Below are 902589 nucleotides of genomic sequence, written 5' to 3' on the forward strand. Positions count from 1 at the left end.
GCGCCGCCGCCAGGCCGAACTGGCTAAGCAGGTAGTCCACGCCATAAGGCTCCGCCTCGCCGGCCAGCCTGTTCCAGGTTTCGACGCCCATGTCCCCCGGCAGCAAGGTCAGGAAGCGCGTCGAGAGCGTTGCCCGCTGGTCGCCTTGCCGATAGAGCTGCCAGGCCTCGGCCAGCTCCTCGCTGTCCGCGTTGGCAATGGCCTGTGCAGCCATGCGGCGCGCCTCGTCGCCGGCATGTCCCGGATTGCGGCAGAAGCCCAGGGCATCCACCAGCACGGCGGTGTCCTTGCGCGCCTTGTCGAAGTCCTTCTGCTGCCAGCGGTCCAGCGATGCCCATTGTTCGCGGTCGATGCCATCCCATCGCTCGATTGGCGCCACGGGCAAAGGCAGCACGGCCAGCGCAGCGGCGGCCTTCTTTCGTGGCCGCAGCCAGGGCGGATCAGCCAATACGCCCGGCAGGTCGGCCTGCGCCGCCACCGGCACCGCCGATCCGGATTGCTCGCCAAGGCGTTGCAACACCGCCTGCGCGGCGGGGCTGACCCAGGGCAGCAGTTGCGACACGTGTCCCGCATTCGCCCGCACCAGCTTTGCCAGTTCCGCCTGCAGCATGTCGCCATCCTTGCCGCGCAAGCCGCCCAGCTCGGCCAGGGCCGCAATGCTCGCAAGCGGCCATTGCTTGAGCGCTGCGGTCAGATGCCGAAGCGCCGTCTTGCGATCAGCGAGCCACCACATCATGTCGTCGGAAATGCCGGACCGCGCCGGCGTGGCGCAATACACTTCCGCCAGCAGTTTGATTGCCTCCGGCGTGCCGATCTGGCTCAGGGCGATGGTGGCTGCGGCGCTGCTCGCGACCAGTTCCAGGACAGGAAGCGCGTCCACACCCTGTTCCTGCACGACGCTGGCCACCAGCATCAAGCCTGAAGCCCAGCGGTCTTCTTCGATCAGTTCACTGCCCAGCATGCCGTGCAGCGCAGGATCGGTGGCCGTCAGCAGCAGCACGGGCAGGGAGGCGGAGGCCTTGCCCTTGGCGAGCGTGTGCGTCAGCCGGTTCGACACCTCGGGGCGCTCCGGCAGTTGCGCGGCAAGGCCGGCCCTGCGCATGGCTGGAACGTTCGGGATCGCGCTTTCGATCTTGTCCGCACAGGCTTGCCATACCGGCTCCGGCGCCGACGACAACTGCCGCCGCATGGCAACTTCGACGGGCGACAGGGGATAGCGGTCGCCGAGTTCCCGGGTTACCTTGCGCGTGACGCCGGCCTGCCAGTTCTTGTACTCCTTGTGCGACAGCTTCACCTGCAAGCCTTGCATCTCGATGAAGGCATCGACACAGTATTCCAGGCCCTTGTGGCTGGCCAGGGCGTCCAGCATGCGCTCGCCCAGCGGCGCTTCGCCCTTGTTCTGTGCGCCGTAGGCGGGATCGTTGGCCAGCGCCAGCAAGATCGCATGCGACAGCAGCGAGCCATCCAGCGAACCGGTGAGCGTGCACATCCACGCGTCCGAAAAGTCCAAACGCAGATCGGCATCCGTGGCAGCCAGATCCGGTTTTTCGATTTCACCCAAGCGCAGCAAGGCCGCTTGCGCATCCGCCTCCGGCACCGCTTTCGGGGAACGGCGCGAAGGCAAGGCCGCAGCGGCCATTTCAGGAGAAAGCGAGACCGGCACACCCTGTGCAAACCAGGGCGGTAAGGAGCTGTTATCGGCGAAGTCGAGGCGGCGCATGAGTCTATTACCAAAAAGAAATGTTATCTTTTCGACTATAGCATGCGGGCGCGGGCCGGGCCCGCACCGTTGCCGCCGTGACTTGGAAGGTGATCAGGCCCGCAAGAGTCCACGGGCCTGAAGAGCGGCCTGGCCATCGCTGCCAAGAGCGCAAGCACCAGTTACCGCGAGGTTCTCACGGCCAGCGAATTGGCTGCGGTCCTGCGGACAGGTGAGGTTCCCCCTCAGTTTCGGCCGCACATCATGGCGCTCCTTGAAGAGGCGCCGTTGCCGGTGATGGTCAAGGCCGTCACCGAAGCTGCAAGCGCTGATGCACCTTCGAGCAAGATCTTGACGTCCTCCCCGCCCTAAAGGACGGGGATTCCTGCTTCCAGCGTCGCACGTCCGCGACGGAGAATGTTTAACGCAGCATTACGATCACGATCATGTACCACACCGCATTCGCTGCATTCCCACTCTCTTATTCCAAGGCCTGCGATACCCTTCGGCCTCGAATCGGGCAGTGCACCACAATTCGAGCAGGTCTGGGTGGTAAAGCGTTCGTCCACTTCCACGTACCGCGCGCCATGCCTCATGGCCTTGTACGCCAGCATCTTACGGAAGGACGACCAGCCTGCATCAAGCACGGACTTCGCCAGGCTGGTTTGGGCGAGTCCACTGGCATTGACATTGCCAACAGCAATATGGTCGAAGGCGCGGGCAAGTTCCACCGACCTGTTATGCAAGAAGTCCAGTCGACGCCGCGCCGTGCGCGCCTGGATGGCTTTGATGCGGCGCCGCTTGTGGGCTCGCTGCGCTATTGCCAGCGCCGCTTCCGCCTCACGATAAAAGCCCGGCGCCGGAATTTTTTCTCCCTCGGACGGGGTAGCGAGATCCTTCAAGCCAAGATCGATACCGACACCGTGGTCGAGTGGCCGGACCGGCGGCTCGGCTACCTCGATCGCAATATTGAGGAACCAGTTCCCGCGACTGTCTTGCGCAAAGCAACTGCCATCCTTGATTTTCCCTTCAGGAAGAGGGCGAGAGTAAAACACCCGGAACGTATTGCCTGCAAAGCGAAACGCGTTGCCTTCCCTGTGCAGGTCACGTCCTTTGAGCGGAACCCGGCCCAAGGACCTTCGGCCGCGGTAACGCAAATACGGCCGGCGGTGTTGGGCACGCGATTTGGCAAATTGTTCGCATACGGCATTGATCACACCAGAGTGCAGCTCCAATTCTTTGCTGCTGCCGGTAGTCAGCTTGTTCAAGTCGAAGCCGGTCAGCCAAGGGCGCTCAAATCGCAAGGCATCTTTCTGCCGATCATTGCAGTAGTTCCAGACGAAATTCACCTTACGGGCTTGCAGATCAAGCAGCCCGTTTTTCGATTTCACACGGAAACGGTAGACGAGAATCATACTGTAATTTTATACAGTATCTCACTAATCTCAAGGCGAGCGCCCGCGTTGCGGCCGGCTCCTTTCACTCCCGCCCTCAGACGGGGTTTCTCGGAGCAAATCTGATGAAAAAACTGCAGCGCCTTGCGAAGGAATGGCATGTATGTCGGGAAGTTTGGCAGCGTTGAACCAGGGTGGACTTCCAGACACTTGGGAGTCTCTTTTCAAGAAGGCGCTGATCGCGATCGACGAGATTGCAGCGCATGGCTACGCGAACCCGTTTTGGACTTTCGGCGGCGGGACCGTCCTCATGCTCCGGTATGGTCACCTGTTCAGCAAAGACGTCGATATCTTCGTTCCCGATCTCCAGTCCTACAGAACTGCACCTTGGTTATCAGATGTCTTCGAGAACGCCCAAGTCGCGGCCCGCCAGAATACTCATTCCTGAAGGTCGGCGTTGAAAACGCATGCATATGAGACTGCGGCAAGAACTGGCTTCTCTCCGCTCGATGAGGCTTATCACTCAGCTCGCTGAACTAGCGGATGCCGTTGGGCGCAGCCAGCCCAGTTGCCGCTACGGGTTGCGCGGGCTCAGGCTACCGGCAATGGAGTGCCATTGCTGCCGGTGCTCCATGTATCTGGCGAGGCCTTGTGCGAAGAAGGTCTTCTCCTCGATATCCATGTCCCCCGGCAGGTCATCGCACAAGGGGTCTTGATAGTCTTCCGGCCATTGCGACGCCTCCAGGACAGCATAGACTGACTTTTCGTCGAGCCATCTCGTTGCAGTCATCGCGTGGCCCGGTTCGTCTGCGTTCGGCTGAGAAGCCAGCGCTGCCACGCGGTCCAACCCCAGCTCGTAATAGTGGGGGGCGACGCCGTAAAAGAACTCTGCAGGCTTATGCTCAAGAATGTCACGGAATTCCGACCGATAGTCCAGCAAACGCAACTCGAGCGCCCGCTTATGCGCATCCACTGTGACAGCAGCCGCCAGGACCTTTCCGTGCTTGAGAATCCTGGCTGCACGGATCCAGGTTGCGCGGTGGTTGTTGCCATCACGCAGAAGGCCGAGGGCCTGGCTATACGCCTGGATGCTGGCCTCCAGATTGAACAGGGAGCGACGCTCTGCCACTTCTTCGTCGTCTTTCGTCGCCTGGATCGCCATGTCTTTTTTCTGCAGATATAGCGTGAGCAGGATGCCGGCAAAACCAAGGCTTGAGAACAATGCATTCAGGGCGCCAAAGGTATCGCCGATCTGCCCACGCTCACCTACGCCGAGCTTGCTGATGCCATCGGCTGGAAGCACCCACAGCGCGAAGCCGGCATACACCACGACGACGATTAAAAACAGGGGAATTGCAATTTTTCTCATCAAAGCTGTTCCGTTACAGGATAAAGAGGTCTTCAGAACGGCAAGCCGTCCTTGGTATGGTTTTGCTCAGCGATTGTCGCCATTGGACGCATGCTTCGACTCAGGTCTCGCTCAGCTTCACGCTCTGTTCCGTCATTCCAATGAGAATGCTGTCTACCAGGTCAAGTGGAAACGCTGGCGGTATTTTCTGTCGGACTGAATCGACAGCTTTGGGAACTGCCTCAAGGACTTCTTCAATTATCGCTTCAGCAGCTTTCGCACCCAAGCCAAGCTGTTGCGCCATCGCAGACCAATGACGCCTTCGGATTCGATTGACGTGGTAGTAGTTGGTGCTCCCGCGAACGGCCATGGCCAGCCTTACATCCTGGGCTGGGATTTTACTCGCACCACGCCCGACGATAGGGTGCACCGAAAGCACGTCATACAATGGGGTCGCCTGGTATTTCCCCCTCGGTCCGAGCGCGATGCTGAAGTTCTTGGCATGTCCATCCGTAGCGAGCAAAAGCCAGAATATAAGTTGTGTCTTGAAGAAGTTTCGCCGATCTTTTTCCGCGACCTCCGATCCTAAAAGGAGGTTCATGATGCGCTCGATCCCGGGTCCACCGTCTTGCTGGTACTTGGCCAGGGGTGAATACCCCATGGCTTGACACATGTCTTCTTGCGGCAGACGGACAATCCAGGTCTCGTCGTCCGAGTATTTGCGGTCAAACCGCTCCACTCCCAAAACTTTCTGATCCTCGAACTGGAGGATTGCGGTCCTTGCTATGGGAAGTCCAAATCCTTCCATAATTTGCGCGCACAACCATTCGTTCTCCACCGAGGTTCGCATATCGGCACGCATATTCCCCACAAGTCCTAGCGGCAGCTTCAGAATGTGCGTCGTGGGTGTGCTTCCAGTCGGAAGCTTCCATCTTCCCTCGTGCCACAAGAGCGCATTTTTCTCTTGTGCGCCGGCGATAGACAACCTGAGATCAGGGACATGATCTTCGTGGCCCAATCCACCAGGTGAAGTTGTAGCGCGAAGCAACTCAGCAATAGCATGCTCATTGAGTTCTTCGCCTTGAATAGTAAAGATGTCGTTCGGAGCCTCGTCCGGCTCCAGCAATTGAACGGCTCCTACGCAGTCTCTTCCTATCGCTTCAAGCAGGTCGAATGGGGAAGTACTTCCTGTGCGATACCGTTGTGCCAGGCGCCTGCGAATAGGCTCGCTGTCCGGGAGGAGATTATCAAAGTAGTTTGTGGCCACATCGTCTACGTATGGCCGATTGTCGGCCGTCAACGGCATCGATAACGATAGAGGGCGACGGTTCTCGTCATTTAACCAATCGTCGAAATATGTGAAGGTTGAGCTGTTCCGGTGAATAGTCCATTGACCCACTGGGGTGCCGTTCAACCATACATTCAAACTGCTTCGCGTTCCTCTTCGTGCCATGTATCACCACTTCGTCGTGTCGTTACGCTTGATCACCTTTGCCGGTGCTTTTTTAGACTGGGTAAGGCTCAGTGCTTGGTCTCGAGTAACAGAGGCTGGTTGAGAAGAAATCTCATCGCTCTCTTCTGATGTACTCTCACGTTCATCGAAGACTAGCTGCACGTTGAGCAACCGGAGAACTTTGTATAAGCGCTCAACACTTGCACTACCGAGGTTTGACTCCAGTTGAGCATAATTTTGTTGGGTCACCCCTAACTTTTCGGCCATTGCCGTCTGAGTAAGACCCGCTTTCCGCCGAAATCCCTGGAGCAGTGGCTTTAATTGATCGATAGTCTGGATTGTGTACTGCATAGTCATCCTGTGGAGGCGTAGTGTGGAAGTTTAAGAATGCGCTAGCTAGCTCACAAGCTGCAGATTGTATTCTGAATTTACAATTTGTAGTTTGTAAATTCATTTTACAAGCTATTGCTAGTAATTGATATTAACAATCTATGGATTGTGGCTGCGTCTACTGATGTCCGCAAAAGGGGCTACCTTGGGTCAAATGAGCTGTAGAAGTTCAACGTTGACCCAACGAAGGTGACAGACTTTCGGCGACTTGCGCTCCCGTTGAAATCGCGTGGCCAAGCTAATGCAGAAGGCCGGCATGAAAGCACGTCATCGACCCCGCCGGCATCATGGTCAAGTTGCTGGAGAGGTTCACGCAATCGCACCGGACCTGCTGGACCGCCAGTTAGAAGCTAGCGAACCAGACCAGCAATGGGCAGCGGAATTTACATACGTATGGACTGGAGAGGGCTTGCCCTTTGTCGCCATGGTTTTCGACCTCTACTCGCGCCGTGCGGTCAGGTGGTCGATGCAAACGAGCATGACCTCGCAGCTAGTTATGGACGCGCTATTGATGGTAGTTTCGGCGTGGCCGGCCAAAGGAAATGCTACGTCACTCCGATCAAGGTCTCATGCCAGTGAGCTCTATCAGGGACCTGCTAACGCGCCACGACCTCGTTTGCAGCATGAGCCGGAAAGGCAACTGTTGGAACAATTCAGTCGCTGAGCGCTTCTTCCTGAACCTCAATGGAGCGTGTCTGGCAGCGGCAATACGCCTTCACGCTTCGTCGTCTGGCCATGAACCCATAAATAAGCGCGTCGTTCCGCCGCAGGTGCAGGTGCGTGTCTCGCTAAAGAACGCGCTGCGTGGGCGAGCGTATCCGTCCCGTGAGCAAAAATAGATGTGGCATGTGGTGCATTGATGCCATTTTGTACTTCTCGTCGCCAGGCCCCGTTTCAGCGTCCCGCAAACTGAGCACCTCGGCGTGAAGGTGTAGGTCACGCGCGCATTGTTGCCGGCATTGGTGTAGTGATTACCGTATTGCATTGCGACGAATTGATCTTGTCTATGCATGAATTTGGTGCCCTCCTTGTGCCTGTTCCGCTCGTCCAGTTGCGTTTGAGTTGGTGGAAGCTGGGAATATTTTGCCCGTGCTTGCGCGATCAGATTACGCGCCGTATGCGCGCTCAGCGGTGGCAGGTAGCCCGCCGCTTTACCGGGTTTGCAATAGATCGTGTTACCCTGATAGCGCGCGGCCTTGTGGTGACTGTCTGTCCACAGCACGGCGTCGGCGTTGAGGTACCAAGAATCGACGATTATGAGCCGTTGTGGAGCAACCTGGCGCTGGTCATGATCGCCGATCGTGCAGAAATAATGGACGATGTCGGTCTCGAATACATAACTGACCATTCGGTCGGACGGAAGATACCTGCGCAGCAGCGCGTAGGTCAGCGCAGCGTAGTCCTGGCACATGCCCACATACCGGTCGCCGAGGGCGGCCAACGTTACCTTAGGGCGGTGATGCGCCGCCGTGTGGCCATAGGATGCGCGGATCTGGTTGGTATTCTGCCGGGTCACGTGGTTGACAGCACCGATACCTGCCACGCGCATCTGGTTGCTGACTCCGAGGAACATCTCGCGGTCGGCCCAGACATCCTGAAACCTGTTGATATCTCCGGTGTGATTGATGGCAAGCGCTTCACGGCCGCGCACATTAAGAGGGACGGTTCCCAGGACCTCCTTCACCACCGCGATGATGCGCTGCGATTGTAAAATTTCCGAATACAACCGAGCATCATCAGTTTCGGGCATGACTGGCTCCTTCGCATTACAGACTGGGTATTGAGTTCTTCGACGGCGTATTCAATCTGAATTAAACCCGTTGCAACCACGATAGTCGTAACTTTCGGCAGCCGACAGTATCAACAGGTAACAGGCCTGTCGATGTGGACAGGGCGTTCCTCGCGCATTACCCGGCCCAATGCTTGTGACACCCAGGAACGGGACGCGTGAGCTATCGCGATAGTGCGAATGCGAAGTGAACCAGGACCCCGGGCAACCTTCCTGCGGGATCGAACCGCTGCCTCGGTGTCACAACGGTATCCTTTGGTTGCGTTAATACACCAATCTCAGCCTCGAACGTTGTCCAGCCTTAATGACCAAAAGGGATTTTTGTCGGCAGTCTAACTATCGTTATTTCATGATTTCACGACGGCGAGAAAGTGCCTTGCTACAGCTGGAGCGACAAAATTTGTTTACGTTGGGTTGACGTACGCAGATGCGGTGGAAGATTGATTACGCTCTAGAAGGGTTATGCGCAGTAATCTGTGTAAACGACGAAAGAAAGCCTGAAAATACAATGGTTCCACAGTGTGGCTACGCTTAGCTGCTCGAAATATCTCTCCCGCATCTTTCGGCCATGGCGCAGGCGTGATTCCAATCTTTACCTTATCTACTGGTGCCGGAGATGAAATTGCAGCGCCGACGAAGGTGTGGGGCGTCGTGGTTATCCAAACTTCCTTCTTACACGAGCGAAAAATGGCTGCCTCGAATAGCGTTCTGCGACAGGCGACCGCCATGTTCCTGGCAGAGATCGGCCAGCCGCATGCGAACCGCCTCCGGTACCTCGACCCGGCCGTGCCATTCGAAGTGGTGGTGAGAGACCTCCAGGCTGGCGTTGGCGTCCTGCTCGATCTTGCAGTGCAAGACCGGGGTAGCCTGACTGGGACAGGTCGTGGGACAGCGCCCGTACAACAAGTTAGTTGCGAACTTACTTATGCGATATGATTCTTGCTCAATCGAAAAGAACTCACACAACTATTAATTGCGCACGACCTTTAACTTCATGAAACTCAAGAAAATATTCATTAAGGCTTTGTTGCTGGCTATCCCATGCACATCATTTGCCGCTTCATCCGATGCCCTGCAAATCGAAAGGATTGCAACTCAAGAAGACGGTACGGTGATTTTGTACGCGAAGAACGGTTGGGGCGCCTCAGCCACTAATGCCTGCTCAACCACCGGTGTGCTTGCCTTCAAGGCCACTACTGTTGGCGGTAAAGCCATGCTCAGCACTGCCTTGGCAGCGCAAATGGCGCAGAAGTTAGTGGTTGTCGCAACGAGCGATACCCTCTGCACAGCGGTGGGGGGCTGGGCCCCCACTGTGACGAGGGTTGACGTACTTTATTGAGCTAATGAGCGATGGAAAACGTTCTGTAAGCCAACGACTTACAGGGCGTTGTTTTACCTAGCAACGATTACTGTATCTCAAAACGGAATATCGTCATCCATATCCGAGAAGTTCGGCGCTGGGCGTGGTGCCGGACGTGGTGCCGGTGCCGGAGCTGCCTGTGGACGTGGTGCCTGGCGTGGAGCAGGAGCGTCGTAGCCCATGTCGTCGCCACCGCCCATGCCGCCACCCATGCCGCCGCCGGTATCGCCGCGGCCGCCCAGCATCTGCATGTTTTCAGCAATGATGTCGGTGGCGTATTTTTCGATGCCGTCCTTGTCGGTGTATTTACGGGTCTGCAGGCGGCCTTCCACATAGACGGAAGAACCCTTTTTCAGGTACTGGCCGACGATTTCAGCCAAGCGGCCGAAGAAGGAGATGCGGTGCCACTCGGTCAGCTCTTTCTGTTCGCCGGTGTTGCGGTCTTTCGAACGATACGAGGTAGCCACGGCGATGTTGGCAATCGCGTCACCGCTAGGCATGTAGCGGATTTCCGGATCGCGACCCAGATTGCCGACGATGATCACTTTGTTGACTGATGCCATTTATGAAACTCCTGAAGGAATGTGGGGGCCGTTTCGGACAGCCCCAAAACAACGGAGTTTACCCTAAATTAATAGTCCCTCAAATATCGCAAGGACTGACGCAGCTCAATTTGTTGTCGGGTTAGCGCGTGAGGGCTTCAGCAGGCGCAGGGCGATCACCAGGGCGCAGGAAACGGCGCCGCAACCGGCCAGGTACACGGCGCTGACGCCGTGCTGGCCAGCCAGGGCGCCGGCCAGCGGACCGGTCAGGCCTAGCGAAATATCGAGGAAAGCGACATAGGCGCCCATCGCCGCGCCGCGGCTTTGCGGCGGGGTGCGCTTGACCGCTTCCACGCCGAAACCGGGGAAGGCCAGCGAGTAGCCAAAGCCGGTCAGCGCGGCTCCCGCATACACCAGCAGGGGTGCCGCCGCTTGCCAGATACACAATTGACCGGCCGCTTCGATCAGCACACACACCAAGGCCACGCGCGCACCGCCGATCCTGTCCGGCAGATGGCCAAACAGCAGGCGGGCGCCGATGAAGGCAATGCCGAAGGCGGTGAAGGCTAGCGATGGGCTGCCCCACTCCTTGGCCGTGAACAGCAGCGAGATAAAGGCGGTGATGACACCGAAGCCGACGCTGGAAAACGCCAGCCCCATGCCCGGCCACCACACGGCGCCCAGCACCTTGTAGAACGGGATACGGCGCGCGCTGGCTGGCGGCAGGCCCTTGATGCCGGCCAACACCAGCAGCGCCAACACCGGGGCCAGCATGCCGGCAAGCGCGATACCGTGGAAGCCGGCCTGCTGGTACAGCGCCATCCCAGCCGGCGCGCCAGCGGCGTAGGCGCCGTACATTGCAATGCCGACCCAGGCCATGACCTTGCCCGCGTTTTGCGGGCCGGCCAGGCCGACGCCCCAGCTCAAGGCGCCCGTGACGACCAGGCTTTCGGCGCCGCCCAGCAGGATGCGGCCGGCGATCAGCACGGCGACCGATGCTTCCGGCTGGTCGACCATGGAGAGCGACGCCAGGTAAGCCAGCGCGGAGGCAACGGCCAGGGCGAAGCCTGTCATCACGGCGCGCTTGGAGCCGCGAGTGTCGCACAGGCCACCGGCCCAAGCGCGGGTCAGCAGGGCCGCGACGAACTGGGCGCCGGCCACCACACCGACCATCAACGTACTAAGGCCGAGCCGGTCATGCACGTGCAGCGGGAGCGCCGGAAGGGCGATGCCGATGGCGAGGAAGCTGGCGAAAACCGCCAGCACGATAGGGAAAATCCTGGGTACTACATTGACGGCCTGCGTAGCAGCGGTCGGGGCGGGAGAAGCGAAATCTTTAGGCGGGCTCATATAAAAGCTTTCATAGTTGACAATGAATTCCGAGAATGCGAGCATTTGCTCACATACAGCCAAAATTTTAAAATCAACAACATCCCGCGAAAACTCGCATTCGAAAACGCCCATGGTCGACATCCCGCAACCCCGCAAAGCCCCGCGCCAGGCGCGTTCCCGAGCCACCGTGGAGGTGATCCTGGAGGCGACGGCTCGCATTTTTTCCGAGCATGGCTACGCCGGAACCAACACCAACCTGATCGCAGAGAAGGCCGGCATCAGCATCGGCTCGCTCTACCAGTACTTCAAGAACAAGGATGCGTTGATCGCGGCCTTGCACCAGCGCCACGCGGAGCAGGTGCAGCAGACCGTGGAAGAAGTATTGGCAAAGCCTTACGAGCCGACGCTGGCAGGGCACATCGGCGCCTTGGTGCGGGCGCTGCTGGCTGCCCACCTGCTGGAGCCCGACCTGCACAAGATGCTGGAGCTGCAATTTCCCTACTTCGACGCGCCGCAGTCGGAAAACGAGGCCGACCAGGGCATCTTCAAGCGCGTGCGCGCCCTGCTGGAGGACTGGCGGGCCGACATCGTGCCCCCCAACCTCGACATGGCCACCTGGGTTGTCTTGCAGATCATGGAATCGATGGTGCACGCGGCCGTCATCGAGGCGCCGGGCTTCGACATGGCCGACATCGAAGCGTCGATCAGCAACGCCGTCATGGGCTACCTGACGTACCGCCCAAATACTGGTAATATGTACAGTATTTGACGCTGGGCTTGGTGTATCCGGGGCGCGGCGCAAGAATTCATTCGACGCTATAGTATCGGGCTGACCCCGAAAGGTATCCACGCATGGAAGAAATCCGCATCCGCGGTGCGCGCACGCACAACCTGAAAAACATCAACCTCGACCTGCCACGCAACAAGCTGATCGTGATCACCGGCCTGTCCGGCTCCGGCAAGTCGTCGCTGGCGTTCGACACCCTGTACGCTGAAGGCCAGCGCCGCTACGTCGAGTCGCTGTCGGCCTACGCGCGCCAGTTCCTGCAGTTGATGGAAAAGCCTGACGTGGACATGATCGAAGGCTTGTCGCCCGCAATCTCGATCGAGCAGAAGGCCACCTCGCACAACCCGCGTTCGACCGTGGGCACCGTGACGGAGATCCACGACTACCTGCGCTTGCTGTACGCGCGCGTCGGCACGCCTTACTGCATCAACCACCCGGACCACGCGCTGGCCGCGCAATCGGTATCGCAGATGGTGGATGCCGTGCTGGCCATGCCCGAGGGCACCAAGCTGATGATCATGGCGCCGGTGGTTGCCAACCGCAAGGGCGAGCACGTCGACCTGTTCGAGGCCATGCAGGCCCAGGGCTTCGTGCGCTTCCGCGTGCAGAGCGGCACCCACGAGGCCAAGATCTATGAAGTGGACGACCTGCCAAAGCTGAAGAAGACCGAGAAGCACACCATCGACGTGGTGATCGACCGCGTCAAGGTGAATGCGGAGATCAAGCAGCGCCTGGCCGAATCGTTCGAAACCGCGCTGCGCCTGGCCGACGGCCGCGCCATAGCTTACGAAATGGATTCCGGCGCCGAGCATATTTACTCGAACAAGTTCGCCTGCACCACCTGCGGCTATTCGCTGCAGGAGCTGGAGCCGCGCCTGTTCTCCTTCAACAACCCGATGGGCGCCTGCCCCGAGTGCGATGGCCTGGGCCATATCGAGTTCTTCGACCCGCGCCGTATCGTCGCCTTCCCCAACCTGTCGCTGGCTTCCGGCGCGGTGAAGGGCTGGGACCGCCGCAACCAGTTCTACTACTCGATGCTGGCTGCGCTGGCGGCGTACTACGATTTCGACCTCGACACCCCGTTCGAGCAGTTGCCGGCGAAAGCGCAGGACGTGGTCCTGCACGGCTCCGGCAAGACCGCCATCCCGTTCACCTACATGAATGAACGCGGCAAGGCCGTGGTCAAGGAACATACCTTCGAAGGCATCGTCAACAACCTGCAGCGCCGCTACCGCGAAACCGATTCGATGGCGGTCAAGGAAGAACTGGCGAAGTTCATCAACGAGAAGAAGTGCCCGAGCTGCGAAGGCGCCCGCCTGCGCGTGGAAGCACGCCACGTGAAGATCGGCACCGGCAAGCAGGAGCGCGCGATCTACCAGATCGCCGACAAGCCGCTGCGCGATACCCTGTCCTACTTCGAGCAGTTGAAGCTGAAGGGCGCGAAGAAGGACATCGCCGACCGCGTGATCAAGGAAATCGTGTCGCGCCTGACCTTCCTGAACAACGTGGGCCTGGATTACCTGTCGCTGGAACGCAGCGCCGATACCTTGTCGGGCGGCGAAGCACAGCGTATCCGCCTCGCGTCGCAGATCGGCTCCGGCCTGACCGGCGTGATGTACGTGCTGGACGAGCCGTCCATCGGCCTGCACCAGCGCGACAACGACCGCCTGATCGACACCCTGAAACACCTGCGCGACATCGGCAACTCGGTGCTGGTGGTGGAGCACGATGAAGACGCGATCCGCACCGCCGACTACGTGGTCGACATGGGCAAGGGCGCCGGCGTGCATGGCGGCGACGTGATCGCCGCCGGCCCGCTGAAGGACATCCTGAAATCGAAGGAATCGCTGACCGCGCAATACCTGAGCGGCAAGCTGCAGATCGCCGTGCCGAAGAAGCGCCACGTGGCCGATCCGCAGCGCCAGCTGACCATCACCGGAGCTACCGGCAACAACCTGAAGAAGGTCAACCTGTCGCTCCCCGTCGGCCTGATGACTTGCGTGACCGGCGTGTCCGGTTCCGGCAAATCGACCCTGGTCAACGACACCCTGTACCCGGCCCTGTCGCGCCACCTGTTCGGCTCCCAGACCGAACCGGCACCGCACGACTCCATCAGCGGCCTGGAACATTTCGACAAAGTGATCTCGGTCGACCAGGCGCCGATCGGCCGCACCCCGCGTTCGAACCCGGCCACTTACACCGGCTTGTTCACGCCGATCCGCGACCTGTTCGCCACCGTGCCTGTCGCGAAAGAGCGCGGCTACTCGGCCGGCCGTTTCTCCTTCAACGTCAAGGGCGGCCGCTGCGAAGCCTGCCAGGGCGACGGCGTGATCAAGGTCGAAATGCACTTCCTGCCGGACGTGTACGTGCCCTGCGACGTCTGCCACGGCAAGCGCTATAACCGCGAGACGCTGGAAGTCCACTACAAGGGCAAGAGCATCACCGAAGTGCTGGACATGACGGTGGAAGATGCACACGAATTCTTCAAGGCCGTGCCGGTCATCGCGCGCAAGCTGCAAACCCTGCTCGACGTAGGCCTGGGCTACATCAAGCTGGGGCAGAGCGCCACCACGCTGTCCGGCGGCGAGGCGCAGCGCGTCAAGCTGTCGCTGGAACTGTCCAAGCGCGATACGGGCCGCACGCTGTACATCCTGGACGAGCCGACCACCGGCCTGCACTTCCACGATATCGACCTGCTGCTGAAGGTGATCCACCGCCTGCGCGACCACGGCAACACCCTGGTCATCATCGAGCACAACCTCGACGTGATCAAGACTGCCGACTGGATCGTCGACCTCGGTCCAGAGGGCGGCGCCGGCGGCGGCCAGATCATCGCCAGCGGCACGCCGGAGGAAGTGGCGGCCAACCCGGCCAGCGTGACCGGCAAATATCTCGGTCCCCTGCTGAAGAAGAAATAATGAGCCTGCATTCCGTCAAACACTTCCTGGCGCAGCACGCGCCGGACCTGGAAGTCATCGAACTGGCGGAAAGCACCGCGACCGTGGCCTTGGCCGCGGCCGCGCACGGCGTCGAGCCGGGCCAGATCGCCAAGACCCTTTCGCTGCGCATGAAGGACGGCGTCGTCCTGGTGGTGACACGCGGCGATGCGCGGCTGGATAACAAGAAGTTCAAGGCCCATTTCGGCGCCACCGCACGCATGCTGGGTGCGGAAGAAGTGGAAGCGCTGACCGGGCACCCGGTCGGCGGCGTCTGTCCTTTCGGCCTGCCGGGTCCGATTCCGGTCTATTGCGATGTGTCGCTGCGCAGCTACAAGGAAGTACTCCCTGCCGGCGGCGCAATCAATGCCGCAGTGCGCATCTGCCCCGAGCGCATGGCCGCCCTGACCGGTGCGCAATGGGTTGACGTGGCGCAGTAGGCTACTCCTGCGGCGTCGGGTACTGCCTGCCGTCGTAGTGCAGCAACTGCGTCGTGGGTTTCGCGCCAGGCTGGTCGGACTTGCGCGTGACCAGCAGGTCTGCATAGCCCTTGCTGCGCGTGGAAGCGATGGCTATGGTGGAGTTGAACCTTTCGATTTCGGGTGCAGGGCCATCTTCTTCCGCGCCCTTCTCCCATGGGTCGTTCAGCAAGCGCCAGCTCGCAATCGCCATGCCTGAAAGGACAGGACGGATCGCCTCCCCCTCGCGCACATACAGCGTGCGCATCGGACCATAGCCGCCATACTGGTAGCGCGGCTCAGTCGTGTTGAAATCGACGCCGAACGCGCGCAGGCCCGGCTGCAGCTGATAGCGGGCGGTATCGATCCTGATCCCTTCGCGATAGGTCTCAATGGCATCGCTCGGCACGGCAGCCCAATAACTGGCGACTACCGTGCTGCGCGGCTGGTCGAGCAGGGCAACAAGAATACGCCTCGTATCTTGCGCAATGCCGTCGTACACGAACACACCCAGCGTGTAGGATTCTTTTCCGGGCCATGGCTTGCAGGCGCTGGAAATGGCCGGCCTGTCGTCTTCGCTCTCCTGGCGTCTTCCGTTCGCCTGGAGGAAGCTGCCGGCAAGTTCTTGCAGCTGCTCGCTGCAGGCCGGGTCGCGTTCTGCGGCGATCGATGGCAGCGCCAGCATGGCAAGGGTTGCCGTACACACGGTGCGTTTGAAATCCATGGTCATCCCTTTGCTAGTCCATCTGCTGTGGCGCCGGATAGTGCTTGCCGTCGTAGCGCAACAACTGCGTTGTGGCCTTGACCTTTGGCTGGTCGGAACTGCGCGTGATGAGCAAGTCCGCGTAGCCGTTGCTGCGCGTGCCGGCAATGCCGATGGCGTAGCTGAAGGTCTCGGTTGCAGGCTCACGGTCCGGGTTCTCGCTATTGCCGGTTTCCCACGGCGCCCTGCCCGGCAGGTAGCGCCAGGACGAAACCGCCATGTCGGACAGGATCGGCCGGATGGCAGCCCCCTCGCGCACGTACAGCGTGCGCATCGGCCCGTAGCCGCCTTCCGCAGAGCGCGGGCTGTACGTGGCGACGTCGATGCCGAATGCGCGCAACCCTGGCTGCACAAAATAGCGTGCCGTGTCGAACTTGATTCCATCGACATAACGCGTGACCGCGTCTACCTCCACCAACGTCCAGTAGCTGGCGATTACCTTGCCTTGCGCCGGGTCGATCAAGGTGACGAGCATCTGCTTTTGTTCTTCTTTCTGCCCCTCGTAAATGAAGACGCCCAGCGTATAAGGTTCCTTGCCTGGCCAGGCCTTGCATGCACTGGCGACGCCTTCGGTGAGCTGGCGTTTCCGTCTCTTGCGCAGGAAGTCGCCAGCCAATTCGATCATCTGTTCGCTGCATACCTGGCGCTCGACCAGGTCCTGCTTTTCGCGCGCCAGCCTGCTCTTCTCTTCCGCTGCTTCGATTTCCTGCTGCTTGCGTTCCGCTGCCAGGAAGGCTGCTTTTTCCTCGGCCAGTTGACGGCACACATTCCACAAATCGTTGGCAGGGCTGTCGCCGCACTTCGCGCCCAGCGCTTGCCTCACTTCGTCGCGTGCGGGACCCAGTGTAGCAATGAACGCCAGCAAGCTTTCCAACGGCGCCAGCGCTTGCTGCGTAGCGGCCTGCACATAGCTTTCCGACAGGCCTTTCACATTCTCGAGGGCACGACAGCTGGTCTGCTCCCGTTCAAGCTTGCCCAGTGCATAACCCAGTAGCAGAGGAGCGGGCAGTTCCAGCATTTGTTCCGTAGACAGGAGGCAACCCTTGCTCGAGGCGCTTTCCCGGCCCAGTTGTTGCAACGCCGCCGGTTGCGCCTGAGGCGATGGCTGCATCGCGGCCAGTGCCATCCAGGGCGACACGATCCGTTTGCCCGCCGGGCTGAACGGGTTGTAGCCCTGGGGATTCGCCAGCAGCAGATCCAGCGCCACCGTCTTCGCCAGCAAGCGTTCCATTTCTCCGGCAGGCCACGCCTGAGGATGATCCAGCAGCGCCGGCACTTTCGCAGTCAGGTAAACCAGCTGCAGGAATGCGGCCTCGCGTTCGTCAAGCGACGTATCCTGCACTCGCGGGAAAAAGTAAGGCTCAAGCTTTTGCAGGATGCGTGGCAACTGGGCATGATGCGGATTCAGCTCGACCAGTGCCGGCAGAAGATGCACGCAGCTATCGGGCCCTTTGCGCTGGCAGCCGTTCGACAGCAGGAATTTGCTCAACCTGTCTTCGATAATGGCGGCCGATGCCAGGCCGCGTGCGGTTTCCGGCGAAGTTTCACTGATCCCGCCTACTTCTTCACGCTGTTTGCGCACGCACTGCCGAAAATCCAGGCCCGCGCCGGCCCGCCAATCCGCATTCTTCATCCCCCAGACCAACGGTTCCATGTGCTTGACACGCCAGGCCGCGGCAGGAAGGCATCGCAGGAAAGCGATTTGTGCGCCCGCTTCCTTGCCCCATTTTTCGTCCGCATAATAGACATGCAGGCTTTCGGCCGAACGCTGTCCTTCCCGCACAGGATCGTTGATCCGCTCTTCCGGCAGGATGCGCGCCCATACGGCCTGGGCCCTGGAAGGCGACTCGAGCCGGAAGTAGTCCCAAGCGCCGGCCTGATCAATCAGCGGCTGCTTCAAGGTCCAGAATGTGGCCGCGAATTCCGGCATGTCCAGCAATCGGGGCAGTTTTTCCCGGTCAAGGAACTCCCATGGCTGGCCGGCCGGATCTTCGCGGCGGTAACGGCGACGCGCTTCCGCCATGACGGCAGAGAATTCTTCTTTGCTCAGCGGCTGCAGGCGCGATGCACCGTCATCGCTGGACGCCGCTGCGCCGCCGGCAGCGCAGGCGAGCACCAGGCCCAGGCCAGTCAAAATGGATTTGCTCATAAACGATCAGGGGGATGACTTGATGGGCGGCAGGCGCAACACCTTGCCGTTCTCGCGCAGGAAGACCACGATCCCGCCGTCGCTCAAAGGTGCCAGGATGGGAATATAGGTATGGGGCAAGCGCCTGATCGAAACAAGGCGCTGCGCCGCCGGGTCGAACCATTGGACGGAACTGTCGTTGGCGGTCACCAGCTGATCGTGATCGCCGAAGTTGGCATAGCTGCCGCCGATGCCCATCCGGGCGCCAGCGTCCGCGATCGAAATCCATGCTGCCTTGCGCGCATCCCAGCGGAGCGGCCAGTCGCTGTGATCGGGCACAGCGACCAGCGTCCCGCCCGGCAGGAGTCGGCGCTGGAATCCTCGCGATGCGTCCTTGGCATATTCCTTCGGCGGCGACGCCATCGTCCAGTTGCAGCTGGCAGTGTCGAAGCTGAGCGGGATGGCCGGCGCCGGCCCGAGTTCCACATCATCGACCTTGCCCCGGACGCCGGCTGCCAGCAATGCTGCGCGTGTGGCCGGCGACACCGGCTCCTGCTTCAGCGCTCCTCCGCTGACGCGCAGCAGCATGGCGCGGCTTGGCGCAGGCTGGCCCCCCTCCTCCTTACCGGTTCGCATGCACGCCAGCGCCAGTTGCGGATCGATGGAAATGAGCCGCCGCATGACCGTGCCAAGGGGCAGCACCAGCGGCGGCGCAAAGCTGCGCGATTCCGGGTTCCACCAGGCCAGCGAGGCGAAAGGCTGGTCGGTATCGTCGGTGTGCGAACCGCCGGCGACCACCGTGCCATTCCCAAGCCTGCTCCAGCTTCCTTCGATCGAGGTATGGCGAGGCCAGCCCTTTGCCGCCGCCATCTGCCGCGTGAGCGCATTCCACACCGCGAAAGCCTTATCCGTCAGCAGCAGGAAGTCGTCATTGCCAAGCGTGACGACGTCCGGGTTCAATTTGTTGGGCCAGTCGATCACTGCGTACGGCGGCTCGTCGGCCTGCGGCGCCGCCATGGCCGGATGTGCCATCGCTGCAAGCGCCATCGCATAGGCGAGATGTTTGAGGTTCATGCGGGCAAGCATAGACAAACTGCCCGCTAAAGTCACGCTTCCGTCACGCCCCCCTCACGCTGCGCGACGCGACGCTGCCAGCCAGCGCTCCAGGTGCGGGAAGCGGTCGTAGCCCCAGAACGGCTCGCCGTCCGCCAGCACGAAGGGCACGCCGAACACGCCCTTGGCCAGCGCATCCTCATTGCCCTGCTTGAACTGGGCCTTGATCGCCGGGTCTTCCATGCCCCCCAGGAAGGCCGAGCCGTCGATGCCCTGGCTTTCCGCTATCCCCAGCAGCACCGCCTTGTCGGCGATGTCCACGCCGTCGGCATAATAGGCCTGGAAGCAGGTGCGGGCAAACGACACCGCCGCATCGTCGCCATGGTTGGCGCGCACCCACAGCATGGCCCTTCCCGGCGCCATCAGCATTTGCGGGAAGGCGCTGGAAGGATTGAAGGGGATCGCCTCATCCTGCGCCGTGCGCTGCATGTCGCGCGTGACGTACTTCCATTTGACCGGCACCACCGGCGACGGCAGCACGCCGGTCACCTGGGTCAGCGCCGGCAGCAGCACAGGATGCCAGCGCACAGTGGCGCCGTTGGCTGCCGCCAGCCATTCGATGCGGCGGGCGGCAAAGTAGGAATAGCCCGAGGCAAAATCAAAGTAGAAGTCGAGGACCATGGCCGCTCCTTAGTAGTTTTCGCCAAAATCGTTATTGTTCTTCGGCAATCCGCGCAGGATGCCCCACAGGCTGCTGTGGCTCATGAAGTAGATGCCGACCGGCACCAGCAAAAGCAGGAATCGCATGTTCTTTCCCCAATTTCGCACACCCGTGCGAAGTCAAGTTAAAAAAAGGCCGCAGGCGAACCCGCGGCAACCCAAAATCACAAATCGTTGAAACTCTTGTACGTCGAAATCAGGCGGTTGAAAGCACGCTGCGCATGGCGCGGCGACTGCTCGTCACGCAGGAAGCGGGCATCGTGCAGCAGGCCCACTACCAGGCTGTAAATCTCGAACACCAGTTGCTCGGGTTCGGTGTCCGGCCGCAGCTGGCCGGCTTCCATCGCCTGCAGGATGGTCTTGCGCAGCGAGGCGCGCCAGGCCAGCGCGCCTTGCGCCAGGCGGTCGCGCACCGCACTGCCTTCGTAATCGTCGAACTCGAAAGCGCCCGCCGTGTACAGGCAGGATGTGCGCAGCGCCTCGTCGGCCGCGCGCTGGAACCAGGCCGCGACCTGGGCCTGCAAGCGCGGCAGGCCGCGCGGCAGGGACAGCGACGGCATGAAGACTTCGGCCGCGAAGCGGCGGTCATATTCGTCCAGCACCGCGCATTGCAGCTGCTCGAGCGAACCGACGCGCGAAAACACCCCGCTCTTGCTGATGCCGGTGCGCTTGGCGATCTCGCCCAGCGACAGCTTGCCGATGCCTTCCGCCGCGGCCATTTCCATGGCGGCGCCGAGGATGGTGGCGAAGGTCGCTTCGCTTTTTGCGGTCAAGGTGTCCATGGGTCAAACTTTAGCACACATGTGCGAAATGTCAAACCTGAATATTTCCTTGTTTTTTTTGATTGACTATTTCGCAAATATGAATAGAGTTGTGCCCGGGAAATATCTGAGGAGAAAAGCTTTGTACCCAACCCCACTGCGCCAACTCGCAGCAGCCGCCCTGCTGGCCTGCGCTACCCTGTCCGCCCAAGCCCAGGTTTCGACCGGCAACATGACCGTGCCGCGCATGCTGCACCAGGCAAGCGCCCTGCCCGACGGCCGCATCCTGCTGACTGGCGGCGTGTCCACGCCCGGCGCCCCGATTTACGCCAGCACCGAAATCTATGATCCTGTCACCGGCCAGTTCACGCCTGCCGCGCCAATGCTGACTGCCCGCCGCGAGCATGCCTCAGTCACGCTGCAGGATGGCCGCATCCTGGTTGCCGGCGGCATGACGCCGGCGGGCGCCTACACCAACACCGCCGAAATCTACGACCCTGCGACCGGCCAATGGACCGCCGCCGGCAACATGAACTCCATGCGCTTTCGCACCATCGCGCGCCTGCTGCCTGATGGCCGGGTGATGGTGATGGGCAAGGACGGCTATTCCACCGGCGGGTATGCCGATATCTTCAATCCCGCTACCGGTACTTTCAGCAAAACCGGCAACTTTGTCGAGAACTCAGGCTGGCACGGCCTGGTAGTGCTGGCCGACGGCCGCGTGATGAAGGTTGGGGGCGAGGCCAGTACGGCACCTGCTCCTTATGCTCCGTACAGCACCCGGGCTGAGATCTGGGACCCTGCCAGCAATCAATGGAGCGCCACGGGCCCGATGTCCATCGGGCGCTCAACCATCGAACCGGTGCTGCTGGCGGACGGCAAGGTCCTGGTGGCCGGCGGCCGCAATACGATGTCCCAGCGCAGCACTGAAATCTACGATCCGGCCACCGGCGCCTTCACTCCGGGCCCCGAGATGCCGGCCGATCTCGAGCCGCAGACTGCCACCGTGCTGCCGAACGCGGATATCGTCTACACCGCAGGCTATAACCGTCAACTCATGCGCTACAACGCCGCCAGCGGTACCTGGAACCTGAGCGGCCCGCAACGCATCCGCAAGCGCGACCTGAGCGTATCGCGCCTGCCCGACGGCAACGTGCTGCTTGCCGGCGGAGCCGAACAAAACGACTCCACGGCATATGCCGCAATCTGGGACCAGGCCTGCTCCAGCCAGTTGACGACCGTGCCGGTGCGCACGCAGAACGTCGGCGGCGATGCAGGAACGGTCAGCTTTACCGTCAATGCAGCACCCGGCTGCCGTTTCGAGGCGGCGAACCTGCCAGACTGGCTGTCCGTTGACGGCGCCAATCCACAGCAAATGCCGTCCGGCGGCTCATTCGCAATGACGTTCAAGACCACCGCCAACTTGAGCGGCGCATCGCGCACCGCATCGTTCTTGCTGGCGAATGAGACCGTCTCCGTCACGCAGGTGGCGTCGGCCAGTTGCCCATCGGCGCCCGTCGTATCGCCGGCCACGACGACTGTCAGCGGCTCCGGCGGCACCGGATCGCTCAGCGTCTTTGCAGCCGCCAATTGCCCGTGGAACGTGGTCTCCATGCCCAGCTTTGTCACCGCCACCGGAGCGACCAGTGGCAGCGGCAACGGCAGCATCGCCTACTCGGTTGCCCCTAATCCGGATACCACGGCCTCGCGCAGCGGCTCCGGCCAGGTGGCGTCGATGGGGTATGCCACGACGTTCACCTTCACCCAGGACGCGCGCAAGCTCTGCCCGACGCCGCCGGTCATCAGCTTGAGCAACGCATCGTTTACTACCGCCGGCGGCAGCACGACGGGCACCATCACCGCCGCGCCGACTTGCAAATGGGCCCTGGCCGTGCCGGTCACCTGGGTCAGCGTAACATCCGGTTCTTCGGGTACCGGCAACGGCAGCTTCAGTCTCAATATCGCGCCCAACACCGGCGCCGCGCGCAGCGACTACATGTCCGCCACCACGCCCGATGGCGTTGGCATCGCCAAACTGAGCCAGGCCGGTTCTGCATGCGCCACCTGGAGCGTCACGCCGGCCAGCAGCAGCTTCCCGGCAAAAGGCAGCAGTGGCAACTTCACGATAGCGGCGCCAGCCAGCTGCAACTGGAGCTTGTCCGGCGTGCCAAGCTGGATGAGCATCACCAGCGCCATCAGCGGCACCGGGAACGGCAGCATCACCTACTCGGTCAGCGCCAATCCCGGCGAGGCGCGCAGTGCCACCGCAACCCTCAGCGGCAGCGGCCTGACGCTGCCGCTGAGCCTGAACCAGCAGGGCTCGACCCAGTCCACCGCCTGCAGCAAATGGATCGTCAGCGGCGAGCCGGCAAATGGCAACCTGCAGTCATCGACCTGCCCGGCCGGCGCACGCGGCACCGGTTACTACACTGACCGCTACACCTTCGGCGTCTTGCCAGGCCGGGTAGTGACGATCACCCTGAGCTCGTCGAGCTTCGATACCTACCTCTACCTGCGTGACGGCGCCGGCAATATCATCAGCTCCGACGACGATAGCGGTGGCGGCACCAATTCGCGCATCAGCTACACGCTGCCGGCGGGTGCATGGGGCAACTACACCATCGAGGCGACCAGCTACTACTCCGGCCGGTCCGGCGCCTACACCCTGAACTTCACTCAGTAAGGATCGGGACTCCAGACGGCGTACATCTCGCCGTCTTCCTCTACGCCCGCCTCGATGAAGCTGCAGGCGGCGTAGAGATCCTTCGCCACGGCGTTGTCCGGACGGTAGCTGGTCCAGATGCGCTGCACGTCGCCGTGCTTCTGGATCTCGGCCAGCGCCAATTCGACCGCGCGGCGGCCGTGGCCCCTGCCCTGGAAGCGGCGGTCCACCATCAGGTGGTAGATCGCGTAATCGCCCGCTTCATCCTCGGCGCCGGGCGCGGCGTACATCAGGAAGCCCACCACGCCGTCCTTGTCGGCGATGGCGCGGCAGTGATAGTTCGGGTGGAAGCTGGCTTCCGCAATCGCATACATGGTGGCTGCCGCGTGGTCCTGCTGGTATTCATGCAGTTCCAGCTCGGCGATGTCGGCGAAATTTTCCTTGGTGACCACGTGCAGGTTGGTCGTAATCCATTTCCTCAGGAAGCGTTGATATGGTCTCATTCATGACTCCTTCTTCTTCGTTACAGCTCTAATACTGCGTTCATTTCGCCGTCCTCGTCGAAGTCGGTTTCGACGAAGCCCATGCTGGCGTAAAGATCCTTGGCCCTGGTGTTGTCGGGCTGGTAGCTGATCCAGACCTTGCGCACGCCGCCGCGCGCCCGGATCTCGGCCAGCGCCGCCTGCAGCGCCTTGCGGCCGTAACCCTTGCCTTGGTGGAGGATGTCCACCATCAGGCGCCACACGCCGAATTCGCCGGGCTGGCCTTCCAGTTCCAGGTCCACATACATCAGGAAGCCAAGCAATTCCTCGCCCGCATAGATGGCGCGCGCCTGCATCTGCGGGTAGAAGCTGGCCTGCGCAATCGAGTAGGCATTGCTGGCAATGTAGTCGCGCTGATGGTCCAGCAGCCGCAAGTCGGTGATGTCGTCGAAGTTCTGTCGGGTGACAGCTTTGAGTTGGATCTCCATGATTCCTTTCCTCCTTGCGCCGGGGACCAAAAAACAAAAACCCCGGCAAGTTTCCTCGCCGGGGTTTGTCGTCGGACGTCCGGCTCGGGGTGGCAATTTGCCAGTGCCCCGAGCGCACGCGCATCAGGGCTATCTGGTGTGCTTAATGCAGGTGATAGCGAAATTGCGCATGGCCGTCCTTTCTTGATCTGGGTTATACAACTAACGAGCGCTGATTCTGCGCTCTGCGCGAATGTGGTGTCAAGAAAAACTTTGTATAAATACTCACCTTGTGTTCTTGTACAGGACAGCAATGCGCTTGATGCTCAGCCTGGTACGCCAGGCCGCCACGCGTGCTCCATTGTTCGCACAGGTTTGCTACCGTAGGTACATGATGAGCATCTACAAGCTTGCGCTACCGTTGCTGCTGGCCTGCCAAGGGCTTGCCAATGCCGCCGAGCCAAGCCGCATCAGCGTGCAGACGCTGGCGGCGGGCAAGGAGGTCGCACGCATCATGCTGCCCATCGGCCAGCAGCATACGGTGCAGGTGGAGGCCAACCAGGTCGAGCAGGACCACCGCGGCTCCACGCATGCGCGCGGCAATGTGCGCGTGACCATCCGTACCGGCGGCGCAGCCACGACCATCCTTGGCGAAGAAATCATCATCAAGCGCAAGGTGCTCGATGCCCGCGAGCTGGCCGCCATCCGGGCGCTGGAAGGCATGGGTGCACCCGGCAAGCGCGATGCGGCGCGCGACCGCAAGGAACTGGCGCGCCTGAAGACCATCGTCGCTTCCCACGGCTGGCCGGGCACGCGCTTCGCCGGGCCCGAGCTGTCCCAGAATGCATTCACCGTCCTGATGCGCGTGCCCGAGAAGGAACTGGAAGCCCTGCTACCGGACTTGCGCGAGGCCCAGGCGGAGAATGACGTGCCGGGCTCGCAACTGGCGCAAGCCGAGGACAGGCTGCGTGTCGCCAAAGGACTGCCGCAACGCTACGGCACCCAGCTCGCCAGCGGCAAGCCGGTCGTGATCGAAGACGAAAGCGGACTCGACATCCGCCGCAAGATGATGGGGCTGCCGCCAATGCCCGCCTCTTCCGGCCAGTAGCTATTCCGTCATGTAGAAGACTTCCCCGCGCGGGACAAACGGCAAGCGGCGTCCGTCGGCCAGCAGGTAGGCGTGGTCCATGCGCGTCTCGAGCTTGTCCTCGCACCAGCCGTCCGTCACTACCAGCACCGGGCCGTGCGCCGGCAGCTCGCCTCGGTGCGCCAGGTCGCGCAGGTGATCGAAGCCCGGCTGCAGCACCGTTCCGCCGCGTCCGCGCAAGGTGAAGCGGTCCAGCAGGTTATCCGGTTCGACCCAGCCGCAGTCGTAGGCCGCGGCGTCGCAGCACACCAGGCGCACGGCAATGACGTCGCGCGCCATCGCATAGCTGGCGATGGCGCCAAGCGCCTTGCCCAGCATGGTAGGCTCCATCGAACCCGAAGTATCGAGCAGCACGCCGAAGACGCGGCTCTTGCGTTCTTCCTCGGGCGGCTTGCACAGCGAAGGCCGCGGAATATCCGGCGTCGCTCCCTGCCGGCGCGAAGGCCGCGCATAGCTGCGCCGCAGCTCCAGCGGAGGGAACCTTTCGTCGAACCAGTGCGCGAGCCGGGCGTCCCACGGAATCGGCGGCTGCGCCAGGCTGCGGATCTCCTCCAGCAGGCCAGCCGGAACGGTGCCGCGCGCGCCCTCATATTCCCAGCGGTCCATGCCTTGCGCGAGTGCGCGGCGGCAGTATTCCTCCGCGTCCGTAAACTGGGCGCCGCTGTCCTCGCCCAGCAAATCCGGCTGCCCAACGCCGCGCATCGTAGCCAGCTTGCGTGCACGGCGAATATCGCGCGCCAGGCCGTCATAGATTTCATCTGCGGATTGTCCTGCCAGTGCAGCGTCGTACAGCATGCCGATGGCGGGCGCCGCACCAACCTGCATCTCGACCAGCCAGCCATTAATCGCGAAATCGCAGGCGACATTCCACAACACCGGATCACGCCCGCGGCGACGCGACGCGTGGTTGAGGCCAGCGTGCAGCAACTCATGGGCCAGCACGAACAACGTTTCGTCGTCATTCAGGCCGGCCGCCGGATTGATCCAGATGCGGCGGGCGCCGACATCGATGGCGGCAACGCGAATATCGTACTGCTGGCAAATCCGGATATCGTTCTCCAGGTCGAAGCTCGCTGCCAGGGCGCCTAGCAAAGGATAGCAATCCATCATGCGGCGCCGTGCGCGGTGCTCGCGGCTGTGCGGCCTGGCCGCCTGTTCGACAGTTGCGCCGCCCGCGATGGCAAGCGCCCTGCCGACGCCGCGCGCAATCCCATCTGCCAGCAATTCATGCCACGGCTTGTGGCGCTTCCAGGGCATCGCCTTCTCGTCGAGCGAGGTGAACACCGACCCAGTGCCGGCAATGTCCGCGTGCCAGGCCAGCAGCGGCGCGGGACAGCCGCCGCTGCAAAAGCGCTGCAGCAAGGTTTCCACGCCGGCGTCCTCGCATTCGGGCAAACGCCATTCTTCCGGCAATTCGCCCAGCTTGAGTTCAGCGCAAAAACGCGATGCAGACACCAGCGCTGCCAGCTCCCACAGCAGCGCCGGTTCACGGCGCCGCACCAGGCCCAGTCCAAGGCAGGACAGCGCGATGCCGATCACGCGCGCCCATTCGTCCGGCTGCGCGCGCCGCTTCGGATGCAGCCAAAGTGTGCCGCCGGGCGACACGGCAAGCCATCCGCCGGACGGCACGAACTGGTGCGTCGCATCGGTGTGAAATTCCGCCTGGGCCGCGATAGCGCCCAGCACCGGATGCGCCCGCACATGGGCAATCCCGGCCTGGCGCGCGGACGCGGCCGGATCGGGCTTCCTGTCCCTGCTCATGCAGTCTCCTTCTGGCTGCGGCCGGCCAGTCGTGGCAGGTCGCGTGCCACTTCGACCAGGAACCACGCAGGCAAGCGGCGGCCCTGGGCATCTTCGCCGAGCAGCGATTGCGCGATCTCGACGCTGATACGCGCCAGGTCGCGCAACATATCCTTGGCGCGGATCGACAAGGCATGGTGCGCGCTGCGCACTGCCGATTCCTCTTCCGGCAGCTCCTTCACCAAATGGGCGCGGAAGGATTGCGCGAGGAAGTACAGCACGTCCCGATCCGCCGGTGCATCCGGCCAGTGCTGGTCGCCCTTGATAATCGCATGCAGGCCATGCTTGTGCCGCAGCTGCTTGAGAAAGCCCTTGAAGTTGCCAGCGTGATTGGGCGACAACAAGCCATAGGCCAGCGCATCCACCAACTCCTCGCCGGAACCTTCGCCGAAGGAATGCAGCGCGTCCGACAGCATGTGCCAGCTGCGCGGCGTCGAGAACGGCTCTTCGTGTTTCGGCGGCTCGCTCCACAGATGATCGGGACGCAGCTGGATGTACTCCAGCACCCAGGGATGGATGCCGCCCTCGCCGCTTGCCCATTCCAGCCACTGGCGGTGGTCGGAGCGCAAGTGGATATGGACCATGCGGTTCACCAGTGCCGACGGCATCGGCTTGACGATGGCCGCATCCTTGGCGCGGTTGCCGGCGCCGATCACGATGGTTCCTTTCGGCAGGCTGTATTCGCCGATGCGCTGGTCCAGGATCAGCGAATAGAATGCCTTCTGGATCTCGTGCGACGAAGCATTCAGTTCGTCCAGGAACAGGACGAAGGGCTCATCACGCACGATGTTTGCAGGAGGGAAGAAGCGCGAGCACTTGCCGTCGATCTGCGGAATGCCCAGCAAATCTTCCGGCGCAAGCTGGCTGCCGAGCAGGGAGACGCACTCCATGCCGACGGCTTCCGCAAAGCGGCGCACCAGGGCGCTCTTGCCGATGCCCGGCGGGCCCCACATGAATACCGGGCGGGTGATCGCAACGTGCAGCAGGAAGTCAATCGCCTGCTGTTGGTTCAACATGATTGCCGATTGCATGCGCTCACTCCTCCCGTTCCAACTGGCGGCGCAGTTGCTGCTTCAGCGCGCGCCGCGATTGTTCGACGCGCTGGTGGCCGCCGGCCTTGCGCTGGCGCGCCAGCACGGCCAGCGGGTTGCGCGGCTTGGGTAGTTTGATGGTTACCTTCATGATTTATCCTTTCACGCACACGACTTGCTTCAGCGTGTGCACGATTTCGACGAGGTCGGACTGGTGCGCCATGACCTGGTCAATGTCTTTGTAGGCGGCGGGGATTTCATCCACCACGCCGCCATCCTTGCGGCATTCGATGCCCTGCGTCTGTTCGGCCAGGTCGAAGCGGTTGAATTTGCGTTTCGCTTCGCTGCGGCTCATGCGTCGTCCGGCGCCGTGCGAGCAGGAGCAGAACGATTCCTCGTTGCCCTTGCCGCGCACGATGTAGCTGCGGGCACCCATGCTGCCCGGGATGATCCCCAGCTCGCCTTCGCGCGCCGAGATGGCTCCCTTGCGGGTGACGTACAGCTTGTGGCCGAAGTGCGATTCCTGCGCCACGTAGTTGTGGTGGCAGTTGATCGCCTCGCCGTCGAGCTTGAACGGCGGGACGTGCGGCTCCAGCGCCGCCACCACGCGGCGCATCATTTCGCGCCGGTTCAGCATGGCGTAGTCCTGGGCCCAGTCGACTGCTTCCACATAGTCGTCGAACAGTTCCGAACCTTCGCTGAAGTAGGACAGGTCGCGGTCCGGCAAGTTCACCTTATGGCGCATCATTTCCTTGCGTGCAGCGGAAATGAAGTAGCGCCCGATGACATTGCCGATGCCGCGCGAGCCCGAATGCAGCATGATCCAGACGCGCTGCTCTTCATCGATGCACAGCTCGATGAAGTGATTGCCGCCGCCCAGGGTGCCAAGCTGGCAGATCCAGGTCTGCGCGAACTTGTGCTGCATCTTCATGATGCCCTTGTGGCGCGCCACGATGCGGTCCAGGCGGTCGTTCAGCGGACGTCCGACGCGGGCGTGGGCGGAGCCGCGCACCTTGTCGAAAGCGTGCTGCTCGAAGCCGACCGGCACCAGCGTTTCGATCGCGCTGCGCACGCGCGCCAGGTTGTCGGGCAGCTGGCTCGCGGTCAGCGTCGTGCGCACGGCATTCATGCCGCAGCCGATGTCGACCCCGACAGCGGCGGGAATGATGGCGCCGCGCGTCGGGATCACGCTGCCGACGGTTGCGCCGATGCCGGCGTGTACGTCGGGCATGGCCGCCACGTGCGGATGCACGATCGGCAGGTTCGCAATATTCAGCAGTTGCTGGATGGCCGAATGATCAATGTCATCCGTATAGATGTGCACAGGCACCAGGCCTTTGTGCAGGCTTTGCTTAATTGGCATAACGTCTTTCGTTATGCCGGGGCTGTAGAAACAAAAACCCCGGCGAGTTTCCTGGCCGGGGTTCGTGTTGGAAGAACGACCGGCTCGGGTGGCTTGATTGCCTGCCCCGAGCGCTCGCGCTGCGGGGCTATCTCATTTGCAGATTGTGGATAGCCGTACGTGGCATGGTCGTCCTTTCGAAAATGGGGTTGGTAAAAAATCAGTGGACGCGATTCTGCGCCCATTACAAATCACATGTCAAGAAAAACTTTCAGAGCTTCAATCGAGGCTGATGTTTTTCTCGGCTGCCACCTTGGCAAGCTTGGCGATCAGCAGCTCCCATGCGGCACTCGCGGCCCCATCCAGTTTTTGCAGCTTGTCGATAGCATCGTATCCCATAAGGCACGCAGCCCTATCCCTTGCAACCTTATCATTCCCTGCCACGATGTCGACTCCCTCCAGCGCATACAGCTGCACCTTCAAATCGGTGGCCGCCTTCTTCCGCACAGCCTCCGCCTCTTTGGCCTCCTGGTCCAGGATCGCGAAATTCATTACCTGCAGGGAGGCTTCTTGCGGAGTCCAGGCACCTGCATTGATTAACCTGGCTTTGATAGCGTCAATTCTCTTCGTATATTGCTTCTCACGGTCGGTCATGGCAGTACCTGCAGCCATGAACTCTTTCTGGAATCCTGACACGTATGCCTTGGCGTGAGCAGCATTCTCGCAATCCTGCTTGGCGGCAAACGCCTGCATGTTCAGCGCCGCGATTGCCGCAGCAACAAATGCCTTCTTCATCGTTTTTTCTTCTTCATATTTACATTGCAGTTTCAACAAATTTCACGGAAGCTTATTGGGAATCAGGTACCTGGTCAACTATCGGGATGTTGAATGAAGATTCGCAGTATTGTGTCTACTGGCGCGCTTTTCATCGCGTGTTCAACTGCCAGCGCGGGAAGCCTGGTCAAGGCTTATGCCGACAAGGCGAGGAATGTGCACGTCGTGACTGCGTCGGGCAAAGACATCAAGCTGACGACGGACCGAAGGGCAGATGATGTCCGGCTCGCTTCCGACGGCGAGTCTGCAGCCTGGCTCGTGCTTGCGTATTTCGCCGCGGATGGCAGGCGATGGCCCACCGAGCTGCATGTCTATCACGGCGGCCGCACGCGCTCCTCCAAGTGCGGAATGATCATTCGCGAATACTGGTTCTGGAAGAACGGCACGCACGTTGCCACCGATTGCGGAGGCCTGCATTTCTCCGGGATCGAAACGCTGTACGATGTGCGCACCATGAAAGAGGTCGACAGCTTCGACCAGGCCGAGGTTCCGGTTGAGCAGCGACCTGAATGGTCGAACGCGAGCAGGGAATAAAAAAACGCGCCCCGTGAGGCGCGTTTTTTTGGAAGCGGTAAAGCTTAGCCGTTCAGGCGCTGCTCCAGCTTGGCCATATTGTCCTTCAGCTCTTGCGGCAGGTGGTATGCCAGCTTCTCGAACAATTCAGCGTGCAGCTTCAGCTCCGCGCGCCATGCATCCTTGTCGATCGAGGTGATGGTCTCGAACTCCTCGGCGGTGAATGGCAGGCCGTCCCACGAGATGTCGCCGTAGCGTGGGGTGGTGCCGAAGATGTTCTCGACGCCGCCGCCGGTGCCTTCAACGCGCTCCAGCATCCACTTCAGCACGCGCATATTGTCGCCGAAGCCAGGCCATACGAAATGGCCGTTTTCGTCGGTGCGGAACCAGTTGACGCAGAAGATCTTAGGCAGGGTGGCGCCCTTGCCTTCCAGGCGCTTGCCCATGTCCAGCCAGTGCTGGAAGTAGTCGCTCATGTTGTAGCCCATGAACGGCAGCATGGCGAACGGGTCGCGGCGCACCACGCCCTGCTGGCCGGCGGCTGCAGCGGTGGTTTCGGAGCCCATGGTCGCAGCCATGTACACGCCTTCGATCCAGTCGCGCGCTTCGGTCACCAGAGGCACGGTGGTGGAACGGCGGCCGCCGAAGATGAAGGCGGAGATCGGCACGCCAGCTGGATCATCCCAGGCCGGGTCGATCACCGGGTTCTGGGTTGCGGCCACGGTGAAGCGCGCGTTCGGGTGCGATGCCTTGGTGCCGGACGCCGGGGTCCAGTCCTTGCCTTGCCAGTCGACCAGGTGCGCAGGCGCCTCCTTGGTCAGGCCTTCCCACCAGATATCGCCATCGTCGGTCAGCGCGACGTTGGTGAAGATGGTGTTCTCGTTGAGGCAGGACATGCAGTTCGAGTTGGTCTTGGTGTTGGTGCCAGGAGCCACGCCGAAGTAACCCGCTTCAGGGTTGATCGCGTACAGGCGGCCATCCTTGCCCGGCTTGATCCAGGCGATGTCGTCGCCGATGGTGGTGACTTTCCAGCCGTCGAAGGTCTTCGGCGGGATCAGCATGGCGAAGTTGGTCTTGCCGCAAGCCGAAGGGAATGCAGCGGCAACGTAGTGCTTCTTGCCTTCCGGGGATTCAACGCCCAGGATCAGCATGTGTTCTGCCAGCCAGCCCTCGCCGCCGTTCTTGGCGTCGTTGTAGCCCATGGTGGAAGCGATGCGCAGCGCGAAGCACTTCTTGCCCAGCAGCGCATTGCCGCCGTAGCCGGAACCGTAGGACCAGATCTCGCGGGTCTCAGGGAAGTGCACGATGTACTTGGTGGCGTTGCATGGCCAAGGCACATCTTTTTCGCCGGCAGCCAGCGGCTTGCCGACAGTGTGGATCGCAGGCACGAACTCGCCATCGGTACCCAGCACGTCGTACACGGCCTTGCCCATGCGGGTCATGGTGCGCATGTTGACGGCGACGTATGGGGAATCGGACAGTTCCACGCCGATGTGGGCGATCGGCGAGCCCAGCGGGCCCATCGAGAACGGCACCACGTACATGGTGCGGCCGGCCATGCAGCCGTCGAACAGGCCGTTCAGGGTGCCGCGCATTTCCTGCGGGTCCATCCAGTTGTTGGTCGGGCCGGCCGCTTCCTTGGTCTGCGAGCAGATGAAGGTGCGGTCTTCAACGCGGGCGACGTCGGTTGGGTCGGAGCAAGCCAGGTAGGAGTTTGGACGCTTTGCTTCGTTCAGCTTTTTCATGGTGCCGGCGGCAACCATTTCAGCGCACAGGCGGTCGTACTCTTCCTGCGAGCCGTCGCACCAGTAGATGCGAGCCGGCTTGGTCAATGCGGCGACTTCCGCCACCCAATTGATCAGCTTTTGCTGTTTGATGTAAGCTGGTGCGTTCATGGTTACAACGCCTCCCATAACGGGCTGATTCATAGTACCTCCAATGCCAATAAAGAATTCTGTCTTGTCCCGGCACGGCAGGAATCGTCGTCAGCTGATAGCTTGCGCGGAAGAATTGATACTTCGGCGAAATACGGCGGTTCTGTCGATGCGCCCGATAACTCGAGGGCGCGAGCGCCAGGCGGGGGTGTGCCCGGTCGCTGGAACATATGCTGCTGGAGCCTGCCTGGCTTACCCGGTCGGGCTCCTTGAATTTGGCCGATTGTACACCTGCGATCCCGCGCTTCCGACAAAAATGTAGGAATATTGCCCGACTAATGTAGTAGGCTATTCCAGATATTCACAAACCTGTTATTTCCCTACCATTTTCATCACAAAATCTGCTAACTGACATGAAAATTGCGATTCTCGATGATTACCAGGATGCAACTCGTGGCCTGGAATGCTTCAAGCTCCTGGATGGCCACGAGGTCAAGGTTTTCAACAATTCCGTGAAGGGCATGGGCCAGCTGGTGGCCCGCCTGGCGCCGTACGAGGCGCTGGTGCTGATCCGCGAGCGCACTGCGTTCAACCGCGCTTTGCTGTCCAGGCTTCCAAACCTGAAAGTGATTTCGCAGACCGGCAAGGTCAGTGGACATGTCGACATGGAAGCTTGCCGCGAACTTGGCATCACGGTCCTGGAAGGCGTAGGTTCGCCGACTGCGCCCGCGGAATTGACGTGGGCGCTGGTGATGGCAGCGCGGCGCAAATTGTTCCAATACGCCGGCAAGCTGCGCGACGGACAATGGCAGCAGGTATCGATCAGCCATGAGCACAACACGCTGGGCCTGGTGCTGGCGGGCAGCACGATGGCGATCTGGGGTTACGGCAAGATTGGCAAGCTGGTAGCGGGTTATGCCAAGGCGTTTGGCATGCGCGTGATTGTCTGGGGCAGCGACGCTAGCCGCGCAGCAGCCAAGGCCGACGGCTACGAAGCCGCCGCATCGCGTGAAGCCTTCTTTGGCGAAGCGGATGTCTTGTCGCTGCACCTGCGCCTGGCCGAAGGCACACGCGGCATCGTCACGGCCGAAGACCTGGCGCACATGAAGCGCGACGCGCTGTTCGTCAACGTGAGCCGCGCCGAGCTGGTTGCGGCTGGCGCGCTGGAAGAAGCACTCAAGGCCGGCCATCCCGGCTATGCCGCACTGGACGTGTTCGAAACCGAACCGCTGCCGGAAAATTCACCGCTGCTGCGCATGCCGAACGTGCTGTGCACACCGCACCTCGGCTACGTCGAGCAAGCCAGCTACGAGCTCTACTTCCGCAACGCCTTCCAGAACCTGGTCAACCACCTCAACGGCTGAGCCCGTGTCACACCATGGGGTCACACCCCAGAAGTGACACGAGCTGAAGCATTACACGGCTGTGTCCGTGTCACAGTTGGGGTGTGACCCCAAGGTGTGACACGGGCTCGGCAGTGGCATGGTGTGGACCTTGGTCCAGAGGCCGGCCCAGCCGGGGGGCCAGGTGATCGGTTCGCCGCTGTAGGGCGGGAGGTTGGCGCGGACGGGCACCACCGGGACTGCGGGCATGTCACTTAACGGGCCGCCGTTCGGGCGCTGCATGTCGAGGCTGTACATGTAGCCGGGGAGCAGGGCGTCGCACACGCGCGCGAACCATTCGGTGTGGTCTTCGTCGCGGCCAAGCGCTTGCGCCAGTCCTTGCGGGTCGAATCTGGCCAGGGCGTGCACCAGTTCTTCCGTCGTGGCGCCGGGCTGGTCGCCCCAGCCCATCACGGGGTTGAAGATGTAGTCGGCGCCGGAGCCGTACCAGCCTTCGCGCCAGGAACGCTGCATCCAGTCGCGCGGACCGGTAAACAAGTGCCAGCGCCAGTGCAGGCCGGATGGCTTGGGCCAGGAGTACAGGTATAACTTCTGGTAGCCGGCCTTGTGCAACTCGCGCACTACCGCCATCAGCCGCGCGTGCGGCATGCGGTCGGGCGGGGCGCGGCGGAACAGGATTGCTTCGCCGTCGGCAAACTGCACTTCGTCGGTGGAGAGGTTCAGATCGAGCGTGCGCGATTCATTGCCAAACCGGGCGGAAATCCAGCCGGTCAGCAAATTGACAGCCGTGATGACGCCATAGCCGCGGTAGCGGTGGAAAATCACGGTTCCTGGTGCGAGCGCTTTCATGTTCTGGCCGGGCAAAAAACCCAGTGTAGTCAACTGTTCGGCGGAATGCCAGCCGGAAGTGGCAAACTTTTTCGGCTATCATGCACGCCATTCATCGATTTCATTTTAATTCATCATGACCCTGCGCATCATTGCTACCGGCGGCACTTTCGACAAGCACTACAACGAACTGAATGGCACCCTGGCTTTCACCGAAAGTCACCTGCCTGCCGCGATCAAGCGCGCCCGCATCACCACCCCTTGCGAGCTGGAAGTCGTGTCGCTGCTCGATTCGCTGGACATGGTCGATGCCGACCGCCAGCGCGTTCTGGCCGCCTGCCAAGCCGCTTCGGAAAAAGCCATCGTGATTGTGCACGGCACCGATACCATGCCGCAGACCGCCGCCGTCCTGGGCCCGGCCATCAAGGACAAGACCATCGTCTTCACCGGCGCCATGATTCCTTACGAGATCGATAATTCCGACGCCTTCTTCAACATGGGCTTTGCCTGCGGCGTGGCGCAGGTGCTGCCGCCCGGCGTGTACGTGGCAATGAACGGCCAGATTTTCGCCTGGGATAACGTGCAGAAAAACAAAGCGGCCGGTGTATTTCAGCCGCTCTGATTCATTTGAGTTTCGCCAGCGTTTGCTGGAAGCGCGCGGCGTCCTGGTAGCCGATTACGCGCGCTAGTTCCTTGCCCTCGCCATCGAACAGGATGATGGCGGGCGGCCCAAACAGGCCATAGCGTTTCAACAGGGCCTTGTCTTCATTGCTGTTGGAGGTTACGTCGGTCTGCAGCAGCACCGCCCCTTCCAGCGCGGCCTTCACCGGCGCCGCGCTGAAAGTGAACTTTTCCATTTCCTTGCATGAGACGCACCAGTCGGCATAGAAGTCGAGCATGACAGGGCGGCCTTTCGCCAGTTCCGCTTCGAGTTGCTGCACGTTGGCGACCTGCTTGAACGGCAGCGCCGAGACGTGGCGGTTCGGCAGCAGCGGCAACGCCATCCACGCGGCCAGCGCCAGCAGCATGACGCCGAAGCCACGCTTGACCCACACCATCCACGAACCTGCACGCGGCAGCAGGCTGCCTGCTGACACTCCGACCAGCACCAGCGGCACGCTCATGCCTGCCGCCATTGCGAACAGCGCACTGCCGCCGACCAGCACGTCGCGCGTCTGGCTGATGTAGACCAGCGCTCCCGCCAGCGGCGCGGCCACGCAAGGGCCGACCATCAGCGCGGAGACGGCGCCCATGCCGAACACGCCGGCCAGCTTGCCGGCCGTGCGGCGGTTGGCGCTGTCGGCCAGGCGCGATTGCAGGACTGCCGGCAACTGCAGCTCGTAAACACCGAACATCGACAGCGCCAGCGCGGACAGCAGCAAGGCGAACCCACCGATCACCCATGGCCTCTGCAAAGAAGCCGCGAGCCCTTCGCCCGCCAGCCCGGCCGCAATGCCAAAGCCGGTGTACACCAGCGCCATGCCCAGCGAGTAGGCACCCGACAGCAATAGCCCGCGCTTGCGGCTTGGCCTGGCGCTGTCGCCCACGATGATAGAGGACAGGATGGGAACCATCGGCAGCACGCAGGGCGTAAATGCCAGGCCAAGGCCGAGCAGCAGGAACAGCGGCACGATTTTCAGCAATTGGCCGCCTTGCAGCGTTTGCGCCAGCGGCGCAGCCGCTTCCAGCGTAACCCCGGAATCCATCGGCGAATAGCACAGGCCGGCGTCGGCGCAGCCCTGGCTCGTCACGCGCAGCACGAAAGGGCCTTCGCCCTGAACCGGCACGCGCACGGTGACGCGGTGGCGGTAAGTCTCCACTTCCTTGCCGAAGGTCTGGTCGAACTTCACTTTACCTGGCGGCAGTTGGGGGGCGTCCACCTTGGCGCCGTCCGCGCTGAAACGGAAACGGTCGCGGTACATGTAGTAGCCGTCTGCGATGTCGAAACTGACTTCGGCAGTGCCGCCATCGGCCATGCGCGCCGAGAAGCGGAAGGCGGCCTCCGGCTCGAGAAAATCCTGCGCCACCGCCCGTGCCAGCCCGAGTACGGCGAGCAGCAGCGCCAACAAAATGCGCCGCATCATTGCACCTGCAAGGCTTGCACTGCCTGCGCCAGGCCGCGGTCATCAGGCCCCATCACGCGTGCTACGCGGCCCTGGCGGTCCAGCAGGACAATGCTGGGAATCTGGCGCACGCTGAAGGCGTTGAACAGCGTCCCATCCTTGTCCAGACGCATCGCCATGCGCGACTTTTTGCTGCGTGCGAACTCGGCGACTTCCTTGTCCGACGACCAGACCGGCGATGCGACGGCAAGCCATTCGACGCCGGGTGTCGCAGCCAGCGCTTCTGCCTCTTCGCGCACCCGCTGGCACGCTTGTGCTGTCGCAGGGCGGCTTTCGCGCAGGTAGGACTCGCACCATGGCGAGAAGAACATCAGCGCGCGTGGTTTGCCCTGTGCGGCCGGCAGCGGCAGTCCTTGCGCGACATCGCCGACTTTGAACGCGGCGCGCGCCGGGGCGGCTTGCGGCGCCAGGGCCACCGGACTGGCTGCCGCACTTTCGCTCACTGCGCGCTGCAGCGCTTTCTCGAGATCCTTGTCATGCAAATGGCCGATATGCTGGATGCGGCCATCGCGGCCAATCACGATGTGCTGCGGCGTGACGCGCAGGTTGAGGCTGGCCGCCAGCGAACCGTCATCGATAACGATTGGCATGTGCAAGCCATGTTGGGCGCGGTAGCTCTTCACTTCCGTTTCGGTGTCGCTATACCCCGCGTTGACCGCGACCACGGCGAGCTTGTCTCCGTACTGCTGGAAGGACTTCTCGAATGCGGGCATCTGCTCGCGGCAAGGCACGCACCAGGTGGCCCAGAATTTGAGGTAGACCGGCTTCTTGCCGTAGTAAGAGGCGAGGTCGATGCGCTGGCCGTCGATGGTTTGCAGCACGGCGGCGGGACCCGGCTGCCCGATCAGGGCCTTGCCGGCCAGTTTGGCCCGGCTGGCGCCGCTGCCGGCTTCGTCGGCATGGGCGGGGACGGTGGAAAGGCACACTAGAAGTGCTGCGATCAATGGCTTGAACATGATGGCTTTCGTGGATTGGATGAATCCATGGTACCTTTGGCTTGGGCCACCAAAAAGACGCAAGAATGCACTGAATTTATGTACCATTCCCTGAACCTCGCCATCGACCGCCAAGCCGCTGCCACGCTGGCGGACCAGATCTTCCTCGGCCTGCGCGGCGCGATCGGCGACGGGCGCCTGGCGCCGCAAGCCCGCCTGCCGTCCTGGCATGACCTGGCCGCACAATTGGGGGTGGCGCGCGGCACCGTGCGGCAGGCTTATGAACGGCTGCGCGATGAGCAGCTGGTCTACACCGCCGGCGCGGCCGGCACTTTCGTTTGTGCGGGCGGCACGATGGCAGGCGGAGGAAGGCCAGGCAGCGAAGCGGCACGCGTGGCGCCAGGCGCAGCAGCGCTGGAAGTGGTGCAAGCCTTTCCCGGAAGGGCTGTCAGCACCAACCCCTTCCAGGTTGGGGTGCCGGCGCAGGACGCCTTTCCCTTCAAGACCTGGTCGCGGGTGATGGGGAGGGCGGCACGCACGGCGGCTGCGATGCCGCTCTCCTATCCCGACCCGCGTGGCGAATATGCGCTGCGCGCCGAAATCGCGGCATACCTGTGCATGGCGCGCGGCCTCGATTGCACACCCGGGCAGGTGCTGGTCTGCAACGGCTATGCTGGCGCGCTTGGGCTGGTACTGCGCGCGCTTGAGTTGAAAGGCGAACAGGCGTGGATCGAGCAGCCGGGCTACATGGCCACACGCGACGCACTAGCGGCGGCGGGATTGCAGCTGGTACCCGTCCCCGTCGATCCGGAAGGAATGGATGTCGCGGCTGGCATGCAAAGGGCGCCACGTGCCAGGCTGGCGGTGGTGACGCCGGGCCAGCAAGCGCCCCTCGGCGTGACCTTGTCGCTGCGCCGGCGCCAGGCCTTGCTGGAATGGGCTGCGCAGGCAGGCGCCTGGATCATCGAGGACGATTACCTGGGCGAATTGCAGCCGCAAGGCCGCGCCGCGCCTGCGCTGGCTTCACAGGACCGCAATGGCCGCGTGCTGCACCTTGGCACCTTCAGCAAGACGCTGACGCCATCCCTGCGGGTCGGTTTCCTGGTAGCGCCGCCGGAACTGGCGGACCTGCTGGCGCAAACGGCTTCCACTTGCGGCAGCGCTCCGCCGCCGGTTGTGCAACTGGCAGTGGCGGAATTCCTGCATAGCGGCGCCTACCTGCGCCACCTGCGCCATATGAAGCGTCTGTACCAGGAACGCAGGAGCGCACTGGGCGCGGCGCTGGAAAGACTTGGCGCAATCCATGCGCCGGCAGCACTGGGCGTGCTGCTGCAATTGCCTGCGAATGTCAACGATGTGGAAGTCGCTGCGCGAGCGCGCAGCCTGGGCATGGCGCCATCCGCCTTGTCGGGATGGTATGCCGGGGCACAACCCGTCAGTGGCGGACTGCTACTTGGCGTGACCAACGTGCCCGAGGACAAAGCCCCGGGCTATTGCGAGCGCCTGCTGGCGCTCACGCGGGGATAGCGAAAACTCAGGCCTTCGCTTCGCCGCCTAGGGCGTCGACCACGTCCTGCAGCAGCTTGGACAGTTCGCCGGTCATCAGCATGAAGTCGCCGTCGAAGCGTTCCTCGTCGTTGCGGGTCACGGCGTCGTTTTCCTTCATCACATCCAGCGGCTTGACGCTCTTGATGGCCAGCGCTTCGGTCAGCACGAAGCTGATCTTGCTGTCCCAGGTCATGGCCAGGCGGGTGCACTGCTTGCCGGCCGCGATGTGGCGGCGTACTTCTTCCGGCTCCAGGGTGTGGCGCACGTAGCGCACGGCTGCCTTGCTCTCGCCGGTGGCGCGCAGTTCGGTGTCCATGTCGACGGTGAAGCCGGCTGGCGCTTCGTCATCCTGCAGCCAGGCAGTCATCACGCCCACCGGGGAACGCTGCACGCGCAGGCTTTCGATCGGCATGCGGTCGACAGCTTTCAGCAGGTGCTTGATGACGTCGTCGGCTTTGGCCGGGCTGGCGGCATCGACCACCAGCCAGCCGTTGACCGGGTCGATCCAGCACCATGTGTTGCTGCGGATGGTGAAGGCGCGCGGCAGCAGTTCGTCGTGCACGCGTTCCTTGAGTTCTTTCATGGCTTTTTTGCCAGGAGCGAAGCCTTGCTGCTCTTCCATTTCGGCCGCGCGCGCCTTGGCAACCTGGTTGACCACGGTCGATGGCAGCAGCTTTTTCTCGGTGCCCAGCACCATCAGCATCTGCTTGTTGACAACGTGCACCAGGCCGCCGTTTGGACGCGGCTTGTCCCAGCCCTGGCGCATCAGCTCATTGCTGCTGGCAGGCGAGAAGGACTGCGACTGGAGGGCTTCTTCGAGTTGTTCTGGAGTAAATGCCCAAGGGGCAGGCAGGCGGTAAACCTGGAGATTCTTGAACCACATAAACGTTATCGACCTTGATCAGCTTTTTCCACGGGAACGACATTTTACATGGGTCCTCATGGGCAAGTCATGACCTTTGTCTTGTTCCCGTCACGGCCGGGGTCTTGTCCCCGTGCGCCGACCAGGTTGGTGTACTCGCAATACTGCTGATTCCCCCTGCGGTAGCGCTTCATGGTCACGCCGTCGCCCAGGTCGGAAGTCTGTTCCAGCACCCATTCCCTGGTTTGCGCCTTGGCGATTGCCATCCCAAGCTTGGTGTCCGGCAGGATGATTGTTGCAAATTTATTCAGGCTTTCCTTGCGGAGCTGGCGGTCGACGCCGGCGGCCAGCTTGCGATTTTTCTCGAGCAGCGTCTCCGCCAGTGGCGCCGGCTTGGCAAACGGGTCGTCGTTGACGGTGGCTGGCACGGTAACGGCTTCTGCTACCGGCGCCGCAGTCTCGGAAGCTGCCGGCGCGGTCGCTGTGCTGACCACCGGCGGCGGCGGTGCAGCGCGCCGGACGGTAGCAACCGGCGCCGCCGGTGCGGCCACGGCAGGCGGGCGCCTGGGCAATTCCCTCGGTGCTTGCAGGTAGACCAGTTCCGTTTCGCGCTGGACGCTGGCCTGCCGTACATAGGGCATGCCGCGCCAGCACAGGAAGAGCGCTGCGTGCGCCAGCGCGATGGCGGCCAGCCAGGCCTGGCGCCTGCGGGGCTCGAAGGGCAGGCTCATTTGGGACATTTGACCAGGCGGGCTTTCGAGCCCTTGCGGAAGACATCGTGGCCGCCGGTCCCGATATGGTCGACCTCTTCGCACACCATTTTCCCGCGCAACATATAGCGCTTGTGCACGATGCCGTTCGCGCCGGCGAAACTCTCCGGCGCGAATGGTTTGGGCGGAGGGGCACCGGTGATGGAAAGCGTCGCGGCCTTGTCCTCGTCCACGACGGTGGCATATTTGTTCAGGCTCTCCTTGCGCAACTGGCGGTCGATGCTGGCGGCCGACTTGCGGGTCTTTTCAAGCAAGGATTCGTCGCGCACCGCCGGTTTGGCAAATGGGTCGGCCGGCAAGCTGGCGGGCGCTGGCAGGGTGATCGACTGCGGCATTGCCTCTGCGGAAGCGGGCAGTGCATCCGGACTGACCGCTTCGCTGGCAACCGGAGGCGGTGCAGGGCGGGCCTGGACGGCCGCTGTGTGCTGCGCGGTCGGCTGCACGCGCGGTGGTCGCGGGGGCAATTCGGCCGAACGGTGACGAATGGCTTGCGGCAGCTTCAGCAAGATCAGTTCGCCTTCCGGCTGCCCGGCCAATTCCTGCGCCTGCCGCGCGACAGGGCGCCAGGCCATCAGCACGGCCAGATGGCCGAAGGCGATAAGCACCAGCCAGGCGCGCCGTGCCGGGCGATGAACAGCGTTGGCTTGCATAGGTAATCCGGGTTTGCAGCCGGACTCAGCATGCCAGCTCGCGCGGGAAAGGTATCATAAATTAGCAAAAAGATCACCTTGCGCCGGCTGGGCCCTGGCAGCCTCGTCCAGCGTGCAGAGGGCCGACATGCGCACGCCGAGCAGGCGCAGCCGGTCGTCCAGCGGCACGCGGCGCAGGCATTCGCCGGCAGCGCGGCGGATGGCGGCGGCATCGGCCGTGGGCGAAGGCAGGGTCAGGTCGCGCGTCACCGTGCGGAAGTCGGCATAGCGCAGCTTGATACCCACCGTGCGGCCGGCGTAGCGCTTGCGCGCCAGGTCCTCGGCCACCTTCTGGCACAGGCGGGTGAAGATTTCGGACAGCTCGGCGCGGTCGCGCTTGACGTGCAGGTCGCGCGAGAAGGTGGTTTCGCGGCTGACGCCTTTCGGCTCGCTGCGCGTGGCGACGGCGCGCTCGTCGCGGCCATGAGAAATGCGCTGCAGCCATTCCGCGTAGTTGAGGCCGAAGTGTTCCTGCAACAGGGCTGGGTCGGCCGCAGCCAACTGGCCGACGGTGTCGATGCCGAGCGCGACCAGCTTTTTCTCCGCCTTGGGGCCGATGCCGTTCACCTTGCGCACCGGCAGCGGCCAGATACGGGCCGGGACGTCGTCGTAGCCGACCACGGTCAGGCCGTTGGGCTTTTCCAGGTCGGAGCAGATCTTGGCCAGCAGCTTGTTGGGCGCCACGCCTATCGAGCACGACAGCCCGGTGGCAGCGCGCACCGCATCCTTGATGCGCTGGGCCAGCTCACGCGTTTCGCCCTCCACCTCGGTCAGGTCGATATAGATTTCATCGATGCCGCGGTCTTCGATCTGTGGCGCGATGCTGGCCACGGCCGCCTTGAACAGGCGCGAATACTTGCGGTAGGAATCGAAATCCACCGGCAGCAGGATGGCGTCCGGCGCCAGGGCAGCCGCCTTCATCGTGCCCATGGCGGAAAAGACGCCCAGCGCCCGCGCTTCATAGGTGGAGGTGGTGATCACGCCGCGGCCCACGTAGTCGCGCAGGCGGGAGAATTCGCGGGTGCCGTCCGGCAGTTCGCGCGGCTGGTGGCGACCGCCGCCGCCAATCACCACCGGCAGGCCGCGCAATTCCGGATAGCGCAGCAGCTCCACGGACGCGTAAAAGGCATCCATGTCGAGGTGGGCAATGCGGCGGGGCCAGTCCATAACAAATAGTCGAGTTCGCTAGTGATACTGTAATTATATACAGCATTTTGAGCAAGGTGCCCGGCGGATATACTGCTGGGCATGTACATCCTGCCCCTGCTGTTCGCCTTTGCCGCCACCCCAGCAATTGCCGCCCCTGCCTGCCCAGCACCACTGCATGCCGGCGCCAGCGACCTTGGCCAGGCCTCCTTTCGCGAGGACGACAGGGTTGGCGGGGCCGCCATCGACGTCGTGCGGGAACTGGCGCGCCGCACCAACTGTCCGCTCGATATCAGCTGGTACCCGCGGGCGCGGCTCTGGGCGGAATATGCCGGCGGCCGCATCAACGTAACCGCCAGCTCGGCCCGCAGCGCAGAGCGCGACCGCCTTGGCCAGTTCGTGCCCTTTGTCACCACGCGCTTCGACCTGGTGTTGTCGCACCGCGTGACGGGCAGTTACAAATCGCTGGCCGAATTCGTGGAACATAGCAGCGCGCGCCTGAACCTGGTGCGTGGCATCCTGTACACGCCCGACGCCGAGGCCCAGGTCGCCCGCTTGCGCGAACAGGGCCGGGTCGAAGTGGTCAACGACTTTGATATCGCCTTCCGAAAAATAGCCTCGAAACGCGCCGAGGCGACACTGGCGCCGATGACGATCTATGCGCGCTACCTGCAAAGCGCCGACCTGCAGGGGCACGTCAGCGTGATGCAGGTCACGGAATCGTTCCCCGTGCTGGCCGGCGCTTATCTCTCTCGCAGCGACCTCTCCCCGGCCGCGCGCAAGGTGTTTGCCGATGCCTTGCTCGGCATGGTGGCCGACGGCACTGTGGCGCGCATCTACGGCAAATATGTCGGCGAAGCGAACGGCCGCGCCCTGGTGCCGGACCATGGGCGTGGCATCATTTCAGCGTACCAGCAACTTCCCTGACTTTGCTGTGGCATTGAGCGCTGCGCCGCGTTACCATGCCTGTGCGATCATCGAAAAAAAACCACTTTCTGGCGAGGCTTGGCATGAGCTTTTCGAACATGAATATCGGTGTGAAGCTGGCGATCGGTTTTGCGCTGGCCATTGCGATCCAGCTGGCAATGTCGCTGACAGGGATCAGCCGCCTGAGCCACAACTCGACCCTGACCGAGCGCCTGATCAGCGATCGCTACCTGAAGGTGCAGCTGACCAACGAGATGCGCAGCTATTCCAACCGCTCGGCGCAAGCCTTGCGCAATGCCATGCTGGCGCCGGACAAGATCAGCAGCGACGCTTTCCTGGCCAGCATGGCGGAAGCTGATACGGCAGGCGCCGCGGCGGCGCAAAAGCTGCAGAAGATCCTGGTACTGGAAGAGGCCAAGAAACTGTTTGCCGAAGAAACGCAGGCGTTCGAAGCTTTCCGAGCCAAGCGCGATGAGGTGGTCAAGCTGTTCAAGGAAGGCGACCAGGACAGCGCGGTGCAAACGCTGTTCAAGCAGGCCATCCCGCTGCAAAACACCTATTTCGGCAAACTCGACGCCATCCTTGCCCTGCAAAACAAGCTGATGGGGCAGGATAGCGCGGAAGCAACCGAGTCCGCATCGAATGCAACCATGCTGATGATCGGCCTGCTGGTGCTGGCAACCGCGCTGTCGGTGGCGGCAGGCTACCTGATCACCCGTTCCGTGACCGGGCCCTTGCTGCAGGCGGTGGAGGTGGCCGAAACCGTGGCCCACGGCGACCTGACTGCCGACATCGACACCAGCCGCAAGGATGAAACCGGGCGCTTGCTGAATGCCCTGCAAGAAATGGTGGCCTCGCTGAAGCGCACCGTCGGCTCGGTACGCACGTCCACCGATACCATCAATACCGCCGCGGCGGAAATCGCGGCCGGCAATCTCGACCTGTCGCGCCGCACCGAGCAGCAGGCGGCCAGCCTGGAGGAAACCGCCTCCTCGATGGAGGAGTTGACCTCGACGGTCCGGCAGAACGCCGACAACGCGCGCCAGGCCAACCAGCTTGTGGTGTCGGCTGCCGGCCATGCCAGCGAAGGCGGGCAAGTGGTGGGCGAGGTGGTCGATACCATGGGCGGGATCAAGGCCAGTTCGGCGCGCATGGCGGACATCATCAGCGTGATTGACGGCATCGCCTTCCAGACCAATATCCTGGCCCTGAATGCCGCGGTGGAAGCGGCGCGCGCCGGCGAGCAGGGCCGCGGTTTCGCCGTCGTGGCGTCGGAGGTGCGCAACCTTGCGCAGCGCAGCGCGGCAGCGGCCAAGGAAATCAAGGAACTGATTGACGATTCGATCGCCAAGGTTGACGCGGGCGGTGCGCTGGTGGATCGCGCCGGTGCGACCATGAAGCAGATCGTGGCGTCGGTGCAGCAGGTGGCGGACATCATGAATGAGATCACCTCGGCCAGCCAGGAGCAGTCTTCCGGAATTGAACAGGTGAACACTGCCATCGCGGAAATGGATAACGCAACGCAGCAGAATGCGGCGCTGGTGGAACAGGCGGCCGCAGCGGCGCGTAGCATGCAGGAGCAATCCGAGCGGCTGGTGAAGGCAGTGGCGGTATTCCGGATGGAAGGCTCGGCAGGGCAATATTCGGCGCCGGTTGCGCGCGCCTCCACTGCGACCAGCGTCCCGGCGCAGGCCATAGTGCCTGCGCTGAGGGCGGCCCGCGCCCCTGCCGGCAGTGGTGCGGCCGGCAATGCGGTGAAAGGCGGGGCGGCAAGGCGCACGGCGCAGGCTGCAAAAGCAAATGGCGTCGGCGCTTCCGTGCCGGCAGTGAATGCTGTGGAGGATGAAGCTCCGGCCGCCCCTGCTGCACCGGCCAGGGCGGCGCGCGCTGGCGCGGCGGGCAAGCAGTCAGCGGCGCCGGCTCGCGCCACGCCGCCCGGCGACGACTGGGAAGAGTTTTAGGCCGGCAGCTTGCGGAACCACTGCGCCGTCGCTTCGTCGGCGGGAAAGAATGCCTCCACGCGCAACTCATGCACCGTGACGTCGTGCGGCGTGCCGAGCGTGGCGATGGTGGTGAACAGGTTGAGCTCCACGCCATCCTTTCGCACCGTGAACGGCAGGAAGGGCAGCGCGCGGCGGTCCAGGTTGGCAGTCTTCGACGCCGCACGGATGCCTGGAATCGCCAGCAGCTCCTCCAGCAACATGGTCGCTTCACTGCCCGGCCCGTCGCCCATGGCCTCCCGTTGAATCCATTGCAGCAGGTCGACGCTGACATCCTCCCAATTGACGATGTACTTGCGCAGGCCATTCGGCTCCAGGGTCAGCTTGATCACGTTGGAGGTAGTAGGCGGGCCATCGAGCAGCCACTCGATCATCTTGGCTGCCGGGCCGTTGCTCATGACCAGGTTCCACAAGCGGTCCACCACCAGTGCAGGATAGGGCGCCTGCTGTCGCAGCATGAAGTCCAGCGCCTGCTTCACCGCCTTCATTTCGGGATCGGACAAGTTGCGCTCCTGGTAGGCCGGCGCGTATCCGGCTGCCAGCAGCATCACATTGCGCTCCCGTAGCGGGATGTCGAGGACAATGCCCAGTTTCAGGATCATTTCGCGGCTGGGCTGCGAGCGTCCGCTTTCCAGGAAACTGATATGCCGCTGCGAGATGCCGCTCTCGGTCGACAGCCGCAACTGGCTGAAACCGCGCTTGCCGCGCCAATAGCGCATCGCCGCTGCGTAGTCGCTGAAATACTGCCCTGGTGCCGCCGCTCCCATATCGCTCCCCTCAAGACCGTATGAAGTCCAGCAAGTCGCTGTTCACTCTTGCCATGTGGGTGAGGAACATACCATGCGGCGCGCCTTCGTACACTTGAAGTTTCGCATTGGGTAGCAGTGCGGCGCTCGGCCTGGCGGTCAGCTCGAACGGCGCGCTGGCGTCATTGGTGCCGGCAACCGGCAGAACCGGCAGCGTAACGTTCGGCAGCTCGGCACGGAAATCTTCGCGCTGCAGCGAGCGGTTGCATTCGTACAATGCCTGCAGCGAGGCTTGCAGCGGCATGGCGCGCAGCCAGTCACGCATGCCTGGTGGCGTATGTTCGGCCACGAACGGCGGCAGGTTTTCATCGATCCATTTCGGCAGGTCCTTCATCAGCTGCTCCTTGCGGAAGTATTCCAGCAGCGCCGGATCGATGCCGTCCGGGTTGTCGGCAGACCTGGCGATGCAAGGCGTCATGGTCCCCAGCAAGGCGACGCGCCTTATGCGGCGCTGCCCGTGGCGGGTCAGGTAGCGCACCACTTCATTGCAGCCCATCGAATGGGCCACCAGGGTGACTTCATCCAGGTCAAGCGCTTCCAGCACGGCACCCAGGTCGTCGGCCAGGGTGTTGAAGTCATAGCCGCGGCCAGGATCGCTGGAGCGGCCGTGGCCGCGCCGGTCGAAGGCAATCACGCGCATGCCCTGCTCCGCCAGCGCCAGCATCTGGTAGCACCAGGAATCGGCACCCAGCGACCAGCCACCCACGAACAGAACCGGTTCGCCATCGCCCCAGTCGCGGTAGAACAGGTTGACGCCGTCGGCAGTACGCACGGTGTTCGGTTCGATCAGCCGGGCGCCCGAGATCTTGTATGCGGTCATGATTGCCTCCCTTCCTTACTGTGCGAAGTAGTCGATAAAGCCGGTCACGCTGGCCAGGCGCCCGTCCGCCGCGAGAACTGCGAAGTCGGTGCCTTTGGCAACCGGATCGCTGCCAGGCGCGGCCAGCGTCCACGAGAAGCGCAGCACATCGCCATGGCTGTCCGGGGTGCCGGCCAGTTCAAAACGGTGGCCGGGGAAGTGGCCCTGCGCGCCGGCGATCATGGCGTCGATCGCACCATGGCCGGCGCCCTGCATCAGCGGGTCCTTATAGTTGGCTTCCGGAGTGAAAGCCGCTGCCACACGGGCACGGCGTTCATCGGCGTTGCGCTCGTTCCAGGCCGCCAGGTATTTTTCGACGATTTGCATGGTGTTTCTCCTTTCGTTGGTTGGTGAGCCATTGTCAGCAAATCCATGCCATGCGACGATTACCTCCCAGGTAATCAAACAGGAATCCATGTGACACTCCATCACCGATTTGCCCTCATTTCCCTGCTGGCTGGCTGCGCCGTTGCGCAAGCGGGCTGCCCAACGACACTGCCGCTGAAAGGCGTGCTCAATATCGATAACTGCTATCCGATGCGCGAGGAATGCGTGCCCGCATCGGATGCCTTGTATCAGTAAGCGGAGGCCGTACCGGACGGCGGGAATGAGGGGATGACCATCGCCCTCCATGGCAGCCCCTGGCACTTGTATGGTCCCGACTCCCGCATCATGACGATCGACAAACCGGCGGAGGTCCTCCAGCAGGAAAGCAAAAAGAAGAAGAAGCTCAGCCATGTCGTGCTGATGTCTTCGTGGAGCGGCACAGCGCCCGACAAGCATTACGCGCCGGCGTCGGTCATGAAACGTTCAGCCTTTGCCCCGAGCGCGCCTGGAAGGCGTTTGATGCCGCTGCGGCGCTGGGCAATCCAGTCGCCGCCTACAACGCTGCCGTCCTGAGGCTGGAGCGGGGCGCTCGTGGCGACCGGGAAGCAGCGCAGGACCTGCTCAGGAAGGCCGTAGCGGCCGGCGACCAGCCAGCCGCTGCCCTGCTTGAACAAACAACATTGCACCGCAAAGGGAAGCCGTGAGAGGATTAGCCTTCCCCGAAAGCAGAGATGAAAAACAGGAGTTCCAGTTGAAATCGATTTTATTTGTGGCCGGCCTGGCCATCAGCACCACGGTTGCAGTGGCGAATGCCGCACCGGCGGCGTCGGCATCGGCGAAGGCGTCCAAGCCTACGGCTTCTGCTGCGGCCCCGGCGCCAGTGGCTGTGCAAACGCGCGACGTTCCCGTCAATGACTTCATGCAGGGCCGCCTGCCGTACCAGATCGCCCTGAACGTGCCGGTACCGGCGGAATTCCAGCAGTCCAAGGTCAAGAAAATCGGCTATTCGTACTGGATGCGCCCGGAAGATGCCGCGACGGCGACCGCCGCCAGCCTGCCGACCCGCAATGGCTATATGTACGGTTCGACCGCCACCAACGTCACTTACGACGCGGCCCACCATGTGTTCTACGGGATCAGTGATCCCGGTTCGCTGAACAAACTGCGCGGTGCAGCCACCAATATCCAGGTCCAGGAATTCAAAGATGCCAGGCACCCGGCCGTGATGGTTTCCATGATCAGCGGCACCACTGGACAGCCGGCCTACTTCATGTACATGGCAACCGGCAAAAAAAACGAGACATTCTTCCTGTCCTACCGCGCGCCGGACGGCCGCAAGGACATTGGCGATGCGGTGTGGGCCAAGCTGGCCGCCGCCATCAAATAAGCAGGATCGCCCGGAAGTCGTTCACATTGGTGCGGGTGGGGCCGGTGACCACCAGGTCGCCCAGCGCTGAGAAGAAGCTGTAGCCGTCGTTGTTGTCGAGCAGGGCGCGGGCGTCCAGGCCCTGGGCGGCGGCGCGCTGCAGCGTGTCCGGCCCCAGCACGGCGCCGGCATTGTCCTCGGTGCCGTCGATGCCGTCGGTGTCGCAGGCGATGGCGTGCACGCCGGGCGCTCCCTGCAGCGCGACAGCCAGCGCCAGCAGGTATTCCGCATTGCGCCCGCCGCGGCCCGTGCCGCGCACCGTGACGCTGGTTTCCCCGCCTGACAGGATGACGCAGGGCGGCCGCAATGGGCTGCCATGCTCGATCACGCCTTGCGCCAGGGCGGCATGCGACACGGCCACCGTGCGCGATTCGCCTTCCAGCCTGTCGCTCAATATCAGCGGGCGCAGGCCTTCGGCGCGGGCCATGTCGGCCGCCGCCTGCAAGGCGTGCCTGGCGGAGGCAATCACCGCCACGCTATTGCGCGCCAGGCGTGAATCGCCGGGCTTTGGCGTCTCCTGCGCCGGGTCTTCCAGCACTGCGCGCACGGCGGGCGCCAGCTCGATGCCATATTGCTGCAGGATGCGCAGGGCGTCCTGCGCGGTCGACGGATCGGCCAGGGTCGGGCCGCTGGCCACCACGGCCGGATCGTCGCCCGGCACGTCCGACAGCACCAGCGTGACCACGCGCGCCTGGCCGCAAGCCAGCGCCAGGCGGCCCCCCTTGATCGCCGACAGGTGCTTGCGCACGATATTGATGTCGCCAATCGGCGCGCCGCTGCGCAGCAAAGCCTTGTTGATGTCGCGCTTCTGCTCCAGCGTGATGCCGGGCGCCGGCAGCGACATCAGCGCCGAGCCGCCGCCGGACATCAGGCACAGCACCATATCGTCCGGTCCCAGGCCCCGCACTGCCGCCAGCATGCGGCGCGCTGCGGCCTGGCTGGCGTCGTCCGGCACCGGGTGGCCGGCCTCGATCACTTCCACCTGCTGCGTGGGCGCGCCATGCCCGTAGCGCGTCACCACCACGCCGCTCAGGGGGCCCTGCCAGCGCCGCTCCACGCCCTGCGCCATGCGCGCGGACGCCTTGCCGGCGCCGATGACGACGGTACGGCCTTTCGGCGGCGGCGGCAGGTGGGCCGCAATGGTTTCCAGCGGGTCGGCCGCGCGCAGGGCGGCGTTGAACAGTTCGGACAGCAGTTCGCGGCCAGTCTTCACAGCATTTCTCCTTTGCTGCCGACGCATAGCAGCACCAGGGCGCCGCCCGCCGCCAGGCAGGCCGCCACCAGCAGCATGCCGTTGGCTGTACTGTGCGTGGCGTCCTTGATCGCGCCGACCAGGTAGGGGCTGACAAAACCGGCCAGGTTGCCGAGCGAATTGATCATGGCGATGCCTGCCGCAGCCGCAGAGCCGCCCAGCATAGCGGTCGGAATGCTCCAGAACACCGGGAAGGTGCTGAGGATGCCGGCCGTCGCCACGCTCAAGGCCGCCAGCGCCAGCACCGGGTTGTTTGCATAATGCGTCGACGCCAGCAAGGCTGCTGCGCCAATGAAGGCAGCCAGCGCAACGTGCCAGCGCCGTTCGCCGCTGCGGTCGGAATGGCGCGCAATCAGGATCATCGCCACTGCTGCGATGCCATACGGGATGGCGGTCAGCAGCCCGATGTCGAGCACGTCCTGCACGCCGCTGTTGCGTATCAGTTGCGGCAGCCAGAAGCCGACGCCGTACAGCCCCATCACCAGCAGGAAGTACACCAGCGCCAGGATCCACACCCGGCTGCTGCCGAACACGTGGCGCAGGCCCCATTGCGCGCGCGGTGCGCCGTCGCGCGCCAGCTCGTGCTTCAACAGCGCCTTTTCCTCGTCGTTAAGCCAGTTGGCGTCGTCGATGCCATCGTCCAGCAGCGCCAGCGTCAGCACGCCCAGCGCCACTGCCGGCAAGCCCTCCAGCAGGAACAGCCACTGCCAGCCGGCCAGCCCGCCGCTGCCGCCAAAGTGCGACATGATCCAGCCCGACAGCGGGCCGCCCACCACGCCCGCCACCGCGACGCCGCTCATGAAAACGGCGACGATGCGGGCGCGCCGCTGCGCCGGATACCAGTAGGTGAGGTACAGGATCACGCCGGGGAAGAAGCCCGCCTCCGCCACGCCAAGCAGGAAGCGCATCACATAGAAGCTCACCGGGCTGCTGGTGAACAGCATGGCCGCCGACAGCAGGCCCCAGCTGGCCATGATGCGCGCAATCCAGCGCCGCGCGCCGACGCGCAGCATCAGCAGGTTGGAAGGCACCTCGCACAGGAAGTAGCCTACGAAGAAGATCCCGGCGCCCAGCCCATATACGGTGTCGGAAAACTGCAGGTCCGCCTGCATCTGCAGCTTGGCAAAACCGACGTTCACCCGGTCCAGGTATGCCACCACGTAGCACAGGAAGAGGAAGGGCAGCAGGCGCCAGGTGACGCGCGCATACAGCGTTTCGGTAGTGATCATTCTTGTTGTATTTCTAAGTATCGCACCCTAGAATCATTGCACATTTTCCCCCCTTGGAGCTGAAGAAGTGAGCAAACGACTGATCACCAGCCTGTTGCTGCCCCTGCTGGCTGCACAGGCTCTTGCTGCGGACCTGCCGCAGCCGCCTGTCGCCGAAAAAACGCAGTGGATGGAAACCCGCCATGGCGAGCAGGTCACCGACGATTACCGCTGGCTGCAGGACAAGACCAATCCGGCCGTCATCGAATACCTGAACGCGGAAAACAGCTACACCGCCGCCATGACCGAGAGTATCAAGCCGTTCGCCGACACGCTGTACAAGGAGTTCAAGGACCGCACCCAACCGGTCGACCTGTCGGTGCCGGCGCGCCGCGGCGGTTACTACTATTACACCCGCATTGAAGCGGGCAAGCAGTACCAGCTCAATTGCCGCCGCAAGGCTGCGGCAGACGGCAGCTACGACGCCGCCGCGCCGGAAGAAATCATGCTGGACCAGAATGCCATGGCCGAAGGCCTGAAATACTTCGCCCTCGGCATGGTGCTGCCCAGCCCGGACGGCAAGCTGCTGGCCTACACCACCGACAACAACGGCTTCCGTCAGTACGAGCTGCATGTGAAAGACCTTGGCACCGGCAAGGTGCTGTCGACCGCCATGTCGCGCACGACCACGATCGCGTGGGCCGCCGACAACAAGACCCTGTTCGTGGTGCAGGAAGACCCGACCACCAAGCGTTCCGACCGCTTGTTCCGCCTTGCGCTGGACGGCCAGCCGGAGCAGGTATTCCACGAGCCGGTCGAGCAATTCGCCCTGCAGGTTTTTGCCGGTTCGGACAACAAGCATGTTTTCCTGCTGTCGGGTGCGACCGATACCACCGAAGTTTTCATGCTGCCGGCCGACCAGCCAAAGGGCGGTTTCAAGACTGTGCTGGGGCGCAGCAAGGGCCATCGCTATTACGTCATGGGCCATCGCGAAGGCAAGCTATACATCCGCACCAATAGGGCGGCCAAGAATTTCCGCCTGGTGGCTGCGCCCGTATCCGATCCGAAGAAGTGGACCGAGATCGTCCCGCACGACAAGGACACCCTGCTGCAAGGCGTCACCGTGTTCAAGGGCTTCCTGGCCGTGCAGGAAAAGTCGCGGGCGTTGGGCCGCACCCGCATCTACGACTTCGCCAGCAAGAAGTGGCTGACTGTGAAGTTTGACGACGAAGTATATGTGTCGATGCCGTCCACCAACCTGGAATACGGCTTGACCAAGTACCGCATCAGCTACCAGTCGCCCTTGTCGCCGCCGACCATCATCGACGTCGACATGAAGACCGGCGAGCGCACCGTGCTGAAAAAGCAGGAGGTGGCGGGTGGTTTCGATTTCAGCCAATATGAGACCAGGCGCCTGTGGGCGACCGCGCGCGACGGCGTGAAGGTGCCCCTGTGGGTGGCCTACAAGAAGGGCGTGAAGCTGGATGGCTCGGCGCCGCTGGTGCTGTATTCCTATGGCTCCTACGGCGTTCCGCAGGAAGCGACGTTCTCGCTGACCCGCCTGAGCATGCTGGAGCGCGGCGTGATCTACGCGGCGGCGCATATCCGGGGCGGCAATGACATGGGTGAGAAATGGCATGACGACGGTATGCTGATGAAGAAGATGAACACCTTCACCGACTTCATCGACAGCGCGGAATACCTGGTCAAGGAGAAATGGACCTCACGCGACCGCCTGGCGATCCAGGGCGGCAGCGCCGGCGGCCTGCTGATGGGGGCCGTGGTGAATATGCGTCCGGACCTGTTCAAGGCGGTGCACGCGGCGGTGCCGTTTGTGGACGTCATGAACACCATGATGGACGCCAGCCTGCCGCTGACCACCGGCGAGTACCTGGAGTGGGGCAATCCGAACGAGAAGGCGGCCTACGACTACATGCGCAGCTATTCCCCGTACGACAACATCTTGTTGAAAGATTATCCGGCCATGCTGGTTACCACCAGCCTGAATGACAGCCAGGTGATGTACTGGGAGCCGGCCAAGTACGTGGCCAAGCTGCGCCGCAACAAGACCGACAGCAACCCGCTGCTGTTGAAGGTGAACATGGGCGCCGGCCATGGCGGCTCGTCCGGGCGCTATAACGCGCTGGGCGAGAGGGCATTCGAGATGGCCTGGCTGCTGTCGCAAATCGGGGTTTCCAAATAATTTTGAGGTTTTTTGGAAAAAGGCTTGCGCGGCTTTCAAAATCCATCCTATAATGCGGCCTCTTCTGAACGTTGTGACAAACGTTCGACAGTGAAGGCAGGGGCGTTTAGCTCAGTTGGTAGAGCGGATCCCTTACAAGGATTAGGTCGGGAGTTCGACCCTCTCAACGCCCACCAGTCACACTGATGAAGAATTGGAGCGGTAGTTCAGTTGGTTAGAATACCGGCCTGTCACGCCGGGGGTCGCGGGTTCGAGCCCCGTCCGCTCCGCCAATATTCAGAGAAAAGCCCCGTCAGCCAGAACGCGCTCTGTGCAGACGGGGCTTTTTTCATTTCTGAAACCGGTAAACCTGTGTCTGACCCACAGGGTCAGACACAGTCAGATCATCTGACTCGGGTTAGGTTGTGCGATGTTGATCTTCGTCGAAAGTCAAAGGCCTAGAACCAACACCAACAGCTGTTGTGCAGAATGGGTCAGGCACTTGTGCCTGACCCGGATTTACCGGTTTTAGGCTGCAATCGCCGCCGGCTCATCATCCGCCGAAGAGCGGATCAAATAGTCGAAGGACCCCAGCGCCGCCTTTGCGCCTTCGCCCACCGCAATCACGATCTGCTTGTACGGCACAGTGGTCACGTCGCCCGCGGCGAACACGCCGGTCTCCGAAGTCTGCCCCTTGGCATCCACCTCGATCTCGCCATGCTTGGACAGCTCGATGGTGCCCTTCAGCCATTCGGTGTTAGGCACCAGGCCGATCTGGACGAACACGCCTTCCAGGTCGACACGATGCGACTGCCCGGTCTCGCGGTCGGTGTAGCTCAAACCGTTCACTTTCTTGCCATCGCCATGGATCTCGGAAGTCTGGGCCGACTTGATCACCTTCACATTGCGCAGGGTGGCCAGCTTGCGCTGCAACACCGCATCCGCGCGCAGTTCGGCGCCGAATTCGATCAGGGTCACATGCTCCACGATGCCGGCCAGGTCGATCGCCGCTTCCACGCCGGAATTGCCTCCACCGATCACCGCTACGCGCTTGCCCTTGAACAGCGGGCCATCGCAGTGCGGGCAGTAGGCCACGCCGTGGTTACGGTATTCCTTCTCGCCCGGCACGTTGATCTCGCGCCAGCGGGCGCCGGTCGAAATGATCACGGACCTGGCTTTCAGCACAGCGCCGCTCTCGGTATGGACTTCCTTGATCTTGCCCGGCACGATCTTCGATGCGCGCTGGGTGTTCATGATGTCCACGTCGTATTCCTTGACGTGCTGCTCCAGGGCGACCGCGAACTTCTGGCCGTCGGTTTCCTTCACCGAGATGAAGTTCTCGATCGACAGGGTATCCAGCACCTGGCCGCCGAAACGGTCGGCGACCACGCCGGTGCGGATGCCTTTGCGCGCCGTGTAGATGGCCGCAGCAGCGCCCGCAGGGCCGCCGCCGACGATCAGCACGTCGAACACGTCTTTCTTGCTCAGTTCAGCCGCAGCGCGGGCAGAGGCGCCGGTATCCAGTTTGGCGAGGATTTCCTCGACGTTGGTGCGGCCCTGGCCGAAGTGCTGGCCATTCAGGTACATCATCGGCACGGCCATCACCTGGCGTTCCTCGACTTCTTTCGGGAACACGCCGCCGTCCACCGCCACCACCTTGATGCGCGGGTTGATCACGGACATGGCGTTGAGCGCCTGCACCACTTCCGGGCAGTTATGGCAGCTCAGGGAGATGAAGGTTTCGAAGACGTAATCGCCGTCCAGGTTGCGGATCTGCTCGACGACTTTTTCGTCCAGCTTGATCCGGTGGCCGCCCACTTGCAGCAGCGCCAGCACCAGGGAGGTGAATTCGTGGCCCATCGGGATGCCGGCGAAACTCACGCCGATATCGGTGCCTTTGCGGTTGATGTCGAAGGAAGGCTTGCGGGCCTTGTCGTCAGTGCCTGCGACGACGGTGATCTTGCCGTGGCCGGCCGATACGATGTCCTGCAGCAGGGCCGACATTTCCTGCGATTTGGCGGAGGCGTCGGTGTGCGCCACGATTTCGATCGGGTGGACAACGCGCTCCAGGTAGGAGGAGAGTTGGGCTTTCAGGTCTGCGTCCAGCATGGCTATTCCTTTCTGATTAGTCGCTTGCGGTAGGTACCGCTTCAACGCCCCAAGGCGACCCCGTGGGGTCGCCTGTTCAAGCCATTAGCAGACTAGATGCTTAGATCTTGCCGACCAGGTCCAGCGATGGCTTCAGGGTTGCTGCGCCTTCGGTCCACTTGGCTGGGCACACTTCGCCTGGGTGGGAAGCCACGTACTGGGCTGCCTTCACTTTGCGCAGCAGTTCAGCAGCGTCGCGGCCGATGCCGTTGTCGTGCACTTCCATCACTTTGATGAAGCCTTCCGGATTGATCACGAAGGTGCCGCGCAGTGCCAGGCCTTCTTCTTCGATCATCACTTCGAAGTTGCGGGACAGGGTGCCGGTTGGGTCGCCGATCAGCGCGTACTGCACTTTCTTGATGGCGTCGGAAGTGTCGTGCCATGCCTTGTGGGCGAAGTGGGTGTCGGTCGAGATGCCGTACACGTCCACGCCCAGCTTGGCGAATTCTGCGTGGTGGTCTGCCAGGTCTTCCAGCTCGGTTGGGCACACGAAGGTGAAGTCGGCTGGGTAGAACACGAATACGGACCACTTGCCTTTCAGGGATTCTTCGCTCAGGTCAACGAATTTGCCGTTGTGGTATGCGGTGGCCTTGAATGGTTTTACTTGGGTGTTAATCAGGGACATTGTGGTTTCCTCGTGGGTTTGTGAATCAATGAGACGCCAGTTTAAGGCCTTCCCGGAGATTTGGAAATTTGATTGTTCAAATAGACTCAATAGTCTTTGCCTATTAGAACCGCGAAACGCGATCGTTATTATCGCCTTTTGGCGGGAAAACGGTTGTCGCCCCGTCAGGGTTGTGATTTCGACAGGAGACGGGTAACGTGGCCGGACAGATAGCCGACATCGGCAGGATCGAAGTCGGCGTGCATTTTCTTGCGCACGCCTAGTTCGTTGAGGAGGAGGTGGTGGCCGGGAGTAACGCCCTGCTTCGCCAGGCATTCGCGGGCGCAGGCCAAGGGGCAGCCGTCGATGGCGATGATGGTGCGGCCGGACTGGGCCAGCTTGACCAGCGGGGCGACGCCGCCGCCAACCCCGGCGATACAGGACATCTCCGCGGTGCCGTCGCGGTCAAGCTTGAGTGCGACGGCGTTGGCCAGTTGGGCCGCGCTGCTGCAGCCGGAGCATGAATACACCAGCGGCAGCGTCCTGTCAGCCATGGCGGGCGCCGGGCGGCGTCGGGATTTTCGGCAGCAGCTTGCGCCAGTCGAAGGCGCTGGCGTCCAGGCCGTCCAGCGTGTTCTTGAACAGCAGGCCCAGTTCCGTGTCGCCTTCCAGGATCAGGCGGCGGCAGAAGAACAGCGTGTCCGGATCTTCCTGGCGGCGCGCCATCAGCACCAGATCGTGCGCGCAGGCGCCGATGGTGAGGTCGGGCTGCTCGCCATGGCGGGCCATTTCAAAGCCCTTGCCCTGCCAGCTGAAGTCGATCGCGAGGCCGGCGTCTTCCACCCGCAGGCGCAGGCGGCGGGCAAATAGGGCCTGGCGCACGTCTTCAGGCAATTGCGGCGCCAGGATTCGGTTCAGCCCTTGCACGAACAGCCAGGCGGGCGGCTGCGGCGGCAGGCGGCCCAGCAGGCGGCCGATGGCGGGCGGGATGCGGAACGGTGCTGTCGTCATGCCACGCGCTCCATGCCGGGTTGGCCGTACCAGAAACCATCGCAACTGCCACCGGGGGCCAGCGGCTCCAGCACGACGGCGGCATGCGGCGCCTGCCATTCGCCGCGGCGCACCTTGTCGAAGGCTGCCAACACTTCCAGTGTGTCACGCGACTGCGGCGAGATGCGCAGCACATTGATGCCCATGTCGGCCATCTCCGGCATGACGCGCACCAGGTTGCAGCACAATGCGGATTGGGTCTGTATGCCGTTCAGCACCAGGAAGGCTTTCTGCTCGCGTGTGTCCATGATCAGGCCGTCCGGGTAATCGATGCAGCTGAACTGGCAATCGTCCTTCGGCAGGTTGCGGTTGCGGGCGGTCATGCAGCGGGCGGAGAAGGCCAGCGGCATGCGGCCCCACGCGAAGACCTCACTCTCCATGCCGGCCGGTTGCGTCTTCAGCAGGGTGGCGATGGCGGTTCGGTCCATTTCCAGCGGCGCCACCCAGCGGCGCGCGCCCTGGCGAGCCAGCACGGCCAGCGTCGGCTCGCTGTAGATATTCAGGTGCGGGCCGGCGATAAAGCCAGCGCCTTCCAGGTTGCGCACGGCGCCGAAGTCGTTGGCCTCCACCAGGAAGTCGCGGTGTTCGCACAACTTGCGCATGGTGGTCAGTTCAGCGCCCGATTCGATCAGCGCCTGGGTGGACAACACCACTTCCTTGCCCGCATCGCGCAGCAGGGCGGCGATATCAAGCCAGTCCGGCAGGCGCAGTTCATGGCGGCGCGAACATACGACTTCGCCGAGGTAGACGATATCGACCGGACTTTCGGCTACCTGCTGGTAGAACTCGAACATGGTCAGGCGCGGCCAGTAATACAGCACCGGGCCGAGGGCTAGTTTCAACATACTCATTTCCATTTGCGGTGATAGGCGCCCAGGGTGTGCTGCTGGCCTTCCGCCACGCGGTCCAGCGCGGCACTCCAGCTCGGGTGGATGGCGAAGCGCCGCTTGCCGTCGCCGCAGGCATCGATCGCCGAGCGCCAGGCTTGCGTCACTTGCGCCACGTAGGCGGGACTGCGCTGGCGGCCTTCGATCTTGATCGCCTTGACGCCCATCTGCACCAGTTGCGGCAGCAGCTCCATGGTATTCAGGCTGGCCGGTTCCTCGATCGCGTAATAGGTTTCGCCTTCCACTTCGAAGCGTCCCTTGCACAGCGTGGGGTAGCTGGCGTTTTCGTCCGGCTGGTAGCGGTCGATCAGGACGCCGTTCAGGCGCGATTCCAGGCCTTTCGGTGTCTGCTGCCAGCGTACTGCCTTGGCGGGCGAGCAAACGCCGGCCGTATTGGGCGATTCGCCGGTGGCGTAGGACGACAAGGCGCAGCGGCCTTCCACCATCACACACAGGCTGCCGAAACCGAAGACCTCGATCTCGGTTTTCACGTGGCGGATCAGGTGCTCGACCTGCTGCATCGACAGCACGCGCGGCAGCACGGCGCGCGAAATGCCGAACTGCTCGTGGTAGAAGTTGATCGCCTCGTGGTTGGTGGCGGAGCCTTGCACTGACAAGTGCAGGCGCAAGCCAGGATGCTTGTTGCGGGCGTATTCCATCAAGCCCGGGTCGGCCAGGATGATGGCGTCGATCCCGGCGCCGGCGGCGCGGTCGACTGCTTCGCGCCACAGCTGCCAGTTGGCCGCTTGCGGATAAGTGTTCAGCGCCAGCAGTACTTTGCGGCCACGCTGGTGCGCATAACGGATGCCTTCAGCAATCGCGGCTTCATCGAAATTCAAGCCGGCGAAATTGCGGGCATTGGTGGCGTCGCGGAAGCCGAGGTAGACGCTATCGGCGCCGTTATCGACAGCAGCTTTCAATGCCGGCAGGCTGCCGGCGGGACAAACGAGTTCGATCATGCTTTGTTTCCCTGCAGGCGGCGTACGCCGTTGACGAAGCGGGCCAGGGTCTCGGATTGGCCGCCGCGCGGCAGCATGACTTCCACCAGCTGGAAGCGTCCGCGCTGCTGCACGGCGCATTCCAGTGCCGCCGCCAGTTCGGCGCGCGTGGTGACGCGGTAACCGTCGCCGCCCAAGGCTTGCGCCATGTCGGCAAAGCGCCAGTCGCTCAAGTCGCAGAAGCCGGATTGCGGCTGGAAGGCGCGCAGCATCTCCCAGCTGCAGTTGTTGAAGATAACCACGATCGGGTCCAGGCCGTAGCGCTGGCAGTTGCCCAGCTCCCAGCCGGTCATCTGGAAGGCGCCGTCGCCGACCAGCACCAGCGGGCGCTCACCACCGGCTGCCTGCAAGCCAAAGGCGGCCGGCACGCCGTAACCCATGGTGGCGTAGTAGCCGGGCGCTAGCAGGTCGGTGTTCTCGATATCCAGCGCGGTGAACAGGCAATCGCCGATGTCGGAGGCGATTGTCATGCGGCCGTGCTTGCGCATCATGTCGTTGATGGCGCTCGCCACGTCGCGCGGCACCAGCGGGTTGTCGTCCGCAGGCAGGTCGCATGGATAGGCGGTACGCTCACCGCGCAGGGCAGCATCGGCGCGCAAGGGCTTGGCATGGGCCAGCAGGCCGTCCACCAGTGCTTCCAGCGGGATGTCGTGGTAGGTGTGATAGCCGAGGGTGACGTCGCCGTCCAGCGCCAGCATGCACTTGCGCAGGTCGATGCGTTCGCGCTGCACGCCGAAATTGGTGTCGGAGAGGATCACGCCCAGCATCAACAGGGCGTCCGAACCTTCCACGGCTTCGGTGACTTCCGGTGCGCCGGCGACGCCGAGGTAGGTGCCAAGCAGCGGTGCTTCCGGCTCGCTGGCCAGCAGTCCGCGGCCCATGAAGCAGGTCACGACCGGCACCTGCAGCTTGGCGGCCAGCTGCGCGACCTTGCTCTCCAGGCCGAAACGGCGTATTTCGATGTCGACCATCAGCACGGGGTGCGCGGCGCGCTCCAGGCGGGCCAACACTTCTTCCACGCAGGCTGCCAGGGCATCCGCATCATGCACAGGCGCCGGAAGGGCGTGCACCCGCGCGCAAGGCGCATGCACCAGGTCGCGCGGCAGCTCGATGTAGACCGGACGCGAATGCGTGATCGCACTGCGCAGCACCCGGGCGATGTCTTCCGGCGCGCGCTGGGGATCGTCCAGCACGCACTGGTCGCAGGTGATCTCGCGGAAGATCGCCATTTGCGAGTCCAGGTGCTTGACCTGGTGGTGCAGCAGGAACCCATTGCGGCGTTCATTGGTGCCCGGCGCGCCGGAAATCACCACCATCGGCACCTTTTCTGCGTAAGCGCCCGCGACGGCGTTGACCATATTGAGTGCCCCCGCACCATAGGTCACCGCCGCCACGCTTATGCGCCCGTGATAGCGTGCCGCCCCATCGGCTGCAAAGCCCACGCCCGGCTCGTGGCTCAGCGTGTAGAGGGGCAGGACGCCAGATTTCTCAATTTGTTCGAAGAAGGCAAGGACGAAGTCTCCGGGGATACCAAAGACTTCGCGCGCGCCGTGATCAGCCAGCGCGTGCAAGAGTGAGTTTGCGAGATTCATAGCCGGCATCTTGCGCGGGCGCGACTGAAAAATCCTTGAGCCAGGTCAAGGATTCCCCAATCCGCCGCCCGCCTGTCGTTATCAGGCTGCCTTGACCAGCGCGGCCAGCATCACTTCCAGCGTCTTGTCGTGGCGCTTGATCGGCGGGATCTCGCGCTCGATACCAAGCAGCTGGTATACCGCCATTTGTGCTGCGCGCACCGAGTACTCGACCGTGAACACCACGTCGTCCGGTACTTCGACGAACTGGCTGACCAGGGCGAGATTGCGCGAGCCGATTGGCACCGGCAATGGCCGGTCGCTGTAATGGCGCGGCATGAACATGCTGGTGATGTAGGGCATGCGGCAAGGAATGCAATTGGCCTGGGCGAAGACTTCAGGTTCGAAGTTCAGGTGTCCCGCCAGTTCGCGCAAAATCTCTTCGCCGGTGCAGTCAGCCATCGGCTTGGCGACGAAGTTCCCAACGCGGTCCGGATGCAAGGCGTAGCCCCAGAAGACTTTTATGTCGGCCGGTTGATCGGCGAAGTGCGGCTGGTGCGCCAGCACGACGGACATCAACCAGTTGGAATCCTTGAAGGTCACCAGGCCGCCAGTACCGGCGACGTTGCCGCTGAAGGCCTGCATCTGGTCGAAGAAGATGGAATCACGCAGTGTGACCGTGAACGATTCCCACCACGATTGCTGGATATTGCGGTTGAACGCAGCAGGATTGCCAAGCTCCGGCCGGCCTTCCGCCAGGCGTTCCCACAGCTTCCAGCCGCCACTCTGGTACCGGTCAAGACGCGGCGGCGCAGAGTCCATGCTGCCGAAACTGGAGGCGTCCGTCATCGAGCCGTTCTGGAAGAACACCAGGTCGTCAGGGGTAACCGGTAGCAGTTCGCGCTGGCCGTCCCGTTCGAGCTCGATTGCATGCACCACCAATGCGTCCTTGCCGTCTTCCAGCTTGATGTCGGTGACGGTGCAACCGGTTTCAATACGCACGCCCTGCTGCGCCAGCCATGCCTGCAATGGACGGACCAGCGAGTCGTACTGGTTGTACACGGTGCGTTTGACCCCGGCCAGCGTTTCGATGCGTGAGAACTCCTTCATGAAGCGATGCAGGTAGCGCTTGAACTCCACCGCGCTGTGCCACGGCTGGAAGGCGAAGGTGGTGGCCCACATGTACCAGAACGGCGTTTCGAAAAATGCCGGCGACAGGTGATCGGTGATGGGGGAATTGCCCAATGCCGCTTCATCCGCTTCGTGCAGCTTGAGCAGCTCCATCCTGTCGCGCAGGCTGAAGCCCATCGATGTCACATCCACTTTATGGCGGTTGCGGTCAACCAGGCGCGCTTGCGAGTGCGACTGATGCAGTTCGTTGAATGCCAGCGTCTCATCGAGCACCGACTGTCCAGGGTGGACCAGCGACGGGATCGACGCGAACAGGTCCCAGGTGCATTCGTAGTTATCGGTCGTCAGCATGCGGCCGCCGCGCAGGCGGTAACCATCCTTCGCGTTGCCCGCGCCATCCAGGCTGCCGCCTGCCACGCCCAGCGATTCGTAAATATGAATCTGGTCACCGCGCATTTTTCCATCGCGGATCATGAAAGCCGCCGCCGCCAGGTTACCGATGCCGGCGCCGGCCATATACACCTGTTTTTCTTTTCCCATTTCGTTACTCCTTGGTTGGTTCGGAAGTAACTATAGGTTTTCGTGATATGGCTTGGCTTTGACTTGAGTCAAGTGCGGCGCAATCAGGCGGCAGTGGCGTGCGGGGTTGCGGCGGTGGGGATCGATTGCTGGTGCAGCATGGCGTCGAAGTCTGCGGCGGGCAGAGGACGGGCGAACAGATAGCCCTGGCCGTAGTCGCAGCCGGCGCCGGCCAGCAGGTCGCGCTGTTCGGTGGTTTCCACGCCTTCGGCGATCACATTCAGTCCAAGCTTGTGGGCCATCACGATGATCGCGTCGGACAAGGCCATGTCGCTTGAATCGGGCGCCAGGTTGCGGGTAAAGCTGCGGTCGATCTTGAGATAGTCGATGTCAAACTTCTTCAGGTAGGACAGCGAGGAATAGCCGGTACCGAAATCGTCCAGTGCGACCTGGATGCCGGCGTCGCGCAGTTGCAGCAGCTTGTCGGTGACGCTGGTGTTGGCGTCCAGCAGCAGGCCTTCCGTGATTTCCACCACGATGCTTTCACCCGGCACGCCGAGCTGCTGCAGGTAGGCCAGCCAATCGGCGTAGGTGGCCCGTTCGCGCTGGAATTCCATCGGCGACTGGTTCAGGCTGACCTGGAAGCCGGGGTGCACTTCCTCGCGCCAGCGCTTGACCCATTGCGCCGACTCGCGGAACACCCATTCACCGATATCGACGATCAGGCCGCTTGATTCAGCCAGCGGGATGAACTCCAGCGGGCTGACCATGCCACGCTGCGGATGCTCCCAGCGGATCAGCGCTTCGGCCTTGTGGATCTTGCCGGTCTGGAGATGCACGATGGGCTGGAAGTACAGCTTGAGCTGGTTGCCTTTCAGCGCGCCGCGCAAGTCGTTGGTCAGGCGCATGCGGTTCAGCGCGGCCACCTGCAAGGCCGGCGTGAAGTAGCTGAAGCGGTTGCGGCCCGCGCCCTTGGCGGCGTACATGGCCTGGTCGGCATGCTTCAGCAAGTCGTCCATATTGCCGGCATCGTCCGGGTAAATGGTGATGCCGATCGAGGCCGAGACAAAGGCTTGTTCCTGCCCCAGCTGGAACGGCATGCGCAGGCTGTCGATGATGTGCTGGGCAATGTCCTCCACCCGGTCGACTTCCGACAGCTCCGGCAGAATTACGGTGAACTCGTCGCCGCCCAGGCGCGACACGGTATCCGACTGGCGCACGCAGGCGCCGATGCGGCGCGCCGCTTCCACCAGCAGCACGTCGCCCTGGTGGTGGCCCAGGGTGTCGTTGACTTCCTTGAAGTGGTCAAGGTCGATGAACAGGATGGCGATGCGGGTGCCGTCGCGGCGCGATTTCAGAATATCGTGCTGCAGGCGATCCAGGAACATGCGCCGGTTCGGCAACTGCGTCAGCGTGTCGAAGTTGGCCTGCTGCCAGATCAGCGCTTCAGTTTCCTTCTTGTCAGTAATGTCTTCGATCATGCACAGGTGGTGCGGCTGGCTCTCCGTCCCCACCGCGTTGATCGAGGCTTCCACCCACACGATGCGGCCGTCGGGACGCACCAGGCGCGTCTCCATCTTGAAGCCGGCAATCTGCTGCGCGGCCAGCTGCGCCATCTTTTCCTGTTCCGGAGCCACATCGTCCGGATGGCAGATTTCCAGCCAGCGGCTATGGCGCATCTCTTGCGCCGAGCGTCCCGCAATCTCGGCGAAGCGCGGATTGACGTCGCGGAACTGGCCGCCGCTCGAATCGATCAGGGCAATGCCCATCGGAGCCGCCTCGAACATGGTGCGGAAACGCTGCTCGCCCTTGCGGATGGTTTCCTCGGCACGCGTGCGCTCGCGCGCCAGCAGCGAGAAGTGAATCATGGCGCCCAGCACCAGCAAGCCTGCAGCCACACCGAGCACACGGTACAGCCAGGTCAGGTCCGAACCGGGATCGGCGTTGTACATGAAGCCGGCCCAGGTGGCGCCTTTGGGCAGCATGCCCAGTTCCGTGTAGACGTCGGCGATGTGCTGCCAGCGGTCCGGGTTCATGTAGCCGATTTCCACCAGCACCGGCTGCACCAGCGGCACCATCTGGCGCGCCTCGTACAGCAAGTGCATGCGGTCGTGCTGGCGCGAATACTTGTTGAGGATCAGGTCGACGATTTCTTCCTGGTGGCTCATGGCGTACTGCCAGCCGCGCATGCTGGCGGCGCGGAAGGCGCGCACGCGGTCAGGATGGTTCTTGATTTCCTCTTCACTGGTGAACAGGTTGTCGCCGTAAAAATCAATGCCGGCTGCACGCGGGCTATAGATGTCGTATGGGAAGCCAAGGCGGTCAAGATAGTCCGGCTCATTGGTCACATAAATCGACATGGCGTCGACCCTGCCCTTCACCAGGTCGTCCGGATTGAAGCTGTGCTCCACCCGCACCAGCTGGTTGTTGGCGATGCCTTCCTTGCGCAGGTAGGCCATGACTTCGTCGGCCTGGGTCAGTTCATCGGTCAGGGAGCCGATCATCACGCGCTTGCCGATGATGCTGCGGATATCCGGCGCCGGGCCGGTCTGCCGCATCGCCAGCGCATAAGGAGAATGCTGGAAAACGACCGCCAGCACCACCAGCGGCTTGCCGGACAGCCGCGCCAGCAGCAGGCTGCTGCTGGCAACGCCGTACTGGGCACGGCCGTCGAGCACGGCGCGTTCCGGTTCATTGCCGTCGCTGCCTTCCAGCAGTTGCACATCGAGGCCGGCATCGCGGTAATAGCCTTTTTCCAGCGCGGCGTAATAGCCGGCAAACTGGAACTGGTGGCTGTGCTTCAGTTGCAGCGTGACGCGCTCCTGCGCCTGCACCCATGGCGCAGGTGTCGACAGCAACAGAAATATGAACAGGCCGGCCAGGAATTGGGGCACGTTATCGTCCGGATACAAAGTTGGCAGAGTCTACCAGCCGATTGTATCCGCTTCGCCGTACACAGCGCGCCGAAGTGTGGCTTTCCTGCTGCAAAGTCCTATGGAATTGCAGCAGGTGATAGCACGTTAGCGTTTTACTTACGGCCCGGGCGGCCGCCAGTCTTGGCCGGGGCGGCCTTGGGTTTGACCTTGATAGTGTCGAGGATGGATGGACGGGCCTTGGTTTCCACCGTGGCGCGGGCCGTCATCGAACCGGTCAGGGCATTCGGCTTGCCGCCGCGGCCGATATGGGCCGGAGGAGGCAGGCCGGCGCCGCGCTTCTGCTGGCCAGGAGCCAGCATCGGCATGGCGCGCTTGCCGGACGAGGCCTTGAAGTTCTCTTCGCCGACGCGGTATGGCGGGATCAGGTGGCGTTCGCCATCGCCGATCAGGTCGCCACGTCCCATGCGGCGCAGGGTCTCGCGCAGGATCGGCCAGTTCTTCGGATCGTAGTAGCGCAAGAAGGCCTTGTGCGCCTGGCGCTGCTTCAGCGTGCGCGGGGTTTCCACGTTTTCCGAATTCTCGGTGACCTTGTGCAGCGGGTTCTTGCGCGAGTGGTACATGGCCGATGCCATCGCCATCGGGGTCGGCATGAAGGTCTGCACCTGGTCCAGGCGGAAGTTGTTCTTCTTCAGCCACAGGGCCAGGTTCAGCATGTCCTCGTCCGTCGTGCCCGGGTGGGCGGCGATGAAGTAAGGGATCAGGTACTGCTTCTTGCCCGCTTCCAGCGAGTACTTCTCGAACATCGCCTTGAATTCGTCGTAGGCGCCGATGCCCGGCTTCATCATCTTGCTCAGCACATTGGTTTCCGTGTGCTCAGGCGCGATCTTCAGCAGGCCGCCCACGTGGTGCGTCACCAGTTCCTTCACATATTCCGGTGAGCGCACGGCCAGGTCGTAGCGCAGGCCGGACTGGATCAGGATCTTCTTCACGCCCTTGATCTCGCGCGCCTTGCGGTACAGCTGGATCAGCTTGCTGTGGTCGGTGCCCAGGTTGACGCAGATCGACGGGTAGACGCAGGACAGGCGGCGGCAGGTTTCCTCGATCGACTTGTCCTTGCACGACAGGCGATACATGTTCGCGGTCGGGCCGCCCAGGTCGGAGATGATGCCGGTAAAGCCCTTGGTCTTGTCGCGGATATGCTCGATCTCGCGCAGGATGGACGGCTCGGAGCGGCTCTGGATGATGCGGCCTTCGTGCTCGGTGATCGAGCAGAAGGTGCAGCCGCCGAAGCAGCCGCGCATGATGTTGACCGAGAAGCGGATCATTTCCCAGGCCGGGATATTGGCGTTGCCGTAGCTTGGGTGCGGGGCGCGCGAGTATTCCATGTCGTACACGCCATCCATTTCGTCCATGGCCAGCGGCAGCGGCGGAGGGTTCATCCACACGTCGCGGTCGCCGTGCTGCTGCACCAGCGCGCGCGCATTGCCCGGGTTGGATTCGAGGTGGAACACGCGCGAGGCGTGGGCGTACATGACCGGGTCTTCCTTCACCACCTCGTAGGATGGCAGGCGCACCACGGTCTTGTTGTGCTTTTCCTTGGCTGCTGCCAGGCGTTCTTCGCGGGTCATGATGATGACCGGCTTGACGACAGGTTCGGGCGCGGCGTTCTCGGTGGCGCACTCCTTCTTGTCTTCCTTCGCCATGGCGTAAGGATCGGGATGCGTGTCGACGCGGCCCGGCACGTCGACACGGTTCGAGTTGTGCACCGCCCACTCGTCGGACGGCAGCCAGCCGTGCGGCACCAGGAAGGCGGTTCCGCGCAGGTCCTTGATCTCCTTGATCTTTTCGCCCATGTCGAGGCGACGGGTCAGGTCGACCAGCGCGCGTTCGGCGTTACCGAAGATGAGCAGGTCGGCCTTGGACTCGGTCAGCACCGACTTGCGCACCTTGTCCGACCAGTAGTCGTAATGGGCGATGCGGCGCAGCGAAGCTTCGATGGAACCGATGACGATCGGCGTGCCGGGGAAGGCTTCGCGGGACTTCTGGGCGTACACGGTCACGGCGCGGTCAGGACGCTTGTTCGGCTCGGCGTTCGGGGTGTAGGCGTCGTCGGAGCGGATCTTGCGGTCGGCCGTATAGCGGTTGACCATGGAGTCCATATTGCCGGCGGTAATGCCGAAGTACAGGCGCGGCTTGCCCAGCACGCGGAACGATTCCACGTTGTGCCAGTCCGGCTGGGCGATGATGCCAACGCGGTAGCCTTGCGATTCCAGCAGGCGGCCGACCAGGGCCATGCCGAAGCTCGGGTGGTCGATATACGCGTCGCCGGTCACCAGGATGACGTCGCACTGGTCCCAGCCCAGGGCGTCCATTTCGGCGCGGGACATGGGAAGGAAAGGCGCAGCAGAAGCACGCGCAGACCGCTTGGCGACGGCCGCGAAAAGATTGGTTGGGGGATTCATCCCGGCATTGTACCGGAAATCACCGGCCAGCGCCCGCTTCGGCGTGCAAAAATCCTTTAAATTTCAGTAACTTGTGACGTTCCGGCAAGGCGGTTTGGGTAATACACATTGAACATCGTGACATTTTTGCTATAACGGGTATACAACGTCTTCCATGGAGCGACATCATGCGACGCAGACTGTACTACATGCTTCCCAATGTAAAAGCCGCCCGCGCAGAACTGGACGAACTGCTGCTGGCACGCATCGAAGAACGGCATATCCACTTCATGGCAAAAGAGGGCACCCTGCCCGATGACATGCCAGATTGCAATTTCCTGCTCAGAACGGACCTGATCCACGGCGCCAAGCTGGGGATAGGCATCGGCGGGATTGTGGGGCTGTGCGCCGGCATCTTCCTGGTCGTTTTCCCACCCGAAGGGCTGACCCTGCGCACCATGACCATCTTGCTGGTCACGCTGGGCGGTGCACTGTTCGGCGGCTGGGCGAGCGGCATGAATGCAGCGGCCGTCCCCAACAAGAAGCTGGAGCAGTATTCAGAGCGTATTGAACAAGGTCAGGTTTTGATGATGGTAGACGTGCCAGTGCGGCGCATGAAGGAGATCGAGGAAATGATCGCCAAACGTCATCCTGACTTCAACTTTGGCGGTGAAGAACCGCCCATGCTGGCCTTCCCATAAGGCTAGCCTCCCGGGGGCCGGCCGGACAGCCGGTAAGACCCCGGGTTCCATACCGAAGGCGGGCTGCGGCCCGCCTTTATCTTTAGTCAGTGGCGCGTCAGGGCCGAACACGCAACACGCTGCGCGTGGCGCATATCCGGAGCTGCCCCCATTGATTCTAAATTCCCATATTCCCCAGGATGCGCGTCAGTTCGCGCAAAGTAGGCTCCAATGCCGGGTGTTTGGCAGCAAATTTGGCGGTGATTTCCTGGGTCCGTTCGGCCAGGCCGTAGGTGGCGGTGCCGCCTTCGGGCTCCGGCGGCTGGTCGAGGATCAGTTTGATGTCGCCATCGAGCTGGCGCAACAGGCTTTGCAATTCCTCATCGACCGGGCCGTGGTGGGCCAGCGTGGCGTGCAATTGGCGCAGAGTCTCCTTCAGCTTGGTGTCCATGATCCCTTTCCCCGTTGAAGTGGCTATCCCTCTTTATACACCCATCCGGCACGACCAGCTACGGACGTGCTCAATTTCGGGCACGGACAAGCGCCAGCTTGCCAGCGGTGGCAGGGCCCAGCACGCACACGCTGCGCATGTCGCATGCCAGGACCTGACCCCAAAAGTTACTTCAGGCCGCGGCGTTCCAGCAACGGGTCGATCTTCGCGTCGCGGCCGCGGAACTCGCGGTACATCTGCATCGCATCCATCGTGCCGCCCTTGGACAGCAGGGCCTTGCGGAAGTGGTCGCCGTTCTTGCGCTGCATGCCGCCGTTCTCGGTGAACCATTCAACCGTGTCGGCGTCCAGCTTCTCCGACCACAGGTAGCCGTAGTAGCCTGCCGAATAGCCGCCCGCGAACACGTGCGAGAAGTAGGTGGTGCGGTAGCGCGGCGGCACCGGTGCGAAATCAACACCCGCATCCTTCAGCACCGACGATTCGAAGCCCAGCACGTCGGTCGGGATCTTGTCCGCAGGGAGTTGGTGCCAGCGCTGGTCCAGGATCGAAGCCGCCAGGTATTCGGTGGTGCGAAAGCCCTCGTTGAACTTGGCCGACGCCTGCACCTTGTCCAGCAGTTCCTTCGGCATTGGCGCGCCAGTCTGGTAATGCTTGGCGTAGTTGTTCAGGATTTCCGGCCAGGTCATCCACATTTCATTGACCTGCGACGGGAATTCCACGAAGTCGCGCGGCACGCGGGTACCGGCGAAGCGCGGGTACTTTACATCCGAGAACATGCCGTGCAGCGCGTGGCCGAATTCATGGAACAGGGTGCGCGCTTCGTCGTAAGTCAGCAAGGTAGGCTCGCCGGCCGCCGGCTTGGGAATGTTCAGGTGGTTGGCCACCACCGGCTTGGTGCCCAGCAGCTTGGACTGCGACACGTAGGCATTCATCCAGGCGCCGCCGCGCTTGTTGCTGCGTGCGTAGAAGTCGCCCAGGAAGATCGCCAGTTGCTTGCCGTCGGCATCGAACACGTCAAACACGCGCACGTCAGGCTGGTAAACCGGCAGGTCCTTGCGCTCCTTGAAGGTGATGCCGTACACCTTGGTCGCTGCGTAAAACACGCCATTCTGCAGCACGTTATCCAGTTCGAAGTAAGGCTTGAGCTGGTTCTGGTCGAACGCGTAGCGCGCCTGGCGCACCTTGTCGGTGTAGAAGGCCCAGTCCTGCGCCGCGTTGGCAAAGCCGCCCTTTTCCGCATCGATCACGGCCTGGATGTCGGCCGATTCCTTGCGGGCGTTGTTTACGGCCGGCTTGGACAGTTCGCCCAGCAGCTTGTTGACGGCGTCGGTGTCGTGCGCGGTCTGGTCTTCCAACTGGTAGGCAGCGTGCGAGGAATAGCCCAGCAGCGCAGCGCGTTCGGCGCGCAGCTTGGCGATCTTCAGCACGACTTCGCGGTTGTCGAAATCGCCGCCATGGCTGCCGCGCGCCAGCGAGGTAGCCAGCAGGCGTTCACGGGTGGTGCGATTGGTCAGCACTTCCAGCGGCGCCTGGCCGGTGGTGTTGGCGATGGCGATCAGGAATTTGCCGTCCATGCCTTTGGCCTTGGCGGCTGCAGCAGCGGCGTCGATGGCCTTGTCGGACATGCCAGCCAGTTCTTCGCGGGTGTCGACCACCAGGGCGGAGGCGTTGGCTTCCTTCAGCACGTTCTGGCTGAAAGTGGTGGACAGGGCGGCCAGTTGCGAGTTGTAGGCCTTCAGTTTTTCCTTGTCGGCGGCGGTCAGCTTGGCGCCGGCGCGCACGAAATCGGTGTGATAGCGTTCCAGCAGGCGCTTCGATTCAGGATCGAGCTTCAGCTTGTCGCGCTTGTCGTACAGGGTCTTGATGCGGGCATACAGTTTTTCGTTCAGGCGAATTGCGTCGCTGTGCGCCGACAGCTTCGGCGCCAGATCGCGATTCAGCGCTTCGAAGGCGTCATTGGTGTTGGCGCCGGACAGGTTGCCGAAAACGGAGCTCACGCGGTCCAGCAGGCGGCCGGAACGTTCCATCGCCACGATCGTGTTGTCAAAAGTCGGCGCGGCCTTGTTGTTGGCAATCTTGGCAATTTCCGCGGCCTGCTGCTTCATGCCTTCTTCGTAGGCAGGACCGTAGTCTTCATTCTTGATCTTGTCGAAGGCCGGGTAGTTCAGCGGCAGCTTGGATTCGGCGGCGAAAGGATTGGACGCCGGCAGGGCGGCATTGGCAAAACCGGCAACAGCCAGGCTGGCAGCGATCACCAGCAATTTCGGACGGAACATTCTCTCTCCTGTTTTGTAATGTTTCGAAGCGCACGATAATAGCAACCCGGCAGTGCAAAGTCATGCTGCACTGCGTATCGAAAAGTGTCAGGAATCAGTAGTGCGGTGGCGGTTCGTTGATCGGCGTCTGGTTGGATTGCGAGGTCGTGCGCACGCGCTCGGCCAATGCCACCAGCATCGCTTCCAGCTGGTCGATCTGCTTCTGCTGCTCGTAGACGCGCTGGTTCAGCGACTCAACCAGGTCTTCCTGGTGCGCCAGTTTGATTTCAATGTCGATGAATCGGTCTTCGGTGCTCACGGCCTGCTCCTGCCTAAGAAAAGCAGGTATTTTACTGGAGCGACATCAGGCCAGCCATCGCATCGCCATCACAATGGCCGCCCCTTGCAAGGTACCGACGGAGACGGCAATGCCGAACATCCAGCGTACACACGACCATTTCGATTTCTGGATCTCCGCCATCAGCTCCTTCCTGAGATCGGAGATCAGGCGATCCATCCGGGCTTCAAGGTCAGCTTTGGTGCGGTCGATTTTGGTATTCAGCTCGGCCAGCCCGCTATCGATCTTGGCGTTCAACTCGGCCAACCCGCCATCGATCTTGGCGTTCAACTCTGCCAATCCTTTATCGATCTTGTTGTTCAGCTCTGCCAGCCCCTTGTCGACTTTCAACTCCAGCCGGTCTATTGCCATGGAAGCCAAGACTTCCCTAATGATTTCGGCGTGAATTTGCGCCTGTTCGGCAGGCACGCCGGCGGCAGTCAATCGTTTGGCATAGATGAGCGGATCAACGGCATTCATATTGCTATCTCCGGTTGGTCATTATGCAACCAGAATGCCGTAACCGACCACACCGCAGCTTGACGCTGCTCAGCGCTACTTCAGGTAGACCCCGCCACAGAGAATCAGGTCTTCTTCCGGGACGCAGTACATGGTTTTGGGTTCGATCTTGCCGCTGACGGGATTGTTGAACTTGTAATCCTGCCAGAACGGTACTTTTTTCTTCGCCATTTCGACGCGCTCCTTCACGAACGCCTTGCCGTCGACGTCCTTCAACTCCATCAGGTTCTTGCCGATCATTTTGGCGTTGGCGCCGTGCGCGCGGACCACGCCGTCGGTCCCGTAAACGGTCAGGTACAGGTCGCGGTCCACAAACTGGCCGTCCTTCTTGTCGATTTCGGCGAAGGTCTTTTCGCGGCCGTTCGCTTTGAGGTAGGTGATGGCTTTTTTGACCATCGCCTCGGCTTCCGGTTTGGTCACCACATCCGCAGCGCTTGCGAGAGGCGCAGCACCCGTCAGGATGGCGAGCAGGAAAATGCGTGAAAACATGGGAACCTCCTTTCAAAAGGAAGAGTACCCATGCTAGCACTAATCAAGCCGGATTAATGTCGCGCGGAGCCGACAGCAATTCCTTCATGCGCGCGAGGCGTTCGCGCGGCGACAGTACTTCCGATTCCGTCGGCGGGGCGGTGCCGACATCCAGCGCCATCTCCGCGATGAAGCGCGAAATGTCGCATTGCACATGTTCGCCGCCGCGCTTGCGCTTCTTGCACCAGGTGAGCTGCAAGGTGCGCTGCGCGCGCGTGATCCCCACGTACATCAGGCGCCGTTCTTCCTCGATGCGCTGGGCCAGCAATTCCACCGGCGCGTCCGGGTCGCCCTTGTGCGGCAGAATGCCTTCTTCGACGCCGACCAGGAACACGTGCGGATACTCCAGGCCCTTCGACGCGTGCAGCGTCGACATGCGGATCGCGTCGGGCTCTTCGTCCTTGCCATCCAGCATGGACATGAGCGCCACCATCTGGGTCAGCTCCAGGACGTTCTTCTCTTCGCCATCGCGGTCCTTGCCACCGCGGCCGCGATCCTTCAGCCAGTTGACGAAGTCCGTCACGTTGTCCCACTTGCCTTGCGCCGCGCGTTCCTCGAAGGTGTCATACAGGTAGTGCTCGTAGTGCATGCCTTCCATCAGGTCGTCCAGCACTTGCGCCGCGTTGTCGCCGCTGCCCGATGGACCGGGACGCGTGGCGCGCGATTCCAGTTCCAGGATGAAGTTGCAGAAGTCCTGCAGCGGACGCAATTGGCGTTCGTTCAGCACCGCCTCGATGCCGCCCTTGAACACGGCCTCGAACAGCGAGCATTGCCACTTGCCCGAGAAGGAGCCCAGGGCTTCCAGCGTGGACTGGCCGATGCCGCGGCGCGGCGTGGTCGCCGCGCGAATGAAGGCAGGATCGTCGTCCGGATTCGCCATCAGGCGCAGGTAGGCCATGATGTCCTTGATTTCCGCCTTGTCGAAGAAACTCTGGCCGCCGGAAATCGTGTACGGAATACGCTGCGTGCGCAACGCCTGTTCGATCACGCGCGCCTGGTGGTTGCCGCGATACAGGATCGCATAATCGGCCCACTTGTTCTTGCGCTCGAAGTGGTCGGCCGAAATCATGATCGCCACCTGCTCCGCTTCCTGCTCCTCGTTCGGCATCGAATGCACCTTGATCGGCTCACCGATACCCAGTTCCGACCACAGCGATTTCTCGAACAGCTTGGGATTGTTCTGGATCACCGCATTGGCCGCCTGCAGGATGCGCGTGGTGGAGCGGTAGTTCTGTTCCAGCTTGATCAGGCGCAGGTCGGGGAAATCGACCTGCAGCAGCGCCAGGTTTTCCATGGTCGCGCCGCGCCAGCCGTAGATCGCCTGATCGTCGTCGCCCACGGCGGTGAACATCGGCTTCTTGCCCAGGCCTGTAACCATCAGTTTCACCAGCTCGTACTGGCAGGTATTGGTGTCCTGGTATTCGTCGATCATCAGGTAGCGCAGGCGGCGCTGCCATTTGTCACGCACCGTGTCGTGGTTGCGGAACAGTTCCACCGGCAGGCGGATCAAGTCATCGAAGTCCACTGCCTGGTAGGCAGCCAGCGTGGCGATATAGCTGCCGTAGATGCGCGCCGACTGCGCCTCATCCTCGGTCTGCGCCTGCTTCAGTGCTTCCTCGGGCGTCACCAGGCCGTTCTTCCACAGCGAGATGTCGTTCTGGATGCTGCGGATCAGGTTCTTGTCGGTCGTGATGGCCAAGTCCTGGACCAGCGAGTAGCAATCGTCGCTGTCCATGATTGAAAAACGGTCTTTCAGCCCCAGATGGTTGCATTCCTGGCGCAGGATGCGCACACCGAGGGAATGAAAGGTACAGACGGTCAGCAGCTTGGCCTGGCGCGGCTGCTTGAGCATCTTGCCGACGCGCTCCTGCATTTCCAGCGCCGCCTTGTTGGTAAAGGTAAGCGCGGCGATCGTGCGCGGGTCATAGCCGCGATCCTCGATCATATGGGTAATTTTTTGCGTAATGACGCGCGTCTTGCCCGAGCCGGCCCCCGCCAGTACGAGGGCAGGGCCGTCGAGATAGAGCACGGCTTCGCTCTGTGGGCCGTTAAGGCCGAACTGGGGTGCATTGGACATCCCGGCATTGTACAGAATATAGTGGTACCAATCCCCGAAATAAGCAGGCAGAAGTGTTATGAAATTTGAACATTTGATAGAAGTGAACGACCTCCTCAACCCGCTGATGGACACCATCACCCACCAGCAGTTGTGGCGCGGCCTGGTGCTGCGCGCGGAGTCGCCCAAGCTGTTCGTTCCGCACCTGGACGAAGCGGAAATCTCGGATCGCACCACGGCAGGATTCAGCCGCCGCCTGCGCTATGGCGATGTGGTCATTGAAGACAACGTGGTGCTGCACGAGCCTTATGTGGTGCGCTATGACGTGCCGGCGCAGAAGGACATCAGCGCCTCCAGCCTGACGATGACGATCGAGATGCCGCAACCGGAACGCCTGTACGTGCGCTTCCAGTACGACGACGGCCATGACGCGGCGACCGATGCCGCCAACGCCATGTACGACGACTTCCGCCGCTCCGCTTACCAGGAGTCGGACCTCGACACCATCCGCGTGCTGCGCGAACTGGCCAGCCAGGGCCGCCTGGATTCGAGCCTGAACTGATCTAGCAGCCGGGCGTGCAATCGTTCGGCATCGGCTTGGGCGGGGGCGGCGGTTTTTGCAGCTCTTTCGACAAGTCGCGCAGGGCGGTGCGCAGGCCTTCCTCCACTACCGGATGGTAGAAAGGCATGTCCAGCATACGATCCACGGTCAGCCCGGCCTGGTGTGCCCAGGCCAGCAGGTGGCCGATGTGCTCCGCACGCGGCCCCACCATCTCGGCGCCGAGGAAGCGCCCGCTCCCATACTCCGCATACACCCGCAGCATGCCTTTGTTCTGGCGCATGACGCGGCTGCGTCCCTGGTCGTCGAAGCTGACGGCGCCGATCGCGAAGTGCTCGCGGCCGTTCGACAACTCCTTGTAGCCTTCACCCACGGTGGCGATCTGCGGTTCGCTGAATGTGATGGCAAGCGGCGTGCGGCGCAGTCCCGGCTTCACCTCGGGATAGCTGGCGGCATTGGCGCCGGCTATCTTGCCCTGGTCGGCCGCCTCGGGCAACAACGGGATCTCCGCGCTGGCATCGCCGGCGATGAAGATGCAGCTGTCGCCGCACTGCATGGTGCAACGGTCGAATTTCGGCACGCCGTTCTTGTCCAGCGCCAGCCCGGTGTGGTCGAGGCCAAGGCCGGAAACGTTCGGCGTGCGGCCGGTGGTCACCAGCACGTAGTCGAAACGCTCGATACGCTCTTCGCCTTCGGTATTGCGCGTGCGCAGTTCCAGCCCGTCGCCGGCGCGCGCGATGCCTGCCACTTCGGTGCGGAAGCGAAGGTCCATTTCTTCGCCCAGCGCTTGCGAGGCGGCTGCCAGCACATGCGGGTCCTTCAATTGGGCCACGCTGCTGCCGCGCGCGATGATCGCCACGCGCACGCCGAGCCGGTGCAGGGCCTGGCCCAGCTCCAGGCCAATCACGCCGGCGCCGATCACCGCCACGGAGCGCGGCAAGTCGGTCCATTCGAATACCGCATCGCTGTTGATCACGCGCGGTCCGGCTGCGGCCCATTCCGACGGGATGTCGGGCCGCGAGCCGGTGGCGATGACGACCGCCTGGGCGGCGACCTCCAGGTTGGCGCCGATCTGCAGGCGATTCGGCGCAGTGAATCGCGCACGCCCATGCAGCTTGTCACCGGCCGGCATGGCCGCCACATTCTCCAGCACGAAGCCGACAAAGCGGTCGCGCTCACTGCGTACGCGCTGCATGACGGCCTTGCCGTCGACTTTCAGGCCGCCGGGCTGGACGCCGAAGCCCGGCGCCTCGCGCACCGCATGCGCCGCCTCGGCCGCAGCGATCAGCAGCTTGCTCGGCATGCAGCCGACACGGGCGCAGGTGGTGCCATGCGGGCCGTCCTCGATCAATACCGCATGCTTGCCGGCGTTGCGCGCCGCCCGGTAGGCGCTCAGCCCAGCCGTACCGGCGCCGATCACCGCCACATCGCACTGGATGGTTTCCATCTTGCCTCCGTCATTGGTAATGCATTAGTATGACTTATCTTTTCGCGCTTTGATTAAGCACATCTTATGGAAAATCTGGACTACCGCGCGCTGGCGGTGCTGGATGCCGTTGCCAGCCATGGCAGCTTCGAAAAGGCGGCCAATGCGCTCGGCATCAGCCAGCCGGCCGTATCCCAGCGTATCAAAGCGCTCGAGGATGCGGTAGGCAGGCTGCTGATCGTGCGCGGCTCCCCCGCCGAAGCGACTGGCCTGGGCCAACGCCTCATCTCGCATTACCGCAACGTCAAGCTGATGGAAGCGGCACTCGACATCGACCTTGGCCACGAGACCAGCATGCCTGAAATTGCGATGGCCGTCGATGCCGCCAGCCTGGCGACCTGGCTGCCCCTGGCCCTGCGCCCGCTGCTGTCGCCGCCGCGCTGCCAGCTCGACGTCGAATGTGCCGAGCGCGAGGTAGCGCTGCATTTGCTGCGCGAAGGCGCAGTGTTCGGCTGCGTGGCTGCGCGTGCCGAGGTGCCTGCGCCTGCGGCTGCCGGCTCATCCTCGACGCCCCTGGGCGCCATGCGGCATGTATGCGTAGCCGCGCCTTCTTTTGCGGCGCATTGGTTCGGTGATGGATTCGGCGTTGAGGCCCTGGCGCTGGCGCCGGCCGTGGTGCATGACCGCGACCTGATGGCGCGATTCCTGGCGCGCGAGGCCGGGTATGTGCGGCCGTTCCCGCATCACACCTTGCCGCTGTCGACGGCCTTGAACGACACCGTGTTCGGCGGCCTGGCTTACGGCCTGCTGCCGTATCTGCAGGCGGCGCAGGGCTTGTCGCAGGGCGCGCTGGTGGACCTGCTGCCAGGGCGTTTCATCGATGTGGAACTGGACTGGCACTCGTGGGAACTGGACACGCCGTTCACGCATGCACTCACCGAGCAGGTTATTGGCACCGCGCGGCGCTATCTGGTACAGCCTTGAAAACCGGTAAACCTGGGTCAGGCACAAGTGCCTGATCCAATCTGATCATCTGCCGCGGGTTTGTTCGTACGCCGTTGATCTTCTCAAAAAAATCAGGAACGTTTAACCCTGCCTCCAGGCCTTAGCGCTGACAGGGTCAGACCCTTTGGGTCTGACCCTGGTTTACCGGTTAAATATCGACCGGGTCAACCTCGAGCGACCATTTGACGCGCGTCTTCTGCTCGCGCAGCGCCTGCATCCACTCTTTCAGGAATGCCTGCAGCGCAGGGCGCGACGGCGACTCCACCAGCAACTGCGCGCGCTCCATATTGTGCACGCGCGCCATGCTCATCGGAATCGGGTCGTTGATCGTGATTCCCCCATGCTGCACCAGGTCGCGCGCACCACGCAGGAATTCCAGCGCCAGCTCAAGCTCGCGCGCCTCCGCCCGCAGGATGGCCTGGTACAGGTATGGCGGCAAACCGGCCACTTCACGCTCGCCAAGCAGCGAGTTGGCGAAGTAGTCGTAGTCATGCGCCACCAGCGCCGAGAATAGCGGGTGCTCCGGATAGCTGGTCTGCACCAGCACCTCGCTTTCGCTGCCGCCCTGGCGTCCCGCTCGTCCCGCCACCTGCATCAGCTGCGCAAACAGCCGCTCGCTGGCGCGATAGTCCTGCGAAAACAGCGAGCTGTCGGGATTCATGATCCCTACCAGCGTCAGGTTCTTGAAGTCGTGCCCCTTGGCGACCATCTGCGTGCCGACGAGGATATCCACCTCCTGCCGGTGCACGCTGTCGAAAGCTTCCTGCGCACTGCCCTTGCGCCGCGTACTGTCGGCATCGATGCGCAGCACCCGCGCCTGCGGGAACAGCTGCTGCAGGCTCTCCTCGATGCGCTGCGTGCCGCGTCCCAGCGGCTGCAAGTCGATATTGCCGCAGGTCGGACAATGGCGCGGGATGCGCATCTCCAGGCTGCAGTGATGGCAGCGCAGGCGGTAATCCGATTTGTGCAGCACCATCGACGCCGTGCAGCGTTTGCACTCGCTGACCCAGCCGCACGATTCGCAGGTAATCACCGGCGAATATCCGCGCCGGTTCAGGAACAGCAAGGACTGTTCGCCGCGCTCCATGCGCAGCCTGATCGCGTCGACCAGCTGCTCGGTCAACCCTTCCTGCCCGCGCCGGCGCGAGGTATCGATCAGCTTCACGGAAGGCAGCACCGCCTGCTGCACCGCGCGTTCGCGCAATTCCAGCTTGCGGTAGCGGCCCTTCAGGGCATGGTGCCAGCTCTCCAGCGACGGCGTCGCAGAACCCATCACGACGGGAATCTGCAACTGGTGCGCGCGCCATACGGCAAGGTCGCGCGCCGAATAGCGCAAGCCTTCCTGCTGCTTGTACGACGGATCGTGCTCCTCGTCGATCACGATCATCTTCAGGTTCGGCATCGAAGCGAGGATGGACAGGCGCGTGCCCAGCACGATGCGCGCCTTGCCTTCGTGCGCCGCCAGCCAGTGCAGCATGCGCTCGCCCTCCGACAAGCGGCTGTGCAGGGTGGACAGCATCACGCCCGGAAAACGGTTACGGATATTGGTTTCCAGTTGCGGCGTCAGGTTGATCTCGGGGACCAGCACCAGCACCTGGCCCTGCGGCTCGCGCGCCAGCACCTGTGCACAGGCTTGCAGGTAGACCTCGGTCTTGCCGCTGCCTGTCACGCCATACAGCAGGAAGGGCGCAAAACCCTGAGCGCCGACGATGGCAGCCGCCGCCGCCTGCTGGCCTGCATTCAGCGCGGGCACGTTGGCTGGCGCCGGATCGTGCGGTTCTTCCAGCTTGGCCAGTTTCTTGATGGCGCGGTCCAGCGCGACAGTGCTGCTCACGCGCAGGTTCTTGGGCAGGCCGGGCAAGGCCACTTCGCCGAGCGGGCGCTGGTAATACTCAGCGGCAAAGCCGGCCAGCGCCAGCCATTGCGGCGACACGGGCGCTAACTGCGTGCGCACGGCCAGCGCAGCTTTCAGCTTTTCCTCGGGGACATCCGTTTCTTCAAGGATATCCACAATGAGGCCGACGACCTCACGCGGGCCGAAGGGCACCATTGCCAATTGTCCTACACGCGGCCGCTCTGATATTTCGCAATCCCAGCGGTAATCAAAGACCGCGTTCAGCGGCGTATCCAGGGCAATTCGGAGAATGCAGTGCGCCATCCAGGGCTATCGATCGAGGGTTTTTCAACTATCCACAGAATCTGGGGATAACTTTGTGAACAAAGGGGCGGGAATCCTGAGCAAGCACTAACCTCCAGCTTGCAATCCGGGGAAACGCGGCAAATGACGCCGATTTTTTCCCTTATATTTCAACTACTTACAGCAGGCGCCCTAGGAGAGCCAGAAAGCGCATATTTTTCCGCGCTCTGTGTATAAGTGCACCATTTAAGGAGCAGCTTTTCCCCGAAATCAAGCAGTTTTTACAGCTTTTTTAGCGGAAAACGTGCCTGGTGCGCCACAACATCAAGCCAAGCATTGTACACAGGCAGGCACCGCACGGTTTGTGTTTCCGCAAGCGTTTTCGCCACCGAAAGTCTTGGCGAAATATCATGCAATGCAACATGACGCTAAGACAATTCCTACAAATTCCTACTAAGTGCCGGTTTACAAAGTACTTTTGACTTTTTTCCACAGTTTTTGTGGATAACTTTGTGGAGAATGACCCAACAAGCTCGCTTTCACCTTGGGATAAGGTTTACAAAAGCCGAAACATTGCCTAAAGCAGTAAAAAATAAGCCTTTAAAAATCAATTACTTGTGAATGCGCTGAGAGGAGGGCATTTGCTGCTGCCTCTTATTTCCGCAGTAAAAATTTTTGTGTATAAGTCGCTTCTGCACGAAATAAAAAAGGGCGCCGTAGCGCCCTTTGAACCGGGACTACAGCGATCAGCCGCCACGCAGCTTGCGGCTATGGCTGTGGACAGTATCCACCAGCACCGTCACCGACTCCGGCGGGGTGAACTGGGAAATGCCGTGGCCCAGGTTGAAGACGTGGCCGCTGTCATGCGGTCCATAGGAATCGAGCACGCGGCGCACTTCGGCCGCGATCTGCTCCGGGTTGGCGAACAGGATGGCCGGATCGATATTGCCCTGAAGGGCCATCTTGTGCCCCACCAGCTCGCGAACCTTTCCGATGTTGGCGGTCCAGTCCAGCCCCATGGCGTCGGCGCCGATAGCGGCGATCTCCTCGGCCCAGTGGCCGCCACCCTTGGTGAACACGATGGCGGGGATCTTCACGCCATCCTTTTCGCGCTTCAGCAGGCTCACGACCTGCTGCATGTATTGCAGGGAGAACTGCTGGTAGGCGCCATCGGCCAGCGCACCACCCCACGAGTCGAAGATCATCACGGCCTGGGCGCCGGCGTCGATCTGGGCGTTCAGGTATTCGGCGACTGCGCGGGCATTGACGTCCAGGATGTGGTGCATCAGGTCCGGGCGCGAGTACATCATCTTCTTGATGGTGTGGAATTCGCGCGAGCCCTGGCCTTCCACCATATAGCAGGCCAGGGTCCATGGGCTACCCGAGAAGCCGATCAGCGGCACGCGGCCATTCAACTCGGTGCGGATCTGGGTGACTGCCTTGAATACATAGTCCAGCGAGCCCGCTGGCGGCAGTTGCAGCGCCTTGACGTCTTCCTCGGTCTTCAGCGGACGCTCGAACTTCGGACCCTCGCCTTCCACAAAGTACAGGCCCAGGCCCATGGCGTCCGGCACCGTCAGGATGTCGGAGAACAGGATTGCCGCATCGAGCGGATAGCGGTCGATCGGCTGCAAGGTCACTTCGGTCGCCAGGTCCGGATTGGTCGCCAGGCCCATGAAGGAGCCCGCCTTCTGGCGCGTCGCGCGGTATTCAGGCAGGTAGCGGCCTGCCTGGCGCATCAGCCACACCGGGGTGTACTCGGTCGGCTGGCGCAGCAGCGCACGCAGGAAGGTGTCGTTCTTCAGCGGGGCAAGTTGTGGCATGAAAGACAATCTAAAGCGGATAGAAAGGGGGTATTATCGCATCCCTGCCCTGTTTTTACGCGTTTGGAGCGCCCATGACTTCCACTTCCACCGCGCCTTTTGGCACCTGGCCATCGCCGATCAGCGCCGAAATGGTCGCTGCGGGCGCTACGCCGCTGTCTTCGGTCGTCCTGGACGGGGAGGACATCTACTGGCTGGCTGGCCGCGCGTCCGAAGCGGGGCGCACCACCATGATGCGCCGCCAGGGCGCTGCCGGCGCCGCCGAAATCACCCCAATGCCGTTCAACGTGCGCAATCGCGTTCATGAATATGGCGGCGGCGCTTATGCCGTGGCGGGCGGCGTGGTGGTGTTCTCGCACCATGCCGACAACCGGCTGTACCGGCTCGCGCCAGGCGGCGCCGCGGAAGCGTTCACCTCGCCCGGCCGCCAGCGCTTTGCCGATTTCGTGTTTGACCAAGCGCACGCGCGCCTGATCGCAGTGCGCGAGCAGCATCCTGAGGATGATGGCTCGCATGCGCAACCGGTGAATACTATCTGCGCAGTTGGCTTTGATGGCGGCGAGCGCGTACTCGTCATGGGCAATGACTTCTATTCTTCGCCCAGGCTGTCGCCGGATGGCCGTCGCCTGGCGTGGCTGTCGTGGGACCATCCGCGCATGCCGTGGCAGGGCACCGAGCTTTGGGTAGCGGATGTGGAGGCCGATGGTCGTCTCGGCACGCCTTCGCGCGTGGCCGGCGGGCCCCAGGAATCGGTCTGCCAGCCGGAATGGTCGCCTGCCGGCGTGCTGCACTTCGTCTCGGACCGCAGCGGTTGGTGGAACCTGTACTGCCTGCGCGAAGGCGCGGGCGGCACGGCCAGCGCAGTCGAAGCGCTGTGCCCGATGGCGGCGGAGTTTGCGACGCCGCACTGGACCTTCGGCAATTCGCTGTACGGCTTTGGGGCGAACGGCGACATCGTGTGCAGCTATATCGAGCACGGCGTCAGCAAGCTGGCATGCCTGCACGCTGGCAGCACGGTGCTGGCCCCCATCGCCACGCCGTACCAGGAGATCCGCGAACTGCGCGTGGGCGACGGCTATGTGGTCGTGCTGGCAGGCAGCCCGACCATCGCCAGCGAGATCGCCCGCATCGACCTGGCAAGCGGCGCGCGCGAAGTGCTGGAACGCTCGATCGCCGGACTGCCGGCGCTGGGCTACCTGTCCGTCCCCGAAAGCATCAGCTACCCGAGCGCCGGCGCCCGCACCGCTTACGCCTTCTTCTATCCGCCGGCCAACCAGGACGTGCACGCGCCGCAAGGCGAGAAGCCGCCGGTCATCGTCATCAGCCACGGCGGCCCGACCGGCATGGCAGCCAGCACCCTGAGCCTGAAAACGCAATTCTGGACCAGCCGCGGTTTCGGCGTCCTGGACGTGAACTACGGCGGCAGCACGGGCTTTGGCCGCGCCTTCCGCGATGCGCTGAAGGGGCAGTGGGGCATTGTCGACGTCGAGGACTGCATCGCCGGCGCACGCCACCTGGTGGCGCAGGGCTTGGCGGATGGCGAACGCCTGATCATCCGCGGCAGCAGCGCGGGCGGCCTGACGACCTTGTGTGCGCTGACCTTCCACGATGTATTCAAGCTGGGCGCCAGCTACTATGGCGTATCCGACCTGAAAGGGCTGGATGACGATTCGCACAAATTCGAATCGCACTACAACGAATACCTGATCGCGCCGAAGGAACAGGCCAAGGCGGTGTACGCCGAGCGCTCCCCGATCAACCATACCGGTCGCCTGTCGCGCCCGATGATCTTCTTCCAGGGGCTGGACGACAAGGTGGTGCCGCCGCCGCAGTCGGAAGCCATGGTCAACGCGCTGCGCCAGCGCGGCATTCCAGTCGAATATGTGGAACTCGAAGGCGAGGGCCACGGCTTCCGCAAAGCGGACACCATCGTGCGCACGCTGCAGGCGGAGCTGGACTTCTACCAACGCATGTTTGGCTTGACCGGATGAGCGACACCCTGCTGGCGGAATTCGAGGCCCTCGAACAGCCTGAAAAAGCCGTTCTCGCCTTGCTGGCACTGGTGGGCGACCCGATCGGCCGCACCGCCATCCTGGACCTCATGGTGGCGGCCGGCATCCGCGATGTGAACGACCAGCCCTTCACCACCCTGACACTGGACGATCCGCTGCTCAAGCTGGAACGCCTGGCCTTCACCACCGCGGTGATGGGGCGCGGCTATGTCTGCAACGCCCGCCTGCGCTGGCCGGCCATTCGCGCCGCCATCGGCGCCCACCTGCTGGACGATATCTGCAAGGCTTACGAGACGCTCAATCCCATGCGCCAGAACTGGAATGGCGCCTACGAGCCGCGCAGCTACCGCCACGGCGTGGCGCGCCTGCGCATGGCGATGCTGCGCGGGCGCCCGCCGCAGGATGTGCTACCGCTGCTGTCCGCCTGCATGGTGTGCTACGAAGCGGCGCAACTGCATCCGATTGTCGACATCTTCTCGCGCCCTTTCGAAGCCGGGATGCTGTTGCTGGTGCATCCGGCCTTGCAGGACGATGTGCTGATGCTGCTGGTCCAGCACACCCAGCGCGAACCCGCCCTGGCGCCGCTGGTGCGCGGCTATGCGGAACGCCACCTGCAGCGCCGCCAAGCCGCCGAACAGGAAGCCAGCCCCGCGTTGCGGCTGGCGATGGCGGAACACGCCATCCTGTGCGGCAAGCTGGCCGACGCCATGCGCTTCCTGGAAGGGATGGACGGCGCACTGGCGCAGTGCTTCTCGAGCGCTGTGATGCTGCTGCGCGGCGATGTGGCCGGCGCGATCAACGGCTTTGAAGCCGCGCTGAAATCGATCCGCCGTGAATCCGGCAAGCGCAAACACCTGTTCCAGGGGATCGCCGGCCACCTGTACGTGCTGGCCCTGCTGCGCAGCGGCGACGCCAAACACCTGAAATCGGCGGAGAGCTACCTCGACGTCGCCGTGCACGCCCAGCATAACGCCGACAGCGCCGTCTACCAGCAACTGAGCATGCTGCGCCAGATCCGCGCCGGCACCATGCAGGCCGACCTGGTCACCCAGCGCGCCTGGGAAGCGCCGCTGCAGGCGCAGATGTTCCAATGCATGCTGTATTACTGGCTCGCGCTGCCACAACTGAAGCAGCGCCGCGCCGAGTTGCAGGACCTGTCGCAAGCTGCCGAGGCGGCGGGCTTCATGCTGCTGGCAGCAGGCGCAGAGAGCTTGCTTGGCCACCTGGGCGACGATGCGGCCGCGGGACGCGCAGCGGCCTTGCGCGAGCAGCGTGGCTTTGACGACATGGCCGCCTGGTTCGAACGCCAGGAAGCGTGGCAACGCCAACTGGCAGCCCTGATCAACCTGCAGCAGGGCGGCACCGAGACCGGCGGCGAAATGCGCCTGGTCTGGGCAATCAGTTACGGCGAGCGCCAGGGCATCGCGGAAATTGAACCGCGCGAGCAGAAACGCGACGTGCGCGGCGCCTGGGGCAAGGCGCGCCCGGTCGCGCTCAAGCGCCTGCGCGACGACGCAGCGCAGATGGAATTCCTGACGCCGCAGGACATGCGGGTCGGCAGCGCCATCTTGCCATCGCGCCAGGCCTATTCGTCCGGCCTGCGCTACGACATCGATATCGACCAGGCGGTATTGGCACTGGTCGGCCACCCGCTGGTGTTCTGGATGGACGCGCCGGATACCCGCGTCGAACTGCTGGCCGGCGCACCCGAATTGCTGATCCGTACTCAGAAAGGCCAGCTGCACCTCGCAATGCACCCTGCCATTGAAAACCTGAACGCCAATGTGGTCGTGCTGCGCGAGGCGCCGAATCGCTTGCGCGTGGTCAGCGTGCAGGACGAGCATCGCCGCATCGCGGCCATTGTCGGTGACGGCCTGACAGTGCCGGAGCATGCCAAGGACCAGGTGCTGAAGGCCATCGGCGCCGTGTCGTCGATGGTGACCGTGCAATCCGATATCGGCGGCGGCGCGGCCAGTGTCGAGCAGTGCGATGCCGACTCGCGCCTGCACATCCACCTGCTGCCTTACCAGCAAGGCCTGAAGATGCAGATCCAGGTGCGTCCACTGCGCGATGCGGGGCCGTATTACGCGCCGGGCGCCGGCGCCGAAAACGTGATCGCCGACGTCAATGGCCGCTCGATGCAGGCGCGCCGCAGCCTGGCGGGCGAACGCGATGCGGAGCGCCAGCTGGTGCTCAAGTGCGAAGTGCTGGAACAGGCCACCGAGGAGCATGGCGAATGGCTGCTGGGAGAGCCCGCGCTCTGCCTGCAGCTGCTGGCCGAGTTGCAGGAGCAGGGCGCCGACAAGGTGGTGCTGGCGTGGCCGGAGGGCGAAACCTTCCGCCTTACCAAGCCCGTATACACCAAGCAGCTGCGCCTGAACATCAAGAGCAAGAAGGACTGGTTCGCCGCCAGCGGCCAGTTGGTGGTCGACGAAGACCGCGTGCTGGACCTGCGCTCGCTGCTGGACATGATCCGGGCCAGCAAGAGCCGCTTCATCGCGCTGGGCGACAAGGAGTTCCTCGCTCTTTCGGAAGAACTGCACCGCCGCCTGTCCGAACTGGCCGCCTATGGCGAAGACGACGACGCCGGCATGAAAGTGCACCGCCTGGCCGCCTTCGTGCTGGAAGAACTTGCCAACGATGTCGGCATGGTGGAAGCAGATGCGATGTGGCGCGAACACCTGCAGCGCATCGAGGCCAGTGCCAGCTACACGCCGCAACTGCCAAGCACCCTGCAGGCGGAGTTGCGCGACTACCAGTTGGCTGGCTTCGAATGGCTGGCGCGCCTTGCGCATTGGGGCGTCGGCGCCTGCCTGGCCGACGATATGGGCCTGGGCAAGACCTTGCAGTCGCTGGCCCTGGTGCTGCTGCGCGCGCCGCAGGGACCGACGCTGGTGGTGGCACCGACCTCGGTCTGCCTGAACTGGGCCAGTGAAGCGGCACGCTTTGCGCCGACACTGAATGTGAAGATGTATGCGACCGGCGACCGCGACGATATCGTCACCAATGCCGGGCCGTTCGACCTGGTGATCACCAGCTACGGCCTGCTGCAACTGGAGTCGGAACGGTTCACCAAGCCGAAGTGGCACACCATCGTGCTGGACGAGGCACAGAACATCAAGAATGCCGCCACCAAGCGTTCGCAGGCCGTCATGGCGCTGAAAGGCGACTTCAAGATGGTGGCTACCGGCACCCCGCTGGAAAACCACCTGGGCGAGCTGTGGAACCTGTTCCGCTTCATCAATCCTGGCCTGCTGGGCAGCCACGAACAGTTCAACCTGCGCTTTGCCGGCCCGATCGAGCGCCAGCAGGACCACCGGGCGGAAGTCGGCGCGCGCAATCGCCTGCGCCGCCTGATCGGGCCTTTCGTGCTGCGCCGGACCAAGGCGCAAGTGCTGACCGAACTGCCGGCCCGCACCGAGATCGTGCTGGAAGTCGACCTGTCGCCGGAAGAAACCGCGCTGTACGAGTCGCTGCGCCGCGAGGCGCTGGAAAACCTCGCCTCCATCGAAGGTCCCGCGGACCGGAAGTCGATGCAGATCCTGGCGGAGATCATGAAACTGCGCCGTGCCTGCTGCAACCCGAACCTCGTGGCGCCTTCGCTGCGCCTCGAGTCGAGCAAGCTGGCAGCCTTCGCGCGCCTGCTGGAAGGATTGCTGGAGAACCGCCACAAGGTGCTGGTATTCAGCCAGTTCGTCGATCACCTGTCCCTGATCCGCGCCCATCTCGACCGCAACGGCATTCAGTACCAGTACCTCGACGGCAGCACGCCGATGGCGGCCCGCAAGCAGTCGGTAGACGCCTTCCAGGCCGGCGAAGGCGACGTGTTCCTGATCAGCCTCAAGGCCGGCGGCGTCGGCATCAACCTGACGGCAGCCGACTACGTGATCCACATGGACCCGTGGTGGAATCCCGCCGTGGAAGACCAGGCTTCCGACCGCGCTCACCGCATGGGGCAACCGCGACCGGTCACCATCTACCGCCTGGTGGCACGCAATACAATCGAGGAAGGCATCGTCGAGCTGCACGGCCACAAGCGCGAACTGGCCGACAGCCTGCTCGATGGCAGCGACACCGCCGCTCGCATGACGGCGGAGGACATGCTTGCGATGTTGCACGAGAGCTTGCGCCGCTTCTGACAGGAGATGCTATGCAACTGACATCCATCGCCGCATGCGCCAAGGCGCGCCACCTCGCGACGACCGCTGCGCTGGCCGCAATCTGCCTGGTCGGGGCGCCGGTTTCCGGTTCCGCCGCCACCGCCAACTGTCCGGCCGCCGGGCTGCGCGAAGCGAAAGCCGCAAACTGGCACGTCGCCGACGACGCCCAGCGCCAGGCGCTGGCACTGCAAGCGCTCTCCTGCCTGTCGTCGCCCGATCCCGTCGAGCGCGATGGACTGGCCTTCGAAGCGCTGCAAGCCTGGATGCGCGCCGACAAGCTCGATACCGCCACAGTGCAGGAGCTGCGCACCCGCCTGGCCGCGCAACTGCAGGCGCCGGATCCGCAAGGTTTCGCGCGCCCTTTCGCCGCCCTGGTGCTGGCCGACGTGGCGCGGGTGGACCGCATCAAGCCTTACCTCTCCACCGACCAGCGCGCGCAACTGGTGCGCGCCGCGACGGAATACCTGCGCGGCGTGAACGACTACCGCGGTTTCGACGAAAAGCAAGGCTGGCGCCACGGCGTTGCCCATGCCGCCGACATCATGCTGCAGCTCTCGCTCAATCCAGCTTTGACCCGTGCCGAGCATGAGCAAATGCTGGCAGCCATCGCCAGCCAGGTTGCGCCGCCAGGCGAGCATTTCTATCACTATGGCGAAGGCGAACGCCTGATGGCTCCCATCTTCTACCTGTCGCGCGCCAAATCGCTGCAATGCAGCGACTGGGACGCCTGGTTTGCGCGCCTGGCCGCGGCACCGGCATCCAGCGGCACGCAGCAGGCCAGGCTGGCCCGCAAGCACAACCTGAACGGCTTCCTGCAGCCGCTTTACATCAACATCAGCGAAAGCAAGGACGAAGCGCAGCGCAACTGCCTGAAGCCACTGCTTCTGCGCGCATTGAAGCAGGCCGCCGAATGAACGTGCAACAAGCCCTGGCCTTTGTCGAACACCACGGTGTCGTGCTGGCCTCGGCGCGCGGCAACGTGCCAACGTTGACCGAAGCCATCGCTGGCGCCCCGATCAAGGGGAGCTGGTGGGGCCATCCTGAAGGCAAGCGCATTTTCGCGGTGCTCAGCGAAGTGCAGGAGCACGACGACGTTCTGGTCTGCCGCCTGCTGGCGGGAAAACTGACGCTGGTACACCGCCGCCTGTGGCCCGCCCTGGCGGCGTTGGCGGGCGAACTGCCTGCCGACGCGCTGGCGCGGGTACGGCAGGTGCATACCGCCACCGGCAAGCATGTCAACGAGGAGATCCCTTTTCCACAATGGCTCCCGCCCGATGCAGCCGCGGAAGCCGCAAGCATGGCCCCCGACAAGGCGCGGACGGCACTCAGCTTGTGATAATCTCCCACGCTGCACTAGCAAGAGGTTGAATTATGATGAAGACCAAAATCGCCCTCGCCGCGATGATGTTGAGCCTGGCCCTGTCGCCAGCCGACGCTGCGACGAAGGCCAAGAAATCCAATGCACCGGCGAAAACCGCCGTCAGCAAGAAGTCCGGCAGCAGCAAGGGCAAAACGAGCAAATCGTCGTCCAGGTCAAGCAAGGGCAGCAAGTCCGGCGGCAAGTCCGCCAGCAAATCCAGGGCGGATAAGGCCAAACCGGCCGTCGCCAGCAAGCCGCTGCCGGCTGAACGCCGCCAGGACAAGGCTTTCGACAGCCAGGCCAACCAGTTCCTGGGCGCGCTGTGGCGCATCGATCCGGAGACTGCGATCTCCGTCGGCAAGTACGACACTGCTGCGCAGCTAAGCGTCCCCGACCAGGCTTTCCGCGACCAGCAACTCGCCTTCATTGACGAATGGCTGGATAAATTCGGCAAGATCGACGCCAGGCAGCTCTCGCCGAAACAGCGCAGCGACCTTGGCCTGCTGCAGAACAAGCTGAATTCGGACCGCTGGTACCTGACGACTTTCCGCGAGTGGGAATGGAACCCCGCGCTCTACAACATCGCCAGCCCGATCGACTTCGTGCTGAACACCGAATATGCCGCACGGCCGCAGCGCCTGCGCACCCTGCTGCGCCGCATCGCCAGCGTACCGGCGTATTACGAAGCCGCACGCAACAACATCAAGAACCCAACGCGCGAGCACGTGAAGCTGGCCATCGACCAGGCGCCTGGCGTGCTGGCCGTGCTGGCCGACCTGGACAAGCAGGCACAGGACTCGATCCTCAATGCCAACGAAAAGAACCTGTACGCGCAGCGTATCGCCGCCGCCAAGGTAGCCGTGGAGGCTTATGCAGCCTGGCTCGGTGAGCTGGACAAGTCGCTGGCTGTCAGCGGCGCGCGCTCCTTCCGCATCGGCAAGGAGATGTACGAAGCGAAGTTCGGCTACGACATCCAGTCCGGCAGCAATGCCGAACAGACTTACCAGAAGGCGCTGGCGGCCCGCGAACAACTGCTGTCGAACATGGACCGCATTTCGGACGACCTGTGGCCGAAATACCTGGCGGACAAGGCCAAGCCGTCCGACCGCTTCGCGAAGATCGGCATGATGATCGACACGCTGTCGTCCAGGCACGTGGCGCGCGAAGAATTCTTCCCCGAGATCCGCCGTCAGATTCCTGTGCTGCAGGACTGGGTGGTCAAGAACGACCTGCTGACGCTCGATCCGAACAAGCCGCTGGTGGTGCGCGAGACGCCGGCCTACCAGCGCGGCGTGGCCGGCGCCAGCATCGAAGCTCCAGGCCCTTACCGCCCGCAGGACCGCACCTACTACAACGTGACGCCTCTGGACGACGCCACGCCGGAACAGGCCGAATCCACGCTGCGCGAATACAACCACTGGATCCTGCAGATCCTGAACATGCACGAGGCGATCCCTGGTCACTATGCGCAGCTGGTGTATGCCAACAAATCGCCGTCGATCGTGAAGTCGATCTTCGGCAACGGCGCCATGGTGGAAGGCTGGGCGGTGTACAGCGAACGCATGATGCTGGAATCGGGCTACGGCAACAACGAGCCTGAAATGTGGCTGATGTACTCGAAGTGGAACCTGCGCAGCGTGACCAACACCATCCTCGATTACAGCGTGCACGTGCAGGGCATGACGGAGCCGGAGGCGATCGACCTGCTGACCCGCCAGGCCTTCCAGACTGCCGCCGAAGCGAAAGAGAAATGGCGCCGCGCGCAGCTCACCTCGGTGCAGCTCACTAGCTATTTCTCGGGCTACTCGGAAATCATGGAATTGCGCGAGCAGCGCCGCGCCGCCCTGGGCAGCAAGTTCTCGCTGAAAGACTTCCACGAAGACTTCCTGAGCTACGGCAGCGCACCTGTGCGCGTGATCAAAGAGCTGATGCAGTAATCAGTCTAGGCTGCTCCCATGCCCCGCGCACGCCGCGGGATGATTCTGCTAACATGAATCGAGGGAGTGGCCATGACCATGCCGATCCAGTTTGATACAGCTCAATTCGTTAAAACACTGGTTGATGCTGGCGTGCTGCGTGAGCATGCCGAGGCGCACGCCGACGCTTTGAAACTTGCGCTGAGTCAACCGGTGGCGAATGATGCAGATCTAGCCATATCACGTGCAGAAATGCGTACTTTGCTTGCTGAACTTGAGTTGCGGCTGACGAAGAAGATGCGGCCGCTCTGGGTCTTGAATATCATTACCCTGATACTCGTCAGCGCAAATACGGTAAAGATCTTCTTCTGATCCTTAGTCCGCTTTTTCTTCCGGTGCAGTGGTCGCCTTGACGAACATCGGCGACAGGATCACGCCAATTTCAAACAGCAGCCACATCGGGATAGCCAGCGAGAACTGGCTGACGATATCCGGCGGGGTCACGATCGCTGCGATCACGAAGGCCGCCACGATCACATAGCCGCGCCATTCCCTCAGCTTGGCGACCGACACCAGCCCCATGCGCACCAGCACCACCACCACCACCGGCACTTCGAAAGCGCAGCCGAAAGCCAGGCACATTGACATCACGAAGTCGAGGTAGTTCTCGATATCCGGCATCACCGCAATCGAAGTCGGCGACACCTGGTTGATGAAGGCGAACACCTTGCCGAACACCAGGAAATAACAGAACGCCACACCCGCCATGAACAGGGCGGAGGAGGCAATCACCAGCGGCGCGACCAGCTTCTTTTCATGCGCGTACAGGCCGGGGGCAACGAAAGCCCACATCTGGTACAGCACCCACGGCAGCGACAGGATGAAGCCGAACAGCAGCGTCACCTTCATCGGCACCAGGAAGGGCGAGATCACGCTGGTGGCGATCATTTTCGAGCCCACCGGCATGGCGGCAATCATCGGCGCGGCGATCAAGTCATAGATCTTGGAGGGGCCGATACCGAAGCCGATCAGCGCCGTCATCACCACGATGCCGATGCTGGCCTTGACCAGGCGATCGCGCAGCTCAACCAGATGGCTGATGAAGGTCTCTTCGACGGGTTCTTGTTGACTCATTTAGAAAAACGATGCGTTCTTGCGGCTGCCGGGGCGGTGGCGCTTCATGCGCGCCGCGCCGGAGATGACGTGGGTGCGGACGCCGGCCTGCTGCTTGTACCACAACGGCACGGCAGAACTGCGCACCACGCGCTTGCGGCGGAAATCCTTGGCCTTGCGCGCCATGTCTTCGCTGGTCGGGGTGTACAGGTCCAGCGAAGGCGTCGTGACCGGGTCTTCATTGCGAAACGCCGCCTCCACTTCCCGCATATCCTTGCCGATGGAGTTTTCCATCTCGTCCTTGAAGGTGCTGGCGGCTTCTTCGGCCTGCTTGCGCAGGTTCTTCAGCTCGTCCAGCTCCATTTCACGGGAGACTTCGGATTTGACGTCGTTCAGGTAACGCTGGGCGCGGCCGTACAGCGTCCCGGCCATGCGCGCCACCTTGGGCAGCTTTTCAGGACCGATGACGACCAGGGCCACTACCCCGATGACGGCGATTTTGGTAAGACCGAGGTCGATCATTGCTGGTTACTGCTTATTCTTTTCCTTGGCTTCGACTTCGATGGTGCCCTTGTCGGTCACCTGCGCTGCCGGAGGAGCTGGCTGTGCCGGCTTCTCTTCATCCGCGCCCTTGACGCCATCCTTGAAGCCCTTGACGGCCTTGCCCAGGTCGGAGCCGATATTGCCCAGTTTCTTGGTGCCGAAGACCAGCATGACAATCACCAGAACGATCAGCCAGTGCCAAATGCTAAAAGAACCCATTACAAAACCCCTAAAAAAATCATTCGTTGGGACAGTATACGCGAAGCGCACCCTGTCATGTGCTTGTCATAATCTCAAGTCCGCATGCCGCGCCATGGACGCGGGCCGCCGTACAGGTGCATATGCAGGTGGTACACCTCCTGGCCGCCATCGGGACCGCTGTTGATCAGGGTCTTGTAGCCGCGTGTCGGCGTGCCATCTGCCTCGTAGGCAACGGCAATATCATGCTGCTCAGCCAGTTGCGGCACCAGCGCCAGCATCTTGCCCAGCAGGGGCGCGTGCTCCGGCTTGCAGTCAGACAGGGTCGACAAGTGCTGTTTCGGGATGATCAGCAAGTGTACCGGCGCGGCCGGGTGGATGTCCTTAAACACCATCAAGTCGTCGTCTTCGTGCACCACGGTCGACGGGATCTGTTTCGCTGCAATCTTGCAGAACAAGCAATTTTCCACTTTTATTCCTTACGGGATGCTTTTTCTTCCAGGCCGGACAGGCCTTCGCGGCGCGCCAGCTCATCGAGTACCTGCTGCGGCGACAAATCGAATTGCGCCAGCAGCACCAGCGAATGGAACCACAGGTCGGCGCATTCGTACAGCACTTTCGAAGCATCGCCGCTGACGCGGGCGTCTTTTGCCGCCATCACGGTCTCGGTGGCTTCCTCGCCGATCTTTTTCAGGATCGCATCGTCGCCTTTGGAAAACAGCTTGGCGACGTAGGAGGACGACGGGTCGCCGCCCTTGCGCGATTCGATGGTGGCCGCCACGCGGTCCAGTACATTGCTCATTTCTTAGCTTCCGCGTAAATCTCTTCAGGATCTTTCAAGACCGGCTCGGTGTTCTGCCAGTCGCCATTCTCGAACTTGTTGAAGAAGCAGGAGTGGCGGCCGGTGTGGCAGGCGATATCGCCTTCCTGTTCGATCTTCAGCAGCACCACGTCTTCGTCGCAATCAAGGCGGATTTCCAGCACTTTCTGCACGTGGCCGGACTCTTCGCCCTTGTGCCACAGCTTCTTGCGCGAGCGGCTCCAGTAGACGGCCTCGCCCAGCTCAACAGTCTTGTAGAGCGCATCCCGGTTCATCCACGCGAACATCAGCACATCGTTGCTGCCGGCTTCCTGTGCGATGACAGGCACCAGGCCATGTTCGTCCCACTTCACCTTGTTCAGCCATTTGGCTTTGGCGACATTAGCTGCAATTGCGGTAGCCATTGTGTGTTCCCCGAAGTTTAAGAAAGGCGCATGGGAATCCCCTGCGCCGCCATGAATTGCTTGGCTTCCTGTACGGTGTGCTGGCCGTAGTGGAAGATGCTCGCCGCCAGCACCGCATCGGCGTGGCCCAGCTTGACGCCGTCGGCCAGGTCTTGCAGGCCGCCTACGCCGCCGGAGGCGATCACCGGGATGCTGACCGCATCGCTCACGGCGCGCGTCAGGCCCAGGTCAAAGCCGGACTTGGTGCCGTCGCGATCCATGCTGGTCAGCAGCAGTTCACCGGCGCCCAGCTCGGCCATCTTGCGCGCCCATTCCACGGCATCCAGGCCGGTCGCGTTGCGGCCGCCGTGGGTGAACACTTCCCACTTGCCGGGAGCGACGTTCTTGGCGTCGATCGCCACCACGATACACTGGCTGCCGTGCTTTTGCGAAGCCTCGTACACCAGCTGCGGATTGGTCACGGCGGAGGTGTTCATGCTCACCTTGTCCGCGCCGGCGTTCAGCAGGCGGCGCACATCTTCGACCTTGCGCACGCCGCCACCCACCGTCAGGGGGATGAAGACTTGCGAGGCCACGGCTTCGATGATGTGCAGGATCAAGTCGCGGTTGTCGCTCGAAGCAGTAATGTCGAGGAAGGTCAGTTCGTCCGCACCCTGCTCGTCGTATCGGCGTGCGATTTCCACCGGATCGCCGGCGTCGCGCAGCTCGGTGAAGTTGACCCCTTTCACGACGCGGCCATCGGTCACGTCGAGGCAGGGGATGATGCGTTTAGCCAGCATATTCTTTACTCTGAAAGTTCGTCGGCACGTTCCTGCGCCGAAGCCAGGTCCAGCGTGCCTTCATAGATCGAACGGCCGCAGATCACGCCTTCGACGCCTTCGTCCTGCACAGCGCACAGGGCTTCCACGTCGGCCAGGTTGTGCAGGCCGCCGGAGGCGATGATCGGGATGCGCACCGCCTGCGCCAGGCGCACGGTGGCTTCGATGTTCACGCCGCCCATCATGCCGTCGCGGCCGATGTCGGTGTAGATGATCGATTCAACACCGTAGCCTTCGAATTTCTGCGCCAGGTCGATTACTTCGTGGCCGGACAGCTTGCTCCAGCCATCGGTCGCCACCTTGCCGTCCTTGGCGTCCAGGCCGACGATGATGTGGCCGGGGAAGGCGCCGCAGGCATCCTGCAGGAAGCCCGGGCTCTTCACGGCGGCCGTGCCGATGATGATGTAGCTGATACCGTCGTCGAGGTAGCGCTCGATGGTGTCGAGGTCGCGGATGCCGCCGCCCAGTTGCACCGGGATTTCAGGCAGGTCAAACTCCTCGGCATAGTCTTGCACGGCCTGGATGATCGATTTCACCGCACCTTCGTTCTTTGGCTTGCCGGCAAAGGCGCCGTTCAGGTCCACCAGGTGCAGGCGGCGCGCGCCTTGCTCGAGCCAATGGCGGGCCATCTTGCCCGGGTCGTCGGAAAAGACGGTTGCAAGTTCCATATCGCCCTGTTTCAGGCGAACGCAGTGACCATCCTTGAGGTCGATAGCAGGAATGAGCAGCATGATGTTGTTCTTGAGGTTAAGGATTCCAGTGGATGAAATTTTTGTACAGTTGCAGGCCGGTGGCGGCACTCTTTTCAGGGTGGAACTGTGTGGCAAAAATATTGTCGCGGGCGACGGCGCAGCAGAACGGCTGGCCGTACACGGTTTCCGCCGCGCTGTGCTGCGCCTGGGCGGGTTGCGCGAAGTAGCTGTGCACGAAATAGAACCACGCGTTGTCGGGAATACCGTCCCACATCGCGTGCGGCGCGCGCTGGCGCACCTGGTTCCAGCCCATCTGCGGCACCTTGAAGCGCGAACCGTCTTCCTGCAGCATGCCGTCGAGCTGGAAGCGCACCACCTTGCCGGGCAACAGGCCCAGGCCCGGGGTATTGCCGCCTTCTTCGCTCATGTCAAACAGCATCTGCTCGCCCACGCACACGCCCATCATCGGCTTCGACGCGGCAGCGCGCAGCAGCGCATCTTTCACGCCGGATTCATTCAGGCTGCGCATGCAGTCGCGCATGGCGCCCTGGCCGGGCAGCACGATGCGGTCGGCGGCATCAATGGCGGCGGGCTCGCCGGAAATCAGTACTTCGGCTTCGGGTGCGACGGCGCGCAATGCCTGCGCTACGGAGCGCAGGTTGCCCATGCCGTAATCGACTACTACGATTTTTTTCATGTCAGTCAGCCGTAGTTGTCGTTACAGGCTTCCTTTGGTGGACGGGATGGCGCCGGCAGCGCGCGGATCAAGTTCGCTGGCCATGCGCAGGGCGCGGCCGAAAGCCTTGAACACGGTTTCGCACTGGTGGTGTGCATTGGTGCCGCGCAGGTTGTCGATGTGCAGCGTGACGCCCGCATGGTTGACGAAGCCGCGGAAGAATTCCAGCGTCAGGTCGACATCGAACGCGCCGATCATCGCGCGGGTGAATGGAATGTGATACTCGATGCCCGGGCGGCCGGAAAAATCGATGACCACGCGCGACAGCGCTTCGTCCAGCGGCACATACGCGTGGCCGTAGCGGCGGATGCCCTTCTTGTCGCCAATCGCCTTGGCAACTGCCATGCCGAGCGTGATGCCCACGTCTTCCACTGTGTGGTGGTTGTCGATGTGGGTGTCGCCGGTGGCTTCGATATCGAGGTCGATCAGCCCGTGGCGGGCGATCTGGTCCAGCATATGGTCGAGGAAAGGCACGCCCGTGTTCAGCTTCTGGACGCCGGTGCCATCGAGATTGATGGCAACGCGGACCTGGGTCTCGCTGGTGTTGCGAGTGATTTCTGCGGTGCGGTTCATGAAAAGCTCTTGGGTTTCGCTTCAGGACGCCAGGGCGGCTTTCAGGCCGTCCAGCATGATTGCGTTTTCCTCGGGCGTACTGACCGTGATGCGCAGGCAGTTGGCCAGTACATTATGCATTCTACCCACATTTTTGATCAAAACCTTGCGCTCGAGCAGTTTGGCATGCGCCTGGTCGGCATTCGGTACACGAATGAGGATAAAGTTTGCCGCCGAGGGGAAAACGTTGACACCCGGCAATTTCGCCAGTGCCTCGGACAGCTCGCTGCGCTGTTGGCGCAGCAGGGCGGCCTGTTCGTTCAGCACCTCGAGGTGGTCGAGGCAGAATTCGGCGGCGGCCTGGGTCAGGACGTTGACGTTGTAGGGTGGGCGGATCTTGTCGAATTGTTCCAGCAGGGCTGGCGCGCAGGACATATAGCCGAGGCGGATGCCCGCCAGGCCAAGTTTCGACAGCGTGCGCATGACGATCAGGTTGGGGAATTCAGGCAGGCGGCCCATGAAGCTCTGTTGCGCAAAAGGCTCGTACGCTTCATCGACCACGCACAGGCCCTTGTCGCCCAGCGCCTTGATGACTTGCTCGATAGCGCCGGCGTCGAACAGATTGCCGGTCGGGTTGTTCGGATAGGCCAGGAAGACCAGGGCCGGCTGGTGCTGCGCGATCGCCGCCAGCATGGCCGGCAGGTCGAGCGTCAGGTCGGCCTTCAGCGGCACGCCGATGAAGTCCATGCCGGCCACCATGGCCGAGCGCTGGAACATGACAAAGGACGGCGCAGGCGCCATCATCACGGCGCGCTTGCCCTCGGCAGGCTGCAAGGCGCAGGCCTGGGCCATGATGGCGATCAGCTCGTCCGAGCCATTGCCCAGCATGACGTCATAGCCCGCTGGCACGCCAAGCCTTGCGCGAATACGCTGCTTGATGGTTTCGTAGCTGGCGACCGGGTAGCGGTTCAGCGCGACGCTGGCGATGCGGTTGGCCAGCTCATGATGCAGGTGGCTCGGCAGCACATAAGGATTCTCCATCGCATCCAGCTTGATAAATCCGCTGGCATCCGGCACATGGTAGATGTGATCGGAACGCACATCCTGGCGGATCGTATTGGCGATAAGGCTGTCGAGGGACATTCTGCATTACTCCTGTTCTAAAACCTCGCTAAGCGCCGGCGATTGCTTTGCCTTGCGCCCTCTGCGTGGCGGAGGTGTCTGACCCTGCGGGTCAGACATCGGTTTACCGGTTTCGGCAAGCGCTTCAAGGCGCTTCCGAGCTATGTCGCAATACTCGGGATTCAATTCAAAGCCAACGAAATCACGGCCGCAGCGACGCGCGGCAACAGCGGTGGTCCCGCTGCCCATGAACAAATCCATCACCACGCCATCCGGCGGGCAACTGGCCTTGACCATGCGTTCAATGATCTCCAAAGGCTTTTGCGTCGGGTGGTCGACCCTTTCCGCATGCTCCCGGTGCAAGCGCGATACGCTCCACAGGTCCTTGGGGTTGTAGCCCACTTCCAGCCATTTCGCGCCGACGAAGATCGAACGAGAACGGGCTTTCTTGGTTTCGGCGTCGTACGGGATACGCACGGCGTCGAGGTCAAAGTAATAATCCTTGCGGCGCACAAAGAAACCAATGGTGTCGTGCACCGACGAAAAACTGCGGGTACTGCCGCCCATGGAAGGCACGCGGCGGTCCCAGATAATCTCATTCATCATCGTCATGCGCTTTTTTAGCATGACGAAAATCTCCGGCGAATAACGCCAGGTCAGGAAGATGTACAGGCTTCCGTTCGGCTTCAGCTTGGGCAGGGCGGCGTCGATCCACGCTTCCGTCCAGGCCAGGTAGTCTTCCATCGACTGCTGGTCGGAAGTGTTGCCGTAATCCTTGCCCAGGTTGTAGGGTGGATCGGTCAGGATCAGGTCAACGGAACCATCCGGCACGCGGGCCAATCCGGCCAGCGCGTCCTCACAGTAGACCTGGTTCTTCCAGTCGGTCATTTCAGGCGCAGCTCCGCGCTGCGGGCGTGGGCCTGCAAGCCTTCGCCGTAAGCCAGTTCCGCAGCGATCTTGCCCAGCGTTTGCGCGCCCGCTTCACTGACGTGTATCACCGACGAACGCTTCTGGAAATCGTAGACGCCGAGCGGCGACGAGAAGCGCGCAGTGCGCGAAGTCGGCAGCACGTGGTTCGGGCCGCAGCAATAGTCGCCCAGCGATTCGGACGAGAAGCGGCCGAGGAACATGGCGCCAGCGTGGCGGATCTGGTCGGCCCACTGCTGCGGGTTCTCGGCCGAGATCTCCAGGTGTTCGGCGGCGATGCTGTTGGCGATGGCGCAGGCTTCCGCCATGTCGCGCACTTTCACCAGCGCGCCGCGATCGCGCAGGGAAGTTTCGATGACGGCCTTGCGCGGCATGGCCGGCAGCAGCTTGGCGATGCTGGCCTCGACCTTCGCGATGTATTCCGCGTCAGGGCACAGCAGAATCGCTTGCGCCAGTTCATCGTGTTCTGCCTGCGAGAACAGGTCCATCGCGACCCAGTCAGGATCGGTGGTGCCGTCGCAGATCACCAGGATCTCGGACGGGCCGGCGATCATGTCGATGCCGACGGTACCGAACACGCGGCGCTTGGCCGATGCCACGTAGGCATTGCCCGGGCCGACGATCTTGTCGACCGGCTGGATGGTTTCCGTGCCGTGCGCCAGCGCAGCCACGGCTTGCGCGCCGCCGATGCCGATCACGCGGGTCACGCCGGCGATGGCGGCGGCAGCCAGCACCATCTGGTTCTTCACGCCGTCCGGGGTCGGCACGACCATGATGATCTCTTCGACGCCAGCCACTTTCGCCGGCACGGCGTTCATCAGCACCGACGACGGATAGGCTGCCTTGCCACCGGGGACGTAGATGCCCACGCGGTCCAGCGGCGTAATGCGCTGGCCGAGGATGGTGCCGTCGGCTTCGGTGTAGGTGAAGCCTTGCAGTTCCTGCCTCTGGCGCTCGTGGAAGGCGCGAATGCGGTCGGCGGCGGTTTGCAGGGCAGCGCGCTGCGCGCCAGGCAGCGCGGTCAGCGCGGCATCCAACTCCGGCTGGGTGATGTCGAAGTCGGCCATCGACGCCGCCTTGGTGCGGTCGAAGCGGTTGGTGTATTCCAGCACCGCTTCATCGCCGCGCGCGCGCACGTCGGCGATGATCTTTGCTACCGCGCCTTCGATGGCGTCATCGGTTTCTGCTTCAAAGGCCAGCAACGCGTCGAGCGTTTCCTGGAAGTCGTCTTGGGTGGAGTCGAGTTTGCGGATCATGACCATTACGCCTTCGCCAGCGAGGCGCGTTCAAATGCTTCGATAATCGGTTGCAGGCGGGCGCGCTTCATTTTCAGGGCGGCCTGGTTGACAACGAGGCGCGACGAGATGTCCATGATCTCTTCCACTTCCACCAGGTTGTTGGCGCGCAGCGTGCTGCCGGTGGAGACCACGTCGACGATCGCGTCGGACAGGCCAACCAGCGGCGCCAGCTCCATCGAGCCATACAGCTTGATCAGGTCGACGTGCACGCCCTTCTTGCCGAAGTGCTCGCGCGCGATCGAGGTGAACTTGGTCGCCACGCGCAGGCGCGCGCCCTGGCGCACCGCGGTCTCGTAATCGAAGCCGGCACGCGTCGCCACCGACATGCGGCACTTTGCAATATGCAGGTCGACCGGCTGGTACAGGCCTTCGCCGCCGTGCTCCAGCAACACGTCCTTACCCGCCACGCCGAAGTCCGCCGCGCCATGCTGCACATAAGTCGGCACATCGGATGCGCGCACGATCAGTACGCGAATGCCAGGGTCCGAGGTAGGCAGGATCAGCTTGCGGGAGGTTTCCGGATTTTCGAGGACCTTGATGCCTGCTGCTTCCAGCAGCGGCATCGTGTCTTCAAAGATCCGGCCTTTCGACAGGGCGAGAATAAGGTCCATGATGATTATTTGATGCGGGTGATATTGGCGCCTACGGCGGACAGCTTCACTTCCATGCGGTCATAGCCGCGGTCCAGGTGGTAGATGCGGTCCACCAGGGTTTCGCCCTTGGCGGCCAGGCCGGCGATCACCAGCGAAGCCGATGCGCGCAGGTCGGTCGCCATCACGGGCGCGCCGATCAGCTGCTCGACGCCGTCGATGTAGGCGGTGTTGCCGTCGATGGAAATCTTCGAGCCGAGGCGGTTCATTTCCTGCACGTGCATGAAGCGGTTCTCGAAGATCGTTTCGGTCACCTTGCTGCTGCCGCTGGCGATCAGGTTCACCGCCATGAACTGCGCCTGCATGTCGGTCGGGAAGCCCGGGTATTCGGTGGTGCGGAAGGAAACCGGCTTTGGACGCTGGTCCATTTTCGCGCGGATCCAGTTGTCGCCCACGGTCAGCTCCACGCCCATCTCGCGCAGCTTGTCCAGCGCCACGTCGAAGATGTCGGTGCGCGTATTGCGGATCGTGATGTCGCCCCCTGCAGCCGCCACCGCGCACAGGAAGGTCGCTGCTTCGATACGGTCGGAGATCACGTCATGCTTGGCGCCGTGCAGTTCCTGCACGCCCTGGATCACCAGGCGGTCGGTGCCGATGCCTTCGATCTTGGCGCCCATGGCCACAAGCAGGTGGGCCAGGTCGGTCACCTCAGGCTCGCGCGCGGCGTTCTCCAGCACGGTCTCGCCTTCGGCCAGGGTGGCCGCCATCAGCAGGTTCTCGGTACCGGTCACGGTGATCATGTCGGTCACGATGCGCGCGCCTTTCAGCTTCTTGCACTTGGCGTAGATATAGCCGCCGTCGATCGTGATCTCGGCGCCCATCGCCTGCAAGCCCTTGATGTGCTGGTCGACAGGGCGCGAACCGATCGCGCAGCCGCCCGGCAGCGACACCTTGGCTTCGCCGAAGCGGGCCAGCAGCGGCCCCAGGACCAGGATCGATGCGCGCATGGTCTTCACCAGCTCATACGGCGCTTCGTACTTGCCGATCTTCGAACCGTTCAGCGTGACCTTCTCGCCGTCCTGCTCAACCGACAGGCCGGTCTGGCGCAGCAGCTTGAGCATGGTCGCCACGTCGTGCAGCAGCGGCACATTGGTCAGTTCCAGGTCGCCCGCGGTCAGCAGGCCCGCGCACAGGATAGGCAGGGCAGCGTTCTTGGCGCCGGAAATCTTGATGTCGCCGACCAGGCGCTTGCCGCCGGTGATGAGCAGTTTGTCCATATTGTTCTTATCCTTGGAATTCTTCTGGGGTCAGGGTTTTCATCGACAGTGCGTGGATCTCTTCGCGCATGCGGTCGCCCAGCGCGGCATACACCAGCTGGTGGCGCTGGATCAGGCGCTTGCCGGCGAAGGCAGGCGACACGATCACGGCCTGGAAGTGCTGGCCGTCGCCTTCCACTTGCAGGTGGGTGCATTCGAGGCCGGCAGCGATGTAGCTGTGGATTGCTTCTGGAGTTGTGGTCACTTTGAATTCCTCAATAAATCAGTGGCGCAAGCGGTAGCCGCTGCGCAGGAGTTTGATAGCGAGCAGCGCCAGCACCACCAGGAAGGCGGAGACGATGGCGACGCTGATCCATGGGTTCACGTCGGACTGCCCGAAGAAGCCGTAGCGGAAGCCGTCGATCATGTAGAAGAACGGGTTCGCGTGCGAGACGGCCAGCCAGAATGGCGGCAGCGAATGGATCGAATAGAACACGCCGGCCAGGAAGGTCAGCGGCACGATCAGGAAATTCTGGAAAGCAGCAAGCTGGTCGAACTTCTCGGCCCAGATGCCGGCGATCAGGCCCATGGTGCCGAGGATGGCAGCACCGAGCAGGGCAAACACCAGGATCCACAGCGGCGCGGTGAAGCTCAGGTGCGCGAACCAGGCGGTAATCGCGAACACGCCAAAGCCCACGGTAATGCCGCGCACCATCGAGGCCAGCACGTAGGCGGAAAAGATCTCCCAGTGCGACAAAGGCGTGAGCAGCACGAACACCAGGTTGCCGGTGATCTTGGACTGGATCAGCGAGGACGAGGAGTTGGCGAATGAATTCTGCAGGACGCTCATCATCACCAGGCCCGGGATCAGGAAGGCGGTATAGGTCACGCCCGGATACACCTCGACGCGGCCCGACAGCACGTGGCCGAAGATCAGCAGGTACAGCATGGCGGTCAGGATCGGCGCGGCGATCGTCTGCGTCGCTACCTTGTAGAAGCGCAGCGTCTCTTTGTAGACCAGGGTGCGGAAACCGGTGGTGATCATACGATGTTCTCGTCCATGATTTGCAGGAAGATGTCTTCCAGGTCGGCCTGCTGCAGCTGCATCTCGTCGATGCTGATGCCGCCCTGGCGCAAGCGGGCCAGGATGCCTTCGACCTCCGCGTAATCGTTGATGCGCAGGCTGTATTTGTTGTCTTCCGGCGGATGGTTCAGCAGCGGCTGCAGGTCTTCCGGCAGGGAGTTGTGCGGCAGGTGCAGCACCAGCTGCGAACCGGAGATGCGGCGAATCAATTGCGACATGGTGTCCAGCGCCACCACCTTGCCCAGCTTGAGCATGGCGACGCGCTTGCACATGGCTTGCGCTTCTTCCAGGTAGTGCGTGGTCAGCACGATCGTGTGGCCTTCGCGATTCAGGCGCGTGATGAACTGCCACAGGGTCTGGCGCAATTCCACGTCGACGCCGGCGGTCGGTTCGTCCAGCACGATGACGGGCGGCTTGTGCACCAGGGCCTGGGCCACCAGCACGCGGCGCTTCATGCCGCCGGACAGCGCGCGCATATTGGTGTCGGCCTTGTTGGCCAGGCCCAGCTCCTCCATCACCTCGTCGATCCACTTGTCGTTGTTGCCCAGGCCGAAGTAGCCGGACTGCAGGCGCAGCGTTTCGCGCACCGTGAAGAAGGGATCGAATACCAGTTCCTGCGGCACCACGCCCAGTTTGCGCCGCGCTGCGCGGAAATCGGACACCACGTCATGGCCGTGGATCTTGACGCTGCCGGCATCGGCGCGGATCAGGCCGGCGATGATGGAGATCAGGGTCGTCTTGCCGGCCCCGTTCGGCCCAAGCAAGCCAAAGAACTCGCCTTCCTCGATTTTCAGGGACACGCCGCCAAGCGCCTGCAGCGCCTTGTAGCGCTTCTGGACGTTGCTGATTTCGATTGCTGTCATGCTTACTTGTATAGATAACTGGGACAACGATGACCGTTGTAAAGGCGCGCGCTCATCAGGCGCGGTAGACGGTCAATTATATTGGAATTTTGGTTCGGGCTCGTTGAACCCGTATTTAGTTACCAGGATTTCCGGTGTCAGGTGCTGACAGGCGAAGCCTGTTGGCCCCTGATACCGCTGTTACTACGCAGGGGGTGAGGCGGGGGTCAATGATGATGCAGGTCGGCGGGCGACACGAGCGTGCACACGCCGTAGAGCTTGGTCAAGCTCTGGAGCTGTTCTGGCAGGTTGCGCAGTTCCAGCTTGATGCCGCTTTGGGCGGCAGCGCGCTGCCATGCCAGCATGACTGACACGGCAGCGGAGTCCACGGCTTCCACTTGGCTCAGGTCGAACACGGTCTGGCCGGCGCGCAGCGCAGCCAAACCATGTGCCAGCGCCTCCGTGGCGTTGGCCACGGTCAGCGACTTCAGCGACAGCTGATTGGAAACAGTGGTATCAGGCATTATTTACCTGCGGTCTTCAGCGGCTTGGAAGCCAGCTTCTTGTTCTTTTCGGACAGGGTCTTGATCAGGCCGTCGATGCCGCCCTTCGAGATTTCCGAAGCGAAAGTGCCTTTGTAGGCTTCCACCAGCCAGGCGCCCAGCACGTTGATGTCATAGATCTTCCAGCCGGCGTCGGTCTTGGCAACGCGGTAGTTCAGCTGGATCGGCTCGCCACGCGCCTGGTTCACCTGGGAACGCACTTCCACTTCAGTGTCGCCTGGGGACGAACGCATAGGCTTGAAATCGACGGTCTGGTCTTTCACCTGGGACAGCGCGCCCGAGTAGGTGAAGATCAGCAGGGTACGGAATTCGGCAGCCAGTTGCTTTTGCTGTTCAGGGGTAGCTTCACGCCAGTAGCGGCCGGCCGCGAGCGAGGTCATGCGCTGGAAGTCGACGTAAGGCAAGATCTTGGTTTCCACCAGGTCCATGACTTTCTTCTGGTTGCCGGCCTGGATGTCCTTGTCGGACTTGGCGGTTTCCAGCACTTCGGAGCTGATGCGCTTGACCAGCGCGTCCGGCGCTTCATTGGCAGGAGCAGGAGCGGCAAATGCGCTGGTAGCGAAAGCTACAGTTGCGACCGCGATCAGTTGTTTGATCAATTTCATTGTTCTTTACCTATGTAGGGTTGTGTTCCGGATCACAGGCTGGGTTTGGTTTCAGCCGGTTCCGCCATTATAGCCTGAGGCTGCTTTGGCGCCTCGTCCTCCACTTCAGGCTGCTTCTGCTTGTCCTTCGGACCGTCTTCGCCATCGTAAACCTGGCTGTTACGGCGCTGCATCCAACCGTCACGGATGAACTCGTAACGGTCGAGGGCGGCATCTTCCAGCAGTGTGGAGGCGTCCAGCAGAGCTGCACGCTGATCCACAACACGGGTAACGGTGCCGATGTTGCGCACGTTGACAGGATCTTTGTATTGCCATGGATCGGCGCTGATATCCACCGGCAGGGCGGCAGTATCGCGCACGGTGGATGGGCCCAGCAGCGGCAGCATCAGGTAGGGGCCGGACGGCACGCCCCAGGAGCCCAGGGTCTGGCCGAAATCTTCTTTATGTTTTTGCAAACCTGCTTCGGAAGCAATATCGAGCACGCCCAGCAGGCCGAAGGTCGAGTTGAAGGCCACGCGCATCAAGTCCGACATGCCATCGCCAACCTTGCCTTGCAACAGGTTGTTGGCGGCGGTCCAGACGTCAGCCAGGTTGCCGAAGAAGTTGCTCACGCCGGTCTGGAAAAAGCCGGGGGTGACGTTCTTGTAGACGGTGGCGGTCGGCTTCAGCGCGTACTCGTCCACCTTGTCGTTGAAGTTGAACACGGCACGGTTATAGCCTTCGAACGGATCGCGCGGGTTTGGACCGGCGCAGCCGCTCAGCGTGCCAACGACGGCCAGGCTCAGGGCAAGTGTACGGAATTTGCTCATTGGGAGTCCTTTCCTTCGGCTGCCTTGCTATAGATGAACTGGTTGATCAGGTCTTCCAGCACGGTTGCGGACTGGGTGCGGGCGATACGGTCGCCAGCCACCAGGTTCTTCTCGTCGCCGCCGGCTTCGATGCCGATATACTGCTCGCCCAGCAGGCCGGCGGTCAGGATCTTGGCCGAGCTGTCTTTAGGGAACTTGAAGCCCTCTTCCATATCCAGCGTCACCACGGCTTTATACACCTTGTCGTCAAAACCGATCGACGCGACACGGCCAACCACCACGCCGGACGCCTTGACGGCAGCCTGCGGGCGCAGCGAGCCGATGTTGTCGAAACGAGCGGTCACCTGGTAGGTCTTGCCCATGGTCATCGAGCCGAGGTTGCCGGCCTTGAGTGCCAGGAACATGAGGGCGGCAGCGCCCATCACAATGAACAGACCAACCCAAACGTCGAGAGATTTACGTTGCATATCGAATCCTATAATCAGCGGTGTCAGGGCCAAACATACAACACGCTGCGCGTGTCGCATGTCAGGAGCTGACCCCGGTTGTTACTTGCTATTTGCTAAACATCAGCGCCGTCAGCATGAAGTCGAGCCACCAGATCATCAGCGAAGAGATGACCACGGTGCGCGTCGTCGCACCGGAAACGTCTTCCGGGGTAGGCTGGGCTTCATAGCCCTGGTACAGCGCGATATAGGTGATGGCTACACCGAACACCACACTTTTCACGAATCCATTGAATACGTCTTTCCACACGTCCACGCCACCCTGCATCTGCGACCAGAACGCCCCTTCGTCGACACCGATCAGCCCAACGCCGATCAGGTAGCCGCCCAGGATACCGACCGCGCTGAACATGCCGGTCAGCAGCGGAACCGAGATCACGCCAGCCCAGAAACGCGGCGCCAGCACGCGCTGGATCGGGTTCACAGCCATCATCTCCATGGCGGACAGCTGTTCGCCCGCCTTCATCAGGCCGATCTCCGCGGTCAGCGACGTACCGGCGCGGCCGGCGAACAGCAGGGCCGTGATGACCGGTCCCAGTTCGCGGGTCAGGCCCAGCGCGACCAGCAAGCCCAGCGATTCGGAAGCGCCGTATTTGTTGAGGGTGTAATAGCCCTGCAGGCCCAGCACCATGCCGACGAACAGGCCGGACAGGATAATGATCAGCAGCGAATAGTTACCGATCACATGAAGCTGCTCGACCAGCAGGCGCGGACGGCGCAGCAGGCCAGGCGACAGCCCCAGCATCGTGAAGAAGGTACGTGCGGAAAGGCCGATGCTTTCCACATAGTCGCGTGCGCCACCACCCACGCTCAGCAGGAAACGGCGCATCATTTGCGTGCTCCCAGGCCCAGGTCTTCGGCCAGCGATTTGCCCGGATAGTGGAATGGCACCGGGCCATCCGCTTCCGCGTGCACGAATTGCTTCACGTAAGGATCAGTCGAAACCATCATGTCTGCCGGAGTGCCGTGGGCAACGATCTTGCCCTGCGACAGGAAATACACATAGTCGGCAATCTGGAACGACTCTTTGACGTCGTGCGAGACCAGGATCGTGGTCGAACCGAGCGCATCGTTCAAGTTGCGGATCAGGTTGGCGGTCACGCCCATCGAGATCGGGTCGAGGCCGGCGAACGGCTCGTCGTACATGATCAATTGAGGGTCGAGCGCGATCGAGCGCGCCAGCGCCACACGGCGCGCCATGCCGCCGGAAATTTCGCCGGGCTTCAGCTTGGCAGCGTTGCGCAGGCCGACCGAATGCAGCTTCATCAGCACCAGGTCGCGGATCAGTTCTTCCGGCAGGTCGGTATGTTCGCGCAGCGGGAAAGCCACGTTTTCATACACGGTCAGGTCGGTGAACAGCGCGCCATGCTGGAACAGCATGCCCATTTTGCGGCGCAGCACGTAGAGTTCCTTGGTCTTCAGCTGGTGAACGACCTGACCCTCCACGCTGACGGTACCTTTTTGCGGGCGGATCTGGCCGCCGACCAAGCGCAGGACAGTGGTTTTGCCGCTGCCGGAGCCACCCATGACAGCTACCACCTTCCCGCGAGGAAAGTCCATATGGAGGCCGGACAGGATGGCCCGTTTTCCATAGCTGAAGTGTAAGTCCCGGATTTCGACTAAATTTGACACGGATGTCGCTCTTTGTTCTTGAGGCCACATTGTAATTCAGAAACGCTTATCTCTGCTTGGCGCGCCGTAGCGGCCCAGGTGGCACAGCTAAAGAGGCAAATTTTACAACACTAATAACCGCAAAGTCAGCAATTTACAAATTGAAACGCTTGTTGATTGGTGTTCAGTGCTGCAAGGCAGCAAATTCCTGCTATTTTAATAACTTTGGCTCATTCATAGGAAAAAAGGCATGAAAATTCGTCGGACGGTCGTTGCGTGCTCCCTGGCGGCTATCTCGGCCCAGGCCTTGGCGGATAGCGACAAGATCGAAGTGGTCACCGTGACTGCGCAAAAGCGCAAGGAAGACCCGAACAAGGTGGCGATGAGTATTTCCGCCATCAGCGGCTCGTCCCTGCTGTCGCAGCAGGTGGACGATTTCACCGACCTGACGCGGGCCGTGCCGAATATTTCCTTCACCGCCGCCACCGGCAATGGCGGCGCCGGTCCGGGAACTTCCAATATCGAAATTCGCGGCATCAGTTCCGCAGCCGGCCAGGCCACCGTCGGCATCTACCTCGGCGACGTGTCGCTCACCGTCGGCAACCTGTACACCATGGGGACGGTGGAGCCGAAGTTCTTCGACATTGACCGCGTCGAAGTGCTGCGCGGTCCGCAAGCCACGCTGTACGGCGCCAGTTCGATGGGCGGCACCATCAAGTTCGTGCCGAACGAACCGGACCTGAAGGAGCGCGAAGTCACGGCCTACGCCGAAGCCTCGTCCACCAAAGGCGGCAGCCCGGGCTATTCCACCAATGTGGTCGGCAACTTCCCGCTCATCGACAACGAACTGGCGCTGCGCATCGGCGCACAAGCCCAGCGCTCCGGTGGTTTCATCGACCAGGTCGACGGCGATGGCAAAGTACTGGCCAGCGATATCAACAAGATCAACGACCAGGAGCTGCGCGTTGCGCTGAAATGGGCGCCGACGCGCGACCTGACCATCACGCCTTCTATTTACTACCAGCGCGTGGACGCCAAGGATATCGCGGCCTTCAACCTGGATCGCCCGCCCTACCAGGCGCAAAAGCAGGTACGCGAGCCATCCATCGACAAGCTGCTGACGCCTAACCTGGCCGTCAACTGGGACTTGGGCGGAGCCGACCTGACCTCGAGCACCAGCTACTTCCAACGCAAATTCGACCGCACCCAGAACGGTTCGGCCTACAACAGTTACTCGCTGTCGACCTTCCTGACCTCGACCGACGATGGCGGCAAGGCCCCGCCCGAACTGATCGAAGCGATTGCAGGCCTGCCGTCGGCTGTGTACCTGAATAACGCAGTGCGCCAGATCTCGCAGGAGTTCCGCCTGGCGTCCAAGCCTTATGCGGCAGGCGGCTCGCCGGTAACCTGGCTGGCTGGCTATTACTTCTCCAACCAGCATACCAACCTGAATGAGAACGACCCGATCTTCGGCGTCAACGACACCTTCACCAGGTTCGGCTTCTCCAGCGCCGATCCGGACTTGCTGCCGGACTCATATCCCGGCGCCTTCCCGAACGATAACTCATTTGCCGGCGAATTCCACTACCGCGAAAAACAGCACTCAATCTTCGGCGAAGTAAATTACTACTTCTCGCCGGCGCTGCATGCCACCATTGGCGCGCGCTACCTGAAGGGCAAGTCCGCGCTTGCCCAGCGCAACAGCCTCTACCTGGCCGGAGCAGGCAACAACAGCACCACCAATCTGTCGTCGCATGCCTTCACTCCGAAATACGCGGTGACCTGGGAAGCTTCGCCTGACCACACCATCTACGGCTCTGTCGCCAAAGGCTTCCGCCTCGGCGGCTCCAATGTATTCGTGCCGCCAACCACCTGCGGTCCGGACCTGGAAGAAAACGGCCTGACTGCAGGCCCGCCAACCTATGCCTCGGACAGCCTGTGGAGCTATGAGGTCGGCAGCAAATCGCGCTTCATGCAAGGCCGCGTCGCCGTCAACGCCGACGTGTTCTACGTGAAGTGGAAGAACATCCAGCAAGGCGTGTACTTGCCGACCTGCGCCTACTCGTACAATGCCAATGCCGGCAACGCCACCAGCAAGGGCTTCGAATTCGACGTCAAGGCCAAGCCGATGGCCGGGCTGACCCTGAGTGCAGCCGGCGGCTACGTAAAGGCTGAACTGTCGAACGACGACGGCATCGCCAACGGCGTAGTCGGCGCAGTCAAAGGCGCGCAAGTGCAGGGCGTGCCGAAGTACAACGGCACCCTCACCGCGCAGTACAACTTCTCGACCGCCGGCGGCCGTAGCGCATTTGTGATGGGCGGAGTGCAGTGGGTCGGTCCTAGCAAAGGCTCGCTCAACCCCGAGCAGACCGACTACGAGCGTCCTTCGTACCACACGGCTAACTTCAGCGCCGGCATTTCGATTGACCGCTATCAATTGACCGCATTCGTGAAGAACGCCTTTGACGAAGACAAGGCAATCCAGCACCCGCAAGTCGCCTCGATCGTTCAGGGCTACCGCCTGGCGCCGCGCAGCATCGGCATGAGCATCGCTGCGAAGTTCTAAAGGAGAGATGGCGCTATGTACAAACGGATCTTGCTGTTATTTTTTCTAGCGGCCCATGCAGCACTTGCATCTGCTGCTAGCGACCGTGAACTGGAAGAGGGCCTGGCGAACGCGCTTCGCCTTAAACCCGGCACAACCGAACGTACCCGAGACTCTGGCAAAGCCATTCAAGCGTATATGCGTGAAGGAGTCGTGAACAAGCGGCCAAACGATCGCTGGGACTATACAGATTACTATCAGGTGAAGAAACCGGCTTCTTTCATGGGACATGACCTCGTCGTCATCGAAGAGGAGTACATGTCGAAGTTTATTGGTTGCTGTGTCAATCCGGGAGCTGGCGTCACGGTCAGGCTCAATGGGAGCCCACACAACCTGGAAAAATTTGCCGAAGCTAACATGTGCTCATTCGATGACAACGTAAGCGTCAAGGAAGGGTTGCGCGGCGTGCGAAACAAGACGGCGCTGCGCAAAGGGCGATACGCAACGTTGAGCTGTCGCGATAACGATACCCGTCGCTAACCTGATAGGGAACCAAAGGTCCCGACGGCCTTCGGAGTCTTTATGGGCCTATGCGGTTTGGTCGGCTGGCACTTTCATCCTACCGCGCTGGTGGCACTGCTCTCCTAAAGCTAACCCATGTTTGAATAGACGTGAACCCAATGCGCGCTATCACGGTTCCAGGAACCGAAGGCTATGCTGAAGATGCCGCGTGGCTGATCCCGCGCTATGAAAGCGTTTCCTTCGTCGATAAATATCGGGCTGTCTCTCATCTAATTCCTGCGGCACCAAGCACAATCCTGGATATCGGTGCCGGAACGGGTGTGGATTCTTCCTGGCTTGCCGAGCTTGGCCACGATGTCGTGGCCATAGAGCCTGTCACCGCATTCCGGGATGCTGGCATCAAGCTTCATCCCTCGCGCCGGATCGAATGGATTGATGACAGCCTTCCAGGATTGGTAAAGATCGCGCAACGCGAAAAGGAATTCGATGCTGTGTTGATTAGCGCGGTTTGGGGCCACCTTGCGCCAGATGAAAGAAGGCTGGCAATGTCCAACATTGTGCCCTTACTCAAATCTGCCGCGGTCCTCGTCATGTCGATCAGGCACGGCCTGGCTCCTGCTAATCGGCGAGTTTTCGAGATCTCTGCCGATGACACTATCGAATTGGCAAAGTCGTTCGGCCTTGAGATGACGCTGATTGCCCGCACGCCGTCAATACAGCCACTTAATTGCCAAGCGGGCGTCACCTGGTCCTGGTTAGCCTTCAAACGAAGTTATGCGCCATAGACCTTCGCCAGGATTGCGACCACCCCCAGCACGACGGTAAATAGCATGCCTGTGAGGATGCGAATTTCGACGCGGACACCGCGAATCTCCGCCCGAACGTCGCGGAAATTCTCCCTGGCCTCCGCCCGAAAGTCGCGAAAGTTCTCTCGTGTATCGTCCCTGAACTGGCTTAACAATTCTGACTGGTTTTCAGTGAAAACTTCGAGCCGCACCACTCGGTTTTCAACGTCACCATTCGGCTTACGCGTGGGGTCGCCATGCATCAGCCGCCTCGCTTTGGTATGCATGCACCGAGTTTACGCTCATGAGGAAGATCGTCAAGCGCACTGGGCTGTGCACTTGACGGGTGTGAAGATCAGTTCACCGTGATCTTGCCGGTGCCTGCATTACTCAAGACCGATGCCTTAACAGCCGACGCGGCCAATGGTGAAACCGGATACGGTACACTCCAGCCGACCTGGTTGCTGAAGCTGCACTTGGTCGACAGGTTGAGCGCTGCGCCGTTCAACAGCGAACCGGCATCCGTGATCGCGCCGGTCTTGCTGGACGAGCCAGGGTTGGTCACGACCTGCGGGCAGCTCGAGGCGCCAGCGATATCAAATGCGTTGTTTTGCGAGATGATCTTGGCCTTGTAGGCGACGCCAATGCTGTAATGGTTCGGATAGACAGCGTGCGAACGCGAGCCCTCGAAGTAGTTGTTATACAGGTGCACCTTGCCGAACCGTACGCGAGGTCCACGTTCCGCCACATTCAGGAAGTGGTTGTTGTGGAAGGTTACGGACAGGTGGCCGTCGTCAGTGGTCTTGCTGTCAGAAGAACCGATCAGGTTGTTCTTCTGGTGCAGTTCGAAGCGGTTGTTCGACACAGTCACGTAGTCTGAGCCGTTCTTCACATCCAGCGCGCCGTCGTGGCATTGCTTGACCTTGCCATTTTCGACTGGCAGCTTGTCGTCAGTGATCGAGCCGTCAGTGAAGACGTTGTGGTCGACCCAGACATTGCGGGAGTTCGAGATGGTGATGCCATCGTATTCCGAGTTCCAGTTGCCGCTGCTGCCATCGTTCGGATCCCAGACCGGGTAGAGCGAGCATGGGTTCTGGATCGTGAGATTGCGCACGATGACGTTCTGCACGCCGTTCAGCACGATGTTGCCGTTCACCAGGCGGGCGTCGTTGCCGACACCGATCAGGGTGGTGTTGCTGCCTGGTTTGATCTGCAGGCGCAGTCCTTCATCGGTGGCGCTGGTGAAGGGGCCGCCATTGTCGGCTGCAGCCATGTTAATGGTGCCCTGCAGTTTGATGATCTTCGGATTGTTGCCCTGCGCTTTCAGGGCAGCGACCAGTTGCGACCCAGTGTTGACCAGGTAGATGGCCGATGCCGGTGCTGCTGCGCCGCCGGTGGTGCCGCCACCTTGACCTGCCCAACCAGTGGAAGGTGCGGCTTCCTTGGTGGCGTTAGCTGCCGGCGCTGGTGCAGGGGTTGGGGTAGGGTCCGGGGTTGGCGTCGGGGTCGGCGTTGGCGTGCTGCTGGACAGGGGACCCACGGCGCACTTCTTGGTCACGCCTGGAGAAGGATCGCTGCCAAACGTGCTGGTAGCGCACAGGATGTCGCCAGCGAGCGTCTTGACGACCCATTTGTCCTTGATGCCATAGGAAACCTGTCGACTGCTGGTGCCGACCTTGCAGGTACCGCCCTGGTCGGCGCATTTGGAATAGCCACTGGGCCAATCGGCCGCGAATGAGCCGGCGGAATAGATCAACATCAGGGCGCCGCAAATGAAGCTTTTCTTCATAGCCTAGATATCTCCGAAAAATTGTTGAGGGAATTGACATGTAGGACAACCTTGTTTAAATAATCCATGTCATCAGACATCCTATAACATTACCGGCAGTTACGCAGAAATATTTCTATTGGACAACTACGAAAGTGTGGCTCCAGCTATACTTTGGAAATGGACAGGCTGCCTCTGACTCTCGTCGCGTTGGCTTTCGCGATCCTTTTTCCGCTCCTCGGCTTTGTTGCCGGCGTGAAGCCGCTTTATGAACACGGAGAGAATTGGTGGCGTTCCCGCACTTCCGTGGCAGTACCGGCCCGGGTCGAATCATTGGAACGGGTCGAGCATCTCAGCAGGAAAAGAATCGCGACGTATCGGGCCAAGGCCTCCTTCCGCTACACTTTCGAAGGCCGCCAATTCGTTGGCGGACAGGCCAGCTTCTATGACACCCCGGAACTTCACGGCGGCTTCCAGGACAAGTTGTACGATGAGTTAAAGAATTCTCAGCAGCGACAATCCCTGGTCGACATCTGGGTAGATCCCAGCCACCCCGAGCGCGCCGTTTTCAACCGTACGCTGGATTGGGAAACAACTGTCTGGAGCCTGCCATTTGCGCTGCTGTTCAACGGCTTCGGGCTGGCAGCCTGGGGCTACATCTTTAATCTGTGGCGTCCCGGGCGCAACAAGACGATGGCTGACCGGCTCCGGGAAGGGCGGCCAATCCTGCTCGAAGGGACAGACGGCACAGCGCTGCTTTTTGTCTTTGCGCTGGCCTGGAACTCCTTTAGCTGGCCTTTCGCCACAATCGCGCTGGAACACATTCGCGCAAACGGCCTTTCGCTGGCGGCGATAGCGTTTCTGTTCCCAATCGCTGGCCTGGGTCTCATTCTGCTCACCTGGCTGCAGTTTCGGAATCAATGGTTTGCTGGACGGCCCGTTCTCGAAATTACCGGCCTTTCGCCGCTGCGTGGGTCCATCCATTTCAGCCCGGCGATCGGGCAGCGGTCGCCGCCACTTGAGCTGATGCATCGTGTCAGCATCAGCCTTCGATTAGTGAAGAGCGTCAGAAGCAGCCAGAATAAGCCGATCAAGATTTGGGAACATTGCTTGCAAGACGGGCCTGTAGCCCGCGGCACCAAAGTCCTGGATTTCGTGGCCGGTCCACCACGCGAGCGCATGGGGGAACAGCTTGAACTCGTGCTTGAGCTGGCGGGCGCGAACTATTCGTTCCATTTGCCACGCAGCCGCTAGCTCCCGCCAAACACCTTCACAACCAATGCCGCAGTGCCAAGTCCCACGGTGACAATCATGCCAATCGTCGCAATTTGAAGACCAATCACCATCCGGAAATCAGCGCGGAGTTCACGAACATCTGTCAGGAGGTGCTCCGCTGTCGCTTCAAGGCGGGCCAGTCGGCTTTCAGTATCGCCCTTCTGCTTGCGGGAGGGTTCGTTCTGCATGGCAGCATCGCTTTGAATGCGTGCTGCCAGTTTACGCTCATGGAAAACTTCGTCAAGCGCACTGGGCTGTGCGCTTGACGTGAGGCGGGATCAGCGCGGCAGGACCGAGGTGCCCATCAGGTACTCGTCGACAGCGCGGGCGCACTGACGGCCTTCACGGATCGCCCACACTACCAGCGACTGGCCACGGCGCATGTCGCCTGCTGCGAACACGCCAGGCTTGCTGGTCTTGTAGCTGTTGTCGCCTTCAGTCGCGGCGCGGGCATTGCCGCGTGCGTCCTTGTCGACACCAAAGGCGTCCAGCACCTGCTGCACCGGCGAGACGAAGCCCATGGCCAGCAGCACCAGGTCGGCCTTCATTTCGAATTCCGAGTTCGGCACTTCGGTCATCTTGCCGTCTTTCCATTCGACGCGGCAGGCGACCAGCTTTTCAACCTTGCCGTTCTTGCCTTCGAGACGCTTGGTGGCGACGGCCCAGTCACGCTCGCAGCCTTCTTCATGCGAAGACGAGGTGCGCAGCTTGGTCGGCCAGTACGGCCATACCAGCGGCTTGTTTTCCTGCTCCGGCGGCATCGGCATCAGTTCGAACTGGGTGACGCTGGCAGCACCGTGGCGGTTCGAGGTGCCAACGCAGTCGGAACCGGTATCGCCGCCGCCGATCACGATCACGTGCTTGCCGGTGGCCTTGATCTGGTCCTTGATCTTGTCGCCCGCGTTGACCTTGTTCTGCTGCGGCAGGAAGTCCATCGCGAAGTGGACGCCTTTCAGTTCACGGCCCGGCACCGGCAGGTCACGCGGCTGCTCGGCGCCGCCCGCCATCACCACGGCGTCGAAATCTTTTTCCAGGTCTTCCGGGAAGATGGTTTCCTTGGAGCCGTTGGCAACGGTGGCCGGGAAGTCCTTGCCGATCAGGACGGAGGTGCGGAACTTCACGCCTTCTGCTTCCATCTGCTCGACACGGCGGTCGATGTGGTGCTTCTCCATCTTGAAGTCAGGGATGCCGTAGCGCAGAAGGCCGCCGATGCGGTCGGCCTTCTCGAACACGGTCACGTCATGGCCGGCGCGCGCCAGCTGCTGCGCAGCGGCCAGGCCTGCAGGACCGGAACCGACCACGGCAACCTTCTTGCCGGTCTTGACTTCGGCCGGCTGCGGCACGACCCAGCCGTGCTCCCAGCCTTCATCGATGATCTTGTGTTCAATCGACTTGATGCCGACCGGCAGCTCGTGGATGCCCAAGGTACAGGCGCTCTCGCAAGGCGCCGGGCAGATGCGGCCCGTGAACTCGGGGAAGTTGTTGGTCGAGTGCAGCACGTTCAGCGCTTCGCGGTAGTGGCCGCGATAGACCAGGTCATTCCAGTCCGGGATGATGTTGTTGACCGGGCAGCCCGAGTTACAGAACGGGATGCCGCAGTCCATGCAGCGCGCGCCCTGTACCTTGGCCTGGTCGTTGGTCAGGTGAATGACGAATTCTTTGTAGTTCTTGAGGCGAGCCTCGGGTGCCAGGTAGCTTTCTTCCTGGCGCTGGAATTCCATGAAACCGGTGATCTTACCCATTTTTCTGATCCTCTCTTACGCAGCGATTGCTTGAGTTTCCGCTTCGATCGCGGCGTTGTCTGCCATTTCCACCAGGGCGCGTTTGTACTCGCTCGGGAACACCTTGACGAACTTGGAACGGCTCTCGTTCCAGTTGTCGAGCAACAGGCGCGCGCGCGTGCTGCCGGTGTGTTTGAAGTGGCGCTCAATCAAGCGTTTGAGGATGATTTCATCGGCCTCCGGTTCGCCATTGCGATGCTGGCTATGCCAGGTGGCTTTGTCGACCAGCTGGTCGGCGGCCGCCTTCACTTCTTCCAGGCTCACCATGGACATATTGCACTTGCTGTGGAATTCGCCGTCCGGGTCGTACACGTAGGCGATACCGCCCGACATGCCCGCCGCGAAGTTGCGGCCGGTGGCGCCCAGCACGACCACGGTACCGCCGGTCATGTATTCGCAACCGTGGTCGCCCAGGCCTTCCACGATCGCGGTGGCGCCGGAGTTACGCACAGCGAAACGCTCGCCAGCCACGCCGTTGATGAAGGCTTCGCCGGCAACTGCACCGTACATGACGGTGTTGCCAACGATGATGTTGTTCACGGCCCAGCCGCGGAACTCGGTGTTCGGGCGCACGATGATGCGGCCGCCCGACAGGCCCTTGCCCACGTAGTCGTTGCCTTCGCCCACCAGGTCGATGGTGATGCCCGCTGCCAGGAAGGCCGCAGCCGACTGGCCTGCGGTGCCTTGCAGCTGGATGTGGATGGTGTCGTCCGGCAGGCCGGCGTGGCCGTATTTCAGGGCCACTTCGCCCGACAGCATGGTACCGACGGTGCGGTTGACGTTCTTCACCGGCGAGATGAAGGACACGCGCTCGCCCTTTTCCAGCGCAGGCTTGGCTTGTGCGATCAGCTTCAGGTCCAGTGCCTTGTCCAGGCCGTGGTCCTGCTCTTCGGTGTGGTAAATCAGCTTGCCGTCGTCCACTTTCGGCTGGTAGAACACATTGGTGAAGTCCAGGCCCTGTGCCTTCCAGTGGGTGATGGCTTTCGACTTGTCCAGCAGGTCGGCGCGGCCGATCAGTTCGTCGAAGGTGCGGATGCCCAGTTGTGCCATCAGCTGGCGCGCTTCCTCGGCGACGAAGAAGAAGTAGTTCACCACGTGCTCAGGCTTGCCCTGGAACTTCTTGCGCAGCTCAGGATCCTGGGTCGCAACGCCGACCGGGCAGGTGTTCAGGTGGCACTTGCGCATCATGATGCAACCTTCCACCACCAGCGGTGCGGTGGCGAAACCGACTTCGTCGGCGCCCAGCAGGGCAGCGATCACCACGTCGCGGCCGGTACGCATCTGGCCGTCGGCCTGGACGCGCACACGGCTGCGCAGGCCGTTCAGCACCAAGGTCTGCTGGGTTTCGGACAGGCCCAGCTCCCATGGCGTACCGGCATGCTTGACGGAGGACAGCGGCGATGCGCCGGTGCCACCGTCGTGGCCGGCCACCACGATGTGGTCGGCCTTGGCTTTCGATACGCCGGCAGCGACGGTACCGATACCGACTTCCGACACCAGCTTGACCGAGATCGAAGCGCGCGGGTTGGCGTTCTTCAGGTCGTGGATCAGCTGCGCCAGGTCTTCGATCGAGTAGATGTCGTGGTGCGGCGGCGGCGAGATCAGGCCCACGCCCGGTACCGAGAAGCGCAGCTGCGCAATGTACTCGGACACCTTGTGGCCCGGCAGCTGGCCGCCTTCGCCCGGCTTGGCGCCCTGCGCCATCTTGATCTGGATCTGGTCGGCGGAGTTCAGGTACTCCGCGGTCACGCCGAAGCGGCCGGATGCCACCTGCTTGATGCGCGAACGCAGCGAGTCGCCTTCCTGCAGCGGAATATCGGATTCAACCTGGTCCTTGCCCAGCTCGGAAGCCAGCGTCGCACCGACCTTGATCGGGATGCCTCTCAGCTCATTGCTGTAACGGCGTGGATCTTCGCCGCCTTCACCGGTGTTGGATTTGCCGCCGATACGATTCATGGCGATGGCCAGGGTGGCGTGGGCTTCGGTCGAGATCGAGCCCAGCGACATCGCACCGGTAGCGAAACGCTTGACGATTTCCTTGGCCGGTTCCACTTCGTCCAGCGGGATTGCCTTGGTCGGATCGATCTTGAATTCGAACAGGCCGCGCAGGGTCAGGTGGCGCTTGCTCTGGTCGTTGATCAGCTGTGCATACTCTTTATAGGTCGAGTAGTTGTTGGAGCGGGTCGAGTGCTGCAGCTTGGCGATGGCGTCCGGCGTCCACAGGTGGTCTTCGCCGCGCACGCGGTACGCGTATTCGCCGCCTGCATCCAGCGCGTCCGCCAGCACCGGGTCATTGCCGAAGGCCAGCTTGTGCAGGCGCAGGCCTTCCTCGGCCACTTCGAACAGGCCGATGCCTTCCACGTTCGACTGGGTGCCGCGGAAGTACTTGTCGACCAGCTGGCGGTTCAGGCCAACGGCTTCGAAGATCTGGGCGCCGCAGTAGGACATGTAGGTCGAGATGCCCATCTTCGACATCACCTTCATCAGGCCTTTGCCGACTGCCTTGGTGTAGTTGTAGATGGCGGTTTCCGGAGTCAGGTCGCCCGGCAGCGAGTGCGCCAGTTCGGCCAGCGATTCCATCGCCAGGTAAGGGTGGACTGCTTCCGCGCCGTAGCCGGCCAGCAGGGCGAAGTGGTGGGTTTCGCGGGCGGAGCCGGTTTCCACCACCAGGCCGGTGGAGGCGCGCAGGCCCTTGCTCACCAGGTGCAGGTGGATGGTCGACGTTGCCAGCAGGGCCGGGATCGCCACGCGGTCCGGACCGACGGTGCGGTCGGAAATGATCAGGATGTTGTGGCCGGACTTCACCGCGTCCACGGCTTCCGCGCACAGCGATGCCAGCGAAGCTTCCACGCCTTCCTTGCCCCAGGCCAGCGGGTAGCAGATGCTCAGCTCATAGGACTTGAACTTGCCGCCGGTGTGCTGGCTGATGGTCCGCAGGCGCGCGATGTCGTCGAAGCCCAGCACCGGCTGCGACACTTCAAGGCGCATCGGCGGGTTGACGTTGTTGGTATCCAGCAGGTTCGGTTTCGGGCCGATGAAGGACACCAGCGACATCACCATCGCTTCGCGGATCGGGTCGATCGGCGGGTTGGTTACCTGCGCGAACAGTTGCTTGAAGTAGTTGTACAGCGGCTTCAGCTTGTTGGAAGTGACGGCCAGCGGCGAGTCGTTGCCCATCGAGCCGACAGCTTCTTCGCCGTTAATTGCCATTGGCGCCAGGATGAAGCGCATGTCTTCCTGGGTATAGCCGAACACCTGCTGGCGGTCCAGCAGCGATGCGGACTGCTTCTCGCCGGCAGCCGGACCGTACTTGGCCACGTTGGCAGCGGTCTGGCTTTCGCTCATTTTGAGCTCGCCCAGCTTGATACGCACCGCGTTGATCCATGCCTTGTATGGCTTGGCGTTGGCGTAGGTGTCTTTCAGTTCCTTGTCGTCGATGATGCGGCCGGCTTCCAGGTCGATCAGGAACATCTTGCCCGGCTGCAGGCGCCATTTCTGGATGATCTTCGATTCCGGGATCGGCAGCACGCCCGATTCGGACGCCATCACCACCAGGTCGTCGTCGGTCACGATGTAGCGGGCAGGACGCAGGCCATTGCGGTCCAGCGTGCCGCCGATGTAGCGGCCGTCGGTGAAGGCCATGGCGGCCGGGCCGTCCCATGGTTCCATCATCGATGCGTAGTATTCGTAGAAGGCCTTGCGGTTGTCGTCCATCAGCGTGTGGTTTTCCCACGCTTCAGGAATCATCATCATCATCGCCTGCGCCAGCGGATAGCCCGCCATCAGCAGCAGTTCCAGCGCATTGTCGAAGCAGGCGGTGTCAGACTGGCCTTCATAGATCAGCGGGAACAGCTTCTGCAGGTCGTCGCCCAGCACGGCGGACTTCATCACGCCTTCGCGGGCGCGCATCCAGTTGAAGTTGCCCTTCACGGTGTTGATCTCGCCATTGTGCGCGATCAGGCGGTATGGGTGGGCCAGCGGCCACTCAGGGAAGGTGTTGGTCGAGAAACGCTGGTGCACCAGCGCCAGCGCGGAGATGCAGCGCGGATCCTGCAGGTCCTTGTAGTACACGCCCACCTGGTCGGCCAGCAGCAGGCCCTTGTACACGACGGTACGTGCCGACATGGACGGCACGAAGAATTCCTTGCCGTGGATCAGTTTCAGCGCCTGGATCGCGTGGCCCGACGATTTGCGGATGACGTACAGCTTGCGCTCCAGCGCGTCGGTCACCATCACGTCCTGGCCGCGGCCGATGAAGATCTGGCGGATGACCGGCTCTTTTTCGCGGACGCGGGGCGACATCGGCATCTCCGAGTCGATCGGCACGTTACGCCAGCCCAGTACGACCTGGCCTTCGATACGCACAGCGCGTTCAATTTCCTGTTCGCAAGCGATGCGGGAAGCATTTTCCTTCGGCAGAAACACCATGCCGACGCCGTATTCGCCTGGCGGCGGCAGTTCGACACCCTGCTTGGCCATTTCGTCGCGGTAGAACTGGTCCGGAATCTGGATCAGGATGCCGGCGCCGTCGCCCATCAGCTTGTCCGCGCCGACCGCACCCCTGTGGTCCAGGTTCTTCAGGATCAGCAGACCCTGTTCGACGATCGAGTGGCTCTTGTTGCCTTTGATGTGGGCGACGAAACCGACGCCACAGGCGTCATGTTCGTTGGCTGGGTTGTACAAACCTTGCGCTTGCATGCGATTCTCCGCTGAATTTTTGGTCACGAAAATCCAGAGTAATGCAGTGCACAAAAACGCGCAAGAAAAACAAATAGGGTCGGAGTCGAATTAAATCGGCGACAGTCGCGCGGGAATTTAATTGGGGACAGAGTGCCAGCCAAAACCGGGAAACCAGTGTCTGACCCATAGGGCCAGGCACTTTCGGCCCGCGTCCGCCGCGTCTTAAAGGATCTGACCCTGCGGGTCAGACCCTGGTTTACCGGTTTTGGCTGGCCGCCCCCGCTTAGCCGGCAGCACCTGCCGCTTCATGCGCCGCTCCAGTTCAGCCTTCCATTTGTCGCTGCCCAAAGGCCAGCCTTTCAGCGCCGCGCTCTCGATTGCCCGCTGGTCCACTCCAGCCAGCCCCTGCGCCGCCAGTTCTATATAGGCCGCCTCGCGCTGGAACGGCGTATTGCCCAGCGCCCAGTAGATCGGATGATCGTTCACCGCCCCATCCTGGCGAATCCCCGCATGGTGTGGATAGCTCGACCACTGGTAATGCTCCGGCCCTTCGGCCAGTCGCGCTCGGACCGCAGCGAATTCAATGTATTTAGAGCAAGAAATGAAGTAGCGCTCCGCCTCGATGACCGAGGTTTTATAGCGCCCCTGCCACAGAGTGCCGGCCCGGGAGTATTTCTGGTTGAAATAAGGGACATAGTGCCGCCCGATCCATTGCATCATGCCACCCAGGCCTTCCTCGTCGCTGGGAGAGGCTAGCAGGTGCAATTCGCCCGGCAAAAGGGTGTAGGCATGCACCGCCACCTTGTATTGGCGGGCGGCGGCGCGCATCCACGCGATGAAACTGCTGAAATCTTCAGCATCCAGGAACACTTCCTGGCCATTCAGGCCACGCTGGATGATGTAATGCGGCTGGTTGGGAACGACGAGACGAGGCAGACGGGCCATGAAAACAAAAAGGGTAGGATCGGGAAACCCCGATTCTACCCAGTTCGCTTGACTCTGTCCCTATTAAGACAAATTGAAGCTGGCGGACAGGCTGTAACCCTCGCCGTAGGCCGAACGCAGGGGCAAATCCTGGCCCAGGCCGCTACGCGCCTTTTTGCGTAAACGATACACCAGCATGTCGACGCGGCGGCCGGCATCCGGATCGTCGCCGCCAATGCCAGCCACGATCACCTGGCGCGGCACCGGACGGGTGTTAATGGTCAGCAAGTGCAGGAAATTGCACTCTTTCTCGGTCAGGGTGATGGCCTGGCCCTGCAGTTCCAGCTGGCGGGCCGAGACCTTCAGGGTCCACTTGCTTGGAACAGGGATGGCTTCCTGCGGGCCGACGCGGCGGTCCAGCGCCTCGATATGGGCGGCCAGTTCCGGGAACTTGATCGGCTTGGTCAGGTAATGGTCGGCGCCCAGGCGCAGGCCCATGATGCGGGAGTCGAAGGCCACGCGGCCGGTCAGCACGAGCAGGCCGATCTGAGGGTACAGCTGGCGCATGCGCGGGATGACATTGAAGCCATCCTCATCCGGCAAGCCCAGGTCGAGCACGACAACGCCCACGGTGCCCTGGCTGAGGGCGGACCACATTTCCTGGGCGTTATTGGTGGTGTGAACTACATGGCCAAGTTCAGCCAGGAAATCCGCCATCTCTTCGGCGTATTCCAGGTTGTCTTCCACGATGAGTATTTGCGTCATTGATGCGCCATTTTCCATTCAGTCGCGAGCCGGGGTTTAGGGCTTGCGTCGAAGAATTATCACGGTTGGTCACGGGCTGCGCAAGCCTTAAGCAGCGACCGGGAGCCAAATCCGAAATTTCTTGCCGCTTTCAGGCAAATTTTCCACAGACAGTGTGCCGCCGTGGACCTCAACAACATTCCTGGCCATATACAGGCCGAGGCCGGAACCGGCATGCCCTGCGGCAGCCTTGCCTCGGTAACCCTTGTCGAAGAGTTTGCCTAGCTCATCATCCGGAACGGGAGCGCCGTGGTCGATGACGAGGAGTTCAACCCCGCCTTCGCTGGCTTTCCTACCCTGCAATTCTATCGCAACGTTGTCATTAGTGTACTTGAGGGCGTTATCTAAAAGTATGTCGAGACACAAACGCATGCCCTGCGGATCGCAACGCATCCATTGCGGCAAGCCTTCTGCACGCACCGTGATGTCGCCGCGACGCTGGCGCGCGGCTTCGGCCGCCGTTTCCAGCAAGGCTTCCGGCGAGATTTCGTCGGCCTGGCGCTTGCGGCCAATGCTGGCCATGCGCTCAGGGCTCAGGTATTCGTTGATCAACTCCAACAAGCGGTCGACCGACGTCTGTATCTTGCGGTAGCGCTTCTTGGTGTTTTCATCAGCATTGGCCGAAGTCATTTCCAGGCGCTGGATCGCACCGTCGATCGTGGAGAGCGGCGTGCGGAATTCGTGCGACACCATCGACGCGAATTTCTTTTGCTGCTTCTCACGCTCGATGCGATCGCGGATATCGCGCACCGTGCCGACCAGGCGCAGCACGCCGCTATCGACGTCGGGCACCAGGGTCGATTCGATTTCGACCGGGATCATCACACCGTCGCGGCCCGTCATTTCCGCATCGCGCACGGTATGGCGGCGCGTGGTATCGCCGGAGGTGTAGGCTTCCAGCCGTTCCGGCAGTTCGCCCATCAAGTCGGCCGCAACCTGCTGAGCGCGGTCCGGCATGTAGCCAAACAGCTTTTCAGCAGAAGGGCTGACGTACAGCAGCTGGCCACTATCGCAGTCCAGCATCCAGTGTACGTCGCTGCTGTGGTCGAGGATCTGGCGATAGTGTTCAGCACTCAGCATGGGATCAATCCTGTAACGGTGCGAAGATCTGTTGCAGGTCTTCCTGGGTCAAGGCCATCTTCTGCGATTCGCCTTCGGCCAGCACGGATTGCGCCAGGTCCGATTTCTTCTGCTGCAGCAGCTGGATCTTTTCTTCCAGCGTGCCCTTGGCGATCAGCTTGTACACGAACACCGGCTTGTCCTGGCCGATACGCCAGGCGCGGTCGGTGGCCTGGTTTTCGGCGGCAGGATTCCACCACGGATCGTAATGGATCACGGTGTCGGCTGCAGTCAGGTTCAGGCCCACGCCGCCGGCCTTCAGCGAAATCAGGAAAATCGGCACCGCGCCTTGCTGGAAGGCAGCCACCTGGGCGCCGCGGTCGCGGGTTTCTCCGGTCAGGATGGCGTACGGAATGTCGCGTGCTTCCAGTTCTTCCTCGATCAGTTCCAGCATCGAAGTGAATTGCGAGAACACCAGGATCTTGCGCTTCTCTTCCAGCAGGTCTTCCACCATCTGCATCAGGTCGATCAGCTTGGCCGAACCAGCGGAGGCGGCTTTCTTGGTAGTCTTCACCAGGCGCGGATCGCAGCAGACCTGGCGCAGCTTGAGCAGCGCTTCCAGGATCACGATCTGCGAGCGCGCCACGCCCTTGCGATCGATCTCCTCGCGCACTTTCTGGTCCATGGCCAGGCGCACAGTTTCGTACAGGTCGCGCTGCGCGCCGCTGAGCTCCACCTTGCGCACCATCTCGGTCTTCGGCGGCAGTTCCTTGGCCACGCTGTCCTTGGTACGGCGCACCAGGAAAGGCTTGATGCGGCGGTTCAGCAACTGGCGGCGCTGCGGATCATCCTGGCGCTCGATCGGGTGGCGGAAGTTGCTGTTGAAGGTCTTCTCGTCGCCCAGCAAGCCCGGCAACAGGAAGTGGAATTGCGACCACAGCTCGCCGAGGTGGTTTTCCAGCGGCGTGCCGGACAGGCACAGGCGGTGGCGCGCACGCAGCAGGCCCGCGCTCTGGGCGGCCTTCGATCGGGTGTTCTTGATGTAGTGCGATTCGTCCAGGATCACCAGGTGGAAATCATGCTCGCGCAGCTTTTCCTCGTCGCGCGGCAGCAGGGCGTAGGTGGTCAGCACCAGGTCGACTTTCGGGATCTCGTCGAACAGCTCGGCGCGGTCCTTGCCCTGCAACAGCAGCACTTTCAGGCCAGGCGCGAAGCGGGCGGCTTCATCCTGCCAGTTGTTCATCAGGCTGGTGGGCGCGATGACCAGGGCTGGATGATCCAGGCGGCCGGCTTCTTTCTCCACCAGGATGTGGGCGATAGTTTGCACCGTCTTGCCCAGACCCATGTCGTCGGCCAGGATGCCGCCGAAATTGTATTCGCGCAGGAACTGCATCCAGCTCAGGCCGTCGGTCTGGTAATCGCGCAGGGTCGCTTGCAGGCCGGCCGGGGTCGGCACACGCTTGACCGAGGAGAACTGGTTGAGCTTGCGGCCCATTTCACGCAGCTCTTCGCCGCCGGTCCACTGGAAGTCGACATTGCGCGCCAGCTCGTCCAGGCGCGCCGCATCCAGCGAGGACATGCGCACCGAATGGCGGATCTTTTCGCTGAAGTAGAGCTCGCCGATCGTCGCCAGGATAGGGCGCAGGCGGTTCCATGGCAGGGCCACGCGCGTACCGTCCGGCAGCGCGGCCAGCATCTGGTCCGAGTCGCCATGCACAGCCAGCGCTTTCGGGCTGAAGTCGTTCGGGAAATTGCGGATCATCTGCACCAGCACCGGCAGCAGCGGCACGCGCTCGCCATTGACGGTGATGCCGAGTTCCAGGTCGAACCAGGCATTGCCATTCTCGGTGGTTTCTTCCTCGACTTCGGCGTACCAGTCGTCGACCGCCACCATATCGTAGCGGTACTTCGGCGATTTCTCGACGCGCCAGCCGGCAGCCAGCAATTCATCGATGCCGGATTCGGCGAAGCGGATCCAGTCGGCCTGGTTGGCCAGCAACAGGCCGCCGCGCACGCTGGACAGCGGCAGCGCGGTCGGTTTCTTGAAGCCCAGCTGGGTCAGTGTTTCCAGCGCGGCCGCCTCGGCAGCCTCGTCACGCTGGATGATCTCAGTCACTTCGCCGCGCTGGCGCACCACACGCTGCGAAGGATCGAAGGACACGCGCTCGCCGTCGTAGTCATACGACAGCACGGCATAGTCATTCCAGCGCTGCAGGGTGCCGTCGGCCAGTTGCGCCGAATCGAGCACCAGGATAGGCCGCGGCTTGACGTCGGTGCGCACGCGCTGGGGCAGCGGCTGTGGCAACGGCATCAATTGCTGCAGGCCGTGCGCCAGCAGCAGCTGCGATACCCGCATCTTATCGTTCGGCATCAGCAGCGGCGCCTGCGCCACCAAGGCCTGCAGGTCAGCCAGCGGAATGGTGGTGCCACCCTGGTTCAGCTGCAGCACGCCGGTCGACAGGTTGTCGATATACCATGGCGGTTCGGTCGGCAGCATGTAGTCGATCTGGTCGGCGCCATGGTGCCGGGCCCCTTCCTGCACGTCGACCTGCCAGCCAAGGCGCAGGCCCTTGCCTTCCTCGCGCCAGGCCAGGCTGGCATTGCGCTTGTCGCCAGCCTTCATCGGATAGACCAGGCCGTTGCCCACGTCGGACCAGGAGTTCGCCCACAGCAGCTTGTCCTGTTCGGACAACATTTGCAGCAGCGCCGCGCCGATCTTGCCGCGCGGCTCAGTGGCGCTGCCGGTCTGGGAATTGGGCCCGCTGCGCATGGCCACGAAGAAGCGGACCAGGTCTTCATCGCCCGGCGCCAGGAATGCTGGCGGAGCGGAGAGCAGGGAAAACACTTCGCTGACCGGGGTGGCCGCAGCCACGTCCCCGTTCGGTTTCAGGCGCGCCTTGTACAGGCAGAGCGCGACATGGCGCCCGCCGCTGGTCGGCGCCAGCACATAAATCAGTTTGTAGTTGGTCTGTTTCGGGTCGATTTCGACCGGGGCCAGTTTTGGCTTGGGATGCGCGGCTGCATCCACCCTCTGCAACCATGTCGCCACAGCATAGGGAAGCTGGTTGGGCGGAGCAGCTGGTGCGGGAGCCGGTGCGACTGGAGTTTCGCGGGCTTCGTCGCGGGTAATATCCATTGGGCGCATTCTTTTAAATCAGCGGTTCAAAAACAGCAACATGCAATATTATCCGCCTTCCACGTTTTCGTGTTTGTGAAAATCCTAACTTAGTGCAACTACAAGTTAGACGGACAACATTGACTAATTAATAATAATCGATTCCCGGGCCCGTGTTGTATGATTTCGGCCTTCACAGTTTGGAATACCGTCATGCTGCCTTCTATCGAACAACGCCTTGCCCTCGAACTGGCCGCCAAGCCGGCCCAGGTCGCCGCCGCCATCGCCCTGCTGGACGAAGGCGCCACCGTCCCGTTTATCGCCCGCTACCGCAAGGAAGCGACCGGCGGCCTGGACGACACCCAGCTGCGCAATCTCGAAGAGCGCCTGCGCTACCTGCGCGAGCTGGAAGAACGCCGTGAAGCGATCGTCAACTCGATTACCGAGCAAGGCAAGATGACGCCGGAGCTGCTAGATGCGGTCATGCACGCAGAGGACAAGACCCGGCTGGAAGACCTTTACCTCCCTTACAAGCAAAAACGCCGCACCAAGGCCCAGATCGCCATCGAAGCGGGCCTGGCCCCGCTGGCCGACGCCCTGCTGGCCGACCCGACCCTGAATCCCGAGGAACAGGCCGCCGGTTACATGCGCGAAGCCTTCGAGACCGCCGACGGCAAGAATCCTGGCGTGGCCGACGCCAAGGCCGCCCTCGATGGCGCCCGCCAGATCCTGATGGAACGCTTCGCGGAAGACGCCACCCTGCTGCAATCGCTGCGCGAATATGTCCAAGAGCATGGCGTAGTTGAATCGAAAGTTGTTGAGGGAAAGCAAGAAGAGGGCGAAAAGTTCGCCGATTACTTCGATTATTCCGAGCCGCTGGCCGCCGTACCGTCGCATCGCGCCTTGGCACTGTTGCGCGGACGCCGGGAAGGCATGCTGGACGTCACCCTGCGTCTCGATTCGGAAGAGGAAAAGCCGAAGTGGGACGCCCCGCATAACCCCTGCGAAAGCCGCATTTCGGCCCGTTTCGGCATCAAGCAAGCCGGCCGCCCCGCCGACAAATGGCTGGCCGACACCGTGCGCTGGACCTGGCGCGTGAAATCCTTCATGCACCTGGAAACCGAACTGATGGGCGCCCTGCGCGAAAAAGCCGAACTGGACGCCATCAACGTGTTTGCTACCAATTTGAAAGCTTTGTTGCTGGCCGCCCCGGCCGGCCCGCGCGCCACCATGGGCCTGGACCCAGGCCTGCGCACCGGCGTGAAAGTCGCCGTAGTCGACGCCACCGGCAAGGTTGTGGATACCGCCACCATTTATCCACACCAGCCGCGCAACGACTGGCACGGCTCGCTGCACACCTTGTCGCGACTGGCCGCCAAGCACGGCGTGCAGCTGGTCTCGATCGGCAACGGCACCGCCTCGCGCGAAACCGACAAGCTGGCGCAAGACCTGATCAAGCAATGTCCGGAGCTGAAGCTGACCAAGATCGTGGTCTCAGAAGCCGGCGCATCGGTGTACTCGGCCTCCGAATACGCCTCGCGCGAACTGCCGGAGCTGGACGTGTCGCTGCGCGGTGCCGTCTCGATCGCGCGCCGCCTGCAAGACCCGCTGGCCGAGCTGGTGAAGATCGACCCGAAATCGATCGGCGTCGGCCAGTACCAGCACGACGTATCGCAGACCCAATTGGCGCGCTCGCTGGACGCAGTCGTAGAGGACTGCGTGAATGCGGTGGGCGTCGACGTGAATACCGCCTCGGCGCCGCTGCTGGCACGCGTCTCCGGCCTGTCCGCCAGCGTAGCGCAAAGCATCGTCAGCTACCGCGACATGAAGGGCGCATTCGCCTCCCGTGCAGCGCTGAAGAACGTGCCGCGACTGGGCGACAAGACCTTCGAGCAGGCAGCCGGCTTCCTGCGCGTAATGGGCGGAGAGAACCCGCTGGACGCGTCGGCAGTGCACCCTGAGTCATACCCGGTGGTCGAGAAGATCCTGGCCGACATCCAGAAAGACGTGCGCGGCGTGATCGGCGAAAGCAAGTTGCTGAAAGCGCTGTCCCCGGCCAAATATGCCGACGACAAGTTCGGCGTGCCGACCGTGACCGACATCATCAAGGAACTGGAAAAGCCGGGCCGCGACCCGCGCCCTGAATTCACCACCGCCACCTTCAAGGAAGGCGTGGAAGAGATCAGCGACCTGCGTCCGGACATGATCCTGGAAGGCGTAGTGACCAATGTGGCCGCCTTCGGCGCCTTCGTCGATATCGGTGTGCACCAGGACGGCCTGGTTCACATTTCCGCCCTGTCGAACACCTTCGTCAAAGACCCCCACACGGTGGTGAAAGCCGGCCAGGTGGTGAAGGTCAAGGTACTGGAGGTGGACGTGAAGCGCAAGCGTATTGCCCTGACCATGCGCCTGTCCGACAGCGCGCCCGTCGCCGGCTCCCGCCCAGAGCAGCGTAGCGACCGCAACGACCGCCGCGCCATGGGCCAGCAGCAAAAGCAGCAATCGCGCGAGCCAGTCCAGCAAAGCTCGATGGCCGCCGCCTTCGCCAAGCTGCGCAGCTAAACAAAAGTCGGGGTCAGGTCTGTCTTTTGGACAGCTAACGCAATCATTTGATCTTGCTCAATACGCGATTTCGCTACCTTTCGCGTATTGATTTTGATCAAAGGGTAGCGCTGTCTGTCCGAATGACAGACCTGACCCCGAATTGCGCCAGGACATGACCTGTGTCATCAGGTAAGGCGCCGTTTCGCGGTAAAATGGCTGGATTCCAATCCTTAGCAGTGAGAATGCAATGAGCGACGTACAAACCTGGATCAAAGAAACCGTGACCAACACCCCCGTCGTGCTGTTCATGAAGGGCACCGCCCAGTTCCCACAGTGCGGCTTCTCCGGCCGTGCCATCCAGATCCTGAAAGCCTGCGGCGTTGAAAACATCGCCACCGTGAACGTACTGGATGATCCGGAAGTGCGCCAGGGCATCAAGGAATACTCGAACTGGCCAACCATCCCGCAGCTGTACGTGCGCGGTGAGTTCATCGGCGGCTCCGACATCATGTCCGAGATGTATGAATCCGGCGAACTGAAGGCCCTGCTGGACAATAATGGCTGATCGCCCGCAGCGGCTGGTCATTGCCATCACCGGCGCTACCGGCGCCGTGTATGGCGTGCGGCTGCTGCAGCATTTGAAGCAAGCGACGGGGCAGGATGGCCGTCCCGTCGAGACCCACCTGGTCATCTCCGACGCCGCGGTCCTCACCCTCCATCAGGAAACAGGCTTGCAGCGCAAGGAAGTCGAAGCGCTGGCCCATGTCGTCCATAAGCAGAACAATATCGGCGCTTCCATCGCCAGCGGCTCTTTCCAGGCCGACGGCATGGTGATCGCTCCCTGTTCAATGAAAACCCTGGCTTCCGTCGCGCATGGCCTGTCGGACAACCTGATCGCCCGTGCTGCCGATGTGATGCTGAAGGAGCGCCGCCGCCTGATACTGATGGTGCGCGAGACGCCTTTCAATCTTGCGCATCTGCGCAATATGACCGCTGTCACCGAAATGGGCGGCGTTATCTTTCCGCCATTGCCAAGTTTTTACCACCAGCCGGAATCCATCGATGAAATGGTGGACCACACCGTGGCCCGTGTGATCGACTTATTCGGCATATGTCACAATCTGGCCCCTCGCTGGAATGGCATGAACCCTTGAAAACATGCGCCTTTGCGGGCCAATGTATCAAGTTTGTTACAAAGTGGTCTGGTCGTTTGTGACATGGCAGGACACCATGTTGGCAGTATCAAAAACATCATTTTGACACTTGGGCGGGGCGCGCCGGGAGCCGGCGCGCTAAGTGAAACTCGGACGTGCTTTTGAAAGCAATTTGCCCCGTTTTGCGCAGGATAAATGGTGTCGTTTTGTTACTTTTGGTAGTTGACCCTCACCAGCATGCGAATAAATTCGCGCGCAATTTGCTTGTGATGGTCGTCCAGCCGTTGCAAATCAGCGATCAATTTGACGTCAGCCGACTCGAACCGGTTCAGGTTGCTACCGTTCGAATCTCCATTATGGTGCTCGATTTCGGCACCGCCAAAGCGCAGCCATTCAGCAGGAACGCCCAGCCACTGCGCAATCATGCGCAGCTTTTCCTGGGTCGGAATTGCCTCTCCAACCAGCCATTTTCGGGCGGCGTGGACCGTAATCGGTCTGCCCTCAAACCTGATGTTGAACTCTCTCGCCAGCCGGGTTGGGCTGTCCGGAGAGTAGTGGGCATTTTTCAAAGCCTGCTGGAGTCGCTGGCTGAAGCTTTCACGTTCGTTCGAAGAATTCATAGTTGCACTATTTCATGTCACAACATGAATGTCAGTCTCTAGAACCATCAGACCAATTGTGACAATTGTAGTTAACAACAATTAACAATTGGCGCTACAGACTGGACGATTTCCCGCTCTGCCAACCCGAATTTCTTTCGGTAAAATCGGTAAAAAGTAGCAGAATCTACTTGTCAGGACGACAAATAATCGGTTACAACTTTAGAAATAAAGTTGCTTGGCGACTACAAACCTAGGGGCTGTCTTTGTTGTCGACCGGTCGGCTGGTATTAAAGACCGTCGGTAACTTTATGCGCCTTTATGAATTTCATGATGCCGTGATCTCCGGTATCCCGGCGCACGATACCATCCCGCCATAGTTTGTGAAGGTGGGCCAGCGCTTCGCCCAACGCGAAGCTGAGTTGGTGGGCATCCAGCGGGCGGCGGAACATGATTGGTACTATCTCTGCCGCGGAGCGCGGCTGATCCGTGCAGGCGGCCAGCACCTCGGCCAGGCGCGCCTCGTGGTGATCGCGCAACTGCTTGATGCGGGTGTGCAGGCCTCGGAATGGCCGGCCATGCGAGGGCAGCACCAGCACGTCTTCCGGCAGGGTGGCGAAGCGCTCGAGCGAATCGAGGTATTGCTGCAAGGGGTTGGCTTCGGGTTCAACCGCGAAAACCGACATATTGGTCGAAATGCGCGGCAAGACCATGTCGCCGGAAATCAGCACATTGAGCTGTTCGCAGTAGAGGGCGGCGTGTTCCGGCGAATGGCCGAAACCGGTGATCACGCGCCAGGTGGCGTCGCCGGCCGCGATCACCTGGCCGTCATGCAGGCGCACATAGGAAGCCGGCACAGAAGGCACCAGCGAGGGGTAGTAATTCTTCCGGGAGCGCATTTTCTCCAGCATTTCCGGGTCGACCAGGCCATGCCGTTCAAAATGGGGGACGGCCGAAGGGCCGTCGACGCCGGGCAAGCCGGCCGACATCATGCGTGCGAAGGCATACTCGCCCGCCGTCATCCACAACGAGACGCCAAAGCGCTGGCACAGCCAATCGGCGAGCCCGACGTGGTCCGGGTGACAGTGAGTGGCCACTACGCGCCGCAGCGGCTGGCCAGCCAGCGGCCCGGCCAGCACGGCATTCCAGGCTTCCCTGCTGGCGTCCAGCGCCACGCCGCAGTCCACCGCGCTCCAGCCATCGGCTTCGCGCAACAGCCACAGGTTGATGTGGTCGAGCGCGAACGGCAACGGCAGCCGCATCCACGCCACGCCGGGCGCGACTTCGAGCACCGTGCCGCTGGCCGGCAGGGTGTCGCCAAATGGATAGTCAAGCTGGGATTCGAGCGGGTTCATGGCGTACAATAGATTGACGTTACGTAAACGGAAGATCCATTGTAAGCCATGCCGACCTACACCATCACCGAACTGGCCCGTGAGTTCGATATCACCCCGCGCGCCATCCGCTTCTATGAAGACCAGGGCCTGTTGAGCCCATCGCGCGAAGGTGCCGGCGGCCGCAACCGCGTGTATACCCCACGCGACCGCACCCGCCTCAAACTGACACTGCGCGGCAAGCGCATCGGCCTGTCGCTCAGCGAAATCAAGAGCCTGGTCGACATGTATGAGTCGCCAAAGGACACCGAAGCCCAGATGAACCGCTTCCTGGGCGTGCTGTCGCAGCACCGCGAGACGCTGGAACAACAGCGCGAGGACATCGAAATGTCGCTGCAAGAGATCGCCACCCACGAGGAAGAGTGCAAGCGCCTGCTGGCAGCACTTGCCGAAAAGCAAACTACGGCTACTTGACGTTTACGTTAACGTCACTCAGGCGTATCATTTGCGCTTCAATACCCAACACCAATAGAGGAAGACATGCTCCATCTCCCAGGCCTGACCTTTGATCACGGCGAAGACATCGCCGCCCTGCGCGAAGCGGTACAGCAGTTCGCCGCCGCCGAAATCGCCCCGCGCGCCGCTGAAATCGACCGCACCGACCAGTTCCCGATGGACCTGTGGCGCAAGATGGGTGAATTGGGCCTGCTGGGCATCACCGTCGGCGAAGAATACGGCGGCTCGAACATGGGCTACCTGGCCCACATCATCGCGATGGAAGAAATTTCCCGCGCTTCCGCCTCGGTCGGCCTGTCGTACGGCGCGCACTCCAACCTGTGCGTCAACCAGATCAAGCGCAACGGCACCGAAGAACAGAAGAAGAAATACCTGCCGAAGCTGATCTCCGGCGAGCACGTGGGTGCGCTGGCCATGTCCGAGCCGAACGCCGGTTCCGACGTGGTGTCGATGAAGCTGCGCGCCGACTTCAAGGGCGACCGCTGGGTGCTGAACGGCACCAAGATGTGGATCACCAACGGCCCGGACGCCGACACCCTGGTGGTGTACGCCAAGAACGATCTGGAAGCCGGCCCGCGCGGCATGACCGCCTTCCTGATCGAGAAGGGCTTCAAGGGCTTCTCCATCGCCCAGAAGCTGGACAAGCTGGGCATGCGCGGCTCCCACACCGGCGAGCTGGTGTTTGAAGATTGCGAAGTGCCGGCCGAGAACGTGCTGGGCGGCCTGGGCAAGGGGGTCAACGTGCTGATGTCCGGCCTGGACTTCGAACGCACCGTGCTGTCCGGCGGCCCGCTGGGCATCATGTCGGCCTGTATGGACGCCGTGGTTCCTTACATCCACGACCGCAAGCAGTTCGGCCAGCCGATCGGCGAATTCCAGCTGATGCAGGGCAAGCTGGCGGACATGTACTCCACCATGATGGCTTGCCGCGCCTACGTCTACGCCGTGGGCCAGGCCTGCGACCGCGCCACCTCGCCTGAGCAGGTGCGCGCATTGCGCAAGGATGCCGCCGGCGCCATCCTGTACTCGGCCGAGAAGGCAACCTGGATGGCAGGCGAAGCAATCCAGACCTTGGGCGGCAATGGCTACATCAACGAGTACCCGGTCGGCCGCCTGTGGCGCGACGCCAAGCTGTACGAAATCGGCGCCGGCACCAGCGAAATCCGCCGCATGCTGATCGGCCGCGAACTGTTCGCCGAGACCAAGTAAGCGAAGCCGCCCGCAAGGCCGCCATGATCCACGCCGCCTTCCCCAAGCTGCTGTCGTCGCAAATCGCGTTCGACATCGCGCGCACCATCCGCGAGGGGTTCGACAAGCACTACCGCCTGTTCCGGCAAGCGGCGCAGGCGGCCAAGCGGCATTTCGAGCAAGGCGACTGGGCGGTGGCCCAGGTCGCGGCGCGTGAACGGATCGACTTTTACGACAAGCGCGTGCAGGAGTGCGTGCAGATGCTGGAGGACGAATACGATCCGTCCGAGCTGACCGATGAAGTGTGGCGCGAACTCAAGCTGCACTACATCGGCATGTTGTCCGGCCACAAGCAGCCGGAGCTGGCGGAGACTTTCTTCAACTCGGTGTGCTGCAATATCCTGCACCGCTCCTACTTCCACAACGAATTCATTTTCGTGCGCCCGGTCGTATCGACCGAGTACATCGACACGGAAGAAGTAGCGCCGACCTACCGCGTGTACTACCCGGGCAAGGACGGCCTGACCTTCACGCTCAAGCGCATCGTCACCAACTTCCAGCTGAACACCCCGTTCGCCAACCTGTCGCGCGATGTCGCGCTGGTGGAAGAACGGCTGTCCGACCTGTTCGGCGAACTGGAACCGAATGCGCAAATACAGATTCTTTCGAGCCTGTTCTTCCGCAACAAGGGCGCCTACATCGTCGGCCGCGCCATCAACGGCAGCCGCGAACTGCCTTTCGTGGTGCCTATCCTGCACAACAAGAACAAGCAGCTGGTGCTGGATGCAGTGTTGACGGAGCAGCAGGACATCGTTCTGCTGTTCTCGTTCACGCGCGCCTACTTCCTGGTCGACATGGAAGTGCCGTCGGCCTACGTGCAGTTCCTGCGCAACCTGCTGCCGCTCAAGCCACGCAGCGAGATCTACACCATCCTCGGCCTGCAGAAGCAGGGCAAGAATGCCTTCTACCGCGACTACCTGCAGCACCTGAAGCACTCGTCCGACCTGTTCGCGATTGCGCCCGGCATCCGCGGCCTGGTGATGCTGGTGTTCGCGCTGCCGTCCTTCCCTTATGTGTTCAAGGTGATCAAGGACTTCTATCCGCCGCCGAAGGAAACCACGCGCGAGCAGATCAAGTCCAAATACCTGCTGGTGAAGCACCACGACCGAGTGGGCCGCATGGCTGACACGCTGGAGTACTCCAACGTCGCCTTCCCGCGCAACCGCTTCAGCGAAGAGCTGGTGATGGAGCTGAAGCACTTCGCACCATCGCTGATCGAAGAAGAAGGCGATCAGCTGGTGATCAAGCACCTGTACATTGAACGCCGCATGGTGCCGCTGAACATGTTCCTGTCGCACGCCGATGAAGTGGGCGACGATGCGGCACTGGAGCATGGCATCATCGAATATGGCAACGCCATCAAGGACCTGGTGGCAGCGAATATCTTCCCGGGCGACATGCTGTACAAGAATTTCGGCGTCACCCGTCACAAGCGTGTCGTTTTCTACGACTACGATGAAATTGAATACATCACGGACTGCAACTTCCGTGTGATTCCGGCGCCACGCAACGAGGAGGACGAAATGTCCGCCGAGCCGTGGTACCCCATTGGAAAGCACGACGTGTTTCCCGAGCAGTTCGACAAGTTCTTGCTCGGTAACGCGAAAATCCGAAAATACTTTATGAAGCACCACGCCGAGCTGCTCTCGCCTCACTGGTGGGCCAGGAAAAAAGCGCTGATCGCCAGTGGTGTCATTGAGGACGTGTTCCCGTATCCCCAGCACGTCCGTTTCCGCAACCGAGATTCGCTGCCCGAGGCAGCGAAGCAAGCAACACCTTCCCTTTTGGAGACCTTTGAAAATGAATGACCCAATCGTAATCGTCGGCGCAGCACGTACCCCAATGGGCGCCTTCCAGAGCGACTTCGCAAGCCTGAGCGCCAATGACCTGGGCGCAGTGGCCATCAAGGCCGCCGTCGAACGCGCAGGCATCAAGCCGGAAGCAGTCGAACACGTCTACTTCGGCAACTGCCTGATGGCAGGCCAGGGCCAGGCGCCAGCACGCCAGGCTTCGATCAAGGCTGGCCTGCCGGTATCGGCCGGCGCCGTGACCCTGTCCAAGATGTGCGGCTCCGCCATGCAGGCAGCGATCTTCGCCTACGACGCACTGGCAGCCGGCAGCGCTGAAGTGATCGTGGCAGGCGGCATGGAATCCATGACCAACGCCCCTTACCTGATTCCGAAAGCACGCGGCGGCTACCGCATCGGCCACGGCATGATGTTCGACCACATGATGTACGACGGCCTGGAAGACGCCTACACCCGCGACGCCAAGACCGGCGCCGGCCGCTCCATGGGCACCTTCGCCGAACAGTGCTCGGCTGCCTACAAGTTCACCCGCGAAGCGCAGGACAACTTCGCCATCGAATCCGTCAAGCGTGCGCAAGCGGCACAGGCATCCGGTGCCTTCAACTGGGAAATCGCCCCGGTGACCGTATCCGGCCGCGCCGGTGACGTAGTGATCGACAAGGATGAAGGCCCGCTGAAAGCCAAGATCGAAAAGATCCCAGCCCTGAAGCCAGCCTTCGCCAAGGACGGCACCATCACCGCCGCTTCGTCCTCCTCGATCAACGACGGCGCTGCCGCCCTGGTCATGATGCGCGAATCCACCGCCAAGAAGCTGGGCGCCACCGTGATCGCCAAGGTCACCGGCCACGCCACCAACTCCCTGGTGCCGGAACAGTTCACCACCGCCCCAGTGGGCGCGATCCAGAAGCTGCTGGCCAAGACCGGCTGGAAAGTCGGAGACGTTGACCTGTTCGAGATCAATGAAGCCTTCGCCGCCGTGCCAATGGCAGCGATGCACGACCTGGACATCCCGCACAGCAAGGTGAACGTGCACGGCGGTGCTTGCGCCCTGGGCCACCCGATCGGCGCCACCGGCGCGCGCATCATCACCACCCTGATCGGCGCATTGAAAGCCAAGGGCGGCAAGAAGGGCGTGGCAGCACTGTGTATCGGCGGCGGCGAAGCCACTGCCATGGGCATCGAGCTGGTTTAAGCACGATGGCGCTGGCACTCGTTATCGGCGCCTCGCGCGGCATCGGCCTGGAACTGGTTCGCCAGTACCTGGCCGACGGCTGGCGCGTGATCGCCACGGCCCGCAGGAAAGAAGATGTCGCCATGCTGGCCGAGATGGGTGCCGAAGCCCATAAGCTGGATGTAACGAATGTGGAAGCCGTAGCAGGCCTGGGCTGGAAACTGGATGGCGAACAGCTGGACGTCGCCATCCTGAACGCCGGCGTGTACGGCCCGCGCAGCGACGGCTTCCCGATGCAAACCGATTTCGACGCCGTCATGCACATCAACGTGCTGTCGGCGATGCGGCTGCTGCCGATCATCGCGCCGCTGGTGTGCGCGGGCCGCGGCAAACTGGCCGTGATGTCGTCGCGCATGGGTTCCCTCAGCGAGCGCCAGGGTTCATCCGGCTCGCTGTACCGCGCCAGCAAGGCCGCGCTGAACTCCGTGCTGGTCGACACCGCGCACCAGTTCGGCCCGCAAGGCGCCACCTGCGTGGCGCTGCACCCGGGCTGGGTGCGCACCGACATGGGCGGCGCCGGCGCCGCGCTATCGGTCGAAGAAAGCGTGCGCGGACTGCGCAAGGTGCTGGCCGAACTGCCGGCATCCGAACAAGCCGTCTACCGAGACTATGACGGTTCACCAATAGGCTGGTAAAGCCGAGCCCGTGTCACACCCTGGGGTCACACCCCAAGTGTGACACGGGCCCAGCCGTACAGAAAGATAACAATGATCCTCAACGAACAACACGAAATGATCCGCGACGCGCTGCGTGCGTTTTCGCAGGAGCGCCTGGCGCCCAACGCAGCGCGCTGGGATAAGGAACATCACTTCCCGAAAGAAGAACTGAAGGAACTGGCGGCATTAGGCGCCTTCGGCGTCGCCGTGCCGGAAGAACTGGGCGGCGCGGGCCTCGATTACGTTTCGCTGGCACTGGTGCTGGAAGAAATCGCGGCCGGCGATGGCGGCACCTCCACCGTCATTTCGGTGAACAACTGCCCGGTGTGCAGCATCGGCTTGATGTATGCGAACGAACAGCAGAAGCAGCAATGGCTGCGCCCGCTGGCGCAAGGTGAGATGCTGGGCGCCTTCGCCCTGACCGAACCGCACACCGGCAGCGATGCCGCCGCCCTGCGCACCACCGCCACGCTGGATGGCGGCGACTACGTCATCAACGGCACCAAGCAGTTCATCACTTCCGGCAAGCATGCCGACGTGGCGATCGTGTTTGCCGTGACCGACAAGGCAGCCGGCAAGAAAGGCATCAGCGCCTTCTGGGTGCCGACCAATACGCCCGGCTACATTGTGGCTGGCATCGAGCACAAGATGGGCCAGCATTCTTCCGACACCGCGCAGATCCTGTTCGAGAATTGCCGCGTGCCGGCAGCGAACATGATCGGCGAGCCAGGCCAGGGATACAAGATCGCCCTGTCCGGCCTGGAAGGAGGCCGTATCGGCATCGCTTCGCAATCGGTCGGCATGGCGCGTTCCGCCTTTGAAGCAGCGCTGAAATACGCACGCGAACGTGAATCGTTCGGCAAGCCGATCTTCGAGCACCAGTCGGTGCAGTTCAAGCTGTCGGAAATGGCGATGCAGCTGGAAGCCGCACGCCAGCTGATCTGGCATGCCGCGTCGCTGAAAGACGCCGGCCAGCCGTGCCTGAAAGAGGCGGCGATGGCCAAGCTGTTCGCCTCCGAGATGGCGGAGCGCGTCTGCTCCGACGCGATCCAGATTCACGGCGGCTATGGCTACACTGCCGACTTCCCGGTGGAACGCATCTACCGCGACGTGCGCGTTTGCCAGATCTATGAAGGCACGAGCGATATCCAGAAACTGCTGATCGCCCGCGCGTTGTGATGCAAGCGGGAGCTACGGCTCCCGCGTCGGCGGTTGTTGCGGCGAACCCGGGCAATCGCCGAGGCTGTCCAGGCTCTTTTTCGCCTGCTCCATTCCGTTCTGGCTCGCCATCGTGAACCAGTACTTCGCCTCGGTACACTTATCCGGGCTCGAAGTGCCCAGCACGCGCACGCCCAGGTTATATTGGGATGTCACGTGGCCATTTAATGCCGCCTTCCTGAACCAATAGTAGGCTGCTTCACGATTGCGGGTCGTAAAATCATAAAAGAAGCCCAGGCGGGCGGCCGCCCTGTTGTCGCCGGCATTAGCTTTGCCAACCAGTTCATTCCTTTCGGCTTCAGTCAACAAGAATGCAGAATTCGCATAATGCGGCTCTGCTTTTTTGGGCTGTTTATCATGCGCAATGACTTCAGTTGAAAGCAGGCACGCAGCGGAAAGCACGGCAATAATAGCGGTCGGTTTCGGCACATCGGTTCCCTTTGAGTTCTGGCAAGCATTACATGTTGCATGCCAAATGGCCAGCCCTTCGCGAATTTCGTCTGTTTGTAACACTTTGTCGGATTTCAAGTGCATATATGCTGAGAGGTTGTGGCTCTTATAAAATGTCCGCCATAAGGAGAAAGACATGGTTCATGTGATGTTGGTGGAAGATGATGAGCGCCTGGCCGAATTGGTCACGGAGTACCTCGCCGGTTATGAATTCAAGGTCGAGGTGGTGCCGCGCGGCGACGAGGCCCTGTCGCGCTTCAAGGCGGCCAATCCCGACGTCGTGGTGCTGGACCTGATGTTGCCGGGCATGGATGGCATGAAGGTCAGCCAGCAGATTCGCGACATCAGCGACGTGCCGATCCTGATCATGACCGCCCGAGAGGATTCCTACGATGAGGTATCGCTGCTGGAGCAAGGCGCGGACGATTTCATCAACAAGCCGGTGCAGCCGCGCGTGCTGCTGGCGCGCCTGCGCGCCCTGCTGCGCCGCCGCCAGGGCAAGCCGGAGGTGGACCACCTGAGCTTCGGCCAGCTGAGCATTGCGACCAGCGACCGCTCGGTCACCTGGCGCGGCCAGCCCTGTCCATTGTCGAATACGGAATACAAGCTGCTGCTGGTGCTGGCGGAAGCTGCGGGAACCGTGCTGTCTCGCGATGCGCTGCTGAAGACCATGCGCGGCATTGAATTCGATGGCCTGGACCGTTCGATCGATAACTCGATTTCAAAACTGCGCCGCAAGTTCGACGATACCGATGGCGAGAAGATCAAGACCGTTTGGGGCGAGGGGTACCTGTTCTCGCCGTCGGCCTGGAACTAGAACCGGTCAACCTGGGTCAGGTCCTGGCCCGCTCATTCAAACAGCGGCGCAATGGCGAGCGGGGTATTCTGGCTGACGACCTGGCCCTGCGCAGACCAGTCGGCAAAGCGGTAAGTAGCGGTACGATAAGTGCCGAGCGTTTCGCCGTCGAAGGCTGGACCATCAACTACTGGCAGGGGCGCTTCGCGCGGCCCGTATTTCGCCTGCACCAGCGCATCCGCGCGATTGCCGAACACGAAACGCACACCGCCGCACTTTTTCGAGCCGTAGGAGGAATCAATGTAGCGCTGGTAGGCCAGCGCCTGTTCGCACGCTGCCCGCAAGTCGGTCGACTCGTAAATGCCGTCGTTGCGCGTCAGGATCGTGACGCGCGGCGCAAAGCGGTAGCTGGCCATGCGGCGGTTCAGCGCCAGCACGGCGTTATCATCGTAGGCTGCCTTCAGCAGCGGGAAAACGGCGCGGCCGGTGGCGTCCAGCGGCAGGTTAAGCTGGGTGTTCTTGCCTGTCAGCGTCAGGTGCAAGCCTTCCAGCGTCGCCATCGGATCACGCGGGCTGACTTCGTAATGGATCTGCAGGAAGTTCTTCGGCTTGCCGTATTTGGCAAACACGACCATCTGCTTGTAAGCGTCGCGATAGCTGACCCACTCCTCCTGCGCCTGGACGGCGCAGCTCACCACTGCCAGGCATACAGCCGGCAGCGTGGTGCGGAGCAAGGTCAAAATCTTCATCAGAATCGGTAAGCCAGGGCCGTGGAAACGGAATAGTTGGTAGCCCGTTCGACCAGCGGGCTGTCCTTTGCATCGCCGACAAGGCGGTTGACCGTGGCGCCGGAAGTCAGCATCCAGCTTGGGCTCAACGCCCAGTTCCAGCGCACGCCGGCGCGCACATCCTGAACGCCAGCGCCGGGGCGGTAAGCGCTATTGATGCCGGAGCGGTCGGCTTCGTCCTGGGTCACACCAAACCAGGTTTCGCTATAGGCGCGGTTGACCAGCGAAACGCCGGCCGACAGCACCACGCTGTGGTGCGGCGCCACGTCTGTCATCATGTACTGCATGGCGGCATGCAGGCGCGCACCATTGCGCTCCCTGCCGCTGCCATAAGTCAGCGTGTTCGTCAGGCGCAGCTTGGGCGACAGGTAATAGTTGAAGAAGCCGCCGGCCAGGACGCGGTGTTTGATCACGTCCATATCGCGCAGCCGGTTGGAGTCAATTTCCTCGCGCTCACGGAACTCGTCAGGGCGAAGATTGGTGTGGGCTGTGCGCGCGCCGGATTCTGCGGACACGCCGCTGAAACTGAAGGAGACGCCATCCTGGTCGCGGCGCGGCGACAGTGCCAGCATCGGCCCGAATTCCACCGATGGCGTCTGCGACAGGTGCCAGCCCAGGGCGGTGCCGGAAACAAAAATACCATTGCTCCACTGGACCTGGAGTACCGGCATGGCCAGGGTGCGGTTGTCGCTCGATCCGTCGTAGCGGGGAACCGACTGGGCGCCAATACCAATATACATATCGCGGCTGCCGTCTGGCATCGGGTTGGTGGCCGGCGTCTGCGCAGCTACGGTGCTGCAGGCGCTGGCAATGGCTAGGAACAGGTACTGTCGCATATATACGTCTACTGTTGGGATAGCCGTACATTTTAAATGCAATACCATCCCATCCCTCTAAAACGCTCAGTTCCTGATGAAGTTCACCGTTGTATCGATGCGATCGACAACAATCATCTGCACCGGTGCGGTGACAACTGCAGCGCACATCATGGTGGGCAGCGGCGGGGTCAGGTGATAATTGACTGCCACCATGCCGCCGCTGATAGCCACGCGGTCGATCGCGTACGAGGAGCAGGGATCGACATAGCCCCACGCCACGGCCAATACCATCTTGCGTGTGAAGTCGACGTTAGGCAAATCGGGCACAGGGAAGATGTTCAGGTAGGTGCTGTACCACAGCTTTTGCATGCTTTCGCTGTCGCGAACCACGAAAGTGGTTGGTGTCTGCACACCCGAATAGCTCACATTTGCGAGTTGTTCGAAAGCCAGCGTACCGTCAGCTAGCCGTGGTGCGGCAGCCAAGGTATGCGTGGTCGCACCGCCGCCTCCGCCGCCGCAGGCGACGAGGAACAGGGCTCCCAACACGGGCAGGCAGCGAATGATCTGGTTCATGACGATTTCCTCCCGGCGATGGTGTGATCTTAGGTAAAGCATCGCCTGAAATCCGCCCTGAGCTGTACGCTTTTTGTCGCAAATTTGTACGACAGGTTCACTGCAAGCCATTGTTTCTTATACAATACGCCTTGATGAATCGCCTGTTCTTCCGTTTTTTCATACTGGTGATGCTGTCCATCAGTGCGGCGGCATTCATCGTCTATTTCGCCATCAACCGCCTGTTTGGCGACCCCCTCGATTCGATTGCGCGGCGCCAGGCCGCAGCCCAGATCTTCCTCCTCGAGCAGTACATCGACCAGGCCCCGGCCGACCAGTGGCTGGACCGCCTGAACAAGGTGCGCGAGGTTTCCGGCGTGCGTTTCGAGCTGGTGCCGCTGGGCGATGTGCGGCGGCAGCTGTCCGGCATCGACGCGGCGGGCTTCGAGCGCGGCGACGTGGTGCTCGATATCGGGCGCAAGGCCTTCTACCGGCGTGTGGACCTGGTCGGTGAGCGCTATATCGGCAGCAACGAGGAAGCGCTAGTGGCGCAGGACTTGCCGATCGATATCGGCTTTGCGCTATCGATGGAGGCGGTGCGCTACCTAATCGTGGCCCTGGTGCTGCTGATTCCGATCGCGGCCTGGTCGCGGGCGCACTGGCAGGGGCTGCAGCAGCTATCCGATGTGGCGGACCGCTTCGGCGGCGGCGAACTGGGGGCACGGGCGCATATGGAGCCCAAGGACAGCATCTATCCGCTGGCGGAGCGCATCAACCACATGGCCGACCGCATCGAGCGCTTGCTTGATTCCCAGCGCAACCTGCTGCACTCGGTGGGGCATGAGATTCGCACCCCGATCGCACGGCTTGAATTCGCGCTGGAGTTGCTGCGCGATGCGGCGGAAAACCCGGCGCTGGACAAGCGCATCAACGCCATGGAAGGCGACCTGCGCGAACTGAAGGAGCTGGTCAACGAGCTGCTTGGCATGACCCGCCTGGATGCCGAACAGCACCTGCAGCGCCGTCCGTTCGACCTGAGCTCGGCACTGGCCCATTGCCGCGAGACCCTGCCGCCTTCCGAAGGCATGCTGCTGGAAATGGAATTGGGCGGCACGCTGGGCCAGTTCAGCGGCGACCAGCGCTTGCTGGAACGCGCGGTCGGCAACCTGCTGCGCAATGCGCTCAAATACGGCACGCGTTCGGTGCGCCTGGGCGCGGCGCGGATCGGCAGCGTAGTGCAGGTGGTGGTCGAGGACGATGGTCCCGGCATCCCGCATGCCGAGCGCGAACGCATTTTCGAACCCTTCTACCGGCTGGACCGCAGCCGCGACCGCAATACGGGCGGCTTCGGCCTGGGGCTATCGATCGCGCGCAAGGCGGTGCAACTGCATGGCGGCACCCTGGTGGCCGGCAGTTCCGCGCTGGGCGGGGCGCGCTTCACGATCACGCTGCCGGGCTAGCAGGCGGTCTTGGTCTGCAGGCGGTGCGGGGCCTTGTTCTGCTCCCCGCGACCGACCCGTTCGAATTCCGAAATCACCTGCGCGCCGAACAGCAGCAGGGTGGCGCCAATTTCCAGGCTGAACATGACGACGATGGCCGTCGTCATCGAGCCGTACACCAGGTTCACCTGCGACAGTGTGGTGAAGTACCAGACCAGCACATGGCGTGCTACTTCCCACAGCGCAGTGGCGGTGGCGCCGCCGATCAGGGCGTGCGGCCAGGACAGGCGACCGACCGGCATGACCAGGTAGATTGAGCTCAACATCAGAACCTCCCCCGCCAGTCCCAGCAGGTAGAGCAGCACGCCGGACAGGCCGTGCAGCGACCACTTATAGCCGAACAGGTGCACGCTTTCCTCGCCGATCACCTGCAGGCTGCCCGCCACCAGGGTCATCACCAGCGCCCCAACGCCAAGGAACAGGATGTAGCAGTAGGGCAGGACCGCCGACACCAGGTAATGACGCCGGCGCACCTTGGCGCGGTGCAGGAAGATGAAGCACATGGCGTTTTCCAGCACGGAGAAAGCCAGGGAGCTGAAGAACAGCATCACCAGCACCAGCGCCCAGCCGACCAGTTCACGATGCTCCAGGAAATGGCCGACTTCGGCCACCACGGCCTTTGACTGCCCGGGGATCAGCCACTCGAGATAGCGGCCGATAATCTGCAGCAGCTCCTGCTGTGGAATGATATGGGACAGCGCCACCACCACCAGCATCAGCAGCGGAACGATGGACAGCAGCGAGTAATAGGCCACGGCGCCGGCCAGCAACAGCCCCTGGTTGGCCCGGAAACCCTTCAGGCACTGCAGGGCAAAATCCAGGGGATGCGCCAGCACAAAAGCCACCGCCCTGTGCTTGAGTATTCGCATCGCCCCATTCTACGCCGAAGTCCGCTGACGAGCCCGTGTCACACCGTGGGGTCACACCCCGAGTGTGACACGGGCTCGACTGTGCATTAGTTGAGCTCGTGTCACTGTTAGGGTGTGACCCCATGGTGTGACACGGGCTCTGCTGTGGCGCTAGGAGACGGCGGGTTCGAGCAGGGTGAGGGTCTGACGTTCGGTGTCGAGGCGGGCGCGGATGCCCATCGGGAGGGTGAACTGGTCGCGGATATGGCCGAAGCTGTAGCCGCTGACGGCGGGTACTTTCAGGGGCTTGAGGTGTTGGTCGGTGGTTTCGTCCAGCGTCAGGGAAATGTCGCTGTCTTGCGGGCCGCAGTTTTCGCAAATGCCGAGCATGATGCCGGCGGCCTGATCGAATTTGCGGTTGAGCTGGAGCTGCATCAGCATGCGGTCGATCCGGTACGGCGCTTCGTTTACCTCTTCCAGGAACAGGATGCCGCCCTTGTAATTGCTGGCGTATTCGGTGCCGACCAGGGCACTGACCAAGCATAGGTTGCCGCCAGTCAGCGGACCTTCACACTGACCGGGCACCACCGTGCGCAGTCCGTAGTGCGGTTCTTCCTCTGCCTTACGGCTGTTTTCCAGCGCCATCGGGATGGTGTATTCGTCCTCCGGTTGCATCAGCACATGCATCAGATGGGTCACCGAGTAGTCGGAGAAGGTGGAGGAGGCTACCGGGCCGTGGAATGTGACCAGTCCGACCTTCTTCTGGATCGCCAGGTGCAACGCCGTGATGTCGGAGTAGCCGATCAGGATCTTGGGATTGCGGCGGATCAGCTCGTAGTCGAGGTGCTCGAGCAACTGGATGCAGCCAGAGCCGCCACGAATTGCCCAGATCGCGGTAACTTCGGGGTCGGTAAACATGGCGTGCAAGTCTTCCAGCCGCTGCTCGGGGAAGCCTCCGTAGTTGCCATACACGGCTTCCAGGTTACGGCCCAGCTTGACGTGGAAGCCCAACGATTCAATATTCTTGATGGCCTTGGCAATCGCCGGGGCGTCGGTGTGCCCGCCGGGGGCGATCAGGCCCACCGTATCGCCAGCTTTCAGGCGTGGCGGCTTGACCAGGGCGGTTTTCTTCATGGTTGGCTTTCGGGAAACTGAACGGCCGCCTGCCGCTGCCGATACTCCAGGGAGTGTGGCAGCGGCCAGGGCGGCCGTTACGATTCGGCCAAAACTGCGCCGGGTAATCACATCAGTAGAACTTGTATTTCAGGTTGAGCGCGAAGGAGCGGCCACGGCCGTCTGCCACGCGCGGGTCCCAACCGGCGCCCACCACCTCGTCCACATTATGGGCGGTGAATGGCGGGTCGGTGTCGAACAGGTTCTGGATGCCGGCCGTGATGGTGGTGTTCTTGAAGCCGGTGTACGTGCCCGAAATGCCGAAGATGCTGTAGTGCTTGATCTTCGGGTCAAAGCCGGCGGGCGGCGTGCCTTTGCCGCCATTTGGCAACTGGTCAGCGTAGTGCGAGGCGAATTTGTTGTTGAACAGTACACTCCAGTCGCCGCGCGAGACGGTCAGGCCGGCATTGTGCTTCCAGCGCAGGTAGACGTCGCGGGTGGCGAACTGGCCGACTTGCTCGATGAATGGCTGGCCTTCGAACTCGGCGAACTTGAAGGACTGCATCCAGGTGCCATCCAGCGTGGCGGTGGTCTTGTACTCGCCGAACTTGCCGTCATGGCGCATGCCCAGGTCCAGGCCGCGGGTTTTCAGGCCGGCGGCATTGATCCAGCCTGCCTCCACGTGGTCGATCACACCGGTTTGCGGGTTACGGATGATGTAGTCGTTCAGGTACTGCCAGTTCTTCAGCACTATTTGCGGCGTGCGGTTCAGGATGCGGTTCTGGATGTTGATCGCCCAGTAGTCCAGCGAGGCGGTGAAGCCGGTGAACGGCGCGATCACCATGCCAAGCGTGCCTTGCTTGGAGGTTTCGGGCTTCAGGCCCGGATTGCCGCCCGAGAAGTAGTTCAGGCGTGGAATGGCGCAGAAGGCCGGGTCGCCCGGATGCTGGGCGCAGCCCTCCTGGTCGATGGTGCCGTTGGGCAGTTCGCCCAGCAGGCGGCCCGAATAGAGCTGGGTAAAACTCGGCGCCAGGAAGCCCTTCGAGGCGGAGCCGCGGAACATCAGGTTCTGTGATGGCTGCCAGCGGAACGACACTTTCGGGTTGGTGGTGGCGCCGATCACCGAATAATCGTCGCGGCGCACTGCGAGTTGCACTTCCAGGTCCTTGATCACCGGGACGATCATTTCAGCGTAAACCGCCTTGATATTGCGGCTGACCCGGTCCTGGTTGGCGTTGCCGGGAGCGAGCAGGATCTTGGTCGCGTCGACATCCTGCGCGAACTCGTAAGTTTCCTTGCGCAGGTCGAGGCCGACTGCCATCGATACGGCACCCGCCGGGAGCTGGAATACCTCGCCCGAGATCGAACCATCGAGCTGGGTCATGGTGGTCTTGCCATGCTGCAGGCGCCCGCGGAACTTGGTCGATTCGATCAGGTTCATGGCTTCGTCGGTCTGGCTCTGGCCGGGCAACAGCCACGGATTGATCTTGCCGGTGCCAAGGGCTGAGTAGATCTGGCTGGTCCAGCCATAACCGTCGACCAGGTCGGTCTTGGTGGTGCTCTGGGCGCGCGACAGGCCAAACTTGTAGTCGTATTTACCCGCCAGCACGCCTTCCATGCCGATCAGTCCGCGCAGGTTTTCGGTCACGTTCTCCTGGGTGCGGTTGCCCCAGGGGGTTGAGCGCCATTTGTAGATGATCGGCTTGGTCTTGTCGTAAGCAGGAATGAACTGCGTCATATCCAGGTAATACGGGCCATTGACCGGATAGGCGGCGCCATTGGCCAGGCTGGTCGAAATCTGCACCGGGGTCAGTTCGGCAGTCGCCTTGGTGCGCGAGCCCAGCAGCTCCGCGAACAGCTTGTGCTCAGGGCTCAACTGGAAAGTCGCGCGCGAGATAGCGTTGGTGCGTTCGACCGGGAAGCTGATCACGTAGTCCGCGCCATAGTCATAGGCACAGGAATACCTGGTGCGGGTTGGCGCCGTAACGTCTTTCCACAGGTCGGTCTGGTATTGAGACATGCCGGGAATGCTGCCGCACTTGCCCTGGAAGCTCAGCGGGCTGGCCTGTAGGTAGGTGGTGTTGTCTCCTGGGACCTTGAAGCCCGTTCCCAATGCCGTGCCGGCGCCGGTCAGGATGTTGGCGTAGGGCGTGCCGGTGGTGTCCGGCGACAGGCCGCGCTCCGGCTGGAAGCCATTGGCGAAGTCGCGCTGGCTGGACGACAGCTTGTCGTTGACGTCATGCGTCACGCTGGCCATCACGTTCCAGCCCTGTTCGGCCAGGCTGCCCACGCCGCCCAGCAGGGAGTACCGGCGCTGCATGCCGCCACCGGCTTCAGTTGCGTTGTAGCTGGCTTCCGCTTCCAGGCCGGTGTAGTCCGTCCGCAGGATGAAGTTGACCACGCCGCCGATCGCGTCGGTGCCGTAAATGGCAGAAGCACCGTCTTTCAGGATTTCCACGCGCTGGATGGCTCCGAGCGGAATCGAATTCAGGTCGACCGCCTTGCCGGAGGCGCCGTGGTTGCCCACGCGGCGGCCATTCAGCAGCACCAGGGTGGCGTTCGGGCCCAGGCCGCGCAAGGAGGCGAAGGAGGCGCCGCCGGACACGCGGTCGGCGTCGGCGCCGAACACGTTGTTACCCGAAGTCATATTGTCGGCGCCGGTACCGTTGGCGGAAATGCTGCGCAGCAGGTCCTCAGTGCTGGTGATGCCGGCCTTCTTGATGGCATCGAAGGTGATGACTTGTACCGGGAGGGCGCCTTCGGCCGCTACACGCTTGATGCTGGAACCGGTGATCTCGACGCGCTGCATCGGCTGCGCAGCTTCCTGTGCGATTGCGGGGCTGACCACTCCAATGAGCGCAATCAGTTGCGCCAGCTTTTTAACCTTCACGAGCCTCTCCCAAGATAGGTGTTTTTTGCAGGTTAGCTCCGGAGAAATCTTGTCATCCAATGAAAATTACTCTTACGTCCATAACCTAATGTAATGCCGGCGTCACATTGCTTTTTGCTTCAATGTCGAGGTAGCGCCAGTTGGTGAGTTCGACTGGGTGTCGGTTGTAGTTTTTAAGCCACGGTTGCTGGATATCGGCCGAGATCGGGTGGATCAGCAATACCCAGGGGTTATAGGCGTGGATCAGCTGGTTCAGCTCGCGGTACAGGGCGTTGCGCTCCGCACCGTCGCTGAGCTGGCGGGCTTTCTCGTAACGGGTGTTGTAGTCAGGCAGGTTGAAGCGGGCGTAATTGGCGCGGCCGCTATTTGGGCCCCACAGCAGCTGGAAGAAGTTGTCCCCGTCCGGGAAGTCGGCGATCCAGTTGGTTTCGAACATCTGCACCTTGCCGAGGCGGCTGGCCTTGATGATTTCGGTCTTCTTGTCGGTCTTGAAGCTGACCCGGATGCCCAGGGCATTCAGGTTCTTGCGCCACAGCTCGTCGCGCAGGCGGCCGACCATGGTCGGCTCGCTGTGCATGACCAGCGCCAGCGGTTGCCCGTTAGGCAGGGTGCGGAAGCCGTCCTTGCCCACCTTGTAGCCGAAGCGGTCGAGCAGGGCTTTGGCCAGCTTGGGGTTGTAGCTGATCGGGCTGCGATAGGCCCGGTCGTAGCCCAGCACGTTCGGCGGCAGCGGGCTTTGCGCGGGGATGGCCAGGCCTTTCTTCAGCAGGGCGATGTCCTCGGGGCTGTTATAACCCAATGCTATGGCGCGGCGCAGGGCGACCTTTTCCTTGCTGTAGCCGCCGATCACCGGATCGTCCATGTTCATCCACATGTAATAGGTCTGCAGCACCGGGAATGGGGACAGCACCATGCCACGTGCGGCCAGGTCCTTTTTCAGCACTGGCTTGGCCGACGACGGATCGAGCACCATGTCGCGCATCGACTCGGGCACCTGCTCGATATAGTCGAACTCGCCATTCAGGAAGCCCAGCACGCGCGACTGGTATTCCTCCATGATCTTGACTTCGACCTTGTCGACAAGCGGCAGGTGCTTGCCTTGCCAGACCTGGTGGTAGCCCTTGTTGGCGGCCAGCGTGATCTTGTCGCTGCGCTTCCATTCTTCGATGACGAAGGGACCGCTGCCGACCGGGTGGTTGCCGACCTGGCTGCCGTAGGCATCGGTCACCTCTTTCGCCACCGCGCCGGTAGCCGGCAGGGCAAGATAGAACAGCAGGCTTGGGTCGGGTTCTTTCAGCGTCAGGCGCAAGGTGTACTTATCAAGCACGCGCAAGTCCGCCAGTTTGCCCTCGAACATGAAGGACCAGGGCGACTTTAACGCCGGATCGAGGAGGCGTTCGATGGCGAATTTATAATCCGAGGCCGTAACTTCGCGCTTCTTTCCCTTAAATGCGGGATCATCGCTGAAGAACATGCCGGGCTTGAGGTGGAAGGTCCAGACCTTGCCGCTGGCATCGCTGGTCGGCATTTCGCGCAGGCTGCTGGGGGCCAGTTTGACCGGGCGCGCTTCGTAGTCGTAGCGCAGCATCGGCTCAAACAGGTTTTCAAGCAGGCTCAGGCTGGCCAGATCGGAGGCGACGGCAGGATCGAGGCCGGTTTCGCCCGTCGACAGGAAGGCGTGCAGGACTTTGTCGGCTGCCAGCACTGCCGGAGCTGCGCCAGCCAGGGCAAGGGACAGGGCGGCGGCGAGAACGCGAAAGTTTTTCATGCGGCGGAGCATAAGCCAGTGCGTGGCGATACGCCAGCTTATAACTTTTTTACATGAGCGAAGCGCATACTTTCATCCGCTGGCCCTATACTTTCGCTGCAAAATTGGTCATTCCACTACAAGAAGTACATCCATGTCCCTCAATTACATCTGGTCCGGATTTTTCCTCGTCGGCTTCGCAGCCGCCATCATCCAATGGCTGTTCATGGGCGATACGGAGATCTTCAAGAAGATCATCGACGGGACTTTCGAATCCGCCAAGCTGGGTGTGATGGACATTGCGCTGCCGTTGGCAGGCGTCATGACGCTGTGGCTGGGGATCATGAACGTAGGCGAAAAGGCGGGCGCAATCGGCTGGCTGGCCAAGATCATCTCGCCCTTCTTCTCGCGCATCTTCCCGGAGGTGCCGAAGGACCACCCGGCCACCGGTCTTATGGTGATGAACTTCTCGGCCAACCTGCTGGGCCTCGACAACGCCGCCACTCCATTCGGCCTGAAGGCGATGGAAAGCCTGCAGTCGCTTAACCCGAACAAGGACACGGCCAGCAACGCCCAGATCATGTTCCTGGTGTTGCACACTTCCGGTCTGACCCTGATCCCGCTGGCGATCATGGCGCAGCGCGCCATCCTCGGCGCGGCCGATCCCTCCGATATTTTCATTCCGTGCATGATCGCCACCTACGCCGCTACGATCACCGGCATCATCGCGGTCGGCATCCGCCAACGCCTGAACCTGTTCGACCCTGTGCTACTGGCCTGGATCGGCGGCATGACGGCGGCCATCGCGGGACTGATCTGGTATTTCACCGCTTTCCTCACGCGCGAGCAGATCGAGGTGGTGTCCAAGGTGGCGTCCAACCTGATCCTGATTTCGATCATCGCGGCCTTCATCATCGGCGCCTTGCTCAAGAAGGTGAACGTGTACGAGGCGTTCATTGAGGGCGCGAAGGGCGGCATCCAGACTTCGCTGACGGTGATTCCTTATCTGGTCGGCATGCTGGTGGCGATCAGCGTACTGCGCAACGCGGGCGTCTTCGGTTTGGTAATGGATGCTTTCAACTGGGTGTTCAGTGCGCTCGGCCTGCGCACGGATTTCGTGCCTTCGCTGCCGACCGCGCTGATGAAGCCTTTCAGCGGTTCCGGTTCGCGCGCCATGATGATCGATGCGATGAAGACCTACGGACCCGACTCCTTCGTCGGCCGCCTGGCTTGCATCTTCCAGGGTTCGGCCGATACCACCTTCTATATCGTGGCGCTGTACTTCGGCTCGGTCGGCATCCGCAAGACACGCTATGCAATTTCCGCCGGCCTGATTGCGGATCTCGCGGGGGTTTTGACCGCGATTGCGGTAGCCTACGTGTTTTTCGGTTAAGGACCCATTGATGCGCCGCCTGCTTCTTGCCACATTGTTTGCCACATTGTTTGCCGCAATCAGCGCTTGCGCCCAGGCGGCGCTGCCGGAGCCGATCGCCAGGCTGGCCGCCGAAAAAGGCATTCCGGAAAATGCCATCGGGGCGGTGGTGCTGCGCGGCGATGAGGTGCTGGTGTCGCACGAAGCGACGCGTACCTTTACGCCTGCCTCGATCATGAAGCTGTTCACCACCATGGTGGGCCTGGATGTGCTCGGGCCCCAGTTCCGTGGCCGCACCGAGCTGCGCACAACAGGAGAAGTTGCGGGCGGCGTGCTGCATGGCGACCTGGTGCTGCGCGGCGGCGCCGATGGCGACTTCACTGCCGACGCCTTCACGCATATGCTGGAAAAACTGCGCACCAAAGGCATCCGCAGGATCGAAGGCAACCTGGTGCTGGACCGCCAGCTCTGGCAGCCGGCGCGTGCCGATGCAGGTGCGCCGCCGTTCGATGAATCGCCTGAGGCGTATTACAACCTGATTCCCGATGCGCTGCTGCTGAACATGAACCTGCAGACCCTCGATATCACGTCCGATGCGAAGTCGATCAAGGCCAGCGTGCTGCCGGAACTGGACAATGTGCGCGTGCGTTCCGAGCTGACCTTGGTAGACCGCGATTGCGCAAAGTGGGAGGACGGCTGGAAGATTCCCGAATACGTGCGCAACGGTCCAAACCTGACCGTGGTGCTGAAGGGGACATTCCCGCGCAACTGCAGCCGGACCAATGTGATCAATGTCCTGGACCGCACGGATTACGCCGAGCGCCTGTTCCGCGCGACCTGGGAACGGCTTGGAGGCCAGTTCAGTGGCCAGGCGGTCGAGGCTTCCGAGGCGCAGTCACGCGCCTTCAATAGCGGTTCGTCGACGCTGTTGGCCGAGCATGTGAGCCGATCCCTGCCCGAGATGGTGCGCGATACCAACAAGCTGTCCGACAATGGACTGGCCCGCACCATTTTCCTGAGCCTGGGCAGCCTGCAGGCCGATCCCTTGCTTGGCAGCCGGCCGCTGCCCGACCTCGCGGACGCTCCCGCCGCCCAGCCCCAATGCTGCGCCATGATGGATGCGCCACCTCGCATGCCCACGCAGGTCCGTGCCGAACTTGAGATCCGCACCTGGCTGCGCGGCCAGGGCGTCGACGATACCGGCATGGTGTTCGAAAACGGTTCCGGCCTGTCGCGCATCGAACGATTTACTCCCAATCAGATGGCCGGCCTGCTGAGGGTCGCGCAAACGTCCCTGTGGGCGCCCGAGTTCCTCACTAGCCTGCCGATTGCGGCGATCGATGGCACCATGAGGCGCCGCCTGAAAGAAAGCCCTGCAGCGATGCGCGCCCGCATCAAAACCGGTTCCCTCAAGAACGTGGTCGCGATCGCCGGCTACGTCCCCGACGCCAGTGGCCGCCAGTGTATCGTGGTGGTCATGGTCAACCACGAACGCGCTGGCAACGGCAATGGCCGCGCGCTGGCAGACGGCGTGATCGATTGGGTCGCGCGCAGCGCGGCACCGCAAGCGGCAAACGAGGTGCCGAGCGCACGATAAGGAGCATCCATGAGCGAAACGAAACAGTATTGGTTCCCAGCCAAAAGCCATGGCTGGGGATGGGGCGTGCCTGGCACCTGGCAGGGTTGGCTGGTGCTTGCCGCCTACGTGGTGGCCATGGCGGCCGGCGCAGTGGTGCTGAATCCTGCGCGTTCACCGCTTGGATTCCTGGTCCTGACCACGGCCGCCACGGCGATCTTTATCCTGGTTTGCTACCTCACGGGTGAACCTCCGCGCTGGCGTTGGGGGAACGATGGCAAGACGAAGTAAAGGGATTCCGAGCGCGCTGCTGGCGGTTGTAGTTGCGGTGGCGGCGTATTGGTACTGGTCGCCGCTGCTGGTTGTGCACCAGATGAAGGAAGCGGTGCGGGTGCATGATGTGGAGGCCTTCAATAGCCACGTCGATTTTCCGGCGCTACGCGAGAACATGAAGGACGATATCGCCGGCAAGCCGGGCGACGATGCGCTCAGCGGCTTCGGGCGCCTGCTCGGCGGCGTGGTGGTGGATGCACTGGTGCGGCCGGAGGCGGTGATGTTTGTGCTGGAGCACGGTGATTTTGCGAAGAAGCGCGACCGGCGCCACGAGGATCGCGACGCCCGTGACCGTGAGCGGGAACGGGACGAAGAGCCGGACTCCGGCGCAGCGAAACCGAAATGGGTGACCGAGCGCGATGGCGTCGACCGCTACATCGTCCGCAACGACAAGATCGCGCTGGTCTTCGTCCGCAACGGCTTTGCGGACTGGAAGCTGTCCGAATTTCGCCTATGACGCGCGCAGCACCTTGCGCGTGGCCCACACGATTGGAAGGCTGAACAGGAAGATGTGCGACAGGATGTCCATGCCCCATGAGAAGGCATTGAACGTCACCGGGCGCGGGAACGCCGATAGCGGCAGCACCACCAGTCGCATCGTGAAGAACACCAGCAGGCCGTAGCCGACGGCCGCCAGCAGCGGTTTGCGCGCCAATGCCGGGGCGCGTCGCGCCGCGAAGAAGAAGAGCGCCATCCACACAAAACTCAAGGCGAAGTGGCAGGCCAGGCCGAATGCAGCGGCGGGAGCGCCGCCGGTGAAGGCCGCCTTGCCCAGTGCACCGCTGGCCACCACTTGCAGCAGGCGCTCCGGCGGCATGCCGTTATAGCCGGCGAAGCTGATCGCGAACAGGATGTCCAGCAAGCCGCCCAGCGTGCCGCCGGTCAGGATTGCTCGTGTGGTAGACCAGGGCTGCTGCATAAGGGCTGTCTCCTTATAGGACTTTGGTGTAGTCGCGGCGCACCAGCACGCGGTCGCCGCAGTCGAAATGCCACCATTCGCTGTTGATGCCGGCGAAGCCAGCCTGGAACATGGCATCGCGCAGCAACTGGCGGTTGGCGACTTGTGCGGCAGTCAGTTCCCCGCTGGCGAGGTGCCGTGCCTCAAGCACCGGGTGCGACAATTCCGTCATGTCGTCGAAGCCCGTGCCCATGTCGAGCTCCTGGCCGGATGGGTCGAGGATGGTGATGTCGACCGCCATGCCGAAGGAATGGATCGAGCCGCGTTCCGGCGGCGCCAGGTACATCTGCAGGCTGGTGCCGGCCAGCGCCTGCCACAGCTCTTCCTGCACGCGGTGCGGGCGCAGGGCGTCGAGCAGCAGCGCCTTGTAGCCGGGAGCGCGCCGTGCCAGGTAAGCCACCACCCGTTCGATGGCGGCGGCGGCGTCGCGATGCAGCCAGGCGCAATCGAGCGGCGAATACAGGTCGCGGCCGACGAAGTTGTCCGGCCCCGCATAGCGCAGGTCGACCGCGATACCGGCGATGGTGGCCAGGTGGCGGAAGTCGGGGTTACCGAGAACGTCTTCGCTGCGGGTGGTCTTGCTCATTGCTTTCCTTGTTCCAGGCAGGCGCGCGCCATGCTGGCGATGGAGTCGGCCAACTGGCGGGCGCCGTGCGACAGCGGCGCGTGGCTGTTCGTCAGCAGGAAGAGCTGGATCGGAATGGCCGGCGCCCACTGGCGTTTCTGCACCTTGGCCGGATCGGCCGACGCCGCCGTGAAAGGATCGACCACGGCCAGGCCGGCGCCGGCTTCCACCAGCGAACGGGCAATCTGGTAAGTCTGCACCGTGGTGCGGAAGTTGGGCTGGATGCCCTGTGCTTCGCAGGAAGCCACGATCATCTCGCCCAACGGGTCGTTGTCGGCATGGCCTATCAGTTCACCGCTCAGGCCTTCCGCCGTCAGCGGCATGCCCGCTTCATCGCTGCGCCAGGTACCGGCCGGCGCGATCACCGTCATCACGCCTTGTGCAATCGGTTCGGCGATGATGCCGGGGTGGCGCGGGTCCTGCAGCGAAAGCGCCATGTCGGCTTCACCCAGGCGCAAGGTGTTGACGATTTCGGAGGTGTGGTGGGTGGCCAGTTCGCAGCGCGTGTCGGGAAATTCCTTGCGCCATTCGCTCATGGCTTGCGGCAGGACGCTGATAGCGATGGTCGGCGTCGACACCAGCCCCACGGTTTCGACGGCGCGGCCTTTCAGGCTGGCCGCCAGGCGGCGGATGCCCTGCAGGTCGCGGTGCAGTTTTTCGGTCTCGGCAAAAAGGCGGTGCGCTTCCGGCTTCGGGTACAGCTTGCCGCGCACGCGCTCGAACAGCGGCATGCCCAGTTGCAGCTCGGCGTGCTGCAACACCTTGGTCACGGCTGGCTGGGAAATATGCAGCACCTGGGCGGCGCCGCTGATGGTGCCAACCTGCATGATGGCGTGGAAAACTTCGATGTGGCGCAGCCGCATTGTCCTGGTTCCTCTTCCTCGGCGCCGCCGGTCGTCCCCTGCGGCATGTTGGCAGGATAGGGGAAAGCCGGCGGCCGTGCAAACCGCCTTACTGTATTGGCTTGGGCGCAGTCAGCACGTCGAGGATGGCGGCGGATTCGGCGTCCGGCACGCCGTCCCATTTGCTGTTGCGGTACTTGGCCTGGAAGGTCACCAGCACATTCTGGGTTTCTGGGTCCAGCACGCCGGTCTGCGGGGTGGCGTAGCCGTGCTGGGCCAGCTTTTGCTGGAACCAGGCGATGTCCGGCAGCTGGGCTTCGTATTGCGGACGCACCGCGGCCACGGCGGCCGCGTCCGGCCAGGCGATCAGGCCTTCGTCGGCCAGCCGCTTCCACGGGAACATCGGGCCGGGATCCTGCTTGCGTTGCGGTGCGATATCGGCGTGGCCGAGGAAGTTTTCCGGTGCGATCTGGTGGCGTTCCTTGATCTGCTTGAGCAGGGCGACCAGCTGGTCGATCTGGCGCTCGGAGAAGCCATACCAGTGGCGGCCGTCGGGCATGTCCTTGAAGCCGGGGTTGACGATCTCGATGCCGATCGAGCTGTGGTTCAGCGCCGTGTAGTTCTTCCAGCTGCTCAGCCCGGCGTGCCAGGCGGCGCGGTTTTCGTCGACCAGGGCGTAGACGCGCGGCTCATTCTCGTCGGTGATGAGATAGTGGGCGCTCACATCTTTCTCGGTCAGCAGCTTGATCGACAGCGGCAAGTCGGTCACGGTGTAATGGATCACGACGAAACGCACGCGGCTGCTCTGCCCTTTGGAGGTCAGCGAATGGTCGATGTTCGGCAGCTGGGTGGCACAACCGGTCAGTAGGGCGATCAGGGAAGCGAGCAGCAGTTTTTTCATGGTTTCCTTAGTTGCGTGGCCGGGCGGCCATCCTGGCAGCCGCATGATGCGGCCTGGCGCTGCGTTTTTGCAAATGGAATTCAGGCGGCAAGTCGGTGCGCATGGCTTCGAAAATCAGGGGATGCAGTTCGGCCGCGCGGCCGGACAGGACAATCGGCCGCGCGCCGAAGCGCGTCACCAGCGCCAGCGCCAGGCGCGCCAGTTCGCGGCCAGCCTGCAGCAGGATGTGGCGGGCGGCGGGGTCGGCCCCCGCGCTCATGGCAACGGCCAGCGCCAGCTTGCCGATGTCGCCGCGCTCCTGGGTGTACATGAAGTTGCGCGAGAAAGACCAGTCGCTGCCGCCGACATGGTCGAACACCGCATGCGCCATCGGCGAGTCCTCCCAGGCGCCGGGCTGTTCATCCTCGCCGCGCCAGATACGGCGCATCGCTTCGCGCGCAATCCAGAAGCCGCCGCCGGCATCGTCCAGCATGACGCCGCGGCCGCCGGCGCGGTGGAATTCGCCTTGCTCGTCGATGAAGGCGGCAATTGAACCGGTACCGGCATAGACCAGGTAACCCTGGCCGGGCTCGAAGGCGTCGAGATAGGCAACTTCGATATCGTTGCAGAGCGTGATGGCGTCCAGGCGTACGCCGAGCAGCGTGGAGAGCCAGTCCAGCAGCACGGCGCCATCGCCGCCGAAGCCAGTCAGCCCGGCGCAGATGCGCAGTGGCTTGCCGGCTTCCAGTACGTCTTGCGCCAGCTGGCTGAAGATGGTGTGGATCAGCTCGCGTCCGGCCGGCTTGGCCATCATCAGGGCGGACAGCCCGGCGACCGTTCCTTCGGCCACGATGTCGCCTGCCGGGGTGGCAAGCGCCCAGCGTGTTTCCGTGCCTCCAGCATCGATTCCCAGCCCTAAGGTACGATCGGTGTCAGGTTTGCCCATGATCTGTCGAGTGTACGTTGAAACGCCGACATCTTTGCATGAAAGCGCGTGCGGCACTCATTCCAAAAAGTTATAACGCAGCGGAAACTCTTGGACTTTCATTGCCTAAGCGGTCGATTGCCGATACCACCACGCTGCGGGCCGGCACGCCATTATCGTCGGTCAGCACCACTTCGCTGCGGCCGGCAGGCACCACGTTGAAGCGCCATTCTTCGCCGTAGTGCGCCCAGATCGCAAGCTGGGTGGCACGGCCGGCGTTGCCAAGGGTAAGCGACAGTCCGCTGGCGTGGCGCTTGACTGCCACGGTCGGCGCTGGCGGCGCTTCGCTGCCCAGCCATGGCGAAGCCGGCACCAGCGCCGGTCCCTGGTAGCTGGTGGCCTTCAGGTGGTCGCTCACGCCTTTGCGGTTTTGCATCAGGGCCGCAATGCTGAAATGAATGTGGCCGTTCGCGTTGCCGCGGCTGCGCGTGACGCCGACCTGCTGCACGATTTCATCCGCGCTGAAGGACTTGCTGCTGTCGTCAATGCGGCTGGTGTACAGGCCCGGCCAGATATGGCGGCCGCGCTTGTTCTGTCCCAGCCAGTAATCGAGCAACACGGGGAAAGCTTGCGGCTGCTGCGCGATCGGCCAGTACAGCTGCGGGGCCAGGTAATCGAGCCAGCCGTTCTGCAGCCACAATTCGGCGTCGGCATACAGCTTGTCGTACTGGCTGAAGCCCTGGATGCCGGGCGGGCGGCGGTCCGGGCGGCCAATGCCGAAGGGGCTGATGCCGAAGCGCACCCACGATTTTTCCTTGTGGATACCGGTGTAGAGCGCTTCGATCAGCTGGTTGACGTTCTGGCGGCGCCAGTTGGCGCGGTCCAGGGTGCCGCCGCCTTGCAGGTAGCGCTGGTACGGGGCGCCGTCGGGGAAATCCAGCTCGGGCTTGTTGCCGTTCGACGGCGCGTCCAGGGCCGCCTCGCCGCCATTGGCGCCGGGCGCTTCAATCGGATAAGGGTAGAAGTAGTCGTCGATGTGGACGCCGTCGATGTCGTAACGGCGCACCACGTCCAGGATCACGTCCAGCGTTTGCTGGGCGGCGGCTTCCTCGCCGGGGTCCATCCACTGGAATTTGCCATATTGGCGCACCACTTGCGGCCTGGTGTTGGCTACATGCTCACGCGCGTTCGGCGTGCGGGCGGCTGAATGGCGGGCACGGTAGGGATTGAACCATGCGTGCAGTTCGAGGCCGCGGGCATGAGCCTGCGCGATCCAGAAGGCCAGCGGGTCCCAGGCCGGCTCGGGAGCCTTGCCCTGCTGGCCGGTGAGGAACTCGGACCAGGGCTCGAGCTTGGACGGGTAAATGGCGTCGGCGCTCGGGCGCACCTGCAGCACGATCGCGTTCAGGTGCAGTGCCTTGGCGCGGTCGAGGATGGCGAGGGCTTCGGCCTGCTGGCGCGCCGGCGGCAGGTTGCTGCGGCTGGGCCAGTCGATGTTGGCCACCGTCGACACCCAGGCAGCGCGGAATTCGCGCGGCGCGGCAGGCGGCTGTTCGCCGGTGATGCGTTGCTGCACCGGCGCCGGGCTTGCCGCCGTGACCGGGGCGGGCGTATTGCCGCTCCCGCCACCGGAGGGTGGTGCCGCGGCGTCGCCGGCGGCTGGCACGGTCGGCGTCGACGAACACGCCCCCATTAATGCGGCCACGCCGGCCGCGGCGGCGGCTATGGTCAGCCGCCTTTTCGCATTAAAAGCCAAAACCAAATCCTCACATCAGCAGGAGCCGTATTCTACCTATTCCCGGCCAAAGTCCGGATCTATCTTGATCAGTGCCGTCATGATGAAGGCGGGGATGGTTGCCGTGCAGACATAAATGAAGAAGTGCTGGTAGCCGAGATACTCCTGGATCGCGCCGCTGGCCATTTGCGGAATCATCATCCCCAGCGCCATGAAGCCGGTGCAGATCGAATAATGCGCAGTCTTGTGCTCGCCCTGGCTGACCATGATCATGTACATCATGAACGAGGTGAAGCCGAGCCCATAGCCGAACTGCTCCACTGCCAGGCAAGTCGCGATCCAGGCGAAGTTTTGCGGTTGCGCCTGCGACAGGTAGACGAAAATCAGGTCCGGAATATGGATCGCAATCGCGAAAGGCCACAGGCAGCGCTTGAGGCCAAAGCGCCCGATCAGCCAGCCGCCCACCAGGCCGCCGAGGATCAGGCCGACGATGCCGATCGTGCCGTAGGCAATGCCCACAGCGGCGGTGTCCAGGCCAAGGCCGCCTTTCTCCAGCGGGTCTTTCAGGAACGGCACCACCATTTTCAGCAACTGCGACTCGCCAAGGCGGAACAGCAGCAGGAACAGCAGGATCACGACGATGCCGTCCTTGCGGAAGAAGGCGGAAAATGTCGCGAAAAACTCCTGCATCGGCGCCGACGAGTGCACTGCCGGCTTGTCTTCCGCCGGCCTTGGCAGCACGACGAAGTGATAGAGCGCCAGCGCCAGGAAGACCGCGCCGGTCACACCGAAGGTGATAGCCCAGGCCATATGGGGATTGCCGTGGTACTTGATGATTTCGCCGGCCAGGAATAGCAGGCCGCCGTTGCAGGCCACGTTGGCCGCGCGATAGAAAGTGCTGCGCACGCCGACAAATTCCGCCTGCTGCTTCTGCCGCAGGCCGAGCATGTAGAAGCCGTCCGCCGCGATATCGTGGGTGGCGGAGCTGAAGGCCATCAGCCACATGACGCCAAGGCTAAGCTGGAAAAAGTTCGAGAGCGGCAGCGTGAAGGCAACCGCCGCCAGCGACACGCCCAGCACCATCTGCAGGATGGCGACCCAGGAGCGCTTGGTGCCGAACATTTCGATCAGGGGAGACCACAGCGGCTTGATCACCCATGGCAGGTACAGCCAGCCGGTGTAGAACGCCATCTCCGTGTTGGAGATGCCAAGATCCTTGTACATGGCGGTGGACAGCGCCATCACCACGAAATAGGGAATGCCCTGGTTGAAATACAGTGTCGGAACCCAGCCCCAGGGGCTGCGTTGCTGCGCTCGATCCATTACGTCCTTTCTTGTCGGCCGGACGCGCGCAGGGGCGGATCAGATGGTGAGTGCGCCGCGCACGCTGCCCCCGGCCTGGTCCAGCAAGCCTGCCGCCTGCTGCACCGTGGTTTTCTTTAACAGGGCGACCACCGCCACTTTGACGTGGAAGCCGCACTGTTCCAGCGCTGTGCGGGCTGCCGCTTCATCGGCGCCGGTGGCGTGCATTGTGAGCCGCACCGTACGCGCGTACAGCTTCGCATTGGTCGGCTTCAAGTCTACCATCAAGTTTCCATAAACCTTGTTCAGGCGCACCATGAGCGCGCTGGAAATCGTGTTCAGCACGATCTTCTGCGAGGTGCCGGCTTTCAGGCGCGTGCTGCCGGAGATGATTTCGTGGCCGGTGTCGAGGGTGATGCCGATTTCAGCCTCCTGCGTGACCGGCGCACCAGGGTTGTTGGCGATGCCGACGGTTAGCGCGCCGGCCTTGCGCGCGGCTTCGATGGCGCCCAGCACATAGGGGGTGGTGCCGGATGCGGCCAGCGCCAGCACGACGTCATCCGGGCGCGGGTCCAGGGCCTGAAGGTCGCGTGCGCCCTGTTCGCGGTCATCCTCCGCGCCTTCCACCGCCTTGAACATGGCTTCCGTGCCGCCGGCAAGGATGGCGACGGCACGTTCGTGCGGCCAGGAGAAGGTGGGATAGAGTTCAACGCTGTCGAGCACGCCGAGCCGGCCCGAGGTGCCGGCCCCGACGTAGAGCAGGCGCCCGCCCGCTTCGATGCGGGGCACGATTGCTTCGACTGCCTTGGCAATGGCGGGGATGGCGGTGCGCACGGCTTGCACCGCATTCAGCTGGTCATCGGCAAAGGCGGCGACCAGTTGCTCTATGGGATATTGGTCCAGCTCGTGATGTTGTGCACTGGGTGTTTCGGTCTTCAGCATGGAACGAGTGTAATGCCAAATTGCCGGGCCGGCCCATGACGGGACTTGCGAAGCTTATTCCCCCAGGTTATGCGGCGCGGCCTACGCGGCGCGGCGCATCTCCGCCACGAAGTCGTAATGATCGCTGCGGCAGTAGGAATGCGTCAGCTCGATCGCCTGGCCCGACTCAAGATAGGCGATACGGGTAATAAACAATACAGCCTGCCCTTCCGGCACTTCCAGCTGGCGCGCCAGTTCGGCCGAAGCATTCATGGCGCGGATATGCTGCAGCGCGCGCGCCGGGCCCTTGCCGACAGAATCCAGGTATTGGTAAAGCGAATCGCCGATCAGTTCCGGATTGGGAACGATGGTTTGCGGCAGCACCGACACCTCATACGCCATCACCACGTCATCGGCCAGGCGCAAGCGTTCAAGCCGCGCCACGCGGGTATTCGGCGACAGGCCGAGGCTGAGCTGTTCGTCGGCGCTGGCGGCCACCAGCGCGCGCTTGAGCCAGCGCGAGCCGGGCTTGTAGCCGCGCTGCGAAAGTTGTTCCGAGAAGCTGGTCAGGTTCGACAGCGGTTGTTCGATGCGCGGCGCAATGTAGTTGCCCGAACCGCGGCGGCGTACCACCAGGCCCTGGTCCACCAGCTGGTCGATGGCCTTGCGGGCGGTCACGCGCGAAACGTTCAGCAATTCCGAGAGGGTTCGTTCAGAAGGAAGCGCCTGGTCGACCTGGTAACGTCCGTTTCGAACATCGTCGCTCAACTTGCGGGCAATCTGCATGTACAGCGGCGAATTGTCTTGTTGATCTGGTTTGAATTCAACGCTGGTGAGGCTCATTACATTTCTCCTATAACTGCTAGTGTAATAGCGAAAGAGAAATCACGCTGCTCTTTTCATATTTGCTTTAGCGCCCGATACACCGGGGTTATAGGCAGATAATCAGTTTTCATTAGCAGGCCGAAAGGACGGCACCGTATGCTGCTTGCAAAAGGAGAATGCATGCAAAGAGCTTTGCGCGCCTTGGCCGGCGCAGTACTGCTGGGCAGTATCGGCCACGTTTCCGCCAGCAAGCTGGATGCGGAACTGGCAGCGATCGTCAACGATGCGCAGCGGCCGCTTTCGGGCTTGTCCGTACTGGCTATCCGCGACGGCAAGGTGGCTTACCAACAACAGTTCGGGCTGCGCCGGCTTGATACGACGGGCCGCGGCATCACCGCGCCCGTCACGCCGCAGACCATGTTCCGTATTGCATCCATCTCCAAGATGATGACCACCTTGGGCATGATGAGGCTGGTCGAGGAAGGCAAGCTCAAGCTTGACACCGACGCCGGCGAATATCTGGGCTTCGCGCTGCGCAATCCGCATTACCCGTCGCAAGTGATCACCCTGCGGCATTTGCTGAGCCACACCTCAACGCTGCGCGATGACGCGGGCTATTCCTGGCCCGCTGGCACGGCCTTGCGCGATGTGCTGGCGCCAGATGGGAAGATGTGGGCGCGCGATGGCGAGCCGGGCCAGTACTTCACGTATTCCAACCTGAACTGGGCTGTGATCGGGACCATCATGGAACGCGTGACCGGCGAACGCTTCGACCGACTGATGAGGCGCTTGCTGCTGGCGCCGATGGGCCTGCGCGGCGGCTATAACCCTGCCGAATTCAGCGCCCAGGAAGTAGCGGATACCGCAACGCTGTACCGGCGCCGCACGCGCGAAACTGAAATCTGGGACAGCAAGGGGCCGTGGATTGCGCAGGTCGACGACTTCGGCGTGACCGCGCCGCAGGATCCGCCGGGCCTCGACAAGTATGTAATCGGCACTAATGCCACGCCCTTCAGCCCAACCGGCGGCCTTCGCATGTCGGCCAGCGACATGGGCAAGGTCATGCTCATGCTGATCAACAACGGCCGCCATGAGGGCAGGCAGCTTATCAAGCCGGCATCACTGGCCCTGATGTTTGGCGAGCAATGGCGCTTCAATGGCAGCAATGGCGATACCTTGAAAGGGCTTTACCATAGCTGGGGGCTGGGCGCCCAGCGCTTTGCCGACGTGCGGGGCAATATGGGCGGCATGCCGAAGGATGGCCGCTTCCATGCGGTCGGCCACCTGGGCGAAGCCTATGGCCTCGTGTCCACCTTCGCCGTAGACTTAAGGAAGAAGCAGGGCATCGTATCGCTGATCGGCGGCTTTGCCAGCGACCCGGAGGCCGATCCAGGCCTGCAGTCGGCGCACACGCGTGCCGAGGAACGGATCCTTGATGCGATTTACCAACGCGCCATCCTGCGCCGCCGCGACTGAACTACAATAGGCTAATTTTCCACAAGGCAACACAATTCGGGGATCGGATGGCGAGAGCACGGCAAGTGGTGGTGATTGGCGGAGGCGTGGTCGGCCTGGCGTCAGCGTGGTGGCTGCTGGAAGCAGGCTTCCGCGTGACGCTGCTCGAACGCGCCCCGACCGTTGCCAGCGCCGCCAGCTACCGCAATGGCGGCCAGCTCAGCTATCGTTACGTCTCGCCGCTGGCCGACGAAGGCGTGCCGAAAAAGGCCCTGCAATGGCTGTTCGAGCGCGACGGCCCGTTTCGTTTCCGTCCCGAGGCCGATTACCGCCAGTGGCGCTGGATGGCGCAATTCCTGCGCAACTGCAAGGCCGACGCCAATGCCCGCACCACCGCCAAGCTTTTGCAGCTCGGCGAGTTGAGCCGCCTGTCCCTGTCGCTGCTGGAACTGAAATTGCCGCTGAGGGAATTCAACTGGCGCAATGCCGGCAAGCTGGTGGTCTATCGCAGCGAAGAAGCCTTCAAGGCCGCGCTGGACAAGCCCGATAACGACGAAAACCGCGCCGTGCTCTGGGGCCGCGATACGGCCCGCATCGAGCCGGCGCTGGCCGAACTGGCGCCCAGGCTGGCGGGCGGCATCTTCAATCCCGGCGAAGCCGTGGCGGATTGCTATGCCTTCTGCCTGGCGCTGGAAAAACGCATCTATGCCCACCCGCGCTTCGAGCGCTGCATGCACACGGCAGCGCGCACCATTTTCGTTGAAGCCGGCAAGGTGACGGCAATCGAGACCGACGCCGGCTGGCTGACTGCCGACCATTACGTGCTCGCTGCCGGCATCCAGAGCCGCGACCTGGCTGCCACGGCCAACCTCGACCTGCCCATGTATCCGCTGAAAGGCTACAGCCTGACGGCGCCGATCCGCAGCGAACACGTGGCGCCCAATATCAGCGTGACCGATTTCGAGCGCAAGACGCTGTATGCCCGCATCGGCAAGCAATTACGGATCGCCGCGATGGTCGACATGGTGGGCGAAAGCACGCGCATCGACCGCCGCCGCATCGCCAGCCTGTCCCGCCTGGCGCGCGAATCGATGCCGCATGCCGCCGACTACGACAAGGCGGAGGCCTGGGCCGGCCTGCGTCCCGCCACGCCGAACAGCGCCCCCATCATCGGGCCCACGCCTTATCCCAACCTGTGGCTCAACGTCGGCCATGGCCCGCTGGGCTTCACCTTCGCCTGCGGCAGCGCCAGCCTGCTGGCAACACTGATGCTGGGCAAGGAGCCGCCGTTTGAGCTCGACTGCCTGGCCTACAAGGTCTAGTTCAGGTATTTCGCAGGCACGGCCTCGGTCAGCCAGACGCCGTTTTCCGAGATGTAGAAGAGGTGGCCGTCGCGCGCCATCTGGCCGGATTCCACGGTCAATACGACCGGCTTGCCATGCCGGCTGCCCACTTTTTCGGCAGTTGCCTGGTCAGACGAGAGGTGCACATGCTGGCGCGAGGCCGAATGCAGGCCGCTTTCGCGGATCGAATCAAGGAAACGCGTGGCAGTGCCATGGTACAGGCGCTCCGGCGGCGTCCGGGGCGGCAGTTCGAGCGCGATATCAACGGAATGGCCCTGGTTGGCCCGGATTTTCGTGCCATCCGCGCTGATCGCAAATCGCTTCTTATCGCTGTTTTCAACGATGGATTCGATCTGGGAGCGGTTCAAATTCGTTCCGCGGACGTTGGCAAGGGCAATCAATTGGTCGATCAATGCCCATCCATTCTGGTCCAGTACGAGCCCGATTTCTTCCGGTTTGTGACGCAAGACCAGGCTCAGGAACTTGCTTTGACTGACTTCGTTCATGACCGGCATATTAGCACCTGCCACTGTCGGCTTTCTTTACTGTGCAGCTGGGCGCCCCCTTCTCTCGCGCAAAATGAGGAGGGCGAAGCCCAGGCCCAGCAAAGCGAAAGTGCCTGGCTCAGGCACAACCGCCACCACTGGCAACTGGACCGGCGGCTCGACAAGCGGCGGTGAGCCGGTGGGTGCAGGAGGAGTCAGCGGCAATGCCACGTCCGGCGCCCGGGCGGGCGGACCTGCTGCAGGCAAGGGCGGCGGCAGGCCATTGAACGCCGGTGTCCGGCCGAATTCCGTCGGTGGCCTGCGATTGAAGTAGGATGCAGGGGGCCTGCTGTAGTTCATGTAGCTGAAGTCGATGCTGTTGACGGTATAGGGGGACTGCGTCGATCCAGTTGGACCCGCTAGGGCCTGGCCGCCTGGCAGGATGGAGCAGGCCAGCAGGCAAGACTTGAACATGGCTTCAGCTTTCATTTTGCGCTCCATGACGAGTTGGCGAAACTTCAAGCTTGAAGAAGCATCAACCGTACCTGCACCTAAGTCGCTGATTATCCGGCTCGTTGCTGGTTGAACCGGGCCATGCGTAAAATTTTGCGACGCGGCGCGCGGCTCATTCCCAGGGATTGGGTTCGTCGATGCGCTTGAAGAAGTCCCGTACGCCGGCTTGCTCGTCTCCCTGTTTCAAAGGCACGGCCAGCAGAATTGCCCCCTGGTTCATCGCGAGGAGGTAAGGCCTGTCGTGCGTAACCCATACTTTGAAATCATCGCAAAAATGATTGAGCATGCCGCCAACCTCATTCTTTTCGAAAAAACCACGCAACAGCTTGATGGGCGCGACTTTGACGGTCACTCGCGTACCGGGTTCAGGGAACTGGCTGCCAGGGATTTCGGCGGTCGTCGCAACCACCAGTGTCGGGGCGCTAGCTATTACCCTTTTTTCCCACTGGGTCTGGGCTCGCTCCCAATAAGCGCGCGCCGCTTCCGGATCACTGGGCATGTCGCGTGGCGGCTGGCATGCCAGGGCCGGCGAAGTCATTGCGACCGCAAAGGTCAGCGCGAATAAGGATGCATGGATTTTCATTCTGGCAATTATAGCTTTCCAGCCCGGATGGTGGTGCCAACCCGCATGACCTCGGGAAGTCACGCGAGCCGCTGTTATGGCGGATAATGGCGGGATGTCCAAATCCAAGACCCCTGTCGGCTGCCCATGCGGCGGTCCTTCTTTTGCGACTTGCTGTGGCCCTTTTATCGAAGGAAAGGCCTTGCCGGAGACGGCTGAGCAACTGATGCGCTCCCGTTATTCCGCCTATGCGCTGCAGAACGAGCCGTATTTGTTGTCGACCTGGCACGAAAGCACCCGTCCGACCGAGCCGATTATTAACAAGGACGAAAAGCTCCAATGGCTGGGACTTGAGGTAAAATCTGCTTTACGTTTACGTCAACGTAAAGCAGAAGCCCAGCCGAACGAGGATTTTGTCGAGTTCGTCGCCCGCCTGCGCGTGAATGGCCGTGGCCAGCGTCTGCATGAGCTGAGCCGCTTCCTGCGCGAACCGCGCGAAGGTGGCTTGCGCTGGTTTTACGTCGACGGCGAATTTCCAGAATAAGAGAAGAGGACGACAATGCCGCATATCGAAAGCAAACTCAATCCGCGCAGCGAGGACTTCAAAGCCAACGCCGACGCCATGCAAGCCCTGGTCGACGACCTGCGCGCCAAGGTCGCGAAAGCGGCGCAAGGCGGCGGAGAAGCGGCCTGCGCCAAGCATGTGGCGCGCGGCAAGCTGCTGCCGCGCGACCGCGTACAGATGCTGCTCGATCCCGGCACGCCTTTCCTCGAATTCTCGCAGCTGGCTGCTTTCGATATGTACGACAACGCCGCTCCGGCAGCGGGCGTGATCACCGGCATCGGCCGCGTAAACGGCCAGGAATGCGTGATCGTCTGTAACGACGCCACTGTGAAGGGCGGTACTTACTACCCGATGACGGTGAAGAAGCACCTGCGCGCGCAGGAGATCGCCGAGCAGAACAACCTGCCGTGCATCTACCTGGTGGATTCGGGCGGCGCCAACCTGCCGAACCAGGACGACGTGTTCCCGGACCGCGACCACTTCGGCCGCATCTTCTTCAACCAGGCCAATATGTCGGCCAAGGGCATCCCGCAGATCGCCGTGGTGATGGGTTCCTGCACCGCCGGCGGCGCCTACGTGCCGGCCATGTCGGACGAATCGATCATCGTGAAGGAACAGGGCACTATCTTCCTCGGCGGCCCTCCGCTGGTGAAGGCGGCGACCGGTGAAGTGGTTTCCGCTGAAGACCTGGGCGGCGGCGACGTGCACACCCGCCTGTCCGGCGTGGCCGATCACCTGGCCAAGGACGATATGCATGCGCTGTCGATGGCGCGCACAATCGTGTCGAACCTGAACCGCCAGAAGCCGCAACAGGGCGTGCTGCGCGAAGCGGTGGAACCGAAATACGCGCCGGAAGAACTGTACGGCGTGATTCCTGTCGACACCCGCAAGCCTTTCGATATCCGAGAAGTGATCGCGCGTATCGTCGACGGCTCCGAATTCGATGAGTTCAAGGCCCGCTACGGCACCACGCTGGTGTGCGGCTTCGCCCACATCTACGGCATGAAGGTCGGCATCATCGCCAATAACGGCATCCTGTTTTCCGAGTCCGCGCTGAAAGGCACGCACTTCATCGAACTGTGCTGCCAGCGCAAGATCCCGCTGGTCTTCCTGCAGAACATCACCGGCTTCATGGTCGGCCGCAAGTACGAAAACGAAGGCATCGCCCGCAACGGCGCCAAGATGGTGACCGCCGTCGCTACCGCTTCCGTGCCGAAGTTCACCGTGATCATCGGCGGCTCCTTCGGCGCCGGCAACTACGGCATGTGCGGCCGCGCCTACTCGCCACGCATGCTGTGGATGTGGCCTAACGCGCGCATCTCCGTGATGGGCGGCGAGCAGGCAGCCGGCGTGCTGGCCACCGTCAAGCGCGACGGCATCGAAGCCAAGGGCGGCCAGTGGAGCGCCGAGGAAGAAGCGGCCTTCAAGCAGCCGATCAAGGAACAGTACGAAGTGCAGGGCCATCCTTACTACGCCTCCGCGCGCCTGTGGGACGACGGGGTGATCGATCCGGCCGACACCCGCATGGTGCTGGGCCTGGGCCTGTCCGCCGCGCTCAACGCGCCAATCCCGGACACCAAGTTCGGCGTGTTCCGCATGTAAGGAGATGGCGATGACTTATGAAACCCTGACCGTCGACATCAACGACAAGATCGCCACCGTCACCCTGAACCGCCCTGACGTGCGCAATGCCTTCAACGAGCATTCGATCAACGACCTGGCGCGCGCCTTCTCGGAGCTGGGCCGCAACGAAAACGTGCGCGCCATTGTGCTGGCGGGTAACGGCCCGGCCTTCTGCGCCGGCGGCGACCTGAACTGGATGAAGAAGATGGCCCATTACACCCACGAGGAGAATGAGGCCGACGCCATGCAGCTGGCGCAAATGCTGCGCACTATCTACCTGTGCCCGAAACCGACCGTCGCGCGCGTGCATGGCGATTGCTATGCGGGCGGCATGGGTCTCGTCTCCGCCTGCGACATCATTGTCGCCGTGCCGGAAGCGAATTTCTGCCTGAGCGAAGTGAAACTGGGTCTGATCCCCGCGACCATTTCGCCGTATGTGATCAAGGCGATGGGTGAGCAGGCTTCGCGCCGCTATTTCCTCACCGCCGAACGTTTCAGCGCCGCCGAAGCCCACCGCATCGGCATGGTGCACGAACTGGTCTCCGCCGACGCACTGGACGCCAAAATGGCGGAAGTGCTGAAGGCGCTGGTGACCAACAGCCCGAATGCAGTGAAGGAAGCCAAAGTGCTGGTGCGCGACATCGCCGGCAAGCCGGTGAACGATGCACTGCTGGCCGATACGGCCCAACGCATCGCCCACATCCGCGCTTCCGAGCAGGGCCGCGAAGGCGTGACTTCCTTCCTGGAGAAGCGCAAGCCGGGCTGGCTGAATTGAACGGAGCAGTTTTTGGAAGCAAACCAACAAAGCGATTGGGTAGCACGTAGCCTGAAGTCAGTCTGGCACCCGTGCACCCAGATGCAGCACCATGAAACGGTCCCGCTGATCCCGGTCAGCCATGGCCGCGGCGTGTGGCTGTATGACCATCAAGGCAACCGCTACCTGGATGCGATCAGCTCCTGGTGGGTGAACCTGTTCGGCCATGCCAACCCGCGCATCAACGCGGCGCTGCGCGAACAGCTCGACATGCTGGAGCATGCGATGCTGGCCGGCTTCACCCACGAGCCGGTGATCCAGCTCAGCGAACGCCTGGCGGCGCTGACCCAGCACCAACTAGGCCACGCCTTCTACGCGTCGGACGGCGCGTCGGCGGTCGAAATCGCGTTGAAAATGAGCTTCCACGCCTGGCGCAATATGGGCCAGGGCGACAAGCAGGAATTCGTTTGCCTGAAGGGCAGCTACCACGGCGAGACGATCGGCGCGCTGGCCGTGACCGACGTGGCGCTGTTCAAGGATGCTTACGGCCCGCTGCTGCGCGCCACGCAGACCGTGATGTCGCCCGACTCGCGCCAAGCGGCAGAAGGCGAAACGGCGGCCGACGTGGCACGCCGCGCCGCGGCCGATGTCGAACGCATGTTCACCGAACGCGCCGGCAAGATCGCCGCCATCATCATCGAACCGCTGGTGCAGTGCGCCACCGGCATGGCGATGCACGACCCGCTCTACCTGAAACTGGTGCGCGAGCTGTGCGACAAGCACGGCGTGCACCTGATCCTGGACGAAATCGCCGTCGGCTGCGGCCGCACCGGCACCTTCTTCGCCTGCGAACAGGCCGGCATCTGGCCTGACTTCCTGTGCCTGTCGAAGGGCATCAGCGGCGGCTACCTGCCGCTGTCCATCGTGCTGTCGCGCGACGAGATCTACCAAGCGTTCTACGATGCCGACGTCACGCGCGGCTTCCTGCACTCGCACTCGTACACCGGCAACCCGCTGGCCTGCCGCGCGGCCTTGGCCACGCTGGACATCTTTGCTGAAGACCATGTGCTGGAAGCGAACAAGGCGCGCTCGCGCAAGCTGACCGAGGCGCTGGCGCCGCTGGCCAACCACGAGCACACCGAGAACTTCCGCAACCGCGGCATGATCTGGGCCTTTGATGCCGTCGGCGCTACGCCGGGCTTCTCGCGCCGCTTCTTCACCGAGGGCACGAGGCAGGAACTGCTGCTGCGCCCCATCGGCAATACCGTGTACCTGATGCCGCCATACATCCTCAGCGATGAGGAAATCGAAGGACTGGCTGCGCGCACCTTGTCGGTGTTCGAGAAAACGCGGGTGGACTGACCATGGAACTGCTCGCAAAACTCGACCAGCAATTGCAAGCGCTGGATGACAAAAGCCTTATCCGCAAGCGGCGCTCGGTCGAAACGGCCTGCGCGCCGCGCATGATGGTCGACGGCCGTGAACTGCTGGCCTTCTGCAGCAATGACTACCTCGGCCTGGCAGCGCATCCGCGCGTGGCCGAAGCGATGCACCAGGGGATTGAACTGTATGGCGCCGGCAGCGGCGCCGCGCACCTGGTCAGCGGCCATAGCCGCGCGCACACCTTGCTGGAGCAACGCCTCGCAGAATTCCTGTCGCCGCACCTGGTTGAGGCGCAGGCGCTGTATTTCTGCACCGGCTACATGGCCAACCTGGCCGTGGTGACCGGCCTCGCAGCCGGCGACAAGGACACTGAAATCTTCAGTGAAGCACTCAACCACGCATCCCTGATCGACGGCGCCCGCCTGGCACGCACCAAGGTTTCCGTCTACCCGCACGCCGACGTGGCCGCGCTGGGAGAACTCCTGTCCGCCAGCACCGCCAGCAACAAGATCGTGGTGACGGACGCCGTGTTCAGCATGGATGGCGACCTGGCCGACCTGCCGGCGCTGCTGACCCTGTGTGAACGTCACAAGGCCTGGCTGGTGGTGGACGACGCCCACGGCTTCGGCACGCTGGGCGAGAATGGCCGCGGCGCATTGGAGCACTACGCCATGCGCTCGCCTTACCTGGTCTATGTCGGCACCCTGGGCAAGGCTGCCGGCGTGGGCGGCGCCTTCGTTGCGGCGCACCGTACCGTGGTGGAAACGCTGATCCAGCGTGCCCGTCCTTACATTTTCACCACCGCTGCGCCGCCCGCATTGGCTCACGCGCTGCAAGCCAGCCTGGACATCATCTGCGGTGACGAAGGCCGCGAGCGCCGCGCTCACCTGCAAGCGCTGGTGGCACAATTGCAGGACAGCCTCCACTTGAAGCGCTGGCAACTGCTGCCGTCGAAAACGGCAATCCAGCCAATCATCATTGGCGAGAACGAAGAAACCATGCGCATGTCCGCCGCGCTGTACGAGCAAGGCATCTGGGTGGGCGGCATTCGCCCGCCAACGGTGCCAGCAGGTACTGCGCGCCTGCGTGTCACGCTGTCCGCCGGCCACACCGCCGACGACGTGCGCCGCCTGGCAGACGCAATTAACGAATTAGAAAGGACCTGATATGGCGCTTGAAGACCCTGTCATCGCTCCTGCACCCCAAGCCGCAGCGGCCGCCGATGGCCTGCCGCCGCGCTTCGCCTGCTTCGTGGCAGGCACCGACACCGAAATTGGCAAGACCCTGACGTCTTCCGCCATGCTGTATTCCCTGGTGCGCAATGGAGCGCGCGCCTGCGGCATGAAACCCGTAGCCGCCGGTGCGGTGATGAAGAACGGCCAGTTGCACAACGACGACGCCGACCAGCTGATCGAAGCGAGCAATGTGCACTTGCCGCAGGCGCTGACCACTCCCTTCATGCTGAAAGAGCCGGCTGCACCGCATATCGCCGCCGCCCTGGAAGGTGTTGAAATCGATCCGGTGCCGATCCTGGCCGCCTACGTGGAAGTCGCTGCCGCAACGGACGCCATCGTGGTGGAAGGCGTGGGCGGTTTCCGCGTGCCGCTGACCGACGATTTCGACACCGCCGACCTGGCCCAGCAGCTTGCGCTGCCGGTCGTGCTGGTGGTGGGCCTGCGCCTGGGCTGCATCAACCACGCGCTGCTGACCGTGGAAGCGATCGAGTCACGTGGCCTGAAGCTGGCCGGCTGGGTCGCCAACACCCTGGAATTTGAAATGAATTTCGCGGACGAGAATATCGCCGCACTGGCAGCGCGCATTCCGGCGCCGCTGCTCGGCCGCATCCCGCGACTGGCAAAGCCGACTGCCGCCGCTGCTGCCGAATACCTGAACTTCACGTCCCTGCCAAACTGGCCGGGCCGCCGCACCACGTAAGAGAGGAAGAACATGTCCCTGCAAGAACCTAAAGCCGTCCAACTGCACCGTCCAACCGCCGCCATCAAGCTGCCGGAAGCCGCTACCTGGCCCCTGGAAGACGTGATGGCCCTGTACGAGCTGCCATTCAACGAGTTGATGTTCCGCGCACAGGAAGCCCACCGCGCCCACTGGCCGGACGGCGACGTCGAACTGGCGACCCTGCTCTCGATCAAGACCGGCGGCTGCGAAGAGGATTGCGGCTACTGCCCGCAGGCCGCACGCTACGACACCGGCGTCGAAGCCAAAAAGATCCTGGACCTGGACACCGTGCTGGATGCCGCCAAGCAGGCAAAGGACAACGGCGCGACCCGTTTCTGCATGGGCGCCGCATGGCGCAGCCCGAAAGAGCGCGACATGGAAAAGGTCGAAACCATGGTGCGCGAAGTCAAGGCGATGGGCCTGGAAACCTGCGCCACCCTGGGCATGCTGGAAGCCGAGCAGGCGCAGCGCCTGAAGGACGCCGGCCTGGACTACTACAACCACAACCTGGACACTTCGCCGGACTTCTACGACAACGTGATCTCCACCCGCCAGTACCAGGACCGCCTGGACACCCTGGGCCACGTGCGCAACGCCGGCCTGAAGGTTTGCTGCGGCGGCATCGTGGGCATGGGCGAAACGCGCGAACAGCGCGCCGGCCTGATCGCCCAACTGGCCAACCTGAATCCATACCCTGAATCGGTACCGGTCAACCACCTGGTGCAGGTGGAAGGCACTCCGCTGCACGGCCTGGACAAGCTGGACCCGCTGGAATTCGTACGCACCATCGCCGTCGCCCGCATCACAATGCCGAAAGCGCGCGTGCGCCTGTCCGCCGGCCGCCGCGAGCTGGGCGAAGCCGTGCAGGCCATGTGCTTCATGGCCGGCGCCAACTCGATCTTCTACGGCGACAAGCTGCTGACCACCGACAATCCGGAAGCCAACGACGACCGCGCATTGCTGGCAAAACTGGGCTTGCCGACCCGCGGCGCCGTCCTGGACTCTGTACAAAAAGAAGCCTGCGGCTGCTAAGAAAAAAATTCAAAAAAGAGTAGAGAGAGACATGTTCAAAAAAATCCTGATTGCCAACCGTGGCGAGATCGCTTGCCGCGTCGCTGCAACTGCACGCCGCCTGGGCATCAAGACCGTCGCCGTGTATTCGGACGCGGACGCCAATGCCAAGCACGTCGCCGTCTGCGACGAAGCGGTGAACATCGGCCCCGCCGCCGCCAAGGAATCCTACCTGTGCGGCGACAAGCTGATCGCCGTGGCGTTGGCCACCGGTGCGGAAGCGATCCACCCGGGCTATGGTTTCCTGTCCGAGAACGCCGAGTTTGCGGATGCCTGCGCCGAAATGGGCCTGGCCTTCATCGGCCCGCCGGCTTCCGCCATGCGCGCCATGGGCTCGAAGTCGGCTGCCAAGCAGCTGATGGAAAAAGCCAATGTGCCACTGGTGCCGGGCTACCACGGCGACAATCAGGATGCAGGCTTCCTGCAGGAACAGGCCGACCGCATCGGCTACCCTGTGCTGCTGAAGGCTTCGGCCGGCGGCGGCGGCAAGGGCATGCGCGTGGTCGAATCGTCGGAAGCGTTCAAGGATGCGCTGGCGTCCTGCAAGCGCGAAGCGATCAGCTCCTTCGGCGACGACAAGGTGCTGGCCGAGAAATACCTGCAGCGTCCGCGCCACATCGAAATCCAGGTGTTCGCCGATACCCACGGCAACTGCATCTACCTGTTCGAGCGTGACTGCTCCGTACAGCGCCGCCACCAGAAAGTGCTGGAGGAAGCGCCTGCACCGGGCATGAGCGCCGAGCGCCGCGCAGCAATGGGTGAAGCTGCCGTTGCCGCCGCGCGCGCCGTGGGTTACGTTGGCGCCGGTACGGTGGAATTCATCGCCAACCAGGACGGCAGCTTCTACTTCATGGAGATGAACACCCGCCTGCAAGTTGAGCACCCGGTGACAGAAATGATCACCGGCACCGACCTGGTGGAATGGCAGATCCGCGTCGCCGCCGGCGAAACCCTGCCGAAGAAGCAGGAAGAACTGACCATCAACGGCCACTCGATCGAAGCGCGTATCTATGCCGAGAATCCGGAGAAAGGCTTCCTGCCGTCGATCGGCACGCTGCGCCACCTGGAAACGCCAGCCGCGGCCAACTTCGAGCTGGGGGGCGTGCCCGGCCATCCGGCTGCCGTGCGTATCGATTCCGGCGTGCGCGAGAACGATGCCATTTCGCCTTTCTACGATCCGATGATCGCGAAGCTGATCGTGTGGGGCGCAGACCGCAAGCAGGCGCTGGCCCGCATGGCGCAAGCACTGTCGCAATACCAGATCGTCGGCCTGGCGACCAATATCGCCTTCCTGAAACGCCTGGTGGAAGGCGACGCCTTCGCCAACGCAGACCTGGATACCGGCCTGATCGAACGCAACCACGATGCGCTGTTCCCTCCGGCGCGTTCGATTCCGGTTGCTGCCGTCGCGCTGGCCGCGGTGTCGCTGATCGAAGAAGAGAAGGAAAAGTCGGCCGCGCAATCGGGCGCCAACAAAGGCGATCCGTGGGGCCAGGCGCTGGGCTGGCGCATGAACTTCCATTACGCCCGCAAGCTGGCTTTCAGCGACGAACATGGCAAGCAGTACGCGCCGATGCTGACCTATTTGCCGCACGGCTGGCGCTTCGAGATCAAAGGCCTGGAAGTCGACCTGTCGCTGTTCAGGCAGGACGGCGTGGACCTGAGCATCAAGCTAGGCGAAACCTCGGTGCATGGCACCGTGCGCCGCGATGGCGATGTATTCCACGTGTTCACCGGCGGCGGCCACTATGTGCTGGACTATAACGACCCGATGGCGCACGCCGGCGAGTCCGAAGCCGAAGGCGGCCGCCTGACCGCACCGATGCCGGGCAAGGTGGTTGCCGTGCTGGCTGAAAAAGGCAAGGAAGTGAAAAAGGGCGATGCGCTGGTCATCATGGAAGCGATGAAGATGGAGCACACCATCTCCGCCCCGCATGACGGCGTGGTCGAAGAGGTCCTGTACGCGGTGGGCGACCAGGTGGCAGACGGCGCGCCGCTGCTGGCCTTCAAGACCGCCGCTTAAGGAGAGGCGCATGCGCATCCTGCTTTATCGCGCGGATGGCAATACCGCGCCGTGGATCAAGGATTTCGCCGAATTCATGCCGGAGGCCGAAGTGGTCGTATGGCGCGAAGGCATCGGCGAGCTTCCAGCCTGTGACTACGCAGTGCTGTGGACGCCGCCGCAATCCATGCTGGCCGACCTGGCGCGCGTGAAGGCGATTTTCCTGACTGGCGCAGGTGCTGACGCGATCATGAAGTACTCGCACGCGATTCCGCCGCACATTCCGATCGTGCGCCTGAATGACGCGGGCATGGGCATCCAGATGGCGGAGTACGTCACGCACGCCGTGCTGCGTTATTTCCGCCGGCTCGACGAATACGAGGCACAGGCCCGCGCCGGCGCCTGGCTGCAACTTGAAGCGCGTGACAAGGCCGATTTTTCGGTGGGCGTGATGGGCGTTGGCGCGCTCGGATCGCGCGTGATCGAGGCTTTGCGTCCATTCGAGTTTCCGTTGCGCGCCTGGAGCCGGTCGCCAAAATCGCTGGCTGGCGTTGAATCCTTCCATGGCGATGAGGGGCTGGACGCTTTCCTCGGCTCGTCGCGCGTGGTGGTGTGCATGCTGCCGCTGACGGAAGAGACCACCCACATCCTCAACCGCGCGAACATGATGAAGCTGCCGCAGGGCGCCTACCTCATCAACGTTGGGCGCGGTGCGCATATTTCCGAACCGGACCTGCTATCGCTGATCAAGTCCGGCCATATCGCGGGCGCCATGCTGGACGTGTTCCGCAACGAGCCGCTGCCGGCGCAGCATCCGTTCTGGCAGGAGCCGCGCATTACGATCACGCCGCATATTTCCGCGCTGACGTTGCGCCGCGAAAGCGTGGAGCAGATGGCCGGCAAGATGCGCCAGCACGCACGCGGCGAAGAGGTCGCCGATGTCATCAATCGCACAAAGGGATACTGAAATGAGTTTGCCAAAGAAGGTCAAGATTGTTGAAGTGGGCCCGCGCGACGGGCTGCAGAATGAAAAGGGCGACGTCCCGGCCGAGGTGAAGATCGAGCTGGTGAACCGCCTGACGGAAGCAGGCTTCCCGAATATCGAAGCGGCATCCTTCGTGTCGCCGAAGTGGGTGCCGCAGATGGCGACTTCGAAAGAAGTCATGGCGGGCATCACCCGCAAGCCGGGCGTGATCTACTCCGCGCTGACGCCGAATATGCAGGGCTTTGAAGCCGCGCTGGCGGCGGGCGCCAATGAAGTCGTGATTTTCGGCGCAGCGTCTGAAGCATTCTCGCAGAAGAACATCAACTGCTCGATCGCAGAATCGATCGAACGCTTCGTACCGGTCGCCAAAGCGGCCAAGGATGCCGGCCTGCGCCTGCGCGCCTCGGTCAGCACGGCGTTTGGCTGCCCATACCAGGGCGAGGTGCCGCTGGATTCCGTGGCCTATGTTGTGGGCCGCATGCGCGACCTGGGTTGCGACGAGATCGATATTGCCGACACTATCGGCGTGTCGACTCCGCGCAAGACCCTGGCGGTGATGGAGCGCGCGATCAAGGAGTTCCGCGCCGAATCGCTGGCCGGCCACTTCCACGATACCTACGGCCAGGCGCTGGCGAACATCTACGCCTCGATGGAACTGGGGATCGAGATTTTCCACTCCTCCGTATCCGGCCTGGGCGGCTGCCCCTATGCCAAGGGCGCTACCGGCAACGTCGCCACCGAGGACGTGATCTACATGATGAATGGGCTCGGCATCGAGACCGGCGTGGACCTGGACAAGGTGGTCGACGCCGGCCAGTTCATCTCCAGCTTCCTGGGCCGCAAGGCCGCCAGCCGCGCGGGCAATGCCATTGCCGCCAAGCGCGCAGGGTAAGGCGCATGGCCAGGCTCTTGAAGATTTGGGGTCTCTGCATGGCTTTTGGCGCCGGCATCGCACCTGCGCATGCCGCAGTGTCCCCGCAGGAAGCAAATGCCAAGGTTGCCGCCGAGATCAAGCAAAGCCGGAAGGTACTCGAGGCTGCTTGCGAGGCAGCTTATGCGAAATTGCCGGGAAGATAGGTCAGCTTTCATCCGAACGGCCGCGTTGCAGGAACACTTCCCGCAGTGCGGCCGCTGCGCGCTGCAGCGCTTGCCAGTTGGGCGTTGCGAACAAGGCTTCAAGCCGCGGCAGGGGATGCGGCGCTCCAGCCGCGATATCACTCCACGTGCGCGCGAACTGCGCGATGCCGTTGCGCTCCTCCGCCGAGAAGACCGGTTCAGTGAAATGCTGCTTCCAGTCTGGCGTTACCCAATCCTCCCATTGATTCAAGACTTCGTCCGCCGCCGACATGGCCGGCGCGGAAGCTTGCAGTTGGCGTTGTGCGTCGAAAGAGCTGGCCAGTTCCAGGTATTCAATGATGCGGTTGCGCACGCGGCGCAGGCCGACTGGTTGCTCGGGCACGGAAGCGCGCGGGGTGCGCAGCCAGTAGTACAAGTCGTAAGTCGTAGCGCTTTCCGGCGCCGGTCCATCCGGGATATCGGTCTTTTGCTGCCACAACGGGAACCAGTGCGGATCGCGAACATGTTCAGCGCCTGTCGTGGCGCCGCCGAACTGCACGTATCGCACTTGAGCTTCAGCCAGGCTGTACACATTTGCGCCGCTTGCCAGGAAGGGGGAGTAGAGTTGCGGCAGGTCGTCGTGCCAGTCGCAGACAGGGCACGCTGCAAGTGAGCCGGGCGCGCCGGCGAAGGTGGCGTATCCGCAGCAAGGGCAGGTGTACATGGCTCTGATCCTAATGCAGAAAAAAAAAAGACCTGCACGAATGCAGGTCTTTTTTCTGAAACTTGGTCGGAGTACAAGGATTCGAACCTTGGACCCTCTGCTCCCAAAGCAGATGCGCTACCGGGCTGCGCTACACTCCGAAGAAGCAAGATAATACAAGCTGGGCAGGGGGCCGTCAACCCCCAGATTTAAAAGTTGGAGAATTTTGATGCCTTATCGAACGCCGAGATGGCGTATAGCGGCCGGTATCGTTATTTCTTTGCTACTGCACCTGGCAGCGGTGATCTTTGTGCGGCTGCCCGAACCGCGCAATGTGGCTGACTCCCGCACCTGGCTGACGAAGGTGGAAGTAAGGATAGTTGCGCCACCTGAGCCACCGGAACCGAAGCCGGAGGCGCAGAGCAAACCGGAGCGCGTTGCAGCCGCCGAGCCGCGCCGCCAGCCGCGTCGTGCAGAGCCGCGCAAGAACGCTGTCAAGGAAGAATCCGAGCTGGCAATCCAGCCAGCCCGCACATCCACGCTGGTGCTGAGTCCCGCCGAGCCGGGGGCAGCGCCGCACTTCGACCGCGAAACCGCGAAAGCCGCCGCGCGCGACATCGCAGGCGAGCTGGAAAGTGCCCCGCTCAAGATGCGCGAAACCCGGGACGAGAAGCTGGCCCGGCAAATCCAGAACGCCGCCCGGCCCAATTGCAAGGACGGCATCCCCGGCGGCCTGCTCGCCCCGCTCTACCTGATGATGGATAAGAAAGACAGCGGCTGCAAATGGTAAAAATCAATGGGGACGTACCCCATTTATTTTTACTGCTTGAGCTCGAGCGCGCGGTCGTAGAGGGCGTTCTTCTTTTTGCCGGTGATCTGGGCGGCGAGGGCGGCTGCTTGTTTAACCGGCAACTCGGCGAGCAGGATTGCCAGGATGCGGTCGGTTTCGGCGTCGTGGCCTTCTTCGGCTGGCGGGGCGCCTTCGACCAGGACCACGAATTCCCCTTTTTCATGGTTGGCGTCGGTTTTCAGCCAGCTGACCGCTTCGCCCAGCGGGCAGCGGTGGATCTGCTCGAACAGCTTGGTGACTTCGCGGGCGAAGACGACTTGGCGCTCGGCGCCGAAGGCGTCGACCAGCGCCTGGGCACACTCGACAATCCGGTGCGGGGCTTCGTAGAACACCAGCGTCGCCGGCGCGGACACCAGCCCTTGCAGCACGGTCTCGCGCTGCTTGGCCTTCGATGGCAAAAAGCCAACAAAATGGAATTGGTCGTTGACCAGGCCGCTGGCCGACAACGCAGCCACGGCGGCCGAGGCGCCCGGCAGAGGAATCACGCGCAGGCCGGCGGCGCGCACGGCGTCCACGATGCGGGCGCCGGGGTCGGAAACGGCGGGCGTGCCGGCGTCGGACACCAGGGCAATGCGTTCGCCAGCCTGCAGGCGGCCGATCAGGCCTTCGGCCGCTTGACGCTCGTTGTGCATATGAGCTGCAATCAAGGGCTTGTGCAGGCCGAAGCGATTCATCAGCTGGGCCGTGTTGCGCGTATCTTCACACGCAACAGCGTCGACCAGCGACAGCACATGTAAAGCACGCAGGCTAATGTCAGTCACGTTGCCAATTGGTGTGGCCACCACGTATAAAGTTGCCGTAGGATAATTTTGGTGGGCGGTCTCGCCGAGGATTGGTAAACTGGCGAGAGAGCTGGAATCTTGTGCTGTCATTGGGGGAAGGATGCTGTCTAAAAATATCAAAACGCTGATACTTGGCGTTGCCACGGCCATGCTGGCCAGCGCTTGTAGCACGCCGTGCGACGCGCCCGGGGGATTGTGCGCGCCAATCACTTCGGTGACAAGTGCGCCGCCTGCCGTTGCCAAGGCGCCGCGGCCAAAACCGCCGGCGCCGCCGCCTGAACCGGAGGTCGTGGTCGAAACCTTCGCCGTGCCGTCGCCGGAAGATGCGGCGCGGCCGCCGAGCTTCATGCAGGTCGTCCCTCGGCCGGCAGAAAATGCCGATGGCAAGCGCGCTTACCGCATTGCCCTGCTGCTGCCGCTGCGCTCGGAGTCCCTGGGCCGTGCTGCCGATGCCTTGCGCGCCGGTTTCATGGCGGCGCTGGAGCGCGACAGCCACGGCTTTGAAGTCAATGTTGTGGAAACCGGCGATTCGCCGCAGGAAGTGCTGTCTGCTTACGTCACGGCCCAGGAAAAGAACGATATGGTGGTCGGCCCGCTGGCCCGTTCCGCCGTGACCGCCATTGCTGCCGGCCCGCTGGTGGAAAAGCCGACCATCGCGCTGAACCACCCCGAGTTGCGCGGCGATCCCCAGGTTCCGCCGCAAATGCTGACGATCGGCCTGTCCATCGAGGATGAGGCACGCCAGGTGGCCGAGTGGGGCGCGCGCGAAAATCCTTCCGCCAGGGCGCTGGTCATTTCCGGCAACTCATCCTGGCAGAAGCGCATTGCCGGCGCCATGAGCGCGCAATTGCAGCGCCTGGGCCTGCGCCCGCGCAACGTTGACCTGACTCCACTCAACGGCTACCTGCAAGACTCGGAACTGGTGGCCTTGCGCGGCCGCCTGCAAAGCGAGCCGGCCGGCGTGCTGTTCGCGGCGCTGGACCCGGACCAGCTGCGCCAGCTCAAGATCGCGTTGTCGGCGCCGCCGCTGGGCGAGCTCCCCTTGTATGGCACTTCTTCCCTGAATCCTGGCCGCACCATGTACCGCGCCGGTCCTGAACTGGACGGCGTGCGGCTACTCGACCTGCCATGGCTGGTGCAGCGTGACCATCCAGCGGTGATGACCTATCCTCAGCCGGTGCCGCGCGACGAAGCGCGCATCAGCGCCGACATGGAGCGCGTGTATGCGCTGGGGATCGATGCCTTCCGCATCGCCCGCGAAATTGCCATCCAGCCGCAGCGCCGCTTCCAGCTTGATGGCGTGACCGGCCAGCTGACCATCGATTTCGGCAACGGGCCGTCCTGGTTCGAGCGGCTCGAGGTGCCGGCCGAGTACCACAACGGCGTGCCGGTACCGGTCGCCCAGTAAGGAAAACGCATGCCCCGCACCGAACTGCAGGAAATCGGCCGGGGCGGCGAAGAGCGCGCCCTGGCTTTCCTGCAGCAGCAGGGGCTGACGCTGGTGGAGCGCAATTTCCTGTGCAAGACGGGGGAGCTGGACCTGGTCATGCGCGATGGCGAGCACCTGGTGTTCGTCGAGGTCCGGGAGCGCAATAATCCCCGTTTTGGCGGCGCCGCCGCCAGCATTTCCCCCGCCAAGCAGCGCCGCGTGCTGCGCGCTGCCAAGTTTTACCTGCTGCGTTTTGCCAAAATGCCACCATGCCGCATCGACGTGGTGGCCATCGACGGCGAACACATTCATTGGCTGCGCAACGCTATCATTGATCAAATGTAAGCATTTTTAACAGCGCTTGTGAGGCCCGCCAAGCCACTGCACTATAATTACGCACACTATGACCAATCAACGCATCCTCTCGCACTTCCACGAAAGTGCCGAACTCAAGATCCAGTCCGCAACCGTCCTGGCGCAGCCTATCGCGCAGGCGGTGGAACTGATGTTCTCTGCCCTCTCAAACGGCAACAAGATCCTGGCCTGCGGCAATGGCGGCTCGGCGGCTGACGCCCAGCACTTCGCCGCGGAACTGGTGGGCCGTTTCGAGCGTGAACGCTTCCCGCTGCCGGCAATTTCGCTGGCAACCGACACCTCGATCCTGACCGCCGTGGCCAACGACTACAGCTACCGCGAGATCTTCTCCAAGCAGGTGCAGGCGTATGGCCAGGCTGGCGACATCCTGCTGGCGATTTCCACATCGGGCAATTCGGCCAACGTGATGGCGGCAATCGAAGCGGCGCTGGAGCGCGAGATGCGCGTAGTGGCACTGACCGGCAAGGGCGGCGGCGCGATCGGCAAGATGCTGACCGATGCCGACGTGCATATCTGCGTACCGGCCGATCGCACCGCCCGTATCCAGGAAATCCACCTGTTGACCATTCACTGCATGTGCGACGGCATCGACGTTGCACTGTTCGGAGGAGATGTAAATGAATAAAGCCCGTCCACTTTCGCTGGCCGTGATGGCCGCGGTCCTGGCGAGCATCACCCTGTCCGCTTGCGCCCCGATCCTGGTCGGCGGCGCGGTTGCCGGCACCCTGGCGGCGTCGGATCGCCGCACCCTGGGAGCGCAGACCGAGGACAAGTCGATCGTGGTCAAGGCCGAGGTGAAGATGCCTAATATCGCCGGCAAGAGCGCCCACGTCAACGTGAACAGCTTTAACCGCCGCGTGCTGCTGACCGGCGAAGTGCCTGACGACGAGACCAAGGCCAAGGTGGAGCGCGAAGTGCGCGCCATCGACGGCGTGCAGAACGTGACCAATGAACTGGAAGTAGGCTTCTCCTCCAGCTACACCTCGCGTTCCAACGATGCGCTGATCACCTCCAAGGTCAAACTGAGCCTGGCCGATGCCAAGGATATCTCGGCCAATTCCTTCAAGGTCGTCACCGAGAAGGGCGCCGTGTTCCTGATGGGCCGCGTGACCCAGCGTGAAGGCGCGCAGGCGGCCGACATCGCGCGCGGCGTGGCCGGCGTGACCAAGGTCGTTAAAGTGTTCGAGTACATCACCGATGAAGACGTCAAGCAGTACCAGCCGTCCCAGCAGGCTTCCCAAGGCTAAAGACATATCATGAGTACGGGCTCCAGGGCATGGGTTAAACCGGCAATTGCGCTTGCCGTCATTGCCGGCATCGGCTTCACGACATACCAGTCGCTGAACAAGCACCAATCCGCGCCTGCGGTGACCTTCCTCGGCATCAAAGGGGAAAAGATCACGCCCGAGAGCCTGAAAGGCAAAGTGGTGATGGTGAATTTCTGGGCCACCTCGTGCACCACCTGCGTGGCCGAGATGCCCGAAATGGTCGAAACGTACAACAAGTACAAGGGCCAGGGCCTGGAATTCGTCGCCGTGGCGATGAAGTACGACGCGCCCAACTACGTGGTCAACTTCACCGAAACCCGCCAGCTGCCTTTTAAAGTAGCGCTGGACGTGACCGGCGACGCCGCCAAGGCCTATGGCGACGTCTCCATGACGCCGACGACTTTCGTCATCGACAAGGACGGCAACATCATCAAACGCTATGTGGGCAAGCCGGAATTCCCGGCCCTCCACGCGCTGCTCGAAAAAGCCCTGAAGGGCTGAATTACTCCCCCCAGCCGCTGGGGTCCAGCGAGTTGTAGGCCCGGATCTCCTTCTTCCCGCCTTTCAGCTGGTAATAGTCGCTCTCATAGAGGCGGAATGAGCACAGGTCGATCGGCGTCACTTCCGATGCATTGATGGAGGAAATCGCGCCAGCTGCCTCCAGGCTACCGGTGACAAGCTAGGAGCAGAAGAAGCGCGCAAAGTCTTCCTTGTTATGCGTGAGCTTTTCCGCAACCGGGATGCTGTCGAAGGCATCGAGGGCGGACTTGATCGCCTGCGGCATGTCGTAGGGCTTGTGGTTCTGGTGGATGAGGAAGTCGTAAAAGGCCTTCTTGTTCATCTTGTCCCACAGCCCTTTTTCGATGGGAAGCCACCAGATCTCGCCGTCGTAGGTCTCTACCCGGTCGCTGAGCCGGCTGATGGAAACGCCGGAAAAGCCATTCAGCGTCGTGGATTCGATCACCTGGTTGAACATCCCGGGTTGTTCATCCTGGTCGATCAGCAGCTTGGTCTGCAGGATGACGCCCACGTGCGAAACGGGCGCCCTTGTCGCCCATTTGATCACTTCCGAAAAATCGCCCTTGCCGGAAAACGCAATGACATCGCCAGCTTTCATTTGCGCCCTGACATCGCTGTATTTGGCCGGAATCCATGCCATGACTGCCTCCCTAGGTTTTGGTCCGTGAGATTTCAGTTTAGGCAGCGCCAGCCGGGCCATTCTCTCGAATTGTCACGTCACGCTTTGGGGTAGAGGATCATCTGCGTGCAGCGGAACAGGGCGATGGCTTTGCCGGTCGCCTTGTTGGTCACCGTTGCATCCCACACCTGCGTGGTGCGGCCGCCGTGCACCATGCGGGCGGAGACGGCGATCGTGCCTTCGCGCGCGGTGCCGAGGTGGTTCGACTTCAGTTCGATCGTGGTGAAATTCTGGGCGCCTTCCGGCAGGTTGGCGATGCAGCCGAAGCCGCAGGCTGTGTCGGCCAAGGTGACGACCGTGCCGGCATGCAGGTAGCCGTTCGGCGCAAGGTGGTGCTGGACGATGTCGATTTCCGCCTGCAATTCGCCTTCCGCGGCGCCGGTGACGCGCACGCCAAGGTGGCCGGTCAGGTTGTTGTGAGTGAGTTGGTTGAGCTTTTCGAGGTCGAACTTCATCAGGCTTGTCTCCGTTTACAGGTAAAGGATCATAGCAGCCGGAAACAGGGTATGCTTACGCATGTGCGACCTGCCCCACAAGGGCCCGGTCTGCAGGCAAGACCAGAAGCTCAAAAGGTGGATTCAACCGATTAACTTACGGAGAATGACCTATGAACGAACGAGAGCAACTGTCTGCCATCGTGCAGCGCATGGAAGTGAAGCTGACGCAGGGCCACCAGGAAGATTGGGCCCGCCTGCTGCACCGCGCCCGCACGCTGAGCGCCTTCGATTGCTCGGCCGCCAAGGGCGAGATCCTGCATTATTTCGGCGGCGCCGGCTCGATCAGCGATCTTCAGCTTGATGAAGAATTCAGCGAACTGCGCACCCAGCTCTACACCCTCTGCTACGGCAAGCACACCACGCATTGAAGCGCAGGACTGTCCGCCTGCTGTTCCTGGCCTGGGCCCTGGTTTCGACGGGCTGGCTGGCCAACTCGTTCCGGACGCGCGGCGTCGATCCGGCGCTGCTGCGCGGCAGCGTCGATGCCGAAGAATCCCTTAGCCTCCCGCCGCGCGCTTCGGGCGCCACGTCTGGATTGCTATTCTTTTGCGGCTCGGGCGTCGCGGCGGAGGCCTATGTCCCGATGCTGCGCCAAGTTGCCGATGCCGGCTATCCCGTTGTGATCATCAAGCTGCCGTTGCGCTTCGCCCCGCTCGACAGCAGCAAGGATGAGGCTTTGGCGAGGGCGCATCGGGCCATGGCGGCCCATGCCGATGTCCGGCGCTGGACTATCTCCGGCCATTCTCTGGGCGCCGCGCTGGCGGCCCGGCTGGCCTACCAGGAGCCGGCACTCCCTGCTGCATTGGTCCTGGTTGGAACAACCCACCCCAAGCAGCAGGATCTCTCCAGACTGCCTTTTCCCGTTACGAAGGTCTTTGCGTCCAACGATGGCGTGGCGCGCATCGGCGATGTGATGCACAACAAGCCGCTGCTGCCGGCGCAAACGCGCTGGGTGGAGATCAAAGGAGGCAACCATTCGCAGTTCGGCCATTACGGCCACCAGCTGCTCGATGGCGAGGCGGCGATCAGCCGGGAGGCGCAGCAGGCGGTCGTCGTGCAAGCGCTGCTTGCAGCTCTCAAGCCCAGTTGATGGGGTCTTTGCCTTGCTGCGCCAAGTAAGCGTTGGCGCGCGAGAAGGGGCGGCTGCCGAAGAAACCCTTATGCGCTGAGAACGGCGAAGGGTGGGGCGAGGTGATGACCAGGTGCTTGCGCGGGTCGATCAGGGCGCGCTTGGCGATGGCATAGCTGCCCCACAGGATGAAGACCAGGCCGTCGCGGCCGGCCGACAGGCGCTTGATGGCGCTGTCGGTGAAATTCTCCCAGCCCTTGCCGGCGTGCGAGCCTGCTTCGCGGGCGCGCACTGTCAGAACGCTGTTCAAGAGGAACACGCCTTGGCCAGCCCAGTCGGACAAGTCGGTGCGCTGGCGTGCAACGCCGAGGTCGGATTGCAGCTCCTGGAAGATGTTCTGCAGGCTCGGTTGCGGGCGATTGCCGTCGGGGACGGAGAAGCAGAAGCCCATGGCGGCTCCGGGCGTGTGGTAAGGGTCCTGGCCAAGGATCACGACCTTCACATCGTCGAATGGCGTCAGGTCGAAGGCGCGGAAGATATTGCGGCCGGCGGGAAAGCACTGGCGTTCGGCGTACTCTCCGCGCACAAAGCCGGTCAGCGCCTGCCAGTAAGGCTGCGCGAATTCTTCTTCCAGTTGGGCTTTCCAGCTTGGTTCAATGCGGACGGTCATATCGAAATCTTATCATCCTGCGGCAGGCCTATACTGGCGCAATGGAATCGCATCCGAACCTGTTTGCCCATGCCGTGGCTGCAGCACCGGTCAATATCCGGCGCACTGCGCGGTTTGGCGAGGCGTTCGAGGCAATCACCCGGAATTGCCTGGCGCAGGTCCGTGGCAACTTGCCGGGCGTGCTAGCGGGGGACGTCGAAAGCCTGCACCAGATGCGGGTCGGCGTCCGGCGATTGCGCGCGCTCCTGTCGGCGGCAAAGTCCTGGGATCCTTTGCCGGAGGGGACCGCTGGCAAACTGCGCTGGTTTGGCGTTGAGCTGGGCCGGGCGCGCAACTGGGACGTCTTCCTTGAGTCGACCTTGCCCAGCCTTGGCGGTTCGTCCGAACCGGTGGAGGCGATGGCGCGCGAGCTGGCTGCGAAGCAGCGCGCCCACATCCAGCATTTGCTGCATGGTGCACGCTGCAAGGCGCTCATGGACGAACTGGCACTATGGAGCGGGGAACGCCTGTGGCGTGATCCGGCTCGCATACAGCCTTGGGACAAGGATGCGCGCAAGGTGGCGCGGTCCTTGCTGCGGCAGGCGCGCGAGCGGGTCAGGAAGCGCATCCGCCGGCTTGACGCAGCGCAGCCCAGCAGCTTGCACCGGCTGCGCATCGCAGTGAAGAAGGAGCGCTATATGCGCGAGTTCTTCAACATGAATGCACGCGCGCAGGTACTGTCCGACGCGCAGGAATTGCTGGGCAAGCTGAACGACGGCCGTGTTGCACGCGACCTGCTGCGCACCCTGCAGGATCACTTGCCCAGGCATGCGGCCGAACTGTCGTTCCTGGAGGGCTTGCTGGCGGAGCGGCAGGAGCATGAGATGCCGAAGGCCTTGCGTTTCGCCCGCCGCAAACTCTAGTCGTCCAGGCCTTTGCCGGCCAGGATCTGCGGCATGCATTTCTCGACGCGCGACTGGCGGGTCTTGGATTGCTTGGCGGAGGAGAAGTGCAGCAGGTAGCCGCGCTGGCGGCCCGGCGTCAGGCCGTAGAAGGCTTCCGCCAGTGCTGGATGCTCGTCGAGCTTTTGCAGGAATTCGTCGGCCATCGGGAAGTCTTCGGTCTTGCGGAATTCGACCTTGGCGCCCGACTTTTCCAGCTCGATCGCTTCTTCGACGTAGGCCTTGATGATTTTTGCCTGCCGCTTGATGTCGGCGAGGCCGGTGAAGCGGAGCTGGCGCCCTGCTTGAACGTTGGCAGTCTGCTGCACCAGGATGTTTTCCGGATCCTGCATCAGGGAGCCCTTGAAGAACAGAAGCGCGCAGTATTCCTTGAAACCGTGGATCAGGACCACGTTCTGGTCATTGTAGGTAAAGCACGCGCATCCCCATTTCGTCTCCTCGGTCAAATGCGTGGAAAGAACGATCTTCTTCAGTGCCTCAAACTCTTCGTGCCACTTGTGCTCAGCCATCTCCGCCTCCTTGTTTTAGTTACCGGCAATACTACTTCAAAGTAGTCAAATCGGCGTTTCACAGGCCAGTGGTAGATCTACTTTTCATCGCATTTCGACCATGGATTTTTAGGTATCCAGCGCAGGATCTGCACAATTTTCCATTTCGACGTCAATATATTCCTGAAAAACCACTATAGTACTGTACTTACTCGCTATTAAATCTACCTCCGATATGGCAATACTCTTTCCCAAAAGCCTGACGATTGAAGCTTGTGAAAAATTTGTAAGCCAACTGGGGGAGTCTGAGACCGACGACCTCCTTTTACCGATCGATACTGCTCGAACTGCTTTCGGTGGCCTTGCGGCAGCTATTCAAGCTGTTAATACTTGGGCAAGGCTTTCGCGAAATCGGCGAATCGTGCTCCGACAGTCGCAAAAGAGTCCATCACTTTCAATTAGTGAAGCTTCGCGACGCCCGCATAAGTTTGCGGGTGCGATGCTTGCTAAAGAAATAGTCAGCGAGGCTAATGGAACTAGCTCCGAAATGCGAAGCTTAGTCAATCGCGCTGCTCGGGAAGCGATTGAACTGCAAGCCTCGTCGCCGTATGGACAACAACTCGGATCGCTTTGCTGGTTCGCATTTGTGGACCATAGCACCAAAGGTTTCGACCCAAATTTTTATATTGAAGAGACTAAGGGAAAATCATTGCCACGTCAGCTGCCACAGCTAAAAGCTGTTTTGAAGGCTATGTTAGAGAAGTCTTCACTAGTAGCAGGGGGTGCGCAACCCATAAAGGAACCCCAACTAGAAGACCTTGGCCGGATGTTCTTTGAGTTGTTCTTGAATACCCATGAACATGGCTCACGCGCAAGGCAACGCAAAGATTGGATAAGACCTGGGGTCCGTGTTATTTATACGAATTGCATAAATCTGTCTGCAGCTGATGTCTCGGTGATGATCAAGGATGAACCAGCCTTGACAAATTACCTAAGTAGTCAGTTGCCCGACCAAAATGGAAGATACCGTTTTGCTGAAATTAGCATTGTAGATTCCGGTCTGGGGTACTACGAACGATGGCATTCAGACAAAAATATGAAATTCGAAGGCCCGTTCACGTTAAATGACGAATACGAAACTTTCAAAAAATGTTTTTCCTTTAGACAAACCTCATCTGGTGAAGACAACAAAGGTAACGGCCTTCCTGTCGTAATGGATAGGCTTACAAAATTAAGAGGATTAATGAAGGTTCGAAGTGGCCGGCTATCGCTGTTTCGTAATTTCATTGTCGATCCATACAAACTGAACGACAATTGCGACTTTTCCGATTGGAACACTCATTTTTTGGCTACGCAAGAACTTACTGAAATGACTCCCGTTGCTGGTGTTGGTGTAACTTTGCTGGTGCCGTTGGAGGCAAAATAATGACCGCTTTTAGCTTCCGATTTTTAAAAGAAAAGACTCACGGCCGTGCAAGTCTCGCGATCTTCTTGACTTCCGAGCCATCTGCGGATCAGATTGTAAAGATTATCAAAAATGACGTGGAGAGGAATCTCGTTCCTCAGTCTGTAACTATTTTAGCGCCCTCTGAAACAGAAATTTCGTGCGACACGTTTCTTAATAATGAGTCGTTTCGAAACGAATTTTTGTCGTTTGTGGGCGACGATGGCAAACTAACTGTAATCTTAGTTACGCCAGATGGTGAGTTTATTGAAGCAAAATCGCGGCAAAATGCAGCTCGAGAGCATAAAAGGCTCTTACTGCAAACTGGAATGCTTGAGATTTTTATGCGGCGAAGGGGTGTTGTCACGACTTCCAGCGACTACCATTTTGTCAAACCCTCCGGTGATCACTGCGACGGATTCATTCGTGCATCAAACTTACTGGTATCTGGGGTGGAGGTCGCATTTCTCGGCATAGCGCTTATCAGCCATCTCAAGCCAGGATTAAGGCGCATTTATGTCGATACATCGTCAATTTCATATCTTATTAGTACCGCAATTGCTTGGAGCAAGCGATTTACTCGTGAGCAGCCACATATTGAGAGCTTCGAGTCATATGCAGCCCTAAAGCAGAAGTATGATTTCGTTGAAGACTCCTCGAGTTTAATCATCATTTCTGCCACTACGAGTGGCTCGCTGGCAAAATCGATCCTCAGTAGTTCCAGCTTTAGAAGCAATCAGGTAATTACGCTATTTTACTCACAGCTGCCGTCTGATCAACATGGAATTTTCGATATACTTCCTGCACTGACACGGTCTATCGCATCAGTTAATGCTGAAAATTGTCAGCTGTGCAAAGCGGGTTCTAAGAGAATCAATATCGTAGGCGACCAATTCTTGCCGGAAACTCCACAGCATGAGTCCCTTATGATACGAAAAGTGGATTTTTCAAGCTCGAGGGCCAATTTCATCGACGAGTTTGCCACTAAAGGAGTGCTGCGTTGGAACGATTCTTCTGACACATTGTCTGAAACCCGTGAGCATTTCTATTTGGACGTAGGGAAAGCGTTGGAGGTAGCGCCAGTTGCGTTTAAAGAACTGTTGACAAAGAAGGTTAAAAAGCATTTTTCTGCAGATACGCGACTTGTGGTTACCTTGGACGACTTGGGCTCAGCCGCTTTAGCTTCGGCCATTCGGTCAGTTGTTTCGAATGAGGAACATATCCTTTGGACTACTCTGGCATCCCTTAAAGACGAGGAAATTTCTAATGGCTCTTCAGTCGTTGTGATCGCCGGAGCCATTACTTCAGGCCGAAAATTACTTCAGGCTTCGCGGCGCCTTCGAAAATTGCCGCGTGACGCATCAATCGTTTACATAGTTGGCTTTTCCAAGCTCCCTACCGCCGAATCGCTAAGCCAACTTGAGAAAGACCTTAAACAAGGCGATCATGAATTCGTTGTAATACGAAAGGTTCCGCTTCCGCGGCTTGGTGCAAATGTACAAAGCTCATGGGACCTCGAACGCAGTTGGATGGAAAAGTTTGACGCCGATGACCCATTGGCAGATGTTGACGTGGTGCTTCCTGCACCGTTAGTTCAACGACTTTCGGTCCTTAGGGGGCCGGCAAATGACTGTAACAGTTTGTTTTGTAACGCCCCTAGCGGCTTACCACTTAAGTTGCGTCCGTCCTTTGCGTTCTGGAGTGACCTAAAACTTAATACTGAAGAGGCAACGCAATCCGACGTATATTGGACAATTCAAACTGTACTTCATGACTTGCGGGTGCTGAACAAAGATAAAGGCTTAGCAAGTGTGTACCACACCACGTTAATCAGTCCAGCGTGCTTTGACCGGTATAACGACGGAGTCATTCAAGCTTGCTTGTTGCGTGCCGCCCATACGTCGGAATTGAACTACGCTATTGACGAAGATCTCAGCGCTAAGATGAGTGATGTCATTCAATCTGTTCTGAGTGATTGGCAGTCGGAACAAGGGGAAGCATCTTTAGAATTTTTGCTTGCGCTCGCAACGCAGAAAGTGAAACTCTGTCGCGCAGACCTAAGAAAAATTGCGTCAATTGATACCAGTAAGATGCCTGAAGCGATGCAATTTATGATCGGGCAAATTGGATTGAACAAATGAATTTTTCAAGGAGAGTGTAAGTCAACACTCAAGCCAATTCGTTACAAGATCATCTGCAGGTGGCGACAGTTGGTCACCCGCAGTAACTATTCGGCCACTCTTTTGCGCAAACCTTAAAGCGTTCAACCTTTCTTGAACGGGGTTCTGAATGAGGCGGTACTGTCGAATCGCAGCGGTGACGGATTTTCCGCCTCACCCTATGAAGGGGTGGAGGCGAGAAAAGGCAGGACAGAACGTGTTCAAAGTCGAATGCCGCTGAACACGTTCAGGTAGAGGAATTATGCCTGCTCGAGGACGTTATGCGCCTGGACGTCGGCGTGGTACGAGGAACGGACCATGGCGCCAACCGCGGCGTGGGCGAAGCCCATTTCGTAGGCTTTTTCTTCGAACATCTTGAATACGTCCGGGTGCACGTAACGGCGAACCGGGAGGTGGCTGTTGGACGGCGCCAGGTACTGGCCGATGGTCAGCATGTCGATGTCGTGCGCGCGCATGTCGCGCATCACTTCCAGGATCTCTTCGTCGGTCTCGCCCAGGCCGACCATCAGGCCGGACTTGGTCTTGACGTGCGGGTAGCGTGCCTTGAAGTCTTTCAGCAGGGTCAGCGAGTGCTGGTAGTCGGCGCCCGGACGGGCTTCCTTGTACAGGCGAGGCACGGTTTCCAGGTTGTGGTTCATCACGTCCGGCAAGCCGTCGGCGAAGATGTCCAGCGCCTTTTCCAGGCGACCGCGGAAGTCGGGCACCAGCACTTCAATCTGGGTCTTGGGCGACAGTTCCTTAGTCTTGGTGATGCACTCGACGAAGTGGCCGGCGCCGCCGTCGCGCAGGTCGTCGCGGTCCACCGAGGTGATCACCACGTAGGACAGGCGCAGCTTGGCGATGGTGTTGGCCAGGTTGATCGGCTCCTGGGTGTCCAGCGGGTCCGGACGGCCGTGGCCCACGTCGCAGAACGGGCAGCGGCGGGTGCACTTGTCACCCATGATCATGAAGGTAGCAGTACCCTTGCCGAAGCATTCGCCGATGTTCGGGCAGCTCGCTTCTTCGCACACGGTCACCAGCTTGTTCTCGCGCAGGATGTCCTTGATCTCGTAGAAGCGGGAGGAATGCGATGCCGCTTTGACGCGGATCCACTCCGGCTTCTTCAGGCGCTCGGCCTGTTCGATCGGGATGATCTTGATCGGGATGCGGGAGGTCTTGTCGGCGCCTTTTTGCTTGTCGCTTGGGTTGTAAGTCATGGCTGCTTTGCTTTCAAGTTAATTCAGGTTCGGCCACCTGCAGCTGGTTGACCAGCTCATTGGCCAGTGCCTGCTGGACATCGGCCAGCGGGACATCCACGCCCATCGAACGCATGTCGATGGTTTCCAGGCCTGCGTAACCGCAGGGATTGATCCAGGTGAAGGGGGCCAGGTCCATGCCCACGTTCAGCGATACGCCGTGGTAGGTGCAGCCGTTGCCGCGCACCTTCAATCCGAGGGCGGCGATCTTGGCGCCTTTTTTCGGGCCGTTGGCGATGTAGATGCCGGGCGCGCCTTCAACGCGCTCGCCGGCGAGATTATACGCGGCCAGCACATTGATGATCGCTTCCTCGATCTTGTTGACGAACTGGCGGGCGTACAGCTTGCCGCCTTTCTTGTTGCGGCGCAGGTCCATCATCAGGTAGATCACGACCTGGCCGGGACCGTGGTAGGTCACCTCGCCGCCGCGGTCGGTCTGCACCGTGGGAATCGAGGTGGCGCCGGCCAGCAGGTGGCCGCGGTCGGCACCCAGGCCCAGCGTATAGACGGGCGGGTGCTCGACGATCCACAGTTCGTCGGGCGTGTCTTCCTGGCGCGCGTCGGTGAAGGCGCGCATCGCTGCGAAAGTTGGTTCGTATTCGGCTTGGCCGAGATGGCGGATGACCGCCGGCTGAATAGGCATAAGGCCGCCATTATACCTTTCCAGCCTTGGCGCTGCTTAATGACTAGGCAGGTTTATGCCGATTTCCTTAGCCTGTCATCAGGTTGATGTTCTTTAGCCAATCTTGCAAGGACGGTCGTTGCGACTGGAAGATAACGTAATCCTTCAGCTTTTGCGGCACCGGGTCGCCATTCATCACCAGGCGGCTCAGCATGATGGCCAGGTCGGTATCGGCAATGCACCAGCTGCCAAACAGGTAATCGCCGTTGACCAGGCGTCCGGCCAGTTGCATTAGCTTGTTCGCTGCCGCCTGGGCGGCCGGGGACAGTGGGGGCTCGGGCTGTTCGGCTCGCTTGTAGAACACGGTATAGGTGCTGCGGTCTTCCCTCAGCGCCTGCAGGTCGCTGCGAATCCAGGCCTGGATTTGGCGCGCGATCGCACGTTTCTCAGGGCGGACCGGGTACAAGCTGGGGTATTGCGGCGCGGGATATATCTCTTCCAGATATTCAGTGATGGCACTCGACTCGGTGAGCATGAAGTCATCATGCACCAGGCATGGCACGCGGCCAGTCAGGGCCTTGTCGGTGAATGATGGTTCCTTGTTCTGGCCGGCGTCCAGGTTCACAGTCTCCAGCTCGAAGTCGAGGCCTTTTTCGCGCAGGGCGACGTAGGCGGAAATGGCGTAAGGACTGACAAATTGACTGTCCACATACAGTTTGAGACTCATGGCGGCGTTCCGGCTTGGTAAAGTTATTTATTTACATAATATTTGCTTGCCTCATGCTAGCCAAAACGATATATTTTCAACCGTCTTGCTAATTTTTTTCACATGCGAATTCCCAATCTTTCTGCCTTGCGCGCTTTTGAGGCGGCAGTGCGCCACGGAAATTTCTCGCGGGCGGCGGCAGAGTTGTGCCTGACGCATGGCGCGATCAGCCATCAGATCCGCGGCTTGGAGCAGGAATTGGGGGTGGCGCTGTTTGTGCGCCATGGGCGGCGCGTGACACCGACAGAGGAGGCACGGCAATACGCAGCCACCGTGGCGCGCTGCCTGGCAGAGCTGGCCAACGGCGCCGCCCAGCTGCGGCCGCAGCAAGGGTTGCAGCGCTTGAGCGTGACCTCCATCCCCTCCTTTGCCGCACGCTGGCTGGCGCCTCGGCTGGGACGGTTTATAGAACAGCACCCGGAAATCGAAGTCGTGCTACAGCTCGGCCAGCAGTTGCAAGACCTGGCGCGCGACGGGATCGATATCGGCATCCGCTTCGGACGCGGCAGGTATCCGGGGCTCGAAACGGTCCACCTGAGCAGCGAAATCCTTTATCCAGTAGTAAGTCCTCGCTATCGCGATGGCGACCTGCCGGCCTGCCCGCAGGATTTGGCGCGCGCCACGCTGCTGCGATCAGAGGACGCCTGGACGCCGTGGTTCCAGGCAGCCGGACTCAGCCTACCGGAGCCCGCCGGCGGTGTCATGTTCGAGGACTTGTCGATGCAGGTCCGTTCCGCCGTCGACGGCGACGGGGTGGCGCTGGTGCGTCATCTGGTGGCAATGGAGGAGATTGCTGCGGGACGCCTGGTGCGGCTGTTCGATATCGCCACGCCTTGCGCGTATGAGTACTACCTGGCGAGTCCGCCGCACGTCCTGCAGAAACCGCAGGTGCGGGCGTTCCGCGAGTGGCTGAAGGCGGAAATCGCCCGCAGCCAGCTTCTTAAAGCACCATCTTGACCATCGGGTGGCCGGACAGCGCGCGGTAAATATTGTCCAGCTGCTCGCGGCTGGTAGCGCGCACGGTGCAGGTCAGGCTGGTGTAATTCCCTTTTGCCGACGGACGCGATTCCAGCTTCCCTTCGTGGAAAGTCGGGTCGTGCTCGACCACTACCTCGATAATCGTGGTGGCGAAGGCGTCGTGGGTGGCGCCCATCACCTTGATCGGGAAGTCGCTCGGGTACTCAATGAGGGACTCTTCAGGCGAGATGGGTTTCATCATGATTTTTCCAATCTTGTAACAACAAAAAAAAGACCCGGCGCGGTGCGAGTGCGCCGGGTTCCATTTTACATCGTTACCTATATGGCCCTTGAGGGCCACTTTTCAAGGTCAGGCGGCTTCGGGCGCCTTGTTCGACAGGCGCTGCAGGCGTTCCAGGGCCGATTCGCTGCCATTGGCCGGGTTGGTCACCGATTTGCGGATCGCTTCGATTTCGGCGGCCTGGTCGTAAGGGCGCTGGCCGATGTCGGAGACGATCTTCATGCCTTCGGCTTCGTTGGCGATCGACTGGGCACGCTTGGTCAGCGCGTTCAGCGCGCTGGTATTGCCGCGCATGCCGGACAGGTTGGCCAGCTGGCTCTGGCGCTCGGCGCGCACTTGCTGCAGGTCGCGCTGGGCCTTGGCCTGGGCCAGGGCTTGCATCGCCTTCTTCGCGGCCGCGTCGAAGTCGGCCAGTTGCTGCGACAGGGCGTCGACGATCTTCTGCAGTTCTTCCATATAAGCCTGGGCGTCGGCTTCTTCCTGGATTTCCTGCGGCAAGCGGCCTTTGTTGGCTTCCAGCTCGTCGCAGAACAGGTTGATCGTCGCTTCCGAGATCTGGCCCGCGGCCAGGCGTTCGGCCAGGGTACCGGTGGCTTTTTCGTCGGTTTCGATCAGTTTGCGCAAGCGGACCACGTCGTCGCGCTCCTTGTTGAAGGCGGCACGGGCTTGCGCCAACTTCTGGGCGGCGCTGCGCAGGGTGTCGGCCAGGCGGTCGCGGTCGGCCTCGGTCGCCGTTTCCGGGTCAAAACTGGCGATGGCTTCCGACACGCGGTCGCCCAGGGCGCCAAAGTGTTTGGAAATCAGTCGTGCAGTCAGGGCCCAGCCATTCGAGTTGCTCATTTTTTGCATCCTTTCAGTTAAGTTCAATTCACCAATGCGGCGGTCGTTATTGGATGACCAGCCGTTCCTGCTCCACCGGAATTCCCACTACGAAGTCGACGTGAATTCCGCGTTTCCTTGCATCGCCGTTCACGCTCTGGAGGATTTCCGTCGTGACCAGCAGGTATTCCTTGCTGCCGTCGCCCAGTTGCCGGGCGTAGGGCATGAAGTACAGCTCTTGTTTCAGGCCCTGCATGCCGCTGGCTTCGTCGATGCGGGTTTCGGTGCCCGTGAAGGGCGGGACGAAACCGGCATTCGGGTCGCCGACATCGCGCTCGAAGTCCAGCGCTTCCTGTTCGCCAAACGCCGTTGCCAGTACCGCGCTGTCGGCGCCACTTTCCTCCAGCTGGCTGCGCCACAGGCTGAATTGCAGGTCGCCCAGGCCGCAGCCATCTGCGCCGGTGAAGGCGTCCTGGTCTTCCGCTGTGGTGGGGATGAAGCGCACCAGCTGCGTGCAATACAGGATTTCCTTCACCTCGCCATGCTCGTCCACGTACAGCTGGAGGAACTTTTCACGCTCGTCCTCGTCGCCCTTGGCCAGGTAGTAGCGGTACAGGCGGCCGGCCATCGACAGCTTGAACTGCGAAATGGCGAGGATCCGGCTGTCTTCCGCTTCCGGCAACGCGACCAGGGAACCGTTGGCGTTGGCGCGCAGCAGGGGCGACGCTTGCAGGTTCACCACGCTGCCGATCCTTGCTGCCAGCGGCAGGCCGCGGTCTTCCGGCTGCGGCGCGTCGCTGTCGACGCCGCGGCGCTTGGCGCCGCTGCGCAGGTAATCGATGGCGTCTTTCCAGCCCATTCCTTAGTTCCTTTCAAACGAGTAGTTAGCGTTCTTTTTCACTTCCTGCGCCGCGGCCATCATCCTGAAGGCTTTCCAGGCCAGCCACACCAGGCCGCCGATCAGCAAGGCGACTGCCAGTTTGGCCAGGGTGCTCGATTCGTGGGCGGCTGGTTTGGCGGCCGGGGCTTGTACTTGCTGCTGGCGGGCGGTCTCGACAACAGCACCAGCAATGTCGCTCGCGCCGGCGGCATCGGCCATGGCACCGGTATTGCCGCTGACGTCACCCTGGACGGTTGGCGCCGGTGCCGGGGCTGGCTGAGCAGCAGGAGCAGGGGCCGGAGCCGCATGGCCGCTGGCTGCGCGGCCCAGCATGAAGCCGCCGATGCCCCACAGCCAGCCGTTGCTGCTGTCGCGGACGATTACGGGCGCCGGCGCACTGGTCGAACCGCTGTTCGGGGCGCCGTGCTGGGCAAAGGCGCCGTTGCTGTAGCCGCCATTTCCGCCGCTGCGGCCACCAGGAACGACCGGATCAAGCGGAGGCAGCGGAGGCGTGGTCCCGGTGCGGGAGGCCGTGGAGCTGCCGAAGCTGCCGGGCGCCGGCTGGCCAGTAGCGGCCGCACGCCGCGTGTCATAGGTGCGCATCGCCTGGTCCTGGGCGGCGCGGCGGTCGAGGTCACGGGACATCGCCGAATCGCGTTGTTGCGTGCGTGCCGCAGCAGGCGGCTGCGACTGCCGCTGGCCAAAGGTGCCGAAGCTTGGCTTGCTCGGGGTGCTGACGCTGCGCGAAACCGTGCTGCGGCTCGAGGAAAAGCCGCTGCGGTATGAGCCGCCTGGGCGGGCATCGGCCGTGTTGGCGACTACAATTGCCACCACGATTGCCATGATGGCCGCGAAGCGAGTGCGCTTGAACATGAAATTCACCGTTGTCAGGTAGTTAAACTTTCGATGAAAATCAGCATATCTTTCAAACAATCCGACTGCATCGGTAAAAAAAGGCCAGCTTCACCATGACTAAGAAATACCTGGACATGAACCAGCACGACGCGCTTTACAAGGTGGCGCGTACCTATCCCGGCGGCATCGAGGCGCTTGCCCAGCAAATGGGCATTTCGGCCAACGTGCTGCGCAATAAGCTGGCGCCGACCATCGCTTCGCATTACCCCTCGTTCGAGGAGGTTTCAACGATCGTGGACCTGTGCCACAAGGCTGGCGTGCATGAAGCCATGTTGCCGCTGCACGCGCTGCTGACGCGGCATGGCATGGCGGCCTTCATCGTCCCTATCCCCGATGAGGTGAGCAATGACGACCTGTCGCAGACGGTGTGCAAGGTGATGGCCCAGGTGGGCGCGGTGGCGGAGGCGGTGTCCGAGGCGCTGATCGATGGCAAGGTGACGGAGGCGGAGGCCGACCTGATCGAGCGGGAGTTCCACGGCGCGCTGTCGGCGTTGGGCGAGTGGCGCGAGCGCATTCGCCAGCGCGCGAAAATCGGCAAATAAAAAAGCCAGCCTGGCCTGTTGGCCGGCTGGCTAAGACTCTTTCTTCCGTGGGGGCGAAATAGTCGGGACAAGGCGCGCAGCTTATCCCTGTTTCGCTCCCCTTCATGACATCGCTTTAACGGCGCTCTTCTTCCCGGCGATCTTCGCCGCGACGTTCACGCACTTCACGGCGCTGCTGCTGTTGCTGCTGTTGCGGCTGTTGTTGATGTTGCTGCTGCGGCTGCATTTGGGGTTGCATTTGCGGCTGTGCTTGCGGCTGGGCCTGCTGCGGTGGTGGCGACATCTGCGGCGGGCGGGCCGGGGCCATCTGCATCTGCGGCGGTGCGTCGCGGCGGCCACGGTCTTCCCGGGCATCGCGGTCCCCTCCGCCGAAGCGCGGCTCATGGCGCGGTTGCTCCACGCGTTGCGGCTGCGGCTGCGGCATTTGCGGCGGCGCTGCTTGCAATTGCGGCGGCTGCTGGGTCGCCGTAATGATGCCTGGGCGGCGCTGCTCCTCCCGCATATTGCGGCCGCGCCAATTGTCGCGCTCGTCATTGTCGGTACGGGTCCAGTTCTGGCGCGGCTGCTGTGGCGGCGTCGTCAGCTGCTGAGGTTGCTGCGGCTGGGTTTGCAGCAACTGCTGGCGTTGCTGTTCCTGGCGCTCAGGGCCACGCAGGTCCGGGCCGCGTTCGGCACGACGCTCCCAGTTACGGTCGCGATTGAAGCGGTCGTCGCGGTCACGGTTGAAGCGGTCTTCACGGCTCGGCGGCGGTTCCTGGCGTTGCGGACGCTGCAAGCTGGAAGCCAAGACCGGCGGCGCGGTCATGATCGGCACGTTGCGCACGTCCTGCGGCGTAACGCGCGCTCCGTTGTTCACAGGAATATGGCGGCCACGCCCCCACTGGTCGCTCGGCAAGGCGGTCACGCCATCGCGGCGGCCATCGTGGTCGCGGTCGTGGTAGCGCTCGTGCCAGCGCTCGTTGGTGCGGTGATTCCACACGAGGCGGCGCTCGAAATCGGACGATACGCGGTAAGCCGGTACATAGCGGTCGCGCGGGCTCAGCGGGTACCAGCCAACGGCGGGACCGGAACGGCCCGAGCCGAAGCTTACGCTCCAGTTATTGCCGCCGACCCAGCCCACCAGCGCGGGCGACCATACTGCGCGGCCAATGACGCGTCCCGGCGTCCAGCACCAGCGGCCGCTGACCACGACCCAGCGGCCATAGTGGAACGGTGCATAACCCCAGGGCGAGTTATCGACCCAGGTCCAGCCCCATGGCGAGATCCAGACCCAGCGGCCGTCACGGTAGGGCGCCCAGCCGACCGGCACCGCGCGCGGGAACCAGACGGTGCCGTATTCGCGGTCTTCCACCCAGTTGCCGTAATTATCCAGGTCTTCGTAGCCGGTCATGTCAGCCGGCACGTAGCGCGAAGCGACCATGCCTTCGTCGCGGCGGTCGCGGTTGGCGACCCAGTTGTCGAAATCATCACGCCGCGCCAGCGCGGTAAAGATGTCGTCGCCGCGTACTTCCACGCGTTTTCCGGACCGGGCGGTCAGCATGGTGCCGGCGCCTTCAACGCGGGCATTGCCGGCGAAGACGTTGACCACGGTGGTGTCGGGAGCGCGCTCCGTGTCGACCCGGAAGGAGCCGGGTTCGGTGAGCGTAATGCGGGCTTGCGGCGTGAGGAATTCGAATTCATTGAGCATGGCCGGATCGCGCACGCGCACGGCGGCGGTGCCGTAGTTCAGGCGCAGCACCAGGCGCTCGTCATCCAGTTCCTGCACCTCGAGGTCGGTGTCGCCGTCCAGGCGGATTGCGGTGGAGCCCACGCGGAATTCCGCACGGGCGCCAGACGCGGTCGTCAGGTGGTTTTCGCTGGTGACCGGCCAGTTCATCAGGTTGCCGGATTCTTCTTCGCCGTTGACGAGCATGGTCACCCTGCCTTCGGTAACCGTCACCCGTCCCACCCGGGCGGGCGGATCGGCCATGGCAACCGAGGTCACTGCGACCAGCGCTGCCAGCACCAGGAACTGCACTATCTTGCGGCTCATTCTATCTCTCCAAGGGAACGTCTGCGGCGTTTTTGTTTTTATATAACGCCTGAGCCCCCTTGGCGAGGACGCAAGTTACAAATAATTTCAAATGGGGGTAAAACGCTGCACCTGCTTGCCATCCACTTCGATGATTTCGAAGAAAACTTCGCGCGGGCGGCACCAGATGGAGCCGTTGGCGGCCTTGTACACGATCATTGTGCTGAGGTCGGATTCCAGCGTGGCTTCGCACACCAGATCGTAGATGCCGCCCTTGTAATGCCGGAACTGGGTGGTCATGCCTGTGCCGCTCCCCGCTTGACGAAGAACAGGGCGCCGCCGATAAACATCAGAAGACCGCCAAATACGCGATTTTGCACCTTGATGGCAGAAGATTCGCGGAAGAAGCGCTGCATCGACGAGGCCAGGAAGGCGTAGCTGTGCATCACCACCAGGTCGATCACGCACATGGTTGCGGCCAGGATGGCCAATTGCGGCAGAAGCGGAGCATGCTGGTTGATGAACTGTGGCAGCACCGCCACCATGAAGATGATGCCTTTCGGGTTGGTGGCATTGGTCAGGAAGCCGATCATCACGCGCTTGCGGAAGGTCGGCAGCGCCTGGCGGGCGGCATGTACGCCTTCGCCGGCGGCGACTTTGGCGCGCCACTGGCTGATGCCCAGCCAGATCAGGTACAACGCGCCTACCGTCTTCACCACGCTGAAGGCGACCTCAGAGGCGATCAGCAGGGAGCCGACACCCGCGCCGGCAATCGCCAGCACCAGCAGCAAGCCCAGTTGCAGGCCGAGGATGGTGGCGGAAGTACGCTTCACGCCATAGGACAAACCATGCGACATTGACAACACCGCGCCGGAACCAGGCGACACGGCAATGATGCAGGCAGCGATGACAAAGGTGATCCAGATGGTGAAAGTCATGACCGATTACCGACGAATAAAGAGTTCATTGTAGCGTTGAAGATGCCCGCTGGCTGCGGCGGCGTGTTAGATTGTCGATCCTGTAATTTTTCTTTGGAGTTATACGAAATGGCCGGTTCCAGCCTGCTTGCACTGATCGACGATATTGCCACCATCCTGGACGACGTGGCTGCCATGAGCAAAGTGGCAGCCAAGAAGACCGCGGGTGTGCTGGGCGACGACCTGGCGCTGAATGCGCAGCAGGTCGCAGGCGTGCAAGCCGACCGTGAATTGCCTGTTGTCTGGGCAGTAGCGAAGGGTTCGATGATCAACAAGGCGATCCTGGTGCCTGCTGCGCTGGCGATCAGCTACTTCGCGCCATGGGCGATTACGCCCCTGCTGATGCTGGGCGGCGCCTACTTGTGCTTTGAAGGTTTCGAGAAGATTGCCCACAAGTTCCTGCATTCGCCGGCGGAAGATGAGCAGCACCACAAGGAACTGGTGGATGCGAACCAGAGTGTTGACCTGGTGGCAATGGAAAAGGAAAAGGTCAAGGGCGCCGTGCGTACCGACTTCATCCTGTCGGCCGAGATTATCGTAATCGCCCTGGGCACCGTGGCGGCCGCCAGCTTCTTGCAACAGGTGACGGTGCTGGTTGGCATCGCCATCGTGATGACCGTGGGCGTATATGGCCTGGTGGGCGCCATCGTGAAGATGGACGACGCCGGCCTGTACCTTACCAAGCGTGCCGGTGCCGCCGTGCAGGCGATCGGCCGTTTCCTGCTGACTGCGGCGCCCAAGCTGATGAAATTCCTGTCGGTTGCCGGTACGGTCGCGATGTTCATGGTCGGTGGCGGCATCCTGACCCACGGTATTCCTGGCGCGCATGACGTGATCCATCACGCTGCCGAAGCTGCCGGTTCGGTGGGCGGCGTTGGTCCCCTGCTGGCTGCCATTACCCCGTCCGCGCTGGATACCATTGGTGGCGTGATCGCCGGCGCTATCGTGTTGGCGGTCGTCACCATCGGCAGCAAACTGTTGAGCGTGGTCAAGCGCTAAGCATCGGCCCGGCGGCACACTGTCATTTTTAACAAGGAGAATCCTATGTCGACCCATAACCGACCTTCCGGCGCGTTTGTTGGCGCCTCCTGGACCGCCCTGCTGCTGGGCGCCGGCGCCTTCCTGGCCGGACTGTGGAATGCCCAGATGGCGCTGAACGAGAAAGGGTACTACCTGACCTTGCTGCTGTATGGTCTGTTCGCCGCTGTATCGCTGCAGAAGTCGGTGCGCGACAAGGTGGAAGGCATCCGCGTGTCGAATATGTACTTCGGCCTGTGCTGGATTTCCACCGCGTCCGCCATCCTGCTGCTAGGAGTCGGCCTGTGGAATGCCAACCTGGCGCTCAGCGAAAAAGGCTTTTACGGCATGGCTTTTGCCCTGAGCCTGTTTGCCGCCGTCGCAGTGCAAAAGAACGTTCGTGACAGTTCGGCAATCCAGGCAGAAGTGGCCTGACCGGCCAACCCTGCCAGATTTGATCTACATCATTAAAAAAGCGCGCCCAAGTCCCTAGACTGTTCCCTGTGATCTTGCGTTATGGCAAGAAAGTCAACAGGGAGCGCGCGATGCGTAAGAATTTACCGGTAACCAATCAGGAAGTAGAACTGGACGAAGACCAGGCGATCGTCTCCAAGACTGACCTGGAAGGCAATATCGTCTACGTAAATCCTTACTTCGAGCACATCAGCGGCTTCTCCGCTGCGGAGCTGATTGGCCAGCCGCAAAACATCATCCGCCACCCGGACATGCCGCCGGAAGCGTTTGCCGACCTGTGGCAAACCATCCGCGCCGGCATTCCCTGGACCGGCCTGGTGAAAAACCGCTGCAAGAACGGCGATTTCTACTGGGTCAAAGCGAATATCACCCCGATCAAGGAAAACGGCCGCACCATCGGCTACATGTCGGTGCGCACCAAGGCCGAACGCGGCCAGATCGCGGCCGCGACCGAGGCCTACCGCAAGATCATTGCCGGTGCCCGCAATATCCGCATCAAGAATGGCCAGATCGTGCGCCTGGGCCTGTCGAACGTGCTGGCACGCCTGAGCCATGTGTCGCTGGCCATGCGCATCTGGCTGGCCACCAGCGTGGTCAACGTGCTGCAGATCGCGGTCTGCATCGCTGCACTGTTCGCCGATGGCACCAGCGACGTGACGCGCTGGGGCATCTTTGGCGCCACGGCCTTTGGCTTCCTGATCAACGTCTTCCTGTGGTACACGCTGCGCACCGGCATGCTGCAGCCGCTGGGCCGCGCGCTCGATGGCGCGCGCCTGATCGCGGCCGGCGACCTGACCGGCTCCTTCGACACCGACAGCACCGACGAAGTGGGCCAGTTGCTGCGCGCCCTGCAGCAGATGAATAACAACCTGATCGCCACCATTCGCGACGTGCGCTTCAATATCGATGCGATGGCCGTGGCGACCAAGCAGATTGCCGCCGGCAATGCCGACCTGGCCGGCCGCACCGAATCGCAGGCAGCGAGCCTGGAAAAGACCGCTTCCAGCATCGAGGAATTCTCTTCGACCGTGAAGGCCAATGCCGAGAACTCGATGGAAGCGAACGCGTTGGCAGTCAGCGCTTCCGGCGTAGCGGTGCAAGGCGGCGAGATCGTGTCCGAAGTGATTGCGACCATGGACGAGATCAACTCCTCGTCCCGGCGCGTGGTCGACATCATTGGCCTGATCGAAGGCATCGCCTTCCAGACCAATATCCTGGCGCTGAACGCCGCGGTCGAAGCGGCACGCGCCGGTGAGCAGGGCCGCGGCTTCGCCGTGGTGGCTGGCGAAGTGCGCAACCTGGCGCAGCGCTCCTCCGCTGCCGCCAAGGACATCAAGCAGCTGATCGAAATCTCGGTGGAGAAGGTCAGCACCGGCATGGAACGTGCGCAACGCGCCGGCGCCACCATGGACCAAGTGGTGAACTCGGTCAAGCAGGTCACCACCATCATGCACGAGATTTCCACCGCCTCCCGCGAGCAGAGCATCGGCGTCGACCAGGTCAACCAGGCCGTCAACCACATGGACCAGGTGACGCAGCAGAACGCCGGCCTGGTCGAAGAGGCCGCCGCAGCGGCGGTCAGCCTGGCCGACGAAGCCGGCCACCTGCGCGACGCCTTCAGCCTGTTCAAATTTGAACGCACCCGTCATGCGCGCCTGACGGCTGTCAATTCGGCACGCGGCGCGCAGCCAACCCGTAAGGCGCCCAAACGCCTCGCAGCCTGATACCGAACGAGAAAATCATGAATACCATTGCAGAACCAACCGTACAGTTTGATGCAGAGCTGATCAGCCGCATGAGCACTTCCGGCCCGCGCTACACTTCGTACCCGACCGCCGACCGCTTCAAGCCGGACTTCAGCTACTCCAGCTTCCTCGAGGCGCAAGCCAACCTGCGCATGCGCGGGGCGCGTGCACCGCTCTCGCTGTACGTCCATATCCCTTTCTGCAACGTGGTCTGCTACTACTGCGCCTGCAACAAGGTGGTGACCAAGGACCGCAGCAAGGCCGTCACCTACCTTGGCTACCTGAAGCAGGAAATCGATATGCAGGGCAAGCTGTTCGCGGGCATGAACCGCGTGGAGCAGCTCCACTTCGGCGGCGGCACCCCGACCTACCTGGATGACGACCAGATGGGCGAGTTGCTGGCGCACATGCGCAAGCACTTCGAATTCGCACCGGATGAAGAGGGCGAGTACTCGATCGAGATCGACCCGCGCACCGTCGACGCTGAACGTATCCACACGCTGCGCAAGCAGGGCTTCAACCGCGTCAGCATGGGCGTGCAGGACTTCGATCCTGACGTGCAGAAGGCCGTCAACCGCATCCAGCCTGCCGAGGAAACCCTGGCCGTGATCCAGGCAGCGCGCGACGCGGGCTTCCGCTCAATCAGCGTGGACCTGATCTACGGCCTGCCAAAGCAAAGCATGACCACCATGCAGGCAACGATGGACAAGGTGATCGAGGCCAATCCCGACCGCATCGCGCTGTACAACTACGCGCACATGCCGCACCTGTTCAAGCCGCAGCGCCGTATTGCGGAAGACGAGCTGCCAACGCCGGCCGTGAAGCTGGATATGCTGGCCCTGTGCATCGATCGCCTGACCAAGGCCGGCTACGTCTACATCGGCATGGACCATTTCGCCAAGCCGGACGACGACCTGGCCGTGGCACAGCGCCAGGGCCGCCTGCATCGCAACTTCCAGGGTTACTCGACCCACGCCGAAACCGACCTGGTGGCGCTGGGCGTGTCTGCCATCAGCTCGGTGAACGGCACCTACAGCCAGAACGAGAAAACGCTGGACGAATACTACGCGCGCCTGGACGAAGGCCGCCTGCCGATCGCACGCGGCTACGCGATGGACAACGACGACCTGCTGCGCCGCATGGTGATCCAGATGCTGATGTGTAACTTCGAGCTGTCGATCTCGGCGCTGGAACTCGGTTATCCGATCCGCTTCAAGCAGTACTTCGCCAAGGAGCTGGAAAAGCTGCGCGAGTTCGAGCGCGACGGCTTGCTGGCGATCGAAGACGACTGGATTTCCGTAACGCCCAAGGGTCGCCTGCTGATCCGCAATATCTGCATGGTGTTCGACCGCCACCTGACTGCCGACCGTGCTGCAGGAACGGCGCCGGGACAAGTGCATCCGCTGCGCTTCTCGCGCACGATTTGAGGAGTTCATGAACCTGCTGCCCATCCTGATTGCCGGCCTCGCCGGCAGTGTGCATTGCGCCGGCATGTGCGGCGGCATCGTCAGCGCGTTCAGCGTTGGCGGTCCGTCCGCCGCGCCGGCGCGTGCTCGCGTGATCCCGATTGCGCGCATGGGCACGGGTGGAACTGCCGCCATGACTTGGGCCGGCGCCAATGCAGGCGCGCTTGGCCACGTGCTGGCCTATAACAGCGGGCGCATTGGCAGCTATATGCTGGCTGGTGCAATTGCAGGCGGCATCGCCGGCAGCATCGCCAGCCTGGCACAAATGGCATCCGCGCAGTTGATCGCCTACTGGATGGCCAACCTGATGCTGGTCGCCATGGGCCTCTACCTGATGGACGCCTGGCGCGGCCTGGCCCGCGTGGAGGCCGTGGGCGGCATCCTGTGGCGCCGCGTGCAACCGATGGTCAAGCCCCTGGTTCCGATGGATACGCCGTTGAAGGCGCTGGCGCTCGGCGGCCTGTGGGGCTGGGTGCCTTGCGGCATGGTGTACAGCATGCTGCTGACAGCCATGCTGACAGGCTCCGCGCTGGATGGCGCCCTGGTGATGGGCGCCTTCGGCCTGGGCACGCTGCCGATGCTGCTGGCGATGGGCATGGCTGGTTCGAAGCTGCGCCAGTACCTGCAAAAACGCTCAGTGCGAGTGGCCTGCGGCCTGCTGGTACTGGGCTTCGGCGTGCTGGGCCTGGCCCGCGCAGCCAGCGGCGGCCAGCACGCATTGTTCGATGTGCTTTGCCTGACGGTGCAGCCATGATGATGAATGAAATTGCGGCCTGCTTCCATTGCGGCCAGCCGGTCGCCGCAAGTGCCAACTGGCATGTGAACATCGAAGGCGTCGAGCGCGCAATGTGTTGCCCTGGCTGCGCGGCTGTTGCGCAGACCATTGTCGATATCGGCCAGGCCAGCTACTACCGCGAACGCAATGGCTTTGCCGCGCCGGGCGAGGCGGGCGTCGCAGCGGCGCTGGTGCCAGCCGCGCTCGCGCTGCCGGAAGACGATCCGAACATCATCGACGATGGCGATGCGCGCGAAACGACCTTGCTGGTGGAAGGCATCCGCTGTGCCGCCTGCGTGTGGCTGATCGAGCATCGGCTGCGCCAGGTCGAAGGCGTGGAAATGGCCAACCTGAACGTCGCCACGGAAAAGCTGTTCCTTCGCTGGCACAAGGATAAAACTACCGCCGCGGCGCTGCTGGAGGCGGTGCGCAGCATTGGCTACAACGCCTGGCCTTACGATACCAGCCGCCACGACGCGCAGCTGCAGAAAGCCAGCCGCACGCTGGGCCGCCAGCTCTTCGTTGCCGGCCTGTCGATGATGCAGGTGATGATGTACGTGGCGCCGGAATACATGGCCGGTGACGACGGCACGCTGGATGCCGGCATGGCTAGCCTGATGCGCTGGGCCAGCCTGCTCCTGACGCTGCCCGCCATTGCCTACTCTGCCCAGCCTTTCCTGAAAGGCGCCTGGGCCAGCCTGAAGGCGCGCGTGCTGGGCATGGACGTGCCGGTGGCATTAGGCATCATGGCCGCCTTCATCGGTAGTGCCGTATCGACTTTCCGCGGCCACGGCGAGGTGTATTACGACTCGGTCACCATGTTCATTTTCCTGCTGCTGGCCAGCCGCTACCTGGAAATGGTGGCGCGCCGCAAGGCAGCCAGCGCCTTGTCGCGCCTGCGCCATGGCGTACCGGAGATGGCGCAGCGCCTGGCTGCCTGGCCGGACCTGCGCGATGCCACCACCGTGCCCGCCAGCGCACTTGCCGCCGGCGACCATATCATTGTCAAAGGCGGCGAATCCGTGGCAGCCGATTGCGTTGTCGTTGAAGGCAGCACGGCCGTCGATCTGTCGCTGCTGACCGGCGAGAGCGCCCCGCAGCGCAAGACTGTCGGCGATACGATTCCCGGCGGCGCGGTCAACGCAGGCAGCCCGGTCGTACTGCGCGTCGAGAAGCCGGCGCGCGAAAGCACCCTGGCCGGCCTGCTCAAGCTGATCGAGCGCGCCGGCAGCGCCAAGCCGCAAATCGCGCAATGGGCGGACCGTACCGCCTCTTGGTCTGTCGCTGCGCTGCTGCTGTTCGCGGCGGCCAGCTTTGGCTTCTGGACCTGGCATGACGCAGTGCGCGCCTGGCCGGTGGCGATTGCCGTACTGGTGGTGTCCTGCCCATGCGCCTTGTCGCTGGCGACTCCCTCGGCGCTGGCAGCAGCGACAGACCGCCTGTTGGGCAAAGGCGCCCTGGTCGTGCAGCCGCATGTCCTCGAGACTTTGCACCGCACCACACATATCGTATTCGACAAGACCGGCACGCTGACGGAAGGCTGCCCAACCGTGCAAAACATCGACGCGATCGATGGCGCGCGGATCATCGGCATCCTGCGCGTGGCAGCGGCACTCGAAACTGGCAGCGCGCACCCGATTGCACGGGCCATCAGCGCCGCCGCTGAAGCGCATGGCGCTGGCGCGGCTGGCGCCACCGGCCTGCACGAACTGGCGGGGCAGGGCATGGAAGGCATGGTCAATGGTGTTCGCTATCGCCTCGGCACTGCGGCATATGTAGCCGGCATCGCTGGCAGCCCGGTACCGCGATCGGGCCTGGCCGGAACGGCTGGCGCTGCGGGCGCCACGGACAGCTCGCCGATGACCACCGTGTGGCTGGGCATGCAGGGCCGTTGGCTGGGACGTTTCCGCATTTCCGACGCACTTCGGGCGGATGCGCGGCGGACGGTTGAATTCTTCCAGCGGCTCGGCAAGGAGGTCGTGCTGCTAAGCGGCGACCAGCAGTCACTGGCGGAGAGCGTGGCAGGACAGTTGGGCATCACGGAGGCGATCGGCGACTGCCTGCCGGACGAAAAGCTGGCATACGTCCAGGCGCTGCAAGCGCGCGGCGGCGTGGTAGCGATGGTTGGCGACGGCATCAACGACGCCGCCGTGCTGAGCGCGGCCGATGTCTCTTTCGCAATGGGCAGCGGGGCAACGTTGGCACAAGTACATGCCGACTGCGTACTGCTCGACGCCCGCCTGCCGCTGCTGACGGAAACCGCCCGCAGCGCGGACAAGACCATGCGCGTGATTCGCCAGAACCTGGCCTGGGCCACGCTATACAACATTGTTGCCATTCCGGCAGCGGCCTTCGGTGTGCTGAACCCCTGGCTGTCCGGCGTTGGCATGGCGGCCAGCTCCGCCATCGTCGTTCTCAATGCGCTTCGTTTGCGCAGAGGTTAAAAAAATGGAATCACTTTACCTGCTCATCCCCATCAGCGTCGGCCTGGTTTTCGGCGCGCTGTGGTTGTTTTTCAAGGCCTCGGATGACGGCCAATTCGACGATCTGGTAGGCCCGGCCATCCGCGTTTTGCAGGACAACGACCGGATTTGATCCACGTCATGTTTTTTTGAAGTGCTCCTCGGTAACCTTTGACATATCTCATCAAAGTGTCTGCCTGGAGAATTCAAAGTGGATCAATCACTGGACTACAACTACAAGGTCGTGAAGCAATTCGCGATCGCCACCATACTGTGGGGCGTTGTGGGCATGCTGGTCGGCGTCATCATCGCCGCCCAACTTGCCTGGCCCGCCCTGAACCTGGACATTCCTTGGCTGACCTACGGTCGCCTGCGTCCCCTGCACACCAATGCAGTGATTTTCGCCTTCGGCATCAGCGGCCTGTTCGCCACGTCGTACTACGTGGTGCAGCGCACTTGCCAGGTCCGTTTGTTCTCCGACAAGCTGGCAGCTTTCACTTTCTGGGGCTGGCAAGCGGTGATCCTGGCCGCCGTGGTCACCCTGCCAATGGGTTTCACCCGCGGCAAGGAATACGCTGAGCTGGAATGGCCAATCTCGATCCTGATCGCCCTGGTGTGGGTCAGCTACGCGGTGGTCTTCTTCGGCACCATCGTCAAGCGCAAGGTCAAGCACATCTACGTGGCCAACTGGTTCTTCGGCGGCTATATCCTGGCGGTGACCCTGCTGCACGTGGTGAACTCGATGTCGATGCCGGCCTCGCTGTTCAAGTCCTATTCCATGTACACCGGCGTGCAGGACGCGATGATCCAGTGGTGGTACGGCCACAATGCGGTGGGCTTCATCCTGACCGCCGGCTACCTGGGCATGGTGTACTACTTCATCCCGAAACAGGCCGAGCGTCCCGTGTACTCCTACAAGCTGTCGATCGTGCACTTCTGGGCGCTGATCTTCACCTACATGTGGGCCGGTCCGCACCACCTGCACTACACCGCGCTGCCTGACTGGGCGCAATCGCTGGGCATGGTGTTCTCCCTGATCCTGCTGGCGCCAAGCTGGGGCGGCATGATCAACGGCATGATGACCCTCTCCGGCGCATGGCACAAGCTGCGCACCGACCCGATCCTGAAGCTGATGATCGTGTCCCTGTCCTTCTACGGCATGGCCACCTTCGAAGGCCCGATGATGTCGATCAAGACCGTCAACGCACTGTCGCACTACACCGACTGGGGCATCGCCCACGTTCACGGCGGCGCACTGGGCTGGGTGGGCTTCATCACCATGGGCTCGATCTACTACCTGATCCCACGCATGGCCGGCCAGACCAGGATGTACAGCACCAAGCTGATCGACCTGCACTTCTGGGTCGCCACCATCGGCGTCGTCCTGTACATCGCCGCGATGTGGATTGCCGGCGTGATGCAGGGCCTGATGTGGCGCGCAGTCAACGCCGACGGCACCCTGACCTACACCTTCGTGGAAAGCGTCAAGGCCACCTATCCGTACTACGTGGTGCGCTTCCTGGGCGGACTGCTGTACCTGGCCGGCATGTGCATCATGGCCTACAACGCCTGGATGACCCTGAAGGGCCGCGAAACGACGCGTGCACGCATCCCTGAATTGAGCATGGCCGCCTGAGTGGCAACTGATCGGAGTAGAAGATGAAATTTTCCCATGAATGGATTGAGAAGAACCCCTGGCTGCTGATCGCTCTGGTTACGCTGGTGGTATCGGTGGGCGGCGCGGTGGAGATCATCCCGCTGTTCTTCCAGAAGTCGACCACGGAGCCGGTGGCGGGCCTGAAGCCTTATTCCGCGCTGCGCCTGACCGGCCGCGACATCTATGTGCGTGAAGGCTGCTACGTCTGCCACTCGCAGATGGTGCGCCCGTTCCGCGCCGAGACCGAGCGTTACGGCCACTACTCGGTGGCGGGCGAGTTTGTGTATGACCGCCCGTTCCAGTGGGGCTCCAAGCGCACCGGCCCAGACCTAGCACGCGTTGGCGGCCGCTACTCCGACGAGTGGCACCGCACCCACCTGAACAACCCGCGTGACGTGGTGCCGGAATCGAACATGCCGAACTATCCGTGGCTGGCGCAGAACAAGCTGAAGCCGGAAGACGTGGTGCCGAAGATGCGCGCACTGAAGCGCATGGGCGATCCGTACACGGAAGAAGAAATCGCCGCCGCACCGGCCGAACTGGCCAACAAGACGGAAGAGGATGCACTGGTGGCTTACCTGCAAGGCCTGGGCACCCTGATCAAGACGAGGAACTGAAATGGAAAACTTTTTTGGCAATGCGAGCAATGTGATGACGGTGATTTCCTTCCTCACTTTCCTCGGCATCGTATGGTGGGCCCAGCGCGGTAACTGGGAAGAAGCAGCCAAGCTGCCTTTCGCAGACGAGGAGAAGGACCATGGCTGATTTCACCAGCGAATTCTGGAACCTGTACGTCGTCGTCCTGACCGTCATCGGCATCGTCGGCTGCGGCGTGCTGCTGTGGTCCCAGTCGTCCGTCAAAGGTTCAGCCCTGAAGTCGGTGGACGGCAAAGTCGGCACCACCGGCCATATCTGGGACGAAGACCTGACCGAACTGAATACGCCCATGCCGCGCTGGTGGATGTGGCTGTTCTACCTGACCATCGCCTTCGCCATCGGCTATCTGTGGCTGTATCCGGGCCTGGGCAGCTATAAGGGCTCGCTGGGCTGGACTTCCGCCAAGGAGCACAAGGAAGAACTGGCCAAGGCAGAGAAGGAGTACGGCCCGCTGTTCGACAAGTACAAGGGCCAGGACCTGAAAGCAGTAGCGGCAGATCCGCAGGCGCACGCCATCGGCGAACGCCTGTTCCTGACCTACTGCGCACAATGCCACGGTTCCGATGCACGCGGCAACAAGGGCTTCCCGAACCTGGCAGACAAGGACTGGCTGCATGGCGGCGATCCCGACACCATCAAGCTGACCATCATGAAGGGCCGCCACGGCGTGATGCCTCCGATGGGCGCCGCAGTGGGGTCGGAAAAGGATATCGAAAACGTTGCGCAGTATGTCCTGAGCCTGTCGGACAGCACGCACGACCCGATCAAGTCCGTCATGGGCAAGTCGAAGTTCAGCGCCTGCATGGCCTGCCACAGTGCGGGCGGCAAGGGAAACCCGATGCTGGGTGCGCCTAATCTGAGCGACAAGACCTGGCTGTACGGCGGCAGTGCCGAAACCATCATGGAAACCATCCGCAAGGGCCGCAACAACACCATGCCTGCCTTCGAGGACTTCCTCGGCGAAGGCAAAGTGCATGTGCTGGCAGCCTACGTTTGGGGCCTGTCGAACCCTCCAGTCACCGCTTCTCGGTAAGAAATGAACGCCCCCGCACCACAAGTCATCAAGATGTACGCCAAGCGCGAGGATATCTTCCCGCGCGAGGTGAAAGGCCATTACCAGAACCTGCGCTGGATCTGCCTGATCCTGACGCAACTGGTCTTCTACGGAGCGCCCTGGCTGCAATGGAATGGCCGGCAGGCCATCCTGTTCGACCTGATGTCGCGCAAGTTCTACATCTTTGGCCTGGTCTTGTGGCCGCAGGACTTCATCTACCTGGCGGCCATGCTGATCGCCTGTGCCTGGGGCCTGTTCCTGGTCACGGCGGTTGCCGGCCGCGTGTGGTGCGGCTTCTCCTGTCCGCAAACGGTCTACACGGAGATGTTCCTGTGGATCGAGCGTAAGTTCGAAGGATCGCGCAGCGCCCAGATGCGCCTGGCGAAAGAGCCGATGTCGTTCAACAAAGCCTGGCGAAAGGGCGGCAAGCATCTCGCGTGGCTGCTGCTGGCCTTGTGGACCGGCTTTACCTTCGTCAGCTATTTCTCGCCGCTGCACAACCTCGCCAAGGAAGCGCAGACGTTCAACTTCGGCCCATGGGAAACCTTCTGGGTGCTGTTCTACAGCCTTGCCACTTACGGCAATGCCGGCTGGCTGCGCGAGCAGGTGTGCAAGTACATGTGCCCTTACGCCCGCTTCCAGAGCGCGATGTTCGACCGCGACACGCTGATCATCACCTACGACGAAAAGCGCGGCGAACCGCGCGGCCCGAAATCGGAAGGCTCCTGCATCGACTGCTCGCTGTGCGTCCAGGTCTGCCCGACCGGCATTGATATCCGTAAAGGCCTGCAGTACGAGTGCATCGGCTGCGCCGCCTGCATCGATGCCTGCGATATCGTGATGGACAAGATCCAGCAGCCGCGCGGCCTGATTCGCTACAGCACCGATCGCGCAATGCAGCTCGGCCTGAGTGCGAAAGAGATCCGCAAGCGCATCATGCGCCCGCGCGTCTTGCTCTATACCGGCGGCCTGCTGCTGTTCATCATCGCCGTATTCACCACCCTGGCCTTGCGCACGCCGCTGAAGATGGACGTGATCCGCGACCGCGGTTCGATGGGCCGCGAAGTGGAAAACGGCATGATCGAAAACGTGTATCGCCTCCAGATCATGAACACCGGCGAACAAGGCCATACCTACCGTATCCGTGCCAGCGGCATCGATACGCTGCAGGTTGCGGTACCGGATACCGTGGAACTGGGCCCGACCGAAACCCGCGCGGTGCCGATCCGCCTGCGCGTTGATCACGGCAAGGGCGAGACTGGATCCAACAAGATTGCGATTGAGCTGACGGCGCTGGATGATCCATCGCTGGCCGTCAAGGAAAAAGCGGTATTCATCGTGCCGCGCTAAGGAGATTGAAATGAATGCTACCGTCGCCCCCGCCGACGCCGCCCCTTGGTATACCCATCGCTGGCCATGGCTGCTGATGCTCGGCCCGGCCGTTGTGGCAGTGGCAGGCATCGCCACCAGCTACGTCGCTTTCACCAGCCAGGATGCGCTGGTGGTGGGCGACTACTACAAACAGGGTAAGGCGATCAACCAGGACTTGCGGCGCGACCGCGCGGCCGCCGCCCTCGGCCTGTCGATCGGCCTGCGCTACGACGCAGCGGAAGGCCTGCTGCACGGCCATGTCGGCAGCAGCAAGCCGCTCGCGGACGAAATACTGTCCGTGCGCCTGCAACACGCCACCCAGCCGAATCGCGACATGGTGCTGATGGCCCGCCCCGATGCCGCCGGCAACTTCAGCGTAGCGCTGCCGATGCTGGAGCGCTCGCGCTGGCAAGTGCTCGTCGAGGGCAAGCAGCGCGACTGGCGCCTGGAAGGCGTCTGGCAATGGCCTGTAGAACGCGAAGTGGCGATCCGCGCCGACGCTGGCACTACGCCCGGCACGGCACGCTAGCCGACCAGGTATTCGCGCGCCAGCGCACGCGCCCGATGCAGGCGGCTCTTGGTAGCCGCCGTCGTCAGGCCGAGTTCCTGCGCAATCTCCGCAATGCTCAATTCTTCAAAGTCGCGCAGCAGCACAATCTGCAGGTAGTCGCGCGGCAGCGATTCCAGCGCCTGCACCAGTTCCGTCCGCAAGCCTGCATCATCCTGCGATGCCAGCCATTGCTCGGCGCGCTCCTCGTCATACGGGTCGTAGTTGAAGGCGCGCCGCCCAAGCCGCCGGCACTCGCGCTGCACGACCTTGAACAGCCAGCCGGAAAACGCCGCCAGCACCTTCAGCGAAGACAGGCGGCGCGACATCACCAGCAGCACCTCCTGCACCGCATCATCCACGTCGCTGATCAGGCAATTGCGCTGCGCATAACGACGGATGTCGGGCTGGCACACCGCCAGCAGCTTGGCCAGGGCCTGCGGATCGCCGCTGTGGGCCGCCTGCAGCACCGGCTGGTGCTGTTCAAGAAGTGCCATTACCGATTCGCCTTATCCAGTTTGCGGCCCACCATGGCGCAGGCAGGGCAGAAGCCAAACAGCCCTGACAGCACGATCCCCGCCGCCGACAGCGCCACGACCGCGCCCCACAGCCCGCCGAGGGCCAGGACGGCCCACGCCACCACTGCCAGGCCAACGATCACGCGCAGGGCGCGTTCCCAGGTTGGGACATTTTTAACATAGAACATTTTGCACTCCTTTTCGCAGTTGGAGGGAAATTCCTCACCTGCTAAGAGGGGTCGATTCCGGATTTGGATTCGCGGTTACAAAAATAAATTACACTAGCCAGCAGCCCCCTCGCCCAAAGGACGTCGATGAAGCCTCTCGGGATCAATGTGAAGGTCGCACTTGCCACCAGCATCACGTCCATCGTGATGATTGCCGTGGTGACCGTATTGCAGGCACAACGCCTGCGCGAGGACTTCACCAAGGTACTGTTTGCGCAGCAGGATGCCCTGATCACCCGCACCGCCGAAGACCTGGACGACAAGCTGACTACCCTGCTGGACGTCATCGCCCAGTCGGCACGCAAGCAGCCGCGCAGCCTGATGAACGACCCCGCCGGCTTGCGCAACTGGTACGAGGAGCGCGCCATGCTGTCGATGTTCGACGACGTCATCGTGATCGATGCCGCCGGCAGCGTAGTGGCAGATGTTCCCCATATCACCGGACGGGAGAAGGTCTCGGTCGCAGACCGCGAATACTTCAAGAAAGTGCTGGAGACCCGCAAGCCGCTGATTGCGGGACCGATCAAGAGCCGCGTCAGCGGCCAGCCCATCGTACAGATGGTGGCGCCCATCCTGGACGAGCGCGGCAAGGTGGCCGGCGTACTGGCCGGCGTGCTGCGGCTGTACAAGGACAATATGCTGGGCCACCTGCGCACCGCCAAGGTAGGCAAGACCGGCTACTACTTCGCCGTGACGCTCGGCGAGCCGTCAATCTACGTGGTGCATCCCGAAGCCAGCCGCATCCTTCAGCCGCGGGCCCCGAATGCCAACCCGGCTACGACGCGCGCGATGAACGGGGAGTTCGAGGGCACCGTCTTCAGCACCAGTGCCGCCGGGGTGCCCGGCGTAAGCAGCTACCGGCGGCTGAAATCCACCGACTGGCTGCTTGCCTCCATCCTGCCGGTGAATGAAGCCTTTGAGCCTTTCGAAGGCGTTCTGTTACATATGCTGGCATGGGGCGTAGCGGCGTCAGTGGTCGCCGCGCTGCTGATCGGCTGGATCACGCTCTACCTGCTGGCGCCAGTGGCGAAATTGCGGAATGCGATCCAGGACCTGCGTGCCGCGCCCGGCGCGTTCACCCCAATTCCCGTCACCCGCAAAGATGAAGTTGGCGAACTGACGGAAGCATTCAACAGCCTGATGCAGGAGCGCCAGGCAGCCGAAGCCCACTCGCAGGCCCTGATGGCGGAAGCCGGCCTGCGCGCGGAGGAGCTGGAGCAGGAGCGCGACCGTGCCGAGGCGGCCAATCGCGCCAAGAGCGACTTCGTGGCGAATATGAGCCATGAGATCCGCACGCCGATGAACGCCGTGCTAGGGATGGTGTATTTACTCGGGAATACCTCGCTCAGCGCACAACAGCGCAAATACCTGAACATGATCCGCACTTCCGGCCAGTCCTTGCTGGGCATCCTGAACGACGTGCTGGACTTTTCCAAGATCGAAGCGCGCCGCATGGAACTGGCGCCGATCGACTTTGACCTGGACGAGGCGATGGCGACCCTGGCCACCACCATGACCATGAACGCCGGAGACAAGGAGCTGGAACTGGCCATCGTGGTGGCGCCGGACGTGCCAACCCTGCTGCATGGCGATGCGCTGCGGCTGCAGCAGATCCTGACCAACCTGGCCAGCAACGCCATCAAGTTCACCGAGCAGGGGGAAGTGGTGGTTTCGGTGAAAACGGCGGTACGGGTGGCCGACCGCGCACTGCTTTGCTTCGAAGTCCGCGACACCGGCATCGGCATGACGGAACAGCAGACTGCCCAGTTGTTCCATGCCTTCTCGCAGGGCGACGAGAGCATCACGCGCCGCTTTGGCGGCACCGGCCTGGGCCTGGCCATCACGCGCCGCCTGGTGGAGCTGATGGGTGGCCAGGTGCAGCTTCAAACCGCGCCCGGCGATGGCAGCACCTTCTCCTTCGAACTCTGGTTCAGCGTGCTGCCGGAACGCGCCGCAGCGCGACGCCTGCCGACGATCGGGCCGCTGAACGTGCTGGTAGCGGACGATAACAGCACCAGCCGCACCATGATCGCCCAACTGTTGCGCGCCTGGGGTTGGGATGCGGACGAAGTCGATAGTGGCGAGGCAGCCCTGCAGCGCTTCCAGGAACGGCTGTCCGGGCCCCACCCTTATGACGTGGTGCTGACCGACTGGCACATGCCAGGTTCGGATGGCTATGCCTCGGCACGCGAAATCAGGCGGGCAGCCGAGGGCCACCGCCAGCCTATCGTGGTCACCATCAATGCTTTCGCGCGCGCGCAGGTCGACGATATCGCCAGCACCCCGGAAGCGGATGCGGTACTGGTCAAGCCGATCACGGCATCGAGCCTGTTCGACGCCCTGCACCAGGCGCTGGCGGCATCCAGCGGAGCCGAAGATGCTTCTGCGTCGGCTTCCGCACTGGGCAACCGGCTGCGCGGCGCGCATTTCCTCCTGGTGGAGGACAACCTGCTGAACCAGGCCGTTGCACGCGGCATCCTGGAACTTGCCGGCGCAACGCTCGACGTGGCGGGCGACGGCCAGCAGGCGGTCGATATCCTGCGGGCCAGCGCCAGCCGCTATGACATCGTGCTAATGGATATGCAGATGCCGGTGCTGGATGGCTTCAGCGCCACGCGCATGATCCGCGACGAGCTGAAACTTGACCTGCCGGTGATAGCCATGACCGCAGGCGTGCTGGCTTCCGAACGCCATCGCTGCACCGAGGCCGGCATCACCGATTTCATCGCCAAGCCGGTGGTGATCGAGGAGATGATGGCGGTGATAGAGCGCTACCTGCGCAAGCCTGCGGGAAGCGCGTCCGCTGCCAACGATGCCGGCACGGCGCCCTCGGAGCAGGCGCCGTCCGAGCAGGTATTCAGCATGGACAGCCTGATGCGCGTGATGGGCAAGGACCAGAAGGGCCGGGCGGTCATGTTCAAGATGGTGCGCGGCGCGCTCGAAGGCGGCCTGCAGCCCATGGACGATGCGGATGCAGCAGTGCGCGCGGGCCGGCCCGGCGAAGCGGCGCGCATCCTGCATAGCTTGCGCGGCGCGGTCGGCGTGCTGGGGGCAAAACGGCTGGTGAAGGCCACGCTGGACGCCGAATCGGCAATCCGGGTCGGCAATCCGGACAACCTGCCGGGCATGCTGGCTGCCGTGCGCTACGAACTGGAGCAGGTGCTGGCGCACGGGCGCCGCTGGCTGGAGCAAGAAGACCGCTAGCTGTCGCGCCGGTTCAGGTAGGCCCCGGCAGCCAGGCCTGCCCCGAAGGCCAGGTACACCATCAGCAGCGACGTATGCGACAGGCGCTCCTCGAATCCCGGCCGCAGCCGGTGCGGCGTCAGCTGGTAATCGGTGAAGCAGGCGACAGCGCTTGCCGCCGCCGCCACGGTGGCGGTGGTTGCCGCCTCCTTCTTGTCGAGCGTCTTGCAGCAGGACTTTTCGAATAGCGCGGCCCAGAACATCGACGCCCCGTGGTGGATCAGGTATCCGACCAGCGTGTGCTTGAGCGTAGGCTTGTCGACGCGCGTCGCCTTGTCACCCCAGAGCCAATGGCTAACCGCATTTACTCCTGCAAACATGCTGCCGGCTTCGCGTTTGCCGCAAGCGGCCAGCACCAGCGTCGAGGCAAGGCTGGCCAGTGCGCCGGGCAATACGCTGTGCTTGAGCGCCGTGCTCCAAGTGTCCATGGCGATTCTCCCTTTTCGTGTAATGTCCGAGGACGGGAGGAGGAGCCGATGCGGGTGCTGCTGACCGGCGCTACAGGGTTTATCGGGTCGCGTGTTGCGGCGGCCTTGCTGGCGCGCGGTCATGAGGTCATTGCTGCCGGGCGGCATCCCAGCCGCGACGACCGCATGGGCTTTGTTCCTGCCGACTTCGTCCACGATACCGAAAAAGCTGTGTGGGCGGCGCGCCTCAAGGGCGTGGATGCGGTGGTCAACGCGGTCGGTATTTTTCGTCCGCAAGGCGCAGCTTCTTTTGCGGTTGTGCATGATGCGGCGCCGCGCGCACTGTTCGCCGCCTGCGCGGAGGTGGGCGTACGTTATGTGGTGCAGGTGTCGGCGCTTGGTGCGGATGCCGGCGCGCGTTCAGCTTTTCACGCGAGCAAGAAGGCGGCCGACGATGCACTGGCTGCGTCGCAGCTGGACGGCTGCATCGTGCAGCCCTCGCTGGTCTATGGTGCGGAGGGCGCCAGCGCGCGCATGTTTCGCATGCTGGCCAGCATGCCGCTCGCGGTCCGGCTGGGCAGTGCGCCGCAGCTGGTACAGCCGGTCCATATCGACGATGTCGTAGCCGCTATCGTTATCCTGGTCGAGCGGGGAGCCGCCGAGCGTCCTGCGACGGGCGCCGGCGTGGCGCGCCTGGCGCTGGTTGGCCCGGAGGCGCTGCCATTCGTGGATTACTTGCGCGCGTTGAGGGAAGCGATGGGCCTGGGCCGGTGGCGTTTGCCGGTGCTGCGGTTGCCGGATTGGCTCGCACGCAGCCTGTCGCGCGTTGCGGGCATCCTTCCAGGGAGCCCACTCGACCGCGAGGCGCTGGAGATGCTGGCGCGCGGGAATACCGCTGACGCGGCCCCCCTGGCTGCACTGCTGGGCCGCCAGCCGCGTGCGGTGCGCGACTTTATTGCCCAGCCGGAGGCTACACGCAGCCAGGCGCAACTCGACTGGCTGCTGCCCGTTCTGCGTGTGAGCATCGCCGCTGTGTGGATCTGGACTGCCATCGTATCGGCCGGCCTGTATCCGGTCGCCGACAGTTACACGCTGCTGGTTCGCACCGGCGTGCCGCAAATGCTGGCGCCGCTGATGCTGTACGGCGCATCCGCGCTCGACCTTGCCTTTGGCGTGGCAACGCTGGCTTGGCCACGCCGCAGCCGACGCTGGTTATGGCTTGCGCAGATCGCCCTGATCGCCTTCTACAGCATCGTCATCGCCTGGCGCCTGCCCGAATTCCTGCTCCACCCCTATGGCCCAATCAGCAAGAACCTGCCCATGCTGGCCACGCTGTGGATGCTCTACGAAATGGAGAAACCGTCATGGAATACCTGATCGTCAAATGGCTGCACGTCCTCTCTTCAACGCTGCTGTTCGGCACAGGCATCGGCTCCGCGTGGTACCTGCTGTTCGCGGTGATCAGCAAAAATGTGCAGGCAATTGCCGTCGTCACCCGCATTCTGGTGATTGCCGACTGGCTGTTCACCGGCGTTACGATGATCGCCCAGCCGGCGACCGGCTTTTACCTGATCCATCTCGCCGGCTTTCCCATACACACGCCCTGGATCAAATGGTCCGTCGTGCTGTTCGTGATCGCCTTGCTGTGCTGGCTGCCTGTCGTCTGGCTGCAAATGAAGATGCGCGATGTCGCGGCGGAAGCGATGCAGCAGGCGGCGCCGCTGCCTGCCCAGTTCTGGCGCTACTTCCGCGCCTGGGTCGTGCTTGGCATTCCGGCTTTCTTCGCCTTCATCGCCGTGTTCTACTTGATGGTCGTGAAGCCGGCCTGGGGATAGATGGCCTGGCCGCGCTCCAGCATGGCGACGAATTCGCCAATCCGTTTGGCCCGTGTTTCCGCGCGCTTGGCCTGGTGGGTGCGGAACAGGATCGAATAGCGGTTCTGCGAGCTAAGCTTCGAGAAGTTCGCACGCGCCTTGGCGCTGGCATCCAGCGCTGCCTGCAAATCGGCCGGCACTTCCGCCGCGCTCCATGAGTCATATGCTGCTTCCCAGCGGCCGTCCTGCTTGGCGCGCTCGACTTCCGCCAGCCCGGCAGGCTGCATCAGCCCCTTTTCGGCCAGTGCGGCGACCTTGTCGCGGTTCACCTTGGACCAGATGCTGCGCTTGGCGCGCGGCGTGAACTTTTGCAGCCAGTATTGCTCGTCGATGCTCTTCTTCTGACCGTCGATCCAGCCGAAACACAGGGCCGCGTCCAGCGCTTCCGGGTACTGGACCGACGTTTCCGGCGCCTCTTTCTTGGCGATCTTCATCCACACGCCGGGCGAGGAGGAATGCTGCTTTTGCAGCCACGTCCACCATGCTTTTCCTGTGGCAAACAGGCGCTGCTCCAGTTCGACTTTAGTGCTCATAGTTTGACCTTTCGTGCGACTTCGACAAAAGCCTTGGCGGCCGGCGAGGCCTGCGCCAGGTTGCGCAGCGCCAGCCCGACTCGGCGCCGCACTGGGGGCGAGAAGGGGCGCACCGCGATGTTCGGATGGGTGGCAGCCAGGTCGATCGGCAGCGCCAATTCTGCCATGCCTGACACGCCATCGCCGCGCCCCACCATGCCCAGCACGGTCAGCACCTGCGACATGCGGTAACGGACTTGCGGGCACAGGCCCTGTGCGGCAAACAGCGGCTCGATCAGGGTCGAACAGCCGGCGTCCGGCATGATGAAAGGCTCGTTCGCCAGGTCGTGCGCGCTGACGGACTTCTTGGCCGCCAGGCGGTGGCCTGCCGGCAGCAGCGCCACCATCTGGTCCTCCACCAGGTCGACGGTGTCGAAACGGTCGTCAGGCTGCTGGATAAAGCCGATGTCGACGCGGCGGTCGAGAATCCATTGCAGGGTGTCGTCGTCCGTGCCTTCGTCGATGCGCACTTCAATGCCGGGATAGCGCTTCTGGAAGACGTCGAGAATGGCCGGGATCAGCTTGAGCGAAGAGGTCGGGCCGAAGGAGCCGATGCGCAGCAACCCCTTATTCAGGCCGCTGGCTGCCGACACTTCCTGCCGCATCGATTCCGCCAGGCCGAGGATCTCTCGGGCGCGCACCAGCAGGCGCTGGCCCAGTTCCGTCACGTCGGCCGTGGCGCCTTGCCGTTCGATGAGCTGGGCGCCCAGCTCCTGCTCCAGCGACTTGATGGCATGTGAGATAGCGGACTGGCTCACGCCAAGCCGCATGGCGGCGGCGGTGAAGCCGCGCAATTCCGCCACGAGGGCGAAGATTTCCAGTTGGGTGAAAGTCATGAGGATTTACTCATTTTTCTATGAGTCAGGATTAGTATTAATGTATAACCTCCTTCACTGACACGCAAGGCCCACTGCCATGATCTACCTGAAACTGATCGCCTGCACCCTGATATGGGGCGGCACCTTCATCGCCGGCCATATTGTCTCGAATGCACTGCCGCCGCTGACGGCAGCCTCCATCCGCTTCTCGATTGCCGCCGCGCTGCTGCTGGTGCTGGCCTGGAAGCGGGAAGGCGGCCTGCCGAAACTCTCGATGCAGCAACTGGGGGCGACCGCCGCCTTGGGCCTGACCGGTATCTTCCTGTACAACTTCTGCTTCTTCTCTGCGCTGGGCAAGATGGAAGCCAGCCGCTCGGCGCTCTTTATCGCGATGAATCCGATCGTGACCGCGCTGGCCGCTGCCGCCGTGCTGCGCGAACGCCTGAACTGGCAGAAATGGGCGGGAATCGGCATTGCCTTTGTCGGCGCCACAGTACTGATCACGCGCGGCGAGCCGATGGCGGCCTTGCATGACATCAGCCAGTCGATCGGCGTTGGTGAATTGATGATGCTGGGCGCAGCCTCCTGCTGGGCAGCCTACACGCTGGTCGGCCGCGCCGCACTGAAAGGCCTGTCGCCGATCGCCGCCACCACGTATGCCTCGCTGTGGGGCCTGGGCTTCCTGCTGATCACCGCCTCGCGTGAGTTGCCGAACGTGGCTTGGGCATCGCTGGGCTGGCAGGTGTGGGCGTCGGTTACCTACCTTGGCGCTTTCGGCACCGTGGTGGCTTTCGTGTGGTGGTATGAGGGCGTGAAGGCCCTTGGCCCGGCACGCACGGCGGTGTTCAACAACCTGGTGCCGGTATTCGGTGTATCGCTCGCGGCGTTGATGCTGGGCGAGCAGGTGATGGCTTCGATGATTGCCGGCGGCCTGCTGGTGGCCACCGGCGTGACAATCACAAATCGATAATCAAGCGCTGATCAGGCGTAGCGCAGCACGTCACCCAGGGGACGGCGCGGCTTTTGCGGCCAGTTGCCCTGGGCGGCGTGGCCGACGGCGACCAGCATGACCGGCACTTCATTGGCATCCAGGCCGAAGGCGGCATGCACGGCCCGGGCATCGAAGCCGGTCATGGCGCAGCTTGAGAGGCCCATGCCTTCGGCGGCCAGGATCATGGTCATCGCAGCCAGTGAGGCTGAACGAAGGGCCTCATCACGCTGGGCGCGTTCGTCGCCGTCCATCGAACCCTGCGCCATGCGGGTCCAGCTGTCGACAACGGGTTGGATAAGTATGCCTTTATCCACAGCCGGTTTCAGCGCCGCCGCCACCTGGTCCTGCACCTTCAGGGTACCGCTGATGATGAAGGTGACCGGCGCATCCACGACTTTCTGCTGGCCGAAGGACAGTTCGCGCAGCTTTTCCCGCGCTTCCTGCGAGCGCACGGCGATGAACTGCCAGTTCTGCACGTTGTAGGCGGAAGGCGCCAGCGTTGCCAAGCGCGCCAGCTCCGCTACCTGCTCGTCGCTGACCGGCGCCGCCGGATCGAAATAGTTGGCCGAGACGCGGGATTCGATCAAGTCCTTGATTGGGTTAGACATTATTTAGCCTCCTGCAGCTTAAGTTGCAGAGTGAGTACGCTGCCCAGCACCACGGCCAGGCCAATCATTGCGGTGCCGCCAAGCTTCTGGCCGAGCAGGATCCAGCCGAGAACGACGGCGGTTGCAGGGCTCAGCAGGCCAAGCGAGGACACGGCAACCGGCGACAGCTTGCTCAGGCCACGGAACCACAGCAGGTAAGCCACCAGGGCGCCGACGAAAGTCAGGTAGGCATAACCGAGGATCTCGCTGGCAGCCAGCGAGGCAGGCAGCGGCGGATCGGCCAGCAGCGCCAGCGGCGTGAGCATCAGGCCACCGAGCAAGAGCTGCCAACCGGCCAGTTCAACCACCGGCAAGCCGGTTTTCCAACGGCGCGCCAGCCAGGTGCCGACAGCCATGCTCAGGGCGCCGGCCAGGGTTGCTGCAACGCCGAGGGCATCCCAGCGGGCGGACGGCGACAACAGGAGGGCGGCCATGCCGGCCACGCCCACCGCAGCCGCGCCGAGTGCGGCCCATTGCGGGCGGCGTCCATCCCATCCCCAGGCCAAGCCCATGATGACGATTGGCTGGATCGCGCCCAGCACGGCTGCCAGGCCGCCCGGCAGGCGATAGGCGGCTACGAACAATAGAGCCTGGAAGGCGCCGATGTTCAGCGCCGCCAGCACGGCGACGCGCCACCAGAGATGGCGGGCCAGCATGCGGCCGGCGAACAGCACCAACAGCAGGCCGGCCGGCAGGGCGCGCACGGCGGCGGCGGTGAAGGGACGCCCGGCGGGCAAGATTTCGGTGGCAACGATATAGGTCGAACCCCAGATGACGGGGGCCAGCGCGGTGATCGCGGTATCGGCTAAGGGGAATTTTTTCATGGCAGCAAAAGTATCTTGAAATCGAGATAAATCGAAGTATAGCAAATTTATCTTGAAGTCGAGATAAATTGTTATAATCGTCCCGATAGCTAACTGGAGACGGCTGTGGATAAAGTGGATTTAATCCTGGAGCAATGGGCACGGGAGATGCCCGCCCTGGACGTGGGACCAATGGGCGTGATCGGGCGCCTGAACCGCTGCGCGGCGCTGATGCGGCGCCGGCTCGACGCGACATTCGAGCAATTTGGGCTCAGTAACTGGGAATTCGACGTGCTGGCGACCCTGCGCCGGTCTGGCGCACCTCACCAACTGGCGCCGACCGCGCTATTTTCGCAACTCATGGTGACGTCCGGGACGATGACGCACCGCCTGCAAAGGCTGGAGGCGCAGGGCTGGGTGACGCGCGCGCCGAATCCAGCCGACGCACGCAGCCTGCTGGTCCAGCTCAGCCCCGCAGGGCTGGAGCTGATCGAGCGCGCCGTGGCGGCGCACGTGGAAAATGAGAAGAACATCATGGCCCCGTTCGGGGCCGATGGCTCAGCCGCGCTTGACGCGCAGCTGCGCAAGCTGCTCGCTATGCTGGAGTCTTGAAGGCGCCGACCTGGGCGCCGATACGCGCGCCCATGGCCTCGCCCAAGGCCTGCAAGCCACTCAGCGGGCGCACCATCACCTCGAATTCGACGATCTTGCCGGCGTCGTTGAAGCGAATGAAGTCGATGCCCTTGAGCTGTTTGTCACCGACGTTGGCGCTGAATTCCAGCACCACGCTCAGGCCATCGTCGGTCGCCAGCTGGCGGTGATAAGCGAAGTTCTCGAACACCTGGTAAGCCGTGTTCAGCACCAGCACCACCGCCTCCCGGCTGGCGTAAGGCTTGTTTGCAATCGGCGAGCGGAACACCGCATCCGCATCGACGATGGAGGGCAGGGTGGACAAATCACCGCCGGCGATCATCTTGTGCCAGCGTTCGAGCGATTCCGCAACGGCCGGTTGCAGCAGCATGGGCTTACTCCTTAAATGGCGGCAGCCAGTCGGGTGCCTTGGTTGATGGCGCGTTTCGCATCCAGTTCGGCGGCCACGTCGGCGCCGCCGATCAGGTGTACCTTGCAGCCCGCGTCGAGCAGGCCTTGCTGCAGTTCGCGCAGCGGCTCCTGGCCGGCGCAAATAATCACATTATCCACCGGCAGCACGTGCTGCTGGCCTTCCACCGTGACGTGCAGGCCTGCATCGTCGATGCGGTCATAGCTGACGCCCGACTGCATGTTCACGCGCTTGGCTTTCAGGCCGGTGCGGTGGATCCAGCCGGTGGTCTTGCCCAGGCCATCGCCAACCTTGCTGGTCTTGCGCTGCAGCAGGTGAACCTTGCGCGGCGAGGCTTCCACTTCCGGCGCGCGAAGCCCGCCGCGATCCTTGTAGCCATTGTCGATGCCCCACTCGGCGTAAAACTTTTCCGGCACCAGGCTGGCGCTCTTGCCTTCGTGGGTCAGGTATTCGGACACGTCGAAGCCAATGCCGCCCGCGCCGATCACCGCCACGTTCTTGCCGACCGGGGCGCCATCGCGCAGCACCTGCAGGTAGCCCAGGGCCTTCGGATGGTCGATGCCGTCGATGGCCGGTGTGCGCGGGGTGACGCCGGTTGCCAGCACCACGTCATCGAAGCCGCCCGCGGCCAGTCCGGCCACGTCGACACGGGTATTCAGGTGCAGCTTGACGCCGGTCAGCTGGATCTGGCGGCCGAAGTAGCGCAGGGTTTCGTTGAATTCTTCCTTGCCCGGCACCTTTTTCGCCACGTTGAACTGGCCGCCGATTTCGCTGCCGGCGTCGAACAGGGTCACGTCATGGCCGCGAGAGGCTGCGGTGGTGGCGAAGCTCAGGCCCGCTGGGCCGGCGCCGACCACGGCGATGCGCTTGGCCTGCTGCGCAGGAGCAATCACCAGCTCGGCTTCGTGGCAGGCGCGCGGATTCACCAGGCAGGAAGTGATCTTGCCGGAGAAGGTGTGGTCCAGGCAAGCCTGGTTGCAGCCGATGCAGGTGTTGATTTCGTCGCCGCGGTCTTCGCGCGCTTTCTGCATGAAGAAGGCGTCGGCCAGGAATGGGCGTGCCATCGACACCATGTTCGCCGCGCCATCGGCCAGGATGCCCTCGGCCACTTCCGGCGTGTTGATGCGGTTGGTGGCGACCAGCGGGATGCCGACCTTGCCCATCAGGTTCTTCGTGACCCAGGCGAAACCGGCGCGCGGCACCTTGGTGGCGATGGTCGGAATGCGCGCTTCATGCCAGCCGATGCCGGTGTTGAGGATGGTGGCGCCGGCCTGTTCGACCGCCTGCGCCAGCTGCACAACTTCGTCCAGGGTGGAACCGCCTTCCACGAGGTCCAGCATGGACAGGCGGTAGATGATGATGAAGTCCTTGCCCACGCGCTCGCGCACGCGTCGAACGATTTCGACCGGGAAGCGCATGCGGTTTTCGTAGCTGCCGCCCCATTCGTCGGTACGCTGGTTGGTGCGGGCGGCGATGAATTCGTTGATCAGGTAGCCCTCGGAACCCATGATTTCGACGCCGTCGTAGCCGGCTTCGCGCGCCAGCACGGCGCATTGGGCGTAGTCCTCGATGGTCGCCGCCACTTCTTCGGTGGAGAGTTCGTGCGGGGTGAACTGGTTGATCGGCGCCTTGATCGCGCTCGGGCCCACCAGTTTCGGATGGTAGGCGTAACGGCCGAAGTGCAGGATCTGCATGGCGATCTTGCCACCTTCCGCGTGCACGGCGGCGGTCACCTTGCGGTGCTGCGCCACTTCCTCGGTGGTGGTCAGCTTGGCGCCGGCCTTCCACGGACGTCCCGCCTCGTTCGGGGCAATGCCGCCGGTCACGATCAGGCCCACTTCGCCGCGTGCGCGCTCGGCGTAGAAGGCGGCCATGCGTTCAAAACCATCGACTTCCTCTTCCAGGCCGACGTGCATGGAACCCATGATCACGCGGTTTTTCAGGGTGGTGAAGCCCAGGTCGAGCGGGGCGAGCAGGTGTGGGTAGCGGTTCATTGGCGTCCTCATTTATGCAACTGGTTGCATAAATATAGCCCGGTTACCGCGTCTCTGCAACTAGTTGCAGAGACAATGTGGCTTGTCCGCCTCGGGCTGCTGAGGCAAGATGGTGGCATCTTTTTCATTGTTTCCTGCCATGTCTTTGCCTCACGCGCTGTTGACCTCCCTGTCCGAGCGAGCCGGTTCCGGCTCGGAACTGGCCCGGCGCTTCGATAAATCGATCGGATTCTTCTGGGCTGCCACCCACCAGCAGATTTACCGCGAACTGGCACGCCTGGAGCAAGCCGGCTGGATCGAGTCCCTGCCCGCCGAAACGGGCCGGGGACGCAAGCGCGCTTATCGCGTACTGCCGGCCGGGACTGCCGAGCTGCGGCGCTGGGTTGCCGAGGCCGAAGATCCCCGCCCCCAGCGCGACGCCCTGATGGTGCGCATCCGCGCCGAGGCGGCGATCGGTCCGGCAGGGCTGGCGGACGAAATGCGGCGCCACCTGGCGTTGCACGAAGCGAAACTGGCCCTCTACAAGAGTTTCGAGCAGCGGGACTTCGCCAGTGAATCCGACTCGCGCGAACGAAAGCTGCAATACGTGCTGCTGAAGGGCGGTATCGCGCAGGAGGAGCTGGCCATCAATATGGCGCGCGAGGCCTTGCGTATCCTGGAAAGCTGACCTGGATCATTTCGCCGGGGAGGCAGGACGTCTACCATCCGGGCATGGATACCGACTACAAAGACCTCACCCAGGACATATCGGCCAACCTGGCGCAGCTACGCAAGACCCAGCCGGAAGTAATGAAAGGCTTCAGCGACATGGGCAAGGCTGCCATGGCGGGCGGTGCGCTTGATCCCAAGACCAAGGAGCTGATCGCGTTGGCGGTTGGCGTTGCCGCGCGCTGCGACGGCTGCATCGGATTCCACACCAAGGCTTTGGCCCGCTTGGGCGCTACCGTCCAGGAGGTTCACGAAGCACTGGGCGTGGCGATCTATATGGGCGGCGGCCCGGTGGCCATGTATGCGGCAAATGCCGTAGCGGCCTACCAGGAGTTTTCGGAACTACAAAAAGTGTAGGCAGTGTTATGCTCCAGTCAAGGGATTGCCTGGAGATGAAATGCGTCGTCGCGCCGTGCTGGGTTTTGCGCTGTCTGGCCTGCTGCCGGCCTGGGTAGCTGCACAAGCTTTTCCGGTGACGAACGTCTCCACCCTGGTGGGTGACGACCCTGCCGCCACCATTTCCGAACTGGTGCTGCGCGAAGCCTACCGGCGCATTGGCCGCACGCTGGTCGTGCACCAGTTGCCCGGCGAGCGCTCGCTGGTATACGCCAATGACGGCAAGATGGATGGCGAGCTTTATCGCAAGCTCGGCCTGGACCGCGACTATCCCAACCTCGTCATCGTTCCCGTCCCCCTGCTTACCTTCGAGCTGGTGATCTTTTCGCGCGGTACTTCATTCGTGGTCAACGGGTGGGAGAGTCTGCGCCCTTATACGCTGGGCTTTGTGCGCGGGAACAAGATCGCGCAGGAGAACACCAGGGGCATGAAGGTTGAGCAGGTGCCGACCATGCACCAGGCTTTCGAAAAGCTGATGATGGGGCGCACGGACCTGGTGCTGGGTCATCGCGCGTCGGGCATGGCCGTGGTGCGCAGCCAGAAGCTGGAAGGCATTACCGTGCTGGAGCCGCCGCTGTCTTCCTTTCCGGTCTATCACTACGTGAACAGGAAGCACGAGGCGCTGGTGCCGGAGCTGACGCGCGTGCTGAGGCAAATGCAGGCCGATCGGACCATCGAGCGCATCCAGAAGTCCATACCGGGCAGCTGAGCAGTAATACCACTCGGCGAGTAGCCGAATGCTGGTATTCATCGTTTAACAGAATGTCTCATTTGAAACATCTCCCTTTTCATTCTCAAACAGCCATTTTTTGAGCCCTCGCAGGGCACATGCATTTTTGCAACTGGTCTTATATTGGCAGCACTAATTAAAACCACTTGACTACCAATTGTCCCAATCCCATCCTAGCCCGACAACCACAACCGAAGGAGGGGGAGCATGGAACAAAGGGTTTCAAGAAGTTTTCTGGTCGCCGGTTTGACGAGCAGCCTGCTGGCAGCTTGTGGTGGCGGTAGCGACACCGGCCAGGCCTCACAACAGCCGCGCACACTCGCAACGTCCACCGTGGCGGAAACGTGTCCGGCGTGGAGCAGCAGCGCGGTCTACACTGCGGGCATGTGCGTGACCTACAACGGCACGGTGTACAAAGCCAAGTGGTGGACGCAAAACAATGTGCCGGGTGCAGAACAGTACGGGCCTTGGGAAGCGCAGGCGACTACGCCAACGCCTACTCCAACCCCGACACCAACGCCGGATTGTCCTGCGTGGAGCGCCAGCGCGGTCTATACCGGTGGCATGTGCGTCACCTATAACGGCTCGGTCTACAAGGCGAAATGGTGGACGCAGAATAATGTGCCGGGCACCGATCCGAACGGGCCTTGGGAGTTCCAGTCGACCACGCCGACTCCGACTCCGACGCCAACCCCAACGCCTACGCCTACCCCGACACCTACTCCAACGCCGACGCCGACACCAACGCCAACTCCGGCACCGACACCTACGCCGACTCCAACCGGCCGCGAGATCGGTTCCTACTTCGCCCAGTGGGGCGTGTACGGCCGCGATTACGAAGTAGCGGACATCCACACCACGAAGACGCCGGTCAACGGCGTGCAGACCAGCGTGGCCGACCAGCTCACCTTCATCAACTACGCCTTCGGCAATGTGTATCAGAAGAACGGCGGCTACGAGTGCGATATGGTGACGAAGGCCGAAGTGGGCAACGACAACCCAGCTTCGCCGGATGCCGGCACCGGCGGCGATTCCTATGCCGACTACCAGCGCCAGCCGAAACGCACCGTCAACGGCCAGTCCGTGCCGTGGGACGCACCGCTTTCCGGCAACTTCCTGCAGCTGAAACTACTCAAGCAGCAGCACCCGAACCTGAAGGTCTTCATCTCGCTGGGCGGATGGTCATGGTCGAAGTTCTTCTCGGCCGCAGCCAAGACCGACGCACTGCGCAAGCAGCTCGCCAAGTCCTGCGTGAAGATGTTCATCGCCGGCGACCTGCCGATCCAGGATGGGCGCGGTGGACCGGGCGCGGCCAAGGGCGTGTTCGACGGCATCGACATCGACTGGGAATACCCGGGCGGCGGCGGCCAGCCGTACAACACCTACGACGCGGTCAACGACAAGCATAACTTCACGCTGCTGATGGCGGAATTCCGAGCGCAGCTTGACGCGCAGGGCGCCACCGACGGCAAACGCTATGCGCTGACCGCAGCGATTGGCGCCGGCGTCGACAAGATCGCCAACACCGAACCTGGCCAATACGCACAGTACATGGACTGGGTGAACGTGATGACCTACGACTTCCACGGCGCGTGGGAATCGAGCACCAACTTCCATTCTCCGCTGTACCACGACCCGGCCGATCCGGCGACCGGCAACCTGGCCAAGTACAACGCCAACGATGCCCTCGCCACGCTGACCGCAGCCGGTATGCCGAAGAACAAGATCCTGCTCGGGATTCCGTTCTATGGGCGCGGCTGGAAGGGCGTCACGGCAGGGCCGAATGCCAATGGCCTGTACCAGGCTGCCAGCGGTGGTGCTGGCGGCACCTACGAGGGCGGCATCGATGACTACAAGGTCTTGCGCAACAAGACCGGCCAGCGCTGGTACCACCCGGTGACCAAGCAGTTGTACCTGTACACCAGCACCGGCGAATGGTGGAGCTATGACGATCCAACCGTGATCGGCACCAAGATGCAATACGTCCGCGACCAGGGCCTGCGCGGGGCCTTCTCGTGGGAGCTGGACGGCGATGCGAGCGGTGCGCTGACCAGCGAAGTCTGGAAGGGACGTTAATCGTCCATCCCTTGCCGGCGGTGCGCCCAGCGCCGCCGGCTTTTCCCTTTTTGGAGACGCTTATGAAACGTCGTGCGACGGTGCATTCCCTTGGCATCAGCGACGAATGGCGGCGCTGGATTGCCGAAAACCTGATGCTGGGCCATTCTCCTGCGACGCTGGCGGGCATCCTCGGCCAGTCCGGCATTCCTCCCCAACTCGCGCAAGCCGAAATCACGGCTGCGATGAACAGTCCGTACCTGCACGGTGTACAGCGCCTGCATAACCGGCTGGCCAAGCGCGACTGGCTGCTCGGCATCCAGGCGCGCCTGAACCGCATGGCGCCGCAGGAAGTGCCGCGCCGCGAACGCCTGTCGACCGAGGTTTTCCTGCACGAGCACTACCTGTGCAACCGGCCTGTGATCATCACCGGCATGCTGGACGACTGGCCAGCGCGCGGCAAGTGGACACTGGACTGGTTGGCCGCGCAGTTCGGCGAACGGGAAGTCGAAGTGCAGTTCGGCCGCAATGCCGATGCCGACTACGAAATGAACAGCATCGCGCACAAGCGCCATATGCCGTTCGGCGAGTATGTGGAACGGGTGCGCAGCAGCGGCAGCACCAACGACTTCTACATGACGGCCAATAACGACGGCCGCAACCGGCAGGCCCTGGACGAGCTGTGGCAGGACATGCCGCTGCTGCCGGAATACCTGGATGGCGAACGCAAAGGATTCTTCTGGCTTGGGCCGGCGGGGACCATCACGCCGTTCCATCACGACCTCACCAACAATTTCATGATCCAGGTGATGGGTCGCAAGCGCGTGCGGCTGATCGCGCCTTGCGAAACACCGAGGCTGCAGAACCAGCGCCATTGCTTTACTCCGGTCGATGGCCGCGACATCGACCTGCAGCGCTTCCCGTCGATGGCCGGCGTTCCGGTCCTCGACGTTGAGCTGGCGCCTGGCGAAATCCTGTTCCTGCCGGTCGGCTGGTGGCACTTCGTCCAGGGGCTCGATATCTCACTCACGATCTCGGCGACGCACTTCCGCTGGGATAACGATTTCTACAGCAGTTATCCGCATAACCACGATTTCTAATAACGGAGACAGCATGAATATTCGACCGAATTACCTGATGCTGGCGCTGGTCGGCAGCGCCATTGCCGGTTGCGGCGGCGGAACCGATAGCGGCCAAGCCCCGCAGCCGGCCCGCACACTTGCGACGGCTGCGGTTTCTGAGTCCTGCCCAGCCTGGAGTGCCAGCGCGGTATACACCGCAGGCATGTGCGTGACCTACAACGGCACCGTGTACAAGGCGAAGTGGTGGACACAAAATAATGTCCCTGGCGCCGAGCAGTACGGGCCGTGGGAAGTGCAGGCGACTACGCCAACCCCGACTCCAACCCCTACGCCAACACCAACGCCGACTCCAACGCCGGATTGCCCTGCATGGAGCGCGAGCGCGGTCTATACCGCCGGTATGTGTGCGACTTATAACGGCGCCGTCTACAAGGCAAAGTGGTGGACGCAGAATAATGTACCGGGCACGGAAGTGAACGGCCCGTGGGAGCTGCAGACGTCCACGCCAACGCCGACGCCGACGCCGACTCCTACCCCTACGCCAACTCCCACCCCGACACCGACTCCGACCCCTACGCCCACTCCAACGCCAGTGGCATGCCGCCCTGACGGCTTGACCTCGCCAGTGCCGAACGTCCCATACTGCAGCGTTTACGACGCCAACGGCCGCGAAAAACTGGCAAACGGCCTGAATCGCCGCATCGTCGGCTACTTCACCAGTTGGCGCACCGGCGCTAACGGCCAGCCGTCCTACCTGGTCAACGACATCCCGTGGCAAAACATCACCCACGTGAACTACGCCTTCGCCAGCGTCGGAACGGACAACAAGGTGCAGATCGGCAGCGGTGCGAGCAGCCCCGAGACCGGCATTACCTGGCCGAACATCCCCGCTGCGGCGATGGACCCGTCCCTCCCATACAAAGGCCACTTCAACCTGCTCGCGCAGTACAAGAAGAAGTACCCCGGCGTGAAGATCATGCTGTCGGTCGGCGGCTGGGCAGGCAGCGGCGGCTTCTACACCGCCACCACCAACTCGGACGGCAGCATCAACACGGCAGGTATCAACACCCTGGCCGATTCGATGGTCGCCTTCTTGCGCCAGTACACCTTCTTTGACGGGATGGACATCGATTACGAGCACCCGACCACCAATAACGAAGCAGGCAACCCGCTCGACTTCCCAATCTCCAAGCCAAGGCTGGCAGGCCTGATGAAGAGCTACAACGTGCTGCTGAAAACCGTGCGTGAGAAGCTCGATGCAGCAGCGGCGGCGGACAACAAGTACTACATGCTGACGATCGCCGGTTCCGCATCCGGGTGGGTGCTGCGCGGCGAGGAGAACCTGTCCGGCCTGAAGTACCTCGATTACGCCAGCCTGATGAGCTATGACCTGCACGGCGGATGGAACCAGTATGTCGGTCCCAACGCTCCGCTGTTCGACGACGGCAACGACGGCGAGCTGAAAGCCGGCAATGCCTACCAGTACGGCGGCATCGGCTACCTGAACGTCGACTGGGCCTACCGCTACTACCGTGGCGCACTGCAGGCGGGCCGCATCAATATCGGCGTGCCGTACTACACGCGCGGCTGGAAGGAAGTCAGCGGCGGCAACAACGGCTTGTGGGGCACCAGCCCGGTGGTCACCGACACCGTCGCCTGCGCCGGCGTGAAAACTTGCGGCAAAGGCGCAACCGGCATCGACAACGTCTGGCATGACCTGGACACCAATGGCAAGCCCGTACCTGGCGGCGGCAACCCGCTATGGCATGCGCTCAACCTGCAAAACGCCATTGTGCCGTCCTACCTCGATGCCTACGGCGTGACCGAGAAGACCATCACCGGCACCTACAGCCCGCAATACAGCGCGACGCTGGCTGCGCCGTGGCTGTGGAACGCAACACGCCAGGTCTTCATTTCCACCGAAACGGCGCAATCCATCGCTGCCAAGACCAGCTACGTCGTGAACAACGGCATCGGCGGCATCATGATCTGGGAGCTGGCCGGCGACTACGCATGGAACGCAGCGCGCAACGGTGGCGCGGGCGAATACTTCATGGGTTACACGCTCACGAACAACATCGCTGCTGCCTTCCGAAGCGCCGCTCCTTATGGCGCAACGCGCGCCGAAACGGCCATGCCGACCAGCAGCGCGAAGGTCAGCATCTCTCTTGGCGGCTGGAAGCTGGGCGACAGCAACTACCCGATCAATCCTGTGATGACGGTGACGAACAACACCGCCACCACGATTCCGGGCGGTTCGGTAGTGGAGTTCGATTATCCGGTATCGGCGCCGGCCAATATGAGCGACCAGTCAGGTTACGGGCTGACCGTCATCAAGGCAGGCTACACCGGGCCGAATAATATCGGCGGCTTCAAGGCCAACTTCAACCGCGCCAAGTTCACGATACCTTCCTGGCAGTCGCTGGCGCCGGGTGCATCGGTCTCGCTGACGCTGAACTACACCTTGCCGATCAGCGGGCCTTCCGCCTACACGATCACGGTGAACGGCGTGCGTTATGCGCTGAGCGAAGAGTATCCGGACCTGCCGGTGGCACTCAAATGAGCGAGGGAACCTGACATGAGAACTCTCACTTACGCGGCACTTGCCGCGGCGCTGTCGCTCTCCGCCTGCGGCGGGGGCGGCAGCGCCGACACTCCGGCCGCTGCGCGCACGCTGGCGCAGGGCGTGGTGGCCAGCGCCAGCGCTTCCTGCCCGGCGTGGAGCGCCAGCCAGGTGTACACGGCGGGCATGTGCGCCATTTACCAAAGCAAGCAATTCGAAGCGAAGTGGTGGACACAGGGGAATGCGCCAAGCCAGGCCGACACCTGGGGTCCATGGAAATACATCGGGGAGGCGACCGATCCGCCCACCGACCCTGGCGACCCGCCGACGCAGCCAGGCGGCGTACCGACCAAGGCGCAGGCGGAAGCGCGCGAGCAGGCGCTGACTGACAATGACTTCTTCCGCAGCGTCAAGGCGTCGATCCGGACACTCGACAACGCAGCGGTGGAAGCGGTGACGCCTGGATCGACCAGCAACCCGGCCAATGTGAAGCGCGTTGAACGTTTGCTGTCTTCGGCGAAGTGGGACTACTACTTCTCCTTGCGTGAAACGAGCTATGAGTACCGGCGCTTCCTGCAGGCGGTGGCAAAGTTCCCGGCGGTGTGCGGCGACTATACCGACGGCCGCAATGCCGACAACATCTGCCGCCATTCGCTGGCAACCATGTTCGCCCACTTTGCGCAGGAGACCGGCGAGCACAATGCCAGCCTGCCCCTGCCGCAGTGGCGGCAGGGGCTGAAATACTTGCGCGAGTTGGGCTGCACCGAGGATGGTCCAGGCTGCGGCTACAACACGGAATGTGCGGATCCGGTCTTCAACTCGGTTTGGACTTGCGGGAAGAACGCCGATGGCAGCTACAAGAAGTACTTCGGACGCGGCGCCAAGCAGCTCTCGTACAACTATAACTACGGGCCGTTCTCGCAGGTGATGTTCAACGGCGACCAGTCGGTGCTGCTGAAAAATCCGGACCAGGTAGCGTCGACCTGGCTGAATCTTGCCTCTGCCACGTTCTTCTTCGTCTACCCGCAACCGCCCAAGCCATCAATGCTGCATGTGATCGACGGAAGCTGGGTTCCCAACGCCAGCGACATTTCCGCCGGCGCGGGGAACAACTTCGCCACCACGATCATGATCATCAATGCGGAATGCGGTACCGGCAGCGAAAAGCCGGCGGCGCAGAACCGCATTGATTATTACCGGCAGTTCGCGGCGGATCTTGGCTGGAATGTGGCGGGCGAGCAGCTATCGTGCGCGACGATGCAGCGTTTTGGCCCGTCCAGTTCCGCCGCCTACAACATCTATTGGGAGAAGAACTGGAACAGCGGCGGCGATTACCAGTGCCAGTTGGTGAACTACCAGACGCCTTACAACGCCCTTATCGCCGGCAATTACGTGAAGTGCGTTGAGCGCAACTGGAATGTCACGCTCAACTAAGGTGCATCAGCGTTGCGCAGCAGGGCCGACCGTGCCGAGGGCTTCCGCCATTCGTACCATTTTCACGAATTCGGCGCGATAGCCTTCGCGGTCGGCGCCGCGTGCGCCTTCCGCCAGCTTGGCGATATCGCCGTAGCTGAAGTCGGCCACCTGCTGCTCCCCACGCAGGCGCTGGGCGAAAGCTGCAACGGCGACGGCAAAGCGCTGGTCGTCCGGCGCAGCGTCGAGAGAATCGCGTGCGCTGCCGGCACGCACCGCATGCTCGACCTGCTTGCTGGCGGACTGGCCGGGCAGCTTGTAGCGCACCTTCACAAAGCACAGCTCATCGGATTTGCCTGATTCCGTGGCTTTCTTTTTGCCCGGCTGCTCGTAACGCAGCGGATCAACCAGCTTGCCTGCGTTGGCGGCTGGCGTGATTTCGTAGATGGCGGTGACGGTGTGGCCGGCGCCCATGTCGCCGGCGTCAACCTTGTCATCCTTGAAGTCCTGCCGGTTAAGCATGCGGGTCTCGTAGCCGACCAGGCGGTAAGCCGCGACTTGCGACGGGTTGAATTCGACTTGCACCTTCACGTCGTTCGCGATCGGGAACATGGTCGAACCCAGCTCCTGCGCCAGCGCCTTGCGCGCTTCCAGCAGTGTGTCGATGTAGGCGGCATTGCCGTTGCCGGACTGTGTCAGGCGCTGGATCAGGGCGTCGTTCAGGTTGCCCAGGCCAACACCGAATACCGACAGGTAGACGCCGGACTTGCGCTTGTCGACGATGAATTTCTCAAGCTGCCTGGGATCGGTGATGCCGATATTGAAGTCGCCATCGGTGGCCAGGATCACGCGGTTCACGGCCTTAGGGTCGAAGTTGCGCTCGGCCTGGGCGTAGGCGCGTTGCAGGCCATCGCCGCCGGCGGTGCCGCCCGACGCGTGCAGGTTGTTGATCACGTCGATGATCTTCTGCTTATCCTTGCCGCTGGTTGGCTCGAGGGCGACGGCGGTGCCGTTGGCATAGGTGACGATGGAGACCATATCGTCATCGCGCAACTGCTCTGCGAACAGGCGGAAGCCTTGCTGCAACAGCGGCAGTCGGTCACGTGGCCCCATCGAGCCGGAAATGTCCACCAGCAGCACAACGTTGGCGCGCGGGCGGGCGGCGGCCTTGATGTCATAACCTTTGAGCGCGATGTGGACAAGCTGGTTTCCCTGCTGCCATGGGCTCGGCATCACCTCCGTCGTAACTGCAAACGGCTGGCTGGCATTGGTGGGAGTAGCGTAGTTGTAGGGGAAGTAGTTGACCATTTCCTCGACGCGCACGGCTTGCTGCGGCGGCACGCGGCCGTCGGACAGCATACGGCGGACGAAGGCGTAGGAGGCAGTGTCGACATCCACGCTGAAGGTGGACACAGGCTGTTCGCTCACCAGCACGGACTTGTTGCCGTCCTTGTCGGGGAATTTGTCTGCCGATTGCGGCATGGGCGCGATGTGCGGCATTGGCGCTGGCACACCAGGAGAGTAAGCCAACACCGGGGCGGGCTTCACCGAGCCTCGCAGATCGGCCTTTGCCGCTGGCGCGACGGGTGCTGGCGGTACGGCGGCCGGCACTGGTGCCGGCATTGCAGCTTCGGCGACATGCTGCGGCGCCTGGGTCGGCTGCGGCGTACTGCAGGCAGCAAGCGTGAGCATGCCTGCTGCCAAGACCGGCGCAAAGGGTATGGTCTTCTTCATGGTGGACGTCCTTTTGGAATTGTTGTCCTGCTAACATCCCAAAAAGGAGCGTCTTGCGCAACCAAGGTTACATTTTGTAGCCAACGCGGGCGTCACGCCAAGCCCAGCGATTTGCGCAGGCTGGCATCAACCGGGCCAGCCGGCATGAAGCGGCGCAATTTGCTCAACAGCGAGGCTTGTCCTGCTGGCGTGCGGCGCATACGCCACGTCCCGAGCGCCGCTTCCACTATCGTGTTCGCGACACTATCGGGGCCGGGAGCGCTGTTGATGCTGTTGACGACGGAGCGGGCCGCAGTATCGCGCTCATGGTCATAATCGCCGATCCGCAGGGCGGCCTGGGGCGAGTTGGCGTCCAGGTTGGTCTTCGTGTACGAGGGCTGGACGAGGGTGACGCGGATACCGAACTGGCGCACCTCATGGTCCAAGGTTTCGGACAGGCCTTCGACCGCGTGCTTCGAGGCCGAATACAGTCCCATGTACGGTGCCGGCAGGAAGCCAAGCACGGAGCTGACATTCACGATCCGGCCACGGCGCTGCTTGCGCATATGCGGAAGCACCGCACGTACCATGCGCAGCACGCCGAACACATTGGTGTCGAACAGGGCGGCGGCCTCGGTGACCGATGTTTCTTCCACCGCGCCGACCATATTCATGCCTGCGTTGTTGACCAGGATATCAATGCGGCCCGCGCGCTCGATGACCGCCTGGACGCCAAGTTCCACGGACGCGTCATCGCGGATATCGATTTCAAGCAGTTCAACGCCCGACAGGGGCGACGTTTTGGCGATGCTGCGCACGGTGCCAAAGACGCGGCATCCCTGATCGGCAAACTTCTCCGCTGCGGTGCGCCCGATGCCGGACGAGACTCCGGTAATCAATACAATCGGCGAATCCTTCATGCTTTTTCTCCAGGGGGTTCAGAAGCGATAAGCCAGCGAGACAGCGAAGATATCGCTCGCCAGCTTGTAGTTGCCATGCAAGGTGCTGCCGGTCGGCGAACGCATGGCGACAGCCGCATCGTCGAGGAACAGGTGGGTGTAGCTGGCGCTCCATTCGACGCTCTGGCTGGCACGCCAGGTGGCGCCGAGGGATAGCCACTTGCGATCGACGTCCGGCACTCGGACGTCGCGGGAAGCGGCACGGACCGGCGTCTGGTCGTAAGCCACGCCTGCGCGCAGGGTCAGGTCCGGATTGAGCGTGTATTCGGCGCCCAGCGCGCCGAACAGGGTGTTGCGATAGTCGAAGGAGATCGCCTGCGTTGCCTGCGGCGAGTCGAAGTCCAGCACGACGTCCTTGAACCTGCTCCATTTGGTTCGGTGCACGTCGGCCATGACGGACCAGCGTTCGTTGAGCTGGTGCGTCACACTGACTGTCCAGGACGAAGGCATGCGCAGTTCGGTCGAGGCGTTGGTGTCAGTGAACCAGCCGGGGCGCGTGGCCGCGAGTATCGCCTTAGGCCCTTGCGGCACGTCAAACGTGATCGATGCATCGCTCAGCTTATGGTTGACGCCGGAGCGGTAGGCTGCACCGATGTGGGTTTGCCTGGTCGGGCTATACAGCAGGCCGAGCGTGAAGCCGAAGGCATTGTCGCTTCCATCGAGTGCGATGCGCCCGTCGGCACTGGTGGGAGCGTAGCCGGGCACGCGTGCGGCAGCCATGATCGCGCCGAAGTCGAGCGCGGACGTCAACGTCGCTTGCGCGCGCTCGAAGAAAAGCGAACCGCCAAGCGACAGCTGCTCGTTCAGGTCATACGACAGGGCGAGGCCGAGGTTGACCGCTTTCAGTTCGGTCTTCTGCCCCTGGTAACGGCCCTTCCATTGCGCGTCGTAGTCGGTGGTGAAGCCGAACGGCGCCGTCAGCGACAGGCCGAGGTGGGCGCGCTCGCCCAATGGCGTGTGGAAGTACATGGCTGGAATCGGCTTGGTCGCTCCCGCGTTGCCGCCATTACCGCCCGATAGAGGCCGGCCGAGCGCATCCTCGCCGTCGCCGTTGAACTTGACCGAGTAGTCGACCGTGGTCAGGTCGGCCTGGAAAACCCTGCCATCCAGGCCGCGCATCGCGGCGGGATTCTCTGCGATGGCCGATGCGTCCCCCGGGGCACTGATCGAGCCTGCGGTTGCCCGGCCCTGTGCCTTTGCGCTTTTCTCCTTGAGTTCAAATGCGGCGCCGTGGCTCTGGCCCGCCAGCAGCATGCCTGCTGCCGCAGCCAGCAGGGACTTCGAATACTTATGCTTCGACATCAACTTCTCCTCTTTTATGAATTCAACTACCGGTCATCAGTTGCGGTCCCGCCGCTTCGCCCGCGTGCACCGCTGGCTGCGTGTCGCCGGGCCGGATCTTGAACCAGATCGAGTACATCGCAGGCAGGAACACCAGGGTCAGGACGGTGCCGGCAAGGGTGCCGCCGATCAGCGTGTAAGCCAGCGTGCCCCAGAACACCGAGTGCGTCAGCGGCATGAAGGCGAAGATCGCCGCCAGCGCTGTCAGGATCACCGGGCGCGCGCGTTGCACGGTCGCTTCGACCACCGCTTTGAACGGATCCATGCCTGCTTCCTTGTTATGGTGGATCTGGCCGATCAGGATCAGGGTGTTGCGCATCAGGATGCCGGAGAGGGCGATCAGGCCGACCAGGGCATTGATGCCGAAAGGCTGCCGGAACAGGATCAGGGTCGGCACCACGCCGATCAGGCCCAGGGGACTGGTCAGGAACACCATCACCATTGCCGAAATCGAACGCACCTGGAAGATGATGATCAGCAGGGTGATCGCCAGCATGATCGGGAACAGCGGCAGCATGGCCTTGGTCGCCTTGCCCGATTCCTCGATGGAGCCTGCTTCCTCGATGGCATAACCAGTCGGCAGCTTGGCGATCAGCGGCTGCAGTTGCTTGGTGATGGCTGCCGAAACGTCCGGCGGCTGCAGGTTGTCGGCGATGTCGCCGCGCACGGTGATGGTCGGCATGCGGTCGCGGCGGCGTTCGATGGGTTCTTCCATCCGCACTTCGATCTTGCCCACTTGCGACAGCGGGATGCGCTGTCCGTTGGCGCCGGCCAGCGTAAAGTCGCCGATCCGGGCTGGATCGAGGCGGATGTCGCCAGCAGCGCGCGCCACCACCTGTACGGTGCGGATGTCTTCACGCACGGCAGTCACCGGTACGCCGTTCAGCAGGAACTGCAGTTGCTGCGCCACCGCGTTGGAGGACAGGCCTACTGCCTGCAGCCGGTCTTGCTGCAACGTGAAATGCAGCGTAGGCGCACGGGTGCCCCAGTCGGCATTCACGGTCCGCATCATCGGGCTGTTCTCCATGAGCTGGCGCACGTCCGCCGCAATGCTGCGCAGCTTTTCCGGATCGGGACCGCTGACGCGGTAGGCAACCGGGAATGGCGAATACGGGCCAAAGACAAGCTGGGTGACGCGTACGCGCGCTTCGGATGCCAGGCCGCCGCCGACTGCTTCGCGCAAGCGCTGTTTCAACGCATCCCGCTCTTCCTGGCTGTCGGTGCGGACCACGATCTTGGCAAACGACGGATCGGGCAATTCCGGTCCCATGGCCAGGTAGAAACGCGGCGCGCCCTGGCCGATGTAGGCCGTGACGATCTTTGCTTCCTTTTGTCCGGCCAGCCATGCTTCAACCTTCGCGGTAGCAGCGCTGGTCTGGTTGATCGACGTGCCATAAGGCATTTGCACCTCGACCAGTACTTCCGGGCGGTCCGAGATCGGGAAGAACTGCTTCTTGACTACCGCCATGCCCAATACCGACAGCACGAACAGGCCCACGACCGAGCCGGCCACCAGCCACTTGCGGGCGATGACGCGCCCCAGCAGCTCGCGGAAGCGGTTATAGCGCGGGGTGTCGTAGATGGCTTCGTGGCCACCCTCGACCTTTTTGAAATCGGGCAGCAGCTTGACGCCCATATACGGGGTGAATACCACCGCCACCACCCAGGACGCGATCAGGGCGATGCCGACAATCCAGAACATATTGCTGGTGTATTCGCCGGCGCTCGAACGGGCAAAACCGTTCGGCATGAAGCCGACGGCCGTCACCAGGGTACCGGACAGCATCGGTGCGGCCGTATGGCTCCAGGCGTAGGCCGACGCGGCGATGCGGTCGTAGCCTTCTTCCATCTTCACCACCATCATTTCGATGGCGATAATGGCGTCGTCCACCAGCAGGCCCAATGCCAGGATCAGCGAACCCAGGGTAATGCGGTCGAAGTTCTTGCCGGTTGCCGCCATCACGATAAAGACCATGGCCAGCGTCAACGGAACGGCAGCGGCAACCACCACGCCGACGCGCCAGCCCATGCTGATGAAGCTCACCAGCATCACCACCACCAGGGCGGCGAAGAACTTGAGCATGAATTCGTCGACCGAGGAGCTGATGTTGACTGCCTGGTCGGTCACCTTGGCCAGGCTCATGCCCAGCGGCAGGCTGGCGTTGATGGCGCCCACTTCGCTGTCCAGCGACTTGCCCAGGTCCAGGCCGTTCCAGCCATCGCGCATGACAATGCCCAGCAGGAGCGCAGGCTCGCCGCCATTGCGGATCATGAAGGTGGATGGGTCCTCATAGCCGCGTTCAACCTTGGCGATGTCGGACAGCTTCAGCGTGCGGCCCTGGGCCACCACCGGTGTCTCGCGGATTTTCTGCAGCGTGTCGAAAGCGCCGTCCAGGCGGATGAACACTTGCGGGCCCTTGGTTTCCACGGAGCCGGCAGCGGCCAATGCGTTCTGGCTGTTCAGCGCGGCGAATACTTCCTGCGGGCCGATGCCGAGCGTCGCCAGGCGTTCATGGGAGAACTCGATATAGATGCGTTCCTGCTGCTCGCCGACGATGTTGACCTTCTTCACCCCCGGCACGTGCAACAGGCGCTGGCGCAGAGATTCGGCGTCGCGCACCAGCAAGCGCTGTTGCTCGCCCTTGGCCTTCAGCGCATACAGGGCAAAGGTGACGTCTGCGTATTCGTCGTTGACCATGGGCCCGATCACGCCTGGCGGCAGGTTGCCGACCTCGTCGCCGACCTTCTTGCGCGCCTGGTAGAACTCTTCCTTCACTTCCGAGGGCGGGGTGCTGTCGAGCAGGGTCAGGGTGGTGAAAGCCAGGCCGGGCCGGGTATAGGTCTCGCTGCGGTCGTACCAGCGCAGTTCCTGCAAGCGCTTTTCAATCTTTTCCGCTACCTGGTCCTGCATTTCCTGCGCGGTGGCGCCGGGCCAGGCGGTGACGATGGTCATCACCTTGACCGTGAACGCCGGGTCTTCGGCGCGGCCCAGTTTGAAGAACGAGATCACCCCTGCCAGCGAGATCAGGCAAATCAGGAACAGGGTGATGGAGCGCTCGCGTACCGCGAGGGCCGACAGGTTGAAGCGGCTCGGTTTCACGGACGGGCTCCTTCAGTTGCGGCGCCGGCGCCCTGGGCATCCATCCGCACGTTGGCGCCTTCGCGCAGCAGGTGCGCGCCGAGCGCGACGATCCGATCGCCTTGCTTGACCTGGCCGTCGATGCTGGCGCGGTCGTCTTCGAGTCGCTGCACCGAGACGGGACGCCAGGAGACCTTGGCCGGGTTGCCGTCGATGATCCAGACCCCTGGCCCCTTGCCTGCGTCGAACAGGGCGCCGATCGGCACCTGCAACCCGCCCTGGGCGGCCGGCTGGCCGTCGGCCACCTGGATGGTTACCGTGCTGCCCAAGGGAGCGTTGGCCAGTTCGCCTTCCAGCACATAGCGTGCTTCGAAGGTACGGGTGAGCCGGTCCGCTGCATCCGACAACTGCCGCAGCTTGGCGGGAACGCGCACGCCATCCTTGCCAAACAGGGTTGCCTGGGCGGCGGAACCAACGGCAGGGCGCACCGTCTCCGGCAGCTGGATCACCGCTTCGCGGCGGCCGGCATGGGCCAGGCGGACTACGACCTGGCCGGCATTGACCACCTGGCCGGGTTCGGCCAGCGTTTCCGTGACGACGCCGTCGCCATCCGCCACCAGCTCGGTATAGCGGCTGGCGTTCAGGGCGACGTCGGCCTGGGCCTCGGCTGCGCTGAGCTGGGCGCGGGCGGCATCAGCGGCGGCCTTGGCCTGGTCGTAGGCGGAAGCGGAAACTGCACCGCTTGGGCGCAGGTCGCGGTAGCGGGCTTCATCGTCGGACGCCTGTTTTGCCCTGGCGCGGGCGGCGGCGACGGCTTCCTGTTGAGCATGGGCTGCGAGTTTCAGGTCGACCGGGTCAATGCGCATCAACGGCTGGCCGCGCTTGACGGTCTGGCCGACGTCGACCAGGCGCTCCAGCACCTTTCCGGGAACGCGGAAGCCGAGGTCGCTCTGCACCCGTGCGGCGACAACGCCGGTGTAGGAGCGGGAAAGGGGGGCTACCCCCTGTACGACCGCGGCGCGCACCAGCGGTGCCTCGGTACGGGGATCGGTTGGATGTTTTTCGCCGCAAGCCACCACCGCAAACGGCAGCACGGCAGCGAAGACTGCGGATGGAGTTGAGCGAAGCAGGCGCATGAAAGTCCCATGGATAAAGTGATCGGGACTTTCATTATGGTTCTGGTGACTAATTTAGTCAATGGTCACAAACTATTTTTTTATGGCGACAGGCTCCTGAGCACCAGGCTGGACAGATGCGCCGGGGCATCTTCCGTGTAATCAAAGCTATGTTGCAGCAGCAGTGGGTTGAGGTAAGGGCGCATCACCAGGTAGATCGCCATCACCGTCTCATCCAAGGGAGTCTTGCGCTCGAAGTCGCCCGACTGGCGGCCCTCCTGCAACACCTCGCGCAGCAGCTTCTGGATGCGCACCTCATAGTCAAGCACGACCTGCCAGCGATCCGTTGCTGCTGTCGCTGCAATTTCGTAAAGCTTGCGTTCATTGAACAGCAGGCGAAGGCTGGCTTCAGTAAAGGCCTTGAACATACGGCGCAACTTTTCAGGCGAAGAACTGGCTTCGGCAATTGCCGCGCTGACCTCGGTTTCGATCTGCTGCATGCAATTGGCGCAGATCACTTCACCGATGGCCTGCTTCGACTCGAAGAACTTGTAGATATACGCTTTTGAGAAGCCGATCGACTTGGCCAGGTCGGACACGGTGGTCTTCGCATAGCCGTAGTGGCTGAAATGTTCAACGGCTGCGGCAACGATCTGGTTGCGCACTTCATGATCGGCCGGGCCCCGGGCCGGGGCTGGAGAGGTGAGTGGATTTTTCATGCGCTCAAGTTTAAGCCAAACAGAAAGATTGGACAACTTGTGACCATTTGGTATTATGGTCACCATGAACTCATGACGAAGGATGTCCGATGTTAAATAAACAAACCCTGGCGGCGCTGGTCGTTGCCACCCTGTCAACGGGCTGCGCCGTCGGCCCCGATTACGCCCGGCCGGAACCCGCCCTGGCGCAGCAATTTCACGGCCAGGCAGCTGTTGAGCAGCGCCAGGCCGCCACCACTGCCGACCTGGCGCAGTGGTGGAGCGGCTTTGGCGATCCACTATTGAGCCGCTTCGTGGCACAGGCGCTCGAGCAAAACCTCGACCTCGCGCAGGCTTCCGCACGCGTCGCGCAAGCGCGCGCCGGCCTGGGCGCGGCCAATGCTGCCCTGCTGCCTTCCGGGAACATCAGCGGGCAAGCCGCCCGGGCCTACCAGTCGGTAGAAACCCCTCAGGGGCAGATACTCAACTCGGCGCCCGGCTTTGACCGCCATGGCAGTTCCTATGAAGTCAATCTCGGCGCGAACTGGGAACTCGACCTGTTTGGCGGCTTGCGCCGGGGCCGCGAGGCGGCGCTGGCCGAATACCAGGCATCGGAAGCCGGCGCGGCGGCGGCACGGCTGGCGGTGGCGGCGCAAACGGCCGACATCTACATCACCGTGCGCGGCTTGCAGGCGCGCCTTGATGTCGCCCGCAAGCAAGTAAAGACGCAGCAGGATCTTGTGGCGACCATCAAGCTCTTATATGACAAGGGCCTGGCGGCGGAACTGCAACTAAGGCAGGCCGAAGGCGCGCTGGCCCAGGTGCAGGCATCCATCCCGGTGCTGGAGTCGGGCCTGGAAACTGCCCTGAATGCGCTGGACGTGATGCTTGCTTCGCCACCCGGCACCCATCACGCCGAGCTGGCCGAAACGAGCGCCATCCCGCTGGCTCCGCAGATTGCCGCCAGCGGCTCGCCGCGCGAACTGCTGCGCCGCCGTCCCGACCTGATCGTGGCAGAGCGCCGGCTAGCCGCTTCCAATGCCCGCATCGGTGTCGCCATTGCCGAGTATTACCCCAAGTTTTCCCTGAGCGGCCTGCTGGGCAGCGCCACCTCGGTCTCCGGCGGCAACCTGTTTACCAGCGGCGCCAACCAGGCTGCCGGCATCCTTGGCTTGCGCTGGCGCCTGTTCGATTTCGCCCGGGTCGATGCGCAGATCGCGCAAGCCAGGGGGCAGGAGGCGGAAATGCTGGCCGCCTACCGGTTGGCGGCGCTGCATGCGAGCGAGGATGTCGAGAACGCGTTCTCGGCGCTGGTCAAGCGCGAAGAGCAGGCGGCCGTGCTGGAGCAAGGCGTCAGCTCGCTCGGCCGGGCGCGCGAAGCGTCGTTCGCAGCCTACCAGAGGGGCGTCGTCAGCCTGGTCGAAGTGCTGCAAGCGGACGAAAGCCTGCTGCGCGCTTCCGATGCGCGGGTGCAGGCGCAAACGGAATCGGCACGCGCTGCAGTCGCTGCCTTCCGGGCACTCGGCGGCGGCTGGCAGGCTGCCGATGCCGGAGCAATGGCAATGGCAATGGCAATGCGCTAGCCAGCGCCAGCCGCCTCGGCTGGCTTAGAGGAAGCCGAGGTCGCGCGTGCTGTAGTTGGACAGGTTGGGCAGCAGGGAGAGCAGTTCGCTGTCGCTGGCGCCCAGCCATTTACCCATGGTGGCCGCATACTGGTCGACCGAGGTGCTTGGCAGCAGGCGGCCCTGGCCGACGTCGTCAGGGCCATTGTTGGCGACGACCGGCGCAGTGCCGTAGAAGCGCTTGCCCTTGACGGCGCCGCCCATCATGAAGTGCATGCTGCCCCAGCCGTGGTCGGAGCCGTCGTTGTTGGCGACCAGCGTGCGGCCGAAGTCGGAGGCGGTGAACGTCGTCACCTTGTCGGACACGCCCAGTTCCACCGTCGCCTGGTAGAAGGCGGCCATGGCGTCGCCCAGCTTGGCCATCAGGCCCGGGTGGACGGTGGCCAGGTTGTCGTGGGTGTCGAATCCGCCCATCGAGACGAAGAACACCTGGCGCTTGGCACCCAGGCTGCCGCTGGCGGAAATCATGCGCGCGACCATCTTCAACTGGTCGCCCAGGGAATTCGATGCCGGGAATACCGTTTGCAGTGCAGGCGCGGTGGCCAGGGCCGAGGTGAGCGCCGCGTTGGCATCCACCGAACGGCGGGTCACGCGGTTGTATTCGTTCTCCAGCGCGTGCGTGCGCGGCTGGGTGATCAGGGTGCGCAGGGCCTCGGTGGCGGTGGCCGAACCAAACAGCGGCGACTTCAGGCCGTTGAACTGCATCGAGCCGTTGGCCGACACCTGGTACTGCACGGCCGTCTTGCCGGCCATGTAGACCGCGTTCCCCGATACGTTGACGCAGGTGAAGGTGGCATTGCCATTGCCCGACTCGAACAGGTCGCCCAGGCGGCCGCCCCAGCCGGTACGCGAGCCTTCGGGCGCGGACGACTGCCAGATCGATTGCTGGTCGTTATGCGAGAACAGTTTCGGCGGCAGCGGCACGGACTTGGTCTGGTATTGCAATTTCGTGGTCGGCTGGACCAGCGGGCCGACGTTCAGCATGACGCCAAGCTGGCCGTTGTTGAAAATCGGGACCAGGGGCGCGAGCGCCGGCGCCAATGCGAACTCGCGGGCTGCACCAGTCGAATCCATCACGGGGACGGATGGCGCCAGGGCGGTCGCGGTCAGGGCGTCGCGGGCATAGGCGATGGTCGGGCGCAGTCCCTGGTACAGCGTGTAGTTGGTGCTGTCGTAGGGGATGACAGTGTTCGCATAGTCGTTGCCGCCGTACAGGAAGACGCAGACCAGTGCCTTGTAGTCGCTGGCAGTAGCTGCCGCCGCCTCGGCGATCGACATCAGGTTGATGGCCCAGGGCGCCGCCACGCCTGCTACGCCGAGTGCCGATGCGCGCTTGAGGAAGGCGCGGCGCGAAGCTTGATTAGTCATGGTGGTGGCCTTTACTTCTGTACGATGAATTCGGGGGATGCCATGACCAGCGTGAGCGCCGCATAGACGCGGTTGGCGCGCGCGGCGTCGGTGCCGGTCGCCATGCTGGTGACAGCGTTGCGGATCAGGGTCACGGTGTCTGCGCCCAGCTGGCCGGCCGCCAGCACCAGATTGATCTCGTCAACCAGGGCAGGCACGTTGTCGGCCAGCGGCAGCAGGCTCGAATAATCCGCCTTGACGTCGCCAATGCCCCTGCTGATGGCAGTCTGCATGTAGTTGGCATAGCCGACCACGCTGGTTTCGTTCACGATCTGGAATTCTGGTGCGACCACGCCCAGTGCCGGCGGCACGTAGCCGGGGCGGAAGAAATTGAAGACGCTCGGCGAGCGCAGCGGGCTTTGTCCCAGGCGGGACGAGGGCTCACTGGTATTGCCAATGGCCCAGGCTTCGCTCGGCGAGGTGGCGTTGTAGGCACGCGCCCATGCGGTAAAGCGCAGGATGGGTTCGCGCACCTTGCCGAAGCCGGCGTTCGTCAGATTGGCCGCGGAACGTGCTTCCTGGTCCAGCAGGATGGCCTTGATGACCGCTTTCAGGTCGCCCTTGACGCCGCTGCCGTTGTTGTTGAAGACAGCAGCGACACGCGCCACGTACTCTTTCGCTGGATTGCTGGTGACCAGGCGCTGGATCAGCTGCTTCGATACGAAAGGCGCCACGTTCGGATGCGCGAAAATCGTGTCGAGCGCCTTGTTCAGGGCCGTTGCCGCATCGACGCCGCTGGCGATCGTGGTGCCGAGGAAGATTTTTTCGCCAGGCTCGTATTTGGTTCCAACCTGGGTCATCGGGCGCTTGCGGTAATCCGGCGTGTCGCTGGTACCGCCGGCGAGGTCGGAGTCCCAGCCGGTGAATACACGGGCCAGGCCGGAAATGTCGGCTTGGGTATAGGTTTCCTGCTCGGTCGCCGTGCCGTCCGGGTTCAGCTTCAGCAGGCCGATGGTGAAGAGCTGCAGGATCTCGCGGGCGTAGTTCTCGTCCGGCATGGAGCCGGTTTTCGGATTGGCCTTGGCGTTGCCGCGATAGGTCAGGTATTCGCCCATCGAGGTCGACAGCGTGACCTGCTGCAGCAAGGTGCGGTAGTTGCCGAAGGCATTGGCCTCCAAAATGTCCATGTAGGCGGCGCCGGTGAAGGCACGCCAGGCACCGGTGAAGCCATCCAGGGAGGCGACGACGATTTCGGACAAGGCCAGCGTCACGCGCTGGCGCAGGGTATCGGGGGACGTGATCAGCTTGACCCACAGTGCCGCATCGATGCCGGCCTGGGTGTTCTTGTTTTCGATGGCGTTGAAGCCCTTCGCCATCAGCCAATCCCAACGCGATTGCGAAGTGGGCATCGACATCTGCTCGTCCAGCCACTTGCTATAGCCGAGCGCCTGGACCCGAGTCATCTGATCATGCGTTGCGCCCATGGAGGCCTGGGCGAGGAAACGTGCGGCCTGGGCGCCTGCAATCGATTCGACCTGGGGTGGCACCGGCGAGGTCGTACCTCCGTCGCTGCCCTTGCTTTCGCTCCCCCCGCCTCCGCACGCTGTCAGCAAGGTTGCCGCGGCCAGGGTCGCAGAGAGCTTTAGCGAGCTCTCATTATTCTCGATTGTGTCGTCCATTGTTGCCCCTCGGAAATTTCCTTAAGGGGGCAGTATAGCTAGAAATGGATGAGCAAAACCTATCGTGCGCAGGTTTTGTGGGTTTTATTCAACCCTTTGCCGAATGTAGTCGGGAGCGACTTTTTTAATGAAAGCCTCTGTGCCGATGCGGAAGTTTTCCGTTGCCGCGACGAGCCCGAAATAGTCGGCGCCCAAGCCTGCGGATTCTTCCAGCGTCATGTTCAAGCCACGGTGCAGGGCCTCCCATGTCAGGCGCACTGCGTCCGGGGACTGGTCGAGGATCTCGTACAGGATGGCGCGCGCTGCATCCATCACCGCGTCGGGACTGGCCACCTGCTGCACAAGGCCGATTCGCAGGGCTTCTTCAGCATCGATGATGCGGCCGCGCAGCAGCATTTCCGCTGCGCGGCCTTTCCCCACCAGGCGCGCAAGGCGGGTAGTGCCGCCAAAGCCAGCAACAGCGCCGATGCGCACTTCAGGATGACCGAGTTTTGCATGGCTGGCTGCGATGCGGATCATGCATGCTTCGGCAAGTTCCAGCCCGCCGCCCAAGGCGTGTCCGTTCAGGGCCGCCACCACGACCTTGCCAAGATTCTCGATGCGGTGCGTGATGTGGACCGCAAGCCTTGCGAATTCGCGTACTTCCAGCGGGGTAGCCTGGCTCAGGTACTTGATGTCGGCGCCGGCGGAGAAGGCTTTGGAGCCGGTGCCGGTAAGTATCACGGCGCCGGCTGCGGAACTGGCGGCCGCCATGTCCAGCATTTCTTCCAGTCGCTGCAAGGTCGGCAGGTCGAGCGCATTCAGCGCATCGGGGCGATTCAATGCAATGACGGCGATGCCGGCGGATTCTCCATACAGGACAGTCATGGCTTGGCTCCGGGAGTTGAGATTAAGGTTAGTATAGGTTTCCAGAATTGGACGTAGTTTTGTGAGTTCAGAAAACAGTTTTCCGAAAATGAAAAACCTTGCCTTCGACTGGAATGAGCTGAAGTTCTTTCTCGCGGTTGCACGAAGCGGCGGCCTTAGCGGCGCTGCTGCGGTACTGGGCACCAGCGCATCCACGGTCTCGCGCCACGTTGACGCGCTGGAGCGCCGCACTGGCCGAAAGCTGTTCTTGCGCCAGCAAAGCGGCTATGCGCTGACCGATGACGGCAGTGAACTGCTGGCGCACGCCGGGCAGGTGGAGCAGGCCATGGCTGCCGCTGCTGCGCCGGGCGATGCGCAGCGCGCAGTGTCCGGCGTGGTGCGGCTGGCGACTACTGAAATGCTGGCGCAATTCCTGGTCGCGCCCAGGCTGGCGGCATTGCGAACGCTGCATCCGGCGCTAAGGGTGGAGCTCGATATCGCCATGGCTGCGGTCAAGCTGTCGCGGCGCGAAGCCGACCTGGCGCTGCGCATGGCCGCTCCGGACGATGGAGCAGGCGACTACATCGCAAGGCGTATCGGCAAGGTCGATTTCGCCCTTTACCGCGCAGCCGCTGTTTCGCATGACAGCGGTGACTACATAAGCTGGGACGGCGCCTGGGATGGCCTGCCGATGGCAGCCGCACTGCGCACTGCATTCGACGGCAAACCGCCAGTCCTGGCGTGCAACAGCCTGCCCACGCAGATCGCCGCCGCCCGCTCCGGCGTGGGCGCCGCCATGCTGCCATGTTTCATCGGTGATGCAGAGCCGGCGCTCCAGCGAATGGGGCGACTGGCCACGCCAGTATCGCGCGACCTGTGGCTGGTCTATCACCGCGACCTGAAAGCGAGCCTGCGCGTACAGGCAATGGCAGCCTTCCTGACCGAGATCACAGGCGTTTGCCACGCAAGAGACCTTTAATGTACTATTCGGCAATTGGGTGCGCGCGTCCTGTCCTGGATGCGCGTTAAACGGGAAACCGGTGACGCTGCCATGTGCGGCCACTCCGGTGCAGCCCCCGCTGCTGTAAGCCTGACGAATCCGGAAATACGCCACTGCGCAACGCGCGGGAAGGCCCGGACGAGGATGAAGGCGAGCCAGAATACCGGCCCGATACTGCCAGCACTGTTCTCCGGGGTGAAGGGAAGCCGCTGTCGACCGGCTTCCTGCGTCTTGCCCGCCTGCCCCCTGTCGACCGTCTCCCGATTCTCCCATGAAGGTGCTCCCATAGACCATTCGACGGGAGGTTTCGAATGCACATCATGGAAGGTTTCCTGCCGCCCGCGCATGCGCTTGGCTGGGCAGCCGTATCCGCTCCTTTCCTGGCCTGGGGCCTGCGCAGCATGGCGCGCGGCTTGCAGGCGCACCCCGAGCGGCGCATGTTGCTTGGCGTTGCTTCGGCCTTCGCTTTCATCCTGTCTGCGCTGAAGCTGCCGTCCGTGACGGGAAGCTGTTCGCATCCGACCGGCGTCGGGCTTGGCGCGCTGCTGTTCGGTCCTGCGGCGATGGTGCCGGTCGGCTTTGTCGTGCTGCTGTTCCAGGCCTTGCTGCTGGCCCACGGCGGCTTGACCACGCTGGGCGCGAACGTGTTCTCCATGGCGATCGTCGGGCCCTTCGTTTCCTATGGCGTATTCCGCTCCACGGCGGCCCTCGGGCTATCGCGCGCGGTCGCGGTGTTCGCGGCCGCCTGTATCGGCGACCTGGCAACTTACCTGACCACTTCTGCACAGCTGGCCTGGGCCTTTCCTGATCAGATCGGTGGTATCAGCGCTTCGTTCGCCAAGTTCGCCGGTATCTTCGCGTTGACACAACTGCCGATCGCCATCAGCGAAGGCTTGCTGACCGTACTGGTGGTGAATGCGATGGCGCGCTTCAATGCGCACGAGCTGCGCCTGCTGCCGGTGATGGCGCATGTGAAGGAGAAGTCGGCATGAAGGCGCGTACTGGCTTGATCTGGGCGGCCATCATCCTGTTGACCGTTTTGCCGCTGTGGTTTGCAGACATGCCGCCGGCGGAGCCGGGCGGCGCGGCGCCAGCAGCATTCAGCGGAGCGGATTCGCGTGCGCAACAGGCGATTGGCATCATCGCACCACACTACAAACCCTGGTTTGCACCGCTGTTCGAACCGCCGAGCGGAGAGATCGCGTCGCTGCTGTTCGCGCTGCAAGCTGCGATCGGCGCGGGCGTGATCGGTTTCTGGCTCGGCACATCGATGGCGCGCGAGCGCGAACAACGTTGCGCACAGGGGGATTCGGTGCCGGAGCAGGATTCCCATGCGGATTGACGCCGCAGCCTACGCCTCGCGCTGGCAGGCCGTCGCTCCAGGCGCGAAGGGCCTGTTCGCGCTGGCCGGCATCGCTGCCGCCTGGCTCGCCCGCAGCCTTGACACGCTGGCCGTGCTCGCGCTGCTCTCCATGCTCGCCACGCTGGCCGGGGCGCGCGTGCCGATCCGGACCTACTTTGCCGTAGCGGTAGCGCCGGTCGGCTTCCTTTTGCTGTCCTGCCTGACAATGCTGGTCACGCCTGACGGCGGGGGCGGCTGGCGGTGGGCGCCTGGGCTCTCGCCGGCAGTCGGGTACATTGCCCTGCGCTCGATCGCCGCGCTGGCCGCCGTACTCGGGCTGGTGCTGACCACGCCGATGCCGGACCTGTTGATGTTGCTGCGCCGCCTGCGCGTACCCGAACTGCTGCTGGACCTGATGGCGCTGTGCTACCGCATGCTGTTCGTGCTGCGCCAGGCATGGGACGAAGGCAGTACCGCGCAAGCTGCGCGCCTGGGACATGGCGGCTGGCGCCAACACTGGCGGTCGATAGGGTTGCTGACGGGCCAGATGGCACTACAGGTATGGCAGCGCGCGTCGGCACTGCAAATGGCGGCCGATGCGCGCGCCTTCGAGGGCAGCCTGCGCCACTTGCCGGCTTCCTTCCCGCATGCGCGACGCCAGCTTGCCCTATCCTTGCTGGCGAGCGTGCTGCTGCTGGCATTTTCCCTGCGTGACAGGCTATGACGCCTTTGATCGAACTCGAAGCAGTGGAGCACGCGTTTGCCGACGGCAGCCCAGGCCTGCGCGGCTGCACGTTGTCGCTTGGCCGCGGACGCCGTCACGCGCTGCTCGGCGCGAACGGCGCCGGCAAGACCACGCTCCTGCTGCACCTGAACGCTTTGCTGCGCCCCACCGTGGGCCGCTTGCGCTGGCACGGCAACGAGTACGACTACAGCCGCAGTGGGCTGGCCTCGTTGCGCAGCCGGGTCGGCCTTGTGTTCCAGAATCCTGACCGCCAGCTAATCTCGGCACTGGTCGAGGAGGATGTGGCGTTTGGGCCGCTGAACCTCGGCCTCGACGACGCCACGGTACGCACTCGCGCCGCGGATGCGCTCGATGCCGTAGGCCTGGCCGGCTTTGCGCGCCGTCCCGTGCACCACCTGAGCTTCGGCCAGAAGAAGCGCGTCTGCATTGCCGGCGTGCTGGCCATGCAGCCCGAAGTCCTGCTGCTGGACGAACCGATGGCGGGCCTGGACTCGCCGATGCAGATGGAACTCGAGACATTGCTGGACCGCCTCGCCGCGCGCGGCGTGACGATCGTCCTATCCACCCACGACGTCGACTTTGCCTATCGCTGGGCCGACGACATCCACATGATGGCTGCTGGCCGCTGCATTGCATCGGTTCCCGCCCAGGAGCTGGCCTCGCGCCAGGAGGCGCTACGCGCAGCCGGCCAACGCTTGCCCCAGGCATTGGCATTACATGCCGAGCTGGCCAAACGCGGCTTGCTTCCCGCCGGCGCCGCACCGCGAAGCGTGGAGGCCGTGCTGACCGCACTGCGCGCGCAGCCTGTCGACGAACACCAAGGAGAAATACTGATATGACAGCTGGCAAAGTCTGGTTTGTCGGCGCCGGTCCCGGCGACCCCGAACTGATCACCGTCAAGGGACAAAAGCTGCTGGCACAAGCTGGCGCCGTGCTGTTTGCCGGCTCGCTGGTGGACCGCGCCGCAACGCTCTACGCGCCGCCTGGCTGCGTCATCCGCGATTCGAAAGACATGACGCTGGAAGAGATGACGGCTTGGCTGATCGAGCAAACTCGGGCCCACAGCACCGTAGTAAGGCTGCAGACCGGCGATCCCGGCCTGTACGGCGCCCTGATTGAAATGGCGCGTCCGCTGGTTGCGGAAGGCATTGAATGGGCCGTGGTGCCCGGCGTTTCGTCGGCCATGGCTTCGATGGCAGCCGCCGGAGAATCCATGACCTTGCCCGAGGTGACGCAAAGCGTGATTTTCACCCGCGTCGAAGGCCGCACCCCAATGCCGGAGGGCGAAGACCTGGCCAGCCTGGCTGCGCACCGCACCACGCTGTGCATCTTCCTGTCGATCACCCTGATGTACAAGGTCGAGGGTGCCCTGCGTGCGGCGGGCTGGCCGGAGGACTCGCCCATGCTGGTCGTGCACAAAGCCAGTTGGCCCGGCGAAGAGAAGATCCTGCGCGGGACGCTGGCCGACATCAAGCAGCGCTGCCGGGAAGCCGGCGTAGCCAGCCAGGCCATGATCGTGGCCAGCCCCACGCTGGGCGCCCTGCACTGGGAAACCCTGGTGCGCTCCAAATTGTACGACCCAACTTTTACCCACCGTTTCAGAAAGGCCAGCGCATGAACCAATCCATCATGATGCCAGCGATTGCAGCAGCGAGCGATACCATCCTCGTCGTCGGCCATGGCTCCCGCGAGGAGTCGGGCAACCAGGAAATCCGTGAATTCGTGGACATGTGGCGCGCACGCCGGCCGGGCTGGCGCATCGAATTGTGCTTTATCGAGTTCGCTCCCCCCGAGCTGAATGCCAGCCTGCTGGAGGTTGCCGCAAGTTCGCGCCGCGTGCTGGTAGTGCCGCTGATCTTGAATGCAGCCGGCCATGTCAAGATGGAGATCCCAGAGGCCATCGAGGGTGCGCGCATCGCCCGTCCGCAAACGGAATTCCTGCTGGCGCCGCACCTGACCGCCTGCGACCCGGTACTGGCCATCCTCAAGCGCCGCCTGCGCAAGGCCATGGCGACGCTCGACATGCCCGATCCGACCACCACCGGCGTCGTACTGCTGGGCCGCGGCTCTTCCGACCGCGGCGCCAACGGCGAAATGGCCAAGATGGCGCGCTGGCTGATGGAAGAGGGCGACCACGAGCTGGTGGACCTGGCCTTCACCGGCATCACCTGGCCGCGCCTGGAAAAAGTCGTGCAGCGCCAGTTCACGCTGGGCGTGCGCCAGGTCGTGGTGCTGCCATACTACCTTTACACCGGCACGCTGATGCAGCGCATCCACCGCCAGGTTGAACACCTGCGCGGCCAGTATCCGCAAGTGCGCTTCGCCTGCACCGAGCATTTCGGCTTCGAGGCCGAGATTTTCGAGCTGATGGACCAGCGCGTGGAAGACTTGCGCGCTGGCGTGCCGGATAGCCGCCTGCCTTGCGACGGCTGTACCTACCGCGAGATCGCACATGACCATGGCCACGGCCACTCCCATGCGCACACACACGATCACGCAGAGGCGCAGCCAGCATGAGCACCATCAACACCGTCACCGAACAACTGACCCGCGCTGGCCAGGTGATCGAGCATGACAGCTTCGCCATCATCGACGCTGAAGTCGGATCACATACCTATACCGAATCGCAATGGCCAATCGTACGGCGCATGATCCACGCCAACGCGGACTTCGACTTCAACGGCCTGACCGACTTCCATCCGGCAGCAGTGCGGGCCGGCATCGCCGCCATGCTGGCCGGCTCGACGCCTGTCGTTGCCGACGTTGAAATGATCTGCTCCGGCCTGTCGCAACCGCGCCTCGCCCACTTCGGCATGAAGACGCACCAGTTCATCAGCGATGCCGACGTTATCGAAACCGCCAAAGTCGAAGACACAACGCGCGCCGTACAAGCCATGCGCAAGGCGCACCGGCTTGGCCTGCTGGAGGGCGCCATCGTTGGCATCGGCAATGCGCCGACCGCGCTGATCGAGCTGGTGCGCCTGATTCGCGAAGAAGGCGTGCGCCCTGCGCTGGTGGTTGGCATGCCGGTTGGCTTTGTCTCCGCCGCCGAATCCAAGGACTTGATGGCGGAAGTGGCCGAGGTGCCGTGGATCGTCATCCGCGGCCGCAAGGGAGGCTCGACGCTGGTGGTCGCAGCCCTCCATGCCCTGCTGGCCCTGGCCGAGGCAAAGCAGAAGGCAGGGCAGGCATGAAGGAAAAGGCAGCGGCCGAACGCGGTACGCGCACCGGTTTCACGACCGGTGCCTGTGCTGCCGCAGCGGCGCGCGCAGCGGTGCTTGGGCTGGCGACGGGCCAGGTGCCGGAGGAAATCGAAAGCCTGCTGCCGAATGGTAGCCGGGTGCGCTTTGCCGTGCACGACGGCGGCTGCAGCGCGCAGTCCGCACACGCCATGGTGGTCAAATTTGCAGGCGACGACCCCGATTGCACCGACGGCGCCCACTTGACGGTCGACCTGCGCCTGCTGCCCGGCCGCGCCGGCGACGTGCTGTACGTGGCCGGCGACGGCGTTGGAACGGCAACCATGCCCGGCCTCGGGCTGGAGGTAGGCGGTCCGGCGATCAACCCCGTACCGCGTCGTAACATCGCCGATAACCTGCGCGAAGCCGCACCCGCCCTGCTGCAGGAGCATGGCATCGAAGTCACCATCAGCGTGCCGGATGGACAGGTGATGGCCAAGAAGACCACCAACGCGCGCCTGGGCATCCTGGGCGGCATCAGCATCCTGGGCACCACGGGCATCGTCAGGCCGTATTCGACGGCGGCCTGGCGTGCCAGCGTGGTGCAGGGCGTGCAAGTGGCGGCGACCACCGGCCACGAAGTGGTTGCGCTGACCACCGGCGGCCGCACGGAGACCTTTGCCATCGCCACGCTGCGCGCCGAACGCCCCGAGCTGCCGTCCGCTTGCTTCGTCCAGATGGGAGACTTCCTGCGCTATGCGCTGGACGAAGCCGCCTCGCAGCGCATTGGCCTCGTGGTGCTCGCGGTCATGGTGGGCAAGCTGACCAAGATCGCGCAGGGCGAAACCATCACCCACGCCAACCGCAGCGAGGTCGATACCGACCTGGTGGCGGAGATCGCGCGCCGCATCGGCGCCCCACCCGAGGACTGCGCCGCCATTGCAGCAGCCGAAACAGCGCGCTTTGGCGCCGAACTGATGGTTGAACGCGGCCTGGGCGACGCCTTCCACCATGCGCTGGCCCAAGCCGCCATCGATACCCTGACCCCGCCCGAGCGCTATGGCCGCGCATTCCAGCTGCGGGTGCTGGTGTGCGATTTCAGCGGCAACCAGGTCGCCGACGTCTGGTCGGCGCCTGCGCTCCCGCAAGAACGCCCGTCCGACGCAAGGCGCATCGGCATTGACCACATCCTCGATATCGACCCCGAGCCAATTCCCGAATAGACCCATGGATACCTGTTTAACTGATCCCAATCCCTGCCGCGTGATCGGCGTGCTGGATGACGGTGCCGCAAGCCTGAATGCAACAGCGCTGGCATGGCTGCGCAATGCCGACGTGGTGATCGGCGGCGCCCGCACTCTCGCGCTGATGAAGAATGAGTTCAAGCCAGGCGCCATCTGCCGCGACCTGACTGCACGCCTGAAGGAGGTTCCCGACTGGGTGCGCGCCGCGCGTGCCGACAACTTGTGCTGCGCGGTGCTGGCGACCGGCGATCCGCTGTGCCACGGTATTGCGCCTTACCTGGCGCAGCACCTGTGCGTGCAGGCGCTGGAGATACTCCCCAACCTGTCGACGCTGCAGCTGGCTTGCGCACGCATCGGGCTGGCCTGGCAAGATGCGCGCATTGTGTCGGTTCATGCCCGCGACGCCGGCGAATGGTCGCGCGGCAGTACACCTGGCCACGGCCTGTACGGACTGGCCCAGGCGCTGCGCCGGCATGCACGCCTGCTGGTGCTGACCAGTCCTGACAACAGTCCGGACCGCATCGCCCGGCTGCTGCTGGCTGAAGGCCTGGGCGACGATTTCCACATGGCGGTCGCAGAGAACCTTCTGCAGCCAGAGGAACGCGTACTGGCAGAACTTAGCCCACGTGAAGCGGCTGGCATGCAGTTCGCCGCCCTGAACGTCGTGTTGCTATGGCGCGTAACGCCGGTGCCAAGCCCTGTGCGATTCGGCCTGGCGGACGCGGAATTCGAACAGCGCCAGCCGGAGAAGGGCCTGATCACCAAGCAGGAAGTGCGCGCCGTCAGCCTGGCGCGGCTCCAGCTTCGATCCGACAGCGTGGTGTGGGATATCGGCGCCGGTTCCGGCTCGGTAGGCCTGGAAGCGGCCCGTTTGTGCCCACAGGGGCACGTGTTTGCCATCGAAAAGAACGAGGATGACTGCGCCATCGCAGGCCGCAACCACGCTGCGTTCGGCGTGGCAAATTACAGCCTGTACCACGCCAAGGCGCCCGATGGCCTGGATGCCTGGCCCGATCCGGACGCCGTATTCATCGGCGGCTCGGGCGGCGAACTTGCGGGATTGATTACCGGCGTGCTGCGACGCTTGCGTCCCGGCGGCACGCTGGTGATGAACTTCGTCACGCTTGAAAACCTTGCCACGGCCACTGCCGCATTGCAGGCGCTGGAGAGCAACGGCGTGAGCTGGGACGTGCTGCAATTGCAGGCCGCGCGCAGCAAGCCGATCCTGCACATGCACCGCATGGCGGCCGAAAATCCTGTGTGGATCGTTTGTGCACGCCGCTCTGGGGGAACAGCATGAGCGGTACCTTGTGGGGGATCTCCCTCGGCCCCGGCGACCCGGGCCTGATTACACGCGCCGCGTGGGAAGCGTTGCAGCGGCGCGATGCGATTTGGGTCTACCCGGCGCGCAGCGGCAAGACCCCAAGCTACGCATTCGATATTGTGCAACGCGCCGGCCTTGCACCGCCCGACAAGCATGAATTGCTGCTGTTCCCCATGACGCACGACGGCGAAAAGCTCGCACGGGCCTGGATGAAGGCCGCCGAAACCGTGCTGCCCTGGCTTCGCGCGGGCCGCGACGTGCTTTTTCTCGTCGAAGGGGACGCCAGCACCTATGCCACCTTCGGCCACCTGGCGCGCACGGTGCGGGCTTTGGACGAGCAGGTGCCTGTGCAAGTCATCGCCGGCGTCAACGCCTTCACCGCCGCCTGCGCCGAAGTGCCAGTGCCGTTCGCAGAACAGGATGACACGGTCGCAATCGTGCCAGCGGCATATGGCGTCAGCGCCATCGACCGTCTGTTGCCGGACTTCGACACCCTGGTGTTGATGAAGGTGAAGCCCCTGCTCGATGAACTGATCGACTGGCTTGAGCGCAAGGATTTGCTGGAGGGCGCGCACTTTATCGAACGTGTCGGCGCCCCGGACGAGCGTCGCTTCAGCGGCGCCGAGATCCTGGCGCTGCGGGGCACCAAAGTCAGCTACCTGTCGCTGCTGATCGTCAAGCACGGACAGCGCATTCGCGGTGAGCGCATCAAGGGCTGCCTCAAGAAGGCCGGCCCTCAACCATTAACCCTGGAGACTGCATGAGCAGCTTATCAATTGTCGACACAGCGGCGCCGCGCTTATGCCTGGTAGCCATCACGAAGCATGGCGCGGCACAGGCTGCACGCCTGGCCGCGGACCTGCCCGGCGCCGACATCTGCACTTCCGCCAAGTTTGCGGCGCAATTTTCCGGTCTGCCGAATGCGGTACGCGCCTACGACGGCGCGCTGCGCGATGAAATCGGGCCCTTGTTTGAAGGCTACGACCAGATCGTGTTCTTCGTGTCGCTTGGCGCCGTGGTGCGCCTGATCGCCCCTCACCTGCGCAGCAAGGACGAAGACCCCGGCGTGATCGTGGTGGACGACGCCGGCCAGTACGTGATCCCGGTCCTGTCCGGCCACGTCGGCGGCGCCAATGAATGGAGCGAGCGCGTGGCCGACCTGCTGGGCGCAGCGCCGGTGCTGACCACCGCTTCGGATGTGGGCCGCACCATTCCCGTCGATATCCTCGGCCGCCACCTTGGCTGGCGAGTGGAAGCGCCCAAGATCAACATCACGCGCGTTTCTGCGCACGTCGTGAACGGCGAACCGATCGCCTTCGTACAGGAAGCCGGCAGCCCGAATTGGTGGACCAGGCCGACGCCGCTGCCGGACAACATTCGCTTCTTCAAGCACTTCGACGACGTACTGCTGGAGCGCTACACCGCGCTGCTGTGGGTAACCCATGCCGAGGTGCCGGAAGAACGCTGGAATGCCCTCCACGAACGACTGGTGGTGTATCGCCCGCCTCTGGACGGCGCAGCGTGAGCACTTTCACGATCGGCCTTGGTTGCGACCGTGGCGCCATGCTGCAAACGGTGCGTGAGGCCGTGCATGCAGCGCTGCGCGAGGCCGGAGCCCAACCCGGGCAGGTAAGCGCCGCCGCAAGCATCACGCTGAAACGCGATGAAGAGGCTTTGCTCGCCTTCGCGCAGGAATGCGGCTGGCCGCTGCACTTCTATGCACCGGAAGAATTGGCTGCCGTTCCGGTCCCTAATCCTTCAGAAACCGTGCGCCGCTACACCGGCACGCCATCGGTAAGCGAGGCTGCCGCCCTGCTGGCCGCCGGCGCAGGCACGCCAATGACCGCCCTGGTGGTCGAAAAATTCAAACTCCGAGGCGTGGACAACCGCAATGTCACCGTCTCGATCGCAAGGAAGAATCCATGAACGCACAACTCGAACAGCCCGCCGTCGCGGGAAAGATCATGCTGGTGGGGATAGGCCCCGGCAGCGTGGACCACATGACACAGCGCGCCCGCGACGCCATCGCCGAAGCCGATGTGGTAATTGGCTACGTCACCTACATCAAGCTGGTGGCCGACCTCATTGAAGGCAAGGAGATCATCCGCAAATCGATGACGGAAGAACTGGACCGCGCCGTCAGCGCACTCGAAGCAGCGCGCGCCGGCAAGAAGGTGGCCCTGATTTCGTCCGGCGACGCCGGCGTGTACGGCATGGCCGGTCCGACCTACGAAGTGCTGTTCCAGTCCGGCTGGACCCCGGAAGACCCGGTGCAAGTGGAGATCATCCCCGGCGCATCGGCCCTGAACAGCTGCGCGGCCCTGGTCGGCGCACCGCTGACCCACGACTTCTGCGCGATTTCGCTGTCCGACCTGCTGACGCCCTGGCCGACCATTGCCCGCCGCCTGGATGCGGTGGCGATGGCGGACTTCGTTGTGGCGCTGTACAACCCGAAAAGCGGCCGCCGCACACGCCAGATTGTGGAAGCGCAGCGCCTCTTCCTGCGCCATCGCCGTGCCGACACTCCGGTCGCCATCGTCAAGAGCGCCTACCGCCGCCGCGAAAATATCGTCTTCACCACCCTCGACAGCATGGCCGACGCCGACATCGGCATGCTCAGCACTGTCCTGATTGGCAACAGCAACACCTTCATGCGCAACGGCCTGATGGTAACGCCGCGCGGCTACGCCAACAAATACGACATGCAAGAGGGTGGCGCGACGCGCGAAGGTGAGCGTGCAGGCCGTTCCCTGTCGACAGGCCTGCTGGGATGGCTCGATACGCTGCGTGCCGAACACGAAGCCGGTGCAAGCATTGAAGAACTGGCTGCGCAGTACCGACTGCCCGCCGACTATATCCGCGCCACGCTCGACGAGCCGTGGGAAGGCGAGACCAGCACCGAAGCGGAAGGGAGCGAAGCATGAGCGACACCCCGGTAAAACCAAAGATCAGCAGCTACCACCGCCACCTGCTGATTTGCACCGGCCCGCGCTGCACTGCCGACGGCCAGTCGCAGGCCCTGTTCGACAGCCTGGGCGACAAGTTCAAGGCCGCGGGCTTGAACGAAGGCGAACTGCGCGTGAAGCGCAGCCGGGTAAGCTGCTTCGCGGCCTGCAAGGGCGGCCCGATCGTCTGCGTCCAGCCGGACGGCACCTGGTACTACAATGTCACTCCCGAGAACATGGACCGCATCATCGACCAACACCTGTGCAATGGACAGGCCGTTGAGGAAATCGTGTTCCATCAACAGTGAGAGTAGAAGTGCAAAGCAGTTTTGACCAGGCAGCGATTGATGCCGTTTATCGTGTAATTGCCGAACGGCGCGACGTGCGCCACTTCGTACCTGGTGCAATCGATGAAGACCTCCTCATGCGCCTGTTGGCAGCGGCCCACCACGCGCCAAGTGTCGGCCTGATGCAGCCCTGGCGCTTCATCCGCATCCAGAGCCCCGAGCTGCGCGAGCAGATGTATCGGCTGGTTGACGAGGAGCGCCGGGCCACCGGCGCCGCTCTCGGCGACCGCAACGAAGAGTTCATGCGGCTGAAGGTCGAAGGCATCCGCGACTGCGGCGAAGTGCTGGTGGCGGCCCTGATGGACCATCGCGAAAAGCACATCTTCGGCCGCCGTACATTGCCTGAAATGGACCTGGCCTCGGTCGCCTGCGCCATCCAGAACATGTGGCTGGCCGCCCGTGCGGAAGGCCTGGGCATGGGTTGGGTGTCGCTGTTCGACCCGCTCAAGCTGGCGGCCTTGCTGGGCATCCCCGCTGGCGGCAAGCCGGTCGCCATCATCTGCCTGGGCCACGTCGCCGGCTTTTATCCCAAGCCGATGCTGGAGCTCGAGGGATGGGCCATGCGCGGCAAACTGGCCGACCTGGTTTATACCGACCGGTGGCAGGATAACAACAGTGCATAGCGTATAATCGCCGCCGTTTGGTGCCTCGCGCGCGTTCAAGCGTGCAGTTAAACGGGAAACACATGGCCGTGCTGGTTCAGCCGGCAGGCCAGGGTGTGCTGCCCCCGCAACGGTAAGCAAGCATCGTTCTCCAACGAAGGCCGTCTACACAAGCCACTGTGCGCAAGCATGGGAAGGCAAGACGGTCCGCCTTGCCAGCCCGGATACCGGCCAGACAGGTGGTGCACGCATCGGGAAGATGCGCGCGCTGTTCGGTCGCGCTCACGGGGAGGTGGGCGGGATTGCCGATTCAAACATCCATAATGAAAAAGAAACTGATCCCCATGATCGCGGGGGCCTTGTGTGCTGTCGCGCAGGCACAAGAGCAAGAGACACCAGCCAGGGTGTACGTCGTTGGCCACCACTATGACAATGGCATTCGCACTTCCGACGCAGCCAGCGAAGGAACCATCACCTCAGCACTGATCGCCAACCGGCCTGCCTTGCGGCCCGGCGAGATCCTTGAATTCGTGCCGGGCATGATCGTCACCCAGCACAGCGGCGACGGCAAGGCGAACCAGTACTACCTGCGCGGCTTCAACCTGGACCACGGTACCGACTTCGCCACCTTCGTCGACGGCATGCCGGTCAATATGCGCACGCACGGCCACGGCCAGGGCTATACGGACCTGAATTTCCTGATTCCAGAACTGGTTGGCCGCATCCGCTACCGCAAAGGCCCCTATTACGCAGACGAAGGCGATTTTGCATCGGCCGGCGCCGCGCATATGGGCCTGTCCGATAAGCTGAACGAATATTTTGCATCGCTGACCGTCGGCGCGGATAACTATCGCCGCGGCGTAGTGGCGAATTCCACCGAGGTTGGCAACGGCAACCTGCTGTATGCACTCGATTTGGGCCACAACGACGGCCCTTGGCAGATGCCGGAAGCGTTCCACAAATCGACGGGTGTGCTGCGATACAGTTCGGGCAACAGCGCGGAGCGTTTCAGCATTACCGGCATGGCTTACAAGGCCGGCTGGCACGCGACCAGCCAGATCCCGCTGCGCGCGGTACAGGACGGACGGCTGGATGAATTCGGGGCAGCCGATCCGAGCGACGGCGGACGCACCGCGCGCTACAGCCTTTCCGCCGAATGGCGCAAGCGCGCGGGCGACACGCTGACGGAGGCGCACGCCTACCTGGTGCGCAACGATCTCTCGCTGTACAACGACGTCACCTATTTCCTCGACGATCCGGTCAACGGCGACCAGGTGCTGCAGACGGAACGCCGCAAGATGACGGGTTTCGACCTGACCCAAACCTGGTTCGGTCAACTCGGCCAACGCTCGATGGAGAACAACATCGGCGTGCAGGGGCGCTTCGACCGCATTGCGCCAGTCGGGCTGTACGCTACGACGCAGCAGCAGGTGCGGCATCCGATCGCCGAATCGCGCGTTACCGAGGCGAGTGTGGCCGCATGGTTCCAGAGCACTGTGCAGTGGACGGACTGGCTGCGCTCCATTGCCGGCGTGCGCTACGACAGCTACCGCTTTAATGTCGGCAGCTCCATCGCGGAGAACAGCGGGAAGGTGAATGATCACATTGCATCACCCAAGATCTCGCTTGTGCTCGGGCCCTGGAGCAAGACGGAGTTCTTTGTGAACTACGGCGAAGGCTTCCACAGCAACGATGCGCGCGGTACCACGGCACGCCTGTCGCCACGCGAACGCGAGCCTGTCGATCCTGTCACGCCGCTGGTGAAAACGCGCGGTGCGGAAGTCGGCGCCCGCAGCGAGTTCGTGACCGGCCTGCAAAGCTCGGTCGCACTGTGGCGCCTGCGTTCCGGGTCCGAACTGGTATTTTCCGGCGATGCCGGCGACACGGCGCCGAGCCGCGCCAGCAAGCGTTCCGGCGTCGAGTGGAACAATCACTACGCCGCGACCAAGCACCTGCTGCTGGACTTCGACCTGGCCTATTCGCGTGCGCGCTACACGGAGTTCGACGCCGCTGGCGACCGTGTGCCGGGCGCTGTGGAAAAGGTGGCTTCGTTTGGCGCAACGCTGAACGACATCGGCCCATGGTCCGGCGCATTCCAGCTGCGCTATTTCGGTCCGCGGCCGCTGGTGGAAGACAACAGCGTCCGCTCGTCGAGCACTGCCATCGCCTACCTGCGCACCAGCTATCGCTTCGACCGCCGCTGGCAACTGACGGCCGACGTGTTCAACCTGTTTGACCGCAAGGCGAGTGATGTCGACTACTACTACGCATCACGCCTCGCGGGCGAACCGGCAGAAGGCGTGTCCGACATCCACTTTCACCCCGGCGAACCGCGCACGGTGCGTTTGACTTTGCGCGCCGTGTTCTGATCCGCCAGCCCGGCCAAGTATGCGCACAGCATATCGGCCAGGCCGCCTGCGTAAGCCTTGATCTCTTTATCGGTACGGGGTTCCTGGGAAAACTGCTGGCCGACGGCGCTGAGAGTATCCATCACCAGGTCGCTTGCCAAAGTGCGCTCCGCATTGGTTGCATTGGGCAGGACCTGGTCGATGAAGGTCCGGAACATCCGGTCGCCGGAGGCTTTGGTTTCGATGGCCTCCGGCGCGTCGCGGTAAAGCGGCGCTGCATCGTTAAGCGCGGTGCGCACCGCCGCTTCTTCACATTCAGAGCGCACGAAGACATGCACCAGCTTACGCAAGCGCTCCAGCGGCGGCTTTGCTGCATCCTGCAGGATTTCCGACAGCATGGCCGACGTTTGCTGCCACTCGTCGCTTTGCAGGCGGAACAGGATCGAAGCCTTGTTGGGGAAGTACTGGTAGATCGAGCCCACGCTCACCCCCGCGCGCTCCGCCACGCGCGTTGTGGTGAAGCGGCGGGCGCCTTCTTTCGCCAAAACCTGAATAGCTGCCTGCAGAATTGCGCTGACGAGGTCATTGGAGCGGGCCTGTTTTGGCCTTCTTCGCGAGGAAACTCGGGCGTTTTTGCTATCGGTCATGGCGGGTCCTGGGAACGCGAATATGAAATGTGAAGGATTCTTCATATTATTCCTGCTCTTACACAAGAAAGGAATACCCCCATGATTACCCTGACATCCGCACCTGTCGCGCCCCTGCTGAACCGCCTGTTTGACGAAGCCAAAAGCGCGCGTGTGCCCGCCATCGCCGCCTTCGCCGCTCTGCCGGAAGAGGAGCGCGTGCGCATCATGAGCAGCAAGACCGGTTATCGCGAAATCTACGCGGACCTGAAAGATGCCGCGATCCCGGTGTCGCGCGAGACGGGCCTGCTGCTGTACATGTTGGCGCGCAACGCCAAGGCAAACGTGATCGTCGAATTCGGCACCTCGTTCGGCATCTCGACCCTGCACCTGGCTGCAGCCCTGCGCGACAACGGCGGCGGCCTGCTGATCACCACGGAGTTCGAGCCATCCAAGGCACAGCGCGCCCGCGAGAATCTTGAGGCAGGCGGCCTGCTTGACCTGGTTGAAATCCGCGAGGGCGACGCACTGGAAACCCTGCGCGCCGGCTTGCCGGAACAGATCGATCTACTGCTGCTTGATGGCGCCAAAGGCCTGTACTTCGACATCCTGCGCCTGGTGGAACACCGCCTGCGTCCCGGCGCGCTGATCATCGCCGACAATGCAGATTACTGCCCTGAGTACATGTCGGTGGTGCGCGAGCCGGACGGCGACTACCTGTCCTTGCCGTTGCCCGGCGACGTTGAACTTTCGATGAAGCGCAACTAAGTCACGAAGCGTCCGCCCACTCCATCGAGCGCTGCACCGGGGAAGTAGCGGCTCAGGCGACCGGTATTGCAGAGGGACTTGTGCTTTCATTTGATCGCTGTCGCCGCAGCCCTGATTCTGATCAGCTATTCCCCGAACAGGATAGCGACATGCCGTAGCTAACGCATGCCAAGACATGGGCACCGACGTGGTCGTCTAAATACCCGCTTCGGGTTCGTGGAAAAAAATTGATCATAATCGATCTTTTGCGTCATAAATGATCGTGTTTAACCTATAATTTATTTTATTATTGATCGCTTTAAATCGATCAAATTTGAGCTAAAATATTGATCATGATCGATATTTTTACACTCGCATGGACATCAAAAAGTTACAACTTGGACAGTTAAGCGAGGCCTTGCGAGGTGTTCACATTCCGCCGCGCCCACCTGTTGGCTGGATTCAATCAATTCGCAAAACGGTAGGAATGACCACCCGTCAACTAGCGGAACGCATGGGAGTTGCGCAAAGCACGGTCGTGGCCATGGAACAGTCGGAAAAAGGTGGCACGATCACATTGGACAGTTTGCATCGTGCTGCCGAGGCATTGGATTGTGAGTTGCGCTATGTTTTGGTTCCTCGTCAAGAGTTGCAAACCAAGGTCGAACAACAAGCGACCATCGTTGCGAAGAGAAACATCGCGAAAGTTGCTCACACGATGAGCCTGGAGAATCAAGAACCGTCGGATAAATTCAAGAATTCCTTGCTGAACGAAGAAAAGGAAAGAATCATGAGAGGGCGCTGGGGCAAGCTATGGGACCGCTAGGCGGATCGCACGCCCCCGGCGCCACACCAAACGATCCGGATGAGGTAGCAGGCCTGATCCCTAAACACATCACCACCCGTGGAGAGCTCGACGAATGGGAAACATCGAATATCTTAGCGGGGAGAAATTGGGCGTTTAACAACCGCTATCGCGGCGACATTCTCTCTGAGGACTATGTACGAAAACTGCATAAGCAGATGTTTGGCAAAACATGGAAATGGGCTGGCACATTTCGCAACACGGAGAAATCGATTGGTGTCGATCCGGCACGAATTGCAGTGGACCTACACAATCTACTCGGCGACGTGAAAACTCAGCTCGAGTTCAGTTCGTATCCTCTGGACGAGATCGCCACTCGGCTACATCATCGTCTCGTCTTGATCCATCCATTTCCGAACGGGAACGGTCGCCACGCTCGGCTTCTCACAGAGGTCTTCCTGCAAGTGAATGGCGCTGCGCCATTCACTTGGGGACAAGTCAACTTGAACGCCGCATCGGCAACACGTTCTGCTTACATCGCTGCACTACAAGCGGCTGACGCGCGCGATTACGCTCCCTTGTTGAATTTCGTAAGGTCATAATCCTCATGCTGACCAAATTTGGTCGGCATGAGGTTAGGCGGCACGGCGAGCTGAATATGTCGTGGCGATTATTCGACAGTCACAGATTTCGCCAGATTACGTGGCTTGTCAACGTCGGTACCGCGTGCGAGGGCGGTGTGATACGCCAGCAGCTGCAACGCGACCACGTGCAGGATCGGCGACAACTGGCCGTAGTGCTCCGGCAGGCGGATCACGTGCAGGCCGTCGCCAGAGGTGATGCGCGAATCGACGTCGGCGAAGACGTAGAGCTGGCCGCCGCGGGCGCGCACTTCCTGCATGTTCGATTTCAGTTTTTCCAGCAATGCGTCGTTCGGGGCGATGGTCACGACCGGCATTTCGTCGGTCACCAGCGCCAGCGGGCCGTGTTTCAGTTCACCGGCTGGATAGGCTTCCGCGTGGATGTACGAAATCTCTTTCAGCTTCAGCGCGCCTTCCAGGGCGATCGGATAGTGCATGCCGCGGCCCAGGAAGAGGGCGTTTTCCTTGCGCGCAAACTCTTCGGCCCAGGCGATGATCTGCGGTTCCAGCGCCAGCACGGCGGCGATGGCGGAAGGCAGGTGGCGCATGGCTTTCAGGTGCGCGGATTCCTGTTCTTCGGTCAGCAGGCCATTCACTTGCGCCAGGCTGAGGGTCAGCAGGAACAGGGCTGCGAGCTGGGTGGTGAAGGCTTTGGTCGATGCCACGCCCACTTCCACGCCGGCGCGGGTGATGTAGGCCAGTTTGCACTCGCGCACCATGGCGCTGGTGGCGACGTTGCAGATGGTCAGGGTGTGCTCCATCCCCAGGCTGCGCGCGTGCTTCAGCGCGGCGATGGTGTCGGCGGTTTCGCCGGACTGGGAAATGGTCACGACCAGCGTTTTCGGATTCGGCACGCTGTCGCGGTAGCGGTATTCGGAGGCGATCTCCACGCTGACCGGTACCTTGGCGATCGATTCGATCCAGTATTTTGCAGTCGATCCGGCGTAGTAGCTGGTGCCGCAGGCGAGGATCAGCACGCGGTCGATTTCCTTGAACACTTTATAGGCGCCGTCGCCGAACAGTTCCGGCATGATGCCGGTCACGCCTTCCAGCGTATCGCCGACCACGCGTGGCTGCTCGAAGATTTCCTTCTGCATGAAGTGGCGGTATGGGCCCAGTTCCGCCGCGCCGGTGTGGGCGTGCACAGTCTTTACTTCGCGCTGCACCTGTTTGCCGTCGACGTCGACGATCCAGACGCGGCCCAGTTGCAGGTCGACCACGTCGCCTTCTTCCAGGTAAATGATCTGGTCGGTGGTGCCGGCCAGCGCCATGGCGTCGGAGGCGACGAAGTTTTCACCCTGGCCGATGCCGACGATCAGCGGCGAGCCCTGGCGCGCGGCGACCACGCGGTGCGGCTCTTCGCGGCAGAACACGGCGATGGCGTAGGCGCCGTGCAGGCGCTTGACGGCGTGCTGCACGGTGTCGAACAGGTCGCCGTTGTACATGTGGTCGACCAGGTGGGCGATCACTTCGGTGTCGGTCTGGCTGGTGAAGACGTAACCCAGGGCGGTCAGTTCGGCGCGCAGTTCGTCGTGGTTTTCAATGATGCCGTTGTGGACCAGAGCGATGCGGGCGGCCGACTCGCTTGGCGAGAAGTGCGGGTGGGCGTTGTGCGAGGCTGGGGCGCCGTGGGTGGCCCAACGCGTGTGGGCAATGCCGGTGAAGCCGTTCAGGCCACCTTCGTCGATCTGCTTTTCGAGGTCGGCCACGCGGGAGGTGCTGCGGGAGCGCTGCAGTTTGCCGTCCAGGTGCAGGGCGACGCCGCAGGAGTCGTAGCCGCGGTATTCCAGGCGCTTCAGGCCTTCAACCAGGATCGGGGTGATATTGCGCTGGGCTACAGCGCCGACGATACCGCACATACGCGACCTCATTCTTTAAAAGTTAATGAATGCATGCTAGAGCAGGCGCAGAGAAATTTGCTTTCTCATTTTTCCATACTGTGAAAGAATATTTCTCACGACACTTTGCTAGAAATATTATTTCAAATTATGGTCTTTGATGAAATCGACCGTCGCATCCTCAATGCTTTGCAGAAGGATGCCTCTCAAACCAACGCTGAACTGGCTGCTGCCGTGCACGTGTCCGCGCCTACCTGTTTGCGCCGGGTCAAGCATTTGCGCGATTCCGGGGTAATAGAACGGGAGGTTGCCCTGGTTGCGGCGGATAAGGTCGGGGCGCACCTGACGGCGGTTGTGGAAATCTCCCTGGATATCCAGGCCGCTGAGCGGATGACGGAATTCGAGGCGCTGGTGGCGCCGGAACCGGCCATACTCCAGTGCTATCGCGTCTCTCCCGGGCCGGATTTCGTGCTCATCGTGCAGGTGTCGGACATGCCGGCCTACCATGCATTGGCCCACCGTTTGTTCGCCGGGCAGGCCAATGTGCGCAATGTCAAAGCCTACTTTTCCACTTTCCGGAGCAAGTTCGAGACCAGCATTCCGGTCTGAGCCAGTTATCCCGGTTTATACCGGGCTAAGCACAGGCTTATACACATCTTTTTCCACACCACCGCGCCGCTCCGGCGCGGTTATCCAGCGATACGCACCGCATATCCTCGCGTTTTCCGCAGGGTTTCCCACATCCTTATCCACAGTTTTAAGTTATCCGTGGTTGTTAGCCGGTATTCCCCAGGCTTTTCCACAGACGCAGTGCAACGGCGCGCTGTGTAGATAATCTACGCGTGTCGGCCGCCTCTTATCCAAGGCCTGTCCCATGGTTTTCATGCGGAATTGCACCGGCTTTTACACATCTTTATCCACAGCGCTAGAATGGGGCATGAACTACCTCGCACATATCTACCTGGCACGCCATAGCGAGGCGGCCATGGTCGGCGCCATGCTGGGCGATTTCGTCAAAGCGAACGGCGGGGATCACTACGCGCCGGAGATCGCGAATGAGATCGCGCTGCACCGATTTATCGACTCTTTCACGGATAGTCACCCGGTAGTGACCGAGGCCAAAAGCTTGTTCACGGAAGGCCGGCGGCGTTATGCGGGCATCGTTCTGGACGTGTTCTACGACCATATCCTGAGCCAGCGCTGGGACGAATACTGCGAGGAGCCGCGCCAGGAACTGATCGAGCGCTTCTACGCCGCCCTGGCGGCGCATGAAGGGCAGTTGCCGGAACGGCTGCGCGAAATCCTGCCCAAGCTGATCAAGCAGGACTGGCTGGGTGCTTATGGGGAGTTCAGCGGGGTCGAGCTGGCGCTGACCCGCATGTCGGACAGGTTAAGCCGGAACGGCCACCTGCTGCGCGAGGGCATCGGGGAAGTGCAGCAGCACTACGAAGCGATCGCCGATGGTTTCGATCGCTTCTTCCCCGAGCTGGTGAAATTTACTTACCAGCGCCGCCGCCAGTTCTCGGTTGCTTAGGTCTTCTTTACCTTCACTGGGCGCTTCCAGCCTTCAACCGTCAACTGTTTAGGGCGCGAGATGGTCAGCTTGCCGGCTGGTGCGTCCTTGGTCAGCGTCGTGCCGGCGCCGATGGTCGCGCCTGCGCCCACGGTTACAGGCGCCACGAGCTGGCTGTCGCTGCCGATGAAGGCGTCGTCTTCGATCACGGTGCGGAACTTGTTCGCGCCATCGTAGTTGCAGGTGATGGTGCCGGCGCCGATGTTCACGCGCGAACCGACGGTAGCATCGCCCACGTAAGCCAGGTGGTTTGCCTTGCTGTGCGCGGCGACCTGGCTGTTCTTGATTTCGACGAAGTTACCCACATGGACGTCTTCACCCAGTTCGGTGCCAGGGCGCAGGCGGGCATAAGGTCCGATCTGGCCCTTGTCGCCGACCACCGCTTCTTCGATATGGGTAAAAGCCTTGATATTGGCGCCGGCGCCGATCTTCGCGTTAATCAGCACGCAGTTCGGACCGATGGTTGCGCCCTCGCCGATTTCGACCTTGCCTTCGAAGACGCAGCCAACGTCGATGGTCACATCGCGGCCACAAGTCAGCTCGCCACGCACGTCGATACGCGCAGGGTCGGCCAGGGTCACGCCTTTGTCCAGCAAGCAGTTGGCGACATTGCGCTGGTAGATGCGTTCCAGTTCGGCCAGTTGGGCCTTGCTGTTCACGCCCAGCACTTCCCACGCTGCGGCAGGGTGGGCCGAGACGACTTGCACGCCTTCTTCCACCGCCATGGCGACGATATCGGTCAGGTAGTACTCGCCTTGCGCGTTTTCGTTTTTCAGCTTGCCCAGCCACTGCTTCAGCTTGGCGGTCGGGATCACCATGATGCCGGAATTGATTTCCTTGATCAGGCGCTCGGCTTCTGTGGCATCCTTCTCTTCAACGATGCGCTGGATCGCTCCGCCCACGCGAACGATGCGACCCAGGCCGAACGGGTTGTCCTGCACCACGGTCAGGATGCCCAGCTTGTCCTTGCCGGCGGCTTCGGCCAGGCGTTTCAGGGAAGCGGCGGAAGTCAGCGGCACGTCGCCATACAGCACCAGGGTTGGCTGGTCGTCGTCGAGGTGCTCAAGGCCTTGCTGGACAGCGTGGCCGGTGCCGAGTTGCGGTTCCTGCAGGGCGGCCGAGATTTCGGTGCCGGGAACGGCCTTGTGCTTGTCCAGCGAAGCCAGCACCGCTGCGCCGCCGTGCCCGTAAATGACGCACAATTTAGCCGGAGACAGGCTGCGCGCGGTGTCGATGACGTGGGACAACAGAGGCTTGCCGGCTACGGGATGCAAAACTTTTGGCAGCGCCGACTGCATGCGCTTACCCATGCCGGCGGCGAGAATGACGACGTTCATAGACCGTAGTTTTCTTGTGTGAGTTAAAAGATGAAAAAGTTTAACACGTGCATCGTGCTGGCTTTTGCCCTTCTGCTCGCAGCATGCAGCTCCCTGCGGCTGGCTTATAACAACGGCGATACCTTGCTGTACTGGTGGCTCGACGCCTACGTCGATTTCGACAGCGAACAGAAGGCGGAGGTCAAGCAGGATATCGACGAATTTTTCCGCTGGCACCGCAAGACCCAGCTTCAGGACTATGTTCAGTTCCTGCAAAAGGCCCAACGCCAGTTGCGCGGCAACCCGACGCAGGCCGACCTGATGGCCGACTATGTGGATATCCGCGACCGTACCGAGGCGCTGCTGCTGCGCTCTGCCCCCGATATCGCGGAGCTGGCGCTGTCGCTCAAGCCCGAGCAACTCGCCGGCATGGAGAAGAAGTTCACCAAGAACAATGTCAAATTCCACAAGGAGAACATGAAGGGCGATGCCCAGGACCAGAACAAGTTCCGCTTCAAGAAGTCGATGGAACAGTTCGAACTATGGTTCGGTGGTTTCAGCGATGAGCAGGAAGCCATCATCCGCAAGACCTCCGACGCGCGGCCGCTGGATAATGCGCTGTGGCTCGACGAGCGTATCCGGCGCCAGCAGAAGATCATGAACCTGGCGCGCAAGATCATGACCGAGCGGCCGAGCAAGCAAGTGGCCACGCAGTGGGTCGAAGAATTGATCCGCTCGGGCTTTGACCGCTTGGACGCATCTGAACGCAAAGCCTTCTTCGAGAACTATACCCAGTCGACCGTGGAACTTGTCCACACCGTCGTGCGCATCACTACGCCAGAGCAGAAAGCCCACGCGCAAAAGCGCATGGAAGGCTGGATCAAGGACCTGAATACCCTTGCGGCGCAAGTGCATTAAGCCTTGGCGCCCAGACGGCATGAGATAATGCCGGCCATGCAAAAAAAGAAAGTCCCCAACCAGGTCCGCATCATTGGCGGCGACTGGAAGCGCACGCCATTGCCGGTGCTGGAAGCACTGGGCCTGCGCCCAACGCCAGACCGCGTGCGCGAAACCGTCTTCAACTGGATCAACCACCTGCACGATGCCGCCTGGAGCGACACCCAGGTGCTGGACCTGTTTGCCGGCAGCGGCGCCCTCGGTTTCGAGGCCGCCAGCCGCGGCGCAGCCAAGGTCATCATGGTTGACGCCAACAGCGCCGTCGTGCGCCAGCTGGAAGCCAACCGCGAAAAGCTGAAAGCCACCAATATCGCCATTCAGCGCGGCGACGCCCTGGCGACGGCGCAATCGCTGGCCGGCCGCGGCGCCAGATTCGACCTGATTTTCCTCGACCCGCCTTACCAGCAAGGCCTGCTGGAGCGCGCGCTGCCGCTGTGCCGCGCGCTGCTCAAGGACGGCGGCCTGGTTTATGCCGAGGCGGAAGCACCGCTGGCCTTCGACGGCTGGGAAGTGGTGCGTGCCGACAAGGCGGGCATGGTGTACTACCACCTGCTTCAGGCATTGCCTGAAAATGAGGCATAATTCTTCTTTGTCCTAAGCCAAACGCATGGAGTTGCAATGGTTGTAGCAGTTTATCCGGGTACTTTCGACCCGCTGACCCGGGGTCACGAAGACCTGGTGCGCCGCGCATCGGGCCTGTTCGACACACTGATCGTCGGCGTGGCCGATAGCCAGAACAAGCATCCGTTCTTCACGCTTGAAGAACGGCTGGAAATTGCCAACGAAGTGCTGGGCCATTATCCAAACGTCAAAGTCGAGAGCTTTTCCGGCCTGTTGAAAGACTTCGTGCGCGAGCACGATGCACGCGTGATTGTGCGCGGCCTGCGCGCCGTGTCCGACTTCGAGTTTGAATTCCAGATGGCGGGCATGAACCGCTACATGCTGCCGGATGTGGAAACGCTGTTCCTGACCCCATCCGACCAGTACCAGTTCATCTCGGGCACCATCGTGCGCGAGATCGCAGAGCTTGGCGGCGACGTATCCAAGTTTGTTTTCCCGTCCGTCGACCGCTGGCTGCGTAAAAAGATCGCAGCGCGCAAGGGCGAATAAGAGAGTAATGCCATGGCTTTAATGATTACCGACGACTGCATCAATTGCGACGTGTGCGAGCCCGAGTGCCCGAACGACGCGATCTACATGGGTCCGGAGATCTACGAAATTGATCCCAACAAGTGCACCGAATGCGTCGGTCACTTCGATGAACCGCAGTGCCAGCAGGTCTGCCCGGTCTCTTGCATTCCATTTAATCCAGATTGGCGGGAAAGCAAGGAGCAACTGTTGGCAAAATTCGAGAAATTGCAGGCAGATAAGACCTGATGCCTCCCAAAAAGGGTAGCTCTGCGGTATATTGCTACTTGATACAAACGGAGACAAAATGAGTATTACTCGCCGTAAACTTTTACAAACTGCTGCCGCCGCCGCTTTCCTGGCCGCCAGCAGCCTGCCCGCATTTGCCGCCGAAGTAGCGGGTGTCAAATTCCCCGAAACGGTCAGCGTAGCCGGCCATGACCTCAAGCTGAACGGCGCCGGCGTGCGCACCAAGCTGGTTTTCAAGGTCTACGCGGTAGGCTTTTACCTGCAAGAAAAGAAAACCACCGTGCAGGACGTGCTGAGCGTTGGCGGGCCGCGCCGCATTCGCATCGTCGCCATGCGTGACCTGAGCTCGGACGACTTCGGCATGGCCTTCATGAAGGGCCTGAACGACAACGTCAGCCCGGAAGAACGCACCAAGCTGCTGCCTCAGACCAAGGCTTTCGGGGAGATTTTTGCCCAGTTCCCTGGACTGAAGAAGGGCGACGAGCTGATCGTGGACTGGAACCCTTCGACCGGCTCCCAGCCGTTCCTGAACGGGAAGAAGGTCGGGGAAACGCTGCCGGACCAGGCGTTCTTCAACGCCATCATGCGCATCTGGATCGGCAACAAGCCGGTTGATTCTTCGCTGAAACCGAAACTGTTGTCGGGCGCGGAAAAACCAGCCCCAGCACCGGAAACGAACTGATTGCTGCGCTGCGGAAGGCTTACGCGCGGCAGGCCATTGCTCGCAGTTCTGCGACGTGGCTAGGCGAGCCTTCCATCGAATTCAGCATACGCTTGAACATCATGGTGTCGCGCATCAGGCGACGCTGCAAGCGTTCCTCTTTACTCAACTTTGGCTTAACGACAAGCACGGCAGCGCGGGCGATACCACGCAGCAGCGGCTTGAACACGAATGCCAGCGCCAGCGCCAGGATCACCAGCGGCAGGTACTGTGCAAATTCGATGATGTTAATGTAAGTAGACATGGCTGTTTCTATACCTTTAGAATCTATTGGTACTATAGTGCGCCGCAACATATAACGCCAATTCCGTTTCTCCATAACAATCATTATTGGTGTGAATGACCGATGAGCTTTCTGACCCTGGACCTGAATCTGCTGCGCGTTTTCGACGCGGTAATGACTGAGCAGAACCTGACGCGCGCTGCCGGCCACCTGGCCATGACGCAGCCGGCGGTGTCGAACGCCATCAAGCGCCTGCGCGAAAGCCTGGGCGACGACTTACTGATCCGCACGGCCTATGGCGTAAAGCCGACGCCCAGGGCGGAAGCGCTGTGGCCCCAAGTCCGCAGCGCACTGGCCTCGCTGGAAGCTGCGGTGACGCCGGGCACGTTTGACGTGTCCAAGACCCATGCCACGTTCCGCATGGCGATGGCCGATGCAACGGCCGCGTTCTGGCTGCCTTCCCTGATGCGCTCGATTGAACGCGAAGCGCCAGGCGTGAACATCCGCATGGTCCCTTTGACAACGCGGGAGCCGCGGCCGATGCTGCTGCGCGGGGATATCGACCTGGCGGTCGGCTTCTTCCCTGGCGTCGCAGCGCAGTTGATGAGCGAACCGAGCTCACCGATTCGCCATGAACGCCTGTATTCCGGGATTTACGTGGCCGTGATGCGGCGCGGGCACCCGCTGGCCAAGCAAGACCTGACGCTGGATAACTACTGCGGGGCCAACCACCTGCTGGTCAGCTTTTCCGGCCGTGCGCATGGCCTGGTCGACGAAGCGCTGGCGCAGATTCAGCGCGAACGCCGCATCCTGCTGACGGTGAACCAGTTCTTCACCGCTGGCCGCGTGGTGGCCAATAGCGACCTGATCACCGTGTTGCCGAAGCACCTGATCGCCTCCACTGGCATGACAGATGCGCTGATCTACAAAGAGCTGCCATTCCAGCTCCCAGCCGTACACCTGGACATGCTCTGGCACGAACGCGACGCCCGCAGCCCAGCCCACAAATGGCTGCGCAGCCACCTCGAGAGCATGAACTCCGTCGCCCAGAAGACCGCCCCCGGCACCAATCCCAAAAACGACACCTACTAAGCCTACAGCCGGGCTCGTGTCACACCATGGGGTCACACCCCAAGTGTGACACGGCCTCATCGGCTGTTTGGCAGAAAACGGTCGATTGCCCTCGCGACTGTCCGTATTGATACTCCGAAGTGGTTTGCGATTTGCTCGCGCGTGTAGGCGCTGGTTTGAAACGCACGCGCCATGGCTTCGTCGCGGTCTGGGTAAATCGAAGCGAAGGCGATTAAGGATTGAGCATCTTCCGATTGCGGATTGGGACGTTCTTTATGAAAGCGCAGTGGATCGGGTAGATCGATCCCGTTCGCGACGAATTCCTGGTAGGCGGCGATTCTTTGGCTCCGGTCCCCTGATCCAAATTGCGAGAGCAGCCAGCTGGTTTCGAGCCAACCGGGCGCATCGTCAAGGGCGAGATAGTACCGATGACTGCTCCAAGGCCAATCGGCGGCATCATGTACGAGTTTTGCCCGTACGGGATTGAGACTGATATAGCGGGCCACTGCGAGCATTTGCTCACTTCTTGCCACGTTGACCGCGTGGAAGCGGCCTTGGATAACGTGGCCGGTTAATCCGTGCCGATGGTTGAAGTGCTGGCAGTAAGAGGAATTCAGCTGAAGCATAGCGGCCGACAAATTGGCTTGAACCGTTTCTATCAACAAATGATAGTGGTTCGGCATCAGGCAAAAGGCATATACCTTAAGCTCGTGCTTGTCCACGGTTTCAGACAATGTGTCGAGCCAAATCAGGTGATCGCGCCGGTCATGATAAATGGCAGCACGACGATTCCCACGCGAAGTTACGTGGTAGATCGCTCCAGGAAATACGATGCGAGGGGCGCGGCTCATAACTGCAACGCTAGCATCTGAACATGCCGTGCATGCTGACGAAAGTCAAACAGTTGAGCCCGTGTCACACTTGGGGTGTGACCCCAAGGTGTGACACGAAGTGAGCCGTAGTTAGGCGTCGAGGGTCATCAGGCTGGCGTTGCCGCCGGCGGCGGTGGTGTTGACGCATAGGGCGCGTTCGGCAATCAGGCGCCACAGCGGGATGTCGCCTTCTTCCGTCGTGTCGATGACCGATACGATCGCTCCGTCGCGTGCGGCCAGTTCTGGGCGCAACTTGGCGCCGAGGCTGGATTCCACCAGGGCGATCTGGAAGTCGGCTTTTGACATGTCGGCGGCGGCTACTGTCTGGATCACGGCTTTTACGTCTCCTGGCAGGTCTGCCGGCAACGAACCATCTACTATCAGGGCGCGATTGCCGGTCGACAGGGCGGCTGCAATCTGGTTCAGCAGCACGTCGGTGTGCGAGGCGAAGCAGGCGATATTGCCGCGTGGGACGTAGGCCAGCGTATTGCGCTCACCGGTCGGTCCTGGCAGGACCGTCAGGCTGCCCACTGGCGTGGTGCGTGCGTAGCTTTCGATATGCGCTGCGAGGCGGCTCTTGCCTTGTGCCTTGGCCCATGCGGCGAGCGAGTCGATTGCAGGCAGCCCCTGGCGCTCGTGGCGCTCTAGCGTGACGGCGCCGCGCTGCAGGCGCTTCAGGTACAGCGGGCCGCCGGCTTTCGGGCCAGTGCCGGATTTGCCTTCGCCGCCGAATGGCTGCACACCCACCACGGCGCCGACGATGTTGCGGTTGACGTAGATGTTGCCTACGTGTGCGCTGGAGGTGATGTAGTCGATCGTTTCGTCGATGCGCGAGTGCACGCCGAGGGTCAGGCCAAAGCCGCTGCCGTTGATTTGCTCGATCACTTTCGGGAGTTCGGAACGCTTGTAGCGGATCACGTGCATCACCGGGCCAAACACTTCCTTGGTCAGCTCGGACAGGGAGCTGATCTCCAGCACCGTCGGCGGCACGAACGTTCCGGCGTCGGCGCCTGGTACTTCCAGGGAGAAGCTGGCCTTGGCGTGGGCGCGTACTTTTTCGATGTGCGATAGCAGGTTTTGTTGCGCTTCCTTGTCGATCACAGGGCCGATGTCGGTCACCAGGCGGTCTGGCGAGCCGATTCGCAGCTCTTTCATCGCGCCTTTCAGCATCTTGATTGTCTTGTCGGCGATGTCTTCTTGCAGGAACAGCACGCGCAACGCGGAGCAGCGCTGGCCAGCGCTGTCGAAGGCTGACGAAATCGCGTCGCCGACCACTTGTTCCGGCAGCGAGGAGGAGTCGACGATCATCGCATTCTGGCCGCCGGTTTCTGCGATCAGCGGGATGTCCACATTTTCAGCAACCGAGCGCTTGGCCAGGGTACGGTTGATCAGCTGCGCCACTTCGGTGGAGCCGGTGAAGATCACGCCTTTTACGCGGGTGTCGTTGCACAGGCCTGCGCCAACCACTTCGCCGCGGCCTGGCAGGAATTGCAGCGCTGCGCGCGGTACGCCGGCTTCGTGCAGCAGTTCTACTGCGCGTTGCGCGATCAGCGGCGTTTGTTCGGCTGGTTTTGCCAGCACCACATTGCCCGCTGCCAGTGCTGCGGCGGCCTGGCCCGTGAAGATCGCCAGCGGGAAGTTCCATGGGCTGATGCAGGTCACAGGGCCCAGCGCCAGCGTGTTGGTGCTGCCGCGCACTTGCACTGCGTAGTAGCGCAGGAAGTCGACTGCTTCACGCACTTCGGCAATTGCGTTCGGCAGCGATTTGCCGGCTTCGCGCACGGCCAGCGCCATCAGCTCCAGTTTGTGGGTTTCGAACAGGTCGGCGGCACGATCCAGGCAGGCGGCGCGTTGCGATGGTTCGGTGGTTTGCCAATCCATGGCGAATTGGCTGGCTGCGTTCAGGGCGTTGTTGACGTCATCTGCAGTGGCTTCGGTCACCGAACCTACGACGTCGTCCTTGCGGGCTGGGTTGATGACAGGTTGCGCAACCTGGCCAGCAATGGCGTCAACTGCGAGCAGCGGGCCGGCGGTCCAGCTGCGCGGTTGTGCCAGCGCCAGCGAAACTTCGCGCAGCACGTCCTCGTTCGACAGGTCGATACCGGCGGAGTTCTTGCGTTCTGCGCCGAACATGTCCAGCGGGAGTGCGATGCCGTTGTGCGGTACGCCATTCAGTTTGCGTGCGGCTTCGATCGGATTGTTGATCAGGGAGTCAACCGGAATGCTTTCGTCGACGATCTGGTTCACGAACGAGGAGTTGGCGCCGTTTTCCAGTAGGCGGCGTACCAGGTAGGCGAGCAAGGTTTCGTGCGAGCCGACCGGTGCGTAAATGCGGCAAGCCTTGTCGAGGTTTTCTGCGCCGACCACCTGGTCGTACAGGGTCTCGCCCATGCCGTGCAGGCATTGGAATTCGTAGCCGTTGATGCCGTCGCGCTTGGCCCAGGTGTAGATCGTGGACAGCGTTTGGGCATTGTGGGTGGCGAATTGCGGGTAGATCACGTCGCTTGCTGCCAGCAGTCGCTGTGCGCAAGCCAGGTACGATACGTCGGTGTAAACCTTGCGCGTATAGACCGGGTAGCCAGGCATGCCATCGACCTGGGCGCGCTTGATCTCAGCATCCCAGTAGGCGCCTTTCACCAGGCGCACCATGAATTTGCGGCCGCTGCGCTTTGCCAGGTCGACCAGATAGTCGATCACGAATGGGCAGCGCTTCTGGTAGGCCTGCACCACGAAGCCGATGCCGTCGAAGCCTTCCAGTTCAGGATTGAAGGCCATTGCTTCCATCAGGTCCAGGGACAGCTCCAGGCGATCGGCCTCTTCGGCGTCGATATTCAGGCCGATGTTGTAGCCCTTGGCCAGTTTGACCAGGGCGGTGAGGCGCGGCAGCAGTTCGGACATCACGCGTTCGCGCTGGGCGCGGCTGTAGCGCGGGTGCAGTGCGGACAGCTTGACGGAAATGCCTGGACCATTGCGGATGCCGCGGCCATTCGATGCCTTGCCGATGGCGTGGATCGCCTTTTCGTAAGCGGCGTAGTAATTGGCTGCATCGGCTTCGGTCAGCGCTGCTTCGCCCAGCATGTCGTAAGAATAACGATAGCCGCGGGCTTCGTTGTCCTTGCCGTTCTTGATTGCTTCATCGATCGTCTGGCCGGTGACGAACTGGTTGCCCAGCATGCGCATCGCCAGGTCGACGCCTTTGCGGATCAACGGTTCGCCACCTTTGGCGATCAGGCTGGTGATCGCCGAGCCGAGCCCTTCTTCGCTGGAGGAGCTGACCAGTTTGCCAGTAATCAGCAAGCCCCAGGTCGCTGCATTCACGAACAGGGAAGGCGATTCGCCCAGGTGCTTGCGCCAGTCGCCTTTGGAAATCTTGTCGGCGATCAGGCGGTCTGCAGTTGCGGAGTCAGGAATGCGTAACAGTGCTTCGGCCAGGCACATCAAGGCGATGCCTTCTTCGGACGAGAGCGAGAATTGATGCATCAGCGCATCCACACCGGAGGAACGGGTGCGCTTTTCACGAACAGCGGTTACCAGGCGCTTGGCCAGGGACTGTGCATCTTGCGTAGTTTCCGGGGAACCGACGTTAATTTGCGACAGAAGCCATTGCACGGCAGTTTGTTCGTCGCGGCGGTACGCAGCGGTGATGGCGCTGCGCAGCGGAGTGGGATCGCGCAGGATTTCTGCTTGAAGTGCGGCGAACGGAGTGGTGTTCAGATGCATGAATGTCTCTATTGGCTAGGATGTAAAAAAGCTGGGCGTTGACACAAAAACACGCCCGGCAAACCCTGTTTGCGCGGGCGTGTTGTGCAGTGCAACTAATGATTCGATTGTACGGCGGAATCGCTCGGATTAATTCTGGTAATACTTATTACTAGCAATAGATAGTTTTTGGTGAGAGAATTTGACCGAATAAAATTAATAGTGGGGATGTAATGCTGGACAAGATCAGTAAGAAGATTCTGGCCGAGTTGCAGAACGATGGCCGGATCAGCAATGTGGAACTGGCTGCGCGAGTGAACCTGTCACCTGCCGCTTGCCTTGAGCGGGTGCGAAAGCTGCACGAGGCCGGCTACATCATGGGGTATACGGCGCAGCTGAACCCGCAGCTACTGGATGTTTCGCTGCTGGTGTTCATTGAAGTCGTGCTGGATCGTACTACGCCGGAGGTGTTTGATGCCTTCAAACACAGTGTCCAGCTCATTCCCGAAGTCCTGGAATGCCATATGGTTGCCGGCGGTTTTGACTACCTGGTCAAGGCGCGTGTGAAAGACATGGCGGCTTACCGCGAGTTCCTTGGGAAAACTTTGCTGCAGAAGGGGGTGCGCGAGACCCACACTTATGCGGTGATGGAAGAAGTGAAAAACACTACCAAACTGCCGATCAAGTAAGCGATTTGCAGAAATTCCGGATGACGCCATAGGCGTAGCGAGCGGCGACGGTTTGCACGAAGTGCATGAAATCCGTCGCCGCTTCTTCATTGGCGTTGTCAGAAATCGTCCTCATGATGGCAAACGGTATTCCCAGTTCGTGGCAAACCTGGGCAACTGCTGCGCCTTCCATTTCCACTGCCAATAGATCAGGCAGTGCGTCTTTCAGGGCTCCCAGATGGGCCCTGTCCTTGATGAATTGATCTCCACTACCGATCAGGCCGCGGTGCACTTGTGCGTTGTTTTGCAGGAATTCGCGTGTAGCCAGGCTGAGTTTCAGGCTCAATTCGCGATCTGTAGGCATGCGTGAAAGTCCGGTCAGCGGTATTTCGAAGCGTGGAAACAGCGGGCTGGCATCAAAGTCATGTTGTGCCAGGGAATCCGCGACGACAACATCTCCAACTTGAACCCCCAGGTCTGCAGAACCGGCAACGCCGGTAAAGATGATGTGGGTAACGTTGAACTTCTCCACAAGTGTTGCAGCAGTCACAGCAGCAGCGACCTTGCCAATTCGCGATAAAACCGCCACAGAATCGATTTTCCAGAGTTTTCCGGCCGTGTACTCACGCTTACCGTGAATGAGCTTGTAGGGGCTCTCCATGGCTTCCAGTAGACCTTGTTGTTCTTCTGCTAATGCTGAGATGATCCCGAGACGCATGCGCGAGTTTTCCTCTATTTATTTAAAGTTGTATACGAAAGGATAGTAGTAGATAGTAAACGCGACCCTGTCTGTGGATAAAGCTGTTAACATCCACAGAATCAGAAGTTTACGAATTGTAGAACTGGCTGGACAAGAACTGCATGTAAACCGGACGAGTTCTGAACAAATTTTGTGCGTGAACTCAAAAATGGTGTTTACGCACATTCGATCCTGTGGATATTCATTGACTTATCAACAGGTGGTATAGTTTTTCAGCAGAAATTGGCGCTCCGAACAGGTATCCCTGGCCGAAATCGCATCCTGCAGCGATCAAAATTCCCAGTTGGGCCTCGTTTTCGACCTTTTCCGCGATGACTTTGATGTCGAGTCTATGGGCCATGGCGACAATTGCCTCGCACAGGAGTTGGTTGTCGCTGAAGCTGGTGTCCAGCTTGAGGAAATCGATCTTGAAACGCTTCAGGAAGTTGAGGGACGAGTAGCCATAGCCAAAATCGTCCAGGGATATCTGGAGATGGGCGTCCCTGAGCGACTCCATGCGATGCACGACTTCGCGGTTCGCTTCCAGTAGCAAGCCTTCGGTTATTTCAATCACCATCGAGCGGGGTGAAAGTGCCTGCTCGCGCAGCAATTCCAACCAATGTTCGACGCCTACTGCTTCGTGGCGGAACTGCCAGGCTGATTTGTTCACGCAAACCTTGAAGTCATTGCCGAAGCTCGCTGCCAGGGCTGCTGCTTCCTGGAAGACCCATTCTCCGATGGCCGCGATGATGCCGGTATTTTCGGCAACGCCGATGAACTCGGCTGGTTTAAGCAAACCGCGCTGGGGATGTTCCCAACGAATGAGCGCTTCCGCCATTTCGATTTTGTTTGTGGCGAGGTGGCGGATTGGCTGGAACAGAAGCCGTAATTCCTTGTTTTTTAAAGCGCTATGCAACTCCTTGGCCAGTTCGATACGCATCTGGCTGGCTTCCTGCATGAAGGGCGCGAAGTAGTTGAAGCGGTTCCGGCCCTGCTGTTTCGCGAGATACATCGCCTGGTCTGCATTTTTGATGAGCACTTCAGCATCGTCGCCGTCGTCCGGAAACAGGGATATGCCTACGCTGCCTGAAATATGGGCGATTTCGTGCTTGAGCTGGAAGGGCCTGGACAGGCTATGCAGGATTTCCTGCACGATCCTGACTACATCGCCGGGCTCTTTGAGCTCGCTGAGTATGACGGTGAATTCATCTCCTCCAAGGCGGGCTACGGTATCGGTATTGCGTACGCACTCGTGCAGGCGTTCCGCCACTTGTTTGAGCAGGATGTCGCCAAAGTCGTGGCCAAGCGTATCGTTGACGGCTTTGAATCCATCCAGGTCGATGAAGATCAGCGCCATCGGCAGTTGGTCGCGCGCTGCTTTTTTGATCTCTTGGCGCAGGCGGTCATTGAACATGCGCCGGTTGGGTAGTCCTGTCAGGTTATCGAAGTTAGCCTGTTTCCAGATCGCTTCCTCGGTGGCCTTTTTCTTCGTAATATCAGTGAACAGGGCGACGTGTCGCAGCGGGTTACCTTTGTCATCGAACACAGTGTTGAAACGCAGCGAACCAGATAATGGTCGCCATTCTTGTGCTGGTGCCAGATTTCCCCTTCCCAGTAGCCGGTGTGGGTGATGGTTTGCCGCATGCGGCTGTAGAACTTGATGTCCTGGTGGCTGGAAGTCAGTTCGTAAGCAAGATGGCCAATGACTTCTTCGGAGGCGTAGCCGCTGATCTGGGAGAAGGCCGGATTTACGGAAAGAATTCGGCCTTCGGCATCGGTCACCATCATGCCTTCGGAGGCATTTTCGTACATTAGGGTGGCCAGTTTGCTGGATTCTTCGTGGCGCTTTCGCTCGCTGATGTCCTCCGCCATGACGAAGAGGCCAATGACATTTCCGTATTCGTCACGATCGGGCACGTAGGTGATGGCGTCGCAGCACTCCTGGTCTTTACGCTGCATACCGCGTTCGAAATGGACAGTTTCGCCGGCAAAGGCGCGTTCGAGATGTGGTTTGGTTTCGGCGTACAACTCTGGCGGCAAGACTTGCTGCAGTTCCTCACCATTGCCGTAAATTTCAGCAAAGCGCCGGTTCTTGAAGGAGTAATGTTCGTCGCGGTCCATGTACGCGATCACGATTGGCAGATTGTCGGCTATCAGGCGTAAGCGCTGTTCGCTGCTAGCCAGTTTTTTTTCGGTTTCGGTCGATGTTGCGTAGAGGATCCGGTAGCGGCGTTCGCGTTCTTCGGCTGCAGCAAAGGATCGCAAGGCATAGACGATGGCGGCCAGGATCAGCGTGAAAATCAGGAATAGTGCGACGCCGGCAATCAGGAATTGGCGTTGTGAAATCAGAGCAAGGCCGACATTGGAATTTCCGACAGTGACTACCAGGGGAAGGTTCGGCAATTTGCGGTAGCTGGCGATGCGGGATTTTTTGTCGATAGGGCTGACGGTGTTAATTGTGCCAGTTGGATTGCTGCCGAAGGCGCGATAGACATTTGAGTCTCGGATATCTCGGTTAAAGGTTTGGTCAAAAAGTGGTGCGCGAGCCACGATATGTCCATTGGTGTGGAACAGAGTGATTGTCACGTCTTCGCTCAGGCGTGAGTTTTCGAAAGTCTCGGCAAGATTGCTGGCATCCACCGGGGCGACAATCACTCCCAGGAACTTGCCATCAGCGTCTTCAACCCTGCGGCTCAGGAAGAACAGGCGCGACTTTGAGACTTTGCCTATGGTTGGTTCTCCAATAAACAGCCCGTTTCCTGGCTTGAGCTGGGCTTGGAAGTAGTCCCGATCAGCATAGTTCACGCCTTTGACGGCGATATCGCGCGAGCTGGCTGCTGCATAGCCATTCGGATCCAGGAAAGTGATCCAAAAATTGCTTCCGAAGAATGCACCGCGCGAGGAGAGCAAGCTATCGATTGTCTGTGGCGTATACGGGGCGACCTTGATTGCATTCGAAAAGCCTAGCAGGGCAATGTCGGATAGCTGGATTGTGCTGAGTACGTGCGCTTCGATAGCTCGTGCGTAGTGCTGGGTTTGCTTACGAATAGCTTGTTCGCGATCGCTTGCAGAAGATGCGAGTTGCCAGGCGACGACTGCCGTGGCGAGCAGGGCGAGCATCGTCATGGTGACGAGCAATCGCCTGCGAAAGCGTCGATAGGCTTCGGTGGTCGACAAGAGCCCCTCCAGGCGAATTGCATGGAACAACTTGCTTGTTCAGTATAGGTGGAGAGTTTTGTTTACGTTAGATTAGTGTGTATACAAAGTAGTAATGGTTGTTAACAACCCCGACTTTCTGTGGATAAGTGCACCTTGCGGAGAAAAATCAGGGGTTTACGGGCTGTATAAGCAGGCGCGTAAACCTTGCGTGAGTTGCGGACTGTTTTTGGACAATTTTGGGCGGTTTTCGGGAAGTCTTGTTTACTCACAAACGATGCCTGTGGATATTCATAGCGTTATCCACAGCTTCGGATCAGGAGAAAGCTTGGAATCTGCGGGCCAGTTTGACTACATCATCGTGGGCGGAGGGACGGCGGGCTGTGTTCTCGCGAATCGCCTCACGCAAAATCCAAAAAACCAGGTGCTATTGATCGAAGCGGGAGGAAAGGACGATTACGTCTGGATTCACATCCCGGTCGGTTACCTTCACTGCATCAATAATCCGCGTACGGACTGGCTGTTTCGCACCGAACCGGATGTGGGCCTGGGCGGCCGCAGCTTGATTTACCCGCGCGGAAAGGTTCTTGGCGGGAGTTCTTCGATCAACGGCATGATCTATATGCGCGGCCAGGCTAACGATTACGACCAGTGGGCCGAGCTATGCGGCGATCCACGCTGGCGCTGGTCGGAAGTTTTGCCTCTATTCCGCAAGAGCGAAGACCATCACGGCGGCGTTTCGGATTTCCACGGCGCCGGCGGCGAATGGCGCGTTGAAAAGCAGCGCTTGCGTTGGGACATTCTTGACGCGTTCCGCGATGCTGCAGAACAGACAGGCATCCCGAAGGTAGACGATTTCAACCGCGGTGATAATTTCGGCTGTTCATATTTCGAGGTGAACCAGAAGCGCGGGATCCGCTGGAATACTGCGAAAGCTTTTTTGCGAGCCGCGACCGGGCGCCCCAACCTGACGTTGATGACGGGCTGCCACGTTGAAAAACTGGTGCTGGAGGAGGGTGTCTGCAAAGGCGTCATATTCACCGGCGGTGGTACTCGCTGGAACGCGGAGGCGCGTGAAACTCTGCTGGCGGCTGGAGCGATCGGCACGCCGCAGATTCTTCAGCTGTCCGGCATCGGCCCTGCAGACATGCTGGCGCAGGCAGGCGTGCAGCCGGTGCATGATTTGCCCGGCGTTGGAGCCAACCTGCAGGATCACCTGCAGCTGCGCATGGTATTCAAAGTCCAGGGCGCGCGAACCTTGAACACCCTGGCTTCAAGCTGGTTGGGCAAGGCACGCATTGGGCTTGAATATGCGCTGTTCCAGAGCGGGCCGATGTCGATGGCGCCTTCGCAGATGGGCGCTTTTGCACGGTCGGGTCCTGAGCAAGCCACGCCTAACCTGGAGTATCACGTGCAGCCGCTCTCGCTGGAGCGCTTTGGCGAACCGCTGCACGACTTCCCTGCGTTCACCGCGAGCGTTTGCAACCTGCGGCCGACTTCGCGCGGCCATGTGCGCATCGCTTCTGCCGACTCATACGCGCCGCCGAAGATTGCGCCGATGTACCTGAGTACTGACGAAGACCGGCGCGTGGCCGCGGCTGCGCTGAACCTGACGCGCAAGATCGTTTCGGCGCCTGCGCTGGCGAAATACAGGCCGGAAGAATGCAAACCCGGTGTGCATTTTCGCACCGACGAGGAGTTGGCCGAGGCTGCGGGGTCCATCGGGACCACGATTTTCCACCCGGTCGGCACCTGCAAAATGGGCCGCGCTGACGACGTTTCGGCCGTGGTTGACAGCGAATTGCGGGTTCTCGGCGTGCGCGGCCTGCGCATTTCCGACGCTTCGGTGATGCCCACCATTACTTCCGGTAACACGAATTCCCCGGTAATCATGATTGCGGAAAAGGCAGCGCTTTTGTGTATGATCTAGCAAAACCGGGGAGACGCAATGTCCGACTTCATCTTGGAAACAAAGAGTTTGACCAAGGAGTTCAAGGGATTCACCGCTGTCGCCAACGTGGACCTGCAAGTCCAGCGAGGGCATATCCACGCCTTGATCGGTCCGAACGGCGCCGGCAAGACGACATGCTTCAACCTGCTGACCAAGTTCCTGGTGCCCACCTCGGGCCGGATTCTCTTTAACGGCAAGGACATCACCTCGCACAAGCCGGCGCAGATTGCGCGCATGGGCGTGATTCGTTCCTTCCAGATTTCCGCAGTTTTCCCTCACCTGACCGTGCTCGAGAATGTGCGCATCGGCTTGCAGCGCAAGCTGGGTACGACCTTCCATTTCTGGCGCAGCGAACGCACGCTGGAGCGCTTGAATGGCCGCGCGATGGAATTGCTGGCCGAGGTCGACCTGGCTTCGTTCGCCGATACGCTGACGGTCGACATGCCTTATGGCCGCAAGCGCGCCTTGGAGATCGCCACGACGCTGGCCATGGAGCCCGAACTGATGCTGCTCGACGAACCAACCCAGGGCATGGGCCACGAGGACGTGCACCGCGTTACCGAGTTGATCAAGAAGGTTTCCACCGGGCGCACGATCCTGATGGTTGAACACAATATGAGCGTGGTCTCAGGCATCTGCGACCGCATCTCCGTACTGCAGCGCGGGGCGGTGCTGGCGGAAGGACCGTATGAAGAAGTGTCGAAGAACCCGCAAGTGATGGAAGCCTATATGGGAACCGAAGCATGACGGCCGCGCTGGAGATCAGCCAGCTCCAGGCCTGGTATGGCGAGTCGCACATCCTGCATGACGTGAACCTGAACGTGAACCACGGCGAAGTGGTGACGCTGCTTGGCCGTAACGGCGCCGGCCGCACCACGACGCTGCGGGCCATCATGGGCTTGACCGGAACGCGCAAGGGTTCGATCCGCATCAATGGCCAGGAAGCGATCGGTTTGTCGACGCACAAGATTGCCCACTTGGGAGTCGGCTATTGTCCTGAAGAGCGTGGCATTTTTTCTTCGCTTACCACCGAGGAAAACTTGCTGCTTCCGCCGGCGTTGAAGACCGGGCAGGGCATGCCGGTCGAAGAAATCTACGAGATGTTCCCGAACCTGAAGGAGCGCCGAACGAGCCAGGGCACGCGCTTGTCCGGCGGCGAGCAGCAGATGTTGGCGGTGGCGCGCATCCTGCGCACCGGTGCGCGCCTGCTGCTGCTGGATGAAATCTCGGAAGGGCTGGCGCCCGTTATCGTGCAAGGGCTGGCGCGCATGATCCGCACGCTGAAGGCCAAGGGTTACACGATTGTGATGGTCGAACAGAATTTCCGGTTCGCGGCACCGCTGGCGGATCGGTTTTATGTCATGGAACACGGTCGGATTGTTGAGAGTTTTGCGTCATCGGAATTGGACGCCCGCATGCCGGTATTGACCGAGCTGCTGGGCGTTTGAATATCAAAACTGAAAACGGAGACACTATGAAACGCAACGCCATTGCCTTTGCAGCAGCCCTTTGCGCCTTTGGTAGCGCGCACGCCCAGATTTCCGGCGACACCATCAAGATCGGTTTCATTACCGATATGTCAGGCGTCTACTCAGACATCGACGGGCAGGGCGGCGCCGAAGCGATCAAGATGGCGATTGCCGATGCCGGAGGTGCGATCAACGGCAAGAAGATCGAATTTGTTTTTGCCGACCACCAGAACAAGGCCGATATCGCCGCCTCCAAGGCGCGCGAGTGGTTCGACCAGCAGGGCGTGGACATGCTGGTTGGCGGCACAAATTCCGGCGCCAATCTAGCAATGGCAAAAGTGGCCGCAGACAAGAAGAAGGTCTTCATGGTGGTTGGTGCCGGCTCCTCGCGCCTGACCAATGAAGAATGCACGCCCTACACCGTGCACTACGCCTACGACACGGTGGCGCTGGCGCGTGGTACCGGCAGTACCATGGTCAAGCAGGGCGGCAAGAACTGGTACTTCCTGACCGCCGATTACGCCTTCGGCCACTCGCTGGAGAAGGACACGAGCGAGGTGGTCAACAAGTCGGGCGGCAAGGTGATCGGCAACGTGCGCCATCCCTTCCCTGGGACCGATTTTTCGTCCTTCCTGATGCAGGCTTCGTCCTCGGGAGCACAGGTGCTTGGCCTGGCGAATGCCGGCGGCGACTTTATCAATTCGGTGAAGGCAGCCAATGAATTCGGCGTGTCGAAGAAGATGAAGATGGCGGGCCTGCTGGTGTTCATCAACGACATCCACTCGCTTGGCCTGAATGCCACCGCCGGCATGTACCTGACCGACGGCTGGTATTGGGACATGAACGACACCACGCGCGCCTGGTCAAAACGCTACTTCGCGAAGATGAAGAAGGAGCCGTCGATGCTGCAGGCGGGCGATTATTCTGCCGCATCGCAATACCTGGCTGCGGTGAAGGACGTGGGCACGGACGATTCGGACAAGGTGATGGCGAAACTGAAATCGACCACCATCAAGGATGTCTTCACCACCCATGGCGTGATCCGGCCGGACGGCCGCATGGTGCACGATATGTACCTGATGGAAGTGAAGAAGCAGTCGGAGTCCAAGTATCCTTGGGATTATTACAAGGTCGCTGCGACGATTCCTGGCGACCAGGCCTATATGTCGAAGGCCGAATCCAAGTGTGCCCTTTGGAAGTAAGCTAGATGGAGATCTTCGGCCGCCCGCTTCCGATGATGATGTCCCAGCTTTTGCTGGGGCTCGTCAACGGTTCTTTTTACGCCATGCTGTCCCTCGGCCTTGCCGTGATTTTCGGTCTGCTGAATGTGATCAATTTCGCGCACGGCGCCATGTACATGATGGGCGCCTTCCTCGCGTGGATCGGCATGACCTACTTCGGCATGAGCTATTGGAGCGTGCTCGTGTTGGCGCCGTTGATTGTGGGTGTGTTGGGCGTGGTGATCGAAAGGACCATGCTGCGCCGACTGTACAAGCTTGATCACCTTTATGGACTGCTGCTTACGTTCGGCCTCACCCTGCTGATCGAAGGCGGTTTCCGCTCGTTTTACGGGGTCTCAGGGCAGCCGTTCGAAACTCCCGAGGCCCTGCAAGGGGCAACGGACCTCGGCTTCATGGTGATGCCGAATTATCGCGCCTGGGTGGTGCTGGCATCGTTGGTGGTTTGCCTGGCCACCTGGTTCGTGATCGAGAAGACCAAACTGGGTGCCTACCTGCGTGCCGGCACCGAGAACCCGAAGCTGGTGGAAGCGTTCGGGATCAACGTCCCGCTGATGGTGACCCTGACCTACGGCTTTGGGGTCGCTTTGGCGGGCTTTGCAGGCGTTCTGGCGGCTCCAATCCAACAAGTGACACCCTTGATGGGGGCGAACCTGATAATCGTCGTATTCGCCGTTGTAGTGATCGGGGGCATGGGCTCGATTCTTGGCTCCATTGTGACCGGCCTTGGGCTCGGCGTGATCGAAGGACTGACGAAAGTGTTTTATCCCGAATTCGCCAACACGGTCGTATTTTTGGTGATGGTCATCATTTTATTGCTGCGCCCCGCTGGCCTGTTTGGCAAGGACCGTTAAATGAACAAGAAGCTGGGCTATTCCATCGCATTCGTGCTGGCGCTGGGCGCGCCGTTTGTCGGCTATCCCGTGCTGCTGATGAAGCTCTTGTGCTTCGCATTGTTTGCCTGCGCGTTCAACCTGCTGATCGGCTTTACGGGGTTGCTGTCGTTTGGCCATGCAGCCTTCTTCGGGGCGGCGGGTTACTTTGCGGGCAACGCTCTGAAGAATTGGGGGATGTCGTTTGAACTGAGCTTGCTGGTTGGCGTGGTGGCCGGTGCGGTGATCGGGTTGGTCATGGGCGGCTTGGCGATTCGGCGCCAGGGGATTTACTTCTCGATGATTACGCTGGCGTTGGCGCAGATGGTGTATTTCGCGGCGCTGCGCTTTACCGATTTCACTGGCGGTGAAGACGGCTTGCAGGGTATCCCGCGCGGCAAGCTGCTCGGGGTGCTGGACCTGGGCAGCGACCTGACGATGTATTACGTGGTCCTGGGGATTTTCATCGCGGGCTTTGCCCTGATCATGCGGACGGTGCATTCGCCTTTCGGACAGGTTCTGAAGGCGATCAAGGAGAACGAGCCGCGAGCGATCTCACTGGGGTATGACGTGGACAAGTACAAGCTCGCGGCGTTCGTGCTTTCCGGCTCGCTGGCCGCTCTGGCCGGTGCGACCAAGTCGATTGTGTTGGGCTTTGAAACGCTGACCGATGTACACTGGGCGATGTCCGGCCTGGTGATTTTGATGACCCTTGTCGGCGGCATGGGCACGCTGGTCGGGCCGATCATCGGCGCGATTCTGATCATCGCTTTGGAGAACAAGCTCGGCGACTTCGGCACCATGATGGCCGGAGCCACCGGTATCGAGTGGTTCTCCACCCTTGGCGAAGCGGTCAGCCTGGTGGTCGGCTTTATCTTCGTTGCCTGCGTCCTGTTGTTCCGCAAAGGGATCGTTGGCGAGATCCTTTACCTGCAAGCGAAGAAGCGCAAGGCTTAGTTGGCGGGCTTGAGGCGGGAGCTATCGACCCAGCCGACGGCGGCTCTCGCAGCTTTCGGATGCTGGTAGAAAACCAAGGTATAGCGGCCGTGAACCCGGGATGCTTCGAGCCGGTCGCCCGGCACCACGAAAGTGCCGGCGATTTCGCAGCGCTCGTCCGGCGCCGAATGGAATTGCAGTCTTCCGTCGCTTGCCGCGATAAGGGCTGCAAGCAGCCGGCTGCTCTTTTCGTTCGCTTGTTCGTGCTTCGCGAAACACGCTTGGCTTACCGCTGCCAGCTCGTAGATCTTCCCATCCTTCCACGTGATCTGCTTGATTTTCCCCCCGCCGGGTTGGCGCAAATGGACGACAGGATATTGGCCAGCGAAGCTGATTCCTGCGATTTCGGTGCAGGCGCCGAAAGGGGGAGAGACCTGGAGCGGCGCCTTGGATTGAATGCTGAGTAAGCGAAAAGCGGCTGGACATTCGAGGGCTGGCTGCCAGGAGCGGACGAGGGCGAAGTCCTTCGTGGCTTCTGGAATAAGCCGGAGGATTGCTGCCTCATCGGCATCGTCGATGGCGAATGCCTTCTGTCCGTTGTGGAAAACCGCCGGCTTGGTGGCGATATAGCGAACTTCAGTCCGGCCAAAGCGCCCGTCAATTCCATCGCCTGCGGTGGCGGTCCCGGCCATTAGCGAAATTAGAAGTGGAAGGAATGACCGACTGGCCATGTGAAGTGTCTGCGCGTTAAGGAGCGCGGATTATATCGTTGAGGGCCGTGATGTTTCAGAGCGCCAATTTGTATAGTGCGTGGGCGTCGTCGCGTGTGACCGGACGTGGATTGTTGCCGAGCAGGCGGGTTTGCTTCATGGCCTCATCGGCCAGCAGGTCGAGGTCGCTGGAGGTGATGCCGACTTGCTGCAGCGTGCGAGGCAGCCCCGTGATGATGGCGAATTGTTGCATTGCAACAGCGAGTGCCTCGGCGCGCGCTGCGGGGCTGCCTTCGGTGTGGGGAACGACAATTGTTGCCAGCTCGGCATATTGCTCGGCGCATGCCTCTGCGTTGAATCGCAGCACATGGGGCAAAACCAGCGAGTTCGATAGCCCATGCGGGACATGGAAGACGCCGCCGATCGGATAGGCTAGGGCGTGGACTGCCGCGACGGGCGCGTTGGCGAAGGCTTGACCAGCCAACATCGCGCCGAGCAGCATGGCCTGGCGGGCGACCAGGTCGTGGCCGTTCTCGCAGGCGCGGATCAGGTGGCGCGACAGCAGGTTCAAGGCCTGGAGGGCCAAGCCATCGGAGAGGGGATTCTTCTTGTGTTTGCTGGTGTAGGCTTCAATGGCGTGAACCATTGCGTCGATACCGGTTGCTGCGGTTACTGCAGAGGGCAAGCCAATGGTGAGCTCGGCATCAAGTATCGCCATATCGGCGAAGAGTTGAGGAGCGACGATGCCCATCTTGCTGGTGGCGTCTGTTGTCACGATGGAGATGTTGGTGACTTCGGAGCCGGTACCGGCAGTCGTCGGGATTTGGACCAAGGGTAGGCGCGTTCCGCGGACATTGCCAATGCCGTAGATTTCTGCGAGTGATTGAGGGCTGTCGGCGAGCACGGCGACCAGCTTGGCGACATCCATTGAGCTCCCTCCGCCGAGACCAATGACGAGTTCGGTCTCGTTCTGACGGGCGAGTTCGAGTGCCTCTTCGATCACGTGTTCGGGTGGATCAGCTACCACGTCCGCAAATTGTTCCACGTGAAACATTGCCGAGCGCAAGCTGGCGATCGGTGCCTCGGCCAGGCCCGTGCGCAGGAAGCCTTGGTCGGTAACGAGCAGCACGCGGCGGAGGTCTGGGAACCGTGCGCGAAGTTCCTTGCCCAAGTCCTTTGTCGCGCCGGGAGCAGACAGGAATACAGGAACGGTCGCGAAGCTGAAAGAGGTGATCAGGTTCATCAAGGAAGCTTACACCAGCCTCGGGCGCCCTGCTGTGTTCCGGCTTACAATATTACGTTTCCGAATCAGTTGGGGCGGGTGATGGTCGAGTATGGTTTGTTGGCTGGGGCTGCGTTCGCGGCAGGTTTTGTGGATGCGGTTGTTGGAGGCGGCGGACTGATCCAGATTCCGGCTCTCTTCTCGGCCATGAGCGGTACTCCGCCAGCGACGCTGTTGGGAACCAATAAGGTTGCCAGCGTATTCGGGACCAGCGCTGCGGCAGTGAACTATGCGCGCCGCACGCAAATCGCCTGGACGACCGTGGCGCCGGCGGCGATCGCGGCTTTCCTGTTTGCCTTCCTCGGAGCCTATACCGTCACCAGGATTCCGCCTGACTTCTTGCGAGGACTGCTGCCATTTGTGCTGTTGGCGGTGGCCGTTTATACCTTCTATCGCAAGGACCTGGGCAGTGTTCACGCTCCGCTGCACACCGGTACCAAGGAGAGGGTGCTGGCGGTGTTGGTCGGTGCGGGGATTGGTTTCTATGACGGCTTCTTTGGCCCAGGCACCGGGAGCTTCCTGGTCTTCCTGTTCGTGCGCAGCTTTGGCTTCGACTTTCTCGGCGCCTCGGCGGCTGCCAAGGTGGTGAACGTGGCGTGTAATGTGGCGGCAATCCTGTTGTTCGGATTCACTGGCCACATCATCTGGCAGCTCGGCTTGATGATGGCGGTGTGCCAGGTGGTTGGCTCTGTGCTGGGTACCAAACTGGCGCTGAAGCATGGGAGTGAGTTTGTGCGCCGTCTGTTCCTGGTTGTAGTGGTGCTGTTGATCGTCAAAACCGGCTATGACGCATGGATTAAGTGATAGTGTTTCACGTGAAACAATGTTGAAGAGGGTGCCAAACGGCGCCCTTTTTTGTTTCACGTGAAACATTTCGATTAAAAAAATCCTGCCCAAAAAATTCGCACGGTCGAAAAAACTTTATAATTCAGTTCGATCCCCAGCTTTCCCCCATTTTTACCATGTTATTTCCTACTGAATTCGACGTTATCGTTGTCGGCGGTGGTCACGCCGGTACCGAGGCGGCCCTCGCTTCCGCCCGCATGGGCCAGAAGACTCTCCTGTTGACACACAACATTGAGACGCTGGGTCAGATGTCGTGCAACCCATCCATTGGCGGTATTGGCAAAGGCCACCTCGTCAAAGAGGTCGACGCAATGGGTGGCGCCATGGCCATCGCAACCGATGAGTCAGGCATCCAGTTCCGTATCCTGAATTCATCCAAAGGCCCTGCCGTGCGCGCGACTCGCGCCCAGGCCGACCGTATCCTGTACAAGGCCGCTATCCGCCACCGTCTGGAAAACCAGCCCAACTTGTGGCTGTTCCAGCAGGCTGTAGACGACCTGATGGTGGAGGGCGACCGCGTCGTTGGCGCCGTCACCCAGATTGGCTTGAAGTTCCTGGGCCGTGCTGTCGTGCTGACCGCTGGCACATTCCTGGACGGTAAGATCCACGTCGGCCTGCAGAATTTCTCGGCTGGCCGTGCCGGTGATCCGCCAGCGATTTCGCTGTCTGCGCGCCTGAAAGAATTGAAGCTGCCGCAGGGCCGCCTGAAGACCGGTACGCCGCCACGCATCGATGGCCGCAGCATCGACTTTTCGCAAATGACCGAACAGCCGGGCGACCTGGACCCAGTGCCAGTGTTTTCGGTGATGGGCAATGCCTCCATGCACCCGCAACAGTTGCCGTGCTGGGTTACCCATACCAACCAGAAAACCCACGATATTATTCGTGGCGGCCTGGACCGTAGCCCGATGTACACCGGCGTGATCGAGGGCGTTGGCCCGCGTTACTGCCCGTCGATTGAAGACAAGATTCACCGCTTCTCAGCCAAGGAATCGCATCAGATCTTCCTGGAACCGGAAGGCCTGACGACCCACGAGTTCTACCCGAACGGTATCTCGACCAGCCTGCCATTCGATGTGCAAATCGAGCTGGTGCGTTCGATGAAGGGCCTGGAAAACGCGCACATCCTGCGTCCGGGCTACGCCATCGAGTATGACTATTTCGACCCGCGTGGCTTGAAGGCTTCGCTGGAAACCAAAGCCATCAATGGCCTGTTCTTCGCCGGCCAGATCAACGGCACCACCGGTTACGAGGAGGCGGCAGCGCAGGGCATGCTGGCAGGTATCAATGCGGCATTGCAAACCAAGGGCGAAGAATCCTGGACTCCAGCCCGTTCGGAAGCCTACCTCGGCGTGCTGGTCGATGACTTGGTGACTCAGGGCGTGCAAGAGCCATACCGCATGTTCACCAGCCGTGCTGAATACCGCCTGAGCCTGCGTGAAGACAACGCTGACATGCGCCTGACAGAAATCGGGCGTAAGCTCGGCGTGGTTGGCGACGCGCAATGGGAAGCATTCGACCGCAAACGCGAGGCCGTGGCGCAGGAACTGGAGCGCCTGAAATCGACCTGGGTCAACCCGCGCATTCTGGCGGCAGCCGAGTCGGAACGCGTGATTGGCCAGGCCATCGAACGCGAATACTCGCTGGCAGACCTGCTGCGCCGTCCGGGTGTCGGCTATGAAAAGCTGATGACCATGACCGGCAATGAAGGCCAGCCGCTGGCAGGTCCCGGCGTCACCGATGAGGCAGTGATGGAGCAGATCGAGATTACCCTGAAGTACTCGGGCTATATCGATCGCCAGTTGCGTGAAGTCGAGCGTCACGAGCACTACGAAAACCTGAAGTTGCCGGAAGGCTTCAACTACGCCGAGATCACGGCGTTGTCGATGGAAGTGCGGCAAAAACTGCAGAAGCATCGTCCGGAAACCCTGGGCCAGGCTTCGCGTATTTCGGGCGTGACTCCGGCGGCGATTTCGCTGCTGCTGGTGCACCTGAAGAAAGCCGGTTACGGCGGCTTTGTCACACTGAAAGACGAGGCGGCTTGATGGCGGTATTTGATCGCGCCGCGTTGGCGCACGTGTTGAAGAATGGCGTCGAAAAGCTGGACCTGGGCCTGAGCGAAGCACAACAGGAAAAACTGCTGGACTACCTGGCCCTGCTGAACAAGTGGAACAAGGTGTACAACCTGACGGCCGTCCGCGACCCGATGGAAATGATGACCCTGCACGTCCTGGATTCGCTGGCAGCAGTGCCGGCATTCACGGATGCGCAGAATGTGCTGGATGTCGGGGCAGGGGGCGGATTGCCGGGCGTAGTGCTGGCGATTGCCAGGCCGGAGATGAAAGTGTCGATGATCGACATCGTCCACAAAAAGACGGCCTTCCTGAATCAGGTCAAAGCAGAGCTGGAACTTGGCAACGTAACGGTGTACACAAAGAAGGTGCAGGAACTGCAGGTCAAGACGCCCTACGACGTCATCACCTCGCGGGCCTTTGCGGACCTCAGCGATTTTGTGAACTGGTCCGGGCACCTGCTGGCAGAGGGCGGTCGATTCATAGCCCTGAAAGGCACGGCGCCGGCAGAGGAGCGAGAGCGACTGCCGGACCCATGGAAAGTGAACGAGCTACAGCCTTTGCAAGTACCAGGACTGGATGCACAGCGTCACCTGGTTTTCATCGGCAGGGCGTAACTGGCTAAACAGTATAAATAATTTTAATCGTTTATACGAAATAAATAGTATAAACGGTTTATACCGAATAAACGATTTAGACCATATAAGAAAACTCGATGGCCAAAATTTTCTGTGTAGCAAATCAAAAGGGCGGCGTAGGTAAGACTACCACGACTGTGAACCTGGCCGCCGGCCTGGCCAAACTAAATCAACGAGTGTTGCTTGTTGACCTCGACCCTCAGGGTAACGCGACAATGGGCGCGGGGATCAACAAGGCGACGCTCCAAGCTTCCACTTATGAAGTCTTGCTCGGCACGGCCGACGTGGCGACTGCACGCGTGCGTTCGGAAGCGGGCGGCTTTGATGTGTTGCCTGCAAATCGTGAACTGGCCGGCGCCGAAGTCGAGATGGTGCAGCTCGAGAATCGCGAGCGCCGCCTGCGCGACGCACTGGGCCTGGCTGCCAAAGACTATGACTTCATGCTGATCGATTGCCCTCCTGCGCTGTCGATGCTGACTCTGAATGGTTTGTGCGCGGCGCATGGCGTGATCATTCCTATGCAGTGCGAGTACTACGCGCTGGAAGGTTTGTCCGACCTGGTTAACACCATCAAGAAGGTGCATGCCAACCTGAACCCGGACCTGAAGATCATCGGCCTGCTGCGCGTGATGTTTGATCCGCGCATGACGCTGTCGCAGCAAGTCTCGGCCCAGCTCGAGCAGCACTTCGGCGACAAAGTATTCAAGACCATCATTCCGCGCAATGTGCGATTGGCCGAGGCGCCGTCCTACGGCATGCCGGGCGTGACCTTCGATCCGACGTCGAAAGGAGCGCAAGCTTACATCGCCTTCGGCGCGGAGATGGTTAAACGTATCAAGAAAATGTAATCAACGATGGCAACTAAAAAAATGAAAGGCCTCGGCCGCGGCCTCGACGCGCTGCTCGGCGGCGACGAAGATCCGTCCAATCCAACTTCCCATCCGACGCCGTCGGAAATGGCAGTGCAGTTCCTGCAAGCTGGTAAATACCAGCCGCGTACACAGATGGACGAGGGCGGCCTGGCGGAACTCGCTTCGTCGATCAAGACCCAGGGCATCATCCAGCCACTATTGGTTCGACCGGTCGGTATCGACAAGGGGACTGGCCATGTCAAATATGAAATCATCGCCGGCGAGCGACGTTTCCGTGCGGCACAACTTGCCGGATTAGAAACTGTGCCGGTCCTGGTGAAGGACGTGGACGACACGACTGCGGCCGCGATGGCCCTGATCGAGAACATCCAGCGCGAAGACCTGAACCCGCTGGAAGAGGCGCAGGGTATCCATCGCCTGATCACTGATTTCAGCTTCACCCATGAACAGGCGGCCCAGGCAGTCGGCCGTTCACGTTCGGCGGTGTCCAACTTGCTGCGCCTGCTGAACCTGGCGGAGCCGGTGCAGACCATGTTGATGGCCGGCGACATCGACATGGGCCACGCCCGTGCCTTGCTGGCTGTCGATGCGGCATCACAAATTGCCCTGGCGAATGTTGTTGTAGCGAAACGACTGTCGGTGCGTGAGACTGAGAAACTTGTCCACAACCACATGGAAGAGGCTAAGTCCAAACCGGCGCCGCGTGCGAAGGAAAAGTCGGGCGACATCAAGCGGCTGGAAGAGGAGCTGTCCGATACCCTGGCTACCTCGGTCGTATTCAAAATGGGCGCCAAGGGGCGTGGCCAGATGATTATCGATTTCGCGGATCTCGATATTCTGGATGGGGTGATTGCCCGTCTGCGCGGCTAAAACCGGTAAACCGGTGTCTGACCCACAGGGTCAGACACCCGACCCGCGACGGCAGCAAACCAGTGTCTGACCCTGTGGGTCAGACACTGTCGTACCGGTTTTGAAAGAGCGCCATGCACCAGAGCTGACAGTTCCCTGTCAGCCTGCTGCGCTATTCTGGCGCGCTATTACCCTGTGAGTAATCGGCATTTGCACGCTTTTTGGGCAGAATTTCTTGTTGTTTGAGTGCCTTTTTGCGATGCACCACGTTTGACCTTGGCAACGTAAACAAACTATAATCCCGTGTCTTTGGGTCTAAAGGAATGGTGGCAAGTGAGTGATTCTTCGAGAAGTATCGCCTGGCCAGTTTTCCGAGTAGTTGCCCTACAGTTCACAATCGCCGTCCTCTTTTCCGCTACCGTGGCGCTTTTCGCCGGGGTGGAAAAAGGCTGGTCCGCAGCCATGGGCGGCGGTATGGCGGTGATCGGTAGCCTGGTCTACGCGTTGATGGTGGCGCGCGGCACCGATGATGCAAAGAAGGCATTTCGGACGCACTTCCGTGCCGAGATGCTCAAAGTATTTGTAACGGCAGTGCTGTTTGTTTGTGCACTGGTGCTGTTTAAGTCAGCCGCCTGGTTATGGCTGATTCTAGGATTCGTAGTGGCAACCCTGGCTTACTGGCTGTCGCTGCTCAAGATTTAATCATTAAAAATTCGGACCTATGACTACTGAACACGCTTCGGGCGGCCACGCGGCCCCGGCTAACGCCACAGAGTACATCCAGCACCACTTGACCCACAACAGCCTGACTCCGGGCGACGTCGCTGCTGGCACCTTCAACCTGGATACCTTCTGGATCTCCCTGATCCTGGGCTTCGTTTTCCTGGGCATGTTCTACATGGCTTCCCGCCGCGCCACCGCCGGCGTGCCAGGCAAGCTGCAGAACTTCGTGGAATGGGTCATGGAACTGGTGAACGACACCGTCAATTCCGCGTTCCACGCCAAATCCAAAGTCATCGCTCCATTGGCCATCACCATCTTCGTCTGGGTCTGGCTGATGAACGCAATGGACTTCCTGCCCGTCGACCTGCTGCCTAAGCTGCTGAGCTACGCTGGCATCAACTACCTGCGCGTTGTTCCTACCGCCGACGTGAACCATACCTTCGGCATGTCGTTCGGCGTGCTGATCTGCATCGTCGGCTTCTCGATCTCGGCCAAGGGCCTGGGCGGCTGGGGCAAGGAACTGTTCACCGCGCCATTCCACGCACACGGCACCGTCGGCACCATCCTGCTGGCACCAGTGAACTTCATCTTCCAGATGCTGGAACTGTTCGCCAAGCCTATCTCCCTGTCGCTGCGACTGTTCGGCAATATGTACGCCGGCGAACTGATCTTCATCCTGATCGCGTTGCTGCCATGGTGGGCACAGTGGCTGCTGGGCGGTCCATGGGCAATCTTCCACATTCTGGTTGTGACTCTGCAAGCGTTTGTGTTTATGGCGTTGACGGTTGTGTACCTGGCCCTCGCGGTTGAAAAGCACTAATCAGCAACTTATTCGTAGTATTTGGTTTTAGTTTTTTGGTATTTTCGTTTTTTTTAAATTAGGAGAAATCTAATGCAAGCTCTGATCGCACAAGTACAAAGCATGACCGTTCTGGCCGTAGCAATCATCGTTGGCCTGGGCGCCATCGGCACCGCACTCGGCTTCGCTATCCTGGGCGGCAAGTTCCTGGAGGCTTCGGCTCGCCAGCCTGAACTGATGCCACAACTGCAAACCAAACTGTTCGTTATCGCTGGTCTGCTGGACGCGATCTCGATGATCGGCGTTGGTGTTGCTCTGCTGTTCACCTTCAACAACCCATTCGTCACCGCTCTGCTGGCCCACGCTCAGTAATCTTTCTCCCTTTTGGAGAAAATTTTTAGGAGCAAGGTATGAACATCAATATGTCGCTTCTCGGTCAGATGCTCACCTTCGCGGTGCTCGTCTGGGTATCGATGAAGTTCGTATTCCCGGCGCTGAACTCTGCGCTGGATGAGCGTGCCAAGCGAATTGCAGATGGTCTGGCTGCCGCCGACCAAGGTCAGGCTTCCATGCAAAAGGCTGAAAAAGCTGCTGCAGAAGCTATGACCGCTGCCCGTAACGATGCCTCGTCGCTCGTTGCGGACGCTGAAAAGCGTGCTCAAATGGTCGCAGAAGAAATCAAAGCAAACGCACAAGCCGAAGCCGCCCGCATCGTGGCGCAAGCCAAGGCTGAAGCCGAGCAGCAAGTAACCCAGGCCCGCGAAGCACTGCGTGGTCAAGTGGCTGACCTGGCTGTGAAGGGCGCCGAGCAAATCCTGAAGCGCGAAGTCAACGCGTCGGCTCACGCTGACCTGCTGTCTCGCCTGGCTACCGAGCTCTGATTATGGCAGAGCTCGCAACCGTCGCCCGTCCTTACGCGGAAGCCCTCTTCCGCGTAGCCCAGGCTGGCAACCTCGCGCAGTGGTCCGATCTGGTGTCCGAACTGGCCCAGATCGGTTCGCATGAAGAGGTGCTGGCATATGCCCGCAATCCAAAAGTTCTGGATAGCGATGTCATCGCAGCCATCAAGGCCTTGCTGAAATCGCCGCTCAACGCGGAAGCGAACAACTTCCTCTCGATGCTGATCGAAAACGGTCGTATCGCATTGCTGCCGGAAATCGGTGCCCAGTTCGCGCTGCTGAAGAATGCAGCCGAAGGTGCGGCAGACGCCGAAATCACGAGCGCATTCGACATGAGCGAAGCCCAAGTGGCCGAGCTGATCAAGACGCTGGAAAAGAAATTCAGCCGCAAGCTCAAACCAGTCGTGAAGACCGATCCTTCGTTGATCGGTGGCGTTCGCGTCGTGGTTGGCGACGAAGTGCTGGACACTTCGGTCAACGCCAAGCTGCAGCAGCTGCGTTCCGCGCTGGTCGCCTAACCGGGCCGCCTTTCGCGACAGCTAGAGAGAAAACATTTAGGAGTTAGTATGCAACTCAACCCATCCGAAATCAGCGAGCTGATCAAGAGCCGGATCCAAGGCATTGATGGCGGCGCTGAAGTGCGCAATCAAGGCACCGTAATTTCCGTAGCAGACGGTATCTGCCGCATCCACGGCCTGTCGGACGTGATGCAAGGTGAGATGCTGGAATTCCCAGGCAACACCTTCGGCCTGGCAATGAACCTGGAGCGTGACTCCGTTGGTGCCGTTATTCTGGGCGCCTACGAGCACATCTCCGAAGGCGACACCGTCAAGTGCACCGGCCGTATCCTGGAAGTTCCAATCGGTCCTGAACTGCGTGGCCGCGTTGTTAACGCCCTGGGCCAGCCGATCGACGGCAAAGGTCCTGTTAACACCACCCTGACCTCCCCAATCGAAAAGATCGCTCCAGGCGTTATCGCCCGTGAGTCCGTCGGCCAGCCTATGCAGACCGGCCTGAAGTCGATCGACGCGATGGTGCCAATCGGCCGTGGCCAGCGTGAGCTGATCATTGGCGACCGTCAGACCGGTAAGTCCGCCGTTGCAGTTGATGCCATCATCAACCAAAAAGGCCAGGGCGTTACCTGTATCTACGTTGCTATCGGCCAGAAAGCATCGACCATCAAGAACATCGTGCGTTCCCTGGAACAGCACGGCGCGATGGAGTACACCATTGTTGTGGCCGCTTCCGCTTCGGAATCCGCAGCAATGCAGTACATCTCGGCTTACTCCGGTTGCACCATGGGCGAATACTTCCGCGACCGCGGTGAAGACGCCCTGATCGTGTACGACGACCTGTCCAAGCAAGCAGTTGCTTACCGTCAGATCTCCCTGCTGCTGCGCCGCCCACCTGGCCGCGAAGCATACCCAGGCGACGTGTTCTACCTGCACTCCCGTCTGCTGGAACGCGCTGCTCGCGTGAACGCCGACTACGTCGAAGCCTTCACCAAAGGCGCTGTCAAAGGCAAGACCGGTTCCCTGACCGCACTGCCGATCATCGAAACCCAGGCTGGCGACGTTTCCGCGTTCGTTCCAACCAACGTGATTTCGATTACCGACGGCCAGATCTTCCTGGAAACCTCGCTGTTCAATTCCGGTATCCGTCCTGCGATTAACGCAGGTATCTCGGTGTCCCGCGTTGGTGGCGCTGCCCAGACCAAGGTCATCAAGAACCTGTCCGGCGGTATCCGTACCGACCTGGCACAGTACCGTGAACTGGCTGCGTTCGCGCAGTTCGCTTCCGACCTGGACGAATCGACCCGTAAGCAGCTGGACCGCGGTGCCCGCGTGACCGAACTGCTGAAGCAGGCTCAGTACTCGCCACTGTCGATTTCCCTGATGGGCGCTTCCCTGTTCGCAGTGAACAAGGGCTTCCTGGACGACGTCGCTGTCAAGCGCGTGCTGGCTTTCGAAGCCGAACTGCACTCGTTCCTGAAGACCAAGCACTCCGCTCTGCTGGCTAAGATCGAAGAAACCAAGCAACTGGACAAAGACGGCGAAGCTGCGCTGTCGGCCGCCATTGCCGAGTTCAAGAAATCCTTCGCAAACTAATATTCGGGGGCCCGGCGACGGGCCTCCACGCAAAGGAGAAGGATCATGGCAGTAGGTAAAGAGATACGTGGCAAGATCAAGAGCGTAGAGAATACGAAGAAGATCACCAAGGCGATGGAAATGGTCGCTGCATCGAAAATGCGCAAAGCGCAGGACCGTATGCGCGCCGCCCGTCCCTACAGTGACAAGATTCGTAATATCGCTGCGAACTTGGCTAACGCCAATCCAGAGTACACGCACCCGTTCCTGGCTGAAGCCGGTACGGAAGCCAAGGCTGTGGGCTTTATCATCGTGACGACCGACAAGGGTCTGTGCGGTGGTATGAACACCAACGTTCTGCGTATGGTGACCAACAAGACCCGCGAGCTGGAAGCTGCAGGCAACAAGATTGAAGCAGTCGCAATTGGTAACAAAGGTTTGGGCTTCCTGAACCGCATCGGTGTACCAGTGGTCGCACAAGCTACCCAGATCGGCGATACGCCGCACCTGGAAAAGCTGATCGGCCCAGTGCAAGTGATGCTGGAGAAATTCCAGGAAGGCAAACTGGACGCCGTTTACCTGTGCTACACCAAGTTCATCAACACGATGAAGCAAGAGCCGATGGTCGAGCAGCTGCTGCCGCTGACCGCGGACAAGATGAAGGCCGATGAGCACTCCCACAACTGGGACTACATCTACGAGCCGGACGCTGCTTCCGTGATCGACGAACTGCTCGAGCGCTACATTGAAGCGCTGGTGTACCAGGCCGTTGCAGAAAACCTGGCGTCCGAGCAATCGGCGCGTATGGTGGCGATGAAGTCCGCGTCGGACAACGCCGGCAACGTGATCGGTGAGTTGAAGCTGGTCTACAACAAGACCCGCCAGGCTGCAATTACCAAAGAACTGTCTGAAATCGTCGCCGGTGCGGCAGCGGTTTAAACGAATTTAACTATATTTGAAGGAACGAACATGGCTGATGGCAAAATCGTTCAGTGTATCGGCGCTGTGGTGGACGTTGAGTTCCCACGCAACGCGATGCCTAAGGTTTTTGACGCGCTGAAGATGGAAGGCTCCGAGCTGACCCTGGAAGTGCAACAGCAGTTGGGTGACGGCATTGTCCGTACCATTGCTCTGGGCTCTTCCGACGGTCTGCGTCGCGGCATGACCATCCAGAACACCGGCAAACCAATCATGGTTCCAGTGGGTAAAGCTACCCTGGGCCGTATTATGGACGTGCTGGGCAACCCGATCGACGAATGCGGCCCTGTCTCCCACGAGCAGACTGCTTCGATCCACCGCGTGGCTCCTGCTTACGACGAACTGTCCCCATCCCAAGACCTGCTGGAAACCGGCATCAAGGTGATTGACCTGGTCTGCCCATTCGCTAAGGGTGGTAAGGTTGGTCTGTTCGGCGGTGCAGGTGTGGGCAAGACCGTGAACATGATGGAACTGATCAACAACATCGCTAAAGCGCACTCGGGTCTGTCCGTGTTTGCCGGTGTTGGTGAGCGTACCCGTGAAGGTAACGACTTCTACCACGAAATGGCTGACGCCAAAGTGGTTGACCTGGAAAACCCAGCCAACTCCAAAGTGGCCATGGTTTACGGTCAGATGAACGAACCACCTGGCAACCGTCTGCGCGTGGCGCTGACCGGCCTGACCATCGCTGAATCCTTCCGTGACGAAGGCCGTGACGTTCTGTTCTTCGTGGACAACATCTACCGCTTCACCCTGGCCGGTACCGAAGTTTCCGCACTGCTGGGCCGTATGCCTTCCGCAGTGGGTTACCAGCCTACCCTGGCCGAAGAGATGGGCCGTCTGCAGGAGCGTATTACCTCCACCAAGACCGGTTCGATCACCTCGATCCAGGCCGTCTACGTTCCAGCGGACGACTTGACCGACCCGTCCCCAGCAACCACCTTCGGCCACCTGGACTCGACCGTCGTTCTGTCCCGTGACATCGCTGCACTCGGTATCTACCCTGCAGTTGACCCACTGGATTCGACCTCCCGTCAGCTGGACCCGCTGGTTGTGGGCGAAGAGCACTACAACACCGCACGTGCCGTACAGGGCACCCTGCAGCGCTACAAAGAACTGCGCGACATTATCGCGATTCTGGGTATGGACGAACTGGCTCCAGAAGACAAGCTGGTCGTTGCTCGCGCACGTAAGATGCAGCGTTTCCTGTCCCAGCCGTTCCACGTTGCTGAAGTGTTTACCGGTTCCCCAGGTAAGTACGTTTCGCTGAAAGACACGATCAAGGGCTTCAAGATGATCGCTTCCGGCGAACTGGACCACCTGCCAGAACAGGCCTTCTACATGGTTGGTACCATCGAAGAAGCCATCGAAAAAGCCAAGAAACTGGGCTAATTCGATTGTCGTAGCGGCCTCCTCACCGGGGCCGCTATAGCTACAGAGGATAAACATGGCAAACACTATTCACGTTGATGTGGTTTCGGCCGAAGAGCAGATCTTCTCGGGCGAAGCGACTTTCGTGGCGTTGCCGGGCGAGCAGGGCGAGCTGGGTATCTACCCGAAGCACACCCCGCTGATCACCCGTATCCGTCCAGGCGCGGTGCGCATCCAGGTTCCAGGCCAGGCTGAAGAAGAGTTCGTCTTCGTCGCCGGCGGCCTGCTGGAAGTGCAGCCAAACGCCGTGACGGTCCTGGCTGACACCGCGATCCGTGGTCACGACCTGGATGAAGCCAAAGCTGAAGCTGCCAAGAAACTGGCGGAAGAAAGCCTGGCGAACAAGCAGACCGGCATCGACTACGCGAAAGCACAAGCGGAACTGGCAGCGGCTATCGGCCAGCTGGCAGCAATCGCAAAACTGCGCAAGATCAAGGGCTGATCCCTTCTTCTCGTCGCAATGGAAAGGCAGCCTCGGCTGCCTTTTTGTCTTTCTACAGGCTGCCGGGAATCGGCCAGCCAGAACGGCTCCGCGCGCCATGGCCCTGATTATCAGGTTCGCTGCATCGGACTCTGTATAATCCCTGTCTTAAGCAAAGCCTAACACTGGCGCCTTTTGTAGACGCCCCAATACCGTAAATGATTAGTACAAAGATTAGTACAAAGACATCCCAGCTGCACCGTCTTCTCAGCGTACTCCTAGTGTCTTTCCCCAGCGTGTTGTTGATCTTGCCCGTCGGCCGGCGTTTCAACTTTTACGTGTTGCTATTGTGTGCTGTTGGTGGCCTTGCGCTTGGAGTAAAGCCGGGCGGGAAGTCATTTCGTGACATCTTAAAGAAATATTGGGGTATTCATCTTGCAATGGCGGGCATGCTCATCGCAGTCCTCCTTAATCAAGCTGCACATGGCGCATTCGTGTTCAAGCCTTTTGAAAAAGGGCTGCAACTTGCCGTATTTCCGCTTTTGCTTTGGGTGTTCCTACTACTATCGAGCGATAAGCTCCGTATTCTTCAGTGGTCTTGGGTAATTGGGGCTCTGCTCTGCTCCATCGCGTTGATCTGGACGACATATGGAGTGAATGGACGCCCTGGCGGCATCATCTCGAACCCGTTCATTCTGTTCTCGAATCTGACGCTGCTGATGGGATGCATGGCTTTGCTTTCAATCGGATGGAATACGCGGGATGAAATCGCACCGATGGCGATCAAAGTAGTGGCGTGCGTCTTGAGTCTGGTTGCCTCGTATATGTCGGGCACCCGTGGTAGCTGGATCGCAGTTCCCGTCTTCATTCTGATTGCCGTGTCGCTTAAGCAGAGCATGCACGATCGCCGCAAGATCGCTATATCGGTTGTTTCAATGCTGTTGCTTGCCGCGGCGATGGCTTCTTTGCCATACACGAAAACGCGGATCGAACTCGCCTATTCCGAAACCGTGCATTATGCCGAACAGCCGAAAGCCGAAACGTCGATCGGCATCCGCTTGCAACTCTGGCAAGCTTCCTGGAACATGTTCCGGGAGAATCCAGTTTTCGGCGTTGGCACTGCTCCATATGAGGAAACGCTGAGAAAATTGGCAAGGGACAGGGTAATTACGCCGCTAGCGGGAATGCAACTCCACTCTCACAATGACCTTCTGCACTTCATGGCGACGCTGGGAACACCTGGTGCCATTGCCATGCTTGCACTCTATCTTGTACCTGGCCTGTGGTTCAAGAAGTTCTTGCGGAGCGCAGACTCGCAGCAACGCGTAGCGGCCGGCATGGGGCTGGCCACAAGCCTGGCGTTCCTGGCCTTTGGCCTGAGCGAGACCATGTTCTATTCAAACCTGTGCAGCGACTTCTACATCATCAGCGTGGCGGCCCTGTCGGCATTAGTCATCAACAGGCAAGAGGAACTGGAGAAAGCTGTCGCGTCTCCGCTGCCTTCGGAGTTAACTTATGAAAAATGAAGTTGGATGTTTCGTTGTCAATCTTGAGAAAGATGTTGAGAGGCGGGAGAACATCTCACGACAACTCGAAAAAGCCGGCATCCCTTATACGATTTTCAGTGCGGTCTACGGCAAATTTCTAACGCCTGAAGAACTGGCGCAGCACTACGATAAGCGCCGTGCCATTGAGCTATCGCATGACCTGACGCCTTCCGAGATTGGCTGCGCGCTTAGCCATGTGTTCACTTATCGGAAAATGCTTGAAGAAGGCATGCAGTATGCGCTGGTGCTGGAAGATGACGCGCAACTAAGCGAGGATTTGCCCGCTGTTTTATCAGGGCTGCAACGCGAGTATGCCAGCAGCGAACCGGTCGTTTTCTTGTTGAATCATGTGCGGAAATACAAGAATAGAAAGACCCGGCGCCTCGATGAAAAATACATGGTAGCCGACATTTACGGCACACCGATTCGCGCAAATGGCTATTTCGTTACACGCGCCGCCGCGAAGCAGCTGCTCGACAATCTCTACCCAGTATGGGCAGTGGCCGATGACTGGGCCGTATTCAACCGGGACTTTGTGACAGTCAAAGCGGTTGTGCCTTATTGCGTCGGCCTCTCCGAGCACGCGCAGTTCTCCAATCTCGAGTCCGAAAGACAAGGTGTACAGTTGAAACGGAGCATCGGCTACCACTTACATCAACTCTTCTACCACAAATTTATCAATCAGCTCCTTATCAGACCTTTCCAGCGTGTATCCAAACAGGATGAAACCTGGTGATTATTAAGGCAGCCTCGGCTGCCTTTTGTCTCTTTCAGGCCAGGTTGAACGCCCACTTTAGACACGTGCGCGCGCCTGCGTACGCAACATAGAGGAAATGCCATGACCACGATCTTCATCACCGGCGCAGCTGGCGCCCTCGGCAGCGCAGTTGCGCGGGCATTCGATGCTGCAGGAGCCAACACTGTCCTGATCGGCCGCGAAACAGCGCGCCTGGAAAGCGCTTGTGGTCCTGCCAGCGGACGGCGCATGCTGGCGGTCGCCGACCTGCGCGATGCTGCGTCGGCCGTTGCCGCCGCAAACGCCGCTGTCCAACGCTTCGGCCGTATCGATGTGCTGTGCAATATTGCGGGCGGGTTTGCGATGGGGACGCCCGTGCATGCGACGACGGATGCGCAATGGGACGAGCTGTTCGATCTCAATGTGCGCAGCCTGCGCAATGCGGTCGCGGCGGTGGTGCCCGGCATGCTGGACGGGCTGGGCGGCAAGGTTGTGAACATCGCTTCCGGCTCTGCGCGGCAGGGCATGGCGAATATGGGGGCTTACTGTGCCAGCAAGGACGTTGTAATTCGCCTGACCGAGTCAATGTCGGCCGAGTTGCGTGGTCACGGCATCAACGTCAATTGCGTCCTGCCCGGCACCATCGATACCCCGGACAACCGTGCCGCCATGCCGAATGCCGACCGCAGCAAATGGGTTCCGCCGGAAGCACTGGCCGACGTGATCCTGTACCTGTGCAGCCCGGCTGCGCGCGCTATCCACGGCGCTGCGATTCCATGTACCTGAACCCGGTTTAGCCACAGAACGCATTGGTGTCACGAGATTGAAATCGGGTGCGCGCAGACGGGGTCAATGGCACATGCCGTAGGCTTGCTTGTCCTCGAACCAGCGGTAGGTGAAGGTGCGGGACACGTAGCGCTTGCCGCCAATGAGGACGTCCGGCGGGGTCAGGTCGAAGCGCTTTGGCATCTTGCCCTTGATGATCAGCCGGTAGCGGAACTGGGTATCGTCGCTGGTGCCGACGGCGAACAGCACCAGCGGCACGCCGTTGACGATTTCCACCATCTCGGGTTTGCCGTTGGTCGGGCGCTGGTAGACGCTCAGCACGGTCGCGTTTTCAATCAGCGGACCCTTCGGCTGGCTGACCTGGAAGTGGGCCGTGGCAAAGTGCACCTGGGTCGTGCGCGGCAGCATGTAGTTGACCCCGATTTCCATACCGCCTTCGGCAGCTTGCGGCAGGACGGTGGTGGCCGCCACCGTGATACCACGCGGCAGTTCAAAGGTATCGGCGTCAACCGGCGTGCTGCAATCAGGAGACGTGGCCTGGTACAGCGACGCGGGCGTATAGGTATCGCCGCAGCCGGCGAGGACGAGTAGCAGGGCGAGTGGCGCGGCTTTGCGCATGGTGTGAAACCTCTTGTTTTTAGTCATGACAGTTTACCCGACCGGCTGGCTGAGTGGTGCGCCACCCGCCCAGTCGCGGTGTTAGTCTTGAACTAAAAGTAGCGATGGGAGGCAGCCATGATCCACCATCTCGGTATCGTCGTTTCGGATTTCGTACGCAGCGCGGCGCTCTATGACGCTTGCCTGGCGCCCCTCGGGATTCGGCGTGCGGTGACCGACCTGGACTGGGCCATTTATGCTTCTGCTACCGGCCATCCATTCTTGTGGGTAGGCGCGGAGATTCCCAGCTATTGGAAGAATGGGCATGAACCTTCGCGTAGTCCCATCCATTTGGCGTTTTCCGCGCCGAACCAGGATGCCGTGAACGCCTTCTACCATGCGGCGATAGACCTGGGAGCCGAAGATAACGGCCCACCAGGTCCACGGGTCAGCGATGCAAATTTCTACAGCGCCTTCATTATTGACCTCGACGGCAACAATATCGAGGCCACCGTACAGCTAAGCTAGCTGCGCTTTTGCCGGCTGCGTGCAGCGGCCGACTTCATCAGTGATTTCCATTTCTGCCGTTCAGCAATCCGTTCCAGCGCTGTTTGCTGGTTGCGGCGCACCTCGCGTTGCAGCTTGTGGAAGTTGTGCAGGCGGTCGGGGTCCACATGGCCCAGCACTGCACAGCCGGGTTCGCCCTCGTGCCGGCAATCGCGGAACTGGCAGCCTGCGGCCAGCGATTCAATATCGTCGAAAGCTGACGACAAGGATTCCGGGCTCAGGCTGCGCAAGCCTGGCGTATCGATGATGCAGGCGCCGGAAGGGCAGAAATGCATGGACCGGGCGGTTGTCGTATGCCGGCCGCGATGGTCCGTGCGCCGAACGCCGCCGGTTTCCTGGGTTGCTCCAGCCAGGGCATTGGTCAAGGTTGACTTGCCGGCGCCGGAAGAACCAAGCAGGCAGATGGTTTGTCCGGGGCCTAGCCAGGGATCCAGCTGCGTTATGGATTCCGCGCTGGTGCCGTTCACCAGCAGGAACTGCGTGCGCGGCGGCAGCCGTTCCGTCAGCGCGGCCACCCGGCCATCAATGTCCGCGCAGAGATCCGGTTTGCTGAGGACGATCAGGGGCGTGACTTCGGCGGCCGCGGCGAGCGCCAGATAGCGTTCAATGCGGCGCAAATTGAAGTCGCCGTCCAGGCCCATGACCAGCAAGGCGGTATCGATATTGCTCGCGATGGGAGGTGAATCGGCGCGGGCGAATTGATTCATTGGGGATAAACGGTGGTTTATCCACACCTCGTTCAAGGAATTGGCCTGCGCGATCACCCAGTCGCCGGCGCAGAGCGCCGTCCCGGCGAGCAGGCGGGGAAGGGCGCGAGCGTGAATTTCGGCCACGCCGTCGTGCAGGCTGATGCGGTCGCGTTGATATTCTGTGATGCGGTACAGGCGGCCGGCAGGTGCCTCGGCCAGGCGCGAAATGATGGTATTGTTAAGTCCGATGCTGCGTAAAGCTTCGTAGTCGAAGTCGATCATGATGAGCGTTTTCCATGGGTGAACACGGCCAGCCACGCGCGGCGTGGCAAGCAGGATTAGTCTGGAAATGTCGGCGCCCGGCCGGGCGCTCTAGCTCAAACGCTGAAGGTCAGGCAGCCGACAGGAGGGCAAGATCAAACGAACGCATGGCAAAACTCCTGTCAGGTTGGTGGGAAAGCCGCCAGTGTCGCACCGGCGGCGGGGCAAGTCAATGCGGTGGCTCGCGGTCGACGGTGCGGACTTCGGAACACTCGGGCTGCAGTGCTTCCTCGATTACTTCCAGCGCCAGGTGGGGCTGGGCGGCGCCGCACATGAAGATGTCGGCGGCTGCGAAGCCGTTTTCGGGCCAGGTGTGGATCGAAATATGTGACTCCGCCAGCAACACGACGCCGGTTATTCCCAATCCGGTGCCAAAGCTGTGGAAGTGGCTGTGCAGCACCTGTGCGCCGGCTGCGGCTGCGGCGCCGCGCAGCAATTGCTCAATCCTTGTGCAGTCCGCAAGCAGGCCCGGCTCAATGCCGGACATGTCGGCCAGCAGGTGCGTGCCGCTGGGTTGGTGAATGCTCACTTATGGCCTCCGCCGCCGCCACCGCTGCCCCAGCTGCCGGAGCTGGAGGACCAGCTGCTGCCGTGGTAGCCGCCGCCGCTACTCGACGATGGGCCGCTGACAAACTTGATCCAGCTGGTGCCGACACTGAACATGCTCACCACCAGAGCGTAGCCGAAGAATTTATTCATTTTTTCGTTTGATCGTCGATTGCGTCCAGCACCAGGGCCGGCAGGTAGAGCGCAAGGCAGGCAAGGATCGTGACGCCGATGGTGCCGCCGAAATTGAACAGCAGCGGAATGGCGTTCAACGCCAGAATGCCGATGATCCAGTTCTTGGCCGAGCGCGCATATCGGCCTTTGCTGAAATCCTGTGCAACCTCGCCGCTGGCCTTGTCCTCGCCTTTGACGGCATCGCCGAACCAGGCTTTGAGCTGGTCCCAGGCGACCGGGGTTGATCGCGACCAGCCAAGTTCTGTGGGCGTTAGTTCGGCCGCGAGCGTCACCTGCTGGCGCTTGTATTCGTAGACGTGAGTATGGTCGCCTACCGCCACACGCCAGTTGAAGGCGCCGGCCGCGTAAGTCACGACGGAGTTGTAGTCATACAGTTTGCTGTAGCCGGCCTTGTCGAAGTTGACCGTCTGGGCGTCGAGCACGTTTGCTTCTGGCCACTGGTCCATCACATTGGCGCGCGACCAGCCATCGGCAGTTTCGACCAGCCAGGTAAAGCCATTCCGGCTGCCGTACAGCAGGTATTCGGTCCAGCCGCTGCCCTCGTCGTCGGCCCGGCGCATCACGCCGATGACGGTGAAATCCTGGTTGCCCAATTTGCCGGAGGCGCCCAGCGGCAGCGTGAAGTATTCTTTCTCTTGCCGCCGGCCGACGGCGATGACCTCGGCTTTCGGGCTGGCGGCGTCGATCTCGGTCTGGCAGGACTGGCAAACCAGGTTTGCTGTCAGCCCGGGCAGGTATTTGATCTGGCTGCCGCAGTTGGGGCAGTCCAGCGCATCGAGCTTGCCCCGGTAGCGGCCGGCGGTGCGCTTGATTTCGTCTGCATCGCGCAGTAATTGGGCTTGCATGGCTTCCAGCGTGACCGAGACGCCGGTGTACATCAGCGGCGGGCCTTCGTCGGAATAGTCGAGGGTAATGAAATGGCTGCCGCGCCGGAAGTCGGCGACTTTCGCCTGCCAGCCATCGCCCACCTTGAACGGCAGTTCGCCCTGGCCGCCGATGCACTGCGCGGTCCTGACGTCAGCCGACATATAGCGAGCGCCCACCAACTGGTAGGGTTTGCCAGGCTGGATGTCCTCAAAGGCCGGTAGCTGCGCATCGGGTTTGCGCAGGGTGGTCACCGTGTACTGGCCGGACGCGTCGCCCAGCCAGCCGCTGGTGGCGTCGTCGAAAACGATGAACCACTCGTTCCACATGCCCGCGTCGTAACGCAGCTGGATGCGGCCCACGACATTGAAGTTGCGGCCGCCCAGTACGCCGCTGGTGCCGACCTGGATCGGGGAATAGTCCTCCAGCACGGAGGAAATCTTGCCCAGGTCTTTGACCGCGCCGGCTTCCTTCAGTACACGCGTGTTGCAGTACTCGCACACCGCCATGACGGAGGCGTGTGAGCGGAAATTGACCTCTGCGCCGCAGCTAGGGCAGGAAACTGTTTGCATGCGGCCTGGCTTATCCGATCAGTTTCTTGAGCAGTTCAGCCTTGGTGGCGTCGTAGTCGGCTGGCGAGATCAGACCCTTGTCCAGCAGGGCTTTCAGCTTGCCGAGGCGGTCTTCGATCGATTCCTGCGCTGGCGCGGCGGGTGCCGCTGGTGCTGCCGGGGCTTGAACTGGCGCCGCGCCCGGATTCAGCGCCTGGCCCATAGTCTGGCCCATCACCTGGCCGACGGTCAGCCCAGCACCCAGGCCGGCGCCGATGCCTGCCAGGCCGCCTTCGTTGCCGGCAGCCAGCGGGATCGATTGCGCCACCTGGTATTTGGTGAAGCCGGCCATCTTGGCGTCGCTCATGCCGCCCTTCATGCCGGCGGAGATACGCTCGTCCAGCGCGGCTTGCAGTTCTTCCGGCAGGCTGACGCTGGCGACGTTGAATTCATCCAGGCCGATGCCGTAGCGTGCAAACGCGTCGGCCAGGCCGCCTTTGACTTCCTGCGCCATCAGGGCCTGGTTGGCCGCCATGTCGAGGAAGGCGATCTGCGAGGCGCCCAGCGAGTTGGCCATGGAGGCCAGCAGGATGCCGCGCAGCTGGTCTTCCACGTCGTCGCGGGTGTAGATGTTGCGGGTGCCGCTCAATTCAGTGAAGAATTTGCGCGGATCGGCCACGCGGTAGGAATACATGCCGAAGGCGCGCACGCGGATCATGTCGAAATCCTTGTCGCGGATCGTGATCGGCTGCGGGGTGCCCCACTTGCGGCCGGTCTGCACGCGGGTGCTGAAGAAATACACATCCGACTTGAACGGGGAGTCGAACAGCTTGTCCCAGTTCTTCAGGTTGGTCAGCAGCGGCAGGTTTTGCGTGGTGAGCTTGTGGGTGCCGGGGCCGAACACGTCGGCAATCTGGCCTTCGTTGACGAATACCGCGACCTGCGATTCACGCACGATCAGCACGCCGCCGTTCTGGATCTCGAAGTCCTGCATCGGGTAGCGCCAGGACAATACGCCTTCCGCGTCCTCGTTCCACTGCAGTACGTCGATAAACTGCTTCTTGATAAAGCTGCCGATACCCATGATGTAACCTCTCAGGAAATGCAGGCGGCATTGATGCCGCCAATGGAAAGCGAAATAGTGCCGAGCAGGCCGCCGAAGGCGCTGTTGTCGGCCTCAATTTGGTCCTGCGCCATTTTCAGGCAGCGTGTCGTGATGGCGTAGCCGAGCGCTTGCACGATCATCGCGCCAAAGGCCCAGGCCAGGAACTGCTGCCAATTGTAGGTATGCAGGATGCTCGATGCGATGGTCATCGAAAAACCCAGCATGGCGCCGCCCAGCGACAGCGCCGCGGCATGGTTGCCCTGCCGGATCAATTTGACTTCGTCATACGGCGTCATCCATGTATAGGCTTTGAAGAAGACTACCAACAACAAGGCGGCCAGCGCCAGGTGGACCAGATAATTTAGGATGGCGTTCACGTCGATCCCCGGTTAAAGTGACATGCTTGTAGCAAAAGAAACATATTAGAACAAAAGCATCCAAATGACCAAAAAGATTCTCATTGTTTCAGTCTTCGTCGTCGCGTCCTGCGGACTTGCCTATGAATTGATCGCTGGCGCACTTTCCAGCTACCTGCTGGGTGATTCGGTGCTGCAGTTCTCCACCATTATCGGCTGTTACCTGTTCGCGATGGGTGTGGGGGCGCATTTTTCCAAGTATGTGAAAGACGAAGACGTGCTGGCCCGCTTCGTCGACATTGAACTGGCGGTGGGCCTGATCGGCGGCTTGTCCGCTGCCGTGCTGTTCATGACGTTTGCCTGGGCGTCGGCGCCGTTCCGCACCTTGTTGTACACCATGGTATTCCTGGTGGGAGCCATGGTGGGCATGGAGATTCCGCTGGTGATGCGCGCCCTGAACTCGCGCCAGACCGAGTTCAGTGAACTGGTGAGCCGCGTGCTGACTTTCGATTACCTCGGCGCGCTGGTGGTGTCGCTGCTGTTTCCGCTGGTGCTGGCGCCGCAGCTTGGGCTGGTGCGCACCGGTTTCCTGTTCGGGATGCTGAACATCGCGGTGGCCCTGTGGACAATTTATGTTTTCCGCACAGAGCTGGCGAACGTGGCCGGCCGTTTGCTGCGCGCCAGTGCCGTGATGCTGGCGCTGGTGATCGGTTTCAGCGGCGCGGACCGGCTGACCGGTTGGGGCGAACATGGGCTGTTTGGCGATGAAATCGTGTATTCGACCAGCACGCCGTACCAGCGCCTGGTAATCACCAAGTGGAAGGATGACCTGCGCCTGTATATCAACGGCAACCTGCAGTTTTCCTCGCGCGACGAGTATCGGTACCACGAAGCGCTTGTGCATCCGGTGATGGGGGCGCTGCCTTGGGCCAAGCGCGTGCTGATCCTGGGCGGCGGCGACGGGCTGGCGCTGCGCGAAGTCCTGCGTTATCCACAGGTCGAACACGTCACCTTGGTGGACCTGGACCCGGCGATGACGGCGGCCTTCACCCAGCGCGATGAACTGGTGGCGCTGAACAAGGGATCTTTCCGCGATAAGCGCGTGACGGTGGTGAATGCCGACGCGGCGATCTGGCTGCAGCAGAACCAGGACATGTTCGATGCAGCGATTGTCGATTTTCCCGATCCTTCCAGTTTCGCGCTGGGCAAGTTGTATTCAGTGCCGTTCTACGGCGTGCTGAAGAAGCATATTGCCGTCAATGGCCTAGTGGTGGTGCAGGCGACCTCGCCGTTCTTCGCGCCGCATGCCTATTGGACGGTGGATGCGACGTTGCGCGACGTGGGCATGCGTACCTGGCCGTATCACCTGTATGTGCCATCTTTTGGCGAATGGGGCTTCATCATGGCTTCGCCGCAGCTTGATTACCGGCCGCCCGAGGCGTACAGCCTGCCGATGCGTTTCCTGAATGCAGAGACCACGAAGGCAATGTTTGCCTTCCCTCCGGACATGAAACCGCTGCCGATGGCGCCGAACCGTCTCAACACACAATCGCTGGTGCATGAATTCGAGCAGGACTGGCGCAGGGTGATTCGCTGATGCTGCGTCGTTCTTTCCTGGCCTGGGCTGCTGCCGGCGGCGTTACCGCTGCGGCCAGCGTGGCTGGATACCTGCGATGGCAGGAGATTACGCCGGTCGTGAATGCGCCTGGGCGCGATGAAGGGCATTTCCTGCGCGACCGCAAGCCTTTGCCTGCACCGTCGCAGTCATTGTCGGCTGATGTGCTGATCCTCGGTTCCGGTGCTGCGGCGTTGACTGCTGCCTGGCAGTTGCGAAAGCAGGGGCATGATGACTTCCTGATGCTGGACGGACCCGAGCCATATGGGAATGCTGCTGGCGGGCGATTCGGCGCGTTGGGGTACCCGACGGGCGCGCATTACCTGCCGCTGCCGACCGAGGAATGCGCCCATGTGCGCGAACTGCTGGCGGACCTGGGCGTGATCCAGCGCGGGGCAACGTCGCGCAAACCTTATTACGACGAGCGCTTTGTGCTGCATGCGCCGGAAGACCGGTTGCTGTTCAATGGCGCCTGGCAGGAGGGCGTCTTGCCGCATGAAGGGGTGCCGGATGCCGAATTGGCCGAGCACAAGCGCTTCTTTGCGCAAGTGGATGCGTTGCGCAGTGCGGTCGGCGAGGATGGAAGACGCAGGTTCACTTTCCCCAGCGAGCATTCGTCGGCGGATGCGGAGGCGGCGCAGCTCGATGCCATGAGCTTTGGCGCCTGGCTTGCCCAGCAAGGCTATCGCGCGCCTTCTTTGCTGTGGTACATGGACTATTGCTGCCGCGATGATTACGGCGCGGGACTTGATGCGGTCTCCGCCTGGGCGGGGCTGCATTATTTCTGCGGCCGCGGCGGCGAAGCGGAGAACGCGGAGCAGGGCGCCTGGCTGACCTGGCCGGAGGGACTACAGGCGCTGGCCAGTGGAATGGAGCGGCTCGCGCGGCCCAAGCGGCTCGCGGGTAGCGCGGTGCGTGTGCGGGTGGACAACGCCAGCGGCGGCACGGGCCAGGGGCGGGGCGTGGAAGTGCTTTGCTTTGCGCTCGAACGCGGTGTGCCGCGCACGTTCACGATCCGCGCGCGCCGCGTCATTTCCGCGATGCCGCTGCATGTCACGGCAAGGGTTGTGGAAAACATGCCGGATGTCCACAAGCAAATTCACGCGCCATGGATGGTGGCGAATTTCCTGATGAAGCGTTTTCCACAGGAGCTGCCGGCGGTACCGCTGTCCTGGGATAACGTGGTGCATGGGACCAAGGGCCTGGGCTACGTGGTCTCGACGCACCAGGACATCCGCGTGGCGCCGCCGGAGAAGACGGTCTTTACCAGCTACGTGGCGCTGGCCGACCGCGATCCGCGCGAGGCACGCAAATGGATGACGGCGGCGAGCGGCGAAGAGTTGCTGGCGCTGGCGAGCGTCGACCTGAGGGCGGCTTACGGCGCACAATTCGAACGTTGCGTGGAGCGCGTGGATATCACTTTGCGCGGCCATGCGATGGCGGTTCCGGTGCCGGGATTCCGCAGCGATGCGGGCCTGAAGGCCTTGCGCGAAATGGATGGCCCGGTATTGTTTGCGCATTCCGACTTGAGCGGCTTCTCCGTGTTCGAAGAAGCGTCCTGGTGGGGCTACCGCGCAGCCCAAAAGGCACTGCGCGGCTAACTGCTGGCTCAGGCGGCCGGGGGCAAGGTGTTGGAGTAGACCGAAACGCCGTCAAGGTCCCGGAGGTCGATTGTGAATGCTTTCGTCTGCGGGTCAATGTTCACTTCACCGAAGAACTGGAAGCCGGCGAAAGGTGAGCGATTTGCTTGCCCGGTAGGCGGTGCTTTCTGGAATTTGACTTGCGGCCCGAAGGTCGCATCAAGGAGATTGGGGCCAAAGGTACCGGCGTTCAATGGGCCAGCAACGAATTCCCAGAATGGTGAAAAGTCGGTGAACTGGGCCAGCGCCGGATCGTAGTAGTGTGCGGCGCAGTAGTGGACGTCGGCAGTTATCCACACCACATTCTTGATCGACTTGATGTCGCGCAGAAGGCCGGCCATTTCGATCTCGCGGCCCAGGGGCACGCCGTCGTTTCCGTTGGCTATGGCTTCCCAGCGAGGGGTGCCGCTGGCGTCCTTGCCGTCGGGGACCTGCAGGCCGATAGGCATGTCCGCGGCAATCACCTTCCACGTTGCGGTTGATTGAGCGAGCGAATCCTTGAGCCATTTCACTTGGGCCGAGCCAAGGAAGGCGCTTGCGTCGCTTTCGACCGCTTGCAGGTTTGTGCTGTTCGGCCCACGATACGAACGCATGTCGAGGACGAAGACGTCGAGCAGCGGACCATAGGGAATCCGGCGATAGACGCGCTGGGATTCAGGCTGGTCGCCCCAGCGCATTGGGGCGTATTCCAGGAATGCCTGTTTGCCTCGGGCGATCAGCGTCTGGATGTTCTTTTCCGTGTAGCGGGTATCGGCACTCAAATCTTTCGATGCAGACCAGTTGTTGGTGACTTCGTGGTCATCCCACTGCCAGATCTGCGGGACTTCGGCGTTGAAGCGGCGGATATTATCGTCCATCATGTTATAGCGATAGCGGCCGCGGAATTCGTTGAGCGTTTCGGCGACTTTCGAGACTTCCGGAATCACGAGGTTCTTCCAGGTACGCCCGTTCTCGGCCTTTACTTCAGCGCTGATTGGCCCGTCGGCGTAGATGTTGTCGCCGCTGTGCACGAAGAAGTCCGGCTGGCGCTTGCGCATGGCTTCGTAGATTTTCATGCCGCCGAATTCGGGATTGATGCCCCAGCCCTGGCCTGCGGTATCACCGCTCCATACGAAACGCACAGGGCTCTTGCCGTCCGGCGCTGGCAGCGTGCGGAAGCTGCCGGTCGCAATTTCGCTGCCGATTTTCAGGTCGGTGGCGCTGTCGTAGGAGACGCGCAAGAAGATCTTTTCACCGGAGGGCAGGCCTGTCAACTCAATACGGCTGGTGAAATCGCTCGCCTCCGTCGCTGTCGGACCGAGGATTTGGCGGGGATTTAGGAAGGCTTCGGTGGTGTCGAATTCGACCCGCATGCGGGCAGGGCGGTCGGAGCGCGACCACACGATTGCTCGGCCATCGGCGATGTCGCCAATCTGAAATCCGTACGGCAGCTTGGGGCGCTCGGATTCGGCAGCAATGATGTTCGGTGCTGCAGTAGAGCTGCCGGAGCCGCAACCGGAAAGCCCAAATGCTGCAGTGCCTACGGTGAAAGCTCCGGTGTGGGTCAGGAAGCGCCGGCGGGTGTAACCAGGATTTGTCATATTGAAGCCTCATTGATGTTAAACGGGACATCAATGTATTTTCGAAATATGACGGGCAATTGACGAGAGGCCTCTTTGCGATCGAAGAGGCCTCTCGGGGGAAACGCTATTACTTGGCGGCGGCTGGAGCTGCAGCCGGTGCAGGCGCCGCGGCCGTGGCCGGGGCCGGGCTCGCCTTCACTTCGGACTTGGTTTCAGCTGGCTTCTCGGCCTTCTTGTGGGTGCCCTTGTGCGCAGTCTTCTTTTCGACTTTCGCGTCGGTCTTGGCTTCCACTTTCGCTTCTACCTTGGCTTCTGCTGCTGGAGCAGCTGCCGGTGCCGGAGCGGCCGGAGCAACCGGGGTGGTCGCGAATGCAGCGGTAGCGAACAGGCCGGCGATCAGGGTAGCGATGGTCTTTTTCATGGTGCGAGTCCTTTAAGTCGAATTTGGGGGCTGAGTACTTGGCGGAGATTACTTGGCTGCTGGAGCTGCGGCAGGAGCAGGTGCAGCAGCCGGTGCAGGCGCCGCGGCCGTGGTCGCAGCCGGGCTCGCCTTCACTTCAGACTTGGTTTCAACAGGCTTCTCTGCCTTCTTGTGTGCGGTTTTGTGCACGGATTTCTTTTCGACCTTTGCATCGGTCTTGGCTTCCGCTTTCGCTTCTACCTTGGCTTCAGCTGCAGGCGCCGCTGCTGGCGCTGGAGTGGTTGGAGCAACCGGGGGGGTAGCAAAAGCAGCGGTAGCGAACAGGCCGGCGATCAGGGTAGCGATGGTCTTTTTCATGGTGTGTGTCCTTTTAATGATTAGTGTTTAAGTTCGGTAGCGAGGATTACTTGGCTGCTGGCGCTGCGGCAGGCGCTGGCGCCACGGCGGTGGTCTTGTGCGTGCCTTTATGTTCGGTCTTCTTCTCGACTTTCGCGTCGGTCTTGGCTTCTACCTTGGCCTCAGCCTTGGCGCTGGTGGCTGCGACGGCTGCCGCAGGAGTCGCTGCTGGCTCTGGAGTGGTTGGAGCGGCTGGAGTGGTAGCGAAAGCAGCGGTAGCAAACAGGCCGGCGATCAGGGTAGCGATGGTCTTTTTCATGGTGCGTGTCCTTTGGAAGAAATTATGTAAATCGTTTAGCTAATTAGTTGATTACTTCTTTTCAGCGGCAGGTTTCTGAACTTCCTGCTTCACTTCCTGTTTGACTTCGGCTTTGACCTCAGCTTTCACTTCAGCCTTTACTTCCGGGACCGCTGGGGTAGCTGGGGCAGGAGTTTGTTGTGCGAATGCGGCGCTTGCGAACAGACCGGCGATCATGGTGGCGATGACTTTTTTCATTTTTAAATCCTCACTATTAGTTGATCTTGTGTAGCGCACTGTTTCCTGTGTCACTGAGCTGAAAACGGGCTCACTCAGCAGTATGTTGACGGTCATTACAAACCCTTACATTTGTCGCAGATTTACAAAACTTTACGCAGGACTCATAGAGGCGACATGCGCGCCCCCTAAAGTGGCCATACCCACTAACCCTTATTAGGAGATGTCATGAACAAGAAGTCCTGGATCGCAATCGCCGCAGTTGTCGCCGCCCTGGGCGGTACCGCCGCCTATGCCGGCGCAGACCATGGAAGCGGCCATGGCCACGGTCGCGGACACAGTCCATGGACGATGGATGCCGCCCAGGCGGATAAGCACATCGAAACCATGGTGGCGCACATCCTGCCCGACGCTACCGAGGCCCAGAAATCGCGCCTGACCGAAATTGCCAAGGCCTGCTTCAATGACGTCAAGCCGATCCACCAGCAGTTGCAGGAGGGGCATGAGGCGATGCACAAGCAGTTGGCGCAGCCAGCCATCGACCGCGCTGCGCTGGAAACCCTGCGCGCTGACCACATGAAAAAAATGGACCTGATGTCGCGCCGCGTGCTGGCTGCTGCGATGGATGCTGCCGAAGTCCTCACGCCCGAACAGCGCGCGAAGTTCAACGGCGCCCTGCATATGATGGCGATGAGCCATATGGGGAGCCATTAAGCTATAGTCTCAACCATGTCCCAACCCCTTGTCCTCATCATCGACGACGACCAGCGCCTGGCGGCGATGGTTGAAACTTACCTGGCCCAGAATGGCCTACGCGTGGAGCATGCCGAAACCGCGCAGGCCGGCCTGGACCGGCTGGCGCAGGCCGACGCAGGCAGCTTTTCCGCCCTGATCCTGGACCTGATGCTGCCCGACGTCGATGGGCTGGAAGTCTGCCGCCGCCTGCGCAATATGCCACAGCCGATGCGCAGCCTTCCGGTGCTGATGCTGACGGCCAAGGGGGACCCGCTCGATCGCGTCATCGGTCTGGAGCTCGGCGCCGACGACTACTTGCCGAAGCCTTTCGAGCCGCGCGAGTTGCTGGCCCGCCTGCGGGCGCTGTTGCGCCGCCCGGCGCTGGCTGATACCGGCGGTGCGGCGGGGCCGGCAGCAGCCGGGCTGCCGGCCGCCGAACCGCCGTTGCGCTTTGGTCGGCTCGAAATCGACCCCGGCGCGCGCATCGTGCGTGTCGACGGCGCCGAGCGGCCGCTTACGGCCTATCAGTTCGACCTCCTGATGGCCTTTGCCCAGCGTGCCGGCCGGGTGCTGTCGCGCGAACAGTTGATCGACGCGCTGAAAGGAGGAACGCTGGAGCCTTTCGACCGTTCCATCGATGTGCACGTGGGCCGGGTGCGCGCCGCTATTGAGGATGATCCGAAGGCGCCGCGCCGCATCATTACCGTGCGTGGCGCGGGATATGTCTTCGCCAAGGTGCAGGATGCGTAACTTCGGCTCGCGCATGTATGTGCGCATTTATGCGACGCTGCTGGCCTGCATTGTGCTGGCCGTGCTGATGTTCGGCTACATCCACTTCTGGTTCGCGCCGCCGCGCCATATGCCGCGCAATGCCACCATGGCGGTGATGCTGCTGCTGTTGATGATCGCGATTGTGATTGCAGCGGGCGCCTATCCCGTCGTGCGCCGCATTACGCGCCGGCTGGAGCAGCTGCAGGGCAGCGTGCAGGCCTGGGGCAGGGGCGACCTGGGCGCGCGCGTGGATGTGCATGGGGCGGACGAGGTAGCCCAGTTGGCCGCCAGTTTCAACGATTCGGCGGCGCGCATCGAGGCACTGGTGGGGGCGCAGAAGTCCCTGTTGGCCAATGCATCGCACGAGCTGCGGTCGCCGCTGGCGCGCATTCGCATGGCGGTGGAGTTGCTGCAGGATTCCGCCAGTCCGGCGATACGCCAGGAGTTGGCGCGCAATATCTCCGAGCTGGACCAACTGATCGACGAGGTCTTGCTGGCGAGCCGGCTGGATGCGGTTCCGCAGGAGCATGCAGCGATCGAAGAAGTGGAGCTTACCGGCATCGTCGCGGAAGAATGCGCACGGGTAGGGGCAGTACTGGATGGCGTAGCCGGAGCAGTGCAGGGCGATGCGACGCTGCTGCGTCGCATGGTGCGCAACCTTCTGGAGAACGCGCGCCGGCATGGCGGCGAGGCTGAGGTGAGCGTGATGCTGGCCAGCGCTGGCGGCGGCACCATGCTTGAAATATGCGACCGCGGGCCGGGCGTGCCGGCGGCTGAGCGGGAGCGGATTTTCGAACCTTTCTACCGGCTGCCGGGCGCTTCGGAAAAGGCGGGCGGCGTGGGCCTCGGCCTCTCGCTGGTGCGCCAGATCGCTCGCCGCCATGGCGGCGAGGTCGAATGCCTGCCGAACGGCGAGCATGGCGCCTGCTTCCGGGTCACGCTCCCGTCAGGCGGTCAGCCATCCGCTTGATGGCGCGCAACTGGCGGCCGCCCTGCACCGAATAGTCCGGATCGTCGTAGCCCCACCAGTCCCAGCATGCTTTCGGATTCGGCATCGGCGTGATTGCCGCCGCTTGCGGGTAGAGCACCACAATGCGGTTGGTGTCGGCCCAGGCGTTGTAGCCCGCGTGGCGCGCGTAAGTATCCTTGAGGGTGCCGATGTCCTGCAAGCAGCCGTGCAGGGCGATGTGCAGCTTGCAGCCGGTGCCACCGGCTTCGCAGCCTGGTGGAATGTAGACATAGCCGGTGTTGGCCATGCCGTGCGTGGTCGGCGCCGGGAGGAATTCGGACTGGTCGAACTCCTGCAGCTTGCCTGCCGGGGCGGCATTGTCGCCGCGTGCTTTCAGCGGGCCGTAGATCCATTGCAGCAGGTTGCCGGCCGCGTCGAAACCGCAGTTGCTGATAAATGGCGCGGCCAGGGCGTCACACCTGTTGCCATAACTGTCGGTCGGCATGGCGTGGCCGGCGGCCAGGTCGCTCTTGAACTGAACCTGTGCGGCGGGGATAAAGGCTGCGTAATATTTGGCCAGGTCGGCCATTGAGGCTGCAGGCACCAGCTTGTCGAGGGTGCCGGAGAACATCCACACGCGGTGCGTGGCCAGCTTCGCAACCGGATCTACCAGGCCCGCTTCGGCGCGCTTGCGGGTCACGGCTGCCAGTTCGGCCACATCGGCGCCTTTGCAGCTGCCGATGGCGTTCATCATGCTGCCTTGCGCGCAGTAGTAGCTGCCACCGGCGATGATGCCCGCGCCAACCACGCTGCCGGAGTAGGCGACCTGGTATTGCACCGCCATGAAGGCGCCCGACGAGAGGCCGGAAATCGACACCTGCTGTGTCTTCATGGCTGGCAGCGGCGCCGGCGCTGCGGTGGCTGCCAGCGCCAACGTGCAGCCGGCAATTGTCATACAATCGGAAATTCGAACGAACCGGAAGAGACTACCCATGCCATCTATCCTCACCAAGTTTGCAGCGCTGTCCGCGCTGAGCCTGAGCGCCGCTGCCGCCTTCGCACAGGCGCCTGCCGCGCAATCTGCAGTCGCAGCAGCCGCCAATGCGCCGGCCGCGAGCTGCCCCGCTATCCTGAAACAGTCCTTCAACCGCCTGCAGGACGATGCGCCGCAGGACCTGTGCCAGTACGCCGGCAAGGTGATCCTGGTCGTCAACACGGCCAGCTATTGCGGCTATACCCCGCAGTACAAAGGACTGGAAGAAGTGTATGCGAAATACGCGGGGAAAGGTCTGGTCGTGCTGGGCTTCCCGTCGAATGATTTCGGCAAGCAGGAACCGGGCAGCAGCAAGGAAATCGCTGACCTCTGCTACAACACCTATGGCGTGAAATTCCCGATGTTCGCCAAGTCGGTGGTGTCGGGCGACGCACCGAACCCGTTCTACGCGAAGCTGATCAAGGCGACCGGCAAGGCGCCGGCCTGGAACTTCCATAAATACCTGATCGACCGCAAAGGCAATGTGGTCGAGAGCTTCCCGAGCAAGGTCAAGCCGGACGACAAGGCCCTGGTTGACGCGCTCGAGAAAGCCCTCGCTGGTTGATTACGCGGCGGCGGCTACCGTCGACGTGGCGAGGGCAAAGCCTTCGTCCAGCCAGCCGGTGATCCCGCCCGTCATGATTTTCACCGGCCGGCCCAGCTTGGCCAGCCGGATTGCCGCGCGCGCTGCGCCGTTGCAGTGCGGGCCGGCGCAGTAGGTCACGAAAACGGTCTCCGGCGGGTACTCGGCCAGCTTGGAGCCGATGATCTTGCGGTGCGCCAGGTCCACCGCGCCTGGCACGTGGCCCGCCGCATACTTTTCCGTTCCCCGCACGTCCAGCAGCACGAAGTCCTGCTGCGCGGTGCCCATCACGCTGTGGACATCCCAGCAATCCGTTTCAAAACGCAGCGAATCTTCAAAGTGGGCGAGCGCCTCGGCGCTGGGAGCGGCGGCGACTTCGGTGACGATGGATGGCATCTGGTTTCTCCTGTGGCGTTGAAAGTGACTCCATTCTCGGCCGCCGCGGCTTAGCGCGGCAGTGGCGCGAATGCCATATTGCGTTAAGATTGCGCCATGAGCGCGAAAAAACACATGGTTGTGGCGCTGGCCTACGATGGCCTGTGCACTTTCGAATTCGGCTGCACGGTCGAACTGTTCGCCCTGGATCGCCCGGAATTGGGCGTCGACTGGTATGACTTTGCCGTCTGCGCGGTCGAGCCGGGCCCGATCCGCGCAGCGGGCGGCATCGTGGTGCAGGCGCCTTACGATCCCTCGCTGCTGGAACGGGCCGATACCATCGTGATCCCCGGCTGGCGCGACGCCGATGAGGCGCCGCCGGAAGCCCTGCTGGCGCAAATCCGTGCCGCCCATGCGCGCGGCGCGCGCCTGTGCACCATCTGCTCGGGCGTATTCATCCTCGCCGCGGCGGGCTTGCTGGACGGCCGCCGCGCTACGACGCACTGGCGCTACGTCGAGCGGCTGGGGCGGCGCTATCCTCGCGTGCATGTGCTGGCGGACGACCTGTATGTCGACGAAGGCCAGATCATTACCTCGGCTGGATCGGCAGCGGGACTGGACATGCTGCTGCACCTTGTGCGGCGCGATTACGGCGCGCGGGTCGGCAATATGGTGGCGCAGCGTCTGGTGGTGGCCCCGCATCGCGAGGGCGGGCAGGCGCAGTTCCTGCCGCGTCCCATGGCGCACGATGAGCAAGGCAGGTTGTCGCGCCTGATGGACTGGCTGCGCAGCCATCCCGCCGAGCCGCACACGGTGGCCAGCATGGCCGAGCGCGCGGCCATGAGCCCGCGCACCTTACAGCGCCAGTTCCAGGACGCTACTGGCATGGGGCCGGTCGAATGGCTGGCCCGCGAGCGGGTAGCGATTGCGAAGGATTTGCTGGAGTCGCCGGACATCGCCTTGGCACAGGTAGCCGAGCGGGCAGGTTTCGGCTCGGAAGAGTCGCTGCGCCACCATTTCCGCCGCATCGCCTCAACCACGCCCGGCGCATACCGGCGTGCTTTCCTTGTCACGGCCAATCGTGCGGCATAAGCTGAGGGCTCACTTCACAAGGAGATTCAAATGGCTTATGTCGATGGATTCATTGTGCCGGTTCCCAGCAAGAACATGGATGCGTACCTGGAGATGTCGCGCCAGTGCGCCAAGGTGTGGCGCGAATATGGCGCGATCGAGTATCGCGAGACCGTCGCCGACGATGTGAAAGTAGGCGTTCACACTTCCTTCCCGCAGGCGGTCAAGCTGGAGGACGGCGAAGTAGTGGTGTTCTCGTGGATTATCTATCCCTCGCGCGAAGTGCGCGACTCCTGCAACGAGAAAGTCATGTCGGACCCGCGCATGAAGGACATGATGGATCCCGCCAGGATGCCGTTTGACGGCAAACGGCTGATCTATGGCGGCTTCGAAATGCTAATCGACCTGTAGGCTCGCGCGCATCGCGCCGCGCAGGGAATTGCACACCACGATTTCCTCCGCGGCGAGCAGCATGTCGCGTGTGACGACGCGTTCCTGCGCGCCCCAGGCATCGATGATCACCGCACGCATCACACCCGGCAGCATGCCACTGGATAAAGGCGGCGTTATCCACAGGCCATCCATGCGGAGGAAGACGTTGCTGCGTCCTCCTTCCGTCAATTCTCCACGCTCATTGAAGAACAGCTTGTCGAAGGCGCCTTGGGTATCGGCGGCTTTCCAGGCCGCGTCGTAGCGTTCGCGAATGGTGGACTTATGGCGCAGGAACAGGTCGCTGCTGTCGGTGGCTTCGTCAGCCAGCAGTACACGAACCGGTTCCTGCAGCGGCGACAGAGCGCCGCTTTGCACGGCGAAGGCGCCGGCGCTGTTCATCGCGAGCCGCAGGCGGTGCGGCTGGCCTGCGAGCAGGGACTGGCAGGCCAGCGTGAGGTAGGCTCGGGCGGCAGCTTCATCCCAGGCAAAGCCGAAATAGCGCGCCGATGCCGCCAGGCGTTGCAGGTGGCGCTCCAGATGGCGGGGGCCGGCTTCGCGCGTGGCATGCATGGTTTCGAACAGTTCGAAATCGTTCGAGAGGCCGGTCAGGAAGCGGGCCTTCAACTGGCATTCGGCGAATTCGTCGTGCGGCTCGCTGTCGTAGACGATGCCGGCGCCGACGCCCATCACACCTTTGCGGATACCGTTTTGCTCCGCCTGCAGCGTGAGCGTGCGGATCGGGACGTTCAGGCAGAAATCGCCACCCGGGGCGAACCAGCCGACGGCGCCGGTGTAAATGCCGCGTGGTTCGGGTTCCAGCTCGGCGATGATCTCCATGGTGCGCTTCTTGGGTGCTCCGGTGATGGAGCCGCAAGGATAAAGCGCGCTGAAGATCTCTCCCAGCGTGGCGCCTTCGCGCAGGCGGGCCTGCACGGTGGAGGTCATCTGCAGCACGCTGCTGAAACGCGTGACTTCGAACAGTTTCGGGACCTCGACGCTGCCGGTAGCGGCCACCCGGCCGATATCATTGCGCAGCAGGTCGACGATCATCAGGTTTTCAGCGCGGTTCTTCGGGTCGGCCGCGAGGGCAGCAGCTCGGCGAGCATTTTCCGCTTCGTCGGCAGCAGCGGGGGCGGTGCCCTTCATCGGGCGCGCGGTCAGTGTTTCGCCTTCCTTGCGCACGAAAAGTTCCGGCGACAGCGACAGGACGGCGCGGCCATCGTCAAAGCCGATCAGCGCGCCGTACGGCACCGGCTGGCGGGCACGCAGGCGCTGATACAGCGCAAACAGCGAACCGAAGGCGTCGAAATGCAGGCGATAGGTGTAGTTGACCTGGTAGGTGTCGCCGGCGGCGATGTAAGCGCGGATGCGCTGGATGGCGTCGACAAACTGCGCTTCGCTCACATTGGCGCGGATGCTGGCCACGCCGGCCGGTGTGGTATCGGCTGCGGCCTGGGCGGCCAGCCAGTCTGCGACCTCCGCCTGCGACAGCTCGTCGCAGCGCTCGAACAGCAGTACCTGCGCCAGTGGCGGCGCGTCGTGTGCGGCAGCGCGCGGCTCGACGCCGACGATATGGTGTCCCAACTCGTAGCTGAGCACGGGCACCGCGTGCAAGCCGCGTGCGAGAGCCTGCTCCATGCCGGCTAGCACGCCTGGCCAGCCGGAGAAGTCGCTGCAGGCGAGGGTAGCGTGATGTCCGGTGTAGAGGCGGGATAACCGGCCAGCGCCGGTGGCTGGATCGACGCTAGCGTCGTCCAGCAAAGCAAAGGACAAGCAGTTCAATTCAGCAGCAATGCAATCTGTACGGCGGCGTCTTGCGAAGGATTCGACTTGAAGCCGCTCTTGGCGTATCGGTGCCAACGGCCCAGCACAAAGCTGACCAGCAGCCCGGCGCGGGCGGTGACGTCAGCCTCATGGGCCTGGCCTTCGGCCGCTGCAGCACGCAGCGCCTGTTTCAGTGCCAGTTCCACGCGGTCGTAGAACTGGTTCATACGCTGCTGCAGGCGCTCGTCTTCGTTGACCAGCGCGTCGCCGATCAGCACCCGGGTCATGCCAGGGTTGCTGCTGGCGAAATGCAGCAGCATGCCCAGGATGTCGCGCGCCTGGGCCAGGCCGTCCGCTTGCTTGTCGGCGATCTGGTTGATCAGGCCGAACACGGTGGACTCGATGAATTCGATCAGGCCCTCGAACATCTGGGCCTTGCTGGCGAAATGGCGGTACAGTGCCGCCTCGGAGACATCCAGCTTGCGCGCCAGCGCAGCAGTAGTGATCTTTTCTCCTTTTGGATGCTCCAGCATTTCAGCCAGTGCCTGGAGGATTTGCAGCTTGCGCTGTCCGGGCTGTGTACTTGCCATAGGTTTTGGACCAGTTATTTTAAGTTTCTGACAGATTTTACTTTGACATCAAGCCATGCCGGTTTTTTCCCCGGTTTCAGCAGGTATTGCGTCACCCACACCGTGCGCATGCCCAGCGCATGCGCCGAACGCAGGTTATCCAGCGTGTCTTCGACAAGGATACACCGGCGCGGGTTCAGGCCCTTCCGGCGCATCAGCCGCCGCAGCATGACGCGCGATGGCTTGGGGCGCAACTGGCGATGCACATGCATTGATTCGATGGTGATCTGGTCGCTGAAATGCCGGCCGATGCCCATATGCCCGACCACCTTGCGCGCGTAATCGCGTGGCGCATTGGTCAGCAGGATCTTGCGGCCGGGCAGGCGGCGCAGGAGCTGGCCCAGGCCGCGCTCATAGCGGATCATCGACTCGATTTCCGGCAGGTCGTGCGTCTCGCGCAGGAAGTGGGCCGCGTCCACGCCATGGTGGCGCACCAGTCCAAGCAGGGTGGCGCCGTAGCGCTGCCAGTAAAGGGCGCGGGTGGCGCTGATTTCCTCTGCGCTGGCCGGCGTGTCGCCGTCGCCCAGCACGCGCGCCATGTACGCGTTCATCTTCTCCACCATGGCGGGGAAGATGGCATGCGATGCATTGTGCAGCGTGTTGTCCAGGTCGAACAACCAGACCGGTGCCAAAGGTTTAATATTCACGTTCTACTTGGAGAGACTATGCGACGCACGATTATAGTGATGTTTTGCCTGCTGCTTGGATTGAGCTTTTCGGCCACTGCCGCCCCGCCGGCGCGCGGCGCGCTCTACAAGCTGGAATACGCTGGCCATACATCGTGGCTGTTCGGCACCATCCACGTTGGCCTGCCCGACTTCTACCCGCTGGAGCCGCGCGTCACGCAGGCCATGGAACGCGCCACGGCGGTGGCGCTGGAAGTCGATCCCGCCGCCGATCCGGCCAAGTCGATGGCGGTAATGCGTGAGTACGGCCTGTATGCGCCCGGCACTGGCAGCGCCATGACCGACATCCGCCCCGAATACCGCCCGCGCCTGGAAAGCATGTTGAAGAAGCACGGCATCGCGCCGGAAATGGTGGCGTCGATGAAACCATGGCTGATCGTCATGATGATCACCATCGGCGAATACCGTGCGCTGGGCTACCGTCCGGAGCTGGGCGTCGACCTGCAGCTGGCGCGCACCGCCCACGGCCGCAACCAGCGCGTGGTGGAACTGGAATCGGTCGGCGGCCAGGCCGCGCTGTTCGGCCGCCTGACGCCGCAGGAACAGGCGCGCTTCCTGGAAGACAGCCTGGATACCTTTGAAGACAGCAAGCAGGGCGTGCAGCCGCGCGACCTGGTCGACGCCTGGGCTTCCGCTGATGCCGCCAAATTCGACGCCCTGGCGCGGGAGGTGGAAGAGGACAAGACCTTCTCCGGCAAATTCATGAAAAAGGTGTTGCTGGAAGAGCGCAATCCCGTGCTGGCCGACGGCATCGTGGAAATGATGAAAAAAGAACAGCACAGCTTTGCCGCTATCGGCACTCTGCATCTGGTCGGATCGGGAAACGTTGCGGAACTGCTGCGCCAGCGTGGCGTGAAAGTAGAGCGGATCTACTGAGGAGAATGGTGCCCTTGACGTGGATTGAACACGTGGCCTCTCCCTTACCAAGGGAGTGCTCTACCACTGAGCTACAAGGGCATTCACGTTTTTGGCGGTTGTAGAAAACCGCCAAAAATTTTAGTGAGACCGGATCATAGTGCCAAAAGCCTGTTCGGTCAAGACTTCCAGCAGCAGGCTGTGTTCAATTCGCCCGTCGATGATGTGCACGGTGTTCACGCCGGACTTGGCAGCGTCCAGTGCGGAAGAGATTTTTGGCAGCATGCCGCCCGAAATCGTACCGTCGGCGAACATTTCGTCGATTTCGCGCGCCGACAGGTCGGTCACCAGGTTGCCGTTCTTGTCCTGCACGCCGGCGATGTTGGTCATCATGATCAGCTTTTCAGCTTTCAGGATCTCGGCGATCTTGCCGGCGACAACGTCAGCGTTGATGTTGTAAGCCTGGCCATCTTTACCGAAGCCGATCGGGGAAATAATTGGAATAAAGGCATCATCCTGCAGGGCTTTCACCACGGCCGGGTTGATCGCCTCGATCTCGCCGACGAAGCCGATGTCCAGGAATTCGCCTGGTTTTTCCTTGTCCGGCATGGCCATCTTGCGGGCGCGGATCAGGCCACCGTCCTTGCCGGTCAGGCCCACTGCCTGGCCGCCGTAGTGGTTGATCAGCATGACGATGTCCTGCTGCACTTCGCCGCCCAGCACCCACTCCACCACTTCCATGGTTTCTTCGTCGGTAATACGCATGCCCTGCACGAAGGTGCCTTGCTTGCCGATCTTCTTCAGCGCATTGTCGATCTGCGGACCGCCGCCGTGCACCACCACCGGGTTCATGCCCACCAGTTTCAGCAGGATCAGGTCGCGCGCGAAGCCGTGCTTCAGGCGCTCTTCGGTCATGGCATTGCCACCGTATTTGATAACGATGGTTTTGCCGTGGTAATTACGGATGTACGGCAGCGCCTCGGCCAGGATCTGAGCCTTGACTTGGGGCGTAACGCCGCTCAGGTCAGTGGACATATCCGGGTCGCGGGCAGGCAGGTTGGTCATGGCGGGGGTTCCAGAAAATTAGATTTAAGGTCAATGGTGCGCATTATAGGGCCAATCGAGTTGTAATTTACGGTTTGATCCGCTAGTCTGGCCATCTCCCTTACGCATGATTGCATTGATGATATGAGCACCTGTGAGCGTTGCGGCGTCGAGTTCCACTGCGCCATGGCCGATGCGCCAGCCGGGCAGAAGCCGACTGGCGCGCCGGGCGAGACGCCGTGCTGGTGCACTTTCCTGCCGCTTGCGATTCCGGTTCCCGGGGCCGATGCCGTCGGCTGCTGGTGTCCTGCCTGCCTGCGTGCCCATATCGCCTCCCTGGAAAACCGACCTGATGTTGCTTCAACCTGACCTGCTCGGCTTTATCGCAGCCTTCTGCACCACTTTCGCTTTTGTACCCCAAGTCCTGCTGGTTTGGCGCCAGCGTCATGCCGACGGCATCTCCACCGGCATGTACCTGATCTTCAGCTTTGGCGTGCTGCTCTGGCTGATTTATGGCCTGCAAACCAATGCCTGGCCAGTGATTATCGCCAACGGCATCACCCTGGTGCTGGCCCTGTGCGTGTTGGCGATGAAACTGCACTTTTCGCGGCGCTGAAGAAGCGCATCATCTCCCGGCTGGCATCCGGCCCGCGCGGGTCGGTGTAGCTGCCTTCCGCGCTACCGCCGGACCAGGCATGGCCGGCGCCGTGGATCACCCAGTGCTCTCCGAGAGGCGAGCCGTCTTCCAGCCAGTGCGCCTTCAGCGTGAAGGCGTGGCCGTCGGGTACCTGGCCTGCCAGCGTGGCCGGACTGGCCTGCTCGCCCAGCGGATGGCTGCGCAAGCCCTGCGCCAGCACTTCCTCGCCGTTCGCCGGGTGCACGGTGCGGTCCTGGTCCCCGTGGAACACGATCACCGGCTGGCCCGCCGTCAGGGCCGCCTGCGCGCGTGCGGCGCCGCGCCGCATGGCCAGCAAGGCTGATGGCAGGTCGCGCGCCGCGGCGAAGGGCAGGCCCGAATGCACGCCGACGGCGGCAAACAGGTCCGGGTACAGGGTGCCGGCGATGACGGCCATGGCGCCGCCAGCCGACAGCCCGGCGATGTAAACCTCGCTTTGCAGTACCGGATAGCGCGCCATGACGTCCCGCGTCATGGCGGCGATGATGGCTGGTTCGCCCTGGCCACGCTCCTGGTCTAGGGCGCTGAACCAGTTCCAACATCGGGTGTGATTGGCGTCCGGCGTTTGCGCCGGATAGAGCACCAGGCAGCCGCGCTCCTCGGCTACCGCATTCATTTGCGTGCCGGCGGCGAAATCGTCGGGATCCTGCAGGCAGCCGTGCAGCATCACCAGCAACGGCATGGGCTGGCCTTCGTAACAGGATGGGACGTAGAGCTTGTAACTGCGGTTGCCCGCGCGGCAATGGAAATCGCCGCCGAAGAACTGCGGCTGGCCGGGGGCGGTCCGGCCCAGGCGGTGGCGCGCGAGTTGGCCCAGGGCGCGGGAAAACCAATGGCGATCGAGCTTCATAAGCACCTCGGAGGCTGGTTGGTCAGGTTGTCTCCTCGCCACTCCTTTTTGTTCTGGTGCCCCATCAGTATAGGGCCATTCCAGGCACTTTTGCCGCACTGCGGTAAAATGTCGGCCATGAGTACTGAACTGCCGCCAGGCGCGCCGGAACTGGCCACGCCCGTGCCATCACCCTGCATCAGCCTGTGCAAGATGAACCAGAACACTGGTTTTTGCGAAGGTTGCCTGCGCACCATTGACGAGATCGTCGCCTGGTCGCGTGCCGACGACGCATACAAGCGCGCCGTGTGGGCTGAGCTGCGCCGCCGTGAGCAACTGATCGACTTTGACTGACGCAATGAAGCTACACCCATCCATCCACGTTTTCGAACGCGGCTGGCTCTCGTCCAATAATGTCCTGCTGTTGGGCCGCCACGACGCTGCCATGATCGACAGCGGCTATGTCGCGCACAAACAGCAGACGCTCGACCTGGTGCGGCACACCTTGCACGGCCGCCGCCTGGACCGGCTGTACACGACGCACCTGCATTCCGACCACTGCGGCGGCAATGCTGCGCTGCAGGCGCATTTCGGCTGCAACACCTATATCCCCGAGCCGGAAGCTGAAAAAGTACGTCACTGGGATGAAGACGCGCTCAGTTTCAAGGCAACCGGCCAGCAGTGCGAACGATTTTCCATCGACGGCGTGATTACCGCCGGCGAAACGCTGACGCTAGGCGACCTGGAATGGCAGGTGCTGGGTGCACCGGGACACCACGCCCACTCGGTGATCTTCTATTGCCCGTCCGAGAAGGTGCTGGTATCGGCCGACGCGCTGTGGCAAAACGGTTTCGGCGTGATCTTCCCCGAGCTCGAAGGCGAAGAAGGATTTGCGGAAGCCGCGGCCACGCTGGACGTGATCGCCGGACTGGATGTGAAAGCGGTTATCCCGGGCCACGGTGCGGTGTTCGAGGACGTGGAAGCCGCACTGGCGCGCGCCCGCCGCCGCCTGGACTTCCTGTCGGCCGACCCCAAGCGTAATGCAGAATACGCGGTCAAGGTTCTGCTCAAATTCCTGCTGCTGGAGCGCCAAAGCATGCCGGTGGCCGACGTGGTGCCGCTGTTCGCCTCGATCCCGTTGATGCAGGCGATCGCCAGCCGCCACCTTGGTATGAGCACCGAACAATTGGCCGCGTGGGCCGTCAAACAACTGGTGCGCGCCTGCAGCGCACGCGTCGAGAACGACATCCTCCTCAACGACGGCTGACTTCGTGTCACACCATGGGGTCACACCCCGAGAGTGACACGGACTCTGCTAAGCAATAGTCGCGTTCGTGTCACACTTAGGGTGTGACCCCAAGGTGTGACACGGGCTCGGCTATACTGGTTGCATGAGCGACCAATCCCCGCGTGTCCAGCATGTCAGGCAGGTTCTGTTATGGCCGTTGCGGCTGATGCCGCCAGATGGGGCCGAGCGCGCGCATGCGCGGCCCTGGGAATTTCTTGGGGCTGACTCGCCGTGGCGCGAGGTCACTTCGGCGCAGGACGCCAGCGCGGCCTTCCAGGAGCGCTACTACACAGAATTCGTCAGCTTCCTGCCCTATGTGCAGCGTTTCCTGTTTGGCGCTGGCCAGCGCCGCATCTTCCGCCGCAAGGATATCGCCAAGGTACGCGTGACCACGCAGGCCGGCGTCGAGCCTCGCGTGCTGGATGTGCACAATCTCTGCCTGCATTTTTTCTTCGACGTCGACATCGTGCTGCTGGTGATGGAGGTCGGCGCCAACGACCTGCCTTTCGACGATGCACAGGATTTGCTGTACCGCTTCGGCCGCGCCTACCCTGCCGGCTGGGATGACGCCGGTAACGCGCTGCATTGCATGCATGGCGTCGAATGGCTCGATGCCCACGGCCGCCTGCTGGTGCGATCCGATGCGCAGGAGCGGCAAGCCTTCATCGACCAGGTAGTGCGCCACCAGGCGCCGCGTATTGCTTCACACTGGCGCTACTTGCTGGAACCGATGGAGCCCGATGCGCCCGGAGCTACGGCGGCGTTGCGCTACCGCCAGGTGGAGTACTACCGCATGCCGATGATGGCCTACCTTGCCGTCGACCGGCCGAGCGAGCTTTCGCCGTCGGACTTTGCGGCCCTGGGCACGATGGCCGGTACTTCGTCCGCTCCTGCCGATGCTCAGCGCACGCAGTCGGACGGTGTCGACCGCCGCTTTTTCTATGACCGTTTCTGGTGCAATGGCGGCGCCGCGCCTTACACGCGGTATATCTGCAGCGGTTATGCCCTGGTCGTGGTGGGCGACGCGGCTTCGCAATTCTTCTGCTGCAAGGAGCGCGGCGTGCTGTCGCAGTTCCGGCACCAGCACTTCCTGCTGTTCATGATCGCCCACCTGCAGAAGGCATCCCTGCTGATGTTTTCCGACCGCCTGGCGGAGGCGCTGACGCAATTGCAGGTGACGGATGCCGACAGTGTGCGTTCTTTCAAGCGTCGCATCCGTTACGCCTTCGAGAGCTTCCTGCGATTCACGCACCGCTACTGGTTCACCGAAATCTCGGACCAGCAGCAGATCCGCGCGCTGTTCCGCATGTGCGGCCAGCACCTCGACATCGAGCGTGCTTACGTGGAAGTCAAAACCCGTGTGGCCGACATGAACGGCTACCTGGAAGCGGACAGCCTGCGGCGCCAGGCCAATACCGTTGTGCGCCTGACGGTCGTCACCATCTTCGGCATGATCGGCACCATCACTACCGGCTTCCTTGGCATGAATCTTCTGGCGGAAGCCGATGCGCCAATGTCGCGCCGCGTATGGATCTTCGGCTCGGTGTTCGTCATCACTACCGCGCTCACCGTGTACACGATGGCGAAGTCCAAGCGCCTGTCCGACTTCCTCGATGCGCTGTCCGACGAACGCCTGTCGGTGTGGACCAAGGTAAAGGCCTTGCTCGGGGTGTGGCGTTCTTAAATTGACAATATTTCATGCGCGCTGCAAGATCAGGTTTTATATCGCCTGTGAGCCTTCATGAAGCCAAGCCGTATCGCCACCGCTGTAGCCCTTTGTTTCTCCCTGTCGGGATTTGCCTGCGCCAGCGACGCGCCGATTACGCGCGTGACCCTGTATTCCGGGACCGCCACCGTGGAGCGCCAAGCCCAGGTTGCCCCTGGCATGAAGGAATTGGAGATCACCGGTTTGCCGGCCAATTTCGATGCGCACACGCTGCGCATCCAGGCTTCCCCGGGCGTGCAGGTCGGCCAGATCGTGACGCGCGACGTGGGACAGGCGGAAGCAGTCAGCCCGCGCGAAGCGGAGCTGGAAGCGAAATTGCAGGCGCTGGAAGACAGCCGTGACCTGCTGAACGTGGAGATTGAGTCGTCCGTGCTGGTGAAAAACTACCTGTCCAAGCTGAATGGTGGCGAGAATACCTCGACCCCGGTCGACGGCAAGTCTCTCGGTGCCGCGGTCGACACGATCAAGCGCGGCGGCCGTGAAGCCTTGGCGCAGATCCAGCGCAGCCAGATCCAGCTGCGCGAGATCGACAAGAAAATAAAGACGGTACAGCGCGAACTGGAGAAGGTGCGTAGCGGGGCGCGCGACCAGCGCAGCATTACCATTGCCGTCGCGGCGCAGCAAGCTGGCAGTGTCCAGCTTTCCTATCAGGTCAATCGTGCGGGCTGGAAGCCGGCTTACCGTGCCTCTCTGAACTCCACGACGTCCACCATCGAACTGGAACGCATGGCGGTAGTTGCGCAGAAGTCCGGCGAGGACTGGAGCAGCGTCGAAATGCGCCTGTCGACCGGCCAGCCGCGTCTTTCGCCGCAGGCGCCCGAGCCTGTGCCGCAGCGCCTGACCTACTATCCGCCAAGGCCGCCGCAGCAGCACAACTATGGTGCTGCGCCGGAAGCTCCGATTGCAGCGGCCCCGGCTCCCGTGATGGTCACTGGCAGCCGCATAGCCCAGGATACTTTCATCCCACCTGTGCTGGAAACGCAGGGCACGTTCGATACGGAATTCGCTGTTCCCAACCGCGTCACCCTGGCATCCGACGGCCGCGAAATCACGCTGGCCCTGTCGACCCTGAAGGTCGCCGCCAAGCAGCGCGTGCGTGTGGTTCCCCGCCAGGAGAAATTCGCCGTGATAACGGCGGAAGCCGAGCGTCCTTCCGGCGTCTGGCTGAACGGGAATATCCAGTTATTCCGCGATGGCGGTTATGTCGGCGCTACCCATTGGAACACCCAAGCGTCGGACAAGCTGGCGCTGTCCTTCGGCCGCGATGACCTGGTGCGCGTCACGGTGGATCGCGCCGACCAGCAGTCGGGCAGCCGCGGATTCCTGTCGCAGCGCGGCGAACAGCAGGTGGCGGACGTGTTCACGATCAGCAGCTTCCACAAGACGCCGGTCGACTTGCTGGTGCTGGAATCGACGCCTGTCAGCGCGTCGGAAGAGATCAAGGTGAAACAGGTGTTCTCGCCGCAGCCTGGGATTGCGGCGTGGGAGCAGCGCCAGGGCGTGGTGGGTTGGGAAAAAACCATGGCGCCAAATGAGACCATGAAGATCAACGTCGGCTACAGCATCACGTATCCGAAAGAGGGTACAGTAGGCGGCATGCAAAATTTCTGAGGCCAACGCCATGACACTACCAGCCGCATTGCAGCACCTGGCCCTGCCAGTCATCGCTTCCCCCATGTTCATCGCCAGTGGCCCTGCGCTGGTGGCAGCCCAGTGCAAGGCGGGTATCGTCGGCTCCTTCCCTGCACTGAATGCGCGGCCGAAGGAATTGCTTGATACCTGGCTGACGGACCTGCAAAAGGAACTGGCCGACTACCAGGCCGCCAACCCCGGCGTGCGCGTGGGCCCGATCGCGGTCAACCAGATCGTCCACCATTCCAACGAACGCCTGGAGCACGATGTGGAAGTATGCGTGCGCCACAAGGTGCCGATCATCATTTCCTCGCTGCGCGCGCCGCCTGTGGAAATGTTGGATGCTATCCACAGCTACGGCGGCATCGTGCTGCATGACGTGATCAATATCCGCCACGCGCAGAAGGCCTTGGAGGCGGGTGTGGATGGCCTGATCCTGGTCGCCAGCGGCGCGGGCGGCCATGCCGGGACGCTGTCGCCGTTTGCGCTGGTGGGCGAAGTGCGGCGCTTCTTCGACGGTCCGCTGGCGCTGTCCGGATCGATCGCGACCGGCGACGCGGTGCTGGCCGCGCAGGCGATGGGGGCGGACTTCGCCTACGTCGGTTCGCGTTTCCTGGCCACGCAGGAGTCGAACGTTACCGAGGACTATCGCGAAGCCATTATCGAATCGTCGGCGGCGGACGTGGTTTACACCAACCTGTTCACAGGCGTGCATGGCAACTACCTGAAAAAGTCCATCGTTGCGGCGGGGCTTGATCCGGAAAACCTGCCGGAATCGGACAAGTCGAAAATGAGCTTCAACAGCGGCACAGCCAAGGCATGGCGCGATATCTGGGGCGCTGGCCAGGGTGTCGGCTTGATGCACGATGTGCCGACTACCGCCGAACTGGTGGAGCGAATGACGGCAGAATACAACGCTGCGCGCGCTCGCCTGCAACTCCGCACGTAATAAATGCGCGCGTTTCGTAATGTTTTGTAAGCGCCCATGACAAGGCGTGAACGCAATCACCGGGCTGCGGCCGCTGTTCTGTAAAGTTTTGTAAGCACTGCCGCAGTTCTTCTGCAAAATCCTCATAAAAATCAATGGTTTGTGAATGGCGTCCGTACGCGAGGGCGTCGCTGGTGTCACATTTTTCACGGTGTTAGCATGAATTTACTGATCGACAGCACCCCGTGGAGAAGCCGCCGTGCCAACCAGCCGTATCCTGCGAGCCGCACTAGTCCTGGCGCTGATTTGCACCAGCGCCGCACGCGCCGGCACCCTGGTACTGGAGAGCTGGCGGGTTGACGACAAGGCCCTGTGGGAAACCGTGCTGCTTCCCGCGTTCGAACGCAAGCACCCGGGTATTTCGGTAAAGTTCTCGCCCACCGCTCCCACCGAGTACGACACCAGCCTGGCCGCCCGCTTAGGCAACGGCACCGCAGGCGATATGCTGGCCTGCCGTCCCTTCGACACCTCGTTGCTGCTGTATCGCCGTGGCTATCTGGAAAAGCTGAACGGCAAGGCAGGGATGGAGAACTTCGCATCTGGTTCGCTGGTCGCCTGGCAGACGGACGATGGCAAGGATACTTTCTGTATGCCGGTCGCCTCCGTGATCCACGGCTTCCTGTACAACAAGAAGATCTTCAGGAAGCTGGGCCTGCAGCCGCCCGCGACGGAAGCGGAATTCTTCAACGTGCTGGATGCCGTTCGCAAGAGCCAGTACGCGCCGCTGGCGCTGGGCACAGCCGACGAATGGTTGTCCAGCCAGACCGTGTTCACCAATATCGGCCCGAATTACTGGGGCGGCGAGCAAGGCAGGCGTGCGCTGATCGCTGGCAAGGCCAAATTCACCGACGCGCCCTTCGTTGCGGCCTTCGAGTTCGAGGCGCGCCTGGCAGCCTACATGCCCAAATCGGCGCCGGTGCAGACTTACCGCGATGCCCAACTGCTGTTCGCCCAGGGCGGCGCCGCAATATATCCGGCCGGCTCGTGGGACATCTCCTATTTCAACCAGTTTCCCGACCTTGAGCTGGGCGTATTCGCGCCACCGGTGCAGCAGGCGGGCGACCGCTGCCAGATTTCCGACCACATGGACATCGGCATCGGCATCAATCGCAAGTCGCGCAACAAGGCTGACGCCTACAAGTTCCTGGCCTGGCTCGGCTCCCAGGAATTTGCGGACCTGTACACCAACCGCGTGATCGGCTTTTTCACGCTATCGAATCACCTGATCGCAGTCCGCGACCCGCTGGCCAAGCAGATGGCCGCCTGGCGCACGACATGCGATTCGAACTTCCGCCTGAACGCGCTGATCATGAACCGCGGCTTGCCGAATATGGAAAGCGAGCTTTGGTCGGTAAACGCGCAGGTCCTGAACGGAAAGCTGGGCGCGCGCGAAGCGGCGGCGCGCATCCAGAACGGTTTTGCGAAGTGGTATCTGCCACAGCAGGAATGATCACACTCCCCCAAGCAGTGTGTTGGCCCCGGCATGGGGAGTATGCCGGGGAATTTTTTGCAGCGCTTTAGAGACGATAAGGAAAAAGAAATGAACGGAGCACCGCTAGGAAGGAAGAAACTACCGCAGTTGATCGCGCTGATGTTCGGCACGCTGGCACTGCATAACGTGCAGGCACAGTCTGCGGAGGGCACCGACACCCTGCAGTCTGTGGAAGTTCGCGGCATTCGCGAAACGCTGAAGCGCAACCTGGCCGAGAAGCGCGATGCGCTGAATGTGGTGGATTCCGTCACGGCGGAGGACCTGGGCAAGTTCCCCGACAAAAACGTGGCCGACTCCCTGCAGCGTATCCCTGGCATCTCGGTCGACCGTACCTGGGGCGAAGGCCGCGATATCTTTGTGCGCGGTACCGACAAGAACCTGAACATGACGCAGTTGAACGGCCAATCGGTGGCATCGGCCTACTGGTGGAAAAACGATGCGCAAAGCCGCGGTTTCAACTACGACATCCTGCCGTCCGAACTGGTGGGCAGCCTCGATGTCTTCAAGAGCCCTTCGGCCGATCTTGATGAAGGCAGCATTGGCGGCCTGGTGATCGTCCGCACGCGCAAGCCGTTGCAATTCAAGAAGCCCTTCACCGCGCAAGCCTCGGCGGAAGCGACCTACAGTGAGCTGCCGAAGAAAACCGACCCGCAGTTTTCCGGCTTGGTGAACTGGGTTAACGAAGCCAAGACCTTCGGCGTGCTGGTTGCCCTGAGCCGCCAGGAGCGCACGATGCGCCGCGACGGCCTGGAAAACTTCACCGACGCGACCAAGTACAACATCGTCGACCAGAATGGCGTGGTTACCCCGAACGCATACGCCTCCTGGGGCGGCGGCACGCCGATCTTCCGCCAGGATCGCGAGCGCACCACCGGCAATATCACCCTGCAACTGCGCCCGACCCCGCAATCCGACATATCGCTGAATTACCTTAATTCCGATATGAAGATGGATAACAGCAACCAGAACTACCTGTGGCAGATCGGCGGCCTGGCTGACGCGAACAACAATATTCGTGTGGATAACCCGCGTTTTATCAACAACTCGGACGGCGGCAAGTCCGTGGTGGGAGGCACCGTGGGCCCGGTGAATGGCGTGTCGTTCGAGCCGATCTACCGCGAAGCTTATGTGAAGTCCAAGGTTCTGGACCTGGAAGGCAGCTACGACGGAGACAACTGGAGGCTCCATGCGCAGACCGGCACGACTTCCGGTTCCGGCGGCAGCAAGCATGACCGCAACTTCTGGTTCACCGGGAACACCCGCGCTACGATCAATATCGCGCCGGACACCTACGAGGTGAAATACCTCGACATGAGCCCACTCGACCCCACCAAGCTGACGCTGCAGAGCGCGCGCGACTGGATTCGCCGCATGGAGAGCAAGGAGAACTACGGTCAGGCCGACCTGACCTTCGACCTGGAAAATCCTTACATCAAGTCGGTGAAGGTAGGCCTGAAGTACCGCGACAACAAGGTGCAGAACCGCCGCACCATCGGTACCGTCGGCCCGGGCAGCGTGGGCTGGATTCCTTACACCCTGGCCGACCTCTCCACCGGCGCGTCGCCGATGATCAGCCAGGAGGCCGCAACGGCGGGCTCACTGACCCAGTTCGCCTGGGTGGACGATGCCCTGGCCGCAAGCAAAGGCTTCGCCATGTACGACAAAGGCATGGTCTACAAGGAGGCGAAGGGCGAGTACTACCGTATCCAGGAGAAGATTTCGGCCGCATACGTGCGCGCCGACTACGCCTTCGATAAATGGCGCGGCGACTTCGGCGTACGACTGGTGCGCACGAAACAGACCTCGGATGCCTACCAGGACCTGGACGGCACCGGCAACTATGTGCTGGGCAGCGTAGGCCGCAGCTACACTGACGCACTGCCGAACATCAACGTGGTGTACGACTTCCGCAAGGACCTGCTGCTACGCGCCGCCGCTTCGCGCGTGATGGCCCGCAACACCTTCAGCGACCTGAGTGCCAGCACGGAGGTCAGTGGCACCACCAATGCCGCCACCGCAGGCAATCCGCTGCTCAAGCCTTACCACGCCAACCAATTCGAGATTGGCGCGGAGTGGTATTTCGCCGATGCGTCGCTGCTGTCGGCAACCGCCTTCGCCAAGCAACTCGATACCTTCATTTACACCTCGACGGCGATGGAGAACGTGGCAGGCGTGCAGCGTCCGGTAACCCGCCCGCACAATGCCGACAATGGCGCAAAGGTCAACGGCCTGGAAATCCAGTGGCAGCAGGCGTTTGGCAGCAGCGGCTTCGGCACTGTGGTCAACTTCACCTACACCGACGCCAAGACCGGCGCGGTGGCGGGCGGGCGCAAGCTGAATGTCATCGGCAATTCGAAGAACCAGATGAATGCCAGCGTGTTCTACGAGAAGAACAGCTACAGCGTGCGCCTGTCGTACAACTACCGCTCCAAGTCCTACGGTGGCCTGGACCAAGGCGGCCAGGACGTGACCAGCGCCTACGGCCAATGGGATGCCACCGCCAACTGGGATATCACCCCTCAGTTGAGCATCTTCGCCAGCGCCGTGAATATCGGCAATGAGCTGATCCGCACCAACACCACCGACGGCTTGCCGGTCGGCGTGTACGAAAACGGCGCGCGCTATAGCGTCGGCCTGCGCGGCAAGTTCTGATCTGCCGCAACGCCCCCTCCTGCCCGGGAGGGGGCTTCTTCATCCTCGCCCTTCGGATTCACATGCACAAAGAACAGACCCTCGAGATGGCCGGCGCACAAGCCGTCCCTGGCGCCGGCAGCGTGGCGGTAGCCATGACTTTCATTGGCCTGATGTTTTTCATCCTTGGCTGCGCGACATGGCTGAACGGATCGCTGATCCCCTTTCTCAAGATCGCCTGCGACCTGAACAACTTCCAGTCGTTATGGGTCACGTTTGCGTTCTACATTGCCTACACCTTAATGGCGCTACCTTCTGCCGTGGTGTTGCGCCGTACTGGCTACCGCACCGGCATGTCGATCGGCCTCGCGGTCATGGCCTTCGGCGCGGTGTTGTTCATCCCGGCCGCGCGCGCGGCCTCTTATCCGCTGTTTCTGCTGGCGCTGTTTACCCTGGCCAGCGGCATGACACTGATGCAGACGGCGATCAACCCTTACATCGTCTGTATCGGCGCACGCGAGAGTGCTGCGACCCGCATCAGCATCATGGGCCTGTTCAACAAGACGGCGGGCGTGCTGGTACCGCTGGCATTCAGCGGAATGATGCTGTCCGACTTCGGCAGCTACTCGGACGCGACGCTGGCCGCCATGAGCGCGCCGGATGCGGCGCTGCTGCGCAGCCAGCTCGCGCAACGGCTGGTGCTGCCGTACGGCTTGATGGCTGTGGGTCTGCTGGCGATGGCTGTTATCGTGCGCCTTGCGCCACTGCGTGAAATTCCTGGGCAGCAGGCCAGTGGCGATGAAGGCACTTCCCGCTGGGGGGTGCTGCAGTTCCCGCAACTGGTTCTGGGTGCGCTGGCGCTGTTCGTCTATGTCGGTGTGGAAGTGATTGCGGGCGATACCATTGGCCTGTACGGACATAGCCTGCATGTGGAGAAATTCGGCATTCTCACTTCCTACACCATGGGCTTCATGGTGGCCGGCTATATCGTCGGCATTGTGGCGATTCCCCGCTGGCTGTCGCAGAAACAGGCGCTTTTGCTGTCCGCGGTGAGCGGGATCGCGTTTTCCTTCTGCGTTATCCAGGGTTCGGCCACTGGCAGCGGCTTGTCGCAAGCCTTGTTGGGCGTATTCGGTGTGCCGGCGGTACCGGACACGGTGATGTTCCTCGCCATGCTGGGCTTCGCCAACGCGCTGGTATGGCCGGCAATCTGGCCGCTGGCGCTGGAAGGCCTGGGGCGCTATACCGCCAGCGGCTCGGCCCTGCTGATCATGGGGATCGCGGGCGGCGCTCTGTTGCCGATGCTGTATGGGCACCTTTCCGACCTCTCAGGTTCGCAGGCTGCATACTGGCTGCTGCTGCCATGCTACGCCCTGATCCTGTTCTATGCCGTAAAAGGACACAAAATGACTTCATGGAGATAGAATTGCCGGATCGTTATCTGCTGGAGTAGTAGGTGCACAAGTCCCACCGGCGTTTGCAGATCGCGCGCCTGGCGCGCCTGCTATCACTTCCCCTGATGCTGATGTCATTGGCCGCCGAGGCGGCGGCGCCTTCCTTGCAGGTGCTGCATTGGTGGACTTCGGCCGGGGAGCGCCACGCCGCCAATGTATTGGCGGCGCGCCTGGGGGATGAAGGCGTCGCCTGGCAGGATGCGGCAATTCCCGGCGGCGCGGGCCTTGGGGCAGGCAAGGTCCTGCGCAGCAGGGTCCTGGCTGGCAATGCACCGGATGCGACGCAGATCATCGGCGTCTCGATCGGCGAGTGGGCGGAACTGGGCCTGCTGCTTGAGCTGGATAGCGTCGCCAACTCCGGCAACTGGAACAAGGCGCTTTTCCCCACTGTGCGCGAGCTGGTTCGTCATCGCGGCCATGTAGTCGCGGCGCCGCTCGGCATTCATCGCATCAATACACTTTTCTACAATCGCAGGCTGCTCGAGCGCCTCAACTTGGCGCCGCCAACGACCTGGCCTGAACTCGAGAAGGCGGTGCACCGGCTGCGTGCCGCCGGCATTGCCCCGCTGGTGCAGAGCAGCGAGCCGTGGCAGGTGGCGACCCTGTTCGAAAACCTGTTGCTATTGACCGGCGGTCCTGAGTATTACCGCGAACTGTTCGTGCGCCAAAGTCCGCAGGCGGCCGTCGACCCGCGCCTGGCGCAGTCTTTGCAGCGACTGCGCAGCATGAAGAGCTGGATGCTCAGTCCGGCCGAAGAGCAGCCGTGGACCGAGGCTGTCAAGCGTTTCTCGCGTGGCGAGGCAGCAATGTTCGTGATGGGTGACTGGGCCAAGGCCGAACTGACTGAGCTGGGCCAGGAGATCGACACCGATTTTTCCTGCATCCCGCTGCCCGGCACGGACAACTATCACCTCTACAGCGTGGACACGCTGGCCATGTTCGTCAACGATTACACCCATCAAGCGGCGCAGGAAAAGCTGGCGAAGGCCGTGATGTCGCCGCTCGCACAACAGCAATACAGCGCTGCCAAGGGTTCGGTGCCGGTACGGCGCGACGCCAACCCGGCTGCGATGGACAGCTGCGCGCGCGCGTCGTGGCGCAGTTTCGCGCGAGGCACGGCTGCACAGGCGCCAAGCCTGGTGCACCGCATGGCGGCCGACGAGGAAAGCCGCGACGCCATCATCGCCGAGGTACATCGCTTCTACATGGATGATGCCGTGGCGCCGGCGGAAACGCAGCGCCGTCTGGCCGGTCTCCTGCGGACTTTGAATTTCCGCTCCCACAAACAGCAAGGAAGCCAACATGCCACGCAAGATACTGATCGTCGATGACGACCAAAAAACCCGGCTGCTGCTCAAGACCTACCTGGAGAAAAACCAGTATGAGGTGATCCTTGCCCACAACGGCGAGAGCTTCCTGGCCGAACTGCATGCACACGCCGAGCAATTGTCGCTGGTGATCCTCGATGTGATGCTGCCCGATACCGATGGCTTCGCGCTGTGCCGCATCGTGCGCCAGCGGTCCAACCTGCCGATCATCATGCTGACCGCCAGTTCCGACGAAACCGACCGCGTGGTAGGACTCGAGCTCGGAGCCGACGATTACATCGCCAAGCCATACAGCCCGCGCGAGCTGCTGGCGCGCATCAAGGCGATCCTGCGCAGGGCTGGCGCCGACCCGGCGCCTACCGTGCGTGCATACCACTTCAACGGCTTTACGCTGGACCTGGCGGAACGCACGGTGGTCGATAGCCAAGGCGTGCCGCTGGCGCTGACGGGACTCGACTTCCAGCTCCTCAAGTATTTCGTAGAACACCCCGGCACGGTGCTGGACCGCAGCGTGCTGTGCGAGGAAACGCGCGGGCGAGATGCCGGGCCGCTCGATCGTTCGCTGGACGTGCAGATCAGCCGCCTGCGCCTGCGCCTCAACGACGATGGCAAGCAACCGATGCTGATCAAGACGGTGCGCGGCGCAGGCTACGTGTTTTCCGCCACGGTGGCCGTAACCCATGCGTAGGCTGTGGCCGCAGTCGCTGCTGGCGCGGCTGTCGCTGGTGATGGTGGCAGGCTTGTTGTTGACGCAAGTGGCAGTGAGCTCGCTGTGGACCATGCAGCTGCGCGACAAGACGCGAGCGGACGTGAAATCGGCCGCGCAATACCTGGGGCAGGGCGCGGCCAGCTCAATCCGCTTTTTCCGCAGCTTGCCGCCAAGCTACCGCAACCTGCTGATCCAGCAATTCCGCGAAATGGGCGGCACGCGCTTCTACGTCGCACTGAACCGCGACGAGGTCGAGGTGCAGCCCATCGCGCCGAATGCGTTGGCGCAGGCGGCGCTCAGCACGCTGGAAACCACGCTGCGCAAGGATCTGGCCGGGGAAAACCCCCTGCGGCTCGACTTCGCCTGGCCCGAGCAGTTGACCGTGTCGCCCGACGGCGTGCGCGTCGGCGAGCTGCCGGAAGCGTGGGTGCGCCACATCCTGCTGCTCAAGCCCGATCCCGCGCCAATCCTGGTCATCCAGACGGAGCTTGAGCCGGGCAACTGGCTGTACCTCGCCACGTTGATGCCCAATCCCTATTTCCTGAACAATAATGATCCCCTGTCCTTGGACAAGCTGGTAGTGCAGGGCGTGTCGCTCGCGGTGCTGCTGCTGCTGTCCTTCCTTGTCGTTCGCTCGATCACGCGCCCGCTGGCTGCGCTGTCCGATGCAGCCGAAGCATTCGGCAAGGACGAACATGCCCCAGCCCTGCCGGAATCCGGCAGCCGGGAATTCGTCAACACAGCGCGCGCTTTTGGCGCCATGCGCGAGCGCATTGCCAAATACATCAGGGACCGCGAACGCCTGTTCATCTCCATCTCGCACGACTTGCGCACGCCGATCACGCGCTTGAAGCTGCGCGCCGAGCTGCTCGACGACGATGCCCTGCGCAACGAATTCGAAGAAGACCTGGATGAACTGGACATGATGGTCAAAGGCGCGCTGCAATGCGTAAAAGACAGCGATATCCACGAAAACCCGACCGAAGTGAAGCTGGACCCCCTGATCCGCCGCCTGGTGCGCAGCGCGCAACTTGCCGGTCACGATGTGGCGTACGACGAGAGCGGCATCGTCGTGCGCGGCAAGCCGCTGGCGCTCAAACGCGCGATTGGCAACTTGCTCGATAACGCCTTGTTTTACGGCGAGCGCGCGCAAATCAGCGTGCGTTCATTGGAAAGCTGGACGGAAATTGCGGTGCGCGACCACGGTCCCGGCGTGCCGGAAGAAGCGATACCCAGCTTGCTGGAGCCTTATGTGCGCCTGTCCCACGGCCGCGAACGCAATGATACGGGCATGGGACTGGGCCTCGGCATCGCCAAGGGAATAGTGGATGGCCATGGCGGCCAGCTAGTGCTGGCCAATCACCCGGACGGCGGCCTGAATGCGGTCATCCGGCTGCCGGCCTGAATTCAGCCTTTGCTCAGGTCTGCCGGATTGAGCGCCCACAGCCCCGGCAAGTTGCGCCAGTAGCCATAGGCATCCATGCCGAAGCCGACCACGAAGCGGTTCGGGATCGTGATGCCGATCAGGTCGGCCTTCACCGGCTTGGACTTGCCGATATCCTTGTCGCAGAAGACGGCGATGATGACTTCCTTGGCGCCCATTTCCAGCAAGCGTTCCTTGACGTGCGCCAGGGTCTCGCCTTCGTCAAGGATATCGTCCAGCACGATCACCGTGCGGCCGGAGACGGTCGGGCGAGGGACCACTTTCCACACCACTTTGCCGCCCTGGTCCTCGTCGCCGTAACGGCTGACGTGGATGTAGTCGAATTCGAGCGGAAAAGTCAGCTGCGGCAGGATGTTGCCGGTGAAGACAACAGCACCGCCCATCACCCCCAGTACCAGGGGAAACTCCTGCTTGGACGGATCGCCGAAACGGTCGTTCAGCGAGTCAGCCATGCGGCTGACTGCCGCCTGAACCGATTCCTTGTCGAAGAGTTCTTCGGCGTTCTTGAGGAGGGCGCGTGCGCGGTCGTGGTGAAAGTCTTGCATGATGTTTCTGAGGCAGGTCAAGAATGGCTCAATTATCCCGCCATTCCGCCGCCTGCCCTAGGAACAGTTGGATTTACGCCACACGCTGCGGCATCTCAACTGTAATCTCGCACATCGTCGATGATCTTGCCGTCATTCGGCAAACTGCCGCGCGGCGCGAAGCGTACTTCGCCGCGCAGTTTGGTGATGTCGCGGATCGTGGCGACGATGTCGCTGGCCTGGGCCTCCAGCGCGGGATCGTCGGTCTCGCAATGCAGCGTCATGACTTCGTCGGCGATCTTTCCCGAAACGACCAGGCGTGCCTTTCCCATGCCGGGATGGCGGCGTGCGATCTCGTGCACTTGCGACGGGTGGACAAACATGGCGCGCACCTTGGTCGTCTGGTCGGCGCGGCCCAGCCAGCCTTTGATGCGGGTGTTGGTACGGCCGCAAGGCGATGGTGCGCTATCCACCAGCACGGCCGACAAGTCGCCGGTGGCGAAGCGGATCAGCGGGTAGTCGGGGTTGAACAAGGTGACGACCACCTCGCCTACTTCACCCGGCGCTACCGGCTCGCCGGAGCCCGGACGGACGATTTCCAGCAGCACATCCTCGTCCAGCACCATGCCAGGATTGAGCTTGCCGTTGCTGCGCGTTTCGTAAGCGATGCTGCCGATGTCGGCGGAGGCATAGGTGGAAATCACCTCGGGCACGCCATGTTCGGCGAACCACTGGCGCAGCGATTCAGGCAGTGCTTCCGCGCCCATCATCGCGCGCTTCACGCTGCTGATGTCGGCGCCCATTTCGGCGGCCTTCTCGATGATGATCTTCAGGAAGGAGGGGGTGCCGATATAGGTATCCGGCTGCAGTTCCGCCATGGCCTGGACCTGCAACTCAGTCTGGCCCGCGCCGGCGGGGATCACCGTGCAGCCGATGCGCGCGGCGCCGCCTTCCACCATGAAGGCGGCGGGGGTGAAATGATAGGAGAAGCAATTCTGCACCAGGCAGCCGGGACGCACGCCGGTGGCGAACATGGGACGCGAGAAGCGCCACCAGTCGATCGAGCGGCCTTCGGGATCGAAGATGGGGCCGGGGGACATGAAGATGCGTCCCAGCTTGCCGGCCGGGGTGCTGTTCAGGCCCCCGAAGGGGCGTTCCTGCGCCTGCAGCCCCTTGAGGTCGGACTTGCGCGTCACAGGCAGTTGCGCCAGCGCTTCGCGGCTGTTGATGCGCGACGCATCGACGCCGGAAAGGATGCGCGCCCAGCCAGGCGCCGACTGTGCTTGCGCTACCAGCAGCGGCAGGCGCTCCATCAAATCGCGTTCGCGCTCGGCGTGCGGGCGCGTCTCGAGGCTGTCCAGGGTTTCGGCCATCATGCCGCTCCTTCAATCTCGCGTTGCAGTTTCTTGGTCAATTTTGCGAATACCAGCTCGTGCGAGCGCTTGAGCAGCGCTTTCGCTTCCGCGTCCGGTAGCTTGGAAAGGTCCTGCACCATCACCCATTTGGCGCGCGCCAGGTATGGTGCAGGAATGATGCCTTCGCGGTCCGTCAGTTCCAGGAAGCGGTCTTCATCCACCTTGAAGCTGATTGCTTTCGCTTTGTCTTTTGCGTCCATTGCAGCAAACATCTTTTCGCCCACCGAGAACACCAGGTTGCATTCCCATTTGATGTCTTCGGTGGCGCCAGGCAGGGTGCGGCAGAACTCTTTTGCTTTGGTTATGTTCATTTTAGTCAGCGGTCGCCAGGTGCCAACACGCTACGCGTGTCAGCAGCTGGCACCCGTCAATTAGGCTAACCAGCGTTTGCGCCGGCGGTAAAATTTCATGTCGCGGAAGCTCTTGCGGCCGGCGCCGGACATGCCGAGGTAGAACTCCTTGACGTCTTCGTTGTTGGCCAGTTCGCTGGCCTCGCCTTCCATCACCACCCGGCCGTTCTCGAGGATGTAGCCAAAGTCGGCATAGCGCAGGGCCACATTGGTGTTCTGCTCCGCCAGCAGGAAGGACACATTCTCTTTCGCGTTCAGGTCTTTCACGATGCCGAAGATCTCTTCCACGATCTGCGGCGCGATGCCCATCGACGGTTCGTCCAGCAAAATCATGGAAGGCTTGGCCATCAGCGCGCGGCCAATGGCGCACATCTGCTGCTCGCCGCCGGAGGTATAGCCGGCCTGGCTGTTGCGGCGTTCGCGCAGGCGCGGGAAGTAGTGGTAGACCTTTTCCAGCGACTCCTTCATTTCGCCGCGCGATGCGCTGCGCGTATAAGCTCCCGTCAGCAAATTCTCCTCGATGGTCAGGTGGCCGAAGCAATGACGGCCTTCCATCACCTGCGACAGTCCGCGCTTGACCAGCTCATTGGGCGTGAGCTGGTCGATGCGTTCACCCTTGAATTGCACCTCGCCCTTGGTCACGTCGCCGCGCTCGCCGCGAAGCAGGGTCGAGATGGTCTTCAGCGTGGTGGACTTGCCGGCGCCGTTGGCGCCCAGCAGGGCAACGATCTTGCCCTGCGGGACCTGCAGCGACACGCCTTTCAGCACCAGGATCACGTGGTCGTAAATGACCTCGATGTTATTTACCGACAGGTAGCTCATAAGCCTCTCACTTCATGCAGGCAGGCGTGATTTTCTTTTCAGCGGCGTACTTGCCGGACGATTCGTCCACCAGTTTTCGCAGCAGGACTTTGTCGCCCACCACCCAGTTCGGCGTCACAGCCTTCCAGGCTTTTCCGTCCCATTGCTGGACCTTCACAGCACCCGAGCCCTCGTGGTCATCGCAGGAAGTCTTCACAGTCGGGAACATATTGAAGACGCCCAACGCCTTCTGGCGGGCTTCGTCGATGTTCAGGTTTTCGAAGCCCCAGCGCAGTTGTTCGCCAGTGACCGCCTTGCCCTTGCCGAACTTCTCCTGGGCCGCACGCATCGCTTCCACATACATCACGCCGGCCGTCAGGCCGCGCATGTGGTAAACCGAACCGATGCGGCCCTGGTCGGCCAGGTTGCCCTTGCCGCTGGCATAGACTTTCTTGCGCAGTTCATCCAGCAGAGGGTAGTTGCCGGGGGTGTTGAAGGTCATAGAGGTATAGCCCTTCGCCGCATCGCCCGATGGCACAGTATCTTCTTCAGAGCCGGCCCACCACACGCCCAGCATCTTCTCGCGCGGGAAACCGTTGCGTTGTGCGGTCTTGATGGCAACGGAATTCATCACACCCCAGCCCCACAGGATCACGTAATCCGGCTTGGCCTGGCGGATCTGCAGCCATTGCGACTGCTGCTCACTGCCTGGCGGCGCGACCGGAATCTTGATCAGTTCAAAGCCGTATTGTGCGGACATCGCTTCCAGCACCGGCAACGGTTCCTTGCCGAAGGCTGAGTCATGGTACAGGTGGACGATTTTCTTGCCTTTCAGCTTGTCCATGCCGCCGCTCTTGTCGCCCAGGTACTTCACCATGGCGGCAGCCTGGCTCCAGTAGTTGGAGATCAATGGGAAGACATACGGGAAGACCTTGCCGTTGGCCGCATCGGAGCGGCCATAGCCCAGGGTCGTCATCGGGATCTTGTCCTGCGGGATACGGTCCAGGATGCCGTAGGCAATGCCGGTGGATAGCGGTTCCACGACGGTGGCGCCGCCATTCTTGGTTTTCAGGCGCTCATAGCATTCCACCCCGCGCGAGGGGTTGTATTCGGTCTCGCATTCCTCCCAGCTGATTTTCACGCCGTTGACGCCGCCGTTGGCATTGACCAGGTTGAAGTAGTCGATGATGCCGCCATAAAAGCCGGAGCCGCCTGCCGCATAGGGACCGACGCGGTAGGAGGGCAGGGCGACGAATTGCTCGGCTGGTTGCGCCCATGCGCTGCTGGCGACGATGCTGCTTGCTACGGCAATGCCAAGTACGAACGATTTCATGTGTTGTCTCCAGTTTTATAGTTGCCGCTCAGTGCGGGAAAGGCCACAGGCGGAGTTTCTCTTTACCGATTTGCCACAAACGCGCCAGACCGTGGGGTTCCACGATCAGGAAGAAAATGATCAGGGCGCCGAACACCATCAATTCCAGGTTCGATGCCACGGTAGTAGGCAGCGCCAGGCCGTGCGCCACAATGTTCAGGAATACCGGCAGCAGGACGATGAAGGCGGAGCCAAGGAAGGATCCGAGCACGGAACCGACGCCGCCGATGATGATCATGAACAGGATGCGGAAGGACAGGTCCAGGTTGTAGGCTTCCGGCTCCACGGTTCCGAGGTAGGCAAACGCGTAAAGTGCGCCAGCGACGCCGCAGTAGAACGAGCTGACCGCGAATGCCAGAAGCTTGGTGCGCATCAGGCGAATGCCAATCACCTCTGCTGCCACGTCCATGTCGCGCACTGCCATCCAGGAGCGGCCTACGTTGGAGCGGATCATGTTCTTCGCCAGCAGGGCCATGATCGCCACCACCGCCAGCACAAGCAGGTACTTGCGTTCCGGTGTGTCGAACGCATAGCCGAAGATCTCCATTTTCTGAGCGGTGATCACGCCGGAGGAGCTGTAATTCGTCAGCCAGCCGATCTTGGTCAGGCACCACACCACGAAGAACTGTGTCGCCAGCGTGGAAGCAGCCAGGTAAAAGCCACGGATGCGCAGCGAAGGCAGGCCGAAGGCCATGCCGACCATTGCCGCACACAGGCCGCCCAGAACGAAGGCCAGCAGCACCGGGACGCCTGGAACGCGCAGCATGAAGTTATAGGCGGCGAACGCGCCCACGGCCATGAAAGCTGCAGTACCGAGCGAGAGCTGGCCTGCATAGCCAGTCAGGATGTTAAGCCCGAGCGCGGCCAGCGCGAATATCAGGAAGGGGATGAAAATGGCCGACAGCATGTAGGGTGACGACACCAGCGGCAGCACCAGCAGCGCCACGGCCAAGGTAGTGAACAGCGCGATACGGTCCTGGCGGATCGGCAGGATCTGGCCATCCGCTTCGTAGCTGGTCTTGAATTGTCCTGCTTCGCGGTAGAACATCGCTCAAATCCTCCGGATGATTTTTTCGCCGAACAGCCCTTCCGGGCGCACCAGCAGGAACAACAGGGCCAGCACATAGGGGAACCACCCTTCGATGCCGCCGCCAACGTGCGGGCCGATATACACTTCGGCCAGCTTTTCGGAAGCACCAATAATCAGGCCGCCGACGATTGCGCCTGGCACCGAGGTGAAGCCGCCCAGGATCAGCACCGGCAGCGCCTTCAGCGCGATGAAGGTCAGTGCGAACTGCACGCCATTGCGCGCGCCCCACAGCATCCCCGCGACCAGGGCAACCATGCCCGCTACCGCCCACAGGATGCCCCAGATGCGCTGCAGCGGGATGCCGACTGCCTGTGCGGCCTGGTGATCGTCGGCCACAGCGCGCAGCGCACGACCAACCTTGGTTTTGGCGAACATGAGCGCCAGCGCTGCAACCATCACACCGCAAATGGCGGCGGCGGTCAGGTCGAACTTGGAGACGATGATATTGAATTTCTCCATCAGGATTTCACTAGGCACGTCCTCGATCGGGATGTCCAGCTTGTGCACCTGGGAGCCCCAGATCAGTTGCGCCAGTCCTTCGATGAAGAAGGCCAGGCCGATGGTGGCCATGAACAGCGTAATCTCCGGCTGGTTCACCAGGGGCCGCAGAACCACTCTTTCAATCGCCAGGCCGAGGATGATCATCGCCAGCACAGTCGCGGGAATGGCGAGCCACAGCGACAGCCCGAACTTGTCCATGAAGCCGACGCAGGTCAGCGCCGCGAAGAACACCATGGCGCCCTGGGCAAAATTGAACACGCCGGAGGCTTTGTAGATCAGCACAAAGCCGATGGCTACCAGCGCGTACATGACGCCCGACAGCAGGCCGCCGATCAGCACTTCGGCAAAGAAGTTGATATCCATTTAGTGGGCCACTCCGAGGTAAGCATCGATCACGTCCTGGTTGGTGCGGACTTCGTCCGGCGTGCCATCGCCGATCTTCTTCCCGTAGTCCAGCACCACCACGCGGTCTGAGATATCCATCACCACGCCCATATCGTGTTCGATCAGCACGATAGTGGTGCCGAACTGCTCGTTCACGTCGAGGATGAAGCGGCACATGTCCTGCTTTTCTTCCACGTTCATGCCGGCCATCGGCTCGTCCAGGAGCAGGATCTGCGGCTCGGCGGCCAACGCCCGGCCCAGTTCAACGCGCTTCTGCAGGCCGTAGGGCAAGCGGCCCACCGGCGTCTTGCGGATATGCTGGATCTCGAGGAAGTCGATCACCTCCTCACATTTGCGGCGATGCTCGATCTCTTCGCGGCGCGCCGGCCCCCAATACAGGGCTTGCAGCAGGAAGTTCGACTTCATCTTCAGGTTGCGGCCGGTCATGATGTTGTCCAGCACAGTCATGCCCTTGAACAGCGCAATGTTCTGGAAGGTGCGCGCGATGCCCGACTTGGCGGCCGCGTAGCAATCCATATTCTTGCGATGCTGGCCGCGGTAGATGATCTCGCCTTGCTGCGGGCGGTACACGCCGTTGATCACGTTCAGCATCGAGCTTTTGCCCGCGCCGTTCGGGCCGATGATGGCGCGGATTTCATGCTCGCGCACATCGAAGGAGATATTGGTCAGCGCCTTCACCCCGCCGAACGACAGCGAGATATTGCGCAGGTCCAGGATCACGTCGCCGATCTTGCGGCCAGCCGTGATGGCTTCCGGTTCGTTCATTTGCATGGTGGCTTCCCCGCTTATGCTGCCTTGAGGTCCATGATCCGAAGGTCGGCTGCCACCATGCCGGTGCGCCCGTCTTCGAATTTGACCTGGGTTTCGATGTATTGCGAAGCTTTGCCGCCGTACAGTGCCTCGATCAGCACCGCATATTTCTCGGCGATGAACTTGCGGCGCACTTTGCGGGTACGAGTCAATTCATCATCGTCAGGGTCGAGCTCCTTGTGCAGCACCAGGAACCGGTGGACCTGGGTGTCCGCCATCAATGCCTCCTGTGCCAGGTCGGCATTGACCTTTTCCACGCATTCCTTGACCAGCGCGTAAGTCTGTTCATGGGCGGCCAGGTCGGTATACCCCGAGTAAGCGATGCCGCGCCGCTCGGCCCAGTTGCCGACGGCCTCCATGTCGATGTTGATGAAGGCGGTGACCTTGTCGCGTTCATGGCCGAAAGCCACGGCTTCCTTGATGAAGGGGAAGAACTTCAGTTTGTTTTCGATGTAGTTGGGCGCGAAGATGGCGCCGTTGTTCATCTTGCCCACGTCCGCTGCGCGGTCGATGATGCGCAGGTGGCCGTCGTTGTCGAATATGCCGGCGTCGCCAGTGTGGAAATAGCCTTCGCCGTCGATGGCCTCGGCCGTCGCATCAGGGCGCTTGTAATAGCAATGCATCAAGGTCGGCGACTTGACCAGCACTTCGCCGTTCGGCGCCAGCTTCACTTCCACGCCAGGCGCCGGCTTTCCGACGGAATCGAACTTGATCTCGCCATCCGGCTGCAGGCAGATGTAGGCGCAGGTCTCGGTGGAACCGTAGAACTGCTTCAGGTTGACGCCAATCGAGCGATAAAAGCGGAACAGGTCCGGACCGATTGCAGCACCAGCTGTATAGGCGACACGGATACGCGACATGCCCAGTACATTGCGCAGCGGCCCATACACCAGCACATTTCCGATGGCATAGCTGATGCGCTCGCCCAGCGGCACCTGTTTGCCGTCCAGGATGTCTGACCCCACCCGGCGTGCGACGTCCATGAAGTGATGGAACATCTTGCGCTTGACGGCGCCCGCATCTTCCATGCGAATCATCACTTGCGTCAGCATGTTCTCGAAAATACGCGGAGGTGCAAAATAGTAGGACGGACCGATTTCGCGCAAGTCGGTGGTCACGGTGTCCGACGATTCTGGGCAATTGACGGTAAAGCCGGCGGTCAGTGCCTGTGCGAACGAGAACAGGCAGTCGCCCACCCAGGCCATCGGCAGGTAGGACAACACGTTCTCTTCGTCGGTCAGCTTGTCGAAGCTGATGCCCCCAACGGCAGCCGACAGCAGGGCCTTGTGGGTCTGGCACACGCCCTTCGGCTTGCCCGTGGTGCCGGAGGTGTACAGGATGATGGCGTTATCGCTTTCCTTGCTTTCAGCGATCGACGCTTCATAAAAGCCGGGATGCGCCTTGTCGTACTCGCGCCCCAGTTCTTGCAGGCGGGCATAGGACATCAGCTGCTGGTGCGTGTAATTGCGCATGCCTCGCTCATCTTCGTAGGCAATGTGCTTGATGTTCGGGCACTGGTCGCACAGGTCGAGCAGCTTGTCGACCTGCTCCTGGTCTTCCACGATGGCGTACGCGATTTCGGCGTTCTCCAGCACGAAGGACATGTCGGCTGCCGGCGCGTCCTGGTACATAGGCACCGGCACGCCGCCCAGGCACTGCGCCGCCAGCATCGACCAGTACAGGCGCGGCCTGTTGTCGCCGATGATGGCCAGGTTCATGCCGCGCTGGAACCCAATCGCGGCCAAGCCGCAAGCCAGCGCCCGCACTTCCGCATTCACTTGCTGCCAGTCCCAGGTCTGCCAGATGCCCAGGTCCTTTTCGCGGAACGCAGGCTTGTGCGGCCGCTCCTTGCCATGCTGAAGCAGCCTGCGAGGGAAGGTCGTCAGATTATCCTGCACGGTGTCTCCTTGGGTTTTTAGGTGCGCATTTTTAGTTGTGATGCGCTTTTTGTGTGATGATATTAGCGTGAGCTATGTCGCAAAGTTGTCATTTCAAAGACAATTCGACGACTTTTGATGGTGCGACGCAACAACATGAAAACAGAACCGAGCCTGATCGAAGCCGTACGCAGTTCCACCTGGGCGCCCGTGCTCACAGAGGAGCAACTGGCGCGCGTAGAGGCTACCTGCTACGAGGAGTTCATTCCCAAAGGCGGCTTCGTTTGCCATAAAGGCGAGATTGTCGATAATTGGATCGGCATTATTTCGGGCATGGTGAAAATGAATAACTTCTCGCCAAACGGAAAAAGCGTCACATTTACTGGCGTGCCGCCTGGCGGCTGGTTTGGCGAAGGTTCATTACTCAAAGATGAACGCCGCCGATATGACGCCATGACACTGCGTGACAGCCGCATCGCACGCATGCCGGCCGCCACCTTTCACTACCTGCTCGAGAATAGCCTACCCTTCACCCGGTTCCTCTTGATGCAGCTCAACGAACGTTTGGGTCAGTTCATCGGCATGGTGGAAAACGAACGCCTCCTGGACCCGGACACACGCGTTGCACGCTGCCTTGCGTCACTATTTAATTCCCACCTGTATCCCGGCATCGAGCGGCTGGTGCAGATTTCCCAGGAAGAAGTCGGGCTCCTGTCGGGCTCCTCGCGCCAACGTGCCAACCAAGCCTTGCAAGTGCTCGAAAAGCAGGGCTTGTTGCGCGTGGACTACGGCGGAATCCGCATCCTCGACCTGGATGGATTGCGTCGCTTCGAGGCATGAATAATGTGCAGCATGCGCCTTCACTGATGAGTAGAATGAATTTTCATATTCATCACTTCAGTGGAGTTTGCCATGCGTTCCCTGCCTGCCCTCTTGCTGTTGGTATTGTCCCTGTGCGTCTCGGCTTCAGCGCAATCTGCAAAGCAATATGAGTTCTATGTGGTGGGCGATCCCACCAACGTGACAAGGCCTCAGCCAGCCCAGCCTTCGTTGGTATTGATGGGAGGGGGAACGGACGTGGACGACGCATTCCGTTGGATGATCCAGAAGTCAGGCGGCGGTAATTTCGTCGTCATCCGCGCTACGGGAACGGATGCCTATAACCCCTACATCTACGCTTTTGGTGGCGGCGTCACTTCGGTTGAAACGCTGATCATCCCTAACCGCGCGGCGGCAAATGATCCGTTTGTGCTGGAGCGCGTGCGTAATGCCGAAGCCTTGTGGATCGCCGGCGGCGACCAGGCCAATTACTGGGAGGACTGGAAGGGCACGCCGCTGCAGGCCGCCATCCAGGGGCTGGCCAACAAGAATGTCCCCATCGGCGGCACCAGTGCCGGCTTGGCTGTGATGAGCCAGTATGTGTTCAACGCCTTGAATGGCTCGATCACCTCGCCTCAGGCGCTATCCAATCCCTATGACAAATCGGTCTCGCTCGGACGTGACTTCCTGGCTTTGCCCGGCATGGGCAATATGATCTCCGACATGCACCTCGATTCGCGTGACCGCATGGGGCGCCTGGTGACCTTCATGGCGCGCATCGTGAACGATGGCTGGACGCCTATGACGCACGGCATTGGCGTCGATGTGGAAACTGCGCTGCTGGTGGAAAATGGAATCGCCACGCGCGTGGGCAATGGCTCAGCGTATTTCCTGAACACCGTCGGGATTCCCGAAGTCTGCAAACCCAAAACGCCGCTCACATACCGCAATGTCGGTGTGCAGCGCCTGTCCGGCAGCGGCAGCTTCAGCCTGGCGAATTGGGCCAGCTACGGCAACTCTACCTTGAACTACAACATCTCAGCCATCAAAGGCGTGTTGAGCTCAACCCAGCCGGGAGGTTCCGTTTACTAAGTAACGAGTGTTCCCGAACAGACCAGCCGATATTGCCGGGCGCATGCTGGGCGCACCTGATCTGTATCGGAGGACATCATGAAGTTTCCAATCAGAACTGCGCTGGCGACGCTAATCACCCTCGTCAGCGCGCACGCCTTGGCACAAATCACGCTTTATCCGCGCGAAGGCTGGCGCGGCCGCCCGATTAACGTCACACGTTCCATCAGCGATCTGCGCAGCGCAGGTTTCGATAACCGCGCCTCGTCGGTCGTGGTTGAGCGCGGCCGCTGGGAAGTGTGCCCGTTACCTAACTTCGAGGGCGAGTGCAGGATCTTGCGGCGCGGCAGCTATGAATCGCTGGAGGGTATGGGCCTTAACGACAATATCTCGTCGATCCGCGCCGTGCCCCCGCGCCGGCGTGTTGATGAAATGGCTTACGCACCAGAGCCGGTGGCCCAGCCAAATTATGAATACCGCATGCGACCGAGCGAGCGTGTGTATGAAGCCCCAATTACTTCTGCTCGCGCCGTGGTGGGCCCGCCCGAGCAACGCTGCTGGGTTGAGCGGCAGCAGGTTGAAGCCTCGGGCGGCAGCGGCACGGCAGGCGCCATCGCCGGCGCCCTGATTGGCGGCGTGCTGGGTCACCAGGTGGGCGGCGGCTCCGGCCGAGACATCGCCACGGTCGGCGGCGCGATTGCCGGTGCGGCGGTCGGCTCCAATGTTGGCCGCAACGCCGGCAACCAGTACGCCCAGAACGTTCAGCGCTGCGAAGCTATTCCCAGCCGCACGCCGCAATACTGGGACGTGACCTACGAGTTCCGCGGCACCGAACACCGCGCCCAGCTCTCGTCCGAACCTGGCCGCACCATCACGGTCAATCGGGATGGCGTGCCGCGCATGTAGGCCGGTGAGCGCCCGTCGGCCGGGATGCCTTACCCCCGCTCCAGGTTCGGCAACGAGGAAATCAGCTCGGCGCCACAACTGGTGACGTGGGATTCCAGGGCCACTGCGCGGCCTTCGATCACCCAGTCCGGGTCGCCCTCGGCGATGGTGCAGCCGCTGTGACCCGGACGTGGGCACGAAACAGTGTCGCCCACGCGCGCAACGGCAATGCCCATGATGGAGAAGTTTTCTGCCGCACTGGTGACCGAACCGCCATGGCTGGTGGAATCACCTAATCGAATGACACGTTTCATGGCTAGCTCAGGTGAGGCGTTGCAAATGCGATCGCGATGCCATTTGGCTCGGCAAACTCCGCGCACAAGACAGGGCCCTGCTTGCCTTGCGCCTGTACCAAAGCAACGGCCAGCAGGCCTATGGGGCTGGCCTGTCCAAGGTGCCCGACATGCCGGACCATATCAGTTGCCATCTCGATGGGTTTAAGGTCGATCTTTCGATGCATTAGTGCACCGGCAATCGAGGCCAGGCGGCCACCGGCATGCTTGGACTCGCCAGTATTGTGCACAAGCCATTCGCAGCGCGATTCGGCAGCCTGTCCGGGCGCACTTGCATGAAGTTGCGCCTGTTCGAGAAGCGACGTCAGCACTAGCTGGCCGCTTTTATCGTCGATCTTCCCGGTGGCGGCGCGGTAGATGCGCGCTACTGAACCCAGCGCGCGCAATTCATCTCGCAGTAGTCGCGGCAAACTCGCAAGCAAAGGCAAAGCGCCGCCCGAATAATAGCCACGGGACGAATCATCATCGGTGGCCGCCGCATCAAGCATGGCAGGTAAATCGGCAGCGGTCACCAGCAGGGCGAACACGCCATGGCCAGGCTTTGTAACCGGCAGCGATAGCTGCGACATCGATGAATCAAACGCCAGCACCACCGCAGCCGGAAGCTCGGGAATGCTCTCGAATAGCCCAAGCACGCTATTCGAAGCGCTGCCCCGCGACGGCATGGCCATTACCAGCGGCGCATCAGCCTTCAACTTCACCGGCAGCTTCATGTCGGAGATGAGCCTCGCCGCGATCATGCTTACGTGTTCAATTACATCCTTGGCCGCAATGTCGGCAGGTGCCACCAGATAGATGGGCAAGGCGGCTGCTGCGCCGCACTCGGCATAAATATAGCCAAGCGCTTCGGCGATACCGGCATCCAGCGCTCGGCGAGTGTCTTGCGAAGCAAGTTCCTGACTCTTCTCGTCTGCCTTCACCATCGAGATTGCCACACTGGGGCTCTCGGTCAATTCCAGCATTTCGTGGACTGCCAGGTCGTTGATCGTCAACAAGCGGCAGTCACAATACTGGCGGCGCTGCTCGACTCGGGCATGCACCGGATCCTGCACGGTTTGCATCGCAGCTTCCGTTTGGTTGTGCTGCGCCTCCGGAGCGCTTTGCTTGTGGTCACTTACGTACCAGCGACCAAACCACCATGCCAGGCACATGCCGATTGGTGGCAGAAAGTGCAGCGTCACCAATTTGTAATTGGCCCACTTGCTATAGTCAGGCCGGACTCCGAGCGCGAGGAAGGCGATCCAGCAAGCGAGAGCGCCCAGCAAAATCAAAAATCTAGATAACAGCCATCGCATTCGTCATTTCCTTTGTCATTTCGGTTCCGCATGAAAACGCGTCACACTTCCTCGTAGCCTGATTCGCGCACATAGGGATCGTGTTTCGTAATCATGCATTCCCGCTCTACCCAGTCAGGCCATCGTGGGATTTTGCTGGTGCGCATAGCGAATACGCGGGCAAAGCTGGCCAAGAAACAGATCGGAACGGTGAACCAGTCCTTTGGTAGTCGTGCATAGCCTTCTTGCCAGGTTTCGTAACGTTTCGCGATTGGCAAGCATTCCTTCAGCATTCTGTGGGGTTGCTTGGGGCCATCTTCCATATAGCGACGAAGGTACTCCCAGCAATTGCGCACTTCATTGATATCTTTCGACGCGTAACCAAGTCTGAAAATACCGGTTGCCGTCCGGTGCTTGCCCTTACCTTCCATCAGAAAGCAACTGATATGGAATGCCACGTTGGTATCCCATCGATACTCGCTAATGCAAAAAAACGCCTTATCCCACTCTGTAGTTAATACCGTCCCGTCCCTTTTCCAGATGTAGATCTTTCGATTTTTCCGATTGAGTCGGATCGGAAGATGGGTGTAGTTGAAGGACTCCTTCAGCAATTCGTAGATGGAAACCATGAAGAGAAGCTGCACCAAGATTGGCAACAGCAAACCACTCCATCCTACGAAGTCAATAAAATGATGAAAGTGAGTAAGTGCATCAGTCTCGCCAGAATTGATAAGCAAACAAAGTATCAATATCACCAGTATAGTGAGCAGGTAACCGAGCGTTCCGAGCCCTCGCGAAAGGTACCTGGTATCCGTCACTTCGATAAAGGTGCTGTTAAACTGGATGACAAACGGGTCGTCATGCGACCAATTCTCGTCAAATCCTTCCAGCTTCTCCTTTATCTTCAGTTCGTTTTCTTTCTTATCATTATTCGGTAGACCATTCCACTCGAATTTCTTTGACTGGCTATAGTCGCTATACATTCTTCATCTTGTCTGAGCGGAAAACAGATTACGCCGCTTGTGAGGTTTCTCGCGGTGCTTCGTACCCCGATTCGCGAACATACGGATCATCTTCGGCAATAGCGCATTCCTGCTCGACCCAGTCAGGCCAGCGCGGTATTTTGCTGGTATGCATGGCGAATACTCGGCCTAAGCTGGCGGGCAGATTGAATGGCGTGGCCATTATTTGCATAATGACGCTGCCATGCAGTAGAAGCGACAGGCGCATAAACCCTTCCCACCAGGTCTCTCGGCGTTTGGCTATCGGCAGACAAATCTTAAGCATTCGATATGGCTGGGCGGGCCCATCTTCCATGAAGCGACGGAAATATTCCCAATGGAACCGCAAGTCGGTTGCGTCACTTGAGGTGTAGCTGCTCAGAGTGAAGGAATCTTTTACGGTCTGGCGATCTTCGGATAAGACATGGCCGACAATATCCCACATCTGGACAGCGCCCTTACTGTAGCAACGCACATAAAAGAAGGTTTTATCCCAAGGCGCGCTGAATACCTCTCCATTTCTGCGCCAAATATAGATTTTTCGGTTCTTTCGATTAAGTCTTAAAGGAAAATGAGTGTAGCTGAATGATTCACGAAAAAGTCCATACGCAGAAAAGGCGATAAACAGGAACACCATCAAGGCAGCAAAGAACAATGTGTTTCTCATCCCTTCCCTGTTGTATTCTTCAATAGCGTCCCACCGGCTAACTGTATCAAACGTAATTGCTGCCAAAAACCAGGAAAGTCCTACAATAATCAGCAATGCCAGTGTTGTGAATACACCCCGGATAGGGTAGTCCCTATCTACTATTTCTGCGAAAGTACTATTTTGTTGAATGATTGACAGCTGATAATGCGGCAGATTTTCGTCAAATTCGGCAATTTTTTCATTTTTCTTCAGCTCGTTGAGTCTTTCTTCTTGCTGCAAAGGGCGATTGACCTTAAATCCCTTTGGCTTCAAAAATTCTGGAGAGTACATTACTATTTCCTTAAGTAAGAGCTTTGCCTAGTTCTTTCATCTCAAGCTCTGCGCTATCGTAGCTGTTTGCGATTCCAAAAATGCAGTTCTCGATCCAGCTGTGTATCGCTTGATCTTTTACCTGCTCAAGCCAATAGACAACTATCAAATACCCTATGACGAATACTAAAGTCACGAGATAGAACCCAAAACATAAAGCAATGGCGATACCTAAGCCGATGAGGCCTGATGCTATGTAGAGACGTCCTGTGGTTATGTTGTTCTTTTGCAATTCCTCTCTAGCTTTCATGAGATCCCAGACGGCCATGATTCCTGCACCAACTAATCCCAGAGCTTGCCCTACAAGCTTTATTCTGGCGGCCCATCTAACCGCCGTTAGCCCCTGTGCCCATCTAAATCCGGCTTGGCCCATGTGTTCAATTGCGGCACCTATGGTTTCGCATAAAGTACCCGTGACTCCAATTATGCCTGCGGCAAGACGTGACCTTGCTTCAGCCAAATCCCCCTCCAATGATTTCGCATGATCGGCAACGGTTTTTGTCAGACATATATACTGAAGAACGCCGATACACATGCCTAAGCGAACATTTGAATTGATAACTTGCTTAAACTTGTCGAATCGAATGTCGTTCAAAGTGCGGGGAGTCTTTAGAGTTGAAGCTCCCAATTGACGCATGGCAACCCATTTGAAGGTCCTCCGGCCCTCTAGTCTTTCCCCGTGAATTGCAGCGAGTTGGATTTCCCGGTCGACCGCAATCTTGATTTGCGCTTTGGTGAGGCCTGTATCGCTGCTTTCAATAATCTGACGTACCAAAAACGCACGGAATTGCTTACGGCTGCCTTCAAACGACAGCCGTTCCCATCCCAGTCCGCTATGCATACCTAATATGGTAAAGGCCAATTTAGCTGCACCATCCACGAAATGGCCGCCCGCGTAGGCCAAAGGGCCCATCATTCGTGCCAACAGTGTGGCACCTAGCGTCGCTTGATTTTCACTGATGAGTTCGACGGACTTCTTATAGCTAGCTGCCAAGGCATCCCATGGGATGGCGCGCGAATCGAATGCAGTAGCGTCCGCTACTTTTTTGGCTAATGCATCATTGTTATACACCATTGCGCGCAGCAAGATATTCTCTGAATCGAAAACATCTTCATTTAGCCATTTTTCGTATTGGTTAAAGCATGGCTTAATGCCTTCTGTCCCTTGAGTGAGATTTAGAATCGCTTGGACATAGGCGGCGCCCGATTTTATGTCGGTGGTATCGAAACTGCAGCTCATGTAATTGGCCAAGCGCTTGCTAGTGGTCCAGGCGACATGCGCTTCACCAAGCGGGTTGATTTGTGTTTCGGTAACAGTCTCTACTTCCTGCTGATAACTCTTGTAGAACGTTTCAACCATGGCCTCATTGAAACGAGCGCGCCCACTCTCGCGGTGCGTAAACCGTCGCCAAGCTTTGGCTTGTTCCTTTTGGATCTCCACCTGATTCGGCATGCCCTTGTAAAAACCACTTAAACTATAAGCCCCCATGCCCATGCTTAACGTTTGATTTTCTAGCTCCTTGGCATCGTCAATCGCAGAGGCTCGGGCGTTCTCCATGATCGCGCTTCGCAACTGCAGGATGGCGCTCGATACAACGATTTTTCGGGACTTGGTTTTGTCCCGCTGATCAAGTTCAAGCTTGTTTGTCAGCAAGTGGTTTGCCTGTACCGCTATTTCAATGCCCATTGCCAGGGGATCGTGCAAGCTGACGATGACTCCCTGGCCCTTGCGCAGTGCATCAGCGGTCTCGAGTGTTTGCTCCAACTGGAGCCTGCGTGGCGTAAACTGGTACGGAGCGTGGTAAAACGCGTTAGGCGCTGTTGCCTTGAGCGGATCACAAGCAAACTCCGCGACCTTGCTGCCAAGGAGTTTGATTGGATGGACGTTTTCTTGCTTGCCACCCGCGAGGGCGACTTTGACGTCCAACACTAGCATGTGCTTTTTGCGGTAGGCGGTATCCTCGTGCTGTTTAAGCACCGCTTCAGTCCACTCCACATCGGAAAAGCCAAACCAGACTCGCGTGGCCTTGTTTGGGTCGGGAATGGTCACCATGCCGGCCACCTGCTGATGGCCAGTTTGCGTACAAGGTTGTTTGTTGGCGGTAAAGGAACTTGGCACTGGCTTGCCCACTTCGAAGCGCATGAGGTACGCGTCTTCAGTAACGAAGTACCCTTCCCAGCGCTTACGTGCTTCGTCGTGAACGTAAAGGTAGCCGCAACGCAATAGGCGGCGAGTGTAGTGGGCCGAGTCACCCAGGCCCACGAATTCAGTCTTGCCGTCGGCATGGAGCGCTCGGGTTTTTGGGGCGCCCGCAGTGACGGGCGCCAGCGCGTAGCGAGCTACGAGTACAGGCAATCCACGCTTGTCGCAAAATTCGCAACCGGGTACGGTATTCAATGTCATGGTGCTTTGTCCATCAGGTATTGGGTGTGTTGTTGCGCGTTGAGGTCGGTGGCAATGCGTTGCCAGTCTGCGGGCTGCAATTCGGCAATGGCGTCCAGGTACGTCTGCTCGTTCCTGTCTATGCCGGCCAGCAGCGCGCGCACGCGGGGGTGCGTATCAAAATGCGGATGAACGGTCATGCCGTGTAATGCGAACTGGACTTGCTCGTCCTCCCTTGCCAGGGCATGGTTCGCTGCGCGGAGCAGCAGCGAGTCTATTTTTTCGCTGACGCTGAAGTATCCCTTGGCATCGGATGCGTAAGCCGGCCTTAGTTCGTCCGGCAACTGTGCCAAGGTGCGGTTGATTGCCTGTATGCGGTGCATCTGCTCGCCCTGAGGGCGGCTGAAGAACTGCGCCAGCACTGGCTCGCAAGCCGGGGCCTGCAAGCGATGCCATTCGTGGTCGCAGTAAATGCTCCATTCGCTAATGCAGCCAAACAGCGCTTTCAATTGCGGCGGGCTGTAGATGCGTAGTATCTGCGTCATGACGCGCGGTGCATAGCTGCGCAGGTGGAACTTGCCGCCGCCAGGCAGTCGCGCTATCAGCTGCTTTTTCCAGTGTGCCTGCAGGTGCTTTGCGTCGGCGCTGGTCTTGAACAGTGACAGGATGGGCGGCGTTACCTTGTGCGCGCGGGCGTGCTCCAGCTGTTCGCACAGTGCGAAGAATTCTTCATCCGGTAGCGATGCCAATGGCAGCAAGGCAGGAAATTTGGCGGCATCGGCTTCCAGGCCGTCGGGCACTAGCGGCAGCAGCTTCCACGTCGGCGGCAGTTCGTCGCCCAGCATATAGCAGTCGACCATTGCGTAGCCGTGTGCTTCAAGTAATTCTTGTGCAAACATGCGCTTCGATATCAGTTGATTGGAACTAGAGCGCCATCGTTGGCGACAGCGCTCGCCGACTGCATAGCGCACATCTTTTCGTTGCCTTTCGGTGGCTCTGCTATGTCTGCCGACTTGCTGGCTGCGCCGGTCATAGCGTACTTCGCGGCCTTGAGCAGCATGTTTTGCGGGCTTCCTGCCTCGAGATCCTTGCCGATCCGGATATAAGATCCCCCCGCCATCAGCAGGATTTCCTCCGGCGCCTGGATCACCACGCGGCCATCGACGCTGGTGATGGTGAGGTCCTTTTGCGCCGTAGCATTGATTTCTCCGTCCTGGGCCTGCAACTTCACGTTCCCTTTGGCGGCGATGATCTTGAAGGTATCCTTCAGCTTCGCCTTTGTGCCGGATACGAACAGGCTGATCGACTCTGCAGCGTTATGAATCCAGCGCCGGCCGGTCGTCTGGTTCATATCGCGTTGCGCGACCTGGTCAAGGTTGGTGTTGGCGGCCACGGTGATGCTTTGCTGGCTGGTCAATGCGGTACCGGCAGTTGAGCCAAGCATGAGGATGCCTTGCTTGCCGTGTTGGTCCCCTTCACCGCTTTTGCCGTCGGGGTCGGTGTTGAAGCCGCGCTCCAGGTTGTCGACTGCCTCTTTTAGCTGGGTTTGGTGCCCAGCGTGTGCCTGTGCGCCAGGCTTGCTGTCATCGTCGACCTGCTTGTTGTCATGTCCCGTTTCCGGCAGGTTGGCCTCGACCTCCGCCGCGTATTCTCCCTGGCGCTGAACTTGCTCGAGGGCGGCACTCAGCACCTGAATGATGGCGTCGCGCATCAACTGCGTGCCGCCGGCACTCTTCTGCTGTTCCGTGGTCAGCAGCAATGAGCACGCGCGCAGGGCGCCAGCTGCTTCGCTAGCCAGTTCATAGCCTTCACCGCGCGGCTCACCTTTGCCATCGCTCCGCGGTTGCGTCAAATAGCCAAGGTTTACTTCGCTGTGCCAATGTTCGCTTGCCAGTTGGGCGCTGATCTGGCCCCGCGTATCGTCCAGGCGCAACTGGTTGTAGCGGCTCCCGCCGAATTCCTTGCTTTTGATGCCGGACAGGGCGAAGTTGCCGGGCAGGCTGCCTACATGGCTGAAGGTTGGTGGTGGGGCGTTGCCGTTGTGGGCGCGATTGGTAATGACGGGCCGGTCGCAGTTCCCGTCCAGGAATTGGAGTATGACTTCATCGCCGGCGCGGCATAAGGCGATCATGCCGTAGCCATTGCTGGCCCAGCCGCTAAGGTTGCGTATCCAGGCTGAGTCGCGCGCTGTGCCGGACGCGCCTGCGCCGTGTTCATGGTCTTCGATTGTGCAGCCGAGAATCCTGACCTTGGTGCAGCCCAGTTCATTGCAGCTGATTTCCTCGCCCTCATCGGCGACCACGATGGCGCTCATCGGATGGGTCGGCGGCAGGTCTACCCTTGGATCGTAGGCCGGTACGATCGGAATGCCGCGACGAACGCAGGTGAAGCGGTTGCTGTAGCGGGCGACCCGTTCGTCGCTGGCTTGTGCCAAGGTGGATGGGTCAAAGCTGGCGGACGTCGATGCGTGCCAGCCGTTGACCGCAAACAAGCGTTGCACCTTGTCGCCGAGGGTCTTGGGCAGGTTGTTTTCTGCAACGACGTGCAGTTCGGTGATGACGAATTCACGTTCTTCCGGGGCGTGGCTGTCGATCTCGGAATGCCCACTCATGCTGAACGTGACGCCGACGCAGGCGCTGCGCTGGTCCGATTCGGCGTAAAAGCGTTTGCTTTTGTACTCGTGGTGCTGGGTGCGCAGTCGGGTCAGGAAGGCGAAGTCCTCGCCGTCCTTGCCCATATGCGGCGGGTCAATCCAGCTGTCGGTGACCGCTTCCGCGAATTGGTTGCCCAGCGTGCCTTGGTCAAGCAGGGTGTCGGCTTGGTGGCTTGCCATACGCGCGGCCTTGTAATCCCAGCTATGCCGGGTGCTGGCACCGGGGGCGAGCGTGCGTTCCGCACTCCAGGCGTTGATGGCGTCGGCCTTTTCTGTGCCGTCTGCCCGGTGATAGCGCCATGGTATGGTACCTGGTTCTGGCAGCTGCCATACATTGTCGAACAAGACGAGGGTATGGTTTGGCATGTCGTCGCTGCCGGTTTCGCTGGATTGACCGGGGCGAATGAACCAGGCGATTCCGCGTCGTTTCATCAGCCTTTTCAGGAATTGCGAGTCTGATTCCTGGAACTGCATGGTGAAGGCGCGCGAAGGGTGGTTGCCAAGCACACCGGACAGGTCGATGTCGAAAGAGCGTGCCAGCACAGGGTTGCGGTGGCGCCACTCGCTGACCAGTCTCTGGATGATGTCGGTTTCACTCATGTCGAGGAAGACGCGCGTATTGGTGCGCAGCTCCATCATGGCGAGCGCATCGCGTACCACCAGTTGGTAGGTCGCGAAGCCGCCATCGCTTTGCCCTTCGGAAGCGCTTTGCACCAGGCCGCATACCGAGCGCAGCGTGCCGTCGGCGGTGACGAACTGTACTTCGACGGGTAATGCGATGAATTGCTTGATGGGCAGTCCAGCTTGGGTCGAAACGCAAAGGAGGCGGTACTCGATGCCGTCGCCGCACATCGTTTCAACACCGGTTACGCGCTGGACCATGAGGGCGTCGTCCAGGACTTCATTCTCTGATCCCAGGCGCAGGCGGATCGGGCGGTTGGCTTCACTGAAAGCGGCGGATAAGCCGGCGAGGTCGAGCAGATTCATAAAAAAAAGCCCGCAATGGGCCGCTATTTAGTTGTCATTGGGCAATAATTTATTGGCGAAAGGATGCTAGCACAAAGTAGTAAAAAGCTAACTTTTGGAATTCCAATCGTGCGGAGATTCTTGCTTGTTGCAAGTTGCTGGTGATTGGTTGAGCGGCAGGCGGGTGGTGGCCTGCCGCCCGGGGGCAGGCTTTAGCGCTGTTCGGCGAGGACGGCGTGGAATAGCTGGTTCAGTTCTGCATTGACGTCGCTGCTTCGGAAGCGGACGACATCCGGTCGTTCAAGGCGGACGAGTTCCGCTTCGATGAACCGGTTAAGGCACGGCACCGGCTCGGACAGTCCCATTTCCGGCGCACCCTTCTTTTTCTCCAGTAGCGCCGCGATTGCCTCCAGAAGTTCCGTCTCGCCTTCCAGCAAATGCAGCAGCTTGTCGAATTCAATAGGCGCTGGAGTGCCATAACGTTCGAGCCAACGCACGGACAGCAAGGGACGCAGCACGTAGAAATACTTCTTCAAAGGAACCATATCGGCACGCAGATAGCCGCGATAGTTGGTCTTTGCCATGCTCTGGTAGTGGTAAATGCCGTTCTCGCCGGAATACACGCTCGGCAGCAACGCACGAGCACCGTCCGCGAAACCGCCGTGGGAACGGTACAGGATTGGCGATTGGATCCATTCCACAAATGCTGGATTCGAACGGCGGAACAGGCGTAAAGCCTTGCGAATATCCCAGCCATTGATATCGATCTCATCGACGATCTTGTATTCAATGACATCGCGTTTCTCTTCCAAGTCGACTGCGACATACCAGTCGCGCGGGTGCGCGTAAATAAAGCGCACGTCGTAATCGCTATTCGGTGAGGCAAAGCCCCAGGCACGGCTGCCGGACTCTACTGCCAGCAGGACACGCACATCATGTTCGGCTTCGGCAGCCGCAAGCCGGCGCATAATCTCTGCGCGTACATCTTCAGGAATCAATTCTCTCTCTCCATTGCCGCCTGAAAGCAGCGGCCGCCGGGCATTATGGCTCAATCGGGGTATGATTGCGCTATGAAAGAATCAATCCGCACCAGACTTGAATCCATGCGCGCGGCAATGCGCCGCCATCAGGTTGATGCTTGCATGGTCCCATCCTCCGATCCCCATTTGTCCGAGTATTTGCCGGCGCGCTGGCAAGGGCGGGAATGGCTGTCGGGATTTACCGGCTCGGTCGGCACATTCATCGTCACCCAGGATTTCGCGGGCGTCTGGACAGATGGCCGTTATTGGACGCAGGCGGAAGCGGAGCTGGCCGGAACTGGTGTCAAACTGATGAAAATTTCATCGGGCGCCAGCGTGCAGTACGTTGACTGGTTGGCCGAGACCTTGAAGCCCGGCCAAGCGCTGGCGGTCGATGGCGCAGTTCTTGGCCTCTCGATCGCTCGCCTGCTGCAGGCGCGCGGCATTGCCTTGCGCACCGACCTCGATTTGCTGGATGAAGTGTGGACCGATCGTCCCGGCTTGCCTGACGCTCCGGTCTACGAGCACCAGCGGCCATTTGCCGACAAGACGCGCGCGGCCAAGCTGGCGGCGTTGCGGGCGGAGATGACGCGCCAGGGCGCGGCCCATCACATCATCTCGACGCTGGACGATATCGCCTACCTGTTCAACCTGCGCGGCTCGGACGTCAATTACAACCCGATCTTCCTGTCGCACGCGCTGGTCGACCAGGATCGCGCCATGCTCTTCGTCGGCGCCGGCAAGATTGAGCCGGGCCTGGCGGGCCTGCTGGCGGCCGACAACGTCTTCGTAGAGCCATACGAGGAGGCAGCTCAGGCTCTGGCGACGCTGCCAGCCGGCAGCACGCTGCTGCTGGACCCGCGCCGCATCACGTTCGGCACTCGCCAGGCGGTACCGGACAGTGTGAGAATTATTGAAGCGGTCAATCCAACCACCTTCGCAAAATCCCGCAAGACCGAACATGAAGCGGAACATGTGCGCGCGACGATGGAGCAGGATGGCGCTGCCTTGTGCGAATTCTTCAGCTGGCTCGAACAAACCCTGGCCGATCCGAAGCGCGAACCGCTGACCGAGTACGCCATCGGCCAGCACTTGCTGGAGGCGCGTCGACGCCGCCCAGGTTTTGTCAGCCTAAGCTTCGGCACCATCGCAGGCTTCAATGCGAACGGGGCGATCATGCATTACCGCGCGCCGGCACAAGGCAGTGCCGTGGTTGAAGGCAATGGCTTGCTGCTGCTCGATTCCGGCGGCCAGTACACTGGCGGCACCACTGACATTACCCGTGTGGTACCGGTCGGCGTCATCACGCAGGAGCACAGGCGCGACTTCACCCTGGTCCTGAAAGGCATGATGGCGTTGTCCGTCGCCCGGTTCCCGCGCGGCGTGAAATCGCCGATGCTGGATGCGATTGCTCGTGCGCCGCTGTGGGCTGCCGGCATCGATTTTGGCCACGGTACCGGCCATGGTGTCGGCTATTTCCTCAATGTCCACGAAGGCCCGCAGTCGATTTCGCCCTCGACACCGCCGGATGCGCATACGGCCATGGAGCCAGGCATGATCACCTCCAACGAGCCGGGCATCTACCGTCCTGGCAAGTGGGGCATCCGCATTGAAAACCTGGTGCTGAACGTGCCTGCGGCAGAATCGGAATTTGGCGAATTCCTGGGATTTGAGACCCTGACCCTGTGCCCGATCGACACGCGCTGCATCGACAAATCCCTGCTGCGCGAGGATGAAGTGCGCTGGCTGAACGAATACCACGCCACCGTGCGCCAACGACTGTCCCGGCATGTCAGCGGCGATTCGTTGCGCTGGCTGAATGAAAGGACGGAGGCAATATGAGCCGATCCACCAAGGCATCCAACGCGCTGGCGCGCCTGAAAGAGCGCTCCGGCAACCAGTCCTATTCGCTGACCATGACCGGCAGCGGCCATTTCTTCCTGACGGAAGGGCCGGGCCAGCCGCCGCTTTGCGCTCCGATGGAGCTGGATGATTTTGTGGCCTTCGTCAATGCGCAGGGCCCGCAAAAAGTAAAACGCGTCAGCAAACTCGATGTAGCATTCGAAAAGCAGCTCGCAGCCAAGAAAACACCAAAACCATAAGTGAGGCAGCTATGCCCAGCATAGATTTCCTGCGTGCTTACTGGTCGTCCGGCGAACTGGCGACCAATCTCGTGATCCTGATGAACCTGATCGGCGCGTTGCTGCTTGGCCTGCTGGTCGGCTATGAGCGCTCCTACCACGGGCGAGCGGCGGGCATGCGCACCTATGGGCTGGTATGCATGGCGTCGGCGGCGCTGACCGTGGTGTGCGGCTACCCCTCGCTCTGGTTTGGCGGCCATATGTCCGAGCTGGTCGGCACTGACCCGACCCGTGTGGTGCAGGGCATCGTGACTGGCATCGGCTTCCTTGGCGCGGGTGTCATCATGCGCGAAGGCTTCAATATTTCCGGCCTGACGACGGCGGCGTCGATCTGGGCCTCGTCGGTGATAGGCGTGGCAGTCGGACTGGGGTTCTACCTGGGAGCCATGGGCCTGGCCTTCCTGTGCGCGATGTCCATGATCTTCCTGTCCAAGGTTGAAGCGTGGCTGCCGTCGCGCCATGCAATCGCGATCACCATGCGCTTCAAGCCAGGCTTCGAGCCGAAGGAAGACCAGCTGCGCGCCATGGCGCTGGAACGCGGCTACCAGATCGCCGGCGGTTCTCTGACCATCGGCATGGACCAGGGCAAGCTGGAATGGCGCTTCGTCGCGCTGGCACTGAGCAAGCGCAGCGGATCGCCGCTGTCGCGCATCGCGGAAGAGATGACCCATTACGAAGGCATCGACAGCTTCCAGGTTACCCACGCACGCAACTAGGAGGCAGGTTTGGTCATCCATTCACAAGACGTTCTCGATTTCTGGTTCCTCCCCATCGGCGCCAGGGGCCACAATATGCAGCGCCCCGAGTGGTGGCGCAAGGACGATGCATTCGACCGCGCGATCTTCCAGCAGTTCGGCGACGTGATAGAGCAGGGGCTGCTGGGCGGCCTGCGGCAGTGGGACGACGAGGGCACGCAAGGTACCCTGGCGCGCATCATCGTGCTGGACCAGTTCACGCGCAACGTCTATCGCGGCACGCCGAAGGCCTTTGCCGGTGATGAGCTGGCGCTGGAGGCGGCCAAGGTGCTGGACGATTCGGGCGCCAACCAAACCTTGCCGCCGGCGCAGCGCGCGTTCTCGTATATGCCGCTCGAGCATTCGGAGAACCTGTCGATGCAAATGCGCTGCGTGGACCTGTTTGAAATGCTGGCTGCGGATGCGCCGGGCTACGCAGGCATGCTGGATTACGCCAAGAAGCACTACGAGGTGATACGCCGCTTCGGACGCTTCCCGCATCGCAACGCCATCCTGGGCCGCGAATCGACGCCGGAAGAAGTGGAGTTCCTCAAGCAGCCAGGGTCGAGTTTCTGATGCGTGGATTGACCGTCATTGGCGGCGGCCACGTCGGCAGCGTCCTGGGTCGCCTGTTTTCGGCGGCCGGCGCGTTCACGGTGCAGGATGTGCTGTCCCGCTCGGCCGATAGCGCGGCGCGGGCGGCCGCTTTCATCGGCAGCGGACATGGCGGGGCCTCATATGCCGGGCTGCGGCCGGCCGACGTGTTCATGCTGTCCGTGACTGACGACCAGATCGTTCCTGCCTGCGAAGCATTGGCGGCTGCCGTGCCGCTGCAGGGAGCCGTGGTATTTCATTGCAGCGGTGCGCTGGCATCCGACCGCCTGCACGCGGCGCGCGCAGCAGGCGCCTATGTCGCCAGCGTGCATCCGATCCGCAGCTTTGCCGATGCCGATGCGGTGGCAGCGGGTTTCGCTGGCACCTTCTGCGGCGTCGAAGGCGACCAGCAGGCGCTTGATGTTTTGCTGCCTGCACTGGCCGCGATCGGCGCCAGGGCGGTGCAAATCGATCCGGCAGCGAAGACCGTGTACCACGCAGCTGCCGTTTTTGCGAGCAATTACCTGGTCACTGTGATTGACGCGGCCCTGCGCGCCTACCAGGCGGCTGGCATTCCGGAGTCCGTGGCGCGTGAACTGGCGCGGCCGCTGGCGCTGGAGTCGATGGAAAACGCCTTCCGCCTCGGCGCAGCGCCGGCGCTTACCGGACCGGTAGCGCGCGGCGACATGGCGACCGTGCTGCGCCAGCAGGATGCCGTGATGGCATGGGACGCTGAGACGGGCCAGCTATACCGTGCGCTGGTGCCCCCAACCAGCGCACTGGCCGAGCGCAAACGGGCCGGCAAGCCCTGAGCTGGCGGAGCGTCCCGGCGCGCCGGCGGAGGACCGGGGCCGCGCCTGACCCGTCTACCCGGCTCGCGCGCAGCCGTTGGCATCGCAGGCCGCGCCGTCGCTGTGCTGCGCACCATCGTTCGCCGAACTCAATGGCTGTTCGGCCAGCAGGCGCCCGATCACCCCTCCCAGCGCCATGTCGTCGATGCTGCCGAAATGGTTCAGCCGCAAGCGTCCTTCGCGGTCGAACAGCAGCAGGCTGGGCGTGCCGCGCAGCGCGTAGTGCTGCATGGTGGCCGGCACTGGCGAACCGGGAACCGGCCTGTCGACCGCCACCGGAAACGGCAAGCGATATTCATGGATGAACACTTCCAGCGCCTGCGGGGTCATCACGTCGTGATGTTCGAAGACGCTGTGCAGGCCAATCACCACTAGTTCAGGGAACACCTGCTGCATCTTCATGGCTTGTGGAACGCCGTGCGCCACGCAGCCCGGGCACAGCATCTGGAAGGCATGCACCGCGACCACCTTGCCGTCGGTGGCAGGCGCAGCCCCGTTGAGCCACGCCGAGGCATCTAGCCGCATCATTTTGCGCGCAGCTTCACGCCGGGGAAATCGACCGGCACCTTGAACGCGACGTTCACATAATTGGTGAACAGGTTCAGCGCCACATGGGCCATGATCTCCACGATTTCCTCATCGCTGAAGCCGACCGCCCGCAGCTCTTCCACTTGTTCGTCATCGATCCTGGCGCGGTTGCTGACCACTGCTATCGCGAAGCGCAATGCTGCGCCAGTCTTTGGATCGCTCGACTGGCCAGCTTGTGCCGCGCTCATTTCGTCGGCGGAGGCTCCGGCTTTGCGGCCCAGTGCCGTATGCGCCGCCAGGCAGTATTCGCAATCGTTGCGGTCGGCGATCGCCACGGCAATCTGCTCGCCCAGTTTGGCGCCAAGCTTGCCGCCGCCAAGCGCGCCGAAGCTGCCCCACATGCTTTTCAAGGCAGCCGGTGAGTTCGACACCGCCTTGAACATATTTGGCGTAGCGCCGAAAGCCTGGTGAATCTGGGCCAGCAGGCCGGTGGAGTCATTGGTGTTCAGTGGAATGCGCGACATAGTAAAGCTCCTTTCATTAAAATAGGAGTCCTAACTAAATAGGACCAAAAAAAGGCCGCCCTCAAGCGAGGGCCTGCCAATTCTTTACTTGCTGCGCCGGATCGGCCGGCAAGTGATCCGGGCAATCAATCCGCAGCATTGCCACCGACAGCGGCGCGTCGACCAGCCCGCAATGGTGCGGGGCGGCGTCATCCTGGTGCCGGTCAGGCTGGAAATATTTACAAGAGAGGCAAGCGCGCAGTTCCGGGAAGCGTTCCGTCTTCTGCAACTGTCCAATCAGCTGCAGCAAGCCGCCCAGCAATTGTTCTTGCGCCTGCGGCGACAGCTTGCCGACTGCCTCGTCGGCAAATGCGGTGGCACCCGCAATGCGTTGCGCCGTTTGCCGGCCATCCTCGGTAAGATGCAGGTCGGTGGCACGGCCATCGTCCAGCGCGCGGGCTTTGCGGACCAGCCCTTTCGCCACCAGGGCCGCAACCGAATCGCTGGCGCTGGCTGCCGAAATCGAGAGTTGCCGCGCAACCCAGGACAAGCGCACGCCCTGTGCCCGGCTATGCAGCAATTGCAGGATCTCAGCCTGCGCCGGGTTCAGGTTTTCGCTGGTCGCAAATTCCCACATGCCCGAGCGCAGCACGCTGCCGATGCGGGAAATGGCGGAAATGATGCGGGTCGAAGTCGTGTCCATGCGCCAAGTATATGGGCAAAACACAATATGTCAAGGACTCCTAACTAATCTTCCGGCTTGTAAATCAGCAGTGCAAAAGTATAGTTGAAGAGCAGGTAATGCTTTTTGCTCCAGCTTCTGTTGTGGTCGAGCAAAAAGATAGTTCCAGCGAGTGACAAAATTGGTCGTTAGCAATAAGCTTGTCCACCTAAGCCACACACAGTTCTAGGGGAACGCTATGTTATTTTTGAAATCCACGTCTGTCACCAAGGCGCCTGGCATTTACGAAGTCGATATTGCCGCCAAACCGCCTGGCAAGACCTTCGGCGTGTACATGGCAACCGACCCGGATAACCCGCCGACTTCCGTGCTCGAGGCACTGGCTGCGGGCGGCTTCAAGCAGGTGCACAGCTCGGGCTACACCCACAAGGACCGCGGCAAGGTGCTGGACCTGCACTTCCAGAAAGATGGCACCGACCTGTTCAACGGCTGGAAGGCGGAAGAAGCCGAAGCCAATATGGCCATCATCAACAAGATTTTTGGCGATATCGGGGTGGCGATCACCCCGCGCGTGATGTCGCTGGCCGAAGCTTACGCCTGAACCTCGATGTGATACAGAGCCCAGGGGCAGGTAGTAAAGCGCTCGCCCACGGGCCTGCTCGCCATTTCCGGCACCCGGTCCGCATCGTAAATCGCCCATAGCGGGCCGAGGCCGCCCAGCGCCATCGGGGCGCTATCCATGTGGGTGGCAACGATAAAGCGCTGCGTCCTGGCGCGCGCCACGGACACCGCCACCGCATAGCCATCGACTGCACGCAGGATCAGCTTGCTGTTGTCGCTGGTTTGCGCACCGGCAGCTTTCAACACGTCGACCAGCAGCGGGCCGGACAGGGTATGCGGCCTGTTGTCGTATTCCAGCGTCGGCTTGATCGCGACGGCGGGCAGCGCAGCCAGTGCGGCAAAATCGAAAGCGAAGGCTTTGTCGAATGACAGTTGCTGGCGGTGCATCATCTGGTCGGCGACACGGTCGAAGCTGCCGCGATTCGGCTTGGCAATCGCACCGGTCACGGTCAGCAACGCCGGGCCGCGCTCAGCTTTGGGGGCAGCGGCGCCTAATGAGGGGAGGGCGCCGGCCGCTGCCACGGCACCGAGGAATTGACGTTTGTTCATCGTTATATGATAACGCCTATGGACCTGTTTTCTGCTGAAGCCGAGTTACTGCCTATCCCGATCGAGGATGGCGAGCTGTATTTCATGCGGCAGCTTCCGCTCGCTGTGGATAACGCGGAAGTGATGCAAAGGCTGCTTGACGAAACGGCGTGGAAGGCAGAAACCATTTTCCTGTTCGGTCGCGAAGTAGCGCAGCCCAGGCTCAGCGCCTGGTATGGCGAGCAGCGCTATACCTATTCTGGCCGTACGTTCGAGCCGCTGCCCTTCACGCCCCTGCAGCTTGAAATCAAGCGCGCCATTGAAGCCGCCAGCGGCAAGCGCTTCAACAGCGTTCTGCTCAACTATTACCGAAACGAGCAGGACAGCATGGGCTTCCACAGTGACGATGAGCCGGAACTTGGCCCCCAGCCTGCGATCGCCTCGGTCAGCTTCGGCGCCACTCGCACCTTTATCCTGAAGCACAAGAAGCAGCCCAAAACCGTCAAGATCGACCTGACCGATGGCAGCCTGTTGCTCATGGCGGGAAAACTCCAGCATTGCTGGCGGCATGGAATCAATAAGGCACGAACACCCTGTGGCCCGCGTATCAATCTGACATTTCGGCTTATCTGAAGCCAAGTTCGCTCATTTTGGGCTGAACATTGGTAATTCAAGGCCGCTTACAAAATCACACAATTCTTACCAGTTCGTCTCCCCCTTGAACTTTTGGCAGTGTTATCGTGCTTTCCATCGCACTTCCACAGACGAAGCGCGATCCCAAGCAAGTCCGACTTACTTTTGCTGAAAGATCACGAACATGAAAAAAATCGCATTCGCACTCATCACTTCCGCCGTTGCCCTCGGCGCGGCCTCCGTCCAGGCGCAAGAGCTGAAGCCGTACATCGGTGCAGGCGTCGTGGCCAACTCGAACAAGTACACCTTGCCGAATGACACCACTGACGGCGACAAGAAATCCACAGAGTATGGTGGCAAGATCTTCGGTGGCGTGCAGATCGACAAGACCTGGGGCGTGGAAGCCGGCTATGTAGACTTCGGCAAGCAGTCGTACAACTACACCACTGGGGCCGGCACCGGCAGCATTGAAGGCAAGGCCAAGTCCTTCTACCTGGCTGGCAAGGGCACTTTCCCGATCAACCAGCAGGTCGCCCTGACCGGCAAGCTGGGTATCGCCCACAACAAGAATGACGTGAATGCCACCGGCCTGGCTTCGGCGTACAACGGCGATAGCAGCCGTAACGCGCTGTACGCCTCGGTTGGCGCTGAATACGCCTTCACCGAGAAAGTCTCGGGCGTGCTGGAGTACGAGCACTTCGGCAAGAACGATATCGACCAGGGCCGCCGCAAAGGCGCGGTCAACCTGGGCGTGAAGGCTAGCTTCTGAGTCGAGGGGGAGGGCAGTTCAGCTGCTTCCCCCCGCAAAGTCCCGATCGAGGCCGGGTGCGACAACGGCAGCCTTGCGCTGCCAATGTCCTTGTGCCCGCCTCACCCTCCATTCGGACACTGCGTCCGCTGCATAGGGTAATCAAAGGCTTTTTCCTTGCCTTTCGAGACACCTTCGATGCGCGCCTTGATGCCATCGGCGCCATCGCGCTTGTAAATGATCCGCTGCGGGAAGTCATGCTGCGGGTTTTCAAAGATCACCTCGCCATCGCCGATCGACTTGATCGGGAAGGCCGCTTCGAGTTGACGGCTTGGCTTGGCCACATAGGCCCAGATGCCCGGCTCGGTTTCGCGGATCATGGTGTGTTCCCACTCGACTGTCTTGCCGTTTTTTACCGTGCGGGCCACGCCCAGCATGGTGCCGCCAGCTGGCAGGGTCCACATTTCAACGGAGCCTTTTTCGGCGCCGGTGTGCGACCAGCAGCCGGCTAGCCAGGACAGCTTGTCGATGGGGGCCTCGTGCGCAATGGCGCCGGCACTGGCCAGGACCAGTCCACAAAGGAATTGTTTGCGCATACTGGCCTCCTTTTAAACCGGTAAACCGGGGTCTGACCCGCAGGGTCAGGCCCCAAATGATCTTGCGGCTAATGGGGTTGGTTCGAGGTCTTTGATGTTCGACGAAGATCAAAGGCGCCCAACCCAATCCGTGGCGTCGGAATTGACTGGGTCTGACCCTGTGGGTCAGACCCAGGTTTACCGGTTTTAGCCGTGCAGCGGCTTATAACGAATACGCTTCGGCTTCGCGCCTTCCTCGCCCAAACGCTTCTTCTTGTCGGCTTCGTATTCCTGGTAGTTACCCGCAAAGAAGGTCACCTGGGAATCGCCTTCAAAGGCCAGGATGTGGGTCGCAATACGGTCCAGGAACCAGCGATCGTGGGAAATCACCATCACGGAACCGGCGAATTCCAGCAGCGCATCTTCCAGCGCACGCAGGGTTTCCACGTCCAGGTCGTTGGACGGTTCGTCCAGCAGCAGCACGTTGCCGCCCATCAGCAGGGTCTTGGCCAGGTGCAGTCGGCCACGCTCACCGCCGGACAGGTTGCCGACGATCTTCTGCTGGTCCGACCCCTTGAAGTTGAAGCGGCCCACATACGCGCGCGACGGCATTTCGAAACGGCCCACGCTGAGGATGTCGGCGCCGCCAGACACTGCCTCGAATACTGTCTTGTCGTTGTCCAGCTTGTCGCGGCTCTGGTCCACCAGCGAAATCTTGGCGGTCTTGCCGATCGCCACTTCGCCGCTGTCCGGTTGCTCGATACCGGCAATCATCTTGAACAGGGTCGACTTACCAGCACCGTTCGGGCCGATGATGCCGACGATCGCGCCCGGCGGGATGATGAAGGACAGGTTGTCGATCAGCAAGCGGTCGCCAAACGATTTGCTGACGTTCTTGAATTCGATCACATCGTTACCCAGGCGTTCGGCCACAGGAATGAAGATCTCCTGGGTCTCATTACGCTTCTGGTACTCGAATTCGCTCAGTTCATTGAAGCGCGCCATGCGGGCCTTGGACTTGGCCTGGCGTGCCTTCGGGTTCTGGCGCGACCATTCCAGTTCTTTCTGCAGCGCCTTCTGGCGCGCGGATTCGGTGGCTTCTTCCTGCTTCAGGCGGGCCTGTTTCTGGTCCAGCCAGGAAGAGTAGTTGCCCTTCCAAGGGATGCCGTGGCCACGGTCCAGTTCCAGGATCCATTCGGCAGCATTGTCCAGGAAGTAGCGATCGTGGGTGATGCCAACCACGGTGCCAGGGAAGCGCACCAGGAATTGCTCCAGCCATTCCACGGATTCGGCATCCAGGTGGTTGGTCGGTTCGTCGAGCAGCAGCATGTCCGGCTTGGACAGCAGCAGCTTGCACAGCGCCACGCGGCGCTTTTCACCGCCGGACAGCACGCCGATCTTCTGGTCCCATGGCGGCAGGCGCAGCGCGTCGGCGGCCATTTCCAGTTGCAGGTTCAGGTTGCCGCCGTCGGCAGCAGCGATGATCGATTCCAGGCGTTCCTGTTCCTTGGCCAGCGCGTCGAAGTCCGCATCCGGTTCGGCATAGGCGGCGTACACGGCTTCCAGCAAGGCTTGCGCGTTGAAGGCCTCACCCAGGCCGGATTCCACTTCCTGGCGCACGGTTTTTTCAGGATCGAGTTGCGGTTCCTGTGGCAGGTAGCCGATGTTCAGGCCAGGCATCGGGCGCGCTTCGCCCTGGATGTCGGTGTCGATGCCTGCCATGATTTTCAGCAGGGACGATTTGCCGGAGCCGTTCAGGCCCAGCACGCCAATCTTGGCGCCTGGGAAGAAGGACAGCGAAATGTCCTTCAGAATCTGACGTTTCGGTGGGACGATTTTGCCCACGCGGTTCATGGTATAGACGTAATTGGCCACGGTATGAGTTCTTGTCGGTTCGTAAAGGCGCTAGTTTAGCGCATTGTGATGGCGCATAAAAAAAGACCCGGCAAGTGCCGGGTCCTTTTAGGGCAGCTGCTTGCTTATGCTTTGCGCCGGCGTACCGTTGCCAGCGCGGCCAGGCCCAGGCCGGTCAGCAGAAGGCTGGTTGGCACGGGCACTTGCGCAGGCGGCGCAGCGTCCTGCGCTACGAAGTCCAGGCGCACGTCGGTCAGGTTGAATTGTCCCAGCATGGAATTCACGGAAAAGTTGAGGATGCCGTCTGCCGCCAGGTCGGTCAAGGCCAGGGAGTCTAGGCTCAGTTGCACCACCAGGTCGCCGCCCAGCGAATCGTAATGACTGATGAACTGGTTGTACCAGCGGTTGTAGCCGCCATTTTCGCTGCCCGTCTGCTTTTTGATGTCTTCGATCTTGCCGCTGTCGGTGTCGAATGCATTTTCATCGTTGGCCGAGCCGGTCGCGGAGGCGCCACCGGCTGTGACCTTCATCTCGTCAGCGATGGAGTCGCTATAGTTGGTGTTGAATTGCTTGATGTGGAAGTTGTCGGTGACGACCTTGCATTTGCCCTTGTTGCAGTCCGTCGTTTCGCGATTCTCAGAGTAATTCAGGTTCGTCACGGACGAACCGACGATATCGAAGTCGGCGGAGGAGAAACCGGACACGGTCAGCACGCCGGAGCTGATCGAAGCGCTGGACAGGCCCTTGCCGGCCAACAGGCTATTTACGTCGATCTGCAGGTTCTGGCTCTGGCCAGTCGTCAGGTACTGATCAAGCGAAAATGCGGACGACAACGGCATTGTTGCAGCTTGCACAGATGCTACACAGAACAGGGCGGAGATGCCCACCAGAAACTTTCTACTAACCATTATTGCTCTCCCGAAGTGTTACTGGGAATTAAGCAATTGTCGTGCCTGAATGCAAGCGACTTTCCTTAGATCATTGATTCAATTACGGAAAAGTCAATTGAGTCATAGTAATTGTGGTTTCACGGCACCAATGCTGTAAAATTTTCCGACACTCAACTCGCCTTTCTGTTGACCAACCAGCTCTCCAGCATATATATCGCCAGCGCACTCCAGATGAACAGGAAACCGACCAGCTTGGTCGAGGAAAAAGCTTCGTGGAAGACCCAGACGCCCAGCAGCATTTGCAGCGATGGCGACATGTATTGAAGCATGCCGAGCACCGACATCGGAATGCGCCGCGCACCGGCGGCGAACAGCAGCAGCGGGATCGCCGTGGTCGGGCCTGCGGCTGCCAGCAGCCAGCGTGTGCTGTCCGACTCGGCATTCAGGAAGACGCTCTGGCCGTGGTACACCAGCCAACCGAGGTAAGCCACCGCCAGCGGGAACAGGATCAGGGTTTCGAAAGACAGTCCTTCCAGCGCCGCCAGCGCCGCAGTCTTGCGCAGCAACCCATAAGCGCCAAAGCTCAGGGCCAGCACCAGCGCGATATATGGCACCTGGCCAGCCTGCCAGGTCAGCCAGGCCACCCCGGTGGCGGCAACACCGATGGCAATCCACTGGCCACGACGCAGTTTTTCCTTCAGCACCAGCATGCCCAGCAGCACATTTACCAGCGGGTTGATGAAGTAGCCCAGGCTGGCATCGACCACATGGCCATTGTTCACCGCCCAGATATACACGAACCAGTTTGCGCTCAGCAGGAAAGCGCTGGCCAGGAAACTGCCCACGACTTTGGGCTGGCGCAACACTTGCGGCAGCCATTTCCATTGCCGCCGTACCGCCAGTACCAGCATCAGGAACAGCAGCGACCAGGCCATGCGGTGCGCCAGGATTTCGGACGCCGGCACATCTTTAATTGCGTGAAAATACAGCGGGAACAGGCCCCAGGACAGGAAAGCGCCTGCGGCGTACAGCATGCCGGTATTCATGAGAGCGATGATTTTCTTGGAGTAAAGGTGGAAAATAGCACATCCGCCAAGATTTCACCGGCGGCTGAAAAACTTGCAAAAGGCCTTTAGTTGGCCTATTGTGCGATGCACCAAAACCAATTTTGGGTGAAATCTTGTCACAACATAAGAAAAGCAGCGTAGCTGCACTGACGCTGGCCGCGATTGGCATCGTCTACGGCGATATCGGTACCAGCCCCCTCTATACCCTCAAAACAGTCTTCGACCCCACCCACGGATTGGCACTCAACCAGGCCAACTTGCTGGGCATTATTTCCCTGATCTTCTGGAGCCTGACGCTGATCGTGTCGCTGAAGTACGTCAGCCTGGTGCTGCGTGCCGACAACCGCGGCGAGGGCGGGATCATGGCCCTGATGGCGCTGGCGCTGAACTCCGTGCACAAGGCTGCGCCGAAGGCGCACTTCCCGCTGCTGCTGATTGGTACCTTTGGCGCCACCATGTTCTATGGCGACTCCGTCATCACGCCGGCCATTTCGGTGCTGGGCGCAATCGAGGGCCTGGAAGTTGCCGCACCGGGCCTCGCGCAATATGTGGTGCCGCTGACGATTGTCGTGCTGGTGACCCTGTATTCGGTGCAGCGCCATGGCACGGCTGGTATTGGCCGTTTCTTTGGGCCGATCATGACGATCTGGTTCGGCGTGCTGGCCGCCATGGGCGTCGTGAATATCGTCGAAACCCCGGCCATCCTCTCCGCGCTGAATCCTTACCATGCCGCGATTTTCATGCGCGACAATGGCTTCATCGCCTTCGTGGCGCTGGGTGCGGTGGTGCTGGCGATTACTGGCGCTGAAGCGCTGTACGCCGACATGGGCCACTTCGGCAAGAAGCCGATTCGCATGGCCTGGTTCTGGGTCTGCTTCCCTTCGCTGATCTTGAACTACCTGGGGCAGGGCGCGCTGCTGATCCGTAATCCGGACGCTATTGCCAACCCGTTCTTCAACCAGCTCGGCGCATGGAGCGTGTACCCGCTGGTGGTGTTGTCGACGGCTGCCGCCGTGATTGCTTCGCAGGCCACGATTTCCGGCTCGTTCTCGATGACCAAGCAGGCGATTGCGCTCGGCATGCTGCCGCGCATGCGCGTGCAGCATACTTCGGCCAGTGAGATCGGCCAGATCTATATTCCTGTCGTGAACTGGCTGCAGCTGATCGTGGTGTTGATCGCCGTGATCAGCTTCAAGAGCTCGGACAACCTGGCCAGCGCCTATGGTATCGCGGTGACGGCGACCATGTTCGCCACCACCATCCTGACCTTCTTCGTGATCCGCTACCGCTGGCACCTGCCGCTGGTGCTGTGCTTCGTCGCGACCGGCTTCTTTATCGTGATGGATGTGATGCTGTTCTCGTCCTCCGCGCTGAAGCTGTTCCACGGCGGCTGGTTCCCGCTGCTGCTCGGTACCGCGCTGTTCACCACCATGCTGACCTGGCGCACCGGCCGCGAGCTGGTGTTCAAGAACCTGGAAAAGCACGCGATCCCGCTGGAAGACTTCCTGAACTCCCTGTTCATGGCGCCGCCGACCCGCGTGCCGGGTACCGCGGTGTTCCTGCGCGGCGAGAGCGATGGCGTGCCGCATGCGCTGCTGCACAACCTGTCGCACAACAAGGTGCTGCACGAGCGCGTGGTGTTCTTCACCGTACATATTGTGGAGGAGCCTTATGTGCCGCCTTCGGAGCAGGTCCGCGTGACAGCCCTGGGCCATGAGTGCTACCAGCTGAATATCAATTACGGCTTCAAGGACGAGCCGGACGTGCCGGCCATCATGGCCCTGTGCGAAGAGAAAGGCCTGAAGTTCGAAATGATGGAGACTTCCTTCTTCATCGCGCGCCAGACCGTGATTTCGTCGCCGGGCGACGGCATGGCGCCATGGCGCGAGCACCTGTTCGTGGCGATGTCGCGCAACGCGCGCGCTGCGGCGGACTATTACCAGATCCCGCCGAACCGCGTCATCGAACTTGGCACACAAGTGGAGATTTAATTTGTAACGGATCTTGCCTCTTGTAGAGGGGGGGATTAACGGTCTGCTAAACTGCTGCTCCGTTACCCTCCTTTAACGAATAGGCAAGATTGAAATGAAGAACTCGATGTTCAAGGCAATCGCCACCCTGGCTTGCGCTGCGGCCCTGACAGCATGCGGTGGTGGTGCCAAAAATAACGACACCACTCCGCTGCCGCCGCAGCCTGCTTATGCGGTAGTTGTGGACAACGAGCCAGGCGGCAGTGCTCCGGTAGTGGCCTCTGGCGACCTGGTCACCTTCAGCTACACCGGCTGGCTTTACAACGAAGCCAAGACCGACAAAAAAGGGGATCAGTTCGAGAGTTCCGTTACCAACAGTGTCGATAAGCCGATGACCATGACGGTCGGCGTCGGCGCCCGCATTGCGGGCTTGGACAAGGCCTTGATTGGAATGCAAGCGGGCGGCTCGCGGCTTGTGATCATCCCGTCGAATATGGCGTTTGGCCCGGTGGATGTCAAAGACTCGACTGGCAAGGTGATCGTCCCTGCCAATACCTCGGTCGTGTATCAACTGAACGTGCACAGCTTCAGCACGCTGCCATCGCCGATTCCGCCGCAGCCGGTATTTACAAAGCAAGAGCTTCAAGTCGGCTCGGGCGCAGCGGCCGCTGCCAAGAACCTGGTGACCATCCAGTACCGCGGCTGGCTGTACGACAACACCAAGCCAGACAACAAGGGTACGGAATTCTTGGACAAATACAGTGGCCAGCCTTTCAGCTTCCTGCTGGGCGTGGACAGCCGCATTGCAGGCTGGGACCAGGGCATCGTGGGCATGCAAGTGGGGGGCAAGCGCAGGCTGCTGATCCCGGCCAGCATGGCATGGGCCCAGTATGGCCGCAAGGACGATGCCGGTAACTACATCGTGCCGCCAGGCACCGCCGTCGTGTACGAAATCGAGATGACCGCCCTCAACGCGACGCCTCCGGCGCAAACCGCGCAGCCTGCTTTCGACAAGATCATCATCGCAGAAGGCGCAGGAGATGCATCAGTCACAGGCAACACGCTGACCGTAAGCTACTCCGGCTACTTGTACGACGACAGTGTCACCGACAAACGCGGCCTGCGTTTCGACACTTCCCTGACCAAAGGGGTTCCAATGACCGTCAAGTTGGGCGCTAACGCAGTCATCAAAGGCTGGGAAGATGGCCTGCTCGGCATGAAGGCTGGGGGCAAGCGTACCCTGATCATCCCGGCAAGCATGGGCTACGGCACGACCGGCCAGGGCAGCATTCCTGCGAACGCGCCGCTGATCTTCGATGTTGAAGTGACTTCCGTTACCAAGTAATTGGCGAAAGTCCAGAAAGAAACGGCCTTCGGGCCGTTTTTTTTGCCTAACGCAGCATCTCCAGGTGTGGAATGCCATCCTCGTCATATGGCTCGCCGACAGCCTTGAAGCCGAAGCTGCCATAGAATTTTTCCAGGTGGGCCTGGGCGCCGATGCGGATGCGGTGGCCTGGATGCAGCGCCTCCGCGTTGCAGATGCCCTCCGCGATCAACTGCCGGCCAGCACCGCTGCCACGTGCCGCCTGCGTCGTCAGCACGCGGCCCAGCGACATTTCAGGATACTTGATGCCCGGCGCGATGCAGCGCAGGTAAGCGGCCAGGGTTCGCTTGCCCTCTATCGTTTGCCAGCCGAGTAGGTGGTGGGCGGCTTCATCGTAGCCGTCCATATCGGAGTAAAAACACTGCTGTTCGATTACGAAGACCTCTTGCCGCTGCCGCAGCATTTCATACAGGTCTGCGTTGGGAATGCTGTTGAAGTCCAGCCACTGCCATTCAATCATTGGTCGCCCCGCTTGATAGGAGGCGACCATTTTATGCCAGCTTAATAGTCGACGCGAAGCTCGCCGTTACGGATCGCAGAGGCCAGTTCTGCCTTCACTTCGGCGCGGGTCTTGCCGCGGGTGGGGGAGGCAAAGTCCAGCGGATACAGTTCGCCGTTCAGGATTTCGCCACGGCGCAGGGCGGCGATGGTCTCAGCCTTTACTTCCGCGCGCGTTTTGGTCGATACGAACGAGTTGTCGGCCTGGTAGCCTTCGCCGCTGTTGGTGTCGGGCGGCGCTGCCTGGGCGGCAGTGGAGAGGGCCAGGGCGGCGGAAGCGATGATGGTTGCAAATGCTTTCATGATATTTCTCCTCTTGGGTGGGCTCGGCCGCCTTTGCTGCCGGGCCCTTGCTTGCTTATACGATGGTCAGGGTGACGTCGATGTTGCCGCGAGTCGCGTTCGAGTACGGGCAGACGATGTGCGCGGCGTTCACCAGTTTTTCTGCGGTGGCGCGATCCACGCCTGGCAGGGAGATCTTCAACTCCACTTCGATGCCGAAGCCGGTTTCGATCGGGCCGATGCCGACAGTGGCGTTGATGGAAGCGTCAGCCGGTACGGCGATCTTGTCGCGGCCCCCAACGAACTTCAGGGCGCCAATGAAGCAGGCCGAGTAGCCGGCTGCGAACAGTTGCTCCGGATTGGTGCCGAACGCGCCATTGCCGCCCAGTTCTTTTGGAGTGGTCAGCTTGACGTCCAATGCGCCGTCGCTGGAGGCGGATTTGCCTTCGCGGCCGCCGGTGGAAGTTGCGTTTGCGCGGTACAGGATGTTGGAGATCTTTGCCATGGTATGTTTTCCTTTTCGTGAGTAGTGAGCGATTAGCTAGCGTGCTATTTGTTTCCGGTTTCCGGGGCCTTGTTTGCTGCCCATGTGCACACTATAGATAGTGTGCGATTTAATTGCAAGCTATTTTTGAGGAATTTTTCGCTCATCATGAACTCACTCGGTTTGAGCCAGCAGTTGCTGGATCCGCGCTTCGGTTTGCTCGTACTGGCCTTCACCGAAGTGGGTGTACACCACCTGGCCTTTTTTGTTGACTAAATAGAAAGCTGGCCAGTAGCGGTTGTTGTACGCGTTCCAGGTGGCGTAGCGGTTGTCCTGCGCGACTGGATAACGTATGTCGAAGCGCTTTAAGGCGGTGCGCACGTTCTCGGTCTTGCGCTCGAAAGCGTACTCCGGCGTATGCACGCCGATCACGACCAAGCCCTTGTCTTTGTACTTGTCGTGCCACTGCACGACGTGCGACAGGGTGTTGATACAGTTTATGCAGTCATAGGTCCAGAAATCAACCAGTATCACCTTGCCACGCAGTTGTTTCATCGTCAGCGGTTCGCTGTTCAGCCATTGGGTAATGCCGCTGAATTCGGGCGCTTCGAACGGGGCCGTTGCTGCACTGGCGCCGGCGCTGGCGCTGGCGCCCACCAGGGTTGCGGCGGCAGCCAGGAATTTCAGGGTGGTCTTCATATTCACAGTCCTTTCAGGGTTGGGAGGTGTTGCGCGGCCCAGGAGTAGGCCAGGGTGTCGTATTGCAGGTAGATCGCGATGGCGGTGGCGACCACCAGCACGCCGAACACTTGCTGCAGGCGCTCGGCGTGGCGGGCCACAGAACGCACGCGCTGGGTGGCGTACTGGCCGCCGTAAATAATCCCGAGCATGGGAAAGGCCGCGCCGACGGCGTACAGGGTCAGCAGCAGGGCCGACCAGGCCGGATCTTGCGCCTTCACCACCAGCACCAGGATCGAAGCCAGAACCGGGCCGGCGCAAGGCGTCCAGACCGCACCCAGCGATATGCCGAGCAGGAAGGCGCCGCCATTGCTGCCGTCGTCTTCGCGCGGCGCGGCGTCGGCGCTGCGGCCCGGCAGGCGCGCGACCAGCCATTCATAAGGGGCCGGCCACAGGCGGAACAGGCCGGACAGGGCCAGCAGGGCAAGGGCGGTATTGCGCAGCACGTCCTGGGCCACTTCGATCGTGGCGGAGACCACGCCCAGCAGCATGGCGAAGCTTGCAAAGCTCAGGATGAAGCCGGCCACGATGAACAGCGGACGGCGGCGGTTGCGCTGGTTGACGCCGGAGCCCAGCAGGATGGGCAGCATCGGCAGCACGCAGGGTGAAGCGATGGTGAGCAGGCCGGCCAGGAAGGCCAGTGGAGTGTCGAGCGGGTTGGTCATGGTCAGCTCCGTGTCTTGGAATGACTCCATTGAACCGCCCCCAGGTATCCGGCATATTTCGCCGCACCCGCTTGTGTGCAATGTTTTGTGTACCTGGCCAGGCTGTACACACTGGGATACAAATCCCTGTCCCGCATTGGGTATCATGGCTTCATGGAAAACCCAGACCACATCCTGATCGTTGACGATGACCGTGATATCCGCGAGTTGATCGGCGCCTATCTGCAGAAAAACGGCTTGCGCACATCGCTGGCAGCCAACGGCCGCCAGATGCGCGCCGTGATCGAGGAAGACACGCCCGACCTCATCGTGCTGGACCTGATGCTGCCCGGCGAAGACGGCCTGGCCTTGTGCCGCGACCTGCGCGCCGGCAAGCACAAGGCCATCCCGGTGCTGATGCTGACCGCGCGCAACGACGAAACCGACCGCATCATCGGCCTGGAAATGGGCGCCGATGATTACCTGCCCAAGCCTTTCGCCGTGCGCGAACTGCTGGCGCGCATCAACGCCGTGCTGCGCCGCACGCGCATGCTGCCGCCGAACATGCAGGTCAACGAATCGGTGCCGATGCTGGCCTTCGGCGACTGGCGTCTCGACACGGTGGCGCGCCACCTGCTTGACGCCGACGGCACGCAGGTGGCGTTGAGCGGCGCTGAATACCGTCTCCTGCGCGTCTTCCTCGACCACCCGCAGCGCGTGCTGACGCGCGACCAGCTGCTGAACCTGACCCAGGGCCGCAACGCCGACCAGTTCGACCGTTCGATTGACTTGCTGGTGAGCCGGGTGCGCCAGCGCCTGCGCGACACGGCGCGTGAGCCGCGCTACATCAAGACACTGCGCAGTGAAGGCTATGTGTTTTCGGCCGCCGTCACGCTGGCGGCAGGCGAGCCATGATGCGCTTGCATTGGCCGCGCTCCCTGTTCGCCCGCCTGGCCCTGCTGCTGTGCCTTGGCGTGGCGGTGGCGCAGGGCTTGTCGTTCTGGCTCACCATGCGCGAGCGGAATGAGGCGACTACCAATATGATGATGGGCTACATCGAGCGCGAGGTCACCACCTCGGTGGCCCTGCTCGACGCCTTGCCTGCGGCGCAACGCGCGGACTGGTTGCCGCGGCTGGCGCGCCGCAGCTACGAATTCAGGCTGGAGGAATGCGACGAATCGCTGCCGCACCTGGACGTCCTGGAGGCTAATGCCGTGCGCTCGTTCGAGGAAGGCGTCGGCAAGCAATACAAGCTGACCGTGCACCAGATTATCGGCGAACACGAACGCTATCAGGTGCATCTGCGCTTGAGCGATGGCATGCCGCTGACGATCGACTTCCGTCCCATGCGCAGCGTGCCGATGTCGCCCTGGTTTGGCGCCCTGATGGTAGCGCAGCTTGCGGTATTTGCCCTGTGCTGCTGGCTGGCCGTGCGCCTGGCGACGCGGCCGCTGGAGCAGCTTGCGCTGGCGGCCGACGCGCTTGGCCCCGACATGCAGGGCGCTCACCTGCCGGAGAGTGGGCCGTCGGAAGTGGCGCGTGCCGCGCGCGCCTTCAACGCCATGCAGCAGCGTATTGCCGGCTACATGGCCGAGCGCATCCAGATCCTGGCCTCGATCTCGCATGACTTGCAGACGCCGATTACCCGCATGCGCTTGCGCGTCGACATGATGGACGACGAGGCGCAGCAGTCCAAACTGCGGCAGGACTTGCAGGCGATGGAGCAGCTGGTAAAGGAGGGCGTAGCCTACGCGCGCACCCTGCACGGCACCTCGGAAGCGGCGACGCGCATCGATCCGGACGCGCTGCTCGACAGCATGGTGCATGACTACACCGACGCAGGGCAGGACGTCACGCTTCATGGCGCAGTTGGCCACGCGATGGAGCTGCGCCCGCAAGCACTGCGGCGCGTGCTGGGCAACCTGATCGACAATGCGCTGAAGTTTGGCGGAAGCGCAGAAGTATGCGTGAAGCCGGACGCGTCACATGCTGGCGGCATCGTGATCCAGGTGATGGACCGCGGCCCGGGCATCCCGGCGGAATCGCTGCAAGCGGTCTTCGAGCCGTTCGTGCGGCTGGAGTCCTCACGCAGCCGCGAGACCGGCGGCACCGGCCTTGGCCTGGCGATTGCGCGCCAGCTGGCCACTGCGATGGGCGGTGCTCTGACACTGCACCAGCGCGACGGGGGCGGACTGGAAGCGCGGCTGGCGCTGCCAGGCTAAGCTCAGACCATGGCGCAGTCGAAGCCTTCCAGCACGTTGACGATATTGATGCCCAGCTCGCGCCGGATCGTCCCGCCCTCCAGCTGGAAGCTGGTGGGAAAGCCAAGCCAGGCCAGGCGCTCGCCAAGGCGCAGGAAATCGGCAGACGTGAGCCCGAAGCCGCCGTGCTCTTCGCCTTGGAAGATGTTTCCGCCCAGGGCCACGATCAGCGCCTCCGGCCGGTACATCGACAGGCGCACGCAAGCCGTTTCCAGCGCAGCGAACCAGGCCTGCGAATTGGAGCCCGGGGCCAGCGGGATGTTGACGTTGTAGCCAAGCCCGGCGCCCGCGCCTGTTTCGTCGGCATGGCCGCAAAAGTAGGGAAAGGCATGGCGCGGGTCGGCGTGGATCGACAGGCAAAGCACGTCGGAACGCTCGTAGAAGATGCCTTGTGCCCCATTGCCGTGCTGGTAATCGAGGTCGAGGATGGCAACCTTGGCCATCCCGTCATCCAGCAAGTGCTGGGCGGCCAAGGCCGCATTATTCAGGTAGCTGTAGCCGCCGCAGAAATCGGCGCCTGCGTGGTGGCCTTGCGGCTGCGTCAGCACAAAGGTACCGCGCTCACCGACGCGCAGGGCATGCGCCGCATTGACCGCGCAGTCGGCGCCACCTTTGGCCGCGCTCCAGGTGCCGGCGCCGATCCCGGTGAAGGTATCCATCGAATACAGGCCGAGACGGGCCCGGAAATCTTCCGGCTCGATATCGGTGCGCATGGTGCGTATTGCATGCTGGTTGGCTGTGACAACCGGCCAGCCCGCAAAACTTGGATGCGATAGGGATTCGCTCCACGCGTTGCGCAGAAAAGAGAGGTAGCGCGGGCTGTGGGTGCGTTCAAGCGCGGTCAGCGGCACGCTTTGCGGGGTCACGATCTGGCCCAGCCCGCGCCGCTCCAGTTCTGCCTGTACGGACCTGACCAGATGGTCCGTGCCGCCGAACTGTTGCGCGTGCTGTTCGTTAAAGAAGGTGAGCAAGGGTCAGGTGCAGTGGTTCGGGCACAGGTTGCTGGCCCGGTAGGCCTTGACGTAATCGTCGAAACTGCCGGTCTGGGTACGTTCCAGTTGTTCCTGCTCCGCGATGGAGACGCGCGCCATTTCGCTGAAGCGCGCCACGTCCTCCGCGCTTGGCGGATGGCTGCGGAAGTAAGCCGCATGCTTTTCGCTCTGGTGCAGGCCGAAGGCCGTGAACGACTTGCCGTTCGCGCGCAGCGACTGCAGCACGCGCGCCGAAGGGGTGAGTTCGGGATCGTGCAGCTTGGCCGCCTGTGCTTCCAGCGCCGCCATGTGTTCGCGGCCGCCGTGCTCGCGGTCCAGCAACTCCGCCACGGGCTTGAAGCGCTCCAGCATGTCCAGGCCCCACTGCTTGAGCGTAACCTCTTCGCCATCGCGGGTCAGGGTCAGGCCCGGACGGCGGCCTTCCTTCACCGTGCGCGCGAAATTACGCGCCAGCAGTTCGCCATGCTCCGGCGTGATCAGCGGGCTTTCTTCCAGCGCGGCGAACAGCAGGAACACGTCGAGGAAACGGCCCGTCTGCACGTTGATGCCGACCGGTTCAAAGGGGTCAACATCCATGCAGCGCACTTCGATGTACTGCACGCCGCGGTTGCACAGCGCCTGGATCGGACGCTCGCCGGTGTTGATCACGCGCTTCGGACGGATGGTCGAGTAGTACTCGTTCTCGATCTGGATCACGTTGGTCGACAGCTGGACCCATTCGCCGTCCACCTTGGTGCCGATCTTCGCATACGGCTCGTAAGGCTGGTTGACCGCCTTGGTCAGCGTGGCTACATAGGAATCGAGGCTGTTCTCGTGAGGGTGCAGGCCCGATTGCGCCTCGTTCTGGTAACCCAGGTCGCTCATGCGCAGGCTGGTCGCATACGGCAGGTACAGCGTGTCGCCGGACAGCTTTTCCAGCTTGTGCGGGCGGCCGCGCAGGAAGCCCTCGGCCAACGCCGGCGAAGCGCCGAACAGGTACATCAGCAGCCAGCTGTAGCGGCGGAAGTTGCGAATGGTCGCCAGGTAGGCTTCCGACTGGTAAGCCTTGGGCGTCACGTTGGTCGCGCCCTCGTTCTCGGCCAGGATGCGCCACAGGCGCTCGTCCAGCGAGTAGTTGTAGTGGATGCCGGCGATGCACTGCATTGCCTTGCCATAGCGCAGGGCCAGGCCGCGCCGGTACACGTGCTTCAGCATGCCCAGGTTGGATTTGCCGTACCAGGCAATCTCGATGTCTTCCTCGGCCGGCAGCTCGCAGGGCATCGACTGGCTCCAGATCAGTTCATCGCCCAACTTGGTGTAGCTGAAACGGTGGATCGCATCCAGTCTTTCCAGCGTGGTCGCGATGTCATGCTCCGCCGGGGTGATGAACTCCAGCAGTGTCTCCGCGTAGTCGGTGGTGATGTGCGGGTGCGTCAGGGCCGAGCCCAGGGGCAGGGGATGGGGCGTACGCGCCAGGTGGCCGTCCGGTTGGACCCGCAAGGTTTCTCGCTCAATGCCGCGCAGGCCGCCGCCCAGCACTGCACGGTGCTGATCGTCGGCCAACAAGGCCAGGCGGCGAGTCAATAGATTGGACAATTTGCTTCCTTTCCGATGCAGCAAATCAAATTGGTGCGAGATTAACCGAAAACCGAAAAGCGCGTACGATGGCCCCCAAAAACGGCCCGGAAGCCGCATGTTGCCGTATTTTACCCGGGGCGGCGGCCGCCGCTGACCCGTTCGATGCCGGCCAGGTCTTGCCAGCTTTGCACATCAGTGTAACCGGATGACAACAGAAGCGCGCGCACGGCGGCGGCCTGGTCGTAGCCATGTTCCATCAGCAGCCAGCTGCCCGGCGCCAGCCTGGCCGGAGCGCCGGAAATGATGGTGCGCAGTGCGCTCAGGCCATCGGCAAAGTCGGTCAGCGCGCCGCTGGGTTCGAAACGCAGGTCGCCTTCGGACAGGTGGCGGTCGCCATCCGCGATATAGGGCGGATTGGAGACGATCAGGTCGAACTGTTCGCCCTGCACCGCGCCATACCAGTCGCTGTGCAGGAAACGCACCGCAGCGTTATTGCGCTGGGCATTGCGCGCAGCCACGGCCAAGGCCTCCTGGCTGACGTCCAGTGCTGTAACGCTGGCATCCGGCCGGCTATGGGCGACAGCGACGGCGATGGCGCCGCTGCCGGTGCCCATGTCCAGCACCTTGCCGCGCGGCGGCAGGCGCACCAGCGCCAGTTCCACCAGCAATTCCGTGTCGGGACGCGGGATCAATACCGCCGGCGTGGTCTCGAAATCAAGGCCGAAGAACTCACGCTGGCCGATGATATAGGCCACGGGCTCGCCATCATGGCGGCGCTGCAGCAGGGTGGCCACGCGCCCCGCCTCCTCCGCGCTCAGCACGCGATCGGATTGCGTAATCAGTGCCGTGCGGCTGATGCCCAGCGCATGGCAAACGAGGATGCGCTGGTCGACCGGATCGAGCAAAGGCTTGCGCTGCAAGGCGCCAAGCGTGATACCGGCCGTGACCTGGTCTTTCATGCGCGCTTGCGCAGCAGCAGCCACGCAGTGACGACGGCCAGGATGCCGAACCAGATGCAAGACCACATCGGGATCACCAGGCCAAAGAATTTCTCGTTCGCGTCCTGGCACAGTCCTTCAGCGTAAAACAGCCAAGGCAGGTATTCCGAGGTAGGGATTTTGTTCAGCATCGTTTCCATAGGATCGATGCCGCAGGACAGGCCAGGATGGGCCAGGATCCACAGCTGCTTGATCGCCACGCCCATGCCGCCCAAAGCGCCCAGCAGGCCAACACCCGCCGCAATGTTCGGCTTGGAAGTAAAGGCCCCGATCAAAGCCGCGAAGCCGATCGCGATGAACAGGTAGCGCTGGATCACGCACAGCGGGCAAGGCATCAGGTACATCACATGCTGCAGATACATTGCCGCGCCAATCATGCCAAAGCTCACAAAGGCGATCGCCAGCAGAACGTTACGGTTGCTCATCGTCATCAAGTTATCAGGGTTGAAAGTCCGCCCAATTCTCGCACAAAGCGCTGAAGCCTTCCTTAAACTAAGTCGGGGTCAGGTCTGGCACAGCTTAATGAGAAGCCAGACCTGACCCCGACTTTCAAATCAGTCGCCGAGGGCGGCCAGTTGCTCGGCCTGGTGCTCGGTGGTCAGGGCTGTCGTCAGTTCGTTCAAGTCGCCGTCCATGATCATGTCCAGCTTGTACAGCGTGAGGTTGATGCGGTGGTCGGTCATGCGGCCTTGCGGGAAGTTGTAGGTACGAATGCGCTCGCTGCGGTCGCCCGAGCCGATCAGGCTCTTGCGGGTGGCGGCTTCCTTCGATTGCTGTTCGCGCAGCTGCACGTCCTTGATGCGCGCTGCCAGCACCTTCATCGCGGAGGCTTTGTTCTTGTGCTGCGAGCGGTCGTCCTGGCATTCCACCACGATGCCCGATGGGAGGTGGGTGATGCGCACCGCGGAATCGGTCTTGTTGATGTGCTGCCCGCCGGCGCCGGAGGCGCGGAAGGTGTCGATGCGCAGGTCGGCCGGGTTGATGTGGACGTCTTCTACTTCATCCGCTTCCGGCATCACGGCTACGGTGCAGGCGGAAGTGTGGATGCGGCCCTGGGTCTCGGTGGCCGGCACGCGCTGCACGCGGTGGCCGCCAGACTCGAACTTCAGCTTCGAATAGGCGCCATTGCCGATGATGCGCGCGATGACCTCGCGGTAGCCGCCCAGGTCGCTTTCGGATGCGGACACAATCTCCACCTGCCAGCGTGAGCGCTCGGCAAAGCGGGTGTACATGCGCAGCAGGTCGCCGGCAAACAATGCCGACTCGTCGCCTCCGGTGCCGGCGCGGATCTCAAGGAAGATATTGCGCTCGTCGTTTTCATCCTTCGGCAGCAGCATCTTCTGCAGGTCCAGCTCCAGCCCGCCCAGGCGCGCCTTGCCAGCTTCGATTTCTTCCTGCGCGAATTCCTTCATGTCCGGATCGGACAACATCGCTTGCGCATCGTCGATATCGCCCAGCACCTGCAGGTAATCCTTGTACAGCGCCACCAGCGGTTGCAGCTCGCTGTGCTCGCGCGTCATCTTGCGGTAGCTGTCCATATTCGACGTTGCGCCTTCGGACATCAGCAGTTCGTCCAGTTCGACCAGGCGGTTTGCCAGTTGGTCCAGCTTGGCCAGCATTGATGGTTTCATTCGGGTCCTATGCGGAAGGAAGCGCCAGGCGGCGCGGAAAAACGGGAGGGGTGCCGCTTGTGCGGCAGGCTGCGGGGAGGCGCCGCTAACGGCGGCCGCGGAACAATTGTGGCAGCAGTTCGGCCAGTTGGGCGCGCTCGTCGCCCTGGGCCCGGTGCAGCGCCTGCTGCGGGCCGTGCATGAATTTGGCGGTCAGGCCCTTGGACAGCGCTTCCAGCACTGCATCGACAGGTTCACCCTTGGCCAGCAGCTTGCGTGCGCGTTCCAATTCCAGCAGGCGAATCACTTCGCCATTTTCCTGCAGTCCCTGGATCACCGGCACCACGGCGCGGTCGTCGATCCAGTGCATGAACGATTGCACGCGGGTTTCGATAATTGCCTCGGCCTGCGCAACCGCAGCCTGGCGGTTCTCCATGCCGGTCTGCACCACCTTGCCCAGGTCGTCCACGGTGTACAGGAAGACGTCGTTCAGGCGGCCCACTTCCGGCTCGATATCGCGCGGCACGGCCAGGTCGACCATGAACATCGGCTTGTGGCGGCGGGCCTTGATGGCGCGTTCCACCATGCCCAGCCCGATCAGCGGCAGCGAAGACGCGGTGCAGGAAATGACGATATCGTACTGGTGCAGCTGGTTGCCCAGTTCGGCCAGGCGCATGGCCTTGCCGTTGAATCGATGGGCCAGTGCTTCTCCGCGCTCCATCGTGCGGTTGGCAACAGTGATCGACTTCGGATTCTGCGCCGCGAAGTGCGTGGCGCACAGCTCGATCATTTCACCGGCGCCGATGAACAGCACGTTCTGCTCGGAGATCTTGTCGAAGATGCGCTGCGACAGGCGCACCGCCGCCGCCGCCATCGACACGCTGTGCGCGCCGATCTCGGTGGTGCTGCGCACTTCCTTGGCCACCGAGAAGCTGCGCTGGAACAGTTGGTGCAGGTAGGTGCCCAGTCCGCCCGCTTCATCGGCGGTACGGATCGCATCCTTGATCTGGCCCAGGATCTGGGTCTCGCCCAGCACCATCGAGTCCAGGCCGGATGCGACGCGGAAGGTATGGCGCACGGCATCGTGCTGCGGCAGCATGTACAGGTGCGGGCGCAGCTCGGAGTAATTCAGCTTGTGGAAATCGGCCAGGAACTGGGCGCCGGCGTCGAGCGGGGTGGCGGCATTGCTGGCAGCGTACAGCTCAGTGCGATTACAGGTGGACAGGATGGCTGCTTCGTCGCCGCCTTTCGAATCCGCGCAGGCAAACCAGTTGCGCGCGGCCGCCACAGCCGTCCCCAGCTGCTCAGGCGCGAACGCCAGCCGTTCGCGCAGCGCGACAGGTGCAGTGGTGTGGTTGAGGCCGACGGCGAGCAGTTGCATCTTGGTCCAGACGGAAGATTCCAGCCGCCATTATACCTTGAGCGAGTTTCCCTCTCAGGAACCCAGCTTTTCCAGCCGGTAGCCGTAGCTGTACACCGGCACCAGGCGGAAGCCGTTTTCAGGCTTCAACTGCAATTTATTGCGGACGCGGGAAACGTGGGTATCCATCGTGCGCGACGGGACTTCGGTTTCGCGGATCCAGACCGCTTCGTGGATATAGGCGCGCGACAGCGGACGGCCAATGTTGCGGAAAAACAGCAAAGCCAGGTAGAACTCTTTGTGGGTCACGTCCAGTACTTGCCCGTCCATCAACAAGCGGCCAGGACGCGTCTCGAAGACATATTGGCCGAACTGCAACTGTTCAGCGCCGTTCTGGCTCGGGTAGGCCAAGCGCAGTTGAGCCTGAACGCGCGCCACCAATTCGGCACGGCGCAGCGGTTTGACCAGGAAGTCTTCGGCCCCGGCCGACAGGCCGGCAACAATATCGTCTTCGCCGGAACTGGTGGTCAGGAACATCACAGGGCCGTTTTCAGGCAATTTTTCGCGGGCCTTGTGAATGACCTCGGCAGGATCCATATCGGACACCTGCCAGTCGAGAATCAGCATGTCGACGCTGTCCTTGCGCATATTGGCCAGCAAGTCCTTCCCGGTCTGGTACCCATGGCAGGCATGACCAGCAGAAGTCAGGACCTGGCAGATCAGGTCCGCCTGGCTTCGGTCAGCATCAAGGACAACGATTCTCATGTTCTTTACAGCAATAATGTTAAGAAGCAGTCACACGAATATAACAGAGATTTACAAGAAATAGTTACCAATTTGATCAAAGATTGCTATAAAGCACTATTCTATTGAGTGCCGTGTGAGGCAGTTCTTCATCACACGGTACACTGCTTGGGCTGCCAGCACAATGGAGAGGGTGCGCTTTTGCAAGTCGATTGGAGGTGAAACATGAAAAATGACTGGACTGTGTTGCCTTCCAGCGAAGCGGATATCGATGCGGTGCGCGAGCGTTGCAGGCGCCTAGTGCGGCGCCGCGCAGCAGTTTCGGCCGGCGTGGCGGCAGTACCAATCCCGGGGATCGACGTGGTGTCGGATCTGCGCCTGTTCACCCAGTTGATCGACGATGTCAACCACGAATTTGGCCTGTCGCCGGCCCAGATCGACCGCATGCAGCCGAAATTGAAGCTGATCGCTTACGAGGCTGTCATCAGCCTGGGCGGGATGCTGGTGGGGAAAGTTGTCACGCGCGAGCTGGTTGCGACGGTGTTGAAGCGCAGCGCGGGCAAGATTGCGGCCAAACAGGCGGGCAAACTGGTGCCTATTGCTGGTCAAATTGCGTCAGCTACTATTGGTTTCTTTGCCTTCCGGCAGATTGGCTACCAGCATGTGGATGCTTGCGCCAGGGTGGCCAGGCTGGTGCTGGCAGGGGCGGAAAACCGATAAACCGGCCGTCGCGGGCAAGTGTCAGACCCTGCGGGTCTGACACTGGTTTACCGGTTTAGGCGTCCGGCAGCACCACATTCACATCAAGCACTTCCAGGTTGCCCTGGCGATCCAGCGAGATCTTGATATCGTCCGCCGACACTTTGGTGTACTTCGAAATCACATCAACCAGCTCTTTGTGCAGTGCCGGCATGAAATCCGGCCCGGCGCGGCCATTACGCTCGCGAGCAATAATGATCTGCAAGCGCTCCTTTGCCGCAACCGCCGTCTTGGGCTTGTTCTGGAACAGGAAAGAAAGCAGGGCCATTATTTAGCTCCAAAGATACGCTTCAGGAAACCAGGCTTTTCATAGTCGGTAAACTTCAGCTCAACTTCTTCGCCCAGGAAGCGCGACACCACGTCGGTGTAGGCTTCGGCCACATCGGTTCCCTTGAAGTGGATTGCCGGGTTACCCTGGTTGGAAGCATGCAGCACTTGCTCCGACTCAGGGATGATGCCGATCAAAGGAATGCGCAGGATCTCTTGCACGTCTTCAAACGACAGCATCTCGCCCGCTTCTACGCGCTTCGGCGAGTAACGGGTGATCAGCAGGTGTTCCTTGACCGGTTCGCCGCCGGACAGCGCGCGGCGCGACTTGGCCTGGATGATGCCCAGGATGCGGTCGGAGTCACGCACCGACGACACTTCCGGGTTGGTCACGATCAGGGCCTCGTCGGCGAAGGTCAGCGCCATCAGGGCGCCGTGTTCGATACCGGCTGGCGAGTCGCAGACGATGAACTCGAAGTCCATCTTGATCAGCTCGGCCAGCACGGCTTCCACGCCGTCTTCGGTCAGGGCATCCTTGTCGCGGGTCTGGGACGCCGGCAGGATGTACAGGTTTTCGCAGTGCTTGTCCTTGATCAGAGCCTGGTTCAGGGTGGCTTCCTTGTGCACCACGTTGATCAGGTCATACACAACGCGTCGTTCGCAACCCATGATCAGGTCCAGGTTGCGCAGGCCGACGTCAAAGTCGATGACGACGGTTTTGTGGCCACGCATGGCGAGGCCGGTGGAGAAGCTGGCGCTGGAAGTCGTTTTGCCGACACCGCCCTTGCCGGACGTAACTACAATAATTCGTGCCACAAAGAATCCTTTACTGTTCTGTTATTTTGCGGAATTGACAGATTGTATATCCAGACTCTCGCCCTTTAGCCGGATTTGTACCGGTTTGCGTGCGTTTTCGGTCGGGAAACCATCCTCAAAAGTACGGTAAACACCTGCGATCGAGACCAGTTCCGGGCTCATCGACATAGCGAAAATACGGGCCGAGGCGTCGCCGGAAGCGCCAGCCAGGGCACGGCCGTTCAAAGTGTTGTAAACGTGAATACTGCCATCCGCGATGATCTCGGCGCCGTTGTTGACGACGGCCATCACGATCAGGTCGCCGCCGCGCGCATAAATGCGCTGGCCGGCCCGGACCGGGGTGTCGATGATCATGGTACCGCTGAATGCTGGTGCCGCCGGCGTGGGAGCCGGGGCCGGCGCAGGGGCCGGAGCTGGCGCTGGCTTCGGAGCAGGGACCGGCGCCTCTTCGCGCTTGCCGCTGTCCAGTTGCAGGCCGTGTTGCTGGATTTCTTCCACCATGTCCGGCTTGGCGTTGCGTACGGCAACCGGGTTCAGGCGGTATTTTTTCAGGAGGGCGATCGTTGCCGCCCAGTCAATGCGTTCGCAGCCAGGCGCCAGGTCACCGACGTCGATGACCGCCAGGTCCCCTTCGAAGAAATCGGAAACGCCGCCAGTCATCTCATGCATGGCGGCGTCGAGGGCGACGAGGTCGCTCGTGTACATAATGGCGGACACGGCGACAACGGTGGAAATCTTGATTTCGATAGGCTTTTGAAGCTTGCTTTTCGGCATAACAATCGCAGAGTAACGGGCATGGCCCAGGCTGGGTGCATTGTACTTTGCTTAAGCTTGCTTGGGGAGGGGAGCCCAGTGTTTATGCGGGCTGCAGGCCTAGATGAACGACGAACGGGTCGAAATCCCTGTCACTGTAGAGCAGTGCATGGCGCGATTCGATGCAACGCGTCGCGATCAAGGTGTCCACAGTTTTCCGGATGGTGACTCCAAGGGATTGCAATTGCCTGAAGTTCCTGGCTGCCTGGATTGCAATCTCGACACCACCGATGTCGATCGTCTCTAGTGTCAAAAGCAACTTTCTGGCCTGATTGAAGTCGCGCTGGCGACGGAAGCCCTGCAGCACTTCCGTCAAGATCAAGTCGCCGATAGCAATGGGCTCGTTGCCCAGCAATCGATCAAGCCGTTCGACTTGAGGCGTCGCATTGCCACGGAAATAGTCGATCCAGACGCTGGAATCGACCAGGATCATTTATCGACCCTCATTGCGTCCAGATCGCCTTCCCACTGCAATTTACCCTTGAAGCGCCGGATTTCCTCCTGTTGCTTTAGCCGCAACAACGTCCGAAGTCCCATTTCGACCGCTTCACGCTTGGTAGCGGCCCCGGTTAGTCGCAACGCGTCGTCCATCAATTTGTCGTCTATCTCGATATTGGTGCGCATGATGTGTACTCGCGGAGGTTCTTATACACATACTATGACGGCCTTGGCTTCGGCGCAAACGAGAAATTTGCGTGTACAAAGTTATGAAAGCTGGATTTCCGCGCGGAGTTGCTGGGCAGCGACAACCATATTTTGCAGGGCGGCGGACGTCTCTGGCCAGGCGCGGGTCTTGAGGCCGCAGTCCGGGTTGACCCAGAGCTGGGCTGGCGGGACGACTTTCGCAGCCTTGCGCAACAGCTCGGCCATTTCTTCACTGCCGGGAACGCGCGGCGAATGGATGTCGTACACGCCGGGGCCGATCTCGTTTGGATAGCGGAAGCTGGCAAAGCCGCCCAGCAGTTCCATCGCGGAACGGCTCGACTCGATCGTGATCACGTCCGCATCCAGCGCGGCAATCGCTGGCAGGATGTCGTTGAACTCGGCGTAGCACATATGGGTGTGGATTTGCGTCGCGTCGGCAGCCACCGCGGCGCTGATGCGGAAAGCTTTCGTGGCCCAGGCGAGGTAAGCATCCCAGCGGTTGCGGCGCAGCGGCAGGCCTTCGCGCAAGGCTGGCTCGTCGATCTGGATGATGGCGATGCCGGCGTTTTCCAGGTCGCGCACTTCGTCCCGGATGGCGGCAGCGATTTGCAGCGCGGTATCGGCGCGCGGCTGGTCGTCGCGCACGAAAGACCACTGCAGGATTGTTACCGGCCCGGTGAGCATGCCTTTCATCGGCTTGCGGGTCAGGCTTTGCGCGTATTCCGTCCAGCCAACCGTCATCGCTTGCGGGCGCTGCACAGCGCCGTAAATGACTGGCGGCTTCACGCAGCGCGAGCCGTAGGATTGCACCCAGCCGTTCGCGGTGAACGCAAATCCGTCGAGCTGTTCGCCGAAGTATTCGACCATGTCGTTGCGCTCGGCCTCGCCATGCACCAGCACGTCGAGGCCAAGTTCTTCCTGCGTGCGGACGGCATGCGCGATCTCGGCGCGCATCGCCTGTTGGTAGTCCGGCGCGGACAATTCGCCGCGCTTGAAGGCGGCGCGGGCAATGCGGATTTCCGGTGTCTGCGGAAAGGAACCGATGGTCGTGGTCGGGAATGCCGGCAACTGCAGGCGCTCGCGTTGCAAATGCTGGCGCTGCGCGAATGGCGAGTTGCGGCGCGCAGCGGCATCGTCCGACGCCAGGCCTGCCATGCGTGCTGACACATCGGCGTTGTGCACACGGGTGCTGGCGCGGCGGCCTTCCAGTGCTGCGCGCGCTTCGGCGAATCCTCGGGCAACCTGCCCCGACACTCGCTCATCGGCAGACAATGCCGCTTTAAGCAGCGCAAGCTCCGCCAGCTTTTCTTCGGCGAAGGCCAGCCACGAGCGCAACTCGTCGTCCAGCGCAGGTTCCGCCGCCAGGCTGTACGGCACATGCAGCAGCGAGCACGAGGTCGACAGCCACACCGGGCCACTGCGCTTGGATAGGACCGGCATCAGCGTGGCCATGGTTGCATCGAGATCGGTGCGCCAGATGTTGCGGCCATCGATCACGCCGATCGACAGCACCTTGTGCGCCGGCAGCCAGTCGGCCACGCTGGTCAGCTCGCTGGCGGCGCGTACCGCATCCACATGCAGGCCTGCGACGGGCAGGCGGCAGGCCAGGCTGACGTTTTCCTCCAGCGGCGAGAAATAGGTAGCGACAATCAGTTCGGCGCCCGCCTGGTTGAGCAGCCAGTACGCTGGTTCGAAGGCATTACGCCAAGCGTTGGGCAGGTCGAGGCCGAGGATCGGCTCATCGAGTTGCACCCAGTCGGCGCCGGCAACGCGCAACTGCATCAGCAAGCGGCTGTATTGTGGCAGCAGGCGATCGAGCAGGTCGAGGCGGCTGAAGCCTGGCGCTGCGTCGCGTTCCTTGCCAAGCCAGAGGAGGGTCAGTGGGCCGAGCAGGACGGCCTTGACGCGATGCCCGGCGACGCGGGCTTCGCTTACTTCGTCCAGCAGGCGCTTGCTGTACAGGTCGAAGGAAGTGGATTCGCTGAATTCCGGCACCAGATAGTGGTAGTTGGTGTCGAACCACTTGGTCATCTCCAGCGCTGCACCATTGTGGCCGCAGCCGCACGATGCGTGTGCACTGTCGCCGCGCGCCATGGCGAAATAGCGCGCCAGTGGCGTCTCTTCGCCAGTGAAACCGAAGCGCGCCGGTTCGCAGCCGAACAGCTGGATATGGTTGGCTACGTGGTCGTACAAGGCAAAGTCGCCTACCGTCACGAAGTCCAGGCCATGCTGGTGCTGGGTTTCCCAGTGCCGGGCACGGAGATTGCTGGCAGTTTGCTGCAGCGCGGCCTCGGACGATTCACCGCGCCAGAAGCGCTCCAGCGCGAATTTCAGTTCGCGCGCTGCGCCGATGCGTGGAAAGCCAGGAATATGTGTTTGAACGAGTTTCATTTTTGTCATGCTTAAGAAATATTGGTGAAGTACAGTTTGCGGCATGACGGCATATAATAAAAACGAAACTTTTTATGCATCCACTTGAAAACTTTTCATACATGCTTGAGATTCGTCACCTGCGCACGCTGTCTGCGCTTCGTTCCTCCGGTAGCCTGGTCAAGGCGGCACAACTGCTCAACCTGACGCAGTCGGCTTTGTCGCACCAGATCAAGTTGCTGGAAGATCGCTACGGTACGCCGCTATTTGAGCGTAAATCGATACCGATCGGCTTCACCGCGACCGGCGAACGTCTGCTGAAACTGGCCGATACCCTGCTGCCGGAAGTCGAGCGCGCCGAGCGCGACGTGCTGCGCCTGTCGCAGGGCGACACCGGCCAGTTGCGGGTCGCACTTGAATGCCATACCTGTTTCGACTGGCTGATGCCGGTGATGGATGCTTTCCGTACCCGCTGGCCGGAGGTTGAAATCGACCTGGTGTCCGGCTTCCACAGCGAACCCGCCGACCTGCTGCGCAGCGGTGCAGCTGACCTCGTGATCGGATCGGACTACAGCGCCGAGTACTCAACCTTTCCGCTGTTCCGCTTCGAAATCCTGACCGTCATGGCGCAGAAGCATCGGCTCGCCACGCAGCGCCGCCTGTCGGCCCAGGACTTCGCGGGCGAAACCCTGATCACCTACCCGGTACCGGAAACACGCATCGACCTGATCCGCGAAGTGCTGCGTCCAGCCGGCATTGAGTTCCAGCGCCGCACCGCCGAACTCACGGTCATGATTCTGCAACTGGTTGCAAGCCGGCGCGGCGTGGCCGCATTGCCGAACTGGGCGATCAAGAATTACGTCGACTACGACTACGTCAGCGCCCGTCCGATCGGCGAGACCGGCTTGTGGAGCGACCTGTTCGTCTCGGTGCCGCCAGCCTTGCAGCACAAGGCTTATGTGTCCGACTTCGTCAACGTGATACGTGAGCAGTGCGCCGCCACGCTGGACGGTATCAAGTTATTGTCGTGACATCGTGTAGGGATTTATGCAAAATGAAAGCAGCCTTGATGTTTATCAAACGTTTGTCAGGAATCGCGCACTAACATGAGAAGTCTTGCGGTATCTCAGCCACCGAACAACTGAAGGAGCATGGGCATGTACGCGTTCAATGATGAATTTTCCCGCGCCGCACAAGCGGCTTTTGACGCGCAACTCGCCAGCTTCGCCAGCATCTGTGACTGGCATCGTGATACCACATTGGCTTCTCTTGCTGCCATGACCGCAGCCTCCAACGAATTCCTGGCCATCCAGCATCCACAAGACCTGCTGCAAATGGCAACCGACCAGGGCAAGCACGCCATCGACCGTGCGCAGGCTTATGGACGCGAGGCAACAGAAGTGGCTTTGAATAAGCCCCTGTTCCGGTAGGCCATAGCTGGCCGCACGCATGGCACTTAGCTAGAATGCATTGAATGATTTTCAAACCACTCCCGGAGAAGCAGAATGGATGATGTAGTAATTGTTGCAGCAGGCCGTACCGCCGTTGGCAAGTTCGGCGGTTCCCTGGCCAAGACCCCGGCAGCAGAGCTGGGCGCCCATGTCATCAAGGGCCTGTTGGCCCAGACCGGCATCGACCCTAACCTGGTCAGCGAAGTGATCATGGGCCAGGTGCTGACCGCTGGCGTTGGCCAGAATCCTGCGCGCCAGGCCGTAATCAAGTCCGGCCTGCCAAGCGCCATTCCGGGCTATACCATCAATAAGGTGTGCGGCAGCGGACTGAAGGCCACCCACCTGGCAGCGCAAGCTATCAAGTGCGGCGACGCCAACATCATCATCGCCGGCGGCCAGGAAAACATGAGCGCCTCGCCGCACGTGCTGAACGGCTCGCGCGACGGCTTCCGCATGGGCGACGCCAAGATGGTCGACACCATGATCGTCGATGGCCTGTGGGACGTGTACAACCAGTACCACATGGGCATCACCGCCGAGAACGTCGCCAAGAAATACGATATCTCGCGCAGCCAGCAAGATGAATTCGCGCTGCAGTCACAGCTGAAAGCGGAAGCCGCGCAAAAGGCCGGCAAGTTCAAGGACGAGATCCTGCCGCTGGAAATCGTGCAGAAGAAAGGCAGCATCTTCTTCGATCAGGACGAATACGTGAAGCCAGGTTCGACCCTGGAAGCGCTGTCCGGCCTGCGCCCAGCCTTCGACAAGGCAGGCTCCGTCACCGCCGGCAATGCTTCCGGCATCAACGACGGCGCCGCAGCGGTGATGATGATGTCCGCCAGGCAGGCCAAGGAACTGGGCCTGACTCCGCTGGCCCGCATCAAGGCTTACGCCTCGTCCGGCCTCGACCCGGCTTATATGGGCATGGGCCCGGTCCCCGCTTCGCAACTGTGCCTGAAGAAGGCCGGCTGGTCGCCACAGGACCTGGACCTGATGGAGATCAACGAAGCGTTCGCCGCGCAAGCCTGCGCCGTGAACAAGGAAATGGGCTGGGACACCAGCAAGATCAACGTCAACGGCGGCGCGATTGCGATCGGCCACCCGATCGGCGCATCCGGCGCCCGCATCCTGGTGACCCTGCTGCATGAAATGGTTCGCCGTGACGCCAAGAAGGGCCTGGCCTCGCTGTGCATCGGCGGCGGCATGGGCGTAGCACTGGCAGTTGAGAGGGAATGAGCTTTCGTTTAAATAAATAGGGGAACATTAAATGGCACGAGTTGCATTGGTAACAGGCGGCATGGGTGGTCTGGGCGAAGCGATCTGCATCAAGATGGTCGCACTGGGCTACAAAGTGGTAACCACGTATTCCCCGAGCAATAAGACGCACGAGTCGTGGCTGGCCACGATGAAGGACCAGGGCTATAACTTCACGGCCTATCCTTGCGATGTGTCGGACTACGATTCGGCGCAAACCTGCATCGCAGCAGTCGAGCGCGACATCGGCCCGGTTGACGTGCTGGTGAATAACGCCGGTATCACCCGCGACATGACCTTCAAGAAGATGGACAAGGTCAATTGGGACGCCGTGATGAAGACCAACCTGGACTCCGTGTTCAACATGACCAAGCCGGTAGCGGATGGCATGGTGGACCGTGGCTGGGGCCGCATCATCAACATCTCCTCGGTGAACGGCCAGAAGGGTGCATTCGGCCAGACCAACTACTCGGCGGCTAAGGCTGGCGTGCATGGCTTCACCAAGGCGCTGGCGCTGGAAGTGGCACGCAAGGGCGTGACCGTCAACACCATCTCGCCAGGCTATATCGGCACCAAGATGGTGATGGAGATCCCGAAAGACGTGCTGGATTCGAAGATCATCCCGCAGATCCCGATGGCGCGCCTGGGCAAGCCGGAAGAAGTAGCCGGCCTGGTGGCCTACCTGGCATCGGAAGAAGCGGCCTTCGTCACCGGCGCTAATATCGCGATCAACGGCGGCCAGCACATGTCCTGATCGAAGCAAAGAGCAACGCAACACCCAAACGCCGTCCGGCCTCCGCGCCGGTCGGCGTTTGTTCTTTTGGAGGCGCCATGAAAAAAATGCTGCCCGTGCTGCTGCTTGTAGCCTGCAGCCGCGACATCCCGCAAGACAAGCTGCTCGACATCCTGAACCAGCGCGCGCCGCTGGTAGCGCACATCGGTCCCGTCATCAAGGTCGACGTGCTGAGCACCGCCAAGGCCGCCGCCACCGGCCGCAGTTGTGAAGTCCGCCTGATGCACGTCACCGGCAAGAAAGGCTCCACCTACGTCAGCTTCCTGCGCCGCGAAGAACCCGGCGGCACCGAATCCGCCCTGACCTGGGCCGATGACCGCCAAGCCGCCAGTGGCAAGATGGGAGAAATGCTTTCGGCGCATTGCAACAACAAGTGATTGACGCACGCTGCCCGGCTCACATATCGTTCATTCTCAACAATAATTTGCTGGGGGGCAACGATGCATATGATGGGCATGAATATTTTCGCCGCGCTGCTGGCCGCGGTATCGAGTTTCATGTTGGGCGGCCTGTGGTATTCGCCGGCCGTGTTCGGCAAGATGTGGAATGACGAGAACGGCGGCGTCAAACCGGACGGCCATCCGGCACGCGTATTCGGCGTGGCATTTGTCTTTTCCCTTCTCGCGGCGTTCGCGTTTGCACGCTGGGTCGGCCCGGCGCCAACGCTCGACTATGCCATCAAGCACGCCTTGCTGGCTGGCTTCGGCATGGTGGCAGCCAGCTTCGGCATCAACTACCAGTTCGCCAACCGCAGCGTCAAGCTGCTACTGATCGACGGTGGTTACCACACTGCGCAGTTCCTCGTTTTCGGACTGATCCTCGGTTTATGGCATTGAGCATTGTCGTGATGTGGACAGTTGCCGCGATTATCGCGTTGAATTGGCTGTCCCTCATTGCATATATCGTCACAAGGCACGAAGGTAACTTCTCCTTTGCCCCGCCATTTCTGTGTGGCATTGCCGGCGCTATCGCAAGTGCCATGTCGAATGAGCCGTATGGCTTCGCGATCTCTGCAGCATTCTTGCTGCTTGACCCCAGCATAGGACTGGCGCTGGGGACTATCGCCTTTAAGAAATGTCGGGGGGGGCTCAACGCAATGAGAATACTGAAAAAGCTGATTGAAGTCTTCGATCGCAGAAAGAGCCGGGAAGGCCCTGTGGCCTCGGCTGCGGCGCCGTTTGAAACGCCAAGTTCGTCAGGGAATACGAAAGTTAGGCCGACCGCTAGAAGTATCATTGAAGCACTTCGCAGCGATGAGATGATTATAGCCAAGCGTCAGCTACGGGAGTGGTGGATCGGCTTGCATAAAGAGTGGCTTCCTTCCGGCGAATGCTGGGTCATTGGAGGATACTTCTTCTTCTTTGATTTCCAATGGCCACTAGTCGAGGCTATTGGCAATGCTTTCGAAAGCGCATCAAGCCCGAGAATTTTCGTCGGCCGAGCCGCATACTGGCGAGTCGCATCCATTGAACTGTGGGAGGCCGGAAAAATCGAAGTACTTCGCAGGAGACTTCCGGGAGCACTAAGGATCTACGATCCCCAGGTCTACTTGATCTGGGCGAGGGTATTGGTTCTCGATGGTAAGTCGCTGGAAGCTGGAAAGTATTTCCTCTTCTCTGGTCTGTATGATGATTCCGAGAGTGAGTTTGTATCGCACTTCAAACGGACTCTCGCTCGGGCACATCCGAACGAAATCACTGGAAGAATGCCTGGGCCTTGCACAACAAGAAGGGCAAGGCGAGGATTCCCACCTAAGGTTTATGAGGACTTGGCAACCGTGCCCAGTCCGGAATGGTTGAGGCGACGTCCCGCTCAGTTGATGTGGGCGACATATTAGCCTCATGACCACAACATTGCGCATAGAATGGGTTATGCATTGAGCAGGGTGAACGTTGCGCGTATTGAGAAAAAGCTTTTCGTTGTTAGCGACGTGGTGGGCGTATCCGCATACGACTTCAACTTCGATTTGCACTTTGCATGCGATCATCCATATCAGGTCGAGGGCGAGTCGCTGTGCATCTTGAGGATCGGCCCTATCGACGATTACGCAGCCGAATTCAGGGAGAAGCTGGACATGGGGCTACGCCTCGTGAACTCCCCGGACGAGCACTCCCGCGCCAGTGAACTTGAACACTGGTATCCCTACCTGGAAGGGCTCACGCCGCGAACCCAGGTCTTTGATGCGTTGCCGCACGTGGAAGAAATCGAACAAGATTTCCAGTGGCCAGTCTTCATGAAGGGCTCCAGGCAAACGAGCAAGCATAATCCTGATCTGTCTGTCATTCAAAGCCGTGAGCACTATGCATTGGTTTCGGAGAAGTATCGTAACGATCCGATCCTGCACTGGCAGAAGCCGGTAATTCGAGAGTTTGTCCCACTTATGTCGGTGGAGGGCAGTGTCCCAGGTAAGGTTAAGCCGTCGATGGAGTATCGATCATTCTGGTGGCATGGCAAGTGTGTCGGTTGGGGGCGGTACTGGTACCAGGTCGCTCCGTATCATTGCGCCGATGTTGATGCCGGGCTAGAGGTCGCCAGGCAAGCCGCCGCGCGCCTTGATGTGCCATTCCTCGTAGCAGATTTCGCAAAAACCGCAAATGGGCGTTGGATCGTGATCGAGTGTAATGATGCGCAGGAGTCCGGCTATGCAGGCATTCCTCCGCAGGTGCTCTGGCAAAACGTTCTCGCGCAATTTCTCAGCCCTTGTCAAAGATGACAAGGCCGTACGAATGGAGACCGATCCCGCACCATCTGGATATTGTTTGTCCAGCGTGCAAGCAGCGCGCAGAATTCGAGTTTGCCGAAGTTGTTTGCATCAAGCTGAAATCGGATGTGGAATTTTTTCAGAAGAGCAGCTTGTTCGAGTACCAGCAGTTCCAGGACTCATGCGGCCATAAGTGGCATGCGGCACTCTATTACCAGGGACTTCATGGTCGTCCCGAGAAGGCACTTCACGAACTCCCTGATGGCTATTCCGCGGACGACTGGGAGCATTCGCGGTTTCTCAAAAATCGTAGCGGCTGGCCGGTTGGCTCGATTCGATGTGGTTCCTGCCATCTGCGGCGCAAGCATGTGTTGAGCTGGCCCACAGACGCCTATTTTTCGATCACCTACCGCAACCATGTGCTCTGGGCGTTTCACCGCGAATCCGCCAGCGAAGTGTTGCAGTACTTGCTGTCCAAGGACAGGAATCGGTCGCGGTATCGTTGGGGTTGCTTCATGCTGTACATTCCAACTATATTCAAAACAGGTAAGGCCAGGGAGTCCGTTGCAAAGCAACTGAAAAACCTGCTCCTGCTGCCATAACTGGAAAGCCCCGAATGTATTTGTTATACCCTTCTGATCCATTCAATAAATCAGCCGTGGACGAAGAGTACGCGGAAGAGTTTGCTGCCGTCATTAAGGCGGGCCTTGCTTACTCCCTGTTCTCGTTTGAAGACTTTGAGAGCGATCGGTTCCGCGCCAGGCCGGTGCTCCCGGCTGGCGTGAAGGTCGTTTATCGAGGATGGATGATGACGCCCGAGTCGTATGCTCGTGGCTGAAGGCGTTGCCGCGAGTGGGGCGCAAATGAAGACCAGTGCCGAGGAATACCGCCGGTGTCATTATTTGCCAGAGTGGTATCCCGTTTGTGAAGCGTGGACGCCCGAAACCATCGTGGCGGAAAGAAGCGCCGACTTTGTGAGTCTTGTCAGTGGCAAGAATTGGCCAGCTTATTTCGTCAAGGATTACGTCAAGTCACTCACCACGCAGCGTGGGTCGGTCGCACAAACGCCTGAAGGGATCGCGGAAGTGGTTTCCCTGATTGCGCAATACAGGGGCTCGGTGGAGGGCGGGATATGTATTCGCAAGTTTGAGGAGCTCCGTCCCGAAACCGAAGAACGATACTTCGTACTCAACCGGAAAGCGTTCTCAAGGGACGGAAATGTTCCTGCACTCGTTGCGGAAGTGGCCGAACGTGTTTCGAGCCCCTTCTTTTCCGTTGACACTGTCCTTGATGCGTCTGGCCAATTGAGGTTGATAGAACTGGGTGACGGACAGGTATCAGATAGGAAAAAGTGGACGCCTGCCCAGTTTGCTGCAATGCTTCAGAACCAGCCGTAAGATCAACGGCTTATGTCGATTTCACCGCTGGTGATTCGTCGTCATTCCTGAAAGGGCATTTTCGCCTCGATTACCAGGAGACTCCGATGAACAAAACCATTACTGCATTCGAACGTTCGCCCGATGGCGGCATGGGCCTGGCACGCGATACGCGCGTCCGCTGGGCGCTCGAAGAAACAGGCCAGGCTTACGAGGTACGGCCGGTTTCCTTCGCCGCGATGAAGGAGCCTAAGCACCTTGCCCTGCATCCGTTCGGCCAGATTCCGACCTATGAGGAAGGCGACCTGACGTTGTTCGAGTCGGGCGCGATCATTTTCCATATCGCTTCGCACTATCCGGGCCTGTTGCCGGAGGATGCCAATGCCCGGGCGCGTGCGATCACATGGATGTTTGCGGCACTCAACACGGTTGAGCCGCCGATCCTGGAAATCGTTATCGCCAAATTCCAGGAGGGTGACAAGCCGTGGAGCAAAGAGCGCCTGCCCCTGATCATGGATCGTATCCGCGTTCGGCTTGGCCAGCTCTCCGCGCGCCTGGGTGATGCACAATGGCTGGATGGCGATTTCAGCGCGGGCGACCTGGTCATGGTGTCGGTGCTGCTCAGGCTCAAGCCATCGGGTATCCTCAGTGAATTCCCCCGACTGGCCGCATATGTGGCCCGTGGCGAAGCGCGCCCCGCCTACAAGCGAGCCTTTGCCGCACAGTTGGCGTTTAATACTGCCGAGCCAGCGGCCGGCTGACGATGATTGGATGACTTATGTACGCGCTGCCCGAACTCGATGAACAAATCCTGCAGCCTGGCGTGAAAGGCCTGCCTATCGTGGAGCCGCTGCGTCAGCACATGATCGGCGCCCAGCATTGGAACGTGCTGGCGGCGGACACGAGCCTGCCGGTGGCGGTACTGAAGGCTTCTGCACTGCAGCACAACCTGGCCTGGATGCGCGGCTTCTGCGAGCGCCATGGGGTGCTGTTGGCGCCGCACGGCAAGACCACCATGAGCCCGCATCTGTTCGCGGCGCAAATCGAGAACGGCGCCTGGGGAATCACGCTGGCCACTATCCCGCAGGTGCAGATCGCGGCGCGTTTTGGCGTGCGGCGCGTGATCCTCGCCAATGAACTGGTGGCGCCGGCCGATATCCGCGCGGTACTGCACCTGATGCAGGAGGACCATTCCTTCGAGTTCTTCGCACTGGTCGATTCGCAGCAAGGCGTCGAGCGCCTGGCGCGTGCCGTGCAGGCCTTAGGGCTCGCGCGGCCCTTGCCGTTGCTGGTTGAACTGGGCATGAAGGGCAGGCGCGCCGGATGCCGCGATCCGGAGGAAGTGATGGCGGTAGCGCGTGCCATCGCCGCTGCACCCGGACTGCAACTGGCCGGCATCGAGGGCTATGAAGGCCTGGTCGTGACCGACAACCGCGATGCCGATGTGGAGCTGGTCAACGGCTTCCTGCAGCGCATGGCGGAAATGCTGAGGGCCGCGGCGGCGGAAGGCCTGTTCGGCGGCGAGCAGGTGATTATCTCTGCCGGCGGCTCGGCCTATTTCGACCGCGTGGCGCGCGAGTTTGCCGGGCTGGCCGTGCAAGGCAAGAAAGTCCTGCCGATCCTGCGCAGCGGATGCTACCTGACCAATGACCACGGCTACTACGGTGGTTTGACCAGTGAACTGGCCAGCCGCGAGGGCAAGGCGGCAGGGGAGGGCCTGCGGCCGGCGCTGGAAGTCTGGACCACGGTACTGTCGCTCCCCGAGCCGAACCTGGCCATCCTGTCCATGGGCAAGCGCGATGCCTCGCACGACCTGGGCCTGCCGCGGCCAATCGCCGCGCATCGGCCGGGCGCGGGCGCGCTGGCGCTGCCGGAGGGCGCCGTGATCGACAAGATGAACGACCAGCACGCCTACCTGCGCTGGCCGGAGGGCGTCGAAGGGGGCCTGCAGGTGGGCGACCTGGTGGGCTGCGGCATCTCCCACCCCTGCACCACCTTCGACAAATGGCCGCTGATGCTGCTTGTGGATGACACGTACAACGTTCTTCAAGCCATCAATACCTTCTTCTGAGCGGTTACAATCTTGGCTTCACGCACAGAGGATAGACATGCCCGACGCCTTGCCACACCTGTTCCCGCCAATCCAGCCCCGCAATAGCGGCATGCTGGCTGTCGATGACATCCATACAATTTATTGGGAAGAGGTGGGCAACCCGAACGGCATTCCGGTCGTCTTCTTCCACGGCGGCCCTGGCGCAGGCATGTCGCCGCAGCACCGCCGCTTCTTCAACCCGGACCACTACCGGGTCATCCTGTTTGACCAGCGCGGCGCCGGCAAATCGACCCCGTTGGGCGAGGTGCGCAACAACACCACCCAGCTCCTGATTGAGGACATCGAGCGCCTGCGCGCCCTGTTCGGCATCGATAAATGGCTGGTATTCGGCGGCTCCTGGGGCTCGACGCTGGCGCTGGCTTACGGCCAGGCCCACCCGGAGCGTTGCCTGGGCTTCGTCCTGCGCGGCATCTTCCTCTGCACGCAAAAGGAAATCGACTGGTTCCTGCAAGGCTCGGAATGGTTCCATCCCGAGGTTTACGACGAATTCGTCGCCTCCATCCCGGCCCAAGAGCGGGGCAACCTGCTGCAAGCCTACGTCAAGCGCATCATGGACCCGAACCCGGACGTGCACTGGCCCGCCGTGCGCGCGTGGAGCAAGTTCGAAGGCCGCCGCGTCTTCCTGCTGCCGCAGCCGGAGGAACCGCCATCGGACACCCTCGACCTGGGCGTCGGCCGCATGGAATCGCACTACATGGCCAACCTGGGCTTCTTCTCCGACGGCCAGTTGCTGGCCAATGTTCCGCGTATCGCCCACCTGCCGGCGGTGATCGTCCAGGGCCGCTATGACGTGATCTGCCCGCCGGTATCGGCCTGGCGCCTGCAGCAGGCCTGGGGCGCCAATGCCGTGATGAAGATGATTCCGGACGCCGGCCACGGCGCCATGGAGCAGGGCATCAGCCGCGCCCTGGTCAACGCTACCGAACAATTCCGTCAGCAAGGACGCTTCGCATAATGAATCTGCAGCTTGGCGACATCGCCCACATCATCCAGCTTGCGATTGCCCCGGTTTTCATGCTGTCCACAGTCTGCACCAATCTCCTGGTGCTGCTGAACCGCCTGGCGCGCATCATCGACCGCTCGCGCGTGCTGGAAGAGCGCCTCGACGTGGCCTATAACGACACGTATATCAACGAGCTCGATATCCTGTACCGCCGCTCTCACCTGATCAATGTTGCGATTGCGCTGTGCACGGCCTGCGGCCTGTTCGTCTGCCTGGTGGTGGCTCTGCTGTTCGTTGGCGACGCTACCAACGTCGCGCTGGACAAGTACATTGCCGGCCTGTTCATCGCCGCGATGATTTGCCTGATCGGCAACTTCGGCTACCTGCTGCGCGAAATCTTCATCGCCTCGACATTCATGCGTGCCCACCGCCACGTGCGGCACATCGAAAGAAATCCAAACTAAGAATCATCATGCACGATTACAAACGCCCACCTACGCTGCACCGCTACGGCCCGCGCAGCGAACTCGAACAAGCCCTGAAGGATGGCCAGTTCGTGCTGCGCCCTGTGGGCAGCTTCCTGACCCTGAGCTTTTCGCAAGCCTGGAACCGCGACTTGTTCGACCATTTCGGCGCCGACAGCTGCCTGGTGATCCACAACACCGAGGAATTCGGTGAGCGCATTCATCGCGCCGTGCAGCGCACCTTGCCGAATTGGGCCGGCATCGATGGCGCCATCGAATACGGTGGCCGCGCCGCGCTGGGCGCTGCCTTCACCAAGACGCGTGAAGATGCGGTCGAGAAAGAATGGCAGTTTGCCTGGCGCTCCATGCAGACCGCATCCACCATGAACCCGGTGGTGATCCGCATCGGCAGCCTTGAGAATTTTGCGGAAGTGCGCGACCGCGACCACTACACGGCCTAAGCCGCCGCTTTAAGGAACGCTGGGCACTCCGCCCAGGCCGCGTGCCAGTTCGGACTGTTTCGGCAGCGCCGGTTGGCGTTCCAGGTGGGCCAGCACCGCATTCATCATGCGTTCGATATCGCCGCGGATGATGTTGGTGCCCAGCAGGCCCGGCACGTAGAAGTTCGGCATCAGGCGCCCGCTATACACCACGCGGGTGCCGCCGGTTTCCGGAATGGGAATCAGTTCCCAGCGCGCCTCGTAGTGTTTCATGTCCCCCGAAACCAGGGCGATGTCGATCGACGACATCGGCTGCTCCGTTGCACGCACGACAAGATGGATGGAGCGCGACATGAACAGGAAGCGCGCCGTGCCAAATTGCTCAATGATGACTTCGTTACCATTCCGGGAAAGCACCCGGCACGACGCCATGTCGGGCACGAATTCTTCCATGCGGTCGTAGGTCGTGAGGGTGCGCCAGACTGTTGGCAGGGATGCATGAACGGTGCCGCTGGCGTTCACTTCATAGAGCTGTTGCGCGTCTGCCTTCACCCGGTTGACGGACACTTCCAGCTTGGGAATCTCCAACCGGGCCGCCTGGCCCGCGCCGAACGCGGGCGCGGTAAAACCGAGGAACAGTACTAATAACAGTCGCTTCATGCTACCAGCGTAAGGGAACTGGTGGCAGAATACAAGCGCCGCGCGCTTCCATCGTTAGACAGCGCACTGAACTCCCGCCTTACCCCTATGACCACGAATTTCCCGCATCTCCTCTCGCCCCTCGACCTGGGTTTTACTACCTTGCGCAACCGCGTCATCATGGGTTCCATGCACACGGGGCTGGAGGATCGCTTCTTCAATTATGACAAGCTGGCCGCCTTCTACCGCGAGCGCGCCAGGGGCGGGGTAGGGATGATCGTGACCGGCGGCATCTCGCCGAACCGCCAGGGTTGGCTGCTGCCCTTTGGCGGCACCATGAACTTCATCGGCGACGTGTTCAACCACCGCAAGCTGACCCGTGCCGTGCACGAAGAGGGCGGCAAGATCCTGATGCAGATCCTGCACGCAGGGCGCTATGGCTACCAGCCGTTTGCCGTGTCCGCCTCCGACAAGAAATCGCCGATCTCGCCCTTCAAGCCGAAGGCGCTGACCGAAAGCGGCATCGAATCGACCATCAAGGCCTACGTGCGCGCCGCCAGGCTGGCGCAGAAGGCCGGCTATGACGGCGTTGAGGTGATGGGCAGCGAAGGCTACCTGCTGAACCAGTTCCTCTGTGCCCGCACCAACCTGCGCACCGACCGCTGGGGCGGCAGCATCGAGAACCGCATGCGCCTGCCGGTGGAGATTGTGCGCCGCATGCGCGATGCAGTCGGCCGCGACTTCATTATCATGTACCGGCACTCCCTGCTGGACCTGGTGGACGGCGGCAATACCTGGGAAGAGGTGGTGACTGTCGCCAAGGCCTTGCAGCAGGCCGGCGCCACCATCCTCAACACCGGGATCGGCTGGCATGAGGCGCGCGTGCCGACCATCGTCACCTCGGTGCCGCGCGCCGCCTTCGCAGAAGTGGCGGGCCGCCTGCGCAAGGAGGTGACCATTCCCGTGGTCGCCTCGAACCGTATCAACATGCCGGCGGAGGCCGAGGACATCATCCGCCGCGGCGATGCAGACATGGTGTCGATGGCGCGCCCCTTCCTGGCTGATGCTGAGTTCGTTAACAAGGCCGCTGCCGGCCGCGCCGACGAAATCAATACTTGCATTGGATGCAACCAGGCCTGTCTTGACCACACTTTCCAGAACAAGCGCGCCAGCTGCCTGGTGAACCCGCGCGCCTGCCATGAGACGGAGCTGGTGTACAAGCCCGCCGCGGCACGCCGCAAGGTAGCGGTGGTCGGCGCCGGTCCTGCCGGCTTGTCGGCTGCGACGGTGGCGGCGGAATGCGGCCACGACGTCACCTTGTTCGACTCGGGCGACCGCATTGGCGGCCAGTTCAATATCGCCCGGCAGATCCCGGGCAAGGAAGAATTCAACGAAACCCTGCGCTACTTCGGCCGCAAGATCGAGCTGACCGGCGTCAAGCTGCAGCTCAATCACCGCGTCACGCGCGAAGAACTGCTGGCGGGCGGCTATGACGACGTGATCGTCGCCACCGGCATCCGTGTGCGCAAGCCGAAGATCGACGGCATCGACCATCCGAAAGTGCTGTCCTACCTCGACGTGCTGCGCGATAAGAAGCCGGTCGGCAAGCGCGTGGCCATCATTGGCGCGGGCGGCATCGGCTTCGACGTCGGCGAATACCTGTTGCACAACCCTGAGCATGCGCTGCCCCTGGCAAAGGAGCATTGGACTGCCGAATGGGGCGTCGACCTGCACGCCAAGACGGGAGGCGGCCTGGTGCCGGCAAAGGCGGCGGAGCCAGTGCGCCAGCTCTACCTGCTGCAGCGCAAGACCAGCAAGCTCGGCGCCGGCCTTGGCAAGACGTCTGGCTGGGTGCACCGCGCGGTACTGGCGCGCAATGGCGTGGTGATGATCCCCGGCGTGCAGTACAAGCGGATCGACGACCATGGCCTGCACATCCAGGTTGGCGAAGAAGAACGCTTGCTGGCAGTGGATAACGTGGTGATCTGCGCCGGTCAGGAAAGCCTGACTGAACTGATGCCGCCGGAAGGCGAGGCAGCTGCGGCAGGCGCCCCGCGCTTTCACAAGATCGGCGGCGCCGCCCTGGCAGCAGAACTCGACGCCAAGCGCGCCATCAAGGAAGGTGCGGAGTTGGCAGCGCGCCTGTAAGCGCGCTAGGCGTGCGTCCTGCCGATTTCCCCGGCGACGTGCGCCGCCATCGACTTGGCCAGCTCCTGCTCGCCGATGAAGATGACGCCGGCGCGCTCGCTGCGCAGCAGGGCAGCCTCCTCCTCGCTGTGCGTGCGCACCGCGATCTTGATATCCGGATTCAGCGCGCGCGCCGTTTCGATCATGGCGCGCACGTGGAAGGTATCCGGCGTCGCCACCACCAGCATGCGCGCCTTGTGGATGTGGGCCTGGATCAATACCGCAGGTTCGCCAGCATTACCCGCCACGGCGGCGATGCCTTGCTGGCGCAGCTGGTCGACCAGCTCGCGATTCTGCTCCGCTACCACGTAATGGATGCCCTGAGCCGCCAGCTCTTCAGCAATATTCCTGCCCACGCGGCCATAACCGACCAGCACCACCTGGCCTACCAGCTTGGATTGCGCGGTCGTCATCGGCAACTCCGCCAGCGGATCGGCGGTGCGCGCATATTGCGCCGCCAGTACCTTGTTCTTGCCCAGCATGCGCTCCAGCGGGCCAGCCAGCAGGAACATCAGGGGATTCAAGGCGATCGACAGGATGGCGCCGGCCAAGATCAGGCTTTGGCCTTCATGCGGCAGCAGCCCAAGCGAGATGCCCAGCGCCGCCAGGATGAAGGAAAACTCGCCGATCTGCGCCAGGCTGGCCGACACCATCAGCGCCGTGCTGGCTGGATAGCGCAGCAGCACCACGAGCGCGAAAGCCGCAATCGACTTGCCGAACAGGATAATGCCCACCACAGCAAGAACGCGCAGTGGCTGTGCAACCAGGATCAACGGCTCGAACAGCATGCCGACCGAAACGAAGAACAGCACCGCGAACGCATCGCGCAATGGCAGCGATTCATGCGCGGCGCGATGGCTCAGCTCGGATTCGCGCAGCACCATGCCGGCGAAGAACGCGCCCAGCGCGAAGGAAATGCCGAATAGTACGGTAGCCGCATAAGCGATGCCCACTGCCGCAGCGATCACGCACAGGGTGAACAGCTCGCGCGAATTGATGCGCGCCACCTGCCACAAGATCCACGGGAACAGCTTGCGGCCCACCAGCAGCATGAAGCCGACGAACAGCGCCACCTGGCCCAGCGTGACTGCCAGCGCCTTGAGCACGCCGCCCTCGGCCGCGCCATGGCCATGGCCGGCAGCATCGCCGGCATTGCCGCCCAAGGCGCCTGCCAGCGCGGGCAGCAGGACCAGCACGAGGACCGTCACCAGGTCCTCAACCACCAGCCAGCCGACAGCAATGCGGCCGTTGAACGAATCCAGCGTGCCGCGCTCCTCCAGCGCCCGCAGCAGCACCACCGTGCTGGCCACCGACAGCGCCAGACCGAACACCAAGCCACCGCCCAGGCTCCAGCCCCAGAAATGCGCCAGTGCCATGCCCATGCCGGTCGCCGCCGCGATCTGCAGGATCGCACCGGGCAGCGCCACCTTGCGCACCTCCCACAAATCATCGAGCGAGAAATGCAGGCCGACGCCGAACATCATCAGCATCACACCGATTTCAGCCAGCTGGCCAGCGAGCGCGCTGTCAGCGACAAAGCCAGGGGTAGCAGGACCGATCAGGATGCCGGCTGCGAGATAGCCGACCAGGGCGGGAAGTTTGAGGCGGGTGGCGATAAAGCCGAAGACGAGACCGAAGCCAAGGGCGGCGGCGATAGTAGTAATCAGGCTGATGTCATGCGGCATGCAGGGCCTCCTTTCGCAAGGAGTATAACCGCATGAAAGTCGGGGTCAGGTCTGGCAATCCGCCACTTTTTTCGCGATGCGAAAAAGTGGCGGATTGCCAGACCTGACCCCGACTTTTATCTTAGGCTTTACGTACGACGACGGAGCCGATGGAGTAGCCGGCGCCGAAGCTGCAGATCACGCCGTAGGAGCCGGACGGCAGGTCGTCCTGGTGCTTGTGGAAGGCGATGATGGAGCCGGCCGACGAGGTGTTGGCGTAGGTGTCCAGGATCACCGGCGCTTCCAGCGGCTCGGCGTCGCGGCCGAGGATGGTGCGGGAGATCAGCTGGTTCATGCTCAGGTTGGCTTGGTGCAGCCAGAAGCGGCTCATCTGCTCAACCTTCAGGCCGGCGCGGTCGATCGATTCCTTGATCATTTGCGCTGCCATCGGGCACACGTCCTTGAATACCTTGCGGCCTTGCTGCTTGAACAGCTTGTCCGGCGCGCCGATGCCGCTTTCGTCGAAGCGGTTCATGAAGCCGAAGTTGTTGCGGATGTTGTTGGAGAAGCTGGTCTTCAGCTTGGTGTCCAAGATGTCCCACTGGTGTTTGGATACGGCGCCTTCCTTGGCTTCCACGATGATCGCAGTGCAGGCGTCGCCGAAAATAAAGTGGCTGTCGCGGTCGCGGTAGTCCAGGTGACCGGAGGTGATTTCCGGATTCAGGATCAGTACCGCGCGCGCCTGGCCACTCTGCACCGCGCCAACCGCAGTCTGGATGCCGAAGGTGGCCGAGGAGCAAGCCACGTTCATGTCGAAGCCGAAGCCGTCGATGCCCAGCGCCTGCTGCACTTCCACTGCCATGGCAGGGTAGGCGCGCTGCATGTTGGAGCAAGCCACCAGCACCATGTCAATGTCCGCCGGGCTGCGGCCGGCGCGGTCCAGCGCCTGGCGTGCAGCTGCCACGCAGATCTCGGCCTGCAGCGACAGTTCGTCGTTGCTGCGCTCGGGAATGCGCGGGGTCATGCGTTTCGGGTCCAGGATGCCGGTCTTTTCCATCACGTAGCGCGACTTGATGCCGGACGCCTTTTCAATGAAGGCTGCGCTGGATGGCTCCAGTGCAGTCACGGTGCCGGCTGCGATGGCGGCGGCGTTTTCCGCGTTGAACAGTTCGGCGTAGGCGTTGAAGGCGGTGACCAGCTCTTCATTGCTGATCGAGTTCGCTGGAGTAAAGAGGCCGGTTCCGCTGATGACGGCTTGTTTCATGGTCAATATTTCTTTCTTAGAATGGGTCAGGCGACCGGTAAGATGGCCGATTTTACCGCATCGGCAACGAAAAACGGCGCCCCAGGGGGCGCCGCCTTAACCTTTGCCAGCTTTATTTCTTCGGTGGCGGATCCAGCTTGACCAGCTTGGATTCGGCCTTGGCCAGTTGCACCGGAACGCCTTGCAGGTGGTTGAGCGCCTGCTTGAGCTGGAAATCGTCGCCGCTGCCGTATTCCAGCGGCTTGCGCTTCTTCTCGGCAGCCAGGATGCGCATCTGTTCTTCCAGCTCGTCGCGCGGGGCCTTGCCGGCTTCCTGCTCGCGGTCGTTGCTCAGGTGTTTGGCGAGGTCGGCTTCGCGCATGCGCAGGCTGTTCAGGCCGTCGCCATCCTCGTTCTCGTCCACCGCCAGGTCAGGCGAGATGCCTTTGGCCTGGATCGAGCGGCCGTGCGGCGTGTAGTAGCGCGCGGTGGTCAGCTTGACGGCGGTATCGGCGGTCAGCTGGCGAATGGTTTGCACTGAGCCTTTGCCGAAGGTCTGCGAACCGATGATGGTGGCGCGCTTGTAATCCTGCAGGGCGCCGGCCACGATTTCGGAGGCCGAGGCGGAGCCGGTATTCACCAGCACGGCCATTGGGATGTGCTTGACCGCTTCCGGCAGCTTGGCCAGCGGATCGCCATCACCGCGCAGCGAGTAGTATTCGGCGCGGCCGTAGAAGATCTGTTTCGAGTCCGGCAACTGGCCGTTGGTCGAGACGATCGGGGTGTCCTTCGGCAGGAAGGCTGCCGCGACGCCGATCGCGCCTTGCAGCACGCCGCCCGGGTCGTTGCGCAAGTCCAGGACCAGGCCCTTCAGGTGCGGGTCCTGGCGGTACAGTTCGGTGATCTTGGCCGCGAGGTCGTCCACGGTGGGTTCCTGGAATTGCGAAATGCGCACCCAGGCATAACCCGGCGAGACGATCTTGGCCTTCACGCTCTTCTGGTGGATTTCTTCGCGGTTCAGCGTGAATTCCAGCGGCTGCGGCTCATCCTTGCGCATGATCGTCAGCATTACCTTGGAACCCGGCTCGCCGCGCATCTTTTTGACCGACTCATCCAGGCTCAGGCCTTTCAGCGAGGTGGTATCCAGGCGGGTGATCATGTCGCCCGGCTTGATGCCGGCGCGGTAGGCCGGCGAATCCTCAATCGGAGCCACGATCTTGATATAGCCTTCGTCGCCCTGGGCGATTTCAATGCCGAGGCCGACGAACTTGCCCTGCGAACCTTCACGCAGTTCGGCATAGGCTTTCTTGTCGAGGTAGGCGGAGTGCGGGTCGAGCGAGGCGACCATGCCGGAGATGGCTTCGGTCAGCAGTTTCTTGTCTTCCACCGCTTCCACATAATCGGATTTGATCAGGCCGTACACATCGGCAAGCTGCTTGAGTTCTTCCAGCGGCAAGACAGGGTCAGCCTGCTTTTGTGCCATCGCCGAAAACTGCAGGGATACCGCTACCCCCGCGACCACGCCAAGGCCGATCAGCCCAGCGTTCTTGAGTTTCTTGCCCATGTGTCACCTGTTCCGAATACAGCGGTTAACTCGTCCGCCATTGGAATTCAGTATAAACCTGATTTTCAGCAATCGTAGCTGCCAGCATGGAATAAATCCTTTTAAAAGCCACGATAAATTCATAACTTTGTAGGTGTTTGCCAATGTGTTTACCAGAGTAAGTATTTGTAAGAAAGCCAGACCGACTGCGCTGCCAGGCCTACACTGGGTTCGCTATTTCTCTCTACCCTAAAAGTGGTTTATGCCTGCGGCACCCCCGCGGGCATCTTTTTTTCCGGAGCAATAATATGAAACTGATACGCACTGCCCGTGCCGCCTGGCTGGTATTGGCCATGGCTGTCGCGCCTGCTTTTGCCGTGCCGGTCATGGACATGCGCGCCGAAGACCTGGTGCCCATGGCTTCCGAATTTCGCAAGTCCCTGAACCTGAACGCGAACCAGCAGACCCTGTGGGCCAAGGTGGAGAGCCAGAGCAAGGCATTGCTGCGTGAGCGTAAGGCGCGCCGCGAACGCCTGCAGGAAGCGACCAAGCTGGGTTTGCAGGCCCAGAATGTCGAATTGCGCGACCTGCAGGCGGGCCTTGAAGCCGAGCAGGCTGCGACCGCGGCCGAGGACCGCCAACTGCGCGAATGGTGGCTGGGCATCAATGACGCGCTGGACGATGGCCAGCGCCAGGCGGCGGCAAAGTTTCTCGTAGACCAACTGATCCGCATGGAGGAAGGCCTTGGCGGAAGCCGTGGGGAACGGCCATCGGGCGAGGAGGGCGGCCATCGCGGCGGCCACGGCGGACGCGGTGGCATGGGCGGTCCGGGTGGCGGCGCCGGCGTCAGCATTGGCGGCGGCTCTGGCCGCGGCATGTAGCAAGTATCGTAAAGTAACAACGGCGGCGGCCCTGTGCCAGCCGCCGGGGTGGGGATTACAATGCCTGCGCGGCGCCAACCGGCCTGCCGCGTGCAACGTTGCCCACTCATGAAGAAGTTGATCCCTTTCGCCCTGGTGACCCTGGGAGCGGCCAGCGGTGCCGCAGCCCAGCAGGAAGCCATCAAAGCTGCTGATAACGTCGTCCCCCAGGTCACCATCAGCGGCGGCCGCCAGGACGATACGACGGAGCGCCGCAACTCCACGGCGGCCAAGCAAGTGTTCGGCCGCGAAGAACTGGACCGCAACGGCGACAGCAATATCGGCGACGTCTTGAAACGCCTGCCGGGCATCACGCTTGGTGGCCGCGCCGGCCGCGGCGGCGAGGTACGCATGCGCGGCCTGGGCAGCGGCTATACCCAGGTGCTGGTCAATGGCGAACGCCCGCCAGCCGGCTTCTCAATGGAATCGCTGTCCCCTGACCAGGTCGAACGCATCGAAGTCATGCGCGGCCCGGTGGCCGAGCACAGCACCCGCGCCATCGCCGGCACCATCAATATCGTGCTGCGCGACGGCTACCAGATGCGCGACATGCAGGTAAAGGCATCCGACCGCCTGGAGCAGGGCCGCCATTCGCCGGAGCTGTCGGTCACAGCGCCGGGAAAGTCGGGCGCCCTGAATTACACCTTGTCGGCCTCGGTCAACGTCAACCGCCAGCATGACAGCACCCGCACCCACAACACGGAAGTTGAAGCCGATGGCGACCTGGCCAAGGAGCAGTTCCTTGAAAGCGAAAGCGCCGGCAGCACCAAGGGCCTGCACCTGACGCCGCGCTTCTCGTACAAGTTCGAGAACGGCGACACGCTGAACTTCCAGACCTTCCTGATGCACCAGAAGTCGCATAGCGCGGCGCAGACCAACCTGTCGCAGCCGGTCGGCAGCCAGCCGCCGGAGTACAACCTGGCGCAGCAGACCAGCGACGGCGACGTCACTTTCCTGCGAGGCTTCGGCAATTGGGTGCACCGCCTGCAGGGCGCCAGCAAGCTCGATGTGAAGTTCGGCTTCGGACTGGGCAAGCGTGACAGCGATTCGCTGCGCTACCAGTACGACACGCAAGGCACGCTGCTGGACCGCTTTACCGATACCGACAACACCAGGGACAAGAGCCTCAACACCGGCGGTAAATACACCGCCCCAATCGGCGCCGGCCATTTGCTGGCCGCCGGCTGGGACCTGGAAGCCAGCCACCGCGAGCAGGTGCGCGTATCGCTGGACAGGAGCGGCAACGCGCAATTCGCCGATTCCGGCGACAACCTGGCCGCAGACACCCGCCGCGCCGCCTTGTTCGCGCAGGACGAATGGGACATCACGCCGCAATGGTCGGCCTATGTCGGCGCGCGCTGGGAAGGCATCCGCACCACGTCCGACCGCAGCAGCGGCACCATCAGCAACACCAGCAAGGTCTTCAGCCCGCTGCTGCACGCAGTCTGGAAAATCCCGGGCCACGAAAAAGACCAGGTGCGCGCCAGCCTGACCAAGAGCTACAAGTCGCCCAATGTGCAGGACCTGATCGCCGCGCCGTTCCTGTCGCGCCTGAACAGCGCCACCAGCCCTGACCGTACCGGCAACCCGAACCTGAAGCCGGAACTGGCCACGGGCCTCGATCTCGCGTATGAACACTACCTTGGCCGCACCGGCATCGTCAGCGTCAGTGGTTTCGTGCGCAATATCGACAACTTGATTCGCCGCGAACTCACGCTGCAGCAAACCGAGCTTGGCCAGCGCTGGGTTTCTTCGCCGGCCAACATCGGCCACGCCCGCACCAGCGGCATCGAACTGGAAGCCAAGTTCGCGCTGTCCGAGCTGATGGACAATGCGCCGCAGATCGACTTCCGCAGCAACTACAGCCATTTCTGGTCGAAAGTCGACGGCATCCCAGGCCCTGACAACCGCCTTGACCAGCAAGCAAAACAGACGGCCAACGTGGGCATGGACTACCGCCTGAAAGACATCCCGCTCACGCTTGGCACAAGCTACAACTGGACGCCGGCCATCCGCACCCAGGTGAGCGACAAGCAAGTAGTGGAAGCCAGCCGCAAACGCGTGCTGGACATGTATGCGCTGTGGCGTTTCGACAGCCGCACGCAGATCCGAATCAGCGCCAACAACCTGTTGGCGGATGATGCAACCGGGTACAACCTGGTCAATGCAAATGGGCTCGCCGTACAAGGAGCCACACTGAACCCCACCTATACCCAGTGGAGCGTTCGACTTGAAACCAAATTCTAAAGGGACAAAGAGAGTGAAACGACACATCCTGAGCACCATTACCCTGAGCCTGATGGCGGCATTCGCCCACGCAGGCGGCCACGAGCACACTTCGGCCCCGACTTCCGGCATCGACACGCAGTACATCGACAAGAACGTGCGTGCCCAGGACGACTTCTTCGAGCACCTGAACGGCGGATGGCTGAAGACCACTGAGATCCCGGCCGACAAGTCGAGCTGGGGCTCCTTCGCCAAGCTGCGCGACGACACCCTGTTCCAGCTGCGCGACTTGATCCAGGGCCTGCAGGGCCAGAAAGGCCTGAAAGGCGACGACGCCAAGATCGCCGCGCTGTACGCTTCCTACATGGACGAAGCCAAGCTGGAAAAGCTGGGCGCCAAGCCGCTGGCCGGCGAGCTGTCCAGGATCCGCGGCCTGAAAGACAAGAAGGGCATTCCTGCGCTGATCGCCCACTTCAACAAGTCCGGCGTGCCGGCGCCATACGGCGTGTTCGTCAGCCAGGACGCGCGCAACTCGACCCAGTACGCCGCCCACATGGGCCAGTCCGGCCTGGGCCTGCCCGACCGCGAGTACTACCTGAAGAAAGACGACGCCAAGATGGCGGACGCGCTGGCCAAGTACGAGCTGCACGTGGCCAAGATCCTCGGCCTGGCCGGCAACAAGGATGGTGCCGAAAAAGCCAAGGCCATCGTGGCACTGGAAACCGAACTGGCGAAGGCGCAATGGTCGCGCGTCGACAACCGCGACCCGGTCAAGCGTTACAACAAGATGGAAATCACCAAGCTGGCTGAGATCGCGCCAGGCTACGACTGGAAGGCATCCCTGGGTGCTACCGGCATCGCCGCCAAGACCGATACCGTGATCGTGGCACAGCCAAGCTACATGACCGAGTTCGCCAAGCTGGTTGAAAGCACCCCGCTGGAAACCTGGAAGGCCTACTTTGAATGGCAACTGCTGCGCGATGCTTCGCCATACCTGTCGAAGGATTTCGACCAGGCTAACTTCGACTTCTACGGCACCGTGCTGACCGGCGTGACCGAACAGCAGCCACGCTGGAAGCGCGGCATTGGCGTGGTGGAAGCCTCGATCGGCGAAGGCATGGGCAAGCTGTACGTGGCCAAGTACTTCCCGGCCGAGCGCAAGGCGCGCATGGAAGAACTGGTGAAGAACCTGCTGGCGGCCTACAAGCAGAGCATCGACAGCATCGACTGGATGGGCGCTGAGACCAAGAAGCAGGCGCAGGACAAGCTGGCCAAGTTCACCCCGAAGATCGGCTACCCGAACAAATGGCGCGACTACAGCAAGCTGCAGTTCAAGGAGGGTGACCTGATCGGCAACCTGGGCCGCGCCGCCGATTTCACCTACAACCGCAACCTGGAGAAGTTGGGCAAGCCGATCGACAAGGAAGAGTGGGGCATGACGCCGCAGACCATCAATGCCTACTATCGCGCGACCGCCAATGAAATCGTGTTCCCTGCCGCGATCCTGCAGCCGCCGTTCTTCGACATGAAGGCTGACGATGCCGTCAACTACGGCGCGATCGGCGCTGTGATCGGCCACGAAATCTCGCACGGCTTCGACGATTCGGGCTCGCAGTACGACGGCGACGGCAACCTGCGCGACTGGTGGACTGCCGCCGACCGCGCCGCCTTCAAGGTCAAGGCGGACGCCATGGTCAAGCAGTACAGCTCCTACGAGCCGGTGCCTGGCTATAACATCAACGGCAAGCTGACCCTGGGCGAGAACATCGCCGACAATTCGGGCCTGGCCATTGCGTACAAGGCGTACAAGATCTCCCTGGGCGGCAAGCCTTCGCCGGTGATCGATGGCCTGAGCGGCGAACAGCGCGTGTTCATGGGCTTCGGTCAGGTGTGGCGTACCAAGATGCGCGAGCAGCAGGCGATTGTGCAGATCAAGACCGACCCGCACTCCGCCGGCCGCTTCCGCGCCAACGGCACGGTGGTCAACCAGCCAGCCTTCTACGAAGCCTTCGGCGTGAAGGAAGGCGACAAGATGTACGTGAAGCCGGAAGACCGCATCATCATCTGGTAATCATTGTTTTGCTAAAAAGTCACGCAGCCGCGTGGCTTTTCTTTCAACGTTTCACCCCGGCGTGCTAGAGTCGCGCGATACCGTCACATCTACCTAGGAGGGTAACTTTGAAACGCAAGATCCTGAGCGCCGTCATCATCGGCCTCTTCGCTGCAAACGCTGCTATCGCGGCCGGCAAGCCTGCACAGAAATCCGGCATCGAAGCCGCCAACATGGACAAGGCAGTCCGTGCCCAGGACGACTTCTACCAGCACCAGAACGGCACCTGGCTGAAGAACACCGAAATCCCGGCCGAGCGCTCCACCTGGGGCACCTTCGTCCAGCTGTCCGATACCGTCCAGGCGCAACTGCGCACCCTGATCGAAGAAGCCGCTGCCAAGGGCGGTAACGCCGACGCCAAGCGCGTAGGCGACATGTACGCCGCCATGATGGACGAAGCCCGCGCCGAGCAACTGGGCCTGACCCCGCTGGCCGGCGAACGCGCCCGCATCGCAGCCCTGAACGACAAGAAGCAGCTGGCAGCCCAGTTCGCGCACTTCTCGCGCATGGGCGTCAGCAGCCCGTTCGACGTCGGCATCCACCAGGACAATAAGGACTCGACCCGCTACGTGGCCGACCTGTCCCAATCCGGCCTGTCGATGCCTGACCGCGACTACTACCTGAAAAAAGACGACGCCAAGCTGGCCGACACCCTGGCCAAGTTCGAAACCCACGTTGCCAAGATGATGGCGCTGGCAGGCGACAAGAACGCCGCCGCTACTGCCAAGGCCGTGGTCAACGTCGAAACCCGCATCGCCCAGATCCAGTGGACCAAGGTCGAACTGCGCGATCCGGTCAAGGCATACAACAAATACGAAATCGCCAAGCTCAAAGAGCTGATGCCAGGCTTCGACTTCGACACATGGTTCGAAGGCGTGCATATCAACGGCAAGGTGAAGGACGTGATCGTCAGCCAGCCAACCTACCTGCAGGCGCTGGATAAAGTCATCGCCGAAGTGCCGATGGAAGACTGGAAGGCCTATATGGACTACCGCCTGCTGGCGACTTTGTCGCCAGAGCTTTCCAAAGCCTTCGTTGACGAAAACTTCTCCTTCTACGGCACCACCCTGAGCGGCGCCACCGAACTGCGCCCACGCTGGAAGCGCGCCGTATCCCTGACTGAAGGCTCGATGGGCGAAGCGGTCGGCAAGCTGTACGTTGCCAAGCACTTCCCGCCGGAAGCCAAGGCCCGCATGGAACAGCTGGTGAAGAACCTGCTGCTGGCCTTCAAGCAAAGCATCGACACCCTGGAGTGGATGAGCCCTGAGACCCGCAAGGAAGCCCACGCCAAGCTGGCCAAGTTCACCACCAAGATCGGCTATCCGAACAAGTGGCGCGACTACAGCGCGCTGGAAATCAAGCGCGACGACCTGCCAGGCAACGTGATCCGTTCCAGCCAGTTCGAACACGAACGCAATGTGAACAAGCTGGGCAAGCCGATCGACCGCGACGAATGGCTGATGCCACCGCAGCAGATCAACGCCTACTACAACCCTGAGATGAACGAGATTGTGTTCCCGGCCGCCATCCTGCAGCCGCCGTTCTTCGACATGAAGGCTGACGACGCGGTCAACTACGGCGGCATCGGCGCCGTGATCGGCCACGAAATCTCGCACGGCTTCGACGACCAGGGCTCGCAATTCGACGGCGACGGCAACCTGCGCAACTGGTGGACCGAAGAAGACGGCAAGCGCTTCAAGGAGCGCACCGGCATCCTGGTCAAGCAGTACGGCGAATTCGAAGCCCTGCCAGGCTACAAGGTCAACGGCGAGCTGACGCTGGGCGAGAACATCGGCGACAACTCCGGCCTGGCCGTGGCCTACAAGGCCTACAAGCTCTCGCTGAAAGGCAAGAAAGCGCCTGTGATCGACGGCTTCAGCGGCGACCAGCGCTTCTACATGGGCTGGGCGCAGGTATGGCGCACCAAGTACCGCGACGCAGCGCTGATCTCCCGCATCAAGGCCGACCCGCACTCGCCAGGCCCGTTCCGCACCAACGGCACGCTGCGCAACCAGCCAGGCTTCTACGAAGCCTTCGGCCTGAAGGACGGCGACAAGCTGTACCTCGCGCCAAAAGACCGCGCGATCATCTGGTAAACCGGCACTGCAGTGTCTGACCCGCGGGGTCAGACACTGGCCCCGCAACCGCCGCGTTTCGGGTGTCAGACCCTGCGGGTCTGACACCGGTTTACCGGTTCTAAAGGACCCCATGAAAAAACACCTCCTCGCCGCCGCTGCAGCGCTGTTGGCAACAATGGCCAGCGCCGCCGACAAATCCGGCATCGAACTCCAATACGTCGACCCCGCCATCCGCGCCCAGGACGACTTCTTCAAGCACCTGAACGGCAAATGGCTGGCCACAGCCGAAATCCCCGCCGAAATGTCCAGCTGGGGCGTCTTCGAAAAACTGTTCGAAGACATCCAGCCGCAACTGCGCAAGATCATCGAAGACAGCGCCCAAAGCGCCGACACCGCCGACAAGAAACGCATCGGCGACTTCTACGCCGCCTTCATGGACGAAGCCCGCCTGGAACAACTGGGCGTAGCCCCCATCCAGCCCGAACTGGCCCGCATCGCTGCCCTGAGCGACAAGAAGGAACTGCCAGCCCTGTTCGCGTACCACAACCGCCGCAACTTCGCGGCGCCAATGGACATCGGCATCCACCAGGACAACAAGGACTCCACCAAATACGTGGTGGACTTCGTGCAATCCGGCCTGGGCATGCCAGACCGCGACTACTACCTGAAAAAAGACGACGCCAAGATGGCTGAAACGCTGGCCAAATACCGGGCCACCGTCGAAAAAATGCTGGCGCTGGCCGGCGACACCAACGCCGCCGCCAACGCCAAAGCCATCGTCGCCTTCGAAACCAGGATCGCACAACTGCACTGGACCAAGGTCGAGCTGCGCGACCCGGTCAAGGCCTACAACAAGGTGCCGGTCGCCAAGCTGGGCGAACTGATGCCGCACTATGACTGGAACGCCTACCTGACCGGCCTGGGCATCGCCGGCAAGGTCGAATACGTGATCGTCAGCCAGCCAAGCTACCTGAAAGCGCTGGACAAGCTGCTGGCCGAAACCCCGCTCGAGACCCTCAAGCCCTACTTCGCCTGGAACGTCATCCGCGCCAACGCGCCATTCCTGTCCAAGGATTTCGTTGAAACCAACTTCGAGTTCTACGGCAAGCAACTGGGCGGCGCCACCGAGAATCGCCCACGCTGGAAGCGCGGCGTCACCGCCACCGAGGACGCGCTTGGCGAAAGCATCGGCAAGGTCTACGTCGAGCAGCACTTCCCGGCCGCCAACAAGGCGCGTATGGAAGAACTGGTGAAGAACCTGCTGGCGGCCTACAAGGACAGCATCGACAAGCTGCCCTGGATGAGCGCCAAGACCAAGAACGAAGCGCAGGCCAAGCTGGCCAAGTTCACGCCGAAAATCGGCTACCCGAACATATGGCGCGACTACAGCGCCCTGACCATCGACCGCAACGACCTGGTTGGCAACGTGAATCGCGCCACCGAGTTCGCAGTGCAGAAGGAACTGGACAAGCTAGGCAAGCCAATCGACCGCGACGAATGGGGCATGACGCCGCAAACCGTCAACGCCTACTACAACCCTGAGCTGAACGAGATCGTATTCCCTGCCGCCATCCTGCAGCCGCCGTTCTTCGACGCCAACGCCGACGACGCAGTGAACTACGGCGCCATCGGCGCCGTGATCGGCCACGAGATTTCGCACGGTTTCGACGACCAGGGCGCGCAATACGACGGCGACGGCAACCTGCGCGACTGGTGGACCAAGCGCGATCACGCCAACTTCAAGGCCAAGACGCAGATGCTGGTCAAGCAGTATGGCGCCTTCAGCCCGGTCAAAGGCTACAAAGTGAACGGCGAGCTGACGCTGGGCGAGAACATCGCCGACAACTCCGGCCTGGCGATTGCGTACAAGGCCTACAAGCTGTCGCTGGGCGGCAAGCCAGCGCCGCTGATCGACGGCTTTACTGGCGAACAGCGCTTCTACCAAGGCTGGGCGCAGGCATGGCGCGCCAAGTCGCGTGACGCGGCGCTGATCCGCCAGGTCACCACCGACCCGCACTCGCCCGAAGAATTCCGCGCCAACGGCAGCCTGCGCAACCAGCCGGGCTTCTACGACGCGTTCGGAGTGAAGAAAGGCGACAAGATGTACCTCGCGCCAAAAGAGCGCGTAATTATCTGGTAAACCGATAGAGCGGGTCAGGTTATGCGCTTTTGACTTTCGCAACAAGTCAAAAGCCTTAAACCAACACCATCAGCCACAGCACAGACGGGGTCTGACCCTGTGGGTCAGACCCAGGTTTACCGGTTCAAAAAGGCAAAAAAAAACCGCTCCAATCGAGCGGTTTTTTTAAACGCGGGAGAAAGAGCTCAGCCCTTGCCAGGCTCCGCAGCCGGCGCCTCAGCAGCCGGAGCAGCCTGCTTCACCTCAGGCTCCTTGAACTTGCCACCAGACTTATTCGCCATGAACACAACAGCGCGCGCCACTTCCACATCATCCAGGTCCGGGTTGCCGCCCTTGGCAGGCATCGCACGCAGGCCTTCCAGAGCGTGCTTCACAACAGTGTCATAACCCTGAGCAATACGAGCACCCCAAGCGCCGTTATCGCCGACCTTAGGTGCACCAGCAGCGCCCGAAGCGTGGCAAGCTGCGCAAGTCGCAGTGTAAACAGCCTCGCCGGTCTGCAGCACTTTAGGCGCGTTGACATCCTTCAGGGTAAAGCCGTTATCCGCAACAGGCTTCAGGCGAGCAGCAACAGCTTCCGCGCTCTGGCTTTCCGAACCCGCGCCAGTCAGTTTTTCCTGGGTCACAAACTGCACCAGCAAAACGATGCCAATGATGGTAACAGCGAAGAAACCTACAACGGCAGCGACCAGCTGCTTAGGCGTTCTGATAGCGGATTCGTGGCTCATGATTTCCTTAGGACAGTTTTCGAAAGCTGCTGGAGGGTTATCTTTTTGGCATTTTTAACGCCGCGCCCTCGTCAAACCTGCGATTATAGACGGAAACCCCTAGCTATGGAATGGATTTCCGGCTATCCTTCGTGTCTCTTCAGCATCAGCAAAGCGGCTGTAGCTCAGTGGATAGAGTATCGGCCTCCGAAGCCGAGGGTCGTGGGTTCGATCCCCGCCAGCCGCGCCAATAACCATGCGTATTATTTCCAGATAATTTTCCATTTTGGGGAACTGTCTGGGTAGCATTTGGGAAAGATTTTGGGAAAAAATTCCAAGAATTTTTCCTGACTTCGCGCAAAATATGGCTTAAGTTTTCCTATACGTAGCTCCTTCCATTTATCAATAGGAGCTATGTCATGGCCAAAAAACATTACCGTCGTTTTGAAAAGAACATCTACGTTGAAGAGCGGAGCGGGGCGTTCCGTTTCAAGGTCGACGTCAGCCCACATAGGGACTCTGCTACTTTCTCCACGGTGGCAGAGGGCGTCAGTTGGGCGCGTCGCCGGCGGTTGGAATTCCTGGAGATTCGAGAGTCCGGCCAAACGCTGCCTTTTCCAGCAACAACCCAGACCGTGCCGGCCTACGTAGGTTTCCCATACCCTCACCATATGCCCGCCCCCATCAAGTTGGGCGAGCAGCAGTTTTACGCCCAAGAGCTGTTTGAGCAAGAGGAACTCACGGGCTACCTCAAGACTATGTTGCAGGACACAGCAAAGTCCATCCATCAGCACGTGGTCTACGACTCCACTACCGAACGTGATTTCGCTCAAGCGCTGGAGTTCAACCAAGACGTGATCCTGTACGCCAAACTGCCCAACTGGTTCAAGGTGCCTACTCCACTGGGCAACTACAACCCGGACTGGGCGGTGCTCTTGCAGAAAGATGGCGTGCAGCGTTTGTACTTCGTGGTAGAGACTAAGAGCAGCCTGTTCACTGACGACCTACGCGACAAGGAATGGGGCAAGATCGAGTGTGGTAAAGCGCACTTCGCAGCACTGGCGGTCGGAGAAAGCCCCGCGCGTTACATAGTGGCGCGGTCCTTTGAAGATGTCATGCAGGCGGTCAACTGACCGGCTGCCCTGGTCGTAGACAAAGGGCGCGCGACGCCGGGCTGCCCCTGGTTCTTCTGGATTCGTCATAACAAATAAAGAACTGAATGGAAGAACTGGCGGCAAGGTTAATTATTCATGTCATTTATGCATCGGGACAGGTCAACATCCGCACCATTCAGAATATGTGAAGCAATAAGTGCAGGGCACAGAAGACGCGCGCCCGTCTGGAGATTTTTTAGTAATTTCATGAGCAGATGATGACAAAAGACGCCGAAAAAAAGGAAATCTGGACTCCCCATCAAGCGTTTTATATCCAGAGCATGTTGTTCAATACGGAGGCCGCATTCAGGTCGGTTTTGCAAGTCCAGGCATTGATGGCAGCCACACGAGAGAATAGCCCCGAGGACCCATATTCTCCGCTGCATGGCGGACGCTTCCTGAGCGAGCTGCAAAATGTCGTTCTGCATGCGGCTTCACTATCGCGCTATTTTTGGCCCATCCGAAAAGACCATCACTGGCGCGGCGAGCAACTGAGAAGCGTATTCGAGGTCACGGAGAGCAGCGCATTGTTCTCCAGGGACTTGCGCAACGCCATAGAGCATTTCGATGAAAAGCTCGATACCTACCTCGCGGATGGCGTCGTCGGCCATATACTCCCTGAGTACATAGGTCCGTTCTCCGAGTCCACCGGCGTTCCGGTTCATATCTTCCGGGCATACTATGTGGACACAGCGGTCTTTCAGCTGCTGGACAAGCGATACGAAATCCAGCCCATCATTGATGAAGTCGCGCGTATACACGATCAATTGCACAGTATGGATAGCTTGGGCTGCACTTTCGGCAAAGGGCGAACCCCGGCGAAATAGCGGCGCTGCGGCGAAGGTGTGATTACCTGTTCGCAGACTGCTCTATCGCCGCGACACTGGCAAGAACTTCCTCCAGCGGCGGCACATGGTTGAAGACCATTCCGACCATCGCGTCATAGTCTCGCCGCAGGGGACCGATCATGGCTTCGGCTGGCATCAGGGTAAAGGAGCCGGGCGCGGCCACCTCCAACCCCAGGTCGGGACTGCCGAAGAATAGTTGCGCATGCGTGGCACAGTCCTTCGCAAGCTGGTGATCGGCAAGCCAACGTTCCGCGTTCTCGCTTTGCATCAGGCGGTGCAAGTCGTAGTAATGCCGCGATACGCGCTGTCCCCCATATCGCAGGACGCCGCGCCGATCATACCATTGCCGCAGGCCGTGGAGAATAATGACCTTATCCCAGAAGGTCCGCTCAGGCTGGACCGTCGTGACATTGGGAACGCGAAGATCGAGGTCAGGCAGATCAGCCGCGACATAAGGAGTGATCGTCGCGAAAGCATGCGGATCAAGCGCAGACTTCGCGCCTGATTCGATCTTCACCGCCGACCGGATGTAGTCGCCTCGTTGAGCCGTGACCGAGGGATACCAGAACAGCAGGCTTTGGCGGTCAGGATCATCGGGATCAGATTCCAGCCGGAAGCTATCTTGCACCATGACAGAGGCCGCGCGGCGGCCAAGCTGTTCGATCAGCGGGCCATTGATGAACGCCTGACACGCATCACGGATGGCGTCGAGTCGGGCTCGCCGCTTTTTCCCGCTCAAACCAACGAGATCATCAACGTCCACAGGCTGGCCAAGATCGTCGCGAAATACCGTGATGTCAATGTCCTCGGAAAATCGCGAGATTAGCCCGAATGCTTTGGACAGCGATGTGCCTCCCTTGAACAACAGGCGGGGGCCGCCAGGCTCGAGGCCATTGAAGAGTACATCGAGAACCCAGCAAACCCAGAAGTCCTTTTCAACGTTCTGCACCGCTGTACCCAATCGCGCCGCAGCACCCAGGAACAAGTCCCGCCTGTCCGCGTCGCTGGCGGTAATCACTTCATCAAACGCGGTATTCATTGCGGTCCACCCGCTTTAGCAGACATGGAATGGCGAAGGGTTGGCTTGCGCGGCACAGGGCATACCGGATCAAAGCCAGGGACGGCTCTCAGCCATTCCCGCATCCAGGCAGGTAGAACGCTAAACCCTGCCTGCAAATCCTGCCGGATGCCAGGCCCATGCTGTGGGTCGGCCAGGATTTTGGTGACTCGCCCCTGCAACTGGCCGTCATCGGTGTTGACCATATCTTTCAGCCAGTGCAGCGCCTGCACGAGGCGCATTGCCGGACGTCCGGCCCAATAGAGGCGGCTTGGAGCAGTCTGCTTGAACTCAATCTGTAGCTGGTCCAGTAGGATGGGACGGCGGCGGGTGTCGGTGTAGATTGTCACCCGCGAAGGCACTGCATCCGTTAGCCCGAGGTCGTTTGACGCCGTCATGCCATCGACCAGCAGGCGCAAATTGTCGCGGCGGGCAATCGCGTCCACCACCGCACGGTAGTCTGGCGTCGAAGCGCGCTTGGTCAGTCGGTTTTGCTTAGGACGGTCGTACAGCCCTCTGTCGATCCGACGCAACTGCCCTCCCGCCACCATCCGCTGCAAGGTCTTGTCGATCAGGTCGCGCTTGCCAAGATGTGCAAAGTCAGTCGGAACCCAGACATAGCCTGGTCCTTGCGCGTCGATTAGCGATGTGATGCGGTCTGCTGTGTCCGACATGACTGCCTCCTGTCCGAAAAATATACACATTTTTCGGACAAATGACAAGAATAGTATGTCCGAAAAATACCCACATTTTTCGGACACTCCATCTGACGAGTCGGCGAATGATGACTAGGCGGAGCATTCATCCCGAGTCATTTTGCAAGGGCCATTTGCCACAAAACGTCGCTCTTATAGACCGCCGAAACCGACTCAACATACAGAGCGCCATCCTGCAAATGCGAAATCTCACAGAATTCACATTGTTTAGATCGTGAAAATTGCTATTGGCGTTACTTCCGATAGGCAAGTTATATTTCCTATTAACCCTTAACAGAAGTTTCGTGTATGCTATGAAATTAATAAATATGCATCACATTCATAGCGCATTCGACAAAAAGGGAGAGCGACATGGGAAGCACTGGTTCAGGCCGTTTTACCGACTACACCGGCGCGAATAAGCCCGAAGCGCCGGGGGCCGGGGCAGGAGGTGGCTCAAGCGGTGTCGACAAGTGCCAACAAGCCTTCGAGTGTGTTCTGGAAGAGGTGGCGCAATGCACCTATTACATGCAAACGGGAGGGGCGGTACCGCCCCCCGGCTCGGTGTTGACCGTCATGCAGCGCGGCCGAATGTTTGCAGTTGATTCTAGCGGCATGACGGTGGGGGCGCTGCCCACGAAGTTCAATTACTTGGCCGCGTGCCTTACAGACGGGACTAACTATGTAGGTATCGTAAAGTCGTCGTCGGCGAGCCCGGTCCCAACCGTCGCGGTCGACTTCACTCCGCATTAACTATGGAGAAGTCATCCCCTATATTGATCCTTGGTGAAGTGGTTATTGACTTCACGCTACCTAGCGACAGTGGGCCTTGTAAGTTGCGTCTAGGCGGCATAGTGCACGCGGCGCGAGGCCTCTGGGCTGCCAATCTGGAATATTCGGTGGCCGCATTCTGTCCTCAATACGTAGTTGATGATGCGCGCCACTTCCTCTTCGCTCACGGCTGTAAAGAGTTTCATTGGCTGGGTAATGTTTTCGGAGCGCCGAATGTCGTGGTGATCGGTGATGCCACAGAGGTCTCGCATCAAGGCTACGAAGACCTGCTGCGGGAAAGCAAACGCATCACCTTAAACGAGCCGCTACCAAGCCTCGTCGGCTATGAAAAAGTAATTGTCTTCCCGGGCAAGTTCGACGTTACAGCGTTGCTGCCGTTGTTCTCACCAGATGCTAAATTCACGTTCGACGTCGCGTACGAAATCGATGACTTTTCATCACTGCGCGTATTTCGTGAGCGTATGGATGCCGTCATCATTTCGACTTCCTCAGAGCTCTTCGTTAAGGTTGGGAAAGACGATGTCGACAAATTGATAAACGAAGTAAGGATGCTCTCACCGGCAGTCTTTCTGCTGAAGGAGAATCGCGGAGGAAGCAGGCTGTTCAGCATGGAGGGAAGCAGTGTTGAAGAAATTCCCGCGACCTTAGGCGACACTGTAAATTCGGTTGGCGTTGGTGACGTGTATACGGCAGTGATGGTCGGGCTGTCTTACAAGGGATGGGGTGAGGCTGCGTGGCGCGGCTGCCAGGCGGCGACGGCATATTCTCAAACAACGTACCCCGACGACCTAAAGCGCGATATCCAGCGCGGCTTTAAGCTCCCTATCGACGTCGTGCGAGCCCTCGGCGGGACTGCGCTTCCGTGGCACGACCGCCAGAAGTATTCCATCTACTTGGCCGGTCCGGACTTTTCGTATTTTGATAAGCCTGAACTTGAACGCGCCGTGGACAGCCTGGCATATCACAACTTCAAGGTTCGGCGCCCGGTACAGGAAAATGGAGAAATTGAACGTCCTGCCAGTGAGGCGGAACTAGCCAGGACTTTTCAAATGGATTACCAGCTCTTGAAGGATTGCGATGTAGTCTTCGCAATCCCACTGGGACGAGACCCAGGCACTCTGGTAGAGATCGGGATGGCAATCGCGCTTGGCAAACCCGTCATTACATTTGACCCTCGCGACGAGAACGCCAACACCATGGTCATGGCTGGGAGTGTTGTATACTCCCGGGTCCTTGATGAATGCCTGAATGGCACCTTCAATGCTTTAGCTAAATTGCGGGCGGCATCAAAATGAAGAAAGCCATGCTTCTGGCATCCGGAGGATTGGATTCGACCACCGTTGCATACAAGCTTGCCTTGGACGACGTGGAGGTTGTGCCTGTCTTTTTCGACTATGGGCAGCATTGTGTGGACGTTGAGTGGAACCGCGTTAATGAGGTACTGCCGGCCAGCATGCAGCGTCCGGAGCGCCACAACATATCTGACATCTTTCGCGGTTCTCAGTCTCGTTTGATTTGCGAGGCGGACCTCTGGAATGAGGACGTAAAGGATGACGACCTTTATATCCCTTACCGAACGATGTTGTTTTTTGCGGCGGCTGCGGCAAGGGCACAGACGATTGGCATCCTCGATGTCTACACTGGTTTTATTAACAGCAATCATGCTAAAGAAATTGACTGTACGGCAGACTTCATGAACAGCCTTGATGGACTCACATCGAACATTGGTCCCGTTCGCTTTCACTCGCCATTCCGCTTTTCAACCAAGGCGGACGTGGCCCGCTCTGCTGTCGCACTTGGCGTTCCGATTGGTCGTACATATTCGTGTCAGGCGTCTGGGCAGTTCCCTTGCGGCGCATGCCCGAACTGCGTGGAGCGACTGAATGCATTGAAAGAGGCGGGGTTAGTTTGAGCGCCGCTTTAGACAAAGGTGCAGCTATCGAAATTCTGCTTGCAGCGCGCCGTATTGCCGACCAAGCGAAAGAAGAAGGCGCCTTGCGTAGCCCGAAGGTCCCCCGCGCGACCTGCGATCATATGGGCGGCGTACTTGCCGACTCTGTGCTTCAGTCTGGCCTGAACTACAAAACCGTCGTGCGCCCGCGAGTCATGGCTATTTTGCAGACTTACCCAAAGGTCGACACGGTTTCGGCATTGGTTAAGCTGACACAAAGGCGAAAGACAGCCGAGTTCTTGAACTGGAATCATCATGAGAAGGTCACCAGGTTTGAGTCGCTGGTTTCGTTCATGAAGGACTGGGGCATCGAGGATGCTGAGGACTTGCGGTCCGCATTGAACGACGCAGACTTCTGCAACGCTATGCAATCTATCAACGGCATTGGCCCCAAGACTGTTGATTACATGGCTTGTCTCGTCGGCATTGATTCTATCGCCATTGACCGTCACGTTCGCACTTTCGCGAAGAAGGTGGGGGTCGAAAGCAGCGACTACCAATTCTTGAAAAGGTCCTTTTGCTGTGCGGCAGATTTGCTCTCACTTCCAAGGCGCGAGTTTGATGCATGGCTGTGGAGAAATGCAACGTTTCCTATGCCTAAACAACTTAACTTAGCTTTATAAGCAAATCTCACGCAACTCTGTGCTGCGCTTGCAGCCTAGTAACGGCATCTCAACGGGGTGAGTTTGCATACTGTGTGGTGCTAGTCGCCTTGCAAGAAGGGAAGGCCAAGCGGTGATGACTAAGCAATCCTTGACGTATCTCATTTGGGAAAATCTTGGGAAAATTTGGCCTCGATTTTCTTCCTAATACTTCCTCACCTTGCCCAATTTTGCCGATTCAAATATGATGTGATTTCAAGGAGTTACCGAAAAACTAGCCAGTTTTCGCATTGATACCATCGGCCTCCGAAGCCGAGGGTCGTGGGTTCGATCCCCGCCAGCCGCGCCACTTCTTCCGTAATTTCAATAAGTTATGTGTGAGGGGAACCATGAGGTAACCTGACTTTTTCGGACACTCTCGTTTGTTAAACTTAGCAACGGGAGAAGCATTTATGAAATCGAAGACATACACACCGGAGTTCCGGGCAGAGGCGGTCAAACTAGTCCTCGCACAGGGACTGACACTGGAGGAAGCCGCGCAGCGGCTTGACATTCCTAAGGGAACACTGGGGACTTGGGTTAACGCTGCAAAGCGAAGCAATGATACTGGGGCTGCTCCCGGTAGTCGCAGCGTGGCGGAGCTTGAAGCGGAAGTGGCTAGGCTGCGCAAAGAATTGGCCGTTGAACGCATGGAGAAGGAAGTGCTAAAAAAAGCAACGGCGTACTTTGCAAGGGAGTCGCTGCCAGGTACGCGTTCATGAAGTCGGTGCGACTCGACGGATACCCGACGGATTTGCTTTGCAGGGTCTTCAATGTCTCTCGCAGCGGCTTTTACGCATGGCAGGGGCGCAAGCCGTCGCGCCGCGCTCAGGAGGACGCCAAGCTGAAGGTGGCGATTCAGGCCGTGCATCAGCAATCGCGCGAAACCTATGGCACGCTGCGCGTTCATCCTGAACTCCAGGAGCAAGGATTTGAGGCCGGGCGTGATCGCGTCGCCAGGTTGCGGACAGAACTTGGTCTGCGCTGCAGACAAAAGCGCAAGTTCAAGGCCACCACCAATTCCGGGCATGACATGCCGGTCGCGCCGAACTTGTTGAACCAAACGTTCCTGCCGACGCGGCCAAACGAAGCCTGGGTGGCAGACATCACCTACATCGCGACTGAGGAAGGCTGGCTCTATCTGGCCGGCGTGAAGGACGTTTTCACCTGCGAGCTGGTGGGGTATGCGATGGGGCCACGCATGACGCAGGACTTGACGGCGCAAGCCTTGTGGCGGGCTGTGCGCAACAAAAGACCGGCGGCGGGATTGATCCATCATTCTGATCGCGGCAGTCAATACTGCGCCGAGAAATACAGGAAACTGCAGAACCAATTCGGAATGAAGACTTCGATGTCGCGCAAGGGAAACTGCTTCGACAACGCGCCGATGGAGAGCTTCTGGGGCAGCTTGAAAAATGAGCTGGTTCATCATCGTCGCTTTGCATGCAGGTCTGAAGCGCAGGCGGCCATTACGGAGTACATCGAGATCTTCTACAACCGCCAACGGCGTCATTCGCGCCTTGGCTACAAATCGCCGGCACGCTTTGCGGCAGACTTCAACAAGGAAGTGCTGGCAGCTTGAGACGAGAGTGTCCACTATTGACAGTACACCTCACCATAACTTCGCCGTTTGGCAAAGTTATGCGTCCAAGCGCTGCCCTATCGGACAGACAAGCAATCAATAATATTCTTCGCGTGTCGTTCGTTATCTGATTCAAATTTCTTTGCAAGCGTTTCGTCTTTCGGCAGGCCCAGCTCAGCATTTGAATAGGCTTCGCTCAACCGCAGGCTTGCGAGAAAGTTTCCCATTTCGGCCGCCCGCAAGTACCAGCGCGCCGCTTGCTCCTCGTTTTTCGCGACACCCTCTCCCCGTTCAAACCAACTCGCGATCATCAATGGAGCCATCGCATCATTAAGCTGATAAGCAAGGGTTGCGTACTCAACAGCACTGTCATGTCGATTGATCCGAACTGGCCAGTTTGATACATCACGGCGAGTTGAGTTGCAGCGAAACCAAAGCCGAGTTTGGCTGAACTCAGGTAGTGCGCCCGCGCTTGATCAAGGTGCACAGGTAGGCCTATCCCTCGCTGGTAAAAGGCCCCCATTTCAAAGTGTCCAAGGGCACTTTCGCAAGCCACCGCCATGGCTGCCCACTCAAGCGCCTTTTCAGCCGACCTTGATTGGCCGAGACCTGCCAAACTAAAGCGGGAACATATGCACATTGCAAACGGAGAACCCGCTTCGGCTCCCTTGCGGAAGATTTCATAGTAGTTCTGCGCTGTAGCGCGATCCCATTTCGTTTTGTCCTGCAAACAAATATCGATCCACAAGGGGTCGAGCAATTCGCTTTGCACGGCGCGAAGCCAAGTGTCGGATCGACGTTTCTCAGCACTGATTGCAGGTTCGTGTGGTCCATAAATTTCGTGGCTATCGGCCGGCGCTGGGGGCCAAGGCCCACTTTGCAACGCTACGCGTTCAACTTGGTTGTCTCGGCACCCAGTGTGTTCAGCGGACCCGGCGAGGTGTGCCCAGCTACTGACTCCTCATCCAACCTGCTCAGATAACTGCGTAGCAGCGCAGCGCGGCGTGGGCGGAAGCTGGTGCCTGCCGGGGTCACATTCTTGATCCGGTCCGCGCGAAAAATACGAAAGTCCTCCCGTAGGCAGCAGCGCGCAAGCACCACGAGCATTCGATCCAGATAGACGATCGCCAGTGGCCAGATTGTGCGACGGCTCGCGTTGCCATTGCCTGCGACATAAGCAATCGCAAGCGCTTCTTCGCGCCAGCAGGCCTGGCGTATCAGATTCATGTCAATGTTATCCGCATCGACCAGCTTTGCCTGGTCATCGAAGCGGTGCGCGCGCGATACCGCATGCAGCACATGCTGTTGCCCTACCGAGGGCAGGGTTGCCGCTACCTTGCTCAGCACCGCATCAGCTGCCGCGGCAAGCGTCGGGTCGCCCATCTGCCGCACTTGCGCCAGCCCCAAAGTCAGGGCCTCGATTTCGATGCGGGTGAAGGTGCGCGGCCGCAGGCTGCCATCGTCAACCAGCGTATAACCGAACCCCGGCTCGCCTTCAATTTCGGCGCCGCCCGCGCGCAAGGTCTCGATGTCTCGGTAGACCGAGCGCACCGATACACCGGTTTCACGTGCCAGTTGTTCGCCCGTGATGGGCGCCGACGTTGCGCGCAACGCTTGTAATAAAAGGAAAAGTCGTTCGGACCGGGACATTGCCACTGACAGAAATTGGCAGGAGGGGTGCATATAGTACCACCGTAGCAAACTATCCTTAAACCGATCGAAAGAGTCACATATGTCCATCCGTACCGTAATCCACTTGAACTTCCAGGGCAAAGCACGCGCCGCGCTTCAGTTCTACGCCGAAGTATTCAAAGGCGAGCAGACGCTCGTCACTTATTCCCAAGCCGGCCGGGCCCAGGATGCTGCCGACCCTGAGCACATCGCGTGGGGCCAGGTCACTGGCGAAGACGGCATCGCCCTGATGGCATACGACGTGCAGGCCGGCCTCGACTGGCACCCTGGCGACAAAGCCTTTTTTGTTTCGCTGCGAGGCGACAATGCCGATGCAATCCGCGGCCTGTGGGATGGGTTGGCAGCGGGTGCCGAAGTCCTGCACGCGCTGGCTCCCAGCCAATGGTCGCCGCTGTACGGCATGTTGCGCGACTGTTTTGGCGTGACCTGGGTTGTGGATGTATCGGTCCCGTATTCTCTGGCGTGATATAGAGTGGCGTTTTTAATTAGACATTTAGAAGTTACTGCGCACGATTGAACGTTGCGCATTAGCACAACAATAGTCCATTTATAATCTGTTGCTATTTTTGTATGCCTGTCCGCTGGCGCAGGCAAAACGCAAGGATCAAGCAACATGAAAATGAATGGCTTGTCTGAATCGCTGGCTGGCTTGCTACCACTCGGAAGCCTGGCCGGCGCCAACCGCCCGATCCGCCTGCGCCTGGCCGATGCGCAGGACGACCTCCTGCTGGTCAAGCACGTCAGTGGAACGGAAACGATTTGTGGCGGGATTGAATACAAGCTGTTGTGCGTTTCGAAGAGTGCCGGCCTGCCGACCAAACAGTTCATCGCCGTGCCCGCCGAAGTACAGTTCGTGACCGATACAGGAGACCTGCGCTCCGTGTGCGGCATCGTCGCCGAGACCATCGAAGGACAGAGCGGTGGCGGGCTGGCCACCTATCAGCTGGTTATCCGCGACGCCCTGGCAGTCATGGAACTGCGCACAAACACCCGCGTTTTCCGCAACGCCAGCGAGATCGACATCACGCAAACCATTCTGAACGAATGGTGCCAGCGCACCCCGATGATGGCGCGCGCCTTCGAATTCGACCTTGGACAGTTGCGCAGCTATCCCGCCCGTGAATTCACGATGCAGTACAACGAATCGGATGCCCAGTTCTTGCGCCGAATGTGGAAGCGACGCGGCATTGCATGGTTCATCCGTCCTGGCAAAGCAAGCGAAAGTAGCGACGAGAGCTTGCCGGTGCATACGCTGATGTTGTTTGACGATGCAATGGCGTTGCAGCAGAACGCCGCCGGTACGGTCCGATATCATCGCGACGACGGCACGGAAACACGCGACAGCATCACCGCATGGCACGCAGTCCGTACACTCAGGGCAGGCAAGACCGGCCGTCAGAGCTGGGATTACGCCAATGCACAGATGTCGACCAGCGACGAGACTGGCCGCAATGACCAGGGCAAATGGGGTAACCAACTTGCGGCAAGCCTGGAAGACTACTTGGTCGATGTGCCGCACGCCTGCGACAGCAGTTCGGACTACCGCGACCTCGGTACGCTGAGAATGCTGCGCCATGAATATGAATCGAAGTGCTACCGCGGCGAGAGCGGCGTGCGTGACCTGTGCATTGGCCAATGGATTGCAGTGAGCGAGCATGCCGCGATCGACGCCCATCCGCCGGAAGAACGAGAGTTCGTGATCACCGAACTGCATGTCGAAGCCGAGAACAACCTGCCGAAAGCCTTGAACGACAGGGCGCGCCGCCTGTTCGCATTGAATCGCTGGCGCGGTGGCGGCCCGAATGCTTCATTGGAGCAGGCCAGCGAAGAACGCGGCGTGCGCTACACCAACCATTTTCGTTGCGTGCGGCGCGGCATTGCCATCGTTCCGGCCTACGACCCCCGCATCGACTTGCCGCGCACCGAGGCGCAAAGCGTCATCGTGGTTGGCCCGCCCGGCGAAGAAGTTCATTGCGATGAAATGGGGCGGGTAAAGATCCGCTTCCCCGCTTGCCGGCCAGAAGACCACCCCAACGGCGCGGGCGCCTCCGGCAGTGATCGTGATTCGGCCTGGGTACGTATTGCCGGCACCTGGGCCAGCCGCCAATGGGGCGCGATCTCGCTGCCGCGTGCGGGGGACGAGTGTATCGTCACCTTCTTAGGTGGAGACCCGGACAAGCCGATGATCACTGGCCGCGTGCATGGCGGCACAACGCCACCGCCAACCTTCAGTCACGCCGGCGGATTGCCAGGCAACCGCTACCTCTCAGGCATCAAAAGCAAGGAAGTCCAGGGCGAGCGTTACAACCAATTGCGTGTCGACGACACACCCGGCGAGATCAGCGCCCAACTGTCCAGCGAACATGGGCACAGTGAGCTGAACCTTGGCTACCTGACCGCTCCACGTTTTGACGGCAAAGGTAGCCCGCGCGGCGAAGGTGCAGAGCTGCGCAGCGACCATGCCGTGGCAATCAAGGGCGCGCAGGGCGTGTACATCAGCGCCGATGCGCAACTGCGTGCGGCTGGCCGCCAGTTGGAGCGTGATGGCCTCACCGGCCTGGCAGACGCCCTGCAAAGCATCCAGCAGCAACTGGCCGAACTGGCCGGAACGCATCATGCGGAAGATGGCGACGGCAAACCCCTGTCGCAGTTGATCGGCCACCTGAAGCAATGGGAAAAAGGCAGCAATACCGATGGCGGCAAGGGCAACCCGGCTGGCGGGCAAGCAATCGTCGCCGTGAATGCCCCGGCTGGCGTCATTCTTGGAAGCTCGGACAATATCGCCATTGGCGCGCAGACCCATGTCGACGTGGTCAGCGTCGGCAATACGCAGGTGTCGGCGGGGCGCGGCTTGTTGATGCGGGCTGCGCAAAGCATAAGCCTGTTCGCGCACAAGCTGGGCATGAAAATCATTGCCGCGGAAGGCAAGATCGACATGCAGACGCACCAGGACGACATCGAATTCACCTCGGCAAAGCGCATCGTCTTATCCGCCGCGGATGAAATAGTCATCCAGGCGCCCAAAGTGCGTATTGTGAGCCAGGGCGCGCAGACGAATTACGGCAGCGGCGCGATCACCCAACAGCTTAGTGGCGCCTATACGGTCAAGTCGGCGACCTTCGCCCATAGCGGTGCCGGCGATGCCAGCCTGCAGGCGCCGGACCTGCCCAAGAGCAAAGTCCAGTCGGACGAGAAATTCATTGTGCGCTACATCGGCAGCAACGCGCCAGTGAAAGACGCGTCTTACATCATCAAGCTGAACAACGGCAACGTCATCAGCGGAAAAACCAATGCCAAAGGCGAGACCGAGCTCAGTAAAGAGCAAGAGATGCTCATCGCCGACATTGAGATCCGCGACGACGCCTGAAGAGAAGATCCAGAATGACGGACAACACACCAACCCGTGAAGTCGCTGGGCAATACGACGGCCCGGTTGTGCGCGCTAAATCCGTGCTGTCGCCGGAAGGTTTTCCCGTGCGCGCACTGGTCAAACTGTACCCAAAGCAGATTATCCCGATTATCTTCATCCCCGGGATTATGGGAACGAACCTGCGTGTCAAAAATGGCAAAGGCTATGCCTGGCGACCGCCCAACGGCAAGTTGGCCGGCTTGATCCAGGTGATTCAGTATTTGGGCAAGGATGCCGCGGCGAGGAAAAAAGTGCTGCACCCAGATCGTGTCGAGGTCGACGGCGAAGGCGCCGTCAGCTTGACGCGTAAGGTTGAGAAACAATTGAAAGGTGCGCCCGACCTTGATCCTGAAGAATTGGCCCGGCTATATGGCTGGGGAGAACTCCATCGCGATAGCTATGGTCGTATCCTGAATACCTTGCAGGAGCGCTTGCATGACACCTTGAAGACAGACGGCACGCCCGACGACGCCTGGGTGCAGTTGGTGCTGGACCAGCAAAAGCTTCATCAGTTTGGCGCTGAAAAGCCATTCGAAGAAATCACGCCCGACGACCTGAAGCGATTTGCCAATGCTGCGTATCCAGTGCACGCCGTTGGCTATAACTGGCTGCAGTCGAACAATGTTTCGGTTCAGCGCTTGGTGGAAAAGATCGATGCCATCACTGATTTCTACAAGAACACCCTGAACAAGGACTGCGAAAAAGTCATCCTGGTTACTCACTCGATGGGCGGACTGGTGGCACGCGCGTGTACACAATTGCAGGGAAAGAGCGACAAGGTACTTGGCGTGCTCCATGGTGTCATGCCTGCCATCGGAGCACCGGCCACCTATAAGCGCATGCGTGCCGGATTTGAAGGGGTTGAACAAGTCCTGCTGGGACGTAACGCGGCAGAAGCGACGGCAGTTTTGACACAAGCGCCTGGTCCAATGGAACTACTCCCGACAGCCGAGTACCAGGCCAAGTTGCCCGGCGGCGTACAACATTGGTTACGTGCGCATTACGGCAAGAGCAAGACCGGTGGCGATGAAATTACTTCATTTCTTGGTGAGGGAGACCCATACGATACCGTCTATTTGAATAAGGCGGACTGGTGGCGTTTGGTTAAAAGCGAACTAATAAATCCGGAAAAAGAGAAACGAAGCTCAAAGGATAATCAAAGCACCTCGCGAACGAAGGACGCGGACTCAATTGATATTGACTTCACAAACTACTCGAAAGCTCTTTTTGCTGCACAGGAGTTCCATAGTGAAGTTAAGGGCCAATACCACGGTAATTGCCATGCATACTATGCAGCGGATTCCGCGCAATCCGCATGGGGCGAAGTACGCTGGTCTGCCAACACAGCAGTTCCGAATTTTGTGCAAGGTGTTCTCGTGGACGATGATTTGAACGGGGCAGTGAAGGTAAAGTTCGGAGAGCAAGTCTGCGAGCTGGAAATCGCCGGCAGAGATTTGCCCGGCGATGGTACCGTACCTGAGCTTTCAGGACAGGCGCCTAAACCTTTTGTGAAACAGATTTTTCGCCACGAAGGCAAACTCAAAGGTCACTTTAGTTATGACCACCAAGGCAGCTATAGCAATGATTTTACAGCCGGTTTGACGCTATATTCGATTGTAAAGTTGACGCTAAGTTCTGGCGTTTTGAAAGAGGGGTAGATGATGTATAGACCCGTACAATTGTTGCGAAAGGGTGTCGCTGCAACAGCATTGTCGTTACTCATGGCAGTTGCAGCAGGCGCCACAACAACACGAGTTCTCAAGGATCAAAAGATGGACACAACTGAAAAAGGAAATTGGACGACGCACTGTGTCGGCCGATTTCTTATCGATCTTCCTGCAGAAGCCGAGTATGTCGGTGGAAGCTATGATTTTGCCTTCTCGACCCTCGAGCGACAGCCAATGGGACTCGACAAGTTCCAGCAAGAAGTAGATTCCGTCGAAAAGCGTTTGAAAGATACCAAGCATAAGTCCGGGTCATCTCTTCTTTTAAAGAGCACAGCACCAACTGATAGTTCTCGTGTGCTGGGTTACTGGGACAGCAAGAACCAGCACGTTGCCGTTGATATTTCGGGTTATCGCTGGCTAAACGGGCAGAGGTATTTGCTCCACAAAGGTGCAGATCCCGACAGAATGGAGATGGCCGTGGCGCGAATGGAAACTACAATCTCTAAACTTCAGGTGAGGGGGGATAATCCTCCTGCGGCACCGGGCTTTTGCGTTGAGCACGCAATCTTCGCTGATGGAGGTGAGAGCGGCAATGAAAGCCTCAACATTCGATTCCGCCTCAAAAAACACCCTGACATCGTAGTTGACGTGGCGACCAACCTTAACGCCGGCGACCCACCTGAATCTTTGTTGTCGCGAAAACCCGGCGTGCTGAGCGCGTTAGGAATTCTCGGGGCGACCCTCGGGGGGATTCGCAATATCAAAGAAGGGGATCGTACGATTGGCGACCACCCCGGCCAGGAATGGTTGATGAAAGCTCCTAATGACCATGGTCGTCAAGCGCACTTGTTTACCTGGGAGGCACCTGGATTACATGCCGATGAACTTCATCCACAAATTCGCATTGACCTCCAGTCGGGGAATTCCGATGGTGGCCTTGACCCGACGCCGATCAGCATGACCGATCACCAGATGCTGCAGCTTTGGGACAAGATCCTGAACTCGCTGCGACTAAGGCCGACAGGAGATAGTAAAGATTCGACTGAGAAAAAGACGTCACAGCAATCTAATGATGGTGACCCGCTCCCCTTGGGAGAGCTTATACGTACTGGAGCAATCTGTCCTCAGACTGGCTTCTGGCAATGCCCCGACAACGATATGTACGGCAGCACGCGACTGTTCCAGGCTGGCGACGCCATGCCACCTGCCATTATCAAGCGTGATCTGTCGTTTGTTGAGCGTTTGAGAGGCAGCAGTGATCAGCATAGCGCCAGCACCATATGGCGCTTGGTCCGATATGACGGACCGGCTATAACCAATGCACCCCCGCACACCGCAGGCGACGATTCCATTCGACCATCAGGCGATGCCGACGATGCCTAACGTCATCCGCCTTAATGATCCCACCTCGCATGGTGGAAGAGTCGTCAGCGTAAGTGCGACATGGTTTACGGTCGATGGCATTCCAGTCGCCCGCGTTGGCGACCAATGCATATGTCCTTTGCCGGGGCATAGCGTCTGCGTCATCATTGAAGGCAGTTCCGAACACGTCATTGACGGAGTTCCTGTTGCTTATGATGGCCACAAGACAAGCTGCGGCGCCGCTTTGCAATCCACGCTGTCAACTTTCAGTACGAAGTGAGGCGCCTTGGCGCGGTCATTCAACCGAAATCTGGAGAATGAAAAAATACTGCAGTACTCATATGTCGCAAGCATTAGCGCTTTGTGCAGCAATGCTCGGTGCCGGCAACACGTGCGCAGGCGACAAAACGACGAACGAGTCCAGCTTTGAAAGTACGGTCACGCACTGCATTGGCCGTTTCCTGATCGATCTGCCCGCGGATGCTGAATACGTCGGAGGAAGCTATGATTATGCCTTCGCGAGTGTTGAGGCACAACCGATGGAGCGCGGCGCTTTCCAGGAAGAGGTGGAAAGCTTGGAAGCCGGGCTAACGAATAAGAAGCACAAATCAGGCACGTCACTTCTTTTGCAGAAAGAAATGCCTGGCGAAGACACTCGAATTTTTGCCTATTGGGGTAATGAGAATCGCAGTTCCGTCGTCGAGATTTCAGGTTACAGGTGGCTTCAGGGAATACGATACTTGATCCATAAACGTGCCAGAAACGACAAGGTTGAGTCGGCAGTGTCGCGAATGGGTGTGACGATCTCCATGCTTCAAACGAGAGAAGCCAGTCCCCCGGTAATTCAGGGCTTTTGCATTAAGCACGCAATATTCGCCGATGCAGGACAGAGCGACAACGAGAGCCTGATGATTCGCTTTCGCCTGAAAAAGCATCCAGACATCGTAGTCGACGTTGCGACCAATCTCATCGCGGGAGAGCCGCCTGAATCGCTGTTGTCGCGTAAGCCAGGTATATTCAGTGCCCTTGGCATTCTCGGGGCAAGCCTGGGCGGAATGCGCAACATCAGGGACGGTGACCGCGTTGTCGGTGGAATTCACGGCCAGGAATGGTTAATGAAAGCCCCGAACGAGCAAGGTCAAAAGGCCCATCTCTTTACGTGGGAGACCCCAGGCTTGTCTCGCGACGCATTGCATCCGCAAATCCGCTTTGACCTCCAGTCGGGCAATTTCGATAGTGGCTTTAAACCGGGGCCGATCAGCATGACGGACAAGCAAATGCTCAAGCTGTGGGACCGGATCTTGAACTCATTGCGGCTACGGCCAACTGATGAACGGTCACAAAACCAAGTGCGGTAGTAGCAGATGGATGGCACTGTGTCCCCGCGTCCTGCCGAAGGCGCCTCCAATGCAAGAAATTGAGGTTCGTTACATGCCTGGGTTGCGCCGCCCTTGGTCAATTGTTAATATTGTGTAAATTTTGTTAACCAGAAGCTGGCGCGCGCATGCTGGATGTATTGATTACTGTCGATGTGGAGATCTGGTGCGATGGCTGGCAAGACATCGATGCCCGCTTTCCGGACGCCTTCCGTCGCTACATCCATGGCCCCACGGCAGGCGGTGACTACGGCTTGCCTTACCAGCTTAAAGTGCTGTCCGACCATGGCCTGAAGGGCGTGTTCTTTGTCGAACCGCTGTTCGCCGCCCGCTTCGGCCTCCAGCCGCTGGCGGAAATCGCCGGCATGATCGAGGCGGCCGGCCACGAAGTGCAGTTGCACCTGCATACCGAATGGGTGGACGAGGCGCGTGAGCCGCTGCTGCCATCGGTGGCCGGCAAACGCCAGCACCTGCGCTACTTCTCCCTCGACGAACAGACCATCCTGATCCGCAAGGGCAAGGCCATGCTGGAGCAGGCCGGGGCGACGAACGTGAATGCCTTCCGCGCCGGCAGCTTCGGCTTCAACCGCGACAGCCTGCATGCGCTGGCGGCCAATGGCCTGCCGTTTGACAGCAGCTACAACGCCACTTTGATGGGGCCGGACAGCGGCGTCATGCCTGGCACCCTGATGACCGATCCGGCCAGCTGCGACGGCGTAACGGAATATCCGATGACGGTGTACCGTGATGGCCGCGGCTTGCGCCATGCGCAACTGACCTCCTGCTCGTCGGCGGAGCTGGAAGGCTTGCTGTGGCAAGCGCTGGAGCAGGGCCGGCAAGCGTTTGTCCTTCTTTCGCACGGCTTCGAACTGCTGAATACAGCCAAGACCCGCAGCGACCCCGTGGTGGTGCAGCGCTTCCGCCGCCTCTGCCAATTCCTGGAGCAGCACAGTGACAGTTTCCGCACCGCCGGCTTTGCCGGCCGCCAGCAAGCCGTGACAGGCATCCAGCATGGCCCGCTGACTTCCCCATTTCACCGCACTGGCATGCGCATGGTGGAACAGGCTTACCGCCGGAGGTATGGATGAGCCGCTGGGAATTGCGCCAGGTCCCGTTCAGGTTCCAGCTCAGCGACCTGACCCTGGCCAGCTATGCGCTTCCGCTGCAGGTGCGTCCGGAAAAGCTGGGCGCCCCGCTGCGGCAATCGCAATCGCTGCACGCCCCCGTGCAGGAGTTGCTGCCCGGTAGCCAGGGCTTCGTTGAACGCGGCGTTCCGCTTGACGAGCAGGCGCCGCCGTTCCGCAAGGCCGGCGACTACCTGTGCTACGTGCCGCAGCATTACCGCCATTGCTTCATCGACCTTGGGATGGGCTTTGCAGCCTATCAGGCCAAGTTCTCCTCCAAGACCCGCGCCACCATTGTGCGCAAGGTGCGCAAGTTCGCCGAACAGACGGGCGGTGAACTGCGCTGGAAGAGCTACCGAACGCCGGAAGAAATCGACGCTTTCCTGCAACTGGCCTTGCCGCTGTCGCGCCGTACCTACCAGGATCGCCTGCTCGATGCCGGCCTGCCGGCCAGCGAATCGTTCCGCCAGCAGGCGCGCGCCTGGGCTGCCGATGACCAGGCGCGCGCCTACCTGCTGTTCGATGGAGAACGTGCCGTGTCCTACTTGTTCTGCCCGGCCAGCGATGGTGTGCTGAGCTACTCCTACCAGGGTTACGACCCCGAGTACATGAAGATGTCCGTCGGCACCGTGCTGCAATGGCTGGCGCTGGAAGATTTGTTTAACGAAGGCAAGTTCCGCTACTTCGACTTCACCGAGGGCGAAACCGAGCACAAGCGCCTGTTTGCGACTGAGCAGCGCTTGTGCGCGAATATCTTCCTGGTGCGCCGCAGCCTGGCCAACAGCCTGCTGCTGCGCGCGCATTTCGCGATGAACCTGCTGTCGGGGTGGCTGGGCCGCATGGTTGAGCGCTTCGGGCTGAAGGCGCGCTTGAAGCGCATGCTGCGTTTTGGCCGGGTTGTGGCCGTATGAAAGCGCTGCTCAAGCAACTGGCCCGGGCGGTGCTGGGTGATTATTCCATCTACCGCGTGCTGCAACGTCGTGCCAGCGCAGGGCCGGCGCCGATGCCGCCGCAGGCAGCGGGTTTTGTGATCGGCCCGGTGCAGCGTGCCGAAATCGAGGCGTCGCCCGATCCGGTCATGCGCGAACAAGCCTTTTACGCAGGCGAGGGCGCACGTGCCTACGCCTGCCGCGATGGCGGCCAGATCGTCGGCCTGTGCTTCTACTGGTATGGTGAGCGCTACCTTCCGCGCGGCTTCTGGCCCTTGCAGGACAAGCAGGCCAAGCTGGTACAGATCATTACCGCGCCCGCCATGCGCGGGCGCAAGGTGGCGCCGGCATTGATCGCCGCCTCGGGCGCCGATATGGCGGCGCAAGGTTTTGACTGCCTGTTTGCGCGGGTGTGGCATAACAACCACCCATCCTTGCGCGCCTTTGCCGCGGCCGGCTGGACCCGCTGCGCCCTGGTAGTGGAAGTCAATCCCTTGCGCCGGGCCCGGCCTTGGCGCCTGCGCTTCCCTTAAGATGGCCCAGCGTGTGAATTTCATGCAAGAATACGAACTCGACCATCGGGGTGCAGCGACATGATGAACAAACCGAACCTTGACCTGCTGCGTGCGGTCGCCGTGCTGTTCGTGCTGTTCTCGCATGTCTTCCGCACCGCATACGGCCAGGCTACGCCAGCTTCGTACGCGATGGGGCAGCTGGGCGTGATGATTTTCTTCGTGCATACCAGCCTGGTGCTGATGCAGTCGCTGGAGCGCCAGGATGCAAGCGGCACGGCCTTGTTCAAGCGCTTCTATATCCAGCGCATCTGCCGTATTTATCCCTTGTCGATGACCCTGGTGCTCGGCGTCTATTTCCTGATGGACCAGCACTGGACGTATTACGAATTGTTCACCAACCTGGCGCTGGTGCAGAACCTGACGTACACGCGGCTGATGAGCGACCCGCTGTGGTCGCTGCCGCTGGAAGTCCAGATGTATTTCATGCTGCCTTTCCTGTTCGTCTTCTTCCGCAACAGGCCGATCAAATGGCTGTTGGCATTCTGGCTGGTTTCGTTGCCGATTGGGCTGCTGCCGCCCATCGTATCGCCGCGCTTTAATGTGTTGTCCTACGTGCCTTGCTTCCTGGGTGGGGTGATCGCGTGGCGCCTGGGGGACCGGGAGCGGCTGCCGGCCTGGCTCTGGCCGCTGGCCTTGGGCCTTGCCAGCCTGGCCTATTTCCTGTTTGCCGAGACGCGCACGCATTACTATTCGCGTTGGGCCGTCTGTCTGGCGCTGGGGCTTACGATCCCCTGGGTGCGCCAGCTGGGCACGCCTGTCCTGAATGGCGTCAGCAAAACCATCGCCAAGTACAGCTATGGCATCTACCTGTTCCATTATCCGATGCTGGCCCTGTGTTTCGATACGCTGGCCGGATGGCATCCGGTGCTGCAGTGGAGTCTGTTCTGGGCCATGATGGTGGTCTTGCCTTACCTTGGCTACCATCTGATCGAACATCCGATGATCAAGCTGGGTGCGGCCTGGCGCGAACGCAAGGAACTCGGCGCGCGCCAGCTTACCGGCGCATGACCTAGCGCAAACCCCGGGCTCCGATCGTGGTGCAGACTGAAGTTCCTGCACCACGCGTCCGGAGCCATGATGCTCAAGCCGAACCTTGATTTCCTGCGTGCGCTTGCCGTGCTGCTGGTCTTGACGGCGCATATCGCCGGCTACACCATCCGCACCAATCCTGTTTCGTTCGCCATGGGCCAGCTGGGCGTGATGCTGTTCTTTGTGCACACCAGCCTGGTGCTCATGCAGTCGCTGGAGCGCCAGCAACTGGACGGGGCGGCCCTGTTACGGGCCTTCTACCTGCAGCGCGCCTGTCGCATCTATCCGCTGGCAGCCGTCCTGCTGCTGGGCATCTACTTCTTCATGGATGCGCAATGGACGCCGTTTGAGCTGGCGGCCAACCTGCTGCTGGTCCAGAACCTGGTGTATGCGCGCTATATGTCGGTCGTGTTATGGACGCTGTGCCTGGAAGTGCAGATGTACCTGCTGCTGCCGCTCCTGTTCCTGCTGTTCCGGCGGCGGCCGCTGCGCTGGCTGGTGGCGCTGTGGCTGGTGTCGATTCCGCTGGCCCTGCTGCAGCCGCTGGTGACCGCGCGCCTCAGCCTGTTCGAGTTTGCGCCCTGTTTCCTGGCCGGGGTACTGGCCTGGCGCATGCAGGGCAGGGAGCGCTTGCCGGGCTGGCTGTGGCCGCCGTTGCTGGCGCTGGCATGCGCGGCGTTTGTCGCCTATGCGGAGCCGCGCGCCAACAACTACGGGCGCTGGCTGGTGTGCCTGGCGGTGGGGCTGGCGATCCCCTGGCTGCGCGAGATGTCGGCGCCACGCCTGAACCGTGCCAGCAAGTTCATCGCCAAGTACAGTTATGGCATCTACCTGTTCCACCCACCGCTGATGGGACTGGCGTTTCGCACGCTCGATGCGCTCCATCCCTTCTGGCAGTGGAGCCTTTTCCTGTCCTTGCTGGTGCTGTTCACCGGCTTGGGCTATCACCTGGTCGAACTGCCGATGATCAGGCTCGGCGCGCGCTGGAGTGCACGCCGGGCTGGCGCCGCGATGGCGGCCCCGGCAGCCTAGGCCAGCGGCCGCGCTGCCAGTTGTTCCGGCGTGGAGTAGATGGTCAGGTTCTCGCCGGCGAGCCGCTGCAGGTGGTCGAAGAAGCCGCGCGCAGGAATCCACCACGATGGCGCTTCGCCGACCTGGCCGGCATGCAGCAGGCCGGCGCGCTTGAATTCGGCCATGAAATACTGGCGCAAGTCCTCGCGCGAGCGATGGTCGATGCGGCGTTGCGCCAGCTCGGGGTCGAAGGGGCGCAGGGGCACGTCGCTACGCTGGCCGGCGTGGTCGATGCATGGCAGGCGGAAAGTCTCCGCGCCCCATACCGGCACCGGGAAGGCGTCGCCCATGGCATCTTCCAGCACGTGGTAGAAGGTGACCGGGCCCATCGAAATGCCGAGGCCCAGCACCTTGGCATTATCGAGGCCGACAAAGCGCTGCCACGGCGAGCCTTCGCCGAACACCGATGGCGCGCGGTGGTGGGCTTCGGTCAGGTAGGCCGCATGGCGGCCCCAGGCGGAAACCGAATGCGTCGGGTGCACGCTGCGCGCGATGCCTGCGCTGGCCAGGAAGGCTTCCGGCAGGCGGCCCATATTGGTGCCGTGCTTGCGCACGTCGAACACATAATCCTTCATTTCGCAGGTGCCGCGGATCGAGCCGCCCGGCATGTAATAGGTCGGCAGCACCAGCGTGCCGTCCGGGCCGACCGCTTCCTGCAGTGCTTGCACCACGGTGGCGGCGCCGCCTTCCACATAGCCCAGGCTTTTCAGCGAGGAGTGGATGAAGACGGCGTCGCCCTTGGCAATGCCGAGCCTTGCCAGCCCTGCCACCAGCTCGTCGCGGCTGACGTGGCGCTGGCTCTGCTTGACTTCGCGGGCGCTGCTGCGCCGGCGCAGCTTTTCCAGCACGGCCTTGGCCAGGCGCTTGGCCTGCTTAAGCATTGCGGGCTTTCAGCAAGTCCTGTTCCAGCAGGTTGGCGTCGATGCAGAACTTGGCGGCCCAGTTCAGGAATTCGTATTCGCCGTAGGCGCCGTCCACCGGGAACGCGCCCTTGACCGCGCCGCGCGTCTCCTTCGGGCCGTCGACCTTGATGGTGCGGCGCACATATTGGGTCAGCCGGCGGCCGGCGTCGAAATAGCGCTCCTCGCCAGTGAGCTGGTATAGCAGGAACAGGCAGTGGGCATTCTGCACCGAGCCGGTCAGGCAGGCCCAGGTGGCGGCAGGGCGCCATTGGCTGTCCAGGCGGCCCGGCAGGAAGCCGTCGGGCCCGACGACTTCGAGCAAGGCGCTGCCGGTGCGCTCGGCAGCTTGCAGCAGTTCGGGGCGTTTCGACAGCAGGTAGCCTTCCAGCACCCCGCGCAGCACATAGCCGATGGTGTGGCTCAGCGGATGGACCGGGTCGTTCAGGCAATTCGAGGCAAACCAGCCGTTGGGCTGCTGCTTGCCCAGCGCCCATGCCACCTGGCGCAGGCCGGCCTCGCCGTAGCCGTGGCCCGGCGCCACGCGCTCGGCTTCGAACAGGCCCCAGGCGACATGGGTCTCATAAGCTTTTTCGCCCGGCTTGGCGAACGGCGTTGCATGCTTGCGCCAGCAGCCGTCTTCATCCAGCGAATCGCGCAGCCAGGCGGCGGCGCGATGCATGGCGTCCAGGTAGCTGGCATCGCCATATTCCCTGGCGCCGGCCGCCAGCCCGAGCAGGATCTGGCCGGTATTGAAGGTGACCGGCACGCGCGGGTTGGAATCGATGCGCCCGCCCTGGAAGCCGCCTTCGGCAAACTGGATCGCGACGAACCAGTCCAGCATGCGGCGCGCGCGCTGGTGCAATTCGGCGCTGCCCTGGCGGCGCGCCAGTTCGATCACGGTCGGCACGATGTAGCCGGTGGTTTCGGGGTAGGAAGTGGCCCAGCCCTTGACCAGGCTGAAGTCGCGCGCCACGCCGCCGTCGGCGGAGGCGGAATGGTCCTGGGCCGCGCCCAGCCAGTCGGTACAGGCGGCGATGACCGCCTCGATGCCCGGATCATGGGCCGGCAAGCCGCGCCGGTCGGCCTCGCGCTCGGCCACGGCGCCCAGCGGCAGCGGCGCCTCGGGAGTGAATTTGTTCTTGATCGAGCGCAGGAGCTGGAGCATTTGATTTCCGTTAAATGTTGTCAATTGACCATCATGATCATGCCAGCCAAGGGGGCGACTGTCAATTTCACGATTGCCGCGATCATATCATTAAGATAATATGCTGGACGTTTTGGCAATCCCGCACCGGACAGCCGCGCTTGCGGCACCGGGTTCGCTCCCTTATCCTGATTGCAATTCCTTTCCCTGCCTCGCCATGATTGCCTCGACTACCGATGAAATTCCAAACTGAGCTGGCGCGTGGCGTGAAGTGGGTGGCAGGGGCCAAGCTGGGCTCGCAACTGATTACTTGGGGCGTGACGATCTTCGTCATGCGCCTGCTGGCGCCTTCCGACTACGGCTTGCTGGCCATGTGTACCGTCGTGCTGGGCCTGCTTGGCATGTTTGCCGAGGTGGGCCTGGGCCCGGCCCTGATCCAGCGCAAGGAGATCAGCGAACAGGATCTGCGGCAAGCCATGGGCGTGGTCTGGCTGGTCAACCTCGTGCTCTTCCTGCTGACCAATGCCTTGGCGCCGCTGGTGGCCGCCTTCTACGGTGAAGTGCGGCTGCAGCCGCTGCTGCATGTGCTGTCCGTGCAATTCCTGCTGCTGCCGCTGGCCATCATTCCCGACGTGCGCCTGCAGCGCCGCCTGGAGTACAAGCAGCGTTCGCTGGTCGAACTCAGTGCCGCGCTGGTCGGCTCGCAGGCGACACTGTTCATGGCGCTGTCTGGCGCAGGCGTGTGGTCGCTGGTGGCCGGCATGCTGGCCACCCAGGCCTGGCGCATGGGAGCGCTGAACTGGTGCGCGCCCGGCCAGCCGCGGCCGGACTGGTCCCTGGCAGGGATGGGCAAATTGCTCGGCTTTGGCGGCAGCCTGACCGCCACCCGCCTGTTGTGGTACAGCTTCATGCAGGCCGACGTGGCCATCGTCGGCCGCGTGCTGGGCGACCAGGCGCTGGGCTGGTATTCGGTCTCGATGCACCTGGCTTCGCTGCCGGTGCAGCGCATGGCAGGCATCCTGAACCAGGTGCTGTTCCCCATCCTGTCGCGCACCCAGCACGACTTGCCGGCCATCCGCGCCGGCGTGCTGCAGCTGCTGGGCTATATCAGCCTGCTGTCCTTCCCCATCCTGTGGGGCATGGCCAGCGTGGCGCCGGAACTGGTGAGCGTGGTGCTCGGCAAGGGCTGGGAAGGCGCCGTGCTGCCGCTGCAGGTGCTGTGCCTGGTCATGCCCTTCCGCACCCTGGCCCAGATGCTGCCGACCGTCACCGACGCGCTCGGCCAGCCGGGCATCAATTTCCGCAATGTGCTGCTGTCCTGCATCGTGATGCCGCCCGCCTTCTACCTCGGCACGCGTTGGGGCATCCAGGGCGTGGCCTATGCCTGGCTGCTGGCCTACCCGGTGGTGCTCTTCATCAATATGCGCAGCATGCTGGCCGCCATCGGCGTCGGGGCGGAGGCGGTGGCGCGCCGCACCGGGCCGGCCCTGTTGTGCGCTGCCCTGATGTTCGGCGCCGTCACCCTGTTGCGTACACCGCTGGCGGCACAGCCGCGCGCCTGGGCCCTGGTGGCCGAAGTACTGGGCGGCATGCTGGCCTATGGCCTGGCCAGCCTGCTCTTCAACCGCAGCATGGTGGCCGAGGTACGAGGCGTGCTGCGCCGTCGCAGCCCGGCGTGATGGCAAATACGCCACAGCAGCTCATTGAATTTTCCTATTACAATTTTTGGTGAGTTTCCGCAGCGCATCATCTTCCTATACTTGACTGCATGATATGGCCAGGGACGCCCGCTTGCGTCCCGCCAGGCCATGCGGACCCCCGCTCCCGGTTCGTGCCAATTCTCCCCTGTAGATTGCCGAACAAGGAGCACTGCCATGCGCCTCAACACCCCTGTCACCAGCCAGGAGTTCATCCTGGACGACGGCAAGACCATCGTCTCGACCACGGACCTGAAGGGCAAGATCACCTACGCCAATCCCTACTTCATCGAAGTCAGCGGCTTTACTGAAGAGGAGCTGATCGGCGCGCCGCAGAATATCCTGCGCCATCCGGACATGCCGGCCGAGGCGTTTGCCGACCTGTGGGCCACCATCAGGGCCGGCATGCCGTGGAGCGGCATGGTCAAGAACCGCTGCAAGAACGGCGACTTCTACTGGGTGTACGCCAACGTGACGCCGGTGATCGAGGCCGGCCGCCCGGTCGGCTATATGTCGGTGCGCAGCAAGCCCAGCCGCGAACAGGTGGCGCAGGCCGACCATCTTTACCGCGAACTGCGCGAAGGCAATCCGCGCCGCCTGCGCCTGGAACGCGGCCGCCTGCGCCGGCCGGGCTGGCGCCACTGGGCCGGCCGCTTGCGCGAGCTCTCGCTGGCCAGGCTGATCGGCATCGGCATGGGTGCGCTGAGCGGCTTCCTGGCCCTGCTCGCCGTGTCCGGCGCGGTGCAGGGCGCTCCGCTGTGGATGACGCTCGCCAATGCCGCCTTCAGCGTCTTCACGCTGGCCTTCTGGTACGCGCTGCAGCGCGCCATCGTGCAGCCGCTGCGCCAGGCGACGGGCTTTGCGCGCAAGATGGCCGGCGGCGACCTGACCGGTGTCCTCGAGATCGGGGCCGACAATGAAATGGGGCAGTTGCTGGCCGCACTGCGCCAGACCAATGTCAACCTGCACAGCATCATCGGCGATGTGCGCAGCAACTTCGACGAGATCCAGACCGCCACCAGCGAAATCGCCAGCGGCAACCTCGACCTGTCGGGCCGGACCGAATCGCAGGCCTCGAGCTTGCAGCAGACGGCGGCCAGCATGGAGCAGCTGACCAGCAATGTGCAGCAGAGCGCGGCCAGCGTGCACAGCGCCAATGAACTGGCCGGCCAGGCTTCCAGCGTGGCGGCAGCCGGCGGCTCCATCGTCTCGCAAGTGGTGCAGACGATGGACGACATCAGCCAGTCGTCGCGCAGGATCCTCGACATTATCGGCATGATCGACGGCATTGCCTTCCAGACCAATATCCTGGCCCTGAATGCCGCCGTGGAAGCGGCCCGCGCCGGCGAGCATGGCAAGGGCTTTGCCGTGGTCGCCACCGAAGTGCGCAGCCTGGCCCAGCGTTCGGCCACGGCCGCCAAGGAGGTCAAGCAGCTGATCGACAGTTCGATCGCGAAAGTCGACGCCGGCGCCAGGCTGACCAGCAACGCGGGCGCCACCATGAGCGAAGTGATCGAGTCGGTCGGCCGCGTTACCCGCGTCATGGACGAAATCCACCATGCCACCCAGGAGCAGAGCCGCGGCATCGGCCAGGTCAACCAGGCCGTGGTGCATATCGACGGCATCACGCAGCAGAATGCCGCCCTGGTCGAGCAAGCGGCAGCGGCTGCCAGCAGCCTGGCGCGCCAGGCCGAATGGGTGGCACAAGCCATTGCCGTGTTCAAGCTGAAACAGATCGCGGCGCGCAGCGCGTCCACGCCGCACGCGACCCTCATCCTGCAATAGTAAAAAGAAAACTATGTTTCCTCTTTGATATTGACGTTTATTGTGGGTAATATATGATAACTGCCAGTAATCACAACATTTGCCTGCTCCGAAGCTGGGCGTGTCCTTGCGAAAGAGTTGACTATGTGTGGACTGGTAGCAGTGCTCAACACCAACGGCCGTCCTGCCGAGCTGGCCCTGCTGAAGCGGATGAGCGACCTGATCTGGCATCGCGGGCCGGATGACGAAGGCCATTACCTGGCCGGGCCGCTTGGCTTTGGTTTCCGGCGCCTGGCCATCCTGGACCTGTCCCTGGCCGGCCACCAGCCGATGAGCTTGCCCGATGCCAGCCTGACCATCGTCTTCAACGGCGAAATCTACAACTACCTCGAATTGCGGCGCGAGCTGGAGGGCCTGGGCCACCAGTTCCGCTCCCGCAGCGATACCGAAGTCCTGCTGCACGCCTACCAGCAGTGGGGCCAGCAATGCCTGTCGCGCCTGAACGGCATGTGGGCCTTCCTGATCCATGACCGGCGCCGCAACCATGTGTTCGGCGCCCGCGACCGCTTCGGCATCAAGCCCCTGTACCGCTACCAGGACAGCTCGCAGGTGATGTTCGCCTCGGAAATCAAGGCCATTCGCGACTCGGGCCGCGTCAGCGTGGAGACCAACTGGCAGGTGGCGGCCGATTTCCTGGTGCATGGGGCGCAGGCGCTGGACTCCGGCCAGGCGTCGTTCTACCAGCAGATTCTCCCGGTCGGGGCCGGCTGTGCCTTCGAACTGGGCCTGGACGGCAGCTACCGCGAGTGGAGCTACTGGAGCGTGGCGCAGATCGCGCCGCGCCATGTGGCCGACCCGGCCGGCGAGTACGCAGCCCTGTTCGAAGATGCCATGCGCCTGCATATGCGCAGCGACGTGCCGGTTGCCGTGCACCTGTCGGGCGGCCTCGATTCCAGCGCCATCCTGTGCGAGGCGGCGCGCATCCGTGCCGCCGACGGCGCCAGCGACCCGCTGCGCACCTTCAGCTTCATGGACGAGGACTTCGACGAGCGCCGCTACATCGACGCCACGCTGGCCGAGACCGGCGCCCTCATGGAACCGCTGCATGCGAACGCGCGCCAGATCTGGGACGATTTGCCGCAACTGCTCTGGCACCAGGACGAACCGGTGCATTCGATGGCGGCGGCGGTCAGCTTCCAGCTCATGAAGCAGACCGCCGCGCGCGGCGTCAAGGTCGTGCTGAACGGGCAGGGCGCCGACGAGACGGCAGCCGGTTACCCGGCATTTTTCCGCCATTACTGGCACAGCCTGATGCGCGCCGGCCGGCCACTCCAGGCCTGGAACGAGATGGCTGCCTTTGTGCGCCACCACGGCGGCGCCACCGGTCGGCATTTCCGCGCCCAGCTCGAATTGGGCCTGCGCAACGCGCTCTCTGCGCTGCCGCCCTACCGCGCACTGGCGCTGCGGCGTGCCGGTGCTGCCGCCGGCGCCAGTCCGTGGCTGCAGCCGGAGCTGTGCCGCCATGCGCTGCCGCAGCCGGCGGCGCGCGACCAGCGCCTGCCGGCCACGCTCAGCAACGCGGTCACGGTGGCGCCCCTGCCGCTGTTCCTGCGGGTGGAAGACCGCAACGCCAGCGCCCATTCGATCGAAGGACGGGTGCCCTTCCTCGACTACCGCCTGGTGGAATTGCTGTTCCAGTTGCCGGACGAGTGGCATATGCGCGGCCACTGGAACAAGTACGTGCAGCGCGAGGCCATGCGCGGCCGGATTCCCGAGCTGGTGCGCACGCGCGTCGACAAGATGGGCTTCCCGGTGCCATCGCGCCGCTGGCTGTGCGGCGCCATGTATGAAATGGCGCGCGACCTGCTCGCCAGCCGGGCCGCGCGCGAACGCGGCATCTACAACGTGCCGGCCTTGCTGCAAAAACTCGACCGCATGAAGGCCGACGAGGCCGAGCCTGCCATCCCGCTGTTCGATATCGTCGAGTTCGAACTGTGGTGCCGCATGGAAGCGCCCCAGTCCAGGCTGCAGTCCCGGATCGCGGCCTGAGCGCAGCCTGGGCTGTCGCGGAAAAGCCTTTGCCGAGGGGTAACTCGCATAAAGGCTGTGACAGGCGGGCCATCGTGGTGTAAAATTGACAATGAATGCCACAATTGCAATAGAGTTGACGGCCAAGTCAATGCTGACCGTGGCGCCGATCCAACTGTTCCACAAAGAAATGTTAAATGCGCGCAGAGCGAAAGCGACTGCATGCGGCCGGTTTTCCCCTGGAAATCGGGCGTTCATTGTGAACCCGGCATTGTAGTTGGCAGGCAGCTGTTATATGGTTAGCATAAGTGTAATAAGTAATTCTGATCAGGAACTAAACATGGATGACACAAAGGTAGTTGCTGTAGTTGGCCTCGGCTATGTCGGCCTGCCGCTGGCTGTTGAGTTCGGCAAGAAACGCAAGACTATCGGTTTTGACCTGTCGCAGTCCAAGATTGAGAATTACCGCCAGTTCTGCGATCCGACCGGCGAAGTGTCGGAAGCGGAATTGCGCGAAGCGACCCGGTTGCACGTGACCTACGATCCGGCCGCCCTGGCCGAAGCCGATTACATCGTGGTGGCCGTGCCGACCCCGGTCGACAATGCCCATTCGCCCGATTTCAGCCCGCTGGTCGGCGCCTCGACCACGGTCGGCAAGTACATGAAGAAGGGCGCCATCGTCGTGTACGAATCGACGGTCTACCCGGGCGCCACCGAAGAAGTCTGCATCCCCGTGCTGGAAAAGCATTCCGGCCTGAAATGGCCGCAAGATTTCAATGTCGGCTACTCCCCTGAACGTATCAATCCAGGCGACAAGCAGCACCGCCTGACCACCATCCTGAAGGTGGTTTCGGGAGATAATCCTGCAACGCTCGAAGAGGTTGCTAAACTATATGAATCGATAGTGACGGCTGGGGTATACCGGGCTTCCAGTGTGAAAGTTGCGGAAGCGGCCAAGGTGATCGAAAATACACAGCGCGACCTGAATATCGCGCTGATGAACGAGCTGGCAATCATCTTCGACAAGATCGGCATCGATACGCTGGAAGTGCTGCAGGCGGCTGGCACCAAGTGGAATTTCCTGCCTTTCCGTCCCGGCCTGGTTGGCGGCCACTGCATCGGCGTCGATCCTTACTACCTGACCCACAAGGCCGACATGATCGGCTACCACCCGCAGGTGATCCTGGCGGGGCGCCGCATCAACGACGGCATGGCCAAGTTCGTGGCCGAGAAGACCGTCAAGCAGATGATCGCGGCGGGCTGCCACATCAAGGGCGCGAAAGTGAACGTGCTGGGCCTGACCTTCAAGGAAAACTGCCCGGACTTGCGCAATTCGAAGGTGGCGGACGTGGTGTTTGAACTGAAGTCGTACGGCCTGGACGTGCATGTGCACGACCCGGTAGCCGATTCGGAGGAATCGGTACACGAATACGGTATTCGCCTGGAAAGCTGGGACAGCCTGCCGCAAGCCGATGCGGTGGTGGCGGCAGTGTCGCACAAGGAATTGCTGGCGCTGTCGCTGGCCGACCTGTCGGCCAAGCTGAACCCGGGCGGCGTCTTCATCGACGTGAAATCGGCATTCAATATGGCAGGCCTGGAAGAAGCTGGATACAGCGTCTGGCGCCTGTAAGAAAAATATCAGGGAAGCCTGGGAGGGCTGTAGTGGGCAAGTTTGACGACGTGCGGCTGCACTTGCGTGGCCAGCGATACCATTGGCTGGTGACGGGTGCCGCCGGATTCATCGGCTCCAACCTGGTGGAGGCGCTGCTCAAGCTCGGCCAGCAGGTCACGGGCCTGGACAACTTCGCCACCGGCCACCAGCACAACCTGGACCAGGTGCGCGAAGCGGTCGGCTCCGCGGCCTGGGCTTCGTTTACCTTCATCGAAGGCGATATCCGCGACCTGGCGACCTGCCAGCAAGCCTGCGCCGGCAAAGCGGGTTTGCCGATTAATTTCGTCCTGCACCAGGCCGCACTGGGGTCGGTCAGCCGCTCGATCGACGATCCGCTGCTGACCCACGGCACCAATGTGACCGGTTTCCTGAACATGCTGGTGGCGGCGCGCGACGCGAAAGTGAAGCGCTTCGTCTACGCCGCATCCAGTTCCACTTACGGCGACCATCCCGCGCTGCCGAAAGTGGAAGACACCATCGGCCGGCCGCTGTCGCCGTATGCCGTCACCAAGTATGCCAATGAACTGTACGCCGATGTCTTCGCGCGCACCTATGGCATGGAAACCATCGGCCTGCGCTACTTCAATGTGTTCGGGCCGCGCCAGGATCCGGAAGGCGCCTATGCGGCAGTGATACCGCAGTGGGTGTCGGCCCTGATCCGCAACCGTCCCCTGTTCATCAACGGCGACGGCGAAACCAGCCGCGATTTCTGCTTCATCGACAACGTGGTGCAAGCGAACCTGCTGGCAGCCATGGCCGACAAGCCGGGCGCTGCCAACCAGGTGTACAACGTCGCGCTCAATGAGCGCACCAGCCTCAACCAACTGTACCTGATGATGCGCGAGCTGCTGCAGGAGCGTTTCCCGCACCTGCTCCAGCACCAGGCGCAATACCAGGAATTCCGGGCCGGCGACGTGCGCCATTCGCAGGCCGATATCACCAAGGCGCGCGAGCTTTTGGGGTTCGATCCATCGCACCGTATCGGCGAGGGGTTGAAGGAGGCCATGGATTGGTATGTCCGCCACCTGGCCCCGCAAGACAGTTAACGAGACATGGCCGGAAGGCTCCGCGCGCTTTCACGGCCGGCATGCGCAGCAAAGCGGGAGGGAATAAAAATGCTAAGAATTTCCAATCACTACATTTCCAAGGTTGTCTTCAGCCTGCTTTTCCTGGAGGTGTTGATCCTGATTGGCTCGTTCTACGCTGGTGCTGGCCTGCGTTTTTTCGACGGTGACCAGTTCGCCATACCGAAGCTCGACCACTTCTTCATGTCGGCCTGCATTTTTGCGGCCGCCATCGTGTTCAGCATGTCTGCGCTGGGCATGTACCAGATCAATTTCCAGGAAGGCTTGCGCAATCCCTTCTTCCTGCAATTGATGCCTTCCTTCGCCATGGGCTTTTGCATCCTGACCCTGGTGTTCTACCTGGCGCCCGACCTGTATTTCGGGCGCGGCATCCTGGTGCTGGTGTTCATCATTTCCGGCGCCGGCATCCTGCTGGCGCGCGCCATGTTCATGAAGACATCGCGCACGCATTTCCTTGCCACCCGCATCATCTTCCTCGGCGGCGGCGCCCTGGCCAAGGAATGCGGCGAGCTGGCCACGCGCGAGACCAACTACCGCCGCTACGACGTGGCCGGCTATGTCGCGGTGCCCTCGGAAGAAATCTGCGTGGCGCAGAACCAGCTGCTGCGCCTGCCTGAGGGCGGTTCGCTGGTAGCGCTGGCAAACGCCCAGCGCGTATCGGAAATCGTGGTCTCGGTGCAGAACCGCCGCGGCGGCGCCTTCCCGATCAAGGAACTGCTCGAATGCAAGCTGTATGGCATCCAGGTCACCGATGCCGCCACCTTCTTCGAGCGCGAAACCTACCAGATCCGCGTGGAATCGGTGCAGCCTTCCTGGCTGGTGTTCGGCGGCGGCTTCGACCAGAGCTTCATGCGCACCTTCATGAAGCGCGCGGTGGATGTGCTGGCTAGCGTATCGCTGCTGGTGGTGTCCCTGCCGGTCATGATCCTGACCGCGATTGCCATCGTGATCGAGGATGGCGCGCCGATCTTCTATTCGCAGGAAAGGGTGGGCATGGATGGCCGCGTGTTCCGCGTCCTGAAATTCCGCAGCATGTTCAAGAACGCGGAAAAGAACGGCACGCCGCAGTGGGCCGCCAAGAACGACCCGCGCATCACGCGCGTGGGCAATATCATCCGCAAGCTGCGTATTGACGAACTGCCGCAGATCCTCAATGTGCTGAAGGGCGAGATGTCCTTCGTCGGCCCGCGCCCCGAGCGTCCTTACTTCGTCGAGCAACTGACGGAGCGCGTGCCTTATTACAATGTGCGCCACAGCATCAAGCCAGGCATCACCGGCTGGGCCCAGGTGCGCTATGGCTATGGCGATACGGTCGAAGACGCGCTGCAGAAACTGCAGTACGACCTGTACTACGTCAAGAACAACAGCCTGCTGCTCGACGTGCTGGTCCTGATCGATACCATCAAGGTGGTCATGTTCAGGGGAGGCCGTTAAGGACATGGAGGCCTGATGCCGACCAGTATCACCGCCTTCAGTTACGCCAGCGCTGCGCTGGCGTTTCTGTTATTTAGCGTGCTGGTCCTGACCGGCTGGCGCCAGCGCCCGGACCAGCGACCGCACCAGCGCGTGCTGGCCACGGCCTCGCTGCTGACCGTGCTGTGGGGTGCGGTGATGGCCAGCGCCACCGTGGTGCCGTGGGCGCCGTGGGTGCTGCACGGCGCCGAATGGCTGCGCAATGCGGCCTGGACGGCCGTGCTGCTGGCCATGCTGGGCCTGTGGCAGCGCGGTGCGCGCACCTTCCAGGCCAGCCTCGCCGTGTATGGCGCCATGCTGCTGGCCAGCCTGCTGGCGCAGCAACTGCCGGCCGGCCTGGGCTTCCACGTGCTGGCCATCGGCCGCCTTGGCATGGCGGTGCTGGGCATGCTGCTGGTGGAGCAGCTCTACCGCGACCGCAGCGTGCAGGTGCGGTGGGCCATGAAATTCATCTGCCTCGGCCTGGGTGCGCTGTTTGCCTACGATTTCTACCTGTACAGCGATATGCTGCTGCTGCGCGAACTCGATCCCGAGCTGTGGGCGGCGCGCGGCCTGGTCAATGCGCTGATCGTACCGCTGCTGGCGATTTCCCTGTTGCGGCGCGCCTCCTGGCCGGCCCAGCTGGCCGTCTCGCGCCGCGTGGCCTTCCATTCGGCGGCGCTGCTGGGCTCGGCAGTCTACCTGCTGGCGATGAGCATGGCCGCCTACTACCTGCGTTTCGTGGGCGGCTCCTGGGGCGGCCTGATGCAGCTGGCCTTCCTGTTTGGCGCCACCTTCCTGCTGGCGGGCGTGCTGTTTTCGGGGTCCTTCCGCGCCTGGCTGAAAGTGTTCATCAGCAAGCATTTCTACCGCTACAACTACGATTACCGCGAAGAGTGGCTGGCGTTTACCCGCACCCTGTCGGCTACCGGACCCAACCTGGGCGAGCGCACCATTTCCGCCCTGGCCGAGCTGGTGGAGAGCCAGGGCGGCGCCCTGTGGATACGCCGCGAACAGCGCTTCGAACCGCTGGCCTCCTGGCATGTGCAGGCCCAGCAGGCGAGCGAGCCGGCCGATTCGGCGTTCTGCCGATTAATGGAAAGCAAGCAATGGCTGGTGGAAGTCGCCGCCCACGACTTGCACGATCCGGAAGTGCCGTTGCCGGCCTGGCTGCTGGCCTTCCCCAAGGCCTGGCTGGTGGTGCCGCTCCTGCTGCAGGGCCGGCTGGCCGGCTTCGTGGTGTTGATGGCCTCGCGCAGCGAAGTCAAGCTCAACTGGGAAGTGCTGGATCTGCTGAAGATTGCCGGCACCCAGGCCGCCTCCTACCTGGCCCAGCAGGAGGCCGACAATGCCCTGATGCTGGCGCGCCAGTTCGACTCGTTCAACCGCCTGTCCACCTTCGTGGTGCACGACCTGAAGAACCTGGTGGCGCAGCTGTCGCTGCTGACCGCCAATGCGGAAAAACATGCCGACAATCCCGAGTTCCAACGCGATATGATGGAGACCGTGACCCTGTCGGTGCAAAAAATGAAACTGATGCTGCAAAAGCTCAGCCGTACCGCTTCCCCCGAGCGCGCCGTGCCGCAAGACCTCGGCACCTTGCTGGCGCAGGCCGTGGCGCTGAAGGCCGCCTTCGAGCCCAAGCCGTCGCTGCAGCTGGCCGATGCCGGCCTGAAAGTGCTGGCCGAAGGCGAACGCCTGGAAAGGGTGCTGGGCCACCTGATCCAGAACGCCATCGAAGCCACGCCGCGCGACGGCAAGGTGTGCGTGCGCCTGGCGCGCGAGGGCGACAGCGTGCTGGTGGAAGTGGCCGACACCGGCAGCGGCATGAGCGAAGAGTTCATCCGCGAGCGCCTGTTCAAGCCCTTCGATTCGACCAAGTCGGCCGGCATGGGCATCGGCGCCTTCGAAAGCCGGGAATACATCCACCAGCTGGGGGGAACGCTGCAGGTGCGCAGCACGCCGGAACAAGGCACCACATTCACGGTCAGCCTGCCGCTGTACCGCCAGCAAACCATTGAACAAGCCGCCTGAAGGCGCGAGGACCTGTTGTGAGCCAGAGCAAACCCAAGCTGTTGATTATCGAAGACGATCCCGGCCTGCAAAAGCAGCTCAAGTGGAGTTTCGACGACTACGACGTGGTCGTGGCGGGCGACCGCGAAGCGGCGCTGGCCCAGTTGCGCCGCCACGAGCCGGCCGTCTGCACCATGGACCTCGGCCTTCCGCCCGACCCGGACGGCGCCACCGAGGGCCTGGCCACGCTGCAGCAGATCCTGGCGCTGGCGCCGGACACCAAGGTCATCGTCCTGACCGGCAACCAGGACCGCGCGCACGCGGTGCAGGCGATTGCCATGGGTGCCTACGACTTCCACCAGAAGCCCTGCGAACCGGAACTGCTGGCGCTGGTAATCCGGCGCGCCTTCTTCCTGCACGGCCTGCAGCAGGAAAACCGCCGCATGCAGCAAGGCGGCGCCGACACCCCGCTGGCTGGCATCATCTCGCGCGACCCCGGCATGCTGAAGGTGTGCCGCCAGGTGGAAAAAGTGGCGCCCAGCTCGGCCACCACCATGGTGCTGGGCGAATCGGGCACCGGCAAGGAAGTCATCGCGCGCGCCCTGCACCAGGGCAGTCCGCGCGCCAAGGAACGCTTCATGGCCATCAACTGCGCGGCGATTCCGGAAACCCTGCTCGAATCGGAGCTGTTCGGCTACGAGAAGGGCGCCTTCACCGGCGCCGTGAAGCAGACCAAGGGCAAGGTGGAAGCGGCCAACGGCGGCACCTTCTTCCTGGACGAAGTGGGCGACCTGCCGATGCCGCTGCAAGCCAAGCTGCTGCGCTTCTTGCAGGAGCGCGTGATCGAGCGCGTCGGCGGCCACGAGGAAATCCCGGTCGACGTGCGCATCGTCTGCGCCACCCACCAGAACCTGAAAGAGCTGGTGAAGGCCGGCCGCTTCCGGGAAGATCTGTATTACCGCCTGTCGGAAATCGTGCTGACCATCCCGCCGCTGCGCGAGCGCGACGGCGACTCGGTGCTGCTGGCGCAGCACTTCAAGAACCGCTTCTGCGCCCAGGAAGGGCGCGGCAACCTGCACTTTTCCCCCGACGCCCTGGCCCAGATTGCCCACCATGACTGGCCGGGCAATGTGCGCGAAATGGAAAACTGCATCAAGCGCGCCATCATCATGGCCGACGGCCCGGCCATCACGGCCGACGACCTCGGCCTGTCGGGCGCGCCGGTGGAGGAAGAGCCGTTCAACCTGCGCCAGGTGCGCGACGAAGCCGAATACCGCGCCATCGTGCGCGCGCTGGCCCGCGTCGAAGGCAATATCGTCAAGGCTTCCGAACTGCTGGGCGTGTCGCGCCCGACCCTGTACGACTTGCTGGAGCGCCACGCCATCAAGGCCTCCTCCTGAGCGGGCGCGCCCCGCTACTCAGCCAGGGACGGCGTCGGCGCCCTCGTCTTCGGCTTCGGCGCGCTGGCGGCGCACCTTGATGCGCTTGCGCGCCGGCTTCAGGCTGCCCGCCAGGGCCACCAGCAGGAACACGATGGTCAGGCGCGGCACGTCGGTGATGGAATCGAACAGCCCCACCATCATGCAGCCGGTCAGCGCGGCCAAGCTGACCGCGGCATAGCTGTCGCCGGCCAGGCCGCGCGCCATCATCCGTCCGCCCAGTGCCAGCAAGAGGAAGGCGGTGGCCAGCGCGCCCACCCAGCCCAGCTCGAACAGCTGGTTGACCGCGAAATTCTTCACGTGCCAGGGCATGTGGTTGCGGTCGCTGCTGAAGAACCAGAAATCGTTGCCGCCGCTGAAGCTGCCATTACGGATCAGTTCGCGGTCGGTGCCGGCTTCCACCAGGCTCACATTGTCGACTTCCAGCGGCGCCTTGTGCGAATGGTTGTACAGCTCGAGCACCAGCGGCGCGCCCCAGCTGCTGCGTGCGCCGCGCACCGGCAGTTCGCCTTCCACGCTTTGCCAGCCATCGACCAGGGACATGGCCTGGAATTTCACCACGCTGCAATCCTGCGGATAGATCAGCCAGCGCTGGCACACCATCGCCACCGGCAGCGCGTCGGCACTCTTGCGCCGGATGTCCAGCCGCAGGCGGTAATGCTGGCCCGGCTGGACATCGACGTGCTGCAGCATGCGCAGCACCTCGCCCCAGCCGCGCGCATACTGGGCTGCGCCCAGCAGCAGGAAGCGGTTGCCCGCTTCTTCGGCATAGCTGAACGTGCCCGGCACTTCGCCTTGCGTGTTGTGCCACATGTAGGCAGTCGGGAAGCGGCCCAGGCCCTGGCCGAACGCGGTCGTCATGGCCGTGTCGTCCATCATGCCCAGCGCATCGCTCCAGTGCGCCACGCGCACGCCCAGGTCGTTGCCCACGGTGGCAAAGCGGCTGCCGGTGTAATAGCTGCTGGAAATCGGTATCAGGGCCGCAAACACGATGGCGCTGAAGAAGCCCACGGTCAGGGTGCCGCGGTTGAGCTGCCATGGCCGTTGCGGCAGCAGGCGGCCGGCGCCCATGGCCAGGGCCAGCACGATGGCCAGGGCGATGCCGGGCAGGGCTTCGTTGCCGCCATAATGGCGCGCCACCAGGGCCGCCGCCAGCGCCTGCGCCGGCAGGGCGGCCGCCAGCAGCAGCACGCCCCAGGGGCGTTGCGGCGCCGGCCCGGCGGCCAGCAGGGCCGCCCCGCCGCCGGCGCACAGCAGGGCGATGGCGTATGCCAGGTAGGGCCCCTTGGCCAGCGGACTGGCCGAGCCGAGCATGCCGATCAGCCCCACCAGCAAGAGCAGCACCAGGCCCAGGCCGGCTGCCGCCGGCGGCTTGGGCAGGCGCGGCGCGGCGCCTCCCAGCAGCAGGGCGGTGGCCAGCAAGCCCAGCGCAGCGCCCAGGCCGCGGTAGCCGCCGTGGACAAACACCTGGCCCAGTACCCAATAGCTGAGCACCAGCAGCATCAAGGCGGCTGCCATGTTGCGCAGGGACAGGGTGCCGCCGCGCAAATGATGGGCCGAGCCCAGCCCCACGATGACGGCGCCGGCCGCGGCATACGCCAGGTAAATATCGCGCGAGAAGGTGGTCAGCCCGGCAAACAGCCCCAGGCCCAGCGCCGCCAGCCCCAGCGCCAGGCGGCGCGGCGGCGGGTGGTTGACCAGCCAGAGCGTGACGAAGGGGAAGGCCATCGCCAGGTAGGCATCGAGCGCCGCGCCGCCGGTATGCATGGCGGAAAACGGCGCCGTGGGGCGGTAGTCGCTGGAAAAATTGAACAGGCCGGGGAAGGCCATGCGCTCCCAGACCACGGCCAGGCTGCAGGCCACCAGGCCCAGGATCATGCCAGGCACCAGCAGGCGCTGCAGGTTGCTGCCCTGCTCGCCGGCGGTTGCGCGCAGCAGCGGCAGCAAGAGCAGCGGCCACAGCACGCCTTTCAGCACCCGCAAGCCATTATAGGGACTGGTGTAGTTGGCGAAGGCATTGGCATCGAGCGGCGCCAGCGGCATCACGCCGCGCCAGGCCGCCACCAGGTAGCACAGCGCGAACAGGCCCAGCGCGAAGCGCGCCAGGCCGGGCAGCTTGGTGGGCGCGGGCGCGCGTCCCACGGCCCAATAGCCGGCGGCACAGGTGGCCAGCAGCAGCAAGTCCAGTTCTTCCAGGAAGAACCAGCCGGTCCAGGGGGCAAAGTCCAGCACTGGCAGCAGGGCCGGCACGGCCAGCAGCCAGGCTTGCGGACGCCACAGCAGCAGCGCCATGTAGCCGCTGAGCAGCATGGCCAGCGGCAGGCGCGGCGCCGGATACACGCTGGCAGCTGCCATCAGCAGCAGCAGGGCGGCGAACGCCGCGCCGCGCCGCGCCAGCAGCCGCATCATGGCTTGACGGGCGCTGGCGCAGTGGCTGCCGAGGCCGGGGCGGCGGCGGCGCCGGCGGGTTCGCCGGCGCTGTTGCCGGCCTTGTCCTCGCCCTTGGCTTCCGGCTTGCTTTCCCCTTCAGGCGCTACCTCGGCCTTTTCTTCGGGCGGCGCTGGCGGCGGTTCCACCCATTTGCCGGCCTTGACCAGGGTCTGCTTCAGTGCCGGCAGTGGGAACTGCAGGGCGTAAGCCTTCTGGGCATAAGGCAGGGCCTGCTCGAACTTCTTCTGCTTGGCATAGATCAGGCCGATGTTGTAGTTGATGGCCGGGTCTTCCGGCGACAGCTCGAGTGCCTTTTGCAGCATTTCCATCGCCTGGCCCTGGCGCTCCTTGGCATAGGCAAAGCGCGCATACATCAGCCAGGCGTTGCTGTCGTCGGGGAAGAAGCGTACCGCACGCTCGAAATAGCATTCGATCGGCAGCTTGGCGCCCTCGATGATGCCGCTGCGGTTGCGCGGCGCCAGGCGCAAGGCGGTGTTCAGCGCCCGCGGATGGTTGGGGATGTGCAGCAGCGTGTATTCGAGGTCGGCGCCGAGCACGCTCGATTCGCCGCGGATGCCCTGCTCGATATCGTCGGTAAAGTGGCGCGCATGCACCAGCTTGATAAAGTAATCCGGCACGGTGCGGAAGTCGTGCTGGCCATTGGTGGCTTCGCCGCAGACCATGCGGGCGCTGCCGGGTACGGCAATGGCGTACAGGATGGCGGCCAGCGCCAGGAAACGGGTTTTCATACTTCCTCCGTGGAGCCGGCCGGGGCCGGCAGGGCCTGCGATTGGGGCAGCACGCTGTCGAGCATGCGTGCCAGTTCAACGGTGCGCGCCTGGCGCGATGCCGCGGCCACGGCGGCCGGCGCCGGCAGGGGCGCCTGGCCGGCGCGTGCCAGCTGCAGGAAGTGTAGCAGGCCGCGCTTGATGCCTTCGCTGTCGTCCAGCGGGGCGATGGTATCGACCCCGGCCGCGCGCAAGGTGGCGGCGGTATCGCCGACGGCATCGGTCAGGGCCAGGATCGGACGGCCGGCGCGCAGGTATTCATACAGCTTGGCCGGGATCTGGTGGTTGCAATTGCTGGCCTGCAGCACCAGCAAGCCGTCGGCCGCCAGCATTTCCGCCAGCGCCGCCTGGTAGGGCACGTGCGGCGCCAGGCTGACCAGGTCGCTGATCCCGTGCTCGGCCAGCAGGGCGCTGACGTAGTCGTCGTGGGCGGTGGCGCGCAGCACGATGTGCAGCTGGCTGGCATCGATGGCGCCGGCCGCCTTCAGTTCGGACAGGGCGCGCACCAGCGGCACCGGGTCGCGTTCCGAGGGGTAGATGATGCCGCTGTGCACCAGGGTGAAGGGCTGGCCGGCCGGGCGCGCGTGGCCGGCAGCCTGGGCGCCGGCGCTGCGGAAGTTTTCCTCGTCGTAGCCGTTCTCCAGCATGGTGAAGCGGCTGCGCGGCAGTTCCGGATAGCGCGTGGTATAGGTCACCACCGCGCTCGGTGTATTGCAGACCACCAGCGCCGCGTTGTGCACCGCCTTGCGTTCGATCCAGCGCCAGATGGCGCGCACGCGTGCGTCGCGCGGGTAGTTGGTGTCGGTCATCGGGTCGCGGAAATCGACCACCCACGGCAGGCGGGTCAGCTTGTGGAGCACCAGGCCGATCAGGATGGCGCTGGCGATCGGGTGGGTGCTCCACAGCACTTGCGGACGGTATTGCCGCACCAGCGACAGCCCGGCCGGAATGGCGCCCAGGCACCAGCCGACAAAGCGGTCGGGCCAGGCCGTAAAGCCCAGGTAGCGGCCGCGCCAGGCCAGGTGGCGCCCGGAATCGAGGGCGAAGGCGCGCTTGACCACCACTTGCGGCGGGATCTCCGCCAGCTGGTCCGGGCCCTGGTTGACGTAGGCGCGCGGGTGCGCCGACAGCACCAGCGGCTGCCAGCCCAGGGCCGGCAGGTATTGGGCGAACTTGAGCGTGCGCTGGATGCCGCTGCTGCCGCGCAGCGGCGGGAAGTGGAACGCCACCATCAGCACGCGCTTTACCACGCCTGCACCCATTGCGCAGTCCAGTCGGCCACCTGGTCGCGCCAGGCGCGGGTGGAGAAGGTGTGGTCGGCGCCGGCCAGCGTATGCTGCTGCACGGCGGGGCCCGCCAGCAATTGCTGCCAGCGGCGCGAAGCCTTGGTCATGTCGAGGAACTCCTGCGCCGTCAGGTCGGCGCCACTGAAAATGAACAGGACGCGGCCGCGGAAGCGCTGCATGGCCTCCAGCAGGCGCGCCGGCAAGTCGGCACTGAGCGGCGGCGCGCTGCCGTCGCGCGGGATGGCCGGCGCCGCCTGCGCGGGGGCGGCGGCCGGCGCCGGCTGGCGTGCCGCGCCCAGCATCCCGAGCAGGGAGCGCAAGGCGGCTCCGGCGGCAAAGCGGCCGCTGGCCACCTTGCGCCACAAGGCCGGATCGCACAGGCGCTGCCAGTAATAATGCTTGAGGGTGCTGCGCGCCAGGCCGGCGGCCGTGCGGGCCCAGGGATTGAGCAGCACCAGGCCGCGCACGCGCGCGTCGCGATGGCCGTAGAACAGGGCGGCAGCGGCGCCGTCGCACAAGCCCCACAGCACCACTTCGCGCAGGCCGGGCACGGCAGCCTGGAAAGCGTCGATGGCGGCAGCGACATCGGCATCGACCTGCTCGAAGCCGCGCGCGGCGCCGTCGCTGTCGCCCATGCCGCGATAATCGAAGCGCAAGACCGGGATGCCGCGCGCGGCCAGCTGGCGCGCCAGCAGGGTGAACTGGCGGTGGCTGCCGGCGCGGTACTGCGGCCCGCCGACAATCACCAGCACGCCGCGCGTGGCCGGGCCGGGCGCCGGGCTGAGGATGCCGACCAGGGTGTCGCCGCCGCAGGCAAAGCTGAGGGCCTGGTCGTCACGCATGGCAAGCCTCGTCCAGCAGCGCGCAGGTGGCAGCCAGCAGGGCCGGCGCTTCGGCGATCTCCTGGGTGGCCCAGAACTGGGGGCCGGGTGCCAGGCGGGTGGCGGCAACGACGCCGGCCTCCTGCCAGGCCTTCAGCACGCGTGCCGCCGCCGGCGGCAGCGGGCGGCCCGCGTCCGCGACCACTTCGCACCAGTGCACCGGGCAGGGCGGCGGCAGGCGGCTGGCATCCAGGCCGTCGAAGCCCAGGGCCAGCGCCGGCGCCAGCGTATAGCCGGCAATTTCCAGCGCTTCGCCGCGCGCCAGGGCGGCGCGCAAGGCGGCCGTGCCGCCTTCGCCAGCCTGCTCGCCCAGCATCCGGGCGGCGACTTTCAGGCGCAGGAACTGGGTCAGGTGGGCGCTGCCCTGCAGCACCGGTTGCCACAGCAGCAGCGCCGAAGGCGGGACGGCGGCGCGGCTGGCATGGTCGAGCGCCAGCAGGGCGCCCAGGCGCAGGCCCCACAGGCCGGGCGGCTGCGCCAGCGCCGGCCCCAGGGTGGCCGCCAGCCATTGCAAGCCGGCAGCGACATCGGCCAGCCAGCTGTCCCAGCTGGCGTCGCCGAAATCGCCGGCGCTGTCGCCGCAACCGTGCAGGTCGAGCTGCAGCACGGCATACCCCTGGCGCGCCAGGGCAGCCGCCTGCAGCGCCGCCATGCGGCGCGCCTTGTTCATTTCTTCGCCCAGCGGCGGCAGGTACAGCCAGGCGCCGCGGCAGGGGGCTTGCGGGGCATGGTACAGCCCGAAGCGGGCCGCGCCGCCCTGGCCGAGGAACAGGGGCTGTACCGGCGCCGCCATTACGCCGTCAGCTTGTGCTGCACGAAGGCGGCCAGGCTGCCCAGGGTGGCAAAGGTGGCCGCGTCGATTTCATCATCGTCGATGCTGAAGCCGAACTGTTCTTCCAGGGCGCCGATCAGTTGTACCACGGCCATCGAATCGAGCTCGGGCAGGCTGCCCAGCAGGGCCGAGTGTTCGGTCAGGCTGCGTCCGGCGGGACCGAGGGCCAGCACATCGGTCAGGATGGTCTTTACTTCTTCCAAATACATGCGTTACTCCGTAGCAGCAATAAAAGTGACATGGTACATGGTCCGGGCAGCCGGCGGCCATCTGTCGCCACTTGCATATTGTGCATCATTGTTATCGATTATGGAACAGCGCCGCCCTGCCCTTGGCAGGTGGCCCGCTCAGCCCGGCGCCACGGCCAGTCCGCTGCCGTGGCCGGCGCGGCGCTGGCGCAACAGGCCGCGCACGGCAAGGTACAGGCGCAGCGCGGGCGCCAGCACATGGCGCCGGTTCAGCACTTCCAGCGTAAAGCAGGGATTTTCCTGCTCCATCCAGAGGCCCTTGTAGGGATCGGCGCCCAGCATGAAATCGATGCGCTCGACCTGGTCGTGCCGGTAGACGTATTCGATCAGGTGCCCGGTCAGCAGGCTGCCGGGCGAGAAGCGGTCGGCGTTGCAATCCTGGGCCAGCTTGAAGATATGGGCCACGCCCTCGTTGACCAGCCACAGCTGGCTGGCCACCACCTGCTGGTCCAGGTACAGCAGGCCCAGGCGCAGGTAGCCGCGCGCGGCGCTCCAGTGCATCAGCCAGTCAATGAAGGAGCGCGACGGCTCTCGCCCCTTCCAGCTATGGCTGTAGGTCGACCAGTAATGTTCCACCTGTTGCGCGGTGGGCGCGGTCACCACTTCGAAGCGGTGCGCTTCGCGGGCCAGCGCCTTGCCCTTGCGCTTGAGGGTGTTCAGCAGTTGCGAGGGGCGCTTGGCCCAGTAGCTGTCCAGGTCGGGCGCATAGGCCGAATAATTGGCCGACAGCGGCACGCGCTGCACGGCATGGCCCTGGGCGGCCAGGCCTTCGCTGGCCTGGTCGGCCTGCTGCAGGCTGGCCGGCGCCGCGCTCAGCTTGAGCCAGCCCTTGTCGAGCTGGTCCAGCGCCTGCAGCAGCAATTGCCAGCTCTGCTGCGGCGACAGCAGCGCGCGGTCGATGAACAGGCCGACGCAGGGCGAGTAGAAATTGCTCAGCAGGCGAACTTCCATGCTGCGCAGCAGGCCCGGCAGCCGTTCCACCGGCACCGCCAGGCAGGGCTGCTCGCCGCGCCAGGCAAACACCCAGCTGAAGCGGCGGCCGCTGTCCGGGTGGACTTCGCGCTCGAATTTCACCAGCGCTTCATACCAGTCCAGGGTGCAGAACAGCGGGTCTGGCTGGTGCGCGCGCAGCCATCCGGCCAGCTCGGGCGGCAAGGGCTGGTCCATCGGCAGCTCACGCACGCGCAGGGCGTTGCCGCGCTGTTCGCGCGCCTTGCCTTGCAGGCGCTGCAGGCGTGCCCGCAGGCGCCATGCCAGGCCGACCCGGCAGGCCTGCAGGAAGGGCCGCGGGTCGCTGGCGCGCCAGTAGGTGAAGGCCGGCCGCTTGCCGCCGTAGGGCCGCAGCGTGCGCTGGGCGCGCACGGCGCGCCAGTAGGACAGGGTGTCGTTCTCGGCGTCAAACCAGGTGACCGGGCCGCGCAGCGTGCCCGGCCGGGCACGCTGGCCGAGGGCAAGCTGGAATTCCTGGTAGACCTGGTTGAAGCCGGCCGCCACGCACAGCTCGAGCCAGAAGTCGGTGCGCCCGACCGTCGGCTCGATGACCCAGAAGCTGCCGTCCGGAGCGCGCTTGAGTTCAAGCGAGACCGGGCCCGACATGTCGAGGCCGGCGAAGAACTGGCGCGTCAGGGCCAGCACTTGCGGCTCGTCGACGCTTTCCGCCACCGTGGTCTGGCCGCGCGCCGGCGGGAAGGAGGCGATCTTGCGGCCGACCATTTCCTGCACCACTGCGCCGCGGTCGAGCACGAGGGCGCCGAAATACAGGCTCTGGTCGTCGCCGGCAATGTACTCCTGGGCCAGGATCGGCAAGTCGCCCTGGTATTGCTGCAGCAGGGCAAGCAGTTCGGGCAGGGCCTGCGCCAGCGCCGTCTTGAACGAGGACAGCGGGCGCGCCGGTTTCAGGATCACAGGGTAGCGGAAGCCGGCCACCGCGGCCTCGGCCTCCTCGACGCTGAGCAGGGTGGCCGAGCGCGGATAGTTCAAGCCCTGGCTGCGGGCCGCCTGCTCCAGTTCGTTCTTGCGCTGCAGCCGCAGCACATGCTGCGCGCAAGCGGCCCAGCTCAGCAGATAGTGCGGACGCAACTGTTCCAGGCCCTCGCCCATCTGGCGCACATGGGTATCGTTGCTGGGAAAGAGCACCACCTGGCGGTCTTGCGGCAGGCGCGCGCGCAGGCTGGCCAGGGTTGGCACCAGGTCGCTCATCTCGGCTTCGCTGCACAGGAATGTGTGCTCGATGGCATTGCTGCGTACGCCCGGCCGCCACGCATCCTTCTCCAGCGCGTACACTTCCACTCCCGCCTCGTGCAGGCCGCGCACCACGGACAAGCCGTGGCTGCACAGGCCGACCACCAGGGCGATTGCCGGCTTTTGCGGCGACGACGAGCTAACAGGATTTTTCACAACGCAGTTTGATTTTGCACAGAAAACCATATATTAAATGCAATACTCTTGCTTGTGCGAGGATTGTTGCAACAATCCTGCACCTGCCGCCGTTTGCAGGGTGATGTACGGCAAGGATCCTATATTTTTGCAATATAATTAATGCAATCCCTATTGACGAAGTAATATGAGCGACCTGATCCATCAATTTATTTTTGCTTCGGCGCAACGCACACCCCAGGCCGAAGCCCTGGTCTACGGTGAGCGCCGCCTCGACTATGCCGCCCTGGCAGCCGCCGTGCAGGGCGCTGCCGATGGCCTGCTGGCGCGCGGCCTGCAGCGCAGCGAACGGGTCGCCGTCTACCTGGAAAAGACTATCGAGAACGTGGCCGCCATGTTTGGCGCGGCCCGCGCCGGCGGCGTCTTCGTGCCGGTCAATCCCCTGCTCAAGCCGGAGCAGGTCGGCTACATCCTGGGCGACTGCAATGTGCGGGTGCTGGTCACCTCGGCCGACCGCCTGCGCCTGCTGGCCGACATCCTGCCCTCCTGCCCCGACCTGCATACGGTGATCGTGACCGGCAAGGCGCAAGAGCTGCCCAGCTTCCCGCAACTGCACGTGCTGCCCTGGGCCGCTGCCATGCAGGACGCGCCGCCGGCCGCCGCCCACCGCTGCATCGACACCGACATGGCCGCCATCCTGTACACCTCGGGCAGCACCGGCCGCCCGAAAGGCGTGGTGCTGTCGCACCGTAATATGGTGGCCGGCGCCGTCAGCGTCTCCACCTACCTGGAGAACACGCCGGCCGACCGCCTGCTGGCCGTGCTGCCGCTGTCCTTCGACTACGGCCTGTCGCAGCTGACCACGGCCTTCCGCGTCGGCGCCACGGCGGTGCTGATCAACCACCTGTTCGCCAAGGATGTGCTGAACGCCGTGGTGGCGGAGAAAATCACCGGCCTGGCCGCCGTGCCGCCGCTGTGGATCCAGCTGGCGCCGCTGGCCTGGCCGGCCGACTGCACGCTGCGCTACCTGACCAATTCCGGCGGCGCCATGCAGCGCGCCACCCTCGACGCCCTGCGCGCCGCCCTGCCCAATGCCCAGCCTTTCCTGATGTATGGCCTGACCGAGGCCTTCCGCTCGACCTACCTGCCGCCGTCCGAACTGGCGCGCCGCCCCGACTCGATGGGCAAGGCCATCCCGAACGCGGAAGTGATGGTGCTGCGCCCGGACGGCAGCGAATGCGCGCCCAATGAGCCGGGCGAACTGGTGCACCGCGGCGCCCTGGTGTCGCTGGGCTACTGGAACGACCCGGCCAAGACGGCCGAGCGCTTCAAGCCCTACGCCTCGCCGCAATACGGCTTGCCGCTGGTGGAGATGGCGGTGTGGTCGGGCGACATCGTGCGCCGCGACGAAGAAGGCTTCCTGTATTTCATCAGCCGCAACGATGAAATGATCAAGACTTCCGGCTACCGCGTCAGCCCGACCGAGGTGGAAGAGGTGGTGTATGCGCGCGACAAGGTCGGCGAGGCGGCGGCGCTGGGCGTCAAGCACCCGGGCCTGGGCCAGGCCATCGTGCTGCTGGCCTACCCGCGCGCCGGCGAGAGCTTCACCGAGGCCGAGCTGCTGGCCGCCATCAAGCCGCACCTGCCGGCCTATATGCATCCGCAGAAGGTGGTGGTGTCGGCCACGCCGCTGCCGCGCAATCCGAACGGCAAGATCGACCGCAAGCTGCTGTCGACCCAGTACGAGCATATCTTCGCGGAGGGCGCATGAGCATGGACACCCCGCGGGTGCGCCCGCAGCACGCCCCGCTGCTGCAGTTCGCCGTCGACAATGATTGCCTGCTGATCGGCGGCATCCCGCTGCCGCGCCTGGCGGCCCGCGTCGGCCAGACCCCGTTCTACGCCTATTCGCGCGCCGCCATGACGCAGCGCGTGGCCGAACTGCGCGCGGCCCTGCCGCACGACGTGCAGCTGCATTACGCCATGAAGGCCAACCCGATGCCGGCCGTGGTGCAGCACATGGCCACCCTGGTCGACGGCATCGACGTCGCTTCCGGCGGCGAGCTGCGGGTGGCGCTCGACACCGTGATGGCGCCGGCCAAGATCAGCTTTGCCGGCCCGGGCAAGGGCGAGGCCGAGCTGTCCTGCGCCATTGCCGCCGGCATCGTGCTGAACCTGGAATCGGAGGGCGAGATGGAGCGCGCCGCCGTGCTCGGCCAGCGCCTGGGCGTCGTGCCGAAAGTGAACGTGCGGGTGAACCCGGACTTCGAGCTGAAATCGTCCGGCATGAAGATGGGCGGCGGACCCAAGCAGTTCGGGGTCGACGCCGAGCGCGTGCCGGCCATGCTGGCGCGGATCGGCGCGCTGGGCCTGGATTTCCATGGCTTCCACATCTTCAGCGGCTCGCAGAACCTGAAGGCGGCCGCGCTGCAGGAGGCGCATGAAAAGACCTTTGCGCTGGCGCTGCGCCTGGCCGAGGCGGCGCCGCGCGCGCCGCGCATCCTGAACATCGGCGGCGGCTTCGGCATTCCCTATTTCCCGGGCGAAGAGCGGCTCGACCTGCCAGCGGTGGGCCGGAACCTGGCGCGCATCATGGATCAAGTGCGGCCGCGCCTGCAGGGCGCCGAAGTGGTGATCGAGCTGGGCCGCTACCTGGTGGGCGAAGCCGGCGCCTATGTCTGCCGCGTGGTCGACCGCAAGGAATCGCGCGGCCAGGTCTTCCTGGTGACCGATGGCGGCCTGCACCACCACCTGTCGGCCTCCGGCAATTTCGGCCAGGTGATCCGCAAGAATTATCCGGTGCTGATCGGCAACAGGGTGGCCGGCGGGCCGCGCGAGCTGGCCTCGGTGGTCGGCCCGCTGTGCACCCCGCTTGACTTGCTGGCCGACCAGATGGAACTGGGCCAGGCGCAGGCAGGCGACCTGGTGGTGGTATTGCAATCGGGCGCCTATGGCGCCACGGCCAGCCCGGCGGCTTTCCTGAGCCACCCGGCGGCGGTCGAAGTCTTCGTGTAAGCGGAAGGGAAGCGTATGAGCGGGATCTGTGGATGGATAGGGCTGGCCGCTGCGCCGGAATTGCTGCAGCAGATGGCGGCGCCGCTGCTGCGCTTCGACCAGGGCACGCTGCATGCCCGGTCCGGCCTGCGCAGCGGCGTGGCCGTGGCCGCGCTGGACGGCAGCGCCGACGTGTTCCAGCGCGACGGCCTGCTGGTGGCCCTGTGGGGCCAGCCGCGCCTGGTCGACCCGGGGCTGGCGGCCCAGGCTGCCGGCCAGGGCGTGGCTGCCACTGTCGCCACGCTGTGGGCGCAGGGCGCGCAGCGCACCTGCGCCCAGCTGCATGGCTGCTTCACCCTGGCCATCCTCGATGAACGCAGCGGCGAAGCCTTGCTGGCCACCGACCGCATGGGCATCCAGCCGCTGAGCTGGCAACTGGCCGGCGAAACCCTGGTCTTCGCCAGCTCGGCCGATGCGCTGGTGCGCCACCCGCTGACGCCCGGCGTGCTCGACCACCAGGGCTTGTACAACTACGTGTATTTCCACATGGTGCCTTCGCCCGGCACCGTCTACCAGGGCCAGCAGCGTTTGCTGCCCGGCCGCTACCTGCATTACCGGCAGGGCCGCGTCGAAGAGCACACCTACTGGCGCATGCAATTCGAGGAAGAGGGCAAGCGCACGTTCGGTGAGCTGCAGGAGGAATTCCTGGCAGTGCTGCGCCACAGCGTCAAGGACGCGGTGGGCGACCGCAAGGTCGGCGCCTTCCTGTCGGGCGGCACCGACAGCTCGACCATCGCCGGCTTGCTGACCCAGGTGGGTGGCGTGGCGGCCGATACCTACTCAATCGGTTTCGAAGCCCAGGGCTACGACGAGATGGAATACGCGCGCATCGCCTCGCGTCATTTCGGCACCCGGCACCATGAATACTATGTGACGCCGGACGACGTGGCGAACGCCATCCCGCAGGTGGCGGCCGTGTTCGACCAGCCCTTCGGCAACGCCTCGGCGGTGCCGGCTTTCTACTGCGCGCGCATGGCCAAGGCCGACGGCGTGCAGCGCATGTTCGGCGGCGATGGCGGCGACGAACTGTTCGGCGGCAACGAGCGCTATGCCAAGCAGCATGTGTTCGAGCTGTACGAGCGGGTGCCGCGCCTGGTGCGCAAGGCCCTGCTGGAACCGGCCGTGTTCAACTTCCCCGGCGGCGAGCGGGTGCGCCTGCTGCGCAAGGCGCGCAGCTATATCGAGCAAGCCTCGGTCGGCATGCCGGCGCGCCTGGAAACGTATAACCTGCTGGGCCGCTATGGCCCGCAGCAAGTGTTCACCGACGACTTCCTGGCCGCCGCCGACATCGGCAACCCGATTGCCACCCTGGAACGCAACTATGGCCGCAGCGAAGCGCGCTCCCTGATCAACCGCATGCTGGCGCTGGACTTGCAGATCACCCTGGCCGACAACGACTTGCCGAAAGTGATGAAGGCTTGCGAGCTGGCCGGCGTGGAAGCGGCCTTCCCCTTCCTGCACGACGCGGTTGTGGCTTTTTCGGCCGGCCTGACCCCGCAGCAGAAGCTGAACGGCACCCAGTTGCGCTGGTTCTTCAAGGAAGCATTGCGCGGTTTCTTGCCTGATGCCATCATCACCAAGCAGAAGCACGGTTTCGGCCTGCCGTTCGGCGTCTGGCTGCAGCAGCACCAGGCCTTGCAGCAGCTGGCCGCGGACAGCCTGAGCGACCTCAAGGCGCGCAAGGTGGTGCGCGGCGACTTCATCGAACAGCTGGTCGGCACCCACCTGAAAGAGCATGCCGGCTACCATGGCACCATGGTCTGGGTGCTGATGATGCTGGAGCAATGGTTCCGTGCCCACCGCAACGCATCATAACGAGATTACCAAACTGAGGGAGAACATGGCACATCGCGTAACCCGGCTGGCCGTCGCCGCCACCCTGGCCGCCAGCGCATTGCTGGCCGGCTGCAAATCGGACACCCCGGAAAGTCTGCTGGCCGACGCCAGGCAGCTGCAGCAGAAAGGCGACCGCAAGGGCGCCCAGATCCAGCTCAAGAATGCGCTGGCCAAGGACCCCAATAACGGCGAGGCGCGCTACCAGCTCGGCAAGCTGTCGCTGCAGATGGGCGACCCGGCCTCGGCGGAAAAGGAAGCGCGCCGCGCCCTCGAACTGAAATACCAGCCGGCCGAGAGCGAACTGCTGCTGGCCGAGGCGCTGCTGCGCCTGGGCGACTTGCAGAAGATGCTCGATGAAACGGAAAAGTTCCAGCAAAGCCCGGCCCTGCTGGCCTTGCGCGGCGAAGCCCTGATCGGCCTGCGCAAGCTCGACGAGGCGAAAAAGCAATTCCAGTCGGCCCTGGAAGCCGAGCCCAATAGTGCCGACGCGCTGACCGGCATGGCGCGCCTGGCGGCCATCGGCAACGACCTGGAGGGCGCGCGTGCGCTGACCGAGCAGGCCATTGCCAAGGATGGCGCCAACATCAATGCGCTGACCTTCAAGGGCGAGTTGCTGCGGGCCCAGTCCAAGCCGGAAGAAGCGCGCGCCGCGTTTGCCGAAGTGATCAAGCTGGACCCGACCAATAGCGGCGCCAACCTGGAACAGGCTTATCTCGACATCGTGGCCGGCAAGTTCGATTCCGCCCAGGCTGCCATCAACGCGGCCAAGAAGACGGCGCCGCGCAGCCTGAGCACCTTGTACACCCAGGCCCTGCTCGACTATTCGCGCGGCAATTACAAGGCGGCGCGCGACAACCTGCAGGCGCTGGCCAAGAGCGCGCCGAACCATCCGCCCAGCCTGCTGCTCTCGGGCGCGGTGGATTTCCAGCTGGGCAACCTGAAGCAGGGCGAAGCCAAGCTGCGCACCTATACGGAAATGGACCCGGGCAATGCCTTCGCCCGCAAGCTGCTGGCGGCGACCCTGCTGCGCGGCAGCAACCCGGCCGAAGCCCAGAAAGTGCTGGAGCCGGCCCTGAAGGGCCCGGTCAGCGATGTCAGCCTGCTGGAACTGGCGGCCCAGGCCCACCTGCTGCAGCGCGAACCGGCCAAGGCGGTCTCCCTGCTGGAACAGGCCGTCGAGCTGAACCCGAAACGCGCCGCCAGCTACATCGCGCTGGGCGGCGCCCGCGTGGCGCTGGGCGAGCGCGACAAGGGCATCGCCATGCTGAACAAGGCGCTCGAGCTGGAGCCCGGCTCCCTGCCGGCCGCCACGGCGCTGGCGCGCACCCAGCTTGCCATGGGCAACTACGACCAGGCCCTGGCCGTGCTGGCCAAGCAGGAAGCCGCGCACGGCAAGGAGCCGGAGTTGTACGTGCTGCGCGGCCACGTGCTGCTGGCCAAGCAGGACAAGGCAGGCGCCCGCGCTGCCTTCAGCAAGGCGGTGGAACTGGCGCCGGCCAGCTATGCCGCGGTGGTCACCCTGGCCCAGCTCGAGCTCATGGAGCAAAAGCCGGAGGCGGCGCGCCAGCACATGCTGAAGCTGCTGGACAAGGATAAGGACAATGTCGCTGCCATGACCGCCCTGGCCCAGATGGCCGAGCGCGCCAGGAAGCGCGACGAAGCGGCGCAGTGGCTGGAAAAAGCCGCCACGGTCGATCCCGATGCGCTGGTGCCGGCCGTGCGCCTGGGCGCCCATTATCTGCTGAACAGCCAGGGGGCCAAGGCCGCCGAGCATATGCGCAAGGTGCTGCTGGTGCACCCGGCCGCGCCGCTGGCGCTGGAAGTCATGGGCCGTGCCCAGCAGATGTCCGGCGACCTGGACGGCGCCTATGAAACCTATAGCAAGCTGGCTGGCGCAGCGCCCAGGGCGGCGCAGGCCCAGCTGTACCTGGCCAGCGTCCAGGTGCAGAAAAAGGATTTGCCGGGCGCCCAGGCCAGCGTGAAGAAGGCGCTCGGGCTGGACCCGGATTCGGTGCCGGGCCATATGATGCAGGCCGACCTGGCCGTGCTGCAGGGCAAGCCGGACGAGGCCCTGGCCATCGCGCGCAAGCTGCAAAAATCCCAGCCCAAGCTGCCCAGCGGCTTCCTGCTGGAGGGCGACCTGCAGCTGAGGGCCGGCAAGCCGGCGCTTGCCGTGGCGCCTTACCAGCAAGCGTACGCCTTGGCGGCGCGGCCGGAATTGCTGCTCAAGCTCACCTCGGCCCTGCGCGCCGCCAACCGCGCCGCCGACGCCGATGCCCAGGTGGCCGCCTGGCGCAAGACGCATCCGGACGAACCGTTCGGCCTCATGTATGCAGCCGAGCAAAACATCGCGGCCAAGCAATACAAGGCTGCCATCGGCCAACTGGAAACCGTGCTGGCCAAGCAGCCCGAGAACGTGCTGGCGCTGAACAACCTGGCCTGGTCCTACCAGCAGGACAAGGACAAGCGCGCCCTGGCCACGGCCGAGAAGGCGCAGCAGCTGGCCGGCGACAACCCGACCATCATGGATACCCTGGGCTGGATCCTGGCCGAGCAGAACCAGCTCGACCGCGCCCTGGCGATCCTGAAGAAGGCCAGTGAGCTGGCGCCGAAAGCTGCCGATATCCGCGGCCACTATGCGGCCACGCTGTGGAAAAAGGGCGACAAGGCTGGCGCGCGCAAGGAATTGCAGGCCGCCATGGCCGACGCCCGCTTCGCCCAGACCGACGAAGCACGTGACTTGCAAAAGCAATTTGAATAAGTAACAACTTCTGCACCCTGCAACCCGCATGCGCTTGGCCGCATGCGGGCACTCTTCCTCTCAGTCTATTGTGCAGTTGAAAACAATAGAGTCTTTTTCACAACATTTACTTCATGGGTATTGTGTGGCGGGCGCTAGCATGCCACCATGTGTGGAGTTAGTAATTTTTACATAACTCGCTTGCAATCCGCTACATTTTCGTCCCGGCATCAATCGTGCGCGCCTCCGCAAGTGTAATCAACTATATTTTGCCGTTGAGCACGGCGTCCGCGCCGCTCGCCGTGCTCATTGGCCGTGGCCAGCCGTAAGGCTTGCGAGTGCCAAAGGAGGATACAGCCATGAATGGAACTGCTGTCCCAGTGCTGGAAGCCGAGCCTGTCCGCAAGACTCCAGCCGATTCCCATGCGCGCGCCACGCTCGAGGACTTGCTTCCGGAAAATATGGAAGACCTGGTCACCGACGAAAAATCATTTGGTATTCGCATGATCGATACGGTTGAAGGCCGCAGCAAGGCCAGCCTGCTAATCAATAAAATGTACTCCTGGCGGGGCTATGCCGGGACCCACAAGCTGACTGACGATCCGAACCGGATCACGCTCACCGCCAGCGACAAGGGCGAAGTGGTGGGCACCCTGACCTTGGGGCTGGACTCGCCAATCGGCATCATGGCCGATGAAATTTTCAAGGAAGAGGTCGATTCGGTGCGCATGATTCCGGGTGCCCGTGTCTGTGAAATCACCAAGCTGGCGTTCGACAATGGCGGCAGCAAATCGCAGATGGCTTCGCTGTTCCACCTGTCGGTGATTTATGCGCGCGACCTGCACCACTGCACCCACATCTTCATTGAAATCAACCCGCGCCACCGCCGCTTCTACGAAGCCATGCTCGGCTTCAAGCGCCTGGGGGAACTGAAGACCAACCCGCGGGTCGACGCCCCGGCCTACCTGCTGGTGGTGGAACTGGACTACGTCAGCCAGCAGATCGAGAAATACGGCGGCCAGGGCGCCGACATGGCCATGTCGGCGCGCTCGTTCTACCCGCTGTTCTATTCGCCGCGCGAAGAACGCGGCATTATCCAGCGCCTGAAGAACATCCAATAGTCTATTGAGATTTGATAGTCGATTGACAATTATTGTGGTATTGTCAATATCCTGATCACATGCAGGGGTTTCCATGCCACGTCGCGAGAACCGGGGGGCGCAGCGCGCCCTCGCCATCTTCGGCAGCCTGATGCTGGCTGCCGGCCTGTCCGGCTGCCTCAAGTCCGAAACCAGCGCCACCCTGGTGGCGCAAGCCCAGCAGTTCTTGCAAAAGGGCGACAGCAGGGCAGCGCTGATCCAGCTCAAGAACGCCGCCGACAAGAGCCCGCAAGATGGCGAAATCCGGTTCCTGCTGGCGCGCGTCTACAACGACAACAGCGAAGCGGCCCTGGCCGAAAAGGAAGTGCGCAAGGCGCTCAGCCTCAAGGTCGAGCGGGCCCGGGCCTTGCCGCAACTGCTGCGTGCCCTGCTGGCGCAGGACAAGGCCAAGGAAGCGCTGGCCGAAAGCGAGGCCGATGCCGCCAGCGCCGGCCCGGCCCTGCTGGCCGTGCGCGGCGATGCCTGGCTGGCCCTGGGCGACGGCGCCAAGGCGCGCGAAGCCTATGCGCAAGCCCTGGCTGGCGAACCCGGCCAGGCCGATGCCCTGCTGGGCCAGGCGCGCCTGGCGCAACAGGCCGGCGATCGCGCCGCCGCCCTGGCGCTGGCCGAACAGGCGCTGCGCGCCCACCCGAAAGACTTGTCGGTGCTGCGCTACCAGGCGGCACTGCTGCGCCAGCTGGGCAGGAACGACGCGGCGCTGGCGGCGCTGGGCCAGGCGCTCAGCGTGCAGCCCGACCATCTGAATGCCCGCGTCGAGCGCACCGACCTCGAAATCGCCCTCAAGCAGTTCGACGCGGCCAAGGCCGATATCGCCGAACTGAACAAGCTGCGGCCCGATACCCTGCATGCGCTGTACCTGCAGGCTTTGCTCGACCATAACCAGGGCAGGTATACGGAAGCGCAGGGCAATCTGCTCAAGCTGCTGAAAGCGGCGCCCGGCCACCTGCGCACCATGCTGCTGGCCGGCGCCAATGAACTCAAGCTGGGCAATGCCACCGCGGCCCAGGGCTACCTGAACGCCTACCTGGAAAAGTACCCGGAAGACCTGTTCGCCCGCAAGCTGCTAGCCCAGTCCCTGCTCGGCACCCACCAGCCGGCCGAGGCGGCCGCAGCGCTGGCGCCGCTGTTGCGCAGCGGCGCCAGGGACCCGCAGTTGCTGGTGCTGGCCGGCGAATCGCACTTGCGCAACAAGGACTATGCCGCGGCCCAGCAGTATTTCGAACAGGCGGCGCAGGCATTGCCCAACGAAGCCACGCTGCACCTGTCGATCGGCCTGGCCCAGCTCGGCCAGCAGCAATATGCCAAGGCCGTCGAGCAGCTCGAGCGGGCCACCGAGCTCGACCCCAAATCGGAGCAGGCCGCGCTCTACCTGATCCACACTGAAATCAGCCTGCGCCGCTACGACAAGGCGCTGGCGGCGATCAAGGCTTACCAGGCCAGCCAGAAGGACAGCGCCATCGTGCGCAACCTGGAAGGCGGCATTTACCTGGCGCAAAAGAATGCGCCGGCCGCGCGCGCCGCCTTTGAACAAGCGGTGGCGCTGCAGCCCAAGCACCTGGCCGCCAACATGAACCTGGCCCAGCTCGACTTGCAGGACAAGCGGCCCGAAGCCGCCCGCCAGCGTTTCCAGACCGTGCTGCAGCACGACCCGCACAATGTCGGCGCCATGACGGCGCTGGCCGACATTTCCACCCAGCAGGGCAAGCAGGAAGAAGCGCTCGCCTGGCTGGAAAAAGCGGTGGCGGAAAAGCCCAAGGCCACCGAGCTGGGGACCCGCCTGGCCCACGCCTACCTGCAGGCCGGCCAGAACGCCAAGGCCACCACGCTGGCGCGCAAGCTGCAGGTGGAAGATCCGGCCAGCGCCTACCTGGCCGAATTGCTGGGCCAGGTGCAACTGGCCAACCAGGACGCCAGCGGCGCCCTGGAAAGCTTCGGCAAGATGGTGCAGCTGGAGCCGAAATCGGCGCGCGCCTGGTTCGGCATGGCCACCGCCCACCTGATGCTGAAAAATGCCACGGCCGCCAGCGGCGACTTGAAGAAAGTGCTGGCCATCGATCCGCAACACCGCCCGGCGCGCCTGGCGCTGGCTGAAATCGCGCAGCAGCAGAACCGCCCGGCCGAAGTGCTGGCCATCGCGCGCCAGATGCAGAAGGAGGCAGGGCAGCAGCCGGCCGGCTATGTGCTGGAGGGCGACCTGCTGGCGCGCCAGCAAAAATACAAGGAAGCCGTGGCCCTGTACGACAAGGCCTATGGGATTGAAAAGGATGGCCGTGTCATGCTGGCGCTGCACCGCACCCTGCTGGCGGCCGGCCTGCCGCGCGACGCCGACGCGCGCCTGGCGCAGCATCGCAAGGAGCAGCCGGGCGACCTGGCGGCCGCCATGTACGCCGCCGAACTGGCCCTGTCGCGCCAGCAGTATGCCGCCGCGGCTGCCGACCTGGAGCTGGTGCTCAAGGCCGCGCCGGACAGCCCGGTGGCCCTGAACAACCTGGCCTGGGCCTATAGCCAGCTGAAGGACCCGCGCGCCCTGGCCACGGCCGAGAAGGCGCTGAAGGCGGCGCCGGACAGCCCGGCCGTGCTCGACACTACCGGCTGGCTGATGGTCGGCAAGGGCGACACCGGCCGCGCGCTGCCGCTGCTGAAGCGGGCCAGCACGCTGCAACCGTCCAATGCCATGCTGCGCTACCACCTGGCGGTCGCGCTCAACCAGTCGGGCGACAAGAAGGCCGCCAGGGCCGAACTGGAAAAACTGGTGGCGGCCGGCACCCCGTTCCCCCACCTCGACGATGCGATCGCCCTGCTCAAGGGCTTGAACGGCAGCTAAGCGCGATGAGCGACGACTTCATCTACGGCAAGGCTTTCTCGCGCAACATCGGCTGGGTCACCGAAGCCGAGCAGGCCAGCCTGCGCGGCAAGCGCGTGGCCATTGCCGGCGCCGGCGGGGTGGGCGGGGTGCACCTGATGACCCTGGTGCGCCTGGGCGTGGGCGCCTTCCACATTGCCGACTTCGACAAGTTCGACCTGCCCAATTTCAACCGCCAGGTCGGCGCCATGCAGTCGACCCGCGGCTTGCCGAAGATCGAGGTGATGGCGCGCATGGCGCGCGACGTCAACCCCGAACTCGAGATCAGGATGTTCCCGGACGGGATCAATGCCGGCAACCTGGACGCCTTCTTCGAGGGCGTCGACATCTACATCGACAGCCTCGACTTCTTCGCCTTCGACATCCGCCAGCAGACCTTTGCCCTGTGCGCCCGGCGCGGCATCCCGGCCACCACGGTCGCGCCGCTGGGCATGGGCGCGGCGCTGCTGAACTTCCTGCCGGGCCGCATGACGTTCGAGGAGTATTTCGGCTGGGGCGACTTGCCGGAAGGCGACAAGGCGATCCGCTTCGTGGTCGGGCTGGCGCCGGCCGGCCTGCACCGGCCCTACCTGGTGGTGCCCTCGGCCGTCAATTTCGCCGAGCGGCGCGGGCCTTCGACCATCATGGCCTGCCAGCTGTGCGCCGGCATTGCCGCCACCGAGGCGCTGAAGATCCTGCTCGGGCGCGGCGACGTGCTGGCCGCGCCGCACGGCATGCAGTTCGATGCCTACCGCAACAAGCTGGTGCGCACCTGGCGCCCCGGCGGCAACAAGCATCCGATCCAGCGCCTGGCGATCATGATCGGCAAGCGCGCCTTTGCGAAAATGGCCCAATCATGACTACCATCGAACAGATCCTCGACCTGGCGCGCTGGGCGCCCAGCGGCGACAACACGCAGGTGTGGCGCTTCGAAATCGTGGCGCCGGACCATGTGGCGGTGCATTGCCACGACACGCGCGACCATGTGGTGTACGACCTGGACGGCCACCCCAGCCAGGTCGCGGTCGGCGCCATGCTGGAAACCATGGCGATTGCCGCCAGCGCCCACGGCCGGCGCGCCGATGCCGTGCGCCGCGCCGGCAGCCCGGACACCCATCCCGTATTCGACGTGCGCTTCACGCCCGATCCCGCCATCGCGCCCAGTGCCTTGCTGCCGGTGATCACCACGCGCAGCGTGCAGCGCCGCCCGCTCAGCACGCGGCCGCTGACGGCGCAGGAAAAGCAGGCGCTGGAAGCGGCGGTCGGCCCGGCGCACCAGGTGCAGTGGATCGAAGGCTTCGGCGGCCGCTGGGCGGCGGCGCGGCTGATGTTCAACAACGCCAAGCTGCGCCTGACCATGCCCGAGGCGTACGAGGTGCACCGCAGCATCATCGACTGGGGCAAGACGCACAGCCCGGACAAGGTGCCGGACCAGGCCCTCGGTGTCGACAACGGCACCCTGGCCCTGATGAAATGGGCCATGGTGAGCTGGGAACGGGTCAACACCATGAATACCCTGATGGGCACCTGGGCGCCGCGCCTGCAGATGGACTTGCTGCCCGGCATCGCCTGCGCCGCCCACTTCGTGATTCGCGCCAAGGCCGCGCCGGCCGGCATCGACGACTACGTGGCCGCCGGCCGCGCTACCCAGCGCTTCTGGCTGACGCTCACTGCGCTGGGCCTGCACATGCAGCCGGAAATGACGCCGCTGATCTTCGGCCGCTATGTGCGCAACGCCCTGCGCTTCACGCGCCTGGACAGGCTGCAGGAATCGGCGCGCCGGCTGTATGGCCAGCTCACCGGGGTGATCGGCGCGGCGCCGGAAACGGCCGTGTTCATGGGCCGGCTTGGCGCCGGCAAGGCGCCGAAGGCGCGCTCGCTGCGCAAGCCCCTGGCTGAATTGATGAAGTAAGCCGGTACCGCGCAATGACACGCAAGAAAATCCTGTTCCTGGCCGAAGCGGTGACCCTGGCACACGTGGGCCGCCCGCTGGCCCTGTCCGCCAGCCTCGACCGCGAACAGTACGAGGTGCACTTTGCCTGCGCCGAGCGCTACGCCTTTTGCTTCGAGGGCGCGGACCTGGTGCGCTGGACCATCCACAGCATCTCGAACCAGCAATTCCTGCAAGCCCTGGCGGACGGCAAGCCGGTCTATGATGCCGCCACCTTGGACGGCTACGTGGAAGAAGACCTGCAACTGCTGCGCCAGGTCCAGCCCGATATCGTGGTGGGCGATTTCCGCCTGTCGCTGTCGGTCAGCGCGCGCCTGGCCGGCGTGCCCTATGTTTCGCTGATCAATGCCTACTGGAGCCCGTATGTGCACCAGCGCTACATCGTGCCCAGCCTGCCGCTCACGCGCTTCTTGCCGATCGCGCTGGCCAATGCCCTGTTCAAGCTGGCGCGCCCGCTGGCCTTTGCCCTGCACACCATTCCCCTCAACCGGGTGCGGCGCCGGCATGGCCTGCCCTCGCTGGGCTGGGACCTGAACCGCGTCTACACCGACGCCGACCACACCCTGTATGCCGACGTGCCGCAGCTGTTCCCGCCGCACGACCTGCCGGCCAGCCACGCCTTCATCGGCCCCGTGCTGTGGTCGCCGCCGCTGCCGGTGCCGGACTGGTGGGACCAGTTGCCCACCGATCGCCCGCTGGTCTACGTGACCGTGGGCAGCTCGGGCCACGGCGCCTTGCTGCCCGCCGTGCTGCAGGCCCTGGCCAGCTTGCCGGTGACGGTGCTGGCCGCCACCGTCGGCATGGTCAAGCTCGATGCCGTGCCGGCCAATGCCCGGGTGGCCGACTTCCTGCCCGGCGAGGAGGCCGCGCGCCGCGCCGCCCTGGTGATCTGCAATGGCGGCAGCCCGACCAGCCACCAGGCGCTGGCGGCCGGGGTGCCCGTGGTCGGCATTGCCGGCAACCTCGACCAGTTCCTCAACATGGAGGGCATCGTTGCCGCCGGCGCCGGCGCCTTGCTGCGCGCCGACCGCTTCGATGGCGCCGCCTTGCAGCAGGCGGTGCAAGGCTTGCTGGCCACGCCGGCGGCTGGCCTTGCGGCGCGTCAACTAATGGATATATTCAGAAACTATCGCTCTTCGGAAGCGTTTAGCAAGTTACTGTCGAAAATCCTTACAAAGGCATAAGTTAGTATCAACGTGGTACTAACGGTAACAAGCCAAGGTATTGATTTCTAAGGAAACCGGGAAGTTGGCACAACTATTGCTCATAGGAGCTTGTGCCCGCTGCAAGGCCAGATAGCAGCAAAAGGTCAGACAGCCCCTTTTAACTCAGGAGTCAATCAATGAAGATTTTCCGCAAACTGCTCCCGCTCGCTACTGTAGCCGGCCTGTTGTTCGCTGCCGGTGCTGCACAGGCAGACGTGATCACCCCCTTCACCATCAAGGACGGCACCAACGTGCTGGCCACCAATGTCAATTCGCTGGACTGGGCCGAAACCGGCAGCGGCCTGGCCAAAGGCATCGGCCCCTTCGGTGCGCCGCTGGCGGTTGGCACCAAGTTCGACTTCCTGTACCAGGCAACCCTGGTGGGCAAGGCCGGCGGCACCGGCAGCCCATCCCTGGGCGGCAGGCTGGACGGTGAAGCGAACGGTTCGGCCGACGGCCTGTTCGAGATCACCATCGCTGCCCGCATGACCGAGGTGGTGTCGAGCGTGGTGCCAGGCCCCGGCGGCACCGCCACCGCCAACTTCAACCTGGCCCCGGGCCAGAACCAGGTCGCGATCTATTTCGACACCAACCAGAACGCCAACACCGCCACCGGCGTGGGCTTCGACGACGGCATCATGATCGCCCTGCTGACCATCGATACTAACTCGTCCGTGTTCCAGTTGCTGGCGCCTAACAATGGCCAGGGTTCCGCCCGCCTGCACGCCGGCATGCTGTCGCCCGGCGACTTCATCGACGCCAATTACCTGGAAGGCGTCACCAGCCTGCTGTTCGGCATCGATTTCCAGTCGAGCCTGAACTACCCGGCTGACACCTCGACCACCACCGGTTTCCACCGCAATGGCTCGAGCAATAACGGCGACCCGTTCGCGACCGACCTGGTGGCCGGCAACGACATCCTGTTCAAGGTGGACGGCTCGAACCGCTTCACCCGCGTGCCGGAACCAGGCACCATGCTGCTGATGGGCATTGGCCTGCTGGGCCTGGCTCGCCTGCGCCGCCGCGCCTGAGCTGCCGCAGGAAATCAATGGGGACGTACCCTTTCAAGGGGTACGTCCCCTTTTTATTTATTGCGGCGGCTTGAACATCTTGGCGACTTCGCGGATCACCATGCTGTGCGGGAACAGGCCGGCAAAGAAGCGCTGCTTGTAGGTGCCCTTGATCGAGGCCACCACCGGGTCGCCCTTGGCCAGGCCGGCCAGCGAAGCCTGCACCACCTCGGCCGTGCTGCCGCGCGCAACCAGGGCGCTGGCGTAGGCGCCGGCCTTGGCGTCGAATTCGGTGTCGGTCGGGCCCGGCACGAGGGTTTGCACGAGGATGCCGCGCTCCTTCCATTCGCCATGCAGGGCCTGGCTGAAGCTTTGCACGAAGGCTTTCGAGGCGGCATACACGGCCATGTAGGGCACCGGCTGGTAGCTCGCCTGCGAGGACACATTGATCACAGCGCTGCTCGGGTAGGATGCCAGGTCGGGCAGGAAGCGGTAGCACATCTCGACCATGGCGCGGTTGTTGACCTCGATCATGTCGCGGTAATCATCGAGTTCCCAATGCTCGAGGCGGTTCCAGCGTCCGATGCCGGCGATATTGCATAGCAGGCGGATGCGGATGCCGAACGCATCCAGCCGTTCCTTCACATGGGCCACTGCGCCTGGCTTGGCGAGGTCGACGCGTATAACTTCAGCCTTTACGCCCAGTTCCTGCACCGCGCGCCTGGCCAGTTCCTGCAAGCGCTCTTCGCGCCGCCCGACCAGCACCACGTTGACGCCGTTGCGCGCCAGCTCGCGCGCGAATTCGGCGCCGATGCCGCCCGAGGCGCCTGTCACCAGCGCCCAGTGGCCGCGCAAATCTTCAAGCTTGATCATCGTAAATTCCTTTTCCTGTCAGCTGGCGTGCCACGCGCAGGGCATTGGCGGCAATGGTCAGGCTGGGATTGGTCCCGCCGCTGGACGGGAAGAACGAGCCGTCGACCACGTACAGGTTGGTTAGGCCGTGTGCGCGATTGCTGGCGTCGAGGACGCTGCTGCGCGGGTCGCTGCCGAAGCGGCAGGTGCCGCAGGCGTGGGCGATGCGCTGGTTGTTGTCGGCCTGCTTCACCAGGTCGAAGGCATAGGGCTTGAGCGCATCCTTCATCAGCCGGCGCATCGTTTCGATGCGCGCCGCATCATGCGGGCGCACGCGATATTCGAACGCCAGGCGCGCATCGCCGCTGGCCGGCGTGACGCGGTTGTCGGCATACGGCAAGTCTTCCAGCGTGCTGGCCAGCACCAGGCGCTCGTGCACGAATTGCCTGAGGATGGGCTTGATCACCGGTTGCGCCAGCTTGAACAGGGGCGCCAGCCAGGGCAGGGCGCCTTGCCGCAGGTCGTCTTCCATCGACGCCGCCAGCACCGGCACCGGCGGCAGGCGGCCGAACGATTGCACCGAGCCGAGCTTTTGGCCGCCGCGCAGGTAGAAGTCGTTGAAGCCGAATTCCTTTTGCCGGTTGTCGAAACCGGCCGGCGTGCGCGGCTTGATCACGTACAGGTCGATATGGTGGCGCATCAGGTGGCGTCCCACCAGGCCGGAATCGTTGGCCAGGCCTTGCGGCCAGTGCGGGGAGCTTGACTGCAACAGCAGGCGCGGCGTCTCCAATGCGCCGGCCGCCAGGAAGACCTGCTTGCCGCGCAAGGTCAGGCGCTGGCCGCGCTGCTGGCACACCACGCCGGTGACGGCGCTGCGCGTGGCCTCCAGCTGCAGCACTTCGCACTCGTCCATCAGCGTGGCGCCATGCTGCGCCAGGGCCGGTTCCAGGCAGATGCGGCTGGCGTCGTTCTTGCACTGGCGGTCGCACAGGTAACCCTGGCAGGCAGCGCAGCCTTCGACGAATTCACAGGCCAGCGGCAGACGGTAGGGATGCAGCGCGCGCTGGCGGAAGAACTCGAACAGCTCGCCGGAAGCCGGTGTCAGCGGTGGCGGTTGCCGGAAGTGGGCGGCCCAGTCGCCGCTGCCGCCGGTGCGCAGCGGGTCGGGCGTGCCGCGCACGCGGAACAGGCGTTCGGCCTCGGCGTAATGCGGCAGCAGTTCCTCGTAGCCGATCGGCCAGGCCTCGGGCAATGCCGCCTCGGCTGCGTCCGGGTGCTGTGCCCGCGGCGCGAAATCGGCGGGGAAGAAGCGTTCCAGCACCATGCCGTACAGCGCGCTGGAGCCGCCGGTGCCGCTGCCGATGAAGGGGACGAAATGCTGGGTGCGTGGGCCGGCGTTGCTGCGGATGATGTCGCTGTAGCGGCCGGCGCGCTGCAAGGTGGCGCGGTGCTGCGGGCCCGGCGCGGCTGGGGTGGGGAAATGCGTTTCGGCGTAGCTGTCGGTCAGGGCGCCCGGCTGCAGATGGGACTTGCCTTTTTCAAGGAATAACACGCGTTGCCCGGCCTTCGCCAGCGCATAGCCAAGTGGCGCGCCGCCCATGCCGGTGCCGATGATGATCGCGTCCCATTCCATCGGGCAAGGATATCATCGGCGTGATCGAATTGCTATCTGGTGTGTACAGCGCTGCGGCGCCGCTGCCGCGTAAGGATGGCTGGATTTGCCGTACAGCTGGCCGATCCGCCGCACATAGGCGCGCGTCTCGTCGTACGGCGGCACGCCGCCGTACTGGTCGACCGCCTGTTCGCCGGCATTGTAGGCGGCCGTGGCCAGCGCGACGTCGCCGCTGTAGCGCGCCAGCAGCCAGCGCAGGTAGGCCAGGCCGCCGCGCAGGTTCTGCTCGGGGTTGAAGGCGTCGAGCACGCAAAAGCGCGAAGCGGTGGCGGGGATCAGTTGCATCAGCCCGCGTGCGTCGCGCGGTGAAACGGCGCTGCGGTTGAAGCCGGATTCGACGGCGATGACGGCCAGTGCCAGGGCCGGCTCGATCTCGTATTCGGGCGCCAGCCTGTCGACCAGGGCCAGCAGTTGCGGCGACGCCGCCGCATAGTCGGGAATCGGCAAGGCAAGGTCGAGCTCGAGCGCGGGATCGGGCGCCATGCAGGCCGGCAGCGCGGCCCCCGGCGCCGCCGGCAGCAGCGCCTGCATGCGTGCGCTGGCCGCATGGCCCTGTTCGGCAGCCAGGCCGAACAGGCGCCAGGCGGCGCCGTCGTCGTGCGCCACGCCGCGTCCGTTGGCATACATCCAGCCCAGGGCATACTGGGAATCGGGGGCGCCAAGCCGGGCGGCGCGGCAGTACAGCGCTGCGGCCTGGTGCAGGTCGCGCGCCACCCCTTCGCCGTGTTCCAGGCGCTGCGCTTGTTCGTACAGGGTGGCGGCATTCTGCGCGCAGGCAGCGTGGGCCAGCAGGCTGGCCGCCACGAGGGCTGGGAGTCGCATGCAGGCTCCGTGCAAGGCGATGTCCCAGCCATTGTAGCGGGACGGCGCTGGCAGTTGCTGCCGTTATGCGGCCGCACCCTGCGAGTTTTTGGGCGTCAAAAGTGCCTTATGGAACAGGTGGCGCGCCAGGCGCAGCGGCGGCATGCGCAGCCAGTTGCCGCGCACATACAAGAGGAAGTCGGCGACCGCGCCGCCGGCGCCGCGGCAGCTCGGATGGTGGGGCAGCAGCGCACGCATGAACAGCGCATCCATCACGGCCAGCAGTGCGCGCGGCGGGCCGGCGGGCGCGATGGCGGCCAGGGTGGCCGGCGGCACCTCGGTGCCGAGCAGCGCGGCACTGTAGCGCAGGCCGTAGAACATGAAGCGCTGCAGCTGGTGCTGGCGCGCGCGCGCCGGCAGCCCTTCCCAGAAGCCGGGCTCATTGGCGCCGAAATGGGTGAGCAGGCAGTGCAGGTCCCACAGGTCGCGCAAGCCCTTGTCGAACTCGCCGTCGGCAAACAGGTGGGTGGCGCTGTGCAGCACCATGTCCAGCGGCGCCAGGATGGCCGAGCCCGGCGGCGCGGCAGCGCCCGCCAGCGGCCGCGCGGCGGCACGCAGCAGGCGCGCATCTGGGCGCTGGGCGGCCGTGCGCGGCAGGATGGTGTGGTGCACGTCGATGGCGGTCTGGCGCAGCACATGCATCATCGGCGGCAGCTCGTGCATCCACTCGCGGTAGTAGCGCTGGTCGTAGCTGTCATGGTGGGTGCCGACCCAGCCGTGGCGCATCAAGGCCGCTTCCACCTGCGGCAGGCTGTCTTCCGGCACCAGGATGTCGATGTCGGAAAACAGGCGGCCGGCGGCAGGCGGCAGACCGGCTGCGGCATAGGCGCCGCCCTTGAGCAGCAGCAGCGGCACGCCGAGCCCGGCCAGGGCCTTGCCGATCAGGCGGATTTCCCAATAGGTGGCCTGGCGGTGGCGCCGCGCCATGACTGCCGCCCACGCCAGCTGCTCGCGCGCCTGCGGCAAGGCTTGCGCCAGCACGCCGTGCCGCTCCAGCCAGTCATGCAGGGTGGCGCTGAGGTTGGCATTGGCGGCCTGGCGCAGCAGCAGGTCCCAGCCGGCCGGCGGCAGGCCGGCCAGCTGCTGCGGCGCGCGCAGGGCGCGCAGCAGGAGCGGCAACTCAGCTTTCATGGAGGCGGGCAAAGGTGTCCAGGGCTTCATCCAGCGCACTATAGCGGAAGCGGAAGCCGGCTGCCTGCTCGATCAGGCGGCCGAGCGCAGCGAAGCCGGCGGCGCCCAGCACGCTGTAGTTGAAGCTGTTGCCTGCCAGTTCCATGAAGGTGGCAGCGCGCGCCAGCGGTTCCAGCGTGGTGGCGGCGCCGGCGCTGTAATGGGGGAACACGATCCAGGCCGGCTGGGCGCAATCGCCGGCCCGCTGCACGGCATCGCCCGGCGCGCGCATATGGGCCACGGTGCCCTTGGTGGTGTCGTGCACGGGTGTGCTCAGCACCGCGTCCGGCACATAGGCGCGGATGATGTCGATCGAAGCATTCTTCAGGCTGATGGGGCGCGGATTGGGCACCAGCAGGCCGCTCTCGGGATCGAGCAGGGTCAGTTCGTCCGACAGCAGGCGCCAGCCGCCCCTGCCGCACAGGGCGGCGGTCAGCGTGCTCTTGCCCGAGCCGGGCGGCGCCGGCAGGATCACGGCGCGGCCCTGGCGCTCGAGCACGGCCGCATGCACGATCAGGTAGCGGTGGGCGCGGCTCGAGACGCACCAGTTCAGGCCCCATTCGAACATGGGGAAGGCATGTTGCAAGGGCATCGGCTGGAACATTTCGTAGCCGTCGCAGTGCAGCCGTACTTGCGGGCGCAGCCAGCGGCGCGCCGAACGCGGGCGCACCAGGTGCAGGTGGAAGTCGGCGAAATCGCTGTCCTGCAGCAGCGGGTAGTCGCCATACAGATGGCCGATGCCGGCTGCCACGCTGGGCATGTCGGCTTGCAGGCGCACGCTGAAGCGGCCGGTGCGCAGGCGCAAGCCGTCGCCGGCCAGGCGCGCCCGCAGGTCAGCGGGCGCCAGCGAGGCCACGTTCAGCATGGTTCCACCAGGTAGAGTTTGCGCAGTTCGGCCAGGGCCAGCTGCAGTTCCGGGTCGGCCCAGTCTTCAGGCGCCAGTTCGCCGTCGCGCAATGCCTGCAGCAAGTCGAGGGTTGCCTGGTCCAGCAGGTGGGTGGCGCCGGACACTTCGTTGTAGAGCACCACCTGGCCGTCCCAGCTGCGGTGCAGCAGGGACTGGCCCGGCACCAGTTGCCATTGCACCGGCATCAACCCATCGTACCGGCCAGGTAGTCGACCACTTGCTTGGCGTCCCATTGCACGCCGGCAGTCGGGGTGAAGTAGCCGGTATCGCGCAGCTCGTTCCAGATGTTTTGCAGCATCGGCACGGTCTGGAAGCCGGACAGGCCGGCCAGCACGTTCAGGTAGGCTGCCACCAGGTGGGCGCCCAGCTTGTAGGTGTCGAAGTTGGGGCCGTTGCCCAGGATATAGTCCAGGGTGCTATTGTCCGAACCGTAGGTGCTGCTCATTTCGAGGTTGCAGGTGAATACAGTCCGGAACAGGTCGGTCGGCAAGGCGCCGGCCGGCCAGACCTTGTCCGGCAGCGGCGATGGCGTCGGATTCTTGCCGCCGCCCTTGCCGTTGCCGTTGCCATTGCTGCTGCCGCCTGGCGCCGGGTCGGTGTTTTTCCAGGCGCCTGGCGATTTGCCGGCGCAGGCGCCGGGGTCGTTGGGGCGGGCGCTGACCAAGCCGGACTGGAAGCCCGATGGACCGGCGCACACGACCGCCGCCATGCCCGGCTGGCTGTGCAGGGTCAGCAGAACGCCGGATGCTGCGGCACCGGCGCGGGTGAAGCGGCGGCGCGCAGCGCCTTTCGCGCTCAGTTGCTTGCCTGGCTGTTGTTCGTTGGCCACGTCGTCGTCCTTGCGAATTATGTGGGGCAGCTCAGCCGCCCATGATACTTAGTGAACAAGCAAGTACCGTTCCAGATACGAGTTTCACCTATGGAACAGCTGGAAAATCAGGTGCTTAGCCACGGAAAAGGGGGCTCGGATGCCCCCCGGCGGGCAATCATATCTTGAACTGTAAGAATTATCGACACCTAAAGGAAACTATCCAGCTGCTACTTCCTGTCAGAAGAAGCTCTCGGGAATGACCAGGATATCGCCGGGGCGCATCGGCACGTTGGCGGAAATGTCGCCATCCTTGATCAGGTCGTTCAAGCGCACGGTGAACTGTTGCTGCTTGCCGTCGACCATGCGGATGATGCTGGCCTTGTTGCCTGCCGCGAATTCCGTGACCCCGCCGACGGCAATCATCACGTCCAGGATCGACATGTCGCGGCGGTAAGGCAGCGATTGCGGCTTGGCGGCCTGGCCGATCACGCGGATCTGCTCGCCATACGTGCCGACGAAGCCGGTGACGATGACGGTGACCACCGGTTGCTGGATGAACTTAGCCAGCGCTTTTTCGATGTCGCGCGCCAGTTCGGTCGAGGTCTTGCCGCTGGCCGGCAAGTCTTCCACCAGCGGGGTGGTGATCTTGCCGTCAGGGCGCACCGGCACCACTTGCGACACTTCCGGATTGCGCCAGACGATGATGCTCAGGTTGTCGCCCGGGCCAATCAGGTAATCGGTTTGCGGCACGACGCCGGCGTCGGCCGGGGCGCCGCCATGGGGCGTGGAGCAGCCGCCCAGGCCCAGGGCGCCGAGGACCACGGCGCTCGCGGCGAGAACGCGGGCCAGCTTGGTTTGCATATTCACATTATTCTCCTTGTTTGCTTTTTAGCATTGCCTGTTATACCACGAGTCTTGCTATTTTACCTTCTATTTCTGTGCGCCACCTTGTTGCAGCAGTTCGTGCACGTGGCGCACCGGGATCGCGTAGCTGATGCCGCTGGGGGCGGTGATCGCGCTTTCCTTCATGCCCTTGACCAGGGTCATATTGATGACCGCCACCACGGTGCCGGTTTCGGGATCATACACGGGGCTGCCACTATTGCTGGGGTAAGCCGTGCCGTCGAGCTGGTAAATCGTGAACGGGGCGCCACGCTGCAGCTGCAGCACGGCGCGCGGATTGAGGCCGCGCGAAGTCGGGGTCGGCAGGATGGCCGGCGTCTGCGCCGCCAGCAGGGCGCGGTGGGTGACCGGGTTCAGGCCCAGCATGATGCCCAGCGGATAGCCGGTAAACACCAGGTCGCTGCCTTCGTCCAGCATGTCGCTGCTGCCCAGGGTCAGCGCCGGCAGCGGCGTGCCTTTCATGCGCAGGTGCACCAGGTCGTGCGCGCGGTCGATAGTGACCACGCTCGCTTCGCGGAACTGCAGCTGGTCGCCCTTGCCGGTGACAATGCCCAGGGTTTCCAGTTTTTCCGCATCGAGCGCCGTGACCGCATGGGCGTTGGTAATGACCGACAGTCCGTCACCTACCACAAAGCCGGTGGCATGGAATACGATGGCAGGGCTGCGCGTGCGGTTGAAGGTGCCGATGCCGACTACGCTGGGCTTGACCGCGGCGATGGTGCGCGTCAGCGGAGCGGCCCCGGCCAGCGGGCTGGCGCAGCCCAGGCAGGCTGCCAGGAAAAGTGAAATCAGCTTGGCCATGCAGCCTCCAAAATGGTGAATTGCCGTAGGGAAATGTTAAATTCTTTTCGTCAGCAGGGTGCAACAGGCATAAATTAATAGTAACAGGCAGCGCGTTCTGCTGTATGATAGAGATTAGATGTTATTTAGGCAATATTAGATGTGGGCATTGCGACAGTTTGCCTGCCTAACCAGGGATGAGTGATCGAAATGGCAGAGATTTTGGCATTGCTGTTGACCTTTCTTAAGGCAATCGGGAAATACCGCTGGTATGCAGTGGCGATTGCCTGGCTGGTCGCCGTCATCGGCTGGGCGGTGGTGTACCGCCTGCCGAGCGACTACCAGGCGTCGGCCAGGGTGTACGTCGACACCCAGAGCATCCTGAAACCGCTGATGGCGGGCATGACCACCACGCCCAATGTGGAGCAGCAGGTGATGTTCATGCGCCGTACCCTGATCAGCCGGCCCAATGTGGAGCGCGTGCTGCGCATGGTGGACCTGGACATCAAGGCCAAGGACAGCAAGGAGCACGAGCGCCAGGTCGACGAGCTGATGACCGCGATCAAGGTCACCGGCACCGAGCGCGACGACATCTACACCATCTCGTACAACAATGAGAACCCCAAGCTGGGCAAGGACGTGGTGCAGTCGCTGCTGACCATCTTCGTCGAAGGTTCCTTCGGCGGCAAGAAGCAGGATTCGGAAAAGGCCGTGCAGTTCATCGACGACCAGATCAAGATGTACGAGGAGCGCCTGGCAGCCGGCGAAAACGCGCTGAAGGAATTCAAGATCCGCCACATGGGCCTGCTGCCGCGCCAGGGCACCGACTATTCGACCAACCTGGGCGACCTGTCCGAAAAGCTGAACCAGGCGCGCCTGGAACTGCTGGAAGCGGAACAGGCACGCAATGCCATCAAGCGCCAGATTGCCGGCGAAGACATGGCGCCGGCCGCCGATGCCACCAATATTTCCAACCCTGAACTCGACGGCCGCATCTCGACGCTGGAAAAACAGCTCGACAGCCTGCGCATGCAATATACCGAAGAGCATCCGGACATCGTCTCGGCCAAGCGCCTGATCGCCAACCTGCAGCAGCGCAAGAAGGACGAGGCGAAGAAGGCGGCCAAGAGCGGCGACCCGGGCATGGGCTACAGCCCGATGCTGCAGCAAATGAACGTGGCGCTGTCGGTGGAGGAAGCGCGCGTGGCCTCACTCAAGGCGCGCGTTGGCGAATATACCGCGCGCATGGAGCGCATGCGCTCGCAAAGCACGGCAGCACCGGAAGTCGAAGCGCAGCTGGCCCAGCTCAACCGCGACTATTCGATCAACAAGGAAAACTACGAAAAGCTGGTGCAGCGCCGCGAAGCGGCCAAGCTGTCCGGCGACCTCAGCTCGGCAACCGACATGATGAGTTTCCGCGTGATCGACCCGCCGATCGTGCCGCAAACCCCGATCGGCCCCAACCGCCCGCGCTTCTACTCGATCGTGTTCGTGGCGGCCCTGCTGGCCGGCCTGGGCGGTGCGTTCCTGATGAGCCAGGTCCGTCCTACCTTCCTCAGCCAGCACAGCCTGCGCGAAGTGACCGGCGTGCCGATCCTCGGCACCATCGGCATGAACTGGACCGAGCAGCAGCGCGCCTCGCGCCGGCGCCGGCTGTATGCCTTCGGCCTGGCCGTGGCCTCGCTGCTGACCGCCTTTGGCGGTGTCATGACCGTTACCTTGCTGCGCGCCGCTTGAGTCGCGCAACACCCAGGGAGTCCACAAGTGAGCATTATTGAAAAAGCCGCCAATCGCCTCGGGCAAGCGCGTCCTGCCGACGCCGCTGCCGAGACCACCGTTTCCCCAGCACCGGCCGCGGCTCCGGTAGCTGAAGCAGTGCACGCGGCCCCGGCCGCTACTGTTCCGGCTGCTGCCCCGGCCGCGCCGGCCCCGGCGGCAGCGCCGCTGATGCCGACCCTGGCTACCCTGCAGCCGCACGGCGACGCCAGCCGCCGCACCACCCATACTGTGGAGCTGGACCTGATGCGCATGCACGAATCCGGCCTGGTGACTGCTGCCGGCGGCCGCACCGCGCTGGTGGAAGACTTCCGCATCATCAAGCGCCCGCTGATCAAGCGTGCCTTCGGCGCGCGCAAGCCGGGCGACAACCCGGGCAACCTGATCATGATCACCAGCTCGCTGCCCGGCGAAGGCAAGACTTTCTGCGCCATCAACCTGGCCATGAGCATTGCCATGGAACTGGACCACACCGTGCTGCTGGTCGACGCCGACGTGGCGCGTCCTTCGGTGCTGCGCACGCTCGGCCTGCCGGCCCAGCGCGGCCTGATGGATATCCTGCTGGACGACAATGTCGACATGGCCGATGTCATGCTGCGCACCAATGTCAACACCCTGTCGATCCTGCCGGCCGGCACCAGCTCGCCGCGCGCGACCGAGCTGCTGGCTTCGCACATGATGAAAAACCTGGTGAACGAGATCGCGAACCGCTACCCGGACCGTATCGTGATCTTCGATTCGCCGCCGCTGCTGCTGACTTCCGAATCACATGTGCTGGCGTCGAACATGGGCCAGATCGTGATGGTGGTGGAGTCGGAACGCACCACCCAGCACGCGGTCAAGGAGTCGCTGCGCCAGCTCGAGGGCTTGAGCAACGTCAACCTGATCTACAACAAGTCGCGTGAATTCCCGGGTACCGAAACCTATGACTATCACTATGGCTAAGCGCGGCCGCCTGGCCCTGCTGCCGCTGGCAGCGGGCTTGTGCGCAGCGTTTCCGGCGCAGGCCGCATGGGATTTCACGCCCACCGCTGCCGCGCGCGCCACGTATTCCGATAATGTCGGGCTGCAAGCCGATGACCGCGCCGACAGCGGCATGGTGCTGCAGCTCACGCCCGGCTTCCAGTTGCTGAACCACTCGCAGCGCTTCGATTTCAGCCTTGACTATGCGCTGAGCCTGTATGAATACGCCGGCGCGCGCCGCAACGGCGCCCAGCGCCACAACCAGGACCTGAACAGCCAGCTCAAGTCGCGCCTGGTCGAGGACTTCCTGTACCTCGATGCCCAGGCCGGCATCCACCAGCAAGCCACGTCGGCTTTCGGCCCGCTGCAAGCCGGCAACGACTACGTGCGCAGCAACCGCACCGAGGTGCGCACCTACCGCATCAGCCCTTACCTGGTGCACCGCTTCGGCGCCTTTGCCAACGGCCAGCTGCGCTACACCCACGACTCGGTCAGCACCGACAACGCCGGCATGCGCCGCAGCGACGGCAATACCATCAGCGCCCAGCTGGCCAGCGGCGCGACCTTCCGCCGCTTCCTGTGGGATGCCACGGCGTCGCGCTCGGTGATCGACGAGCAGCTGCCCAGCATCGGCGGCGGCGCCGAGCGGCAGCAGACCACCAGTTCCAAGGCCGCTAATGTGAACTTGCGCTATGTCGCCACCCCGCAGCTCAACCTCGGCGTGTACGGCGGCTATGACAGCTACGATTTCAGCAGCGTGGGCGGGGCCCAGTCCGGCGCTGCCTATGGCGGCTCGCTGCAGTGGACGCCGTCCGCGCGCACTTCGGTGCAGGCGACGGCCGGCCACCGCTTCTACGGACCCAGCTACAGCCTGGCGCTGCAGCACCGCAGCCGCGGCACCGTGTGGAATATCGGCTACAGCGATTCGGTCAGTTCGACGCGCAGCCAGTTCGTGCTGCCGCAGGCGATCGACACGGCAGCCATGCTGGACAACCTGTTCCGCGCCCAGATTCCCGACGCGCTGCTGCGCGCGGCCGCCGTGCAGGCGTATATCCAGGCGGCAGGCCTGCCGCCGGCGCTGGCCACCAGCGTCAACTTCCTGAGCAACCGCTATTCGCTCAACAAGCAGCTGAACGCCGGCCTGGCATGGCAGCTGGCGCGCACCACCACCACCTTCAGCATGTTCAAGACCAAGCGCCAGATGCTGTCGAGCCAGCAGGTCGACAGCGTCCTGCTGGGCAACACGCTGTCCACCCTGAACGACAACACCGAACAGGTGGGCGGCATGGCCAGCATCAGCTATCGCCCTGGAGCGCAGACGGTGGCGACCCTGCTGGCCAATGCCTCGAACGTCAAATCGTTGAGCGATGCGCGCAGCAGCACCCATCGCGACCTGCGCTTCAACCTGTCGCGCACTTACAGCACGCGCACCACCGGCATCGTGGAATTGCGCCACGTGCGCGGTTCCACCGGGCTGGGCGGCCAGAAGTACACGGAAAATGCCCTGTCCGCGACACTGACAACGAGATTCTAAGCATCAAGGTCTTCCCATGTATGAGAGCTATTACGGGCTGAGCGACAAGCCCTTCCGCCTGCGGCCCGACCCGCATTTCTTCTTCGGCAGCAAGGGCCACAAGCGGGCCATGGCTTACCTGGAGTACGGCCTGTCGCAGGGCGAGGGCTTCATCGTCATCACCGGCGAAGTCGGGGCCGGCAAGACCACCCTGGTGCGCAACCTGTTCAACCAGATCGCGTCGGACAAGATCGTGACTTGCCACCTGGTCAACACCCACCTCAGTTCCGACGACGTGCTGCGCGGCGTGGTGGGCGGCTTCGGCCTACCGTGCGAGGATGCGGCCAGCAAGACCACCCTGCTGGCCCGCCTGGAAGTTTTCCTGCGCCAGTGTGAGCAGGATGGCAAGCGCGCGCTGCTGGTGGTTGACGAAGCGCAGAACCTGACGCCGAAAGTGGTGGAAGAATTGCGCATGCTGTCCAATTTCCAGACCGACGAGAAATCGCTGCTGCAGACTTTCCTGCTGGGCCAGCCGGAATTCCGCGCCACCCTGCACAGTCCCGGCATGTCGCAGTTGCGCCAGCGCGTGATTGCGACCTACCACCTGGGGCCGATGGACAGCTGCGAAAGCAATGCCTATATCGAGCACCGCATGCGCACTGTCGGCTGGCGCGGCAACCCGCACCTGACGCCAGCTGCCTATGCTGCCGTGTTCGAATATACCGGCGGCATCCCGCGCAAGACCAACCACCTGATGGACCGCCTGCTGCTGATGGGCTTCCTGGAAGAGATGCAGGAATTCACCGATGCCGACGTCGACACGGTGATCCGCGATATCGCGCAGGAATTCCAGCCGCCGCCGCCCGAAGCGGCTGCCGACGGCGCCGATGGCGCGGCCATGCATGCCGCCGGCGCTGGCGGCCTCAGCTTCGGCAACCAGTACCCGGCCGTGCTGGACGAGCGCATGATGCGCGTCGAAAAATCGCTGACGTCGGTGCTGTCGATCCTGAAGAAGATCGTGCGTTCGCCGTCCTCTTACAACATCCAACAGGACAGCAACGAATGAGTGCCTTCCGAATCCTATGCGTCGTCGGCGCGCGGCCGAACTTCATGAAGATGGCGCCCATCATGGCCGCCTTCGCGCAGCTCAAGCCGCAGGTCGAGGCGCTGCTGGTGCACACCGGCCAGCACTACGACGTGGCCATGAACCAGCAGTATTTCGATGCGCTGGGCATCCCGAGCCCGGACATCAACCTGGAAGTCGGCTCCGGCAGCCACGCCCAGCAGACCGCCGAAGTGATGAAGCGCTTCGAGCCGGCCATGGATGAGGTGCAGCCGGCTGCCGTGCTGGTGGTGGGCGACGTCAATTCCACCATCGCCTGCGCGCTGGTGGCGGCCAAGAAGGGCGTGCCGGTGATCCACGTCGAAGCAGGCCTGCGCAGCTTCGACCGCGCCATGCCGGAAGAAATCAACCGCGTGCTGACCGACCAGCTATCGGACCTGCTGTTCACCACCGAGGAGAGCGGCGCCGGCAACCTGGCCAGGGAAGGCATCGCAGGCGGGCGCGTGCACTTCGTCGGCAACGTGATGATCGATACCCTGCGCGCCAACCTGGCGCGCGCCATTCCGGCGCCGCAGATCGCGGCCGGCGCCGGGCGCCCGGACTTCCGGGCCGGCAAGGGCGAATACGCCGTGCTGACCCTGCACCGGCCGTCGAACGTGGACGACAAGGCCGTGCTGCAAGGCTTGCTGGAAACCGCCGCCAGGATTTCGGAACGCACGCCGGTGATCTTCCCGGTGCACCCGCGCACCCGCGCCACCATCGAGAAATTCGGCCTGAGCCACCTGCTGGACCGCCCGGAAGTGCTGCTGCTGCCGCCCATGGGCTACCTCGAGATGCTGGGCCTGATGCGCGATGCGCGCGTGGTGCTGACCGATTCCGGCGGCATCCAGGAAGAGACCACCGCGCTCGGCACGCCATGCATCACGCTGCGCCACAACACCGAGCGCCCGATCACCGTCGACGAAGGCACCAACACCATTGCCGGCAACGACCCGGCGCATGTCTGGGCTGCCTATGAGGCGCAGCTGGCCGGCGCCGGCAAGGCCGGCCGCATCCCGCACTTCTGGGACGGCCGCGCCGCCGAGCGCATTGCCGCCATCGTGCTGGACTGGCTGAAGGCGCGGGGCTGAACATGGGCGCGGCCGTTCGCAATGCCATGACCATCGACGTGGAAGACTACTTCCAGGTGTCGGCGTTCGCGCCGCACATCAGCCGCGAAAGCTGGCCGCAGCGCGAGTGCCGGGTCGAGGCGAACATCGACCGCGTGCTGGCCGTCCTGGACGACGGCCGGGCCAAGGGCACCTTCTTCACCCTGGGCTGGATCGCCGAACGCTATCCGGACATGGTGCGCCGCATCGTCGCCGGCGGCCATGAACTGGCCAGCCACGGCTACGGCCACCTGCGCGCTTCCGACCAGTCGCGCGGGCAGTTCATGGACGATGTCTCGCGCAGCAAGAAGATCCTGGAAGACATCGGCGGCCAGCAGGTGATCGGCTACCGCGCGCCCAGCTTTTCGATCGGGCCGGGCAACCTGTGGGCGCTGGACGTGCTGCAGGAAGCGGGCTACCGCTACAGCTCCTCGATCTACCCGATTGCGCACGACCATTACGGCATGCCCGATGCGCCGCGCTTTGCCTTCCACCCGAACGGCGCGCAAGGCTTGCTGGAAGTGCCGATCACCACCGTGCGCATCGGCCAGCGCAACCTGCCGGCCGGCGGCGGCGGCTATTTCCGGCTGCTGCCCTATGCGCTGTCGCGCGGCATGATGCGGCGCGTGAACAGGCAAGACGGCCAGCCGGCCATCTTCTACTGCCACCCGTGGGAGCTCGATCCGGGCCAGCCGCGCCCTGAAGGGCTGGGGCTGAAGACGCGCTTCCGCCATTACGTCAACCTGCACCGCATGGAGTCGCGCATCAGGGCCCTGACGCGCGACTTCGCGTGGGATCGCATGGACCGCATTTTCCTGGGGCAGCAATGACGTCGATTATCGAAGCGGCGGCGGAGCGCCGCGCGGCACGCGCCAAGGCGGAAGCGGAAGCGGCGACGGCGCTGGCAGTGGCCGCCGGCAAACCGGTAAACCAGTGTCAGGCACAAGAGCCTGACACTTGCCAGGCAGCTGCTGCGGATCAGGGTCAGACCCTCGGGTCTGACCCAGGTTTACCGGTGTTGGTGCAGTTGCTGGGCAGCAGCCCCGACGAACGCGCCCGCTGGGACGCCTTCGTCCAGGCTTGCCCGGAAGCGACCTTCTTCCACCGCAGCGGCTGGCAAACCATCATCGAGCAATGCTACGGCCACCCGACCTGGTTCTTCTACGTGGAAGAGGGCGGCGTGATCACCGGCGTGCTGCCGCTGGCGCGCATGAAAAGCCGCATGTTCGGGCACTACCTCGCCTCGCTTCCCTTCTGCGTCTACGGCGGCGTGGCAGCCAGCACCGACACCGCGCGCAAGCTGCTGGACCAGGCTGCCGAAGAACTGGCCGCCTCGCTCGGCGTGGGCCACCTGGAATACCGCAACTACGCGGCGGCCCACCCAGGCGACCCGAAATGGCAGGGCAAGGACCTGTACTACACCTTCCGCAAGGCGATCAGCGGCAACGACGAAGAAAACATGAACGCCATCCCGCGCAAGCAGCGCGCGATGGTGCGCAAGGGCATCAAGCTCAATCTGCAGGGCGAGGTGGACGACAACGTCGACCGCATGTTCACCGCCTACGCCCACAGCGTGCACCGCCTGGGCACGCCGGTCTTTCCGAAGAAGTATTTCGCCCTGCTCAAGGAAACCTTCAAGGACGATTGCGAGGTGCGCGTCATCACGCAGGACGGCAAGCTGGTGGCCGGCGTGCTGAGCTTCTTCTTCCGCGACGAAGTGCTGCCCTACTACGGCGGCGGCATGGACCTTGCGCGCGAGGTGGCCGGCAATGACTTCATGTACTGGAACCTGATGCAGGCTGCGGCCGCCAAAGGCTACCGCATGTTCGACTTCGGCCGCAGCAAGAAGGGCACCGGCGCCTTCGACTTCAAGAAGAACTGGGGCTTCACGGCCCAGCCGCTGCCTTATGAATACCAGCTGTTCGCGGCCGACGCGCTGCCGGACGTGAACCCGCTGAACCCGAAATACCAGCTTTTCATCAAGCTGTGGAAGGCAATGCCGCTGCCGCTGGCCAATGCGCTCGGCCCTTTCATCGTCAAGAACCTGGGGTAAATCGTGGAAGACCTGCTGCTGCTGGTGCATCGCATGCCCTATCCGCCCAACAAGGGCGACAAGATCCGCTCCTGGCATTTGCTCAAGCACCTGGCGCAACGCTACCGCGTGCACCTGGCCACCTTTGTCGACGATCCGGACGACTGGCAGCACGTGCCCGTGCTGCAGGAGACCTGCGCCTCGTCGCATTTCCTGCCGCTGGCGCCGCGCGCGGCGCGCTTGCGCAGCCTGGGTGCCGTGCTGCGCAACCGCGCCCTGTCCTACGACTATTACCGCCATGCCGGCATGCAGCGCTGGGTCGACGACACCATGCGCCGGCATGGCATCGGCCGCATCGTGGTGTTTTCCTCGCCGATGGCGCAGTACGCCGAGGCCTGGCCGCAAGCGCGCCGGGTGATCGACTTCGTCGACGTCGATTCCGACAAATGGCGCCAGTACGCCGAGCGCAAGCCGTGGCCGGCCAGTGCGGTCTTCAGCTACGAGGCCAGCCGCCTGCTGCGCTATGAGCGCCAGGTTGCGGCCAGCTTCGACGCCGCGCTCTTCGTTTCCGCGCCGGAGGCCGAACTGTTCCGCCGCCTGGCGCCGGAAAGCGCTGCGCGCATCGGCTCCTTCAGCAACGGCGTCGACACGGCATTCTTCGCGCCGGGAAGCTACGCCAATCCCTACGCGCCCGGCGAAAAGGCGCTGGTGTTCTGCGGCGCCATGGATTACTGGCCGAATATCGATGCCGTGCAATGGTTCGCGGACGAGGTGCTGCCGGCCCTGCGCGAGCGCGATCCTGCGGCGCGCTTCGTGATCGTCGGCGCCCGCCCGTCGGCCGAGGTGCAGGCGCTGGCGGCGCGGCCCGGCGTTACCGTGACGGGGACCGTCCCTGACGTGCGGGCCTATGTGGCGCATGCCGCGCTGTCGGTAGCGCCGCTGCGCATCGCGCGCGGCATCCAGAACAAGGTGCTGGAAGCGATGGCGATGGCGAAAGCGGTGCTGGTGACGCCGCAGGCGCTGGAAGGCATCGATGCGGAAGTGGGGCGCGAACTGCTGCTGGCTGACGATGCCGCGCGCTGGATTGCCGCCGCAACGGCTGCCCTGGCCGGCCCGGCAAGCGGGCTTGACGCACTTGGCGCTGCGGCGCGCGCGCGCGTCGTGGCGGACTACAGCTGGGATGCCCGGCTGGCGCCCCTGGACCGCATGATCGAAACCCCGGCTGCGCGGCAAGCTGGCGCAGCCCCAGCCCTTTGGACACCGGCATGAATACCCTACCTTCCACCGGACCTGCCACGGCGCCCGGCGCGGCGACCGGACCCGTAGCGCACGCCCGCAACGCGCTGCTGGTGGCGCTGGTCATGCTGCTGCCGCTGCTGGTGTTCCATGAAACCGCCTTCAGCATCGCCCAGATCTGGGAGCGCTCCGAGACCTTTGCGCACGGTTACCTGATCCTGCCCATCAGCCTGTGGCTGGTGTGGCGCGAGCGCGCGGCGCTGCAGCAGTTGCCGCTGCAGCCGTGCTGGCCGGCCTTGCTCCTGCTGGCCGGCTGCGGCGCGGCCTGGCTGTTGGCCGACCTGGCTGAAGTGGGCATCGTGCGCCAGTACGCGCTGGCCGCCATGCTGCCGCTGACCGTGCTGGCCGTGCTGGGCAAGCGCATTGCCGGCGCCTTGCTGTTCCCGTTGGCCTTCATCCTGTTCGCGGTGCCGGTCGGCGAAAGCCTGGTGCCGCCGCTGATCGACCTGACCGCCAACTTCACCGTCCAGGCGCTGCGCCTGACCGGCATACCAGTCCTGCGCGAAGGGAACAACTTCGCCATCCCCAGCGGCAACTGGTCGGTGGTCGATGCCTGCAGCGGCCTGCGCTACCTGATCTCGTCGATCACCCTGGGCTGCCTGTTTGCCTATCTGAGCTACCGCACCGCCTGGCGCCGCGCCGCCTTCATCGTGGCATCGATCCTGGTACCGATCGCGGCCAACGGGGTGCGCGCCTACATGATCGTGATGATGGGCCACCTGAGCGGCATGACGCTGGCGGTCGGCGTCGACCACCTGATCTACGGCTGGCTGTTCTTTGGCATCGTCATGCTGCTGCTGTTCTGGGTCGGCAGCTTCTGGCGCGAAGACGCCCAGGCGGCGCGCAGCGGCCCGGCCGCGGCCCGGCCGCCGCTGGCCTTGCCCTTGCGCCCGCTGGCCGGCGGCGTGGCGGCCGTGCTGGCCGTGCTGGTGGTGTGGCCGGCGCTGGCTGCGCGCGCCGACCAGGCCACCGTGGCCGCAGCGCCAGCCAGTCTCGCGCTGGCCTCGCCGGCGCCGGCCGGACCGGCCTTCACCACCTGGCAGCCCGACTATGCCCCGGCCAGCAGCACGCTGCGCCAGTTCTATCCCGGCAAGCCGCCGGTCGGCCTGACCGTGCTGTTCTACCGCGATGCCCCGGGCAGCGCCAAGCTGGTCAGCTCGACCAACCGCATCGGCCAGCAGAAGGGCGCGTTCCACGAAAACAGTTCGGGCCTGCGCGACGAGAATTTCGGCGGCCGCCATATGGCCGTGCGCGAAGCCATGCTGGGCTTTGAGGGACGGCGCCTGCTCGTGTGGCAGTGGTACTGGGTCAACGGCAGCATGACCAGCAGCCATTACGTCGGCAAGCTGCTGCAGATCAAGGGCAAGCTCCTGGCCGGCAACGGCGATGGCGCAGCCGTGATGGTGTTTGCACCCTATGATGAAGACCCGGCTGCGGCGCGTGCCGCCATGCGCGCCTTCCTGGATAGCAACCTCGAGCCATTGGACCGGGCCCTGGCCGGCACCCGGCGTCCCTGATTCCCTGCCATGAACGACATCCCACTCATCGTCCACCTGACGTATGCCCTGGATTTTGGCGGCATGGAAAACCTCATGGTCGAGCGCATCAACCGCATGCCTGCCGAGCGTTACCGCCACGCCATCGTGTGCCTGACGCGGGTCAACCCGGACTTCGTCAAGCGCATCAGCAAGCCCGGCGTCGCCGTGCATACCCTGGGCAAGCAGCCCGGCCTGTCGCCGGCCACGCACGGCGTGCTGTGGCGCCTGTTGCGCGCGCTGCAGCCGGCCGTGCTGCACACCTATAACTTCTCGGCCATCGAATATGCGCCGGCGGCGCTGCTGGCCGGGGTGCCGGTGCGCGTCAACGGCGCCCATGGCCGCGACCACACCGACCCGGACGGCAGCAACCGCAAGCACAATTTCCTGCGCCGCCTGATGCTGCCGTTCTACGACGTGTGCTATGCCAATTCGGCCGCCATGGAACAGTGGAACCGCGACGTGATCGGCGTGCCTCCTGCCAAGAGCCGCCTGCTGGCCAACGGCATCGACACCGAGCGCTTCCGCGTGCGCGGCGACAGCGAGGCGCGTCCCTTCTTCAACGATGGCGAAATCGTCATCGGCGCGGTCGGCCGCGTGCAGGACGTGAAGGATCACGCCACCCTGATGGATGCCTTCCTGCTGCTGCGCCAATTGCTGCCGCAGCAGAGCGAACGCCTGCGGCTGGCGATTGTCGGCGACGGCCCGCTGCTGCAGAAATTGCGCGACAAGGCGGCCGCAGCCGGCATTGCCGGCGCCGTGTGGCTGCCGGGTGCGCGCAACGACGTGCCCGACATCCTGCGCAGCTTCGACGTCTTCGCCATGTCTTCGATCGCCGAGGGCACGCCCGGCTCGGCCCTGGAAGCCATGGCCAGCGGCCTGCCGGTGGTGGGCACGCGCGTGGGCGGCATACCGGAAGTGATCGAAAACGGCATCACCGGCCAGCTGGTGCCGCCGTCGAACGCGGCCGCCATGGCGGCCGCGCTGAAGCACTATGTGGAAGCGCCGGCGCTGGCGCGCCGCCACGGCCAGGCCGGCCGCGAGCGGGTGCTGCGCAAGTACAGCATGCCGGCCATGGTGGCCGGCTACCAGGACATGTACGACAGTTTGTGCGAACGCAAGCTCAAGATAAGAAAGCCAGTACCATCATGTGCGGAATAACAGGGATCATGGATGCGCGCGGCGGGCGCGCGGTGGACGAGGCGCTGCTGCGCCGCATGAACGACACCCAGCATCATCGCGGGCCCGACGAGGGCGACGTGTATATCGAGCCGGGCGTGGGCTTTGGCCACCGCCGCCTGTCGGTGATCGACATTGCGCTCGGCCAGCAGCCGCTTGGCAACGAAGACGGCAGCGTGATGGTCTGCTACAACGGCGAGATCTACAACTACCGCGAACTGACCGCGCAGCTGAAAGCGCTCGGCCACACCTTCAAGACCAGGAGCGACACCGAAGTGATCGTGCACGCCTGGGAAGAGTGGGGCGAGGATTGCGTGCACCATTTCCGCGGCATGTTCGCCATCGGCCTGTGGGACCGCAACAAGCAGGTGATGTTCCTGGCGCGCGACCGACTGGGCGTCAAGCCGCTGTATTACGCCATGACGCCGGACGGCTGGTTCGCCTTCAGCTCCGAACTGAAGGCGCTGCGCATGCATCCATCGCTGCCGCGCGAGATCGACCCGCAAGCGGTGGAAGACTATTTCGCCTACGGCTACGTGCCGGAGCCGAAGACCATCTACAAGGGCGCGCTCAAGCTGTCGCCGGGCTTCCGCCTGACCCAGAAAGTCGGCGCGCCGCTGGCGGCGCCGGAGCAGTTCTGGGACGTGCCGTTCAAGCTGCACGAAAAGATGACCGAGAGCGATGCCCAGGGCGAACTGGTGGAGCGCCTGCGCGAGGCGGTGAAGATCCGCCTGGTGGCGGAAGTGCCGCTGGGCGCCTTCCTGTCCGGCGGCGTCGATTCCTCCGCCGTGGTGGCCATGATGGCCGGTTTGGATGAAGGCGCCGTGCACACCTGCTCGATCGCCTTCAAGGACAAGGCTTTCGACGAATCGGAATACGCGCGGCAGGTGGCCGGGCTGTACAAGACCGACCACTTCGTGGAAACCGTCGACACCGACGACTACGGCCTGCTCGACACCCTGGCCCACCTGTACGACGAACCGTATGCCGACAGTTCGGCGATCCCGACCTACCGCGTCTGCCAGCTGGCGCGCAAGCGCGTCACCGTGGCGCTGTCGGGCGACGGCGGCGACGAGAACCTGGCCGGCTACCGCCGCTACCGCTATGCGATGGCGGAGCAGAGCGTGCGCGGGCGCATTCCCGAAGCGCTGCGCAAGCCGGTGTTCGGCACCCTGGGCCGGGTCTACCCGAAGGCCGACTGGGCGCCGCGCGTGCTGCGCGCCAAGACCACCTTTGAAGCGCTGTCTCGCGACCTGGTGGAGGGCTATTTCCACGGCGTGTCGATCATGTCCGACGCCATGCGCGCACGCCTCTTTTCGGCGAAATTCCGCGCCGGCCTGCAGGGCTATGGCGCGATCGACGTGATGCGCGGCCACGCGGCCAGGTCGCCGACCGACGATCCGCTGTCGATGATCCAGTACCTGGACATGAAGACCTACCTGCCGGGCGACATCCTGACCAAGGTCGACCGCGCCTCGATGGCGCATGCGCTGGAAGTGCGGGTGCCGCTGCTGGACCACAAGCTGGTCGAGTGGATTTCCGGCCTGCCGCCGGAGATGAAGCTGAAGGGCAGCGAAGGCAAGTACATCTTCAAGAAATCGATGGAGAAGTACCTGCCGCACGATATCCTGTACCGCCGCAAGCAGGGCTTCGCGGTGCCGCTGGCGGCCTGGTTCCGCGGCCCGCTGCGCGCGCGCGTGCAGCAGGCGTTGCTGGGGCCGGCCCTGGCCGATACCGGCATGTTCAACCAGGACTTCCTGCGCGAACTGGTGGAGCAGCACCTGTCCGGCCGGCGCGACTACAGCGCCCCGATCTGGTCCCTGCTGATGTTTGAAGCCTTCCTGAAAAAAGAGATGCAGGCATGAGTATCCGTATCCTGCACGTGCTGGACCATTCGATCCCGCTGCACAGCGGCTATACCTTCCGCACGCGTTCCATTTTGCAGGCCCAGCGCGCGCGCGGCTGGCAGACCTTCCATATCACCAGCCCGAAACAGGGCGCAAGCGGCGCGCCGCGCGAGACGGTCGACGGCCTGGAGTTCTACCGCACGCCGCCGGCCAGCGGGCCGCTGGCGCAACTGCCGGTGCTGAACCAGGTGGCGGTGATCAACGCCCTGGCGGCACGCCTGCTGGAAGTGGCGCAGGAAGTGAAGCCCGACGTGCTGCACGCGCATTCGCCGGCGCTGAATGCGGTGGCCGCGCTGCGCGTGGGCCGCAAGCTCGGCATTCCTGTCGTGTACGAGATCCGCGCCTTCTGGGAAGACGCCGCGGTCGACCACGGCACCAGCAAGGAGTGGGGCTTGCGCTACCGCCTGACGCGCGCCATGGAAACCTGGGCCCTGCAACGCGTCGATGCCGCCACCACGATTTGCGAAGGCTTGCGCAGCGAGATCATCGGGCGCGGCATCCCGGCCAAGAAAATCGAAGTGATCCCGAACGCCGTCGATATCGGCGACTTCTCGGTCGGCGGCGCGCGCGACGAAGCGCTGGCGCGGCAACTGGGCCTGGAAGGCAAGACCGTGCTGGGCTTCATCGGGTCCTTCTATGCCTACGAGGGACTGGACATCCTGCTCAACGCCCTGCCGGCCATGCTGGCGCAGCGCCAGGAGATCCGCGTGCTGCTGGTCGGCGGCGGGCCGCAGGACGCCGCGCTGCGCGCACAGGCCCAGGCGCTCGGCATCGGCGACAAGGTGGTCTTCACCGGCCGCGTGCCGCACAGCGAAGTGCAGCGCTACTACAACCTGGTGGACGTGCTGTGCTACCCGCGCCACAAGATGCGCCTGACCGACCTGGTGACGCCGCTCAAGCCGCTGGAAGCCATGGCGCAGGGCCGCCTGCTGGTGGCCTCGGACGTGGGCGGCCACAAGGAACTGATCGACGACGGCCGCACCGGCGTGCTGTTTACCGCCGGCGACGCCGCATCGTTGTCGCAGCAGGTGCTGGCGTTGCTGGAAGCGCCGCAGACATGGCAGGAGTTCCGCCAGTCGGGGCGCCGCTTTGTGGAGGAAGAACGCAACTGGACCGCCAGCGTGGCGCGCTACCGCAACGTGTACGGCAGCATCACGGAGAAAGCACTGGCATGAACGCGCCGCAGCAAGCATTCGCCGCCGTGCCGCGCGCCGAGGAGGCGCCGGAAGTGCAACGCATTGCCCTGGTCGGGCCGCTGCCGCCGCCTTCCGGCGGCATGGCCAACCAAGCCTTGCAGCTGGCCGGCTTGCTGCGCGAGGCCGGCATCGCGGTCGACTTCGTCCAGACCAACGCGCCGTACCGCCCGGCCTGGGCCGGCAAGGTGCGCGGCGTGCGCGCCCTGTTCCGCATGCTGCCGTATGTGGCAAGCCTGTGGCGCGCCGCCGGGCGCGTGCAGGTGTTCCATGTGATGGCCAATTCCGGCTGGTCCTGGCACCTGTTTGCCGCGCCGGCGATCTGGATCGCGCACCTGCGCGGCACGCCGGTGGTGGTCAATTACCGCGGCGGCGAGGCTGCCAACTTCCTCAAGCAGGCTGCGGCCTGGATGCGCCCCAGCCTGCGCCGCTGCGCCGCCCTGGCCGTGCCGTCGGGCTTCCTGGCGCACGTCTTCGGCCAGCACGGCATCGATTCCGTGGTGGTGCCCAATATCGTCAACCTGGAGCGCTTTGCCGCCGACGCGGCGCCGCGCGCGCGCGGCGCCTTGCGCCTGCTGGTGGCGCGCAACCTGGAAGACATCTACGACAACGCCAGCGCGCTGCGCGCTTTCGCCGTCATCCGGCAAACACATCCCGAGGCCACGCTCACGGTGGCCGGTTCCGGCCCGCTGCGCGGCGAACTTGAACAACTGGCCCAGGGACTGGGCGTGGCGCACGCTGTCCGCTTTACCGGCCGCGTCGATACCGCCGACATGCCGGGCCTGTACCGCAATGCCGACATCATGCTGAATCCCAGCCTGGTCGACAACATGCCCAATTCCGTGCTGGAAGCCCTGGCCAGCGGCGCCCTGGTGGTCAGCACCAACGTCGGCGGCGTGCCCTACGTGGTGGAAGACGGCAAGACCGCGCTGCTGGTGCCGCCGGCCAATCCTGCCGCCATGGCGCAAGCCGTGCTGCGCCTGGCCGAACAACCGGCGCTGGCCGAGGCGTTGCGCAGCGCCGGGCGCGCCAGCGTGGCGCAATATGCCTGGTCCAGCGTCAAGCCGCGCCTGCTGGATGTTTACCGCCAGGCCCTGGCAAGCAAAGGAGGGCGCCGCCCATGATGTACACCGCCCTGGTTTCCGGCGTGCTGTTCCCGCTGCATGAAAAGCTCAAGAAGCACAGCAGCGTGGCCGTGCGCCGCCATATGGAGCAGACCCAGTACTGGCCGCCGGCCCGGCTGCAGGAATTGCAGATCGAACGCTTGCGCGCCCTGCTGCTGCGCGCCCAGCAGCAGGTGCCGTATTACCGCGCAGCCTTTGCCCGCATCGGCTTCGATGCCGCGCGCGACTTCAAAGGCGTGGCGGACCTGGTGCGCCTGCCGCTGCTGGACAAGGCAACGATCCGCGAAAACATCGAAACGCTGAAAGCCGACGATGCCCGGAACCTGGTGCGCTACAACACCGGCGGCTCCACCGGTGCGCCGCTGACCTTCTTCGTCGGGCGCCACCGCGTCAGCCACGACGTGGCCGCCAAGTGGCGCGCCACGCGCTGGTGGAATGTCGATATCGGCGACCGCGAGATCGTGATCTGGGGCTCGCCCATCGAATTGAGTGCGCAGGACCGCGTGCGCATGGTGCGCGACACCCTGATGCGGACCGAATTGATGTCGGCTTTCGCCACCACCGAAGCGGGACTGGACGGCCACGTGGAACGCATCCGCCAGCGCAAGCCGAAGATGCTGTTCGGCTATCCGACCGTGCTGGCGCGCATTGCCTCGCATGCCGAGGACAAGGGCATCCGGCTCGACAAGCTGGGCATCCGCGTTGCCTTCGTCACTTCCGAATGCCTGTACCCCTCGCAGCGCGAGCAGATCGAGCGCGTGTTCGGCTGCCCGGTGGCCAACGGCTACGGCGGCCGCGACTCCGGCTTCATCGCCCACCAGTGCCCGGCCGGCAAGCTGCACATCACCAGCGAAGACATCGTGATCGAAGTGCTGGACCCGGAAGGCCGGCAACTGCCGCCCGGCGAATCGGGCGAGATCGTGGTGACGCATTTGCAGTCGGGCGATTTCCCCTTCATCCGCTACCGCACCGGCGACGTCGGCGCGCTGGACACCGAGCCATGCAGCTGCGGCCGCACCTTGCCGGTGCTCAAGGAAATCCACGGCCGCACCACCGACTTCCTGATCAACCAGGACGGCACCCTGATTCACAGCGCCGCGCTGGCCTACATCATGCGCGACCTGCCGGCGGTGCGCGCCTTCAAGGTGATCCAGGAAACGCTGGACTGGACCCGCGTGCAGATCGTGTACGACGGCCTGTTCGACGACAAGGCGCGGCAGGCGGTCGAAGCCGGCTTCCATGCGCGCATGGGCGAGCAGGTGAAGATCGACGTGGAACTGGTGCCGGAAATCCTGCCGGAAAAGAGCGGCAAATACCGCTATTGCGTGACCAAGCTGGAGACCCCATGGAACGCCTTGACCAAGTAAGCCGGGAGGCGCCATGCGCGACATAATCATTACCCTGATCGTATTCGGCTCGCTGCCGTTCGTTTTCAAGCGCCCCTTTTATGGCGCCGTGCTGTGGATCTGGATCAGCGTGATGAACCCGCACACACAGAGCTGGGGCTGGGCGCAAAGCATGCCGTTCGCCGCCATCATCGCGGGGACCACGGTGCTGGCAATGATGGCCAGGCCGAGAGAGGTGAAGTTTCCGAATACCACCCTGACCTGGCTCCTGGTGGCGTTTACGGGCTGGATGTGCCTGACGACCCTGTTTGCCATCGGCCCGGAAAACCCGCTGCCGCTGCTGAACAAGGTCGTGAAGATCATGCTCATGACCCTGGTCGTGGCCATGCTGGTGCGCACCCGCAGGGACATTGAAATGGTGGTGTGGGCCATCGTGGTCTCGCTGGGCTTCTATGGCGTGAAGGGCGGCCTGTTTACCATCCGCAGCGCCGGCGCCTACCGCGTGTGGGGACCGACCGGCACCTTCATCGAAGGCAATAACGAGATCGCGCTGGCCCTGATCATGGTGGTGCCGCTGATGCTGTTCCTGGGCGGCCTGATCACCAGCAAATGGGGCAAACGCGCCATGTGGGCTGCAGCCGGATTGTGCGTGCTGGCCGCCCTGGGCTCCTATTCCCGCGGCGCGGCAGTAGCGCTGGCAGCCATGCTCGGCTTCCTCTGGCTGAAGAGCCAGGAAAAGTTGAAGCTGGGCGCATTGATGGTGGTGCTGGCGCCGCTGGCGCTGGTGTTCATGCCGGAACAATGGCACAGCCGGATCGATACCATCAACACTTACGAGCAGGACAGCTCGGCGATGGGCCGCATCAATGCCTGGAAGATGGCCATCAACCTGGCCAACGACCATCCGCTGTTTGGCGGCGGCTACCAGATCTACAACAAGTTCATCTTCCAGCTCTACGCGCCCAATCCGGACGATATCCACGCCGCCCACAGCATCTATTTCCAGGTGCTGGGTGAACACGGCTATGTTGGCCTGGCGCTCTTCCTGCTGTTGTATCTCGTGGTCTGGCGCAACGGGACCTGGGTGATCAGGCACGCCGGCGAGCTGCCTGAACTGGAATGGACCATCCGGCTGGTGCGCATGCTGCAGGTGAGCCTGATCGGCTTCATGGTTGGCGGCGCCTTCCTCAGCCTGGCCTATTTCGACGTGCCTTACTACATCATGGTGATCATGGTGGCGACCCGCCTGCTGGTACAGAAAACCTTGAAAGAACAGGCGGCGCAAGCGCCCGCCGCGCTTGAAAAGGAGGCGGAAAGTGTGGCTTAAGCGGCAACTGGAACGGGGCGCCTTGTCGCTGCTGTCCGGCGGCGGCAGGCGTGCGCCGGCCATCCTGATTTACCACCGCGTGCTGCCGGCGCAGGACCCGCTGTTCCCGGGCGAGGTGCATCGCGAACAGTTCGAGCGCCAGCTTTGCTGGCTCAAGTCGCGCTTCAATGTGCTGCCGCTGCTGGATGCGGTGCGGCTGGCTGCCGAGGGCAGGCTGCCCGCGCGCAGCGCCTGCATCACCTTCGACGACGGGTATGCCGACAATGCCGAAGTGGCGCTGCCCCTGCTGCAGAAGCATGGCTTGCACGCGAGCTTCTTTATTGCCACCGGCTTCCTGGATGGCGGCCGCATGTGGAACGATACCGTGATCGAAGCAGTGCGGCGCGCGCCGGGCGAGGTGTTCGATGCCAGCGCGCTCGGCCTGGGACGCCACGCCATCGATAGCTGGGAGGCGCGCCGCAGCACCATCGGCGCCCTGATCGGCCAGCTCAAATACCTGCCGATGGAACAGCGCCTGCAGCAGGTCGGCAAGGTGGCCGCCCTTTCCGGCGCAGAGCTGCCGCGCGACCTGATGATGAGCGGCGCGCAGTTGCGCAAGATGCATGCGGCCGGCATGGGCATCGGCGGCCACACGGTCAACCACCCGATCCTGGCGCGCTTGCCGGCCGCGGAGGCGCGGCAGGAAATCGCGCAGGGCAGGGCGGCGCTGGAAGCGGCGCTCGATGCGCCGGTGCGCGCGTTCGCCTACCCGAACGGCAAGCCGGGCCAGGACTACCTGCCCGAGCATGTCGCCATGGTGCGCGAGATGGGCTTTGAGGTTGCCGTGTCGACCTCGTGGGGCGCCAGCCGCGGTGAAACGGACTGGTACCAGCTGCCGCGCTTCACGCCGTGGGATCAGGGCATCGGCAAGTTCGGCCTGCGCCTAGCGCGCAATATGCTGCAGCCGGCAGAACGCGTCTAACCGGCGTCGCCGTCGCCCTTGCGCAGGCGCGACAGCAGGGCCGCAGCCTGGTCATTGAGCGGCAGGCCGTGGCGCCTGAGCAGCTGTACGTGCAGCACCAGGTTCTCCAGCACCAGCTTGGCCGCCACCGCCAGCAAGGTCAGGCGGCGGTCTTCTTCGCTGAAGCTTTCCATGGTGTCGGCCATTTTGCACAAATGGTTGGCGACCAGTTCGCGCAATTCCTGCTCATCGAACGGCAGGTCGGCAAAATCGATCGGGTCTTCCTGCTCCACTTCGTGCATCAACTGCTCGAGTTCCTGCGGGGTGATGCCCATGTGTGGCTCCGGTTATGCACACGAGTTTATTGTAGGCCAAAGCACGCTAGAATAGCTTTCCCATGGCCCAGATCATCTTTACCCAGCAGTTGGCGCGCTTCCTGCCGGTTCCGACGTTGGAAACCCAGGCGGGCACGTTGCGCGCAGCGCTGGACGGGGCCTTTGCCGCAAATCCGCGCCTGGGGGCCTACGTCCTGGACGAACAGGGCCGCCTGCGTGCCAACGTCGTGGTGTTCATCGACGGCAAGCGCAGTGAGCTCGACGAGCCGCTGCGCAGTGATTCCAGGATCCACGTGCTGCAAGCCCTATCGGGAGGATGACATGGCAGACCGCGCTTTTATTGCAAGCCGCAAGGGCTTGTTCGAGCTGGCTTACCGCAATGGCGCATGGGCGCTGGAGGAAGACAAGTCCTTCTTCGGCGACCCGGTATCGATGGTGCTGTACGACGCGCGCGATGGCGCCACGTATGCTTGCCTGAACCTGGGGCACTTCGGCGCCAAGCTTCACCGGCGCGATGCCGGCAGCGCGCAGTGGCAGGAAATCGCAGTGCCGGCCTATCCGCCCAAGCCGCAGGACAGTAGCGACAAGGTCGACTGGACCCTGAAGCAGATCTGGTCGCTCGAAGCAGGCGGCCCGGACCAGCCCGGGGTGCTGTGGGCCGGCACCTTGCCCGGCGGCCTGTTCCGTTCCGGCGACCGCGGCGAAAGCTGGCAACTGGTGGAAGCGCTGTGGCAAGTGCCGGAGCGCGCGCAATGGTTTGGCGGCGGCTACGACGTGCCGGGCATCCACAGCATTTGCGTCGACCCGCGCGACAGCAATGCAGTGCTGGTCGGCGTATCGTGCGGCGGCGCCTGGCTGACGCGCGACGGCGGCGCGAGCTGGCAGCTGCGCACCCAGGGCATGGCTGCGCGCTACATGCCGCCCGAGATGCAGGATGCCGGGGCGGTGCAGGACCCGCATCGCATCGTGCGCTGTACAGCCGAGCCGGACGTGCTGTGGTGCCAGCACCATAACGGCATCTGGCAGTCGCGCAATAACGCGGAGAGCTGGGAAGAAGTTACGGCGCCGCTGTCGAGCTTCGGCTTTGCGGTGGCGGTGCATCCGCGCGACGGCAGGACCGCCTGGTTCGTGCCGGCCGTGGCCGACCAGCAGCGGGTGCCGGTGGAAGCGGCGCTGGCGGTCAACCGCACTGCCGACGGCGGCGCCAGTTTCAGCACCCTGCGCAGCGGGCTGCCGCAGGAACATTGCTATGACCTGGTGTACCGCCACGGGCTGGCGGTGGCGGACGATGGCAAGACCTTGCTGATGGCCTCGACCACCGGCGGGGCCTGGCTGTCGACCAACGGCGGCGAGCACTGGCAAACCATTTCCACCACGCTGCCGCCGGTGTACGCGGTACGCTTCAACTAAGGCCGTAATAGGACAGGAACATTTCGACGGTGGCGGTGATGACCGCCTCCTGTTCCTGCGGCGTCAGCGGCGCCTTGCCCATCGCCACTTGCGGCCAGAGGGCGAACGACTTCAACTGGCCTTGCAGCATGTGCGACATGAAGGCCGGATCGCCCGCCTTCAGCACCTTGTCTTCCTGCGCCGCGCGCAGGAAGCTGGCCACGCCTTCTTCCTTCTTGCCCAGTTTGGTCATCATGTCGCCGGCGCGCTGCGGCGCGTGGATGGCTTCCGCAATGGCCACGCGCACCAGGTCGAGGAAGTAGTCGTCGCGCAGCATGGCCATTTTCTGGCGCATCAGTTCGAGCAATTGCGGCTTGAGCGGCTTGCCTTGCTGGTAGCCGATGGCATTCAGGGCGGCACTGCAATCCCACAGTTCCTGCAGGATCTGCTCGAACAGCTCGTCCTTGCTGGCGAAGTGGTTGTAGACGGTGCGTTTGGAAACGCCGGCCTCGGCCGCGATGCGGTCCATGCTGGTGGCTTCGAAACCGCGCGCACGGAATTCGGCGATGGCGGCCGTGATGATGGCGGCGCGCTTGCGGTCGGTGAGTTTGTCGGGTTGGTTCATAAAGAATATTTTACACCGGGTAGTTTACTTTTCCCAAAACAGAAACTACACTGTGTAGTGTAAATTTTCTGAACTGAACATGAAACGAACCCTGCTGATTGGAGCGATCTTCATCATGACTTGCCTTGCATTCAACGCCGCTGATTCTCGCCCTGCATACCGCAATGACGCGCCGCGCCAGCAGCCGGGTTTCCTGAAAATGCTCAAGGTGCTGTGGGACTTCACCTTCAACAAACCGGCCGATACCGTGCCGGCGCAAGCCTTGCCAGTGCGAGCGCTCACTAGCGAGCAGCTGCTGGCAGCGCCTGACAACAGCCTGTTCCGCCTGGGGCATTCGAGCATCCTGTTGAAGCTCAACGGCGAGTTCTGGCTGACCGATCCGGTGTTTTCCAAGCGCGCCTCGCCGGTGCAGTGGGCTGGTCCGGCCCGCTTCCACGCGCCGCCGATCAGCATTGCCGAACTGCCGCCGATCAAGGGCGTAATCCTGTCGCACAACCATTACGACCACCTCGATTACGCCGCCATCCGCGAACTCGAAGCGAAGACCGAATACTTCCTGGCGCCGTTGGGCGTGGGCGACACCCTGGTGTCCTGGGGTGTTCCTGCGGCCAAGGTGCAGCAACTGGGCTGGTGGCAGTCGGCCACGGCCGGCAGCCTGAAGCTCACCGCCACCCCGGCCCAGCATTTTTCCGGACGCACGCTGTGGGACAGCAACAAGACCCTGTGGGCCTCGTGGGTGATCGAGAGCGGCAGCCTGAAAGTGTTTTTCAGTGGCGATACCGGCTACTTCAAGGGCTTCCGCGAGATTGGCGAGCGCTTTGGCCCCTTCGACCTGACGCTGATGGAAACCGGCGCCTACGACCCGAACTGGCCGGACATCCACATGCAGCCGAAGGAAACCATGCAGGCCCACATCGACCTGCGCGGCAAGGTCATGCTGCCGATCCACAACGGCACCTTCGACCTGGCCATGCATAGCTGGGACGACCCGTTCGAAAAGATCACGGCCCTGGCCGCCGCCCGCGGCCAAACCCTGGCGACGCCGATGATCGGCGAAGCCCTCGCTATCGCCCAACCGCAGGCCACCGGCGCCTGGTGGAGGATGCCATGAAACCCTACCAGCAGTTTTTGAGAATGTGGCCCATTCCGCAGCAAGCGGAGTCGTGTTACAGTGAGGAAAATGTTAACCTCATGACAAGTGACTACCATGACCTTACTGAAAGTCTTGCCAGCCCTGCTGGCCAGTCTGGCTATTCTTCCTGCCCAGGCGGAAGGGGTCGGACGTATCGACCGGAGCGTCACGAAGCAGATCTCCGCTGACCTGAAGACTTGCGCCAAACCCGAATGGCCGAAGGAAGCACTGCGCAAGGAGCAAGGCGGGACGGTCATCCTGGCCTTCCTGATTGGCCTGGACGGCAAGGTGCTGGAATCGCGCGTTGAAAAGTCGAGTGGCCATGTCCAGCTGGACCTGGCGGCGCAGGATGGGCTGGCCAAGTGCGCATTCACGCCGCCTGAGAGCGTAGGCCGCACTGAACCGACCTGGACCAAGATGCAGTATGTCTGGACCATCGAGCCCAAAAAGACGCCCGCACAACTGCAAGCCATCTTCGAAAAGGACAAAGCCTTGGCGCTGCAAGGCGACGCTGAAGCCATGTACCGCCTGAGTGTGGCCTATGCAACTGGCCAGGCTACCGAACGCAATAAAGACGAAGCCATGCGCTGGCTGCGCCAGTCCGCCGAACACGGTTTTTCCCTCGCCCAAGAGGGCTTGGGCAATGTGCTGATGATGGGGAAGCAAACAGAACGGCTTCCCGACGAAGGCTGGGCCTGGATCGAGAAAGCTGCTGCCCAGGGCCGCGCCAGCGCGCAAATGACCTTGGGTATGTCGCTGCTGATCGGGCGGGGCAGGGAGCAAGACCTGACGCGCGGGCGCGAACTGCTGGAAAAATCCGGCGCCCAGGGCAACGCCATGGCCATGGCCGTGCTGGGGACATGGCTGCTGCGTGAAGGCGGTGAGCCGCAGCAGGGCCTGAAGCTGATTGAGGAAGCAGCCGATAAACAGGACCGCATGGCGCAGTTTACCTTGGGCGAGGCGCTGGAAAAGGGCGAGCTACTGCCCCAGGACAACGCTCGCGCCCTGGAGTTGTACCGGCGCTCAGCGGCGGGGGGCTACCGGCCGGCGGTCACTGCACTGGCTCGCCTGCAGCCGCAGGCCCAAAAAAATTGATCAGCTTGTTGCACGCCAGGGCGAGGCTGCGCCCGGGCATGCTCACGCTTGAACATTGATCAGCTTGCCGATCGCCTGGCCGAGGGTATTGACGGTCGGGGGCGTGGGCAGCACGCCGGCTGGGATGCGTTGCCCGATGGCGTAATCAAGGCGAGGCGCTCGCAGCGTTGGCGCTGCCTCGGCTTGGGCGCGTGAGCTGTCCTGTTGTGCCCTGGAGAGGGATTGGGTGTCGAGTTGCAGCTGGGAGCGGCTGGCGTCCAGGCGGTCCTGGTCCCGGGCCACCTGGTCGCGATCGAACTGGACCTTGCGTTCGGCAAAGGCCAAGGCTGTCTGCAGAGCGTTGATGGAGTTCAGGGACACCACGAGTCTACCTTGATAGAGGCCTTTCATTCAGGCATCTTGGTCAGCTTAGGCGAAAAGGTGGGCGAATACTAGAGCTCGCTTTGCAAGGGAAAAAAAGGCGCCGCAGCCTTGGAAAATCCTGCGACGCCCGGAGGGGAACTGGGACTAAGGAGGGTTACGGCATCAGAAACGGTAGGCCAGCGACAGCTCCCAGCTGCGGCCGAACAGTGGGCGGGCATTGATCGGGCCGCTGCCGCCCGTGATCAGGCGCGAGTTGCCTTCGGTCAGGCCAAGTTCGTTGGTGATGTTATTGCCGCTCAGGCGGATTTCGATCTTGTCGCCGATGGTGAACAGTGCGCCCAGGTCTACCGTCTTGTACGAAGGCAGGTATTGCAGGTTGGACTGGTCGGCCCAACGGTCGCCGACATAGGTGTACGTGCCGTACAGCTTGAGCGAATTGTTCTCTCCCATCGCGATGCGGTAGGTCGGCGTGAAGCGGTATTGCAGCTTCGGCTGGCGCTGCACCAGCTTGCCTTCGGTCAGCGGGTTGTCCTTGTACTTCGAATCCTGCCAGTTGCCGGACAGGCTCAGCGACAGGTCGCGGATCGGGCGTACCGCCAGCTCCACTTCCACGCCGTCGCCCTTGGAACCGGACACCGAATTCAGGATGGTGCCATTGGACAGGATCTGCTGGAAGGCGATGCCTTCGAAATCGGTGTGGAAGTAATTGATGTAGGCGCTGTACAGCTGGCCCGCAGTCTTGAAGCCTACCTCGTATTGCTTGATCTTCGGCGTCGGCAGGAAGCTGCGGTCGTCGACCTTGGCCTGGGTGCCGGCATTGCGCAAGTCGTCGAAGGCGATGAAGGTGTGGCCCATATTGGCGCGTGCGAACACGCTCATGTCCTTGGCCAGCTTGTAGTTGCCGCCGACGGTGAAGCTGTTGGCGGAGTCGGTGCGGTTCAGCGCCGTGTTGGAGCCGGTCGGCATCGAGGTATTGTTGTTGTAGACGGTCAGCGGATTGTTGTCGGTGTCGCCCGTGGCCAGGTTGGAGATCGTTGCGTCAAGCTTCTGGCGCTCGCGGCGCACGCCGCCGTCGATCTTGATCTTGTCGTTGACCTTCCACTCGTTGGCGATGAACAGCGCGGTATTGCTGCCGTCATAGGAAGCGACCGGGGCGTAGAACACGCTGCCATCCTTGCCGTTGTTGGACACGATGACGCCGTTATCCAGCTTGACGTTGATCAGGCGCGCATTCGGCACGGCCGTCATCAGGTGGCTGCTGCCCAGGTACCACACGTCGTCCGACGAGTAGTTGGCAAAGTAGCCGCCCACGGTCAGGGTGTTGTCCTTGATCCATTCCTTGCTGACGCGGATTTCGTCAGTGAAGGATTTCAACTTCTTTTCGACTGCCCACAGGCCGGCCTGCACCACTTGCTGGTTGGCCGCGACAGGCGTGCCATCGAGGTAGGTAGCCGTGGCGGTGGCGCCGCCAGTCGCGGCCAGGGCCGCCGTGTTGTAAGCCGACATCGACAAGGGGTTGTTACCGGTGAACATGGCAATGGTGTTCAGGTCGCCGTCGAAGTGGTTGAACTTGTTGGAGACGTTCCAGCCATTGAAGTCCTGCTCGAACTCCATGCCCAGCACGGTGGATTTCAGGCCGCGGCCGTCGCCCAGGTCGTAATTCAAGGTCTTGCCCGGCGCGGCTTCCACGGTGAAACGGCGCATTTCGTTGCTCATCAAGGTGCCTTTGAGCGGATCGAAACCGGGGAATTCGGTGATGGTGCGGCCTTCATCGCTGGAAATCAGCGGCACGCCGGTATAGAAGGCATTCTTGTCGTCGGTGCGGCGCACGTAGAAGGTCGCTTCGCCCTGGTCCAGCTTGCGGGTCAGGGTGGCGGTAACCTGGCCGCCGTCATCGGACGGGAAGCCGGAATCGCGCACGCCGTGGGTGTTGCGGTAGAAGCCGCCGATGGTGCCGTACCAGCCATCGGAGATCTTGCCGCCATAAAAGACGTCAATGCGGCGCAGCTCGCCGGTGCCCGTGGTGAAGCGCACCGAGCCTTCCGGCGTGTCGCTGCCCTTTTTCAGGATGAAGTTCATGGTGGCGCCCGGCTGGCCGCTGGAGAAGATGGTGCTCGGGCCGCCGCGCAGCACTTCCACGCGTTCGATGGTGTCGTCCAGGCGGAAGGCCGAGGAGCCCTCGAAGAAGGACAGGGTGGACACCGGATACAGCGGATTGCCCTGCATTTGCACCGAGACGAAAGGCGAATCGGAGCCGGAGGGGAAGCCGCGCACCTGGATGTTGGCGCCGGACTGGCCGCCGGTCGATTCGGCAAACGCGCCCGGCACCAGCTTCATGACGTCGGCAGTGCTGATCGGAGCCGCTTGCTTGAGCTGTTCTTCCGAGGCGGTGGTGATGGAGAAGGCCGAGTCCAGCTTGCGCACGCCGCGGGCGGAGGCCACGCCGGTCACGACCACTTGCTGGATTTCTTTCTGGACGGCGGCGTCTGCCGCAGCCGGGGCTGGCGCGGCTTCCGCTGCGGCTGGCTGGCCTTCCTGTTCCGCGGCCTGGGCCTGGCCGATCAAGGTCAGTACAGCGATGGAAATGGACGACAACAGGAACTTCCGATGGTTTTTCATACGTGTCTCTTCTTTCGTTTTATGTGATTCGGCTTCCAAGGCCTGACCATTGAATCAAGAAATGATATCGATGTCAATCGAAATGTTATCGATGTCATTTTGTTGTTGCAGGGTTTGGAAATCTGTCATAATGCCCCGCATGGCTGTCAATAAAACTATGGAAGACCTCGCCAAGCTGGCAGGGGTTTCAAAAATTACCGTGTCGCGCGCCCTGCGTGGCAGTCCCCTTGTGACGGAAGAAACGCGGGAGAAAGTGCGCCAGATCGCGGAAGCCCAGGGCTACCGCCTGAACGTGAGCGCACGCAACCTGCGCATGGGGCGTTCATACTCGGTGGCAGTGGTGGTGGAAATGACGCCCGAGAAGGGCCGGCCCATGTCCGACCCTTACCCGCTGGAATTGCTGGGCGGGATCACGCAGGAGCTGACGACAGCCGGCTACAGCGTGGTGCTGACCTCGCGCCAGCTGCTGGATACCGCCCCGGTGCAAGGCGCCGACGGCTTGATCCTGCTGGGCCAGGGTTCGCATGGCGAAGCGGTGACCGCGCTCAAAAAGCGCAGCCAGCCGCTGGTGGTGTGGGGCGCGCCAGGGGCGGGCTCCGATACCGTGGTGGTCGGCAGCGACAACCGCAAGGGCGGCATCAGTGTCGCCCAGCGCTTCATCGAACTGGGGCGCAAGAAGGTGTTGTTCCTTGGCGACGTGGACCACGCCGAGGTGCAGGAACGCTGCGCGGGCTTTATTGACGCGCTGGGAGGGCAGGGTAGCGTGCACATCATGCGGCCGAAGGCATTTACCTTCGAAGCCGGCTTTGATTGCCTGGACTCCCTGCTGAAGAAGAAGGGCTTGTCGTTCGACGGCGTGTTTGCCGCCAGCGACTTGCTGGCGATGGGCGCGATCCGTGCACTGGCCGAGCGCGAAGTGCGCGTGCCGGAGCAGGTATCGGTCATCGGCTATGACGATACGCCGGGCGCAGTGAGCTTCGTGCCGCCGCTGTCCAGCGTGCACCAGTACCTGCGCGATGGCGGCGTGCTGTTGGCGAAGAAGATGCTGGACCTGCTGGAGGGGCGTCCCGTGGCTTCCGAAACCCTGCCGACCGCGCTGATCGTCCGCGCCACGTAAAAATTTTTTATACCGTTTCCAAACCGGTTTGAACGAAACAGAAGGATGAAGATGCAGCACACTTTCCCCCTCGATGCCTGGTGCATCCGCGAAACGTCCTTCGATGCGGCGTCGAATTTCCTGGATGAGACCCTGTTCGCGCTAGGCAACGGCTACATCGGCCTGCGCGGCACGCCGGAAGAAGGCTATGCGGGCCCGGCCGGCACTTCGCTGGACGGCAGCTACCTGAACGGTTTCTATGAATCGGAACCGATCCAGTACCCCGAAAATGCCTATGGCCTGGCGCGCAACAACCAGTTCATGCTGAACGTGCCAAACGCCAAGGGCATTGCGCTGTGGCTCGGCGAGGAGCGTTTCGACCTGCTGCAGGGCAGTGTCGAAAGCTATGAGCGCCGCCTCGACTTCCGCACCGGCTTGCTGGAGCGCGATGTGCTCTGGCAGGCGCCTTCCGGCCGCCGCGTGCAGCTGCGCAGCCGCCGCCTGGTCAGCTTCGCCAGCAAGCACCTGTTCGCCATCGAATTCACGGTGACGCCGCTTGGTTTCGACGGCGCCGTGCGGCTCGAATGCACGATCGACGGCGTGGTGCGCAACCTGGAGGCTGGCGACGATCCGCGGGTAGGCTCCGCCACGACCGGTCCGGCGCTGGCGCTGGCCGGCACCGAGCTGGCGCCGCACTTCGCGGCCCTGCAGCAGCGCACCCACAACAGCGGTTTCACGCTGGTGTCGGCCGCCGCGCAGGTGCTCGATGCGCCGCATTCGTTCGCGCAGCGCGCCGAGGGTTCGCGCCTTGTGCAGTCGTACACCGTCGATGCGCGCGACGGCCAGGCCGTGCGGCTGGTGAAGTACGGCTGCTATGTCAGTTCGCGCGATTACGCGGCAGACGAATTGCTGGCACGTGCGCGCGCCGAACTGGAAGCGGCGCGTGGCCTGGGCTTCGACAAGCTCGCCGCGCAGCAGGAAGCCTACCTGGCCGAGTTCTGGGCGCAGGCGGACGTGGAAGTGGCGGGCGACGACGCGCTCCAGCAAGGCATCCGTTTCAACCAGTTCCACTTGCTGCAATCGGTGGGCCGCGACGGCAAGACCAATATCTCCGCCAAGGGCGTGACCGGCGAGGGCTACGAAGGCCACTATTTCTGGGACACGGAGATCTACATCTTCCCCTTCTTCCTGTACAACAAGCCGGAGATCGCGCGCAAGCTGCTGGAGTACCGCTACGCCGGCTTGCCCGCCGCACGCGAACGTGCGCGCCAGATGTCGCACGCCAAGGGTGCGTTGTACCCGTGGCGCACCATCGCTGGCGAGGAATGCTCCGCTTACTTCCCGGCCGGCACAGCGCAGTACCACATCAACGCCGACGTTGCCTACTCCATCAAGCAGTACATGGATGCCACCGGCGACGATGCCTACCTGCTGCAATACGGCGCCGAGATCCTGCTTGAAACCGCGCGCATCTGGCTCGGCATCGGCAGCTATAACCGTGGCGGCGCCTTCGTGATCAACGAAGTGACCGGGCCCGACGAATACACGGCGCTGGTGAACAATAACTACTACACCAACGCGATGGCGAAGCTGCACCTGCAATTTGCCGCCTCGGCGGCCGAGCGCATCGCACGCGAATACCCGCAGGACTGGGCGCGCATTGCCGCCGCCGTTGCGCTGGATGACGGCGAGCTTGAAGCATTCCGCAGCGCTGCCGCTGCGATGCTGCTGCCCTATGACGCGGCCCTTGGCATCCACCCGCAGGATGACAGTTTCCTCGACAAGAAGGTGTGGGACTTCGCCGGTACGCCAGCCGAAAAATATCCCCTGCTGCTCCATTACCACCCGATGGTGATCTACCGCCACCAGGTCTGCAAGCAGGCCGACGTGGTGCTGGCGCTGCTGCTGCTCAGCGAACAATTCACGCTGGAAGACAAGAAGCGCGACTTCGATTACTACGAAGCGGTGACGACGCACGATTCCTCGCTGTCGTCCTGCATTTTCAGCATCATCGCCTCCGAAGTGGGCTACGAAGGCAAGGCCTACGACTACTTCATGGAAACCGCCCGGCTCGACCTGGATAACACCCATGGCAATACGCACTACGGCGTGCACACGGCCGCCATGGCCGGAACCTGGCTGGGCGTGGCTTACGGCTTCGGCGGCATGCGCGTGGTGGACGGCAAGGTGCGCTTTGCGCCGACATTGCCCAAACAGTGGCAGCATTACCAGTTCCGCATCCACCTGCACGGCAGCTTGCTGCAAGTGCGCGTCAGCCCGAGCGGCACGCAATACACGCTGTTGCGCGGCGAGTCGCTGGTTTTCCAGCACCGCGGCGCGCCCGTTACCGTTACACCGGCTGCGCCGGTACAGGAGCTTGCATGAAAGCCGTTATCTTCGACCTCGATGGCGTGATCACCGATACCGCCCACTATCACTTCCTCGCCTGGCAAAGACTTGCGCAGTCGCAGGACGTGCATTTCGACGAAGCCTTCAACGAGAACCTGAAGGGCATCGACCGCATGGGTTCGCTCGAGCTGATACTGGCTGGCGCGCCCCGCAGCTACAGCGACGCGGAGAAACTGGCGCTGGCCGACACCAAGAACGAGCATTACAGGACGCTGATCGCGGAAATGTCGCCCGCCGACCTGTTGCCCGGCGCGGTGGATGCGCTGGACTGGTGCCGCGCGCAAGGCTTGAAGGTGGGCCTTGCGTCGGTCAGCAAGAACGCCTTCACGGTGCTGGAAAGCCTCGGCATCACCGAGAAATTCGACTATGTCGTAGACGCGGCGACGATCGCGCGCGGCAAACCCGATCCCGAAATCTTCCTGCGCGCCGCGTCGGAACTGGGCGTAGACCCGGCCGATTGCGTTGGCGTGGAGGACGCCGTTGCCGGCGTGACCGCGATCAAGGCGGCCGGCATGTTCGCCATTGGCGTTGGCCAGGCGGCCACGCTGTGGCAGGCGGACACCGTGATCCCGGGACTGGGACAATTCAAGAATATCATGGAGACACTATGCAAAACCGGCGCATCACCTGGGTCCTGTTCCTGATCTATTTCACGTTCGCCATACTGTTGAACAGTGTTGGCACGGTGATCCTGCAGGTCATCGGCAACTACGGCGTCAGCAAGTCCGCCGCCAGCGTGCTGGAAGGCTTCAAGGACTTGCCAATCGCCGTGGTGTCCTTCCTGGTGGCGAGCTTCCTGCCGCGCATCGGGTACAAGAAGGCCATGCTGGCCGGGCTTGCCATCGTCACGGGAGCTTGCCTGTCCATGCCGCTGTTGCCTTCCTTCCTCACTACCAAAATGCTGTTCCTGTGCGTCGGCATATCCTTCGCGCTGGTGAAAGTGTCGGTCTACTCCACCCTCGGCCTGGTAGCCGCCGACCGCCGCCAGCATGCGGGCATCATGAATACGCTGGAAGGCTTCTTCATGGTCGGGGTGCTGTGCGCTTACTGGGTGTTCAGCTTTTTCATCGACTCGGACGACCCGCGCTCGCAAAGCTGGCTGCATGTGTATTGGGTGCTGGCCGCCCTGTGCGTGCTCACCTTCGTGCTGCTGCTGGCGACACCTTTCGACGAGAGGCTGGCCGCGCCACCGGAAGCGCGCAGCCTGCCGCAGGAATTTGCGGCGATGCTCAAGCTGTTCTTCAAGCCGTTGGTGTGCGTTTTCGTGCTGACGGCCTTCCTGTACGTGCTGATCGAGCAGAGCGTGGGCACCTGGCTGCCGACCTTCAACAACGAGATCCTGCATCTCCCGGCTGCGATGAGTGTGCAGGTCACAAGCATCTTCGCCGCCTGCCTGGCCGCAGGGCGCCTGTCGGCTGGCGTCCTGATGCGCCGCATGCACTGGTACCCGGTGATGAACGCCTGCCTGCTCGGCATGGGCGCGGTGGTCTTGATTGCGCTGCCGATGACGCACGACGTGGTCGTTGCGCAGGGCGCAGGATGGGGCGATGCGCCGCTTGCGGCCTTCCTGTTCCCCCTGATTGGTCTTTTCATGGCGCCGGTCTACCCGGGCATCAATTCCGTGATGCTGAGCTCCCTGCCCAAGCACCAGCATTCTGCGATGACCGGCCTGCTGGTGATATTCTCTGCGCTGGGCGGCACCACCGGCTCGCTGATCACCGGCTATGTGTTCGGCGCCTTCAGCGGCCATTTCGCGTTCTACCTGACGCTGGTGCCGATTGCGATCGTGCTGGTCACGCTGTACTTCTTCAAGCGTGCGGTCGATGGCAGCGACGGTGGACTGGAGGCACCGGCTATAATTTCGCGATGAACCTGAAGAGCCTCGCCGACAAACTCGGCATGTCGAAGACTACCGTCAGCCGCGCGCTGAACGGCTATCCCGAAGTCAGCGAGTTGACGCGCGAGCGCGTGCTGCGCGCGGCGCGGGAGTCGGGCTACGAAGCCAATCCGATGGCGCGCAGCCTGGCCGTTGGCCGCAGCAACGTGCTTGGCACAATCTATCCGCTGCTGCCGGCCGACCTGGGCGACGCCATGTTCCTCGAGGTGGTGGGCGGGATGTCGGAAGCTCTTGAGCAAAAGCGCATGAACTTCATCATCGCGCCCGTGTCGCCAGCGAACGAAATGCCGTCCTACGAGCAAATGGTGCGCGGCCGCCGCCTCGACGGCTTGGTGGTCAGCCGCACGCTGGTGCACGACGAGCGCATCGCCTTTCTCGCCAAGGCCGGCTTCCCCTTCATCGCCCACGGCCGAACGCAACTTGACGCGCCGTACGCATGGTTCGACTACGATAACGAGGCCGGCATCCGCATGGCGCTCGAGCGCTTGCTGTCGCTGGGTCACCAGCGCATCGCCATGGTCAGCGCACCGCTGGCGATGAATTTCTCAGCGCAACGCCGCGCCAGCTTCCTCGCCACCTTGTCCGGCGCCGGCTTGGCCGCCGATCCGCGCCACCTGGTCGATGATTGCATCGACCGCCGCGCCGGTTATGCGGCCGTACAGGCACTGCTGGCAACGACGCCGCGCCCAAGCGCCATCGTGGTCGACAACCACCTTGCCGGTGTAGGCGCCGTGCGCGCCCTGCTCGACGCCGGCATCGCGATCGGCCAGGAGATCTCGCTGATCGTCTGGGGCAGCATGGCCGACACGCTGGCAGATATCGACGTCACCACCATCGACCAGCCCAATGCCCGCGCCGCCGGCGCGAAAATGGCCGAAATGCTGTTGGCGCGGGTCAATGGCGAGCCAGCCGGCGCGCTGCAGGTGTTGTGGCAGCCGGCGTTGACGGCCGGCGCCACGGCCGGCCCGCTGTGCCGATCTTGACCGTGTTTTTGCTGGCGTCGCCGACCAGGCCCGAGGCGTGCCAGCGATTGACCAGGTAGAGCGGGCGTGCCTTTACCTCGTCAAAGATGCGGCCAAGGTATTCGCCGATGACTCCGATGGCCACCAGCTGGATGCCGCCCAGGAACAGCATTACCGCCATCAGCGAAGGGTAGCCTTTGACGTCATCGCCGAACGCCAGCGCTTTCCACACGACGAATACCGCATATGCCAGCGCCATGATTGCGACACCCAGTCCAACATAGGTGGCCACCTTGAGCGGCGCTACTGTGAACGAAGTAATTCCTTCCAGCGCGAAATTCCAGAGGTTCCAGTAGTTCCATTTGGTCGTGCCGGCAGCGCGCGGCGCCCTGCGGTAGTACAGCGGATGCGAGGAGAAGCCGACCCAGGCAAACAGGCCTTTCATGAAACGGTGTACCTCGCGCAGGCGCTTCATTTCCTGGACCACGCGGCGCGACATGAGGCGGAAGTCTCCGGTGTCGGTCGGAATCGCGACGCGGCTGAGACGGCGGATCAACTTGTAAAAGGCCTTGGCGGTAGCTCGTTTCAGCCAGCTTTCGCCATCGCGCCTGGTGCGTACGCCGTAGACTACATCGTAGCCCCTGCGCCAGATGTCGAGCATGTCCGGGATCAGGGCGGGCGGGTCCTGCAAGTCTGCATCGAGCACCACGACCACATCGCCATTGGTATGGTCCAAGCCGGCGCTCAAAGCGATCTCCTTGCCGAAGTTGCGCGACAGGTCGACGATGGCGACGTGCGGATCCGCCTCGCGCAATTGCTGCATCAGCAGCAACGTCTTGTCGCGGCTGCCGTCGTTCACCAGCACTATTTCGTAATCAGCGCCAAGCTGCACCATGACTTCCGTTACGCGTCGATGGAATTCTCCAAGCACTTCCTCTTCGTTGTAGGCGGGCGCAACGATGGAAATGCTGGGCATGCCGGCAGGGCGTGGGGTCAGGTCCTGGTGGGTTGGAATATCCATGATTTGCTCGCTTGGTAGTTAATCAGGAGGATGAGTGCCGTGGCGAATACCTGCGCCAGCAGGTAATGCCAGCCTGCCGCATGGAGCAGCCCGACGATCAAACCGTTCAGGAAAATGCCGACGGCTGCCATCATCAGGAAGCGCGGCAGGGCTTCGAGATGCGGCCGCGTGCTACGGAAATTGAAGCGCCGGTTCAGTTGATAGTTGCAAAGCGCGCCGGCGGTGGCGCCGGCCATGGCTGCCAGCCCGCTATTCGTCCCGAAGCCCTGTACCAGGCCCACAAGCAGCAGGTAATGCAATGCTGTGCCCACGGCGCCAATGACGGCGTAACGGGCCAGCATCAACATTTCGCGCAACACGCTGCGCGTGCTGTCGGACTGCTGGATGCCGGCCTGGCTTGCACGTACCAGTTGGGCGGCGCCGAAGATCGCCAGCAAGGCCAGCGGCGGGACATGGTATTTGCTGCTGCTTTCAAACACGCTATGCAGTACGAAGAAATAGGCATAGCCCAGCACCAGGGTCGGATGCAAAGCGGTGTCACCGGGACCGGCGCCGCGCAACGATAGCGCCAGCAGGCAAGACCACAGCACATACCAGAAGGCATTGGCGGCCAGTTTCGCCACCAGGTAGGTCCGGTTGCTGCCCCCGCCGCTGCGCACCGTGACGTACTGGCCGAATGAATCGTCGCCGAGAAACAGCTTTTGTTTGACAGGTATCAGGCCGACAAAGGCAGCGGGATGGCTGCTGATCCATTCCTTTGCCAATTGCAGGCCGGTGCGGTTGCGTTCGAGTTCGCCGAGATTGTCGAGCTCCACTTCGCCGCGCCTGGTATAGCCGCCCGTCGCGAGTGGATTGTTGGCGCGGTACAGGTTGTCGCCACCGTTCGACGTGATCAGCAGGAATTCACCGAACACTCGCGTATTGCGCGCACTCCACGGGGCGATCACAAGCGCCATGCCAAGGACCAGCGTAGCCAGCGCTGCGAGGACGGCGCGCCATGGGCGGCGCTGCAGCAATTCATAGCACAGCAGGACAGCCGGGAAGAACATGGTGGATGGCTGGGCCAGGGCGGAAAAGCCGAGTGCCAGGCCTGCCGCGATGCGCGGCAACGGACCCGCCGACCGGTGCGTGTACAGAAAGAGCACCAGCGGCAGCAGGAAGACCAGCAGGTTTTCTTTCTCGGCCGTCACCGCGCAGGCCAGGTAGTTGGGCCAGACGGCCAGCAGGAAGGCAGCCAGGCGCGCCGCCTGCTGGCCGGCCGCGCAGCTTGCCAATCTCCACACGAGCAGGCTGGCAAGCAGGTATAGCGTCAGGTTGCTCAGCAGGACGATGGTGGCGGCCGGCAGCGGCAAGTGCAGCCAAGCGGCCAGGAAGAGCGGATAGCCAGGCGGCCAGAATGCATGCGAGTTGGCGATGAAATACGGCTCACCGGCAGCGAGCTGCTGCCCCAGTTTCAGGTAAACCGCTCCATCAGACACCGTGGTTGCGGGGAAGACCATGGCCCAGGCAAGGCGCAAGACAATGCCGCATGCCACGATGGCGAGCAAGCTGCTGCGCGGGCTGAACTTGTCGGTGGCTGCAAGTAGCGTGTGCAAGCCATGTGCGAGGTGTGCGCGGAAAAAAAATGCGGTTGCCCCGGCTGCGCTGCCAATCGCGAGGCAACCCAGCAGCGCAACGCTGCCCAGCGGCCCGGCGACTTGCTCCCAGGCGATTGCGGGAGTCGCGAGCAGTACGCCGCATGCCATCACGTAGAACAGGAGACGGGACAAGACAGCAAGTCCGGCAGCAATGGGCGGGGCAGGCATCGCGACCTCCGGTGCGTAGATCGATGCTACATTCGTTTGGATGCGTCCTGTAAAATATTATCAAATATATATTTACAAGTGGTAAATAAAGTGTCGTCCTTTGTGTAATTTTGGGGTCCGTTGCGGCGTCTCCAATGTGGACGTGCCGTTGTGAACTTGCTACAACGCCCTATTTCAGCGGCAGGATGGCCTGGCGGTAGGGCTGCGCCTCGTTCTCCACGTACCAGTTGGCCCACAGGCGGTTGCATGAACGCCCGTCCACCGCGCGATCCGGTTCCAGGCTCAGGTAGTTGCGCGCGCCGATGTAGCGGTGCGAAGTGCCGGGGAACTTGTACATCGAGGTCGTGATGCCGCCTTCCAGTTGTTCCACCTTGTCGCCGACATGTTCGAGGTAGAACAGCGCCATCGCGGGCGGTGGCGGATGCACCACGCCGGAGGAGGTCAGCTGGTGGATGGTAACCGGCTTGCCCCGGTAATGCTTCTGGCTTGATTCGATCGCGCCGATGGCGCCCACGTGCACGTCGCCGGAGAGGATGGTCACGCGGCCGCCGGTGCGCTGCGACCATTCCTGCAGGCGATGGATCAGGCGCAGGCGCTCCCATTGGTGGGTGCGGCTTAACCAGTGGTCTTTCAGGTCGTCCTCCAGCTCCTGCTGGCCGGGCAGGGCGCACAGCAGCATTTCCAGCGTGCTGAAGTCTGGGTGCACGACCGGGATGCTGGACATGAGCAGCAGATGCTTGCAGTCTTCTTGCGCCTCCAGCCAGGCGTAGGCGGCATCCCACGATTGCTGGCCCATGACCACGTCCGGGGTGCGCTCGCTGCGCAAGTCGAGCACCAGCAAGCCATAATCGCCGAAGCGGACGGCCTTGGTAAATCCGGGTTGCTGCGGCAGGCGCATCGGAAGCTCATTCTCCGCCGCGCAGTGCTGCTGGAACAGCAGGAAGTAGTCGCGCGCCACGTCGTAGATTGCCTTGAATACGGGCGATTGCTGGAACTTCTCAGGGTAAGAGCCCCAGCCATCGATGATGTCGTGGTCGTCCCACATCATCACCGTCGGAACGGTGGCGAACATGCGCGCCACGTGCGGGTACGCCCAGACCTTCAGGTAGTTCCCGAAGAAGAAATCGTCGATCTCGGTTTGCAGCGCCTTGGTGACCGGCTTGTTGGCGAGCTTCTTGTCGTTCGGGGCAGCGGCCCAGTCGTTCAGGGCCGTCGTGCTCCACATGGCATCACTGTAGATCTGGTCGCCGCCCATCAGCAGCAGGTGGTAGGGGCGCTGCACATGGTTGTCGTGCATCTTGTTCCATACCGGGTCCTGCGGGATGTCCTTCATCTTCTTGTAGTCGGAGAAGCCGTTGCAGGAGGTGTAGGCGCAGGTGGGGGCGCTGTCGCGTGCCGGCACGACGAAGGTGAAAGCCTGGCCATCGACGATGTACTGGACCTGCTGCTCGCGCGTGGCGTGCTGCTCGATGGCGAACTGCCAGCTCTCGACGGCATGCACGGCGCGCTTGTGCAAGCGGGTGCGCAAGCGGCGGGATTCGACGGCCAGCGTGCGGACTTCTGCTGCGGCACCTGGCAACACGGCTGCCGTGACTGCGGGCGGTACTTCGCCGTTCCACACGACCAGCGCGCTGACTGTCCACATGCCGTCGGCGCAGCCGCAGAACTTCAAGATAGGTCCCAACACTACTGCCATTGCAATCCCCGTGACGTTAACAAATCGTTAAATGATAACGTATCGCGGTCGGGCTTCGTGTGTTCCAGCTAACTGACGGCCTGCGGTGCGAGTCGTAGCCTGTGACCATGGTTTAACGTCACAGGGAGGCTGTCATGGGGAAGTATTTCTTGGCTTGGCTGCTGGGGGTGCCGGGGATTGTGCTGTTGCTGGTGTGGCTGTTCTTCCACTAGAACCGGTAAGCCGGGGTCAGACCCAAGGGTCTGACCCCAATACGCTGCGGCCGCAGGCCGTTACATGTTGCGGCGGTATTGGCCGCCGACTTCGAACAGCGCGGTCGTGATCTGGCCCAGCGAGCAGACGCGGGCTGCGTCCATCAGCTTGGCGAACACGTTTTCGTTGTCGATGGCGGCTTTCTGCAGCGCTGCCAGGGCGGCTGGCGCGGCATCCGCATTGCGGGCGTGGAAGTCAGCCAGGCGGGTCAGCTGCGATTGCTTTTCGTCGTCGGTGGAACGGGCCAGTTCGATGGTGGCCGGGGCTTCCGAACCCTTTGGATTGCGGAAGGTGTTCACGCCGATGATCGGCAGCGAACCGTCGTGCTTCTTGTGCTCGTACAGCAGCGACTCTTCCTGGATCTTGCCGCGCTGGTAGCCGGTTTCCATGGCGCCAAGAACGCCGCCGCGTTCGGCGATGCGTTCGAATTCCTGCAGCACGGCTTCCTCCACCAGGTCGGTCAGCTCTTCGATGATGAAGGCGCCCTGGTTCGGGTTTTCATTCTTCGCCAAGCCCCATTCGCGGTTGATGATCAGCTGGATCGCCAGTGCGCGGCGGACGGATTCGTCGGTCGGCGTGGTGATCGCTTCATCGTAGGCGTTGGTGTGCAGCGAGTTGCAGTTGTCGTAGATCGCGATCAGCGCCTGTAGCGTGGTGCGAATGTCGTTGAAGTCGATTTCCTGGGCGTGCAGCGAGCGGCCGGACGTCTGGATGTGGTACTTCAGCTTCTGCGAGCGGTCGTTGGCGCCGTATTTCTCTTTCATGGTGACGGCCCAGATGCGGCGCGCCACGCGGCCCAGCACGGTGTATTCGGGATCCATGCCGTTGGAGAAGAAGAACGATAGGTTCGGTGCGAAATCGTCGATGTGCATGCCACGCGCCAGGTAGGCTTCCACGAAGGTGAAGCCGTTGGACAGCGTGAAGGCCAGCTGCGAAATCGGGTTCGCGCCCGCTTCCGCGATGTGGTAGCCGGAGATCGACACCGAGTAGAAGTTGCGCACCTGGTGGTGCACGAAGTACTCCTGGATGTCGCCCATCACCTTCAGCGAGAACTCGGTCGAGAAGATGCAGGTGTTCTGGCCCTGGTCTTCCTTCAGGATGTCGGCCTGCACCGTGCCGCGCACGTTCATCAGCACCCAGTCCTTGATCTTCTGGAATTCGTCTTCGGACGGCTGGCGCTTGTTCTCGATGACGAACTTCTCGACCTGCTGGTCGATGGCGGTGTTCATGAACATCGCCAGGATGGCAGGGGCGGGACCGTTGATGGTCATCGATACCGAGGTGCTTGGGTTGCACAGGTCGAAGCCGTCGTACAGCACCTTCATGTCGTCCAGGGTCGCGATGGACACGCCGGAGTTGCCGATCTTGCCGTAGATGTCCGGACGGATCGCGGGATCGGCGCCGTACAGGGTGACGGAGTCGAAGGCGGTCGATAGGCGCTTCGCATCCATGCCGGTGGAGACCAGCTTGAAGCGGCGGTTGGTACGGAAAGCGTCGCCCTCGCCCGCGAACATGCGGGTTGGGTCTTCGCCTTCACGCTTGAAGGCGAACACGCCGGCGGTGAACGGGTAGGAGCCAGGGACGTTTTCCAGCATCAGCCAGCGCAGCAGCTCGCCGTGGTCTTCGTACTTCGGCAGCGAGACCTTGCGGATCTTGGTGCCGGACAGGGTGTGCTGTACCAGGCCGGTGCGGATTTCCTTGTCGCGGATCTTCACGACGTATTCGTCGCCGGCGTAGGCCGCCTGCATGTCCGGCCACTGGGCCAGCAGCTTCTTGGCTGCGCCATCCATGGCGTGATCGCGTTCGATGATCAGGTCGTCGAAGTCGGCCACCGGCTTGCCGGCGACAGCCATCATGCGCTTCGATTCCTGCAGCTGCTGGCGTTCGCGCGCCAGCTTGGCCTGTGCTTGCGTTTTCTTGTGGTAGCCGCGCACGGTGTCGGAGATCTCGGCCAGGTAGCGCGCGCGTGCCGGCGGCACGATCACGTTCTTGCCGGAGCTGAAGCGCACGTCCATCGGGGCCAGCACGCCCTTGGTGGTCTTCAGGCCCTTGCCTGCCAGTACCGGCAGCAGGCCCTGGTACAGCGCGGTCACGCCGTCGTCGTTGAAGCGGGAAGCCTGGGTACCGAACACCGGCATTTCTTCCGGACGCTTGCTCCACATCTCGCGGTTGCGCTGGTACTGCTTGGCCACGTCGCGCAGCGCATCCTGCGCACCCTTGCGGTCGAACTTGTTGATCGCGATGAAGTCGGCGAAGTCCAGCATGTCGATCTTTTCCAGCTGGGACGCGGCGCCGAATTCCGGCGTCATCACGTACATGGAGACGTCGACGTGCGGCACGATCGCCGCGTCGCCCTGGCCGATGCCAGAGGTTTCCACGATCACCAGGTCGAAGCCCGCCACTTTGCAGGCTGCGATCACGTCAGGCAGGGCCTGGGAAATCTCGGAGCCGGCTTCGCGGGTCGCCAGGGAACGCATGAAGACGCGGGTCTTGCCGTTCCAGGGGTTGATCGCGTTCATGCGGATACGGTCGCCCAGCAGCGCGCCGCCGGACTTGCGGCGGGACGGGTCGATCGAGATCACGGCGATGTTCAGCGCGTCGCCCTGGTCCAGGCGGATGCGGCGGATCAGTTCATCGGTCAGCGAGGATTTGCCTGCGCCGCCGGTGCCGGTGATGCCCAGGGTCGGGGCGGTGATGGCCTTGGCGGCCTTGGTCAGTTCGGCGCGCAGCTTGTCGGAGGCCTTGCCGTTTTCCAGCGCGGTGATCAGCTGGGCCAGCGGGCGATGGCGTTGCTCGATCTCGCCGTCGCGGATGGCGTCCAGCTGGGTCGGCGAGTAGGTGGACAGGTCGACGTCGCACTGCTGCACCATCCACTGGATCATACCGACCAGGCCCATGCGCTGGCCGTCTTCAGGGGAGAAGATGCGGGTCACGCCGTAGTCGTGCAGGTCCTTGATTTCGCTCGGGACGATCACGCCGCCGCCGCCGCCGAACACCTTGATGTGCGAACCGCCGCGCTGGCGCAGCAGGTCGATCATGTACTTGAAGTATTCGACGTGGCCGCCCTGGTAGGAGGAGATGGCGATGCCTTGCACGTCTTCGGTCAGGGCCGCGGTGACCACTTCGTCCACCGAGCGGTTGTGGCCCAGGTGGATCACTTCGGCGCCCTGCGATTGCAGGATGCGGCGCATGATGTTGATCGAGGCGTCGTGGCCGTCGAACAGGGACGCGGCGGTGACAAAGCGGACTTTGTTCGCGGTCTTGGCCTGCTCAGGCTCAGCGGACAGTTTCTTGGCGTTGGCGAGGTCGTTCATGTTGTGTGTTCCTTGGAACGGGGGAATTTTGATTATATGACGTTTACGTTAACGTCAAGTCAAGCAAAACCGGTAAACCGATGTCTGACCCGCAGGGTCAGACACCGGTTTACCGGTTTTCAGGCAGCGGCCCGATCGCCGTCCTTGAACGCAGCCATCATCTTCGCCTTAGCCATCTTGTACTCGGCCACAGCCTTTTCCTTCACATGGCCAAAGCCGCGGATACGCTCCGGCAGCCCGGCAATCGCCACGGCCTGCTCATGGTTGCCAGCCGACAACCCCGCCAGCAGTTCAGCCACCACAGCACGGTATTCCGTGATCAGCGCGCGTTCCATCTTACGCTCCTCGGTATAGCCGAAGATATCGAACGCGCCACCGCGCAGGCCCTTGAACTTGGCCAGCAGCTGGAACGCCTTCCACATCCACGAACCATATTCCGCCTTGACCAGGTGGCCCTTGGCATCCTTCTTCGCGAACAGCGGTGGCGCCAGGTTGAACTTCAGCGAGAAATCGCCTTCGAACTGGGTCTTCAACTGCTCCACGAAGCGGCCATCGGTATACAGGCGCGCCACCTCATATTCATCTTTATAGGACATCAGCTTGAACAGCGACTTGGCCACCGCGGTCGACAGCTTGTTGCCCAGGCCCAGCAGGGTCTCTTTCGAGCGCACTTGCTGCACCAGGTCCTCATAGGTGGCGGCATAGGCAACGTCCTGGTAGCCGGTCAGGAATTCAACGCGCTTCTTGATCACGTTTTCCAGCGACTGTGGCATCTGCACCACGACAGCCTGGGTCGGGGTCGCGATCTTTTCCACGCGCTTGAAGTCCACGGCGGCGCGGCGGCCCCACAGGAAGGAGCGCTTGTTCGATTCAACAGCCACGCCATTCAGTTCGATCGCGCGCAGCAGGGCTGCTTCGCTCAGCGGGATGCGGCCTTTCTGGAAGGCGTAGCCCATCATGAACAGGTTGGAGGCGATCGAATCGCCCATCAGCGCCGTCGCCAGCTTGGTGGCGTTGATGAAGTCCACGGACTGCGCGCCGCCGACCGATTCGGTAATCAGCGCTTCCACGCTTTCGGCCGGGTACTGCCAGTCGGCGTTCTGCGCGAAGGTGCCTGGCGGCTGCTCGTGCTGGTTGACGATGGCGAAGGTGCGGCCTGGGCGCATCTTCGACACGGCGTCGTAGGCGCCGGAGGTCAGCATGTCGCAGCCCAGGATCAGGTCTGCTTCGCCGGTGGCGATACGCTGCGCGCGCAGGTGGGCAGGGGTCTTCGCCACTTTGACGTGGGAAGTCACGGAGCCGTTCTTCTGCGACATGCCGGTCATGTCCAGCACGGAAGCGCCTTTGCCTTCCAGGTGGGCGGCCATGCCCATCAGGGCGCCGACGGTAATCACGCCGGTGCCGCCGATACCGTTGATCAGGATGTTGTATGGCTGCTCGATGCTTGGCAGGACTGGCGCAGGAACATCGCCCCAGTCGTCGGTCTTGGCGGTGCCGGTCTTGGTCTTCTTCAGCGTGCCGCCTTCGACGGTGACGAAGGATGGGCAGAAGCCCTTGGTGCAGGAATAGTCCTTGTTGCAGGAAGATTGGTCGATGGTGCGCTTGCGGCCGAATTCGGTTTCCTTCGGCAGGATCGAGACGCAGTTGGACTGGATGCCGCAATCGCCGCAGCCTTCGCACACCGCTTCGTTGATGACCATGCGCTTTGCAGGGTCGGGGAACTCGCCCTTCTTGCGGCGGCGACGCTTCTCGGCGGCGCAAGTCTGGTCGTAAATGATGACGGTGCAGCCTGGCAGTTCACGCATTTCGCGCTGCACGGCATCCATTTCCTTGCGGTCGTGCAGGGAAACGATGGAAGGCAGGGCGGAACGGTCGGTGTAGCGCGACAGGTCTTCGGTCACCAGGGCGATGCGCTTGATGCCTTCGGCCGCCATCTGCTGCGCGATCATCGGCACGGAGACGGTGCCGTCGACCGGCTGGCCGCCGGTCATTGCCACGGCGTCGTTGTACAGGATCTTGTAGGTGATGTTGACCTTCGCCGCCACGGCGGCGCGGATCGCCAGGTAGCCGGAGTGGAAGTAGGTGCCGTCGCCCAGGTTCTGGAACACGTGCGGCACTTTGCTGAACGCAGCCTGGCCGATCCACGGCGTGCCTTCACCGCCCATATGGGTGGTCAGCTTGTTCATCTCGGGGTAGATCGAGGTCGCCATCACGTGGCAGCCGATGCCGGCCAGCGCGAAGGAACCTTCAGGCACCTTGGTCGAGGTATTGTGCGGGCAGCCGGAGCAGTAGAAGGCCGGACGGAACGGGGTCTCGATCGCCTTCTTCAGTACTGCGTCTTTCGCTTCCAGGAAGGACAGGCGGGCCTTGATCTGGTCCTGGATCGAGGCGTCGGCGATGTAGCGGGCCACGCGGCTGGCGATCACGCGCGCCACTTGCGATACCGAGAAGTCAGCCTTCGGCGGCAGCAGCCATTCGCCGCGCGGGGCCACCCACTCGCCCTTGTCGTCGAACTTGCCGATGATGTGCGGGCGCACGTCGTCGCGCCAGTTGTACAGCTGTTCCTTCAGCTGGTATTCGACGAACTGGCGCTTCTCTTCCACCACCAGGATTTCGTCCAGGCCCTGCGCGAATTCGCGCACCGAGTCCGGTTCCAGCGGCCACGGCATGGAAACCTTGAACAGGCGCAGGCCAACCTTGGCGGCCATGGCTTCGTCGATGCCCAGTTCTTCCAGCGCTTCCAGCACGTCCAGGTAAGATTTGCCGGAGGCGATGATGCCCAGCTTGGCGTCCTTGGAATCGATGGTGGTGTGATTCAGCTTGTTCTCGCGGGCGTAAGCCAGAGCCGCGTAGATCTTGTAGTCCTGCATCAGCGCTTCCTGGTTGCGCGCTTGCTGGCCCAGCGGGATAGAGGACAGGCGGGCATTCAGGCCGCCTTCCGGCATCACGAAGTCCTGCGGGAGCTTCACTTCGACGCGGAACGGATCGGCGTCGATCGAAGCGCTCGACTCGACGGTGTCGGCCAGCGCCTTGAAGGCGACGGCGCAGCCGGAGAAGCGCGACATGGCCCAGCCGTGGATGCCGAGGTCGATGTACTCCTGCACATTGCATGGATACAGCACCGGGATCATGCAGGCGGAGAAAATGTGGTCCGACTGGTGCGGCAGGGTGGAGGAGTAAGCGCCGTGGTCGTCGCCGGCCACCAGCAGGATGCCGCCGTTCCTGGACGTGCCGGCATGGTTCATGTGCTTGAAGACGTCGCCGCAACGGTCCACCCCCGGGCCTTTGCCGTACCACATGGCGAACACGCCGTCGTACTTGGCCGGGCCGATCAGGTCAACCTGCTGCGAACCCCAGACAGCGGTTGCCGCCAGGTCCTCGTTCACGCCCGGAACGAATTGCACATTATGCTTTTCCAGGTGCTTCTGCGCCTTCCACAGGGTCTCGTCCAGGCCGCCCAGCGGGGAGCCGCGGTAGCCGGAAATGAAGCCGCCGGTGTTCAAACCGTCGCGCGCATCGCGCAATTGTTGCATCATAGGCAAGCGCACCAGCGCCTGGATGCCGGACAGAAAGACTTTACCGGTAGTGGAAGTGAATTTGTCGTCGAGGGTGACGTCGTGAAGTACGGACGAGTTGCTGCCGTCTGGCATGGTGGCTGTCTCCAAAATCATGATTCGGTGCGTGCCTGGCATCGGTCGGCGCCGGGTAAGCGCGTCCTTGCCTAGTCACAACGCCTGCGGGTGTGCAGGCCTTTTCAGCGGTCAAGTTTACGGTTTACTTTACGTATACGGAAATATGGTTTGGGGATGGGGGTATAAGAAAAAATGATGGCTCGACGAACAATTCTGATGGCGGCAGCAGTGTTTTTGACCAGCCCAATCGGGGCGTTTGCCGGCGTGGCGCGCAAGATGCAATTGGTGACCAGCCATTTGCCCTCGCTCGTGCATGAAAGCGGCCAGCCCGGCGGTTTGCAGGAACTGGTAGCCGAGCTGTGCAAGCGGGCCGGCGTGGCGCCGGCAACCCAGTTCGTGCCTTGGCGCCGTGCGCAATTCCTGGCCACCACCATGCCGGCAACGGCCATCTATCCTCTGACCCGCTTGCCCGAGCGTGAGGCGCAATACCGCTGGCTGGTGCCGCTGTTTGAGGAGAACTACGTGCTGCTGGCTGTGCGCGGCAAGCTGCTGCCAATCGAGCAGATGAAGGACAAGCGCATTGCCTTGCTGCGCGGCGCCGCCCAGGCAGCGATCCTGAAAGAGTTGGGCTTCAAGCACTTGGTCGAAGCCAGTTCAATCGATGAAGTGCACCGTTTCCTGCTGGGCGGAATGGCCGACGCCGCCTTCGGCGAGCGCCGCATCATTTCCGCCTCGCTGAAAGGCCACGGCTCCGGTGAACGCGATTTCGAAACCAGCGTTCCACTACGCACCACCACGGCCTGGCTGGCAGGCTCTCTTGACTTCGACGACACCGACATTGCCAAGTTCCAGCGCGCACTGGAATCAATGCGGGCGGACGGCACCTTGCGCCGCATCCTTGCAAGACATAAGCTGATCTAATCGCTCAACCGAGCAGGCGGGCGCCGGGCCAGGTATTACGCTGGCAGAGGTCGGTGGCGACTTGTTGCGTCAGCGCGGCAATCGCGTTGGCGGCATTGGTGAGGGGAATGTTGCGCGATGCGCACAACACCACGGTGCGGCTGATGGCAGGGCTGTTGATGCGCACGCTGCGCATCTGGCCGAGTTCGATTTCGGGCAAGACCGGCGCTACCGGCAGGATCGTGGCGCCCATGCCTGCCATGATGGCGGACTTCAGGATGGCGATCGAGTTGATTTCGATGACATTGCCGATCACCAGCCCGGCGGCGCGTGCCATGGCCTCGATGCGCGGCCGCACGCCATGTTGCAGGCCCGGCAAGATGAGGGTGGTGTTCAGGGCTTGCTGCAGCGTGACGGTTTTGTTGTCGGTGAACCACACCGCGTCGTGACGGCAGATGAAACGCAGTTCTTCTTCCGCCAGGGGGGTGGTGGAAAACGGCGTCAACTGGCCGTCGTCGAACAGCACAGCCAGGTTGACACGTCCGCTTTTGAGCTGTTCCGCCAGGTTTCCGGTCAGTTCTTCGGTCAACTGCAGCGTAATGTCGGGATATTGCTCGCGCGCGGCAGTGAGCAGGGGCAGCGCCAGGGCGCCGGAAATGCTGTGCGGCAGGCCCATGGTGACGCTGCCGGAAGGGCGGGCCGACTGGGTGACGGCGGAGCGGGCGTCGGCCACCTGTTTCAGGATTGCCTGCGCATGGTCATAGAACACCTTGCCGGCATCGGTACTGACCACGCCCTGGGCACTGCGGTGCAGGAGCTGGGCGCCCAGCTCTTCTTCGAGCTGGCGTAGCTGCTGGGTCAGGGCAGGTTGTGCAACATGCAATACCAGTGCGGCACGCGACAACGATCCGTGGTCGACGATTGCTACAAAGTAACGCAGCTGGCGGAGTTCCATATTCCCGTAGGATAACATTGTGTATACTTATTCTAACGTTCTTCACGCAATTACTTCGCGAGCCTCACCATGTTAAAGAAAGTCGATTCGGCGCAGTTAAAGGTCGGCATGTATATCCACGACCTCAGTTGCGACTGGATGACCCATCCGTTTGTGCGCAACCGCTTCGAGATTTCCAGCCAGGAGCAGATCCAGAAAATCATCCAGGCCGGCATCCATGACGTGGTGATCGATGCGTCCAAAGGCTTGGACGTGGAGGATGCGCCCTCGCTGGCCGAGGCCCAGGCGGCCACCGAACGCGAAGTGGAAGAGATCGCCAAGGAACCCTCGCGCATCATCCGCACTTCCCTGGGTGAGGAACTGCAGCGCGCGGCCCAGATTCGCAGCCAGGCAGCCGGCGTGGTGCGCAATGTGATGGCCGATGCCCGCCTCGGCAAGGCTATCGAGATCGGCTCGGTGCAGCCGGTGGTGCAGAACATCACGGAATCGATCTTGCGCAACCCGGGCGCCCTGCTGGGACTGCTGCGCATCAAGTCGAAGGACGATTACACCTTCCTGCATTCGGTCAGCGTGTGCGCCTTGCTGGTGGCCTTCGCCAATGCGCGCAATATGGACCAGGACATCATTCGCGAAGCCGGCCTCGGCGGCCTGCTGCACGATACCGGCAAGGCCCTGGTGCCGGATGCGATCCTGAACAAGCCGGGCCCGCTGACCGACGAAGAATTCGCCATCATCAAGAAGCATCCGATGGATGGCTTCAATATCCTGAAACAGTCCCCTGACGTGCCGGCGCTGGCGCTGGACATCACGCTGCACCACCACGAGCGGCGCGACGGCACCGGCTACCCGGACAAGCTGGCCGGCGACGATATCAGTGAAATCGCGCAGATGGCGGCAATTGTCGACGTGTACGATGCCATTACGGCCGACCGCGTGTACCACAAGGGCCTGCCGGCAGCAGCGGCGCTGCGCAAGATCTACGAGTGGAGCAAGCACCATTTCAACGCCAAGCTGGTGCAGGAATTCATGCGCTGCGTGGGCATCTACCCGGTCGGCACGCTGGTGATGCTGGAGTCAGGCCGCCTCGGCGTGGTGGTCGAGCCGCATGAAAGCAACCTGCTGGCGCCGAAGGTGAACGTGTTCTTCAACACGAAGAAGAATGTCTACATCAAGCCGGAAACGGTCGACCTGTCGCGCGGCCTGGGCTTCGGCGGCGGCGACAAGATCGTGGGCCATGAATCGCCATCGAAATGGCAGGTGGACCCGATGCGCTTCCTGACCCTGGCCTGAGCCCGAACCTCAGAAGAATTCGGCGGTATCGTTGGATTCGACGGTCTGCAGCTGGCCGCCGCTGACCAGCTCGTCGTAATGGCAGGCCATGTTGCGGCCATGGCTCTTGGCGTAATACAGGGCCTGGTCGGCGCGGCCGAGGATGATCACCGGCGCTTCATAGGCGCTGATGCTGACGAAGCCGACACTCACCGTGACCTGGCCAACTTGCGGGAACTCGTGCTGTTCCACGTTCATCCGGAAGCGTTCGATGATCTTCTTGGCGTTATCCAGGGTGGAAGAGCGCAGCAGCACCACGAACTCTTCGCCGCCGAAGCGGAAAACGCGGTCCTGGGCGCGGAACGATGATTGCAGCAGGTTGGCGATCAGGATCAACACCTCATCACCGTACAAATGCCCGAATTTGTCGTTAACTGCCTTGAAATGATCGACATCGACCACGGCCAGCCATTGTTTTTCCTGTTCTTGCGGATTGCGGCGCTCGAGGCCGTCCGGCGGCACTGCCAGCACGTCGTGCTCGGCTGAGGCCTGCAGCATCTTGGCCAGTTGGTCGTCGAAGGTCTTGCGGTTCAGCAGGCCGGTCAGCGAGTCGCGCTCGCTGTAGTCGAGCAGGTTCTGGAAATTGCGGTAGACGCTGACGATGCCGCCGATGATGTGGATGGTATCGCTGGTATACGGCGTCGGATTGACTATTTCCAGGCAGGTATCAGCCTTGTCACCCATCCAGATCGGCAGCCAGAGTGTGTGCTCACCCTCGGGCGACATGTAGTCGGCACTCGATTCGTGGTGCGCCAGGCAGCGCGCGAGGGCGGGGAACATGCTGACCGGGTCGCCCGGGATGGCCGGGTCCAGGTACTCCTCCATGCGCGCAGGGCGGCCTTGCTCGATCACGGCGCGCGAACGGACGTAGAGCTGGCCTCGCACATTGACGATGCTCAGCACACGTGCCTGCGTGGCAGACGCCAGTTCCGCTACCGCCGAGATCACCGAGATGTCGAGCATCGTGTGATCGCGGTGGCCGGTCATGTCCACCATATGTTTCAGAAGGGAATCCATGTGAGTGTCCGGTAACTAGGCGCTCAGCGGCAAAGCAAGGGGCTTTCTAAAGAATAGCTGATCAGGATAAATCTTTTTTGTATTCTCGGCAATTAACTTTGCGCACTTTCATGTAAAAACGCGACCTCATTGCAACACAGCTTCCATGCCTCCAGTTTGACATAGAACACCGCACAGCGAGAAAAAGTTCTGTGCGGAAAGCTTGCGCAATATCAACTTGTTCGTAGGAATGGCTCCTATAGTAAAGCCAATGATGCGCAGCCCAGGCGTCAGAGTTTTCCTAGCGAAGGAGATCATCATGAAAGCACTTTCGGCAGTGAGGCGGTTCATCAGGGATGAGCGGGGCGTGACGGCAATCGAGTATGGCCTGATCGCTTCGCTGATTGCACTGGCAGTAGGCACGGCAATGACCAGCGTCTCGAACGAGCTGAAGGCCGTGTTCAACGACGTGGTCGATGCACTGACGCCTTGATGGGGTGGCTGGCGCCCGGCGGCGGCCGGGCAGCCAGCCTTTTACCATGAGCGGACTCGAAATCATCCTGCTGTGCCTGGTGCTCCAGGCGGCAGCGTCGGACCTGGCCTGGCGCCGGATCCCCAACGTGCTGGTGGCGGCAGGCTTGCTGCTGGCGCTGGCACTCCACTGCTACCTGGGCGGCAACAGTGCGCTGCTGGCGCAGGGGCTGGCCGGCGCGACAGTGGGCCTGCTGTTGTTCCTGCCCTTCTATGCACTGGGCGGCATGGCCGCCGGCGACGTCAAGCTGGCGGCCATGGCAGGCAGCTTCGTCGGGCCCTGGCAAGCGCTGCAGCTTGCCCTGCTGAGCGCGCTGGCAGGCGGGGTGCTGGCGCTGTTCTGCCTGCAACTGGCGCGCTGGCGCGGCGCCAAGGCGGAAGGCATGCCGTATGCCGTGGCGATTGCGGCCGGCACCTTGGCCAGCGTTGCATTGGCGCATCGCTGACCTTTGCTCCGCCTCAATATCCAACCGGAAACCCATGGCTATCATCGGTTCCAACAGGAGGACACCATGATCGATTTTGCAGACGATGAACAGCCGCTGTTGCCAAACCCGCCGCGCACGGTGCGCGACACCGGCCTGGAACCGGCCATGCTGGCCGAGCTGGCGGGCAAGGCCTTGCTGGGCGCCGGCAAATGCCACCTGTCGGTGCTGACCAGCCGCCTGCGCCTGTCGATCAATGTGCTGCGCGAAGTGCTCGACGGCCTGCAAGGCGAGCAAGTGGTGGATGTGGCGTGGCGCGGCGATTCCGATATCGACGTGCAGTACCAGCTCACCGGCATCGGCCGCCAGCGCGCAGCGGAATGGCTGGACCGCTCGCCCTATGTCGGCCCGGCGCCGGTCCCGCTCGAAGCCTGGCGCGCCCAGCTGCAGCGCCAGGCCTTGCAACTGCCGCCGGTGCTGGCGGCCGACGTGGCCAGCGTGTTTGCCGACGACTGCCTGCCGCCGCGCATCCATGAACTGGTGGGCGCCGCCATGCATGCCGGACGTTCGGTCTGCCTGTACGGGCCTTCCGGCAGCGGCAAGACCACCCTGGCGCGCAAGCTGGGCCGCCTGCTGCAAGGCGTGGTGGCGGTGCCGTATGCGGTGGCGGTAGGCAGCGCCATCATCCAGCTTTACGACGCGGCGGTGCACCTGGCGCCCCTGCCCTTGCCGGGGCGGCCTGCCGGCGCACGCAGCGGCGACATGCGCTGGCTGCTGTGCCAGCGCCCCGTGGTGCAGCTGGGCGCGGAGCTGGATGGCGCCATGCTGGACTTGCGCCACGATCCTGCCGGCGGCTGCTACCTGGCGCCGCCCCAGCTCAAGGCTTGCCACGGCCTGCTGATCATCGATGACCTGGGCCGCCAGCGCGTGCCGGCTGCCGCGCTGCTGAACCGCCTGGCACAGTTGCTCGATAGCGGCACCGACCAGCTTGCGCTGCCAGGCGGCCATGCCTTCAGCGTGCCATGCCAGGCGGCGCTGGCCTTCGCCACCAACCTGGCGCCGCACACCCTGCTTGATGGCGCGGCGCTGCGCCGCATCGGCTACAAGGTGGCGCTGGGACCGCTGCCGGAAGCCAGCTACCGCAGCCTGCTGCGCCAGCAATGCCGGGCGCGCGGCATCGAGGCCGACGAAGCGGCGCTGGCCTACCTGGTCGGCGAACTGCACCGGGGCAGCGGCCAGCCCTTGCTGGCCAGCCTGCCGCGTGAAATCGTGGCGCGCGTGGCTGAATTCGCCGGCTTTGCCGGCACCGTGCCGAGCCTGAATCCCGCCACGCTGGACCAGGCCTGGTCCAGCATGTTTGCCGATGGTGCCGTATGAAGGGCCGGCGCGGCTTGCTGATGCTGTCCCTGGCAGCGGTGCTGGGCCTGGCCGCCGTGCTGCTGGCCTCGCGCTGGCTGCGCCAGCCCGCGACGTCCACCGTGCGCATCGCGGTGGCGGCTGCCGATGTCGGCCTGGGCCAGCGCCTGGCGCCGGACATGCTGGCGCTGGCCGAGTGGCCGGCCGGCAGCATGCCGGCCGGCGCCCAGCGCGAGCCGGCGGCGCTGGCGGGCCGCGTGTTGAAAGCCAGCGTGCAGCGTGGCGAGCCGGTGACGGAGGCCAAGCTGGCGCCGGCCGGCACGCTGGGCGGCCTGTCGGCCCTGATCGCGGAAGGCAAGCGCGCCATCACGGTGCGCGTCAACGACGTGGTGGGCGTGGCCGGCTTTGCCCTGCCGGGGAATTTCGTCGACATCCTGGTGTATGCGCCGGCGCAGCACAACGGCAGCAACGGCGTCAATGAAACGGCCGTGTCGAAGATCGTGCTGGAACGGATCCTGGTCCTGGCCGTGGCACAGGAAGTGGCGCGCGACGACACCAAGCCGCGCGTGGTCAATGCCGTCACGCTGGAAGTCACGCCCGCCCAGGCCGAGCAGCTTGACCTGGCGCGCAGCGTCGGCACGCTGTCGCTGGCGCTGCGCAACCAGGTCGACCCGCAGCCGGGCGCCACGCCCGGCGCCACGCGCCATAGCGTGCTTGGCACCGGGATGGCGCCGGCCCCGGCAGCCACCGCCGCTGCCGCGCCATCAGCTGCGGCGCCGCGCCTGGTGCGGGCTGCCTTGCCTCCCTCCGCCGAGCCGGCGCGCTATTGCATCGGCGTCATCGACGGCAACCGCAGCAGCAAGGAATGCCTGTGAGGAGGCGCCATGCGATCCGCACCTACCTGCCTGCCAGCCGCGCTGGCCCTGACCCTGTCCCTGCTCCCGGCCGCATCCGCGCTGGGCGATAACCTGCACTGTGCCGGTTCGCCCGCCGTTCCCGGCAAGCTGGCGCTGGAACTCGGCAAATCAACCCTGATGCGCCTGCCCGACACAGTGAGCGGGCGCAGCATCGGCAACCCGCACGTGCTGCAGGCAACGCTGGTGGCGCCCGATACGCTGTACCTGGTCGGCACGGATATCGGTAGCACCAACCTGATCGTGCAGGGCCGGTCCGGCGCTTGCAGCGTGGTGGAAGTGGCGGTGGGCCTGGATGTCTCGCCGCTGCGCGCCAGCCTGGCGGAGCTGCTGCCGCAGGAGCGCGGCATCAAGGTCAGCGCCGCAGCCGACGCCATTGCCCTGAGCGGCAGCGTGAGCGACGGCGCCACCCTGGCGCAAGTGCTGGACCTGGCGCAAGCGTTTGTGCGCCAGGCGCCGCAGCCGCTGGCGCGCAAGGAAGGCGCGCCGGCGCAAGCGTCGGCGCCTGGGCCGCGCCTGGTGAACCTGCTGGCTGTCAGCGCACCGCAGCAGGTCAAGCTGGAAGTCAAGGTGGCGGAAGTGTCGAAGACCCTGCTCGACAAGCTGGAAGCGGGCCTGGCGTTGCGCCATGCCAGCGGCAGCTGGACGGCGATGGTGCTGGCCGACTTCCTGAGCGGCACGCTGGGCAGCGGCCTGTCGCTGTCGAAATCGAACGGCAGCAGCGTGCGGCTCGAAGCGGAACGGCAGGATGGCCAAGTGCGCATCCTGGCCGAGCCGACGGTCATGGCCATGAGCGGGCAGGAAGGCAATTTCCTCGCCGGCGGCAAGGTGATGGTGCCGGTGGCGCAGGAAAACAACCGCATCACGCTGGAGGAAAAGGAATTCGGCGTCGGCCTGAAATTCACCCCCACCGTGCTGGCCGGCGGCCGCATCAACCTGAGGGTGGCGCCGGAAGTGTCGGAACTGTCGCGCGACGGCATCGGCGTCAGCAACGGCAGCTTCAGCGGGCGCGCCATCTTCCCGCTGATTACCACGCGCCGCGCCAGCACCACGGTGCAGCTGCAGGATGGCCAGAGCTTTGCCATCGGTGGCCTGATCCGGCATACCCAGGTCAACAACATCAAGGGCGTGCCCTTTCTCAGCGAGATACCAGTGCTGGGCGCGCTGTTCCGCAGCACCGACTTCCAGAACGACCGCAGCGAACTGCTGTTCGTCATCACGGCCCACCTGGTCAAGCCGGAGGGCGAGGGCGCGGGGCTCGATGGCGCGGCGGCGGCGGCGGCCCAGGCGCGCTACCGCAAGTCCTACAGCGAGCCGGCGCCGGACACGGGGGAACGCAAATGAAGCGCAAACATGAGCGCGGCGCGCTGCTGGTCATGACGGCCCTGGTGCTGCCGCTGGCGATCGGCGTCTGCGGCCTGGCGCTGGAGCTGTCGATGGCCTTCCAGCGCCAGAGCCAGTTGCAGCAAGTTGCCGATACGGTCGCGCTGAGCGCGGCGCAGCAGCTGGATGGCAGCGCGAGCGGCATTGTCATGGCAGGTTCCGCCGCCAGCGTGGTGGTGGCGAACCGCCAGGTGCGCGGTGTGGGACGGGTCTGGCTCAATACCGCCGTGCTGTCGTTTGCTGCGGGCCCGGACGGCCCCTGGCTGGAATACAGTGCGGCCCAGGGCGCGCCCGGTGAGTTGCGCTATGCGCGCGCCGACATGGCCGCGCAGGGGGAAGCCTTCACCATGCTGCCGGTTGCTTTCGGCCGCCTGCTGGGCGGCAGCGACGCCACGACGGTGGGAGCGCGCGCCGTGGCCGGGCCGAATGGCCTGCGCGTGCTGCCGCTGGCGATCTGCGCGCCGAGCAGCAGCGCGGTCGCCACCCGCTACAACGGCCCCGGCCTGGACGAACGCATCGAGTACGGCCTGCGTTTCGGCGTCGCCTACAACCTGCTGGCCCTGAACCCGGCGCCGGGCGCCAGCAGCGGCGAGTACTTCCTGGTCGACCCGGCCAGCCCGCCCGGCAGCCCGGCGCTGCCGTCCAGCACCGACAGCAGCCAGGTGGCGCCGTTCATGTGTGCCGGCAAGCTGGCCTACAACTCGCTGGCCGGCGCGCTGCATGTGCGCCGCAACGCCGGCTTCGACCTGTGGCAGCAGCTCAACTCCCGCTTCGGCAGTTACGGCGGCAGCGACGGCTGCGACCCTTACACGGCGCCGCCGGACAGCAATGTGCGCGAGTACCGCGGCGCCCTGGCGAGCTGGATCAGCAGCTACCCGCCGCAGGCTGCGGCCGCCGCCAGCACGCCCGCGGCCGGCAAGCCCCTGGTGAGCGTGGCCGACGGCGCCTATCCCTTGCCGGCCATCCCCCCGGCGCAGTACGGCACGCTGTGGGCCTACGGTCCCGCCAGGCGCAGCAACAACAGCAACTTCCAGTTCTCCCATTGGAACAGCCTGTATCCCGGGTCGCCGGCATTCAGCGCTACCGGCACCAGCTGGCCAGCCGGCGGCGTGTACAACAACACCGGCTTCATGACCGCGCCCACCGGGAACCCGGGCCGCAAGGACCGGCGCCTGCTCTACGTGCCCCTGCTGGCCTGCCCGCTTCCGGCTGGCGCGAATGTGGACGGCACGGTGCTGGCGGTAGCGCGCTTCTTCATGACGGCCCAGGCCTCGGCCACCGAAGTGCCGGGCGAGTTTGCCGGCATCCTCAGCGCGAAGGAGGTGGCAGCGCTGGCAACCGATGTGGAGCTGCTGCGATGAAGCGCCTGCGCTGCCGCGGCGTGGCCGCCATCGAAGCCGCCCTGGTCATGGCGGGGCTGGCGCCCTTGCTGGCGCTCGCCCTGAACATGGGACACCTGGCGATCGATGGCGCGGCGGCGGACCGGGCCGCCAGCAACGCCGCGCGCTTCCTGTCCCAGGTGCCGCTCGAGAGCCTGCGCGACAGCAGCCGGCGCACCGTGGCGCTGGACAGCGCCCAGCAGATGATCGGGCAAACCCTGTCCGCCGCCAACATCGGTCCCCAGGCATGGCACGTCGAGTTCATGTGCGATATCGGGCATTGCGACCAGCTGTTGCCGGGCATGGTCCCGAGCAAGATCGGCGTGATGCTGACCGTCGAAAGCCAGGCCGTGGTCGAACTGGGCCATCCCGCGGTGAACCTGGTCGTGTACGCGGAGGCCGGCCGTGACAACTAGGACAGCCCGCCGGCGCGGCAGCGCCACCGTTGAATTCGGCCTGGTATGCGCGGTGTTCATGCCCATGCTGTTCGCCATCTTCGAATACGGCCGCCTGCTGTTCGTGTGGAACACGCTGCCCGAAGTGACCCAGCGCGCGGCGCGTGCCGCCGCGATCACGGACTTCAGCAATCCGGCGGCCATGCAGGCGCTGCGCCAGGCGGCGCTGTTTCGCAGCGATGACGGCGCGCTGCCGCTGGCGCCCAACGTCAGCAGCGCCAATATCCGCATCGAATACCTGTGGCAGGACGCCGCCGGCGTGCTGGCGCCGCTGCCGCTGCTGCCGGCCTGCCCGCTGGCCAACCGCATCAACTGCGCGCGCGATCCACATGGCCCGGCTTGCATCAGCATGGTGCGGGTGCGCCTGTGCGGCAGCGGCGCCGCCTGCACCACGCTGGCTTACGAGCCCTTGCTGCCGATGGTGCCGGTACCGGACCTGATGCCTTCTGCCACCACCCTGGTGCCTGCCGAGTCGCTGGGTTACACGCCGGGCCAGGCGCCTTGTCCCTGAACCTGCACGCAAAGGAGGTCCCATGAAAGCGCTGTTGATCAGCAATGACGAACGGTTGCAGGCCGAACTGGCGGCGCAGGGCTCGGCGCGCCTGCCGGCGCTGCAGCTGGCAGCCACGCGGCGCGACCTGCGCGATGCGGTGGAACGGCTGCTGCCGCAGCCGCCCGAACTGGTGCTGTTCGATGCCAGCGAGGTGGAGCCGGCCCAGGCCGAGCTGCTGGAACCGCTGTCGCGGCATTATCCCGACACCTCCTTTATCCTGCTGACGCGCGCGCCGCAGCACGAGTTGCTGATCCGCGCCATGCGCGTCGGCATGCGCGAAGTGCTGCAACTGCCGCTGGTGCATCGGGCCCTGCACGAAGCGCTGGACCGCATCGAGATCGAGCGCGGCGTGACCGCCGTACGCGAGGGCAAGGCGCTGGCCTTCATTTCCTGCAAGGGCGGCAGCGGGGCCACCTTCCTGGCCACCAACTTCGGCTATGCGCTGGCGGCGCTGGCCGGGCGCAAGGTGTTGCTGCTCGACCTGCACGGCCAGTTCGGCGACGCCACGCTGTACGTGTCGGACCAGAAGCCGGCCATGACCCTGTCCGATATCTGCGGCCAGATCGGCCGCCTCGACGCGGCCTTCCTGGAGTCGTGCCTGGTGCACGTGGCGCCCGGCTACGGCGTGCTGGCGGCAGCCGACGACCCGGCGCTGGCGACCCAGATGAAGCCGGACCATATCGACGCCATCCTGCGCGTGGCGCGCCAGCATTATGACTACGTGCTGCTGGACGTGGGGCGCCAGATCGATGCCCTGTCGCTGCGCGCACTGGACCAGGCGGACGCCATCTACCCGGTACTGCAACTGGCGCTGCCCGACATCCGCGATGGGCGCCGCCTTCTCGACATCTTCCGCTCGCTCGGCTATCCGCAGGAGCGCACGCGCCTGATCGTCAACCGCTACGAGAAGGGCGGCAAGCTGCGCCTGGCCGACCTGGAGCAGGCGCTGGGCGCCGACGTGCTGCATACGGTGCCGAACGACTACCTGTCCGCCACCGACTCGGTCAACCAGGGCATTCCGCTGCTGCAGCTGGCGCGCAGCAGCCCGGTGGCGCGCAGCCTGGCGGAACTGGTGGAGGCGGTGACCGAACGCCGCCTGCCCGAGAGCAAGGGCTTGTTCGACCGGCTGTTTGGCCGCGCCGAAACCGAACATTGATGGGGAGCCGACCATGAGCTTGCGAGAACGCCTGGCGCTGGGCGATGAAAAACCGCAGGCGCCGAGCGCACCGGCGATGGCCGACGGCGCCTACCAGGAGCTGAAGAAGTCCATGCACCAGATGATCCTGGAGCGCATCGACCTGGAGCGGTTGAAGCGCCTGACGCCGGAACAGTTCAAGCACGAACTGGCGCTTCTGGTGGCGCGCATCGTGGAGGACGAGCGCATCGTGCTGAACCAGGGTGAACGCCACAAGCTGGTGCTCGACATCCAGAACGAGATGCTGGGCTTCGGCCCGCTGGAGCCCCTGCTGGCCGATCCCGGCGTGTCCGACATCCTGGTCAATACCCATGCCCAGGTCTACGTCGAGCGCACCGGACGGCTGGAACTGACCGGCATCAGCTTCCACGACAACACGCACCTGATGAAGATCATCGAAAAGATCGTGTCGCGCGTGGGCCGGCGCGTGGATGAATCAAGCCCGATGGTCGACGCGCGCCTGCCGGACGGTTCGCGCGTCAACGCCATCATCCCGCCGCTGGCGGTGGACGGGCCGATTCTGTCGATCCGGCGCTTCTCGGCGCAGCCGCTGTCGATGGAAAAACTGCTGGAGTTCAAGAGCCTGACGCCGCCCATGTCGGAAGTGCTGAAGGCGCTGGGCCAGGCGCGCCTGAACGTGCTGATCTCCGGCGGCACCGGCAGCGGCAAGACCACGCTGCTCAACGTGCTGTCCGGCTTCATCCCGGCCAGCGAACGCATCGTGACCATCGAGGACGCGGCGGAACTGCAACTGCGCCAACCGCATATCGTGCGCCTGGAAACGCGCCTGCCGAACGTGGAAGGCAAGGGCGAGGTGACGCAGCGCGCGCTGGTGCGCAATGCGCTGCGCATGCGTCCCGACCGCATCATCCTGGGCGAAGTGCGCGGCGCCGAGGCGATCGACATGCTGCAGGCCATGAACACGGGCCATGAAGGCTCGTTTGCAACGATCCACGCCAACTCGCCGCGCGACGCGCTGTCGCGGCTGGAGAGCATGGTCGGCATGGCAGGCGCCAACCTGACGCCGCGCACCGCGCGCCAGCAGATCTGCTCCGCCATCACGGTGGTGATGCAGCTTTCGCGCCTGACCGACGGCACGCGCAAGCTGGTCAGCCTGCAGGAAGTCACCGGGATGGAGGGCGACACCGTGGCCATGCACGAGATTTTCCATTTCGAGCAGACCGGTGTGGATGCCCAGGGCAAGGTGCAGGGCCATTATTTCGCCACCGGCGTGCGGCCGCGCTTTGCCGAACGCTTGCGCATGTTCGGCGTGCCGGTGCCCGACAGCGTTTTCGATCCCGGCAAAGTCTACGAATAGGAGGCGATCATGGATTTCGCCTGGACTGCATTTTCCGTGCTGCTGTTCGCCGCCGTGATCTGCCTGTGCGAGGGTGTCTGGCTGTGGTGGAGCAGCACGCACGGCAACAGTGCGCAGCGCATCGCGCGCCGCCTGCGGTTGATGTCGGGCCGCACCGAGGGCGCGGGCGGCGGCATCAGCATCCTCAAGGAGCGCCGCTACGCGAACTCGCCGGGGCTTGATGCACTGCTGCGGCGCATTCCGCACATCGGCGCGCTGGACCGGCTGCTGCTGCAATCCGGCCTGCGCTGGCAGGTGGCGCGCCTGCTGCAGGTCCAGGGCGCCGCCGCGCTGGCAGGCTTGCTGGCGCCTGCCGCCTTGCACATGCCGCCGCTGCCATCGGCCATTGTCGGCCTGCTGTTCCTGGCAGCGCCGTGCGTGGCGCTGCTACGCGCGCGCGCCGCACGCATACGCCGCATCGAGTCGCAACTGCCGGAAATGGCCGACTTCCTCGCGCGCGGCCTGCGTGCCGGCCATTCCTTTGCCAACGTGATGCAGATGGCGGGCGACGAAGTGGCCGATCCGCTCGGCGGCGAATTCCGCGTCACTTACGAGGAGGTGAATTTCGGCGTCACCATGCAGGACGCCCTGCACAACCTGGCTGCCCGCGTGCCGCTGACCGATTTGCGCTACCTGGTGATCGCGGTGCTGATTCAGCGCGAATCCGGCGGCAACCTGGCCGAGCTGCTGGACAATGTGTCGCGCATGACGCGCGCGCGCCTGCAACTGCTGGCGCAAGTGCGCGTGATGTCGGCGGAAGGCCGCATGTCGGCCTGGGTCCTGACCTTGATGCCGCTTGGCCTGATGGCCGCGATGCAGGTGACCAATCCGAAATACAGCTCGGTGCTGTGGCAGGACCCGAACGGGCAGCGCATGCTGTGGTACGGGGCATGCGCCATGGTGGTAGGCATGGTATGGATGCGCCAGGTGATCAGGGTGCGCGTATGAGCGGCGCCGACCTGTCTGGCATCCTGTTCCTGCTGCTGGTGTTTGCCGTGGTGGCAGGCCTGGCGCTGTGGGCCATGCTGGCCCTGTCCGGCGTGCCGCTGCGCGAGCGCCTGAAATCCTTCACCAGCGCCAGCGAAACGACGCCTGCGCCCGGCCAGGGCGAGTGGATCGAAAAAGTGGCGCGCGTGGCGGAGCCGTTCAGCCGCCTGTCGCTGCCCGAAGATGGCTGGGAACAGTCGGCGCTGCGCACGCGCTTCATGAATGCCGGCTGGCGCCATCCCGCTGCACCAAAACTGTACTTTGCCGCCAAGACCTTGCTGGCGCTGGCCTTGCCTGCGCTGGTGGCAAGCCTGGCGGGACGTAGCGGCAACCTGCTGCTGGCATTGTTTGCCAGTGCGGCCATCGGCTACTACCTGCCAAACGGCGTGCTGGCGCGCCGCGCCGAACTGCGCCAGCGCGATATCTTCGAAAGCCTGCCCGATGCGCTGGACTTGCTGACCATCTGCGTCGAGGCGGGCCTGAGCATGGAACGCGCGCTGGCAAAAGTTGCGGGCGAAATCCACATCAAGAGCCTGCCGCTGGCACAGGAGCTGCAGCTGGTGCTGATGGAAATGCGCTCCGGCTTTTCCAAGGAGCGCGCGCTGCGCAACCTGGCCCTGCGCAGCGGCGTGGAAGATGTCGATGCGCTGGTGGCGATGCTGGTTCAGGCCGAGCGCTTCGGCACCAGCATGGGCGATTCCCTGCGCGTGCACGCCGACAACCTGCGCCGCAAACGGGCCGTGGTGGCGCAGGAGGCGGCCGCCAAGGTCGCGCTCAAGCTGTTGTTCCCGCTGATCTTCTGCATTTTCCCGGCGCTGATGATCGTGTTGCTGGGGCCCGCATCGATTCAGATGAAAGCCGTATTCCATCCTGTGGCGCACAGCGCGCGTTAGGAGCTTGCCATGCGTAAGACGATCATTGCTGCCTGTGTGGGGATGGTGGCGGCCTGCAGCACGCCGGTGCTGCCGCCGCCCCCCGCCATCGTGGCGGCCACGCCGCCTGCTGCGCCGGCGCCGGCTGCGCTGGCCAGGGATGGCCGCTATGAAGAGGCCATTGCGTTGCTGGAACAGCGTGCGCGGCGTACGCCTGGCGCGGCCCTGCTTGGCGACCTTGGCTACGCCTACTACCTGGGCGGGCACCTGGAGGAGGCGCGTGCCGCACTGGAACGTGCCTGCCTGATGGCGCCATCCAGCCCGGTTGCCTGGGAACGGCTGGCGGCGCTGCTGGAAACGACCGGCGACAGCGGCCGCGCGCTGGAAGCCATGCGCCATGCGCGCCTGTTGCGCGAAGCTGCGAGCGAGCCTGGCGCCGGCACGCAGGCCGCGTCCGGAAGCACGCCCGGCAGCGGCCTTTGGCCGGCGGGCATGGCGCATGTCGAGGTGCGGCAAGTCAGCGCCGGGCTGGTCGAAGTCGCGCGAGTGGAAGACAAGGCGCCGCCGCCGGTACCGGCGCCAAACGCGCCCACGCGGCTGGAAGTCAGCAACGGCAACGGCATTCGTGGCATGGCGGCAGTGGTCGCGCAGCGCTTGCGGGCGGAAGGGATGCAGGTGGTGCGCCTGACGAACACCATCCCCTTCAACGTGGAAGAGACGCGGGTCGAAATACGCGGCAGCGGCGAGCCGCAACTGCGCATCGTGCTCGGCAAGGATGCGGCAATAAAAAAGCCGCCCGGGGTTAGCGGGCGGCAAGCACCGTGAAACAACTCACGAGTTGGTAGGGAAACTTTGGCGTCAGTTCCAGGACACGCTGCCCAGGCCGCGTGCGGTGGACTGGCGGTTGGCCGGCTTGCCGTACACCGTTGCCGAACCCATGCCGGAGAGGCGCAGGTTGGCGGAAGTCCTGGCGTTGAAGGTGGCGCTGCCAAGGCCGGTCATGTCGGCATCCACGCTCTCGCTTTGCAGCTGCTTCGCATCGAGGCTGCCGATGCCGCCCAGTTTTGCGTAAAGCTGCTTGCTCTGGCCGGAGATCGCGATCTGGCCGGCGCCTTTCAGGTTCAGGTCCACCACGTCAGCCTGGGTATCGCTGACGGTCATGCTGCCCACGCCGGTCAGGCGTGCGTCGACTTTCTTGAAGCGCGAGGCCATGTTCACGGCGCCGGCGCCTTCCAGGGAGAGGCGAACTTCATCGCCGTCGAATCCCTTCACTTCAGCCGAGCCCACGCCGGCGGAGACCAGTTCGCGCAGTTGCGGCAGCGTCAGTTCAGCCCTCAGGTTGCGCGGGCCGATGTGGATGCCACGCATGTTTTCGGTACCGATGCGGATGGTGTCGCCGTTCTGCGTCACCGTAATCTTTTGCAGGTAGCGCTTGTCGCCGGACAGCACCAGTGCCGGTGCGCCTTGCTTCAGCTTCAGGTCTACCACGCCATCCAGCACTACTTTCACGGGGCGGCCGTCGACAGTGCGCGCTTCGGTGATGATCTCGTCCGCGCGGGCGGCGCCGGCGGCGAACATCATGGCGGTCATCATCGTGGCGGTGAAAAGCTTTTTCATGTCGGGGCTCCGTGAAACTTCGATTGCGTTCGAATTACAGTGCAGCTTTTTCAGCAGCGGTCAGGCGCTTGGCGGTGACGGTCACCACGGGCATTGCCTTGGCTTCGGCCTTTGCCACGACGGCTGCCGGTGCGCTGTGTTTCAGCGGAGTGGCGGCGGTGGCGAAGCCGGTTGCGCTGATCACGGCAACTGCTGCGAGGAAGATGTATTCCATGTTTTTGGCGATGTTCATTTTGCTCTCCATTCGGTTGGGTTAAGTTCATTTCGCGTTTCGTTGATTGAACTATAGATATGTGCGGTGTCCAGCACTACCGGTCTGCGACGAAATGCAGAAATGGCGACCTGAAATGCAGGAAAGCCGGTGTGACGAAGGCGGACGCCCGTGTGACGGGGGCTGTCGGCGCCTATGAAAAGGGCCGGTATACTATCCAGCCATGAGAACCTTGCATTTCCTACGTATCCTCGGCATCTGCGTGCTGGCATGGAGCGTCGTCTGCCTGACGGGCGCCGCCTCCTCTTATGGCTCGCTGCTGCAGCGCGGCGCCAACCCCTCCTATGTGGAGCTGCTGCGCGACTGGGGTAGTGCGCATGCCCTGATGGTGGTGTTCAGCGCCGTGCTGTATCTCGTCCTGGAACGCTGGCCGCAGTCGCTGGCCAGTGCGCGTGGGATAGTGCGCACCTATCTGCTGGTGCTGGTCCTGTTCCTGCCATTGGAGTGCCTGTTCGTCTCCCTGCAGCAGGAAAGGAGCTGGTTCGCCATCTTCCTCGAGCTGACCTGGACTACGTTCACCTTCGTTACCGTGGCCGGCCTCCGCATCTGGCAGATCCAGCGGGCGCGCGAGACCGACAACCTGACCCTGCGCCTGGAGCTGGAGCAGCAGCGCCTGGCCGCTCTGCGCGGGCAACTGGAGCCGCACTTCCTGTTCAACGCCCTGAACGCCGTCAGCGCGCTGGTACGCATGGACGATAAAGGCGCAACCCTGAGCGCCATCAGCCGCCTGAGCGGCCTGCTGCGCTACGCCCAGGCGGCAAGCTCGCGCGACTGGGTCACGCTGGCGGAAGAATTGCAGTTCGTGCGCGACTACCTGTCGCTGCAATCGATGCGCTATGGCGACCGGCTGCGGGTGTCGATTGAAGGCGACAGCGGGGCGGTGCTGGCCGCCGACTGCCCGCCTTTGCTGCTGCAGCCGCTGGTCGAGAATGCGCTGCGCCATGATCTGGACTGCCACGACGGTGACAGCGACATCACGCTGCGTTTTTCGGAGCAGGGCGGCATGCTGCATATCCATATCAGCAATTCGGTGCGCGATGTGCCGTCCAACCCGGGCATGGGAATGGGCCTGCACAATATCGAAGCGCGCTTGCGCATCGCCTGCGGCAGCGGCGCCGGCTTGCGCACCGCGCGTGCCGACGGACGCTTTGTCGCCGAGATCAATATGCCAATGTATTTCGCCTCATGAAGATCCGCGCCCTGATCGTCGACGACGAAGAACCCGGCCGCATCAACCTGCGCTACGGCCTGGCGCCGCACAAAGGCTGGCAACTGGTCGGCGAGTGCGCCAGCGCCGCGGCCGCGCGCGCTGCCCTGGCTGGGCAGGACGTAGATGTGATTTTCCTCGATATCCAGATGCCGCAGGAAGCCGGCCTGGCGCTGGCGCGCGAACTGGCCCGGCGCGAAGAACCGCCGCTGGTGATATTCGCCACGGCTTATAACGAGCACGCCATCGAGGCCTTTGAAGTGCATGCGCTGGACTACCTGCTCAAGCCTTTCGACGACCAGCGCCTGGCGCAGGCGCTGGAACGGGCTGCCGCCATGCTGGAGCAACGCCAGCGTGCGGCCTATGCGCGCGCGATGCGCGCCTTCGCCGAGCCGACGGCGCAGGCATACCTGCAGCAACTGAACGTGCGCTCGGTCGGCCGCATCGAATGCGTGCAGGTGGCGGAAGTGCTGTGGATCGAGGCTGCGGGCAATTACGTGGAGCTGCGCTTGCCGCAACGGCGCGTGCTGCACCGGGTGCCGCTGGCGCGGCTGGAGCAGCACCTGGACCCGGCCAATTTCCTGCGCGTGCATCGGCGTGCGCTGGTGCGGGTAGGTGAGGTGGCGTCGCTGGAGCGCGATGCCGAGGGCGCCAGCCAGCTGGTCCTGCGCTGCGGCGACCGCGTGCCGGTCAGCGAACGCTACCTGCCGGCCGTAAAGGCCTTGCTGGGCGCTTAAACCAGGGCGGCGATAGCCGCGCCCATCTCGGTGGTGGAGGCGCTGCCGCCCATGTCCGGCGTGCGCGGGCCCTGGACCAGCACGGTTTCGATCGCACGCATGATGGCGTCGTGCGCCTGGGTGTAGCGGGCGTCGCCGTTGCCGAGGAAATCCAGCATCATGGCGCCGGACCAGATCATGGCGACCGGGTTGGCGATATTCTTGCCGTAGATATCCGGCGCCGAACCATGCACCGGTTCGAACAGCGAGGGCAGGGTGCGCTCCGGGTTCAGGTTGGCCGACGGTGCGATGCCGATGGTACCGGCGCAGGCCGGGCCGAGGTCGCTCAGGATGTCGCCGAACAGGTTGGACGCCACCACCACGTCGAATCGCTCGGGGCTCAGCACAAAGCGCGCCGCCAGGATGTCGACGTGGTACTGGTCCCAGCGCACGTCCGGGTAGTTGGCCGACATGGCTTTCACGCGCTCGTCCCAGTACGGCATGCTGATCGCAATGCCGTTCGACTTGGTGGCCGAGGTCAAGTGCTTCTTTGGGCGCGACTGCGCCAGGTCGAAGGCGAACTGCAGGATGCGGTCGACGCCCTTGCGGGTGAAGACAGCTTCCTGCAACACGACCTCGCGTTCGGTGTGCTCGAACAGGCGGCCGCCGACGGAGGAATATTCACCCTCCGTGTTCTCGCGCACCACGTAGAAATCGATATCGCCCGGCTTCTTGCCGGCCAGCGGGCAGGGCACGCCTGGCATCAGGCGCACCGGACGCAGGTTCACGTACTGGTCGAATTCGCGGCGGAACTTGATCAGGGAGCCCCACAGGGAGATATGGTCGGGAACCGCATCCGGCCAGCCGACCGCGCCGAAGTAGATCGCATCGAAGCCTTTGAGCTGGTCGAACCAGTCGGAGGGCATCATCTGGCCGTGCTGCATGTAATAGTCGCAGTTGGCCCATTCGAAGGTGGTGAATTCCAGCGGCAGGCCAAACCTGGCTGCGGCGGCCTGCAGGGTGCGCAAGCCCTCCGGCATCACTTCCTTGCCGATGCCGTCGCCGGCGATGACTGCGATGCGATGGGTGCTCATGCTGCGTCGGCCTCCTCTTCGACAGGGGCTGAGCGCATCCACTGCACCAGCGGCCAGGCATCCTTGAAAGCGCCCACGATCATGCCCAGCAGCTCGTCCGGCTTGTTCAGCGGCAGCTTCACTTCCTGGTAGACGAAGAAGCTTTTCAGCTTGATGAACTCGATGTGCTCGTGCTCCGGATCGAAGCCTTTCGGCGGCCGTTGCAGCTTGTGTTCTTCGGTGATGGAACCGTAGCGCGCCTTCAGCGCCTTGTTGGCCAGCGCCTTCTTGAAGCCCTTGGCATCGTTGACCATGTGGTTGCGCAGGGCCTTCAGGCGGTGCGGCGGCGGAATGTATTCGCCGGCGCCGATGCCCAGCACGCCGTCAGGGCTGATCTGGAAATACCAGGTCGGGCCGCCCGCCATGCTGGGGCGGCGCATGTCGTTCGGCGCAATGGCGGCCGAGAAATGCGTCTTGTACGGGCTCTTGTCGTGGGCAAAGCGCACGTCGCGGTTGATGCGGAACATGGCTTTCTTCGGATTGCAGAACTTGACCTGGGCATCGAACTTGCCCAACTCCGCGATCACCTGGGTCACCAGCTCCAGGAATTCCTCGCGCAGGATGTCGTAGCGCGGCTTGTTCATCACAAACCACGGGCGGTTGTTGTTGTCGGACAGTTCCGTCAGGTAGCGGGTGAGGTCGCGCAGGTGCATATTATTTTTTGGCTGGGGGGCGTTTGCCCACGGTGAGTTGGAGATCGCTTTCGCGGCTCTTGCGCAGGATGCGCATGGTCGACTGGCCGCCCGGCGCGAGCTGGGCGATCAGGTTCAGCATTTCATTGGTGTCCTTGACCGGCTTACCGTCCACCGACAGCAGGATGTCGCCCGGCTTCATGCCGGCCTTGTCGGCCGGTCCGTTGCGTACCACGCCGGCGATGATGGCGCCCGAATCGCGCGCCAGGCCGAAGCTGTGCGCCAGTTCCGGCGTGATTTCCTGCGATTCGACGCCGATCCAGCCGCGCACCACGTGGCCATCCTTGATGATGGCATCGAGCACCGAACGTGCCGTGCTGACCGGGATCGCGAAGCCGATGCCGACCGAACCCCCGGTCTGGGAGTAAATGGCCGAGTTAATCCCCAGCAGGTTGCCCTGGGTATCGATCAGGGCGCCGCCGGAATTGCCGAAGTTGATGGCGGCGTCGGTCTGGATGAAGTTTTCGAAGTGATTGATGTGCAGGTTGTTGCGGCCCAGGGCCGAGATGATGCCCATGGTGACGGTCTGGCCGACCCCGAATGGATTGCCGATGGCCAGCACCACGTCGCCCACCTTGGCCTGTTCCACCTGGCCCAGCGCGACCACCGGCAGCTTGTCCAACTCGATGCGCACCACGGCCAGGTCGGTTTCCGGGTCGGTGCCCACCATCTTGGCGGCAGCCTTGCGGCCGTCCGGCAGCACCACCTGGATCTCGTCGGCCGCTTCCACCACGTGGTAGTTGGTCAGGATATAGCCCTGCGGGCTGACGATGACGCCGGAACCAAGGCTGTTCTGGTCATCCTCCTCGTCGCGGTCGCCGAAGAAGCGCTTGAAGAAGGGATCGCGCGACAGCGGATGGCGCTTGCGCACCGCCTTGGTAGTCAGGATATTGACCACGGCCGGCATGGCGCGGCTGGCAGCGGCCCGGTACGATCCCGGAGAAGGCGGGGCGCTGGCGTCGGCCAGGATTGCCGTGTGCGCGGCAGTCGGCACGGGCTTGGGGAGCACGGCCGGCCGCTGCACGGCCGTGTATACAAAGTACAGTGCCAATGCGATGGTCACCGTTTGTGCAAACAATAACCAGAGTCTTCGCATGGCGGTATTGCTACAAAATGGGAGTTAACTCCTATTTTCGCAAAGAATCGCGAATTTCGCGCAGCAGCACGATATCTTCTGAAGGTGGTGCAGGTTCTGCCGGTGCGGCAGCCGGCGCTTCGGCGCGGCGCAGCTTGGCGACCAGGCGTACCATCTGGAAGATCACGAAGGCCAGGATGATGAAGTTCAGCAGGATGGTGAAGAAATTGCCGTAGGCGATCACAGCGCCCAGTTTTTTCGCTTCAGCCAGGGCCAAGTTGTGCGCCTGTCCGTTGAGAGGAATGTAATAGTTCGCGAAATCGAGGCCGCCCAACAGCATCCCGATCGGAGGCATGATGACGTCGGTTACCAGGGAATCGACGATTTTGCCGAAGGCGGCGCCGATGATGACACCGACCGCCAGGTCGATGACATTGCCTTTCATTACAAATTCTTTAAATTCTTGCATCGTTCCCATAACATATTCCTTCCAAAAATTTATGGATTTGTATCAACTTTGCTGCAAATTCATGGAACACGCAAGAGGCGCAACATTGGGATGGATTAGCTAATTGCAAGGTTTTGCTTTAAATCGCAACATCACTCCTTTATAATTTAAGGTTGCTAGAAGCTTTGTTAACAATAAAGATTTTGGATTTTTGACTGATTGGGGTTTGTATGAGTAACGAGAAGCAGGTCGATTCGAGCCGTCGCGGTCTCCTCGTCGCAACGTGTGCGGCAGGTGGTGTGGTCGGTTTGGGTGCAACTGGCGCCCTGGTAAGCACGTTCCAGCCGTCCGAGCGCGCGAAGGCAGCTGGTGCACCGGTGGAAGTGGACATCTCTACGCTGCAGCCGGGCGAAATGAAAACGGTCGAATGGCGCGGCAAGCCAGTCTGGATCCTCAAGCGTACCCCCGAAATGGTGGCAACGCTGGCGAAAGATGAAGCTGAACTGGCCGATCCAAAATCCGAGCGTACCCCCGACGACCTGACGCCGGAATACGCCCGCAATCCGCATCGCTCGATTAAGCCGGAAATCCTGGTGGCCGTGGGCATCTGCTCCCACCTGGGCTGCTCCCCATCGTCGAAATTCACCCCAGGCGCACAGCCTTCGCTGCCGGATAACTGGCTCGGCGGCTTCCTGTGCCCATGCCACGGCTCGACCTTCGACCTGGCTGGCCGTGTATTCAAGAACAAGCCTGCTCCGGACAACCTGCAAGTGCCGCGCCATATGTACCTGGGCGACAACAAGCTGATCATCGGTAAAGACGAGAAAGGCGAGGCATAATCCATGGCCGCATTCAAGGAAACCAAATTCCCTGCCGACGCACCTGCAGCCAAGAAGCTGATGGGCTGGGTCGACGACCGCTTCCCTGCCACCAAGCTGTGGAACGACCAGTGGGGCAAATACTACGCCCCGAAAAACTTCAACTTCTGGTACATCTTCGGTTCCCTGGCCATGCTGGTCCTGGTGCTGCAGATCGTCACCGGCATCTTCCTGACCATGCACTACAAGCCGGACGCCGGCCTGGCCTTCGCATCGGTTGAATACATCATGCGCGAAGTTCCATGGGGCTGGCTGGTGCGTTATATGCACTCGACCGGCGCCTCGGCCTTCTTCATCATCGTGTACCTGCACATGACCCGCGGCCTGATGTACGGTTCCTACCGCAAGCCACGTGAACTGATCTGGCTGTTCGGTTTCGCCATCTTCCTGTGCCTGATGGCCGAAGCGTTCTTCGGCTACCTGCTGCCATGGGGCCAGATGTCGTACTGGGGCGCCCAGGTGATCGTCAACCTGTTCGGCGCGATTCCGCTGATCGGCCCTGACCTGTCGCTGTGGATTCGCGGTGACTACGTGGTGTCCGACGCGACCCTGAACCGCTTCTTCGCCTTCCACGTGATCGCGATTCCGCTGGTCCTGCTGGGCCTGGTGGCTGCGCACCTGATCGCACTGCACGAAGTCGGCTCGTCCAACCCGGACGGCATCGAAGTGAAAGAAAACCTGGGCCCGGACGGCCACCCAGTCGATTCGATCCCATCGCACCCGTACTACACCGTGCACGACCTGTTCGGCGTGTCCGTGTTCCTGACCATCTTCTCGGCTGTGGTGTTCTTCGCGCCTGAGATGGGCGGCTACTTCCTGGAGTACAACAACTTCCTGCCGGGCGATTCGATGAAGACCCCGCCGCACATTGCTCCGACCTGGTACTTCACCGCCTTCTACTCGGTGCTGCGCGCCACCACCTCGGACTTCCTGTGGGTGCTGATGGTGGGCATCGCTGCCTACACCGCCTTCCTGTGGATGAAGTCCAAGCTGTCGGGCATGGTCAAGATCGCCGTCAGTGTGATCGCGCTGCTGATGATCGTCGGCATGCTGCCAGGTGCACTGGATGCGAAGTTCTGGGGCGTGGTGTTCTTCGGCGGTTCGGTGGTGATCCTGGCCTTCCTGCCATGGCTGGACCATTCGCCGGTGAAATCGATTCGTTACCGTCCTGACTGGCACAAATATGTGTACGCCGGCCTGGCCATCGCCTTCGTAGCCCTGGGCTACCTGGGCACCCAGCCGCCAAGCCCAGTCGGCACGATCATCGCTCAGATTGCGACCCTGTACTACTTCAGCTTCTTCCTGCTGATGCCGTGGTGGAGCGCGATGGGTACGTTCAAGAAGGTGCCGGACCGCGTTGTGTTCCACGCGCACTAATCGGACGACCAGAACGCTAAGCAAAGGACTAATAAATGATCTTTTCGAAGAAACTGCTGGCCCTCCTGGCCCTGGTACCAGCGCTGGCCTTCGCCAACGAAGGCGGCTTCCCCCTGGAAAAGGCCCCGGACCGCTCGCACAACATGGCCGCCCTGCAAAACGGCGCCAAGCTGTTCGTGAATTACTGCCTGAACTGCCACAATGCGTCGTCCATGCGCTTCAACCGCCTGCGCGACCTGGGCCTGACCGAAGAGCAGATCAAGAACAACCTGCTGTTCACCGGCGAAAAAGTGGGCGAAATGATGACCACCGCCATGCCGGCCAAGGACGCCAAAGTCTGGTTCGGCACCGTGCCGCCTGACCTGTCCGTGATCGCCCGCGCCAAGGCAACGCCGTCGAACACCGGCAGCGATTACCTGTACACCTACCTGCGTACCTTCTACAAGGACGACACCCGCCCAACCGGCTTCAACAACATGGTGCTGCCGAATGCGGCCATGCCACACGTGCTGTGGGAGCTGCAGGGCGTTCAGTCCGCCAAGTTCGAAGAAGTGGAAGATCCACACGAGCACGGCAAGAAGATGCACAAGTTCGTGGGCTTCGAGCAAGTCACGAAGGGCAGCATGAGCAAGCTGGAATACGACACCGCCGTGGCCGACATCGTTGGCTACATGGAGTGGATGGCCGAGCCGGCCGCCCAGAAGCGCAAGCAACTGGGCGTATGGGTCCTGATCTTCATGACTATCTTCGCTACCCTGGCATGGCGCCTCAACGCGTCGTACTGGAAAGAAGTCAAATAATTGCGTGCGCCGGATTTCCGGCGCGTGTTTGCGCCGCCTGATACGTCAGGCGGCCCAACTGGGGTGAACCGTTCGCGGTCTCGCCCCCTTTGTTTCTAAGGAACTAGGAAAATGATGGTTCTCTATTCGGGCACTACCTGCCCATTCTCCCAGCGCTGCCGCCTGGTCCTGTTCGAAAAGGGCATGGACTTTGAAGTGCGCGATGTTGACCTGTTCAACAAGCCGGAAGATATTTCGACCATGAACCCGTATGGCCAGGTACCGATCCTGGTCGAGCGCGAATTGATTTTGTACGAATCGAACATCATCAATGAGTACATCGACGAGCGCTTCCCACACCCGCAGCTGATGCCGGCAGACCCGCTGATGCGCGCCCGTGCCCGCCTGATGCTGTTCAACTTCGAGAAGGAACTGTTCGTTCACGTGCACACGCTGGAAAGCGAGCGCAACAAGGCGAGCGACAAGAGCCACGACAAGGCCCGCGCAGAAATCCGCGACCGCCTGACCACCCTGGCTCCGCTGTTCCTGAAGAACAAGTACATGCTGGGCGACGAGTTCTCCATGCTGGACGTGGCCGTGGCTCCGCTGCTGTGGCGCCTGGACCACTACGGCATCGAGCTGTCGAAGACCGCAGCGCCGCTGATGAAGTACGCCGAGCGTATCTTCTCGCGCCCTGCCTACATCGAAGCGCTGACTCCGTCCGAGAAAGTAATGCGTCGCTAATTGCGGCCCCTGCGGCGCGCCCATGGAGCGCGCCGCAACTTATAGTTTGAACATGGCAGAAATCTCCACCAAGCCCTATATGCTGCGCGCCATCTACGAATGGTGCACCGATTGCGGCTATACCCCCTACCTGGCAGTCAAGGTCGACGCAGCAACCCAGGTCCCGATGGAATACGTCAGGAAGGGCGAAATCGTCCTGAACATCAGCTTCGGCGCCACCTCCGGCCTGAAGATGGACAACGACGCGATCCACTTCCACGCCCGCTTCGGCGGCGTGTCGCGCGAGATCTACGTGCCGGTCAATAACGTGATGGCGATCTACGCCAACGAAAACGGCCAGGGCATGGCGTTTGAACCGCTGCTGGGCCAGGCGCCAGCACCGAAAATGCCTGCAGCGGTCGAAGAAGTTGCGCCAGCGCCGACCCTGTCTTCCGTGCCAAGCGCCCCTGCGCCGCGCAGCGAAGACGATAATGGACCGGACGATGGCGGCGAGCCACCAAAGAAAGGTGGCCGTCCAACCCTGACTCGCATTAAATAGCGTATAATCGCGGCGGAAGTTTTACAGCCGGCTTAGCTCATCAGGTAGAGCAGTTGATTTGTAATCATCAGGTGGCGGGTTCGAGTCCTGCAGCCGGCACCAGCATTCCAAAAGCCCAGCCCTCACCGGCTGGGCTTTTTCTATTTGCGCCTGCGTGGTTGTTGTGCAGCCAATGCTGCAAATCAAAACCCCCGTAAAGTGCACCTCTATAATTATCTGACTTCTTGACAATAATCGAGGAAGAGTGATGGCTGCAGATTTCGTCGCCTATATCGATGAAGCGGGAGATGAAGGTTTCAAGTTTCTGGAGGGCGAACGTGGTAGCTCGCGCTGGTTCGTTCTATCTGCGACTATTGTACGAAAATCGAACGATTTGCAATTAGTGAAGGCTGCGAAGGATGTCAGGCAGCTGCTCGGCAAGCCGGATAAATTCGTACTGCATTTCCGTGAACTGAAACACGAGCAGCGAGTGCCTTACGTGCGCCTATTGGGAACACTACCCGTGCGAACTGTAAGTATACTTGTTCATAAGCCTTCAATTAACAATCCGGAGAACTTTCAGCAAGAGGCGCATAAGCTTTACCGCTACAGCACCAGGCTGCTACTAGAACGTGTTAGTTGGTTATGCAGAGACCACGCAATCGGAGGTGCTTGTAACACGGACCTCATTTTCTCGAATCGGTCTGCGATGTCATATGACGACTTGAGATCCTACTTGGAACTGCTGTCGCAACAAGCCAGGGCAGGTGCAGATATCAACATTCATTGGCCTGCGATCACGTGCGACAGCGTGCGCGCGGTAAATCACGACAAATTGGCAGGCCTACAGCTCGCGGATGCAGTGGCATCGAGTGTGTTCTTCGCAGTAAACAAAACTCAGTATGGAGAGGTCGAAAGTCGGTATCTAGAAATATTGAAGCCGACAATTTACAGAAAAGACCGTCGAGCCGATGGTTACGGCCTGAAGATCTGGTGTGGGGACGACGCGGAAAAACAAAGGCTCACCAAGCTGGTGAGCCTTGAGTAAAGTAGACCCCAGGTTCGAGGTTCCCACCCGTTCGGGCTGCCGCCGTTAAGCGACCTCTACAAATCCTGCGCTTGTCTACGCTTGAATAGTAACAAATGATGGAATTTTCAGCAATCGTTGGCATCAGTCAGTCAAGCGTTACCGTTCCCGTCCCCAGCTAACGCACGCGAATTTGACTCAAGGTTCCTTCGCCGAACGCTTTTGCAAAAGGTGTTCGATTGAGAACTTGCCGCCGCCTTGAGCAATCAGAGGCAGCAGTAAGGCGGCCCAGCCCAGGTGGGTCGGCCAGGCTTGTGGATAGACGAAGATCTCGATGACGGCGGTCATGGCAAGGAGGCCGAGGGCGGCGAAGCGGGTGAACAGGCCGGCGACCAGCAGCAGTGGCAGGGCGTGTTCGGCGAAGGTGGCCATGGGGGCGGCGATCTCCGGTGGGATCAGGGGCAGCATGTACTCGTAGCGGAAAAGGTCGATCGTCGAATCCTTCAGCGTGAACCAGCCTTCGACTTTGGTGCGGCCGGAGAGGAAGAAGACTGCGGCAATGCCGAGGCGGGCCGCGAGCAGCTGTACCGATGGGGGCAGCAGGCGCGCGGCAAGTGCGTGGAGCGCTGCGATGCCTCCTGCGATGGTGCCGGTGGAAGTGGCTGCGGCGGCTGGGGATCGGGCGAAGTTGGTGTTCATGGTGGTCTCCGTTTTGTCAGGTATCAGGTGCGCCATTTGCCTTGGCGCGCCAGTGTGATGGCTGCATCGGCGATTTGTTGCGTGGTGGCGCTGGCGGCGAGGCCGATTGCCGGGACAGGCGTTGGCGTGGTGCCGCCATCCGCCAGCACTAAGCCGATGACGCGCGTGCGGCGATGGCTGGCGGCGGCGCGCGCTGCCTGGGCTCCCTGACCGGTGCCGATGAAGACCGCTTCCGGGATGTGCAGGCTGTCGATGAAGGTCAGCAGGTCCTGGCCGAGCGCCGTGGCATCCGCATCACGCAGCGTCGGCAGCAGAACGAAGTAGCCTTGCGCTGCCAACAGCGATGCAATTTCGGTGTAGTGGTCGATGGAATCGCCCGGGCTGCGGGCGAGCACGATAGGGCGGCCGTCGTCAGGGCCGGCGGCGTGGTAGCTGAGTGCAGGCTGTGCTGCGGCTACTGCGCGCAGCACTTCGGTGGCGCTGCGGATGGGCAGCGCGGCGCCGGCGAGTGCCGGTGCGAAGGCGAGGCTTGCGGTCCCTGCCAGTCCGGTGAGGGCGGATAGCAGGAACAGGCGGCGGGTTTCATTCATTTTCAACTCCGGTAATGAGTTCACTACCAAGCCAGTCGGCCAGCATGGCGCCGGCGCTGGCGATGCCTTGTTCTTCGCCGACGCGTTCCACCAGCAACGCGCACAAGCCGGCGAAGCTGCCGTCGCGCTGGAGGTGCGTCAGCGCGGCAAATTCGATGGCGTCCAGTGCTCGCAGGCAGGAGACGAAGCCCTGGCGCCAGACCAGCAGGCCGCCGGGCGCGGGAAGCATTTCGCCTTCCAGGTTGCTGCTGCCGTCGCGCAGGGCGAACCACAAGTCGGCGGCGTTGGTGGTGGCAATGCGCAGTTGAAGTGTTGGCGCAAGCGTCAGGCTGGCGTGCTCCCAGTCGACTTCGGCCAGTGCGTCGGCAGCGACAGGCGCGGCATCGGGGCCGATGAACGCCTGGTCCAAGGCATGCTCGATCCAGGCCAGTTCGTGCAGGTCCGGATTGTCGGGGAACAGCGCCTGTAGCGTGTCGCAGAAATCGTCGGCGTAGGCGTCCAGCGTCCAGGCGTGTGGAGGGCGGCGCTTGATGTGCGCTGCGGCAGCATGCAGGAAGGCTTCTTCGCCGATGAAGGCGCGCAGTTGCGGGTAGCTCTCTTCCAGGCAGCCGACAAGCTGCGCGCGGTAGTTGTTCAGGTAGACCGCGCGGCCAGGGCCGGCCGGCACGCCTGCAACGGGCGTCGATGAGGCCAGCATGGCGTGGAAATCGCCCTGGAGATTGGCGAGGTTCATGCTGCCTCCCTGTGCGCTGCGAGATGGCGCGCGATATCGAGTTCGGCCAGCAGGTCGGCCAGCGGCGGGATATCGCCATCGCGCTCGATCATGGTGGCCACAGGGCCGCAGCGTGCGATCGTCTGCTGGTACAGTGACCACACCGCATCGTTGACGGCGCTGTCGTGGGTGTCGATCAGCAGGCCGTCGCCCTGGCTATGGCCGGCGAGGTGGATCTGGCATACGCGGTTCATCGGTACCCCGCGCAGGAAATCGAGCGGATCGAAGCCGTGGTTGCTGGCACTGACGAAGACGTTGTTCACGTCCAGCAGCAATCCGCAGCCGGTGCGCTTGGCCATGGCGGAAATGAATTCCCATTCCGTCATGCTGGATTCGGCATACGTCAGGTAGCTCGAAGGATTTTCGACCAGCATGGTGCGTCCCAGTGCTTCCTGCGCCTGGTCGATGTTGTTGCAGATGATGTCGAGCGCCTCCTGCGTGTAAGGCAGCGGCAGCAGGTCGTGCGAATTGAAGCGGCCGATGCGCGACCAGCTCAGGTGGTCGGAGACGAACATCGGTTCGATCTCTTCCACCAGGGCGCACAGGCGGGCCAGGTAGTCCGGCCGCAAACCGTCGGCCGAACCAAGCGACATCGACACACCATGCAGCACCACGGGATGCTTCTCCCTCACGCGGCGCAGGATATCGCGCGGCTGGCCGCCGGCGACCATGAAGTTCTCCGAGATCACTTCGACGAAATCCACGTCGACGTCGCCTTCGAGGAAATCGCGGTAGTGCTCGCGGCGCAGGCCGAGGCCAAAGCGATGGGCATGCATGGTGTGCCTCCGTTTGGATTACTTGGCTTCGGTCAGGGTGCCGCCCAGTGCCTTGCACTCGGTCGGGGTTTTTACCAGCACTCCCTGGCCTTTGCACTGGTTCAGGCCTTTGCAGTCGTTCTTGGCGGTGGCGCACAAGCTGGTGCCCTTGCAGGTGTTGATGCCGTAGCAGCGGCCCGGTTCTTCCTTCACTTTTTCTGCAGCGAACGATGGTGCCGACAGGGATGCCAGTGCGATCAGGGCGGCGGCGCCGGCCAGGCCAGCGCGGGTTTTGGTAGCGATGCTCATGATGAATCTCCTTTGGTTAAAGTAGGACTTACTGGACGCTGAGGGCAGCGTCTTCGATGACTTTCGCGACCGCTTCCGGCTGCGAAATTTGTACTGCATGGCTTGCTGCGATTTCTGTGACCCTGGCGCCGGCACGCTTGTACATCCAGCGCTGCAGTTCCGGGTTGACCAGGCGATCCTGCGTGGCGACGACGGCGAAGCTCGGCTTCTGGTGCCAGGTGGCGAACCAGCTTGGCGTTCCCATCAGCACATTGCTGACCGGGACTTGCGAGGCCGCCATGAAGTTGACGCGGTTAGGCGTCAGGTCGGCGGCCAGGTCGGACTGGAAGCGTGCAGTGTCGTAGAACTGGAAGCCGGCGCGGTCCGGCTTGACGCCATCAGCGGCGCCCGGTATCGACGACAGCAGCTGCTGCGAGGTTTCGCCGACTTCCGGCATCAAGGCCGCGACATACACCAGCGCCTTGACCTTGTCGCCGGTGGCGACATTTGACATCACCGTGCCGCCAATGCCGTTGCCGACCACGATCACGTTACCGAACTGCTGGAAAATCGCTTTGCGGACGATGGCAATGTCGTCGTCGAGCGAGGTATGGGGCAGTTGGGCCACGGTGACGTTGAAGCCTTTCAAACGCAGGGTGTCGTGCACCACGCGCCAGCTGGAAGCGTCGATGAACGCGCCCGGCACGATCACAACGTTTTTCGCGGTTGGCTGGGCGGCCGGCGCGACGGCATGTGCCGCGCCGGCAAGGCCGGCTGCCAAGGCGATCACCGATGCAATGGCACGCTTCATCACTTCGCCTTCAGCGAGCCGTAGCCCTTGGGGGTCTTGATGGAGGTGCAGGTGCCTTTTTCGACCAGCACCCAGGCATCGCCCTGGTAGTCGACTTTGGAGGTTGCTGCACACGAAGTGCCCGGTCCAGCGGCGCAATCGTTATGGCCGGCTTTCGCCACGCCATAGCATTTTTCCATCTCCTTCTTGGGTTCTGCGGCGTGTGCGGCGGAGGTGCACATTGCGATAGCCAGGGTGGCTGCCAGTCCTGCGTAGGTGGTTTTCATAATCTTGGTCTCCTTGGTTAAGGTGTGACCAGATTAAGGGGGCAGTGTGTATCGCTTTTGTCGAGAGCTCGTGAGAAGTGTATCTGGCATGGCGCCAGATACACTGGGATACAAAAATGTCTACGGCAGGGTGCTCACGTCCACTGCTGGCGCCTGTCCGGTAGCCGGGCGGGTGAAGTTCTGGTTGATCGGCACGTTCGGGTTGAAGAAGCCGCCATTACGCAAGTAGAAACTGCCGTTCTGCAAGCCCCCTGCGTAATCCATGCGCTGGGCGTTGGATGCGGTGGCGTCGCCAGTGAAGCGTGCCGTCACCAGTTCGGTCCAGCTACCGCCGGTACTGCGCGCCCACTGATTGTTGAACTGTACGCTGCGGCCAAGGAAGCCGTTGGTGTCGATGAAGTTCTCCAGGAAGGAATACACGCCGGCATGGTAGGTCGTGGTGGCTGGGCGCTTCCAGGTGGCGATGAAGCGCCAGGCGTTGGTTTCGGGCGCATGGAACCACGCGGAGAAGTCGGTACCGCCCGCGCCGTCCGGCACCACGCGTGTGATGAAGCGGTAGGTCTGTCCGGCCATCCAGTTGTACAGCAGGTAGGACTGGCCGCCGGTGCCTTCTCCGCCAAACGAGTTGTCGACCACGTTCGGGCCCTTGTGTACCAGCGTGGTCTTGGCGCCGTTATCGGCATCCCAGATCGAGAACAGCACGCGGCGTTCAGTCGGCGAGTTGACCTGGATGCCGAAGTAGCCGCCATTGAATCCGTTGGCCATGAAATAGGAGCCGATCTTGTCTTCGCCTGCCGGCACCGTCACCTCATTGTAGAAATACTCGGTGTTGGCCGGCACCGTGTAGCCGAGGTGGACGGATGGCCCGCGGCGCGACCAGTAGTAATTGGCTGCGTCGTTCGCATAGTTCAGCGGCGTGCTGGTGTTGACGCGCAGTGCCGCAACGTCACCGAAGTAGGAGCCGGATTTGCTAATGCCTTGCAGGTCGACCCGCACGTAACCGGCTGCGGGCACGTTGATGGTACCGACGGTGTAGGTCTTGGTCCTGCCCTTGGTGAGGGTGATGTCGAACGGCGTGCCATTGGCGGTCACGCGGATGTTGCTGGTCTTGCTGCCGGTCAGGCCGGCGTCCAGCGACAAGGTGGCGTTGCCCGCGGCGGCCATGCGGAACCAGATGCTGGTGACGGTATTGGCGCTGGTCCAGTTGGCCAGGCCGTTGTTGTTGATGACTTCCGTCGAACCGGCATCGGCGCTGGTGACGAAGCCGTTGCCGGCCAGGGCGACTACGGCATCCCCGCTGGCAACAGGCTGGCCCGCCAGGGCCGCGGCGGCGGAAAACGCAAGGATTAACAGCGAAATTCTTCGTTTCATCTCCATATCCTTTCAATTTTATTGAAAAACGAAAGGTAAACTACGATGAATCGAAAGTAAGCGCAACTGAAATCGCAGCGTACAATGAGCGGCATGAGGCCAGACCTGCCACCCGACCAGCAATGGAAGCTGATGCTGGGGAGCTTTATCCATGAGTTCTCCCGGCTGGAAGCGCACGTATTCATCCTGTGCGCACGCTGCATCGGTACCGACGACACGCGCAAGCTCACATTCGGCAAGCGGCTTGACCGCATCAAGGCCAGCCTGAAGCAACAATCGCCGCAGTCCAGTGAAGGCATGCTGGCGCTGTTGCGCGAGGCGCGCGGCCTGGCGGAATTTCGCAATGCGCTGCTGCACAACACGTCTTTCCACGGCATGGGCGGCAGCGCGCCGCAAATCGAAGAAATGGAAGCACGGCTGCAGCAGCTTGAGGTGCTGCTGGACGCGCTGGCGCTGGCTTAGTTGCGCAGGGAGGCGATGGCTTGCTGCACGCGCGCACTGTCGACGCGCTTGGCCAGCTTGCGGCCTTGTTCGCGCATGCGCTCGAACGCTTCGTCGAGTTCCGCCGCGCTCGGCTGCAAGGGCGCCAGCGAACGGGCCAGCTTCGGCAGGAGGCCGCGTTGCAGGAAGCGTTCTCCCATCTGGCTCAATTGCCAGGCTACCGCGCCAAGGCTGAGGAAGAAGGCGATGATGAAACCGGTGTCCATGTTTTCCGGCGCCTGCTGTCGCAGCGCGGCAAGCACCAGGGCGCAAAACGCGAATGCGCCGCCGATGGTCCACCACACTTCGCGGTCGAGGCGCGTGGTCGCTTCGAACTCGTCGAGTGCGTCGGCCTGCAGGCGCAACGCCGCATCGAGCTGGCGCCGGCGCTCCGATTCATCAAGCAGCAAGGGCGCTTCGCGCAGGCGCGCAGCAGCGGCCAGTGCATCGGCGTGGCGGATCGACAAATGGGGATTGGTGGTTTGTTCCAGCTGCACCAGCGGCAGCTGTTCCGCGCTCAACTGGGTGTAGTGTCCGACTTCCATGGGCAGCGCCATGCCGCAATCGCAGCAGGTGCGCTGATATCCGGCCAGCTCGCCTTTGGAAATGGTGAGGTAGTACACGTGCCAGGCCATGCCGATGCGCTGCACGGAGAACGCACGGGCTGCCCGGCATACGGGGCAGAAGTCGGCGACGTAGCCGGCGTGGGTGTAGACCGCCTTCCTGCCCCAGACGAAAATCATGCGTGCTTGTGGTGAGTGGTTGCCTTCGCGGTCTTATGGTGCGCGGAGGTTTTCTTCTTCGCCAGGTGATGCTTGGTGGAGGTCGAGGCGGTCTTGTGGTGGGTGGCGGTGGCCTTGGCGTGGGTGGTGCTGGCAAAGGCAGGCACGGTCAGGGCGAGGGCCAGGCTGGCAACGATCAGGTGTTTCATGCGTATCTCCGAGGGCGGCAATGGCGTGCCGGTTCGCCCAGCCATTATAGGCCCCGCCTCCGCCGTTTTTCCATAGGCACAAACCGTAAGGGATGCCCTTTGTACCGTCAGCCGAAATGGCGGCGCATCAGGGCTCGCGCCTGCCGTGCGCTGTGCTCGACTGTCTCGAAGTTCAGGGCGCCGCCCGCGTAGTATATGCGGCACTGGCCCTGCAAGGCGTCGATGCGTTCGAAATAACCGGCTTCCAGGGCGGTGCCGTCGACATGAGGGAAGTAATCCCACTCCTGCTGCAGGACGACGCGCTCCAACCTTCCCCCTTGGGCGGCAATATCGGCCGCCAGCAGCTCGCGCAACTGTCCGGTGCTGGCGGCGTCCCCGGCCAACTGCCAGCCCAGGTACATCGGCAGGGCAGGATTGCGGTTGGCCCAGGCATTCATGTGGCCGATGCGTTCGGGGTGTTCGTTCTGGTGCAGGAACAGGAATTCCCCACCCGGCAGGCTGCTGGCGGCAAAGGCGCTGACCAGGTAGCGGTTGCTGCGCAACTGCGCCAGCAGGGCGGCGGCTTCGCTGCCGGCCGGCAGGAAGCTGGCTGCCGTGTGCAGCGGCGCCGCCACCACCACTGCATCGAAGCTGTGCTGGTCGCGGCCATTGATGGTGAGCTGCACCGGACGGCCTGGTGGGCTGTCGAGCGCTGTCACGGCCGCGCCGAGGCGGACGTCGAGCTCTCGCGCCAGTCCTTCCCACAAGCCCTGGAAGCCCTGCGGGAAGACGTGGAACTTGCCCGGCGCCAGGCCGCCCTGGCCGTCGGGCCGGAACAGCCACGGGATCAGTTTCATGAAATACAGGGCCGGCACGGTTTCGTAATAGCCGTAGCCGAACCCCACCAGGGCGCCGCGCGCCAGTTCGGCCACCGGCGTGAAGCCGTGGCTGGCGGCGAAGCGGTCGAACGGCTGGTGCAGCTCGCGCGGCATGCCGGCCAGGGTATCGTAGCGAACCATGGCATAGCGTTCCAGCGCCGCGCCATAATTGGCGATGGCTTGCCCGATTTCGTCCGCGCTGTAGCGGCTGGCAAGGAAGGACGGGGCATCGTGCCGCACCCCATGCTCGTCGAGGAAGCGCTGCTCCACCGGGTAGGGCGCGATCGCAACGCCCAGGCGCTGCGCCAGTCCCAGCACCAGTTCGCACTCGGCGGAGGCGATGACGGCGCCCAGTTCTACCGGGCCGGCGGGCGTCTGCGCGGTGTACACCTTGCCGCCCACGCGCGTGCCCTGTTCGAACAGCGTGACTTTCTTGTAGCCCAGCTGGCGCAGGGTGTCCGCGGCGGTCAGCCCTGCCGGGCCGGCGCCGATGACGGCGATGTTTTGTATGGCTTCCATGGGTTCTCCCGTTCAGGCCCGCATCAGGCGATCGGCCTCGATCCACGCCGTGACCGAGCGCGGGAAGACCGGCGAGGCCGGATCCACGCCCAGTACCGCGCACATTTCATTGCTGCCCACCACGCCGTAGGGGCCGACAATGCCGCCCTTGGTGTGGCCGACCGCCATCACGTCCCCGTCGAGCACGAACTCGAAGCGGATATAGGTCCAGCGCTCGTCCCAGCACAGGGCGCAGAAGCGCAGGGTATAGCGCCGGAACGGCTTGAGCCCGCGCCGGAACGCGATCATCGAGCCGCCCAGCATCGGGCGCCAGCCGCGCTTGAGGGCCGGCCCCATGAAGCCGGCGCGCGTCATGTATTCGACCAGAGCCAGGTCGATGATGGTCATGTAGCGGCCATTGTTCATATGGCCGTTCAGGTCCAGGTCGTTGGGCAGCACGGTGAGCTGCATCTCGATCGTGTCGCCGATCTGGATCGCGGGCTTGAAGCAGGCCCGCAGCCAGACCAGCATGAGGCGGAAATACAGGTTCATTGCGCGGCAGCCGCGGCGGGTTGGCGCAGGCGGCTGGCGACGTAGCGCAGCGCCTGCTGGGTTTCCGGCTGCAGGAAGGCGTCGACGAAGTCGTCGACCGGCAGCGCATCGACGTCGGCAAACACGTCGCGCAGGTCGCGGCGGGCGATGGCGCGCGTGCTGACCAGGGCTTGCGGCGGCACCGACAGCAGTTCCTGCAGGCGCTCGCGCGTGCGCGCCACCACCTGCGAAGGCTCGGCCAGCTCGTCGACCAGGTTCACTTCCAGCGCCTGCTGCGGCGACAGCATGCGGCCGAACACCAGCAGCCTTTCGGCCTGCAGGGCTCCCACCACGCGGCGCACCGCAACCTGGAAGCAGTCCGGCAGCGCCACGCCGACGCGCACTTCGTTCAGGCCAACCTGCCAGGGGCCTTGCGCCATGACGCGGTAGTCGCAGAACACGGCCAGCAGGGCGCCGGCGGCCATGCAATGGCCGGTAATGGCGGCGAAAATCGGTTGGCGCGACAACGCCATCTCGGACGCCAGCAGGAACACCTGCTGCCAGTATTCGCGCACGGCTTCGTAGTCGCCGCCGACCAGGGCGGCCACGTCCACGCCGGAGGAAAACACGCCCGGCGCACCGGACAGGATGATGCCGCGCTGGCCTGTGCGCTCGGCTTCGGCCAGGGCATGGCGCAGGGTTTTCAGCACGCCCACGTCGATCAGGTTGACCGGCGGTCGGGCGATGCGCAATTCCGTGATGCCGGAATCGTGGGGAATGATATCGATCATGCTTGCTCCAGATTCTTTTTGAAACGGCGACAGCTGTCCCTGGCGCGCACTGCGCCATGCAAGCTGCCGCCTGGGGATGATGGGGCTTACTGCTTGATGATGTTGTGCTTCAGGCACCACTCGCGCACGTCGCGGAACCGGGCTGCATTGAGGCGCTGGTTGTTCGGCGAGTTGCGCACCTCGCGGATCTTGTCGGTGTCGCCGGGTTTGATCGGGAAGTCGAAGGATGCATGCAGGGCGATTTCCGGCATGTAGGTGTATTCGTCCAGCAGGAAGCCGTAGCCCTTCTGGAAGAACTCGCACATCTCTGCCAGCTCCTCCTTGGGCGCCGCCTCGAAGTAGTTTTCGCAGATGGTCTTGGCGAAGGCGATGTGGCGCACTTCTTCCAGGTGGTGTTCCTTGAACATCTGGCGCGTCAGCGGGTCGATGCCGTCGGTCTGGGTCTGGAAGATCGAGTTCAGCTCCGCGAACCATTCGATCAGCAGGTTCCAGCAGATGCCGTACACCGGATGCTTGCCGGCCAGCTGGCGCTCGAACAGGGAGTAGTTGGGGATGTTTTCCGGATGGCTCCACAGGCGCAGGTTGGCCTTGTCCAGGTAGCGGCGGAACATCAGCGTGTGCACGATCTCTTCGCGCGAGAACACCATCAGGTATTCGCGCACGTCGTCGCTCAGGACGCCGTGGTACTGGTTGACGTAGCCGACGTACAGTTCGGGCAGGGTCTGTTCCAGCCAGATGAAATAGGACACGTCGCGGCCGGTCTCCAGCCACAGCACTTCATTGCGCTGTTCCTCGGTCAGCATATCCCAGTAGGGCGTGCCGTAGATCCAGCTCGACTCGGCCACCTTGGGCGGCTTGGAAAAGTCGATGCCTTTTTCCCAGTCGACCACCTGGTCGAGGAACAGCAGCTTGCGGTGCGAGGCGTTGATCAGCGTGCGCACGGTCTTGCTGCGCTTCTCGTCGAGCACGATAGGGTTGGTTTTAGGTTGGCTTACTGCGGCAATACTGGCTTCCATACTTAACTCCTGTTATTGAGATGTTCGGGGGCAGTACAGGGAATGCAGCAAAAACTTACGCCGCGACCTTTTCGTCGCGCAGCTCGCGGCGCAGGATCTTGCCCACATTGGTCTTGGGCAGGGCGTCGCGGAACTCGATGTATTTCGGTTTTTTGTAAGCGGTCAACTGCTGTTTGCAGTAGTCCATCAGCTGTTCGCTGGTGAGCGATTGGTGTTTGCGCACCACGAACAGCTTGACGGCTTCGCCCGAACCGGCGTCGGGTACGCCGATGCAGGCGCATTCGAGCACCAGCGGGTGGGCGGCCACCACGCCTTCCACTTCATTGGGGTAAACGTTGAAGCCGGAGACCAGGATCATGTCCTTCTTGCGGTCCACAATGCGGACATAGCCCTGTTCATCCATGATGCCGATGTCGCCCGACTTGAAGTAGCCGGACGCCGTCATGACCTTGGCGGTTTCGTCCGGACGCTTCCAGTAGCCGGCCATCACCTGCGGGCCGCGGATGGCGATTTCGCCGGCCTGGCCGAAGGGCAGGGGATTGCCGTCGTCGTCGACGATCGCCACTTCGGTCGACGGCACCGGCAGGCCGATGGTGCCGCTGAAGCCGTTCTGGTCGGGACGGCACAGCGTGGCCGTCGGCGAGGTCTCCGACAGGCCGTAGCCTTCCAGGATCGGGCTGCCGGTCGCGGCCAGCCAGCGTTCGCTGACCACCTGCTGCACCGCCATGCCGCCGCCCAGGGTGATGCGCAGGCCGGAAAAGTCGACCTTCGCCAGCTCGGGCTGGTTCAGCAAGGCGTTGAACAGGGTGTTCACGCCGGGGAAGAAATTGACGCGGTACTTGGCCAGTTCCTTGACGAAGCCCGCCATGTCGCGCGGATTGGGCACCAGCAGGTTCATCGCGCCCCAGCGCGCGCCCATCAGCATGCAGGCGTTCAGCGCCAGGATGTGGTACAGCGGCAGCGCACATACCGTCACCACCTGTTCGCCCTTGGCTTGATTGAGCAGGGCCGGCCCGGCCCACGCATCGTTCTGCAGCATGTTGGCGATCACGTTGCGGTGGGTCAGGGTGGCGCCCTTGGACAGGCCCGTGGTGCCGCCCGTGTATTGGAGGAAGGCGATGTCGTCGTGGCCCAGCTGCATCGGGCGCAGGGCTTCGCGTGCGCCCTGGCGCAAGGCTCTACGGAACGGCACGGCGCCCGGCAGATCAAAGAGCGGCACCATCTTCTTCAACGTGTGCACCACGAAGTTGACCAGCATGCCCTTGGCAAAGCCCAGCATGTCGCCCATGCTGGCCACCACCACGTGCTTGACGCTGGTGCGCGGCAGCACCTTTTCCAGCGTGGTGGCGAAGTTTTCGAGGATGAAGATGGCTTCGGCGCCGGAATCGGTCAGCTGGTGCTCCAGCTCACGCGCCGTGTACAGCGGATTGACGTTCACCACGGTGCAGCCGGCGCGCAGGACGGCCGCCACTGCGACCGGATATTGCAGCACATTGGGCATCATCACTGCGACGCGGGCGCCCTTGGCCAGTCCGCGCTGCTGCAGCCATGCGGCCAGGTTGCGCGAGTGCTCGTCCCACTCGCGGTAGCTCATGACGCTGTCCATGCAGGCGTAGGCCTTGCGCGCGGCGAACTTGCCGAAGGACTCCTCCAGCAGGTGCGGCAGGGAGCGGTACAGGTCGGGATCGATGGAGGCCGGAATGCCATCGGGGTAGGACTTGAGCCAGACTTTATCGGTATTCATTGTTTGCTTGTCTCCTCTCTCATGCGCATCAAAGCGTGCGTCTTGTCATCGGCGCCGGGGCCGGCCACCGTATCGATCTGCGCCGGCGCCAGGTCGCGCCCGTCGGCGGCGCGGATGCCCACGCCGGCCACGGGCAGCCCGGTTTCGCGCTCCACCAGCGTCATGCGCGGCCCGTCCGGATGCGGCGCCCATTGCTCGCCCCACACGGTCATCGCGGCCAGGATGGGATAGAGCGAGTGGCCCTTGGGCGTCAGGCGGTAATGGACGATGCGGGCGTCCTCGTCGCTGGGCTGGCGCAGCAGGATGCCGTTCTCCACCAGCTTGCCCAGGCGGCGGGCCAGGATATTGGTGCTGATGCCGAGGTGGCGCTGGAAATCCTGGAAGCGGCTCATGCCGCAGAAAGCGTTGCGCAAAATGACAAAGGTCCACCATTCGCCGACCTGCTCCAGGGTCTGGGCGATGGGGCAGTTCATCTCGGCGAACGAACCTTTGCTCATTGGCTTCCATTTTGGTAGTAAATATATAACATTTACTCTATTGAAACCGCTTGTGTAACACAAGCGAATTTTCTAGAACGGTCGCTCTATTTTTCTGCGGTGCAACATGTCGCACCGTTGTCATTTCCGCCATTTATAGTTAATCTGTTTGCAAAATTACCAATCGTCAACGGAGGCGTGACATGCAAAAACTGGGTGCGGAATTCTTCGGTACGTTCTGGCTAGTCCTGGGCGGTTGCGGCAGTGCGGTGCTGGCGGCGGCATTTCCCGGGGTGGGGATCGGCTTGCACGGGGTGTCGCTGGCCTTCGGCCTGACGGTGCTGACCATGGCCTTTGCCATCGGCCACATTTCGGGCTGTCATTTGAACCCGGCGGTATCGGTCGGCCTGTGGCTGGGCGGCCGCTTCCCGGCCAAGGATTTGCCGGGCTATATCGTGGCGCAGGTGCTGGGCGGCATTGCTGCGGGCGGCGTGCTCTACCTGATCGCCAGCGGCAAGGCAGGTTTTGACGTGGCCGCCGGCTTCGCCTCCAACGGCTATGGCGAGCATTCGCCGGGCGGCTACAGCCTGATGGCGGCCCTGGTCACGGAAGTAGTGATGACGGCCTTCTTCCTGGTGGTCATCCTGGGGGCAACCGACAAGCGCGCACCGGCTGGCTTTGCGCCGATCGCCATCGGCCTGTGCCTGACCCTGATCCACCTGATCTCGATCCCGGTCACCAACACCTCGGTCAACCCGGCGCGCAGCACCGGCGTCGCGCTGTATGTCGGCGGCTGGGCGGTGGCGCAACTGTGGCTGTTCTGGGTGGCGCCGATCATCGGCGCCGGCGTCGGCGCAGGCATCTACCGCTTCATTGGCGACGAACAGAAATAAGTGCGGCGGCGCCAACTGCTATCATTGGGACAATCCAGGGAGGGTATATGGCGCTACCGCATGCATCATCCGGGCAAGTGGTCCGGATTGGCCGCGAGGCCGGTGAAAGCTTGTCGCAGTTTTCTTCCATCGCACTGGCCAAGACGGAGCAGCTGGAATTGATCCGCATGACCGTGCCGGCCGGCCGTGCGGTACCGGAGCATGCGGTCAAGGGCCAGATCACGCTGCAATGCCTGGAAGGCGAGGTGGCGTTCGATGCGCATGGCCGCACCGCCATCCTGCGCGGCGGGGAAATGCTCTACCTGCAAGGTGGCGCGCCGCACGCCCTGCGCGCCAACACCGATGCGCTGCTGCTGTTGACTATTGTGCTGCAGGATTGAGCGGCAGGCGGAAGGTGAACCGGACGCCGTCGCCCGGCGTGCTGTCGAGGCGTACGCTGCCCTTCAGGATCGCTTGCACGGCGTTCAGCACGATCGTCAGGCCCAGCCCGCGCGCCCCCTCGCCGACCCGCGTCGTGTAGAACGGTTCGAACACGCGCGGCAACGCATCGGCGGCGATGCCGCAGCCATTATCCGTATACACCAGCTCCACGTCGCTGCCCTGGCGCGTAGCGGCAATGTGCACGCAGCGTCCCTCGCGGCCGGCAAAGGCATGGCGCGCCGAATTGTCCAGCAAGGCAACCAGGACCTGTTCGATATGGCCTGGGTAGCTGTCCATTTCCAGGCCGGCAGGAATATCCACCGTCAGGCTGATCGCTTCGCGTCGCAGCAAGGGCGCGGTGGCGCTGGCGACGTGGGCCACCATTTCGTCGAGGTCGAAGCGGCGCCGCGGCTGCCCCTCCTGGTCCACTGCGATCTGCTTGATGCTGGCCAGCAGGTTGCCGGCACGCGTGCTATTGCGTTCGATCGTGTCGCAGGCTTGCCGCCCTTCGTCGAGCATGCGCCGCAAATTCGATTGCGACAGGGAGCGGGCTTCGGCCTGCTGCAAAATATCGTCCAGCCGCGCGGCCAGCGAGGACGAGCCCAGCACGATATTGCCGAGCGGCGTGTTCAGCTCATGTGCGATGCCGCCGACCAAGCGGCCGATGGTGGCCAGCTTGGCAGTGGCCACCATCTGTTCCAGCAGCGCGGCATCGCGCAGCGCCTGTTCGCGCCGTTCATAGACTTGGCGCAGGTCGCGTTCGACCAGGCCGCGGAATTGCTCCAGCAGTGCGCGCTGGGTATCGTCGTAGGGATTCCTCTTCCGGTCCAGCACGCAGATGGTGCCGAACACGTGGTCGTTAGGCCAGACCAGGGGCAGGCCGAGGTAGGAAACCATGCCGAGCTTGATGTCGGGATTGGCGCACCAGGCGTCGTCCTGCAAGGCATCCGGCACCAGGAGTTCGCCTCGCCGCGCCATCACGGTCTCGCAATACAGGCCGGTATTCAGCGGCGCCAGTTCATGTTCTTCGTAGGGATTGCCGGGCGAATGGCTGGACAGGAATACCTGGATGCTGGGCGGCTGCACACGCATGATCAGGGCGGCCGGCACGTGCAGCAGGCGGGCCAGCAAGTCCAGGACTTGCTGCCACTTGTCCGCCATCGTCGTGTCGATCTCGAGCGTTTCGGCCAGGTTCGCGGAACTGATCATCGTCGCCTCCACTGAAGGGATGCGCCGATTATAGGATGGCGAGCGCGACGATGCTACTTAACTGGCGGCACCTGGTTTTCCGAGCGCGGGTCGCGCGCCAGCAAGCCTTGCACCAGGTCGGCCGGTTGCAAGCCGTCGAACAGCACGCTGGCGACGGCGTTTGTAATCGGCATCTCCACGCCGAGGCGGCGCGCCAGTTCGCGCACCGCTTTCGCGCAGGGCACGCCTTCGGCCACATGGCCCAGCTCCTTGACCACGGTTTCCAGTGACTTGCCCTGCGCCAGCCCCAGGCCGACGCGGCGGTTGCGTGACAGGTCGCCGGTGCAGGTCAGGATCAGGTCGCCCATGCCGGTCAAGCCCATGAAGGTTTCGACTTGCCCACCCAGGGCGGTGCCGAGGCGGGTAATCTCGGCCAGGCCGCGCGTGATCAGCGCGGCGCGGGCGTTCAGGCCCAGGCCCATGCCGTCGGCCACGCCGGTCGCGATGGCCAGGACGTTCTTCACGGCGCCGCCCACTTCCACGCCGACAATGTCGTCGCTCGAGTAGACGCGCATGGTGCCGCCGTGCACGGCGCCTACCACCAGCTCGCACAGGGCGGCATCGCTGGAGGCAATGGTCAGGGCGCAAGGCAGGCCCTTGGCCACTTCCTGCGCGAACGAAGGGCCGGACAGTGCGCCAGCCGGCACGCTATCGCCCAGTACTTCACGCACGATCTGGTGCGGCAGCATGCCGGTGTCGTATTCAAAGCCTTTGCACAGCCAGACGATGTTCGGAATCTGCCTGCCTTTCAGTGCTTGCAGCAAGGGGCGCAGGCCGGCAACCGGGCAGGCGGCAATCAGCAAGCCATCCTGGCCCGCATGGGCCACGGCGGCATCGAAATCCGAGCTCACCTGCAGCGCAGGCGGGAAGGGGAAGCCTTTCAGGTAATGGCTATTGTCGCGGGCGGCGGCCATCTCGGCCATCGCGGCGGCATCGCGGCCCCACAGCACCACTTCGTGGCGCGCGGCAACAGCGATGGCGACGGCGGTGCCCCAGGCGCCGGCGCCCAGCACGCTGATCTTGCGTTTGCCTTCTTGCAGCATCTTGCTCAATTACCCCAAATATCGTTGCTGCGCACATAGCCGACCAGGCCGTCGCGGTGCTTCACCTTGGTCCAGCCGTTGGCGGCCGGTTCAGCCAGTTCCAGCAGCACGCCCTTGTCGGCGATGAACACCACAGGCGAGGTATCGTCGGCCGCGCCGCGTACCCTGGTGTTGGCTGCGCGGACGATCACGTTGCGCTGCTTGATGCTCAAGCCCTTGGCTTCGGTCCAGGCCAGGTCGCCGGCCATATCGCGCACCTTGACCCACTCGCCATAGGTCAGCACGACTTCCAGCGGGGCGCCGGAGGGGACGATGTACTGCTTGGCCGCCCGGGTCGAGGGGGCGCCGTACAGCACGGCAGGATTGGCGCCGACCGACCGGTAGTCGATAGCCTGGGCGCTGGCGCAAGCCAGCAGCGATGCGGCGATGGCGACAATTCGGCGTAAATTCATCAATTAATACCTTAAAAATGCGCAAAGGCCCACTGGGGCCTTTGCATGCGGGGGAACCGTGGTTCCCCATGATAGCGCAGAAGTATTACTGTACGGTGGCAGAGCCTTCGACCGGGGTGGCGCCAGCTTCAGCAGCTTGCTGCTGGGCGATGGCTGCCAGGCGCTGCTGGTAGAACACTTCAAAGTTGATTTCCGCCAGGTGGATCGGAGGGAAGCCGGCGCGGGTGATCATGTCGGCGATGTTCGAACGCAGGTACGGGTACACGATGTTCGGGCAGCCGATGCCCAGCAGTGGGTCCAGCTGTTCAGCTGGAATGTTGCGGGCTTCGAAGATACCGGCCTGTTTGCCTTCAACCAGGAAAGCGACTTTGTCCTTGATCTTGGCAGTCACGGTCACGGTCACGGTGGACTCGAAGATGCCGTCAGACAGCGGCTCAGCGCCAACGTCCAGCGCCACTTCGATCGAAGGGGCTTCCTGTTCCAGGAAGATAGCTGGGGAATTAGGCTGTTCCAGCGACATGTCTTTCAGGTAGACGCGTTGGATTTGGAATACAGGTTGCAGGTTTTCTTCAGACATGGAACGCTTTCGTATCAGTTATATAGTTAATGCTTGTCCAGGCCACGGGGGTAAGCCAAAGTCAAACGCGACGGCAATTGTAGCAAAACTAGTTTATTTTCCAACGTTTCGCCCGCTTGTCCGTTGTATTTGGGGCCGTTTAACCTTTTAACAAGGGGTCGAGGCCGCCAGCCTGGTCCAAAGCGTACAAATCGTCAAAACCGCCAACGTGGGTATCGCCGATATAGATCTGCGGCACCGTGCGGCGGCCCGTCTTTTCCATCATCAGCTGGCGCTGGGCCGGGTCGAGGTCGACGCGGATCTTGTTGATGGCGGTGACACCCTTGCTTTCCAGCAAACGTTCGGCGCGCACGCAATACGGGCACACCAGGGTGCTGTACATGGTAACGTTGGCAGTCATGGCAACTCCTTTACTTTGTCAGCGGCAGGTTTTGCGACTTCCAGGCATCAATCCCGCCTTCCATCACGACAACGTCGGAGAAACCGGATTTTTCCAGCATGCGGGCGGCGCTGAAGGCGCTGATCCCTTTATCGCATACCACCACCAGGGTCTTGTCCTTGAACTTCTTCAGTTCGTCCATGCGGTTGCCCAGTTCGGCCAGCGGGATGTGTTTGGAATCGATGATACGGCTTTCGGCCTTGTCCTTGGCGCGCACATCGAGAATGCCGGCTTTGCCGCGGTTGATCAGCAGGGTGACTTCGGCCGGCGAGGCTTTTTTACCGCGCTGGGTCAGGACCGGGAACAGCAGGGCGCCGCCGGACAAGAGGACGATGGCGATCAGAAAAATATTGTCGATGATGAATTTCACGGTAATCCAATGGTTGAACTTAATCCGAGCATTATAAAATAGATGCTTGTTCGTGGCTTCGGCGGCGATTTTCACCCATTTCCAACTCTATTGTTATAGCTATATGTACAAAATCGTATTCATGCGTCACGGCGAGTCCACCTGGAACCTGGAAAATCGCTTCACCGGCTGGACCGATGTGGACCTGACCGAAAAAGGCGTCAACGAAGCCAAATCTGCCGGCAAAATCCTCAAAGATGCCGGCTTCTCCTTCGACCTGTGCTATACCTCCGTACTCAAGCGCGCCATCCGCACCCTGTGGCTGACCCTGGACGAGATGGATGAAATGTACGTGCCGATCAAGCATGACTGGCGCCTGAACGAGCGTCATTACGGCGCCCTGCAAGGCCTGGACAAGGGCGAAACCGCCGCCAAGTTCGGCGACGCGCAGGTGCTGGTATGGCGCCGCAGCTACGACATCCCGCCGCCAGCGCTGGAAGCCGGCGACGACCGCACTTCCTTCAACGACCCGCGCTATGCCGGTTTGCCAAAGGATGCCATCCCGCTGACCGAGTGCCTGAAAGATACTGTGGCGCGCGTGATGCCGGCCTGGGACGATGAAATCGCCCCAGCCATCAAGGCCGGCAAGCAGATCCTGATTTCGGCCCACGGCAACAGCCTGCGCGCCCTGATCAAGATGCTCGATGGCATCAGCGACGAGGCCATCGTCGGCCTCAACATCCCGAACGGCCAGCCCCTGGTGTACGAACTGGATGCCGACCTGAAGCCGATCAAGCACTACTACCTGGGCGACCCCGCTGCCATCGCTGCCGCCCAGGCTGCCGTGGCCAACCAGGGCAAGGCCAAGTAATCCCCGTGGCGTTGCATCCGACTCGCCCGGGTCGCGTCTGGAATTTGCGTGGCGTTGCGCTGGCCTTGCTGCTGGCGCTGGGCGCCGTGCATGGCGCCGACGCCGCCAAGGCGCCCAAGCCGACCGAACGCAGCAAGCAAAAGGCTGCCGCCGAGACGGAGCGGGCGGCGCTGGCGCGCAAGCTGGCCAACCTGAAGGCGGAAATCGGCAAGACCGAAAGCGCCAAGGAAGACGCGGCCGACACGCTGGCCGAGTCGGAGGAAGCCATTTCCGACGCCAATCGCACCCTGCGCGACTTGGCGGCGGAGCAATCCCAGATCAATAGCAAGGTGGCCGAACTGGCCGCCGAGCAGCTGCGCCTGTCCGCCACGGTGGCGGCGCAGAAGCAGCAACTGGCCAAGCTGCTGCGCGAGCAGTACGTGGCCGGCAATGAAGACCGCATCAAGCTGCTGCTCTCGGGCGACAATCCCAACCGCATCAACCGCGAACTGCAACTGATGGCTTATGTGTCGCAGTCGCAGGCACGCCTGCTCGATTCGCTGCGCGCCAACCTGAAAAAGGTCGAAGAAAACCAGGCCGAGGCGCAAAACGCCAAGCAGGAACTGGACGAAATCGCCGAGGAAGAAAAGCAGCAGAAAGCGAAATTGGAACAGGAGAAGGGCCGTCGCGCCGCTGCCCTGGCCAGCCTGTCCAAGAAGCTGGTCGCCCAGCGCAAGGAAGCTGGCCGCATGGAACAGGACGCCCAGCGCCTGGATGCCCTGGTCGATAAACTGAACAAGCTGATCGAAGAACAGGCGCGCATCGCCGCCGCTGAAAAGGCACGCCAGGAAAAGCTGGCCGCCGAACGGGCCGCCAAGGCCAAGGCGGAAGCGGAAGCGCGTGCGCTGGCCCGCGCCAAGGCGCAGGCCGAGCGCGAACGCCTGGCGCAGGAAGCGAAAAAGGCCGGCAAGCCGGTGCCGAAACCGCCGCCGGTCGAGGACGAACCGAAGGTCGCCGCCAAGCCGGAGCCTTCCGAGCAGCGCGACGAGAAGTCGCCGCGTCCATCCGAGGTGGCACTGGCGCCAGTGGTGCCGGACGGCGTGTTCGCCAGGTTGAAGGGCGAGCTGCCGGCGCCGGTCGCCGGCAAGGTGGACAAGCGCTTCGGCAGCAAGAACGCCGACGGCGTGGCCTGGAAAGGCATGGTGGTGAAGGCCGCCGCCGGCGCCGAAGTGCGCGCCGTGGCGGCGGGCCGCGTGGTGTACGCAACCTCGCTGCGCGGCTACGGCAATTTCATTATCATCGACCACGGCGGTCAATACTGGAGCGGCTACGGCTACAACGAGTCTGTGCTGAAACGCGCCGGCGACGTGGTGAAAGCAGGCGAGGTGATCGCCACCGTTGGAAATACCGGCGGTTACGAAGAATCGGGTTTATACTTTGAAATGCGCCACCAGGGCAAGCCGATAGATCCGGCCGGGTGGGTCAAGTTCTAGCGGCGGAAAGCAATCAATGGGCAACAAAACGAAGAGTCTGGGCCTGGTCGGCCTTGGTATGGTGGCTGGCATCGCCGTCTCGATGCAGTTTTCCGCCCTTGCGCAAAAGGCTTCCACGCCCTTGCCGCTGGAAGAACTGCGCACCCTGTCCGAAGTTTTCAGCCTGATCAAATCCGACTACGTCGAACAGGTCGACGACAAGAAGCTGCTGCAGGACGCCATCGCCGGCATGGTTTCCTCGCTCGATCCGCATTCCACCTATCTCGATAAGGCCGCATTCAAGGAAATGCGCGAATCCATCCACGGCAAGTTTGTCGGCATCGGCATCGAAGTCGGGGTGGAGGACGGCTGCATCAAGGTGGTGGCGCCGATCGAGGATTCGCCGGCCTGGCGCGCCGGCATCAAGGCGGGCGACCTGATTACGCGCCTCGATAACGAACCGCTGAAAGGCCTGCCGCTGGACGACGCCATCAAGAAGATGCGCGGCGAACCGCGCACCAAGGTGGTGCTGACGGTGGCGCGCAAGGATGAAGACAAGCCGCTGCTGATCCCCATCGTACGCGAGGAGATCCGCGTGCAGAGCGTCAAGGTGAAGATGGTGGAGCCGGACTATGCCTGGCTGCGCATCTCGCAATTCCAGGAGCCGACGGTGGAAGACATGGCGAAGAAACTCGGCGCCCTGTATGCCAGGAATCCGAACATCAAGGGCCTGGTGCTGGACCTGCGCAACGACCCGGGCGGCGTGGTGCAGGGCGCGGTCGGCGTGTCGGCCGCCTTCCTGCCGAAGGATGCGCTGGTGGTGTCCACCGACGGCCAGTTGGCCGATTCCAAGCAGGCTTTCCACGCCACTTCCGAGAATTATGCCACCCGCAGCGGCGGCGATCCGCTGGCCAAGCTGCCAGCCGCGCTGAAGACGGTGCCGATGGTGGTGCTGGTCAACGGCGGCTCCGCCTCCGCTTCCGAAATCGTCGCCGGCGCCCTGCAGGATTACAAGCGCGCCATCGTGATGGGCAGCCAGACCTTCGGCAAAGGCTCGGTGCAGACGCTGCGCCAGATCACCGCCGATTCGGCCGTCAAGCTGACTACGGCGCGCTACTTCACGCCGAACGGCCGCGGCATCCAGGCCAAGGGCATCGTGCCGGACGTGCTGGTCGATGAAACGGCGGAAGGCGACGCCATCAACAGCCTGCGCCTGCGCGAAGCCGACCTGCAGAAGCACTTGGCCAACGGCGACGGCGAAGAAGACAAGGAAGGCCGGATCCGCCGCGACGAACTGGAAGAAGAACAGCGCCTGCTGGCCGCTGCGAAAAAGCAGAAGCCTTTCGAGTTCGGCGGCAAGGACGACTTCCAGCTGGAACAGGCGCTGCGCCACTTCAAGGGCTTGCCGGTCAAGACATCCAGGCCTGAGCTGGCTGCCAAGTAAATGAACGACCAGCAGCTGCTGCGTTATTCGCGCCATATCCTCCTCGATGAAATCGGCATCGAGGGGCAGCAGGCGATGTTGCAGGGCAGGGCGCTGGTGATCGGCGCGGGCGGCCTCGGCTCGCCGGCTTCGCTCTACCTGGCCTCGGCCGGCATCGGCCAGCTGACCATCGTCGACCATGACAGCGTCGACCTGACCAACCTGCAGCGCCAGATCGCCCACACCACCGAGCGTGTCGGCCAGCCCAAGGCCGAATCGGCGCGCGCCACGCTGAATGCCATCAACCCCGAATGCCAGGTGAACGCCCTGGTCGAACGCGTCGACGACGCGCGCCTGGCGGCGCTGGTGGCGCAGCACGACGTGGTGCTCGATTGCACCGACAATTTCAAGACCCGCCATGCCGTCAACCGCGCCTGCGTGGCGCATCGCGTGCCGCTGGTGTCGGGCGCCGTGATCCGCTTCGATGGCCAGGTCAGCGTGTTCGATACGCGGGTGGCGGGGCCTTGCTACTCCTGCCTGTTCCCGCAAGACCAGCCGTTCGAGGACGTGGCCTGCTCCACCATGGGCGTGTTCGCGCCGCTGGTGGGCGTGGTCGGCGCCATGCAGGCTGCCGAAGCGCTCAAGCTGGTGATGGGCATTGGCGAGTCGCTCTCAGGCCGCCTGTTGCTGCTGGATGGATTGCGCATGGAGTGGAACAGCATTAGCATCACCCGCAACGAGGCCTGTCCTGTGTGCGGGACACAACATCAATAAACAGGAGATCCATCAATGAAGCGAGTTTCCGCCGTCCTGGCGCTGGCGATTGCAAGCGCGTTCAGCGCACAGGCAGCCGTCACGCAAACCACGCGCTACGTCATCATTTCCGAGAACAACGGCAAGCAGATGGGCGAGCAGGTGGTGGAAAACCACGACGACGGCCTGACCAAGGTTCGCTACATTTACAAGGACAACGGCCGCGGCCCCGAACTGACGGAGGAATTCCGCCTGGCGCCGGACGGCACCATGTCGCAATACCACGTCAAGGGCAATTCGACCTTTGGCGCCGTGGTGGACGAGGTCTTCGAACGAAACGGCGACAAGGCGCAGTGGAAGTCCACCACCGAACAGGGCGCGAAGGATGTGCGCGGCCCGGCCGTCTATGTAGCGCTGAACGGCAGCTTCGAAGTCGATTCGCGTGCAATCGCCGCGCTGGCCAGGACGCCGGATGGCACCATCCCGCTGCTGCCATCGGGCACCCTGAAGCAGGTCGTGCTCGATGAAGTGCAGGTTGCCGGTCCCAAGGGCCAGTCGCAGCAGGTGCAGCTGGTGGCACAGACCGGCCTTGGCCTGAGCCCCAAATTCCTGTGGATCACCAAGGGCGCCAATCCTTCCCTGTTCGCCGTCATCGAGCCTGGCACCTATGTGTTCGCCATCGAAGGCTGGCAGGACAACGGCAAGGTCCTGGCCGAGCGCCAGAAAAGCGCCGAAGCAAACATGCTGAAAGACCTGGCGGCCAAGCTGCAGCACCCGCTGCAAGGCCTGACCGTGGTGAAGAACGCCCGCATCTTCGACAGCAACAAGGCCACCGTCGGCGCGCCGTCCGACGTGTACGTGCTGCGCGGACGCATCGCCGCCATCATGCCGGCCGGCTCGCCGGTGCGCGGCGCCGTCAATGAGATCGATGCCGCCGGCCGCATCATGCTGCCAGGCCTGTTCGACATGCACGGCCACATCGGCCGCTGGGAAGGCGCGCTGCACGTGGCCGCCGGCGTAACCACGCTGCGCGACATGGGCAACGACAACGCCCAGCTGCAGATGATGATCGACGAGACTTCCGACGGCAAGCTGCTGGCGCCGCAGATCGTGCCGGCCGGCTTCCTGGAAGGTGAAAGCCCGTATTCGTCCAATGGCGGCTTCGTGGTGAAAACGCTGGAGCAGTCCAAGCGCGCCATCGACTGGTACGCCGAGCATGGCTATCCGCAGCTCAAGATCTACAACTCCTTCCCGAAAGAGATCCTGAAGGACACCGTGGCTTACGCCCACTCGCGCGGCATGCGCGTCTCCGGCCACGTGCCGGCCGGCCTGCGCGCCCAGCAGGCGCTGGACGCCGGCTACGACGAGCTGCAGCACATCAACCAGGTCATGCTGAACTTCCTGTTCAAGCCGGGCGTGGAAACGCGCAGCCTGGAACGCTTCTACCTGCCGGCTGAAAAAGTGGCCGGCCTGGACTTCAATTCGAAGGAAGTGAAGGACTTTGTCGCGACCCTGAAGAAAAAGCAGATCGTGATCGACCCGACCCTGGCGACCTTCGCTTTCCTGAAGCAGAAGGATGGCGACGTCAACGAGCCATGGGCGGCAGTGGAAGGCAATATGCCGCCCGACGTGGCGCGCGGCTTCCACGTCGGCACCATGAAGATCCCTGATGCCGCCACCCAGGCGCGCTACGAGAAGTCTTTCGCCAAGATGGTGCAATTCGTCGGCACCCTGCACAAGGCCGGCGTGCCGATCGTGGCTGGCACCGACGACCTGGCAGGCTTCACCCTGCATTCGGAACTGGCCCTATTGGTGAAAGCCGGCCTGACCCCGGCCGAAGCGATCCAGATCGCGACCCGCAACGGCGCCCGCTACACCCGCACCAGCGCCGACCGCGGCAGCATCGAAACCGGCAAGCTGGCCGACCTGGTGCTGGTCGACGGCGACCCGACCAGGAATATCGAAGACTTGCGCAAGGTATCCGCCGTCATCACGCGCGGCCAGGTGATCTATCCTAAGGAAGTGGACGAGGCGCTCGGCATCAAGCCTTTCGTCCGAGATTTGCCGGGGTTGCAGCCGTTGGAAGCTGTACCTGCCAATATAGCGGGTTCGAACGACGGCCTGTTGCGCCGCGCTGGCGCAATTGGCCGCAAGCACGATTGAATCACTTATACTGCCAGTTTAATTTCTAATGAATCTTATGCAAAAACCAAGCAAACGCCGCTCCGGCGGCTTCACGCTGATCGAAATCATGGTTGTCGTTGTGATCATGGGCGTGCTGGCGGCACTGGTGCTGCCTAAGGTGCTGGACCGCGTGGGCCAGTCCAAGACTGCCGCCGCCAAGGTCGAAATCTCCACCATCATGCAGGCGCTGAAGATGTACAAGCTGGATAACCAGCGCTACCCGACTACCGAGCAGGGCCTGCAGGCCCTGATGGCCAAGCCGACCGCCGGCCCTGCCGCCAATGGCTGGAAAGCGCCGTACCTGGAAAAAATGCCGAAGGACCCTTGGGGCAATCCGTACCAGTTCCTGTCCCCGGGCGTAAAAGGTGAAATCGATGTGTTCTCCTATGGCGCCGACGGCCAGCCAGGCGGCAGCGGCGACGATGCAGATATCGGTTCCTGGGAAATCTAAGCGTTCGGCAGCGAACTCGGCGGGGTTCACGCTGATCGAGCTGCTGGTGGTGCTGGTCATCATCGGCATCACGCTCGGCCTGACCGTGATGAATGTCGCGCCGTCCCAGGCGCAAGCCATGCAAAAGGAAGCGCAGCGCATCGCGCTCCTGATGCAGCTGGCGCGCGACGAAGCCATCGTGCGCAACCGGCCGATCGCCTTCGAAGCGGGGCAGGACAGTTACCGCTTCCTGGTGCGTAACGACAAGACCTGGGAAACGCTGCCGCAGGACGACCTGCTGCGCGAACGCCCATTCCAGTTCACCCCGATCACGCTGCTGCTGGACCCGCCGACCAATGTGCCCGGCACCATGCGCATCGTCTTTGGCCGCGAACCGGTAGACCGCCCATTCACGCTGACCATGGCCAGCGGCGATTTGCGCGCCATCATCCGTGCCGACGGCGTCGGCCATTTCACGGTGGACTGAAGAATGCGGCAAAAAGGCTTTACCCTGCTGGAAGTGCTGGTGGCGCTGCTGATCGTCTGCACCGCGCTGGGCGCCGCCTTGCGCGCCATGGGCAGCCTGACCCAGAACAGCGAAGGACTGCGCACCAACATGATGGCCATCTGGTCGGCGGAAAACCGCATGGTGCAGGTGCGCCTGGCCAAGGTATGGCCGGCGCCAGGGAAAACCACCTTCGAGTGTCCGCAAGCCGATTTCAATTTCATTTGTGAAGAAGTGGTGTTCACGCTGCCGAATCCGCGTATGCGCCGCATCGAAGTGAGCGTCTATGAAGCCAGCGCGCCGGAACGGCGCATCACGTCGTTGAACCAACTGGTGCTGCAGGAATGAAGAACGCGCGCGGCTTTACCCTGATCGAACTGCTGGTGGCGATCACCGTGCTGGCCATTGTCGCCGTGCTGGGATGGCGCGGGCTCGATGGCATTGTGCGCTCGCGCGAACAGCTCACGCAGAACATGGAGCAGACACGCGGCACCCAACTCACCTTCGCCCAGATGCAAAGCGACCTGGAACAGATTGCCGACAAGCCCCTGCTGCGCGAGCGCCAGAATCTGCTGGCCGAGAGCAACCGCCTGGTCTTCGTGCGCACCGTGATGGTGGAGAATGCCGCTTCGCAGCTGCAGGTGGTCAGCTACACCATCCGCGAGGGCTTGCTGTCGCGCACCGAGTCGCGCGGCGCGCGCGACCTGATCGAGCTGGACGCCCTGTGGAAGGCCGCGCTGGAACAATCGGGGCCGCAGTCGCCGGTCGGCCTGCAAAGCGGCGTCGCCAGCATGGAATTCCGGGTATGGGAGGGCGGCGGCTGGCGCCAGCCGAACAATTCCACGGCTTCGCCTGCCGATGGCGTGAAATGCGCCGATCCCGACCCGAACAAGTGCAAGGACATCAACCCGAGGGCCGGGCCAAAGGCCGAAGGCCCGACGGGGCTTGAAATCTCGCTGCAGATCCAGGGCCAGCCGGCGCCCCTGGTCAAGGTTTTCCAGCTGGGGTCCGTATGAAACGACGCTTCCAGTCCCGCCAGCGCGGCGTAGCTGTTGTTACGGCGCTACTGTTAACCACCCTGGCCGTGACGATCGTGGCCAGCCTGTTCTGGCAGCAGCAGGTGCAGGTGCGCTCGATCGAGAACCAGCGCCTGCATTCCCAGACGCGCTGGATCGTGCGTTCCGGCCTTGATCTGGCGAGGCTTATCCTGCGCCAGGACATGCTCGATAGCCGTACCATGACGCGCGCCGACGGCCTGTGGGCCACGCCGCTGGCGGAAACCCGGCTCGACGACTTCGTCAAGCGAGAAAAGATCGAGGGCGAAACTTTCGACGCGACCATTTCCGGACAGAATTACGACGCACAATCGCGCTACAATCTTGCGAATCTGGCCAGCACGACTGGCGCCGGCGGCATTAACAAGAAACAGGTGGCGGTATTTGCGCGGCTGCTGCAAGTCCTGCAGCTTGACCCTGCGCTGGCCAAGGTGGTGGCGACCCAGGTGGCGCGCAGCGAGGGCGCCGGCCTGCTGCAGCAGCCACCCGGCGGCACGCCGACGCCGGACGTCGAGGCTGTAGCGCCGGGCAGCGGGCAGCCGATGAAGATGCTGCGGGCCGAGGATTTGCTGTCGGTGTCGGGATTTGACCAGAAAGCCATCGACAGGCTGCGCGATTTTGTCGTCGTCCTGCCGGCGGCGACGCCGATCAACGTCAACACGGCGCCGGCGGAAGTGCTGGCGGCTCTGATCAACGGTTCGGTGTCGGAGGGGCAGAACCTGGTGGTGGCGCGCAAGCGCGCTCCCTTCCTCAACGTCAGCAACTTCAAGCAGAACGCCGGCAAGGCGCCGCTGCTGCAGGACAGCGACATGGACTGCCGCAGCGACTACTTCCTGGTGATGAGCCGGGTGAAGCTGGATCGGGCGGAGCTGGTGTCGTGGTCGTTGATCCATCGCGACCAGAACGGCACCCAGGTGGTGTGGATACGGGAAATTTAAGGAACAGGGAAGGCCAGCTTTGACAACACTCTACATTCGGTATCCGGCCCGCGCCGCAGCCGCCGACAACGGCGTGCCGGCCAGCTGCCAGTTCGCGCTGGTGGGCGACGGCGGCAACGTGATGCAGCAGGGCGCCGGCGCGCTGGGCAACCTCGGCGAGCTGGTGTCCTCGGCGCGCCGCGTGGTGCTGCTGCTGGCTGCCGCCGATGTCTCGCTGCTGAAGGTCAAGATGCCGCCGCTGTCGGGCGCCCGGCTGAAGGCCGCCCTGCCCAACCTGGTGGAAGAACAGGTCCTGGGCGACCCAGCCGACTGCGTGCTGGCCCTGGCCCCCGCCAGCGGCGACAGCGACGAGCGCGTGGTGGCCGTGGCCAACCGTGCCTGGCTGGAAGTGCTGGTCAAGGCACTGGTGGCGCAAGGCGCGCATGGCGTGGCGGCGCTGCCGGTGCAACTGAGCCTGCCGCTGGCGCCGGGCAGCGTGTCGGCGGCCCTCGGCGTGGACGATGCGGGCCTGGAGCTGACCCTGCGCACCGCGCCCAACGAAGGCCTGGGCCTGACCCTGCCCAATGCCCCCGAACCTGCGCTGCACACCCTGCGCGCCCTGGCCGGCGAAGCCCCGGTCACGCTGTACGTGGCGCCGGCCCAGCGCGCGGAATATGCCGCTGCGGCAGCCAATGTGCCGGGCATCACGGTTGAAGAAGACAACTGGGCGCACCGCATCGCCGCGGCGAAAGCGGTGCCGTTCGACCTGGCTGCCGGCCTGGGCGCCGTCAGCGGCGCCACCGCCCGCGCCTGGGCGCGCTGGAAATGGCCGTACCGCATCGCCGTCGCGGCTGTGCTGGTCAATATCGTCGGCATGAACTGGGAATGGATGCGCCTCAAGCGCGAAGCAGACGCCGTCAGGCAGAACATGGTGCAGGTGTTCCGCGCGGCTTATCCGAACCAGCCGGTCACCGGCGACCCGGCGGCGCAAATGCGCCGCAATATCGCCGTGGCGCGCGCCAGCAGCGGCGGCGGCACGCCTGATGAATTCACCAATATGAGCGCGGTGCTGGGCGAAGCGCTGGCCGTGCTGCCCAATCGCGAGGCGGTGGCAGGCATCGAGTACAAGGAACGCAGCATGACGGTCAAGTTCAAGCCGAACAGCGTCGACGCCAACGCGCTGGCGCAGGTACAGGCCGCGTTGGCCCAGCGCAAGATGAGCGCCACTGAAAGCGGTCCTGGCGTGTGGCTGGTGAAGGCGGGGGGCAAATAATGGCAAAACTGAACGACGCCATGAACGGCTACCGCGCCGCTGCCGACGCCTGGTGGGCCGCACGCACCGAGCAGGAACAGCGCATGCTGGCCGTCGGCGGCATCGTGCTCGCCCTTGGCCTGGTGTGGGGCGTGCTGATCGATCCGGCGCTGAGCGGCCGCGCCAAGCTGCAGAAGGAGCTGCCGCAAATGAACCAGCAGGTGGCGGAGCTGCAGGCGCTGGCCGGCGAGGCCACCCAGTTGGCGGCCCAGCCGCCGGTGCAGCCGCAGCCCCTGAGCAAGGACGGTGTGGCGGCGCGGCTGCAAGCGGCCGGCCTGGCCACGCAAAACCTGGCAGTTACGGGCGATTACATTAAAGTGGAATTCAAGGGCGTGCCGTTTGCCGGCCTGGTGACCTGGCTCGATGCGATGCGGCGCGAACAGCGCGTGGTGGTGCAGGAAGGCAGCATGACGCAGCAAGGACCGGCTGGCCAGGTGGACGCCAACCTGACCCTGCGCCAGGAGTCTTCCCCGCAATGAAGCGCGCAGTCTTGTGGTTGCTGGCCATCGTGCTCAGCGCAGGCCTGACGGTGCTGGTGTTCCTGCCCGCGAGCTGGATGGGGCAAATGGTGGAAAGCCAGAGCGGCGGCCGTTTGACCCTGGGCGATGCGCAGGGTACGCTGTGGCGCGGCTCGGCCTTCATCGGCGGCGCCGCCAGCAAGGATGGCGCGGTCACGCCGCTGCTGCCGGGACGCTTCAGCTGGCGGCTGTCGCCGCTGGTGCTGTTCGGCAGCGTCGACATGGAACTGCAAAATCCGGACGCCCTGACGCAGCCGGTCACGCTGCGCGGCGGCTGGAACAGCTGGGACGTGAGCCCGGCGGCCCTGATGCTGCCGGCCGACGGCCTGGCGGGGCTGGGCGCGCCATTGAATACGCTGGCACCAAGCGGCCGCATGAAATTGTCCTGGACTTCGCTGCACCTGGCGCGCGAAGGGCAGGCGGTGTCGCTGAACGGGCGCACCACGCTGGAAATGCAGGACATGTCGTCGCGCCTGACGCCGGTGAAGCCCCTGGGCAGCTACCAGCTGGCCTTCGACTGGAAGGGCCAGCAAGCCGCGCTGGCGTTGAATTCGCAGCGCGGCCCGCTGCTGTTAAGCGGTGCGGGAAAGTTTGCGCAAGGCCGGCTGGAGTTTTCCGGCCAGGCGGAAGCAGCAACAGGATTCGAAGACCAGCTTGGCGGCTTGTTAAGCATGCTGGGCCAGCGTAAGCCAAACAGCGTTAAAAACGTCATTGCACTAGAGTTCCGATAATGAAAACACACACTGCAAGCCCAACCCCCTTCCCGGCGCTGCGCCGCCTGAGCGCTGCCGCGCTGCTGTGCTGTGCGCTGGCGCCCGCCGCCGCTCCGGTGCCGGCCTGGGCTCAGCCCAATGACGAAGCCGCGCTGAATTTTGTCGGCGCCGACATCGAATCGGTGATCAAGGCCGTCGGCCACTACACCAACATCACCTTCCTGATCGACCCGCGCGTCAAAGGCACGCTGACCCTGGTCTCGGAAAAATCCATCACCAAGTCGCAAGCCTTCCAGCTGCTGGCCTCCGCGCTGCGCCTGCAAGGCTATGCCATCGTCAGCGGCGACGGCTACGCCAAGGTGGTGCCGGAAGCGGAAGCCAAGCTGCAGGCTTCGCCGACCGTGATCGGCGGCCAGAAAAGCCCGCAGGGCGACCAGATCGTGACCCAGGTATTCCACCTGAACCACGAGAACTCGGCCAACCTGGTGACCGTGCTGCGCCCCCTGATCACGCCCAACAACACCATCAACGCCAACCCGGGCAACAACACCCTGGTGATCACCGACTACTCGGACAACCTGAAGCGCCTGGCCAAGATCGTGGCCTCGCTCGATGCGCCGTCGTCGGCCGACCTGGACGTGGTGCCGGTGCGCTACGCCATCGCCAGCGACCTGGCCGCCATGATCAACAAGCTGATGGAACCGGGCGCCGGCGGCGACTCCGGCCGCGTCACCCTGGTGCCGGACCCACGCACCAACTCGCTGGTGGTGCGCGCGCCTTCGGCCGCACGCGCCAACCTGGCCAAGTCCCTGATCTCGAAACTGGACCAGCCGACCGCGCAAGCCGGCAATGTGCATGTGGTCTACCTGAAAAACGCCGAAGCGACCAAGCTGGCGGAAACCCTGCGCTCCGTGGTGTCGGGCGACGGCGGCAGCAGCCAGTCCGGCAGCAATAGCGGCAGCCTGTCTTCGCTGGGCGGCGCCGGCAGCGGCAACAGCCAGATGGGCCAGTCGGGCCTCGGTTCTTCCTCGCAATCGGGCAGCGGCCAGAACGGCCCGAGCAATCCTGCGCTGCAAAGCGGCAGCCGCAGCGGCTCGCAGTCGTCCGGCGCCGGCGGTTCGGCAGGCTATATCCAGGCCGACGCCACCACCAACACCCTGATCATCACCGCGCCGGAAGCCGTGTACCGCAACTTGCGCGCCGTGATCGACCAGCTCGACGTGCGCCGTGCACAGGTCTACATCGAGTCGATGATCGTTGAAGTGAACGCTGAAAAGCTGTCCGAATTCGGCGTGCAGTGGGCGGGCCTGAGCGGCAACTCCGGCAGCACCTACCGAGTCGGCGGCGGCACCTCGTTCGCGACCGATTCGGGCAACAACATCATTAATCTGAATAACATCGCCAACACCACAGACATCACGAAGCTGACTCCACCAGGCGCTGGCCTGACTCTGGGCGTGTTCAAGCAGCTCGCCAACGGCAAGTTGGGACTGGGCGCGATTGCCCATGCCCTTGGCTCGGACGGCGACAGCAATATCCTGTCAACGCCGAACATGATCACGCTTGATAATGAAGTGGCGACCATTAAGGTAGGCCAGAACGTGCCGATCGTGACCGGTTCGTTCACCACCACTTCGGGCACTAACAATAACCCGTTCCAGACCGTGGATCGCAAGGACATCGGCATTACCCTGAAAGTGCGCCCGCAGATTTCCGAAGGCGGCACCATCAAGCTGGCGATCTACAACGAAAGTTCGAGCATCGACAATAGCGTGCCTTCGAGCAGCGGCCTGATCCTGAAAAACCGCGTGATCGAGACCAATATCCTGGCTGACGACGGTCAGGTGCTGGTCCTCGGCGGCTTGATCCAGGACGACACCAGTGAAGGCGTGGAGAAAGTTCCGGGCCTGGGCGACATTCCTTTGATCGGCAACCTGTTCAAATACCAGAAGCGCCAACGCAAGAAAACCAACCTGATGGTGTTCCTGCGCCCTGTAGTGGTGCGCAACCGCGAGCAGCAAACGAGCCTGACGGCCGACCGCTATGACTTTATCCGCGCCTCGCAAGAAGCGTCGAAGCCAGAACCGAGCATGGTGGTGCAAGACCTGGGTCGTCCAACCCTGCCGCAACTGGTGAACGGCGAGCCGAATGGAGGCGGCCAGATGGTGCGCCCGATTCCGCCGGCGCCGCACACCGTGCCTGAACAGAAGCAACAGCAACAGTAAAAGCGAGCAATGACCAACCTCCTGCCCTATGCCTTTGCGCGCGACTTCCTGGTGCTGGCCCAGCCCAGCGCCGAAGCCGAGCACGCGGTCGATGTGATGATGTCGGCCGCCACGCCTGCGTCGGCGATTGCGGAAGTATCGCGCCGCTTTGGCCGCATCAACCTCAAGCACCTGTCGCGCGCCGACCTGGAGGCGGCGATTGCCACCGCCTACGCCAGCGCCAGCGGCGACGCCTCGCAGGTGGCGGAGGAATTCGACGCCGACCTGGACCTGACCAAGCTACTGCAGGACGTGCCGGCCATCGAAGACTTGCTGGAATCGTCCGATGACGCGCCGGTGATCCGCATGATCAATGCCCTGCTGACGCAAGCCCTGCGCGACGGCGCCTCGGACATCCACATCGAGCCATTCGAACAGACCTCGGTGGTGCGCTTCCGCGTCGATGGCGCGCTGCGCGACATCGTGCGTCCGCGCAAGGCGATCCACGGCTCGCTGATCTCGCGCATCAAGATCATGGCGCAGCTGGACATCGCCGAAAAGCGCTTGCCGCAGGACGGCCGCATCACCTTGCGCGTGGGCGGCAAGCCGGTGGACGTGCGCGTCTCCACGCTGCCGACCGGCCACGGCGAACGCGCCGTGCTGCGCCTGCTGGACAAGGAAGCGGGCCGCCTCGACCTGTCCCACCTCGGCATGAGCGAAAAGATGATGGGGCAGTTCAACAGCCTGATCAACCAGCCGCACGGTATCGTGCTGGTCACCGGCCCGACCGGCTCCGGCAAGACCACCACGCTGTACGCCGCGCTGTCCATGCTGAACAACACCTCCACCAACATCATGACGGTGGAAGACCCGGTCGAATACGACCTGCACGGCGTGGGCCAGACCCAGGTCAACGCGCGCATCGACATGACTTTTGCCAAGGCCCTGCGCGCCATCCTGCGCCAGGACCCGGACGTGATCATGATCGGCGAGATCCGCGACCTGGAAACCGCGCAGATCGCGGTGCAGGCATCGCTCACCGGCCACCTGGTGCTGGCGACCCTGCACACCAACGACGCCGCTGCCGCCGTGACCCGTTTGCTGGACATGGGCATCGAGCCCTTCCTGCTGTCGTCCTCCCTGCTTGGCGTGCTGGCGCAGCGCCTGGTGCGCAAGCTGTGCCCGAGCTGCAAGACATTCGACGGCACGCAATGGAAAGCCGTGGGCTGCGAACATTGCGGCAATACCGGCTACCAGGGCCGCGTTGGCATCTACGAGCTGCTGCAGACGGACGAACATATCCGCGCCCAGATCCACGACCGCACCTCGGAAGCGGAGATCCGCGCCACCGCGCAGCAGCAAGGCGGCATGATCACCATGCGTGAAGACGGCGAGCGCTGGCTGCAGCAGGGCGTCACCACGCCGGCTGAATTGCTGCGCGTGACGAAGGACTAAGCGATGCCGGCCTTCCGTTATGAAGCCGTCGATGCGGCAGGCGCCAGCAAGAAGGGCGTGGTCAACGCCGACAGCGCCCGATCCGCGCGCGCCGACCTGCGTTCGCAGGGCCTGGTGCCGATCAAGGTCGACGCCATTGCGGCGCAAGTGGACGCCAGCGGCGCCGCGTCGCGCCGCGGCTTCGGCGAAAAGCTCAGCACCACCGAACTGGCGCTGTTCACGCGCCAGCTGGCCAGCCTGCTGGAAGCGGGCCTGCCGCTGGAGCAAGCCTTCACCGCGTTGCTGGAGCAGGCCGAGCGCCCGTATGTGCGCGACCTGGTGGCCTCGATCCGCTCGGAAGTCATGGGCGGCTCTTCGCTGTCGGACGTGCTGTCGCGCCATCCGCGCGACTTCCAGGAAATTTACCGCGCGCTGGTGGCCTCGGGCGAGCAGATCGGCCAGTTGTCGCGCGTGCTGTCGCGCCTTGCCGATTACATCGAACGCCGCAACGCGCTGGTGCAGAAGGTCAAGCTGGCCTTTACCTACCCGGCCATCGTGACCGTGGTGGCCTTCCTGATCGTGATCTTCCTGCTCACCTATGTGGTGCCGCAGATCGTGTCGGTGTTTGCCAATACCAAGCAGAAGCTGCCGTTGCTGACCGTGATCATGCTGGCGATTTCGGACTTCGTGCGCAGCTATGGCTTTGCCGTGCTGGGCATCCTGATCGCTGGCGGTTTCGTGGTGCGGCGCATGCTGCAGAACCCCGACATCAAGCTGCGCTGGCACACCTGGCTCCTGACGGCGCCGCTGTACGGCAAGTTCGAACGCAGCCTGAACACCTCGCGCTTCGCCAGCACGCTGGCGATCACCACCGGCTCGGGCGTGCCTATCCTGCGCGCACTGGAAACCAGCCGCGACACACTATCCAACGTGGCCATGCGCCAGCTGGTCGAGCAGGCCAGCGATTCGGTGCGCGAGGGCGCCAGCCTGGCGCGTTCGCTGTCGGCGCAAAAACACTTCCCGCCGATGCTGATCCACATGATCCGTGCCGGCGAAATCACCGGCGAACTGCCCGCCATGCTGGACCGCGCCGCCAGCGCACAGGAATCGGACCTGGAGCGCCGCACGCTGACCATCGCCGGCCTGCTGGAACCGATGCTGATCCTGGCGATGGGCGTGGTGGTGCTGCTGATCGTGCTGGCCGTGCTGATGCCGATCATCGAAATCAACCAGCTCGTGCGCTGAACCTGGAGAATTGAATTGAAACGTTTGCCTTTGATCTGCAGTGTGGCCGCCGTCGCGGTGCTGTCTGCCTCGCTGGCCTATTGGGGCATGCAGCTGTTCAAGCCCAAGCAGCGCCCGATTGCGGCGGTGCCGGTGGCCCAGATGCCGGAAGCGAACATGGACGCGGCGCGCGGGCTGTTTGGCGGGAACACCGCGGTGGCTGTGGTGAGCAACTACCAGTTGCGCGGTGTGGTGGCCGATTCGCGTGGCCACGGAAGCGTGGCGATCATTTCGGCTGACGGGCAGCCGGCCAAGGCTTTCCCGGTCGGTTCCGAGGTGTCGCCCGGTGTCAGCGTGAAGGAAGTGCAGCCGCGCCATGTGATCCTGATGGAAGGCGGCGTGCAGAAGCGCCTTGACCTGATGAGCGACCAGGGTGTGAGTTCGACCGGTGGCATCGTCGGGCCGGTTGGCATGGGCGGGCCGCAGGAGCCTCCGCCAGTCCCCCTGCCGCAGCCGGCCACGCCAATGGCGCCGCCGCCAGTGCAGATGGCGCCGGCGCAGCCGCCAACCATGTCGGCGCAACCGACCGGTGGAGCGCCGCAAGCGCGATGAAGCGCTTAATATTTGTCCTAGCTTTATGCACGGGCCTTGCCTGCGCAGCCGAAAACCCGGAAAGCGGGGTCAGGCCCATGGGGCAGACCCCTGACACGCGGCAGTCGCTGGCAGGTGTCGGACCCAGTGGGTCTGACACAGGGGTGCCGGTTTCACGCCGCCCTCGCGTTGCCCTAGTATTAAGCGGCGGCGGCGCCCGCGGCTTCGCCCACGTCGGCGTCCTGCGCGCCCTGCAACAAATGCGCATCCCGGTCGACATCGTGGTCGGCACCTCGATGGGCAGCGTGATCGGCGGCGCCTGGGCCGCCGGCGCCTCCCTGAAAGACCTGGAAACCATGGCTGCCACCACCGACTGGGACAGCGTGGTAGCCGACCGCCCCGCACGCGACGAGCTGCATTTCCGCCGCCGCGACGAAGACATCCAGATCCCGTCGCGCATCGAATTCGGCATCACGCGCCACGGCGTGCTGGGCCCGCCCGGCGCCGCCAGCAATGCCGCGCTGGAAATGGCCCTGCAACGCCTGCTGCCGCGCGGCACGCGCGACCTGCCGGTCAGCCAGTTGCCGCTGCCGTTCCGCTCGGTCGCCTCCGACCTGCTGACCGGCGAACTGGTCGTGCTCGACAACACGCCGTTGTTCCAGACCATCCGCGCCTCGCTGGCCGTGCCGGGCGTGTTCGCGCCGGTGCGCATCAAGGACCACCTGGTGGTCGATGGCGGCCTGGTTCGCAACCTGCCGGTCGACATGGCGCGTGCCATGGGCGCCGACATCGTCATCGCGGTCAACGTTGGCACCACGCTGGCGCCGGAAAAGGAATTGGGCAGCGCGCTGGGCGTCGCCAACCAGATGCTGCAGATCCTGACCGAACAGAACGTGCAGCGCTCGCTCAGCGAGTTGCGCAAGGACGATATCCTGATCGCCCCCAAGCTGGATGGCATCACCTTCCTCGACTTCTCCACCTGGGAGAAAGCCATGGCCGCCGGCGAAGCCGCCGCGCGCGAGCTGGAGCCGCGCCTGGCTGCGCTGGCGCTGCCGGAACGCGAGTACGTCAGCATGGAAAGCTTGCGCCTGGCGACGCCGGCCGACTCGGATCGTCCCGTCAAGCTGGCCAAGGTACAGGTCCAGGGCGCGCGCGAAGTGAATCCCGAAGTGCTGGAAAAGCAGTCCGGCCTGGTGATCGGCCAGCCGACCACGCGCGAGCAGGTGCGCCAGGCCGCCGTTGCGTTGTACGGCCGCGGCGACATGGCGCGCGTGGAAACCGATATCGACGACATGGATGGCGAACGCACTGTCACCATCCGCGCCACGGAAGCCGAATGGGCGCGCAGCCGCATGCGCGTCGGCCTCGAGCTGGCCAGCGACTTCCGCGACTCGAACAATTTCGCCATCAAGGTGATGCACGTGCTCTCCGCGCTCAATAGCTGGGGCGGCGAGTTGCGCACCGAGGGGCGCCTGGGCAATGAACGCGGCCTCGGCATCCAGTGGTGGCAGCCCTTGGGCGCGGGTTCGCAATGGTTCGTGATGCCGTCGGCGCAAGTTGGCAGGATTGCCGGCGATATCTTCCAGAAGGAGCGGCGCATGGCGCGTGTGGCCTACAGCACGCGCGCCGCGTCATTTGCGCTGGGGCGGCAGTTCGGCAACTGGGGCGAACTGTCGGTCGGCGTCACGCGCCAGGCCAACTCGGTGCGTCCGCTGATCCCGCAAGACCCTGCGGTTCCCGTGAACCGCGTGTACAACAGCAAGACTTTCGCCCGCTTCCGCGTCGATACGCTCGACTCCCTGGCCTTCCCGACACGCGGCACCCTGATCACCATCGGCCGCGAGCAAACGCCGGGCAGCGGCAAGAGCGTGGGCACGGGCGGCGTCAACTGGGGCGCGACGGCGCTGCAGGCTTTCGAGTGGAGCGACTGGGCCGGCCATGTATCGGCGGAGTGGGCCAAGGCGCAAGCCGGCGCTTCGCCGGTAACCCTGGGTGGCTTCCTGCGCCTGTCTGGCACGCCGACCGATTCGATCCAGGAACCAACCATTTTGCTGGGCCGCCTGGTGCTGGCGCGCCGCATCGCAGCGTTGCCGAGTGCGTTCGGCGGCACCATGCGTGCCGGCTTCTCGCTCGAGACCGGCGGTGGCTTTGACCGCGGGACCAGCGCGACCGGCCGCGCGCTGAAACAGGCGGGAAGTGCATTCCTGTCGGTGGAAACCCGCTTCGGCCCCTTGTTCCTTGGCGCCGGCGCCACCCGCAGCGGCGAAGAAACCCTCTACCTCTTCCTTGGCCCGGTCTGGTAAGCCGGCCTCCCACTGGTGAGAATTCGATAGGCTTATAGCAACATTGTTTGATAAACTAGGTTGCTCAGGGGTAACTGCCTCCCCAGCCATCATATTCGTGTGGGAAAGAACTCTATTATGAAAAGCAGGCTTTTAGCGGCCGCCGCCGTGTTCATCTTCATGTGCCAGGGCAGCGCCATGGCAGCCGAGTTTGTCGATGAGGTAAAAGAATTCCGCTCGACAAATAAGGAAGCAAGCGCAGACATTTCCGAAATTGCCAGAAAATATATCGCAGCGGGCCAATCGCAAGAAACGGTCGAGCATTACTTGAAGGCTCAGAAGTTCAGCTTGAACTACCAGCCGGTTGCCGCCGGCAAGGTGCAGACGCTGGTCGCCGTCCACGCCGGGAAAGGTGCGGACAGCATCGGATTTCACGACGAGATCCGGGTCATCGTCACTTTCGAGCATGGCGTGGCCAAACGCGTCAACAGCAGGTTGATTTATCGCGCACTGTAATTGCCGGCGCTGGTTGGCGGAAAGGCGGCGCTATTCGTTGTCGGCGCCGGACAGCTTCTTGTCGATCAGCTTTTTGGCAGACTGGCGGTCGGCGGTGGTGCGGCTCTTGTCGTGCGGCCCCGCGGCGCGCGCCTTGGCCAGCGCCGCAATCGGATTGCGGGGCTTGCCAAAGTGTTGCGAGGGCTCGACGCGGATCCGCATCTTCTGCCGCGTCGCCAGTTGCTTGTTAGCCATTACAGTACGTAGCGTGACAGGTCTTCGTTGACGGCCAGCGCATCCAGCCGCTGGTTCACATAGGCTGCATCAATGGTGAGGTTCTTGTCGCCGGTTTCGGTCGCCGTGTAGGAGATCTCTTCCAGCAGCTTTTCCATCACCGTGTACAGGCGGCGTGCGCCGATGTTCTCGGTGCGCTCGTTGACCTGGAAGGCAATCTCCGCCAGGCGATTGATGCCGTCCGGCGCGAATTCCAGCTGCACGCCTTCGGTCGCCAGCAAGGCCTGGTATTGCTTGGTCAGACAGGCGTCGGTACTGGTCAGGATACGCTCGAAGTCCGCAATCGACAACGACTCCAGCTCAACGCGGATAGGGAAGCGGCCCTGCAGCTCGGGGATCAGGTCCGACGGTTTTGCCAGGTGGAAGGCGCCGGAAGCGATGAACAGGATGTGGTCGGTGCGCACCATGCCGTACTTGGTGTTGACCGTGGTGCCTTCCACCAGCGGCAGCAGGTCGCGCTGCACGCCTGCGCGCGAGACGTCGGCGCCGCCCACCTCCGAGCGCGAAGCGATCTTGTCCACCTCGTCCAGGAACACGATGCCGTTCTGCTCCACGTTGGCGAGCGCCTTCTTCTTCATCTCGTCTTCGTTGACCAGCTTGGCCGCTTCCTCGTCCAGCAGGAATTTCATGGCTTCCTTGATCTTGACCTTGCGCGCCTTCTTGCGGCCGCCGCCCATGCCGGAGAACATGGACTTGATCTGCTCGGTCATTTCCTCCATGCCCGGCGGCGCCATGATTTCCATGGTCGGGTTCTGCTCGGCCAGTTCGATCTCGATTTCCTTGTCGTCGAGCTCGCCCTGGCGCAGGCGCTTGCGGAAAGTCTGGCGGGTGGCGTCGTCGGTGCGCGGCTCGGCCGAGGCATTGGCAAAGCCGAAGTCGCGCGGCGGCGGCAACAGGATGTCGAGGATGCGGTCTTCCGCCGCATCTTCCGCGCGCGCGCGCACCTTGGCCATTTCCGATTGGCGGGTCTGCTTCACGCCGATCTCGATCAGGTCGCGGATGATGGTGTCGACGTCGCGGCCCACGTAGCCGACTTCGGTGAACTTGGTGGCTTCGATCTTGATGAACGGCGCGTCGGCCAGCTTGGCCAGGCGGCGTGCGATCTCGGTCTTGCCGACGCCGGTCGGGCCGATCATCAGGATGTTCTTCGGGGTGATTTCATGGCGCAGCGGTTCTTCCACCTGCTGGCGGCGCCAGCGGTTGCGCAGCGCGATGGCAACGGCCTTCTTGGCCTTGCCCTGGCCGACCACATGCTTGTCGAGTTCGCCGACGATTTCTTGAGGGGTCATGTTCATGCTGGGTCCAGGGTCTCGATAATGTGGTTCAGGTTGGTGTAGATGCACAGCTCGCCAGCAATGGTGAGCGACTTCTTCACGACTTCGCTTGGGGACATGTCGGTGTTCTCGATCAGGGCCTTGGCAGCCGACTGGGCATAGCTGCCACCGGAGCCGATGGCGCCGATGCCGCCTTCCGGTTCCAGCACGTCGCCGTTACCGGTGATCACCAGGGTGGAATCCTTGTCGGCCACCAGCAGCATGGCTTCCAGGCGGCGCAAGACGCGGTCGGTGCGCCAGTCCTTGGCCATCTCGACCGAGGCGCGCAGCAGGTTGCCCTGGTGTTTTTCCAGCTTGGCTTCGAAGCGGTCGAGCAGGGTGAAGGCGTCGGCGGTGCCGCCGGCAAAGCCGCACAGGACCTTGTTCTGGTACAGCTTGCGCACCTTGCGCGCCGTGCCCTTCATGACGATGTTGCCAAGCGTGACCTGGCCATCGCCGCCGATCGCGACATCGTTGCCGCGACGCACGCACAGGATGGTAGTGCCGTGAAATTGTTCCATGTTAATACCTTTGTTGGGGATTAACGCGGTACTTTGGGGCCGAAGCCCCAAAATTCAACTGATCAGTACTTGTGAGGGAAGAGCCGCGCTATATCAGCATAACCCAGCAGGCGCATCAGTGCTGCCACCAGATGGTTCAGGTCGCGGAACTCGACCCGGCGGCTGGCGCCTGCCAGTTCCGCCACCTTGCTTTGCAGGGCGCTGGCGGCGCCGAATTCCATGCGCGCCAGGCGGCCGCAGTCAAAGACCACCACCTGGTTTTCGCTGGCATAGGCGTCGATGGCCGTCAGCAGGGTGCCGATGTCGCCTTCGATCACGGCCGGCAGCATGAAGCGGTCGGAAGCGGCCGCCGTGGCCTGGCGTGGTGCGTTGGCAACCTTCTTTGGCGCGACGAAAGGCGGTGGCGATACCTCGAAGGTGACGCAGTAATCCATCGAGGCTTCTTCGAATTCCTTTTCCTGGTTCAGCAGGCGCAGCAGTTCAAGGTAGAGCAGCCACGGCGCTTCTCCGCCATCGCGGTTGCCGATGGTCAGGATGCAGCGAACCTGCTCCGCCAGCTCGGCGGCACCGACCACGATCAGGTCGCGATCAGCGGCCTGCACCTTCTTCAGGGCCGCCAGCAGGAGGGCGCAGCCTTCCGGGTCGACGCCGTTGACGCGCGAGAAATCCAGGCGCAGCGGCTGCTTCTGGTCCATGCCATCCAGCCGCTCCAGCTGGGCTGCGACGGAAGCGTTCAGGATGCCGGCCAGGCCCAGGGTCGGGGTCACGCCGGAATAGCCGCGCGTTACTTCCGGGGCCTTGCTGTCCGCGCTGGCGGGCGGGACCCAGGACGGCGGCGAGGTTTCATACTGGCTGGCGTAGTCGATCGAGACGTTCTCGAACGATTCCTGGCGGCCCAGTACCTGGTAGAGGTCGAACAGCATCCACCAGACAGTGCGGTCCTGCGCCGAGTCGGGCAGGCTGCCCAGCAGCATCTGTTCGGCCACTTCGGCCTGGCCGTTGGAATACAGGATCGCGATCTCTTCCACGATCGGCGCGCTTTCGGCGGCCGCCGCTTCGAGCGGCATATCCTCGTCGCCCAGCAGTTCGGTGGTGTACTGGTCCAGCAGGGGCAGGGTGGCGCCATCATTGGCGGCAGCGGCGGCAGCTGGCTGCAGCGTGCGCGGCTTGCGGGCCCAGGCCGGCTCCGGTTCGTTGAAGATGTCCGCAGCCATCGCCGCCTCGATGGCATCGATCTTCATGGCGGTGGCGCGGGCGATTTCGCGTTGCAGGTCCGACTGTTGCGCGCGTTGACGCTCCAGTTCGCTGTTCGCGGCCAGGCGTGCAGCGTCCGCATCGTCTGTTTCGACGGCGCGTTCGTCAACCTTGCCTTTTTTGAAAATGGAGAACAGTCCCATAGGATCACTAGTGTAGCCCAACGGAAAATTATAAGGGCGTACCGTACGTGTAAAGAAAAGAAAAAAGCACGCCTAAGCGTGCTTTTTCTCGATTTGTGGCAGTTCAGTCGCCGTACAGCTTCTGTTTCAGCTCACGGCGCTGCTGTGCTTCCAGCGACAGGGTAGCCGTTGGACGTGCGATCAGGCGTGGAATGCCGATCGGTTCGCCGGTCTCCTCGCAATAACCATAGTCGTTATTGTCGATCGCCGCGATCGATTGCTGCACTTTCTTCAGCAGCTTGCGCTCACGGTCACGGGTACGCAGTTCCAATGCGTGCTCTTCTTCGATGGTGGCGCGGTCGGCGGGGTCCGGCACCAGCACGGTTTCGCGCAGGTGTTCGGTGGTTTCGCCAGCGTTCTTCAGCAATTCTTTTTCAAGGTTCTGCAGCTTGTTCTTGAAAAACGCCATCTGGGCCGGATTCATATAGTCCTTGTCGCTCATCTTCAGAATTTCTTCTTCGGTGAGCAGGACTTCTGCGGCGGGGGTCGATTTATTTGCTTTTGTCATGACTTCGCTTACCTTCGATACGACAGAGTTTTCAAATTTCTGCTTGGGTGGCGTCAAAAAAACGCCTTAGTTTATACCAAACATTGTTCAAGGCCAGTAATAAAGATGTCTTTTGGGAGATTTTTGCCAATAAACACCATTTTGCTTGCCCGTGTCTCGTTTTCACCCCATTTTGCACCCAGGTCGCTGCCCATCAACTGGTGCACGCCCTGGAACACTACTTTCCTCTCTGCGCCCTGCATCAACAATACGCCTTTGTAACGCAACATGCGAGGACCGTACACATCAACGAGACCGCCCAGGAATTCGTCCAGCTTGGCCGGGTCGAACGGGCGTTCGCTCTTGAAGACGAAGGCCGCGATATCGTCGGTATGATGGGCGTGGTGATGATCGTGATGGCCGCAGTGCTCGTCGTGCACATGGCCATGTTCGTGGTCGTGCTCGCTTCCATCGTGAAGGTCCTCGGCCAGGAAGTCGGGATCGATTTCCAGCTTTTCATTCAGGTTGAAGCCGCGCAGGTCGAGCACCTCGGTCAGCGGCGCCTTGCCGAAATCGGAACGGCTGATCGGCGCGCGCGGGTTGATGCGCTTCAGGCGGGCAGTCAGTGCATCGACGGCGGCGGCATCCACCAGGTCGGTCTTGGACAGCAGGATCTTGTCGGCAAAGCCGACCTGGCGCTGCGCTTCTTCGTGCTCGTCCAGCTGCTGCATGGCGTGGCGCGCATCGACCACCGTGACCACGGCGTCGAGCAGGTAGTTAGCGCCTACTTCCTCGTCGATGAAGAAAGTCTGGGCCACCGGGCCGGGATTGGCCAGGCCGGTGGTTTCAATCACGACGCGGTCGAACTCGATTTCGCCGGCGGCGCGGCGCTTGGCCAAATCGCTCAGGCCGACGATCAGGTCGCCGCGCACGGTGCAGCAGATGCAGCCGTTATTCATTTCCACGATTTGCTCGCGCGATTCCTGCACCAGGATTTCGTTGTCGATATTTTCCTGGCCAAACTCGTTTTCGATCACGGCGATCTTCATGCCATGCTCTTCACGCAGGATGCGGTTCAGCAGCGTGGTTTTGCCGGCGCCAAGAAAGCCGGTCAGGATAGTGGTGGGAATCATTGCCATAGTCGTACGAGAAGCATTTGGAATCGGTCGATTATGCCGGAATTCTGGAAATGCTGGCAAATGGGCAAACTTGAGCGGGATCAAGTTCCCGGCTATTTAATTTTAGCCCTTGGATGGGCCTTGTCATAGACCAGCGCCAGGTGCTGGAAATCAAGGGCGGTATACACCTGGGTCGAAGTGATGCTGGCGTGGCCCAGCATGTCCTGCACGGCGCGCAGGTCGCCCGAGGATTGCAGCACGTGCGAGGCAAACGAATGACGCAGCATGTGCGGATGCACCGCGACCGGCGCACCGGCCCGGATGCCGTGGGCCTTCAGCCGCAGCTGCACCACGCGCGGCGTGACGCGCTTGCCGCGCTCGTTGACGAACAGGGCATTGCTGCCATCGGCCGGCGCCGGGCGCACCGCCAGCCAGCGTTGCAGGGCATCGAGGGCGGCGCTGCCGACCGGCACGCGGCGCATCTTGTTGCCCTTGCCGGTCACCACGACTTCCGCGTTGCCCAGTTCCAGCCAGCCCAGCGATGCGGGCTGGCCATCGCCGGCCTTGCGGAATTCGCGGTCCAGGCTGGCCAGTTCGGACACCCGCAGGCCGCTCGAATACAGCAGTTCGAACATGGCGCGGTCGCACAGGCGGGCCGGCTCGCCAGCATCGGCAGCCGGCATGGCAGGCGCCACCAGCTGCACCGCATCGTCGACCGAGAGGGCCTTGGGCAAGGTCTTGGCCCGCTTGGGCGCGCGCACGCCTTCCACCGGATTGGCGGCCAGCGCGCTGTGCTGGCCCAGCCAGGCAAAGAAGCCGCGCCAGCCGGACAGCTTGCGCGCGATGCTGCGCGCATCCAGGCCGCGGCTATGCAGCTGGGCCGCGTAGCGCCGGATATCGAAGTGGCTGAGGGCGTCCCAGGCTTTGCCGTCGGACAGCGCGGCCAGCTCGCGCAGGTCGCGCCCGTAAGCCGCGACCGTGTGCGCGGACAGCTTGCGCTGGGCGGCCAGGTGGGCCAGGTAGGCGTCGGCCTGTTCGAGCTTGCCGGCGCCGCTCATGGAAGGGTCGGCCTTGATGCTAGGCCAGCAGGGGCGCCAGGGCAACGCTGGCTGTTTCGCCGATGTGGACCAGGAAATCGGTCGCCATCAGGGACGTGAAGCGTTCCGGGTCCGGCGAGCCCATGATCAGCAGGCCGAAGGCCGGGCCTTTGGCGCCGGGCTTGCGCAGCGGCAGGATGACCGTTGACTTGATGCGCTCCGCATCGTCCAGCCAGCGCACCGCTTCGAAATCGTTGTTGCTGCCGCAGTAAGGCGTCAACAGGCTGTTGGCGAACAGGCGGGCATCCTCGGAGACGCCGCTGGCAAACCATGCGCCGGCGAATTCGTCGCTCACGTTGAACAGGCGCAGGGTCGCGGCCGGCACCTGGAAGCTGTCGACCAGGCCTTGCACGATGGCGCGCGGCACTTCGGCATCGTCGCGGGTTTGCAAGATGGCCTGGTTCCAGCTGTGGAAGCGGTTGGCAATGGCGGCGTTGGCCTCCGCGTGGCGGGTCAGTTCTGCCATGCGCAATTCCAGCGCCTTGTATTTGTCGCGCATGACTTCCATCTGGCGTTCCTGCAGCGAGACCGCACGCCCGGTCAGTGGGCTGGACAGCCTGACGTCGCCGAGCAGATTGGCGTGTTCTTCGAAGAAGTGGGGATTGTCGGCCAGGTACTGCGCGACGATTGCGGAATCCAGGGTGTCGGTCATTGTTGATGTCACATCGAATGTTGCAGGCGTGGACATTTTAACCGATCCAAACCGGTAAACCAGTGTCAGACCCAAGGGTCTGACACTCAACCCGCGGCGGAAGAGCAGACTGGGTCAGCCCCTTGGGTCTGACCCAGGTTTACCGGTTTTAGAAATTGTGATGAATACCCAGCGCGTAATGATTCTGGTTGGTATCCGAAGTCGCCGTCGCAGTGAGCGGCAGCTTCTTCTGCGACAGGTCCAGGTACAGATAGGTACGCGGCGACAAGCTGTATTCATAGCCGACCGAGAACTGCTTGGTCTTCAGCTGCCCATCCGGGTCCTTCTGGCCATAGCCGATCAGGAACTTGCCCGGCCCGACAGTGTAGTTCGCACCCAGCATCCATGAAGTGATGCCGTCATTGCTGGCCAGGATATGGCCCAGGTCCTGTTTACCGTAGTTGGCCATCAGCTTCAGGTCAGGAATCGGGCGGTAATAAGCGCCGATCGAATGCCATTTGACTTCGGTGGCATTGCGTTCGGTACCGGCGTAGATCGCCCACTGCGGCAGCGTGCCCGGCGCCATGTACGTAGCGCTGACCGAATACGGATAGGCGCCGGCCAGCGAGCCCACCGGATACTGCGGCGCCGCTGCGGTGCCGCGGCCGACAATCGGAGTCGTCAGGCCATTGTTTTCCTTGCTGCCGATGTTCACATTGAGCTGGAAGCCATTCCACACCGGCGTGTTGTACCAGATGGCGTTGGAGAAGCGGTTGCCGGAATTGCCGGCAATGCCCAGAGGATCGGAGCCGCTGCCCGACAGGGCGGTGCGGTAGCCCGCCACCATGATGTCGGTCTGAAAGCCGGCGGGGTTCGGCATGCCGGACCATGGCTCGAACTGGGTCGTGGTTTCCTGCAGGGAAGTCAATGCGCGGCCGGCGCGGATGGTACCGAAGCCGCCTTGCAGGCCGACCCGGCTCTGGCCCTGGAACAGCGGACGGGTCACGCCTTCAATGGTGCCGGTATCGGGCTCGAAGCGGATCTCCAGCTGGAACAGCGCCTTCAGGCCGCTGCCCAGGTCTTCCACCCCGCGGAAGCCCAGCTTGTTGTTGTCGCGCTTGGCTTCCTGGACGGCGGAATTGGCCGTATGGGTCGTCTTGGTAATGCCGGCATCCAGCGTGCCATAAATTGTGACCGAGGATTGGGCAAAGGCGGCACTGCTGAAGGCGCCCATCAAGGCCAGGGCCAATAACGATTTCTTCATGTGTTCTTCCTTTTTATGAGTCAAACCGGGTACAGGGATGCTTATACGATAAGTGCAGACAGCGCCGTATCCGGGCCGATTGGTCATCTACCTGCACGAAAAAGGGTCAAAACCGTCCAGTGCTGTTGTATTTTTGAAACGCTTGCCAGCCTGTTCATTTAGTGAAAGAGCTGTAAGGAAGCCGAAAGCTAGGGCTGTCACATTTGTCACATATCAAAAAGTCCGGGAGTCATGCGCCAGCGCAGAGTGGTGCGGCTACACTGGACATGCAGCTTATTCCTTGGAACCGGATACATCGATGGCAAATCGAGACGAGCTGGTGATTATCAGGGGAGCGCGGTCAGGAGACGCCGCAGCCCAGTTAGCGCTGGGCAAGCTCTACCTTTTTGGCGGGGCCAGCCTGCCACGGAACATGCCGACAGCCTTGCATTGGCTATGCCGCGCCGCGACCCAGGGCGTGGAGGAAGCCTGGCAACTGATTGGCGCCAACATCCCCTTCGAAGTCGCGCAGCCTGCGCGGGCCCAGGCATTGCAGTGGTTCGTGCGCGCCGCGCAGGAAGGTATCCCGGCGGCGGTGCTCGTGCTGGCGCAACTGCGACGCGTCGATCCATCGCCGCCAGCCGCGACGGGCCAGCCGCGCCAGGCCGCCGCGCCAGCGATGCCGCGCGCGGTGCCGGGCCGCGAGGTGCCGTCCAGTGTGCCCGATGCCTGGCGCGCGCTGGAGGCCGAGCCGGATGCCGACCAGGACGAGCTGCTGCGCTTGCGTACCATGGCAGCCCAGGGCGGCGACCGCGATGCCCAGTTGGCGTTGGGCCTGCACCTGGCCCGCATGAACAGCGAGGGCGACCGGGTCGAGTCCAGCAGCGGCACAGTCAACTTCAAGCGCGCCCTGCGCTGGCTGGCCCAGGCCGGCGAGCAAGGGCTGGCCGATGCCTGGTTTGCCATGTCGCGCATCTATATCCGCCCCGAGTTCTCCCAGCGCAGCGCGAGCGAGGCGCAGGCCTGCCTGGAACGGGCGGCGGACATGGGGCATAGCGGGGCGCAGCTGGAATGCGGCATCCATGCCTGGCGCGCGCGCCGTGGCGCCGAGGACAATGATGTGCGGGCCGTGTTCTGGCTGCAAAAGGCGGCAGCCCAGGGCAGCGCCGAGGCGCAGCAGGCACTGGACCGGATCGCGCCGCCGCCACCGCCGGCAGGCTGGGCCGATCCGCTGTTGCCGTTGCTGACGCGTGAAATCCTTAGCAGCCAGCCATTGCTGGCGGCGCGCATCGAGCTGGCGGCCCTGTTCCGCCTGACGCGCGCCGAAGCTTTGCTATTGGACGTGAAGGCGGCCGACCAGGGGCATTGCCTGGTGGTCGATATTCGCGCCAGTTATGGCCGCAGCAAGCGCCGCCTGGTGCTGGTGCGCACCGCGGCGGAGCGGCAGAAGCTGGACCGCATCGTGCGCCTGTTCGAGCAGGTGGATGCGGATATGGAAGGAAATTACCGGCAGCGGCTGTACCGGCTCAAGAGCTGGTTGGGCGCCGACATGATGGCGGCTGCTTGAGAACCGGTAAACCTGGGTCAGACCCCAGGGTCTGACCCAGGTTTACCGGTTTCAGATCGTGATCTCGCCTTCGAAGACGGTCACGGCCGGCCCGGTCAGGTAAACTGGCTGGCCCTCGCCCGCCCACGCAATCGACAATTGCCCGCCGCGTGCGTCAACCCGCACCGGCGAATCGAGCAAGCCGCGACGAATGCCTGCCACCACCGCCGCGCAAGCGCCGGTGCCGCAAGCCAGCGTCTCGCCGGCGCCGCGCTCGAATACGCGCAGCTTGACGTGTTGGCGGTTCACCAGCTGCATGAAGCCGGCATTCACCCGCTTGGGGAAGCGCAGATGGTGCTCGATCAGCGGCCCCACCAGCTCCACCGGCGCGCTGTCGACGTCAGCCACCACCTGCACCGCGTGCGGGTTCCCCATCGACACCACCGACACCTGCACCGCTTCGCGCTGGCCGCCCAGTTCGAGCACCAGCGGCCACAGGGTTTCGCGGCCTTCCGGCTGGCCCTGCAAGCCCTCCGCATCGAACGGCACTTGGGCCGGATCGAGCACAGGGGCGCCCATGTCAACCGTGATGCTGCCGTTATCCTCCAGGCGCGGTTCGATGATGCCGGCCAGCGTTTCCACCCTGATCTTGCGTGCCGCGGTCAGGCCTTTTTCGACCACGAACTTGACGAAGGCGCGCGAACCATTGCCGCACTGTTCCACCTCGCCGCCGTCATTGTTGAAGATGCGGTAGCGGAAATCGCAACCCGGCACGCTCGACTTTTCCACCACCAGCATCTGGTCCGCACCGACGCCGAACCGGCGGTCGGCCAGTGCTTGCCACTGGGCGGGGCTGAAATCGATTTTCTGGTTAATGGCGTCGATGACCACGAAGTCATTGCCTGCGCCGTGCATCTTGGTGAATTTGAGTTTCATTTTTTCTTTGAATAGAAAGAAGGCTGGCCATCCGGGCGGGTCTTGAAACGCTTGTGGGTCCAGAAGTATTCGGCCGGCGCTTCCTTGACGCGTTCTTCGATAAATTCATTCATGCGGCGCGTTGCCGCGACCATGTCGGGCCCTGGGTAATTCTCCCACACCGGATAGAACTTCACACGGTAGCCTTCGTAATTGGGCAGGAAAGTGGCGATCACCGGCATCACCTGGCCGCCGGTTGCCGCGGCGATGCGCGCAGTAGCGGTCAAGGTCGCGGCGGGTACGCCGAAGAAGGGCACGAATTCCGCATCCTTGTCGCCAAAGTCCATGTCCGGCAGCATGAAGTAAGGCAGCTTTTCCTTCAGCGCGCGCAGGATGGGCTTGATGCCGTCCTGGCGCGTGAACAGCCTGACCGGCTTGAAACGCGCGCGGCCGGCGCGCAACACTTCATCGAAGACCTTGTTTTTTTGCGCGACGTACATCGACGATGCCGACGCTTCCATGGCGATCGAGGCGCCGCCCACGTCCAGGCAAACGAAATGCGGGCAGAGCAGGATGGTCGGCTTTTCCGTCATCTCGGCAACCGGAACCTTGCCGGGCGCCATGCCGTCGCTGGTTTCCACCTTGATCAGCCTGCGCAGGCGCTGTTCGGAGGCCCACCACAGGATCGAGCGTTCCAGCACGCTGCGCGAATAGGCCTGGAAGTGCTGGCGCGCGATGCCACGCCGCTGTTCCTCCGTCAATTCCGGCATGGTCAGGCGCAGGTTGGTCAGCGCGATCTCGCGGCGTGGTCCCATCACGATAAACAGCAGGTTGCCAACGGCCTTGCCGATGCGGCCCAGCACCGGCAGCGGCAACCAGTGCAGCAACCACATCATCCCCAGCAGGAGCCTCATGCCGATGCCTCCTGCGCCGCGGCGCCCGGACCGGTCACGCCGGCCGGCACTTTGTAGCGGTTATAGCTCCAGTAGTACTGGGCCGGACAACGCGCGATCAGCTTCTCCATTTCAGCGTTGATGGCGCGCGCCTGGGCGGCGGAATCGCCTTCCAGCGAGCCCTCGAACGGCACGAAACGCACCACATAGCCCTTGCCGCCCGGCAGGCGTTCGGCGTAGACGATCAGGATCACGGCATCGCCCAGCTGCGCCATCTTGGCCGGCAAGGTCATGGTGTAGGCAGTGCGGCCGAAGAAATCGGCCCACACGCCTTCGCCTTCCTGCGGCACCTGGTCGGGCAGCAGGCCGATCGGCTGGCCTTTCTTCAGGAACTTGGCCAGCATGCGCACGCCGCCCATATTGGCAGGCGCCAGCAACAGGTTCTTGCGGGCGCGGGCGCCCTCGATCAGCGGCTTCATCGCTTCCTTGCGGGGCGGACGGTACATCACCATCAGCTCGGTGCGGTGGGCGATTTCCTGCGCGGTGATCTCAAAACAGCCCAGGTGCGGGGTCAGGAAGACAATGCCCTTGCCGGCATCGAGGTATTGCTGCACCAGGCCCCAGTTTTCGACGGTGGCGCGGTCGGTCACGCGCTGCGGGTCGGCGCACCAGATGAACGGCAGTTCGGCAATGGCCTTGCCCGCTTCCCCCACGGCGCTGCCCAGGTGTTCGCCGAACCCGGCCTGTTTCATATTGGCGCGCATGCGGCGCCGGTAGGAAGGGGAGAGCAGGTAGACCAGCCAGCCGAGACCCACGCCCAGGGCATGCAGGATTGGCAGGGGGAAGATGGAGAAGAAGCGAAATATTCTTAACAGCATTTCTTAATTTATAAGAGCATTTTTACGTTGCTCTGCACAAAAATTTTTTAAGAAGCGTAAAATACCACGTTGCAGTAGCCGCTGAGTTAACAGACAACTTGCGAGGCGGGATACAAACTTCGCTAAAGCGTCGCAAGCTTTATTGGTTTTGCGACAATGTTATTTAGAACCAAAGCTAGGAGCTTGCGATGTCCAACGATTTCCTGTTTACCTCTGAATCCGTCTCTGAAGGCCACCCGGACAAGGTAGCCGACCAGATTTCCGACGCGATTCTGGATGCCATCCTGACCCAGGACCCACGTGCCCGCGTTGCCGCGGAAACCCTGTGCAATACCGGCCTGGTGGTGCTGGCAGGTGAAATCACCACCCACGCCAACGTGGATTATATTCAAGTAGCCCGCGATACCATCAAGCGCATCGGCTACGACAACACCGAATACGGTATCGACTACAAGGGCTGCGCCGTGCTGGTTGCTTACGACAAGCAATCGCCCGACATCGCCCAGGGCGTCGATGAAGGTGCAGGCATCGACCTGGACCAGGGCGCCGGCGACCAGGGCCTGATGTTCGGCTACGCCTGCGATGAAACCCCGGAACTGATGCCAGCGCCGATCTACTACTCGCACCGCCTGGTCGAGCGCCAATCGCAGCTGCGCAAGGACGGCCGCCTGCCATGGCTGCGTCCTGATGCGAAATCGCAGGTCACCCTGCGCTACGTCGACGGCCGCCCGGTCTCCGTGGATACCGTCGTGCTGTCGACCCAGCACGCGCCTGAACTGAGCCACAAGCAGATCGAAGAAGCGGTGATCGAAGAGATCATCCGCCCGGTGCTGCCGACCGAATGGATCAAGGACACCAAGTTCCTGGTCAACCCGACCGGCCGTTTCGTCATCGGCGGCCCGCAGGGCGACTGCGGCCTGACCGGCCGCAAGATCATCGTCGACACCTACGGCGGCGCAGCCCCGCACGGCGGCGGCGCGTTCTCCGGCAAGGACCCATCGAAAGTCGACCGTTCCGCAGCCTACGCTGCGCGTTACGTAGCCAAGAACGTGGTGGCCGCGGGCCTGGCGCGCCAGTGCCAGGTGCAGGTGTCGTACGCGATCGGCGTGGCACGCCCGATCAACATCACCGTGTACACCGAAGGCACCGGCGTGATCTCCGACGAGAAGATCGCACAACTGGTGCAGGAACACTTCGACCTGCGCCCGAAAGGCATCGTGCAGATGCTGGACCTGCTGCGCCCGATCTACACCAAGACCGCCGCTTACGGACACTTCGGCCGCGAAGAGCCGGAGTTCAGCTGGGAGCGCACCGACAAGGCCGCGATCCTGCGCGCCGCTGCGGGCCTCTAAACCGGCAAACCGGCCGGATGGCCGTCCCGTCTGACCCGCAGGGTCAGACACCCCGGCCAGCGACCGCCGCGTATCAGGTGTCTGACCCCTTGGGTCAGACACCGGTTTACCGGTTCGGGCTCGCACAGTGTTACAATCTACCCCCTCCGAGGAGCGCTGCGACCAGCAAGCCTGGCCAGGCTCGGAACATCAACACCGCGCTCACGTTACTTTTTTCAACACACTGAAAGGAGGGCGTGATGAACGCCGTACTCAAAGACTCCCAAGACTACATCATCGCTGACATCGGCCTGGCCGCTTGGGGCGAAAAAGAGATCAAGATCGCCGAAACGGAAATGCCAGGCCTGATGGCAATCCGCGAGGAATTCGCCGCTGCGCAGCCGCTGAAAGGCGCGCGCATCACCGGCTCGCTGCACATGACCATCCAGACCGCAGTGCTGATCCGCACCCTTGAAGCACTGGGCGCGCAAGTACGCTGGGCCTCCTGCAACATCTACTCGACCCAGGACCACGCCGCCGCCGCCATCGCATCGGCAGGCACCCCGGTCTTCGCAGTCAAAGGTGAAACCCTGGCCGACTACTGGGACTACACCCACCGCATCTTCGAATGGCCAGGTGAAGGCGTGTACTCCAACATGATCCTGGACGACGGCGGCGACGCAACCCTGCTGCTGCACCTGGGCGCGCGCGCTGAAAAAGACATCTCCGTACTGAACAACCCAGGCTCGGAAGAAGAAATCTGCCTGTTCAACTCCATCAGGGCCCACCTGGCCAAGGACGCGACCTGGTACTCCAAGCGCCTGCCGCACATCCTCGGCGTGACCGAAGAAACCACCACCGGCGTGCACCGCCTGTACCAGATGCACAAGGAAGGCAAGCTGGCCTTCCCGGCCATCAACGTGAACGACTCCGTCACCAAGTCCAAGTTCGACAACCTGTACGGCTGCCGCGAATCCCTGGTGGACGGCATCAAGCGCGCCACCGACGTGATGGTGGCCGGCAAGATCGCCGTCATCGCCGGCTACGGCGACGTGGGCAAGGGTTCCGCGCAAGCCATGCGCGCGCTGTCGGCGCAAGTGTGGGTGACCGAGATCGACCCGATCTGCGCCCTGCAGGCCGCGATGGAAGGCTACCGCGTGGTGACCATGGATTACGCCGCCGAACACGGCGACATCTTCGTGACCTGCACCGGCAACTACCACATCCTGACCGAGCAGCACATGCTGAAGATGAAGGACCAGGCCATCGTCTGCAACATCGGCCACTTCGACAACGAGATCGATGTCGCCTCCCTGAAGAAATACCAGTGGGAGAACATCAAGCCGCAGGTGGACCACGTGATCTTCCCTGACGGTAAGCGCATCATCCTGCTGGCGGAAGGCCGCCTGGTGAACCTGGGCTGCGGCACCGGCCACCCTTCGTACGTGATGTCGTCCTCGTTCGCCAACCAGACCATCGCCCAGATCGAGCTGTTCGCCAACACCAAGGCTTACCCGGTCGGCGTGTACACCCTGCCGAAGCACCTGGACGAGAAGGTCGCGCGCCTGCAGCTGAAGAAGCTGAACGCGCAGCTGACCACCCTGACCGAAGAGCAGGCAGCGTATATCAACGTCAAGGTCGAAGGCCCTTACAAGCCTGAGCACTACCGCTACTAAAACCGGTAAAGCGGCGGGAACTGACCCTAGGTCCAGCTCCCGTCCTCTACTGCAAATCAGGCGACTGCCGCGTATCAGGTGTCTGACCCTGCGGGTCGGACACCGGTTTACCGGTTCTAAAGAAGCGAGATGAAATCATGCGTTTGGTCCTCACCTGGATAATCAATGCCGCCGCGCTGTTCGCGGTGCCTTACCTCATGCATTCCGTCAGTGTCACAAGCATTGGCGCCGCTTTGGTTGCTGCCCTCCTGCTTGGCCTGGTCAACACCCTGGTGCGCCCGCTGCTGCTGTTGCTGACATTGCCCGTCACGGTGTTGTCGCTCGGCCTGTTCATCTTCGTCATCAACGGCTTCATGTTCTGGCTGGTGGCGAAAGTGGTGGACGGCTTCCACGTCGACAGCTTTGGCTATGCCATCCTCGCAGCGCTCCTGTACAGCGTGATTTCCTGGGCCTTGTCTACCCTCCTGTTGAAAGACAATGATGGCTAACCATAATTTCAGTATCGAATTCTTCCCGCCGAAAACGGCGGAAGGGACGGAGAAGCTGCGCCTCGTGCGCGCCAAACTGTCCGAGCTGCATCCCAAATATTTTTCCGTGACCTTTGGCGCCGGCGGTTCGACCCAGCAAGGTACCCTGGACACCGTGCTCGAGATCATGTCGGCCGGCGAAGAAGCAGCACCGCACCTGTCCTGCATCGGCGGCACGCGCGAATCGATCCGCGCCATCCTGCAGCAGTACAAAGCGCACGGCATCAAGCGCCTGGTGGCGCTGCGCGGCGACTTGCCTTCCGGCTACGGCATGGCGGGCGAGTTCCGCTACGCCAATGAGCTGGTGGAATTCGTGCGCGCCGAAACGGGCGACTGGTTCCATATCGAAGTGGCGGCCTATCCGGAAGTTCACCCGCAGGCACGCTCGCCGCAGGACGATATGCAGGCTTTCGTGCGCAAGGTGAATGCCGGTGCCAATGCCGCGATCACCCAGTACTTCTATAACGCCGATGCATACTTCCATTTCGTCGACGCGGCGCAGAAGGCGGGCGTGAACGTGCCTATCGTGGCCGGCATCATGCCGATCACGAATTACACGCAGCTGATGCGCTTCTCGGATATGTGCGGTGCGGAGATTCCGCGCTGGGTGCGCTTGAAGCTGGCATCGTTCGGCGACGATTCGGCTTCGATCAAGGCGTTTGGCCTGGACGTGGTCAGCGCGCTGTGCGAAAGACTGCTGGCTGGCGGTGCGCCGGGCCTGCATTTCTATTCGATGAACCAGGCCGTCGCCACGACGGCACTATGGAACCGGCTGGTCTGAAACCGGTAAACCAGTGTCAGACCCACAGGGTCCGACACTTGGCCCGCAGCCGTCGCAGGCCGGGTGCCTGACCCTGTGGGTCAGGCACAGGTCTTCCGGTTCTAGTCTTCGGTAATGATGCGGTCCAGCGCCACATCGTGTCCGTCGCTGCCGAATTCGGCGGCGAGGCAACGATAGGCCACCCCCACAGTAGCCGGGCGCGGTTCGCGCGCCAGCGTGCGGTCGTAGAAACCGCCGCCATACCCCAGGCGGTAGCCTTGCGCGTTATAGCCCAGGCAAGGCACCAATAAAGCCGGCGGATACTCTTCCACCAGGCGCAGCTTGGCCGGCACGGCCACTCCCATCGGGTCCTTCACCATCGGTTCGCCAATGGTCCACTCGGCGAATGCCAGCGGGGCATGCTTTTCCAGCACCACCGGCAGCAGCAGTTTCACGCCCAGTTGCGCCAGCTCCGCATAACAGGCATGCAAGTTTGGCTCGTCGCGCAAGGGCCAGTACACGCCCACCGATCCCACACCGGATTCACGCCACCACTGGACCACCTTCGCACCAATTTCCTGGTCCCATTGCGCACGCATTTCCGGCGCCAGCGCACGGCGTGCCGCCAGCATTTTCTTGCGCAGGTCCGCCTTGCCGGATGCTGGCTGGCCGTCGGGGTTGCGTGGTATCCTAGTTGGGCTGGTCATATCGTGAATTACCTTGAGAGTCGTACATTGATTTCCACCTCGAAATGGATAGCCGGCGCACTGATGGTCGCAGCATGCGCCGCCTCGCCACTGGCCTTGGCGCAGGATAACGCAAGCGACAGCCGCAAGGAAGACGATGCCTTCCTCCTGCTGCGTGATTCGGTACGGCGCGACGACGCCGCCAAGGCGGAGTTTTACGCCGCACGTCTTGCCGATTATTCGATTCCTTCCTACGTCGATTATTACCGCCTGAAGGCCCGCTTCAAGGAAGCGACCGATCCGGAAGTGCGCGCCTTCCTGAGCAAATACCAGGGCAGCGCGATCGCAGACCGCATGCGCAACGACTGGCTGCTGGAACTGGGCCGCAAGCGCGAGTGGGCCACTTTTGACGAACAGTTCCCGCAGTTCGTGCTGCAGGACGACACCCAGGTCAAATGCTACAACCTGCTGTCGCGCCTTTCCAAAGGCCAGAACGTCGCCGCCGATGCGCGCGCGCTGCTGGTCTATCCGCCTTACTACGGCGAAGGATGCGGTGCGCTGATCGCAGCGCTGGCGCAGACCGGACAATTCACCGAGGATGACTTGTGGGGGCAGGTGCGCCTGGCCGGCGAAACCAATGCCACGGGCCCTGCCAAGCGCACCGTGATCCTGCTGAACGGCTCCGACAAGAAGATGGGCCAGGCAGTCGACCTGCCGACGCTGGCGTTGGCCAAAGGCGCCGGCAGCACACGTGCCGACCACGAAACTTTCCTGGTCGCAGTGGGCCGCGGCGCCCGCACCAGCATGAACCTGGCGCGCATGGCGCTGGAAAAGAACTCGCCGCACCTGACACCGCAGGAGCGCGCGATCGGCTGGGCCAACCTGGCGCTGGTATCGTCCTACTCGTTCTCGCCCGACACGGCTGGCTACTGGGCCAAGTCGGCCGGCGCCCCGCTGTCGCTGGACCAGATGCAATGGAAGACCCGCATCGCCCTGCGTGAGCGCGACTGGAAAACGGTGAAGGCCACCATCGCCGCCATGCCGCCGCAACTGCGCAAGGACCCGACCTGGATCTACTGGAACGCGCGCGCCCTTGCCGCCGAAGCAGGCAGCAACACGCCGGAAGTGCTGGCGGCCTACCGCAGCATTGCCGACCAGTCCAGCTACTACGGCATCCTGGCCGGGGAAGAGCTGGGCCAGCTGGTCACCATCCCGCCGCCGGGCGCGGCCCCGACGCCGGCCGAAATGGCCGCCATCGCCGCCAACCCGGGACTGCAGCGCGCGCTCAAGTTCTTCGAAATGCGCCTGCGCTTCGAAGGCACGCGCGAATGGAACTGGGAGACGCGCCGCCTGAACGAGCGCGAGCTGATCGCCGCTGCCGAATTCGCGCGCGAAAAGCATGTGCTGGACCGCATGGTGTACACCTCCGAAAAGACCCGCGTGCAGGCCGACTACACGCACCGCTATCCGGTTCCGCATGACGACATCATGCAGCCGACCACCAGCACCCTGGGCCTGGACCGCGCCTGGGTATATGGCCTGATCCGCCAGGAATCGCGCTTCGTGATGGATGCGCAATCCTCGGTCGGCGCCTCGGGCCTGATGCAGGTGATGCCGTCGACCGGCCGCTGGGTGGCGCGCAAGATCGGGCTGACCGATTTCGTGCAGGGCATGCTGACCGACGTGAAGACCAATATCCTGCTGGGCGCGAACTACCTGAACATGGTCCTTGGCAGCATGGATGGCTCGCAGGTGCTGGCTACCGCCGCCTATAACGCCGGGCCGGGACGCCTGCGCTCCTGGCGCACGCAGCTGGCCAAGCCGATGGACAGCACCATTTTCATTGAATCGATCCCGTTCTCGGAAACGCGCGGCTACGTGAAAAATGTGATGGTCAACGCCACGTACTATGCGGCGCTGTTCGACGGCCGCCCGCAATCGCTGAAGGCGCGCCTGGGCAGCACCGTCACGCCAAAGGGTTACACCGAGCAGGAACAACAGGAAGCCGCCTACGGCGGCCGTTAAACCAGAGCAGAGGAACCATGCAGACCACAGAACTCGACCCGAAACTTGCCGAAACCCTGGCCGCGGCGCGCGAACCCGGCCTGACCCTGGTCATCGGCAACAAGAACTATTCCTCCTGGTCGATGCGCCCGTGGGTTGCGATGAAAGCCTTCAATATCCCGTTCACCGAAGTGCGCGTGCTGCTCGACCAGCCCGACACATCCAACAATATCGCCAGGTACAGCGCCAGTGGCCGCGTGCCGGTGCTGCTGGCCGGCGACATGGCGATCTGGGACAGCTTGGCGATCTGCGAATACCTGGCCGAGCAATTCCCCGACAAGCCCATGTGGCCGCGCGACGTGGCCGCCCGTGCCCTGGCGCGCTCGGTCTGCGCCGAGATGCACAGCTCCTTCGGCAGCCTGCGCACCACGATGTCGATGAACATCAAGGGCAGCTACCCGGGCAAGGGACGCACCCCGGCCACCCAGGCCGACATTGGCCGCATCAGCGAGATGTGGGAAGAATGCCTGAGCCGCTTCGGCCACAACGAATTCCTGTTCGGCGAGTTCTCGATTGCCGACGCCTTCTTCGCTCCGGTCGTGTGCCGCTTCAAGACCTATGGCGTGGCGCTGCCGCCGGCGCTGGCCGCCTACTGCGAGCGCATGCGCAACCATCCTGCCGTCGACGCCTGGATCGCCGGCGCCCTGGCTGAAACCGAAACCGCGCCATTGCATGACGCGGAGATGCCGGACGATTGATGGCGATGAAGAGTTACGTGGTCGGCGGCGCGGTGCGCGATGAATTGCTTGGCTTGCCTGTAAAGGACCATGACCACGTGGTGGTTGGCGCTACTCCGGAAGACATGGTGAAGGCCGGCTTCCGTCCCGTAGGCAAGGATTTCCCGGTATTCCTGCACCCCGAAACGCAGGAGGAATATGCGCTGGCGCGCACCGAGCGCAAAACGGCGCCCGGCTACAAGGGCTTCGTTTTCCACACTTCCAGCGACGTGACGCTGGAAGAAGACCTGGTGCGTCGCGACCTGACCATCAACGCCATTGCACGCGGCGACGATGGCGTGCTGGTCGATCCCTACCACGGCCAGCGGGACATCAGGGACCGCATTTTCCGCCACGTGTCGGACGCCTTCGCCGAGGACCCCGTGCGCATCCTGCGCGTGGCGCGCTTTGCCGCGCGCTATCCCGACTTCCGCGTGGCGCCCGAAACCAACGCGCTGATGAAACGCATGGTCGAAGAGGGCGAGGTCGATGCACTGGTGCCCGAGCGCGTGTGGCAGGAGATCGCGCGCGGCCTGATGGAGCAGAAGCCTTCGCGCATGCTGCAGGTGCTGCGCGAATGCGGAGCCCTGTCGCACATCCTTCCGGAAGTCGATGATGGCCACGCTGTGGCGCCTGTGATCGATCGCGCCGCAGCGCAAGGCCATGAGCTGCCGGTGCGTTTTGCTGCGCTGACGCTTGCGCTCGAGGTGGCGCAGGTCGAGCAGGCCAGCAAGCGCCTGAAAGTGCCGACCGAATGCCGCGACCTGGCGGTGATGACCGCGCGCGACCGCGCGAGCGTGGGCCAGGCGCAGGCGCTGGGCGCCGCAGCACTGGTCAGCCTGTTCGAACGCTGCGACGGCTTCCGCAAGCCGGCGCGCTTCATGCAGATGGTGCTTGCAGCCGAATGCGCGAATGCGGGCGGGACTTCGCCGTCGCCGCAGCGCGGGCTGCTGGCCAGGGCGCTCGATGCAGCGCGCGCAGTCAACGCCGGCGAGATCGCCCAGCGCTCGGCGGCGGCGCCGCAACAGATTCCCGAGCTGGTGCGCGCGGCGCGCGTGCAAGCGGTACATGCAGCGATCGGCGCGGAGGGGCGCAACGATGACCAGCCTTAACTTCTTCCGCAATCCCTTGCGCGGCCTGTTCGGCGGCACGGACCGGCCGACCGTGCCGGTCAAGGAACTGCGCGAGCGCGACCGGCGCCGCATGCTCAAGCACTTCCTCGCGCTAGAGCATCGCGACCGCCTGCTGCGCTTCGGCTCCCCCATCAACGACGAGCAGGTCACGCGCTACGTCAACAGCATCGACTTCGATCGCGACCTGGTGTTCGGCGTCTACAACCGCGTCTTCAAGCTGGTGGCGGTCGGTCACCTGGCCTTCAACGATCGCGACGAAGACAAGCACAAGGCCACCGAGAAGGACCAGGTGGCGGAATTCGGCGTATCGGTCTCCAAGTCAGCGCGCGGCCTTGGCATCGGCTCCAAGCTGTTCGAGCGCGCCAACATGGCCTGCCGCAACAACGACGTCGACACCCTGTACATGCACTGCCTGTCCTCCAACGCCACGATGATCCACATCGCCAAGAAGGCCGGCATGGAAATCCACCGCGACTATGGCGAAGCGGACGCCTATCTCAAGCTCGGTCCGGCCGACCCGGCCAGCGTGCTGCAGGAAGCGATGGAAGAACAGCTCGCGTCGCTCGACTATGCCCTGAAAGCCAACGTCCGTGCCGCCAGCAAACTGCTCGACAAGATCCCTGGAGTAAAATCGGACGAAAAGTAGAGGAGGCTTCATGCCGTTCGCCCTGCGCAGCATTGCTTTAGCCGTAACCATGGCCGCACCGCTGGCGCAGGCGGCGGGCGCGCCGCTGACCTTCTGCTACGAAGATATCCCGCAGGCGCCGTGGACCATGCCGGATGGCACGGGCCTGAATATCGAGTTGCTGAAACGCGCAGCCAAGATCACCGGCGACCATGTCAACTTCGTTCCCCGCCCGTGGAAACGCTGTGAAGAAGAGACTCGTACCGGCGTGATCGACGCCATGGTCGGCCCTTCCGACAACCCGCGCCGGCGCGCCTACAGCCGGCCGCCGACCAAGGCCGACGGCTCGCAGGACCCCGAGCGCGCCATGTATCGTGACCACGTCGATGTGTACCTGCGCGTCGACAGCGGCGCAAGCTGGGATGGCAAGACCCTGGTAAATCCGCGCAAACTGGTGGTGGCGCAGCGCGGCTACTACATCGTGGACATGCTGCAGGCGAGCGGCCAGACCGTGATTGACACGCCCAAGACCGCGGAGGAGGGCTTGCGGCTGCTGGCTGCCGGCAGTGCCGACGTCGCCGTGCTGATGGGGCGCGATGCGGAAAACCTGCTGAAAGAAGACCCGCGCTACCATGGCCGCGTGGTGCTGGCAAAACAGCCTTTCGCTAATTTCGATTTCCACCTGATGGTGGGCCGCAAAGCCTATGACAAGGACCCCAAGCGCTTTGAGACGCTCTGGAACGCCATCGCGAAAGTGCGTTCTACGGCTGACTACCAGCGCCTGGAACAGTCGCTGGTCCGCCAGCACGAACACGATTGACGGCGGCACGCATGCCGTAAGCGAACAGCAGGCCGCTGGCGTACATCAGCACACCGTACAAGGCGCCCGGTATGGCATAAGCATCCTGCTTCAGGACGCTGCTGCCGATCACCATCGCCAGCGTGCCGTTCTGGATCGCGGTTTCGATACCGAGCGTCACGGATTGCTGGCGCGACAGGCGAGCCAGCCATGCCGCACCGAAGCCGCAGGCCAGCATGGTGACGTTGAGCGCGACCGCAAACGGCGCCAGGGTATGGAAATTATCGCGCAACATTGCCCAGTTCTTTGCCACGGCAGCGGCCACGATCAGGATGAACAGCACCGACGCAATCCTGGTACAGGCGCCCTCGATGCGCTGGCCCATGGCCGGCTTCAGGTGGCGCAGGAGCATGCCGATGGCAATCGGGAGGCCGAGCATCACAACCATCTGCTTCATCATGGCGCCAACCGGGGCCTCCACCCGCTGCCCGCTGCCTGCGAAGTATTCCAACGCGAAGGACACAATGAGCGGCAGTGTGAAAATGGTCAGCACGCTGGCCACGGCGGTGAAGCTGAGTGCCAGCGCCACGTCGCCGCGCGCGATGTAAGTCAGCAGGTTGGACGTGGTCCCGGTCGGGCAGGCAGCCAGGATCATGAAGCCGATCGCGAAGGCGCCGCCGATACCGGCCAACTGCAGCATGCCGAAGCAGGCCAGCGGCAGCAGCACGAAATGACACAGCACGCCCACCAGCAGCGCGCGTGGCTGCGTGACGATGCGCCTGAAATCGGCCGGCGTCAGGCCCAGGCCAAGGGAGAACATGATGAAGGCGAGTGCGGCGGGCAGCAGTACGGTCGAGACGATGTCTCCTTGCATGGCGTGTCTCCTGTTCCAGATTGGGTTTTTGCAGGGCGACCTATTTATATCATGCGTCGCGCACCGCGCCGCACCTCAGCCAGCCCGTCGTAGCACTTGCAATAGATCGACTAATACATGCTAGAATGCAGTTAAATGGACTGGGGGTTCCCGGTCGGCGTCTATGCATCGGTGGGTTCACCGGGGCTTTTCGCTTTCTGGGGGCGGGAAAATCTTGAGTCCCCAATCTTCATATCCTGACCCAGCGTTTGTTCTACCACCGCTACAGAAGAACTTTTTCTTCAAGACTTCAAAAGCGCGATTTTCCTGTCCAGGCCGTACGACACTCAGACCTATTGGTCGGGCTACGAGGTCGGCTAGTTGTAATCCGGCAGAATTGACTTTCTTATCGGCGAACAGGATCTCGAACGGTAACGCAGTTGCGAGTCGATTCGCACCTGCGCAAATTCGTCGAAACTCCAATTCCAAATCGTTGTCCTCTTTCTTGCCTCGACACTCGACCAAAATATGCGTCGTTGCGCCGTCCTGTTTTTTTTCCAAGAGCAGCTGATACAACGTCTCAATACAGAAGCCTAAGGCGAGATGGTACGGATTTGGTGGCAAGCTATCGGTTGTCTGCAAACGCAGTTTATCGATCACACAGCTTATGAGTAATGAAATTGCTAGTGTCGACAATCCCAGTCAGATCCGCAATAAATTGCTGCTGGTGTTCCCTACTGCGAAAGAAGTTGAAGACACCGGTTTCCTTTCGTATTTCATGCTCATGCAGTACGACCAGGTCGTGACCGAAGTAATTGAACTTAAACTTCTCTAGAGCAGGGACAACCGTCTCGCTATAGTACCGTTTGTGAAAGACACAAAATGACAGTACGAAAACAGGGTAATTGGGATCTACGCTCGCCACGCCATGATCGCCGCTTTCATCGACATAGACGATATAGTCACTAAACCTGACTTTGCTTGCAGCGTCAGTTGTACCGGATTCCACTTCGAAAAGCGGGAACTGGGGCGAGGCTGCAGGCTCAGCTTTTGTCATGGCTTTAGACCAGCGGCAGTGCCGTGGTGTCCTTGATGCGCTGCAGGGCGAAGGACGATTTCACATCCAGCACTGCCGGGTGGCGCAGCAGCGTCGCCATCATGAAGCGCGAGAAGTGGTCCATGTCTTCCACGTGCACGCGCAGCAGGTAATCCATCTCGCCGGTCATGGCGTAGCAGGCCACCACTTCCGGCCACTGTTCGACCGCCACAGCGAAGTCGGCGCGCGGCGAAGTGCCGGTCGGGTTCACGCCCAGGGCGCGTGCGTTGCTGTGGGCGGCGGCGTCGCTGTGCTTCTCCAGGCGTACATTGACGTAGGCGAGCAGGCCAAGGCCGATCTTGTCCGGGTCCAGCAGCGCCACGTACTGGCGGATCACGCCTTCCTCTTCCAGGCGCTTGATGCGACGCAGGCAGGGGGAAGGGGAGAGGTTGACCTGCTCCGCGACATCCTGGTTGGACAGCCGGCCGTCCGTTTGCAAGATGGACAATATCTTGCGATCCGTTTTATCCAGCGCAATCTTGGTCATAAATTCCTCATTCAGTCGATGTTCTCGCAATATTATTGCTCAATCCGTCCAATGTTGGGAAATGTTTGCAATTAAATGTCGCATGCAGGGGACTATACTGTGCGCAATTCTAATAGGGAGACGCACCATGAAATTCACCCCCTGGGAAAACCCCATGCGCACCGACGGCTTCGAGTTCGTCGAGTTCGCGGCACCCGATCCCAAAGCCCTGGGCAAGCTGTTCGAAAACATGGGCTTCACCGCGATCGCCCGTCACCGCCACAAGGACGTGACCCTGTACCGCCAGGGCGACATCAACTTCATCATCAACGCCGAGCAGGATTCCTTCGCCCAGCGCTTCGCCCGCCAGCACGGCCCGTCCGTGTGCGCCATCGCGATCCGCGTGGACGATGCAGCCTTCGCGTACAAGCGCGCGCTGGAACTCGGCGCGTGGGGTTTTGACAACAAAACCGGCCCGATGGAGCTGAACATCCCCGCCATCAAGGGCGTGGGCGACTCCCTGCTGTACCTGGTGGACCGCTGGCGCGGCAAGAATTCGGCTGATGGCAAGCCGTCCGGCGCCATCGGCGACATCTCGATCTACGACGCGGACTTCGTGGCCATCCCGGGCGCTGAAGCCAACCCGGTCGGCAATGGCCTGACCTACATCGACCACCTGACCCACAACGTGCACCGTGGCCGCATGAAGGAATGGGCCGACTTCTACGAGCGCCTGTTCAACTTCCGCGAAGTGCGCTACTTCGACATCGAAGGCAAGCTGACCGGCCTGAAGTCGAAGGCCATGACTTCGCCATGCGGCAAGATCCGCATCCCGATCAATGAATCGTCGGACGACAAGTCGCAGATTGCCGAGTACCTGAACGAGTACCACGGCGAAGGCATCCAGCACATCGCGCTGGGTACCGACGGCATTTACGACTCGGTGCAGGGCCTGCGCGACCAGGGCATCGTGTTCCAGGACACGATCGAGACCTACTATGAGCTGGTCAACCGCCGCCTGCCTAACCACGGCGAGAACGTGGAAGAATTGCGCCGCCTGCGCATCCTGATCGACGGCCATTCGAACGAAAACGAACGCGAACTGCTGCTGCAGATCTTCACCCAGAACGTGATTGGACCGATCTTCTTCGAGATCATCCAGCGCAAGGGCGACCAGGGCTTTGGCGAAGGCAACTTCCGCGCGCTGTTTGAATCGATTGAGCTGGATCAGATTCGACGTGGCGTGCTGGACGATCCTAACAAGACCGCCGCTTGAAACCGGTACCCCGGTGTCAGACCCGCAGGGTCAGACACCCGGCCAGCGGCCGCCGCGTATAGGTGTCAGACCCTGTGGGTCTGACATCGGTTTACCGGTTTAAGAATTCCGGCAGCCCCGCAAACAAGAACGGGGCGCCGCTCACAACTTGAAGAAGTTTTTGGAGACACACCTGATGAACGCACCCGTCAAGAGCGGCGAGCTATCGCCTGCGCACGACATCACCCTCGACGACAAGTGGACCCTGGAGCGCGGCCGCGCCTTCATGACCGGCACGCAAGCCCTGATCCGCCTGCCGATGCTGCAACGTGAACGCGACCTGAAAGCCGGCCTGAACACCGCCGGCTACATCACCGGCTACCGCGGTTCGCCGGTCACCTCGGTCGACCAGACCGCGATGAAGGCCAAGAAGCACCTCGACGCGCACCACGTCAAGTTCCACCCCGGCATGAACGAAGACCTGGCGGCGACTGCCGTCTGGGGCACTCAGCAGACCAACCTGTTCGAAGACGCCAAGTACGACGGCGTGTTCTCCATGTGGTACGGCAAGGGACCGGGCGTCGACCGCTGCGGCGACGTGTTCAAGCACGCCAACAACGCCGGCTCTTCCAAGCACGGCGGCGTGCTGGTGCTGGCCGGCGACGACCACGCTGCAAAATCGTCCTCCACCGCCCACCAGTCGGACCACATCCTGAACGCCTGCGGCATTCCTGTGCTGTATCCGTCGTCGGTGCAGGAATACATCGACTACGGCCTGCACGCCTGGGCCATGAGCCGCTACACCGGCCTGTGGGTATCGATGAAGTGCGTGACCGACATCATCGAGTCGGGCGCCGTGGTCGACTTCGACCCGGACCGCGTGCAGATCAAGATGCCGGAAGACTTCGAGCTGCCGCCGGGCGGCCTGAATATCCGCTGGCCGGACACCGTGCTGGACATGGAAGTCCGCATGAACAGCTATAAGTGGTACGCCGCGCTGGCCTACTGCCGCGCCAATAAGCTGAACAAGATCATCTGGGATGCGCCCAAGCCGAAGATCGGCATCATCACCGCCGGCAAGTCCTACCTCGATACCCGCCAGGCGCTGGCCGACCTGGGCATCGACGAGCAGGCCGCTGCCGACATCGGCATCCGCCTGTACAAGATCGGCATGACCTGGCCGCTGGAAGCGGACGGCGTGCACGAATTTGCCAAGGGCCTGGATGAGATCCTTGTCGTCGAAGAAAAGCGCCAGATCCTGGAATACGCGCTCAAGGAAGAGCTGTACAACCTGCCGGACGGCGAGCGCCCGCGCGTGGTCGGCAAGTTCGACGACACCGGCGAGTGGAGCAACAAGGGCAAGACCGGCCACGGCGACTGGCTGCTGCCTGCGACCTATGAGCTGAACCCGGCCCAGATCGCACGCGCCATCGCTTCCCGCATCGAACACTATTGCAAGGACCATCCGGTTGCGGCCCGTGTGAAAGAGCGTATCGCCTTCCTGGAAGCCAAGGAAGCCGCGCTGAAGAACCTGCCGGCCAAGGCCAATCCGGAAACCGACCGCATTCCCTACTTCTGCTCCGGCTGCCCGCACAATTCCTCGACCAAGGTGCCGGAAGGTTCGCGCGCCATGGCGGGTATCGGCTGCCACTACATGGTGCTGTGGATGGACCGCGAAACGTCCACCTTCACCCATATGGGCGCGGAAGGCGTGACCTGGGTCGGCCAGGCGCCGTTCACCAATGAGAAGCACGTCTTCACCAACCTGGGCGACGGCACCTACTTCCACTCGGGCATCCTGGCGATCCGCGCTGCCGTGGCGGCGAAGGTGAACATCACCTACAAGATCCTGTACAACGACGCCGTGGCAATGACCGGCGGCCAGAACGTCGACGGCCCGCTGGACCCTGGCATGATCTCGCGCCAGATCGCGGCCGAAGGCGTGACCCCGATCATCGTCGTCACCGACGATCCCGAGAAATACCCGGACGACTACAACTGGGCGCCGGGCGTCACCGTGCGCCACCGCTCCGAGCTGATGGACGTGCAGAAGGAACTGCGCGACAAGCCGGGCGTGTCGGCCATGATCTACGACCAGACCTGCGCCTCCGAGAAGCGCCGCCGCCGCAAGAAAGGCGAATACCCGGACCCGGCCAAGCGCGCCGTGATCAACGAAGCCGTCTGCGAAGGCTGCGGCGACTGCTCCGTGCAGTCCAACTGCCTGTCCGTGGAGCCGCTGGAAACTGAACTGGGCCGCAAGCGCCAGATCAACCAGTCCAGCTGCAACAAGGACTTCTCCTGCGTGAACGGCTTCTGCCCGTCCTTCGTGACGGTGGAAGGCGGCGGCCTGAAAAAGCCGAAGAAAGCTGCGGCCGCGGGCGGCGGCGAAGTACCGGCCCTGCCATCGCCTGTACTGCCTTCGACCGCCAACCCGTACGGTATCCTGATCACCGGCATCGGCGGCACCGGCGTGGTGACCGTCGGCCAGATCCTGGCCGTGGCGGCACACGTTGAAGGCAAGGGCGCTATCGTGCTGGACATGTCCGGCCTGGCGCAGAAGGGCGGCCCTGTGATGTCGCACGTGCGCCTGGCCGACAAGCAGGCCGACCTGCATTCGACCCGTGTCGGTACCGGCAGCGCCAACCTGGTGATCGGCTGCGACCAGATCGTGACCGCGTCGAAAGACGCTCTGTCGCGCATGGGCGAAGGCCGCACTTACGCCGCCATCAACTCGACCGGCGCTACCACCGCAGCTTTCGTGAAGAACCCTGACTGGCAGTTCCCGGGCACTTCTTCGCAGGCAGAGATCAAGCGTGCCTGCGGCGAAGCCAACGTGGACTTCGTCGACGCCGGCAAGATCGCGACTGCGCTGATGGGCGACTCGATCGCCACCAATATGTTCATGCTGGGCTACTCCTTCCAGAAAGGCCATGTCCCGCTGTCGGAAGCTGCGCTGATGAAGGCGATCGAATTGAATGGCGTATCGGTGCCGTTCAACAAGGCAGCCTTCAACTGGGGCCGCTACTGCGCGCACGACACTGCCGCCGTGACCAGACTGGCCACCCCGGCAACCGTGATCGAATTCAAGCGCACCCAGACGCTGGAAGAGATCATCGCCAAGCGCGTGGAACTGCTGACCGCCTATCAGGACGCCGCGTACGCCAAGCAATACAGCGACTTCGTGGCGCAGGTACAGGCTGCGGAAGGCGCGCTGGGCTCGAAGAAGCTGACCGAAGCCGTGGCCCGCTACTTCTACAAGCTGATGGCCTACAAGGACGAGTACGAAGTGGCGCGCCTGCACAGCGACCCTGCCTTCCGTGAAAAGATCGCCAATATGTTCGAAGGCGACTACAAGGTGAAGTTCCACCTGGCGCCGCCGCTGTTTGCGAAGAAGGACAAGGAAGGCCACCTGGTCAAGCAGGAGTTCGGTCCGTGGATGCTGAAAGCCTTCGGCATCCTGGCCAAGTTAAAGGGCCTGCGCGGCTCCGCCCTCGACGTCTTCGGCTACACCGCGGAGCGCAAGATGGAACGCGCACTGATCGGCGAATACCGCAAGACGGTGGAAGGCCTGCTGGGCAAGTTGAATGCCGATAACCTGGCAACCGCAGTGGCCATCGCGCGCATCCCCGAGGACATCCGCGGCTACGGCCATGTCAAGGAGCGCCACCTGAAGGCGGCCAAGCAGAAGGAAGCATCGCTGCTGGCAGACTTCAATAAACCGGCTGTCGCAACGCACGCAGCCTGATCCTGAGAAGCCGGGGCAAGTCCCCGGCTTTTTTCATAAGCATCTGCAAAATCATTCGTTCATTTAAGAACTTCGGATTGTTAAGGTGGCCGCTCTTCACAAGAGGACCACTTCAATGCAGACAAAATTCAAATTGAAACCGTTGGCAGCGGGCGCTTTCGTTTTGCTGGCCGGCGTTGCGCAGGCGCAGGAAGCTTCCCCTGCCGCTGTCGTCATTACCGGCTCGCGCATCCCCCGCGCCAGCCTGGAAGGCCCATCGGCCGTCACCGTCATCACCGGCGACGACATCACCAGGCAAGGCTTCAAGAACGTCTTCGACGCGCTGACCAACCAATCGCAGAACAGCGGCTTCGTGCAAGGCGCCGACTACGGCAATACCTTCACGCCATCGGCCAACGCCATCAGCTTGCGCGGCCTCGGCCCGAACCATACGCTGGTGCTGCTCAATGGCCGCCGCATGGCCGACTTCCCGATTGCTTACGAAGGCACTGTCAACTTCACCAACCTGGCCAATATTCCGTCGAGCGTGGTGGAGCGCATCGAGATCCTGAGCGGCGGCGCGTCGGCCGTCTACGGTTCGGATGCGATTGCGGGCGTGGTCAACATCATCCTGAAGAAGCAGGCCAACGGCTACGACCTCAACCTCAAGGCCGGGACCACAACGCGCGGCGGCGGCAGCGACAAGCGCCTGCAGTTCACCGGCGGCCACAGTTTCGACAAATTGAACACCCTGTTCAGCGTGGAACTTCTGGAGCGCGATCCGTTGTGGAGCGCAGACCGTGACTTCATGGCCAGCAAAACCGGCGTGGCGCCGACCTCCGTGCTGGCGCGCAAGAACGTCAGCACCGGCAAGTACGTCGACCCGGGCACTACCTGCTCCGACATCGGCGACCTGTTCGGCGGCAGCACCGTCAAATACACGGCCAAGGCAGGCAGCTACTGCGCCAGCCCGAAAGTCGGACCGACCTACTGGACCACGCAAACGAAGAACAGCAGCCAGAACCTGTTCGGCAGTGCCAACTACGAACTGTCCGACAGCACCATCCTCTTTGCGGAAGCGCTTTACGGCAACAACCGCAGCAGCAATAACACGCGCGGCCCGTCGTGGACTTCGCGCTCGGCTACCGACAGCTATTTCTGGAACCAGAACACCAGCCGCTACGAGGCGTGGAGCCGCTACATCTCGCCGGAAGAAATGGGCGGCGTGGGACGCTACAACCGCCGCTGGGACGACCAGGCAGCTTCGCTGTCGCTCGGCTTGCGCGGCCAGGTTCCGAGCACCACTTGGAATTACGAAGCAGGCTACACGGCCTCGCAGTACAAGAGCCAGAATCACACCCAGCGCGCGCTGGCCAATATCGACAGCTTCTTCCTCGGCCCGCAACTGGGTGTGAATGCCAGCGGCATTGCGATCTTCGCAGCTGATCCGGCGCGCCTGGCTACGCGCCTGACGCCGGGTGAATTCAATGCCATCACCGGCGAATCGGTCAGCGACGACAAGTCGTGGACCAACACGCTGAGCCTGACCGCCAACGGCGAAGCCTTCACGCTGCCGGCCGGCCCGGTCAAGGTGGCCACGGTGGCTGAGTTGGGCAAGCAGGGCTTCTCCAACACTCCCGATCCGCGCATCAACCAGGGCTACTTCAACACGCTGGCACCGTCCGACGTGACTGCAGGCACCCGCAAGCGCTACGCCATCGGCGCCGAGGCCAGCATTCCGCTGGTGAAGACGCTGGACGGCACCCTGGCGGGCCGCTACGACCATTACTCCTTCGCTGGCCGCGGCGACGGCAAGTTCACCTACAACGGCGGCCTGGAATGGCGCCCGGCTTCGCAGATCCTGCTGCGCGGGAATGTCGCCACCAGCTTCCGTGCGCCGGACATGAACTACATCTACAAAGCGCGCGGCACCGGCTACTATTCGTCCACCACCGACTACTACCGCTGCGCCAAAGCCGGCCAGCCAGTGGCGGACTGCGACTTTGCGAACTACTCGCCGGGTGCCGATTATGTGCAGACCGGCAGCAAGGACCTGCGCTCGGAAACAGGCCGTTCCGCCGGCTTGGGCGCCGTGTGGTCGCCAAGCGCCGACTTCGACGTCACGCTGGACTATTGGAAGATCCGTATCGACGACCTGGTGACCAACCTGAGCGCCGACAAGCTGCTGCGCGACGAAGCCAATTGCCGCATCAAGGGCGATCTGGCTTCGCCCACTTGCGCCGACGCGATCCGCCGCATCGTACGCTATGCCGACAATGCGCTGAACAGGCCGGGCGAGATCAGGCAAATCCTGGTCAACCCGATCAACGCGGCATCGACTAAAGTCAGCGGCATCGACCTGTCGGCCCGCTACGTCCTGCGCACCGCGGCTTACGGCAATTTCATCACCAGGGTGAATTATTCGAAGACCCTGAAGCAGGAGTCGCGTCAGTTCGCCGATGACCCGCTGAACAACGACAAGGATGACCTGGGCAACTACGACTGGCGCGACAAGCTGAATGCCAGCCTGACCTGGAACGCCGGCGACTGGTCTAACACGCTGTTCCTGCAGCGCTACGGCAAGGTGCCCAACAGCGCCGGCGATGCCTGGCTGACGCCGACTACCCTGGTCAACGCCAGCTCGGTGGTCAAGCTGGACAAGCGCATTACCGTGTCGCTGGCCGTGAACAACCTGTTCAACCGGATCAAGCATGACGACAGCGGCGGCTGGCCGTATTACCCGGTCGGCAATTACAGCCCGGCGGGGCGCCAGCTCTGGCTTGAGCTGAACTACCATTTTGGCTCTTAATCTGTTGTAAATATTGATTAGAATATTTACAATCAAATAGTTACTCCATAGAATCGTTGGATGCAATAATTCTATGGAGTACATCATCGACACCGCCACCCCATCGCAGTCGGCCGTACTGGCCGAGCTGACCCGTCCCACCGCCGCCTACCAGCGCAGCGCGCGCCTGGCCGTTGCCGGCCTGCTGGTTTTTGTGCTGCTGTATTTTGGCCTGGCAGGCTGGTTCCTGTTCAGCGCCTGGCGCCTGGTGCACGCCAGCCAGCATAGCGGAAATGGCTTCGCCAACTGGTGCGCCGCCATCGTCGCCGTGCTGCTGGCAATCGTCATGTTGAAGGCCATCTTCGCCGTGCGTCACTCGATGTCGCCCGGCATGGTGGAGATCAAGCGCGAAGAGCAACCGCGCCTGTTCAATTACCTGATGGAGCTGGCCGATGCGGCCGGCGCGCCGCGCCCGCACCGCGTCTTCCTGTCCAATCGCGTGAACGCCGCGGTGTTCTATGACCTGTCGTTGCTCAACCTGATTTTCCCCTCGAAGAAAAACCTGGAAATTGGCCTGCCGCTGGTGAACGCCATGCCTCTGGGCGAGTTGCGTGCGGTGCTGGCGCACGAATTCGGCCACTTCGCACAACGTTCGATGGCGGTGGGCCGCTGGGCCTACGTGGCGCAGCAAGTGGTGCAGGAAATGGTGGCGCGCCGCGACAAGCTGGACGACGTCATCGAAGGCATCGGCCGCCTGGATATTCGCCTGCGCCTGGTGGCCTGGGTGGTTCAGGTCATCGTCTGGTCGCTGCGTTCGCTGGTGGAGCAAGCCTTCCGCCTGGTGGTATTGATGCAAAGGGCCCTGTCGCGCGAAATGGAAATGCAGGCCGACCTGGTGGCGGTGTCGCTGACAGGCAGCGACGCCTTGGTCCACGCATTGCACCGACTGGGCGCGGCGGACGACGCCTGGGAGCGTACCGTTGGATTCGTGTTCGGTGAATATGGGTCGGGCCGCGCCACCATTGACGCCTTTGCCGTGCAAAACCATGTTACGGCGCGCATGGCCGGCATCCTGGACGATCCATACTACGGCAAGGTGCCGCCGCTGCCGGCAAGTCAGCCGGAACAACACCGCGTCTTCAAGGCCGAACTGGGCCAGCCTCCGCGCATGTGGCAAACCCACCCGCAAAACCACGAACGCGAAGAGAATGCCAAACGGCGCTACCTGGCCGCCACGATCGACCAGTCCAGCGCCTGGTCGCTCTTCGACGATCCCGCGGGTCTGCGCCAGCGCATGACGACGCACCTGCTGGAAGGACAGGAAGGCAAGGCCGAGCCGGTCGAGCTGGAAGAAAGCCTGAAACGCCTGGCAAAGGAATATCGGCGCGAGCATTTCCAGAGCCGCTATTGCGGCGTGTATTTCGGCCGTTCCCTGACGCGCCACGCGGCACAGGCAGCAGAGCTGCGCGCTGCGCGTAATGCCCAACCGGCTGCCGAAGCCAGCGCGCTGTATCCGGTCTCGCTCAAGGAGGACGTGCGCCAGCTGCGCCAGTTGCAGGAGGAGCGCGCGCAATTGTCGGCCGTGATCAATGGCCACGCCCAGGTACAGGGCAATCGCGTCCAGCTGGGCGGCGAGGAGTACCGGGTGAACCAGCTGCCGGCAGCGCTGCAACGCACCGAAGAACGCATCGCCCAACTGGAAGAAAAGCTGCGCCGCCATGATGCAACAGTACGGGCCTGGCACTATGCGGCGGCGGTCAAGCTGGGCGAAGGCTGGCCCGCCTACCTGGACAGCCTGCTCGACGTGCTGCACTACGCTGAACATGGCGCCGCCAACGTGCGCGATGCCTGGGGCCTGGTGCTGAACACCCGCGCCGTGGTGACGGCCGTGGCGCGCCAGAGCGAGAGCAATATCCAGCGCCTGATCGCCGATTGCTGCGGCCTGTACGTGGTGCTGGACGAAATCTATCGCGGCAACGGCGCTGTGCAGCTCGACCCACAGTTGATGGAACGGCTGGACATAAAGGAGAGCTGGCAAGACGCATTGCAGAAATTCACGCTGCCGCCTGTCTCGCGCGACAACATCAACGACTGGCTGCAGGTTGTCGCCAACTGGACGTCCCATACGAGCAACTGGCTGGGCGCCTTGCGCTCCGCGGTGCTGGAGCAAATGCTGGTCAGTGAAACGCTGCTTGCCAGCCATGTGCGCAGCGGCGCGCCGATCGAAGCGGCACCGCAAGCGTGCCAGGTCCCCAAGACCTACAGCGTGCTGCTGGCAGGAAGCGAGCGCAAACTGCAAACCTCGCTGGACTGGTGGTCGCGGTTCCAGCGTGCCGACGGCTGGCTTGCCGGCGGCGCGCGGCTGGCCGTTGCGGGCGGCGTCGTGGTCAGCGTGCTGGGCATGGGCATGGCGCTCGGCACTTCGACCGTCATGGTGTACAACGGCCTGGGCACGGCGGTACGCGTCACGATCGATGGCAATTCGAAGCTGGTCGAACCGGGCCAGCACATCACGATCGATGCCAGCCCTGAAGAGGGGCATGCGGTCGAAGCCCGCCTGCCGGATGGCCGGCTGCTGGAAAGCTTCCACGCGCGCGATGGCGCGGACCAGTCGGTGTACAACGTCGCCGGCGGCACTGTGATGGCAACTGGCGTCGTTCACTACGGCGGACCCGGCAATGACGAGAACACCGTGCTTGGCGCACCGCGCTGGTTCGATACCGACGCCGACGTGCTGTTCGAAGAACCGCCGGAGTCGGTCAGCAGCAAGAGCAAGAAATGGCGCAAGGTGCTTGCCGCGGCGTCGGGCATGGAGCCGGAGTCGCTGTCGCAGCTCGTGAAGGACGATGCGCAGCGCAAGGCCATGGTATTGGCCCACGCACGCTGGGACAACATCAAGGCTCCATCGACCCGCGCCTGGCTGACGATGGCGCACGAGGACGGCGCGGGCGACGTGCTGGTACAGCGCCTGAAGGAAGACCCGGAAAACGTCCAGCTGCGGCGCGCAGAACAGGGCGTTGCCAACGAGTCGCCGGAGATTTGTGCGGCCGCGCGCGAGCGTGCCAAGGCACGCCCGGATGACGGCGACCGGCTCTACCTGGCGCTGCGTTGCGGGCAGTCCGCCAGCAAGGAGGAAATCGCGGCGGCGCGGGCACGCTTCCCGGGCAACGCCTGGCTGGCCTACCTGCACGTGCGCACCCTGCTGGATCAAGGCGCCTGGGAGGAAGCACTGGAGCCGCTGCGCAAGGTGCAGGGCAAGCTGCCGTACGAGAATGCCGATCTGGAAATGCAACTGGAACGTTTGCAGCGCCTGTTGGATGGCCAGGCCGGGAACCGCGCCTTGCCCCAAGGTTCGCGCGTCGCTGCCATGGCGCAGGCCGAGCGCGATGCGAATGATCCTTACGGCGCCCTCGCGCGCGGCGAGCTGGCCAAGGCGCTGGACGCGGTCAAGGGCGATCCGGGGCGGGCGGCGCGCATGCGCCGGCTGGTTGGGGCGTCCGATGGCGCCACTGCCGCCCAGGTGCAGGCTGCGCTGGAGGAACCGATGACAAACGGTATCGACCAGGTGACCTTGCTGGTAGGAGCGGCACTGGCGCTGCGCCATGGCCGCGATACCGAACCATACTGGGCCCAGGCGAAGCCGATGGGGGAATATGCGCTGCGCCTGCGCCGCTTCATCGAGGCTTCCGGGGCCGGCAAATACCAGGAAGCGGAAATGGCGCTGGGCGCAATGCCGATGGAAGCGCGTGCGCTGGCCTATGCGGCGGGCGTGGTGGCGGCAGGCGACGGCGCGCCTGCCCGCTGGCGCAAGACTGCGCGCCTGGCGCTGTTCGCTCCCGAGCGCCCATACCTGCGCAACTGAAGCGCACTATAATGCTCCGGCGTTTCCAACCCAACCGCCGGAGCATTGAGATGATTCGTAACGCCGTACTGCTTTCCCTGTTTGCCGCCTTCCCGCTGGCGCATGCCGCGCCGGACCTCTCGACGGTCGCCGAACGCTCCGGCTACCAGGCCACGGGCCGCTACGACGAAGTGCAGCGACTGTGCGCGGACTACCAGAAGGCCTACCCGAAAGCGGTGCGCTGCTTCTCCTTCGGCGAAACGCCGGAAGGCCGGCCGATGCTGGCGCTGGCCGTTTCCCGTACCGGCGCGCTGACCGCCGCTGCGGCCAGGCAGCGCAAGCTGCCGGTGTTGCTGGTGCAAGGCGGCATCCACGCCGGCGAGATCGACGGCAAGGATGCCGGCTTCCTGGCCCTGCGTGAGGCACTGGACGGCAAGACCGCCGCCGGTGCGCTGGACAAACAGGTCGTGCTGTTCATCCCCGTCTTCAACGTCGATGGCCATGAACGCTTCGGCAAGAACAACCGCCCCAACCAGCGCGGCCCGGTGGAAATGGGCTGGCGCGTCACCGCGCAGAACTACAACCTCAATCGCGATTACGTGAAGGCCGATGCGCCGGAAATGCAGGCCATGCTCAAGCTGGTCAACGAATGGGACCCGCTGGCCTACATCGACCTGCACGTGACCGACGGCGCCAAGTTCCAGCCCGACGTCTCGATCCAGGTCGAACCGGTGCACGGCGGCGATACGGCGCTGCTCCCGCTGGGCAAGGAGCTGCGCGACAACGTCATGGCCGACCTGCGCAAGCAGGGCTCCGACCCGCGCCACTTCTACATTTCCTTCGACAAGACCGATCAGCCGGATTCCGGTTTCGTCGACAGCATGGCCACGCCGCGCTTCTCGACCGGCTATTTCCCGCTGCGTAACCGCTTCGCCATGCTGGTGGAAACGCACTCGTGGCGCGATTACCCGCACCGCGTGAAGGTCACCCGCAACACGATTGTCTCGCTGATGGAGCAATTCGCGCAGCATGGCGCGGCCTGGGCCAAGGCCGCAGCGGAAGCCGATGTGCGCGCCGCCAGGCTGGCCGACATGCCCCTCAGCTACAAGACCACCGAGCGTACCGAGATGATCGACTTCCCGGGCTACGAGTACACCCGCACGCCGTCCGACGTCTCGGGTGGCGTCTGGACGAAATATGATGAATCCCGGCCGCAGAAATGGACCGTGCCGCTGCGCGACGAAGTGGTGCCGGATGTAATGGCCAAGGCGCCGGCCGGCGGCTACCTGGTCCCTGCTGCGCAAGCTGCACTGATTGAACCCAAGCTGAAAGTGCATGGCATCAGCTACAAGCGCCTGGAGCAGGCGCCGGGCAAGGTCTCAGTGGAAGCCTTCCGCGCCGACGAAGCCAAGCTGACAGCAAGCTCTTTCGAAGGCCACCAGCTCGCAAGCTGGAAAGGCGCCTGGAAGATGGAACAGCGCGAGGTGGGCAGGGGCGCCCTGTTCGTGCCGATCGCCCAGCCGAAATCGCGGCTGGTGATGACGATGCTGGAACCGGCAGGCGCAGATTCGTTGGCCGCCTGGGGCTTCTTCAACAACTACCTGGAGCGCAAGGAGTACATGGAGGAATACGTGGCCGAGGAGGCTGCCCGTGAAATGCTGGCAGCCGATCCGGCACTGGCAGCCGCCTTCAAGGCCAGGCTGGAAAGCGATGCGGCATTCGCCAAGAACCCGCGCGCCCGACTGGATTTCTTCGCCCGCCGCCACGCCACCTGGGATGAGCGCTACAACCTGTATCCGGTGTACCGCACGGGCCTTGTTTACTAAACTTTCTGAAACTTCGCCGTTTCTGTCACTTTCGATTGCGAGGAAAGATCGGGTAAAGGTATAAAAGCAGCATCATCAAAGGAGACACCATGGGTATCCGACCTTTCGTGGCGCTGTTTACTGCAACACTGCTGGCCGTCGCCGCCCAAGCGGCGCCCACGGGCAGTCCGGCTGCCGCCGTCAACGTGTTTATCGGCACGGGCGGCGACGGCCACACCTTCCCCGGCGCCAGCCGCCCGTTCGGCATGGTGCAACTGAGCCCGGATACCCAGGTGCGTCATTTCCGCCAAAGCTATCCATGGGCGGCGGGCTATCGCTACGAGGACAACTCCATCCTCGGCTTCTCCCATACGCATTTCTCGGGCAGCGGCCACTCCGACCTGGGCGACATCCTGCTGATGCCCTACAGCGGCGAAACCAAGCTTGAGCCGGGCTACCCCGAGCGACCGTTCAGCGGCTACCGTTCCCGCTTCCGCCACGAAGATGAGCGCGCGGAACCGGGCTATTACGCGGTGCGCCTGCAGGATCACGAGGTCGATGTCGAACTGACCGCCAGCGAACGCGTCGGCCTGCACCGCTACCGCTACGCCAAGGGCGCACAGTCAAAGCTGATCCTCGACCTGCGCCAGAGCATTTACGATTACGCCGGCAAGAACTTGTGGTCATCGCTGCGCCTGCGCGACAGCACCACCATCACCGGCATGCGCATTACGCGCGGCTGGGCGCCCGGACGCCAGGTCTACTTCGCCATGAAGCTCTCGCGCCCGGTCTCAAGCCACACCCTGCTCAACCGCGAGGAGGGCGTTGAATACAAGGGCTTCGCCGGTCCCGGCAAGACTCCGGCCGACAAAGTGCAGGTGGAAGGCAAGGCACTGGTGGCCGCCCTTGATTTCGGCATGCCGGAAGATGGCACGCTGATGGTCAAGGTCGCGCTGTCCGGCGTCAGCGAAGATGGCGCGCTGGCCAACCTGGAAGAAATGCCGGGCTGGGATTTCGATGCCGAACGCCAGCGCGCAAGCACAGCCTGGAGCGAGGCGCTGTCCGCCGTTGCCATCGAAGCGCCGGCCGACATGCGGAGCATGGTCTATACAAGCTTGTACCACGCCATGCTGGCGCCAAGCCTGTTCATGGACCGCGACGGCAGGTATCGCGGCCCGGACAACCAGGTGCACCAGGCCAAAGGCTTCCGCTACCATTCGACCTTTTCGCTGTGGGACACCTACCGCGCCCTGCATCCGCTTCTCACGCTGGTGCAGCCGGAACAGCGCAATGCCGACTTCGTGAATTCGCTTGTCGCATCGCGCCAGCATAGCCCGCACGGCATCCTGCCGGTATGGGCTTTCCACAGCCTGGAAACCTGGTGCATGATCGGCTACCACGCGGTGCCGGTGATTGCCGACGCCTACATGAAGGGCATCAAGGGCATCAATGCCGACGAAGCGCTGGCCGCGATGGTTGCCAGCGCCGACTATGGCCCGTACGGCGGCCTTGAACACTACAAGAAGCTGGGCTATGTGCCAATCGACCTGGAACCTGAAGCCGCCTCCAAGACCGTGGAATATGCCTTCGACGACTGGACCATCGCCCGCATGGCCGAGAAGATGGGCAAGAAGGATGTGGCCGCGCGCTTCTACCGGCGCGCGCAGAACTACCGCAATGTGTTCGACACCAAAACCGGCTTTGTCCGCGCCCGCAAATCCACCGGGGAATTCCGCGAGCCCTTCAACCCGGTGCAGTCCAACTTCGGCAGCGATTACACGGAGGGCAGCGCCTGGCAGTACTCCTGGTATATGCCTCACGATAACGCGGGCCTGGTCGGCATGCTGGGTGGCGACGCCGGCCTGCAGACGAAGATCGACCAGGTGTTCGACGCCAAGATCGATGACAAGGTCTACGCGCACATGGAAGACATCTCCGGCCTGATAGGCCATTACGCCCACGGCAACGAACCATCGCACCATGTGGCCTACCTGTACAACTACGCTGGCGCGCCGTGGAAGACCCAGGCGCGCCTGGCGCAGATCGTCGCCAGCCAATACCATAACAAGCCCGATGGCCTGGCGGGCAACGACGACCTGGGACAGATGTCCGCCTGGCTCGCCTTTACCGCATTGGGTTTCTACCCTGTGGCGCCGGGCAGCAACGAGTATGTGATTGGCCGCCCCTTCGTCGACAAGGCCACGCTGAACCTGCCGAACGGGAAACGCTTTGCCATCCGCGCGGAGCAGATGTCGGTGGCCAATCCCTATGTCGGCAGTGTCACGCTGAACGGCAAGCCCTTGGCGCGCACTTTCCTGCGGCATGAAGACATCATGGCCGGCGGCGAGCTGGTATTTCGCATGCAGGCCGGACCGAACAAGGAATGGGGCCGCGAAGCCGGCGCCCGTCCATATAGCCAAACGGGATATCAACAATGAGGAACACCATCTTCCGCGCCGGGCTGGCGCTTGTGCTGGCGGCCACCGCGCCGCTGGCAGCCGCACAATTCGTGGGCAAGGTCAGCGATCCGGTCGAGTGGGTGAACCCGCTGATGGGCACTGCCAGCAAACCGGAAATGTCGAACGGGAACACCTATCCCGCCATCGCAGTCCCGTGGGGCATGAACCTGTGGACGCCGCAAACCGGCAAGATGGGCAATGGCTGGACCTACCAGTACGATGCCGACAAATTGCGCGGGCTGAAACAGACGCACCAGCCCTCGCCATGGATGAATGATTACGGCCAGTTTTCGGTGATGCCGGTGACAGGCAGCAAACGCTTCATGGAAGACGACCGCGCCAGCGCATTTTCGCACAAGGCGGAGGTTTCCAAGCCGTATTATTACAGCGTCTACCTGGCGGATGCCAACGTCACCGCAGAACTCACGCCAACCGAACGCGCTGCCCAGTTCCGCTTCACTTTTCCTGAATCGGACAAGAGCTTTGTGGTGGTGGACGCCTTCGACAAAGGCTCCTACGTCAAGATCGTCCCTGGGCAGCGCAAGATTGTTGGCTACAGCACCCGTTACGCGCGCGGCCCGCTGCCATCCAGTTTCCGCCTGTATTTCGTGATGGTGTTCGACAAGCCGTTCAGCTCCACCGATGTGTGGCGCGGTAAGGAGCTGGTGGAAGGCGCGCTCGAAATGGAAAGCCAGCACAGCGGCGCCATTGTGGGCTTCAAGACCGGTCGCGGCGAGCAAGTGCACATGAAGGTCGCTTCGTCTTTCATCAGTCCCGAACAGGCCGAATTGAACCTGCAGCGCGAACTGGCCAACGACGATTTCGACGCTACGCGCGCACGCGCCAAGGCGGCATGGAACCGCGTACTGTCCAAGGTGGAAGTGGAGGGCGGCAGCATCGACCAGGTGCGCACGTTCTATTCGAGCCTGTACCGGATGGTGCAGTTCCCGAACAAGATGTATGAAATCGATGCCGCCGGCCAGCCGGTGCACTGGAGCCCTTACAACGGCAAGGTCTTGCCCGGCTACCTGTTTGCCGGCACCGGCTTCTGGGACACCTTCCGCGCCCTGTACCCCTTCCTGAACCTTGTCTACCCGTCGATCAACCGCGAAATGCAAGCCGGCCTGGCCAACGCCTACCGTGAAGGCGGCTGGCTGCCCGAGTGGTCTAGTCCCGGCTACGCCGACATCATGGTCGGCAACAACTCCGCCTCGGTGGTTGCCGATGCCTGGATCAAGGGGAGCCGCAGCCCGGACATCGAAACTCTTTGGCAAGCGCTCAAGCACGGCGCCGACAATGAAGGGCCGGTCAGCGCAGTTGGCCGCGCCGGCGTGAAGTACTACAACGAGCTTGGCTACGTGCCATACGACGTGAAGATCAACGAGAACGCCGCACGCACGCTGGAATATGCCTACGACGACTTCGCGATCTACCAGCTGGGCAAGGCACTGGGCAAGCCGGAGTCGGAGATCGGCGTCTACGCGCAGCGCGCCATGAACTACAAGAAGCTGTTCGACCCTGAAACGGGCCTGATGCGCGGCCGTAACAAGGATGGCAGTTTCCAGGCGCCGTTCAACCCGGTCAAGTGGGGCGATGCCTTCACCGAAGGAAATAGCTGGCACTACACCTGGTCGGTCTTTCACGACATCGACGGCCTGGTGAACCTGATGGGCGGCCGCGCAGCCTTCATCAACAAGCTGGATACGGTGATGAGCATGCCGCCCGTGTTTGACGAAAGCTATTACGGCTCCGTGATCCACGAGATCCGCGAGATGCAGGTGGCGAACATGGGCCAGTACGCGCACGGCAACCAGCCGATCCAGCACATGCTTTACCTGTACAACTTTGCCGGCGCACCGTGGAAGTCGCAGTACTGGATTCGCGAAACGCTGAACCGCATGTACAAGCCGACGCCGGATGGCTACTGCGGCGACGAAGACAACGGACAGACTTCGGCCTGGTATGTGTTCTCCGCGCTGGGCTTCTATCCTGTAACGCCGGCTGTCGGCCAGTACGTGGTGGGCGCACCGCTGTTCCAGCACGCCACCGTGCACCTGGAGAACGGCAAGCGGATTCGCATCAACGCACCGGCCAATGGCGCCGCCACGCGCTATATCCGCGCCGCGAAGCTGAATGGCCGCGCGCTGCAGCGAAACTGGCTGGGCCACGATGAACTGCTGCGCGGCGCCACCTTCGATGTGGAGATGTCGGCGCAGCCGAACCAGCAGCGCGGCACGGCTCCCGACGACGCGCCGTATTCCTTTTCGCGTGCTGAAACGGCGGCTACTTCGCCGAAACGATAGCGTCGATCATCCGCTGGGAATAGGGATCGCCCTTCACTTCTGTCGTCAGCATCATGGCGCGCCACAGCGGGACGATGCCGAAGCCCAGCGCGTCGAAGCGCTTTACCGCACAGTTGTTGAAAACTCGCTACCGTTGAATTTTTTGTTGATACCGATTTGTCGCTCGGACTCAAGGAGTTGTTGCGGTAGCTGGAAGAGCGCGCCGGCCTGCGTGAGCCAAACAAGAAGGAAACCTGGACCATCTGCGGATGAATCTGCGCGACGTGCTGGAAATGGCGCGCAGGCGGCGCGCCCTTCGCCAGCAGCGTTAGCCAGCCTGCAGTGGAATCACGCCGGGCACGGTTGCCGGCGTGGAGCAAGGCTCCTCGTCGAAAGCGATATCGCCCAGCGGGTTGGCGATGCCGTCGGTTTTCAGGTCCTTGAAGCCGAACAGCTCGCGGTCCATCAGGTGCGATGGCACCACGGTCGACAGGGCGGAGAAGGTGTTCTCCACGCGGCCGGGATGTTTCTTTTCCCAGTCGCGCAGCATGGCCTTGATCTGCTTGCGCTGCAGGTTCTCCTGCGAGCCGCACAGGTCGCAAGGGATGATCGGGAAGTTCTTCACCGCGGCGTAGCGCTCGGTGTCTTCTTCCTTCACATAAGCCAGCGGGCGGATCACCATGTGCTTGCCGTCGTCCGACACCAGCTTGGCCGGCATGCCCTTGATTTTCCCGCCGAAGAACATGTTCAGGAAGAAGGTCTCGAGGATGTCGTCGCGGTGGTGGCCCAGGGCGATCTTGTTGCAGCCCAGTTCATCGGCCACGCGGTACAAGATGCCGCGGCGCAGGCGCGAGCACAGCGAGCAGGTGGTTTTGCCTTCCGGGATCAGGCGCTTGACGATCGAGTAGGTATCCTGGTTCTCGATGTGGAAGGGCACGCCCAGCTTTTCCAGATAGGCCGGTAGCACGTCGGCCGGGAAGTTCGGCTGCTTCTGGTCCAGGTTGACGGCCACGATCTCGAAGTTGATCGGCGCGCGTTCGCGCAGCGTCATCAGGATGTCCAGCAGGGCGTAGGAGTCCTTTCCGCCGGACAGGCACACCATCACCTTGTCGCCGTCTTCAATCATGTTGAAGTCGCCGATGGCCTGGCCGACCAGGCGGCACAGGCGCTTGTGCAGCTTGTTGTTTTCGTAGGCGATCTTGTCTTCGGCCTTGGTGTCCACTACCGCGTTCATGCTGCGTCCTTGATCTTGAATACTTCAACGCCCACGCCTTCGCAGTCAGGATAGACGTCAGGCTTCATGGTCGACACACGGGCGGCGCGCACGCTTGGATGCGCCAGCATGGCCTGCACCACGTCGTCCACCAGGGTTTCCTGCAGGTGCACGTGGCCCTCGGCCATGCGGCGCGCAATGGTCTCGCGCATGAAGTCGTAGTCGACCACTTCGTGCAGTTCGTCGGCCTTTGGCGTGGACACGGCCAGCGGGATATACAGGTCAACGTTGATCAGTACGCGCTGCTCGCCTTTCTTCTCGAAATCGTGCACGCCGATATTGATCAGCACTTCATAGTTGCGCAGGAACAGCCGGCGGCAGTCTTGCAGTTGCGGGTGAATCAGGGCGGACAGCATGGTGCTAAAACCTTAAAAGTGAAAATTCTTTATTTGGCCAGGAACATTACATCGCGCGGCGACGGCAGCAAATGCTGGCCGCCATCGACCAGCAGGGTAGTGCCGGTCACCGCACGCGCGCCTGCCGCATAGACCACGGCGGCGGCAATGTCCTCGGGAGTGCTGGAACGGCCCAGCGGCGTCTGGGTGTGCGCCTTGGCGAAGCCTTCCTCGCTCTGGTCTCCGGATACCATGGTGATGCCCGGCGCCACGCCCACCACCCGGACCTTCGGCGCCAGCGATTGGGCCAGCATGGTGTTGGCCGCCTGCAGCGCCGCCTTGGACAGGGTGTAGGACAGGAAATCAGGGTTGAGATTATAAAGCTTCTGGTCCAGCAGGTTCACAACCACGGCCTGGCCGCCTTCCGGCGTGGCGTCGTACAGCGCGCGCGCCAGCTGGATCGGCGCCGCCACGTTGGCGTGCATGTGGGCGTCGAGCCGGGCGTGGCTGAGATTCAGGTCGCTGTCGTAATCGAACAGGGACGCGTTGTTGACCACGCAGTCGACCCGTTCCAGTGCCTTCACTGCGGCGGGCAGCAGGCCGCGCACGGCTTCCTCGTCAGACAGGTCGCATTGCAGCGTGATGGCGCGGCGGCCGAGGGCGGCGACGGCCTGCGCCACTTCGCGCGCTTCGTCGTGCGAGTTGCGGTAGTGGACGGCGATGTCCCAGCCGGCGCGCGCCAGTCCCAGCGCGATTTCGCGTCCCAGGCGGCGGCCGGCGCCGGTCACCAGGGCCACGCGCGGCTGTTCGGGCGTCGGAGTTGAAGTAGTCATAGTCAAATTGAGCAAAATGGCGCCGGCTGGCGCTGAACCGCTACAATGCCGGCATGTCTTTACCAGCACCTTCCCCCGACGCGCTGGCCGCGTCCCAAGCCCTGCAGCGCCTGATTGCCGACGACATCGCGCGGCAAGGCGGCGCCATTCCGTTCTCCCGCTTCATGGAGCAGGCGCTGTATGCGCCCGGCCTGGGCTATTACAGCGGCGGCGCCGCCAAGCTGGGCAAGGATGGCGATTTTACAACCGCACCCGAGCTGAGCGCCCTGTTCGGGCAGTCGCTGGCGCATGTTGCAGCCGCTATTATGGACCAAAGCGCGCCGCATATCCTTGAATTCGGCGCTGGAACGGGCAAACTGGCGAGGGATATCCTGACCGAGGCGGCGCAAGCCGGCATCGTGGTCGAAAGCTATTCCATCGTCGAACTCTCCGGCGAACTGCGCGCCCGCCAGCAAGAGCTGCTGCGCGCCTTCCCGCAGGTGCGCTGGCTGGATGCCCTGCCGGAATCGTTTGAAGGCGCGGTATTCGGCAACGAAGTGCTGGATGCCATGCCGGTCGACGTGATCACCCTGGCCGACAGCGGCTGGCAGTCGCTGCACGTGGCCGCCGAGGCCGACGAGGCAGGCGGCGCATGCTTCGCCTGGCGCCCGGTGGCGGCCGACGCCGCGCTGCAGTCGCAGATCGAGCGCCAGGTTCCTGATACGAAAGCGCTGCCGGTCGGCTATGTGACCGAAGTGCACGGCGCCGGCTGCGGCTTCATGGCCACGCTGGCCGCCATGCTTGCAAAAGGCAAAGGCGCCGCCTTCCTGTTTGATTATGGCTTCCCGGCGCGCGAATACTACCTGGGCGACCGCGCCACCGGCACCCTGATGTGCCACTACCGCCACCACGCCCACGCGGAACCGTTCTACCTGCCAGGCCTGCAGGACATCACCGCCCACGTCGACTTCACGGCGATGGCGCTGGCGGCGCAGGACGCGGGCGCCGACGTCATGGCATATAACAGCCAGGCCGGCTTCCTGATCGGCGCCGGCATCGGTGAGCTGATGCAGCGTTTCGACCCGGCTGACGCCCTGAATTACCTGCCGCACGCTAACGCACTGCAGAAATTGCTTTCTCCAGCCGAAATGGGAGAATTGTTCAAGGTGCTGGTGATTGGCCATGGCATTGAATTGCCGGGTCAATTGCTGCGTAGCGACCGCAGCCACCGTTTGTAATATGATTGAGAGATGGGAAAGATACATACTCACTATGACAACCTCAAGGTAGCGCGTGGCGCGCCACAGGAAGTCATACGTGCTGCTTACAAGGCCCTGAGCCAGAAATATCATCCTGACAAGAATCCCGGGGATGAGAAGGCGGCCCGCATCATGGCGATCGTCAACACGGCCTATGGCACGTTGTCCGATCCGCAACGCCGCAAGGAGCACGATGAGTGGATCACCCAGGAAGAATGGGAAATCGAATGGCTGGAGAGCACCAGGCACGAGCCGGCGCATGAGCCGGGCTGGTCCGACCAGCTCGACCTGCCGCGCCGGCGCCGGGTGCTCAAGTCCTGGCGCTTCTGGGGCACGGTGGGCGGCGCCGCCGCAGCCGGCTGGCTGGGCGGGGTGCTGACGGTGACCGAGCCGCGCGCCATGTCCAGCGTGCTGGCCGGCGCCTGGGGCGGCAAGCCTCCTGCCGAATTGACCGCCACTGCCGCCGCCACCCCGAAAATCCACCCGCCGCGGGTAGAAAAAGTCACCCCCGACGATGGCTGGGCCGTCGCCAAGCCATACTCGCCGGAACCGTCGGTCTCTGCTGCAGCAGCACCGCCGATCAAGGTGCTGGCCCTGTCGCAGGTAGTGCTGCCCGGTGCCGCGGTTGATTGCGAGGCCGAGGTTGCCCCATCAGTCGCGCCGAACGGCGAACCATGGCCGGTCCAGTCCGGCTACGTGGAAGGTTTCCCGGTCGGGAACAAAGGCGAAGACATGCAGCTGACGCTGGACAACAGTGCCAACGTCGCCCCGGTCTTCATCAAGGTGTACGACCTCGAGCGCCGCTCAAATGTGCGCTACGCCTACGTGCAGCCGCACGACAAGCTGGTAGTCGACCAGCTATCGAACGGCAAATACGAAATTCGCTACCAGAACCTGAACCTCGGCGCCGGCCAAAACGGCTGTACGCACAAATGAAAGTCGGGGTCAGGTCTGGCAATCCGCCACATTTTTCGCGATGCGAAAAATGTGGCGGATTGCCAGACCTGACCCCGACTTTTGTCTTTTAAGCTGCGCCGGCGGTCAGCGTTTCGCTCAGGCCCATTTCAGGGCTGGCCATCAGGCGGTAGATGTCCACCAGGATCAGCATGCGTTCGTCGATCGTGCCGAGGCCGATCATGTATTCGGAGCTGAAGGCGGTGCCCATGTCCGGCGCCGGCTTGATCTGCTCGGGCGTCAGCGTGGTCACGTCGGAGACCGAGTCCACCACCATGCCCACCACGCGGCCATTGATGTTGAGGATGATGACCACCGTGAACTGGTCATATACCGGCTCGCCCAGCTTGAACTTGATGCGCATGTCCACTACCGGGATGATGATGCCGCGCAAGTTGATCACGCCCTTGATGAATTCGGGCGCATTGGCGATGCGGGTTACCGCTTCGTAACCGCGGATCTCTTGCACTTTCAGGATATCGATGCCGTACTCTTCGGAACCCAGCTTGAATGCCAGGAATTCCTTGCCTTGGCTCGCGTCTTCTTGCGCAGTAACTTGCATGGTTTTTTTCCTTTAGCAAAATCTGTGTTGTCAAAGCGTATCAGAGTGCAAAGCGATTTACGAGCGGGCAATTTTTAATTGCTAGCTAAGTCAAATCTGATTATGCTGGATGTAAAGATTAGCGCATTTTGACCAAGGAGACTTCATGGCGGACCCTCAAGCCGTCGATGACAACTGGCTGCTCGAAGAAGACGAAGAAGAAAAGCCAACGCCATCGGCCGGATCCCCTGAACAGCGGCTGTGGCGCGTGCTGATTGTGGACGACGACCAGGACGTGCATGCGGTGACCCGCCTGGCGCTGCGCAATGTCAGTTTCAAGGGGCGCGAGCTGGAGTTGTTCTCGGCCTACAGCGGCCGCGAGGCATTCGAGATCCTGCGCGACACGCCGGACATCGCCCTGGTATTGCTCGACGTGGTGATGGAGACCGACGATGCCGGCCTGCTGCTGGCGCGCCGCATCCGTGAGGAGCTGCACAATTCCATCGTGCGCGTGGTGCTGCGCACCGGCCAGCCGGGCCAGGCGCCGGAACAGCGCGTCATCATCGAATACGACATCAACGATTACAAGGCCAAGACCGAGCTGACCACGCAGAAGCTGTTCACCACCGTGATCTCGGCCTTGCGCGCGTACGAAAGCCTGAACATGCTGGAGCGCTCGCGCATCGGCCTGGGCAAGATCCTGGCCGGCGCGACCAACCTGTACCAGATCCATTCGTTGCGCGAATTCGCGTCGGGCGTGCTGAACCAGGTGTCGGCCATCCTCGACGTGGGTGCGGACGGCGTGCTGTGCCTGATGCAGGTCGACACCGGCGACACGACCGTGGTGGCGGCGACCGGCGGTTATGCGCCGCTGGCGGAAAAGGAACAGATGCCGGAAAGCCATCCGCTGTGGCCGACCATCCAGAAGGCGTTCAAGGAAAAGAAAAGCCAGTTCGAACACCCGGCCAATGTGCTGTTCATCCACACCCAGGAAAGCCGCGACGTGCTGATTTCGGTGACGCCGCCCTGGCCGCTGGCCCAGATCCAGCGCGACCTGCTGGAAGTGTTCTGCGAGCGTATCGCCGCTGCCTTCGACAACCTGTACATGTTCGGCCAGCTGCGCAAGGCGCAGGAGGCCACGGTGGTGGCGCTGGCCGACCTGGCGGAATTCCGCGACGGCTGCACCGGCGGCCATGTGCGGCGCGTGCAGCAGCTGTCCTCGGCTATCGCGGCACGCATGAAAGAGCGCGGCATCTACGATGACGAGCTGACCCCGCAACTGGTCGACATGATCGGCCTCGCTTCGATCCTGCATGACGTGGGCAAGGTCGCCACCCCGGACCATATCCTGCTGAAGCCTGGGCCCCACACCGACGACGAGCGTGCGCTGATGCAAACCCATGCTGCCGTCGGGCGCAGCGTGCTGGAGCGTGCAGCCAATATGGTCGATGGCGTCAGCTACCTGACTTACGGCGCGGAAATCGCCGGCGGCCACCATGAGCACTGGGATGGCGGCGGCTACCCGAACCAGCTCAAGGGCAAGCAGATTCCCTTGTCGGCGCGTATCGTGGCCGTGGTCGATGTCTTCGATTCCTTGCTGCACGAACGTCCGTACAAGGAGCCGTGGCCGTACCCGGAAGTCATGACCTACATCCGCGACCGTGCCGGCACCCAGTTCGATCCCGAGGTGGTGGCAGCCCTGAACGACGTGGTTGAACGCAACCCGGGACTGGGCCAGTCCTGAGCAAAACCCGCTGAGGCAACCCGACTGTGGCAGCCGCGCCGCGCTGCCACCTTCATTCTCACCAAAGTTCACGGCGTGCAGCGTGCAAGCGCTAAAATAAGGACAGCCCTCGCTCTTGTCCTACGCCGAAAGCCATGAATGAACTGAAGGGCCTGACAGCGCTGGTCATCGAGCCCAACCCCAGCATGCGCGCCAGCTTGCACAATATGCTGAGCTTGTGCGGTTTGGTGCGTATTGACGATGCCGCCAGTTCCAACCAGGCCATCCGCGCGCTGGAAACCCGGATCTACGACCTGGTCCTGTGCGAATACGCCCTGGAAGGCGGCCAGGATGGCCAGCAAATGCTGGAAGACCTGCGCCACCACCGCCTGGTCAATGCCTCCACCATGTTCTTCATGGTCACCGGCGAAGGCGAGTTCAGCAAGGTAGTCAGCGCCGCCGAGCTGATGCCCAACGATTACATCCTCAAGCCTTTCGCAGCCGATGCCATGCTGGAGCGCATCTGGCGCGCGCTCGACCGGCGCAACGCCTTGCTGCCGGTGTACCAGTTGATCGACATGGGCGATTTGCGCGCAGCGATCGAAGCTTGCGAGGAAGGCGAGGAAGCGCAGCCGCGCTTTGCCATGGACTTTCGCCGCCTGCGCGCCGAAATGCACATCCAGGCCGGCGAACCGGACCTGGCGGAACCGCTGTATGCCGAACTGTGGAACAGCCGCCAGGTACCCTGGGCACGGCTGGGCCAGGCCAAGACCCTGTACCTGCGCAGCCGCTACGATGAAGCGCGCGCCATGCTGGAAGACCTGCTGGGCAGGAATACCTGCTTCCTCGATGCCTACGACTGGCTGGCGCGCACGCATGAAGCAAATGGCGACCCGGCGGCAGCGCAAGCCGTACTGGCCAATGCGGTTGAACTGTCGCCGCACGCGGTGCGCCGCCTGCGGCGGCTGGGCGAAGTGGCGCTGGAGGCGGGCGACGTCGATGGCGCCGAGCGCGCTTTCAAGCAGGTGGTCAGCAAGACCCGCTATTCCGAGTTCCGCACGCCGGAAGACCATGCCAGGCTGGCGCAAACCCTGGTCAAGAAGGGCGACCCGGTGCAGGCTGCCGCCGTGATCCGCGACCTCGACAAGTCGCTGTCGGGCACGCCCAACGCCGACGTGTGCAGCGCCATCGCCTCGGCCGCGCTGCATGAATTCACCGGCAACGTGGCGCGCATGAATGCCTCGCTGGACTATGCAGTGACGGGCGTGCGCACGGCCAGCGGCCTGTCGAATGAAATGAAGATGGAACTGGCGCGCACCTGCCTGGAGGTGGGCAAGGAGGAGCAGGCGACGGAAGTGATGCGTGACGTCATGCGCAACTCCGCCACGCCGGGCGCCATGGAGCGCGCCATGCGCATGATGGAAAAAAGCGGCCATGCCGAGTTGGGCCAGCGCCTGGCCGACGAAAGCCGCAACGAGGTCGGCGAGATGGTGGCCGCCGGCGCGGCGCTGGCCAAGAAGGGCGATTTCCGCGGTGCGGTCGACCTGATGCTGGAAGCCGTGGCCAAGCTGCCGGACAACTCGCAGGTGGCCTTCAACGCGGCGGTCGCCATCCTGAAATGCCTGGAAAACGAAGGCTGGGACGATGCCCTCGGGCGCCATGCGCTGGCGCTGGTGGCCACGGTGCGCCGCCTTGATCCTGCCAACGACAAGCTGAACGCGCTGGCCGGCCTGCATCAGGACATATTGAAGAAATACAACATCCGTCCCGCCGCGCGGCGCGAAGCCGGGGTGCGCGTCGCGATCTGATAGCCGCTGGGGCTACAATGGGCTATGAGCTCCCATCCACCAGAAGAACGCCCGGTCCGCGCCTACCTGCTGAAAAAGCTATGCAGCGACGACGAGGGCTTGTTTGCGCTTGGCGTGTCGATCGCGCGCGTAGTGCAAATGGCTGACTCGGACGACCAGGGCACGCAAAGCCTGGCCTACCACGTGCTGTCCGACGTCGCGCTGACGCAGAAGATCCTGCGCCTGGCCAATACGCCGCAGTACCGCCAGGCGTCGGGGGCGCCGGTAACCACAATTTCCCATGCAATTTCGCTGCTTGGTTTCGATAACGTGAAAACCACGGCGCTGGCCATGCTGCTGGTCGACACCATGGCCAACAGCAAGCATGCGCAAAGCGTGCGGGTCGAGCTCGAAGCAGCGCTGTGCGCCAGCCTGGTGGGGCGTGAACTGGCGCGCTACAGCCCTTACCAGAAGGCGGAAGAAGCGGCCATCGGCGCGTTGTTCAAGAACCTGGGGCCGTTGCTGATTGCCTCGCGCGAGCATGAGCGCTTCCGCGAAATCAATGCCCTGGTCGTGGCTGGCGAACATTCGCAGGCCCAGGCTTCGCAAATGATCCTGGGCAGCACCTACGACACCTTGACGGCGACCGTGCTGCGCGAATGGAAGATTCCCGATGTGATCATCCGCTCGTTGACTCCCTTGTATGGCAGCACCTTGCGGCCACCGGCGGACCGCACGGAGTGGATACGGCAGGTGGTGCACTTCAGCATGGATGCGGCACGTGCACTGACCCGGCTGGGCGGCGCGGCTGCCGACGACGTGCGGCTGCTGCACCAGCGCTTCGGCAATGCGCTCGGGCTGGAGCGCGAGCAGGTGACCACGGTGCTGACCCGCGCGCGCAGCAGCATGGATGCCTTGTTGAACAGCATGCAGCTGGATGGCGCTTCCGGCGGCAGTGCCGGTGAGCCGGGCGATCCTTACGCGGAATCGGCCGAGGCGCCGGGACCGGCGGGGACCTTGCCGAGCGTGCTGGCGCTGGCCAGCCTGGATGCGGGCGCGAAGGAGGGCGCTTACCCGAGCGGCAAGCCGTATGATGCACGCGAACAGCTGCTGGCGGGGGTGCAGGAGCTGACCGAGATGCGGGTGGAGGGCAAGGCGCGCGTCAATGAGCTGGTGCAGGCGGTGCTGGAGACTTTGTATCGCAGCATGGGCTTCCGCTTTGCGACGGTGTGCCTGAAGGATGCGAAGACGGGGCAGTTCCGGGCGCGTATCGCGCTGGGCGATAAGCGGGCCTTGCGCCTGGAGGGGTTTGTGTTTCCGCTGCAGGGCAAGGATCTGTTCCACCTGGCGCTGGATAACGATGCGGATTTGATGATCGCGGATGCGAATGTGGCCAAGATCCGCGACCTGCTGCCGAAGTGGCATCTGGATCTGTTGCCCGATGCGCGCAGCTTTATCGTGCTGCCGCTGGTGGTGCAGGGCGTGCAGCTTGGCTTGTTCTATGCGGATCGGGCGCTGCCGGCGCCGGAAGGCGTGCCGCCGGATGAGACTTCGCTGATTCGGGCGTTGAAGGCGCAGGTGTTGGCGGCCTTGTCGCCCTAGAACCGGTAAACCCGGGTCCGACCCAAGGGTCAGACCCTTCTCAAAAAGTCAAAGGCCCGGAACCACCCCCGCGGCAGGGAAGCCGTTGGGGGTCTGACCCTTCGGGTCTGACCCCGGTTTACCGGTTTTAAGCGGTCTCCGGCAGCCGCCCGGCAAGAGCCTCAAACTCAGAAACCGGCATCGGCCGCGCAAACAGATACCCCTGCGCCTCGTTGCAATACTTGCTGCGCAAGAATTCCACCTGCGCCTCGGTTTCAACACCCTCCGCCACCACCCCCAGCCCCAGCGCATGCGCCAGCCCGATGGTCGCGGTAACGATCACCGCATCATTCGGATCGCTCTCGATATCCTTCACAAACCCCCGGTCGATCTTGATCCGGTCGATCTCGAACAACTTCAGGTAGCTGAGCGACGAATACCCGGTCCCGAAATCATCGATCGCCACCTTGATCCCGCGCGCCCGCAGCTCGCGCAACAGTTCGCGGCTACGCTCCGGATCCTGCATCGCCGCCGATTCGGTGATTTCCAGCTCCAGCAAGGAGGGATCAATCCCGCTCTCGCGCAGCAACTGGTCCAGCAGCGGCAACAGCGCACCGCCGTGGCACTGGCGCGCCGACAGGTTGACCGCGAGCCGCAACGAACCTTCCCAGCGTCGCAGCAGGCCAACGGTCTGCTGCAGCACCCATTCCCCCAGCGGCAGGATCAGCCCCGACTCTTCCGCGATCGGGATGAAGCGGTCCGGTCCCACCATGCCCAGCTCCGGATGGTGCCAGCGCAGCAGCACTTCGGCGCCGATCACGCGGCGCGTCGCCAGCTCCACCTGCGGCTGCAGGTAAAGCTCGAACTCCTTGCGCTCCAGCGCCTGCCACAGGCGGTTTTCCATCATCAGCCTGTCGTGGGTCGCGGCATTCATGGCCGCTTCGAAGAACTGGAAGTTGCCGCGGCCCTGGCTTTTGGCAGCGTACATCGCCGTATCCGCATGTCGTAGCAGGGTGGCGCTGTCGTGGCCATCGGGCGGGAACATGGCCACGCCGACGCTGGTGCCGGTGTGGATGGTCTTGCCCGCCAGCTGGAACGGCTCGGCCAGGGCGGCCACGATGCGCACGGCAATCTGGCTCGCTTCGGCCGGCGTCACGTTGCCGCCCGTGACCACGATGAATTCATCGCCGCCCAGCCGGGCGATGGTGTCGACTTCGCGCAGCAAGTCGCGCAGGCGGTCGGCCACGGCCACCAGCAACTGGTCGCCGGTGGCGTGGCCGTGGGTATCGTTGATTTTCTTGAAGTGGTCGAGGTCGAGGAACATCACTGCCGCCGTGCCGTTCGCGCGCCGGGTTTGCGCCAGCAGCTGGTCGAGGCGCAGGTTGAGCGACAGGCGGTTATCCAGACCGGTCAGCGGATCGTGGTGGGCCAGCTTGTAGATGCGTTCCTGCGCGCGCTGCTGCTCGGTCAGGTCGTGCAGGATGGCGACGAACACATTGCCGTCGGGGAGCTCGACCTCGCTCACTGAAATTGCAATCGGCAAGATGCTGCCATCGTGCCGGCGTCCGCTTGATTCGTGTTCGTGGGTGGCGCCGCCGGCGATATTGCGCAGCAGGCGCGCCGCGCTGTCGCTTTCCGCTTCCGGCAGCAGGATCGCCAGCGGCATGCCCGACAGCGCTTCCGTCGGATAGCCAAACAGGCGGCAGGCCGCCGCGTTGGCAGACACCAGCAAGCCCTCGGCATCGATGGTCAGGATGGCGTCGGCCGCCTTGTCGAGGATGGCCTGCAGGCGCGCTTCGCGTTCGCGCAAGCGTATCGTGCTTTCTTTCACCTGTTGCTGGATCTGGGCGCGTTCGCCGCTGGTCAGCAGCATCAGGGCGCCGAGCAGGCCGGTCAGCATCAGGCCCGCGCTCAGGACCAGCCAGCTTTGCCAGCCATGCTGGTGCACCATGTAGGCCGCCGAGGGAACCAGCACCAGTTCGTAGTCGCGGCCGCCAAGGCTGAGCTTGCGCCAATAGTCTTCGTCGTTCGGCGCGCGCGACAGCTGGTCGATCAGCGTTGTCGGGCCGGGCATGCTGCGATCCACCAGGCGCGCCTGGATATGCGGGAAATCGGCGTTGGCCAGCGCCCCGTTGACGTAGGAGTCGATCTGCATGGCCAGCAGCAGCATGCCCGCCGCCGGCTGGCCGTCGCCCGGGTCGACGGCTTGCAGCAAGACCACGCCGCTGCCTTCGCCAGGCGTGGAGAGTGCCACCGGTGCGCTGGCGACCGGCTTGCCGGTACGCAGCGCCTCATGCACCGCTTGGGCGCGTACCGGTTCGGCCAGCCAGTCCAGGCCCTGGTAATGGCGGCGCGCGGCAGGCTCGATGAACAGTGTCACCATGTGGTCGCCTGGCGGCACCTCTGGCTGCTTGGAGGCGGCGTGGCTGTGCGTGTGGCCGGGACCGGTGGCGGGGGCGATCATGCGGAAATCGGGGTCGATGGCATCGCGCGCCCAGGTTTCGAAAGCCGGCCGTTCCGCCTCCGACACGAGGCGCAACCAGGCCATGGACAGCAATTCAGGGCGCTGGTCGAGGTAACCGTGCGCAATCTTGTCGAAGCCTTGCGCCGACATCACGCGTCCATAGCGGTTGATGGCGCGCGCCATGGCCAGGACATAGCGCTCATGCTCGCTGAAGCGCGACTGCAGCAAGTCGCCTACCTGTTGCGCCTTGAGACGGAAGCCTTCCAGGTGCTGCCGGGTTTCCCAGCGCGCCACCAGCACGTACAGCATGACGCACAGGGTGACCAGGAACAGTTGCGGCACGCCCACCAGCAGGCGGCGGCGCTGCCACAGCGCGCGCGGCTGGCCGAACAGCACCCAGCACAGCGGCGCCGCAAGCAGGACGCCGATGGCATCGCCGATCCACCAGGTGAGCCAGCTTGTCAGCAGCTCCGCTGGGGCAATGGCGCCGGCGGCAACGGCCGCAAGATTGGACAGCGTACTGCTCACCAGCGTGACGCAAACCGCCAGCAACAGGAAGCGCAGCACATCGCGGCCGGCGCCGATTTCCGGGCGGATGGCGCGCTGGAAATACAGGCCGCCCAGCCAGGCTTGCAGGGCGGAGCCGAAAGCGGCGGCAAGCGCAGCCAGTCCTTGCGGCAACGGTGGCAGGGTCAGCGGATTGGGCGCGCCCGGCAGGGGCAGGAAATTGATCAGCAGGGCGCCGACCGCAACCCCTGGCAGCAAGCGCGGGCCAAAGGTGACCACGCCAGCCAGGGCAATCCCGGCCGGCAGGAAGAGCGGGCTGGCATAACCGGGCGCCAGCGACAGGTAGAGGCAAAAGCGGCCGATGACCGCGTAAGCCGCCAGCATCAGCAGGTTGGCGGCCAATGTTTGCGGCCAGCCGGGAGAGGTATTCTTCACAGAATGAGCGCTCGGAGGCACAGGACAAGTTGACCGATTTTATAGCAAACGGTGCAACCCAAAAACAACACTTGCAAATTTGCAGGACTAGCCATTACAATCTCGCCCCGAAGCGCACGTCATGCAGCGTTTGCGAAATAAGCAAATAACGTTCTTGACAGTGTTAGAAAGTTGCTTCATACTCTGCGGTTCCTTCGCGGAGGGGTGGCCGAGTGGTTAAAGGCAGCAGACTGTAAATCTGCCCTCTTATGAGTACACTGGTTCGAATCCAGTCCCCTCCACCAAAGCTTGCAGGAAGCTGAGTGAAGAGTAGTAGTCGAAAGTAGTCGGAACCTCGCGGGTGTAGCTCAATGGTAGAGCTGAAGCCTTCCAAGCTTAAGACGAGGGTTCGATTCCCTTCACCCGCTCCATAGCAGCACAGTAGTAAAAATAAGCCCTTGTAGCTCAGTGGTAGAGCACTCCCTTGGTAAGGGAGAGGCCACGTGTTCAATCCACGTCAAGGGCACCAGAATTCTGCAGTATCTATCTGTTAGTCGGGCGCGTGCCCAGCAAATCAACATTTGTTAGGAGTCTAAAATGGCAAAAGAAAAGTTCGAGCGGACTAAGCCGCACGTGAACGTTGGCACCATCGGTCACGTTGACCATGGCAAGACCACCCTGACCGCCGCAATCGCAACCGTCCTGTCGAAGAAGTTCGGCGGCGAAGCGAAAGCTTACGACCAGATCGACGCTGCTCCAGAAGAAAAAGCACGCGGCATTACCATCAACACCGCCCACGTCGAGTACGAGACCGCATCGCGTCACTACGCTCACGTTGACTGCCCAGGCCACGCCGACTACATCAAGAACATGATTACCGGTGCTGCGCAGATGGACGGCGCGATCCTGGTTTGCTCCGCAGCTGACGGCCCAATGCCACAGACCCGCGAGCACATCCTGCTGGCACGTCAGGTTGGCGTTCCATACATCATCGTGTTCCTGAACAAGTGCGACCTGGTTGACGACGCAGAACTGCTGGAACTGGTCGAAATGGAAGTGCGCGAGCTGCTGTCCAAGTACGAATTCCCAGGCGACGACCTGCCAATCATCAAGGGTTCGGCACGTATGGCCCTGGAAGGCGCTGCTGGCGAAATGGGCGAAGACTGCATCATGCGTCTGGCTGATGCGCTGGATTCCTACATCCCAACCCCAGAGCGCGCTGTTGACGGCACCTTCCTGATGCCAGTGGAAGACGTGTTCTCGATCTCCGGCCGCGGCACCGTGGTGACCGGTCGTGTTGAGCGCGGCGTGATCAAGGTCGGCGAAGAAATCGAAATCGTTGGTATCGTTGACACCGTCAAGACCACCTGCACCGGCGTGGAAATGTTCCGCAAGCTGCTGGACCAGGGTCAGGCCGGCGACAACGTTGGTCTGCTGCTGCGCGGCACCAAGCGTGAAGACGTTCAGCGTGGTCAGGTTCTGGCGAAGCCAGGCTCGATCAAGCCGCACGCTCACTTCACCGGCGAGATCTACGTTCTGTCGAAAGATGAAGGCGGCCGTCACACCCCGTTCTTCAACAACTACCGTCCACAGTTCTACTTCCGTACCACCGACGTGACCGGCTCCATCGAGCTGCCAGCGGACAAGGAAATGGTTATGCCAGGCGACAACGTCTCCATCACCGTGAAGCTGATCTCCCCGATCGCTATGGAAGAAGGCCTGCGCTTCGCAATCCGCGAAGGTGGTCGTACCGTTGGCGCCGGCGTGGTTGCCAAGATCATCGACTAAGTAGTCGAAAAGAATCCAGCCAAGACTAGCGCCCGTCGCTGATGGGTGCTAGAATTACGGATTCCACTGTAAAGTTTTACGTAGGGGCGTAGCTCAATTGGCAGAGCGTCGGTCTCCAAAACCGAAGGTTGGGGGTTCGATGCCCTCCGCCCCTGCCACCGAATCTGGTGCAGGGCACCGAAAGTAAAAAGTAAATGTCTAATCAATCCGTGCAAACCGTTAGCACGACGAACGATAAGTTCAAAGTCGTGTTGGCAGTTGTGGCGTTGATTGCAGGCGTGGTCGGATTCTTCGTCCTGACCGGTAAACCAACCCTGGTGCGGGCAGCCGCGCTTGTGGTTGGTTTGCTTATTTCCGCCGGCATCGCGTACACCTCTGCTGCAGGCCGTGATTTCCTGAATTTTGCGAAAGAATCCGTTCGCGAGACCAAGAAAGTTGTTTGGCCGACCCACAAGGAAGCCCGTCAGATCACTCTGATCGTGTTCGCCTTTGTGCTGGTCATGGCGATTTTCCTCTGGGGCACGGATAAGATCCTCGAATTTGTGTTGTACGACCTCATCCTGGGTTGGAAGAAATAATGAGCGAAATTGTACAAGACGAGCCAGGCAAGGAAGAGCCTGCGCAGGCAGTGTCGACGCCAGTCAGCAACAAGCGCTGGTACGTCGTGCACGCCTACTCCGGCATGGAGAAAAGCGTACAGCGCGCCCTGATGGAGCGCGTCGAGCGCGCCGGCATGCAAGACCAGTTCGGCCAGATCCTGGTGCCGACCGAAGAAGTCGTTGAAGTTCGTAACGGCCAGAAGTCCGTTACCGAGCGCCGCTTCTTCCCGGGCTACGTCCTGGTGGAAATGGAAATGACCGACGAAACCTGGCACCTGGTGAAGAACACCAGCAAGGTGACCGGCTTCATCGGCGGCAAGTCGAACAAGCCGACCCCGATTCCTGCGCGCGAGATCGAAAAGATCATGACGCAAATGCAGGAAGGCGTGGAAAAGCCACGTCCAAAAGTGCTGTACGAAGTGGGCGAGCAAGTCCGCATCAAGGATGGCCCGTTCACCGACTTCAACGGCAACGTGGAAGAAGTCAACTACGAGAAATCCAAGGTGCGTGTGTCGGTCACCATCTTCGGTCGCGCTACTCCGGTCGAACTCGAGTTCGGCCAGGTCGAAAAGATCTAAACCGGTAGTTCGGTGTCTGACCCATTGGGTCAGACACCGGTTTGCCGGTTTTGCGGTAAATCGCCTGCCAGCGCGTCTAAGCTGGCAAAACCAAGAGGAGCCCCGCCGCGTGCGGGGCGCTACTACTCAATCCAACGATAGGAAGTGCCCAAATGGCAAAGAAAATCATTGGCTTTATCAAGCTGCAAGTTCCAGCTGGTAAGGCAAACCCATCCCCTCCAATCGGTCCAGCACTGGGCCAGCGCGGTCTGAACATCATGGAATTCTGCAAGGCGTTCAACGCGCAGACCCAAGGTATGGAACCAGGCATGCCAATCCCAGTCGTGATCACTGCGTTCGCGGACAAGTCCTTCACCTTCGTGATGAAGACCCCTCCAGCGACCTTCCTGATCAAGAAGCACTCCGGCGTGCAAAAGGGTTCGTCCAAGCCACATACCGACAAGGTAGGCAAGCTGACCCGCGCTCAAGCTGAAGAAATCGCTAAACTGAAGACCCCGGACCTGACCGCTGCCGACCTGGATGCTGCTGTTCGCACCATCGCTGGTTCCGCACGTTCCATGGGCATCACCGTAGAGGGCATCTAATCATGGCAAAACTGTCCAAGCGCGCTCAAGCCATCAAGGCTAAAGTAGACCGTACCAAAGTGTACGCTTTCGACAACGCTGTCGCCCTGGTTAAAGAACTGGCTACCGCCAAGTTCAACGAATCCATCGACGTGTCCGTTCAACTGGGCGTGGATCCTAAGAAGTCCGACCAGGTTGTGCGTGGTTCCGTGGTTCTGCCAGCTGGCACCGGCAAGACTGTTCGCGTTGCTGTGTTCGCAACCGGCGACAAGGCTGAGCAAGCTAAAGCTGCCGGCGCTGACGTTGTTGGTATGGAAGACCTGGCTGAGCGCGTCAAAGCCGGCGACATGCCTTTCGACATCGTGATCGCTTCCCCAGACACCATGCGTATCGTTGGTACCCTGGGCCAGATCCTGGGCCCACGTGGCCTGATGCCTAACCCGAAAGTTGGCACCGTCACTCCAGACGTGGCTGGCGCCGTGAAGAACGCCAAGGCCGGTCAGGTTCAGTACCGTACCGACAAGGCAGGTATCATCCACGCGACCATCGGCCGCAAGTCGTTCAGCGACGCAGATCTGAAGACCAACCTGGTTGCTCTGATCGACGCCCTGAACAAGGCTAAGCCAGCTTCGTCCAAAGGCGTGTACCTGCGTAAAGTATCCCTGTCGTCCACCATGGGCGCTGGCGTACGCGTAGACCACGCTGGCCTGAACGGCTAAGTTTTACACTTCGGTGCCAGTGGCTGACACGCGCAGCGTGTTGGCCCCTGGCACCGACTGAATAGTATTAAGTCCTCAGCCGGAAGGTTGAGGCGGATCTTTGGGTTGGCGGCGGTTCTGCCGCCGCCATGCCTTCAAAGACCGTTGGGCTCGGAGCATCAGGTAGGCTCTGGGTTAATAGTGAAAGCTCCCAACGCAGATGGTGATCCCGAACAAGTTTATGTAGTCCCTTTAGACTCCTAAACCTCGGACGCCGTTGTTCGAACCGATGCGAGGCGCAAGCCGAGCATTATTTAAGGAGATAGACCGTGGGTCTCAATCTGAATGACAAAAAGGCCGTCGTAGCCGAAGTTTCCGCAAAAGTAGCAACTGCGCAAACTATCGCTGTGGCCGAGTACCGTGGCATCCAGGTTGGTCACTTGACTAAACTCCGTGCTAATGCGCGTGCGCAAGGCGTGTACATCCGTGTTCTGAAGAACACCCTGGCACGTCGTGCAGTAGAAGGCACGCAGTTCGCCGCTCTGGCCGACTCCATGACCGGTCCGCTGATCTACTCGATCTCGGATGATGCTGTTGCTGCAGCGAAAGTCCTCGCCGACTTCGCCAAAACCAACGACAAACTGGTCCTGAAGGCTGGTAACTATGCAGGTAAGCAGCTCGACGTAGCTGGCGTTACCGCACTGGCGAGCATTCCTTCCCGTGAAGTCCTCATTTCGCAGCTGTTGGGCGTTATGCTGGCTCCGGTGTCGGGCTTTGCACGTGGCTTGGCTGCTCTGGCAGCCAAGAAAGAAACCGAAGCTGCTTAATCGCTGGCCTCGTTTCTTAGTCAATACCAATTCTGTAGTACTACAAACAAATTAGGAGTTTCAAATGGCAATTTCCAAAGACGACATCCTGAACGCAGTGTCCGAAATGTCCGTAATGGACCTGAACGAACTGGTCAAGGCATTCGAAGAAAAGTTCGGCGTGTCCGCAGCTGCAATGGCAGCTCCAGCCGCTGGCGGCGCAACCGGCGGCGCAGCTGCTGCTGAAGAGCAAACCGAATTCAACCTGGTTCTGTCCGAAGTCGGCGCTAACAAAGTTGGCGTGATCAAGGCTGTTCGCGAAATCACCGGTCTGGGCCTGAAAGAAGCCAAAGACCTGGTTGACGGCGCACCGAAGACCGTGAAAGAAGCAATGGCTAAGGCCGACGCTGAAGCAGCTAAGAAGAAGCTGGAAGAAGCCGGCGCGAAAGCTGACCTGAAGTAATTGAACCAAGGCGGGTTAACTGCCTTAGTTTAGGAAGCCAATGCGGCGGATCTCTCCCGAAAGGGAGGGTCCGCCCTTGGCTCCTTTGTCGTCTCTGAAGTAGAAGTTGTTGTTTTCTAGTGAATTGAGCTTTGCGAAGCGCGCCCGCAACGCTGAATTCTCTACCTTTTCCTGTCTCACACGGAGTGTCCATGCACTACTCATTTACTGAGAAGAAACGCATTCGCAAGTCCTTTGCGAAACGCGCCAACGTCCACAACGTTCCGTTCCTGCTGGCTACCCAGCTCGAGTCGTACGAGAACTTCTTGCAAGAGCACACTCCCGTTGCAAACCGCAAGAACGAAGGCCTGCAATCGGCTTTCACGTCGATCTTCCCAATCGTTTCCCACAACGGCTTCGCCCGTCTGGAATTCCTGTCCTACGTCCTGGGTGACCCGGCGTTCGACGTCAAGGAATGCCAACTGCGCGGCCTGACCTTCGCTTCCCCGCTGCGCGCCAAAGTGCGCCTGGTGATCCTGGACAAGGAATCGCCAACCAAGCCGGTCGTGAAGGAAATGAAGGAACAGGAAGTCTACATGGGCGAACTGCCCCTGATGACGACCACCGGCTCGTTCGTGATCAACGGTACCGAGCGTGTCATCGTATCCCAGCTGCACCGTTCGCCAGGCGTGTTCTTCGAGCACGACCGCGGCAAGACCCACTCGTCCGGCAAGCTGCTGTTCTCGGCACGTATCATTCCTTACCGCGGTTCCTGGCTGGACTTCGAGTTCGACCCGAAAGACATCTTGTACTTCCGCGTCGACCGCCGCCGCAAGATGCCGGTATCGATCCTGCTGAAGGCGATCGGCATGACCCCGGAACAGATCCTGGCGAACTTCTTCGTCTTCGACAACTTCAACCTGCGTTCGGAAGGCGCGGAGATGGAGTTCGTGTCCGAACGCCTGCGCGGTGAAGTCGCGCGCTTCGACATCGTCGATCCGAAGTCGGGCAAGACCATCGTCACCAAGGACAAGCGTATCAACGCCAAGCACGTGCGCGAAATCGAAGCAGCCGGCATCCAGCACATCTCCGTGCCGGAAGACTACCTGCTGGGCCGCGTACTGGCGAAGAACATCGTTGATCCGGAAACCGGCGAAGTGGTGGCACTGGCCAACGACGAGCTGACCGAAGACACCCTGGGCAAGCTGCGCGAAGCCAATATCTCCGCGATCCAGACCCTGTACACCAACGACCTGGACCAGGGCGGCTACATCTCCCAGACCCTGCGTATCGACGACACTGCCGACCAGACCGCAGCCCGTATCGCGATCTACCGCATGATGCGTCCTGGCGAACCGCCAACCGAAGAGTCGGTGGAAGCCCTGTTCAACGGCCTGTTCTACAGCGCCGACCGCTACGACCTGTCCGCCGTGGGCCGCATGAAGTTCAACCGCCGTATCGGCCGTGACGAACTGACCGGCGCCATGACCCTGTCGAACGACGACGTGCTGGCCGTGATCAAGATCCTGGTTGAGCTGCGCAATGGCCGCGGCGAAGTCGACGATATCGACCACCTGGGTAACCGCCGCGTACGTTGCGTGGGCGAACTGGCCGAGAACCAGTTCCGCGCCGGCCTGGTGCGCGTTGAGCGCGCCGTCAAGGAACGCCTGGGCCAGGCCGAAGCCGACAACCTGATGCCGCACGACCTGATCAACTCCAAGCCGATCTCGGCTGCTATCCGTGAGTTCTTCGGTTCGTCCCAGCTGTCGCAGTTCATGGACCAGACCAACCCGCTGTCGGAAATCACCCACAAGCGCCGCGTATCGGCCCTGGGCCCTGGCGGCCTGACCCGCGAACGCGCAGGCTTCGAGGTGCGAGACGTTCACCCGACCCACTACGGCCGTGTGTGCCCGATCGAAACGCCTGAAGGCCCGAACATTGGTCTGATCAACTCGCTGGCACTGTACGCCCGCCTGAACGAGTACGGCTTCCTGGAAACCCCGTACCGTAAAGTTGAAAACAGCAAGGTGACCGACAAGATCGATTACCTGTCCGCGATCGAAGAAGGCCGCTACATCATCGCCCAGGCAAACGCCAAAGTGAATGAAGAAGGCCAACTGGTCGACGAACTGGTATCGTCCCGTGAAGCCGGCGAAACCATTCTGGTCTCCCCAGAGCGCGTGCAGTACATGGACGTTGCGCCAGGCCAGATCGTGTCCGTTGCAGCATCGCTGATTCCATTCCTGGAACACGATGACGCGAACCGTGCACTGATGGGCGCCAACATGCAGCGTCAGGCCGTGCCTTGCCTGCGTCCTGAAAAGGCGCTGGTCGGTACCGGTATCGAACGTACCGTGGCAGTCGACTCCGGCACCACCGTGCAGGCCCTGCGCGGCGGCGTGGTGGACTACATCGACGCGGGCCGCGTCGTGATCCGCGTGAACGACGAAGAAGCACAGGCTGGCGAAGTCGGTGTGGACATCTACAACCTGATCAAGTACACCCGTTCCAACCAGAACACCAACATCAACCAGCGTCCGATCGTCAAAGTGGGCGACCGTGTGGCCAAGGGCGACGTGATCGCCGACGGCGCATCGACCGACCTGGGCGAACTGGCACTGGGCCAGAACATGACCGTGGCCTTCATGCCATGGAACGGCCTGAACTTCGAAGACTCGATCCTGATCTCGGAAAACGTCGTGAAAGACGACCGTTACACCTCGATCCACATCGAAGAACTGTCCGTTGTTGCCCGTGACACCAAGCTGGGCGCGGAAGAAATCACCCGCGATATTTCGAACCTGGCAGAGAACCAACTGGCTCGCCTGGACGAGTCCGGCATCGTGTACATCGGCGCTGAAGTGCAAGCCGGCGACGTGCTGGTCGGTAAGGTGACCCCGAAAGGCGAAACCCAGCTGACCCCGGAAGAGAAGCTGCTGCGCGCGATCTTCGGCGAAAAAGCATCCGACGTGAAAGACACCTCGCTGCGCGTTCCATCCGGCATGGTTGGTACCGTCATCGACGTGCAAGTGTTCACCCGCGAAGGCATCCCACGCGACAAGCGCGCCCAGCAGATCATCGACGATGAACTGAAGCGCTACCGCCTGGACCTGAACGACCAGATGCGTATCGTGGAAGGCGACGCCTTCCAGCGTCTGGAAAAGATGATGATCGGCCAAGTGGTCAACGGCGGTCCGAAGAAGCTGGCCAAAGGCGCCAAGGTCACCAAGGACTACCTGGACGACCTGGACAAGTTCCACTGGTTCGACATCCGTCCTGCCGACGAAGACATGGCCAAAGCCCTGGAAGCCATCAAGGAATCCATCGCCGAGAAGCGCCACCAGTTCGACCTGGCCTTCGAAGAGAAGCGCAAGAAGCTGACCCAGGGCGACGAACTGCAGCCTGGCGTGCAGAAGATGGTCAAGGTGTACCTGGCCGTTAAACGCCGCCTGCAGTCCGGCGACAAGATGGCAGGCCGCCACGGTAACAAGGGTGTTGTGTCCCGTATCGTTCCGGTGGAAGACATGCCATACATGGCTGACGGTACCCCGGCAGACGTGGTGCTGAACCCACTGGGCGTTCCGTCCCGTATGAACGTTGGCCAGATCCTGGAAACCCACCTTGGTTGGGCAGCGAAGGGCCTGGGCATCCGTATCGGCGAAATGCTGCAAGCGCAGATCAAGGTCGAAGAGATGCGCAAGTACCTGACCACCGTGTACAACGAGTCCGGCGCCAAGGAAGACATCGCTTCCCTGTCCGACGACGAGATCATGAAGCTGGCATACAACCTGAAGAAGGGTGTGCCGTTCGCGACTCCGGTGTTCGACGGCGCGCACGAATCGGAAATCCGCCGCATGCTGGACCTGGCGTATCCGGACGATATCGCCAAGCACCTGGGCATGACCCCGTCCAAGAACCAGGTCACCATGTACGACGGCCGCACCGGCGAAGCGTTCGAACGCAAAGTCACCGTGGGCGTGATGCACATGCTGAAGCTGCACCACCTGGTCGACGACAAGATGCACGCCCGTTCCACCGGTCCTTACTCGCTGGTGACGCAGCAGCCTCTGGGCGGTAAAGCCCAGTTCGGCGGCCAGCGCTTCGGTGAGATGGAGGTGTGGGCACTGGAAGCGTACGGCGCGTCCTACGTGCTGCAAGAAATGCTGACCGTGAAGTCCGACGACGTGAACGGCCGTACCAAAGTGTACGAAAACCTCGTCAAGGGCGACCACGTGATCGACGCCGGCATGCCGGAATCGTTCAACGTGCTGGTGAAAGAGATCCGCTCGCTGGGTATCGATATCGACCTCGAGCGCAACTAAAACCGGTAAAGCAGCGTCTGACCCGCAGGGTCAGACACTGAGCCCGCGGCAGCCGCGTACCGGGTGTCGGACCCAGTGGGTCTGACACCGGTTTACCGGTTTTAAGTAAGTAAAGAATTCGTCACTATCTGGAGTGATACATGAAAGCCCTGCTCGATTTATTCAAGCAAGTACAGCAAAACGAGTCGTTCGACGCGATCAAGATCGGTCTGGCCTCTCCTGAGAAAATCCGTTCGTGGTCCTACGGCGAAGTCAAAAAGCCTGAGACCATCAACTACCGTACCTTCAAGCCAGAGCGCGATGGCCTGTTCTGCGCCAAGATCTTTGGCCCGATCAAGGACTACGAATGCCTGTGCGGCAAGTACAAGCGCCTGAAGCACCGCGGTGTCATCTGCGAAAAGTGCGGCGTTGAAGTGACCCTGGCCAAAGTGCGCCGTGAGCGCATGGGCCACATCGAACTGGCATCCCCGGTTGCCCACATCTGGTTCCTGAAATCGCTGCCGTCGCGCCTGGGCATGGTCCTGGACATGACCCTGCGCGATATCGAACGCGTGCTGTACTTCGAAGCATACGTCGTGACCGATCCAGGCATGACCCCGCTGAAGAAGTGCCAGATCATGTCGGAAGACGACTACGCCGCCAAGTACGAAGAGTACGGCGACGACTTCACCGCCTTCATGGGCGCTGAAGGTATCCGCGAACTGCTGCGCTCGATCGACATCCACCGCGATGCCGAAGCCCTGCGCGTGGAACTGAAGGAATCGAAGTCCGAAGCGAAGATCAAGAAGTACGCCAAGCGCCTGAAAGTGCTGGAAGCATTCCAGCGTTCCGGCATCAAGCCAGACTGGATGATCATGGAAGTGCTGCCGGTGCTGCCGCCGGAACTGCGCCCACTGGTCCCGCTGGATGGCGGCCGCTTCGCGACCTCCGACCTGAACGACCTGTATCGCCGCGTCATCAACCGTAACAACCGTCTGAAGCGCCTGATGGAGCTGCGTGCTCCAGAGATCATCACGCGTAACGAAAAGCGCATGCTGCAGGAAGCAGTTGACTCGCTGCTGGACAACGGCCGTCGCGGCAAAGCGATGACCGGCGCCAACAAGCGTCCGCTGAAGTCGCTGGCTGAAATGATCAAGGGTAAGGGCGGCCGCTTCCGTCAGAACTTGCTGGGTAAGCGCGTCGACTACTCCGGCCGTTCCGTGATCGTGGTGGGTCCACAGCTGAAACTGCACCAGTGCGGTCTGCCAAAGCTGATGGCTCTGGAACTGTTCAAGCCATTCATCTTCAACAAGCTGGAACTGATGGGTCTCGCGACCACCATCAAGGCCGCTAAGAAGCTGGTCGAAGTGCAAGAGCCAGTGGTGTGGGACATCCTGGAAGAAGTGATCCGCGAACATCCGATCATGCTGAACCGTGCACCAACCCTGCACCGTCTCGGTATCCAGGCGTTCGAGCCTGTGCTGATCGAAGGTAAAGCGATCCAGCTGCACCCGCTCGTCTGCGCCGCGTTCAACGCGGACTTCGACGGTGACCAGATGGCAGTCCACGTTCCTCTGTCGATCGAAGCACAGATGGAAGCCCGCACCCTGATGCTGGCTTCGAACAACATCCTGTTCCCATCGAACGGCGAACCATCGATCGTTCCTTCCCAGGATATCGTGCTGGGTCTGTACTACGCGACCCGCGAAGCAGTGAACGCCAAGGGCGAAGGCATGATGTTCCCGGACGTGTCGGAAGTGATCCGCGCGTACGACAACAAGGAAGTGGAACTGGCGACCCGCATCACCGTGCGTATCGTTGAGAATCCAAAGGATCCAGCAACCGGCGAGTTCGTCCGTACCGTGACCCGTTACGAGACCACCGTTGGCCGCGCCATCCTGTCCGAGATCCTGCCGAAAGGCCTGCCATTCAGCGTACTGAACCGTCCGCTGAAGAAGAAAGAGATCTCCAAGCTGATCAACACTTCCTTCCGCAAGTGCGGCCTGCGCGCAACCGTGGTGTTTGCCGACCAGCTGATGCAGTCGGGCTTCCGCCTGGCAACCCGCGCCGGTATTTCGATCTGCGTGGACGACATGCTGGTACCGGAAGTGAAGAAGACCCTGATCGCGACCGCCGAAGCGGAAGTGAAGCAGATCGAGCAGCAGTACGCTTCCGGTCTGGTCACCGCCGGCGAACGTTACAACAAGGTCGTCGACATCTGGGGCAAGACCTCCGACGAAGTCGGCAAGGCGATGATGGACCACCTGAAGGTGGAAGACGTGGTGCGCCGCGACGGCACCCAGTCGACCCAGGAATCGTTCAACGCGATTTACATGATGGCCGACTCCGGTGCGCGTGGTTCCGCAGCACAGATTCGCCAGCTGGCCGGTATGCGAGGCCTGATGGCCAAGCCAGACGGCTCGATTATCGAGACGCCAATTACCGCGAACTTCCGCGAAGGCCTGAACGTTCTGCAGTACTTCATCTCGACCCACGGCGCTCGTAAAGGTCTGGCCGACACCGCGCTGAAGACCGCGAACTCCGGTTACCTGACCCGTCGTCTGGTCGACGTGACCCAGGATCTGGTGGTGATCGAAGACGATTGCGGCACTTCCAACGGCACCCTGATGAAGGCGATGGTCGAAGGTGGTGAAGTGATCGAAGCCCTGCGCGACCGTATCCTCGGCCGCGTGGCAGGCACCGACATCGTCAACCCAGAGACCCAGGCTACCCTGTACGAAGCCGGCACCCTGCTGGACGAAGACATGGTGGAAGAGATCGAACGCGTCGGCATCGACGAAGTGAAGGTCCGTACCCCGCTGACTTGCGACACCCGCTACGGCCTGTGCGCCAAGTGCTACGGCCGCGACCTGGGCCGCGGCCTGCTGGTCAACGCCGGCGAAGCAGTCGGTGTGGTGGCAGCGCAGTCGATCGGTGAACCTGGTACCCAGCTGACCATGCGTACCTTCCACATCGGTGGTGCGGCATCGCGTGCAGCAGTGGCATCGTCCGTCGAAGCCAAGTCGAACGGCACCGTGCGCTTCACCGCCACGATGCGTTACGTCACCAACGGCAAGGGCGCCCAGATCGTCATTTCCCGTTCCGGCGAAGTGCTGATCACCGACGACCACGGCCGTGAGCGCGAGCGTCACAAGGTACCGTACGGCGCGACCCTGATCGTCAAGGATGGCATGGCTGTGAAGGCCGGCGCTCCTCTGGCAACCTGGGACCCGCTGACCCGTCCGATCATTACCGAGTACGCCGGTACCATCCGCTTCGAGAACATCGAAGAAGGCGTGACCGTGGCTCGCCAGGTCGACGAAGTGACCGGCCTGGCCACCCTGGTGGTGATCGACGCCAAGCGTCGTGGTTCCCCAGGCAAGGCCCTGCGTCCACAGGTGAAACTGCTGAACGAAGACGGCGGCGAAGTGAAGATCGCCGGCACCGAACACGCAGTGGCGATCGGCTTCCAGGTCGGCGCGCTGATCATGGTGAAAGACGGCCAGCAAGTGTCCGTGGGTGAGGTTCTGGCGCGTATCCCGACCGAATCGCAGAAGACCCGAGACATTACCGGTGGTCTGCCACGCGTGGCGGAACTGTTCGAAGCACGTTCGCCGAAAGACGCGGGCATGCTGGCGGAAGTCACCGGTACCGTGGCCTTCGGTAAGGAAACCAAGGGCAAGCAGCGTCTGGAAATCACCGACATGGACGGCAACAAGCACGAGTTCCTGATTACCAAGGACAAGCAAGTGCTGGTGCACGACGGCCAGGTGGTGAACAAGGGCGAGATGATCGTGGACGGCCCAGCCGATCCGCAAGACATCCTGCGCCTGCTGGGTATCGAAGCGCTGGCACGCTACATCGTTGACGAAGTGCAGGACGTGTACCGACTGCAGGGCGTGAAGATCAACGACAAGCACATCGAGGTGATCGTTCGCCAGATGCTGCGCCGCGTGCAGATCACCAACGCCGGCGACACCGACTACATCGTCGGCGAGCAGGTGGAGCGTTCCGAACTGCTGGAAGAAAACGATCGCGTCAATGCCCTGAACAAGATCCCTGCAACGTACGAAAACGTACTGCTGGGTATTACCAAGGCATCGCTGTCGACCGACTCCTTCATCTCGGCCGCATCGTTCCAGGAAACCACCCGCGTGCTTACCGAAGCCGCGATCATGGGCAAGCGCGACGGTCTGCGCGGCCTGAAGGAAAACGTCATCGTCGGCCGCCTGATCCCAGGCGGTACCGGCCTGGCCTTCCACCGCGCCCGCAAAGAGAAGGAAGTGTGGGAAGCCGAAGAGCGCAAAGCGCTGCTGGAAGCAGAACGCGCCGCGATCGTGGCCGAACTGCCAGCGGACGAACCGCACCACAGCGACGAAGCGTAATCCGCTTCAACGCCAGCAAAAACGCCACCTTCGGGTGGCGTTTTTTTTATTTGATGAGCCCGTGACACGGCCTTGGCCTGCCATTAAAATCCGAAAACGTATTGTCTGAATGCAGCAAAAGGCAGTACATTGGCGCCACATCGTTGACGAATTGCCAGCATGTCGCGCGTAAAGTCCGAAATGCTATCCACTCGCAGGCCCGTCGAGATCAAACTGTCGTTGCACTTAACGGCGGAGCGCGAGCGCAGCTCGATAGCATCCAAGGTAGAAATTCGGGCGCCGGAACAAGCACGGTGCCCATTTCGAACGTTGCCAATTTTGCCTGCTTTTTGCCCCCTAAGACCCACGAAATGAACCAAGTCGAACAACAGTTTTTCAACGACCTTGAAAAGAAGCTCTGGACCGCCGCCGACAAGCTGCGCTCCTCTCTGGACGCCTCGGTATACAAGCATGTGGTGCTGGGATTGATCTTTCTGAAGTATGTCTCCGACGCATTTGAGGAGCGGCAGAAGGAACTGCGCGAACAGTTCCAAAATCCGGCGCACGAATACTACATGGCCCCCGATGAATATGGAGGCGCAGGCACAAAAGAATACGAAGACAGCATCGCCGCCGAACTGGAGATGCTCGACTATTACGCCGAAAAGAACGTCTTCTGGGTTCCATTTGAAGCGCGCTGGCAAACTCTGCGCGATCTGGCGCAGTTACCGCCTGGCAGCGAATTGCCATGGCCTGTCCCCAAGCGCGACAGTGATGGCCGCTATGTACGCAACGAAGCGGGCGAGCTCGAAATGGTGCCTGAAAAAATGCGCACCGTCGGCTGGCTGATCGATAACGCTATGGAGGCAGTGGAGCGGGAGAACGGTAAGCTCAAGAATGTGCTGAACAAGGAATTCACGCGTACTCAAATCGACAGCCACAAGTTGGCTGACCTGATCGCCCATTTCTCGGATACCAACTTCAGCCAGCCAACTTATCAAGGGCAAGAGCTAAGCCTGAAGAGCAAGGATATTTTGGGCCACGTCTACGAGTACTTCCTTGGCCAGTTTGCCTTAGCGGAAGGCAAGAAGGGCGGCCAATATTACACCCCAAAGAGCATCGTCACGCTTATCGTAGAGATGCTGCAACCCTTTAAAGGGCGGGTTTATGACCCAGCCATGGGTTCGGGTGGCTTCTTCGTCCAAAGCGAGGAATTCATCGCCCAGCACGGTGGCAAAGTAGTCAGCGGAAAAACCGGCCAGATCAGCGTATATGGCCAGGAAAGCAATCCCACCACTTGGAGACTTGCAGCCATGAACATGGCCATCCGCGGTCTGGATTTCAACTTTGGCGGCCAGCCGGGCGACACCCTGCTGAATGATCTGCATCCTGACCTACGTGCTGATTACGTGATGGCCAACCCGCCCTTCAATATGAAGGAATGGTGGAACGCCAAGCTGGAGAACGACGCTCGCTGGTTACCCGGCTGCACTCCGCCGCAGGGCAACGCCAATTTCGCTTGGCTGCAGCACATGCTCTACCACCTGGCCCCCACTGGTAGCATGGCGCTGCTACTGGCCAACGGCTCGATGAGCAGCAGCACCAACAACGAAGGCGAGATCCGCAAGCAACTAGTGGAGCGCGACTACGTGGAATGCATGGTGGCACTGCCTGGCCAGTTGTTCACCAATACGCAGATTCCGGCCTGCATTTGGTTCCTCACCAAAGACAAGGCCAACGGCTTCAACCTTGACAAGAAGAAGCGCGATCGGCGCGGGAAGTTCTTATTTATCGATGCCCGCCAACTCGGCTACATGAAAGACCGCGTGCTGCGCGACTTCACACTCGACGACATTGAGAAGGTGGCCAATACCCTCCACAACTGGCAGCAAGGCGAGAAATACGCAGACGTGCCCGGCTTCTGTTACTCCGCCACCCTGGAGGACATACGCAAGCACGAGCATGTGCTGACGCCGGGGCGTTATGTAGGCGCTGAAGAGCAGGAGGAAGACGGGGAGGCCTTCACCTCAAAGATGGCGCTACTGACAGCTCAATTAGCTGAGCAATTCACCGAAGCGGCGAAGCTGGAAGATGAAATCAGGAAGAACCTTGCGAGGCTGGGTTATGAATTCTGATTCTCTCTTTGCGTTGCACCGAGAATGGGAGGTATTGCCATTAGGGGAAGCGTGTCGCCTCGGCGGTGGCAACGTACAGACAGGTCCGTTTGGAAGTCAGCTGCATGCGGCGGACTACGTACCTGAAGGTATTCCGTCTGTGATGCCGCAGAACATTGGCGACAACAAAATTCTTGCGAGCGGAATCGCCAGAATTACGCATGCAGATGCGGAGCGCTTGTCGAGGTACCGGTTGCAGGAAGGCGACATTGTGTACAGTCGTCGTGGAAACGTCGAGCGGCGTGCATTGGTTCGTAGCAACGAAGACGGCTGGCTGTGCGGCACTGGTTGTTTACGAATTCGTTTCGGGGACGGAATTGTCTATCCGAAGTATGCGGCTCACTATCTTGGGCACCCATCTGTACGCGAGTGGGTTGTCCGACATGCGCATGGCGCAACCATGCCCAATTTGAATACTACGATATTGTCCGAACTCCCTTTTGTACTTCCTCCATGGAATATCCAAACTTGGATTGGCGATGTCATTGAGGCATACGATAAAAGGATCGACATAAATTGCCGCATCAATCAAACACTCGAAACCATGGCACAAGCCATCTTCAAATCCTGGTTTGTCGATTTCGATCCAGTCAAAGCCAAGCTCGCCGCAATTCGAGAAGGTCGCGACTCGCTGCGTGCCGCAATGAGTGCCATAAGCGGCAAGTCAGACACCCAACTCGAAACACTGTCGTCCGAACAATATGAACAACTCGCCGCCACCGCTGTGCTTTTTCCGGATGAGATGGTTGAATCAGCGTGGGGAGAGATTCCGAGGGGGTGGGGGCGTCAACGCGTTGGAAACGTGCTTGAACTGGCGTATGGGAAAGCACTCAAATCTACTGAAAGGAAAAGCGGAACAGTGCCTGTTTATGGTTCAGGAGGGATTACGGGCTACCACAACACACCACTTATTCAACATGGTTCGATCATTGTCGGTCGAAAAGGCACGGTTGGAAGCTTGTATTGGGAAGATGAGCCATTTTTCCCAATCGATACCACCTACTTTGTGCGCCCTGTAGCGGCGCCACTCACCTTTTGCTATTACGCGTTGCAGACGTTGGGGCTCGAAAAAATGAATACCGACGCTGCCGTTCCTGGTCTTAATCGGGAAAATGTCTATCGTCTTGAAGTGCTTCTGCCTGACTCAGTTACACTTCAGAAATTTGACCAATTGGTTTTGGCGTTGAGAAAGGCCATACGTGCCAACGTAGATTCGAACAAGGCGCTCGCCAACCTTCGAGACACCCTACTTCCTAAACTCCTCTCCGGCGAGTTGTCGACTGAAGCTCTTAGCAAACCTGTCGGGGCCACATAATGGACATAAAAAAACTCCGCGAAAACAAGCTGATCGTTGAAAAGGTCGAGGAGGCCCTGCAGGCAGCGTATTCGTCGAACCAGGAGTTTAATGAGGTATTGGATGAAGCCGAGCCTCTGTCATTCAAGAGCCTGCGCGACCCAGCTCACGAATATTTGGTGAAGGTAAGTGACGCTCTGTATTGGGTTGAGCGAGACGCCTATCTGGATGAACTGGACCACTGGGAAGGGCAGCGCCAGGTCGATCAACATGAAGCTGCGACGGCATTCATCAAGAGCTCTGATCAGCAAGCCGTTTTTCTTGATCTCGTGGATGCGATTCGTTTCGGGAGAATTGCTCCGTTTGTCGGAGCAGGGCTCTCCAAACCCTGCGGATATCCGATGTGGGGAGAGGCTCTGCGCAAGGTCGCGCAAAAACTCGATGGCCTCGGTGCGCCGGATATCGAGCCACTGATGGCGCGCTACGACTATTTGCAAGCCGCACAGGTGTTGCATGACGCGGGTGCCCAACAGGTGCAGCATTTCATCAAGACCGAGTTCCGGCAGCGAGGCGCCATCAACGGGCCAGTCAGGCTACTGCCAGAACTTGCCAGCGGCTGCATCGTTACCACCAATTTCGACACCGTGATCGAAGATCTGTTTCGTGATCGGAATCAGGCACTGGATGGTTATATGCACGGGACGCAGGCCGGTAACAACTTCGTGCAGCGGCTATTGCGTGGCGAACGCTGCATTCTGAAACTGCACGGCGACGCCGGACAACCCAACACCCATGTGTTCACCCAGGCGCAATATCAGCTGGCGTATGGTGGTGCCGGGGGAGCGCCCTTCGCATTCCAGAACCAATTGCCCAAAGCGTTGAGGCAAATTTTCATTAGCCATTCCTTGTTGTTCCTGGGCTGCAGCTTGGAGCAGGACAAGACACTCGACCTGTTTAAGTCGGTCGTAGATGAGGGAGCGTTTGAAATCCCGGATCATTTTGCTTTGCTGAATGAGCCCTCGGGGGCACAAGATCTCGCTCGTAAGGAAGACCGGTTGCTGAAATTGAAGATTCGGCCACTGTGGTACGCAACGCCAACTGATGCTGATGGCAAGCCGGATCACAGCCTTCTTGAGCAGATTCTTAAACTCGCCATTGCGGTGGCGCGTAAACAGGTGGTGTTTTAATGAGCACCTCTGCAGCGCAGATTGACTTATGGCGTGGCGCCGCCTCCGAAACCCAAAACCTCGAATTCAAAGAGGCGGGTACTCAATACGACACTCGGAAGCTGTGCCGATATTGTGTGGCCATTGCCAACGAAGGTGGCGGCCATTTGGTGCTAGGTATTTCTGACAAGCCACCACGCGCGGTGGTGGGCAGCCAGGCCTTTCCCGACTCCCAAGATATCGCGGAGAAGCTGTTCCATTGGGTCGGATTTCGCGTGGACGTGGAGTCCATTGCGCATCCAGACGGGCGGGTGGTGGTATTCAGCATTCCTGCCCGCCCCAGAGGTACTGCCTATCACTACGAAGGCGCCTATTTGATGCGCTCGGGCGAAGAGCTGGTGCCGATGAGCGAAGACCAATTACGCAAGATCTTCGCTGAAGGGCAGCCTAGCTGGCTGGAGAACCCAGCGCTGAAGGATCTATCGGGGCAAGACGTAGTGCAATTGCTGGATACGCAAGCCTACTTCGACTTAATGCGCTTACCTTACCCCACTGACCAGACTGGGGTGCTAGCCCGTTTGCTGGATGAACGCCTGATCGAGCGCAGCGCGACTGGCTTCAATATCTTACACATCGGGGCGGTACTGCTGGCAAAGAATATGCGGCAGTTCCCGGACATCAGCCGCAAGGCTGCGCGCGTGATCGTGTACGCAGGCGAGTCCAAGATGCAGACCATCTCGGATTTGACCGGTGAAAAGGGCTACGCGGTTGGCTTTGCTGGGCTGGTGCAGTATGTGATGGGAAAGTTGCCGCAGAATGAGGTGATCGAGGGGGCCATTCGTAAGGAGGTCAAGCTGCTACCCGAGGTGGTAGTTCGAGAGCTGCTTGCGAATGCGCTGATTCATCAGGATTTCGACATGGGTGGAACTTCACCAGTGGTGGAGATTTTCAGCAAGCGCGTGGAAATTTCGAATCCGGGGGAGCCCATTGTGCCAGTGGCGCGGTTCATCGACGGTTACCAGTCTCGCAATGAGCGGCTGGCCGACTTGATGCGTCGTTTTGGAATTTGCGAAGAGAAGAGCAGTGGTATTGACCGTGTGATCGAGGCAGCCGAGCTCATGCAACTGCCAGCACCAGAATTCCTGACTAGTCATCGTCGAACGATAGTCGTGATTCACGGTCCGCGTTCCTTCCGCGAAATGAATGGCAGCGACCGGGTTCGGGCTTGTTATCAGCACTGCGTTCTGCAGTACGTGTTGCGTAAGCAGATGACCAACCAGTCGTTGCGCGAACGATTCGGTTTATCTGAAGGTAATAGCAACACTGTGTCGCAAATCATCACTGCGACTATGGAGCAGGGTTTGGTGAAAGTTGACCCCAACGCACCCGACTCACGGCGTTATGCACGGTACATCCCGGAATGGGCGTAGCCGTCATTTCATCGCAAACGGGAGGTGCTTGGCGGTTTAAATACAAGCCATTGATTTATAACGACTTTTTTATTTCATCGCAAACCGGGCCAGTCCATGCTCTGTGGGAATGCATAGGGATTTCAACATGCTGAACGAACAACAACTCGAAGAACTCTGCCTTGGCTGGTTTCAGGAAGCTGGCTGGCGCGTGGCTCCGGGCCCAGACATTGCCCCAGACAGCAGCTCACCGGAGCGTACTGATTATCGCCAAGTGCTCCTGCGCGAGCGCCTCCTTATCTCGTTGGCCCGGATCAATCCGCATCTGCCGCCGACAGCCCTGGAACAGGCCGTGCATGCGCTACAGTCGGTTAGCGAGCCGCAGATCGTGGTGCGCAACCGCAGCGTGCACCGCCTGCTGTTGAATGGCGTGATGGTGGAGTTTGCGCTTGGTGATGAGAAGAAGACCGATCTGGTGCACTTTATCGACTTTACGCAGCCCAGCAACAATGACTTCCTGGTCGCTAACCAATTCACGATCACCGGTAATAAACAGCCCCGTAGGCCCGATGTAATCGCCTTTGTGAACGGCCTTCCGCTGGCAGTGGTGGAGCTGAAAAATCCTGCGAACGAGCAGACCGATGTGTGGGATGCATTCAACCAGTTGCAAACCTACAAGGACGAAATTAGCGACCTATTCAACAGCAATGCTGCCCTGGTGGTGAGCGATGGTTGGACGGCACGGGTTGGTGCGCTCACTGCGAACGCGGAGCGCATGCTCCCCTGGCGTACCATTGCCAACGAAGACGACCGGCCGCGCCTGCAGATGGAGCTCGAAACCGTGGTGCGAGGCTTCTTCAAGCCCGAGCTGTTTCTGGACTATGTGCGGCACTTCATACTGTTTGAGCAGGATGGCGACACCATTATCAAGAAGATCGCCGGATACCATCAGTTCCACGCGGTGCGCGAGGCAGTACGCGCCACAGTGATTGCCGCTCAGGATGCCGACAAAGGCTTGCTGGAAGTGTATGAAGAGCGCGCCACATACGGTAAGGAGGTCAAACCCGGCTCGCGTAAGGCCGGGGTGGTGTGGCACACGCAAGGCTCCGGCAAGAGCATCACAATGGCCTGTTATGCGGGCAAACTGTTGCAACAGCCCGAGATGAGGAACCCGACGCTTGTAGTTGTGACCGATCGCAATGATCTGGACGGCCAATTGTTCGCAACGTTCAGTGCTGCCAATGATCTGCTCAAGACTAACCCGGTGCAAGCCGGAGGCCGAGACGAGTTGCGCGAGATGCTGGCTTCGCGCGAGGCAGGAGGCATCATCTTTACAACGGTGCAGAAATTCGCACTGCTGGAAGGTGAAAAGACGCACCCGCTCCTTTCTGGCCGCAGCAATATCGTGGTGATTTCAGATGAGGCCCACCGCAGCCAGTACGGCACCAAAGGGCGGCTGGACACCAAGACCGGCAAGTACGTATTCGGATACGCAAAGCACTTGCGCGATGCACTGAAGAATGCCACCTTCATCGGCTTCACCGGGACGCCCATTGCGCTGGAAGACAAAGACACGCGCGCGGTGTTCGGTGACTACGTCAGCATCTACGACATCCAGGATGCGGTGGACGATGGCGCCACTGTGCCCATCTTCTACGAGAGCCGTCTTGCAAAGTTGGACGTGAACCAGGCCGAGATCGACGCGCTCAATGAACAGGTCGAGGAAGTTGTCGAGGACGACGAGGACATCGCCAGCCGCGAGAAAACCAAGAGCGAGTGGGCCACATTGGAGAAGCTGGTTGGTTCGGCACCCCGGCTGCAGCAGGTGGCGCGGGACCTGATCCAGCATTTTGAAGCGCGGGTTTCAGTGGTGGATGGTAAGGCCATGATCGTTTGCATGAGCCGTGACATTTGCGTGCAGCTCTACAACGCCATTTGTGTCGGTGACGAGGACAACCCACCGCTGCGGCCCGAGTGGCACAGCACCGATCCTGAGCAAGGCGAGATCAAGATCATCATGACGGGTTCGGCCGCCGATAAGGCGCTGCTTCAGCCGCATCTATACAGCAAGCAGACAAAGAAGCGGCTGGAGACCCGCTTCAAGGACGTGAAGGACCCGCTGAAGCTGGTGATCGTGCGTGACATGTGGCTGACGGGATTCGATGCGCCATGCTGCCATACCATGTACATCGACAAACCGATGAAGGGCCACAATCTGATGCAGGCCATCGCACGCGTTAACAGGGTGTTCAAGAACAAGCCAGGCGGCCTTGTCGTCGATTACATTGGCATAGCCAACGAATTGAAGGCTGCACTCAAGACCTACACCGATGCCAAGGGTAAGGGTGATCCCACCCACAATTCCGCCGAAGCTCTCGCCGTGTTGCTTGAGAAGATGGACGTTGTGCGCGGCATGATGCACGGCTTCGACTACAGCGCTTTTGAAGAGAAAGCACTCCAATTGCTGGTGCCTGCAGCTAACCATATTCTTGGACTAAAGGACGGCAAGACGCGCTTCCTCGACACCATGGTGGCAGTGGCCAAGGCGTTCTCGCTTTGCGGCACCTTGGATGAAGCGGCACTTTTGCGCAAGGAGATAGCATTCTTCTCGGCCATCAAGGCCGCCATCGCAAAATTCACAACCGTGGACAAGAAGCGCAGCGATGCGGAGAAAAACAGTGCCCTCAAGCAGATCCTGGACAATGCCATCATCTCCGATGGGGTGGCGGATGTATTTGCCTTAGCCGGACTGGACAAGCCCAACATTGGCCTTTTGTCGGACGAGTTCCTCGAAGACGTGCGCCAAATGGACAGCCGGAATCTGGCCATCGAGCTACTGGAAAAGCTTCTGCGCGACGAGATCAAGTCCAAATCCCGCAACAACGTCGTGCAGGAGAAAAAGTACGGCGACCGCCTGTTGGAGACGTTGCGTAAGTATCACAACCGCGCAATTGAAACCGCCCAAGTCATCGAAGAGCTGATACAGATGGCCAAAGAGTTCCAGGCCACGCTGGAGAGGGAGGCCGCGCTTGGTCTCAGCCCCGATGAAGTTGCCTTCTACGATGCACTGGCCAACAACGAAAGCGCTGTGCGCGACTTGGGGGACGAGGTGCTAAAAAAGATCGCCGTTGAGATCACCGAAAAGCTGCGCGCCAGCACCTCGGTAGATTGGCAGGTGCGTGAGAGCGTACGCGCCAAGTTGCGCATTCTCGTACGGAGATGCCTGCAGAAATGGAAGTACCCGCCGGACCAGCAGCCTAATGCTGTGGAACTGGTGCTGAAACAGGCGGAAGAACTGTCCAACTGCTGGACAAACTAATAACAAAGTGATGGCAGCAAATCTGCTGCCGGGAGATTTAAATGGCAATTTGGCTTGTTCGTGCAGGGGCGCATGGCGAATACGAACAGAAGTTCATTCAGGAGAATCGGGTCTACGTTACCTGGGATGACCTGAATCTTGATCTCTCGAAACTGCAACAACGTAGTGAGCTGACGGCAGCAATGGTCGAGCGCTATCCTGACGCCAAACCGAAAGCCGTGCTGAACTGGGTAAGTCAAGTCTGGCCGTTCGCACACGAAATGCAGCTGGGTGATCTGGTCGTTCTGCCATTGAAGTCGCAGCCTACGGTCTACATTGGTGAGATCTCCGGCGACTACCATGTTGAGATGGCTGGCCCTAGCCCCTTCTTCCACTGGCGATCTGTCAAGTGGATCGGCGAGACGATCCCTCGCACTCATTTTGGGAAAGACCTGTTGTTCTCGTTCGGAGCGTTTCTCACGATCTGCCGTATCCAACGCAACAACGCAGAACAGCGAATCGCAGCCATGCGTGCTAATGGTTGGAAGGCCGAAACATTGGCAGCGCCGGCGAAGGCAGCGACAGCATCTACGACTGACGTAGAAGCGGCCGATACTGATTTGGATGAATTGGCCCGGGATCAGATCGCAGCACTCCTCATAGCACGCTTCAAAGGGCACGGGCTGACGCGGCTAGTTGAGGGCATCTTGAAGGCACAGGGTTATACCACCTACCGCAGTCCGGAAGGTGCGGACGGTGGTGCCGACATCCTGGCTGGCTCCGGCCCACTGGGCTTTTCCGCGCCGCGTTTGTGCGTGGAGGTAAAGTCCGAGGACTCGCCGATTGGACGCGAGCCGGTGGACAAGCTGCTAGGGGCCATGACCAAGTTCAATGCTGATCAAGGTTTGTTTGTGGCATGGGGCGGTTTCAAAGGCAATGTACAAAAGGAGTTGGCATCGCAGTTTTTCCGATTGCGTTTGTGGACGCAGAAGGAGCTGCTCGAACAGCTGTTCGAGCAGTACGAACGCCTAGATGAAGACCTTAAGGCCGAGCTTCCGCTGAAACGGATTTGGATGGTCGCTTCGCAGGACGAGGCGCTCTGACGCGCCATCGGCCAGCAAGTGTCCGTGGGTGAGGTTCTGGCGCGTATCCCGACCGAATCGCAGAAGACCCGAGACATTACCGGTGGTCTGCCACGCGTGGCGGAACTGTTCGAAGCACGTTCGCCGAAAGACGCGGGCATGCTGGCGGAAGTCACCGGTACCGTGGCCTTCGGTAAGGAAACCAAGGGCAAGCAGCGTCTGGAAATCACCGACATGGACGGCAACAAGCACGAGTTCCTGATTACCAAGGACAAGCAAGTGCTGGTGCACGACGGCCAGGTGGTGAACAAGGGCGAGATGATCGTGGACGGCCCAGCCGATCCGCAAGACATCCTGCGCCTGCTGGGTATCGAAGCGCTGGCACGCTACATCGTTGACGAAGTGCAGGACGTGTACCGACTGCAGGGCGTGAAGATCAACGACAAGCACATCGAGGTGATCGTTCGCCAGATGCTGCGCCGCGTGCAGATCACCAACGCCGGCGACACCGACTACATCGTCGGCGAGCAGGTGGAGCGTTCCGAACTGCTGGAAGAAAACGATCGCGTCAATGCCCTGAACAAGATCCCTGCAACGTACGAAAACGTACTGCTGGGTATTACCAAGGCATCGCTGTCGACCGACTCCTTCATCTCGGCCGCATCGTTCCAGGAAACCACCCGCGTGCTGACCGAAGCCGCGATCATGGGCAAGCGCGATGGCCTGCGCGGCCTGAAGGAAAACGTCATCGTCGGCCGCCTGATCCCAGGCGGTACCGGCCTGGCCTTCCACCGCGCCCGCAAAGAGAAGGAAGTGTGGGAAGCCGAAGGTAAGCGTCAACGCATTGCCGTCTTGAGGACCGCGCCACTTTAACCGATGATGTTCCCAACACCGCTGGGAAGCGGAGTTAAACGCCGGCCAGTTGGTCGGCGCAGTTCCAGGGCAGGAAGTCGTCAACCCGATTCACGGGATGGTCGGCGATATGGGCCAGCACGTAGCGCAGCCAGGCTTCGGGGTCGACACCGTTCAGCTTGGCCGTTCCGATCAGCCCATACATGGTGGCAGCGCGTTCGCCGCCACTGTCTGCACCTGCAAACAGGAAGGTGCGACGGCCCAGGGCCACGCCGCGCAGGGCCCGCTCGGCGGCGGAGTTGTCGATATCGATACGGCCATCGTCGCAGTAGCGCGTCAGCGCCGGCCATAGTTTGAGTGAGTAAAGGATGGCGGCCGCCGTATCGGACGTAAGCGTCCGTTCAATACCGTATTGAATGAAGCGCCTACTTCCCTGATGATGTGAACACACCGCTGGGAAGCGGCGTGTAGTTAATTGGAAGGTGCGAGCTGCGCCGCGCAGTTCCAAGGCAGGAACTCGTTAACGCGGTTGACGGGGTGGTCGGCGATGTGGGCCAGCACATAGCGCAGCCAAGCTTCGGGGTCGACACCGTTTAGCTTGGCCGTGCCGATCAGCGCATAGATGGCGGCTGCGCGTTCGCCGCCGCTGTCTGCACCGGCAAACAGGTAGTTGCGGCGACCCAGGGCAACGCCGCGCAGGGCGCGCTCTGCGGCCGAGTTGTCGATCTCGATCTGGCCATCATCGCAATAGCGGGTCAGCGCTGGCCACAGCTTGAGCGAGTACGTGATGGCAGCGGCCGTGTCGGACTTGTTCGACAAGGTGGTGAGCGTGGCGCGCAGCCAGCGTTCAAGATCGTCCAGCAAGGGGCGTGCGCGCAGCAATCGAGCGTCGCGCCGCAGATCCGGTGGCTGGCCCTGGATCTCGGCTTCAATGGCATAGAGCGCGCCGATACGCCGCAACGCCTCGGTGGTCACGGTCGATGGCCGTGCCACATGCAGGTCATGGAATTTGCGTCGCGCGTGCGCCCAGCACGCGGCTTCGCGTACCTGGCCGCTGTCGAAGATGGCATCGAAGCCGGCATACGCATCGGCCTGAAGGATGCCTTTAAATTGGGCCAGGTGGGTTTGCGGGTGGATGCCTTTGCGATCTGGGCTATAGGCAAACCAGACAGCCGGCGGCACCGCCGATGCGCTGGCACGATCATCGCGCACATAGGTCCACAGGCGTGCCGTGCGCGTTGTACCGTTTCCAGGTGCAAGCACCGGAATTGGGGTGTCATCAGCATGCAGCTTGGTGGCGGCAAATACGTGGCACCGAACCGCATCAACCAAGGGGCGCAGCAAGCTGCTAGCGGCGCCAACCCAATTGGCCAGCAGCGAACGATCCAACTCGATGCCTTCGCGCGCATAGATCACGCTCTGGCGATACAGCGGCAGGTGGTCAGCGTACTTTGCCACCAGCACGTGAGCCAGCAGGCCAGGGCCAGCAATCCCTCGTTGCACCGGCCGACTTGGCGCAGGTGCCTGCACGATGACGTCGCAGCAGCTGCAGGCCAGCTTCGGACGCACGTGGCGGACCACGCGGAAGCTGGCTGGCACATATTCCAACTGCTCCGATACATCCTCGCCAAGGTGGCGCAAGCCGCCGCCGCATGCCGGGCAGGCATCTACCTCCGGGGTATGCACGCATTCATCGCGTGGCAGATGATCTGGCAACGGCTTGCGCGCCGCCTTGCGGCGCGCTGGCGGGTTGGACTCTGGTTCGGCCTCTTCGGCGGCGCCCGTTTCAGCCTCCAGGTCTTCCAACTTCAACTCCAGCTGCTCGATCTGGCGTTCCAACTTTTCGGAACGGCGGCCAAACTGCATGCGCTGCAGTTTGGCGATCAACAGCTTTAGGTGTTCAATCTCTGCCGCGCGGGTGTCGAGCTGCGCCGTCAGGCGCTGCACTTGCTCGTCGCGCGCCAACAGCATTGCCTTCAGGGCGGCAATGTCGTCAGGGAGATCGGTGGCGGTCAGCATGCGTCTCAGTTTACGAGAATGCTGTCATGTTTACAAGGCCGACTGTGGGCGCCAAGTTCGCTCGGGCCGGCGCCAGTCAATGCCTTCCAGTAGCATCGACAACTGCGCCTGCGTCAGTGCCACACTGCCGCTGCTGGCCTGTGGCCAGATGAAGCGGCCATGCTCAAGCCGTTTGGCCAACAGGCACAAGCCGTCGCCGGTCCACCACAACAATTTGATCAAATCACCGCGCCGGCCACGGAACACAAACACGTGGCCGCTAAATGGATCTTCCGCCAGCGCGGTCTCTACCTTCGCAGCCAGGCCGTTGAATCCGCTGCGCATGTCGGTGGTGCCGGCCGCCAGCCAGACTTTGGTTCCCGCCGGTAGGCCGATCATCGCAGCACCCGATCCAGTATTTGCGCCAACGTAGAGGGATCTGCTTGACCGTCAATGCGCAATCTCACACGCCCAATCTCCAGCGTGATGGCACCGGTGTTGGGCTGTTCCGGCACTGGCGCTGTTGTTGGCGCCGCCAACATCACCGGCAGCAACGCAGCCTCCTGCGTTGACCCATCGGGCACCGGCAGTTCCGCCTCGAACAACTTGCGCCAACTGAATACCTGGTTTGCGTTCACGCCGTGTTCGCGCGCTATGCGAGCGACCGAGGCGCCAGGCTCCAAGGTCAACGCGACGAGCCTGCGCTTAAACTCCAGGGAGTGGCGCCGGTAATTACCTCTCGGCGCGCGCTGAATGACTGGTTGAAAATTCGTGTCCATAATCAAATTTGTGGGCACAACTGCTGTGCCAAAATTCAATCATGGCTGGGACCTGCTAGACGGTCCAGACGGTGGTGACTGTACGCTTACTATCGGACTTGCGCGATAGTGTTGCGAGCGTAGCGTGCAGCCAGCGCTCAAGATCGTCGAGCAGTGGCCTGGCATGCTGCTGACGAGCGCTGCACCGCTCGTCAGGTGGTTTGCCCCGTATGCTTTCTTCGATGGCATACAGTTCGCCGATCCGGCGAAGCGCTTCGGTGGTTAAGGGCGATGGCCGCGCTGCGTGCAGATCGTAGAACTTGCGGCGGGCATGAGCCCAGCATGCTGCTTCGAGTACCTGGCCGTTCTCGTACACGGCATTAAACCCTGCGTAGGCGTCCGCCTGCAGGATGCCGCAGAAGTTGGCCAGGTGCGTCTGCGGATGCTCGCCTTTGCGGTCCGGCGTGTAAGCAAACCACACGGCCGGAGGCGTACTGTCACCGCTTGCGCGATCATCGCGCACATAGGTCCAAAGACGCGCCGTGCGAGTCTTGCCGTTGCCGGGCGCCAGCACCGGCAGCGGCGTGTCGTCGGCGTGCAGCTTGGTGGCGGCAAACACGTGGCTGCGCAGCGCATCGACCAGCGGCCGCAGCAGGGCTCCAGCGGCGCCGACCCAGCTTGCCAACAAGGCGCGCTCCAGATCAAGGCCTTCACGTGCGTAGATAGTGCTTTGGCGATACAGCGGAATGTGGTCCGCAAACTTGGCGACCAATACATGTGCCAGCAAGCCAGGGCCGGCTAAGCCGCGCTCAATCGGACGACTGGCAGCCGGCGCCTGCACAATGGTGTCGCAGCAGGTGCATGCCAGCTTGGGGCGCACATGACGGATCACGCGGAAACTGGCAGGAACATATTCCAGCTGCTCCGACACGCTTTCGCCCAACTGCTTCAACTTGCCGCCGCAGTCTGGGCACGCCTCGCTGGCGGGCATTTGCACACGTTCCTCGCGTGGCAAGTGGGCTGGTAATGGCTTACGCTCAGCCTTCTTGCGCGGCGCCACTTCCACCGGTGCCTGTGCTTCCGCCACGGCGGCCTCGGCTTCCAGGTCTTCCAGTTGCAGTTCCAGTTGCTCGATCTGCGCGTCCAGCTTTTCCGAACGGCGACCGAACTGCATGCGTTTCAGTTTCGCCAGTACCAACTTCAAATGCTCAATCTCGGCGGTGCGCGTAGATAGTTCCGCGCTCAGGTGAGCCACCTTCGCTTCGCTCGCCAGCAACGCAGCGTCGCGTGCGAGCAGCATGGCTTTGAGCGCTTCGATATCGTTGGGCAGTTCGGCGGCGTTGAGCATGCGACCTAGTTTACGCAGATCGTGTCATGTTTACAAGGCCGATTGCGGCCGCCAGGTACGTTCCGGCCGGCGCCAGTCAATCCCTTCCAACAGCATCGACAACTGGGCTTGAGTCAGCGCGACACTGCCGCTGCTGGCTTGCGGCCAGATGAAGCGACCGCGCTCCAGGCGCTTCGCCAGTAAGCATAAGCCGTCGCCGGTCCACCAAAGCAGCTTGATCAAGTCGCCACGCCGGCCACGGAATACAAACACGTGGCCACTGAACGGGTCTTCTTCCAGGGCCGTCTGCACTTTCGCCGCCAAGCCGTTGAAACCGCTGCGCATGTCGGTGACGCCGGCTGCGAGCCAGACCTTCGTACCCGCTGGCAGGCCGATCATCGCAGCACACGCTCCAATACTTGAGCAAGCGTGGCGGCGTTGGCTTGGCCTTCGATGCGCAACCGCACACGTCCAATTTCAAGAGTGATTGTTCCAGTCGCCGCTTCTGATTCCGGCACCTGTTCCTGCGTCGCTACGACCACCGGCAGCAAATCGCTGGACTGCGCAGGCGCAGCTGCTACAAGCTGTCCTGCTTCGTACAGCTTCCGCCAAGTGAACACCTGGTTCGCATTGACGCCATGCTCACGCGCCAGTCGCGCCACCGAGACGCCGGGTTGCAAGGTCATTTCGACGAGCGCGCGCTTGAACTCCAAGGAATGCTGGCGATATTTGCCGCGTGGCCCGCGCTGAGTGACTGGTTGAAAATTTGTGTCCATGATCAAATTTGTGGGCACAAATGCTGTGCCAAAATTGGATCATGGCCGGGCGTGGTTAATGCGTCCAGACGGTGCTGGCAAGACGCTTACAGCCGAAGAGCGCAAAGCGCTGCTGGAAGCAGAACGCGCCGCCATCGTGGCCGAACTGCCAGCGGACGAACCGCACCACAGCGACGAAGCGTAATCCGCTTCAACGCCAGCAAAAACGCCACCCTCGGGTGGCGTTTTTTTTTGCGCTACGGCAGAGCCCGTGTCACACCATGGGGTCACACCCCGAGGGTGACACGGGCTCTTCAGTTGATCCTGGCCTTGATCAGCACAGGCAGGTGATCGGATGGGAAGCGGCCGTGGAGTTAATCGGTCAGTGTTGCGTAGCTCAATACCTTCACGTGCGGGCTGGCGAAGATGCGGTCAATACGCTCTGTCAGTGGGCTGTCGATTTTAAATCTGTTGAAAGTACCAACCGGGCCATAGGCTGGCTTCGCGCTGATATCGAATGCATCGGCCAGCCGAGACTTCATGATGGCAACCTGTTCGGTCTCGGGACGGAATTCAAATCGCCGGCCACGATCACTGGCTCGGAGCCGGCAATTTCCTTCACCTTTCGCAGCATGAGCTTAGCCGATTCCCGGCGCGCCACCTCGCCTTCGTGGTCGAAGTGAACGGAGAAGAAGTAGAACTTGCGGCCAGTCTGGCGATCCCGCAGTTGCGCCCAGGAGGCGATATGGTTGCAGCAAGTAGCATCCCACCCCAACGTTGTCATGCTCCACGATGGGTAGTTCGGGCTCACCAGTATAGGCGAGACGCATTGCTGGAAGCCCGCTGGCGCGAATTGGTAGGGTCTAATTAACAAACTGCTGCAAAAATGCCACCATTGGGTGGCGTTTTTATTTGCGCCAGCCCCAGAAATATTGTCAGGCGCCAATTGCATACTACAATCAGTATTTTCTGCATTTTGTTTGAGAGCGCTATGGCCGAATCCCTCCAAATCACCTGTGACGCGACGACTGTGGGCGATGATGGAAAAATGTACCTGCATGAGTCGATGTTCAGCGGCCTGTATGACTTGCCAAACAATCATGCGGAAATCGTGGCACGCCTGCACCCTGCCAAGCGCAAGCTGTTTGATGCACTGGTAGGCGGCGAGGAGATCGAGGTCGAGACGAAAGACGCGAAGGGTGCCGTTGTCAAGGTCAGGCTGGACAATGATGTCACGATCCATGTAAACCAGCGCTACGGCGGTGTGCGCCGCTTCAGCTATTCGTCCATTATCGCAAAACATGCCCGGAGCTATGGCGAAGTCCAGGCGCGAGGTTTCGATGCCAATTGCGAGCCGGTGATTCGCCAGATGCCTGACCGCAGTTTCAGGATCATTTTCAACACGATGCCACCGCGTAGGCATGCGCTTGGGGCAGCCTTCAATATGGATCACTTCGGCGCCCACATGGTCAAGCTGACCGAGTCCAAGATGACCTGGGATGATCGTGACGTATTTCACCTTCCCTCCGCGACTGAGGCGGAAATTCGCGCCATTTTGCAGTTCATGCTCACTTACGGGAAGGCCTGAGGCCACGAGATGTGACCTCACTCGTTTCTCGACTACTTTTTATCGCTTGCCGCGGCCTTCGAATCGTCAATCAATTCGAACTTGCCGTCGGATGTCATGAAGAAGGTGCAGTCTGCACCGGTTGCACAGCCGCTGACATGCTTTTTGCCGGGCGCTTGCATCAGGTAAGAGCCGGGGCCCAGCTTGGTTTCAGGGGCGCCATCGGATTTATGCACGAAAGTGCCGGACATGATCACGATCTTCAGCGCGTGGGTGTGGTGGTGCAGGGCGTTGACCTGCCCGGCGTCGAACTTCACCAGCACGCCGTAAGGGCCGCCTTTCATCCAGTCGCCCCACAGCTTAGCAACCTTGGTGCCGGCAACCGGGCCGGCTTCCCATTTCACCGACTCGGCCGGCCAGACCACATCTTCCATGGCCTTGCCTTTATCCTTGGCTGGAGAGTTGGCGCTCAGCAGGGTGGAAACCGCTAGTACCGCAAATGCCATTTTTTTCATGATGGGGCTCCTTCTTATGGTTGGCGGGGAAACTGGCGTCCAATTATCGTTATAGCCCATCCACAGCGGATTCCAAGTTGGTAGGCAGCGACACTCCTGTGCTGAAACGCCCGGCCTGGACGCTGATTCCAGCCGAGCCCGTGTCACACTTGGGGTGTGACCCCATGGTGTGACACGGGCTCGGCTGTAGGTGGGGTATATTGCTTCGATGGAGAGCGTCGAAGAGCTTGAGCGGTGGTTCAGGATGGCGGGCGTGCACTCGCTGAATGCCTGTGTCGGGCCGCTTCCCGGATCAGGGGCTGCGTTGGGGCGGTGGACCAGCGATGGGCCTGAACACGCCATCCGTTCCGTGAGCCCGCATCCGGGCACCTATCGGCTGGCCTTGATGATGGAGCCGCTCGATGCGCGTATATGGCACGGCGATACGCCGGTCTGGGGCGGCACCATCGGCGCCAGCCGCTTCCGTCTTTGCCCGCCGGGGGAGCAGGGGCGCTGGAGCCAGTTGAGCGGCTGCGATATCGTCAACGTCTTCCTGCCGGTGCAGCTGCTGGACCGCCTGGCGGCGCAGCGCGGCGAGGATATCGATGCCACGCTGGCCGCTAGCCAGTTCACTTCCGACCGCATGGTGTTCGACCTGGTGCGCAAGATGCTCGATGCGCAGGCGCTGGCCGGGCCGCTGGCGGCGGAGATGTGCGACCACCTGGCCATGGCCCTGGCTTGCTACCTGCTCGAACATTATTCGCGGCCGGCGCAGGGCGCCGACAGCTCCCTCGGCGGTGCGCGCCTGCGCCGCGTGCTGCGGCATATTTCAGATCACCTGGATGCGCCGCTGGCCAATGCGGAACTGGCATCCCTGTGCGGCATGAGCGCGGCGCATTTCTCGCGCGAGTTCCATCGGGCGGTCGGTTTGCCGCCGCATCGTTATGTGCTGACCCGGCGCCTGGAGCAGGCATGTGTGGCACTCGCAGGCCGGGAGGCGCGCATTGTCGACATTGCGGAGGAGTTCGGGTTTCATAGTGCCAGCCATTTCACGCGCGCTTTCGCGACGCAGTACGGCCTGTCGCCTGCTGCGTGGCGCGCCAGCCGCTGTAACAATTGTTAAAAGCAGGATTGTGCAAATTGCGCGCGTTTTTGCACGCGCCGCCTCTTTGATCGGCCACAGAATCTCCAGTTCCAAACCACAACAAATGGAGAGAGAACATGGCTTTACTTCGAAATTCACTGATGCTTCTCGCGCTGGCGGCAGCGGGTGCTGCCCAGGCCGACAATATCTCGCTGCGCATCGGCTTTGCTGAAGGCCGTAGCGGGGCGGAGTTCAAACCCCTGCATGCGGAAGTGGGCAAGTTTGCGGTGACGCCCAATGTGCGCCAGGGCGCGGAGGATGACCAGTGGGTGGTGGTCGCTAAGGATGCCCAGGGCCGCGTGCTGCATGAGGTGAGCGTCAACAATGGCTTGCGCCGCCACGTGGAGACCTTCAATCCGCGTTCGGGCGCTATCGACCTGTCGACCACGGTGCAGCAGCGTGAGGGCAGCTTTGAGGTGTCGCTGCCATTCGACAAAGCCACCGCGAGCGTGGAGGTGCTGCCGAAGAAGGGTGCCAGCACCGGCGCCAAGACGGCTCTTGCAGCACCTGCGGCGCTGGCGCGTTTCGATCGCGGCACCCTGGAACAGGCGGCAGCGAGCGGCAAGACCTCGCGCTCGGCCATGCTGGCGGCGACGCCTTCCGCCACCGCGACGACCATCCTGAACAACGGCAGCGCGGCGACGCATATGGACTATGTCTTCATCGGCGACGGCTACACCGCTGCGGAAATGGATAAGTGGCGCGCCGATGCGCAGAAGGTGATCAATGGCTTCCTGGCCGATCCGCTGTTCAATGCCAACCGCGCTTCGATGAATATCCATCGCGTCGACGTGGCCAGCAACCAGTCGGGCGTGGACGAACTCGATAAGGGCATTTATCGCGATACGGCGATGGATGGGGAATTCGCTTGCTACAACATCGAACGCCTGCTGTGCGTGAACAATACCAAGGCGACCAATATCGCGGCTTCCGTGCTGGCGCCCGATGCGCGCGATGTGATTGTGGTGATCGCGAACTCGACGCGCTACGGTGGTTCCGGCGGCGCGGTGGCAACGCTGTCGATGCATGAGCAGTCGATCGAGGTGGCCTTGCATGAAATCGGCCATACGGCGTTCGCATTGGCGGACGAATACGAGTACGGCACCTGCAACACCAGCAGCGAGCCCACCGAAGTCAACGTGTCGCTGAACGGCACGCGTTCCGTCAAATGGGGCAGCCTGATTTCCGGCAGCACCGCAGTGCCGACCGGACTTGGCGTGTACCCGAACGGTACTGTCGGCACTTTCGTGGGCGCGCAGTACTGCGGCTCGGGCAAATACCGTCCGACAGAGAACTCGCGCATGCGCACGCTGGGGTATCCGTGGCATGCGGTGAATGAAGGCGCGGTGAAGAAGGTGTTTGCCAAGTACACCGGCTCCGGTTCGGTCACGCAGACCGGTACCCTGGCCAACGGCGGCAGCGCCATTGCGCCTAGCGCGTCGCCTGGCTGGGTGCAGGCCGGCGCCGGCACCTTCTCGCTGCAACTGAGCGGTCCTTCCGGTGCCGACTTCGACCTGTTCCTGTACAAGTGGTCGGGCAGCGCCTGGACCAAGGTCGCTTCCAGCGAGGGCAATACGTCCAGCGAGTCGATCAGCTACAACGGCACGGCGGGCTATTACTACGCGCAGGTGAAGTCGTATTCGGGCAGCGGCAACTATTCGCTGACCTACGCTTTCCCTAAGCCTTGATCTCGCGCTGGCGTGCCTTTGTCAGCGAGGAGAATGCCTTGTCGTAGGACCATTGCACCAGTTCGACCAGGTAGTCTTCCGGAAAGCGGCGCACGTCGACGATCGTGACCCAATGGAAGCGGCCCATGTAGCGGGCCGGTTTCACGCCGGGCATGCCGGTGAGTTCGAGGAAGCGGTCGGGCGTGGCGCGGAAACTGAAGCGCCATTGTTCCGGTTCGCTGGTCTTGAAGTAGGCGAAGGTTTTGCCGCCGACCTTGTAGCTTAGTACATTGACCGGCGGTGCATGCAGCAGGCTGTCTGCGCCAGGCAGGCTGGCGCAGTGGGCTTTGACTTGAGTGATGTCCACTTTCGCTCCCGACTCGAAAGTGGACATTCTAGCGTCAACTGACCAGCAGTTTGGCCGATTTCAAGGTTGCGCTGTCCGGGCCCACCGAAATGGTGAAGTTGCCCGGTTCGACAACGCGCTTCATGTCGGCGTTGTAGAACTGCAGGTCGGCCGGCTTGATGTTGAAGGTGACGGTGCGCTTCTCGCCCGGCTGCAGCGTGATGCGCTGGAAGCCTTTCAGTTCCAGTACGGGACGGGTAGCGCTGCTGATGTCGTCGCGGATGTACATCTGCACCACTTCGTCGCCGGCGCGCTTGCCGGTGTTGGTGACGTCGACGCTGACTTTCGTGCTGCCGTTGGCGGCGATGGTGGCTTGCGCCAGGCGCGGCTCGCTGAATGCGAAGCTGGTGTAGCTCAGGCCATAGCCGAACGGGTAGAGCGGCTTGGTGCTGCCGTCGATGTAGCCGCGGCGGGCGCTTGGCTTGTGATTGTAGAAGATCGGCAGTTGGCCGACGTGGCGCGCTACTGACACCGGCATCTTGCCGCCCGGGTTGGCGCGGCCGAACAGGACGTCGGCGGCGGCGTGGCCGGTTTCCTGGCCGAGGTACCATCCTTCCACCAGCGCGTCGGCACGTTCGGCCAGCAGGTTGACCGACAACGGGCGGCCGTTAAGCAGGAAGACCACGGTTGGCTTGCCGAGGTCGAAGATGGCCTTGGCCAGTTCGTTCTGCTGGCCCAGCATATCCAGCGTCTGGCGGTCTCCCAGGTGGTTGTCGGCCCAGGCTTCGCGGCTGGTCTGTTCGTTGTCGCCCAGGACCATGATGATGGTGTCGGCGTTGCGCGCGGCGGCAACGGCTTCGGCAATCAGCTTGGCGTTGGTCTGCGGTGGGGTGAAGATGATTTCGTCCTTGCCCCAGATCCGTTCTTCGGTGATGCGCACGCCTTCGCGGTATTCGAGCTGGAAGCCCTGGCGCTGGCTTTCGGCTTGCAGGCCTTCGTACACCGAGACCACGTGGCGCGGCACGTCGGAATAGCCGCCGATCGGGGTGTCCTTGGCGTGGGTGCCGAGCAGCAGCACCTTGCCGACCTTCTTGCCGTCCAGCGGCAGCAGGCCTTTGTCGTTCTTCAGCAGCACGACGGCGCGCGCGGCAGCCTCGCGGGCCAGGGCAACGGCCTCCGGCGTGGCGGTCAGGCTGTCTGCAACGGCGGCGTCGACGTAAGGCTGTTCGAACAGGCCGGAGAGGAATTTCCATTCGAGGATGCGGGACACCACGGTGTCGATTTCTGCGACGCTGACCTTTTTCTCCTTTACCAGTTGTGGCAGGAGCTGGTAGCCGAAGGCGTCCGGGGTTTCGATGTCAACGCCGGCTTTGACGGCGCGCGTGGCGGCGTCCTTCGGCATGTCGGCGAGGCGGTGGCGGGTGATCAGTTCCTTGACGCCGAAGTAGTCGGATACTGTCAGGCCTTTGAAACCCCATTCTTCGCGCAGCACTTTGTGCAGCAGCCAGTGGTTGGCGTGCGATGGCAGGCCGCCGATCTCGTTATACGAAGGCATCACGGCGGCGGCATTGGTTTCCTTGATGATGCACTCGAATGGCGGGAAGAATTCTTCGCGCAGCGTGCGTTCGGTGACTTCGGCGGGACCGATGTTGGTGCCGCTTTCCGGTTGGCCGTGGCCGGTCATGTGCTTCAGCGTCGTGAACACCTTGTCCTTGGCCAGCTTGCGTTCCTCACCCTGGAAGCCCAGCACGGCTGCTTTGCCCATCTCGGCGCACACGTGCGGGTCTTCGCCGAAGGTTTCTTCGATGCGGCCCCAGCGCGGTTCGCGTGCCACGTCGACCACCGGCGCCAGTGCCAGGTTGGCGCCGCGGGCACGCATCTCGCGGGCGGCGACGCTGAATACCTTGCGTACCAGCGGCGGGTCGAAAGTCGATGCGAGCGCGATCGCCTGCGGGAAGCTGGTGGCGTCCTTCGCCACGTAGCCGTGCAGGGATTCTTCGTGCATGAACAGCGGAATGCCGAGGCGCGTCTGTTCGACGGCCCATTTCTGCGCGGCGTTGGTGTAGGTTGCGGTCTCCCGAGCGTTGCGGTTGGCGCGGGCGCCGTTGTCGCCGGCGCCGCCTGCTTCGGCGCCGCCCTGGCGGTCGGAAGGGCGGGCCAGCATGCCGAGGCCATTCGGGTAAGCCTTGGCGGCTTTCGCGGCCGAGAATTCACCGTTGGCGTCCTGGATGATGCCTTTCTCCTGCCAGATGCACAGCATTTGCGCGACCTTTTCCTCCAGCGTCATGCGACCGAGCAGGTCTTTTACGCGGGCCGGCACCGGCGCGGCGGGGTCTTTGTACAGGGGCCTTGCCGCTGCGGCAGCCATGGCTGCCGGCGTGCCGAGGGCGGCTACGCTAGCCGCGCCGGATAGGGATGTGAGGAACTGCCTGCGTTTCATGCTGTGTCTCCAGTAGTTGTATTCGTTTTATATTTTTCTTGAACCTGCTTAGCCTTCCATCTGCTCCAGCTCTTTGCCGCGCGTTTCATGCACATAGCGCAGGACGAAGAACAGGGAGATCACGGCGGCGACGGTGTAGATACCGTATGCGCCAGCCAGGCCGATGCCGCCGAGCAGGATCGGGAAGGTCACCGTGATGATGAAATTCGATGTCCATTGCGCGGCGCCTGCGACTGCCAGGCCGGAGCCGCGAATCTGGTTGGGGAACATCTCGCCCAGCATGACCCACATGACCGGACCCCACGACAGGTTGAAGAAGATCACGTAGACATTCGCGGCGATCAGCGCGAGCACGCCCATGGAGCCGGACAGCGTCAGCTTGCCGCTTGCGTCGAGCGACGCGCTGGCGAATGCAAGGGTGACCAGCCCGAGCGTCACTGCCATGCCGATCGAGCCGATCCACAGCAAGGGCTTGCGGCCGATGCGGTCGATCAGGAACACGGTGACGATGCAGGCGCCAATGCTCAGTGCACCCGAAAGGACGTTAATCAGCAGCGCATCGCTCTCGGAGAAGCCAACGGCCTGCCACAGTACCGCGCCGTAGTAGAACACGACGTTGATACCGACCAGCTGCTGAAAGGTCGCCAGGCCGATGCCGACCCAGACGATAGGACGCAGCTTGCCGGTTGCCTTGTTGATCAGGTCGGACAGGCGTGGGCGATGGTGGTCTTCGGACAGCGAGACGTCGATCGCTGCGAACTTCTCCTTGGCTGCGGAGGCGCCATACAGGCGCTCCAGCACGGCCATGGCTTCGGATGTGCGCTTCTTCACGACCAGGAAGCGCGGGCTTTCAGGAATCGCCAGCAGGAGCAGCAGGAACAGCGCGGATGGAATGGCCATCATCCAGAACATCCAGCGCCACGCCTCCTGGCCGAGCCACAGTACGCCGGTCGAACCGCCGGCTGCTTTCGCCAGCATATAGTTGCTGAGGAAGGCACAGAACAAACCGCTGATGATGGCGATCTGCTGGACGGTTGCGAGACGGCCGCGATAGCGCGCCGAGGCGACTTCGGCGATGTAGGCCGGCGACATCACGCTAGCCGCGCCGACGGCGAAGCCGCCCAGTACGCGGGCGGCGATGAACACGGCCGATGTCGTCGCGCAGCCTGCGCCCAGCGCCGACAGCAGGAACATCACGGAGGAAATGATCAGCACTGCACGGCGCCCCCAGCGGTCGCCAAGGCGGCCGGCGAAGAAGGCGCCGATCGCGCAGCCAAGCAGCATCGACGCGACTTCGAAACCGATCCCGGCGGAGGTTGAGTGGAACGCCTGCTTCAGGCCGTCGACCGTGCCGTTGATGACGCCACTATCGAAGCCGAACAGGAAGCCGCCGATGGTGGCTACGCAGCTGATAAGGATGATGAGGCCAGTGTTCTCCTCTTCATGACTGGGTTCGGTATTTTCCAGGGCAATGCTGTTCATGGATGTCTCCTCTTTCTTTATCAGGCCCGGTTCGTGCCGGGTCAGTGATTGTGGCGCGGCGTGTCGTTCGCGACGCCTCGGTAAGCCAGTGCCAGCTCCATGCACGCGCCGTTGGCCATCTGGCCCACGGTGGCACGATAGATCTCCTGCCATGGCGTCTGGCTAGGCGGTACGGGCGGCACGCCGTCTTGCTTGCGGCGTTCAATTTCCTGGTCGTCCACCAGCATATTGCAGCTGCCGGTGTTCAGGTCGATGCGCACCATGTCGCCGGTGCGAATCCAGGCCAGGCCGCCGCCCACCGCGCTTTCCGGCGAGGCGTTCAGGATCGACGGGCTGTCGGAAGTGCCGGACTGGCGGCCGTCGCCAAGGGTCGGCAGGTTGTTGATGCCTTTCTTGATCAGCGCATCAGGCGGTTGCATGTTCACCACTTCCGCCGAACCGGGCCAGCCCACCGGGCCGGCGCCGCGGATCACCAGGATGGTGTTCTCGTCGATGCCCAATGAAGGATCGTTGATGCGGGCGTGGTAGTCGCCGGAGCCGTCAAATACAACGGCGCGGCATTCAAAGATGTTTTCCTGGCCGGGACGGCGCAGGTAGCGGTTGCGGAAGTCTTCAGAGATCACGCTGCTCTTCATGATCGCAAAGTCGAACAGGTTGCCGCGCAAGACCATGAAGCCGGCCTGCTCTTTCAGCGGCTTGTCGAATGGCGTGATCATTTCGCGGTCGGCGCTCTCGCGGCCTTCCAGGTTCTGCGCCATGCTGCGGCCGGTGACGGTCGGGCGGTCGGCGCGCAGCTTGCCCGCCTTGTGCAGCTCCCACATGATGGCCGGGACGCCGCCGGCGCGATGGAAACGCTCGCCGAGGAATTTTCCGGAAGGCTGCATGTTCAGCAGCAGCGGGATGTCGTGGCCGTAGGTCATCCAGTCGTCTTCGTGCAGTTCGACGCCGGCGTGGCGCGCCATGGCCATGATGTGCTGCTGGGCGTTGGTGGAACCGCCGATGGCGGCATTGACCACGATGGCGTCCAGGAAGGCTTCGCGCGACAGGATCGACGACGGCCGGATGTCCTGCTGCGCCAGTTCGACGATGCGGCGCCCGGTTTCATAGGCCATCTGGCCGCGCTCGCGGTAGGGCGCCGGGATGGCGGAACAGCCGGTGAGCGACATGCCCAGTGCTTCGGCCATGGCGTTCATGGTGGAGGCGGTGCCCATGGTGTTGCAGTGGCCCGCTGACGGTGCCGAAGCGGCGGCGATCTCGAGGAACTTTTCGTTGTCGATCTGGCCTGCTGCCAACTGGCGGCGGCCTTTCCAGATCGCGGCGCCCGAGCCAACCAGTTCACCATCGAGCCAGCCATCGAGCATCGGCCCGCCGGACAGCACGATGGCGGGAATGTCGACGGTGGATGCGGCCATCAGCTGCGCCGGGGTGGTCTTGTCGCAGCCGGTGGTCAGCACCACGGCGTCGATCGGGTAGCCGTGCAGGATCTCGACCAGGCCCATATAGGCCAGGTTGCGGTCGATGGCGGCGGTGGGACGGCGGCAGTTCTCGAAGATAGGGTGCAGCGGGAATTCCATCGGTATGCCGCCCGCGTCGCGGATGCCGTCGCGCACGCGCTTGGCCAGGTCGAGGTGGATCCGGTTGCATGGGCTGATGTCGCTGCCCGATTGCGCGATGCCGATGATCGGGCGGCCGCTGCGCAGCTCTTCCGGCGTGATCCCGTAGTTCATGAAGCGCTCGAGATACAGCGCGGTCATGTCGATGTGGTCCGGATTGTCGAACCAGTCCTGCGAACGATAGCGGCGGGTGCTCATGCTGCTTTCCTGTCGAATTGATGTTGCGGCAGGCCGGGCACGTCCACGCGGAAGGTGAACACGCCGCCAGCCAGCGGGTGTGCGGCCAGGGCTTCTTCGCTCATGCCCTTGCGCGCGGTGGTGACGAAGACCGTGCGCAGGTCGGCGCCGCCGAAAGCGACCTTGGTGATGTTAGGGCAGGGCATCGGGATAGTTTGCGCCAGCTTGCCGTCCGGCGCATAGCGTTCGATGCGGCTGCCGCCGAACAGGGAGATCCAGAGGTGGCCCTCGGCGTCGACCGCGCTGCCGTCCGGGTGGCCGGGCACGCCATGCGCGTAGCGTACGAATTCGCGCTTGTTCGACAGCGTACCGTCAGCTGCGCTGTCGTAGGCATATACCACGCGCGCCAGGGTGTCGGTGTGGTAGAAGGTCTTGCCGTCCGGGCTGTGGCAGGGGCCATTGGTGATGATGATGTTGCCATCCATGGCTTGCAGGCCGCGTGCATCGAGGCAGTACAAGGAACCAGTGGGAGCGGATTCGCCGTTGTCCATGGTGCCGAACCACAGGCGCCCGTTGGCATCGACGTAGCCGTCGTTGCAGCGGTTACCCGGCTGGCCGGCTTCGATCTCCAGCACGGTCTCGAACTTGCCGGCCATGGTGAAGCGCGCCAGCTTGCCCTGCAGGCCGCAGATGAAATCGCCGCCAACCATCGGCAGGGCAAAGCCGATTTCCGCAGGCGCCTCCCAGCTCAGGCGATCGCCGCCGTCTTCATTGCAGCAATGCAGTCGGCGGCCTTTGATGTCGACAAAGTAGAAGACGCGCTCGGAGGCATGCCAGACCGGCCCTTCGGCCAGTGTGGCGCCGACTTCCCAGATGCATTGCGGCGAGCTCACGATCCGTACCATCCAGCGTCGACGAAGTAATCGCGGCCGGAGCAGCGCGCTGCGTTGCCGGAGGCGAGGAACAGGGTCAGCGCAGCCACGTCATCCGGTTCCACGCGCTCGTGCAGGCACTGGGCGGCCAGGATCGCGGCTTCGTCTTCCGGCGAATGCCACAGCGCCATCTGGCGCGGCGTCTTGATCGAGCCGGGAATGATGCAATTGACGCGGATGCCGTCGGCGCCGAGGTCGCGGGCCAAGCCGCGGGTCAGGCCTTCGATTGCCGCCTTGGCGGTCATGTACAGCGACAGCTTGCCCAGCGCCAGGTGCCAGGAGATCGAGCCGAAATTCAGGATCACGCCGCCGCCCGCAGCCTTCATGCCCGGCGCCACAGCCTGCGCGCAGAAGAACTGGTGGCGCAGGTTGACGGCCAGGCTGTCGTCCCAGTATTTGGCGGTGACGTCTTCCACCTGGTGGCGGTTGTCGTTGGCGGCGTTGTTGACCAGGACTTCAACCGGGCCGAGTTCGCGCTCGATCTGCTGGAACACGGCGCCGACCTCGTCGAGGTTGGTCAGGTCGCAATGGATGAAGCGCGGCGGATGTTGCGCACCTGCCAGGCTTTGCTCCAGCGCCTTCGAGGCCTCGTCCTGGATATCGAGGAAGACAACGTGCGCGCCCTGTTTGGTGAAGGCGTCCACGATGGCCGCGCCGATGCCGGTGCCGCCGCCCGTGATCACGACGCGCTTGGCGGCGAGGTCGGGGTAGGTGGCGTACACCACGGGTTTTCTTGCTGCTGCTGTCATGTATTTATTCTCCTGCCGCGATGCCGCGGCGTGCCAGGTTGCGGTAGAGGGCACGGACACCAAACGTCCACGGCGGCAGCTGGTCGCTGCGCTGCACGTGGTTGACCAGCGCGCCAAGCGATGCGCTGCTGATGGTGACCCGGTCGCCCAGGTGATGGGTAAAGCCGGCGCCCTTCTGGCCGCGGTCCTTGATCGGCGAGAACATCGTGCCGAGGAAGAGCATGAAGCCGTCCGGGTATTGGTGGTGGGCGCCCGCGGTTTGCGCGACCAGGTCGAGCGGGTCGCGGCTGATTTCGCACATGCGGCTAAGGCCGTCGAGCACGAAGTCGTCGTCGCTGCCTTCGATCGCCAGGCGGACTTCGGCGTTGCGCACGTCGCCCATGGTGAAACTGCTGTCGAACAGGCGGATGAAGGGGCCGATCGAGCAGGAAGCGTTATTGTCCTTGGCCTTGCCCAGCAGGAGTGCGCTGCGGCCTTCAATGTCGCGCAGGTTGACGTCGTTGCCCAGGGCCGCGCCGACAGCTTCGAAGCGGCTGTTCACTGCCAGCACGATCTCCGGCTCCGGATTGTTCCACTGCGAGGCAGGGTGCAGGCCGACATCGGCGCCGAAGCCGACTGCCGACATGGGCTGGGATTTCGAGAAGACTTCGGCGAAGGGGCCGATGCCCACTTCCATGTATTGCGACCATGCGCCGCGCGCCTGGAATTCGCGCTTGAGCTGCTCTGCCTCCGGCGAGCCGGGTTTGATGCTGGACAAATCGCCGCCGATGGTGGACAGCAGTTCCGCGCGCAGCGCATTGGCGCGAGCGGGATTGCCGCCGGCCTGCTCTTCGATCACGCGTTCCAGCAGGCTGACGGCAAAGGTCACGCCGCAAGCCTTGATGGCCTGCACGTCGCACGGCGCCAGCAGGCGCACGCCTTTGACGTCACCAGCCAGTGCAGCGCCGATCAGTTCCTCGGCGCTGCCCAACTGTTCGCCGTCCACATCGCGTGCGAACTGCAGCACGTCCGGACGGTCCAGCAGGTCCGCTACCGTGGCCACATGCGCGGTGATATCGAATACCACGCCATTTCGTACCACGACGACGCAGGGGCCATCCACCGGCGCCGGGCGCCACACGCGCCCCACCAGCAGGGCATCTTCCAGGTCGTGCGGCAGGCACGCCGATGCATTAATCGTTTGCATAAAGTCTCCTTTGAATTCTTAACGGCCCAGGCTTGGCAGCTTGGGCGAGTACTGCCAGCCTGGCACCAGGTATTGCATGGCCATCGCGTCGTCGCGCGCGCCGGTGCCGACCTTCTTGAACAGTTCGTGCGCAGCTTCGATGCGCTCCATATCCGGCGCGATGCCCAGGCCCGGCGCCTCTGGTACCGCTACCTCGCCAGCTACAATTTGCGGCGGATTAACGGTCAGGCGTTCCTGCCCTTCCTGCCAGATCCAGTGGGTGTCGATGGCGGTGATACGGCCTGGCGCCGCAGCCGCCGCATGCGTGAACATGGCCAGCGAAATATCGAAGTGGTTGTTGGAGTGTGAGCCCCAGGTCAGGCCCCATTCGGCGCAGAGCTGGGCCAGCCGCACCGAACCTTGCATGGTCCAGAAATGCGGATCGGCCAGAGGAATGTCGACAGCCCCCAGCAGGTGCGAGTGCGCCATCTGGCGCCAGTCGGTGGCGACCATATTGGTGGCGGTTGGAATGCCGGTGGCGCGGCGGAATTCGGCCATGACCTCGCGGCCGGAATAGCCGTCCTCGGGGCCGCATGGATCTTCGGCATACGCCAGCAGGTGACCCTGGCCGCGGCACAGGGCGATCGCTTCTCCGAGCGACCAGGCGCCGTTAGGGTCGAGGGTTACACGGGAATCGGGGAAGCGCGCCTTGATGGCGGCGATGGCTTCCATCTCCTCGGCGCCGCGCATGACGCCGCCCTTCAGCTTGAAGTCGCGGAAGCCATAGCGATCTGCCGCTGCCGCGGCCTGGTCGGCGATGGCGGCCGGCGTCAGTGCTTCGCGGTGGCGGGCAGCGTACCAGCCGGTGCTGCCGCTGCCGGACAGGTAAGGCAGGTCGGTGCGCTGGCGGTCGCCAATGTAGAACAGGTAGGCCAGCATCGGCACGCTGTCGCGCTGCTGGCCGGCGCCGAGCAGTTCGCACACCGGCACGCCCAGGTGCTGGCCCAGCAGGTCGAGCAGGGCCGCTTCGATGGCGGTGACCACATTCTCCAGGCGCAGGTTGATTTCGTGCGGCTGCTTGAGCACTGCGGCTTCGGCGGCGGAGGTGACCTGGTGCTGCATGCCGCTGCCTTTGCCGGAGATCGCGGCGCGCACGGCGTTCAGGGTGCGGTTGAAGCGGCCGGTTTCGGTGCCGACCACCAGCGGAATGGCTTTTTCCAGCGCTTTGGTAATGCCGGCGCCGCCAGGTACTTCGCCAACGCCGGTGCGGCCCGCGCTATCCTTGAGAATGACGACGGTGCGAATGAAATAAGGCGCGTGCGCGCCGCACAGGTTGAGCAGCATGCTGTCGTGGCCGGCGACCGGAATCACCCGCATTTCGACGATGGCAGGCGTGCTGCCGCTGCCCTGAATTGTTGCGTGTACCATTTGATTACCCTAAAATGAATAGCGCTACCATTTCTCAAGTGTGAGGTATTTATGCGGGCAAGTCAACAGAAGTTGTGTGCATGGATTGCGGGGCTGGCCCTGCTGGCTGGCGCTGCCGGCGCCGGGGCGGCAACGCCGCAATGGCGCTGGGTTGCGTCGTGGGGTACGGCGCAGATGGTGCCTGAAGGACCCAATGAATTACCCGCCGCGCAATGGCGCGATGGCAGCCTGCGCCAGGTGGTGCGTGCCTCGCTCGGAGGGAAAGTGTTGCGGGTGCGCGTCAGTAATGCCTTCGGTACCGCTCCGCTGGCGCTGGAAGCTGCCAGCATTGCCCGTGCGGTGACGGCCGGCTCCCCCGATGTTGACGCTGCGACAATCCGCCCCCTGACCTTCGGCGGCCAGGCTGCGGTCGTGATCCCCGCCGGCGCCGAGTATTACAGCGATCCAGTTGAACTGCCGCACGCAGCCGGGACCGACCTGGCAGTGTCCTATTACTTCAAGGGCGAACCTGCGCGCCAGACCGGCCATCCCGGTTCGCGCACTACCAGCTTTACGCTGGCGGGTCGCCATGAGGCGGAAGCGAAATGGCCGGAGGCGGGCAAGGTGGTGCGCTGGTACGCTCTGGCAGATATCGAGGTGCAGGCGCCGCGCGGCACTGCTGCGGTGGTGGCGATCGGCGATTCGATCACGGACGGCTATGGCACCACGACCGATGGCAATGACCGCTGGACCGACTTCCTGGTGGCGCGGCTGGCGCGGGAAAAGATGACCATCGGCGTGGTCAATGCCGGCATCGGCGGTGGACGCCTGCTGCGCGATGGCCTGGGTCCCAACCTGGCATCGCGCTTCGAGCGCGACGTCTTGGGGCGCAGCGGCGTCACGCACGCGCTGGTGCAGATTGGCGTGAATGACCTGGGCGGCCAGCACCGCGCCGGCGAAGATACGCCTGCCGCACGCGCGGCCCTGCTGGAAGCTTTGAAGGTGGCGCATCGCCAACTGGTGGAGCGCGCCCATGCCCAGGGCATTTGCGTGATCGGTGCGACGGTGACGCCGTATACCGGCAGCGATTACTATCGCCCTGCGCCGCATAATGAGGAAGACCGCCAGGCCTTGAACAAATGGATACGCACGTCGGGTGTGTTCGATTCGGTGGCCGACTTCGATGCGGCATTGCGCGATCCTGCGCAGCCGGAGCGCCTGCTGAAAGCGCTCGATGTTGGCGACGGCCTGCATCCTTCGATTGCCGGCTATCGCGCAATGGCGGAAGCGTTGCCGCTGAACGCCTTGCGCTCTTGCGGGGCTGCGAAATGAGGCGGTTGTGCGAACTGTTGCTCGCCGTTGCATTGCTCGTCGCCGGCGTTGCCGGATCGGCCCATGCGCTCGGACAGAAACCTTTCATTGCGACTGAGCGTGCGGCTGCGGCTCCGGGCTCTGTCGTGCTCGTGGAAGCTGGCCGCGCGTCCACGCTATACGTCGATGCCGGCGACCATGCCGGCGTGCTGCGTGCGGCAGCCTCGCTGCAGGAGGACATCGGACAAGTCAGCGGCGTTCGGCCAGCGCTTGAGAACTCTACGCCGCGCGGCAAGGACGTGATCATCATCGGCACGCTGGGCAAGAGCCATCTGGTGGACGGTCTGGTGAAAGCCGGCAAGCTCGATGCAAAGGCTATCGCGGGTAAATGGGAGGGCTGGCTGGTGCAGTCGGTGGCGGAGCCGATGCCTGGCGTCGAGCGCGCCCTGGTAATCGCCGGCAGCGACAAGCGCGGCACCATTTTCGGCATCTACGAGCTGTCGGAACAGATCGGCGTATCGCCTTGGTATTGGTGGGCCGACGTGCCCGTAAAACGCGCAAACGCGCTTTACGCAGCGCTGCCGGCGCCTGTCAGCGATGCACCAGCCGTGCAATACCGCGGCATCTTCCTGAACGACGAAGCGCCGGCGCTGACCGGTTGGGCCAAGCAGCATTACGGCGGCTACAACCACCAGTTCTACGAAAAAGTATTTGAGCTGATCCTTCGTTTGCGCGGCAACTACCTGTGGCCTGCAATGTGGGACGCGGCGTTTTATGACGACGATCCGCTGAACGGCAAGCTGGCCGATGAATATGGCGTTGTGATCGGCACTTCGCACCACGAACCGATGGCGCGCGCCCACAAGGAGTGGACGCGCTACGGCAAGGGGCCGTGGGATTATTCGCGCAACGAGGCAGTGCTGAAGGACTTCTGGTGGAAAGGCGCTGTGCGTGCGAAAGACTACGAGAAGATCGTCACCCTTGGCATGCGCGGCGACGGTGATGAGCCGATGTCGGAAGAATCCAACGTCGCGCTGCTGCAGCGCATTGTCGGCGACCAGCGCAAGATGCTGTCGAAGCTTCCTGCCGCGCCGCAGGTATGGGCGCTGTACAAGGAGGTGCAGGACTATTACGAGAAGGGCATGCGCGTGCCGGATGACGTAATCCTGCTGTGGTGCGACGACAACTGGGCCAATATCCGCCGCCTGCCGACAGAGGAAGAGCGCAAGCGCCCAGGCGGTGCGGGCGTGTACTACCACTTCGATTACGTCGGCGGCCCGCGCTCGTACAAGTGGCTGAACGTGACGCCGATCCCGAAGATCTGGGAGCAGATGCACCTGGCGTGGGAATACGACGCCCGCAAGCTGTGGATCGTGAATGTCGGCGACCTCAAGCCGATGGAGGTGCCGATCGAGTTCTTCCTGAGCTATGCGTGGAAGCCGGATGCATGGCCGGCATCGCGCCTGCAGGAGTACTTGCAGCAGTGGGCGGCGCGCGAATTCGGCCCGGAGCATGCCGTGGAGATCGCGGACATCGTCGCGAAGTACACCAAGTACAACGGTCGACGCAAGCCAGAGCAACTGGAACCGGAGACCTACAGCCTGGTGAACTACAACGAGTCGGAGCGCGTGGTGGGGGAATATCGCGCGCTGGCCGAGAAGGCAGAGCGCATCAATGGCCAGCTGCCGGAGGCGAAGCGCGATGCTTTCTTCGAACTGGTGCTGTATCCGGTGAAAGCCGGCGCCGTGGTCAATGAGCTGTACGCAACGGCTGGGATGAACCGCTTGTATGCCCGCCAGGGCAGGGCCGCTGCCAATGTACTGGCCGAGCGTGCACGCGAGCTGTTCCGCCAGGATGCTGCGCTGTCGGAGCAATACCATGCGCTGCGCGGTGGGAAATGGAACCACATGATGTCGCAGACCAGGCTTGGCTACACCTACTGGAACCAGCCGCCGCTGAACGTAATGCCGGCCGTGAACGAAGTGCAGTTGCCGGCTGCCGGCGCGCTCGGTGTAGCCGTTGAAGGGCACGCGGCCGTGTGGCCTGGCCCGGGAGCAGAAGCGCTCGCCTTGCCGGCGCTGGACGCATACGAAAAGCGGGCGCGCCATGTTGAAGTCTTCAATCGGGGATCGCTGCCGCTGTCTTTCACCATTATTGCTGACCAGCCCTGGCTCGTCCTGTCGCGCACCGAAGGCAGTGTGGCAGTGCAGGAGCGGATCAGCGTCGACGTCCGATGGGCCGACGTGCCGCGTGATGCGCGCGAAGCGACGCTGACCATCAGCGGCGACGACGGCTCGCGGGCCATGGTCCGTGTTCCGATCCGGCAGCGCGAGGTAGCGGTCGAAACGGCCGTAGCCGGGCAGGGCGGCCGGTTCGTGGAGACTGGCGGTGTGGTATCGATCGAGGCGGCCCACTTTACGCGGCAGGTGACACCGGCGGGACGCTCCTGGCTTCTGGTTCCGGATCATGGCCGCACCTTGTCGGCCATGACCGCATTGCCGGTCCACGCGACAGGCGGCCTGGCTGGGCCGCAAGCGATGCGCCTTGAGTATGACGTCGCGCTTGCCAAGCCGGGCAGGTTCACCCTGCATACCACGCTGGCGCCGACCCAGAAGTTCCAGCCCGGTGGAGGTTTGAAGTTCGCGGTGTCGATCGACAACGAAGCGCCGCAAATCGTCAACATGCACGCCGATGCATCGCTGGCTGTGTGGGAGCGCTCGGTGAGCGATGGTGCGGTGACCTTCCGCACCACCCATGCCGTGCGCAGCGCGGGAGCCCACACCATCAAATTCTGGGCGATCTCGCCTGGCGTAGTGCTGCAGAAACTGGTGCTGGATGCCGGCGGGCTGAAGCCAAGCTATCTCGGCCCGCAGGAAAGTCCCCGGCTCTAAGCGGCGGAGCGCTGCGGCATCGCTCGCAGCGCCCCTGCAATCGCCTCGCGCAATGGCTTGGCGCGAAGCTGCGCGTCGTAAGGACACGGCCGCATTGGCAAGTTGTCGGTGCGCGGCGCCTCGTGCCAGGTTTGCAGCCAGCTGATATCGTCCGACATCCCCCACAGCAGGAAATCGCGGCACTGTGGATAGCTGAACGTCGCGTCAAGGAAGTCGCGCGCCAGTGCCGCCACGCCCGCGTCGCGCGCTGCGATATCGCCCGGCAGCTTGCGGTCGTTGACGTCGAACTCCGTGACCAGCAGATCCAGTCCCATGCCCGTTACTTCGTCGAGGAAGCGCCGCCATTCAACCAGGTCGTGCGAGGCATTGCGGGAATCGTCCCAGGAGCCGATGTGGCCCTGGATGCCGAGCGCTTGCACCGGCGTGCCGCGCTTCTTCAGCGCCTGCAGCATTTTCAGCACGCCGGCGCGATGCTTTGTGCTGCCTTCATCCCAGCGCATGTAGTCGTTGTACACAAGCTGCGCCGACGGCAGCTGCTCGCGTGCGAGGCGGAAGCACAAATCCACCTGCTCGATGGCGCCAAGCCGTTCCGTGAACACATTGCTGCGCATGCTGCCGGTATCGGGATCGACCGCCTCGTTCACGACGTCCCAGCTATAGATGCCGTCGCCGAAGTGGCGGGTAACGGCGCCAATATGGGCTTGCAGCAGGCGTTCGGCTTCACGCGCCGGCGCAGCGCCGAAATCGTGCTGGTTGACCCAGTCAGGCAGCCATTTGGACGGTTGCCACACCAGCGTGTGGCCACGCACGTTCATGCCTTTGGCGCGAGCCCATTCGAACATTGCATCGGCGCGGGTGAAGTCGAATTGGCCGGGCCTGGGCTGCACGGCCTGCCATTTCGTTTCGTTCTCGGCAACGATAGTGTTGCATTCACGCGCCATCAGTTCGAGATAGGCGGGCTTGCGATGGGCGTAGCCGAGGGCGTTCCCAAAACGCATGCCTTTCGCTGCGGCGATTGATTTCAAAGGGGTTTCTGCCCCGATGGCGAGTGCGGGAAGGGAGGCCGCTGCCGCCCCCGCGGCAAGCCATTGCATCACCTGGCGTCGATTTTTATTCATGAAAAGTCTCCTGTTGGCTTGAATTTTGAGATAAGCTACCACGAAATGGTTGCGCAAACATAATAAAAAACTGGGAGACGAAGGATGGCTATTTGGCAGCGTGTCGTGCTGGCGCTGGCCCTGCTGCTGCCGCTTGCGGCAGCGCAGGCGGAGCAGGAAGACGGATATGAGCTTTGGCTGCGCTATCGGACGCTTGCCGGCGTAGCGTTGCCAAAGCAGATTGCGTTGGCAACGCCTGGATCGCCGACGGTGCAGGCGGCCGTGCAGGAATTGCAGCGTGGCTTGCGCGCCATGGCTGGCAAGGAGCCATCACTTGCCGTGCTTTCGGCGGGCGCCCAGCCGGCCAGCGGCGCTATCGTGCTGGCAACCCGCACGCAACTTGCAGCAAGCGGTGGCCAGGCTGCCGTGGCCGGCGCGCTGGAAGGACTGGGCGACGAAGGATATCTGCTGCGCTCGATGTGCGAGCCGAATGGGCGCAGGTACACGCTGATCGCAGCCAACAAGGATATCGGCCTGCTGTACGGTGCCTTCGCCTGGCTGCAGGCCGCGCAACTAGGCAAACGACTCGATGCGCTGGATGAACGCAACGCGCCGAAGCTGGCGCGGCGCGTCTTGAACCACTGGGACAACCTGGATCGCACCGTGGAGCGCGGATACTCAGGTGAATCGATCTGGAACTGGTGGGAGCTGCCGGATATCCGCGACCAGCGTTACATCGACTATGCGCGCGCCAATGCTTCTCTGGGCATCAATGGCACGGTGCTGAACAACGTCAACTCCAAGCCGGAGATCCTGACTGCACCCTGGATCGCGAAAGCTGCCGCCCTTGCTGACGTTCTGCGTCCCTACGGCCTTCGCGTCTATCTCTCGGTGCGCTGGTCGACGCCCCTGGAGCTGAAGCAAACCCGCACCGCCGACCCGCTCGATCCGCAAGTCGCGCAGTGGTGGCGTGACAAAGCCGACGAGATCTACCGCGTCATTCCCGACTTCGGCGGCTTCCTCGTCAAGGCCAACTCGGAAGGCCAGCCCGGCCCGCAGGATTACCACCGCACGCACGCTGAAGGCGCCAATATGCTGGCCGCCGCACTGGCCCCGCACAAGGGCATCGTCATGTGGCGCGCCTTTGTTTACGCCTCGGAACAGCCTGACGACCGCGCCAAACAGGCCTACAGCGATTTCGCACCGCTGGACGGCAAGTTCGCGCCGAACGTGGTGGTGCAAGTGAAGAATGGCCCGCTGGATTTCCAGCCGCGCGAACCGGTGCATCCCCTGTTCGGCGCGATGCCGAAAACGCCGCTGATGATGGAGTTCCAGGTCACCAAGGAGTACCTCGGTTTCGCCACCCACCTGGCCTACCTCGGCACGCTGTACGAAGAAACACTGCGCGATGCGGCGCCTGCGGTCGCCGGCATGGCAGGCGTCGCCAATATCGGCAGCAGCCGCACCTGGAGCGGTTCGCACTTCGACCAGGCCAACTGGTACGCCTTTGGCCGCCTTGCCTGGAACCCGCAGGCCAGGGCGCGCGATATTGCGCTGGAATGGGCCGGCCGTACTTTCTCTGCGAAGGCCGCGCCGGACATCGCCGGCCTGATGATGATGTCGCGTGAAGCCGTGGTGGACTACATGACGCCCCTCGGCCTGACACACCTGATGGGTACCGGACACCACTACGGCCCCGCGCCGTGGGTGTCGGACCTGGCGCGCCCCGAATGGAACCCGGCCTATTACCACCGTGCCGACAGCAAGGGCATCGGCTTCGACCGCACGGCGACCGGCAGCAACGCCCTGGCCCAGTATGCGCCGGCGCTGGCGCAGCGCTGGTCGGACCCGCGCAACACGCCGCCTGAATACCTGTTGTGGTTCCACCACCTGCCGTGGGATTACGCGATGCCGTCCGGCCGCACGCTGTGGGCCGAGTTGTTGGCGCATTACGACAGCGGCGTCGCCGCTGTGGCGGAAATGCAGCAGCGCTGGCAGCGCCTCAAGCCGTTGATCGACGCCCGTCGCCACCAGGAAGTGGCACAGCGGCTGGCCGTGCAACGCCAGGAGGCGCAATGGTGGCGCGACGCCAGCATCGCCTACTTCCAGTCCGTATCGAAGCTGCCGCTGCCCGCTGGCGTGCAGGCGCCGCCGCATAGCCTGGAGTACTACAAATCGCTGCACTTCCCGTTCGCGCCGGGACATGGCTGATACAGAACGATACTTTTTTTGTTTGTGTTGGTAGCGGTAACAATTTATGTTACCAAATGGTAGTAATAACTATAATTTGGAGAAGACAGATGCAAGTAATATGCAGAGAGACCCTGCTGGGACTCACCGTCATGGCCGGCATGATTGCCCAGGCCTATGCACAGGAAACGGTAACGCCAGAGAGCAATGTGGTGAAGGTGACCGGCTATCGCGGCAGCCTGGAAACTTCGGCGCGAGACAAGCGTGAGGCGATCGGCTTCCAGGATTCCGTGTTCGCGGAAGACCTGGGCAAATTCCCGGATACGAACATCGCCGAATCCCTGAACCGCATTCCAGGCATCCAGGTCAGCCGCGAGATCAGCGGCGAAGGCCTGAACATCCAGATCCGCGGCCTCGGCACCAGCTTCACCAAGGTCTTGCTGAACGGCGCCCCGGTGGCGGTGGCATCGACCGGCCGCACCGACAACCAGAACACCAACCGCGAGGTTGACCTGGACATGCTGCCGACGGACCTGTTCCGCAAGCTGACCGTCAACAAGAGCCCGACCGCCGGCCTGCTGGAAGGCGGCGCCGCCGGCGTGGTCGACATGCGAAGCGCCCGCCCGTTCGACAACAAGGGCCGCTACATTGCAGCCAACGTGACCGCTACCGAAAATTCGGTCGCCAAGAAAGTCGGCAACCGCGGTTCCGTCCTGGCCAGCAACACCTGGGGCAATACCTTCGGTATCCTGGGCGGCATCGCCTGGGGTACCAACAAGGTCCGCACCGAGGGTTTTGAAACCATCGGCTGGACCAATGCCAACCTGAGCGCCGCGCAAAGCAGCTCGCCTACACGCAACAACACCGGCGGCGGCAACTGGACCATCCCATCGACCGTGCCGGCCGGCGCGGGCAACGGACTCACCACCGGCGCCACCATCGACCAGGCCTTCCTGCTGGCGAATAATCCGGGCCTGAACATCACCCAGATCGACAACGCCATCATCCCGCGCCTGGGACGCCAGATGGTCGAAAGCGGCAAGAAGGACAAGGTCTCCATCGTCGGCAGCCTGGAATACCGCCCGACCGAAAACCTGCAGTTCTACCTCGACACCCTGGGCGGGAAGAAGAAGAACACCCTGCAGCGTATCGACATGAACTGGGTCGGCCGCAACGGCGCCATGATCCCGCTGAACATGAAGGTCGACCGCGACGATTGCACCAATGGCTGCGTGGTCACCAGCGGCACCTTCGCCAATGCCCAGCACTTCCTCGAATTCCGTCCTTATACCGAAGACGTGACCTTGTGGGGCGCCAACCCGGGCATGGAATGGAAGATCAACGACAAGTGGAAGATGGATGCGCAAGCCAACATCACCCGCTCCACCTTCCTGCGCGATTCGCCGACCGTGATGCCGATCACCGCGCTGGGCACCGGTAATACCGTCGCCTTCGACAATACTTCGGGCGACGTCCCCACCATCAGCTCGAACATTGACCTGAACAACCCGGCCAACTTCCAGTGGAGCGGCGGCCGCGTGAACCTGCAGCAGGAAAAGCGCAACACCGAAACCAAGGGCGCGCGCGCCAATGTGACCTGGGGCGAAAAGTCCTTCAACGTCAAGGCCGGCTTCGCACTGGACGACATTTCGCGCCGCATTACCGCCAAGGACAATTCCGGCGCGTGGCAGGCAGCTGTTTGCGGCAACAATCCGAGCGTGTTCCTGCTTGGCCCGAACGGCGCACCGTCGTGCAACGGCGCCAGCACCCCGGGCGCCAGCGCGGCTGCGCTGTATCCAGGTTTCGGCACCGGCTACACTGCCGGCCGCACTGACACCCTGGTGTACAACGGCTCCCTGATTCCGGCGACCGCGCTGCAAAGCTACCTGCAGCCTGGCCCCGGCTTCGTCACGCTGGACTGGAACAAGTTCCGCCAGGACTCGCACTACGACCAGTTCGTGGCGACCGCGCCGGAAACCGGTTCCTCCAACACCAGCGCCTCCGCCGGCTACATCAAGGAAAAGACCAAGGGCTTCTACACCGAGGTCAATGGCGAAGCGGACCTGGCAGGCATGCAGCTGCGCTACAACGCCGGCGTGCGCCGCGTGAAGACCGACCAGACCGTGGGCGCCTTCAATTCGATTCCCGATCCGCGCAACGCAACGCTCACGCTGAACGGCAGCAAGTACCCCAACATCGACAGCTTCTACTACCTCGACACCAGCTACAGCAACACGCTGCCATCGGCCAGCGCCGCCCTCAGCCTGCGCAAGGACCTGCTGCTGCGCGCCTCCGCATCGCGCTCGATGACCCGTGCCGATCCGAACGCGCTGCGTCCGGGCATCAACTTCTCCAATCCGTCGGCCGATATCGGCAGCGTCGGCAACGCCTCGCTCAGCCCCTACCTGTCGGATAACATCGACGTCGGCCTGGAGTGGTACACCGGCCGCGAAGGCTATGTCAGCCTGACCCTGTTCCAGAAGAAGATCAACGGCTTCACCGTCAGCGAAAACGTCACTACCCCGTTCCGCGACCTGGCAGCCTACGGCGTGACCTGGGACGCGCTGACCCCGGTGCAGCAGGCAGCCATCAATGCGCGCGGCGGTCCCGACGCGGCCACCGTGGTCCTGACCCGCCAGAAGAACGCTTCAGGCGAGCTGAAGATCCAGGGCGTGGAACTGGGCTGGGTGCAACCGCTGGACAAGCTGCTGCCGGTGCGCGGCTTCGGCTTCTCCGAGACCATGACCTACACCAGGCAGAAAGCCAGCGGCGAAGGCACCAACGGCTTCGTGGCGCTGGGCGTGCCGCGCCTGACCAACAGCTTCACCGCCTACTACGAGCAGTCCGGCTACAGCATCCGCTTCTCGCACAACTGGACGGAAGGCAGCCAGGTATCGGGCGCCAACCAGAACGGCATCACCAATGCCGCGCTGTTCGTGAACGACTACAAGCAGCTGGACATGTCCTCCAGCGTGGACCTGGCCAAGGTCTTCGACCGCGACAACTGGCCAACGCTGACCTTCGACATCACCAACCTCAGTGATTCGGCGCAGCGTACCTACTTCCAGTACGAGAGCGCAGCCTTTACCAGGTACAAGCCAGGGCGGACTTTCAGCCTGGGGCTGCGTGCAAAGTTCTGATCGCCTGTGGTAGAGTCCCTTTGTTGTCCAACCACAAAGGGTCTTTTAAGCAGATGTCGAGCAAGAAGGTAAAGCCGAAGCCAGGAGCCACGGCGCCGCGCAGCGGGGCGCCGACCATGTCCGACGTGGCCAAGCTGGCCGGCGTCTCGCCGATGACGGTGTCGCGCGTGATGAACGGCGACCCGAACGTACGCAGCACCACGCGCAAGAAGGTGGACGAAGCAGTAGCGGCACTGAATTACGTACCCAACCAGGCGGCGCGCCGCCTGGCCGGGGTACGGCCTGTACGCATCGGCTTCCTCTATTCGAACCCCTCGGCTGGCTACCTGACCGAATTCCTGGTCGGCTTGCTGAACCAGGCGTCGCTGAATAACGTGCAACTGGTGGTGGAGAAGTGCGAAGGGGAGCAGTGGAAAGACAAGACCCAGCGCCTGCTGGATAACGGCGTCGACGGCATCATCCTGCCGCCGCCGCTGTGCGATGTGCCAGGCTTGATCGACCTGGTGGCAAAGGCCCATGTGCCGGCAGTAACGGTTGCCTGCGGCCAGCCCGACAAGCGCGTCAGCGCCGTCAGCATCGACGACTACCAGGCCGCCTACACCATGACCAACCACCTGATTGCGCTGGGCCACCAGCGCATCGGCTTCGTCATCGGCCATCCGAACCAGACCGCCAGCGCACGCCGCCTGGCAGGCTTCAAGGCTGCCATGTCCGACAAGGGACTGGCGATGCCGAAAGAATTGACGGTGCAAGGGATGTTCACCTACCGTTCCGGCCTCGACGCGGCCGAGCAGCTGCTGGCACTTGAGCATCGCCCGACGGCAGTTTTCGCCAGCAACGACGACATGGCCGCCGCCACGGTGGCGATTGCCCACCGCATGGGACTGGACGTGCCGGGCGACCTGACGGTAGCCGGCTTCGACGACACCGCGCTCGCCACCACCATCTGGCCCGAGCTGACCACCGTGCGCCAGCCGATTGCCGACATGGCGGAAACCGCCGTCAAATTCCTGGTGCACCAGATCCGCGCCCAGCGCGAAGGCGACCCGCAGCAGCCGGAACACCTGGTCATGGATTCGACCCTGGTGCGCCGCCAGTCCGATGCCGCGCCGCGCATGCGCCCGCCGGCCAGGAGCGTCGCCAAAGCCTGATGAAAAATGGGGTACGTCCCCATTATTTGGTCATGCTAATATTTGGCTCATGATCGCTTCGGCCCTGTTTACCCCGGCCCAGCAAAAGCTGCTGGGCTTATTGTTCGTGCGCGTGAATGAGGGATTCCACCTCAATGAAATCATGCGCCTGACAGGGCTGGGCAGCGCTTCCGCACAGCGCGAGCTCAAGCGCCTGCACGAATCGGGGCTGATCGTTTCCGAACGCATTGGCAATGTGCGCCGGTTTCGCCCCAACAAGGAAAATCTGGTCTATCCGGAGCTGGCCAGCCTGGTCAAGAAGACTTTCGGCCTGGTCAGCGTGCTGAACTCGGCGCTGGCGCCAATGCGCAAGCAGCTCAGCGTGGCTTTCGTCTACGGCACCACCGTCAAGCAAGCGGAAGATTCCAGCGCGCCGGTCGAGCTGCTGCTGATCGGCGAAAACACCACGTATGGCGAGCTGCTGAGCCGCTTGCCGGTGGCCGAGCGCCTGCTGCGCCGCAAGATCAATCCCAACCTGTATTCCGTCGACGACTTCCAGCGCCGCTTGCGCGAGCAGCAGCCATTCATTCTCAAGATGCTGGGAGAGCGCAAGGTGTTTGTGCTGGGCGACGATACCGACCTCGATCACATCATCAAGGAAGTCCACCCGGAGGATGAGCATGGAGACGCGTTACCGGACATTTAAGGAGTTCTACCCTTTCTACCTGAAGGAGCACTCCAACAGCACCTGCCGCCGCCTGCATTTCGCCGGCTCCACCATTGTCCTGCTGCTGGTGGCGATGGCCATCGTCAGCGGCGAGCTGGCGCTGCTATGGCTGCTGCCCGTGGTGGGCTACGGTTTCGCCTGGGTCGGCCACTTCTTCTTTGAACACAACCGGCCGGCCACGTTCAGGTATCCGTTGTTCAGCCTAATGGGCGACTGGGTAATGTTCCGCGATATGCTTACGGGCCGGGTTGCATGGTGAGGGCGCCGTGCGCGGCAGGCTGATGGCCACGCGGGTATAGCGCCCCGCCTCCGATTCGCAGCCAATCTCGCCGCCGAAGGCCGACACCACGCGCTTGCAGAAGGCCAGGCCCATGCCGGTGCCGCCGCCATTGCGGTGTGTGGTATAGAACGGCTCAAAGACGTGCGGCAGCACGTCGGGCGCAATGCCATGGCCGTTGTCGCTTACCACCAGCCAGTTATGGTTGCCGCGGGAATAGCACTCGACATCCACTGCACCGCTGCCACCGGCCTTCACCGCCTGCAGCGCGTTCTTCAGCAAGTTATACAGCACGAACATCAGCAGTACGTCCGAACCGTGAAAGCTGTACTCGTTGCGGATGGTGACGCGCACCTGCGCGCGTTCGCTTCCGGAGAAAGGATAGCAAGCCATCGCTTCATCCACGCAGACGCTGATGGAATGCACGGCGAAGCTCTCGCTGCGCATGATGCCATCGCGCGCAGAGGCCAGCAACATGTCCACGATGAAGTTCGAGCGCGACACTTCGGCGTCGATGCTGCGCGCAATCTCGCCCAGGTGTTCCAGCTGGCGCGTGCCGAGTGCGCCCTGGTGTTCCGGCCGGTAGCCAGCGATCAGCTCGGGCAGGTTGCGCGCCAGGATGCGGGTCTGGCTGCGAATGCTGGCCAGCGGGGTGCGCATTTCATGGGCGATGGTGGCGGCAGCGGCCATCGGGTCGGCCAGCAGGTTATGGCGCACCATGGCTTGGGCGATCAGGCCCAGGGAGGCCATGATGAACAGCACGCCCGGCGGATACATTTCGACCCCGTAGTTGCATAGGTAATCGCTGGCCGCGCCGAAGTAGATGAGAATGCTGACCAGCACATAGCGCAGGCGCGTGCGCTCGGTTGATACCGCGCGCTGCTGGCGGTGGTACAGCAGCCACAAGGCGCGCCCGATCACAATCACGGTCTGCGCCAGGTGCAGCGGGTGCAGCCAGCCGGCCTTGGGATAGGCGCCGTAGAAATAATGCTGCAGCCCGGACAGCATCCAGTCCGTGGTTGGCAGCAGCAGGCCCAGGCCACCGGCAAACAGGTAGCTGAGGTAGAGGCCGGGACGCTCGTCCTTGCTGCCGGTCAGTTCGATGATGAAGTGGTACAACGTGGTCGGCAGGAACAGGATGGGCAGGTAGCCCAGGCGCGCCAACACCATGGCGGTGGTGTCGTTATGCGTCAGGAACAGCAGCGCCCAGCTCGCCTGCCAGAAGAAGGTGGTGGCGCATACGGAAAAAAAGGTCATGCCGACCCGGTTTGGGCCGCGCGAGCGCAATACGTACAGCCCATAGCAGATAAATAGGGCTGAGACCAATGCCGGAATTAGCGCATACATTGAGTTTCCTCAGCTTAAAAAGGGATTGTTAACAGCTTATTGTCAAGAAATTAGACAAGTATTGAGGAATATCAATAGTTCGGCGCGCCAATCGGAAAAAGTAAGGGCTGGCATTAAGCCGTTTTACTTTTATGGAGAAATAGTCCTATGTACGTCCACGTCCCAGCCCCCGACGCTCCTGCCGCAGCCGAAATGACCTTCCACCACAAGCTTTCGATTTTCCTCAAGGATTCCAATGCCTACGGCAATACCTACTTTGCGCGGTATTTCGAATGGCAAGGCATTTGCCGGGAGAAGTGGTTTTATGAATGTATTTCCCGCGACATGCTGCAGGCGGAGGGGGTATTTATTACCAAGCATGCCCAGAATGATTACCTGCAAGAGACCTTCCCATTCCAGGAAGTGTCGTGCGAGGTAAATACCTACGACGTCAGGAAATGCTCGTTCTGGCTTGAATTCCGCTTTTATGCCGATGGAAGCCCGGTATCGGTGGGCCGGCAGCAGATCGTGTTTGCCAACCACGCGAAACAGATTTCGCCGCTGCCCGAGCTGGTGCTCAAGCGCATCAAGCGCTACGCCCTCAAGAAATAACTGCCCAGCCCGTGTCCCACCATGGGGTCACACCCGAAACGGGACACGGGCCCATCTGTTAGCGCGATGCGGCGATCCAGGCGTCGACTTTGGACTCCAGCAGGGCCAGCGGCACGGTGCCGTCGCCCAGCACGATGGCGTGGAACTTGGCCAGCGTGAATTTGCTGCCCAGGGCCTTCTCGGCCTTGGCGCGCAGCTCCTGGATCTTCAGGGCGCCGGTCTTGTACGCCAGTGCCTGCGCCGGCCATACCATGTAGCGTTCGGTCTGGTTGCGCGCGACACTTTCGTCGCCCAGGGTTTCGGTCATGTATCGGATCGACTGCTCGCGGGTCCAGCCTTTGGCATGCATGCCGGTGTCGACCACCAGGCGCACTGCGCGCAGCATTTCGTCGTTCAGGTGGCCGAAGTATTGGGCAGGATCTTCGTACAGGCCCATTTCCTTGCCCAGGGTTTCCGCGTACAGCGCCCAGCCTTCGGTGAAGGCGGTATTGCCGCCGAATTTGCGGAACTTCGGCATGTCCAGTTCCTGCATCAGGGCGATGTGGAAGTGGTGGCCAGGTTTGCCTTCGTGCAGGAACAAGGTGTTCATGCCGGTGCTGCCGTATTTGGTCGGGTCGGTGACCACGGACCAGAACACGCCTGGACGCGAGCCATCCAGCGCTGGCGCGGTGTAGTGGTCGGATGCGGTATCGCGGCTCAGTTCAGGCTCCAGGCGCAGGTCCAGCTTGGCCTTGGGGATCAGGGTGAACATGGCGGGCAGCTTGGTGTCCAGCAGGTCGTTCAGCTTGTGGTACACGGCTTGCACTTCGTCTTCCGTTTTGAACGGGAAGAACTTCGGCTGCTGCGACACCCAGGTCGGCAGGCCGGCGGCCGGGCCGTTGTAGCCGAGTTTCGGGCCCAGCTTGGCGTATTCGGCCTGGATGCGCGCTACTTCGCGCAGGCCGGTCTGGTGGATTTCTTCGGCGCTCTTGCTGGTGGTGGTGGCATCGGCGATGCGTACCTTGTACCAGGCGTCGCCGTTCGGCAGGGCATTCCAGCCGGTGCTGGTGCGGCAGGCCGGGATATATTCTTGCTCCACGAAGGCGGACAGCTTGGCCAAGGCTGGATTCAGCTTGTCGGCCACGGTGGCGCGGAAAGCGGCGGCCAGGCGCTGCTTGTCGGCGTCGCTGAAGCTGGCCGGGAATTTGGTGACCGGCGTGAAGTAGATGTTCTTTTCAGGCGTTTCGCTGACCAGTTTTTGGAACTGCGGCAGCGCGGCAATCATGATGGCTTTCGGCTGGGTGATGCCCTTGGCCATGCCTTCCTTCATGTTGGCGATGGCCTGGTCGATCCAGGCTGGAAGCTGGTTCAGGCGGCTCAGGTAAGCTTCGTATTCCTTGACCGTGGTCAGTGGCTGCGATGCGTCGCCGCTCGAGAAGTTGGCCAGCGTGACCGGCATGCTGTCCATATGGCTGATCGGCAGCAGGTGTTCAGGGAAAGGCTCGTACGCCAGGTAAGTCTTCAGCTCGAAGGCCATCACGTCGTAGCTGATGCGGTCGCCGCGATTGAGCTGCGCGCGCGGGATGGCCTGCAGGCGCTTGGTGAAAGTGCGGTACAGGTCGAACTGCTTGCTGCGCGAGGCGGGCCAGATGGCGGTGCCCAGCTGGTCGTCGAAGCGGTTGTCGCCATTCTGCGTCGCGCCTACCGGATCGAACTTGGCGATGGCATCGTAATACTCGTCGGCCAATGCCCAGAACTGCTTCTTTGCCGCCTCATTGCTCTTGGCCGGAGCTTTTTCCAGCGCCGCAGGTTTGGCCGCGGCAGCATTGGCGTGGACCGGGGCATACGCCAGCAAAACGGCGGCCGCCAACGCGCCGAGGGTAATACGATGTTTCATTTTTCTTGATCCGGGTAAATGAAGGAGCGATAAGCATAGCCGAGCAAGCCCGCTGCTACAATGTTGCAAGATCGCTAAACTGGAACGAGGGAGCCGCATGTCGTATCCGCACATCGTTCCCCTCCAGAGCGCACCTGATGATCAACCGCGGCACGGGCCCTATGAAAAAAATCCTGGCAATGATGATTCCAGTGGCGGCGATGGCTGGATGCGCAACGGCGCCAACCGCGCAGCGTGGCTGCGTAGCGGAAAAGTTCGACAGCTTCCTGCCGCGCTACATGAGCGATCGCCAGTTCGCCGCCGAGCGCACGGTGTTCCCGCTTGAATCGCTGGCGACGGCGGAAGAAAAGAAAACGCTGGTAGCGCGTGAGCAGTTTGCGGCATCGGCCCTGCTGGCAGACATGATCAGGACCGATCACCTGTCGACCAGGCAGCTCGCAACGCCGGGCGGCATGGAGTTGAACGTGTTCCGGCCCGACTCGGATTCGCTGGTTTATTTCTACCGCTTCCGCCAGCAGGATGGCTGCTGGTACCTGTGGCAATTCGAGGACTCGTCGCTGTGAAAACAGGCGGCATCCGCCGGCAGCCAGGCCGGCCGGGAGCCGCGGCGGGCCGAGTCCCGGGCCTTAAGTAGCGTCCAGCGACTCCGCGCCGGTCATCAGCGATTCCACTGCCCGCTCGAACAGCGGCGAGTATTCCACCGGCCGCAGGCTGCCGTCGCGCATGGCTGCCAGCAGGGCTGCGCGCGAGTACACCAGTGGCGTGGTGTGGTCCGGCGCCGTGAACAGGAAGCCTGCATTGCGCGCCGCCACGGCACCCAGGCGCAGCGGCACGTAACTGCCGCCAGACAGCAGTTCGAAGCCGTTGCCGGCTTGCGCCCATTGCAGCCATTCGTCCTCGTAGCTCGATACCGGGGCCAGTGCCGGGTCGGGCTGCACGGTGGCCAGGACGCCATGCAGCGCAAACTCGGCGCTGAACTGCGGCTGTGCCGGCAAGGCATCGGCATGCGTGGTGGCGGCCAGCGCCGGCTGTCCCGCGTCAATGGCGGCGAAGCGTTCGCGCAAGCCTGCCACGTTCATGCGCGGCGTGGTCGGCATTGGCATATTGTTGGACAGCACATCCATGTGCAGCGACACCAGCTGGTCCAGTGCCGCCTGCGCATCGGCTTCGCTCATGCCGATCGTTGCCAGGCCGGCCCTCAACTCGCGGCCCAGCGACGGCAGCATTTTCATCAGCACCGAGCGTTCCTCCGGCAGGATTTTTTCCTGCGCGCTCCACACCAGTTCCGGCAGCAGCTTGCCGTAATCGGGCTGCTTGCCATAAGTGTGTACCATCACCTGCGCCCAGGTGCCGGTGATGAAATCCATCATGCGGCGGTCGACATTGACCGATTCGAGATGGCCGCGCAAGTTGTCCGCCAGGGCCGCCACGAAAGGCGCCACTTTCACCGCCCGTTCGAAGGCCGGCATCGAGCGGCGCACCACCGGGTCGCATTCGCGCAGCAGGGCGGCCAGGAAGCTATCCAGTTCCAGGGCCGCATCGGCGAACACGGAAGCGTCGTGCTCGTATTGCTGCAAGACCTGGTTGACCAGCCGTTCCACTTCGCCCTGCAGCGGCACGACCAGCGTCGAATCGGCACCGATGCCCACCGCGGCGCTGCCGATGCGGTCCAGCAGATGGCGCGCCGGCAGGTGGGCGCCTTGCAGCACCGCCAGGTCTTTCAGTGCCGCGCGCAGGAAGGGCGCGTGCAGGCGGCTCAGTTGTTCGCGGATGCCTTTGGGAAGCTGCTCGTCATTCAGGATGAACTCGAACAGCAGGCCGACCAGTTCCACCACGATGCGTTCCGAACTGTGCGGCAGGTTTGCCATGCGGTCGAGCAGGGCCAGCGGCGGTTGCGGGCCGCTGCCGGCATGTTCGCGCTGGAGCTGGCGCAAGGCGGTATCAAGCTGCACGCGCAGCGTGTTCTGCGCCTGCGGCGCACTGCGCCGGATGCCCGAGGGATTGAACATGCTGAAGACCAGCTCCTGCAGTTCCGGCTTGGATGGCACATCGGCTTGCCCGTGCAGGATGCTGGGCGGCGAGTCTTGCTGGATTTCCTTCCGTACCGCCCCCAGGCGCGCCACGCGCTGGCGCATGGCGACGTCGGCGTCGGCCTGCCCGGTTGCGGCGCGTTGCCATGCCAGGCGGTCCTGCTCCAGCCGGCTCAGGGCCGAGGGACGTGCCACCAGGCGCGAACGGATGCCGCGCGATTCGAATACTTCGCGCAGGCGGTTGTAGAACTCACCCAGCTCCGCCGTCATGGCGTGCGACAAGGTATCGAACAGCAGTTTGCTTTGCGCCTCGTCTGCCACCATGGCGCTCAGGGCGTCGTACAGGGAGCGCGCCAGCAGGTAAGGGCGGAACGGGTTTTCACGCTCGCGCACTTCGCTGTCGCCGTGCATCTGGGCGATGATCAGGTTCAGGTGGCCCAGGCTCAGTTCGTCCGCGTCGCGCAGCTTCAGCAGCAGGCGCTCGACTTCGATCTGACGCGTTACCACTTCGTCATCGATCAGGGTCAGGGTATCGGCGCGGAAGTCGTGCAGCCCGGTGCGCAGGTCGGTGTGCATGGTCTGCATGGCGCGCGCCAGCAAGCCTGCGTAAGAGCGCTCCATGCGCGCACGCATGGCAGCACCCTGCTCACGCAGGAAGAGGCGGCACGCCCCGGCAAGACGCTGGTCCGCCGGCGGCGCCGTACGCAGGGCTTCGCCCAATACTGCGTCCGCCTGCTCGGTCATCCGTTTGCACATTGTCGCAAAGCCTGTTTGCGCTTCTTCTAGGGCGAGTGCAAGCACCCTTTTCAACGTTTGCATATGCCTAGATTCTATCGAAATGTTGCGCCCAACAGTCAACAATTTAACGGTCGAAAATGTGTCAAAATGCAATTTTGACCGGAGTTTCCTGCAATGCGTATCGCGCTAGTTGCTGCCTTGATGTTAACCGCAGTGTCGGCCCAGGCCGATGTAAGCCTGGTGGGCACCATGAAAGAGAGGGCCCTGTTATCGGTCAACGGGGGCGCACCACGCACTTTCCCGGTCGGTGCCACGCTGCCTGATGGTAGCAGACTGGTTGGCGTCACGTCGGGCGAGGCAACCATTGAAGATGGCGGAAAACGCTATGTCATCCGCCTGGGCGAGTTCGCCGCGTCCAAATCCGATGGTGGCGGCAATTCGATGGTGCTGTCGCCCGATATGAATGGCCATTACGCGGTGGCTGGCGAAATCAATGGCTTCCCGGTGAAAATGATGCTCGATACCGGCGCCACGCTGGTGTCGATTCCGGCCGCGCTGGCGGGCAAGATGGGCATCGACTACAAGAACAAGGGCCGCCGGGCCTTTACTCAGACGGCAGCCGGCACGGCGCCGGTGTGGATTGTGAAACTGGACAAGGTGAAGGTGGGCGAGTTCGAATTCGCCAACGTGGAAGGCTCCATCAACGAAGCCGGCCTGGGCGTCATCCTGCTCGGAAATTCGGTGCTCAAGCGGCTTGACATGAAGACGGAGTCTGGCCTTCTGACGCTGACAAAGCGTTTCTAGCATACAGCGCCGCCACCACGTCCGATTGCGTCACGATGCCGGCAAAGCGGTCTTCGTGATCAAGTACGGGAATGTGGTGGAAGCCGGAATCGGCCATCAGCGGCACCAGTTCCGTGATGGGCGTGTCGATGCTGGCCGTGCGCGGGTGCTTCACCATGATCTGGCCGACCACCTCCGGCTTCTCCGAATGCGTGGTGCCTGACGGACGGAGGAAATCCAGCAACTGGCGGCGCATGCCGTGGTAGTCGTCCAGTCCGCCGTGTGCCATGAAGTCGCTGGTGGTGACGATGCCGATCACGCGCCGCACGCGGTTCAGGACCGGCACGGCTGCAATACGGTGCCGGCGCATTTCGCGCCAGGCATCGGCCAGCGGGGTGGCGAATTCCGCCGTCACCACGTCCTTCGACATGATGTCGCCGCAGGTGATGATGCCGAAGCGGCGCTGGTAGGCGCGCATCTCGGTCTTCAGGAACAGTTCTTCCAGGTCGTCGCGGCTGATATCCAGTTCCTGGTTGTACTGGCGCAGCACCGCGTCCAGGTCTTCCGGCTGGAAGCCGAAGCGCACCGTCGGCACCTCGTCTTTGGTTGCGTGCGGGTTCGGGTGTGCCAGCTGCTGGCTGTGGGGATAGCGGCGCCCGGTCAGATTGTTGTAGACGATTGCCGCCAGCACGACCAGCACGCAGTCCACCAGCACCGGTCCCAAAGGCAGGCGATAGCCCATGGCATGCACGGCCGGCCCGCCGATCACCATCATCAGCGCCGTGGCGCCGCCGGGCGGGTGCAGGCAGCGCAGCGCGTACATGGCGGCAATCGCCAGCGGCGTCGCCAGTGCCGCCGCCAACGGGCCGGGGCCGAAGAACTGCACGCAGGCCACGCCCATCAAGCCGGACACCACATTGCCGCCAATGACGGCCCATGGCTGCGCCATCGGGCTGGCGGGAAGGCAGAACAGCAGCACGGAAGAAGCGCCAACCGGGGCCACCAGCCACATCGCGTTATCGCCCAGCAGGTAGTGGGCGGCGAAGCTGGTTATCAAAAGGCCAAGCAGGGCGCCGACACTGGCGCGCAGGCGCTGGCGCTGGCTGGTATTGCTGCGGGCGGGAAGCAGGGAAAGAAGCACGGAATTCAGCATCCGGCCATTATCCCACGGTTGGCCGTGACTCTCAGCCACCGGCCCCGTGCGACACAAGGTCAAGCGGCAGGCTGGTGGTGAACTTGATCTGCTCCATCGAGAACGCGGACGAAACGCCGGTCAGTTGCGCGGCCTTGATCAGTTTCTTGTAGAAACGGTCATATCCATCGATATCGGTGGTCACGACTTTCAGCAGGTAATCGATGTCGCCGCTCATGCGATGGAATTCCTGCACTTCCGGCAGCGCCACCACGGCGGCGGCAAACTTTGCCAGCCACTTCTCGTCGTGCTGGCTGGTGCGCACGCTGACAAAGACGGTCACCGGCAAGCCCGCCTTGCGGCGATTGATGATCGCCACGCGGCGGTCGATATAGCCTTCCTCCTCCAGGCGTTTCAGGCGCTTCCAGCATGGCGTGGTCGAAAGGCCAACCTTTTCCGCCAGCTCGGCCACGGACAGCGTGCCATCGACCTGCAGCGCCCCCAGGATCGCGTAATCGAAGCGGTCAAGATCATTCATTTTTATTTATATGGTTATTTGGAATGCTTATTCTACATTAAGGCTTGTTTGAGGTAATTTTGGAATGCCTGATTCACGACTGGTTCGTAAACTATTGAGTATGAGCAAAGAAATCTACCTCGACGGGAATGCCACCACCTGCGTGCTGCCGGCCGCCATTGATGCGGCGGTGCAAGCCATGCGCGACTGCTTCGGGAATCCCAGCAGCACCCACGCAACCGGCCTCAAGGCCAAGGCCATGATGGACGCCGTGCGCCAGCGCGCCAAACGCCTGCTGGGCGTGGGCAACGGCCACATCATGTTCAACAGCGGCGCCACGGAAGGCATCCAGACCGCGGTGCTGTCAGCGCTGTGCGCCTTGCGTGAACGCCGTGAGCGCGGAGAAGCGATCGGCGGCCTGCTGGTGTATGGCGCCACCGAACACAAGGCCGTGCCGGAAGCGCTGGCGCACTGGAATCGCTTGCTGGGCCTGGGTCTCGAACTGAAAAAGCTGCCGGTGGACGGCGACGGCCGCCACGACCTGGCCGTGCTGCGTGCCTTGGCGCCGCAAGCGGCCTTCGTCTGCACCATGGCCGCCAATAACGAAACCGGCGTGGTGTCCGACCTGGTTGGCATTGGCGCCACGCTGGCAGCCAGCAAGGCGCTGTGGATGGTCGACTGCGTGCAAGGCCTGGGCAAGCTGCCGCTGGACCTGGGCAACACGCGCATCGACTACGCCCCGTTCTCCGGCCACAAGCTGTACGCGCCGAAAGGCATCGGCATGCTGTATGTGCGCGAAGGCGCGCCATACACGCCGCTGGTCATGGGCGGCGGCCAGGAAGCCGGGCTGCGCTCCGGCACCGAAAACATGGCGGGCATTGCGGCGCTGGGCGCCGTGCTGGCTGCGCTGGAAGAAGGCGGCACCTTCCGTTCGCCGTCGGAGCTGCACGGCTTCCGCGATAAACTGGCCGCCAGCCTGCGCGCAGCTTTCCCCGGCATCGTGTTCAACGCACCGCTCGACAAGGCGCTGCCGACTACCCTGAATTTCTCCGTGCCCGGTTTGTCGAGCAAGGAGCTGCTCGATGTATTCGACGCCGCCAATGTGCGCGTCAGCGCCGGCAGCGCCTGCTCCGCCGCCAAGGCTGCACCAAGTTATGTGCTCGATGCAATGGGCCTGCCGGCCTGGCGCAGCAGCAGCGCGGTGCGCATGTCCTTCGGTCCGCTCGCCAGCGAAGAGATCATCAACGAAGCCTGCGCCCGCATCGAACGCTGCGGCATGGCGCTGCGCGACGCAGGCCTGATGGATACGCCGGTGTCCGGCGCCGTCGTGCCGGAAGGCGTGCTGCAACTGAGCCTGGCGGGCAATCACACCTGGCTGCTGCTGGACGAGCCGTCGCGCCAATGCATCGTGATCGACCACCAGGCCGAACTGGGCGAACGTATTGACAGCCTGCTGCACAGCCACGGCTACAAGCTCGCGGCGCGTCTCAGCACGCGCGACGGCGGCGAAACCGACAGCTTCGCTTTCGGCGCACACGCGGTGCGCCGAGTGGCGCTGGATTCAACGCGCTCGGCTTACCTGCTGTGCAGCGGCGACAAAGTCGACTACGCCTTCACCGGCCTGGCGGCGTTGTCCGAACTTGCCGGCAAGGTGCCCGCCGATGCGTTGGTATGCGCCGGCCGCGAAGAAGTGAACGCCTGCTGCACCAGCTTGCGCGCCGAGGCTCAGGCCAGCAAGGCGAGCACGGAACTGAACCTGGACAGCATCGCCCTGGCGCGCCTGCTGGAAGCGCAACCCCAAGCCGTGCTGGTGGACGTGCGCGAAACCTACGAACAAGCCGCCTGCATTCCCGGCGGGCGCGCAGCGGAAAGCGTGCCGCTGAGCCGTCTGGCGGCCTTCGTGCCGGGCTGGCTGGCGGCCGTCGACCAGCCGCCGTTGGTGTTCTTCTGTCGCAGCGGGAACCGCAGCGCCAAGGCAGCGCAATGCCTGCGCCGCCTTGGCTACCGGAATGCCTACAGCCTGGCCGGCGGCGTCGCGCTCGCCGCGCCCGAGTTGGCGCTGGCTGCATGATTTTGTGAGCTTGTATCCTGTTTGCGGCGGCCTGCGGGCCGCCGTTTTTTTTGTGCCAACCGGCTCAGAGCTTCATTTCCAGCATTGCACGGAACAGGACGCTGGTCGGGGTGATGGTGGTGTCGCGGCGTCGCCCGGTGGCCTCGACATAGGAAGACTGCGCCAGGTTGTCCTGACGCAGCATGTTCGATGCCGACAGGCGCAGCTGCGTCTTCGGCGTGAACTTCCACAAGCCATACAAGTCCAGCGCGCGCTTCGGCACCGAATAGGCGTACTGCCTGTCGGAGATGCGCACTTCGCCGCCGCCCTGGTAGCTGTAGGAGCCGCCCAGGGTCAGCGGCAGCTTGTCCAGCTTCCAGTCCGCGCCGACGGTGCCGCTGACCGGCACCTGCTGGTCGAGGCGGTTGTTCGGGCCCGGTACGGTGTCGAGCTTCGACCAGCTGCGCGTCAGGTTGGCGCGCATCTCGACGCCCGGTGCTTCCTTCATGATCGAGCGCAAAGGCAGCTTGGCTTCCAGCTCGATGCCGTAAGTGTTTGCGGTGCCGGCATTGACCGGGCGCGACACCCACACGCCATCGATCAAATCCACCCGGCGGCGCGTGATGTCTTCGATGCGGCGCGCGTAAGTGCTGGCCGACAGCAGGCCGCCGCCTTCACCCAGGTAGTGCTCGAACGCCAGGTCCAGGCCCCAGGCCAGTTCCGGCTTCAGGTTCGGGTTGCCCATCATGTCCGGCGAAGTCGAGCTGTTGTTGTTGGAGGTGAAGCGGCGCGGAATCAGGTCGCCCACCCCCGGCGCCTTGTAGGTGCGGGTCAAGCCGAAACGCACCTGGTCCTTCTTCTTGTCGCCCAGCTTGTACAGGGTCTGGAACAGCGGGCTCAATACGCTGGAGTTGTTGTCGATGCTGCCGTAGTCGGTGCCGGTGCTCTTGATGTTCACCCCTTCCCAGCGCAGGCCAAAGTAGGCGGACCAGCGTTCGGTCACGTTCCATTCGTCCTGTGCGTAGGCCGCCAGGCGGGTCACGTCGGCGGAAAAGACTTCGTCAAGGTTCTGCGGCGCGATGCCGGCCGGCGCGCGCAGGTATTCTTCGCGCTGGATGCGGTCCTCATCGCGCTTGCTGTAGCCGATATCCCAGCCGGTAGCCAGGGCGTGGCCCGGCACGATCGGGCTGGAGTACTTGCCGGTCGTGGTGAAACCCTTGTCGGTCGACTCGGAAGTGACGCTGCGCTTGCGCTCAAATTGCGTGCCGGTCTGCAGGTTCGGCGCGCCCACGTTGCGGTGGTTGTAGTTGAGGCCTGCCTTCATATCCAGCTTGGCGCCGTCGGCCAGCGGGCGCGCCCAGCTCAGATCCGTGCGGAACAATTCCATGTCGGCCTTGATGTCCTGGTCCAGGCTGCTGAACATCGGCTCCTGGCCGTACACGGTGCTGATGCGTTCCGTGTTGTGGGCGCGGAAGCGGTTGACCGCAATGAAGCTCTGCGAAGTGATCACGTCGCCCGGCTTGATCGCGTAGTTGATGCGCGGCGCCAGGTTGAAGTTGCGGAAGTAGCCTTCGCTGGTGGCTTCGCCCCGGCGCAGCAATGGTGCGCTGCCGCCAGCTTCGGTGACGGTATGGCTGGGGCGATCGAAATCGCCGTGTAGGAAGCCGCCGCCGATCGAATACGACCACGGCCCCTTGCGGTCGGACATCTGCAGGTTGACGCTGGCGCCGGGCTGGCCGTTATCCGATTGCAGGCCGGCCTTGATCTCGGTCTGCGCGGTGGAGATGGCTTTCTTCAGCACGATGTTGATGCCGCCGGCAATGGCCTGGGTGCTGAACTCGGCGGTGGCGGCGCGCATCACTTCGATGCGCTCGATCATGTCCGGTGTCAGCGAATCGAGCGAGAAGCCCGGTGGCGCAGGCTCGCCGTTCAGCATGATGGAGGTGTAGCCGCTGCCCAGGCCGCGCATGCGGATATTGCCGCCGCGGCCTTGCACGCCGTCCAGCGTGATGCCTGGCAGGCGCTTGAGCACTTCGCCGATGCTGGTGTCGCCATTCTTCAGGATCTCCTCCTGCGTCACGACGATCTTGGTCGCGGTGTCATTGCGGCGGATATCCATCGCCGCGCTGCCCTTGATTTCAACCTTGGGCGTGGCGTTTTCGACGGGAGTTTGTTCCTGGGCGTAAACGCCGTGCAGGGCCTGGACGATCAGCAGCAGGGGGAGGGCGATTTTCTTCATGCAAATGGCGGTGGCTTTTGGGAAACTCAACAGGATACACTGCCGCGTGCCGAACTTAGCAAAAAAACTCGTGCTCTTTCTGATGCGAAATTTTGCGCCTGAAACGCACTGATCTGTAAGAAACCCATATGTACGCTAGCGAACAGTCGCATGTCGTGCGCCCGCCTACCATTGCTTGGAACATACTGCCGGTCTACACGGCAGTTCCAAGAATAAGTGTGAGGCCCCCCTTGAAAGAGAACCCTTTTTTATGGCCGGCCGCAAGTGCCGGTTTCAAGGAATCGGAATCGGGGTCCCTGGAAAAGGGGACCGGTGAGGAAGATGATTTGCCGCTGCGCGGTGAGCTGTTCAGCGCGCAACAGATGGAGCAGCATGGCCGCGCGCTTGCCGCCAGCCATGAGCTCAGCAAGCGTGGCGGCGGCGACCGCCTGCTGGCAAGGCTGAGCGAGAACGAAGCGCTGATCGGCGCCACCTGCGAGGGCCTGACCGAAGCGGTCAAGGAAGGCCGCCAGATCACGCCGGCATCGGAATGGCTGCTTGACAATTTCTACCTGATCGAAGACCAGATCCGCACCGCGCGGCGCCACTTGCCCAAGGATTACAGCAAGGAGCTGCCGCGCCTGGCGAAGGGCGCGCCGGAAGGCACGCCGCGCGTCTACCAGATCGCCCTGGAAATCATCGCGCACGGCGACGGCCGCGTCGATCCGGAAAGCCTGAGCCGTTTCGTCGAAGCCTATCAGGAAGTGGCGACCTTGAAGCTGGGCGAGCTGTGGGCCATCCCTATCATGCTGCGCCTGGCGCTGATCGAGAACCTGCGCCGCGTGGCGGCGCGCGTGGCGGAAAACCGCTTCCAGCGCGACCTGGCCAATAGCTGGGCCGACCAGATGGTGGAAATCGCCGACAAGAACCCGAGCGGCTTGATCTTGCTGGTGGCTGACATGGCGCGCTCCGAGCCGACCATTACCAGCGGCTTCGTGGCCGAACTGGCGCGCCGCTTGCAGGGACAAAGCCCGGTGCTGACCCTGGCGCTCAACTGGATCACCTACCGCCTGGCGGAGTCCGGCCAGACCATCGAGCAGCAGATCCAGGCTGAAATCCATTTGCAGGCAGCCGAGCAGGTCTCGATCGCCAACAGCATTGGCAGCCTGCGCTTCCTCGGCACCATGGACTGGCAGGAGTTTGTCGAGACCATGAGCGTGGTCGAGCAGTCCTTGCGCGAAGATCCGGCCGGCACCTACCCGGACATGGACTTCTCCACGCGCGACCAATACCGCCACAGCGTGGAACGCATGGCGCGCTATTCGCGTGCCACTGAGGCGGAAGTGGCGCAGCAGGCGCTCGAGCTGGCGCGCACGCGCGCCGCCGACCAGGACACGCGCCTGCATCACGTTGGCTATTACCTGGTCGGCGACGGCATGCTGCTGCTGGAGCGCCAGGTCGGCGTCCGCCTGCCGCCGCTGCGCTCCCTCAAGCGCACCATGCGCACCTCGCCCTTGCTTTCCTATCTCGGGGCAATCGGCGCGCTGTCGGTGATCGCCACTGCGCTGATGCTGGAGCGCGCCTGGCGCGACGGCGTGCAGCCGTGGGCGCTGCTGGTGCTCGGCATGCTTGCCCTGATGGGCAGCAGCCAGCTGGCGCTGGCCCTGGTCAACTGGGTGGCGACGCTGTTTGTCGAGCCGCGGCCCTTGCCGCGCATGGATTTTCGCAATGGCATTCCGCCCGATGCGCGCACCATGGTGGCGGTGCCGGCCCTGCTGTACAGCCGCGAGAACGTCGATGAACTGTGCGAGCAGCTCGAGGTGCGCTTCCTTGCCAACCGCGACCCCAACCTGCGCTTCTGCCTGTTGACCGATTTCGCCGACGCGCAGGAGGAAACGCAGCCGGCCGACGCCGCCCTGACCGAGCGCGCCGCCGCCAATATCGCGCGCCTGAACCTGAAATACACGGAGCAGGGCGCGGCCGCGCCCTTCCTCCTGCTGCATCGCCCGCGCCGCTGGAACGCTGCGCAGCGTACCTGGATGGGCGAAGAGCGCAAGCGCGGCAAGCTGTCCGACCTGAACCGCTTCATGCGCGGCGGTGCGCAGGATGCGTTCGCGCTGATCGTTGGCGATATAGACGACCTGCCCGCCTTTAAATACGTGATCACGCTCGATAGCGACACACAGCTGCCGCGCGATGCCGCGCGCCAGTTTGTCGCCACCATGCGCCATCCGCTCAACCTGCCGCGCATCGACCTGCGCCTGCGGCGCGTGGTGGCCGGCTACGGCATCCTGCAGCCGCGCGTCGCGGTCAGCCTGCCGAGCGAGAACGCTTCGCGCTACGAAAAACTGTGCGGCGGCGAACCGGGAATCGATCCGTATACCCGCACCGTCAGCGACGTCTACCAGGACGTCTTCGCCGAGGGGTCCTTCATCGGCAAGGGCATCTACGATGTCGACGTGTTCGAGGAAGTGCTGGGCGGGCGCCTGCCGCAGAACCGCATCCTGAGCCACGACCTGCTGGAAGGCTGCTACCTGCGCGCCGGCCTGCTGAGCGACGCGCAGCTGTATGAACACTATCCGTCGCGCTACCGCGACGACGTGAGCCGGCGCCAGCGCTGGATGCGCGGCGACTGGCAACTGCTGCCATGGCTGATGCGGCGCGTGCCGCTGGCGGGCGGCAAGCATGAAAGGAATCCGCTGTCGGCGCTGTCGCGCTGGAAGCTGTTCGACAACCTGCGCCGCAGCCTGGTGGCGCCGGTCCTGACCTTGTCGCTGCTGATGGCCTTTGCCGCCTTGCCGCACCCGTGGTTCTGGGCCTGCGCCGTGTTGGCGATCATCTTCCTGCCGCCGCTGGTGAGCGCCATCCACGACCTGGCGCACAAGCCCGACGACACGCTGTGGAGCCAGCATGCGCCGGCTTCGCTGCGCCGCAGCGCCATGCAGTTCGCGCACGCCTTGCTGACGCTGGTATTCCTGCCGTACGAGGCCTATGTCAGCCTGGACGCCATCGTCCGCACCGGCTGGCGCCTGCTGGTATCGCGGCGCCGCTTGCTGGAATGGCGGGCATCGGGGCTGTCGCATGCCGGCACCAGCCTGGCCAGCAACTGGCGCACCATGTGGATCGCGCCGCTGCTGGCGCTGGGAGCCGGTGCCGGCCTGGCCGTGTTGCGCCCGCAGGCCGTCGAGGCGGCGCTGCTCTTCGTCGCGGCATGGTTCGTCTCGCCGGTGGTGGCATGGTGGATCAGCCTTCCCATAGCGCGCGTGCAGCGGGCGTTGAAGGAAGACCAGAACCTGTTCCTGCACAAGCTGTCGCGCAAGACCTGGCTGTGGTTCGAGACCTTCGTCGGCCCGGAGGACAATTGGCTGCCGCCGGATAATATGCAGGAGCATCCAACCCAGGTGGTGGCGCATCGCACCTCGCCCACCAATATGGGCATGGCCCTGCTGGCCAACCTGACCGCCTACGACTTCGCCTACATTTCCGGCGCACAGCTTGCGGCGCGCACGGCCAGCACGCTGGACAGCATGTCGCAGCTTGAACGGTACCAGGGCCATTTCTACAACTGGTACGACACCCAGTCGATGAAGCCGCTGCATCCGATCTATATCTCCACCGTCGACAGCGGCAACCTGGCCGGGCACCTGCTCACGCTGCAGGCCGGCCTGGTCGGCATTGCCGAACTGCCGATCGTGCATCCGAACCTGGCGCAAGGCCTGGCCACCACCTGCGCCCTGGTGCGCGAAGCCGCGGCAACGGCGGGCAGCGTGGCAGCCGATTCACTGGCCGCGCTGGAAGTGGCCATTGCTGCGCCGCCGCCCACCTATCCGCCAAGCCTGCGGCAGCAGCGCGCCTGGCTGCTGCGCGCCTGCGAGGGCGCCGAACTGTTCCTGCGCCAGGCCTCGGTGCCGCTCGATCCACAAGTTGCGGCGTGGGCCGGTGCGCTGCATGTGCAGTGCCGCAGCCTGCTGGACGAACTGGATGGCTTCGCGCCCTGGATCACGGCGCAGGCCGAAGCGCAATACGACACGACGCTTGACCGCGTACCGACCTTGCGCGAACTGGCCAGCTGGCCCCTGCCGGGGGCGGTGCTGAGCGACCTGGCGCCCGACGAGCGCGAACGCCAGCAGCAGCTGGCGACGCTGGTGGAGCAGGGCGCGGCGCGCGCGCGCGAGCGGCTCGACACGCTGAACCGGCTGTCGCACCAGGCCAACGAATTCGCCCAGTGCGAGTACGGCTTCCTGTTCAACCAGACCACCAAGCTGCTGGCCATCGGCTATAACCTGAGCGAGCGGCGGCTGGATGCGAGCTGCTACGACCTGCTGGCCTCCGAAGTGCGGCTGGCCAGCTTTGTCGCCATCGCCCAGGGACAACTGCCGCAGGAACACTGGTTCGCCATGGGACGCCAGCTTTGCATCGTGCACGGCCAGCCGGTGCTGCTCTCCTGGAGCGGCTCGATGTTCGAGTACCTGATGCCGCTGCTGGTGATGCCGACCTACCCGAGCACCTTGCTGGACCAGACCTACCAGTCGGTGGTGGCGGCGCAGGTGGAATACGCCAGGCAGCGCAATGTGCCGTGGGGGATTTCCGAATCGGGCTACAACACCACCGACGCGGCGCTGAACTACCAGTACCGCGCCTTCGGCGTACCGGGCATCGGGCTGAAACGCGGCCTGGCGGAAGACCTGGTGGTGGCGCCGTATGCCACCATGCTGGGGCTGATGGTCGACCCGGATACCGCTTGCCAGAACCTGCAGAAGATGGCGGCCATGGGCTTCATGGGACGTTACGGCTTCTACGAGGCGATCGATTACACGGCGGCGCGCCTGCCGCGCGGCCAGCAATACGCCATCATCAAGTCCTTCATGGTGCACCACCAGGGCATGGGCTTGCTGGCGCTGAGCTACGTGCTGAACGGCCGGCCGATGCAGCGCCGCTTCGAATCCGACCCGCTGCTGCAGTCGACCCTGCTAGTGCTGCAGGAACGCAGCCCGCGCATCGGCGCCTTCCATTCGGCCAGCGCGGAGCAGGCCTCGGTGCGCAGCACGGTGCCCGAGCAGGCGGCGCCGATGCGCATCATGAGCCAGCATACGCCGCCGGTGCCGGAAACCCAGCTCCTGTCGAACGGCCGCTACCACGTGATGGTGAGCAGCGCCGGCGGCAGCTACAGCCGCTGGAACAACCTGGCCGTGACCCGCTGGCGCGAAGACAGCACGCGCGACAACTGGGGCCAGTTCTGCTACGTGCAGGACGTGGAGGACGGCGCCGTCTGGTCCACCACCTACCAGCCGACCCAGGCCGAGCCGAAGCGGCTGGAGGTGATCTTCTCCGAAGGCCGGGCAGAATTCCGCCGCAGCGACAACGAGATCGAGCTGTACACGGAAATCGTGGTGTCGCCGGAGGACGATATCGAAATGCGCCGCACGCGCATCAGCAACCATTCCGACCGGCGCCGCATCATCGAGGTCACCAGCTTCGGCGAAGTGGTGATGGCGCCGGCGCCGGCGGATAACGCGCACCAGGCATTCAGCAAGCTGTTCGTTCAGACCGAGATCGTGGAGGACGAAAGCGCCATCCTGTGCACGCGCCGCCCGCGCGGCAAGGATGAGAAAACGCCTTACTTGCTGCATGTGATGACGGTGCACGATGCGCAGGTCCAGCAGGTCTCCTATGAAACCGACCGGGCGCGCTTCATCGGCCGCGGCAACACGGCGCACGCGCCGCTGGCGCTGCGGGAGCCTGGGCCGCTGTCCGGCAGCGAGGGCTCGGTGCTCGATCCCGTGGTGGCAATCCGCTACCGTATTGCGCTGGAGCCGGGGCAGGTGTCGGTGATTGACGTGGTGACCGGCATGACCGACACGCGCGATGCCGCGCAATACCTGATCGACAAATACCAGGACCGCCACATGGCGGACCGCGTGTTCGAGCTGGCATGGACGCACAGCCAGGTGGTGCTGCGGCAGCTGAATGCCAGCGAAGCCGAGGCCCAGTTGTACGCGCGCCTGGCAAACCATGTGATCTATCCGAATGCGGCCCTGCGTGCCGATGCCGGCGTCCTGGTGCGCAACCAGCGCGGCCAATCCGGCCTGTGGGCCTACGCCATTTCCGGCGACTTGCCGATCGTACTGATGGAAATCCGCGACGCCGCCAATATCGAACTGGCGCGGCAGCTGGTGCAGGCGCATGCCTACTGGCGCCTGAAAGGGCTGGTGGTGGACTTGGTGATCTGGTACGAGGACCGCTCCGGCTACCGCCAGGCCCTCCATGACCAGATCATGGGCTTGATCGCTTCCGGACTTGATGCGCAGGCGATCGACCGGCCGGGCGGCATCTTCGTGCGGCCGACCGATGGCATCGCGCCGGAAGACCGGGTGCTGCTGCAGACGGTGGCGCGCGCCGTGCTGAGCGACGAACGCGGCACGCTGGCCGACCAGTTGAAGCGCGGCGTGGCGCCCACGCTGCGCATGCCGCCGCTGATGGTGGAAGCGCGCGCCGAAGCGTTTGAACGCGATGCCGCGGCGGGCGTCCCGTTGCCGGATGACTTGATCCTGGTGAATGGCCTGGGCGGTTTCACGCCGGACGGCAAGGAATATGTGATCGCCACCAGCGCCGGACAACGCACGCCGCTGCCGTGGTCGAACGTGATCGCCAACGCGCAGTTCGGCAGTGTTGTATCGGAAAGCGGCCAGGCCTACACCTGGCAGGAGAACGCGCATGAGTTCCGCCTGACGCCATGGCATAACGACCCGGTATCGGATCTGAGCGGCGAAGCGTTCTACCTGCGCGACGAGCAGAGCGGCCGTTTCTGGTCGCCATGCGCCTTGCCCGCGCCGGGCGCAGGCAGCTACCTGACGCGCCACGGATTCGGCTATTCTTCGTTCGAGTACGCGGAAGCGGGCATCAACAGCCGCATGACCACCTTCGTGGCGCTGGATGCGCCGGTGCGTTACACGGTGATCCGCGTGCGCAACGATTCCGACCAGGCGCGCAAGCTGTCGGTAACGGGCTACGTGGAATGGGTGCTGGGCGATATGCGCTCCAAGTCAGGCATGCATATCGTGACTGAAATCGATCCGGTGACCGGCGCCCTGTTTGCACGCAACGCCTACAACACGGAATTCTCCGGCCGCGTAGCCTTCTTCAATGCCGATGCTTCCGTGCGCAGCGTGACCTGCGACCGCACGGAATTCATCGGCCGTAACGGCAGCCTGGCCCGGCCGGCAGCGCTGCGGCGCGTGCGCTTGTCGGGCAAGGCCGGCGCGGGACTGGATGCCTGCGCGGCGATCCAGGCGCCATTCGAGCTGCAGCCGGGGCAGGAGCGCGAGATCGTGTTCGTGCTCGGCATGGGCGGCCGCCGCAATGCCGACGCCACCAACGTGGTGCAGCGCCACGGCGGGCGCGGGGCGGCGCTGCAGGCGCTGGGCGAAGTGCATGCGCATTGGGACAAGGTGCTGGGCGCGGTGCAGGTGCAGACGCCGGAGCCGGAGCTCGACGTACTGGCCAATGGCTGGCTGATGTACCAGACCATTGCCTGCCGCATGTGGGCGCGCAGCGGCTATTACCAGAGCGGCGGTGCGTTTGGCTTCCGCGACCAGCTGCAGGACGCGATGGCGATGGTGCATACGCGTCCCGACATCCTGCGCGAGCATTTGATCCTGTGCGCGGCGCACCAGTTCGTGGAGGGCGACGTGCAGCACTGGTGGCATCCGCCTTCCGACCGAGGCGTGCGCACGCACTGTTCGGATGACTACCTGTGGCTGCCGCTCGCGGCATGGCGCTATGTGTCCAGCACGGGCGATATGTCGGTGCTGGATGAGCAGGCGCCCTACCTGGAAGGCCGCCCCGTGCAGCCCGAGGAGGATTCCTATTACGACATGCCGAGCCGCTCGGCCCATGCGGGTGACTTGTACGAGCACTGCGTGCGCGCCATCCGCAACGGCCTGCGGTTTGGCGAACATGGCTTGCCGCTGATCGGCTCCTGCGACTGGAACGACGGCATGGACAAGGTGGGCGAGCATGGCAAGGGCGAGAGCGTGTGGCTGGCCTGGTTCCTGATCGAGGTGCTGCAGCGCTTTGCCGAAGTGGCCGAGAGACGCGACGACTCCTCTTTCGCCAGCGAATGCCGCGAGCAGGCCAAACAGCTTGCCGCCAATATCGAAGCCAATGCCTGGGACGGCCAGTGGTATCGCCGCGCCTACTTCGACGACGGCACCCCGCTAGGCTCCGCACAGAACGAGGAATGCCAGATCGACTCGATCTCGCAAAGCTGGGGCGTGCTGACCGGCGCCGCCGACAAGGCGCGTGTGGAAGGCGCGATGGAGCAGGTGGAAGCGCGCCTGGTGCGGCGCGAGTTCGGCCTGATCCAGCTGCTCGATCCACCGTTCGACAAGTCCGCGCTCAATCCCGGCTATATCCGCGGCTACGTGCCGGGCGTAAGGGAGAACGGCGGCCAGTACACCCACGCCGCCATCTGGACTGTGATGGCCTTCGCGCGCCTGGGCGATGTTGAACGGGCCTGGGACCTGATGCGGATGATTAATCCGGTACGGCACGGTTCCGATGCCGAATCCTGCGCGCGCTACAAGGTCGAGCCGTACGTGGTGACCGCCGACGTCTACGCCGTCGAGCCGCACGTCGGCCGCGGCGGCTGGAGCTGGTACACCGGCTCCTCGGGCTGGATGTACCGCCTGCTGCTGGAGTCCCTGCTCGGCCTGACGCGCCAGGCCGACAAGCTGCTGCTGGCGCCGCGCCTGCCGGCATCCTGGCCCGGATTCACGCTGCACTACCGCCACGGCAGCAGCACCTACGTCCTGCGCATCACCCGCGGCGAAGCCACCGCCTCGCCAACGGAAATCGCCTTGGTCGACGACGGCACCACCTACGAGATAGACATCAAAGTGTGATTTGAAAGTCGGGGTCAGGTCTGGCAACAGGACATTTGCGCTGCGCAAATGTCCTGTTGCCAGACCTGACCCCGACTTTAGGTGTGCTATCCTCTGCGCGCTTGTAACAACAGAGAGATGCCATGTTCCGACTGTCTTTGACTGCTGCTGCGTTGGCGGCTGCGTTTGCGCTACCCGCGCGGGCGCAGGATCCGCTGAGCTTTGCGCGCTACGACCAGGTGCGCACCACCGACCTGCACCTGGACCTGAGAGCCGACTTCACGCGCAAGACGCTCGACGGTTATGCGGAACTGTCGCTGAACTGGATCGACAAGTCGGCGCGCACCCTGGTGCTTGACACGCGCCAGCTCAAGATCGCGCGCGTGCAAGTTCAGCGCCCTGACGGCAACTGGGCGCCGGCCTCCTTCATGCTCGACAAGCAGGATCCGAAGAAGGGCCGCGCCCTGCGCATCGCCCTGCAATCGCAGCCCGAGAAAGTCCGCATCTATTACCGTACCGCGCCGACCGCGAATGCGCTGCAGTGGATGAATCCCGAGCAGACGCTGTCGGGCAAGCGCCCCTTCATGTTCAGCCAGTCGGAAACCATCGATGCGCGTTCGTGGGCGCCGGTGCAGGATACGCCGGCGGTGCGCTTCACCTACAGCGCCCATATCGACGCGCCGGCCGGCATGCGCGTGGTGATGAGTGCGGAAGGCGACCAGCATGCGACCGGCAAGGGCGGCTGGAACTTCAAGATGCCGCAACCGATCCCGGCCTACCTGCTGGCCATCGCCATCGGCGAAATCGAACTGCGCAACCTCGGTCCGCGCACCGCGGTGTACGCGGAGCCCGGCCGCATCGATGCCGCTGCCTACGAGCTGGCCGACACCGAGAAGATGATCAATGCTGCCGAAGCGTTGTACGGCCCTTATCGCTGGGGGCGCTATGACATGCTGGTGCTGCCGCCATCGTTCCCGATCGGCGGCATGGAAAACCCGCGCATGACTTTCCTGACCCCGACCATGATCGCGGGCGATCGCAGCCTGAACGACCTGATCGCGCACGAACTGGCGCATAGCTGGTCCGGCAACCTGGTGACCAACGCTTCGTGGAAGCACTGGTGGCTGAACGAGGGCTTTACCACCTACGTCACCACCCGCATCGTGGAAAGCCTGTACGGCAAGGAAGTGGCCGACATGAACCTGCAGGTGGAGCAGGCCGAAGCCGTCGCGTCGTTGAAGGACATCCCGCCCGCCAAGCAGGCCTTGCTGACCAAGGACCCCGACACCAACCCGGACACCTACACCGACGAGGGCCTGGCCTACCCGAAAGGCGCCTGGCTGCTGCACACGCTGGAGCAGCGTGCCGGCCGCGACGTGTTCGACCCCTTCCTGCGCGGCTGGTTCGACCAGCACGCCTTCCAGTCGGCGACCACCGCCGAATTCGTCGAGTACCTGCGCAAGAACCTGCTGGCAAAAAATCCCGCCATCATGGGCGATGCGGAGCTGGACGAATGGCTGCACGGCAGCGGCATCCCGGCCGGCGCGCAGTACGTGAATTCGCCGCGCCTGGCCGCGCTGGACGGCAAGCGCGACGCCTGGTTGAAAGGCGACCTGGGCACCAGCCTGCTGGAGACGCAGCAGTGGACCGCGCTGGAGTGGATGCATTTCCTGAACGGCATCGACAGCAAGGCCAATGCTGCGCAAATGAAGGAGCTCGACGAGGCGTTCAAGCTGCGCGATACGAAGAATAATGAAATCGGCTTCCGCTTCCTGCTGGCGTCCGTGCATGCGGGCTACGGCGTGCGCGAGCCGTTGAATGCCTTCCTCATGAGCGTGGGGCGCCAGAAGTTCGTGGTTCCGCTGTACAAGGCGCTGCTGAACAACCCGAACGAAGCAGCATGGGCCAAAGGCGTCTACGCCAAGGCGCGGCCGCGCTACCATCCTGAGACCCAGGGTTCCGTCGACAAATTGCTGAAGAAATGACCATGCTGCTGAAGAAACGAATTGCCACCCTGCTCATGCTGGCCTTCGCAGCCAGTGCCGCCATCGGCGCGCCGGCCATCGCCGCGGCGGAAGGCGCGGTAGCCGCCGCCGCTGCCAGTGCGCCAGCCTTCGACCTCGAGCGTGACGTCAACCTGGCGCTGAAGACCTTCGACGTGCCCGGCATGGCCATCGCCATCGTCAAGGACGGCAAGGTGGTGGCGACCAGGGGCTTCGGCGTGCGCCGGCTCGGCAACCCGGCGCCGGTCACGGAGCAAACGCTGTTCGAGATTGCCTCGAACTCGAAAGCCTTTACCGCTGCCGAACTGGCGCAGCTGGTGGACGAGGGCAAGCTGGGCTGGGACGACCCGGTTACCAAGCACCTGCCGGGTTTCCAGATGGCGGACGCCTACGTGACCCAGGCCATGACCGTGCGCGACCTGCTGGTGCACCGCAGCGGCCTCGGGCTGGGCGCCGGCGACCTGCTGTGGTGGCCGACCACGACCTTCAGCACCGATGAAATCATCGACCGCCTGCGCAACGTGAAGCTGGCGACCAGCTTCCGCAACAGCTACGCCTACGACAACCTGCTGTACATCGTGGCGGGCAAGATCGTTGCGCAGAAGTCCGGCAAGAGCTGGGAAGAGGCGACGCGCGAACGCATCCTGGCGCCGCTGGGCATGAACGGCAGCACCACCAATGTCGATGACATGCTGAAAACGGCCGACTATTCGGCGCCGCACAGCAAGGTCAATGGCAAGGCCGCCGTGGTCAAGCCGATGCCGGTGCAAAACGCGGTTGGCGCGGTCGGCATCCAGACCAATGCGCAAGACATCGCCAAGTGGATGCAGGTCCTGCTCAACGAAGGCAAGATGGAGAACGGCAAGCAGCTGTTCAGCGCCAAGCAGGCGCGCGAGATGTGGACCCAGCAAACACCAATGAAGATCAGCGAGCCGAAACCGGCGCTGGCTGCCACCAGGCCTAACTTCGCGGCGTACGGCCTGGGTTTCCAGCTGCGCGATTACCGCGGCCGCAAAGTCGCCATGCACGGCGGCGCGCTGCAGGGCTTTTATTCGCGTATCGTGATGGTGCCGGAAGAGAAGCTGGGCGTGGCCATCTTCACCAATGCGGAGAACGGCCCGGTCATGACGGCGCTGCAATGGCGCATCCTGGACCACTACATGGGCGCGGCGCCGACCGACTGGATCAAGCTCTACGCCGAGCAGGAAGCTGAAATGCACAAGGAAGAACTGGCGCGCCAGGGCAAGCTGTCCTCGGCCCGGGCGGCGGCATCCAGGCCTTCGCTGCCGCTGGCATCCTACAACGGCGACTATAACGATCCCTGGTATGGCACGGTGAGCATCAGGCAGGAAGGCGGCAAGCAGCTCATGTCGTTCAGCCGCACGCCGGATTTGACCGGCACGCTGGAGCACTTCCAGCACGACACGTTCATCGTGCGCTGGAAGGAGCGCAATTTCAACGCCGATGCCTATGTGACGTTTTCGCTGAATCCGGACGGTTCGATTGATCGCATGAAGATGGCGCCAGTGTCCACCGAGACGGATTTCAGCTATGACTTCGCCGATTTGTCCTTTACTCCGGTGAAAAAATGACAAAATTCCGACAAACTTGAAACGAAGTGTGAGAATCATTCATGTGCGCATGCAGCATAATAGCGGCTGGTTTGTGCACTTGGGAGAATGAATGACTAGCCTGATCGTTTCAATTGCCGTCGTCTTGGGCGGTCTTTTCGTTGCCGGATACGGCTTTGTCACCTTGATGAGCCGCCTGCAATCCCGCTAGGAAGCTCCAGTTCAAATACCTTGCGCTTGCGCGCCGCGATCTCCCCCAGGGCGCGCTGGAAAGCCGGGTAGCCGTTCAACAGCTTGTCGAAACTGCCATCGGCTTGCGCAAGTTTCAAGCCTCGCTCCACCCGCTCCGCCATCGCCTTGTTGTCCTTGCTGACAAAGAAATAGAACGGTACGCGGTAATGCAGGAAGATCGTCGGTTCCACCATCAATCCATCCTTCCCATACACCTTTTCCTCGGCCCAGGCCTCGTGCACGCCGCGCGGCATGTAGTCGAAGCGCTTTGCTTTCAGCATCGGGAACAGCGAACTGTAATTGACCGTCGTTTCAACCGGCAGGCGGTTGTGGCGCAACACATCCACCGAAGGCCAGTTGACGCCCGCGCCGGCAACGAGCTTGCGCAGGTCGCCCAGGCTGCGAACCTCGCGGAAGCGGGCTTCATCCTCCTTGCGGATCATGAAGACGCGGTAATCGTTCAGCTCGCGCACCAGGGAGATGCGAATCGGCAGCAGGTCGCGTTCGCGCTCGGCGTTGGTGCCGTCCCACATGATGTTGATGACGCCATTGCGCTTGAGTTCCAGGGCGCGGCGCGGGCTGGTCAGTTCGTGGGGATAGAACTCGATGGAGAAGGGGCCGTCGGTCTTTTCCAGCGCGAGGCGCAGCAGCAGGTGAAAGTAGGTGACCTGTACCTCGGAGCCAGGCGTGACCGAGGGCAGGACGAAGCGCATCAGCGGCGCATTGGCCGCGTCGCCCGCATTGGCCAGGGTGGATGCTGCCGCCAGCAGCAAGCCGGCGGCAGAGCGTTGCAGCTTTTTCAGCACTGATTACTGCGGCTTGACGAACTTCAGCGTCATGCGGTCGCTCTCGCCAATGGCAGCGTACTTGGCGCGGTCCTTGTCCTTGTTGGTGAAGGTCGGAGGCAAGGCCCACACCCCGTTCTCGTGGTTGGCGTCATCCTTGGCATTGGCGTTGACTTCAGACTTTGCCACCAGCTTGAAGCCGGCCTGTTCGGCCATCTTGATGACATAGGCTTCGTGCATATAGCCGGTACTGGCCTTGGCATCCTGGGTCATGGCGGACGGCAGGCGGTGTTCTTCCACGCCGAAGATACCGCCTGGTTTCAGCGTGTCGTAGATGCTGGCCATCAGCTTCTTCATGTTCTCGTCGCCGGTGCCGATCCAGTTATGGATGTTGCGGAACGTGAGCACCATGTCGGCGCTGCCTTTCGGCGCGTAAGTGTATACGCCGTTGCCCGGTTCGAAGGCGCCCAGCACCACCTTGTCGCGGCCCGGCTGCTTGGCCAGGAACTCCTGGAAGCGTTCAGCCGACTTGCGCACGCGTTCGTCGGCCGATTGCGGGCTGGAGCCGGCGGTAATCAGCTTGCCCTGGTCGCGCAGGTAAGGGGCCAGGATTTCGGTGTACCAGCCGCCGCCCGGCGACAGTTCGACCACCGTCATGTTCGGCTTGATGCCGAAGAAGGTCAGGGTCTCGTAAGGATGGCGGTACTGGTCGCGTTTGACGTTGTCCGCGTTGCGGGTAGGGCTGGCGATTGCAGCTTTCAGGGCAGGATCTGCCAGTGCAACGCCGGAAAAACCGGTAAAGCCAACGGCCAGCAGGCCGGCCAGGACGTACTGTTTCATTCAGGAGTCTCCTTTTTTCGTTGGGCAGGCGACGCAGCGGCTCCGGTCGCCCGGGACTTGATGATCGTGCAAGCTGGCCGCCCGGTCAAGTGTCCGCGCGGACGGTGTGCGGACACTGCCCGGACACTTTTTGCGGATATGTTTCAGCTTTGTACAAGCTTTACACAATGGCATAAAAATTGCGTACGATTTGATCCCTGCAAGCTGTCTTAGGTAAAAACGATAACCCTGGAGAGACTATGGAACGACGTGCATTCCTCAACATGAGCGGCGGTGCAATGGCTGCCATGATGATGCCTTTTGGCCGCGCCATTGCGGCCGACGAGCTGGTAAAGCCCGTGGAAGTGAAGTTCAAGAAGATGCTGGCAGATACCGCGCTGACCGCGGCCACCCAGGCCGGCGCCAGCTACTGCGACGTGCGCATCGGCCGCTACCTGAACCAGTTCATCACGACCCGTGACCTGAACATCGAAAACGTCACCAATACCGAATCCGCTGGCGTGGGCGTGCGCGTGATCGCCAACGGCGCCTACGGCTTTGCCGCCACCAGCGACATGTCGCCGGACGGCGTGGCCGGCGCGGCGCGCCAGGCGGTCGCCATCGCCAAGGCGAACGCCAAGCTGCAGGCAGCCGGCGTGCAGCTGGCGCCGACGCCGGGCGTGGGCGAAGTGTCGTGGGCGACCCCGATCAAGAAGGACTGGCGCACCGTGCCGATCAAGGAGAAGGCCGACCTGCTGATCACCGCCAACAAGGGCGCGCTGGAAGCCGGCGCTTCGTTCATCCAGTCCTTGCTGTTCCAGGTTAACCAGCAGAAGTACTTCGCTTCCACCGACGGTTCCTATATCGACCAGGACCTGCATCGCCTGTGGGTGCCGTTCTTCGCCACGGCCGTTGACAAGTCGACCGGCAAGTTCCGCAGCCGTTCCGACCTGGGCACCCCGGTCGGCATGGGCTATGAATACCTGGACGGCCGCAAGGAAGACAAGATCAAGGCAGCGGGCGGCGTTGCCACGCTGTACAACCGTACCTATGACCTGGTCGAGGATGCGAAGGCCGCCGGCCGCCAGGCCAAGGAAAAGCTGACCGCCAAGTCGGTCGAGCCGGGCAAGTACGACCTGGTGCTGTCGCCGGAACATATGTGGCTGACCATCCACGAATCCGTCGGCCACCCGACCGAACTCGATCGCGTGCTGGGCTACGAGGCCAACTTCGCCGGCACTTCCTTCGCGACCCTGGACAAGCAGCAGTCGAAGAAATTCAAGTACGGTTCGGACCTGGTCAACATCGAGGCAGACAAAACCATCCAGGGTTCGCTGGGGGCGGTCGGCTACGACGACGAAGGCGTCAAGTGCAAGAAGTGGGACATCATCAAGGACGGCATCCTGGTGAATTACCAGGCTACGCGCGACCAGGCGGCGGTGATCGGCGAGAAAGAATCGCACGGCTGCTCCTACGCGGACTCCTGGAGCAATGTGCAGTTCCAGCGCATGCCTAACGTTTCGCTCAAGGCTGGCAAGAAGAAGATGACCCCGGACGAACTGGTGAAAGACGTGAAGAAGGGCATCTACATCGTGGGGGCCGGTTCCTTCTCGATCGACCAGCAGCGCTACAACTTCCAGTTCGGCGGCCAGATGTTCTACGAGATCAAGGACGGCAAGATCGGCCAGATGCTGGAAGACGTGGCTTACCAGTCGAATACCCAGGAGTTCTGGAACGCCTGCACCGCCATGTGCGATGAGCGCGACTGGCGCATGGGCGGCTCTTTCTTCGACGGCAAAGGCCAGCCGATGCAGGTGAGCGCGGTGTCGCACGGTTCGTCAACTTCGCGATTCAACGGCATCAACGTGATCAACACTGCACGCAAGATCGGCTAAGGCGAAAGGACTACGAATGAAGATCCTGAATCAGGAAGAGACCAAGCGCATCTCCGACAAGGTCATGTCGCTGAGCAAAGCCGATGAGTGCATCGTCACCATCAACGGCAGCCGCACCGGCAATATCCGCTATGCGCGCAATGCCGTGTCGACTGCCGGCCTGGTGGAAAATACCCAGCTGTCCGTGGCGGTCGCCTTCGGCAAGAAGCAGGGCACGGCAGTCATCAACGAGTTTGACGACAAGTCGCTGGCGAAAGCCGTGCAGCGCGCGGAAGAACTGGCAAAACTGGCGCCGGAAAATCCGGAGTTCATGCCGACGCCGGACAAGCAGGCGTTCAAGGGCTCCGACACCTTCAGCAAGTCGACCGACGCGATCAATCCTGAGTACCGCGCGCAGGTGGCGGCTTACAGCATCGAGGCCTGCAAGAAGAAGGGCCTGGTCGCTGCGGGCTTCTTTACCGACCAGTCCTCGTTCGAGACAGTCGCCAACTCGCGCGGCGTGTTCGGCCACCAGTCGCAGACCGGCATCGACTTCACCTGCACCGTGCGGACCGAAGACGGCCGCGGTTCGGGCTGGGTGCGCCGCGATGCTCAGGACGTCAATCGCTTCGATCCGCGCGCAGCGGCCGAAGTGGCGATGGAGAAGGCGATCCGCTCGGCAGAAGCCAAGGCGCTGGAGCCTGGCCGCTATACGGTGATCCTGGAACCTGCCGCGACTTCCGACCTGCTGGCGTTCATGTTCAGCAGCTTCGACGCGCGTTCGGCCGACGAGGGCCGCAGCTTCCTGGCCAAGAAGGGCGGCGGCAACCGCATGGGCGAAAAACTGTTCGACGAGCAGGTGAACGTGTGGGCCGACCCGTGGGATAAGGATATTCCTGTGCTGCCATGGGATAACCAGACCTTGCTGGCGCGCGAGCGCATGGACATCATCAAGAACGGCAAGATCGCTTCGTTGAACTACTCGCCGTTCTGGGGCAAGAAACAGGGCCAGCGCGCTGTAGGCCAACCGGGCAATATCATCATGTCCGGCGGTTCCAAGTCGACCGAGGAACTGGTTGCCTCGACCAAGAAGGGCATCCTGGTGACCCGTACCTGGTATATCCGCATGGTCGATCCGCAAACCGTGCTGCTGACCGGCCTGACCCGCGATGGCACTTTCTACATCGAGAACGGCAAGATCAAGCACCCGGTGAAGAACTTCCGATTCAATGAAAGCCCGGTGACGATGTTGAACAACATCGAGGAACTGGGCCGTCCGGAAGTGCTGGCCGGCGACGAGTCGCAATTCCAGCTGCTGATTCCGGCCATGAAGGTGCGGGACTTCAACTTCACCTCTTTGTCTGACGCTGTATAGGAAACCGAAGAGCGCAGCCGCCGCGCCACAAAGTGTCAGACCCTGTGGGTCTGACACTGCTTTACCGGTTTAAAAATGGAGCAACACATTGGAACGCAGATCCTTCCTGAAAGTCGCCGCTGCCGCCGGCGGCACCATGCTGGTCCCCGTCTTCGGCAACGCCATCGCCGCCGAAGACCTGATGAACCCGATGGCCCGCAAGTTCAAGAAAGAACTCGCCGACGCCGCGCTGAACGCCGCCACCAAGGCCGGCGCCAGCTACTGCGACGTGCGCATTGGCCGCTACCTGAACCAGTTCATCACCACCCGCGACACGCGCGTTGAAAACATCGTCAACACCGAATCGACCGGTGTCGGCGTGCGCGTGATCGCCAATGGCGCCTACGGCTTCGCCGCCACCAACGCGCTGACAGTCGACGCCGTCGCCGACGCCGCGCGCCAGGCAGTGGCCATTGCACGCGCCAACGCGCGCCTGCAGGCCTCGCCGGTGCAACTGGCGCCGGTCAAAGGCGTGGGCGAAGTCGCATGGCAGACGCCTTTCAAGAAGGATTGGCGCGAAGTGCCGATCAAGGAAAAGGCCGACATGCTGCTGGCCGCGAACAAGGCTGGCCTGGATGCCGGCGCCTCCTTCATGACCGCCAACCTGTTCCAAGTCAATCAGCAGAAATACTTTGCCTCGACCGACGGTTCCTACATCGACCAGGACGTACACCGCCTGTGGGCGCCTTTCACCGCGACTGCAGTGGACAAGGCAACCGGCAAGTTCCGCACCCGCGACGGCCTGTCTTCGCCGGCCGGCATGGGTTACGAATTCTTCGACGCCAAGCCGGAGCACAAGGTGCGCGCGGCAGGCGGCGTGACGCAGTTGTACAACGGCGGCTACGACATCATCGAAGACGCCAAGGCCGCCGGCAAGCAAGCGCGAGAAAAGCTCTCGGCCAAGTCGGTCGAGCCAGGCAAGTACGACCTGGTGCTGAGCCCTGAACACCTGTTCCTGACCATTCACGAGAACGTCGGTCACGCAACGGAACTGGACCGCGTGCTAGGCTATGAAGCCAACTACGCCGGCACCTCCTTTGCGACGCTGGACAAGTGGAAGAGCAGGAATTTCAAGTACGGTTCCGACATCGTCAACATCGTGGCCGACAAGACCACTCCCGGTTCGCTGGGCTGTGTGGGCTACGACGATGAAGGCGTGCCTTCGAAGAAATGGGACCTGATCCGCAACGGCATCCTGGTGAATTACCAGGCCACGCGCGACCAGGCGCACATCATCGGCGAGAAGGAGTCTCACGGTTGCTCATATGCGGATTCCTGGAGCAGCGTGCAGTTCCAGCGCATGTCCAACGTCTCGCTGGAAGCAGGCAAGAAGCCGCTGTCGGTGGACGACATGGTCAAGGACGTGAAAAAAGGTATCTACATCCTGGGCCGCGGTTCCTATTCGATCGACCAGCAGCGCTACAACTTCCAGTTCGGCGGCCAGTTGTTCTACGAGATCAAGGACGGCAAGGTCGGCCAGATGCTGAACGACGTGGCATACCAGTCGAACACCCAGGAGTTCTGGAACTCTTGTTCGGCCACCTGCGACCAGCGCGACTGGCGCATGGGCGGTTCGTTCTTCGACGGCAAAGGCCAGCCAAGCCAGGTCAGCGCCGTGTCGCATGGTTCCTCGACCACGCGCTTCAACGGCATCAATGTGATCAACACTGCCCGCAAGATTGACTAAGGACGCGATAGATGAAACTCCTGAGCAAAGACGAAGCAAAAAGCATTTGCGACAAAGTGATGGCCATGTCCAAGGCCGACGAGTGCCGCGTCAACCTGAGCGGAAGCCGCAAGGGCAACGTGCGTTACGCCAACAACAGCGTTTCCACTGCCGGCCTGATTGAAGATACGACCTTGGTGGTCAGCGTCGCTTTCGGCAAGAAGCAAGGTTCCGCCACCTGCAACCAGTTCGACGCCAAGTCGCTGGAAGCGGCCGTGCGCCGCGCCGAGGAAATCGCGCGCCTGGCCCCGGAAAATCCGGAATTCATGCCGGCCGTGGGCAAGCAGGACTTCAAGGCCAGCAATACCTTCAACCGTAATGCCGAGGCATTCAATCCCGAATACCGCGCAGATGTGGCCTTCGCCAGTATCGCCGCCGCCAAGAAGGCCGGCTTGCAGGCGGCGGGCTTCTTCAACGACAGCATTGGCTTCGACTGCATCGCCAACTCGAACGGCGTGTTCGGCTTCCAGGAACTGGGCGGCCTGAATTTCACCGTGACCACCCGCACCGACGACGGCCGCGGTTCGGGCTGGGTCAATCGTGCCGCCTACGATCCGAAGGCATTCGATCCGCGCGCGGCATCCGAAATCGCCATCGAGAAGGCCTTGCGCTCGGTGGACGCCAAGGCCTTGGAACCGGGCCGCTATACCGTGGTGATGGAACCTGCCGCCACCAACGACCTGCTGAATTTCATGTTCAGCGCCTTCGATGCGCGTTCGGCCGACGAAGGGCGCAGCTTCCTGTCCAAGAAGGGCGGCGCCAATCGCCTGGGCGACAAGCTGTTCGACGAGCAGGTGAATGTGTGGACTGACCCGTGGGATGCCAATGCACCGGTGCTGCCATGGGACCAGGGATCGATGCAGGCACGCGCGCGCCGCGACCTGATCAAAGGCGGCGTGATCACCTCGCTCGACTACAACCGCTACTGGGCGCAAAAGCAGAAGAAGGAAGCGACTCCGCCGGCGGGCAACATCATCATGGCGGGCGGATCGAAGTCGACCGAGGAACTGATTGCTTCGACCAAGAAGGGCATCCTGGTGACCCGCACCTGGTATATCCGCATGGTGGACCCGCAATCGGTGGCGCTGACCGGCCTGACCCGCGACGGCACCTTCTACATCGAGAACGGCAAGATCAAGCACCCGATCAAGAACTTCCGCTTCAACGACAGCCCGGTCTCGATGCTGAACAATATCGATGAACTGGGGCGTCCGGTGCTGATCGGCGATACCGATGCGCGCAAGCTGATGATCCCCGCCATGAAGGTGCGGGACTTCAACTTCACGTCGCTGTCCGACGCGGTCTGAGGAATGCCCGCCTACGATTTCTACTTCACGCGCCTGACTTACGAGTCGGGCGACTGGGATGTCGATATCCGCATGCCGAGCAATGTGCTCAACTCCCTGGTCGAATACACGACCCTGAAGGTTGATCCCGTTGAACGCATCGTCGCGCTGTCCGATCCGAAGATGCTGGAGGCGCCGTTCTGCTACCTGGCCGGCCATAAGCTGGTGCAGTTCACGCCTGCCGAGCGCAAGAACTTCGAGCGCTACGTGCGTGGCGGCGGCTTTGTTTTCGTGGACGACTGCAACCACGACATCGACGGCTTGTTTGCGAAATCGTTCGAGGCGGAAGTGGCCCGCATCTTCGGCCCGAAAGCACTGCACAAGATTCCCAACAGCCACCCGCTGTATTCCGCGTTCTTCAAATTCGACGGACCGCCGAATACCGGGATGGAGTTGAATGGCTGGGGCGACGACCTGGTGCACGACTACCTGAAGGCCGTGGAATTCGGCGGCCGCATCAGGCTTTTGTATAGCAATAAGGACTATGGCTGCGAGTGGGATTACGACTTCCGCAACAAGCGCTGGCTGGCAATCGACAACACGCGCTTCGCAGTCAACATCATTCAATACGCGTTGGGAGCATGACCGTGGCTGAAAGCGGCTGGAGCGAAAACGAGATCGGCGTACTGCACGCCAAGGTGAAGGCACTGAAGGCGAGCATGGGTCGCGTCATCATCGGCCAGGAAGAGGTAATCGACTCGCTGGTCATCTGCCTGCTGGCCGGCGGCCATGCGCTGGTGGAAGGCGTGCCGGGCCTGGGCAAGACGCTGCTGGTGAAGTCGCTGGCGCAGGCCACCGACATGGAATTCCGCCGCGTGCAGTTCACGCCGGACCTGATGCCGTCCGATATCGTCGGTACCGAGATCCTGGAAGAGGACCATGCGACGCGCAAGCGCGAGTTCCGTTTCCAGCAAGGGCCGGTGTTCACGCAAGTGCTGCTGGCGGACGAAATCAACCGCGCGCCGCCGAAGACGCAATCGGCGCTGCTGGAAGCGATGCAGGAACGCTCGGTGACCTTCGCCGGCCAGACGCATAAGCTGCCGCGCCCATTCTTCGTGCTGGCGACGCAGAATCCGATCGAGCAGGCAGGCACCTATCCGCTGCCTGAAGCGCAGCTGGACCGCTTCCTGCTGCATATCGATGTCGGTTACCCCACGGAAGACGAAGAAATCGCGATGGTATCGGCCACCACGCACGCCGGCTTGAAGGATGCGGAGCCGGCGATGGATGTGGAAACCTTGCTGCGCCTGCAGGCGCTGGTGCGCGATATCGAAATCGGCGAGCACCTGCTGCGCTACGCAACGCGCCTGGTGCGAGCCACCCGTCCCCGCGAGACGAGCGTCGAAGCGGTGAAAAAGCACGTCGGCTGGGGCGCAGGACCGCGCGCGGGCCAGGCCTTGGTGCTGGCCTCCAAGGCGCGTGCATTGATGCAGGGCCGCCTGGCGGTCACCCGCGAGGACATCGGCCACATGCTGCTGCCGGTGCTGGCGCACCGTGTCCTGCGCAATTTCGAAGCGGAAGCTGACGGCATTGCGATTGCCGGCATCCTGGCCGCACTGCGCGACGCAATCAAGCCCGAATAAGCATGCTGGAAACACCCGCGCTGCTGGCGCACTCCGCCGACCTTGAGCTGGTGATCCGCCATGTGCTGGCGGGCCTCGGCCATGGCATTCATGCGGGCCGCGAACGCGGCGCCGGTGTGGAGTTCTCCGAGTACCGTGCGTACGCGCCCGGCGACGAATGGCGGCGTGTCGACTGGAAGCTGCTGGCGCGCGCCGACCGCTATTATGTGCGCGAGGCGGAGCGCGACAGTCATGTCGCGACCTGGCTGGTGCTGGATGCGACCGCCTCGATGGCAGAGCCAAGCCGGCGTGTCGATGGCTTGAGCAAGTACTGGTATGCGCGCACGGCGCTGGCTTGCGTGGCGGCCATTGCGCAGCGCCAGGGCGATGCCTTCGGGCTGCTGGTGCTCTCTAACGGAAAGGTCGAATTCACGCAAGCTTCGCGCGGTCCGCGCCATCTGCAACGCGTGCTGGCGGCCCTGCAACGCGCCACGCCGTCCGGCGGGCTGCCGGATACCGAAACCCTGCGCGCAAGCCTGCACTTCGCGCGTTCGCAAAGCATGGTGTTCGCTGCAACGGACGCTTTGGACTGGCCGTCGCCGCTAAGCGAGGCGGTGGTGCGCTTGCGTCATATGCGGCATGACGTGCGCCTGCTGGCCTTGCGCACCGAAGCCGAAGTCGAAGCGGATTTCGCTGCCGGCCACGCCTATCGCGATCCGGAGGAGGGCGCTCGCCTGCATAGCTTTACCCGCGCCGACCGCGACAATTACCGCAAGGCGCTTGACTCCCACTTCGGTGCCGTGCGCACCGCATGTCGCCAGCATGACGTGCCGTTATGCGAAGCGCAGATTGAACAAACTTTGGGCGAAGTCCTGCGGGCATGGTTGAGGAATCCGGAGGCGCGCAGGCCATGACCAGCATGCAGCCTTTCTGGTGGCTTGCCTTGCCGGTGCTTTTGCTGCCGGTGTGGTGGCATATGCGCAAGCGCGAGCGCACGCGCACCGACATTCTCGCCACTGCGCGCTTCCTGCCCGCAGCAGCGCCGCAACAACAGCGCGTGCTGCGCTGGTCGGACGTGTTGCTCCTGCTGGTGCGGATGGCATTGCTGGTTGTGCTGATCGCCTGGCTGGCAGTGCTTGTCATGCCGTGGAAGGGCGACACGGTGTTCATCGACCCGTCGCTCGAATCCTCGCCGTGGGCTGCCCAGCAGGTGCAGTCGGCTGGCATGGGCGGCGCTGCCCGCGAGCCGCTGCCCGCCGACCTGTGGAACTGGCTGGCCCGTAACGAACACGAATGGCGTCCCGATGCACGCTTCCTCATCCTCGCCTCGCGCGCCGCCATGCCCGCGCTTCCCCCGCGCCTGGCCCACGCAGCAGAGCTTCGCCTCGCTCCTTCCGCCACGGCCGCCCAGCCGCCAGTCGCTGCCGCCGCGACGCCTGCGACGCCCCGCAAGCGCCACATCGTCGTGTCCGCGCCAGCTGAGCGCCTGCCTCGCTGGCAAGCGTTGTTTGCTGCCTTCAGCACCGCCGCCGACGGCGTCAATCTCTACGTCCTCTCCGACTCGCCAACAACAGACACTGAGCTGATAGTCTGGGACCTTCCAGGCAACGAACCGCCGACCTCCTGGAAGGCCCCCCTCTGGTGGCGCACCGCCGCCACTAACGGGGAAACGCAAACCCCGCAGGGCCTCGCCTGGACCGCCCCGCAATGGCCATTGCAAGACGTCGAGGCAGCCCGCGCACTTTACGAGCGCTGGCAAGCAGCAACGGCGCAAATGTCACCTTACCCAATGCCCGCGCACTCCCTGAAGGCCGGACGCAAGGACCCGCTAGCAGCACCGCTGGCCCGTTCACCCGAATGGCTGGCGCTGGCCTTGCTGGCGCTGTTCGCAATCGAAAGGATGCTCACCCATGCCCGCCGCCGCTGACCACCTGGCCAGCGTGCGTCAACGCATGCTGCAAGCTCTGATCCGCCGCCGCATCGCGAGTTGGCTTGTGCCGCTGCTGCCGGTGGCTGCATTGGCTGCAGCGATAGTCGCTGGAGCATTCGGCGCCGCAAAGACGCTTACCCTTACCGCTCCCCTGGTGTTGGCTGCCGCGGTGATGCTCTGGGGCGCAATCGACCTCGCATTCTGGCGCAAGCGAGTGGAAGAACAATTGCCGTCGTGGCTGAACGACGCGGTTCCCGAACTTGAAGACAGTAGTGCAATCCTGGCTGCTGCCCCGAACACGCCGCTTGGCGAGCTGCAACGCAATCGCCTGCTTGCCCGTATCGAGCAAGCACTCGACGATGAACGCTTGCGCGGCATCGCAAACCAGAAAGCCCGCTTCAATGCGATTCCGCTTGCCCTGGCAGTAGTGGCCGCCGCCGCTGCATGGGCCTATGCAGCAGCGCATAGCCCGCAGTACGCGCCGCCCACAGGCGCCGGTCCGGCAGCGCAGGCCGGCATCGCCGCAGCCGGCATAAGCCTTCACGCCGAGCCTCCGTCGTACACCGGCGTGAAGCCAAGTGAAGGCGTCCCGCGCGACCTGCAGATTCCCCAGCACAGTAAAGTGCGCTGGTGCGCCGTCAACGCCGATGCCGTCATTGAGCTTGGCGACGGCCAGAATTTGCAGGCGGCGGCGGGCCGCTGCGCCGAATGGACCGCAAGCGATTCCATCTTCTGGCGCAGCCGCCATAACGCCAGCCAGCGCTACACAATCCGCGTCACACCTGACCAGGCCCCGCAAGTCGCCATCGCCGCGCCGAACGAATCGGTCAGCGTACTGAAGCCCGACGCCCAAAGCGCACAGGTCAACGTCAGCGTCAGCGACGACTACGCGATCGTCAAAGCAACCCTGCATATGACCCTCGCGCGCGGAAGCGGCGAAAACATCCGCTTCACCGACAAGGAAGCCCCGCTTCCCGTTTCGTCCGATCCGCGCAAGCGCAGCTGGAACAAGCAATGGATGCTGAAAGAGCTCGGCATGGAGCCCGGTGACGAACTGTATTTCTTCGTGCGCGCCAGCGACAACGCCCCGGTCCCGCATATTTCACAATCGCCAACCTACACGCTGCGCTTGCCGGGCCAGCAAGGTGAGGCACTCGAGTCGACTGCCCTGCCATCGATGGTGAAACCGGAAAACCTGCGCAGCCAGCGCCAGATCATCATCGACACCGAACAACTGGTGGCCGACTCGCCGCGCCTTGGCACCGCAGACCTGCGCGCCCGCAGCGAGAAGATCGCCGGCGACCAGGCCAAGCTGCGCTTGCGTTATGGCCAATTTCTTGGCGAGGAGTCTTCCCTGTTCGGCGATGAAGAACACGGCGACGGCGATGGTCATGAGCACGGCGGCGCCGGTACCCAGGGCCCGGGTGGTTTCGGCACGGGTAATGTTGCCGCCCAGTTCGGCCACGCCCATGACCAGGAAGGCAACGCCACCATCTTCGATCCGGCCACCAAGGAAGTCCTGCGCCGCGCATTGCGGGCGATGTGGGACGCCGAAAAGCAGCTTCGCGCCATTGCACCCAAACCGGCCTTGCCGCCGGAGTACAAAGCGCTTGGGGCGATCAAGGAACTGCAGCAGGCGGAACGCGTCTACCTGCACCGCACAGCCTTCGTGCCGCCGGCCATCAAGGAAGAAAAGCGCATGAGCGGTGAGATGACTGGCGCGGCCAGCTACCGCCGCGCGCAAGGCACGGCCAGCGAATTCGTGCCGGCCGATGTGCGCGAACTGGTGCAGGCCCTCGGCGGAGATGGCGCGCTGCCCTCACTGTGGACCAAGGCTGCGCGCGAAGCAGTTGCCCGCATCAAGGATGAGGAACAACGCCTGTCGGCGCAAGCCGCCGTGCAGGATGTGGCTGGTGGTTGCCAGTCATGCCGTGCCCAGTTGCGTGCCTGGCTGCGTGCGACCGTGCAGCAGCCGGCAGTGCTGTTGCAGGCACGCCCGCAAGCGCAGACAAGGTTTGGCCAGGCATTGCAAGGGAAGGGCGCGCCGTGAACGTGGATATCAACTTCCTGTACGGTGGTGCGGTTTTGGCCGGCACGGCAAGCGCCTTGCTGTACTCACGCAAGAAGCGCTGGATAGACGCTGCCTTGGGCCTGGCGGCCGGCGCCTCGCTGGCGACCCTGCTTGCCGCCCCGGCTGCTCCTGCTGGCGGTGCGCAGCCAATAGTCCTGGCGACAGCAAGTGCTTCGCCAGCGGCACCGGACGATCGGTTGGCGGAGGCGCTGGCACAGATGCCGTCGGCGCTTCGCGATACCCCTGTGGAAGTGCAGGGCCAGGGCCTGTACGAGGCGCAATGGCGTGACATGCCCGTACGCCCTATCCAGTGGAAGCCGGCACAGGACGGCCTGCTTTGGTTGGACTTTCCACGCTCCCTGCCGCTCGGCCGCAGTTTCGCGCTGACCGTGCGGCGCGATGCCCCGCAGGTGGGCTGGCGCTTGCAGCTGCTGGCTGAAAATGGCCAGGTGCTGGCTGAATCGCGCGCCGCGGCTGCGGCAGACACCTTGACCGTGCAATGGCAACCGCCCTTGGCTGAATCGATGGTCTTGCAGGCGCGCCTGCTCGACAAGGATGGAAAGACCGCTGCGCAAGGCCCGGTGCCGCTGCGGGTTCTGGACGCCGTCCCCTTGCAGGTGCAGGGCCGCTTTGGCGCTCCGTCCTTTGACGCGCGCGTGCTGTACCAGTTGTTGACGGACTCCAACGCCATCGTCGATTGGCAAACCACGCTTGGCAAATCGCTGACGCGCAACGAAGAAGCACGCGCACCGCTGACGCATCCCAACATGCTGGTAGCCGATGCCGCCTGGCTTGAACGCGGCGGACTGCGTGGTGCGCTGGCGCAGGTTGCTCAAGGCTTGCCGCTGCTGGTCCTTGGCGGCAATGCAGACGATGCAGCGTTGTGGCAGCGCGAGACTGGATTGAAGCTGTCGGCGCAATCGGCCACCACGGAGCAGGAAGATACGCGCCACCTACCATTCGCAGGCGCCACCCTGGCGTTCGCTCCCGGCGCACAAACGCCGATGGCCAGCGGCGCCTGGCAGCCCGTCGCGCGCGACAAGGACGGCAAACCCTGGTTGTGGCAGCGAGACTGGCAAAAAGGCCGCATCCTGTGGCTGGGCGTTCGCGACTGGCACCGGCACGCCATCAGCGAGCCGGCGGCTCTCGGCCAGTGGTGGCAGCAAGTGATCGACTTTGCCGCGTCGGGCAGCGAACAGAAATTGCGCTGGCTTGATGCCGACCCAATGCCGCTGCCAGGCTTGCGCACTGAAATTTGCGCGCAAGGCGTGGCGACGGGCGGCGCTGTCACGGTGGGGCAGGAGGCCCTGCACTGGCAGGCCCGCAGCGAGCGCGCGGATTCGGCGTGCGTTGCACTGTGGCCGCGCGGTGCTGGCTGGCTACCGGTACGCACCGGCCAGGCGGAAAGCGCAGTCTACGTGTACGCTGCGCAAGACTGGCCGGCATGGCAGGCTGCGCTGCGGCATGACGCGACTGCCCGTTACGTTAGCCGCAGTGCACAGCCGATTGCCGGACTGGGTGCGGTCGATGCGGCCACGCTGCGTACCGGCGAACCGCAACCGTGGCCTATTGCAGTGCCGCGTTGGATGCCTGGCCTTGCGTTTGCCCTCTGCTTGTTGCTCCTGTGGTGGCGTGAACGCCGCTGAACCGCAAGCTGTGCTAATGTCATCGCATGAAAGCGATCGACGAATTCCGTGCCAGGCCGGGCCTGCGCCTACGCGACAAGGATGCGAAATCGGACAGCAAGCCCGATCGGGAAATGCTGGACAAGATGTTGGACGACATCTCCGACCTGCAGGAGATGTTGTACGCCGAGCGCAAACGCAAGCTGTTGATCGTGTTGCAGGGCACGGATACCTCCGGCAAGGACGGCACCGTGCGCCACCTGTTCAGCAAAATCAACCCGATGGGCTTGCGCGCCGTGGGTTTCCGCGCGCCGACCGAGATCGAAGCCGCGCACGACTTCCTGTGGCGCATCCACCGCGAAGTACCCAAAGCCGGCGAGATCGCGGTCTTCAACCGCAGCCATTACGAAGACGTGCTGATCACGCGCGTTCTCGGCAAGATCACGCCGCAGGAATGCAAGCGTCGCTATGCCCAGATTCGCGACTTCGAACGCATGCTGGCCGAAAGCGGCACCACCATCGTCAAGCTGTTCCTGCACATTTCAAAGGATGAGCAAAAAGAACGCCTGCAGGAGCGAGTGGACGATCCGCACAAGCACTGGAAGTTCGACCCCGAAGACCTGAAGCAGCGCGAACTTTGGAAGAACTACCAGAAAGCCTACGAGGATGCGATTACGGAGACCGACGCCGGCCATGCGCCGTGGTACGTGGTCCCCTCGGATTCAAAACGCTATCGCAACGAAGTCGTTGCCCGCCTGCTGCTGGAAACCCTGCGCGGCATGCGGCTCGACTGGCCGCCGCCGGACAAGCGGCTGTTGAAACTCAAGGTTCGCTAGCCCAGTCCCGCACATAAGCCGGCGCCGCGGCCTTGCACTCCGGATCGGTGACCGGCACGGTGCGCCATTGCACGAACGGCAGTTCGCCCGCCCAGGCAGCGATGCCCATGTCTTCCTCGTCGTCGTTTGGCCCGCCGCTGCGCACCTTGCACGCCGCTTCCGCCAGCGGGATCCGCAGCACTGTGGTGGCAGCATGTTCCTTGTCGTTGCCGCCGCGGACCTCGAGGCGGCGGCCCGGCGCCAGATGATCCATGAAGGCATCCAGCGTGCGGCGCTGCTCCGTCTCGTCGACCGCTTCGAAGCGGCCGTAGATCATTACCGAGCGATAGTTCATCGTATGGTTGAAGGCCGATCGCGCCAGAACCAGGCCGTCCAGGTGGGTGATGGTGACGCAGGCATCCTGCGCCATCAATTGCTTCAGCATGCGGCTACCGTTGGAGCCATGGATGTACAGGTGGTCGCCTTCGCGCCAGCAGGCGGTCGGGATGCAGTGCGTGCACTGCCCGTCGCTGAAGGCGATATGGCAAATGTAGGCGGCATCGACGATGGCGCGCACAAGGTCGGGTTCATAGGCGGCGTTGGCGGCGCCACGTCGCACGCGGGTGCGGTCGGATGGGGGAGGTGTTGTATTCATGGCATCGGACTATAATGTCCTGCTGGCCCCTGTAACAGGTCCAGGGCTATGCAAAACCATGGAGCCACGATTGGACTACTCGCTGCTGATCTCGAACTTCACCGCCAGCCATGGCCACCACGGCTGGCCGCGCCAACGCCTGCTGCACGAATGCCTGCGCTCTGCCATCCGCGACGGCACGCTGGCTCCCGGCACGCGCCTGGTTGCCACCCGCGCGCTGGCAGCGGAACTGGGCGTGGCGCGCAACACGGTGCTGTACGCCTACGAGCAGCTCACCAGCGAAGGCTATGTGGTGACCGACCGCAGCGGCACCATTGTTGCCGCCGTGGCGCCTGCCCGGCAGCAGCAAGCCAGCGTGGTGGTCCCGCACAAGGGCCTGTCGCAGCGGGCGCAGAACCTGCGCCACAGCACCGCTTCTGCCGCCAGCGGCACGCCCTTCGTGCCGGGCGTTCCCGACCTGCCAAGCTTCCCGATCGGCCTGTGGCGCCGGTTGCTGGAGCGCGCCTGGCGTTCGCTGCCCACCGACAAGCTGAATTACGGCGACCCGTGCGGCGAACCGGTGCTGCGCGAAGCCATCGCCGACTACCTGCGCGCCTCGCGCGGCGTGATCTGCGAAGCGGCGCAAGTGTTCATCACGGACGGCAGCCAGAGCAGCCTTGACCTGTGCGGACGCGCCTGCGCCGACGCCGGCGAAACGCTGTGGATGGAAAACCCCGGCTACGGCGGCGCCATGGCCGCCTTCCGCGCCGCCAGCCTGAAGCTGGAGCCGATCGAGGTCGACGAGGAAGGCATCGCCCCGCGCTCCGAAGACTGGAAGGAGCGCCCGCCGCGCCTGATCTACACCACCCCTTCGCACCAGTACCCGACCGGCACCGTGCTGTCGCTGGCGCGCCGCATGGCCCTGATCGACGGCGCACGCGCCTGCGGGGCCCTGATCATCGAAGACGATTACGACAGCGAATTCCGCCACGACGGCCCGCCGCTGGCATCGATGCAAGGCTTGCAGCCGGACGCCCCGGTGCTGTACTGCGGTACCTTCAGCAAGACCATGTTCCCCGGGCTGCGCATCGGCTACCTGGTGGTGCCGCCGTGGCTGGTGCGGCCGCTGGCGACCATGCGCCAGCAATCGGCCTCGCGCGGGCGCGCCGCCGACCAGCTGGCACTGGCCGAATTCCTGCGCAGCGGCCAGTTCGCCCTGCACCTGCGCCGCATGCGCCGCGTCTATCGCGAACGGCGCGACGCCCTGGTGGAAGCGCTGGACAGGCACCTTGGCAGCATCGCCAGCGTACAGGGCGCCTCGGCCGGCATGCACCTTGCGCTGCGCTGGGAAGACCCGCGCCTGTCCGACGTGGAGATCAGCCGCCGCGCCCTCGAGCAGGAAGGCATGATTGCCAACGCCCTCAGCGTGCACGCCGTGGCCGGCCAATGCAGCTGGCGCGGACTGGCCCTGGGCTATGGCCAGGTCGATCCCGCCGGGGTAGATGCGCTGGTCAAGCGCCTGGCCGGTGTCATTCATTTAACGGCCTACGAAAATTTTTACCGAAAGTTCAAATAGTTGATCGAAAACCTGCGCCGCTTGTTTTTAGAATGAAGTAAATCTGGCCTGACCAGATGTAGTCAAAAACAAAAAACGAATACTGGGGCGCAATGAATCAACATTTCCTGAAGCTGCGGCAGAATTTCAAGGCCGACATGATGGCGCGCTACGCCGTCGACGAACAACTGTTTGACGAAACCAGCCAGTGCATCGCACCCCTGGCCGTGCCGTTTTCGGTGCGCCGCGGCGAGCTGCTGCAGCGCGTTGGCCAAGCCTCGCGCGACGTCTTCTGGCTGACCGGCGGCGTGGCCCGCGTGGGCTATGTCAGCGAAAGCGGCAATGAAGTCACGATGCGCTTCGCCACCGAGAGCCATATCGCGAACGCCTATGAAGACTTGCTGGAGTTCCGCGGCGAGCTGCCGGCGCGTTCCTTCATCGTGGCCGAGACCTCGGTGCAGGGTTTCCGATTCGACTGGGAGCAAATGAGCGTGGCGCGCAGCCAGCACCCGGTGCTGACCGCCTACATGACGCGCCTGCTGGAGTTTGCCGTATGCAGCCAGGCGCGCCGCTTCATCACGCACACCGCTTCGAGCGCCGAAGAGCGCCTGGCCAATTTCAGGGAAGAGTATCCGAACCTGGAACGCCGGATTTCGCAGAAGGTGCTGGCATCCTACCTGCAGATCACGCCAGCCTACCTGTCGCAGCTCATGCGCCGCGAACAGGAAGCCGCCTAGCGCTCCTGCTGCTCCTGGCGCAGCAGGGTGGACATGTATTGCGGCGTAATGCCCAGGAAGGAGGCCAGCGATTTCTGCGAAATGCGCTGCTCCAGTCCCGGGTATTGCTCGCGGAAAGCCGCCAGGCGGCAGTTGGCGGACGTCATGCTGCGCACCAGGCAGCTTTGCGAATAGCGGCGGATCGAGTGCTCCGACACCTTCAGGTAGTACTCGCGCATGATGCTGTGCTCTTCGCGCAGGCGGGCCATGGTGGCCCATTCCACGCGGATCGCCGTCACCGGGGTCTCCGCAATGATGAATTCCTGGGCCGGCTGGCCGTCCTGGGCCGCCAGCAAGTCGTGGTGCGATCCGCAGGTATCGCCTTCCGCCGAAAACGCCATCGTCACATCGGCGCCATCCTGCGTGATCATGCCGCGCCGCGCCACGCCGCGGTAAAGCCAGTAAGCCACGCTGGCCGGCACGCCCGCGCGCTGCAGGTATTCGCCCTTGCGGAAATGTACCTCGACCACGTGCGGGGCGAGAATGCGATTGAAGGCATCGAACATTTCACGCGATACGCCGATGCGGCTCATCGAGTATTCGCTGAATTCTTCTCGCTGTTTTAGGAATGCTTCGGACATTGCGGCAACTCTTGGTCTTTATGACAATATTGTTTCTTGCCTGAAACCACAGGCCCCGCAATATAAACCACTGAAAGACGCCGGGCAATCCCGCCGTGACGACTGTTGCGTACTACCAGTTAAATTTAGTAACTACTTGATAATCTTCAACTATTTAAACAGGAAACGCGCGCGCATGTAGCTATACTACGCGTTGGCCATCCAGTCGCGCATGCCGTCCACCCAGGGACGGGCATTCAGGTTAAGCGATTTCCTGATTTGGTTGGCGCGATCGTACAACAGTGAGAAATCGATCGATGGCGAACGCTTGAAAGCAATCACCACGATGTTGGCGTCGTGCACTTCCGGCAGCCACACCACCGCGTCGAACACCAGTTCCATGTGCTGCAGGTTCTTGGCGTAATTGTCGAAATCGCCAAATACATTGGTGGTCATGATGCCGTCCGGGCCCAGGCAGTCGAAGCAAGCCTGGTAGAACTCAGGCGTATCGAGCACCGGGCCGCGCGCTTCCTCGTCGTACAGGTCGACTTGCAGCACGTCCACCGTGCCATGGTTGCGCCGGTCGAGCACGAAGTCCATGGCATTCATCTGGCGCACCTCGAGCCGCTCGTCGTTCGGCGGCAGGCCGAACTTCTCTTCGCAAATTGCAATCACGTTCGGATTGAGTTCAATGGCGGTGACGCGCGCCTTGGGGAATTGGCGGTAGCTGAACTTGGTCAGGGCCGCGCTGCCCAGGCCGAGCTGGACAATATGGCGGGGAGCGGGAATGAATAGCGTCCACATCATCATCATGCGCACGTATTCAAGCTCGATCATGTCGGGCTTGGACAGGCGCATGGCGCCCTGCACCCAGGACGTACCCAGGTGCAGTGAACGGACACCTTCGAACTCGGTGATGGTGGCGGGAGGAAAACCAGGCTGGTCGAATCTACGGGAAGTCATGGCCGTAAGTTTACCAGCCCGGCGCTCAAGCTTCCCGGCGGCGCCTGCAGGCCGCTGCGCCGGCCACGCCGAGCCCCGCCAGCAGCAGGGCATATGCGTCCGGCTCCGGCACCGCGCTGATGTTCAGCGTTCCCGAGTAGCTGGCCGAGGCGGGCGTGAAACTGGTGTCTTCAAAATTCACGTAGCCGAAGACACTCAGTTCCAGTGGACCCGAGATCACGGTCGGCAACAGGAAACCGTATTCGAAGAGACCCGGACCGATCAGGCTCAAGGCGTTGCCATTGACGTAGGCGGCGGTGAAGGTGACATCGGTGTTCGGGCTGAAGCCCAGGGTCACCAGGCTGGCATCGACCGAATAGGTGCCGGCGCTGGGCGAGAAATAGAAGGTATCAGAGAAGGCTCCCTGTTCCAGGTGGGTCACGCCGAAAGCGGCGGAAAGTTCGGTGGCGCTGCCGCCGAGGTTGACGTTGGTAACAACGTTGTCGGCCTGCACCGCCGTGGCGGCCAGTGCAAGCAGCATACCCATGGCTGTCTTCATGGTGTTCTCCTGAAAGCGCAGGCGAGGCGCCTGCACATTCCAAGGTAGGCCGCACCGCTACTGTTTGATCTACATCAAAGCGGAAGGATGATTGCCACCGCAAGACCGCCACCATCGCGGTTGGCCAGCGCGATGCGGCCACCATGGGCTTCGGCGATCTCGCGCGCCAGCGCCAGGCCGAGGCCGGTGCCGCTGCGCTTGGTGGAATAGAATGGCACCAGGGCGTTGGCCAGCACCGCCTCGCTCATGCCGGGGCCGCGGTCCTGCACTTCGATGCGCAGCATGCCTTGCTGGCGGCGCAGCTCGAGGCCGACTTCCTCCGGCGGTGAACCGGATTCGTGGGCATTCTTCAGCAGGTTGAGCAAGGCTTGCTCCATCTGCGCGGCGTCGAAGGCGTGCGCTTCGGCCGGCACTTCGCCATGCAGCTTGAATTGCACCTGGTCGGACAAGGCGGCCAGGAAGGCGCCCCAGTCCTGCTGTTCAAGCCGCGGCGTGGGCAGCTTGGCGAAGCGGGCGTAACCGAGGATGAAGCCCTCGAGGTGGCGTGTGCGTTCCTCGATGGTGGCCAGGATTTGCGGCAAGCGCTCGGTCTGGCCGCGCCGCACCAGTTCGCTGCCCGAATGGGCCAACGAAGTCAGGGGGGCCAGCGAGTTGTTCAATTCATGGCTGATAACGCGGATCACCTTCTTCCATGTCTGGACTTCCTGGCGGCGCAGTTCCTGCGTGAGCTGGCGCAGCAACAGCAGTTCGTGCGGACGGCCATTCAGGCTGAAGCTGCGCCGTGCAAGGTGGAAGACTTCTTCCTCCTCGCTGTCGCCAATGGTAAACAGGCCATCGCCGCCGCGGCCCAGGGCTTCGCGCAGGGCCGGCTGCACGCGCGCCAGCAACTCCGCCAGGCGCATGCCCTCTAGCTTGCGGCCCTCGTTGACCAGCTGGCGCGCCGCCAGGTTGCCGAACACGATGGCATCGTTGTCGGTAACCAGCAGCATGGCGACCGGCGTGTGCTGGACCATGGTGTCGAGCAGGAGCTCGCGCTGCACCAGGCCAAGACGCTGCTCGCGCAGCACCTGCCCCAGTTCGTTGTGAGCGGCTACCAGGTCGCTCAATTCATCGTTCTGCGGCCAGTGCAGGCTGAAGGAAAAGTCGCCATCGCGGTAGCTGGCAACGGTGCCGGTCAGCGCGCGATACAGGGAAAGCTGGCGCTGCAGCTGGGCGCGGATGGTAATCACCGCCAGCGGTACCAGGCACAGCAGTGAAATGCCAAGCACGATGGTTGGATGCTTCGGCAAGAGCTGGTCCAGCCCAAGCGCAATCAGGATTCCCGTCGCCGTCAGCGTCCCCACCAACGCCGACCACAGAGTCAAAAGCGAAAGGCGCATAGCTTATACGGTCGTGCTCGTGTCACACCCTGGGGTCACACCCCAAGTGTGACACGGGCTCGTCTGCGCACCAGATGGGGTCGTGTCACCTTTGGGGTGTGACCCCATGGTGTGACACGGGCTGGGCCGTAGTGGAGGGCGGCTCATGGGCGGGCGATGCCGAGGCGTTCCATGCGGCGGTAGAGGGCTTGGCGCGAGAGGCCAAGCTCGGCGGCGGCCTGGGCGACCACGCCGCTGGCGCGCTGCAGGGCGCTGACGATGGCGTCGCGGTCGGGTTCCTGCTCGGGACTCGTTAGCGCGCCGTGGCCGTTCATGGTGTTCGCTGGAAGGCCGAGGTCGGGGACGGTGATGGCGTCGCCTTGCGCCAGCAGGCTGGCGCGTGCCATCACGTTCTTCAGCTCGCGTACGTTGCCGGGCCAGCCGTGCGCCAGCAGGGCGGCTTCGGCGTCGGGGCGCAATTGCCGTTCCTGGCCGAGGAAGTGGCGCGCCAGCGGCAGGATGTCGCCGGGGCGTTCGGCCAGCGGCGGCAGGCGCAGTTCAATCACGTTCAGGCGGTAGTACAGGTCTTCGCGGAAGGTGCCGGCGCGGATCATGGCGGGCAGGTCGGCATTCGTTGCGCTGACCACGCGTACCTTCACCTGGCGTTCGCGGTTGGAACCGAGTCGTTCGAAGCGGCCGGTTTCCAGCACGCGCAGCAGCTTCATCTGGCCTGCCAGCGGCAGGTTGCCGATCTCGTCGAGGAACAGGGTGCCGCCGTCGGCGGCTTCAAACTTGCCCTCACGGGCTTTGGAGGCGCCGGTGTAGGCGCCGGCGTCGGCGCCGAACAGTTCGGCCTCGATCAGCTCGGCGGGCAGGGCGCCGCAGTTCAGCACCACGAAGGGGCCTTCGCGCACGGCGGAATTGGCCTGGATGATTTCGGCGATGCGCTCCTTGCCGGTGCCGTTCGGGCCGGTGATCAGCACTGGCACGTCGGCGCGCGCGACCTGGCAGGCGAGCGATATTACACGCTCGGTGGCGGGGTCGTTCCAGACCATATTGTGCAGCTTGAAGCGTTCCAGTTCGCGGCGCTGGCGCAGTTCGTCGCTGCGGTGCTGGTTGAGGGCGCGGTTGGCCTGGCCCAGTTCCAGCAGGTTGCGTACGGTGGCGATCAGGCGCTTGTCGTCCCAAGGCTTGGACAGGTAGTCGGCGGCGCCGGCCTTGATCAGGTCGACGGCGGCGTCGAGGTGGGTCCAGGCGGTCAGCAGGATTACCGGCAGGTCGGGGTGGCGCTTGCGGATGGCGCGGAACAGTTCCACGCCTTCTTCGCCGGAGGTGGTGTCGGCGCTGAAGTTCATGTCCTGCACTACCAGGTCGATGCTGGCGCTGCGCTGGTCGAGCAGGGCGAGGCCTTCTTCCGGGGATGCTGCGTGCAGCGCTTCGATGTCGTGCAGCGAGAACAGGACTTCGAGGGCGACTGCGACTGCGGCGTTGTCGTCGATGATCAGTACGGTTGGCATTTTGGCAGGATACATGAAAACCGGTAAACCGGGTCAGACCCAAGGGTCTGACCCCGAACGGTTTTGAGGTCGGCGGTTGGGTTGGAAGATCTTGACTTTCGACGAAGATCAAAGGCGCAAAACCCAAACCATCGGCAGGCGGGCTGACAGGGTCTGACCCTGTGGGGCAGACCCTGGTTTACCGGTTTAGGCCGAACGGGTCGCCAGCGCCGGCGAGATGGAAGCTGCGCGCCACGCCGGCCCGTACACGGCGGCGATGCCGAGCGCCCAGGAAGCCAGCGCGCCAACCACCATATACTCGGCGGGCAAGCGCGCCAGCTCCAGCTTTGATACCAGCAACTGGTTCAAGGCCAGCGCGCCAAGCAGGCCGCCGACAATCCCGGTAGTGGTGATCATCAGGTTCTCAGTGACGAAGTAGCGCAGGATGTCGAGCTTGCGCGCCCCAAGCGCCCGCCGTACGCCAATCTGCTTGCGGCGCTGCGTGACCCACAGGCTGGCCATGCCGACGATGCCGCTGGCGGTCACCACCATCAGCAGCACGCTGACAGTGATCAGCATCCAGCACAGCGCGTTGTCGGCGCGGTAGCGCTTGACGCGCTCTTCGGACTGGGTGGTGGTGCGTACCACCACTTGGCCGTTATGCAGCTTGCGGATCGCTTCCTCGGCATCCTTCATGGCGCGGTCGCGCTGGCCCGGCTCGGCGCGCAGGGTGTACAGCGAGCGCGAGCTGCCCGTGATGCGGGCCGGTACCATGGTCGACATTTCGCCGTCCTGGCCCATGGCGGCGGACGGGGTCTGCAGCGTGTCGATCACGCCCACCACCGTCACTTCGCGCGCCTCGGCGCCGGTGCCGTAGTACATCTTCTTGCCGACAAAGCTGGGCGCGTCCGGCCACACCTTCTGGCCGGTGGCTTTGGTGATCAGGGCCACGGTGGGGAAGGCCTTGCTGGTGTTCTGGTCGATTTCCGGCGCATCCTGCGGGGTGAAATCGCGGCCGTCGACGATCTTCAGGCCCCAGGTCTTGACCAGCGAGTCCGGCGTCACGTACATGGACGGGCTGGCGTTGCTGCGCTCCTGCTCGCGGCTGGCGGCCACGCTGTTGTAGTTGCCGGAGTTGGACAGCGTGATCTGGTTGGTGTCGGCCACCGAAACGATGCCAGGCACGGCGCGCAAGGCCGCCGCCTGCGCTTTCTGGTTCGCCAGCTGCTGTTCATGGCCGCCCGGGGTGAGCGGTTTCACGCGCAGGTTGAACACTTCTTCTTCATTGGCGATGCCGGTCGGGCGCGCGGCGACAGCCTGGCGCACGCTGACGATGTGCATGGCGTTGGCCAGGATGGCGAGGCTGAGCGCCACTTGCACGGCCACCAGGATCGGGCCGGTCTTGGAGCGCATCAGCGCGGAAAAGATTGGTTTGATTTCCATGGTTATCCTCACTGCGATTTCAGTTGCAGGGCCGGGGTGACCTGGCAGGCGCGCCAGGTCGGCAGCAGCCCGGCCAGCATGGCGGCGCTGACGGACATGACGAAGGTCACCAGCAGCATCATCCAGTCCATATGCGTGGTGACGGCGATCTGCTCGGAGATGCTGCCGATCAGGGCCAGCGCGCCCAGTGCCAGCACCAGGCCGAGGATGCCGCCGGCCAGGCCGACCACGGCGCTCTCGATCAGGAACTGGGTGAAGATTTCCTTGCGCGAGGCGCCCAGGGCGCGCCGCACGCCGACTTCCGGTGCGCGCACAGAGAACTTGGCCAGCAGCAGGCCGATGGTGTTGACCAGGCAAAGCAGCAGGAAGCCGAAGGCCAGCATGGCCGACAGGCGGCTGTCCTTGCCGACCACTTTCTGTTCTTCCAGCCATTCCATCACGTTGAACAGCTTGTTCGGCGCGTTGCGTTGCAGGCGTCCCAGCTTGCGCTGTTCGGCGGCGTAGGCGTCCAGCCAGGCCTGCAGTTGCGGGCGGTCGGATGCCGAATGCAGTTCGAACCAGAACTGGATCCAGATGCATTCCGAATCGAGCAGGGCCTGGTAGCCGGGGCCGCGGTCGCTGCTGCAGTTCATATTGCCGTTCTGTCCCATTTCGTGACGGATCGCGTTGTGGAAGGGGATGTAGAACTCGTCCTCGTCGCCGAAGGCGCCGGGGCCGCCGATGATGCGGTGGTAGCGCGGCACCGGCTTCCAGTTGCCGTACACGCCGACCACGGCGTAGTCGAAGCCGCGGAAGCGCACGCGCTGGCCGACCGGGTTGGCATTGCCGAACAGGCGTTCGGCCAGCTTGCCGCTCAGGACCATCACGTCGGCGCCGGACTTGTCGTCCGCTTCGCTCCACGGCCCGCCGTGCACGAAGGGGACTTCAAACATGGCGAAGAAGTCGCGCGTCGGCGACAGGCCTTCGGTGGTGAACACCGGCAGGTCCTTGCGCGCCGGTTCGATGGTGCCGTCTACGCCGCGGACGGCGGTGCGGCGGTCGCCCTGGCCGGAAGCGAGCAGGTTGACGGCGTCGCGGTAGGACATCTCGTCGCCTTCACGCTCGCCCGGGGTGTAGCCCTTGAGCGGTCCGTTGTCGACCAGCGGCACGATCAGGCGCTCGCTCTTGTGCGGGATCGGGTCGCCCGACATCACGTGCAGGATGGTCAGGGTCGACACGCTGGCGGCCACGCCGACCGCCAGGATCAGCACCATCAGCGCGGTCAGGACCGGGTTGCGGCGCAGGCTGCGCACGCCCAGCAGGAAATAGTACTGGATCATCTCAGGCCTCCTTGGCGACCACCAGCGACGGCGATTTGCGCACCAGGTCGGACACCTGGCCGTCGATGATGTGGACGTTGCGCTGGGTGCGCTGGGCCAGTTCCGGGTCGTGGGTCACCATCAGGATGGTGGTGCCTTCGGCGTTGATTTCTTCCAGCAGTTCCATCACGCCGCGCGCCATCTGGGTATCCAGGTTGCCGGTCGGTTCGTCGGCCAGCAGCAGCTTGGGCGAGCCGGCCAGGGCGCGGGCGATGGCCACGCGCTGCTGCTGGCCGCCGGACAGTTCGGCCGGGTAATGGCGCATGCGCGAAGCCAGGCCGACCTTGGCCAGCGCGTCTTCGATGCGCTCCTTCCGTTCGGCGGCATTGAAGCCGCGGTAGCGCAGCGGCACGTCGACGTTGTCGAACAGGCTCAGGTCGGGAATCAGGTTGAAGCCCTGGAAGATGAAGCCCAGTTTCTCGTTGCGCAGGCGCGAGCGGGCGTTGTCGTCCATGCCCTTGACGTTGATGCCGTCCAGGACGTAGTCGCCGCTGGTGAAGTCTTCCAGCAGGCCTGCAATGTTCAGGAAGCTGGTCTTGCCGGAACCGGAGGGGCCGGTGACGGTGACGAACTCGCCCTGCTTGACTTCGATTTCGAAGCCGCGCAGCGCGTGGGTTTCGATCATGTGGGTGCGATAGACTTTGCTCAGGTTATTCATGCGCAGCATGGTTTGCCTCTCCGTAGGGGGTTATTTGTTGATCGAGACGCGCTTGGCGTTCTCGAAGTTTTCGGTACCGGCGATCACGATCTTGTCGCCTTGTTTCAATCCGTTTACGATTTCCACGGCGGCCACGCTGGTGGCGCCAAGCTGCACCGGGGTGCGCACGGCGATGCCGTCCTGCAGCAGGTAGACATAGCGGCCGCCTTCCGACTCGACGAAAGGACCGCGCTGCACCATCAGCACGTTCGGCTTCTCGTCGATCAGCAGGCGCGCCGCTACGCGCTGGCTCTGGCGCAGGCCTTCCGGCTGCTTGTCGAAGCGCACGCGCGCCAGCACCTGGTTCTTCACCACTTCCGGCGACAGGGCCGACAGCTTGCCCTTGGTCTTGGCGCCGGCCACTTCGATTTCGGCGGTCATGCCCAGGCCCAGGTCGTTGACGTAGGATTCCGGCACTTCCAGTTCCACTTCGAGCTGCGACAGGTCAACCAGCGTCATGAGCGGCGTATTGGCCTGCACCACGCTGCGGTTGGCCACCGACAGGGTGCCGATGAAGCCATCCACCGGCGCGCGCACGGTCAGCTCGTCGACGCGGCGCTGGGCGTTGGCAAGCGACAGCTTCTGGCGCTCCATCTGCGCGGTCTTGGTCTTCAGCTCCAGCGAGACGTTGTCGCCTTCCAGTTCGGCGGCCTGCTTGGTGTGCCTGGCGCGGATGTCGGCGGCGGCCACGGCGTCCTTGGCTTTCTGCATGTCGATCTTGGCGATGATGCCTTCGGTCGACACGCTTTCGTAGCGCTGCAGGGTGCGCATGGCGGATACGCGCTCGATTTCCGCGGTGTCGGCTTCGCGCTGGGCGGCCAGCTTCTGCTTGCGGGCCAGGATCTGCTGGCGCGCCACTTCGGCCTGCAGTTCGTTGAACAGCGTCTGTTCCTTTTTCAGTTCGTCGGTCAGGTCGGGCGATTCCAGCACGGCCAGCACCTGGCCTTTCTTGACGGTGTCGCCAGCGTGCACTTTCAGTTCGACCGTGGAGGTGGAGGTCGAGTACAGGGTCGGACTGACGGCGGCCACGATGCGGCCGTTGACGGCGGCATCGCGGATCAGGGTGCCGCGCGTGACTTCGCCGATGCGCAGGCGGGCGGCGCTGACCGATTGCTCGCTGCCGCTCCAGCTTTTCAGCAGGCCATAGCCAGCCGCAGCCAGCGCGAGCCCGACCACCAGCAGCAGCACCTTGCGGCGCGGGAAGCGGCTGGCCGGAGGGGCGATCACTTGGTCCTGGTGTGAGGTGTCGCGAATCATATTCTTGTTCCTGGTGTTGGTGATGTGGTCAATCTTGCTGATGCATGAAGTGTGCCAGCACCTAAGCCTTTGATTCCTATGACGTCCGCCTTGCCGCGGCTGCTGTCCGCGAGCGTCCACCGTGTCCACCTGTCCGCCATGCCCAGTCAACCGGACTACTTGATTTTTTTGTAAGCGGCTATACTTGCTGGCTTATCTTTATGGCAAGGGGTGGTTCTGTGGAGTATTCGTTCTCCGACAGCGCGGTGGCGCGTTACGATGAACTGGCCGGCGCCAGCGGCAACGGCGCGGTGGACGGGCAAACATGGCAGGATTTGCTGCTCGCGCCCTACCTGCGGGCGGTCGGCGAGGGGGCCAGCATCTTTGGCCGCCAAATGCTGTATCGGCGCTTGCGGCGCGGCGCCAGCGCTGCCGCGGCCGATCGTGTGCGCGCCTTGCTGGCGGACGTCGGCGCGCGCGAGCGTCTTGCCACGCAACTCGCGCCTTTACGCAAGGCCAGCGCAGAGGTCAGCGAATCCTTGTTCGTCCCGGTGACAGGCGCTGTCGTGCAGACCGAGTCGCCGCTGCCGCCCGTGCCGCGCTGGTCGGCCTGGCTCTGGCTGGTGCCCGTAGCCTTCCTCGCCAGTGTTGCCGCCAGCTTTTTCTGGCTGGTGGCGCTGGTTCCGGCTGTTGTGCTGTCGCTGGTGCTGATGGCGATCCAGATTGCTTTCCACTCTCGCGTCCAACAGTGGGGAGCCATTTCCGAGGCGCTGCGATTGCAGCTCTACGCACATAGCCAGCAAGCGGACGCACCCGGCGCCGGCCAGGCAGCCCAACTGCGCAGCAAGCTTGCGCGCAATGCCTTCTCCACTGCGCCTGGCGTGACCGAGTATGCCGACTGGATCATGCTCGCCAACCTGAAGCACTATTTCGCCACTTGCCGCCTGGTGCGCGGAAACGCGGCCTTCCTGCGCGAGAGCTTTGAACTGGTGGCCGGCCGCGATGCCGACCTTGCGCTGGCGCGTCATCTTTCCACGCAAGCGCAATGGTGCTGGGCGGAGGAGGGCTGGGAGCAGGAGGTCCAACTGCGTGCCGTCCGACACCCGCTGCTGCCTGATGCGCAGGCGCTGGACCTGGAACTGGATGGCAAGAGCGCCTTCATCAGCGGCCAGAATGGCATCGGCAAAAGTACCCTGCTGCGCACGGTCGGCCTCAACCTGCTGGCCGCGCGCGCATTCGGCTTCTGCTACGCGGAGGCGGCGCACGTGCCGAACCTGCCGGTCTATGCCAGCATGCAGAATGAAGACGCTCTTGATGGCGGCGAAAGCCTCTATCAGTCGGAACTGCGCCGCGCACATGAATTGCTGGCGCTGGCCAAGGAGCCGCAACGCGCGGTCTTCATCATCGACGAAATTTTCCGCGGCACGAATCACCTCGAGTCGGTTTCCGCTGCTGCCGCAGTCCTGGAGCAACTGGCCGGCCGCGGCACCGTGCTGGTGTCTTCGCACAACGTGGTGCTGGCGCAACTGCTCGAGCAATGCTGCGAGCCGCTGCTGGTGCAAAAACGCGCCGACCGCCTGGTGTTGACGCCCGGCGTGCTGGCCGAAACCAACGGCCTGACCCTGCTCGCCCAATCCGGCTTCGACGCGTCGATCGAACAACGCGCCCGCGATGTCTACAAGCGTCTTTCAGGCCGCCTGCTGCCGGCCTAAGGCAGACGTTCGCCGGCGCAGCCAAAGCTTGGTCAGGCCGTACATGATTGCGATGACGCCGACCCACGCGGCGTAGACCACGGCCAGGGAAGGCTCGTAGCCTTTCGGTAGCGTGAATCCTCCCGGACCGCCTTGCGGGATTGCGCCGTAGCGCAGCATGAAGTACGGCCCGGAGAGGAAGTGAATCATGGCGATGTGGATCACGTAGAAGAACATCGGGGTGCCGCCGAACAGCATCAGCAGCGGCACGGGGCGCAGGCGCTCGAACCACGCCAACAGGGGCAGGGCAATGCCGATCGTCACGCACAGGTAGAGCAGCGACGGCGGGTATTTGTGCAAGCGGATGAAGGAAATGAAGTCCCACACGAAGCCGCGTCCCTGCGGCGACCAGGGATCGGGATCTCCGTAGAAATTCCCGCTGCGCAAGGCGACGAAGACCATCAGCAGCACGGCGCCTGCAACCAGCAGGAAGCGCTGCCGGCGTGCCGGCTCCCATTGGAACACGGGGCCCAGCGCGTAGCCGGCCGCGATCAGGCCGAGCCATGGCATCAATGGATAGGCAAGATACACGCCGTAATTGCCGGCCACTGGCCAGAATCCGCGCTGGTGCCAGGCCAGCCATAGCGGGTGGGTGGACTGGATCGAATCGAGCAGGTTATGCGGCAGGATCAAGAACGCGGCAATGAGCGCGATCGCGGGCCAGGGCAGCCACGCCAGCCTGGCAAGGAAGATCATCCCCATGCCCAGTGCCCACAGCACCTGCAGGATGGTGACGTTGTAGCCGAACTGCCAGCTGAAGCTGATCCAGGTCGCTTCAAGCACCAGCAGCAGAAGGCCGCGCGTCACGAGATAGCGCGACAACGCGGGAATTCCGCTCTTGGTCCCGCGCAGGTAGGCCGCAATACCAGCCAGCAGCACGAACGTCGACGCGCACAGGTGCGTGATCCAGCGCGTGGCGAACCACAGCGGCGTGGTCTTGGCCAGGTCCTCCGGATCGAAAAGTGCAGCGCCAAAGAAGTCGCGCGTATGGTCCAGCGCCATCAATACAATGACCAGGCCGCGCAGCATATCGATGCTGGCGAGCCGCTTCGTAGTCTGCATGAGCGTCCCCCATGTTTATTTGCTATGCATTGTGGGCGCGAATTGCCATCCAGGCAAATTTTTAATTTCTGTCTTGACAGAAATTTGTGTAAAGCATAGAATGACAGGCATGGAACTGAAACCGATAGCCGAACGATTTGTACTGCACTGGGGCGAGATGGGTTCGCGCTGGGGCGTCAACCGCACCGTGGCGCAAATTCATGCGCTGCTATACCTGGCCGCGCGGCCCATGGACGCCGAGGAGATCCAGAATACGCTGGGCGTGGCGCGCTCCAACGTCAGCAACAGCCTGAAAGAGCTGCAGTCCTGGAACCTGGTGAAAGTGGTGCACCTGAAGGGCGACCGCCGCGACCATTTCGAAACCTCGACCGATGTGTGGGAGCTGTTCAAGCTGATCGTGGCCGGGCGACGCCAGCGCGAGATCGATCCCACCGCCGCCGCGTTGTCGGAGTGTCTCGCCAACCCTGCGATGGCGGACGAGGACGAAGGCACGCGTGAACGGATCGAGGAAACGCTGAAGTTCATCGAAGTGATGGCGACGCTGTCGGATGAACTGCTGCGCTACAAGCCGGAAACGCTGATGAAGACGCTGGGCGTCAGCGCAAAAATCAGCCGGGCCATTCGCGGCAAGCAGTGATCGGGCAATAACGGAGGCGGGCGGCAATGCCCGTTTTTTTGAACATGAAATTTCTGTATTTACAGAAATTACTGTCGGAGGAGGTTGTAAAATGTTGATCGCCTATGAAATCGTGATACCGCTGCTGGTTGGCCTGGCTGTCAGTCGCTACTTGCGTGATGTGCTGCGCCGCCTGCTGGTCGACCTGTGCGGAACGGCGGAACGCTCCGAATTCTGGGTGCGTGTGACCACGGTCCTGATTACCGCCTTCCCGGTGCTGTTGGCCTTGTGGTTCGGCCACAGCGACGCGCGCGATGCCAACCTGGCCAGCGTGCTGCGTACAACGCTGATCATGACTACCGCAGGCATCGTGGCAGGCGTCGCCGTGATGGCCTGGAGCATCGCAAAGTCGATTCCCAAGGCGGCCAAATGAAGGTCCTTGTTTGCGGCGCGGCTGGCTTCATCGGCCGCGCCATTTGCCTGCGATTGGCAGCGGCCGGACACGAAGTCCTGCGCGGAGTGCGCCGTCCTGCAAGGGGCGACGTGGCAGTCGATTACTCTGCCGACCTGCAGGCGGCCGACTGGCTGGAGCGCCTGCGCGGCGTCGATGCCGTAGTGAATGCTGTCGGCAGCATCAGCGAAAAGGGCGCGGCCACGTTCGAAGCACTGCACGCCCGCGCGCCGGTTGCCTTGTTTGCCGCATGCGCCCAGGCCGGCGTACGGCGCGTCGTGCAAATCTCGGCGCTCGGCGCGGATGGCGGCGACACCGCCTACTTCACCAGCAAGCGTGCGGCCGACGAAGCGTTGATGGCACTTCCATTGGAATGGATCATTTTGCGCCCATCGCTGGTGTTCGGTGCGGAAGGCGCGTCGGCTGCAATGTTCTGCCGGGCCGCCAGCATGCCGATGATTGTTGCGCCGGCCTTGGGCAAGGCGCGCTTCCAGCCGCTTCACGTCGACGACCTGGCGCAGGCGGTAGCAGCTGCGCTCTCTCCGGCGACGCCGGCACAGCGCGTGATCGATATCGCTGGCGACAGTGCCGTCAGCTACGATGGCATGCTGTCCGCCTACCGTAGCGCGATGGCCTTTCCTCCTGCCCCAGTGCTGCACGTTCCCGCAACGATCATGGCGTGCGCGGCCTGGGCCGGACAGTTCTGCGGCGCGCTCCTGACGCCGGAGACCTGGCGCATGCTGCGTGCGGGCAGTGCACTGCCGGAAGGCTGCGCCGCCAGCGCCGCCCCGATATGCGAGCTATTGGGCCGTTCGCCGCGCGGCTTCAACGACTTCATGACGCCCGCCGAACGTGAACTGTTTCGCCTGCGCGCGCTGGCCGGCTGGCGCACCGCTTTGCTGCGCTGGGTCCTGGCGATCGTCTGGCTGGCGACGGCCATCGTGAGCGCCTTCGTCCACCCGCAAGCGGACAGCCTGGCATTGCTGGCACGTGTCGGCATTGAAGGAATCCCAGCCATCGCCGCGCTGTATGGCGCAGCGGCCCTGGACTTCGTATTCGGCATCGCCTGCATCGTCCGCCCGCGCCGCGCGCTCTGGCTGGCGCAGGGCGCGCTGATACTCGGCTACAGCGCGGCAATTGCGGCCTGCCTGCCGGAATACCTGTGGCATCCCTTCGGCCCCTTGCTGAAAAACCTGCCGATCCTGGCCATCCTGTTCATCTTGTTTGCGGAGGAAAAAACGTGGACTACCTGACTGTCAAGACCATCCACATCCTGTCCTCGGTGCTGCTGGTCGGCACCGGTTTCGGCACGGCGTTCTACCTGTTCTTCGCCAACCGTTCGCGATCGGTAGAGGCGATTGCCGTGGTCTCGCGGCTGGTGGTGCGCGCCGATTGGTGGTTCACCACGCCGGCCGTGATCGTGCAGCCCCTGTCCGGCGCCTGGATGATCCACCTCGCCGGCTACCCGCTGGACGCGTTCTGGATCAGGGCTTCGCTGGCGCTGTACGTCCTGGCGGGCGCCTGCTGGCTGCCGGTGGTGTGGTACCAGGTCAGGATGGGCAAGCTGGCGCTGGCAGCGCATGCCTCCAACACCGCGCTGCCGGCCCAGTACTGGCGTTATGCGCGGCGCTGGGAACTGCTTGGCTATCCGGCCTTCATCGCCATGCTTGCCGTGTACTGGCTGATGGTCCACAAGCCGGTATGAGGCTTACTTGTCCTGCGACTGCGGCTTGCCCTTGTCGATCACTTCGCGGCAGTCGCCTTTGAACCTTGCGTTGTCGTAGTTGGTCCAGCCATAGCTGTCCACCACCCGCTTGTGCACCTGGAAGTCCTTGTTGAGGAAGCTCCAGGCCGGCTTGTCGTCCGGGTAGCGGATGTTTGCCACGTCGAGCATGGTATGGAAGATGTTTTCCGTTGCCAGCTTGGCCTTGCGGTTGCGCAGCAAGGCGCCCACTTTGTCCGGGTAGCGATCGAGATACTGGTCCGAGAACCACATGAAGGCCGGCACATGGAATTCATAGTCCGTGTTATGGCCGTGGAAGGCCAGGCGGCATGTGCCGTCGTACAGGGTCTGGCCATGGTCGGCGACGTACAGCATCGATGCCAGCTGGCCCGTGCCTTTCAGGTCGCCGATCACCTGCGACAGGAACCAGTCGGTGTACAGGATCGAGTTGTCGTAGCTGTTATTCAGTTGCTGCTTGATCTTCAGGTCGGTGTAGGCCGGCTTGTCGACGCCGAACAGCGAGGGCTGCCACTTGTCGAATTCCTTCGGGTGGCGCTGGCTGTAGTTCCAGTGGCTGCCCAGCGAGTGCAGCACGATCAGCTTTTTCGGCGCCGGGTCGGCCAGCGCGCGCTTGAGCGGCTCGAACAGCACGTCGTCGTAATTGGAGTGGTTGGTGAAGCCGCCCAGGTTGAGGAACTGGATCACGTCCGCTTCCTTGGCAAACACCGACACCGGCGTATCGTACTGGCCGAACGAGATCTGGTTCGACAGCCACCAGGTCTTGAAGCCGGCTTCCTTATAGGCCGTCAGGAAGGATTTTTCGCTGAAGCCATCCTTCAGGCTCTGCGTGGCTGGCTTGCGCGAAATGATGACCGGCACCGACAGGCGCGTCGCCGATACCGACGTGATCACGTCCGACAGCGGCACCAGGTTGCTTTCCTTGGCCAGCAAGGGATTGGTCTCGCGCTTGTAGCCGTTCAGGCTCCAGCGGTCGTAGCGCGACGATTCGCCCAGCACCATCACCACGATTTCCGGCTGCGTGCCGCCGTCGACCTGGCGCGCGCCGAACTCGAAGCTGGCGCTGCGTTCATTGAGGTCTGCCAGGTAGCGCCGCTCCTTGTAGAAATCATAGCCGCGCGCGGCCAGGCCGAAGGGCCAGGATTCGATGAAGGCGCCCGGATCGAACGGCAGGCGCGCCCAATAAGGCAGGGCCGGACCGGGCAGGTGCAGGGCGTGGGCGCCGGCTACTGCGGCGCGCGCCGAGGCGCTCTCGCTGGAATCGTCATCGCTGGAGGCGCTTTCGCCTGCACTGTCGCTGTCTTTCGCGGCGCTGGCGGCCACGCTGGCTGCCGGGCGCGCCGGCGCCGCGTCGATGCCGAATTCATAGCCCCAGGCAGCCGTGGCGGCCAGTACGACCAGGGAGAACAGTGCCAGCCAGCGCGAGCCACCATGCCAGTCCAGCCCGCGCGTCTGGCGCGCAGCGCGGAAGGTCAGTACCCACCATACGGCGACGCCCACCATCACGGCCAGCATGGTCCATACCTTGCGGCCGAGGAACTCCAGCGCTTCCTGCGGGCTGGTTTCGGCCAGGATGCCGAGGTGGTGGGTGGAAATGCCCTGGCCGTAAAATACGAACAGGTAAATTTCGGTCGGCAACGCCAGGAAGGCGGGGATCAGCAGCCAGTGGAAGTAGGCCGGGCGCTTGAACAGTGCCCATATCGTGACCCAGGCCACGAACTCGATCCCCAGCAATTGCCACGGCTGCTCCACCGGCTTGCCCAATAGCAAAGGCAGGAAAGGCACTGCGGATAGCGCCAGGTAGCTAAACAGGATGAACAGGGTGGAAGGGCGCGGCAGCATTGCTTACAGGAAAGTACAAAATGATCGCTATTATGCTGCCAATAGCGGGCCGTGGGGCGTTCCAATACTGCCACTTTATTCAGCATTCCGGTTGACTGAGCTGTTAACCAGGTATATACTCGCGAGTTCTCAATTTAGTCTGCGCATCGTATACGCCTCGTTTTGAGTGACGTTCAGCGCACACTGGAGATACCGTTTTAGCCCCCGGGCAAAGCTGCCCGGGTTGTCAATGCTGTAATTTTGTTGGATTTAAAACGATGCCAACCATCAACCAATTGATTCGCCAACCACGTACCAAGCTGGTCGTGAAGAGCAAATCGCCGGCACTTGAAAACTGCCCGCAAAAGCGTGGCGTGTGCACCCGTGTGTACACCACCACTCCTAAGAAGCCTAACTCGGCACTGCGTAAAGTTGCAAAAGTGCGTCTGACCAACGGCTTCGAAGTGATTTCGTACATCGGCGGTGAAGGCCACAACCTGCAGGAACACAGCGTTGTCCTGCTGCGCGGCGGTCGTGTAAAAGACTTGCCAGGTGTGCGTTACCACATGGTCCGTGGCTCTCTGGATACCCAGGGCGTGAAAGACCGTAAGCAAGCTCGCTCCAAGTACGGTGCGAAGCGCGCTAAGGCCGCTAAGAAGTAATTTGCAATTTAACTGAGTTGAGGCGGTCGCGAGACCGAGTAAGTGGAAGGCTATGATGGCCTCCGCGAGTGCCCGAGGCACTCAACTGAAGAAAAGGAAATGACATGCCACGTCGTCGTGAAGTACCCAAGCGCGAAATTCTGCCGGATCCAAAATTCGGTAGCACCGAAGTCGCTAAATTCGTTAACGTTCTGATGCTGTCCGGCAAGAAGTCGGTTGCAGAAAACATCATCTACGGTGCCTTTGACCATATCCAATCGAAGTCCGGCAAGGACCCGCTGGAAGTGTTCACCGCAGCGATCAACAACGCCAAGCCACTGGTTGAAGTGAAGTCCCGCCGTGTTGGCGGCGCTAACTACCAGGTTCCAGTCGAAGTGCGCCCAGTGCGCCGCCTGGCCCTGTCCATGCGTTGGCTGCGTGAAGCCGCTAACAAGCGCTCCGAAAAGTCCATGCCACAGCGCCTGGGCGGCGAGCTGCTGGAAGCCGCGGAAGGCCGTGGCGGTGCAATGAAGCGCCGTGACGAAGTCCACCGTATGGCTGAAGCGAACAAAGCGTTCTCGCACTTCCGCTTCTAATACGTTTGGCCGGCCATTCGTGGCCGGCCTAGTTCAAGCCGGGCGCATTTTTCTAGTAAAAATGTTGCTCGGTTTTGTCCATTCAAAGATTTAGGATCAATTATGGCCCGCAAGACCCCCATTGAGCGCTACCGTAATATCGGTATCTCCGCTCACATCGACGCCGGTAAGACCACCACTACCGAGCGCGTGCTGTTCTACACCGGCGTGAACCACAAGATTGGTGAAGTGCACGACGGCGCCGCCACCATGGACTGGATGGAGCAGGAACAAGAGCGCGGCATTACCATTACCTCGGCAGCGACCACCTGCTTCTGGAACGGTATGGCCAACAACTTCAAGCCACACCACATCAACATCATCGATACCCCAGGGCACGTTGACTTCACCATCGAGGTGGAGCGTTCGATGCGCGTTCTGGACGGCGCTTGCATGGTTTACTGTGCAGTGGGCGGCGTGCAGCCACAGTCTGAAACCGTATGGCGCCAGGCTAACAAGTACAAGGTGCCTCGTCTGGCCTTCGTGAACAAGATGGACCGTACCGGCGCCAACTTCTTCAAGGTCTACGAGCAGATGCGTTCGCGCCTGAAGGCCAACCCAATCCTGATCCAGATCCCGATCGGCGCTGAAGACAACTTCAAGGGCGTGATCGACCTGGTCAAGATGAAGGCCATCATCTGGGACGACGCGTCCCAGGGCATGAAGTTCGACTACGTTGACATCCCTGCGGAACTGCAGGATTCCGCGACCGAGTGGCGCGAGAAGATGGTTGAAGCCGCTGCTGAAGCGTCGGAAGACCTGATGAACAAGTACCTGGAAGAAGGCGAGCTCTCCGAAGAAGAGATCAAGCAAGCCCTGCGCCAGCGTACCATCGCGTCGGAAATCGTTCCGATGATGTGCGGCACCGCCTTCAAGAACAAGGGCGTGCAGGCCATGCTGGACGCCGTGATCGAATACCTGCCATCGCCAGTGGACATCGCTGACGTTGCCGGTACCGACGAAGACGAACAGCCAGCTACCCGCAAGGCTTCGGACGAAGAGAAGTTCGCTGCCCTGGCATTCAAGATCATGACCGACCCGTTCGTGGGCCAGCTGGCCTTCTTCCGCGTCTACTCCGGCGTGGTGAACGCAGGCGACACCGTGTACAACTCGGTGAAGCAGCGCAAAGAGCGTCTGGGCCGTATTCTGCAGATGCACGCCAACCAGCGTGAAGAGATCAAGGAAGTCCGCGCCGGCGACATCGCCGCTGCTGTGGGCCTGAAGGACGTGACCACCGGCGAAACCCTGTGCGATCCATCCTCGATCATCACCCTGGAAAAGATGGTGTTCCCAGAGCCAGTGATCCAGCAGGCAGTTGAGCCTAAGACCAAGGCCGACCAGGAAAAGATGGGCCTGGCCCTGAACCGCCTGGCACAGGAAGATCCTTCGTTCCGCGTCAAGACCGACGAAGAATCCGGCCAGACCATCATCGGTGGTATGGGCGAGCTGCACCTGGAAATTATCGTTGACCGTATGAAGCGCGAATTCGGCGTGGAAGCAACCGTTGGCAAGCCACAGGTTGCATACCGCGAAACCGTGCGCAAGTCGGTGTCCGACGTGGAAGGCAAGTTCGTCAAGCAGTCCGGCGGCCGCGGTCAGTACGGTCACGCTGTTGTTACCCTGGAACCACAGGAACAAGGCAAGGGCTTCGAATTCGTCGACGCGATCAAGGGCGGTGTGATTCCTCGCGAATTCATCCCTGCGGTGGAAAAAGGCGTGCGCGAAACCCTGAACAACGGTGTTCTGGCAGGCTACCCGGTTGTTGACGTCAAAGTCACCCTGACCTTCGGTTCCTACCACGACGTTGACTCGAACGAAAATGCATTCCGCATGGCCGGTTCGATGGCGTTCAAGGAAGCGTGCCGTCGCGCCAGCCCAGTGATCCTGGAGCCAATGATGGCTGTTGAAGTCGAGACTCCAGAAGACTACGCCGGTACCGTGATGGGCGACCTGTCGTCCCGCCGCGGTATGGTGCAGGGCATGGACGAGATCCCAGGCGGCGGCGGCAAGATCATCAAGGCAGAGGTACCTCTGTCGGAGATGTTCGGCTACTCGACCATCCTGCGTTCCGCGACCCAGGGCCGCGCGACCTACACCATGGAGTTCAAGCACTACTCCGAGGCGCCTAAGCACGTGATCGACGCAATCGTCACCGCTAAAGCGAAGTAAAATAAATAATTACCCGGGCGGGGGAGATCCTCCCGCCCGGTTTGACCTTAAATCTAAAGTTCTGAGGAAGAATTAAAATGGCAAAAGAAAAGTTCGAGCGGACTAAACCGCACGTGAACGTTGGCACCATCGGTCACGTTGACCACGGCAAGACCACCCTGACCGCTGCTATCGCAACCGTCCTGTCGAAGAAATTCGGCGGCGAAGCGAAAGCTTACGACCAGATCGACGCTGCTCCAGAAGAAAAAGCACGCGGCATTACCATCAACACCGCCCACGTCGAGTACGAGACCGCAACCCGTCACTACGCTCACGTTGACTGCCCAGGCCACGCCGACTACATCAAGAACATGATTACCGGTGCTGCGCAGATGGACGGCGCGATCCTGGTTTGCTCCGCAGCTGACGGCCCAATGCCACAGACCCGCGAGCACATCCTGCTGGCACGTCAGGTTGGCGTTCCATACATCATCGTATTCCTGAACAAGTGCGACCTGGTTGACGACGCAGAACTGCTGGAACTGGTCGAAATGGAAGTGCGCGAGCTGCTGTCCAAGTACGAATTCCCAGGCGACGACCTGCCAATCATCAAGGGTTCGGCACGTATGGCCCTGGAAGGCGCTGCTGGCGAAATGGGTGAAGACTGCATCATGCGTCTGGCCGATGCACTGGATTCCTACATCCCAACCCCAGAGCGCGCTGTTGACGGCACCTTCCTGATGCCAGTGGAAGACGTGTTCTCGATCTCCGGCCGCGGCACCGTGGTGACCGGTCGTGTTGAGCGCGGCGTGATCAAGGTCGGCGAAGAAATCGAAATCGTTGGTATCGTTGACACCGTCAAGACCACCTGCACCGGCGTGGAAATGTTCCGCAAGCTGCTGGACCAGGGTCAGGCAGGCGACAACGTTGGTCTGCTGCTGCGCGGCACCAAGCGTGAAGACGTTCAGCGTGGTCAGGTTCTGGCGAAGCCAGGCTCGATCAAGCCGCACGCTCACTTCACCGGCGAGATCTACGTTCTGTCGAAAGATGAAGGCGGCCGTCACACCCCGTTCTTCAACAACTACCGTCCACAGTTCTACTTCCGTACCACCGACGTGACCGGCTCCATCGAGCTGCCAGCGGACAAAGAAATGGTTATGCCAGGCGACAACGTCTCCATCACCGTGAAGCTGATCTCCCCGATCGCTATGGAAGAAGGTCTGCGCTTCGCAATCCGCGAAGGCGGCCGTACCGTTGGCGCGGGCGTGGTAGCCAAGATCATCGACTAATTTTTAGTCAGTCGATCTGAATCAAGCGGGCCGGCATGTGCTATCATGTCGGCCCGTCGTAGTATTTACTTACATTGCCGGAAACATATTGTTGCCGGTTCGTTCTTTAAGGAATAAGCATGTCCGCTCCAAACCAAAAGATCCGTATCCGCCTGAAGGCTTTCGACTACAAGCTGATCGACCAGTCCGCACTGGAAATCGTTGACACCGCCAAGCGCACCGGCGCCGTGGTAAAAGGCCCAGTTCCTCTGCCAACCCGTATCCAGCGTTACGACGTGCTGCGTTCCCCGCACGTGAACAAGACCTCCCGTGACCAGTTCGAAATCCGCACCCACCAGCGCCTGATGGACATCGTGGACCCAACCGACAAGACTGTTGACGCCCTGATGAAGCTGGACCTGCCAGCTGGCGTGGACGTCGAAATCAAGCTGCAGTAATACCGGTTTCGTCGCAAGACACCTGAAAAGCCCGCTCCTGAGCGGGCTTTTCTTTTTCCAGGAGATTGGCATGAAACGCTTCGCAGTCATCGCCGCTGTCGCGGCACTGTCCCTGCTGGCGGCCTGCGGCAAGAAGAACCCGGCCGACCAGGCGGCGCAAGACATCAAGGCCATGGGCGCCCAGCGCGACAAGGCGAAGGATGCGCTCAAGGCGGCGGAAGAGGCACAACAAAAGCAGAGAGATGAAGCCGACAAGAACTGACGCGCTATACTGCCGCGCATGAGTGACAAGACCATCCTGATCGTCGAAGACGAACAAGCCATTGCAGACAGTATTGCCTTCGCCCTCGGCAAGGAGGGCTTTGCTCCGCACCATGTGATGCTGGGCGAGCAGGCGCTGGCAGCCGCGCGCGAGCAGGCGCCGGCGCTGGTGATCCTCGATGTCGGCCTGCCCGATACCAGCGGCCTCGATGTGTGCCGCCGCCTGCGTCAGTTCTCCGAAGTGCCGGTAATCTTCCTCACCGCGCGCAGCGATGAAATCGACCGCATCGTCGGTCTCGAGATCGGCGCCGACGATTACGTCACCAAGCCTTTCTCTCCGCGTGAACTGGTGGCGCGGGTGCGCGTCATCCTGCGCCGCGCCGGCAACGGCAACGGCAACGGCAACGGCGTCGCGCCCGCCGCGCCGGTCTCGCCCCCGTCGGCACCGGCTGCCTCCCGCACGCCAGGCTTCGAACTGCGCGCTGCCGAAGCGCGCATCCTGTTCCGCGGCCAGCCGCTCGACCTGACCCGCTACGAATACCTGCTGCTGAAAACCCTGGTCGAACACCCGGGCCACGTGCTGTCGCGCGCCCAGTTGATGGACCGCGTCTGGTGCGACGCACCGGAAACGCTGGACCGCACGGTGGACGCCCACGTCAAATCCCTGCGCGCCAAGTTGCGCGCCATCGATGAAAACGCCGACCCGATCCAGACCCATCGCGGCATGGGCTACAGCCTCCAGGCCGGCGCATGAAAATCGGCCTGCGCATCCTGCTGGGCTACTTCCTGATCGTCGGCCTGGCAGCCTGGTTCCTGCTCAACGTCTTCGTACAGGAAGTCAAGCCCGGCGCCCGCTCCACCCTGGAAGCGGCCATGAACGACACTGCGCAGCTGTTGGCCCAGGTGGTAGCCGACGATGTAAGGGACGGCGCTTCCGATCCGGCCTTGCTGGCAAAGATCGCCGCCGCCAGCCGCAACACCGACTACCGCATCACCATCACCGATGCGGCAGGCATCGTGCGTTTCGATTCCGCCGGCAAGGCTGTCGGCCAGGACTACTCTCGCTGGAACGATGTCTACCTCACCCTGCGCGGCAAATACGGCGCCCGCATGTCGAGCGACTCGCCGCGCGAATATGGCGGCGTCGCAATGTACGTCGCCGCGCCGGTGCGCGACGGCGCGAACACGATTGGCGTACTGACGGTCTCCAAGCCCATCTCCAGCGTACAGGGTCTCATTGAGCGCAGCCAGCGCAAAATCCTCAAGTGGGGCGTGGTGCTGCTTGGCCTGTCGCTGCTGATCGGCATTGCCATCACCTGGCGCATGGCCAGCACCGTCAACAAGCTGATGGTCTTCGTGGAAGACGTGCAGGCCGGCCGCAAAGCCGTCATGCCCAAGCTGGGCAGCAGCGAGATCAGCACCCTCGGCCATGCGCTGGAAGCCATGCGCGCCAAGCTGGAAGGCAAGGATTACGTCGAGACCCTGATGCATACGCTCACGCACGAGTTGAAAAGCCCGATTGCCGCCATCCAGGCCACCGCAGAACTGCTGGAAGAGGAGATGCCGCCCGAGCAGCGGCGCCAGTTCCTGTCCACTATCCAGGCCCAGAATGCCCGCCAGCGCGACCTGATCGACAAGCTGCTGGCATTGGTGCGCGTCGAAAAGCAGCAGCGCATCGACGATGCAGCGCCGCTCGACGTCGCCGGACTGCTGCAGGACGTGGCCGGCGACTTCCAGGCCCGCCTCGCCGCGCGCAAGCTGCAGTTGGCGATCGAAGCAGATCCCACCCTGCAGTTGCGCGGCGATACCCTGCTGCTGCGCCAGGCGCTGGGCAACCTGCTCGACAACGCCATCGGCTTTTCCCCGGCCGGCAGCATGGTGAGGATGGCAGCGCAACGCAGCGACGACCACGTCGAGATCAGCGTGCGTGACGCCGGCCCTGGCATTCCCGCCTACGCCGAAGCGCGCCTGTTCGAACGCTTCTACTCCCTGCCGCGTCCCGATGGCGCCAAGAGCACCGGCCTTGGCTTGCCCTTCGTGCGCGAAGTCGCCGCCCTGCATGGCGGCAGCGCGCAAGTGGTGAACGGGGAGGGCGGTGGCTGTCGTGCTACCCTGCTGCTGCCGCTTCACGCGGAACGCATCGCCAGCGCATAAACGCTCCCCACACTGGCGCTATTTGCGTAAGTGAGGGAGCACTCTTGAAACGAAAATCGATCTTCTTTGCGGTGGCGCTGCTTGGCCTGGCGCTTCTGGCTTCCAGTATCTGGGTCTGGCAGCGCAATGGCGCCTACGGCTTCAATGTCCTGAAGCGGCGCGGTGGAACCTACTGGATAAAGATGGGCGCCGACGACGCCAGGCTGCCGCTGCCCATGCGGGAAGCGCTCAAGGAGACCGTGCCGGCGGTATCAGCGGGCCAGTTCTACTGGCGCGAGTTTGAGCCCGGCTACGAGGTCGCCGAAATGCCGGTGATGTCGGCCGCCGGCGAAGTCGACCGCATCCTGCTCAACCGGATCGATCCGCAGCGTTTTCGCTTCGTGGTGCGCAGCGCGCCGGAAGGCGACAAGGGGCTCGACGAATGGGAACGCGCCCTGCCCAGCGCAGTGCTGATCGTGAACGGCAGCTATTTCGGCCTCAAGGGCCAGCCCGATACACCGTTTCTCAGCGAAGGAGAGCAGCTTGGCCCGCGCCAGTACAAGGCTCGCGCCGGCGCTTTTGTTGCGCGGGAAGATGGCAGCGCGGGCGTGCGAGACCTGACGCGGGCCGATTGGCAAGGCGCTTTCACGGGCGCGCGCAACGCGATGGTCTCGTATCCACTGTTGCTGGGCGAAGATGGGCAGAATCACGTGAACGTGAAAAGCCGCTGGCTCGCCAACCGCAGCTTCGTGGCGCAGGACCGGGCCGGCCGCATCCTGGTTGGCACCACGAAGGAAGCATTCTTCTCGCTTGACCGCCTGGCAAGCTTTCTCCGCGATGCGCCCTTGGACCTCGCGCTGGCGCTCAACCTGGACGGCGGCCCGATTGCATGCCAGAGCGTGCGCCTGGATGGATTCCAGCGCAGGTTCTACGCGCAATGGGAAGCGCAGGTGCGCGAGGGCGCGCCGAAGGGGACCGAGGTGAGCTTGCTGCGTTGGCCCGTTTCGCAGGCGACATGGGCCATGCCGGTCGTGTTGACGGTCGAGCGCTCGCGTTGAGCCGGCGTGACAAGAAACCAGGTGCCTTCACACAGAACGCATCTTCCCTGCACACCGGCTTTTTACACTGGCGCAACCATAACAACAGGAAGTGCCCACCATGCAAAAGAAACTCCTTTTCAAAGCCCTGCTCGTCGGCATGCTGATGCTGCTGCTCGGCGTTCCGCTGGCCATGATCCAGTCCACCATCAGCGAGCGCATCGCCTACCGCGACGAAGCGGCGCGCAGTATCGCTGCCGATTCGGTGGGCGAGCAGCATATCTACGGTCCGGTGCTGGTCATGCCATACACTGAGGTGTACACCGTCGAAGAAAAGGACAAGGACGGCAAGCCGGAGATGAAGCGCTACCGCAAGCAATCGCAGCACCTGGTGTTTCCCAACGAGCTTGAGGTCCTGTCGAACCTCGGCACCGAGCGCCGCCACCGCGGCATCCACCAGGTCCTGATGTTCAATGGCGCCCACAAGATCAACGGCGACTTCATCGTGCCGGCGGCGGCGGAACTGCCCCACACCGAGACCGGGTCGCAGATCACGCCCGAACGGCCGTATATTGCGCTGGCGGTAGCCGACGTGCGCGGCGTGCGCGACATCCCGCGCCTTGTGTGGGGGACTCGCAGCTTCGAATTCGAGCAGGGCTCCGGCCTGCGCTCCTCGCGCCAGGGCTTGCATGCCTTGCTGTCGATGGAAGATGCCGCGGCTGGGCAGGTGAAGTTCAGCTTCAACCTGAACCTGGCTGGCATGGATAGCCAGGCCTTTGTTCCGCTGGCGCGCAATAACCGCTTCGCCATGTCTTCGCCATGGCCGCACCCGCAGTTCAGCGGCCGCTTCCTGCCGGAGCAATATAGTGTCGGCGACAAGGGCTTCCAGGCCGTGTGGCGCATTTCCTCGCTGGCCAGCGAGGCGCAGGCACAGCTGCGCCTGCGCGAACAGTCGGCAGGGCAGAGCGAAAGTGCCTTGCCAGCGCTTGACACCATCCAGGCCGCGTTCATCGAGCCGGTCAACGTGTACTCGATGGCCGACCGCGCCACCAAGTACGGCTTGCTGTTTGTTGCGCTGACCTTCGCCGCCTTCTTCCTGTTCGAAGTGATGAAGCGATTGCCGATCCACCCGGTGCAGTACTTGCTGGTGGGGCTGGCACTGGCGCTGTTCTTCCTGCTGCTGGTCAGCCTGTCCGAGCACTACAACTTCGTTGCTTCCTACCTCGCCGCCAGCGCCGCCTGCATCGTGTTGATTGCTTATTACCTCATGCATGTGCTGCACGACTGGAGGCGTGGCCTCGGCTTTGGCGGCGCGCTGTGCGCCTTGTACGGCATCCTGTTCGGCCTGCTCAATTCGGAGAACAACGCCCTGATGCTGGGCGCGATCCTGCTGTTCGCCGTGCTGGCCGCTGTGATGGTCGCCACACGCAAGGTCGATTGGTACAGCCTGGGCAGCCCGGCGCCAATGCCGGCGGAGCAAGCGTGATGCTGCCGGGCGGCCTGCTGACGCCATCCCTCGTCGAGGGCGCGCAACTGGTGGTCCTGTGCGGCTACACGGCCAGCCAGCCCGCCGGTCCGGTGCGGGTAGTGCTGGACCAGCGCGGCGCGCGTGTGGCGCTGGTGCTGGCCAGCTATGAGACTGTGGCGTGGCAGCTGGATGTCCGCCCCGGTACGGAGCTGGTGGCCGTGGTGGCCAGTGCTTACCGCGAGGTTGCGGTGGCCGGGCATGGCCGCGCCCCAGCCTACCGCTTGGCCCTGCCGTGCGCACCGGCGCCGGACAGTGCTGCCTACCGGGACCTGATGCTGGTCCTCCAGGCGAGGCTGGGGCGTGGCCAGCCGGATACGTTCCGTGGCTACATCCGCTTGCCGGAGCAGGTGGCAATTGCTTCCTGCGGCTCAGCGCTGCCGGTGACGGCGCAGCCAGAGCCAGGCATACAACACAAGGTTCACGCCCAGCACGACGCCCGCCAGTATGTATTGCATGGGCGGCGTCAGCCCGGCAGGGTAGATCAAGGGAAGGAGATAATGCTCGATGAACCCCTCCGCATAGCCCTGTTGGCCTGCGCGCACGCGTAGCTCGTTTTCCAGGTAGGTGAGCGGGCAGATTGCGCCCATCAGTTCAATGCCGGCCGCCCACAGGGTAGCCGGCAGGTGAATCCGCCACATGCGCGGCCAGCGCAACGTCAAGGCAGCGCCGCAAAGGGCAAACAGGATGAAGGCCAGGTGCAGCAGCAAGACTGCATCGGCAGCGAGACGGAATAGCATCGCTGGATTTTACGCTGCCTTTCTGGATGAGCCCGTGTCACACCATGGGGTGTGACCCCATGGTGTGACACGGGCTCGGCGGTGCTTATGGGCGGGTGAAGCTCCATTGCTGGTTGGTGCCGTTGTTCAGCGACCATTGGATGATCTGGGCGTTTTCGGCGGTGCTCTTGTTTTGCACGTCGACCACGTAGCCGCTCAGCAGGTTCTTGACCGTGTACCAGCCGCTGGCGGGGCTGGCGAAGCTCCAGTGCTGGCCGTTGCCGGCCCAGTAGGACCATTGCGCGATATTGGTGCCTGCCGTGGTGGAGTTTTCCCAGTTGTCGAGGCTGAGCAGGCTGCCGGCGTTGATGATGCTGTATTGGCCGTCGCCATGCCCGATCAAATACCACTGCTGGTGCTTGCCGCCGCTGTAGGTCTGCTGCTGCACCATGGCGCCGTTGCTGGTGGAGGCGTTGGCGACCGCCAGCGCTTTGCCGCTCAGGCGTGACTTGATTACGTAAGGGCCGTCGCTCATGCCGCCGCAACCGGCAAAATTCGTAAAGTTGCGCGTCAGGCTGGGCCAGCCGCCGCTATACGTCATGCGCAGGATGTCGAGCTTGGCATTGCCGCCGTCGTTCAGGTCGTAGTAGTGGATCGAAGTGAAGTTGCAGCCATCCTGCTTCAATACGCCGATGTGGCCGGGGCCTTTGTATTTGCCGTCGACATTCGGCAGCACGGTGCGGGTGCCGGAGTAGGGGCCGGTAATGCTGGTGGCGCGCTGCACCTCGACGTAGTAGGTGCTGTTGCTGCCTTTGCAGCAGGCGCCGCGGTTGACGAACAGGTAGTAGTAGCCGCCGTCGCGGGTGATGTAGGGGGCTTCGATGTCCTGGCCGTTGCCGCCCCAGATCTTGGTGACGTTGCCGGCCAGCTTGCCGGTCGACTGGTTGACCTCGGCCACGCCGATGCCGCCGAAGAAGGAGCCGTAGCTCATGTACACCTTGCCGTCATGGTCGCGGTACAGGGCCGGGTCGATGGCGTTGATCTCGCTGCTGCCGCCAAACGATTCGACCACGATGCCGAGGTCGGTCCAGGCCGGGTTTTTCAGCGAAGGCGAGCGGGCGACGCCGATGGCCGAGCTGGAGGTACCGAAGGTCGAGACCGAGTAGTAAATATAGTAATACCCATTCATGTGGATCACGTCCGGCGCCCAGAACGAGCCGCTGAAGTTGGGAATCTTGTTGGCGATCCAGCTTGGATAGGTGCTGAATACCGGCCCCGGGCCGCCCTGCCAGGTGGTCAAGTCGGTCGAGGTGGAATACCAGATCCCGGTGCCGGTGGTGAAGTTGAAATAGGTGTCGCCGTCCTTGGTGATGGTGCCCGGGTCGTGGGCGTTCTGCAGCCCGGCGAGGTTGATGGCCTGCGCCGCCAGGGCGTGCAGGCACAGGCAGAGTACTGCCAGCAGCTTTTTCATTCGGTCTCCTTATCTATTTATAGGGCGCACTAGCCCATCACCAGATTAGGAGGCGTTGCCCCAAGGCACCAATGAGTTTTTTATCCGCTGCGATACCGTTTCCGGCATAGTCCGAGCAGGCCCAGCCCGGCGCCCAGCATGCCCCAGTTGGCCGGCTCGGGCACCGGCGCGAGCGCGTCGACCATCAAGTTGGTTCGCCACAGCAGTTGCTGGTTGTAGGCAGTGTCGTTGTGCCAACCCAGCGAGAAGCTGTCGGTAAATCCACCCGGTTCTGCGCCCAGCGTACTGCCGCGCTTGTAGTCAGGTTCGCAAGTGCTTGGAGCCAGGTCGAGGCAGATGCCGGCGAAGCCGCTGCTCTTGGCGCCGCCTGCGGTGCTGTCGTGGAAGGCCAGTTGCAGGCGGCCGCTGACGGTCACACTGGCGCCCGGTGCAAGATTGAGAAGAATGTCGGTCCACAGGCTGCTTTCGCCGCTGCGCCAGGCGCCGTCTCCTTCGGCCATGTCGACCGCCAGGCTGCCGCCGCCGGCCAGCGGGTTCCATCCGCCCTGTGCCTGCGAGCCGTTGTGCTGGGCGTTGGTGGCCACGGGCTGCCAGCTATCCTTGTCGATGGCCCATTCGGCAATGTCCTTGTAAGTGTCGACGTTGACGATGCGCGAATACAGTTTGCGATGGTCCGGCTGCACGGTGTAGTTGCCGCTGCCTTGCAGCTGCAGCTGGTCGATCGTGAGGGTGGCGCCCACGTTGCCGGCGTGGGTCAGGGGAGCGGCCAGCAAGCCGGCCAGGAGTGCGGGAATTGCCAGTTTTACCATGGGAACCTCCGTACACAAAGGAGGCAATCTTATCCGCGAGTTAACTGACGGCGGCGCTCGCTTGCCGCCAGGCCAGAACATTTGACATACCTCGTACAAAGCTGTTGCGTCAAGGGGGAAATATCGGTACACTAGCCGGCTTCGGTATGGGTTCGTCTTTTTTGCCCGTATCTTTTTTTGTAGTTAAACAAAGCCCCGCCCAATCGTAGGTGGGAATGGAGAAAAAATGAGCCTTGGCCTCCTCGGTCGCAAGGTTGGTATGATGCGCATCTTCAACGATGACGGGGATTCGATCCCAGTCACCGTGTTGGACGTGTCGAACAACCGTGTTGCGCAAATCAAAACTCCTGAAGTGGATGGTTATTCCGCTGTTCAGGTTGTCTTCGGTCAGCGTCGCGCATCCCGCGTGACTAAAGCTGCTGCCGGTCACTACGCTAAAGCAGGTGTTGAAGCTGGTTCCTTCATCAAGGAATTCCGCGTTGACGCAGCTAAGGCAAACGAACTGAAAGCTGGTGAAGTTATCGCCGCTTCCCTGTTCGAAGTCGGTCAGAAGATCGACGTGCAAGGTGTGTCGATTGGTAAAGGCTATGCCGGTACCATCAAGCGTCACAACTTCGCATCGGGTCGTCAAACCCACGGTAACTCCCGTTCGCACAACGTACCAGGTTCCATCGGTATGGCGCAGGATCCGGGCCGTGTGTTCCCAGGCAAGCGCATGACCGGTCACATGGGCGACGTTACCGTCACTACCCAGAACCTGGAAATCGCTCGTATCGACGCTGATCGCCAGCTGCTGCTGGTGAAGGGTGCAGTACCAGGCGCGAAAAACGGCCAGGTTGTTGTATCGCCAGCTGTTAAAGTTAAAGCAAAGAAGGGAGCTTAATCGATGGAACTGAAGCTCTTGAACGCGCAAGGTCAAGTTGCGTCGAACGTAGCTGCCGCTGACACCGTCTTCGGCCGTGACTACAACGAAGCGCTGATCCACCAAGTCGTCGTTGCTTACGCTGCTAACGCACGTAGCGGTAACCGCAAGCAAAAAGACCGTGAAGAAGTCCACCACACGACCAAGAAGCCATGGCGCCAAAAAGGCACCGGCCGTGCTCGTGCTGGTATGTCCTCCTCCCCGCTGTGGCGCGGTGGTGGTCGCATCTTCCCGAACTCCCCTGACGAGAACTTCTCGCACAAGGTCAACAAGAAGATGTATCGCGCAGGTATCTGCTCGATCCTGTCCCAACTGGCCCGCGAAGAGCGCCTGGTTGTGATCGAAGACCTGTCGATCGAAGCTCCTAAGACCAAGCTGCTGTCGCAAAAGCTGACCGGCATGGGTCTGGATTCGGTCCTGATCGTTACCGACACCATCCAGGAAAACCTGGAACTGGCTTCCCGCAACCTGCCGAACGTGCTGGTTGTCGAGCCGCGTCACGCTGACCCAATGTCCCTGGTCTTCTACAAGAAGGTCCTGGTCACCAAGGCAGCTCTGGCACAGATTGAGGAGATGCTGGCATGAGCGCAGTTATCAAACACAGCGAAGAGCGCCTGATGAAGGTGCTGCTGGCTCCGGTCATTTCCGAAAAAGCCACCATGGTTGCGGAAAAGAACGAGCAGATCGTGTTCCTGGTTACCAAGGACGCGACCAAGCCAGAAATCAAGGCCGCCGTTGAACTGCTGTTCAAGGTTGAAGTGGAATCGGTGCAGACCGTGAACCGCGAAGGTAAGGTCAAGCGTTCCGGCCGTTTCATCGGTCGCCGCAACCACACCAAGCGTGCTTTCGTGTGCCTGAAGCCAGGCCAGGAAATCAATTTCACCGAGGAGGCTAAATAATGGCACTCGTTAAGATGAAGCCAACCTCCCCAGGCCGTCGCGGCATGGTGAAGGTTGTGAACGCCGACCTGTACAAAGGCCGTCCGTTCGCCGCCCTGCTGGAGAAGAAGTCCAAGACTGCTGGCCGTAACAACAACGGTCACATCACCACCCGCCACATCGGCGGTGGCCACAAGCACCACTACCGTGTTGTGGACTTCAAGCGCACCAAGGACGGCATCCCTGCGAAAGTGGAACGTATCGAATACGATCCAAACCGTACCGCACACATCGCCCTGCTGTGCTACGCCGACGGCGAGCGCAAGTACATCATCGCCCCTAAAGGCGTTGCTGTAGGCGACACCCTGCTGAACGGTTCGGAAGCGCCGATCAAGGCCGGCAACTGCCTGCCAATCCGCAACATCCCAGTCGGCACCAACATCCACTGCGTGGAAATGCTGCCAGGTAAAGGCGCCCAGATGGCCCGTACCGCTGGTGCTGTTGTGGTCCTGATGGCCCGTGAAGGTACCTACGCCCAGGTTCGCCTGCGCTCCGGCGAAGTGCGCCGCGTGCACATCGAGTGCCGCGCCACCATCGGCGAAGTCGGCAATGCTGAGCACAGCCTGCGCAAGATCGGTAAAGCCGGTGCCATGCGCTGGCGCGGTGTTCGCCCAACCGTCCGCGGTGTGGTGATGAACCCGATCGACCACCCGCACGGTGGTGGTGAAGGCCGTACCGCAGCTGGTCGTCACCCAGTATCGCCATGGGGCCAGCAGACCAAGGGTAAGAAGACTCGCTCGAACAAGCGTACTTCTTCGATGATCGTCTCTCGCCGCGGCAAGAAATAAGGATAAACCATGACTCGTTCATTGAAAAAAGGGCCGTTCTGCGACGCCCACCTGGTGAAGAAAGTCGAAGCCGCGCAAGCGTCCAAGGACAAGAAGCCAATCAAAACCTGGTCCCGTCGTTCGACGATCATGCCTGACTTCATCGGTCTGACCATTGCCGTGCACAACGGCAAGGTGCACGTGCCTGTGTACGTTTCCGAGAACATGGTTGGTCACAAGCTCGGCGAATTCGCGCTGACCCGTACCTTCAAGGGCCACGCTGCTGACAAAAAGGCTAAGAAATAATGGAAACTAAAGCTATTCTCAAAGGCGTGCGCCTGTCGGATCAAAAAGGTCGCCTGATCGCTGACCTGATCCGCGGCAAGAAGGTTGACGCCGCGCTGAACATCCTGCAGTTCAGCCCGAAAAAAGGCGCGTTCATCGTCAAGAAGGTGCTGGAGTCCGCAATTGCGAACGCCGAGCACAACGACGGTGCCGACATCGACGAACTGTTCGTGAAAACGATCTACGTCGAAAAGGGTCCAATCCTGAAGCGCTTCACTGCACGCGCAAAAGGTCGTGGCGACCGTATCTCGAAACAATCCTGTCACATTTACGTGACTGTCGGTAACTAAGGAGCTGCGATGGGTCAGAAAATTCATCCAACCGGTTTCCGTCTGGCGGTCACCCGTAACTGGGCATCTCGCTGGTACGCAACCAACGGTAACTTCGCTTCGATGCTGAACGAAGACCTGAAGGCACGTGCTTTCCTGAAGAAGAAGCTGAAAAACGCTTCCGTGGGCCGCATCGTGATCGAGCGTCCTGCCAAGAACGCACGCTTCACCGTGTACAGCTCGCGTCCTGGCGTCGTGATCGGCAAGAAGGGCGAGGACATCGAAGTCCTGAAGTCCGCCCTGACCAAGATCATGGGCGTGCCAGTGCACGTGAACATCGAAGAAATCCGTAAGCCGGAAATCGACGCTCAGCTGATCGCTGACTCGATCTCCCAGCAGCTGGAAAAGCGTATTATGTTCCGCCGCGCCATGAAGCGCGCCATGCAGAACGCAATGCGCCTGGGCGCCCAGGGCATCAAGATCATGTCCTCGGGTCGTCTGAACGGCATCGAGATCGCCCGTACCGAATGGTATCGCGAAGGCCGCGTGCCTCTGCATACCCTGAAGGCGGACATCGACTACGGTACCTCCGAAGCCTCCACCACCTACGGCATCATCGGTGTCAAGGTGTGGGTGTACAAGGGTGACCGCTCCGCCACCGGCGAAGCACCAGTCATCGACACCCCGGCTGAAGAGAAGAAGCCACGTGGCCCGCGCCGCGACGACGGTAAGCCAGCTGGCCGCCGTCCAGCTCCAGGCGCCAAAGCCCCAGCCGCCCGCCGCGCTGCCAAGCCGGCTGCAGCTGACAAAGCAGGAGAATAAGCATGCTGCAACCAAGCCGCAGGAAATATCGTAAAGAGCAGAAAGGCCGCAACACCGGCATTTCGCACTCCACCGGCACTAACGTGTCGTTCGGTGAGTTCGGCCTGAAGGCCGTGGCTCGTGGCCGTATCACTGCACGCCAGATCGAGTCCGCTCGTCGTGCAATGACCCGCCACATCAAGCGTGGTGGCCGTATCTGGATCCGTGTTTTCCCAGACAAGCCGATCTCCAACAAGCCTGCCGAAGTCCGTATGGGTAACGGTAAAGGTAATCCGGAGTACTACGTTGCCGAAATCCGTCCAGGCAAAGTCCTGTACGAAATGGATGGCGTTGGCGAAGAACTGGCACGCGAAGCGTTCCGTCTGGCTGCTGCTAAACTGCCTCTGGCTACCACCTTCGTGGTGCGCCAGGTTGGCCAATAATTGGAGTGAAATATGAAAGCATCTGAACTCCGTGGCAAAGACCAGGCTGCACTGCAGAAAGAACTGAACGACCTGCTGAAGGCGCAGTTCGGTCTGCGTATGCAAGCTGCTACCCAGCAGCTGGGCAACAGCTCGCAGCTGAAGAAGGTCCGCCGCGACATCGCCCGCGTGAAAACGGTAATGAACTCGAAGGAAGCGAAATGACCGAACAAGTTAAGCTGAAGCGTACTCTGATCGGTAAAGTCGTGTCCGACAAGATGGACAAGACCGTTACCGTTCTGATCGAACGTCACGTCAAGCACCCTCTGTATGGCAAGATCATCGTTCGTAGCGCCAAGTACCACGCGCACGACGAGACCAACCAGGTCAAAGCCGGTGATACGGTAGAGATCGTGGAAGGTCGTCCGATCTCCAAAACGAAGGCGTGGACGGTGACCCGTGTAGTGCAAGCTGCACAAATCGTCTAAGTAAGTTGCAAGCCGGGAGCGTGAGTTCCCGGCCACAATTTAATTAGTTCTTGCAGGCCCGCAGGTTTTATGTGATACTTGCGGGCTTCGTCCATGTATCCGCCGCAAAGTTTCTCTCCGCAGACGCGATAGCGGTCAGTACTTGTATGAAGATCAAGCACCCAATCAGCAAACATTGTGTTTGCTGGCGGGACCAAGACTGACCGATGTCCGCATTGTGTGGATTCTTCGGCTTAAGTTGGGAAAGAGATAACTATGATTCAAACTGAAAGCCGGCTCGAAGTAGCCGACAACACCGGTGCCAAGGAAGTCATGTGCATCAAGGTGTTGGGCGGTTCCAAGCGCCGTTACGCTGGCATCGGCGACGTGATCAAGGTCACCGTTAAGGTGGCTCAGCCTCGCGGCCGTGTCAAAAAAGGTGAAATTTATAACGCCGTGGTTGTGCGCACCGCTAAGGGTGTGCGTCGCCAGGATGGTTCCCTGGTTAAGTTCGACGGCAATGCCGCTGTCCTGCTGAACAACAAGCTGGAACCAATCGGTACCCGTATCTTTGGCCCAGTGACGCGTGAACTGCGCACTGAGAAGTTCATGAAGATCGTGTCCCTGGCACCGGAAGTCCTGTAAGGAGTCAGACAATGGATAAGATTCGCAAAAACGACGAAGTCATCGTCCTGACTGGTAAGGACAAGGGCAAGCGCGGCGTAGTGACCCAGCGTGTAGACGCTGAGCACGTCGTGGTGGACGGCGTTAACGTGGCTAAAAAAGCCGTTAAGCCGAACCCGATGACTGGTGTTCAAGGTGGCATCGTTGACAAGACCATGCCTATTCACGTGTCCAACGTTGCCCTGTTCAACGCTGCGACCGGTAAGGCAGATCGCGTAGGCTTCGAGGAAGTGGACGGTAAAAAAGTCCGCGTCTTCAAGTCGAACGGCGAAGTAGTGAAAGGGTAATCAGAAATGGCCCGTCTGCAACAACTGTACAAAGACAAGATCGTCGCTGAGCTGACCGGTAAATTCGGTTACACCTCCGTGATGGAAGTGCCGCGCCTGACCAAGATCACCCTGAACATGGGTCTCTCGGAAGCCGTGGCTGACAAGAAAATCATCGAGCACGCTGTTGGCGACCTGACCAAGATCGCCGGCCAGAAGCCAGTCGTGACCAAGGCCCGTAAGGCAATCGCAGGTTTCAAGATCCGCGAAGGCTACCCGATCGGTACCATGGTGACCCTGCGCGGCGCCCGCATGTACGAATTCCTGGACCGTCTGATCACCGTGGCCCTGCCGCGCGTGCGTGACTTCCGTGGTGTGTCTGGCAAATCCTTCGATGGCCGTGGTAACTACAACATCGGCGTGAAAGAACAGATCATCTTCCCGGAAATCGAGTACGACAAGATCGACGCACTGCGTGGTATGAACATTTCGATCACCACCACCGCGAAGACCGACGACGAAGCCAAAGCGCTGCTCGCCGCCTTTAAATTCCCGTTCAGGAACTAAACGATCATGGCAAAACTCGCACTGATTAACCGTGAACAGAAGCGTGCTGACCTGGTAGCCAAGTTTGCTGCCAAGCGCGCCGCTCTGAAGGCCATCATTGATGACCAGACCAAGTCGGAAGAAGAGCGTTACGAAGCGCGCCTGAAACTGCAGGCCCTGCCGCGTAACTCGGCTCCAACCCGTCAGCGCAACCGCTGCCAGGTCACCGGTCGCCCACGTGGCACCTTCCGTAAATTCGGCCTGGGTCGTATCAAGCTCCGTGAATTCGCCATGCGTGGCGAAATCCCGGGTATGACCAAAGCCAGCTGGTAATAGGAGAATAAGCAATGAGTATGAGCGATCCTATCGCCGATATGCTGACCCGTATTCGCAACGCACAGACCGTGCAAAAGACCTCCGTGGCTATGCCATCGTCGAAGGTGAAAGTTGCGATTGCCAACGTCCTGAAAGACGAGGGTTACATTGAAGATTTCGCCGTGTCCACCAACGAGGGCAAGTCGGAACTGAAAATCGGTTTGAAATATTATGTAGGCCGTCCTGTGATCGAGCGTCTGGAACGTGTTTCGCGCCCAGGCCTGCGTATCTACAAAGGCAAAGATGAGATCCCAACCGTGATGAACGGCCTGGGCGTGGCAATCGTGTCGACCCCGAAAGGCGTCATGACCGATCGCAAGGCGCGCGCTACCGGTGTTGGTGGCGAAGTCATCTGCTTCGTGGCTTAAGGAGTAACACAATGTCTCGTGTAGCTAAAATGCCGATCGTTGTGCCTGCTGGCGCCGAAGTTGCCATCTCCGCACAAGCGATCACCGTCAAGGGCCCGCTGGGCACCCTGACCCAGAGCCTGAACGGCCTGGTAAAAGTTGAAAACAACGCTGGCACCCTGTCCTTCGACGTGGTGAACGACAGCCGTGAATCGAACGCCATGTCCGGCACCCTGCGTGCCCTGGTCAACAACATGGTCGTGGGCGTTACCAAGGGCTTCGAGAAGAAGCTGTCCCTGGTCGGCGTGGGCTACAAAGCCCAGGCTCAAGGCGACAAGCTGAATCTGTCCCTGGGCTTCTCGCACCCGGTCGTTCACGACATGCCTGCCGGTGTGAAGTGCGCAACCCCGACCCCAACCGAGATCATCATCTCTGGCGTTGATCGCCAAAAGGTTGGCCAGGTTGCCGCCGAAGTGCGTGCTTACCGCTCCCCTGAGCCATACAAAGGCAAGGGTGTCCGCTATGTGGACGAAGTGGTTAAGCTCAAAGAAACCAAGAAGAAGTAATTAGGGGCTGACGATGGACAAAAAAGAATCTCGTCTGCGCCGCGGACGTCAAACTCGCATCAAGATCGCGCAACTGAAAGTGAACCGCCTGTCGGTCCACCGCACCAACCTGCACATTTACGCGAACCTGATCAGCCCGGACGCCAAAGTTCTGGTTTCGGCCTCGACCGTGGAAGCGGAAGTGCGCGCCGAGCTGGCTGGCAAGTCTGGCAAGGGTGGCAACGCCGCCGCTGCCGCACTGGTTGGCAAGCGTGTCGCAGAAAAAGCACTGAAAGCGGGCATCACCGAAGTCGCCTTCGACCGCTCCGGTTTCCGTTACCACGGCCGCATCAAGGCGCTGGCTGAAGCCGCGCGTGAAGCTGGCCTGAAGTTCTAAGGGTACGATCATGGCAAAAATGCAAGCAAAAATGGCATCCGACAAGCCGGATGATGGCATGCGCGAAAAAATGATCGCGATCAACCGCGTGACCAAAGTGGTCAAGGGTGGTCGCATCATGGGCTTCGCAGCGCTGACCGTGGTTGGTGACGGCGATGGCCGCATCGGCATGGGCAAGGGCAAGTCGAAGGAAGTTCCGGTCGGTGTGCAGAAGGCAATGGAAGAAGCCCGCCGCAACCTGATCAAGGTTCCTCTGAAGAACGGCACCCTGCAGCACACCGTCACCGGCCGCCACGGCGCGTCGAAAGTGATGATGTCGCCAGCCAAGCCAGGTACCGGCGTGATCGCTGGTGGCGCCATGCGCGCTATCTTCGAGGTGATGGGCGTGACCGACGTGGTGGCAAAATCCACCGGTTCGAACAACCCATACAACCTGGTGCGCGCCACCCTGGACGGCCTGGCCAAAATGAGCACTCCAGCTGACATCGCTGCCAAGCGCGGCAAGTCGGTTGAAGAGATCCTGGGTTAATAGGGGGCACTTCAATGAGCACTATCAAAGTCAAACTGGTGAAGGGCCTGATCGGCACCCGTCAAGACCACCGCGCTACCGTGCGTGGCCTGGGCCTGCGTCGTGTGAACTCTGTCAGCGAACTGCAGGACACTCCTGCTGTGCGCGGCATGATCAACAAGGTCGCCTACCTCGTTAAAGTCGTTTCCTAAGCGACCCTTAGGAACTGGAGAAAACAATGCAACTGAATACCATTCAACCAGCAGAAGGCGCGAAGCACGCTAAGCGCCGCGTTGGCCGCGGTATCGGCTCCGGCCTGGGTAAAACCGCAGGCCGCGGCCACAAGGGTCAGAAATCGCGTTCGGGCGGCTTCCACAAAGTCGGCTTCGAAGGCGGTCAAATGCCTCTGCAGCGTCGTCTGCCTAAGCGTGGCTTCAAATCCCTGAATGCCACTTTCAAGGCTGAAGTGCGTCTGTCCGACCTGAACGCCCTGGCTGTCGGTGAAGTCGACATCCTGGTGCTGAAACAGGCCGGTGTGCTGAATGTTCTGGCACGCGACGTACGTGTGATCGCTTCCGGCGAAATCACCAAAGCAGTGACCGTAAAAGGCCTGAAGGTGACCGCTGGCGCGAAAGCAGCCATCGAAGCAGCTGGCGGCTCGGTAGCCTGAGTCAGCTAGCTTAATCGGAGCGAAAATTGGCAACGAACCAACAGCTTGCTAAATCCGCCGCCGCCGGCTTCCCTTGGAACCGGCTGTGGTTTTTGCTGGGCGCTCTGGTGGTGTACCGTATCGGTGCACACATCCCTGTTCCGGGTGTCAACCCGGTAGAGCTGGCACGGTTGTTTGAATCGCAGCAGAACGGCATCCTGGGCATGTTCAACATGTTCTCCGGTGGCGCGCTGTCGCGTTTCACGATCTTTGCCCTGGGCATTACTCCATACATTTCGGCCTCGATCATCATGCAACTGGTGTCGATCGTGTCGCCGACCATGGAGGCGCTGAAAAAAGAAGGTGAATCGGGCCGTCGCAAGATTACCCAGTACACCCGTTATGCAACTGTCGGTCTGGCTTTGTTCCAGGCGTTCGGCATCGCGGTCGCGCTGGAAGCCCAGCCTGGCCTGGTGATCGACCCTGGCATGGGCTTCCGCTTCGTCACCGTGGTGACGCTGCTGACCGGCACCATGTTCGTGATGTGGTTGGGCGAGCAGATTACCGAGCGTGGCCTTGGTAACGGCATCTCGATCATCATCTTCGCCGGTATCGCGGCTGGTCTGCCAAATGCGTTGGGTGGCTTGTTCACCCAGGTCAGCAACAACCAGATCAACGCTTTCTCGGGGATCCTCATCGTGGTCCTGGTAGCTGCGGTTACCTACGCGGTGGTGTTCGTCGAACGTGGTCAGCGCAAGATCCTGGTCAACTACGCCAAACGTCAGGTCGGTAACAAGATCTACGGTGGGCAGACCAGCCACCTGCCGCTCAAGCTCAACATGGCAGGCGTGATTCCGCCGATCTTCGCTTCGTCGATTATCTTGTTCCCGGCTACCATCGTGGACTGGTTTTCGAAAGGTGCGGACACCTCTAACCCAGTGGTCCGCTTCCTGAAAGATCTGGCTGCGTCGATGGCTCCTGGTGAGCCAATCCATGCACTGCTGTACGCCGTGGCAATCATTTTCTTCTGCTTCTTCTACACCGCACTGGTGTTCAACAGCAAGGAAACTGCGGACAACTTGAAGAAGAGCGGGGCCTTTGTGCCAGGGATTCGTCCCGGTGAGCAGACAGCCCGTTACATCGACAAGATCCTGATGCGATTGACCCTGGCGGGCGCCGTGTACATCACCGCCGTGTGCTTGCTGCCGGAATTCATGCAAGCCCAGTGGAAGGTGTCGTTCTATTTTGGTGGTACTTCGCTGTTGATTATTGTAGTTGTGACCATGGACTTCATGGCTCAAGTGCAAAACTATGTGATGTCGCAGCAATATGAATCGCTGCTGCGCAAAGCTAACTTCAAGGGCGGACTTCCGACACGATAAATGGCAAAAGACGACGTAATTCAGATGCAGGGCGAGATCCTGGAGAACTTGCCCAATGCAACTTTTCGAGTAAAGCTGGAAAACGGCCACGTGGTACTCGGCCACATTTCGGGTAAAATGCGGATGAACTATATCCGCATTCTCCCTGGCGACAAGGTCACGGTTGAATTGACGCCGTACGACCTGAGCCGGGCCCGTATTGTGTTCCGGACAAAGTAATTAATTAAGCAATTTCGAACATAAGAGAGTGCAATCATGAAAGTTAACGCTTCAGTTAAGCGCATCTGCCGCAACTGCAAGATCATCAAGCGCAAGGGCGTGGTCCGCGTAATCTGCGTGGAAGCTCGTCACAAGCAGCGTCAAGGTTAATTCGAGGGAATAACGAATGGCACGTATTGCAGGGGTTAACATCCCAAACCATAAGCACACCGTTATCGGCCTGACCGAGATCTACGGTATCGGCCGTCCTCGTTCGCAGTTCATCTGCGCACAAGCCGGCGTTGCAACCAACAAGAAGGTCAAGGACCTGGACGACAGCGAGCTGGAAAAGCTGCGTGAAGAAATCGGCAAGTTCATCGTCGAAGGCGACCTGCGTCGCGAACTGTCGATGAACATCAAGCGTCTGATGGACCTGGGCTGCTACCGTGGTCTGCGTCACCGTAAGGGCCTGCCGGTCCGCGGTCAGCGCACCCGCACCAATGCACGTACCCGCAAGGGCCCGCGCAAAGCCGCTCAATCGCTGAAGAAATAATCTAGGGAACTACTATGGCTAAGCAACAAAGCTCCGCAGCAGCCGCTCGCGTACGCAAGAAAGTCAAGAAGAACGTCGCTGAAGGTATCGCACACGTTCACGCTTCCTTCAACAACACCATCATCACCATCACCGACCGCCAGGGCAACGCTCTGTCGTGGGCGACCTCCGGTGGTGCTGGCTTCAAGGGTTCGCGTAAGTCGACCCCGTTCGCAGCGCAGGTTGCTGCTGAAGCCGCTGGTAAAGTTGCGCAGGAATGCGGCGTGAAGAACCTGGAAGTTCGCATCAAGGGCCCTGGTCCTGGCCGCGAATCCGCTGTTCGCGCACTGAACAACCTGGGCATCAAGATCACCGAGATCCAGGACGTGACCCCAGTGCCGCACAACGGCTGCCGTCCTCCTAAGCGTCGTCGCATCTAATATCTGCAAGACAATGGCCGGTCTGGTGTGGACCGGCCACCGTTTTTCAGAAGTCAAAATCGCTGGAACAGTGAACCGGAAACGGTTATACTGTCCGGCTATTTTTGCCTTTCCGCGCCGCTTTTCGTGGCCGGACTGGCAATGTTGAGCCACCGCCTGCGCTGAAAGTGAGCCAGGCTAGCGCCTAACCGCATCCCGATGCGGCTGGGGCGTCATTTACATCATTAAGGAAAATACCGTGGCACGTTATATCGGACCAAAAGCAAAACTGTCCCGCCGTGAAGGCACCGACCTGTTCCTGAAGAGCGCACGCCGCTCCCTGGATTCCAAGTGCAAACTGGACGTCAAGCCAGGCCAGCACGGCGTGAAATCCGGCGCCCGCACCTCCGACTACGGCAACCAGCTGCGCGAAAAGCAGAAGGTCAAGCGTATGTACGGCGTGCTGGAACGCCAGTTCCGTCGCTACTTCGCTGAAGCTGAGCGCCGCAAGGGCCCAACCGGCGAAACCCTGCTGTCCCTGCTGGAATCCCGCCTGGACAACGTTGCCTACCGCATGGGCTTCGGCTCGACCCGCGCTGAAGCGCGTCAGCTGGTGTCCCACAAAGCCTTCACCGTGAACGGCAACGTGGTGAACATCCCTTCGTACAACGTGAAGACCGGCGACGTGATCGCCGTGCGCGAAAAGTCGAAGAAGCAGACCCGTATCGTTGAAGCCCTGTCGCTGGCTGAACAAGTTGGCATGCCAGCTTGGGTGTCGGTTGACTCCAAGAAAATGGAAGGTACCTTCAAGTCCCTGCCAGAGCGCAACGAAATCGCTGCTGACGTCAACGAATCGCTGATCGTCGAACTGTATTCCCGTTAATCTCGGGTGCTGTACCAAGGCGGGACGCGGTCCCGCCTTTTCCATTTAATGCCATCAGCCTTATCGGTGTAACGAGCCGAGGGTAATGAAAAGGACATTTACATGCAAAATAGCTTGTTGAAACCACGTATTATCGATGTTGAAGCCCTGGGCCACGGTCACGCCAAAGTCGTGATGGAGCCGTTCGAGCGCGGCTACGGCCACACTCTGGGCAACGCGCTGCGCCGCGTGCTGCTGTCTTCGATGACCGGCTTTGCGCCGACCGAAGTCACCATCGCCGGTGTCGTTCACGAGTACTCCTCGCTGGACGGCGTGCAGGAAGACGTGGTGGACCTGCTGCTGAACCTGAAGGGCGTCGTGTTCAAGGTGCACAACCGTGACTCCGTGACCCTGACCCTGAAGAAGGAAGGCGAAGGCCCAGTGATGGCGTCGGACATCGACCTGCCACACGACGTGGAACTGATCAACCCGGACCACGTGATCGCCAACCTGACCGCTGGCGGCAAGCTGGACATGCAGATCAAGGTCGAAAAAGGCCGCGGCTACGTTCCTGGCAACGTGCGTCGCCTGTCGGAAGACGCCAACAAGACCATCGGCCGCATCATCCTGGACGCTTCGTTCTCGCCAGTGCGCCGTGTTTCCTACGCTGTCGAATCGGCGCGCGTGGAACAGCGTACCGACCTGGACAAGCTGATCATCAACATTGAAACCAATGGCGTGATCACCCCGGAAGAGGCGATCCGTCAATCGGCCCGCGTGCTGGTCGACCAGCTGAACGTGTTTGCTGCCCTGGAAGGCACCGAAACCACCGCTGAAGCGCCATCGCGCGCTCCAATGGTCGATCCGATCCTGCTGCGTCCAGTGGACGACCTGGAACTGACCGTGCGTTCGGCCAACTGCCTGAAAGCAGAAAACATCTACTACATCGGCGACCTGATCCAGCGCACCGAAAACGAGCTGCTGAAGACCCCGAACCTGGGCCGCAAGTCGCTGAACGAAATCAAGGAAGTGCTGGCATCGCGCGGCCTGACCTTGGGCATGAAACTCGAGAACTGGCCGCCGGCTGGTCTGGAGAAATAAGTAACAAATTGGTGACAGTGCTGGACATCGCGCAGCGATGTTCTGCCCTGTTACCAACTGATTAGCAGTAACTTTAACCATAACCGGACCGCGCCGAGGCTTGCCAAGGCGATCGAAGATCTCGGATTTAAACATTATCGAAAGGAAGTACCATGCGTCACCGTCACGGCCTCCGTAAACTGAACCGTACCTCGTCCCACCGTCTGGCAATGCTGCGCAATATGACTGTTTCGCTGCTGCGTCACGAAGCGATCAAGACCACCCTGCCAAAGGCAAAGGAATTGCGTCGCGTTGTGGAACCAATCCTGACCCTGGGCAAGACCGACACCCTGGCCAACAAGCGCCTGGCTTTCTCCCGTCTGCGCGACCGCGAGATGGTTCTGAAGCTGTTCGCTGAACTGGGCCCACGCTACGCCAACCGCAACGGCGGCTACCTGCGTATCCTGAAAATGGGTTTCCGTCATGGCGACAACGCTCCAATGGCTTTCGTTGAGCTGGTGGACCGTCCAGAAGTCAGCTCCGCTGACGAGGCACCAACCGCTGAGTAATCTCAGACAGGTTTATTGAAAAGCCGGGCATTGCCCGGCTTTTTTTATTTCTGCTGGTAACAGCTTAAAGCAGCGTTAAGCCGCCCGGTGTACCATTGGCGTGCCCGATCGATTCACCGCTCAAGACCATGCACCGACAAGCGTCCTCCTTCCAGGCGTGGCTGTTCGCCGCGCTCTCGCTCTTTGTTCTCCTGTTTGCCGGTGCGGCGCGGGCCGACGAGGAATTCCTCGATCCCCAGGTAGCATTCAAGTTTTCCGCCAAAGTGGTGGAGGGCAAGGCCATCGCCGTCACTTATGAGATCGCGGACGGCTATTACATGTACCGCGAGCGCTTCAAGTTCGTTGCCGACGGCGCAACGTTGGGCGAGCCGCAAATCCCGCCGGGCAAGGTGAAATACGACGAGACCTTTGCCAAGAACGTGGAGACCTATCGCCACCAGGTGACGATCGTGATTCCGGTCGAAGCGCCCGGACCATTCACGCTGAAGGCCACCAGCCAGGGCTGCTCGGAAAAGGGCCTGTGCTATTCGCCGATGGAATCGTCGGCGCGGCTGATGGTGGTCGGCGGCGCCAGCGCAGCGAATGGTGGCGTGTTTGGTATCGGAACGAAGCAGCGCGGCGCGACTGGCCTGCAAAGTGTTCCAGGCGCGCCTGCGTCAGCTGGCATCGATACGCCAGCGGCTGCAGCCGCCGTAGCGTCTCCGGCAGCGCCAGCAGCTTCGGGCGAAAGTGAAATGGGCAAGATCGAATCGGCCCTGAAAGGTGGCAGCTTGTTGGTCATCGCGCCGCTGTTTATCCTGCTGGGCCTGGGCTTGTCCTTCACGCCGTGCGTGTGGCCGATGTTCCCAATTCTTTCGACGATCATTCTGGGCGATGCGGCGGGAGCGAACCGCTCACGCGGCCTGGTCTTGTCCCTCAGCTACTCCCTCGGTATGGCGGTGGTGTACACGGTGCTCGGCATCGCTGCCGGCATGGCTGGACAAAGCATGGCCGCTGAACTTCAAAATCCCTGGGTCCTCGGCGCTTCCGGATTGCTTATCGCAGGCATGGCGCTGTCCATGTTCGGTTTATTCGACATGCAATTGCCGGCCGGCCTGCAATCGCGTTTGGCCAGCGTGTCGAATCGACAATCGGGCGGGAAGCTGGCTGGCGTCTTTGGCATGGGGGCGATATCTGCCTTGATCGTAGGCCCATGCGTTGCGCCACCGCTGGCGGGCGCGCTGGTGTACATCAGCCAGACGCACAACGTCGTCGTTGGCGGCGGCGCGCTGTTTTCGATGGCCGTCGGCATGAGTATTCCACTGCTGCTGATCGGCCTCTCCGCCGGTGCCTTGCCGCGTTCTGGCCTGTGGATGCAGGCAGTCAAGCGCTTCATCGGTGTAGTCATGTTGGCCATGGCTTTATGGCTGGTTGGGCCGGTCCTGCCAGGGAAATTGCAAATGATTGCTTGGGCGCTGCTTGGCGTGGGCTATGCATTCTTCCTGCTGACCCATGAGCGTGGCAAGTGGCTTCCTAAAGTATTTGGCGTGTTGTTTGCCAGCCTGGGCTTGATCCAGGTCGCTGGCCTGGCGACCGGCAGCGCCGATCCACTGCACCCGATCGAAAGACTGGCCGGCCGCGCCGACCGCCACCTGCAATTCACCCGCATCAAGACCGTGGCGGACCTGGATGTGGTGCTGGCGCAAACCGGCGGCAAAACCGTGCTGTTGGACTTTTATGCCGACTGGTGCGTGTCGTGCAAGGAAATGGAAAAGCTGACCTTTATCGATCCGGCGGTCCAGCAGAAACTGGCGAATACGATTTTGCTGCAGGTCGATGTGACGGAGAATAACGAGGCGGATAAGGCCATGTTGCAGCGGTTCACCTTATTTGGGCCGCCGGGCATTATCATGTTTGATGCCGCCGGCCAGGAAATTCCCGATTCGCGGGTTATCGGATTCCAGGATACAGAGAAATTCCTGCGATCCCTGCAAAAGCTGAATTGATGAAGAAAAGGGCGCCGTTTGGCGCCCTTTGTTTTTAGCCGTGGTGGCGCATCGTGTGGCCGTGGCGACGCTGGCCGAAGCGGCCAGCTTTTTCATCAAACAGCTTTTGCTGTTCCGGCGTCAGCACGGCATAGAAAGTCTTGGTTGCTGCCAGGTTGCTCTCCATGCGGCTCACATGGGCCTTCGCCATTTCGATCCGCTTTTCCATGCGCTCCGGCGCCGGCATATTCTTGAATGCAGCGCGGTCGAACTGGCCGCGCTGCGGCATATTCGATTTCAGCGCCGACAAATAAGCCTGCCATGCACCTTCCTGGGCCGGCGTGATCTTCAGCGTATCGTGCATGCGCTTGGCATGCGCGTCCATACGCTCCTGCATTTTGACCGGATCGAATTTAGTGGCCGCATATTGATGCTGGGGAGCCTCTTCTGCCATAGCCGGCAAAGCTGCCGCGCCAAAACCAATAACCGCTGCGCCGATGACGAATGCTTTATGCAAGGTTTTCATGATTTATCCCTTCAGTATTGAACACAATTGAATGTGCACTCGCACTGCACATGGAAGCATCTTCCCGTTTTCCTGTTTCGGACAAGTGTCCCGGAGCAAGGACTTTGTATCTAGATGTTGCGCTTTTGATTACTTTATGGCAATATTGTTGGTTTTTCGTTTAATAATTGTCTCAAAGGGAATCGATGCGTAAGTGTGGCTTGGCAGTGTTGGCGGTGGCAGGCGTGCTTGCCGGTTGTGGGGGGGGCTCCAGTGGTGGAAACAGCTCGGTGCCACCACTTGCGGCCCCCCAAACTTTTGTAGCGGCGAAGGCGACCGTGGGGGACTACTTCACATGGGAAACCACAACGCGTGACAAGAACACCGGCGAAGAGGGTTACAGTTACAGCACCAAGCATTTTCGTAGCGTAGGGAGCGATGGCGCGGCAACGGTCAATTACTTTTCCGATTATGCGAATGCGACAGTTTCCCCGGTCTTTACCTCGAGCATGAATTCAATGGATCTGGACAGCCTGGGACGTTCGCTGCGCGTGAGCTATGGCGAATGCACGGAGACGACGAACCCGCCACTTCATTTGGTGGCGCCGTATGCCGTGGCCGTGGGCATGAACTGGCAATATTCCGGCGTTGTTCAAGCCCAGTGTTCGTTTAATCCTGCCACGCAGACCTCGATTGAGTTCAAAGACAGCGTTTTGGCGATTGAGCAGGTAACCGTTCCGGCCGGAGTCTTTATGGCCCATAAGATAAGCCGCAATGAAACTGACGAAGACGGCAATTTCCGAACAGTTGCCGATCGCATCTGCTGGTGGGAAACCGACCTGGGAATCGATGTCAAATGTGTCAGCAATATCACCAGGACCAATAAACTTACCGGTGCCAGTCGTGCCGCGACCCAGACTGAGGTACTGGAGGGTTATGCGAAGCAGAAGCTGGCGCGGAAGTTCGATACCACGCTGCGCTTTATCGGCAACTGGAAAGGGCGCATCGACGGCACCACGGCGTTCGGACAGAACGTGGCCGGCACGTGCACCGTTGCCATTGACTGGGATGGCGACATCAGCGGTGGTTGCTTCGGCAGCGGCGTGGCATTGAATGTCACCGGCAAGGTCAATGCTGACGGAACGCTGTACTTCAATTCGGTCAACAATAGCGATGGAAGCCCGTCCTTCGCCGGCAAGATCGATAGCCTGCAGCAGATGAGCGGTGTCTGGAACATCCCGGCTGTTGGCAACGGCACCTGGACCATCATTCAAGACTGATCAGCGCTGCCAGAGTTTTGTAACGCCATGTTTCGACAAGCAATATCTAAACATGGCGATACAAACTGTCTACCCTTGGCCAGCGTTGCAAGGGATAATTGTACGCATGGAAAATGCTGCCACTATCCTCATCGTCGACGACGACCGTGATATCCGCACGCTGTTGCAGGACTATCTGGAAACTAACGGTTACCGCACCCATGGCGCCGGAGACGGCGCGGCCATGTGGAAGCTGCTCGACAACACCAAGCCCGACCTGATCGTGCTGGACCTGAACTTGCCGGGCGAAGACGGCCTGACCCTGTGCCGCAAGCTGCGCGCCCACTCGACCCTGCCGGTCATCATGCTGACCGCGCGCAGCGAGCCGCTGGACCGCATCCTTGGCCTGGAAATGGGCGCAGACGATTACCTGCCCAAGCCATTCGAGCCGCGCGAACTGCTGGCCCGCATCCGCAGCGTGCTGCGCCGCAGCGCCAATGCTGCCGTCAGCGGCGTCGAGAAAGCCAGCCGCATCCGCTTCTCCAACTGGGTGCTGGACCTGACCGCGCGCCACCTGGTCAATCCGCAGGGCACGGTCATCATGCTGTCCGGCGCCGAATTCCGCCTGCTCAAGGTCTTCCTCGAGCACCCCAACCGCGTGCTCAACCGCGACCAGTTGCTGAACCTGACCCAGGGCCGTGACGCCGATCCATTCGACCGCTCGATCGACATCCAGATCAGCCGCCTGCGCCAGAAGCTGGGCGAAGATGCGCGCCTGCCGCAAATCATCAAGACAGTGCGCAATGGCGGCTATGTGCTGGCCGGTACGGTGGCGGTGGAGCCTGACTGATGAAAGCGTTCTTCAGGGGCATGACGGGCCGGGTATTCCTGGTCCTTATGCTGGGCATCATTGCCTCTGCCGCGCTGACCCAATACCTCGCTGTCAATGAACGCCAGCGCACACTGCAGCGCTATCGTGATTTCTTTGCCCTCGAGCGTGCCGAGCAAATCATTTCCACCGCAGTTGTCGTGCTGCCGGAATCGCGCAACCAATACCTGCGCGTAGCCAGCATGGGCGCCATCAAGCTCGAGGTCCTCGACGACTTGGCCGGCATCAGTCCGGAAATGAGCGAATTCGGCGCCACCCTGGCCAACCGCCTCGGCAAGGAATACACCCTGCAATCCCTGCTGGACCGCCCTGATGCCTGCGAGCGCCCGACGCCCGCCTACACGGCTTTCTCCGTGTTTGGCGCCGGCACCGGCACCTGGCGCGGCACCTGCGAATCGCTGGCGGTCACCATGCCCGACGGCCAGCACCTGAAATTGTCCATCCTGCCGCCGCGCCAGCCCGCGCCGACAGGCAAAAATGAATATGCCGCTTTTGTTCCCTTCCTCCTCAGCATTGCCGTTCTGGCCTACCTGGTGGCCCGCATGACGATGGGTCCGCTAAAGAATCTGGCCGTCGCCGCCAAAAACCTGGGTCACGACATCAATCACCCGCCGATCAAGCTGGGCGGCGCGACGGAAATCCGCACCGCCTCGGCCGCCTTCAACGCCATGCAGGCGCGCATCCGCCAGCACATCGCCCAGCGCACGGAAATGTTGGCCGCTATCACGCACGACCTGCAGACCCCTCTGACCCGCATGCGCCTGCGCCTGGAAAAAGTGCAGGACCCGGAACTGCAGGGCAAGCTGCTGGAAGACCTGTCGGCCATGCAGCAGATGGTCAAGGAAGGCCTGGACCTGGCGCGCAGCATGGACACCACCGAAGCCATGCAGCGCGTCGACCTCGACGCACTGCTCGACAGCGTATGCGCCGACGCCACCGACGCCGGCCAGCAGGTAGACCTGAAAGGCCGCGCAGGCATGGACTTGATGGGCCGCCCGCTCGACATCCGCCGCTGCCTGGTGAACCTGATCGACAACGCGGTCAAGTATGGCCAGCGCGCGCACGTGACGGTGGAGCGCGAAGCAGGCGCGTCGCGAGTGCGCATCCGCGATGAAGGCCCGGGCATTCCGGCCGGCCAGCTGGCCCAGGTGTTCGAGCCGTTCTACCGCCTGGAATCGTCGCGCAACCGCTCGTCCGGCGGCACTGGCCTTGGCCTGACGATTGCACGCAATATCGCTGAACAGCATGGCGCCAGCCTGAGCCTGGCCAACCACGCGAGCGGCGGCCTGGAAGCCACCCTCGTGTTCCCCGAATTTTATGCAGGAAAATAGTTAAACCTCTCATGAAGAAGAAAACTCTGGCAGTAGTGGTGGGCCTGGCCGTGGCAATCGGTGGCGGCGCCTGGTATGCGAGCAAGGCCCCGGCCGAGCAGGGCGCCGAGCATGGACAAGGCAGCGCCGCTGGCGGCAAAGGCAAGGGCGAACAAGGCCCGACCACGGTCAACGTGGTGGCGCCGCTGCGCCAGGACGTGCCGGTGGCGTTGTCGGCCAATGGCACCGTGAGCCCGATCTCGACTGTCGACCTGCACCCGCAAACCACCAGCACCATCGTCAAGGTGCATGTGAAGGAAGGCCAGTTCGTCAAGCAGGGCGAGCTGATGTTCTCGCTCGACGCCCGCACCGAGGCGGCCAACGTCGAGAAAGCCGATGCGCAAGTGGCCAAGGACCGCGCCACCCTGGCCGACCTGGAACGCCAGTACAAGCGCGCCCAGGAATTGCGCACCCAGAACTTCCTGGCCCAGAGCGCAGTCGACACGCTGAAGAGCCAGGTGGACTCGAGCCGGGCCACGCTGGAAGCCGACATCGCCGTCGCCCGCGCCAGCAAGGTCGACCAGAGCTTCACGCAAATCCGTTCGCCGCTGACCGGCCGCGTCGGCGCCATCAATGTCTATCCGGGTAGCCTGGTGCAGCTCAGCACTTCGCTCACCACGGTGACCCAGCTCAACCCGATCAACGTTGCTTTCACCGTGCCGGAATCGAGCCTGGCGGCCTTGCTCGATGCGCAGCGCGCCGGCAAGGTGGCGGTGCAAGCGTTCCAGAACAATTCGGACAAGCCGATCAAAGGCCAGCTCAGCTTTGTCGACAATACCGTTGACCCGGTGGCCGGCGTGATCCGCGTCAAGGCCGTGTTCGACAATGCCGACACCCGCCTGTGGCCGGGCCAGTACGTCAACACCAGGCTGACGGTCGCTACCCTGAAAGATGCACTGGTTGTGCCGCAGAACGCTATTATTACCAATACCAAAGGTACTTTTGTGTACACGGTTGCGCCTGACCAGACGGCCAAGGTAGTCAACGTCCAACGCATCCACGGCTTCGGCGCATTGGCCGCGGTCACCGGCCTGAATGGCGATGAGCAGATCATCGTGGAAGGCAAGCAGAACCTGCGACCTGGCGGAAAAGTCCGCATCGCCGAACCGGCAGTCGCGCAGAACGGCAAGGCCCACAAGAAGGGTAAGGCAGAATGAACCTTTCCGAGCTGAGTATCCGGCGCCCCGTGATGGTGGTGCTGCTCTCGCTGAGCCTGATCCTGGCGGGCGTGCTGGCCTATTCCCACATCCCCGTCGCCGCACTGCCGAGCTACAACACCCCGGTCATCAACGTCAGCGCCGACCTGCCGGGCGCCTCGCCGGAAACCATGGCCTCGTCGGTTGCGCTGCCGCTGGAAAAACAATTCTCGACCATCGGCGGCCTGTCGATGATCACCTCCACCAGCACGCTTGGCAATACCTCGCTGACGCTGGAATTCGACCCGTCGATCAACGTCAACGAAGCGGCCGTCGACGTGCAGGCCGCTTTGCTGCGCGCCCAGCGTTCGCTGCCGCAGGAGATGACGGACCTGCCGTCCTACCGCAAGGTCAACCCGGCCGACGCGCCGGTGCTGTTCGCCACCATGACTTCGCCGTCGCTGAGCCTGTCCGAGCTCAACGATTACGCGGAAAACCTGGTGGCGCCCAACCTGTCCACCCTGCCGGGCGTGGCCCAGGTCTCGGTCAACGGCCAGAAGCGCTTTGCCGTGCGCGTGCGCGCCAAGCCGGACCTGATGAACTCGCGCAACCTGACGCTCGACGAGCTGCAGGCCGCCATCAAGGCTGCCAACGCCAACACGCCGCTCGGCACCATCGATGGCCCGAGCCAGACCCTGACCATCCAGGGCAATGCCCAGCTGATGCGCGCCGCCGATTTCGCCGACCTGATCATCGCCACCCGCAATGGCCAGCCGGTGCGCCTGAAGGAAGTGGCAACGGTGGAAGACAGCTACCAGTCGATCAAGGCTGCCGGTAGTTACAACGGCGAGCGCGCCATCGTGCTGCTGGTACAACGCCAGCCCGATGCCAACACCGTGCAAGTGGTCGATGCGGTGCGCAAGCTGCTGCCGCGCTTCCGCGCCCAGTTGCCGGAATCAGTGTCGATCAACCTGGTCAACGACCGCTCGGTGTCGATCCGAGAGGCAATCCACGACGTGAACCTGACGCTCGCGCTGACTGTGGTGCTGGTGGTGCTGGTGATCTTCCTGTTCCTGCGCCGCCTGGCTGCCACCTTCATCCCGGCCGTCACCATGCCGATCTCGCTGCTCGGCGCGCTGTCGCTGCTGTACGCGCTGGGCTACAGCCTGGACAACGTGTCCCTGCTCGGCATCACGCTGGCGGTTGGCCTGGTGGTCGACGATGCGATCGTGGTGCTGGAAAACATCGTGCGCCATATCGAACTGGGCAAGAAGCCTTTGCAGGCGGCCCTCGTCGGTTCGAGAGAGATGGGCTTCACCATCGTGTCGATTTCGATTTCGCTGGTGGCGGTGTTCATTCCGATCTTCTTCATGCCGGGCGTGATGGGCCTGATGTTCCACGAGTTCGCCGTGGTGGTCGGCCTGTCGGTGCTGGTGTCGGCGATCGTGTCGCTGACCCTGGTGCCGATGCTGGCCTCGCGCTTCATGCCGGCCGATTCGCATGAAACATCGGGCGACGATACCTTCATCGGCCGCCACTTCGAGCGCGCCTTCCATGCCACGCGCGACGCCTATGCGCGCACGCTGGACCTGGCTTTGCACCATCGCTTCGTGGTGCTGGGCATCGCCGTCGGAACTTTTGCGCTGACGGCCTGGCTGTACATCGCGATCCCGAAAGGATTCTTTCCTGAGGAAGACCTGGGACAGATCCGCGTGAATACCGAAGCGTCGGAAGACATTTCCACCTCCGCCATGCTGGAGCTGCAGGAAAAAGTGGCGGCCACGATCCAGGCCAATCCCAATATCAAGGACGTGACGTCGTTCACGAGCGGCGGCAACACTGGCCGCATGTTCATCGTGCTGAAGCCGCGCGGCGAACGCAAGAAGATGACCGAGGTGCTGGATAGCCTGCGCAAGGAAACGAAAAAGATTGCCGGCATCCAGGTCTACCTGAGCCCGGTGCAGAACCTGCAGCTGGGCGGCCGTCCTTCGAAGAGCCGCTACCAGTACACGCTGCAGTCGGTCAGCCCGGATGCGCTGAACGACTGGGCGGCCAAGTTCCTGGACCAGATGCGGGCCGATACCGATTTCCGCGACGTGACCAGCGATTCGCAGAACCGCGGCTTGCAGGCGCAACTGAAGATCGACCGCGACAAGGCCAATATGCTGGGCGTCAAGCTGGCCGATGTGCGCACCGCGCTGTACCTCGCTTTTGGCGAGCGCCAGGTGTCGACCATCTACTCCTCGGCCGCCAGCTATTTCGTGATCCTGGAAGCGGCGACCGAAGATCGCCAGTTCGACGATTCGCTGACCAAGCTGTCGGTGCGGAACAGCAGCGGCCAGCTGGTGCAGCTGTCGAGCTTTGCCACGGTCGAGCGCACGGTGGGCCCAACCTCGGTCAACCACCAGGGCCAGTTGCAGGCGATCACGATTTCCTTCAACCTGGCGCCCGATGTCCCGCTGGGCAATGCCACGGCCAAGATCGAAAAGATGGGCATGCAGATGGGGTTGCCAGCCTCGATCATCACCAGCTACGGCGGCGATGCGGCTGTGTTCAAGGATTCCCAAAGCAGCCAGCTGATCCTGATCGTGGCGGCGCTGGGCGTGATCTATGTGCTGCTGGGCGTGCTGTACGAAAGCTATATCCACCCGCTGACCATCCTGGCGGGCCTGCCGTCTGCCGCCGTGGGCGCGCTGCTGACCTTGTGGATCTTCAAGATGGACCTGACCATGATCGCCATCATCGGCATCCTGATGCTGATCGGTATCGTCAAGAAGAACGCCATCATGATGATCGACTTCGCCCTGGTGGCGCAGCGGGAGCAGGGCAAGGCGCCGATGGATGCGATCCGCGAGGCCTGCATCCTGCGCTTCCGCCCGATCATGATGACCACGCTGGCGGCCCTGATGGGCGCCTTGCCGATCGCGCTTGGCCTCGGTGCTGGAGCCGAACTGCGCCAGCCGCTGGGCTTGGCGGTCATTGGGGGCCTGCTGTTCTCCCAGGTGATTACTTTGTATATCACGCCGGTGATTTACCTGTTCCTGGATAAATATTCCGGCAGCGGTCCGATGAAGGACCAGGACCTGGATGATGGATCGGCAACGGAAGCCGTGCAACCGGTCGAGCTCAGGGCCGTCAAAGCGGCCAAACACTGATAATATGCGGGGCGGCGCTTACAACCTGTAACATTCGTCAAGGGCGAAAGTCGGTAAGCTTCCACCCCAGCATCTTCAGTTAAAAGCCAATATCTTGCACCAGTACACCCATTCCCACGCCGAACTTGCGGCCCACGACGGGCATACCTGCCCGACCTGCGGCCAGCCATGGCCGCAGGACAAGGTACTCGAATATGGTGCGAGCAAGCCAAACCGCTGGGGTATTGCCTTCACCATCGGCCTGCACTTGCTGGTCGTACTCATCTATTTCATCAAGCCCAAGGAAAAGATCGACATTACGCCGCCTTCCAAGGCCGGTGAAATGGTCTATATCACCCCGGGCAAGCCGGCGCCACAGCCAAAACCCAAATCGCAGCCGAAGGCAAAGCCGTCCAAGGAAACGCCGCGCTCGTCGCGTGCCTACCTGCCGCCAAACCAGAATGCGATCACCGAAGTCATCAAGCCGCAGGAGAAGATTGTGCCGCCCGAGCAGGCCAAGCTGACGCCGGTGCCGGATACGGTGCCGGACATGGCTGCCCTGATCGAGCAGCGCCGCCGTGCGCGCCAGGGCGATTCGCAGCAGCCGGCGCAGGAAGAAGATGCTGGCGCCACCGGCAAGGCGCGCGCCTTGGCCAATATCATGGGCGCACAGGGCCGTAACGCCAATGGCGAGCGCAACGACACCGGCGGTGTGTTCCAGATTGTCAATCAGACCTTCAACGGCGCCGATATCAAGTTCCGCGGTTTCAGCACCAACTTCAAACGTACCTGGCAGCAGCAGGTCCATGTGGACCAGGGTTCGGAGAAGGATATCGAAACGGCAATCGTCAAGAAGATGATCGAGATGATCCGCAAGGAGAAACCGGGAGACTTCATCTGGGAATCGCACCGCCTGGGCCGCAATGTGCCGATGAGCGCGCGCAAGGAAGATGAGAAAGAGCTGCAGGCCTTCCTCTTGCTGGAGTTCTGGCCGAACTACGGGAAGTTGCGCTGATCGATGGCCGCGACGCCGATCGCGACCAGCCTGGAACTGTGTACCGCCGGGCTTGGGTTGTTCCTGGCTGCGCCCCTTCTGGCATTGGCCAGGAAGCGTCCTGCCAACGCCTGGCTGGCCGCGTTTGTCGCCAGTTTTGCCTCGCTGGCGCTGGCGGACTTCTGTTATAGCGCGGGCATTTACCGCCAGCATCCGGCAATTTGGGGGCTGTTCGACCTGCCGCTGGCTTGCCTGGGCGCTTCCTTTTATTGTTACACTCGCGGGATGACCGGCCTGGGCGTAGGCCGGCGCCAGGCATGGCACCTGCTGCCGCTGCCCCTGTGGCTTGGCGTGATCTTGTCGCTGCGCGCAGGTGTTGCGCCGGGTTGGCTGTTCCTGGTCGCGGTACTGGCCTTGCAGTTGCTGACGCTGGCGTATGGCCTGGCCGTCCTGTGGCGCCTGCGCCAGTACCGCCACGCCGTGCGCCAGAACTTCTCGTCCATGCGCCAGCGCGACCTGCACTGGCTCAGCCGCCTGACCGCTGCCCTGATGGTGTTGCTGCTTGTCTGGTTCCCGGCAACCTTGCTCGGCGGGGCGTGGGACGTCCTGCTGTTGCTGGGACGGCTTGCTGTACTGTGCTTTGCAGGCTGGTTCGGCATGCGCCATGTGCCAGTGTTCGTGCCAAGCTGGCAGAAGGCCGTTCCATCGGAGCCGCTTGCACCTGTAACTGCGCCAGCGTGCGAACCTGCGGCCCGGACCGTGGCAGAGCCTGAGCCGGCAACGGATGGCAAGTACGCCCGTTCAGGCATGACTCCGGCCGCAGCCGAAGAAATTGGACGGCGCCTCCTCCAGCGGGTAGGGTGCCAGCATGACAACCGCGAGCCCGAACTGACGCTGGCCGAACTGGCTGGCCGTGTCGGCACGTCGCCGCAACTCCTGTCCCAGTACCTGAACGAGATTCAAGGCGTCACGTTCTATGACTACGTCAACGGCCTGCGCGTGGCCGACGTGCAGCGCATGATGTCCGATCCGGCACGGCGCGGCGATTCCCTGCTCGACCTGTCGCTGGCGGCCGGCTTCAATAGCCGCTCCACTTTCAATGCCGCGTTCAAGAAAGTGACCGGCATGCCGCCTTCCCAGTGGCGCAGGCGAGCCGGCTGCATGTCCGCGCCGATCGGCCAGGACGACAAACAGCCCGCCTGAGCCGATAGTGCCTGCATTCCAACCGTAGAGTTGGATCATCTATTGAAGAGGAATGCATGAGACTTATTACCCAAGCCGGATTGGCCGTCGTGGCCTTGTTGTCGCAGTCCGCCATAGCAGCCCAGCCGATCGAACCGCCGATGGCCGCCATCCCGGCCGGCAAATTCCTGATGGGCGACCCGCAGTCGCCACCTTCCGATGGCCAGATGATTTCCTCGGCCCCGCAACACCAGGTCAGCGTCAAATCCTTCCAGCTGTCCAAGTACGAAGTAACGGTCAAGCAGTTCCGCCAATTCGTCGACGCCACCGGCTACCAGGCCGGCGGTGAACCTGGCGAATGCTGGAAATGGGTCAAGCCCGGTGCCGGAGCCATCCCGGACGCGCCGCTTACCCCGGCGCCGGGCCGCTGGAACAGCCCTCAATACGCGCCATCCGATTACCACCCGGTCATGTGCGTGAGCTGGCAGGATGCCCAGGCCTATGCCCAATGGCTGTCAAAGGCCACCGGCAAGCATTACCGCCTGCCGAGTGAAGCGGAGTGGGAATACGCCGCCCGTGCCGGCGTCACCGGGGACTATCCGGGCGACGGCAAGCCGGACAGCATGTGCCGCTATGGCAATGGCTTCGATGTCAGCGGCCAAGTGGCGTTTGCGCGCGACCTGGGCTGGGAGCGCAAGATCCCGTCGTGCGACGACCAGGCGCCTTACACGGCGGTGATAGGGTCCTACAAGCCAAATGCTTTCGGCCTCTACGATATGTTGGGCAACGTTGCCGAATACGTCGAGGATTGCCAGCACAATGATTATCAGGGAGCGCCGGCAGACGGCTCGGCCTGGACCAGCCAGTGCAAGGATGGCGAAGAACGCATGCAGATTACCCGTGGAGCGTCCTATGGCGCCAACCTTCCGCAACTGTCGCTGAGCCTGCGCGGCCACGCCAGCCCGGACAATCGGAGCAGCCTCGGCGAGGGCTTTCGCCTGGCGCTGGATGGCCAGCAGGCAGCGGCTCCCACCGCTGTCGCTTTCGAACGGGAGCTGGCGCAAGCGCGTGCCGCCGGGGCGCGGAGGACTGCTGGCCGCTGAGGTGTTGTAGATTGTCAGGGTGATGTGTAAAAAGCGCTAATTTCTTGATTCAGCCGAAGTTCTTGCAGCTATAATCGCGAAATTTGCCGCTTGGAGCCGGAGTTTTCGCCGCGATGAACATCACCCTGATTTCCTTTGTTGTGCTGTACCTGCTGGGCACGCTTGGCCTTGGCGTGTGGGCCGGTACCCGCATCAAGAATACGACCGACTTCGCGGTGGCCGGCCGCAGCCTGCCACTGATCATGGTGGTGACGACAACTTTCGCGACCTGGTTTGGCGCGGAAACCGTGATGGGCATTCCTGCCAAGTTCGTGCAGGGCGGCCTGAACGCCATTGTGGAAGACCCGTTCGGCGCGGGTACCTGCCTGATCCTGGTCGGCATGTTCTTCGCGGCCCGCCTGTACAAGCTCAACCTGCTGACCATCGGCGACTTCTACCGCCAGCGCTTTGGCAAGGGCATCGAGGTGTTCTGCTCGGTGGCCATCATTATTTCCTACCTGGGCTGGGTGGCGGCACAGATCACCGCCCTGGGCCTGGTGTTCTCCGTGCTGACCAATGGCGCCATGTCCGAAACCGCCGGCATGATTGTCGGCACCCTGGCGGTGCTGATCTATGTGGTGATCGGCGGCTTCCTGGCGGTGGCCTGGACTGACTTTATCCAGATGATCGTGCTGGTGGTGGGCCTGTCCGTGATCGCCTTCTTCTCCGCCGACCTGGCGGGCGGCGCCGGCAAGGTGGTCGACATGGTGGCGAGCAAGGACTTGGGCAATTTCCTGCCGCCGGCGCAGTTCACCGACATCGCCTTCTTCGTCGGCTCGGCCGTGACAATGATGCTGGGCTCAATTCCGCAACAGGACGTGTTCCAGCGCGTGATGTCGGCCAAGAACGCACCGACTGCGCGCACCGGCGCCATCATTGGCGGCGCCAGCTACATCCTGTTCGCGGCGGTACCGATGTTCATTGTCTCCTGCGCCATCATCGTGCTGGGCGACCACGGCCTCGAAATGGCCAAGAACGATTACCAGCGCCTGCTGCCGACCTTCGTGCTGACCAAGATGCCGCTGGTGATGCAGATCCTGTTCTTCGGCGCGCTGCTGTCGGCGATCAAGTCGACTTCGTCGGCAACGCTGCTGGCGCCGTCCACCAGTTTCGTGGAAAACATCCTGAAGAACCTGCGTCCAGGCATGGGCGACAAGCAGCAACTGTTCGCAATGCGTGCCACGATCGTCGTGTTCGCCGCTTCCGTGCTGTTGTACGCGGTAGCGATGAAGGGCACTTCGATTTATGAGCTGGTGTCGAGCGCTTACCAGGTCACGCTGGTCGGCGCCTTCGTGCCGCTGCTGATGGGCCTGTACTGGAAGCGCGCTACCACGCAGGGCGCGATCCTGTCGCTGGCATTCGGCATCGGGACCTGGCTGGTATTCTTCCCGCAGATCGGCGGCGAAGAACTGGCCGCGAAATTCCCAGGCCAGTTGGCCGGCTTGGCTGCCGCCTTCGTTGGCATGATCGTCGGTTCTTTGATACCGCAAGTCCTGCAGGACCGGCAGGAAGGCGTACACCACGTCAAAGGCTTGAACGCCTGATTGCGTGAGTCAAGGCACGGGCGCCATCGAGCAGCCCGTGCTTAATGACAGGAAATTATTTTCTTGTTATTATTTGGTAGTTAATATTGCCATTTGGGCATTAAATTCCAGATGAAAAATTCCCTCCCCAAATTCCTCTTGGCTGCTGCGGCTTCGTGTGCGGCGCCGGTCATTTTCGCTAATCCGATAACGCTGAATTTCAAAGCCAGCATCCTGACCCAGATCAATTCGACTGGCCAGGAAGTTAAGGATGTGCCCGGGCAGTTCTTCGGATCAGTAACGATTGACGCCACTGGCTCGCCATACGTCTATGGTCCGGTTGGTTCGCGTATTGCATCCTGGTCCGGCAAGCAGGGTTGCGGTCTTTACATCGACGGAGCTTGCTCCGAAAACGTGGAAACGTACGCCCCGGCCTTACTCGGTTATTCGTTGACGCTGCCACAGGGCCGGACGGTCGATGGCTTATCGATTTTCAATGAATGGGGCCGCAGCACCTCGGTCCTGAAGTCTGAGAGCGGCAACAAGCAGGGCATTCATTTCGGCTTCGAAGAGCGCATAGGCATCACGGAAGGCGGTGCGATGCGAAGTGAAGAAAAGAACTTATGGCTCAACCTGGGGGGCGAACTTGGCAGCCTGTTTACCAGTCTTGGCGAACTGGATTTCAAACCTGCCGGCGCTACCACGGCCAGCGGCATGTTTTACTATTCCAAGAAGGGTTGCGGTCCGGACTTCGGGAACTCATGTGGTGTCGATCCGGCCTCGGTCGCGTATCAGTTCAAGATAGACGAGCTAAGTTTTGGCCCGGCGGCCAAGGTGCCGGAACCGGCGGGTGCCGCGCTGTTCGGCCTGGGCCTGGCCGGCCTCGCGCTGGCAAGGCGCCGCAAGCAGTTGGGGTAAGAAAAAACGCCGCGGTCAACGCGGCGTTTTTTTATCAGGCCAAGCCCTTGAGCTTGCGAGCGATGTCGAGGGCAAAGTAGGTGAGGACGCCGTCGGCGCCGGCGCGCTTGAAGGCCATCATCGATTCCATCATCACCTTGTCGTGATCGAGCCAGCCGTTCAGCGCGGCGGCCTTCAGCATGGCGTATTCGCCCGACACCTGGTAGGCGTAGGTCGGCACTTTGAATTCATCCTTCACGCGGCGCACGATGTCCAGATAGGGCATGCCTGGCTTGACCATCACCATGTCCGCGCCTTCGGCGATGTCCATCGCCACTTCGCGCAAGGCTTCGTCGGTATTGGCCGGATCCATCTGATAGGTGAACTTGTCGGCCTTGCCCAGCGCCGCTGCCGAACCGACCGCATCGCGGAACGGGCCGTAGAAGGCGGAGGCGTATTTCGCCGAGTAAGCCATGATGCGGGTGTGGATCAGGCCTTTGTCTTCCAGCGCCTTGCGCATCACGCCGATGCGGCCGTCCATCATGTCGGACGGGCCGACGATATCGACGCCGGCTTCGGCCTGGCACAGCGCCTGGCGCACCAGCATCTCGGTGGTTTCGTCGTTCAGGATCGAGCCTTTTTCGTCGACGGTGCCGTCCTGGCCGTGGCTGGTGTACGGGTCCAGCGCCACATCGGTCATGATGCCCAGCTCGGGGAAGTTTTTCTTCAGCTCGCGCACGGCGCGCGGGATCAGGCCTTCGGGATTGGTGGCTTCCACGCCGTCATTGGTTTTCAGCGATGGGTCGATGTTCGGGAACAGCGACAGCACCGGAATGCCCAGCTTGACGCATTCCTCGGCCACATTCAGCAGGTTGTCGATCGAGATGCGGTCCACGCCCGGCATGGTGGTTACTGCTTCGCGGCGGTTGGCGCCCTCCACCACGAAGACCGGGTAGATCAGGTCGTCCACGGTGACGGTGTTCTCGCGCATCAGGGCGCGCGAAAACGGGTCGCGGCGCATGCGGCGCATGCGGATGGCTGGAAAATCAGGAGTGATCATTCTTCGCTTTCATCAGGAGTGGGCGCTTGTTCGCCGTCGGCGAGGCCGGCCAGTTCTTCGATCTTGGCCGTCGCCTCCTCGATGCCGATGCGCTTCAGCGCGGAAAACAGTTGCACGGTGAAGGGGAAGCCTTCGCCGTCTTCATCGACATAGCTGTCGAGCTTGGCCTTGGCCTGGCGCAGCACGTTGATGGATTCATTGCGGTTGAGCTTGTCGGCCTTGGTCAGGATGCAGTGGATCGGCTTGCCCGTCGGGGCGAACCATTCGATCATTTGCACGTCGAGGTCGGTGAACGGACGGCGCGCATCCATCATCAGCACCAGGGCAGCCAACTGATCGCGGCGCTGCACGTAGTCGCCCAGCAGGCGCTGCCAGTGGTTCTTGGCGTCTCCCGATACTTCCGCATAACCGTAACCCGGCAAGTCGGCGATCAGGCACTGCAGTTCGTCCATGTTGATCGGGTCGTGGCGGTGCATCGCGACGTGGGCGCCACCGATCGAGAAGAAGTTGATGTGCTGGGTGCGGCCAGGGGTTTTGGAGGCGAATGCCAGCCCTTTCTGGTTGCACAGGATATTGATCGCGGTTGATTTGCCAGCATTGGAACGGCCCGCAAAGGCGATCTCTGGCACCGTCGTGCGCGGCAGGTCGCGCAGATGGTTAACGGTTGTGAAAAAGCGGGCTTGCCAGAGTTTGGACATGGGGAAAGCAACAAAAAGAGGGCAAAAATGCAGGAAAGCTATTGTACAATAAGGGGTTACGAATTGTTGCCATGCTATATTGCCCAATTCTTATACTACTCATTATTTACTTCTGTCCCAAGGTGTCTGAATGAATCGTGCGTTTTCGCCATTTGTAAAATCCTTGTTCGTCGCAATGCTGGCTGTTTCCGGCGTGGCCTCCGCTAATGAAGCGCATGCCCCGGCAGCAGCCAAGGTTGATCCAGCCAAAGGCGCGACGCTGTACGCTGAAGGTGACAACGCACGCGGCATTCCTGCCTGCGTTTCCTGCCACGGCGCCAAGGGTGCATCGACCATCACCGTCAATCCCAAGCTGGGCGGCCAGGGCGAAGCCTACGTCTACAAGCAACTGGTGGCCTTCAGCGGCGATGCCCGTCCAGGCACCGTGATGACTGCCTTTGCCAAGGCACTGACCGACGAAGAGAAGAAGAACGTGGCTGCCTACCTGGCCACCGAGCCAAGCAAGGCCGGCGCGGCCAAGAACAAGGACACCGTTGAACTGGGCAAGAAGATCTACCGCGGCGGCATCGCTGAAAACCGCGTCCCGGCCTGCGCATCCTGTCACGGCCCTGCCGGCGGCGGCATGCCAGCCATGTACCCACGCGTAGGCGGCCAGCACCAGGACTACACCGCTGCCACCCTGAAAGCCTTCAAGGCCGGCACCCGCAAGTCCAGCCCTGAAATGCAGACCATCGCTTACCGCATGTCCGACAAGGAAATCGAAGCGGTTGCCGACTACATGGCCGGCTTGAAGTAATTGCAATGCGCCGCCCGATGCAGGGCGGTTCTGGACATGAAAAAAGGGTGGCCGCGCAAGCAGGCTGCCCTTTTTTTGTTATTCTCCTGACTTTTCCCTGAGCTGCAATGAGCGACACCCCAAGTACCTCCGGAATCCAGCTTCGCAACCGGCGCGGGCCACTGGCCGAGACGGTCGAGCTGCTGTCCTCGATGCGGTTTGCGATCGCGCTGTTCGTAGTGATCATCTTCGCGGCGATCATCGGCACCATCGTGCAGCAAAGCCAGCCAATGCCGAATTACATCAACCAGTTTGGCCCGTTCTGGTTCGAGGTGTTCAACAAGCTGGGGCTGTACGCCATTTACTCGTCGTGGTGGTTCGTGTCCATGTGCGGCTTGCTGGTGGTGTCGACCACGCTGTGTATCGTCCACAATACGCCGAAGATGCTGAAGGATATGCGTAGCTGGCGCGAGAAGGTACGCGAAGCTTCGCTCAACAATTTCCATCACAAGACGCACTGGCAGTCGCCGCTGTCGCGCGAGCAGCTCGCCGGCCAGACTGCCCAGCGCCTGGGCCATGCCGGCTACGGCACCAAGGTCATTGAGAAAGACGGTGCCATCCTGGTCTCGGCCAAGCGCGGCGCCGGCAACAAGTTCGGCTACATCTTTGCCCACAGCGCCATCGTCGTCATCCTGATCGGTGGCATGCTCGACTCCGACCTGCCGATCCGCTTCCAGCAGTGGGTGCTGGGGAAGACTGCCTTCGGCGGCACCGGCCTGATTGCCGACATCCCGGCCCAGCATCGCCTTGGCGTGCACAACCCGACCTACCGCGGCAATATCGCCCTGCCGGAAGGCACGGCCGGCAACACGGCCATCCTGGCGCGCCCGGACGGCGTGCTGATCCAGGAACTGCCGTTCACCATCCAACTCAAGAAATTCGATATCGACTTCTACAGTACCGGCATGCCGAAGCTGTTTGCCAGCCACGTCACCGTGCGCTCCAACGACAGCGGCAAGACCGTCGATGCCGTGGTCGAAGTCAACAAGCCGCTGATCTTCGAAGGCGTGGCGATCTACCAGTCGTCGTTTGAAGACGGCGGCAGCAAGCTGAAGCTGCTCGGCCACCCGATGAAGGGCACCGCTACCACCACCTTCGGCCTGGAAGGCGAAGTCAACGGCACCACCAAGCTGAACGATGAATACACCGTGGAGTGGAGCGATTTCCGCCCCTTCAATGTGGAAAACATCAGCGGCCAGGATGCGCGCGCCGTCACCAAGGGCGAAAGCCTGAATGAATCCTTCTCGCGCAGCCTGGGCAAGCAACTGGGCTCGGCCGCCAAGACGGCCCACAACAAGGACTTGAAGAACGTCGGCCCGTCGGTACAGTACAAGCTGCGCGACAAGACCGGCCAGGCGCGCGAATACCAGAACTATATGCAGCCGGTGACCATCGAAGGCGATACGGTGTTCCTGGCCGGCGTGCGCGCCAACCCGTCCGACCCGTTCAGCTACCTGCGCATTCCTGCCGACGACGAGCACAGCGTGCGCGAGTGGATGCGCATGCGCGCCGCCCTGCAGGACCCGGCCTTGCGCCAGAAAGCCGCTGCCAGCTACGCGGCACACGCCATGCCGCAATCGAAGGCCGGCGATGCCCTGCGCGGCCAGCTGGAAGCCTCCGCCCTGAAAGGCCTGGAAATCTTTGCCGGCGATACCAATGGCGCCGGCTTCTTCGCCATCAGCCGTTTCCTGGAGAAAGTGCCGCAGGCCGAGCAGACCAAGGCCGCCGAGATCTTCCTGAAAATTCTGAACGGTTCGATGTGGGAACTGTGGCAAGCCGCCCGTGCCCAGGACGGCAAGCCGGCCGCCGCAATGGACGAGGCCCACGGCCGCTTCCTGCAACTGGCCACCAACGCGCTGTCGGACAGCTTCTTCTACGGCGCCCCTGTCTATCTGCAGCTGGATGAGTTCACCCAAATCAAAGCATCGGTATTCCAGGTGACGCGTTCGCCGGGCAAGACTATCGTGTACATTGGCTGCCTTCTGCTGGTGCTGGGCGTATTTGCCATGTTCTACATCCGCGAGCGCCGTGTATGGGTGTGGATCAAGGACGGCGAAGATGGTGCGGAAGCCCTGATGGCGATGAGCACCCAGCGCAAGACGCTGGACTTCGAAAAGGAATTTAAGGAACTCAAGGAAAAACTGCCGCAATCGGCGTAAGCTGTTGCCAGGTTTTTGGAGAATTGCAAATGGAAGCAACACAAACTTATACCCAGCAGCCCGGCTATTTCAAGCGCCTGAACGCGTTCGACTGGCTGTTTGCGGTGGTGCTATGCGCAGGGGCGCTATACGCCTTCAACCGCTTCGGCGCCTACATGGACATTTATGAAAAGGCTATCCTGCTGGCATCGGCCCCGGTGTTTGCCGCGCTGGGCTGGTACTGGAAGCCGCTGCGCTGGCTGATGCCGCTGTCGTTTGCACTGGCGCTGTGGGCTGTCAGCCTGTACAGCGGCGACCTGGCGGCGGCGGACAAGCGCTTCTTCCTCAAGTACATGCTGTCGAGCCAGTCGGCCATCCTGTGGATGAGCACCATGTTCGTCCTGTCGACCCTGTTCTACTGGGGCGGCCTGGTGGCCCGTTCGGATTTCGGCGGCGCGATTGGCTCACGCCTGTGCTGGGCCGGCATCGTGCTGGGCGTGACCGGCATGCTGGTGCGCTGGTACGAGTCCTACCTGATCGGCACCGACGTCGGCCACATCCCGATCTCGAACCTGTACGAAGTGTTCATCCTGTTCTCGCTGATCACCGCGATGTTCTACCTGTACTACGAAGAACACTACAAGACCCGCGCCCTGGGCCCCTTTGTGCTGCTGGTGATTTCGGCCGCTGTCGGCTTCCTGCTGTGGTACACCGTGGCGCGCGGCGCTTCGGAGATCCAGCCGCTGGTGCCGGCCCTGCAAAGCTGGTGGATGAAGATCCACGTGCCGGCCAACTTCATCGGCTACGGTACCTTCGCCCTGGCGGCCATGGTGGCGTCAGCCTACCTGCTGAAGTCGCACGGCATGCTGGAAGACCGCCTGCCGTCGCTGGAAGTGCTGGACGATGTGATGTACAAGGCCATCTCGATCGGCTTTGCCTTCTTCACCATCGCCACCATCCTCGGCGCCCTGTGGGCGGCGGAAGCCTGGGGCGGCTACTGGTCCTGGGACCCGAAGGAAACCTGGGCCCTGATCGTCTGGCTGAACTACGCAGCCTGGCTGCACATGCGCCTGATGTCGGGCCTGCGCGGCCGCCCTGCCGCATGGTGGGCCCTGGTCGGCCTGCTGGTCACCACCTTCGCCTTCCTGGGCGTGAACATGTTCCTCTCCGGCCTGCATTCCTACGGCAAGCTTTAATATCGGCTTCAGCAAACTGGTGTAAGGTTTAGCTATTACCTTGCACCAGTTGGAGCCGACCATGTTGATTCTCCCTTCCGAAATCACGCCGCGCGAAGTATTCGAATCGCGCCGCAAGTTCATCAAGCTGGCCGCTGCCGGCGCCATTCTTGGCCCGGAACTGGTGCAGGCGGCCAATCTCCCGTCCAAGCTGAATCCTGCTTACGCCGTGATGGAAAAGCAGACCTCGCGCAAGGACGCCACCAGCTACAACAACTTCTACGAATTCGGCACCGACAAGTCCGATCCTGCCGAGAACGCGCATACGCTGCGCACCCGCCCGTGGACGGTGCAGATCGAAGGCGAAGTCAAAAAGCCCATGACCCTCGACATCGACAGCCTGCTCAAGCTGGCGCCGCTGGAGGAGCGCATCTACCGGCTGCGATGCGTCGAAGGCTGGTCGATGGTGATTCCGTGGATTGGCTATTCTTTCTCCGAATTGATCAGGAAGGTCGAGCCGAGCGGCAATGCCAAGTTCGTCGAATTCATCACCCTGGCCGATCACCAGCAAATGCCGGGTGTGCGCAGCCGTGTGCTGGACTGGCCCTATGTGGAAGGCCTGCGCATTGACGAGGCGAACCATCCGCTGGCGCTGCTCACGGTGGGTATGTACGGCGACGTGCTGCCGAACCAGAACGGCGCGCCCGTGCGCATGGTGGTGCCATGGAAGTACGGCTTCAAATCGGCCAAGTCGATCGTCAAGATCCGTTTCGTGCGCGACATGCCGCGCACCTCATGGAACAAATCGGCGCCCAATGAGTACGGCTTTTATTCGAACGTGAACCCGGAAGTTGACCACCCGCGCTGGTCGCAGGCATCCGAGCGCCGCATTGGTGAAGACGGCTTCTTCACCAAAAAGCGCAAGACGCTGATGTTCAACGGCTACCCGGAAGTGGCGTCCCTGTACACCGGCATGGATTTAAAGAAGTACTACTGATGGCCTTTACTCCCATACCGCGCCAGCTAACGGCAATCAAGAGCATCGCCTTTGTGCTGGCGCTGGTGCCGTTCTTCGCCCTGGTATATCTGGTGGCGACGGACCAACTGGTCGAACCGCTGCAGTACATCACGCGCAATACGGGTTCGTGGACCTTGTACTTCCTGTGCATCACGCTGGCTGTCACGCCGCTGCGCCGTTTGTCGGGCTGGAACTGGCTGCTCAAGTTGCGCCGCATGATGGGGCTGTATGCGTTCTTCTACGCGCTGCTGCACTTCACCACTTTCCTCTGGTTCGATCATTTCTTCGACGTGCAGGAGATGTTGAAAGATGTCGCCAAACGGCCCTTCATCACTGTCGGCTTCACTGCCTTCGTGCTGCTGGTGCCGCTGGCCGTGACAAGCACCAACGGCATGGTGCGGCGCCTGGGCGGCAAGCGCTGGCAACTGCTGCACAAGCTGGTGTATGTGATTGCGCCGTTGGGCATCCTGCATTTCTGGTGGATGCGGGCGGGCAAACACGACTTCAACAAGCCGATCCTGTTTGGGCTGATCGTGATTGTGCTGCTTGGGATGCGCGCCTGGTGGGCGCGCACTGGTAAACCGGCAACCCGGGTCTGACCCAAGGGTCAGACCCCCGATGATCTTGCGGATGGCGGGGTTGGTTTTGCTTTATCGGATAACCGACTCCAGCGCGAACAGGTCGGCTGGATTTTCGCGCTGGCGCACAACGTGGACCTTGTCGCCGTCAACGATCAGCTCCACGGCGCGGCCGCGGGTGTTGTAGTTGGAAGCCATGGTCATGCCGTAGGCACCGGCGGTCTTCATCACCAGCAGGTCGCCGGCATCGACGTTCAGCTCGCGGTCGCGGGCCAGCCAGTCGCCGGACTCGCAGATCGGGCCGACCACGTCGAACATGGCGGCTGCGGCGTCGTTGCGCACCACCGGTTGCATATCCATCCATGCCTGGTACATCGCCGGGCGGGCCATATCGTTCATGGCTGCGTCGACGATGCAGAAGTTCTTCTCTTCGCCGTGCTTGATGAATTCCACGCGGGTCAGCAGCACGCCGGCGTTGCCGACGATGGAGCGGCCCGGCTCGAAGATCACCTTGATCGGTGCCCCACCATGCTTCTCGGTGCGCCAGGCATCGATGCGCTTGAACAGGCGCGCCAGGTAGTCGCCGACAGGCACCGGTGCGCCGTCGCCGTAGTCGATGCCCAGGCCGCCGCCGATATCCAGGTGGTGCAGGTGGATGCCTTCCGCGCCCAGCGCGTCGATCAGTTCAATGAGCTTGTCCAGCGCTTCCAGCAGCGGCGCGTCGTCCAGCAACTGCGAGCCGATATGGCAGTCGATGCCGGAGACGTCCAGGTGCGGCAGCTTGGCGGCGGTGCGGTAGGTTTCCAACGCGTCGTCGAAGGCCACGCCGAACTTGTTGGCTTTCAGGCCGGTGGCGATGTAGGGGTGGGTCTTGGCGTCCACGTTCGGGTTCACGCGCAGCGAGATGCGCGCTTTCTTGCCCATGTTGCCGGCCACTTCGTTCAGGCGGTGCAGTTCCGGGATCGATTCGACGTTGAAGCACAGGATGTCGTGTTCGAGCGCCAGGCGCATTTCTTCCACGCTCTTGCCGACGCCGGAGAAGATCACTTTCTTCGGGTCGCCGCCGGCGGCGATCACGCGCAGCAGTTCGCCGCCCGACACAATGTCGAAACCTGCGCCGCGGCGGGCCAGCAGGTCGAGGATGGCCAGGTTGGAGTTCGCCTTCATCGCATAGCACACCAGCGCATCGCGGCCGGCGCAGGCATTGGCGTAGGAGTCGAAGTTTTCGGTGAGCTGGGACTTGGAGTAGACGTAGGCCGGGGTGCCGTAGCTTTCCGCGATGGCGTCGAGCGCAATGCTTTCGGCGTGCAGCACGCCGTTCTGGTATTCGAAGTGGGACATAAGCTTACTGTTGGGATGCTGGTGGTGTGGACGGAACCGGAGCCGCCGGTGGCGCCACGCCCGGTTTCGCCTCGGTGGCGGGCTTGGCGGGTCGCTTAGGCATGTAGAGGGGGCCGGTTTGGCCGCATCCGGCCAGCAGGGCTGCCATTGTAAGGACAGCAAGTGCGATTGGGGACTTCACGATTAAAATAGGGGCTTGATAGGAATCTTGGAGTGTAGCATGACCGAATCGGAATTTTTGGACCTGGCCGAAGCGACCCTGGATGCGATCGAGGCTTCGCTGGACCGCCTGTGCGAGCAGGATATGGTGGACGTGGAGTGCAGCCGCAGCGGGAACGTGCTGGAGATCGAGTTCGTGGAGAACGGATCGAAGGTGATCATCAACTCGCAGGCGCCGATGCAGGAGCTGTGGGTGGCGGCGAGGTCGGGCGGCTTCCACTATCGCCAGGTGGAGGGCAAGTGGGTGGATACGCGCCGTGGTACGGAGTTGTATGCGGCGCTGTCGGAGATTGTGACGGAGCAGGGTGGGGCGCCGGTGGTGGTGGCGCCCTGAAACCGGTAAACCGGTGCCTGACCCGCAGGGGCAGGCACCAGGCCTGCGGCTGCCGCGTATTGGTGTCTGACCCTGCGGGTCAGACACTGCACTGCCGGTTTTAGAACAGCTCGTTCTTGACTGCGTCCTTCTGTTTCTCCTCCGCCGGCGTGCCGCGGGTCGCGCCTTCCAGGCTGTCGATGCCCACGCCCGGTGGATTCTCCGCATAGTAATACTCGCCATCCTGGGCAATGATGCCCTGCGGAATCGGCCTTTCCTCAATTGGAATATTCTTCAGCGCCTTGCCCATGTAGCTGATCCAGATCGGCAGGGCCAGCCCGCCGCCGGTTTCCTTGTTGCCCAGGTTCTTGGGCTGGTCGAAGCCGATCCAGGCAATGCCCACCAGCTTGGCCTGGTAGCCGGCAAACCATGCATCGATCGAATCGTTGGTGGTACCGGTCTTGCCCGCGATGTCCGGGCGCTTCAGCGACAGGGCACGGGTGGCGGTACCGAAGCGCACCACGTCCTTCAGCATCGAATCCATCAGGAAGGCGTTGCGCTCGTCGATGACGCGGTTCTTTTCGTCGCCCGCCTTGTCCGGGTTGGCCTGCGACAGCACCTTGCCGTTGGCATCGGTGACCTTGGCGATCAGGTAAGGCGAAATCTTGTAGCCGCCGTTGGCAAATACCGCATAGGCGCCGGCCATCTGCATCGGGGTCACGCCGCCGGCGCCCAGGGCCAGCGTCAAATAGGGCGGGTTGCGCTCGGGGTCGAAGCCGAAGCGGGTGGTGTATTCCTGGCCGTACTTGGCGCCGATGCGGTGCAGGATGCGGATCGAGATCATGTTCTTCGACTTGGTCAGGCCGCGGCGCATGGTCATCGGGCCTTCGTACTTGCCGTCGTAGTTCTTCGGCTCCCAGGCCTGGCCGCCGGTCTGGCCGGCGTCGAACGAGATCGGCGCATCGTTGATCATGGTGGCCGGCGACAGGCCGCGCTCAAGAGATGCTGAGTAAATGAAAGGCTTGAACGAGGAACCGGGCTGGCGCCAGGCCTGGGTCACGTGGTTGAACTTGTTGCGGTTGTAGTCGAAGCCGCCCACCATGGCCTTGATCGCTCCATCTTCGGTGCTGGCCGAAACAAAGGCCGATTCCACTTCCGGCATCTGGGTAATCAGCCAGTCCTTGTCGTCCTGCATCACGCGGATCACGGCGCCGCGGCGGATGCGCTTGTTCGGCGGGTTTTTGTCCGAAAGCCAGCTCTTGCCCATGGCCAGGCCGGCGCCCTTGATGGTAATTTCCTCGCCGGAAGCGGTGACTGCCACCACCTTGTCGGCAGCGGCGCTCAACACCATGGCGGCCACGATATTGTCGCTGTCCGGATGCTCGGCCAGTTCGGTCTCCACGATTTCGTCGGCTTCCGACTTGTTGGCCGGCAGGTCGACATACGATTCCGGGCCGCGGTAGGCGTGGCGCTTCTCGTATTCCATCACGCCGCTGCGCAGCGCCAGGTAGGCGGCGTCCTGGTCGGCCTTGGTAATCGTGGTGAACACGTTCAGGCCGCGCGTGTACGTCTCTTCCTTGAACTGCTCGTAGACCAGCTGGCGCGCCATTTCCGCAACATATTCGGCATGAACACCAAACGCACTGCTGTCTGTTTTCACTTTTAACTGCTCATTCTTCGCCACCTCATACTGTGCGGGCGTAATATAGCCAAGCTGGGCCATGCGTTGCAGGATGTACTGCTGGCGCACCTTGGCGCGCTTCGGGTTGACCACCGGGTTGTAGGCCGAAGGCGCTTTGGGCAGGCCGGCCAGCATGGCCGCTTCCGCCACGCTAATGTCTTTCAGGTTCTTGCCGAAATAGATTTGGGCGGCCGATGAAAAGCCGTAGGCCCGCTGCCCCAGGTAGATCTGGTTCATGTAGACCTCAAGGATCTGGTCCTTGGTCAGGTTCTGCTCGATCTTCCAGGCCAGCAGCGCTTCGTAGGCCTTGCGCTTGAACGTCTGCTCGCTGGAGAGGAAGAAGTTGCGCGCTACCTGCTGCGTGATGGTGGACGCGCCCTGGCGGGCGCCCCCGGTCGCGTTGTGGACCGCGGCGCGCAGGATGCCCCAGTAGTCGACGCCGCCGTGTTCATAGAAGTTGCTGTCTTCGATCGCCAGCACGGCCTTCTTCATGACGTCGGGGATGTCCTTGATATGCACCAGGTTGCGGCGCTCTTCGCCGAACTCGCCGAGCAGCACATTGTCGGCCGAGTAAATACGCAGCGGTATTTTCGGACGGTAATCGGTAATGGTATCCAGCGACGGCAGGTTGGGGTAGGCCAGGGCCAGGCCGAATACCACCAGCAGGACGCCGGCCAGGATCAGGCCCAGCAAAGAAATCAGGGCCATCAGCAGAAAACCCTTCGGCGATTTTTTTGCCGTGGTCTCGTGGTTGTTTGCAGTCATACGCAGCTTCAGTGAGTTTTATGCAAGGCATTATAAATGAGGCCCCTGGCCCTTGAGCGCACGTGATCTCTGGAAATATTGGCTGTAGGCAACAAGACAACTTAGTTTATTGATATGCCATTAATTGCAACATTGGGTGTGGCAAATCCCTCACAAAACATTAATGGTGCACTGGAGAAATACCTTTACACGGCGCTGACAATGTTGCTAGCATCTAATGTACTGTCTCATGTTTGCGGTCTAAACACGGGTTTTTAAACGAATTTGGATATGTAAATGTCTATGGAGTTGTCAGGAGTGCATCCATGTCATTGGACCTGAAAGCCCTGTTTGGCGGCGCCCAGGGCCCGCTGGTTGGCTTAGATATCAGCACCTCGAGTGTGCGTATGGTGGAATTGTCCGAAGCGGGCAAGGACGGCATGCGCCTTGACCGGTGCGCCTCGGAGCCCCTGCCGCGCGGCGCAGTCGCCGACGGCAATATTGAAAATATGGAGCAAGTGGTCGAGGCGGTGCGCCGCCTGATCAAGAAAAGCGGCACGCGCGCCAAACACGTCGCGCTGGGCATGCCGCCTGCTTCCGTGATTACCAAGAAAATCGTGCTGCCGGCCGGTTTGTCGGAGCAGCAGCTGGAGATGCAGGTCGAGTCCGAAGCTGCCCAGTACATCCCGTTTGCACTCGACGAGGTGAGCCTGGACTTCGACGTGATCGGGCCGGTTGCCAATTCGACGGAAGACATCGAAGTCATGCTGGCTGCGGCACGTCGCGAAAAGGTCGTCGACCGCGTGGCGATTGCTGAAGAGGCCGGCCTGAAAGCATCGGTGGTGGACGTCGAATCGTATGCCGCGCGAGCCGCGCTGGACCACGTCACCTCGCAGCTGCCGAATGCCGGCGCCGGCCAGGTGATTGCGCTGTTCCAGATCGGCGCCGTGTCGACCCAGATTTCGGTGATGCTCGATGGCACGACGGTCTATGAGCGCGAGCAGCCGTTCGGCGGCAATTCGCTGACCCAGGATATCGTGCGTTCCTACGGCCTGGCTTTCGAAGAGGCCGAGGCGCGCAAGAAGGCCGGCGACCTGCCGGAGAACTACCAGTCCGATGTGCTCGCACCGTGGCTGGAAGGCGCCGCGCTGGAAGTGACGCGCGCGATCCAGTTCTTCTTCACGTCGACGCCGTTTACCAAGATCGACCAGATTTTCCTGGCGGGCGGCTGCGCCGTGTTGCCGGGCTTGCTGGACATGATCGCCAGCCGCACCCGTATTTCCAGCGCCGTCATTTCGCCGTTCAAGGGCATGCAGCTGGCGTCCGGCGTGCGTGAACAGGCGCTGCGCAACGATGCGCCGGCATACCTGGTGGCCTGCGGCCTAGCCATGCGGAGGTTCGGCTGATGATACGCATTAACCTTCTCCCGCACCGGGAGGAAAAACGCGCGCTGCGCAAAAAAGCCTTTTACGCAATGCTTGGCATCGGCGCCATCGCCGGCGCGACGGTCGTGCTGATGGTGGGCGGCTATAACGCCCGTGCCATTTCGATCCAGGACTTGCGCAACGGTGAACTGAAGGGCGCCATCGCTGAACTGGACAAGAAAATCGTGGAAATTTCCACGCTGCGCCAGGAAATCGACGCACTGAAGGCGCGCCAGCAAGCGGTGGAAGACTTGCAGGCTGACCGCAACCAGCCGGTCTACCTGATGGATGAACTGGTCAAGCAGACGCCCCCGGGCGTGTTCTTGAAGTCCGTCAAGCAGGAAGGCCAAAAAGTCACGCTGACCGGCAGTGCCCAGTCGCAGGAACGGGTGTCCGAGCTGCTGCGCAACCTGTCCGGCAATTCGCCGTGGCTGGAACGTCCGGAACTGGTCGAAGTCAAGGCCGGCACGATCGGCGGCAAGGACAAGTCGAGCGGCCGCGCCATCGTCGAGTTCCAGCTGTCCGTCATGATCAAACGTCCGCGCGACAAGGACGAAAACCCGGACGGCAAGCCGGGCGCCAAACCTGGCGCCACGCCGAATGCCGCAGCCAAGTCCTGAGAACATAACCATGGCAACTGATTTGAAACATTTAGATGAGGTGCTCAAGGCCCAGTTCAGGGACCTGAACGGGGTGCACCCGGGCCTGTGGCCGATCCTGCCGCGCGTGCTGCTTGCGCTGGGCGTGGCGGCTCTGGCCGTCGCTGCCGGCTATTTCCTGTACTGGGAGTCCCAGTACGAGGAGCTGGAAGCGGGCGCGCAGCAGGAGCAAAAGCTGCGCGACGAATACAAGCTGAAGATCGCCCAGGCGGTCAACCTCGAGGAGCTCAAGCGCCAGAAGGAACAGGTCGACAAGTACGTGGTGCAGATGGAGAAGCAACTGCCGGGCAAGGCAGAAATGGCGGCCCTGCTGTCGGACATCAACAATGCCGGTACCGGCCGCGGCCTGACTTTTGAACTGTTCAAGCCGAACCGTGTCGAAGTCAAGGATTACTACGCCGAGCAACCGATCGAGCTGCGCGTCAATGGCAGCTACCACGATCTTGGGGCTTTCGCCGGCGACCTGGCAGGCATGGCGCGTATCGTCACGCTGAACAACGTCTCGCTGGATATCAAGCCCAAGGAGGGCAAGGAGTTGCCAGCCGGCGTGCTGCAATTGAATGCCATCGCCAAGACCTTCCGCTATCTTGATGCAGAGGAAGTGGCCGAGCAGCGCAAGGCGGCCAACGAGAAGAAAAAGGGAGGTAAGAAGTAATGAAGAAGTTTGCCCCCCTCGCCTGTGCCCTGCTGCTGACCGCCTGCGGTGAGAGCGACGTGCAGCAGGTGCGTACCTGGATGAAGGAAACCGAGGCCCAAACCAAGCCGACCGTCAAGCCGCTGCAGGAACCGAAGACCTTCGTGCCTTTTGCCTACGTGGCCGGCGACGTGCTTGATCCCTTCAACGCCAGCAAGCTGCTGACCGAACTGGCCAAGAGCCGCGCAGGCAGTTCCCAGGCGCCGGACCAGAACCGGCGCAAGGAATTCCTCGAAAGCTTCCCGCTGGATGCCATGAAGATGGTCGGCACCATGGAAAAGAACAATGTGGTGAATGGCCTGGTGCAGATCGACCGCACCGTCTACCAGGTCAAGAAGGGACAGTACGTGGGACAGAATTATGGTTTGATCACCGGGGTCACGGATGACGCGATCACGGTGCGTGAAATTGTTCAGGATGCGGCCGGCGACTGGGTCGAGCGCATGTCGAAGCTGGAACTGCAGGAAAGTAAGGAGAGCTCCAAATGATCGCCATCAGAACCCTGAAGCGCTTGTGCCGTCAGGCTAGCGTAGTGCTGGCCCTGGCCGGCAGCGCAGCCGTTGCGCAGGCCCAGCAAGGCAACGCGATCGAATCGATCACGGCCAACCAGCAGGGCAGCAATGTGATCGTGAAGATCGCAATGAAGGATACGCCGCAAAAGCTGCCGATCGGCTTTGCCATCACCAACCCGGCCCGTATCGCGCTCGATTTCGGCCAGACCAGCAATGCTACCGGCAAGACCAGCCAGGACCTGAACATGGGCGACCTGGCCAGCGTCAACGTGGTGCAGGCTGGTGATCGTTCGCGCCTGGTGTTCAACCTGAAGCGCACGCTGAACTACGCCACCGCCATCGACGGCAAGAACGTGATCCTGACCATTGATGCTTCCGGCGGCGTGGCGCAGGCAGTTGACGCGCGCGGCCTGCCGGTGGCGGCGACCAAGCCTGCCGCGCCGGTAATTGTCGGCAAGCAAGCGCTGCGCGATATCGACTTCCGCCGCGGTAACAACGGCGAAGGCCGCGTGGTGATCGACCTGCCGAACAACCAGGTTGCCGTCGACGTGCGCCAGACCCCGACCGGCGTCGTGGTGGACTTCCTCAAGACTACCGTGCCGGATACCCTGCGCCGCCGCCTGGACGTGACCGATTTCGGCACCCCGGTCAACCGCATCACCACCGTGCCGCACGGCGACAATGTGCGCATGACCGTGGAAGCGCACGGCCTGTGGGAACAGAGCGTGTACCAGAGCGACACCCAGCTGGTGGTGGACGTCAAGCCGATCAAGGAAGACCCGAACAAGCTGGTGCAAGGCAGCCAGGGCTACCGCGGCGAGAAGCTCTCGTTCAACTTCCAGAACGTGGAAGTGCGCGCTGCGCTGCAGGCCATTGCCGATATCTCGGGCCTGAACATCATCACCAGCGACAGCGTGCAGGGCAACCTGACCCTGCGCCTGAAGGAAGTGCCATGGGACCAGGCGCTGGATGTGGTGCTGCAAGCCAAGGGCCTGGACATGCGCAAGAACGGCAACGTGCTGTGGATCGCGCCGAAGGAAGAATTGCTGACCAAGGAAAAGCTGGAGCTGGAGCAGAAGGCCCAGATCGCCGACCTGGAGCCGCTCAAGTCCGAAATCTTCCAGCTTAACTACCAGAAGGCGGAAGCATTCAAGACCGTGTTCGGCATTGAAGGCGGCGGCGACACGAAGAACCGCATCCTGTCCAAGCGCGGCAGCGCCATCATCGAAACGCGCACCAACCAGCTGTTCGTGACCGATATCGCGTCCAAACTGGAAGAGGTGCGCAAGCTGATCCAGAAGACCGACATCGCCACCAAGCAAGTGCTGATCGAAGCGCGTATCGTGGAAGCGTCCGATACCTTTACCCGCAACCTGGGCGCCAAGCTGGGCTTTGCCGACATGCGCGCCATCCGCGGCGGCGACGCCGGCTGGGGTGTCGGCAACGGCAACAACCGCGTTGGCCTGACCGGCAACATCACCGGCATGGGCCAGGCACAAGGCATTGTAAAAGTGGATGATGGCCAGGGTTCCTACAACAATACCCAGTTCATCAACCTGCCAGCGGCATCGATCAACGGCGCGCAGGCTGGCAGCCTGGCAGTCAGCCTGTTCAATTCGGCTGCCAACCGCTTCCTGAACCTGGAACTGTCGGCACTCGAAGCTGACGGCGCCGGCAAGATCATCTCCAGCCCGCGTGTGGTGACCGCCGACAAGGCTCCTGCCGTGATCGAGCAGGGCGTGGAACTGCCATACCAGGTGGCGACTTCTTCCGGCGCGACCTCGATCGTGTTCCGCAAGGCCAACCTGAAGCTGGATGTGGTCCCGCAGATTACGCCGGACGGCAATGTGGTGCTGGATGTTGACGTGAACAAGGACTCGGTGGGCCAGGAAACCCGCGCCGGTTTCGCCATCGATACCAAGCACGTCAAGACCCAGGTGATGGTGGAAAACGGCGGCACCGTGGTGCTGGGCGGTATCTATCAGCAGGTCGAGCGCAACACCACGAGCAAGGTGCCAGTACTGGGCGATGTGCCGATCCTTGGCAACCTGTTCAAATCGAATACGCGCGTCAATGACAAGACCGAACTGCTGGTCTTCATTACGCCAAAGATCGTTACCGACCGCCTGTCCGCGCGTTGAGGCGAAACATAGTGTCATCAGAATAAAGGAAAGAACATGGCAAACGTAGTATTCCGAAAACTGTCCGGCCTGGTTGGCGCGCTGGCTTGCGCCAGCCTGCTGGCAGCTTGCGGCGGCGGCGGCGGCAACCCTGGCGTCAGCCCCACCAATCCCGATCCGCTGACGCCGAAGGCCTCCAGTGTGGTGGTGAGTTCCAGCTCCGATACCATTGCCGCCTCTGGCGTCGACGGCACGGAAGTGACGATTACTGCCACCGTCAAGGATGGCGGCAACCAGGCCGTGCCTGGCGCAACTGTACTGTTCAGTACCTCTGCAGGCACCATCAGCAACAGCGGTGCGACCACGGACAGCAATGGCCAGGTCAGCGAGAAGCTGAGCGTGAAAGGCGTTAACCAGCCGGCTGGCCTGGAAATCAAGATTTCCGCCGGCGTCAAAGGCGTCGACCACGTCAGCACCAACACCATTACCGTCAAGACGGTATAAGCGGCACCCACTGCAGCGCCTGCCCGGCGGCAGGCTGCTGCAGTGTAATTTGCGCTATCATGCGTGAATGCAAAATGTATACTTAGTCGGATTGATGGGGGCTGGCAAGACGACCATAGGTCGCCAACTGGCCCGCAAGCTGGGCTTGCGGTTTGTCGATTCCGATCATGAGATCGAAAGCCGCACCGGCGCTTCCATTCCCTGGATCTTCGAGATCGAAGGCGAGCCGGCCTTTCGCCGGCGCGAAGCGGAAGTCATCCGCGAACTGACCAGCCAGCAAGGCATCGTGCTGGCCACCGGCGGCGGCGCCATCCTCAACGAGGACAGCCGCACCCTGCTGCAACAGCGCGGCACCGTCATCTACCTGCGTGCGTCGATCAACTCGATCCTGGCGCGTACCGCGCACGACAAGAACCGGCCCTTGCTGCAAACGGCCGACCCCCGCAAGAAACTCGAAGAACTGCTGGCGCAGCGCGAGCCGCTGTACATGGACATGGCCGACCTGGTCATCGACACCGGCCGCCCCAACGTACAATCGATGGTGCAGAACATCATCAACCAGCTCGATGCGCTGGCCTGCCAGGCCGCGCCCAATTGCATCACCAAAGCACAACCCGCGATGAACGAACAAACCAACATCCTGCTCAACGTCGACCTGGCCGAGCGCAGTTATCCGATCGCCATCGGCCCTGCGCTGCTGGACGATGCCGGCCTGCTGGCCAAATACGTGGGCGGCAAGAAAGTCGCCATCGTCTCCAACGACACCGTGGCGCCGCTATACATGGAGCGCGTACGCGCGCCGCTGGCCGCCGCCGGCAAGGAGGTGATCGAAGTGGTGCTGCCGGACGGCGAGGAGCACAAGCACTGGGAATCGCTGATGAAGGTGTTCGACGCCCTGCTGGCCAGCAAGGCCGACCGCAAGACCACCCTGGTGGCGCTGGGCGGCGGCGTGATCGGCGACATGACCGGCTATGCCGCCGCCTCCTATATGCGCGGAGTCGACTTCGTGCAGGTGCCGACCACCCTGCTGTCCCAGGTCGATTCCTCGGTCGGCGGCAAGACGGGCATCAACCACCCGCTGGGCAAGAACATGATTGGGGCCTTCTACCAGCCGAAGGCGGTGATCGCCGACACCACCACGCTGGAAACGCTGCCGGTGCGCGAACTGTCGGCCGGCCTGGCGGAAGTGATCAAGTACGGCTGCATCATCGACGTGCCGTTCTTCGAATGGATCGAAGCGAACATGGGCCTGCTGATGGCGCGCGACAAGGGCGCGCTGGCCTACGCCATCGCGCGCTCCTGCGAGATCAAGGCCGATGTGGTACGCCAGGATGAACGCGAAGGCGGCCTGCGCGCGATCCTGAATTTCGGCCATACCTTTGGCCATGCCATCGAGGCAGGCATGGGCTATGGCGCCTGGCTGCACGGCGAAGCGGTCGGCTGCGGCATGGTGATGGCGGCCGACCTGTCGCAGCGCCTGGGCTTCATCGACGCCGCCACGGTGGAACGCATCCGCGACCTGGTGTCCGCCGCCGGCCTGCCGATCGCGGCGCCGGACCTGGGCGCCGAACGCTGGCTGGAACTGATGGAGGTGGACAAGAAAAACGAGGGCGGGGCGATCAAGTTCATCCTGCTCGATCCGCTTGGCAAGGCGCGCATCACGACGGCGCCGCAAGACCTGCTGCTGCAAACCCTGGCCGCCTGCACGGAGTAATATGGAAGAGACGCTCGCCCCCTACGCAGCACATTCGGACAAGGGGCGCGGCCGCCGCTTTCCCGAAACACCGCATGCCTCGCGTTCGCAGTTCCAGCGCGACCGCGACCGCATCATCCATTCGACCGCCTTCCGCCGGCTCGAATACAAGACCCAGGTCTTCCTCAACCACGAGGGCGACCTGTTTCGTACCCGCCTGACGCACAGCCTGGAAGTAGCCCAGATCGGCCGTTCGCTGGCGCGCAACCTGCGCCTGAACGAAGACCTGGTGGAAGCCATCGCGCTGGCGCACGACCTGGGCCACACGCCGTTCGGCCATGTGGGGCAGGACGTGCTGCACGAATGCATGAAGGAGCATGGCGGCTTCGAGCACAACCTGCAAAGCTTGCGCGTGGTCGACCTGCTGGAGGAACAGTATGGTGCTTTCGATGGCCTGAACCTGATGTTCGAAACGCGCGAAGGCATCCTGAAGCACTGCTCGGTCAATCATGCCCGCCTGCTGGGCGACGTCGCCCAGCGCTTCCTCGACAAGACCCAGCCTTCGCTGGAAGCGCAGCTGACCAACCTGGCCGACGAAATCGCCTACAACAGCCACGATATCGATGACGGCCTGCGTTCCGGCCTGATCTCCATTGCGCAGCTGGAGGAAGTGGAATTCTTCGGCCGCCTGTGGCGCGAGGTACAGGATGCGCACCCGGGTCTGGCCGGCCGCCGCGCCATCTACGAAACGCTGCGCCGCCTGATCACCGCCCTGGCCGACAACCTGATCGCCACCTCGCAGGAGCGCATCGCCGCGCACCATCCGCAAAGCATGGAAGACGTGCGCGCCGCGCCGCCGCTGCTCCGCTTTTCCGACCAGATGCGCAAGGATGCCACGGAGCTCAAGCGCTTCCTGCACGAGAACCTGTACCGCCACTACAAGGTCAACCGCATGCGCCTGAAGGCCAGCCGCATGGTGCGCGAGCTGTATGAAGCGTTCACCGCCGACCCGTCGCTGCTGCCGCCCGATTACCGCACCGAGCGCGGCGATGTGACCGGACAGGCGCGCCGCGTGGCAGACTACATTGCCGGCATGACCGACCGTTATGCCATCGCCGAGCACCGCCGCATCTATTCGCTGGAAAACCTCTAGCTTGCATCGGTGTGCGTCACAGGTTAATCTTCTGGCAAGCTAAACTTGCCAGAAGAACCATGACCGACATCACTGCCTCCATTGCCACCACCCCACAACTCAGCAAGCACCGCATCGAAGCCCTGGTTGACGGCATCTTCGCCGTCACCATGACGCTGCTGGTGATCGAATTGCGTTTGCCGGAACACGCCACTACGCATAACAGCGCCGAATTGCTGGGAGTCTTGCAGGAATTGGCGCCGACCTTCATCTCTTGGGTGTTGAGTTTCCTGGTACTGGCGCTCTATTGGACCGCCAACCATCGCCTGTTCAGCTATGTGCGCCATGTGGATACGCCTTTGCTGTGGTACACCATCCTGTTGCTGGCAGGCGCCAGCCTGCTGCCCTTCGCTTCCGCAGTAAACAGCCGCTATCTGTCGCAACTGGCGCAAGCGGTGTATGCGGGAGTGATGTGCCTGATGTCGATCGGCTCGCTGCTGGTCGCCACGCGCATTTACCGCCATCCAGAGTTGTGCGCGCATCCGATGGACAAGGCGACCTATGTTGCGGCATGCACCCGCACCGGCATCATGGTCGTCATCGCCATCGTGACCGTCGTGGTGGCCGGCCAGGTCGCCGGCATTGCCAACTCGGCCTTCCTGCTGCTGTTCCTCGCGCGCCCCTTGAGCAACTTGCTGACGCGCCGCCTGCGCTAAGTTTGCGCTGGCTCAAGCCGATTCGCACCTGGGCCTGCTTGAAAGACCGGCTTCCAGGGACGATGATGGGACTTGGGAGGCGTAGGTGATCGAGGAACAAGAAAAGTCCGGCCTGGAACATGAGCGACGCTTTGCTGCACTCGAGCAAAACGTCGCCGTCATCATGTCCAACTACGCGACAAAAGAAGACCTTGCGAAGCTGGAAACGCAGCTGGCGCGCATGGGCACGCAAATGGCGCAAATGGAGACCCGCCTGATCAAATGGGTGATCGGCGCGATGGCAGCAAGTATCGTCAGCGTGATCGGAACCGCATTGAGCGTTGCCAAGCTGTTCATGTCGTAACTGCTGTCAGAACATGCGCGCCTGGCTGCGCTCGCCGAGCAGGTCGAGCGCGAGCTTCTTGATGGGCGCGGGGAGGGCCGCGCCGGGCAGGACGGAGGCATCAAGCCAGGTATAGCGGCCTTCGCCGGCCAGGGCGGCGCGGCTTGAGAGGCTGACCAGCAGCGGGTGGATGTGCAGCTTGTAATGCGTGAAGACGTGCACTACCGGCAGCAGGCGTTCCAGCGATTCCATCACGCCAAACGGCTGCACCGCGGCAGCGACAGCTGAATCATCAGGCCCGGCGTCCTGCGCGGCGAAGGCCGCGTGGCCTGCCAGTTCAGGCAGGGACAGCAGGCCGCCCCAGATGCCGGCGGCCGGGCGCTGTTCCAGCAGCACCTGGCCGCGGTCCACCAGCAGCAGCATGTGCGCCACTTTCTGCGGCGTGGCCTTCTTCGGCTTGCGCACCGGCAGTTCGGCCGTGCGCCCGGTGGCGAAGGCGACGCAGCGCGGTTGCATGGGACAGCGTTCGCAGGAAGGGCTGCTGCGCGTGCACAGCGTCGCGCCCATGTCCATCAAGCCTTGCGTGTAGGCCTCGATGCCCTCGGCCGGCGCCAGCGCTTCCGCGCGTGCCCACATGGCTTCTTCTGTCTTGCGCTCGCCGGGATAAGTATCGATGCCGAACACGCGCGCGAATACGCGCTTCACATTGCCGTCCATGATGGCCGCGCGGCGGCCGGCCGAGAAGGCGGCAATGGCAGCTGCGGTCGAGCGTCCGATGCCAGGAAGTTCGGCCAGCAAGGCCGGATCGGAAGGGAAGACACCGCCATATTCCGCCACCACGCGCTGGGCGCACTTGTGCAGGTTGCGCGCGCGGGTGTAGTAGCCCAGGCCGGCCCACTGCGCCATCACGTCTTCCACGGGAGCGGCAGCCAGCGAGGCGAGGGTAGGGAAGCGCGCCAGGAAGCGCGCGTAATAGCCCAGCACCGCCGACACCTGCGTCTGCTGCAGCATGATCTCGGACAGCCACACCAGGTAGGCATCGCGGGTGTTCTGCCACGGCAGGTCGTGGCGGCCATGTTTCTTCTGCCACGCCACCAGCGTGGCAGAAAAGCTCGGGTCTTCGTACTGCAATTACGCCGCTGCCTCCAGGACTACATGCTCGGCCGAGATCGCATCGTTGATGGCGGCGGCCAGCGCGGCCAGCTTGGCCTTTTGCGCCTCCAGCTCGGCCTGGGTGGTTTCGAAGGCCTCGATCTTCTGCTCCAGCGTATCGGTCGCATCGTGGATGCGTGCGATCGACTGCTGGCGGTGCTTCAGCTGCTCCTTGTGCTGGCGGATCTGCGCTTCCAGCGGCGCCATGATGACCTTCAGCCAGGCATCGGTATCGGCATTGGCGGCCTTGAAGCAGCGCTTGACGGCCGATGCCACCGAATCGAAGAAGCGCTCCATCAGCACCACGCGCGAAGTGGTCAGCATGACGGCGGTACCGAACTGCTTCTCGTAGATGCCGTGGGCTTCATTGATTTCATCGCGGTACTTGGCCAGCGAGAAGGCCATCGGCATCGGCAGGGTCAGGCCGTGCTCCGTCGAGAACTTCTTGTACATGGTTTCCATCATGCTGCGGATCTCTTCGATCTTGCGCTCCGATTCATCCAGGTTGGCGTGGATGCTGTCGAAGTACACCTTGATGGCATCGCGCAGGCCGGTGGTGAAGCGGCTGTTCTGCATTTCCGAACGCGCCTTGATCAGGTTGTCGCGCAGGATGCCCATGCCCAGGCTGGAATACAGCTCGGTGGACAAGCGGGTGAACACCGCGCGCGTGGCCTGCAGCTTGAACAGGCTTTCGTCGAATTCCTTTTTCTCGGCTTCGACGCGGCGCGCCATGTGCGCGATCACCGACTGGTTCTTGCCGCGCAGGCCTTTCAGCTCCAGCAGTTGCTCGACGATGCCGCGCGTCTTGGCCGACAGCGCCGCGTACTGGGCGCCGCTCAGTGCCGCCAGTTCGTCGCCCAGGCGACGGCGGATGATGTCCTTGCGGGCCGGGATCAGTTCGTTGAACAGCGCGCTCTCCAGCTGCTTCATGCGGCTCTTGTGCACCAGGTCATGGTCGCCGGTGATCTTGCCCAGCAGCGCTTTCTGCGCCGAGACCGGGAATACCTGGCGCGCGTCAAGGCCCAGCATATGGGCTGCGTGCTCGCGCTGGCGCGCGATGGCGGCTTCGATTTCTTCTTCGGTACGCAGCGGATCCCACATGGAGTCGATCTTGTTCAGCACCACCATGCGCCCGGCGCCATTGCCGATGTGGGTGCGCCATACTTCGATGTCGCTCTTGGTGACGCCGGTGTCGGCGGCCAGGATGAACAGCACGGCGTGCGCGTGCGGGATCATGTTCAGCGTCAGTTCCGGTTCGGTACCGATGGCGTTCAGGCCCGGCGTATCGAGGATCACCAGGCCCTGCTTCAGCAGCGGGTGCGGGAAGTTGATGATGGCGTGGCGCCACTGCGAAATCTCGACCAGGCCATTGTTGTCCAGCGTGGCGCCCATGTCGGGATCGTTCTCGTCGTACAGGCCGTAGCGCTTGGCTTCTTCCACCGGCACGTGGCGGGTCAGGCTGACCTGCTTGAACACTTCCTGCATCTGTTCCGCGGAATCGAGCTGCAGCGGCAGCACGGTCCAGGCATGCGGCTCGTCGCGGTAGTCGCTGGTCGACAGGTTTTCGGCGCGCGTTTCGATCGGCAGCAGGCGGATGCAGGCAGGGTAGGCCGGGTCGTACATCAGCTCGGTCGGGCACATCGTGGTGCGGCCGGCTGCCGACGGCAGGATGCGCTGGCCGAAATCGGCGAAGAAGATCGAATTGATCAGTTCGGATTTGCCGCGCGAAAATTCCGCCACAAAGGCCACCGACAGCTTGTCGTCGGCCAGTTTGGACAGCGTTTGCGCCAGGCGCTGTTCGGTCGCGGCATCGGACAGATCGGCCTGCACGATCCAGTCTCGGTAGTTTGCGACGGCGCCCATGACGCCTTGGCGCCATTGGCTGTATTGTTCCAGGTCCCGTACCATTAGCTTCTCGTTATTTCTGGCAATTTACACAATAAAAAGTGGATCTTTGGCCCTGCTTGATCTGGCGCACAGGCGCGCCGCAACAACGGCAGGGCACACCAGCACGATCATAGACGAAATATGTCTGTTGGAAATACCCTGATTGTCCATTTACCCCGATAAAGTCGCGCAAAGTGCTGCCTCCTTGCACAATTGCCTCAGCCAGCACGTCGCGGATGGCCTGCGCCAGGCGGTCGTAGCGGGCGGCACTGATGCGGTTGGCTGCGGTTTTCGGGTTGATCCCGGCGCGAAACAGGCTTTCAGAGCAGTAGATATTGCCCACCCCGACCACGATGTCGCCGGCCATCAGCACTTGCTTGATGGCCGCGCCGCGGGTACGGGTCTGTTCGAACAGGAGCTTGCCGGTAAATAGCGGGCCCAGCGGCTCCACGCCCAGGCCGCGCAGCAGCAGGTGCTCTTCCAGTTCGCCGTCTTCCGCCGCGTGCCACAGCACGGCGCCGAAACGGCGCGGATCGGTCAGGCGCAACACCTGCCTGCCATCGGCGCCTTCCACCATCATGTCGAAATGATCATGTTTTTCCGGCGGAATGCCGGTTGGCAGCACGCGCAGGTGGCCGCTCATGCCAAGGTGGATGATCAGCGAGCCATGCTCGAATTGCAGCAGCAGGTACTTGCCGCGGCGGCCGGTCGCGACGATGCGGCGGCCGGCCAGCAGCGCCGGCAAGTCGTCCGGGAAGGGCCAGCGCAAGCCTTCGCGGCGCAGCACCACCTCGCGCACGATACGGCCTTCGAGATGGGGGGCGACGCCGCGCCGGGTGACTTCTACTTCTGGTAATTCAGGCATGAGGGTGGTTTCTTGCAGGTTGGCGTAGAATCAAGTCTTGAGCCCGATTTGCAGGATCTTCCTTTGAAAAACGCATTCGCCATTGTAACCCTGTCGGCCCTCGTGTCCGCCTGCGCAGTCGTGCCACCGGAACAGGCTGCGCCTGAGCCCGCAGCACCCGTGGCGCCGGCCACGCCGGCTGCCGATGCCATTGCCAAGGCCGCCAGGCTCGACGAAAAGCTGCCCAACGTCGAACTGACCAGCGATTTGTTCTACAAGCTGACCAAGGCCGAACTCGATTTCAAACGCGGCCAGTGGCAAAGCGCCTATGTGACCATGATGGTGCTGGCACAGCAGACGCGCGACCCGCGCCTGGCGCGCCGCGCTTCCGAAATGGCGCTGTCGGCCAAGCAGGGCAATGAAGCGCTGGCAGCGATCCGCCTGTGGCGCGAACTCGCGCCCGATTCCGACGAGGCCGCACAGTATTTCCTCGGTTTTGCCGTCCTGGGCGACGACCTGGGCGAGGCGGAAACCCTGTTCGCGCAGCGCCTGAAAGCTTCGCCGCCGACGGGCCGCCCGCTGCTGATGTTCCAGATGCAGCAATTCCTGCTGCGCGCAAAGGACAAGGCTGCCGCCTTCGGGCTGATGGAGCGCGTCCTGCAGCCCTACCTGAATACGCAGGAAGCCCACCTGGTGCTGGCGCAAGGCGCCAGCGCCGCCAGCGATGCCGAGCGGGCGCGCGAGGAAGCGAAGAAAGCCGTGGCGATCAGGCCCGACTCGGAACTGGCCACGCTGACCATGGGGCAAATGCTGGGCGACCTCGATGGCGCGCAAAAACTGTTCGCCGAGTTCCTGCAGAAATACCCGGCCGCGCGCGAAGTGCGTTCGGCCTATGCCCGCCTGCTGGTGGAGCAGAAGCAGTACGACCAGGCGCGCGAACAGTTCCTGCTGCTGCTGAAAGAACAGCCTGACAATCCGGGCACCCTGTATGCGCTCGGCATCATGGCGCTGCAGGGACAGGACAGCAAGGCGGCCGAGGGCTATTTCAAGCGCTATGTGGAAGTGCTGGAGGCGGCTCCCGATCCTGAGCGCGACCCGAACAAGGCGCTGATGCTGCTGGCCCAGATCGCCGAAGAAAAGGGCGACCTCGATGGCGCGCTGGCATGGCTGGACAAGATCGACGGCGAAGATGCCCGCGCCGCCCTGCCGGCTCGCCTGAAACGCGCTCATCTCACGGCACGCAAAGGCGACGTCGACGGCGCGCGCGCACAGTTAAAAGAGATCGCCCCGGCCGACCAGGCCGAGCAGGTGCAGATCCTGCAAACGGAAGGCCAGTTGCTGCGCGACTCGGGCCGCGCAGTGGAAGCCTTCAAGACTTTGCAGGATGGCGTGCTGCGCTTCCCCAACAGCCCCGACCTGATGTACGACTACGCGCTGGCCGCGGAAAAGCTGGGCAAGGTCGAGGCGATGGAAACCGCGCTGCGCAAGGTGATCGAGTCGGTGCCCGACAACCACCACGCCTATAACGCGCTGGGCTATTCGCTGGCGGACCGCAATGTGCGCCTGGACGAAGCGTATGAGCTGATCGACAAGGCGCTGAAGATGGCGCCGGGCGACCCTTACATCATGGACAGCATGGGCTGGGTGCTGTTCCGCATGGGCAAGCTGAAAGAGGCAGAGCAATCGCTGCGCCAGGCCTATGCGCTGCGTGGCGATGCAGAAATCGCCGTGCACCTGGGCGAAGTGCTGTGGAAGCAGGGCGACAAGGCCGGCGCCGCCAAGCTGTGGCGCGAGGCCCGCGACAAGGATCCAAAAAACGACGCGCTGCGCAGCACGCTGGCGCGCCTCAACGCAGGAATTTAATGAGCTTCAAGACACTCGCCGCCATCACCGGCGCGGCCGCCATCCTGTGCGGCTGCGCCACCACGCCAACTGCGCCGCCATCCGCTGCCGTTGTCGCGCCCTACGCCGACAGCCTGGCCGTGTCGGGGCGCCTGAACGTGCGCTATATCAAGAACGGCAACCCGGAGTCCTCCACCGTCAAATTTGACTGGAAGCAGGACGCGCAGAGCACCGAGGTCGCCTTGTTTGATCCCTTCGGCAGCAAGGTGGCCAATATCAGCGTGACGCCGGAGGGCGCCACGTTGCGCCAGGGCGGCAACAAGCCGCCGCTGACGGCGCCAAGCATCGACGCGCTGAGCGCGCGTGCGCTGGGATGGGCGTTGCCGGTAGCAGGCCTGCGCGGCTGGCTGCAGGGCCACGCCACCGCTGCCGACGGCAAGCCATGGTCGGCCAGCCCGGCCAACAGCGAAGTGACCACGCGTGAAGGCTGGCACCTGCAATATACGGATTGGCAGCCCGACAGCTCCCCGCCGCGCCCGAAACTGATCGACGCCGAGCACCCGGGCGGAGGCGATGTGCAGCAAATGGCCTTGCGGATCGTCATCTCCGAATAAACATGAAAAGCCTGTTGAACTGCCCGGCTCCGGCCAAGCTGAACCTGTTCCTGCACGTGAATGGCCGCCGCGCCGATGGCTACCATCTGCTGCAATCGGTATTCCAGATCATCGATCGCTGCGATACCCTGCATTTCTCTCTGCGCGACGATGCTGAACTGCATCGCTCCAACGATATCCCCGGCGTGCCCGTCGAGCAGGACCTGGTGATCCGCGCTGCCCGCATCCTGCAGGCCGAAGTCTTGCGCCGCACCGGCGCCTTGCCGCCAGGCGTGAATATCACGGTCGACAAGATCCTGCCCATGGGCGGCGGGCTGGGCGGCGGCTCGTCCGATGCGGCCACCACTTTCATGGCGCTGAACAAGCTGTGGGCTGCAGGACTGCAGCGCGAAGAGCTGATGGCGCTGGCCTTGCCGCTGGGCGCCGACGTGCCTTTCTTTATCTTTGGCCAGACCGGCTTTGCCGAAGGCGTTGGCGAAGAACTGCAGGCGGTTGATGCGCCTGACTGTTGGTATGTTGTCATCGAGCCCGGCGTGGCCTGTCCGACGGCGCAAATTTTTACCTCCGAGCATTTGACAAGGGATACGCCGCCCGTTAAGATGTCGGACTTTTCCAGCTACCATGCAAATCGACAAGATCTGCGGCAGTTCGGGAAGAACGATTTGCAACAAGTGGCGTGCCGCTTATTCCCGCAGGTAGCAGAAGCGGTAGAATGGCTGGGCGCTGCCGGCGACGCCAGGATGACTGGCTCCGGAGCTTGTGTGTTCGTCGCCCTCCATAGCGAAGAACAGGCCGATGCGGTGCTTGCGAAAGTGCCAGCCGCCTGGACCGGATGGAAAGCGAGGGCACTGAAACAGCATCCGATCATCGCAAAGTTGTGAAGCGTAAAAAGATTTGGTTTTTCGTGAAATAGGCTATATAATGTCGGCCTACTGACGGAAGACAGTCAGTTGAGAGTAGGGGAATCGCCAAGCTGGTTAAGGCACCGGATTTTGATTCCGGCATACCAAGGTTCGAATCCTTGTTCCCCTGCCACCGTTTTCCCTGGGTCTGTCGAGGCAGCAGTCTCCAGCCAGGGTTAAGACAAAAGCTCCTGTATCGCAGGAGTGCCTCAAGAATTCAACACTACCTCTCGGGACTCCCAATGGCTTACGAAAACCTGATGGTTTTTACCGGCAACGCTAATCCAGCCTTAGCAGAAGGGGTCGCAAAAAATCTCGGCATCCCACTCGGCAAAGCAGTCGTATCGAAGTTCTCGGACGGCGAAGTCATGGTCGAAATCAACGAAAACGTCCGCGGTAAAGACGTGTTCGTGCTGCAATCGACCTGCGCACCGACCAACGACAACCTGATGGAACTGATCCTGATGGTCGATGCCCTGAAACGTGCGTCCGCTGGCCGAATCACCGCTGCAATTCCTTACTTCGGCTATGCCCGCCAGGATCGCCGTCCGCGCTCCGCCCGTGTGGCCATTTCGGCAAAAGTGGTTGCCAATATGCTGGAAGAAGCCGGCGTCGAGCGCGTCCTGATCATGGACCTGCACGCAGACCAGATCCAGGGCTTTTTCGATATCCCGGTTGACAATATTTACGCTTCGCCAATCCTGCTGGGCGACCTGCAGAAAAAGGCCGAGCAAGACCTGCTGGTCGTGTCGCCTGACGTCGGCGGCGTGGTGCGTGCCCGTGCCCTGGCCAAGCGCCTCGGCTGCGACCTGGCCATCATCGACAAGCGTCGTCCAAAAGCCAACGTTTCCGAAGTGATGAACATCATCGGCGACGTGGAAGGCCGTAACTGCGTGATCATGGACGACATGGTCGACACCGCAGGTACCCTGGTCAAGGCTGCCGAAGTGCTGAAAGAGCGCGGCGCCAAGAAAGTAACCGCTTACTGCACGCACCCGGTGCTGTCCGGTCCGGCAATCGACCGTATCTCCGGCTCTTCGCTGGACGAGCTGGTGGTGACTGACACCATCCCGCTGTCCGAAGCTGCCAAGGCTTGCGGCAAGATCCGCCAACTGACCTGCGCACCGCTGCTGGCTGAGACCTTCAAGCGCATCATCAAGGGCGACTCGGTGATCTCCCTGTTCGTCGACTAAAGTTTTTCCGGCCGTGGCGCAAGCCGCGGCCGATTTCTTGAAGTGCCCTGGTCGCGGGGCACTTCGTTTATCGACAAGGCGCGAGCCTTGTTTTATTTTTTGGAGTATTCCATGAAAGTTGTAGCATTCAAACGTGATCTGCAAGGTACGGGTGCGAGCCGCCGCCTGCGTAATTCCGGCCAGACCCCTGGCATCATCTACGGTGGCACCGAAGCCCCTGTGACCATCGCCCTGGACCACAACGCACTGTTCCACGCGCTGAAAAAAGAAGCTTTCCACTCGTCCATCCTGGACATGGAAATCGACGGCAAAGTGGAAAAAGTGCTGCTGCGCGACTTCCAGATGCACGCGTTCAAGCAACTGGTTCTGCACGCTGACTTCCAGCGCGTTGACGCCAACAAGCCACTGCACGTGAAAGTTGCCCTGCACTTCGAAAACGCTGACGTGTCCCCAGCTGTGAAACTGCACGCAGCGACCATCAGCCACGTGGCCAACGAGATCGAAATCTCCTGCCTGCCAGCTGACCTGCCAGAGTTCCTGACCGTTGACCTGTCGAAGATGGATGTCGGCCAGTCGATCCACGCTTCCCAGCTGACCCTGCCGAAGGGCGTGACCATCGTGACCCACGGTTCCGATGCCACCATCGCTACCGCATCCGTGCCAGCCGGCGCTGTTGCTGCTGAAGCCGCTGCTGCTAAAGAGTAATCCTCTTTCGCCGCAATAAAAAAAGGGGACGTACCCTTTAAAGGGGTACGTCCCCTTTTTTATTGCTTACGCGCCGGGACGCGGCTGGGGCGCCGAGGGCGGCACCACGATGGCCTCGTTCAGGCGCATGAACTTGAAGCCGGCCAGGCCATTGTTGGCACGTGCCTGGGTGCGTGCGATAAAGGCTTCGAACGGTTCTTCGCGCACTTCCGGCGCCGAAGAATGCAGGAAGTGGCGTGCTCCCTGTGCATCAAGCACCACCAGGCCAACGTGGGTCACCATGTGCTGGCCCTTGCGCACAGATACTACTTCCACCATATCGCCTTCGCCCAGCGTACCGAACTCCCGCAGCGCGCGCTCAACCGGCAGGTAGCTTTCCTGCGTGTCCTGCACTGGAATGTCGCGCTGTACATGGTGCTGGACCTTGAGGAACTGCGCACGATCGACGCGCATGGCATAGCTGGCGCCGCTGCTTGCATCTGAGAGCAGCCAGTGGTTGTTGATGTTCCAGTCCACTTCCATGTAGTGGTTGCGGCTGGCTACGCCGATCACGCCGTCCTTGTATCGAATGCGCTGCAGCGTCCAGAAGAACTCCTCCCACGAGGAGCTGAGCGCCATCGCATAGGTGTGCTCGGCGAAAACCAGGCAATCGCTGGCGGACAGGCTGTACATCGGCAGCGTGTCGTGCAGCTCGTAAGGGAATTCACCCAGCAGGTTCAGCTTGTACGGCTGGCCGATATTGCGCCGGCCGACGGTAGCGATGCGCTTGCGCAGGTCGGGTTCGGCACGCCGCACCTCGGCGATGAAGGCGCCCGCTTCCTGCGGCGACATCTGGTAAATCTGTTTCGGTTCCGCCGCCGCGGTGAGCGCGGCGGCGAGCATGACACTGGCAAGGAAAGGCATGTTCAGGCTGGTTTGGTTTTCGAGGGCCAGGTGAAGTAAGACTTGGCGATATAGCCCCAGGGTACGGCAATAATGGCCAGCAGCACGCCCAGGAAAGCATAGGTGGTACTTTCCGCCGGCGAGCCGGCCAGTTCGCCGCGCGACCAGAGCGGGTAGGCGACGATGGCCAGCCACATCACCTTGTAGAGGATCTCGAGCAGGATAATCGGCAGCATCTTCACCGGGCGCAGCAAGCCAAGGCCTGCCAGCGTGGCAAAAGCCGTCCATACGGTCCATGCCACAGCCTTGTTCGGCTCCCACGGGCCCTGGTGGGTCAGGATTTCAGTCCAGGTGGTTTGGCCCAGCATGAAGAACATCAGCGCATAGAGCAGGCGCAGCAGGTAGATGTTGATGCGCATGACGCCTTCATGCCGCGCATCGCGCTGCCACAGGCGGGCCAGCATCAGCCCACCTCTTTCAGCATGGTTTCGACTTCGGCCAGACGGCCGTTCATGTTGGCCAGCGTGGCCTGCATGGCGGCCAGCGCGGCGGCGTTTTCCGCCTGGCTGGCTGCTGCTTTCGCGGCCAGTGCGTGGTAAGCCTCGGCGTTGGCCGCTTCGGCGTGCGCCTTGTGCGCGGCGGACCAGTACTTCATGCCAAAGACAATCAGTACAGTTGCCAACGGCAGGCCCAGGGTCAACAGGTAAATATGCTCGGACATACGGTCATTCCCCTTCCAGGTTGAGATGTTTGGCAGCTTCCGCGATCGCAGCGGGATCGAGCGTCAGGCGAAAATCGGCTACTTCAAAGTAGTTCAGCGCCTTGCCGTCGCTGGAAAGCTCGTGCTTGCTGGTGACAAGGCCAGCCGCCTCCAGCTTGGCAAGGTGCAGGTGCAGCAGCGGGCGGCTGATGCCTACGTCGCGGGCCAGTTGGCTGACGTAGTTGCGGCCGTCCGTTTTCAATGCAGCGATGATGCGCAAGCGGTGCGGATTGGCAAGCGCTTCCAGCACTGGCAATAGCTTTTGCATTCCACTCACTTCAACAGCAGGCGGCAGTTGGCGCTGACCGATTCGGTCGCCATCGCCCCTTTTTCGCCACGCGCTGCTTGCATGCATTGGGCGAAGCTTTCTTCCTTGGTTTTGGGACGTTCGCATTGTTCGGCCAGCAGGGTGTTCTGGGCGATCAGCATCCTGTTTTGTTCAAGCAGCTGGTCGATGCGCTCCTTGTCCGTCATTGGCGCGTCAGCGGCCAAGGCGGGGGCGGCCAGGACTGCGGCAAACATGAGGGTAGTCAGGTATTTCATGGCACGTCCTTTCTGTTTTAAATTAAAGACACGTGTAATAAATATCTTACAGGTGGAATCTGTTGTCAAGTGTTCTATGCTGAAATGACTTTTCACCACGGGAGGACGATCCAATGAAAGCGCAACTTGCAGGGGTTATGGTGCTGGTAGCCGTATGTGCTGTGCCAGCGTTGGCGGCCGACGCCAAGGCGGATGGTGCGGCGATCAAGGCGGTCGACCAGGCCTGGCTGAAAGCCTTCGCGGCAGCCGACGGCGATGGACTGGCCAAGCTGTACGACGAAAACGCGGTACTGATGCCGCCAGGTGCGCCAGCAGTCACCGGCCGTGCGGCCATCAGCGAATTCCTGCTGAAGGAGGCGCAGGGCGCCGGCAAGTCCGGCATGGTGTTCAGCTTTGGCGAGAAATCGGACAGCGGCGCAAGCGGCAACCTGGGCTGGTCGTCCGGCACCTATATGGTGAAAGACAAGGACGGCAAGGTGGTCGAGACCGGCAAGTATCTGTCGGTGGACAAGAAGGTCAACGGCAAGTGGATGTATTGGCGCGATACCTGGAACGCTGACAGCGCAGCGCCGAAATAGTTCCGCTCTTTCTTGTGCGCCAGTTCAAGGCACAAAGCGCGAGAATGGCAAACAATGGTGGCTTGCCGACAGCGGGAGGCCGCCATGGAACAGTTGACCCCGGATGACCGGACTGCCGCACAGGAGAAAGCCTTGGATGCCGTCAATTGCGAACTGGCCTTGCTGCGACAGCACATGGATGCGCGGTTCGCCAGCATGCAGGCCTCCTTCGATGCACAGTTCGCCAGCATGCAGGCCTCCACAGACGCACAGTTCACCGGCATGCGCCAATACATTGACGACGGCTTCGTGAAGCTTCGTCTCGAAATGCAGCTTTACACAAGGGATGAGATTGCCAAGGCCGTGGCACCGCTGCAGGCCCAGATCGATGCCCTGCGCGATCACGTAGACCGTATCAGCCGCTGGGGATTCGGCATGATGGCCATGATACTGATAGGCGAACTTGCCTTGCTGGCGCGCGGACTACTCGGTTGAGGGCAAGGGTATAATCTGCGGTTTTGCACTCGCAACCGCAAGACCATGCCCATCCGCCTGATCGTTGGCCTCGGCAATCCCGGCGCCGAATACGAACAAACCCGCCACAACGCCGGCTTCTGGCTGGTGGACAACCTCGCAAACTCGCTGCCGAATGCGCGCCTGCAGCGCGAATCAGGCTTCAATGCCATGGTGGCCAAGACCATCATCGGCGGCAACCAACTGTGGCTGCTGGAGCCGCAAACCTACATGAACCGCTCCGGCCAGTCGGTCGGCGCCATTGCGCGCTTCTACAAGATCCAACCGGACGAAGTGCTGGTAGTGCACGATGAACTGGACTTGCCGCCGGGCGCCGCCAAGCTGAAAAAGGGCGGTTCGTCCGGCGGCCACAATGGCCTGAAGGACATCACATCCGCCCTGGGCACCCAGGACTATTGGCGCCTGCGCATCGGCATCGGCCATCCGCGCACGCTGAACCTGAACCAGCCGGTGGCCGATTTCGTGCTGCACCGCCCGCGCCGCGAAGAGCAATTGCTGATCGAAGAAGCGATCGAAAAAGCGCTGCGCATCATCCCCACCGCCGTCGCCGGCGACTTCACCAAGGCGACGATGGAGCTGCATACCAATTAAGTGGAGCCGGCGCCGGCCTGCCGCATCAGGCGCCACACCATGCCCGCCACAAGCGCCACGCCCAGCACCAGCACGCCCCACAGGATCATCAAACGGTTCTGGGCGGCGCTGTTGTCGGCGCTTGCCTGCTTGGCTGCGTTGGCCAGCGCTTCAAGCTGCTCTTGCGCTGCGCCAGCCGTAGCGTGATCCAGCGTGCGCAATTCTGCCTCGGTAAAGCCGGGCGCCACCTCCCTGATATCGCGCTTCGCCGGCGCGGCTTTGTCGCGCCCCACAGCCAGCTTATAGGGCGGGGTGCCGCCGGCAACGAATACCAATGTGGCCGGCACCCAGCTTACGCGCAGCGCGGGTTTGACCGTCGGTGGCTGGTCGAAGCGCAGCACCCAACGGTCGCCAAGCCAGGCCGGAACCGCGATGTCGTCCGAGAGCCGTGATTTGCCATCCTTCTCCAGGCGGTAGAACGTGGTGTGCAGGGCCGGCTCGAAACGGAACTGGCCGGTGCGACGTACTTCGACGTAGTTGCCCAGCATCGCGGGCAACACCATATTGCCGCTGTCGATCTGCAGCCCGACGCGTCGAGCGGTGACGCCTGCCGGTTTGCTGTATTGCAGGTCGCGCGGGTCGCGGCCCGGTTGCGGCTGCAGCAGCAAGGATTCGAGCGGCGCTGCAGCCGGCCCCTGAACCGGCGACTGGGCGCTGATGCTGGCGAAGGGGAGCGGCTCGCCGCTGCGCCAGCTGAGGCGCGCATAGCGCATCTGGCGGGCCGGGAATTCCAGCTTGTCGTTGGCAAGTGTTTCAGCGCTGGCATTGGCCAGCCAGCTCAACTCCGCCACGCCGATAGCATCCCAGTGTTTCAGGTCGTCGCTGGCTTCCAGCCATACCTGGCCGGTATAGGTGTTGCGGCCCGGCGGCAGTGCGAAATGCAGCGCGTCGACGGTAGGCGCTTGCTGCATGCCGTCCTGCCGCAGGTCGAGCACCAGTCCCGCCAGGCGTTCCTGCGTGCGGCCGGCCGGCGCGGCGCCCTGTTGCGTGGGCAGGCGGACGGAGAGCACGCGGCCATCGCTTGCAGTGCTGACTTCCAGTCCTGCCAGCGGGGCGTCGGAACGTTCCGCCATCAGTGGGAAGATACGCACCGGAAGGGCCCGGTGGCTGATGGTTGGCGCCGCATCCGGCTGGCGCAGGGCAAATGGTTGCGGCGTGCCATGCGCATCGAACACGCGCAAATCGTTGAGCGACGGCGAGCGCGCATTCAGGTAGGCATCGCGCGGCAACTGCAATTGCACCACGCTTGGCTTGCCATTCACCGATAGCGGAATGAGGTGGGTGTAATCCTGCGGCAGATCGCTTACCGCAGTGGTGGCGACAGCAGCTGCCAAAAGCAACGCGTTCATGCTGCTTCCTTTTCATTTTCGCCGCCGCGCGCGGACGGATAGGGGGCAAGGTAACCGATGCCGACCATCAGCGCGCCAACGCCGAGGAAGGATACGATGCGCTCCACGCCGCCGACGTTGGACAGGTCCACCAGGAACAACTTGGCGACCACGACACCAAGCAGTACTGCGCCGGCGATCCACAATTTCCGGTCCTGCCTGCGGGCCGCGAAGCGCATCAACAGCAGCGCGGTCACGCTCCAGACCAGCGAGAGCATGGCTTGCACGAACTGCGATGCAAACAAGTGATCGAACTGGTACGGTACGCCGACGTAGTGCGACACGGTGCGCAGCAGCGCGAGGTTGAACCACGCGTAGGCGACCAATGCTGCGCCGGCCAGCAGCTGTGGACGGTAGGGCGAGAGCTTGTCCTGCAGCATGCGGTAGGCGGCAAGCGACAGCAGCAGCGCAAAGATGCTGGTCAGGTCAAGCGGATTTGCCAGCGGGACGTAGGGCAGCGGCGCCATTGCGCCATCCTGGCCCAGGTTCCAGACTGCCACCAGCAGCAGCGACCAGCCGCAGCCCAGCGGCAGCAACACGTCGCGGTACCACTCCGCTACCGGTTTCACGGGCCAGCCGTTGGCACGCACGCGGCGCATGACCCAGGCCAGGCCGCCCATCATCAGCCAGGCCGGCAGGAAGTTGGCCCAGGCCGGATCGGCGCCGCTGCCTTCCAGCCCGCGCGAAATCCAGTAGGCGCCAACCGGCCAGATCATCAGCCAGGGACCGGTGCTGCGCAGCGTGTGCAGGACCACTTGCGGCGCCTTGCCCAGCGTTGCGCCACGCATCAGCCATTCGGAGAGCAGCCACAGGGCGGCGTAGGCAAACCATACCTCGCCGGCGGGCACCGTGATGCTGCTATACAGCGCGCCAAGCATGCCCAGCGTAGTCATGCCGAACAGCAGCCATGCCGGCAGCACTGCGGCGCGCAGGGCTGGCCAGGACAGGCGTTGCGCCAGCTTGACGAACAGCGGCGTAGTAGCGACGACCACCAGGTTGTAGGCGCTGGCACGCAACGGGCTATGCGGCTCAAAGTCGCCGGTGGTGGCGAGTTCATAATGGGCCAGCAGCCAGTTGGCAATCGTCGGCACGATCACCAGCAGCCACCATACGCCGGCATACGCCAGTACCGCATTCGACCAGGCAGGCGGGTATTGCGAGCCGTGGCGCTTCAGCGTCCAGGCGCTGAACACGGCGCCGGCCAGCAGCATCACGCTGCCCAGGAAAGGCGTGGCGAACAAGTCCGGCGACATCGGTGCAACGTGCCAGTTCAAGGCGAGCAGGAAGGCCAGCACCAGGCCCGCCAGCAGTTGTATGCCCAGGGCCAGGCCGCGTGCCATTGGCCAGGCCAGGCGGCGTCCGATCAGGGCCATGACGACGGCTGCGCCAAGGGCACTGGCAACCAGCAGGTTGGCCTGTAGTTTGCCGCTGGTGCGAAGAATGACTTCGGTCCAGGCGCCGCCGACCAGCCAGATAGCGGAGCCGGCGAGAAACAGCGCCCCCAGCAGTTGCAGGCGGCCCAGGCCCTCTTCGCCGGAATGGCTGCGGAAACGCATGGCCATGATGCAGGCGCTGATCGCCAGCAGCAGGAAGCCCAGCCACAGGTTGGAATGCATGGCGGCCTCCGGATCCAGGCCGGACACCGAACCGATGAAGCTGACCCAGGCGCCCAGCTGTACCAGCAGGCCGAAGCCCCAGGCCAGCGGCTGGCGCTGGCGCAGGCCGATCCAGACGATGCCGGCGCCTTCCAGCGCCCAGGCGGCAGAGGTCCAGCGGCCGTCGAGCGCCATCGGAATGGCGAGCGTGCCGAACACCACAGCCAGTGCGGTGAAGGCATCGACCAGCAGGCCGTAGGTGGCGCGGCGGCGCGCCAGCGAGATTGCCAGCGCGGCGTAGAACAGGCCAAGTACTAGGGCGGAATAGGCCATGCCGAATTCGAAGCCCTTGACCAGGCCGAATTGCAGGCTGGCGGCGAGCATCGGCGTGCCGAAGACCAGCGTGCCGTCGACATAGCCTTTCAGCTTGGGCGCCTCGAGGTGGGCGTAGGCGACGGCGATGCCGACGTAGTACAGGAAGAACAGTGCCAGGAAGCCTTGCACCGACAGGTAGAACTGCGGCTCATAGCGCAGCACGCCCCAGGCGGTGCCAATGGCAAAAGTGAACGCGAAGCCGAGCAGGTTCAGTGCGCGCCAGGAGCGCTTGAGGGCGATCGCCAGCACCCCGGCGTTAAGCAGGGCGTAATAGCTGAACAGGCCGACGTGGCTGCCCTGGCCGGTGGACGCCAGGATCGGCGCCGCGAAGCCGCCGGTAATGCCGAAGATGGCCAGCCATTGCGCGTTTTGCAGCACCGCCAGCAGGCAAGTGCCAAGCGTCAGCAGGAACAGCATGACGAAGGCCATGCCGCCCGGGATCAGGTGGTAGATGCGGAAGGCGCCAAACACCACCAGCATCAGCACCGCCATGCAGGTGCCCTGCAGCGGCAGGCTGACGCCTTTGTTGCTGTTGCGGATGCGCCAGGCCCATGCCAGCGCGGCCAGGTCGGCGAGCACGATGCCGGCCAGGCGCAGTTCGATCGGCACAGTGACGCGGGCGGCAGCATATTTCAGCAGGAAGCTGACGCCGATGAAAAGGATGAGAAGGCCGATCTTCGCCACCAGGTTGCCTTCGAACAGCCAGTTCCGGGCGGCGGTCAACCAGGCTGGCGGCTCGCTTGGCGGCCGGTGTGGGCGCGCGGGAGCCGGGGCTTGTTCGGCCCTGCTTGCCTTGGCAGCAGGTTCTGGACGCGGCGCAGCAGGTGGCTCGGCATTTGCGGTGGGCGATGCAGCGGCGGCTATCTCGGCCAGAGGTTCGGGCGTGGCGGCTTGCTCAATTGGCGCCGCAGGTGTGACGGCCAGTGCCGGCGCTGGCGTTGGCTGCTGCGCTTGCTCTGGGAGCACAGCGGTACGCGCTGGCAGCGGCTCGCGCTCGGCCGGCCGCGATCGCTCGACGGAAGGCGCCGCTGCAGCTGGCGGTTCCGGCGCGACGGCTGCTTGCTGGGCAGCGGTGCGTTGCTGGAGGCCGGCAAGGGCGATTTCCAACGCAGCAAGGTCGCGCTGCAACTCGAGGGCATGCTCGCGTGCCTGTCGGGCATCGCGGCGCGCGAGCCAGGCCCAGCGCGACACAAGCGCCAGCACGATAAACCACAGCAAATCCATGAATGCTCCTATATTGTACTAATGGCATTATTTTCCATCGGTAACAATATTACAAGCGCCAGCGATACCCGTATCGCCGATTGCCCAGAGGCGTATCAGGATCTGATCCTGCTCAAACCTCCGCCTCAGGAACCAGCAACAGCAGGTCCGTCGTACCCACGTCAACCCCGGCCTGGGACAGCAGGGTGGTGGCCTGGCCGCGATGATGGGTTTGGTGATTGAAGAAATGCAGCACCAATAGCCCGAGTTGCCGCTGGTTGGCTTCGCCGTTCATGCGGCGATAGCTGATGACGGCGTCCAGGTCCGCCTCCGTCAGGCCGGCGCTCCAGTCTAGGATCAGGCGGTCAAGCCAGGCCCGGTGCTCGCGCAGGGCGGGCAGGGAATCGAAGAGCGGCTGATCCAGCGCGATCGGCGCCGGCAAGGCCAACACAGGCGCGAGTGCGGCGGCAAAGCGCGGATGGACGCCGATGCGTTTCAGCCAGATGGTGTCTGCCACTGCGATATGGTTCAGGGTCGCCAGCAGGGAGCCAAAGAACGCGCCGCGGTCTGCCGTCAATTCCTTCGCCGGCAAGGCCGCCGCCGCTTCGTACAGCTTGTTGTTCATCCACTCGTTGTAGCGGGCCAGCAGGGCGATATGGGCGGTTCTTGACATGTTCTGGGGTACAATCTCGGTCTATTTGCGGAAAATTCCGTAGCAGAACAATATCATTTAAAGGTTTTCCATGAGTCTCAAATGCGGCATCGTCGGCCTGCCTAACGTCGGCAAGTCCACTCTTTTCAATGCACTGACCAAGGCCGGCATCGCGGCCGAGAACTACCCGTTCTGCACCATCGAGCCCAACGTCGGCGTGGTGGAAGTGCCTGATCCGCGCCTGAAGCAGCTGGCTGAAATCGTCAAGCCGGAACGCATCCTGCCTGCCATCGTGGAATTCGTCGACATCGCCGGCCTGGTGGCTGGCGCCTCCAAGGGTGAAGGCCTGGGCAACCAGTTCCTGTCCCACATCCGCGAAACCGACGCTATCGTGAACGTGGTGCGCTGCTTCGAAGACGACAACGTGGTGCACGTGGCCGGCCGCGTATCGCCGCTGGACGACATCGAAGTGATCCAGACCGAGCTGGCGCTGGCCGACCTGTCGACCGTGGAAAAAACCATCGCCCGCGAGCAGAAGAAAGCCCGCTCCGGCGACAAGGATTCGGCCAAGCTGGTAGCCCTGCTGGAAACCCTGGTGCCGCACCTGAACGAAGCCAAGCCAGTGCGCGCCATGGGCCTGGGCGCCGAAGACATGGCTTTGATCAAGCCGCTGTGCCTCATCACCGCCAAGCCAGCCATGTACGTGGCCAATGTGTCCGACAGCGGCTTCACCAACAACCCGCTGCTGGACCAACTGACCAAGTACGCCGAAGCCCAGAACGCGCCGATCGTGGCCATCTGTGCCGCCATCGAAGCGGAAATCGCCGAACTGGACGACGCCGACAAGGAAGCCTTCCTGGCCGACATGGGCATGGCCGAACCTGGCCTGGACCGCCTGATCCGCGCCGGCTTCAAGCTGCTCGGCCTGCAGACCTACTTCACCGCCGGCGTGAAGGAAGTGCGCGCCTGGACCATCCACGTTGGCGATACCGCACCGCAAGCGGCCGGCGTCATCCACACCGACTTCGAGCGCGGCTTCATCCGCGCCCAGACCATCGCCTTCGACGATTACATCGCGTTCAAAGGGGAAACCGGCGCCAAGGAAGCGGGCAAGATGCGCGCTGAAGGCAAGGAATACGTGGTCAAGGATGGCGACGTGCTGAACTTCCTGTTCAACGTTTAAACGGATAGTTGATTCCTGGAAATTCCGAGTCGTACCGAGAAGCCCCGCTTTCCTAGAGAATGCGGGGCTTTTTCATTCTGAGGAGCTCTGAGCTGGACATTGAAATCTGAGATGAAAGCGGGTATGTTGGCGGGTATGATCACAAAACCCGCCTCGAAAAAAGCGGGTACAAGGAAAGCGAAGCATACCTGTGTTGAACGATACCAAGTGCAGAACCGCGAAAGCCCAAGATAAGCCCTACAAACTGACTGATGGCAAGGGCCTCTATCTGGAAGTGAAGCCAAACGGCGTAAAGGCGTGGCGCTATCGTTTCAAACTTGTCCGGGAGGGCGCGGTTAAAGAAAGCGTGTTCGCAATCGGCGAATACGTTGTGGCACCAAACGGAGAGACGCTAGAGGCCGCACTGGCTCGACGGGCTGGCGGAAGTTTCACTTTGGCAGAGGCGCGTGATGAGCGGGCCAAGGCGCGCGCGCTGGTCAAGCAGGGTATCAACCCAGCCCATAATCGCCAATTGGAGCGCGTGAAGCGGGAGCAGGACAGCGCCAATACTTTCGAGGCGGTGGCGCGTGAATGGGTGGCGCTCAAGACGTGGGAGCCAGTCACCAAGACACGCAGACTCGACATGCTTGCTCGCGTGGTCTTTCCGAAAATCGGAATGTTGCCGGTCAAACAAATCACGCCAGCCCACATCCTCGATGTTATGCAGACGTCGGCAAAGAAGAACGGGCCGAGCGTGGCTGCGGAGGCCCGGCGCACAATGTCCGGTGTCTTTGAGTTGGCAGTTTCTACCCTACGAGCGGACTCTGACCCTACCTATCCTGTGCGCAAGGCGCTGCCGTCTAATAAGACCCAGCATAAGCGCGCCCTCGCCCCAGATGAAGTCGGACAGTTGTTGCGTGATTTTGATGGGCATGGCGGCAAATTCGAAACGTCGTGCGCATTCCAACTTATGTGGTGGACACTGGGCCGTCCTAGCGAGGTTGCCGAAGCTAGGTGGGATGAGTTCGATTTAGAAGGGGCCATTTGGCGCATTCCCGCAAGTCGTATGAAGATGCGCCGAGACCATGTAGTACCGCTTCCGACGCAAGCGGTTGAAATGTTACGTGCGTTGAATGGTGTGACCGGACGCCATGCATTGCTCTTCCCGAATCGGGATGATCGAACCAAGCCTATGGCGACCGCCTCTTTTCGGCAAGCCTTGTTCGTCCTTGGTTGGGCTGGAAAGTTTAGCCCTCACGCTACCCGCACCACGGGCAGCACACTGCTAAACGGCATGGGATTCCCTGCTGACTGGATTGAGCGCCAGCTTGCGCATACTGAGTCGAATGCCGTTCGTCGCACCTATAACCATGCCGACTATTTGAGTGACCGCGCAAAGATGATGCAGCAGTGGGCCAACACGCTCGATGCCTGGAAAACGAATGAGACGGGCAAGGTAGTGCCTTTGCGTATGGTGGCAGCATGAATAAGCTGGTAGATAAAGCTGCACGTTTGGCGGCAATGGAGAATCTGGCAAAGCACTTTTTGTCCAAGGCGTACAGCGGCGAGAACACCGCATCAGAACTGAGAGCGCGCCACGAGATTGCGACTGCGGAGCTCGTCTCGGGCGGAGACAATTTTGATGCACACGATGTCATGTGGCTTTTCAGTCTTCTTGAATACCGCGCAATCTCGGAAGTAAACAAGTTTGCAGCGTTAGCTCAGACGACCGATCCTGATGCGATGTTGAAGTATGGGCTCCCGAAAGAAGTGGTAAACAATGTCAAGGTGTTGAAGGCGCACAATGGACGCCAGGCCAAGAAGGTGTCGGCCAACAACGCCCGTGAATCCAAACAGGCTGCCAAGGATAAGATCGAGTTCCAAACTTGGGTGAAGAAGACAATCAAGCTGGAGGAGCATTCTGGGTCAATTCAAATTGACGATGTGCGCGGAATGAACGGGTTCAAGGTCACTTGGAGGCAAACGGACGTTACGCTGAAGTTATGGCTAAAAGAAGCAATTCCAGGCTTCTCGTTTAAGCGTGGCGCTAGAAAGAAATAGTCGCGCCGTCAGCAAATAGTATTTGCTGACGGCGGCTGGAATTTTCATCGCCGCCAATGTAATTCAAAGTTGCAGCCATCCCGGAATCAACCGGATCTTATCGGAGCATACGATGGCTGAACAAATCAAATCTGCACCGCGCATCATTCGGCGCGAAGAGGTCAAGTATAAGACGGGCCTGCCTACATCAACGATTTACGAGCGCGTGAAGGCGGGTACTTTCCCAATTCCTATCCGTCTCGGAGTCGGTGCGAAGGCAACGGGCTGGGTGGAAGCTGAAGTTGATCTCTGGATCTCGGAACAGATCAACAACCGTGATCGTGTGGCTGGGTAATGGGGCGCTCCGAAAACAATGTGGCATGCCGCCACATCATTACACCTAGCCGACCAGGGCGCTGCTCGCAACCAAGCGCTGTATTCAAGGGGCGAACACACGCTGGGGAGTGGGAGTACAACGGTAAGCCAGTTCAATTCACTGGTGACGGATGGTTTAACGCTACTGAGGTGGCGAAGCGCTTCGACAAGCGCCTGGACAATTGGTTGGCGAATGACGAAACCCAAGCCTATCTGAGCGCACTCGGCGCTGCCCTTAATACCTGGAATTCCAGGGATTTGATTCGCGTCAAGCGGGGGCGCTACGGAGGTACATGGCTCCATCCAAAGCTGGCAGTCGCATTCGCACGCTGGCTGGACATACGCTTCGCTGTCTGGTGCGATATGCAGATTGATAATATCCTGCGCGGTGGGCTGACCTTGTGGCACAAGTCGGGGAGAGCGCCCAGCGAGACTCCTGACCGCGAGGCGCTGCTGGCCGTCGTCGCAGCCGTAGTTGCCCGTCACCGTCTGTCCTTCCGTGCGGTCTATGATGCGTTAAATCGGTTTGCAGGCGTGACGCATGCGCGCGAAATGAACTGCGAACAAGTTATTCAATCTGCTGAATTCGGCGCTCGCTTGTTGGCGGGTAACGCTACGCCCGACGACTTCGCGCGTGTTGAACAGTGCCGAGCCGACCGCAACGGTGAATCTTTACAGTTGATGCTGCCATTCCTCTCTGACGTTATGGCAGGAGGTGCCCAGTGAGCGCCTGCTGCAAGACTGGCGAGCTGCGCGGCCACGAGTCCATTAATGTCAACGCCCTTGTCTCTCTGGGGCGAATGACATATCCTATTAATGTTCCCGAAAAAGAAGGAACCAGGGGTGGAAGCCTGAAAACAGTAGAGCGCACAAGCCGCGCAAGCGGCATTGTTTTGTGTGCTTGCCTTCGTGCGTCTCAATGGAGCGGCGGTGGTGTGGGAGCCTATGTGCTCGCTGGTTTCGCTTTGCTGTACCAGTCTTCCAACCCGCCATTTGCCGCTCCCCCCGTTTGGAAGCGGGGCTGCGGCGTACACCCAAACAGCAAGGAGGGCACACATGCCTAATCATTCCCGCACTTCAGCGCAAGCGCGCCCAGAATTTACTCACCCCCATATTGCTCAATCGACTTTGAGCGCGTCGGCATACGTCGAAAACCAAGATCGGTTTGACGCCACCACAGCGCAGTTGCGTTCGCTACTCTCACTGATTTCCGGTGAAGGCTTCACAGCATTTAAGAATTTGTCTGACGAGAATCAACAGCGGCTCATTTGGTTGGCATCCGATTTGACCGACAAAATCGAGAGCATAGGCAGTTTCGTGGAAATTCAATCGTGATGATTGCCTCTCAAGCCAAAGGCATTGCCGTGCCGCTGATCATCTCTTGATGACTGCGTTCTGAGACTCCGATACACCCAAACAACATGATTAATAAAGTGAAACGACTGGGCGACCAGTCGAACGGGGACTGCTACGCCGGTCCCGCTGCAAAAAGCCAGTTCAGGAGGCGCGCATGAACGCCCCGATCAACATCGAGCAACAATTCGCGGCAACTATGGCCGAGTTCGGGTTGGCCCCAAATGAAGTCATTGCCGACGGCGTAATACATCGCTTTGATGCGCCAGGCGAAAGGCCGGGGAAGCGCTCCGGGTGGTATGTGCTGTACGCGGATGCTCTGCCAGCAGGCTCCTTTGGAGACTGGCGCACGGGGGCGGTCGAAACGTGGTGCGCCAAGGGGGAGTGCGCAAGCATGTCGCCTGAGGAGAGCAAAGCTTATCGTCAACGGATCGCAGAAAGCAAAGCGGCCGCAGCAAATGAACGCGAGAAACTGGCTGAATCCGCACGCCAAAGATGCCTTGAGTTGTGGGAGCAGTCTGGGCCAGTGGAGGTCAACCATCCATATGTGATGGAGAAGGCGATCAAACCAAAGGGAGCTAGACAGTCCGGCGAGCGCTTGATGATTCCACTTCGTGACTCCGACGGAGAGTTGCACAGCATGCAGTTCATTTGGGGCGATGGTGCAAAAAAGCGCTTCAAGTCTAATGGCCTAATTGCAGGCAACTATTGCTCAATCGGAGATCTCGCTGAGCCAGGCTCGCCGATTCTGATTTGCGAAGGCTGGGCCACTGGTTGCAGTCTGCATGAGGCGACCGGTTGGCCTGTCGCAGCGGCGATGAGTGCCGGAAACCTGTTGCGTGTGGCTCAGGCGCTGCGCTCGAAATTTCCGGAAAAGACCTTGATAATCTGCGCCGACAATGATGCGGAAACTGAAGGGAATCCCGGTGTCGTCAAAGCGCGTGAGGCCGCTATAGCGGTGCAGGCGCGCCTGGCTTTACCGACCTTTGGCGACGCAAACCAGGTGGGCGGCACGGACTTCAACGACTTGCACAGAGCTCTCGGTTTGCCATCGGTGCGAGATTCCGTCAACGCAGCATCGCCGGTCCTCGCCGTTGAGGTCAATGCGACCGCTGCTGATCTGGCGCCCGCACCCGATGCTCCAGCGAATTTGCGCCCACGCTTCAGTGTGTCCGAAAAGGGCGTGTTTTACATTGGCGTTAAGCACGACAGCAAAGCAGAGGTGGACGTGGAGCTCCCACCGGTTTGGCTATGTGACCGCCTCGAAATTATCGGCCGTGGCGAGGACGATGCTGGGCGCGGGTACCGCATCGTGCGATGGAACAGTCGAGGCAGTGGCACGGAGCGCGTTAACGCATTTCCTCTGGCGATGATCGGCGAGCGTGAAGGTTGGGCGATGTTACGTGAACGCGGATTGGCTATCGCCACCACGAGAGCTGCACTCGAAAAACTTTCTGGCTATTTGCAAACGGAAGGGAGTGACGAGCTGTACTTTGTAACGGAAAGCGGCGGTTGGACACATGGTGCATATGTCTTGCCCAATGGTAAGGTTCTGGGGACGCCAACCGCCCCTCTGTTCTACCGGGGAGACAAAAGCGGCGCAAATGCGTACATGACTAAAGGCACCGTTGAAGAATGGCGCGAAACCGTTGCGCGACTGGCGCAGGGTAATACTCGCCCAATGTTGAGCCTGGCCGTGGCCTTCGCCGCACCCCTGCTGCATTTCTCTGGATTGGAGTCTGGCGGATTCCACTTGTACGGCCCGTCGGGTGCAGGAAAAACGACGTCCGCGAAGGTCGGGGCTTCAGTCTGGGGGACTCCGAGTGAACAAGTTCTGAATTGGGACGCGACTGCGCTCGCGCTCGCGAATGCGGCGGCCGCGCGGAATGATGGATTGATGCTGCTTGATGAGATGGGCCAAGGCAATCCGGAGGCCGTGAGTATGGCCGCATATCGCCTTTTTAACGGCACTGGAAAGATGCAGGGGGCAAAGGACGGTGGGAACCGCGAACAGGCCCGCTGGCGTGTCATGGTGCTCTCCACTGGGGAAATCGATCTGTCAGCTTTTATGAGCGGTGGCGGTAAGAGGACGCGGGCAGGTCAGGAAGTTCGTTTAGCGAGCCTGCCTGCGGACGTAGGAAAGGGCTATGGTGCGTTCAATCAACTCAATGGCTATCCTGACAGCGGGCAACTCGCTGAGGCAATGGAGATCGCTGCGCGCCATAATCATGGCACCGTAGGCCGCGAATTTATTGAGCGCATTGCTCCGAAAAGCGATGAGATTACTATGCGGCTGCGTAACGCAATCAAGAGGGTTCACGATGGCTTGCCGAAGGAGTGTTCGGGGCAGGTTCGTCGAGTGGCCTCCCGATTTGCAGTGGCGGCCGAGGCTTTGGAAATCGCTACAGACGAAGGGTTGACAGGATGGAACCAAGACGACGGGCACAAAGCAGTGATGGCGTGCCTCGAATGTTGGCTGGGACGCTATGGAGTCGGGAATCGTGAAGACGAGCAGATTATTACTCAGGCTGAAGCGTGGTTCGCTGCGCATGCGTGGTCCCGATTCGTCGATTGTCTCAATCCGTCTCAGCCTGCCGTGCACAACCGCGCTGGATTCCAGAAAACGATCAACGGGGCTTCGTTCTGGCTGGTCTTTCCATCGACGTTTTCTGAGGAAATTGCATCGGGATTCGACAAGGTGGCGGCTGCTGATGTCCTTGCGAAAGCAGGAATGCTAAGACGGGGTAATGATGGAAAGGCGACGAGTAAGCACAAGACGCCAGAACATAAGGACGGCGCGCGGTTCTACAGATTTGACTTGACCGTGCGTAAGGATCAAGGGGAATAGCTTCTGTACCAAAAACAAATCGGTGGAACCGGTGGAACTGTGGAACCAGCTCGCTAACTCGTAAAAATCAAAGCGATTGATAGTTCCACCGTGGTTCCACCAATTTCAGCAATGGTGGAACCCAAGTACAGACTCATGCCGAAGTAACGCCCCCCCGAAGGTGGAACATCGGTGGAACCAATAATCGCTGAAAATTCAATGCCTTAATGCGAAGGTTCCACTGTTCCCGCAGTTCCACTGCATTATTTGTGATAGTTAAGATGCCCCGCACTTTGTGTTAGGTGGTGGGGATTTTAACGGACAAGTGTGCTTGCGATGTATTTCGACATCATTTACTTGCATCGCGGCAACAATTGCGCTAGCTCAAACTAAAAGTCATACATCGAGGTGAGCACAGCAGTAAAATATAACCTTCTGAAAAGACATCTTGAGCATGAGCCGCGAAATTTCCATCTACTGTGATGAGTCCGACAAATCGGGCAAGCACTTCTCTAATTTCTATGGTGGGGCACTTGTCGAGTCCATCCACCTAGGGGAAGTAATTGCGAGGCTTGAAGCAAAAAAATTGGAACTCAATCTCGGGGCAGAAGTGAAATGGCAGAAGATTAGTTCGGCCTACGCTGTGAAGTACATGGAATTTCTGGACGAAGTTTTTGCCCTAATGGCACAGGGTGCGCTGAAAATGCGCGTAATGTTTACTCAGAATTATTACCGTCCAAAAAACCTGACGGCCGAGCAAAGGGATAACGAGTTCTTTCTGCTTTACTACCAATTTGTAAAACACGCTTTTGGCCTCGCTCACGCTGGCGTGGAGGGTGGAGAAACCGCGCTCCGCATGTACTTCGATCAGCTCCCAGATACAAAAGAAAAATGCGAGGCATTTAAAGGATATGTCCTCGGGCTGAATCAAAGTAAACCGTTCCGTGATGCTCGCATGCTTATCAAAAAGGATCAGATTGCTGAGATTGACTCGAAAGAGCATGTGGTACTGCAGAGTTTGGACATCGTAATGGGCGCTATTCAATTCCGCTTAAACGATAAGCATCTTGAGAAGCCAGAAGGTTCGCGGTTCCGTGGAAAACGGACCATCGCGAAAGAAAAGGTCTACAAGCATGTGCTGAATCACATTAAGAATTTGCACGGGTACAATTTCAACATCGGGGTGAGCACTGGAACGGGAGGGGACGCTACTGTGCATTGGTCTCACCACTATCGGCACTGGTTGTTTGTGCCCCGGGAGTATGAGACTGATGAGAGTTTTGTGAAGCGGAAATAGAAAAGCCCCGCGTCAGCTACATAAGTGTCCCAAGTGGAACTTGGGCGTTCGCTGGATACGAAGGGCTTACCCAATTATATACAAGTTATCACGGGTCCGTCATTAAAAATTGTTACGCTTAGCCGTTCATTTGTGGTACCGATGTTTGCCGAAATTGACGAGAAGGCGGAGGATTTACTTGTCATTGAGGCAATGTTTCTTGTCATGGTTGGGTCGAAGACACCTTTCCTTCTTCTGAAGGGAACGTATGATTTTAATGGCTCTGGTGCAACTTACTTTCGAACGTCAGATTAGAACTATTACGGGTGAACGACTATGACGAACTTTGATAGCTTGGTCAAAATTTTGGGAGAGATTGCGCCAATCGTGCTTGGCGCCTTAACCGCGCTAGTTAGCGTGCTCTCATGGTGGCTGTCGCATCTGAACGAAAAAAGGCGGCGCGAGCTAGGGGTACTGAAGACTCGTTCAGTCCTAATGCAACTGGCTTTAATGAAAGCGGACGCTAGTCCGCTGGAGCAGAAGGTCATCGCTGAGTTGATTGCTGAATTTCAGAAAAAACTTCCTGAAACGCCGGAAAAAAAGCCGTCGCGGGGAGATTTGCTAACCTATAAGGTTGCGCGGTTGAGGGAGTATTTGGCAAACGACAGTGCATTGGATCGAGTTGTGAAAGGGGTTTGGTAATGTCTCTTACTCCTACCGAAATGTTTCTTTATGGCTTCGCGGGCAGCGTAGCGGTAGACATTGTTACTGCGGCCAAGGTTTACGACGCGCATCAAATTGTTGTACCTGAACGTTATCATCGTTTCATGTTCTATGTCGTTCGGCTCCTAGTGGCCGTTATTGCAGGCGGCCTGGCGGTTGCCTATGACATCGATAAGCCCTTATTGGCTGCAAACATTGGCGCTGCAACTCCGTTGATTGTGCAAGCATTTGCCCAGGGCGTTATGCCTAGCGGGGCTCCAAGTGTGCCTGGCACTACAGTGCCTCCTGATCCGATTCAAGAAACACCCCTGAAATAAGCTTGTAGGATGCGAACGCGGCTTTCCTGCTGCGAGTTCGCTTAGAAGGGTGTAAGAATTTTGTCGAAACGGTATTAAATCAACGACTTACGGATTATGCGCCCCGCATAATTGATGCACGTTGTTTCCGGAAAATCGGCGGCGGTTGGCGTGTTGTCGGCATGCATACTTGTCGCATGATGATTTCACTCAAAGGCTCCAACGGGAGCCAAGCCAAAATTCTAACTTCAGATTGGGGCAAGCTATCGCCTCACCTGATTGCACGATTCTATCCACTCAAAAAAATGCCCAACGGGGCCGGTTGGGAGCAGAGCCGCGACAAGCGCGAATTGTCCGCCTTCGATAGGTTCACTGTTGACGACGGGTTCGAGGTTCACGCACCACTGTCCGATGGCAATGCGGAAATGACGCTGAACTGGCATTCCCCATTCGAATGCACTGGAGCAGAATCAAAGGCCCCCGCGTTGACTGCAATGCTGCAAACCGGGAACTTGAGCCCGATGCTTCAAGCCGTGGTTGAAAGGACCGGCTTCCTGGAAAATGGTGCCTCATCCGCTCTCGATAAATTGGCGGGTCGAACTGGCATCACAAAGCTCAATTCGACTCAGGTGTTCTCAGGTATGCCACCGCTCAAGCTATCCATAACGTTGCATTTTCGTGCATTCCACGACCCACTTGCTGAAGTGCGCGAACCTATCAGGCAGATTCAGGAATGGGCCGTGCCACAACTGCTTTCGTCGGATGGTCTTGTTTCTGGTGCTATCGAGGGCGCAGGTGAACGAGGCTTCATCGAAACAATCTTTCCATCGATTTCGCCCCAGATCATTGGAATGCGTTATGGGGACAGGACCTACGAGCCGATGGTGATTGAAAGCGTGTCGGAGCCTATCACCGCTGCACGGTCTGAGAAAGGAATCCTTGTTCAGCAAAGCATTCAGATTACTTTATCAACCCTTTCCGCCATCGACCGCCGAGACATCGGTAGGATGTACCGACTGTGAGTGATCTAGCTTAGTCCATGACCTGCGGGCTAAATGATGACGATCAAGGGGTAAAATCTGGCATTTCAGCCAATTTTATAATTCATCCCCGAATTATTAAGATATCCATGTCATCTAGAACATATACCGAAGAGGAAGTACAAGACCTTACCGACCGCGTATTCCTCCTGAAGGAGCAGGTGGAGTCTGGAAAGCTGAAATTCGCAAATCGGGAACTCGCCGATGGATTCTTCAAGAGTTACGATGCAATTCGTCTCCGCCCAGATGGCAAGGTTGATCCATATTCACTGGACGGACGTGTGCGCGCATCGACGCTGGCCATCGTCGCGATGAAGCAGCGGGAAGATGCCAAGAAGTCGCTCAGTTTGGAGCAGGTTCAAGAGGAGTACTTTGGGTTTCTCTTCCGAGAATTTGGTTGGCTGTATGAGCAGATGAAGAAAGCAGACGCGACGCCATACGCGGTATCTGAGGTAGCCGGGCGGGATGACGGCATGATGGATCACCTCTTGGAAGTACTTCCTGAAATGGTCGATGTTGTCCGTGAATTCTGGAGTTCTGTTGCCGAGGTGGCGAGCTACCATGTGCAAGATAGCCGCCAATTAAAGGCTGTATTCGCTGGCGATATATTCCCTGCGCACTGGGAAAATGCCGTTTCGACCGCTGGTCTATATGTAGATACCATCATCTTGCCCTGCCCCATTACGCGGCTGGGGACGATTCTGAAGGCAATGCCATCGAAAGAAGTCGTCAAGATGATCGTCAAACATGTCATGACTGCAATGACCTACAGGGACATTGCTCTTGCAGGCGTTACCCCTCCGATTGCGATGATTGTTCCAAATCCGGATGACGCGGGTGAAGAGCTGCGCGAAGGATTGATTCATCGCGCGACTCCAATGATTTGCGCTCATGCAAAGTACCTATTTGGTCGCACGTTCGAGGGTCTGGAAGATCTCCAGGAATTCTGTATCTACTTGGAGACCGTTGAGCAGGTAATGAAAGAATTGAAGGGGCCAGATCGATTGCTCTTTGACACTGAATGGGGTTCGGACCCCCTTCAGCAACTGGTGAGGTCTATCAAGGAGAATCCCCAGCTATCGCCGATAGAAGGTAACGCGGGGTTTCATGTGTTTTCCGCGTGCACTGGACGAATGTCTCAGGCTATGGGCGCGCAGCAGACTGCTTATCACTTTGGTGGCTCTCCATTCATTAACGCTGAAACTTCCTGGTTACATTACACGTGGATGTTGGAATATGAAGGGACGCCGCGCGGAGACGACATGAGCAATCGACATAGTATGCACGTTGTGCGTGCTTTGGCTGCTGAATCACATAACAACCTTGAATGGCTGGGCAACGTCCCATCAGAGACGGTACTGGAAATCCGAAGGCGCGGCTTGGCCGAAGAGCTGCGTGAGCTTCTTGGGCGTGGCGTTTCCGATCTGATTGGGATTAATCCGGACAACTATTTCCGCACTGCTGACCAAGTAGTTGAGAATCTCGAGACAGCCTTCCGCAAGCACCAAAAGGCGTTAACGGAAGCGCGACAAAAGAAGCTGAAGCTTTACGGAATAGACGTCGGAGCATGTATGGTGACAGGCGCGGTCGGCGTAGCGGCTGCCCTGACTGGCAACACGACTTTGGGCGCGATTTCTGGTGTACTTGGTGTGTCTGGTCTGCCGAATCTCAAGGACATCAAGACGAAGTTCAAGGAAATTGCGGCCGAAGACAAGTTGCGCAAGGAATCTCCCACCGGCTTACTGTTTAAGCACGCTAGGAAGCATTGATTGTCTGAGCGAACGACATGCCAAGCTGTTCAAAATCGAACGATTTCGAACACCGGCAGCGCGGCATGTCCGAAAGTGAGCCAAATTAGTTTCGGACAGCCCAGTGTATTCGGACACCCTTTTCGGACAGTTGCCGCCTGACTCTTTCGCGTTCATAATCAAAAAGAGTCATGGGCGGTTGCACACGCACTGGGCTTCGAGTGGACCTGTATCGATATGGGTAGTTGCAGCTTCCTATCGCTGGGGTCGCTTGACTCAAACTTCTTGCCAAGTTTCAAAGTCATTTTCATCTCATAGTTCCTCTACTGAGGGAGTGGGCATGTGAGCAAGGATGCCCCCGCTTAACTTTCCGACGGAGAAGCGGGGGCAATTCTTTGCGAATCCCCTCGCTAGCATCCATATCGCAGCAATCCACGGTTGATAGATTCAACATCGGCTACTAGCTACCGACGGATTTGTACTGCGCCCCGCCAATCTACCGTTGTCGTGCAGGCCCCGCGCCGCACGAAAGTCGATGTGATTTCGTGCAGTTCCTACATGTGCGAGCGAAAGACTGCACGATTAGGAAAACAGCCTTCGGCAATCCTATTTTCGAGTTGCATTATCAAGCCTTCTTAACCAAGGCTTGAAATATGATCTCGATCAACATCACCTCAAACACCTCTCACCTCATCGTCGACAGCTCCGCCCCAAGCGATCTCAAGCGCATGTACGCCGACGCTATGCGCAACCGCAGTACGGCACGTGCGGCAGAGGAAGTCGTTTCCACGCTGACCCAACTGGTTAGCGAACTAGCCACCCAATCGCTGATGGACAAAGCGGTGCGTGCTGCTGCCGCTGGTGGAAGAAGCGTTACTGATGAACTCCACGCCATGCGGGACGAAATTGCGGAACATTCGCAACGGGCGAAAGCCGAGGTTCAGGACTACGCTGCCCACTGCGCCGCGCGCCAAGCCGAGGTCGCCCCCACCCTGCTCGCGTGCATGAACGAACAATTGTCCATCGATAGCACTGCGACGGAATTGAAGGTACGTATCGCCAATTTCGAAAATGCGCGACAACGTTGCGTCGAGCGTTACAAAGAAGCAGGTCTCGGGGATGAGGAGATCGCGCGCATTGGGCTGAAGCCCACATACGAAGACCTCACCCTCTGGCAACGTGAGCTTGAACAGACATCAAGGCGCAAGGTGGCACTCAATGATTTCATGCGTTCTGCCCCCGATTACGACTTGAGCCTATTGAATGGCGACGGCGCAGCCAACATGCTGTCCGAGGTTTGAATGGCGCTCCGACTCAATAACGAGGCGTGGGCATCGATCCGGCGCTTGTATGAGGCCGGGGCGACAGCCCAAATCCTGGCTCCACAATTCGGCATTACCCCAGGGGCCATCTACCGGAAGAGCAATCTCCAAGGCTGGGCAAAGGCCAAGAATCACTCGCAGACCAACTGCGACCAGCTCGCAGGCATTTCGCAGTCGATCAACCGCTTGGCGGCGGCCATCGAAGGCATGAACAGAAAGTGAAAATATGATGATCGTTGACCCGGCCCCAGCGCCGCCAACACGACAGATGCCCGTCGAACGTGAAGTTCCAGCGCGCCAAGCGCTCACTCGCTTCGTGCGGAACACGAGCCGCCCGGAGGACATGGAAACCCTGCGCCACAACCTGATTGCCGCTCGCATCGTAGCCGGCCTAAACGGTATCGAGGCTGCGGAGCGATTCGGTTATGCAAACAGTACGCAACTTAGCCAAATCGAATCGGGCGCGCGCAAGGTCCCAAGCGACTGGGCATTCCTGCGCCTGGCCTCCAAGACATACGGGGTGTCCACCGACTTCCTTCTGGGACTTAGCCCCCACATCGAGTTCGATAGCAAGGTAACGCAACAACATGCCCTCTTGCGCAAAACAGAGGCGGTTATCGGAAGCGTCGCCGAAACTTTTGCGACGGCACTCATTCGGTTCGCCTCGCAAGAGCAACTTTCTCGCGTAGAAATAGAACGCATTAACAGTGCTGCCGTGCGCTTAGAGGAGGCAATGGCGAAGTTGCGTGAGCGTGGCTTTGACGATTTCCCAGGCGGGTCCGTAATGCTGGCGGCAGTCGACGAAATCGTACAGGCGGCGGAACCGCTGGTGAGGAAAGTGAAGCAGTACCAAACCATTGATGATTACCTTGCCGGAATGCGCGAGGGAAAAATACCCGTGATTCAGTACCTGACTGAGCGATACGACGAAAAAGCAGTCAGAGATGACGTATTGCAGAAGGAGCACAGACAATGACGCAGACTTTCCCAATGTTTAGCCGCGCCGAATGGAAGCAGCGCCGCAGTGAAGAAAATAAGCGCCGACACGCAGAACCCGTCCGCCGAGCCCCAGGGTGGGATGACACCCTTCCAGTGGCCTGCATAAGCATCAGTGCCGCCGCTCGGCACCTTGAGGTAAAGCAAAACGAGCTCTTTGCTTGGCTGAGCGAAAGCCAATGGATAGCGAGGAACGACGCTACAAGCACTTGGACCGGCTGTGAGGCCCCCATTGAGCAAGGATGGCTCGCCATACGGCGAAAGTCCATCGGATTTCAGCGGTACGTTTATCAGGTGGTTGTTACTCCGTGTGGCCTCAATGAGTTGACCCGGAGGTTCTATGGCATCAAATAATGCCGAGCGACTCGCGAAGCACAAGCGCAATTTGCGGGCCGAAGGTTTCAAGCGATTATCCGTGTGGATAGCGCCGGATTTGGCTAATAGGCTCGTCGCCGAACGGCGGGCCGGTGAATGCGGTGGACGTGTACTTGAGCGCCTGCTGCTAGGTAAAGCCGTGCCGCGTCCTAAGTATGGGCGGTGAAAACTTTCGGGATTTTCTTACACATATGCGCCTGCGCGCGCATGAGGGTGGAACACTAGCTGAGGCGCGTAGTTCTATGAGGCGTTGATCGGGTTGGTCATGACAGCGGCATCACTAAAGCCTAATTGCCAAGTGGGCAAATCTTTGAGTTACTATTGGTAAACTGATTCCGAAAGAAGCGCCCATGTATAACTTGTTTGTAACTGCAAATCCAGAAGGCTGGAACTCCCAATACGCACTCATCGATAAGAGTCGTTTTCTGGAATATACACGTGAGCACATTGCTGCTGCTTATCAAGTACTGACCCCGTCGCATATTGATGCTTTGATGTCCTACCCCTGCCTCTTTGCGATAGAAGGCAAGGATTATCCGATGAAAGTAGGGCGGCTAACTAATATCACTGACAAGGGAGGTCGCTGGTATATCGAATTCATTTTCGAGAATCATATTCTGCCAATTCCCTTCACTCTCATCGAACCGTTCACTAGCGCACTAGATATTCGAAAGTGGGAGATGAATCGGACGCATTGGGCAGTCAAAGATGTGGATCTTCCAGCTGTTCTACTTGCTATTGGCGTTGCAGTTCTGCCGCCACTCAATATAGCGAATGGTGCGGCTGGGGGGGCGTTGCCAGCAATCGCTGACACTCAGCAGGTAGTCGAATCGGTAAGTGAGTTCGTTAGCCTTGTCCTGACTGGAAACGAGGGTGATGAGGACGCGGAGGTGTTTTATCGAGGGCATTCAGACCGTGCGAGTTATAAGCTCGTACCTTCGGTGCTAAGGCACGATAAGGAGGGCAATTATCAATATCGCGACAAGGAGCACTTGATCTATCGGGAGCTACTGGTCTCAAACTCAGCGGACTTTGAAGGAGACAGGTTTGCGCTCGACCACCTTGTGCGAATGCAGCACTATTCGTTACCCACTCGCCTATTGGATATCACCAGTAATCCATTGATTGGACTTTATTTTGCATGTAATTCTGAACAAAAAATCGACAAGGATGGTGAGGTGATCGTAATGACGGTCGGCCGCGACAACATCAAGTACTTTGATTCTGATACTGCAAGTTGCCTTGCGAACCTCGCGCGCTTGCCGAAGAGCGAAAAAGATACCATCGATTGGCAAGTCCCGAATTTTAACGATCAGCCAGCAATCCACCGGCTTCTACATTTCATTCGAGAAGACAAGCCCTATTTTGAGAATAGGATTAATCCGGATGATTTGAAAAGTGTTCTTTGTGTAAAAGGAAAACGTACTAACAGCAGAATTGCATCTCAAGCTGGGGCATTTCTGCTATATGGGCACGATGCAGTGCTAGGGGAAACCGGAAATCACCAGATCGCGGTCAAACGAATCGCAGTACGCAATAAAGTGACCATTTTGAAAGAGCTTGACCGCCTAAACATCAATGACAGTACAGTCTTCCCCTACATCGAAAAATCAGCCGAATATATTGCAAAAAAATTCATGTTTAGAGCTGCTGAAGAGGCGGACTTAGCCTGACGATTGCATACATCGCAAATCTAACTATGGACTATCATATTGCGCGGATAAATTACCACTATCGCAAGCTCCACATGACCCGGCAGTGGGGAGCGTCAACGCAGGCTGGGGCGAATGTGGAGTTCGAGGCCTATGTTTTCTTTGAGGTTTGTTTTCACCTGAAAGATTGGATAAAGTTTGATGCTAGATACGATGCACGGCTCCACGATGTTGAAGCCTATGTCAACCAAACAAGGGCGCTACGAATTCTCCACGATCTATGTAATAGGCTTAAGCACAGGACTCTGAGCCGGCCCAAGACGGATATCGGGCCTTTTCTGATGACTTCCACAATTGAAGTTGGTCCTGACGGTGCATATCAGCAATTAAACCGCTTGGAGGCACAAGTCGCCGGAGAGACTTTGTGCATGTACGCATTAGCTGAGCAGGCGATGCATTCTTGGATTGCATATTTCAACGCTTATCCGGTGCTACGCCCAGCATCAGGTTGCAACCTTGCATCACTAGAGTTTAAGAGTTGATTTGCTCCTCCTGGACTGCCGGGTCCTGGGTGGCACGGGGAATATCCATGAGGCCATGTGCTCGGCGGAATACCAACCCAGGTTAAAGGCCACTTACAACCGTTCGAGCTGGTATGAGACGGCCAACTTGGTCTTGAATCGATTGAGCGCCAATTTGAGATGCAGTAGACTATGGATGTGCCATGAAAATGCGGCTGGGACCGTCCGCCGTCGATTCTCCTGTAATCGTAGCCACACCCAATTGACCCTGCAAGGCACCTCGAATCCTTCTATTGGTGGAATTAACACTTCGCGATCAACTGCGCCTGATAATGAGTGCAAAGAAAAAGGGCCAGACGAATCTGGCCCTCCCGCTACAGCTACTTCCGACGGCAGGGCTGTACAGACTTTCTAGTCTATCGGAGCGACCCGCTTAGTGAGCTGCCAACTTGATCGAATTCTAAGTGAACCGTGTCGGGTGTTCAAGCTGTCAGATGCACGGGGATCGGTTGGGAGGCTTAAGAGCAGCGGATTTCCGAAAGTGGGTATAAAAGCGGGTATGAAATGGCCGATATGAAAAACCTATGTAGTGCTGACAAGGCGTATCGGTCGCACTTTCTGTTTAACGTTTGATGCAGGCCAGCGCCCTCGCTGCCGCGCTGGCGGCGCTGCTGTTGACTGCGCCGGCGGTGGCGCAGCAGGGCGCCTACTTCCACAAGAAATTTGATGGCACCATCGGCGACAAGCTCAAGTTCAGCATGGACTTGAAAAATGTCGATGGCGTCATTTCCGGCACTTACCGCTATGCGGGCAAGAAATCCGAGCTCTTCCTGAAAGGCAAGGCCGCACCCGACGGCACGCTTGTGATGGACGAGCAGCTCGCATTCAATCCCACGGTCACGGGCCGCTTGCGCGCGGTGCTGCGCGACGGCAGCCTGCAGGGCAGCTGGCAATCGCCGGACGGCGGCAAGAACTTGCCGCTGGTCGCCCACCAGACTTCTGAAATCATCATCCCGCCGAAAAAGGCGCTGTTGGCCGGTGCGGTCGGCAAGTATCGCCTGTCCGCGATCCAAGGATTTGGCGGTGCCAATACCATGTGGGACCTGAGCCGCGACAGCAAGGGGCGCTGGAGTGGCCGCGAATCTTCGATTTCCGGCGGCACGCGCCAAGGGGGCGACATGGGCTTGAGCAAGAGCGACGAAAAGCTCCTCGCCAGCACCCTGGTCGAAGTGTTGCCCGACCTGTCCGTGCGCCTCTCGGCTGGAGGCAAGTTGCTGCTTACCGTGCCGTTTCGCGAAGAAGGCATGGAGTACGGCCTGAGGGAGGCCTTCGACGACAATCTGAAGGCCTTGTCGCCCAGGACTACGGTGTGGGATGAGCAGCTGTACCTGCTGGCACAGGAAAACACCACCTTCTACCGCTCCCTCTATACCGCACTGGTCGAGGATCAACCGGCCCGGGTGCTGCTGCGCTACTCGGTCGTCAGCGCATCGCTCGAATTGACCATTAAGCCGGCCGGGTGCTGCGACAATGCGGTCCTGACCTTCGCCCGCTCCAACTGATCGAGCGGGGATTGCCGGCCCAAGTCCTGCCTTGCGCGGTGTTTCTATCGAATTTCAAAAATGGGCTATCAAGTCGAGAAGATGTCCCGCGAGGACATCGATTGGATTTATTCGGTCGCGGCGCTCGCCGGGTGGCATTGGTACCTGCACCCGCGCCAGTCGGCGGAAGTGATGTGGTTGGGTGGCGGATTCACGGTCGACCGGGCTGCGGGAAGCTTCATGTTGTGGTTGGCGCGCCGAAGGGAGATGCCCGCAGACCACTACCTGTTCCACTGTAACGAATGGACATTGCACTTGTGGCAGGAAGATCACTGCGAATATTCGGTCGAGGACATGCCAGCAGGCCCTGAGGACAACCTGGAGCAGGCGCGGGTGCTGGTCGAGAAAGCATTCCAGTCCGGCGGGTGGCACCTTACTGGCAAAAAAGACGACATTTTCGCTGTGCCTGCCAATGGTGCGTGGTACAGGCTATATCGCCGCGGACCCATCTCCAATCAAGTTGCTATTGAAGGCCAAGCCCGGATTCCGCCAAAATTGCTAAGCAGCCTGAAGGAAGAAATTACGGCGGCTTTTGCAGTATTTGGCGATTCGGGACGCGGCCCCACGATAGGAGCTACAGGCTGGCCGATGATCCCTGTTTTCGTCGCGGAGGACAGGCGGGGTTGATTGTTACTTGGTCTTTGCCTCGTGCTCGGCGATCGCTTTGGTGAAGCTATCCATCAACGGGTTCGGCACGGCCAGCGACAGCTGGTAATGCTCGATCTTGAAGCCCTTGCCAGTATTGACCAGCACGCCGCTGGCCTGGCAAGTCCCCATCTGTGTGTTGAGCTGTTCGTCGAACCACACGTATTTCTTGTCCGGCGAGAAGTAGACATTGCGCTTTTGCGCGGTGAAGCTCCACGCCTTCTTGCGATCCCAGAAACGCTTGGCCCAGGCCTTGAATTCCTGGTAGCTCCACACCTC

Annotated in this window: 841 protein-coding genes, 11 tRNA genes, 5 pseudogenes and 3 riboswitches (2 of these 860 running past the window's edge); of the genes and pseudogenes, 491 read left to right on the plus strand and 366 right to left on the minus strand. The window is 62.1% G+C overall.

The features are described 5' to 3' along the window. Together ACN9MU_RS00475 and ACN9MU_RS00480 are read right to left on the minus strand one after the other, a co-directional pair. A protein-coding gene (locus tag ACN9MU_RS00475; RefSeq protein ID WP_426343980.1) for a DUF4132 domain-containing protein crosses the window boundary here: on the minus strand, positions 1-1720 show its start. 1799 nt of this gene lie to the left of the window's left edge; 1720 of the gene's 3519 nt are visible here — the first part of the coding sequence; it begins with the start codon at positions 1718-1720; its stop codon lies beyond the left edge, outside the window. Positions 1721-2067: 347 nt separating this feature from the next. Then, positions 2068-3114, minus strand: a complete 1047-nt coding sequence (locus ACN9MU_RS00480; RefSeq protein WP_426166474.1) for an RNA-guided endonuclease InsQ/TnpB family protein — start codon at positions 3112-3114, stop codon at positions 2068-2070. A 142-nt stretch (positions 3115-3256) separates the two neighbouring features. Here ACN9MU_RS00480 and ACN9MU_RS00485 point away from each other — a divergent pair, with 142 nt between their 5' ends. Next, positions 3257-3541 carry a nucleotidyl transferase AbiEii/AbiGii toxin family protein gene (locus ACN9MU_RS00485; RefSeq protein WP_426166476.1) on the plus strand — a complete coding sequence of 95 codons (285 nt, stop codon included), beginning with the start codon at positions 3257-3259 and terminating at the stop codon, positions 3539-3541. Between the two features lie 126 nt (positions 3542-3667). Here ACN9MU_RS00485 and ACN9MU_RS00490 read toward each other — a convergent pair whose 3' ends face one another. The 5 genes from ACN9MU_RS00490 to ACN9MU_RS00510 form a co-directional block, all read right to left on the minus strand. Then, the gene (locus ACN9MU_RS00490) at positions 3668-4462 is read right to left on the minus strand and encodes a hypothetical protein (RefSeq protein ID WP_426166478.1); all 795 of its coding nucleotides are present in this window, start codon (positions 4460-4462) and stop codon (positions 3668-3670) included. A 100-nt stretch (positions 4463-4562) separates the two neighbouring features. Further along, positions 4563-5894 (minus strand): type II toxin-antitoxin system HipA family toxin, encoded by a 1332-nt coding sequence (locus ACN9MU_RS00495; protein ID WP_426343981.1) that lies wholly within the window; start codon positions 5892-5894, stop codon positions 4563-4565. Positions 5895-5897: 3 nt separating this feature from the next. Further along, positions 5898-6245: a helix-turn-helix domain-containing protein gene (locus ACN9MU_RS00500; protein WP_426319853.1), complete on the minus strand. Its 348-nt coding sequence runs from the start codon at positions 6243-6245 to the stop codon at positions 5898-5900. 754 nt (positions 6246-6999) lie between these two features. After that, on the minus strand, positions 7000-8034 hold the full coding sequence (locus ACN9MU_RS00505; RefSeq protein ID WP_426319855.1) for a hypothetical protein: 1035 nt from the start codon (positions 8032-8034) through the stop codon (positions 7000-7002). Positions 8035-8745: 711 nt separating this feature from the next. Continuing rightward, entirely contained in the window at positions 8746-8928 is a 183-nt protein-coding gene (locus ACN9MU_RS00510; RefSeq protein WP_426319857.1) for a hypothetical protein, read from the minus strand. A gap of 139 nt (positions 8929-9067) precedes the next feature. Between ACN9MU_RS00510 and ACN9MU_RS00515 the strand changes: the two genes are divergently transcribed. Further along, entirely contained in the window at positions 9068-9412 is a 345-nt protein-coding gene (locus ACN9MU_RS00515) for a hypothetical protein (protein ID WP_426319859.1), read from the plus strand. Positions 9413-9489: 77 nt separating this feature from the next. On the opposite strand, the gene ssb is transcribed toward ACN9MU_RS00515, so the two are convergent. Both ssb and ACN9MU_RS00525 read right to left on the minus strand, forming a co-directional pair. After that, complete coding sequence (gene ssb, locus ACN9MU_RS00520; protein WP_130316421.1) at positions 9490-9996, minus strand: single-stranded DNA-binding protein; 507 nt, start codon at positions 9994-9996, stop codon at positions 9490-9492. A 105-nt stretch (positions 9997-10101) separates the two neighbouring features. Further along, a complete protein-coding gene (locus ACN9MU_RS00525) occupies positions 10102-11325 on the minus strand; it encodes an arabinose transporter (protein WP_426336706.1) in 1224 nt (407 codons plus the stop codon). 112 nt (positions 11326-11437) lie between these two features. On the opposite strand from ACN9MU_RS00525, the gene ACN9MU_RS00530 reads away from it, so the two are divergent. The 3 genes from ACN9MU_RS00530 to ACN9MU_RS00540 all read left to right on the plus strand — a co-directional run bounded on the left by ACN9MU_RS00530 (position 11438) and on the right by ACN9MU_RS00540 (position 15470). After that, positions 11438-12076 carry a TetR/AcrR family transcriptional regulator gene (locus ACN9MU_RS00530; RefSeq protein WP_426166482.1) on the plus strand — a complete coding sequence of 213 codons (639 nt, stop codon included), beginning with the start codon at positions 11438-11440 and terminating at the stop codon, positions 12074-12076. Between the two features lie 83 nt (positions 12077-12159). Further along, positions 12160-15012, plus strand: coding sequence for an excinuclease ABC subunit UvrA (gene uvrA / locus ACN9MU_RS00535; protein WP_426166484.1), 2853 nt, complete (start codon positions 12160-12162; stop codon positions 15010-15012). After that, positions 15012-15470, plus strand: coding sequence for a YbaK/EbsC family protein (locus tag ACN9MU_RS00540; RefSeq protein ID WP_426166486.1), 459 nt, complete (start codon positions 15012-15014; stop codon positions 15468-15470). The genes uvrA and ACN9MU_RS00540 overlap by 1 nt, the downstream gene beginning before the upstream one ends. 1 nt (position 15471) lies before the next feature. On the opposite strand, the gene ACN9MU_RS00545 is transcribed toward ACN9MU_RS00540, so the two are convergent. The 5 genes from ACN9MU_RS00545 to ACN9MU_RS00565 form a co-directional block, all read right to left on the minus strand. After that, positions 15472-16212 (minus strand): hypothetical protein, encoded by a 741-nt coding sequence (locus ACN9MU_RS00545; protein WP_426166488.1) that lies wholly within the window; start codon positions 16210-16212, stop codon positions 15472-15474. Positions 16213-16225: 13 nt separating this feature from the next. Then, complete coding sequence (locus ACN9MU_RS00550) at positions 16226-18400, minus strand: hypothetical protein (RefSeq protein ID WP_426343982.1); 2175 nt, start codon at positions 18398-18400, stop codon at positions 16226-16228. 6 nt (positions 18401-18406) lie between these two features. Continuing rightward, on the minus strand, positions 18407-19453 hold the full coding sequence (locus tag ACN9MU_RS00555; protein ID WP_426166492.1) for a hypothetical protein: 1047 nt from the start codon (positions 19451-19453) through the stop codon (positions 18407-18409). 54 nt (positions 19454-19507) lie between these two features. After that, on the minus strand, positions 19508-20113 hold the full coding sequence (locus ACN9MU_RS00560) for a 2-hydroxychromene-2-carboxylate isomerase (RefSeq protein WP_426166494.1): 606 nt from the start codon (positions 20111-20113) through the stop codon (positions 19508-19510). Between the two features lie 203 nt (positions 20114-20316). Next, a complete protein-coding gene (locus ACN9MU_RS00565) occupies positions 20317-20934 on the minus strand; it encodes a TetR/AcrR family transcriptional regulator (protein WP_426319871.1) in 618 nt (205 codons plus the stop codon). Between the two features lie 121 nt (positions 20935-21055). Between ACN9MU_RS00565 and ACN9MU_RS00570 the strand changes: the two genes are divergently transcribed. After that, a complete protein-coding gene (locus ACN9MU_RS00570; protein ID WP_426319873.1) occupies positions 21056-23596 on the plus strand; it encodes a kelch repeat-containing protein in 2541 nt (846 codons plus the stop codon). Here the strand turns inward: ACN9MU_RS00570 and ACN9MU_RS00575 are convergent. After that, positions 23590-24078: a GNAT family N-acetyltransferase gene (locus ACN9MU_RS00575; RefSeq protein WP_426166500.1), complete on the minus strand. Its 489-nt coding sequence runs from the start codon at positions 24076-24078 to the stop codon at positions 23590-23592. The genes ACN9MU_RS00570 and ACN9MU_RS00575 overlap by 7 nt on opposite strands. A 20-nt stretch (positions 24079-24098) precedes the next feature. Beyond that, entirely contained in the window at positions 24099-24545 is a 447-nt protein-coding gene (locus ACN9MU_RS00580; protein WP_426319875.1) for a GNAT family N-acetyltransferase, read from the minus strand. Between the two features lie 292 nt (positions 24546-24837). Between ACN9MU_RS00580 and ACN9MU_RS00585 the strand changes: the two genes are divergently transcribed. Then, positions 24838-25632 (plus strand): DUF6624 domain-containing protein, encoded by a 795-nt coding sequence (locus tag ACN9MU_RS00585; RefSeq protein WP_426166504.1) that lies wholly within the window; start codon positions 24838-24840, stop codon positions 25630-25632. On the opposite strand, the gene ACN9MU_RS00590 is transcribed toward ACN9MU_RS00585, so the two are convergent. The 5 genes from ACN9MU_RS00590 to ACN9MU_RS00610 form a co-directional block, all read right to left on the minus strand. Continuing rightward, positions 25633-27432 (minus strand): DUF2201 family putative metallopeptidase, encoded by a 1800-nt coding sequence (locus ACN9MU_RS00590; protein ID WP_426319878.1) that lies wholly within the window; start codon positions 27430-27432, stop codon positions 25633-25635. Then, entirely contained in the window at positions 27429-28502 is a 1074-nt protein-coding gene (locus ACN9MU_RS00595; RefSeq protein ID WP_426166508.1) for an AAA family ATPase, read from the minus strand. The genes ACN9MU_RS00590 and ACN9MU_RS00595 overlap by 4 nt, the downstream gene beginning before the upstream one ends. A 4-nt stretch (positions 28503-28506) precedes the next feature. Further along, positions 28507-28653, minus strand: coding sequence for a hypothetical protein (locus tag ACN9MU_RS00600; protein ID WP_200951750.1), 147 nt, complete (start codon positions 28651-28653; stop codon positions 28507-28509). A gap of 3 nt (positions 28654-28656) precedes the next feature. Then, on the minus strand, positions 28657-29865 hold the full coding sequence (locus ACN9MU_RS00605; protein ID WP_426166511.1) for an RtcB family protein: 1209 nt from the start codon (positions 29863-29865) through the stop codon (positions 28657-28659). Positions 29866-30123: 258 nt separating this feature from the next. Further along, on the minus strand, positions 30124-30639 hold the full coding sequence (locus tag ACN9MU_RS00610) for a hypothetical protein (protein WP_426166513.1): 516 nt from the start codon (positions 30637-30639) through the stop codon (positions 30124-30126). 93 nt (positions 30640-30732) lie between these two features. Between ACN9MU_RS00610 and ACN9MU_RS00615 the strand changes: the two genes are divergently transcribed. Beyond that, positions 30733-31212: a hypothetical protein gene (locus tag ACN9MU_RS00615; RefSeq protein ID WP_426343983.1), complete on the plus strand. Its 480-nt coding sequence runs from the start codon at positions 30733-30735 to the stop codon at positions 31210-31212. Between the two features lie 44 nt (positions 31213-31256). Here ACN9MU_RS00615 and ACN9MU_RS00620 read toward each other — a convergent pair whose 3' ends face one another. Beyond that, positions 31257-33119: a phosphoenolpyruvate carboxykinase (GTP) gene (locus tag ACN9MU_RS00620; RefSeq protein ID WP_426166517.1), complete on the minus strand. Its 1863-nt coding sequence runs from the start codon at positions 33117-33119 to the stop codon at positions 31257-31259. A 359-nt stretch (positions 33120-33478) separates the two neighbouring features. Here ACN9MU_RS00620 and ACN9MU_RS00625 point away from each other — a divergent pair, with 359 nt between their 5' ends. After that, complete coding sequence (locus ACN9MU_RS00625) at positions 33479-34429, plus strand: D-2-hydroxyacid dehydrogenase family protein (protein WP_426319881.1); 951 nt, start codon at positions 33479-33481, stop codon at positions 34427-34429. A 51-nt stretch (positions 34430-34480) separates the two neighbouring features. Here ACN9MU_RS00625 and ACN9MU_RS00630 read toward each other — a convergent pair whose 3' ends face one another. After that, positions 34481-35257 carry an L-asparaginase gene (locus tag ACN9MU_RS00630; RefSeq protein ID WP_426319883.1) on the minus strand — a complete coding sequence of 259 codons (777 nt, stop codon included), beginning with the start codon at positions 35255-35257 and terminating at the stop codon, positions 34481-34483. 115 nt (positions 35258-35372) lie between these two features. Between ACN9MU_RS00630 and ACN9MU_RS00635 the strand changes: the two genes are divergently transcribed. Continuing rightward, positions 35373-35858, plus strand: coding sequence for an asparaginase domain-containing protein (locus ACN9MU_RS00635; protein WP_426166523.1), 486 nt, complete (start codon positions 35373-35375; stop codon positions 35856-35858). Between the two features lies 1 nt (position 35859). On the opposite strand, the gene dsbD (ACN9MU_RS00640) is transcribed toward ACN9MU_RS00635, so the two are convergent. Both dsbD (ACN9MU_RS00640) and ACN9MU_RS00645 read right to left on the minus strand, forming a co-directional pair. After that, complete coding sequence (gene dsbD / locus ACN9MU_RS00640; RefSeq protein WP_426343984.1) at positions 35860-37320, minus strand: protein-disulfide reductase DsbD; 1461 nt, start codon at positions 37318-37320, stop codon at positions 35860-35862. Further along, a complete protein-coding gene (locus ACN9MU_RS00645; protein WP_426336716.1) occupies positions 37317-38315 on the minus strand; it encodes a TlpA family protein disulfide reductase in 999 nt (332 codons plus the stop codon). The genes dsbD (ACN9MU_RS00640) and ACN9MU_RS00645 overlap by 4 nt, the downstream gene beginning before the upstream one ends. A gap of 78 nt (positions 38316-38393) precedes the next feature. Between ACN9MU_RS00645 and ACN9MU_RS00650 the strand changes: the two genes are divergently transcribed. Further along, positions 38394-39821, plus strand: coding sequence for a PLP-dependent aminotransferase family protein (locus tag ACN9MU_RS00650; protein ID WP_426166529.1), 1428 nt, complete (start codon positions 38394-38396; stop codon positions 39819-39821). Positions 39822-39828: 7 nt separating this feature from the next. On the opposite strand, the gene ACN9MU_RS00655 is transcribed toward ACN9MU_RS00650, so the two are convergent. Genes ACN9MU_RS00655 through dinB form a run of 4 tightly spaced genes read right to left on the minus strand, consistent with a single transcriptional unit; the run spans position 39829 to position 43330 of the window. Continuing rightward, complete coding sequence (locus ACN9MU_RS00655; RefSeq protein WP_130316447.1) at positions 39829-40725, minus strand: recombination-associated protein RdgC; 897 nt, start codon at positions 40723-40725, stop codon at positions 39829-39831. A 56-nt stretch (positions 40726-40781) separates the two neighbouring features. After that, positions 40782-41444, minus strand: a complete 663-nt coding sequence (locus ACN9MU_RS00660; protein WP_426336717.1) for a hypothetical protein — start codon at positions 41442-41444, stop codon at positions 40782-40784. After that, positions 41432-42124 (minus strand): hypothetical protein, encoded by a 693-nt coding sequence (locus ACN9MU_RS00665; RefSeq protein ID WP_426166533.1) that lies wholly within the window; start codon positions 42122-42124, stop codon positions 41432-41434. The genes ACN9MU_RS00660 and ACN9MU_RS00665 overlap by 13 nt, the downstream gene beginning before the upstream one ends. 54 nt (positions 42125-42178) lie before the next feature. Beyond that, positions 42179-43330 carry a DNA polymerase IV gene (gene dinB, locus ACN9MU_RS00670; RefSeq protein WP_426319891.1) on the minus strand — a complete coding sequence of 384 codons (1152 nt, stop codon included), beginning with the start codon at positions 43328-43330 and terminating at the stop codon, positions 42179-42181. 81 nt (positions 43331-43411) lie between these two features. Between dinB and ACN9MU_RS00675 the strand changes: the two genes are divergently transcribed. Together ACN9MU_RS00675 and ACN9MU_RS00680 are read left to right on the plus strand one after the other, a co-directional pair. Beyond that, the gene (locus ACN9MU_RS00675) at positions 43412-44236 is read left to right on the plus strand and encodes a substrate-binding periplasmic protein (protein ID WP_426319893.1); all 825 of its coding nucleotides are present in this window, start codon (positions 43412-43414) and stop codon (positions 44234-44236) included. An 83-nt stretch (positions 44237-44319) separates the two neighbouring features. Continuing rightward, the gene (locus ACN9MU_RS00680; RefSeq protein ID WP_426319895.1) at positions 44320-46197 is read left to right on the plus strand and encodes a methyl-accepting chemotaxis protein; all 1878 of its coding nucleotides are present in this window, start codon (positions 44320-44322) and stop codon (positions 46195-46197) included. Here the strand turns inward: ACN9MU_RS00680 and ACN9MU_RS00685 are convergent. From ACN9MU_RS00685 to ACN9MU_RS00695, 3 genes are read right to left on the minus strand one after another with little or no spacing between them, the layout of a single operon-like run. Further along, complete coding sequence (locus tag ACN9MU_RS00685) at positions 46194-47003, minus strand: helix-turn-helix domain-containing protein (RefSeq protein ID WP_426166541.1); 810 nt, start codon at positions 47001-47003, stop codon at positions 46194-46196. The two genes, ACN9MU_RS00680 and ACN9MU_RS00685, sit on opposite strands and share 4 nt — an antisense overlap. A gap of 10 nt (positions 47004-47013) precedes the next feature. Further along, complete coding sequence (locus ACN9MU_RS00690; RefSeq protein ID WP_426319898.1) at positions 47014-47862, minus strand: alpha/beta fold hydrolase; 849 nt, start codon at positions 47860-47862, stop codon at positions 47014-47016. A gap of 15 nt (positions 47863-47877) precedes the next feature. Next, positions 47878-48228, minus strand: a complete 351-nt coding sequence (locus tag ACN9MU_RS00695; RefSeq protein ID WP_426319900.1) for a nuclear transport factor 2 family protein — start codon at positions 48226-48228, stop codon at positions 47878-47880. A gap of 90 nt (positions 48229-48318) precedes the next feature. Between ACN9MU_RS00695 and ACN9MU_RS00700 the strand changes: the two genes are divergently transcribed. The 3 genes from ACN9MU_RS00700 to ACN9MU_RS00710 all read left to right on the plus strand — a co-directional run bounded on the left by ACN9MU_RS00700 (position 48319) and on the right by ACN9MU_RS00710 (position 49615). After that, the gene (locus ACN9MU_RS00700; protein WP_426319902.1) at positions 48319-48483 is read left to right on the plus strand and encodes a hypothetical protein; all 165 of its coding nucleotides are present in this window, start codon (positions 48319-48321) and stop codon (positions 48481-48483) included. A gap of 33 nt (positions 48484-48516) precedes the next feature. Beyond that, entirely contained in the window at positions 48517-48801 is a 285-nt protein-coding gene (locus ACN9MU_RS00705) for a hypothetical protein (protein ID WP_426319904.1), read from the plus strand. 178 nt (positions 48802-48979) lie between these two features. Beyond that, positions 48980-49615 carry a hypothetical protein gene (locus ACN9MU_RS00710; RefSeq protein ID WP_426343985.1) on the plus strand — a complete coding sequence of 212 codons (636 nt, stop codon included), beginning with the start codon at positions 48980-48982 and terminating at the stop codon, positions 49613-49615. On the opposite strand, the gene ACN9MU_RS00715 is transcribed toward ACN9MU_RS00710, so the two are convergent. Together ACN9MU_RS00715 and ACN9MU_RS00720 are read right to left on the minus strand one after the other, a co-directional pair. Further along, on the minus strand, positions 49608-50894 hold the full coding sequence (locus ACN9MU_RS00715) for a glycerate kinase type-2 family protein (RefSeq protein ID WP_426319908.1): 1287 nt from the start codon (positions 50892-50894) through the stop codon (positions 49608-49610). The two genes, ACN9MU_RS00710 and ACN9MU_RS00715, sit on opposite strands and share 8 nt — an antisense overlap. After that, positions 50864-52135 carry an MFS transporter gene (locus ACN9MU_RS00720; protein WP_426166553.1) on the minus strand — a complete coding sequence of 424 codons (1272 nt, stop codon included), beginning with the start codon at positions 52133-52135 and terminating at the stop codon, positions 50864-50866. The genes ACN9MU_RS00715 and ACN9MU_RS00720 overlap by 31 nt, the downstream gene beginning before the upstream one ends. A gap of 67 nt (positions 52136-52202) precedes the next feature. Here ACN9MU_RS00720 and ACN9MU_RS00725 point away from each other — a divergent pair, with 67 nt between their 5' ends. The 3 genes from ACN9MU_RS00725 (at position 52203) to ACN9MU_RS00735 (ending at position 54589) form a co-directional block, all read left to right on the plus strand. Then, entirely contained in the window at positions 52203-54317 is a 2115-nt protein-coding gene (locus ACN9MU_RS00725) for a S9 family peptidase (RefSeq protein ID WP_426319910.1), read from the plus strand. 100 nt (positions 54318-54417) lie between these two features. Further along, positions 54418-54493, plus strand: a tRNA-Val gene (locus tag ACN9MU_RS00730). Between the two features lie 19 nt (positions 54494-54512). Then, positions 54513-54589: transfer RNA gene (locus tag ACN9MU_RS00735), tRNA-Asp, on the plus strand. A gap of 235 nt (positions 54590-54824) precedes the next feature. Here the strand turns inward: ACN9MU_RS00735 and ahpF are convergent. The 10 genes from ahpF to ACN9MU_RS00785 form a co-directional block, all read right to left on the minus strand. After that, entirely contained in the window at positions 54825-56405 is a 1581-nt protein-coding gene (ahpF, locus tag ACN9MU_RS00740) for an alkyl hydroperoxide reductase subunit F (RefSeq protein ID WP_426343986.1), read from the minus strand. Positions 56406-56505: 100 nt separating this feature from the next. Further along, positions 56506-57069 (minus strand): alkyl hydroperoxide reductase subunit C, encoded by a 564-nt coding sequence (ahpC, locus tag ACN9MU_RS00745; RefSeq protein ID WP_057265746.1) that lies wholly within the window; start codon positions 57067-57069, stop codon positions 56506-56508. Between the two features lie 164 nt (positions 57070-57233). Beyond that, positions 57234-57602: a putative zinc-binding protein gene (locus ACN9MU_RS00750; protein WP_426166559.1), complete on the minus strand. Its 369-nt coding sequence runs from the start codon at positions 57600-57602 to the stop codon at positions 57234-57236. Then, positions 57595-58059, minus strand: a complete 465-nt coding sequence (gene ubiT, locus ACN9MU_RS00755; protein ID WP_426166561.1) for a ubiquinone anaerobic biosynthesis accessory factor UbiT — start codon at positions 58057-58059, stop codon at positions 57595-57597. Before ubiT ends, ACN9MU_RS00750 begins: the two co-directional genes overlap by 8 nt. Further along, positions 58056-58943 (minus strand): U32 family peptidase, encoded by an 888-nt coding sequence (locus tag ACN9MU_RS00760; RefSeq protein WP_426319913.1) that lies wholly within the window; start codon positions 58941-58943, stop codon positions 58056-58058. Before ACN9MU_RS00760 ends, ubiT begins: the two co-directional genes overlap by 4 nt. Before the next feature lie 2 nt (positions 58944-58945). Continuing rightward, positions 58946-59944, minus strand: coding sequence for a ubiquinone anaerobic biosynthesis protein UbiU (gene ubiU / locus ACN9MU_RS00765; protein ID WP_426336722.1), 999 nt, complete (start codon positions 59942-59944; stop codon positions 58946-58948). Beyond that, a complete protein-coding gene (gene ipdC / locus ACN9MU_RS00770) occupies positions 59941-61575 on the minus strand; it encodes an indolepyruvate/phenylpyruvate decarboxylase (RefSeq protein WP_426336723.1) in 1635 nt (544 codons plus the stop codon). The genes ubiU and ipdC overlap by 4 nt, the downstream gene beginning before the upstream one ends. An 81-nt stretch (positions 61576-61656) precedes the next feature. Then, a complete protein-coding gene (locus ACN9MU_RS00775) occupies positions 61657-63225 on the minus strand; it encodes an oleate hydratase (RefSeq protein WP_426336724.1) in 1569 nt (522 codons plus the stop codon). Between the two features lie 83 nt (positions 63226-63308). Further along, positions 63309-66098: an EAL domain-containing protein gene (locus ACN9MU_RS00780; protein WP_426166571.1), complete on the minus strand. Its 2790-nt coding sequence runs from the start codon at positions 66096-66098 to the stop codon at positions 63309-63311. A 134-nt stretch (positions 66099-66232) separates the two neighbouring features. Then, entirely contained in the window at positions 66233-68467 is a 2235-nt protein-coding gene (locus ACN9MU_RS00785; RefSeq protein WP_426343987.1) for a YgiQ family radical SAM protein, read from the minus strand. Between the two features lie 242 nt (positions 68468-68709). Between ACN9MU_RS00785 and ACN9MU_RS00790 the strand changes: the two genes are divergently transcribed. After that, entirely contained in the window at positions 68710-69222 is a 513-nt protein-coding gene (locus tag ACN9MU_RS00790; protein WP_426166575.1) for a DUF1269 domain-containing protein, read from the plus strand. A gap of 157 nt (positions 69223-69379) precedes the next feature. Here ACN9MU_RS00790 and ACN9MU_RS00795 read toward each other — a convergent pair whose 3' ends face one another. The 6 genes from ACN9MU_RS00795 to ACN9MU_RS00820 form a co-directional block, all read right to left on the minus strand. After that, entirely contained in the window at positions 69380-69652 is a 273-nt protein-coding gene (locus tag ACN9MU_RS00795; RefSeq protein ID WP_130316465.1) for a DUF4404 family protein, read from the minus strand. 167 nt (positions 69653-69819) lie between these two features. Continuing rightward, positions 69820-71928 (minus strand): M3 family metallopeptidase, encoded by a 2109-nt coding sequence (locus tag ACN9MU_RS00800; RefSeq protein ID WP_426343988.1) that lies wholly within the window; start codon positions 71926-71928, stop codon positions 69820-69822. A 94-nt stretch (positions 71929-72022) separates the two neighbouring features. Beyond that, positions 72023-72226, minus strand: coding sequence for a SlyX family protein (locus tag ACN9MU_RS00805; protein ID WP_426166579.1), 204 nt, complete (start codon positions 72224-72226; stop codon positions 72023-72025). A 45-nt stretch (positions 72227-72271) separates the two neighbouring features. Further along, entirely contained in the window at positions 72272-72724 is a 453-nt protein-coding gene (locus ACN9MU_RS00810; RefSeq protein WP_426343989.1) for a hypothetical protein, read from the minus strand. A 75-nt stretch (positions 72725-72799) separates the two neighbouring features. After that, entirely contained in the window at positions 72800-73252 is a 453-nt protein-coding gene (locus tag ACN9MU_RS00815; protein WP_426166583.1) for a cache domain-containing protein, read from the minus strand. Positions 73253-73295: 43 nt separating this feature from the next. Then, positions 73296-75368 carry a UvrD-helicase domain-containing protein gene (locus ACN9MU_RS00820; RefSeq protein WP_426166585.1) on the minus strand — a complete coding sequence of 691 codons (2073 nt, stop codon included), beginning with the start codon at positions 75366-75368 and terminating at the stop codon, positions 73296-73298. Positions 75369-75426: 58 nt separating this feature from the next. On the opposite strand from ACN9MU_RS00820, the gene ACN9MU_RS00825 reads away from it, so the two are divergent. Then, entirely contained in the window at positions 75427-75909 is a 483-nt protein-coding gene (locus tag ACN9MU_RS00825; RefSeq protein WP_426166587.1) for an AtaL-like protein, read from the plus strand. A 1-nt stretch (position 75910) separates the two neighbouring features. Here ACN9MU_RS00825 and ACN9MU_RS00830 read toward each other — a convergent pair whose 3' ends face one another. Then, positions 75911-77353, minus strand: coding sequence for a dihydrolipoyl dehydrogenase (locus ACN9MU_RS00830; RefSeq protein ID WP_426166589.1), 1443 nt, complete (start codon positions 77351-77353; stop codon positions 75911-75913). Positions 77354-77419: 66 nt separating this feature from the next. Between ACN9MU_RS00830 and ACN9MU_RS00835 the strand changes: the two genes are divergently transcribed. Next, complete coding sequence (locus ACN9MU_RS00835; RefSeq protein ID WP_426343990.1) at positions 77420-78316, plus strand: ArgP/LysG family DNA-binding transcriptional regulator; 897 nt, start codon at positions 77420-77422, stop codon at positions 78314-78316. Positions 78317-78485: 169 nt separating this feature from the next. On the opposite strand, the gene ACN9MU_RS00840 is transcribed toward ACN9MU_RS00835, so the two are convergent. Beyond that, on the minus strand, positions 78486-80495 hold the full coding sequence (locus ACN9MU_RS00840) for a primosomal protein N' (RefSeq protein ID WP_426343991.1): 2010 nt from the start codon (positions 80493-80495) through the stop codon (positions 78486-78488). Positions 80496-81220: 725 nt separating this feature from the next. Next, the gene (hemE, locus tag ACN9MU_RS00845; protein ID WP_426343992.1) at positions 81221-82297 is read right to left on the minus strand and encodes a uroporphyrinogen decarboxylase; all 1077 of its coding nucleotides are present in this window, start codon (positions 82295-82297) and stop codon (positions 81221-81223) included. A 74-nt stretch (positions 82298-82371) separates the two neighbouring features. On the opposite strand from hemE, the gene ACN9MU_RS00850 reads away from it, so the two are divergent. The 6 genes from ACN9MU_RS00850 (at position 82372) to ACN9MU_RS00875 (ending at position 92117) form a co-directional block, all read left to right on the plus strand. Further along, a complete protein-coding gene (locus tag ACN9MU_RS00850; protein ID WP_426319938.1) occupies positions 82372-84288 on the plus strand; it encodes a prolyl oligopeptidase family serine peptidase in 1917 nt (638 codons plus the stop codon). Further along, positions 84285-88448 carry an SNF2-related protein gene (locus ACN9MU_RS00855; RefSeq protein WP_426336728.1) on the plus strand — a complete coding sequence of 1388 codons (4164 nt, stop codon included), beginning with the start codon at positions 84285-84287 and terminating at the stop codon, positions 88446-88448. The genes ACN9MU_RS00850 and ACN9MU_RS00855 overlap by 4 nt, the downstream gene beginning before the upstream one ends. Before the next feature lie 11 nt (positions 88449-88459). Continuing rightward, positions 88460-89383 carry a DUF2785 domain-containing protein gene (locus tag ACN9MU_RS00860; protein ID WP_426336729.1) on the plus strand — a complete coding sequence of 308 codons (924 nt, stop codon included), beginning with the start codon at positions 88460-88462 and terminating at the stop codon, positions 89381-89383. After that, positions 89380-89805 (plus strand): hypothetical protein, encoded by a 426-nt coding sequence (locus tag ACN9MU_RS00865; protein ID WP_426166602.1) that lies wholly within the window; start codon positions 89380-89382, stop codon positions 89803-89805. Before ACN9MU_RS00860 ends, ACN9MU_RS00865 begins: the two co-directional genes overlap by 4 nt. 35 nt (positions 89806-89840) lie before the next feature. Next, positions 89841-91766 (plus strand): DUF885 domain-containing protein, encoded by a 1926-nt coding sequence (locus tag ACN9MU_RS00870; protein ID WP_426166604.1) that lies wholly within the window; start codon positions 89841-89843, stop codon positions 91764-91766. 72 nt (positions 91767-91838) lie between these two features. Next, entirely contained in the window at positions 91839-92117 is a 279-nt protein-coding gene (locus tag ACN9MU_RS00875; RefSeq protein ID WP_426166606.1) for a hypothetical protein, read from the plus strand. A gap of 3 nt (positions 92118-92120) precedes the next feature. Here ACN9MU_RS00875 and tatC read toward each other — a convergent pair whose 3' ends face one another. The 24 genes from tatC to ACN9MU_RS00995 all read right to left on the minus strand — a co-directional run bounded on the left by tatC (position 92121) and on the right by ACN9MU_RS00995 (position 108855). Beyond that, on the minus strand, positions 92121-92879 hold the full coding sequence (gene tatC / locus ACN9MU_RS00880) for a twin-arginine translocase subunit TatC (protein ID WP_426166608.1): 759 nt from the start codon (positions 92877-92879) through the stop codon (positions 92121-92123). After that, positions 92880-93380: a Sec-independent protein translocase protein TatB gene (gene tatB, locus ACN9MU_RS00885; RefSeq protein ID WP_426166609.1), complete on the minus strand. Its 501-nt coding sequence runs from the start codon at positions 93378-93380 to the stop codon at positions 92880-92882. A gap of 6 nt (positions 93381-93386) precedes the next feature. Further along, the gene (gene tatA, locus ACN9MU_RS00890; protein ID WP_426166610.1) at positions 93387-93620 is read right to left on the minus strand and encodes a Sec-independent protein translocase subunit TatA; all 234 of its coding nucleotides are present in this window, start codon (positions 93618-93620) and stop codon (positions 93387-93389) included. 74 nt (positions 93621-93694) lie between these two features. Then, complete coding sequence (locus tag ACN9MU_RS00895; RefSeq protein ID WP_130316485.1) at positions 93695-94069, minus strand: histidine triad nucleotide-binding protein; 375 nt, start codon at positions 94067-94069, stop codon at positions 93695-93697. 2 nt (positions 94070-94071) lie between these two features. Continuing rightward, positions 94072-94401: a phosphoribosyl-ATP diphosphatase gene (locus ACN9MU_RS00900; protein ID WP_057265682.1), complete on the minus strand. Its 330-nt coding sequence runs from the start codon at positions 94399-94401 to the stop codon at positions 94072-94074. Next, positions 94398-94823, minus strand: coding sequence for a phosphoribosyl-AMP cyclohydrolase (gene hisI / locus ACN9MU_RS00905; RefSeq protein WP_426166611.1), 426 nt, complete (start codon positions 94821-94823; stop codon positions 94398-94400). Before hisI ends, ACN9MU_RS00900 begins: the two co-directional genes overlap by 4 nt. Before the next feature lie 17 nt (positions 94824-94840). Further along, positions 94841-95602: an imidazole glycerol phosphate synthase subunit HisF gene (gene hisF, locus ACN9MU_RS00910; RefSeq protein WP_426166612.1), complete on the minus strand. Its 762-nt coding sequence runs from the start codon at positions 95600-95602 to the stop codon at positions 94841-94843. A gap of 5 nt (positions 95603-95607) precedes the next feature. After that, the gene (gene hisA / locus ACN9MU_RS00915) at positions 95608-96372 is read right to left on the minus strand and encodes a 1-(5-phosphoribosyl)-5-[(5-phosphoribosylamino)methylideneamino]imidazole-4-carboxamide isomerase (RefSeq protein ID WP_426166613.1); all 765 of its coding nucleotides are present in this window, start codon (positions 96370-96372) and stop codon (positions 95608-95610) included. Between the two features lie 16 nt (positions 96373-96388). Beyond that, positions 96389-97030 (minus strand): imidazole glycerol phosphate synthase subunit HisH, encoded by a 642-nt coding sequence (gene hisH, locus ACN9MU_RS00920; protein WP_426166614.1) that lies wholly within the window; start codon positions 97028-97030, stop codon positions 96389-96391. A gap of 21 nt (positions 97031-97051) precedes the next feature. Beyond that, a complete protein-coding gene (gene hisB / locus ACN9MU_RS00925) occupies positions 97052-97642 on the minus strand; it encodes an imidazoleglycerol-phosphate dehydratase HisB (protein ID WP_426166615.1) in 591 nt (196 codons plus the stop codon). Between the two features lie 21 nt (positions 97643-97663). Then, the gene (gene hisC, locus ACN9MU_RS00930; protein WP_426336730.1) at positions 97664-98764 is read right to left on the minus strand and encodes a histidinol-phosphate transaminase; all 1101 of its coding nucleotides are present in this window, start codon (positions 98762-98764) and stop codon (positions 97664-97666) included. Positions 98765-98770: 6 nt separating this feature from the next. Beyond that, a complete protein-coding gene (locus tag ACN9MU_RS00935; protein ID WP_426166617.1) occupies positions 98771-99631 on the minus strand; it encodes a DNA-methyltransferase in 861 nt (286 codons plus the stop codon). After that, positions 99628-100932 carry a histidinol dehydrogenase gene (hisD, locus tag ACN9MU_RS00940; protein WP_426319954.1) on the minus strand — a complete coding sequence of 435 codons (1305 nt, stop codon included), beginning with the start codon at positions 100930-100932 and terminating at the stop codon, positions 99628-99630. Before hisD ends, ACN9MU_RS00935 begins: the two co-directional genes overlap by 4 nt. Continuing rightward, complete coding sequence (hisG, locus tag ACN9MU_RS00945; RefSeq protein WP_426166620.1) at positions 100932-101579, minus strand: ATP phosphoribosyltransferase; 648 nt, start codon at positions 101577-101579, stop codon at positions 100932-100934. The genes hisD and hisG overlap by 1 nt, the downstream gene beginning before the upstream one ends. Positions 101580-101584: 5 nt before the next feature. Beyond that, positions 101585-102835 carry a UDP-N-acetylglucosamine 1-carboxyvinyltransferase gene (murA, locus tag ACN9MU_RS00950; RefSeq protein WP_426336731.1) on the minus strand — a complete coding sequence of 417 codons (1251 nt, stop codon included), beginning with the start codon at positions 102833-102835 and terminating at the stop codon, positions 101585-101587. 7 nt (positions 102836-102842) lie between these two features. After that, positions 102843-103079: a BolA family protein gene (locus ACN9MU_RS00955; RefSeq protein ID WP_055938984.1), complete on the minus strand. Its 237-nt coding sequence runs from the start codon at positions 103077-103079 to the stop codon at positions 102843-102845. A gap of 18 nt (positions 103080-103097) precedes the next feature. Beyond that, positions 103098-103859: an ABC transporter permease gene (locus ACN9MU_RS00960; RefSeq protein WP_155455822.1), complete on the minus strand. Its 762-nt coding sequence runs from the start codon at positions 103857-103859 to the stop codon at positions 103098-103100. Beyond that, positions 103856-104761 (minus strand): ABC transporter ATP-binding protein, encoded by a 906-nt coding sequence (locus ACN9MU_RS00965; protein ID WP_426166625.1) that lies wholly within the window; start codon positions 104759-104761, stop codon positions 103856-103858. Before ACN9MU_RS00965 ends, ACN9MU_RS00960 begins: the two co-directional genes overlap by 4 nt. 206 nt (positions 104762-104967) lie before the next feature. Next, positions 104968-105264 carry an STAS domain-containing protein gene (locus ACN9MU_RS00970; RefSeq protein ID WP_426166627.1) on the minus strand — a complete coding sequence of 99 codons (297 nt, stop codon included), beginning with the start codon at positions 105262-105264 and terminating at the stop codon, positions 104968-104970. Further along, positions 105264-105908 (minus strand): MlaC/ttg2D family ABC transporter substrate-binding protein, encoded by a 645-nt coding sequence (locus ACN9MU_RS00975; RefSeq protein ID WP_426166629.1) that lies wholly within the window; start codon positions 105906-105908, stop codon positions 105264-105266. Before ACN9MU_RS00975 ends, ACN9MU_RS00970 begins: the two co-directional genes overlap by 1 nt. Positions 105909-105940: 32 nt before the next feature. Then, positions 105941-106717 (minus strand): MlaA family lipoprotein, encoded by a 777-nt coding sequence (locus ACN9MU_RS00980; RefSeq protein WP_426343993.1) that lies wholly within the window; start codon positions 106715-106717, stop codon positions 105941-105943. Then, complete coding sequence (mlaD, locus tag ACN9MU_RS00985) at positions 106714-107184, minus strand: outer membrane lipid asymmetry maintenance protein MlaD (RefSeq protein ID WP_426166633.1); 471 nt, start codon at positions 107182-107184, stop codon at positions 106714-106716. The genes ACN9MU_RS00980 and mlaD overlap by 4 nt, the downstream gene beginning before the upstream one ends. A gap of 88 nt (positions 107185-107272) precedes the next feature. Then, on the minus strand, positions 107273-108055 hold the full coding sequence (gene mlaE / locus ACN9MU_RS00990; protein WP_090435822.1) for a lipid asymmetry maintenance ABC transporter permease subunit MlaE: 783 nt from the start codon (positions 108053-108055) through the stop codon (positions 107273-107275). Then, a complete protein-coding gene (locus ACN9MU_RS00995) occupies positions 108052-108855 on the minus strand; it encodes an ABC transporter ATP-binding protein (RefSeq protein WP_426166635.1) in 804 nt (267 codons plus the stop codon). The genes mlaE and ACN9MU_RS00995 overlap by 4 nt, the downstream gene beginning before the upstream one ends. A 229-nt stretch (positions 108856-109084) precedes the next feature. On the opposite strand from ACN9MU_RS00995, the gene ACN9MU_RS01000 reads away from it, so the two are divergent. The 3 genes from ACN9MU_RS01000 to ACN9MU_RS01010 all read left to right on the plus strand — a co-directional run bounded on the left by ACN9MU_RS01000 (position 109085) and on the right by ACN9MU_RS01010 (position 112686). Continuing rightward, positions 109085-111400, plus strand: coding sequence for a TonB-dependent receptor (locus tag ACN9MU_RS01000; protein WP_426166637.1), 2316 nt, complete (start codon positions 109085-109087; stop codon positions 111398-111400). Positions 111401-111415: 15 nt separating this feature from the next. After that, positions 111416-111919, plus strand: coding sequence for a hypothetical protein (locus ACN9MU_RS01005; protein ID WP_426166639.1), 504 nt, complete (start codon positions 111416-111418; stop codon positions 111917-111919). Between the two features lie 140 nt (positions 111920-112059). After that, positions 112060-112686 carry a class I SAM-dependent methyltransferase gene (locus ACN9MU_RS01010; RefSeq protein ID WP_426343994.1) on the plus strand — a complete coding sequence of 209 codons (627 nt, stop codon included), beginning with the start codon at positions 112060-112062 and terminating at the stop codon, positions 112684-112686. On the opposite strand, the gene ACN9MU_RS01015 is transcribed toward ACN9MU_RS01010, so the two are convergent. Beyond that, complete coding sequence (locus ACN9MU_RS01015) at positions 112674-112973, minus strand: hypothetical protein (RefSeq protein WP_426343995.1); 300 nt, start codon at positions 112971-112973, stop codon at positions 112674-112676. The genes ACN9MU_RS01010 and ACN9MU_RS01015 overlap by 13 nt on opposite strands. 68 nt (positions 112974-113041) lie before the next feature. Continuing rightward, positions 113042-114475 (minus strand): pectate lyase family protein, encoded by a 1434-nt coding sequence (locus tag ACN9MU_RS01020; RefSeq protein ID WP_426343996.1) that lies wholly within the window; start codon positions 114473-114475, stop codon positions 113042-113044. 159 nt (positions 114476-114634) lie between these two features. Here ACN9MU_RS01020 and ACN9MU_RS01025 point away from each other — a divergent pair, with 159 nt between their 5' ends. Continuing rightward, entirely contained in the window at positions 114635-115708 is a 1074-nt protein-coding gene (locus tag ACN9MU_RS01025; RefSeq protein WP_426343997.1) for a DUF3592 domain-containing protein, read from the plus strand. Here ACN9MU_RS01025 and ACN9MU_RS01030 read toward each other — a convergent pair. The 7 genes from ACN9MU_RS01030 to ACN9MU_RS01060 all read right to left on the minus strand — a co-directional run bounded on the left by ACN9MU_RS01030 (position 115705) and on the right by ACN9MU_RS01060 (position 128113). Beyond that, positions 115705-115917 carry a hypothetical protein gene (locus ACN9MU_RS01030; RefSeq protein ID WP_426336735.1) on the minus strand — a complete coding sequence of 71 codons (213 nt, stop codon included), beginning with the start codon at positions 115915-115917 and terminating at the stop codon, positions 115705-115707. The genes ACN9MU_RS01025 and ACN9MU_RS01030 overlap by 4 nt on opposite strands. Positions 115918-116007: 90 nt before the next feature. Further along, entirely contained in the window at positions 116008-117471 is a 1464-nt protein-coding gene (locus ACN9MU_RS01035) for a glutamate synthase subunit beta (RefSeq protein WP_426166651.1), read from the minus strand. Between the two features lie 15 nt (positions 117472-117486). Next, a complete protein-coding gene (locus ACN9MU_RS01040; protein WP_426319971.1) occupies positions 117487-122208 on the minus strand; it encodes a glutamate synthase-related protein in 4722 nt (1573 codons plus the stop codon). A 204-nt stretch (positions 122209-122412) separates the two neighbouring features. Next, positions 122413-123135 (minus strand): transposase, encoded by a 723-nt coding sequence (locus ACN9MU_RS01045; RefSeq protein ID WP_426319973.1) that lies wholly within the window; start codon positions 123133-123135, stop codon positions 122413-122415. A 63-nt stretch (positions 123136-123198) separates the two neighbouring features. Then, positions 123199-123879, minus strand: coding sequence for a response regulator transcription factor (locus tag ACN9MU_RS01050; RefSeq protein ID WP_055939590.1), 681 nt, complete (start codon positions 123877-123879; stop codon positions 123199-123201). A gap of 87 nt (positions 123880-123966) precedes the next feature. After that, positions 123967-124998: a PAS domain-containing sensor histidine kinase gene (locus ACN9MU_RS01055; protein ID WP_426166660.1), complete on the minus strand. Its 1032-nt coding sequence runs from the start codon at positions 124996-124998 to the stop codon at positions 123967-123969. A 4-nt stretch (positions 124999-125002) separates the two neighbouring features. Then, complete coding sequence (locus ACN9MU_RS01060; RefSeq protein WP_426166662.1) at positions 125003-128113, minus strand: DEAD/DEAH box helicase; 3111 nt, start codon at positions 128111-128113, stop codon at positions 125003-125005. 192 nt (positions 128114-128305) lie between these two features. On the opposite strand from ACN9MU_RS01060, the gene ACN9MU_RS01065 reads away from it, so the two are divergent. From ACN9MU_RS01065 to ACN9MU_RS01075, 3 genes are all read left to right on the plus strand, one after another. Continuing rightward, the gene (locus ACN9MU_RS01065) at positions 128306-130654 is read left to right on the plus strand and encodes a Tex family protein (RefSeq protein WP_426319976.1); all 2349 of its coding nucleotides are present in this window, start codon (positions 128306-128308) and stop codon (positions 130652-130654) included. Between the two features lie 229 nt (positions 130655-130883). Next, the gene (grxD, locus tag ACN9MU_RS01070) at positions 130884-131201 is read left to right on the plus strand and encodes a Grx4 family monothiol glutaredoxin (RefSeq protein WP_057265627.1); all 318 of its coding nucleotides are present in this window, start codon (positions 130884-130886) and stop codon (positions 131199-131201) included. After that, positions 131194-131790 (plus strand): UbiX family flavin prenyltransferase, encoded by a 597-nt coding sequence (locus ACN9MU_RS01075; RefSeq protein ID WP_426166667.1) that lies wholly within the window; start codon positions 131194-131196, stop codon positions 131788-131790. The genes grxD and ACN9MU_RS01075 overlap by 8 nt, the downstream gene beginning before the upstream one ends. 209 nt (positions 131791-131999) lie before the next feature. Here ACN9MU_RS01075 and ACN9MU_RS01080 read toward each other — a convergent pair whose 3' ends face one another. After that, positions 132000-132410: a hypothetical protein gene (locus ACN9MU_RS01080; RefSeq protein WP_426166669.1), complete on the minus strand. Its 411-nt coding sequence runs from the start codon at positions 132408-132410 to the stop codon at positions 132000-132002. A 269-nt stretch (positions 132411-132679) separates the two neighbouring features. Continuing rightward, the gene (locus tag ACN9MU_RS01085) at positions 132680-133744 is read right to left on the minus strand and encodes an MBL fold metallo-hydrolase (protein ID WP_426319979.1); all 1065 of its coding nucleotides are present in this window, start codon (positions 133742-133744) and stop codon (positions 132680-132682) included. Positions 133745-133792: 48 nt separating this feature from the next. On the opposite strand from ACN9MU_RS01085, the gene ACN9MU_RS01090 reads away from it, so the two are divergent. From ACN9MU_RS01090 to ACN9MU_RS01115, 6 genes are all read left to right on the plus strand, one after another. Beyond that, on the plus strand, positions 133793-134197 hold the full coding sequence (locus tag ACN9MU_RS01090; RefSeq protein ID WP_426166673.1) for a MerR family transcriptional regulator: 405 nt from the start codon (positions 133793-133795) through the stop codon (positions 134195-134197). Between the two features lie 66 nt (positions 134198-134263). Further along, positions 134264-135448, plus strand: coding sequence for an isovaleryl-CoA dehydrogenase (locus tag ACN9MU_RS01095; protein WP_426166675.1), 1185 nt, complete (start codon positions 134264-134266; stop codon positions 135446-135448). A 23-nt stretch (positions 135449-135471) separates the two neighbouring features. Next, a complete protein-coding gene (gene aceK / locus ACN9MU_RS01100) occupies positions 135472-137295 on the plus strand; it encodes a bifunctional isocitrate dehydrogenase kinase/phosphatase (RefSeq protein ID WP_426319981.1) in 1824 nt (607 codons plus the stop codon). Beyond that, positions 137288-138487 (plus strand): acetyl-CoA C-acyltransferase, encoded by a 1200-nt coding sequence (locus ACN9MU_RS01105; protein ID WP_426166679.1) that lies wholly within the window; start codon positions 137288-137290, stop codon positions 138485-138487. The genes aceK and ACN9MU_RS01105 overlap by 8 nt, the downstream gene beginning before the upstream one ends. A gap of 5 nt (positions 138488-138492) precedes the next feature. Then, entirely contained in the window at positions 138493-139161 is a 669-nt protein-coding gene (locus ACN9MU_RS01110) for an SDR family oxidoreductase (RefSeq protein WP_426166681.1), read from the plus strand. A gap of 72 nt (positions 139162-139233) precedes the next feature. Continuing rightward, on the plus strand, positions 139234-140361 hold the full coding sequence (locus ACN9MU_RS01115) for an acyl-CoA dehydrogenase (RefSeq protein ID WP_426319984.1): 1128 nt from the start codon (positions 139234-139236) through the stop codon (positions 140359-140361). 12 nt (positions 140362-140373) lie between these two features. Here ACN9MU_RS01115 and ACN9MU_RS01120 read toward each other — a convergent pair whose 3' ends face one another. Then, positions 140374-140928 carry a tetratricopeptide repeat protein gene (locus tag ACN9MU_RS01120; RefSeq protein ID WP_426166685.1) on the minus strand — a complete coding sequence of 185 codons (555 nt, stop codon included), beginning with the start codon at positions 140926-140928 and terminating at the stop codon, positions 140374-140376. A gap of 58 nt (positions 140929-140986) precedes the next feature. Here ACN9MU_RS01120 and ACN9MU_RS01125 point away from each other — a divergent pair, with 58 nt between their 5' ends. After that, a complete protein-coding gene (locus ACN9MU_RS01125) occupies positions 140987-141667 on the plus strand; it encodes a response regulator (RefSeq protein WP_426166687.1) in 681 nt (226 codons plus the stop codon). 32 nt (positions 141668-141699) lie between these two features. Here the strand turns inward: ACN9MU_RS01125 and ACN9MU_RS01130 are convergent, their stop codons facing one another. From ACN9MU_RS01130 to ACN9MU_RS01140, 3 genes are all read right to left on the minus strand, one after another. Then, positions 141700-142395 (minus strand): hypothetical protein, encoded by a 696-nt coding sequence (locus ACN9MU_RS01130; protein WP_426166689.1) that lies wholly within the window; start codon positions 142393-142395, stop codon positions 141700-141702. Beyond that, positions 142395-143270, minus strand: a complete 876-nt coding sequence (locus tag ACN9MU_RS01135; protein ID WP_426319986.1) for a MipA/OmpV family protein — start codon at positions 143268-143270, stop codon at positions 142395-142397. The genes ACN9MU_RS01130 and ACN9MU_RS01135 overlap by 1 nt, the downstream gene beginning before the upstream one ends. Before the next feature lie 66 nt (positions 143271-143336). Then, the gene (locus ACN9MU_RS01140; RefSeq protein ID WP_426336736.1) at positions 143337-143825 is read right to left on the minus strand and encodes a hypothetical protein; all 489 of its coding nucleotides are present in this window, start codon (positions 143823-143825) and stop codon (positions 143337-143339) included. Between the two features lie 134 nt (positions 143826-143959). Between ACN9MU_RS01140 and ACN9MU_RS01145 the strand changes: the two genes are divergently transcribed. After that, positions 143960-145264: an ATP-binding protein gene (locus ACN9MU_RS01145; protein WP_426166693.1), complete on the plus strand. Its 1305-nt coding sequence runs from the start codon at positions 143960-143962 to the stop codon at positions 145262-145264. Here ACN9MU_RS01145 and ACN9MU_RS01150 read toward each other — a convergent pair. The 4 genes from ACN9MU_RS01150 to ACN9MU_RS01165 all read right to left on the minus strand — a co-directional run bounded on the left by ACN9MU_RS01150 (position 145261) and on the right by ACN9MU_RS01165 (position 151922). Continuing rightward, positions 145261-146172: a YihY/virulence factor BrkB family protein gene (locus tag ACN9MU_RS01150; protein WP_426166695.1), complete on the minus strand. Its 912-nt coding sequence runs from the start codon at positions 146170-146172 to the stop codon at positions 145261-145263. The two genes, ACN9MU_RS01145 and ACN9MU_RS01150, sit on opposite strands and share 4 nt — an antisense overlap. Positions 146173-146322: 150 nt before the next feature. Next, a complete protein-coding gene (locus ACN9MU_RS01155) occupies positions 146323-147285 on the minus strand; it encodes a S66 peptidase family protein (RefSeq protein ID WP_426166697.1) in 963 nt (320 codons plus the stop codon). 112 nt (positions 147286-147397) lie between these two features. Continuing rightward, positions 147398-150154: a TonB-dependent receptor gene (locus ACN9MU_RS01160; protein ID WP_426166699.1), complete on the minus strand. Its 2757-nt coding sequence runs from the start codon at positions 150152-150154 to the stop codon at positions 147398-147400. Between the two features lie 85 nt (positions 150155-150239). Then, positions 150240-151922, minus strand: a complete 1683-nt coding sequence (locus ACN9MU_RS01165; protein ID WP_426166701.1) for an ABC transporter substrate-binding protein — start codon at positions 151920-151922, stop codon at positions 150240-150242. A 133-nt stretch (positions 151923-152055) separates the two neighbouring features. Between ACN9MU_RS01165 and ACN9MU_RS01170 the strand changes: the two genes are divergently transcribed. From ACN9MU_RS01170 to ACN9MU_RS01185, 4 genes are read left to right on the plus strand one after another with little or no spacing between them, the layout of a single operon-like run. Further along, a complete protein-coding gene (locus tag ACN9MU_RS01170; RefSeq protein ID WP_426343998.1) occupies positions 152056-153294 on the plus strand; it encodes a nucleoside recognition domain-containing protein in 1239 nt (412 codons plus the stop codon). 10 nt (positions 153295-153304) lie between these two features. Beyond that, complete coding sequence (gene dacB, locus ACN9MU_RS01175; RefSeq protein WP_426319993.1) at positions 153305-154870, plus strand: D-alanyl-D-alanine carboxypeptidase/D-alanyl-D-alanine endopeptidase; 1566 nt, start codon at positions 153305-153307, stop codon at positions 154868-154870. 9 nt (positions 154871-154879) lie between these two features. Then, positions 154880-155140, plus strand: coding sequence for a hypothetical protein (locus ACN9MU_RS01180; RefSeq protein ID WP_426166707.1), 261 nt, complete (start codon positions 154880-154882; stop codon positions 155138-155140). Further along, positions 155124-155639: a DUF2939 domain-containing protein gene (locus ACN9MU_RS01185; protein WP_426166709.1), complete on the plus strand. Its 516-nt coding sequence runs from the start codon at positions 155124-155126 to the stop codon at positions 155637-155639. The genes ACN9MU_RS01180 and ACN9MU_RS01185 overlap by 17 nt, the downstream gene beginning before the upstream one ends. Here ACN9MU_RS01185 and ACN9MU_RS01190 read toward each other — a convergent pair. From ACN9MU_RS01190 to ACN9MU_RS01230, 9 genes are all read right to left on the minus strand, one after another. After that, a complete protein-coding gene (locus tag ACN9MU_RS01190; RefSeq protein ID WP_426166711.1) occupies positions 155634-156101 on the minus strand; it encodes a hypothetical protein in 468 nt (155 codons plus the stop codon). The genes ACN9MU_RS01185 and ACN9MU_RS01190 overlap by 6 nt on opposite strands. 13 nt (positions 156102-156114) lie before the next feature. Next, positions 156115-156726, minus strand: coding sequence for a M15 family metallopeptidase (locus tag ACN9MU_RS01195; RefSeq protein WP_426166713.1), 612 nt, complete (start codon positions 156724-156726; stop codon positions 156115-156117). After that, positions 156723-157628 (minus strand): LysR family transcriptional regulator, encoded by a 906-nt coding sequence (locus ACN9MU_RS01200; protein ID WP_426166715.1) that lies wholly within the window; start codon positions 157626-157628, stop codon positions 156723-156725. The genes ACN9MU_RS01195 and ACN9MU_RS01200 overlap by 4 nt, the downstream gene beginning before the upstream one ends. Positions 157629-157716: 88 nt before the next feature. Continuing rightward, positions 157717-158508 carry a peptidoglycan recognition protein family protein gene (locus tag ACN9MU_RS01205; RefSeq protein ID WP_426166717.1) on the minus strand — a complete coding sequence of 264 codons (792 nt, stop codon included), beginning with the start codon at positions 158506-158508 and terminating at the stop codon, positions 157717-157719. A 7-nt stretch (positions 158509-158515) separates the two neighbouring features. After that, on the minus strand, positions 158516-159433 hold the full coding sequence (locus tag ACN9MU_RS01210) for an N-acetylglucosamine kinase (protein WP_426166719.1): 918 nt from the start codon (positions 159431-159433) through the stop codon (positions 158516-158518). A gap of 70 nt (positions 159434-159503) precedes the next feature. Beyond that, positions 159504-161174 (minus strand): glycoside hydrolase family 10 protein, encoded by a 1671-nt coding sequence (locus ACN9MU_RS01215; protein WP_426166721.1) that lies wholly within the window; start codon positions 161172-161174, stop codon positions 159504-159506. 30 nt (positions 161175-161204) lie between these two features. After that, entirely contained in the window at positions 161205-162470 is a 1266-nt protein-coding gene (locus tag ACN9MU_RS01220) for an MFS transporter (protein ID WP_426166723.1), read from the minus strand. 39 nt (positions 162471-162509) lie between these two features. After that, positions 162510-163391: an N-acetylmuramic acid 6-phosphate etherase gene (murQ, locus tag ACN9MU_RS01225; protein ID WP_426343999.1), complete on the minus strand. Its 882-nt coding sequence runs from the start codon at positions 163389-163391 to the stop codon at positions 162510-162512. Between the two features lie 81 nt (positions 163392-163472). After that, a complete protein-coding gene (locus tag ACN9MU_RS01230; protein ID WP_055939138.1) occupies positions 163473-164213 on the minus strand; it encodes a GntR family transcriptional regulator in 741 nt (246 codons plus the stop codon). Between the two features lie 162 nt (positions 164214-164375). Between ACN9MU_RS01230 and ACN9MU_RS01235 the strand changes: the two genes are divergently transcribed. Further along, complete coding sequence (locus ACN9MU_RS01235) at positions 164376-165671, plus strand: serine hydrolase domain-containing protein (RefSeq protein ID WP_426166727.1); 1296 nt, start codon at positions 164376-164378, stop codon at positions 165669-165671. Between the two features lie 47 nt (positions 165672-165718). Then, positions 165719-166972 carry a D-amino acid dehydrogenase gene (locus ACN9MU_RS01240; RefSeq protein ID WP_426166729.1) on the plus strand — a complete coding sequence of 418 codons (1254 nt, stop codon included), beginning with the start codon at positions 165719-165721 and terminating at the stop codon, positions 166970-166972. Here the strand turns inward: ACN9MU_RS01240 and ACN9MU_RS01245 are convergent. From ACN9MU_RS01245 to ACN9MU_RS01255, 3 genes are all read right to left on the minus strand, one after another. Then, positions 166969-167508 carry an RNA 2'-phosphotransferase gene (locus ACN9MU_RS01245; protein WP_426344000.1) on the minus strand — a complete coding sequence of 180 codons (540 nt, stop codon included), beginning with the start codon at positions 167506-167508 and terminating at the stop codon, positions 166969-166971. The genes ACN9MU_RS01240 and ACN9MU_RS01245 overlap by 4 nt on opposite strands. A 27-nt stretch (positions 167509-167535) precedes the next feature. Beyond that, a complete protein-coding gene (locus ACN9MU_RS01250; RefSeq protein WP_426344001.1) occupies positions 167536-167967 on the minus strand; it encodes a PEP-CTERM sorting domain-containing protein in 432 nt (143 codons plus the stop codon). Positions 167968-168103: 136 nt separating this feature from the next. Continuing rightward, positions 168104-168574, minus strand: a complete 471-nt coding sequence (locus ACN9MU_RS01255; protein WP_426166735.1) for a hypothetical protein — start codon at positions 168572-168574, stop codon at positions 168104-168106. Between the two features lie 94 nt (positions 168575-168668). Here ACN9MU_RS01255 and ACN9MU_RS01260 point away from each other — a divergent pair, with 94 nt between their 5' ends. From ACN9MU_RS01260 to ACN9MU_RS01305, 10 genes are read left to right on the plus strand one after another with little or no spacing between them, the layout of a single operon-like run. Further along, a complete protein-coding gene (locus tag ACN9MU_RS01260) occupies positions 168669-169097 on the plus strand; it encodes a YchJ family protein (protein ID WP_426166737.1) in 429 nt (142 codons plus the stop codon). Positions 169098-169112: 15 nt separating this feature from the next. Beyond that, positions 169113-170720, plus strand: a complete 1608-nt coding sequence (locus tag ACN9MU_RS01265; RefSeq protein WP_426166739.1) for a carboxyl transferase domain-containing protein — start codon at positions 169113-169115, stop codon at positions 170718-170720. A gap of 10 nt (positions 170721-170730) precedes the next feature. Then, the gene (locus ACN9MU_RS01270) at positions 170731-171516 is read left to right on the plus strand and encodes an enoyl-CoA hydratase/isomerase family protein (RefSeq protein WP_426166741.1); all 786 of its coding nucleotides are present in this window, start codon (positions 170731-170733) and stop codon (positions 171514-171516) included. A gap of 12 nt (positions 171517-171528) precedes the next feature. Continuing rightward, positions 171529-172857, plus strand: coding sequence for an adenosylmethionine--8-amino-7-oxononanoate transaminase (gene bioA / locus ACN9MU_RS01275; RefSeq protein ID WP_426344002.1), 1329 nt, complete (start codon positions 171529-171531; stop codon positions 172855-172857). A 2-nt stretch (positions 172858-172859) separates the two neighbouring features. Then, on the plus strand, positions 172860-174044 hold the full coding sequence (gene bioF / locus ACN9MU_RS01280) for an 8-amino-7-oxononanoate synthase (RefSeq protein WP_426344003.1): 1185 nt from the start codon (positions 172860-172862) through the stop codon (positions 174042-174044). A 1-nt stretch (position 174045) separates the two neighbouring features. Further along, positions 174046-174813 carry a dethiobiotin synthase gene (gene bioD / locus ACN9MU_RS01285; protein ID WP_426166747.1) on the plus strand — a complete coding sequence of 256 codons (768 nt, stop codon included), beginning with the start codon at positions 174046-174048 and terminating at the stop codon, positions 174811-174813. Between the two features lie 12 nt (positions 174814-174825). After that, positions 174826-175866 carry a biotin synthase BioB gene (gene bioB, locus ACN9MU_RS01290; RefSeq protein WP_130316548.1) on the plus strand — a complete coding sequence of 347 codons (1041 nt, stop codon included), beginning with the start codon at positions 174826-174828 and terminating at the stop codon, positions 175864-175866. 31 nt (positions 175867-175897) lie between these two features. Next, on the plus strand, positions 175898-177928 hold the full coding sequence (locus ACN9MU_RS01295; RefSeq protein WP_426166749.1) for an acetyl/propionyl/methylcrotonyl-CoA carboxylase subunit alpha: 2031 nt from the start codon (positions 175898-175900) through the stop codon (positions 177926-177928). Positions 177929-177938: 10 nt separating this feature from the next. After that, a complete protein-coding gene (locus tag ACN9MU_RS01300; RefSeq protein WP_426166751.1) occupies positions 177939-178874 on the plus strand; it encodes a 2-hydroxyacid dehydrogenase in 936 nt (311 codons plus the stop codon). Position 178875: 1 nt separating this feature from the next. After that, entirely contained in the window at positions 178876-179784 is a 909-nt protein-coding gene (locus ACN9MU_RS01305; protein ID WP_426344004.1) for a hydroxymethylglutaryl-CoA lyase, read from the plus strand. A 186-nt stretch (positions 179785-179970) separates the two neighbouring features. On the opposite strand, the gene ACN9MU_RS01310 is transcribed toward ACN9MU_RS01305, so the two are convergent. Together ACN9MU_RS01310 and ACN9MU_RS01315 are read right to left on the minus strand one after the other, a co-directional pair. After that, positions 179971-180672: a CPCC family cysteine-rich protein gene (locus ACN9MU_RS01310; RefSeq protein WP_426344005.1), complete on the minus strand. Its 702-nt coding sequence runs from the start codon at positions 180670-180672 to the stop codon at positions 179971-179973. A gap of 63 nt (positions 180673-180735) precedes the next feature. Then, a tRNA-Pro gene (locus ACN9MU_RS01315) sits at positions 180736-180812 on the minus strand. A gap of 68 nt (positions 180813-180880) precedes the next feature. Here ACN9MU_RS01315 and ACN9MU_RS01320 point away from each other — a divergent pair. Further along, positions 180881-181441 carry a hypothetical protein gene (locus ACN9MU_RS01320; RefSeq protein ID WP_426344006.1) on the plus strand — a complete coding sequence of 187 codons (561 nt, stop codon included), beginning with the start codon at positions 180881-180883 and terminating at the stop codon, positions 181439-181441. Between the two features lie 29 nt (positions 181442-181470). On the opposite strand, the gene rsmI is transcribed toward ACN9MU_RS01320, so the two are convergent. Next, positions 181471-182373, minus strand: coding sequence for a 16S rRNA (cytidine(1402)-2'-O)-methyltransferase (gene rsmI, locus ACN9MU_RS01325; protein ID WP_426344007.1), 903 nt, complete (start codon positions 182371-182373; stop codon positions 181471-181473). Between the two features lie 10 nt (positions 182374-182383). Here rsmI and ACN9MU_RS01330 point away from each other — a divergent pair, with 10 nt between their 5' ends. Genes ACN9MU_RS01330 through ACN9MU_RS01350 form a run of 5 tightly spaced genes read left to right on the plus strand, consistent with a single transcriptional unit; the run spans position 182384 to position 185856 of the window. Next, positions 182384-183691 carry a penicillin-binding protein activator gene (locus ACN9MU_RS01330; protein WP_426166761.1) on the plus strand — a complete coding sequence of 436 codons (1308 nt, stop codon included), beginning with the start codon at positions 182384-182386 and terminating at the stop codon, positions 183689-183691. A gap of 9 nt (positions 183692-183700) precedes the next feature. Beyond that, the gene (locus ACN9MU_RS01335; protein WP_426344008.1) at positions 183701-184057 is read left to right on the plus strand and encodes a YraN family protein; all 357 of its coding nucleotides are present in this window, start codon (positions 183701-183703) and stop codon (positions 184055-184057) included. Positions 184058-184115: 58 nt separating this feature from the next. After that, positions 184116-184712, plus strand: a complete 597-nt coding sequence (locus tag ACN9MU_RS01340; RefSeq protein ID WP_426166765.1) for a phosphoheptose isomerase — start codon at positions 184116-184118, stop codon at positions 184710-184712. Then, a complete protein-coding gene (locus tag ACN9MU_RS01345) occupies positions 184705-185334 on the plus strand; it encodes a BON domain-containing protein (RefSeq protein ID WP_426344009.1) in 630 nt (209 codons plus the stop codon). Before ACN9MU_RS01340 ends, ACN9MU_RS01345 begins: the two co-directional genes overlap by 8 nt. A gap of 9 nt (positions 185335-185343) precedes the next feature. Beyond that, positions 185344-185856: a TlpA disulfide reductase family protein gene (locus ACN9MU_RS01350; RefSeq protein WP_426340528.1), complete on the plus strand. Its 513-nt coding sequence runs from the start codon at positions 185344-185346 to the stop codon at positions 185854-185856. A gap of 178 nt (positions 185857-186034) precedes the next feature. On the opposite strand, the gene ACN9MU_RS01355 is transcribed toward ACN9MU_RS01350, so the two are convergent. Beyond that, positions 186035-186514 (minus strand): hypothetical protein, encoded by a 480-nt coding sequence (locus ACN9MU_RS01355; RefSeq protein WP_426344010.1) that lies wholly within the window; start codon positions 186512-186514, stop codon positions 186035-186037. A 77-nt stretch (positions 186515-186591) separates the two neighbouring features. Continuing rightward, a complete protein-coding gene (locus ACN9MU_RS01360) occupies positions 186592-187008 on the minus strand; it encodes a PaaI family thioesterase (protein WP_426320018.1) in 417 nt (138 codons plus the stop codon). Positions 187009-187160: 152 nt separating this feature from the next. Here ACN9MU_RS01360 and ACN9MU_RS01365 point away from each other — a divergent pair, with 152 nt between their 5' ends. Beyond that, entirely contained in the window at positions 187161-187418 is a 258-nt protein-coding gene (locus ACN9MU_RS01365) for a DUF6966 domain-containing protein (RefSeq protein WP_426166775.1), read from the plus strand. Then, complete coding sequence (locus ACN9MU_RS01370) at positions 187415-188140, plus strand: alpha/beta hydrolase (RefSeq protein WP_426344011.1); 726 nt, start codon at positions 187415-187417, stop codon at positions 188138-188140. Before ACN9MU_RS01365 ends, ACN9MU_RS01370 begins: the two co-directional genes overlap by 4 nt. Here the strand turns inward: ACN9MU_RS01370 and ACN9MU_RS01375 are convergent. Then, positions 188127-188789 (minus strand): uracil-DNA glycosylase, encoded by a 663-nt coding sequence (locus ACN9MU_RS01375; protein ID WP_426344012.1) that lies wholly within the window; start codon positions 188787-188789, stop codon positions 188127-188129. The genes ACN9MU_RS01370 and ACN9MU_RS01375 overlap by 14 nt on opposite strands. 41 nt (positions 188790-188830) lie before the next feature. Here ACN9MU_RS01375 and ACN9MU_RS01380 point away from each other — a divergent pair, with 41 nt between their 5' ends. Further along, on the plus strand, positions 188831-189691 hold the full coding sequence (locus ACN9MU_RS01380; RefSeq protein ID WP_426320022.1) for a CHAD domain-containing protein: 861 nt from the start codon (positions 188831-188833) through the stop codon (positions 189689-189691). Here ACN9MU_RS01380 and ACN9MU_RS01385 read toward each other — a convergent pair. Further along, a complete protein-coding gene (locus ACN9MU_RS01385) occupies positions 189688-190239 on the minus strand; it encodes a YdeI/OmpD-associated family protein (protein ID WP_426344013.1) in 552 nt (183 codons plus the stop codon). The genes ACN9MU_RS01380 and ACN9MU_RS01385 overlap by 4 nt on opposite strands. A gap of 214 nt (positions 190240-190453) precedes the next feature. Here ACN9MU_RS01385 and ACN9MU_RS01390 point away from each other — a divergent pair, with 214 nt between their 5' ends. Together ACN9MU_RS01390 and ACN9MU_RS01395 are read left to right on the plus strand one after the other, a co-directional pair. Then, positions 190454-191644 (plus strand): hypothetical protein, encoded by a 1191-nt coding sequence (locus ACN9MU_RS01390; protein ID WP_426344014.1) that lies wholly within the window; start codon positions 190454-190456, stop codon positions 191642-191644. Continuing rightward, the gene (locus ACN9MU_RS01395) at positions 191644-193803 is read left to right on the plus strand and encodes a hypothetical protein (protein WP_426344015.1); all 2160 of its coding nucleotides are present in this window, start codon (positions 191644-191646) and stop codon (positions 193801-193803) included. Before ACN9MU_RS01390 ends, ACN9MU_RS01395 begins: the two co-directional genes overlap by 1 nt. A 278-nt stretch (positions 193804-194081) precedes the next feature. Here the strand turns inward: ACN9MU_RS01395 and lipA are convergent, their stop codons facing one another. The 3 genes from lipA to yfcF all read right to left on the minus strand — a co-directional run bounded on the left by lipA (position 194082) and on the right by yfcF (position 196426). Beyond that, positions 194082-195038: a lipoyl synthase gene (gene lipA / locus ACN9MU_RS01400; protein WP_057265523.1), complete on the minus strand. Its 957-nt coding sequence runs from the start codon at positions 195036-195038 to the stop codon at positions 194082-194084. Positions 195039-195051: 13 nt separating this feature from the next. After that, on the minus strand, positions 195052-195720 hold the full coding sequence (gene lipB, locus ACN9MU_RS01405) for a lipoyl(octanoyl) transferase LipB (RefSeq protein WP_426166785.1): 669 nt from the start codon (positions 195718-195720) through the stop codon (positions 195052-195054). A gap of 67 nt (positions 195721-195787) precedes the next feature. Then, positions 195788-196426 carry a glutathione transferase gene (yfcF, locus tag ACN9MU_RS01410; RefSeq protein ID WP_426166787.1) on the minus strand — a complete coding sequence of 213 codons (639 nt, stop codon included), beginning with the start codon at positions 196424-196426 and terminating at the stop codon, positions 195788-195790. Between the two features lie 102 nt (positions 196427-196528). Between yfcF and gcvA the strand changes: the two genes are divergently transcribed. After that, complete coding sequence (gcvA, locus tag ACN9MU_RS01415; protein ID WP_426344016.1) at positions 196529-197422, plus strand: transcriptional regulator GcvA; 894 nt, start codon at positions 196529-196531, stop codon at positions 197420-197422. Here the strand turns inward: gcvA and ACN9MU_RS01420 are convergent. The 4 genes from ACN9MU_RS01420 to ACN9MU_RS01435 form a co-directional block, all read right to left on the minus strand. After that, complete coding sequence (locus tag ACN9MU_RS01420; RefSeq protein WP_426172354.1) at positions 197406-197681, minus strand: HP0495 family protein; 276 nt, start codon at positions 197679-197681, stop codon at positions 197406-197408. The two genes, gcvA and ACN9MU_RS01420, sit on opposite strands and share 17 nt — an antisense overlap. Positions 197682-197792: 111 nt before the next feature. Then, entirely contained in the window at positions 197793-198563 is a 771-nt protein-coding gene (locus ACN9MU_RS01425) for a hypothetical protein (protein WP_426166791.1), read from the minus strand. 46 nt (positions 198564-198609) lie between these two features. Then, the gene (locus tag ACN9MU_RS01430) at positions 198610-199401 is read right to left on the minus strand and encodes a DUF2491 family protein (protein ID WP_426166793.1); all 792 of its coding nucleotides are present in this window, start codon (positions 199399-199401) and stop codon (positions 198610-198612) included. Between the two features lie 3 nt (positions 199402-199404). Then, positions 199405-200295 (minus strand): hypothetical protein, encoded by an 891-nt coding sequence (locus tag ACN9MU_RS01435; protein ID WP_426344017.1) that lies wholly within the window; start codon positions 200293-200295, stop codon positions 199405-199407. A 95-nt stretch (positions 200296-200390) separates the two neighbouring features. On the opposite strand from ACN9MU_RS01435, the gene ACN9MU_RS01440 reads away from it, so the two are divergent. Next, positions 200391-200879, plus strand: coding sequence for a phage regulatory CII family protein (locus ACN9MU_RS01440; protein ID WP_426166797.1), 489 nt, complete (start codon positions 200391-200393; stop codon positions 200877-200879). A gap of 115 nt (positions 200880-200994) precedes the next feature. Here ACN9MU_RS01440 and ACN9MU_RS01445 read toward each other — a convergent pair whose 3' ends face one another. From ACN9MU_RS01445 to ACN9MU_RS01455, 3 genes are all read right to left on the minus strand, one after another. Continuing rightward, entirely contained in the window at positions 200995-202911 is a 1917-nt protein-coding gene (locus tag ACN9MU_RS01445; RefSeq protein ID WP_426344018.1) for a DUF6600 domain-containing protein, read from the minus strand. Positions 202912-202998: 87 nt separating this feature from the next. Beyond that, positions 202999-203190 (minus strand): DUF1653 domain-containing protein, encoded by a 192-nt coding sequence (locus ACN9MU_RS01450; protein WP_426166801.1) that lies wholly within the window; start codon positions 203188-203190, stop codon positions 202999-203001. Continuing rightward, the gene (locus ACN9MU_RS01455) at positions 203187-203828 is read right to left on the minus strand and encodes a LysE family transporter (RefSeq protein WP_426344019.1); all 642 of its coding nucleotides are present in this window, start codon (positions 203826-203828) and stop codon (positions 203187-203189) included. Before ACN9MU_RS01455 ends, ACN9MU_RS01450 begins: the two co-directional genes overlap by 4 nt. A 108-nt stretch (positions 203829-203936) precedes the next feature. Between ACN9MU_RS01455 and ACN9MU_RS01460 the strand changes: the two genes are divergently transcribed. From ACN9MU_RS01460 to ACN9MU_RS01520, 13 genes are all read left to right on the plus strand, one after another. Continuing rightward, positions 203937-204866 (plus strand): DUF808 domain-containing protein, encoded by a 930-nt coding sequence (locus ACN9MU_RS01460; protein WP_426166805.1) that lies wholly within the window; start codon positions 203937-203939, stop codon positions 204864-204866. 45 nt (positions 204867-204911) lie between these two features. Further along, positions 204912-205319 (plus strand): inner membrane protein YiaA, encoded by a 408-nt coding sequence (yiaA, locus tag ACN9MU_RS01465; protein WP_426166807.1) that lies wholly within the window; start codon positions 204912-204914, stop codon positions 205317-205319. A 110-nt stretch (positions 205320-205429) separates the two neighbouring features. Continuing rightward, entirely contained in the window at positions 205430-207082 is a 1653-nt protein-coding gene (locus ACN9MU_RS01470; RefSeq protein ID WP_426166809.1) for a methyl-accepting chemotaxis protein, read from the plus strand. Between the two features lie 17 nt (positions 207083-207099). Continuing rightward, the gene (gene hemN, locus ACN9MU_RS01475) at positions 207100-208530 is read left to right on the plus strand and encodes an oxygen-independent coproporphyrinogen III oxidase (protein ID WP_426166811.1); all 1431 of its coding nucleotides are present in this window, start codon (positions 207100-207102) and stop codon (positions 208528-208530) included. A gap of 7 nt (positions 208531-208537) precedes the next feature. Further along, positions 208538-209323 (plus strand): sulfite exporter TauE/SafE family protein, encoded by a 786-nt coding sequence (locus tag ACN9MU_RS01480; protein WP_426336744.1) that lies wholly within the window; start codon positions 208538-208540, stop codon positions 209321-209323. Then, on the plus strand, positions 209320-211788 hold the full coding sequence (locus ACN9MU_RS01485) for a heavy metal translocating P-type ATPase (protein ID WP_426166815.1): 2469 nt from the start codon (positions 209320-209322) through the stop codon (positions 211786-211788). Before ACN9MU_RS01480 ends, ACN9MU_RS01485 begins: the two co-directional genes overlap by 4 nt. 4 nt (positions 211789-211792) lie before the next feature. Next, complete coding sequence (gene ccoS, locus ACN9MU_RS01490) at positions 211793-211939, plus strand: cbb3-type cytochrome oxidase assembly protein CcoS (protein ID WP_426166817.1); 147 nt, start codon at positions 211793-211795, stop codon at positions 211937-211939. A gap of 78 nt (positions 211940-212017) precedes the next feature. After that, positions 212018-213442 carry a cytochrome-c oxidase, cbb3-type subunit I gene (gene ccoN, locus ACN9MU_RS01495; RefSeq protein ID WP_426166819.1) on the plus strand — a complete coding sequence of 475 codons (1425 nt, stop codon included), beginning with the start codon at positions 212018-212020 and terminating at the stop codon, positions 213440-213442. Between the two features lie 23 nt (positions 213443-213465). Beyond that, the gene (gene ccoO / locus ACN9MU_RS01500; RefSeq protein WP_426166821.1) at positions 213466-214080 is read left to right on the plus strand and encodes a cytochrome-c oxidase, cbb3-type subunit II; all 615 of its coding nucleotides are present in this window, start codon (positions 213466-213468) and stop codon (positions 214078-214080) included. 1 nt (position 214081) lies between these two features. Continuing rightward, positions 214082-214228, plus strand: a complete 147-nt coding sequence (locus ACN9MU_RS01505) for a cbb3-type cytochrome oxidase subunit 3 (RefSeq protein ID WP_426166823.1) — start codon at positions 214082-214084, stop codon at positions 214226-214228. Then, complete coding sequence (gene ccoP / locus ACN9MU_RS01510) at positions 214221-215153, plus strand: cytochrome-c oxidase, cbb3-type subunit III (protein WP_426320049.1); 933 nt, start codon at positions 214221-214223, stop codon at positions 215151-215153. Before ACN9MU_RS01505 ends, ccoP begins: the two co-directional genes overlap by 8 nt. Positions 215154-215156: 3 nt before the next feature. Further along, entirely contained in the window at positions 215157-216524 is a 1368-nt protein-coding gene (gene ccoG, locus ACN9MU_RS01515; RefSeq protein ID WP_426166827.1) for a cytochrome c oxidase accessory protein CcoG, read from the plus strand. Positions 216525-216534: 10 nt separating this feature from the next. Continuing rightward, the gene (locus ACN9MU_RS01520; protein ID WP_426166829.1) at positions 216535-217074 is read left to right on the plus strand and encodes a FixH family protein; all 540 of its coding nucleotides are present in this window, start codon (positions 216535-216537) and stop codon (positions 217072-217074) included. On the opposite strand, the gene ACN9MU_RS01525 is transcribed toward ACN9MU_RS01520, so the two are convergent. Next, positions 217071-217589 carry an RNA polymerase sigma factor gene (locus ACN9MU_RS01525; RefSeq protein WP_426320053.1) on the minus strand — a complete coding sequence of 173 codons (519 nt, stop codon included), beginning with the start codon at positions 217587-217589 and terminating at the stop codon, positions 217071-217073. The two genes, ACN9MU_RS01520 and ACN9MU_RS01525, sit on opposite strands and share 4 nt — an antisense overlap. Then, positions 217589-217798 carry a YgaP family membrane protein gene (locus ACN9MU_RS01530; protein ID WP_426166833.1) on the minus strand — a complete coding sequence of 70 codons (210 nt, stop codon included), beginning with the start codon at positions 217796-217798 and terminating at the stop codon, positions 217589-217591. The genes ACN9MU_RS01525 and ACN9MU_RS01530 overlap by 1 nt, the downstream gene beginning before the upstream one ends. Before the next feature lie 126 nt (positions 217799-217924). Here ACN9MU_RS01530 and ACN9MU_RS01535 point away from each other — a divergent pair, with 126 nt between their 5' ends. Continuing rightward, positions 217925-221041: a response regulator gene (locus tag ACN9MU_RS01535; protein ID WP_426344020.1), complete on the plus strand. Its 3117-nt coding sequence runs from the start codon at positions 217925-217927 to the stop codon at positions 221039-221041. On the opposite strand, the gene ACN9MU_RS01540 is transcribed toward ACN9MU_RS01535, so the two are convergent. Continuing rightward, the gene (locus ACN9MU_RS01540) at positions 221038-221508 is read right to left on the minus strand and encodes a hypothetical protein (protein WP_426344021.1); all 471 of its coding nucleotides are present in this window, start codon (positions 221506-221508) and stop codon (positions 221038-221040) included. The genes ACN9MU_RS01535 and ACN9MU_RS01540 overlap by 4 nt on opposite strands. Before the next feature lie 48 nt (positions 221509-221556). Between ACN9MU_RS01540 and ACN9MU_RS01545 the strand changes: the two genes are divergently transcribed. Both ACN9MU_RS01545 and ACN9MU_RS01550 read left to right on the plus strand, forming a co-directional pair. Then, entirely contained in the window at positions 221557-222864 is a 1308-nt protein-coding gene (locus ACN9MU_RS01545; RefSeq protein WP_426320059.1) for an SDR family oxidoreductase, read from the plus strand. After that, entirely contained in the window at positions 222852-223322 is a 471-nt protein-coding gene (locus ACN9MU_RS01550) for a DUF2269 family protein (protein WP_426320061.1), read from the plus strand. Before ACN9MU_RS01545 ends, ACN9MU_RS01550 begins: the two co-directional genes overlap by 13 nt. Here ACN9MU_RS01550 and ACN9MU_RS01555 read toward each other — a convergent pair. Together ACN9MU_RS01555 and ACN9MU_RS01560 are read right to left on the minus strand one after the other, a co-directional pair. After that, complete coding sequence (locus ACN9MU_RS01555) at positions 223289-223894, minus strand: YdeI/OmpD-associated family protein (RefSeq protein WP_426320063.1); 606 nt, start codon at positions 223892-223894, stop codon at positions 223289-223291. The genes ACN9MU_RS01550 and ACN9MU_RS01555 overlap by 34 nt on opposite strands. Then, positions 223891-224769, minus strand: a complete 879-nt coding sequence (locus tag ACN9MU_RS01560; RefSeq protein ID WP_426320065.1) for a LysR family transcriptional regulator — start codon at positions 224767-224769, stop codon at positions 223891-223893. The genes ACN9MU_RS01555 and ACN9MU_RS01560 overlap by 4 nt, the downstream gene beginning before the upstream one ends. Before the next feature lie 79 nt (positions 224770-224848). On the opposite strand from ACN9MU_RS01560, the gene ACN9MU_RS01565 reads away from it, so the two are divergent. Further along, positions 224849-225721 (plus strand): DMT family transporter, encoded by an 873-nt coding sequence (locus ACN9MU_RS01565; RefSeq protein WP_426166847.1) that lies wholly within the window; start codon positions 224849-224851, stop codon positions 225719-225721. Positions 225722-225732: 11 nt separating this feature from the next. Here ACN9MU_RS01565 and ACN9MU_RS01570 read toward each other — a convergent pair whose 3' ends face one another. Together ACN9MU_RS01570 and ACN9MU_RS01575 are read right to left on the minus strand one after the other, a co-directional pair. Beyond that, the gene (locus ACN9MU_RS01570; RefSeq protein ID WP_426344022.1) at positions 225733-226350 is read right to left on the minus strand and encodes a nitroreductase family protein; all 618 of its coding nucleotides are present in this window, start codon (positions 226348-226350) and stop codon (positions 225733-225735) included. Continuing rightward, the gene (locus tag ACN9MU_RS01575) at positions 226350-227213 is read right to left on the minus strand and encodes an EamA family transporter (RefSeq protein WP_426344023.1); all 864 of its coding nucleotides are present in this window, start codon (positions 227211-227213) and stop codon (positions 226350-226352) included. The genes ACN9MU_RS01570 and ACN9MU_RS01575 overlap by 1 nt, the downstream gene beginning before the upstream one ends. A gap of 147 nt (positions 227214-227360) precedes the next feature. Here ACN9MU_RS01575 and ACN9MU_RS01580 point away from each other — a divergent pair, with 147 nt between their 5' ends. Then, entirely contained in the window at positions 227361-227804 is a 444-nt protein-coding gene (locus ACN9MU_RS01580; RefSeq protein WP_426172356.1) for a MarR family winged helix-turn-helix transcriptional regulator, read from the plus strand. On the opposite strand, the gene ACN9MU_RS01585 is transcribed toward ACN9MU_RS01580, so the two are convergent. Both ACN9MU_RS01585 and ACN9MU_RS01590 read right to left on the minus strand, forming a co-directional pair. Next, on the minus strand, positions 227788-228213 hold the full coding sequence (locus tag ACN9MU_RS01585; RefSeq protein ID WP_426320070.1) for a nuclear transport factor 2 family protein: 426 nt from the start codon (positions 228211-228213) through the stop codon (positions 227788-227790). The two genes, ACN9MU_RS01580 and ACN9MU_RS01585, sit on opposite strands and share 17 nt — an antisense overlap. 11 nt (positions 228214-228224) lie before the next feature. Then, positions 228225-230246: an FAD-dependent oxidoreductase gene (locus tag ACN9MU_RS01590; RefSeq protein WP_426344024.1), complete on the minus strand. Its 2022-nt coding sequence runs from the start codon at positions 230244-230246 to the stop codon at positions 228225-228227. A gap of 139 nt (positions 230247-230385) precedes the next feature. Between ACN9MU_RS01590 and ACN9MU_RS01595 the strand changes: the two genes are divergently transcribed. The 7 genes from ACN9MU_RS01595 (at position 230386) to ACN9MU_RS01625 (ending at position 239214) form a co-directional block, all read left to right on the plus strand. After that, positions 230386-230913 carry a PadR family transcriptional regulator gene (locus ACN9MU_RS01595; protein WP_426166857.1) on the plus strand — a complete coding sequence of 176 codons (528 nt, stop codon included), beginning with the start codon at positions 230386-230388 and terminating at the stop codon, positions 230911-230913. Between the two features lie 44 nt (positions 230914-230957). Then, positions 230958-231311: a carboxymuconolactone decarboxylase family protein gene (locus ACN9MU_RS01600; protein ID WP_426344025.1), complete on the plus strand. Its 354-nt coding sequence runs from the start codon at positions 230958-230960 to the stop codon at positions 231309-231311. Positions 231312-231351: 40 nt separating this feature from the next. Continuing rightward, positions 231352-232059 carry a substrate-binding periplasmic protein gene (locus ACN9MU_RS01605; RefSeq protein WP_426344026.1) on the plus strand — a complete coding sequence of 236 codons (708 nt, stop codon included), beginning with the start codon at positions 231352-231354 and terminating at the stop codon, positions 232057-232059. 228 nt (positions 232060-232287) lie between these two features. Next, positions 232288-234156 carry a glycosyl hydrolase family 18 protein gene (locus ACN9MU_RS01610; protein ID WP_426344027.1) on the plus strand — a complete coding sequence of 623 codons (1869 nt, stop codon included), beginning with the start codon at positions 232288-232290 and terminating at the stop codon, positions 234154-234156. A 62-nt stretch (positions 234157-234218) separates the two neighbouring features. Then, positions 234219-235235: a cupin-like domain-containing protein gene (locus tag ACN9MU_RS01615; protein WP_426320075.1), complete on the plus strand. Its 1017-nt coding sequence runs from the start codon at positions 234219-234221 to the stop codon at positions 235233-235235. A 13-nt stretch (positions 235236-235248) separates the two neighbouring features. Next, the gene (locus ACN9MU_RS01620; protein ID WP_426344028.1) at positions 235249-237780 is read left to right on the plus strand and encodes a chitinase C-terminal domain-containing protein; all 2532 of its coding nucleotides are present in this window, start codon (positions 235249-235251) and stop codon (positions 237778-237780) included. 15 nt (positions 237781-237795) lie between these two features. Then, the gene (locus ACN9MU_RS01625) at positions 237796-239214 is read left to right on the plus strand and encodes a glycoside hydrolase family 19 protein (protein WP_426344029.1); all 1419 of its coding nucleotides are present in this window, start codon (positions 237796-237798) and stop codon (positions 239212-239214) included. A 6-nt stretch (positions 239215-239220) separates the two neighbouring features. On the opposite strand, the gene ACN9MU_RS01630 is transcribed toward ACN9MU_RS01625, so the two are convergent. The 6 genes from ACN9MU_RS01630 to ACN9MU_RS01655 all read right to left on the minus strand — a co-directional run bounded on the left by ACN9MU_RS01630 (position 239221) and on the right by ACN9MU_RS01655 (position 248119). Then, on the minus strand, positions 239221-240927 hold the full coding sequence (locus ACN9MU_RS01630) for a vWA domain-containing protein (RefSeq protein ID WP_426344030.1): 1707 nt from the start codon (positions 240925-240927) through the stop codon (positions 239221-239223). Between the two features lie 92 nt (positions 240928-241019). After that, a complete protein-coding gene (locus ACN9MU_RS01635) occupies positions 241020-241826 on the minus strand; it encodes an oxidoreductase (RefSeq protein ID WP_426166873.1) in 807 nt (268 codons plus the stop codon). An 18-nt stretch (positions 241827-241844) separates the two neighbouring features. Beyond that, complete coding sequence (locus ACN9MU_RS01640; protein WP_426320083.1) at positions 241845-243167, minus strand: OmpP1/FadL family transporter; 1323 nt, start codon at positions 243165-243167, stop codon at positions 241845-241847. Positions 243168-243189: 22 nt separating this feature from the next. Then, the gene (locus ACN9MU_RS01645; RefSeq protein WP_426336751.1) at positions 243190-246306 is read right to left on the minus strand and encodes an efflux RND transporter permease subunit; all 3117 of its coding nucleotides are present in this window, start codon (positions 246304-246306) and stop codon (positions 243190-243192) included. Continuing rightward, positions 246303-247421: an efflux RND transporter periplasmic adaptor subunit gene (locus ACN9MU_RS01650; RefSeq protein WP_426336752.1), complete on the minus strand. Its 1119-nt coding sequence runs from the start codon at positions 247419-247421 to the stop codon at positions 246303-246305. Before ACN9MU_RS01650 ends, ACN9MU_RS01645 begins: the two co-directional genes overlap by 4 nt. 80 nt (positions 247422-247501) lie before the next feature. Beyond that, complete coding sequence (locus tag ACN9MU_RS01655; protein ID WP_426320089.1) at positions 247502-248119, minus strand: TetR/AcrR family transcriptional regulator; 618 nt, start codon at positions 248117-248119, stop codon at positions 247502-247504. Positions 248120-248208: 89 nt separating this feature from the next. On the opposite strand from ACN9MU_RS01655, the gene ACN9MU_RS01660 reads away from it, so the two are divergent. Continuing rightward, positions 248209-249681 carry an efflux transporter outer membrane subunit gene (locus tag ACN9MU_RS01660; RefSeq protein WP_426336753.1) on the plus strand — a complete coding sequence of 491 codons (1473 nt, stop codon included), beginning with the start codon at positions 248209-248211 and terminating at the stop codon, positions 249679-249681. A 24-nt stretch (positions 249682-249705) separates the two neighbouring features. On the opposite strand, the gene ACN9MU_RS01665 is transcribed toward ACN9MU_RS01660, so the two are convergent. The 3 genes from ACN9MU_RS01665 to ACN9MU_RS01675 form a co-directional block, all read right to left on the minus strand. Next, a complete protein-coding gene (locus tag ACN9MU_RS01665; RefSeq protein WP_426166885.1) occupies positions 249706-251088 on the minus strand; it encodes a DUF1501 domain-containing protein in 1383 nt (460 codons plus the stop codon). An 11-nt stretch (positions 251089-251099) separates the two neighbouring features. Continuing rightward, positions 251100-252746 (minus strand): DUF1800 domain-containing protein, encoded by a 1647-nt coding sequence (locus ACN9MU_RS01670; protein WP_426320093.1) that lies wholly within the window; start codon positions 252744-252746, stop codon positions 251100-251102. A gap of 84 nt (positions 252747-252830) precedes the next feature. Then, entirely contained in the window at positions 252831-253613 is a 783-nt protein-coding gene (locus ACN9MU_RS01675) for an enoyl-CoA hydratase-related protein (protein WP_426320095.1), read from the minus strand. 88 nt (positions 253614-253701) lie between these two features. Between ACN9MU_RS01675 and ACN9MU_RS01680 the strand changes: the two genes are divergently transcribed. The 17 genes from ACN9MU_RS01680 to ACN9MU_RS01760 all read left to right on the plus strand — a co-directional run bounded on the left by ACN9MU_RS01680 (position 253702) and on the right by ACN9MU_RS01760 (position 268689). Next, positions 253702-254571: a LysR family transcriptional regulator gene (locus ACN9MU_RS01680; protein ID WP_426344031.1), complete on the plus strand. Its 870-nt coding sequence runs from the start codon at positions 253702-253704 to the stop codon at positions 254569-254571. 2 nt (positions 254572-254573) lie between these two features. Continuing rightward, a riboswitch (cobalamin riboswitch) is annotated at positions 254574-254778 on the plus strand. A 125-nt stretch (positions 254779-254903) separates the two neighbouring features. Further along, positions 254904-255584, plus strand: a complete 681-nt coding sequence (locus tag ACN9MU_RS01685) for an energy-coupling factor ABC transporter permease (protein WP_426344032.1) — start codon at positions 254904-254906, stop codon at positions 255582-255584. Continuing rightward, positions 255581-255934: an energy-coupling factor ABC transporter substrate-binding protein gene (locus ACN9MU_RS01690; RefSeq protein ID WP_426166895.1), complete on the plus strand. Its 354-nt coding sequence runs from the start codon at positions 255581-255583 to the stop codon at positions 255932-255934. Before ACN9MU_RS01685 ends, ACN9MU_RS01690 begins: the two co-directional genes overlap by 4 nt. Beyond that, positions 255924-256658 (plus strand): cobalt ECF transporter T component CbiQ, encoded by a 735-nt coding sequence (gene cbiQ, locus ACN9MU_RS01695; protein WP_426166897.1) that lies wholly within the window; start codon positions 255924-255926, stop codon positions 256656-256658. The genes ACN9MU_RS01690 and cbiQ overlap by 11 nt, the downstream gene beginning before the upstream one ends. Further along, on the plus strand, positions 256655-257518 hold the full coding sequence (locus ACN9MU_RS01700; protein WP_426166899.1) for an energy-coupling factor ABC transporter ATP-binding protein: 864 nt from the start codon (positions 256655-256657) through the stop codon (positions 257516-257518). Before cbiQ ends, ACN9MU_RS01700 begins: the two co-directional genes overlap by 4 nt. After that, positions 257515-258297 carry a precorrin-4 C(11)-methyltransferase gene (gene cobM, locus ACN9MU_RS01705; RefSeq protein ID WP_426344033.1) on the plus strand — a complete coding sequence of 261 codons (783 nt, stop codon included), beginning with the start codon at positions 257515-257517 and terminating at the stop codon, positions 258295-258297. The genes ACN9MU_RS01700 and cobM overlap by 4 nt, the downstream gene beginning before the upstream one ends. Beyond that, positions 258294-259196, plus strand: coding sequence for a sirohydrochlorin chelatase (locus tag ACN9MU_RS01710; protein WP_426344034.1), 903 nt, complete (start codon positions 258294-258296; stop codon positions 259194-259196). The genes cobM and ACN9MU_RS01710 overlap by 4 nt, the downstream gene beginning before the upstream one ends. Beyond that, positions 259193-259873, plus strand: coding sequence for a precorrin-8X methylmutase (locus ACN9MU_RS01715; protein WP_426166905.1), 681 nt, complete (start codon positions 259193-259195; stop codon positions 259871-259873). Before ACN9MU_RS01710 ends, ACN9MU_RS01715 begins: the two co-directional genes overlap by 4 nt. Then, positions 259870-261081 carry a cobalt-precorrin-5B (C(1))-methyltransferase gene (locus tag ACN9MU_RS01720; protein WP_426344035.1) on the plus strand — a complete coding sequence of 404 codons (1212 nt, stop codon included), beginning with the start codon at positions 259870-259872 and terminating at the stop codon, positions 261079-261081. The genes ACN9MU_RS01715 and ACN9MU_RS01720 overlap by 4 nt, the downstream gene beginning before the upstream one ends. Positions 261082-261085: 4 nt before the next feature. Continuing rightward, positions 261086-262402, plus strand: coding sequence for a precorrin-6y C5,15-methyltransferase (decarboxylating) subunit CbiE (cbiE, locus tag ACN9MU_RS01725; RefSeq protein ID WP_426344036.1), 1317 nt, complete (start codon positions 261086-261088; stop codon positions 262400-262402). Further along, positions 262399-263190 (plus strand): precorrin-2 C(20)-methyltransferase, encoded by a 792-nt coding sequence (gene cobI / locus ACN9MU_RS01730; protein WP_426344037.1) that lies wholly within the window; start codon positions 262399-262401, stop codon positions 263188-263190. Before cbiE ends, cobI begins: the two co-directional genes overlap by 4 nt. Further along, on the plus strand, positions 263187-263951 hold the full coding sequence (locus ACN9MU_RS01735) for a cobalamin biosynthesis central domain-containing protein (protein ID WP_426344038.1): 765 nt from the start codon (positions 263187-263189) through the stop codon (positions 263949-263951). Before cobI ends, ACN9MU_RS01735 begins: the two co-directional genes overlap by 4 nt. Next, the gene (locus ACN9MU_RS01740) at positions 263948-264352 is read left to right on the plus strand and encodes a cobalamin biosynthesis protein (protein ID WP_426344039.1); all 405 of its coding nucleotides are present in this window, start codon (positions 263948-263950) and stop codon (positions 264350-264352) included. The genes ACN9MU_RS01735 and ACN9MU_RS01740 overlap by 4 nt, the downstream gene beginning before the upstream one ends. Then, positions 264349-265350, plus strand: a complete 1002-nt coding sequence (cobJ, locus tag ACN9MU_RS01745; RefSeq protein WP_426344040.1) for a precorrin-3B C(17)-methyltransferase — start codon at positions 264349-264351, stop codon at positions 265348-265350. Before ACN9MU_RS01740 ends, cobJ begins: the two co-directional genes overlap by 4 nt. Beyond that, entirely contained in the window at positions 265347-265679 is a 333-nt protein-coding gene (locus ACN9MU_RS01750) for a (2Fe-2S) ferredoxin domain-containing protein (protein WP_426320117.1), read from the plus strand. Before cobJ ends, ACN9MU_RS01750 begins: the two co-directional genes overlap by 4 nt. Before the next feature lie 8 nt (positions 265680-265687). Continuing rightward, positions 265688-266341, plus strand: coding sequence for a 5,6-dimethylbenzimidazole synthase (bluB, locus tag ACN9MU_RS01755; RefSeq protein ID WP_426344041.1), 654 nt, complete (start codon positions 265688-265690; stop codon positions 266339-266341). Positions 266342-266343: 2 nt separating this feature from the next. Beyond that, a riboswitch (cobalamin riboswitch) is annotated at positions 266344-266570 on the plus strand. A gap of 73 nt (positions 266571-266643) precedes the next feature. Further along, entirely contained in the window at positions 266644-268689 is a 2046-nt protein-coding gene (locus tag ACN9MU_RS01760) for a TonB-dependent receptor (protein WP_426344042.1), read from the plus strand. Here the strand turns inward: ACN9MU_RS01760 and ACN9MU_RS01765 are convergent. Next, positions 268638-269360, minus strand: coding sequence for a TetR family transcriptional regulator (locus ACN9MU_RS01765; RefSeq protein WP_426344043.1), 723 nt, complete (start codon positions 269358-269360; stop codon positions 268638-268640). The genes ACN9MU_RS01760 and ACN9MU_RS01765 overlap by 52 nt on opposite strands. 36 nt (positions 269361-269396) lie before the next feature. Here ACN9MU_RS01765 and ACN9MU_RS01770 point away from each other — a divergent pair, with 36 nt between their 5' ends. From ACN9MU_RS01770 to ACN9MU_RS01780, 3 genes are all read left to right on the plus strand, one after another. Next, positions 269397-270062: an O-methyltransferase gene (locus ACN9MU_RS01770; RefSeq protein ID WP_426344044.1), complete on the plus strand. Its 666-nt coding sequence runs from the start codon at positions 269397-269399 to the stop codon at positions 270060-270062. A 355-nt stretch (positions 270063-270417) separates the two neighbouring features. Beyond that, positions 270418-270867: a mobile mystery protein A gene (locus ACN9MU_RS01775; RefSeq protein WP_426166929.1), complete on the plus strand. Its 450-nt coding sequence runs from the start codon at positions 270418-270420 to the stop codon at positions 270865-270867. Continuing rightward, positions 270855-271448: a mobile mystery protein B gene (locus ACN9MU_RS01780; protein ID WP_426166931.1), complete on the plus strand. Its 594-nt coding sequence runs from the start codon at positions 270855-270857 to the stop codon at positions 271446-271448. Before ACN9MU_RS01775 ends, ACN9MU_RS01780 begins: the two co-directional genes overlap by 13 nt. A gap of 68 nt (positions 271449-271516) precedes the next feature. Here ACN9MU_RS01780 and glmS read toward each other — a convergent pair whose 3' ends face one another. Further along, on the minus strand, positions 271517-273346 hold the full coding sequence (gene glmS / locus ACN9MU_RS01785; RefSeq protein ID WP_426320127.1) for a glutamine--fructose-6-phosphate transaminase (isomerizing): 1830 nt from the start codon (positions 273344-273346) through the stop codon (positions 271517-271519). Between the two features lie 129 nt (positions 273347-273475). Between glmS and ACN9MU_RS01790 the strand changes: the two genes are divergently transcribed. Together ACN9MU_RS01790 and ACN9MU_RS01795 are read left to right on the plus strand one after the other, a co-directional pair. Further along, positions 273476-273934: an Lrp/AsnC family transcriptional regulator gene (locus tag ACN9MU_RS01790; protein ID WP_426166935.1), complete on the plus strand. Its 459-nt coding sequence runs from the start codon at positions 273476-273478 to the stop codon at positions 273932-273934. Positions 273935-274262: 328 nt separating this feature from the next. Continuing rightward, positions 274263-274859 (plus strand): ACP phosphodiesterase, encoded by a 597-nt coding sequence (locus ACN9MU_RS01795; protein WP_426166937.1) that lies wholly within the window; start codon positions 274263-274265, stop codon positions 274857-274859. Here the strand turns inward: ACN9MU_RS01795 and glmU are convergent. Beyond that, complete coding sequence (gene glmU, locus ACN9MU_RS01800) at positions 274856-276235, minus strand: bifunctional UDP-N-acetylglucosamine diphosphorylase/glucosamine-1-phosphate N-acetyltransferase GlmU (RefSeq protein WP_426166939.1); 1380 nt, start codon at positions 276233-276235, stop codon at positions 274856-274858. The two genes, ACN9MU_RS01795 and glmU, sit on opposite strands and share 4 nt — an antisense overlap. A gap of 30 nt (positions 276236-276265) precedes the next feature. On the opposite strand from glmU, the gene ACN9MU_RS01805 reads away from it, so the two are divergent. From ACN9MU_RS01805 to ACN9MU_RS01825, 5 genes are read left to right on the plus strand one after another with little or no spacing between them, the layout of a single operon-like run. Beyond that, positions 276266-277132 carry a DUF6279 family lipoprotein gene (locus ACN9MU_RS01805; RefSeq protein WP_426166941.1) on the plus strand — a complete coding sequence of 289 codons (867 nt, stop codon included), beginning with the start codon at positions 276266-276268 and terminating at the stop codon, positions 277130-277132. A 36-nt stretch (positions 277133-277168) separates the two neighbouring features. Beyond that, entirely contained in the window at positions 277169-277753 is a 585-nt protein-coding gene (gene rsmD, locus ACN9MU_RS01810) for a 16S rRNA (guanine(966)-N(2))-methyltransferase RsmD (protein WP_426344045.1), read from the plus strand. Between the two features lie 36 nt (positions 277754-277789). Beyond that, a complete protein-coding gene (gene coaD, locus ACN9MU_RS01815) occupies positions 277790-278281 on the plus strand; it encodes a pantetheine-phosphate adenylyltransferase (protein WP_057262219.1) in 492 nt (163 codons plus the stop codon). A 12-nt stretch (positions 278282-278293) separates the two neighbouring features. Then, a complete protein-coding gene (locus ACN9MU_RS01820) occupies positions 278294-278548 on the plus strand; it encodes a YfhL family 4Fe-4S dicluster ferredoxin (protein WP_426166945.1) in 255 nt (84 codons plus the stop codon). A gap of 58 nt (positions 278549-278606) precedes the next feature. Continuing rightward, positions 278607-279230: a chalcone isomerase family protein gene (locus ACN9MU_RS01825; protein WP_426320137.1), complete on the plus strand. Its 624-nt coding sequence runs from the start codon at positions 278607-278609 to the stop codon at positions 279228-279230. 19 nt (positions 279231-279249) lie between these two features. Here the strand turns inward: ACN9MU_RS01825 and ACN9MU_RS01830 are convergent, their stop codons facing one another. Next, positions 279250-279513 carry a hypothetical protein gene (locus ACN9MU_RS01830; RefSeq protein WP_426166949.1) on the minus strand — a complete coding sequence of 88 codons (264 nt, stop codon included), beginning with the start codon at positions 279511-279513 and terminating at the stop codon, positions 279250-279252. A gap of 102 nt (positions 279514-279615) precedes the next feature. On the opposite strand from ACN9MU_RS01830, the gene ACN9MU_RS01835 reads away from it, so the two are divergent. After that, positions 279616-280584: a LysR family transcriptional regulator gene (locus ACN9MU_RS01835; RefSeq protein ID WP_426166951.1), complete on the plus strand. Its 969-nt coding sequence runs from the start codon at positions 279616-279618 to the stop codon at positions 280582-280584. Positions 280585-280640: 56 nt separating this feature from the next. Here the strand turns inward: ACN9MU_RS01835 and ACN9MU_RS01840 are convergent, their stop codons facing one another. Beyond that, positions 280641-281414: an REP-associated tyrosine transposase gene (locus ACN9MU_RS01840; protein WP_426344046.1), complete on the minus strand. Its 774-nt coding sequence runs from the start codon at positions 281412-281414 to the stop codon at positions 280641-280643. A 111-nt stretch (positions 281415-281525) separates the two neighbouring features. Then, positions 281526-285155: a trifunctional transcriptional regulator/proline dehydrogenase/L-glutamate gamma-semialdehyde dehydrogenase gene (gene putA, locus ACN9MU_RS01845; protein WP_426344047.1), complete on the minus strand. Its 3630-nt coding sequence runs from the start codon at positions 285153-285155 to the stop codon at positions 281526-281528. Between the two features lie 212 nt (positions 285156-285367). On the opposite strand from putA, the gene ACN9MU_RS01850 reads away from it, so the two are divergent. Beyond that, positions 285368-285823: an Lrp/AsnC ligand binding domain-containing protein gene (locus ACN9MU_RS01850; protein ID WP_028103394.1), complete on the plus strand. Its 456-nt coding sequence runs from the start codon at positions 285368-285370 to the stop codon at positions 285821-285823. Here ACN9MU_RS01850 and ACN9MU_RS01855 read toward each other — a convergent pair. The 3 genes from ACN9MU_RS01855 to ACN9MU_RS01865 form a co-directional block, all read right to left on the minus strand. Then, positions 285816-286520: a 5'-methylthioadenosine/adenosylhomocysteine nucleosidase gene (locus tag ACN9MU_RS01855; RefSeq protein WP_426344048.1), complete on the minus strand. Its 705-nt coding sequence runs from the start codon at positions 286518-286520 to the stop codon at positions 285816-285818. The two genes, ACN9MU_RS01850 and ACN9MU_RS01855, sit on opposite strands and share 8 nt — an antisense overlap. Positions 286521-286743: 223 nt before the next feature. Beyond that, positions 286744-288087: a putative bifunctional diguanylate cyclase/phosphodiesterase gene (locus tag ACN9MU_RS01860; RefSeq protein WP_426344049.1), complete on the minus strand. Its 1344-nt coding sequence runs from the start codon at positions 288085-288087 to the stop codon at positions 286744-286746. After that, entirely contained in the window at positions 287976-289718 is a 1743-nt protein-coding gene (locus tag ACN9MU_RS01865; protein WP_426344050.1) for a PAS domain S-box protein, read from the minus strand. The genes ACN9MU_RS01860 and ACN9MU_RS01865 overlap by 112 nt, the downstream gene beginning before the upstream one ends. 307 nt (positions 289719-290025) lie before the next feature. On the opposite strand from ACN9MU_RS01865, the gene ACN9MU_RS01870 reads away from it, so the two are divergent. Genes ACN9MU_RS01870 through ACN9MU_RS01895 form a run of 6 tightly spaced genes read left to right on the plus strand, consistent with a single transcriptional unit; the run spans position 290026 to position 296184 of the window. Next, a complete protein-coding gene (locus ACN9MU_RS01870; RefSeq protein ID WP_426344051.1) occupies positions 290026-291627 on the plus strand; it encodes a GMC family oxidoreductase in 1602 nt (533 codons plus the stop codon). A gap of 18 nt (positions 291628-291645) precedes the next feature. After that, a complete protein-coding gene (locus tag ACN9MU_RS01875) occupies positions 291646-292395 on the plus strand; it encodes an ABC transporter ATP-binding protein (protein ID WP_426344052.1) in 750 nt (249 codons plus the stop codon). Then, on the plus strand, positions 292392-293096 hold the full coding sequence (locus ACN9MU_RS01880; RefSeq protein WP_426166965.1) for an ABC transporter ATP-binding protein: 705 nt from the start codon (positions 292392-292394) through the stop codon (positions 293094-293096). The genes ACN9MU_RS01875 and ACN9MU_RS01880 overlap by 4 nt, the downstream gene beginning before the upstream one ends. Before the next feature lie 26 nt (positions 293097-293122). Continuing rightward, positions 293123-294319 carry an ABC transporter substrate-binding protein gene (locus tag ACN9MU_RS01885; RefSeq protein ID WP_426344053.1) on the plus strand — a complete coding sequence of 399 codons (1197 nt, stop codon included), beginning with the start codon at positions 293123-293125 and terminating at the stop codon, positions 294317-294319. Positions 294320-294324: 5 nt separating this feature from the next. Then, the gene (locus tag ACN9MU_RS01890) at positions 294325-295209 is read left to right on the plus strand and encodes a branched-chain amino acid ABC transporter permease (protein ID WP_426336784.1); all 885 of its coding nucleotides are present in this window, start codon (positions 294325-294327) and stop codon (positions 295207-295209) included. Beyond that, complete coding sequence (locus ACN9MU_RS01895; RefSeq protein WP_426344054.1) at positions 295210-296184, plus strand: branched-chain amino acid ABC transporter permease; 975 nt, start codon at positions 295210-295212, stop codon at positions 296182-296184. Here ACN9MU_RS01895 and ACN9MU_RS01900 read toward each other — a convergent pair. Both ACN9MU_RS01900 and ACN9MU_RS01905 read right to left on the minus strand, forming a co-directional pair. Then, positions 296181-296855, minus strand: coding sequence for a hypothetical protein (locus ACN9MU_RS01900; RefSeq protein WP_426344055.1), 675 nt, complete (start codon positions 296853-296855; stop codon positions 296181-296183). The genes ACN9MU_RS01895 and ACN9MU_RS01900 overlap by 4 nt on opposite strands. Before the next feature lie 94 nt (positions 296856-296949). Next, entirely contained in the window at positions 296950-298107 is a 1158-nt protein-coding gene (locus tag ACN9MU_RS01905; RefSeq protein ID WP_426344861.1) for an iron-containing alcohol dehydrogenase, read from the minus strand. Positions 298108-298197: 90 nt separating this feature from the next. Between ACN9MU_RS01905 and ACN9MU_RS01910 the strand changes: the two genes are divergently transcribed. The 17 genes from ACN9MU_RS01910 to ACN9MU_RS01990 all read left to right on the plus strand — a co-directional run bounded on the left by ACN9MU_RS01910 (position 298198) and on the right by ACN9MU_RS01990 (position 313839). Further along, the gene (locus ACN9MU_RS01910; protein ID WP_426166975.1) at positions 298198-298959 is read left to right on the plus strand and encodes a TSUP family transporter; all 762 of its coding nucleotides are present in this window, start codon (positions 298198-298200) and stop codon (positions 298957-298959) included. Between the two features lie 158 nt (positions 298960-299117). Then, the gene (mnmG, locus tag ACN9MU_RS01915) at positions 299118-301046 is read left to right on the plus strand and encodes a tRNA uridine-5-carboxymethylaminomethyl(34) synthesis enzyme MnmG (RefSeq protein ID WP_426344056.1); all 1929 of its coding nucleotides are present in this window, start codon (positions 299118-299120) and stop codon (positions 301044-301046) included. Next, positions 301046-301690, plus strand: a complete 645-nt coding sequence (gene rsmG, locus ACN9MU_RS01920) for a 16S rRNA (guanine(527)-N(7))-methyltransferase RsmG (protein WP_426166979.1) — start codon at positions 301046-301048, stop codon at positions 301688-301690. Before mnmG ends, rsmG begins: the two co-directional genes overlap by 1 nt. A 98-nt stretch (positions 301691-301788) precedes the next feature. Beyond that, positions 301789-302559 (plus strand): ParA family protein, encoded by a 771-nt coding sequence (locus ACN9MU_RS01925; protein ID WP_055939498.1) that lies wholly within the window; start codon positions 301789-301791, stop codon positions 302557-302559. Between the two features lie 6 nt (positions 302560-302565). Next, positions 302566-303453, plus strand: coding sequence for a ParB/RepB/Spo0J family partition protein (locus ACN9MU_RS01930; protein WP_426166982.1), 888 nt, complete (start codon positions 302566-302568; stop codon positions 303451-303453). 312 nt (positions 303454-303765) lie between these two features. Further along, positions 303766-304134 (plus strand): ATP synthase subunit I, encoded by a 369-nt coding sequence (locus ACN9MU_RS01935; protein ID WP_426344057.1) that lies wholly within the window; start codon positions 303766-303768, stop codon positions 304132-304134. A 19-nt stretch (positions 304135-304153) separates the two neighbouring features. Next, entirely contained in the window at positions 304154-304975 is an 822-nt protein-coding gene (atpB, locus tag ACN9MU_RS01940; protein WP_426340629.1) for a F0F1 ATP synthase subunit A, read from the plus strand. A gap of 72 nt (positions 304976-305047) precedes the next feature. Next, complete coding sequence (gene atpE, locus ACN9MU_RS01945) at positions 305048-305326, plus strand: F0F1 ATP synthase subunit C (RefSeq protein ID WP_028103378.1); 279 nt, start codon at positions 305048-305050, stop codon at positions 305324-305326. A gap of 38 nt (positions 305327-305364) precedes the next feature. After that, positions 305365-305835, plus strand: a complete 471-nt coding sequence (locus tag ACN9MU_RS01950) for a F0F1 ATP synthase subunit B (protein ID WP_426340630.1) — start codon at positions 305365-305367, stop codon at positions 305833-305835. 2 nt (positions 305836-305837) lie between these two features. Beyond that, on the plus strand, positions 305838-306371 hold the full coding sequence (locus ACN9MU_RS01955) for a F0F1 ATP synthase subunit delta (RefSeq protein ID WP_426166989.1): 534 nt from the start codon (positions 305838-305840) through the stop codon (positions 306369-306371). 48 nt (positions 306372-306419) lie between these two features. Beyond that, on the plus strand, positions 306420-307961 hold the full coding sequence (gene atpA, locus ACN9MU_RS01960; protein WP_342115707.1) for a F0F1 ATP synthase subunit alpha: 1542 nt from the start codon (positions 306420-306422) through the stop codon (positions 307959-307961). 45 nt (positions 307962-308006) lie between these two features. Continuing rightward, positions 308007-308879: a F0F1 ATP synthase subunit gamma gene (gene atpG, locus ACN9MU_RS01965; protein WP_426166991.1), complete on the plus strand. Its 873-nt coding sequence runs from the start codon at positions 308007-308009 to the stop codon at positions 308877-308879. Positions 308880-308909: 30 nt separating this feature from the next. Then, positions 308910-310310 (plus strand): F0F1 ATP synthase subunit beta, encoded by a 1401-nt coding sequence (atpD, locus tag ACN9MU_RS01970; RefSeq protein WP_155454856.1) that lies wholly within the window; start codon positions 308910-308912, stop codon positions 310308-310310. Positions 310311-310365: 55 nt separating this feature from the next. Next, on the plus strand, positions 310366-310791 hold the full coding sequence (locus tag ACN9MU_RS01975) for a F0F1 ATP synthase subunit epsilon (RefSeq protein ID WP_155454855.1): 426 nt from the start codon (positions 310366-310368) through the stop codon (positions 310789-310791). 260 nt (positions 310792-311051) lie between these two features. After that, the gene (locus ACN9MU_RS01980; protein ID WP_426344058.1) at positions 311052-312296 is read left to right on the plus strand and encodes an O-antigen ligase family protein; all 1245 of its coding nucleotides are present in this window, start codon (positions 311052-311054) and stop codon (positions 312294-312296) included. Beyond that, on the plus strand, positions 312286-313053 hold the full coding sequence (locus ACN9MU_RS01985) for a glycosyltransferase family 25 protein (protein WP_426344059.1): 768 nt from the start codon (positions 312286-312288) through the stop codon (positions 313051-313053). The genes ACN9MU_RS01980 and ACN9MU_RS01985 overlap by 11 nt, the downstream gene beginning before the upstream one ends. A 102-nt stretch (positions 313054-313155) precedes the next feature. Further along, positions 313156-313839 (plus strand): SDR family NAD(P)-dependent oxidoreductase, encoded by a 684-nt coding sequence (locus ACN9MU_RS01990; RefSeq protein ID WP_426344060.1) that lies wholly within the window; start codon positions 313156-313158, stop codon positions 313837-313839. 63 nt (positions 313840-313902) lie between these two features. Here ACN9MU_RS01990 and ACN9MU_RS01995 read toward each other — a convergent pair whose 3' ends face one another. Further along, positions 313903-314457 carry a hypothetical protein gene (locus ACN9MU_RS01995; RefSeq protein ID WP_426336788.1) on the minus strand — a complete coding sequence of 185 codons (555 nt, stop codon included), beginning with the start codon at positions 314455-314457 and terminating at the stop codon, positions 313903-313905. Positions 314458-314574: 117 nt separating this feature from the next. On the opposite strand from ACN9MU_RS01995, the gene ACN9MU_RS02000 reads away from it, so the two are divergent. Beyond that, on the plus strand, positions 314575-314964 hold the full coding sequence (locus tag ACN9MU_RS02000) for a VOC family protein (protein ID WP_426167002.1): 390 nt from the start codon (positions 314575-314577) through the stop codon (positions 314962-314964). Here the strand turns inward: ACN9MU_RS02000 and rsgA are convergent. The 6 genes from rsgA to ACN9MU_RS02030 all read right to left on the minus strand — a co-directional run bounded on the left by rsgA (position 314961) and on the right by ACN9MU_RS02030 (position 319651). After that, positions 314961-315974, minus strand: coding sequence for a ribosome small subunit-dependent GTPase A (gene rsgA, locus ACN9MU_RS02005; protein WP_426320186.1), 1014 nt, complete (start codon positions 315972-315974; stop codon positions 314961-314963). The two genes, ACN9MU_RS02000 and rsgA, sit on opposite strands and share 4 nt — an antisense overlap. A gap of 208 nt (positions 315975-316182) precedes the next feature. Continuing rightward, complete coding sequence (gene speD, locus ACN9MU_RS02010) at positions 316183-316542, minus strand: adenosylmethionine decarboxylase (RefSeq protein ID WP_426167006.1); 360 nt, start codon at positions 316540-316542, stop codon at positions 316183-316185. Continuing rightward, positions 316539-316712: a hypothetical protein gene (locus tag ACN9MU_RS02015; protein ID WP_426167008.1), complete on the minus strand. Its 174-nt coding sequence runs from the start codon at positions 316710-316712 to the stop codon at positions 316539-316541. Before ACN9MU_RS02015 ends, speD begins: the two co-directional genes overlap by 4 nt. Beyond that, complete coding sequence (locus tag ACN9MU_RS02020) at positions 316709-318190, minus strand: DUF4178 domain-containing protein (protein ID WP_426320190.1); 1482 nt, start codon at positions 318188-318190, stop codon at positions 316709-316711. The genes ACN9MU_RS02015 and ACN9MU_RS02020 overlap by 4 nt, the downstream gene beginning before the upstream one ends. 10 nt (positions 318191-318200) lie before the next feature. Beyond that, the gene (locus tag ACN9MU_RS02025) at positions 318201-319253 is read right to left on the minus strand and encodes an SPFH domain-containing protein (RefSeq protein WP_426336789.1); all 1053 of its coding nucleotides are present in this window, start codon (positions 319251-319253) and stop codon (positions 318201-318203) included. Positions 319254-319264: 11 nt separating this feature from the next. Continuing rightward, positions 319265-319651 (minus strand): DUF350 domain-containing protein, encoded by a 387-nt coding sequence (locus ACN9MU_RS02030; RefSeq protein ID WP_426167014.1) that lies wholly within the window; start codon positions 319649-319651, stop codon positions 319265-319267. A 64-nt stretch (positions 319652-319715) separates the two neighbouring features. Between ACN9MU_RS02030 and ACN9MU_RS02035 the strand changes: the two genes are divergently transcribed. Together ACN9MU_RS02035 and ACN9MU_RS02040 are read left to right on the plus strand one after the other, a co-directional pair. Further along, a complete protein-coding gene (locus ACN9MU_RS02035; protein ID WP_426336790.1) occupies positions 319716-321227 on the plus strand; it encodes a polyamine aminopropyltransferase in 1512 nt (503 codons plus the stop codon). Next, on the plus strand, positions 321227-322846 hold the full coding sequence (locus tag ACN9MU_RS02040) for an NAD(P)-binding protein (RefSeq protein WP_426336791.1): 1620 nt from the start codon (positions 321227-321229) through the stop codon (positions 322844-322846). Before ACN9MU_RS02035 ends, ACN9MU_RS02040 begins: the two co-directional genes overlap by 1 nt. An 8-nt stretch (positions 322847-322854) precedes the next feature. Here the strand turns inward: ACN9MU_RS02040 and ACN9MU_RS02045 are convergent, their stop codons facing one another. The 5 genes from ACN9MU_RS02045 to ACN9MU_RS02065 form a co-directional block, all read right to left on the minus strand. Further along, the gene (locus ACN9MU_RS02045; protein WP_426344061.1) at positions 322855-324465 is read right to left on the minus strand and encodes an alkaline phosphatase D family protein; all 1611 of its coding nucleotides are present in this window, start codon (positions 324463-324465) and stop codon (positions 322855-322857) included. A 109-nt stretch (positions 324466-324574) separates the two neighbouring features. Beyond that, positions 324575-324868, minus strand: coding sequence for a hypothetical protein (locus ACN9MU_RS02050; RefSeq protein ID WP_426336793.1), 294 nt, complete (start codon positions 324866-324868; stop codon positions 324575-324577). A gap of 48 nt (positions 324869-324916) precedes the next feature. After that, positions 324917-325225 (minus strand): hypothetical protein, encoded by a 309-nt coding sequence (locus tag ACN9MU_RS02055; protein WP_426344062.1) that lies wholly within the window; start codon positions 325223-325225, stop codon positions 324917-324919. A gap of 46 nt (positions 325226-325271) precedes the next feature. Next, entirely contained in the window at positions 325272-325523 is a 252-nt protein-coding gene (locus ACN9MU_RS02060; protein WP_426344063.1) for a hypothetical protein, read from the minus strand. Positions 325524-325574: 51 nt separating this feature from the next. Further along, a complete protein-coding gene (locus ACN9MU_RS02065) occupies positions 325575-325760 on the minus strand; it encodes a hypothetical protein (RefSeq protein ID WP_057262264.1) in 186 nt (61 codons plus the stop codon). A gap of 207 nt (positions 325761-325967) precedes the next feature. Between ACN9MU_RS02065 and ACN9MU_RS02070 the strand changes: the two genes are divergently transcribed. From ACN9MU_RS02070 to ACN9MU_RS02080, 3 genes are read left to right on the plus strand one after another with little or no spacing between them, the layout of a single operon-like run. Next, complete coding sequence (locus ACN9MU_RS02070; protein ID WP_426344064.1) at positions 325968-326453, plus strand: Spy/CpxP family protein refolding chaperone; 486 nt, start codon at positions 325968-325970, stop codon at positions 326451-326453. A 15-nt stretch (positions 326454-326468) separates the two neighbouring features. Next, a complete protein-coding gene (locus tag ACN9MU_RS02075) occupies positions 326469-327224 on the plus strand; it encodes a response regulator (protein WP_426344065.1) in 756 nt (251 codons plus the stop codon). After that, positions 327217-328215 (plus strand): sensor histidine kinase, encoded by a 999-nt coding sequence (locus ACN9MU_RS02080; RefSeq protein ID WP_426344066.1) that lies wholly within the window; start codon positions 327217-327219, stop codon positions 328213-328215. The genes ACN9MU_RS02075 and ACN9MU_RS02080 overlap by 8 nt, the downstream gene beginning before the upstream one ends. Here ACN9MU_RS02080 and ACN9MU_RS02085 read toward each other — a convergent pair. Further along, the gene (locus ACN9MU_RS02085) at positions 328181-329149 is read right to left on the minus strand and encodes an extracellular catalytic domain type 2 short-chain-length polyhydroxyalkanoate depolymerase (RefSeq protein ID WP_426167036.1); all 969 of its coding nucleotides are present in this window, start codon (positions 329147-329149) and stop codon (positions 328181-328183) included. The genes ACN9MU_RS02080 and ACN9MU_RS02085 overlap by 35 nt on opposite strands. Before the next feature lie 37 nt (positions 329150-329186). Between ACN9MU_RS02085 and ACN9MU_RS02090 the strand changes: the two genes are divergently transcribed. Beyond that, complete coding sequence (locus tag ACN9MU_RS02090; protein ID WP_426344067.1) at positions 329187-329792, plus strand: glutathione peroxidase; 606 nt, start codon at positions 329187-329189, stop codon at positions 329790-329792. On the opposite strand, the gene ACN9MU_RS02095 is transcribed toward ACN9MU_RS02090, so the two are convergent. After that, complete coding sequence (locus tag ACN9MU_RS02095) at positions 329793-330206, minus strand: rhodanese-like domain-containing protein (RefSeq protein ID WP_426320218.1); 414 nt, start codon at positions 330204-330206, stop codon at positions 329793-329795. A gap of 96 nt (positions 330207-330302) precedes the next feature. On the opposite strand from ACN9MU_RS02095, the gene ftrA reads away from it, so the two are divergent. Further along, entirely contained in the window at positions 330303-331277 is a 975-nt protein-coding gene (gene ftrA, locus ACN9MU_RS02100; RefSeq protein ID WP_426344068.1) for a transcriptional regulator FtrA, read from the plus strand. 30 nt (positions 331278-331307) lie between these two features. Then, complete coding sequence (locus tag ACN9MU_RS02105; RefSeq protein ID WP_426320221.1) at positions 331308-331667, plus strand: DUF1428 domain-containing protein; 360 nt, start codon at positions 331308-331310, stop codon at positions 331665-331667. Here the strand turns inward: ACN9MU_RS02105 and pabB are convergent. From pabB to ACN9MU_RS02120, 3 genes are read right to left on the minus strand one after another with little or no spacing between them, the layout of a single operon-like run. Beyond that, positions 331653-333470, minus strand: a complete 1818-nt coding sequence (pabB, locus tag ACN9MU_RS02110) for an aminodeoxychorismate synthase component I (RefSeq protein WP_426344069.1) — start codon at positions 333468-333470, stop codon at positions 331653-331655. The genes ACN9MU_RS02105 and pabB overlap by 15 nt on opposite strands. Further along, positions 333467-334042 carry a nucleoid occlusion factor SlmA gene (gene slmA / locus ACN9MU_RS02115; protein WP_057262191.1) on the minus strand — a complete coding sequence of 192 codons (576 nt, stop codon included), beginning with the start codon at positions 334040-334042 and terminating at the stop codon, positions 333467-333469. The genes pabB and slmA overlap by 4 nt, the downstream gene beginning before the upstream one ends. Before the next feature lie 14 nt (positions 334043-334056). Continuing rightward, on the minus strand, positions 334057-334728 hold the full coding sequence (locus tag ACN9MU_RS02120; protein WP_426167046.1) for a pyrimidine 5'-nucleotidase: 672 nt from the start codon (positions 334726-334728) through the stop codon (positions 334057-334059). Positions 334729-334746: 18 nt separating this feature from the next. Between ACN9MU_RS02120 and ACN9MU_RS02125 the strand changes: the two genes are divergently transcribed. Further along, entirely contained in the window at positions 334747-335643 is an 897-nt protein-coding gene (locus tag ACN9MU_RS02125; RefSeq protein WP_426167048.1) for a TraB/GumN family protein, read from the plus strand. Positions 335644-335649: 6 nt separating this feature from the next. Here the strand turns inward: ACN9MU_RS02125 and ACN9MU_RS02130 are convergent. Together ACN9MU_RS02130 and argB are read right to left on the minus strand one after the other, a co-directional pair. After that, positions 335650-335724, minus strand: a tRNA-Thr gene (locus ACN9MU_RS02130). A gap of 39 nt (positions 335725-335763) precedes the next feature. Next, positions 335764-336657 carry an acetylglutamate kinase gene (gene argB, locus ACN9MU_RS02135; RefSeq protein ID WP_090435962.1) on the minus strand — a complete coding sequence of 298 codons (894 nt, stop codon included), beginning with the start codon at positions 336655-336657 and terminating at the stop codon, positions 335764-335766. Positions 336658-336810: 153 nt separating this feature from the next. On the opposite strand from argB, the gene ACN9MU_RS02140 reads away from it, so the two are divergent. Both ACN9MU_RS02140 and ACN9MU_RS02145 read left to right on the plus strand, forming a co-directional pair. After that, a complete protein-coding gene (locus tag ACN9MU_RS02140) occupies positions 336811-337035 on the plus strand; it encodes a cysteine-rich CWC family protein (protein WP_426167050.1) in 225 nt (74 codons plus the stop codon). Further along, a complete protein-coding gene (locus ACN9MU_RS02145) occupies positions 337019-337282 on the plus strand; it encodes a SemiSWEET transporter (RefSeq protein ID WP_426167052.1) in 264 nt (87 codons plus the stop codon). The genes ACN9MU_RS02140 and ACN9MU_RS02145 overlap by 17 nt, the downstream gene beginning before the upstream one ends. Here the strand turns inward: ACN9MU_RS02145 and ACN9MU_RS02150 are convergent. Beyond that, the gene (locus ACN9MU_RS02150; RefSeq protein WP_426344070.1) at positions 337224-338192 is read right to left on the minus strand and encodes an extracellular catalytic domain type 1 short-chain-length polyhydroxyalkanoate depolymerase; all 969 of its coding nucleotides are present in this window, start codon (positions 338190-338192) and stop codon (positions 337224-337226) included. The genes ACN9MU_RS02145 and ACN9MU_RS02150 overlap by 59 nt on opposite strands. Positions 338193-338300: 108 nt before the next feature. Between ACN9MU_RS02150 and ACN9MU_RS02155 the strand changes: the two genes are divergently transcribed. From ACN9MU_RS02155 to ACN9MU_RS02205, 11 genes are all read left to right on the plus strand, one after another. After that, entirely contained in the window at positions 338301-338525 is a 225-nt protein-coding gene (locus ACN9MU_RS02155; protein WP_426344071.1) for a DUF1289 domain-containing protein, read from the plus strand. A 4-nt stretch (positions 338526-338529) separates the two neighbouring features. Continuing rightward, positions 338530-339438 carry an MBL fold metallo-hydrolase gene (locus ACN9MU_RS02160; RefSeq protein WP_426344072.1) on the plus strand — a complete coding sequence of 303 codons (909 nt, stop codon included), beginning with the start codon at positions 338530-338532 and terminating at the stop codon, positions 339436-339438. Positions 339439-339562: 124 nt separating this feature from the next. Further along, complete coding sequence (locus tag ACN9MU_RS02165; RefSeq protein ID WP_426344073.1) at positions 339563-341143, plus strand: hypothetical protein; 1581 nt, start codon at positions 339563-339565, stop codon at positions 341141-341143. 57 nt (positions 341144-341200) lie between these two features. After that, a complete protein-coding gene (locus tag ACN9MU_RS02170; RefSeq protein WP_426320231.1) occupies positions 341201-342796 on the plus strand; it encodes a DUF4139 domain-containing protein in 1596 nt (531 codons plus the stop codon). 10 nt (positions 342797-342806) lie between these two features. Continuing rightward, positions 342807-343766 (plus strand): NAD(P)H-dependent flavin oxidoreductase, encoded by a 960-nt coding sequence (locus tag ACN9MU_RS02175; protein ID WP_426167062.1) that lies wholly within the window; start codon positions 342807-342809, stop codon positions 343764-343766. Between the two features lie 238 nt (positions 343767-344004). Further along, complete coding sequence (locus ACN9MU_RS02180; protein ID WP_426320233.1) at positions 344005-345255, plus strand: ABC transporter substrate-binding protein; 1251 nt, start codon at positions 344005-344007, stop codon at positions 345253-345255. A gap of 90 nt (positions 345256-345345) precedes the next feature. Next, positions 345346-347949, plus strand: a complete 2604-nt coding sequence (locus ACN9MU_RS02185) for a TonB-dependent receptor (RefSeq protein WP_426320235.1) — start codon at positions 345346-345348, stop codon at positions 347947-347949. A 62-nt stretch (positions 347950-348011) separates the two neighbouring features. Further along, entirely contained in the window at positions 348012-349352 is a 1341-nt protein-coding gene (gluP, locus tag ACN9MU_RS02190; RefSeq protein WP_426320237.1) for a glucose/galactose MFS transporter, read from the plus strand. A gap of 32 nt (positions 349353-349384) precedes the next feature. Beyond that, on the plus strand, positions 349385-350713 hold the full coding sequence (locus ACN9MU_RS02195) for an ABC transporter substrate-binding protein (RefSeq protein ID WP_426320239.1): 1329 nt from the start codon (positions 349385-349387) through the stop codon (positions 350711-350713). Beyond that, positions 350685-351398 (plus strand): response regulator, encoded by a 714-nt coding sequence (locus ACN9MU_RS02200; RefSeq protein ID WP_426167072.1) that lies wholly within the window; start codon positions 350685-350687, stop codon positions 351396-351398. The genes ACN9MU_RS02195 and ACN9MU_RS02200 overlap by 29 nt, the downstream gene beginning before the upstream one ends. Then, positions 351391-352824, plus strand: coding sequence for an ATP-binding protein (locus tag ACN9MU_RS02205; RefSeq protein WP_426167074.1), 1434 nt, complete (start codon positions 351391-351393; stop codon positions 352822-352824). The genes ACN9MU_RS02200 and ACN9MU_RS02205 overlap by 8 nt, the downstream gene beginning before the upstream one ends. Before the next feature lie 2 nt (positions 352825-352826). On the opposite strand, the gene ACN9MU_RS02210 is transcribed toward ACN9MU_RS02205, so the two are convergent. The 9 genes from ACN9MU_RS02210 to ACN9MU_RS02250 form a co-directional block, all read right to left on the minus strand. Further along, positions 352827-353408 carry a hypoxanthine-guanine phosphoribosyltransferase gene (locus ACN9MU_RS02210; RefSeq protein WP_426320241.1) on the minus strand — a complete coding sequence of 194 codons (582 nt, stop codon included), beginning with the start codon at positions 353406-353408 and terminating at the stop codon, positions 352827-352829. Between the two features lie 95 nt (positions 353409-353503). After that, positions 353504-354760 carry a phenylacetate--CoA ligase family protein gene (locus tag ACN9MU_RS02215; RefSeq protein ID WP_426172095.1) on the minus strand — a complete coding sequence of 419 codons (1257 nt, stop codon included), beginning with the start codon at positions 354758-354760 and terminating at the stop codon, positions 353504-353506. Then, positions 354760-355113 carry an MmcQ/YjbR family DNA-binding protein gene (locus tag ACN9MU_RS02220; protein ID WP_426167078.1) on the minus strand — a complete coding sequence of 118 codons (354 nt, stop codon included), beginning with the start codon at positions 355111-355113 and terminating at the stop codon, positions 354760-354762. The genes ACN9MU_RS02215 and ACN9MU_RS02220 overlap by 1 nt, the downstream gene beginning before the upstream one ends. Before the next feature lie 60 nt (positions 355114-355173). Beyond that, complete coding sequence (locus tag ACN9MU_RS02225; RefSeq protein ID WP_028103337.1) at positions 355174-355974, minus strand: ABC transporter ATP-binding protein; 801 nt, start codon at positions 355972-355974, stop codon at positions 355174-355176. A 7-nt stretch (positions 355975-355981) separates the two neighbouring features. Next, positions 355982-357286: an ABC transporter substrate-binding protein gene (locus ACN9MU_RS02230; protein WP_426167080.1), complete on the minus strand. Its 1305-nt coding sequence runs from the start codon at positions 357284-357286 to the stop codon at positions 355982-355984. 28 nt (positions 357287-357314) lie between these two features. After that, positions 357315-358373 (minus strand): branched-chain amino acid ABC transporter permease, encoded by a 1059-nt coding sequence (locus ACN9MU_RS02235; protein WP_426344074.1) that lies wholly within the window; start codon positions 358371-358373, stop codon positions 357315-357317. Between the two features lie 3 nt (positions 358374-358376). Then, entirely contained in the window at positions 358377-359273 is an 897-nt protein-coding gene (locus tag ACN9MU_RS02240) for a branched-chain amino acid ABC transporter permease (RefSeq protein WP_426337622.1), read from the minus strand. 6 nt (positions 359274-359279) lie between these two features. Next, a complete protein-coding gene (locus tag ACN9MU_RS02245) occupies positions 359280-360092 on the minus strand; it encodes an ABC transporter ATP-binding protein (protein WP_426167084.1) in 813 nt (270 codons plus the stop codon). Positions 360093-360106: 14 nt separating this feature from the next. Further along, positions 360107-362029, minus strand: coding sequence for an AMP-dependent synthetase/ligase (locus ACN9MU_RS02250; RefSeq protein ID WP_426336802.1), 1923 nt, complete (start codon positions 362027-362029; stop codon positions 360107-360109). Positions 362030-362164: 135 nt separating this feature from the next. Here ACN9MU_RS02250 and ACN9MU_RS02255 point away from each other — a divergent pair, with 135 nt between their 5' ends. The 3 genes from ACN9MU_RS02255 (at position 362165) to ACN9MU_RS02265 (ending at position 364804) form a co-directional block, all read left to right on the plus strand. Further along, complete coding sequence (locus tag ACN9MU_RS02255) at positions 362165-362848, plus strand: Crp/Fnr family transcriptional regulator (protein WP_426320248.1); 684 nt, start codon at positions 362165-362167, stop codon at positions 362846-362848. 72 nt (positions 362849-362920) lie between these two features. After that, on the plus strand, positions 362921-363919 hold the full coding sequence (locus ACN9MU_RS02260) for a cyanophycinase (RefSeq protein ID WP_426167090.1): 999 nt from the start codon (positions 362921-362923) through the stop codon (positions 363917-363919). A gap of 78 nt (positions 363920-363997) precedes the next feature. After that, complete coding sequence (locus ACN9MU_RS02265; RefSeq protein ID WP_426167092.1) at positions 363998-364804, plus strand: beta/gamma crystallin-related protein; 807 nt, start codon at positions 363998-364000, stop codon at positions 364802-364804. A gap of 29 nt (positions 364805-364833) precedes the next feature. Here ACN9MU_RS02265 and ACN9MU_RS02270 read toward each other — a convergent pair whose 3' ends face one another. From ACN9MU_RS02270 to ACN9MU_RS02305, 8 genes are all read right to left on the minus strand, one after another. Then, positions 364834-365097, minus strand: a complete 264-nt coding sequence (locus ACN9MU_RS02270) for a PAAR domain-containing protein (RefSeq protein ID WP_426167094.1) — start codon at positions 365095-365097, stop codon at positions 364834-364836. Between the two features lie 2 nt (positions 365098-365099). Next, positions 365100-366431 (minus strand): hypothetical protein, encoded by a 1332-nt coding sequence (locus ACN9MU_RS02275; RefSeq protein ID WP_426320253.1) that lies wholly within the window; start codon positions 366429-366431, stop codon positions 365100-365102. A gap of 41 nt (positions 366432-366472) precedes the next feature. Next, positions 366473-367393: a DUF6708 domain-containing protein gene (locus tag ACN9MU_RS02280; RefSeq protein ID WP_426320255.1), complete on the minus strand. Its 921-nt coding sequence runs from the start codon at positions 367391-367393 to the stop codon at positions 366473-366475. Positions 367394-367421: 28 nt separating this feature from the next. Next, positions 367422-368390 (minus strand): DUF6708 domain-containing protein, encoded by a 969-nt coding sequence (locus ACN9MU_RS02285; RefSeq protein WP_426320257.1) that lies wholly within the window; start codon positions 368388-368390, stop codon positions 367422-367424. Positions 368391-368400: 10 nt separating this feature from the next. Further along, on the minus strand, positions 368401-370833 hold the full coding sequence (locus ACN9MU_RS02290; protein ID WP_426344075.1) for a T6SS effector BTH_I2691 family protein: 2433 nt from the start codon (positions 370831-370833) through the stop codon (positions 368401-368403). Further along, positions 370830-371711 (minus strand): DUF4123 domain-containing protein, encoded by an 882-nt coding sequence (locus ACN9MU_RS02295; protein WP_426320261.1) that lies wholly within the window; start codon positions 371709-371711, stop codon positions 370830-370832. The genes ACN9MU_RS02290 and ACN9MU_RS02295 overlap by 4 nt, the downstream gene beginning before the upstream one ends. An 11-nt stretch (positions 371712-371722) precedes the next feature. Next, the gene (locus ACN9MU_RS02300; RefSeq protein ID WP_426320263.1) at positions 371723-374452 is read right to left on the minus strand and encodes a type VI secretion system Vgr family protein; all 2730 of its coding nucleotides are present in this window, start codon (positions 374450-374452) and stop codon (positions 371723-371725) included. Positions 374453-374643: 191 nt separating this feature from the next. Continuing rightward, the gene (locus tag ACN9MU_RS02305; RefSeq protein ID WP_426344076.1) at positions 374644-375483 is read right to left on the minus strand and encodes a nucleotidyltransferase domain-containing protein; all 840 of its coding nucleotides are present in this window, start codon (positions 375481-375483) and stop codon (positions 374644-374646) included. A gap of 18 nt (positions 375484-375501) precedes the next feature. Here ACN9MU_RS02305 and ACN9MU_RS02310 point away from each other — a divergent pair, with 18 nt between their 5' ends. The 5 genes from ACN9MU_RS02310 to ACN9MU_RS02330 are packed head-to-tail and all read left to right on the plus strand — an operon-like array spanning position 375502 to position 379731. Next, the gene (locus ACN9MU_RS02310; protein ID WP_426344077.1) at positions 375502-377292 is read left to right on the plus strand and encodes an aminopeptidase P family protein; all 1791 of its coding nucleotides are present in this window, start codon (positions 375502-375504) and stop codon (positions 377290-377292) included. After that, a complete protein-coding gene (locus ACN9MU_RS02315) occupies positions 377289-377552 on the plus strand; it encodes a hypothetical protein (protein ID WP_426320269.1) in 264 nt (87 codons plus the stop codon). The genes ACN9MU_RS02310 and ACN9MU_RS02315 overlap by 4 nt, the downstream gene beginning before the upstream one ends. An 11-nt stretch (positions 377553-377563) precedes the next feature. Next, positions 377564-378307, plus strand: a complete 744-nt coding sequence (locus ACN9MU_RS02320) for an MgtC/SapB family protein (protein ID WP_426167116.1) — start codon at positions 377564-377566, stop codon at positions 378305-378307. A gap of 9 nt (positions 378308-378316) precedes the next feature. Beyond that, positions 378317-378901: a DUF924 family protein gene (locus ACN9MU_RS02325; RefSeq protein ID WP_426320271.1), complete on the plus strand. Its 585-nt coding sequence runs from the start codon at positions 378317-378319 to the stop codon at positions 378899-378901. After that, positions 378901-379731: a Rossmann-like and DUF2520 domain-containing protein gene (locus tag ACN9MU_RS02330; protein WP_426320273.1), complete on the plus strand. Its 831-nt coding sequence runs from the start codon at positions 378901-378903 to the stop codon at positions 379729-379731. Before ACN9MU_RS02325 ends, ACN9MU_RS02330 begins: the two co-directional genes overlap by 1 nt. A 54-nt stretch (positions 379732-379785) precedes the next feature. Here the strand turns inward: ACN9MU_RS02330 and ACN9MU_RS02335 are convergent, their stop codons facing one another. From ACN9MU_RS02335 to ACN9MU_RS02345, 3 genes are all read right to left on the minus strand, one after another. After that, a complete protein-coding gene (locus tag ACN9MU_RS02335) occupies positions 379786-380298 on the minus strand; it encodes a peroxiredoxin family protein (RefSeq protein WP_426344078.1) in 513 nt (170 codons plus the stop codon). Continuing rightward, positions 380295-380822 (minus strand): carboxymuconolactone decarboxylase family protein, encoded by a 528-nt coding sequence (locus ACN9MU_RS02340; protein WP_426344079.1) that lies wholly within the window; start codon positions 380820-380822, stop codon positions 380295-380297. The genes ACN9MU_RS02335 and ACN9MU_RS02340 overlap by 4 nt, the downstream gene beginning before the upstream one ends. Positions 380823-380883: 61 nt before the next feature. Further along, positions 380884-381504: a MarR family winged helix-turn-helix transcriptional regulator gene (locus ACN9MU_RS02345; RefSeq protein ID WP_426344080.1), complete on the minus strand. Its 621-nt coding sequence runs from the start codon at positions 381502-381504 to the stop codon at positions 380884-380886. 217 nt (positions 381505-381721) lie between these two features. Here ACN9MU_RS02345 and ACN9MU_RS02350 point away from each other — a divergent pair, with 217 nt between their 5' ends. Further along, complete coding sequence (locus ACN9MU_RS02350) at positions 381722-382084, plus strand: hypothetical protein (RefSeq protein WP_426167128.1); 363 nt, start codon at positions 381722-381724, stop codon at positions 382082-382084. Here the strand turns inward: ACN9MU_RS02350 and ACN9MU_RS02355 are convergent. Next, positions 382075-382653, minus strand: coding sequence for a molybdopterin-dependent oxidoreductase (locus ACN9MU_RS02355; protein ID WP_426344081.1), 579 nt, complete (start codon positions 382651-382653; stop codon positions 382075-382077). The two genes, ACN9MU_RS02350 and ACN9MU_RS02355, sit on opposite strands and share 10 nt — an antisense overlap. 18 nt (positions 382654-382671) lie before the next feature. Between ACN9MU_RS02355 and ACN9MU_RS02360 the strand changes: the two genes are divergently transcribed. Then, the gene (locus ACN9MU_RS02360; protein ID WP_426320283.1) at positions 382672-383265 is read left to right on the plus strand and encodes an alpha-ketoglutarate-dependent dioxygenase AlkB family protein; all 594 of its coding nucleotides are present in this window, start codon (positions 382672-382674) and stop codon (positions 383263-383265) included. 184 nt (positions 383266-383449) lie between these two features. Further along, the gene (locus ACN9MU_RS02365) at positions 383450-384034 is read left to right on the plus strand and encodes a porin family protein (RefSeq protein ID WP_426340696.1); all 585 of its coding nucleotides are present in this window, start codon (positions 383450-383452) and stop codon (positions 384032-384034) included. 101 nt (positions 384035-384135) lie between these two features. Here the strand turns inward: ACN9MU_RS02365 and ACN9MU_RS02370 are convergent, their stop codons facing one another. The 4 genes from ACN9MU_RS02370 to rarD all read right to left on the minus strand — a co-directional run bounded on the left by ACN9MU_RS02370 (position 384136) and on the right by rarD (position 388378). Further along, positions 384136-384609: a DUF6265 family protein gene (locus ACN9MU_RS02370; RefSeq protein ID WP_426167136.1), complete on the minus strand. Its 474-nt coding sequence runs from the start codon at positions 384607-384609 to the stop codon at positions 384136-384138. A gap of 186 nt (positions 384610-384795) precedes the next feature. Next, complete coding sequence (ettA, locus tag ACN9MU_RS02375; protein WP_426167138.1) at positions 384796-386463, minus strand: energy-dependent translational throttle protein EttA; 1668 nt, start codon at positions 386461-386463, stop codon at positions 384796-384798. Between the two features lie 104 nt (positions 386464-386567). After that, the gene (locus ACN9MU_RS02380; RefSeq protein ID WP_426344082.1) at positions 386568-387281 is read right to left on the minus strand and encodes a PEP-CTERM sorting domain-containing protein; all 714 of its coding nucleotides are present in this window, start codon (positions 387279-387281) and stop codon (positions 386568-386570) included. A 221-nt stretch (positions 387282-387502) separates the two neighbouring features. Continuing rightward, a complete protein-coding gene (gene rarD / locus ACN9MU_RS02385) occupies positions 387503-388378 on the minus strand; it encodes an EamA family transporter RarD (protein WP_426320288.1) in 876 nt (291 codons plus the stop codon). A 131-nt stretch (positions 388379-388509) separates the two neighbouring features. Here rarD and ACN9MU_RS02390 point away from each other — a divergent pair, with 131 nt between their 5' ends. Together ACN9MU_RS02390 and ACN9MU_RS02395 are read left to right on the plus strand one after the other, a co-directional pair. Further along, positions 388510-390390, plus strand: coding sequence for a potassium transporter Kup (locus tag ACN9MU_RS02390; RefSeq protein ID WP_426323664.1), 1881 nt, complete (start codon positions 388510-388512; stop codon positions 390388-390390). 94 nt (positions 390391-390484) lie between these two features. Continuing rightward, positions 390485-391714: an FKBP-type peptidyl-prolyl cis-trans isomerase gene (locus ACN9MU_RS02395; RefSeq protein ID WP_426320290.1), complete on the plus strand. Its 1230-nt coding sequence runs from the start codon at positions 390485-390487 to the stop codon at positions 391712-391714. A gap of 46 nt (positions 391715-391760) precedes the next feature. Here the strand turns inward: ACN9MU_RS02395 and ACN9MU_RS02400 are convergent, their stop codons facing one another. The 5 genes from ACN9MU_RS02400 to ACN9MU_RS02420 form a co-directional block, all read right to left on the minus strand. After that, positions 391761-392213, minus strand: a complete 453-nt coding sequence (locus ACN9MU_RS02400) for a GNAT family N-acetyltransferase (RefSeq protein WP_426336807.1) — start codon at positions 392211-392213, stop codon at positions 391761-391763. 41 nt (positions 392214-392254) lie between these two features. After that, complete coding sequence (locus tag ACN9MU_RS02405; protein WP_426320294.1) at positions 392255-392554, minus strand: DUF4148 domain-containing protein; 300 nt, start codon at positions 392552-392554, stop codon at positions 392255-392257. Positions 392555-392609: 55 nt separating this feature from the next. After that, positions 392610-393038 carry an organic hydroperoxide resistance protein gene (locus tag ACN9MU_RS02410; RefSeq protein WP_057262147.1) on the minus strand — a complete coding sequence of 143 codons (429 nt, stop codon included), beginning with the start codon at positions 393036-393038 and terminating at the stop codon, positions 392610-392612. Between the two features lie 153 nt (positions 393039-393191). Continuing rightward, the gene (locus ACN9MU_RS02415; RefSeq protein ID WP_426320296.1) at positions 393192-393716 is read right to left on the minus strand and encodes a thioredoxin family protein; all 525 of its coding nucleotides are present in this window, start codon (positions 393714-393716) and stop codon (positions 393192-393194) included. 2 nt (positions 393717-393718) lie between these two features. Next, complete coding sequence (locus ACN9MU_RS02420; protein WP_426323666.1) at positions 393719-394420, minus strand: cytochrome c biogenesis CcdA family protein; 702 nt, start codon at positions 394418-394420, stop codon at positions 393719-393721. A gap of 153 nt (positions 394421-394573) precedes the next feature. Between ACN9MU_RS02420 and ACN9MU_RS02425 the strand changes: the two genes are divergently transcribed. Beyond that, complete coding sequence (locus ACN9MU_RS02425) at positions 394574-395314, plus strand: response regulator (RefSeq protein ID WP_426167152.1); 741 nt, start codon at positions 394574-394576, stop codon at positions 395312-395314. Next, positions 395311-396621 carry an ATP-binding protein gene (locus ACN9MU_RS02430; protein ID WP_426344083.1) on the plus strand — a complete coding sequence of 437 codons (1311 nt, stop codon included), beginning with the start codon at positions 395311-395313 and terminating at the stop codon, positions 396619-396621. The genes ACN9MU_RS02425 and ACN9MU_RS02430 overlap by 4 nt, the downstream gene beginning before the upstream one ends. A gap of 2 nt (positions 396622-396623) precedes the next feature. Here ACN9MU_RS02430 and ACN9MU_RS02435 read toward each other — a convergent pair whose 3' ends face one another. From ACN9MU_RS02435 to ACN9MU_RS02465, 7 genes are all read right to left on the minus strand, one after another. Further along, on the minus strand, positions 396624-397631 hold the full coding sequence (locus ACN9MU_RS02435; RefSeq protein WP_426336810.1) for a histone deacetylase family protein: 1008 nt from the start codon (positions 397629-397631) through the stop codon (positions 396624-396626). A 3-nt stretch (positions 397632-397634) separates the two neighbouring features. Continuing rightward, positions 397635-399227: a glutamate--cysteine ligase gene (gene gshA, locus ACN9MU_RS02440; RefSeq protein ID WP_426320303.1), complete on the minus strand. Its 1593-nt coding sequence runs from the start codon at positions 399225-399227 to the stop codon at positions 397635-397637. Positions 399228-399337: 110 nt separating this feature from the next. Next, on the minus strand, positions 399338-400168 hold the full coding sequence (gene prmC, locus ACN9MU_RS02445) for a peptide chain release factor N(5)-glutamine methyltransferase (protein WP_426167160.1): 831 nt from the start codon (positions 400166-400168) through the stop codon (positions 399338-399340). Continuing rightward, a complete protein-coding gene (locus tag ACN9MU_RS02450) occupies positions 400165-400632 on the minus strand; it encodes a disulfide bond formation protein B (protein ID WP_426344084.1) in 468 nt (155 codons plus the stop codon). The genes prmC and ACN9MU_RS02450 overlap by 4 nt, the downstream gene beginning before the upstream one ends. Positions 400633-400761: 129 nt before the next feature. Continuing rightward, positions 400762-401838, minus strand: coding sequence for a peptide chain release factor 1 (gene prfA, locus ACN9MU_RS02455; protein ID WP_342115890.1), 1077 nt, complete (start codon positions 401836-401838; stop codon positions 400762-400764). An 85-nt stretch (positions 401839-401923) separates the two neighbouring features. After that, entirely contained in the window at positions 401924-403198 is a 1275-nt protein-coding gene (hemA, locus tag ACN9MU_RS02460) for a glutamyl-tRNA reductase (RefSeq protein ID WP_426344085.1), read from the minus strand. Between the two features lie 54 nt (positions 403199-403252). Then, on the minus strand, positions 403253-403942 hold the full coding sequence (locus tag ACN9MU_RS02465; protein ID WP_426320308.1) for a response regulator transcription factor: 690 nt from the start codon (positions 403940-403942) through the stop codon (positions 403253-403255). Positions 403943-404146: 204 nt separating this feature from the next. Here ACN9MU_RS02465 and ACN9MU_RS02470 point away from each other — a divergent pair, with 204 nt between their 5' ends. Then, entirely contained in the window at positions 404147-404641 is a 495-nt protein-coding gene (locus ACN9MU_RS02470) for a hypothetical protein (RefSeq protein ID WP_426167168.1), read from the plus strand. 55 nt (positions 404642-404696) lie between these two features. Here ACN9MU_RS02470 and minE read toward each other — a convergent pair whose 3' ends face one another. The 6 genes from minE to metE form a co-directional block, all read right to left on the minus strand. Then, a complete protein-coding gene (gene minE / locus ACN9MU_RS02475) occupies positions 404697-404948 on the minus strand; it encodes a cell division topological specificity factor MinE (protein WP_130316192.1) in 252 nt (83 codons plus the stop codon). Then, on the minus strand, positions 404948-405763 hold the full coding sequence (gene minD / locus ACN9MU_RS02480) for a septum site-determining protein MinD (RefSeq protein WP_130316191.1): 816 nt from the start codon (positions 405761-405763) through the stop codon (positions 404948-404950). The genes minE and minD overlap by 1 nt, the downstream gene beginning before the upstream one ends. Positions 405764-405784: 21 nt before the next feature. Then, a complete protein-coding gene (gene minC / locus ACN9MU_RS02485; protein ID WP_426167171.1) occupies positions 405785-406537 on the minus strand; it encodes a septum site-determining protein MinC in 753 nt (250 codons plus the stop codon). Between the two features lie 82 nt (positions 406538-406619). Continuing rightward, positions 406620-407009 (minus strand): type II toxin-antitoxin system VapC family toxin, encoded by a 390-nt coding sequence (vapC, locus tag ACN9MU_RS02490; RefSeq protein ID WP_426167173.1) that lies wholly within the window; start codon positions 407007-407009, stop codon positions 406620-406622. After that, positions 407006-407200: a type II toxin-antitoxin system VapB family antitoxin gene (locus ACN9MU_RS02495; protein WP_426167175.1), complete on the minus strand. Its 195-nt coding sequence runs from the start codon at positions 407198-407200 to the stop codon at positions 407006-407008. Before ACN9MU_RS02495 ends, vapC begins: the two co-directional genes overlap by 4 nt. An 81-nt stretch (positions 407201-407281) precedes the next feature. After that, a complete protein-coding gene (gene metE, locus ACN9MU_RS02500) occupies positions 407282-409612 on the minus strand; it encodes a 5-methyltetrahydropteroyltriglutamate--homocysteine S-methyltransferase (protein ID WP_426344086.1) in 2331 nt (776 codons plus the stop codon). A 101-nt stretch (positions 409613-409713) separates the two neighbouring features. Here metE and ACN9MU_RS02505 point away from each other — a divergent pair, with 101 nt between their 5' ends. From ACN9MU_RS02505 to ACN9MU_RS02580, 16 genes are all read left to right on the plus strand, one after another. Continuing rightward, entirely contained in the window at positions 409714-410622 is a 909-nt protein-coding gene (locus ACN9MU_RS02505) for a LysR substrate-binding domain-containing protein (RefSeq protein WP_426336812.1), read from the plus strand. A 126-nt stretch (positions 410623-410748) separates the two neighbouring features. After that, on the plus strand, positions 410749-411021 hold the full coding sequence (locus ACN9MU_RS02510; protein ID WP_426167181.1) for a hypothetical protein: 273 nt from the start codon (positions 410749-410751) through the stop codon (positions 411019-411021). Between the two features lie 75 nt (positions 411022-411096). After that, entirely contained in the window at positions 411097-412275 is a 1179-nt protein-coding gene (locus tag ACN9MU_RS02515; RefSeq protein ID WP_426320319.1) for an acetyl-CoA C-acetyltransferase, read from the plus strand. 31 nt (positions 412276-412306) lie between these two features. After that, complete coding sequence (phbB, locus tag ACN9MU_RS02520) at positions 412307-413047, plus strand: acetoacetyl-CoA reductase (protein WP_426167185.1); 741 nt, start codon at positions 412307-412309, stop codon at positions 413045-413047. A gap of 77 nt (positions 413048-413124) precedes the next feature. Next, entirely contained in the window at positions 413125-413463 is a 339-nt protein-coding gene (locus ACN9MU_RS02525) for a hypothetical protein (protein WP_426320321.1), read from the plus strand. Positions 413464-413541: 78 nt separating this feature from the next. Beyond that, entirely contained in the window at positions 413542-413922 is a 381-nt protein-coding gene (locus tag ACN9MU_RS02530; RefSeq protein ID WP_426336814.1) for a DUF1761 domain-containing protein, read from the plus strand. After that, positions 413913-414923, plus strand: coding sequence for a hypothetical protein (locus tag ACN9MU_RS02535; protein WP_426344087.1), 1011 nt, complete (start codon positions 413913-413915; stop codon positions 414921-414923). Before ACN9MU_RS02530 ends, ACN9MU_RS02535 begins: the two co-directional genes overlap by 10 nt. A 27-nt stretch (positions 414924-414950) precedes the next feature. After that, entirely contained in the window at positions 414951-415799 is an 849-nt protein-coding gene (locus ACN9MU_RS02540; RefSeq protein WP_426344088.1) for an ATP-grasp domain-containing protein, read from the plus strand. 140 nt (positions 415800-415939) lie between these two features. After that, entirely contained in the window at positions 415940-416389 is a 450-nt protein-coding gene (locus ACN9MU_RS02545) for a hypothetical protein (RefSeq protein ID WP_426167195.1), read from the plus strand. A 14-nt stretch (positions 416390-416403) separates the two neighbouring features. Next, on the plus strand, positions 416404-416625 hold the full coding sequence (locus tag ACN9MU_RS02550; RefSeq protein WP_426344089.1) for a hypothetical protein: 222 nt from the start codon (positions 416404-416406) through the stop codon (positions 416623-416625). A gap of 25 nt (positions 416626-416650) precedes the next feature. Beyond that, entirely contained in the window at positions 416651-417184 is a 534-nt protein-coding gene (locus tag ACN9MU_RS02555; protein WP_426344090.1) for an ATP-grasp domain-containing protein, read from the plus strand. 86 nt (positions 417185-417270) lie between these two features. Continuing rightward, on the plus strand, positions 417271-417924 hold the full coding sequence (locus ACN9MU_RS02560; RefSeq protein WP_426167199.1) for a glutathione S-transferase family protein: 654 nt from the start codon (positions 417271-417273) through the stop codon (positions 417922-417924). A 17-nt stretch (positions 417925-417941) separates the two neighbouring features. Then, complete coding sequence (locus ACN9MU_RS02565) at positions 417942-419234, plus strand: amino acid deaminase (protein ID WP_426167201.1); 1293 nt, start codon at positions 417942-417944, stop codon at positions 419232-419234. Positions 419235-419271: 37 nt separating this feature from the next. Beyond that, entirely contained in the window at positions 419272-420231 is a 960-nt protein-coding gene (gene pip / locus ACN9MU_RS02570; protein WP_426344091.1) for a prolyl aminopeptidase, read from the plus strand. Then, on the plus strand, positions 420231-420683 hold the full coding sequence (locus ACN9MU_RS02575; RefSeq protein ID WP_426167205.1) for a DUF2721 domain-containing protein: 453 nt from the start codon (positions 420231-420233) through the stop codon (positions 420681-420683). The genes pip and ACN9MU_RS02575 overlap by 1 nt, the downstream gene beginning before the upstream one ends. 8 nt (positions 420684-420691) lie before the next feature. Next, entirely contained in the window at positions 420692-421144 is a 453-nt protein-coding gene (locus ACN9MU_RS02580; protein ID WP_426167207.1) for a hypothetical protein, read from the plus strand. Positions 421145-421153: 9 nt separating this feature from the next. On the opposite strand, the gene ACN9MU_RS02585 is transcribed toward ACN9MU_RS02580, so the two are convergent. Beyond that, the gene (locus ACN9MU_RS02585) at positions 421154-421783 is read right to left on the minus strand and encodes an SRPBCC family protein (protein ID WP_082507173.1); all 630 of its coding nucleotides are present in this window, start codon (positions 421781-421783) and stop codon (positions 421154-421156) included. Positions 421784-421870: 87 nt separating this feature from the next. Between ACN9MU_RS02585 and ACN9MU_RS02590 the strand changes: the two genes are divergently transcribed. Next, positions 421871-423910 (plus strand): FAD-dependent oxidoreductase, encoded by a 2040-nt coding sequence (locus tag ACN9MU_RS02590; RefSeq protein WP_426336815.1) that lies wholly within the window; start codon positions 421871-421873, stop codon positions 423908-423910. A 5-nt stretch (positions 423911-423915) separates the two neighbouring features. Here the strand turns inward: ACN9MU_RS02590 and ybaL are convergent, their stop codons facing one another. The 3 genes from ybaL to ACN9MU_RS02605 form a co-directional block, all read right to left on the minus strand. After that, complete coding sequence (gene ybaL / locus ACN9MU_RS02595; protein ID WP_426344092.1) at positions 423916-425634, minus strand: YbaL family putative K(+) efflux transporter; 1719 nt, start codon at positions 425632-425634, stop codon at positions 423916-423918. Positions 425635-425755: 121 nt separating this feature from the next. Beyond that, positions 425756-426877 carry a beta-ketoacyl-ACP synthase III gene (locus tag ACN9MU_RS02600; protein ID WP_426336817.1) on the minus strand — a complete coding sequence of 374 codons (1122 nt, stop codon included), beginning with the start codon at positions 426875-426877 and terminating at the stop codon, positions 425756-425758. Positions 426878-426989: 112 nt separating this feature from the next. Continuing rightward, positions 426990-428420, minus strand: a complete 1431-nt coding sequence (locus ACN9MU_RS02605; RefSeq protein WP_426336818.1) for a S41 family peptidase — start codon at positions 428418-428420, stop codon at positions 426990-426992. Between the two features lie 287 nt (positions 428421-428707). Here ACN9MU_RS02605 and ACN9MU_RS02610 point away from each other — a divergent pair, with 287 nt between their 5' ends. From ACN9MU_RS02610 to ACN9MU_RS02630, 5 genes are all read left to right on the plus strand, one after another. Further along, positions 428708-429280: a hypothetical protein gene (locus ACN9MU_RS02610; protein WP_426167217.1), complete on the plus strand. Its 573-nt coding sequence runs from the start codon at positions 428708-428710 to the stop codon at positions 429278-429280. Between the two features lie 108 nt (positions 429281-429388). Continuing rightward, complete coding sequence (locus ACN9MU_RS02615) at positions 429389-431566, plus strand: TonB-dependent receptor plug domain-containing protein (RefSeq protein ID WP_426344093.1); 2178 nt, start codon at positions 429389-429391, stop codon at positions 431564-431566. Between the two features lie 52 nt (positions 431567-431618). Continuing rightward, on the plus strand, positions 431619-433616 hold the full coding sequence (locus ACN9MU_RS02620) for a M13 family metallopeptidase (protein WP_426344862.1): 1998 nt from the start codon (positions 431619-431621) through the stop codon (positions 433614-433616). A gap of 107 nt (positions 433617-433723) precedes the next feature. After that, positions 433724-435751 carry a M13 family metallopeptidase gene (locus tag ACN9MU_RS02625; RefSeq protein ID WP_426344094.1) on the plus strand — a complete coding sequence of 676 codons (2028 nt, stop codon included), beginning with the start codon at positions 433724-433726 and terminating at the stop codon, positions 435749-435751. Positions 435752-435863: 112 nt separating this feature from the next. Then, positions 435864-437873, plus strand: coding sequence for a M13 family metallopeptidase (locus tag ACN9MU_RS02630; protein ID WP_426344095.1), 2010 nt, complete (start codon positions 435864-435866; stop codon positions 437871-437873). Between the two features lie 185 nt (positions 437874-438058). On the opposite strand, the gene ACN9MU_RS02635 is transcribed toward ACN9MU_RS02630, so the two are convergent. Then, positions 438059-438601 (minus strand): c-type cytochrome, encoded by a 543-nt coding sequence (locus ACN9MU_RS02635; protein WP_426167225.1) that lies wholly within the window; start codon positions 438599-438601, stop codon positions 438059-438061. 153 nt (positions 438602-438754) lie between these two features. Between ACN9MU_RS02635 and ACN9MU_RS02640 the strand changes: the two genes are divergently transcribed. From ACN9MU_RS02640 to ACN9MU_RS02650, 3 genes and pseudogenes are all read left to right on the plus strand, one after another. Then, positions 438755-438830: transfer RNA gene (locus ACN9MU_RS02640), tRNA-Arg, on the plus strand. Between the two features lie 436 nt (positions 438831-439266). Beyond that, positions 439267-439713, plus strand: a pseudogene (locus tag ACN9MU_RS02645) (restriction endonuclease subunit R); the annotation flags it as partial. Between the two features lie 236 nt (positions 439714-439949). Then, on the plus strand, positions 439950-440561 hold the full coding sequence (locus tag ACN9MU_RS02650) for a hypothetical protein (protein ID WP_426344096.1): 612 nt from the start codon (positions 439950-439952) through the stop codon (positions 440559-440561). A 22-nt stretch (positions 440562-440583) separates the two neighbouring features. Here the strand turns inward: ACN9MU_RS02650 and ACN9MU_RS02655 are convergent, their stop codons facing one another. Further along, entirely contained in the window at positions 440584-441621 is a 1038-nt protein-coding gene (locus ACN9MU_RS02655; RefSeq protein ID WP_426344097.1) for a nucleotidyl transferase AbiEii/AbiGii toxin family protein, read from the minus strand. Next, positions 441618-442313: a DUF6088 family protein gene (locus ACN9MU_RS02660; RefSeq protein ID WP_426344098.1), complete on the minus strand. Its 696-nt coding sequence runs from the start codon at positions 442311-442313 to the stop codon at positions 441618-441620. Before ACN9MU_RS02660 ends, ACN9MU_RS02655 begins: the two co-directional genes overlap by 4 nt. Before the next feature lie 393 nt (positions 442314-442706). Here ACN9MU_RS02660 and ACN9MU_RS02665 point away from each other — a divergent pair, with 393 nt between their 5' ends. The 5 genes from ACN9MU_RS02665 (at position 442707) to ACN9MU_RS02685 (ending at position 447300) form a co-directional block, all read left to right on the plus strand. Next, complete coding sequence (locus ACN9MU_RS02665) at positions 442707-443087, plus strand: hypothetical protein (protein WP_426344099.1); 381 nt, start codon at positions 442707-442709, stop codon at positions 443085-443087. Between the two features lie 2 nt (positions 443088-443089). Continuing rightward, positions 443090-444421 (plus strand): nucleoside 2-deoxyribosyltransferase, encoded by a 1332-nt coding sequence (locus ACN9MU_RS02670; RefSeq protein WP_426344100.1) that lies wholly within the window; start codon positions 443090-443092, stop codon positions 444419-444421. Then, positions 444418-445038 carry a 7-cyano-7-deazaguanine synthase gene (locus ACN9MU_RS02675; protein WP_426344101.1) on the plus strand — a complete coding sequence of 207 codons (621 nt, stop codon included), beginning with the start codon at positions 444418-444420 and terminating at the stop codon, positions 445036-445038. Before ACN9MU_RS02670 ends, ACN9MU_RS02675 begins: the two co-directional genes overlap by 4 nt. Then, the gene (locus ACN9MU_RS02680; protein ID WP_426344102.1) at positions 444984-445700 is read left to right on the plus strand and encodes a hypothetical protein; all 717 of its coding nucleotides are present in this window, start codon (positions 444984-444986) and stop codon (positions 445698-445700) included. Before ACN9MU_RS02675 ends, ACN9MU_RS02680 begins: the two co-directional genes overlap by 55 nt. 431 nt (positions 445701-446131) lie before the next feature. Beyond that, positions 446132-447300 (plus strand): IS3 family transposase gene (locus tag ACN9MU_RS02685; protein ID WP_426317910.1). Its coding sequence is split into 2 segments (ribosomal slippage): positions 446132-446399 and positions 446399-447300, totalling 1170 coding nucleotides; the frame shifts between segments, so codons are not numbered across the junction. A 77-nt stretch (positions 447301-447377) separates the two neighbouring features. Here the strand turns inward: ACN9MU_RS02685 and ACN9MU_RS02690 are convergent. The 3 genes from ACN9MU_RS02690 to ACN9MU_RS02700 all read right to left on the minus strand — a co-directional run bounded on the left by ACN9MU_RS02690 (position 447378) and on the right by ACN9MU_RS02700 (position 448950). Then, on the minus strand, positions 447378-447611 hold the full coding sequence (locus ACN9MU_RS02690; protein WP_426344103.1) for a hypothetical protein: 234 nt from the start codon (positions 447609-447611) through the stop codon (positions 447378-447380). Next, on the minus strand, positions 447611-448072 hold the full coding sequence (locus tag ACN9MU_RS02695) for a tetratricopeptide repeat protein (RefSeq protein ID WP_426344104.1): 462 nt from the start codon (positions 448070-448072) through the stop codon (positions 447611-447613). Before ACN9MU_RS02695 ends, ACN9MU_RS02690 begins: the two co-directional genes overlap by 1 nt. A gap of 113 nt (positions 448073-448185) precedes the next feature. Next, entirely contained in the window at positions 448186-448950 is a 765-nt protein-coding gene (locus ACN9MU_RS02700; protein WP_426344105.1) for a helix-turn-helix transcriptional regulator, read from the minus strand. Positions 448951-449032: 82 nt separating this feature from the next. On the opposite strand from ACN9MU_RS02700, the gene ACN9MU_RS02705 reads away from it, so the two are divergent. The 11 genes from ACN9MU_RS02705 (at position 449033) to ACN9MU_RS02755 (ending at position 461495) form a co-directional block, all read left to right on the plus strand. Next, complete coding sequence (locus ACN9MU_RS02705) at positions 449033-449458, plus strand: VOC family protein (RefSeq protein WP_426344106.1); 426 nt, start codon at positions 449033-449035, stop codon at positions 449456-449458. 153 nt (positions 449459-449611) lie between these two features. Further along, a complete protein-coding gene (locus tag ACN9MU_RS02710) occupies positions 449612-452359 on the plus strand; it encodes a type VI secretion system Vgr family protein (protein ID WP_426344107.1) in 2748 nt (915 codons plus the stop codon). Positions 452360-452373: 14 nt separating this feature from the next. Continuing rightward, positions 452374-454059 (plus strand): esterase/lipase family protein, encoded by a 1686-nt coding sequence (locus ACN9MU_RS02715; RefSeq protein ID WP_426344108.1) that lies wholly within the window; start codon positions 452374-452376, stop codon positions 454057-454059. 114 nt (positions 454060-454173) lie between these two features. After that, positions 454174-455451 carry a T6SS immunity protein Tli4 family protein gene (locus ACN9MU_RS02720; RefSeq protein ID WP_426344109.1) on the plus strand — a complete coding sequence of 426 codons (1278 nt, stop codon included), beginning with the start codon at positions 454174-454176 and terminating at the stop codon, positions 455449-455451. Beyond that, the gene (locus tag ACN9MU_RS02725) at positions 455444-455710 is read left to right on the plus strand and encodes a PAAR domain-containing protein (RefSeq protein ID WP_426344110.1); all 267 of its coding nucleotides are present in this window, start codon (positions 455444-455446) and stop codon (positions 455708-455710) included. Before ACN9MU_RS02720 ends, ACN9MU_RS02725 begins: the two co-directional genes overlap by 8 nt. A gap of 37 nt (positions 455711-455747) precedes the next feature. Continuing rightward, positions 455748-456788 carry a T6SS immunity protein Tli4 family protein gene (locus tag ACN9MU_RS02730; RefSeq protein ID WP_426344111.1) on the plus strand — a complete coding sequence of 347 codons (1041 nt, stop codon included), beginning with the start codon at positions 455748-455750 and terminating at the stop codon, positions 456786-456788. Positions 456789-456934: 146 nt separating this feature from the next. Then, entirely contained in the window at positions 456935-457894 is a 960-nt protein-coding gene (locus ACN9MU_RS02735) for a polysaccharide deacetylase family protein (protein WP_426344112.1), read from the plus strand. After that, positions 457891-458841 (plus strand): GNAT family N-acetyltransferase, encoded by a 951-nt coding sequence (locus ACN9MU_RS02740; protein ID WP_426344113.1) that lies wholly within the window; start codon positions 457891-457893, stop codon positions 458839-458841. Before ACN9MU_RS02735 ends, ACN9MU_RS02740 begins: the two co-directional genes overlap by 4 nt. Then, entirely contained in the window at positions 458838-459392 is a 555-nt protein-coding gene (locus ACN9MU_RS02745) for a GNAT family N-acetyltransferase (protein WP_426344114.1), read from the plus strand. The genes ACN9MU_RS02740 and ACN9MU_RS02745 overlap by 4 nt, the downstream gene beginning before the upstream one ends. 60 nt (positions 459393-459452) lie before the next feature. Beyond that, entirely contained in the window at positions 459453-460442 is a 990-nt protein-coding gene (locus ACN9MU_RS02750) for an acyltransferase family protein (protein WP_426344115.1), read from the plus strand. Positions 460443-460508: 66 nt separating this feature from the next. Beyond that, the gene (locus ACN9MU_RS02755) at positions 460509-461495 is read left to right on the plus strand and encodes an acyltransferase family protein (protein ID WP_426344116.1); all 987 of its coding nucleotides are present in this window, start codon (positions 460509-460511) and stop codon (positions 461493-461495) included. Here ACN9MU_RS02755 and ACN9MU_RS02760 read toward each other — a convergent pair. Both ACN9MU_RS02760 and ACN9MU_RS02765 read right to left on the minus strand, forming a co-directional pair. Further along, positions 461492-462415 carry an AAC(3) family N-acetyltransferase gene (locus ACN9MU_RS02760; protein ID WP_426344117.1) on the minus strand — a complete coding sequence of 308 codons (924 nt, stop codon included), beginning with the start codon at positions 462413-462415 and terminating at the stop codon, positions 461492-461494. The two genes, ACN9MU_RS02755 and ACN9MU_RS02760, sit on opposite strands and share 4 nt — an antisense overlap. Next, complete coding sequence (locus ACN9MU_RS02765) at positions 462408-463601, minus strand: hypothetical protein (RefSeq protein WP_426167245.1); 1194 nt, start codon at positions 463599-463601, stop codon at positions 462408-462410. The genes ACN9MU_RS02760 and ACN9MU_RS02765 overlap by 8 nt, the downstream gene beginning before the upstream one ends. Before the next feature lie 215 nt (positions 463602-463816). On the opposite strand from ACN9MU_RS02765, the gene ACN9MU_RS02770 reads away from it, so the two are divergent. The 8 genes from ACN9MU_RS02770 to prsR all read left to right on the plus strand — a co-directional run bounded on the left by ACN9MU_RS02770 (position 463817) and on the right by prsR (position 476691). Then, the gene (locus ACN9MU_RS02770) at positions 463817-465259 is read left to right on the plus strand and encodes a lipopolysaccharide biosynthesis protein (RefSeq protein WP_426344118.1); all 1443 of its coding nucleotides are present in this window, start codon (positions 463817-463819) and stop codon (positions 465257-465259) included. 195 nt (positions 465260-465454) lie between these two features. Continuing rightward, positions 465455-467062, plus strand: a complete 1608-nt coding sequence (locus ACN9MU_RS02775; protein WP_426167249.1) for a methyl-accepting chemotaxis protein — start codon at positions 465455-465457, stop codon at positions 467060-467062. 123 nt (positions 467063-467185) lie between these two features. Beyond that, entirely contained in the window at positions 467186-469090 is a 1905-nt protein-coding gene (asnB, locus tag ACN9MU_RS02780; protein WP_426344119.1) for an asparagine synthase (glutamine-hydrolyzing), read from the plus strand. A gap of 319 nt (positions 469091-469409) precedes the next feature. Then, entirely contained in the window at positions 469410-470699 is a 1290-nt protein-coding gene (locus tag ACN9MU_RS02785) for a nucleotide sugar dehydrogenase (protein WP_426167253.1), read from the plus strand. A gap of 32 nt (positions 470700-470731) precedes the next feature. Then, entirely contained in the window at positions 470732-471787 is a 1056-nt protein-coding gene (locus ACN9MU_RS02790; RefSeq protein ID WP_426167255.1) for an SDR family oxidoreductase, read from the plus strand. A gap of 69 nt (positions 471788-471856) precedes the next feature. Continuing rightward, positions 471857-473260, plus strand: coding sequence for a TIGR03013 family XrtA/PEP-CTERM system glycosyltransferase (locus tag ACN9MU_RS02795; protein WP_426167257.1), 1404 nt, complete (start codon positions 471857-471859; stop codon positions 473258-473260). Positions 473261-473275: 15 nt separating this feature from the next. Then, positions 473276-475312 carry an XrtA/PEP-CTERM system histidine kinase PrsK gene (gene prsK, locus ACN9MU_RS02800; protein ID WP_426167259.1) on the plus strand — a complete coding sequence of 679 codons (2037 nt, stop codon included), beginning with the start codon at positions 473276-473278 and terminating at the stop codon, positions 475310-475312. A 17-nt stretch (positions 475313-475329) separates the two neighbouring features. Beyond that, positions 475330-476691 carry a PEP-CTERM-box response regulator transcription factor gene (gene prsR, locus ACN9MU_RS02805; RefSeq protein ID WP_426167261.1) on the plus strand — a complete coding sequence of 454 codons (1362 nt, stop codon included), beginning with the start codon at positions 475330-475332 and terminating at the stop codon, positions 476689-476691. Positions 476692-476709: 18 nt separating this feature from the next. Here the strand turns inward: prsR and ACN9MU_RS02810 are convergent, their stop codons facing one another. From ACN9MU_RS02810 to ACN9MU_RS02840, 7 genes are all read right to left on the minus strand, one after another. After that, the gene (locus ACN9MU_RS02810; RefSeq protein WP_426344120.1) at positions 476710-479139 is read right to left on the minus strand and encodes a hypothetical protein; all 2430 of its coding nucleotides are present in this window, start codon (positions 479137-479139) and stop codon (positions 476710-476712) included. Then, a complete protein-coding gene (locus tag ACN9MU_RS02815; RefSeq protein ID WP_426167265.1) occupies positions 479136-479909 on the minus strand; it encodes a tetratricopeptide repeat protein in 774 nt (257 codons plus the stop codon). Before ACN9MU_RS02815 ends, ACN9MU_RS02810 begins: the two co-directional genes overlap by 4 nt. Continuing rightward, entirely contained in the window at positions 479906-481210 is a 1305-nt protein-coding gene (locus ACN9MU_RS02820; protein ID WP_426344121.1) for a glycosyltransferase, read from the minus strand. The genes ACN9MU_RS02815 and ACN9MU_RS02820 overlap by 4 nt, the downstream gene beginning before the upstream one ends. Further along, positions 481192-482076, minus strand: a complete 885-nt coding sequence (locus tag ACN9MU_RS02825; RefSeq protein ID WP_426320366.1) for a hydrolase 1, exosortase A system-associated — start codon at positions 482074-482076, stop codon at positions 481192-481194. The genes ACN9MU_RS02820 and ACN9MU_RS02825 overlap by 19 nt, the downstream gene beginning before the upstream one ends. Beyond that, a complete protein-coding gene (locus ACN9MU_RS02830) occupies positions 482069-482908 on the minus strand; it encodes a hydrolase 2, exosortase A system-associated (protein WP_426320368.1) in 840 nt (279 codons plus the stop codon). The genes ACN9MU_RS02825 and ACN9MU_RS02830 overlap by 8 nt, the downstream gene beginning before the upstream one ends. Further along, positions 482908-483156 carry an acyl carrier protein gene (locus tag ACN9MU_RS02835; protein ID WP_426167273.1) on the minus strand — a complete coding sequence of 83 codons (249 nt, stop codon included), beginning with the start codon at positions 483154-483156 and terminating at the stop codon, positions 482908-482910. The genes ACN9MU_RS02830 and ACN9MU_RS02835 overlap by 1 nt, the downstream gene beginning before the upstream one ends. A 138-nt stretch (positions 483157-483294) precedes the next feature. Then, a complete protein-coding gene (locus ACN9MU_RS02840; RefSeq protein ID WP_426167275.1) occupies positions 483295-485592 on the minus strand; it encodes a GNAT family N-acetyltransferase in 2298 nt (765 codons plus the stop codon). A 166-nt stretch (positions 485593-485758) separates the two neighbouring features. Between ACN9MU_RS02840 and ACN9MU_RS02845 the strand changes: the two genes are divergently transcribed. The 10 genes from ACN9MU_RS02845 (at position 485759) to pepA (ending at position 501390) form a co-directional block, all read left to right on the plus strand. After that, entirely contained in the window at positions 485759-487342 is a 1584-nt protein-coding gene (locus tag ACN9MU_RS02845; protein WP_426344122.1) for an acyl-CoA ligase (AMP-forming), exosortase A system-associated, read from the plus strand. After that, positions 487339-488586, plus strand: coding sequence for a pyridoxal-dependent decarboxylase, exosortase A system-associated (locus tag ACN9MU_RS02850; RefSeq protein WP_426344123.1), 1248 nt, complete (start codon positions 487339-487341; stop codon positions 488584-488586). Before ACN9MU_RS02845 ends, ACN9MU_RS02850 begins: the two co-directional genes overlap by 4 nt. 15 nt (positions 488587-488601) lie before the next feature. Continuing rightward, positions 488602-490440, plus strand: coding sequence for an asparagine synthetase B family protein (locus ACN9MU_RS02855; RefSeq protein WP_426167281.1), 1839 nt, complete (start codon positions 488602-488604; stop codon positions 490438-490440). 25 nt (positions 490441-490465) lie between these two features. Then, positions 490466-493222, plus strand: coding sequence for an XrtA/PEP-CTERM system TPR-repeat protein PrsT (prsT, locus tag ACN9MU_RS02860; RefSeq protein ID WP_426167283.1), 2757 nt, complete (start codon positions 490466-490468; stop codon positions 493220-493222). Positions 493223-493560: 338 nt separating this feature from the next. After that, complete coding sequence (locus tag ACN9MU_RS02865; protein ID WP_426320377.1) at positions 493561-494322, plus strand: N-acyl amino acid synthase FeeM domain-containing protein; 762 nt, start codon at positions 493561-493563, stop codon at positions 494320-494322. A gap of 73 nt (positions 494323-494395) precedes the next feature. Beyond that, the gene (gene prsT / locus ACN9MU_RS02870) at positions 494396-497185 is read left to right on the plus strand and encodes an XrtA/PEP-CTERM system TPR-repeat protein PrsT (protein WP_426344124.1); all 2790 of its coding nucleotides are present in this window, start codon (positions 494396-494398) and stop codon (positions 497183-497185) included. A gap of 5 nt (positions 497186-497190) precedes the next feature. Continuing rightward, on the plus strand, positions 497191-498063 hold the full coding sequence (locus ACN9MU_RS02875; protein WP_426320381.1) for a ThiF family adenylyltransferase: 873 nt from the start codon (positions 497191-497193) through the stop codon (positions 498061-498063). Beyond that, on the plus strand, positions 498060-499115 hold the full coding sequence (locus ACN9MU_RS02880) for a molybdopterin biosynthesis protein MoeY (RefSeq protein WP_426344125.1): 1056 nt from the start codon (positions 498060-498062) through the stop codon (positions 499113-499115). Before ACN9MU_RS02875 ends, ACN9MU_RS02880 begins: the two co-directional genes overlap by 4 nt. A gap of 14 nt (positions 499116-499129) precedes the next feature. Then, positions 499130-500338, plus strand: a complete 1209-nt coding sequence (locus ACN9MU_RS02885) for a glycosyltransferase (RefSeq protein WP_426344126.1) — start codon at positions 499130-499132, stop codon at positions 500336-500338. A gap of 158 nt (positions 500339-500496) precedes the next feature. Beyond that, positions 500497-501390: a flocculation-associated PEP-CTERM protein PepA gene (gene pepA, locus ACN9MU_RS02890; protein ID WP_426167295.1), complete on the plus strand. Its 894-nt coding sequence runs from the start codon at positions 500497-500499 to the stop codon at positions 501388-501390. A 57-nt stretch (positions 501391-501447) separates the two neighbouring features. On the opposite strand, the gene ACN9MU_RS02895 is transcribed toward pepA, so the two are convergent. The 9 genes from ACN9MU_RS02895 to ACN9MU_RS02935 all read right to left on the minus strand — a co-directional run bounded on the left by ACN9MU_RS02895 (position 501448) and on the right by ACN9MU_RS02935 (position 509346). Continuing rightward, on the minus strand, positions 501448-502242 hold the full coding sequence (locus ACN9MU_RS02895) for an SDR family NAD(P)-dependent oxidoreductase (protein WP_426167297.1): 795 nt from the start codon (positions 502240-502242) through the stop codon (positions 501448-501450). After that, on the minus strand, positions 502229-503854 hold the full coding sequence (locus ACN9MU_RS02900; RefSeq protein WP_426344127.1) for a GMC oxidoreductase: 1626 nt from the start codon (positions 503852-503854) through the stop codon (positions 502229-502231). The genes ACN9MU_RS02895 and ACN9MU_RS02900 overlap by 14 nt, the downstream gene beginning before the upstream one ends. Positions 503855-503866: 12 nt before the next feature. Further along, the gene (locus tag ACN9MU_RS02905; protein ID WP_426167301.1) at positions 503867-504715 is read right to left on the minus strand and encodes a lytic transglycosylase domain-containing protein; all 849 of its coding nucleotides are present in this window, start codon (positions 504713-504715) and stop codon (positions 503867-503869) included. 63 nt (positions 504716-504778) lie between these two features. Next, positions 504779-505885 carry a nucleotidyltransferase domain-containing protein gene (locus tag ACN9MU_RS02910; RefSeq protein ID WP_426344128.1) on the minus strand — a complete coding sequence of 369 codons (1107 nt, stop codon included), beginning with the start codon at positions 505883-505885 and terminating at the stop codon, positions 504779-504781. Next, entirely contained in the window at positions 505875-506789 is a 915-nt protein-coding gene (locus ACN9MU_RS02915; RefSeq protein ID WP_426320389.1) for an HprK-related kinase A, read from the minus strand. Before ACN9MU_RS02915 ends, ACN9MU_RS02910 begins: the two co-directional genes overlap by 11 nt. Further along, a complete protein-coding gene (locus tag ACN9MU_RS02920) occupies positions 506783-507016 on the minus strand; it encodes an HPr-rel-A system PqqD family peptide chaperone (protein ID WP_426167307.1) in 234 nt (77 codons plus the stop codon). The genes ACN9MU_RS02915 and ACN9MU_RS02920 overlap by 7 nt, the downstream gene beginning before the upstream one ends. Continuing rightward, on the minus strand, positions 507016-507660 hold the full coding sequence (locus ACN9MU_RS02925; protein ID WP_426336822.1) for a hypothetical protein: 645 nt from the start codon (positions 507658-507660) through the stop codon (positions 507016-507018). The genes ACN9MU_RS02920 and ACN9MU_RS02925 overlap by 1 nt, the downstream gene beginning before the upstream one ends. 219 nt (positions 507661-507879) lie before the next feature. Continuing rightward, entirely contained in the window at positions 507880-508503 is a 624-nt protein-coding gene (locus tag ACN9MU_RS02930; RefSeq protein ID WP_426172102.1) for an XrtA/PEP-CTERM system exopolysaccharide export protein, read from the minus strand. A 69-nt stretch (positions 508504-508572) separates the two neighbouring features. Continuing rightward, entirely contained in the window at positions 508573-509346 is a 774-nt protein-coding gene (locus ACN9MU_RS02935; RefSeq protein ID WP_426167311.1) for a S1 family peptidase, read from the minus strand. Positions 509347-509535: 189 nt separating this feature from the next. Between ACN9MU_RS02935 and ACN9MU_RS02940 the strand changes: the two genes are divergently transcribed. The 16 genes from ACN9MU_RS02940 to ACN9MU_RS03015 are packed head-to-tail and all read left to right on the plus strand — an operon-like array spanning position 509536 to position 529688. After that, positions 509536-511062 carry an XrtA system polysaccharide chain length determinant gene (locus tag ACN9MU_RS02940; RefSeq protein WP_426167313.1) on the plus strand — a complete coding sequence of 509 codons (1527 nt, stop codon included), beginning with the start codon at positions 509536-509538 and terminating at the stop codon, positions 511060-511062. Positions 511063-511089: 27 nt separating this feature from the next. Next, positions 511090-512046, plus strand: a complete 957-nt coding sequence (locus ACN9MU_RS02945) for an XrtA-associated tyrosine autokinase (protein WP_426344129.1) — start codon at positions 511090-511092, stop codon at positions 512044-512046. Continuing rightward, positions 512027-513598 carry a TIGR03016 family PEP-CTERM system-associated outer membrane protein gene (locus tag ACN9MU_RS02950; protein WP_426344130.1) on the plus strand — a complete coding sequence of 524 codons (1572 nt, stop codon included), beginning with the start codon at positions 512027-512029 and terminating at the stop codon, positions 513596-513598. Before ACN9MU_RS02945 ends, ACN9MU_RS02950 begins: the two co-directional genes overlap by 20 nt. A 16-nt stretch (positions 513599-513614) precedes the next feature. Beyond that, the gene (locus ACN9MU_RS02955; RefSeq protein WP_426344131.1) at positions 513615-514643 is read left to right on the plus strand and encodes an XrtA/PEP-CTERM system-associated ATPase; all 1029 of its coding nucleotides are present in this window, start codon (positions 513615-513617) and stop codon (positions 514641-514643) included. Then, the gene (gene wecB / locus ACN9MU_RS02960) at positions 514640-515770 is read left to right on the plus strand and encodes a non-hydrolyzing UDP-N-acetylglucosamine 2-epimerase (RefSeq protein ID WP_426167321.1); all 1131 of its coding nucleotides are present in this window, start codon (positions 514640-514642) and stop codon (positions 515768-515770) included. The genes ACN9MU_RS02955 and wecB overlap by 4 nt, the downstream gene beginning before the upstream one ends. 2 nt (positions 515771-515772) lie before the next feature. Further along, positions 515773-516618 (plus strand): XrtA system polysaccharide deacetylase, encoded by an 846-nt coding sequence (locus ACN9MU_RS02965; RefSeq protein WP_426167323.1) that lies wholly within the window; start codon positions 515773-515775, stop codon positions 516616-516618. Further along, positions 516615-517841 (plus strand): FemAB family XrtA/PEP-CTERM system-associated protein, encoded by a 1227-nt coding sequence (locus tag ACN9MU_RS02970; RefSeq protein ID WP_426167325.1) that lies wholly within the window; start codon positions 516615-516617, stop codon positions 517839-517841. The genes ACN9MU_RS02965 and ACN9MU_RS02970 overlap by 4 nt, the downstream gene beginning before the upstream one ends. A gap of 3 nt (positions 517842-517844) precedes the next feature. Continuing rightward, complete coding sequence (locus ACN9MU_RS02975) at positions 517845-519089, plus strand: TIGR03087 family PEP-CTERM/XrtA system glycosyltransferase (protein ID WP_426320398.1); 1245 nt, start codon at positions 517845-517847, stop codon at positions 519087-519089. Then, a complete protein-coding gene (gene xrtA, locus ACN9MU_RS02980) occupies positions 519086-520633 on the plus strand; it encodes an exosortase A (RefSeq protein ID WP_426344132.1) in 1548 nt (515 codons plus the stop codon). The genes ACN9MU_RS02975 and xrtA overlap by 4 nt, the downstream gene beginning before the upstream one ends. A 9-nt stretch (positions 520634-520642) precedes the next feature. Then, a complete protein-coding gene (locus tag ACN9MU_RS02985) occupies positions 520643-521812 on the plus strand; it encodes a TIGR03088 family PEP-CTERM/XrtA system glycosyltransferase (RefSeq protein WP_426167331.1) in 1170 nt (389 codons plus the stop codon). After that, entirely contained in the window at positions 521800-523695 is a 1896-nt protein-coding gene (locus ACN9MU_RS02990) for an XrtA/PEP-CTERM system amidotransferase (protein ID WP_426320402.1), read from the plus strand. The genes ACN9MU_RS02985 and ACN9MU_RS02990 overlap by 13 nt, the downstream gene beginning before the upstream one ends. Positions 523696-523697: 2 nt before the next feature. Next, complete coding sequence (locus ACN9MU_RS02995; protein WP_426344863.1) at positions 523698-524912, plus strand: TIGR04063 family PEP-CTERM/XrtA system glycosyltransferase; 1215 nt, start codon at positions 523698-523700, stop codon at positions 524910-524912. Continuing rightward, positions 524909-526054, plus strand: a complete 1146-nt coding sequence (locus tag ACN9MU_RS03000; protein WP_426320404.1) for a glycosyltransferase family 4 protein — start codon at positions 524909-524911, stop codon at positions 526052-526054. The genes ACN9MU_RS02995 and ACN9MU_RS03000 overlap by 4 nt, the downstream gene beginning before the upstream one ends. After that, the gene (locus ACN9MU_RS03005; protein WP_426344133.1) at positions 526051-527421 is read left to right on the plus strand and encodes a phenylacetate--CoA ligase family protein; all 1371 of its coding nucleotides are present in this window, start codon (positions 526051-526053) and stop codon (positions 527419-527421) included. Before ACN9MU_RS03000 ends, ACN9MU_RS03005 begins: the two co-directional genes overlap by 4 nt. Before the next feature lie 13 nt (positions 527422-527434). Further along, positions 527435-528727 carry a putative O-glycosylation ligase, exosortase A system-associated gene (locus ACN9MU_RS03010; protein ID WP_426320408.1) on the plus strand — a complete coding sequence of 431 codons (1293 nt, stop codon included), beginning with the start codon at positions 527435-527437 and terminating at the stop codon, positions 528725-528727. Beyond that, complete coding sequence (locus ACN9MU_RS03015) at positions 528717-529688, plus strand: polysaccharide deacetylase family protein (RefSeq protein ID WP_426344134.1); 972 nt, start codon at positions 528717-528719, stop codon at positions 529686-529688. Before ACN9MU_RS03010 ends, ACN9MU_RS03015 begins: the two co-directional genes overlap by 11 nt. Here ACN9MU_RS03015 and ACN9MU_RS03020 read toward each other — a convergent pair. After that, positions 529685-530002 (minus strand): hypothetical protein, encoded by a 318-nt coding sequence (locus ACN9MU_RS03020; protein WP_426344135.1) that lies wholly within the window; start codon positions 530000-530002, stop codon positions 529685-529687. The genes ACN9MU_RS03015 and ACN9MU_RS03020 overlap by 4 nt on opposite strands. A gap of 62 nt (positions 530003-530064) precedes the next feature. Between ACN9MU_RS03020 and ACN9MU_RS03025 the strand changes: the two genes are divergently transcribed. Together ACN9MU_RS03025 and ACN9MU_RS03030 are read left to right on the plus strand one after the other, a co-directional pair. Continuing rightward, entirely contained in the window at positions 530065-530322 is a 258-nt protein-coding gene (locus tag ACN9MU_RS03025; protein ID WP_426344136.1) for a MoaD/ThiS family protein, read from the plus strand. Position 530323: 1 nt separating this feature from the next. Continuing rightward, complete coding sequence (locus tag ACN9MU_RS03030) at positions 530324-531412, plus strand: WD40/YVTN/BNR-like repeat-containing protein (RefSeq protein WP_426167347.1); 1089 nt, start codon at positions 530324-530326, stop codon at positions 531410-531412. Here the strand turns inward: ACN9MU_RS03030 and ACN9MU_RS03035 are convergent. After that, positions 531405-532016 carry a TetR/AcrR family transcriptional regulator gene (locus ACN9MU_RS03035; protein WP_426320413.1) on the minus strand — a complete coding sequence of 204 codons (612 nt, stop codon included), beginning with the start codon at positions 532014-532016 and terminating at the stop codon, positions 531405-531407. The two genes, ACN9MU_RS03030 and ACN9MU_RS03035, sit on opposite strands and share 8 nt — an antisense overlap. A gap of 115 nt (positions 532017-532131) precedes the next feature. Here ACN9MU_RS03035 and ACN9MU_RS03040 point away from each other — a divergent pair, with 115 nt between their 5' ends. Continuing rightward, the gene (locus ACN9MU_RS03040; RefSeq protein WP_426344864.1) at positions 532132-533127 is read left to right on the plus strand and encodes an MBL fold metallo-hydrolase; all 996 of its coding nucleotides are present in this window, start codon (positions 532132-532134) and stop codon (positions 533125-533127) included. 96 nt (positions 533128-533223) lie between these two features. Continuing rightward, positions 533224-534243 carry a TonB family protein gene (locus ACN9MU_RS03045; protein WP_426344137.1) on the plus strand — a complete coding sequence of 340 codons (1020 nt, stop codon included), beginning with the start codon at positions 533224-533226 and terminating at the stop codon, positions 534241-534243. A 42-nt stretch (positions 534244-534285) separates the two neighbouring features. Here ACN9MU_RS03045 and ACN9MU_RS03050 read toward each other — a convergent pair whose 3' ends face one another. Together ACN9MU_RS03050 and ACN9MU_RS03055 are read right to left on the minus strand one after the other, a co-directional pair. Next, complete coding sequence (locus ACN9MU_RS03050; RefSeq protein ID WP_426167353.1) at positions 534286-534603, minus strand: hypothetical protein; 318 nt, start codon at positions 534601-534603, stop codon at positions 534286-534288. A 165-nt stretch (positions 534604-534768) separates the two neighbouring features. Then, complete coding sequence (locus ACN9MU_RS03055) at positions 534769-537225, minus strand: TonB-dependent receptor (protein ID WP_426344138.1); 2457 nt, start codon at positions 537223-537225, stop codon at positions 534769-534771. 139 nt (positions 537226-537364) lie between these two features. Between ACN9MU_RS03055 and ACN9MU_RS03060 the strand changes: the two genes are divergently transcribed. From ACN9MU_RS03060 to ACN9MU_RS03080, 5 genes are read left to right on the plus strand one after another with little or no spacing between them, the layout of a single operon-like run. Then, a complete protein-coding gene (locus ACN9MU_RS03060; RefSeq protein WP_426167357.1) occupies positions 537365-538342 on the plus strand; it encodes a LacI family DNA-binding transcriptional regulator in 978 nt (325 codons plus the stop codon). Between the two features lie 51 nt (positions 538343-538393). Then, complete coding sequence (locus ACN9MU_RS03065; RefSeq protein WP_426344139.1) at positions 538394-540706, plus strand: glycoside hydrolase family 65 protein; 2313 nt, start codon at positions 538394-538396, stop codon at positions 540704-540706. Then, positions 540703-541374, plus strand: a complete 672-nt coding sequence (gene pgmB, locus ACN9MU_RS03070) for a beta-phosphoglucomutase (protein ID WP_426320421.1) — start codon at positions 540703-540705, stop codon at positions 541372-541374. Before ACN9MU_RS03065 ends, pgmB begins: the two co-directional genes overlap by 4 nt. After that, positions 541338-542600 carry an MFS transporter gene (locus ACN9MU_RS03075; protein ID WP_426320423.1) on the plus strand — a complete coding sequence of 421 codons (1263 nt, stop codon included), beginning with the start codon at positions 541338-541340 and terminating at the stop codon, positions 542598-542600. Before pgmB ends, ACN9MU_RS03075 begins: the two co-directional genes overlap by 37 nt. Further along, positions 542597-543610 carry a substrate-binding domain-containing protein gene (locus ACN9MU_RS03080; RefSeq protein WP_426167365.1) on the plus strand — a complete coding sequence of 338 codons (1014 nt, stop codon included), beginning with the start codon at positions 542597-542599 and terminating at the stop codon, positions 543608-543610. The genes ACN9MU_RS03075 and ACN9MU_RS03080 overlap by 4 nt, the downstream gene beginning before the upstream one ends. On the opposite strand, the gene ACN9MU_RS03085 is transcribed toward ACN9MU_RS03080, so the two are convergent. The 5 genes from ACN9MU_RS03085 to ACN9MU_RS03105 all read right to left on the minus strand — a co-directional run bounded on the left by ACN9MU_RS03085 (position 543522) and on the right by ACN9MU_RS03105 (position 555327). After that, the gene (locus ACN9MU_RS03085; RefSeq protein ID WP_426344140.1) at positions 543522-544610 is read right to left on the minus strand and encodes a glycosyltransferase family 2 protein; all 1089 of its coding nucleotides are present in this window, start codon (positions 544608-544610) and stop codon (positions 543522-543524) included. The two genes, ACN9MU_RS03080 and ACN9MU_RS03085, sit on opposite strands and share 89 nt — an antisense overlap. Next, positions 544583-546415 carry a GtrA family protein gene (locus ACN9MU_RS03090; protein WP_426344141.1) on the minus strand — a complete coding sequence of 611 codons (1833 nt, stop codon included), beginning with the start codon at positions 546413-546415 and terminating at the stop codon, positions 544583-544585. The genes ACN9MU_RS03085 and ACN9MU_RS03090 overlap by 28 nt, the downstream gene beginning before the upstream one ends. A gap of 169 nt (positions 546416-546584) precedes the next feature. Continuing rightward, positions 546585-548111, minus strand: coding sequence for an alkaline phosphatase D family protein (locus ACN9MU_RS03095; protein ID WP_426344142.1), 1527 nt, complete (start codon positions 548109-548111; stop codon positions 546585-546587). Positions 548112-548383: 272 nt separating this feature from the next. Further along, complete coding sequence (gene icmF, locus ACN9MU_RS03100) at positions 548384-551677, minus strand: fused isobutyryl-CoA mutase/GTPase IcmF (protein ID WP_426344143.1); 3294 nt, start codon at positions 551675-551677, stop codon at positions 548384-548386. A 119-nt stretch (positions 551678-551796) separates the two neighbouring features. After that, a complete protein-coding gene (locus ACN9MU_RS03105; RefSeq protein WP_426344144.1) occupies positions 551797-555327 on the minus strand; it encodes an indolepyruvate ferredoxin oxidoreductase family protein in 3531 nt (1176 codons plus the stop codon). 216 nt (positions 555328-555543) lie between these two features. On the opposite strand from ACN9MU_RS03105, the gene ACN9MU_RS03110 reads away from it, so the two are divergent. Beyond that, a complete protein-coding gene (locus tag ACN9MU_RS03110; protein ID WP_426320432.1) occupies positions 555544-556230 on the plus strand; it encodes a substrate-binding periplasmic protein in 687 nt (228 codons plus the stop codon). Between the two features lie 4 nt (positions 556231-556234). On the opposite strand, the gene ACN9MU_RS03115 is transcribed toward ACN9MU_RS03110, so the two are convergent. Further along, positions 556235-557164 carry a LysR substrate-binding domain-containing protein gene (locus tag ACN9MU_RS03115; RefSeq protein ID WP_426344145.1) on the minus strand — a complete coding sequence of 310 codons (930 nt, stop codon included), beginning with the start codon at positions 557162-557164 and terminating at the stop codon, positions 556235-556237. A 69-nt stretch (positions 557165-557233) separates the two neighbouring features. Here ACN9MU_RS03115 and ACN9MU_RS03120 point away from each other — a divergent pair, with 69 nt between their 5' ends. Then, on the plus strand, positions 557234-558454 hold the full coding sequence (locus ACN9MU_RS03120) for an HD-GYP domain-containing protein (RefSeq protein ID WP_426167381.1): 1221 nt from the start codon (positions 557234-557236) through the stop codon (positions 558452-558454). 9 nt (positions 558455-558463) lie between these two features. Here ACN9MU_RS03120 and ACN9MU_RS03125 read toward each other — a convergent pair whose 3' ends face one another. After that, on the minus strand, positions 558464-559510 hold the full coding sequence (locus ACN9MU_RS03125) for a GGDEF domain-containing protein (protein WP_426344146.1): 1047 nt from the start codon (positions 559508-559510) through the stop codon (positions 558464-558466). A gap of 298 nt (positions 559511-559808) precedes the next feature. On the opposite strand from ACN9MU_RS03125, the gene ACN9MU_RS03130 reads away from it, so the two are divergent. The 13 genes from ACN9MU_RS03130 to ACN9MU_RS03190 all read left to right on the plus strand — a co-directional run bounded on the left by ACN9MU_RS03130 (position 559809) and on the right by ACN9MU_RS03190 (position 571721). Further along, the gene (locus ACN9MU_RS03130; protein WP_426167385.1) at positions 559809-559982 is read left to right on the plus strand and encodes a Flp family type IVb pilin; all 174 of its coding nucleotides are present in this window, start codon (positions 559809-559811) and stop codon (positions 559980-559982) included. 46 nt (positions 559983-560028) lie between these two features. After that, positions 560029-560466, plus strand: a complete 438-nt coding sequence (locus ACN9MU_RS03135) for an A24 family peptidase (protein ID WP_426320436.1) — start codon at positions 560029-560031, stop codon at positions 560464-560466. 66 nt (positions 560467-560532) lie between these two features. Beyond that, complete coding sequence (locus ACN9MU_RS03140) at positions 560533-561822, plus strand: ATP-binding protein (protein ID WP_426167389.1); 1290 nt, start codon at positions 560533-560535, stop codon at positions 561820-561822. Beyond that, the gene (gene cpaB, locus ACN9MU_RS03145; RefSeq protein WP_426167391.1) at positions 561819-562676 is read left to right on the plus strand and encodes a Flp pilus assembly protein CpaB; all 858 of its coding nucleotides are present in this window, start codon (positions 561819-561821) and stop codon (positions 562674-562676) included. The genes ACN9MU_RS03140 and cpaB overlap by 4 nt, the downstream gene beginning before the upstream one ends. Positions 562677-562685: 9 nt before the next feature. Then, positions 562686-564059, plus strand: coding sequence for a type II and III secretion system protein family protein (locus ACN9MU_RS03150; RefSeq protein ID WP_426344147.1), 1374 nt, complete (start codon positions 562686-562688; stop codon positions 564057-564059). Next, on the plus strand, positions 564056-565459 hold the full coding sequence (locus ACN9MU_RS03155) for a pilus assembly protein TadG-related protein (RefSeq protein WP_426167395.1): 1404 nt from the start codon (positions 564056-564058) through the stop codon (positions 565457-565459). Before ACN9MU_RS03150 ends, ACN9MU_RS03155 begins: the two co-directional genes overlap by 4 nt. Next, positions 565456-565893 (plus strand): hypothetical protein, encoded by a 438-nt coding sequence (locus ACN9MU_RS03160; protein WP_426320444.1) that lies wholly within the window; start codon positions 565456-565458, stop codon positions 565891-565893. Before ACN9MU_RS03155 ends, ACN9MU_RS03160 begins: the two co-directional genes overlap by 4 nt. After that, the gene (locus ACN9MU_RS03165; protein WP_426320446.1) at positions 565883-566443 is read left to right on the plus strand and encodes a TadE/TadG family type IV pilus assembly protein; all 561 of its coding nucleotides are present in this window, start codon (positions 565883-565885) and stop codon (positions 566441-566443) included. The genes ACN9MU_RS03160 and ACN9MU_RS03165 overlap by 11 nt, the downstream gene beginning before the upstream one ends. 22 nt (positions 566444-566465) lie before the next feature. Continuing rightward, on the plus strand, positions 566466-567641 hold the full coding sequence (locus ACN9MU_RS03170; protein WP_426320448.1) for an AAA family ATPase: 1176 nt from the start codon (positions 566466-566468) through the stop codon (positions 567639-567641). A gap of 13 nt (positions 567642-567654) precedes the next feature. Further along, positions 567655-568998, plus strand: coding sequence for a CpaF family protein (locus ACN9MU_RS03175; protein WP_426167403.1), 1344 nt, complete (start codon positions 567655-567657; stop codon positions 568996-568998). 9 nt (positions 568999-569007) lie between these two features. After that, a complete protein-coding gene (locus ACN9MU_RS03180) occupies positions 569008-569985 on the plus strand; it encodes a type II secretion system F family protein (protein ID WP_426167405.1) in 978 nt (325 codons plus the stop codon). After that, positions 569982-570917: a type II secretion system F family protein gene (locus ACN9MU_RS03185; protein ID WP_426167407.1), complete on the plus strand. Its 936-nt coding sequence runs from the start codon at positions 569982-569984 to the stop codon at positions 570915-570917. Before ACN9MU_RS03180 ends, ACN9MU_RS03185 begins: the two co-directional genes overlap by 4 nt. Positions 570918-570926: 9 nt before the next feature. Beyond that, positions 570927-571721, plus strand: a complete 795-nt coding sequence (locus tag ACN9MU_RS03190; RefSeq protein WP_426167409.1) for a tetratricopeptide repeat protein — start codon at positions 570927-570929, stop codon at positions 571719-571721. 33 nt (positions 571722-571754) lie between these two features. Here the strand turns inward: ACN9MU_RS03190 and ACN9MU_RS03195 are convergent, their stop codons facing one another. Both ACN9MU_RS03195 and ACN9MU_RS03200 read right to left on the minus strand, forming a co-directional pair. Then, positions 571755-572513 carry a GIN domain-containing protein gene (locus ACN9MU_RS03195; protein WP_426344148.1) on the minus strand — a complete coding sequence of 253 codons (759 nt, stop codon included), beginning with the start codon at positions 572511-572513 and terminating at the stop codon, positions 571755-571757. 34 nt (positions 572514-572547) lie between these two features. Further along, positions 572548-572745 (minus strand): hypothetical protein, encoded by a 198-nt coding sequence (locus ACN9MU_RS03200; RefSeq protein ID WP_426167413.1) that lies wholly within the window; start codon positions 572743-572745, stop codon positions 572548-572550. 202 nt (positions 572746-572947) lie between these two features. Here ACN9MU_RS03200 and ACN9MU_RS03205 point away from each other — a divergent pair, with 202 nt between their 5' ends. Both ACN9MU_RS03205 and ACN9MU_RS03210 read left to right on the plus strand, forming a co-directional pair. Further along, positions 572948-573973: a sensor histidine kinase gene (locus ACN9MU_RS03205; RefSeq protein ID WP_426344149.1), complete on the plus strand. Its 1026-nt coding sequence runs from the start codon at positions 572948-572950 to the stop codon at positions 573971-573973. Further along, a complete protein-coding gene (locus ACN9MU_RS03210; protein ID WP_426336828.1) occupies positions 573970-574728 on the plus strand; it encodes a LytR/AlgR family response regulator transcription factor in 759 nt (252 codons plus the stop codon). Before ACN9MU_RS03205 ends, ACN9MU_RS03210 begins: the two co-directional genes overlap by 4 nt. Here the strand turns inward: ACN9MU_RS03210 and ACN9MU_RS03215 are convergent. The 4 genes from ACN9MU_RS03215 to mscL are packed head-to-tail and all read right to left on the minus strand — an operon-like array spanning position 574725 to position 578085. Then, complete coding sequence (locus ACN9MU_RS03215; RefSeq protein ID WP_426336829.1) at positions 574725-575801, minus strand: tartrate dehydrogenase; 1077 nt, start codon at positions 575799-575801, stop codon at positions 574725-574727. The genes ACN9MU_RS03210 and ACN9MU_RS03215 overlap by 4 nt on opposite strands. After that, entirely contained in the window at positions 575798-576493 is a 696-nt protein-coding gene (locus tag ACN9MU_RS03220) for a DUF2461 domain-containing protein (protein WP_426167421.1), read from the minus strand. The genes ACN9MU_RS03215 and ACN9MU_RS03220 overlap by 4 nt, the downstream gene beginning before the upstream one ends. Position 576494: 1 nt before the next feature. Further along, the gene (locus ACN9MU_RS03225; RefSeq protein WP_426167423.1) at positions 576495-577628 is read right to left on the minus strand and encodes a Do family serine endopeptidase; all 1134 of its coding nucleotides are present in this window, start codon (positions 577626-577628) and stop codon (positions 576495-576497) included. A 31-nt stretch (positions 577629-577659) separates the two neighbouring features. Then, on the minus strand, positions 577660-578085 hold the full coding sequence (gene mscL, locus ACN9MU_RS03230; protein ID WP_426344150.1) for a large conductance mechanosensitive channel protein MscL: 426 nt from the start codon (positions 578083-578085) through the stop codon (positions 577660-577662). Positions 578086-578285: 200 nt separating this feature from the next. Between mscL and petA the strand changes: the two genes are divergently transcribed. The 7 genes from petA (at position 578286) to ACN9MU_RS03265 (ending at position 583398) form a co-directional block, all read left to right on the plus strand. Continuing rightward, on the plus strand, positions 578286-578894 hold the full coding sequence (gene petA / locus ACN9MU_RS03235) for a ubiquinol-cytochrome c reductase iron-sulfur subunit (protein WP_426167427.1): 609 nt from the start codon (positions 578286-578288) through the stop codon (positions 578892-578894). 3 nt (positions 578895-578897) lie between these two features. Next, the gene (locus ACN9MU_RS03240) at positions 578898-580310 is read left to right on the plus strand and encodes a cytochrome b (RefSeq protein ID WP_426167429.1); all 1413 of its coding nucleotides are present in this window, start codon (positions 578898-578900) and stop codon (positions 580308-580310) included. A 35-nt stretch (positions 580311-580345) separates the two neighbouring features. Then, positions 580346-581110: a cytochrome c1 gene (locus ACN9MU_RS03245; RefSeq protein ID WP_426167431.1), complete on the plus strand. Its 765-nt coding sequence runs from the start codon at positions 580346-580348 to the stop codon at positions 581108-581110. Positions 581111-581221: 111 nt separating this feature from the next. Beyond that, positions 581222-581833 (plus strand): glutathione S-transferase N-terminal domain-containing protein, encoded by a 612-nt coding sequence (locus ACN9MU_RS03250; RefSeq protein WP_057266034.1) that lies wholly within the window; start codon positions 581222-581224, stop codon positions 581831-581833. Positions 581834-581885: 52 nt separating this feature from the next. Then, complete coding sequence (locus ACN9MU_RS03255) at positions 581886-582371, plus strand: ClpXP protease specificity-enhancing factor (protein ID WP_426167434.1); 486 nt, start codon at positions 581886-581888, stop codon at positions 582369-582371. A gap of 26 nt (positions 582372-582397) precedes the next feature. Further along, positions 582398-582473: transfer RNA gene (locus tag ACN9MU_RS03260), tRNA-Thr, on the plus strand. 145 nt (positions 582474-582618) lie between these two features. Further along, complete coding sequence (locus tag ACN9MU_RS03265; RefSeq protein WP_426167456.1) at positions 582619-583398, plus strand: DUF3800 domain-containing protein; 780 nt, start codon at positions 582619-582621, stop codon at positions 583396-583398. A 177-nt stretch (positions 583399-583575) separates the two neighbouring features. On the opposite strand, the gene ACN9MU_RS03270 is transcribed toward ACN9MU_RS03265, so the two are convergent. From ACN9MU_RS03270 to ACN9MU_RS03305, 8 genes are all read right to left on the minus strand, one after another. Then, positions 583576-584076: a DoxX family protein gene (locus tag ACN9MU_RS03270; RefSeq protein ID WP_426344151.1), complete on the minus strand. Its 501-nt coding sequence runs from the start codon at positions 584074-584076 to the stop codon at positions 583576-583578. Positions 584077-584099: 23 nt separating this feature from the next. Continuing rightward, positions 584100-584666: a hypothetical protein gene (locus ACN9MU_RS03275; RefSeq protein ID WP_426167460.1), complete on the minus strand. Its 567-nt coding sequence runs from the start codon at positions 584664-584666 to the stop codon at positions 584100-584102. Further along, entirely contained in the window at positions 584659-585399 is a 741-nt protein-coding gene (locus ACN9MU_RS03280; RefSeq protein WP_426167462.1) for a putative DNA-binding domain-containing protein, read from the minus strand. The genes ACN9MU_RS03275 and ACN9MU_RS03280 overlap by 8 nt, the downstream gene beginning before the upstream one ends. Continuing rightward, positions 585396-586214, minus strand: coding sequence for a DUF692 domain-containing protein (locus ACN9MU_RS03285; protein WP_426167464.1), 819 nt, complete (start codon positions 586212-586214; stop codon positions 585396-585398). The genes ACN9MU_RS03280 and ACN9MU_RS03285 overlap by 4 nt, the downstream gene beginning before the upstream one ends. A gap of 18 nt (positions 586215-586232) precedes the next feature. Beyond that, the gene (locus ACN9MU_RS03290; RefSeq protein ID WP_426167466.1) at positions 586233-586502 is read right to left on the minus strand and encodes a hypothetical protein; all 270 of its coding nucleotides are present in this window, start codon (positions 586500-586502) and stop codon (positions 586233-586235) included. Between the two features lie 28 nt (positions 586503-586530). Continuing rightward, the gene (locus tag ACN9MU_RS03295) at positions 586531-587292 is read right to left on the minus strand and encodes an alpha/beta fold hydrolase (protein ID WP_426344152.1); all 762 of its coding nucleotides are present in this window, start codon (positions 587290-587292) and stop codon (positions 586531-586533) included. Next, on the minus strand, positions 587292-587558 hold the full coding sequence (locus ACN9MU_RS03300) for a DUF2282 domain-containing protein (RefSeq protein WP_426344153.1): 267 nt from the start codon (positions 587556-587558) through the stop codon (positions 587292-587294). The genes ACN9MU_RS03295 and ACN9MU_RS03300 overlap by 1 nt, the downstream gene beginning before the upstream one ends. Positions 587559-587678: 120 nt before the next feature. Continuing rightward, positions 587679-588929: a DUF3472 domain-containing protein gene (locus tag ACN9MU_RS03305; protein WP_426344154.1), complete on the minus strand. Its 1251-nt coding sequence runs from the start codon at positions 588927-588929 to the stop codon at positions 587679-587681. Between the two features lie 93 nt (positions 588930-589022). Between ACN9MU_RS03305 and ACN9MU_RS03310 the strand changes: the two genes are divergently transcribed. Then, positions 589023-589391 (plus strand): hypothetical protein, encoded by a 369-nt coding sequence (locus ACN9MU_RS03310; RefSeq protein ID WP_426344155.1) that lies wholly within the window; start codon positions 589023-589025, stop codon positions 589389-589391. Here ACN9MU_RS03310 and ACN9MU_RS03315 read toward each other — a convergent pair. The 8 genes from ACN9MU_RS03315 to ACN9MU_RS03350 all read right to left on the minus strand — a co-directional run bounded on the left by ACN9MU_RS03315 (position 589388) and on the right by ACN9MU_RS03350 (position 596274). Next, positions 589388-590152, minus strand: coding sequence for a hypothetical protein (locus tag ACN9MU_RS03315; RefSeq protein WP_426344156.1), 765 nt, complete (start codon positions 590150-590152; stop codon positions 589388-589390). The two genes, ACN9MU_RS03310 and ACN9MU_RS03315, sit on opposite strands and share 4 nt — an antisense overlap. Then, complete coding sequence (locus ACN9MU_RS03320) at positions 590149-590340, minus strand: hypothetical protein (RefSeq protein WP_426167476.1); 192 nt, start codon at positions 590338-590340, stop codon at positions 590149-590151. Before ACN9MU_RS03320 ends, ACN9MU_RS03315 begins: the two co-directional genes overlap by 4 nt. A gap of 107 nt (positions 590341-590447) precedes the next feature. Then, positions 590448-591716: an FAD-dependent oxidoreductase gene (locus tag ACN9MU_RS03325; protein ID WP_426344157.1), complete on the minus strand. Its 1269-nt coding sequence runs from the start codon at positions 591714-591716 to the stop codon at positions 590448-590450. Between the two features lie 12 nt (positions 591717-591728). Continuing rightward, complete coding sequence (locus ACN9MU_RS03330) at positions 591729-592247, minus strand: thioesterase family protein (RefSeq protein WP_426167480.1); 519 nt, start codon at positions 592245-592247, stop codon at positions 591729-591731. Continuing rightward, complete coding sequence (locus ACN9MU_RS03335; RefSeq protein WP_426167482.1) at positions 592244-593017, minus strand: enoyl-CoA hydratase/isomerase family protein; 774 nt, start codon at positions 593015-593017, stop codon at positions 592244-592246. Before ACN9MU_RS03335 ends, ACN9MU_RS03330 begins: the two co-directional genes overlap by 4 nt. An 86-nt stretch (positions 593018-593103) precedes the next feature. Then, positions 593104-594033 carry a diiron oxygenase gene (locus tag ACN9MU_RS03340; RefSeq protein WP_426320504.1) on the minus strand — a complete coding sequence of 310 codons (930 nt, stop codon included), beginning with the start codon at positions 594031-594033 and terminating at the stop codon, positions 593104-593106. 55 nt (positions 594034-594088) lie between these two features. Next, positions 594089-595777 (minus strand): long-chain-fatty-acid--CoA ligase, encoded by a 1689-nt coding sequence (locus ACN9MU_RS03345; protein WP_426344158.1) that lies wholly within the window; start codon positions 595775-595777, stop codon positions 594089-594091. After that, positions 595774-596274: a winged helix-turn-helix transcriptional regulator gene (locus ACN9MU_RS03350; RefSeq protein ID WP_426167488.1), complete on the minus strand. Its 501-nt coding sequence runs from the start codon at positions 596272-596274 to the stop codon at positions 595774-595776. The genes ACN9MU_RS03345 and ACN9MU_RS03350 overlap by 4 nt, the downstream gene beginning before the upstream one ends. A gap of 182 nt (positions 596275-596456) precedes the next feature. Here ACN9MU_RS03350 and aqpZ point away from each other — a divergent pair, with 182 nt between their 5' ends. Together aqpZ and ACN9MU_RS03360 are read left to right on the plus strand one after the other, a co-directional pair. Next, positions 596457-597146 (plus strand): aquaporin Z, encoded by a 690-nt coding sequence (aqpZ, locus tag ACN9MU_RS03355; RefSeq protein ID WP_426344159.1) that lies wholly within the window; start codon positions 596457-596459, stop codon positions 597144-597146. Positions 597147-597193: 47 nt separating this feature from the next. Then, positions 597194-597526 carry a cupin domain-containing protein gene (locus ACN9MU_RS03360; RefSeq protein ID WP_426344160.1) on the plus strand — a complete coding sequence of 111 codons (333 nt, stop codon included), beginning with the start codon at positions 597194-597196 and terminating at the stop codon, positions 597524-597526. Here the strand turns inward: ACN9MU_RS03360 and ACN9MU_RS03365 are convergent. The 6 genes from ACN9MU_RS03365 to ACN9MU_RS03390 all read right to left on the minus strand — a co-directional run bounded on the left by ACN9MU_RS03365 (position 597507) and on the right by ACN9MU_RS03390 (position 601695). Then, positions 597507-598775, minus strand: a complete 1269-nt coding sequence (locus ACN9MU_RS03365) for a GAF domain-containing sensor histidine kinase (RefSeq protein WP_426344161.1) — start codon at positions 598773-598775, stop codon at positions 597507-597509. The genes ACN9MU_RS03360 and ACN9MU_RS03365 overlap by 20 nt on opposite strands. A 53-nt stretch (positions 598776-598828) precedes the next feature. Next, entirely contained in the window at positions 598829-599857 is a 1029-nt protein-coding gene (locus tag ACN9MU_RS03370) for an NAD(P)H-dependent glycerol-3-phosphate dehydrogenase (RefSeq protein ID WP_426172105.1), read from the minus strand. 5 nt (positions 599858-599862) lie between these two features. Beyond that, the gene (locus tag ACN9MU_RS03375; protein WP_426320511.1) at positions 599863-600309 is read right to left on the minus strand and encodes an SH3 domain-containing protein; all 447 of its coding nucleotides are present in this window, start codon (positions 600307-600309) and stop codon (positions 599863-599865) included. Positions 600310-600394: 85 nt separating this feature from the next. Then, positions 600395-600886, minus strand: coding sequence for a protein-export chaperone SecB (secB, locus tag ACN9MU_RS03380; protein ID WP_426167498.1), 492 nt, complete (start codon positions 600884-600886; stop codon positions 600395-600397). A gap of 139 nt (positions 600887-601025) precedes the next feature. Beyond that, the gene (gene grxC, locus ACN9MU_RS03385) at positions 601026-601286 is read right to left on the minus strand and encodes a glutaredoxin 3 (RefSeq protein ID WP_057265991.1); all 261 of its coding nucleotides are present in this window, start codon (positions 601284-601286) and stop codon (positions 601026-601028) included. Between the two features lie 10 nt (positions 601287-601296). Next, a complete protein-coding gene (locus ACN9MU_RS03390; RefSeq protein WP_426167501.1) occupies positions 601297-601695 on the minus strand; it encodes a rhodanese-like domain-containing protein in 399 nt (132 codons plus the stop codon). 103 nt (positions 601696-601798) lie between these two features. Here ACN9MU_RS03390 and gpmA point away from each other — a divergent pair, with 103 nt between their 5' ends. From gpmA to ACN9MU_RS03485, 19 genes are all read left to right on the plus strand, one after another. After that, positions 601799-602545 (plus strand): 2,3-diphosphoglycerate-dependent phosphoglycerate mutase, encoded by a 747-nt coding sequence (gene gpmA, locus ACN9MU_RS03395; protein ID WP_426167503.1) that lies wholly within the window; start codon positions 601799-601801, stop codon positions 602543-602545. A gap of 44 nt (positions 602546-602589) precedes the next feature. Further along, positions 602590-604017 (plus strand): murein hydrolase activator EnvC family protein, encoded by a 1428-nt coding sequence (locus ACN9MU_RS03400; RefSeq protein ID WP_426344162.1) that lies wholly within the window; start codon positions 602590-602592, stop codon positions 604015-604017. 16 nt (positions 604018-604033) lie between these two features. Then, on the plus strand, positions 604034-605440 hold the full coding sequence (locus tag ACN9MU_RS03405) for a S41 family peptidase (protein WP_426344163.1): 1407 nt from the start codon (positions 604034-604036) through the stop codon (positions 605438-605440). Further along, on the plus strand, positions 605441-606193 hold the full coding sequence (locus tag ACN9MU_RS03410) for a HesA/MoeB/ThiF family protein (RefSeq protein ID WP_426167507.1): 753 nt from the start codon (positions 605441-605443) through the stop codon (positions 606191-606193). A 15-nt stretch (positions 606194-606208) separates the two neighbouring features. Beyond that, on the plus strand, positions 606209-608335 hold the full coding sequence (locus ACN9MU_RS03415) for an amidohydrolase family protein (RefSeq protein WP_426167509.1): 2127 nt from the start codon (positions 606209-606211) through the stop codon (positions 608333-608335). A gap of 37 nt (positions 608336-608372) precedes the next feature. Next, a complete protein-coding gene (gene gspG / locus ACN9MU_RS03420; RefSeq protein ID WP_426167511.1) occupies positions 608373-608807 on the plus strand; it encodes a type II secretion system major pseudopilin GspG in 435 nt (144 codons plus the stop codon). After that, entirely contained in the window at positions 608779-609273 is a 495-nt protein-coding gene (locus tag ACN9MU_RS03425) for a GspH/FimT family pseudopilin (RefSeq protein ID WP_426344865.1), read from the plus strand. The genes gspG and ACN9MU_RS03425 overlap by 29 nt, the downstream gene beginning before the upstream one ends. Positions 609274-609276: 3 nt before the next feature. After that, a complete protein-coding gene (gene gspI / locus ACN9MU_RS03430; RefSeq protein ID WP_426167513.1) occupies positions 609277-609639 on the plus strand; it encodes a type II secretion system minor pseudopilin GspI in 363 nt (120 codons plus the stop codon). Beyond that, positions 609636-610307, plus strand: coding sequence for a PulJ/GspJ family protein (locus ACN9MU_RS03435; protein ID WP_426167515.1), 672 nt, complete (start codon positions 609636-609638; stop codon positions 610305-610307). The genes gspI and ACN9MU_RS03435 overlap by 4 nt, the downstream gene beginning before the upstream one ends. Next, complete coding sequence (gene gspK / locus ACN9MU_RS03440) at positions 610304-611284, plus strand: type II secretion system minor pseudopilin GspK (protein WP_426167517.1); 981 nt, start codon at positions 610304-610306, stop codon at positions 611282-611284. The genes ACN9MU_RS03435 and gspK overlap by 4 nt, the downstream gene beginning before the upstream one ends. 19 nt (positions 611285-611303) lie before the next feature. Next, complete coding sequence (gene gspL, locus ACN9MU_RS03445) at positions 611304-612536, plus strand: type II secretion system protein GspL (RefSeq protein WP_426344164.1); 1233 nt, start codon at positions 611304-611306, stop codon at positions 612534-612536. After that, on the plus strand, positions 612536-613054 hold the full coding sequence (gspM, locus tag ACN9MU_RS03450) for a type II secretion system protein GspM (RefSeq protein ID WP_426344165.1): 519 nt from the start codon (positions 612536-612538) through the stop codon (positions 613052-613054). Before gspL ends, gspM begins: the two co-directional genes overlap by 1 nt. Further along, positions 613051-613824, plus strand: coding sequence for a type II secretion system protein N (locus tag ACN9MU_RS03455; protein ID WP_426167523.1), 774 nt, complete (start codon positions 613051-613053; stop codon positions 613822-613824). Before gspM ends, ACN9MU_RS03455 begins: the two co-directional genes overlap by 4 nt. Beyond that, on the plus strand, positions 613824-616031 hold the full coding sequence (gene gspD / locus ACN9MU_RS03460; protein ID WP_426344166.1) for a type II secretion system secretin GspD: 2208 nt from the start codon (positions 613824-613826) through the stop codon (positions 616029-616031). The genes ACN9MU_RS03455 and gspD overlap by 1 nt, the downstream gene beginning before the upstream one ends. A 9-nt stretch (positions 616032-616040) precedes the next feature. Next, positions 616041-617465: a type II secretion system ATPase GspE gene (gene gspE / locus ACN9MU_RS03465; RefSeq protein ID WP_426167527.1), complete on the plus strand. Its 1425-nt coding sequence runs from the start codon at positions 616041-616043 to the stop codon at positions 617463-617465. A gap of 3 nt (positions 617466-617468) precedes the next feature. Then, the gene (gene gspF / locus ACN9MU_RS03470; protein ID WP_426167529.1) at positions 617469-618689 is read left to right on the plus strand and encodes a type II secretion system inner membrane protein GspF; all 1221 of its coding nucleotides are present in this window, start codon (positions 617469-617471) and stop codon (positions 618687-618689) included. 15 nt (positions 618690-618704) lie between these two features. Beyond that, positions 618705-619280, plus strand: a complete 576-nt coding sequence (locus tag ACN9MU_RS03475) for a type II secretion system protein N (protein ID WP_426344167.1) — start codon at positions 618705-618707, stop codon at positions 619278-619280. 77 nt (positions 619281-619357) lie between these two features. After that, positions 619358-621562, plus strand: a complete 2205-nt coding sequence (locus ACN9MU_RS03480; RefSeq protein WP_426344168.1) for a patatin-like phospholipase family protein — start codon at positions 619358-619360, stop codon at positions 621560-621562. Between the two features lie 117 nt (positions 621563-621679). Continuing rightward, the gene (locus ACN9MU_RS03485; protein WP_426344169.1) at positions 621680-622057 is read left to right on the plus strand and encodes a hypothetical protein; all 378 of its coding nucleotides are present in this window, start codon (positions 621680-621682) and stop codon (positions 622055-622057) included. Positions 622058-622087: 30 nt separating this feature from the next. Here ACN9MU_RS03485 and ACN9MU_RS03490 read toward each other — a convergent pair whose 3' ends face one another. The 9 genes from ACN9MU_RS03490 to ACN9MU_RS03530 form a co-directional block, all read right to left on the minus strand. Then, the gene (locus ACN9MU_RS03490) at positions 622088-622291 is read right to left on the minus strand and encodes a hypothetical protein (protein ID WP_426320528.1); all 204 of its coding nucleotides are present in this window, start codon (positions 622289-622291) and stop codon (positions 622088-622090) included. Then, positions 622291-623625 (minus strand): ATP-dependent protease ATPase subunit HslU, encoded by a 1335-nt coding sequence (gene hslU / locus ACN9MU_RS03495; protein ID WP_426167539.1) that lies wholly within the window; start codon positions 623623-623625, stop codon positions 622291-622293. The genes ACN9MU_RS03490 and hslU overlap by 1 nt, the downstream gene beginning before the upstream one ends. Further along, entirely contained in the window at positions 623622-624164 is a 543-nt protein-coding gene (hslV, locus tag ACN9MU_RS03500) for an ATP-dependent protease subunit HslV (RefSeq protein WP_426167541.1), read from the minus strand. The genes hslU and hslV overlap by 4 nt, the downstream gene beginning before the upstream one ends. A 62-nt stretch (positions 624165-624226) precedes the next feature. Next, complete coding sequence (locus ACN9MU_RS03505; RefSeq protein WP_426320530.1) at positions 624227-625561, minus strand: STAS domain-containing protein; 1335 nt, start codon at positions 625559-625561, stop codon at positions 624227-624229. A 103-nt stretch (positions 625562-625664) separates the two neighbouring features. Next, positions 625665-626108: an RNA polymerase-binding protein DksA gene (gene dksA / locus ACN9MU_RS03510; RefSeq protein WP_057265949.1), complete on the minus strand. Its 444-nt coding sequence runs from the start codon at positions 626106-626108 to the stop codon at positions 625665-625667. 71 nt (positions 626109-626179) lie between these two features. Further along, positions 626180-627226: a CobW family GTP-binding protein gene (locus tag ACN9MU_RS03515; protein WP_426167545.1), complete on the minus strand. Its 1047-nt coding sequence runs from the start codon at positions 627224-627226 to the stop codon at positions 626180-626182. A gap of 92 nt (positions 627227-627318) precedes the next feature. Further along, positions 627319-628263 carry a tyrosine recombinase XerC gene (locus ACN9MU_RS03520; RefSeq protein WP_426344866.1) on the minus strand — a complete coding sequence of 315 codons (945 nt, stop codon included), beginning with the start codon at positions 628261-628263 and terminating at the stop codon, positions 627319-627321. A 19-nt stretch (positions 628264-628282) separates the two neighbouring features. Then, positions 628283-628954 (minus strand): DUF484 family protein, encoded by a 672-nt coding sequence (locus ACN9MU_RS03525; protein WP_426167549.1) that lies wholly within the window; start codon positions 628952-628954, stop codon positions 628283-628285. A gap of 148 nt (positions 628955-629102) precedes the next feature. Next, positions 629103-630197, minus strand: coding sequence for a porin (locus ACN9MU_RS03530; RefSeq protein ID WP_426344170.1), 1095 nt, complete (start codon positions 630195-630197; stop codon positions 629103-629105). A 298-nt stretch (positions 630198-630495) separates the two neighbouring features. Between ACN9MU_RS03530 and ACN9MU_RS03535 the strand changes: the two genes are divergently transcribed. Continuing rightward, positions 630496-631743, plus strand: a complete 1248-nt coding sequence (locus tag ACN9MU_RS03535) for an SEL1-like repeat protein (protein WP_426344171.1) — start codon at positions 630496-630498, stop codon at positions 631741-631743. Positions 631744-631794: 51 nt separating this feature from the next. On the opposite strand, the gene dapF is transcribed toward ACN9MU_RS03535, so the two are convergent. From dapF to ACN9MU_RS03550, 3 genes are read right to left on the minus strand one after another with little or no spacing between them, the layout of a single operon-like run. After that, positions 631795-632658 carry a diaminopimelate epimerase gene (dapF, locus tag ACN9MU_RS03540; protein ID WP_426344172.1) on the minus strand — a complete coding sequence of 288 codons (864 nt, stop codon included), beginning with the start codon at positions 632656-632658 and terminating at the stop codon, positions 631795-631797. Beyond that, a complete protein-coding gene (locus tag ACN9MU_RS03545) occupies positions 632655-633551 on the minus strand; it encodes a lipid A biosynthesis acyltransferase (RefSeq protein ID WP_426167557.1) in 897 nt (298 codons plus the stop codon). Before ACN9MU_RS03545 ends, dapF begins: the two co-directional genes overlap by 4 nt. Next, positions 633548-634408, minus strand: coding sequence for a lysophospholipid acyltransferase family protein (locus ACN9MU_RS03550; protein WP_426167559.1), 861 nt, complete (start codon positions 634406-634408; stop codon positions 633548-633550). Before ACN9MU_RS03550 ends, ACN9MU_RS03545 begins: the two co-directional genes overlap by 4 nt. A gap of 188 nt (positions 634409-634596) precedes the next feature. On the opposite strand from ACN9MU_RS03550, the gene metK reads away from it, so the two are divergent. The 4 genes from metK (at position 634597) to metF (ending at position 638723) form a co-directional block, all read left to right on the plus strand. After that, complete coding sequence (gene metK / locus ACN9MU_RS03555; RefSeq protein ID WP_426167561.1) at positions 634597-635760, plus strand: methionine adenosyltransferase; 1164 nt, start codon at positions 634597-634599, stop codon at positions 635758-635760. A 142-nt stretch (positions 635761-635902) separates the two neighbouring features. Then, a riboswitch (S-adenosyl-L-homocysteine riboswitch) is annotated at positions 635903-635970 on the plus strand. A 29-nt stretch (positions 635971-635999) separates the two neighbouring features. Further along, positions 636000-637415 carry an adenosylhomocysteinase gene (gene ahcY, locus ACN9MU_RS03560; RefSeq protein ID WP_426320538.1) on the plus strand — a complete coding sequence of 472 codons (1416 nt, stop codon included), beginning with the start codon at positions 636000-636002 and terminating at the stop codon, positions 637413-637415. A 137-nt stretch (positions 637416-637552) separates the two neighbouring features. Further along, entirely contained in the window at positions 637553-637903 is a 351-nt protein-coding gene (locus ACN9MU_RS03565; protein ID WP_426320540.1) for a phage holin family protein, read from the plus strand. After that, on the plus strand, positions 637896-638723 hold the full coding sequence (gene metF / locus ACN9MU_RS03570) for a methylenetetrahydrofolate reductase [NAD(P)H] (protein ID WP_426323673.1): 828 nt from the start codon (positions 637896-637898) through the stop codon (positions 638721-638723). Before ACN9MU_RS03565 ends, metF begins: the two co-directional genes overlap by 8 nt. A gap of 101 nt (positions 638724-638824) precedes the next feature. Here the strand turns inward: metF and ACN9MU_RS03575 are convergent, their stop codons facing one another. Beyond that, on the minus strand, positions 638825-639409 hold the full coding sequence (locus ACN9MU_RS03575; RefSeq protein WP_426320542.1) for a 5-formyltetrahydrofolate cyclo-ligase: 585 nt from the start codon (positions 639407-639409) through the stop codon (positions 638825-638827). 27 nt (positions 639410-639436) lie between these two features. On the opposite strand from ACN9MU_RS03575, the gene ACN9MU_RS03580 reads away from it, so the two are divergent. The 5 genes from ACN9MU_RS03580 to ACN9MU_RS03600 are packed head-to-tail and all read left to right on the plus strand — an operon-like array spanning position 639437 to position 644746. After that, entirely contained in the window at positions 639437-641413 is a 1977-nt protein-coding gene (locus ACN9MU_RS03580; RefSeq protein ID WP_426167569.1) for a transglycosylase SLT domain-containing protein, read from the plus strand. Positions 641414-641430: 17 nt separating this feature from the next. Beyond that, positions 641431-642150 carry a glutathione S-transferase family protein gene (locus ACN9MU_RS03585; protein ID WP_426167571.1) on the plus strand — a complete coding sequence of 240 codons (720 nt, stop codon included), beginning with the start codon at positions 641431-641433 and terminating at the stop codon, positions 642148-642150. A gap of 5 nt (positions 642151-642155) precedes the next feature. Continuing rightward, positions 642156-643280: a multifunctional CCA tRNA nucleotidyl transferase/2'3'-cyclic phosphodiesterase/2'nucleotidase/phosphatase gene (locus ACN9MU_RS03590; protein WP_426344867.1), complete on the plus strand. Its 1125-nt coding sequence runs from the start codon at positions 642156-642158 to the stop codon at positions 643278-643280. Continuing rightward, on the plus strand, positions 643267-643947 hold the full coding sequence (locus ACN9MU_RS03595; protein WP_426167573.1) for a GNAT family N-acetyltransferase: 681 nt from the start codon (positions 643267-643269) through the stop codon (positions 643945-643947). Before ACN9MU_RS03590 ends, ACN9MU_RS03595 begins: the two co-directional genes overlap by 14 nt. A 10-nt stretch (positions 643948-643957) precedes the next feature. Beyond that, complete coding sequence (locus tag ACN9MU_RS03600) at positions 643958-644746, plus strand: substrate-binding periplasmic protein (RefSeq protein ID WP_426344173.1); 789 nt, start codon at positions 643958-643960, stop codon at positions 644744-644746. On the opposite strand, the gene ACN9MU_RS03605 is transcribed toward ACN9MU_RS03600, so the two are convergent. The 4 genes from ACN9MU_RS03605 to ACN9MU_RS03620 all read right to left on the minus strand — a co-directional run bounded on the left by ACN9MU_RS03605 (position 644688) and on the right by ACN9MU_RS03620 (position 647161). Continuing rightward, positions 644688-645599: a bile acid:sodium symporter family protein gene (locus ACN9MU_RS03605; protein WP_426344174.1), complete on the minus strand. Its 912-nt coding sequence runs from the start codon at positions 645597-645599 to the stop codon at positions 644688-644690. The two genes, ACN9MU_RS03600 and ACN9MU_RS03605, sit on opposite strands and share 59 nt — an antisense overlap. Positions 645600-645776: 177 nt before the next feature. Further along, positions 645777-646238: a DUF3800 domain-containing protein gene (locus tag ACN9MU_RS03610; protein WP_426320556.1), complete on the minus strand. Its 462-nt coding sequence runs from the start codon at positions 646236-646238 to the stop codon at positions 645777-645779. Then, the gene (locus tag ACN9MU_RS03615; protein WP_426344175.1) at positions 646228-646635 is read right to left on the minus strand and encodes a DUF3800 domain-containing protein; all 408 of its coding nucleotides are present in this window, start codon (positions 646633-646635) and stop codon (positions 646228-646230) included. Before ACN9MU_RS03615 ends, ACN9MU_RS03610 begins: the two co-directional genes overlap by 11 nt. 4 nt (positions 646636-646639) lie before the next feature. Further along, entirely contained in the window at positions 646640-647161 is a 522-nt protein-coding gene (locus tag ACN9MU_RS03620) for an Lrp/AsnC family transcriptional regulator (protein ID WP_028103119.1), read from the minus strand. A 127-nt stretch (positions 647162-647288) separates the two neighbouring features. On the opposite strand from ACN9MU_RS03620, the gene hppD reads away from it, so the two are divergent. The 7 genes from hppD (at position 647289) to ACN9MU_RS03655 (ending at position 665315) form a co-directional block, all read left to right on the plus strand. Continuing rightward, positions 647289-648416, plus strand: coding sequence for a 4-hydroxyphenylpyruvate dioxygenase (gene hppD / locus ACN9MU_RS03625; RefSeq protein WP_426167580.1), 1128 nt, complete (start codon positions 647289-647291; stop codon positions 648414-648416). 175 nt (positions 648417-648591) lie between these two features. Then, the gene (locus tag ACN9MU_RS03630) at positions 648592-652140 is read left to right on the plus strand and encodes an indolepyruvate ferredoxin oxidoreductase family protein (RefSeq protein WP_426167582.1); all 3549 of its coding nucleotides are present in this window, start codon (positions 648592-648594) and stop codon (positions 652138-652140) included. A 115-nt stretch (positions 652141-652255) separates the two neighbouring features. Continuing rightward, positions 652256-654928 carry a TonB-dependent receptor plug domain-containing protein gene (locus tag ACN9MU_RS03635; protein ID WP_426344176.1) on the plus strand — a complete coding sequence of 891 codons (2673 nt, stop codon included), beginning with the start codon at positions 652256-652258 and terminating at the stop codon, positions 654926-654928. 73 nt (positions 654929-655001) lie between these two features. After that, the gene (locus ACN9MU_RS03640) at positions 655002-658769 is read left to right on the plus strand and encodes a M48 family metallopeptidase (protein ID WP_426344177.1); all 3768 of its coding nucleotides are present in this window, start codon (positions 655002-655004) and stop codon (positions 658767-658769) included. A gap of 50 nt (positions 658770-658819) precedes the next feature. Next, positions 658820-660574: a M14 family metallopeptidase gene (locus ACN9MU_RS03645; RefSeq protein WP_426320566.1), complete on the plus strand. Its 1755-nt coding sequence runs from the start codon at positions 658820-658822 to the stop codon at positions 660572-660574. 89 nt (positions 660575-660663) lie between these two features. Then, on the plus strand, positions 660664-662991 hold the full coding sequence (locus ACN9MU_RS03650; RefSeq protein WP_426344178.1) for a GH92 family glycosyl hydrolase: 2328 nt from the start codon (positions 660664-660666) through the stop codon (positions 662989-662991). After that, a complete protein-coding gene (locus tag ACN9MU_RS03655) occupies positions 662988-665315 on the plus strand; it encodes a GH92 family glycosyl hydrolase (RefSeq protein ID WP_426320570.1) in 2328 nt (775 codons plus the stop codon). The genes ACN9MU_RS03650 and ACN9MU_RS03655 overlap by 4 nt, the downstream gene beginning before the upstream one ends. Positions 665316-665622: 307 nt before the next feature. Here ACN9MU_RS03655 and ttcA read toward each other — a convergent pair whose 3' ends face one another. The 3 genes from ttcA to ACN9MU_RS03670 are packed head-to-tail and all read right to left on the minus strand — an operon-like array spanning position 665623 to position 667735. After that, entirely contained in the window at positions 665623-666528 is a 906-nt protein-coding gene (gene ttcA, locus ACN9MU_RS03660; RefSeq protein ID WP_426167594.1) for a tRNA 2-thiocytidine(32) synthetase TtcA, read from the minus strand. Continuing rightward, positions 666525-666923 carry a dihydroneopterin aldolase gene (locus ACN9MU_RS03665; protein WP_057265902.1) on the minus strand — a complete coding sequence of 133 codons (399 nt, stop codon included), beginning with the start codon at positions 666921-666923 and terminating at the stop codon, positions 666525-666527. The genes ttcA and ACN9MU_RS03665 overlap by 4 nt, the downstream gene beginning before the upstream one ends. Positions 666924-666952: 29 nt before the next feature. Continuing rightward, the gene (locus ACN9MU_RS03670; protein ID WP_426320573.1) at positions 666953-667735 is read right to left on the minus strand and encodes an SDR family oxidoreductase; all 783 of its coding nucleotides are present in this window, start codon (positions 667733-667735) and stop codon (positions 666953-666955) included. Between the two features lie 53 nt (positions 667736-667788). On the opposite strand from ACN9MU_RS03670, the gene ACN9MU_RS03675 reads away from it, so the two are divergent. Continuing rightward, positions 667789-668952 carry a class I SAM-dependent methyltransferase gene (locus ACN9MU_RS03675; RefSeq protein WP_426320575.1) on the plus strand — a complete coding sequence of 388 codons (1164 nt, stop codon included), beginning with the start codon at positions 667789-667791 and terminating at the stop codon, positions 668950-668952. Between the two features lie 12 nt (positions 668953-668964). After that, a complete protein-coding gene (locus ACN9MU_RS03680) occupies positions 668965-669909 on the plus strand; it encodes a J domain-containing protein (RefSeq protein WP_426320577.1) in 945 nt (314 codons plus the stop codon). Between the two features lie 88 nt (positions 669910-669997). Here the strand turns inward: ACN9MU_RS03680 and ACN9MU_RS03685 are convergent, their stop codons facing one another. Beyond that, entirely contained in the window at positions 669998-670489 is a 492-nt protein-coding gene (locus ACN9MU_RS03685) for a chemotaxis protein CheW (RefSeq protein ID WP_426167602.1), read from the minus strand. A 145-nt stretch (positions 670490-670634) separates the two neighbouring features. On the opposite strand from ACN9MU_RS03685, the gene ACN9MU_RS03690 reads away from it, so the two are divergent. The 3 genes from ACN9MU_RS03690 to ACN9MU_RS03700 all read left to right on the plus strand — a co-directional run bounded on the left by ACN9MU_RS03690 (position 670635) and on the right by ACN9MU_RS03700 (position 675580). Then, entirely contained in the window at positions 670635-672212 is a 1578-nt protein-coding gene (locus tag ACN9MU_RS03690) for a DUF3369 domain-containing protein (protein ID WP_426320579.1), read from the plus strand. 134 nt (positions 672213-672346) lie between these two features. Further along, entirely contained in the window at positions 672347-673999 is a 1653-nt protein-coding gene (locus tag ACN9MU_RS03695) for a tetratricopeptide repeat protein (protein ID WP_426320581.1), read from the plus strand. Positions 674000-674023: 24 nt separating this feature from the next. After that, positions 674024-675580, plus strand: a complete 1557-nt coding sequence (locus ACN9MU_RS03700; RefSeq protein WP_426167608.1) for an HDOD domain-containing protein — start codon at positions 674024-674026, stop codon at positions 675578-675580. A 127-nt stretch (positions 675581-675707) separates the two neighbouring features. Here ACN9MU_RS03700 and ACN9MU_RS03705 read toward each other — a convergent pair whose 3' ends face one another. After that, positions 675708-678965, minus strand: coding sequence for an EAL domain-containing protein (locus ACN9MU_RS03705; RefSeq protein WP_426320583.1), 3258 nt, complete (start codon positions 678963-678965; stop codon positions 675708-675710). Positions 678966-679163: 198 nt separating this feature from the next. On the opposite strand from ACN9MU_RS03705, the gene ACN9MU_RS03710 reads away from it, so the two are divergent. From ACN9MU_RS03710 to ACN9MU_RS03805, 20 genes and pseudogenes are all read left to right on the plus strand, one after another. Next, a tRNA-Tyr gene (locus ACN9MU_RS03710) sits at positions 679164-679249 on the plus strand. A gap of 52 nt (positions 679250-679301) precedes the next feature. Next, a tRNA-Gly gene (locus ACN9MU_RS03715) sits at positions 679302-679375 on the plus strand. Between the two features lie 23 nt (positions 679376-679398). After that, positions 679399-679473, plus strand: a tRNA-Thr gene (locus ACN9MU_RS03720). 68 nt (positions 679474-679541) lie between these two features. Further along, positions 679542-680732: an elongation factor Tu gene (gene tuf, locus ACN9MU_RS03725; RefSeq protein WP_426320585.1), complete on the plus strand. Its 1191-nt coding sequence runs from the start codon at positions 679542-679544 to the stop codon at positions 680730-680732. An 82-nt stretch (positions 680733-680814) separates the two neighbouring features. Next, positions 680815-680890 (plus strand) — tRNA-Trp (locus ACN9MU_RS03730). 36 nt (positions 680891-680926) lie between these two features. After that, positions 680927-681310, plus strand: coding sequence for a preprotein translocase subunit SecE (gene secE, locus ACN9MU_RS03735; protein WP_090436079.1), 384 nt, complete (start codon positions 680927-680929; stop codon positions 681308-681310). Further along, the gene (gene nusG / locus ACN9MU_RS03740) at positions 681310-681909 is read left to right on the plus strand and encodes a transcription termination/antitermination protein NusG (protein ID WP_426167614.1); all 600 of its coding nucleotides are present in this window, start codon (positions 681310-681312) and stop codon (positions 681907-681909) included. The genes secE and nusG overlap by 1 nt, the downstream gene beginning before the upstream one ends. Before the next feature lie 152 nt (positions 681910-682061). Continuing rightward, a complete protein-coding gene (rplK, locus tag ACN9MU_RS03745; protein WP_130316656.1) occupies positions 682062-682493 on the plus strand; it encodes a 50S ribosomal protein L11 in 432 nt (143 codons plus the stop codon). A gap of 2 nt (positions 682494-682495) precedes the next feature. Further along, positions 682496-683191 (plus strand): 50S ribosomal protein L1, encoded by a 696-nt coding sequence (gene rplA / locus ACN9MU_RS03750; RefSeq protein ID WP_130316657.1) that lies wholly within the window; start codon positions 682496-682498, stop codon positions 683189-683191. Between the two features lie 308 nt (positions 683192-683499). After that, positions 683500-683997 carry a 50S ribosomal protein L10 gene (rplJ, locus tag ACN9MU_RS03755; RefSeq protein ID WP_028103002.1) on the plus strand — a complete coding sequence of 166 codons (498 nt, stop codon included), beginning with the start codon at positions 683500-683502 and terminating at the stop codon, positions 683995-683997. Between the two features lie 64 nt (positions 683998-684061). Then, positions 684062-684439: a 50S ribosomal protein L7/L12 gene (gene rplL, locus ACN9MU_RS03760; RefSeq protein WP_155452697.1), complete on the plus strand. Its 378-nt coding sequence runs from the start codon at positions 684062-684064 to the stop codon at positions 684437-684439. Positions 684440-684630: 191 nt separating this feature from the next. Beyond that, positions 684631-688740 (plus strand): DNA-directed RNA polymerase subunit beta, encoded by a 4110-nt coding sequence (gene rpoB / locus ACN9MU_RS03765; protein ID WP_426167617.1) that lies wholly within the window; start codon positions 684631-684633, stop codon positions 688738-688740. A 140-nt stretch (positions 688741-688880) separates the two neighbouring features. Further along, positions 688881-693104 (plus strand): DNA-directed RNA polymerase subunit beta', encoded by a 4224-nt coding sequence (rpoC, locus tag ACN9MU_RS03770; RefSeq protein WP_426167619.1) that lies wholly within the window; start codon positions 688881-688883, stop codon positions 693102-693104. A 350-nt stretch (positions 693105-693454) separates the two neighbouring features. Then, positions 693455-695218, plus strand: a complete 1764-nt coding sequence (locus tag ACN9MU_RS03775; protein ID WP_426344179.1) for a type I restriction-modification system subunit M — start codon at positions 693455-693457, stop codon at positions 695216-695218. Continuing rightward, a complete protein-coding gene (locus ACN9MU_RS03780) occupies positions 695208-696572 on the plus strand; it encodes a restriction endonuclease subunit S (RefSeq protein ID WP_426344180.1) in 1365 nt (454 codons plus the stop codon). The genes ACN9MU_RS03775 and ACN9MU_RS03780 overlap by 11 nt, the downstream gene beginning before the upstream one ends. After that, a complete protein-coding gene (locus ACN9MU_RS03785; protein ID WP_426344181.1) occupies positions 696572-697738 on the plus strand; it encodes an SIR2 family NAD-dependent protein deacylase in 1167 nt (388 codons plus the stop codon). The genes ACN9MU_RS03780 and ACN9MU_RS03785 overlap by 1 nt, the downstream gene beginning before the upstream one ends. Then, the gene (locus ACN9MU_RS03790) at positions 697738-699147 is read left to right on the plus strand and encodes an ATP-binding protein (RefSeq protein WP_426344182.1); all 1410 of its coding nucleotides are present in this window, start codon (positions 697738-697740) and stop codon (positions 699145-699147) included. The genes ACN9MU_RS03785 and ACN9MU_RS03790 overlap by 1 nt, the downstream gene beginning before the upstream one ends. A 127-nt stretch (positions 699148-699274) precedes the next feature. Then, positions 699275-702445 (plus strand): type I restriction endonuclease subunit R, encoded by a 3171-nt coding sequence (locus ACN9MU_RS03795; protein WP_426344183.1) that lies wholly within the window; start codon positions 699275-699277, stop codon positions 702443-702445. Between the two features lie 41 nt (positions 702446-702486). Then, positions 702487-703527, plus strand: a complete 1041-nt coding sequence (locus ACN9MU_RS03800; RefSeq protein WP_426344184.1) for a restriction endonuclease — start codon at positions 702487-702489, stop codon at positions 703525-703527. Positions 703528-703536: 9 nt separating this feature from the next. Next, positions 703537-704379: pseudogene (locus tag ACN9MU_RS03805) on the plus strand (DNA-directed RNA polymerase subunit beta'); the annotation flags it as partial. A 34-nt stretch (positions 704380-704413) separates the two neighbouring features. Here ACN9MU_RS03805 and ACN9MU_RS03810 read toward each other — a convergent pair. The 7 genes and pseudogenes from ACN9MU_RS03810 to tnpA (ACN9MU_RS03840) form a co-directional block, all read right to left on the minus strand. Next, positions 704414-704746, minus strand: a pseudogene (locus ACN9MU_RS03810) (transposase domain-containing protein); the annotation flags it as partial. A gap of 83 nt (positions 704747-704829) precedes the next feature. Then, on the minus strand, positions 704830-706377 hold the full coding sequence (gene tnpC, locus ACN9MU_RS03815) for an IS66 family transposase (protein ID WP_426317945.1): 1548 nt from the start codon (positions 706375-706377) through the stop codon (positions 704830-704832). Positions 706378-706407: 30 nt separating this feature from the next. After that, positions 706408-706755: an IS66 family insertion sequence element accessory protein TnpB gene (gene tnpB, locus ACN9MU_RS03820; RefSeq protein WP_426317946.1), complete on the minus strand. Its 348-nt coding sequence runs from the start codon at positions 706753-706755 to the stop codon at positions 706408-706410. Then, positions 706752-707051: pseudogene (gene tnpA, locus ACN9MU_RS03825) on the minus strand (IS66-like element accessory protein TnpA); the annotation flags it as partial. The pseudogene tnpA (ACN9MU_RS03825) and the gene tnpB (ACN9MU_RS03820), both read right to left, overlap by 4 nt. Before the next feature lie 160 nt (positions 707052-707211). Beyond that, positions 707212-708462 (minus strand): annotated as a pseudogene (gene tnpC / locus ACN9MU_RS03830) (IS66 family transposase); the annotation flags it as partial. Positions 708463-708492: 30 nt separating this feature from the next. Continuing rightward, a complete protein-coding gene (tnpB, locus tag ACN9MU_RS03835; protein ID WP_426344185.1) occupies positions 708493-708840 on the minus strand; it encodes an IS66 family insertion sequence element accessory protein TnpB in 348 nt (115 codons plus the stop codon). After that, positions 708837-709217 carry an IS66-like element accessory protein TnpA gene (gene tnpA, locus ACN9MU_RS03840; protein ID WP_426344186.1) on the minus strand — a complete coding sequence of 127 codons (381 nt, stop codon included), beginning with the start codon at positions 709215-709217 and terminating at the stop codon, positions 708837-708839. Before tnpA (ACN9MU_RS03840) ends, tnpB (ACN9MU_RS03835) begins: the two co-directional genes overlap by 4 nt. Positions 709218-709275: 58 nt before the next feature. On the opposite strand from tnpA (ACN9MU_RS03840), the gene ACN9MU_RS03845 reads away from it, so the two are divergent. Further along, the gene (locus tag ACN9MU_RS03845) at positions 709276-709401 is read left to right on the plus strand and encodes a hypothetical protein (RefSeq protein WP_426344187.1); all 126 of its coding nucleotides are present in this window, start codon (positions 709276-709278) and stop codon (positions 709399-709401) included. A gap of 169 nt (positions 709402-709570) precedes the next feature. On the opposite strand, the gene ACN9MU_RS03850 is transcribed toward ACN9MU_RS03845, so the two are convergent. Continuing rightward, the gene (locus ACN9MU_RS03850; protein ID WP_426344188.1) at positions 709571-709738 is read right to left on the minus strand and encodes a hypothetical protein; all 168 of its coding nucleotides are present in this window, start codon (positions 709736-709738) and stop codon (positions 709571-709573) included. Continuing rightward, positions 709735-710148, minus strand: coding sequence for a hypothetical protein (locus ACN9MU_RS03855; protein ID WP_426344189.1), 414 nt, complete (start codon positions 710146-710148; stop codon positions 709735-709737). Before ACN9MU_RS03855 ends, ACN9MU_RS03850 begins: the two co-directional genes overlap by 4 nt. A 39-nt stretch (positions 710149-710187) precedes the next feature. On the opposite strand from ACN9MU_RS03855, the gene ACN9MU_RS03860 reads away from it, so the two are divergent. After that, complete coding sequence (locus ACN9MU_RS03860; RefSeq protein ID WP_426344190.1) at positions 710188-710784, plus strand: hypothetical protein; 597 nt, start codon at positions 710188-710190, stop codon at positions 710782-710784. A gap of 32 nt (positions 710785-710816) precedes the next feature. Here the strand turns inward: ACN9MU_RS03860 and ACN9MU_RS03865 are convergent, their stop codons facing one another. Then, positions 710817-711278, minus strand: coding sequence for a cupin domain-containing protein (locus ACN9MU_RS03865; protein ID WP_426344191.1), 462 nt, complete (start codon positions 711276-711278; stop codon positions 710817-710819). Positions 711279-711486: 208 nt separating this feature from the next. Between ACN9MU_RS03865 and ACN9MU_RS03870 the strand changes: the two genes are divergently transcribed. Together ACN9MU_RS03870 and ACN9MU_RS03875 are read left to right on the plus strand one after the other, a co-directional pair. After that, complete coding sequence (locus ACN9MU_RS03870; RefSeq protein ID WP_426344192.1) at positions 711487-712380, plus strand: helix-turn-helix domain-containing protein; 894 nt, start codon at positions 711487-711489, stop codon at positions 712378-712380. A 98-nt stretch (positions 712381-712478) separates the two neighbouring features. Further along, entirely contained in the window at positions 712479-714089 is a 1611-nt protein-coding gene (locus ACN9MU_RS03875) for a M64 family metallopeptidase (RefSeq protein WP_426320597.1), read from the plus strand. Here ACN9MU_RS03875 and ACN9MU_RS03880 read toward each other — a convergent pair. From ACN9MU_RS03880 to ACN9MU_RS03915, 8 genes are read right to left on the minus strand one after another with little or no spacing between them, the layout of a single operon-like run. Continuing rightward, entirely contained in the window at positions 714079-714435 is a 357-nt protein-coding gene (locus ACN9MU_RS03880) for an MmcQ/YjbR family DNA-binding protein (RefSeq protein ID WP_426167631.1), read from the minus strand. The genes ACN9MU_RS03875 and ACN9MU_RS03880 overlap by 11 nt on opposite strands. Positions 714436-714469: 34 nt before the next feature. Beyond that, positions 714470-716854 (minus strand): glycoside hydrolase family 3 N-terminal domain-containing protein, encoded by a 2385-nt coding sequence (locus tag ACN9MU_RS03885; protein WP_426344193.1) that lies wholly within the window; start codon positions 716852-716854, stop codon positions 714470-714472. Between the two features lie 48 nt (positions 716855-716902). After that, entirely contained in the window at positions 716903-718489 is a 1587-nt protein-coding gene (locus tag ACN9MU_RS03890) for a sugar porter family MFS transporter (protein WP_426320601.1), read from the minus strand. After that, positions 718378-720147, minus strand: coding sequence for an IlvD/Edd family dehydratase (locus ACN9MU_RS03895; protein WP_426320603.1), 1770 nt, complete (start codon positions 720145-720147; stop codon positions 718378-718380). Before ACN9MU_RS03895 ends, ACN9MU_RS03890 begins: the two co-directional genes overlap by 112 nt. Then, the gene (locus ACN9MU_RS03900; protein ID WP_426320605.1) at positions 720144-721031 is read right to left on the minus strand and encodes an SMP-30/gluconolactonase/LRE family protein; all 888 of its coding nucleotides are present in this window, start codon (positions 721029-721031) and stop codon (positions 720144-720146) included. Before ACN9MU_RS03900 ends, ACN9MU_RS03895 begins: the two co-directional genes overlap by 4 nt. Continuing rightward, positions 721016-721783 carry an SDR family NAD(P)-dependent oxidoreductase gene (locus tag ACN9MU_RS03905; RefSeq protein ID WP_426323677.1) on the minus strand — a complete coding sequence of 256 codons (768 nt, stop codon included), beginning with the start codon at positions 721781-721783 and terminating at the stop codon, positions 721016-721018. The genes ACN9MU_RS03900 and ACN9MU_RS03905 overlap by 16 nt, the downstream gene beginning before the upstream one ends. Before the next feature lie 28 nt (positions 721784-721811). Further along, positions 721812-722993, minus strand: coding sequence for a fumarylacetoacetate hydrolase family protein (locus ACN9MU_RS03910; protein WP_426320606.1), 1182 nt, complete (start codon positions 722991-722993; stop codon positions 721812-721814). A gap of 18 nt (positions 722994-723011) precedes the next feature. After that, on the minus strand, positions 723012-724400 hold the full coding sequence (locus tag ACN9MU_RS03915; RefSeq protein WP_426167643.1) for an enolase C-terminal domain-like protein: 1389 nt from the start codon (positions 724398-724400) through the stop codon (positions 723012-723014). Between the two features lie 51 nt (positions 724401-724451). Here ACN9MU_RS03915 and ACN9MU_RS03920 point away from each other — a divergent pair, with 51 nt between their 5' ends. Both ACN9MU_RS03920 and ACN9MU_RS03925 read left to right on the plus strand, forming a co-directional pair. Beyond that, positions 724452-725711 (plus strand): SGNH/GDSL hydrolase family protein, encoded by a 1260-nt coding sequence (locus tag ACN9MU_RS03920; RefSeq protein WP_426320608.1) that lies wholly within the window; start codon positions 724452-724454, stop codon positions 725709-725711. Continuing rightward, entirely contained in the window at positions 725708-728581 is a 2874-nt protein-coding gene (locus ACN9MU_RS03925; RefSeq protein ID WP_426344194.1) for a glycosyl hydrolase 115 family protein, read from the plus strand. Before ACN9MU_RS03920 ends, ACN9MU_RS03925 begins: the two co-directional genes overlap by 4 nt. Here the strand turns inward: ACN9MU_RS03925 and ACN9MU_RS03930 are convergent. After that, positions 728578-729699: an endo-1,4-beta-xylanase gene (locus ACN9MU_RS03930; protein ID WP_426344195.1), complete on the minus strand. Its 1122-nt coding sequence runs from the start codon at positions 729697-729699 to the stop codon at positions 728578-728580. The two genes, ACN9MU_RS03925 and ACN9MU_RS03930, sit on opposite strands and share 4 nt — an antisense overlap. 84 nt (positions 729700-729783) lie before the next feature. Between ACN9MU_RS03930 and ACN9MU_RS03935 the strand changes: the two genes are divergently transcribed. The 5 genes from ACN9MU_RS03935 to ACN9MU_RS03955 all read left to right on the plus strand — a co-directional run bounded on the left by ACN9MU_RS03935 (position 729784) and on the right by ACN9MU_RS03955 (position 737124). Beyond that, positions 729784-731889, plus strand: coding sequence for an alpha-glucuronidase family glycosyl hydrolase (locus ACN9MU_RS03935; RefSeq protein ID WP_426167651.1), 2106 nt, complete (start codon positions 729784-729786; stop codon positions 731887-731889). Positions 731890-731978: 89 nt separating this feature from the next. Next, positions 731979-735008 carry a TonB-dependent receptor gene (locus ACN9MU_RS03940; RefSeq protein WP_426167653.1) on the plus strand — a complete coding sequence of 1010 codons (3030 nt, stop codon included), beginning with the start codon at positions 731979-731981 and terminating at the stop codon, positions 735006-735008. A gap of 53 nt (positions 735009-735061) precedes the next feature. Then, positions 735062-736159: a LacI family DNA-binding transcriptional regulator gene (locus tag ACN9MU_RS03945; RefSeq protein ID WP_426167655.1), complete on the plus strand. Its 1098-nt coding sequence runs from the start codon at positions 735062-735064 to the stop codon at positions 736157-736159. A 49-nt stretch (positions 736160-736208) separates the two neighbouring features. After that, complete coding sequence (locus ACN9MU_RS03950; RefSeq protein ID WP_426167657.1) at positions 736209-736844, plus strand: ArsR family transcriptional regulator; 636 nt, start codon at positions 736209-736211, stop codon at positions 736842-736844. Then, the gene (locus ACN9MU_RS03955) at positions 736819-737124 is read left to right on the plus strand and encodes an Mpo1-like protein (protein ID WP_426167659.1); all 306 of its coding nucleotides are present in this window, start codon (positions 736819-736821) and stop codon (positions 737122-737124) included. Before ACN9MU_RS03950 ends, ACN9MU_RS03955 begins: the two co-directional genes overlap by 26 nt. Here the strand turns inward: ACN9MU_RS03955 and ACN9MU_RS03960 are convergent. Then, on the minus strand, positions 737068-738489 hold the full coding sequence (locus ACN9MU_RS03960) for an ATP-binding protein (RefSeq protein ID WP_426167661.1): 1422 nt from the start codon (positions 738487-738489) through the stop codon (positions 737068-737070). The genes ACN9MU_RS03955 and ACN9MU_RS03960 overlap by 57 nt on opposite strands. A 147-nt stretch (positions 738490-738636) precedes the next feature. Here ACN9MU_RS03960 and ACN9MU_RS03965 point away from each other — a divergent pair, with 147 nt between their 5' ends. Beyond that, entirely contained in the window at positions 738637-739080 is a 444-nt protein-coding gene (locus tag ACN9MU_RS03965) for an acyl-CoA thioesterase (protein ID WP_426167663.1), read from the plus strand. Between the two features lie 58 nt (positions 739081-739138). Here ACN9MU_RS03965 and ACN9MU_RS03970 read toward each other — a convergent pair whose 3' ends face one another. Beyond that, a complete protein-coding gene (locus tag ACN9MU_RS03970; RefSeq protein ID WP_426167665.1) occupies positions 739139-740956 on the minus strand; it encodes a DUF885 domain-containing protein in 1818 nt (605 codons plus the stop codon). 161 nt (positions 740957-741117) lie between these two features. Here ACN9MU_RS03970 and ACN9MU_RS03975 point away from each other — a divergent pair, with 161 nt between their 5' ends. After that, entirely contained in the window at positions 741118-741519 is a 402-nt protein-coding gene (locus ACN9MU_RS03975; RefSeq protein ID WP_426167667.1) for a hypothetical protein, read from the plus strand. Positions 741520-741582: 63 nt separating this feature from the next. Here the strand turns inward: ACN9MU_RS03975 and ACN9MU_RS03980 are convergent, their stop codons facing one another. Next, positions 741583-743805: a DUF1631 family protein gene (locus ACN9MU_RS03980; protein ID WP_426320624.1), complete on the minus strand. Its 2223-nt coding sequence runs from the start codon at positions 743803-743805 to the stop codon at positions 741583-741585. 93 nt (positions 743806-743898) lie between these two features. Here ACN9MU_RS03980 and ACN9MU_RS03985 point away from each other — a divergent pair, with 93 nt between their 5' ends. Next, a complete protein-coding gene (locus tag ACN9MU_RS03985) occupies positions 743899-744528 on the plus strand; it encodes a TIGR02281 family clan AA aspartic protease (RefSeq protein WP_426167671.1) in 630 nt (209 codons plus the stop codon). Here ACN9MU_RS03985 and ACN9MU_RS03990 read toward each other — a convergent pair. Together ACN9MU_RS03990 and ACN9MU_RS03995 are read right to left on the minus strand one after the other, a co-directional pair. After that, positions 744470-745660 (minus strand): HPP family protein, encoded by a 1191-nt coding sequence (locus ACN9MU_RS03990; protein WP_426336849.1) that lies wholly within the window; start codon positions 745658-745660, stop codon positions 744470-744472. The two genes, ACN9MU_RS03985 and ACN9MU_RS03990, sit on opposite strands and share 59 nt — an antisense overlap. Positions 745661-745691: 31 nt before the next feature. Further along, positions 745692-746177 (minus strand): Lrp/AsnC family transcriptional regulator, encoded by a 486-nt coding sequence (locus ACN9MU_RS03995; RefSeq protein ID WP_426320630.1) that lies wholly within the window; start codon positions 746175-746177, stop codon positions 745692-745694. Positions 746178-746277: 100 nt separating this feature from the next. Between ACN9MU_RS03995 and ACN9MU_RS04000 the strand changes: the two genes are divergently transcribed. Next, positions 746278-748227, plus strand: coding sequence for an aminotransferase class V-fold PLP-dependent enzyme (locus ACN9MU_RS04000; RefSeq protein WP_426344196.1), 1950 nt, complete (start codon positions 746278-746280; stop codon positions 748225-748227). A gap of 64 nt (positions 748228-748291) precedes the next feature. Here ACN9MU_RS04000 and ACN9MU_RS04005 read toward each other — a convergent pair whose 3' ends face one another. Continuing rightward, the gene (locus ACN9MU_RS04005; protein WP_426344197.1) at positions 748292-750445 is read right to left on the minus strand and encodes a TonB-dependent receptor plug domain-containing protein; all 2154 of its coding nucleotides are present in this window, start codon (positions 750443-750445) and stop codon (positions 748292-748294) included. A 230-nt stretch (positions 750446-750675) separates the two neighbouring features. Between ACN9MU_RS04005 and ACN9MU_RS04010 the strand changes: the two genes are divergently transcribed. From ACN9MU_RS04010 to ACN9MU_RS04020, 3 genes are all read left to right on the plus strand, one after another. After that, positions 750676-759327, plus strand: coding sequence for a GH36-type glycosyl hydrolase domain-containing protein (locus ACN9MU_RS04010; RefSeq protein WP_426344198.1), 8652 nt, complete (start codon positions 750676-750678; stop codon positions 759325-759327). Between the two features lie 122 nt (positions 759328-759449). Beyond that, a complete protein-coding gene (locus ACN9MU_RS04015; protein ID WP_426167683.1) occupies positions 759450-761291 on the plus strand; it encodes a M1 family metallopeptidase in 1842 nt (613 codons plus the stop codon). Between the two features lie 2 nt (positions 761292-761293). Further along, complete coding sequence (locus tag ACN9MU_RS04020) at positions 761294-762901, plus strand: serine hydrolase (protein WP_426320639.1); 1608 nt, start codon at positions 761294-761296, stop codon at positions 762899-762901. A 158-nt stretch (positions 762902-763059) separates the two neighbouring features. Here ACN9MU_RS04020 and ACN9MU_RS04025 read toward each other — a convergent pair whose 3' ends face one another. Further along, on the minus strand, positions 763060-763917 hold the full coding sequence (locus ACN9MU_RS04025) for a substrate-binding periplasmic protein (protein WP_426167687.1): 858 nt from the start codon (positions 763915-763917) through the stop codon (positions 763060-763062). Positions 763918-763920: 3 nt separating this feature from the next. Then, positions 763921-764736, minus strand: coding sequence for a class I SAM-dependent methyltransferase (locus tag ACN9MU_RS04030; RefSeq protein ID WP_426167689.1), 816 nt, complete (start codon positions 764734-764736; stop codon positions 763921-763923). Positions 764737-764975: 239 nt separating this feature from the next. Here ACN9MU_RS04030 and ACN9MU_RS04035 point away from each other — a divergent pair, with 239 nt between their 5' ends. The 11 genes from ACN9MU_RS04035 to ACN9MU_RS04085 all read left to right on the plus strand — a co-directional run bounded on the left by ACN9MU_RS04035 (position 764976) and on the right by ACN9MU_RS04085 (position 779099). After that, the gene (locus ACN9MU_RS04035; protein ID WP_426167691.1) at positions 764976-766610 is read left to right on the plus strand and encodes a TldD/PmbA family protein; all 1635 of its coding nucleotides are present in this window, start codon (positions 764976-764978) and stop codon (positions 766608-766610) included. Between the two features lie 16 nt (positions 766611-766626). Beyond that, on the plus strand, positions 766627-767964 hold the full coding sequence (locus ACN9MU_RS04040; protein WP_426167693.1) for a TldD/PmbA family protein: 1338 nt from the start codon (positions 766627-766629) through the stop codon (positions 767962-767964). A gap of 88 nt (positions 767965-768052) precedes the next feature. Continuing rightward, a complete protein-coding gene (locus ACN9MU_RS04045) occupies positions 768053-769690 on the plus strand; it encodes a TldD/PmbA family protein (protein ID WP_426344199.1) in 1638 nt (545 codons plus the stop codon). Positions 769691-769701: 11 nt separating this feature from the next. Continuing rightward, positions 769702-771036, plus strand: coding sequence for a TldD/PmbA family protein (locus ACN9MU_RS04050; protein ID WP_426320643.1), 1335 nt, complete (start codon positions 769702-769704; stop codon positions 771034-771036). A gap of 3 nt (positions 771037-771039) precedes the next feature. Then, the gene (locus ACN9MU_RS04055; RefSeq protein ID WP_426167699.1) at positions 771040-771660 is read left to right on the plus strand and encodes a DUF4159 domain-containing protein; all 621 of its coding nucleotides are present in this window, start codon (positions 771040-771042) and stop codon (positions 771658-771660) included. Further along, positions 771657-772658, plus strand: coding sequence for an AAA family ATPase (locus ACN9MU_RS04060; RefSeq protein ID WP_426320645.1), 1002 nt, complete (start codon positions 771657-771659; stop codon positions 772656-772658). Before ACN9MU_RS04055 ends, ACN9MU_RS04060 begins: the two co-directional genes overlap by 4 nt. A 2-nt stretch (positions 772659-772660) precedes the next feature. Beyond that, entirely contained in the window at positions 772661-773551 is an 891-nt protein-coding gene (locus ACN9MU_RS04065) for a DUF58 domain-containing protein (protein WP_426320647.1), read from the plus strand. Then, entirely contained in the window at positions 773548-774564 is a 1017-nt protein-coding gene (locus ACN9MU_RS04070) for a hypothetical protein (protein ID WP_426344200.1), read from the plus strand. The genes ACN9MU_RS04065 and ACN9MU_RS04070 overlap by 4 nt, the downstream gene beginning before the upstream one ends. After that, the gene (locus ACN9MU_RS04075) at positions 774548-776617 is read left to right on the plus strand and encodes a hypothetical protein (RefSeq protein ID WP_426344201.1); all 2070 of its coding nucleotides are present in this window, start codon (positions 774548-774550) and stop codon (positions 776615-776617) included. The genes ACN9MU_RS04070 and ACN9MU_RS04075 overlap by 17 nt, the downstream gene beginning before the upstream one ends. Next, positions 776614-778284: a hypothetical protein gene (locus ACN9MU_RS04080; protein ID WP_426344202.1), complete on the plus strand. Its 1671-nt coding sequence runs from the start codon at positions 776614-776616 to the stop codon at positions 778282-778284. The genes ACN9MU_RS04075 and ACN9MU_RS04080 overlap by 4 nt, the downstream gene beginning before the upstream one ends. A gap of 26 nt (positions 778285-778310) precedes the next feature. Next, a complete protein-coding gene (locus ACN9MU_RS04085) occupies positions 778311-779099 on the plus strand; it encodes a PPK2 family polyphosphate kinase (protein WP_426167711.1) in 789 nt (262 codons plus the stop codon). On the opposite strand, the gene ACN9MU_RS04090 is transcribed toward ACN9MU_RS04085, so the two are convergent. After that, positions 779086-779733, minus strand: a complete 648-nt coding sequence (locus ACN9MU_RS04090; RefSeq protein ID WP_426344203.1) for a pyridoxamine 5'-phosphate oxidase family protein — start codon at positions 779731-779733, stop codon at positions 779086-779088. The two genes, ACN9MU_RS04085 and ACN9MU_RS04090, sit on opposite strands and share 14 nt — an antisense overlap. A gap of 70 nt (positions 779734-779803) precedes the next feature. On the opposite strand from ACN9MU_RS04090, the gene ACN9MU_RS04095 reads away from it, so the two are divergent. Together ACN9MU_RS04095 and ACN9MU_RS04100 are read left to right on the plus strand one after the other, a co-directional pair. Next, positions 779804-781288, plus strand: coding sequence for a PLP-dependent aminotransferase family protein (locus ACN9MU_RS04095; RefSeq protein WP_426344868.1), 1485 nt, complete (start codon positions 779804-779806; stop codon positions 781286-781288). A gap of 92 nt (positions 781289-781380) precedes the next feature. After that, complete coding sequence (locus tag ACN9MU_RS04100) at positions 781381-782004, plus strand: Crp/Fnr family transcriptional regulator (RefSeq protein WP_426167715.1); 624 nt, start codon at positions 781381-781383, stop codon at positions 782002-782004. Here the strand turns inward: ACN9MU_RS04100 and ACN9MU_RS04105 are convergent. The 9 genes from ACN9MU_RS04105 to ACN9MU_RS04145 form a co-directional block, all read right to left on the minus strand. After that, entirely contained in the window at positions 782001-782624 is a 624-nt protein-coding gene (locus tag ACN9MU_RS04105; RefSeq protein ID WP_426344204.1) for a Crp/Fnr family transcriptional regulator, read from the minus strand. The two genes, ACN9MU_RS04100 and ACN9MU_RS04105, sit on opposite strands and share 4 nt — an antisense overlap. 186 nt (positions 782625-782810) lie before the next feature. Next, the gene (locus ACN9MU_RS04110; RefSeq protein ID WP_426167719.1) at positions 782811-783566 is read right to left on the minus strand and encodes a spermidine synthase; all 756 of its coding nucleotides are present in this window, start codon (positions 783564-783566) and stop codon (positions 782811-782813) included. Positions 783567-783591: 25 nt separating this feature from the next. Continuing rightward, positions 783592-784104 (minus strand): FxDxF family PEP-CTERM protein, encoded by a 513-nt coding sequence (locus tag ACN9MU_RS04115; protein WP_426344205.1) that lies wholly within the window; start codon positions 784102-784104, stop codon positions 783592-783594. Between the two features lie 74 nt (positions 784105-784178). Beyond that, positions 784179-785483, minus strand: coding sequence for a sensor histidine kinase (locus ACN9MU_RS04120; RefSeq protein ID WP_426344206.1), 1305 nt, complete (start codon positions 785481-785483; stop codon positions 784179-784181). 143 nt (positions 785484-785626) lie between these two features. Continuing rightward, positions 785627-786979 carry a sigma-54-dependent transcriptional regulator gene (locus ACN9MU_RS04125; protein ID WP_426344207.1) on the minus strand — a complete coding sequence of 451 codons (1353 nt, stop codon included), beginning with the start codon at positions 786977-786979 and terminating at the stop codon, positions 785627-785629. Between the two features lie 186 nt (positions 786980-787165). Then, positions 787166-788401: an ABC transporter permease gene (locus ACN9MU_RS04130; RefSeq protein WP_426167727.1), complete on the minus strand. Its 1236-nt coding sequence runs from the start codon at positions 788399-788401 to the stop codon at positions 787166-787168. A gap of 8 nt (positions 788402-788409) precedes the next feature. Next, a complete protein-coding gene (locus ACN9MU_RS04135; RefSeq protein WP_426320662.1) occupies positions 788410-789720 on the minus strand; it encodes an ABC transporter permease in 1311 nt (436 codons plus the stop codon). A gap of 1 nt (position 789721) precedes the next feature. Continuing rightward, positions 789722-790426 (minus strand): ABC transporter ATP-binding protein, encoded by a 705-nt coding sequence (locus ACN9MU_RS04140; protein WP_057261435.1) that lies wholly within the window; start codon positions 790424-790426, stop codon positions 789722-789724. A 21-nt stretch (positions 790427-790447) separates the two neighbouring features. Continuing rightward, entirely contained in the window at positions 790448-791713 is a 1266-nt protein-coding gene (locus ACN9MU_RS04145; RefSeq protein WP_426167732.1) for an efflux RND transporter periplasmic adaptor subunit, read from the minus strand. A gap of 218 nt (positions 791714-791931) precedes the next feature. On the opposite strand from ACN9MU_RS04145, the gene ACN9MU_RS04150 reads away from it, so the two are divergent. Continuing rightward, positions 791932-793404 carry a MutS-related protein gene (locus ACN9MU_RS04150; RefSeq protein WP_426344208.1) on the plus strand — a complete coding sequence of 491 codons (1473 nt, stop codon included), beginning with the start codon at positions 791932-791934 and terminating at the stop codon, positions 793402-793404. Here the strand turns inward: ACN9MU_RS04150 and ACN9MU_RS04155 are convergent. After that, a complete protein-coding gene (locus ACN9MU_RS04155) occupies positions 793381-794505 on the minus strand; it encodes a DUF1624 domain-containing protein (protein ID WP_426344209.1) in 1125 nt (374 codons plus the stop codon). The two genes, ACN9MU_RS04150 and ACN9MU_RS04155, sit on opposite strands and share 24 nt — an antisense overlap. Positions 794506-794614: 109 nt before the next feature. On the opposite strand from ACN9MU_RS04155, the gene ACN9MU_RS04160 reads away from it, so the two are divergent. From ACN9MU_RS04160 to ACN9MU_RS04175, 4 genes are all read left to right on the plus strand, one after another. Beyond that, positions 794615-795142: a GbsR/MarR family transcriptional regulator gene (locus ACN9MU_RS04160; protein WP_426167738.1), complete on the plus strand. Its 528-nt coding sequence runs from the start codon at positions 794615-794617 to the stop codon at positions 795140-795142. 91 nt (positions 795143-795233) lie between these two features. After that, positions 795234-795554: a hypothetical protein gene (locus tag ACN9MU_RS04165; RefSeq protein WP_426167740.1), complete on the plus strand. Its 321-nt coding sequence runs from the start codon at positions 795234-795236 to the stop codon at positions 795552-795554. Then, on the plus strand, positions 795551-796825 hold the full coding sequence (locus tag ACN9MU_RS04170) for an SDR family oxidoreductase (protein WP_426344210.1): 1275 nt from the start codon (positions 795551-795553) through the stop codon (positions 796823-796825). Before ACN9MU_RS04165 ends, ACN9MU_RS04170 begins: the two co-directional genes overlap by 4 nt. Next, positions 796813-797277, plus strand: coding sequence for a DUF2269 family protein (locus tag ACN9MU_RS04175; protein WP_426344211.1), 465 nt, complete (start codon positions 796813-796815; stop codon positions 797275-797277). Before ACN9MU_RS04170 ends, ACN9MU_RS04175 begins: the two co-directional genes overlap by 13 nt. Positions 797278-797280: 3 nt before the next feature. Here ACN9MU_RS04175 and ACN9MU_RS04180 read toward each other — a convergent pair whose 3' ends face one another. Continuing rightward, positions 797281-799155 (minus strand): phosphoethanolamine transferase, encoded by a 1875-nt coding sequence (locus tag ACN9MU_RS04180; protein ID WP_426344212.1) that lies wholly within the window; start codon positions 799153-799155, stop codon positions 797281-797283. Between the two features lie 257 nt (positions 799156-799412). Here ACN9MU_RS04180 and rpsL point away from each other — a divergent pair, with 257 nt between their 5' ends. The 10 genes from rpsL to creD all read left to right on the plus strand — a co-directional run bounded on the left by rpsL (position 799413) and on the right by creD (position 809201). Further along, complete coding sequence (gene rpsL, locus ACN9MU_RS04185) at positions 799413-799796, plus strand: 30S ribosomal protein S12 (RefSeq protein WP_028102972.1); 384 nt, start codon at positions 799413-799415, stop codon at positions 799794-799796. A gap of 104 nt (positions 799797-799900) precedes the next feature. Beyond that, positions 799901-800371: a 30S ribosomal protein S7 gene (gene rpsG / locus ACN9MU_RS04190; protein WP_155452640.1), complete on the plus strand. Its 471-nt coding sequence runs from the start codon at positions 799901-799903 to the stop codon at positions 800369-800371. Between the two features lie 102 nt (positions 800372-800473). Then, on the plus strand, positions 800474-802579 hold the full coding sequence (gene fusA, locus ACN9MU_RS04195) for an elongation factor G (protein ID WP_426167749.1): 2106 nt from the start codon (positions 800474-800476) through the stop codon (positions 802577-802579). Positions 802580-802656: 77 nt separating this feature from the next. Next, positions 802657-803847: an elongation factor Tu gene (gene tuf, locus ACN9MU_RS04200; RefSeq protein ID WP_426167612.1), complete on the plus strand. Its 1191-nt coding sequence runs from the start codon at positions 802657-802659 to the stop codon at positions 803845-803847. Positions 803848-803966: 119 nt separating this feature from the next. Continuing rightward, the gene (rpsJ, locus tag ACN9MU_RS04205; protein ID WP_028101676.1) at positions 803967-804284 is read left to right on the plus strand and encodes a 30S ribosomal protein S10; all 318 of its coding nucleotides are present in this window, start codon (positions 803967-803969) and stop codon (positions 804282-804284) included. Positions 804285-804354: 70 nt separating this feature from the next. Then, a complete protein-coding gene (locus tag ACN9MU_RS04210; RefSeq protein WP_426344213.1) occupies positions 804355-804546 on the plus strand; it encodes a hypothetical protein in 192 nt (63 codons plus the stop codon). 18 nt (positions 804547-804564) lie between these two features. Next, on the plus strand, positions 804565-805299 hold the full coding sequence (gene creB, locus ACN9MU_RS04215; RefSeq protein WP_426344214.1) for a two-component system response regulator CreB: 735 nt from the start codon (positions 804565-804567) through the stop codon (positions 805297-805299). Further along, entirely contained in the window at positions 805296-806699 is a 1404-nt protein-coding gene (gene creC / locus ACN9MU_RS04220) for a two-component system sensor histidine kinase CreC (protein WP_426344215.1), read from the plus strand. The genes creB and creC overlap by 4 nt, the downstream gene beginning before the upstream one ends. Before the next feature lie 44 nt (positions 806700-806743). Continuing rightward, positions 806744-807736 carry a phosphodiester glycosidase family protein gene (locus tag ACN9MU_RS04225; protein WP_426344216.1) on the plus strand — a complete coding sequence of 331 codons (993 nt, stop codon included), beginning with the start codon at positions 806744-806746 and terminating at the stop codon, positions 807734-807736. 100 nt (positions 807737-807836) lie between these two features. Beyond that, complete coding sequence (creD, locus tag ACN9MU_RS04230) at positions 807837-809201, plus strand: cell envelope integrity protein CreD (protein WP_426344217.1); 1365 nt, start codon at positions 807837-807839, stop codon at positions 809199-809201. 410 nt (positions 809202-809611) lie between these two features. Here the strand turns inward: creD and ACN9MU_RS04235 are convergent, their stop codons facing one another. The 3 genes from ACN9MU_RS04235 to ACN9MU_RS04245 form a co-directional block, all read right to left on the minus strand. Next, positions 809612-809980 (minus strand): DUF2784 domain-containing protein, encoded by a 369-nt coding sequence (locus tag ACN9MU_RS04235; RefSeq protein WP_426320689.1) that lies wholly within the window; start codon positions 809978-809980, stop codon positions 809612-809614. Between the two features lie 85 nt (positions 809981-810065). Next, positions 810066-811430, minus strand: a complete 1365-nt coding sequence (locus ACN9MU_RS04240) for a family 43 glycosylhydrolase (protein ID WP_426344218.1) — start codon at positions 811428-811430, stop codon at positions 810066-810068. An 80-nt stretch (positions 811431-811510) separates the two neighbouring features. Then, positions 811511-812239, minus strand: a complete 729-nt coding sequence (locus tag ACN9MU_RS04245) for a PEP-CTERM sorting domain-containing protein (protein ID WP_426320693.1) — start codon at positions 812237-812239, stop codon at positions 811511-811513. 226 nt (positions 812240-812465) lie between these two features. On the opposite strand from ACN9MU_RS04245, the gene rplC reads away from it, so the two are divergent. From rplC to dsbD (ACN9MU_RS04390), 29 genes are all read left to right on the plus strand, one after another. Beyond that, on the plus strand, positions 812466-813122 hold the full coding sequence (gene rplC / locus ACN9MU_RS04250) for a 50S ribosomal protein L3 (protein WP_426167767.1): 657 nt from the start codon (positions 812466-812468) through the stop codon (positions 813120-813122). Between the two features lie 3 nt (positions 813123-813125). Beyond that, positions 813126-813746 carry a 50S ribosomal protein L4 gene (gene rplD / locus ACN9MU_RS04255; protein ID WP_130315953.1) on the plus strand — a complete coding sequence of 207 codons (621 nt, stop codon included), beginning with the start codon at positions 813126-813128 and terminating at the stop codon, positions 813744-813746. Next, complete coding sequence (gene rplW / locus ACN9MU_RS04260; RefSeq protein WP_130315952.1) at positions 813743-814060, plus strand: 50S ribosomal protein L23; 318 nt, start codon at positions 813743-813745, stop codon at positions 814058-814060. The genes rplD and rplW overlap by 4 nt, the downstream gene beginning before the upstream one ends. Next, complete coding sequence (gene rplB, locus ACN9MU_RS04265) at positions 814060-814887, plus strand: 50S ribosomal protein L2 (RefSeq protein WP_130315951.1); 828 nt, start codon at positions 814060-814062, stop codon at positions 814885-814887. The genes rplW and rplB overlap by 1 nt, the downstream gene beginning before the upstream one ends. Before the next feature lie 9 nt (positions 814888-814896). Further along, entirely contained in the window at positions 814897-815172 is a 276-nt protein-coding gene (rpsS, locus tag ACN9MU_RS04270; RefSeq protein ID WP_130315950.1) for a 30S ribosomal protein S19, read from the plus strand. Then, positions 815169-815501 (plus strand): 50S ribosomal protein L22, encoded by a 333-nt coding sequence (gene rplV, locus ACN9MU_RS04275; protein ID WP_207232949.1) that lies wholly within the window; start codon positions 815169-815171, stop codon positions 815499-815501. The genes rpsS and rplV overlap by 4 nt, the downstream gene beginning before the upstream one ends. A 9-nt stretch (positions 815502-815510) precedes the next feature. Beyond that, positions 815511-816302, plus strand: a complete 792-nt coding sequence (rpsC, locus tag ACN9MU_RS04280) for a 30S ribosomal protein S3 (RefSeq protein ID WP_057264738.1) — start codon at positions 815511-815513, stop codon at positions 816300-816302. Positions 816303-816304: 2 nt separating this feature from the next. Next, a complete protein-coding gene (rplP, locus tag ACN9MU_RS04285; RefSeq protein ID WP_028101660.1) occupies positions 816305-816724 on the plus strand; it encodes a 50S ribosomal protein L16 in 420 nt (139 codons plus the stop codon). Positions 816725-816736: 12 nt separating this feature from the next. Continuing rightward, complete coding sequence (gene rpmC / locus ACN9MU_RS04290) at positions 816737-816928, plus strand: 50S ribosomal protein L29 (protein WP_028101659.1); 192 nt, start codon at positions 816737-816739, stop codon at positions 816926-816928. Further along, positions 816925-817191: a 30S ribosomal protein S17 gene (rpsQ, locus tag ACN9MU_RS04295; protein WP_055937633.1), complete on the plus strand. Its 267-nt coding sequence runs from the start codon at positions 816925-816927 to the stop codon at positions 817189-817191. Before rpmC ends, rpsQ begins: the two co-directional genes overlap by 4 nt. A gap of 255 nt (positions 817192-817446) precedes the next feature. Continuing rightward, the gene (rplN, locus tag ACN9MU_RS04300) at positions 817447-817815 is read left to right on the plus strand and encodes a 50S ribosomal protein L14 (RefSeq protein WP_028101657.1); all 369 of its coding nucleotides are present in this window, start codon (positions 817447-817449) and stop codon (positions 817813-817815) included. Between the two features lie 11 nt (positions 817816-817826). Next, positions 817827-818141, plus strand: a complete 315-nt coding sequence (rplX, locus tag ACN9MU_RS04305) for a 50S ribosomal protein L24 (protein WP_426344219.1) — start codon at positions 817827-817829, stop codon at positions 818139-818141. Between the two features lie 6 nt (positions 818142-818147). Further along, on the plus strand, positions 818148-818687 hold the full coding sequence (gene rplE, locus ACN9MU_RS04310; RefSeq protein WP_028101655.1) for a 50S ribosomal protein L5: 540 nt from the start codon (positions 818148-818150) through the stop codon (positions 818685-818687). Positions 818688-818693: 6 nt separating this feature from the next. Further along, complete coding sequence (gene rpsN / locus ACN9MU_RS04315; protein WP_055937643.1) at positions 818694-818999, plus strand: 30S ribosomal protein S14; 306 nt, start codon at positions 818694-818696, stop codon at positions 818997-818999. Between the two features lie 14 nt (positions 819000-819013). Then, positions 819014-819409, plus strand: coding sequence for a 30S ribosomal protein S8 (gene rpsH / locus ACN9MU_RS04320; RefSeq protein ID WP_130315945.1), 396 nt, complete (start codon positions 819014-819016; stop codon positions 819407-819409). 11 nt (positions 819410-819420) lie between these two features. Further along, a complete protein-coding gene (rplF, locus tag ACN9MU_RS04325; RefSeq protein WP_130315944.1) occupies positions 819421-819954 on the plus strand; it encodes a 50S ribosomal protein L6 in 534 nt (177 codons plus the stop codon). 13 nt (positions 819955-819967) lie between these two features. Further along, positions 819968-820330: a 50S ribosomal protein L18 gene (gene rplR, locus ACN9MU_RS04330; protein WP_028101651.1), complete on the plus strand. Its 363-nt coding sequence runs from the start codon at positions 819968-819970 to the stop codon at positions 820328-820330. Between the two features lie 10 nt (positions 820331-820340). Next, positions 820341-820859, plus strand: coding sequence for a 30S ribosomal protein S5 (gene rpsE / locus ACN9MU_RS04335; RefSeq protein WP_057264732.1), 519 nt, complete (start codon positions 820341-820343; stop codon positions 820857-820859). Positions 820860-820873: 14 nt separating this feature from the next. After that, positions 820874-821050: a 50S ribosomal protein L30 gene (gene rpmD, locus ACN9MU_RS04340; protein ID WP_035373423.1), complete on the plus strand. Its 177-nt coding sequence runs from the start codon at positions 820874-820876 to the stop codon at positions 821048-821050. Between the two features lie 26 nt (positions 821051-821076). Continuing rightward, a complete protein-coding gene (rplO, locus tag ACN9MU_RS04345; protein ID WP_028101648.1) occupies positions 821077-821508 on the plus strand; it encodes a 50S ribosomal protein L15 in 432 nt (143 codons plus the stop codon). A 26-nt stretch (positions 821509-821534) separates the two neighbouring features. Beyond that, positions 821535-822869 carry a preprotein translocase subunit SecY gene (secY, locus tag ACN9MU_RS04350; protein WP_130315943.1) on the plus strand — a complete coding sequence of 445 codons (1335 nt, stop codon included), beginning with the start codon at positions 821535-821537 and terminating at the stop codon, positions 822867-822869. Then, positions 822870-823088 (plus strand): translation initiation factor IF-1, encoded by a 219-nt coding sequence (infA, locus tag ACN9MU_RS04355; RefSeq protein WP_005663428.1) that lies wholly within the window; start codon positions 822870-822872, stop codon positions 823086-823088. A 36-nt stretch (positions 823089-823124) separates the two neighbouring features. Next, the gene (gene rpmJ / locus ACN9MU_RS04360) at positions 823125-823238 is read left to right on the plus strand and encodes a 50S ribosomal protein L36 (protein WP_082507582.1); all 114 of its coding nucleotides are present in this window, start codon (positions 823125-823127) and stop codon (positions 823236-823238) included. A 16-nt stretch (positions 823239-823254) separates the two neighbouring features. Then, positions 823255-823620, plus strand: coding sequence for a 30S ribosomal protein S13 (rpsM, locus tag ACN9MU_RS04365; protein ID WP_028101646.1), 366 nt, complete (start codon positions 823255-823257; stop codon positions 823618-823620). 14 nt (positions 823621-823634) lie between these two features. Further along, positions 823635-824039, plus strand: a complete 405-nt coding sequence (rpsK, locus tag ACN9MU_RS04370; protein ID WP_028101645.1) for a 30S ribosomal protein S11 — start codon at positions 823635-823637, stop codon at positions 824037-824039. A 238-nt stretch (positions 824040-824277) separates the two neighbouring features. After that, on the plus strand, positions 824278-824901 hold the full coding sequence (gene rpsD, locus ACN9MU_RS04375; RefSeq protein ID WP_342118631.1) for a 30S ribosomal protein S4: 624 nt from the start codon (positions 824278-824280) through the stop codon (positions 824899-824901). Between the two features lie 102 nt (positions 824902-825003). Beyond that, positions 825004-825981 carry a DNA-directed RNA polymerase subunit alpha gene (locus ACN9MU_RS04380; protein WP_130315941.1) on the plus strand — a complete coding sequence of 326 codons (978 nt, stop codon included), beginning with the start codon at positions 825004-825006 and terminating at the stop codon, positions 825979-825981. 152 nt (positions 825982-826133) lie between these two features. After that, a complete protein-coding gene (gene rplQ / locus ACN9MU_RS04385) occupies positions 826134-826529 on the plus strand; it encodes a 50S ribosomal protein L17 (protein WP_130315940.1) in 396 nt (131 codons plus the stop codon). A gap of 128 nt (positions 826530-826657) precedes the next feature. Then, positions 826658-828514 carry a protein-disulfide reductase DsbD gene (dsbD, locus tag ACN9MU_RS04390; protein WP_426344220.1) on the plus strand — a complete coding sequence of 619 codons (1857 nt, stop codon included), beginning with the start codon at positions 826658-826660 and terminating at the stop codon, positions 828512-828514. A gap of 34 nt (positions 828515-828548) precedes the next feature. On the opposite strand, the gene ACN9MU_RS04395 is transcribed toward dsbD (ACN9MU_RS04390), so the two are convergent. Beyond that, complete coding sequence (locus tag ACN9MU_RS04395; protein ID WP_426344221.1) at positions 828549-829019, minus strand: Spy/CpxP family protein refolding chaperone; 471 nt, start codon at positions 829017-829019, stop codon at positions 828549-828551. A gap of 269 nt (positions 829020-829288) precedes the next feature. On the opposite strand from ACN9MU_RS04395, the gene ACN9MU_RS04400 reads away from it, so the two are divergent. From ACN9MU_RS04400 to ACN9MU_RS04445, 10 genes are all read left to right on the plus strand, one after another. After that, on the plus strand, positions 829289-830278 hold the full coding sequence (locus tag ACN9MU_RS04400; RefSeq protein WP_426344222.1) for a hypothetical protein: 990 nt from the start codon (positions 829289-829291) through the stop codon (positions 830276-830278). A 106-nt stretch (positions 830279-830384) separates the two neighbouring features. Further along, positions 830385-831107, plus strand: a complete 723-nt coding sequence (locus ACN9MU_RS04405) for a response regulator (protein ID WP_426167787.1) — start codon at positions 830385-830387, stop codon at positions 831105-831107. After that, the gene (locus ACN9MU_RS04410; protein ID WP_426320713.1) at positions 831107-832477 is read left to right on the plus strand and encodes an ATP-binding protein; all 1371 of its coding nucleotides are present in this window, start codon (positions 831107-831109) and stop codon (positions 832475-832477) included. Before ACN9MU_RS04405 ends, ACN9MU_RS04410 begins: the two co-directional genes overlap by 1 nt. A gap of 11 nt (positions 832478-832488) precedes the next feature. Next, entirely contained in the window at positions 832489-833673 is a 1185-nt protein-coding gene (locus ACN9MU_RS04415) for an efflux RND transporter periplasmic adaptor subunit (protein WP_426320715.1), read from the plus strand. Continuing rightward, the gene (locus ACN9MU_RS04420; RefSeq protein WP_426320717.1) at positions 833670-836807 is read left to right on the plus strand and encodes an efflux RND transporter permease subunit; all 3138 of its coding nucleotides are present in this window, start codon (positions 833670-833672) and stop codon (positions 836805-836807) included. The genes ACN9MU_RS04415 and ACN9MU_RS04420 overlap by 4 nt, the downstream gene beginning before the upstream one ends. A gap of 94 nt (positions 836808-836901) precedes the next feature. Further along, positions 836902-837801 carry a cell envelope integrity protein TolA gene (locus tag ACN9MU_RS04425; RefSeq protein WP_426344223.1) on the plus strand — a complete coding sequence of 300 codons (900 nt, stop codon included), beginning with the start codon at positions 836902-836904 and terminating at the stop codon, positions 837799-837801. 3 nt (positions 837802-837804) lie between these two features. Then, on the plus strand, positions 837805-838983 hold the full coding sequence (locus tag ACN9MU_RS04430; RefSeq protein WP_426344224.1) for a helix-turn-helix domain-containing protein: 1179 nt from the start codon (positions 837805-837807) through the stop codon (positions 838981-838983). 56 nt (positions 838984-839039) lie between these two features. Further along, positions 839040-840065, plus strand: a complete 1026-nt coding sequence (locus ACN9MU_RS04435; RefSeq protein ID WP_426344225.1) for a formylglycine-generating enzyme family protein — start codon at positions 839040-839042, stop codon at positions 840063-840065. A gap of 113 nt (positions 840066-840178) precedes the next feature. Continuing rightward, on the plus strand, positions 840179-841648 hold the full coding sequence (locus ACN9MU_RS04440; RefSeq protein WP_426320725.1) for a sodium:solute symporter family protein: 1470 nt from the start codon (positions 840179-840181) through the stop codon (positions 841646-841648). 111 nt (positions 841649-841759) lie between these two features. Further along, positions 841760-842545, plus strand: coding sequence for a PEP-CTERM sorting domain-containing protein (locus tag ACN9MU_RS04445; protein WP_426344226.1), 786 nt, complete (start codon positions 841760-841762; stop codon positions 842543-842545). A gap of 34 nt (positions 842546-842579) precedes the next feature. On the opposite strand, the gene hemB is transcribed toward ACN9MU_RS04445, so the two are convergent. Beyond that, the gene (gene hemB, locus ACN9MU_RS04450) at positions 842580-843584 is read right to left on the minus strand and encodes a porphobilinogen synthase (protein ID WP_426344227.1); all 1005 of its coding nucleotides are present in this window, start codon (positions 843582-843584) and stop codon (positions 842580-842582) included. Further along, a complete protein-coding gene (gene yihA, locus ACN9MU_RS04455) occupies positions 843581-844282 on the minus strand; it encodes a ribosome biogenesis GTP-binding protein YihA/YsxC (protein ID WP_426344228.1) in 702 nt (233 codons plus the stop codon). The genes hemB and yihA overlap by 4 nt, the downstream gene beginning before the upstream one ends. Positions 844283-844412: 130 nt before the next feature. On the opposite strand from yihA, the gene ACN9MU_RS04460 reads away from it, so the two are divergent. The 5 genes from ACN9MU_RS04460 to ACN9MU_RS04480 all read left to right on the plus strand — a co-directional run bounded on the left by ACN9MU_RS04460 (position 844413) and on the right by ACN9MU_RS04480 (position 850047). Continuing rightward, positions 844413-845078: a c-type cytochrome gene (locus ACN9MU_RS04460; protein ID WP_426167803.1), complete on the plus strand. Its 666-nt coding sequence runs from the start codon at positions 844413-844415 to the stop codon at positions 845076-845078. A 107-nt stretch (positions 845079-845185) separates the two neighbouring features. After that, the gene (locus tag ACN9MU_RS04465) at positions 845186-847276 is read left to right on the plus strand and encodes a cytochrome c biogenesis protein ResB (protein WP_426320732.1); all 2091 of its coding nucleotides are present in this window, start codon (positions 845186-845188) and stop codon (positions 847274-847276) included. A gap of 29 nt (positions 847277-847305) precedes the next feature. Continuing rightward, the gene (gene ccsB / locus ACN9MU_RS04470) at positions 847306-848451 is read left to right on the plus strand and encodes a c-type cytochrome biogenesis protein CcsB (RefSeq protein ID WP_426167807.1); all 1146 of its coding nucleotides are present in this window, start codon (positions 847306-847308) and stop codon (positions 848449-848451) included. Positions 848452-848512: 61 nt separating this feature from the next. Beyond that, a complete protein-coding gene (msrP, locus tag ACN9MU_RS04475; protein ID WP_426167809.1) occupies positions 848513-849427 on the plus strand; it encodes a protein-methionine-sulfoxide reductase catalytic subunit MsrP in 915 nt (304 codons plus the stop codon). Beyond that, a complete protein-coding gene (locus ACN9MU_RS04480) occupies positions 849427-850047 on the plus strand; it encodes a sulfite oxidase heme-binding subunit YedZ (RefSeq protein ID WP_426167811.1) in 621 nt (206 codons plus the stop codon). Before msrP ends, ACN9MU_RS04480 begins: the two co-directional genes overlap by 1 nt. Positions 850048-850098: 51 nt before the next feature. Here the strand turns inward: ACN9MU_RS04480 and lysA are convergent, their stop codons facing one another. Together lysA and lptM are read right to left on the minus strand one after the other, a co-directional pair. Continuing rightward, positions 850099-851367: a diaminopimelate decarboxylase gene (gene lysA, locus ACN9MU_RS04485; RefSeq protein WP_426167813.1), complete on the minus strand. Its 1269-nt coding sequence runs from the start codon at positions 851365-851367 to the stop codon at positions 850099-850101. Between the two features lie 4 nt (positions 851368-851371). After that, complete coding sequence (gene lptM / locus ACN9MU_RS04490) at positions 851372-851515, minus strand: LPS translocon maturation chaperone LptM (protein ID WP_082507583.1); 144 nt, start codon at positions 851513-851515, stop codon at positions 851372-851374. Positions 851516-851587: 72 nt separating this feature from the next. Between lptM and cyaY the strand changes: the two genes are divergently transcribed. Further along, on the plus strand, positions 851588-851920 hold the full coding sequence (gene cyaY / locus ACN9MU_RS04495; protein ID WP_426344229.1) for an iron donor protein CyaY: 333 nt from the start codon (positions 851588-851590) through the stop codon (positions 851918-851920). Between the two features lie 100 nt (positions 851921-852020). On the opposite strand, the gene ACN9MU_RS04500 is transcribed toward cyaY, so the two are convergent. Continuing rightward, positions 852021-854288: a penicillin-binding protein 1A gene (locus ACN9MU_RS04500; protein WP_426172113.1), complete on the minus strand. Its 2268-nt coding sequence runs from the start codon at positions 854286-854288 to the stop codon at positions 852021-852023. Positions 854289-854650: 362 nt separating this feature from the next. Between ACN9MU_RS04500 and ACN9MU_RS04505 the strand changes: the two genes are divergently transcribed. The 10 genes from ACN9MU_RS04505 (at position 854651) to ACN9MU_RS04550 (ending at position 864121) form a co-directional block, all read left to right on the plus strand. After that, the gene (locus tag ACN9MU_RS04505; RefSeq protein WP_426167817.1) at positions 854651-855730 is read left to right on the plus strand and encodes a pilus assembly protein PilM; all 1080 of its coding nucleotides are present in this window, start codon (positions 854651-854653) and stop codon (positions 855728-855730) included. Continuing rightward, positions 855730-856368 (plus strand): PilN domain-containing protein, encoded by a 639-nt coding sequence (locus ACN9MU_RS04510; RefSeq protein WP_426167819.1) that lies wholly within the window; start codon positions 855730-855732, stop codon positions 856366-856368. The genes ACN9MU_RS04505 and ACN9MU_RS04510 overlap by 1 nt, the downstream gene beginning before the upstream one ends. A 10-nt stretch (positions 856369-856378) precedes the next feature. After that, on the plus strand, positions 856379-857062 hold the full coding sequence (locus ACN9MU_RS04515) for a type 4a pilus biogenesis protein PilO (RefSeq protein WP_426320744.1): 684 nt from the start codon (positions 856379-856381) through the stop codon (positions 857060-857062). After that, a complete protein-coding gene (locus tag ACN9MU_RS04520; protein ID WP_426167823.1) occupies positions 857062-857589 on the plus strand; it encodes a pilus assembly protein PilP in 528 nt (175 codons plus the stop codon). The genes ACN9MU_RS04515 and ACN9MU_RS04520 overlap by 1 nt, the downstream gene beginning before the upstream one ends. Beyond that, on the plus strand, positions 857586-859754 hold the full coding sequence (gene pilQ, locus ACN9MU_RS04525) for a type IV pilus secretin PilQ (RefSeq protein WP_426344230.1): 2169 nt from the start codon (positions 857586-857588) through the stop codon (positions 859752-859754). The genes ACN9MU_RS04520 and pilQ overlap by 4 nt, the downstream gene beginning before the upstream one ends. Positions 859755-859790: 36 nt before the next feature. After that, positions 859791-860237, plus strand: a complete 447-nt coding sequence (locus tag ACN9MU_RS04530) for an Ig-like domain-containing protein (protein WP_426167827.1) — start codon at positions 859791-859793, stop codon at positions 860235-860237. Positions 860238-860331: 94 nt separating this feature from the next. Then, positions 860332-861951 (plus strand): bifunctional shikimate kinase/3-dehydroquinate synthase AroKB, encoded by a 1620-nt coding sequence (aroKB, locus tag ACN9MU_RS04535; RefSeq protein ID WP_426172115.1) that lies wholly within the window; start codon positions 860332-860334, stop codon positions 861949-861951. A 1-nt stretch (position 861952) separates the two neighbouring features. Further along, a complete protein-coding gene (locus ACN9MU_RS04540; protein ID WP_426344231.1) occupies positions 861953-863083 on the plus strand; it encodes a deoxyguanosinetriphosphate triphosphohydrolase in 1131 nt (376 codons plus the stop codon). A gap of 59 nt (positions 863084-863142) precedes the next feature. Further along, on the plus strand, positions 863143-863778 hold the full coding sequence (locus ACN9MU_RS04545; protein WP_426167831.1) for a TMEM175 family protein: 636 nt from the start codon (positions 863143-863145) through the stop codon (positions 863776-863778). 85 nt (positions 863779-863863) lie between these two features. Next, a complete protein-coding gene (locus ACN9MU_RS04550) occupies positions 863864-864121 on the plus strand; it encodes a hypothetical protein (RefSeq protein WP_426320749.1) in 258 nt (85 codons plus the stop codon). 6 nt (positions 864122-864127) lie between these two features. Here the strand turns inward: ACN9MU_RS04550 and mutY are convergent, their stop codons facing one another. The 3 genes from mutY to mutM are packed head-to-tail and all read right to left on the minus strand — an operon-like array spanning position 864128 to position 868004. Next, positions 864128-865231 carry an A/G-specific adenine glycosylase gene (gene mutY, locus ACN9MU_RS04555; protein ID WP_426344232.1) on the minus strand — a complete coding sequence of 368 codons (1104 nt, stop codon included), beginning with the start codon at positions 865229-865231 and terminating at the stop codon, positions 864128-864130. After that, positions 865232-867160: a dynamin family protein gene (locus ACN9MU_RS04560; protein WP_426167837.1), complete on the minus strand. Its 1929-nt coding sequence runs from the start codon at positions 867158-867160 to the stop codon at positions 865232-865234. Between the two features lie 10 nt (positions 867161-867170). Next, positions 867171-868004: a bifunctional DNA-formamidopyrimidine glycosylase/DNA-(apurinic or apyrimidinic site) lyase gene (gene mutM, locus ACN9MU_RS04565; protein ID WP_426344233.1), complete on the minus strand. Its 834-nt coding sequence runs from the start codon at positions 868002-868004 to the stop codon at positions 867171-867173. A gap of 63 nt (positions 868005-868067) precedes the next feature. On the opposite strand from mutM, the gene ACN9MU_RS04570 reads away from it, so the two are divergent. The 6 genes from ACN9MU_RS04570 to ACN9MU_RS04595 all read left to right on the plus strand — a co-directional run bounded on the left by ACN9MU_RS04570 (position 868068) and on the right by ACN9MU_RS04595 (position 873239). Beyond that, entirely contained in the window at positions 868068-869846 is a 1779-nt protein-coding gene (locus tag ACN9MU_RS04570; protein ID WP_426336873.1) for a tetratricopeptide repeat protein, read from the plus strand. After that, the gene (locus ACN9MU_RS04575) at positions 869846-870439 is read left to right on the plus strand and encodes a lipoprotein insertase outer membrane protein LolB (protein ID WP_426320756.1); all 594 of its coding nucleotides are present in this window, start codon (positions 869846-869848) and stop codon (positions 870437-870439) included. Before ACN9MU_RS04570 ends, ACN9MU_RS04575 begins: the two co-directional genes overlap by 1 nt. Positions 870440-870441: 2 nt before the next feature. Next, entirely contained in the window at positions 870442-871320 is an 879-nt protein-coding gene (gene ispE, locus ACN9MU_RS04580) for a 4-(cytidine 5'-diphospho)-2-C-methyl-D-erythritol kinase (RefSeq protein WP_426167845.1), read from the plus strand. A gap of 77 nt (positions 871321-871397) precedes the next feature. Then, a tRNA-Gln gene (locus tag ACN9MU_RS04585) sits at positions 871398-871474 on the plus strand. A 109-nt stretch (positions 871475-871583) separates the two neighbouring features. Further along, on the plus strand, positions 871584-872534 hold the full coding sequence (locus tag ACN9MU_RS04590) for a ribose-phosphate pyrophosphokinase (protein WP_057264651.1): 951 nt from the start codon (positions 871584-871586) through the stop codon (positions 872532-872534). A gap of 111 nt (positions 872535-872645) precedes the next feature. Beyond that, entirely contained in the window at positions 872646-873239 is a 594-nt protein-coding gene (locus tag ACN9MU_RS04595; RefSeq protein ID WP_426167847.1) for a 50S ribosomal protein L25/general stress protein Ctc, read from the plus strand. A 66-nt stretch (positions 873240-873305) separates the two neighbouring features. On the opposite strand, the gene ACN9MU_RS04600 is transcribed toward ACN9MU_RS04595, so the two are convergent. Genes ACN9MU_RS04600 through ACN9MU_RS04620 form a run of 5 tightly spaced genes read right to left on the minus strand, consistent with a single transcriptional unit; the run spans position 873306 to position 875424 of the window. Continuing rightward, complete coding sequence (locus ACN9MU_RS04600) at positions 873306-874142, minus strand: N-acetylmuramoyl-L-alanine amidase-like domain-containing protein (RefSeq protein ID WP_426167849.1); 837 nt, start codon at positions 874140-874142, stop codon at positions 873306-873308. Positions 874143-874144: 2 nt separating this feature from the next. Then, entirely contained in the window at positions 874145-874585 is a 441-nt protein-coding gene (locus ACN9MU_RS04605) for a hypothetical protein (protein ID WP_426167851.1), read from the minus strand. After that, positions 874585-874842 (minus strand): hypothetical protein, encoded by a 258-nt coding sequence (locus ACN9MU_RS04610; protein WP_426320761.1) that lies wholly within the window; start codon positions 874840-874842, stop codon positions 874585-874587. Before ACN9MU_RS04610 ends, ACN9MU_RS04605 begins: the two co-directional genes overlap by 1 nt. A 4-nt stretch (positions 874843-874846) precedes the next feature. Beyond that, positions 874847-875149 (minus strand): ArsR/SmtB family transcription factor, encoded by a 303-nt coding sequence (locus tag ACN9MU_RS04615; protein WP_426167855.1) that lies wholly within the window; start codon positions 875147-875149, stop codon positions 874847-874849. A gap of 5 nt (positions 875150-875154) precedes the next feature. Beyond that, a complete protein-coding gene (locus tag ACN9MU_RS04620) occupies positions 875155-875424 on the minus strand; it encodes a hypothetical protein (RefSeq protein ID WP_426167857.1) in 270 nt (89 codons plus the stop codon). A gap of 113 nt (positions 875425-875537) precedes the next feature. On the opposite strand from ACN9MU_RS04620, the gene ACN9MU_RS04625 reads away from it, so the two are divergent. The 3 genes from ACN9MU_RS04625 to pth all read left to right on the plus strand — a co-directional run bounded on the left by ACN9MU_RS04625 (position 875538) and on the right by pth (position 877106). After that, positions 875538-876002, plus strand: a complete 465-nt coding sequence (locus tag ACN9MU_RS04625; protein WP_426320763.1) for a YybH family protein — start codon at positions 875538-875540, stop codon at positions 876000-876002. A gap of 84 nt (positions 876003-876086) precedes the next feature. Continuing rightward, on the plus strand, positions 876087-876476 hold the full coding sequence (locus ACN9MU_RS04630) for a hypothetical protein (RefSeq protein WP_426167861.1): 390 nt from the start codon (positions 876087-876089) through the stop codon (positions 876474-876476). 45 nt (positions 876477-876521) lie between these two features. Then, positions 876522-877106, plus strand: coding sequence for an aminoacyl-tRNA hydrolase (gene pth / locus ACN9MU_RS04635; RefSeq protein WP_426167863.1), 585 nt, complete (start codon positions 876522-876524; stop codon positions 877104-877106). On the opposite strand, the gene ACN9MU_RS04640 is transcribed toward pth, so the two are convergent. From ACN9MU_RS04640 to ACN9MU_RS04650, 3 genes are all read right to left on the minus strand, one after another. After that, the gene (locus ACN9MU_RS04640) at positions 877103-878494 is read right to left on the minus strand and encodes a DUF3999 family protein (RefSeq protein ID WP_426320766.1); all 1392 of its coding nucleotides are present in this window, start codon (positions 878492-878494) and stop codon (positions 877103-877105) included. The genes pth and ACN9MU_RS04640 overlap by 4 nt on opposite strands. Beyond that, complete coding sequence (locus tag ACN9MU_RS04645; protein WP_426344234.1) at positions 878491-881727, minus strand: DUF2339 domain-containing protein; 3237 nt, start codon at positions 881725-881727, stop codon at positions 878491-878493. The genes ACN9MU_RS04640 and ACN9MU_RS04645 overlap by 4 nt, the downstream gene beginning before the upstream one ends. Positions 881728-881839: 112 nt before the next feature. Next, the gene (locus ACN9MU_RS04650; RefSeq protein ID WP_426344235.1) at positions 881840-882379 is read right to left on the minus strand and encodes a DinB family protein; all 540 of its coding nucleotides are present in this window, start codon (positions 882377-882379) and stop codon (positions 881840-881842) included. 70 nt (positions 882380-882449) lie between these two features. Here ACN9MU_RS04650 and ychF point away from each other — a divergent pair, with 70 nt between their 5' ends. From ychF to ACN9MU_RS04750, 20 genes are all read left to right on the plus strand, one after another. Further along, positions 882450-883541 carry a redox-regulated ATPase YchF gene (gene ychF, locus ACN9MU_RS04655; protein ID WP_426320770.1) on the plus strand — a complete coding sequence of 364 codons (1092 nt, stop codon included), beginning with the start codon at positions 882450-882452 and terminating at the stop codon, positions 883539-883541. A 190-nt stretch (positions 883542-883731) separates the two neighbouring features. Next, complete coding sequence (locus tag ACN9MU_RS04660) at positions 883732-885006, plus strand: tyrosine-type recombinase/integrase (RefSeq protein WP_426344236.1); 1275 nt, start codon at positions 883732-883734, stop codon at positions 885004-885006. Then, complete coding sequence (locus ACN9MU_RS04665; protein ID WP_426344237.1) at positions 885003-885581, plus strand: hypothetical protein; 579 nt, start codon at positions 885003-885005, stop codon at positions 885579-885581. The genes ACN9MU_RS04660 and ACN9MU_RS04665 overlap by 4 nt, the downstream gene beginning before the upstream one ends. 112 nt (positions 885582-885693) lie before the next feature. Beyond that, on the plus strand, positions 885694-885915 hold the full coding sequence (locus ACN9MU_RS04670) for a helix-turn-helix transcriptional regulator (RefSeq protein WP_426344238.1): 222 nt from the start codon (positions 885694-885696) through the stop codon (positions 885913-885915). Then, positions 885915-886661, plus strand: coding sequence for a KilA-N domain-containing protein (locus ACN9MU_RS04675; RefSeq protein ID WP_426344239.1), 747 nt, complete (start codon positions 885915-885917; stop codon positions 886659-886661). Before ACN9MU_RS04670 ends, ACN9MU_RS04675 begins: the two co-directional genes overlap by 1 nt. A gap of 330 nt (positions 886662-886991) precedes the next feature. Continuing rightward, positions 886992-887270, plus strand: coding sequence for a hypothetical protein (locus tag ACN9MU_RS04680; RefSeq protein WP_426344240.1), 279 nt, complete (start codon positions 886992-886994; stop codon positions 887268-887270). 175 nt (positions 887271-887445) lie between these two features. After that, the gene (locus tag ACN9MU_RS04685) at positions 887446-890136 is read left to right on the plus strand and encodes a DUF927 domain-containing protein (protein WP_426344241.1); all 2691 of its coding nucleotides are present in this window, start codon (positions 887446-887448) and stop codon (positions 890134-890136) included. Between the two features lie 433 nt (positions 890137-890569). Next, the gene (locus ACN9MU_RS04690; protein WP_426344242.1) at positions 890570-891412 is read left to right on the plus strand and encodes a DUF3800 domain-containing protein; all 843 of its coding nucleotides are present in this window, start codon (positions 890570-890572) and stop codon (positions 891410-891412) included. Between the two features lie 315 nt (positions 891413-891727). Continuing rightward, complete coding sequence (locus ACN9MU_RS04695; protein ID WP_426344243.1) at positions 891728-892093, plus strand: hypothetical protein; 366 nt, start codon at positions 891728-891730, stop codon at positions 892091-892093. Continuing rightward, positions 892093-892431, plus strand: a complete 339-nt coding sequence (locus tag ACN9MU_RS04700; RefSeq protein ID WP_426344244.1) for a hypothetical protein — start codon at positions 892093-892095, stop codon at positions 892429-892431. Before ACN9MU_RS04695 ends, ACN9MU_RS04700 begins: the two co-directional genes overlap by 1 nt. 176 nt (positions 892432-892607) lie before the next feature. Then, positions 892608-893432 carry a hypothetical protein gene (locus tag ACN9MU_RS04705; protein ID WP_426344245.1) on the plus strand — a complete coding sequence of 275 codons (825 nt, stop codon included), beginning with the start codon at positions 892608-892610 and terminating at the stop codon, positions 893430-893432. Between the two features lie 107 nt (positions 893433-893539). Further along, positions 893540-895219, plus strand: coding sequence for a hypothetical protein (locus ACN9MU_RS04710; protein WP_426344246.1), 1680 nt, complete (start codon positions 893540-893542; stop codon positions 895217-895219). A 632-nt stretch (positions 895220-895851) separates the two neighbouring features. Continuing rightward, entirely contained in the window at positions 895852-896499 is a 648-nt protein-coding gene (locus ACN9MU_RS04715) for a hypothetical protein (protein WP_426344247.1), read from the plus strand. Further along, on the plus strand, positions 896500-896742 hold the full coding sequence (locus ACN9MU_RS04720) for a helix-turn-helix domain-containing protein (protein WP_426344248.1): 243 nt from the start codon (positions 896500-896502) through the stop codon (positions 896740-896742). A 4-nt stretch (positions 896743-896746) separates the two neighbouring features. Further along, entirely contained in the window at positions 896747-897496 is a 750-nt protein-coding gene (locus tag ACN9MU_RS04725) for a helix-turn-helix domain-containing protein (protein ID WP_426344249.1), read from the plus strand. A gap of 14 nt (positions 897497-897510) precedes the next feature. Continuing rightward, a complete protein-coding gene (locus tag ACN9MU_RS04730; protein ID WP_426344869.1) occupies positions 897511-897870 on the plus strand; it encodes a phage antirepressor KilAC domain-containing protein in 360 nt (119 codons plus the stop codon). A 371-nt stretch (positions 897871-898241) separates the two neighbouring features. Then, a complete protein-coding gene (locus ACN9MU_RS04735; protein WP_426344250.1) occupies positions 898242-899564 on the plus strand; it encodes an FRG domain-containing protein in 1323 nt (440 codons plus the stop codon). Positions 899565-899590: 26 nt separating this feature from the next. After that, on the plus strand, positions 899591-900085 hold the full coding sequence (locus ACN9MU_RS04740) for a hypothetical protein (RefSeq protein WP_426344251.1): 495 nt from the start codon (positions 899591-899593) through the stop codon (positions 900083-900085). 611 nt (positions 900086-900696) lie between these two features. Next, positions 900697-901626: a hypothetical protein gene (locus ACN9MU_RS04745; RefSeq protein ID WP_426344252.1), complete on the plus strand. Its 930-nt coding sequence runs from the start codon at positions 900697-900699 to the stop codon at positions 901624-901626. A 60-nt stretch (positions 901627-901686) separates the two neighbouring features. Beyond that, complete coding sequence (locus ACN9MU_RS04750; RefSeq protein WP_426344253.1) at positions 901687-902292, plus strand: hypothetical protein; 606 nt, start codon at positions 901687-901689, stop codon at positions 902290-902292. Between the two features lie 3 nt (positions 902293-902295). Here ACN9MU_RS04750 and ACN9MU_RS04755 read toward each other — a convergent pair whose 3' ends face one another. Further along, a protein-coding gene (locus ACN9MU_RS04755; protein ID WP_426167877.1) for a nuclear transport factor 2 family protein crosses the window boundary here: on the minus strand, positions 902296-902589 show its 3' portion. It continues 192 nt past the right edge of the window; 294 of the gene's 486 nt are visible here — the last part of the coding sequence; its start codon lies beyond the right edge, outside the window — the gene reads right to left on this strand; the stop codon is at positions 902296-902298.

The sequence above is a fragment of the Pseudoduganella sp. R-32 genome, assembly GCF_049913245.1.
Classification (GTDB): Bacteria; Pseudomonadota; Gammaproteobacteria; order Burkholderiales; family Burkholderiaceae_D; genus Rugamonas.

Bases quoted from the DNA above. Each gene is read 5' to 3' on its own strand.
- ACN9MU_RS00480 (WP_426166474.1), bottom strand. From the start codon at position 3,114: ATGATTCTCGTCTACCGTTTCCGTGTGAAATCGAAAAACGGGCTGCTT.
- ACN9MU_RS00485 (WP_426166476.1), top strand. From the start codon at position 3,257: ATGTCGGGAAGTTTGGCAGCGTTGAACCAGGGTGGACTTCCAGACACT.
- ACN9MU_RS00490 (WP_426166478.1), bottom strand. From the start codon at position 4,462: ATGAGAAAAATTGCAATTCCCCTGTTTTTAATCGTCGTCGTGGTGTAT.
- ACN9MU_RS00495 (WP_426343981.1), bottom strand. From the start codon at position 5,894: ATGGCACGAAGAGGAACGCGAAGCAGTTTGAATGTATGGTTGAACGGC.
- ACN9MU_RS00500 (WP_426319853.1), bottom strand. From the start codon at position 6,245: ATGCAGTACACAATCCAGACTATCGATCAATTAAAGCCACTGCTCCAG.
- ACN9MU_RS00505 (WP_426319855.1), bottom strand. From the start codon at position 8,034: ATGCCCGAAACTGATGATGCTCGGTTGTATTCGGAAATTTTACAATCG.
- ACN9MU_RS00515 (WP_426319859.1), top strand. From the start codon at position 9,068: ATGAAACTCAAGAAAATATTCATTAAGGCTTTGTTGCTGGCTATCCCA.
- ssb (WP_130316421.1), bottom strand. From the start codon at position 9,996: ATGGCATCAGTCAACAAAGTGATCATCGTCGGCAATCTGGGTCGCGAT.
- ACN9MU_RS00525 (WP_426336706.1), bottom strand. From the start codon at position 11,325: ATGAGCCCGCCTAAAGATTTCGCTTCTCCCGCCCCGACCGCTGCTACG.
- ACN9MU_RS00530 (WP_426166482.1), top strand. From the start codon at position 11,438: ATGGTCGACATCCCGCAACCCCGCAAAGCCCCGCGCCAGGCGCGTTCC.
- uvrA (WP_426166484.1), top strand. From the start codon at position 12,160: ATGGAAGAAATCCGCATCCGCGGTGCGCGCACGCACAACCTGAAAAAC.
- ACN9MU_RS00540 (WP_426166486.1), top strand. From the start codon at position 15,012: ATGAGCCTGCATTCCGTCAAACACTTCCTGGCGCAGCACGCGCCGGAC.
- ACN9MU_RS00545 (WP_426166488.1), bottom strand. From the start codon at position 16,212: ATGGATTTCAAACGCACCGTGTGTACGGCAACCCTTGCCATGCTGGCG.
- ACN9MU_RS00550 (WP_426343982.1), bottom strand. From the start codon at position 18,400: ATGAGCAAATCCATTTTGACTGGCCTGGGCCTGGTGCTCGCCTGCGCT.
- ACN9MU_RS00555 (WP_426166492.1), bottom strand. From the start codon at position 19,453: ATGAACCTCAAACATCTCGCCTATGCGATGGCGCTTGCAGCGATGGCA.
- ACN9MU_RS00560 (WP_426166494.1), bottom strand. From the start codon at position 20,113: ATGGTCCTCGACTTCTACTTTGATTTTGCCTCGGGCTATTCCTACTTT.
- ACN9MU_RS00565 (WP_426319871.1), bottom strand. From the start codon at position 20,934: ATGGACACCTTGACCGCAAAAAGCGAAGCGACCTTCGCCACCATCCTC.
- ACN9MU_RS00575 (WP_426166500.1), bottom strand. From the start codon at position 24,078: ATGAGACCATATCAACGCTTCCTGAGGAAATGGATTACGACCAACCTG.
- ACN9MU_RS00580 (WP_426319875.1), bottom strand. From the start codon at position 24,545: ATGGAGATCCAACTCAAAGCTGTCACCCGACAGAACTTCGACGACATC.
- ACN9MU_RS00585 (WP_426166504.1), top strand. From the start codon at position 24,838: ATGCGCTTGATGCTCAGCCTGGTACGCCAGGCCGCCACGCGTGCTCCA.
- ACN9MU_RS00590 (WP_426319878.1), bottom strand. From the start codon at position 27,432: ATGAGCAGGGACAGGAAGCCCGATCCGGCCGCGTCCGCGCGCCAGGCC.
- ACN9MU_RS00595 (WP_426166508.1), bottom strand. From the start codon at position 28,502: ATGCAATCGGCAATCATGTTGAACCAACAGCAGGCGATTGACTTCCTG.
- ACN9MU_RS00600 (WP_200951750.1), bottom strand. From the start codon at position 28,653: ATGAAGGTAACCATCAAACTACCCAAGCCGCGCAACCCGCTGGCCGTG.
- ACN9MU_RS00605 (WP_426166511.1), bottom strand. From the start codon at position 29,865: ATGCCAATTAAGCAAAGCCTGCACAAAGGCCTGGTGCCTGTGCACATC.
- ACN9MU_RS00610 (WP_426166513.1), bottom strand. From the start codon at position 30,639: ATGAAGAAGGCATTTGTTGCTGCGGCAATCGCGGCGCTGAACATGCAG.
- ACN9MU_RS00615 (WP_426343983.1), top strand. From the start codon at position 30,733: ATGAAGATTCGCAGTATTGTGTCTACTGGCGCGCTTTTCATCGCGTGT.
- ACN9MU_RS00620 (WP_426166517.1), bottom strand. From the start codon at position 33,119: ATGAATCAGCCCGTTATGGGAGGCGTTGTAACCATGAACGCACCAGCT.
- ACN9MU_RS00625 (WP_426319881.1), top strand. From the start codon at position 33,479: ATGAAAATTGCGATTCTCGATGATTACCAGGATGCAACTCGTGGCCTG.
- ACN9MU_RS00630 (WP_426319883.1), bottom strand. From the start codon at position 35,257: ATGAAAGCGCTCGCACCAGGAACCGTGATTTTCCACCGCTACCGCGGC.
- ACN9MU_RS00635 (WP_426166523.1), top strand. From the start codon at position 35,373: ATGACCCTGCGCATCATTGCTACCGGCGGCACTTTCGACAAGCACTAC.
- dsbD (WP_426343984.1), bottom strand. From the start codon at position 37,320: ATGATGCGGCGCATTTTGTTGGCGCTGCTGCTCGCCGTACTCGGGCTG.
- ACN9MU_RS00645 (WP_426336716.1), bottom strand. From the start codon at position 38,315: ATGTTCAAGCCATTGATCGCAGCACTTCTAGTGTGCCTTTCCACCGTC.
- ACN9MU_RS00650 (WP_426166529.1), top strand. From the start codon at position 38,394: ATGTACCATTCCCTGAACCTCGCCATCGACCGCCAAGCCGCTGCCACG.
- ACN9MU_RS00655 (WP_130316447.1), bottom strand. From the start codon at position 40,725: ATGTGGTTCAAGAATCTCCAGGTTTACCGCCTGCCTGCCCCTTGGGCA.
- ACN9MU_RS00660 (WP_426336717.1), bottom strand. From the start codon at position 41,444: ATGTCCCAAATGAGCCTGCCCTTCGAGCCCCGCAGGCGCCAGGCCTGG.
- ACN9MU_RS00665 (WP_426166533.1), bottom strand. From the start codon at position 42,124: ATGCAAGCCAACGCTGTTCATCGCCCGGCACGGCGCGCCTGGCTGGTG.
- dinB (WP_426319891.1), bottom strand. From the start codon at position 43,330: ATGGACTGGCCCCGCCGCATTGCCCACCTCGACATGGATGCCTTTTAC.
- ACN9MU_RS00675 (WP_426319893.1), top strand. From the start codon at position 43,412: ATGTACATCCTGCCCCTGCTGTTCGCCTTTGCCGCCACCCCAGCAATT.
- ACN9MU_RS00680 (WP_426319895.1), top strand. From the start codon at position 44,320: ATGAGCTTTTCGAACATGAATATCGGTGTGAAGCTGGCGATCGGTTTT.
- ACN9MU_RS00685 (WP_426166541.1), bottom strand. From the start codon at position 47,003: ATGGGAGCGGCGGCACCAGGGCAGTATTTCAGCGACTACGCAGCGGCG.
- ACN9MU_RS00690 (WP_426319898.1), bottom strand. From the start codon at position 47,862: ATGACCGCATACAAGATCTCGGGCGCCCGGCTGATCGAACCGAACACC.
- ACN9MU_RS00695 (WP_426319900.1), bottom strand. From the start codon at position 48,228: ATGCAAATCGTCGAAAAATACCTGGCGGCCTGGAACGAGCGCAACGCC.
- ACN9MU_RS00705 (WP_426319904.1), top strand. From the start codon at position 48,517: ATGACCATCGCCCTCCATGGCAGCCCCTGGCACTTGTATGGTCCCGAC.
- ACN9MU_RS00715 (WP_426319908.1), bottom strand. From the start codon at position 50,894: ATGCGTCGGCAGCAAAGGAGAAATGCTGTGAAGACTGGCCGCGAACTG.
- ACN9MU_RS00720 (WP_426166553.1), bottom strand. From the start codon at position 52,135: ATGATCACTACCGAAACGCTGTATGCGCGCGTCACCTGGCGCCTGCTG.
- ahpF (WP_426343986.1), bottom strand. From the start codon at position 56,405: ATGCTGGACGCAGACCTGAAAGCCCAACTCTCCTCCTACCTGGAGCGC.
- ahpC (WP_057265746.1), bottom strand. From the start codon at position 57,069: ATGTCCCTGATTAACACCCAAGTAAAACCATTCAAGGCCACCGCATAC.
- ACN9MU_RS00750 (WP_426166559.1), bottom strand. From the start codon at position 57,602: ATGGCTGACAGGACGCTGCCGCTGGTGTATTCATGCTCCGGCTGCAGC.
- ubiT (WP_426166561.1), bottom strand. From the start codon at position 58,059: ATGACGACAGCACCGTTCCGCATCCCGCCCGCCATCGGCCGCCTGCTG.
- ACN9MU_RS00760 (WP_426319913.1), bottom strand. From the start codon at position 58,943: ATGTTGAAACTAGCCCTCGGCCCGGTGCTGTATTACTGGCCGCGCCTG.
- ubiU (WP_426336722.1), bottom strand. From the start codon at position 59,944: ATGATCGAACTCGTTTGTCCCGCCGGCAGCCTGCCGGCATTGAAAGCT.
- ipdC (WP_426336723.1), bottom strand. From the start codon at position 61,575: ATGAATCTCGCAAACTCACTCTTGCACGCGCTGGCTGATCACGGCGCG.
- ACN9MU_RS00775 (WP_426336724.1), bottom strand. From the start codon at position 63,225: ATGGGAAAAGAAAAACAGGTGTATATGGCCGGCGCCGGCATCGGTAAC.
- ACN9MU_RS00785 (WP_426343987.1), bottom strand. From the start codon at position 68,467: ATGTCCCGCGCCGAAATGGACGCCCTGGGCTGGGACCAGTGCGACGTC.
- ACN9MU_RS00790 (WP_426166575.1), top strand. From the start codon at position 68,710: ATGCGACGCAGACTGTACTACATGCTTCCCAATGTAAAAGCCGCCCGC.
- ACN9MU_RS00795 (WP_130316465.1), bottom strand. From the start codon at position 69,652: ATGGACACCAAGCTGAAGGAGACTCTGCGCCAATTGCACGCCACGCTG.
- ACN9MU_RS00800 (WP_426343988.1), bottom strand. From the start codon at position 71,928: ATGTTCCGTCCGAAATTGCTGGTGATCGCTGCCAGCCTGGCTGTTGCC.
- ACN9MU_RS00810 (WP_426343989.1), bottom strand. From the start codon at position 72,724: ATGAATGCCGTTGATCCGCTCATCTATGCCAAACGATTGACTGCCGCC.
- ACN9MU_RS00815 (WP_426166583.1), bottom strand. From the start codon at position 73,252: ATGTTTTCACGCATTTTCCTGCTCGCCATCCTGACGGGTGCTGCGCCT.
- ACN9MU_RS00820 (WP_426166585.1), bottom strand. From the start codon at position 75,368: ATGTCCAATGCACCCCAGTTCGGCCTTAACGGCCCACAGAGCGAAGCC.
- ACN9MU_RS00825 (WP_426166587.1), top strand. From the start codon at position 75,427: ATGAAATTTGAACATTTGATAGAAGTGAACGACCTCCTCAACCCGCTG.
- ACN9MU_RS00830 (WP_426166589.1), bottom strand. From the start codon at position 77,353: ATGGAAACCATCCAGTGCGATGTGGCGGTGATCGGCGCCGGTACGGCT.
- ACN9MU_RS00835 (WP_426343990.1), top strand. From the start codon at position 77,420: ATGGAAAATCTGGACTACCGCGCGCTGGCGGTGCTGGATGCCGTTGCC.
- ACN9MU_RS00840 (WP_426343991.1), bottom strand. From the start codon at position 80,495: ATGGCGCACTGCATTCTCCGAATTGCCCTGGATACGCCGCTGAACGCG.
- hemE (WP_426343992.1), bottom strand. From the start codon at position 82,297: ATGCCACAACTTGCCCCGCTGAAGAACGACACCTTCCTGCGTGCGCTG.
- ACN9MU_RS00850 (WP_426319938.1), top strand. From the start codon at position 82,372: ATGACTTCCACTTCCACCGCGCCTTTTGGCACCTGGCCATCGCCGATC.
- ACN9MU_RS00855 (WP_426336728.1), top strand. From the start codon at position 84,285: ATGAGCGACACCCTGCTGGCGGAATTCGAGGCCCTCGAACAGCCTGAA.
- ACN9MU_RS00860 (WP_426336729.1), top strand. From the start codon at position 88,460: ATGCAACTGACATCCATCGCCGCATGCGCCAAGGCGCGCCACCTCGCG.
- ACN9MU_RS00865 (WP_426166602.1), top strand. From the start codon at position 89,380: ATGAACGTGCAACAAGCCCTGGCCTTTGTCGAACACCACGGTGTCGTG.
- ACN9MU_RS00870 (WP_426166604.1), top strand. From the start codon at position 89,841: ATGATGAAGACCAAAATCGCCCTCGCCGCGATGATGTTGAGCCTGGCC.
- ACN9MU_RS00875 (WP_426166606.1), top strand. From the start codon at position 91,839: ATGACCATGCCGATCCAGTTTGATACAGCTCAATTCGTTAAAACACTG.
- tatC (WP_426166608.1), bottom strand. From the start codon at position 92,879: ATGAGTCAACAAGAACCCGTCGAAGAGACCTTCATCAGCCATCTGGTT.
- tatB (WP_426166609.1), bottom strand. From the start codon at position 93,380: ATGATCGACCTCGGTCTTACCAAAATCGCCGTCATCGGGGTAGTGGCC.
- tatA (WP_426166610.1), bottom strand. From the start codon at position 93,620: ATGGGTTCTTTTAGCATTTGGCACTGGCTGATCGTTCTGGTGATTGTC.
- ACN9MU_RS00900 (WP_057265682.1), bottom strand. From the start codon at position 94,401: ATGAGCAATGTACTGGACCGCGTGGCGGCCACCATCGAATCGCGCAAG.
- hisI (WP_426166611.1), bottom strand. From the start codon at position 94,823: ATGGCTACCGCAATTGCAGCTAATGTCGCCAAAGCCAAATGGCTGAAC.
- hisF (WP_426166612.1), bottom strand. From the start codon at position 95,602: ATGCTGGCTAAACGCATCATCCCCTGCCTCGACGTGACCGATGGCCGC.
- hisA (WP_426166613.1), bottom strand. From the start codon at position 96,372: ATGCTGCTCATTCCTGCTATCGACCTCAAGGATGGTCACTGCGTTCGC.
- hisH (WP_426166614.1), bottom strand. From the start codon at position 97,030: ATGAAAAAAATCGTAGTAGTCGATTACGGCATGGGCAACCTGCGCTCC.
- hisB (WP_426166615.1), bottom strand. From the start codon at position 97,642: ATGAACCGCACCGCAGAAATCACTCGCAACACCAGCGAGACCCAGGTC.
- hisC (WP_426336730.1), bottom strand. From the start codon at position 98,764: ATGTCCCTCGACAGCCTTATCGCCAATACGATCCGCCAGGATGTGCGT.
- ACN9MU_RS00935 (WP_426166617.1), bottom strand. From the start codon at position 99,631: ATGACCGACTGGAAGAACCAGGTCTACTGTGAGGACGCGCTGGCCGGA.
- hisD (WP_426319954.1), bottom strand. From the start codon at position 100,932: ATGGTCATGATCCGCAAACTCGACTCCACCCAAGACGACTTCCAGGAA.
- hisG (WP_426166620.1), bottom strand. From the start codon at position 101,579: ATGGACCTTATTCTCGCCCTGTCGAAAGGCCGGATCTTTGAAGACACG.
- murA (WP_426336731.1), bottom strand. From the start codon at position 102,835: ATGGACAAACTGCTCATCACCGGCGGCAAGCGCCTGGTCGGCGACATC.
- ACN9MU_RS00960 (WP_155455822.1), bottom strand. From the start codon at position 103,859: ATGATCACCACCGGTTTCCGCACCCTGGTCTACAAAGAGACGCTGCGC.
- ACN9MU_RS00965 (WP_426166625.1), bottom strand. From the start codon at position 104,761: ATGACAGCAATCGAAATCAGCAACGTCCAGAAGCGCTACAAGGCGCTG.
- ACN9MU_RS00970 (WP_426166627.1), bottom strand. From the start codon at position 105,264: ATGCCTGATACCACTGTTTCCAATCAGCTGTCGCTGAAGTCGCTGACC.
- ACN9MU_RS00975 (WP_426166629.1), bottom strand. From the start codon at position 105,908: ATGAAATTGATCAAACAACTGATCGCGGTCGCAACTGTAGCTTTCGCT.
- ACN9MU_RS00980 (WP_426343993.1), bottom strand. From the start codon at position 106,717: ATGAGCAAATTCCGTACACTTGCCCTGAGCCTGGCCGTCGTTGGCACG.
- mlaD (WP_426166633.1), bottom strand. From the start codon at position 107,184: ATGCAACGTAAATCTCTCGACGTTTGGGTTGGTCTGTTCATTGTGATG.
- mlaE (WP_090435822.1), bottom strand. From the start codon at position 108,055: ATGATGCGCCGTTTCCTGCTGAGCGTGGGTGGTGGCGCACGCGACTAT.
- ACN9MU_RS01000 (WP_426166637.1), top strand. From the start codon at position 109,085: ATGAAAATTCGTCGGACGGTCGTTGCGTGCTCCCTGGCGGCTATCTCG.
- ACN9MU_RS01005 (WP_426166639.1), top strand. From the start codon at position 111,416: ATGTACAAACGGATCTTGCTGTTATTTTTTCTAGCGGCCCATGCAGCA.
- ACN9MU_RS01010 (WP_426343994.1), top strand. From the start codon at position 112,060: ATGCGCGCTATCACGGTTCCAGGAACCGAAGGCTATGCTGAAGATGCC.
- ACN9MU_RS01015 (WP_426343995.1), bottom strand. From the start codon at position 112,973: ATGCATACCAAAGCGAGGCGGCTGATGCATGGCGACCCCACGCGTAAG.
- ACN9MU_RS01020 (WP_426343996.1), bottom strand. From the start codon at position 114,475: ATGAAGAAAAGCTTCATTTGCGGCGCCCTGATGTTGATCTATTCCGCC.
- ACN9MU_RS01025 (WP_426343997.1), top strand. From the start codon at position 114,635: ATGGACAGGCTGCCTCTGACTCTCGTCGCGTTGGCTTTCGCGATCCTT.
- ACN9MU_RS01030 (WP_426336735.1), bottom strand. From the start codon at position 115,917: ATGCAGAACGAACCCTCCCGCAAGCAGAAGGGCGATACTGAAAGCCGA.
- ACN9MU_RS01035 (WP_426166651.1), bottom strand. From the start codon at position 117,471: ATGGGTAAGATCACCGGTTTCATGGAATTCCAGCGCCAGGAAGAAAGC.
- ACN9MU_RS01040 (WP_426319971.1), bottom strand. From the start codon at position 122,208: ATGCAAGCGCAAGGTTTGTACAACCCAGCCAACGAACATGACGCCTGT.
- ACN9MU_RS01045 (WP_426319973.1), bottom strand. From the start codon at position 123,135: ATGGCCCGTCTGCCTCGTCTCGTCGTTCCCAACCAGCCGCATTACATC.
- ACN9MU_RS01050 (WP_055939590.1), bottom strand. From the start codon at position 123,879: ATGACGCAAATACTCATCGTGGAAGACAACCTGGAATACGCCGAAGAG.
- ACN9MU_RS01055 (WP_426166660.1), bottom strand. From the start codon at position 124,998: ATGCTGAGTGCTGAACACTATCGCCAGATCCTCGACCACAGCAGCGAC.
- ACN9MU_RS01060 (WP_426166662.1), bottom strand. From the start codon at position 128,113: ATGGATATTACCCGCGACGAAGCCCGCGAAACTCCAGTCGCACCGGCT.
- ACN9MU_RS01065 (WP_426319976.1), top strand. From the start codon at position 128,306: ATGCTGCCTTCTATCGAACAACGCCTTGCCCTCGAACTGGCCGCCAAG.
- grxD (WP_057265627.1), top strand. From the start codon at position 130,884: ATGAGCGACGTACAAACCTGGATCAAAGAAACCGTGACCAACACCCCC.
- ACN9MU_RS01075 (WP_426166667.1), top strand. From the start codon at position 131,194: ATGGCTGATCGCCCGCAGCGGCTGGTCATTGCCATCACCGGCGCTACC.
- ACN9MU_RS01080 (WP_426166669.1), bottom strand. From the start codon at position 132,410: ATGAATTCTTCGAACGAACGTGAAAGCTTCAGCCAGCGACTCCAGCAG.
- ACN9MU_RS01085 (WP_426319979.1), bottom strand. From the start codon at position 133,744: ATGAACCCGCTCGAATCCCAGCTTGACTATCCATTTGGCGACACCCTG.
- ACN9MU_RS01090 (WP_426166673.1), top strand. From the start codon at position 133,793: ATGCCGACCTACACCATCACCGAACTGGCCCGTGAGTTCGATATCACC.
- ACN9MU_RS01095 (WP_426166675.1), top strand. From the start codon at position 134,264: ATGCTCCATCTCCCAGGCCTGACCTTTGATCACGGCGAAGACATCGCC.
- aceK (WP_426319981.1), top strand. From the start codon at position 135,472: ATGATCCACGCCGCCTTCCCCAAGCTGCTGTCGTCGCAAATCGCGTTC.
- ACN9MU_RS01105 (WP_426166679.1), top strand. From the start codon at position 137,288: ATGAATGACCCAATCGTAATCGTCGGCGCAGCACGTACCCCAATGGGC.
- ACN9MU_RS01110 (WP_426166681.1), top strand. From the start codon at position 138,493: ATGGCGCTGGCACTCGTTATCGGCGCCTCGCGCGGCATCGGCCTGGAA.
- ACN9MU_RS01115 (WP_426319984.1), top strand. From the start codon at position 139,234: ATGATCCTCAACGAACAACACGAAATGATCCGCGACGCGCTGCGTGCG.
- ACN9MU_RS01125 (WP_426166687.1), top strand. From the start codon at position 140,987: ATGGTTCATGTGATGTTGGTGGAAGATGATGAGCGCCTGGCCGAATTG.
- ACN9MU_RS01130 (WP_426166689.1), bottom strand. From the start codon at position 142,395: ATGAAGATTTTGACCTTGCTCCGCACCACGCTGCCGGCTGTATGCCTG.
- ACN9MU_RS01135 (WP_426319986.1), bottom strand. From the start codon at position 143,270: ATGCGACAGTACCTGTTCCTAGCCATTGCCAGCGCCTGCAGCACCGTA.
- ACN9MU_RS01140 (WP_426336736.1), bottom strand. From the start codon at position 143,825: ATGAACCAGATCATTCGCTGCCTGCCCGTGTTGGGAGCCCTGTTCCTC.
- ACN9MU_RS01145 (WP_426166693.1), top strand. From the start codon at position 143,960: ATGAATCGCCTGTTCTTCCGTTTTTTCATACTGGTGATGCTGTCCATC.
- ACN9MU_RS01150 (WP_426166695.1), bottom strand. From the start codon at position 146,172: ATGCGAATACTCAAGCACAGGGCGGTGGCTTTTGTGCTGGCGCATCCC.
- ACN9MU_RS01155 (WP_426166697.1), bottom strand. From the start codon at position 147,285: ATGAAGAAAACCGCCCTGGTCAAGCCGCCACGCCTGAAAGCTGGCGAT.
- ACN9MU_RS01165 (WP_426166701.1), bottom strand. From the start codon at position 151,922: ATGAAAAACTTTCGCGTTCTCGCCGCCGCCCTGTCCCTTGCCCTGGCT.
- ACN9MU_RS01170 (WP_426343998.1), top strand. From the start codon at position 152,056: ATGTCCCTCAATTACATCTGGTCCGGATTTTTCCTCGTCGGCTTCGCA.
- dacB (WP_426319993.1), top strand. From the start codon at position 153,305: ATGCGCCGCCTGCTTCTTGCCACATTGTTTGCCACATTGTTTGCCGCA.
- ACN9MU_RS01180 (WP_426166707.1), top strand. From the start codon at position 154,880: ATGAGCGAAACGAAACAGTATTGGTTCCCAGCCAAAAGCCATGGCTGG.
- ACN9MU_RS01185 (WP_426166709.1), top strand. From the start codon at position 155,124: ATGGCAAGACGAAGTAAAGGGATTCCGAGCGCGCTGCTGGCGGTTGTA.
- ACN9MU_RS01190 (WP_426166711.1), bottom strand. From the start codon at position 156,101: ATGCAGCAGCCCTGGTCTACCACACGAGCAATCCTGACCGGCGGCACG.
- ACN9MU_RS01195 (WP_426166713.1), bottom strand. From the start codon at position 156,726: ATGAGCAAGACCACCCGCAGCGAAGACGTTCTCGGTAACCCCGACTTC.
- ACN9MU_RS01200 (WP_426166715.1), bottom strand. From the start codon at position 157,628: ATGCGGCTGCGCCACATCGAAGTTTTCCACGCCATCATGCAGGTTGGC.
- ACN9MU_RS01205 (WP_426166717.1), bottom strand. From the start codon at position 158,508: ATGAAAAAACTGCTGCTCGCTTCCCTGATCGCCCTACTGACCGGTTGT.
- ACN9MU_RS01210 (WP_426166719.1), bottom strand. From the start codon at position 159,433: ATGGGCAAACCTGACACCGATCGTACCTTAGGGCTGGGAATCGATGCT.
- ACN9MU_RS01220 (WP_426166723.1), bottom strand. From the start codon at position 162,470: ATGGATCGAGCGCAGCAACGCAGCCCCTGGGGCTGGGTTCCGACACTG.
- murQ (WP_426343999.1), bottom strand. From the start codon at position 163,391: ATGCTGAAGACCGAAACACCCAGTGCACAACATCACGAGCTGGACCAA.
- ACN9MU_RS01230 (WP_055939138.1), bottom strand. From the start codon at position 164,213: ATGAGCCTCACCAGCGTTGAATTCAAACCAGATCAACAAGACAATTCG.
- ACN9MU_RS01235 (WP_426166727.1), top strand. From the start codon at position 164,376: ATGCAAAGAGCTTTGCGCGCCTTGGCCGGCGCAGTACTGCTGGGCAGT.
- ACN9MU_RS01240 (WP_426166729.1), top strand. From the start codon at position 165,719: ATGGCGAGAGCACGGCAAGTGGTGGTGATTGGCGGAGGCGTGGTCGGC.
- ACN9MU_RS01245 (WP_426344000.1), bottom strand. From the start codon at position 167,508: ATGCCGGTCATGAACGAAGTCAGTCAAAGCAAGTTCCTGAGCCTGGTC.
- ACN9MU_RS01250 (WP_426344001.1), bottom strand. From the start codon at position 167,967: ATGAAAGCTGAAGCCATGTTCAAGTCTTGCCTGCTGGCCTGCTCCATC.
- ACN9MU_RS01255 (WP_426166735.1), bottom strand. From the start codon at position 168,574: ATGAAAATCCATGCATCCTTATTCGCGCTGACCTTTGCGGTCGCAATG.
- ACN9MU_RS01260 (WP_426166737.1), top strand. From the start codon at position 168,669: ATGTCCAAATCCAAGACCCCTGTCGGCTGCCCATGCGGCGGTCCTTCT.
- ACN9MU_RS01265 (WP_426166739.1), top strand. From the start codon at position 169,113: ATGCCGCATATCGAAAGCAAACTCAATCCGCGCAGCGAGGACTTCAAA.
- ACN9MU_RS01270 (WP_426166741.1), top strand. From the start codon at position 170,731: ATGACTTATGAAACCCTGACCGTCGACATCAACGACAAGATCGCCACC.
- bioF (WP_426344003.1), top strand. From the start codon at position 172,860: ATGGAACTGCTCGCAAAACTCGACCAGCAATTGCAAGCGCTGGATGAC.
- bioD (WP_426166747.1), top strand. From the start codon at position 174,046: ATGGCGCTTGAAGACCCTGTCATCGCTCCTGCACCCCAAGCCGCAGCG.
- bioB (WP_130316548.1), top strand. From the start codon at position 174,826: ATGTCCCTGCAAGAACCTAAAGCCGTCCAACTGCACCGTCCAACCGCC.
- ACN9MU_RS01295 (WP_426166749.1), top strand. From the start codon at position 175,898: ATGTTCAAAAAAATCCTGATTGCCAACCGTGGCGAGATCGCTTGCCGC.
- ACN9MU_RS01300 (WP_426166751.1), top strand. From the start codon at position 177,939: ATGCGCATCCTGCTTTATCGCGCGGATGGCAATACCGCGCCGTGGATC.
- ACN9MU_RS01305 (WP_426344004.1), top strand. From the start codon at position 178,876: ATGAGTTTGCCAAAGAAGGTCAAGATTGTTGAAGTGGGCCCGCGCGAC.
- ACN9MU_RS01310 (WP_426344005.1), bottom strand. From the start codon at position 180,672: ATGTACACCTGCCCTTGCTGCGGATACGCCACCTTCGCCGGCGCGCCC.
- ACN9MU_RS01320 (WP_426344006.1), top strand. From the start codon at position 180,881: ATGCCTTATCGAACGCCGAGATGGCGTATAGCGGCCGGTATCGTTATT.
- rsmI (WP_426344007.1), bottom strand. From the start codon at position 182,373: ATGACAGCACAAGATTCCAGCTCTCTCGCCAGTTTACCAATCCTCGGC.
- ACN9MU_RS01330 (WP_426166761.1), top strand. From the start codon at position 182,384: ATGCTGTCTAAAAATATCAAAACGCTGATACTTGGCGTTGCCACGGCC.
- ACN9MU_RS01335 (WP_426344008.1), top strand. From the start codon at position 183,701: ATGCCCCGCACCGAACTGCAGGAAATCGGCCGGGGCGGCGAAGAGCGC.
- ACN9MU_RS01340 (WP_426166765.1), top strand. From the start codon at position 184,116: ATGACCAATCAACGCATCCTCTCGCACTTCCACGAAAGTGCCGAACTC.
- ACN9MU_RS01345 (WP_426344009.1), top strand. From the start codon at position 184,705: ATGAATAAAGCCCGTCCACTTTCGCTGGCCGTGATGGCCGCGGTCCTG.
- ACN9MU_RS01350 (WP_426340528.1), top strand. From the start codon at position 185,344: ATGAGTACGGGCTCCAGGGCATGGGTTAAACCGGCAATTGCGCTTGCC.
- ACN9MU_RS01355 (WP_426344010.1), bottom strand. From the start codon at position 186,514: ATGGCATGGATTCCGGCCAAATACAGCGATGTCAGGGCGCAAATGAAA.
- ACN9MU_RS01360 (WP_426320018.1), bottom strand. From the start codon at position 187,008: ATGAAGTTCGACCTCGAAAAGCTCAACCAACTCACTCACAACAACCTG.
- ACN9MU_RS01365 (WP_426166775.1), top strand. From the start codon at position 187,161: ATGAACGAACGAGAGCAACTGTCTGCCATCGTGCAGCGCATGGAAGTG.
- ACN9MU_RS01375 (WP_426344012.1), bottom strand. From the start codon at position 188,789: ATGACCGTCCGCATTGAACCAAGCTGGAAAGCCCAACTGGAAGAAGAA.
- ACN9MU_RS01380 (WP_426320022.1), top strand. From the start codon at position 188,831: ATGGAATCGCATCCGAACCTGTTTGCCCATGCCGTGGCTGCAGCACCG.
- ACN9MU_RS01385 (WP_426344013.1), bottom strand. From the start codon at position 190,239: ATGGCTGAGCACAAGTGGCACGAAGAGTTTGAGGCACTGAAGAAGATC.
- ACN9MU_RS01390 (WP_426344014.1), top strand. From the start codon at position 190,454: ATGGCAATACTCTTTCCCAAAAGCCTGACGATTGAAGCTTGTGAAAAA.
- ACN9MU_RS01395 (WP_426344015.1), top strand. From the start codon at position 191,644: ATGACCGCTTTTAGCTTCCGATTTTTAAAAGAAAAGACTCACGGCCGT.
- lipA (WP_057265523.1), bottom strand. From the start codon at position 195,038: ATGACTTACAACCCAAGCGACAAGCAAAAAGGCGCCGACAAGACCTCC.
- lipB (WP_426166785.1), bottom strand. From the start codon at position 195,720: ATGCCTATTCAGCCGGCGGTCATCCGCCATCTCGGCCAAGCCGAATAC.
- yfcF (WP_426166787.1), bottom strand. From the start codon at position 196,426: ATGAGTCTCAAACTGTATGTGGACAGTCAATTTGTCAGTCCTTACGCC.
- gcvA (WP_426344016.1), top strand. From the start codon at position 196,529: ATGCGAATTCCCAATCTTTCTGCCTTGCGCGCTTTTGAGGCGGCAGTG.
- ACN9MU_RS01420 (WP_426172354.1), bottom strand. From the start codon at position 197,681: ATGAAACCCATCTCGCCTGAAGAGTCCCTCATTGAGTACCCGAGCGAC.
- ACN9MU_RS01425 (WP_426166791.1), bottom strand. From the start codon at position 198,563: ATGAGCAACTCGAATGGCTGGGCCCTGACTGCACGACTGATTTCCAAA.
- ACN9MU_RS01430 (WP_426166793.1), bottom strand. From the start codon at position 199,401: ATGGGCTGGAAAGACGCCATCGATTACCTGCGCAGCGGCGCCAAGCGC.
- ACN9MU_RS01435 (WP_426344017.1), bottom strand. From the start codon at position 200,295: ATGTTCAAGCGCACTCGCTTCGCGGCCATCATGGCAATCGTGGTGGCA.
- ACN9MU_RS01440 (WP_426166797.1), top strand. From the start codon at position 200,391: ATGACTAAGAAATACCTGGACATGAACCAGCACGACGCGCTTTACAAG.
- ACN9MU_RS01445 (WP_426344018.1), bottom strand. From the start codon at position 202,911: ATGAGCCGCAAGATAGTGCAGTTCCTGGTGCTGGCAGCGCTGGTCGCA.
- ACN9MU_RS01450 (WP_426166801.1), bottom strand. From the start codon at position 203,190: ATGACCACCCAGTTCCGGCATTACAAGGGCGGCATCTACGATCTGGTG.
- ACN9MU_RS01455 (WP_426344019.1), bottom strand. From the start codon at position 203,828: ATGACTTTCACCATCTGGATCACCTTTGTCATCGCTGCCTGCATCATT.
- ACN9MU_RS01460 (WP_426166805.1), top strand. From the start codon at position 203,937: ATGGCCGGTTCCAGCCTGCTTGCACTGATCGACGATATTGCCACCATC.
- yiaA (WP_426166807.1), top strand. From the start codon at position 204,912: ATGTCGACCCATAACCGACCTTCCGGCGCGTTTGTTGGCGCCTCCTGG.
- ACN9MU_RS01470 (WP_426166809.1), top strand. From the start codon at position 205,430: ATGCGTAAGAATTTACCGGTAACCAATCAGGAAGTAGAACTGGACGAA.
- hemN (WP_426166811.1), top strand. From the start codon at position 207,100: ATGAATACCATTGCAGAACCAACCGTACAGTTTGATGCAGAGCTGATC.
- ACN9MU_RS01480 (WP_426336744.1), top strand. From the start codon at position 208,538: ATGAACCTGCTGCCCATCCTGATTGCCGGCCTCGCCGGCAGTGTGCAT.
- ACN9MU_RS01485 (WP_426166815.1), top strand. From the start codon at position 209,320: ATGATGATGAATGAAATTGCGGCCTGCTTCCATTGCGGCCAGCCGGTC.
- ccoS (WP_426166817.1), top strand. From the start codon at position 211,793: ATGGAATCACTTTACCTGCTCATCCCCATCAGCGTCGGCCTGGTTTTC.
- ccoO (WP_426166821.1), top strand. From the start codon at position 213,466: ATGAAATTTTCCCATGAATGGATTGAGAAGAACCCCTGGCTGCTGATC.
- ACN9MU_RS01505 (WP_426166823.1), top strand. From the start codon at position 214,082: ATGGAAAACTTTTTTGGCAATGCGAGCAATGTGATGACGGTGATTTCC.
- ccoP (WP_426320049.1), top strand. From the start codon at position 214,221: ATGGCTGATTTCACCAGCGAATTCTGGAACCTGTACGTCGTCGTCCTG.
- ccoG (WP_426166827.1), top strand. From the start codon at position 215,157: ATGAACGCCCCCGCACCACAAGTCATCAAGATGTACGCCAAGCGCGAG.
- ACN9MU_RS01520 (WP_426166829.1), top strand. From the start codon at position 216,535: ATGAATGCTACCGTCGCCCCCGCCGACGCCGCCCCTTGGTATACCCAT.
- ACN9MU_RS01525 (WP_426320053.1), bottom strand. From the start codon at position 217,589: ATGGCACTTCTTGAACAGCACCAGCCGGTGCTGCAGGCGGCCCACAGC.
- ACN9MU_RS01530 (WP_426166833.1), bottom strand. From the start codon at position 217,798: ATGTTCTATGTTAAAAATGTCCCAACCTGGGAACGCGCCCTGCGCGTG.
- ACN9MU_RS01535 (WP_426344020.1), top strand. From the start codon at position 217,925: ATGAAGCCTCTCGGGATCAATGTGAAGGTCGCACTTGCCACCAGCATC.
- ACN9MU_RS01540 (WP_426344021.1), bottom strand. From the start codon at position 221,508: ATGGACACTTGGAGCACGGCGCTCAAGCACAGCGTATTGCCCGGCGCA.
- ACN9MU_RS01545 (WP_426320059.1), top strand. From the start codon at position 221,557: ATGCGGGTGCTGCTGACCGGCGCTACAGGGTTTATCGGGTCGCGTGTT.
- ACN9MU_RS01550 (WP_426320061.1), top strand. From the start codon at position 222,852: ATGGAATACCTGATCGTCAAATGGCTGCACGTCCTCTCTTCAACGCTG.
- ACN9MU_RS01555 (WP_426320063.1), bottom strand. From the start codon at position 223,894: ATGAGCACTAAAGTCGAACTGGAGCAGCGCCTGTTTGCCACAGGAAAA.
- ACN9MU_RS01560 (WP_426320065.1), bottom strand. From the start codon at position 224,769: ATGACTTTCACCCAACTGGAAATCTTCGCCCTCGTGGCGGAATTGCGC.
- ACN9MU_RS01565 (WP_426166847.1), top strand. From the start codon at position 224,849: ATGATCTACCTGAAACTGATCGCCTGCACCCTGATATGGGGCGGCACC.
- ACN9MU_RS01570 (WP_426344022.1), bottom strand. From the start codon at position 226,350: ATGTCTAACCCAATCAAGGACTTGATCGAATCCCGCGTCTCGGCCAAC.
- ACN9MU_RS01575 (WP_426344023.1), bottom strand. From the start codon at position 227,213: ATGAAAAAATTCCCCTTAGCCGATACCGCGATCACCGCGCTGGCCCCC.
- ACN9MU_RS01580 (WP_426172356.1), top strand. From the start codon at position 227,361: ATGCCCGCCCTGGACGTGGGACCAATGGGCGTGATCGGGCGCCTGAAC.
- ACN9MU_RS01585 (WP_426320070.1), bottom strand. From the start codon at position 228,213: ATGCTGCTGCAACCGGCCGTTGCGGAATCGCTCGAACGCTGGCACAAG.
- ACN9MU_RS01590 (WP_426344024.1), bottom strand. From the start codon at position 230,246: ATGAACCGCTACCCACACCTGCTCGCCCCGCTCGACCTGGGCTTCACC.
- ACN9MU_RS01595 (WP_426166857.1), top strand. From the start codon at position 230,386: ATGTCTTTGCCTCACGCGCTGTTGACCTCCCTGTCCGAGCGAGCCGGT.
- ACN9MU_RS01600 (WP_426344025.1), top strand. From the start codon at position 230,958: ATGGATACCGACTACAAAGACCTCACCCAGGACATATCGGCCAACCTG.
- ACN9MU_RS01605 (WP_426344026.1), top strand. From the start codon at position 231,352: ATGCGTCGTCGCGCCGTGCTGGGTTTTGCGCTGTCTGGCCTGCTGCCG.
- ACN9MU_RS01610 (WP_426344027.1), top strand. From the start codon at position 232,288: ATGGAACAAAGGGTTTCAAGAAGTTTTCTGGTCGCCGGTTTGACGAGC.
- ACN9MU_RS01615 (WP_426320075.1), top strand. From the start codon at position 234,219: ATGAAACGTCGTGCGACGGTGCATTCCCTTGGCATCAGCGACGAATGG.
- ACN9MU_RS01620 (WP_426344028.1), top strand. From the start codon at position 235,249: ATGAATATTCGACCGAATTACCTGATGCTGGCGCTGGTCGGCAGCGCC.
- ACN9MU_RS01625 (WP_426344029.1), top strand. From the start codon at position 237,796: ATGAGAACTCTCACTTACGCGGCACTTGCCGCGGCGCTGTCGCTCTCC.
- ACN9MU_RS01630 (WP_426344030.1), bottom strand. From the start codon at position 240,927: ATGAAGAAGACCATACCCTTTGCGCCGGTCTTGGCAGCAGGCATGCTC.
- ACN9MU_RS01635 (WP_426166873.1), bottom strand. From the start codon at position 241,826: ATGAAGGATTCGCCGATTGTATTGATTACCGGAGTCTCGTCCGGCATC.
- ACN9MU_RS01640 (WP_426320083.1), bottom strand. From the start codon at position 243,167: ATGTCGAAGCATAAGTATTCGAAGTCCCTGCTGGCTGCGGCAGCAGGC.
- ACN9MU_RS01650 (WP_426336752.1), bottom strand. From the start codon at position 247,421: ATGCGCCTGCTTCGCTCAACTCCATCCGCAGTCTTCGCTGCCGTGCTG.
- ACN9MU_RS01655 (WP_426320089.1), bottom strand. From the start codon at position 248,119: ATGAAAAATCCACTCACCTCTCCAGCCCCGGCCCGGGGCCCGGCCGAT.
- ACN9MU_RS01660 (WP_426336753.1), top strand. From the start codon at position 248,209: ATGTTAAATAAACAAACCCTGGCGGCGCTGGTCGTTGCCACCCTGTCA.
- ACN9MU_RS01665 (WP_426166885.1), bottom strand. From the start codon at position 251,088: ATGACTAATCAAGCTTCGCGCCGCGCCTTCCTCAAGCGCGCATCGGCA.
- ACN9MU_RS01670 (WP_426320093.1), bottom strand. From the start codon at position 252,746: ATGGACGACACAATCGAGAATAATGAGAGCTCGCTAAAGCTCTCTGCG.
- ACN9MU_RS01675 (WP_426320095.1), bottom strand. From the start codon at position 253,613: ATGACTGTCCTGTATGGAGAATCCGCCGGCATCGCCGTCATTGCATTG.
- ACN9MU_RS01680 (WP_426344031.1), top strand. From the start codon at position 253,702: ATGAAAAACCTTGCCTTCGACTGGAATGAGCTGAAGTTCTTTCTCGCG.
- ACN9MU_RS01685 (WP_426344032.1), top strand. From the start codon at position 254,904: ATGCACATCATGGAAGGTTTCCTGCCGCCCGCGCATGCGCTTGGCTGG.
- ACN9MU_RS01690 (WP_426166895.1), top strand. From the start codon at position 255,581: ATGAAGGCGCGTACTGGCTTGATCTGGGCGGCCATCATCCTGTTGACC.
- cbiQ (WP_426166897.1), top strand. From the start codon at position 255,924: ATGCGGATTGACGCCGCAGCCTACGCCTCGCGCTGGCAGGCCGTCGCT.
- ACN9MU_RS01700 (WP_426166899.1), top strand. From the start codon at position 256,655: ATGACGCCTTTGATCGAACTCGAAGCAGTGGAGCACGCGTTTGCCGAC.
- cobM (WP_426344033.1), top strand. From the start codon at position 257,515: ATGACAGCTGGCAAAGTCTGGTTTGTCGGCGCCGGTCCCGGCGACCCC.
- ACN9MU_RS01710 (WP_426344034.1), top strand. From the start codon at position 258,294: ATGAACCAATCCATCATGATGCCAGCGATTGCAGCAGCGAGCGATACC.
- ACN9MU_RS01715 (WP_426166905.1), top strand. From the start codon at position 259,193: ATGAGCACCATCAACACCGTCACCGAACAACTGACCCGCGCTGGCCAG.
- ACN9MU_RS01720 (WP_426344035.1), top strand. From the start codon at position 259,870: ATGAAGGAAAAGGCAGCGGCCGAACGCGGTACGCGCACCGGTTTCACG.
- cbiE (WP_426344036.1), top strand. From the start codon at position 261,086: ATGGATACCTGTTTAACTGATCCCAATCCCTGCCGCGTGATCGGCGTG.
- cobI (WP_426344037.1), top strand. From the start codon at position 262,399: ATGAGCGGTACCTTGTGGGGGATCTCCCTCGGCCCCGGCGACCCGGGC.
- ACN9MU_RS01735 (WP_426344038.1), top strand. From the start codon at position 263,187: ATGAGCAGCTTATCAATTGTCGACACAGCGGCGCCGCGCTTATGCCTG.
- cobJ (WP_426344040.1), top strand. From the start codon at position 264,349: ATGAACGCACAACTCGAACAGCCCGCCGTCGCGGGAAAGATCATGCTG.
- ACN9MU_RS01750 (WP_426320117.1), top strand. From the start codon at position 265,347: ATGAGCGACACCCCGGTAAAACCAAAGATCAGCAGCTACCACCGCCAC.
- ACN9MU_RS01760 (WP_426344042.1), top strand. From the start codon at position 266,644: ATGAAAAAGAAACTGATCCCCATGATCGCGGGGGCCTTGTGTGCTGTC.
- ACN9MU_RS01765 (WP_426344043.1), bottom strand. From the start codon at position 269,360: ATGAAGAATCCTTCACATTTCATATTCGCGTTCCCAGGACCCGCCATG.
- ACN9MU_RS01770 (WP_426344044.1), top strand. From the start codon at position 269,397: ATGATTACCCTGACATCCGCACCTGTCGCGCCCCTGCTGAACCGCCTG.
- ACN9MU_RS01775 (WP_426166929.1), top strand. From the start codon at position 270,418: ATGGACATCAAAAAGTTACAACTTGGACAGTTAAGCGAGGCCTTGCGA.
- ACN9MU_RS01780 (WP_426166931.1), top strand. From the start codon at position 270,855: ATGGGACCGCTAGGCGGATCGCACGCCCCCGGCGCCACACCAAACGAT.
- glmS (WP_426320127.1), bottom strand. From the start codon at position 273,346: ATGTGCGGTATCGTCGGCGCTGTAGCCCAGCGCAATATCACCCCGATC.
- ACN9MU_RS01790 (WP_426166935.1), top strand. From the start codon at position 273,476: ATGGTCTTTGATGAAATCGACCGTCGCATCCTCAATGCTTTGCAGAAG.
- ACN9MU_RS01795 (WP_426166937.1), top strand. From the start codon at position 274,263: ATGAACTACCTCGCACATATCTACCTGGCACGCCATAGCGAGGCGGCC.
- glmU (WP_426166939.1), bottom strand. From the start codon at position 276,235: ATGAACGTCGTCATTCTCGCCGCCGGCATGGGTAAGCGCATGCAGTCG.
- ACN9MU_RS01805 (WP_426166941.1), top strand. From the start codon at position 276,266: ATGAAAAAGTTTAACACGTGCATCGTGCTGGCTTTTGCCCTTCTGCTC.
- rsmD (WP_426344045.1), top strand. From the start codon at position 277,169: ATGCAAAAAAAGAAAGTCCCCAACCAGGTCCGCATCATTGGCGGCGAC.
- coaD (WP_057262219.1), top strand. From the start codon at position 277,790: ATGGTTGTAGCAGTTTATCCGGGTACTTTCGACCCGCTGACCCGGGGT.
- ACN9MU_RS01820 (WP_426166945.1), top strand. From the start codon at position 278,294: ATGGCTTTAATGATTACCGACGACTGCATCAATTGCGACGTGTGCGAG.
- ACN9MU_RS01825 (WP_426320137.1), top strand. From the start codon at position 278,607: ATGAGTATTACTCGCCGTAAACTTTTACAAACTGCTGCCGCCGCCGCT.
- ACN9MU_RS01830 (WP_426166949.1), bottom strand. From the start codon at position 279,513: ATGTCTACTTACATTAACATCATCGAATTTGCACAGTACCTGCCGCTG.
- ACN9MU_RS01835 (WP_426166951.1), top strand. From the start codon at position 279,616: ATGAGCTTTCTGACCCTGGACCTGAATCTGCTGCGCGTTTTCGACGCG.
- ACN9MU_RS01840 (WP_426344046.1), bottom strand. From the start codon at position 281,414: ATGAGCCGCGCCCCTCGCATCGTATTTCCTGGAGCGATCTACCACGTA.
- putA (WP_426344047.1), bottom strand. From the start codon at position 285,155: ATGCATCTGAACACCACTCCGTTCGCCGCACTTCAAGCAGAAATCCTG.
- ACN9MU_RS01850 (WP_028103394.1), top strand. From the start codon at position 285,368: ATGCTGGACAAGATCAGTAAGAAGATTCTGGCCGAGTTGCAGAACGAT.
- ACN9MU_RS01855 (WP_426344048.1), bottom strand. From the start codon at position 286,520: ATGCGTCTCGGGATCATCTCAGCATTAGCAGAAGAACAACAAGGTCTA.
- ACN9MU_RS01875 (WP_426344052.1), top strand. From the start codon at position 291,646: ATGTCCGACTTCATCTTGGAAACAAAGAGTTTGACCAAGGAGTTCAAG.
- ACN9MU_RS01880 (WP_426166965.1), top strand. From the start codon at position 292,392: ATGACGGCCGCGCTGGAGATCAGCCAGCTCCAGGCCTGGTATGGCGAG.
- ACN9MU_RS01885 (WP_426344053.1), top strand. From the start codon at position 293,123: ATGAAACGCAACGCCATTGCCTTTGCAGCAGCCCTTTGCGCCTTTGGT.
- ACN9MU_RS01890 (WP_426336784.1), top strand. From the start codon at position 294,325: ATGGAGATCTTCGGCCGCCCGCTTCCGATGATGATGTCCCAGCTTTTG.
- ACN9MU_RS01895 (WP_426344054.1), top strand. From the start codon at position 295,210: ATGAACAAGAAGCTGGGCTATTCCATCGCATTCGTGCTGGCGCTGGGC.
- ACN9MU_RS01900 (WP_426344055.1), bottom strand. From the start codon at position 296,855: ATGGCCGGGACCGCCACCGCAGGCGATGGAATTGACGGGCGCTTTGGC.
- ACN9MU_RS01910 (WP_426166975.1), top strand. From the start codon at position 298,198: ATGGTCGAGTATGGTTTGTTGGCTGGGGCTGCGTTCGCGGCAGGTTTT.
- mnmG (WP_426344056.1), top strand. From the start codon at position 299,118: ATGTTATTTCCTACTGAATTCGACGTTATCGTTGTCGGCGGTGGTCAC.
- rsmG (WP_426166979.1), top strand. From the start codon at position 301,046: ATGGCGGTATTTGATCGCGCCGCGTTGGCGCACGTGTTGAAGAATGGC.
- ACN9MU_RS01925 (WP_055939498.1), top strand. From the start codon at position 301,789: ATGGCCAAAATTTTCTGTGTAGCAAATCAAAAGGGCGGCGTAGGTAAG.
- ACN9MU_RS01930 (WP_426166982.1), top strand. From the start codon at position 302,566: ATGGCAACTAAAAAAATGAAAGGCCTCGGCCGCGGCCTCGACGCGCTG.
- atpB (WP_426340629.1), top strand. From the start codon at position 304,154: ATGACTACTGAACACGCTTCGGGCGGCCACGCGGCCCCGGCTAACGCC.
- atpE (WP_028103378.1), top strand. From the start codon at position 305,048: ATGCAAGCTCTGATCGCACAAGTACAAAGCATGACCGTTCTGGCCGTA.
- ACN9MU_RS01950 (WP_426340630.1), top strand. From the start codon at position 305,365: ATGAACATCAATATGTCGCTTCTCGGTCAGATGCTCACCTTCGCGGTG.
- ACN9MU_RS01955 (WP_426166989.1), top strand. From the start codon at position 305,838: ATGGCAGAGCTCGCAACCGTCGCCCGTCCTTACGCGGAAGCCCTCTTC.
- atpA (WP_342115707.1), top strand. From the start codon at position 306,420: ATGCAACTCAACCCATCCGAAATCAGCGAGCTGATCAAGAGCCGGATC.
- atpG (WP_426166991.1), top strand. From the start codon at position 308,007: ATGGCAGTAGGTAAAGAGATACGTGGCAAGATCAAGAGCGTAGAGAAT.
- atpD (WP_155454856.1), top strand. From the start codon at position 308,910: ATGGCTGATGGCAAAATCGTTCAGTGTATCGGCGCTGTGGTGGACGTT.
- ACN9MU_RS01975 (WP_155454855.1), top strand. From the start codon at position 310,366: ATGGCAAACACTATTCACGTTGATGTGGTTTCGGCCGAAGAGCAGATC.
- ACN9MU_RS01985 (WP_426344059.1), top strand. From the start codon at position 312,286: ATGAAAAATGAAGTTGGATGTTTCGTTGTCAATCTTGAGAAAGATGTT.
- ACN9MU_RS01990 (WP_426344060.1), top strand. From the start codon at position 313,156: ATGACCACGATCTTCATCACCGGCGCAGCTGGCGCCCTCGGCAGCGCA.
- ACN9MU_RS01995 (WP_426336788.1), bottom strand. From the start codon at position 314,457: ATGCGCAAAGCCGCGCCACTCGCCCTGCTACTCGTCCTCGCCGGCTGC.
- ACN9MU_RS02000 (WP_426167002.1), top strand. From the start codon at position 314,575: ATGATCCACCATCTCGGTATCGTCGTTTCGGATTTCGTACGCAGCGCG.
- rsgA (WP_426320186.1), bottom strand. From the start codon at position 315,974: ATGATCGACTTCGACTACGAAGCTTTACGCAGCATCGGACTTAACAAT.
- ACN9MU_RS02015 (WP_426167008.1), bottom strand. From the start codon at position 316,712: ATGAATAAATTCTTCGGCTACGCTCTGGTGGTGAGCATGTTCAGTGTC.
- ACN9MU_RS02020 (WP_426320190.1), bottom strand. From the start codon at position 318,190: ATGCAAACAGTTTCCTGCCCTAGCTGCGGCGCAGAGGTCAATTTCCGC.
- ACN9MU_RS02025 (WP_426336789.1), bottom strand. From the start codon at position 319,253: ATGGGTATCGGCAGCTTTATCAAGAAGCAGTTTATCGACGTACTGCAG.
- ACN9MU_RS02035 (WP_426336790.1), top strand. From the start codon at position 319,716: ATGACCAAAAAGATTCTCATTGTTTCAGTCTTCGTCGTCGCGTCCTGC.
- ACN9MU_RS02040 (WP_426336791.1), top strand. From the start codon at position 321,227: ATGCTGCGTCGTTCTTTCCTGGCCTGGGCTGCTGCCGGCGGCGTTACC.
- ACN9MU_RS02045 (WP_426344061.1), bottom strand. From the start codon at position 324,465: ATGACAAATCCTGGTTACACCCGCCGGCGCTTCCTGACCCACACCGGA.
- ACN9MU_RS02050 (WP_426336793.1), bottom strand. From the start codon at position 324,868: ATGAAAAAGACCATCGCTACCCTGATCGCCGGCCTGTTCGCTACCGCT.
- ACN9MU_RS02055 (WP_426344062.1), bottom strand. From the start codon at position 325,225: ATGAAAAAGACCATCGCTACCCTGATCGCCGGCCTGTTCGCTACCGCT.
- ACN9MU_RS02060 (WP_426344063.1), bottom strand. From the start codon at position 325,523: ATGAAAAAGACCATCGCTACCCTGATCGCCGGCCTGTTTGCTACCGCT.
- ACN9MU_RS02065 (WP_057262264.1), bottom strand. From the start codon at position 325,760: ATGAAAAAAGTCATCGCCACCATGATCGCCGGTCTGTTCGCAAGCGCC.
- ACN9MU_RS02070 (WP_426344064.1), top strand. From the start codon at position 325,968: ATGAACAAGAAGTCCTGGATCGCAATCGCCGCAGTTGTCGCCGCCCTG.
- ACN9MU_RS02075 (WP_426344065.1), top strand. From the start codon at position 326,469: ATGTCCCAACCCCTTGTCCTCATCATCGACGACGACCAGCGCCTGGCG.
- ACN9MU_RS02080 (WP_426344066.1), top strand. From the start codon at position 327,217: ATGCGTAACTTCGGCTCGCGCATGTATGTGCGCATTTATGCGACGCTG.
- ACN9MU_RS02085 (WP_426167036.1), bottom strand. From the start codon at position 329,149: ATGACAATTGCCGGCTGCACGTTGGCGCTGGCAGCCACCGCAGCGCCG.
- ACN9MU_RS02090 (WP_426344067.1), top strand. From the start codon at position 329,187: ATGCCATCTATCCTCACCAAGTTTGCAGCGCTGTCCGCGCTGAGCCTG.
- ACN9MU_RS02095 (WP_426320218.1), bottom strand. From the start codon at position 330,206: ATGCCATCCATCGTCACCGAAGTCGCCGCCGCTCCCAGCGCCGAGGCG.
- ftrA (WP_426344068.1), top strand. From the start codon at position 330,303: ATGAGCGCGAAAAAACACATGGTTGTGGCGCTGGCCTACGATGGCCTG.
- ACN9MU_RS02105 (WP_426320221.1), top strand. From the start codon at position 331,308: ATGGCTTATGTCGATGGATTCATTGTGCCGGTTCCCAGCAAGAACATG.
- slmA (WP_057262191.1), bottom strand. From the start codon at position 334,042: ATGGCAAGTACACAGCCCGGACAGCGCAAGCTGCAAATCCTCCAGGCA.
- ACN9MU_RS02125 (WP_426167048.1), top strand. From the start codon at position 334,747: ATGCGACGCACGATTATAGTGATGTTTTGCCTGCTGCTTGGATTGAGC.
- argB (WP_090435962.1), bottom strand. From the start codon at position 336,657: ATGTCCACTGACCTGAGCGGCGTTACGCCCCAAGTCAAGGCTCAGATC.
- ACN9MU_RS02140 (WP_426167050.1), top strand. From the start codon at position 336,811: ATGAGCACCTGTGAGCGTTGCGGCGTCGAGTTCCACTGCGCCATGGCC.
- ACN9MU_RS02145 (WP_426167052.1), top strand. From the start codon at position 337,019: ATGTTGCTTCAACCTGACCTGCTCGGCTTTATCGCAGCCTTCTGCACC.
- ACN9MU_RS02150 (WP_426344070.1), bottom strand. From the start codon at position 338,192: ATGAAGCTCGATCGCCATTGGTTTTCCCGCGCCCTGGGCCAACTCGCG.
- ACN9MU_RS02155 (WP_426344071.1), top strand. From the start codon at position 338,301: ATGTCGGCCATGAGTACTGAACTGCCGCCAGGCGCGCCGGAACTGGCC.
- ACN9MU_RS02160 (WP_426344072.1), top strand. From the start codon at position 338,530: ATGAAGCTACACCCATCCATCCACGTTTTCGAACGCGGCTGGCTCTCG.
- ACN9MU_RS02165 (WP_426344073.1), top strand. From the start codon at position 339,563: ATGAGCGACCAATCCCCGCGTGTCCAGCATGTCAGGCAGGTTCTGTTA.
- ACN9MU_RS02170 (WP_426320231.1), top strand. From the start codon at position 341,201: ATGAAGCCAAGCCGTATCGCCACCGCTGTAGCCCTTTGTTTCTCCCTG.
- ACN9MU_RS02175 (WP_426167062.1), top strand. From the start codon at position 342,807: ATGACACTACCAGCCGCATTGCAGCACCTGGCCCTGCCAGTCATCGCT.
- ACN9MU_RS02185 (WP_426320235.1), top strand. From the start codon at position 345,346: ATGAACGGAGCACCGCTAGGAAGGAAGAAACTACCGCAGTTGATCGCG.
- gluP (WP_426320237.1), top strand. From the start codon at position 348,012: ATGCACAAAGAACAGACCCTCGAGATGGCCGGCGCACAAGCCGTCCCT.
- ACN9MU_RS02200 (WP_426167072.1), top strand. From the start codon at position 350,685: ATGCCACGCAAGATACTGATCGTCGATGACGACCAAAAAACCCGGCTG.
- ACN9MU_RS02205 (WP_426167074.1), top strand. From the start codon at position 351,391: ATGCGTAGGCTGTGGCCGCAGTCGCTGCTGGCGCGGCTGTCGCTGGTG.
- ACN9MU_RS02210 (WP_426320241.1), bottom strand. From the start codon at position 353,408: ATGCAAGACTTTCACCACGACCGCGCACGCGCCCTCCTCAAGAACGCC.
- ACN9MU_RS02215 (WP_426172095.1), bottom strand. From the start codon at position 354,760: ATGGCCGAAACCCTGGACAGCCTCGAGACGCGCCCGCACGCCGAGCGC.
- ACN9MU_RS02220 (WP_426167078.1), bottom strand. From the start codon at position 355,113: ATGAACATAACCAAAGCAAAAGAGTTCTGCCGCACCCTGCCTGGCGCC.
- ACN9MU_RS02225 (WP_028103337.1), bottom strand. From the start codon at position 355,974: ATGAGCTACCTGTCGGTAAATAACATCGAGGTCATTTACGACCACGTG.
- ACN9MU_RS02230 (WP_426167080.1), bottom strand. From the start codon at position 357,286: ATGAAATCGTTCGTACTTGGCATTGCCGTAGCAAGCAGCATCGTCGCC.
- ACN9MU_RS02235 (WP_426344074.1), bottom strand. From the start codon at position 358,373: ATGTTCTACCGCGAAGCAGGACAATTCAAGACCAGCTACGAAGCGGAT.
- ACN9MU_RS02245 (WP_426167084.1), bottom strand. From the start codon at position 360,092: ATGCAAATGAACGAACCGGAAGCCATCACGGCTGGCCGCAAGATCGGC.
- ACN9MU_RS02255 (WP_426320248.1), top strand. From the start codon at position 362,165: ATGAAAACAGAACCGAGCCTGATCGAAGCCGTACGCAGTTCCACCTGG.
- ACN9MU_RS02260 (WP_426167090.1), top strand. From the start codon at position 362,921: ATGCGTTCCCTGCCTGCCCTCTTGCTGTTGGTATTGTCCCTGTGCGTC.
- ACN9MU_RS02265 (WP_426167092.1), top strand. From the start codon at position 363,998: ATGAAGTTTCCAATCAGAACTGCGCTGGCGACGCTAATCACCCTCGTC.
- ACN9MU_RS02270 (WP_426167094.1), bottom strand. From the start codon at position 365,097: ATGAAACGTGTCATTCGATTAGGTGATTCCACCAGCCATGGCGGTTCG.
- ACN9MU_RS02275 (WP_426320253.1), bottom strand. From the start codon at position 366,431: ATGCGATGGCTGTTATCTAGATTTTTGATTTTGCTGGGCGCTCTCGCT.
- ACN9MU_RS02280 (WP_426320255.1), bottom strand. From the start codon at position 367,393: ATGTATAGCGACTATAGCCAGTCAAAGAAATTCGAGTGGAATGGTCTA.
- ACN9MU_RS02285 (WP_426320257.1), bottom strand. From the start codon at position 368,390: ATGTACTCTCCAGAATTTTTGAAGCCAAAGGGATTTAAGGTCAATCGC.
- ACN9MU_RS02290 (WP_426344075.1), bottom strand. From the start codon at position 370,833: ATGACATTGAATACCGTACCCGGTTGCGAATTTTGCGACAAGCGTGGA.
- ACN9MU_RS02295 (WP_426320261.1), bottom strand. From the start codon at position 371,711: ATGTTTGCACAAGAATTACTTGAAGCACACGGCTACGCAATGGTCGAC.
- ACN9MU_RS02300 (WP_426320263.1), bottom strand. From the start codon at position 374,452: ATGAATCTGCTCGACCTCGCCGGCTTATCCGCCGCTTTCAGTGAAGCC.
- ACN9MU_RS02310 (WP_426344077.1), top strand. From the start codon at position 375,502: ATGAAAGAATCAATCCGCACCAGACTTGAATCCATGCGCGCGGCAATG.
- ACN9MU_RS02315 (WP_426320269.1), top strand. From the start codon at position 377,289: ATGAGCCGATCCACCAAGGCATCCAACGCGCTGGCGCGCCTGAAAGAG.
- ACN9MU_RS02320 (WP_426167116.1), top strand. From the start codon at position 377,564: ATGCCCAGCATAGATTTCCTGCGTGCTTACTGGTCGTCCGGCGAACTG.
- ACN9MU_RS02330 (WP_426320273.1), top strand. From the start codon at position 378,901: ATGCGTGGATTGACCGTCATTGGCGGCGGCCACGTCGGCAGCGTCCTG.
- ACN9MU_RS02335 (WP_426344078.1), bottom strand. From the start codon at position 380,298: ATGATGCGGCTAGATGCCTCGGCGTGGCTCAACGGGGCTGCGCCTGCC.
- ACN9MU_RS02340 (WP_426344079.1), bottom strand. From the start codon at position 380,822: ATGTCGCGCATTCCACTGAACACCAATGACTCCACCGGCCTGCTGGCC.
- ACN9MU_RS02345 (WP_426344080.1), bottom strand. From the start codon at position 381,504: ATGGACACGACTTCGACCCGCATCATTTCCGCCATTTCCCGCATCGGC.
- ACN9MU_RS02350 (WP_426167128.1), top strand. From the start codon at position 381,722: ATGTTATTTTTGAAATCCACGTCTGTCACCAAGGCGCCTGGCATTTAC.
- ACN9MU_RS02355 (WP_426344081.1), bottom strand. From the start codon at position 382,653: ATGAACAAACGTCAATTCCTCGGTGCCGTGGCAGCGGCCGGCGCCCTC.
- ACN9MU_RS02360 (WP_426320283.1), top strand. From the start codon at position 382,672: ATGGACCTGTTTTCTGCTGAAGCCGAGTTACTGCCTATCCCGATCGAG.
- ACN9MU_RS02365 (WP_426340696.1), top strand. From the start codon at position 383,450: ATGAAAAAAATCGCATTCGCACTCATCACTTCCGCCGTTGCCCTCGGC.
- ACN9MU_RS02370 (WP_426167136.1), bottom strand. From the start codon at position 384,609: ATGCGCAAACAATTCCTTTGTGGACTGGTCCTGGCCAGTGCCGGCGCC.
- ACN9MU_RS02380 (WP_426344082.1), bottom strand. From the start codon at position 387,281: ATGCCGTTGTCGTCCGCATTTTCGCTTGATCAGTACCTGACGACTGGC.
- rarD (WP_426320288.1), bottom strand. From the start codon at position 388,378: ATGAATACCGGCATGCTGTACGCCGCAGGCGCTTTCCTGTCCTGGGGC.
- ACN9MU_RS02395 (WP_426320290.1), top strand. From the start codon at position 390,485: ATGAAGAACTCGATGTTCAAGGCAATCGCCACCCTGGCTTGCGCTGCG.
- ACN9MU_RS02400 (WP_426336807.1), bottom strand. From the start codon at position 392,213: ATGATTGAATGGCAGTGGCTGGACTTCAACAGCATTCCCAACGCAGAC.
- ACN9MU_RS02405 (WP_426320294.1), bottom strand. From the start codon at position 392,554: ATGAAAGCATTTGCAACCATCATCGCTTCCGCCGCCCTGGCCCTCTCC.
- ACN9MU_RS02410 (WP_057262147.1), bottom strand. From the start codon at position 393,038: ATGGCAAAGATCTCCAACATCCTGTACCGCGCAAACGCAACTTCCACC.
- ACN9MU_RS02415 (WP_426320296.1), bottom strand. From the start codon at position 393,716: ATGAAGACCACCCTGAAATTCCTGGCTGCCGCCGCAACCCTGGTGGGC.
- ACN9MU_RS02420 (WP_426323666.1), bottom strand. From the start codon at position 394,420: ATGACCAACCCGCTCGACACTCCACTGGCCTTCCTGGCCGGCCTGCTC.
- ACN9MU_RS02425 (WP_426167152.1), top strand. From the start codon at position 394,574: ATGGAAAACCCAGACCACATCCTGATCGTTGACGATGACCGTGATATC.
- ACN9MU_RS02430 (WP_426344083.1), top strand. From the start codon at position 395,311: ATGATGCGCTTGCATTGGCCGCGCTCCCTGTTCGCCCGCCTGGCCCTG.
- prmC (WP_426167160.1), bottom strand. From the start codon at position 400,168: ATGAAAGACCAGGTCACGGCCGGTATCACGCTTGGCGCCTTGCAGCGC.
- ACN9MU_RS02450 (WP_426344084.1), bottom strand. From the start codon at position 400,632: ATGAGCAACCGTAACGTTCTGCTGGCGATCGCCTTTGTGAGCTTTGGC.
- prfA (WP_342115890.1), bottom strand. From the start codon at position 401,838: ATGAAACCATCAATGCTGGCCAAGCTGGACCAACTGGCAAACCGCCTG.
- hemA (WP_426344085.1), bottom strand. From the start codon at position 403,198: ATGCAACTGCTCGCCGTCGGCCTCAACCACACCACTGCACCTGTCGCG.
- ACN9MU_RS02465 (WP_426320308.1), bottom strand. From the start codon at position 403,942: ATGAGAATCGTTGTCCTTGATGCTGACCGAAGCCAGGCGGACCTGATC.
- ACN9MU_RS02470 (WP_426167168.1), top strand. From the start codon at position 404,147: ATGAAAAATGACTGGACTGTGTTGCCTTCCAGCGAAGCGGATATCGAT.
- minE (WP_130316192.1), bottom strand. From the start codon at position 404,948: ATGGCCCTGCTTTCTTTCCTGTTCCAGAACAAGCCCAAGACGGCGGTT.
- minC (WP_426167171.1), bottom strand. From the start codon at position 406,537: ATGCCGAAAAGCAAGCTTCAAAAGCCTATCGAAATCAAGATTTCCACC.
- vapC (WP_426167173.1), bottom strand. From the start codon at position 407,009: ATGATCCTGGTCGATTCCAGCGTCTGGATCGACTATTTCCGTGGCAAT.
- ACN9MU_RS02495 (WP_426167175.1), bottom strand. From the start codon at position 407,200: ATGCGCACCAATATCGAGATAGACGACAAATTGATGGACGACGCGTTG.
- metE (WP_426344086.1), bottom strand. From the start codon at position 409,612: ATGAAACTCGTTCAAACACATATTCCTGGCTTTCCACGCATCGGCGCA.
- ACN9MU_RS02505 (WP_426336812.1), top strand. From the start codon at position 409,714: ATGCTTGAGATTCGTCACCTGCGCACGCTGTCTGCGCTTCGTTCCTCC.
- ACN9MU_RS02510 (WP_426167181.1), top strand. From the start codon at position 410,749: ATGTACGCGTTCAATGATGAATTTTCCCGCGCCGCACAAGCGGCTTTT.
- ACN9MU_RS02515 (WP_426320319.1), top strand. From the start codon at position 411,097: ATGGATGATGTAGTAATTGTTGCAGCAGGCCGTACCGCCGTTGGCAAG.
- phbB (WP_426167185.1), top strand. From the start codon at position 412,307: ATGGCACGAGTTGCATTGGTAACAGGCGGCATGGGTGGTCTGGGCGAA.
- ACN9MU_RS02525 (WP_426320321.1), top strand. From the start codon at position 413,125: ATGAAAAAAATGCTGCCCGTGCTGCTGCTTGTAGCCTGCAGCCGCGAC.
- ACN9MU_RS02530 (WP_426336814.1), top strand. From the start codon at position 413,542: ATGAATATTTTCGCCGCGCTGCTGGCCGCGGTATCGAGTTTCATGTTG.
- ACN9MU_RS02535 (WP_426344087.1), top strand. From the start codon at position 413,913: ATGGCATTGAGCATTGTCGTGATGTGGACAGTTGCCGCGATTATCGCG.
- ACN9MU_RS02540 (WP_426344088.1), top strand. From the start codon at position 414,951: ATGGGTTATGCATTGAGCAGGGTGAACGTTGCGCGTATTGAGAAAAAG.
- ACN9MU_RS02550 (WP_426344089.1), top strand. From the start codon at position 416,404: ATGTATTTGTTATACCCTTCTGATCCATTCAATAAATCAGCCGTGGAC.
- ACN9MU_RS02555 (WP_426344090.1), top strand. From the start codon at position 416,651: ATGAAGACCAGTGCCGAGGAATACCGCCGGTGTCATTATTTGCCAGAG.
- ACN9MU_RS02560 (WP_426167199.1), top strand. From the start codon at position 417,271: ATGAACAAAACCATTACTGCATTCGAACGTTCGCCCGATGGCGGCATG.
- ACN9MU_RS02565 (WP_426167201.1), top strand. From the start codon at position 417,942: ATGTACGCGCTGCCCGAACTCGATGAACAAATCCTGCAGCCTGGCGTG.
- pip (WP_426344091.1), top strand. From the start codon at position 419,272: ATGCCCGACGCCTTGCCACACCTGTTCCCGCCAATCCAGCCCCGCAAT.
- ACN9MU_RS02575 (WP_426167205.1), top strand. From the start codon at position 420,231: ATGAATCTGCAGCTTGGCGACATCGCCCACATCATCCAGCTTGCGATT.
- ACN9MU_RS02580 (WP_426167207.1), top strand. From the start codon at position 420,692: ATGCACGATTACAAACGCCCACCTACGCTGCACCGCTACGGCCCGCGC.
- ACN9MU_RS02585 (WP_082507173.1), bottom strand. From the start codon at position 421,783: ATGAAGCGACTGTTATTAGTACTGTTCCTCGGTTTTACCGCGCCCGCG.
- ACN9MU_RS02590 (WP_426336815.1), top strand. From the start codon at position 421,871: ATGACCACGAATTTCCCGCATCTCCTCTCGCCCCTCGACCTGGGTTTT.
- ybaL (WP_426344092.1), bottom strand. From the start codon at position 425,634: ATGCCGCATGACATCAGCCTGATTACTACTATCGCCGCCGCCCTTGGC.
- ACN9MU_RS02600 (WP_426336817.1), bottom strand. From the start codon at position 426,877: ATGAAACAAGCCGTCATCAGCGGAACCGGCCTCTTTACTCCAGCGAAC.
- ACN9MU_RS02605 (WP_426336818.1), bottom strand. From the start codon at position 428,420: ATGGGCAAGAAACTCAAGAACGCTGGGCTGATCGGCCTTGGCGTGGTC.
- ACN9MU_RS02610 (WP_426167217.1), top strand. From the start codon at position 428,708: ATGAAACTGATACGCACTGCCCGTGCCGCCTGGCTGGTATTGGCCATG.
- ACN9MU_RS02615 (WP_426344093.1), top strand. From the start codon at position 429,389: ATGAAGAAGTTGATCCCTTTCGCCCTGGTGACCCTGGGAGCGGCCAGC.
- ACN9MU_RS02620 (WP_426344862.1), top strand. From the start codon at position 431,619: ATGGCGGCATTCGCCCACGCAGGCGGCCACGAGCACACTTCGGCCCCG.
- ACN9MU_RS02630 (WP_426344095.1), top strand. From the start codon at position 435,864: ATGAAAAAACACCTCCTCGCCGCCGCTGCAGCGCTGTTGGCAACAATG.
- ACN9MU_RS02635 (WP_426167225.1), bottom strand. From the start codon at position 438,601: ATGAGCCACGAATCCGCTATCAGAACGCCTAAGCAGCTGGTCGCTGCC.
- ACN9MU_RS02650 (WP_426344096.1), top strand. From the start codon at position 439,950: ATGATGACAAAAGACGCCGAAAAAAAGGAAATCTGGACTCCCCATCAA.
- ACN9MU_RS02655 (WP_426344097.1), bottom strand. From the start codon at position 441,621: ATGAATACCGCGTTTGATGAAGTGATTACCGCCAGCGACGCGGACAGG.
- ACN9MU_RS02660 (WP_426344098.1), bottom strand. From the start codon at position 442,313: ATGTCGGACACAGCAGACCGCATCACATCGCTAATCGACGCGCAAGGA.
- ACN9MU_RS02665 (WP_426344099.1), top strand. From the start codon at position 442,707: ATGGGAAGCACTGGTTCAGGCCGTTTTACCGACTACACCGGCGCGAAT.
- ACN9MU_RS02670 (WP_426344100.1), top strand. From the start codon at position 443,090: ATGGAGAAGTCATCCCCTATATTGATCCTTGGTGAAGTGGTTATTGAC.
- ACN9MU_RS02675 (WP_426344101.1), top strand. From the start codon at position 444,418: ATGAAGAAAGCCATGCTTCTGGCATCCGGAGGATTGGATTCGACCACC.
- ACN9MU_RS02680 (WP_426344102.1), top strand. From the start codon at position 444,984: ATGCCCGAACTGCGTGGAGCGACTGAATGCATTGAAAGAGGCGGGGTT.
- ACN9MU_RS02690 (WP_426344103.1), bottom strand. From the start codon at position 447,611: ATGATCGCGAGTTGGTTTGAACGGGGAGAGGGTGTCGCGAAAAACGAG.
- ACN9MU_RS02700 (WP_426344105.1), bottom strand. From the start codon at position 448,950: ATGTCCCGGTCCGAACGACTTTTCCTTTTATTACAAGCGTTGCGCGCA.
- ACN9MU_RS02705 (WP_426344106.1), top strand. From the start codon at position 449,033: ATGTCCATCCGTACCGTAATCCACTTGAACTTCCAGGGCAAAGCACGC.
- ACN9MU_RS02710 (WP_426344107.1), top strand. From the start codon at position 449,612: ATGAATGGCTTGTCTGAATCGCTGGCTGGCTTGCTACCACTCGGAAGC.
- ACN9MU_RS02715 (WP_426344108.1), top strand. From the start codon at position 452,374: ATGACGGACAACACACCAACCCGTGAAGTCGCTGGGCAATACGACGGC.
- ACN9MU_RS02720 (WP_426344109.1), top strand. From the start codon at position 454,174: ATGGACACAACTGAAAAAGGAAATTGGACGACGCACTGTGTCGGCCGA.
- ACN9MU_RS02725 (WP_426344110.1), top strand. From the start codon at position 455,444: ATGCCTAACGTCATCCGCCTTAATGATCCCACCTCGCATGGTGGAAGA.
- ACN9MU_RS02730 (WP_426344111.1), top strand. From the start codon at position 455,748: ATGAAAAAATACTGCAGTACTCATATGTCGCAAGCATTAGCGCTTTGT.
- ACN9MU_RS02735 (WP_426344112.1), top strand. From the start codon at position 456,935: ATGCTGGATGTATTGATTACTGTCGATGTGGAGATCTGGTGCGATGGC.
- ACN9MU_RS02740 (WP_426344113.1), top strand. From the start codon at position 457,891: ATGAGCCGCTGGGAATTGCGCCAGGTCCCGTTCAGGTTCCAGCTCAGC.
- ACN9MU_RS02745 (WP_426344114.1), top strand. From the start codon at position 458,838: ATGAAAGCGCTGCTCAAGCAACTGGCCCGGGCGGTGCTGGGTGATTAT.
- ACN9MU_RS02750 (WP_426344115.1), top strand. From the start codon at position 459,453: ATGATGAACAAACCGAACCTTGACCTGCTGCGTGCGGTCGCCGTGCTG.
- ACN9MU_RS02755 (WP_426344116.1), top strand. From the start codon at position 460,509: ATGATGCTCAAGCCGAACCTTGATTTCCTGCGTGCGCTTGCCGTGCTG.
- ACN9MU_RS02760 (WP_426344117.1), bottom strand. From the start codon at position 462,415: ATGCTTAAGCAGGCCAAGCGCCTGGCCAAGGCCGTGCTGGAAAAGCTG.
- ACN9MU_RS02765 (WP_426167245.1), bottom strand. From the start codon at position 463,601: ATGCTCCAGCTCCTGCGCTCGATCAAGAACAAATTCACTCCCGAGGCG.
- ACN9MU_RS02770 (WP_426344118.1), top strand. From the start codon at position 463,817: ATGAAATTCCAAACTGAGCTGGCGCGTGGCGTGAAGTGGGTGGCAGGG.
- ACN9MU_RS02775 (WP_426167249.1), top strand. From the start codon at position 465,455: ATGCGCCTCAACACCCCTGTCACCAGCCAGGAGTTCATCCTGGACGAC.
- asnB (WP_426344119.1), top strand. From the start codon at position 467,186: ATGTGTGGACTGGTAGCAGTGCTCAACACCAACGGCCGTCCTGCCGAG.
- ACN9MU_RS02785 (WP_426167253.1), top strand. From the start codon at position 469,410: ATGGATGACACAAAGGTAGTTGCTGTAGTTGGCCTCGGCTATGTCGGC.
- ACN9MU_RS02795 (WP_426167257.1), top strand. From the start codon at position 471,857: ATGCTAAGAATTTCCAATCACTACATTTCCAAGGTTGTCTTCAGCCTG.
- prsK (WP_426167259.1), top strand. From the start codon at position 473,276: ATGCCGACCAGTATCACCGCCTTCAGTTACGCCAGCGCTGCGCTGGCG.
- ACN9MU_RS02810 (WP_426344120.1), bottom strand. From the start codon at position 479,139: ATGATGCGGCTGCTGGCGCGGCGCGGCGCGGCGTTCGCCGCCCTGCTG.
- ACN9MU_RS02815 (WP_426167265.1), bottom strand. From the start codon at position 479,909: ATGAAAACCCGTTTCCTGGCGCTGGCCGCCATCCTGTACGCCATTGCC.
- ACN9MU_RS02820 (WP_426344121.1), bottom strand. From the start codon at position 481,210: ATGGGTGCAGGCGTGGTAAAGCGCGTGCTGATGGTGGCGTTCCACTTC.
- ACN9MU_RS02825 (WP_426320366.1), bottom strand. From the start codon at position 482,076: ATGCGTGACGACCAGGCCCTCAGCTTTGCCTGCGGCGGCGACACCCTG.
- ACN9MU_RS02830 (WP_426320368.1), bottom strand. From the start codon at position 482,908: ATGGCGGCGCCGGTACAGCCCCTGTTCCTCGGCCAGGGCGGCGCGGCC.
- ACN9MU_RS02835 (WP_426167273.1), bottom strand. From the start codon at position 483,156: ATGTATTTGGAAGAAGTAAAGACCATCCTGACCGATGTGCTGGCCCTC.
- ACN9MU_RS02845 (WP_426344122.1), top strand. From the start codon at position 485,759: ATGAGCGACCTGATCCATCAATTTATTTTTGCTTCGGCGCAACGCACA.
- ACN9MU_RS02850 (WP_426344123.1), top strand. From the start codon at position 487,339: ATGAGCATGGACACCCCGCGGGTGCGCCCGCAGCACGCCCCGCTGCTG.
- ACN9MU_RS02855 (WP_426167281.1), top strand. From the start codon at position 488,602: ATGAGCGGGATCTGTGGATGGATAGGGCTGGCCGCTGCGCCGGAATTG.
- prsT (WP_426167283.1), top strand. From the start codon at position 490,466: ATGGCACATCGCGTAACCCGGCTGGCCGTCGCCGCCACCCTGGCCGCC.
- ACN9MU_RS02865 (WP_426320377.1), top strand. From the start codon at position 493,561: ATGAATGGAACTGCTGTCCCAGTGCTGGAAGCCGAGCCTGTCCGCAAG.
- prsT (WP_426344124.1), top strand. From the start codon at position 494,396: ATGCCACGTCGCGAGAACCGGGGGGCGCAGCGCGCCCTCGCCATCTTC.
- ACN9MU_RS02875 (WP_426320381.1), top strand. From the start codon at position 497,191: ATGAGCGACGACTTCATCTACGGCAAGGCTTTCTCGCGCAACATCGGC.
- ACN9MU_RS02880 (WP_426344125.1), top strand. From the start codon at position 498,060: ATGACTACCATCGAACAGATCCTCGACCTGGCGCGCTGGGCGCCCAGC.
- ACN9MU_RS02885 (WP_426344126.1), top strand. From the start codon at position 499,130: ATGACACGCAAGAAAATCCTGTTCCTGGCCGAAGCGGTGACCCTGGCA.
- pepA (WP_426167295.1), top strand. From the start codon at position 500,497: ATGAAGATTTTCCGCAAACTGCTCCCGCTCGCTACTGTAGCCGGCCTG.
- ACN9MU_RS02895 (WP_426167297.1), bottom strand. From the start codon at position 502,242: ATGATCAAGCTTGAAGATTTGCGCGGCCACTGGGCGCTGGTGACAGGC.
- ACN9MU_RS02900 (WP_426344127.1), bottom strand. From the start codon at position 503,854: ATGGAATGGGACGCGATCATCATCGGCACCGGCATGGGCGGCGCGCCA.
- ACN9MU_RS02905 (WP_426167301.1), bottom strand. From the start codon at position 504,715: ATGCGACTCCCAGCCCTCGTGGCGGCCAGCCTGCTGGCCCACGCTGCC.
- ACN9MU_RS02910 (WP_426344128.1), bottom strand. From the start codon at position 505,885: ATGAAAGCTGAGTTGCCGCTCCTGCTGCGCGCCCTGCGCGCGCCGCAG.
- ACN9MU_RS02915 (WP_426320389.1), bottom strand. From the start codon at position 506,789: ATGCTGAACGTGGCCTCGCTGGCGCCCGCTGACCTGCGGGCGCGCCTG.
- ACN9MU_RS02920 (WP_426167307.1), bottom strand. From the start codon at position 507,016: ATGCCGGTGCAATGGCAACTGGTGCCGGGCCAGTCCCTGCTGCACCGC.
- ACN9MU_RS02930 (WP_426172102.1), bottom strand. From the start codon at position 508,503: ATGCAAACCAAGCTGGCCCGCGTTCTCGCCGCGAGCGCCGTGGTCCTC.
- ACN9MU_RS02935 (WP_426167311.1), bottom strand. From the start codon at position 509,346: ATGGCCAAGCTGATTTCACTTTTCCTGGCAGCCTGCCTGGGCTGCGCC.
- ACN9MU_RS02940 (WP_426167313.1), top strand. From the start codon at position 509,536: ATGGCAGAGATTTTGGCATTGCTGTTGACCTTTCTTAAGGCAATCGGG.
- ACN9MU_RS02950 (WP_426344130.1), top strand. From the start codon at position 512,027: ATGACTATCACTATGGCTAAGCGCGGCCGCCTGGCCCTGCTGCCGCTG.
- ACN9MU_RS02955 (WP_426344131.1), top strand. From the start codon at position 513,615: ATGTATGAGAGCTATTACGGGCTGAGCGACAAGCCCTTCCGCCTGCGG.
- wecB (WP_426167321.1), top strand. From the start codon at position 514,640: ATGAGTGCCTTCCGAATCCTATGCGTCGTCGGCGCGCGGCCGAACTTC.
- ACN9MU_RS02965 (WP_426167323.1), top strand. From the start codon at position 515,773: ATGGGCGCGGCCGTTCGCAATGCCATGACCATCGACGTGGAAGACTAC.
- ACN9MU_RS02970 (WP_426167325.1), top strand. From the start codon at position 516,615: ATGACGTCGATTATCGAAGCGGCGGCGGAGCGCCGCGCGGCACGCGCC.
- xrtA (WP_426344132.1), top strand. From the start codon at position 519,086: ATGAATACCCTACCTTCCACCGGACCTGCCACGGCGCCCGGCGCGGCG.
- ACN9MU_RS02985 (WP_426167331.1), top strand. From the start codon at position 520,643: ATGAACGACATCCCACTCATCGTCCACCTGACGTATGCCCTGGATTTT.
- ACN9MU_RS02990 (WP_426320402.1), top strand. From the start codon at position 521,800: ATGTGCGGAATAACAGGGATCATGGATGCGCGCGGCGGGCGCGCGGTG.
- ACN9MU_RS03000 (WP_426320404.1), top strand. From the start codon at position 524,909: ATGAACGCGCCGCAGCAAGCATTCGCCGCCGTGCCGCGCGCCGAGGAG.
- ACN9MU_RS03005 (WP_426344133.1), top strand. From the start codon at position 526,051: ATGATGTACACCGCCCTGGTTTCCGGCGTGCTGTTCCCGCTGCATGAA.
- ACN9MU_RS03010 (WP_426320408.1), top strand. From the start codon at position 527,435: ATGCGCGACATAATCATTACCCTGATCGTATTCGGCTCGCTGCCGTTC.
- ACN9MU_RS03020 (WP_426344135.1), bottom strand. From the start codon at position 530,002: ATGGGCATCACCCCGCAGGAACTCGAGCAGTTGATGCACGAAGTGGAG.
- ACN9MU_RS03025 (WP_426344136.1), top strand. From the start codon at position 530,065: ATGGCCCAGATCATCTTTACCCAGCAGTTGGCGCGCTTCCTGCCGGTT.
- ACN9MU_RS03030 (WP_426167347.1), top strand. From the start codon at position 530,324: ATGGCAGACCGCGCTTTTATTGCAAGCCGCAAGGGCTTGTTCGAGCTG.
- ACN9MU_RS03035 (WP_426320413.1), bottom strand. From the start codon at position 532,016: ATGAACCAACCCGACAAACTCACCGACCGCAAGCGCGCCGCCATCATC.
- ACN9MU_RS03040 (WP_426344864.1), top strand. From the start codon at position 532,132: ATGACTTGCCTTGCATTCAACGCCGCTGATTCTCGCCCTGCATACCGC.
- ACN9MU_RS03045 (WP_426344137.1), top strand. From the start codon at position 533,224: ATGACCTTACTGAAAGTCTTGCCAGCCCTGCTGGCCAGTCTGGCTATT.
- ACN9MU_RS03055 (WP_426344138.1), bottom strand. From the start codon at position 537,225: ATGAAAAACCATCGGAAGTTCCTGTTGTCGTCCATTTCCATCGCTGTA.
- ACN9MU_RS03060 (WP_426167357.1), top strand. From the start codon at position 537,365: ATGGCTGTCAATAAAACTATGGAAGACCTCGCCAAGCTGGCAGGGGTT.
- ACN9MU_RS03065 (WP_426344139.1), top strand. From the start codon at position 538,394: ATGCAGCACACTTTCCCCCTCGATGCCTGGTGCATCCGCGAAACGTCC.
- pgmB (WP_426320421.1), top strand. From the start codon at position 540,703: ATGAAAGCCGTTATCTTCGACCTCGATGGCGTGATCACCGATACCGCC.
- ACN9MU_RS03075 (WP_426320423.1), top strand. From the start codon at position 541,338: ATGCAAAACCGGCGCATCACCTGGGTCCTGTTCCTGATCTATTTCACG.
- ACN9MU_RS03080 (WP_426167365.1), top strand. From the start codon at position 542,597: ATGAACCTGAAGAGCCTCGCCGACAAACTCGGCATGTCGAAGACTACC.
- ACN9MU_RS03085 (WP_426344140.1), bottom strand. From the start codon at position 544,610: ATGGATATTCCAACCCACCAGGACCTGACCCCACGCCCTGCCGGCATG.
- ACN9MU_RS03090 (WP_426344141.1), bottom strand. From the start codon at position 546,415: ATGCCTGCCCCGCCCATTGCTGCCGGACTTGCTGTCTTGTCCCGTCTC.
- ACN9MU_RS03095 (WP_426344142.1), bottom strand. From the start codon at position 548,111: ATGGCAGTAGTGTTGGGACCTATCTTGAAGTTCTGCGGCTGCGCCGAC.
- icmF (WP_426344143.1), bottom strand. From the start codon at position 551,677: ATGAACGACCTCGCCAACGCCAAGAAACTGTCCGCTGAGCCTGAGCAG.
- ACN9MU_RS03105 (WP_426344144.1), bottom strand. From the start codon at position 555,327: ATGCCAGACGGCAGCAACTCGTCCGTACTTCACGACGTCACCCTCGAC.
- ACN9MU_RS03115 (WP_426344145.1), bottom strand. From the start codon at position 557,164: ATGGAACTCCGCCAGCTGCGTTACTTTGTAGCAATCGTCGACCACGGA.
- ACN9MU_RS03120 (WP_426167381.1), top strand. From the start codon at position 557,234: ATGTTAAAGAAAGTCGATTCGGCGCAGTTAAAGGTCGGCATGTATATC.
- ACN9MU_RS03125 (WP_426344146.1), bottom strand. From the start codon at position 559,510: ATGGATTCCCTTCTGAAACATATGGTGGACATGACCGGCCACCGCGAT.
- ACN9MU_RS03130 (WP_426167385.1), top strand. From the start codon at position 559,809: ATGAAAGCACTTTCGGCAGTGAGGCGGTTCATCAGGGATGAGCGGGGC.
- ACN9MU_RS03135 (WP_426320436.1), top strand. From the start codon at position 560,029: ATGAGCGGACTCGAAATCATCCTGCTGTGCCTGGTGCTCCAGGCGGCA.
- ACN9MU_RS03140 (WP_426167389.1), top strand. From the start codon at position 560,533: ATGATCGATTTTGCAGACGATGAACAGCCGCTGTTGCCAAACCCGCCG.
- cpaB (WP_426167391.1), top strand. From the start codon at position 561,819: ATGAAGGGCCGGCGCGGCTTGCTGATGCTGTCCCTGGCAGCGGTGCTG.
- ACN9MU_RS03150 (WP_426344147.1), top strand. From the start codon at position 562,686: ATGCGATCCGCACCTACCTGCCTGCCAGCCGCGCTGGCCCTGACCCTG.
- ACN9MU_RS03155 (WP_426167395.1), top strand. From the start codon at position 564,056: ATGAAGCGCAAACATGAGCGCGGCGCGCTGCTGGTCATGACGGCCCTG.
- ACN9MU_RS03160 (WP_426320444.1), top strand. From the start codon at position 565,456: ATGAAGCGCCTGCGCTGCCGCGGCGTGGCCGCCATCGAAGCCGCCCTG.
- ACN9MU_RS03170 (WP_426320448.1), top strand. From the start codon at position 566,466: ATGAAAGCGCTGTTGATCAGCAATGACGAACGGTTGCAGGCCGAACTG.
- ACN9MU_RS03175 (WP_426167403.1), top strand. From the start codon at position 567,655: ATGAGCTTGCGAGAACGCCTGGCGCTGGGCGATGAAAAACCGCAGGCG.
- ACN9MU_RS03180 (WP_426167405.1), top strand. From the start codon at position 569,008: ATGGATTTCGCCTGGACTGCATTTTCCGTGCTGCTGTTCGCCGCCGTG.
- ACN9MU_RS03185 (WP_426167407.1), top strand. From the start codon at position 569,982: ATGAGCGGCGCCGACCTGTCTGGCATCCTGTTCCTGCTGCTGGTGTTT.
- ACN9MU_RS03190 (WP_426167409.1), top strand. From the start codon at position 570,927: ATGCGTAAGACGATCATTGCTGCCTGTGTGGGGATGGTGGCGGCCTGC.
- ACN9MU_RS03195 (WP_426344148.1), bottom strand. From the start codon at position 572,513: ATGAAAAAGCTTTTCACCGCCACGATGATGACCGCCATGATGTTCGCC.
- ACN9MU_RS03200 (WP_426167413.1), bottom strand. From the start codon at position 572,745: ATGAACATCGCCAAAAACATGGAATACATCTTCCTCGCAGCAGTTGCC.
- ACN9MU_RS03205 (WP_426344149.1), top strand. From the start codon at position 572,948: ATGAGAACCTTGCATTTCCTACGTATCCTCGGCATCTGCGTGCTGGCA.
- ACN9MU_RS03210 (WP_426336828.1), top strand. From the start codon at position 573,970: ATGAAGATCCGCGCCCTGATCGTCGACGACGAAGAACCCGGCCGCATC.
- ACN9MU_RS03215 (WP_426336829.1), bottom strand. From the start codon at position 575,801: ATGAGCACCCATCGCATCGCAGTCATCGCCGGCGACGGCATCGGCAAG.
- ACN9MU_RS03220 (WP_426167421.1), bottom strand. From the start codon at position 576,493: ATGCACCTGCGCGACCTCACCCGCTACCTGACGGAACTGTCCGACAAC.
- ACN9MU_RS03225 (WP_426167423.1), bottom strand. From the start codon at position 577,628: ATGCGAAGACTCTGGTTATTGTTTGCACAAACGGTGACCATCGCATTG.
- mscL (WP_426344150.1), bottom strand. From the start codon at position 578,085: ATGGGAACGATGCAAGAATTTAAAGAATTTGTAATGAAAGGCAATGTC.
- petA (WP_426167427.1), top strand. From the start codon at position 578,286: ATGAGTAACGAGAAGCAGGTCGATTCGAGCCGTCGCGGTCTCCTCGTC.
- ACN9MU_RS03240 (WP_426167429.1), top strand. From the start codon at position 578,898: ATGGCCGCATTCAAGGAAACCAAATTCCCTGCCGACGCACCTGCAGCC.
- ACN9MU_RS03245 (WP_426167431.1), top strand. From the start codon at position 580,346: ATGATCTTTTCGAAGAAACTGCTGGCCCTCCTGGCCCTGGTACCAGCG.
- ACN9MU_RS03250 (WP_057266034.1), top strand. From the start codon at position 581,222: ATGATGGTTCTCTATTCGGGCACTACCTGCCCATTCTCCCAGCGCTGC.
- ACN9MU_RS03255 (WP_426167434.1), top strand. From the start codon at position 581,886: ATGGCAGAAATCTCCACCAAGCCCTATATGCTGCGCGCCATCTACGAA.
- ACN9MU_RS03265 (WP_426167456.1), top strand. From the start codon at position 582,619: ATGGCTGCAGATTTCGTCGCCTATATCGATGAAGCGGGAGATGAAGGT.
- ACN9MU_RS03270 (WP_426344151.1), bottom strand. From the start codon at position 584,076: ATGAACACCAACTTCGCCCGATCCCCAGCCGCCGCAGCCACTTCCACC.
- ACN9MU_RS03275 (WP_426167460.1), bottom strand. From the start codon at position 584,666: ATGAATGAAACCCGCCGCCTGTTCCTGCTATCCGCCCTCACCGGACTG.
- ACN9MU_RS03280 (WP_426167462.1), bottom strand. From the start codon at position 585,399: ATGAACCTCGCCAATCTCCAGGGCGATTTCCACGCCATGCTGGCCTCA.
- ACN9MU_RS03285 (WP_426167464.1), bottom strand. From the start codon at position 586,214: ATGCATGCCCATCGCTTTGGCCTCGGCCTGCGCCGCGAGCACTACCGC.
- ACN9MU_RS03290 (WP_426167466.1), bottom strand. From the start codon at position 586,502: ATGAGCATCGCTACCAAAACCCGCGCTGGCCTGGCCGGCGCCGCCGCC.
- ACN9MU_RS03295 (WP_426344152.1), bottom strand. From the start codon at position 587,292: ATGAAGCGTGCCATTGCATCGGTGATCGCCTTGGCAGCCGGCCTTGCC.
- ACN9MU_RS03300 (WP_426344153.1), bottom strand. From the start codon at position 587,558: ATGAAAACCACCTACGCAGGACTGGCAGCCACCCTGGCTATCGCAATG.
- ACN9MU_RS03305 (WP_426344154.1), bottom strand. From the start codon at position 588,929: ATGAAACGAAGAATTTCGCTGTTAATCCTTGCGTTTTCCGCCGCCGCG.
- ACN9MU_RS03310 (WP_426344155.1), top strand. From the start codon at position 589,023: ATGAGGCCAGACCTGCCACCCGACCAGCAATGGAAGCTGATGCTGGGG.
- ACN9MU_RS03315 (WP_426344156.1), bottom strand. From the start codon at position 590,152: ATGATTTTCGTCTGGGGCAGGAAGGCGGTCTACACCCACGCCGGCTAC.
- ACN9MU_RS03320 (WP_426167476.1), bottom strand. From the start codon at position 590,340: ATGAAACACCTGATCGTTGCCAGCCTGGCCCTCGCCCTGACCGTGCCT.
- ACN9MU_RS03325 (WP_426344157.1), bottom strand. From the start codon at position 591,716: ATGGAAGCCATACAAAACATCGCCGTCATCGGCGCCGGCCCGGCAGGG.
- ACN9MU_RS03330 (WP_426167480.1), bottom strand. From the start codon at position 592,247: ATGAACCTGTATTTCCGCCTCATGCTGGTCTGGCTGCGGGCCTGCTTC.
- ACN9MU_RS03335 (WP_426167482.1), bottom strand. From the start codon at position 593,017: ATGATCGATATCATTCCCCACGATTCCGGCATCACGGAATTGCGCATC.
- ACN9MU_RS03340 (WP_426320504.1), bottom strand. From the start codon at position 594,033: ATGGAAGCCAGTATTGCCGCAGTAAGCCAACCTAAAACCAACCCTATC.
- ACN9MU_RS03345 (WP_426344158.1), bottom strand. From the start codon at position 595,777: ATGAATACCGATAAAGTCTGGCTCAAGTCCTACCCCGATGGCATTCCG.
- ACN9MU_RS03350 (WP_426167488.1), bottom strand. From the start codon at position 596,274: ATGAGCAAAGGTTCGTTCGCCGAGATGAACTGCCCCATCGCCCAGACC.
- aqpZ (WP_426344159.1), top strand. From the start codon at position 596,457: ATGCAAAAACTGGGTGCGGAATTCTTCGGTACGTTCTGGCTAGTCCTG.
- ACN9MU_RS03360 (WP_426344160.1), top strand. From the start codon at position 597,194: ATGGCGCTACCGCATGCATCATCCGGGCAAGTGGTCCGGATTGGCCGC.
- ACN9MU_RS03365 (WP_426344161.1), bottom strand. From the start codon at position 598,775: ATGATCAGTTCCGCGAACCTGGCCGAAACGCTCGAGATCGACACGACG.
- ACN9MU_RS03370 (WP_426172105.1), bottom strand. From the start codon at position 599,857: ATGCTGCAAGAAGGCAAACGCAAGATCAGCGTGCTGGGCGCCGGCGCC.
- ACN9MU_RS03375 (WP_426320511.1), bottom strand. From the start codon at position 600,309: ATGAATTTACGCCGAATTGTCGCCATCGCCGCATCGCTGCTGGCTTGC.
- secB (WP_426167498.1), bottom strand. From the start codon at position 600,886: ATGTCTGAAGAAAACCTGCAACCTGTATTCCAAATCCAACGCGTCTAC.
- grxC (WP_057265991.1), bottom strand. From the start codon at position 601,286: ATGACTGCCAACGTTACCATGTACAGCACCCTGGTGTGCCCGTATTGC.
- gpmA (WP_426167503.1), top strand. From the start codon at position 601,799: ATGTACAAAATCGTATTCATGCGTCACGGCGAGTCCACCTGGAACCTG.
- ACN9MU_RS03405 (WP_426344163.1), top strand. From the start codon at position 604,034: ATGGGCAACAAAACGAAGAGTCTGGGCCTGGTCGGCCTTGGTATGGTG.
- ACN9MU_RS03410 (WP_426167507.1), top strand. From the start codon at position 605,441: ATGAACGACCAGCAGCTGCTGCGTTATTCGCGCCATATCCTCCTCGAT.
- ACN9MU_RS03415 (WP_426167509.1), top strand. From the start codon at position 606,209: ATGAAGCGAGTTTCCGCCGTCCTGGCGCTGGCGATTGCAAGCGCGTTC.
- gspG (WP_426167511.1), top strand. From the start codon at position 608,373: ATGCAAAAACCAAGCAAACGCCGCTCCGGCGGCTTCACGCTGATCGAA.
- ACN9MU_RS03425 (WP_426344865.1), top strand. From the start codon at position 608,779: ATGCAGATATCGGTTCCTGGGAAATCTAAGCGTTCGGCAGCGAACTCG.
- gspI (WP_426167513.1), top strand. From the start codon at position 609,277: ATGCGGCAAAAAGGCTTTACCCTGCTGGAAGTGCTGGTGGCGCTGCTG.
- ACN9MU_RS03435 (WP_426167515.1), top strand. From the start codon at position 609,636: ATGAAGAACGCGCGCGGCTTTACCCTGATCGAACTGCTGGTGGCGATC.
- gspK (WP_426167517.1), top strand. From the start codon at position 610,304: ATGAAACGACGCTTCCAGTCCCGCCAGCGCGGCGTAGCTGTTGTTACG.
- gspM (WP_426344165.1), top strand. From the start codon at position 612,536: ATGGCAAAACTGAACGACGCCATGAACGGCTACCGCGCCGCTGCCGAC.
- ACN9MU_RS03455 (WP_426167523.1), top strand. From the start codon at position 613,051: ATGAAGCGCGCAGTCTTGTGGTTGCTGGCCATCGTGCTCAGCGCAGGC.
- gspD (WP_426344166.1), top strand. From the start codon at position 613,824: ATGAAAACACACACTGCAAGCCCAACCCCCTTCCCGGCGCTGCGCCGC.
- gspE (WP_426167527.1), top strand. From the start codon at position 616,041: ATGACCAACCTCCTGCCCTATGCCTTTGCGCGCGACTTCCTGGTGCTG.
- gspF (WP_426167529.1), top strand. From the start codon at position 617,469: ATGCCGGCCTTCCGTTATGAAGCCGTCGATGCGGCAGGCGCCAGCAAG.
- ACN9MU_RS03480 (WP_426344168.1), top strand. From the start codon at position 619,358: ATGGGGCAGACCCCTGACACGCGGCAGTCGCTGGCAGGTGTCGGACCC.
- ACN9MU_RS03485 (WP_426344169.1), top strand. From the start codon at position 621,680: ATGAAAAGCAGGCTTTTAGCGGCCGCCGCCGTGTTCATCTTCATGTGC.
- ACN9MU_RS03490 (WP_426320528.1), bottom strand. From the start codon at position 622,291: ATGGCTAACAAGCAACTGGCGACGCGGCAGAAGATGCGGATCCGCGTC.
- hslU (WP_426167539.1), bottom strand. From the start codon at position 623,625: ATGAACATGACCCCTCAAGAAATCGTCGGCGAACTCGACAAGCATGTG.
- hslV (WP_426167541.1), bottom strand. From the start codon at position 624,164: ATGGAACAATTTCACGGCACTACCATCCTGTGCGTGCGTCGCGGCAAC.
- ACN9MU_RS03505 (WP_426320530.1), bottom strand. From the start codon at position 625,561: ATGGGACTGTTCTCCATTTTCAAAAAAGGCAAGGTTGACGAACGCGCC.
- dksA (WP_057265949.1), bottom strand. From the start codon at position 626,108: ATGACAAAAGCAAATAAATCGACCCCCGCCGCAGAAGTCCTGCTCACC.
- ACN9MU_RS03515 (WP_426167545.1), bottom strand. From the start codon at position 627,226: ATGGCAATGATTCCCACCACTATCCTGACCGGCTTTCTTGGCGCCGGC.
- ACN9MU_RS03520 (WP_426344866.1), bottom strand. From the start codon at position 628,263: ATGAGCGGCGCCGGCAAGCTCGAACAGGCCGACGCCTACCTGGCCCAC.
- ACN9MU_RS03525 (WP_426167549.1), bottom strand. From the start codon at position 628,954: ATGACCGACACCCTGGATTCCGCAATCGTCGCGCAGTACCTGGCCGAC.
- ACN9MU_RS03530 (WP_426344170.1), bottom strand. From the start codon at position 630,197: ATGAAGAAATCGTTATTGGCCCTGGCCTTGATGGGCGCCTTCAGCAGT.
- ACN9MU_RS03535 (WP_426344171.1), top strand. From the start codon at position 630,496: ATGGCAAATCGAGACGAGCTGGTGATTATCAGGGGAGCGCGGTCAGGA.
- dapF (WP_426344172.1), bottom strand. From the start codon at position 632,658: ATGAAACTCAAATTCACCAAGATGCACGGCGCAGGCAATGACTTCGTG.
- ACN9MU_RS03545 (WP_426167557.1), bottom strand. From the start codon at position 633,551: ATGAGGCTCCTGCTGGGGATGATGTGGTTGCTGCACTGGTTGCCGCTG.
- ACN9MU_RS03550 (WP_426167559.1), bottom strand. From the start codon at position 634,408: ATGCTGTTAAGAATATTTCGCTTCTTCTCCATCTTCCCCCTGCCAATC.
- metK (WP_426167561.1), top strand. From the start codon at position 634,597: ATGTCCAACGATTTCCTGTTTACCTCTGAATCCGTCTCTGAAGGCCAC.
- ahcY (WP_426320538.1), top strand. From the start codon at position 636,000: ATGAACGCCGTACTCAAAGACTCCCAAGACTACATCATCGCTGACATC.
- ACN9MU_RS03565 (WP_426320540.1), top strand. From the start codon at position 637,553: ATGCGTTTGGTCCTCACCTGGATAATCAATGCCGCCGCGCTGTTCGCG.
- metF (WP_426323673.1), top strand. From the start codon at position 637,896: ATGGCTAACCATAATTTCAGTATCGAATTCTTCCCGCCGAAAACGGCG.
- ACN9MU_RS03575 (WP_426320542.1), bottom strand. From the start codon at position 639,409: ATGACCAGCCCAACTAGGATACCACGCAACCCCGACGGCCAGCCAGCA.
- ACN9MU_RS03585 (WP_426167571.1), top strand. From the start codon at position 641,431: ATGCAGACCACAGAACTCGACCCGAAACTTGCCGAAACCCTGGCCGCG.
- ACN9MU_RS03590 (WP_426344867.1), top strand. From the start codon at position 642,156: ATGAAGAGTTACGTGGTCGGCGGCGCGGTGCGCGATGAATTGCTTGGC.
- ACN9MU_RS03595 (WP_426167573.1), top strand. From the start codon at position 643,267: ATGACCAGCCTTAACTTCTTCCGCAATCCCTTGCGCGGCCTGTTCGGC.
- ACN9MU_RS03600 (WP_426344173.1), top strand. From the start codon at position 643,958: ATGCCGTTCGCCCTGCGCAGCATTGCTTTAGCCGTAACCATGGCCGCA.
- ACN9MU_RS03605 (WP_426344174.1), bottom strand. From the start codon at position 645,599: ATGCAAGGAGACATCGTCTCGACCGTACTGCTGCCCGCCGCACTCGCC.
- ACN9MU_RS03615 (WP_426344175.1), bottom strand. From the start codon at position 646,635: ATGACAAAAGCTGAGCCTGCAGCCTCGCCCCAGTTCCCGCTTTTCGAA.
- ACN9MU_RS03620 (WP_028103119.1), bottom strand. From the start codon at position 647,161: ATGACCAAGATTGCGCTGGATAAAACGGATCGCAAGATATTGTCCATC.
- hppD (WP_426167580.1), top strand. From the start codon at position 647,289: ATGAAATTCACCCCCTGGGAAAACCCCATGCGCACCGACGGCTTCGAG.
- ACN9MU_RS03630 (WP_426167582.1), top strand. From the start codon at position 648,592: ATGAACGCACCCGTCAAGAGCGGCGAGCTATCGCCTGCGCACGACATC.
- ACN9MU_RS03635 (WP_426344176.1), top strand. From the start codon at position 652,256: ATGCAGACAAAATTCAAATTGAAACCGTTGGCAGCGGGCGCTTTCGTT.
- ACN9MU_RS03640 (WP_426344177.1), top strand. From the start codon at position 655,002: ATGGAGTACATCATCGACACCGCCACCCCATCGCAGTCGGCCGTACTG.
- ACN9MU_RS03645 (WP_426320566.1), top strand. From the start codon at position 658,820: ATGATTCGTAACGCCGTACTGCTTTCCCTGTTTGCCGCCTTCCCGCTG.
- ACN9MU_RS03650 (WP_426344178.1), top strand. From the start codon at position 660,664: ATGGGTATCCGACCTTTCGTGGCGCTGTTTACTGCAACACTGCTGGCC.
- ACN9MU_RS03655 (WP_426320570.1), top strand. From the start codon at position 662,988: ATGAGGAACACCATCTTCCGCGCCGGGCTGGCGCTTGTGCTGGCGGCC.
- ttcA (WP_426167594.1), bottom strand. From the start codon at position 666,528: ATGAACGCGGTAGTGGACACCAAGGCCGAAGACAAGATCGCCTACGAA.
- ACN9MU_RS03665 (WP_057265902.1), bottom strand. From the start codon at position 666,923: ATGCTGTCCGCCCTGATTCACCCGCAACTGCAAGACTGCCGCCGGCTG.
- ACN9MU_RS03670 (WP_426320573.1), bottom strand. From the start codon at position 667,735: ATGACTACTTCAACTCCGACGCCCGAACAGCCGCGCGTGGCCCTGGTG.
- ACN9MU_RS03675 (WP_426320575.1), top strand. From the start codon at position 667,789: ATGTCTTTACCAGCACCTTCCCCCGACGCGCTGGCCGCGTCCCAAGCC.
- ACN9MU_RS03680 (WP_426320577.1), top strand. From the start codon at position 668,965: ATGGGAAAGATACATACTCACTATGACAACCTCAAGGTAGCGCGTGGC.
- ACN9MU_RS03685 (WP_426167602.1), bottom strand. From the start codon at position 670,489: ATGCAAGTTACTGCGCAAGAAGACGCGAGCCAAGGCAAGGAATTCCTG.
- ACN9MU_RS03690 (WP_426320579.1), top strand. From the start codon at position 670,635: ATGGCGGACCCTCAAGCCGTCGATGACAACTGGCTGCTCGAAGAAGAC.
- ACN9MU_RS03695 (WP_426320581.1), top strand. From the start codon at position 672,347: ATGAATGAACTGAAGGGCCTGACAGCGCTGGTCATCGAGCCCAACCCC.
- ACN9MU_RS03700 (WP_426167608.1), top strand. From the start codon at position 674,024: ATGAGCTCCCATCCACCAGAAGAACGCCCGGTCCGCGCCTACCTGCTG.
- tuf (WP_426320585.1), top strand. From the start codon at position 679,542: ATGGCAAAAGAAAAGTTCGAGCGGACTAAGCCGCACGTGAACGTTGGC.
- secE (WP_090436079.1), top strand. From the start codon at position 680,927: ATGTCTAATCAATCCGTGCAAACCGTTAGCACGACGAACGATAAGTTC.
- nusG (WP_426167614.1), top strand. From the start codon at position 681,310: ATGAGCGAAATTGTACAAGACGAGCCAGGCAAGGAAGAGCCTGCGCAG.
- rplK (WP_130316656.1), top strand. From the start codon at position 682,062: ATGGCAAAGAAAATCATTGGCTTTATCAAGCTGCAAGTTCCAGCTGGT.
- rplA (WP_130316657.1), top strand. From the start codon at position 682,496: ATGGCAAAACTGTCCAAGCGCGCTCAAGCCATCAAGGCTAAAGTAGAC.
- rplL (WP_155452697.1), top strand. From the start codon at position 684,062: ATGGCAATTTCCAAAGACGACATCCTGAACGCAGTGTCCGAAATGTCC.
- rpoB (WP_426167617.1), top strand. From the start codon at position 684,631: ATGCACTACTCATTTACTGAGAAGAAACGCATTCGCAAGTCCTTTGCG.
- rpoC (WP_426167619.1), top strand. From the start codon at position 688,881: ATGAAAGCCCTGCTCGATTTATTCAAGCAAGTACAGCAAAACGAGTCG.
- ACN9MU_RS03775 (WP_426344179.1), top strand. From the start codon at position 693,455: ATGAACCAAGTCGAACAACAGTTTTTCAACGACCTTGAAAAGAAGCTC.
- ACN9MU_RS03780 (WP_426344180.1), top strand. From the start codon at position 695,208: ATGAATTCTGATTCTCTCTTTGCGTTGCACCGAGAATGGGAGGTATTG.
- ACN9MU_RS03785 (WP_426344181.1), top strand. From the start codon at position 696,572: ATGGACATAAAAAAACTCCGCGAAAACAAGCTGATCGTTGAAAAGGTC.
- ACN9MU_RS03790 (WP_426344182.1), top strand. From the start codon at position 697,738: ATGAGCACCTCTGCAGCGCAGATTGACTTATGGCGTGGCGCCGCCTCC.
- ACN9MU_RS03795 (WP_426344183.1), top strand. From the start codon at position 699,275: ATGCTGAACGAACAACAACTCGAAGAACTCTGCCTTGGCTGGTTTCAG.
- ACN9MU_RS03800 (WP_426344184.1), top strand. From the start codon at position 702,487: ATGGCAATTTGGCTTGTTCGTGCAGGGGCGCATGGCGAATACGAACAG.
- tnpC (WP_426317945.1), bottom strand. From the start codon at position 706,377: ATGCTGACCGCCACCGATCTCCCTGACGACATTGCCGCCCTGAAGGCA.
- tnpB (WP_426317946.1), bottom strand. From the start codon at position 706,755: ATGATCGGCCTACCGGCGGGAACCAAAGTCTGGCTGGCGGCCGGCACC.
- tnpB (WP_426344185.1), bottom strand. From the start codon at position 708,840: ATGATCGGCCTGCCAGCGGGTACGAAGGTCTGGCTCGCAGCCGGCGTC.
- tnpA (WP_426344186.1), bottom strand. From the start codon at position 709,217: ATGGACACAAATTTTCAACCAGTCACTCAGCGCGGGCCACGCGGCAAA.
- ACN9MU_RS03845 (WP_426344187.1), top strand. From the start codon at position 709,276: ATGCGTCCAGACGGTGCTGGCAAGACGCTTACAGCCGAAGAGCGCAAA.
- ACN9MU_RS03850 (WP_426344188.1), bottom strand. From the start codon at position 709,738: ATGAAGTCTCGGCTGGCCGATGCATTCGATATCAGCGCGAAGCCAGCC.
- ACN9MU_RS03855 (WP_426344189.1), bottom strand. From the start codon at position 710,148: ATGCAATTGGCGCCTGACAATATTTCTGGGGCTGGCGCAAATAAAAAC.
- ACN9MU_RS03860 (WP_426344190.1), top strand. From the start codon at position 710,188: ATGGCCGAATCCCTCCAAATCACCTGTGACGCGACGACTGTGGGCGAT.
- ACN9MU_RS03865 (WP_426344191.1), bottom strand. From the start codon at position 711,278: ATGAAAAAAATGGCATTTGCGGTACTAGCGGTTTCCACCCTGCTGAGC.
- ACN9MU_RS03870 (WP_426344192.1), top strand. From the start codon at position 711,487: ATGGAGAGCGTCGAAGAGCTTGAGCGGTGGTTCAGGATGGCGGGCGTG.
- ACN9MU_RS03875 (WP_426320597.1), top strand. From the start codon at position 712,479: ATGGCTTTACTTCGAAATTCACTGATGCTTCTCGCGCTGGCGGCAGCG.
- ACN9MU_RS03885 (WP_426344193.1), bottom strand. From the start codon at position 716,854: ATGAAACGCAGGCAGTTCCTCACATCCCTATCCGGCGCGGCTAGCGTA.
- ACN9MU_RS03890 (WP_426320601.1), bottom strand. From the start codon at position 718,489: ATGGCAGGAGATCTATCGTGCCACCGTGGGCCAGATGGCCAACGGCGC.
- ACN9MU_RS03895 (WP_426320603.1), bottom strand. From the start codon at position 720,147: ATGAGCACCCGCCGCTATCGTTCGCAGGACTGGTTCGACAATCCGGAC.
- ACN9MU_RS03900 (WP_426320605.1), bottom strand. From the start codon at position 721,031: ATGGTACGGATCGTGAGCTCGCCGCAATGCATCTGGGAAGTCGGCGCC.
- ACN9MU_RS03910 (WP_426320606.1), bottom strand. From the start codon at position 722,993: ATGCAAACGATTAATGCATCGGCGTGCCTGCCGCACGACCTGGAAGAT.
- ACN9MU_RS03915 (WP_426167643.1), bottom strand. From the start codon at position 724,400: ATGGTACACGCAACAATTCAGGGCAGCGGCAGCACGCCTGCCATCGTC.
- ACN9MU_RS03920 (WP_426320608.1), top strand. From the start codon at position 724,452: ATGCGGGCAAGTCAACAGAAGTTGTGTGCATGGATTGCGGGGCTGGCC.
- ACN9MU_RS03925 (WP_426344194.1), top strand. From the start codon at position 725,708: ATGAGGCGGTTGTGCGAACTGTTGCTCGCCGTTGCATTGCTCGTCGCC.
- ACN9MU_RS03930 (WP_426344195.1), bottom strand. From the start codon at position 729,699: ATGAATAAAAATCGACGCCAGGTGATGCAATGGCTTGCCGCGGGGGCG.
- ACN9MU_RS03935 (WP_426167651.1), top strand. From the start codon at position 729,784: ATGGCTATTTGGCAGCGTGTCGTGCTGGCGCTGGCCCTGCTGCTGCCG.
- ACN9MU_RS03940 (WP_426167653.1), top strand. From the start codon at position 731,979: ATGCAAGTAATATGCAGAGAGACCCTGCTGGGACTCACCGTCATGGCC.
- ACN9MU_RS03945 (WP_426167655.1), top strand. From the start codon at position 735,062: ATGTCGAGCAAGAAGGTAAAGCCGAAGCCAGGAGCCACGGCGCCGCGC.
- ACN9MU_RS03950 (WP_426167657.1), top strand. From the start codon at position 736,209: ATGATCGCTTCGGCCCTGTTTACCCCGGCCCAGCAAAAGCTGCTGGGC.
- ACN9MU_RS03955 (WP_426167659.1), top strand. From the start codon at position 736,819: ATGGAGACGCGTTACCGGACATTTAAGGAGTTCTACCCTTTCTACCTG.
- ACN9MU_RS03960 (WP_426167661.1), bottom strand. From the start codon at position 738,489: ATGTATGCGCTAATTCCGGCATTGGTCTCAGCCCTATTTATCTGCTAT.
- ACN9MU_RS03965 (WP_426167663.1), top strand. From the start codon at position 738,637: ATGTACGTCCACGTCCCAGCCCCCGACGCTCCTGCCGCAGCCGAAATG.
- ACN9MU_RS03970 (WP_426167665.1), bottom strand. From the start codon at position 740,956: ATGAAACATCGTATTACCCTCGGCGCGTTGGCGGCCGCCGTTTTGCTG.
- ACN9MU_RS03975 (WP_426167667.1), top strand. From the start codon at position 741,118: ATGAAAAAAATCCTGGCAATGATGATTCCAGTGGCGGCGATGGCTGGA.
- ACN9MU_RS03980 (WP_426320624.1), bottom strand. From the start codon at position 743,805: ATGCAAACGTTGAAAAGGGTGCTTGCACTCGCCCTAGAAGAAGCGCAA.
- ACN9MU_RS03985 (WP_426167671.1), top strand. From the start codon at position 743,899: ATGCGTATCGCGCTAGTTGCTGCCTTGATGTTAACCGCAGTGTCGGCC.
- ACN9MU_RS03990 (WP_426336849.1), bottom strand. From the start codon at position 745,660: ATGCTGAATTCCGTGCTTCTTTCCCTGCTTCCCGCCCGCAGCAATACC.
- ACN9MU_RS03995 (WP_426320630.1), bottom strand. From the start codon at position 746,177: ATGAATGATCTTGACCGCTTCGATTACGCGATCCTGGGGGCGCTGCAG.
- ACN9MU_RS04000 (WP_426344196.1), top strand. From the start codon at position 746,278: ATGAGCAAAGAAATCTACCTCGACGGGAATGCCACCACCTGCGTGCTG.
- ACN9MU_RS04005 (WP_426344197.1), bottom strand. From the start codon at position 750,445: ATGAAGAAAATCGCCCTCCCCCTGCTGCTGATCGTCCAGGCCCTGCAC.
- ACN9MU_RS04015 (WP_426167683.1), top strand. From the start codon at position 759,450: ATGTTCCGACTGTCTTTGACTGCTGCTGCGTTGGCGGCTGCGTTTGCG.
- ACN9MU_RS04020 (WP_426320639.1), top strand. From the start codon at position 761,294: ATGCTGCTGAAGAAACGAATTGCCACCCTGCTCATGCTGGCCTTCGCA.
- ACN9MU_RS04030 (WP_426167689.1), bottom strand. From the start codon at position 764,736: ATGAAACAGTACGTCCTGGCCGGCCTGCTGGCCGTTGGCTTTACCGGT.
- ACN9MU_RS04035 (WP_426167691.1), top strand. From the start codon at position 764,976: ATGGAACGACGTGCATTCCTCAACATGAGCGGCGGTGCAATGGCTGCC.
- ACN9MU_RS04040 (WP_426167693.1), top strand. From the start codon at position 766,627: ATGAAGATCCTGAATCAGGAAGAGACCAAGCGCATCTCCGACAAGGTC.
- ACN9MU_RS04050 (WP_426320643.1), top strand. From the start codon at position 769,702: ATGAAACTCCTGAGCAAAGACGAAGCAAAAAGCATTTGCGACAAAGTG.
- ACN9MU_RS04055 (WP_426167699.1), top strand. From the start codon at position 771,040: ATGCCCGCCTACGATTTCTACTTCACGCGCCTGACTTACGAGTCGGGC.
- ACN9MU_RS04060 (WP_426320645.1), top strand. From the start codon at position 771,657: ATGACCGTGGCTGAAAGCGGCTGGAGCGAAAACGAGATCGGCGTACTG.
- ACN9MU_RS04065 (WP_426320647.1), top strand. From the start codon at position 772,661: ATGCTGGAAACACCCGCGCTGCTGGCGCACTCCGCCGACCTTGAGCTG.
- ACN9MU_RS04070 (WP_426344200.1), top strand. From the start codon at position 773,548: ATGACCAGCATGCAGCCTTTCTGGTGGCTTGCCTTGCCGGTGCTTTTG.
- ACN9MU_RS04075 (WP_426344201.1), top strand. From the start codon at position 774,548: ATGCCCGCCGCCGCTGACCACCTGGCCAGCGTGCGTCAACGCATGCTG.
- ACN9MU_RS04085 (WP_426167711.1), top strand. From the start codon at position 778,311: ATGAAAGCGATCGACGAATTCCGTGCCAGGCCGGGCCTGCGCCTACGC.
- ACN9MU_RS04090 (WP_426344203.1), bottom strand. From the start codon at position 779,733: ATGAATACAACACCTCCCCCATCCGACCGCACCCGCGTGCGACGTGGC.
- ACN9MU_RS04100 (WP_426167715.1), top strand. From the start codon at position 781,381: ATGAATCAACATTTCCTGAAGCTGCGGCAGAATTTCAAGGCCGACATG.
- ACN9MU_RS04105 (WP_426344204.1), bottom strand. From the start codon at position 782,624: ATGTCCGAAGCATTCCTAAAACAGCGAGAAGAATTCAGCGAATACTCG.
- ACN9MU_RS04110 (WP_426167719.1), bottom strand. From the start codon at position 783,566: ATGACTTCCCGTAGATTCGACCAGCCTGGTTTTCCTCCCGCCACCATC.
- ACN9MU_RS04115 (WP_426344205.1), bottom strand. From the start codon at position 784,104: ATGAAGACAGCCATGGGTATGCTGCTTGCACTGGCCGCCACGGCGGTG.
- ACN9MU_RS04120 (WP_426344206.1), bottom strand. From the start codon at position 785,483: ATGCGCCTTTCGCTTTTGACTCTGTGGTCGGCGTTGGTGGGGACGCTG.
- ACN9MU_RS04125 (WP_426344207.1), bottom strand. From the start codon at position 786,979: ATGCCAACCGTACTGATCATCGACGACAACGCCGCAGTCGCAGTCGCC.
- ACN9MU_RS04130 (WP_426167727.1), bottom strand. From the start codon at position 788,401: ATGGAAATCAAACCAATCTTTTCCGCGCTGATGCGCTCCAAGACCGGC.
- ACN9MU_RS04135 (WP_426320662.1), bottom strand. From the start codon at position 789,720: ATGATCCAGTACTATTTCCTGCTGGGCGTGCGCAGCCTGCGCCGCAAC.
- ACN9MU_RS04140 (WP_057261435.1), bottom strand. From the start codon at position 790,426: ATGCTGCGCATGAATAACCTGAGCAAAGTCTATCGCACCCACATGATC.
- ACN9MU_RS04145 (WP_426167732.1), bottom strand. From the start codon at position 791,713: ATGATTCGCGACACCTCACACCAGGACCAAGTGATCGCCCCTCCGGCC.
- ACN9MU_RS04155 (WP_426344209.1), bottom strand. From the start codon at position 794,505: ATGCAGACTACGAAGCGGCTCGCCAGCATCGATATGCTGCGCGGCCTG.
- ACN9MU_RS04160 (WP_426167738.1), top strand. From the start codon at position 794,615: ATGGAACTGAAACCGATAGCCGAACGATTTGTACTGCACTGGGGCGAG.
- ACN9MU_RS04165 (WP_426167740.1), top strand. From the start codon at position 795,234: ATGTTGATCGCCTATGAAATCGTGATACCGCTGCTGGTTGGCCTGGCT.
- ACN9MU_RS04170 (WP_426344210.1), top strand. From the start codon at position 795,551: ATGAAGGTCCTTGTTTGCGGCGCGGCTGGCTTCATCGGCCGCGCCATT.
- ACN9MU_RS04180 (WP_426344212.1), bottom strand. From the start codon at position 799,155: ATGCTGCCGCGCCCTTCCACCCTGTTCATCCTGTTTAGCTACCTGGCG.
- rpsL (WP_028102972.1), top strand. From the start codon at position 799,413: ATGCCAACCATCAACCAATTGATTCGCCAACCACGTACCAAGCTGGTC.
- rpsG (WP_155452640.1), top strand. From the start codon at position 799,901: ATGCCACGTCGTCGTGAAGTACCCAAGCGCGAAATTCTGCCGGATCCA.
- fusA (WP_426167749.1), top strand. From the start codon at position 800,474: ATGGCCCGCAAGACCCCCATTGAGCGCTACCGTAATATCGGTATCTCC.
- tuf (WP_426167612.1), top strand. From the start codon at position 802,657: ATGGCAAAAGAAAAGTTCGAGCGGACTAAACCGCACGTGAACGTTGGC.
- rpsJ (WP_028101676.1), top strand. From the start codon at position 803,967: ATGTCCGCTCCAAACCAAAAGATCCGTATCCGCCTGAAGGCTTTCGAC.
- ACN9MU_RS04210 (WP_426344213.1), top strand. From the start codon at position 804,355: ATGAAACGCTTCGCAGTCATCGCCGCTGTCGCGGCACTGTCCCTGCTG.
- creB (WP_426344214.1), top strand. From the start codon at position 804,565: ATGAGTGACAAGACCATCCTGATCGTCGAAGACGAACAAGCCATTGCA.
- creC (WP_426344215.1), top strand. From the start codon at position 805,296: ATGAAAATCGGCCTGCGCATCCTGCTGGGCTACTTCCTGATCGTCGGC.
- creD (WP_426344217.1), top strand. From the start codon at position 807,837: ATGCAAAAGAAACTCCTTTTCAAAGCCCTGCTCGTCGGCATGCTGATG.
- ACN9MU_RS04235 (WP_426320689.1), bottom strand. From the start codon at position 809,980: ATGCTATTCCGTCTCGCTGCCGATGCAGTCTTGCTGCTGCACCTGGCC.
- ACN9MU_RS04240 (WP_426344218.1), bottom strand. From the start codon at position 811,430: ATGAAAAAGCTGCTGGCAGTACTCTGCCTGTGCCTGCACGCCCTGGCG.
- ACN9MU_RS04245 (WP_426320693.1), bottom strand. From the start codon at position 812,239: ATGGTAAAACTGGCAATTCCCGCACTCCTGGCCGGCTTGCTGGCCGCT.
- rplC (WP_426167767.1), top strand. From the start codon at position 812,466: ATGAGCCTTGGCCTCCTCGGTCGCAAGGTTGGTATGATGCGCATCTTC.
- rplD (WP_130315953.1), top strand. From the start codon at position 813,126: ATGGAACTGAAGCTCTTGAACGCGCAAGGTCAAGTTGCGTCGAACGTA.
- rplW (WP_130315952.1), top strand. From the start codon at position 813,743: ATGAGCGCAGTTATCAAACACAGCGAAGAGCGCCTGATGAAGGTGCTG.
- rplB (WP_130315951.1), top strand. From the start codon at position 814,060: ATGGCACTCGTTAAGATGAAGCCAACCTCCCCAGGCCGTCGCGGCATG.
- rpsS (WP_130315950.1), top strand. From the start codon at position 814,897: ATGACTCGTTCATTGAAAAAAGGGCCGTTCTGCGACGCCCACCTGGTG.
- rpsC (WP_057264738.1), top strand. From the start codon at position 815,511: ATGGGTCAGAAAATTCATCCAACCGGTTTCCGTCTGGCGGTCACCCGT.
- rplP (WP_028101660.1), top strand. From the start codon at position 816,305: ATGCTGCAACCAAGCCGCAGGAAATATCGTAAAGAGCAGAAAGGCCGC.
- rpmC (WP_028101659.1), top strand. From the start codon at position 816,737: ATGAAAGCATCTGAACTCCGTGGCAAAGACCAGGCTGCACTGCAGAAA.
- rpsQ (WP_055937633.1), top strand. From the start codon at position 816,925: ATGACCGAACAAGTTAAGCTGAAGCGTACTCTGATCGGTAAAGTCGTG.
- rplN (WP_028101657.1), top strand. From the start codon at position 817,447: ATGATTCAAACTGAAAGCCGGCTCGAAGTAGCCGACAACACCGGTGCC.
- rplX (WP_426344219.1), top strand. From the start codon at position 817,827: ATGGATAAGATTCGCAAAAACGACGAAGTCATCGTCCTGACTGGTAAG.
- rplE (WP_028101655.1), top strand. From the start codon at position 818,148: ATGGCCCGTCTGCAACAACTGTACAAAGACAAGATCGTCGCTGAGCTG.
- rpsN (WP_055937643.1), top strand. From the start codon at position 818,694: ATGGCAAAACTCGCACTGATTAACCGTGAACAGAAGCGTGCTGACCTG.
- rpsH (WP_130315945.1), top strand. From the start codon at position 819,014: ATGAGTATGAGCGATCCTATCGCCGATATGCTGACCCGTATTCGCAAC.
- rplF (WP_130315944.1), top strand. From the start codon at position 819,421: ATGTCTCGTGTAGCTAAAATGCCGATCGTTGTGCCTGCTGGCGCCGAA.
- rplR (WP_028101651.1), top strand. From the start codon at position 819,968: ATGGACAAAAAAGAATCTCGTCTGCGCCGCGGACGTCAAACTCGCATC.
- rpsE (WP_057264732.1), top strand. From the start codon at position 820,341: ATGGCAAAAATGCAAGCAAAAATGGCATCCGACAAGCCGGATGATGGC.
- rpmD (WP_035373423.1), top strand. From the start codon at position 820,874: ATGAGCACTATCAAAGTCAAACTGGTGAAGGGCCTGATCGGCACCCGT.
- rplO (WP_028101648.1), top strand. From the start codon at position 821,077: ATGCAACTGAATACCATTCAACCAGCAGAAGGCGCGAAGCACGCTAAG.
- infA (WP_005663428.1), top strand. From the start codon at position 822,870: ATGGCAAAAGACGACGTAATTCAGATGCAGGGCGAGATCCTGGAGAAC.
- rpmJ (WP_082507582.1), top strand. From the start codon at position 823,125: ATGAAAGTTAACGCTTCAGTTAAGCGCATCTGCCGCAACTGCAAGATC.
- rpsM (WP_028101646.1), top strand. From the start codon at position 823,255: ATGGCACGTATTGCAGGGGTTAACATCCCAAACCATAAGCACACCGTT.
- rpsK (WP_028101645.1), top strand. From the start codon at position 823,635: ATGGCTAAGCAACAAAGCTCCGCAGCAGCCGCTCGCGTACGCAAGAAA.
- ACN9MU_RS04380 (WP_130315941.1), top strand. From the start codon at position 825,004: ATGCAAAATAGCTTGTTGAAACCACGTATTATCGATGTTGAAGCCCTG.
- rplQ (WP_130315940.1), top strand. From the start codon at position 826,134: ATGCGTCACCGTCACGGCCTCCGTAAACTGAACCGTACCTCGTCCCAC.
- dsbD (WP_426344220.1), top strand. From the start codon at position 826,658: ATGCACCGACAAGCGTCCTCCTTCCAGGCGTGGCTGTTCGCCGCGCTC.
- ACN9MU_RS04395 (WP_426344221.1), bottom strand. From the start codon at position 829,019: ATGAAAACCTTGCATAAAGCATTCGTCATCGGCGCAGCGGTTATTGGT.
- ACN9MU_RS04405 (WP_426167787.1), top strand. From the start codon at position 830,385: ATGGAAAATGCTGCCACTATCCTCATCGTCGACGACGACCGTGATATC.
- ACN9MU_RS04410 (WP_426320713.1), top strand. From the start codon at position 831,107: ATGAAAGCGTTCTTCAGGGGCATGACGGGCCGGGTATTCCTGGTCCTT.
- ACN9MU_RS04415 (WP_426320715.1), top strand. From the start codon at position 832,489: ATGAAGAAGAAAACTCTGGCAGTAGTGGTGGGCCTGGCCGTGGCAATC.
- ACN9MU_RS04420 (WP_426320717.1), top strand. From the start codon at position 833,670: ATGAACCTTTCCGAGCTGAGTATCCGGCGCCCCGTGATGGTGGTGCTG.
- ACN9MU_RS04430 (WP_426344224.1), top strand. From the start codon at position 837,805: ATGGCCGCGACGCCGATCGCGACCAGCCTGGAACTGTGTACCGCCGGG.
- ACN9MU_RS04435 (WP_426344225.1), top strand. From the start codon at position 839,040: ATGAGACTTATTACCCAAGCCGGATTGGCCGTCGTGGCCTTGTTGTCG.
- ACN9MU_RS04440 (WP_426320725.1), top strand. From the start codon at position 840,179: ATGAACATCACCCTGATTTCCTTTGTTGTGCTGTACCTGCTGGGCACG.
- ACN9MU_RS04445 (WP_426344226.1), top strand. From the start codon at position 841,760: ATGAAAAATTCCCTCCCCAAATTCCTCTTGGCTGCTGCGGCTTCGTGT.
- hemB (WP_426344227.1), bottom strand. From the start codon at position 843,584: ATGATCACTCCTGATTTTCCAGCCATCCGCATGCGCCGCATGCGCCGC.
- yihA (WP_426344228.1), bottom strand. From the start codon at position 844,282: ATGTCCAAACTCTGGCAAGCCCGCTTTTTCACAACCGTTAACCATCTG.
- ACN9MU_RS04460 (WP_426167803.1), top strand. From the start codon at position 844,413: ATGAATCGTGCGTTTTCGCCATTTGTAAAATCCTTGTTCGTCGCAATG.
- ACN9MU_RS04465 (WP_426320732.1), top strand. From the start codon at position 845,186: ATGAGCGACACCCCAAGTACCTCCGGAATCCAGCTTCGCAACCGGCGC.
- ccsB (WP_426167807.1), top strand. From the start codon at position 847,306: ATGGAAGCAACACAAACTTATACCCAGCAGCCCGGCTATTTCAAGCGC.
- msrP (WP_426167809.1), top strand. From the start codon at position 848,513: ATGTTGATTCTCCCTTCCGAAATCACGCCGCGCGAAGTATTCGAATCG.
- ACN9MU_RS04480 (WP_426167811.1), top strand. From the start codon at position 849,427: ATGGCCTTTACTCCCATACCGCGCCAGCTAACGGCAATCAAGAGCATC.
- lysA (WP_426167813.1), bottom strand. From the start codon at position 851,367: ATGTCCCACTTCGAATACCAGAACGGCGTGCTGCACGCCGAAAGCATT.
- lptM (WP_082507583.1), bottom strand. From the start codon at position 851,515: ATGGCAGCCCTGCTGGCCGGATGCGGCCAAACCGGCCCCCTCTACATG.
- cyaY (WP_426344229.1), top strand. From the start codon at position 851,588: ATGACCGAATCGGAATTTTTGGACCTGGCCGAAGCGACCCTGGATGCG.
- ACN9MU_RS04500 (WP_426172113.1), bottom strand. From the start codon at position 854,288: ATGGCCCTGATTTCTTTGCTGGGCCTGATCCTGGCCGGCGTCCTGCTG.
- ACN9MU_RS04505 (WP_426167817.1), top strand. From the start codon at position 854,651: ATGTCATTGGACCTGAAAGCCCTGTTTGGCGGCGCCCAGGGCCCGCTG.
- ACN9MU_RS04510 (WP_426167819.1), top strand. From the start codon at position 855,730: ATGATACGCATTAACCTTCTCCCGCACCGGGAGGAAAAACGCGCGCTG.
- ACN9MU_RS04515 (WP_426320744.1), top strand. From the start codon at position 856,379: ATGGCAACTGATTTGAAACATTTAGATGAGGTGCTCAAGGCCCAGTTC.
- ACN9MU_RS04520 (WP_426167823.1), top strand. From the start codon at position 857,062: ATGAAGAAGTTTGCCCCCCTCGCCTGTGCCCTGCTGCTGACCGCCTGC.
- pilQ (WP_426344230.1), top strand. From the start codon at position 857,586: ATGATCGCCATCAGAACCCTGAAGCGCTTGTGCCGTCAGGCTAGCGTA.
- ACN9MU_RS04530 (WP_426167827.1), top strand. From the start codon at position 859,791: ATGGCAAACGTAGTATTCCGAAAACTGTCCGGCCTGGTTGGCGCGCTG.
- aroKB (WP_426172115.1), top strand. From the start codon at position 860,332: ATGGGGGCTGGCAAGACGACCATAGGTCGCCAACTGGCCCGCAAGCTG.
- ACN9MU_RS04540 (WP_426344231.1), top strand. From the start codon at position 861,953: ATGGAAGAGACGCTCGCCCCCTACGCAGCACATTCGGACAAGGGGCGC.
- ACN9MU_RS04545 (WP_426167831.1), top strand. From the start codon at position 863,143: ATGACCGACATCACTGCCTCCATTGCCACCACCCCACAACTCAGCAAG.
- ACN9MU_RS04560 (WP_426167837.1), bottom strand. From the start codon at position 867,160: ATGGTACGGGACCTGGAACAATACAGCCAATGGCGCCAAGGCGTCATG.
- mutM (WP_426344233.1), bottom strand. From the start codon at position 868,004: ATGCCTGAATTACCAGAAGTAGAAGTCACCCGGCGCGGCGTCGCCCCC.
- ACN9MU_RS04575 (WP_426320756.1), top strand. From the start codon at position 869,846: ATGAGCTTCAAGACACTCGCCGCCATCACCGGCGCGGCCGCCATCCTG.
- ispE (WP_426167845.1), top strand. From the start codon at position 870,442: ATGAAAAGCCTGTTGAACTGCCCGGCTCCGGCCAAGCTGAACCTGTTC.
- ACN9MU_RS04590 (WP_057264651.1), top strand. From the start codon at position 871,584: ATGGCTTACGAAAACCTGATGGTTTTTACCGGCAACGCTAATCCAGCC.
- ACN9MU_RS04595 (WP_426167847.1), top strand. From the start codon at position 872,646: ATGAAAGTTGTAGCATTCAAACGTGATCTGCAAGGTACGGGTGCGAGC.
- ACN9MU_RS04600 (WP_426167849.1), bottom strand. From the start codon at position 874,142: ATGCCTTTCCTTGCCAGTGTCATGCTCGCCGCCGCGCTCACCGCGGCG.
- ACN9MU_RS04605 (WP_426167851.1), bottom strand. From the start codon at position 874,585: ATGCTGGCCCGCCTGTGGCAGCGCGATGCGCGGCATGAAGGCGTCATG.
- ACN9MU_RS04610 (WP_426320761.1), bottom strand. From the start codon at position 874,842: ATGTCCGAGCATATTTACCTGTTGACCCTGGGCCTGCCGTTGGCAACT.
- ACN9MU_RS04615 (WP_426167855.1), bottom strand. From the start codon at position 875,149: ATGCAAAAGCTATTGCCAGTGCTGGAAGCGCTTGCCAATCCGCACCGC.
- ACN9MU_RS04620 (WP_426167857.1), bottom strand. From the start codon at position 875,424: ATGAAATACCTGACTACCCTCATGTTTGCCGCAGTCCTGGCCGCCCCC.
- ACN9MU_RS04625 (WP_426320763.1), top strand. From the start codon at position 875,538: ATGAAAGCGCAACTTGCAGGGGTTATGGTGCTGGTAGCCGTATGTGCT.
- ACN9MU_RS04630 (WP_426167861.1), top strand. From the start codon at position 876,087: ATGGAACAGTTGACCCCGGATGACCGGACTGCCGCACAGGAGAAAGCC.
- pth (WP_426167863.1), top strand. From the start codon at position 876,522: ATGCCCATCCGCCTGATCGTTGGCCTCGGCAATCCCGGCGCCGAATAC.
- ACN9MU_RS04640 (WP_426320766.1), bottom strand. From the start codon at position 878,494: ATGAACGCGTTGCTTTTGGCAGCTGCTGTCGCCACCACTGCGGTAAGC.
- ACN9MU_RS04645 (WP_426344234.1), bottom strand. From the start codon at position 881,727: ATGGATTTGCTGTGGTTTATCGTGCTGGCGCTTGTGTCGCGCTGGGCC.
- ACN9MU_RS04650 (WP_426344235.1), bottom strand. From the start codon at position 882,379: ATGTCAAGAACCGCCCATATCGCCCTGCTGGCCCGCTACAACGAGTGG.
- ychF (WP_426320770.1), top strand. From the start codon at position 882,450: ATGAGTCTCAAATGCGGCATCGTCGGCCTGCCTAACGTCGGCAAGTCC.
- ACN9MU_RS04665 (WP_426344237.1), top strand. From the start codon at position 885,003: ATGAATAAGCTGGTAGATAAAGCTGCACGTTTGGCGGCAATGGAGAAT.
- ACN9MU_RS04670 (WP_426344238.1), top strand. From the start codon at position 885,694: ATGGCTGAACAAATCAAATCTGCACCGCGCATCATTCGGCGCGAAGAG.
- ACN9MU_RS04675 (WP_426344239.1), top strand. From the start codon at position 885,915: ATGGGGCGCTCCGAAAACAATGTGGCATGCCGCCACATCATTACACCT.
- ACN9MU_RS04680 (WP_426344240.1), top strand. From the start codon at position 886,992: ATGCCTAATCATTCCCGCACTTCAGCGCAAGCGCGCCCAGAATTTACT.
- ACN9MU_RS04685 (WP_426344241.1), top strand. From the start codon at position 887,446: ATGAACGCCCCGATCAACATCGAGCAACAATTCGCGGCAACTATGGCC.
- ACN9MU_RS04690 (WP_426344242.1), top strand. From the start codon at position 890,570: ATGAGCCGCGAAATTTCCATCTACTGTGATGAGTCCGACAAATCGGGC.
- ACN9MU_RS04695 (WP_426344243.1), top strand. From the start codon at position 891,728: ATGACGAACTTTGATAGCTTGGTCAAAATTTTGGGAGAGATTGCGCCA.
- ACN9MU_RS04700 (WP_426344244.1), top strand. From the start codon at position 892,093: ATGTCTCTTACTCCTACCGAAATGTTTCTTTATGGCTTCGCGGGCAGC.
- ACN9MU_RS04705 (WP_426344245.1), top strand. From the start codon at position 892,608: ATGATGATTTCACTCAAAGGCTCCAACGGGAGCCAAGCCAAAATTCTA.
- ACN9MU_RS04710 (WP_426344246.1), top strand. From the start codon at position 893,540: ATGTCATCTAGAACATATACCGAAGAGGAAGTACAAGACCTTACCGAC.
- ACN9MU_RS04715 (WP_426344247.1), top strand. From the start codon at position 895,852: ATGATCTCGATCAACATCACCTCAAACACCTCTCACCTCATCGTCGAC.
- ACN9MU_RS04720 (WP_426344248.1), top strand. From the start codon at position 896,500: ATGGCGCTCCGACTCAATAACGAGGCGTGGGCATCGATCCGGCGCTTG.
- ACN9MU_RS04725 (WP_426344249.1), top strand. From the start codon at position 896,747: ATGATGATCGTTGACCCGGCCCCAGCGCCGCCAACACGACAGATGCCC.
- ACN9MU_RS04730 (WP_426344869.1), top strand. From the start codon at position 897,511: ATGTTTAGCCGCGCCGAATGGAAGCAGCGCCGCAGTGAAGAAAATAAG.
- ACN9MU_RS04735 (WP_426344250.1), top strand. From the start codon at position 898,242: ATGTATAACTTGTTTGTAACTGCAAATCCAGAAGGCTGGAACTCCCAA.
- ACN9MU_RS04740 (WP_426344251.1), top strand. From the start codon at position 899,591: ATGGACTATCATATTGCGCGGATAAATTACCACTATCGCAAGCTCCAC.
- ACN9MU_RS04745 (WP_426344252.1), top strand. From the start codon at position 900,697: ATGCAGGCCAGCGCCCTCGCTGCCGCGCTGGCGGCGCTGCTGTTGACT.
- ACN9MU_RS04750 (WP_426344253.1), top strand. From the start codon at position 901,687: ATGGGCTATCAAGTCGAGAAGATGTCCCGCGAGGACATCGATTGGATT.